Origin of the sequence: Streptomyces sp. SID8374, assembly GCF_009865135.1 — a bacterium.
Classification (GTDB): Bacteria; Actinomycetota; Actinomycetes; order Streptomycetales; family Streptomycetaceae; genus Streptomyces.
In genome coordinates this window covers 2,453,701-3,370,641 of sequence record NZ_WWGH01000001.1, presented here as the reverse complement: position 1 = coordinate 3,370,641, position 916,941 = coordinate 2,453,701, and the positions used below count along the sequence as shown (strand labels likewise).

Annotated in this window: 785 protein-coding genes, 7 tRNA genes, 6 rRNA genes, 1 other RNA gene, 13 pseudogenes and 3 riboswitches (2 of these 815 cut by a window edge); of the genes and pseudogenes, 525 read left to right on the top strand and 287 right to left on the bottom strand. The window is 71.4% G+C overall.

Going from position 1 to position 916,941, the window contains the following annotated elements:
• The 4 genes from GTY67_RS14835 to GTY67_RS14820 all read left to right on the top strand — a co-directional run.
• Positions 1 to 6,319, top strand: the end of a protein-coding gene (locus tag GTY67_RS14835; RefSeq protein ID WP_161279007.1) for a type I polyketide synthase. It extends 15,296 nt beyond the left edge of the window; the window shows 6,319 of its 21,615 coding nt (coding positions 15,297-21,615); its start codon lies beyond the left edge, outside the window; the stop codon is at positions 6,317 to 6,319.
• A 7-nt stretch (positions 6,320 to 6,326) separates the two neighbouring features.
• Entirely contained in the window at positions 6,327 to 11,630 is a 5,304-nt protein-coding gene (locus GTY67_RS14830) for a type I polyketide synthase (protein ID WP_343238678.1), read from the top strand.
• A 29-nt stretch (positions 11,631 to 11,659) separates the two neighbouring features.
• Positions 11,660 to 12,865, top strand: a complete 1,206-nt coding sequence (locus tag GTY67_RS14825; protein ID WP_161279006.1) for an FAD-dependent oxidoreductase — start codon at positions 11,660 to 11,662, stop codon at positions 12,863 to 12,865.
• Positions 12,866 to 13,010: 145 nt separating this feature from the next.
• The gene (locus GTY67_RS14820; RefSeq protein ID WP_202461443.1) at positions 13,011 to 13,766 is read left to right on the top strand and encodes a TetR/AcrR family transcriptional regulator; all 756 of its coding nucleotides are present in this window, start codon (positions 13,011 to 13,013) and stop codon (positions 13,764 to 13,766) included.
• Between the two features lie 195 nt (positions 13,767 to 13,961).
• On the opposite strand, the gene GTY67_RS14815 is transcribed toward GTY67_RS14820, so the two are convergent.
• From GTY67_RS14815 to GTY67_RS14800, 4 genes are all read right to left on the bottom strand, one after another.
• On the bottom strand, positions 13,962 to 15,602 hold the full coding sequence (locus tag GTY67_RS14815; RefSeq protein WP_161279005.1) for an MFS transporter: 1,641 nt from the start codon (positions 15,600 to 15,602) through the stop codon (positions 13,962 to 13,964).
• Positions 15,603 to 15,710: 108 nt separating this feature from the next.
• Positions 15,711 to 17,324 (bottom strand): AMP-binding protein, encoded by a 1,614-nt coding sequence (locus GTY67_RS14810; protein WP_161279004.1) that lies wholly within the window; start codon positions 17,322 to 17,324, stop codon positions 15,711 to 15,713.
• A 102-nt stretch (positions 17,325 to 17,426) separates the two neighbouring features.
• Positions 17,427 to 18,494: a helix-turn-helix domain-containing protein gene (locus GTY67_RS34960; RefSeq protein WP_272925772.1), complete on the bottom strand. Its 1,068-nt coding sequence runs from the start codon at positions 18,492 to 18,494 to the stop codon at positions 17,427 to 17,429.
• Positions 18,495 to 18,541: 47 nt separating this feature from the next.
• On the bottom strand, positions 18,542 to 18,778 hold the full coding sequence (locus GTY67_RS14800; protein WP_093690301.1) for a phosphopantetheine-binding protein: 237 nt from the start codon (positions 18,776 to 18,778) through the stop codon (positions 18,542 to 18,544).
• A gap of 416 nt (positions 18,779 to 19,194) precedes the next feature.
• On the opposite strand from GTY67_RS14800, the gene GTY67_RS34955 reads away from it, so the two are divergent.
• Genes GTY67_RS34955 through GTY67_RS14760 form a run of 5 tightly spaced genes read left to right on the top strand, consistent with a single transcriptional unit; the run spans position 19,195 to position 58,800 of the window.
• On the top strand, positions 19,195 to 30,339 hold the full coding sequence (locus GTY67_RS34955; protein WP_343238677.1) for a type I polyketide synthase: 11,145 nt from the start codon (positions 19,195 to 19,197) through the stop codon (positions 30,337 to 30,339).
• 42 nt (positions 30,340 to 30,381) lie between these two features.
• Positions 30,382 to 35,445 (top strand): type I polyketide synthase, encoded by a 5,064-nt coding sequence (locus tag GTY67_RS34950; protein ID WP_237502617.1) that lies wholly within the window; start codon positions 30,382 to 30,384, stop codon positions 35,443 to 35,445.
• Positions 35,446 to 35,496: 51 nt separating this feature from the next.
• Entirely contained in the window at positions 35,497 to 46,503 is an 11,007-nt protein-coding gene (locus GTY67_RS14770; protein WP_161279003.1) for a type I polyketide synthase, read from the top strand.
• Positions 46,504 to 46,511: 8 nt separating this feature from the next.
• Positions 46,512 to 57,887, top strand: coding sequence for a type I polyketide synthase (locus GTY67_RS14765; RefSeq protein ID WP_161279002.1), 11,376 nt, complete (start codon positions 46,512 to 46,514; stop codon positions 57,885 to 57,887).
• Position 57,888: 1 nt separating this feature from the next.
• Positions 57,889 to 58,800, top strand: coding sequence for a proline iminopeptidase-family hydrolase (locus GTY67_RS14760; protein ID WP_161279001.1), 912 nt, complete (start codon positions 57,889 to 57,891; stop codon positions 58,798 to 58,800).
• Between the two features lie 98 nt (positions 58,801 to 58,898).
• On the opposite strand, the gene GTY67_RS14755 is transcribed toward GTY67_RS14760, so the two are convergent.
• The 4 genes from GTY67_RS14755 to GTY67_RS14740 form a co-directional block, all read right to left on the bottom strand.
• Positions 58,899 to 59,333 (bottom strand): GntR family transcriptional regulator, encoded by a 435-nt coding sequence (locus GTY67_RS14755; RefSeq protein WP_093690313.1) that lies wholly within the window; start codon positions 59,331 to 59,333, stop codon positions 58,899 to 58,901.
• A 25-nt stretch (positions 59,334 to 59,358) separates the two neighbouring features.
• Positions 59,359 to 60,333: an ABC transporter permease subunit gene (locus GTY67_RS14750; RefSeq protein WP_161279000.1), complete on the bottom strand. Its 975-nt coding sequence runs from the start codon at positions 60,331 to 60,333 to the stop codon at positions 59,359 to 59,361.
• On the bottom strand, positions 60,330 to 61,274 hold the full coding sequence (locus GTY67_RS14745) for an ABC transporter ATP-binding protein (RefSeq protein ID WP_161278999.1): 945 nt from the start codon (positions 61,272 to 61,274) through the stop codon (positions 60,330 to 60,332). The genes GTY67_RS14750 and GTY67_RS14745 overlap by 4 nt, the downstream gene beginning before the upstream one ends.
• Positions 61,275 to 61,382: 108 nt before the next feature.
• The gene (locus GTY67_RS14740) at positions 61,383 to 62,066 is read right to left on the bottom strand and encodes a phosphotransferase (RefSeq protein WP_161278998.1); all 684 of its coding nucleotides are present in this window, start codon (positions 62,064 to 62,066) and stop codon (positions 61,383 to 61,385) included.
• A 238-nt stretch (positions 62,067 to 62,304) separates the two neighbouring features.
• Between GTY67_RS14740 and GTY67_RS14735 the strand changes: the two genes are divergently transcribed.
• The 4 genes from GTY67_RS14735 to GTY67_RS34945 all read left to right on the top strand — a co-directional run bounded on the left by GTY67_RS14735 (position 62,305) and on the right by GTY67_RS34945 (position 66,997).
• Positions 62,305 to 63,684 carry a carbohydrate-binding protein gene (locus GTY67_RS14735; RefSeq protein WP_093690321.1) on the top strand — a complete coding sequence of 460 codons (1,380 nt, stop codon included), beginning with the start codon at positions 62,305 to 62,307 and terminating at the stop codon, positions 63,682 to 63,684.
• A gap of 128 nt (positions 63,685 to 63,812) precedes the next feature.
• Positions 63,813 to 64,733, top strand: a complete 921-nt coding sequence (locus tag GTY67_RS14730; protein ID WP_161278997.1) for a carbohydrate-binding protein — start codon at positions 63,813 to 63,815, stop codon at positions 64,731 to 64,733.
• 204 nt (positions 64,734 to 64,937) lie between these two features.
• Positions 64,938 to 65,447, top strand: a complete 510-nt coding sequence (locus tag GTY67_RS14725) for a SigE family RNA polymerase sigma factor (RefSeq protein ID WP_093690325.1) — start codon at positions 64,938 to 64,940, stop codon at positions 65,445 to 65,447.
• Between the two features lie 134 nt (positions 65,448 to 65,581).
• A complete protein-coding gene (locus GTY67_RS34945) occupies positions 65,582 to 66,997 on the top strand; it encodes a hypothetical protein (protein ID WP_237502616.1) in 1,416 nt (471 codons plus the stop codon).
• A 177-nt stretch (positions 66,998 to 67,174) separates the two neighbouring features.
• Here the strand turns inward: GTY67_RS34945 and GTY67_RS14715 are convergent, their stop codons facing one another.
• Positions 67,175 to 68,848: a bifunctional 3'-5' exonuclease/DNA polymerase gene (locus GTY67_RS14715; protein ID WP_161278996.1), complete on the bottom strand. Its 1,674-nt coding sequence runs from the start codon at positions 68,846 to 68,848 to the stop codon at positions 67,175 to 67,177.
• 392 nt (positions 68,849 to 69,240) lie between these two features.
• Here GTY67_RS14715 and GTY67_RS14710 point away from each other — a divergent pair, with 392 nt between their 5' ends.
• Together GTY67_RS14710 and GTY67_RS14705 are read left to right on the top strand one after the other, a co-directional pair.
• The gene (locus GTY67_RS14710; RefSeq protein WP_161278995.1) at positions 69,241 to 70,473 is read left to right on the top strand and encodes a DUF2786 domain-containing protein; all 1,233 of its coding nucleotides are present in this window, start codon (positions 69,241 to 69,243) and stop codon (positions 70,471 to 70,473) included.
• A gap of 36 nt (positions 70,474 to 70,509) precedes the next feature.
• On the top strand, positions 70,510 to 72,636 hold the full coding sequence (locus GTY67_RS14705; protein WP_161278994.1) for an FUSC family protein: 2,127 nt from the start codon (positions 70,510 to 70,512) through the stop codon (positions 72,634 to 72,636).
• 38 nt (positions 72,637 to 72,674) lie between these two features.
• On the opposite strand, the gene GTY67_RS14700 is transcribed toward GTY67_RS14705, so the two are convergent.
• Positions 72,675 to 73,193, bottom strand: a complete 519-nt coding sequence (locus GTY67_RS14700) for a hypothetical protein (protein ID WP_161278993.1) — start codon at positions 73,191 to 73,193, stop codon at positions 72,675 to 72,677.
• A gap of 275 nt (positions 73,194 to 73,468) precedes the next feature.
• Here GTY67_RS14700 and GTY67_RS14695 point away from each other — a divergent pair, with 275 nt between their 5' ends.
• Positions 73,469 to 73,708 (top strand): DUF397 domain-containing protein, encoded by a 240-nt coding sequence (locus GTY67_RS14695; RefSeq protein ID WP_093690335.1) that lies wholly within the window; start codon positions 73,469 to 73,471, stop codon positions 73,706 to 73,708.
• A gap of 72 nt (positions 73,709 to 73,780) precedes the next feature.
• Here GTY67_RS14695 and GTY67_RS14690 read toward each other — a convergent pair whose 3' ends face one another.
• Positions 73,781 to 74,287 (bottom strand): ATP-binding protein, encoded by a 507-nt coding sequence (locus GTY67_RS14690; RefSeq protein ID WP_093690337.1) that lies wholly within the window; start codon positions 74,285 to 74,287, stop codon positions 73,781 to 73,783.
• Positions 74,288 to 74,637: 350 nt separating this feature from the next.
• Between GTY67_RS14690 and GTY67_RS14685 the strand changes: the two genes are divergently transcribed.
• From GTY67_RS14685 to GTY67_RS14665, 5 genes are all read left to right on the top strand, one after another.
• A complete protein-coding gene (locus GTY67_RS14685; protein WP_176727467.1) occupies positions 74,638 to 75,519 on the top strand; it encodes a helix-turn-helix transcriptional regulator in 882 nt (293 codons plus the stop codon).
• A 58-nt stretch (positions 75,520 to 75,577) separates the two neighbouring features.
• Positions 75,578 to 77,035, top strand: coding sequence for an aldehyde dehydrogenase family protein (locus tag GTY67_RS14680; protein WP_161278992.1), 1,458 nt, complete (start codon positions 75,578 to 75,580; stop codon positions 77,033 to 77,035).
• A 129-nt stretch (positions 77,036 to 77,164) separates the two neighbouring features.
• Positions 77,165 to 77,806 carry a PadR family transcriptional regulator gene (locus GTY67_RS14675; protein WP_161278991.1) on the top strand — a complete coding sequence of 214 codons (642 nt, stop codon included), beginning with the start codon at positions 77,165 to 77,167 and terminating at the stop codon, positions 77,804 to 77,806.
• 86 nt (positions 77,807 to 77,892) lie between these two features.
• On the top strand, positions 77,893 to 78,873 hold the full coding sequence (locus GTY67_RS14670) for an ATP-binding cassette domain-containing protein (RefSeq protein WP_161278990.1): 981 nt from the start codon (positions 77,893 to 77,895) through the stop codon (positions 78,871 to 78,873).
• Positions 78,870 to 79,682, top strand: coding sequence for an ABC transporter permease (locus tag GTY67_RS14665; RefSeq protein WP_161278989.1), 813 nt, complete (start codon positions 78,870 to 78,872; stop codon positions 79,680 to 79,682). Before GTY67_RS14670 ends, GTY67_RS14665 begins: the two co-directional genes overlap by 4 nt.
• Before the next feature lie 52 nt (positions 79,683 to 79,734).
• Here GTY67_RS14665 and GTY67_RS14660 read toward each other — a convergent pair whose 3' ends face one another.
• The 3 genes from GTY67_RS14660 to GTY67_RS14650 all read right to left on the bottom strand — a co-directional run bounded on the left by GTY67_RS14660 (position 79,735) and on the right by GTY67_RS14650 (position 83,260).
• Positions 79,735 to 81,162, bottom strand: a complete 1,428-nt coding sequence (locus GTY67_RS14660) for a glutamate decarboxylase (RefSeq protein ID WP_161278988.1) — start codon at positions 81,160 to 81,162, stop codon at positions 79,735 to 79,737.
• A gap of 49 nt (positions 81,163 to 81,211) precedes the next feature.
• Complete coding sequence (gene wrbA / locus GTY67_RS14655; RefSeq protein WP_093690351.1) at positions 81,212 to 81,835, bottom strand: NAD(P)H:quinone oxidoreductase; 624 nt, start codon at positions 81,833 to 81,835, stop codon at positions 81,212 to 81,214.
• A gap of 129 nt (positions 81,836 to 81,964) precedes the next feature.
• Positions 81,965 to 83,260: an ion channel protein gene (locus GTY67_RS14650; RefSeq protein ID WP_161278987.1), complete on the bottom strand. Its 1,296-nt coding sequence runs from the start codon at positions 83,258 to 83,260 to the stop codon at positions 81,965 to 81,967.
• A 210-nt stretch (positions 83,261 to 83,470) separates the two neighbouring features.
• On the opposite strand from GTY67_RS14650, the gene GTY67_RS14645 reads away from it, so the two are divergent.
• Complete coding sequence (locus tag GTY67_RS14645; RefSeq protein ID WP_093690355.1) at positions 83,471 to 84,178, top strand: VTT domain-containing protein; 708 nt, start codon at positions 83,471 to 83,473, stop codon at positions 84,176 to 84,178.
• Positions 84,179 to 84,283: 105 nt separating this feature from the next.
• Here the strand turns inward: GTY67_RS14645 and GTY67_RS14640 are convergent, their stop codons facing one another.
• Together GTY67_RS14640 and GTY67_RS14635 are read right to left on the bottom strand one after the other, a co-directional pair.
• Entirely contained in the window at positions 84,284 to 85,987 is a 1,704-nt protein-coding gene (locus GTY67_RS14640; protein ID WP_093690357.1) for a threonine/serine exporter family protein, read from the bottom strand.
• A 176-nt stretch (positions 85,988 to 86,163) separates the two neighbouring features.
• Positions 86,164 to 86,658, bottom strand: a complete 495-nt coding sequence (locus GTY67_RS14635; protein ID WP_018514302.1) for an inorganic diphosphatase — start codon at positions 86,656 to 86,658, stop codon at positions 86,164 to 86,166.
• An 86-nt stretch (positions 86,659 to 86,744) separates the two neighbouring features.
• On the opposite strand from GTY67_RS14635, the gene dacB reads away from it, so the two are divergent.
• From dacB to folE, 6 genes are all read left to right on the top strand, one after another.
• On the top strand, positions 86,745 to 88,223 hold the full coding sequence (dacB, locus tag GTY67_RS14630) for a D-alanyl-D-alanine carboxypeptidase/D-alanyl-D-alanine-endopeptidase (protein ID WP_093690359.1): 1,479 nt from the start codon (positions 86,745 to 86,747) through the stop codon (positions 88,221 to 88,223).
• An 82-nt stretch (positions 88,224 to 88,305) separates the two neighbouring features.
• The gene (locus GTY67_RS14625; protein ID WP_093690361.1) at positions 88,306 to 89,442 is read left to right on the top strand and encodes a zinc-dependent metalloprotease; all 1,137 of its coding nucleotides are present in this window, start codon (positions 88,306 to 88,308) and stop codon (positions 89,440 to 89,442) included.
• Positions 89,443 to 89,629: 187 nt separating this feature from the next.
• Positions 89,630 to 90,742, top strand: a complete 1,113-nt coding sequence (gene tilS / locus GTY67_RS14620; RefSeq protein ID WP_093690363.1) for a tRNA lysidine(34) synthetase TilS — start codon at positions 89,630 to 89,632, stop codon at positions 90,740 to 90,742.
• Positions 90,743 to 90,841: 99 nt separating this feature from the next.
• Positions 90,842 to 91,381 carry a hypoxanthine phosphoribosyltransferase gene (gene hpt, locus GTY67_RS14615; protein ID WP_003968263.1) on the top strand — a complete coding sequence of 180 codons (540 nt, stop codon included), beginning with the start codon at positions 90,842 to 90,844 and terminating at the stop codon, positions 91,379 to 91,381.
• Between the two features lie 186 nt (positions 91,382 to 91,567).
• Entirely contained in the window at positions 91,568 to 93,628 is a 2,061-nt protein-coding gene (ftsH, locus tag GTY67_RS14610) for an ATP-dependent zinc metalloprotease FtsH (protein ID WP_093690365.1), read from the top strand.
• A gap of 163 nt (positions 93,629 to 93,791) precedes the next feature.
• Complete coding sequence (gene folE, locus GTY67_RS14605; protein WP_093690367.1) at positions 93,792 to 94,397, top strand: GTP cyclohydrolase I FolE; 606 nt, start codon at positions 93,792 to 93,794, stop codon at positions 94,395 to 94,397.
• A gap of 51 nt (positions 94,398 to 94,448) precedes the next feature.
• Here the strand turns inward: folE and GTY67_RS14600 are convergent, their stop codons facing one another.
• The 6 genes from GTY67_RS14600 to GTY67_RS14575 form a co-directional block, all read right to left on the bottom strand.
• Positions 94,449 to 94,940 (bottom strand): DUF3180 domain-containing protein, encoded by a 492-nt coding sequence (locus tag GTY67_RS14600; protein ID WP_093690369.1) that lies wholly within the window; start codon positions 94,938 to 94,940, stop codon positions 94,449 to 94,451.
• Between the two features lie 154 nt (positions 94,941 to 95,094).
• Complete coding sequence (folK, locus tag GTY67_RS14595) at positions 95,095 to 95,706, bottom strand: 2-amino-4-hydroxy-6-hydroxymethyldihydropteridine diphosphokinase (RefSeq protein WP_161278986.1); 612 nt, start codon at positions 95,704 to 95,706, stop codon at positions 95,095 to 95,097.
• Positions 95,703 to 96,062: a dihydroneopterin aldolase gene (folB, locus tag GTY67_RS14590; RefSeq protein WP_093690373.1), complete on the bottom strand. Its 360-nt coding sequence runs from the start codon at positions 96,060 to 96,062 to the stop codon at positions 95,703 to 95,705. Before folB ends, folK begins: the two co-directional genes overlap by 4 nt.
• A 280-nt stretch (positions 96,063 to 96,342) precedes the next feature.
• Positions 96,343 to 96,816, bottom strand: a complete 474-nt coding sequence (locus tag GTY67_RS14585) for a nuclear transport factor 2 family protein (RefSeq protein WP_093690375.1) — start codon at positions 96,814 to 96,816, stop codon at positions 96,343 to 96,345.
• Entirely contained in the window at positions 96,813 to 97,610 is a 798-nt protein-coding gene (gene folP / locus GTY67_RS14580) for a dihydropteroate synthase (RefSeq protein ID WP_176727474.1), read from the bottom strand. The genes GTY67_RS14585 and folP overlap by 4 nt, the downstream gene beginning before the upstream one ends.
• Positions 97,611 to 97,704: 94 nt before the next feature.
• A complete protein-coding gene (locus tag GTY67_RS14575) occupies positions 97,705 to 99,528 on the bottom strand; it encodes a phosphatidylglycerol lysyltransferase domain-containing protein (RefSeq protein WP_161278985.1) in 1,824 nt (607 codons plus the stop codon).
• Between the two features lie 174 nt (positions 99,529 to 99,702).
• On the opposite strand from GTY67_RS14575, the gene GTY67_RS14570 reads away from it, so the two are divergent.
• Positions 99,703 to 100,824 (top strand): alpha/beta hydrolase-fold protein, encoded by a 1,122-nt coding sequence (locus GTY67_RS14570; RefSeq protein WP_161278984.1) that lies wholly within the window; start codon positions 99,703 to 99,705, stop codon positions 100,822 to 100,824.
• Between the two features lie 9 nt (positions 100,825 to 100,833).
• Here the strand turns inward: GTY67_RS14570 and GTY67_RS14565 are convergent, their stop codons facing one another.
• Positions 100,834 to 102,000, bottom strand: coding sequence for a betaine/proline/choline family ABC transporter ATP-binding protein (locus GTY67_RS14565; protein ID WP_161278983.1), 1,167 nt, complete (start codon positions 101,998 to 102,000; stop codon positions 100,834 to 100,836).
• A gap of 141 nt (positions 102,001 to 102,141) precedes the next feature.
• On the opposite strand from GTY67_RS14565, the gene GTY67_RS14560 reads away from it, so the two are divergent.
• The 4 genes from GTY67_RS14560 to GTY67_RS14545 all read left to right on the top strand — a co-directional run bounded on the left by GTY67_RS14560 (position 102,142) and on the right by GTY67_RS14545 (position 105,987).
• Positions 102,142 to 102,942, top strand: coding sequence for an ABC transporter permease (locus GTY67_RS14560; RefSeq protein WP_161278982.1), 801 nt, complete (start codon positions 102,142 to 102,144; stop codon positions 102,940 to 102,942).
• A gap of 3 nt (positions 102,943 to 102,945) precedes the next feature.
• Entirely contained in the window at positions 102,946 to 103,620 is a 675-nt protein-coding gene (locus GTY67_RS14555; protein WP_161278981.1) for an ABC transporter permease, read from the top strand.
• A gap of 75 nt (positions 103,621 to 103,695) precedes the next feature.
• A complete protein-coding gene (locus tag GTY67_RS14550; RefSeq protein WP_093690389.1) occupies positions 103,696 to 104,667 on the top strand; it encodes an ABC transporter substrate-binding protein in 972 nt (323 codons plus the stop codon).
• Positions 104,668 to 104,808: 141 nt separating this feature from the next.
• Positions 104,809 to 105,987, top strand: coding sequence for a hypothetical protein (locus GTY67_RS14545; protein WP_202461439.1), 1,179 nt, complete (start codon positions 104,809 to 104,811; stop codon positions 105,985 to 105,987).
• Between the two features lie 44 nt (positions 105,988 to 106,031).
• Here the strand turns inward: GTY67_RS14545 and GTY67_RS14540 are convergent, their stop codons facing one another.
• A complete protein-coding gene (locus GTY67_RS14540) occupies positions 106,032 to 107,174 on the bottom strand; it encodes an NADH-quinone oxidoreductase subunit D (RefSeq protein ID WP_161278979.1) in 1,143 nt (380 codons plus the stop codon).
• Positions 107,175 to 107,213: 39 nt separating this feature from the next.
• Complete coding sequence (locus tag GTY67_RS14535; protein WP_161278978.1) at positions 107,214 to 108,248, bottom strand: SAM-dependent methyltransferase; 1,035 nt, start codon at positions 108,246 to 108,248, stop codon at positions 107,214 to 107,216.
• Between the two features lie 95 nt (positions 108,249 to 108,343).
• On the opposite strand from GTY67_RS14535, the gene GTY67_RS14530 reads away from it, so the two are divergent.
• The 3 genes from GTY67_RS14530 to GTY67_RS14520 are packed head-to-tail and all read left to right on the top strand — an operon-like array spanning position 108,344 to position 110,893.
• Positions 108,344 to 109,546 (top strand): sensor histidine kinase, encoded by a 1,203-nt coding sequence (locus GTY67_RS14530; RefSeq protein WP_093690397.1) that lies wholly within the window; start codon positions 108,344 to 108,346, stop codon positions 109,544 to 109,546.
• Positions 109,547 to 109,599: 53 nt separating this feature from the next.
• Entirely contained in the window at positions 109,600 to 110,274 is a 675-nt protein-coding gene (locus GTY67_RS14525; protein WP_161278977.1) for a response regulator transcription factor, read from the top strand.
• Between the two features lie 10 nt (positions 110,275 to 110,284).
• Positions 110,285 to 110,893, top strand: a complete 609-nt coding sequence (locus tag GTY67_RS14520; RefSeq protein ID WP_343238676.1) for an AAA family ATPase — start codon at positions 110,285 to 110,287, stop codon at positions 110,891 to 110,893.
• A gap of 15 nt (positions 110,894 to 110,908) precedes the next feature.
• Here the strand turns inward: GTY67_RS14520 and GTY67_RS14515 are convergent, their stop codons facing one another.
• The gene (locus GTY67_RS14515) at positions 110,909 to 112,021 is read right to left on the bottom strand and encodes a DUF5937 family protein (protein ID WP_093690401.1); all 1,113 of its coding nucleotides are present in this window, start codon (positions 112,019 to 112,021) and stop codon (positions 110,909 to 110,911) included.
• Positions 112,022 to 112,125: 104 nt separating this feature from the next.
• Here GTY67_RS14515 and GTY67_RS14510 point away from each other — a divergent pair, with 104 nt between their 5' ends.
• Complete coding sequence (locus GTY67_RS14510; protein ID WP_161278976.1) at positions 112,126 to 112,326, top strand: hypothetical protein; 201 nt, start codon at positions 112,126 to 112,128, stop codon at positions 112,324 to 112,326.
• Between the two features lie 72 nt (positions 112,327 to 112,398).
• Here GTY67_RS14510 and GTY67_RS14505 read toward each other — a convergent pair whose 3' ends face one another.
• Positions 112,399 to 113,619, bottom strand: a complete 1,221-nt coding sequence (locus GTY67_RS14505) for a beta-eliminating lyase-related protein (protein WP_161278975.1) — start codon at positions 113,617 to 113,619, stop codon at positions 112,399 to 112,401.
• A 169-nt stretch (positions 113,620 to 113,788) separates the two neighbouring features.
• Here GTY67_RS14505 and GTY67_RS14500 point away from each other — a divergent pair, with 169 nt between their 5' ends.
• From GTY67_RS14500 to GTY67_RS14455, 10 genes are all read left to right on the top strand, one after another.
• Complete coding sequence (locus GTY67_RS14500) at positions 113,789 to 114,739, top strand: DUF2520 domain-containing protein (RefSeq protein WP_093690407.1); 951 nt, start codon at positions 113,789 to 113,791, stop codon at positions 114,737 to 114,739.
• Positions 114,736 to 115,839: a pantoate--beta-alanine ligase gene (panC, locus tag GTY67_RS14495; protein WP_237502614.1), complete on the top strand. Its 1,104-nt coding sequence runs from the start codon at positions 114,736 to 114,738 to the stop codon at positions 115,837 to 115,839. The genes GTY67_RS14500 and panC overlap by 4 nt, the downstream gene beginning before the upstream one ends.
• Complete coding sequence (locus GTY67_RS14490; RefSeq protein ID WP_093690411.1) at positions 115,836 to 117,530, top strand: L-aspartate oxidase; 1,695 nt, start codon at positions 115,836 to 115,838, stop codon at positions 117,528 to 117,530. Before panC ends, GTY67_RS14490 begins: the two co-directional genes overlap by 4 nt.
• 68 nt (positions 117,531 to 117,598) lie before the next feature.
• Entirely contained in the window at positions 117,599 to 118,657 is a 1,059-nt protein-coding gene (gene nadC, locus GTY67_RS14485) for a carboxylating nicotinate-nucleotide diphosphorylase (protein WP_093690413.1), read from the top strand.
• Positions 118,657 to 119,454, top strand: a complete 798-nt coding sequence (locus tag GTY67_RS14480; protein ID WP_030564824.1) for a type III pantothenate kinase — start codon at positions 118,657 to 118,659, stop codon at positions 119,452 to 119,454. The genes nadC and GTY67_RS14480 overlap by 1 nt, the downstream gene beginning before the upstream one ends.
• 162 nt (positions 119,455 to 119,616) lie before the next feature.
• Complete coding sequence (locus GTY67_RS14475) at positions 119,617 to 120,210, top strand: hypothetical protein (protein ID WP_161280085.1); 594 nt, start codon at positions 119,617 to 119,619, stop codon at positions 120,208 to 120,210.
• 95 nt (positions 120,211 to 120,305) lie between these two features.
• Positions 120,306 to 120,485 carry a hypothetical protein gene (locus GTY67_RS14470; protein ID WP_093693369.1) on the top strand — a complete coding sequence of 60 codons (180 nt, stop codon included), beginning with the start codon at positions 120,306 to 120,308 and terminating at the stop codon, positions 120,483 to 120,485.
• 110 nt (positions 120,486 to 120,595) lie between these two features.
• Positions 120,596 to 121,090 carry a BlaI/MecI/CopY family transcriptional regulator gene (locus GTY67_RS14465; RefSeq protein ID WP_093693370.1) on the top strand — a complete coding sequence of 165 codons (495 nt, stop codon included), beginning with the start codon at positions 120,596 to 120,598 and terminating at the stop codon, positions 121,088 to 121,090.
• 9 nt (positions 121,091 to 121,099) lie between these two features.
• Positions 121,100 to 121,669: an amino-acid N-acetyltransferase gene (locus GTY67_RS14460; protein ID WP_202461436.1), complete on the top strand. Its 570-nt coding sequence runs from the start codon at positions 121,100 to 121,102 to the stop codon at positions 121,667 to 121,669.
• Between the two features lie 154 nt (positions 121,670 to 121,823).
• On the top strand, positions 121,824 to 122,159 hold the full coding sequence (locus GTY67_RS14455) for an Lsr2 family protein (protein ID WP_003968298.1): 336 nt from the start codon (positions 121,824 to 121,826) through the stop codon (positions 122,157 to 122,159).
• Here the strand turns inward: GTY67_RS14455 and GTY67_RS14450 are convergent.
• Positions 122,138 to 122,788 carry an SCO3374 family protein gene (locus GTY67_RS14450; protein ID WP_161278974.1) on the bottom strand — a complete coding sequence of 217 codons (651 nt, stop codon included), beginning with the start codon at positions 122,786 to 122,788 and terminating at the stop codon, positions 122,138 to 122,140. The genes GTY67_RS14455 and GTY67_RS14450 overlap by 22 nt on opposite strands.
• Before the next feature lie 450 nt (positions 122,789 to 123,238).
• Between GTY67_RS14450 and GTY67_RS14445 the strand changes: the two genes are divergently transcribed.
• A complete protein-coding gene (locus tag GTY67_RS14445; protein WP_093693372.1) occupies positions 123,239 to 125,767 on the top strand; it encodes an ATP-dependent Clp protease ATP-binding subunit in 2,529 nt (842 codons plus the stop codon).
• Between the two features lie 90 nt (positions 125,768 to 125,857).
• On the opposite strand, the gene GTY67_RS14440 is transcribed toward GTY67_RS14445, so the two are convergent.
• A complete protein-coding gene (locus GTY67_RS14440) occupies positions 125,858 to 129,115 on the bottom strand; it encodes a serine protease (protein ID WP_161278973.1) in 3,258 nt (1,085 codons plus the stop codon).
• Positions 129,112 to 129,468 carry a trypco2 family protein gene (locus GTY67_RS14435; RefSeq protein ID WP_161278972.1) on the bottom strand — a complete coding sequence of 119 codons (357 nt, stop codon included), beginning with the start codon at positions 129,466 to 129,468 and terminating at the stop codon, positions 129,112 to 129,114. The genes GTY67_RS14440 and GTY67_RS14435 overlap by 4 nt, the downstream gene beginning before the upstream one ends.
• A gap of 458 nt (positions 129,469 to 129,926) precedes the next feature.
• Here GTY67_RS14435 and GTY67_RS14430 point away from each other — a divergent pair, with 458 nt between their 5' ends.
• Positions 129,927 to 130,643 (top strand): M23 family metallopeptidase, encoded by a 717-nt coding sequence (locus GTY67_RS14430; RefSeq protein WP_093693375.1) that lies wholly within the window; start codon positions 129,927 to 129,929, stop codon positions 130,641 to 130,643.
• Between the two features lie 264 nt (positions 130,644 to 130,907).
• On the opposite strand, the gene cseC is transcribed toward GTY67_RS14430, so the two are convergent.
• The 5 genes and pseudogenes from cseC to GTY67_RS14405 all read right to left on the bottom strand — a co-directional run bounded on the left by cseC (position 130,908) and on the right by GTY67_RS14405 (position 135,671).
• The gene (gene cseC, locus GTY67_RS14425; protein WP_161278971.1) at positions 130,908 to 132,245 is read right to left on the bottom strand and encodes a two-component system sensor histidine kinase CseC; all 1,338 of its coding nucleotides are present in this window, start codon (positions 132,243 to 132,245) and stop codon (positions 130,908 to 130,910) included.
• A 49-nt stretch (positions 132,246 to 132,294) separates the two neighbouring features.
• Entirely contained in the window at positions 132,295 to 133,011 is a 717-nt protein-coding gene (gene cseB / locus GTY67_RS14420; RefSeq protein ID WP_093693377.1) for a two-component system response regulator CseB, read from the bottom strand.
• 18 nt (positions 133,012 to 133,029) lie between these two features.
• A complete protein-coding gene (locus tag GTY67_RS14415; RefSeq protein WP_093693395.1) occupies positions 133,030 to 133,683 on the bottom strand; it encodes a hypothetical protein in 654 nt (217 codons plus the stop codon).
• Between the two features lie 404 nt (positions 133,684 to 134,087).
• Positions 134,088 to 134,609: pseudogene (locus tag GTY67_RS34935) on the bottom strand (SigE family RNA polymerase sigma factor); the annotation flags it as partial.
• Between the two features lie 147 nt (positions 134,610 to 134,756).
• Positions 134,757 to 135,671 (bottom strand): A/G-specific adenine glycosylase, encoded by a 915-nt coding sequence (locus GTY67_RS14405; protein WP_161278969.1) that lies wholly within the window; start codon positions 135,669 to 135,671, stop codon positions 134,757 to 134,759.
• Between the two features lie 325 nt (positions 135,672 to 135,996).
• Here GTY67_RS14405 and GTY67_RS14400 point away from each other — a divergent pair, with 325 nt between their 5' ends.
• Entirely contained in the window at positions 135,997 to 136,764 is a 768-nt protein-coding gene (locus GTY67_RS14400) for a hypothetical protein (RefSeq protein WP_161278968.1), read from the top strand.
• 193 nt (positions 136,765 to 136,957) lie between these two features.
• On the opposite strand, the gene disA is transcribed toward GTY67_RS14400, so the two are convergent.
• Positions 136,958 to 138,082 (bottom strand): DNA integrity scanning diadenylate cyclase DisA, encoded by a 1,125-nt coding sequence (disA, locus tag GTY67_RS14395; RefSeq protein ID WP_073874337.1) that lies wholly within the window; start codon positions 138,080 to 138,082, stop codon positions 136,958 to 136,960.
• Positions 138,083 to 138,163: 81 nt separating this feature from the next.
• Entirely contained in the window at positions 138,164 to 139,585 is a 1,422-nt protein-coding gene (gene radA, locus GTY67_RS14390) for a DNA repair protein RadA (RefSeq protein WP_093693381.1), read from the bottom strand.
• 146 nt (positions 139,586 to 139,731) lie between these two features.
• Between radA and GTY67_RS14385 the strand changes: the two genes are divergently transcribed.
• On the top strand, positions 139,732 to 141,699 hold the full coding sequence (locus GTY67_RS14385) for a BACON domain-containing protein (protein ID WP_202461435.1): 1,968 nt from the start codon (positions 139,732 to 139,734) through the stop codon (positions 141,697 to 141,699).
• Between the two features lie 272 nt (positions 141,700 to 141,971).
• Here GTY67_RS14385 and GTY67_RS14380 read toward each other — a convergent pair whose 3' ends face one another.
• Positions 141,972 to 142,814 (bottom strand): hypothetical protein, encoded by an 843-nt coding sequence (locus tag GTY67_RS14380; protein WP_161278966.1) that lies wholly within the window; start codon positions 142,812 to 142,814, stop codon positions 141,972 to 141,974.
• A gap of 240 nt (positions 142,815 to 143,054) precedes the next feature.
• On the opposite strand from GTY67_RS14380, the gene GTY67_RS14375 reads away from it, so the two are divergent.
• The 4 genes from GTY67_RS14375 to ilvD all read left to right on the top strand — a co-directional run bounded on the left by GTY67_RS14375 (position 143,055) and on the right by ilvD (position 147,622).
• The gene (locus GTY67_RS14375; protein WP_093693384.1) at positions 143,055 to 144,005 is read left to right on the top strand and encodes a Ppx/GppA phosphatase family protein; all 951 of its coding nucleotides are present in this window, start codon (positions 143,055 to 143,057) and stop codon (positions 144,003 to 144,005) included.
• A 96-nt stretch (positions 144,006 to 144,101) separates the two neighbouring features.
• Positions 144,102 to 144,935 (top strand): sugar phosphate isomerase/epimerase, encoded by an 834-nt coding sequence (locus GTY67_RS14370; protein ID WP_343238749.1) that lies wholly within the window; start codon positions 144,102 to 144,104, stop codon positions 144,933 to 144,935.
• A gap of 49 nt (positions 144,936 to 144,984) precedes the next feature.
• The gene (locus GTY67_RS14365; RefSeq protein ID WP_093693386.1) at positions 144,985 to 145,602 is read left to right on the top strand and encodes a TetR family transcriptional regulator; all 618 of its coding nucleotides are present in this window, start codon (positions 144,985 to 144,987) and stop codon (positions 145,600 to 145,602) included.
• A gap of 169 nt (positions 145,603 to 145,771) precedes the next feature.
• Positions 145,772 to 147,622 (top strand): dihydroxy-acid dehydratase, encoded by a 1,851-nt coding sequence (gene ilvD / locus GTY67_RS14360; protein ID WP_161278964.1) that lies wholly within the window; start codon positions 145,772 to 145,774, stop codon positions 147,620 to 147,622.
• Positions 147,623 to 147,914: 292 nt separating this feature from the next.
• Here ilvD and GTY67_RS14355 read toward each other — a convergent pair whose 3' ends face one another.
• A complete protein-coding gene (locus tag GTY67_RS14355; RefSeq protein WP_161280084.1) occupies positions 147,915 to 150,086 on the bottom strand; it encodes a protein kinase in 2,172 nt (723 codons plus the stop codon).
• 134 nt (positions 150,087 to 150,220) lie between these two features.
• Between GTY67_RS14355 and GTY67_RS14350 the strand changes: the two genes are divergently transcribed.
• From GTY67_RS14350 to GTY67_RS14275, 16 genes are all read left to right on the top strand, one after another.
• The gene (locus GTY67_RS14350; protein ID WP_093693389.1) at positions 150,221 to 150,559 is read left to right on the top strand and encodes an SH3 domain-containing protein; all 339 of its coding nucleotides are present in this window, start codon (positions 150,221 to 150,223) and stop codon (positions 150,557 to 150,559) included.
• Between the two features lie 57 nt (positions 150,560 to 150,616).
• Entirely contained in the window at positions 150,617 to 151,147 is a 531-nt protein-coding gene (locus GTY67_RS14345; RefSeq protein ID WP_161278963.1) for a hypothetical protein, read from the top strand.
• A 256-nt stretch (positions 151,148 to 151,403) separates the two neighbouring features.
• Positions 151,404 to 152,189: an ABC transporter ATP-binding protein gene (locus GTY67_RS14340; protein WP_161278962.1), complete on the top strand. Its 786-nt coding sequence runs from the start codon at positions 151,404 to 151,406 to the stop codon at positions 152,187 to 152,189.
• Positions 152,186 to 152,962: an ABC transporter permease gene (locus tag GTY67_RS14335; RefSeq protein WP_161278961.1), complete on the top strand. Its 777-nt coding sequence runs from the start codon at positions 152,186 to 152,188 to the stop codon at positions 152,960 to 152,962. The genes GTY67_RS14340 and GTY67_RS14335 overlap by 4 nt, the downstream gene beginning before the upstream one ends.
• A gap of 100 nt (positions 152,963 to 153,062) precedes the next feature.
• Positions 153,063 to 153,872, top strand: coding sequence for a pyrroline-5-carboxylate reductase (gene proC / locus GTY67_RS14330; protein WP_161278960.1), 810 nt, complete (start codon positions 153,063 to 153,065; stop codon positions 153,870 to 153,872).
• 734 nt (positions 153,873 to 154,606) lie between these two features.
• Positions 154,607 to 156,132, top strand: a 16S ribosomal RNA gene (locus GTY67_RS14325).
• Positions 156,133 to 156,427: 295 nt separating this feature from the next.
• Positions 156,428 to 159,552 (top strand): 23S ribosomal RNA (locus GTY67_RS14320).
• A gap of 77 nt (positions 159,553 to 159,629) precedes the next feature.
• Positions 159,630 to 159,746 (top strand): 5S ribosomal RNA (rrf, locus tag GTY67_RS14315).
• Together the 16S, 23S and 5S rRNA genes form the textbook arrangement of a ribosomal RNA operon.
• A 71-nt stretch (positions 159,747 to 159,817) precedes the next feature.
• Positions 159,818 to 160,462 carry an HAD family hydrolase gene (locus GTY67_RS14310; protein WP_093692182.1) on the top strand — a complete coding sequence of 215 codons (645 nt, stop codon included), beginning with the start codon at positions 159,818 to 159,820 and terminating at the stop codon, positions 160,460 to 160,462.
• A 42-nt stretch (positions 160,463 to 160,504) separates the two neighbouring features.
• A complete protein-coding gene (locus GTY67_RS14305; protein ID WP_161278959.1) occupies positions 160,505 to 161,725 on the top strand; it encodes an MFS transporter in 1,221 nt (406 codons plus the stop codon).
• Positions 161,694 to 162,866 carry an acetoin utilization protein AcuC gene (locus tag GTY67_RS14300; protein ID WP_161278958.1) on the top strand — a complete coding sequence of 391 codons (1,173 nt, stop codon included), beginning with the start codon at positions 161,694 to 161,696 and terminating at the stop codon, positions 162,864 to 162,866. Before GTY67_RS14305 ends, GTY67_RS14300 begins: the two co-directional genes overlap by 32 nt.
• A 108-nt stretch (positions 162,867 to 162,974) precedes the next feature.
• Entirely contained in the window at positions 162,975 to 163,790 is an 816-nt protein-coding gene (locus GTY67_RS14295; RefSeq protein ID WP_093692176.1) for a phosphatase, read from the top strand.
• A 129-nt stretch (positions 163,791 to 163,919) separates the two neighbouring features.
• Positions 163,920 to 164,132: a helix-turn-helix domain-containing protein gene (locus GTY67_RS14290; RefSeq protein WP_015609302.1), complete on the top strand. Its 213-nt coding sequence runs from the start codon at positions 163,920 to 163,922 to the stop codon at positions 164,130 to 164,132.
• A gap of 131 nt (positions 164,133 to 164,263) precedes the next feature.
• Positions 164,264 to 164,362, top strand: coding sequence for an AURKAIP1/COX24 domain-containing protein (locus GTY67_RS14285; protein WP_003948845.1), 99 nt, complete (start codon positions 164,264 to 164,266; stop codon positions 164,360 to 164,362).
• Between the two features lie 171 nt (positions 164,363 to 164,533).
• Positions 164,534 to 165,622, top strand: a complete 1,089-nt coding sequence (locus GTY67_RS14280; RefSeq protein ID WP_093692174.1) for an NAD-dependent epimerase/dehydratase family protein — start codon at positions 164,534 to 164,536, stop codon at positions 165,620 to 165,622.
• A 15-nt stretch (positions 165,623 to 165,637) separates the two neighbouring features.
• Positions 165,638 to 166,735, top strand: coding sequence for a lysophospholipid acyltransferase family protein (locus tag GTY67_RS14275; protein WP_093692172.1), 1,098 nt, complete (start codon positions 165,638 to 165,640; stop codon positions 166,733 to 166,735).
• 64 nt (positions 166,736 to 166,799) lie between these two features.
• On the opposite strand, the gene GTY67_RS14270 is transcribed toward GTY67_RS14275, so the two are convergent.
• From GTY67_RS14270 to GTY67_RS14260, 3 genes are all read right to left on the bottom strand, one after another.
• Positions 166,800 to 168,029, bottom strand: a complete 1,230-nt coding sequence (locus GTY67_RS14270; RefSeq protein ID WP_161278957.1) for a DUF5667 domain-containing protein — start codon at positions 168,027 to 168,029, stop codon at positions 166,800 to 166,802.
• 247 nt (positions 168,030 to 168,276) lie between these two features.
• The gene (locus GTY67_RS14265) at positions 168,277 to 169,053 is read right to left on the bottom strand and encodes an ECF subfamily RNA polymerase sigma factor, BldN family (protein WP_026241604.1); all 777 of its coding nucleotides are present in this window, start codon (positions 169,051 to 169,053) and stop codon (positions 168,277 to 168,279) included.
• 276 nt (positions 169,054 to 169,329) lie between these two features.
• Positions 169,330 to 170,274, bottom strand: coding sequence for an HAD-IB family hydrolase (locus GTY67_RS14260; RefSeq protein WP_093692168.1), 945 nt, complete (start codon positions 170,272 to 170,274; stop codon positions 169,330 to 169,332).
• A gap of 136 nt (positions 170,275 to 170,410) precedes the next feature.
• On the opposite strand from GTY67_RS14260, the gene GTY67_RS14255 reads away from it, so the two are divergent.
• The 6 genes from GTY67_RS14255 (at position 170,411) to hemB (ending at position 176,997) form a co-directional block, all read left to right on the top strand.
• Positions 170,411 to 170,686: a glutaredoxin family protein gene (locus GTY67_RS14255; RefSeq protein WP_161278956.1), complete on the top strand. Its 276-nt coding sequence runs from the start codon at positions 170,411 to 170,413 to the stop codon at positions 170,684 to 170,686.
• A 272-nt stretch (positions 170,687 to 170,958) separates the two neighbouring features.
• Positions 170,959 to 171,726, top strand: coding sequence for a redox-sensing transcriptional repressor Rex (locus GTY67_RS14250; protein WP_084747084.1), 768 nt, complete (start codon positions 170,959 to 170,961; stop codon positions 171,724 to 171,726).
• Positions 171,723 to 173,219 (top strand): glutamyl-tRNA reductase, encoded by a 1,497-nt coding sequence (locus GTY67_RS14245; RefSeq protein ID WP_093692164.1) that lies wholly within the window; start codon positions 171,723 to 171,725, stop codon positions 173,217 to 173,219. Before GTY67_RS14250 ends, GTY67_RS14245 begins: the two co-directional genes overlap by 4 nt.
• Positions 173,216 to 174,202, top strand: a complete 987-nt coding sequence (gene hemC / locus GTY67_RS14240; RefSeq protein WP_093692162.1) for a hydroxymethylbilane synthase — start codon at positions 173,216 to 173,218, stop codon at positions 174,200 to 174,202. The genes GTY67_RS14245 and hemC overlap by 4 nt, the downstream gene beginning before the upstream one ends.
• Positions 174,199 to 175,869, top strand: a complete 1,671-nt coding sequence (locus GTY67_RS14235) for a bifunctional uroporphyrinogen-III C-methyltransferase/uroporphyrinogen-III synthase (RefSeq protein ID WP_093692160.1) — start codon at positions 174,199 to 174,201, stop codon at positions 175,867 to 175,869. Before hemC ends, GTY67_RS14235 begins: the two co-directional genes overlap by 4 nt.
• Before the next feature lie 120 nt (positions 175,870 to 175,989).
• The gene (hemB, locus tag GTY67_RS14230) at positions 175,990 to 176,997 is read left to right on the top strand and encodes a porphobilinogen synthase (protein ID WP_161278955.1); all 1,008 of its coding nucleotides are present in this window, start codon (positions 175,990 to 175,992) and stop codon (positions 176,995 to 176,997) included.
• 7 nt (positions 176,998 to 177,004) lie between these two features.
• Here hemB and GTY67_RS14225 read toward each other — a convergent pair whose 3' ends face one another.
• Complete coding sequence (locus GTY67_RS14225) at positions 177,005 to 177,481, bottom strand: hypothetical protein (RefSeq protein WP_093692156.1); 477 nt, start codon at positions 177,479 to 177,481, stop codon at positions 177,005 to 177,007.
• 117 nt (positions 177,482 to 177,598) lie between these two features.
• Positions 177,599 to 178,411, bottom strand: a complete 813-nt coding sequence (locus GTY67_RS14220) for a DUF4253 domain-containing protein (RefSeq protein WP_161278954.1) — start codon at positions 178,409 to 178,411, stop codon at positions 177,599 to 177,601.
• A gap of 103 nt (positions 178,412 to 178,514) precedes the next feature.
• On the opposite strand from GTY67_RS14220, the gene GTY67_RS14215 reads away from it, so the two are divergent.
• Positions 178,515 to 179,198, top strand: a complete 684-nt coding sequence (locus GTY67_RS14215) for a DNA alkylation repair protein (RefSeq protein WP_161278953.1) — start codon at positions 178,515 to 178,517, stop codon at positions 179,196 to 179,198.
• Between the two features lie 116 nt (positions 179,199 to 179,314).
• On the top strand, positions 179,315 to 179,893 hold the full coding sequence (locus GTY67_RS14210; RefSeq protein WP_161278952.1) for a dihydrofolate reductase family protein: 579 nt from the start codon (positions 179,315 to 179,317) through the stop codon (positions 179,891 to 179,893).
• A gap of 67 nt (positions 179,894 to 179,960) precedes the next feature.
• Here the strand turns inward: GTY67_RS14210 and GTY67_RS14205 are convergent, their stop codons facing one another.
• On the bottom strand, positions 179,961 to 180,680 hold the full coding sequence (locus GTY67_RS14205) for a DUF4232 domain-containing protein (protein WP_161278951.1): 720 nt from the start codon (positions 180,678 to 180,680) through the stop codon (positions 179,961 to 179,963).
• Positions 180,681 to 180,873: 193 nt separating this feature from the next.
• On the opposite strand from GTY67_RS14205, the gene GTY67_RS14200 reads away from it, so the two are divergent.
• Entirely contained in the window at positions 180,874 to 182,247 is a 1,374-nt protein-coding gene (locus GTY67_RS14200) for a helix-turn-helix transcriptional regulator (RefSeq protein WP_161278950.1), read from the top strand.
• Between the two features lie 51 nt (positions 182,248 to 182,298).
• Here the strand turns inward: GTY67_RS14200 and GTY67_RS14195 are convergent, their stop codons facing one another.
• Both GTY67_RS14195 and GTY67_RS14190 read right to left on the bottom strand, forming a co-directional pair.
• Positions 182,299 to 183,408, bottom strand: coding sequence for an acyl-CoA dehydrogenase family protein (locus tag GTY67_RS14195; RefSeq protein WP_161280083.1), 1,110 nt, complete (start codon positions 183,406 to 183,408; stop codon positions 182,299 to 182,301).
• Between the two features lie 113 nt (positions 183,409 to 183,521).
• Positions 183,522 to 185,417 (bottom strand): CoA transferase, encoded by a 1,896-nt coding sequence (locus GTY67_RS14190; RefSeq protein ID WP_161278949.1) that lies wholly within the window; start codon positions 185,415 to 185,417, stop codon positions 183,522 to 183,524.
• Positions 185,418 to 185,728: 311 nt separating this feature from the next.
• Here GTY67_RS14190 and GTY67_RS14185 point away from each other — a divergent pair, with 311 nt between their 5' ends.
• Positions 185,729 to 186,976: a phospholipase D-like domain-containing protein gene (locus tag GTY67_RS14185; RefSeq protein ID WP_202461434.1), complete on the top strand. Its 1,248-nt coding sequence runs from the start codon at positions 185,729 to 185,731 to the stop codon at positions 186,974 to 186,976.
• A 78-nt stretch (positions 186,977 to 187,054) separates the two neighbouring features.
• Positions 187,055 to 187,495, top strand: a complete 441-nt coding sequence (locus tag GTY67_RS14180) for a hypothetical protein (RefSeq protein WP_161278948.1) — start codon at positions 187,055 to 187,057, stop codon at positions 187,493 to 187,495.
• An 85-nt stretch (positions 187,496 to 187,580) separates the two neighbouring features.
• Here GTY67_RS14180 and argS read toward each other — a convergent pair whose 3' ends face one another.
• Complete coding sequence (gene argS, locus GTY67_RS14175; RefSeq protein ID WP_093692140.1) at positions 187,581 to 189,353, bottom strand: arginine--tRNA ligase; 1,773 nt, start codon at positions 189,351 to 189,353, stop codon at positions 187,581 to 187,583.
• Between the two features lie 175 nt (positions 189,354 to 189,528).
• Here argS and lysS point away from each other — a divergent pair, with 175 nt between their 5' ends.
• On the top strand, positions 189,529 to 191,295 hold the full coding sequence (gene lysS / locus GTY67_RS14170) for a lysine--tRNA ligase (protein WP_161278947.1): 1,767 nt from the start codon (positions 189,529 to 189,531) through the stop codon (positions 191,293 to 191,295).
• A 93-nt stretch (positions 191,296 to 191,388) separates the two neighbouring features.
• Here the strand turns inward: lysS and GTY67_RS14165 are convergent, their stop codons facing one another.
• The 3 genes from GTY67_RS14165 to GTY67_RS14155 form a co-directional block, all read right to left on the bottom strand.
• The gene (locus GTY67_RS14165) at positions 191,389 to 192,873 is read right to left on the bottom strand and encodes a DUF2637 domain-containing protein (protein ID WP_161278946.1); all 1,485 of its coding nucleotides are present in this window, start codon (positions 192,871 to 192,873) and stop codon (positions 191,389 to 191,391) included.
• A gap of 181 nt (positions 192,874 to 193,054) precedes the next feature.
• Positions 193,055 to 193,885, bottom strand: a complete 831-nt coding sequence (locus tag GTY67_RS14160; protein ID WP_161278945.1) for a DUF3558 domain-containing protein — start codon at positions 193,883 to 193,885, stop codon at positions 193,055 to 193,057.
• 131 nt (positions 193,886 to 194,016) lie between these two features.
• Positions 194,017 to 194,844, bottom strand: coding sequence for a DUF3558 domain-containing protein (locus tag GTY67_RS14155; RefSeq protein WP_161278944.1), 828 nt, complete (start codon positions 194,842 to 194,844; stop codon positions 194,017 to 194,019).
• Between the two features lie 183 nt (positions 194,845 to 195,027).
• Between GTY67_RS14155 and GTY67_RS14150 the strand changes: the two are divergent.
• Positions 195,028 to 196,220: pseudogene (locus GTY67_RS14150) on the top strand (RtcB family protein).
• 61 nt (positions 196,221 to 196,281) lie between these two features.
• Here the strand turns inward: GTY67_RS14150 and GTY67_RS14145 are convergent.
• Positions 196,282 to 197,040 (bottom strand): SDR family oxidoreductase, encoded by a 759-nt coding sequence (locus GTY67_RS14145; protein WP_161278943.1) that lies wholly within the window; start codon positions 197,038 to 197,040, stop codon positions 196,282 to 196,284.
• A gap of 184 nt (positions 197,041 to 197,224) precedes the next feature.
• Here GTY67_RS14145 and GTY67_RS14140 point away from each other — a divergent pair, with 184 nt between their 5' ends.
• A complete protein-coding gene (locus GTY67_RS14140) occupies positions 197,225 to 197,815 on the top strand; it encodes a hypothetical protein (RefSeq protein WP_343238675.1) in 591 nt (196 codons plus the stop codon).
• An 18-nt stretch (positions 197,816 to 197,833) separates the two neighbouring features.
• Entirely contained in the window at positions 197,834 to 198,541 is a 708-nt protein-coding gene (locus GTY67_RS14135; protein WP_161278942.1) for an AAA family ATPase, read from the top strand.
• 32 nt (positions 198,542 to 198,573) lie between these two features.
• Here the strand turns inward: GTY67_RS14135 and GTY67_RS14130 are convergent, their stop codons facing one another.
• On the bottom strand, positions 198,574 to 199,308 hold the full coding sequence (locus GTY67_RS14130; RefSeq protein WP_161278941.1) for a Mut7-C RNAse domain-containing protein: 735 nt from the start codon (positions 199,306 to 199,308) through the stop codon (positions 198,574 to 198,576).
• 134 nt (positions 199,309 to 199,442) lie between these two features.
• Positions 199,443 to 200,270 carry a helix-turn-helix domain-containing protein gene (locus tag GTY67_RS14125; protein ID WP_161278940.1) on the bottom strand — a complete coding sequence of 276 codons (828 nt, stop codon included), beginning with the start codon at positions 200,268 to 200,270 and terminating at the stop codon, positions 199,443 to 199,445.
• 102 nt (positions 200,271 to 200,372) lie between these two features.
• On the opposite strand from GTY67_RS14125, the gene GTY67_RS14120 reads away from it, so the two are divergent.
• The gene (locus tag GTY67_RS14120; protein WP_093692116.1) at positions 200,373 to 200,948 is read left to right on the top strand and encodes a TIGR03086 family metal-binding protein; all 576 of its coding nucleotides are present in this window, start codon (positions 200,373 to 200,375) and stop codon (positions 200,946 to 200,948) included.
• Here the strand turns inward: GTY67_RS14120 and GTY67_RS14115 are convergent.
• Complete coding sequence (locus tag GTY67_RS14115; protein ID WP_161278939.1) at positions 200,881 to 201,219, bottom strand: hypothetical protein; 339 nt, start codon at positions 201,217 to 201,219, stop codon at positions 200,881 to 200,883. The genes GTY67_RS14120 and GTY67_RS14115 overlap by 68 nt on opposite strands.
• Positions 201,220 to 201,420: 201 nt before the next feature.
• Complete coding sequence (locus tag GTY67_RS14110) at positions 201,421 to 201,858, bottom strand: hypothetical protein (protein WP_003968390.1); 438 nt, start codon at positions 201,856 to 201,858, stop codon at positions 201,421 to 201,423.
• Positions 201,859 to 202,300: 442 nt separating this feature from the next.
• On the opposite strand from GTY67_RS14110, the gene hemL reads away from it, so the two are divergent.
• The 8 genes from hemL (at position 202,301) to ccsB (ending at position 211,779) form a co-directional block, all read left to right on the top strand.
• Positions 202,301 to 203,608, top strand: a complete 1,308-nt coding sequence (gene hemL, locus GTY67_RS14105; RefSeq protein ID WP_343238674.1) for a glutamate-1-semialdehyde 2,1-aminomutase — start codon at positions 202,301 to 202,303, stop codon at positions 203,606 to 203,608.
• Positions 203,605 to 204,300: a histidine phosphatase family protein gene (locus tag GTY67_RS14100; protein WP_093692112.1), complete on the top strand. Its 696-nt coding sequence runs from the start codon at positions 203,605 to 203,607 to the stop codon at positions 204,298 to 204,300. The genes hemL and GTY67_RS14100 overlap by 4 nt, the downstream gene beginning before the upstream one ends.
• A 247-nt stretch (positions 204,301 to 204,547) precedes the next feature.
• A complete protein-coding gene (gene fes / locus GTY67_RS14095; protein ID WP_161278938.1) occupies positions 204,548 to 205,987 on the top strand; it encodes an enterochelin esterase in 1,440 nt (479 codons plus the stop codon).
• Positions 205,988 to 206,125: 138 nt separating this feature from the next.
• Positions 206,126 to 207,400 (top strand): hypothetical protein, encoded by a 1,275-nt coding sequence (locus tag GTY67_RS14090; protein ID WP_093692108.1) that lies wholly within the window; start codon positions 206,126 to 206,128, stop codon positions 207,398 to 207,400.
• A 67-nt stretch (positions 207,401 to 207,467) separates the two neighbouring features.
• Entirely contained in the window at positions 207,468 to 208,070 is a 603-nt protein-coding gene (locus tag GTY67_RS14085; protein WP_093692106.1) for a TlpA disulfide reductase family protein, read from the top strand.
• Positions 208,071 to 208,074: 4 nt separating this feature from the next.
• A complete protein-coding gene (locus tag GTY67_RS14080; protein ID WP_161278937.1) occupies positions 208,075 to 208,884 on the top strand; it encodes a cytochrome c biogenesis protein CcdA in 810 nt (269 codons plus the stop codon).
• Positions 208,885 to 208,888: 4 nt separating this feature from the next.
• The gene (locus tag GTY67_RS14075) at positions 208,889 to 210,706 is read left to right on the top strand and encodes a cytochrome c biogenesis protein ResB (RefSeq protein WP_161278936.1); all 1,818 of its coding nucleotides are present in this window, start codon (positions 208,889 to 208,891) and stop codon (positions 210,704 to 210,706) included.
• Positions 210,703 to 211,779, top strand: a complete 1,077-nt coding sequence (gene ccsB, locus GTY67_RS14070; RefSeq protein WP_093692100.1) for a c-type cytochrome biogenesis protein CcsB — start codon at positions 210,703 to 210,705, stop codon at positions 211,777 to 211,779. Before GTY67_RS14075 ends, ccsB begins: the two co-directional genes overlap by 4 nt.
• Before the next feature lie 117 nt (positions 211,780 to 211,896).
• Here ccsB and GTY67_RS14065 read toward each other — a convergent pair whose 3' ends face one another.
• Both GTY67_RS14065 and GTY67_RS14060 read right to left on the bottom strand, forming a co-directional pair.
• The gene (locus GTY67_RS14065) at positions 211,897 to 213,234 is read right to left on the bottom strand and encodes an aldehyde dehydrogenase family protein (RefSeq protein WP_161278935.1); all 1,338 of its coding nucleotides are present in this window, start codon (positions 213,232 to 213,234) and stop codon (positions 211,897 to 211,899) included.
• A 143-nt stretch (positions 213,235 to 213,377) separates the two neighbouring features.
• Positions 213,378 to 213,740, bottom strand: a complete 363-nt coding sequence (locus GTY67_RS14060; protein ID WP_176727518.1) for a PLD nuclease N-terminal domain-containing protein — start codon at positions 213,738 to 213,740, stop codon at positions 213,378 to 213,380.
• A 156-nt stretch (positions 213,741 to 213,896) separates the two neighbouring features.
• On the opposite strand from GTY67_RS14060, the gene GTY67_RS14055 reads away from it, so the two are divergent.
• Complete coding sequence (locus GTY67_RS14055; RefSeq protein ID WP_161278934.1) at positions 213,897 to 215,354, top strand: menaquinone biosynthesis decarboxylase; 1,458 nt, start codon at positions 213,897 to 213,899, stop codon at positions 215,352 to 215,354.
• On the top strand, positions 215,351 to 216,274 hold the full coding sequence (gene mqnP / locus GTY67_RS14050) for a menaquinone biosynthesis prenyltransferase MqnP (RefSeq protein WP_093692092.1): 924 nt from the start codon (positions 215,351 to 215,353) through the stop codon (positions 216,272 to 216,274). Before GTY67_RS14055 ends, mqnP begins: the two co-directional genes overlap by 4 nt.
• 30 nt (positions 216,275 to 216,304) lie before the next feature.
• On the opposite strand, the gene GTY67_RS14045 is transcribed toward mqnP, so the two are convergent.
• Positions 216,305 to 216,937, bottom strand: a complete 633-nt coding sequence (locus GTY67_RS14045) for a rhomboid family intramembrane serine protease (protein ID WP_093692202.1) — start codon at positions 216,935 to 216,937, stop codon at positions 216,305 to 216,307.
• Positions 216,938 to 217,057: 120 nt separating this feature from the next.
• Between GTY67_RS14045 and GTY67_RS14040 the strand changes: the two genes are divergently transcribed.
• A complete protein-coding gene (locus tag GTY67_RS14040; protein WP_161278933.1) occupies positions 217,058 to 217,741 on the top strand; it encodes a UbiX family flavin prenyltransferase in 684 nt (227 codons plus the stop codon).
• Between the two features lie 10 nt (positions 217,742 to 217,751).
• Here the strand turns inward: GTY67_RS14040 and GTY67_RS34545 are convergent, their stop codons facing one another.
• Complete coding sequence (locus GTY67_RS34545) at positions 217,752 to 217,898, bottom strand: hypothetical protein (RefSeq protein WP_176727512.1); 147 nt, start codon at positions 217,896 to 217,898, stop codon at positions 217,752 to 217,754.
• Between the two features lie 121 nt (positions 217,899 to 218,019).
• Between GTY67_RS34545 and GTY67_RS14035 the strand changes: the two genes are divergently transcribed.
• The 6 genes from GTY67_RS14035 to GTY67_RS14010 all read left to right on the top strand — a co-directional run bounded on the left by GTY67_RS14035 (position 218,020) and on the right by GTY67_RS14010 (position 223,410).
• Positions 218,020 to 218,475 carry an Lrp/AsnC family transcriptional regulator gene (locus GTY67_RS14035; RefSeq protein ID WP_010063935.1) on the top strand — a complete coding sequence of 152 codons (456 nt, stop codon included), beginning with the start codon at positions 218,020 to 218,022 and terminating at the stop codon, positions 218,473 to 218,475.
• A gap of 48 nt (positions 218,476 to 218,523) precedes the next feature.
• Positions 218,524 to 219,687, top strand: a complete 1,164-nt coding sequence (gene mqnE / locus GTY67_RS14030) for an aminofutalosine synthase MqnE (protein ID WP_109167452.1) — start codon at positions 218,524 to 218,526, stop codon at positions 219,685 to 219,687.
• Positions 219,688 to 219,804: 117 nt separating this feature from the next.
• Complete coding sequence (locus tag GTY67_RS14025; RefSeq protein WP_161278932.1) at positions 219,805 to 220,341, top strand: GNAT family N-acetyltransferase; 537 nt, start codon at positions 219,805 to 219,807, stop codon at positions 220,339 to 220,341.
• 142 nt (positions 220,342 to 220,483) lie between these two features.
• Positions 220,484 to 220,777 (top strand): DUF4229 domain-containing protein, encoded by a 294-nt coding sequence (locus GTY67_RS14020; RefSeq protein WP_093692084.1) that lies wholly within the window; start codon positions 220,484 to 220,486, stop codon positions 220,775 to 220,777.
• A 426-nt stretch (positions 220,778 to 221,203) separates the two neighbouring features.
• Complete coding sequence (locus tag GTY67_RS14015) at positions 221,204 to 222,601, top strand: dicarboxylate/amino acid:cation symporter (RefSeq protein WP_093692082.1); 1,398 nt, start codon at positions 221,204 to 221,206, stop codon at positions 222,599 to 222,601.
• Positions 222,602 to 222,780: 179 nt separating this feature from the next.
• Positions 222,781 to 223,410, top strand: a complete 630-nt coding sequence (locus GTY67_RS14010) for a TetR/AcrR family transcriptional regulator (protein ID WP_202461431.1) — start codon at positions 222,781 to 222,783, stop codon at positions 223,408 to 223,410.
• Between the two features lie 14 nt (positions 223,411 to 223,424).
• On the opposite strand, the gene GTY67_RS14005 is transcribed toward GTY67_RS14010, so the two are convergent.
• Genes GTY67_RS14005 through GTY67_RS13995 form a run of 3 tightly spaced genes read right to left on the bottom strand, consistent with a single transcriptional unit; the run spans position 223,425 to position 226,068 of the window.
• Positions 223,425 to 223,808 carry a VOC family protein gene (locus tag GTY67_RS14005; RefSeq protein WP_161278931.1) on the bottom strand — a complete coding sequence of 128 codons (384 nt, stop codon included), beginning with the start codon at positions 223,806 to 223,808 and terminating at the stop codon, positions 223,425 to 223,427.
• Positions 223,809 to 223,834: 26 nt separating this feature from the next.
• On the bottom strand, positions 223,835 to 224,743 hold the full coding sequence (locus GTY67_RS14000; protein ID WP_161280078.1) for a MaoC/PaaZ C-terminal domain-containing protein: 909 nt from the start codon (positions 224,741 to 224,743) through the stop codon (positions 223,835 to 223,837).
• A 5-nt stretch (positions 224,744 to 224,748) separates the two neighbouring features.
• A complete protein-coding gene (locus GTY67_RS13995) occupies positions 224,749 to 226,068 on the bottom strand; it encodes a 3-oxoacyl-ACP reductase (protein WP_161278930.1) in 1,320 nt (439 codons plus the stop codon).
• A gap of 109 nt (positions 226,069 to 226,177) precedes the next feature.
• Between GTY67_RS13995 and GTY67_RS13990 the strand changes: the two genes are divergently transcribed.
• From GTY67_RS13990 to GTY67_RS13955, 8 genes and pseudogenes are all read left to right on the top strand, one after another.
• A complete protein-coding gene (locus tag GTY67_RS13990) occupies positions 226,178 to 227,437 on the top strand; it encodes an acetyl-CoA C-acetyltransferase (RefSeq protein WP_161278929.1) in 1,260 nt (419 codons plus the stop codon).
• A gap of 73 nt (positions 227,438 to 227,510) precedes the next feature.
• Complete coding sequence (locus tag GTY67_RS13985) at positions 227,511 to 229,418, top strand: AMP-dependent synthetase/ligase (RefSeq protein WP_161278928.1); 1,908 nt, start codon at positions 227,511 to 227,513, stop codon at positions 229,416 to 229,418.
• 537 nt (positions 229,419 to 229,955) lie between these two features.
• Entirely contained in the window at positions 229,956 to 230,987 is a 1,032-nt protein-coding gene (locus tag GTY67_RS13980; RefSeq protein WP_161280077.1) for a MarR family transcriptional regulator, read from the top strand.
• A gap of 559 nt (positions 230,988 to 231,546) precedes the next feature.
• Positions 231,547 to 231,792, top strand: a complete 246-nt coding sequence (locus tag GTY67_RS13975; RefSeq protein WP_093692072.1) for a hypothetical protein — start codon at positions 231,547 to 231,549, stop codon at positions 231,790 to 231,792.
• 126 nt (positions 231,793 to 231,918) lie between these two features.
• Positions 231,919 to 232,989: a M20 family metallopeptidase gene (locus tag GTY67_RS13970; protein WP_161280076.1), complete on the top strand. Its 1,071-nt coding sequence runs from the start codon at positions 231,919 to 231,921 to the stop codon at positions 232,987 to 232,989.
• An 81-nt stretch (positions 232,990 to 233,070) separates the two neighbouring features.
• The gene (locus GTY67_RS13965; protein WP_093692070.1) at positions 233,071 to 233,700 is read left to right on the top strand and encodes a TOPRIM nucleotidyl transferase/hydrolase domain-containing protein; all 630 of its coding nucleotides are present in this window, start codon (positions 233,071 to 233,073) and stop codon (positions 233,698 to 233,700) included.
• A 144-nt stretch (positions 233,701 to 233,844) separates the two neighbouring features.
• Positions 233,845 to 234,699, top strand: a complete 855-nt coding sequence (locus GTY67_RS13960; protein ID WP_161278927.1) for a M23 family metallopeptidase — start codon at positions 233,845 to 233,847, stop codon at positions 234,697 to 234,699.
• Positions 234,700 to 234,763: 64 nt separating this feature from the next.
• A pseudogene (locus GTY67_RS13955) lies at positions 234,764 to 235,159 on the top strand (GNAT family N-acetyltransferase); the annotation flags it as partial.
• A gap of 112 nt (positions 235,160 to 235,271) precedes the next feature.
• On the opposite strand, the gene GTY67_RS13950 reads toward GTY67_RS13955, so the two are convergent.
• From GTY67_RS13950 to GTY67_RS13930, 6 genes are all read right to left on the bottom strand, one after another.
• Entirely contained in the window at positions 235,272 to 235,679 is a 408-nt protein-coding gene (locus tag GTY67_RS13950) for a PIN domain nuclease (protein WP_161278925.1), read from the bottom strand.
• The gene (locus tag GTY67_RS13945; protein WP_128847867.1) at positions 235,676 to 235,903 is read right to left on the bottom strand and encodes a type II toxin-antitoxin system VapB family antitoxin; all 228 of its coding nucleotides are present in this window, start codon (positions 235,901 to 235,903) and stop codon (positions 235,676 to 235,678) included. Before GTY67_RS13945 ends, GTY67_RS13950 begins: the two co-directional genes overlap by 4 nt.
• 87 nt (positions 235,904 to 235,990) lie before the next feature.
• Positions 235,991 to 236,335, bottom strand: a complete 345-nt coding sequence (locus GTY67_RS34930) for a DUF6087 family protein (protein ID WP_237502613.1) — start codon at positions 236,333 to 236,335, stop codon at positions 235,991 to 235,993.
• Between the two features lie 112 nt (positions 236,336 to 236,447).
• Positions 236,448 to 237,674 carry a hypothetical protein gene (locus tag GTY67_RS13940; RefSeq protein ID WP_161278924.1) on the bottom strand — a complete coding sequence of 409 codons (1,227 nt, stop codon included), beginning with the start codon at positions 237,672 to 237,674 and terminating at the stop codon, positions 236,448 to 236,450.
• 475 nt (positions 237,675 to 238,149) lie between these two features.
• Entirely contained in the window at positions 238,150 to 239,247 is a 1,098-nt protein-coding gene (locus GTY67_RS13935) for a glycoside hydrolase family 43 protein (RefSeq protein WP_161278923.1), read from the bottom strand.
• A 208-nt stretch (positions 239,248 to 239,455) separates the two neighbouring features.
• Positions 239,456 to 240,265 (bottom strand): NAD(P)-dependent oxidoreductase, encoded by an 810-nt coding sequence (locus GTY67_RS13930; RefSeq protein WP_161278922.1) that lies wholly within the window; start codon positions 240,263 to 240,265, stop codon positions 239,456 to 239,458.
• Positions 240,266 to 240,525: 260 nt separating this feature from the next.
• Here GTY67_RS13930 and GTY67_RS13925 point away from each other — a divergent pair, with 260 nt between their 5' ends.
• Positions 240,526 to 240,726 carry a hypothetical protein gene (locus GTY67_RS13925; protein ID WP_161278921.1) on the top strand — a complete coding sequence of 67 codons (201 nt, stop codon included), beginning with the start codon at positions 240,526 to 240,528 and terminating at the stop codon, positions 240,724 to 240,726.
• Between the two features lie 95 nt (positions 240,727 to 240,821).
• Here the strand turns inward: GTY67_RS13925 and GTY67_RS13920 are convergent, their stop codons facing one another.
• Positions 240,822 to 242,114, bottom strand: coding sequence for a peptidase (locus GTY67_RS13920; RefSeq protein ID WP_161278920.1), 1,293 nt, complete (start codon positions 242,112 to 242,114; stop codon positions 240,822 to 240,824).
• A 481-nt stretch (positions 242,115 to 242,595) separates the two neighbouring features.
• On the opposite strand from GTY67_RS13920, the gene GTY67_RS13915 reads away from it, so the two are divergent.
• The 6 genes from GTY67_RS13915 to GTY67_RS13890 all read left to right on the top strand — a co-directional run bounded on the left by GTY67_RS13915 (position 242,596) and on the right by GTY67_RS13890 (position 251,145).
• Positions 242,596 to 243,504 (top strand): TIGR03619 family F420-dependent LLM class oxidoreductase, encoded by a 909-nt coding sequence (locus tag GTY67_RS13915; protein ID WP_202462000.1) that lies wholly within the window; start codon positions 242,596 to 242,598, stop codon positions 243,502 to 243,504.
• Between the two features lie 10 nt (positions 243,505 to 243,514).
• Positions 243,515 to 244,300, top strand: coding sequence for an SDR family NAD(P)-dependent oxidoreductase (locus GTY67_RS13910; RefSeq protein ID WP_161278919.1), 786 nt, complete (start codon positions 243,515 to 243,517; stop codon positions 244,298 to 244,300).
• Between the two features lie 144 nt (positions 244,301 to 244,444).
• Entirely contained in the window at positions 244,445 to 245,566 is a 1,122-nt protein-coding gene (locus GTY67_RS13905) for an LLM class flavin-dependent oxidoreductase (RefSeq protein ID WP_093692052.1), read from the top strand.
• A 556-nt stretch (positions 245,567 to 246,122) separates the two neighbouring features.
• On the top strand, positions 246,123 to 247,862 hold the full coding sequence (locus GTY67_RS13900) for a D-aminoacylase (protein WP_161278918.1): 1,740 nt from the start codon (positions 246,123 to 246,125) through the stop codon (positions 247,860 to 247,862).
• Positions 247,859 to 249,325, top strand: coding sequence for an aldehyde dehydrogenase family protein (locus tag GTY67_RS13895; RefSeq protein WP_161278917.1), 1,467 nt, complete (start codon positions 247,859 to 247,861; stop codon positions 249,323 to 249,325). The genes GTY67_RS13900 and GTY67_RS13895 overlap by 4 nt, the downstream gene beginning before the upstream one ends.
• Positions 249,326 to 249,564: 239 nt before the next feature.
• A complete protein-coding gene (locus GTY67_RS13890) occupies positions 249,565 to 251,145 on the top strand; it encodes an APC family permease (RefSeq protein WP_161278916.1) in 1,581 nt (526 codons plus the stop codon).
• 105 nt (positions 251,146 to 251,250) lie between these two features.
• On the opposite strand, the gene GTY67_RS13885 is transcribed toward GTY67_RS13890, so the two are convergent.
• Together GTY67_RS13885 and GTY67_RS13880 are read right to left on the bottom strand one after the other, a co-directional pair.
• A complete protein-coding gene (locus GTY67_RS13885) occupies positions 251,251 to 251,472 on the bottom strand; it encodes a hypothetical protein (RefSeq protein ID WP_141712280.1) in 222 nt (73 codons plus the stop codon).
• Between the two features lie 518 nt (positions 251,473 to 251,990).
• Entirely contained in the window at positions 251,991 to 252,719 is a 729-nt protein-coding gene (locus GTY67_RS13880; RefSeq protein WP_161278915.1) for a siderophore-interacting protein, read from the bottom strand.
• Between the two features lie 125 nt (positions 252,720 to 252,844).
• Between GTY67_RS13880 and GTY67_RS13875 the strand changes: the two genes are divergently transcribed.
• The 3 genes from GTY67_RS13875 to GTY67_RS13865 all read left to right on the top strand — a co-directional run bounded on the left by GTY67_RS13875 (position 252,845) and on the right by GTY67_RS13865 (position 257,551).
• Entirely contained in the window at positions 252,845 to 255,745 is a 2,901-nt protein-coding gene (locus GTY67_RS13875; protein WP_237502612.1) for a GNAT family N-acetyltransferase, read from the top strand.
• Between the two features lie 146 nt (positions 255,746 to 255,891).
• Positions 255,892 to 256,152, top strand: coding sequence for a hypothetical protein (locus GTY67_RS13870; protein WP_093692034.1), 261 nt, complete (start codon positions 255,892 to 255,894; stop codon positions 256,150 to 256,152).
• 199 nt (positions 256,153 to 256,351) lie between these two features.
• Positions 256,352 to 257,551 (top strand): hypothetical protein, encoded by a 1,200-nt coding sequence (locus tag GTY67_RS13865; RefSeq protein WP_161278913.1) that lies wholly within the window; start codon positions 256,352 to 256,354, stop codon positions 257,549 to 257,551.
• An 88-nt stretch (positions 257,552 to 257,639) separates the two neighbouring features.
• Here GTY67_RS13865 and GTY67_RS13860 read toward each other — a convergent pair whose 3' ends face one another.
• Positions 257,640 to 258,095 (bottom strand): tetratricopeptide repeat protein, encoded by a 456-nt coding sequence (locus GTY67_RS13860; protein ID WP_161280074.1) that lies wholly within the window; start codon positions 258,093 to 258,095, stop codon positions 257,640 to 257,642.
• A gap of 140 nt (positions 258,096 to 258,235) precedes the next feature.
• On the opposite strand from GTY67_RS13860, the gene GTY67_RS13855 reads away from it, so the two are divergent.
• The 4 genes from GTY67_RS13855 (at position 258,236) to GTY67_RS13840 (ending at position 265,678) form a co-directional block, all read left to right on the top strand.
• Positions 258,236 to 259,081, top strand: a complete 846-nt coding sequence (locus GTY67_RS13855; RefSeq protein ID WP_161278912.1) for an LLM class F420-dependent oxidoreductase — start codon at positions 258,236 to 258,238, stop codon at positions 259,079 to 259,081.
• Between the two features lie 138 nt (positions 259,082 to 259,219).
• On the top strand, positions 259,220 to 260,704 hold the full coding sequence (locus tag GTY67_RS13850) for a penicillin-binding protein 2 (protein ID WP_161278911.1): 1,485 nt from the start codon (positions 259,220 to 259,222) through the stop codon (positions 260,702 to 260,704).
• Between the two features lie 186 nt (positions 260,705 to 260,890).
• Positions 260,891 to 262,024 carry a PQQ-dependent sugar dehydrogenase gene (locus GTY67_RS13845; RefSeq protein WP_093692028.1) on the top strand — a complete coding sequence of 378 codons (1,134 nt, stop codon included), beginning with the start codon at positions 260,891 to 260,893 and terminating at the stop codon, positions 262,022 to 262,024.
• A 426-nt stretch (positions 262,025 to 262,450) separates the two neighbouring features.
• Positions 262,451 to 265,678, top strand: a complete 3,228-nt coding sequence (locus GTY67_RS13840) for a hypothetical protein (protein ID WP_161278910.1) — start codon at positions 262,451 to 262,453, stop codon at positions 265,676 to 265,678.
• 77 nt (positions 265,679 to 265,755) lie between these two features.
• Here the strand turns inward: GTY67_RS13840 and GTY67_RS13835 are convergent.
• A pseudogene (locus GTY67_RS13835) lies at positions 265,756 to 266,544 on the bottom strand (HAD family hydrolase); the annotation flags it as partial.
• Positions 266,545 to 266,687: 143 nt separating this feature from the next.
• Here GTY67_RS13835 and GTY67_RS13830 point away from each other — a divergent pair.
• Entirely contained in the window at positions 266,688 to 269,270 is a 2,583-nt protein-coding gene (locus tag GTY67_RS13830; RefSeq protein WP_093692024.1) for a bifunctional FO biosynthesis protein CofGH, read from the top strand.
• Positions 269,271 to 269,323: 53 nt separating this feature from the next.
• Here the strand turns inward: GTY67_RS13830 and GTY67_RS13825 are convergent, their stop codons facing one another.
• The 3 genes and pseudogenes from GTY67_RS13825 to GTY67_RS35490 all read right to left on the bottom strand — a co-directional run.
• Complete coding sequence (locus GTY67_RS13825; RefSeq protein WP_093692022.1) at positions 269,324 to 269,869, bottom strand: hypothetical protein; 546 nt, start codon at positions 269,867 to 269,869, stop codon at positions 269,324 to 269,326.
• Positions 269,869 to 271,257, bottom strand: coding sequence for a hypothetical protein (locus tag GTY67_RS13820; protein ID WP_237502894.1), 1,389 nt, complete (start codon positions 271,255 to 271,257; stop codon positions 269,869 to 269,871). Before GTY67_RS13820 ends, GTY67_RS13825 begins: the two co-directional genes overlap by 1 nt.
• 109 nt (positions 271,258 to 271,366) lie before the next feature.
• Positions 271,367 to 271,555 (bottom strand): annotated as a pseudogene (locus tag GTY67_RS35490) (hypothetical protein); the annotation flags it as partial.
• Positions 271,556 to 271,775: 220 nt separating this feature from the next.
• On the opposite strand from GTY67_RS35490, the gene GTY67_RS13815 reads away from it, so the two are divergent.
• The 3 genes from GTY67_RS13815 (at position 271,776) to GTY67_RS13805 (ending at position 273,786) form a co-directional block, all read left to right on the top strand.
• Positions 271,776 to 272,651, top strand: a complete 876-nt coding sequence (locus tag GTY67_RS13815) for an NPP1 family protein (protein WP_161278909.1) — start codon at positions 271,776 to 271,778, stop codon at positions 272,649 to 272,651.
• Positions 272,652 to 272,751: 100 nt separating this feature from the next.
• Positions 272,752 to 273,210, top strand: a complete 459-nt coding sequence (locus tag GTY67_RS13810) for a TIGR03618 family F420-dependent PPOX class oxidoreductase (protein ID WP_161278908.1) — start codon at positions 272,752 to 272,754, stop codon at positions 273,208 to 273,210.
• Positions 273,211 to 273,552: 342 nt separating this feature from the next.
• Positions 273,553 to 273,786: a sulfatase gene (locus GTY67_RS13805; protein ID WP_161280072.1), complete on the top strand. Its 234-nt coding sequence runs from the start codon at positions 273,553 to 273,555 to the stop codon at positions 273,784 to 273,786.
• Between the two features lie 52 nt (positions 273,787 to 273,838).
• Here the strand turns inward: GTY67_RS13805 and GTY67_RS13800 are convergent, their stop codons facing one another.
• A complete protein-coding gene (locus GTY67_RS13800) occupies positions 273,839 to 274,570 on the bottom strand; it encodes a squalene/phytoene synthase family protein (protein WP_161278907.1) in 732 nt (243 codons plus the stop codon).
• A 359-nt stretch (positions 274,571 to 274,929) separates the two neighbouring features.
• Between GTY67_RS13800 and GTY67_RS13795 the strand changes: the two genes are divergently transcribed.
• On the top strand, positions 274,930 to 276,048 hold the full coding sequence (locus GTY67_RS13795; protein WP_093692012.1) for an ADP-ribosylglycohydrolase family protein: 1,119 nt from the start codon (positions 274,930 to 274,932) through the stop codon (positions 276,046 to 276,048).
• A 27-nt stretch (positions 276,049 to 276,075) separates the two neighbouring features.
• Here GTY67_RS13795 and GTY67_RS13790 read toward each other — a convergent pair whose 3' ends face one another.
• Positions 276,076 to 276,858, bottom strand: a complete 783-nt coding sequence (locus tag GTY67_RS13790; protein ID WP_161278906.1) for an SDR family oxidoreductase — start codon at positions 276,856 to 276,858, stop codon at positions 276,076 to 276,078.
• Positions 276,859 to 276,946: 88 nt separating this feature from the next.
• On the opposite strand from GTY67_RS13790, the gene GTY67_RS13785 reads away from it, so the two are divergent.
• On the top strand, positions 276,947 to 277,795 hold the full coding sequence (locus GTY67_RS13785; protein ID WP_161278905.1) for a hypothetical protein: 849 nt from the start codon (positions 276,947 to 276,949) through the stop codon (positions 277,793 to 277,795).
• A 131-nt stretch (positions 277,796 to 277,926) separates the two neighbouring features.
• Here the strand turns inward: GTY67_RS13785 and GTY67_RS13780 are convergent, their stop codons facing one another.
• From GTY67_RS13780 to GTY67_RS13770, 3 genes are all read right to left on the bottom strand, one after another.
• Positions 277,927 to 278,133: a DUF397 domain-containing protein gene (locus tag GTY67_RS13780; RefSeq protein WP_093692008.1), complete on the bottom strand. Its 207-nt coding sequence runs from the start codon at positions 278,131 to 278,133 to the stop codon at positions 277,927 to 277,929.
• A 237-nt stretch (positions 278,134 to 278,370) separates the two neighbouring features.
• Positions 278,371 to 279,228, bottom strand: a complete 858-nt coding sequence (locus GTY67_RS13775) for a helix-turn-helix transcriptional regulator (RefSeq protein WP_093692006.1) — start codon at positions 279,226 to 279,228, stop codon at positions 278,371 to 278,373.
• 306 nt (positions 279,229 to 279,534) lie between these two features.
• The gene (locus GTY67_RS13770; RefSeq protein ID WP_093692004.1) at positions 279,535 to 280,254 is read right to left on the bottom strand and encodes a GPP34 family phosphoprotein; all 720 of its coding nucleotides are present in this window, start codon (positions 280,252 to 280,254) and stop codon (positions 279,535 to 279,537) included.
• Between the two features lie 193 nt (positions 280,255 to 280,447).
• Between GTY67_RS13770 and GTY67_RS13765 the strand changes: the two genes are divergently transcribed.
• The 3 genes from GTY67_RS13765 (at position 280,448) to GTY67_RS13755 (ending at position 286,314) form a co-directional block, all read left to right on the top strand.
• Positions 280,448 to 283,015: a serine hydrolase gene (locus GTY67_RS13765; RefSeq protein WP_161278904.1), complete on the top strand. Its 2,568-nt coding sequence runs from the start codon at positions 280,448 to 280,450 to the stop codon at positions 283,013 to 283,015.
• Between the two features lie 168 nt (positions 283,016 to 283,183).
• Positions 283,184 to 285,172, top strand: a complete 1,989-nt coding sequence (locus GTY67_RS13760) for an MFS transporter (protein ID WP_161278903.1) — start codon at positions 283,184 to 283,186, stop codon at positions 285,170 to 285,172.
• A 263-nt stretch (positions 285,173 to 285,435) separates the two neighbouring features.
• Positions 285,436 to 286,314: an adhesin gene (locus tag GTY67_RS13755; RefSeq protein ID WP_093692186.1), complete on the top strand. Its 879-nt coding sequence runs from the start codon at positions 285,436 to 285,438 to the stop codon at positions 286,312 to 286,314.
• A 145-nt stretch (positions 286,315 to 286,459) separates the two neighbouring features.
• On the opposite strand, the gene GTY67_RS13750 is transcribed toward GTY67_RS13755, so the two are convergent.
• The gene (locus GTY67_RS13750; RefSeq protein ID WP_237502611.1) at positions 286,460 to 287,110 is read right to left on the bottom strand and encodes a hypothetical protein; all 651 of its coding nucleotides are present in this window, start codon (positions 287,108 to 287,110) and stop codon (positions 286,460 to 286,462) included.
• Between the two features lie 143 nt (positions 287,111 to 287,253).
• On the opposite strand from GTY67_RS13750, the gene GTY67_RS13745 reads away from it, so the two are divergent.
• Both GTY67_RS13745 and GTY67_RS13740 read left to right on the top strand, forming a co-directional pair.
• Positions 287,254 to 288,144: an aminoglycoside phosphotransferase family protein gene (locus GTY67_RS13745; RefSeq protein WP_161278902.1), complete on the top strand. Its 891-nt coding sequence runs from the start codon at positions 287,254 to 287,256 to the stop codon at positions 288,142 to 288,144.
• A gap of 97 nt (positions 288,145 to 288,241) precedes the next feature.
• Positions 288,242 to 289,831 (top strand): alpha/beta hydrolase, encoded by a 1,590-nt coding sequence (locus GTY67_RS13740; RefSeq protein ID WP_161278901.1) that lies wholly within the window; start codon positions 288,242 to 288,244, stop codon positions 289,829 to 289,831.
• Positions 289,832 to 290,295: 464 nt separating this feature from the next.
• Here the strand turns inward: GTY67_RS13740 and GTY67_RS13735 are convergent.
• The 4 genes from GTY67_RS13735 to GTY67_RS13720 form a co-directional block, all read right to left on the bottom strand.
• Positions 290,296 to 290,357: transfer RNA gene (locus GTY67_RS13735), tRNA-OTHER, on the bottom strand.
• A gap of 65 nt (positions 290,358 to 290,422) precedes the next feature.
• Entirely contained in the window at positions 290,423 to 291,670 is a 1,248-nt protein-coding gene (locus GTY67_RS13730; protein ID WP_161278900.1) for a hypothetical protein, read from the bottom strand.
• A 9-nt stretch (positions 291,671 to 291,679) separates the two neighbouring features.
• Positions 291,680 to 291,823, bottom strand: a complete 144-nt coding sequence (locus GTY67_RS13725; protein ID WP_161278899.1) for a hypothetical protein — start codon at positions 291,821 to 291,823, stop codon at positions 291,680 to 291,682.
• 136 nt (positions 291,824 to 291,959) lie between these two features.
• Positions 291,960 to 292,463, bottom strand: coding sequence for a helix-turn-helix transcriptional regulator (locus GTY67_RS13720; protein ID WP_161278898.1), 504 nt, complete (start codon positions 292,461 to 292,463; stop codon positions 291,960 to 291,962).
• A 153-nt stretch (positions 292,464 to 292,616) separates the two neighbouring features.
• On the opposite strand from GTY67_RS13720, the gene GTY67_RS35310 reads away from it, so the two are divergent.
• The 20 genes and pseudogenes from GTY67_RS35310 to GTY67_RS13625 form a co-directional block, all read left to right on the top strand.
• Entirely contained in the window at positions 292,617 to 292,889 is a 273-nt protein-coding gene (locus GTY67_RS35310; RefSeq protein WP_343238673.1) for a helix-turn-helix transcriptional regulator, read from the top strand.
• Positions 292,886 to 293,164, top strand: a complete 279-nt coding sequence (locus GTY67_RS13710; RefSeq protein ID WP_161278896.1) for a hypothetical protein — start codon at positions 292,886 to 292,888, stop codon at positions 293,162 to 293,164. Before GTY67_RS35310 ends, GTY67_RS13710 begins: the two co-directional genes overlap by 4 nt.
• 87 nt (positions 293,165 to 293,251) lie before the next feature.
• Positions 293,252 to 293,914: a hypothetical protein gene (locus GTY67_RS13705; RefSeq protein ID WP_161278895.1), complete on the top strand. Its 663-nt coding sequence runs from the start codon at positions 293,252 to 293,254 to the stop codon at positions 293,912 to 293,914.
• A complete protein-coding gene (locus GTY67_RS13700; protein ID WP_161278894.1) occupies positions 293,911 to 294,450 on the top strand; it encodes a hypothetical protein in 540 nt (179 codons plus the stop codon). The genes GTY67_RS13705 and GTY67_RS13700 overlap by 4 nt, the downstream gene beginning before the upstream one ends.
• Positions 294,447 to 294,713 carry a hypothetical protein gene (locus GTY67_RS13695; RefSeq protein ID WP_161278893.1) on the top strand — a complete coding sequence of 89 codons (267 nt, stop codon included), beginning with the start codon at positions 294,447 to 294,449 and terminating at the stop codon, positions 294,711 to 294,713. The genes GTY67_RS13700 and GTY67_RS13695 overlap by 4 nt, the downstream gene beginning before the upstream one ends.
• A 17-nt stretch (positions 294,714 to 294,730) precedes the next feature.
• The gene (locus GTY67_RS13690; RefSeq protein ID WP_161278892.1) at positions 294,731 to 295,012 is read left to right on the top strand and encodes a hypothetical protein; all 282 of its coding nucleotides are present in this window, start codon (positions 294,731 to 294,733) and stop codon (positions 295,010 to 295,012) included.
• The gene (locus GTY67_RS13685) at positions 295,009 to 295,407 is read left to right on the top strand and encodes a phiSA1p31-related protein (RefSeq protein ID WP_161278891.1); all 399 of its coding nucleotides are present in this window, start codon (positions 295,009 to 295,011) and stop codon (positions 295,405 to 295,407) included. The genes GTY67_RS13690 and GTY67_RS13685 overlap by 4 nt, the downstream gene beginning before the upstream one ends.
• Positions 295,400 to 295,690 carry a hypothetical protein gene (locus GTY67_RS13680; RefSeq protein WP_161278890.1) on the top strand — a complete coding sequence of 97 codons (291 nt, stop codon included), beginning with the start codon at positions 295,400 to 295,402 and terminating at the stop codon, positions 295,688 to 295,690. The genes GTY67_RS13685 and GTY67_RS13680 overlap by 8 nt, the downstream gene beginning before the upstream one ends.
• 85 nt (positions 295,691 to 295,775) lie before the next feature.
• Positions 295,776 to 296,009, top strand: coding sequence for a hypothetical protein (locus tag GTY67_RS34540; protein ID WP_202461427.1), 234 nt, complete (start codon positions 295,776 to 295,778; stop codon positions 296,007 to 296,009).
• Positions 296,006 to 296,482: a hypothetical protein gene (locus GTY67_RS13675; protein ID WP_161278889.1), complete on the top strand. Its 477-nt coding sequence runs from the start codon at positions 296,006 to 296,008 to the stop codon at positions 296,480 to 296,482. The genes GTY67_RS34540 and GTY67_RS13675 overlap by 4 nt, the downstream gene beginning before the upstream one ends.
• A 108-nt stretch (positions 296,483 to 296,590) precedes the next feature.
• A complete protein-coding gene (locus GTY67_RS13670; RefSeq protein WP_161278888.1) occupies positions 296,591 to 297,565 on the top strand; it encodes a hypothetical protein in 975 nt (324 codons plus the stop codon).
• A 193-nt stretch (positions 297,566 to 297,758) separates the two neighbouring features.
• Complete coding sequence (locus GTY67_RS13665) at positions 297,759 to 298,634, top strand: PD-(D/E)XK nuclease-like domain-containing protein (protein WP_161278887.1); 876 nt, start codon at positions 297,759 to 297,761, stop codon at positions 298,632 to 298,634.
• Positions 298,631 to 299,515, top strand: coding sequence for a hypothetical protein (locus tag GTY67_RS13660; RefSeq protein ID WP_161278886.1), 885 nt, complete (start codon positions 298,631 to 298,633; stop codon positions 299,513 to 299,515). The genes GTY67_RS13665 and GTY67_RS13660 overlap by 4 nt, the downstream gene beginning before the upstream one ends.
• 63 nt (positions 299,516 to 299,578) lie before the next feature.
• Entirely contained in the window at positions 299,579 to 300,028 is a 450-nt protein-coding gene (locus GTY67_RS13655) for a hypothetical protein (protein ID WP_161278885.1), read from the top strand.
• An 82-nt stretch (positions 300,029 to 300,110) separates the two neighbouring features.
• On the top strand, positions 300,111 to 300,815 hold the full coding sequence (locus GTY67_RS13650) for an exonuclease domain-containing protein (protein ID WP_161278884.1): 705 nt from the start codon (positions 300,111 to 300,113) through the stop codon (positions 300,813 to 300,815).
• Entirely contained in the window at positions 300,812 to 301,117 is a 306-nt protein-coding gene (locus GTY67_RS13645) for a hypothetical protein (RefSeq protein ID WP_161278883.1), read from the top strand. The genes GTY67_RS13650 and GTY67_RS13645 overlap by 4 nt, the downstream gene beginning before the upstream one ends.
• Positions 301,114 to 301,440, top strand: a complete 327-nt coding sequence (locus tag GTY67_RS13640) for a hypothetical protein (RefSeq protein ID WP_161278882.1) — start codon at positions 301,114 to 301,116, stop codon at positions 301,438 to 301,440. The genes GTY67_RS13645 and GTY67_RS13640 overlap by 4 nt, the downstream gene beginning before the upstream one ends.
• Positions 301,437 to 301,721 (top strand): hypothetical protein, encoded by a 285-nt coding sequence (locus tag GTY67_RS13635; RefSeq protein ID WP_161278881.1) that lies wholly within the window; start codon positions 301,437 to 301,439, stop codon positions 301,719 to 301,721. Before GTY67_RS13640 ends, GTY67_RS13635 begins: the two co-directional genes overlap by 4 nt.
• Entirely contained in the window at positions 301,718 to 302,551 is an 834-nt protein-coding gene (locus GTY67_RS13630) for a hypothetical protein (RefSeq protein WP_161278880.1), read from the top strand. Before GTY67_RS13635 ends, GTY67_RS13630 begins: the two co-directional genes overlap by 4 nt.
• Positions 302,548 to 302,715, top strand: a pseudogene (locus GTY67_RS13625) (WhiB family transcriptional regulator); the annotation flags it as partial. The gene GTY67_RS13630 and the pseudogene GTY67_RS13625, both read left to right, overlap by 4 nt.
• A 308-nt stretch (positions 302,716 to 303,023) precedes the next feature.
• On the opposite strand, the gene GTY67_RS13620 reads toward GTY67_RS13625, so the two are convergent.
• Positions 303,024 to 303,326, bottom strand: coding sequence for a type II toxin-antitoxin system prevent-host-death family antitoxin (locus GTY67_RS13620; RefSeq protein WP_161278878.1), 303 nt, complete (start codon positions 303,324 to 303,326; stop codon positions 303,024 to 303,026).
• A 99-nt stretch (positions 303,327 to 303,425) separates the two neighbouring features.
• Between GTY67_RS13620 and GTY67_RS34925 the strand changes: the two are divergent.
• From GTY67_RS34925 to GTY67_RS13555, 14 genes and pseudogenes are all read left to right on the top strand, one after another.
• A pseudogene (locus GTY67_RS34925) lies at positions 303,426 to 304,007 on the top strand (DNA cytosine methyltransferase); the annotation flags it as partial.
• Between the two features lie 468 nt (positions 304,008 to 304,475).
• Positions 304,476 to 304,625 (top strand): hypothetical protein, encoded by a 150-nt coding sequence (locus tag GTY67_RS34920; RefSeq protein WP_237502893.1) that lies wholly within the window; start codon positions 304,476 to 304,478, stop codon positions 304,623 to 304,625.
• Positions 304,626 to 304,718: 93 nt separating this feature from the next.
• A complete protein-coding gene (locus tag GTY67_RS13610) occupies positions 304,719 to 305,711 on the top strand; it encodes a hypothetical protein (RefSeq protein WP_161278876.1) in 993 nt (330 codons plus the stop codon).
• Positions 305,708 to 306,451 (top strand): hypothetical protein, encoded by a 744-nt coding sequence (locus GTY67_RS13605; protein ID WP_161278875.1) that lies wholly within the window; start codon positions 305,708 to 305,710, stop codon positions 306,449 to 306,451. The genes GTY67_RS13610 and GTY67_RS13605 overlap by 4 nt, the downstream gene beginning before the upstream one ends.
• Positions 306,448 to 306,780 (top strand): hypothetical protein, encoded by a 333-nt coding sequence (locus tag GTY67_RS13600; RefSeq protein ID WP_161278874.1) that lies wholly within the window; start codon positions 306,448 to 306,450, stop codon positions 306,778 to 306,780. The genes GTY67_RS13605 and GTY67_RS13600 overlap by 4 nt, the downstream gene beginning before the upstream one ends.
• Positions 306,777 to 307,091, top strand: coding sequence for a hypothetical protein (locus tag GTY67_RS13595; protein ID WP_343238672.1), 315 nt, complete (start codon positions 306,777 to 306,779; stop codon positions 307,089 to 307,091). The genes GTY67_RS13600 and GTY67_RS13595 overlap by 4 nt, the downstream gene beginning before the upstream one ends.
• Positions 307,088 to 307,357, top strand: a complete 270-nt coding sequence (locus tag GTY67_RS13590; protein WP_161278873.1) for a helix-turn-helix domain-containing protein — start codon at positions 307,088 to 307,090, stop codon at positions 307,355 to 307,357. The genes GTY67_RS13595 and GTY67_RS13590 overlap by 4 nt, the downstream gene beginning before the upstream one ends.
• Positions 307,358 to 307,604: 247 nt before the next feature.
• On the top strand, positions 307,605 to 307,907 hold the full coding sequence (locus tag GTY67_RS13585) for a hypothetical protein (protein ID WP_161278872.1): 303 nt from the start codon (positions 307,605 to 307,607) through the stop codon (positions 307,905 to 307,907).
• 74 nt (positions 307,908 to 307,981) lie between these two features.
• On the top strand, positions 307,982 to 308,812 hold the full coding sequence (locus GTY67_RS13580; protein ID WP_161278871.1) for a hypothetical protein: 831 nt from the start codon (positions 307,982 to 307,984) through the stop codon (positions 308,810 to 308,812).
• Complete coding sequence (locus tag GTY67_RS13575) at positions 308,809 to 309,294, top strand: hypothetical protein (protein ID WP_161278870.1); 486 nt, start codon at positions 308,809 to 308,811, stop codon at positions 309,292 to 309,294. Before GTY67_RS13580 ends, GTY67_RS13575 begins: the two co-directional genes overlap by 4 nt.
• A 25-nt stretch (positions 309,295 to 309,319) precedes the next feature.
• Positions 309,320 to 309,712, top strand: a complete 393-nt coding sequence (locus tag GTY67_RS13570) for a hypothetical protein (RefSeq protein WP_161278869.1) — start codon at positions 309,320 to 309,322, stop codon at positions 309,710 to 309,712.
• 66 nt (positions 309,713 to 309,778) lie between these two features.
• Positions 309,779 to 310,000: a hypothetical protein gene (locus GTY67_RS13565; protein WP_161278868.1), complete on the top strand. Its 222-nt coding sequence runs from the start codon at positions 309,779 to 309,781 to the stop codon at positions 309,998 to 310,000.
• Positions 309,997 to 310,290, top strand: a complete 294-nt coding sequence (locus GTY67_RS13560; RefSeq protein WP_161278867.1) for a hypothetical protein — start codon at positions 309,997 to 309,999, stop codon at positions 310,288 to 310,290. Before GTY67_RS13565 ends, GTY67_RS13560 begins: the two co-directional genes overlap by 4 nt.
• Entirely contained in the window at positions 310,287 to 310,628 is a 342-nt protein-coding gene (locus GTY67_RS13555; protein WP_161278866.1) for a hypothetical protein, read from the top strand. Before GTY67_RS13560 ends, GTY67_RS13555 begins: the two co-directional genes overlap by 4 nt.
• A 163-nt stretch (positions 310,629 to 310,791) precedes the next feature.
• Here GTY67_RS13555 and GTY67_RS13550 read toward each other — a convergent pair whose 3' ends face one another.
• The 4 genes from GTY67_RS13550 to GTY67_RS13540 all read right to left on the bottom strand — a co-directional run bounded on the left by GTY67_RS13550 (position 310,792) and on the right by GTY67_RS13540 (position 313,046).
• Entirely contained in the window at positions 310,792 to 311,016 is a 225-nt protein-coding gene (locus tag GTY67_RS13550; protein WP_161278865.1) for a hypothetical protein, read from the bottom strand.
• Between the two features lie 74 nt (positions 311,017 to 311,090).
• Complete coding sequence (locus GTY67_RS13545; RefSeq protein WP_161278864.1) at positions 311,091 to 311,675, bottom strand: hypothetical protein; 585 nt, start codon at positions 311,673 to 311,675, stop codon at positions 311,091 to 311,093.
• Between the two features lie 451 nt (positions 311,676 to 312,126).
• Positions 312,127 to 312,399 (bottom strand): hypothetical protein, encoded by a 273-nt coding sequence (locus GTY67_RS34535; RefSeq protein WP_127468685.1) that lies wholly within the window; start codon positions 312,397 to 312,399, stop codon positions 312,127 to 312,129.
• Between the two features lie 188 nt (positions 312,400 to 312,587).
• Entirely contained in the window at positions 312,588 to 313,046 is a 459-nt protein-coding gene (locus GTY67_RS13540; RefSeq protein ID WP_161278863.1) for a type II toxin-antitoxin system antitoxin SocA domain-containing protein, read from the bottom strand.
• A 331-nt stretch (positions 313,047 to 313,377) separates the two neighbouring features.
• Here GTY67_RS13540 and GTY67_RS13535 point away from each other — a divergent pair, with 331 nt between their 5' ends.
• On the top strand, positions 313,378 to 313,920 hold the full coding sequence (locus GTY67_RS13535; RefSeq protein WP_161278862.1) for a hypothetical protein: 543 nt from the start codon (positions 313,378 to 313,380) through the stop codon (positions 313,918 to 313,920).
• A 132-nt stretch (positions 313,921 to 314,052) separates the two neighbouring features.
• On the opposite strand, the gene GTY67_RS13530 is transcribed toward GTY67_RS13535, so the two are convergent.
• A complete protein-coding gene (locus GTY67_RS13530) occupies positions 314,053 to 314,883 on the bottom strand; it encodes a DUF3883 domain-containing protein (protein ID WP_343238671.1) in 831 nt (276 codons plus the stop codon).
• A gap of 422 nt (positions 314,884 to 315,305) precedes the next feature.
• Here GTY67_RS13530 and GTY67_RS13525 point away from each other — a divergent pair, with 422 nt between their 5' ends.
• Together GTY67_RS13525 and GTY67_RS13520 are read left to right on the top strand one after the other, a co-directional pair.
• Positions 315,306 to 317,261 carry a DEAD/DEAH box helicase family protein gene (locus GTY67_RS13525; RefSeq protein ID WP_237502609.1) on the top strand — a complete coding sequence of 652 codons (1,956 nt, stop codon included), beginning with the start codon at positions 315,306 to 315,308 and terminating at the stop codon, positions 317,259 to 317,261.
• Positions 317,258 to 317,866 (top strand): hypothetical protein, encoded by a 609-nt coding sequence (locus GTY67_RS13520; RefSeq protein ID WP_161278859.1) that lies wholly within the window; start codon positions 317,258 to 317,260, stop codon positions 317,864 to 317,866. The genes GTY67_RS13525 and GTY67_RS13520 overlap by 4 nt, the downstream gene beginning before the upstream one ends.
• 65 nt (positions 317,867 to 317,931) lie before the next feature.
• Here GTY67_RS13520 and GTY67_RS13515 read toward each other — a convergent pair whose 3' ends face one another.
• From GTY67_RS13515 to GTY67_RS13505, 3 genes are all read right to left on the bottom strand, one after another.
• Positions 317,932 to 318,339: an NUDIX hydrolase gene (locus GTY67_RS13515; RefSeq protein WP_161278858.1), complete on the bottom strand. Its 408-nt coding sequence runs from the start codon at positions 318,337 to 318,339 to the stop codon at positions 317,932 to 317,934.
• Entirely contained in the window at positions 318,336 to 318,917 is a 582-nt protein-coding gene (locus GTY67_RS13510; protein ID WP_161280069.1) for an NUDIX hydrolase, read from the bottom strand. Before GTY67_RS13510 ends, GTY67_RS13515 begins: the two co-directional genes overlap by 4 nt.
• Before the next feature lie 221 nt (positions 318,918 to 319,138).
• Entirely contained in the window at positions 319,139 to 319,366 is a 228-nt protein-coding gene (locus tag GTY67_RS13505) for a DUF3783 domain-containing protein (RefSeq protein WP_030732601.1), read from the bottom strand.
• A 150-nt stretch (positions 319,367 to 319,516) separates the two neighbouring features.
• Between GTY67_RS13505 and GTY67_RS13500 the strand changes: the two genes are divergently transcribed.
• From GTY67_RS13500 to GTY67_RS13440, 13 genes are all read left to right on the top strand, one after another.
• Positions 319,517 to 319,696: a hypothetical protein gene (locus GTY67_RS13500; RefSeq protein ID WP_161278857.1), complete on the top strand. Its 180-nt coding sequence runs from the start codon at positions 319,517 to 319,519 to the stop codon at positions 319,694 to 319,696.
• Positions 319,697 to 319,937: 241 nt separating this feature from the next.
• Positions 319,938 to 320,240: a hypothetical protein gene (locus GTY67_RS13495; protein ID WP_237502608.1), complete on the top strand. Its 303-nt coding sequence runs from the start codon at positions 319,938 to 319,940 to the stop codon at positions 320,238 to 320,240.
• A gap of 90 nt (positions 320,241 to 320,330) precedes the next feature.
• Positions 320,331 to 320,477: a hypothetical protein gene (locus GTY67_RS13490; RefSeq protein ID WP_161278855.1), complete on the top strand. Its 147-nt coding sequence runs from the start codon at positions 320,331 to 320,333 to the stop codon at positions 320,475 to 320,477.
• A gap of 170 nt (positions 320,478 to 320,647) precedes the next feature.
• Entirely contained in the window at positions 320,648 to 322,009 is a 1,362-nt protein-coding gene (locus tag GTY67_RS13485) for a hypothetical protein (RefSeq protein WP_161278854.1), read from the top strand.
• 1 nt (position 322,010) lies between these two features.
• Complete coding sequence (traA, locus tag GTY67_RS13480; protein WP_161278853.1) at positions 322,011 to 322,592, top strand: plasmid transfer protein TraA; 582 nt, start codon at positions 322,011 to 322,013, stop codon at positions 322,590 to 322,592.
• Positions 322,593 to 322,628: 36 nt separating this feature from the next.
• The gene (locus tag GTY67_RS13475; protein ID WP_161278852.1) at positions 322,629 to 322,853 is read left to right on the top strand and encodes a hypothetical protein; all 225 of its coding nucleotides are present in this window, start codon (positions 322,629 to 322,631) and stop codon (positions 322,851 to 322,853) included.
• A 27-nt stretch (positions 322,854 to 322,880) separates the two neighbouring features.
• The gene (traB, locus tag GTY67_RS13470; RefSeq protein WP_161278851.1) at positions 322,881 to 324,881 is read left to right on the top strand and encodes a plasmid transfer protein TraB; all 2,001 of its coding nucleotides are present in this window, start codon (positions 322,881 to 322,883) and stop codon (positions 324,879 to 324,881) included.
• Between the two features lie 190 nt (positions 324,882 to 325,071).
• A complete protein-coding gene (locus GTY67_RS13465) occupies positions 325,072 to 325,503 on the top strand; it encodes a hypothetical protein (protein ID WP_161278850.1) in 432 nt (143 codons plus the stop codon).
• Between the two features lie 8 nt (positions 325,504 to 325,511).
• Positions 325,512 to 325,706 (top strand): hypothetical protein, encoded by a 195-nt coding sequence (locus GTY67_RS13460; RefSeq protein ID WP_161278849.1) that lies wholly within the window; start codon positions 325,512 to 325,514, stop codon positions 325,704 to 325,706.
• Between the two features lie 10 nt (positions 325,707 to 325,716).
• Positions 325,717 to 326,205, top strand: coding sequence for a hypothetical protein (locus tag GTY67_RS13455; protein WP_161278848.1), 489 nt, complete (start codon positions 325,717 to 325,719; stop codon positions 326,203 to 326,205).
• Between the two features lie 33 nt (positions 326,206 to 326,238).
• The gene (locus GTY67_RS13450; protein WP_161278847.1) at positions 326,239 to 326,424 is read left to right on the top strand and encodes a hypothetical protein; all 186 of its coding nucleotides are present in this window, start codon (positions 326,239 to 326,241) and stop codon (positions 326,422 to 326,424) included.
• Between the two features lie 118 nt (positions 326,425 to 326,542).
• The gene (locus tag GTY67_RS13445) at positions 326,543 to 327,004 is read left to right on the top strand and encodes a hypothetical protein (protein ID WP_161278846.1); all 462 of its coding nucleotides are present in this window, start codon (positions 326,543 to 326,545) and stop codon (positions 327,002 to 327,004) included.
• Positions 327,005 to 327,131: 127 nt separating this feature from the next.
• Positions 327,132 to 327,428: a DUF6221 family protein gene (locus GTY67_RS13440; protein WP_161278845.1), complete on the top strand. Its 297-nt coding sequence runs from the start codon at positions 327,132 to 327,134 to the stop codon at positions 327,426 to 327,428.
• 291 nt (positions 327,429 to 327,719) lie between these two features.
• Here the strand turns inward: GTY67_RS13440 and GTY67_RS13435 are convergent, their stop codons facing one another.
• The 5 genes from GTY67_RS13435 to GTY67_RS13415 all read right to left on the bottom strand — a co-directional run bounded on the left by GTY67_RS13435 (position 327,720) and on the right by GTY67_RS13415 (position 329,795).
• Complete coding sequence (locus GTY67_RS13435; protein WP_161278844.1) at positions 327,720 to 327,986, bottom strand: hypothetical protein; 267 nt, start codon at positions 327,984 to 327,986, stop codon at positions 327,720 to 327,722.
• A 432-nt stretch (positions 327,987 to 328,418) separates the two neighbouring features.
• Positions 328,419 to 328,607: a hypothetical protein gene (locus GTY67_RS13430; protein WP_161278843.1), complete on the bottom strand. Its 189-nt coding sequence runs from the start codon at positions 328,605 to 328,607 to the stop codon at positions 328,419 to 328,421.
• Positions 328,604 to 328,990 (bottom strand): DUF6221 family protein, encoded by a 387-nt coding sequence (locus tag GTY67_RS13425; protein WP_161278842.1) that lies wholly within the window; start codon positions 328,988 to 328,990, stop codon positions 328,604 to 328,606. The genes GTY67_RS13430 and GTY67_RS13425 overlap by 4 nt, the downstream gene beginning before the upstream one ends.
• Complete coding sequence (locus tag GTY67_RS13420; RefSeq protein ID WP_161278841.1) at positions 328,987 to 329,508, bottom strand: HD domain-containing protein; 522 nt, start codon at positions 329,506 to 329,508, stop codon at positions 328,987 to 328,989. The genes GTY67_RS13425 and GTY67_RS13420 overlap by 4 nt, the downstream gene beginning before the upstream one ends.
• Positions 329,505 to 329,795, bottom strand: coding sequence for a hypothetical protein (locus GTY67_RS13415; protein WP_161278840.1), 291 nt, complete (start codon positions 329,793 to 329,795; stop codon positions 329,505 to 329,507). Before GTY67_RS13415 ends, GTY67_RS13420 begins: the two co-directional genes overlap by 4 nt.
• A gap of 129 nt (positions 329,796 to 329,924) precedes the next feature.
• Between GTY67_RS13415 and GTY67_RS13410 the strand changes: the two genes are divergently transcribed.
• The 8 genes from GTY67_RS13410 (at position 329,925) to GTY67_RS34530 (ending at position 332,286) form a co-directional block, all read left to right on the top strand.
• Complete coding sequence (locus GTY67_RS13410) at positions 329,925 to 330,263, top strand: hypothetical protein (protein WP_161278839.1); 339 nt, start codon at positions 329,925 to 329,927, stop codon at positions 330,261 to 330,263.
• A 34-nt stretch (positions 330,264 to 330,297) separates the two neighbouring features.
• Positions 330,298 to 330,789 (top strand): hypothetical protein, encoded by a 492-nt coding sequence (locus tag GTY67_RS13405; protein WP_161278838.1) that lies wholly within the window; start codon positions 330,298 to 330,300, stop codon positions 330,787 to 330,789.
• A gap of 114 nt (positions 330,790 to 330,903) precedes the next feature.
• Positions 330,904 to 331,059 carry a hypothetical protein gene (locus tag GTY67_RS13400; protein WP_161278837.1) on the top strand — a complete coding sequence of 52 codons (156 nt, stop codon included), beginning with the start codon at positions 330,904 to 330,906 and terminating at the stop codon, positions 331,057 to 331,059.
• Positions 331,060 to 331,063: 4 nt separating this feature from the next.
• Positions 331,064 to 331,228 carry a hypothetical protein gene (locus tag GTY67_RS13395; protein WP_161278836.1) on the top strand — a complete coding sequence of 55 codons (165 nt, stop codon included), beginning with the start codon at positions 331,064 to 331,066 and terminating at the stop codon, positions 331,226 to 331,228.
• 52 nt (positions 331,229 to 331,280) lie between these two features.
• Positions 331,281 to 331,532, top strand: a complete 252-nt coding sequence (locus tag GTY67_RS13390) for a hypothetical protein (protein WP_161278835.1) — start codon at positions 331,281 to 331,283, stop codon at positions 331,530 to 331,532.
• Positions 331,529 to 331,786 (top strand): hypothetical protein, encoded by a 258-nt coding sequence (locus tag GTY67_RS13385; RefSeq protein WP_161278834.1) that lies wholly within the window; start codon positions 331,529 to 331,531, stop codon positions 331,784 to 331,786. Before GTY67_RS13390 ends, GTY67_RS13385 begins: the two co-directional genes overlap by 4 nt.
• On the top strand, positions 331,783 to 332,022 hold the full coding sequence (locus tag GTY67_RS13380) for a hypothetical protein (protein WP_161278833.1): 240 nt from the start codon (positions 331,783 to 331,785) through the stop codon (positions 332,020 to 332,022). The genes GTY67_RS13385 and GTY67_RS13380 overlap by 4 nt, the downstream gene beginning before the upstream one ends.
• Before the next feature lie 99 nt (positions 332,023 to 332,121).
• Positions 332,122 to 332,286, top strand: a complete 165-nt coding sequence (locus tag GTY67_RS34530; RefSeq protein ID WP_202461426.1) for a hypothetical protein — start codon at positions 332,122 to 332,124, stop codon at positions 332,284 to 332,286.
• A gap of 269 nt (positions 332,287 to 332,555) precedes the next feature.
• On the opposite strand, the gene GTY67_RS13375 is transcribed toward GTY67_RS34530, so the two are convergent.
• From GTY67_RS13375 to GTY67_RS13360, 4 genes are all read right to left on the bottom strand, one after another.
• Complete coding sequence (locus tag GTY67_RS13375; protein ID WP_237502607.1) at positions 332,556 to 333,953, bottom strand: hypothetical protein; 1,398 nt, start codon at positions 333,951 to 333,953, stop codon at positions 332,556 to 332,558.
• Between the two features lie 306 nt (positions 333,954 to 334,259).
• Positions 334,260 to 335,510 carry a PBSX family phage terminase large subunit gene (locus GTY67_RS13370; protein WP_161278831.1) on the bottom strand — a complete coding sequence of 417 codons (1,251 nt, stop codon included), beginning with the start codon at positions 335,508 to 335,510 and terminating at the stop codon, positions 334,260 to 334,262.
• 2 nt (positions 335,511 to 335,512) lie between these two features.
• Complete coding sequence (locus tag GTY67_RS13365) at positions 335,513 to 336,049, bottom strand: hypothetical protein (RefSeq protein WP_202461425.1); 537 nt, start codon at positions 336,047 to 336,049, stop codon at positions 335,513 to 335,515.
• The gene (locus GTY67_RS13360) at positions 336,049 to 336,921 is read right to left on the bottom strand and encodes a hypothetical protein (RefSeq protein ID WP_161278830.1); all 873 of its coding nucleotides are present in this window, start codon (positions 336,919 to 336,921) and stop codon (positions 336,049 to 336,051) included. The genes GTY67_RS13365 and GTY67_RS13360 overlap by 1 nt, the downstream gene beginning before the upstream one ends.
• A 154-nt stretch (positions 336,922 to 337,075) precedes the next feature.
• On the opposite strand from GTY67_RS13360, the gene GTY67_RS13355 reads away from it, so the two are divergent.
• The 18 genes from GTY67_RS13355 (at position 337,076) to GTY67_RS13270 (ending at position 354,919) form a co-directional block, all read left to right on the top strand.
• Positions 337,076 to 337,867 carry a hypothetical protein gene (locus tag GTY67_RS13355; protein ID WP_161278829.1) on the top strand — a complete coding sequence of 264 codons (792 nt, stop codon included), beginning with the start codon at positions 337,076 to 337,078 and terminating at the stop codon, positions 337,865 to 337,867.
• 20 nt (positions 337,868 to 337,887) lie between these two features.
• On the top strand, positions 337,888 to 338,745 hold the full coding sequence (locus GTY67_RS13350; RefSeq protein WP_161278828.1) for a P22 coat protein - protein 5 domain protein: 858 nt from the start codon (positions 337,888 to 337,890) through the stop codon (positions 338,743 to 338,745).
• 27 nt (positions 338,746 to 338,772) lie between these two features.
• A complete protein-coding gene (locus GTY67_RS13345; RefSeq protein WP_161278827.1) occupies positions 338,773 to 339,150 on the top strand; it encodes a hypothetical protein in 378 nt (125 codons plus the stop codon).
• A gap of 1 nt (position 339,151) precedes the next feature.
• Positions 339,152 to 339,739 (top strand): hypothetical protein, encoded by a 588-nt coding sequence (locus GTY67_RS13340; protein ID WP_161278826.1) that lies wholly within the window; start codon positions 339,152 to 339,154, stop codon positions 339,737 to 339,739.
• Between the two features lie 3 nt (positions 339,740 to 339,742).
• Positions 339,743 to 340,117 (top strand): hypothetical protein, encoded by a 375-nt coding sequence (locus GTY67_RS13335; protein ID WP_161278825.1) that lies wholly within the window; start codon positions 339,743 to 339,745, stop codon positions 340,115 to 340,117.
• The gene (locus tag GTY67_RS13330) at positions 340,117 to 340,455 is read left to right on the top strand and encodes a hypothetical protein (RefSeq protein WP_161278824.1); all 339 of its coding nucleotides are present in this window, start codon (positions 340,117 to 340,119) and stop codon (positions 340,453 to 340,455) included. Before GTY67_RS13335 ends, GTY67_RS13330 begins: the two co-directional genes overlap by 1 nt.
• Positions 340,452 to 340,778, top strand: a complete 327-nt coding sequence (locus tag GTY67_RS13325; protein ID WP_161278823.1) for an HK97 gp10 family phage protein — start codon at positions 340,452 to 340,454, stop codon at positions 340,776 to 340,778. The genes GTY67_RS13330 and GTY67_RS13325 overlap by 4 nt, the downstream gene beginning before the upstream one ends.
• Entirely contained in the window at positions 340,778 to 340,984 is a 207-nt protein-coding gene (locus GTY67_RS13320) for a hypothetical protein (RefSeq protein ID WP_161278822.1), read from the top strand. Before GTY67_RS13325 ends, GTY67_RS13320 begins: the two co-directional genes overlap by 1 nt.
• A gap of 2 nt (positions 340,985 to 340,986) precedes the next feature.
• The gene (locus tag GTY67_RS13315) at positions 340,987 to 341,418 is read left to right on the top strand and encodes a hypothetical protein (protein WP_161278821.1); all 432 of its coding nucleotides are present in this window, start codon (positions 340,987 to 340,989) and stop codon (positions 341,416 to 341,418) included.
• A 10-nt stretch (positions 341,419 to 341,428) separates the two neighbouring features.
• Positions 341,429 to 342,019, top strand: a complete 591-nt coding sequence (locus GTY67_RS13310; protein ID WP_161278820.1) for a phage tail protein — start codon at positions 341,429 to 341,431, stop codon at positions 342,017 to 342,019.
• Between the two features lie 101 nt (positions 342,020 to 342,120).
• Positions 342,121 to 342,549 carry a hypothetical protein gene (locus GTY67_RS13305; protein WP_161278819.1) on the top strand — a complete coding sequence of 143 codons (429 nt, stop codon included), beginning with the start codon at positions 342,121 to 342,123 and terminating at the stop codon, positions 342,547 to 342,549.
• Positions 342,550 to 342,563: 14 nt separating this feature from the next.
• Positions 342,564 to 342,953: a hypothetical protein gene (locus tag GTY67_RS13300; protein ID WP_161278818.1), complete on the top strand. Its 390-nt coding sequence runs from the start codon at positions 342,564 to 342,566 to the stop codon at positions 342,951 to 342,953.
• A 13-nt stretch (positions 342,954 to 342,966) separates the two neighbouring features.
• Positions 342,967 to 348,831 carry a peptidoglycan DD-metalloendopeptidase family protein gene (locus tag GTY67_RS13295; RefSeq protein WP_161278817.1) on the top strand — a complete coding sequence of 1,955 codons (5,865 nt, stop codon included), beginning with the start codon at positions 342,967 to 342,969 and terminating at the stop codon, positions 348,829 to 348,831.
• On the top strand, positions 348,831 to 349,772 hold the full coding sequence (locus GTY67_RS13290; protein ID WP_237502605.1) for a phage tail domain-containing protein: 942 nt from the start codon (positions 348,831 to 348,833) through the stop codon (positions 349,770 to 349,772). The genes GTY67_RS13295 and GTY67_RS13290 overlap by 1 nt, the downstream gene beginning before the upstream one ends.
• 13 nt (positions 349,773 to 349,785) lie before the next feature.
• On the top strand, positions 349,786 to 350,958 hold the full coding sequence (locus GTY67_RS13285) for a siphovirus ReqiPepy6 Gp37-like family protein (RefSeq protein ID WP_161278816.1): 1,173 nt from the start codon (positions 349,786 to 349,788) through the stop codon (positions 350,956 to 350,958).
• Positions 350,958 to 351,971, top strand: a complete 1,014-nt coding sequence (locus GTY67_RS13280; protein WP_161278815.1) for a hypothetical protein — start codon at positions 350,958 to 350,960, stop codon at positions 351,969 to 351,971. Before GTY67_RS13285 ends, GTY67_RS13280 begins: the two co-directional genes overlap by 1 nt.
• 18 nt (positions 351,972 to 351,989) lie before the next feature.
• The gene (locus tag GTY67_RS13275; protein ID WP_161278814.1) at positions 351,990 to 354,623 is read left to right on the top strand and encodes a glycosyl hydrolase family 28-related protein; all 2,634 of its coding nucleotides are present in this window, start codon (positions 351,990 to 351,992) and stop codon (positions 354,621 to 354,623) included.
• Positions 354,624 to 354,631: 8 nt separating this feature from the next.
• Entirely contained in the window at positions 354,632 to 354,919 is a 288-nt protein-coding gene (locus GTY67_RS13270; RefSeq protein ID WP_161278813.1) for a hypothetical protein, read from the top strand.
• Between the two features lie 69 nt (positions 354,920 to 354,988).
• Here the strand turns inward: GTY67_RS13270 and GTY67_RS13265 are convergent, their stop codons facing one another.
• Genes GTY67_RS13265 through GTY67_RS13240 form a run of 6 tightly spaced genes read right to left on the bottom strand, consistent with a single transcriptional unit; the run spans position 354,989 to position 357,596 of the window.
• Entirely contained in the window at positions 354,989 to 355,375 is a 387-nt protein-coding gene (locus tag GTY67_RS13265) for a hypothetical protein (protein ID WP_161278812.1), read from the bottom strand.
• Positions 355,372 to 355,776: a hypothetical protein gene (locus tag GTY67_RS13260; protein ID WP_161278811.1), complete on the bottom strand. Its 405-nt coding sequence runs from the start codon at positions 355,774 to 355,776 to the stop codon at positions 355,372 to 355,374. The genes GTY67_RS13265 and GTY67_RS13260 overlap by 4 nt, the downstream gene beginning before the upstream one ends.
• Positions 355,769 to 356,236: a hypothetical protein gene (locus GTY67_RS13255; protein ID WP_161278810.1), complete on the bottom strand. Its 468-nt coding sequence runs from the start codon at positions 356,234 to 356,236 to the stop codon at positions 355,769 to 355,771. The genes GTY67_RS13260 and GTY67_RS13255 overlap by 8 nt, the downstream gene beginning before the upstream one ends.
• The gene (locus GTY67_RS13250) at positions 356,233 to 356,388 is read right to left on the bottom strand and encodes a hypothetical protein (protein WP_161278809.1); all 156 of its coding nucleotides are present in this window, start codon (positions 356,386 to 356,388) and stop codon (positions 356,233 to 356,235) included. Before GTY67_RS13250 ends, GTY67_RS13255 begins: the two co-directional genes overlap by 4 nt.
• Complete coding sequence (locus tag GTY67_RS13245; protein ID WP_161278808.1) at positions 356,381 to 357,136, bottom strand: DUF6085 family protein; 756 nt, start codon at positions 357,134 to 357,136, stop codon at positions 356,381 to 356,383. Before GTY67_RS13245 ends, GTY67_RS13250 begins: the two co-directional genes overlap by 8 nt.
• Entirely contained in the window at positions 357,129 to 357,596 is a 468-nt protein-coding gene (locus tag GTY67_RS13240) for a hypothetical protein (RefSeq protein ID WP_161278807.1), read from the bottom strand. The genes GTY67_RS13245 and GTY67_RS13240 overlap by 8 nt, the downstream gene beginning before the upstream one ends.
• 211 nt (positions 357,597 to 357,807) lie before the next feature.
• Between GTY67_RS13240 and GTY67_RS13235 the strand changes: the two genes are divergently transcribed.
• From GTY67_RS13235 to GTY67_RS13215, 5 genes are all read left to right on the top strand, one after another.
• Positions 357,808 to 358,752 (top strand): N-acetylmuramoyl-L-alanine amidase, encoded by a 945-nt coding sequence (locus GTY67_RS13235; RefSeq protein ID WP_161278806.1) that lies wholly within the window; start codon positions 357,808 to 357,810, stop codon positions 358,750 to 358,752.
• A gap of 20 nt (positions 358,753 to 358,772) precedes the next feature.
• Positions 358,773 to 359,144, top strand: coding sequence for a hypothetical protein (locus GTY67_RS13230; RefSeq protein ID WP_161278805.1), 372 nt, complete (start codon positions 358,773 to 358,775; stop codon positions 359,142 to 359,144).
• A 34-nt stretch (positions 359,145 to 359,178) separates the two neighbouring features.
• Complete coding sequence (locus GTY67_RS13225; RefSeq protein WP_161278804.1) at positions 359,179 to 359,469, top strand: hypothetical protein; 291 nt, start codon at positions 359,179 to 359,181, stop codon at positions 359,467 to 359,469.
• Between the two features lie 177 nt (positions 359,470 to 359,646).
• Entirely contained in the window at positions 359,647 to 359,946 is a 300-nt protein-coding gene (locus GTY67_RS13220) for a hypothetical protein (protein WP_161278803.1), read from the top strand.
• Positions 359,946 to 362,132, top strand: coding sequence for a glycerophosphodiester phosphodiesterase (locus GTY67_RS13215; protein WP_161278802.1), 2,187 nt, complete (start codon positions 359,946 to 359,948; stop codon positions 362,130 to 362,132). The genes GTY67_RS13220 and GTY67_RS13215 overlap by 1 nt, the downstream gene beginning before the upstream one ends.
• On the opposite strand, the gene GTY67_RS13210 is transcribed toward GTY67_RS13215, so the two are convergent.
• The 5 genes from GTY67_RS13210 to GTY67_RS13190 form a co-directional block, all read right to left on the bottom strand.
• On the bottom strand, positions 362,119 to 362,835 hold the full coding sequence (locus GTY67_RS13210; RefSeq protein ID WP_161278801.1) for a hypothetical protein: 717 nt from the start codon (positions 362,833 to 362,835) through the stop codon (positions 362,119 to 362,121). The two genes, GTY67_RS13215 and GTY67_RS13210, sit on opposite strands and share 14 nt — an antisense overlap.
• 104 nt (positions 362,836 to 362,939) lie before the next feature.
• A complete protein-coding gene (locus GTY67_RS13205; RefSeq protein ID WP_161278800.1) occupies positions 362,940 to 363,356 on the bottom strand; it encodes a hypothetical protein in 417 nt (138 codons plus the stop codon).
• A 99-nt stretch (positions 363,357 to 363,455) separates the two neighbouring features.
• The gene (locus tag GTY67_RS13200) at positions 363,456 to 364,022 is read right to left on the bottom strand and encodes a glyoxalase/bleomycin resistance/dioxygenase family protein (RefSeq protein WP_161278799.1); all 567 of its coding nucleotides are present in this window, start codon (positions 364,020 to 364,022) and stop codon (positions 363,456 to 363,458) included.
• Between the two features lie 72 nt (positions 364,023 to 364,094).
• Positions 364,095 to 364,436, bottom strand: a complete 342-nt coding sequence (locus tag GTY67_RS13195; RefSeq protein WP_161278798.1) for a hypothetical protein — start codon at positions 364,434 to 364,436, stop codon at positions 364,095 to 364,097.
• 243 nt (positions 364,437 to 364,679) lie between these two features.
• Positions 364,680 to 365,015 (bottom strand): hypothetical protein, encoded by a 336-nt coding sequence (locus GTY67_RS13190; RefSeq protein WP_161278797.1) that lies wholly within the window; start codon positions 365,013 to 365,015, stop codon positions 364,680 to 364,682.
• 113 nt (positions 365,016 to 365,128) lie between these two features.
• Here GTY67_RS13190 and GTY67_RS13185 point away from each other — a divergent pair, with 113 nt between their 5' ends.
• The 3 genes from GTY67_RS13185 (at position 365,129) to GTY67_RS13175 (ending at position 367,445) form a co-directional block, all read left to right on the top strand.
• On the top strand, positions 365,129 to 365,767 hold the full coding sequence (locus GTY67_RS13185; RefSeq protein ID WP_161278796.1) for a hypothetical protein: 639 nt from the start codon (positions 365,129 to 365,131) through the stop codon (positions 365,765 to 365,767).
• Entirely contained in the window at positions 365,764 to 366,867 is a 1,104-nt protein-coding gene (locus GTY67_RS35485) for a tyrosine-type recombinase/integrase (RefSeq protein WP_161278795.1), read from the top strand. The genes GTY67_RS13185 and GTY67_RS35485 overlap by 4 nt, the downstream gene beginning before the upstream one ends.
• Before the next feature lie 266 nt (positions 366,868 to 367,133).
• A complete protein-coding gene (locus GTY67_RS13175; RefSeq protein ID WP_161278794.1) occupies positions 367,134 to 367,445 on the top strand; it encodes a hypothetical protein in 312 nt (103 codons plus the stop codon).
• On the opposite strand, the gene GTY67_RS13170 is transcribed toward GTY67_RS13175, so the two are convergent.
• Genes GTY67_RS13170 through GTY67_RS13160 form a run of 3 tightly spaced genes read right to left on the bottom strand, consistent with a single transcriptional unit; the run spans position 367,446 to position 368,931 of the window.
• Complete coding sequence (locus GTY67_RS13170) at positions 367,446 to 367,655, bottom strand: hypothetical protein (RefSeq protein ID WP_161278793.1); 210 nt, start codon at positions 367,653 to 367,655, stop codon at positions 367,446 to 367,448.
• Between the two features lie 26 nt (positions 367,656 to 367,681).
• Positions 367,682 to 368,551: a DNA ligase gene (locus tag GTY67_RS13165; protein WP_161278792.1), complete on the bottom strand. Its 870-nt coding sequence runs from the start codon at positions 368,549 to 368,551 to the stop codon at positions 367,682 to 367,684.
• Between the two features lie 41 nt (positions 368,552 to 368,592).
• Positions 368,593 to 368,931 (bottom strand): DUF6233 domain-containing protein, encoded by a 339-nt coding sequence (locus GTY67_RS13160; RefSeq protein ID WP_161278791.1) that lies wholly within the window; start codon positions 368,929 to 368,931, stop codon positions 368,593 to 368,595.
• Positions 368,932 to 369,010: 79 nt separating this feature from the next.
• Between GTY67_RS13160 and GTY67_RS13155 the strand changes: the two genes are divergently transcribed.
• The 4 genes from GTY67_RS13155 to GTY67_RS13140 all read left to right on the top strand — a co-directional run bounded on the left by GTY67_RS13155 (position 369,011) and on the right by GTY67_RS13140 (position 370,167).
• A complete protein-coding gene (locus GTY67_RS13155; RefSeq protein ID WP_161278790.1) occupies positions 369,011 to 369,367 on the top strand; it encodes a type II toxin-antitoxin system Phd/YefM family antitoxin in 357 nt (118 codons plus the stop codon).
• Positions 369,368 to 369,369: 2 nt separating this feature from the next.
• Positions 369,370 to 369,624: a hypothetical protein gene (locus GTY67_RS13150; protein ID WP_161278789.1), complete on the top strand. Its 255-nt coding sequence runs from the start codon at positions 369,370 to 369,372 to the stop codon at positions 369,622 to 369,624.
• 11 nt (positions 369,625 to 369,635) lie between these two features.
• Entirely contained in the window at positions 369,636 to 369,800 is a 165-nt protein-coding gene (locus GTY67_RS13145; RefSeq protein ID WP_161278787.1) for a hypothetical protein, read from the top strand.
• 145 nt (positions 369,801 to 369,945) lie between these two features.
• On the top strand, positions 369,946 to 370,167 hold the full coding sequence (locus tag GTY67_RS13140) for a hypothetical protein (protein WP_161278784.1): 222 nt from the start codon (positions 369,946 to 369,948) through the stop codon (positions 370,165 to 370,167).
• Positions 370,168 to 370,323: 156 nt separating this feature from the next.
• Here the strand turns inward: GTY67_RS13140 and GTY67_RS13135 are convergent, their stop codons facing one another.
• Both GTY67_RS13135 and GTY67_RS34525 read right to left on the bottom strand, forming a co-directional pair.
• The gene (locus tag GTY67_RS13135; protein WP_343238670.1) at positions 370,324 to 370,548 is read right to left on the bottom strand and encodes a hypothetical protein; all 225 of its coding nucleotides are present in this window, start codon (positions 370,546 to 370,548) and stop codon (positions 370,324 to 370,326) included.
• 675 nt (positions 370,549 to 371,223) lie between these two features.
• Positions 371,224 to 371,400, bottom strand: coding sequence for a hypothetical protein (locus tag GTY67_RS34525; protein WP_202461423.1), 177 nt, complete (start codon positions 371,398 to 371,400; stop codon positions 371,224 to 371,226).
• Positions 371,401 to 371,453: 53 nt separating this feature from the next.
• Here GTY67_RS34525 and GTY67_RS13130 point away from each other — a divergent pair, with 53 nt between their 5' ends.
• The 3 genes from GTY67_RS13130 (at position 371,454) to GTY67_RS13120 (ending at position 373,664) form a co-directional block, all read left to right on the top strand.
• Positions 371,454 to 372,095, top strand: coding sequence for an HAD family hydrolase (locus tag GTY67_RS13130; protein ID WP_343238669.1), 642 nt, complete (start codon positions 371,454 to 371,456; stop codon positions 372,093 to 372,095).
• A 105-nt stretch (positions 372,096 to 372,200) separates the two neighbouring features.
• Complete coding sequence (locus GTY67_RS13125) at positions 372,201 to 373,382, top strand: helix-turn-helix transcriptional regulator (RefSeq protein WP_161278782.1); 1,182 nt, start codon at positions 372,201 to 372,203, stop codon at positions 373,380 to 373,382.
• Positions 373,383 to 373,463: 81 nt separating this feature from the next.
• Complete coding sequence (locus GTY67_RS13120) at positions 373,464 to 373,664, top strand: hypothetical protein (protein WP_161278780.1); 201 nt, start codon at positions 373,464 to 373,466, stop codon at positions 373,662 to 373,664.
• Positions 373,665 to 374,276: 612 nt separating this feature from the next.
• On the opposite strand, the gene GTY67_RS34910 is transcribed toward GTY67_RS13120, so the two are convergent.
• Together GTY67_RS34910 and GTY67_RS13110 are read right to left on the bottom strand one after the other, a co-directional pair.
• Positions 374,277 to 374,540 carry a helix-turn-helix transcriptional regulator gene (locus GTY67_RS34910; protein ID WP_161278779.1) on the bottom strand — a complete coding sequence of 88 codons (264 nt, stop codon included), beginning with the start codon at positions 374,538 to 374,540 and terminating at the stop codon, positions 374,277 to 374,279.
• A gap of 413 nt (positions 374,541 to 374,953) precedes the next feature.
• Positions 374,954 to 375,026, bottom strand: a tRNA-Arg gene (locus GTY67_RS13110).
• A 585-nt stretch (positions 375,027 to 375,611) separates the two neighbouring features.
• On the opposite strand from GTY67_RS13110, the gene GTY67_RS13105 reads away from it, so the two are divergent.
• The 9 genes from GTY67_RS13105 (at position 375,612) to GTY67_RS13065 (ending at position 387,758) form a co-directional block, all read left to right on the top strand.
• Positions 375,612 to 375,797 carry a hypothetical protein gene (locus GTY67_RS13105; RefSeq protein WP_093691988.1) on the top strand — a complete coding sequence of 62 codons (186 nt, stop codon included), beginning with the start codon at positions 375,612 to 375,614 and terminating at the stop codon, positions 375,795 to 375,797.
• Positions 375,798 to 376,201: 404 nt separating this feature from the next.
• Entirely contained in the window at positions 376,202 to 377,236 is a 1,035-nt protein-coding gene (locus tag GTY67_RS13100; RefSeq protein ID WP_161278777.1) for a winged helix-turn-helix transcriptional regulator, read from the top strand.
• Positions 377,237 to 377,452: 216 nt separating this feature from the next.
• Positions 377,453 to 378,565 (top strand): DUF6421 family protein, encoded by a 1,113-nt coding sequence (locus tag GTY67_RS13095; RefSeq protein ID WP_093691984.1) that lies wholly within the window; start codon positions 377,453 to 377,455, stop codon positions 378,563 to 378,565.
• A gap of 118 nt (positions 378,566 to 378,683) precedes the next feature.
• The gene (locus GTY67_RS13090) at positions 378,684 to 380,786 is read left to right on the top strand and encodes a SidA/IucD/PvdA family monooxygenase (RefSeq protein ID WP_161278775.1); all 2,103 of its coding nucleotides are present in this window, start codon (positions 378,684 to 378,686) and stop codon (positions 380,784 to 380,786) included.
• Positions 380,779 to 381,000 carry an MbtH family NRPS accessory protein gene (locus GTY67_RS13085; protein ID WP_093691980.1) on the top strand — a complete coding sequence of 74 codons (222 nt, stop codon included), beginning with the start codon at positions 380,779 to 380,781 and terminating at the stop codon, positions 380,998 to 381,000. Before GTY67_RS13090 ends, GTY67_RS13085 begins: the two co-directional genes overlap by 8 nt.
• Entirely contained in the window at positions 380,993 to 381,820 is an 828-nt protein-coding gene (locus tag GTY67_RS13080; protein ID WP_093691978.1) for a putative 2OG-Fe(II) oxygenase, read from the top strand. Before GTY67_RS13085 ends, GTY67_RS13080 begins: the two co-directional genes overlap by 8 nt.
• Positions 381,821 to 381,848: 28 nt before the next feature.
• Positions 381,849 to 382,661, top strand: coding sequence for a phytanoyl-CoA dioxygenase family protein (locus GTY67_RS13075; RefSeq protein WP_093691976.1), 813 nt, complete (start codon positions 381,849 to 381,851; stop codon positions 382,659 to 382,661).
• Complete coding sequence (locus tag GTY67_RS13070; RefSeq protein WP_202461422.1) at positions 382,658 to 383,761, top strand: zinc-binding dehydrogenase; 1,104 nt, start codon at positions 382,658 to 382,660, stop codon at positions 383,759 to 383,761. The genes GTY67_RS13075 and GTY67_RS13070 overlap by 4 nt, the downstream gene beginning before the upstream one ends.
• Positions 383,762 to 383,846: 85 nt before the next feature.
• On the top strand, positions 383,847 to 387,758 hold the full coding sequence (locus GTY67_RS13065; protein ID WP_161278773.1) for a non-ribosomal peptide synthetase: 3,912 nt from the start codon (positions 383,847 to 383,849) through the stop codon (positions 387,756 to 387,758).
• Positions 387,759 to 387,857: 99 nt separating this feature from the next.
• Here the strand turns inward: GTY67_RS13065 and GTY67_RS13060 are convergent, their stop codons facing one another.
• Complete coding sequence (locus GTY67_RS13060; protein ID WP_161278771.1) at positions 387,858 to 388,799, bottom strand: thioesterase; 942 nt, start codon at positions 388,797 to 388,799, stop codon at positions 387,858 to 387,860.
• Positions 388,800 to 388,883: 84 nt separating this feature from the next.
• Complete coding sequence (locus GTY67_RS13055; protein WP_093691970.1) at positions 388,884 to 390,146, bottom strand: MFS transporter; 1,263 nt, start codon at positions 390,144 to 390,146, stop codon at positions 388,884 to 388,886.
• Positions 390,147 to 390,342: 196 nt separating this feature from the next.
• Here GTY67_RS13055 and GTY67_RS13050 point away from each other — a divergent pair, with 196 nt between their 5' ends.
• The 17 genes and pseudogenes from GTY67_RS13050 to GTY67_RS12970 form a co-directional block, all read left to right on the top strand.
• The gene (locus tag GTY67_RS13050; protein WP_161278769.1) at positions 390,343 to 391,536 is read left to right on the top strand and encodes a cytochrome P450; all 1,194 of its coding nucleotides are present in this window, start codon (positions 390,343 to 390,345) and stop codon (positions 391,534 to 391,536) included.
• 29 nt (positions 391,537 to 391,565) lie between these two features.
• Positions 391,566 to 398,072 (top strand): non-ribosomal peptide synthetase, encoded by a 6,507-nt coding sequence (locus tag GTY67_RS13045; RefSeq protein WP_161278768.1) that lies wholly within the window; start codon positions 391,566 to 391,568, stop codon positions 398,070 to 398,072.
• Positions 398,073 to 398,098: 26 nt separating this feature from the next.
• Entirely contained in the window at positions 398,099 to 400,516 is a 2,418-nt protein-coding gene (locus tag GTY67_RS13040) for a non-ribosomal peptide synthetase (RefSeq protein WP_161278766.1), read from the top strand.
• A 95-nt stretch (positions 400,517 to 400,611) separates the two neighbouring features.
• Entirely contained in the window at positions 400,612 to 405,351 is a 4,740-nt protein-coding gene (locus GTY67_RS13035; protein WP_161278765.1) for an ATP-binding cassette domain-containing protein, read from the top strand.
• Positions 405,348 to 406,319, top strand: a complete 972-nt coding sequence (locus GTY67_RS13030; RefSeq protein ID WP_161278764.1) for a hypothetical protein — start codon at positions 405,348 to 405,350, stop codon at positions 406,317 to 406,319. Before GTY67_RS13035 ends, GTY67_RS13030 begins: the two co-directional genes overlap by 4 nt.
• 123 nt (positions 406,320 to 406,442) lie before the next feature.
• Positions 406,443 to 410,414 (top strand): non-ribosomal peptide synthetase, encoded by a 3,972-nt coding sequence (locus GTY67_RS13025; protein ID WP_161278762.1) that lies wholly within the window; start codon positions 406,443 to 406,445, stop codon positions 410,412 to 410,414.
• Positions 410,415 to 410,429: 15 nt separating this feature from the next.
• Positions 410,430 to 411,269 (top strand): DUF6202 family protein, encoded by an 840-nt coding sequence (locus GTY67_RS13020; RefSeq protein ID WP_093691271.1) that lies wholly within the window; start codon positions 410,430 to 410,432, stop codon positions 411,267 to 411,269.
• A gap of 2 nt (positions 411,270 to 411,271) precedes the next feature.
• Positions 411,272 to 412,096, top strand: coding sequence for an aspartyl/asparaginyl beta-hydroxylase domain-containing protein (locus GTY67_RS13015; RefSeq protein ID WP_161278760.1), 825 nt, complete (start codon positions 411,272 to 411,274; stop codon positions 412,094 to 412,096).
• A gap of 43 nt (positions 412,097 to 412,139) precedes the next feature.
• Positions 412,140 to 413,186 carry a ketoacyl-ACP synthase III family protein gene (locus GTY67_RS13010; protein ID WP_093691275.1) on the top strand — a complete coding sequence of 349 codons (1,047 nt, stop codon included), beginning with the start codon at positions 412,140 to 412,142 and terminating at the stop codon, positions 413,184 to 413,186.
• Complete coding sequence (locus GTY67_RS13005) at positions 413,183 to 415,123, top strand: HAD-IIIC family phosphatase (protein ID WP_161278758.1); 1,941 nt, start codon at positions 413,183 to 413,185, stop codon at positions 415,121 to 415,123. The genes GTY67_RS13010 and GTY67_RS13005 overlap by 4 nt, the downstream gene beginning before the upstream one ends.
• A complete protein-coding gene (locus GTY67_RS13000; protein ID WP_093691279.1) occupies positions 415,116 to 415,373 on the top strand; it encodes an acyl carrier protein in 258 nt (85 codons plus the stop codon). The genes GTY67_RS13005 and GTY67_RS13000 overlap by 8 nt, the downstream gene beginning before the upstream one ends.
• A 27-nt stretch (positions 415,374 to 415,400) precedes the next feature.
• A complete protein-coding gene (locus GTY67_RS12995) occupies positions 415,401 to 415,829 on the top strand; it encodes a VOC family protein (RefSeq protein WP_093691281.1) in 429 nt (142 codons plus the stop codon).
• A gap of 43 nt (positions 415,830 to 415,872) precedes the next feature.
• Positions 415,873 to 416,712 carry a dimethylargininase gene (gene ddaH / locus GTY67_RS12990; protein ID WP_202461421.1) on the top strand — a complete coding sequence of 280 codons (840 nt, stop codon included), beginning with the start codon at positions 415,873 to 415,875 and terminating at the stop codon, positions 416,710 to 416,712.
• Between the two features lie 33 nt (positions 416,713 to 416,745).
• Positions 416,746 to 417,333 carry a nitroreductase gene (locus GTY67_RS12985; RefSeq protein WP_237502604.1) on the top strand — a complete coding sequence of 196 codons (588 nt, stop codon included), beginning with the start codon at positions 416,746 to 416,748 and terminating at the stop codon, positions 417,331 to 417,333.
• A gap of 11 nt (positions 417,334 to 417,344) precedes the next feature.
• Entirely contained in the window at positions 417,345 to 418,169 is an 825-nt protein-coding gene (locus tag GTY67_RS12980) for a 4'-phosphopantetheinyl transferase superfamily protein (protein WP_161278756.1), read from the top strand.
• 106 nt (positions 418,170 to 418,275) lie between these two features.
• The gene (locus GTY67_RS12975) at positions 418,276 to 419,253 is read left to right on the top strand and encodes a LuxR family transcriptional regulator (protein WP_093691287.1); all 978 of its coding nucleotides are present in this window, start codon (positions 418,276 to 418,278) and stop codon (positions 419,251 to 419,253) included.
• Positions 419,241 to 420,299 (top strand): annotated as a pseudogene (locus GTY67_RS12970) (AMP-binding protein); the annotation flags it as partial. The gene GTY67_RS12975 and the pseudogene GTY67_RS12970, both read left to right, overlap by 13 nt.
• Positions 420,300 to 420,336: 37 nt before the next feature.
• On the opposite strand, the gene GTY67_RS12965 reads toward GTY67_RS12970, so the two are convergent.
• A complete protein-coding gene (locus GTY67_RS12965) occupies positions 420,337 to 421,614 on the bottom strand; it encodes a M6 family metalloprotease domain-containing protein (protein ID WP_161278754.1) in 1,278 nt (425 codons plus the stop codon).
• A 274-nt stretch (positions 421,615 to 421,888) separates the two neighbouring features.
• Between GTY67_RS12965 and GTY67_RS12960 the strand changes: the two genes are divergently transcribed.
• Together GTY67_RS12960 and GTY67_RS12955 are read left to right on the top strand one after the other, a co-directional pair.
• Positions 421,889 to 422,551 (top strand): TetR/AcrR family transcriptional regulator, encoded by a 663-nt coding sequence (locus GTY67_RS12960; protein ID WP_093691293.1) that lies wholly within the window; start codon positions 421,889 to 421,891, stop codon positions 422,549 to 422,551.
• Between the two features lie 164 nt (positions 422,552 to 422,715).
• Positions 422,716 to 424,275: an MFS transporter gene (locus GTY67_RS12955; protein WP_176727493.1), complete on the top strand. Its 1,560-nt coding sequence runs from the start codon at positions 422,716 to 422,718 to the stop codon at positions 424,273 to 424,275.
• Between the two features lie 123 nt (positions 424,276 to 424,398).
• On the opposite strand, the gene GTY67_RS12950 is transcribed toward GTY67_RS12955, so the two are convergent.
• A complete protein-coding gene (locus GTY67_RS12950; RefSeq protein ID WP_161278752.1) occupies positions 424,399 to 424,920 on the bottom strand; it encodes a MarR family transcriptional regulator in 522 nt (173 codons plus the stop codon).
• A gap of 179 nt (positions 424,921 to 425,099) precedes the next feature.
• On the opposite strand from GTY67_RS12950, the gene GTY67_RS12945 reads away from it, so the two are divergent.
• Positions 425,100 to 425,882 (top strand): class III extradiol ring-cleavage dioxygenase, encoded by a 783-nt coding sequence (locus GTY67_RS12945; RefSeq protein WP_093691295.1) that lies wholly within the window; start codon positions 425,100 to 425,102, stop codon positions 425,880 to 425,882.
• A gap of 29 nt (positions 425,883 to 425,911) precedes the next feature.
• Here the strand turns inward: GTY67_RS12945 and GTY67_RS12940 are convergent, their stop codons facing one another.
• Positions 425,912 to 426,955 (bottom strand): questin oxidase family protein, encoded by a 1,044-nt coding sequence (locus tag GTY67_RS12940; RefSeq protein ID WP_161278750.1) that lies wholly within the window; start codon positions 426,953 to 426,955, stop codon positions 425,912 to 425,914.
• A 506-nt stretch (positions 426,956 to 427,461) separates the two neighbouring features.
• On the opposite strand from GTY67_RS12940, the gene GTY67_RS12935 reads away from it, so the two are divergent.
• Entirely contained in the window at positions 427,462 to 428,463 is a 1,002-nt protein-coding gene (locus GTY67_RS12935) for a sigma-70 family RNA polymerase sigma factor (RefSeq protein ID WP_093691299.1), read from the top strand.
• Between the two features lie 186 nt (positions 428,464 to 428,649).
• Here GTY67_RS12935 and GTY67_RS12930 read toward each other — a convergent pair whose 3' ends face one another.
• Entirely contained in the window at positions 428,650 to 429,648 is a 999-nt protein-coding gene (locus tag GTY67_RS12930; protein WP_161278749.1) for a YafY family protein, read from the bottom strand.
• A gap of 61 nt (positions 429,649 to 429,709) precedes the next feature.
• Here GTY67_RS12930 and GTY67_RS12925 point away from each other — a divergent pair, with 61 nt between their 5' ends.
• Positions 429,710 to 431,260 (top strand): MFS transporter, encoded by a 1,551-nt coding sequence (locus GTY67_RS12925; protein WP_161278747.1) that lies wholly within the window; start codon positions 429,710 to 429,712, stop codon positions 431,258 to 431,260.
• 66 nt (positions 431,261 to 431,326) lie between these two features.
• Here the strand turns inward: GTY67_RS12925 and GTY67_RS12920 are convergent, their stop codons facing one another.
• Together GTY67_RS12920 and GTY67_RS12915 are read right to left on the bottom strand one after the other, a co-directional pair.
• Positions 431,327 to 432,073, bottom strand: a complete 747-nt coding sequence (locus tag GTY67_RS12920; RefSeq protein ID WP_161278746.1) for a DUF6227 family protein — start codon at positions 432,071 to 432,073, stop codon at positions 431,327 to 431,329.
• A gap of 258 nt (positions 432,074 to 432,331) precedes the next feature.
• Entirely contained in the window at positions 432,332 to 433,483 is a 1,152-nt protein-coding gene (locus GTY67_RS12915; RefSeq protein ID WP_237502603.1) for a P1 family peptidase, read from the bottom strand.
• A 374-nt stretch (positions 433,484 to 433,857) separates the two neighbouring features.
• Here GTY67_RS12915 and GTY67_RS12910 point away from each other — a divergent pair, with 374 nt between their 5' ends.
• The 6 genes from GTY67_RS12910 to GTY67_RS12885 are packed head-to-tail and all read left to right on the top strand — an operon-like array spanning position 433,858 to position 439,291.
• Positions 433,858 to 434,967: an MFS transporter gene (locus GTY67_RS12910; protein WP_161278744.1), complete on the top strand. Its 1,110-nt coding sequence runs from the start codon at positions 433,858 to 433,860 to the stop codon at positions 434,965 to 434,967.
• Positions 434,964 to 437,291 carry a molybdopterin oxidoreductase family protein gene (locus tag GTY67_RS12905; RefSeq protein ID WP_161278742.1) on the top strand — a complete coding sequence of 776 codons (2,328 nt, stop codon included), beginning with the start codon at positions 434,964 to 434,966 and terminating at the stop codon, positions 437,289 to 437,291. Before GTY67_RS12910 ends, GTY67_RS12905 begins: the two co-directional genes overlap by 4 nt.
• Before the next feature lie 6 nt (positions 437,292 to 437,297).
• Entirely contained in the window at positions 437,298 to 437,900 is a 603-nt protein-coding gene (locus GTY67_RS12900) for a 4Fe-4S dicluster domain-containing protein (protein WP_093693647.1), read from the top strand.
• On the top strand, positions 437,897 to 438,610 hold the full coding sequence (locus GTY67_RS12895) for a Rieske (2Fe-2S) protein (RefSeq protein WP_161278741.1): 714 nt from the start codon (positions 437,897 to 437,899) through the stop codon (positions 438,608 to 438,610). The genes GTY67_RS12900 and GTY67_RS12895 overlap by 4 nt, the downstream gene beginning before the upstream one ends.
• Positions 438,607 to 439,002 (top strand): hypothetical protein, encoded by a 396-nt coding sequence (locus GTY67_RS12890; protein WP_093693645.1) that lies wholly within the window; start codon positions 438,607 to 438,609, stop codon positions 439,000 to 439,002. The genes GTY67_RS12895 and GTY67_RS12890 overlap by 4 nt, the downstream gene beginning before the upstream one ends.
• A 58-nt stretch (positions 439,003 to 439,060) precedes the next feature.
• Positions 439,061 to 439,291 carry a hypothetical protein gene (locus tag GTY67_RS12885; protein ID WP_093693644.1) on the top strand — a complete coding sequence of 77 codons (231 nt, stop codon included), beginning with the start codon at positions 439,061 to 439,063 and terminating at the stop codon, positions 439,289 to 439,291.
• 9 nt (positions 439,292 to 439,300) lie between these two features.
• On the opposite strand, the gene GTY67_RS12880 is transcribed toward GTY67_RS12885, so the two are convergent.
• From GTY67_RS12880 to GTY67_RS12855, 6 genes are all read right to left on the bottom strand, one after another.
• Entirely contained in the window at positions 439,301 to 439,840 is a 540-nt protein-coding gene (locus GTY67_RS12880) for an MscL family protein (RefSeq protein WP_093693643.1), read from the bottom strand.
• Between the two features lie 113 nt (positions 439,841 to 439,953).
• Positions 439,954 to 440,586, bottom strand: coding sequence for a hypothetical protein (locus tag GTY67_RS12875; RefSeq protein WP_161278739.1), 633 nt, complete (start codon positions 440,584 to 440,586; stop codon positions 439,954 to 439,956).
• 190 nt (positions 440,587 to 440,776) lie between these two features.
• Positions 440,777 to 441,661, bottom strand: a complete 885-nt coding sequence (locus GTY67_RS12870; RefSeq protein WP_093693641.1) for an S-methyl-5'-thioadenosine phosphorylase — start codon at positions 441,659 to 441,661, stop codon at positions 440,777 to 440,779.
• Between the two features lie 106 nt (positions 441,662 to 441,767).
• Entirely contained in the window at positions 441,768 to 442,106 is a 339-nt protein-coding gene (locus GTY67_RS35480) for an FmdB family zinc ribbon protein (RefSeq protein WP_161278737.1), read from the bottom strand.
• A gap of 66 nt (positions 442,107 to 442,172) precedes the next feature.
• Positions 442,173 to 443,453, bottom strand: coding sequence for an MFS transporter (locus tag GTY67_RS12860; protein ID WP_093693639.1), 1,281 nt, complete (start codon positions 443,451 to 443,453; stop codon positions 442,173 to 442,175).
• A gap of 293 nt (positions 443,454 to 443,746) precedes the next feature.
• On the bottom strand, positions 443,747 to 445,342 hold the full coding sequence (locus tag GTY67_RS12855) for a potassium/proton antiporter (RefSeq protein WP_343238668.1): 1,596 nt from the start codon (positions 445,340 to 445,342) through the stop codon (positions 443,747 to 443,749).
• A 299-nt stretch (positions 445,343 to 445,641) separates the two neighbouring features.
• Here GTY67_RS12855 and GTY67_RS12850 point away from each other — a divergent pair, with 299 nt between their 5' ends.
• Positions 445,642 to 448,389, top strand: coding sequence for a penicillin acylase family protein (locus GTY67_RS12850; RefSeq protein ID WP_093693637.1), 2,748 nt, complete (start codon positions 445,642 to 445,644; stop codon positions 448,387 to 448,389).
• Positions 448,390 to 448,473: 84 nt separating this feature from the next.
• On the opposite strand, the gene GTY67_RS12845 is transcribed toward GTY67_RS12850, so the two are convergent.
• Positions 448,474 to 449,091, bottom strand: a complete 618-nt coding sequence (locus GTY67_RS12845; RefSeq protein ID WP_161278736.1) for a 5-formyltetrahydrofolate cyclo-ligase — start codon at positions 449,089 to 449,091, stop codon at positions 448,474 to 448,476.
• Between the two features lie 94 nt (positions 449,092 to 449,185).
• On the opposite strand from GTY67_RS12845, the gene galU reads away from it, so the two are divergent.
• The 8 genes from galU (at position 449,186) to GTY67_RS12805 (ending at position 456,595) form a co-directional block, all read left to right on the top strand.
• Positions 449,186 to 450,088, top strand: coding sequence for a UTP--glucose-1-phosphate uridylyltransferase GalU (gene galU, locus GTY67_RS12840; protein WP_093693635.1), 903 nt, complete (start codon positions 449,186 to 449,188; stop codon positions 450,086 to 450,088).
• 4 nt (positions 450,089 to 450,092) lie between these two features.
• Positions 450,093 to 451,403: a gephyrin-like molybdotransferase Glp gene (gene glp / locus GTY67_RS12835; protein WP_093693634.1), complete on the top strand. Its 1,311-nt coding sequence runs from the start codon at positions 450,093 to 450,095 to the stop codon at positions 451,401 to 451,403.
• Between the two features lie 96 nt (positions 451,404 to 451,499).
• The gene (gene moaC, locus GTY67_RS12830; RefSeq protein ID WP_161278735.1) at positions 451,500 to 452,000 is read left to right on the top strand and encodes a cyclic pyranopterin monophosphate synthase MoaC; all 501 of its coding nucleotides are present in this window, start codon (positions 451,500 to 451,502) and stop codon (positions 451,998 to 452,000) included.
• Entirely contained in the window at positions 451,997 to 452,590 is a 594-nt protein-coding gene (locus tag GTY67_RS12825; RefSeq protein WP_093693632.1) for a MogA/MoaB family molybdenum cofactor biosynthesis protein, read from the top strand. Before moaC ends, GTY67_RS12825 begins: the two co-directional genes overlap by 4 nt.
• A gap of 17 nt (positions 452,591 to 452,607) precedes the next feature.
• On the top strand, positions 452,608 to 453,237 hold the full coding sequence (locus GTY67_RS12820; RefSeq protein WP_161278733.1) for a GNAT family protein: 630 nt from the start codon (positions 452,608 to 452,610) through the stop codon (positions 453,235 to 453,237).
• Positions 453,238 to 453,361: 124 nt separating this feature from the next.
• Entirely contained in the window at positions 453,362 to 454,627 is a 1,266-nt protein-coding gene (gene glpR / locus GTY67_RS12815) for a gephyrin-like molybdotransferase receptor GlpR (RefSeq protein ID WP_161278732.1), read from the top strand.
• A gap of 87 nt (positions 454,628 to 454,714) precedes the next feature.
• Positions 454,715 to 454,788 (top strand) — tRNA-Ala (locus GTY67_RS12810).
• 601 nt (positions 454,789 to 455,389) lie between these two features.
• Positions 455,390 to 456,595, top strand: a complete 1,206-nt coding sequence (locus tag GTY67_RS12805) for an alpha-lytic protease prodomain-containing protein (protein ID WP_161278730.1) — start codon at positions 455,390 to 455,392, stop codon at positions 456,593 to 456,595.
• A 146-nt stretch (positions 456,596 to 456,741) separates the two neighbouring features.
• Here the strand turns inward: GTY67_RS12805 and GTY67_RS12800 are convergent, their stop codons facing one another.
• Entirely contained in the window at positions 456,742 to 457,899 is a 1,158-nt protein-coding gene (locus GTY67_RS12800; protein WP_237502602.1) for a helix-turn-helix domain-containing protein, read from the bottom strand.
• A 166-nt stretch (positions 457,900 to 458,065) separates the two neighbouring features.
• Here GTY67_RS12800 and GTY67_RS12795 point away from each other — a divergent pair, with 166 nt between their 5' ends.
• Positions 458,066 to 459,544, top strand: coding sequence for a sigma-70 family RNA polymerase sigma factor (locus GTY67_RS12795; protein ID WP_161278729.1), 1,479 nt, complete (start codon positions 458,066 to 458,068; stop codon positions 459,542 to 459,544).
• Positions 459,545 to 459,548: 4 nt separating this feature from the next.
• Here the strand turns inward: GTY67_RS12795 and GTY67_RS12790 are convergent, their stop codons facing one another.
• Entirely contained in the window at positions 459,549 to 460,037 is a 489-nt protein-coding gene (locus GTY67_RS12790; protein WP_161278727.1) for a GNAT family N-acetyltransferase, read from the bottom strand.
• Positions 460,038 to 460,087: 50 nt separating this feature from the next.
• On the opposite strand from GTY67_RS12790, the gene GTY67_RS12785 reads away from it, so the two are divergent.
• On the top strand, positions 460,088 to 460,903 hold the full coding sequence (locus GTY67_RS12785; RefSeq protein ID WP_161278725.1) for an exodeoxyribonuclease III: 816 nt from the start codon (positions 460,088 to 460,090) through the stop codon (positions 460,901 to 460,903).
• A gap of 57 nt (positions 460,904 to 460,960) precedes the next feature.
• On the opposite strand, the gene GTY67_RS12780 is transcribed toward GTY67_RS12785, so the two are convergent.
• Complete coding sequence (locus tag GTY67_RS12780; RefSeq protein WP_093693625.1) at positions 460,961 to 461,605, bottom strand: MerR family transcriptional regulator; 645 nt, start codon at positions 461,603 to 461,605, stop codon at positions 460,961 to 460,963.
• Between the two features lie 168 nt (positions 461,606 to 461,773).
• Here GTY67_RS12780 and GTY67_RS12775 point away from each other — a divergent pair, with 168 nt between their 5' ends.
• The 4 genes from GTY67_RS12775 to GTY67_RS12760 all read left to right on the top strand — a co-directional run bounded on the left by GTY67_RS12775 (position 461,774) and on the right by GTY67_RS12760 (position 465,641).
• Complete coding sequence (locus tag GTY67_RS12775; protein ID WP_161278724.1) at positions 461,774 to 463,465, top strand: NAD(P)/FAD-dependent oxidoreductase; 1,692 nt, start codon at positions 461,774 to 461,776, stop codon at positions 463,463 to 463,465.
• Positions 463,462 to 464,409 (top strand): alpha/beta fold hydrolase, encoded by a 948-nt coding sequence (locus GTY67_RS12770; RefSeq protein WP_093693623.1) that lies wholly within the window; start codon positions 463,462 to 463,464, stop codon positions 464,407 to 464,409. Before GTY67_RS12775 ends, GTY67_RS12770 begins: the two co-directional genes overlap by 4 nt.
• On the top strand, positions 464,406 to 465,293 hold the full coding sequence (locus tag GTY67_RS12765) for an SDR family oxidoreductase (RefSeq protein ID WP_161278722.1): 888 nt from the start codon (positions 464,406 to 464,408) through the stop codon (positions 465,291 to 465,293). Before GTY67_RS12770 ends, GTY67_RS12765 begins: the two co-directional genes overlap by 4 nt.
• A gap of 132 nt (positions 465,294 to 465,425) precedes the next feature.
• Positions 465,426 to 465,641, top strand: coding sequence for a hypothetical protein (locus tag GTY67_RS12760; protein WP_093693621.1), 216 nt, complete (start codon positions 465,426 to 465,428; stop codon positions 465,639 to 465,641).
• A 171-nt stretch (positions 465,642 to 465,812) separates the two neighbouring features.
• Here GTY67_RS12760 and GTY67_RS12755 read toward each other — a convergent pair whose 3' ends face one another.
• Positions 465,813 to 469,190 carry a S41 family peptidase gene (locus GTY67_RS12755; RefSeq protein WP_161278721.1) on the bottom strand — a complete coding sequence of 1,126 codons (3,378 nt, stop codon included), beginning with the start codon at positions 469,188 to 469,190 and terminating at the stop codon, positions 465,813 to 465,815.
• 179 nt (positions 469,191 to 469,369) lie between these two features.
• On the opposite strand from GTY67_RS12755, the gene GTY67_RS12750 reads away from it, so the two are divergent.
• Together GTY67_RS12750 and GTY67_RS12745 are read left to right on the top strand one after the other, a co-directional pair.
• Positions 469,370 to 469,942 (top strand): TetR/AcrR family transcriptional regulator, encoded by a 573-nt coding sequence (locus tag GTY67_RS12750; RefSeq protein WP_093693619.1) that lies wholly within the window; start codon positions 469,370 to 469,372, stop codon positions 469,940 to 469,942.
• Between the two features lie 126 nt (positions 469,943 to 470,068).
• Positions 470,069 to 472,294, top strand: a complete 2,226-nt coding sequence (locus GTY67_RS12745; RefSeq protein WP_161278720.1) for an MMPL family transporter — start codon at positions 470,069 to 470,071, stop codon at positions 472,292 to 472,294.
• Positions 472,295 to 472,493: 199 nt separating this feature from the next.
• Here GTY67_RS12745 and GTY67_RS12740 read toward each other — a convergent pair whose 3' ends face one another.
• On the bottom strand, positions 472,494 to 472,922 hold the full coding sequence (locus tag GTY67_RS12740) for an SsgA family sporulation/cell division regulator (RefSeq protein WP_161278718.1): 429 nt from the start codon (positions 472,920 to 472,922) through the stop codon (positions 472,494 to 472,496).
• 262 nt (positions 472,923 to 473,184) lie between these two features.
• On the opposite strand from GTY67_RS12740, the gene GTY67_RS12735 reads away from it, so the two are divergent.
• The 6 genes from GTY67_RS12735 to GTY67_RS12710 all read left to right on the top strand — a co-directional run bounded on the left by GTY67_RS12735 (position 473,185) and on the right by GTY67_RS12710 (position 478,500).
• Complete coding sequence (locus GTY67_RS12735; RefSeq protein WP_093693616.1) at positions 473,185 to 474,243, top strand: energy-coupling factor ABC transporter permease; 1,059 nt, start codon at positions 473,185 to 473,187, stop codon at positions 474,241 to 474,243.
• A 90-nt stretch (positions 474,244 to 474,333) separates the two neighbouring features.
• Positions 474,334 to 475,095: a cobalt ECF transporter T component CbiQ gene (cbiQ, locus tag GTY67_RS12730; protein ID WP_161278717.1), complete on the top strand. Its 762-nt coding sequence runs from the start codon at positions 474,334 to 474,336 to the stop codon at positions 475,093 to 475,095.
• Positions 475,083 to 475,871, top strand: a complete 789-nt coding sequence (locus tag GTY67_RS12725; protein ID WP_161278715.1) for an ABC transporter ATP-binding protein — start codon at positions 475,083 to 475,085, stop codon at positions 475,869 to 475,871. Before cbiQ ends, GTY67_RS12725 begins: the two co-directional genes overlap by 13 nt.
• A 97-nt stretch (positions 475,872 to 475,968) precedes the next feature.
• The gene (locus GTY67_RS12720; protein ID WP_161278713.1) at positions 475,969 to 477,183 is read left to right on the top strand and encodes a serine hydrolase domain-containing protein; all 1,215 of its coding nucleotides are present in this window, start codon (positions 475,969 to 475,971) and stop codon (positions 477,181 to 477,183) included.
• Positions 477,180 to 477,965, top strand: a complete 786-nt coding sequence (locus GTY67_RS12715; RefSeq protein ID WP_161278711.1) for an SDR family NAD(P)-dependent oxidoreductase — start codon at positions 477,180 to 477,182, stop codon at positions 477,963 to 477,965. The genes GTY67_RS12720 and GTY67_RS12715 overlap by 4 nt, the downstream gene beginning before the upstream one ends.
• Before the next feature lie 61 nt (positions 477,966 to 478,026).
• Positions 478,027 to 478,500, top strand: coding sequence for a GNAT family N-acetyltransferase (locus GTY67_RS12710; RefSeq protein ID WP_161278710.1), 474 nt, complete (start codon positions 478,027 to 478,029; stop codon positions 478,498 to 478,500).
• On the opposite strand, the gene GTY67_RS12705 is transcribed toward GTY67_RS12710, so the two are convergent.
• Positions 478,501 to 478,638, bottom strand: a complete 138-nt coding sequence (locus GTY67_RS12705; protein ID WP_237502601.1) for a hypothetical protein — start codon at positions 478,636 to 478,638, stop codon at positions 478,501 to 478,503. It abuts the gene before it with no gap.
• 147 nt (positions 478,639 to 478,785) lie between these two features.
• Between GTY67_RS12705 and GTY67_RS34520 the strand changes: the two genes are divergently transcribed.
• Entirely contained in the window at positions 478,786 to 478,965 is a 180-nt protein-coding gene (locus GTY67_RS34520; protein ID WP_202462320.1) for a hypothetical protein, read from the top strand.
• Positions 478,966 to 478,998: 33 nt separating this feature from the next.
• Here GTY67_RS34520 and GTY67_RS12700 read toward each other — a convergent pair whose 3' ends face one another.
• A complete protein-coding gene (locus GTY67_RS12700) occupies positions 478,999 to 480,057 on the bottom strand; it encodes a hypothetical protein (protein WP_161278709.1) in 1,059 nt (352 codons plus the stop codon).
• A 324-nt stretch (positions 480,058 to 480,381) separates the two neighbouring features.
• Positions 480,382 to 480,738 (bottom strand): ATP-binding protein, encoded by a 357-nt coding sequence (locus GTY67_RS34895; RefSeq protein ID WP_237502600.1) that lies wholly within the window; start codon positions 480,736 to 480,738, stop codon positions 480,382 to 480,384.
• A 653-nt stretch (positions 480,739 to 481,391) separates the two neighbouring features.
• Here GTY67_RS34895 and GTY67_RS12685 point away from each other — a divergent pair.
• Complete coding sequence (locus GTY67_RS12685; RefSeq protein ID WP_161278708.1) at positions 481,392 to 482,933, top strand: alanine/glycine:cation symporter family protein; 1,542 nt, start codon at positions 481,392 to 481,394, stop codon at positions 482,931 to 482,933.
• Between the two features lie 438 nt (positions 482,934 to 483,371).
• The gene (locus GTY67_RS35300; RefSeq protein ID WP_272925762.1) at positions 483,372 to 483,506 is read left to right on the top strand and encodes a hypothetical protein; all 135 of its coding nucleotides are present in this window, start codon (positions 483,372 to 483,374) and stop codon (positions 483,504 to 483,506) included.
• 33 nt (positions 483,507 to 483,539) lie between these two features.
• Here GTY67_RS35300 and GTY67_RS12680 read toward each other — a convergent pair whose 3' ends face one another.
• From GTY67_RS12680 to GTY67_RS12670, 3 genes are all read right to left on the bottom strand, one after another.
• Positions 483,540 to 484,391, bottom strand: a complete 852-nt coding sequence (locus GTY67_RS12680; protein ID WP_093693599.1) for a DMT family transporter — start codon at positions 484,389 to 484,391, stop codon at positions 483,540 to 483,542.
• On the bottom strand, positions 484,388 to 484,909 hold the full coding sequence (locus tag GTY67_RS12675) for a YbaK/EbsC family protein (RefSeq protein WP_161278707.1): 522 nt from the start codon (positions 484,907 to 484,909) through the stop codon (positions 484,388 to 484,390). Before GTY67_RS12675 ends, GTY67_RS12680 begins: the two co-directional genes overlap by 4 nt.
• A 184-nt stretch (positions 484,910 to 485,093) precedes the next feature.
• Positions 485,094 to 485,903, bottom strand: a complete 810-nt coding sequence (locus GTY67_RS12670; protein ID WP_161278706.1) for an alpha/beta hydrolase — start codon at positions 485,901 to 485,903, stop codon at positions 485,094 to 485,096.
• 239 nt (positions 485,904 to 486,142) lie between these two features.
• On the opposite strand from GTY67_RS12670, the gene GTY67_RS12665 reads away from it, so the two are divergent.
• From GTY67_RS12665 to GTY67_RS12655, 3 genes are all read left to right on the top strand, one after another.
• Positions 486,143 to 488,521: an ATP-binding protein gene (locus tag GTY67_RS12665; RefSeq protein WP_202461419.1), complete on the top strand. Its 2,379-nt coding sequence runs from the start codon at positions 486,143 to 486,145 to the stop codon at positions 488,519 to 488,521.
• Positions 488,518 to 489,174, top strand: a complete 657-nt coding sequence (locus GTY67_RS12660; protein WP_176727592.1) for a response regulator transcription factor — start codon at positions 488,518 to 488,520, stop codon at positions 489,172 to 489,174. The genes GTY67_RS12665 and GTY67_RS12660 overlap by 4 nt, the downstream gene beginning before the upstream one ends.
• 82 nt (positions 489,175 to 489,256) lie before the next feature.
• Complete coding sequence (locus GTY67_RS12655; protein WP_161278705.1) at positions 489,257 to 489,829, top strand: 3'-5' exonuclease; 573 nt, start codon at positions 489,257 to 489,259, stop codon at positions 489,827 to 489,829.
• A 105-nt stretch (positions 489,830 to 489,934) separates the two neighbouring features.
• Here GTY67_RS12655 and GTY67_RS12650 read toward each other — a convergent pair whose 3' ends face one another.
• Both GTY67_RS12650 and GTY67_RS12645 read right to left on the bottom strand, forming a co-directional pair.
• Complete coding sequence (locus GTY67_RS12650) at positions 489,935 to 490,276, bottom strand: VOC family protein (RefSeq protein ID WP_237502599.1); 342 nt, start codon at positions 490,274 to 490,276, stop codon at positions 489,935 to 489,937.
• A 123-nt stretch (positions 490,277 to 490,399) separates the two neighbouring features.
• Complete coding sequence (locus GTY67_RS12645; protein WP_161278704.1) at positions 490,400 to 492,037, bottom strand: penicillin-binding transpeptidase domain-containing protein; 1,638 nt, start codon at positions 492,035 to 492,037, stop codon at positions 490,400 to 490,402.
• Between the two features lie 475 nt (positions 492,038 to 492,512).
• Between GTY67_RS12645 and GTY67_RS34515 the strand changes: the two genes are divergently transcribed.
• Complete coding sequence (locus tag GTY67_RS34515) at positions 492,513 to 492,668, top strand: hypothetical protein (RefSeq protein WP_093693592.1); 156 nt, start codon at positions 492,513 to 492,515, stop codon at positions 492,666 to 492,668.
• Between the two features lie 237 nt (positions 492,669 to 492,905).
• Here GTY67_RS34515 and GTY67_RS12640 read toward each other — a convergent pair whose 3' ends face one another.
• Together GTY67_RS12640 and GTY67_RS12635 are read right to left on the bottom strand one after the other, a co-directional pair.
• The gene (locus GTY67_RS12640; RefSeq protein WP_343238667.1) at positions 492,906 to 494,336 is read right to left on the bottom strand and encodes an LAETG motif-containing sortase-dependent surface protein; all 1,431 of its coding nucleotides are present in this window, start codon (positions 494,334 to 494,336) and stop codon (positions 492,906 to 492,908) included.
• Between the two features lie 296 nt (positions 494,337 to 494,632).
• On the bottom strand, positions 494,633 to 496,399 hold the full coding sequence (locus GTY67_RS12635; RefSeq protein WP_093693591.1) for a phospholipid carrier-dependent glycosyltransferase: 1,767 nt from the start codon (positions 496,397 to 496,399) through the stop codon (positions 494,633 to 494,635).
• A gap of 53 nt (positions 496,400 to 496,452) precedes the next feature.
• Here GTY67_RS12635 and rsmI point away from each other — a divergent pair, with 53 nt between their 5' ends.
• On the top strand, positions 496,453 to 497,334 hold the full coding sequence (rsmI, locus tag GTY67_RS12630; RefSeq protein ID WP_202461418.1) for a 16S rRNA (cytidine(1402)-2'-O)-methyltransferase: 882 nt from the start codon (positions 496,453 to 496,455) through the stop codon (positions 497,332 to 497,334).
• A gap of 15 nt (positions 497,335 to 497,349) precedes the next feature.
• Here rsmI and GTY67_RS12625 read toward each other — a convergent pair whose 3' ends face one another.
• Genes GTY67_RS12625 through GTY67_RS34510 form a run of 5 tightly spaced genes read right to left on the bottom strand, consistent with a single transcriptional unit; the run spans position 497,350 to position 501,286 of the window.
• Positions 497,350 to 498,414, bottom strand: a complete 1,065-nt coding sequence (locus tag GTY67_RS12625; protein ID WP_161278703.1) for a serine hydrolase domain-containing protein — start codon at positions 498,412 to 498,414, stop codon at positions 497,350 to 497,352.
• Positions 498,411 to 499,343 carry a hypothetical protein gene (locus GTY67_RS12620; protein ID WP_161278702.1) on the bottom strand — a complete coding sequence of 311 codons (933 nt, stop codon included), beginning with the start codon at positions 499,341 to 499,343 and terminating at the stop codon, positions 498,411 to 498,413. Before GTY67_RS12620 ends, GTY67_RS12625 begins: the two co-directional genes overlap by 4 nt.
• A complete protein-coding gene (locus GTY67_RS12615; RefSeq protein WP_161278701.1) occupies positions 499,340 to 500,398 on the bottom strand; it encodes a hypothetical protein in 1,059 nt (352 codons plus the stop codon). Before GTY67_RS12615 ends, GTY67_RS12620 begins: the two co-directional genes overlap by 4 nt.
• Positions 500,395 to 501,099: a hypothetical protein gene (locus GTY67_RS12610; protein WP_161278700.1), complete on the bottom strand. Its 705-nt coding sequence runs from the start codon at positions 501,097 to 501,099 to the stop codon at positions 500,395 to 500,397. Before GTY67_RS12610 ends, GTY67_RS12615 begins: the two co-directional genes overlap by 4 nt.
• A 10-nt stretch (positions 501,100 to 501,109) precedes the next feature.
• The gene (locus tag GTY67_RS34510) at positions 501,110 to 501,286 is read right to left on the bottom strand and encodes a hypothetical protein (RefSeq protein ID WP_093685815.1); all 177 of its coding nucleotides are present in this window, start codon (positions 501,284 to 501,286) and stop codon (positions 501,110 to 501,112) included.
• 489 nt (positions 501,287 to 501,775) lie between these two features.
• Here GTY67_RS34510 and GTY67_RS12605 point away from each other — a divergent pair, with 489 nt between their 5' ends.
• The 5 genes from GTY67_RS12605 (at position 501,776) to GTY67_RS12585 (ending at position 506,394) form a co-directional block, all read left to right on the top strand.
• Entirely contained in the window at positions 501,776 to 502,132 is a 357-nt protein-coding gene (locus GTY67_RS12605) for a hypothetical protein (RefSeq protein ID WP_161278699.1), read from the top strand.
• 103 nt (positions 502,133 to 502,235) lie between these two features.
• Positions 502,236 to 503,102, top strand: coding sequence for a TatD family hydrolase (locus GTY67_RS12600; protein ID WP_161278698.1), 867 nt, complete (start codon positions 502,236 to 502,238; stop codon positions 503,100 to 503,102).
• A 354-nt stretch (positions 503,103 to 503,456) separates the two neighbouring features.
• A complete protein-coding gene (locus tag GTY67_RS12595; RefSeq protein WP_343238748.1) occupies positions 503,457 to 504,623 on the top strand; it encodes a ubiquitin-like domain-containing protein in 1,167 nt (388 codons plus the stop codon).
• Positions 504,620 to 505,492: a 16S rRNA (adenine(1518)-N(6)/adenine(1519)-N(6))-dimethyltransferase RsmA gene (gene rsmA / locus GTY67_RS12590; protein WP_093685812.1), complete on the top strand. Its 873-nt coding sequence runs from the start codon at positions 504,620 to 504,622 to the stop codon at positions 505,490 to 505,492. The genes GTY67_RS12595 and rsmA overlap by 4 nt, the downstream gene beginning before the upstream one ends.
• Positions 505,489 to 506,394, top strand: coding sequence for a 4-(cytidine 5'-diphospho)-2-C-methyl-D-erythritol kinase (locus tag GTY67_RS12585; RefSeq protein WP_161278697.1), 906 nt, complete (start codon positions 505,489 to 505,491; stop codon positions 506,392 to 506,394). Before rsmA ends, GTY67_RS12585 begins: the two co-directional genes overlap by 4 nt.
• 21 nt (positions 506,395 to 506,415) lie before the next feature.
• On the opposite strand, the gene GTY67_RS12580 is transcribed toward GTY67_RS12585, so the two are convergent.
• The 3 genes from GTY67_RS12580 to GTY67_RS12570 all read right to left on the bottom strand — a co-directional run bounded on the left by GTY67_RS12580 (position 506,416) and on the right by GTY67_RS12570 (position 508,334).
• Positions 506,416 to 506,919: a DinB family protein gene (locus GTY67_RS12580; RefSeq protein WP_093685810.1), complete on the bottom strand. Its 504-nt coding sequence runs from the start codon at positions 506,917 to 506,919 to the stop codon at positions 506,416 to 506,418.
• 46 nt (positions 506,920 to 506,965) lie between these two features.
• Complete coding sequence (locus tag GTY67_RS12575; protein ID WP_161278696.1) at positions 506,966 to 507,661, bottom strand: class I SAM-dependent methyltransferase; 696 nt, start codon at positions 507,659 to 507,661, stop codon at positions 506,966 to 506,968.
• 145 nt (positions 507,662 to 507,806) lie between these two features.
• Positions 507,807 to 508,334 carry a PASTA domain-containing protein gene (locus GTY67_RS12570; protein ID WP_202461417.1) on the bottom strand — a complete coding sequence of 176 codons (528 nt, stop codon included), beginning with the start codon at positions 508,332 to 508,334 and terminating at the stop codon, positions 507,807 to 507,809.
• Between the two features lie 263 nt (positions 508,335 to 508,597).
• On the opposite strand from GTY67_RS12570, the gene GTY67_RS12565 reads away from it, so the two are divergent.
• A complete protein-coding gene (locus GTY67_RS12565; RefSeq protein WP_161278695.1) occupies positions 508,598 to 509,959 on the top strand; it encodes an acyltransferase in 1,362 nt (453 codons plus the stop codon).
• Here GTY67_RS12565 and GTY67_RS12560 read toward each other — a convergent pair.
• Both GTY67_RS12560 and GTY67_RS12555 read right to left on the bottom strand, forming a co-directional pair.
• Complete coding sequence (locus tag GTY67_RS12560; protein ID WP_093685806.1) at positions 509,947 to 510,207, bottom strand: Txe/YoeB family addiction module toxin; 261 nt, start codon at positions 510,205 to 510,207, stop codon at positions 509,947 to 509,949. The two genes, GTY67_RS12565 and GTY67_RS12560, sit on opposite strands and share 13 nt — an antisense overlap.
• Positions 510,204 to 510,455 carry a type II toxin-antitoxin system prevent-host-death family antitoxin gene (locus GTY67_RS12555; RefSeq protein WP_050358889.1) on the bottom strand — a complete coding sequence of 84 codons (252 nt, stop codon included), beginning with the start codon at positions 510,453 to 510,455 and terminating at the stop codon, positions 510,204 to 510,206. The genes GTY67_RS12560 and GTY67_RS12555 overlap by 4 nt, the downstream gene beginning before the upstream one ends.
• A gap of 136 nt (positions 510,456 to 510,591) precedes the next feature.
• Here GTY67_RS12555 and GTY67_RS12550 point away from each other — a divergent pair, with 136 nt between their 5' ends.
• From GTY67_RS12550 to GTY67_RS12530, 5 genes are all read left to right on the top strand, one after another.
• Complete coding sequence (locus GTY67_RS12550) at positions 510,592 to 512,415, top strand: ABC-F family ATP-binding cassette domain-containing protein (RefSeq protein WP_093685805.1); 1,824 nt, start codon at positions 510,592 to 510,594, stop codon at positions 512,413 to 512,415.
• Between the two features lie 89 nt (positions 512,416 to 512,504).
• Positions 512,505 to 514,133 (top strand): PQQ-binding-like beta-propeller repeat protein, encoded by a 1,629-nt coding sequence (locus GTY67_RS12545; protein WP_161278694.1) that lies wholly within the window; start codon positions 512,505 to 512,507, stop codon positions 514,131 to 514,133.
• A 235-nt stretch (positions 514,134 to 514,368) separates the two neighbouring features.
• Positions 514,369 to 516,375 (top strand): PQQ-binding-like beta-propeller repeat protein, encoded by a 2,007-nt coding sequence (locus GTY67_RS12540; protein WP_202461416.1) that lies wholly within the window; start codon positions 514,369 to 514,371, stop codon positions 516,373 to 516,375.
• Positions 516,376 to 516,436: 61 nt separating this feature from the next.
• Entirely contained in the window at positions 516,437 to 518,452 is a 2,016-nt protein-coding gene (locus tag GTY67_RS12535) for a PQQ-binding-like beta-propeller repeat protein (RefSeq protein WP_161278692.1), read from the top strand.
• Between the two features lie 246 nt (positions 518,453 to 518,698).
• Positions 518,699 to 519,433: a LuxR C-terminal-related transcriptional regulator gene (locus tag GTY67_RS12530; protein ID WP_161278691.1), complete on the top strand. Its 735-nt coding sequence runs from the start codon at positions 518,699 to 518,701 to the stop codon at positions 519,431 to 519,433.
• A gap of 33 nt (positions 519,434 to 519,466) precedes the next feature.
• Here GTY67_RS12530 and GTY67_RS12525 read toward each other — a convergent pair whose 3' ends face one another.
• Together GTY67_RS12525 and GTY67_RS12520 are read right to left on the bottom strand one after the other, a co-directional pair.
• The gene (locus GTY67_RS12525; protein WP_093685800.1) at positions 519,467 to 519,763 is read right to left on the bottom strand and encodes a hypothetical protein; all 297 of its coding nucleotides are present in this window, start codon (positions 519,761 to 519,763) and stop codon (positions 519,467 to 519,469) included.
• A 26-nt stretch (positions 519,764 to 519,789) separates the two neighbouring features.
• Positions 519,790 to 521,460 carry a sodium:solute symporter family protein gene (locus GTY67_RS12520; protein WP_093685799.1) on the bottom strand — a complete coding sequence of 557 codons (1,671 nt, stop codon included), beginning with the start codon at positions 521,458 to 521,460 and terminating at the stop codon, positions 519,790 to 519,792.
• 241 nt (positions 521,461 to 521,701) lie between these two features.
• Between GTY67_RS12520 and galT the strand changes: the two genes are divergently transcribed.
• From galT to galK, 3 genes are read left to right on the top strand one after another with little or no spacing between them, the layout of a single operon-like run.
• Positions 521,702 to 522,745 (top strand): galactose-1-phosphate uridylyltransferase, encoded by a 1,044-nt coding sequence (gene galT / locus GTY67_RS12515; RefSeq protein ID WP_161278690.1) that lies wholly within the window; start codon positions 521,702 to 521,704, stop codon positions 522,743 to 522,745.
• On the top strand, positions 522,742 to 523,722 hold the full coding sequence (gene galE, locus GTY67_RS12510) for a UDP-glucose 4-epimerase GalE (protein ID WP_093685797.1): 981 nt from the start codon (positions 522,742 to 522,744) through the stop codon (positions 523,720 to 523,722). The genes galT and galE overlap by 4 nt, the downstream gene beginning before the upstream one ends.
• Positions 523,719 to 524,900, top strand: coding sequence for a galactokinase (gene galK / locus GTY67_RS12505; RefSeq protein ID WP_161278689.1), 1,182 nt, complete (start codon positions 523,719 to 523,721; stop codon positions 524,898 to 524,900). The genes galE and galK overlap by 4 nt, the downstream gene beginning before the upstream one ends.
• 24 nt (positions 524,901 to 524,924) lie before the next feature.
• Here the strand turns inward: galK and GTY67_RS12500 are convergent, their stop codons facing one another.
• On the bottom strand, positions 524,925 to 525,365 hold the full coding sequence (locus GTY67_RS12500; protein ID WP_093685816.1) for a GNAT family N-acetyltransferase: 441 nt from the start codon (positions 525,363 to 525,365) through the stop codon (positions 524,925 to 524,927).
• Between the two features lie 281 nt (positions 525,366 to 525,646).
• On the opposite strand from GTY67_RS12500, the gene GTY67_RS12495 reads away from it, so the two are divergent.
• Positions 525,647 to 526,429 (top strand): response regulator transcription factor, encoded by a 783-nt coding sequence (locus tag GTY67_RS12495; RefSeq protein ID WP_161278688.1) that lies wholly within the window; start codon positions 525,647 to 525,649, stop codon positions 526,427 to 526,429.
• On the opposite strand, the gene GTY67_RS12490 is transcribed toward GTY67_RS12495, so the two are convergent.
• On the bottom strand, positions 526,388 to 526,885 hold the full coding sequence (locus GTY67_RS12490; RefSeq protein ID WP_093685794.1) for a MarR family transcriptional regulator: 498 nt from the start codon (positions 526,883 to 526,885) through the stop codon (positions 526,388 to 526,390). The two genes, GTY67_RS12495 and GTY67_RS12490, sit on opposite strands and share 42 nt — an antisense overlap.
• A gap of 89 nt (positions 526,886 to 526,974) precedes the next feature.
• Between GTY67_RS12490 and GTY67_RS12485 the strand changes: the two genes are divergently transcribed.
• The gene (locus GTY67_RS12485; protein WP_161278687.1) at positions 526,975 to 527,802 is read left to right on the top strand and encodes a trans-aconitate 2-methyltransferase; all 828 of its coding nucleotides are present in this window, start codon (positions 526,975 to 526,977) and stop codon (positions 527,800 to 527,802) included.
• 29 nt (positions 527,803 to 527,831) lie between these two features.
• Positions 527,832 to 528,215, top strand: coding sequence for a VOC family protein (locus GTY67_RS12480; RefSeq protein ID WP_093685792.1), 384 nt, complete (start codon positions 527,832 to 527,834; stop codon positions 528,213 to 528,215).
• Between the two features lie 6 nt (positions 528,216 to 528,221).
• Here GTY67_RS12480 and GTY67_RS12475 read toward each other — a convergent pair whose 3' ends face one another.
• From GTY67_RS12475 to GTY67_RS12465, 3 genes are all read right to left on the bottom strand, one after another.
• Positions 528,222 to 528,827, bottom strand: coding sequence for a Uma2 family endonuclease (locus GTY67_RS12475; protein WP_093685791.1), 606 nt, complete (start codon positions 528,825 to 528,827; stop codon positions 528,222 to 528,224).
• A 102-nt stretch (positions 528,828 to 528,929) separates the two neighbouring features.
• Positions 528,930 to 529,610, bottom strand: a complete 681-nt coding sequence (locus tag GTY67_RS12470) for a TetR/AcrR family transcriptional regulator (protein WP_176727325.1) — start codon at positions 529,608 to 529,610, stop codon at positions 528,930 to 528,932.
• Positions 529,607 to 530,596 carry a fatty acid desaturase gene (locus tag GTY67_RS12465; RefSeq protein WP_161278686.1) on the bottom strand — a complete coding sequence of 330 codons (990 nt, stop codon included), beginning with the start codon at positions 530,594 to 530,596 and terminating at the stop codon, positions 529,607 to 529,609. Before GTY67_RS12465 ends, GTY67_RS12470 begins: the two co-directional genes overlap by 4 nt.
• Positions 530,597 to 530,994: 398 nt before the next feature.
• Here GTY67_RS12465 and ppc point away from each other — a divergent pair, with 398 nt between their 5' ends.
• Positions 530,995 to 533,724: a phosphoenolpyruvate carboxylase gene (ppc, locus tag GTY67_RS12460; RefSeq protein WP_093685789.1), complete on the top strand. Its 2,730-nt coding sequence runs from the start codon at positions 530,995 to 530,997 to the stop codon at positions 533,722 to 533,724.
• Positions 533,725 to 533,754: 30 nt separating this feature from the next.
• Here the strand turns inward: ppc and GTY67_RS12455 are convergent, their stop codons facing one another.
• The 7 genes from GTY67_RS12455 to GTY67_RS12425 all read right to left on the bottom strand — a co-directional run bounded on the left by GTY67_RS12455 (position 533,755) and on the right by GTY67_RS12425 (position 539,518).
• Entirely contained in the window at positions 533,755 to 534,225 is a 471-nt protein-coding gene (locus GTY67_RS12455) for a hypothetical protein (RefSeq protein ID WP_161278685.1), read from the bottom strand.
• Positions 534,226 to 534,376: 151 nt separating this feature from the next.
• Positions 534,377 to 534,970 (bottom strand): aminoacyl-tRNA hydrolase, encoded by a 594-nt coding sequence (gene pth, locus GTY67_RS12450; protein ID WP_161278684.1) that lies wholly within the window; start codon positions 534,968 to 534,970, stop codon positions 534,377 to 534,379.
• A 132-nt stretch (positions 534,971 to 535,102) separates the two neighbouring features.
• Positions 535,103 to 535,693, bottom strand: coding sequence for a 50S ribosomal protein L25/general stress protein Ctc (locus tag GTY67_RS12445; RefSeq protein WP_093685786.1), 591 nt, complete (start codon positions 535,691 to 535,693; stop codon positions 535,103 to 535,105).
• A gap of 205 nt (positions 535,694 to 535,898) precedes the next feature.
• Positions 535,899 to 536,876 carry a ribose-phosphate diphosphokinase gene (locus GTY67_RS12440; protein ID WP_030568593.1) on the bottom strand — a complete coding sequence of 326 codons (978 nt, stop codon included), beginning with the start codon at positions 536,874 to 536,876 and terminating at the stop codon, positions 535,899 to 535,901.
• A gap of 119 nt (positions 536,877 to 536,995) precedes the next feature.
• Positions 536,996 to 538,444, bottom strand: coding sequence for a bifunctional UDP-N-acetylglucosamine diphosphorylase/glucosamine-1-phosphate N-acetyltransferase GlmU (gene glmU, locus GTY67_RS12435; RefSeq protein WP_161278683.1), 1,449 nt, complete (start codon positions 538,442 to 538,444; stop codon positions 536,996 to 536,998).
• A gap of 108 nt (positions 538,445 to 538,552) precedes the next feature.
• Positions 538,553 to 538,624, bottom strand: a tRNA-Gln gene (locus GTY67_RS12430).
• Positions 538,625 to 539,518 (bottom strand): hypothetical protein, encoded by an 894-nt coding sequence (locus GTY67_RS12425; protein WP_093685784.1) that lies wholly within the window; start codon positions 539,516 to 539,518, stop codon positions 538,625 to 538,627.
• A gap of 156 nt (positions 539,519 to 539,674) precedes the next feature.
• Between GTY67_RS12425 and GTY67_RS12420 the strand changes: the two genes are divergently transcribed.
• Entirely contained in the window at positions 539,675 to 541,009 is a 1,335-nt protein-coding gene (locus GTY67_RS12420; RefSeq protein WP_161278682.1) for a histidine kinase, read from the top strand.
• 253 nt (positions 541,010 to 541,262) lie between these two features.
• Here the strand turns inward: GTY67_RS12420 and GTY67_RS12415 are convergent, their stop codons facing one another.
• Together GTY67_RS12415 and GTY67_RS12410 are read right to left on the bottom strand one after the other, a co-directional pair.
• The gene (locus GTY67_RS12415) at positions 541,263 to 541,784 is read right to left on the bottom strand and encodes an SUKH-3 domain-containing protein (RefSeq protein WP_093685782.1); all 522 of its coding nucleotides are present in this window, start codon (positions 541,782 to 541,784) and stop codon (positions 541,263 to 541,265) included.
• 10 nt (positions 541,785 to 541,794) lie between these two features.
• Positions 541,795 to 542,328, bottom strand: coding sequence for a YwqJ-related putative deaminase (locus tag GTY67_RS12410; protein ID WP_026242143.1), 534 nt, complete (start codon positions 542,326 to 542,328; stop codon positions 541,795 to 541,797).
• Positions 542,329 to 542,564: 236 nt separating this feature from the next.
• On the opposite strand from GTY67_RS12410, the gene GTY67_RS12405 reads away from it, so the two are divergent.
• The 4 genes from GTY67_RS12405 (at position 542,565) to GTY67_RS12390 (ending at position 548,407) form a co-directional block, all read left to right on the top strand.
• A complete protein-coding gene (locus GTY67_RS12405; RefSeq protein WP_093685780.1) occupies positions 542,565 to 543,542 on the top strand; it encodes an SMI1/KNR4 family protein in 978 nt (325 codons plus the stop codon).
• On the top strand, positions 543,539 to 546,169 hold the full coding sequence (locus GTY67_RS12400) for an SUKH-4 family immunity protein (RefSeq protein ID WP_161278681.1): 2,631 nt from the start codon (positions 543,539 to 543,541) through the stop codon (positions 546,167 to 546,169). Before GTY67_RS12405 ends, GTY67_RS12400 begins: the two co-directional genes overlap by 4 nt.
• Before the next feature lie 229 nt (positions 546,170 to 546,398).
• Positions 546,399 to 547,307 carry a cellulose-binding protein gene (locus GTY67_RS12395; RefSeq protein ID WP_161278680.1) on the top strand — a complete coding sequence of 303 codons (909 nt, stop codon included), beginning with the start codon at positions 546,399 to 546,401 and terminating at the stop codon, positions 547,305 to 547,307.
• 176 nt (positions 547,308 to 547,483) lie between these two features.
• Positions 547,484 to 548,407: an aldo/keto reductase gene (locus GTY67_RS12390; RefSeq protein WP_161278679.1), complete on the top strand. Its 924-nt coding sequence runs from the start codon at positions 547,484 to 547,486 to the stop codon at positions 548,405 to 548,407.
• 471 nt (positions 548,408 to 548,878) lie between these two features.
• On the opposite strand, the gene GTY67_RS12385 is transcribed toward GTY67_RS12390, so the two are convergent.
• The gene (locus tag GTY67_RS12385) at positions 548,879 to 549,250 is read right to left on the bottom strand and encodes a hypothetical protein (RefSeq protein ID WP_237502598.1); all 372 of its coding nucleotides are present in this window, start codon (positions 549,248 to 549,250) and stop codon (positions 548,879 to 548,881) included.
• A gap of 224 nt (positions 549,251 to 549,474) precedes the next feature.
• On the opposite strand from GTY67_RS12385, the gene GTY67_RS34505 reads away from it, so the two are divergent.
• Positions 549,475 to 549,876, top strand: a complete 402-nt coding sequence (locus GTY67_RS34505; protein WP_202461414.1) for a hypothetical protein — start codon at positions 549,475 to 549,477, stop codon at positions 549,874 to 549,876.
• 965 nt (positions 549,877 to 550,841) lie between these two features.
• On the opposite strand, the gene GTY67_RS12380 is transcribed toward GTY67_RS34505, so the two are convergent.
• The 4 genes from GTY67_RS12380 to GTY67_RS12370 form a co-directional block, all read right to left on the bottom strand.
• Positions 550,842 to 551,588 (bottom strand): aminotransferase class I/II-fold pyridoxal phosphate-dependent enzyme, encoded by a 747-nt coding sequence (locus GTY67_RS12380; protein WP_237502760.1) that lies wholly within the window; start codon positions 551,586 to 551,588, stop codon positions 550,842 to 550,844.
• Positions 551,589 to 551,712: 124 nt separating this feature from the next.
• A complete protein-coding gene (locus GTY67_RS12375) occupies positions 551,713 to 552,549 on the bottom strand; it encodes a hypothetical protein (RefSeq protein ID WP_343238666.1) in 837 nt (278 codons plus the stop codon).
• A gap of 128 nt (positions 552,550 to 552,677) precedes the next feature.
• Positions 552,678 to 552,800, bottom strand: coding sequence for a DUF397 domain-containing protein (locus GTY67_RS34885; RefSeq protein ID WP_343238665.1), 123 nt, complete (start codon positions 552,798 to 552,800; stop codon positions 552,678 to 552,680).
• Complete coding sequence (locus tag GTY67_RS12370) at positions 552,763 to 553,677, bottom strand: helix-turn-helix transcriptional regulator (RefSeq protein WP_161280054.1); 915 nt, start codon at positions 553,675 to 553,677, stop codon at positions 552,763 to 552,765. The genes GTY67_RS34885 and GTY67_RS12370 overlap by 38 nt, the downstream gene beginning before the upstream one ends.
• Positions 553,678 to 553,844: 167 nt before the next feature.
• On the opposite strand from GTY67_RS12370, the gene GTY67_RS12365 reads away from it, so the two are divergent.
• Entirely contained in the window at positions 553,845 to 554,393 is a 549-nt protein-coding gene (locus GTY67_RS12365; protein ID WP_161278677.1) for an ATP-binding protein, read from the top strand.
• Between the two features lie 132 nt (positions 554,394 to 554,525).
• On the top strand, positions 554,526 to 555,218 hold the full coding sequence (locus GTY67_RS12360; RefSeq protein ID WP_161278676.1) for a DUF4232 domain-containing protein: 693 nt from the start codon (positions 554,526 to 554,528) through the stop codon (positions 555,216 to 555,218).
• Positions 555,219 to 555,281: 63 nt separating this feature from the next.
• Here the strand turns inward: GTY67_RS12360 and GTY67_RS12355 are convergent, their stop codons facing one another.
• Positions 555,282 to 555,902: a TetR/AcrR family transcriptional regulator gene (locus GTY67_RS12355; protein WP_093685929.1), complete on the bottom strand. Its 621-nt coding sequence runs from the start codon at positions 555,900 to 555,902 to the stop codon at positions 555,282 to 555,284.
• A 111-nt stretch (positions 555,903 to 556,013) separates the two neighbouring features.
• Here GTY67_RS12355 and GTY67_RS12350 point away from each other — a divergent pair, with 111 nt between their 5' ends.
• Positions 556,014 to 556,814 (top strand): siderophore-interacting protein, encoded by an 801-nt coding sequence (locus GTY67_RS12350; protein ID WP_161278675.1) that lies wholly within the window; start codon positions 556,014 to 556,016, stop codon positions 556,812 to 556,814.
• A 45-nt stretch (positions 556,815 to 556,859) separates the two neighbouring features.
• Positions 556,860 to 559,139: a 2Fe-2S iron-sulfur cluster-binding protein gene (locus GTY67_RS12345; RefSeq protein ID WP_343238664.1), complete on the top strand. Its 2,280-nt coding sequence runs from the start codon at positions 556,860 to 556,862 to the stop codon at positions 559,137 to 559,139.
• A gap of 73 nt (positions 559,140 to 559,212) precedes the next feature.
• On the opposite strand, the gene GTY67_RS12340 is transcribed toward GTY67_RS12345, so the two are convergent.
• Together GTY67_RS12340 and GTY67_RS12335 are read right to left on the bottom strand one after the other, a co-directional pair.
• On the bottom strand, positions 559,213 to 560,703 hold the full coding sequence (locus tag GTY67_RS12340; RefSeq protein WP_202461971.1) for an MFS transporter: 1,491 nt from the start codon (positions 560,701 to 560,703) through the stop codon (positions 559,213 to 559,215).
• Between the two features lie 384 nt (positions 560,704 to 561,087).
• The gene (locus tag GTY67_RS12335) at positions 561,088 to 561,717 is read right to left on the bottom strand and encodes a histidine phosphatase family protein (RefSeq protein ID WP_161278673.1); all 630 of its coding nucleotides are present in this window, start codon (positions 561,715 to 561,717) and stop codon (positions 561,088 to 561,090) included.
• A 351-nt stretch (positions 561,718 to 562,068) separates the two neighbouring features.
• Between GTY67_RS12335 and GTY67_RS12330 the strand changes: the two genes are divergently transcribed.
• From GTY67_RS12330 to GTY67_RS12270, 13 genes are all read left to right on the top strand, one after another.
• On the top strand, positions 562,069 to 562,857 hold the full coding sequence (locus tag GTY67_RS12330; RefSeq protein ID WP_093685933.1) for an ABC transporter ATP-binding protein: 789 nt from the start codon (positions 562,069 to 562,071) through the stop codon (positions 562,855 to 562,857).
• Entirely contained in the window at positions 562,854 to 565,439 is a 2,586-nt protein-coding gene (locus GTY67_RS12325) for an ABC transporter permease (RefSeq protein WP_161278672.1), read from the top strand. The genes GTY67_RS12330 and GTY67_RS12325 overlap by 4 nt, the downstream gene beginning before the upstream one ends.
• 282 nt (positions 565,440 to 565,721) lie before the next feature.
• Entirely contained in the window at positions 565,722 to 566,006 is a 285-nt protein-coding gene (locus GTY67_RS12320; protein WP_161278671.1) for a hypothetical protein, read from the top strand.
• Positions 566,007 to 566,028: 22 nt separating this feature from the next.
• The gene (locus GTY67_RS12315; RefSeq protein WP_161278670.1) at positions 566,029 to 567,981 is read left to right on the top strand and encodes an AfsR/SARP family transcriptional regulator; all 1,953 of its coding nucleotides are present in this window, start codon (positions 566,029 to 566,031) and stop codon (positions 567,979 to 567,981) included.
• A gap of 5 nt (positions 567,982 to 567,986) precedes the next feature.
• On the top strand, positions 567,987 to 570,248 hold the full coding sequence (locus GTY67_RS12310; protein WP_161278669.1) for a TOMM precursor leader peptide-binding protein: 2,262 nt from the start codon (positions 567,987 to 567,989) through the stop codon (positions 570,246 to 570,248).
• A complete protein-coding gene (locus GTY67_RS12305) occupies positions 570,238 to 572,241 on the top strand; it encodes a TOMM precursor leader peptide-binding protein (protein WP_161278668.1) in 2,004 nt (667 codons plus the stop codon). Before GTY67_RS12310 ends, GTY67_RS12305 begins: the two co-directional genes overlap by 11 nt.
• A 56-nt stretch (positions 572,242 to 572,297) precedes the next feature.
• On the top strand, positions 572,298 to 573,932 hold the full coding sequence (locus GTY67_RS12300; RefSeq protein ID WP_161278667.1) for a nitroreductase family protein: 1,635 nt from the start codon (positions 572,298 to 572,300) through the stop codon (positions 573,930 to 573,932).
• A 17-nt stretch (positions 573,933 to 573,949) separates the two neighbouring features.
• Positions 573,950 to 576,670 carry a lantibiotic dehydratase gene (locus GTY67_RS12295; RefSeq protein ID WP_161278666.1) on the top strand — a complete coding sequence of 907 codons (2,721 nt, stop codon included), beginning with the start codon at positions 573,950 to 573,952 and terminating at the stop codon, positions 576,668 to 576,670.
• Complete coding sequence (locus GTY67_RS12290; RefSeq protein WP_161278665.1) at positions 576,667 to 577,731, top strand: lantibiotic dehydratase C-terminal domain-containing protein; 1,065 nt, start codon at positions 576,667 to 576,669, stop codon at positions 577,729 to 577,731. Before GTY67_RS12295 ends, GTY67_RS12290 begins: the two co-directional genes overlap by 4 nt.
• Positions 577,728 to 578,837, top strand: a complete 1,110-nt coding sequence (locus GTY67_RS12285; protein ID WP_161278664.1) for a peptidase M50 — start codon at positions 577,728 to 577,730, stop codon at positions 578,835 to 578,837. The genes GTY67_RS12290 and GTY67_RS12285 overlap by 4 nt, the downstream gene beginning before the upstream one ends.
• Positions 578,838 to 578,919: 82 nt before the next feature.
• Positions 578,920 to 579,885 (top strand): ABC transporter ATP-binding protein, encoded by a 966-nt coding sequence (locus GTY67_RS12280; RefSeq protein WP_202461413.1) that lies wholly within the window; start codon positions 578,920 to 578,922, stop codon positions 579,883 to 579,885.
• A gap of 53 nt (positions 579,886 to 579,938) precedes the next feature.
• Positions 579,939 to 580,694 (top strand): ABC transporter permease, encoded by a 756-nt coding sequence (locus GTY67_RS12275; RefSeq protein ID WP_093685943.1) that lies wholly within the window; start codon positions 579,939 to 579,941, stop codon positions 580,692 to 580,694.
• Positions 580,691 to 582,700 carry a TOMM precursor leader peptide-binding protein gene (locus GTY67_RS12270; protein WP_161278663.1) on the top strand — a complete coding sequence of 670 codons (2,010 nt, stop codon included), beginning with the start codon at positions 580,691 to 580,693 and terminating at the stop codon, positions 582,698 to 582,700. The genes GTY67_RS12275 and GTY67_RS12270 overlap by 4 nt, the downstream gene beginning before the upstream one ends.
• Positions 582,701 to 582,781: 81 nt before the next feature.
• Here the strand turns inward: GTY67_RS12270 and GTY67_RS12265 are convergent, their stop codons facing one another.
• On the bottom strand, positions 582,782 to 582,958 hold the full coding sequence (locus GTY67_RS12265; protein WP_018515646.1) for a thiazolylpeptide-type bacteriocin: 177 nt from the start codon (positions 582,956 to 582,958) through the stop codon (positions 582,782 to 582,784).
• A 193-nt stretch (positions 582,959 to 583,151) separates the two neighbouring features.
• Here GTY67_RS12265 and GTY67_RS12260 point away from each other — a divergent pair, with 193 nt between their 5' ends.
• Together GTY67_RS12260 and GTY67_RS12255 are read left to right on the top strand one after the other, a co-directional pair.
• Positions 583,152 to 584,693 carry an amidohydrolase gene (locus tag GTY67_RS12260; protein ID WP_237502597.1) on the top strand — a complete coding sequence of 514 codons (1,542 nt, stop codon included), beginning with the start codon at positions 583,152 to 583,154 and terminating at the stop codon, positions 584,691 to 584,693.
• Complete coding sequence (locus tag GTY67_RS12255) at positions 584,690 to 584,956, top strand: hypothetical protein (RefSeq protein ID WP_093691957.1); 267 nt, start codon at positions 584,690 to 584,692, stop codon at positions 584,954 to 584,956. The genes GTY67_RS12260 and GTY67_RS12255 overlap by 4 nt, the downstream gene beginning before the upstream one ends.
• 22 nt (positions 584,957 to 584,978) lie before the next feature.
• Here the strand turns inward: GTY67_RS12255 and GTY67_RS12250 are convergent, their stop codons facing one another.
• Positions 584,979 to 585,974: a helix-turn-helix transcriptional regulator gene (locus tag GTY67_RS12250; RefSeq protein ID WP_093691955.1), complete on the bottom strand. Its 996-nt coding sequence runs from the start codon at positions 585,972 to 585,974 to the stop codon at positions 584,979 to 584,981.
• A gap of 510 nt (positions 585,975 to 586,484) precedes the next feature.
• On the opposite strand from GTY67_RS12250, the gene mfd reads away from it, so the two are divergent.
• Positions 586,485 to 590,018: a transcription-repair coupling factor gene (gene mfd / locus GTY67_RS12245; RefSeq protein WP_161278662.1), complete on the top strand. Its 3,534-nt coding sequence runs from the start codon at positions 586,485 to 586,487 to the stop codon at positions 590,016 to 590,018.
• A gap of 147 nt (positions 590,019 to 590,165) precedes the next feature.
• Here mfd and GTY67_RS12240 read toward each other — a convergent pair whose 3' ends face one another.
• Positions 590,166 to 590,930, bottom strand: a complete 765-nt coding sequence (locus GTY67_RS12240; RefSeq protein ID WP_161278661.1) for a hypothetical protein — start codon at positions 590,928 to 590,930, stop codon at positions 590,166 to 590,168.
• 224 nt (positions 590,931 to 591,154) lie between these two features.
• The gene (locus GTY67_RS12235) at positions 591,155 to 591,751 is read right to left on the bottom strand and encodes a TetR/AcrR family transcriptional regulator (protein WP_093691949.1); all 597 of its coding nucleotides are present in this window, start codon (positions 591,749 to 591,751) and stop codon (positions 591,155 to 591,157) included.
• A 113-nt stretch (positions 591,752 to 591,864) separates the two neighbouring features.
• On the opposite strand from GTY67_RS12235, the gene GTY67_RS12230 reads away from it, so the two are divergent.
• The 4 genes and pseudogenes from GTY67_RS12230 to GTY67_RS34880 form a co-directional block, all read left to right on the top strand.
• Positions 591,865 to 592,737 (top strand): hypothetical protein, encoded by an 873-nt coding sequence (locus GTY67_RS12230; protein ID WP_161278660.1) that lies wholly within the window; start codon positions 591,865 to 591,867, stop codon positions 592,735 to 592,737.
• Positions 592,738 to 592,859: 122 nt separating this feature from the next.
• Positions 592,860 to 593,648: an HNH endonuclease family protein gene (locus GTY67_RS12225; protein WP_161278659.1), complete on the top strand. Its 789-nt coding sequence runs from the start codon at positions 592,860 to 592,862 to the stop codon at positions 593,646 to 593,648.
• Positions 593,649 to 593,827: 179 nt separating this feature from the next.
• Positions 593,828 to 594,574, top strand: a complete 747-nt coding sequence (locus GTY67_RS12220) for an N-acetyltransferase (RefSeq protein WP_161278658.1) — start codon at positions 593,828 to 593,830, stop codon at positions 594,572 to 594,574.
• Positions 594,575 to 594,732: 158 nt separating this feature from the next.
• Positions 594,733 to 594,927: pseudogene (locus GTY67_RS34880) on the top strand (hypothetical protein); the annotation flags it as partial.
• Here GTY67_RS34880 and GTY67_RS12215 read toward each other — a convergent pair.
• Positions 594,866 to 595,588, bottom strand: a complete 723-nt coding sequence (locus GTY67_RS12215) for a hypothetical protein (protein WP_161278657.1) — start codon at positions 595,586 to 595,588, stop codon at positions 594,866 to 594,868. The pseudogene GTY67_RS34880 and the gene GTY67_RS12215 overlap by 62 nt on opposite strands.
• A gap of 199 nt (positions 595,589 to 595,787) precedes the next feature.
• Between GTY67_RS12215 and GTY67_RS12210 the strand changes: the two genes are divergently transcribed.
• The 13 genes from GTY67_RS12210 to GTY67_RS12150 all read left to right on the top strand — a co-directional run bounded on the left by GTY67_RS12210 (position 595,788) and on the right by GTY67_RS12150 (position 611,576).
• Positions 595,788 to 598,175 carry an N-6 DNA methylase gene (locus GTY67_RS12210; RefSeq protein ID WP_161278656.1) on the top strand — a complete coding sequence of 796 codons (2,388 nt, stop codon included), beginning with the start codon at positions 595,788 to 595,790 and terminating at the stop codon, positions 598,173 to 598,175.
• 102 nt (positions 598,176 to 598,277) lie between these two features.
• Entirely contained in the window at positions 598,278 to 598,889 is a 612-nt protein-coding gene (locus GTY67_RS12205; protein WP_161278655.1) for a hypothetical protein, read from the top strand.
• On the top strand, positions 598,886 to 600,523 hold the full coding sequence (locus GTY67_RS12200) for a serine/threonine-protein kinase (RefSeq protein WP_093691935.1): 1,638 nt from the start codon (positions 598,886 to 598,888) through the stop codon (positions 600,521 to 600,523). The genes GTY67_RS12205 and GTY67_RS12200 overlap by 4 nt, the downstream gene beginning before the upstream one ends.
• Positions 600,524 to 600,666: 143 nt before the next feature.
• Positions 600,667 to 601,323 carry a SurA N-terminal domain-containing protein gene (locus tag GTY67_RS12195; RefSeq protein ID WP_093691933.1) on the top strand — a complete coding sequence of 219 codons (657 nt, stop codon included), beginning with the start codon at positions 600,667 to 600,669 and terminating at the stop codon, positions 601,321 to 601,323.
• A gap of 155 nt (positions 601,324 to 601,478) precedes the next feature.
• Positions 601,479 to 602,486, top strand: a complete 1,008-nt coding sequence (locus GTY67_RS12190) for a nucleoside triphosphate pyrophosphohydrolase (RefSeq protein ID WP_161278654.1) — start codon at positions 601,479 to 601,481, stop codon at positions 602,484 to 602,486.
• A gap of 41 nt (positions 602,487 to 602,527) precedes the next feature.
• Positions 602,528 to 604,087 carry a sel1 repeat family protein gene (locus tag GTY67_RS34500; RefSeq protein ID WP_202461412.1) on the top strand — a complete coding sequence of 520 codons (1,560 nt, stop codon included), beginning with the start codon at positions 602,528 to 602,530 and terminating at the stop codon, positions 604,085 to 604,087.
• A complete protein-coding gene (locus GTY67_RS12180) occupies positions 604,084 to 605,376 on the top strand; it encodes a cytochrome P450 (RefSeq protein ID WP_093691927.1) in 1,293 nt (430 codons plus the stop codon). Before GTY67_RS34500 ends, GTY67_RS12180 begins: the two co-directional genes overlap by 4 nt.
• A 198-nt stretch (positions 605,377 to 605,574) precedes the next feature.
• Positions 605,575 to 606,576, top strand: a complete 1,002-nt coding sequence (locus GTY67_RS12175) for a transglycosylase family protein (protein ID WP_161278653.1) — start codon at positions 605,575 to 605,577, stop codon at positions 606,574 to 606,576.
• Between the two features lie 290 nt (positions 606,577 to 606,866).
• Positions 606,867 to 607,064, top strand: a riboswitch (cyclic di-AMP (ydaO/yuaA leader).
• Positions 607,065 to 607,069: 5 nt separating this feature from the next.
• The gene (locus GTY67_RS12170; RefSeq protein WP_093691923.1) at positions 607,070 to 607,786 is read left to right on the top strand and encodes a transglycosylase family protein; all 717 of its coding nucleotides are present in this window, start codon (positions 607,070 to 607,072) and stop codon (positions 607,784 to 607,786) included.
• Positions 607,787 to 608,121: 335 nt separating this feature from the next.
• The gene (gene eno / locus GTY67_RS12165) at positions 608,122 to 609,402 is read left to right on the top strand and encodes a phosphopyruvate hydratase (RefSeq protein ID WP_093691921.1); all 1,281 of its coding nucleotides are present in this window, start codon (positions 608,122 to 608,124) and stop codon (positions 609,400 to 609,402) included.
• A gap of 93 nt (positions 609,403 to 609,495) precedes the next feature.
• Entirely contained in the window at positions 609,496 to 609,966 is a 471-nt protein-coding gene (locus GTY67_RS12160; protein ID WP_161278652.1) for a septum formation initiator family protein, read from the top strand.
• Positions 609,967 to 610,038: 72 nt separating this feature from the next.
• Positions 610,039 to 610,638, top strand: coding sequence for a DUF501 domain-containing protein (locus GTY67_RS12155; RefSeq protein WP_161278651.1), 600 nt, complete (start codon positions 610,039 to 610,041; stop codon positions 610,636 to 610,638).
• Positions 610,635 to 611,576, top strand: a complete 942-nt coding sequence (locus GTY67_RS12150; protein ID WP_161278650.1) for a Ppx/GppA phosphatase family protein — start codon at positions 610,635 to 610,637, stop codon at positions 611,574 to 611,576. The genes GTY67_RS12155 and GTY67_RS12150 overlap by 4 nt, the downstream gene beginning before the upstream one ends.
• Positions 611,577 to 612,063: 487 nt before the next feature.
• On the opposite strand, the gene GTY67_RS12140 is transcribed toward GTY67_RS12150, so the two are convergent.
• Both GTY67_RS12140 and GTY67_RS12135 read right to left on the bottom strand, forming a co-directional pair.
• A complete protein-coding gene (locus GTY67_RS12140) occupies positions 612,064 to 612,333 on the bottom strand; it encodes a type II toxin-antitoxin system RelE/ParE family toxin (RefSeq protein ID WP_093691913.1) in 270 nt (89 codons plus the stop codon).
• Positions 612,330 to 612,602 (bottom strand): type II toxin-antitoxin system Phd/YefM family antitoxin, encoded by a 273-nt coding sequence (locus GTY67_RS12135; protein ID WP_093691911.1) that lies wholly within the window; start codon positions 612,600 to 612,602, stop codon positions 612,330 to 612,332. Before GTY67_RS12135 ends, GTY67_RS12140 begins: the two co-directional genes overlap by 4 nt.
• Before the next feature lie 123 nt (positions 612,603 to 612,725).
• Between GTY67_RS12135 and GTY67_RS12130 the strand changes: the two are divergent.
• The 3 genes and pseudogenes from GTY67_RS12130 to GTY67_RS12120 all read left to right on the top strand — a co-directional run bounded on the left by GTY67_RS12130 (position 612,726) and on the right by GTY67_RS12120 (position 617,093).
• Positions 612,726 to 613,720: pseudogene (locus GTY67_RS12130) on the top strand (bile acid:sodium symporter).
• Positions 613,721 to 614,107: 387 nt separating this feature from the next.
• On the top strand, positions 614,108 to 615,496 hold the full coding sequence (locus GTY67_RS12125; protein ID WP_093691907.1) for an NAD(P)/FAD-dependent oxidoreductase: 1,389 nt from the start codon (positions 614,108 to 614,110) through the stop codon (positions 615,494 to 615,496).
• Positions 615,497 to 615,788: 292 nt separating this feature from the next.
• On the top strand, positions 615,789 to 617,093 hold the full coding sequence (locus GTY67_RS12120) for a cyclopropane-fatty-acyl-phospholipid synthase family protein (RefSeq protein ID WP_161278649.1): 1,305 nt from the start codon (positions 615,789 to 615,791) through the stop codon (positions 617,091 to 617,093).
• Between the two features lie 106 nt (positions 617,094 to 617,199).
• Here the strand turns inward: GTY67_RS12120 and GTY67_RS12115 are convergent, their stop codons facing one another.
• Positions 617,200 to 619,734, bottom strand: a complete 2,535-nt coding sequence (locus GTY67_RS12115; protein WP_093691903.1) for an ABC transporter permease — start codon at positions 619,732 to 619,734, stop codon at positions 617,200 to 617,202.
• A gap of 118 nt (positions 619,735 to 619,852) precedes the next feature.
• The gene (locus GTY67_RS12110) at positions 619,853 to 620,623 is read right to left on the bottom strand and encodes an ABC transporter ATP-binding protein (protein WP_093691901.1); all 771 of its coding nucleotides are present in this window, start codon (positions 620,621 to 620,623) and stop codon (positions 619,853 to 619,855) included.
• Between the two features lie 554 nt (positions 620,624 to 621,177).
• On the opposite strand from GTY67_RS12110, the gene GTY67_RS12105 reads away from it, so the two are divergent.
• Both GTY67_RS12105 and GTY67_RS12100 read left to right on the top strand, forming a co-directional pair.
• A tRNA-Leu gene (locus GTY67_RS12105) sits at positions 621,178 to 621,263 on the top strand.
• Positions 621,264 to 621,454: 191 nt separating this feature from the next.
• Positions 621,455 to 622,333 (top strand): Bax inhibitor-1/YccA family protein, encoded by an 879-nt coding sequence (locus GTY67_RS12100; RefSeq protein WP_093691899.1) that lies wholly within the window; start codon positions 621,455 to 621,457, stop codon positions 622,331 to 622,333.
• Between the two features lie 115 nt (positions 622,334 to 622,448).
• Here GTY67_RS12100 and GTY67_RS12095 read toward each other — a convergent pair whose 3' ends face one another.
• Positions 622,449 to 622,679 carry a DUF4287 domain-containing protein gene (locus GTY67_RS12095; RefSeq protein ID WP_093691897.1) on the bottom strand — a complete coding sequence of 77 codons (231 nt, stop codon included), beginning with the start codon at positions 622,677 to 622,679 and terminating at the stop codon, positions 622,449 to 622,451.
• Between the two features lie 159 nt (positions 622,680 to 622,838).
• Between GTY67_RS12095 and GTY67_RS12090 the strand changes: the two genes are divergently transcribed.
• The gene (locus GTY67_RS12090; RefSeq protein WP_093691895.1) at positions 622,839 to 623,156 is read left to right on the top strand and encodes a hypothetical protein; all 318 of its coding nucleotides are present in this window, start codon (positions 622,839 to 622,841) and stop codon (positions 623,154 to 623,156) included.
• A 52-nt stretch (positions 623,157 to 623,208) separates the two neighbouring features.
• Here the strand turns inward: GTY67_RS12090 and GTY67_RS12085 are convergent, their stop codons facing one another.
• From GTY67_RS12085 to GTY67_RS12075, 3 genes are all read right to left on the bottom strand, one after another.
• Positions 623,209 to 624,099, bottom strand: a complete 891-nt coding sequence (locus GTY67_RS12085; RefSeq protein WP_237502596.1) for a hypothetical protein — start codon at positions 624,097 to 624,099, stop codon at positions 623,209 to 623,211.
• A 314-nt stretch (positions 624,100 to 624,413) separates the two neighbouring features.
• On the bottom strand, positions 624,414 to 625,634 hold the full coding sequence (locus GTY67_RS12080) for an acetyl-CoA C-acetyltransferase (protein WP_093691259.1): 1,221 nt from the start codon (positions 625,632 to 625,634) through the stop codon (positions 624,414 to 624,416).
• Between the two features lie 245 nt (positions 625,635 to 625,879).
• Positions 625,880 to 626,890 carry an SGNH/GDSL hydrolase family protein gene (locus tag GTY67_RS12075; protein WP_093691257.1) on the bottom strand — a complete coding sequence of 337 codons (1,011 nt, stop codon included), beginning with the start codon at positions 626,888 to 626,890 and terminating at the stop codon, positions 625,880 to 625,882.
• A gap of 217 nt (positions 626,891 to 627,107) precedes the next feature.
• On the opposite strand from GTY67_RS12075, the gene GTY67_RS12070 reads away from it, so the two are divergent.
• The gene (locus GTY67_RS12070; RefSeq protein WP_161278647.1) at positions 627,108 to 628,514 is read left to right on the top strand and encodes a cystathionine beta-synthase; all 1,407 of its coding nucleotides are present in this window, start codon (positions 627,108 to 627,110) and stop codon (positions 628,512 to 628,514) included.
• A gap of 532 nt (positions 628,515 to 629,046) precedes the next feature.
• Here the strand turns inward: GTY67_RS12070 and GTY67_RS12065 are convergent.
• Positions 629,047 to 629,499 carry a hypothetical protein gene (locus GTY67_RS12065; RefSeq protein ID WP_161278646.1) on the bottom strand — a complete coding sequence of 151 codons (453 nt, stop codon included), beginning with the start codon at positions 629,497 to 629,499 and terminating at the stop codon, positions 629,047 to 629,049.
• Between the two features lie 184 nt (positions 629,500 to 629,683).
• Here GTY67_RS12065 and GTY67_RS12060 point away from each other — a divergent pair, with 184 nt between their 5' ends.
• Together GTY67_RS12060 and GTY67_RS12055 are read left to right on the top strand one after the other, a co-directional pair.
• Positions 629,684 to 630,529, top strand: a complete 846-nt coding sequence (locus GTY67_RS12060; RefSeq protein ID WP_161278645.1) for a MurR/RpiR family transcriptional regulator — start codon at positions 629,684 to 629,686, stop codon at positions 630,527 to 630,529.
• A gap of 233 nt (positions 630,530 to 630,762) precedes the next feature.
• Positions 630,763 to 631,302: a hypothetical protein gene (locus tag GTY67_RS12055; RefSeq protein ID WP_161280050.1), complete on the top strand. Its 540-nt coding sequence runs from the start codon at positions 630,763 to 630,765 to the stop codon at positions 631,300 to 631,302.
• 15 nt (positions 631,303 to 631,317) lie between these two features.
• Here GTY67_RS12055 and GTY67_RS12050 read toward each other — a convergent pair whose 3' ends face one another.
• The 5 genes from GTY67_RS12050 to GTY67_RS12030 form a co-directional block, all read right to left on the bottom strand.
• On the bottom strand, positions 631,318 to 631,692 hold the full coding sequence (locus GTY67_RS12050) for a hypothetical protein (RefSeq protein WP_093691141.1): 375 nt from the start codon (positions 631,690 to 631,692) through the stop codon (positions 631,318 to 631,320).
• Positions 631,693 to 631,815: 123 nt separating this feature from the next.
• On the bottom strand, positions 631,816 to 632,283 hold the full coding sequence (locus GTY67_RS12045) for a roadblock/LC7 domain-containing protein (RefSeq protein ID WP_109165332.1): 468 nt from the start codon (positions 632,281 to 632,283) through the stop codon (positions 631,816 to 631,818).
• A 38-nt stretch (positions 632,284 to 632,321) separates the two neighbouring features.
• Positions 632,322 to 633,131 (bottom strand): helix-turn-helix domain-containing protein, encoded by an 810-nt coding sequence (locus tag GTY67_RS12040; protein WP_161278644.1) that lies wholly within the window; start codon positions 633,129 to 633,131, stop codon positions 632,322 to 632,324.
• The gene (locus GTY67_RS12035; RefSeq protein WP_161278643.1) at positions 633,128 to 633,541 is read right to left on the bottom strand and encodes a hypothetical protein; all 414 of its coding nucleotides are present in this window, start codon (positions 633,539 to 633,541) and stop codon (positions 633,128 to 633,130) included. Before GTY67_RS12035 ends, GTY67_RS12040 begins: the two co-directional genes overlap by 4 nt.
• A gap of 157 nt (positions 633,542 to 633,698) precedes the next feature.
• Positions 633,699 to 635,072: an APC family permease gene (locus GTY67_RS12030; protein WP_093691133.1), complete on the bottom strand. Its 1,374-nt coding sequence runs from the start codon at positions 635,070 to 635,072 to the stop codon at positions 633,699 to 633,701.
• A gap of 133 nt (positions 635,073 to 635,205) precedes the next feature.
• On the opposite strand from GTY67_RS12030, the gene hutU reads away from it, so the two are divergent.
• The 4 genes from hutU to hutI all read left to right on the top strand — a co-directional run bounded on the left by hutU (position 635,206) and on the right by hutI (position 641,037).
• Positions 635,206 to 636,864, top strand: a complete 1,659-nt coding sequence (hutU, locus tag GTY67_RS12025; protein WP_161278642.1) for a urocanate hydratase — start codon at positions 635,206 to 635,208, stop codon at positions 636,862 to 636,864.
• 359 nt (positions 636,865 to 637,223) lie between these two features.
• Complete coding sequence (locus GTY67_RS12020) at positions 637,224 to 638,432, top strand: allantoate amidohydrolase (RefSeq protein ID WP_161280049.1); 1,209 nt, start codon at positions 637,224 to 637,226, stop codon at positions 638,430 to 638,432.
• Positions 638,423 to 639,808, top strand: a complete 1,386-nt coding sequence (locus GTY67_RS12015; RefSeq protein ID WP_343238663.1) for a formimidoylglutamate deiminase — start codon at positions 638,423 to 638,425, stop codon at positions 639,806 to 639,808. The genes GTY67_RS12020 and GTY67_RS12015 overlap by 10 nt, the downstream gene beginning before the upstream one ends.
• A gap of 56 nt (positions 639,809 to 639,864) precedes the next feature.
• Entirely contained in the window at positions 639,865 to 641,037 is a 1,173-nt protein-coding gene (gene hutI / locus GTY67_RS12010; protein WP_093692681.1) for an imidazolonepropionase, read from the top strand.
• Between the two features lie 102 nt (positions 641,038 to 641,139).
• Here the strand turns inward: hutI and GTY67_RS12005 are convergent, their stop codons facing one another.
• Positions 641,140 to 642,123 (bottom strand): RNA polymerase sigma factor SigF, encoded by a 984-nt coding sequence (locus tag GTY67_RS12005; protein WP_161278641.1) that lies wholly within the window; start codon positions 642,121 to 642,123, stop codon positions 641,140 to 641,142.
• Between the two features lie 287 nt (positions 642,124 to 642,410).
• On the opposite strand from GTY67_RS12005, the gene GTY67_RS12000 reads away from it, so the two are divergent.
• The 7 genes from GTY67_RS12000 (at position 642,411) to GTY67_RS11970 (ending at position 648,626) form a co-directional block, all read left to right on the top strand.
• On the top strand, positions 642,411 to 642,779 hold the full coding sequence (locus tag GTY67_RS12000; protein ID WP_093692686.1) for an STAS domain-containing protein: 369 nt from the start codon (positions 642,411 to 642,413) through the stop codon (positions 642,777 to 642,779).
• Positions 642,780 to 642,984: 205 nt separating this feature from the next.
• Positions 642,985 to 643,476, top strand: a complete 492-nt coding sequence (locus GTY67_RS11995) for an ATP-binding protein (protein WP_093692679.1) — start codon at positions 642,985 to 642,987, stop codon at positions 643,474 to 643,476.
• A gap of 178 nt (positions 643,477 to 643,654) precedes the next feature.
• Complete coding sequence (locus GTY67_RS11990) at positions 643,655 to 644,389, top strand: peptidase (RefSeq protein ID WP_161278640.1); 735 nt, start codon at positions 643,655 to 643,657, stop codon at positions 644,387 to 644,389.
• 32 nt (positions 644,390 to 644,421) lie between these two features.
• On the top strand, positions 644,422 to 645,519 hold the full coding sequence (locus tag GTY67_RS11985; protein ID WP_237502594.1) for an LEA type 2 family protein: 1,098 nt from the start codon (positions 644,422 to 644,424) through the stop codon (positions 645,517 to 645,519).
• Positions 645,516 to 646,595, top strand: a complete 1,080-nt coding sequence (locus GTY67_RS11980; RefSeq protein ID WP_161278639.1) for a hypothetical protein — start codon at positions 645,516 to 645,518, stop codon at positions 646,593 to 646,595. Before GTY67_RS11985 ends, GTY67_RS11980 begins: the two co-directional genes overlap by 4 nt.
• Complete coding sequence (locus GTY67_RS11975; RefSeq protein WP_161278638.1) at positions 646,592 to 648,034, top strand: hypothetical protein; 1,443 nt, start codon at positions 646,592 to 646,594, stop codon at positions 648,032 to 648,034. Before GTY67_RS11980 ends, GTY67_RS11975 begins: the two co-directional genes overlap by 4 nt.
• A gap of 229 nt (positions 648,035 to 648,263) precedes the next feature.
• Complete coding sequence (locus GTY67_RS11970) at positions 648,264 to 648,626, top strand: hypothetical protein (RefSeq protein ID WP_093692675.1); 363 nt, start codon at positions 648,264 to 648,266, stop codon at positions 648,624 to 648,626.
• Between the two features lie 110 nt (positions 648,627 to 648,736).
• On the opposite strand, the gene GTY67_RS11965 is transcribed toward GTY67_RS11970, so the two are convergent.
• On the bottom strand, positions 648,737 to 650,236 hold the full coding sequence (locus tag GTY67_RS11965; protein WP_161278637.1) for a peptide MFS transporter: 1,500 nt from the start codon (positions 650,234 to 650,236) through the stop codon (positions 648,737 to 648,739).
• 494 nt (positions 650,237 to 650,730) lie between these two features.
• Between GTY67_RS11965 and GTY67_RS11960 the strand changes: the two genes are divergently transcribed.
• Together GTY67_RS11960 and GTY67_RS11955 are read left to right on the top strand one after the other, a co-directional pair.
• Complete coding sequence (locus GTY67_RS11960; RefSeq protein ID WP_093692673.1) at positions 650,731 to 651,408, top strand: response regulator transcription factor; 678 nt, start codon at positions 650,731 to 650,733, stop codon at positions 651,406 to 651,408.
• 100 nt (positions 651,409 to 651,508) lie between these two features.
• A complete protein-coding gene (locus GTY67_RS11955; protein WP_093692672.1) occupies positions 651,509 to 652,774 on the top strand; it encodes an ATP-binding protein in 1,266 nt (421 codons plus the stop codon).
• A 20-nt stretch (positions 652,775 to 652,794) separates the two neighbouring features.
• Here the strand turns inward: GTY67_RS11955 and GTY67_RS11950 are convergent, their stop codons facing one another.
• The gene (locus GTY67_RS11950) at positions 652,795 to 653,328 is read right to left on the bottom strand and encodes a GtrA family protein (protein WP_093692671.1); all 534 of its coding nucleotides are present in this window, start codon (positions 653,326 to 653,328) and stop codon (positions 652,795 to 652,797) included.
• A 162-nt stretch (positions 653,329 to 653,490) separates the two neighbouring features.
• Between GTY67_RS11950 and GTY67_RS11945 the strand changes: the two genes are divergently transcribed.
• Genes GTY67_RS11945 through GTY67_RS11935 form a run of 3 tightly spaced genes read left to right on the top strand, consistent with a single transcriptional unit; the run spans position 653,491 to position 656,372 of the window.
• On the top strand, positions 653,491 to 654,630 hold the full coding sequence (locus tag GTY67_RS11945) for a 5-(carboxyamino)imidazole ribonucleotide synthase (RefSeq protein ID WP_161278636.1): 1,140 nt from the start codon (positions 653,491 to 653,493) through the stop codon (positions 654,628 to 654,630).
• Positions 654,627 to 655,169 (top strand): 5-(carboxyamino)imidazole ribonucleotide mutase, encoded by a 543-nt coding sequence (gene purE, locus GTY67_RS11940; protein WP_161278635.1) that lies wholly within the window; start codon positions 654,627 to 654,629, stop codon positions 655,167 to 655,169. The genes GTY67_RS11945 and purE overlap by 4 nt, the downstream gene beginning before the upstream one ends.
• Before the next feature lie 6 nt (positions 655,170 to 655,175).
• Positions 655,176 to 656,372, top strand: coding sequence for a dipeptidase (locus GTY67_RS11935; protein WP_093692668.1), 1,197 nt, complete (start codon positions 655,176 to 655,178; stop codon positions 656,370 to 656,372).
• Here GTY67_RS11935 and GTY67_RS11930 read toward each other — a convergent pair.
• From GTY67_RS11930 to GTY67_RS11920, 3 genes are all read right to left on the bottom strand, one after another.
• Entirely contained in the window at positions 656,369 to 657,547 is a 1,179-nt protein-coding gene (locus tag GTY67_RS11930) for a GDSL-type esterase/lipase family protein (protein ID WP_161278634.1), read from the bottom strand. The two genes, GTY67_RS11935 and GTY67_RS11930, sit on opposite strands and share 4 nt — an antisense overlap.
• A 61-nt stretch (positions 657,548 to 657,608) precedes the next feature.
• Positions 657,609 to 657,971, bottom strand: coding sequence for a VOC family protein (locus GTY67_RS11925; protein ID WP_093692666.1), 363 nt, complete (start codon positions 657,969 to 657,971; stop codon positions 657,609 to 657,611).
• 236 nt (positions 657,972 to 658,207) lie between these two features.
• Complete coding sequence (locus GTY67_RS11920; RefSeq protein ID WP_161278633.1) at positions 658,208 to 659,551, bottom strand: UDP-glucose/GDP-mannose dehydrogenase family protein; 1,344 nt, start codon at positions 659,549 to 659,551, stop codon at positions 658,208 to 658,210.
• 207 nt (positions 659,552 to 659,758) lie between these two features.
• Here GTY67_RS11920 and GTY67_RS11915 point away from each other — a divergent pair, with 207 nt between their 5' ends.
• Together GTY67_RS11915 and GTY67_RS11910 are read left to right on the top strand one after the other, a co-directional pair.
• Positions 659,759 to 660,916, top strand: coding sequence for an acyl-CoA dehydrogenase (locus tag GTY67_RS11915; protein WP_093692664.1), 1,158 nt, complete (start codon positions 659,759 to 659,761; stop codon positions 660,914 to 660,916).
• A gap of 88 nt (positions 660,917 to 661,004) precedes the next feature.
• Complete coding sequence (locus GTY67_RS11910) at positions 661,005 to 661,565, top strand: SMI1/KNR4 family protein (protein WP_161278632.1); 561 nt, start codon at positions 661,005 to 661,007, stop codon at positions 661,563 to 661,565.
• A gap of 74 nt (positions 661,566 to 661,639) precedes the next feature.
• Here GTY67_RS11910 and GTY67_RS11905 read toward each other — a convergent pair whose 3' ends face one another.
• Positions 661,640 to 662,212: a dihydrofolate reductase family protein gene (locus tag GTY67_RS11905; RefSeq protein WP_093692662.1), complete on the bottom strand. Its 573-nt coding sequence runs from the start codon at positions 662,210 to 662,212 to the stop codon at positions 661,640 to 661,642.
• Positions 662,213 to 662,384: 172 nt separating this feature from the next.
• Here GTY67_RS11905 and GTY67_RS11900 point away from each other — a divergent pair, with 172 nt between their 5' ends.
• Together GTY67_RS11900 and GTY67_RS11890 are read left to right on the top strand one after the other, a co-directional pair.
• Positions 662,385 to 662,855 carry a hypothetical protein gene (locus GTY67_RS11900; RefSeq protein ID WP_161280046.1) on the top strand — a complete coding sequence of 157 codons (471 nt, stop codon included), beginning with the start codon at positions 662,385 to 662,387 and terminating at the stop codon, positions 662,853 to 662,855.
• A 530-nt stretch (positions 662,856 to 663,385) separates the two neighbouring features.
• Entirely contained in the window at positions 663,386 to 663,817 is a 432-nt protein-coding gene (locus GTY67_RS11890) for a hypothetical protein (RefSeq protein ID WP_161278631.1), read from the top strand.
• Positions 663,818 to 664,406: 589 nt separating this feature from the next.
• On the opposite strand, the gene GTY67_RS11885 is transcribed toward GTY67_RS11890, so the two are convergent.
• Both GTY67_RS11885 and GTY67_RS11880 read right to left on the bottom strand, forming a co-directional pair.
• Positions 664,407 to 665,270 carry a hypothetical protein gene (locus GTY67_RS11885; protein WP_161278630.1) on the bottom strand — a complete coding sequence of 288 codons (864 nt, stop codon included), beginning with the start codon at positions 665,268 to 665,270 and terminating at the stop codon, positions 664,407 to 664,409.
• Between the two features lie 157 nt (positions 665,271 to 665,427).
• Positions 665,428 to 666,426, bottom strand: a complete 999-nt coding sequence (locus tag GTY67_RS11880; RefSeq protein WP_161278629.1) for a hypothetical protein — start codon at positions 666,424 to 666,426, stop codon at positions 665,428 to 665,430.
• 424 nt (positions 666,427 to 666,850) lie between these two features.
• Between GTY67_RS11880 and GTY67_RS11875 the strand changes: the two genes are divergently transcribed.
• The gene (locus GTY67_RS11875; RefSeq protein WP_161278628.1) at positions 666,851 to 667,897 is read left to right on the top strand and encodes a DUF5954 family protein; all 1,047 of its coding nucleotides are present in this window, start codon (positions 666,851 to 666,853) and stop codon (positions 667,895 to 667,897) included.
• A 53-nt stretch (positions 667,898 to 667,950) separates the two neighbouring features.
• Here GTY67_RS11875 and GTY67_RS11870 read toward each other — a convergent pair whose 3' ends face one another.
• A complete protein-coding gene (locus GTY67_RS11870; RefSeq protein ID WP_161278627.1) occupies positions 667,951 to 669,252 on the bottom strand; it encodes an LCP family protein in 1,302 nt (433 codons plus the stop codon).
• A gap of 137 nt (positions 669,253 to 669,389) precedes the next feature.
• On the opposite strand from GTY67_RS11870, the gene GTY67_RS11865 reads away from it, so the two are divergent.
• Positions 669,390 to 669,947, top strand: a complete 558-nt coding sequence (locus GTY67_RS11865) for an acyl-CoA thioesterase (RefSeq protein WP_093692655.1) — start codon at positions 669,390 to 669,392, stop codon at positions 669,945 to 669,947.
• Between the two features lie 140 nt (positions 669,948 to 670,087).
• Here the strand turns inward: GTY67_RS11865 and GTY67_RS11860 are convergent, their stop codons facing one another.
• Positions 670,088 to 671,473: an LCP family protein gene (locus GTY67_RS11860; RefSeq protein ID WP_161280045.1), complete on the bottom strand. Its 1,386-nt coding sequence runs from the start codon at positions 671,471 to 671,473 to the stop codon at positions 670,088 to 670,090.
• Positions 671,474 to 671,780: 307 nt separating this feature from the next.
• Between GTY67_RS11860 and GTY67_RS11855 the strand changes: the two genes are divergently transcribed.
• Positions 671,781 to 672,821 carry a glycosyltransferase family 2 protein gene (locus tag GTY67_RS11855; RefSeq protein ID WP_161278626.1) on the top strand — a complete coding sequence of 347 codons (1,041 nt, stop codon included), beginning with the start codon at positions 671,781 to 671,783 and terminating at the stop codon, positions 672,819 to 672,821.
• An 82-nt stretch (positions 672,822 to 672,903) separates the two neighbouring features.
• On the opposite strand, the gene GTY67_RS11850 is transcribed toward GTY67_RS11855, so the two are convergent.
• The 4 genes from GTY67_RS11850 to GTY67_RS11835 form a co-directional block, all read right to left on the bottom strand.
• Positions 672,904 to 674,619, bottom strand: a complete 1,716-nt coding sequence (locus GTY67_RS11850) for an LCP family protein (RefSeq protein ID WP_202461411.1) — start codon at positions 674,617 to 674,619, stop codon at positions 672,904 to 672,906.
• Between the two features lie 37 nt (positions 674,620 to 674,656).
• Positions 674,657 to 676,183: an LCP family protein gene (locus tag GTY67_RS11845; protein ID WP_161278624.1), complete on the bottom strand. Its 1,527-nt coding sequence runs from the start codon at positions 676,181 to 676,183 to the stop codon at positions 674,657 to 674,659.
• 482 nt (positions 676,184 to 676,665) lie between these two features.
• Positions 676,666 to 678,222, bottom strand: coding sequence for an LCP family protein (locus GTY67_RS11840; RefSeq protein ID WP_161278623.1), 1,557 nt, complete (start codon positions 678,220 to 678,222; stop codon positions 676,666 to 676,668).
• A gap of 175 nt (positions 678,223 to 678,397) precedes the next feature.
• Complete coding sequence (locus tag GTY67_RS11835) at positions 678,398 to 679,150, bottom strand: TIGR03089 family protein (RefSeq protein ID WP_161278622.1); 753 nt, start codon at positions 679,148 to 679,150, stop codon at positions 678,398 to 678,400.
• 137 nt (positions 679,151 to 679,287) lie between these two features.
• On the opposite strand from GTY67_RS11835, the gene GTY67_RS11830 reads away from it, so the two are divergent.
• From GTY67_RS11830 to GTY67_RS11820, 3 genes are all read left to right on the top strand, one after another.
• Positions 679,288 to 680,901 (top strand): N-acetylmuramoyl-L-alanine amidase, encoded by a 1,614-nt coding sequence (locus tag GTY67_RS11830; RefSeq protein WP_202461410.1) that lies wholly within the window; start codon positions 679,288 to 679,290, stop codon positions 680,899 to 680,901.
• Positions 680,902 to 680,981: 80 nt separating this feature from the next.
• Positions 680,982 to 682,073, top strand: coding sequence for an NDP-sugar synthase (locus GTY67_RS11825; protein ID WP_161278620.1), 1,092 nt, complete (start codon positions 680,982 to 680,984; stop codon positions 682,071 to 682,073).
• Between the two features lie 65 nt (positions 682,074 to 682,138).
• Positions 682,139 to 683,164, top strand: coding sequence for a DNA-3-methyladenine glycosylase 2 family protein (locus GTY67_RS11820; protein WP_161278619.1), 1,026 nt, complete (start codon positions 682,139 to 682,141; stop codon positions 683,162 to 683,164).
• A 258-nt stretch (positions 683,165 to 683,422) separates the two neighbouring features.
• On the opposite strand, the gene GTY67_RS11815 is transcribed toward GTY67_RS11820, so the two are convergent.
• The 3 genes from GTY67_RS11815 to GTY67_RS11805 form a co-directional block, all read right to left on the bottom strand.
• Positions 683,423 to 684,736, bottom strand: a complete 1,314-nt coding sequence (locus GTY67_RS11815) for a coenzyme F420-0:L-glutamate ligase (RefSeq protein ID WP_343238747.1) — start codon at positions 684,734 to 684,736, stop codon at positions 683,423 to 683,425.
• A 119-nt stretch (positions 684,737 to 684,855) separates the two neighbouring features.
• Positions 684,856 to 685,812 (bottom strand): 2-phospho-L-lactate transferase, encoded by a 957-nt coding sequence (gene cofD, locus GTY67_RS11810; RefSeq protein ID WP_161278618.1) that lies wholly within the window; start codon positions 685,810 to 685,812, stop codon positions 684,856 to 684,858.
• A gap of 13 nt (positions 685,813 to 685,825) precedes the next feature.
• On the bottom strand, positions 685,826 to 686,326 hold the full coding sequence (locus GTY67_RS11805) for a cysteine dioxygenase family protein (protein ID WP_093692644.1): 501 nt from the start codon (positions 686,324 to 686,326) through the stop codon (positions 685,826 to 685,828).
• 686 nt (positions 686,327 to 687,012) lie between these two features.
• Between GTY67_RS11805 and GTY67_RS11795 the strand changes: the two genes are divergently transcribed.
• From GTY67_RS11795 to GTY67_RS11785, 3 genes are all read left to right on the top strand, one after another.
• Positions 687,013 to 687,276 carry a WhiB family transcriptional regulator gene (locus GTY67_RS11795; RefSeq protein WP_014046372.1) on the top strand — a complete coding sequence of 88 codons (264 nt, stop codon included), beginning with the start codon at positions 687,013 to 687,015 and terminating at the stop codon, positions 687,274 to 687,276.
• Between the two features lie 362 nt (positions 687,277 to 687,638).
• A complete protein-coding gene (locus GTY67_RS11790) occupies positions 687,639 to 691,499 on the top strand; it encodes a glycosyltransferase family 2 protein (protein ID WP_161278617.1) in 3,861 nt (1,286 codons plus the stop codon).
• On the top strand, positions 691,496 to 693,049 hold the full coding sequence (locus GTY67_RS11785; RefSeq protein WP_161278616.1) for a DUF5719 family protein: 1,554 nt from the start codon (positions 691,496 to 691,498) through the stop codon (positions 693,047 to 693,049). The genes GTY67_RS11790 and GTY67_RS11785 overlap by 4 nt, the downstream gene beginning before the upstream one ends.
• Positions 693,050 to 693,173: 124 nt before the next feature.
• Here GTY67_RS11785 and GTY67_RS11780 read toward each other — a convergent pair whose 3' ends face one another.
• Positions 693,174 to 693,533 carry a metallopeptidase family protein gene (locus GTY67_RS11780; RefSeq protein WP_093692641.1) on the bottom strand — a complete coding sequence of 120 codons (360 nt, stop codon included), beginning with the start codon at positions 693,531 to 693,533 and terminating at the stop codon, positions 693,174 to 693,176.
• 430 nt (positions 693,534 to 693,963) lie between these two features.
• Between GTY67_RS11780 and GTY67_RS11775 the strand changes: the two genes are divergently transcribed.
• The 8 genes from GTY67_RS11775 to GTY67_RS11740 all read left to right on the top strand — a co-directional run bounded on the left by GTY67_RS11775 (position 693,964) and on the right by GTY67_RS11740 (position 702,674).
• Positions 693,964 to 694,341: a DUF3499 domain-containing protein gene (locus GTY67_RS11775; RefSeq protein WP_204117128.1), complete on the top strand. Its 378-nt coding sequence runs from the start codon at positions 693,964 to 693,966 to the stop codon at positions 694,339 to 694,341.
• Positions 694,342 to 694,408: 67 nt separating this feature from the next.
• Positions 694,409 to 695,776, top strand: coding sequence for a phosphomannomutase/phosphoglucomutase (locus GTY67_RS11770; RefSeq protein ID WP_161278615.1), 1,368 nt, complete (start codon positions 694,409 to 694,411; stop codon positions 695,774 to 695,776).
• 460 nt (positions 695,777 to 696,236) lie between these two features.
• Positions 696,237 to 696,425 (top strand): Trm112 family protein, encoded by a 189-nt coding sequence (locus tag GTY67_RS11765; RefSeq protein ID WP_093692638.1) that lies wholly within the window; start codon positions 696,237 to 696,239, stop codon positions 696,423 to 696,425.
• A 156-nt stretch (positions 696,426 to 696,581) separates the two neighbouring features.
• Positions 696,582 to 697,715: an SIS domain-containing protein gene (locus tag GTY67_RS11760; protein ID WP_161278614.1), complete on the top strand. Its 1,134-nt coding sequence runs from the start codon at positions 696,582 to 696,584 to the stop codon at positions 697,713 to 697,715.
• A 47-nt stretch (positions 697,716 to 697,762) separates the two neighbouring features.
• Positions 697,763 to 698,986: a mannose-6-phosphate isomerase, class I gene (manA, locus tag GTY67_RS11755; RefSeq protein ID WP_161278613.1), complete on the top strand. Its 1,224-nt coding sequence runs from the start codon at positions 697,763 to 697,765 to the stop codon at positions 698,984 to 698,986.
• 88 nt (positions 698,987 to 699,074) lie between these two features.
• Positions 699,075 to 700,097 carry a cation diffusion facilitator family transporter gene (locus tag GTY67_RS11750; RefSeq protein ID WP_093687522.1) on the top strand — a complete coding sequence of 341 codons (1,023 nt, stop codon included), beginning with the start codon at positions 699,075 to 699,077 and terminating at the stop codon, positions 700,095 to 700,097.
• A 277-nt stretch (positions 700,098 to 700,374) separates the two neighbouring features.
• Positions 700,375 to 701,832 carry an adenosylhomocysteinase gene (gene ahcY, locus GTY67_RS11745; RefSeq protein ID WP_161278612.1) on the top strand — a complete coding sequence of 486 codons (1,458 nt, stop codon included), beginning with the start codon at positions 700,375 to 700,377 and terminating at the stop codon, positions 701,830 to 701,832.
• Positions 701,833 to 702,044: 212 nt separating this feature from the next.
• Positions 702,045 to 702,674: a hypothetical protein gene (locus GTY67_RS11740; RefSeq protein ID WP_093687518.1), complete on the top strand. Its 630-nt coding sequence runs from the start codon at positions 702,045 to 702,047 to the stop codon at positions 702,672 to 702,674.
• On the opposite strand, the gene GTY67_RS11735 is transcribed toward GTY67_RS11740, so the two are convergent.
• Complete coding sequence (locus tag GTY67_RS11735) at positions 702,671 to 703,729, bottom strand: RDD family protein (protein ID WP_161278611.1); 1,059 nt, start codon at positions 703,727 to 703,729, stop codon at positions 702,671 to 702,673. The genes GTY67_RS11740 and GTY67_RS11735 overlap by 4 nt on opposite strands.
• Positions 703,730 to 703,850: 121 nt before the next feature.
• On the opposite strand from GTY67_RS11735, the gene GTY67_RS11730 reads away from it, so the two are divergent.
• From GTY67_RS11730 to rrf (GTY67_RS11715), 4 genes are all read left to right on the top strand, one after another.
• Entirely contained in the window at positions 703,851 to 704,858 is a 1,008-nt protein-coding gene (locus GTY67_RS11730; protein WP_161278610.1) for a stage II sporulation protein M, read from the top strand.
• Between the two features lie 719 nt (positions 704,859 to 705,577).
• A 16S ribosomal RNA gene (locus GTY67_RS11725) occupies positions 705,578 to 707,103 on the top strand.
• 296 nt (positions 707,104 to 707,399) lie between these two features.
• Positions 707,400 to 710,524 (top strand): 23S ribosomal RNA (locus tag GTY67_RS11720).
• 79 nt (positions 710,525 to 710,603) lie between these two features.
• Positions 710,604 to 710,720, top strand: a 5S ribosomal RNA gene (rrf, locus tag GTY67_RS11715).
• 158 nt (positions 710,721 to 710,878) lie between these two features.
• Here the strand turns inward: rrf (GTY67_RS11715) and GTY67_RS11710 are convergent.
• The 5 genes from GTY67_RS11710 to GTY67_RS11690 are packed head-to-tail and all read right to left on the bottom strand — an operon-like array spanning position 710,879 to position 716,371.
• A complete protein-coding gene (locus GTY67_RS11710) occupies positions 710,879 to 712,192 on the bottom strand; it encodes a DUF58 domain-containing protein (protein WP_161278609.1) in 1,314 nt (437 codons plus the stop codon).
• Positions 712,193 to 712,202: 10 nt separating this feature from the next.
• Entirely contained in the window at positions 712,203 to 713,222 is a 1,020-nt protein-coding gene (locus GTY67_RS11705) for a MoxR family ATPase (protein WP_202461409.1), read from the bottom strand.
• Positions 713,219 to 714,469 carry a DUF4350 domain-containing protein gene (locus GTY67_RS11700; protein ID WP_161278608.1) on the bottom strand — a complete coding sequence of 417 codons (1,251 nt, stop codon included), beginning with the start codon at positions 714,467 to 714,469 and terminating at the stop codon, positions 713,219 to 713,221. The genes GTY67_RS11705 and GTY67_RS11700 overlap by 4 nt, the downstream gene beginning before the upstream one ends.
• A complete protein-coding gene (locus GTY67_RS11695; protein WP_161278607.1) occupies positions 714,466 to 715,155 on the bottom strand; it encodes a DUF4129 domain-containing protein in 690 nt (229 codons plus the stop codon). The genes GTY67_RS11700 and GTY67_RS11695 overlap by 4 nt, the downstream gene beginning before the upstream one ends.
• A gap of 4 nt (positions 715,156 to 715,159) precedes the next feature.
• Positions 715,160 to 716,371 (bottom strand): hypothetical protein, encoded by a 1,212-nt coding sequence (locus tag GTY67_RS11690; RefSeq protein ID WP_093688877.1) that lies wholly within the window; start codon positions 716,369 to 716,371, stop codon positions 715,160 to 715,162.
• Between the two features lie 140 nt (positions 716,372 to 716,511).
• Here GTY67_RS11690 and mtnA point away from each other — a divergent pair, with 140 nt between their 5' ends.
• From mtnA to GTY67_RS11655, 7 genes are all read left to right on the top strand, one after another.
• Positions 716,512 to 717,654, top strand: coding sequence for an S-methyl-5-thioribose-1-phosphate isomerase (gene mtnA, locus GTY67_RS11685; RefSeq protein WP_161278606.1), 1,143 nt, complete (start codon positions 716,512 to 716,514; stop codon positions 717,652 to 717,654).
• A gap of 4 nt (positions 717,655 to 717,658) precedes the next feature.
• On the top strand, positions 717,659 to 718,348 hold the full coding sequence (mtrA, locus tag GTY67_RS11680; RefSeq protein WP_007448372.1) for a two-component system response regulator MtrA: 690 nt from the start codon (positions 717,659 to 717,661) through the stop codon (positions 718,346 to 718,348).
• Between the two features lies 1 nt (position 718,349).
• The gene (gene mtrB / locus GTY67_RS11675; RefSeq protein WP_161278605.1) at positions 718,350 to 720,374 is read left to right on the top strand and encodes an MtrAB system histidine kinase MtrB; all 2,025 of its coding nucleotides are present in this window, start codon (positions 718,350 to 718,352) and stop codon (positions 720,372 to 720,374) included.
• A gap of 28 nt (positions 720,375 to 720,402) precedes the next feature.
• Entirely contained in the window at positions 720,403 to 722,235 is a 1,833-nt protein-coding gene (locus GTY67_RS11670; RefSeq protein ID WP_093688871.1) for an LpqB family beta-propeller domain-containing protein, read from the top strand.
• Positions 722,236 to 722,409: 174 nt separating this feature from the next.
• Positions 722,410 to 723,138 carry a ComF family protein gene (locus GTY67_RS11665; RefSeq protein ID WP_161278604.1) on the top strand — a complete coding sequence of 243 codons (729 nt, stop codon included), beginning with the start codon at positions 722,410 to 722,412 and terminating at the stop codon, positions 723,136 to 723,138.
• A gap of 329 nt (positions 723,139 to 723,467) precedes the next feature.
• Complete coding sequence (gene raiA / locus GTY67_RS11660; protein ID WP_018512285.1) at positions 723,468 to 724,157, top strand: ribosome-associated translation inhibitor RaiA; 690 nt, start codon at positions 723,468 to 723,470, stop codon at positions 724,155 to 724,157.
• Positions 724,158 to 724,342: 185 nt separating this feature from the next.
• Entirely contained in the window at positions 724,343 to 725,095 is a 753-nt protein-coding gene (locus GTY67_RS11655; RefSeq protein ID WP_093688867.1) for a response regulator transcription factor, read from the top strand.
• A 12-nt stretch (positions 725,096 to 725,107) separates the two neighbouring features.
• Here GTY67_RS11655 and GTY67_RS11650 read toward each other — a convergent pair whose 3' ends face one another.
• Entirely contained in the window at positions 725,108 to 726,295 is a 1,188-nt protein-coding gene (locus GTY67_RS11650; protein ID WP_093688865.1) for a crosslink repair DNA glycosylase YcaQ family protein, read from the bottom strand.
• A 55-nt stretch (positions 726,296 to 726,350) separates the two neighbouring features.
• Complete coding sequence (locus GTY67_RS11645; RefSeq protein WP_093688863.1) at positions 726,351 to 726,962, bottom strand: GNAT family N-acetyltransferase; 612 nt, start codon at positions 726,960 to 726,962, stop codon at positions 726,351 to 726,353.
• Between the two features lie 239 nt (positions 726,963 to 727,201).
• On the opposite strand from GTY67_RS11645, the gene secA reads away from it, so the two are divergent.
• Positions 727,202 to 730,018 (top strand): preprotein translocase subunit SecA, encoded by a 2,817-nt coding sequence (gene secA / locus GTY67_RS11640; protein WP_093688861.1) that lies wholly within the window; start codon positions 727,202 to 727,204, stop codon positions 730,016 to 730,018.
• A gap of 68 nt (positions 730,019 to 730,086) precedes the next feature.
• On the opposite strand, the gene GTY67_RS11635 is transcribed toward secA, so the two are convergent.
• Positions 730,087 to 730,524, bottom strand: coding sequence for an Rv3235 family protein (locus GTY67_RS11635; protein ID WP_093688955.1), 438 nt, complete (start codon positions 730,522 to 730,524; stop codon positions 730,087 to 730,089).
• A gap of 276 nt (positions 730,525 to 730,800) precedes the next feature.
• Between GTY67_RS11635 and GTY67_RS11630 the strand changes: the two genes are divergently transcribed.
• Positions 730,801 to 731,307 (top strand): hypothetical protein, encoded by a 507-nt coding sequence (locus GTY67_RS11630; RefSeq protein ID WP_161278603.1) that lies wholly within the window; start codon positions 730,801 to 730,803, stop codon positions 731,305 to 731,307.
• 39 nt (positions 731,308 to 731,346) lie between these two features.
• The gene (locus GTY67_RS11625) at positions 731,347 to 732,024 is read left to right on the top strand and encodes an HAD family hydrolase (protein WP_161278602.1); all 678 of its coding nucleotides are present in this window, start codon (positions 731,347 to 731,349) and stop codon (positions 732,022 to 732,024) included.
• Between the two features lie 293 nt (positions 732,025 to 732,317).
• Here the strand turns inward: GTY67_RS11625 and GTY67_RS11620 are convergent, their stop codons facing one another.
• The gene (locus GTY67_RS11620) at positions 732,318 to 732,878 is read right to left on the bottom strand and encodes a DJ-1/PfpI family protein (protein ID WP_093688855.1); all 561 of its coding nucleotides are present in this window, start codon (positions 732,876 to 732,878) and stop codon (positions 732,318 to 732,320) included.
• Positions 732,879 to 733,324: 446 nt separating this feature from the next.
• Between GTY67_RS11620 and GTY67_RS11615 the strand changes: the two genes are divergently transcribed.
• Positions 733,325 to 738,322 (top strand): NAD-glutamate dehydrogenase, encoded by a 4,998-nt coding sequence (locus GTY67_RS11615; RefSeq protein ID WP_093688853.1) that lies wholly within the window; start codon positions 733,325 to 733,327, stop codon positions 738,320 to 738,322.
• A 117-nt stretch (positions 738,323 to 738,439) separates the two neighbouring features.
• Here the strand turns inward: GTY67_RS11615 and GTY67_RS11610 are convergent, their stop codons facing one another.
• Together GTY67_RS11610 and GTY67_RS11605 are read right to left on the bottom strand one after the other, a co-directional pair.
• A complete protein-coding gene (locus GTY67_RS11610; RefSeq protein WP_161280043.1) occupies positions 738,440 to 739,183 on the bottom strand; it encodes an ABC transporter ATP-binding protein in 744 nt (247 codons plus the stop codon).
• A 76-nt stretch (positions 739,184 to 739,259) separates the two neighbouring features.
• Positions 739,260 to 740,195, bottom strand: coding sequence for an ABC transporter permease (locus GTY67_RS11605; protein WP_343238746.1), 936 nt, complete (start codon positions 740,193 to 740,195; stop codon positions 739,260 to 739,262).
• A gap of 198 nt (positions 740,196 to 740,393) precedes the next feature.
• Here GTY67_RS11605 and GTY67_RS11600 point away from each other — a divergent pair, with 198 nt between their 5' ends.
• Positions 740,394 to 741,005 (top strand): TetR/AcrR family transcriptional regulator, encoded by a 612-nt coding sequence (locus tag GTY67_RS11600; protein ID WP_202418309.1) that lies wholly within the window; start codon positions 740,394 to 740,396, stop codon positions 741,003 to 741,005.
• A gap of 14 nt (positions 741,006 to 741,019) precedes the next feature.
• On the opposite strand, the gene GTY67_RS11595 is transcribed toward GTY67_RS11600, so the two are convergent.
• Both GTY67_RS11595 and GTY67_RS11590 read right to left on the bottom strand, forming a co-directional pair.
• Positions 741,020 to 742,243 carry a hypothetical protein gene (locus GTY67_RS11595; protein WP_161278600.1) on the bottom strand — a complete coding sequence of 408 codons (1,224 nt, stop codon included), beginning with the start codon at positions 742,241 to 742,243 and terminating at the stop codon, positions 741,020 to 741,022.
• A gap of 80 nt (positions 742,244 to 742,323) precedes the next feature.
• The gene (locus tag GTY67_RS11590) at positions 742,324 to 746,001 is read right to left on the bottom strand and encodes a CDP-glycerol glycerophosphotransferase family protein (protein WP_161278599.1); all 3,678 of its coding nucleotides are present in this window, start codon (positions 745,999 to 746,001) and stop codon (positions 742,324 to 742,326) included.
• Between the two features lie 101 nt (positions 746,002 to 746,102).
• Between GTY67_RS11590 and GTY67_RS11585 the strand changes: the two genes are divergently transcribed.
• The 6 genes from GTY67_RS11585 (at position 746,103) to GTY67_RS11560 (ending at position 756,830) form a co-directional block, all read left to right on the top strand.
• The gene (locus GTY67_RS11585) at positions 746,103 to 747,314 is read left to right on the top strand and encodes a CDP-glycerol glycerophosphotransferase family protein (RefSeq protein ID WP_237502592.1); all 1,212 of its coding nucleotides are present in this window, start codon (positions 746,103 to 746,105) and stop codon (positions 747,312 to 747,314) included.
• Between the two features lie 40 nt (positions 747,315 to 747,354).
• A complete protein-coding gene (locus tag GTY67_RS11580) occupies positions 747,355 to 748,131 on the top strand; it encodes a methyltransferase domain-containing protein (RefSeq protein ID WP_161278598.1) in 777 nt (258 codons plus the stop codon).
• An 11-nt stretch (positions 748,132 to 748,142) separates the two neighbouring features.
• Positions 748,143 to 749,042: a TylF/MycF/NovP-related O-methyltransferase gene (locus tag GTY67_RS11575; protein WP_202461407.1), complete on the top strand. Its 900-nt coding sequence runs from the start codon at positions 748,143 to 748,145 to the stop codon at positions 749,040 to 749,042.
• Positions 749,043 to 749,281: 239 nt separating this feature from the next.
• Entirely contained in the window at positions 749,282 to 752,821 is a 3,540-nt protein-coding gene (locus GTY67_RS11570) for a bifunctional glycosyltransferase/CDP-glycerol:glycerophosphate glycerophosphotransferase (RefSeq protein WP_237502591.1), read from the top strand.
• On the top strand, positions 752,818 to 755,691 hold the full coding sequence (locus GTY67_RS11565) for a CDP-glycerol glycerophosphotransferase family protein (protein WP_161278596.1): 2,874 nt from the start codon (positions 752,818 to 752,820) through the stop codon (positions 755,689 to 755,691). Before GTY67_RS11570 ends, GTY67_RS11565 begins: the two co-directional genes overlap by 4 nt.
• Entirely contained in the window at positions 755,688 to 756,830 is a 1,143-nt protein-coding gene (locus tag GTY67_RS11560) for a glycosyltransferase (protein ID WP_093688839.1), read from the top strand. Before GTY67_RS11565 ends, GTY67_RS11560 begins: the two co-directional genes overlap by 4 nt.
• A gap of 47 nt (positions 756,831 to 756,877) precedes the next feature.
• Here the strand turns inward: GTY67_RS11560 and GTY67_RS11555 are convergent, their stop codons facing one another.
• From GTY67_RS11555 to GTY67_RS11535, 5 genes are all read right to left on the bottom strand, one after another.
• Positions 756,878 to 759,121, bottom strand: a complete 2,244-nt coding sequence (locus GTY67_RS11555) for a bifunctional glycosyltransferase family 2 protein/CDP-glycerol:glycerophosphate glycerophosphotransferase (protein WP_161278595.1) — start codon at positions 759,119 to 759,121, stop codon at positions 756,878 to 756,880.
• 193 nt (positions 759,122 to 759,314) lie between these two features.
• The gene (locus GTY67_RS11550; RefSeq protein WP_161278594.1) at positions 759,315 to 760,265 is read right to left on the bottom strand and encodes a carbohydrate ABC transporter permease; all 951 of its coding nucleotides are present in this window, start codon (positions 760,263 to 760,265) and stop codon (positions 759,315 to 759,317) included.
• Positions 760,262 to 761,548: a sugar ABC transporter permease gene (locus GTY67_RS11545; RefSeq protein ID WP_161280041.1), complete on the bottom strand. Its 1,287-nt coding sequence runs from the start codon at positions 761,546 to 761,548 to the stop codon at positions 760,262 to 760,264. Before GTY67_RS11545 ends, GTY67_RS11550 begins: the two co-directional genes overlap by 4 nt.
• Before the next feature lie 100 nt (positions 761,549 to 761,648).
• Positions 761,649 to 763,010, bottom strand: coding sequence for an ABC transporter substrate-binding protein (locus GTY67_RS11540; protein WP_161278593.1), 1,362 nt, complete (start codon positions 763,008 to 763,010; stop codon positions 761,649 to 761,651).
• Between the two features lie 362 nt (positions 763,011 to 763,372).
• Positions 763,373 to 767,185: an FHA domain-containing protein gene (locus GTY67_RS11535; RefSeq protein ID WP_161278592.1), complete on the bottom strand. Its 3,813-nt coding sequence runs from the start codon at positions 767,183 to 767,185 to the stop codon at positions 763,373 to 763,375.
• A gap of 515 nt (positions 767,186 to 767,700) precedes the next feature.
• On the opposite strand from GTY67_RS11535, the gene GTY67_RS11530 reads away from it, so the two are divergent.
• From GTY67_RS11530 to GTY67_RS11515, 4 genes are all read left to right on the top strand, one after another.
• Positions 767,701 to 769,377, top strand: coding sequence for a serine/threonine-protein kinase (locus tag GTY67_RS11530; RefSeq protein ID WP_161278591.1), 1,677 nt, complete (start codon positions 767,701 to 767,703; stop codon positions 769,375 to 769,377).
• Between the two features lie 148 nt (positions 769,378 to 769,525).
• Complete coding sequence (locus tag GTY67_RS11525) at positions 769,526 to 770,776, top strand: serine/threonine-protein kinase (protein ID WP_161278590.1); 1,251 nt, start codon at positions 769,526 to 769,528, stop codon at positions 770,774 to 770,776.
• Between the two features lie 103 nt (positions 770,777 to 770,879).
• On the top strand, positions 770,880 to 771,986 hold the full coding sequence (gene prfB, locus GTY67_RS11520; RefSeq protein ID WP_076966341.1) for a peptide chain release factor 2: 1,107 nt from the start codon (positions 770,880 to 770,882) through the stop codon (positions 771,984 to 771,986).
• A 354-nt stretch (positions 771,987 to 772,340) separates the two neighbouring features.
• Positions 772,341 to 773,333 carry an LPXTG cell wall anchor domain-containing protein gene (locus tag GTY67_RS11515; RefSeq protein ID WP_161278589.1) on the top strand — a complete coding sequence of 331 codons (993 nt, stop codon included), beginning with the start codon at positions 772,341 to 772,343 and terminating at the stop codon, positions 773,331 to 773,333.
• Between the two features lie 150 nt (positions 773,334 to 773,483).
• Here the strand turns inward: GTY67_RS11515 and GTY67_RS11510 are convergent, their stop codons facing one another.
• The gene (locus GTY67_RS11510) at positions 773,484 to 773,684 is read right to left on the bottom strand and encodes a hypothetical protein (protein ID WP_093688945.1); all 201 of its coding nucleotides are present in this window, start codon (positions 773,682 to 773,684) and stop codon (positions 773,484 to 773,486) included.
• 260 nt (positions 773,685 to 773,944) lie between these two features.
• On the opposite strand from GTY67_RS11510, the gene ftsE reads away from it, so the two are divergent.
• The 5 genes from ftsE (at position 773,945) to ssrA (ending at position 777,861) form a co-directional block, all read left to right on the top strand.
• Positions 773,945 to 774,634 (top strand): cell division ATP-binding protein FtsE, encoded by a 690-nt coding sequence (ftsE, locus tag GTY67_RS11505; protein ID WP_018512316.1) that lies wholly within the window; start codon positions 773,945 to 773,947, stop codon positions 774,632 to 774,634.
• A 56-nt stretch (positions 774,635 to 774,690) separates the two neighbouring features.
• On the top strand, positions 774,691 to 775,611 hold the full coding sequence (gene ftsX / locus GTY67_RS11500; protein WP_093688823.1) for a permease-like cell division protein FtsX: 921 nt from the start codon (positions 774,691 to 774,693) through the stop codon (positions 775,609 to 775,611).
• A 68-nt stretch (positions 775,612 to 775,679) separates the two neighbouring features.
• Positions 775,680 to 776,867 (top strand): S41 family peptidase, encoded by a 1,188-nt coding sequence (locus tag GTY67_RS11495; protein ID WP_161278588.1) that lies wholly within the window; start codon positions 775,680 to 775,682, stop codon positions 776,865 to 776,867.
• An 18-nt stretch (positions 776,868 to 776,885) separates the two neighbouring features.
• The gene (smpB, locus tag GTY67_RS11490) at positions 776,886 to 777,374 is read left to right on the top strand and encodes an SsrA-binding protein SmpB (protein ID WP_093688819.1); all 489 of its coding nucleotides are present in this window, start codon (positions 776,886 to 776,888) and stop codon (positions 777,372 to 777,374) included.
• Positions 777,375 to 777,473: 99 nt separating this feature from the next.
• Positions 777,474 to 777,861: a transfer-messenger RNA gene (gene ssrA / locus GTY67_RS11485) on the top strand.
• Positions 777,862 to 777,941: 80 nt separating this feature from the next.
• Here the strand turns inward: ssrA and GTY67_RS11480 are convergent.
• A complete protein-coding gene (locus tag GTY67_RS11480) occupies positions 777,942 to 779,279 on the bottom strand; it encodes an MFS transporter (protein ID WP_202461405.1) in 1,338 nt (445 codons plus the stop codon).
• Positions 779,280 to 779,582: 303 nt separating this feature from the next.
• Between GTY67_RS11480 and GTY67_RS11475 the strand changes: the two genes are divergently transcribed.
• The 6 genes and pseudogenes from GTY67_RS11475 (at position 779,583) to GTY67_RS11450 (ending at position 786,414) form a co-directional block, all read left to right on the top strand.
• A complete protein-coding gene (locus GTY67_RS11475; RefSeq protein ID WP_161278587.1) occupies positions 779,583 to 780,554 on the top strand; it encodes a LysR family transcriptional regulator in 972 nt (323 codons plus the stop codon).
• A 159-nt stretch (positions 780,555 to 780,713) separates the two neighbouring features.
• Entirely contained in the window at positions 780,714 to 781,388 is a 675-nt protein-coding gene (locus GTY67_RS11470) for a hypothetical protein (RefSeq protein WP_161278586.1), read from the top strand.
• Positions 781,389 to 783,656, top strand: coding sequence for a glycosyltransferase (locus GTY67_RS11465; protein WP_161278585.1), 2,268 nt, complete (start codon positions 781,389 to 781,391; stop codon positions 783,654 to 783,656).
• Positions 783,653 to 784,816, top strand: coding sequence for an acyltransferase (locus GTY67_RS11460; RefSeq protein ID WP_161278584.1), 1,164 nt, complete (start codon positions 783,653 to 783,655; stop codon positions 784,814 to 784,816). The genes GTY67_RS11465 and GTY67_RS11460 overlap by 4 nt, the downstream gene beginning before the upstream one ends.
• A 24-nt stretch (positions 784,817 to 784,840) precedes the next feature.
• A pseudogene (locus GTY67_RS35475) lies at positions 784,841 to 785,137 on the top strand (hypothetical protein); the annotation flags it as partial.
• Positions 785,138 to 785,271: 134 nt separating this feature from the next.
• Positions 785,272 to 786,414 (top strand): uroporphyrinogen-III synthase, encoded by a 1,143-nt coding sequence (locus GTY67_RS11450; protein ID WP_161278583.1) that lies wholly within the window; start codon positions 785,272 to 785,274, stop codon positions 786,412 to 786,414.
• Here GTY67_RS11450 and GTY67_RS11445 read toward each other — a convergent pair.
• Positions 786,356 to 786,985 (bottom strand): GNAT family N-acetyltransferase, encoded by a 630-nt coding sequence (locus GTY67_RS11445; RefSeq protein WP_237502590.1) that lies wholly within the window; start codon positions 786,983 to 786,985, stop codon positions 786,356 to 786,358. The two genes, GTY67_RS11450 and GTY67_RS11445, sit on opposite strands and share 59 nt — an antisense overlap.
• A 93-nt stretch (positions 786,986 to 787,078) precedes the next feature.
• Between GTY67_RS11445 and GTY67_RS11440 the strand changes: the two genes are divergently transcribed.
• The 6 genes from GTY67_RS11440 (at position 787,079) to GTY67_RS11415 (ending at position 794,520) form a co-directional block, all read left to right on the top strand.
• A complete protein-coding gene (locus GTY67_RS11440) occupies positions 787,079 to 787,792 on the top strand; it encodes a CGNR zinc finger domain-containing protein (RefSeq protein WP_161278582.1) in 714 nt (237 codons plus the stop codon).
• A gap of 80 nt (positions 787,793 to 787,872) precedes the next feature.
• The gene (locus GTY67_RS11435; protein WP_073872827.1) at positions 787,873 to 788,460 is read left to right on the top strand and encodes a sigma-70 family RNA polymerase sigma factor; all 588 of its coding nucleotides are present in this window, start codon (positions 787,873 to 787,875) and stop codon (positions 788,458 to 788,460) included.
• Complete coding sequence (locus GTY67_RS11430; protein WP_161278581.1) at positions 788,457 to 789,428, top strand: zf-HC2 domain-containing protein; 972 nt, start codon at positions 788,457 to 788,459, stop codon at positions 789,426 to 789,428. Before GTY67_RS11435 ends, GTY67_RS11430 begins: the two co-directional genes overlap by 4 nt.
• Before the next feature lie 162 nt (positions 789,429 to 789,590).
• On the top strand, positions 789,591 to 791,963 hold the full coding sequence (locus GTY67_RS11425; protein WP_161278580.1) for a UvrD-helicase domain-containing protein: 2,373 nt from the start codon (positions 789,591 to 789,593) through the stop codon (positions 791,961 to 791,963).
• Positions 791,964 to 792,414: 451 nt separating this feature from the next.
• Positions 792,415 to 793,851, top strand: coding sequence for an NAD-dependent malic enzyme (locus GTY67_RS11420; RefSeq protein ID WP_161278579.1), 1,437 nt, complete (start codon positions 792,415 to 792,417; stop codon positions 793,849 to 793,851).
• A gap of 387 nt (positions 793,852 to 794,238) precedes the next feature.
• Positions 794,239 to 794,520: an HU family DNA-binding protein gene (locus GTY67_RS11415; RefSeq protein ID WP_003968811.1), complete on the top strand. Its 282-nt coding sequence runs from the start codon at positions 794,239 to 794,241 to the stop codon at positions 794,518 to 794,520.
• Positions 794,521 to 794,634: 114 nt separating this feature from the next.
• Here GTY67_RS11415 and GTY67_RS11410 read toward each other — a convergent pair whose 3' ends face one another.
• Positions 794,635 to 795,099: a DUF2000 domain-containing protein gene (locus tag GTY67_RS11410; RefSeq protein ID WP_161278578.1), complete on the bottom strand. Its 465-nt coding sequence runs from the start codon at positions 795,097 to 795,099 to the stop codon at positions 794,635 to 794,637.
• Here GTY67_RS11410 and GTY67_RS11405 point away from each other — a divergent pair.
• Complete coding sequence (locus tag GTY67_RS11405) at positions 795,098 to 795,967, top strand: AraC family transcriptional regulator (protein ID WP_161278577.1); 870 nt, start codon at positions 795,098 to 795,100, stop codon at positions 795,965 to 795,967. The two genes, GTY67_RS11410 and GTY67_RS11405, sit on opposite strands and share 2 nt — an antisense overlap.
• Positions 795,968 to 796,018: 51 nt before the next feature.
• Here the strand turns inward: GTY67_RS11405 and murA are convergent, their stop codons facing one another.
• Positions 796,019 to 797,359: a UDP-N-acetylglucosamine 1-carboxyvinyltransferase gene (murA, locus tag GTY67_RS11400; protein WP_015608864.1), complete on the bottom strand. Its 1,341-nt coding sequence runs from the start codon at positions 797,357 to 797,359 to the stop codon at positions 796,019 to 796,021.
• 286 nt (positions 797,360 to 797,645) lie between these two features.
• Here murA and GTY67_RS11395 point away from each other — a divergent pair, with 286 nt between their 5' ends.
• The 13 genes from GTY67_RS11395 to GTY67_RS11335 all read left to right on the top strand — a co-directional run bounded on the left by GTY67_RS11395 (position 797,646) and on the right by GTY67_RS11335 (position 813,461).
• Positions 797,646 to 798,206 (top strand): YqgE/AlgH family protein, encoded by a 561-nt coding sequence (locus GTY67_RS11395; RefSeq protein WP_093688791.1) that lies wholly within the window; start codon positions 797,646 to 797,648, stop codon positions 798,204 to 798,206.
• 30 nt (positions 798,207 to 798,236) lie between these two features.
• A complete protein-coding gene (locus GTY67_RS11390; RefSeq protein WP_029395429.1) occupies positions 798,237 to 798,536 on the top strand; it encodes a DUF3039 domain-containing protein in 300 nt (99 codons plus the stop codon).
• A 245-nt stretch (positions 798,537 to 798,781) separates the two neighbouring features.
• The gene (locus GTY67_RS11385; RefSeq protein ID WP_161278576.1) at positions 798,782 to 800,086 is read left to right on the top strand and encodes an extracellular solute-binding protein; all 1,305 of its coding nucleotides are present in this window, start codon (positions 798,782 to 798,784) and stop codon (positions 800,084 to 800,086) included.
• A gap of 2 nt (positions 800,087 to 800,088) precedes the next feature.
• Positions 800,089 to 801,075 carry a sugar ABC transporter permease gene (locus tag GTY67_RS11380; protein ID WP_093688787.1) on the top strand — a complete coding sequence of 329 codons (987 nt, stop codon included), beginning with the start codon at positions 800,089 to 800,091 and terminating at the stop codon, positions 801,073 to 801,075.
• Between the two features lie 2 nt (positions 801,076 to 801,077).
• On the top strand, positions 801,078 to 801,968 hold the full coding sequence (locus GTY67_RS11375; protein ID WP_093688785.1) for a carbohydrate ABC transporter permease: 891 nt from the start codon (positions 801,078 to 801,080) through the stop codon (positions 801,966 to 801,968).
• Positions 801,969 to 801,972: 4 nt separating this feature from the next.
• Positions 801,973 to 803,622, top strand: coding sequence for a beta-N-acetylhexosaminidase (locus GTY67_RS11370; protein ID WP_161278575.1), 1,650 nt, complete (start codon positions 801,973 to 801,975; stop codon positions 803,620 to 803,622).
• Positions 803,623 to 803,916: 294 nt separating this feature from the next.
• Positions 803,917 to 804,813, top strand: coding sequence for an FAD binding domain-containing protein (locus GTY67_RS11365; protein WP_161213682.1), 897 nt, complete (start codon positions 803,917 to 803,919; stop codon positions 804,811 to 804,813).
• Positions 804,810 to 806,645 carry a 2Fe-2S iron-sulfur cluster-binding protein gene (locus GTY67_RS11360; RefSeq protein WP_161278574.1) on the top strand — a complete coding sequence of 612 codons (1,836 nt, stop codon included), beginning with the start codon at positions 804,810 to 804,812 and terminating at the stop codon, positions 806,643 to 806,645. Before GTY67_RS11365 ends, GTY67_RS11360 begins: the two co-directional genes overlap by 4 nt.
• A 109-nt stretch (positions 806,646 to 806,754) precedes the next feature.
• On the top strand, positions 806,755 to 809,106 hold the full coding sequence (locus GTY67_RS11355; protein ID WP_093688779.1) for a molybdopterin cofactor-binding domain-containing protein: 2,352 nt from the start codon (positions 806,755 to 806,757) through the stop codon (positions 809,104 to 809,106).
• Between the two features lie 46 nt (positions 809,107 to 809,152).
• Positions 809,153 to 809,902 (top strand): hypothetical protein, encoded by a 750-nt coding sequence (locus tag GTY67_RS11350; protein WP_161278573.1) that lies wholly within the window; start codon positions 809,153 to 809,155, stop codon positions 809,900 to 809,902.
• A gap of 37 nt (positions 809,903 to 809,939) precedes the next feature.
• Complete coding sequence (locus GTY67_RS11345; protein ID WP_161278572.1) at positions 809,940 to 810,365, top strand: hypothetical protein; 426 nt, start codon at positions 809,940 to 809,942, stop codon at positions 810,363 to 810,365.
• 17 nt (positions 810,366 to 810,382) lie between these two features.
• Positions 810,383 to 812,749 (top strand): hypothetical protein, encoded by a 2,367-nt coding sequence (locus GTY67_RS11340; protein WP_161278571.1) that lies wholly within the window; start codon positions 810,383 to 810,385, stop codon positions 812,747 to 812,749.
• Between the two features lie 28 nt (positions 812,750 to 812,777).
• Entirely contained in the window at positions 812,778 to 813,461 is a 684-nt protein-coding gene (locus GTY67_RS11335; protein ID WP_202461936.1) for a hypothetical protein, read from the top strand.
• A 63-nt stretch (positions 813,462 to 813,524) separates the two neighbouring features.
• On the opposite strand, the gene GTY67_RS11330 is transcribed toward GTY67_RS11335, so the two are convergent.
• Positions 813,525 to 813,599 (bottom strand) — tRNA-Cys (locus GTY67_RS11330).
• Between the two features lie 401 nt (positions 813,600 to 814,000).
• Between GTY67_RS11330 and GTY67_RS11325 the strand changes: the two genes are divergently transcribed.
• The 6 genes from GTY67_RS11325 to GTY67_RS11300 all read left to right on the top strand — a co-directional run bounded on the left by GTY67_RS11325 (position 814,001) and on the right by GTY67_RS11300 (position 820,011).
• Positions 814,001 to 815,452, top strand: a complete 1,452-nt coding sequence (locus GTY67_RS11325; RefSeq protein WP_237502751.1) for an MFS transporter — start codon at positions 814,001 to 814,003, stop codon at positions 815,450 to 815,452.
• Between the two features lie 40 nt (positions 815,453 to 815,492).
• Positions 815,493 to 815,693 carry a ribbon-helix-helix protein, CopG family gene (locus tag GTY67_RS11320; protein ID WP_161278569.1) on the top strand — a complete coding sequence of 67 codons (201 nt, stop codon included), beginning with the start codon at positions 815,493 to 815,495 and terminating at the stop codon, positions 815,691 to 815,693.
• On the top strand, positions 815,690 to 816,079 hold the full coding sequence (locus GTY67_RS11315; protein ID WP_161278568.1) for a type II toxin-antitoxin system death-on-curing family toxin: 390 nt from the start codon (positions 815,690 to 815,692) through the stop codon (positions 816,077 to 816,079). Before GTY67_RS11320 ends, GTY67_RS11315 begins: the two co-directional genes overlap by 4 nt.
• A gap of 155 nt (positions 816,080 to 816,234) precedes the next feature.
• Positions 816,235 to 818,019 carry a DEAD/DEAH box helicase gene (locus GTY67_RS11310; RefSeq protein ID WP_093688765.1) on the top strand — a complete coding sequence of 595 codons (1,785 nt, stop codon included), beginning with the start codon at positions 816,235 to 816,237 and terminating at the stop codon, positions 818,017 to 818,019.
• Positions 818,020 to 818,486: 467 nt separating this feature from the next.
• Positions 818,487 to 819,131 carry a helix-turn-helix domain-containing protein gene (locus GTY67_RS11305; protein ID WP_018488589.1) on the top strand — a complete coding sequence of 215 codons (645 nt, stop codon included), beginning with the start codon at positions 818,487 to 818,489 and terminating at the stop codon, positions 819,129 to 819,131.
• A 91-nt stretch (positions 819,132 to 819,222) separates the two neighbouring features.
• Positions 819,223 to 820,011: a S16 family serine protease gene (locus GTY67_RS11300; protein WP_161278567.1), complete on the top strand. Its 789-nt coding sequence runs from the start codon at positions 819,223 to 819,225 to the stop codon at positions 820,009 to 820,011.
• On the opposite strand, the gene GTY67_RS11295 is transcribed toward GTY67_RS11300, so the two are convergent.
• From GTY67_RS11295 to GTY67_RS11260, 8 genes are all read right to left on the bottom strand, one after another.
• Positions 819,971 to 821,338: an MFS transporter gene (locus GTY67_RS11295; protein WP_161278566.1), complete on the bottom strand. Its 1,368-nt coding sequence runs from the start codon at positions 821,336 to 821,338 to the stop codon at positions 819,971 to 819,973. The genes GTY67_RS11300 and GTY67_RS11295 overlap by 41 nt on opposite strands.
• 45 nt (positions 821,339 to 821,383) lie before the next feature.
• On the bottom strand, positions 821,384 to 821,584 hold the full coding sequence (locus GTY67_RS11290) for a hypothetical protein (protein WP_161278565.1): 201 nt from the start codon (positions 821,582 to 821,584) through the stop codon (positions 821,384 to 821,386).
• Between the two features lie 41 nt (positions 821,585 to 821,625).
• Positions 821,626 to 822,234: a metalloregulator ArsR/SmtB family transcription factor gene (locus tag GTY67_RS11285; protein ID WP_093688759.1), complete on the bottom strand. Its 609-nt coding sequence runs from the start codon at positions 822,232 to 822,234 to the stop codon at positions 821,626 to 821,628.
• A gap of 145 nt (positions 822,235 to 822,379) precedes the next feature.
• On the bottom strand, positions 822,380 to 823,270 hold the full coding sequence (locus GTY67_RS11280) for a glycine betaine ABC transporter substrate-binding protein (protein ID WP_237502750.1): 891 nt from the start codon (positions 823,268 to 823,270) through the stop codon (positions 822,380 to 822,382).
• A gap of 86 nt (positions 823,271 to 823,356) precedes the next feature.
• Positions 823,357 to 824,226 (bottom strand): ABC transporter permease, encoded by an 870-nt coding sequence (locus GTY67_RS11275; protein WP_161278564.1) that lies wholly within the window; start codon positions 824,224 to 824,226, stop codon positions 823,357 to 823,359.
• Positions 824,223 to 825,482 carry a betaine/proline/choline family ABC transporter ATP-binding protein gene (locus GTY67_RS11270; protein ID WP_093688755.1) on the bottom strand — a complete coding sequence of 420 codons (1,260 nt, stop codon included), beginning with the start codon at positions 825,480 to 825,482 and terminating at the stop codon, positions 824,223 to 824,225. The genes GTY67_RS11275 and GTY67_RS11270 overlap by 4 nt, the downstream gene beginning before the upstream one ends.
• Entirely contained in the window at positions 825,475 to 826,122 is a 648-nt protein-coding gene (locus GTY67_RS11265; RefSeq protein WP_030567765.1) for an ABC transporter permease, read from the bottom strand. The genes GTY67_RS11270 and GTY67_RS11265 overlap by 8 nt, the downstream gene beginning before the upstream one ends.
• Before the next feature lie 66 nt (positions 826,123 to 826,188).
• Complete coding sequence (locus GTY67_RS11260; protein ID WP_073872916.1) at positions 826,189 to 826,662, bottom strand: Lrp/AsnC family transcriptional regulator; 474 nt, start codon at positions 826,660 to 826,662, stop codon at positions 826,189 to 826,191.
• A 122-nt stretch (positions 826,663 to 826,784) separates the two neighbouring features.
• Between GTY67_RS11260 and hppD the strand changes: the two genes are divergently transcribed.
• Entirely contained in the window at positions 826,785 to 827,930 is a 1,146-nt protein-coding gene (gene hppD / locus GTY67_RS11255) for a 4-hydroxyphenylpyruvate dioxygenase (protein ID WP_093688751.1), read from the top strand.
• Between the two features lie 94 nt (positions 827,931 to 828,024).
• On the opposite strand, the gene GTY67_RS11250 is transcribed toward hppD, so the two are convergent.
• Positions 828,025 to 829,683, bottom strand: a complete 1,659-nt coding sequence (locus GTY67_RS11250; RefSeq protein ID WP_161278563.1) for a tetratricopeptide repeat protein — start codon at positions 829,681 to 829,683, stop codon at positions 828,025 to 828,027.
• Positions 829,684 to 829,782: 99 nt separating this feature from the next.
• Here GTY67_RS11250 and GTY67_RS11245 point away from each other — a divergent pair, with 99 nt between their 5' ends.
• A complete protein-coding gene (locus GTY67_RS11245; RefSeq protein ID WP_093688749.1) occupies positions 829,783 to 831,150 on the top strand; it encodes an FAD-linked oxidase C-terminal domain-containing protein in 1,368 nt (455 codons plus the stop codon).
• Between the two features lie 22 nt (positions 831,151 to 831,172).
• On the opposite strand, the gene GTY67_RS11240 is transcribed toward GTY67_RS11245, so the two are convergent.
• Positions 831,173 to 831,655, bottom strand: coding sequence for an SsgA family sporulation/cell division regulator (locus tag GTY67_RS11240; protein ID WP_093688747.1), 483 nt, complete (start codon positions 831,653 to 831,655; stop codon positions 831,173 to 831,175).
• A gap of 248 nt (positions 831,656 to 831,903) precedes the next feature.
• Here GTY67_RS11240 and GTY67_RS11235 point away from each other — a divergent pair, with 248 nt between their 5' ends.
• Together GTY67_RS11235 and GTY67_RS11230 are read left to right on the top strand one after the other, a co-directional pair.
• Complete coding sequence (locus GTY67_RS11235) at positions 831,904 to 833,571, top strand: RDD family protein (protein WP_161278562.1); 1,668 nt, start codon at positions 831,904 to 831,906, stop codon at positions 833,569 to 833,571.
• A 112-nt stretch (positions 833,572 to 833,683) separates the two neighbouring features.
• Entirely contained in the window at positions 833,684 to 834,352 is a 669-nt protein-coding gene (locus GTY67_RS11230) for an RDD family protein (RefSeq protein WP_161278561.1), read from the top strand.
• Between the two features lie 58 nt (positions 834,353 to 834,410).
• On the opposite strand, the gene GTY67_RS11225 is transcribed toward GTY67_RS11230, so the two are convergent.
• Complete coding sequence (locus GTY67_RS11225) at positions 834,411 to 834,737, bottom strand: hypothetical protein (protein WP_161278560.1); 327 nt, start codon at positions 834,735 to 834,737, stop codon at positions 834,411 to 834,413.
• 369 nt (positions 834,738 to 835,106) lie between these two features.
• Here GTY67_RS11225 and GTY67_RS11220 point away from each other — a divergent pair, with 369 nt between their 5' ends.
• Together GTY67_RS11220 and GTY67_RS11215 are read left to right on the top strand one after the other, a co-directional pair.
• Positions 835,107 to 837,509 carry an immune inhibitor A domain-containing protein gene (locus tag GTY67_RS11220; RefSeq protein WP_093688739.1) on the top strand — a complete coding sequence of 801 codons (2,403 nt, stop codon included), beginning with the start codon at positions 835,107 to 835,109 and terminating at the stop codon, positions 837,507 to 837,509.
• 124 nt (positions 837,510 to 837,633) lie between these two features.
• Positions 837,634 to 838,038, top strand: coding sequence for a hypothetical protein (locus GTY67_RS11215; protein WP_093688738.1), 405 nt, complete (start codon positions 837,634 to 837,636; stop codon positions 838,036 to 838,038).
• Between the two features lie 14 nt (positions 838,039 to 838,052).
• On the opposite strand, the gene GTY67_RS11210 is transcribed toward GTY67_RS11215, so the two are convergent.
• Positions 838,053 to 838,649 (bottom strand): isochorismatase family protein, encoded by a 597-nt coding sequence (locus tag GTY67_RS11210; RefSeq protein ID WP_093688735.1) that lies wholly within the window; start codon positions 838,647 to 838,649, stop codon positions 838,053 to 838,055.
• 293 nt (positions 838,650 to 838,942) lie between these two features.
• Entirely contained in the window at positions 838,943 to 840,271 is a 1,329-nt protein-coding gene (locus GTY67_RS11205) for a nicotinate phosphoribosyltransferase (RefSeq protein ID WP_161278559.1), read from the bottom strand.
• 79 nt (positions 840,272 to 840,350) lie between these two features.
• On the opposite strand from GTY67_RS11205, the gene clpS reads away from it, so the two are divergent.
• The 10 genes from clpS (at position 840,351) to GTY67_RS11160 (ending at position 848,614) form a co-directional block, all read left to right on the top strand.
• Positions 840,351 to 840,668: an ATP-dependent Clp protease adapter ClpS gene (clpS, locus tag GTY67_RS11200; RefSeq protein ID WP_030567742.1), complete on the top strand. Its 318-nt coding sequence runs from the start codon at positions 840,351 to 840,353 to the stop codon at positions 840,666 to 840,668.
• Positions 840,669 to 840,722: 54 nt separating this feature from the next.
• Positions 840,723 to 841,337, top strand: coding sequence for a DUF2017 domain-containing protein (locus GTY67_RS11195; protein ID WP_093688731.1), 615 nt, complete (start codon positions 840,723 to 840,725; stop codon positions 841,335 to 841,337).
• Positions 841,338 to 841,666: 329 nt separating this feature from the next.
• Complete coding sequence (locus tag GTY67_RS11190) at positions 841,667 to 843,112, top strand: amino acid permease (RefSeq protein ID WP_093688729.1); 1,446 nt, start codon at positions 841,667 to 841,669, stop codon at positions 843,110 to 843,112.
• Between the two features lie 397 nt (positions 843,113 to 843,509).
• Positions 843,510 to 843,932, top strand: a complete 423-nt coding sequence (locus tag GTY67_RS11185) for a M67 family metallopeptidase (protein WP_093688727.1) — start codon at positions 843,510 to 843,512, stop codon at positions 843,930 to 843,932.
• A 74-nt stretch (positions 843,933 to 844,006) separates the two neighbouring features.
• Positions 844,007 to 844,126, top strand: a riboswitch (cobalamin riboswitch).
• Positions 844,127 to 844,185: 59 nt separating this feature from the next.
• Positions 844,186 to 845,187, top strand: a complete 1,002-nt coding sequence (locus GTY67_RS11180; protein WP_161278558.1) for an ABC transporter substrate-binding protein — start codon at positions 844,186 to 844,188, stop codon at positions 845,185 to 845,187.
• Positions 845,184 to 846,224, top strand: coding sequence for an iron ABC transporter permease (locus GTY67_RS11175; protein WP_161278557.1), 1,041 nt, complete (start codon positions 845,184 to 845,186; stop codon positions 846,222 to 846,224). Before GTY67_RS11180 ends, GTY67_RS11175 begins: the two co-directional genes overlap by 4 nt.
• A gap of 66 nt (positions 846,225 to 846,290) precedes the next feature.
• Positions 846,291 to 847,088: an ABC transporter ATP-binding protein gene (locus GTY67_RS11170; RefSeq protein WP_161278556.1), complete on the top strand. Its 798-nt coding sequence runs from the start codon at positions 846,291 to 846,293 to the stop codon at positions 847,086 to 847,088.
• Positions 847,089 to 847,157: 69 nt separating this feature from the next.
• Positions 847,158 to 847,274 carry a putative leader peptide gene (locus GTY67_RS35470; RefSeq protein WP_309544402.1) on the top strand — a complete coding sequence of 39 codons (117 nt, stop codon included), beginning with the start codon at positions 847,158 to 847,160 and terminating at the stop codon, positions 847,272 to 847,274.
• A 111-nt stretch (positions 847,275 to 847,385) separates the two neighbouring features.
• A complete protein-coding gene (locus GTY67_RS11165) occupies positions 847,386 to 847,664 on the top strand; it encodes a MoaD/ThiS family protein (protein WP_006124874.1) in 279 nt (92 codons plus the stop codon).
• Positions 847,664 to 848,614 (top strand): cysteine synthase, encoded by a 951-nt coding sequence (locus GTY67_RS11160; RefSeq protein ID WP_093688719.1) that lies wholly within the window; start codon positions 847,664 to 847,666, stop codon positions 848,612 to 848,614. Before GTY67_RS11165 ends, GTY67_RS11160 begins: the two co-directional genes overlap by 1 nt.
• Before the next feature lie 116 nt (positions 848,615 to 848,730).
• Here GTY67_RS11160 and GTY67_RS11155 read toward each other — a convergent pair whose 3' ends face one another.
• The gene (locus GTY67_RS11155; protein WP_093688717.1) at positions 848,731 to 849,243 is read right to left on the bottom strand and encodes a type II toxin-antitoxin system PemK/MazF family toxin; all 513 of its coding nucleotides are present in this window, start codon (positions 849,241 to 849,243) and stop codon (positions 848,731 to 848,733) included.
• Between the two features lie 249 nt (positions 849,244 to 849,492).
• Between GTY67_RS11155 and GTY67_RS11150 the strand changes: the two genes are divergently transcribed.
• Positions 849,493 to 850,245, top strand: coding sequence for an MBL fold metallo-hydrolase (locus GTY67_RS11150; RefSeq protein ID WP_093688715.1), 753 nt, complete (start codon positions 849,493 to 849,495; stop codon positions 850,243 to 850,245).
• Between the two features lie 86 nt (positions 850,246 to 850,331).
• Here GTY67_RS11150 and GTY67_RS11145 read toward each other — a convergent pair whose 3' ends face one another.
• Both GTY67_RS11145 and GTY67_RS11140 read right to left on the bottom strand, forming a co-directional pair.
• Positions 850,332 to 851,597, bottom strand: coding sequence for a PTS transporter subunit EIIC (locus tag GTY67_RS11145; protein ID WP_093688713.1), 1,266 nt, complete (start codon positions 851,595 to 851,597; stop codon positions 850,332 to 850,334).
• A gap of 257 nt (positions 851,598 to 851,854) precedes the next feature.
• Positions 851,855 to 853,114 (bottom strand): PTS transporter subunit EIIC, encoded by a 1,260-nt coding sequence (locus GTY67_RS11140; protein WP_161278555.1) that lies wholly within the window; start codon positions 853,112 to 853,114, stop codon positions 851,855 to 851,857.
• 221 nt (positions 853,115 to 853,335) lie between these two features.
• Here GTY67_RS11140 and GTY67_RS11135 point away from each other — a divergent pair, with 221 nt between their 5' ends.
• From GTY67_RS11135 to rdgB, 4 genes are all read left to right on the top strand, one after another.
• Positions 853,336 to 853,569, top strand: a complete 234-nt coding sequence (locus GTY67_RS11135; protein ID WP_030567719.1) for a PTS glucose/sucrose transporter subunit IIB — start codon at positions 853,336 to 853,338, stop codon at positions 853,567 to 853,569.
• Between the two features lie 235 nt (positions 853,570 to 853,804).
• Positions 853,805 to 854,542: a ribonuclease PH gene (rph, locus tag GTY67_RS11130; RefSeq protein ID WP_015608813.1), complete on the top strand. Its 738-nt coding sequence runs from the start codon at positions 853,805 to 853,807 to the stop codon at positions 854,540 to 854,542.
• A 123-nt stretch (positions 854,543 to 854,665) separates the two neighbouring features.
• Positions 854,666 to 855,055: a hypothetical protein gene (locus tag GTY67_RS11125; protein WP_093688709.1), complete on the top strand. Its 390-nt coding sequence runs from the start codon at positions 854,666 to 854,668 to the stop codon at positions 855,053 to 855,055.
• Between the two features lie 32 nt (positions 855,056 to 855,087).
• Positions 855,088 to 855,690, top strand: coding sequence for an RdgB/HAM1 family non-canonical purine NTP pyrophosphatase (rdgB, locus tag GTY67_RS11120; RefSeq protein WP_161278554.1), 603 nt, complete (start codon positions 855,088 to 855,090; stop codon positions 855,688 to 855,690).
• A gap of 57 nt (positions 855,691 to 855,747) precedes the next feature.
• Here the strand turns inward: rdgB and GTY67_RS11115 are convergent.
• The 3 genes and pseudogenes from GTY67_RS11115 to bcp all read right to left on the bottom strand — a co-directional run bounded on the left by GTY67_RS11115 (position 855,748) and on the right by bcp (position 858,076).
• A tRNA-Leu gene (locus GTY67_RS11115) sits at positions 855,748 to 855,832 on the bottom strand.
• Positions 855,833 to 855,888: 56 nt separating this feature from the next.
• Positions 855,889 to 857,385, bottom strand: a pseudogene (proP, locus tag GTY67_RS11110) (glycine betaine/L-proline transporter ProP).
• A 223-nt stretch (positions 857,386 to 857,608) separates the two neighbouring features.
• A complete protein-coding gene (bcp, locus tag GTY67_RS11105) occupies positions 857,609 to 858,076 on the bottom strand; it encodes a thioredoxin-dependent thiol peroxidase (RefSeq protein WP_015608808.1) in 468 nt (155 codons plus the stop codon).
• A 141-nt stretch (positions 858,077 to 858,217) separates the two neighbouring features.
• Here bcp and GTY67_RS11100 point away from each other — a divergent pair, with 141 nt between their 5' ends.
• The 3 genes from GTY67_RS11100 to GTY67_RS11090 all read left to right on the top strand — a co-directional run bounded on the left by GTY67_RS11100 (position 858,218) and on the right by GTY67_RS11090 (position 859,451).
• Positions 858,218 to 858,535 carry a DUF3618 domain-containing protein gene (locus GTY67_RS11100; RefSeq protein WP_093688701.1) on the top strand — a complete coding sequence of 106 codons (318 nt, stop codon included), beginning with the start codon at positions 858,218 to 858,220 and terminating at the stop codon, positions 858,533 to 858,535.
• Between the two features lie 77 nt (positions 858,536 to 858,612).
• A complete protein-coding gene (locus GTY67_RS11095) occupies positions 858,613 to 858,969 on the top strand; it encodes a co-chaperone GroES (RefSeq protein WP_093688699.1) in 357 nt (118 codons plus the stop codon).
• Positions 858,970 to 859,017: 48 nt separating this feature from the next.
• Positions 859,018 to 859,088: riboswitch (guanidine-III (ykkC-III) riboswitch) on the top strand.
• A 42-nt stretch (positions 859,089 to 859,130) separates the two neighbouring features.
• Entirely contained in the window at positions 859,131 to 859,451 is a 321-nt protein-coding gene (locus GTY67_RS11090; RefSeq protein WP_093688697.1) for a multidrug efflux SMR transporter, read from the top strand.
• 21 nt (positions 859,452 to 859,472) lie between these two features.
• Here the strand turns inward: GTY67_RS11090 and GTY67_RS11085 are convergent, their stop codons facing one another.
• On the bottom strand, positions 859,473 to 861,878 hold the full coding sequence (locus GTY67_RS11085; protein WP_161278553.1) for a transglycosylase domain-containing protein: 2,406 nt from the start codon (positions 861,876 to 861,878) through the stop codon (positions 859,473 to 859,475).
• A 230-nt stretch (positions 861,879 to 862,108) separates the two neighbouring features.
• On the opposite strand from GTY67_RS11085, the gene GTY67_RS11080 reads away from it, so the two are divergent.
• The 4 genes from GTY67_RS11080 to GTY67_RS11065 all read left to right on the top strand — a co-directional run bounded on the left by GTY67_RS11080 (position 862,109) and on the right by GTY67_RS11065 (position 865,642).
• Entirely contained in the window at positions 862,109 to 862,909 is an 801-nt protein-coding gene (locus GTY67_RS11080; RefSeq protein ID WP_093688693.1) for an ABC-2 family transporter protein, read from the top strand.
• Complete coding sequence (locus GTY67_RS11075) at positions 862,902 to 863,780, top strand: ABC transporter permease (RefSeq protein ID WP_161278552.1); 879 nt, start codon at positions 862,902 to 862,904, stop codon at positions 863,778 to 863,780. The genes GTY67_RS11080 and GTY67_RS11075 overlap by 8 nt, the downstream gene beginning before the upstream one ends.
• A gap of 17 nt (positions 863,781 to 863,797) precedes the next feature.
• Positions 863,798 to 864,820, top strand: a complete 1,023-nt coding sequence (locus tag GTY67_RS11070) for an ATP-binding cassette domain-containing protein (protein WP_093688689.1) — start codon at positions 863,798 to 863,800, stop codon at positions 864,818 to 864,820.
• Positions 864,821 to 864,925: 105 nt separating this feature from the next.
• Positions 864,926 to 865,642, top strand: coding sequence for a DUF1707 domain-containing protein (locus GTY67_RS11065; protein WP_161278551.1), 717 nt, complete (start codon positions 864,926 to 864,928; stop codon positions 865,640 to 865,642).
• Between the two features lie 89 nt (positions 865,643 to 865,731).
• Here GTY67_RS11065 and GTY67_RS11060 read toward each other — a convergent pair whose 3' ends face one another.
• A complete protein-coding gene (locus GTY67_RS11060; protein ID WP_161278550.1) occupies positions 865,732 to 866,973 on the bottom strand; it encodes an SGNH/GDSL hydrolase family protein in 1,242 nt (413 codons plus the stop codon).
• A gap of 160 nt (positions 866,974 to 867,133) precedes the next feature.
• Between GTY67_RS11060 and GTY67_RS11055 the strand changes: the two genes are divergently transcribed.
• Entirely contained in the window at positions 867,134 to 868,603 is a 1,470-nt protein-coding gene (locus tag GTY67_RS11055) for a DUF445 domain-containing protein (RefSeq protein ID WP_237502589.1), read from the top strand.
• Positions 868,604 to 868,744: 141 nt separating this feature from the next.
• Here GTY67_RS11055 and GTY67_RS11050 read toward each other — a convergent pair whose 3' ends face one another.
• Complete coding sequence (locus GTY67_RS11050) at positions 868,745 to 869,062, bottom strand: hypothetical protein (protein WP_161280039.1); 318 nt, start codon at positions 869,060 to 869,062, stop codon at positions 868,745 to 868,747.
• A 150-nt stretch (positions 869,063 to 869,212) separates the two neighbouring features.
• Between GTY67_RS11050 and GTY67_RS11045 the strand changes: the two are divergent.
• The 3 genes and pseudogenes from GTY67_RS11045 to GTY67_RS11035 all read left to right on the top strand — a co-directional run.
• Positions 869,213 to 869,620 (top strand): annotated as a pseudogene (locus GTY67_RS11045) (alpha/beta fold hydrolase); the annotation flags it as partial.
• A gap of 159 nt (positions 869,621 to 869,779) precedes the next feature.
• On the top strand, positions 869,780 to 870,244 hold the full coding sequence (locus tag GTY67_RS11040) for an alpha/beta hydrolase (protein WP_237502588.1): 465 nt from the start codon (positions 869,780 to 869,782) through the stop codon (positions 870,242 to 870,244).
• A 30-nt stretch (positions 870,245 to 870,274) separates the two neighbouring features.
• Positions 870,275 to 870,841, top strand: a complete 567-nt coding sequence (locus GTY67_RS11035; RefSeq protein ID WP_161278548.1) for a hypothetical protein — start codon at positions 870,275 to 870,277, stop codon at positions 870,839 to 870,841.
• Positions 870,842 to 870,868: 27 nt separating this feature from the next.
• Here the strand turns inward: GTY67_RS11035 and GTY67_RS11030 are convergent, their stop codons facing one another.
• From GTY67_RS11030 to GTY67_RS11010, 5 genes are all read right to left on the bottom strand, one after another.
• Entirely contained in the window at positions 870,869 to 872,044 is a 1,176-nt protein-coding gene (locus GTY67_RS11030; protein WP_161278547.1) for an alanine--tRNA ligase-related protein, read from the bottom strand.
• Positions 872,045 to 872,281: 237 nt separating this feature from the next.
• Entirely contained in the window at positions 872,282 to 873,487 is a 1,206-nt protein-coding gene (locus tag GTY67_RS11025; protein ID WP_161278546.1) for an MFS transporter, read from the bottom strand.
• Positions 873,488 to 873,582: 95 nt separating this feature from the next.
• On the bottom strand, positions 873,583 to 874,035 hold the full coding sequence (locus GTY67_RS11020) for a carboxymuconolactone decarboxylase family protein (RefSeq protein ID WP_237502587.1): 453 nt from the start codon (positions 874,033 to 874,035) through the stop codon (positions 873,583 to 873,585).
• A 109-nt stretch (positions 874,036 to 874,144) separates the two neighbouring features.
• Positions 874,145 to 875,458, bottom strand: coding sequence for an MFS transporter (locus GTY67_RS11015; RefSeq protein WP_161278545.1), 1,314 nt, complete (start codon positions 875,456 to 875,458; stop codon positions 874,145 to 874,147).
• Between the two features lie 58 nt (positions 875,459 to 875,516).
• Positions 875,517 to 876,008 (bottom strand): winged helix-turn-helix domain-containing protein, encoded by a 492-nt coding sequence (locus GTY67_RS11010; protein ID WP_237502586.1) that lies wholly within the window; start codon positions 876,006 to 876,008, stop codon positions 875,517 to 875,519.
• Between the two features lie 253 nt (positions 876,009 to 876,261).
• Between GTY67_RS11010 and GTY67_RS11005 the strand changes: the two genes are divergently transcribed.
• Together GTY67_RS11005 and GTY67_RS11000 are read left to right on the top strand one after the other, a co-directional pair.
• Complete coding sequence (locus GTY67_RS11005) at positions 876,262 to 878,382, top strand: discoidin domain-containing protein (protein ID WP_202461924.1); 2,121 nt, start codon at positions 876,262 to 876,264, stop codon at positions 878,380 to 878,382.
• 322 nt (positions 878,383 to 878,704) lie between these two features.
• Complete coding sequence (locus tag GTY67_RS11000) at positions 878,705 to 880,918, top strand: discoidin domain-containing protein (RefSeq protein ID WP_237502585.1); 2,214 nt, start codon at positions 878,705 to 878,707, stop codon at positions 880,916 to 880,918.
• Between the two features lie 106 nt (positions 880,919 to 881,024).
• On the opposite strand, the gene GTY67_RS10995 is transcribed toward GTY67_RS11000, so the two are convergent.
• Positions 881,025 to 881,267: a hypothetical protein gene (locus tag GTY67_RS10995; protein ID WP_161278544.1), complete on the bottom strand. Its 243-nt coding sequence runs from the start codon at positions 881,265 to 881,267 to the stop codon at positions 881,025 to 881,027.
• A 301-nt stretch (positions 881,268 to 881,568) separates the two neighbouring features.
• Between GTY67_RS10995 and GTY67_RS10990 the strand changes: the two genes are divergently transcribed.
• Positions 881,569 to 882,546, top strand: coding sequence for a hypothetical protein (locus GTY67_RS10990; protein ID WP_237502584.1), 978 nt, complete (start codon positions 881,569 to 881,571; stop codon positions 882,544 to 882,546).
• Here the strand turns inward: GTY67_RS10990 and GTY67_RS10985 are convergent.
• The 3 genes from GTY67_RS10985 to GTY67_RS10975 all read right to left on the bottom strand — a co-directional run bounded on the left by GTY67_RS10985 (position 882,526) and on the right by GTY67_RS10975 (position 884,951).
• A complete protein-coding gene (locus tag GTY67_RS10985; RefSeq protein ID WP_343238662.1) occupies positions 882,526 to 883,467 on the bottom strand; it encodes an endonuclease/exonuclease/phosphatase family protein in 942 nt (313 codons plus the stop codon). The two genes, GTY67_RS10990 and GTY67_RS10985, sit on opposite strands and share 21 nt — an antisense overlap.
• A 282-nt stretch (positions 883,468 to 883,749) precedes the next feature.
• On the bottom strand, positions 883,750 to 884,010 hold the full coding sequence (locus tag GTY67_RS10980) for a hypothetical protein (protein ID WP_161278541.1): 261 nt from the start codon (positions 884,008 to 884,010) through the stop codon (positions 883,750 to 883,752).
• A 254-nt stretch (positions 884,011 to 884,264) separates the two neighbouring features.
• Positions 884,265 to 884,951 carry a helix-turn-helix transcriptional regulator gene (locus GTY67_RS10975; protein WP_161278540.1) on the bottom strand — a complete coding sequence of 229 codons (687 nt, stop codon included), beginning with the start codon at positions 884,949 to 884,951 and terminating at the stop codon, positions 884,265 to 884,267.
• A 339-nt stretch (positions 884,952 to 885,290) separates the two neighbouring features.
• Between GTY67_RS10975 and GTY67_RS10970 the strand changes: the two genes are divergently transcribed.
• From GTY67_RS10970 to GTY67_RS10950, 5 genes are all read left to right on the top strand, one after another.
• Complete coding sequence (locus tag GTY67_RS10970) at positions 885,291 to 885,971, top strand: hypothetical protein (protein ID WP_161278539.1); 681 nt, start codon at positions 885,291 to 885,293, stop codon at positions 885,969 to 885,971.
• A 64-nt stretch (positions 885,972 to 886,035) separates the two neighbouring features.
• Positions 886,036 to 887,460, top strand: coding sequence for a transcriptional regulator (locus tag GTY67_RS10965; protein WP_161278538.1), 1,425 nt, complete (start codon positions 886,036 to 886,038; stop codon positions 887,458 to 887,460).
• Complete coding sequence (locus GTY67_RS10960) at positions 887,461 to 889,284, top strand: DEAD/DEAH box helicase (protein WP_161278537.1); 1,824 nt, start codon at positions 887,461 to 887,463, stop codon at positions 889,282 to 889,284.
• Positions 889,285 to 889,398: 114 nt separating this feature from the next.
• On the top strand, positions 889,399 to 890,352 hold the full coding sequence (locus GTY67_RS10955) for a NaeI family type II restriction endonuclease (protein WP_161278536.1): 954 nt from the start codon (positions 889,399 to 889,401) through the stop codon (positions 890,350 to 890,352).
• Positions 890,349 to 890,852, top strand: coding sequence for a very short patch repair endonuclease (locus tag GTY67_RS10950; protein WP_161278535.1), 504 nt, complete (start codon positions 890,349 to 890,351; stop codon positions 890,850 to 890,852). Before GTY67_RS10955 ends, GTY67_RS10950 begins: the two co-directional genes overlap by 4 nt.
• A 36-nt stretch (positions 890,853 to 890,888) precedes the next feature.
• Here the strand turns inward: GTY67_RS10950 and GTY67_RS10945 are convergent, their stop codons facing one another.
• Both GTY67_RS10945 and GTY67_RS10940 read right to left on the bottom strand, forming a co-directional pair.
• Positions 890,889 to 892,169, bottom strand: a complete 1,281-nt coding sequence (locus GTY67_RS10945) for a DNA cytosine methyltransferase (protein ID WP_161278534.1) — start codon at positions 892,167 to 892,169, stop codon at positions 890,889 to 890,891.
• Between the two features lie 292 nt (positions 892,170 to 892,461).
• Complete coding sequence (locus tag GTY67_RS10940; protein WP_161278533.1) at positions 892,462 to 893,469, bottom strand: SEC-C metal-binding domain-containing protein; 1,008 nt, start codon at positions 893,467 to 893,469, stop codon at positions 892,462 to 892,464.
• 260 nt (positions 893,470 to 893,729) lie between these two features.
• Between GTY67_RS10940 and GTY67_RS10935 the strand changes: the two genes are divergently transcribed.
• From GTY67_RS10935 to GTY67_RS10920, 4 genes are all read left to right on the top strand, one after another.
• Positions 893,730 to 894,545, top strand: a complete 816-nt coding sequence (locus tag GTY67_RS10935) for a class E sortase (protein WP_161278532.1) — start codon at positions 893,730 to 893,732, stop codon at positions 894,543 to 894,545.
• 96 nt (positions 894,546 to 894,641) lie between these two features.
• A complete protein-coding gene (locus GTY67_RS10930; protein WP_093688641.1) occupies positions 894,642 to 894,977 on the top strand; it encodes a DUF6412 domain-containing protein in 336 nt (111 codons plus the stop codon).
• A gap of 110 nt (positions 894,978 to 895,087) precedes the next feature.
• Positions 895,088 to 895,858 (top strand): YidC/Oxa1 family membrane protein insertase, encoded by a 771-nt coding sequence (locus GTY67_RS10925; RefSeq protein WP_161278531.1) that lies wholly within the window; start codon positions 895,088 to 895,090, stop codon positions 895,856 to 895,858.
• 137 nt (positions 895,859 to 895,995) lie between these two features.
• Entirely contained in the window at positions 895,996 to 896,856 is an 861-nt protein-coding gene (locus tag GTY67_RS10920; protein WP_161278530.1) for a fumarylacetoacetate hydrolase family protein, read from the top strand.
• A 70-nt stretch (positions 896,857 to 896,926) separates the two neighbouring features.
• On the opposite strand, the gene GTY67_RS10915 is transcribed toward GTY67_RS10920, so the two are convergent.
• Together GTY67_RS10915 and GTY67_RS10910 are read right to left on the bottom strand one after the other, a co-directional pair.
• Complete coding sequence (locus GTY67_RS10915; RefSeq protein WP_093688635.1) at positions 896,927 to 897,409, bottom strand: heme-degrading domain-containing protein; 483 nt, start codon at positions 897,407 to 897,409, stop codon at positions 896,927 to 896,929.
• Complete coding sequence (locus GTY67_RS10910) at positions 897,406 to 898,545, bottom strand: Gfo/Idh/MocA family oxidoreductase (RefSeq protein WP_161278529.1); 1,140 nt, start codon at positions 898,543 to 898,545, stop codon at positions 897,406 to 897,408. Before GTY67_RS10910 ends, GTY67_RS10915 begins: the two co-directional genes overlap by 4 nt.
• 76 nt (positions 898,546 to 898,621) lie before the next feature.
• Here GTY67_RS10910 and GTY67_RS10905 point away from each other — a divergent pair, with 76 nt between their 5' ends.
• The 15 genes from GTY67_RS10905 (at position 898,622) to GTY67_RS10835 (ending at position 913,426) form a co-directional block, all read left to right on the top strand.
• Positions 898,622 to 899,737 carry an ROK family transcriptional regulator gene (locus GTY67_RS10905; protein WP_161280035.1) on the top strand — a complete coding sequence of 372 codons (1,116 nt, stop codon included), beginning with the start codon at positions 898,622 to 898,624 and terminating at the stop codon, positions 899,735 to 899,737.
• Positions 899,738 to 899,770: 33 nt separating this feature from the next.
• On the top strand, positions 899,771 to 900,058 hold the full coding sequence (locus GTY67_RS10900; protein ID WP_161278528.1) for a hypothetical protein: 288 nt from the start codon (positions 899,771 to 899,773) through the stop codon (positions 900,056 to 900,058).
• A gap of 107 nt (positions 900,059 to 900,165) precedes the next feature.
• Complete coding sequence (locus GTY67_RS10895; RefSeq protein ID WP_161278527.1) at positions 900,166 to 901,299, top strand: peptidase; 1,134 nt, start codon at positions 900,166 to 900,168, stop codon at positions 901,297 to 901,299.
• Positions 901,300 to 901,353: 54 nt separating this feature from the next.
• Positions 901,354 to 902,130 carry a GntR family transcriptional regulator gene (locus tag GTY67_RS10890; RefSeq protein WP_093688627.1) on the top strand — a complete coding sequence of 259 codons (777 nt, stop codon included), beginning with the start codon at positions 901,354 to 901,356 and terminating at the stop codon, positions 902,128 to 902,130.
• 148 nt (positions 902,131 to 902,278) lie between these two features.
• Positions 902,279 to 903,403: a TIGR03364 family FAD-dependent oxidoreductase gene (locus GTY67_RS10885; RefSeq protein WP_161278526.1), complete on the top strand. Its 1,125-nt coding sequence runs from the start codon at positions 902,279 to 902,281 to the stop codon at positions 903,401 to 903,403.
• A 5-nt stretch (positions 903,404 to 903,408) separates the two neighbouring features.
• Positions 903,409 to 904,122: a phosphonatase-like hydrolase gene (locus tag GTY67_RS10880; protein WP_161278525.1), complete on the top strand. Its 714-nt coding sequence runs from the start codon at positions 903,409 to 903,411 to the stop codon at positions 904,120 to 904,122.
• The gene (locus GTY67_RS10875) at positions 904,119 to 905,291 is read left to right on the top strand and encodes an ABC transporter ATP-binding protein (RefSeq protein ID WP_237502581.1); all 1,173 of its coding nucleotides are present in this window, start codon (positions 904,119 to 904,121) and stop codon (positions 905,289 to 905,291) included. Before GTY67_RS10880 ends, GTY67_RS10875 begins: the two co-directional genes overlap by 4 nt.
• Positions 905,284 to 906,204, top strand: coding sequence for a 2-aminoethylphosphonate ABC transporter permease subunit (locus GTY67_RS10870; RefSeq protein WP_161278524.1), 921 nt, complete (start codon positions 905,284 to 905,286; stop codon positions 906,202 to 906,204). The genes GTY67_RS10875 and GTY67_RS10870 overlap by 8 nt, the downstream gene beginning before the upstream one ends.
• Positions 906,191 to 906,988 carry an ABC transporter permease gene (locus GTY67_RS10865; RefSeq protein WP_093688623.1) on the top strand — a complete coding sequence of 266 codons (798 nt, stop codon included), beginning with the start codon at positions 906,191 to 906,193 and terminating at the stop codon, positions 906,986 to 906,988. The genes GTY67_RS10870 and GTY67_RS10865 overlap by 14 nt, the downstream gene beginning before the upstream one ends.
• A gap of 46 nt (positions 906,989 to 907,034) precedes the next feature.
• Positions 907,035 to 908,099 carry a 2-aminoethylphosphonate ABC transporter substrate-binding protein gene (locus GTY67_RS10860; protein WP_161278523.1) on the top strand — a complete coding sequence of 355 codons (1,065 nt, stop codon included), beginning with the start codon at positions 907,035 to 907,037 and terminating at the stop codon, positions 908,097 to 908,099.
• A gap of 168 nt (positions 908,100 to 908,267) precedes the next feature.
• Positions 908,268 to 909,812: an alkaline phosphatase family protein gene (locus GTY67_RS10855; RefSeq protein WP_161278522.1), complete on the top strand. Its 1,545-nt coding sequence runs from the start codon at positions 908,268 to 908,270 to the stop codon at positions 909,810 to 909,812.
• A 74-nt stretch (positions 909,813 to 909,886) separates the two neighbouring features.
• Positions 909,887 to 910,693 carry an HAD-IIA family hydrolase gene (locus GTY67_RS10850; protein ID WP_093688923.1) on the top strand — a complete coding sequence of 269 codons (807 nt, stop codon included), beginning with the start codon at positions 909,887 to 909,889 and terminating at the stop codon, positions 910,691 to 910,693.
• Between the two features lie 108 nt (positions 910,694 to 910,801).
• Positions 910,802 to 911,368, top strand: coding sequence for a hypothetical protein (locus GTY67_RS10845; protein ID WP_093688617.1), 567 nt, complete (start codon positions 910,802 to 910,804; stop codon positions 911,366 to 911,368).
• Between the two features lies 1 nt (position 911,369).
• Complete coding sequence (locus tag GTY67_RS10840; RefSeq protein WP_161278521.1) at positions 911,370 to 912,029, top strand: class F sortase; 660 nt, start codon at positions 911,370 to 911,372, stop codon at positions 912,027 to 912,029.
• Positions 912,030 to 912,358: 329 nt separating this feature from the next.
• The gene (locus GTY67_RS10835) at positions 912,359 to 913,426 is read left to right on the top strand and encodes a glycoside hydrolase family 6 protein (protein WP_161278520.1); all 1,068 of its coding nucleotides are present in this window, start codon (positions 912,359 to 912,361) and stop codon (positions 913,424 to 913,426) included.
• 50 nt (positions 913,427 to 913,476) lie between these two features.
• Here the strand turns inward: GTY67_RS10835 and GTY67_RS10830 are convergent, their stop codons facing one another.
• Entirely contained in the window at positions 913,477 to 915,477 is a 2,001-nt protein-coding gene (locus tag GTY67_RS10830) for a galactose oxidase early set domain-containing protein (RefSeq protein ID WP_093688611.1), read from the bottom strand.
• Positions 915,474 to 916,941 carry the 3' portion of a cellulose synthase catalytic subunit gene (locus tag GTY67_RS10825; protein WP_093688609.1) on the bottom strand. The gene runs 452 nt beyond the window's last position, so the window shows 1,468 of its 1,920 coding nt (coding positions 453-1,920); its start codon lies off the right edge, out of view — the gene reads right to left on this strand; its stop codon occupies positions 915,474 to 915,476. Before GTY67_RS10825 ends, GTY67_RS10830 begins: the two co-directional genes overlap by 4 nt.

Here is a 916,941-nt window from a genome sequence, read left to right as displayed (position 1 = left end):
GCCCGCCACCTCCCTGGCGTACGGCATGTGGGAGGTCAGCACCGGACTCGGCGGCGACCTCACCGAGGCCGACCTCGACCGGATGCGGCGCCTCGGCCTGCCCGCGCTGCCCGCCGACCGTGCGCTGGCCCTGTTCGACGCGGCGCTCGGCACCGGGGAGCCGGTGGTCGTCCCGCTCGCCGTGGACACCGCCGCCCTCGCCGCCCGCGACCGCGCCCACGACGCACTGCCCGCACTGCTGCGCGGCCGCACCCGGGGCCCCGCCCGCCGTACCGTACGGGAGCGGACCGGCGACCCCGACCTGCGGCAGCGCCTCGCGGGCGCCACGGCCGAGGAGCGGGCCCGTATCCTGCTCGGCCTGGTCCGGGCGCAGGTCGCGAGCGTCCTCGGCCACACCTCGCAGGACGCGGTCGGTCCCGACACCGCCTTCCGCGACCAGGGCTTCGACTCCCTCGCCGCCGTCGAACTGCGCAACCTGCTCATGGGCGCCACCGGACTGCGGCTGCCGGCCACCCTCGTCTTCGACTACCCCAACGCCACCGCGGTGACCGGCTACCTGGACACCGCGCTCGCCGGAACGACGACGGCGGCGGCGCCCGCCGTCGCCCCCGCCGCACGGGTGGCCTCCGACGATGACGACGACCCGATCGCGATCGTCGCGATCGGCTGCCGCTTCCCCGGCGGGGTCCGCTCCGCCGAGGAGCTGTGGGACCTGGTCGCCGACGGCCGGGACGCCATCGCCGGGTTCCCCACCGACCGGGGCTGGGACGGCGACGCCCTGTTCGACCCGGAGCCGGGACTGCCGGGCCGGACGTACGTCCGCGAGGGCGGATTCCTTTACGACGCCGCCGAGTTCGACCCCGAGTTCTTCGGCATCATGCCGCGCGAGGCCCTCGCCATGGACCCGCAGCAGCGGCTCCTGCTCCAGTCCGCGTGGGAGGCGTTCGAGCGCGCGGGCATCGACCCGGCGACGCTGCGCGGCAGCCGGACCGGCGTCTACGCGGGCGTGATGTACCACGAGTACGGCAGCCGGGTCACCGACGTTCCGGACGACCTGGCGGGCTACCTGGGCAACGGCAGCGCGGGCAGCATCGCGTCCGGCCGCGTCGCCTACGCCCTCGGCCTCGAAGGTCCCGCCGTCACCGTCGACACGGCCTGCTCGTCCTCCCTGGTCAGCCTGCACATGGCCTGCCAGGCGCTGCGCTCGGGCGAGATCGACCTCGCCCTCGCGGGCGGTGTGACGGTCATGCCGACCCCCGAGATCTTCGTCGACTTCAGCAGGCAGCGCGGCCTCGCCGCCGACGGCCGCTCCAAGGCGTTCGCCGGCGCGGCCGACGGCACCAGCTGGGCCGAGGGCGTGGGCCTGCTGCTGATCGAGCGCCTCTCGGACGCCGAACGCCACGGCCACCCCGTACTCGCGGTGGTCAAGGGCAGCGCCATCAACCAGGACGGTGCGTCGAACGGTCTGACCGCGCCGAACGGTCCTTCGCAGCAGCGGGTGATCCGTCGTGCGCTGGAGAGTGCGGGGCTGGCGCCGGGTGATGTGGACGCCGTGGAAGGGCACGGTACGGGGACCCGGCTGGGCGACCCGATCGAGGCGCAGGCGCTGCTGGCCACGTACGGCCAGGACCGCCCGGCTGACCAGCCGCTGTGGCTGGGCTCCATCAAGTCCAACATCGGCCACGCGCAGGCGGCGGCCGGGGTCAGCGGTGTCATCAAGATGGTCATGGCCCTGCGCAACGGCCTGCTGCCCCGGACGCTGCACGTGGACGAGCCGTCACCGCAGGTGGACTGGACGGCAGGAGAGGTGCGGCTGCTGACCGAGCCCGTCCCCTGGGCCCCGGGGGAGCGTCCGCGCCGGGCCGGTGTCTCGTCGTTCGGCCTCAGCGGCACCAACGCGCACGTGATCATCGAGGAGGCGCCGCACGTCGTCACCGAGAAGGCGCCGGGCGGCAACATCAAGGAGGCACCGGGCGGCGCGCCCGCCGAGCCCGCCGCCCCCGAGGCCGGGCCGCTCCCTCTCGTACCCCTGGTGCTGTCCGCGCGGAACGCCCAGACGCTGCCCGCACAGGCGGACCGGCTGCGCGCCCACCTCGTGGCGCACCCCGAGCACTCCCTGACGGACACCGGCTTCTCCCTGGCCATCACGCGTGCGGTACTCGACCACCGTGCCGTCGTCCTCGCCGACGACCGCGCAGACGCCCTGGAGGCCTTGGCGGAACTCGCCGAGGGCCGCCCGACCGCACACACCGTCACCGGCTCCGCCGAGGAGCCGCCCGGTGCGACGGCGTTCCTGTTCTCGGGTCAGGGTGCGCAGCGGCTGGGGATGGGGCGTGAGTTGTATGCCGCGTTCCCGGTGTTCGCGGAGGCTTTTGACGCGGTGGTGGCCGAGGTGGATGGGCACTTGGGTCGTTCGTTGCGGGATGTGGTGTGGGGTGCGGATGGCGATGTGTTGAACCGTACGGGGGTGGCGCAGCCGGCGTTGTTCGCGGTGGAGGTGGCGCTGTTCCGGTTGGTGGAGTCGTGGGGCGTACGGCCTGACTTCCTGGCGGGGCACTCGGTGGGGGAGATAGCCGCCGCGCACGTGGCGGGGGTGTTCTCCCTCTCTGACGCGGCTCAACTGGTCGTGGCGCGTGGCCGGTTGATGGAGGCGTTGCCGGAGGGTGGCGCGATGGTGGCGGTGCAGGCCTCGGAGGAGGAGGTCGTGCCGTGGCTGGTGCCGGGTGTGTCGGTGGCGGCGGTGAACGGGCCTTCGGCGGTGGTGGTTTCGGGTGCCGGGGACGCGGTGGGTGAGGTGGTGGGTCGCTTCAGGGAGCTGGGTCGTAAGACGACGGCGCTGCGGGTCTCCCACGCCTTCCACTCGCCCCTCATGGACCCCATGCTGGAGGAGTTCCGGCAGGTCGCCCAGGGACTCACCTACCGCGCCCCGTCCCTGCGGGTCGTGTCCAACGTCACCGGCGACCTCGCCGAGGAGACCCTCCTCGCCTCGCCGGACTACTGGGTCCAGCATGTGCGGGAGGCCGTCCGGTTCGCCGACGGTGTCGGCAGCCTTCGGGCGAACGGGGTCACCCGCTTCGTCGAACTGGGCCCGGACGCGGTCCTGACCGCGCTCACCAAGACCTGCCTCGACGAGCCCGGCGCCCTGGTCGTACCGGCCCTGCGCAAGGGCCGTCCCGAGGTCCGCACCCTGCTCACCGCGCTCGCCCGGCTGCACACCGCCGGGGCCCGGCCGAGCTGGGCGGAGGTCCTCGAAGGCCGAGGCGGACGCCGCGTCGATCTGCCCACGTACGCCTTCGCCCGTGACACGTACTGGCTGGACGCCCCCGCCGCCCCCGCCGCCGCCGCCGACGGCGATGTGGTTGCCCTCGGCCAGACCGCGGCGGGACACCCGCTGCTCAGCGCCGTCGTCGTGTCGCCCGAGGCCGGTGGGGTGGTGCTGACCGGACGGCTGTCCGTACGCACCCACCCCTGGCTCGCCGACCACGACGTGCTCGGCACGGTGCTGCTGCCCGGCACCGGATACATCGAACTCGCCATCCGCGCCGGTGAGGAGGTCGGCTGCGACGTCGTCGAGGAGCTGACCATCGAGGTCCTGATGCCGCTGCCGCCCCACGGCGGCCTGGCGCTCCAGGTCGTCGTCGACCCCGAGGACAGCACGGGACGGCGCTCGCTCGCCGTCTACTCCCGCGCCGACGACGCGCCCTCGGACGCCCCCTGGACCCGGCACGCCAGCGGGGTGCTCGCCACCGGCGGGCAGGCGGCACCGGCGCCGGAGACCTTCGGCGTCGGAACCGGCGTCTGGCCCCCGGAGGGCGCGCGGACCGTGGACACCGAGGGCGTCTACGACTACCTCACCAGCCAGGGTTACGGCTACGGGCCGATGTTCCGAGGCCTGCGCGGCGTCTGGTCGCGCGGCAAGGAGACCTTCGCCGAGGTGTCGCTCCCCGAGGACTCCCTCGCCGTGGGCGCCGACTTCCGGCTGCACCCCTCCATCCTCGACGCGGCGCTCAGCGCGACCGACTTCATGGACGGGCGCAAGCCGCAGGACGTCGGCGGCACCCAGCTCCCCTTCGCCTGGTCCGGCGTCACCCTGCACGCCGCCGGGTCCTCACGGCTGAGGGTGCGCATCACCCCCGTCGAGTCCCACCGTTCGGAGGGCTCGGACGCCGTACGGCTGGAGCTGTCCGACCCGTCCGGCGCCCCCGTCGCCACCATCGAGTCCCTGGTGGTGCGGCCCGTCACGGCGGCCCGCGTCAACGCCGCGGCGGCCGCGGGCGACGGTGAACGGGAGGCGATGTTCCGCCTGGTGTGGAACCAGCTCCCGCTGGGCGGAGCCGTCTCCGCCGTCGCGGACGACTGGGCCGTCGTCGGGCCCGAGCCGGCCGCCGGGCCCGTCCACCCGGACGGTGTCGGGCGCCCCTACCCGGACCTGGCCGCACTCGGCGCAGCCGTCACCGGCGGCGCACCCGTCCCGGCCGTCGTGGTGCTGCCCGTACCCGCCGCCGGGGGCACCGACGACGTGCCGGACGCGGTCCGCTCGGTCACCTGGCAGGTCCTGGACACGGTCCAGGGCTGGCTGGCCGACGCCCGGTACGCGGACTCCCGCCTGATGGTGGTGACCCGTAACGCCGTCACCGTCACCGGGGACGAGGCCGTCGACCTCGCCCAGGCACCCGTGTGGGGCCTGCTGCGGTCCGCGCAGGAGGAGAACCCGGGACGCTTCGTCCTCGTGGACTCCGATGGCTCCGGCCCGGCACGCGACGCGCTGCCCGCCGTCGCCGCCTCCGGGGAACCCGAGGTGGCCCTGCGGGGCGCCGAGGTCCGGGTAACCCGACTGGCGCGGGTCGGCGCGGGCACTGTCACCGCCCCCGTGTCCTGGGACCCCGACGGCACCGTCCTCATCACCGGCGGCACCAGCGGCCTCGGTGCCGTCGTCGCCCGCCACCTCGTGACGGAACACGGCGTCCGGCACCTCCTGCTCACCAGCAGGCGCGGCGCCGGGGCACCCGGCGCCACCGGACTGCGCGACGAACTCGCGGCGCTCGGCGCGGAGATCACCCTGGCCGCCTGCGACGCCGCCGACCGCGCCGCCGTCGACGCCCTGCTCGCCTCACTGCCCGCAGACCGCCCCCTGACCGCCGTCGTGCACGCCGCGGGCGTCATGGACAACGCGATGGTGGGCGCCCTGACCCGGGAGCAGTTCGAGACCGTGCTGCGGCCCAAGGTCGACGCCGCCTGGCACCTGCACGACGCCACCCGTGAGCTGGACCTCGCCGCGTTCGTCCTCTTCTCCTCCTGCGCCGGACTCGTCGTCGGGGCGGGACAGGGGAACTACGCGGCCGCCAACCGCTTCCTCGACGCGCTCTCCGCCCACCGGCGCGCCCTCGGCCTGCGGGCCGTGTCCCTGGCGTTCGGCCTGTGGGAGACGAAGACCGGCCTGGGCGGCGGCGTCACCGACGCCGACCTGCGCCGGATGCGGACCCTCGGCATCCCGGCCCTGCCGACCGCAGACGGGCTGGAACTCCTGGACGAGGCGCTCACCCTGGACGAGGCGTTCCTCGCACCGATCCGGGTGGAGACTCCGGGGGACCCCGCCGCCGAGCCCCCCGTACTGCTGCGGGAGGTGATGCGCGCGGCGGCTGCCGCACCCCCGCGCCGGGAGGTCAGGGCGCCCGCGGTCACCACTGCGTCCACCGCCGCCGCCGCGGCACCGGCCGCCGAGGAACTGCCGCTGGCACGCCGCCTTTCCGGCCTGACGGCGGTCGCGAGGGAGCAGGCCGTCCTCGACGTCATCAAGGCGCAGGTCGCCGCCGTCACGCACGGCGACCCCGACACCGTCGATGCCAACAAGGGCTTCACGGCACAGGGCCTCGACTCCCTCGCGGCGATCGACCTGCGCAACCGGCTCCAGAAGGCGGTCGGGACCCGGCTCCCGGCGACCCTGATGTTCGACTACCCGAGCCCGGTGGTCCTCGCCGAATTCCTGCTGGAGGAGCTGGCCCCGGACATCGACGACAGCGCCCCCGACACGCTGCCGCAGGAGGCGGCCGCGCAGGACGAGGCGTCGATCCGCCAGGCCCTCGCGTCCGTCCCCCTGGACGCGCTGCGCGGCACGGGACTCCTGGAAGCGCTGCTGGCACTCGCCGGCCCCGCCTCGTCCACCCCGACGGCGCCCCCGTCGGCCGCTCCTTCCGGACCTGCCCCTGAACCGGCCGCGTCCGCACCGGCCGCGTCCGACGAGGCGATCAGAACCATGGACATCGACGACCTGGTGCGCGCGGCCCTCGCGTCCGCCGACCCGAACCCGAGCGAGGGCTGAGGACATCGTGGAAGCATCTGTCGAACAACTCGTCGCCGCCCTCCGCGCGGCCATGTCGGAGAACGAGCGCCTCCGCACCCGCAACGACCAGCTGACCCAGGACGCCGGGGAACCGCTGGCGATCGTGGGGATGGCGTGCCGTTATCCGGGTGGGGTGCGGTCGGCGGAGGGTCTGTGGGAGTTGGTGGCTGGGGGCCGGGATGGTGTGTCGGGGTTTCCGGTGGATCGTGGGTGGGATGTCGAGGGGTTGTATGACCCGGTGGGTGGGCGTCCTGATCGTTCGGTGACGCGTGAGGGCGGTTTTCTGTACGACGCGGGCGATTTCGATCCTGAGCTGTTCGGTATTTCGCCGCGTGAGGCGTTGGGGATGGATCCTCAGCAGCGGTTGTTCCTCGAGGTGTCGTGGGAGGCGGTGGAGCGGGCGGGGATCGACCCGTTGTCGCTGCGAGGCAGCCGTACGGGCGTGTTCGGCGGCCTGATGTACCACGACTACGGCCCCGGATCGAGTGACGGCAGCCTCGTCACCGGCCGCGTCGCCTTCGCCCTCGGACTGGAGGGCCCCGCCGTCACCGTGGACACGGCGTGCTCGTCGTCGCTGGTCGCCCTGCACTGGGCGGGACAGTCCCTGCGCCGGGGCGACTGCTCACTGGCGCTGGTCGGCGGTGTGACGGTGATGACGGAACCGGACATGTTCCTCTACTTCAGCCACCAGCGGGGGATGGCGGCGGACGGCCGGTGCAAGTCGTTCGCGGCGGAGGCGGACGGTACGGGCTGCTCGGAGGGTGTCGGTGTCCTGCTGGTGGAGCGCTTGTCGGACGCCCGGAAGAACGGCCACCCCATCCTTGCGGTGGTCCGGGGCAGCGCGGTCAACCAGGACGGCGCCTCCAGCGGCATGACCACCCCCAACGGCCCGTCGCAGCAGCGGGTCATCCGCGCGGCGTTGGAGAACGCTGGACTGACCACCGCCGACGTCGACATGGTCGAGGCACATGGTACGGGGACGCGTCTGGGGGACCCGATCGAGGCGCAGGCGGTGTTGGCGACGTATGGCCAGGGGCGTCCGGAGGGCGATCCGGTGTGGCTGGGGTCGCTGAAGTCGAACCTGGCGCATACGCAGGCTGCTGCGGGTGTCGGTGGTGTGATCAAGGCGGTGGAGTCGATCCGGCACGGTGTGATGCCGAAGACCCTGCACGCGGAGACGCGTTCACCCCATGTCGACTGGGAGGCGGGTGCGGTTGAGCTGCTGACGGAGGCGCGTGCGTGGCCGGAGCGTGGGCGTCCTCGTCGGGTGGCGGTGTCGTCGTTCGGTCTGAGTGGGACGAACGCGCACGTGATTGTGGAGCAGGCGCCGGAACCGGCTGAGCTGGCTGAGCCGGTGGCGGATCTGCCGGTGGTGCCGGTGGTGCTGTCGGCGCGGGGTGAGGTGGCGCTGTCGGCGCAGGCGGAGCGGTTGTTGGCGCTGGTGGAGGCGGACGCGGATCTGTCGATGCTGGATGTGGGGTTCTCGTCGGTGGTGTCGCGTGCGGTGCTGGAGCATCGTGCGGTGGTGACGGCGGGGGACCGTTCGGAGCTGGTGGTGGGTTTGCGGGCGTTGGTGGAGGGCGGGGTGTCGGCGGGCGCGGTGCGGGGTGTGGCGCGTACGTCGGGCCGTACGGCGTTCTTGTTCACGGGTCAGGGTGCGCAGCGGCTGGGGATGGGCCGTGAGTTGTACGGGGCGTTCCCGGTATTCGCGGAGGCTTTTGACGCGGTGCTCGCCGAGGTGGATGTGCACTTGGGTCGTTCGTTGCGGGATGTGGTGTGGGGTGCGGATGAGGGGGCGTTGAGTCGTACGGGGGTGGCGCAGCCGGCGTTGTTCGCGGTGGAGGTGGCGCTGTTCCGGTTGGTGGAATCGTGGGGCGTACGTCCGGACTTCCTGGCCGGGCACTCGGTGGGCGAGATAGCCGCCGCGCACGTGGCAGGGGTGTTCTCCCTCTCTGACGCGGTTCAACTGGTCGTGGCGCGTGGCCGGTTGATGGAGGAGTTGCCGGAGGGTGGCGCGATGGTGGCGGTGGAGGCGTCGGAGGCGGAGGTCGTACCGCTGCTGTCGTCAGAGTCGGTGAGCATTGCCGCCGTGAACGGGCCGCGCTCCGTGGTGATTTCGGGTGCCGAGGATGCGGTGACGAAGGTCGCGGACGCGTTCAGTGGGCAGGGGCGGAAGTCGTCGCGGTTGCGGGTGTCGCATGCGTTCCATTCGCCTTTGATGGAGCCGATGTTGGCGGAGTTCGAGGGGGTTGTTTCGGGTCTGTCGTTCAGCGCCCCGACGATTCCCTTGGTGTCGGGTGTGTCGGGTGAAGTGTCGTCGGACGTGGCGACAGCTGCGTACTGGGTGCGGCATGTACGCGAGGCGGTGCGGTTCGCGGACTGCGTGAGCCATCTCGAAGCGCGGGGCGTTCTCTCGTATCTGGAGATCGGTCCGGATGGTGTGCTGAGTGGGATGGCGCAGCAGTCGGTGGGTTCGGAGTCGGCGGTGTTGGTGCCGTTGGTGCGTAAGGGGCGTGCGGAGGTTGCGACGGCGGTCTCGGCTCTCGCCCGGTTGCATGTCAGTGGCGTACGGGTCGACTGGGCGGCGTACTACGCGGGCACGGGTGCCCGGCGGGTTGATCTGCCTACCTACGCCTTTCAGCGTCGGCGGTTTTGGTTGGAGTCGGGTGGTGGTGGCTCTGGTGTGGTGGGTGTGGGGCAGGGGGTGGTGGATCATCCGCTGGTGGGTGCGGTGGTGTCGTTGCCGGATGCGGGTGGGGTGGTGCTGACGGGTCGGTTGTCGGTGGATGGTGTGCCGTGGTTGGCGGATCACGCGGTGTTGGGGCGGGTGTTGTTGCCGGGGACGGCGTTTGTGGAGTTGGCGGTGCGGGCGGGTGATGAGGTCGGCTGTGGTGTGGTGGAGGAGCTGACGTTGCGGGCTCCGTTGGTGGTGCCGGAGCGGGGAGGGGTGGCGCTTCAGGTCGCGGTGGGCGCCGCCGACGACACCGGACACCGCACCCTCCGGGTTCATTCCCGTCCGGAGAACACCCCCGTGGACGCCCCGTGGACCCTGCACGCCGAAGGCGTCCTCAGCGTCGACGCGCCTGACCCGGAGCCCACCGGTCTCGATGTGTGGCCCCCCGCCGGGGCGGCAGAGATACGCGTGGACAACGCCTACGACCTGCTCGCCCAGCAGGGGTACGACTACGGCCCCGCCTTCCAGGGCCTGCGGTCCGTCTGGCGGCGCGGCGACGACGTCTTCGCCGAGGTCGCGCTGCCGGAGTCCGCGCACGCGGACGCGGAACGGTTCGGGCTGCACCCCGCCCTGCTGGACGCCACCATGCACGCGCTGGGCGTCGGCGACCACATCACCGGCGACGAGCCGACCGAACTGCCCTTCTCCTGGTCCGACGTCTCCCTCCACACCGTCGGCGCCCACACCCTGAAAGTGCGGCTGTCCCGGCAGGAGGGCAGCAGCCTGTCCCTGACGATCGCGGATGGTGCCGGTGCGCCGGTGGCGTCGGTGGGTGGGCTGACGCTGCGGCCGGTGTCGGTGGAGCAGTTGGGTGCCGGGGCGGGGGAGTCGTTGTGGGATGTGTTGTGGCGTCCACTGGCCGGTATGAGTGCGGTTGATGGTGCGTCTTCGTGGGTGCGGTGGGAAGACATGCCTGCTGTCGGGGATGTGCCTGGGGTGGTGGTGTTCGAGGTTCCGGCGGTGTCGGGTGATGTGTTGGCGGGGGTGCGGGCGACCGCTGGTGCTGTGCTGGACGTGGTATGCGACTGGGTTGCCGATGAGCGGTGCGCGGGGTCCCGGCTGGTGATCGTCACCCGGGGAGCTGTTGACACGGGTACTGGCACGGGCGTGGCGCTGGGCCAGGCTCCCGTGTGGGGTGTGGTGCGTGCGGCCCAGGCGGAGCATCCGGGGCGTGTGGTGCTGGTCGATGCGGACCCGGACGCGAACGGTCTCTCCGGACTGGAGCTGGTGGTGGCCTCCGGTGAGCCGGAAGCAGCATTGCGTGGGGGCGGGGTGGTGGTGCCCAGGCTGGTCCGGGTGAGCCCGCCCGAGACGCCCGCCGCCGAGGCCCCCACGGCTGACGGTGTGGTGCTGGTGACAGGCGGCACGGGTGGTCTGGGTGCGTTGGTGGCGCGGCATTTGGTCACCGAGCGGGGCGTGAAGCGTCTGGTGCTGACCAGTCGCCGTGGCCTGGAGGCCCCGGGAGCAGAAGAGTTGGTGGCCAGGCTGTCCGAGCTGGGTGCCGAGGTTTCCGTAGCGGCCTGTGATGTGGCTGACCGCAGCGCCGTGGTGGACCTGGTGTCCGGGCTGTCGGGCCCGTTGGTGGGTGTGGTGCATGCGGCCGGCGTAGGGGACAACGGTCTGATCGCATCCATGGACGCGGCCCGGCTGGATCGGGTGCTGGGCCCGAAAGCGGACGGTGCCTGGTATCTGCACGAGGCGACACGCGAGCTGGAGCTGGATCTGGCGTTCTTCGTGATGTTCTCCTCGGCAGGCGGCATGGTCCTGGCCGCCGGGCAGGCGAACTACGCGGCGGCGAACGTCTTCCTGGACGCGCTCGCGGTGCACCGCCGGGCGCAAGGGCTGCCCGCCACTTCCCTCGCGTACGGCCTGTGGGACGTGGAGACCGGGTTGACCGGGTCCCTGGACGAGGACGTACGGCTGATGGCGGCCCGGGGACTGCCCGCACTCGACTCGAAGGAGGCGCTCGCCCTCTTCGACGCCGGGCTCCACTCCGGGCGTCCCGCGCTGGTCCCCCTCGCCGTGGATGTCCCCGCCCTGCGGGCCAGGGCCGAGGAACTGCCCGCGCTGCTAAGTGACTTGGTGCGCGCCGGGGACCGTACGGCCACACGCGCCCGCAGCAACGGGACCGACCCGGCCGCGCTGACCGCCCGGCTCGCCGCGCTCGGCGACGCCGAACGGGACCGGGCCATGCTGGACCTGGTGCGGACCCACGCGGCGGCCGTTCTCGGCCATGCCGGAGCCGAGGCCGTGGACGCCGAACGCGGCTTCCTCGACATCGGGTTCGACTCGCTGACGGCCCTCGAACTGCGCAACCGGCTCACCGCCGTCACCGGCAGCCGGCTGGCTCCGACGCTGATCTTCGACTACCCCTCGGCCACCGATCTCGCCGCGCACCTGAGCCGCGTCCTGTTCGGCGACCGGACCCCCGACGACGACCTCAGCACGGCAACCGCGGACGAGCTGTTCGATCTTCTCGACGGCGACCTTCTCGACGGTGGCCCGGGACTCGACGGTGGCACCGGACTCGACGGTGGCACCGGAGCCCTGGCATGAGCGGGCCGTCGAACGAACGAGGAGCGACTGTGCTGAAGAGGGTTGTCGTCGTGGGCGCGGCGGCCGCGGGCCTGACCGCGGTGGAGACGTTGCGGAGCAAGGGGTACGAGGGGACGGTGACGCTCGTCGGCGACGAGGTCCACCTGCCGTACGACCGTCCCCCGCTGTCCAAGGACTTCCTGGCCGAGGGCTGGGAGCCCGAGCAGACCTGGCTGCGCCGGCCCGACGCGCTCGCCGCGGTCGACGCCGATCTCCGGCTCGGCTGCCGGGCGACCGCGCTGGACCGGGCGGCCCGTACCGTCACCCTCGACACGGGGGAGCAGCTCCCCTACGACGCCGCGGTGATCGCGACCGGACTCCGTCCGCGCCGCCTGCCGTGGGCCGAGGGACTCGACGGGGTGCACGTGCTGCGCTCCCTCGACGACGCGGTACGGCTCCGCGCCGAGCTGGCCGACCGGCCCAGGGTCGCCGTGATCGGCGCCGGCTTCCTCGGCTCCGAGATCGCGGCCAACGCGCGGGCGTTCGGGGTCGACGTCACGCTGATCGCGCCCGAGCCCGTACCGCTGCTGGCCCAGGTCGGACCCGAGGTCGGTGCGTACGTGGCGGGCCTGCACCGGGACCACGGCGTACGGCTGCGGCTCGGCGCGAAGGTGGTGGGGCTCGCCGACGACGGGGGCCGGGTGCGCGCCGTGCTCCTCGACGACGGCACCGAGATACCCGCCGACCTGGTCGTGACGGCCATCGGCTCCGTGCCCGCCGTCGACTGGCTCGCCGGCTCCGGCCTCGACCTCGGCGACGGGATCCTCTGCGACGCCCACTGCCGGGCCGCCCCCGGTGTGTGGGCGGCCGGGGACGTCGCCAACTGGCCGCACCCCGCCCTCGACGGCGAACGCGTACGGCTGGAGCAGCGCACCAACGCCGGACAGCAGGCCATGGCGGTCGTCGGCAACCTGCTGGCCGCCGATGACGCGCTGCGGCCGTACGCCCCCGTCCCGTTCGGCTGGACGCACCAGTTCGACATGAAGATCTCCACCATCGGCTGGTGCCCGCCCGACGCGCGTACCGAGATCGTCAGCGGCTCCCCGCAGGACCGGGAGTTCGTCGCCGCGTACCACCGGGGCGGGAGGCTCGTCGGCGCGATCGGCTGGAACAGCGCCCGTGGCATGCGGCGCTGCCGGCAGTTCCTCGGTGCGTCGTCGGAGGAGTTCGCGGCGGCCGCGACCGCCGGTGCCTGAGGCTGTGCGGACCGGGCCGGTACGGCGTAGCATCCCCGCGCGCCGGGCTTTTCCGGGCTGTCGGGGGCGGGCTACGGCAGCGTGTATAGCATATTCTCTGCGTGCGTGATACGCACGGCCCTGCATCCATGAAGGTGAGCACCTTATGACGACTGACGACGGCACCGGTACGGGAGATGTCGCTCTGCCGCACAGCATCGAGGTGCTGTGGAGCCTGCGCAGCCGCCAGCAGCGCACCGTCAGGACCGGGCTGACCGTGGAGCGGATCGTGACGGCCGCGATCGAGTGCGTGGACGCCGACGGGCTGGCCGCCCTGTCGATGGCGCGGGTCGCCAAGCGTCTCGACTTCGCGACCATGTCGCTCTACCGGCATGTGACCAGCAAGGACGAACTCCAGCAGCTGATGCTGGACATGGCGTACGGCACCCCGCCGCGCATCGACACCACCGACTGGCGCACCGGGCTCGAACGCTGGGCCCGCGCGTTCCAGGAGGTGTTCCGGCGGCATCCGTGGATGCTCCAGATCTCGGTGAGCGGCCCCCCGCTGGAGCCGGGGCAGCTCAGCTGGCTGGAGTGCGGGCTCGGCACTCTCTCCGCCACCAGCCTGCGGCCGGACGAGAAGCTGGCCGTGATGATGCTGATGATCGGCTACGTACGCAACAACGTGCAGCTGTCCGTGGGCGTGTCCGACCAGGGCATCAGCGACGCCGACCTCATGGCCCACTACGGCCGTGCGCTGGCCAAGTACGCCGACCCCGAGACGTTCCCCGCGATCGCCGAGCTGGTCGAGGCGGGCGCCTTCGAGGAGCCCGACGACGACTTCACGTTCGGCCTCCAGCGCGTCCTGGACGGGGTCGAGGTGCTGGTCCGGATCCGCGACGGCGAGAAGCCCCTCACCTGAGCGGACCCGGGGCCGGCCACGGATTCCCTGGGCCGGCCACGGATTCCTTGGGTCGGTCCCGGATTCCCGTGGTCGGCCCCGGATTTCGCCCGTCCTCGGCGGGCCCGTGGACAGGACGAAGGGGGCTGGTCCCCCGCCCCGGGCTCCGGGGCGGGGGACCAGCCCCCTTCGGGTGTGCCGGCCGGCACGGCCGGGTCAGCCTGCGGCTCCCGTTCCCCGGCCCGCGACCGACATGGCCTCGGCCTCCTGGGAGCTGTGCGGGCCGGTGCCGTCGGGGGTGGCCTCGTAGTCGCCGAGCTCCATCGGGTCGATCGGCTTCTCGGTCTCGACCGGCACGTTGCGGAGCAGGAAGACCACGAGGACGCCGACCACGACCATGGCGGCCGCGCCGGAGAGCGCGGCGACCTGGAGCCCGTGGGTGAACGCCTCACGGCTGGTGTCCATCAGCTGGGCGCCGAGCGGTCCCGGCTGCCGCGCGGCCACGGTCGCCGCGCCGCCGATCGTGTTGCGTACCGCTTCCAGCGCGTCGCCGCTGAGCCCGGGCAGCGAGGCGGCGGCCATGTCGTGCCGGTAGATCGCCGAGCCGATGCTGCCGATGACGGCGAACCCGAAGGCGCTGCCGAACTCGGTGAACGTCTCCGACGTCGCCGTCGACGCGCCGGCCTGCTCCTTGGGCGCCGAGGTCACCACGATCTCGGCGGTCAGGGTCTTCGAGGCGGTCATACCGCCCGCCATCAGGCCCACGCCCACCAGCAGCACGGCGACGTTGGACTCCACCGTGAGGGTGCTGATCACTCCGAAACCGGCCGCCATCACCAGCATGCCCGCGCCGACCAGGTACACCGGCTTCACCGTGCGGGAGAACGCGCCGACCAGGGCGACCGCGATGCCGATGCCCGGCATGACGCAGATCGACCAGAGTGCCGCCCGGAACGGGGTCATCCCCAGGACCACCTGGAGGTACTGGTTGGTCAGGATGCTGATGCCCATGAAGGAGAACATCACCATCAGGTTCGTGACGATCGCGCCCACGAAGCCGCTGTAGCGGAACAGCGCCACGTCGATCAGCGGGTGCGACGTCATCCGCTGCCGCTGCACGAACGCGATCAGCAGGACCGCGCCCACCGCCGCGTACACGGCCGCGCTCTGGCTGTAGCCGTCCACGACCAGTTCCTTGAGGCCGTAGATGAACGCCATGATGCCGACGATGGACAGGACCGCGCCCAGCACGTCCAGCTTCCCGCGGTTCAGGTCGCGCCGCTCCGGCAGCAGGATCGGCGCCAGGATCAGCACCAGCACCATCACCGGGGTGTTGATGACGAAGACCGAGCCCCACCAGAAGTTGTTGAGCAGCAGCCCGCCGACCACGGGGCCGATCGCCGCGCCCGTGGCGAGGGTGCCGCCCCAGGCGGCGATGGCGGTCTTGCGCTGGGCGGAGTCCTGGAACATGTTGCGGATCAGGGCCAGCGACGTGGGCGTCAGCGTCGCCGCACCGAGGCCGAGCAGCGCCCGCGCGCCGATGAGCACCACCGCGCTGTCGGCGGTGGCCGCGAGCGCCGAGGCGGCGCCGAACACCAGCGCACCGATGATCAGCAGTTTGCGCCGGCCGAAACGGTCGCCGATCCACCCCATGGTGATCAGGGCACCGGCCAGGACGAAGCTGTAGATGTCCATGATCCACAGCAGTTGGGTGGCACTCGGCTTGAGCGCCTCACTGACCGGCGTGATGGCGAAGCCCAGTACCGAGATGTCGATGGCGATCAGCAGGGTGACCAGCACGATCACCACAAGGCCGAGCCACTCCTTGGTACCTGCCTTGGGCCTGATGTCTGTCATGGCAAGAGTCCATGTCCTTTCCTGGCGTACCTGATGAGTACGCGGCACGCTGAGCGTATCAAGTACGCACAAGCGTGTCACGTACTCGTCGAAGAGGGCGGTGCCCTCTCAGCGGTCTCTTCCGAGCCTTTCCTCCGCCCACCGGACGAGCGTTCCGCGGTCGATCTTCCGGTTGGAGTTGAGGGGGAACTCCCCTATGTGGAAGAGGTGTTGGGGAATCACGGCGCGCGGAAGCGTCCGGCTCAGCTCGCGGGCGAGGGCGACGGGCGCCACCGGCCGGCCGGTGTGGAAGGCGGCCAGTTCGACGGTCTGGCCCGACGGCAGGGCCACGGCCACGGCATCCAGCACGCCGGGGCACCCGCGCAGCGCCTCGTCCACCTCGGCCAGTTCGACCCGTACGCCGCGGACCTGCACCTGCTGGTCCATCCGGCCCAGATAGAGGAGGCCGCCGCCCTCGGCCCGGCGCACCCGGTCACCCGTCCGGTAGAAGCGCTCGCCGTCCCGGTCCAGGAACCTGCCGGTGTCGTCCGCCGGATCCAGGTAGCCGGCCGTCAGCTGCGGTCCCGCCACGCACAGTTCGCCCTCCTTCCCGTCCGGCGTACCGTCGGCGCCGAGCAGCAGCCAGGCGTGGCCCGCGTGCACCTCGCCGATCGGCATCACCCCGGCCACGGCGATGCGCGGCGAGTGCTCGGGCGACCAGCGGTGGCGGGTGATGGTGATGGTCAGCTCGGTCGGCCCGTACAGGTTCTCCACCGCCGACCCGGGCGCCGCCGCCTGCCACTCCTCGGCGTCCTGGCAGGTGACCGCCTCGCCCGCGAAGAAGCTCCAGCGCAGCGAGGGCATCGAACCGGCCGCCAGCCCGCCCGTACGCCGCACCAGCGCGATCGCGCTGGGCGTGGAGAACCACACGGTGACGCCGTGCTCCGCGACGAAGGCGGGCAGGCCGAGATAGGCGTCCGGTGTCACCGCGAGCAGCGTCCCGCCCGCACCCCAGGCGCAGAACAGGTCGAACATGGCGCAGTCGAAGTTGAGGTCGAAGTTCTGCGAGAAGACGTCATCCGGCCCGAAGTCGTAGCGGGCGTCCAGCAGTCCGAAGTAGTGCGCGGTGTTCGCGTGGGTGACGGGCACCCCCTTCGGGCGGCCCGTCGACCCGGACGTGAACAGGACGTACGCGACGTCGTCGGCGGCGACGGGCCGGGGCTCCGCCAGCCGCGAGGCCGCGTCCGGCGTGATGCCCGGTGCGGTGCCCGGCGTGATGTCCGGCGCCGCGTCCGGCGTGATGCCCGGTGCGATCGGCCCGCCGCCGGTCCCGGGGGCCCCGGGCATCAGCACGGGCAGGTCGACCCCCTCCGCCCGCAGCCGCTCCAGCGCCGGGGCCGACGCGGTGTCCACGATCAGGGCCTCCACCCCGGCCGCCTCGATCATCTGCCGGGTCCTGAGGGCCGGGAAGCCGGGCTGCAACGGCACCATCGTCACCCCGGTGTAGAGGCAGGCGAGGATGCCGGTGTACGCCTCGACGCCCTTGCCCACCAGCACACCGACGGCCCTGGGCGGTGCCGGAAGCCGGGCGAGCAGCGAACCCGCCCAGGTCAGCGCGCGGTCGTGGAGTTCCCGGTAGGTGAGCGTGGTCCCGGCCGCGCTGACGGCGGTGCCGTACGGCGAGCGGGCGAGGCCGCGCAGGAACCGGTGGTGGAGGGCGTGCGATGACGACGTCTGATCCATGGTGGAGCCCCGGGGAGGTAGTGGAGGAGGGACGGGTGAGGGCGCGGGGTCCGCGCCCCGTGGGCGGTGTCCGTCCCCGGGACGGGTCCGTGCGGGAACGGCTCAGAAGACGGCGGCGGCCGGACGCGGCCCGCGGGCGCGATGTGCGGGTGCCGCGAAGTCGTAGGGGTCCTGGGAGTCGTAGGGGGTGTGCGGGAGCCTCTGCCGGCCGCTGATGCCCAGGAGGACGTCGGCCAGCGTCGACCACCGGCAGAACGCGGGGTTGAGGTGGAGGCTGACCCGGGGGTTGGCCGCCAGCCAGGCACGGACCTCGGGGGAGCGCGCCGCCGCCCTGCTGTCGACGACGACGGACAGCCGAGGGTGGGGATGCAGCCTGACCGTGCGGTCCAGGAAGGCCAGGAACGGCGTGGGGGCCGGGGACGAAGCCCCGGCCGCGTGGGCTGAGGGCGCCGCCCGGGCCACATGGGCAGAGGAGGCGCCTCCGGGCATGCGGGCCAAGGCGGCAGCCCCGGGCGTGCGGAGCGAGGGCATCGCCCCGGCCGGTGTGCGGCCCGTCATGGACCCGCCGGCGTACCCGCTGCGCACCCCGTCGTCACCGTGCGGGAACGTGAGGTCGTCCGGGCCGTGGAGCGTCTGCCCACCCGTCCTGACGACCACCGTGTTCCACGGCGGAGCGAGGAGTACGCCGACCACGCCGTGGACGCCCGGCGGCAGCCGGGGCACGGTGGGGAAGCGGTACGCGTCCGGCAGGTGCGGCCGCACACCCCACTTGCGCCACACCTTGGCGACGGTGGAGTGCGCGAGCCCCAGCTCGGCGCCGAGCAGCCGGGAGGACCAGCGGGGGGCCGCCAGCCGTGCGGGCGGCCGTCCGCCGTCGGCGAGGGTGGCGACCAGGACGGCGACCTCGTCGACCACACCGGGCCTGCCGGGCCGCGGCAGATCGCCCAGCGCCTCCAGGCCGTCGTCGGCGTACCGGGTGCGCCACTTGATCACGGTCTGCCGGGACACGCCGAGCCGGGCGGCGGCCTCGGTGTTCGAGACGCCCCCGGCGGCGAGCAGGATGATCCGTGCGCGCCGCACCAGCGCGGCGGGCGCGGTGGACATCCGGGTCAGCGCCTCCAGCCGGGCGTGGTCGCCCGCGCGGAGCCGCAACACCGACGTGGAGTTCATCGCCCGTCCCGCCCCCGTCCCGTCCCCGTGTCCGGTGCCCGTCGACCTCAGCGGAGGCTCTGCACGGTCTTCCAGAGGACGTCCGGCGTCCGGAAGGTCTCCAGCGTCAGGGCCTCGTCCCGGAAACGGACGTCATAGGCGGTTTCGAGACCGGAGAGCAACTCGATCGTGCCGAGTGAATCCAGGCCGTAATCACGCAGTTCCATGTCGCCCTGGATCTTCTCGTCCGGGGGCAGAAAGGAAAGCTGCTTCCGCAGAAGAACCTCGAACTGCTCATCCCACATGATGACTCCGGTTTCGATGCGTACGCCGCTGTCCTTTTCCGGCCGCCGACGCTAGTGGACAACGCCCTTGGCCAGTACCCCTATCGCCTGGGGTGGCGGCCCCCTAAGGGACGCCGAAGCGGCCCACCCCCGCCGGGCCCGTGAACGTACGCCCAGGTCAAAGCCGTTGACCGGCGAGGCACCCGGGTCCGGCCCGTCCCCGGCCCCGGTCCGTGGCGGCCACCGGGGCTGGGGTGGGCTGGGGTGGGGACGAGCCGGTTTTGCGGGGTCCCCCGGCCGACTCAGGGGTGGGCAGACAAGCCGCGACGGCCGTAGTTTTCCCAGCTGTCCGGGTCTTTCTTCCGGGATTTCGGAACGCGGCCCTTTCCGGCTCTTCCGCGACCCGCGGCCCGCTGTGACATCGCGACTTCAGGAGGGTGTGCTCGGTGAGCAACGAGGAAAAGCTTCTCGAATATCTACGCCGAGCCACCACCGATCTGCGTGAGCTGCGCAAGAGGCTTGCCGCGGCAGAACGCAAGGCGGACAACGAGCCGTTGGCGATCGTGGGGATGGCGTGCCGTTATCCGGGTGGGGTGCGGTCGGCGGAGGGTCTGTGGGAGTTGGTGGCTGGGGGCCGGGATGGTGTGTCGGGGTTTCCGGTGGATCGTGGGTGGGATGTCGAGGGGTTGTATGACCCGGTGGGTGGGCGTCCTGATCGTTCGGTGACGCGTGAGGGCGGTTTTCTGTACGACGCGGGCGATTTCGATCCTGAGCTGTTCGGTATTTCGCCGCGTGAGGCGTTGGGGATGGATCCTCAGCAGCGGTTGTTCCTTGAGGTGTCGTGGGAGGCGGTGGAGCGGGCGGGGATCGATCCGTTGTCGCTGCGTGGCAGCCGTACGGGCGTCTTCGCCGGCCTCATGTACCACGACTACGGCCTGGGCACGGAGGCCGCGGCCACTACGGGCGGCAGCCTCGTCTCGGGCCGGGTGTCCTACACCCTGGGCCTCGAAGGCCCGTCCCTGACGGTCGACACCGCGTGCTCGTCGTCGCTGGTCGCCCTGCACCTCGCCGGCCAGGCACTCCGGTCGGACGAGTGCTCGCTGGCGCTGGTCGGCGGTGTGACGGTGATGACGGAACCGGACATGTTCCTCTACTTCAGCCACCAGCGGGGGATGGCGGCGGACGGCCGGTGCAAGTCGTTCGCGGCGGAGGCGGACGGTACGGGCTGCTCGGAGGGTGTCGGGGTCCTGCTGGTGGAGCGCCTGTCGGACGCCCGGAAGAACGGCCACCCGGTCCTCGCGGTGGTGCGAGGCAGTGCGGTCAACCAGGACGGCGCCTCCAGCAGCCTGACGGCACCGAACGGCCCGTCGCAACAGCGCGTCATTCGTGCGGCGTTGGAGAGCGCCGGGCTGACCGCCACGGATGTCGACATGGTGGAGGCGCACGGTACGGGGACGCGTCTGGGTGATCCGATCGAGGCGCAGGCGGTGTTGGCGACGTATGGGCAGGGGCGTCCGGAGGGTGATCCGGTGTGGCTGGGGTCGCTGAAGTCGAACTTGGCGCATACGCAGGCTGCTGCGGGTGTTGGCGGTGTGATCAAGGCGGTGGAGGCGATCCGGCACGGTGTGATGCCGAGGACGCTGCATGTGGATGAGCCGACGCCGCAGGTGGACTGGGCTGCGGGTGCGGTCGCGTTGCTGACGGAGGCCCGCGTGTGGCCGGAGCGTGGTCGTCCTCGTCGGGTGGGGGTGTCGTCGTTCGGTCTGAGCGGGACGAACGCGCACGTGATTGTGGAGCAGGCGCCGGAACCGGCTGAGCTGGCTGAGCCGGTGGCGGATCTGCCGGTGGTGCCGGTGGTGCTGTCGGCGCGCAGTGACGTCGCGCTGTCGGCGCAGGCGGAGCGGCTGTTGGCGTCGGTGGAGGAGGACGCGGACGTCTCGCTGCTGGATGTGGGGTTCTCGTCCGTGGTGTCGCGTGCCCTGTTGGAGCACCGTGCGGTGGTGACGGCGGGGGACCGTACGGCGCTGGTGGCGGGGCTGCGTGCGCTGGCAGACGGCGGAGTAGCGGCGAACGCGGTGCGAGGTGTGGGCCGTTCGGCCGGTGAGACGGCGTTTCTGTTTACGGGTCAGGGTGCGCAGCGGGTCGGGATGGGCCGTGAGTTGTACGGGGCGTTCCCGGTGTTCGCGGAGGCGTTCGATGCGGTGCTCGCCGAGGTGGACGTCCACTTGGGCCGCTCTCTGCGGGATGTCATCTGGGGTGTGGATGAGGGGGCGTTGAACCGTACGGGGGTGGCGCAGCCGGCGTTGTTCGCGGTGGAGGTGGCGCTGTTCCGGCTGGTGGAGTCGTGGGGCGTACGGCCGGACTTCCTGGCCGGGCACTCGGTGGGGGAGATCGCCGCCGCCCACGTGGCAGGTGTTCTGTCCCTCTCTGATGCCGCTCAACTGATCGTCGCTCGGGGTCGGTTGATGGAGGCGTTGCCGGAGGGTGGCGCGATGGTGGCTCTGGAGGCGTCGGAGGCGGAGGTCGTACCGCTGCTGTCGTCGGAGTCGGTGAGCATCGCCGCCGTGAACGGGCCGCGCTCCGTGGTGATTTCGGGTGCTGAGGATGTAGTGGCGAAGGTCGCGGATGCGTTCACTGCGCAGGGGCGGAAGTCGTCGCGTCTGCGGGTCTCCCATGCGTTCCATTCGCCGTTGATGGAGCCGATGCTTGCGGAGTTCGAGGAGGTCGTCTCGGGTCTGTCGTTCAGCGCCCCGAGGATTCCGTTGGTGTCGGGTGTGTCGGGTGAGGTGTCGCCGGACGTGGCGACAGCGGCGTACTGGGTGCGGCACGTACGGGAGGCGGTGCGGTTCGCGGACTGCGTCAGCTACCTCGAAGCTCGCGGCGTTCTCTCGTACGTCGAGATCGGCCCGGACGGCGTACTGAGCGGGATGGCACAGCAGTCCGTGGCGTCCGAGTCGGCGGTGCTGGTGCCGCTGGTCCGCAAGGGACGGGCCGAGGTCGCAACAGCGGTGGCGGCGCTCGCCCGGCTGCACGTCAGCGGTGTACGGGTCGACTGGGCCGCGTACTACACGGGCACCGGCGCCCGGCGGGTCGATCTGCCGACGTACGCCTTCCAGCACCAGCGCTACTGGCTGCTCCCCGAGCGCGCCGGAGCGGGCCCCGAGGCGCTCGGTCTCGACACGGCTGATCACCCCCTGCTCGGCGCGTCCGTGACGCTTCCGGACACCGGTGGGCTGGTGCTGACCGGGCGGCTGTCCGTCGAGGCCCAACCCTGGCTCGGCGACCACCGGATGGGGGAGACCGTCCTCTTCCCCGGCGCCGGTCTTGTGGAGCTGGCCCTGCGCGCGGGCGGTGAGTTCGGCTGTGACGTACTCGATGAACTCACCCTGCGCGCACCGCTGGTGCTCCCTCCGCACGGCGGGGTGCGCCTGCGCGTCCGGATCGGCACCGAGGACGGCGCCGGGGCGCGGAGCGTAGCCGTGTATGCCCGGTCCGAGGCCACCGGCGACGGGGCGCCCTGGACCCTGCACGCCGAGGGCGTGGTCGTCCCGGGGGCGCCGACGTCGGCCGAGGCCTCGGCCGACACGGCGGTCTGGCCGCCGGAGGGCGCCGTACCCGTCGCACTCGACGGTGCGTACGACCGGCTGCTCGCTCTCGGTTACGACTACGGGCCGGCCTTCCAGGGCCTCACGGCCGCCTGGCGCCGGGGCGACGAGACGTACGCCGAGGTGGCGCTCCCGGAGTCCGCGCACGCCGACGCGGAGCGTTTCGACCTCCACCCGGCTCTTCTCGACGCGGCCTTGCACGGCACCCTCCTGGCCGAGACGCCGGGCGACGCCGGGCACGGTGGAGGGGCGGCGCCCTCCGGAGGGGCGCGGGGGACCCTGCTCCCCTTCGCCTGGCAGCAGGTCCGCGTCCACGCCGTCGGCGCCACCCGGCTGCGGGTACGGATCGTGCCGTCCGGGACCGACAGCATCGCCGTCACCGGCGCGGACGTGACGGGACGACCGGTGTTCTCGGTCGCCTCCCTCGTCTCCCGGCCGGTCGCGGTGAAGCGGTGGACCGAGGAGGCCCCCCGGGGCGCGCTGTACTCCGTCACGTGGGCGCCCGCGCCGGCCGGCCAGGTGTCCTGGACCGGCCCCGTGGTGGCCTGGCACGACCGCGAAGGGGCCGAAGCGGCCCGGGAGTCCGCCGTTCTGGTGTGGCACAGCCCCGCCTCGCCCGCCGATGCGGCCGCCGGTGCGCGGACCGCGACGGCCGAGGCCCTCGGGGTGCTCCAGGAGTGGCTGGCCGACGACCGGTTCGCCGCGTCCCGGCTGCTCGTCGTCACCCACGGCGCGGTCGCCCTGCCCGGGGAGGACGTCACCGATCTGGCGGGGGCCGCGGTACGAGGTCTGGTCCGGGCCGCCCAGGCGGAGAGCCCGGGGCGGATCCTCCTGACCGACACCGACACCGACACCGACACCGACACCGACACCGGTACGGGGGCGGGCGCGGGCGAAGGTGTCGACGTGGTCGCGCTCGTCGCCTCGGGCGAGGCGGAGACGGCCGTACGGAACGGTGCTCTGTGGGTCCCCCGGCTGACCCGTGTCCCGGCCGGGCCCCCGGTCGACGAGGAGGGCCATGGCGATCCGGCCGCCGCAACCCCATCCCCGTACGGCCCCGTCGACGGCACCGTGCTTCTCACCGGCGGGACCGGCACGCTCGGTGCTTTGGTGGCCCGCCACCTCGTCACCCGGCACGGCGTCCGGCACCTCGTCCTGGCCGGCCGGCGCGGCGCCGACGCACCCGGTGCCGGTGCGCTGCGCGAGGAACTGGCCGCCCTGGGCGCCGAGGTCACCCTCGCCGCCTGCGACCTCGCCGACCGCGAGGCGGCTGCCGCACTCGTGGAACGGCACCGGCCCAGCGCCGTCGTGCATTGCGCGGGGGTGCTGGACGACGCCACGATCGGCTCGCTCACCCCCGAACGACTGGCCGCCGTCCTGCGGGCGAAGGCCGACGCCGCGTGGAACCTGCACGAGCTGACCCGCCACCTGGACCTCTCCGCCTTCGTCCTCTTCTCCTCCGTCGCGGGCGCCCTCGGCAACCCCGGCCAGGCCAACTACGCGGCGGGCAACGCCTTCCTGGACGCGCTGGCGGCCCACCGCGCGGCGCTCGGCCTGCCCGCCCGGTCCCTCGCCTGGGGGCTGTGGGCCGACGGCGACGGCATGGCGAGCGCCCTCGCCGACACCGACCTGCGGCGCATGAGCCGTTCCGGGGTCGAACCGCTCACCCCGGAACAGGGCCTCGCCCTCCTCGACGCCGCCCTCGCCACCGACGCCCCCTGCCTGCTGCCCATCCGCCTGGACCTGGCCGCTCTGCGGGCGGCGGACACGCTGCCGTCCCTCTTCTCCGGCCTGGTACGTGCCCGGCCGCGCGCCGCTGCCGCTGCTGCCTCCGCCGCCCCCGCGGTGGTCGACGAGCTGGCCGCGCTGGCCCCGAAGGAACGGGCGCGCGCCCTCCTCGACCTGGTCCGCGCCCAGGTCGCCGTGGTCCTCGCGCACGGCACCGCCGCCGGCATCGAACCCGACCGGGCCTTCACCGAGCTCGGCTTCGACTCCCTCACCGCGACCGAACTCCGCAACCAGCTCACCACCGTGACCGGACTGCGGCTGCCGTCCACCCTCGTCTTCGACCACCCGAACACCCGCGCCGTCGCCGACCACCTCGACGACCTGCTCGCCGGTGTGCGCGACACCGCCCCCGGCGAGGGCGCGGCAGCGACGACGGACCCGGCGGGCGACACCGACGACCCGGTCGTCATCGTCTCGATGGCCTGCCGCTACCCCGGCGGCGTCCGCTCGCCCGAGGACCTGTGGCGGCTCGTGGACGAGGGGGTCGACGCCATCACGGAGTTCCCGCGCGACCGTGGCTGGGACCTCGCGGGCAGTTACGACCCCGAGCCCGGGAAGCCCGGCAAGTGCTACGTACGGCACGGCGGGTTCCTGCACGACGCGGCCGAGTTCGACCCCGGCTTCTTCGGCATCAGCCCCAACGAGGCCCGGACGACCGACCCGCAGCACCGGCTGCTCCTGGAGGTCGCGTGGGAGGCGCTGGAGCGGGCCGGTATCGACCCGGCGTCCCTGAAGGGCTCCAGGACCGGCGTCTTCGCCGGGATCATGTACCACGACTACGCGGGCAACAGCGCGGCCGGTTCCCTCGGTTCGGGGCGTGTGTCGTACACCCTCGGGCTCGAAGGCCCGTCGCTGACGGTGGACACCGCCTGCTCGTCGTCGCTGGTCGCCCTGCACCTGGCCGCCCAGGCCGTACGGTCCGGCGAGTGCCCCACCGCGCTGGTCGGCGGGGTGACGGTCATGTCGACGCTGGAGACGTTCATCGAGTTCTCCCGGCAGCGGGGGCTCTCCCGCGACGGCCGGTGCCGCTCGTTCTCCGCCGCGGCCGAGGGCGCCGCCTGGTCCGAGGGCGTCGGCGTCCTGGTGGTCGAACGGCTCTCCGACGCCCGGCGCCTGGGCCACCCCGTCCTGGCCGTGCTGCGCGGCAGCGCCGTCAACCAGGACGGCGCGAGCAACGGGCTCATGGCCCCCAACGGCCCGTCCCAGCAGCGCGTCATCCGGCAGGCCCTCGCCCACGCCGGGCTCGCCCCCGCCGACGTCGACGCCGTGGAGGCCCATGGCACCGGCACCACCCTCGGCGACCCGATCGAGGCGCAGGCGGTCCTCGCCACGTACGGCCAGGACCGTCCGGCGGGCCGCCCGCTCTACCTCGGCTCGGTCAAGTCCAACATCGGGCACAGCCAGGCCGCCGCGGGCGTCGCCGGAGTGATCAAGATGGTGGAGGCGATGCGGCACGGCGTCCTGCCGCGGTCGCTGCACCTGGACGAGCCGTCGCCCCAGGTGGACTGGACGGCGGGTGACGTCGCTCTGCTGGCCGCCGCGCAGGAGTGGCCGGAGACCGAACGCCCGCGCCGGGCCGGGATCTCGTCGTTCGGCATCAGCGGCACCAACGCGCACGTGATCATCGAGGCTCCGGCCGCCTCCGATGCGCCTGCTGTTCCCGGGGCCTCCGCCGCCTCCGATGCGCCTGCTGTTCTTGAGGCGAGCGCTGCCTCTGATGCCCCCGCTGTTCTCGATGCGAGCGCCGCCGCCGATGCGCCTGCTGTCCTAGAGGCACCCGCCGCCTCCGATGCGGCTGCCTCGGGAACGGCGGCCGCCGACCAGGACGGCCCGGAGGCGTCCCCCGCGCCCGTACCCATCCCCGTACCGTGGCTGCTGTCGGCGCGTGACCCCGAGGGTGTCGCACGCCAGGCCGGGCGGCTCCTCGCGCATCTCGCGGAGCGGCCGGAGGCCGACATCCTCGATGTCGGCTTCTCGCTGGCGACCACCCGGACGGCCATGGCCCACCGGGCCGCGCTCGTCGTCACCGACCGCGCCCGGGCCCTGCGGGACCTGGCCGACCTCGCCCACAGCACGGACGTCACGGCCGCCGCCCCCACCGGGCTCACCGCGTTCCTCTTCTCCGGGCAGGGAGCGCAGCGCGTCGGGATGGGCGACGGCCTGCGCCGCGCCTTCCCGGCCTTCGCGGCCGCCCACGACGCGGCGCTCGCCGCCCTCGACCCCCATCTCGACCGGCCGCTCGGCGCGATCGTCAGCGGCGACGAGCGCGCGCTCCACCGCACCGAGTACACGCAGGCCGGGCTCTTCGCCTTCGAGGTGGCGATGTTCCGGCTCCTGGAGTCCTGGGGCGTCCACCCCGACCTGCTGGCCGGGCACTCCGTCGGGGAGATCGCCGCCGCCCACGCCTCGGGGGCCCTCACCCTCGCGGACGCCGCGAAGCTGGTCGCCGCGCGCGGCCGGCTCATGCAGGCACTGCCCGAGGGCGGCGCCATGGTCGCCGTACGGGCCGCGGAGGACGAGGTGCTCCCGCTGCTCGCGGACTGCGGGGACCGGGCGGCCGTCGCCGCCGTCAACGGGCCCGAGGCGGTCGTCGTGTCCGGTGCCGCCGACGCCGTCCAGACCATCGCCGACCACTTCGCCGCCCTGGGCCGCACCACGAAGAGGCTGCGGGTCTCGCACGCCTTCCACTCGCCGCTCATGGAACCGATGCTGGCGGACTTCGCCCGTGTCGCCGCCGAGATCACCGTCAGCGCACCGGCCGTACCCGTCGTGTCGAACCTGACCGGCCGGATCGTCACCCCCGAGGAGTTCGCCGACCCCGGCCACTGGGTGCGGCACGTCCGCGAGGCCGTCCGGTTCGCCGACGGCATGCGGACCCTGCACGGCGCGGGCGTCACCACCTACCTCGAAGTCGGCCCGGACGCCGTCCTGTCCGCCCTCGGCCCGGCCTGCCTGCCCGACGCCGCGGACGCCGCGTTCCTGCCGCTGGCCCGCCGCGAACGAGACGAGCCCACCGAGGCCGTCACCGCGCTGGCCCTCGCGCACACCCGCCATGTCCCGGTCGACTGGCAGGAGTTCTACGCCGGCAGCGGCGCGCGGAGGGTCGACCTGCCGACGTACGCGTTCCGGCGTGAACCCTTCTGGGCGCGCGGCGCCCGGACCGGTACCGATCCCGCCGCCATGGGGCTCGCCGCCGCCCACCACCCGCTGCTGGGTGCCGTCGTGACCTCACCCGACACCGGTGGCGTCGTCCTCACCGGCAGGCTTTCCCTCGCCGACCAGCCCTGGTGGTCCCACCACGACCTGCTGGGCGCGGTCGCCCTGCCGACGAGCGCGTTCGTCGAACTCGCCCTGCGCGCCGGGGCCGAGACCGGATGCCCCCGGCTGGAGACCCTGACCGTGGAGGCACAGCTGCCGCTGCCCGCCGACGCGGACCGGGAGCTGCGGGTGACCGTCGGTGCGCCCGACGACGAGGACCGCCGGGCGGTCGGTGTCTATGCCCGGCCCGCCGACGGTCCCGAACTGCCCTGGACCCTCCACGCCCGTGGCGTCCTCTCCCCGGCCGGACCGCCGCCGGTGGCCGCCGGGGGGAGCTGGCCGCCGCCCGGGGCCACCCCCGCCGACCCCGACGAGGTGTATGAGGCGCTGCTCGCCGCAGGCAACGCCTACGGCCCCGCGTTCCGCACGGTCCGCTCGGCATGGCGGCTCGGCGACACCTTCCTCGCCGAGGCCGCCGTGGCAGCCGAGACCACCGATGCCGCCGAGAGCGCCGTGGGCGACGCTGCGGTGGGCGGCGGGACGGCGGGCGCGGACTTCCTCGTCCACCCCGCGCTCCTCGACACCGCCACCCGACTCGACCTGCTCGCCGGAGCCCGGGACGGCGCGCGGGTCTCCGCCCGCTGGACCGGGGTCACCGTCCACGGCCCCGGCGCCCCCGAGGTCCGGATACGGGCGAAGGCCACCGGCGAGTCCACCCTGTCCCTCGACATCACCGACACCCTCGGCAACCCCGTCCTGACGGTGGAGGAGGTCGCCTGCCGCCCGGTCACCGCGGCCGAGCTGACGGCCGGGGAACCCGCAGGAGCGCTGTACCGGGTGGAGTGGACGGCGTACGACGCGGCCGCCGTCCCGGACGCGGCGGTGCGCCCGGTCGTCCGCACGGACGGCGACGCCGTAACCGCCCCCCTGCCCTTCCCTCCGTACGACTCCGATGACTCCGATGACTCCGATGACTCCGAGGGCCCGGTGGACTTCCTGCTGTGGCAGGTGCCGGACGGCCCGGCCGATGTCCTCACGGCGGTACGCGAACACCTCGCCGATGCCCTCGGCCGGGTGCGGCGGCAGCTGCTCGCGGGCGACACGGCGGCGAAGCTGGTCGTCGTCACCAGGCAGGCCACGGGCCCGGTTGGTTCCCCCGATCCCACGGGTGCCACAGGTGCCATGGGTCCCACCGGTCCCACCGGTCCCACCGGTCCCACTGGTATCACTGGTCCCACCGGTCCCACTGGTTCCCCCGGAACGCCCGGTTTCGCCGGAGCGCCCGGCCCCTCCGGAGCGCCCGGCGCCGACGCCGACGTACACCGGGCCGCTCTGCGGGGTCTGGTGCGGGCCGCGCAGAGCGAGCACCCGGACCGGTTCGTCCTGTTGGACCTCGACGACACGGAGGCGTCCGCCAGGGCCGTACCCGAGGCGCTCGCCACCGGAGCCGACGACCTGGTCGTCCGGGCCGGCACCGTGTACCTGCCCCGGCTCGTGAAGGCGGCCCCCGGCGACGGCACACCGCCCGACCTGGCACGCGGGACGGTCCTGGTGACCGGCGGCGCGACCGGGGCGGGCGCGGCCCTCGCCCGGCACCTGGTCACGGCCCACGGCATACGCCACCTGCTGGTCACCGGCGCCGCCCCGGCACCGACGGCGATCCCCACGGGCGGTGACGGGCACGACGACGCCACCGCAGGCACCACCGGCGCCGAAGCCACGACGGGACCCACCGACACGCACGTCCCGCACACTTCGGGCGTCCTCGACGGACTCGACGCGGAGGTCACCCTCAGCGCCGTCGACCCCGCCGACCGGGACGCGCTCGCCGCCCTGCTCGCCGAAATCCCCGCCGACCGGCCGCTGACCGGGGTCGTCCACACGGCACCCACCGGGCACCACGCGCCGGTCGCCGAGCAGACCCCCGAGCGGCTGGCGGAGGTCCTGCGCCCGGCCGCCGACGCCGCCTGGCACCTGCACGAACTCACCCGCGACCTGGGGCCGTTGGCGTTCGTCCTGCTCTCCGGGTCGGACGGTCTCGTGCACGGCGCCGGGGCGTCCGCCTCCGCCGCCGCCCACACCTTCCTCGACGCCGTCGCCCGGCACCGCCACGGCCTCGGACTGCCCGCGACCTCCCTCGCCCTCGGCCCCTGGGAGGCGGACGGCACATCCGAGGCGACCCGGCGGCAGCTGGCCGCCCTGGGCCTGCCCCCGCTGCCCGTCGACCGCGCCACCGCCCTGCTGGACGAGGCGCTGCGCGGTACGGACCCGGTGGTGTACCCGCTCCACCTCGACCAGGGCGCCCTGCGGTCCCAGGCGGACCGGCTGCCGCCCGTCCTCGCGTCCCTCGTGCCCTCGGCGGTACGGACCGGGGCCCGCGGCCCCGGCTCGGGCGCGGAGCTGCGGCGGAGGCTGGCCGGACGCGGGGCTCCGGAGCGGGCCCGCATCCTCCTCGATGTCGTCACCTCCCAGGTGGCGGGTCTCCTCGGCCACGCCTCGGCGGAGGCCGTGGGCACCGACCGACCCTTCCGGGAGCTGGGCTTCGACTCGCTCGCGGCCGTCGAACTGCGCAGGCGGCTGGGGGCGGTGACCGGCCTCGCCCTCCCCGCCAGCCTCGTCTTCGACCACCCCGACTCCCGCGCGGTCGCGGACTACCTGGACGGGGAGATCGGCCAGGACGGCCAGGACGGCACGGCCGACGCGAACCGGGCCCTGCTCGGCCTGCTCGACCAACTCGACACGGGCCTCACCGCCGCGACACCCGACGCGGCGGACCGGCTCAGGATCACCTCGCGGCTGGAGGCGCTGCTGCGCCGCTGGCGTGACACCCATGGCTACGGCACGACCGGGGCCGTACCGGACGAGGACCTCGGCTCCGTCAGCGACGACGAACTGTTCGAGGCACTGGACCAGGAGATCGGGCTCGCCTAGCTCCCGACCGGACGACTGACGGCTGCTCTGAGATTGGTTGGGATGAAGATGGCGGCGACCCAGGACAAGCTCCGCGACTACCTCCAGCGCGCCACCGCGGACCTGCGCCAGGTCAAGCGGCGCCTGCGGGAGGCCGAGGCCCGCGAGCACGAACCGATCGCGATCACCGGCATGAGCTGCCGCTACCCCGGCGGGATCACCTCCCCCGCCGGGCTGTGGGACCTCGTGGCGCGCGGCGGCGACGGCATCAGCGGCTTCCCCGAGAACCGGGGCTGGGACACCGTGGGGCTCTACGACCCGGAGCCCGCGACCCCCGGCAGGACGTACGCCCGCGAAGGCGGCTTCCTGCACGAGGCGGACCAGTTCGACGCCGGCTTCTTCCGGATCAGCCCGAAGGAGGCGCGCGAGACCGACCCGCAGCAGCGGCTCCTGCTGGAGACGTCCTGGGAGGCGCTGGAGTACGCGGGCATCGACCCGCTCTCCCTCAAGGGCAGCCTCACCGGGGTCTTCGCCGGGGTCGTCTACCACGACTACGCGGCCGACGGCGGCACCGGCGGACTCGGCAGCGTCGCCTCCGGCCGGGTCGCCTACACGCTGGGGCTCCAGGGGCCGGCCATCACCGTCGACACCGCCTGCTCGTCGTCGCTCGTCGCCCTCGACTGGGCGGTCAAGGCCCTGCGCGCGGGCGAGTGCACGCTCGCCCTGGCCGGCGGTGTGACGGTCATGGCGACCCCCACGTCCTTCGTCGGCTTCAGCCAGGAGCGCGGCCTCGCCCCCGACGGCCGCTGCAAGTCCTTCGCCGCCGCCGCCGACGGCACCGGCTGGGGCGAGGGCGCCGGGATGCTCGTCGTCGAACGGCTCGCGGACGCCCGGCGCAACGGCCACCCGGTGCTCGCCGTGATCCGGGGCAGCGCCGTCAACTCGGACGGCGCGAGCAACGGGCTCACCGCGCCCAACGGCCCCGCCCAGCAGCGGCTCATCCGGCAGGCGCTGGCCGCCGCACAGCTCACCGCCGACCAGGTCGACGCCGTGGAGGCGCACGGCACCGGCACCACTCTCGGCGACCCGATCGAGGCGCAGGCCCTGCTCGCCACGTACGGCCAGGACCGGCCCGCCGACCGGCCGCTGTACCTGGGTTCCCTCAAGTCCAACATCGGGCACGCGCAGGCGGCGGCGGGTGTCGGCGGTGTCATCAAGATGGTGCAGGCACTGCGCCACGACACGCTCCCGCAGACCCTGCACGTGGACGAGCCGACCCCTGCCGTGGACTGGTCGACGGGCCATATAGCCCTGCTGACCGAGCCGGTCGCCTGGCCCCCCGGGGACCGGCCGCGCCGCGCCGCCGTATCCGCCTTCGGCCTCAGCGGCACCAACGCGCACGTGATCATCGAGGAGGCGCCCCCGGCCCCGGAAGCCGGTACGGAGGCCGGGACCGCGCCCGAGGCGTCGCGGGTGGCCTCGCGCCTCACCCCGCTGCCGCTGTCGGCGAAGACACCGGACGCCCTGCGCGCCCAGGCCGCCCGGCTGCTGGCCCATGTCACCGAGGCCGAGACCACCGGGAACGCCACCACCCCCGACGACATCCGCGACCTCGGCCACTCCCTCGCCACCACACGCGCCGCCCTCGACCACCGCGCCGTCCTGCTCGCCGCCGACCGCGACGAACTCCTGCGCGGGCTCACCGCCCTCGCCGACGGCGACGACACCGCGACCCCCTCACGGTCGTGCGCCGAGCCGCCCGGTGCGACGGCGTTCTTGTTCTCGGGTCAGGGTGCGCAGCGGTTGGGGATGGGGCGTGAGTTGTACGGGGCGTTCCCGGTGTTCGCGGAGGCTTTTGACGCGGTGGTGGCCGAGGTGGATGGGCACTTGGGTCGTTCGTTGCGGGATGTGGTGTGGGGTGCGGACGGGGATGCGTTGAACCGTACGGGGGTGGCGCAGCCGGCGTTGTTCGCGGTGGAGGTGGCGCTGTTCCGTTTGGTGGAGTCGTGGGGTGTACGGCCGGACTTCCTGGCGGGTCATTCGGTGGGGGAGATAGCCGCCGCGCACGTGGCGGGGGTGTTCTCCCTGTCGGATGCGGCTCAACTGGTCGTGGCGCGTGGTCGGTTGATGGAGGCGCTGCCGGAGGGTGGCGCGATGGTGGCGGTGCAGGCCTCGGAGGAGGAGGTCGTGCCGTGGCTGGTGCCGGGTGTGTCGGTGGCTGCGGTGAACGGGCCTTCGGCGGTGGTGGTTTCGGGTGCCGGGGACGCGGTGGGTGAGGTGGTGGGTCGCTTCAGGGAGCTGGGTCGTAAGACGACGGCGCTGCGGGTCTCCCACGCCTTCCACTCGCCCCTCATGGACCCCGTGCTGGACGACTTCGACGCCGTCGCTCGCGGCATCACGTACCAGGAACCCCGGCTGCCCCTCGTGTCGACCGTGACCGGCCGCCTCGTCGAAGCGGCCGAACTCACCTCCCCTGCCTACTGGGTGCGCCAGGTCAGGGAGCCGGTCCGGTTCCGTGACAGCGTACGGACGTTGTACGCGCAGGGCGCCCGCGCCTTTGTCGAGATCGGCCCCGATGCCGCGCTGGCCCCGATGGCCGCCGCCTGCCTGGAGGAGGCGGCCGACACGGTGGTCGCCCCCACGCAGCGCCGCGGACGCGACGAGGAACGCACCCTCGTAGCCGCCGTAGGCCTGGCCTTCGCCCGGGGAACCGCCGTCGACTGGACCGCGTTCTTCGCCGGGCGGGGTGCCCGCCGGGTGGCGCTGCCCACCTACGCGTTCCAGCGCCGGGGCTACTGGACGGAGAGCGTCAGGCCCGCGGCGGCCGGTGACGCCCTCGCCGACCCGGCGGGCACCGCCTTCTGGGACGCCGTCGACCAGCAGCAGGTCTCCCGGCTCGCGGACACGCTCGCCGTGGAGGAGACCGCCCTCGGCGCGGTCCTCCCGGCCATGGCCCGCTGGCGCAGGCAGCACCAGGAGCGGACCACTCTGGACTCCTGGCGCTACCGCATCACCTGGCAGCCCGTAGCGGTCGCCGAGCCCGCCACGTCCGTCGCGCCCGCTACGCCCGCCCAGCCCGCCACGCCTGCCGCGTCCGCCACGCTCGCAGCGCCCACCAAGCCCGCAGCGCCCGTCACGCCTGCCGCGTCCGCCGAGCCCCCCACGCTCACGCCCGCCGCGCCCGCCCGCACCGGCCCCTGGCTCGTCGTGGTCCCCGCAGGCCTGGCCGGTACGGGCCCCGTCCCCGCGATCCTCCCCGCGATCCTCGCCGGGCTCCCCGCGCGCGGAGCGGCCGTCGAGGTCCTGGAGGTGGCCCCCGGAGACGACCGGGCCCGGCTCACCGCCCTGCTGGCCGCCCGCCGCGACCGCCTCGGTGCCGCACCCGGCGCGGCCGGGGTCCTCTCCCTGCTCGCCCTCGACGAGGAATCCGACCCCGCCCTGCCCCCGCTGTCCCGGGGCATGACGGCCACCGTCGCCCTCGTCCAGGCCCTCGGGGACGCGGACATCGCCGCCCGCCTGTGGTGCGTGACCAGCGGCGCCGTCTCCACCGGCGAGACGTCGGAGCCGACCGCCCTGGCGCAGGCCCCCCTCTGGGGGCTCGCCGGGAGTCTCGCCCTCGACCACCCCGACACCTGGGGCGGCGTCGCCGACCTGCCCGCCGAGCCCGACGCGACCGCCGTCGACCGGCTGTGCACCGTGCTGACGGCGGCGCCCGGCGAGGATGCCGTCGCCGTCCGGCCCTCCGGTGTCCTCGCCCGCCGCCTGGTCCGGGCGCCCCTCGGCGACCGCGCAGCGCGCCGCGCCTGGGCGCCCCGGGGCACCGCCCTGGTCACCGGCGGCACCGGCGGCCTCGGCGCCCATGTGGCGCGGATGCTCGCCGCCGACGGCATCGACCACCTCCTCCTGCTCAGCCGCAGCGGTGCGGCCGCACCCGGCGCCGCCGCCTTGGCCGCCGAACTGGAGGCCGCCGGAACCCGTGTCACCCTTGCCGCCTGCGACATCACCGACCGGTCCGCGCTGAGCGCCGTCCTCGACGCCGTACCGGCCGAACTGCCGCTGACCACCGTCGTCCACGCGGCGGGAGCCATGCAGCGCATCGCGCCCCTCGCCGACCTCGGTGCGGAGGAGTTCGCCGGTGTCGCCCACGCCAAGGTCACCGGCGCCGAGCTCCTCGACGAACTGACCGCCGATCTGCCGCTGGAGGCCTTCGTCCTGTTCTCGTCGGGAGCCGCCGTCTGGGGCAGCGCGGGCCAGGGCGCCTACGCGGCGGCCAACGCCCACCTGGACGCCCTCGCCCACCGGCGGCGCGCCCAGGGCCGTACCGCCACCTCCATCGCCTGGAGCTCCTGGCAGGGCGGCATGGTCGACGCCGGACTCAGCGCCATGATGGACCGTATCGGCGCGCCCGCCATGGCCCCCGCGCTCGCCATCGGCGCCCTGCGCCAGGCCCTGGAGCACGAGGACGGCCACCTCGTCGTCGCCGACTTCGACTGGGCGCGGTTCGCCCCCACGTACACCCTCGCCCGCCCCCGGCCGTTGCTGGACGCCCTGCCGGAGGTACGTGACCTCCTCGCCGAGGGCCCGGACGACGAGGCGTCCGCCGGGGCGGAACTGCTGGCGCGGCTGGCGGACCTGGGCACCGCCGAACGCGGCCGGGCGCTCCTCGACCTCGTACGCGGCCGGGTCGCCGGCCTCCTCGGCTACGACAGCCCGTCCGAACTCGATCCCCAACGCGCCTTTGAGGAGCTGGGGTTCGACTCGGTCTCCGCCGTCGAACTCCGCAGGGTGCTCGCGGCGGCGACCGGCGCCCAGCTGCCGGCGACGCTCGTCTTCGACCACGCGACCCCCGCCGCGGTCGCCGCCCATCTGCACACCCTGCTCCTCCCGGACGGCGACGGTGCGAAGGCCCCCCTGCTCGTGGAACTCGACCGGTTCGAGGAACTGGTCGCCTCCCTCGGCGTCGAGGAGGTGCGCGGCAGTCACCTCACCTCCCGCCTCCAGACCCTGCTGGACAAGCTGACGGCGCTCCAGAGCGGTGGAGCACTGGACGACGGGCGCGATGCCCTCGACGTCGCATCCGCCGACGACGTCCTCGCCTTCATAGACAACGAACTCGGCCTTGCCTGACCCGGGCGACACCCCCCGGCAGCTGACCCAAAGGACTCGGTGAGACCCGACATGGCGAACGACGAGAAGATCCTCGACTACCTGAAGAAGGTCGTTGCCGAGCTGCGCCAGACCCGGCGCCGCCTGACCGACGTCGAGGCGCAGGCGCAGGAGCCCATCGCCATCGTGGCCATGGGCTGCCGCTACCCCGGTGATGTGACCACGCCCGAGGAGCTGTGGCAGCTCGTCGCCGAGGGCCGCGACGCAGTCTCCGGCATGCCGGAGGACCGCGGCTGGGACCTCGACCAGCTCATGGCGGGGGACGAGGGCCCGGGCAGCAGCTATGTCCACCAGGGCGGATTCCTGCACGGCGCGGGCGACTTCGACCCCGGCTTCTTCGGGCTGAGCCCCCTGGAGGCGGAGGCGACCGACCCGCAGCAGCGCCTCACCCTGGAGGTCGCCTGGGAGGCGTTCGAACGGGCCGGGATCTCCCCCGAGTCCCTGCGCGGCGGCCAGGTCGGCGTCTACATGGGGTCCGGCATCCAGGATTACGGCGACTTCCCCGAAGGCGTCCCGGAGGCCGTCGAGGCCTTCATGGCGACCTCCCGCGCCTCCTCCGTGATCTCCGGCCGCGTCTCGTACACCTTCGGCTTCGAGGGCCCCTCGTTCACCGTCGACACCGCCTGCTCCTCGTCGCTCGTCGCCCTGCACCTCGCCGTCCAGGCCCTGCGTCAGGACGAGTGCTCCCTCGCCCTGGCGGGCGGCGTCATGGTGATGTCGACCCCCGCGCCGTTCGTCGCGTTCAGCAAGCAGCGCGGGCTGGCCCCGGACGGCCGCTGCAAGGCCTTCTCCGACGACGCCGACGGCACCGGCTGGTCCGAGGGCGCCGGTGTCCTCCTGCTGGAGCGCCTGTCCGACGCCCGGCGCAACGGGCACCCGGTGCTGGCCGTCATCCGTGGTTCGGCCATCAACTCGGACGGCGCGAGCAACGGCCTCACCGCGCCCAGCGGCCCCTCCCAGCAGCGCGTCATCCGGCAGGCCCTCGCCAACGCGCGCGTCCCCGGCAGCCACGTCGACGTCGTCGAGGCGCACGGCACCGGCACCACCCTCGGCGACCCGATCGAGGCGCAGGCGCTCCTGGCCACGTACGGCCAGGACCACCCCGCCGACGGCCCGCTGCGCCTCGGCTCGTTCAAGTCGAACATCGGCCACGCGCAGGCCGCCGCCGGTGTCGGCGGCGTCATCAAGATGGTGATGGCGCTGCGCCACGGCCGACTGCCGAAGACCCTGCACGCGGGGCGGCCCTCCAGCCACGTCGACTGGTCGGCGGGCAACGTCGCCCTCCTCACGGAGGCGGAGCCGTGGCCGCTGAGCGACCACCCCCGTACGGCGGCGGTCTCCGCGTTCGGCCTCAGCGGCACCAACGTCCACGTCATCCTCCAAGAGCCGCCCGCCGAGGAGCCTGCTGTCGAGGAGCCTGCTGTCGAGGAGCCGGCAGCCGACGTGACGCCCTCCGATGCCGTGCCCGCCGACGCCGAGCCCTCGGAGGCCGTCCCGGTCCTGCGGAGGCCCGGTGCGCCCTCCCCGATCACCCCGTTCGTGGTGTCCGGGCGCGGCGCCGGGGGTCTGCGCGGCCAGGCGGCCCGCCTCGCCACCTTCCTGCGCGATACCGGGGCCGGGCGGACAGTCCCGGGCGAGGACGCCGCCCCGAGCCGGGAGGGCGCCCCGGCCCTGGACGCCGTGGCGCACGCGCTGATCACCACCCGTACCGCCCTCGAACACCGGGCCGTCGTCCTGACGGGCGGCGACGTCACCGCAGGCGCCGGGGTGAGCGCACGCACCGAGCTGACGGCAGGCGCGGAGCTGACGGCAGGCGCCGAGCTGACCGCAGGCACCGACGGAAGCGGTCCCGACGGGAGTGGCACCGACAGGAGTGGCACCGACGGCGGGAGCGGTCCCGACGGCGGTGGTACGGGGGGTGGTGGCCTCGGCACGCTGCTCGCGGGACTGGACGCGGTCGCCGACGGCACGAAGGCACCGCACGTGGTACGCGGCACGGCGGGGGGCCCGGCCCAGATCGCGTTCGTCTTCCCCGGCCAGGGCTCCCAGTGGGTCGGCATGGCCGTCGAACTCCTCGACGCCTCACCGGTGTTCGCCGCCCGGATGCGGGAGTGTGCCGACGCGCTGGCCCCGTACGTCGAGTGGGACCTCCTGGACGTCCTGCACCAGGCACCCGGGGCGGCCTCGCTGTACGAGGTGGACGTCGTCCAGCCCGTGCTGTGGGCGGTCATGGTGTCGCTCGCCGCACTGTGGAGGGCCTTCGGCGTGGAGCCCGCGGCCGTCGTCGGCCACTCCCAGGGCGAGATCGCGGCCGCCTGCGTCGCCGGGGCGCTCTCCCTGGAGGACGGCGCCCGCGTCGTCGCACTCCGCAGCCGTGTCATCCGCCATGACCTGGCGGGACGCGGCGGCATGATGTCCGTCGCGCTGCCGTCGGCCGAGGCCTCGGAGCTGCTGCTGCGCTGGGAGGGCAGGCTCCAGCTCGCGGTCGTCAACAGCCCCACGTCGACGGTGGTCTGCGGTGAGGTCTCCGCACTCGACGAGCTCTACGCGCACCTGGAGGCGGAGGGCGTCCAGGTCCGCCGGATACCGGTGGACTACGCCTCGCACTCGCTGTTCGTGGAGGAGATCCGCGACCGCCTCCTGGCCGAACTCGGCCCCATCACGCCCCGTAGATCCGGCATCACCTTCTACTCCACCGTCACCGGCGGCCCCCTGGACTCCTCGCGACTCGACGCCGACTACTGGTACCGCAACCTCCGCCAGACGGTGCGCTTCGAGGAGACCACCCGCGCTCTCCTCGACGACGGCTTCACCCTCTTCGTCGAGGCCAGCCCGCACCCCGGCCTGGTCGTCGGCCTCGGCGAGACGGTGGCCGACGCGGGAGTGACCGCCGCCGCCGTGGGCTCGCTGCGCCGCCGCCAGGGCGGCATGGGCCGCTTCGCGACCTCGCTCGCCGAGGCGTACGTGCACGGCGCGCCCGTCGACTGGCAGCCCTTCCTCGCCGCCGACCCCCAACCCCGGGTGGAGCTGCCGACGTACGCCTTCCAGCGCGAGCGCTACTGGGTGAGCGCCCCCACCGGCACCGGCGACGTCCTGGCGGCGGGCCTGGAGCCCGCCGACCACCCGCTGCTCGGCGCGGTCGTCTCGGCGCCCGACGCCGACACCCTCACCCTGACCGGCCGCCTCTCCCTGGCCACCCACCCCTGGCTGGGGGACCACCGGGTCGGCGGCACGGTCTACTTCCCCGGCACCGGGCACGTCGAACTCGCCGTCCGCGCGGGTGACCAGGTGGGCTGCCACCGCATCGACGAACTGGCCCTGGAAGCACCGCTGATCGTCCCCGAGCGGGGCGGCGTCGCGGTCCGCGTCACCGTCGGCGCCGCAAAGGGCGGCGGCACCCGCACCTTCACCGTCCACGCACGCGGTGAGGACGCCGACCAGCCGTGGACCCGGCACGCCACCGGCGTCCTGCGCCCGGGCACCCCGGCGCCCGGCACGCTGCCGGGCGGCCCCTTCGACGCCACGCAGTGGCCGCCGCCCAGCGCGCTCCCCGTGGACCTGGACGGCTTCTACGACGCCACCGCCACGGCCGGCCTCGCCTACGGCCCCGCCTTCCGCGGCCTCACCGCCGCCTGGCGCCAGGGCAACGACGTGTACGCCGACGTCACCCTGCCCCCCGGCACGGACGCCACCGGCTTCCAGCTCCACCCCGCGCTGTTCGATGCGGCGTTGCATGGGGTGGGGTTGAGCGGTGTGGTGGGTGAGGGGGCGGCGTTGCCGTTCGCTTGGTCGGGTGTGTCGGTGGTGGCGTCGGGTGCGTCGAGTGTCCGGGTGCGGGTGTCGGCGCGTGGTGACGGTGTGGTGTCGGTGGTGCTGGCGGATGCGGTGGGCGCGCCGGTCGCGTGGGCCGAGTCGCTGGTGCTGCGACCGTTGGCGGAGTCCGGGCGCGCTGCGCTGGAGTCGGAGGCGTCGCGCGCGTTGTTCGCGGTGGAGTGGTCACCGGTGGAGCCCGTTCCGGTGGATGGGGCCGGGGTTGGGGTTTCCGGTGGTGTGGTGGCGTGGCGGGATGGGTTGGTGGCTGGTGAGGTGCCGGCCGGTGGGGTGGTGGTTGTTGATTGTGTGACGGACCCGGGTGCGGATTTGGATGCGGGTGTGGTGCGGGGTGCGGTGTCGCGGGTGCTGGGTGTGGTGCAGGCCTGGCTCGGCGGGGAGGAGTTCGCGGAGACGCGTTTGGTGGTACGGACGCGGGGTTCGGTGGTGGTGCCGGGGGACGGGGGTGGTGTGGATGTGGTCGGTGCCGCGGTGTGGGGTCTGGTGCGGTCGGTTCAGTCGGAGCATCCGGGTCGTGTGGTGCTGGTCGATGGTGAGCTGGGCGACGTAGCTGGTGCGGTTGCGGTGGGCGAGTCCCAGGTGGCGGTGCGCGCGGGGCGGGTGTGGGTGCCGCGTCTGGTACGGGCTGCGGCCGGTGAACGCGTTGGTAGCGACGGGTTCGATCCGGCGGGCACGGTCGAGTCGGCCCAGGGTGATGGGTCCGACTCGGCGGGCACGGTTGCGCAGGCCGGGGATGGCCGGTTCGATCCGGCGGGCACGGTGCTGCTGGTCGGTGGTACGGGCACGTTGGGTGCTGTGTTCGCCCGGCACCTGGTGGCTGAACGGGGTGTACGTCGCCTGGTGTTGACGAGCCGCCGGGGCGCAGAGGCTGCCGGTGCGCGGGAGTTGGCGGCGGATCTGTCGGCGTTGGGTGCCGAGGTGGTGGTCGCGGCGTGTGATGCGGCGGATCGGGCTGCGTTGGCGGGGGTGTTGGGGGCGATCCCGGCGGATCGTCCGTTGGTGGGTGTGGTGCATCTGGCGGGTGTGCTGGATGACGGTGTGGTGGAGTCGTTGACGCCGGAGCGGGTGGCGGCGGTGCTGCGGCCGAAGGTCGACGCGGCCGTCAACCTGCACGAGCTGACCCGCGATCTGAACCTCACCGACTTCATCCTCTTCTCCTCCGTCGCCGGCGTATTCGGCAACCCGGGCCAGGCCAACTACGCGGCGGCCAACGCCTTCCTGGACGCCCTCGCCGTGCGACGCCGCGCCGAGGGCCTCCCCGCCCAGTCGCTCGCCTGGGGTTTCTGGGACGAGGCCAGCGGCATGACCGGCAAGCTCACCGGCGCCGAACGCACCCGCATCGTGTCGCAGGGCGGCGTCTTCCCCATCACCTCCGAGGTGGGTACGGCACTCTTCGACGCCGCCCGCCGCACCCCGTACCCGCAGGTGCTTCCCGTACAACTCGACCTGGCCGCCCTGCGTGCCCAGGGGGACCGCGCACGCGAGCTGTTCCGGACGCTCGTCCCCGTCGTCACCCGCCGTAAGGCCAACGCCGCCGCCGAGGCGGGCGCGCTCCAGGACCGGCTGGCGCGCCTCACGAAGCCCGAGCGGGAGGCGTTCCTGCTCCACCTCGTCCTGGAGCAGGCCGCGGGCACCCTCGGGTTCAGCTCCGTGGCGGCCATCGAGCCGGAACGCGCCTTCAAGGACCTCGGCTTCGACTCGCTGCGGGCCGTGGAGTTCCGCAACGGTGTCGCCGAGGCCACCGGGCTCCGGCTGCCCGCCACGGTCGTCTTCGACTACCCCAGCCCCGTGAGCCTCGCCCGCCACCTCCTGGGTGAGATGGCGGGACCGGGCGAACCGGCCTCCGCACCGGTGGTCGCCGGACCCCCGTCCGGCGGCGGCGCGGACGAGCCGATCGCCATCGTGGCCATGGCCTGCCGCTTCCCCGGCGGCATCGACTCCCCGGAGGCGCTGTGGCGTGCCGTCGCCGACGGCGCCGACGTCATCGGGGACTTCCCCGCCGACCGTGGCTGGGACCTGCGCAAGATCTACGACCCGGAGGGCACGCGCCCCGACACCAGCTACGTCGCCCGGGGCGGCTTCCTGGACGACGCCGCCGGATTCGACCCGAACTTCTTCGGCATCAGCCCCAACGAGGCGCTCATCATGGACCCGCAGCAGCGCCTGCTGCTGGAGACGTCCTGGGAGGCGTTCGAGCGGGCGGGCATCGACCCGCTCTCCCTCAAGGAGAGCAGGACCGGTGTCTTCGCCGGGATGATGTACCACGACTACGCGCACAACGCGAGCACCGGCGGCATCGCCTCGGGCCGCATCTCGTACGTGCTCGGCCTCGAGGGCCCGTCGATGACGGTGGACACGGCCTGCTCGTCGTCCCTGGTCTCGCTGCACCTCGCGGCGCAGGCCCTGCGGTCGGGCGAGTGCTCGCTGGCGCTGGCCGGTGGCGTCGCCGTGATGTCGGAGCCCGAGGTCTTCGTGGAGTTCAGCCGGCAGCGCGGGCTGGCACGCGACGGCCGGTGCAAGTCGTTCGCGGGTGCTGCGGATGGCGCGGCCTGGTCCGAGGGTGTCGGTGTCCTGCTGGTGGAGCGCCTGTCGGACGCCCGGAGGAACGGCCACCCGGTCCTCGCGATCGTCCGGGGCAGCGCGGTCAACCAGGACGGTGCGAGCAACGGCCTCACGGCGCCGAACGGCCCGTCGCAACAGCGCGTCATCCGGGCCGCGTTGGCGAACGCGGAACTCGACAGCACGGACGTCGACATGGTGGAGGCGCACGGCACGGGGACCCGTCTGGGCGACCCGATCGAGGCGCAGGCACTGCTCGCGACGTACGGCCAACAACGCCTCGACGCCGACCCGTTGTGGCTGGGATCGCTGAAGTCGAACCTCGGCCACGCCCAGGCCGCCGCCGGTGTCGGCGGTGTGATCAAGGCGGTGGAGGCGATGCGGCACGGTGTGATGCCGAGGACGCTGCATGTGGATGAGCCGACGCCGCAGGTGGACTGGGCTGCGGGGGCGGTTGAGCTGCTGACGGAGGCTCGGGTGTGGCCGGAGCGTGGTCGTCCTCGTCGGGTGGGGGTGTCGTCGTTCGGTCTGAGCGGGACGAACGCGCACGTGATTGTGGAGCAGGCGCCGGAACCGGCTGAGCTGGCTGAGCCGGTGGCGGATCTGCCGGTGGTGCCGGTGGTGTTGTCGGCGCGGGGTGACGTTGCGCTGTCGGCGCAGGTGGAGCGGTTGTTGGCGCTGGTGGAGGGGCGTGCGGATCTGTCGGTGCTGGATGTGGGGTTCTCGTCGGTGGTGTCGCGTGCGGTGTTGGAGCACCGTGCGGTGGTGACGGCGGGGGACCGTACGGAGCTGGTGGCGGGTCTGCGGGCGTTGGTGGAGGGCGGGGTGTCGGCGGGCGCGGTGCGTGGTGTGTCGCGTGCGTCGGGCCGTACGGCGTTCTTGTTTACGGGTCAGGGTGCGCAGCGGCTCGGTATGGGCCGTGAGTTGTATGCGGCGTTCCCGGTGTTCGCGGAGGCGTTCGATGCGGTGCTCGCCGAGGTGGACGTCTACTTGGGCCGTTCGCTGCGGGACATCATCTGGGGCACGGACGAGGATGCGTTGAACCGTACGGGGGTGGCGCAGCCGGCGTTGTTCGCGGTGGAGGTGGCCCTGTTCCGGCTGGTGGAGTCGTGGGGCGTACGGCCGGATTTCCTGGCCGGGCACTCGGTGGGCGAGGTCGCCGCAGCCCACGTGGCGGGGGTGCTCTCTCTGCCGGACGCGGCTCAACTAGTCGTGGCGCGTGGTCGGTTGATGGAGGCGTTGCCGGAGGGTGGCGCGATGGTGGCGGTGGAGGCGACGGAGGCGGAGGTCGTCCCGCTGCTGTCGGATTCGGTGAGCATCGCTGCGGTGAACGGCCCGCGTTCCGTGGTGGTTTCGGGTGCTGAGGACGCGGTGGCGAGGGTCGCGGACGCGTTCATCGCGCAGGGGCGGAAGTCGTCGCGGCTGCGGGTGTCGCATGCGTTCCACTCGCCTTTGATGGAGCCGATGTTGGCGGAGTTCTCGGCGGTGGCCGAGTCGTTGACGTACGGGGAACCGTCGTTGCCGTTGGTGTCGGGTGTCTCGGGCGAGGTGTCGCCGGAGGTGGCGACGCCCGGGTACTGGGTACGGCACGTCCGGGAGGCGGTCCGGTTCGCGGACTGCGTGACGTACCTGGAGGGCCAGGGCGTCCTCTCGTACGTGGAGATCGGCCCGGACGGTGTGCTGAGCGGGATGGCGCAGCAGTCCGTGGCGTCCGAGTCGGCGGTGCTGGTGCCGCTGGTCCGCAAGGGACGGGCTGAGGTCACGACGGCGGTGGGGGCGCTCGCCCGGCTCCACGTCAGTGGCGTACGAGTGGACTGGGCCGCGTACTACACGGGCACGGGTGCTCGGAGGGTCGACCTGCCGACGTACGCCTTCCAGCACCAGCGCTACTGGATCGTCGGTGACCAGGACGGCGGCGACCCGGAGTCGATCGGTCTGGAGTCCGCCGGCCACCCGCTGCTGAGCGCGGTCGTGACCTCGCCCGACTCGGACGGCGTGGTGCTGACGGGCCGCCTCGCGCCCACGGCGCAGCCGTGGCTCACGGACCACAAGGTCGGTGGCGCGGTCCTCTTCCCCGGCACAGGCTTTGTGGAACTCGCCCTCCGCGCCGCCGAGGAGGTCGGCGCCACGGCGATCGAGGAACTCACCCTGGAAGCACCCCTGGTGCTCCCCGACAGCGGGGGCGTCGCCCTCCAGGTCGTGGTCGGCGCATCCGATGGATCCGGCCGCCGCCCGGCGACGGTCTACTCGCGCGATGAGGACGCCGACCAGCCGTGGACCCGGCACGCCACCGGTGTGCTCGTGGACGCCGCGCCGGACACCGGCCCGGCGCCCCTGGGTGAGGGCGCCTGGCCGCCCGCCGGAGCGGAGGAACTGGACCTCGCGGGGTTCTACGACGGCATGGCGGATGCCGGACTGGAGTACGGCCCGGCGTTCCGCGGGCTGCGCGCGGCCTGGCGGTCCGACGGCGACGTCTACGCGGAGGTCGGCCTCCCCGAGGGAACGGAGCCCGGCGCGTTCGCCCTGCATCCCGCGCTGTTCGATGCGGCGTTGCATGGGGTGGGGTTGAGCGGTGTGGTGGGTGAGGGGGCGGCGTTGCCGTTCGCTTGGTCGGGTGTGTCGGTGGTGGCGTCGGGTGCGTCGAGTGTCCGGGTGCGGGTGTCGGCGCGTGGTGACGGTGTGGTGTCGGTGGTGCTGGCGGATGCGGTGGGCGCGCCGGTCGCGTCGGTCGAGTCGCTGGTGCTGCGGCCGCTCGGGGAAGTCGGGCGTGCTGCTGGTACGTCGAAGGCGTTGTTCGCGGTGGAGTGGTCACCGGTCGAACCGGCCCTGGCTGGGGTTGGGGTTTCCGGTGGTGTGGTGGCGTGGCGGGATGGGTTGGTGGCTGGTGAGGTGCCGGCCGGTGGGGTGGTGGTTGTTGATTGTGTGACGGATCCGGGTGCGGGTCTGGATGCGGGTGTGGTGCGTGCTGCGGTGTCGCGGGTGCTGGGTGTGGTGCAGGCCTGGCTCGGCGGGGAGGAGTTCGCGGAGACGCGTTTGGTGGTACGGACGCGGGGTGCCGTGGTGGTGCCGGGTGGGTCCGGTGGTGTGGATGTGGTCGGTGCCGCGGTGTGGGGTCTGGTGCGGTCGGTTCAGTCGGAGCACCCGGGCCGTGTGGTGCTGGTCGATGGTGAGCTGGGCGACGTAGCTGGTGCGGTTGCGGTGGGCGAGTCCCAGGTGGCGGTGCGTGGGGGGCGGGTGTGGGTGCCGCGTCTGGTCCGGGCTGCGGCCGGTGAACACGTCGGTAGCGACGGGTTCGATCCGGCAGGCACGGTGCTGCTGGCCGGTGGTACGGGCACTTTGGGCGCCGTGTTCGCTCGCCACCTGGTGACTGAACGAGGCGTACGTCGGCTTCTGTTGACGAGCCGCCGGGGCGCAGAGGCTGCCGGTGCGCGGGAGTTGGCGGCGGAGCTGAGGGCGTTGGGTGCCGAGGTGGTCGTTACGGCGTGTGATGCGGCGGACCGGGCTGCGTTGGCGGGGGTGTTGGGGGCGATCCCGGCGGATCGTCCGTTGGTGGGTGTGGTGCATCTGGCGGGCGTGCTGGATGACGGTGTGGTGGAGTCGTTGACGCCGGAGCGGGTGGCGGCGGTGCTGCGGCCGAAGGTCGACGCGGCTCTCAACCTGCACGAGCTGACCCGCGATCTGAACCTCACCGACTTCATCCTCTTCTCGTCGGCAGCCGGTGTGCTCGGCAACCCGGGCCAGGCGAACTACGCGGCGGCCAACGCCTTCCTGGACGCCCTCGCCGTGCGACGCCGCGCCGAAGGTCTGCCCTCGCGGTCACTCGCCTGGGGCCCCTGGGCCGACGGGGGGATGGCGGACGGGCTGGACCCGACCCACGTACGCCGCATGAACCGCACCGGCATCGACGCCCTGTCTGTGGCGGAAGGCACGCGCCTCTTCGACGCCGCGGAGACCGTCGACGCGGCCGCGCTCGTCGCGATGCGACTCGACCTCACCGGGGCCGGTGCCCCGAGCGCGGCGGAGCTGCCCCCGCTGCTCCAGGGGCTGGCGCGGGGCAGGTCCCGTACCCGCCGGCCGGCCGACGCCGCCTCCGGGGCCGCGTCGTTCCGCGACCGGCTGGCCGCTCTGCCGGACGAGGCACGCGGGAAGCAGGTACTCGACCTCGTACGGGCGCACGCCGCCGCCATCCTCGGCTACGCGGGCCCGGCGGCCGTCGAGCCGGACCGCGCGTTCAAGGACCTCGGCTTCGACTCGCTGGCCGCCGTCGAGTTCCGCAACGGCCTCGCCGAGGCCACCGGTCTGCGCCCCCCGGCCACGCTGATCTTCGACTACCCGAACTCCAGCACGCTCGCGGAGTTCCTCGCCGGAGAGCTCCGCCCCGCCGCGGAGGCCGCCGGGGGAGCCGAGGGCGAGGAGAGGATCCGCCGGATCCTCCAGGGCATCCCCCTGAGCCGCCTCAAGGACGCGGGGCTCATGGACGTGCTCTTCGAGCTTGCGGACGCCCGTGAGGAACAGCCGGAACCGCAGAAACCCGATGACGACCACTCGATCGACGAGATGGACCCGGAGAGCCTGATCAGCCTGGCGCTCGAAGGTTCCGGCCTGGACGACGCAACGCAGGGAATGTGAGAGGCCCGATGAGCAACTCCGACGAAAAACTGATCACCGCCCTGCGCGCGTCGCTCAAGGACAACGACCGGCTGCGGGCGCAGAACCGCAAACTGGCGTCCGCCTCGCGCGAGCCGATCGCCATCGTCTCCATGAGCTGCCGGTTCCCGGGGGACGTCACGTCGCCGGAGGACCTGTGGCGGCTCGTGGAGAGCGGCGGCGACGCCACCACCGAGTTCCCGGAGAACCGCGGCTGGGACGTCGAGAGCGTCTACGACCCCGACGGCTCCCGGCCCGGCACCAGCTACGTCAACCGCGGTGGGTTCCTGCACACGGCCGACACCTTCGACGCGGAGCTGTTCGGCATCAGCCCGAACGAGGCGCTCACCATGGACCCGCAGCAGCGCCTGCTGCTGGAGACGTCCTGGGAGGCGTTCGAACGCGCCGGCATCGACCCGCACACGCTCAAGGGCAGCAGGACCGGTGTCTTCGCCGGGATGATGTACCACGACTACGTCCACAACAGCGCCACCGGCTCCATCGCCTCGGGCCGTATCTCGTACGTGTTCGGCTTCGAGGGTCCGTCGATGACGGTGGACACGGCGTGCTCGTCGTCCCTGGTCTCGCTGCACCTCGCGGTGAAGGCTCTGCGGTCGGGCGAGTGCACCCTCGCGCTGGCGGGCGGCGTCGCCGTGATGGCCACCCCCGAGGTCTTCGTCGAGTTCAGCCGTCAGGGCGGCCTGGCGAAGGACGGCCGCTGCAAGTCCTTCGCGGGCTCCACCGACGGCACCAGCTGGGCGGAGGGCGCAGGCATCCTCCTGCTGGAACGGCTCTCGGACGCCCGGAGGAACGGCCACCCGGTCCTCGCGATCGTCCGGGGCAGCGCGGTCAACCAGGACGGCGCGAGCAACGGCCTCACGGCGCCGAACGGCCCGTCCCAGCAGCGCGTCATCCGCGCCGCACTGGCCGACGCCCAGATATCGGCCGACCAGGTCGACGTGGTGGAGGCACACGGCACGGGGACCCGTCTGGGCGACCCGATCGAGGCGCAGGCGCTGCTCGCGACGTACGGGCAGGGGCGCCCGGAAGGTGACCCGTTGTGGCTGGGGTCGCTGAAGTCGAACCTCGGCCACGCCCAGGCCGCCGCCGGCGTCGGCGCGGTGATCAAGGCGGCGGAGTCGATCCGGCACGGTGTGATGCCGAAGACGCTGCATGTGGATGAGCCGACGCCGCAGGTGGACTGGGCTGCGGGAGCAGTCGAGTTGCTGACGGAGGCGCGTGCGTGGCCGGAACGTGAGCGTCCTCGTCGGGTGGGGGTGTCGTCGTTCGGTCTGAGCGGGACGAACGCGCACGTGATCGTGGAGCAGGCGCCGGAACCGGCTGAGCTGGCTGATGACGCGCCCGTGGCGGATCTGCCCGTCGTCCCGGTGGTGCTGTCGGCGCGGGGTGAGGTGGCGCTGTCGGCGCAGGCGAAGCGGTTGTTGGCGCTGGTGGAGAACGACGCGGACGTCTCGGTGCTGGATGTGGGGTTCTCGTCGGTGGTGTCGCGTGCGGTGCTGGAGCATCGTGCGGTGGTGACGGCGGGGGACCGTACGGAGCTCGTGGCGGGCCTGCGGGCGCTGGCCGGGGGTGATGTGGCGGCGAACGCGGCTCGGGGCGTGGGCCGTTCGGCTGGTGAAACGGCGTTCTTGTTTACGGGTCAGGGCGCGCAGCGGCTGGGGACGGGCCGTGAGTTGTACGGGGCGTTCCCGGTGTTCGCGGAGGCTTTTGACGCGGTGGTGGCCGAGGTGGATGTGCACTTGGGTCGTTCGTTGCGGGACGTCATCTGGGGTGCGGACGGGGATGCGTTGAACCGTACGGGGGTGGCGCAGCCGGCGTTGTTCGCGGTGGAGGTGGCGCTGTTCCGGCTGGTGGAGTCGTGGGGCGTACGGCCGGACTTCCTGGCGGGTCACTCGGTGGGTGAGATCGCGGCCGCGCACGTGGCAGGGGTGCTCTCTCTTCCCGACGCGGCTCAACTGGTCGTGGTGCGTGGTCGGTTGATGGAGGCGTTGCCGGAGGGCGGCGCGATGGTGGCGGTGGAGGCGTCGGAGGCCGAGGTCGTCCCGCTGCTGTCGTCTGAGTCGGTGAGCATCGCCGCCGTGAACGGCCCGCGCTCCGTGGTGATTTCGGGTGCTGAGGACTCAGTGGCAAAGGTCGCGGACGCGTTCACCACTCAGGGGCGGAAGTCGTCGCGTCTGCGGGTCTCCCATGCGTTTCACTCGCCGCTGATGGAGCCGATGCTTGCGGAGTTCGAGGACGTTGTTTCGGGGTTGTCGTTCAGCGCCCCGAGGATTCCGTTGGTGTCGGGTGTGTCGGGTGAGGTGTCGCCGGAGGTGGCGACGCCCGGGTACTGGGTGCGGCATGTACGCGAGGCGGTGCGGTTCGCGGACTGCGTGAGCCACCTCGAAGCGCGGGGCGTTCTCTCGTACGTGGAGATCGGGCCGGACGGCGTACTGAGCGGGATGGCGCAGCAGTCCGTGGCGTCGGAGTCGGCGGTGCTGGTGCCGCTGGTCCGCAAGGGGCGTGCGGAGGTTACGACGGCGGTTCAGGCTCTCGCCCGGTTGCACGTCAGTGGCGTACGGGTCGACTGGGCGGCGTACTACGCGGGCACCGGCGCCCGGCGGGTCGACCTGCCCACCTACGCCTTCCAGCGGGAGCGGTACTGGATGGTGGCCGAGCAGACCGGTACGGACCCGGAATCGCTCGGCGTGAAGGCCGCCGACCACCCGCTGCTCGGCGCCGCGGTGACGCTGGCCGACACCGACGAGACCGTACTCACCGGCAGGCTCACGCTCGCCAACCAGCCCTGGGTGGCCGACCACGCCGTCCTGGGCAGCGTCCTGTTGCCGGGCACCGCCTTTGTGGAACTGGCGATCCGCGCCGCCGACCAGGTCGGATGCGACCTTCTCGAAGAGCTGACGTTGCAGGCGCCGCTCGTCCTCACGGAGCAGGGAGGGGTGTCGCTCCAGGTCGTGGTCGGCGCGGCGGACGACTCCGGGCGCCGCTCGGTGGCCGTGTACTCGTCCCGGGACGAGGCGGACGACGACGCCTGGACCCGGCACGCGGAAGGGACGCTCGTACGGGGCTCGGCCGCTCCGGCGGACGGGCTCACCCGATGGCCGCCGCCCGGCGCCACGGCCATCGGCGTCGACGGCGCCTACGAGCTGCTGTCCAGCCGAGGCTACGGCTACGGCCCTGTGTTCCAGGGGCTCACGGCGGCATGGACATCCGGCGAGGAACTGTACGCGGAGGTCGCGCTGCCGGAGTCCGCGCACGCGGACGCGGAGCGGTTCGGGCTGCACCCCGCCCTGCTGGACGCCGCGATGCACGTGGCACTCATCGACGACGGCGCCCACACGGACGAGGCGACGGTCCTGCCCTTCGTCTGGACGGATGTCGCCCTGCACGCCTCGGGGGCCACGGCCCTGCGGGTCAGCATCGCGCCCTCGGGCCAGGACAGCGTGACGATCCGGGTGGCGGACGGCACGGGCCAACCCGTACTCACCGTCGGCGCCTTGGTGTCCCGTCCGGTATCGGCGGAGCAGTTGGGTGGGGGTGTGGGGGAGTCGTTGTGGGAGGTGTTGTGGCGCCCGCTTGCCGGTACGAGTGCGGTTGACAGTTCGTCTTCGTGGGTCCGGTGGGGGGATGTGCCTGCTGACGGGGATGTCCCTGGGGTAGTGGTGTTCGAGGTCCCGGCGGTGCCGGGCGATGTGCCAGCTGCTGTGCGGGCCTCTGCTGGTGCGGTGTTGGACGTGGTACGGGGTTGGCTTGCCGATGAGCGGTGTGCGGGGTCGCGGCTGGTGATCGTGACCCGGGGCGCTGTTGATGTCGGCGCCGCCGGGGATGTGGTGCTGGGCCAGGCTCCGGTGTGGGGTGTGGTGCGGGCGGCCCAAGCGGAGCATCCGGGGCGTGTGGTGCTGGTCGATGCGGATCCGGGCGCGGATGGTCTCTCCGGACTGGAGCTGGTGGTGGCGTCGGGTGAGCCGGAGGCGGCGTTGCGTGGGGGCGGGGTGGTGGTGCCCCGGCTGGTCCGGGTGAGCCCCTCCGAGGCACCCGTTAGCGAAGTGGGTTCTGACGGTGTGGTGTTGGTGACCGGCGGTACGGGTGGTCTGGGTGCGTTGGTGGCGCGGCACTTGGTCACCGAGCGGGGCGTGAAGCGTCTGGTGCTGACCAGTCGCCGTGGCCTGGAGGCCCCAGGAGCGGAGGAGCTGGTGGCCGAGCTGTCCGAGCTGGGTGCCGAGGTTTCCGTAGCGGCCTGCGATGTCGCTGACCGCAGCGCCGTGATGGACCTGGTGTCCGGGCTGCCAGGCCCGTTGGTGGGTGTGGTGCATGCGGCCGGCGTAGGGGACAACGGTCTGATCGCATCCATGGATGCGGCCCGGCTGGATCGGGTGCTGGGCCCGAAGGCGGACGGTGCCTGGTATCTGCACGAGGCGACACGCGAGCTGGAGCTGGATCTCGGGTTCTTCGTGATGTTCTCGTCGGCGGGCGGCATGGTTCTGGCGGCCGGGCAGGCGAACTATGCGGCGGCGAATGTCTTCCTGGACGCGCTTGCGGTGCACCGCCAAGCGCAGGGGCTGCCCGCCACCTCTCTCGCGTACGGCCTGTGGTCGGGCGAGAAGGGCATGGGCCAGTGGCTGCGTGAGGCGGACCTGCGGCGTATGCGGCGTCAGGGCCTTCCCGCCCTGGACCCCGCCGAGGGCCTGGCCCTCTTCGACGCCGGGCTGGCCTCCGGCCGGGCGGTGGTCGTACCGCTGACCATCGACAAGGCAGCCCTCCGTACCCGTACCGGCACCCTCCCCGCCCTCCTCCGCGACCTGGCTCCTCAGGGCGGGCGGCCCGCCGCGCGTGCCGTCGCCGGACGCGCCGACGCCTCCGAGCTGCTCCACCGGCTGACCGGACTCACCGACGACGAACGCCGGTCGGCGCTGCTGGACACGGTGTGCGCGCACGTCGCACGTGTGCTGGGACACACGTCGGCCCACGCAGTCGAACCCGACCGCGCCTTCCAGGAACTCGGCTTCGACTCACTCAGCGCGGTCGAACTGCGCAACCAGCTGAACGGGACCACCGGCCTCCGGCTGCCCGCGACCCTCGTCTTCGACTATCCGAACGCGCGGGCCGTCGCCGACTACATCGACGGTGCGCTGGACGACGAACTCGGCAGCACGATCAGCCCATCCGCCCCGGCGACCGTTCCCGCCGCCCGCGCCACCGACGACGATCCGATCGCCGTCGTCGCCATGTCCTGCCGCTACCCGGGCGGGGTCAACTCGCCCGAGGACCTGTGGAACCTCGTCGCCGAAGGACGCGACGCCGTGGCCGGGTTCCCCGTCGACCGCGGCTGGGACGTGGCCGGGGTGTACGACCCGGAGCCCGGTACACCGAGCAAGACGTACACCAAGGAAGGCGGATTCCTGCACGACGCGGGCGACTTCGACGCGGACCTCTTCGGCATCAGCCCGAACGAGGCGCTGATCATGGACCCCCAGCAGCGGCTGCTGCTGGAGGCCTCGTGGGAGGTCCTGGAACGCGCCGGCATCAACCCCCGTTCCCTGAAAGGCAGCAGAACCGGTGTCTTCGCCGGACTGATGTACCACGACTACGGCCAGGGTACGGAGGCCGCGGCCACCACGGGCGGCAGCCTCGTCTCGGGCCGGGTGTCCTACACCCTCGGCCTCGAAGGCCCGTCCCTGACGGTGGACACCGCGTGCTCGTCGTCGCTGGTGTCCCTGCACCTCGCGGCCCAGGCGTTGCGCTCCGGCGAATGCTCCCTCGCCCTCGCCGGCGGCGTCGCCGTCATGGCGACCCCCGACATGTTCGTGGAGTTCAGCCGGCAGCGCGGACTCGCCCCCGACGGACGGTGCAAGTCGTTCGCGGGTGCTGCGGACGGCGCGGCCTGGTCCGAGGGTGTCGGTGTCCTGCTGGTGGAGCGTCTGTCGGACGCCCGGAAGAACGGCCACCCGGTCCTGGCGGTGCTCCGAAGCAGCGCGGTCAACCAGGACGGTGCGAGCAACGGCCTGACCGCGCCGAACGGCCCGTCGCAACAGCGCGTCATTCGTGCGGCGTTGGAGAGCGCCGGGCTGACCACCGCCGACGTCGACATGGTGGAGGCGCACGGTACGGGGACCCGCCTGGGCGACCCCATCGAGGCGCAGGCGGTGCTGGCGACGTATGGCCAGGGGCGTCCGGAGGGTGACCCGTTGTGGCTGGGCTCGCTGAAGTCGAACTTGGCGCACACGCAGGCTGCTGCGGGTGTCGGCGGTGTCATCAAGGCGGTCCAGGCGATCCGGCACGGCGTGATGCCGAAGACGCTGCATGTGGATGAGCCGACGCCGCAGGTGGACTGGGCTGCGGGCGCGGTTGAGCTGCTGACGGAGGCCCGCGTGTGGCCGGAGCGTGGGCGCCCTCGTCGGGTGGGGGTGTCGTCGTTCGGCCTGAGTGGGACGAACGCGCACGTGATCGTGGAGCAGGCGCCGGATACTCCTGTGGGCCCTGAGCCTGTGGAGCCCAAGGCGCCGGTGGTGGTGCCAGTGGTGTTGTCGGCCCGGAGTGGCGTCGCGCTGTCGGCGCAGGCGGGGCGGCTCCTCGCCCTCGTGGAGGAGGACGCGGACGTCTCGCTGCTGGATGTGGGGTTCTCGTCGGTGGTGTCGCGTGCAGTGCTGGAGCACCGCGCGGTGGTGACGGCGGGAGACCGTGCGGAGCTGGCGGCGGGGCTGCGGGCTCTCGCCGACGGAGGGGTCTCCGCCGAAGCCTGCCGAGGCCTGGCCCGTACGTCGGGCCGTACGGCGTTCCTGTTCACGGGTCAGGGTGCGCAGCGGCTCGGGATGGGCCGTGAGTTGTACGAGGCGTTCCCGGTGTTCGCGGAGGCGTTCGACGCCGTACTCGCCGAGGTGGACGTCCACTTGGGCCGTTCGCTGCGGGACGTCATCTGGGCTTCGGAACAAGCGGCGTTGAACCGTACGGGGGTGGCACAGCCGGCGTTGTTCGCGGTGGAGGTGGCCCTGTTCCGCCTGGTGGAGTCCTGGGGCGTACGGCCTGACTTCCTGGCCGGGCACTCGGTGGGCGAGATCGCCGCCGCGCACGTGGCAGGGGTGTTCTCCCTCTCTGACGCGGCTCAACTGGTCGTGGCGCGTGGCCGGTTGATGGAGGAGTTGCCGGAGGGCGGCGCGATGGTGGCGGTGGAGGCGTCGGAGGCCGAGGTCGTCCCGCTGCTGTCGTCTGAATCGGTGAGCATTGCCGCCGTGAACGGCCCGCGCTCTGTCGTGATCTCGGGTGCCGAGGATGCGGTGACGAAGGTCGCGGACGCGTTCACTGCGCAGGGGCGGAAGTCGTCGCGTCTTCGGGTGTCGCATGCGTTCCATTCGCCGCTGATGGAGCCGATGCTCGCGGAGTTCGAAGAGGTTGTTTCGGGGTTGTCGTTCAGCGCCCCGAGGATTCCGTTGGTGTCGGGTGTGTCGGGTGAGGTGTCGCCGGACGTGGCGACAGCGGCGTACTGGGTGCGGCACGTGCGCGAGGCGGTGCGGTTCGCGGACTGCGTGACGTACCTGGAGGGCCAGGGTGTCGTCTCGTATCTGGAGATCGGACCCGACGGCGTACTGAGCGGGATGGCGCAGCAGTCGGTGGGTTCGGAGTCGGCGGTGCTGGTGCCGTTGGTGCGTAAGGGGCGTGCAGAGGTTACGACGGCGGTCTCGGCGCTCGCCCGGTTGCATGTCAGTGGCGTACGGGTCGACTGGGCGGCGTACTACGCGGGCACGGGTGCCCGGCGGGTTGATCTGCCTACCTACGCCTTTCAGCGTCGGCGGTTTTGGTTGGAGTCGGGTGGTGGTGGCTCTGGTGTGGTGGGTGTGGGGCAGGGGGTGGTGGATCATCCGCTGGTGGGTGCGGTGGTGTCGTTGCCGGATGCGGGTGGGGTGGTGCTGACGGGTCGGTTGTCGGTGGATGGTGTGCCGTGGTTGGCGGATCACGCGGTGTTGGGGCGGGTGTTGTTGCCGGGGACGGCGTTTGTGGAGTTGGCGGTGCGGGCGGGTGATGAGGTCGGCTGTGGTGTGGTGGAGGAGCTGACGTTGCGGGCTCCGTTGGTGGTGCCGGAGAGAGGAGGGGTGGCGCTTCAGGTCGCGGTGGGCACCGCCGACGACACCGGACGCCGCCCTCTGAGCATCCACTCGCGCCGTGACGACGGGAGCGACGACGTCTGGACCCGGCACGCGGAAGGAGTCGTGGCACAGGACATCGCGGGGCCGGCCGTCGGCCTCACCGAGTGGCCCCCGCCCGGAGCCACCCCGCTGGCCGTCGATGAGGTGTACGAGTCGCTGCTCGCCCGGGGGTACGGCTACGGGCCGGTGTTCCAGGGCCTCAGGGCGGCGTGGTCCCAGGGCGGGGACCTCTACGCGGAGGTCGCGCTGCCGGAGTCCGCGCACGCGGACGCGGAGCGGTTCGGGCTGCACCCCGCCCTGCTGGACGCCACCATGCACGCCCTCAGTCTCAGCACTCCCCAGGACGGTGACAGCGGCGACGGCGCCGATGGCGGCGCGGCGCTCCCCTTCTTCTGGGAGGACGTGCGGCTGCACGCCACCGGATCGACGCTCCTGCGGGTGCGCCTCTCCGGTTCCAGCGAGGACACCATCAGCCTGACGATCGCGGATGGTGCCGGTGCGCCGGTGGCGTCGGTGGGTGGGCTGACGCTGCGGCCGGTGTCGGTGGAGCAGTTGGGTACGGGTGCGGGGGAGTCGTTGTGGGAGGTGTTGTGGCGCCCGCTTGCCGGTACGAGTGCGGTTGACAGTTCGTCTTCGTGGGTCCGGTGGGAAGACCTGCCTGCTGTCGGGGATGTGCCTGGGGTGGTGGTGTTCGAGGTCCCGGCGGTGTCGGGTGATGTGTTGGCGGGGGTGCGGGCGACCGCTGGTGCTGTGCTGGACGTGGTACGCGACTGGGTTGCCGATGAACGGTGTGCGGGGTCCCGGCTGGTGATCGTCACCCGGGGCGCTGTTGACACGGGTACTGGCACGGGCGTGGCGCTGGGTCAGGCTCCCGTGTGGGGTGTGGTGCGTGCAGCCCAGGCGGAGCATCCGGGGCGTGTGGTGCTGGTGGACGCGGACCCGGACGAGGCTGTGGACGATCTGTCCGGGCTAGGGCTGGTGGTGGCGTCGGGTGAGCCGGAAGCAGCATTGCGTGGCGGCGGGGTGATGGTGCCCCGGCTGGTCCGGGTGAGCCCGCCCGAGACGCCCGCCGCCGAGACACCCAACGCCGACGGTGTGGTGTTGGTGACCGGCGGTACGGGTGGTCTGGGTGCGTTGGTGGCGCGGCACTTGGTCACCGAGCGGGGCGTGAAGCGCCTGGTGCTGACCAGTCGCCGTGGCCTGGAGGCCCCAGGAGCGGAGGAGCTGGTGGCCGAGCTGTCCGAGCTGGGTGCCGAGGTCTCCGTAGCGGCCTGCGATGTCGCTGACCGCAGCGCCGTGGTGGACCTGGTGGCCGGATTGGCAGGCCCGTTGGTGGGTGTGGTGCATGCGGCCGGCGTAGGAGACAACGGCCTGATCGCGTCGATGGACGCGGCCCGGCTGGATCGGGTGCTGGGCCCGAAGGCGGACGGTGCCTGGTATCTGCACGAGGCGACACGCGAGCTGGAGCTGGATCTTGCGTTCTTCGTGATGTTCTCCTCGGCGGGCGGCATGGTCCTGGCGGCCGGGCAGGCGAACTACGCGGCGGCGAACGTCTTCCTGGACGCGCTCGCGGTGCACCGCCGGGCGCAAGGGCTGCCCGCCACCTCCCTCGCTTATGGCCTGTGGTCGGGTGAGAAGGGCATGGGCCAGTGGCTGCGGGAGGCGGACCTGCGGCGTATGCGACGGCAGGGCCTTCCCGCCCTGGACCCCGCCGAGGGCCTGGCCCTCTTTGACGCAGGGTTGGCCTCCGGCCGGGCGGTGGTCGTGCCGCTGACCATCGACAAGGCGGCCCTCCGTACCCGTACCGGCACCCTCCCCGCCCTCCTCCGCGACCTCGCCCCCGCCGTCCGCCGCCCCGGAGCCTCGGGCGCGGCCGCCAGGACGGAGAGCGAACCGCTCTGGCAGCGCATCGCACACGCCCCGGCGGCCGAGCAGGAAGCCGCCCTGCGGGCCCTCGTACTGGAACGGGCCGCCACCCTGCTCGGGCACAGCGGCTCCGAAGCCCTCGACCCCGAACGGGACTTCCTGGAGAGCGGCTTCGACTCACTCAGCGCGGTGGAACTCCGCAACGCCCTGATGAAGGACACCGGGCTGCGCCTGCCGCCCATGGTGGTCTTCGACTCGAAGAGCCCGGCGGCACTCGCCCGCCTCCTCCATGCCGAACTCCTCGCGGCGCCACTCGTACCCACCGATCCCACTGACCCCACCGCCCCAACCGACATCACCGCACCCACCGTCCCGACCACCGGCAGCAAGGGACACAACAGCGCCCCCACCGGCGACACCCTGCGCGACCTCTTCCACGGCGCCGTCGTCTCCGGCCGGTCCGACAAGGGGTTCGAACTGCTCCGTATCGCCGCCGACATCCGCCCCGGCTTCACCTCCGCCGACGAACTGGACCACCTCCCCAGCGCGGTGCGCCTCGCCGAGGGCCCGGGCGCCCCCCACCTGATCTGCCTCAACTCCCCCATGGCCACCGGCGGGGCCCACCAGCACGCCCGGCTCGTCTCCCACCTCCAGGGCCGGCGCAAGGTCTCGGCGCTCCCCGTTCCCGGCTTCGTCGCGGGCGAGAGGCTTCCCGAGAGTGCCGACGCCGCCGTCGAGGTGATCGCCCGCAGCGTGCTGGAGACCGCGGCCGGCGAGCCGTTCGCGCTCCTCGGCTACTCGGCAGGCGGCACCCTCGCGTACGCCACCGCCGGTTACCTGGAACGCGAACTCGGCGTCCGCCCGGCCGCCGTCATCATGCTGGACACCTTCAAGGTGTACGAGGACGGCTCCGCCGACGGCGGCGTCCCCCTCGACGACCTCGCCCTCGGCCTGTTCGACAAGGAGGCGGCGTTCGGGCGCTTCGACAGCAGCAGGCTCTCCGCGATGGGCCGCTGGGTCCAGCTCGTCCCCGACCTGGCACCTGAACACGTGGGCGCGCCCGTCCTCTTCGTCCAGTGCACCCGGTCCTTCGTCCCCGACGGCGATGACCCGTCCCCCGAACTGGCCACCGGCCGTGCCGAGCCGTGGGAGCCCACGCACACCCTGCGGACCGTGGACGCGAACCACTTCACGATCGTGGAGGACCAGGCGGCCGGGACCGCCGACGTGATCGAGCAATGGCTGGCCTCCGACGAAGTCGCCGTACCCCTCGCCGGGACCGTGCCCGCCGCCGGTGCCACCGACGTAACCGCAAACGCAGCAGACCGAAGTGAGGCGAAGTGACATGGCGGCCATCGCACCCAGCAGCAAGGGCACCGTACGGTTCGGCGAACACGAGACGTGGTACCGGGTGACCGGAGACCTCTCCTCCGCCCGCCCCGCCCTCGTGGTCGTCCACGGCGGCCCCGGAAGCACCCACGACTACCTCCAGAACCTGTCCGGCCTCGCCGCCGACGGGCGGGCCGTCGTGCACTACGACCAGCTCGGCAACGGCGGTTCCACCCATCTGCCCGACCACGGACCCGACTTCTGGACGGTCGACCTGTTCGCCGCCGAACTCGACAACCTCCTGGACGGGCTCGGCATCGCCGGCAACTACGTCCTGTTCGGCCAGTCCTGGGGCGGCATGCTCGCCACCCGGCACGCCGCCTCCCGCCCCGCCGGTCTCCGCGGCCTCGTCATCGCCAACTCGCCCGCCTCCTACCCCCTGTGGCTCCAGGAGGCGAAGATCCTCCGGGACCAGCTGCCGCCCGGGGTCAACGACACGCTGCTCCGCCACGAGGCGGCGGGTACGACGGATTCCGACGAGTACCACTCCGCGATGCGTGTCTTCTACGAGCGCCACGTCTGCCGTCTCACCCCCTGGCCGCGCGACTACCTCGCGTCCTTCTTCGAGGTGTACAACGACCCCACCGTCTACTACGCGATGAACGGGCCCAGCGAGTTCCACGTCAACGGCACCCTGCGGGACTGGTCGGTCACCGAGTTCTGCCCCGACGTCGCCGTGCCCACCCTGCTGATCTCCGGACGTCACGACGAGGCCACCCCCGCCACCGTGCAGCCCTACCAGGACCTCATCCCGGGGGCCCGGTGGGAGATGTTCGAGGAGTCCAGCCACCTCCCGCACCTGGAGGAGCCCGAACGCTTCACCGAGGTGATGCGGACCTTCCTCGACGGCCTGGACACCCCCCACTGACCCACCCTCGCGCGGCCGACCCCGTCAGCCGGACGCCCCACCCGGGAACGCCGGACGCCTCCCCCGGGAACGCCGGCCCCCTCAGCCGGACGGACGCCTCACCCGGATACGCCGGACGCCTCCCCCGGATACGCCGCCTCGAACGCCGCCTGGAACAGGGCCGTCACGTCCTGGCCCGTCAGCCCCTCCGCCCGGGCCTGGTCCATCCACTCGGCCAGGGACGCGCGCAGCGGCGAGTCGGGGCCGGACTGGGGCTGGGCGAGGGAGCGGGTGATGAACGTGCCCGCTCCCTGGCGCACCTCGGCCAGGCCGGCCCGTTCCAGCTCGCGGTAGGCCTTGAGCGTGGTGTTCGGGTTGACCTTGGTCGTGGCGGCGACCTGGGCGGCGGTGGGCAGCCGGTCGCCCTCCTCCAGGGCTCCCATGCGCAGCGCCTGCTCGACCTGGCGGACGATCTGGAGGTACGTCGCCACCCCGCTGCGCCGGTCGATGCGGAACACGACCACGGACTTCACCTTCCGCTCGATGGGCGACATTTTACGTAGGGAATGCGCGCCGCCCCTACAGCGGGCGGCGCGAAACCCGCCACAGCACGAATCCCGTGAGGAGCGCCGTACCGGCGAGCAGAAGGCCTGCCGCGGTCCACTGCATCCCCGCCATCTGGTCGTGGTCGAGGTATTCGAGGACGTTGTTGACGATGCCGTGCTTCGCGAGGCACGCCTCCTGCGCCCGGTCGGTGGCCTCGGCGCAGGTGCCCCAGCCGAAGAGGTCCCCGTTCGCGTTGCCGACCCAGCGGTCGACCTCGTACGCGTCGCCGAAGCGGTCCGGGAGTTCGGCGTCCAGGGGGTAGGTGAACATCCGGGGGGCGGCGAGCCTGATCCGGATCTCGTCCCAGACGTACTGGGCGACGACCGTGAAGACGAACGTGACCACCATGGCGGGCAGCACCCGGCGCACCAGCACGCCGATGGTGACGCCCGCGGCGGCCGTGAAGAGCAGGATGGCGGGCAGGACCGGGCCCGTGTTGTCGAAGATCGGGCCCTCGGCCCACCGGGTGAAGAAGAGGGTGCGGTGCGGCTCCCACCACCAGGTGAACGCGGCGGAGAGCGCCACGCCGCCGACCAGGGCGAGGGCGTAGACCAGGCCCAGCTTGGCGACGAGCCAGCGGAGGCGGGTGACGGACTGGGTGGTGACCAGCTGCACGGTCCCGCTCTCCCGGTCGCCCGCGATCAGCGGGGCGCCGATGAAGACGGCGAGGACCAGCGGCACGCCGCTGAGGAGGGCGGCGACGCGGCTGAAGCCCCGGGTCTCGTCGACCCAGTGGCTGACGTCCTTCCCCGGCCCGCCGGCCGCGTCGAGGAGCTGCACCAGCTCATGGCGCTGGTACAGGATCCAGAGCGCGGTGAGCACGGTGAGGCCGAGGAAGCAGGAGAGCGCGACCCGGTGCTGGCGTACGACCAGCCAGGGCAGCCCGCGCAACAGGCGGCGCCTGGGCCGGAGTTCGGCGGGGGTCTCGGTCAGGGTGGGGGTGCTCATGCGGCCTGGGTCCCTTCGGCGTCGACGCGGGCGCCCTGGGTGTAGACCGAGGGTGCGTCGGGGGAGCGGAGATGGGCGAGCAGGACTTCCTCCAGGGAGGGTTCGACGCTCTCCCAGTCGGCGGGCAGCGGCCCCTTCGGCCGGATCATCGCCTGGAACTGCCGTCCCTGGACGCGGGTTTCGACCACGGTGTGCCGGTCGAGTTCGGGCGGCAGGGCGCCGTCCCGCATCACGCCCGTCACCAGGGTGTGGGCCGGTACGAGCGCGTCGGCGTCCCCGGCCATCCGGATCCGGCCCTCCGCGACGACCAGCAGGTAGTCGCACATGTCCTCCAGCTCGGTCAGCATGTGGGAGGACATCACCACCGTGGTGCCGCGTTCGACGGCCTCGGCCATCAGCAGCGTGCTCATCTCGTCGCGGGCCAGCGGGTCGAGGTCCGACATCGGCTCGTCCAGGAGCAGCAGGTCGGGGCGCTTGCCGAAGGCGAGCGCGAACGCGACGCGGGTGCGCTGGCCGCCGGAGAGCGTGCCGATCCTCGCGTGCGCCGGCACGTTTCCGGACCGTACGATCCGCTCGGCCGCCGCCGCGTCCCAGCCCGGGTTGAGCTCGGCGCCCATCCGCAGGGTCTCCGCGACGGTGAACCACTTGAACAGCGGCTTCTCCTGGCCGAGGAAGGCGAACCTCGGCATCACGGCGGGGTCGTCGACGGGGATGCCGAAGATGCTCAACGAGCCGGTCGTCGGCTCCAGTTGCCGGGTCGCCAGCCCGAGCAGGGTGCTCTTCCCGGCCCCGTTGGGGCCGACCAGCCCGCAGATCCGCCCGGCCGGGACGCGGAAGGAGCAGTCGCGCAGCGCCCAGCCGCGGAAGTAGCGCTTGCCCAGGCCGCGGGCTTCCAGCGCCCAGCTGCCGGGAGTGCCGTTCGGGGTGCTCGTGTCTGCCACGCGCCTCGCCTCGATTCCATTAGTCAATTAATGGAATCATGGTGTTCTGAGGGAATGCCTGTCAAGCGCACGCCGAAGCGCGCGCGGTTCAGGCGGGTGGGGCGTCCGTCAGGGCGCGCAGTCCAGCACCATCGCCACGGCGGCGTCCAGGCAGCCGCGTTCGGGTGGGGTCAGGAACGGGTTCTCGTGCTGGCGGGCCCGGGCGCGGGCCAGGTCGGTGGCGTCGGTGCCGCCGTCGCCGGCCAGCTCCGCGAGGAGCGCCGCCAGGAGCGTACGGGCCTGGGCCTCGGGCGCCGGGAACTCCGGGTCGAGGGCCACCCGGGCCAGGGTCAGCGCCGACATCGCCCGGTCCAGGCCGGGCGGGCCCTCGCCTGCGGTGGACCAGTCGATCACCACCGGACCCCGGTCCGTCAGCATCACGTTCTGCGGGTGCAGGTCGAGGTGGAGGATGCAGTCCTGCGGATCGGCCGAGACGCGGGGCGGGATCGCGTGCAGTTCGCGCAGCAGCCGGGCCAGCAGCGCGCCCCCCTCGGCGGCGCCCATGGTCCCCGCCAGCAGGGCTTCGGACATGGTCGGGCCGGTCAGCCGCTGGAGCACCAGGTCGGTGGGGCGGGCCCCGTCGGCGGGCGGGCCGATGCGCGGCACCGGATACCCGAAGGCGCGGACGTACGACATCACGGCCAGCTCCTCCGTGGTGTCGGAGCGGTCGCGGTAGCGGCGAAGGACCCAGGAGCCGTCGAGTTCGTATACGTCGGCGGTGCGTCCCGAGCCCAGAAGTTGCCCTGTGTGCATGGGGCCGAACCTACCCGGGCGTACCGGCGAAAGGGAGGGATCGGGCGGCTTCGTACGCCTTCACGCGGCGGGGCGGGCCCCCGGGCCCCGATGGTCGCGGGAGCCCCCATAACGCGGGAGGAGGGGGTGAACGGGATCTCCTGCGCCCGGTCCGCGCGCGGCTACGGTGTCGGCAATTCCCTGGTCCGGACCAACCCCCCACCGGACCCGGACACCCCCCTGAAACAAGGAGAGTTACGTGGAGAACACCAAGCTCCGCAGACGCGTGCTCACCACCGCGACCGCCACGGTGGCCGTGGGCGCGCTCGCCCTCGCGGGACTGACCGGAGTGGCGTCCGCCGGTCCTCCGGCGGCCACCGCCCCGGCCGTCTCCGCCGACAGCCTCTCGCCCGGCCTGCTGGCCGCCATGGAGCGCGACCTCGGACTCGACGCGGAGGCCGCCAGGACCCGGATAGCGGGCGAGTACCGCGCCGCCGCCGTCGCCGCCGGCCTGGAGAAGTCCCTCGGCACCAGCTTCGCCGGGGCCCGCGTCAGCGGGGAGAAGGCGGACCTCACCGTCGCCACGACCGACGCCTCCGAGGCCGCCCTCATCACGCGGGCGGGCGCGAAGGCGGAGGTCGTCGGCCACAGCCTGGACCGGCTCGAAGCGGCCAAGGACGCCCTCGACAAGGCTGCGCTGGCCAAGGCTCCGAAGAACGTGCCCGTCTGGTACGTCGACGTCGCGGCCAACCGGGTCGTCGTGAACGGGGCGAGCACCTCGGCCGCCGAGGCGTTCGTCAAGGCCGCCGGGGTCAGCGACAAGCTGGTCACCGTCGCCCGCACCACCGAGCAGCCCCGCGCCCTCGCGGACATCCGCGGCGGCGACGCGTACTACATGGGCGGCGGCGGCCGCTGTTCCGTCGGCTTCTCCGTGACGCGCGGCTCCACCCAGAACGGCTTCGTCACCGCCGGCCACTGCGGCCGGGCCGGCACCACCACCAACGGCGTCAACCAGCAGGCCCAGGGCACCTTCCAGGGCTCCACCTTCCCCGGCCGTGACTACGCCTGGGTCGCCACCAACGCCAACTGGGTGCCGCGGCCCCTGGTCAACGGCTACGGACGCGGCGACGTGACCGTCACCGGCTCCACCCCGTCCGTCGTCGGCGCCTCGGTCTGCCGCTCCGGTTCCACCACCGGCTGGCACTGCGGCACGATCCAGCAGCTCAACACCAGCGTCACCTACCCGGAGGGCACCATCTCCGGCGTGACCCGCACCAGCGTCTGCGCCGAACCGGGCGACTCCGGCGGCGCGTACATCTCCGGCAGCCAGGCGCAGGGCGTCACCTCCGGCGGCTCCGGCAACTGCCGCTCCGGCGGTACGACGTACTTCCAGCCGCTGCTCCCGGCCCTCCAGGCGTACGGGCTGACGCTCGTCACCAGCGGCGGCGGCAACCCGACGACCCCGCCCACCACCCCGCCGCCCACCGACCAGCCGGGCGGCACCTGGGCAGCCGGTACGTCGTACGCCGTCGGCGCCACCGTGACGTACGGCGGAGCGACCTACCGCTGCCTCCAGGCGCACACGGCCCAGGCCGGCTGGACCCCGGCGGCCGTCCCGGCCCTCTGGCAGCGCATCTGACCGCCGCCCCACCGGCCTCCACCCCACCACCACCGGCCTGCACCCCACCGGCCCGGCGTCACCGAACCTCCTGAACCTCTCCGCCTCCCCGCATCGAGGACTCCGAGGAATCTGTCATGACCCCACAAATGGACAACGCAACCCCCCATGAACGAAACGCGTCCGACGGGCCGCGTGCCTTCCACGAGCCGCACGCTTCCGACGAGGCGATCACCTCTGGCACGGCGTCGGCCGACCCGCGGCGGATCAGCCGCAAAGGTCTCCTGAAGGCCGCGATCGTCGCGGGCGCGGCTCCTCTGCTCGCCGGAGGAGGCGTCGCGCTCGCCCGGGACGCCGCACCGTCGGACGGGGGCGCTCTCCTGGCCCCCACCCCGCAGTGCGACGACGGCGACGACACGACACCGCCGCAGATGGAGGGCCCGTACTTCAAGCCCGACTCCCCTCGGCGCACCAGCCTGGTGACGCCGGGCACCCCGGGCGTACCGCTCACCGTGAGCGGTTACGTCTTCGGCCGGGCCTGCCGCCCCGTCTCCGGGGCGCTCCTGGACTTCTGGCAGGCCGACACCAACGGGTCCTACGACATGGCCCAGTACGCCTTCCGGGGGCACCAGTTCACCGGTGCCGACGGGGCGTTCAGCCTCACCACGATCGTTCCGGGCCTCTACCCGGGGCGCACCCGCCACATCCATGTGAAGGCCCAGGCCCCCGGGGGCCGCATCCTCACCACGCAGCTCTACTTCCCGGGTGAGCCGCGCAACAACACCGACGCCCTGTTCGACCCGAGGCTGCTGATGAACGTCCGCAGCGTGGGCAACGGGCGCCAGGGCACCTTCGACTTCGTGCTGGACGTCGCCCAGACGCCGGGCCCGAGCGATCCGCCCACCGATCCGCCCACGGACCCGCCGGGTGGCACCTGGGCGCCCGGAACCTCCTACCGCGCGGGAGACCGCGTCACCTACGGCGGGGTCGCCTACCGCTGCCGGCAGGCACACCAGTCCCTGACGGGCTGGGAGCCGCCGAACGTCCCCGCGCTGTGGGAACGCGGGTAGACACAGCAGCAGCGCAGGCGCACCACCGCCCCGCGCCCCGTTCACGCCGTCCGGCGCGTGAACGGGGCGCTTTCGCGTGCGTCCCGCTGCTCCTGCGGCCCGGCGGGGGATTCTCGCGGGGGTCTGAAACATTTGCCGGGACCCGGCGCGTCGATGAGGTGAAGGGGCGGAACGGAGGACGTACGAAGATGGACGGGGGAAGGCATGAGGACATCGCGTGCCGAGGAGTTCAAGGAGTTCGCCGCCGTGCGGGCGAGCCATCTGTACCGCTCGGCCTGCCTGCTGACCAGCGGTGACGTGCACCTTGCCGAGGACCTGGTGCAGGAGACGCTGGGCCGGATGTACGTCCACTGGGGCCGGGCCCGGCGGATCGACAACCCGGCGGCGTACGCGCAGACCGTGCTCGTCCGGATATTCCTGACCCACCGGCGCCGCCGCTCCGCCTCGGAACGCCCGCTGGCCGAGCTGCCCGAGGAGTCCCGGTCCGACCCCGACGATCCGGCGCTGCGGATGACGCTGCTCCGGGCGCTCGCCCAACTGGCCCCCAAGGACCGCGCGGTGGTCGTCCTGAGGTACTGGGAGGACCGGAGCATCGAGGAGACCGCCGCCGCGCTCCAGGTCAGCCCCGCCGCCGTACGGACCCGCTGCGTGCGGGCCCTCGGGCGGCTCCGTACCCAGCTGGGCGGCAGCATCGCGGAGTTCGCCGCCCGCTGAGCCGATGCCCGTGCTTCCCGCCCCGGCCCCGGCATCCGGACGGTCTCACCCAGCCATGCATTCACCCAGCCGCGCATCCAGCCAGCCGTGTACTCAGCCAGCCGTGCAGTCAGAACGAGAAGTGGTGGTTCCCCATGCCCTTTGAAGACGAACTCAGCAAGGAGCTCCGCCGGACCGGGGAGACCTTCGACCTGACCGCCCGCACCGCGGTGGTGGACGGCGCTCTGGAGCAGGGCCGCCGCTCGCTCCGCCGCCGCCGGAGCGCCGCCGTGGCGGGCAGCGTGCTGGCCCTGGCCCTCGTCGGGGGAGGCGGAGCGTTCGGGGCCGGGCTGCTGGGCGGCGGCTCCCGAGGAGGTACGGGGGTGGCGAGCGGCGGACCGGCGGTCCCGGCGAGCCTGCCGAGCGGCCTCTCCGACGAGAAGCTGGCCGCCGTCCTGGAGGAGCTCCTCCCACAGGGCGAGGTCAGCGAGGCACGGGGGAGGGTGACCGGGGACGAGAAGGGCCCGCATCGCGCGTCGGTCTCCGCCGTCTACGACGACGGCAAGGGGAAGGGGTCGGTCCAGGTCTTCCTGTACCCGGCGCCGGGCAGCAAGGCGGCCGAGGGGACCGAAGGGGCCGATTGCGAGGAGCGACCGGGCGCGGCGCCCGGCATCGTCAGCGGGGAGCAGGGGTACGACTCCGGGCTCACCGTCTGCTTCGACACCGGCACCGGAACGGCCCCGGCGTCGGACGGCGCGGCGCGGGCCGTCTTCTTCACGGCGGGCGGGGTCGCGGTGGACGCCCGCGCCTACGACCGGGTGACGGGCAACGCGGCCGGGGTCCTCCTCTCCGACCCCGCCCTCTCCGACCCCACCCGACCGGGCCCCGCCCTGGACGACGAGGGGCTCATGGAGCTGGCGCGGGCCGACGAGTGGCGTCCGCTGGCCGCCGCGCTGCTGGGCGACGCCGACGCGGTGGACACCGACGGGCCCTCCGCCGCGCCCGGGGAGCCTTCCGCCACCCTCGGGGCGCCGACGCCGGGCGCCGAGGAGACGCCCCGAACCGGGCAGGACACCCCACGGACCGGTGAGCGTTCGCCGGATCCGTCGCGCCGGGGGGAGAAGGGTTCCCAGGAGCCCCCGCCCAACTACGCGCTGCTGATGCCCACCCTTCTGAAGCTGCTGCCCGAGGGCCTCACGGTGGGGGAGAAGGTCGACAGCGGGGGCGAGTTCGCCTCCGTCGTCGTCGACGACGGGCAGGGGAAGACCCTCGTGCAGATCAATGTGCAGCCCGGCATGCAGAGCGTCGCCGACGATCTGTACAGGGACGCGACGACGCTGCCCGACGGCACGCTGCTCGCCACCTCCCAGCAGCCCGGGGAGAAGGGCGGCGCGGGGGTCGTCTGGTGGACGGCCGACACGATGCGGCCCGACGGCCTGCGGGTGGTCGTCTCCGCCTTCAACTCCGGTACGCAGTCGACGCCCGCGACCCGGCCGGAGCCCGCGCTCACCATGGAGCAGCTCACCGCGGTGGCGACCAGCCCGGAGTGGCTGAAGCTCCAGCAGAAGTGAAGCTCGGGGCCCGATGTGCCCGCACCGCACCCCGACGCCGGCCCGCTCCCTTCGACGGCGGGCCCGCTTCCTTCGCGTCCGAGTACGGCTTACTTCGCCTCGGAGTACCGCCTCCTTCGCGTCCGAGTACGGCTTACTTCGCCTCGGAGTACCGCCTCCTTCGCGTCGGAGTACGGCTCACTTCGCGTCGGAGTACCGCTCCACGACCGCCGTGGTGAAAGGGAACCGCACGGGGGTCTCCCCGAAGGCGATCCGTCCGGCCAGCTCGCCGGCCGCCCGGATCGCCTCGGTCACGGCGGCGGTCTCCTCGGCCGGGCAGTGCACGATCACCTCGTCGTGCTGGAAGAAGACCAGCTCGGCGCGGAGCCCCTGTTCGTGGAGGGTGCGGCGCAGCCCGGCCAGGAGGAGCAGGGCCCAGTCGGCGGCGCTGCCCTGGACCACGAAGTTCCGGGTGAAGCGGCCCCGGGCCCGGGCCGGACCTCCGTCGGAGACGGTCTCGCCGCCCTCCTGGGGGATGCCCGCCTCCTCGTCCTGGCCCGCCAGCGCGACCGGCGGGCTGGTGCGGCCCAGCCATGTCCGCACCGTGCGCCCCTCCTCGCCCGCCCGGGCCGCGTCATCGACGTAGGCGACGGCGAGCGGGAAGCGGCGGCGCAGGGCGGCCAGGTTCTTCAGCCCGTCCCCGGACGTCTGGCCGTAGATCGCGCCGAGCAGCGCCAGCTTGGCGTGCTCGCGGTCGCCGTGGAACGCCCGGTCGGAGAGGGACTTGTAGAGGTCGCCGTCATGACCGGCCACCTCCATCAGGCCCCGGTCGCGGGAGATCGCGGCCAGCACGCGTGGCTCCATCTGGTCGGCGTCCGCGACGACCAGCCGCCACCCGTCGTCGGCGACGACGGCCTGGCGGATGACCTTGGGGATCTGGAGGGCCCCGCCGCCGTTGGTCGTCCAGCGGCCGCTGACCGTGCCGCCCGGCTGGTACTCCGGGCGGAAGCGGCCCTCGCGCACCCAGTCCTGGAGCCAGCTCCAGCCGTGGGCGGTCCAGATCCGGTACAGCTTCTTGTACGCGATCAGCGGTTCGACCGCCGGGTGGTCCAGCTCCGCCAGCTCCCACCGCCGGGTCGACTTCACGGAGATCCCGGCCTGCGCGAAGGCCTTCACCACATCGGCGGGCAGGTCGGGGCGGACCCTTCTGCCGAAGGCGGCCGAGACCTCGTCCGCCAGCTCGGCGAGCTTGCGGGGCTCGCCGCCGCCCGCGTACCGCTCGCCCAGCAGCCCGTGCAGCACCTCCCGGTGCACATCGGCGCGCCAGGGCAGCCCCGCCCGGTGCATCTCGGCCGCGACGAGCATCCCCGCCGACTCCGAGGCGGTCAGCAGCCGCATCCGGTCCGGGTGCTCGGCCGTGTCGTGGCGGCGCACCTGGTCCGCGTAGACCCGCAGGAGCCCCTCGAAGGGGACCGCGGGACCGGAGGACGGCTCGAAGAGGGAGGACTGGGCGCCGGGTTCGGCGGAGCGGGCGGGCGGGTCCGGCGGCACGGGCGCGTTCTCCAGCCGGGCCAGCGCGGCGGCCGCGGACCGGGGCTCACCGAGCCGCCCCGCGTGCCCGAGCAGCAGGAGCTCGGCGCACTCGATGTCGTAACACCGCTCCACGCGGACCCCGGCGGCGAGCAGCCGTGGGTAGAGCTCGGCGGTGGACCGCCACACCCAGCGGGCCACCCCGGGCCGGGAGCGGACCGCCTCGACGAGATCGGGCTCGGCCAGGACCGGCCCGGCGGCCGTGCCGTCCCCCGCGAGCGGCACGAGCAGCGCCCCGCCCCCGTCCGCAGCCGCCACCGCCCACCGTTCCCGTTCGGTCATGGCTGCGAGTCTGACACCCCCCACTGACACCACCCCGAAACCGAAGCCCGCGCGGCCCTGTCCTGTACGGGGCCGCCCGCCGCGCCCTGTACGGCCGCCCGCCGCGACCGGCCGACCTGGAGCCGGGCGGCCCACCGCGCCACCGGAGCCGGAGCCCGCGCGATCCCGTCCAGTACGTCCGCCCGCCGCGACCGGCCCGCCCCGGGGCCGGGCACCCACCGCCCCCCCCCGGGAGCCGCACCGCCCGCCGCGACCGGCCCGCCCCGGAGCCGGGCACCCACCGCGCCCCCCCGGGGGAGCCGCCCCGCCCGCCGCGACCGGCCGGCACGTGAACGTCCGGCCCTGGGAAGCGGGCCGACCAGCCACCCCCGCACCCCGCCTACCCTGGTCGGATGGAATCGGTGGTCGACCAGGCATGCGCGGCGGCGCTCTACGCGGAGGGCGACGCGGCCCTGGACACCGGGGCCTCCCTGCTCGCCGCCGCCCCCGAAGCGGACGACGCGTTGCACCGGCGGGGCGAGGAGTTCGTGACCCGGGCCTGGGGCAGGGGCTGGCACCCCGCCGACCTGGTCCGGTTCGTCCGGCTGGAGCTGGACGAGCGGCGGGCGGCGCTGGCGGCCACGCTGATCGCCGCCGAGACCGCCCGGTACGCCGCGCTGCCGCCCCGCTGGCGGGCCCAGCTCGACGAGCTGCCCGGACGGCCGCCCGCACCGCGCAACAAGCCGGACCGGTTCAGCTACGCTTCCGACCTGCTGGAGCTGTTCCGGCTGCTGCTCCGGCTCCCCGCCATCGAGTCCGTCGGCCCGGCCCCCGGCACCGCCGCCGACCACCTCCACCGGCCGCCCGCCCCCGACGAGCCCCGCATGCTCACCCGGATCCGGGCGCTGCTGGCGAAGGCGGAGGCGACCGGGTTCCCGGAGGAGGCCGAGGCGCTGACGGGCAAGGCGCAGGAGCTGATGGCCCGGCACAGCATCGACGAGGCTCTCATCGCCGCCCGTACGAAGAGCACCGAGAGCCCCGGGGCGTGCCGGATCGGGGTGGAGCCCCCGTACGAGAGCGCGAAGGCGATCCTGCTGGACGCCGTCGCCTCGGCCAACCGCTGCCAGGCCGTGTGGAACGGCGACCTCGGCTTCAGCACGGTCGTCGGCTTCGAGCCGGACCTGGAGGCCGTCGAGTTGCTGTTCACCTCCCTGCTCGTCCAGGGCACGGCGGCGATGACCCGGGCGGAGGCCGGACAGCGGGCCTCCGGCCGTAAGCGGACCAAGACCTTCCGGCAGTCGTTCCTGATGGCGTACGCGCAGCGGCTGGGCACCCGGCTCGCCGACACCGCCGAACGGACCACGGCGACGGCGGCCGACAGCGGCACCGAGACCGGAACCGGCACCGGCCCCCGCACCGGCCCTGGCACAGACCCCCGCGGCCTGCTCCCCGTCCTCGCCGCCCGGGACGTCGCCGTCACCGAGACCACCGAGCGGATGTTCCCCCGGACCACCACCACGCGCGTCCGCGGGGCCACCGACCTGGAGGGCTGGAACCACGGCACCGAGGCCGCCGACCGGGCCCGTATGGGCAGCTCCGGAAAAGGCTCCCGCAGCGGTCCGCACGACGGCGAAATCATGGCGTAAGTCCGACTTGCCCATGATTCGGGCTAGGCTCGGCCCATGAGCTGGCTCCGGGCGCTGAAGGAGACCGCCCGCTCGGGGCTGGAGATCGAGCGGCAGAGACTCGAACCGCTCATCGCCTTCCGCGGGGCGGCCGGTCTCGCCCTCGTCGTCGGCACGAGCCTGGTCCTCTTCGGACCGGAGATCGCGGCCAGCTCGGCGTTCGGCGCCTTCCAGGCGGCCATCGCCACCTTCCAGCGCAGCTGGCGCCCACGCCCCGTGCTCGCCCTCGTCTCCGGTGCCAGCCTCGCCGTCTCCACGTTCCTCGGCTACGTCACCGCCTCGCACCCCGTGCTCTTCCTCTGCGTGCTCGGCGCCTGGACCTTCCTCGCCGGTCTGGCCTGGGCGGCGGGCCCGACGGGCGGGATCATCGCCTCGTCCAACGTCGCGATCATGCTGGTGACGATCACCCTGCCCACCTCCGTGGCGGACGCCGCCGCCCACGCCGGGATGATCCTGGTCGGCGGGGTGGTCCAGGCGGCGCTGATCGTCCTGTTCCCGGTCCGCAGATGGGGCGCCCAGCGCGACGCGCTCGCCGACGCGCTGGCGGCCGAGGCCGACTACGCCCGGCGCCTGCGCCACGACCCGGTCGCCCCCTTCGACCCGCTGCCCCTGATGACCGCCCGCAGCGCCGCCGCCGTCACCCCGCGCCAGGCCCGCCGCCGCCCCGCCGAACTCCACGGCGCCCGGGGCATCGCGGAACGGCTGCGTCCGGTCCTCGCCTCGCTGGCCGACCCGGCGATGGGCGTCCCCGACGACGGCCTGGAGCGGGCCTGGGTGAACGAGCTGCTCGGCGCCGCCGGGTCCGTGCTGGACGCCGCCGCGCGGGCCGTCCGCTACGGCGAACCCGTCCACCTCTCCGCCACCGACCTCGGCGTCCTCAAGACCCCCGACAACGACGTGATCCTCGTCGGCCCCGCCCGCCGCGCCGCCGACCGCCTCGCCGCCCTGCTGGACGACGTCCTGGAGATCGCGGAGGGCACCGGCACCGAGAGCGGCCTGCCCGAGAACCTCACCCCCGACACCCGGCACCGCCCGACCCTGCTGCGGCTCGTGCCGGTCGTGCTGAAGGCGATGCGCCGCGAGCTGCACCACCACTCCCCGATCCTGCGCCACGCGATCCGGGTCGCGGTGGTCGCCGTGGCCGGGTACTTCGTGGGCGCCGCCCTGCCGCTCGGCCACGGCTACTGGGCGCCGATGACCGCCGTCATGGTGATGCGCCCGGAGTTCTCGCAGACGTACGGCCGCTCCGTGGCCCGCTTCTGCGGCACCCTGATCGGGATCGGCCTCGCCACCGCCATCGTGCAGACCACCCACCCCGACGCCCGGCTCTCCGCGCTCCTGGCGGTGGTCTGCGCCGGGCTGATGTACCTGCTGATGCGGACCGGGTACGCCGTCGGCCAGGTCTGCGTCTCCGGCTACGTCGTCTTCCTGCTCGGCATGGCGGGCGACGACTGGTCCCAGACCGTCACCGAACGCATCGTGCTCACCCTGGTCGGCGGGCTCCTCGCGATGATCTCGTACGCCATCTACCCGGCCTGGGAGACCCCGCGGCTGCGCAACCGGCTGGCCGATTGGCTGGTGGCGGACGGGCGGTACGCGGCGACGGTGGTCGACCGGTACGCGGATCCGGCCCACCGCGACCTGGACGAGGTACGGGACGCCCTGATCGCGACCCGGGAGGCCAGGGTCGCCTGGCAGGAGGCGCTGGCGACCGCCCAGCACGAACCCGTACGCCACCGGGGCATCTCGCGCGCCGCCGCCACCGACGCCCAGCACGCCCTGGCCCAGCTCGGCCGGTCCGCGATGGTGCTGGAGGCCCACCTTCCGGCCCGGTCGGCCGACCCGGTGCCCGGCGCCGCCCAGCTGGCCGAGGCGCTGCGCCGGGCCACCGAGAAGGGCGCCAAGGCGGTACGGGAGCGGCGGCTGCCCGACTGGCAGCCGGTGGTGGACGCGGTGGCCCACTGGGACGTGCCGACGCCGACGGAGGACGGTACGGCACCGGCCGGCGACCCGGTGGTGCGCCGGGGCGCGGCGCTGCTCCTGGAGGCGCTGGAGGAGTTCACCCGCGCCCTGGACGAGCGGGGCGGCTCCACCCGCGTGAGCAGCACCCTGGCGGAGAACTGAGAGGAAGCCTGAAGGAGGCCTGCCCGAGGGGCCGGGCCTCAGGAGGCCGGCGGCACCTCGGGCAGCTCCGGCAGCTCGGGCAGCGACGGCAGGTCCGAAGGCAGCGACGGCAAATCCGTCGGCAGCTTGCCGGGGTCGGCTTTGGACAGGGTGTCCTTGGTCCCGCCGTCCCACGAGACGACCAGCTTCTTCCCGTCGTTGGACTCGATGGAGCCCATGGTGCGGTCGTCGGACCCGCCGGTGCACTTCAGCGCGAGCATCACCTCGCCCATGTCCTTCACATCGCCCTGGCAGACGGCCTGGTCGGCGACGAGGGCGACCTTGCCCGCGGTGATGGAGACGGTGACGTTCCTGCCGTCCGTCAGCCCCACCCAGGTGCCCTCCAGCGCCGCCGCGTCCACGCCGGTGCTCCCCGACCCCTGGTCGCCGCCGGGCGTCGCGGTCGACCCGCCGCCGGAACCCTTGCCCGCGTCGTCGTCACTGCCGCATGCGGTCAGTGCCAGTGCGGCGGCCAGAGCGGCGACCATGACACCACCGGTGCGTACAAAGCTGGTCACGTGGAGTTCCCCCTTGCTGTTTCCCGGTCGAAAGACCGCGTCACGTTACCAAGTTTCGTACCGTCAACTCCGTTAAGAGGGAGCGAAATAGACGTGCCGTTCGTCTCTCCTGCAAGGCATCCTTCAGGGCACCCTTCAAGGTGTCGTCCGGGAAGGAATGCCTGTAATCAAAGCAACACCCCGCGTGCACGTGCATCTGCTCATGCATCCGCATATGAACAGAGCTATGATCCGATCTAGTTGACACTTGCACCTTGCAACTCGGGGAGCGTCCTGTGCACCACGTGTACAACGGCATGGCGGCCACAGAGCTTCGCGGAGTCGTCTGGCAGAAGAGCAGGCACAGCAACTCCCAGGGATCCTGCGTGGAGTTCGCGAAACTGCCCGGAGGGGATGTCGCGATGCGGAACTCCCGCCATCCCGACGGGCCCGCACTCGTCTATACGCCGGCCGAGATCGAGGCGCTGCTGCTCGGCGTCAAGGACGGCGAGTTCGACCACCTGACGACGGCCTGAGGCCACCTGACAGCCGGGGAACGACTCCGGCGGCCAGGTGGCCCGGGGAGAGACGCGTGCGGGTGCGGCCCCTTACTGTCCGTTCTTCGCGCAGTCCGAGAGCCGGAACAGCGCCCAGACCACCTTGCCGTGCAGGGGCGCGGCCGGGAATTCACCGGCCGGCGCGGGTGAGGGGTGCCAGCCCCAGCTGTCGCTGACGCACTCCACCAGGAACAGACCGCGGCCCGACTCGGCGGAGTCCGCCGCCTCGCCCGCCACCGGGCTCTCCCGGCTGGGATCGCGCACCGCGCAGACCAGCCGCGAGCTCCAGCGCATCAGATGCAGCCGCACCGGCGGGTCCTGGAACTCCCGGGGCGGGTCGCTCGGCAGCGCGTGGCGCAGGGCGTTGGTGACGAGCTCGGACACCACCAGGGCGACATCGTCGAAACGGTCGCTCAGCTGCCATCGGTCCAGGGTGGACCTGGTGAACTGCCGTGCTCCGCCGACCGCTTCGAAACGGGCGGGCAGAGCGCAGGAGGCCGAGCCGGCGACCCCTGAGGGGTCGGTCGGGGGAAGCCCCTGCCGTAACGGCTCGAGCATCGTCGATCCATTCGTCCCCATACGAGGCACTCCCGGGATTCGCGGCTGTAGCGGCACTGCCTGTAAGCGGTACTGCGGGGGGTACAGCGGCACAACACGAGCACGCAGGTGCGCAGGGGTCATGCTTCCCAATGCGCAGAGCAGATGCAAGGGCAGATGCACGTGCACGCGCCGGACCTGCCCGATACCGTGGTGGTTCCGGGGCATTTCTTCCGTCGGGCAGTTTCGGAGCTTTCCGGACGTCTTCCCATTTCCGTAATCGAATGAGTACGGGCTGAAGCGTTTTGGTGGCAGAATCCGTGGCTTCGGGGTCGAGGGGTTCTGGGGGCGCCCCGAGTGCCCGGTAGGCGATGGGGAGGGTAGGACCAGTGTCGGCAGGCGAGTCGAGTGGATCGGTGGTGCGGCGCATCCTGCTGGGCTCTCAGCTCAGAAGGCTGCGGGAGTCGCGCGGTATCACCCGTGAGGCGGCCGGCTACTCCATCCGGGCCTCCGAATCGAAGATCAGCCGCATGGAGTTGGGACGGGTGAGCTTCAAGGCCAGGGATGTCGAGGATCTGCTCACGCTCTACGGTGTCGCGGACGACGCGGAGCGCGACGCGCTTCTCGGCCTGGCCCGCGAGGCCAATGTGGCGGGCTGGTGGCACAGTTACGGAGATGTACTGCCCGGCTGGTTCCAGACCTATGTGGGTCTGGAGGGGGCGGCCTCTCTCATCCGTATCTATGAAGTCCAGTTCGTGCACGGCCTGTTGCAGACCGAGGCCTATGCCCACGCCGTCGTCTCCCGCGGAATGCGCGGCGCGTCCGACGCCGAGATCGACCGCCGGGTAGCGCTGCGCCTGGAGCGCCAGAAAGCGCTCGTGTCCGAGCGGGCCCCGGTCTTCCACGCCGTTCTCGACGAAGCCGCGCTGCGCCGCCCGTACGGCGAACGCGACGTGATGCGCGCCCAATTGCGGCATCTGATCGACATGTCGGAGCAGCCGAACATCACGCTTCAGGTCATGCCTTTCAGTTACGGAGGGCATGCGGGCGAGAGCGGTTCGTTCACCATGCTCCGATTCCCGGAATCCGATCTGTCGGACATTGTCTATTTGGAGCAGCTGACAAGTGCGCTCTATCTGGACAAGGCAGAGGAAGTCGCGCAGTACGAAAAGGCCATGGGCTGCCTGCGCAAGGACAGTCCCGGGCCTGAGGAGAGCCGGGATCTCCTGCGAGGACTCCTCCAACTGACATGATTTGTCGTTACGATGACGTCACATCAGGAGTCTGCGAACGCCTGCAGTAAGGGATTGCATGTCCTTCTTCCATGAACTGGCCCACCAGTACATCGATGGCGAGTGGCGCACGGGCAGCGGCTCATGGGACATCATCGATTTCAATCCCTACAACGGTGAGAAACTCGCCGCGATCACTGTCGCGACCGCGCTGGAGGTCGACCAGGCCTACCGGGCGGCCGAGCGCGCGCAGCAGGAGTGGGCGGCCACCAATCCGTACGAGCGGCGGGCCGTCCTGGAGCGGGCTCTGCGCATCACCGGTGAGCGCACCGAGGAGATCGTCGAGGCGGTCATCGACGAGCTGGGCGGCACCCGGCCGCGCGCCGAGTTCGAGGTGCGCGGCGCGAGCGAGGTCCTGCGCGAGGCGATCCGGCAGTCGCTGCGGCCCACGGGACGCCTGCTGCCCGCCGTCTCCGACGGCCGGGAGAACCGGCTGTACCGGCTCCCCGTCGGTGTCATAGGCGTGATCAGCGCCTTCAACTTCCCTTTCCTGGTGACGATGAAGTCGGTCGCGCCCGCGCTGGCGCTCGGCAACGCGGTCGTCGTCAAGCCCCACCAGAGCGCACCCGTCGTGGGCGGCGGGCTGATCGCGAAGATATTCGAGGACGCCGGGCTGCCGGCCGGACTGCTCAACGTCCTGGTCACCGACAGCGCCGAGATCGGCGACGCGTTCATCGAACACCCCGTGCCCAAGGTGATCTCGTTCAGCGGCTCCGACCGCGTCGGCCGCCACATAGCCGCCACCGCCGCCGGGTTCTTCAAGCGGACCATCCTCGAACTCAGCGGCAACAGCGCCCTGGTGGTGCTGGAGGACGCCGACGTCGAGTACGCGGTGCAGGCGGCCGTCTTCAGCCGCTTCCTCTACCAGGGCCAGGTCAGCATGGCGGCCAACCGCATCCTGGTGGACCGTTCGGTGGCCGCCGAGTTCACCGAACGCTTCACCGCCGAGGTGGCCGCCCTCACGTCCGGCGACCCGCGCGACCCGGAGACCCGGATCGGTCCGGTCGTCAACGCCCTCCAGGCCGACGCCCTGACCGCCCTGGTCGACCGCGCGGTCGCGGACGGCGCGACAGCGCTCGTACGGGGCCGCACCCGCGGCAACGTCGTGGAGCCGACCGTCCTCACCGGCCTCCCCGACGACTCCCCGCTGCTGGAGCAGGAGATCCTCGGCCCCGTGGCCCTGCTGATGACGTTCGACGGCGAGGACGACGCCGTACGGATCGTCAACGACAGCCCCTACGGGCTGAGCGGCGCCGTGCACACGGGCGACGCGGAGCGCGGGGTGCGGTTCGCGCAGCGGATCGTCAGCGGGATGTTCCACGTCAACGACTCCACCGTCCAGGACGATCCGCTGGTCGCGTTCGGCGGCGAGAAGACGTCAGGCGTGGGGCGGCTGAACGGCGAGGCGGTCGTGGAGGCGTTCACGACGCAGAAGTGGCTGTCGATCCAGCACGGCCGCTCGGTCTTCCCCTTCTGAGCTTCTGAGCCCGCCCCCTCCCGAGAGCTCTGAACCTGCCCCCTCCCGAGGTCCGGGGCCCCGGCGGACCCTCCCCTTCCGGTCGGCCGGGCTACCCTAGTCAAAGTTGAATAGGAAGGGGTGGGTGCCATGTCCGCGATCCGGCTGCTGGTCCTCGGCGCCGTACGCATGCACGGTCGCGCGCACGGCTACCAGGTCCGCAACGACCTGGAGTTCTGGGGCGCGCACGAGTGGTCCAACGCCAAGCCCGGGTCGATCTACCACGCCCTGAAGCAGATGGCGAAGCAGGGGCTGCTCCTCGCGCACGAGACGGCCCCCTCCACCGCGGGCGGCCCGCCGCGCACCGAGTACGAGGTGACGGAGGAGGGCCTCGCGGAGTACCGCACCCTCCTGCGCGACGCCATCCGCTCCTACGACCAGAACCTCGACGTCCTCTCGGCGGCGATCGGGTTCATCGTCGACCTGCCCCGCGAGGAGGCGGTGGCGCTGCTCAAGGAGCGGGTGGAGGGCATGAAGGAGTGGCGGAAGTCGGTCACCGACTACTACACGCCCGAGGACGGCCCCGAATCCCTCGGCCACATCGGCGAGATCATGAACCTGTGGGTGCACTCGGCCGACGCGGGCGCGGAGTGGACCCGGGGGCTGATCGCACGGATCGAGGGCGGGGCGTACACCTTCGCGGGCGAGGGCGCCCCGTTCGTCGGCGTGCTCGCCGAGGGCGAGGAGAACCCCTACGCGACGGGTGTCCCCGACCCGGGGGACAACGACTGATCAAGTTTGACGAATGAGCCGCACGGGTTTACTTTCGAGCCGGTAGTCAAGTTTGACTACAGAGCTGCGGAAGGATGGCGGGGAACGTGACCGACGCGATCGTCCTGGACGGCGTACACAAGAGGTACGGGGAGAAACGCGCCCTCGACGGGCTGGACCTCACGGTCGCAGCCGGCACCGTCCACGCGGTGCTCGGCCCCAACGGGGCGGGCAAGGCCACCGCCGTACGGATCATGTCGACGCTGCTGCGCTCCGACGCGGGCCGGGTCACCGTGGCCGGTCTCGACGTCCGCGAGCGGGCCTCCGACGTACGGCGGCGGATCGGGCTGCTCGGGCAGCACGCGGCGGTGGACGAGCAGCTCGGGGGCCGGCAGAACCTGGAGATGTTCGGGCGCCTGTACCACCTGGGCGCACGCCGGGCGGGCAGCCGGGCCGACGAACTCCTGGAGCGGTTCGGGCTCGCGGACACCGGGCGCAAGGCCGTGAAGCAGTACAGCGGCGGGATGCGCAGGCGACTCGACCTGGCCGCCTCACTGATCACCGAACCGGCCGTCCTCTTCCTGGACGAGCCCACGACGGGCCTGGACCCGCGCGGCCGGGCCGAGGTCTGGGACGCGGTCCGGTCCCTGGTCGGCGGCGGCACCACCGTCCTGCTGACCACGCAGTACCTGGAGGAGGCGGACCAGCTGGCCGACCGGATCTCGCTCATCGACGAGGGCAGGGCCGCCGCCGAGGGCACGTCCGACCAGCTCAAGGCGCTCGTCGGCGGCGACCGCATCGACATCGTCCTGCGCGACGCGAGCCGCCTGGCGGAGGCGGCCGCGCTGCTCGGGTCCCCGGGCCCCCTCCTCGACCCGGACCGCCGGCTCATCAGCGCCCCGGCCCCGGACCGGATGGCGGCCCTGACACGGGCGGTCCGGACCTTTGAGGAGGCGGGCATCGAGGCGGAGGACATCGCGGTGCGCCGCCCGACGCTGGACGAGGTGTTCCTGTCCCTGACGGGAACACCCGGGACCGTGAAGCCCGCCGGCGAACAGGCAGTGGACGAGACGGAGGTGGCGGCATGAGTGCGACGACCGTTCCCGCCGGCGGCAGCCGGCTCGGCTGGGCCCTGACCGACTCCTGGACGATGACCCGCCGCGAACTGGCCCACTGGGCCCGGCAGCCCGTCGCGGTGCTCGTGGGCCTGGTCTTCCCGGTGATGCTGCTCCTGATGTTCACGTACCTGGTCGGCGGCGGCCGGGGCGTGGCGGGCGACCCCACCGAGTACCTGGTCCCCGGGATGCTCGCGCTGACCATGGCCTTCGGCCTGGAGAGCACGATGCTCGCGGTCACCCAGGACCTGGGCAAGGGCGTCATCGACCGGTTCCGCTCCCTGCCGATGGCCCCGAGCGCGGTCCTGGTCGGCCGCAGCGCCGCGGACATGCTCCAGTCGACGGCGGCGCTCGCGGTGATGGGCGGGGTCGGCTACGCGGTCGGCTGGCGCTGGCACAACGGCCCGGCCGCCGCCCTCGGCGCGGTGGGGCTGCTGCTCCTGCTCCGGTTCGCGATGCTCTGGGTCGGCATCCACCTGGCCATGGTGGCGGGGCGGCCCGAACTGGTGCAGGCGGTGCAGATCCTGGTCTGGCCGGTCGGCTTCCTCTCCAACGTGTTCGCCTCCCCGGCGTCGATGCCGGGCTGGCTGGGCGCGGTGGTCGAGTGGAACCCGATGTCCGCCACGGCCACCTCCGTACGAGAGTTGTTCGGCAACCCGGGCGGCGCCACCGGCTCCTGGGCCGCCGAACACGCCCAACTGCTCGCAGTCCTCTGGCCGGTGGCGATCATCGCGGTGTTCTTCCCGCTGGCGGTGGGGAAGTTCGCCCGCCTGAGCCGGTAGCGGAAGCCCTGGCGGAATCGCTGGTGGGCGGCCCGGCGGTGGACGACAGGCCCTAGTGGTGGAAGGCGGTCGGGACCGCCCGGTCGTGGCTCAACGGGTGCTTCTGCGCCCGCAGTTCGGGGAGCAGCAGCTTCAGGTCCTCGATCAGCAGGGCGGCCAGGTCCGAGGAGAACCCGTTGCGGCACACCACCCGCAGCACCGACAGGTCCTGCCGGTTGGCGGGGAACGTGTAGGCCGGGACCAGCCACCCGTGCTCCCGCAGCCGGCGGGAGACGTCGAACACGTCGTACGCGTGGACGTCGGGGTTCGTCGTGAAGGCGAACACCGGCAGCTCGTCGCCCCGTGTCAGCAGCCGGAAGTCCCCGAGCTCTTCCACCTCCCGGGCCAGCCCGCAGGCCACGTCCCGGGAGGCCTGCTGGACCGCCCGGTAGCCGTCGTGCCCGAGGCGCAGGAACGTGTAGTACTGCGCCACCACCTGCGCCCCGGGCCGCGAGAAGTTCAGCGCGAACGTCGGCATGTCGCCGCCCAGGTAGTTGACCCGGAACACCAGCTCCTCCGGCAGCTCGTCCGACGTACGCCACAGGGCCCAGCCGACGCCCGGGTAGACCAGCCCGTACTTGTGGCCCGAGGTGTTGATCGAGGAGACCCTCGGCAGCCGGAAGTCCCACACCAGGTTCGGGTCGAGGAAGGGCGCCACCATCGCGCCGGAGGCGCCGTCGACATGGACGGGGACATCGAGGCCGGTGCGCTCCTGGAGGGCGTCCAGGGCCGCGCAGAGGTCGGCGATGGGCTCGTAGGACCCGTCAAAGGTGGAGCCGAGGATGCCGACGACCCCGATCGTGTTCTCGTCGCAGAGCTCGGCGGCGGCCTGCGGGTCGAGATGGAAGCGCTCGCCGTCCATCGGGACCTGCCGGGCCTCCACCTCCCAGAAGTTGCAGAACTTCTCCCAGCAGACCTGCACATTGACGCCCATCACCAGATTGGGCCGGGCGGTCGCCGGATAGCGGTCCGCGTTCCGCCTCGCCCAGCGGCGCTTCAGGGCGAGCCCGGCCAGCATGCACGCCTCACTCGACCCGGTGGTCGAACACCCCACGGCGGTCGAGGGATCGGGCGCGTTCCACAGGTCGGCGAGCATCGCCACACAGCGCCGCTCCAGCTCGGCGGTGCGCGGGTACTCGTCCTTGTCGATCATGTTCTTGTCCTGGCACTCACCCATCAGCACCCCGGCCTGCGGCTCCATCCAGGTGGTGACGAAGGTGGCCAGGTTGAGCCGGGAGTTGCCGTCCAGCATCAGCTCGTCATGGACCAGCCGGTACGCGGTCAGCGGCGGCATCGGCCCGTCGGGGAGCCGGTGCCGGGGCGGCGCGGTGTTCATCGCGGCCGTCGGATCGGCCTCGCCGTAGAAGGGGTTGAGGGCGAGCCTGCGCCGCTCCTCGGAGTGTTCGTCCCGCTGCGGATGGGCGCCTCGGTGGAGCGGCATGGGGGGAGTCCTCTTCCTCAGCTCTCGGCTTCTGCGGCTCTCGGTTCTCTCAGCTCTCGGCGGCGAGCCCGGCCTTCAGCGCCCGGGTGAACTTCACGACGCGCTCGGCCTGCACGCGGGCGGCGGTCAGGGTCACGTCACCGACGGGGAGGTCGCCCTGCCCGGACACGTGCGAGGTGCCGTACGGGTTGCCGTCGACGAACTTCGACGGGTCGGTGTACCCGGGGGTGACGAGGATGCCGCCGAAGTGGTGGATCGTGTTGTAGAGCGCGAGCAGCGTGGACTCCTGGCCGCCGTGGGCGGTGGCGCTGGCGGTGAAGCCGCTGTAGACCTTGTCCGCCAGCTGCCCGGACTGCCAGAGCCCGCCGAGGGTGTCGATGAACTGCTTGAGCTGCGCGGTGATGTTCCCGTACCGGGTCGGCGAACCGAAGATCACCGCGTCCGCCCAGACCATGTCGTCCGGCGAGACCTCCGGGATGGAGGCGGTCGCCTCCAGGTTGGCGGCCCAGGCCGGGTTGGAGTCGATGGCCGCCTGCGGGGCCAGCTCGGCGGCCTTGCGCAGCCGCACCTGGGCCCCGGCCCGCTCCGCGTCCTCGGCGATGGCCTTGGCGATGGTGGCGATCGTGCCGGTGGACGAGTAGTAGATGACGGCGACGTTGACGGGCGTGGACATGCGGGGACCTCCGTCGGGACAGGGACAGCATCAGGGCGAAACACTGCGCAAAGGTACGAAGCCGACGATACGGATATCCGCCGCACCCGGCGCGCCGGGCGGGCCCACCCAGTACGTCCACGGCCCCCCTCACCGCAGCGCCTTGCCCTCCCCGTCCAGCTGCATCTGGGGGCGCCCGGTCACCAGCAGCCAGGCGGGCAGGGTGGCGGCGCAGAGCAGCGGCAGTACGGACGCGTCGCTGACCAGCACCGCCGCCGTGAACAGGCTCACCCACCCCTGCCGGGTCACGGCGAGCAGCACGCCCAGCACCCCGCAGGCGACCGCGAGCGCCGGCGGTACGGCGTCGACCAGGGCGTGGGCGCAGAGGCCGAGCGCCACCCCCGCGAAGACCGCCGGGAAGATCCGCCCGCCCCGGAAGCCGCACGTCGCCGCGACCACCAGGGCGGCCATCTTCACCACCGCCATCCCCGCGAACTCCCCGGCCGACCACCCGTTCGGGTCCCCGGCGATCTCCTTCACCTCGTCCAGCCCCTTGAAGAGGGTCAGATGGCCGCCCAGCGCCCCGAGCAGCCCCAGCACCAGCCCGCCGAGGGCCAGCGCGAGCACCGGGTACCGCAGTGTGCGGAAGGCCCGGTGCGCCACCGGGAACGCGTACACCGCCACCAGCCCGAGGAGCGCGCCCGCCGAGGCGATCAGCAGGGCGGAGAGCAGGTCGCCCCAGTGCGGTCCGGCGTACGGGGGGAGGGAGAGGTCGAAGCTGGGCTCCGCGATCAGCGACATGGTCAGCGCCCCCGCCGTACCGGCCGCCAGCGGGGCGAACAGCCGGTCCCAGAACGCCCCGGGCCCGGGCTGCGAGGCCAGCGACTCGGAGAGGATCAGGGCGGCGGCGATCGGGGTGCCGAAGAGGGCGCCGATGGTCCCGGCCGCGGCCAGCGCCACCCAGAGCTCGGCGGGTGCGCCCGGCGCGGCCCGCCGCCCGAGCCAGTAGGCGAGGGCGACGTTGGCCGCGGTGATCGGGTTCTCCGGCCCGAGGCTCACCCCGCCCGCCAGCGCCAGCACGGTCACCAGGAGCAGTCCGGGGACGATGCCCGGCCGCATCGGCGCGTCGACCAGCCCGGTGGTGGCCGGGTCGGGCCCGCCGTGTCCGGGCACCGCCCGCAGGACCAGGCTCACCGCGAGGCCGGTCGCGGTGAGCATGACGATCATCCAGAGCGAGGAGAACCGCCCCACGCCGAGCGCGTCCGGCAGGGTCTCCCAGAGCACGTCCTGGAGCCGTTCCGCCAGGAGGCTGACCGCGAGCAGGATCAGCGCGCAGGCGATGCCGACGGCGATCGCGGGCAGCACGAGCGGCAGGAGCCGCCGGGCGGGGGCGGGGGCGGGATGCGCGGGAGTGGGCGGCGAGGGTGCGGAGGATTCGGGGGCCACCGGGTCACCATAAGATGACGAACCGGGCAAAACGGCCCGGTTCTGCCGCTGGGCGGCCCCGCGTCACACCGGGCCGGTCGTCCGCCGGCCGGCTTCACGCGATGCGTGATTTCCGTTGTGCCCCACTGGAACCAAGGGCGTTCACCGGGCGTTGATAGCTTGGGGCGGCCTGACAGAGCCCCCATCGCACACATCCTGGAGCCCGGACCCTTGAATACGCTTGCGCTCGGCCCGAGCTGGCTGGACCCGGACTATCTGCTCAATACGTTCGGCCTCCCCGGCCTTCTTCTCATCGTCTTCGCCGAGTCCGGACTCCTGATCGGCTTCTTCCTGCCCGGCGACTCCCTGCTGTTCACCACGGGGCTGCTGGTGACCACGGGACAGCTGAAGTACCCGCTCTGGCTCGTCTGCACGCTGATCGCCGTCGCCGCGATCGTCGGCGACCAGGTGGGCTATCTCTTCGGCCGCAAGGTCGGCCCGGCCCTCTTCAAGCGCCCGGACTCCCGCCTCTTCAAGCAGGAGAACGTGGAGAAGGCCCACGAGTTCTTCGAGAAGCACGGCCCGAAGTCGCTGGTCCTGGCGCGGTTCGTGCCCATCGTGCGCACGTTCACGCCGATCATCGCGGGCGTCAGCCGGATGAACTACCGCTCCTTCATCACCTACAACATCGTCGGCGCGATCCTCTGGGGCGTCGGCGTCACCGTGCTCGGCGCGCTGCTCGGCAAGATCGACTTCGTGCACGAGAACATCGAGATGATCCTCATCCTGATCGTGCTGATCTCGGTGGTGCCGATCGTGGTCGAGGTCCTGCGGGCCCGCAGCCAGGGCAAGAAGGCCGCCGCCGCCGAGGCGCTCGGCACCCCCGACGGCCCGCCGGCGCCCCCGGCCACCGGCCGCGGCCGCCACGCCAAGCGCTGACCCGCCTCCCGTACGTACGCGTACGGAGGATCTCCGTACGGCCACATACGGAAAGCGCCCCTCCCCGAGCTGCGGGGAGGGGCGCTCCGTACGTCGGGGCAGGCCCTAGAACCCCCTGGTCCGCTTCGCCGCCCGGCGGCTCGCCCCGCCGACCGCGCCCGGCACCCCCATGAACAGCCGCGAGATCTCGCTCCCCAGGTTCACCCCGATCGCGATGGCCAGCGCCGTCGCGACCGCCGTCGACAGCGAGGTCAGCCCCCGGGTCACATCGTTCTGCGCCACGCCCAGCAGACCGAAGTACGTCGCCGAACCGGGCAGCAGCGGACCGATTGCCGCCGTGATGTACGGCAGCGAGGAGGTGAACCGGTAGCGCGAGAACAACTGGCCGAACAGGCCCACCAGACCGGCCGCCACCGCCGTCGCCGCGACCGGCGAGATCCCCCCGGTCCGGGCCATCGCCCCGAAGATGATCCAGGCCACCCCGCCGTTCAGGGTGACGGCCAGCACGGTGGAGCGCTCCTGCTGGAGCAGCACCGCGAAGGCCAGACTGAGTGCCATCGACGCCAGGATCTGGAGCACCGGCCGGTCGTTGGGCACGAACTGCGCCTCGGGGTTGAGCGCCGCCCCCAGCTGCACCCCCAGGTACAGGACGATCAGCACGCCCGCGACGATCCCGATGAAGAAGTACATGACCTCCAGCAGCCGGGCGGAGGCGGTGATGTAGTAGCCGGTCAGCCCGTCCTGCACCCCCGCCACCAGCGCCCGCCCCGGCAGCAGCGCGAACAGCCCACCGGTGATCACCGCGGACGGGCGGATGTCCGTCGAATGGGTCAGCGTCAGCGCCACCCCCATCGCGGCGGGCGGCATCGCGGCCACCGTGAACTGGTAGAACTCCGGCAGCCCGCGCCCCGCGCACAGCCACGCCAGCCGGTCGCCGAGCATCGCGCCCGCCGCCGCCACGAAGAAGACCAGCGCCCCGCCGCCGACCAGCACGGAGGCCGAACCGGCCAGCAGCCCGGCGGCCGCCGTCAGCACCCAGCCCGGGTACGGGTGCCGGTTACGGCGGATCTCGGCCAGACGCCGGTAGGCCTCCTCCAGGGAGACCTCCGTGTCCTCGCTGGTGATGTCGTCGACCAGCCGGAAGACCGCCGCCAGCCGGGTGTAGTCGGTGCCCCGGCGGCGTACGGTACGGCTCGCCGTCACCGGGTCGTCGACCAGCGAGGGCTGGTGCGAGATGGACAGCAGCGTGAACGTGACGGTCGGCTCGCTGCGGTCCAGCCCGTACGAACGCGTCACCGCGAACATCGCCGCCTCGACGTCCTCGGCGCCCTCGCCGCCCGCCAGCAGCAGCTCCCCGATACGCAGCGTCAGGTCGAGGACGCGCGGCACGGCGGGACCCGTGTCGTCGTCGGTGCGCTGGATCGTCTCCGGGGCCGGGCGCTCGGTCACCGGCATCCGGAGCATCGTGCGCATCCGGTCCTGCCAGGGCGCCTCCTTGGTCAGCTTGACCATCGGAATGCCCTGCGCCGGGGTGAACGCGGGCGGCGCCGCCTGGGCGTTGTACGTGCGCGGCGGGGTGAAAGCGGAACTCAGCGTGTCCGAGTTCGGGCCGCCCGTGGAACCGCCGCCGGACCCCGCCGGACCGCTCGGCTCGGGGTGCACCCCGGTCGGGATCGCGAACTCCGACGTCGGATGGTCCTCCTCGGGCGGCGACACCGGCTGCATCGTCCCGGCAGGCGGGGCGAAAGCGCTCCTTGCCTCGTCGGACTGGGGCTTCTGGTCCTCAGGACCGCCCGATTCCGCCACCACTCGACCTCGCTCCTCCTCGGCTGATCTTCCGGGCGCACGTGTGCCCAGTATGGCCACCGACATGACCCCCGCATGACGAGGCGGTGCGCACAACGGAACGGGCGGCACACCGGTGAAGGTGTGCCGCCCGTTCGCGTACGGCCGTCCGGCTCACAAACGGAACCGGAATGGGTACGTCAGTGCTTGCCGCCCTGCGCCTCAAGACGCTTGTACGAGGCCTCGATCTCGGCCTCCGCCTCGGTACGGCCGACCCAGTCGGCGCCCTCGACGGACTTGCCCGGCTCCAGGTCCTTGTAGACCTCGAAGAAGTGCTGGATCTCCAGGCGGTCGAACTCCGACACGTGGTGGATGTCGCGCAGGTGCTCCACGCGCGGGTCCGACGCCGGGACACACAGCAGCTTGTCGTCGCCGCCGGCCTCGTCCGTCATCCGGAACATGCCGATGGCACGGCACTTGATGAGGCAGCCGGGGAAGGTCGGCTCGTCCAGGATGACCAGCGCGTCCAGCGGGTCGCCGTCCTCGCCGAGGGTGTTCTCGACGAAGCCGTAGTCGGCCGGGTAGCTGGTCGAGGTGAAGAGTCGACGGTCCAGGCGGATCCGACCGGTCTCGTGGTCCACCTCGTACTTGTTCCGCGAACCCTTCGGGATCTCGATGGTGACGTCGAACTCCACGGGTGGCTCCTCCATGATCAACACATACGACTGGTGGTTAAGTGTCCCCCACGCAGAAGAGTGCTCGCGAAAGGGGCTGGTCAACGGTGGCCGAGCCGGTGGAAGAACCGTCGAACCGCCCGTCGGACCCCTGGGGCCGGATCAAGAACCTGAAGAGCAAGCGCAACGGGTCCAACACCTGGCAGGTCGTCGCAGGCTCCGCCGTGCTCGGCCTGGTCGTGGCCACCGGCGCCGTCCTCGCCGCCGGTCCCTGGGACAACGGTCAGCGTAAGGCCGAGCGGCAGCTCGCAGCCGCCGCGGACCGCACAGGTGGCGTACATCACGGCCGTACGCTGCCCGGCGCCCCGGAACCGGCCCCCAGCGCCGCCGCCGTCCTCGGCGCCCTCGACACGGCCCACGCCCGTTCGGCCCCCCAGGACCCCGCGGGTCTGCGCACCGCCCTCGCCCCGCTCATCGGCGCACCCGAGCTGGGTACGGAGACGGCCGCCTCGGTCATCGACACCGCCACCGGCAAGCAGCTGTACGGGCGTGGCGCCACCACCCCGATGACCCCGGCCTCCACCGTCAAGATCGCCACCACCGTCGCGGCGCTCTCCGCCCTGGGCCCCGACCACCGCATCGCCACCACGGTCCGGCTCTCCGAGGACGCCCGCACCCTCACCCTCGTCGGCGGCGGCGACCCCACCCTGAGCCAGGCCGCCCTGACGTCCCTGGCGGCCTCCTCGGCCAAGGCCCTGGCCGAGGACGGCAAGGAGCCCGTACGGCTCACGTACGACACCTCCCGCTACACCGGCCCCGCACGCCACCCCATCGGCAAGAACCCCAACATCGCCCCCGTCACCGCCCTGATGGTCGACGAGGGCCGCCTCGACGACACGGACCGCGGCCCCGCCACCCGTACCGACGACCCGGCCGGGGACGCCGCCCGCGCCTTCGCCGCCCAGCTGGAGAAGGCGGGCGTCGAGGTCACCGGCGCGCCCCGTGAGGCCCGGGCGCCCGGCAAGGCCCGTACCGTCGCCACCCACCACTCCGCCCCGCTCTCCGCCCTCGTGGAGCGCACCCTCACCAACAGCGACAACGACATCGCCGAGGCCCTCGCCCGGCAGACCGCCATCGCCAAGGGCGAGAGCGCCGACTTCGCGGGCGCCCGCCGCGCCGTCACCGCCGAACTCAACAAGCTCCGGGTGCCCACCGCCGGAGCCCGCCTCGCCGACGGCAGCGGCCTCGACCGCAAGGGCCGCGTCACCCCCGCCCTTCTCACCACCCTCCTCGCCCGTGCCGCCGACCCCGAACGGCCCGGACTGCGCCCCGTCCTCACCGGCCTCCCCGTCGCCGGCTTCAACGGCACCCTCAGCAGCCGCTACCGGGACGACACCGGCGCGACCGGTCTGATCCGTGCCAAGACCGGCACCCTCAGCGGCGTCAACGCCCTCGCCGGAACCGTCGTCGACCCCCAGGGCCGGCTGCTCGCCTTCGCCTTCCTCGCCGCCGGCTCCACAGCGCCGTCCGCGGCCGAGTCCGCCCTCGACGCCCTGGCCGCCGCCCTCGCCGGACCGGGCGGCTGATCCCCGCCCCTTGCGGGCCCGCCGACCCGAAGGGCGGTGCAACACCCCACCATCGGGCGAGTCGCTCACGTACGGTTGACGCATGACGAGCATCGGTGGTGCAGAGATGGTCGACTGGAACCTCGCGGTCGCGACCGCGACCCGACTGGTGCGGCCCGGGCCCGAGATCAGCCGCGAGGAGGCCCGCGCCGTCGTCGCGGAGCTCCGGCGGCACGCCAAGGCCTCCGAGGAACACGTCCGCCTCTTCACCCGGATGATCCCCGAAGGGACCGAACCGGAGGACACCCCCGTCCTGGTCGTCGACCGGGCCGGCTGGATCAAGGCCAACGTCGCGGGCTTCCGCGAACTGCTGCGCCCCCTGCTCGCCAAGATGGAGAGCCGCCGCCCCGGCGGACCCGGCGGAGCCGTGCTCGGCGCGGTCGGCGGCAAGGTCACCGGCGTGGAGCTGGGCATGCTGCTCTCGTTCCTCGCCTCCCGCATCCTCGGCCAGTACGAGACGTTCGCCCCCGCCACCCGCGAGCTCCCCGGCTCCGCCGAGGGCGGCGGACGGCTGCTCCTGGTCGCGCCCAACATCGTCCACGTGGAGCGGGAACTCGACGTCGACCCGCACGACTTCCGGCTCTGGGTCGCCCTCCACGAGGAGACCCACCGCACCCAGTTCACCGGCGTCCCCTGGCTCCGCGACCACCTCCAGGGCGAGATCCAGACGTTCCTGGACGAGACCGACGTCGACCCGATGACCTTCCTGGAGCGGCTCCGCGAGGCCGCCCAGTCGCTGTCCGGCGCCGGTCGTCCCGAAGGCGAACGCGGCGACGACAGCGGCCGCAGCCTTGTCGACGTCGTCCAGACCCCCGCCCAGCGCGAGGTCCTCGGCCGCCTCACCGCCGTGATGTCCCTCCTGGAGGGCCACGCGGACTTCGTGATGGACGGCGTGGGCCCCGAGGTCGTCGGCTCCGTCGCCGAGATCCGGGAGAAGTTCCAGAAGCGCCGGGCCCAGGGCGCCGGCCGCCTCGACCAGGCGCTGCGCAAGCTGCTGGGCCTGGACGCCAAGCTCCGCCAGTACAAGGACGGCGAGAAGTTCGTACGATCGGTCGTCGAAGAGGTCGGCATGGACGGCTTCAACCGCGTCTGGACCTCGCCCAACACCCTCCCGACCAAGGCGGAGATCGCCAAACCCGCGGAGTGGGTCGCGCGGGTGCACCGCACGGCGGAATCGTGACCCTTCCCCGGCCCACGGCCGGGAAACTGCCCTCCAATCACCCATCCGAGGGACCATGAGGGCATGGGAAGGCGTGCAATGCTCGAAGGACAGCTTGCCTCTGTCACCATCGACGCACTCTGAGTGACGGGACTCCCGCGTTCCGGCGCTCGGCGCTCCTCCCGAACCTCCACGAAGGGCACCGGACATGGGTCCCCATCCTGCGGTCGCGGCGATACGCCTGGCGGTCCGCCGCGTACTCCACGACGTCCTCACCGAATTCCACCGGCACGACGGCCCCGGCCGCCCCGCCGAAGAGGCCCGGCGCACCGCGCCCGCCTCCCGCTACGCCGAAGCCGGTACGGCGGGCAGCAGCCCCCGCACCGCCGCCCTCCCCGAACGGCCCGCGGCCCCCCTGGTCCTCGTCGCCTGCTCCGGCGGCGCCGACTCCATGGCGCTCGCCTCGGCCCTCGCCTTCGAGGCCCGCAAACTCGACGTCCGGGCCGGCGGCATCACCGTCGACCACAACCTCCAGCCGGGATCCGCCCTCCGCGCCGCCGAGGTCGTCACCCGGCTCGCCGCCATGGACCTCGACCCCGTCGAGGCCGTCGCCGTGCACGTCGGACGCGAGGGCGGCCCCGAGGCCGCCGCCCGCGACGCCCGCTACGCCGCGCTGGACGCCGCCGCCGAACGCCACGGCGCCGCCGCCGTGCTCCTCGGCCACACCCGCGACGACCAGGCCGAGACCGTCCTCCTCGGCCTCGCCCGCGGCTCCGGCATCCGCTCGCTCTCCGGCATGGCCGCCGCCTCCGGACCCTCCGGCCGCTACCGCCGCCCCTTCCTCCAACTCGACCGGCAGACCGCCCGCAAGGCCTGCCTGGTCCAGTCGATCCCCGTCTGGGACGACCCGCACAACATCGACCCCGCCTACACCCGCTCCCGCCTCCGCCACGAGGGCCTGCCCGCCCTGGAGAAGGCCCTCGGCAAAGGCGTCGTCGAAGCCCTCGCCCGGACGGCCCAGCTCTCCCGCGACGACGCCGACGCCCTGGACACCTGGGCCGCCGAGGCGGAGCTCGCCGTACGCGACGAGACCGGCCAGCTGGAGTGCGCCAAGCTCTACGTCCTGCCGCCCGCGGTACGCCGCCGGGTGCTGCGCCGGGCCGTCATCGAGGCCGGTGCGCCCGCCGGCTCCCTCTTCGCCCGCCACCTCGAAGAAGTCGACCGCCTGATCACCGGCTGGCGCGGCCAGCGGGCCATCAACCTGCCCGGCCGCGTCGAGGCCCGACGGCAGGGTGGCAGACTGGTCATTCGGCAGAGCTGACGCGCGAGCGGCTGAAACGCAGGCGAACAGCCGGGCCGGGCCCGGGACGCACCCCGGGCCCGGCAGGCAGAGAAAGAGACGTGGGTGAACGAGAAGGACATGGGCACCGACCTTCAGTCGGTGCTCCTCACCAAGGAAGAGATCGACGCGAAGCTCGTCGAGCTGGCCGCGAAGATCGACGCGGAGTACGCGGGCAAGGACCTGCTGATCGTCGGCGTCCTCAAGGGCGCGGTGATGGTCATGGCGGACCTGGCGCGCGCGCTGTCCACCCCCGTCACGATGGACTGGATGGCCGTCTCCTCGTACGGGGCGGGCACCCAGTCCTCCGGTGTCGTCCGGATCCTCAAGGACCTGGACACCGACATCAAGGGCAAGCACGTCCTGATCGTCGAGGACATCATCGACTCGGGCCTGACGCTGTCCTGGCTGCTGTCCAACCTGGGCTCCCGGGAGCCGGCCTCCCTGGAGGTCTGCACCCTGCTGCGCAAGCCGGACGCCGCGAAGGTCGCGATCGACGTGAAGTGGATCGGCTTCGACATCCCCAACGAGTTCGTCGTCGGCTACGGGCTGGACTACGCGGAGAAGTACCGCAACCTCCCCTTCGTCGGCACGCTCGCCCCGCACGTCTACGGCGGCTGACCGGCGGGGAACCCTGGCCGCCCGCGGGCCGTTGAAGCTTCGAAAGCGGGTTTCTCCGCCGCACGCAGCGGTCGCGGGCCTCCTTGCTGGGGTACCGTCCGAAGAGCACTCTTTTCAAACAGAGCTTTCAAACACAGCAGCATTTACCTACGGGCAGGAGGGACGGGGCGTCTTCGCTCCGTATGGATGGACGTGAAGCGATACTTCCGTGGGCCGGTCATGTGGATCGTGCTGGCCGTCCTCGCCGTGGTCGTGTTGATGCAGGTCGTCGGCTCGTCGGGCGGCTACAAGACGGTGGACACCGCCAAGGTGATCCAGGCGATCAGCAAGGACCAGGTGGAGCAGGCCAAGCTGACCACCGGTGACGAACAGATTCTCAAGATCGAACTGAAGAAGGGCCAGAAGCTTGCCGGCGAGTCCGGCACCAAGTTCCAGGCGAGCTACATCGGCAACCAGGGCGTCCAGCTCGCCGACACGCTCCAGCAGAAGTTCGAGGCGGGTGACATCGAGAAGGGTTACACCGTCTCGCCGTCGAAGCAGTCCCCGTTCGTCTCGATCCTGCTCTCGCTGCTGCCCTTCGTCCTGATCGTCGTCGTCTTCCTGTTTCTGATGAACCAGATGCAGGGCGGCGGCTCCAAGGTCATGCAGTTCGGCAAGTCCAAGGCCAAGCTGATCACCAAGGACACCCCGAAGACGACCTTCGCCGATGTGGCGGGGTCCGACGAGGCGGTCGAGGAGCTCCACGAGATCAAGGAGTTCCTCCAGGAGCCGGCGAAGTTCCAGGCCGTCGGCGCCAAGATCCCCAAGGGCGTCCTGCTCTACGGGCCGCCCGGTACGGGCAAGACGCTGCTCGCACGCGCCGTCGCCGGCGAAGCGGGCGTGCCGTTCTACTCGATCTCCGGCTCCGACTTCGTCGAGATGTTCGTCGGTGTCGGTGCCTCCCGGGTGCGCGACCTCTTCGAGCAGGCCAAGGCGAACGCCCCGGCGATCGTCTTCGTCGACGAGATCGACGCCGTCGGCCGGCACCGCGGTGCGGGCATGGGCGGCGGGCACGACGAGCGCGAGCAGACGCTCAACCAGCTGCTCGTCGAGATGGACGGGTTCGACGTGAAGGGCGGGGTCATCCTGATCGCCGCCACGAACCGCCCCGACATCCTCGACCCGGCCCTCCTGCGCCCGGGACGCTTCGACCGGCAGATCGCGGTCGACCGCCCCGACATGCAGGGCCGGCTGGAGATCCTCAAGGTCCACCAGAAGGGCAAGCCCGTCGCGAAGGACGTCGATCTCGGCGCCGTCGCCCGCCGCACGCCCGGCTTCACCGGTGCCGACCTGTCGAACGTGCTGAACGAAGCCGCGCTCCTGACGGCGCGCAGCGACAAGAAGCTCATCGACAACGAGTCTCTCGACGAGGCCATCGACCGCGTCGTGGCGGGCCCGCAGAAGCGGACCCGGATCATGTCCGAGAAGGAGAAGAAGATCACCGCGTACCACGAGGGCGGACACGCCCTGGTCGCGGCGGCTTCCCCCCAGTCGGACCCGGTCCACAAGATCACGATCCTCTCCCGCGGCCGCGCCCTCGGTTACACGATGGTGCTCCCGGAGGAGGACAAGTACTCCACGACGCGCAACGAGATGCTCGACCAGCTGGCATACATGCTGGGCGGGCGCGCGGCCGAGGAGCTGGTCTTCCACGACCCGACCACCGGCGCCGCCAACGACATCGAGAAGGCCACGGCGACGGCCCGCGCGATGGTCACGCAGTACGGCATGACCGAGCGGCTCGGTGCGATCAAGTTCGGCGGCGACAACTCCGAGCCCTTCCTGGGCCGTGAGATGGGCCACCAGCGCGACTACTCGGAAGAGGTCGCCGCGCTCGTGGACGAAGAGGTCAAGAAGCTCATCGAGAGCGCCCACAACGACGCGTGGGAGATCCTCGTCGAGAACCGCGACATCCTCGACGCCCTCGTGCTCGAACTCCTGGAGAAGGAGACGCTCAACAAGGACGAGATCGCGGAGATCTTCGCCCCGATCGTCAAGCGTCCCGCCCGCCCGGCGTGGACCGGCTCCGCCCGGCGCACCCCGTCGACGCGGCCTCCGGTGCTCTCCCCGAAGGAGCTGGCCCTCACCAACGGCGCTTCCACCGCCAACGGCTCGGCCACCCCTCCGGAGATCGCCCCGACGACGGACCTCACCAAGGACATCGCCCCCTCCACGGAGGCGATCCCCGAGGACCGTCCCGAGAGCTAGACCCGCACCGCACCCGGTGAGACCTCCGTCACGGGGCCCTCACCAGGTCCGGAATGGATGCCGCGCCCCCCAGGTTTTAGCCTGTGGGGGCGCGGCTTTTCCGTATGCCTGCGGATGTTCCGTGCGAACCGCGCACGGGGCAGCACAGAGGAACGAGGCACAGATGACCGACCCGGTGACACTGGACGGCCAGGGATCGATCGGCGAATTCGACGAGAAGCGGGCCGAGGCGGCCGTACGCGAACTGCTCATCGCCGTCGGAGAGGACCCGGACCGCGAGGGCCTGAGGGAGACACCGGGGCGGGTGGCGCGGGCGTACAAGGAGATATTCGCGGGCCTGTACCAGCAGCCCGAGGATGTCCTGACGACCACGTTCGACCTGGGTCACGACGAGATGGTGCTGGTCAAGGACATCGAGGTGTTCAGCACCTGTGAGCATCACCTGGTGCCGTTCAGGGGCGTCGCGCACGTCGGCTACATCCCGGCCTCCACCGGCAAGATCACCGGCCTGTCCAAGCTGGCCCGGCTGGTGGACGTCTACGCCCGCCGCCCGCAGGTCCAGGAGCGGCTGACGACCCAGATCGCCGAGTCCCTCATGTCGATCCTGGAGCCGCGCGGGGTCATCGTCGTCGTCGAGTGCGAGCACATGTGCATGTCCATGCGCGGCATCCGCAAGCCTGGCGCGAAGACCCTCACCTCGGCGGTGCGCGGCCAGCTCCGCGACCCCGCGACGCGCGCCGAGGCGATGAGCCTCATCATGGCGCGCTGACACGGTCCGACGGCCGGCTCCGCGAACCCGGCGGCACGGGGCGGCACCGCCCTAGGCGGTGGCCGTTCCCGTGCCGTCGTGGTTTTCGTCGCCGTCCTCCGGGAGGCGGCAGACGCGTTCCAGGAAGAAGGCGGCCGCGATGACTCCGATGCCCGCCACCACCGCCGCGCCCGCGTAGATGGCCTGGTCGCGGCGGGGCGGGATGTCGAGGAAGCTGAGCAGGAAGACGCCCGTGCCGCCGTACATCCCGGCGACCAGGGCGGTGACCAGGGCGCTCGCCTGGCCGAAGACGACCGCCCTGGCCGCCATCAGGGGTTCGACGCCCTTGGCGCCGGGGCGGCGTTCGCGCTGGGCGCGGAGGCGGGTGCGGATGGAGAGTGCGGTGGCCAGGAGGATCACCGCGATCACGGCGAGCACGATGGAGGCGGCCAGCGGGACGCTCGGGAGGGTGCCGAGGGAGTCCCAGAGGCGGGCGCCGCCCCAGGAGAGGACGCCGGCGGCGGTGAAGAGGCCCGCCAGTACCCCGAGCCGTAGTTGCTTCACCGCGTGAGCCGCCCTTCGTCGCCTGTTCCCGAGCTTGCCTGTTCGTGAGCCCGTGAGCCCGTGAGCCCGTGAGCCCGTGAGGGCTGAGGTCGTGTGTCCTCAGCCCGTGGCCCGAGCCCGCCTGTTCTGAGCTCGTGCCCGTCGAGCCTAACGATTACTCCGGCAGGCGCAGTTCCAGGTCGGCGCGGGGCTGGACGCCTTCGCGGCCGACCCCGGCGAGCAGCTCCGCGACCGGGCCGGCGCCCGGGAGCTGGGCCTCGGGGTCCACGTCGTGCCAGGGGGCCAGGACGAAGGCCCGCTCGTGGGCGCGGGGGTGGGGGAGGGTGAGCACCGGGTCGTCGGAGAGGACGTCGGCGTACGACACGATGTCGACGTCGATCGTGCGCGGGCCCCACCGCTCCTCGCGGACCCGGTCGAAGGCCTCCTCGACCGCCTGGCCGCGCTCCAGCAGGGAGGCGGGCGGCAGCGTCGTCTTCACGAGGATGACCGCGTTGAAGTACGACGGCTGGCTGTCGGCCGCGACGCCCCAGGGCTCCGTCTCGTAGACCGGGGAGACGGCCTTGACCCGCAGGCCCGGGGTGTCCTCCAGCGCGTCGACGGCGCCCTGGAGGGTCTCCAGCCGGTTGCCCAGGTTGGAGCCGAGGGCGATCACGGCCATCTTCGGGTTGGAGAGGGTGATGTCGGCGGCGTCCACCTGCTTCACGACGGCGGTGGGCACCGGCTGGACGGTCGGGTCGCTCTGCCCCTCGGTGGAAAAAGCGGTCATGCTCGGCTCCGGGTGATGGTGATGGTCACGTCGTCGAAGGGGACGGTGATCGGTGCGTCCGGCTTGTGCACCACCACCTCGACCTCCTGGACACCTTCGTGCTTCAGGCACTGCTGGGCGATGCGCTCGGCGAGCGTCTCGATCAGGTCGACCGGCTCGCCCGTCACCACCTCGACGACCTCCTCGGCCACCACGCCGTAGTGCACGGTGCGGGCCAGGTCGTCGGTGGCTGCCGCGGGGCGGGTGTCGAGGCCGAGCACCAGGTCGACGATGAAGGTCTGGCCCTCTTCCCGCTCCCGGGGGAAGACGCCATGGTGCCCACGGGCCTTGAGGCCGCGCAGCGCGACACGATCCACGCGAATCACTCCTGCTGTCGTTGGTCCAAGAGGCACCCGGCCGCGTGCGGGCGGCGAGATGCCTTCTTTCGAATCTACCTGCGAGCACCGACAGTGCTCGCCCGTGGGGGCTATGGACAGCGCCTCACGGGGCTGGTAGCCGCCCATACCCCGCGGTCGTGGATCCCAACCCCTGTCGGGCCTCCGCCCACTCGGGAGGGTGGTCCCCGTCCTCAGGCCCGCGTCCTCAGGTCCGCGTCCTTCAGGCCCCGCCCTCAGACCCCGTCCTCAGACCCCGCCCTCAGGAGGACGGTTCCTCGTCGTCGTCCTCGTCGCTCTCCGCCAGGACGGGCGAGCCGTGGTGGGACCAGAGCTTCCACCCCTCGGGGGTGCGCCGGAACACGTTCGTGGCGACGACCAGCTGGCCCACCAGCGGCCCCAGCGCGTTGCCCTCCTCGGCCGGGCCGCCGCTGAGGATGTTCTCGGTGCAGGTGACCAGGGCGGTGTCGCCGGTCATCGCGACGTTGACGTCGGTGAGGAAGAACTGGATGTACTCGGTGTTCGCCATGATCAGGGCGTAACTGCGCAGCACGTCGCCCCGGCCCGTGAGCACCGGCCACCCCGGGTGGACGCAGGAGACGGTGAGGTCCTCGCCCGGCAGCCACCGGTCGGAGAGGGCTTCGTGGTCGCCGCGTTCCAGCGCCTCGTAGAAGGCGGTGTTGGCCGCCTCGACCTCCGCGATGTCGGCGGCGGCCGCCGCGTGGTCCTCGTTCACGCGGCTCCCTCGACGGCGCGCGCGACCCGTACCGCGTCGGCGGTGGCCCGCACCTCGTGGACGCGGACCGCCCAGGCCCCGGCCCGGGCGGCGAGGGCGGAGACGGCCGCGGTCGCCGCGTCACGTTCGCGGGCGGGCGGCAGGGAGGCGCCGGGGCCGGCCAGCACATGGCCGAGGAAGCGTTTGCGGGAGGCGGCCACCAGCAGCGGGCGGCCCAGCGCGTGCAGCTCCTCCAGGTGCGCGACGAGGGCCAGGTCATGGGGGGCCAGCTTCGCGAAGCCGAGGCCGGGGTCGATCACCACACGGTCCGGGTCGAGTCCGCCCGCGACCACCGCGTCCATCCGCTGCCGCAGCTCCGCGAGGACTTCGGCGACCACGTCCTCGTACACCGCAAGGCTGTTCATGGACTCGCTGAAGCCGCGCCAGTGCATCACGACGAACGGCACCTCGGCGGCGGCGACGGCCGGGATCATGTCCGGGTCCGCGAGGCCCCCGCTCACGTCGTTGACCAGGACGGCCCCGGCGGCGACGGCCTTCTCGGCGACGCGGGCGCGCATGGTGTCCACGGAGACGGTGACGCCCTCGGAGGCCAGCCCCTTCACGACGGGGATCACCCGCCGCAGCTCCTCCGACTCGTCCACCCGGCTGGCGCCCGGGCGGGTCGACTCACCGCCGACGTCGACCAGGTCGGCGCCCTCGGAGACCAGGTCGAGGCCGTGCTTGACCGCGGCCGTGGTGTCGAACCAGCGGCCCCCGTCGGAGAAGGAGTCGGGCGTCACGTTGACGACCCCCATGACCGCACAGCGGTCCCACTCCGGCAGCCCTCGGACCGTGCCCCGCGCGCGTGACGTACTCATACCTCCAGCCTATGGGGTACGGGCGGGGCGCCTACGCCGCGCTCACCTCGTGCTCCTGGGCGCTGCGCAGGGTGTGGCCGCACGGGCGGGGGCCGCGGGAGCGGAAGGGGCGGGGCAGCGAGAAGTTCACGAACCCCTCGGCCTGCATCGCCGCGATCCCGATGCGGGGCAGGTCGCGGCTGGTGCGGAAGACCACGAAGCGGGGCTCCCAGCGCGGCTTGAACTTGGCGTTGAACTTGTACAGCGACTCGATCTGGAACCAGCGCGAGAGGAAGATCAGCAGCCCGCGCCAGCAGCGCAGCACCGGCCCGGCGCCCAGCCGCTCGCCCCGTGCCAGCGCCGAGCGGAACATCGCGAAGTTCAGCGAGACCCGCTTGACGCCGAGCTTCCCGGCGGCCTGGAGCGAGGCGACGATCAGCAGCTCGTTCATGCCGGGGTCGGCCGAGCGGTCGCGGCGCATCAGCTCCAGGGACATTCCGTCGCGCCCCCACGGGACGAAGTGGAGTACGGCCTTCAGGTCGCCGTGCGGTCCGTCCTCGGAGCCGGGCAGATGGGCGGTGGCGATCACGCAGTCGCCGTCGGCGGGGTCGCCGATCCGGCCGAGCGCCATGGAGAAGCCGCGCTCGGTGTCGGTGCCGCGCCAGTCGGCGGCGGCCCGGCGGATCCGCTCCAGCTCGGTGGCGCCGATGTCACGTGCTCGCCGGACCCGGGTTTCGTAGCCGTTGCGTTCGATGCGCCCCACCATCTGGCGTACGTTCCGCATGGCCCGCCCGGCGAGGGAGAAATCCGCGACGTCCACCACCGCCTCGTCGCCCAGCTCCAGGGCGGTGAGCCCGGTCTCGCGGGTCCAGACCTCGCCGCCGCGCTCGCTGCACCCCATCACGGCCGGGGTCCAGGAGTGGGCCTTCGCCTCGTCCATGAACCGTTCGATGGCGCCCGGCCAGGCCTCCACGTCGCCGATGGGGTCACCGCCGGCCAGCATCACCCCGGAGACGACCCGGTAGCAGACGGCGGCCTTGCCGCTGGGGGAGAAGACGACGGCCTTGTCGCGGCGGAGCGCGAAGTGGCCGAGCGAGTCGCGGCCGCCGTGGGTCGCCAGCAGCGCCCGCAGCCGGCTCTCGTCGTCCTCGGTGAGGCGGGCGGCCGGGTGTTCGGGGCGGAAGGCGAGGTAGACGGTGGTGACGGCGGTCAGCAGGCCGAGCGCGCCGAGCGAGTACGCCACGGTCCAGCTGGTCCGCCCCGCGTAGTCGACGGGGCCCTCCACGCCGAACAGGCCGTACAGCACGTGCTGGAGTCGGTCCGCGATGGACGGGTCGCCGACGACGCGGCCGGGGTGGACGGAGACGATGACCAGCCCGAGCGCCAGCGAACTCGCCCCGAGCAGGATGAAGTTGGCCAGCGCCCGCCAGCGGCTGCGCGGGTCGGGCAGGGCCCGGAACTGGTCCCGGTGGCGCACCAGCAGATAGCAGAGCGTCAGGGAGACCAGGACGCCGATGACGGAGTGGCGGTACGCGAACTGCGCCACGGCCCCGGCAGGCAGCAGCACCACAGCCGCCCGCCAGGCCCGCCGCTTGTGCCGCTTCAGCCCGTGCGCGAGCAGGAGCAGCAGCACACCCGCGCTCAGCGAGAGCGCGGCGGCGAACGGCCCGAGCGCCCCGGGGAGCACCTCGGCGAGGGTGTGCATCCGACTGTGCCGGAAGCGGGGGAAGACTCCTGCCGTGACGTCGATCAGCCCGACGACGGTGCAGGCGGTGCCGACGACGGCCGGTACGGATTCGGGGCGCGGGCCGCGCAGAGCCCGTCGCACACGTTGCGGAACCGACACCGATTTATCCCCATCTACCGTGACAGACATCGCTTCCGTGGCTCCAGATGAGTTTTCAGGTTGGTGAGTCCGTCGGCCGTGGCCGTTCCGGACGATGTGCTCCCTCTAGGACGGGGGTTGCGTGTCCAGGGTTCATTCACATTCCGGAAATTTCCGCCGGGAAGCGCGGAGAAAACACAGAGAATACGCGGAGAAAGCTCACTCATGGGTCTCACCAGCAAGGTAGTTCTCGCGGGCGTGGCGGGCGCCGCCGTGGCGCTGTTCGCGGCCACGGTCTGGCTCTGGCCACGCCTGGCCCGACGGAGCGCCGCCGCTGTGACGGGCCGGGTCGGACTGCTGCTGACGACCCAGCTGACGCTGTTCGCCGCGGTCGGCCTGGCCGCCAACAACGCGTTCCTCTTCTACGGTTCCTGGGCCGACCTCTTCGGCCAGAAGCAGGAGCTGGGCGTGGTCACCGACCACGCGAGCGGGGAGCCGGGCTCGCGGCACATGACGCGGATCGGCACCCAGCGGCCGGACGTGCCGGGCGGCGGGGTGCCGGCGGCGGGCGGGCGGATCGACAAGGTGGTGGTCTCCGGGCGGCTCTCGGGCATCGAGTCACCGGCGTACGTCTATCTGCCCCCGGAGTATTTCCAGAGCGCCTACGCGAAGCGGTCGTTCCCGGCGGTGGTGGTGCTGACCGGTTATCCGGGGACCGCGGAGAACCTTCTCAAGGGGCTGCGTTATCCCCGGACGGCGCACGAGCGGGTGAAGGCGGGCAAGGCGCAGCCGATGATCCTGGTGATGCTGCGGCCGACGGTGGCCCCGCCCCGGGACACCGAGTGCGTGGACATCCCCAAGGGGCCGCAGACGGAGACGTTCTTCGCGAAGGACCTCCCGGAGGCGATCACGCAGTCGTACCGGGTCGGGAAGGAGGCCCGCAACTGGGGGATCATCGGCAACTCCACGGGCGGCTACTGCGCGTTGAAGATCGGGCTGCACCACTCCGACCGGTACGCGGCGAGCGCCGGGCTCTCCGCGTACTACAAGGCCGCCGAGGACCCGACGACCGGCGACCTGTTCCAGGGAGACCAGGCACTGCGGGACCGGGCCGACCTGATGTGGACGCTGGAGAACCGGCCGCCGCCCGGCGGTTCGTTCCTGGTGACGACGTCACGGCAGGGCGAGGGGAACCTGAAGAGCACGATGAAGTTCATCGACAAGGTGAAGGCGCCCGCCGAGGCGTCGTCGATCGTGCTGGACAGCGGCGGGCACAACTTCACGACCTGGCGGCGGGAGATCCCGTCGGCCCTGGAGTGGCTGAGCATGCGGCTCAGCGCGCAGTGACACCCCCGGCTATGCGGTGGCGACGGTCTCCACCGCCACCTCCGCGCGCGGTACGGCCTGGGCGTCGGCGTCGATCGACCGGCGCAGCGCCTCGTGCAGCCGGGCAGGGGTCAGCACGCCGAGGAAGCGGCCCTCGCTCTCCTTGTCGATGACCGCGATCCAGCCGGCGTCGTGCTGGAGCATCGTGGAGAACGCCTGCTTGAGCGGGGCGCCGAGCGGGAGCCAGGCCTCCATCCGGCGGGCGTGCTCGCGGACGGTGCCCTTCGCGGCGGTGGCCGCCTCGGCGGGGATCCAGCCGTGCAGGTTGTCCCGGCCGTCCAGGACCACGGCCCACCGGGCGCCCTCGGACCGGAGGCGTGCGGTGGCCTCGGCGAGGGAGTCGTCGAGGTGGACGACCGGGGGCTGGTCGAGGTCGCTCTCCTCGATCGGGGTCACCGAGAGCCGCTTGAGCCCGCGGTCGGCGCCGACGAAGTCGGCCACGTACGGGGTGGCGGGGGCGCCGAGGACGGTGGCGGGGGAGTCGAACTGGTCGATGCGGCCCTGCCCGTACACCGCGATCCGGTCGCCGAGGCGGACGGCCTCCTCGATGTCGTGGGTGACGAAGAGGACGGTTTTACGGACCTGGGCCTGGAGTTTCAGGAATTCGTTCTGGAGCCGTTCGCGGACCACCGGGTCGACCGCGCCGAAAGGCTCGTCCATCAGCAGGACGGGCGGGTCGGCGGCCAGGGCGCGGGCCACCCCGACGCGCTGGCGCTGTCCGCCGGAGAGCTGTTCCGGATAGCGGTCGCCGTAGACGGAAGGGTCGAGTCCGACGAGGTCGAGGAGTTCGGCGGCGCGTTCGCGTCCCTTTCCGCGCTTCCAGCCCAGGAGATGGGGGACGGTCGCGGTGTTCTCCAGCACCGTCTTGTGCGGGAAGAGGCCCACCTGCTGGATCACATAGCCGATGCGGCGGCGGAGTTCGACGGGGTCGATGGCGGATATGTCGTCCCCGTCGAGGAATATCGTGCCCTCGGTCGGTTCGATCAGCCGGTTCACCATCTTCATGGTGGTCGTCTTGCCGCATCCGGAAGGTCCGACGAGCGTGACCAGTTCACCCTCGGCGACCTCGAACGAAAGGTCGTCGACGGCGGTGGTGCCGTCCGCGTACCGCTTGGTGACGTGCTCGAAACGGATCATGGTTCCCCATTGTGGAGGGCGTTCTGTGAAGGGCATGTTGCCGGAATGCGACAGCATCCGTGATTGTCAGTGGTCGAGGATAGGCTCGCCAGGCATCAGTTCGACACGGGCGCGACAGGGGAAACGGGAGGTGGGGGCGCGATGGCCGAGGCGAACTGCCTGGCGACGAACGACTGGATCTGCGGCGAGTATCTGCGCTCCCGGAGCCAGGAGCTGATCGACGCCACCGTGCAGCACATCGGGATCACGGTCGTCTCGGTGCTCATCGGGCTCGCGGTCGCCTTTCCGCTGGCGCTGCTCGCCCGCCGGGGCCGCGGCTTCGCCGGACCGGTGCTCGGGCTGACCACGGTCCTCTACACCGTGCCCTCGCTGGCGATGTTCTCGCTGCTGCTGCCCCTGTTCGGGCTCTCCGCCGCGCTCGTCGTCACGGGCCTGGTGCTCTATTCGCTCACCATCCTCGTACGGAACATCCTGGCCGGCCTCGAAGCCGTCCCCGAGGAGGCCAAGGAGGCCGCCCGGGGCATGGGATACGGGCCGTGGCGGCTGCTGTGGGAGGTGGAGCTCCCACTGGCGCTGCCCGCGCTGATGGCGGGGCTGCGCATAGCCACCGTGTCGACGGTCGCGCTGACCACGGTCGGCTCGCTCGTCGGCAAGGGCGGCCTCGGCAATCTCATCGAGGACGCGCTGCCGAGCTTCTTCAAGGCCCAGGTGCTCGCCGCCTCCGTCCTGTGCGTGCTGCTCGCGGTCACGGCCGACCTGCTGCTCCTCGGCCTCCAGCGGCTGCTGACGCCCTGGACGCGTATATCCGCCAAGGCGGGGGATACGCGTACGGGTGCGGGCGGCGGTGACGGTTCCGGCGGCCCGGGCGGTGCCACGGAAGGTTCCGGCGGCTCCGGCGGTCCGGCGGGCATACCCGCCCCGGCGAAGGTGGAGGCGGGCTGACCCGTGGGAGTCATCGGCGATGCCTGGACCTGGCTGACCACCGGGGCCAACTGGTCGGGCGACGGCGGAGCCGCGCACCGGCTCGGCGAGCATCTGTACGTCAGCGGGGTCGCCCTCGCGGTGGCCTGCGCCATCGCCCTGCCGCTCGCCCTCTACCTGGGGCACCTGGGCAAGGGCGGCGCGCTCGCGGTCAACGTCTCCAACGTGGGGCGGGCCGTCCCGGTCTTCGCGGTGCTGGCCCTCTTCATGGTCACGCCCCTGCGCAACTCGGGGTACTGGCCCACGATCATCGCGCTGGTGCTGTTCGCCGTACCCCCGCTGCTGACCAACGCCTATGTGGGCATGCGGGAGGTGGACCGGTCCGTGGTGGAGGCCGCCCGGGGCATGGGGATGTCCGGCGGGCAGCTCTTCGTCCGGGTGGAGCTGCCGCTCGCCTACCCGATGATCATGACCGGGCTGCGCTCCGCCGCCGTCCAGGTCGTGGCCACCGCCTCGATCGCCGCCATGGTCGGTCTCGGCGGCCTCGGCCGGATCATCACCGCCGGGTTCAACACCTACGACACCGCACAGGTCTTCGCGGGCGCGATCCTCGTCGCCGGCCTGGCCCTGCTGGTGGAGGGGGTGCTGGTGGCGCTGGACCGGATGCTGTCACCGCTGCGCCGCCGCCGGACCGCGTGACGGGGCCCGGCGGCTCATCAACTTCCTTTTTGGTCACCTTTGGTCACCCTTTTTCGGTTCGGACGGAGAACAGACATGAGCAGGACCTCGCGGATAGCCGGAGCGGTCATCGGCATCGTGGCGCTGACAGGGTCGCTGGCGGCCTGCGGCGGCGACAGCCTGGAGAAGGAGAAGGGCGGCGGCTCGGGCTCCTCGGGCGACAGCAAGAAGGGCTCGCTCGTCGTCGGCTCGGCCTCGTTCACCGAGTCGAAGGTGCTCGCCGAGCTGTACGCACAGATCCTGGGCGACGCCGGGTACGACACCTCGATCACCACGGTGAAGAACCGTGAGCTGTACGAGCCCTCGCTGGAGAAGGGCGAGATCGACGTCGTACCCGAATACGCGGCCACGATCACCGAATTCCTCAACGCCAAGGTGAACGGGGCGGAGAAGGCCCAGGCCAACCCCCTCGCCTCCGGGGACGCCGCCGCCACGGTCGCCGCCCTGGAGAAGCTCGCCACCCCGCTCGGGCTCAAGGTGCTCCCGGCCGGGAAGGCCGTCGACCAGAACGCCTTCGCGGTCTCCAAGGAATTCGCCGAGAAGAACAAGCTCACGACCCTTTCCGATCTCGGAAAGTCGAAGCTCAAGGTGAAGATCGCGGCGGGCGACGAGTGCGAGGTGCGGCCCTTCTGCGCACCCGGTCTGAAGAAGACGTACGGCATCGACGTCACGGGTATCGACCCCAAGGGCGTCGGCACCCCGCAGTCCAAGCAGGCCGTCCGCGACGGCAAGGTCGAGCTGGTCCTGACGACCACCACGGACGCGGTGCTGGACGGGCTGGTCTTCCTGGAGGACGACAAGAAGCTCCAGAACGCCGACAACGTCCTGCCGGTCCTCAATGCCAAGGACGCGGGCGCACCGGAGATCGCCGAGGCGCTCGGAAAGCTCACCGACACGCTGACCACGGAAGATCTCGCCGAGCTGAACCGCAAGGTCGACGCCGAGCGCGCGAAGCCGACCGATGTGGCGAAGGAGTATCTGGAGTCGAAGGGCCTGATCGAGAAGTAAGGCCCGATCAAGAAGCAAGGGCCGGTCAGGGAGAGTTCTCGATCAAGAAGTAGGGGGCCTCGGGGGGCCGTCAGGTAACCGGCCGGGAAAGATTGCCGGGCGGCCCCCCAAGTGGCGCGTACACACGGTAAATTTCAGGCCATGCCACGTGGACGCCACCGCCATTCGCCACCCCTTCACAGAATCCTGCCGCCCTCCGTGGTGGCGGGAGTGTCGGTCGTCGGTGCTTCCGGCGCCTGGTTCCTCGCCGAACCCCTCGCCCTGCGCGGCCTGGTGGCCGCCGTGGCCGCCGCCGCCCTGACCGGCGCGTATCTGATGCGCAGCTGGGACCGGGCGGCGGGGCTGCGGGTCGCCGAGCTGGAGCGGGCCCGCACCCGGGACGAGTGGCGGGCCGAGGAGCGGATAGCCGAGCTGGAGCAGGATCTGGAGGAGTCGCGCGAGCTGCGCACCCGTCTGGAGACCAAGCTCCGCCGCAAGCGGGTGGAGCTCGCCGGACTGCGCGGCGAGCACGCGGGCCTGCTGCGCCGGTACGCCAACGCCGAGACCGAGCGGGCCAGTGCGCTGGAGGGCCGCAGGCAGCTCGCCATCGAGGCCGCCGCCACGCCCGCCGAGCTGCCCACCGGACGGTCGACGCCCACCCCGGACGCCTACCGCCGCGCGGACGAGGCCCTGCTCAACCTCACCCGTAACGCCGCACTCCAGAAGGCCCGCCGCGCCGAGGCCGCCGAGCGGAGCGCGGAGCAAGGTGCGGAGGGGGAAGGCCCGCAGGGGAAGGACGCGGTGGCCACCGGGGCGGGTGAGCACCACCAGCACGCCCAGCACCGCCGCCCGTCGACCACCCCGCCAGCCCCGGCCGCGCTCCCCCCGGCCTCCGCCGCTCCGGCTCCGGAGCCCCAGGCCCCCGCCGCTCAGGCTCCGGCCACGTCGGCCCCGGCTCCCGCCGCTCCGGCCCCGGTCGCCCCGGCCGCGCAGGTCCAGCCCCTGGCCCTCGGCGCCCGGCCCCAGGCCTCCAACGTGCCTGTGCACGTGCCGCGTACGGTCCCCGCCGCCTCGGCCGTCGTGCCGTACGCCGCGGCCCGCCGCCATCTCGCCCCCCAGGGCAGCTTCGACTTCTTCGGCACCCAGAACGCCCAGAAGGCGAACGCCGCGATCGAGTCCGTGCAGAACGAGGACCTCGCGGACGTCGTCGGCGAGGAGGCGCTCGCCGCCCACCGCACGGGAGCCGTGCAGAACCGGGCCGTGGGCAAGGTCATCGACCTCACCGCGCACGACGAGACCGAGCAGATCGACGTGGCGGAGCTGCGCGGCGCGGTCTCCTGAGCCCGGAGGAGCGCGCCGCCTCCTGAGCTCGGAGAAGCGGGCCGCTACTTGTCGATGTCCCCGACCACGAAGAAGAGCGACCCCAGGATCGCCACCATGTCGGAGACCAGCGTCCCCGGCAGCAGCTCGGTGAGCGCCTGGATGTTGTTGAAGGAGGCGGAGCGCAGCTTCAGCCGGTACGGGGTCTTCTCGCCCTTGGAGACCAGGTAGTAGCCGTTGAGGCCGAGCGGGTTCTCCGTCCAGGCGTACGTGTGGCCCTCGGGCGCCTTCAGCACCTTGGGCAGCCGCTGGTTGACCGGCCCCGGCTCCAGCCCGGCCATCCGGTCCAGGCACGCGTCCGCCAGGTCAAGGGAGTTGAGGGTCTGCTCCAGCAGGCACTCGAAGCGGGCCAGGCAGTCGCCCTCGGTCCGGGTGACCACCTTCAAGGTGTCCTGGAGCTCCCCGTACGCGAGGTACGGCTCGTCGCGCCGCAGGTCGAAGTCGACGCCGGAGGCGCGCGCGATCGGCCCCGACACCCCGTACGCGTGCACGGCTTCGGCGGAGAGCACGCCGACACCGCGCGTACGGGCCCGGAAGATCTCGTTGCCGAGGACCAGGTTCTCGTACACGCCCATCCGGGAGCGGACCGAGGCGACGGCGTCCCGGACCCGGCCCGACCAGCCCGCCGGTACGTCCTCCTTGAGCCCGCCGACCCGGTTGAACATGTAGTGCATCCGGCCGCCGGAGACCTCCTCCATCACCGCCTGGAGCTCCTCGCGCTCCCGGAAGGCGTGGAACACCGGGGTGATGCCGCCCAGTTCGAGGGGGTAGGAGCCGAGGAACATCAGGTGGTTGAGGACCCGGTTCAGCTCGGCGAGCAGCGTACGCGTCCAGACCGCGCGCTCGGGCACCTCCATGCCGAGCATGCGCTCCACGGCCATCACGACGCCCAGCTCGTTCGAGAACGCGGAGAGCCAGTCGTGGCGGTTGGCCAGCATGATGATCTGCCGGTAGTCGCGCGCCTCGAAGAGCTTCTCCGCGCCCCGGTGCATATAGCCGATGACCGGCTCGGCGTGCTGGACGCGTTCGCCGTCCAGGACGATCCGGAGCCGGAGCACCCCGTGCGTGGAGGGGTGCTGCGGGCCGATGTTCAGCACCATGTCGGTGCTCTCCGCCGCGCCGCCGATGCCGATGGTCGTCTCCGTCATGGGGGCCAGTATTCCCTGACCGCCGCCGTGCCAGGGCGGTTACCCGCGCTCCGGCGGCCGCCCGTGCACTGCCCGAGGGTCACCCGTGCACCGCCCCGCCGCCCCCACCCGGTGCAGCAGCCACCCGAAGTCGCCGAGCCCGCCGCGCGCGGTCAGCTCCGCCGCCTCGCCCGCCGAGGACAGGGCCCGTACGTACGCGGCCGGATCGGAGGCGGCCAGACTCAGCGGCGGCCGCTCCCCGGAGACCCCCAGCCGCCCGAGCGCCGCCCGCTGGTCGGTGAGCTCCGCCGTCCCCTGGTCCACCGCCGCCGCGCACGCGTCCAGCGCCACATGCGCGGTCAGGTCGCACGACCCGTCCGGCACCGGCCGCACCTCCCGCCCGCCCCGGAACCCGGTCAGCGTCCCGAAGGGCGGCCGCCCGCCCCGTACATGCGCGTAGTCCACCGCCACCGCCACCCCGGCCGCCAGCGAACCCACCGCCCGCGCCCACGCCTCATCCCGGGGCCGTCCGATCTCCGCCCGCTCACCGGGCGAGGCCGGCGGCCACCACCGCTCCAGCCACGCGGCATCGGCCCCGGCCACCGGAGCGCCCAGCCGCTCGGCACCGTCCGAGGACCGCACCTCCACGTACCGGGCGACGCCGTCCCCGTCCACCTCCGCCACGTCCACCGGCACGTTGTCCAGCCACTCGTTGGCGAAGAGCAGGCCGGTGACGCCGGGGGGCGGCTCGGCGCACCAGACGACGCGGGGGTCAAGACCTGCCGGGCGGGCGGCGACCTCCACCCCGTACGGGATCACCTCCAGCCCCTCCGGGACGGCGGCGAGCACCCCGGCCAGCAGCTCGCCGCGCCCGGCCCCCACGTCCACCAGGGCGACCGTGCCGACGCCCAGCTCCTCGGCGGTCCGGGCCAGCAGCCCGGCGACCGCCCGCGCGAACAGGGGCGATGCGTGGACCGACGTACGGAAGTGGCCCGCCGGCCCCTCCGGGCTCCGGACCGGGCTCCGGTAGAAGCCCTCGTCCCCGTAGAGGGCGGCCTGTGCCGCCTCTCGCCACCCGCGCCACTCCTCCGTCATGTGGGCCAGTCTCCACCTTGGGGAGTACGGTCCCCGGATCTGGATCGACCCTCCGGTTGACCCGGGCACCTATCCACTGTCCTTACGCTGGCTACGTGCAGCGCCTCTACGATTTTCTCCGCAGACACCCGACGGGCGTCGACGTCTTCTGGGCGGTCGTCCTCCTCGGGCTCTCCGGCATGTCGATGGCGTCGGGCATGTACGACGCCGGGCGGGAGGAGATCCTCTCGATTCCGGTTGCGCTCGGCCTCTCCACCGTGGTGGCGCTGCGCCGACGCGTCCCCGAGAAGATGCTGCTGCTCGCCATCGCGGTGGGCGTCTGCCAGTTGCTCTTCGACGTCCGGCCGGGCATCGGGAACTTCGCGATGCTGGTGATCACCTTCACGGTGGCCACGATCGGGGAGCGCTGGGCCTCCCGGCTCGCCCTGGTGTGCAGCCTGACGGCGGCCACCCTGTCGCAGGTGCGCTGGGAGTCCGAGCCGGGCGGTTCCTGGCCCCAGCAGGTCTTCGTGACGGTGATCATGACGGTGCCGTTCGTGCTGGCCTGGGTGATGGGCGACTCGCTGCGGACCCGGCGGGCCTACTTCAGCCAGCTGGAGGAGCGCGCCGCCCGGCTGGAGCGGGAGCGCGAGGCCCAGTCCAAGGTGGCGGTGGCCGCCGAGCGGGCCCGGATCGCCCGGGAGCTGCACGATGTCGTCGCGCACAACGTGTCCGTGATGGTGGTTCAGGCCGACGGCGCGGCGTACGTGATGGACGCGGCGCCCGACCAGGCCCGCCAGGCGCTGGAGACGATCTCCTCCACCGGTCGGCAGGCGCTGGCCGAGATGCGGCGGCTGCTGGGGGTGCTGCGGACCGGTGACACGCGGGAGAGCGGGGAGTACGTCCCGCAGCCCGACGTGGAGCAGATCGAGGACCTGGTCGACCAGGTGCGCCGGACCGGTCTGGCGGTGGACTTCAAGGTGGAGGGCACCGCCCGCCCGCTGCCGAGCGGCGTGGAGCTGACCGCGTACCGCATCGTGCAGGAAGCCCTCACCAACACCCGCAAGCACGGCGGCCCCGACGCCGGGGCCAGCGTCCGGCTGGTCTACTTCGACGACGGCCTCGGCCTGCTGGTCGAGGACGACGGGCGGGGCGCGGCGCACGAGCTGTACGAGGACGGCGGCGCGGACGGCGCCGGGCACGGGATGATCGGGATGCGGGAGCGGGTCGGCATGGTCGGCGGCACCCTGGACGCCGGGCCCCGGCCCGGCGGCGGCTTCCGGATCAGCGCGCTGCTGCCGCTGAAACCGGCCGACTGACGCCCCCTGAAGCACTCCCTTACCACCCATACAGGACAGACAGGACAGACCCCATGGCCATCCGCGTGATGCTCGTCGACGACCAGGTGCTGCTGCGTACGGGCTTCCGGATGGTCCTGGCCGCCCAGCCCGACATGGAGGTGGTGGCCGAGGCCGGAGACGGCGCCGAGGCGATCGAGATCCTGCGGGCCACGGCGGTCGACGTGGTCCTGATGGACGTCCGCATGCCCCGCCTGGACGGCGTGGAGGCGACCCGCCGCATCTGCGCCCAGCCGGACCCGCCGAAGGTGCTGATCCTGACGACGTTCGACCTGGACGAGTACGCCTTCTCCGGGCTCAAGGCGGGCGCCAGCGGCTTCATGCTCAAGGACGTGCCCCCGGCCGAGCTGCTCTCCGCGATCCGCTCGGTGCACAGCGGCGACGCGGTCGTCGCCCCGTCCACCACCCGCCGCCTCCTCGACCGCTTCTCGCCGATGCTGCCCAGCAGCGAGAAGGAGCCGAAGAACAAGCACATCCAGAAGCTCACCGAACGCGAGCGCGAAGTGATGCTCCTGGTCGCCCAGGGCCTCTCGAACGGCGAGATCGCCACCCGCCTCGTCCTCTCCGAGGCCACGGTCAAGACCCACGTCGGCCGCATCCTGACCAAGCTGAGCCTGCGCGACCGCGTCCAGGTCGTCGTCCTCGCCTACGAGACGGGGCTGGTGCGGGCTGGCGGGGGAGCGGGCTGAGGGGGTCGGCGTGGGGACGCTGCTGTGGATCAACGGTCCGTTCGGGGGCGGCAAGACGCAGACCGCGTACGAGATCCGGCGACGGCTGCCGGGCAGCGTGATCTGCGACCCGGAGCACATCGGCTTCGGCCTGCACCGGACCCTGCCGCCCCACCTGCGCGGTGACTTCCAGGACCTGGCCTCCTGGCGTGCCGGGGTCCGCGAAGTGCTCGGGCTGGCCCTGGCGGGCCACCCCGGCCCGGTGATCGTGCCGATGACGCTGGTCGATCCCGGCTATTTCGCCGAGATCGTCGGAGGCCTGCGCGAGGACGGCCACACCGTCCACCACAGCGCCCTGCTCGCCGACCGGGCCACCGTCCTGCGGCGGCTGCGGGAGCGGGGCCTGGGGCGTGGACTGAAGCGGGAGAGCTTTGCCGTGCGGCGTCTGGACGACTGCCTGGAGCGGCTGGCCCGGCCGGAGTTCGCCCGCCATGTGCGTACGGACGAGGTGACCGTGGCTCAGGTGGCGGACCTGGTCGCGGAAGCGGCGGGCCTGACGCTCAGGCCGAACACCGACGGCCGGCTGCGCCACCGGCTGCGGCGGACCTGGACGGGCCTGCGCCACATCCGCTTCGACTGACGCCCGAGCCGTCGGCTACCGCAGCACACCCTCCAGGAAGTCGCTGCCGATGCGGGCGACGACCGTCAGGTCCAGCTGGTGCAGTACGTAGCGGCCGCGGCGGCGGGTCGTGATCAGGCCCGCCTTCTTGAGCACCGACAGATGCCGGGAGACCTCGGGTGCGGTGATCCGGTGGGAGTCGGCCAGTTCGCCGGTGGTGTACGCCGCGCGGGCCAGGTTGCGGCACAGGCGCATCCGCATCGGGTGGGCCAGGGCCTCCATCCGGAGCTGGACCAGCTCCACGGAGGCGGGGGCCGGCAGGTCGGGCAGACGGACCGGGTACTGGATCACCGGCCGCCACCCCGGGGCGTACAGCACCATCAGATGCGGCCAGCCGAAGCTGCTGGGCAGCAGGGTCAGGCCGGTGCCGACGTCCGGGTCGACGGCGGTGGTCCGGGCCTCGGCCAGCTTGTCGACGGAGAGCCTGCCCGCCTCCTCGTCCAGGGTCAGGGCGGCGGAGACCGCGCCCATCGCCTCCTGGACGCCCTTGCGCCGCAGCACCTCCGTCTTGTGCCGGGCGTCGGCGACCAGCTGGACGGAGACCCGGCGCCAGGTGTCCGCGAAGAACGCCTGGTCGCAGTCCTCGAAGAGCCGCCGGATCCAGCCGCGTACGCGGACGGGGTCGGCCAGCAGCCGCTCGGTGAACTTCACCTGCCGTGGCCCGCGCGCCGCCGCCATGTCCAGGGCTCGGGCCCGCATCGCGGCGTTCGTCAGGGGGGAGGGGTTGCCCGGCTCCACCAGCCCGGCGCAGGTGAACTCCAGCGCCGAGGTGACGAACCGTTCGTCGTCGATCCGGTCCAGGATGTCCAGGTCCTCGGCGAGGCTCGCCCCGGGCCTGCCGTCGCCGCCGCGCACCCCGGCGTACGGCAGGAAGATGTCGGAGAAGGTGTGGCGCCAGAGGAACTCCGCCTCCAGCAGCCGGTCGGCGAGATCGGGCTCCAGCGCGGCCGAGGTCGCGGTGGCCCAGCCGTGCACGCCGGGGTGGTGGCCGGGCTCGGAGAGCGCGTGCAGTGCGTCCCCCAGCTCGGTGAGCGGGGAGACCGCGAAAACGATGCGGTCGGAGGGCAGGCCGGCGATGTCTATGTTCACGCTCACGTGTCCCATGGTGCGGGTACGCGGGCGAGGCGTCGCCCCATTTGACGGCGGCCGTCAATCAACGCGCGGACCTGCGGTGACGGGCGGACGCTGGATGCATGGACGCCATCCAGCAGCACATGCTCGACACCTACCGCGCGGCCCGGCTGGGCGAACCCGCCCCGCCTCCGCCGGGCCGCCACGACCGCAGAACGTTGCGCGACCTGTACCACCACTGGCTGACGCACCCGCCGACGGCACATCAGCCCGTCCGCGGCCGCTCCAGCCCGTCCGACCAATCCAGCCCGTCCGGCGCTTGAGGGCGGAAAGCCTGAGGACGGAACCCTGAGGACGGAACCCTGAGGACGGGGTCCGGTGACTCGACAAGGCCCCTACTTCAGCAAGCCCACGAACACCCCCACCGCCTCCCGCACATCCTCCGCCGACCACTCCAGCCCGGCCCCGGCCACCGTCACCTCGGTCACCGACACCCCCGGCGGCAGCCCGGCCGCCCCGGAACCCCACCGCCGGAACAGCGTCACCCCCGTCTCCTCCGCCTGCCGCAACGACGCCTCGTCCAGCACCTCGGCCCCGTACGGCAGCCAGACCTGGAACTGGTGCGTGTGCGGCGGCTCCGGATGGACCCGGAACCACGGCACCCCCGCCGCCGCGAACCCCTCCGCCATCGCCGACGCCACCACCTTCGCGTGGGCCACGTACGACGGCAGCCGTGGCAGCTCCTTCTCCAGGCCGAGCAGGGCGGAGAGCGCCGCCGGGTACTGCTGGAAGACCTGGCCCCCGTACCGGTGGCGCCACACCCGCGCCTCCTCCACCAGCGCGTCCGGGCCCGCCAGCACCGCCCCCGACAGCCCGTCCAGCGACTTGTAGAAGGACACGTACACGCTGTCCGCGAGCGCCGCGATCTCCTGAAGGTCACGCGCGAAGTGTTCGGTGCACTCCCAGAGCCGCGCCCCGTCCAGGTGCACCACCGCGTCCCGCTCCCGGGCCGCGGCCACGACCGCCTCCAGCTCGTCCCACGTGGGCAGTACGAAACCGGCGTCCCGCAACGGCAGCTCCAGCATCAGCGTGCCGAACGGCTCCGGGTGGTCCCGCACCTCCTCCGCGCTCGGCATCCGGGCCGCCGACGTCAGGTGCACCGTCCGCAGCCCGCTCACCGCCCCGAGCGACCCCTCCTCGTGCAGCTCCGGGTGGGCCAGGGGGTGCAGTGCCACCGTCGCGTTGCCCGTACGCCCCGCCCAGCACCGCAGCGCGACCTGCTGGGCCATGGTGCCGGTCGGGAAGAACGCCGCCGCCTCCGTCCCCAGCAGCCCGGCCACCCGCCGCTCCAGGTCCGCGACGACCCCGCCGCCGTACACATCCACCGCGTCGTCCGGATCGTGTACGAAACCGGAACCGGCCCCCGAACCGAGACCGGCCCCGACCTCGGAAGCGGAACCGGCTCCAGTGCCGGAACCGGCCCCCACCCCGGCCATCAGCGCCGCGAGCCCCTCGCCCACCGTGCGGTCCGTGGACCGGCGCGCCAGCATCCGGTGCGACCCCCGCCAGGCGGCCAGTCGGCGCCGCCGCTGCTCCTGCTCATCCATGGCTGTCATGGGACGATCATCCCCCGGACCACTGACGGCACGCCCCTGCGATTCCCGCCCGCTCCGCAGAGTTATCCACAGGCTGTGGGCGGTGGGCGGGCTTCGTCGAAACGCTGGCGTAGCATGCAGAGAAATCGTCCGGTACCCCCCGCGGACTGGAACGGAAGGCCATCGCCGCGTGAATACGACAGTTCCGAAGGAACCCCTCGACGCGAGGGACCGCCCCGCCCGCCTCACCGTCGGCGTCGTGGGAGCGGGCCGCGTCGGTCCCGCACTCGCCGCCGCGCTCCAGCTCGCCGGTCACCGACCGGTGGCCGTCTCGGGCGTCTCCGACGCCTCCCGGCGCCGCGCGGCCGCCCTGCTCCCCGACGTCCCCGTGGTGACGCCCGCCGAGGTGCTCGCCCGCGCCGAGCTGGTGCTGCTCACCGTCCCCGACGACGCGCTCCCGGGCCTGGTCGAGGGGCTCGCCGAGACCGGTGCCGTACGGCCGGGACAGCTCCTCGTCCACACTTCCGGGCGGTACGGAGCCCGGGTCCTGGACCCCGCGCTGCGGGCCGGGGCCCTGCCGCTCGCGCTGCACCCGGCGATGACGTTCACCGGCTCGTCCGTCGACGTCCAGCGGCTCGCGGGCTGCTCGTTCGGGGTCACCGCCCCCGAGGAGCTGCGGCTGGCCGCCGAGGCGCTGGTCATCGAGATGGGCGGCGAGCCGGAGTGGATCGCCGAGGAGTCCCGCCCGCTCTACCACGCGGCCCTCGCCCTGGGCGCGAACCACCTGGTCACCCTGGTCGCCGAGTCGATGGAGCTGCTGGCCAAGGCCGGGGTCACCGCCCCGGACCGGATGCTCGGCCCGCTCCTGGGCGCCGCCCTGGACAACGCCCTGCGCTCCGGCGACGCCGCGCTGACCGGCCCGGTGGCCCGGGGCGACGCGGGCACGGTCGCCGCCCACGTCGGCGAGCTGCGCGCGCACGCCCCCCAGATGGTCGGGGGCTATCTCGCGATGGCCCGCGCCACGGCCGACCGGGCGCTGGCCCACGGCCTGCTCAAGCCGGAGCTGGCGGAGGACCTGCTCGTCGCCCTGGCCGACCAGGAGAGCCGCCCGGGCGGCCCGGGGCCGGGGGAGACCCGATGACCACCAGCAGCCGTACGGGAAACACCGGCCCCGCGGGCCCCCAGGGCACCGCCCCCCAGGGCCCCACGGCCCCCGAGGGCGCAACCTCTCAAGGAACCCCCGCCCTCCTCCGCACCGCCGCCGAGCTGGACGCCCTCCCCCGCCCCGCCGGGGCCGAGCGGGCCGTCGTCATGACCATGGGCGCCCTCCACGAGGGCCACGCCACCCTGATCCGCGCCGCCCGCGCGGCCGCGGGGCCGGACGGCCAGGTCGTGGTCACCGTCTTCGTGAACCCGCTCCAGTTCGGTGAGGCGGCCGACCTCGACCGCTACCCGCGCACCCTGGACGCCGACCTGGCCACCGCCGCGGCCGCCGGCGCCGACGCCGTCTTCGCCCCCGGTGTGGACGAGGTCTACCCCGGCGGCGAGCCCCAGGTGAGGATCACCGCGGGCCCCATGGGCGAGCGGCTCGAAGGCGCTTCCCGCCCCGGCCACTTCGACGGCATGCTCACCGTCGTCGCCAAGCTCCTCCACCTGACCCGCCCCGACGAGGCGTTCTACGGGCAGAAGGACGCCCAGCAGCTCGCCCTGATCCGCCGCATGGTCCGCGACCTGAACTTCGGCGTCCAGATCACCGGCGTCCCCACCGTCCGCGACCCCGACGGCCTCGCGCTCTCCAGCCGCAACCGGTTCCTGTCCCCGCAGGAGCGGCACACCGCCCTCGCCCTGCCCCGCGCCCTGTTCGCTGCCCAGGACCGGCTCGCCGCCCAGCAGGCCCTGCACGAGCGGGCCAAGGCCACCGCCCCCGGCGGCGACCGGGCCGCCGGGCTCAACAAGCTCGGCGAGGCCCGCGCCGCCGCCGACGCCCAGGCCGTCGCGCTGGCCCGGCCCAACGGGGCGCCCGCCGCCGTACGGGCCACCGCACGCGCGATCCTGGAAGAGGCCGCCACCCGGGGCAGGCACCCGCTCGTCCTGGACTATCTCGCCCTGGTCGACCCGGCGGACTTCACCGAGATCCCCGACGACCGCGAGAGCGGGGAGGCGATCCTCGCCGTCGCCGCCCGGGTCGGGGACACCCGCCTCATCGACAACATCCCCCTCACCTTCGGAGCCCTGACGTGACCGGAATACGGCTGACCGCCCCCGCCCCCGGCTGGGCCATCGACGCGGACGTCGTGGTGGTCGGCTCCGGGGTCGCCGGTCTCACCACGGCCCTGCGCTGCGCGGCCGCCGGCCTGGACACCGTGGTCGTCACCAAGGCGCGCCTCGACGACGGATCGACCCGCTGGGCCCAGGGCGGCATCGCCGCGGCGCTCGGCGAGGGCGACACCCCCGAGCAGCACCTCGACGACACCCTGGTCGCGGGCGCGGGCCTCTGCGACGAGGAGGCCGTACGGACCCTGGTCACCGAGGGCCCCGACGCCGTACGCCGTCTGATCACCACCGGCGCCCTCTTCGACACCACCGACAGCGGCGACATAGCGCTGACCCGCGAGGGCGGCCACCACCGCCGCCGCATCGCCCACGCGGGCGGCGACGCGACCGGCGCCGAGATCTCCCGGGCCCTGGTCGAAGCGGTCCGCGAGGCCGCCCTGCACACCATCGAGAACGCGCTCGTCCTGGACCTGCTCACCGACGCCGAAGGCCGTACGGCGGGGGTCTCGCTGCACGTCATGGGCGAGGGCCAGCACGACGGCGTCGGCGCGGTCCGGGCCCCCTCGGTCGTCCTCGCCACCGGCGGCATGGGCCAGGTCTTCTCCGCCACCACCAACCCGTCGGTCTCCACCGGCGACGGCGTGGCGCTGGCGCTGCGGGCCGGGGCGGAGGTGTCGGACCTGGAGTTCGTCCAGTTCCACCCGACCGTCCTCTTCCTGGGCGCCGACTCCGAGGGCCAGCAGCCGCTGGTCTCCGAGGCGGTACGGGGTGAGGGCGCCCATCTCGTCGACGCGACCGGCACCCGCTTCATGCTGGGGCAGCACGAGCTGGCCGAGCTGGCCCCGCGCGACATCGTCGCCAAGGCCATCACCCGCCAGATGCACGAGCACGGCACCGAGCACATGTATCTCGACGCCCGGCACTTCGGCGCCCAGATGTGGGAGCAGCGCTTCCCCACCATCCTGGCCGCCTGCCGCGCCCACGGCATCGACCCGGTCACCGAACCCATCCCGGTCGCCCCGGCCGCGCACTACGCCTCCGGCGGCATCCGCACCGACCTGCGCGGCCGTACGACCGTCCCCGGCCTGTACGCCTGCGGCGAGGTCGCCTGTACGGGGGTGCACGGCGCGAACCGGCTGGCGTCGAACTCCCTCCTGGAAGGCCTGGTCTTCGCCGAGCGCATCGCCGCCGACATCGCCGAGGCCCGCCCGCCCCGCACCGAACCGGCCGAGGCCGCGAGCGAGGGCGGCGACGCCCCCGTCCCGCTGCTCGCCCCCGAGACCCGTACGGCGATCCAGCGCATCATGACCCGGGGCGCCGGAGTCCTCCGCTCCGCCGCGTCCCTGGCCGCCGCCGCCGAGGAGCTGGAGGCCCTGCACCGCAGCGCCGCCGCCGACGCGGACGCCGCCGACCCGAAGGACGCGGTCCCCGGGGTCGACGCCTGGGAGGTCACCAACCTGCTGCTGGTCTCCCGGGTCCTGGTCGCCGCCGCCCGGGAGCGCGAGGAGACCCGCGGCTGCCACTGGCGCGAGGACCGGCCCGACCGCGACGACGCGCACTGGCGCCGCCACCTGGTCGTCCGTATCGCCCCCGACCGCACCCCGGTCGTCCACCGTACGGAGACCGCCGCATTCCCGCCCGTACGCCCGGCGGATTGAGCAGACTGCACAGAGCAGCGGCGCGAGCCGCACCCGCACCACCCGCCACGCCCCGAGGAGCCGCAACCGTGTCCACCCCCGAAGAGAATCCGCGCCCCACACCTGTGGACGTACCGCTGATCCGGGTCGGCGCGCCCGCACCTTCCGCGCCCGCCGAGGGCTGCGGCGACGACTGCGGCTGCGGTGACGGCTTCGACCCCGACGCCCTGGAGTGCGGCCTGGACCCCGCGCTCGCCCTGCTCCTGGCCGAGGCGGGTCTCGACCCCGTCCAGGTCGAGGACGTCGCCCATGTGGCGATCGAGGAGGACCTCGACGGCGGGGTGGACGTCACGACCGTGGCGACCGTCCCCGAGGACGCCGTGATCACCGGTGACTTCACCGCCCGGGAGGCCGGGGTCGTGGCCGGGCTCCGGGTCGCCGAGGCGGTCCTGTCGATCGTCTGCACCGAGGAGTTCGAGGTGGAGCGGCACGTCGAGGACGGCGAGCGCGTCGCCCCCGGCCAGAAGCTGCTCACCGTCACCACCCGCACCCGCGACCTGCTGACCGGCGAGCGCAGCGCGCTGAACCTGCTCTGCCGCCTCTCCGGCATCGCGACGGCCACCCGCGCCTGGGCGGACGTGCTGGAGGGCTCCAAGGCCCAGGTCCGCGACACCCGCAAGACGACGGCGGGCCTGCGCGCGCTGGAGAAGTACGCCGTACGGTGCGGGGGCGGCGTCAACCACCGGATGTCGCTCTCCGACGCGGCCCTGGTCAAGGACAACCACGTGATCGCGGCCGGCGGCGTGGCCGAGGCGTTCAAACGGGTCCGCGCCGAGTTCCCCGACCTGCCCATCGAGGTGGAGGTCGACACGCTGGAGCAGGTCCGCGAGGTGCTGGACGCGGGCGTCGACCTGATCCTGCTGGACAACTTCACCCCGGGCGAGACCGCCGAGGCGGTGGCGCTGGTCGACGGCCGCGCGATCCTCGAATCCTCCGGCCGCCTCACCCTCGACTCGGCCCGCGCCTACGCCGACGCGGGCGTGGACTACCTGGCCGTCGGGGCGCTCACCCACTCCTCGCCGATCCTCGACATCGGCCTGGACTTCCGCGACGCGGCCGCCTCCGACACCGACGGGGCCGACGCCTGATGCTGCTCACCATCGACGTCGGCAACACGCACACGGTCCTCGGCCTCTTCGACGGCGAGGAGATCGTGGAGCACTGGCGGATCTCCACGGACGCCCGCCGCACCGCCGACGAGCTGGCGGTCCTGCTCCAGGGCCTGATGGGCATGCACCCGCTGCTCGGCATGGAGCTGGGCGACGGCATCGAGGGCATCGCGATCTGCGCGACCGTCCCCTCGGTCCTGCACGAGCTGCGCGAGGTCACCCGCCGCTACTACGGCGACGTGCCCGCCGTCCTGGTGGAGCCCGGCGTCAAGACCGGCGTCCCGGTCCTGATGGACAACCCCAAGGAGGTCGGCGCGGACCGCATCATCAACGCGGTCGCCGCCGTCGAGTTGTACGGGGGCCCGGCGATCGTCGTCGACTTCGGCACCGCCACCACCTTCGACGCGGTCTCCGCACGCGGGGAGTACGCGGGCGGGGTCATCGCCCCCGGCATCGAGATCTCCGTCGAGGCGCTCGGCGTCAAGGGCGCCCAGCTCCGCAAGATCGAGTTGGCCCGGCCGCGCAGCGTGATCGGCAAGAACACCGTGGAGGCCATGCAGTCCGGCATCGTCTACGGCTTCGCGGGCCAGGTCGACGGGGTGGTGGCCCGGATGAAGAAGGAGCTGACCGCCGACCCGGACGACGTCACGGTCATCGCGACCGGTGGCCTTGCTCCGATGGTGTTGGGGGAGTCCTCCGTCATCGACGAGCACGAGCCGTGGCTGACGCTCATCGGGCTGCGCCTGGTCTACGAGCGGAACGTGTCCCGCTCGTAGCCGGTCCGGCCGCCCGGCGCGGCGTACCTGGGGGAAACGCCTCCCGGCGGGGCCCGGGCCACCGTTCGCGGACGCCGCGCCACCGACGACCAGTTAAACGGATTTTGTCCATTTAGCACGTATTGTCGCGTTATGCCCACGCCCTACGGTTCACGAGGCGGCATGGCGTTCAGCGCGGACGAGCTGCGGGTGCTCCGACGTGCCCTCGCCATCGCCCTCCACCCCATGCCCCTGTCCGACGAGGATGTCCAGGACTGCCTGCGGCTCGCGGGCTCCGTGGACGAGGCGGTCGGGGAGGCGGGCCGGCTGCGAGCATTCCTCCTGGCCGACCTCGCCCGCTACCGCGCCGCCCTCCCCGGCTCCGTCACCGGCTATCTGGAGCTGCTCCAGGACGCCCTGGCGGCCGGTTACGACCCCCGCCCCGACGATCTGGCGGCCCTGCGCGCGCTGCGCGGGAAGCCGCTGGCGGCGGCCCTCCTGGAGCGCTGCCAGATCCTCGCCGAACGTTCTGTACGGGCCCGGCTCGCCGGCCGCTCCGCCGCCGCATCGGCCCCCGGCCCCCGCAGCCGGCTGCTGGCCCTGCCCGGCGGCCGGGCGGCCGACCGGGAGCCGGACCGCCCCAAGGCCCCGGCCGCCCCCGCCCCGGGCCGCACCCCGGCCCCCGGCACCCGCCCGGCGCCCAAGCCGTCCGAGGTCTTCCCGCCCCGTCGCCGCCCCACCCCGCCCCCCTCGGAGGAGGAGCGCGCCGCGGGCTGATCCTGGTCCGCACCGCACGCCCCGGACGCGGCGCTCTCCCGAAGACACGGGAGGGCGCCGCGTCCCGTCGTACGGGGCTCGCTACTCTGGACGGCATGGACTACGTATCCGCGCTCGTGCCCCCCGTGGTGATGGCCATCTTCTTCATCGGCCTGGTCGTGACGATCGTCAAGAGCCAGGGCGGTCCGAACAAGGCCAAGGAGGACGAGGCCGTGGACGCGGCGATCGCCCGCGCGGAATCCGTAAAGCAGACCGCTCGTCCGGAGAACGCCTGACCGCACGGTCCGTCCCGCACCCCCTGGAGCGCACGGCTCATGAGAGCCGTGCGCTCTTTTGGCTCTGTAAATAACCAGCCATTCGGGACATGTGGCACTAAAGTGATCCCGTGCCCCGCCAATTGGGAGAGCTGGAAGACGCCGTGATGACACGCGTCTGGCAATGGAACCGTCCGGTCACCGTGCGGGAAGTCCTTGAGGACCTCCAGCAGGAACGGTCCATCGCCTACACGACGGTGATGACGGTAATGGACAATCTCCATCAGAAGGGCTGGGTCCGCAGGGAAGTGGACGGCCGGGCATATCGATATACGGCCGTCTCCACCAGGGCCGCCTACTCGGCCGCACTGATGAACGAAGCCTGGTCGCGCAGTGACAACCCGGCCGCCGCCCTTGTCGCGTTCTTCGGGATGATGTCGCCTGAGCAGCGCGAAGCACTTCAGGACGCTGTTCGCATGGTTTCCCCGAACCCGGTGGACAACTCCGCGGACAATCCGGCAGGCGGCCCGGCGGACAATCCGGAGGGCAACCCGCCGGAACGGACCGCGGGGGCCCCCGAAGTCGACGCCCCGGCCGATGGCACGGGGTCCGAGAGCGGGCGATAGCGTCGGGGCATGTCCTCAGAGCAGCCGCAAACCGAACCGGATACCGACTTTCATACCGACCCGTCGGTAAATAAGCCCGCCATCACCGTCCGCCGGGCGAGGACGAGTGATGTGTCATCCGTACGTCGGCTCCTCGACGGCTACGTGTCCGGCGGCATCCTCCTCGACAAAGCCACCGTCACCCTTTACGAGGACATCCAGGAGTTCTGGGTCGCGGAACGCGACGAGGATGCCCGGGTCGTCGGCTGCGGCGCTCTCCATGTGATGTGGGAAGACCTCGCGGAAGTCCGGACTCTCGCCGTCGACCCCCGGATCAGGGGGGCGGGCGTGGGCCATCACGTACTGGAGAAGCTTCTCCAGACCGCCCGCTGGCTCGGGGTGCGCAGGGTTTTCTGCCTCACCTTCGAAGTGGACTTCTTCGCGAAGCACGGGTTCGTCGAGATCGGAGAGACTCCGGTCGACACCGATGTCTACAGTGAGCTGCTGCGTTCCTACGACGAGGGTGTCGCCGAGTTCCTCGGTCTCGAACGGGTGAAGCCGAACACCTTGGGCAACAGCCGGATGCTTCTGCACCTGTGATGCGCGGATGGTGTGTGCAAGCCCTGCATCCCTATGTCCGAATCGCGCACGTTTCCCGTGTTCTCGCGCTCCTGAACCTCTCCCGGGGGTTTGTGTTTTCCCGAGAAAAGCGGTTTCCTTTCCGCGTACTCCATTTTCGATGAAAGGAAATCCCGTGGCACAGAAGGTTCAGGTCCTTCTTGTCGATGACCTCGACGGTGTCGAGGCGGACGAGACCGTGACGTTCGCGCTTGACGGCAAGACGTACGAGATCGACCTCACCACGGCCAATGCGGACAAGCTTCGCGGTCTTCTCGAGCCCTACACCAAGGGTGGCCGCCGCACCGGTGGCCGCGCCGCCACGGGCCGTGGCAAGGGCCGCGCTGTGGCCGGTGGCAACAAGGACACCGCGGAAATCCGCCGGTGGGCGCGGGAGAACGGCCACAACGTGAATGACCGCGGCCGCGTTCCCGCCGAGATCCGTGAGGCTTACGAGAAGGCCAACGGCTGATCTGCCGGACTGCTGTTACGCAGCCCGGCCCGGGCATGCGACAACCGGACCCGATGGCATTCCGTCGCCGCGGCGTCCACCAGGCGTACGAGATCGGGGGCATCCCCACCGCTGCTCCCGAAGCCCGTGAATGCGGGAAGCGCCGTTCCGGGTGTTCGCCTCGGCTCAGGGGGCCGCAGCCAGACAGCGGCCCCCGGCGAGCCCGCACCACCCACCCAGGGGGACGGAGCCGTGACGCGGCCCCCCGTCCCCAAGGCGGTCAGATCGAGAGCGATCGGACCCCACTCCAGCCAGTCCAGCAGCCCCGGCAGCTCATCGGCGCCGCCGGCGGCGACCAGCAGCCCTATCCGTCCGCCGCTCAGCAGCACAGGACCGGTCCGCACGGGGCGGCGCAGCAGGGCGTGACCGGCCTCGGCGGGAAGCTCCAGCACGTCGAAGCCGACCCCGGTGAGCAGTCGCACCGGAGCGCGCCCCTCGGTCGCCCAGCCGAGCTCCCGCTCGTACCACCGGGCGAGAGCGGTGGGACCCGGAGCGGCGGGAGCGGAGAGACCCGGAGCGACGGGACCCGGCCCCGCACGGCCGGGACCGGCGTCGGGTGACGATCGGGGCGGCGGAACGATGAAGGCCATGTCTGATGAACCGCTGAACCGACGGCGAAGTTACGCAGGGTTCCCGGGCGATCACGTTGTGTCCGGCTTTCAGGGGCGCGCGGGAGCGTGAGGCAGCGCAAGGTTGTTCGCCCGTAGCGGAGGGAACCGGGGCGCGCCGCATGGACTGTCAGTGATTGCGGGTAAGACTTTCCTAGTGGGAAGGGGCGACACGCAGGCCGAGGCGTCTCACGTTCGCCATCGGCGTACTGGCGAAAGGGGTATCTGCCTGGCCTGCGGGAACATCGTCTCGCACCATCGGGTTGGAGCAGTTGTCAGCTGTTCGGCAGTAAGAATCCCCGCCCGGTGCGGGGTGATCCGGACGGATGTCGGCAGTTGGAATGAGCTGTCCCGTCCTGCGGGACTAGCATGCGGAAGGACTGGGAGGGGACCGACCCCTCACTGACCGACCGCTCTGAGGAGCGATTAACGATGTTCGAGAGGTTCACCGACCGCGCGCGGCGGGTTGTCGTCCTGGCTCAGGAAGAAGCCCGGATGCTCAACCACAACTACATCGGCACCGAGCACATCCTCCTGGGCCTGATCCACGAGGGTGAGGGTGTCGCCGCTAAGGCCCTGGAGAGCCTCGGGATTTCGCTCGAGGCGGTCCGCCAGCAGGTGGAGGAGATCATCGGGCAGGGGCAGCAGGCTCCTTCCGGGCACATCCCCTTCACCCCGCGAGCCAAGAAGGTCCTGGAGCTGTCGCTCCGCGAGGCCCTTCAGCTGGGCCACAACTACATCGGCACCGAGCACATCCTGCTCGGCCTGATCCGCGAGGGCGAGGGCGTCGCCGCCCAGGTCCTCGTGAAGCTGGGCGCCGACCTGAACCGGGTCCGGCAGCAGGTCATCCAGCTGCTTTCGGGCTACTCGGGCGGCAAGGAGACGGCGGCCGCAGGCGGCCCCGCGGAGGGCACGCCCTCCACCTCCCTGGTACTCGACCAGTTCGGCCGGAACCTCACCCAGGCCGCTCGTGAATCCAAGCTCGACCCGGTCATCGGGCGCGAGAAGGAGATCGAGAGGGTCATGCAGGTGCTGTCCCGCCGGACCAAGAACAACCCGGTCCTCATCGGCGAGCCCGGCGTCGGCAAGACGGCGGTCGTCGAGGGCCTGGCCCAGGCGATCGTCAAGGGCGAGGTGCCCGAGACCCTCAAGGACAAGCACCTCTACACCCTGGACCTCGGCGCCCTGGTCGCCGGTTCGCGGTACCGGGGTGACTTCGAGGAGCGCCTGAAGAAGGTCCTCAAGGAGATCCGCACCCGCGGCGACATCATCCTGTTCATCGACGAGCTCCACACGCTCGTGGGTGCGGGTGCCGCCGAGGGCGCCATCGACGCGGCTTCGATCCTGAAGCCGATGCTGGCCCGCGGTGAGCTCCAGACCATCGGTGCCACCACCCTCGACGAGTACCGCAAGCACCTGGAGAAGGACGCGGCCCTTGAGCGCCGCTTCCAGCCGATCCAGGTCGCGGAGCCGTCGCTGCCGCACACCATCGAGATCCTGAAGGGCCTGCGCGACCGTTACGAGGCCCACCACCGGGTCTCCATCACGGACGAGGCCCTCGTCCAGGCCGCGACCCTGGCCGACCGGTACATCTCGGACCGCTTCCTGCCGGACAAGGCGATCGACCTGATCGACGAGGCCGGCTCCCGGATGCGCATCCGCCGGATGACCGCGCCGCCGGACCTCCGCGAGTTCGACGAGAAGATCGCGGGCGTGCGTCGCGACAAGGAGTCGGCCATCGACTCCCAGGACTTCGAGAAGGCAGCTTCTCTCCGCGACAAGGAGAAGCAGCTGCTGGCGGCGAAGGCCAAGCGCGAGAAGGAGTGGAAGGCCGGCGACATGGACGTCGTCGCCGAGGTCGACGGCGAGCTCATCGCCGAAGTCCTGGCCACGGCCACCGGCATCCCGGTCTTCAAGCTGACGGAGGAGGAGTCCTCCCGTCTGCTGCGCATGGAGGACGAGCTCCACAAGCGCGTCATCGGGCAGAAGGACGCCATCAAGGCCCTCTCGCAGGCGATCCGCCGTACGCGAGCCGGTCTGAAGGACCCCAAGCGCCCCGGTGGCTCGTTCATCTTCGCCGGCCCGTCCGGTGTCGGTAAGACGGAGCTCTCCAAGACGCTCGCCGAATTCCTCTTCGGCGACGAGGACGCGCTGATCTCCCTCGACATGTCGGAGTTCAGCGAGAAGCACACGGTTTCCCGCCTCTTCGGTTCGCCCCCCGGCTACGTGGGGTACGAAGAGGGCGGCCAGCTCACCGAGAAGGTGCGCCGCAAGCCGTTCTCCGTCGTCCTCTTCGACGAGGTCGAGAAGGCCCACCCCGATATCTTCAATTCCCTGCTCCAGATTCTGGAGGACGGTCGCCTGACCGACTCCCAGGGCCGGGTCGTGGACTTCAAGAACACGGTCATCATCATGACGACCAACCTCGGGACCCGGGACATCTCCAAGGGCTTCAACCTGGGCTTCGCCGCCCAGGGCGACGTCAAGACCAACTACGAGCGCATGAAGGTCAAGGTCAACGAAGAGCTCAAGCAGCACTTCCGGCCGGAATTCCTCAACCGTGTCGACGACACGGTGGTCTTCCACCAGCTGACCGAGGAAGACATCATCCAGATCGTCGACCTCATGCTCGCCAAGGTCGACGAGCGGCTCAAGGACCGCGACATGGGCATCGAGCTCAGTGCCGAGGCCAAGTCGCTCCTGGCGAAGAAGGGCTACGACCCCGTGATGGGCGCCCGGCCGCTGCGCCGGACGATCCAGCGCGAGATCGAGGACATCCTCTCCGAGAAGATCCTCTTCGGTGAGCTGCGCCCCGGTCACATCGTGGTCGTCGGCGTCGAGGGCGAGGGCGACGACAAGAAGTTCTCGTTCCGCGGCGAGGAGAAGTCGGCTCTGCCCGACGTCCCCCCGATCGAGCAGGCTGCGGGCGGGGCGGGTCCGAACCTGTCGAAGGAAGCGTGACGCGCGCGCCTATGGCGTGAGCTTGTGGTGAAGGGGCTGCCCCGGAACCGGTATCCGTACCGGTCCGGGGCAGCCCCTTTTTGGCGTGCGTCAGCCGGGAGGGGCGTTGAGCCGGTCGCCCAGCTCCTCCGCCCCGATCAGACGCTGCTGGGACAACCCGGTGACCTGCACCCGCAGACCCGGCCAGGTGTGCAGCGGTGTGAGGTCCAGTACGCGCAGGGCGGAGGCCTCCAGGCTGAGATGGGCGACCCCGGGGAAGAGCGGTCGCAGCATCCCGAGGTCACCGGAGTGGTCAGGGGCCGGTACGGACAGGTACTCAACGGTGGGTGCGGACACAGCGCGGGCCGGCCGGTGTGCCCAAGGGAAGGCGGTGAGGCGGAGAGCGGTGACCCGGGAATGCTCCCGCAGCGCGTCGAGGGCATCGTCGAACGCGGCGAATTCCGAGACCTCCAGGTCCCTGAGCGACTTCCAGGCACCGAGCCCGTCCAGGACGAGCGGACGCCGGCTGGTGACCGTCAGGTCGGTGACACCGGGGTTGGCCGCGACCTCGCTCAGCCGGTCCGCCTCCAGGTGCCTCAGGATGAGGCGCGACAGGGCGGGCAGACCCGCCAGCGGCGCCAGGTCGGCGGGGAGCGTCCCCTGGGTGTCCACGAACAGGGTCTTGAGCTGGTGGAGCCCGGCGAGCGGCGCGAAATCCCGCACCCCCGCGCACGGCCCGGTGTCCAGCACCGACAGGGAGTCCGCGGCGGCGCTCAGGAACGACAGCCCGGGGAGACGGCCGGTCTCCCCCACGAAGAGTGCTTCGATACGCGTGTTCTGCAGCAGCGCACCGGCCTCCGCCTCGGACAGGTCCAAGCGGAGTGACAGGGCGAACACGGACGGCAGGTGGCGCAGCGACCTCAGCTGATTCCGGTCGCTCACGCTGAGAACGGTGCCCGTGAGGTCGCAGTGAGCCAGCACCTCGGTGGCGTACTCCTCGGGCGGGAAGTGCTCCCATTTGCCCATGAAGGTCTGGCCCAGCCAGGGGTGGGCCAGCACCCAAGCACGGGCGTGCGGAACCGCGGCGGCTCCCCCGATGTTCAGGACCAGGGAGACCATGAAGGGGGCGTGCTTCTCCGAGTCGGACACCGTGTCCGGATCGGGTAGAAACGCCAGTGCCGCCTGTCCCAGCCGGGCCAGAGACCGCACCTGGCTGTCCCCGGTCGGCGGAAAGAGCGCAGCTGTGCTCTCCCGGACCGCACTCCGTACCGCTTCGTCCAGCCACGTCGCGTGCTGGGCGCACAGGGCGGCCAGGACATGGACGGCGGTGCGCTCCTCCGTACCGGCCTCGTGCCGCAGGCCCACGTCCAGCAACCCGCCCACCAGTACGCCCAGTTCACGCCGCCCACAGTGCCCCGCCGCCAGCAGGATCACGTCCTGCCAGGTCTCCTCGTCCGCGTGGCGCAGCAGTTCGTTGAGGTGGTCGTCCTCGACGAACTCCTTGGCGGCCAGGTAGTCCTGGAAGGTCCGGTGGATGAACTGGTAGGTGTCGTCCGTGTGTTCGCGGAGCAGGCCGCTGCGGTTGAGCAGGTGGGTGAGAATCCGCTCCGGCGGCCCCTGCGCGCTCACCCGCTCCATCCCCGCCAGCGCCCGGCCGAGCTGCCGCAGCGCCTGGTCCCGGGTGAACTCCGACTGGCCCTCGCGCACCAGCCAGACCGCGATGCGCTGGAGGAGCTGGGTGTGTTCCTCGACGCTCAGGTCGATGCCCTCGGGGTCACCGATCCGGCGTCGCTGGTCACGGTGGCCGAGGAGCATCTCCAGCGCCGAGCGGTACAGCTTCCACCGGGTCTCCGGGAGCAGGCCGTCGCGGCGGCGGTGCAGGGCGCAGATCACCGCGCAGAGCAGGGGCGTACGGGCCAGGTCACGGAGTGTGGAGTTCTGCTCGAACTGGCGGGAGAGGTCCTGTTCCAGCGCGTCCAGGCGGTCGGCGTCGTCCTCCTCGGAGAGCCGGGCCGCCCGGTGCCAGGAGGCCACGAACGCCTGGATGTCCTCGTCCCGCATCGGCAGCAGACGTAACTCCGCGAAGCCTTCCGAGCGCAGCCAGTCCGGTTCGACGGCGAGCGGCCGTACGGTCGCCACGCACCGGGTCTCCGGGTAGCGGGCCAGGAGCTGCGACAGCCAGGTGTGCGCCTGCTCGCGGTCCTCCGGCGGCACCTCGTCCAGCCCGTCCACCAGCAGCAGCGCCCGGCCGGACTCCAGGACCCGCCCCGCCCACCCCTCAGGCGCCGCGTCGACCACCAGGGGCGCCGCGTGCCACAGCTCCGCCGGGCCCGGGAACGTACCGCCACGGGCTCGCAGCGTGCGCAGCGGTACGACGAACGGGACCAGGCCGTTCAGCGGGGCCAGGTCCTCGTCCAGGGTGCGGGCCGAGGCGTGGGCGGCCAGCCACCACAGCAGGGTCGTCTTGCCCGCGCCCGCCTCGCCGCGCAGCAGGACCCGGGGGCGGTCGGTGAGGAGGGTGTCGATGCGCTGGGGGAGGGGCGGGCCCGGCGCGGTCCGGTCCTGCGCCTGGGCCTCCAGGCTGAGGTAGGCCGTGTCCAGGTCCCATTCGGAGTCGTGGCGGCTCAGCTCGTCCAGGCCGAAGATCTTCGTACGGCGGTACGCGACGCCCAGCGCCTGCCCGTACTCCGCCTCGTACCGCAGGTCTCTCGGGAAGTTGCCGTGGACGCGTTCCTCCCGCAGCGGGGCGCCGGTCCTGCGGTAGGCCTGCACGAAGGGCTCCGCCGCAAGGACCGGGCCGAGCGGGACGCACTCGACCCGGCGGCCCTCCCGCTGCTGCGGCACCTGGCGGGCGATGCCCAGGAGGACGTCCCCGGCGAAGACCGGGCCGCCGGAGAGGCCGGACAGGGCCGGCGGCTCGTCGTCCGGCCCGGCGGCGGGCGGGCCGTCCAGCTCGCAGACCAGCAGGTCACGGACCCGGCCCGCCATGGGCAGGACCGTCGCCGTGTAGTGGTCCGCCTCCAGGCGCTTGTCCGGGCCGTAGCGCTGGACCCGGGGGAAGCCGGTGATCTCGCACCCGGGGATCGCCTTTCGGGTGTCCAGCACGCCGATCCGCGCCGGGGGGACCGGCCGCACCGGCTCGGTGGCCTCCAGCAGGGCCGCGTCGAGGCGGTAGTCGATCCAGGCGACCGTGGCCCGTATCCGGTCCGGGAGCGCGGGGTGGGCGATCAGGACGGAGCCGGTCTTGACCACGTGGGCGCAGGTCAGGACCAGCCGGTCGGTGAGGAGGACGCCGCTGCCCTGGAGAGCGCCGGAGACCACCACCGTACGGTCGGCGAGGTGCGTGACGGGCGGGCGTGCGGGGCTCACGGGCGCGCCGCCCCCTCACCGAACCCCTCCGTCGAACCGTCGTTCTCCGCCCCCACCTCCCACGCCTCCCCGGTCACCGCGTTCCGCGGGCTCAGCGTGAACGCCACCTTGTGCGTGCGGCCCGTCGTCCGGGACGCGTCGGCGCCCGCCTCGACCACCCAGGCCTTCACCTTGCCGCCCGCCTTGGCCTCCTTGCGGAGTTCGAGGGTGAACTCCATCTGGATGTCCCCGACCGCGAAGGCGAGCGGGCGGCCCGTGGCCCGGGCCGCCGCCTCGACCAGCTGGTTCCGGATGGATTCGACGGCATCGGCGAGCTCGATGCCGTCCAGGTCGTGGGTGTTCTCGGCCGTCATGGTGGTCCCCCCGGGGCGCGGATCCGCTTTCCCGTCAGCGTAGTGATGTAGCAGGCCGAAGGTCCTGAATCGGAAGGACTTAGGTCCCACAGGCGGTGACAAGGCGCACAGGCCGAAACAGGCCTACTACCCGCGCTAGGAGATGGCGTCAGGAGTGGTGGGGGGACCTTTGGCCCGGCGGGGGGAGGAGGCTCCGGCTCGGCGGGCGATACAGCCCGTTCGCGGTGCCATGTCCGGAAAAGTGCCCCCAGAACAGCGTTTAAACCTCATTCGGGTGAGGGATTTCGTCGCCCGGTCCCGCCTCCCGAAACGGGACAACCGAGGCGAATTCCCGCACCCCTCACTACGGCTTTTCTTCGTAGATGGGGTGTTTGAGCACCGGCGGGGGTGCGGGTTACCAAGGTGGAGCAAGCCCGGACAGCACGCCGGGTCCACTCACCTTCGGAGGACTTCACCGTATGAAGCGCGCAACGAACCAGCACCCCATCCGCCCGTCCGCCTCCCGCATCCGTGGCGCAGTCCTGGCCGCCGGCCTGGGAGCGTCCGTGGTGCTGGGTGCAGGCTCGGCGTTCGCGGCCGGCAACGCCGACGCTGCCGCCGCTCCCCTCGCCGCGGGCACCACCGCCCAGTCGGTCGCCCAGCAGGCGACCGCGCAGAGCAAGGCCGCCGAGACGGCCAAGAAGACGGCGGCACAGAAGGCCTCCGACGCGAAGAAGAAGGCCGAGGACAAGAAGAAGGCGGCCAAGAAGAACGCCGCCTCCTGGAAGACCCCGGTCAAGAAGTACACGCTGTCCGCCAGCTACGGCACCGGTGGCGCCCGCTGGGCCGCCAAGCACTCCGGCCAGGACTTCGCCGTGCCGATCGGCACCCCGGTCACCGCCGCCCACACCGGCACCATCGTGAAGGCCGGCCCGAACGGCGGCGGCGACGGTCCCGCGTACGGCAACGCCATCGTGATCAAGCACTCCAACGGCAAGTTCTCGCAGTACGCGCACCTGTCGAAGATCAACGTGAAGATCGGCCAGAAGGTCACGACGGGTCAGAAGATCGCCCTGTCCGGCAACACCGGCAACTCCAGCGGCCCGCACCTGCACTTCGAGATCCGCACCACCCCGAACTACGGCTCGGCGCTGAACCCGGCCGCGTTCCTCCGCTCGGTGCACGTCTCCATCTGATCCGGCCGGCGTAACCGCGCGGACCCGCGCCGGGCACCCGTAGGCCCCAGGCCCACGGCATCCGTAGGGCCGAGCCCTCGGCACCCGGCGGCCGCGCAGCACAACCGAAGAGAGTTCAGTGGACCCGTTACACCCCGGTACCCGGGGCGTGCGCCCGGGTCACCCGACCGACGGCGACGTCGAGGACAGCCTCACGGCTCACTCCTCGGGGTCGCCGTCGGCGTTGTACCCGCAGGACCGACGAGCGGAAAAGCCCAGGCGGCCTCACCCTTGCGGCTGCCGCTCGTCCGCCCCCCGCAGCACCGGAAAGCTCCCCGTCGCCGTCGGTGCGTGTTCCGGCAGCCACAGCACCGCGATCGCCCCGCCCGTGCCCTCCACCGCACCCACCGGCCCCGCGTTCCGGAAGGTCAGCCGGGCCCCCAGCACCCTCGCCTGGCCCGCCGCGATCGTCAGGCCCAGCCCGTGTCCGTGCCCGGCCCGGTCCATGGAGCCCGTACGGAACCGGCTCGGCCCGTCCCGCAGCAGCTCCTCCGGGAACCCCGGACCGTGGTCCCGGACCCGTACCACCCGGCCCTCCACCGTGACCTCCACCGGGGTGGAGCCGTGCTTGGCGGCGTTGCCCAGCAGATTTCCGAGGATGCGCTCCAGGCGGCGCGGGTCCGTGGCGACCCAGGACTCGTGCACCACCCGCACGGTCACATCCGGGTCCAGCAGTCCGATCCGCCGGCTGACGAACTCCCCGAGCGGCAGCTCCTGGAGTTCGGCCCGCTCCGAGGCGCTGTCCAGGCGGGCCACCTCCAGCACGTCCTCGACCAGCGTCCGCATCGCCTGGGCCCGGTCCCGTACCAGCTCGGTCGGGCGGCCCGGCGGCAGCAGCTCGGCGGCTGTGAGCAGCCCGGTCACCGGTGTACGCAGCTCGTGGGCGATGTCCGCGGTGACCCGGCGCTCCGCCTCGATCCGCTCGTTCAGCGCGTCGGTCAGCGCGTCGACCGCCCGCGCCAGCTCGTCCGTCTCGTCGCGGACGACCCCGCCGACGGCCTCGCGGACCCGTACGTCGGTCTGGCCCTCGGCGACCCGGCCCGCCGCGGCCGCCGCCTTGCGCAGCCGGCGCGAGAGCTGGCCGCCGATGAGGACGCCGAGCGCACACCCGCCGAAGACGACGGAGACCGAGCCGATGATCAGCGCCCGGTCCAGGTCGTCCATGATCGTGGCGGACCGGTCCGCGAACCGGGTGTGCAGCGAGAGCACGTCCCCGTTGGCCAGCGGAACCGCCGCCCAGACGTCGGGCACCCCGTCGGAGGTCTGCGTCACATGTGTGGCCCGCCGGTTCTTGCGAACCTCGTCGCGCAGGCTCGGCGGGATCGCCGGGTCGTTGAGCTTCGCCCCGAACTTGGGCCCGCCCTTCTGCATGCTCGTCGCCTCGTAGAACCGCTGCGCGCCAAGCAGCCGCTCCAGCTGCACCTCGCGGGCGTTCTCGATCATCGAGACCCGGGCCGCGTTGTGGACGACGAGGCTCAGCGCCACCGCGATGAGCGCGCCGACCGCGGCGATGGCGACGCTGATCTTCCAGCGGACCCCGGTCCGCAGCGCCAGTCGCTTCATGGGCATCTCACCGGGCGCCCCGCCCGCAGCCGCCTCATCCGCAGCCGCCTCATCCGCGCAGCTTGTAGCCGAAGCCGCGGACCGTCTCGATCCGGTCCTGGCCGATCTTGGTGCGCAGCCGCTGGACGTGGACGTCCACGACCCGGGTGTCGCCGCCCCAGCCGTAGTCCCAGACCCGCTCCAGGAGCTTGTCGCGGGAGAGTACGGTGCCGGGGGCGGAGGAGAACTCCAGCAGCAGCCGCATCTCGGTGGGCGTCAGCGCCACCTGCTCGCCGCCGCGCCGCACCTCCATGCCGTCCGTGTCGACCTCCAGGTCGCCGAAGACCAGCACCCCGCCGAGCCCCTCGGCCTCCCCGTCCGTACCGCCCTGGCCCGTGCCGCCGTCCGGCCCGGCCGCGTGGCCGAAGCGGCGCAGTACGGCCCGGATGCGGGCGACCAGGACCGCGCCGTCGAAGGGCTTGGTGACGTAGTCGTCCGCGCCGGCCTCCAGGCCGAGCACCACGTCGATCGAGTCGGCCCGGGCGGAGAGCATGATCACGGGCACGGTCGACTCGTCCCGGATGCGGCGGCACAGGCTCACCCCGTCGAGTCCCGGCACCATCACGTCGAGGAGGGCGATGTCCGGCCGGTCGGCGCGGAAGGCCTCCAGGCCGGAGAGCCCGTCGGGCATCGCGGTGACCGTGAAGCCGACCCGCTCCAGGGCGAGCTGGGTGGCCTCACGGATGACATCGTCGTCCTCGACGAAGAGGACGTGGGTCTCGGCCATGGACGTTGCGTCTCGCTTTCAGTTCCCGCTCGGGTCGGCCGGTTCCACCGGCTCCGCCTGTGTGGGTGCCTCGATGTCGCCGCCGCCGTCGACGGCACGGCTGAAGTCGTTGTGCACCCGGTCGTGCTCGGTGAAGCGCTCGTCGGCCCAACGGTAGGTGACCACCTCGGAGCCGGACGGATAGGCCAGCGGATCCTTCGACCCGTAGACCTGCGTCGTCACCACGAGGTCGCCTCGGTCGATGGTCCCGTAGACGGCCGGCACCTCGGCCATGAAGACGTTCTCGTACGAGCCGTCCTCGCGGGCCCGGTAGACGTACGTCCCCACGCCCACGGAATCCGCGCAGCTCATCACGTTGACCACGACGTCGGCGGACGGGCCGCCGGTCATCGATCCGTAGGAGGTGTCGACCGGGTAGGCCTTGCCGGCGCAGGGCCGGAGCCCCTCGCGGACCCGTTCGCTCACGGTGGGGTCGCCCTTGAGGAGGGCCACCGCGTTGACGCGCCGGGTGGGCGGGGCCGTGCCGGAGACGGTGGGCCGGGGGGAGAACTGGGCGACCGGCTGGCTGCCGGCCGGGCCCTCGTCGCGGGTGCCGGTGCCGCCGGTGGCGCAGCCAACGCAGAACAGCCCGAAGGCGGCGAGTCCGGCCAGGGCCGTACCACTCGCCGCCATACCTGCCCGGAACCCGCGGTTCCGGCGGGGTCTCCCGGAGGTGCCCCCGTCGTCGGTACCCGCCCGGCCGCTCCCGCCGCCGTGCTCGCTGCCGTCGCTGCTGGCTGTCAGGCCGCGCACCGCTCCCGCCCCCGCTCGTCGTGACGCCCGTCGTGCCGCGCCGCTGTGTGTCCCCGCGCCGCCGTGACGGAGGTGACCTTCGCCGTGCCGGAGGCGGCCCTCGTCCGCTGGGCCGGAACCCGGCCGGTGGCGGCGGGCGCCGCGCTCCGGACGCTCCCGGCCTGCTGGCGACCTTCGGCCTCCCGGCGACCTCCGGCCTGCTGGTGGGCCCCGGTCTCCCGGCTGCCCTGGGCCTGCCGCCGACCGCCGGTCTCCCGAGGGCCGCCGGTCTCCCGCCGTCCCTCGGTCTCCCGGGCGACCGCCTCGCGGCTCGTCAGCTCACGGCTCTCCAGCTCCTGCCGCAGGCGCGCCAGCGCCCGGTGCAGCGTGCTCTTGACCGTACCGGCCGACATGCCGAGCGCCGCGGCCGTCTCCTCCGTACTCATCTGCTCCCAGTGTCGCAGCACGACGACGCTGCGCTGCTTCGGAGCCAGGATTCCGAGGATGTCCATCAGCAGGGCGCGGTCCGCGCGCTGCTCGCTGCCGTCGTCGACGCTCGCGTCGGGCAGCTGCTCGGTGGGCACCTCGTCCAGCTTGCGCGCCCGCCACCACTCCGTACGGGTGTTGATCATGACGCGGCGCAGATAGGCGTCGGCGAGGGACTTGTCGGCGATGCCGTCCCACCGGCCGTACGTCCGCACCAGGGCGGTCTGCAACAGGTCCTGCGCGTCCACGGGGTCCGGGACCAGACGCCGTGCGCTGCGCAGCAGCGCCTCCTGCCGTGTCCGTACGTAGTCCTCGAACGCGAGCACCTCGCCCTGCGCCATGACAACCGCCTCCGTCCCCGTGGATCCCCGTGTACTGCTGTCGGAGACGCTACGGAGGCGTTGTCACGAGGTTGTGCGGAGCAGCCGTACGCCGACGCACGGCTGTCCATCGGTTGTGTAACAGCACCGGGGAATGGCCCGTGGGGTTCAGGTCAGCGGCAGCCGGTACCGGCCGTCCGCCAGCGGTTCGACGAGGCCGTCGGCCACCAGCCCGTCCAGCGCCCGGGCCCGCTGCACCGGCTCCTCCCACACCGCGTCCAGAGCGGCCTGCGGTACGGGATTGAGCGCGTCGCGCAGCACCGCGAGAAGCCGGCCGCGCACCTGCCGGTCGGTCCCCGCGTACGTCTGGCCCTTGCGGGGCGGCCCCTCGTGCGCGGGCTTCCCGGCCAGCCGCCACGCGCACTGCGAGGCGATCGGGCAGCGGTCGCAGTCCTCGTTGCGCGCGGTGCACACGAGCGCGCCCAGCTCCATCGTGGCCGCAGCCCACCGTGCCGCCCGCTCGTCCTCGTCCGGCAGCAGGGCCCGGGCGAGCTTGCGCTCGGCGGCGGTGGTCGCGTTCGGCGGGTACTGGATGCCGTTCGCGGCGCGGGCGAACACCCGGCGGACGTTCGTATCGAGTACGGCGTGCCGCTGCCCGTACGCGAACGAGGCCACGGCCGCCGCCGTGTACTCGCCGATCCCGGGCAGCGCCAGCAGCTGGGCGTGCTCACTCGGTACGTCGCCGCCGTGCCGTTCCGCTATCGCCTGCGCGGCCCCGTGCAGCCGCAGCGCGCGGCGGGGGTAGCCGAGCCGGCCCCAGGCGCGGACCGCCTCCCCGGGCGCCTCGGCGGCCAGGTCGGCGGGGCGGGGCCAGCGGGCGAGCCACTGCTCGTACACCGGGAGGACCCGGCTCACCGGGGTCTGCTGGAGCATGAACTCGCTGACCATCACCCCCCAGGCGCCCGCTTCGGGGCGGCGCCAGGGGAGATCGCGGGCGTGCTGCTCGAACCACCCGATGACGGGGGTGTGGAGGGAGGCGGCGGCGGACGGCGTCTGGGGGGAAGTCGAAGTCATGGCAGTCATGGCACTGACGATCCTGGCACGGAAGCGGGTACGGGTGTCACGGACGCGGGGGTGTCGGCCCGCGCGGCGGTCCTGCGGGGCGGGAACGCCACCCGTTCTGTCCCCTGTGACCGGGTCCGGGGACCGGCTGCCGTGATGATCATCGGCAAAACTTGATGATGATCGGCAAAACTTGTGACCTGAGCGGCGGGTGGGGCCTGAGACGGCCCCGATCTCTCGTACAGTTTGGCCCGTGGGATCTATGCGCAATCCGGTCGGTCCGCTTCCCTCCAGCATCTACTGGCGTCGAAGGGCGGTAGCGGGGCTTCTGGTTGCGCTGCTCGCGGTGCTGATCGCCTGGGCGGTCACCAGCGTCGGCGGGGGCGGGAGCAAGGACGACGGCAAGCCCGGCGGCTCCGACCCGGTGAAGTCGATCACCCCGGGCCCGGGCAGCTCCGGCCCGGCGATCAGCCAACAGCCGGGCGGACGCGACGAGTCGGACGACTCCGAGGGCTCGGACGGTTCGGGCGGTTCGGACGGCGGGAGCGGCTCCGGCGGTGACACGGGCGCGGGTTCCGGCGGCGCGAGCGGCGGTACGGGATCCGACGGTACGTCAACGGGCGGTGCGGCCACGGCCGGTTCGGGCGCGGGCGGTACGGCCTCCGGCGGCTCCGCGGCGGGCCGGCAGGTCCCGGCGAACTCCCCGCTCCCCGAATGCAAGCCCGGCGGGCTGGAGTTGACCCTGCGTACGAAGGTCGGTTACGGCCCCGAGGACCGGCCCAGGTTCGACATCATCGCCCGCAACACCTCGTCGGTGACGTGCAAGGCCGACCTCGGGCCGAAGAACGTGGTGCTCAAGGTCACCGAAGCGAGCGCGGACAACGACGACGTGATCTGGTCCTCGAAGGACTGCCCGGCGGCCCCGGGCGCGCTCTTCCTCCAGGTCCCGGCCGGCGCGACGATCGTGCACACGGTGGACTGGAACCGCGTCCGCTCCGCCCCCAACTGCGCGACGCCCCCGGCCACGAAGGCGGGCCCGGGAACGTACCTCCTGGAAGCGGAAACCCCCGGCACCAAGATCCGCCCAGCCTCCTTCGTCCTGAAGAAGGACTAGCCGCAACATCAGCCCGTCCGGCGTCCACCCGGCCTGGTCCGGTGCCCACTCCAGCCCGTCCGGCGTTTGAGGACGGAACCGTTGCCCTGAGCGGGCGTGGCCTCACAGGCCCGGGTGAGCCCTCTGCGCACCGCCCGCCCCGGCCCAGGGTTCCGTCCTCAAACGCCGGACAGGCTGGGTAGGTGCGGCCAGCTCAGACGTACCGCTCCAGGATCGACGACTCAGCCAACCGCGAGAGCCCCTCCCGCACGCTCCGCGCCCGCGCCTCCCCGACCCCGTCCACGGTCTGGAGGTCGTCCACGCTCGCCGCCAGCAGCTTCTGCAAGCCCCCGAAGTGCTCCACCAGCCGTTCGATGATCGCCCCCGGCAGCCTCGGCACCTTCGCCAGCAGCCGGAAGCCCCGCGGGGAGACCGCCGAGTCCAGCGTCTCCGGCGAGCCGCTGTAACCGAGCGCCCGCGCCACCACCGGCAGCTCCAGCAGCTCCGTGTGGCTCAGCGCGTCCAGCTCCGTCAGCGCCTCCGCCACCGTGCGCGATCGTTTCGCCGTCGGCTCGGGCACATAGTCCCGGACCACCAGCTCCCGCTCCGGCTCCACGCCCGCGATCAGCTCGTCCAGCTGGAGCGACAGGAGCCGTCCGTCGGTGCCGAGCTCCACCACGTACTCCGCGATCTCCGTCGCGATCCGCCGCACCATCTCCAGCCGCTGCGCCACCGCCGTGACGTCCCGGACGGTGACCAGGTCCTCGATCTCCAGCGCGGAGAGCGTGCCGGCCACCTCGTCCAGGCGGAGCTTGTACCGCTCCAGCGTGGCGAGCGCCTGGTTGGCCCGGGAGAGGATCGCGGAGGACTCCTCCAGGACCCGCCGCTCCCCGTCCACGTACAGCGCGATCAGGCGCATCGACTGGGAGACCGAGACGACGGGGAAGCCGCACGCCTTGGAGACCCGGTCCGCCGTACGGTGCCGGGTCCCCGTCTCCTCCGTGTGGATCGAGGCGTCCGGGACCAGCTGCACCCCGGCCCGCAGGATCTTGGTCATGTCCTTGTCGAGGATCAGCGCCCCGTCGAGTTTGCACAGCTCGCGCAGACGGGTCGCGGTGAACTCCACGTCCAGCACGAACCCGCCGGTACACATCGATTCGACGGTCTTGTCCATGCCCAGGACGATCAGCCCGCCGGTGTTGCCCCGGAGAATGCGCTCCAGGCCGTCCCGCAGGGCCATTCCGGGCGCGACCGCGCTCAGCGAGGCGCGCATCAGCGCCTCGTTACCGGTGCCTTGGCCGGACTTTCCGGGCGCTGTCGCCCGGTCGTTGGCTGCCACTGCACTCCTCCGGTCGACAGGTTTGCGATGCCCTGGCGTCCCCCGTGCCGTGTCCACGGGCGGGCGAGACCAGGGCAAAGTCTACCGGCGCGCGTTGTCTTCCTGACGAGACTGCGGCTCCTCTTGACGAGACCGGCGCGGGAGGACCCGCAGAGCATCCCCCATGTCGGCGACTTCTGTGACCTTCATACCCGAAGGAACCCTTCCCGGGTCGGTCGGTACCAAGGCGTGGGTGAAGCCGAGACGGTGTGCCTCGGCCAGTCTCCGCTGGACCCCGGTGACCCTGCGGACCTCGCCCGCGAGCCCCACCTCACCGATCGCCACCAGGTTCTTCGGGAGCGGGGTGTCGCTGGCGGCACTGGCCAGCGCGAGCGCGATCGCGAGGTCCGCGGCGGGCTCGGTGAGCTTCACGCCGCCGACCGTCGCGCTGTAGATGTCCCGCTTGCCGAGCGCGCTGATCCGGCCGCGCTGCTCCAGCACGGCGAGCATCATCGAGACCCGGGAGGTCTCCAGACCGGAGGTGGTGCGCCGGGGCGAGGGGATCTGGGAGTCGACCGTGAGGGCCTGCACCTCGGCGACCAGGGGCCGCTTGCCCTCCAGCGTCACCGTCAGGCAGGTGCCCGGCACCGCCACGTCGCGCCGGGTCAGGAAGAGCCCCGAGGGGTCGGCGAGGCCGGTGATCCCCTCGTCGTGCAGCTCGAAGCAGCCGACCTCGTCGGTCGCCCCGTAACGGTTCTTGACGCCGCGCACCAGGCGCAGCCGGGCGTGCCGGTCGCCCTCGAAGGAGAGCACCACGTCGACCAGGTGCTCCAGCAGCCGGGGTCCGGCGATCGCGCCGTCCTTCGTGACATGGCCGACGAGCAGCGTGGCCATCCCGCGCTCCTTGGAAGCCCGGATCAGCGCCCCGGCCACCTCCCGGACCTGGGCCATCCCGCCGGGCGCGCCGTCGATCTCGGGCGAGGCGACCGTCTGCACCGAGTCCAGGATCAGCAGCGAGGGCTTCACCGCGTCCAGATGCCCGAGCACGGCCGACAGGTCGGTCTCGGCCGCGAGGTAGAGGTGGTCGTTGATCGCCTTGATCCGGTCGGCCCGCATCCGGACCTGGCTCGCGGACTCCTCGGCGGTCACATAGAGCGTGCGGTGGTCCTCGCTCGCCGCCTTGGCCGCCACATCCAGCAGCAGCGTCGACTTGCCGACACCCGGCTCGCCCGCCAGCAGCACGACGGCCCCCGGCACCAGCCCGCCGCCGAGCACCCGGTCCAGCTCACCGACGCCGGTCGACCGGGCGGTGGCCTGCCGGCTGTCGACCTGGCCGATCGGCACGGCGGCGGTGGAGACCCGCCCGGCCGCGGTGGTGCGCACGGCGGGGGCGCCGCCGAACTCCTCGACCGTCCCCCACGCCTGGCACTCGGGGCAACGGCCGAGCCATTTGGCGGTGGTCCAGCCGCATTCGGTGCAGCGGTAGGACGGCCGGTCCTTCGCGGATTTCGTACGGGCAGCCATGGCGTCACCGTATAGGTGGGGTCTGACACCGCCGTCCGCGCAGGGGGCGCGGGGCCCTTTTCGCACAGAGGGCGCACGGAAGCATTTCGGGCGGAATCCGTGACCCCCGTCCCCTTTCGAGCGATACGTTCACCCGTAAGGATTAAATGTGCTCAAGGGGCACCAAGGGCACGTACTCCTCTGTCTACGGTCGCCGGGTGACGAGCAGCAGGCTCCAGACCCCCACGCACACCACCGGCGCACACCGGGCGCACCGGCGAGCACCTCACGCCCCGGCCCAGCGGCCGGCCGCACGTTACGAGCCGTACCTCGACGGCCTCTTCACCTACTGCCTCTCCGTGCTCTGCGACCACGACGCGGCGACCGAGGCGCTCGGTGCGGTCCTGGCGATCGCGGACCGGCACGACGCCCGGTGCCCCGAGGCCGAGGAGGAACGTCAATCCTGGCTCTACGCCCTGGCCAGGTGGACCTGTCTGCGCACCCTCACCGAGCGCAGGCGCGGCCGCCAGGCCCACCGCAGGCCCCCGGCGCCGGCGAGGGGCTCGGGGCCCGCAGAGCGCGGCTCAGCCGCCGTGGAACGCTCCTCGGCCGCCGCGTCGGTCATCGCGTCCGCCGCCCCCTCGGCTGCCCCTTCAGCCGTTGTGACGGGCCCGGATTCAGCCGTCGTGACGGGCCCGGAGGGGTTCGCGCCCGCCACCCCCGAGGACGCCACCACCCCCGACCCCGCCGAGTCCCCGGCCGCCGAGGCCCGCAGGAGGGAGCTCGCCACCCTCGCCTGGCCCGAGGCCGCGGGCACCACCCCGGAGCAGCGCGAAGCGCTCGAACTGGCCGTACGCCACCGGCTCACCCCCCGCGCCGTCGCCTCCGTGCTCGGCCTGGAGCCGGTCACCGCCCGGGAGCTGCTGGCGGCGGCGGCCTGCGAGGTCGAACGGACCCGGGCCGCGCTCGCCGTCGTGGAGACCGCGAACTGCCCCACCGTCGCCCGCCTCACCGGCGACCACCAGGTCCTGCTCTCCGCCGCCCTCCGCCGCGAGCTGGTCCGGCACGTCGACGACTGCCCCCGCTGCCGCCGCGCCGCCGAACGGGTCGACGCGGCAGGCCCCTGGCCCGGGGCCGCCGTCGCCCCGGCCGCCCCCCTGCCGCTCGTCGAGGCCCCCCGCCCCTCCGTGCACGTCGCGCTGGCCCAGGCCCGCCGCTCCCGCTCGGGCGGCCCCCGCTTCGGCCGCACGGGCTTCCCGCTGGACCCCAAGGACCACGCCGCCCGCCGGGACCGCCTGCGCGCCCGGGTCGTGACGACGACGGTGGTCGCCACCGTGGTCGCCGCCCCGGTGATCGCGCTGTGGGCCGCGTACCGGGGCGCCCCGCTCACCGGCGAGGGCCACGACGGCTCCAAGATCACCGCCACGGAGATCGAGGGCGCGGGCGAGATCAGCGGCGACCCCGGGACCCCGTACGAGAAGACGGGCAGCGCACGCTCGGGCGACCGGCGCGGCATCCACTCCCCGGATGTCACGGCCGAGGTGATCAGCACCGGGGCCGACCGGGAGGGGGCGGGCCGCCTGACCGTCACCGCCCGGACCTCCGGCGCGCTCACGACGATCACGCTGACCGCATCCGCCCAGGGCCCGGTCGACTGGACGGCCACGACGGACGCACGGTGGCTGCGCCTGAGCCGTACGTCGGGCACCCTCGCGGCCGGGAAGTCCACCACCGTCACGGTCGCCGTGAACCACGCGGCGGCCCCGCGCGGCCCTTGGCGCGCCCGGATCGCGCTCAGCCCCTCGGGCTCCGCCGTGATCATCGACGGTCACGGTGCGACGGCCCCGCCGACCGGCACCACGCCGGACCCGACGCGCCCCGCACCCGGTTCACCGGGCCCCACGAACCCGCGCCCGACCGAACCCGGCCCCACCCGCCCGGGCCCGAGCCCCACCGACCCCGGTCCGACGGACCCCGGCCCGACCGATCCGGGCCCGGGCCCCACCGACCCGGGCCCCACGGACCCGACGCCCACCGACCCCACCCCGACCGACCCGACGGACCCGCCCGACCCGGACCCCACGGACCCGCCCCCGACGGACCCCGGCCCGAGCGATCCGGGCCCGACGGAGTGACGACGTAACGACGGGTCCAGGGAACCGGACGACGGCCTCGGGAGCGACGTCCCGGCAACCGGACGCCGGCTCTGGGAGCTACGTCCCGGAAACCGAACGACGGCCCCCGGGACCCGACGGAGTGACGACGTAACGACGGGTCCCGGGAACCGGACGACGCCCCCGGGAGCTACGTCCCGGAAACCGAACGACGGCCCCCAGGGCCCGACGGAGCGCCGACGTAACGACGGCTCCCGGGAACCGAACGACGGCCCCGGGAACTACCCACCGGCTCAGACCTGCGGGTCCGCCGGATGCGGGGCCATCGGCAGCAGCGACGCCAGCCGCTCCTCGCACAGCTCCACCAGCCGGTCGTACCCCTCCTTGCCCATCAACTCGATGAGCTCCGGCCGATAGGTCACGTACACCGGGTCCCCGGCCCCGTGCGCGGAGGTCGCCGAGGTGCACCACCAGTGCAGGTCGTGCCCGCCCGGCCCCCAGCCCCGCCGGTCGTACTCACCGATCGTCACCTGGAGCACCCGGGTGTCGTCGGGCCGGTCGATCCAGTCGTACGTACGCCGTACCGGCAGCTGCCAGCACACGTCCGGCTTGGTCTCCAGCGGCTCCTTGCCCTCGCGCAGCGCCAGGATGTGCAGCGAGCAGCCCGCCCCGGCGGCGAATCCCGGCCGGTTCTGGAAGATGCAGGACCCCTCCCAGCGGCGCGTCTGGCGTTCGCCGTCCTCGTCGACGCCGACCCAGCCCGTCTCCGTACCGACGTCGTGGAACTGCCACAGCTCGGGGGTGAGCCGCGCCACGTTCTCCGCGACCCGCTTCTCGTCGTCCTCGTCGGAGAAGTGCGCGCCCAGCGTGCAGCAGCCGTCGTCGGCGCGGCCCGCCTGGATGCCCTGGCAGCCGCTGCCGAAGATGCAGGTCCAGCGGGAGGTCAGCCAGGTCAGGTCGCAGCGGAAGACCTGCTCGTCGTCGCCCGGGTCGGGGAACTCCACCCAGGCCCGAGCGAAGTCGAGGCCCTTCTCGTCGGACGGGTCCGGTCCGTTCGCCTCCGACTGTGATGTCCGCTTGTTCGACTTCTGCTTCTTCGTGGCTTTGTCCGGCTTAGCCTTTTTCGTCTTTGGCACGCGCCCAGAGTAAGCCTGACCGGCGCACGGGGGGGGGCGGCGTCGCGGGGCTGGGCACGCGCTCCCCCAAGCTCTCGGCTTCGCTCGGGCAGGGAGGGGCCCCCTCCGGCGTTGTCGTCGATCACCATGGCTCCGCCATGCCTCAATTCTCCGCCTTGCAGCTGCACGCACCCAGCCCCGCTCCTTCTCCCACCCCCATGCGCCGGTCAGGCTCGTCCGATGGAGCAGTAGCGTTCCCGTATGAGACTCGGAGTCCTCGACGTGGGATCGAACACGGTCCACCTGCTGGTGGTCGACGCCCACCCTGGCGCCCGCCCGCTGCCCGCGCACTCGCACAAGGCGGAGCTTCGCCTCGCCGAACTCCTCGACGCGGGCGGTGCGATCGGCCCGCTCGGCGTGGACCGGCTGGTGGCGACGATCGCCGGCGCGGTCCAGGCCGCCGAGGACAAGGGGTGCGAGGACGTGCTCGCCTTCGCCACCTCCGCGGTGCGCGAGGCGACCAACGCGGACCTGGTGCTTGAGCGCGTACGGGTCGAGACCGGCGTGGACCTCGCCGTCCTCAGCGGCGCGGAGGAGGCCCGGCTCACCTTCCTGGCCGCCCGCCGCTGGTTCGGCTGGTCGGCGGGGAAGCTGCTGGTCCTGGACATCGGGGGCGGCTCGCTGGAGATCGCCTTCGGGATCGACGAGGAGCCGGACACCGCCGTCTCCCTGCCGCTGGGCGCGGGCCGCCTCACCGGCGCCTGGCTGCCGGACGACCCGGCCGACCCGGAGCAGGTGCGGGCGTTGCGCAGGCATGTGCGGGCCAGCATCGCGCGGACGGTGGGCGAGTTCAGCCGGGCCGGCCGCCCGGACCATGTCGTCGCCACCTCCAAGACGTTCAAGCAGCTCGCCCGGATCGCCGGTGCCGCCCGCTCCACCGAGGGCCTCTACGTGCAGCGCTGTCTCAGCCGCAGCGCGCTGGAGGAGTGGGTCCCGAAGCTCGCCTCGATGACCGTCGAGGAGCGCGGCCGCCTCCCCGGGGTCTCCGAGGGCCGGGCCGCCCAGCTGCTCGCCGGGGCGCTGGTGGCGGAGGGCGCGATGGACCTGTTCGGCGTGGAGGAGCTGGAGATCTGCCCCTGGGCGCTGCGCGAGGGCGTCATCCTGCGCCGCCTGGACCACCTCCCGGTGGAGCGGGCCGCGCTGGAGGGGTGAGGCAACCCCCGGCGTATCCATGGCCCTGATCACTTTCCGCCAGGGCCCCTCGGGGATGCGCACCACTGCCCGTACGCTGTCCAGGTGGCAGAACCAGTGGTGCGCATCCCCGATGCGAAGGTCGCCCTGTCAACGGCCTCGGTCTACCCCGAGTCCACCGCGACGGCCTTCGAGATCGCCGCACGCCTGGGGTATGACGGCGTCGAGGTCATGGTCTGGACCGACCCCGTCAGCCAGGACATCGAGGCCCTGCGCCGGCTCTCCGACTACCACCAGGTCCCGATCCTGGCGGTCCACGCCCCCTGCCTCCTGATCACCCAGCGGGTCTGGTCCACCGACCCCTGGGTCAAGCTCCAGCGGGCGAAGTCCGCCGCCGAGCGGCTCGGCGCCTCGACCGTCGTGGTGCACCCGCCGTTCCGGTGGCAGCGCAACTACGCCAAGGACTTCGTCAACGGGATCTGGCGGATGGCGGACGAGACGGACGTGCGGTTCGCCGTCGAGAACATGTACCCGTGGCGCTACCGGGACCGCGAGATGCTCGCGTACGCCCCCGACTGGGACGTCACCAACGACGACTACCGGCACTTCACGGTCGACCTCTCGCACACCGCGACCGCCCGCACCGACAGCCTCGCCATGGTCGACCGGATGGGCGACCGGCTCGCCCATGTCCACCTCGCCGACGGCAGGGGTTCGGCCAAGGACGAGCACCTGGTGCCCGGCCGGGGCGACCAGCCGTGCGCGGAGCTGCTGGAGCGCCTCGCCCGTACGTCGTTCGACGGCCATGTCGTCATCGAGGTCAACACCCGCCGCGCGATGTCCTCCGCCGAACGCGAGGCCGACCTCGCCGAGGCCCTGGCCTTCACCCGCCTCCACCTCGCCTCGGCCACCGCCACCCCGGACCCGGCCCCCGAGACCCACCGCCCGTGACCGAGCACCACCGGCACCCGCGCCCGGCATCCCGCACACCGGATCGCCCGTGACCGGGGACGCGCCCGCCCCCCGGCGCCGCGGCCGCCCCTCCCGCCGGGCGGCCGCCGAGGGGCCCGACTCCCGTACGCGCATCCTGGAGGCGGCCCGGACCGAGTTCGCCGAGCGCGGGTACGACAAGACGTCGATCCGGGGCGTCGCCAGGGCCGCCGGGGTCGACGCGGCCCTCGTCCACCACTACTTCGGTACGAAGGACGAGGTCTTCGCGGCCGCGGTGGAGCTCTCCTTCGAACCGGCCCTGGTCATCCCCACGGTCCTCGGCGGCCCCCCGGAGGCCCTGGGGGAGCGGCTGGCCCGCTACTTCCTCTCCGTATGGGAGAACCCGGCGAGCCGCGCCCCGCTCCTGGCGATCCTGCGCTCGGCGCTCACCCACGAGGCGGCGGCGAAGGTGCTGCGGGGCTTCGTGCTGCGGCGGCTGCTGGAGCGGATCGCGGCGGACCTCGACGTCCCCGACGCCACGTTCCGCGCCGAGCTGGCCGCCTCGCACATGATCGGCATCGCGATGCTGCGGTACGTGATCCGGGCCGAGCCGCTCGCGTCGGCGGACCCGGAGGACATCGTCGCGATGGTGGCGCCGACGCTCCAGCGATACTTGACGGAGGGCTGACGCCCACGGCGCATGGCCACGGCGCACGCCCACGGCCCATGCCCACGGAGCGACCATCGCATCCCGCATTCCGGACAGCCTGTCCAGATCTTGGATCCGGGGCGTACGCTCGAAGACAGTCTTTCTGTAACTGTCGGAGGCAGCACCCCTGCCGAAGGAGCGAGCGACGATGCCCCAGCTGAGGTCCCGCACGGTCACCCACGGACGCAACATGGCGGGCGCGCGCGCCCTTATGCGCGCGTCGGGCGTAGCGAGCGCGGACATCGGCAAGCCGATCATCGCGGTCGCCAACTCGTTCACCGAGTTCGTCCCCGGCCACACCCACCTCGCCCCGGTCGGCCGGATCGTCTCCGAGGCGATCCTGGCGGCGGGCGCGGTCCCGCGCGAGTTCAACACCATCGCCGTGGACGACGGCATCGCGATGGGCCACGGCGGCATGCTCTACAGCCTGCCCTCCCGCGACCTGATCGCCGACTCCGTGGAGTACATGGTCGAGGCGCACTGCGCGGACGCGCTGATCTGCATCTCCAACTGCGACAAGATCACCCCGGGCATGCTGATGGCCGCGATGCGCCTCAACATCCCCACCGTCTTCGTCTCCGGCGGCCCGATGGAGGCCGGCAAGGCCACCCTCGTCGACGGCACCGTGCGAAAACTCGACCTGGTCAACGCGATCAGCGACGCGGTCGACGAGTCCATCTCGGACGAGGACATCCTCCGTATCGAGGAGAACGCCTGCCCCACCTGCGGCAGCTGTTCCGGCATGTTCACCGCCAACTCGATGAACTGCCTGACCGAGGTCCTCGGCCTCTCCCTCCCCGGCAACGGCTCGGTCCTCGCCACCCACACCGCCCGCAAGGCGCTGTACGAGGACGCCGGCCGCACGGTCGTCGAGATCACCAAGCGGTACTACGAGCAGGACGACGAGACGGTCCTGCCGCGCTCCATCGGCACCCGCGCCGCGTTCGACAACGCCATGGCGCTGGACATCGCGATGGGCGGCTCCACCAACACGATCCTCCACCTGCTGGCCGCCGCCGAGGAGGCGCAGCTGGCGTACGACCTGGACGACATCAACGAGGTCTCGCGCCGCGTCCCGTGCCTGTCCAAGGTCGCCCCGAACGTCGCCCCCGGCGGTACGTACTACATGGAGGACGTCCACCGCGCCGGCGGCATCCCCGCCCTCCTCGGCGAGCTGCACCGCGGCGGCCTGCTCAACGAGGACGTCCACTCCGTGCACTCCGACACCCTCGCCGAGTGGCTGAAGAACTGGGACGTGCGCGGCGGCTCCCCGTCCCCCGAGGCCGTCGAACTGTGGCACGCCGCCCCCGGCTGCGTCCGCTCCGCGACCGCCTTCTCCCAGTCCGAGCGGTGGGACACCCTCGACCTGGACGCGGCGGGCGGCTGCATCCGCGACATCGAACACGCCTACTCCAAGGACGGCGGCCTCGCCGTCCTCAAGGGCAACCTCGCCGTGGACGGCTGTGTCGTGAAGACGGCGGGCGTCGACGAGTCGATCTGGACCTTCGAGGGCCCGGCCGTCGTCTGCGAGTCGCAGGAGGAGGCCGTCGACAAGATCCTCCGCAAGGAGATCCAGCCCGGTGACGTCGTCGTCATCCGTTACGAGGGCCCGCGCGGCGGCCCCGGCATGCAGGAGATGCTCTACCCGACGTCCTTCCTCAAGGGCCGGGGTCTGGGCAAGGTCTGCGCCCTGGTCACCGACGGCCGCTTCTCCGGCGGTACGTCGGGCCTCTCCATCGGCCACGCCTCGCCCGAGGCGGCCTCCGGCGGCACGATCGCGCTCGTCGAGGACGGCGACCGCATCCGGATCGACATCCCGAACCGTTCGATCGAGCTGCTGGTCGACGACGCCGAACTCGCGGCCCGCCGCGAGGCCCTGAACGGTGTGTACGCCCCGAAGTCCCGCGAACGCAAGGTCTCGGCCGCGCTGCGCGCCTACGCGGCGATGGCGACGAGCGCGGACCGGGGCGCGGTCAGGGACATCTCGAAGCTGGGCTGACACCTGGGGACCCGCTTTAGGCTCCCCTTCCCGACCCTTCGGGCGTCAGCCATTCCAGCCCCTCCGGCGTTTGAGGAGCGGGGTGCGGGGCGGAGCCCCGGGTGGCCCCGGGCAGGCCCTGCGGGGCACCCGCGCCCCGGTGCTCGCCCCCGGGTCGCCTTGCCCGGCGTCCAGGGCGCCCCATTCCAGCCCCTCCGGCGCTTGAGGAGCGGGGCACGGGGCAGAGCCCCGGGTGGACCCGCACCCGCACCCGCCCCAGCCAACGGCGCCAACGGCGCCAAGCGCACGCCCCTCACCAACCCCCCGGCCCCAGCCCATCCACCGCGAACACCGACCCGTCCGGCGCCGTCCCCACGACCACCCGCCCCGCCGCCACCGGGGCGGGCAGGTCGGAGGCGTACGTCAGCTTCCCCCCGCTCAACCGCGCCCGCGTCTGCCCCACCAGCGCCCCCCGCCCCGTGTCGACGGCCAGCAGCCGCCCGTCCGCAGCGGAGAAGTACAGGTGCCCGCCCTCCCCGAGCACCGGCGCCGACGCCCGCCCCACCCCGGTCTCCAGCCGCCACAACTCCGCGTCCCCGCCGGCCGGCTCCGCCGTGTCCACGGCCAGCAGCGAGCCACCCCGGGCCAGCAGATACGCCGCGTCCCCGCCCATCACCACCTGCGGCTCATCCAGCCGGAAAGGCAGCGCGACCCGGACGGCCGTCCGCTTCCCGGGCGCGTACCGCACCAGCCCGACCGTCTGCATGTCCGCGTTCATCTCCGTCAGGACCAGCTCCCCGGCCCCGGCCGTGGCGACCGGCGTCAGCATCCCGTCCAGCCGCCGCTGCCACGCCACCCGCCCGCTCCCCGCGTCCACGGCGGTCACCAGGGTCGAGGTGCCGGACGCCGAGTGCTCGGCGGCGTACACGAGGCCGGACGCCTCGTCGTACAGCCCGAAGTCCGGCCGCGTGTGCCCCTTCAGCGGGCGCTCCCACAGCTCCACCCCGCTCGCGCCGTCCAGCGCCGTCACCGTGCCGCCGTCCGCGACGACCAGCAGCGTGGACCCGGCGGGGAACGCGGAGCCGGGACTCGCGGAGAGGCCGGTCTCCCGGACCGGGACGCCCTTCACCGGGTCGTACGCGCGCAGCTTCCCGTCCGGCCCCGCCGACAGCACCACCCCGCCTGAGACGATCGGCGCCGAGGCGTCGCGGAGCGCGGTGTTCCGGTCCGACCAGACCACACGCCCGTCCGCCGGGTCGATCCGCGCGGTTCCGGTCCCGGCCACCGCGCAGTACAGCGCCGCGCCCGCCCCGGCGGAGGCGCAGACGGGGGTGGCGCTGCCGGAGGTCCGCAGCGCGGTGCTCCACGGCGAGAAGGCGGCACCCTCCGCGGCCTTCCCCTCCGTCGTACGCTCCGGAGCCGCCGCAGACCCGCCGCCCCCACCACCGCCCCACAACGCGAACCCCCCGGCACCCGCCCCCGCCACCACCAGAAGCAGCGCGGCCGCGAGAACCAACCGCCCACGCGTCGGCCGCCACCGCCGATGAGGAACCGCCCCACGCACATGCGTCGCGTCCTCGGCCCCTTCCCGCTCCTCCACCGCGGCGATGGACCCCACGGCCGGCCGCCGCTGAGCCGGTATGAACGCGGCGGCCTCGTACGAAGGCGGCCGCAGCGCCGCCATCACCTCGTCCGGCGTCGGCCGCGCGGCCGGATCCTTCGCCAGGCACCGCCCGACCAGCTCCGCGAGATCCTCCGGCACCCCGCTCAGATCCGGTTCGTCGTGCACCACCTGGTACGCCACGATGTACGGGCTGTCCGAGTCGAACGGCCCCCGCCCCGTCGCCGCGTGCACGAGCACCGCCCCCAGCGCGAACACATCGGCGGCGGGCCCCACTTCACGCGGCCGCTGGAACTGCTCGGGCGCCATGTAGGGCGGCGAACCGATCAGCTTGCCGGTCTCGGTGCGCAGATCACTGTCGTACGGGCGCGAGATCCCGAAGTCGATGACCTTCGGGCCCGCGTCGGAGAGCAGCACGTTGCTCGGCTTGAGGTCGCGGTGGATGACACCGGCCCGGTGGATGTCCCGCAGCGCCTCGGCCAGCCCGGCGGTCAGCCTGCGCAGCTCGGCGGGGGCCAGCGGCCCGTTCCGCTTCACCTGCTCGGCGAGGGTCGGCCCGGGCACGTACAGGGTGGCCATCCACGGCCGTACGGCCTCCGGATCGGCGTCCACGACCGGCGCGGTGAACGCCCCGCTCACCCGCCGCGCGGCCGCCACCTCCTGCCGGAACCGGGCCCTGAACTCGGGGTCCGCCGCGTACGGCCGGTGCACCACCTTCACCGCGAGCTGGAGCCCGGAGGCGGAGCGCGCCAGATGGACGACGCCCATGCCGCCCGAGCCGAGACATGCCTCAAGGCGGTAGGTACCCGCATATTCCGGAAACTCCGCTTCCGGATGCGCTCCGGCCCCTGGCAGCGGCGGCATCGCCCACCCCCGTGTGTTGATGCGCAAGCGCGACGCACGGAGCCTAGTCGATGGTGCGTGCGAGTGGCGTGGGGCTTGTTAGCCTGCGCGTCGTACGGCTTCGTACACATCGTTTCTCAACGGGGGAGGCCCGCATGGGCGTTGACGAGCAGACCACGGACGGGGCGGCGACGGCGGCCGCGGCGCCGGAGGAAATCACCACCGCCGCCGCGGCACCGGCCTCATCGCACAGATACCCGATCGCCCCGGGCTACCGGGTCAACGTCCGCACCGGCCCCGGCACCAGCTACCGGATCGTGCGGACGCTCCCGGTCGGGATGAAGGTCCCGATCTACTGCCAGAAGCCGGGGGAGCGGGTCACCGGCCCGTACGGCACGTCGAACCTCTGGTGCAACATCGCCAACGGCGAGTTCATCTCGGACACCTACGTCTACACGGGCAGCGACGGCTACGTAGCTCCGCGCTGCGACTGACCGGACCACCGAGCCGCTCGCTCACGGGGCGCCCCCCGTCCGGGGATAATCGACCCCGTGAGCGAGAAGAGCGAGAACAGCGAAACACCCGGTACCCCCACACCCCCGGGCACACCCCCCGGCCCGCAGCCCGAGCCGATCCGCTTCTTCGGGACGACCTGGGTCGACCACGACGGCGGCTACGGGCTGCGCCGCGTCGGCGTCGCGGTCGGCTCGCTGGCCACCGCCGTGGCCGCCTGCTTCGTCCTGCGCTTCGCCTTCCAGGGCCTGGAGATCGCGGAGGTCGGCAGCCTCGTCGGGATGCTGGTGATCGTGATGTTCGCGATCTGTAGCGCCATCGCGTTCCGCAAGACCTGGGAGGGCTTCGGCGCCCGCCCCAAGGACCCGGCCCGCGAGGACACCCTGCGCGGCCTGAAGTCGATCGGCTTCATCGGCTCGCTGCTCGCCTACTTCTTCCGCTCGTTCATCGAGGCCCCGGGCGAGAAGCTGCGCCGCGCGGAGTACGAGAGCGCCCGCGCCCAGTTCGAGAAGCGCCGCTCGTCCCGCACGGGCAACCCGGCGGCCCGCAAGCGCCCGAAGCGCCGCTGACGTACAGAAGACCCCTCACGTAGGAACACTCCTGACGTTACGGGGCCGAGCCCAACGCCCCCTCCCGCTGCCCGCCCTCCTCACCCGGGCTCGCCCCCACCCCCTCCGCCCGCCGGGCCTCACGCTGCGCGGCCCACCCCTCCAGCTCGACCGGCAGGGCATCCAGCGCGTCCAGCAACTGCCGCTGCCCGGCAGGAGGCCGACGAGCAGTCCGCCCCCTTGACGGCGGGACACCCCCGGGTCTGTAATTCATCACATGATGAATTACAGACCCGGGAAGGCCCAGCCACCCCCAGCGGTCCAGGCCCGCGACCTCACAGTCGTACGAGGGGCTCGCCCGGTCCTGCGCGCCCTCGACTTCACCCTCGAACCCGGCACCATCACCGGCCTCCTCGGCCCCTCGGGCTGCGGAAAGACCACCCTCATGCGCGCGGTCGCCGGCACCCAGGCCAAGGTGACCGGCACGCTCACCGTCCTCGGCCACCCCGCAGGATCCCCGGCCCTGCGCCCCCGCATCGGCTACGTCACCCAGGAGCCCTCCGTCTACACGGACCTCACCGTCCGCCAGAACCTCGACTACTTCGCCGCCGTCCTGCACCCCGGCCGCGCCCACCGGGAGACCCGCCGAGCCGCAGTGGCACGCGCCGTCGAGGAGGTGGACCTGACCACCCACGCCGACGCCCTCGCCGCCACACTCTCCGGCGGCCAGCGCAGCCGCGTCTCCCTGGCCGTCGCCCTGCTCTCCACCCCCGACCTGCTGGTCCTGGACGAACCGACGGTCGGCCTGGACCCCGTACTCCGCCGCGACCTGTGGGACCTCTTCCACCGCCTGGCCGCCGACCGGGGCACCACCCTCCTCATCTCGTCCCACGTCATGGACGAGGCCGAACGCTGCCACCGCCTCCTCCTCATGCGCGAGGGCCGCATCCTCGCCGAGGACACCCCCGACGCACTGCGCACCCGCACCGGCACGGAGACGGTCGAGGAGGCCTTCCTGCACCTGGTCGACGAGGCGAACCGACCCGAGGAGCCCACACCATGACCACCCCGACAGCGCCCTCCACAGGCCGACGGCCCCTGACCCCCTCCCGTACGACGGCCTCGGCCGCCCGGGTCCTGCGCCAGCTCCGCCACGACCCGCGCACCATCGCACTCCTCCTGATCGTCCCGGTCGCGATGATCACGCTGCTCCGTTACGTCTTCGACGGCGCCCCCGACACGTTCGACGCGATCGGCGCCTCGCTCCTCGGCATCTTCCCGCTGATCACGATGTTCCTGGTGACCTCGATCGCCACCCTGCGCGAACGCACCTCGGGCACCCTGGAGCGCCTCCTCGCCCTCCCGCTCGGCAAGGGCGACCTGATCGCGGGGTACGCCCTCGCGTTCGGCGCGATCGCGGTCGTCCAGTCCGCCCTGGCGACGGCCGTCTCCGTCTGGCTGCTCGGCCTGGACGTCATGGGCTCACCGTGGCTGCTGCTCCTGGTCGCCCTCCTCGACGCTCTGCTCGGCACGGCGCTGGGCCTGTTCGTCTCAGCGTTCGCGGCCTCCGAGTTCCAGGCCGTCCAGTTCATGCCGGCGGTGATCTTCCCCCAGCTCCTGCTCTGCGGCCTGTTCATCCCGCGCGACCAGATGCACCCGGCCCTGGAGGCGATCTCGAACGTCCTCCCCATGTCGTACGCCGTCGACGGCATGAACCAGGTCCTCCACCACCCCGACCTCACCGGCGACTTCCTCCGGGACATCGCGGTGGTGGCGGGAAGCGCACTCCTGGTCCTCTGCCTGGGCGCGATCACCCTGCGCCGCCGCACGGCCTGAGACGCCACCGCACGACCTGAGCCCCCGGTGCGAGGATGACGGGAAGGACGACAGTCACGACCCCGACCCTGAACCTGAGCACCGCCCGGAGGGTGAACGCATGACCCAGACAGTCGCAGTCCTCGGTACCGGCAAGATCGGCGAGGCCCTCCTGAGCGGCATGATCCGGGCGGGCTGGCGACCGGCCGACCTCCTGGTGACCACACGCCGCACCGAGCGGGCCGAGGAACTGCACACGCGTTACGGAGTCGAGTCGGTCAGCAACGCCGAGGCGGCAAAGGCGGCGGACATCCTCATCCTGGCCGTGAAGCCGCAGGACATGGGAAAGCTCCTCGACGAGCTGGCCCCGCACGTGGGCACCGACCGCCTGGTCATCAGCGCGGCCGCCGGCATCACCACCACCTTCATCGAGGACCGCCTCACCGCGGGCACCCCGGTCGTCAGGGTCATGCCCAACACCCCGGTCCTGGTCGACGAGGGCATGTCCGTCATCTCGGCGGGCAGCCACGCAACCGGCGCGCACCTCACCACCACCGAGGAGATCTTCGGCGGCGTCGGCAAGACCCTGCGCGTCCCGGAGTCCCAGCAGGACGCGGCCACCGCCCTCTCCGGCTCGGGCCCCGCCTACTTCTACTTCCTGGTCGAGGCCATGACCGACGCGGGCATCCTGCTCGGCCTGCCCCGCGCCCAGGCCCACGACCTCATCGTCCAGGCCGCCATCGGCGCGGCCGTGATGCTCCGCGACAGCGGCGAACACCCCGTCAAGCTCCGCGAGGCCGTCACCAGCCCCGCCGGCACCACGATCAGCGCCATCCGCGAACTGGAGAACCACGGCGTACGGGCCGCTCTCATCGCCGCCCTCGAAGCCGCCCGCGACCGCAGCCGCGAACTCGCCTCCGGCAACGGCTGACCGCCCCCGAGCCGCCACCCCGCCCCCCGGCCACCGCACCCGAGGCCGGGGGTTGACACACTCGAACCGGAACCGTAATGTGCTCCGAGTTGTCCGACGTGAGCGCCGACCCCGGTCGGTCCCCGGACAGCCATTCCGCAGTGACCACGACCAGCAGCGACCTCGTGTCGCCTGCTTTTTCGTGCGCATTAGCGAAATGAGGAATCCGCGTTCGAAGGGACGCACCCCGATTAGCGTCGGGGGCCAGGAATCCGCTAAAGTCTCACTCGTCGGAACGGCCCAACGGCCGGGAAGGCAAAGCCCGCTGACTGGGAGTCAGGCCCGAAAGGATCTGATAGAGTCGGACTCGCCGGAAAGGGAAAATGCGAAAGCGAAGAACCTGGAAAGCGAAACTGCTTGACCCGCTTCGACCGGGAATCGGACACGAAAGAGTCTGATAGAGTCGGAAACGCAAGACAGGAAAGAAAACGAAGGGAAGCGCCCGGAGGGCCCCGGTGAAACGGGACCGAAGGAAGCGTCCGTTCCTTGAGAACTCAACAGCGTGCCAAAAGTCAACGCCAGATATGTTGATACCCCGGCCTGCACCTGGTGCAGGTTGGTGGTTCCTTTGAAAAGTCCTACCGGTCCACTTCGGTGACGGTAGGCAATTACACAGCGAGGACGCTGTGAACAACGGGTCTTATTCCGACCGGTTGTTCCGCTCTCGTGTGTGTGCACCCGATTACGGGTAAACATTCACGGAGAGTTTGATCCTGGCTCAGGACGAACGCTGGCGGCGTGCTTAACACATGCAAGTCGAACGATGAAGCCTTTCGGGGTGGATTAGTGGCGAACGGGTGAGTAACACGTGGGCAATCTGCCCTTCACTCTGGGACAAGCCCTGGAAACGGGGTCTAATACCGGATAACACTCTGTCCCGCATGGGACGGGGTTAAAAGCTCCGGCGGTGAAGGATGAGCCCGCGGCCTATCAGCTTGTTGGTGGGGTAATGGCCTACCAAGGCGACGACGGGTAGCCGGCCTGAGAGGGCGACCGGCCACACTGGGACTGAGACACGGCCCAGACTCCTACGGGAGGCAGCAGTGGGGAATATTGCACAATGGGCGAAAGCCTGATGCAGCGACGCCGCGTGAGGGATGACGGCCTTCGGGTTGTAAACCTCTTTCAGCAGGGAAGAAGCGAAAGTGACGGTACCTGCAGAAGAAGCGCCGGCTAACTACGTGCCAGCAGCCGCGGTAATACGTAGGGCGCAAGCGTTGTCCGGAATTATTGGGCGTAAAGAGCTCGTAGGCGGCTTGTCACGTCGGATGTGAAAGCCCGGGGCTTAACCCCGGGTCTGCATTCGATACGGGCTAGCTAGAGTGTGGTAGGGGAGATCGGAATTCCTGGTGTAGCGGTGAAATGCGCAGATATCAGGAGGAACACCGGTGGCGAAGGCGGATCTCTGGGCCATTACTGACGCTGAGGAGCGAAAGCGTGGGGAGCGAACAGGATTAGATACCCTGGTAGTCCACGCCGTAAACGTTGGGAACTAGGTGTTGGCGACATTCCACGTCGTCGGTGCCGCAGCTAACGCATTAAGTTCCCCGCCTGGGGAGTACGGCCGCAAGGCTAAAACTCAAAGGAATTGACGGGGGCCCGCACAAGCAGCGGAGCATGTGGCTTAATTCGACGCAACGCGAAGAACCTTACCAAGGCTTGACATATACCGGAAAGCATCAGAGATGGTGCCCCCCTTGTGGTCGGTATACAGGTGGTGCATGGCTGTCGTCAGCTCGTGTCGTGAGATGTTGGGTTAAGTCCCGCAACGAGCGCAACCCTTGTTCTGTGTTGCCAGCATGCCCTTCGGGGTGATGGGGACTCACAGGAGACTGCCGGGGTCAACTCGGAGGAAGGTGGGGACGACGTCAAGTCATCATGCCCCTTATGTCTTGGGCTGCACACGTGCTACAATGGCCGGTACAATGAGCTGCGATGCCGCGAGGCGGAGCGAATCTCAAAAAGCCGGTCTCAGTTCGGATTGGGGTCTGCAACTCGACCCCATGAAGTCGGAGTTGCTAGTAATCGCAGATCAGCATTGCTGCGGTGAATACGTTCCCGGGCCTTGTACACACCGCCCGTCACGTCACGAAAGTCGGTAACACCCGAAGCCGGTGGCCCAACCCCTTGTGGGAGGGAGCTGTCGAAGGTGGGACTGGCGATTGGGACGAAGTCGTAACAAGGTAGCCGTACCGGAAGGTGCGGCTGGATCACCTCCTTTCTAAGGAGCATCTAGATCCCTTCGGGGATCCAGAGCCACTACGTCGGCAAATGTTCGACGGTGGTCAGCTCATGGGTGGAACGTTGACTATTCGGCACGACAGGTTGGTTGTCACTAGTACTGCTTCGGCGTGGAACGTGGGGATGGATCGGTCGGGTCGGGCACGCTGTTGGGTATCTGAAGGTACGGCCGTAAGGTCGCCTTCGATCCGGCCCCAGTGAACTCACCTGTACAGGGTGGGGTGGTGGGTGGCTGGTCGTTGTTTGAGAACTGCACAGTGGACGCGAGCATCTGTGGCCAAGTTTTTAAGGGCGCACGGTGGATGCCTTGGCACCAGGAACCGATGAAGGACGTGGGAGGCCACGATAGTCCCCGGGGAGCTGTCAACCAAGCTTTGATCCGGGGGTTTCCGAATGGGGAAACCCGGCAGTCGTCATGGGCTGTCACCCGCTGCTGAACACATAGGCAGTGTGGAGGGAACGAGGGGAAGTGAAACATCTCAGTACCCTCAGGAAGAGAAAACAACCGTGATTCCGGGAGTAGTGGCGAGCGAAACTGGATGAGGCCAAACCGTATGCGTGTGATACCCGGCAGGGGTTGCGCATACGGGGTTGTGGGAGTTCTCTTGATCAATCTGCCGATTGGTCGGCAAGTCAGAAACCGTTGATGTAGGCGAAGGACATGCGAAAGGTCCGGCGTAGAGGGTAAGACCCCCGTAGCTGAAACATCAACGGCTTGCTTGAGAACCACCCAAGTAGCACGGGGCCCGAGAAATCCCGTGTGAATCTGGCGGGACCACCCGCTAAGCCTAAATATTCCCTGGTGACCGATAGCGGATAGTACCGTGAGGGAATGGTGAAAAGTACCGCGGGAGCGGAGTGAAATAGTACCTGAAACCGTGTGCCTACAAGCCGTGGGAGCGTCGCTGTGTGTGCTTGCACATGCAGTCGTGACTGCGTGCCTTTTGAAGAATGAGCCTGCGAGTTAGCGGTGTGTAGCGAGGTTAACCCGTGTGGGGAAGCCGTAGCGAAAGCGAGTCCGAATAGGGCGAACTAGTTGCACGCTCTAGACCCGAAGCGGAGTGATCTAGCCATGGGCAGGTTGAAGCGGAGGTAAGACTTCGTGGAGGACCGAACCCACCAGGGTTGAAAACCTGGGGGATGACCTGTGGTTAGGGGTGAAAGGCCAATCAAACTCCGTGATAGCTGGTTCTCCCCGAAATGCATTTAGGTGCAGCGTCGTGTGTTTCTTGCCGGAGGTAGAGCACTGGATAGGCGATGGGCCCTACCGGGTTACTGACCTTAGCCAAACTCCGAATGCCGGTAAGTGAGAGCGCGGCAGTGAGACTGTGGGGGATAAGCTCCATGGTCGAGAGGGAAACAGCCCAGAGCATCGACTAAGGCCCCTAAGCGTACGCTAAGTGGGAAAGGATGTGGAGTCGCAGAGACAACCAGGAGGTTGGCTTAGAAGCAGCCACCCTTGAAAGAGTGCGTAATAGCTCACTGGTCAAGTGATTCCGCGCCGACAATGTAGCGGGGCTCAAGCGTACCGCCGAAGTCGTGTCATTCCAGCATGTACCCCCAACGGGGGCTGGGATGGGTAGGGGAGCGTCGTGTGCCGGGTGAAGCAGCCGCGGAAGCGAGTTGTGGACGGTTCACGAGTGAGAATGCAGGCATGAGTAGCGATACACACGTGAGAAACGTGTGCGCCGATTGACTAAGGGTTCCTGGGTCAAGCTGATCTGCCCAGGGTAAGTCGGGACCTAAGGCGAGGCCGACAGGCGTAGTCGATGGACAACCGGTTGATATTCCGGTACCCGCTTTGAAACGCCCAGTACTGAATCAGGCGATGCTAAGTCCGTGAAGCCGGCCCGATCTCTTCGGAGTTGAGGGTAGTGGTGGAGCCGATGAACCAGACTTGTAGTAGGTAAGCGATGGGGTGACGCAGGAAGGTAGTCCAGCCCGGGCGGTGGTTGTCCCGGGGTAAGGGTGTAGGACGCACGGTAGGTAAATCCGTCGTGCATGAAGTCTGAGACCTGATGCCGAGCCGATTGTGGTGAAGTGGATGATCCTATGCTGTCGAGAAAAGCCTCTAGCGAGTTTCATGGCGGCCCGTACCCTAAACCGACTCAGGTGGTCAGGTAGAGAATACCGAGGCGTTCGGGTGAACTATGGTTAAGGAACTCGGCAAAATGCCCCCGTAACTTCGGGAGAAGGGGGGCCATCACTGGTGATCCGATTTACTCGGTGAGCTGGGGGTGGCCGCAGAGACCAGCGAGAAGCGACTGTTTACTAAAAACACAGGTCCGTGCGAAGCCGTAAGGCGATGTATACGGACTGACGCCTGCCCGGTGCTGGAACGTTAAGGGGACCGGTTAGTGCACTTTCGGGTGTGCAAAGCTGAGAACTTAAGCGCCAGTAAACGGCGGTGGTAACTATAACCATCCTAAGGTAGCGAAATTCCTTGTCGGGTAAGTTCCGACCTGCACGAATGGCGTAACGACTTCTCGACTGTCTCAACCATAGGCCCGGTGAAATTGCACTACGAGTAAAGATGCTCGTTTCGCGCAGCAGGACGGAAAGACCCCGGGACCTTTACTATAGTTTGATATTGGTGTTCGGTTCGGCTTGTGTAGGATAGGTGGGAGACTGTGAAGCGGCCACGCCAGTGGTTGTGGAGTCGTCGTTGAAATACCACTCTGGTCGTGCTGGATGTCTAACCTGGGTCCGTGATCCGGATCAGGGACAGTGTCTGATGGGTAGTTTAACTGGGGCGGTTGCCTCCTAAAGAGTAACGGAGGCGCCCAAAGGTTCCCTCAGCCTGGTTGGCAATCAGGTGTTGAGTGTAAGTGCACAAGGGAGCTTGACTGTGAGACCGACGGGTCGAGCAGGGACGAAAGTCGGGACTAGTGATCCGGCAGTGGCTTGTGGAAGCGCTGTCGCTCAACGGATAAAAGGTACCCCGGGGATAACAGGCTGATCTTCCCCAAGAGTCCATATCGACGGGATGGTTTGGCACCTCGATGTCGGCTCGTCGCATCCTGGGGCTGGAGTCGGTCCCAAGGGTTGGGCTGTTCGCCCATTAAAGCGGTACGCGAGCTGGGTTTAGAACGTCGTGAGACAGTTCGGTCCCTATCCGCTGTGCGCGTAGGAATATTGAGAAGGGCTGTCCCTAGTACGAGAGGACCGGGACGGACGAACCTCTGGTGTGCCAGTTGTCCTGCCAAGGGCATGGCTGGTTGGCTACGTTCGGAAAGGATAACCGCTGAAAGCATCTAAGCGGGAAGCCTGCTTCGAGATGAGTATTCCCACCCTCTTGAGGGGTTAAGGCTCCCAGTAGACGACTGGGTTGATAGGCCAGATGTGGAAGCCCGGTAACGGGTGGAGCTGACTGGTACTAATAGGCCGAGGGCTTGTCCTCAGTTGCTCGCGTCCACTGTGTTGGTTCTGAAATAACGAACGGCCGTGTTTTTATCCGGTGTTCAAATTTCATAGTGTTTCGGTGGTCATTGCGTTAGGGAAACGCCCGGTTACATTCCGAACCCGGAAGCTAAGCCTTTCAGCGCCGATGGTACTGCAGGGGGGACCCTGTGGGAGAGTAGGACGCCGCCGAACAATTTTTCCGGGAAAGCCCCGCACCGTATGGTGCGGGGCTTTTCTGCGTTCCGAACGTCTAGGGTCGAACCATGCGCTACGAACTGGTCATCTTCGACAACGATGGTGTGCTCGTCGACAGTGAGCCGATCGCCAACACCATCCTCGCCGGCTACCTCACCGAGCTCGGTCACCCCACCTCGTACGAGGAGTCCCTCCGCGACTACATGGGGGCCGCCGTGCACCGGGTGCACGACCTCGTCGAGGAGCGGGGTGGCGAGAAGCTTCCTGCGGACTTCGAGGACACCCTCCACGCCCGTACCTTTGCCGCTTTCCAGCAGGAGCTGGTGGCGGTGGACGGGGCCGAGGAGCTGCTCGGCAAGCTCGTCGCCGACGGGGTCGACTACTGCGTCGCCTCCTCCGGGAGCCACGAGAAGATCCGCGTCGGGCACCGCAGGACCGGACTCGACCAGTGGTTCGAGGAGGAGTGGATCTTCAGCTCGGAGGACGTCGGGCGGGGCAAGCCGGCGCCGGACCTGTTCCTGCACGCCGCCGCGCGGATGGGCGTCGCGCCGGAGCGGTGCGTCGTCATCGAGGACAGCCCGCTCGGGGTCGAGGCGGCCCGGGCCGCGGGGATGGACGTGTACGGGTTCACGTCGATGATGCCCGCCGACCGGCTGACCGGGGTGACCGGGCACTTCTCGGACATGGCCCAACTCCCGGAACTGCTCGCCTGATCCATCTACCCATGGGTAGATCCTGGGCTTACGCTCGCGGCCATGACAGACGCGGGCAGGACCGATCGGGGCTTGCGGCTCGGCAGGGCTTCACTGGCGCTCAGCTTCGGCGTCCAGGGGGTGGCGTTCGCGCTCCTCGTGACGCGTATCCCCGCCCTTCAGGACCAGTACGGGATATCCGACGGGCTGCTGCCCGCCTTCCTGGCCGCTGTCCCGATCCTGGCGGGCGCCGGCAGCGTACTCACCGAGAAGGTGGTCGCGCGGGTGCGGCCCGGTGTCGTCCTGCGGTGGGCGCAGCCCCTCGTCCTGCTCTCCCTGCTCGGGGTGGGCGCCGGGCGCCAGCTCTGGCACATCGCCGTGGCGCTCGGGGTCTTCGGGCTGGCGGTCGGGGCGCTGGACGCCTCGATGAACATGATGGGCGTCAGCCTTCAGCGGGCGTACGGGCGCTCCATCATGCTCGGGTTCCACGCCGCGTACAGCCTCGGGGGGGTCGCCGGGGCGTCGCTGGCGTGGGTCGGGGCGCGGTGGGAGCTGTCGTTGTTCGTGTCCTACCTCCCGGTGGTGGCGGTTCTGCTGCCTGCCGCGCTCCTCGGCAGCCGGTGGTACACGGAGGGGCGGAGTCCGGACCCGGGCGGCGGCGAGGCATCGAAGGCTCCCGGCGGCTCCCTCTCGTTCAAGCTGCTGCTGCCGCTCTGTCTGGTGATGTGTTTCGCGTACATCGGTGACTCGACGGTCTCCAACTGGAGTGCCAAGTACCTCCAGGACGTGCTCGGCAGCTCGGAGCAGATGTCGACCCTTCCGTACAACGTCTACATGGTGACGACGCTGCTGGGGCGGGCCGTCGGGGACCTCGGGGTGCGGCGGTTCGGGGCGGTGGCCGTGGTGCGGGGCGGGAGTCTGCTGGCGGCCGGCGGGTTCGCGGTGGTGGCGGGGGCGCCGGGGGCCTGGGTGGGGATGGCCGGATTCACCATGCTGGGGCTCGGGCTCTGTGTGATCGTGCCGCAGACTTTCGCGGCGGCCGGGCGGCTGTTCCCGGGGAACAGTGATGCCGCCGTGGCCCGGCTCAATATCTTCAACTATGTCGGGTTCCTGGTGGGTTCGCCGCTGGTCGGGGTTCTGGGCGATGCGTGGAGTTACCGGGGCGCCATGCTCGTACCGATGGTTCTGGTGCTGGCGACGCTCGTGTATGCCCGCTCGTTCGCGTCGGAGCCCGCCCGATACGGTGGCGGGCATGAGCGGCCGCACACAGCTGATGTGGGATGACGCAGTTACGGGATACGACTTCGGGGAGAGCCACCCCATGGACCCGGTCCGGCTGGCCCTGACGATGGGGCTGGTGCGGGCGTTCGGGCTGGATCAGGCGGTGGATCTGCGGGCGGCGAAGGCCGTGGGGGACTCGACCCTGCGGCTCGTGCACCGGCAGGACTACGTGTCCGCCGTACGGGCCGCCTCCGCCGATCCCCGGGCCGCCGACCAGGATTACGGGCTCGGGACCGTCGACGATCCGGCGTTCGCCGGGATGCACGAGGTGTCCGCACTGATCGCCGGTCTTTCGGTCGGTGCCGCCGAGGCCGTGTGGCGGGGCGAGACCGCGCACGCGGTGAACTTCACCGGGGGGCTGCATCACGCCATGCCGGGCGCGGCCGCCGGGTTCTGCATCTACAACGATCCGGCCCTCGCCATCGCCCGGCTGCTGGAGCTGGGCGCCGAGCGGGTCGCGTACGTCGATGTGGACGTCCACCACGGGGACGGGGTCCAGGCCGCGTTCTGGGAGGACCCGAGGGTTCTGACCATCTCCCTGCACGAGCACCCCCGGACCCTCTTCCCGCAGACCGGGTGGCCGGAGGAGACCGGGGCCGGGGCCGGGGAGGGTTCCGCGGTGAACCTGGCGCTGCCCGCCGGGACCGGGGACGCCGGGTGGCTGCGGGCGTTCCACGCCGTCGTGCCCGAGCTGCTGGCCGATTTCCGGCCGCAGGTGCTCGTCACCCAGCACGGGGCCGATACGCACTTCGAGGACCCGCTCGCCCATCTCGCCGTCTCCCTGGACGCTCAGCGCGCGGTGATGGAGTCCTGTCACGAGCTGGCCCACCGGTACGCCGAGGGCGGGCGGTGGGTGGCGCTCGGCGGGGGCGGGTACGCGGTGGTGGACGTCGTACCCCGGTCGTGGACGCATCTGGTGGCGATCGCCGCGCACGCTCCCGTCGACCCGGAGTCCGTGGTGCCGCCGTCGTGGCGCGATCTCGTCTACGCCCGTACGCGGCAGTTGGGCCCCGGCCGGATGACCGACGGGCGTACGCCCTCCTGGAAGTCCTGGGAGGACGGGTACGACCCGGCGGACCGGCTGGACCAGGCGGTCATCGCGACCCGTAAGGCGGCGTTCCCGCTGCGGGGGCTGCTCGCCTGACCCGACGGCGTACGCGTACGCGGGCATTGTGCCGTGCGGTTACGCCAACGGTGGGGCGTACGGGGAATCCGGCCCGCCCGGACGGGCCCGTACGGCAGCATCCCGAGGGTGTTGAGCACCGGGGCGTTGCGCGCCCATCTGCTGGCGGCCCGGCTGGCCGGGCCCGTGGCCACGTCGCGCGAGAACAGTCTGCGCAGCTACCGGCTGTTCGCCGCGCGCGATCCTCGGGTGATGCTCGGGCTGGCGCCCGAGCGGGCCTGGGGCGAGCCGGAGGTGCTGCGGCTGATGGCCGAGCGGTGCGGGGTCTCGGCCGATCCCGCGCATGTGTCGGGTCCGGACGCGATCGATCCCGAGCGGACGGTGGCGGCGCTGGACGCGTTCGCGGAACGGCTGGGGCGGGTGGCGTCGCTGCGGGCCCCGGTGCTGCTGGGGACCGGGCATCCGCACCGGCTGCTGGGGTTCTACGCCGGGCTGGCAGACGCCTTGTCGTCGGCGGGATGTCCTGTCCTCACCCCGGCGCAGGGGCGATGTATCGACATAACGACCCGGTTCGGCGTACGCACGTACAACCTGGACTACGTACGGGGGGTCGCGCTGGTCCGCGAGCCCGGGGGGCGCCCCACAGGTGGTGAAACCGGCGCACACACGCATTCGCCGCTGCCGGTCCGGGTGGCGCTCCAGGACGCGGCGGAGCGGTACGGGGTGCTTCCGGAGCTGGTGATCGGGGACCACGGGTGGGTCTGCGGCGCAGGTCAGCTCGGTATCGAGGCGATCGGGCCGGCGGATACGGACGATCCCGCGCTCTTCGTCGGGGAGGCCGAGGGGCGGGTTTCGGTCGTCGTGCCTCTCGACGACGGGGTCCGCTCGCACTACTACCGGCCGCTGACGCGCTATGTGCTCCACCGGGCGGGCCTGTCCTCGTAAGTGGCCTGGTCGTCCCTCCTCTTCCCCACTCGCACCACCCGCCCCTAATCTGGGGAGTGAGCGCACAGCGACGAAGAGTCACCGGAGGGGAAGCCGGTGCGCGTCCGGTGCGGAAGGTACAGGTGGGTCATGGCTGCTGACAACGAGAGGCCTCTCAACGAGGTCAGGTTTCTGACCGTGGCGGAAGTCGCCTCGGTCATGCGAGTGTCGAAGATGACCGTGTACCGCTTGGTGCACAGCGGTCATCTGCCGGCGATCCGGGTGGGAAGGTCCTTCCGGGTGCCGGAGCAAGCGGTTCACGCGTATCTCCGCGAGTCCTTTGTGGGGGTGGAATCAGCCTGAGGCGGCCCCCGGAAGGCTGGGGTTTGCCCTCGGATTACGTCCCTCACCCGGTGGCGGGTAGGCTAGGCCGACGTAGGTCGTGTGGGCCCAGACGCCCCGCACCAGTGAAGATGAAGTGAGCGAGGGTAGTCGTGGGCTCTGTTATCAAGAAGCGGCGTAAGCGGATGGCCAAGAAGAAGCACCGCAAGCTGCTCAAGCGCACGCGCGTTCAGCGTCGCAACAAGAAGTAAGCGAACGCAGTTCGTGAGATCCGCAGCCCTTCCGCCGTCCTGGCGGGAGGGCTGCGGTGCGTTTCGGGGCATGGGGTCATCACAGGGAACCGTCCACCCGCTACGGTGACGGCCAGGGAAGTTACCGCGGGAAGCAGGTACCGCTTCCCGGTCCGACGGAAGGCGCTGGTCTTGGGGAAGGTCGTCCTCGTCACAGGAGTGGCCCGGCAGCTGGGGGGCCGCTTCGTCCGGCGCGTCCAGCGGGAGCCGGGTGTGGACCGGGTGATCGCCGTGGACGCGGTCGCGCCCGCGCATCCGCTGGGGGACGCGGAGTTCGTCCGCGCGGACATCCGGCAGTCGGCCCTGGCGCGGATCCTGGCCGAGTACGCCGTCGACACGGTCGTGCACCTGGACGTCTCCGGCAAGGCGCTCGGCGCCGGCGGCCGGACGGCGATCAAGGAGACCAACGTCATCGGCACCATGCAGCTGCTCGGTGCCTGCCAGAAGTCGCCGACCGTGCAGCGGCTCGTGGTGAAGTCCAGCACAAGCGTGTACGGGTCGGCGCCCCGCGATCCGGCGGTGTTCACCGAGACCACCCCGCCCAAGTCGCTGCCGAGCGGCGGGTTCGCGAAGGACGCGGTGGAGGTCGAGGGGTACGTACGGGGCTTCGCCCGCCGCCGGCCGGACGTCGCGGTCTGCGTGCTGCGGTTCGCCAACATCCTGGGGCCGCGGCCGGACTCGCCGCTGGCGGACTATCTGTCGCTGCCGGTCCTGCCGACGGTCTTCGGCTACGACCCCCGGCTCCAGTTCGTGCACGAGGACGATGTCGTCGACGTCCTGAGGATCGCCGCGGGTGAGCCCCGGCGCGGGACGCTGAACAGCGGGACCTTCAACATCGCCGGGGACGGTGTGCTGTTGCTCTCCCAGTGTTCGCGGCGGCTGGGGAAGCCGACGGTGCCCCTGCTGCTGCCGGCGGTCACCTGGGTCGGCTCGGCGCTCCGTACGATCGGGATGACCGACTTCTCGCCGGAGCAGATCCGGCTGCTGACCCACGGGCGGGTGGTCTCGACCGTGCAGATGCGCGAGACCCTCGGTTTCCGGCCGGAGTTCACCACGGCCGAGACCTTCGCGGAGTTCGCGCGGAGCCGGGGTCCGGGGCTGCTGCCGCCGGAGACGGTGGGCAGGGCGGTGGACCGGCTGGCGGAGCTGCCGCTGCCGGGGGGTGCCGGGCCGCGGGAGCGCGGGGCCGGTGCGGTACAGACGACTCACGGCGCCAGGTAGAGGAGCGCGGTCACGATGGCGGACGCCAAGGTCATTCCGTTCGACGACGACCGTTCGCGGTCCGGTGGCGGCTCGCGTCCGGCCCGGCGCCGGACCGGGAACGGCAGCGGTGGGCGGGGCGACGGCTCCACGGCCCCTGTGAGCGCCCTGCCGGGCGGGCGGCTGCCCGAGCCGCCGGAGAGCGCTCCGGAGGCCGCGGAGGGGGCTGCGGAGGGGGCACAGGAGCCCCGGCAGTCCCAGGAGGCCCAGGAGGTTTCCCCGGACGGGTCCGGTGGCGGCTGGGACCGGCGGATCGCGGGCGGGCTGGCGTTCCTGCGGAGGCGGGTCACCGGCGACTACGAGGTCGACGAGTTCGGTTACGACAAGGAGCTCACCGACCAGGTCCTGATGTCGGCGCTGCGGCCGCTGGCGGACAAGTATTTCCGGGTCGAGGTGAAGGGCATCGAGAACATCCCGTCGGACGGCGGGGCGCTGATCGTGGCCAACCACTCCGGGACGCTGCCGCTGGACGGGCTGATGCTCCAGGTCGCGGTGCACGACAACCACCCGGCCGAGCGCCATCTGCGGCTGCTCGCCGCCGATCTGGTCTTCCACCTCCCCGTCGTCAACGAGCTGGCGCGCAAGGCCGGGCACACGCTGGCCTGTGCGGAGGACGCGCAGCGGCTGCTGGAGCTGGGCGAGATCGTCGGGGTGATGCCGGAGGGGTTCAAGGGGATCGGGAAGCCGTTCGGCGACCGGTACAAGCTCCAGCGGTTCGGGCGGGGCGGGTTCGTCTCGACGGCGCTGCGGGCGGGGGCGCCGATCGTGCCGTGCTCCATCGTGGGCGCCGAGGAGATCTATCCGATGATCGGCAACGCGAAGACGCTGGCGCGGCTGCTGGGCTTCCCGTACTTCCCGATCACGCCGACGTTCCCGTGGCTCGGTCCGCTGGGCGCGGTGCCGCTGCCGACGAAGTGGACGATCCAGTTCGGTGAGCCGATCCCGACGGACGGCTATCCGCCGGAGGCGGCGGAGGACCCGATGCTGATGTTCAACCTGACGGACCAGGTGCGGGAGCAGATCCAGCACACGCTGTACAAGCTGCTGGTGCAGCGGCGGTCGGTCTTCTTCTGAGGGCTCGGGTACGTGCGAGGGGGCCGGTGCGCGGATCGCGTACCGGCCCCCTCCGACGTATGTCCTACGGCTTGGGCTTGAGGTTCTCCCCGTCGATCCCGAGGCCGGGGAGGAGCCCAGGGAGCAGCGGGGGGAGGGTGACGTCCGGGGCGGGGCGGGGCGGGGTGCTGGGGCGGCCCTCCGGCGACGGCTGGGTGAGCCCGTCCGTGGGGAGCTCGTCCAGCAACCCGTCGGTACCGCCGCCGAGGAGGCCGTCGTCCGGGGTCGCGCCGGAGGAGCCGGAGGAGCCCGAGGGGCCGGAAGGCTTCGGTGCGGTGCTGGAGTCGGGGCGGCCCTCGGAGTGGGAGGGGGGCGCGGGGGCGGGGTCGTCGGTCCGGGGGGATCCGGTGTCCGGGGTGGTGGTGTCGGTGCGTCCGGTGTCCTCGCTGCCGCCCGGGGGGCGGGGGAGGAGGGACTGGAGCGGGGCGACGTCGTCCTCTATGGCTTCGAAGACGGAGCTGACCTGGTCGCGGATGTCGGTGAGCTGGACGGGGAGCCGGTCGCGGAGGCTGCTCCAGGTGGCGCGGTGCGAGCGGGAGAAGGTGTCCAGGGTCTGGATGGGGCCGATGGAGCCGTCGCGCTGGTACGCGGAGTGGAGCAGGCGGTGGCCCTCGGAGGCGTCGTGGGACATGCCGTTGAGCGCGCGTCTGACGGCGCCGAGGGATTCGTGGTCCAGCTCGCCGGCGCGGCCGCGCTCCATGAGTCTGCGGGCCTCGCTGAGCCGGGTGGACGCCTGGTCGAGGTAGACCTCGCCGCGGTCGGCGTCGCCCTTGGCCATGCCGAGGCTGATGTCCTCCATCCCGCGCTTGAGCCCGTACAGCGAGTCACCGGGCAGGGCGTCGGAGCTGGCAGCGGCCACTCCGCCGAACGCCCCGGCTGCCACACCCACGGTGAGGCCACCGGCGGTGAGCCCCTTCGCCCAGCGGGAGCGGGGACGCAGTTTGCGCAGTGGCGAGGCCCGGTGGGCCCCCTTGCTCCGTTGTACGGGCACCGTAGGGCCCGTCGATGCGCCGCCCTCGGCGAACATGGCCTCCATGGCCGCGACGAGCTGGGCTCGCTGCACCACTTTGACCTCGGGGTCCAACTGCGGCTTCGGTAGCTCACCGAGGCCGTTCGCCAGGGCCAACAGCGGTCCGCGGTCGGCCTGGTCGGCCGGCTCCTCGGGCTGTACGGCCGCCGCACCCTGGGGGGTCTGCTCCTCCAGGGCCTGGGCGAAGGCGTTCGCCCGCCGGTGTGCCGAAACGTTTGCGATCACTGGCGGCACCTCCTCTCGTCATGACGGTCGACTCCCCTGACGGTCCGGAAGGTTGCACACCTTGAGCGCTTCCACTCGATGGAGTGAGTGGAAACGGACATGCAGTGACGACAGGGGGCCTGCAACCGGCACAACGAGCGCCGCGGCACTTGGGTTACGCACGAAAGATGATCGGACCAGTGCGTGAGGGGACGGTCACTTACGGACATCGAATACGGCGGATACGGGTCGGTTGCGGCGGCTCGGGTCAGCGGGCGTCGTCCGGCAGGAGCCGGGCGAGCGTCCGGACGGCGCGGTACTGCAAGGTCTTGATCGCGCCCTCGTTCTTTCCCATCACCCGGGCCGTCTCGGCGACCGAGAGGCCCTGGAGGAAGCGCAGGGTCACGCACTCCTGCTGCTGCGGATTGAGTCGGCGCACGGCCTGGAGCAGTGCGGCGTTGGAGAGGGACTCCAGGACGGAGTCCTCGGGGGAGCGCGCCACCTCGTTGGCGTCCAGCATTTCGCCGGTGGTCACTTCCAGCCGGAACCGACTGGATTTGAAGTGGTCGGCGACCAGGTTGCGGGCGATGGTGACCAGCCAGGCGCCGAAGTCGCGGCCCTGCCAGGTGAACGTGGAGATACGGCGCAGCGCGCGGAGGAAGGTCTCACTGGTGAGGTCCTCCGCGGTCGCCTTGCCGCCCACGCGGTAGTAGATGTACCGGTACACGGTGTCGCTGTACTGGTCGTACAGGCGGCCGAAGGCGTCGGCCTCACCGGCCTGTGCGCGCTCGACGAGATCCATCATGCGCGCGCTGTCGCTGTCGGCCGTGGGACGGCGGACGGTCGACGTGGTCGAGGCGGCGCGGGTGCTGCGTCTTCCGACCGCCGCACTGCGTTCGGCCATGGCGTAGCACGGGCCGGCGGGTGCAGGGGTGGCAAAGGCGGGGACGGCGTACGCGGTGGGGACGAAGCCGCGCAGGCGGTCAATGACCGATGCACGCAGCGTAGCCAGGCCCGAGGCGTCAACCCCGACGTGTGGGTACACGGGACTCCCAGAGGCAGAGCTTCCATCACGAGCAGTTCGAAAAACGTCACTCGTCGTAGCGAGCGGCGGTCTTCGTGATGCGTCTGAGGAGAATAACGCTTCGTGCAGGCGGCGCTACACCCAGTTGTCTAAATCACCGATTACGTCGTTTCTTGTATCGCTAAGTGACGCATCGGGCAGCACATCGTGACCACTTATTGATCGGATTGCTTCGTGATCTGTCGCTCTACCGCCTGGCGCCCGGTTGACGGGCACAGCCTGTTGCGTGGGTCGCGGTCAGCGGCGGCGGCGGTGCAGGGCGAGGGCCGCGGCGGTGCCGCCCGCCAGTGCGCCGACCCCGGCCGCGGCGGGGATGCCGACCTTGGCCGCCTTGCGGCCGGTGCGGTAGTCGCGCAGCCGCCAGTCCAGGGCGCGGGCGTGCTTGCGGAGCTTGGTGTCCGGGTTGATCGCGTAGGGGTGGCCGACCAGCGAGAGCATCGGGATGTCGTTGTGCGAGTCGCTGTAGGCGGCGCACCGCTCCAGGTCCAGGCCCTCGGCCGCCGCCAGGGCACGTACGGCTTCGGCCTTGGCGGGGCCGTGCAGGGGCTCGCCCACCAGGCGGCCGGTGTAGACGCCGTCGACCGATTCGGCGACGGTGCCGAGCGCGCCGGTCAGGCCCAGGCGGCGGGCGATGATGGTGGCCGTCTCGACGGGGGCGGCGGTGACCAGCCAGACGCGCTGGCCGGCGTCCAGGTGGGCCTGGGCCAGGGCGCGGGTGCCGGGCCAGATGCGGTCGGCCATGTACTCGTCGTAGATCTCCTCGCCGATGGACATCAGCTCGGAGACGCGGTGGCCCTTGACGATGGACAGGGCGCTGTCGCGGGCGTCCTGCATGTGCTCGGGGTCCTCGACGCCGGCCAGCCGGAACCAGGCCTGCTGCCAGGCGAACCGGGTGAGTTCGCGGCGCTCGAAGAACTTCCGCTTGTACAGGCCCCGGCCGAAGTGGAAGATCGCGGCGCCCTGCATGACGGTGTTGTCGAGGTCGAAGAAGGCGGCGGCGCGGTCGTCCCCGGCGACGGGGAACGCGGGCTCCTCGGGCGCCTCTTCAGGAGCTCTGGTCAGAAGGGCGGATTCGTCCTCGGCCGAGGTCTTCCGTGCGGCCTCGGCCGCGGCCTCGCCTGCCAGGACGCTCCGTGCAGTCGCGGAACGCCTACGGGGTGTGAGCCATCCAAGAGCGGCCATGCGGTGAGCATAGCCAGTCCGCCGGTACGTGCCCGACCTGCCGGGATGCGGTGGCGTGAACTCTGCGGGGACGATTCGTTAATCGGGCGATTCCGGGCGGTCCGCCGGTGCGGTGGACGGGCGCAGAATGAGAGGCATGAGTCCTCTGCTGCGCCGTACGAAGAAGAAGCCCGCCGAGCGGGTGGTCACCCTGGTCGGCAAGCCCGGCTGCCATCTGTGCGAGGACGCGCGGGCGGTGGTGAGCGAGGTCTGTCAGGAGACCGGTGCGTCGTGGGTGGAGAAGGACATCACCGAGGACGAGGAGCTGTACAAGCTGTACTGGGAGCAGATTCCGGTGGTGCTGATCGATGGCGAACAGCACACGTTCTGGCGGGTGGACCCGGCGAGGCTGCGCAAGGCACTGGGGGCCTGAGCGGAACGCGGTTAACATCATGGGCGTTTTGAGTGGTCTCGGGGGAGTGGACGTGAGGAGTGTGTACCGCTTTGCCCCCTTCGAGGCTGCAACGGGCCGATGCGGTCCCTGGTTCCGGGATCGCACGGGCAATGTGCGTGACCCCGGTCACTTTGACCGGACAAAACGGACACCATCTTTGTGCACGCGTTCACAAAGACATAGCCTGCATTCGACGGGGCGGTCTTGGGACATACGGCCGCCTGCAGCCCCGCTCATCCCGCAGGAGCACCGTGGCAACTGGCCGAACTCACCGACCGGCGACCCGTAGCCGAGGAATTCCCGAGGCCACCGTCGCCCGACTTCCGCTGTACCTGCGCGCACTCACCGCGCTCTCCGAGCGATCCGTTCCCACGGTCTCCTCCGAGGAGCTGGCCACCGCGGCCGGGGTCAACTCCGCGAAGCTGCGCAAGGACTTCAGCTACCTGGGGTCCTACGGCACCCGCGGTGTCGGGTACGACGTCGAGTATCTCGTCTACCAGATCTCCCGCGAGCTCGGCCTCACCCAGGACTGGCCGGTCGCCATCGTCGGCATCGGCAACCTCGGCGCGGCCCTCGCCAACTACGGCGGCTTCGCCTCCCGCGGCTTCCGGGTCGCCGCGCTGATCGACGCCGACCCCGCCATGGCCGGTACGCCGGTGGCCGGGATCGCCGTCCAGCACACGGACGACCTGGACCGGATCATCAGCGACAACGGTGTGTCCATCGGCGTAATCACCACCCCGCCCGGCGCCGCCCAGCAGGTCTGCGACCGGCTCGTGGCCGCCGGAGTGACCTCCATCCTGAACTTCGCGCCGACCGTCCTCTCGGTGCCCGAGGGCGTCGACGTACGCAAGGTCGACCTCTCCATCGAATTGCAGATCCTGGCGTTCCACGAGCAGCGCAAGGCCGGTGAGGACGCGCCCGTGGAGGGCGAGGACCCCGAGGCCCCGCCGATGCGTGCCACGCCCGCGAGCCGGAAGGGACCCGACGGGGACATGCCCGCCGTGATGCCGGCATGAGCCTCCTCGTCGTCGGACTGAGCCACCGCAGCGCCCCCGTCTCCGTACTGGAGCGGGCCTCCCTCGCTGCCGACACCCAGGCCAAGCTGCTCCAGGACACCCTCGCCGCGGAACCCGCGACCGAGGCCGCCGTGCTGGCCACCTGCAACCGCATCGAGTTGTACGCGGACGTGGACAAGTTCCACGCGGGCGTCGCCGAGCTCTCCACCCTGCTCGCCCAGCACAGCGGCGTCGGGCTGGACGAGCTCACTCCGTATCTCTATGTGCACTACGAGGACCGCGCCGTCCACCACCTCTTCTCGGTGGCCTGCGGACTGGACTCGATGGTCGTCGGCGAGGGCCAGATCCTCGGCCAGATCAAGGACGCGCTCGCGCGCGGCCAGGAGCTGCACACCGCCGGACGGCTGCTGAACGACCTCTTCCAGCAGGCCCTGCGGGTCGGCAAGCGCGCCCACAGCGAGACCGGGATCGACCGGGCCGGGCAGTCGCTCGTCTCCTTCGGACTCCAGCAGCTCGCCGCCGGCGCCGACCCGGGCCTGTGGGCCCAGGGCAAGCGCGCCCTGGTGATCGGCGCCGGCTCCATGTCCTCGCTGGCCGCCGCCACCCTGGCCCGTACCGGCGTCGCCGAGATCGTCGTCGCCAACCGGACCCGCTCCCGCGCCGACCGGCTGGTGGAGATCCTCCAGCAGGGCGACGACACCACCGTCCGCGCGCACGCAGTCGAGATGTCGGCGGTCGGTGACGAACTGACACGTGCCGACGTCGTCGTCTCCTGCACCGGCGCCACCGGCCTCGTCCTCACCGCCGACGCCCTGGCCGACGCCCTCGGCGTCACCCTGGACACCCCGGCCGAGCCGGAGACCGTGACGGCCGCCCCGGCCCCTGCCGATGTCGACCAGCACGCCGCCTGGGTGGAGAACGGTTCCGCCACCTCCGCCCCGGCCGCCGCGCCGCGCCGCGTCACGCTGCCCGCGCAGTCCACCGGACCGGTGAAGCTCGCCCTCCTCGACCTCGCCATGCCGCGCGACATCGACGGCGCCGCCCACCGCATCGATGGGGTCCGCCTCGTCGACATCGAGTCGCTCGCCGACGCCTCGGCCGACGCCCCGATGGCCGCCGACGTGGACCAGGTGCGCACGATCGTCGCCGACGAGGTGGCCGCCTTCGGCGCCGCCCAGCGCGCCGCCCATGTCGCCCCGACCGTGGTCGCCCTGCGCACCATGGCCGCCGACGTGGTCGCCGGCGAGATCGCCCGGCTGGACGGCCGCCTCCCCGACCTGGACGAGAAACAGCGCGCCGAGATCACCCAGACCGTGCGCCGCGTCGTCGACAAACTCCTGCACGCGCCCACCGTGCGGGTCAAGCAGCTGGCCAGCGAGCCCGGCGGTGCCGGGTACGCGGACGCGCTGCGCGAACTCTTCGACCTCGACCCGCAGACGGTGGCCGCCGTCTCCCGGGCAGACCTGAACGACCCGAATAGAGGGCGGTCATGACCGACAACTCATCGCCGGGCGCGCGGAGCTCCGCGCCGCTCCGGCTGGGCACCCGGCGCTCCAAGCTGGCCATGGCCCAGTCCGGCCTCGTGGCCGAGGCGGTCCGCGAGGTGACCGGGCGCGCCGTGGAGCTCGTCGAGATCACCACGTACGGGGACACCTCCCGCGAGCACCTGGCGCAGATCGGCGGCACCGGCGTGTTCGTCGCGGCCCTGCGCGAGGCGCTGCTGCGGGGCGAGGTGGACTTCGCCGTCCACTCGCTCAAGGACCTCCCCACCTCCCAGCCGGACGAGCTGGTGCTGGCCGCCGTGCCGCAGCGCGAGGACCCGCGCGACGCGCTGGTGGCCCGCGACGGGCTGACCTTCGAGCAGCTGCCCGACGGCGCCCGCATCGGCACCGGTTCGCCGCGCCGGATGGCGCAGCTCAACGCGTACGCCCGCTCGCACGGCCTGCGGATCGAGACCGTCCCCATCCGGGGCAACGTCGACACGCGCATCGGGTTCGTGCGGGACGGGGAGCTGGACGCGGTGGTTCTCGCCGCGGCCGGGCTCAGCCGTCTGGGCCGTACCGGTGAGGTGACCGACTTCCTGCCGGTCGACACCGTTTTGCCCGCTCCCGGCCAGGGAGCACTGGCGATCGAGTGCGCTGCGACCAGCGCCGACCTCGCCGCCGCGCTCGCCGAGCTCGACGACCCGTACACCCGGGCCGCCGTGACCGCCGAACGTGCCCTGCTCGCCGCCCTGGAGGCCGGCTGCTCCGCACCTGTGGGTGCGCTGGCCGACCTCCTGGTCGACGGACAGGTTGTCAACGAACTGCGCCTGCGCGGAGTCGTCGGTTCCACCGACGGTTCCTCGCTGGTGCAGCTGTCCACCACCGGTCCCGTCCCCACGTCGCACGACGACGCGGCGGCCCTCGGTCGCGAACTCGCGGCCGAGATGCTCGCCAAGGGTGCGGCCGGTCTTATGGGGGAGCGAGCACTTTGAGCCCCACCGGCCCCGCCGTATCCGACTTTCCTGCCCTGTCCCCACAAGGTCAGGTCACCTTCCTCGGCGCTGGTCCCGGCGACCCGGGACTGCTGACGCTGCGCGCCGTCGAGGCGCTTGCGAGCGCGGACGTCCTTGTCGCCGAACCGGACGTTCTCGACGTCGTTCGCGGCCATGCGCGGGCAGGCGTAAGCACGCCTGAGCTGACGGTTGTTGACGTGGCGTCAACAGCCGCCGGAGTACCCGTTCTCAGGGATGCGGCCAATCTTGTCATGGAGGCAGCGAAGGGCGGCAGGCGGGTGGTCCGTGCTGTCGCGGGCGACCCGGGCCTGGACGGCGACGCGGGCGCGGAGATGCTCGCCTGCGCCGCCGCCGGGGTGCCCTTCGAGGTCGTCCCGGGTGTCGCCAACGCCGTCGGCGTGCCCGCGTACGCCGGGGTGCCGCTGCGTGACGCGCAGGGCGCCGACGTGCGCTTCGTCGACGCCCGTACCGCCTCCGACCGGTGCTGGAGCGAGGTCGGCGCGAGCGATGCGACCGCCGTCGTCTCCACCACGCTGGACTCGGTCGCGGCCGCCGCCGGTGAGCTGGTCTCGGCGGGCCGCAAGCCCGACACCCCGCTCACCGTGACGATCGCGGGCACCACCACCCGCCAGCGCACCTGGACGGCGACCCTCGGGACGATCGCCCAGACGCTCAAGCAGGCCAAGGTGCTGCCCTCCCCGGAGGGGCACCGGCCGGTCATAGCCGTGGTCGGTGAGCGCAGTGCCGCCGCCCAGCGCGACCAGCTCGCGTGGTTCGAGTCCAAGCCGCTGTTCGGCTGGAAGGTGCTCGTGCCGCGGACGAAGGAGCAGGCCGCGTCGCTCTCCGACCAGCTGCGTTCCTACGGTGCGGTGCCGCACGAGGTCCCGACGATCGCCGTCGAACCGCCGCGTACGCCCCAGCAGATGGAGCGCGCGGTCAAGGGCCTGGTCACCGGGCGCTACGAGTGGATCGCCTTCACCAGCGTCAACGCGGTCAAGGCGGTCCGGGAGAAGTTCGAGGAGTACGGTCTCGACGCCCGCGCCTTCGCCGGGATCAAGGTCGCGGCCGTCGGCGAGCAGACCGCCGCCGCGCTGGTCGACTTCGGGGTGAAGCCGGACCTGGTGCCCTCCGGTGAGCAGTCCGCCGCCGGGCTGCTGGAGGACTGGCCGCCCTACGACCCGGTCTTCGACCCGATCGACCGGGTGTTCCTGCCGCGCGCCGACATCGCCACCGAGACCCTGGTGGCCGGGCTCATCGAGTTGGGCTGGGAGGTCGACGACGTCACCGCGTACCGCACGGTCCGCGCCTCGCCGCCGCCGGCCGACACCCGCGAGGCGATCAAGGGCGGCGGCTTCGACGCGGTCCTGTTCACCTCGTCCTCGACGGTGCGCAACCTGGTCGGCATCGCGGGCAAGCCGCACAACGTGACCGTCATCGCGTGTATCGGCCCGGCCACGGCGAAGACCGCCGAGGAGCACGGGCTGCGCGTGGACGTCCTGTCCCCGGAGCCGTCCGTGCACAAGCTCGCCGAGGCGCTCTCCGCCTTCGGCGCGCAGCGGCGGGACGCGGCGAAGGAGGCCGGCGACCCGGTGACCCGGCCGAGCGAGCGGCGCCCGGGTGCGCGCAGGCGCCGGACGACGACGTAGCAGAGTTACGCAGGTGGGTGGGCCCGGTCGCTTCGGCGGCCGGGCCCACCGCCTTTTCCGGGGCCTTTTCCGGCGCGGGTGTCGGTAAGAGGGCGATGGGGGCGGGTCTATCGTCGAAGGATGACTGCGTACGGAAACTTCCCCGGCTCCCGCCCCCGGCGGCTGCGGACGACCCCGGCGATGCGGCGGATGGTCGCCGAGACCCGTCTCGACCCGGCGAACCTGATCCTGCCCGCGTTCGTACGGGAGGGCATCGACGCCCCGGTCGCCATCTCGGCCATGCCCGGCGTGCACCAGCACACCCTGGACACCCTGCGGAAGGCGGCCGTCGAGGCGGTGACGGCCGGGGTCTCGGGGATCATGCTCTTCGGGGTGCCGGAGGACGCGAAGAAGGACGCCCGGGGCACGGCGGGCACCGACCCGGACGGCATCCTCCAGCTCGGGCTGCGGGCGGTGCGCGAGGAGGTCGGCGACGACCTGGTCGTCATGTCGGACCTGTGCCTGGACGAGTACACCGACCACGGCCACTGCGGGGTCCTGACGGCCGACGGCCGGGTGGACAACGACGCGACCCTGGAGCGGTACGCGGAGATGGCCCAGGTCCAGGCGGACGCCGGAGCCCATGTGGTCGGCCCCAGCGGCATGATGGACGGCCAGGTCGGCGTCGTCCGGGACGCCCTGGACCAGACCGGGTACGAGGACGTGTCGATCCTCGCCTACTCCGCCAAGTACAGCTCCGCCTTCTACGGCCCCTTCCGTGAGGCCGTCGGCTCCTCGCTCACCGGCGACCGCAAGACCTACCAGCAGGACCCGGCCAACGCCCGGGAGTCGCTGCGGGAGCTGGCGCTGGACCTGGAGGAGGGCGCCGACATGGTCATGGTGAAGCCCGCCGGACCGTATCTGGACATCCTCGCCAAGGTCGCTCAGTCGGTGGACGTGCCGGTCGCGGCGTACCAGATCAGCGGCGAGTACGCGATGATCGAGGCCGCCGCCGAGAAGGGCTGGATCGACCGGGACAAGGCGATCCTGGAGAGCCTGACCGGGATCCGGCGGGCCGGGGCGCAGATGATCCTCACCTACTGGGCGACCGAGGCCGCCCAGTGGCTCGGAGGACAGGGCAGGGTCTGAGCGGCTCTCAGGGGCCGCCGGCTCCGGTCTCCTGGAGCCGGTGGGCCTCCTTGATGGAGAACCGGGCGCTGTCCCGTACGAGCGGGTCCTGGTCCGCGCGGGCGGTGGAGTCCAGGGCCATCGCGACGAGCGGGTCCGAGGTGTAGGGCGCCAGGGACATCGCCGCGTACTGGCGGACCAGGTCCTCCTCCGGCTCCCGCAGGGCGGTGAGCAGGGCGCGGCCCGCGCGGCGGCGGAGGTCGGGGTCGTCCGGGGGCCAGACCCGCAGGACGGTGGCGCTCTCCACGCGGGCGAGGTCGTACTCCTCGGCGTCGGCGACCACCGAGACGAGGAACGGCAGCGCCTGCGCGTTGGCGTCCAGCTCGGTGATGATCTCGCGCTTGCGGTCACTGCCCGGGGGCAGTGCGCGGTACTCGGCTATCAGGCGTTCGGCGGCCTCGGCCGCTGCCGCGGCTGCCGTGGTCGGAGGGTTCGTGTCGTTCATGGGGGTGGACACTTTCTGTCAGGGCCAGTCGACCTGTGCCATGAATGCTACGAAAGTGACCACGGCGGTGGCGGGTACGGCGACCGCCACCGCGCCTTCACCCTGCTGAGGCCCGGGTCAGTCCCACCAGAACGACCACACCTCCTGGTCGAGGACGTGCTTCTCGGCGTACGCGTCCAGGTCGTAGGGCGGGGACTGGTCGATGTTGTCCGGGCAGAACGCGTAGTGCTCGGCGGCCAGCGCGCGGGCCTCGGCCAGGGTGGTCGGCGGGCGGCCCACGGAGACGATCATCGTGTCGAAGCCCAGCACCACGACCCGCACGTCGTAGCGGTCCTCCCAGGAGCGGAGCACCGCGCAGAGCCGGGCCACGTCGTTCTCGTGGTTCACCGGGCCCGACCAGCCGATCGCGGCCGGTATGTCGGCGCTGCGGCGGGCCGGGACGAGCGCCATCCGGGCTCCGCCGAGCCAGCTGTCCGGGTCGGCCGTGATCACGCCCGCGAGCCCGGCGGCCGCCTCGTCCGGGTCCTCACCGGACTCCTCCGCCGGGGCCGGGGCGAGGCCGGGCCAGGGGTCGGAGGAGCGCTCCGTGCCGTCGCCGGAGCCCACCTCGTCGTCCGCGTCATCCGCCCAGTACCCCGCCAGGACCTCGTCGGCGTCGTGGTCGCCCGGATACGTCGTCGCGTCCGGGCACAGGTCCCACTCCTCGGGCCACTGGCCGCGCGAGCCCCCGCTGACCAGCACCGGCAGCAGCCCCAGCCGCCGCCCGGCCGTCCGCAGGGCCGTCCAGTCACGGGGAGCGGCGGGCCCGTCCGCGTACCAGAGCAGCGGTTCGTGCCAGGGGCCGTCCAGCGTGGCGTCCACCAGGGAGCCGGGCGGGAGGTCCAGGCCGGAGGAGGCCAGGGAGGGCAGAAGGTTCGGGAGCGTCGCCATGGAGGAGACCTTAGGCGGCCCCACTGACAACGCCCGGGCGGCCAGGGGCGAGGGGGCGGGCCCGGGCCTAGGGTGGAACTTCCGCGACGGAGAGGAGGCCGGGATGACCGGGATGACAACGGCGCAGGTCATGGCCGAGCTGGCCGGTCTCGACGACCCGAAGATGCGCGCGGTCAACGAGAGGCACGGCGACGACCACGGCGTCCACCTCGGCAAGCTGCGCGCCCTCGCCAAGCGGCTGAAGACCCAGCAGGACCTCGCCCGCGAACTCTGGGCGACGGACGACACGGCGGCCCGGCTCCTGGCGGTCCTGATCTCGCGGCCGAAGGCCTACGGCCGCGACGAGCTGGACACCATGCTGCGCGAGGCGCGCGCCCCCAAGGTGCACGACTGGCTCGTCAACTACATCGTGAAGAAGAGCCCGCACGCCGAGGAGCTGCGCCTCGCCTGGACCGAGGACCCCGACCCCGTGGTGGCGAGCGCCGGGTGGGCGCTGACGACCGAGCGGGTGGCGAAGAAGCCCGAAGGCCTCGACCTGGCCGGGCTGCTGGACACCGTCGAGGCGGAGATGAAGGACGCTCCGGACCGCCTCCAGTGGGCGATGAACCACTGCCTGGCCCAGATCGGCATCAAGCACCCGCAGCACCGCGCCCGCGCGATCGCCATCGGTGAGCGCCTGGAGGTGCTCAAGGACTACCCGGCCCCGCCGAACTGCACCTCGCCGTACGCGCCCGCGTGGATCGCCGAGATGGTCCGCAGGCAGGAGGAGCAGCCGGCCGCGAAGTAGGCGGAGCGCGTGACGTACGGGTGACATCGCCTGACCCGGCTCCACAGGAGGGCCGTTCGGCCGGAGCGCGCGTATCGTCGCGGTGGCCTGTTCCGGCGACCTCTGTGGGTGGTTCCATGAACAAGATCGTCTCGTCCATCTCGGTCTCCCTCGACGGCTTCTTCGAGGACCCCGACGGGGGGATCGACTGGGGCCTCGTCGACGAGGAGCTGCATCAGCACTTCAACGACACCTTCCGCACGGCGGGCGCCTTCCTCGAAGGGCGCGTCACCTACCTCCAGATGGAGGAGTTCTGGCCGACGGCCGATCAGGACCCCGCCAACGAAGGGCCGATGGCCGAGTTCGCGGGCATCTGGCGGGACATGCCGAAGTACGTGTACTCCCGGACGCTGGAGAGCGTGGGGCCGGGGGCGACCCTGCTGCGCGAGGTGGACCGCGACCAGGTGTGCGCGGTGCGCGACGCGGCCCCCGGGGACCTGATCGTCGGCGGGGCGGACCTGGTGGAGACGTTCCGGCGGCTGGACCTCGTGGACGAGTACCGCATCTACGTCCACCCCGTCCTCATCGGCCGGGGCCGCCCCTTCTTCGGGGACGCGGAGGACCGGCAGGGGCTGCGGCTCCTGGCGTCCCGGACGTTCGGCAACGGTGTGGTGCTCCTGCGGTACGAGACGGATCCGGCACCGGCCGACGCGTGATGCGGCAGAGGCTGACGCGTGAACTGTACTTACAGGTCACGCGTCAGCCTCTGTAGGCGACGCGGCGTCAGTACATGAGGGCGTCCGCCCGGTCCGACAGCCAGTAGGTGACGAAGCCGTTGTCGTCCCAGTGGGTCTCGGACGGGAGCTTCAGGTTGACGGGGGTGTCGTACGTCGAGTTGTCGCGCTTGGCGAAGTGCACGGACAGGTTCTTGCTCTTGTAGACCTTGCCCTGGCCGGGCTCGCCGGTGAGGGCGATGCCCGCGTACGCCTCCTCGCCGGGCGCGAGCGTGGTCACGGCCTGCGGCTTGCTGTCCTCCAGGATCCGGAAGACGGACTGGGCGCCGTCGAAGCCGAGGCGCGGCGCGTAGTAGGCGTTGCAGAAGCCGCTGCCGGTGTTCTTCAGCGTGAGCAGCAGGTGGTTGATCGGGCGGCTCACCTTGGTGACCGTCACCTTGGTGTTCGCGGCCGTGCAGGCGGTGCGGACCGGGCCGGGGTCCTGGGCCGCCGTCCCCTTGGCGCTCTGGGCGGCGCTGTTGCCGTTGCCGCCCGCGTGCTTGCCCTGGGCGGGGGTGGAGGCGCTCCCGGCGGGGGCCTCGCTCTGCGGAGCGGGTGATTCCGCCGTCTCCGGGGTCGTGGACTCCGTCGTGCCGCTGTCGGTGCTCGCGGCGGCCGGGGCCGGGCCTGCGCTCTTCGTGCCCTCGTTCCCGCCGCAGGCGGTCAGTGAGAGGGCGGCCACGAGTGCGGTGGCGGCGAGCGCGGTGGTGCGGATGCGGTTGGTGCGCATGGCGGTGGTACTCCCCGTGTTCGGTAGGGCGGTTGCTGCTGCGGTCTGGTCCGAGCTTGTGGGGTGGCCGATTCCGGCCGCAACGCCTGGCGAACCATTGGGGACGCTGGAACGTCTACGCATACGGTGACCTGCGGGAATTCCGCGTCCCTGGAACGCCGTTCCGGGACGGACCAAGGAGGGGAACGCCGTCGTGGCGACGCCGGAGGCCGAGCATTTCGCGGCCCTGCTGAAGGAACTGAAGGGCCGTTCGGGGCGTAGCTACGGGGTGCTGGCGGGGAGACTGCACGTCAGCACGTCGACCCTCCACCGCTACTGCAACGGTGACGCGGTGCCGAACGAGTACGCCCCGGTCGAGAGGTTCGCCCGGCTGTGCGGGGCGGCGGGGGACGAGCTGGTGGAGGTGCACCGGCGGTGGATCGTGGCGGACGCGGCCCGGCGGCGGCCGCCGGCGGGTGCGGGAGCGGAGGCGGTGGGGCCGGTTCCGGTTCCGGCGGCACCCGCGCCGGTGTCCGCGCCCGAGCCGGTAACCGCACCTGTGCCCGAGCCTGAGCCCGTGCCCGTGCCTCCCGTTGTCGCCACGGTTGAGCCGTCCGCCGAGGGTGCGGGCGGCCGCTCCCCCTGGGCCCGGCTCTCCCGGCGTACGCGGGTGCTCATCGCCGCTGCCGGGGTCGCCGCCCTCCTGGTGCCCGCCGGCGTCGTCGCCGCCGACCTCGTCGGGTCTCGGGCGGAGGACGGCGCGGCCGCGCCTGGCCGGGGCGTCCGGGCGGACGACTACACCTTCGTGCCGCCCACCGCCACCGACCCCCGGCCCTCCGACTCCCCCTCGGTGAGCGCCTCCCCGTCCGCGCCGCCCGGCACCCCGTCCACCGCGCCCCCGGCGGAGCCCGGCGCACCTGGCGGCTCCGGTACGAAGCAGTCCCAGGGCGGCGGTACCGGCCTCGGCGCGCCCCCGGCCGTCACCATCTCCTCGTACAACTGGGAGGAGCCCTGCGGGCAGTTCTACCTGGTGGACCGGGGGCCGGAGGGCATCGATCCGCCTCCTCCTCCGCAGGACCGGCGCGGCTGGGCGCGGAAGTACGGCGGGGTCGAGGGCGGGAACGCGCTCCTCCAGCTGACCGTGCAGGGAACCGCGCGCGAGGCGGTCGTCCTCAAGGGCCTGTTCGTGCGGGTGGTGTCCCGCCAGGCTCCGCTGCCCTGGTCGGCGTATCTGATGGGGAACGGCTGCGGCAGCGGCATCTCCCCCCAGACGTTCGCCTCCGACCTGGATGCCGGGCACCCGGTCGTCACCCCCGTGCCGGGGACGCAGGACGACCGGACGCTCCCGGCCCGGCCCTTCCCGTTCAAGGTGACCTCCGAGGACGTGGAGGTGTTCAACCTCGACATGAAGACCACCGGGTACGACGTCACCTGGTACCTGGAGCTGAAGTGGAGCAGCGGCGGGCGTGAGGGGATGCTGCGGATCGACGACCACGGGAAGCCGTTCCGTACGAGCGGGATGCGGGGGCGGCCGATGTACACGTACGGCAACGACGAGGTGAAGTGGGAGCCGTATCTGGCGGGTTGAGGAGGCCGGGGGAGGGGCGGGCCGCTGTCCGTGGCAGCGGCCCGCCCCCGTTCATGAGGGCGTCGTGCCCCAGCGGCGGAGGTCGAACGTCGGGTGCTGGGCGGCGGCGTTGGCATCGCGCCAGATCCGCTGGACCGGCGCGTCGTCGTAGATCACGGCCGAACCGGACGCCTCGTACACCGCGTTGACGACCTCCCGGCACCGCGTCCCCGCGTACGCGATGTCCCGGCGCGTCCGGGCCCGCTCCTCCGGGGTGCCGCCCGGGGCGGAGGAGGCGGCGAGGACCTCCAGGTCCGTGAGGAGCAGCGCCCGTGCGGTGTCCACCGTGGCGGTGAGCGCGGACACGTCGAGGCGTCCGGCACCGCTGCCCCCCGGGGAGCCCGCGTAGGCGTCCAGGGCCGCCCGTGCCGCACCCAGGAGGACGCCCGCGAGCGCCACCGTGCCGACGGCCGCGAACGCCATCCGGTACGGGGTCGTCCTCGGGCGGCCGTGGGGCGAGGGGTTGACCGGGTCGAGGGCGCTGAGCGGGAGCACGCGGTGTTCGGGGACGAGGAGTTCGGGGACCGTGAACGAGCGGCTGCCCGTACCGCGCAGGCCGCTGGTGTGCCAGTCGTCGATGCCCACGGTCCGCTCCTGCGGGAGGAGGAGGACGTGGGGTTCCGGTTCGGCGCCGGGGGCGGGCGGGGCGCTCACCCCGGCGACGATCCACTCGGCGTGGTCGATGCCGGAGCAGAAGCGGCCCCACATCCCGCGCAGCAGATAGCCGCCCGGGACGCGGTGGGCGGGCGGCCCGGCGAGCTTCAGCTGTAGGGCGACGCGGCTGGAGGGGGCGGCGAACACCTCCTGGCGGGCCTCCATGGGGAACTGGGCCACGGTCCAGGTGTTGCCGCCCATGACCGCGCGCAGCCACCCCACCGAGGCGCAGCCCCGGGACAGCTCCTCCGTGGTCAGGAGGGCGGTGGCGAAGCCGAGCCCGCCGCCGCCCCAGACGCGCGGGGTCAGGACGTCGAAGAGGCGGGCGTCGTCCAGGAGCCGGACGGCCTCGGCGGGCAGGGTGCGCAGCCGGTCGGCCTCGGCCGCGTACGCCGCGAGCCGGGGCGCGATCGCCCGTGCGGCGGCGACCGCCTCGTCGTGCGAGAGGGCGGGGACAGGGGCGGGCAGGCGGAGGCGGTCCTCGGTGTGCTGCGGGTCGGCGGGTACGGCATCGGTGGGCTGCGGCCCAGGGCCGCCCTCGGTGGGCGGTGCGTCTGTCCGTACGGAAGCGGTGGCGGCGGTCACGAGAAGCTCCAGGGGGGTGTGGGCCGGGCGCAGCCGTCGTGGGTGAAGTACGGAGAGAGCGCGGAGTCCTGGGGGAGCGAGGCGATGTCGGTGACCACCTCACGGGCCGGGACCCCGGCCGCGTGGAACCGCTTGAGCCAGGTGGCGGAGGGCTCGGTGGCGAGCTCGGCCGGGGTTGTACCGGCGCCCGCTCCGACCGCGATCAGGCCGTCGGCGGTCGGGGCGACGAGGCCGGCCTTTGAAGGCGGCGTCCCCGGGCTCTCGTCCAGGCCGCGCAGCAGGGGCCGCAGCAGCACCCGGGAGGCGCCGAGCAGCGAGGAGTCGACGCGCAGCCGGCCGGTCGCCGCCCCGGACTCGCGGGCCAGCAGGGCCGCCAGGACCGATTCGGCCGCCAGGTGGCCGCCCAGGATGTCCAGCAGGGTCACCAGCGAGGGGGCCGGGGTCCCCTCGGGCGTCCGTACGGTGTCGGCGACCCCCGACCACGCCTGGACCATGGGGTCGGTCCACGGCGGGCGCGGCCCGTCGGGCGCGCGGTCCCAGGCGTAGATCAGCCCGGGGCGGGCGCGGGCCAGGTCGGCTTCGTCGAGGCGGAGCCGGGCCGCCTCGCCCGGCGCCCAGGTGTGCAGGAAGACGTCCGCCTCCGCCACGGTCTCGGCGACCGCGCGGCGCCCCGCCGCCGTACGGATGTCGGTCTCGCGGACCTCCTTGCCCGCGTTGAGCGCCGCGAACCGGGCCGAGACACCGCCCGCGAGCGGTGCAGCCCCGCGCGCCGGGTCGCCGCCCGGCTGTTCGATCCGGATGACGTGGGCGCCGAGCGCCTGGAGTACGGAGGTGGCCAGCGGGCCCTGGACGCCCCGGGTGGACTCGACGATGCGCAGCCCGCCGAGGGGGAGTTGCGGGAAGCCGGTGTGGGGGCGGGAGGAGGTGTACGGGGGTACCGGCAGGCCGCCGTCCTCGTCCCGGGGGAGTTCGCGCAGCTCCCAGGGGTCGTCGTCGTACCGTACGTCGCTGTCGGCGCGCCGGTCCGCGAGCGTGCGCAGGGCGCAGATGCCCATCCCGGTCCGCTCGGCGAGGAGGAGGAGATCGGCGTAGCGGTGGCGGGCCGCGCACTGGGCCAGCGTCGTGATCAGCGGGGACGCGGCCCGCGAGGAGCGTGCGGAGAAGGCCCGCCAGCTGTTGGCGATGTCCTTGGCGGGGGCGCCGACCGCCCTCCAGAAGTCGCGCCAGGGCTGCACTTCGAGCGCCTCCACCTCGAACCGCACCCCGTCGGCCGAGAGGAACGGCGGCCGGGCGGCACGGCGGTAGGGCGGGCTGGGGGTGTCCTCCGGCTCGTCCCCGGCCGTCGCGGCGGCCACGTACGGCCCCAGCGAGAAGAGGGCCGCCTCCGCCACGCTGACCCGGGCCGAGCGGACCGGGGTGCCGCGCAGGCCGGAGAGGGCGGCGGCCAGCAGGGCCTGGGTGGCGACGGTCCCGGCGAGGGTGGAGAGGTAGTCCACGCCGAGGGGGCGGGGGCCGCCGTTGGCCCGGCCGTGGAGGGCCATCAGTCCGGTCGCCGCCTGGGCGGTGGTCTCGTCGAAGGGCGTCGGGTCCCCGGCGGGCCAGCCCCGCAGCGTCAGGTCCGTCCCCCGGGAGTGGTGCGGGCCGCCGAGGCCGATGACGGTCTCCGGGCCGGCCGTGGCGTACCGGTCGTGCGCGGTGTGGGGGCTCCCGCTCCCGTGCCAGGGTCCGGCGTCGGGGCCGAAGCGGGCGCCGAGCCGGGTGAGGTGGTCGCGGACGACCTCGGTCGCCGTGGCGAGGCCTGCGGGCGGGGCGGGTGGCAGGTGGACGAGGTGGCCGTCGAGGGGGAGGGCTTCGCTGGTGGTGAGCGGGGAGAGCGGTGGCGCTGAGGTCAACGGGTCCTCCGGGGTGGGCCGGTGCGGTCCGGTGGTGGGCGTCCGGGGGCGGGGCGGCACGTTTCGGACGACCGGAGACGAGCCGTTTAGTTAGGTTAGGCTAACCATACTCATCTTGGCGGCCAGGTGGAGGGTTTCGGCCGGATCAGGCCGCGCGGCGGGGGAGTTGGGACGAGGCGGGCCCGAAGGGTGGAGTGGGGCCGAGCCATGCCCGTACCGAGGAGTACAGTCTCCGACGCCCTGGCAGCCCGTCCCGGTGCGGCGACGCTCCGGACAGCGGGCCGCCCCACCCCCGTACCCCCAGGTGACCGATGTCCGGCATAGCCGAAGCCTCCGAACGAGCCGAACGGCCGAGCGACCGCTCGGAGCCGCGTACGCGGGAAGAAATCGACCCGGACGTGTGCGAGAAGCGCTCCCTGCGGCTCAGACGCAGGCTGGAGCGGCTGATCGGGATCGCGGCCACCGAGGGGAACTCGCTGCTCCCGCTCCGCAACGGGGATCAGATCTTCGGCGCGATGCTCAAGGCGATCCGGTCCGCCGAGCACACCGTCGACATGATGACCTTCGTCTACTGGCGGGGCGACATCGCCCACGAGTTCGCCGAGGCGCTCGCCGACCGGGCCCGCGCCGGCGTCCGGGTCCGGCTGATGCTGGACGGCTTCGGCTCCCGGCTGATCGAGAAGGACCAGCTGGACATGATGGACGAGGCCGGGGTGACCGTCGCCTGGTTCAGGAAGCCGCTCTACCTCTCGCCGCTCAAGCAGAACCACCGCTGCCACCGCAAGGTCCTCATCACCGACGAGTCCACCGCGTTCACCGGCGGCGTCGGCATAGCCGAGGAGTGGTGCGGCGACGCGCGCGACGAGAACGAGTGGCGGGACACCCATGTGCAGGTGCGCGGCCCCGCCGTCGACGGGCTGGCCGCCGCCTTCGCGCAGAACTGGGCCGAGTGCCAGGAGGAACTCTTCGACGAGCGCGACCGGTTCGTGGAGGCCGACCACCACGGTGACGCGGTCGTCCAGGTCGTGCGCGGCTCGTCCTCCTTCGGCTGGCAGGACATGCAGACCCTGATCCGGGTCGTCCTCGAATCCGCCGAGGAGCGCATCCGCCTCACCACCGCCTACTTCGCGCCCGACGACTACTTCACCGGGCTGCTCTGCGCCGCCGCCCGGCGCGGGGTGGAGGTCGAGATCCTGCTGCCGGGCCCGCACACCGACAAGCGGGTCTGCCAGCTCGCCGGGCAGCGCCACTACGAGGAGCTGACCGAGTGCGGGGTGAAGATCTACCAGTACCAGCCGACGATGATGCACACCAAGACCGTCACCATCGACCGGGTCGCCTCGCTCATCGGCTCCACCAACTTCAACCGGCGCTCCCTCGACCACGACGAGGAGGTCATGCTCGCGGTGATGGACTGCGACTTCACCGACGCGCTGGACGCCCACTTCGACGAGGACCGTGAGAAGAGCGTGCTGATCGAACGCGGCCGGTGGAAGCGGCGCGATGTGCTCCAGCGGGTGCGGGAAGCGGCCGTCGTGCCGATCCGCCGCTATCTCTGAGGCCACATCCGCGTGTGTGCCCGGGGGCTGACCGGGCAGGCGGGGAGAGCAGCGTCCGTCTTGTGAAGGGAAGGGCCCATGAGCGTCTCAGCCGACACCTCGCCGGCACCGGCAGCCGCAGTGATCACCGAGCCCCTGCCCGACCTCCAGCTCCAGCTGCTCATCCAGCTCCTGGACGAGGATCCGCGCTCCAGCCTGCCCCTCACCCTCACCCACCCCGGCGGTCTGCTGCACGGCGATGTGATCGGCCACGAGCAGTGGAAGGCCGAGTGGTCCAGGAGCCTGCGCCAGGTCGAGGGCGAGGGCGCCAACCTGCTGGCCGAGTTCCCGGAGACCGTCGACCAGGGCGTACGGGAGATGCGGGGCCAGGAGCAGGGCGCGGAGACGGCCCGGCTGCCGCGCTGGATCCATCTGCGGGACGTGACGCTGCTCGGCGGCGCGATGAGCGCGGTCTCGCTGCCGCTGTGGCGCGGACGGCTCTCGGACGTGTCGGGGTGGGCGCTGGGCCGCCCGCAGTGACGGCCTCGTAGAGACGTGCGTATGTACGGGGCCGGCCCCGGCACCTGTGGGGGGTGCCGGGGCCGGTCACGTACCTCTTACGCGGTCAGAGCCGCTCGGGCGTCCGGATGCCGAGCAGCGCCATGCCCTGGTGCAGGGTTCGGGCGGTGAGGTCCACCAGGAAGAGCCGGTTCTCGACGACCTCGGGCGCGTTGTCCGGGCTGAGCACCTGGCACTGGTCGTAGAACGTGGTCAGGTGCGAGGCCAGCTGGTACAGATACGCGGCCAGCTTGTGCGGCTCGTAACCGGACGCGACCTCGCCCAGCACCTCGCCGAACTGGTCCAGGTGCAGGCCGAGCGCGCGCTCCGCCGGGGCCAGCGCCAGCTCCGGGTGGGCGGCCGGGACCGCGTCGCCCGCCTTGCGCAGGATCGACTGGATACGCGCGTACGCGTACTGGAGGTACACCGACGTGTCGCCGTTCAGCGACACCATCTGGTCCAGGTCGAACTTGTAGTCCCGCACGGCGGAGGTCGACAGGTCCGCGTACTTCACGGCGCCGATGCCGACGTACCGGCCGTTCTCCACGATCTCGTCCTCGGAGAGCCCCACCTTCCCGGCCTTCTCCCGCACGACCGCCGTGGCCCGGGAGACCGCCTCGTCGAGGAGGTCCTCCAGCCGCACGCTCTCGCCCTCACGGGTCTTGAACGGCTTGCCGTCCTTGCCGAGCACCGTGCCGAACGCGAGCTGCACGGCCTTGACGTCCTCGTTCAGCCAGCCCGCCCGGCGGGCCGTCTCGAAGACCATCTTGAAGTGCAGGGACTGCCGGGCGTCCACCACGTACAGCAGGGTGTCGGCCTTCAGCTCCTGGACCCGGTTCCGGATCGCGGAGAGGTCGGTCGCCGCGTAGCCGTAGCCGCCGTTCGTCTTCTTCACGATGAGCGGGACCTTGTTGCCGTCCGGGCCCTTCACATCGTCGAAGAACACGCACAGCGCACCCTCGGAGCGGACGGCGACACCCGTCTCCTCCAGGATCCGGCAGGTCTCCTCCAGCATGTCGTTGTAGCCGGACTCACCGACGATGTCGGGGTCGCGGATCTCCATGTCCAGCTTGTCGAAGACCGAGTGGAAGTAGATCTTCGACTCGTCGACGAAGCCCTGCCACAGCTCCAGCGTCTCCGGATCGCCCGCCTGGAGTGCCACCACCCGGTCCCGCGAGCGCGCCTTGAACTCCTCGTCGGAGTCGAACAGGACACGCGACGCCTTGTAGACCCGGTTCAGCGTCGACATCGCCGCCTCGCCGTCCGCCGCGTCACCCTCGTGCTTCAGGGCGCCCGGGTGCTCGATCAGATACTGGATGAGCATGCCGAACTGGGTGCCCCAGTCGCCGATGTGGTGGCGCCGGACCACGTCCTCGCCGGTGAACTCCAGGATCCGGACCATCGCGTCACCGATGACCGCCGACCGCAGATGGCCGACGTGCATCTCCTTGGCCACGTTCGGCTGGGCGTAGTCGATGACGGTCTTCCCGGCGTCCGCGGCCACCGGCACGCCGAGGCGGCCCTCGGCGTCGGCGGCCCGGGCGGCCAGCGTCTCGATGATCGCCCGGTCCGCGAGCGTGATGTTGAGGAAGCCGGGGCCGGAGACCTCGATGTCCTGGATCAGCTCGCCCGCCGGGAGGGCGGCCGTGACCTGGCCGGCCAGCTCCCTCGGGTTGCCCTTGAGCTTCTTGGCGAGCGCCAGGATGCCGTTGGCCTGGAAGTCGGCCCGGTCGCTTCGGCGCAGCAGCGGGTCCGCGGTGCCGGCATCCGGCAGAGCTGCCGTCAGGGCGTCCGCCAGCTGCTGCTGGAGCGTGGAAGCGAGGGAAGGGACCGAGGCCATGGCTGGCTGCCGTTTCCGTAGGGGTTCAAGGGATCTCCCCAGTATCCCACGGGGTGTAAAGCGGTTTACGCCCGGCGGAGAGCCGTTCACCCCGGCACAAAGCCGTTTTCGCGCTGCGGGGGGTAGCTGGGAGAATGGTCGGCAACCCATTGGGACCGACAGACGAGAGAAGGACGTGCCGACCGTGGCCGAGAGTCAGACCAGCACCGAGACCGACTGGGTCTCCCGCTTCGCGGACGATGTCATCGCCGAATCGGAGCGTCGTGCGCCTGGCAAACCGGTCGTCGTCGCCTCCGGCCTGTCCCCGTCGGGCCCGATCCACCTCGGCAACCTCCGCGAGGTCATGACCCCGCACCTGGTCGCCGACGAGATCCGCCGCCGCGGGTACACCGTGCGCCACCTGATCTCCTGGGACGACTACGACCGCTACCGCAAGGTGCCCAACGGCGTTCCCGGGGTCGACGAGACCTGGGCCGAGCACATCGGCAAGCCGCTGACCTCGGTGCCCGCCCCGGCCGGATCGGCGTATCCGAACTGGGCCGAGCACTTCAAGGCCGCCATGACGGCCGCCCTGGACGAGCTGGGCGTCGAGTACGACGGGATCAGCCAGACGGAGCAGTACACCGCGGGGACCTACCGCGAGCAGGTCCTGCACGCGATGAAGCACCGCGCCGACATCGACGCCGTACTGGACCGCTACCGGACCAAGAAGGACCCGGCGGCCGCGAACGCGTCCCAGAAGAAGAAGCCGCAGCAGCAGAAGAAGGTCGACGAGGCCGAGCTGGAGGCCGCCGAGGGCTCCGGCGCCGCCGACGAGGACGACGGCAGCGGCAACAGCGCCGGCTACTTCCCGTACAAGCCCTACTGCGGCAACTGCGAGAAGGACCTCACCGTCGTCACCTCCTACGACGACGACACCACCGAGCTGAACTACACCTGCTCGGCGTGCGGCTTCGCCGAGACGGTCCGGCTCAACGAGTTCAACCGCGGCAAGCTGGTGTGGAAGGTCGACTGGCCGATGCGCTGGGCGTACGAGGGTGTGATCTTCGAGCCCAGCGGCGTCGACCACTCCTCGCCCGGCTCCTCCTTCGTCGTCGGCGGCCAGATCGTCCGCGAGGTCTTCGGCGGTGTGCAGCCCATCGGGCCCATGTACGCCTTCGTCGGCATCTCCGGCATGGCCAAGATGTCCTCCAGCAAGGGCGGGGTCCCCACCCCGGCCGACGCGCTGAAGATCATGGAGGCGCCGCTGCTGCGCTGGCTCTACGCCCGCCGCAAGCCCAACCAGTCGTTCAAGATCGCCTTCGACCAGGAGATCCAGCGGCTGTACGACGAGTGGGACTCGCTGGGCCGCAAGGTCGCCGACGGCACGGTGCTGCCCGCCGACGCCGCCGCGTACTCGCGGGCCGTCCGCACGGCGGCCGGGGAGCTTCCCAGCACCCCGCGCCCGCTCCCGTACCGGACGCTCGCCTCGGTCGCCGACATCACCGCCGGGGCCGAGGACCAGACGCTGCGCATCCTCAGCGAGCTGGACCCGGAGAACCCGCTGACCTCGCTGGACGAGGCGCGCCCGCGCCTTGACCGCGCCGAGAACTGGATCACCACCCAGGTCCCGGCCGAGGCCCGCACCATCGTCCGGGACGAGCCCGACAAGGAGCTGCTGGGCTCCCTGGACGACCAGGGCCGCGAGTCGCTGCGCCTCCTCCTGGAAGGGCTGGACGAGCACTGGTCGCTGGACGGGCTCACCACGCTCGTCTACGGCGTGCCGAAGGTGCTGGCGGGCCTTGAGCCGGACGCCAAGCCGACGCCCGAGCTGAAGGCCGCCCAGCGCTCCTTCTTCGCCCTGCTCTACCGGCTGCTCGTCAGCCGCGACACGGGGCCCCGCCTGCCCACGCTGCTGCTCGCGGTGGGGGCGGACCGGGTGCGCAGGCTGCTGGGCGCGTAGCGCGGTAGACACGGAAAGGGCCGCCGCCCGGGAGTAGTAGTTCCCGGGCAGCGGCCCTTTCGTCTGTCTGTCCGTCCGTACGTACGTTCCGTGTCAGGCGCTCTGGTCGGCCGTCGCGCGCTGCGTGTAGAGGTCCTTGAACTGCGGCATCAGGTCCTGGAGCAGCTGGGTCGAGCGCGGGTGGTGCACATTGCGCCGGTCGGCCAGGTGGATGTCGAGGGTTTCGATGTTCGGGTACTCACCCACCTCGTCCGTGTACGCGCTGAACTCCTCGTACGCGCGGTCGGCGAAGTCGTTGTCCTCCTGGGACCACTCCTCCAGCTGCGGCGCGTCCTCGGGGCCGGGGGCGGGCACGGCGGGCGGCTCCTCATCGGCGGCCTGCGGCACGGGCTCCGGCTGCTGTACGGGCTCCGGGCCCTCCTGGGGTTCGTCCCGGCGGGGGTGCGGGACCGCGCCGATCGTGCCGACGTTGCCCAGGGGGCGGGTGCGGCCGGGGCCCAGGGGGACGGCGGCGGGGGTGGGCTCCAGGCCCTCGGCGTGGAGCGGGTCGTACGCGCTCGCGTGCGGGCCCTCCGGCAGCTTCTGGGCGGCGAACCAGGGGCTGTCGTGGGTGGGAGGCACCTGGGGGGTCTGCTCGGCGAGCTGGGCCTGCGCCTGGAGCTGCTGCTGAGGCTGCTGGGGCCCCTGCTTCTGGAGCGACATCGGCTGTGGCTGCTGCTGCTGCTGCTGCGGGTGCTGTGACTGCTGCGGGTGCTGCTGGGCCTGCTCCTGCTGCGGCACCTGCTCCCCGCGCCCCTGCTCGTACCCGTGCTCCTGGCTCTGCTCCCGGCCCTGCTCCCGCTGGGGCTCGTAGGGGAGTTGGGGCTTCGGGGCGGGCGGCAGCAGGGCCGGTTCGATGCCGGCGGCGGCGAGTCCGGCCGGGGCGGTCTCGGCGAGCGGGACGCCGTACTTCGCCAGCCGCAGCGGCATCATCGACTCGACCGGTGCCTTGCGGCGCCAGTTGCGGCCGAACCGGGCCTGGAGGCGGGCCTGGTAGATCAGCCGCTCCTGTTCGAGCTTGATGACCTGCTCGTAACTGCGCAGCTCCCACAGCTTCATGCGCCGCCACAGCTTGAACGTCGGTATGGGGGAGAGCAGCCAGCGGGTGAGGCGCACGCCCTCCATGTGCTTGTCCGCCGTGATGTCCGCGATCCGGCCCACCGCGTGCCGGGCGGCCTCCACGGAGACGACGAACAGGACCGGGATCACCGCGTGCATCGCGGTGCCCAGCGGGTCGGGCCAGGAGGCGGCGCCGTTGAACGCGATGGTCGCGGCGGTCAGCAGCCACGCCGTCTGGCGCAGCAGCGGGAACGGGATGCGCATCCATGTCAGCAGCAGGTCCAGCGCCAGCAGGACACAGATGCCCGCGTCGATGCCGATGGGGAAGACCAGGGAGAACTGGCCGAACCCCTTGGCCTCGGCCAGCTCGCGCACGGCCGCGTAGGAGCCGGCGAACCCGATCGCGGCGATGATCACCGCACCCGCGACGACGACTCCGATGAGTACCCGGTGCGTGCGTGTCAGCTGCATGGCGGCCACCGGCGCTCCCCTCCCCGACTCTTCTCTCCGTCCGGCATCCGACGTCCGGCGCTGGCACAGCCTGGCACATGTGTACGAGTGCCGTTGCGCGGGGATGGGTGAAGCCCGGCCCCCGGTGGAGGGCCGGACTCCGGAAGAACGCTGTGTGGCCTGGGAGTTCGAGGCTCCGGGCCGCCTCAGGTCACGACTTGGGCGTGGCCTCCGACTCGGGCTTCTCGTCGCCCTTCTTGTCGTCCTTCTTACTCTCGTCCTTCTTGGCATCCCCGGCCGACGGGGTGGCCTCCGCGCTGCCGGAACCGGCGGTGGCGTCGACCTTGCCGACCGCCTCCTTCGCCGCCTTCTGGGCGCCCTTGAGGATGTCCGCGGCGGAGGGGGTCTTCGCCCCCGCGAAGCCCGCGCCGTTGTACGTCAGGGTGACGACGACATTGCCGGTACGGGCCACGACCGTGGCGTACTCGAAGTCCTCGTCCGTCTTGTTGAGGCCGTACGTGACCGCCGTGGCCTCGTCGCCGATGCCGGGGGCAGCGGCGGCGGCGACCTTCTGCGCGCCCTCGCTCGCCTTCTCCTTGGCGACCTGCTTCGTGTAGTCCTCGTTGGCGCGCGCGGCGCCGCTGCCGAGCGACTGGTCCGAGTCGAAGCGGGTGAAGGAGACGGAGAGCCAGCGGTACTGCGAGCCCTTGACGCCCTTGTCCTCCAGACCGTTCCACGAGCAGCTGCCGCGCACCGAGAGGTCGCTGGAGCGGCCCGCGGTGCCGCCCTTCTTCTTGGCGTCGGGAACCAGGTCCTCGATGGTCTTCTTCCCGATCGAGGAGCACGCGTCGGGCAGGTCGGTGAACTTCGCCGGCTCCACCGCGGGCTTCGTCGGCTCGGCGGCGGCGGACGACGACGAGCCCGCGCTCTTCTCGGCCTCGGAGCCGGAGCCGGAGTCCGAGGAGCAGCCGGCGGCTACGAGCATCACCGGAACGGCGGCGCAGGCGAGTATGCGGGACAGTCGCGGAGCTGATCGGTGCATGGTTCCTTCACTCGGACGGCACGGAGGTCTCGTTCGTGGTGCCACGTTACGACGGGCGGCGCCCCCGCCGCGTCCCCGTCACGGACCCGGGCGGCCCGCGGACCGGCCGCCCGGGATCCCTGGGGCCGGCCCTACTCGCTGATCACCTCGGCCAGCTTCCGGGCCAGTGCCTGGGCCTTGTCCTGCAGTTCCTTGCTGTCGGGCACCTTGGTGACGAGGGCCGGCTGCTCGCCGTACCGGACGGTCACGAGCACGTTCGATGTGCGGAATACCACGCTCACCGTGCGGTGCTGTGCGGTGGAACCTGCCCGGGTGAGGAGATCGTCCAGAAATGCGGCATCCGCGAGCCCGTTGAGCACCCGCGGCCGGAGCTCCTCGCCGGGGGAGCCGGACGCGCCCGGGGAACCGGAGGCGGAGGGCGAGGAGCCGGCCGGGCCCTGGCCGTCGCCGGGCTTCCCGCTCCCCTTCGCGTCCTCCTCCCCGGGACTCTTCGTCGCGCCCTTCTCCGGCGCCACGCCCGGGGTGGCGGAGCCCGGCAGCTCGGCCGCGTTCTCCTTCTTCACGTACAGGGCGCGGGCGAGGTCGTCGTCGCTCACGGCGGGGTCGTACGACACCACGCGCTCGAAGTCGATCGAGAGGTTCCGGGAGGAGTCCGGGGCGTCGGACTTCCAGCTGCATCCGACCTTGCGGTCGGTGTCGTACGTGATGGTCGCCGACCCCCGCAACGCCCTCTCCTGCTGCTGCCGGGGCAGCTCCGCGAGGCCCGGCAGCAGGTCCTTGAGCGTGGAGCCCGGCACGGCGCGGCAGGGCGCGGGCAGGGTCCGGTACTTGCCCGGGGGCGCGGTGGTGACGGTGGGGCTGCCCGGCTTGCTGCCGGCGTCGCTGGTGCTGCCGTCGGAGCCCGCGCTACAGCCGACGGCGAGCGCTGCGAGGAGCGCGACGCCGGGTACGTACGCCATGTGTCGCACCGTCCCAGGCTCCCTTCGGTACGGAAAACGTGTTGCCGCTCGGAGGCGGCCGATGGACACAATGTGTATCGCACGCGCCGCTGTGAATGCCGGTCGGCCGACTTGTTTGCCGACCTTGGGCCCGGTTTTGCGCTTTCCGTCTTTTCGGGGGAATCTCGGGGGAATCGAGGAGTTATGTCGTACGTAGAGGTGCCGGGGACGAAGGTCCCCATCCGCATGTGGGCGGATCCCGCGTCGGTCGAGGACGTGGCGATGCAGCAGCTGCGGAACGTGTCCACGCTGCCGTGGATCAGGGGTCTGGCCGTCATGCCGGACGTCCACTTCGGCAAGGGGGCCACGGTCGGTTCGGTGATCGCGATGCAGGGTGCGGTCTGCCCGGCGGCGGTGGGGGTCGACATCGGCTGCGGGATGTCCGCGGTCAGGACGTCCCTGACGGCGAACGATCTTCCCGGCGACCTGTCACGGCTCCGCTCCAAGATCGAACAGGCCATTCCGGTGGGCCGCGGGATGCACGACGACACCGTGGACCCGGGGCGGCTGCACGGGTTCCCGACGGCCGGGTGGGACGAGTTCTGGGGGCGGTTCGACGGGATCGCGGAAGCGGTCAAGTTCCGTCAGGAACGTGCCACGAAGCAGATGGGAACGCTCGGATCGGGTAATCATTTTATCGAGTTCTGTCTCGATGAGACCGGTTCTGTCTGGTTGATGCTGCATTCCGGTTCGCGGAACATCGGCAAGGAGCTGGCCGACTTCCACATCGGCCAGGCGCAGAAGCTGCCGCACACCAGGGGCTGATCGACCGCGACCTGGCGGTGTTCATCGCGGACACCCCGCAGATGGCTGCGTACCGCAACGACCTCTTCTGGGCGCAGGAGTACGCGACGTTCAACCGCGCGATCATGATGGGGCTCTTCAAGGACGTGGTCCGCAAGGAGTTCAAGAAGGCGCGGGTCACCTTCGAGCCGGTCATCTCCTGCCACCACAACTATGTGGCGGAGGAGCGGTACGAGGGCATGGACCTGCTCGTCACCCGCAAGGGGGCGATCCGGGCGGGCTCCGGGGACTACGGGATCATCCCGGGCTCCATGGGCACCGGCTCGTACATCGTCAAGGGTCTCGGCAACGAGAAGTCGTTCAACTCGGCGTCGCACGGAGCGGGCCGGCGGATGAGCCGGAACGCCGCGAAGAAGCGCTTCTCGACCAAGGACCTGGAAGACCAGACGCAGGGCGTGGAGTGCCGCAAGGACTCCGGGGTGGTGGACGAGATCCCCGGCGCCTACAAGCCGATCGAGCAGGTCATCGACCAGCAGCGGGACCTGGTCGAGGTCGTCGCGAAGCTCAAGCAGGTGGTGTGTGTGAAGGGCTGAGGCCCCGTTGCGGTTGCCCCAGCCGTCTCCGGCACCGTCACCGGCCGGTCCACCGCATCCGCTACAGGGTGCGGTGGACCTTCGTGTTGGAGGCCTGGGCTCGGGGGCGGACCACCAGGAGGTCGATGTTGACGTGGCTGGGGCGGGTGACGGCCCAGCCGATCGTGTCGGCCACGTCCTCCGCGGTGAGGGGGGCGTCCACGCCCGCGTAGACCTTGGCGGCCTTCTCGGTGTCGCCGCGGAAGCGGGTGGTGGCGAACTCGTCGGTCTTGACCATGCCGGGGGCCACCTCGATGACGCGGACCGGGGTGCCGACGATCTCCAGGCGCAGGGTCTCGGCGAGGACGTGTTCGCCGTGCTTGGCGGCCACGTAGCCGCCGCCGCCCTCGTAGGAGGAGAGCGCGGCGGTGGAGGAGAGGATCACGATCGTGCCGTCGCCGCTTGCGGTGAGGGCGGGGAGCAGGGCCTGGGTGACGTTGAGGGTGCCGATGACGTTCGTCTCGTACATCTGGCGCCAGTCGGCGGGGTCGCCGGTCGCCACGGGGTCGGCGCCCAGTGCGCCGCCCGCGTTGTTGACCAGGAGGGCCAGGGAGCGGAACGCGGTGGCGAACTCGTCGACGGCCGCGCGGTCGGTCACGTCCAGGGCGTAGGCCGTCGCCTCGTGGCCGGCCTCGGTGATCTCGGCGGCGAGCGCCTCGATCCGGTCCTTGCGGCGCGCGGTGAGTACGACCCGGAATCCGGCGGCGGCCAGGGTGCGGGCGGTCGCGGCGCCGATGCCGCTGCTCGCGCCGGTGACGACGGCGATGGGGGTGGCGGTCATGGCGATCTCCTCGGGCAGCTGATCGGTAACGGGGAAAGGATAGGCAGCCGTTGCCCGGTCGGTCCGGGTGTCCAAGGTTCGCGATACGTGAACTACATGATCCGCGTGGGCTGTGCGGGTGGGGCAGAGCGCGTCGGAATCCTCCTTTAATGTGTTTATCGGGTGGTATCCGTATCTTTCGGGCATGGGACTGACGCGTAGAGGACTGCTGATGCCGCTGTCCGTCGCCGCGGCGACGGCGGCGGCGATGACCGTACTGGGGGCGGCCGCTTCGGCCGGCGCCTCCTCGGAGACGCCCACCGCCGGGGGGCCCGCCGCTGTGGTGCCCGCCGACGGGGCGGCCGCCGTGATGCCCGCCGATGGGGCGCCCGCTCCTGGTGCCGCCCCCGTGCCCCGGGCGGACCTCTCCCATCACGGGTACGTCTCCCTCTGGGGCGACCGCGTCGCGATCCGGATCCGCAGCGAGAACCTGGGGCCCTCCGATGTGACCGCCTCGACCGTACGGCTGCGCTTCTCCGCGCCGCTGGCCGTGAGCCAGGAGCTGCCGTACGGCTGCCTCCGGGGCGGAAAGGCCACCGTGCTCTGCGAGACGGGCGGGCTGCGGTCCGGCGGCGGGGCCCGGCAGACCGCACTCGACCTGACGCTCGCGGGCGGCCCCGACGAGGTCGTCGTACGGCTGGACACCGTCTGGAACGGCGGGGCGCGGGACGCCGACCGCAAGAACGACGCGCACGAGGTGCTCGCGCCCGCCACGGGGGATGCGTACGCCTTCTGAACCGGTGATCATGGTGAGGTGATCGTCGAACGCGCGTATGCCCATGTGGACGCCCCCGCTCCGGGGGAGTGGCCCTGGTCGGTGCCGTGCGTGCGGCAGTTCCTCGCCGAGGGGCTGCGGTTCCGGGCGCCGGTGACCTTTCTGGTGGGCGAGAACGGGTCGGGGAAGTCCACGCTGGTGGAAGCCCTGGCGGAGGGGTTCGGGCTGGACTCGTACGGCGGTTCCCTCGACTGGAAGTACGCGACCTCGCGCGGCAAGTCCCTCCTCGGTGAGCGCGTCCGCTTCGACGCGGCGCCCCGGGGGCGGCGGATGGTGGGCAGCCGGTCCGCGCGCAAGGGGTTCTTCCTCCGGGCGGAGACCGCCCTCGACGCCTTGGAGCGGGAGAACCTGGGGCCGGACGCCCTCAGCCACGGGGAGGGGTTCCTCGCGGCCTTCCGGGAGAAGTTCGTGGTGCCGGGGCTGTACGTCATGGACGAGCCGGAGGCCGCGCTCTCCTTCGGCTCCTGCCTCGAACTCCTCGGCCACATCGACCAGTTGGTGAAGGCTGGCGGCCAGGTGGTGTGCGCCACCCACTCACCGCTGCTCACCGCCCTGCCGGGCGCCGACATCGTGCAGGTGGGGGAGGGCGGCATGGAGCGGGTGCGGTGGGCGGAGCTGGCGCTCGTCGACCACTGGCGGCGCTACCTCGCCGACCCGCAGGCCTACCTCCGCCATATCGTCGGCTGAGGCGGGCCCCCGGCCCCGGCCCCGGGCCCCGGCTACGCCGCCGCGCCGCCGAACTCCCGTACCGCGTCGGCCACGATCGTCTCCAGGTGGCCGTGGTGTGCGCCCCGCCAGTACACCCGGGCGCACACCGTGCACTGCGCGAACACGTCGTACGCCTGCTGCGTGCCGTGCTCCAGCTGGTCGCTCACCGCGCCCTTGTCCGCCTCCGCCAGCGTCCCGTTGCAGGCGGTGCAGCGGGTCCACGGGGCGAGGGCCGGCGCGAAGCGGCCGAGGACGTCGCGGAGCTGCTCCTGGGGGCGGTCGCTGTAGACGTACGCCCCCGCCCAGATCTCCCGGCGGCGCAGCAGCCCGCGGTCCCGGGAGAGCAGGACGCGCCGCTCCCGCGCGGAGAGGGCGGCGAGCGCGGGGTCGCCGATGTCCTCGCTCTCGTACGCCGCGTCCACGCCGAGCAGCCGCAACCGGCGGGCCAGCGTGCCGAGATGGACGTCGAGGAGGAAGCGCAGGGGCGCGCCGGGGACCTGCTGGGGGCGGTCGACGGCCCGTACCTCGATGTGTTCGTCCGGTCCCGGGATGTGGGAGCGGGCCACTGGGGCGCCGTCGGCCAGGAGCGCCCCGGCCTCGGTGAGCGGGACGCCGAGGGACTCGATGACATGGCCGAGGGTGGAGGCGCCGTCGGTGGTCAGCGGCGTGGGGCCCTGGCGCCGGTCGTGCGGGACGAAGAGCCGCAGCTCAGGGGCTACTTCGAGGGTGATCTCGGGTCCGTTCACCCGGTCAGGATGCCACCGGGGCGGGGTGGGCTGCCAGGGAATTGGAGGGGGCTTGCGGAGGTGGCGGGGGTCCTACGGCTGCGACGGGGGCCCCGCCGACTGCGGTGGGGCTCCTACGGCTGTGGCGGCGGTTCTTACGGCTGTGGCGCGGCGAACGCCGTCGGCGGGACGCCCACCGTCGCGGTGAAGTCCCGTACCAGGTGGGCCTGGTCGCTGTAGCCGAGGTCGGCCGCCAGCCGCGCCCAGTCCACCGCCGGGTCGGACTCCGCGCGCTCCAGGGCCTCGTGGATGCGGTAGCGGAGGATGACCCACTTGGGGCCCACCCCGACGTACGCGGAGAAGAGCCGTTGCAGGGAGCGCGGGGTCAGGCCCGCGTCCCGGGCGAGCTGTCCGGTCCGGCGCACCGAGCGGTCCGTACGCACCCGGTCGACCAGCTCCATCGCCAGCGTGGCCTGCGGGTCGGGGCGCGGCTCCAGGGCGAGCAGGCAGGCGTCCAGGACGGCGACCCGGGCGTCCTCGTCGGCCGGGTCCAGGACCGCGCCGACGGGCGGTGGCGTACGCAGCACCTCGGCGGCGTCGATCCGGCGCCCGGTCAGGTCGCTCAGGGCGTGCTCCGGCGCGAACGGGCGGAACCCGCCGGGCCGGAACTGCACCCCGCAGACCCGGCCGCGCCCCGTCAGCTTCCGGGTGAAGAGCCCGAGGCCGATGCCTGCCACCTCGGCGTACCCGTCCCGCTCGCGGGCGCTCTCCCCGGCCTCGTACCGCTGGAGGACGAGGTTGACCGAGGGGTGCGGGACGACGTGGGCGGCGTACGGCTGGTCGAGGTCCCAGTCGATGAGCCAGTAGTGCTCCAGGTACGGGCGGAGCGCGGGGGCGGGCTCGCGGCGGCGGAAGTGGACGCGCGTGAACAGGTCGGGGGCGTCCACGATGCCCCGGGTGTCACGGCGAGGTCCGGCGGCCATGGCATCGATCCTAGGCCGGACCGGGTCAGGGGGCCTGCCGCGCCTGTGGGGCTGTCGCGTTTCTTCAAGACGCGGGTGGTCCGGAGGGGGAGCGTGGGAGCCATGACACAGAAGATCAGTGAACTGCTGGAAGCCGCCGCGGGCCGGGCCCTGCCCGTCGTGCGGGGGATCGACGACGGGCAGCTGGGCCTCCGTACGCCGTGCGCGGAGTACGACGTACGGGCGCTGCTGAACCATCTGTTCCAGGTGGTCGTGAACTTCCAGGCCCTCGCGGCCCGTAAGGAGGTGGATTTCAGCCAGGAGCCCGAGTTCGTGACGGGTGACTGGCGGGCCGGGTTCGGTGCGGAGACCGCCCGGCTGGTGGCGGCGTGGGACGTGCCGGGTGCCGAGGAGGGCACGACCGGGCAGATGGGGCTGCCCGCCCGGACGGTGGGGCTGATGGTGCTGGGCGATCTGACCGTCCACGCGTGGGACCTGGCGCGGGCGACGGGCGCGGAGTTCGTCCCGGACCCGGATGTGGTCGAGGAGGTGGGGCCGGGGCTGGCGGCCCTGGCGCCGCAGGGCCGGGAGATGAAGGTGTTCGGGGAGCCGTTCCCGGTGGGGGAGGGGGCTACGGCTTTCGAGCGGGTGCTGGCGGTGACGGGGCGCGATCCGGGGTGGCGTCCGGCCGGGGGCTGAGGGCGGCGGGCCGGGCGGTGGCGCGGGCCTCGGCGGCGGGAGCCCCGGCGGCGGCCGGGCGGTCGTAGAGCGGGCCGAGCGCGGCGTACGCGTCGTCGACGATCTCCTCGGCCCGCAGCAGCATGTCCTGCTCGGCGAGGCGGGCCGCGCGGTGGGTGTACGGGGACGGTGGCGCCGGGTGTCTGCGGCGCCACCAGCAGTCGCAGGCCGCGTAGATGCCGCTGGCGAAGACGAGGACGGGGATGGAGAGAGCCAGCAGCACGTCGCCCACGGCGGGCCTCCTAGAGGATCGTTGTCCTCTGCATCGGCGGATCGGGCCGGTGGGCTGGAGATCGGACTTCAGCCAATCATTGGCGCGATTCAACCGAATAGGTGCACGCGGGCCGGGGCGTTCCCCATCTCCGGGCCGGCAGGGGCGGACCAGGAGCCGCCAGGGCCGGACCAGACGCCGCCAGAGCCGGACCAGGCAGCGTCAGGGCCACACCAAGCAGTACGCCTGGTGCCCCGCGTCGTGCAGCCGGTGCGAGAAGTCCTGCCACTCGTGGAGCAGCTGGTAGACGTTGAAGGCGTCGCGCGGGCCGCCGCGGTCGGGGACCGTGGACCAGATGAAGGCCGCCGCGCCGACGGATTCCTCGCCGACGCCGCGCAGCGGGTCGACGACGGTCATGGGGAGCTTGACCACCGCGTAGTCGGGGTGGAGGACGACCAGCTCCAGCGGGGGGACCTTGTGCAGGGGTATGCCCTGGATACCGGTCAGCACCATGGCGGCCACCGTCTCCGGCTTGATCTTGGTGAACATGCCGCCCATGCCCAGCTCGTCCCCGCCCAGTTCCTCCGGGCGCATCGAAATGGGCACGCGTGCCGCGGTCGCCCCGTCCGGGGCGCCGAAATACTTGTAGGTCACCCCCATTCCGCCACTGCTCCTGCTCCCGGGGGGCGGTGTGCTCTCCGCGCCCCTGCCCTGTGCGCGCTCGGCCCTTCGCCGGTGCCGCCCTCGCCGGGCAGGCTCGGGCCCCAGGTCGTCGGTCCCTTCGCCCACTCCGCCACCGCGATGCATATCTCATCCACCCGACTACTTCTTAGGAGACACAGCCCCCGCCGCGCAACCCGATCATCGTGTCAGTGACCTCCCCCACGGGCGTGCGGTGAAACACCTGTCCGCAAGACCGTCCGTGCCTCTGACACCATGGCATGTGTGAGCTTTCCCTATGTCGCCCCAGTTTCGCAGACGTGAGGGTGCCGACGCTCTTCCGTGATACGAGAGGAGCGCGCTCCCTGCTCACCGGTGGCCGGGATTACCTTGGATTCTCCGGCCCGGCCTCCCGACACCCGAATCGCAGATCAGGACCAAAGTGGCGTATTCATACGAAGCCCCAGTTTCGCAGTCGCTGTTCGACCGGGCGTCCGTCGTGACGCCCGGCGGCGTGAACTCACCCGTGCGTGCCTTCCGGGCCGTGGGCGGTACGCCCCGGTTCATGGTGTCCGGCACCGGTCCGTACCTCACCGACGCCGACGGCCGTGAGTACGTCGACCTCGTCTGCTCATGGGGGCCGATGATTCTCGGCCACTCCCACCCCGAGGTCATCGCCGCGGTCCAGGAAGCGGTCTCCCGGGGCACCTCCTTCGGTACGCCGGGGGAGGGCGAGGTCGCGCTGGCCGAGGAGATCGTGGCGCGGATCGCACCGGTGGAGCAGGTCCGCCTGGTCTCCTCCGGGACCGAGGCGACGATGTCGGCGATCCGGCTGGCCCGCGGCTTCACCGGCCGGGCCAAGGTCGTGAAGTTCGCCGGCTGCTACCACGGCCACGTGGACGCCCTGCTCGCCGCCGCCGGGTCCGGGCTCGCCACCTTCGGCCTGCCCGACACCCCTGGTGTCACGGGCGCCACGGCCGGGGACACCGTCGTGCTGCCGTACAACGATCTGGACGCCGTGCGGGCCGCCTTCGCCGCGCACCCCGGCGAGATCGCCTGTGTGATCACCGAGGCCTCGCCCGGCAACATGGGCGTCGTCCCGCCCGCCGACGGCTTCAACGCCGGGCTCAAGGAGCTGTGCGCGGCGAACGGCGCCCTGTACATCTCCGACGAGGTCATGACGGGCTTCCGTACGTCGAAGGCCGGCTGGTACGGCGTCGACGGCGTCCGCCCGGACCTGATGACCTTCGGCAAGGTCATGGGCGGCGGCTTCCCGGCCGCGGCCTTCGGGGGCCGCGCCGACGTGATGGCGCACCTCGCCCCGGCCGGTCCGGTCTACCAGGCGGGCACCCTCTCCGGGAACCCGGTCGCCACCGCCGCGGGCCTCGCGCAGCTGCGGCTCCTCGACGACGCGGCGTACGCGAAGATCGACGCGGTCTCCGCCGAACTGCGCTCCCTGGTAGGTGACGCGTTGACCAAGGAAGGCGTCGCGCACACCGTCTCCTCGGCGAGCAACATGTTCTCGGTCTTCTTCACCGACGAGCCCGTGCGTGATTACGACGACGCCAAGAAGCAGGAGGCCTTCCGCTTCACCGCCTTCTTCCACTCGATGCTGGAGCAGGGCGTCTATCTGCCGCCCTCCGCCTTCGAGTCCTGGTTCGTCTCCACCGCCCACGACGAGCGGGCCGTCGCGCGGATCGCCGACGCCCTGCCCGCCGCCGCCCGCGCCGCATCGGAGGCCACCGCATGAGCAGCGAGAACACCGGCCGCAAGGACATCACCGTGGTGCACCTGATGCGCCACGGCGAGGTGCACAACCCGGACGGTGTGCTGTACGGGCGGCGCCCCGGCTACCACCTCTCCGAGCTGGGCCGCCAGATGGCCGACCGGGTCGCCGACCACCTGGAGAAGCGCGACATCACCCATGTCGTCGCCTCCCCGCTGGAGCGCGCCCAGGAGACGGCCACGCCCGTCGCCAAGTCGCACGGCCTGGACCTGGCCACCGACGCCCGGCTCATCGAGGCCGGCAACGTCTTCGAGGGCAAGACCTTCGGCGTCGGCGACGGGGCGCTGCGCAAGCCGGACAACTGGAAGCACCTCACCAACCCGTTCCGGCCGTCCTGGGGTGAGCCGTACATCGAACAGGTCGTCCGCATGATGGGCGCGCTGGACGCGGCCAAGGACGCGGCGCGCGGCCACGAGGCGGTCTGCGTCAGCCACCAGCTGCCGATCTGGATCGTCCGCTCGTTCGTGGAGCGCCGCCGCCTCTGGCACGACCCGCGCAAGCGCCAGTGCACGCTGGCCTCGCTGACCAGCTTCACCTACCAGGGCGACACGATCGTCTCGGTGGGCTACTCGGAGCCGGCCCGGGACCTGGTGCCCGCGCATCTGCTGGCCGGGGCGAAGCCGGTGAAGGGGAAGTCGAAGGCCTTCGGCGCGTAACTCGCCCCGCACGCCGTGAACATACGGGACCGACCGCGATCGCGGTCGGTCCCGTTCTTCGTCGCGGGGGCTGTACGGGGCGCTGTGCGGGTGCCGTACCGCATCGCATATGCCGGTGCGTTAGATTAGGTTAGGCTAAGCTAAGTTCGCTGTCACGAGAGCGGTGGAGCAATGACGCGTACGGCCCCGACCACCATCCCCGACCCGAGACCGGCACCGCGGCCCGGCCCGGTGAGGCGGCCCGCCGATGAGTGACTGTCCGCCCCTGGACGACCGCACGGCCGCGGGTGACCTCACCGACGCGGACGCCGCACCCCGCCCGGTCACCGGCCCCCGCATCGCCCGGCTCGCCGCGCAGCTCGAAGCCGCCCCGGACACCGCCGCCCGCGACGCCCTCACCGAGGCCTTCTGGGCCGAGGCGACCCGCACCGGCACCCCCCTCGTCGAGGCACTCGACGGCGACCCCGGCCACCGGGCCGTCACCTTCCTGTGGCGCGGCCACCGCGCCACCCGCCGGGTCCTGCTGATGGCCGCGGGCATCACCGACCCCGAGCGGCTCGCCGACTCGCTCCTGCACCGTCTGCCGGGCACCGACGTCTGGCACCTCGGCCACCGGCTGCGCGCCGACCACCGCGGCTCCTACCGGATGGTGGCCGACATCTCCGCCGGTTCCGCCCCCACCGATCCGGCCCTGCTCCAGCGGCGGCTGCTGGCGCTGCGGGCGCACGGCGGCGCCGACCCGCTCAACCCGGCCCGGATACCGGCCCGTTGGCGTGACGTACAGGATTCGGTCTTCGCCCTGCCCGAGGCCCCGCCGCAGCCCTGGGCCGAGCGGCGCGCCGCCGTGCCGCGCGGTGGCGTGGAGCGGCACACCGTCGCGGCCGGGGTCCTGGGCGCCGAGCGGGACGTATGGGTCTACCTGCCGCCGGACGCCGTCCCGTTCCGGCCTGCGTACGAGCCCGGGGAGCAGGGCCGGCTGCCGCTGCTGGTGCTCTGCGACGGGGACATGTGGTTCGACCGGCTCGGCCTCCAGGACACGCTGGACGCCCTGATCGCCGACGGGGCCCTGCCGCCGCTCGTCGTCCTCGCCCCGGACGCCGTCGGCACCGCCACGCGCCGGCTGGAGCTGGGCGGGCGGGAGAGCTATGTCTCCTTCCTGGCCGACGAGGTGGTGCCCTGGGCGGCCGCCCGGTGGCCGCTGACCGCGCGGGCCGACCGGACGGTGGTCGCCGGTCAGGGGCTCGGCGGGATGACCGCTCTGTACGCCGGACTCACCCGGCCCGAGCGGTTCGGCGGGGTCGTCGCGCAGTCCCCGTCGCTGTGGTGGCGGCCGGGTCTGGAGCCCGGGGCCGCGGCGCCGGACGCGGTCGGGACCCCTTGGCTGGCCACGCTCGCCGCCGGACTCCGCGACGGGCTGCCGGGCGGGGCGGACGGGGCCGCCGTCCACTTCGATGTCGGCCTGCACGAGGGGGCCCTGGCGGAACACACCGAGGCCCTTCAGGCGGTGCTCCGCGCCCGGGGCCACCGGGTCACCCGCAACCTCCACAACGGTGGCCACGACTACGCCTGCTGGCGCGGGTTCCTGCCGGACGCCCTGGTGGAGCTGCTGGGCGCCGGCCTTGACGTGGACGCGGCGCAGTCGCAAGGTGGGGCGGGTCCGGCCCGCCGTTCGGCCGTGCGCCGCTGAGCGCTGCCCGGACGCCCAGCCGCAAGGTAAAGCGTAAAGAAAGTCCCCAATTGCACGGAACCGTCGCGTCGCTCAGGGCCTCTCACTGTCCAGCAGTTTGTATGACCTTGAGATAAAACGACCGCAGATGGGGACGACATGCGCGACATCAATCGAAGGGGACTGCTCGGCGCGGGGCTCGGCACGGCGGCGGCGATCGGGCTCGCCGGCTGCGGTTTCTCCAGTTCCTCCGGATCATCGGAGGGTGGCAGTGACAAGGGTGACACCGGTGCCGGCGGCAAGGGCGACACCGGCAGCGGCGGCAACGGCGGAAACGGTTCGCCGAAGGACAAGGTCCGGCTGATCGGCGACGGCTCCACCGCCGACACCGGAAAGCAGCCCCACCAGCCCGCCGCCCCCGTTCCGCTCGAACCCGGCGAGACCCCGCCGCAGTTCGTGATCTTTTCCTGGGACGGTGCGGGCGAGGTCGGCAACGGCCTCTTCCCGCGCTTTCTGAAACTGGCCAAGGATCATGACGCGGCGATGACCTTCTTCCTCTCCGGGCTGTATCTGCTGCCCGAGTCGAAGAAATCCCTCTACCGCCCCCCGAACAACCCGCGCGGCGCCTCCGACATCGGCTATCTCACCGACGGCCATGTCAAGGACACGCTGAAGTACGTACGTCAGGCCTGGCTGGACGGCCATGAGATCGGCACCCACTTCAACGGGCACTTCTGCGGCGGTTCCGGTTCCGTCGAACGCTGGACCCCCGCGCAATGGCAGAGCGAGATCGATCAGGCTGTGTCGTTCGTCACGGAATGGAAGACCAACACCGGCTGGAAGGACGAGGACCCGCTGCCGTTCGACTACCGGAAGGAATTGATCGGCGGCCGCACCCCCTGTCTGCTCGGCCAGGACAATCTCCTGCCGACCGCGGGCAAACTGGGATGGCGTTACGACGCCAGCTCGCCCGGCGGCCGCCAGATGTGGCCCGTCAAGCGCGGCGGCGTCTGGGATCTCCCGCTCCAGGCCATGCCGTTCCCGGGCCACTCCTTCGAGGTCCTCTCGATGGACTACAACATCCTCGCCAATCAGTCGAAGAATTCGACCAAGGGGATGCCCTCGCGTTATCCGGGCTGGCGCAAGCAGGCCACCGGCGCGTATCTCAACGGTTTCGAGCGCGCCTACACGACCAATCGCGCGCCCTTCTTCATCGGCAACCACTTCGAGGAGTGGAACGGCGGCATCTATATGGATGCCGTGGAAGAAGTGATCAAGAAGACCGCCGGTAAGAAGGATGTGCGCCTCGTCTCCTTCCGGCAGTTCGTCGACTGGCTGGACGTGCAGGATCCCGAGGTCCTCGCCAAGCTCCGCACCCTGGAGGTCGGACAGTCGCCCGCAGGTGGCTGGAACTCCTTCTTTAAACAGGCCTGACAAGGGGCTTTACGGGCACCGAGGGGGGTGCGGGAGATCCCCGGAACTGCCATGCGAAACTTTTCACATGAGCTTTGGCCGCCCGTCCCGACGCCGCTTGACCCTGCTCGCCGCCACCGCCGTGGCCGGTGCCCTGACGCTGACCGCGTGCGGGGACGGCAACAAGGCGCAGGGCGGCGGCAACACCAACTTCGTCACCGGCAGCGGGGGCATCTCCACCGTCGCCAAGGGGGAGCGCCCCGACGCTCCGAGGCTCCAGGGCGAGAGCCTGGACGGCAAGCCCCTCGACCTCGCCGACTACAAGGGCAAGGTCGTCGTGCTCAACGTCTGGGGCTCCTGGTGCGGCCCCTGCCGCCTGGAGGCGAAGTACTTCGCGAAGGTCTCCGAGGAGACCGCCGACAAGGGCGTGCAGTTCCTCGGCATCAACACCCGGGACGCGCAGAAGGACCCCGCGGTGAACTTCGAGAAGGACTACGGGGTCACCTACCCGAGCTTCTTCGACCCGATCGGCAAGCTGATCCTCCGCTTCCCCAAGGGCACGGTGAACCCGAAGGCCATCCCGTCCACCGTGGTGGTCGACCGGGAGGGGAAGATCGCGGCCCGCACGCTCCAGCCCCTGGACGCCGAGCAGCTGCACGAGATGATCGACCCGATCATCGCGGAGAAGTGATCCGGTGATCCCGCTCGCCGCATACAACGACACCGTCGCCCTGGCCTCGTACAACGACCCCGTCATGCTGGCCTCGTACAACGACACCGTCGTCAGCGGGGCCCTGCTGCTGGCCATGCCCATCGCCCTGCTGGCCGGGCTCATCTCCTTCTTCTCGCCCTGCGTCCTGCCGCTCGTCCCCGGCTACCTGAGTTATGTCACCGGGGTCAGCGGCACCGACCTGGCCGACGCCCGCCGCGGCCGGGTGGTGGCGGGCGCCTCGCTCTTCGTCCTCGGCTTCACCGCCGTGTTCGCCTCCACCGGGGCGCTCTTCGGCTACTTCGGCGACGAGCTCCAGATGCACTCCGAGGTGCTCAACAAGGTCCTCGGCGGGCTGATGATCCTCATGGGGATCTTCTTCATGGGGCTCCTGCCGGGGGTGACACAGCGCGAGTTCCGCCTCCACAAGCGGCCGGTGACCGGTCTGGCCGGCGCGCCGCTGCTCGGCGCCCTGTTCGGGATCGGCTGGACCCCGTGCATCGGCCCGACGCTCTCCTCCGTGCTGGCGCTCTCGGCCCAGAGCGCCACCGCCGGACGCGGCGCGATACTGACCGTCGCGTACTGTCTCGGACTCGGCGTCCCGTTCATCCTGGCCGCGGTCGCCTTCCGCAAGGCGCTCGGCGCGTTCGGCTGGGTCAAGCGCCACTACGCCTGGGTCATGAGGATCGGCGGCGGCATGATGATCGTGACCGGACTCCTGCTGCTGACGGGCGTGTGGGCGACGCTCATGCAGCAGATGCAGACCTGGTCCAGCGGCTTCGTTGTGGGGATCTGAGTTCATGAGCAAGGCGAACAGCAGCACGGACACCGGCGCTCGTACGGAAGAGACGGACACCGGCGCTCGTACGGAGGAGTCGGCGGCCGAGCGCGAGCAGGAGCGCGTCGACCACGCGGCCGGCGAGCGGCTCTCCACCGCGCCCCGCGAGGAGCGCCCCGAGGCCGAGCCCGGCACCGGTGTCCCCGCCATGGGGCTGATCGGCTGGATGCGCTGGTTCTGGCGCCAGCTCACCTCGATGCGGGTCGCGCTGATCCTGCTCTTCCTGCTCTCCCTCGGCGCCATCCCGGGCTCGCTGATCCCGCAGACCAGCGTGGACGACCTGAAGGTCCAGAACTTCAAGGACCAGCACACCACGCTCTCCCCGATCTACGAGAAGTTCCAGCTCTTCGACGTCTACAGCTCGGTGTGGTTCTCCGCGATCTACATCCTGCTGTTCGTCTCGCTCATCGGCTGCATCGTGCCGCGCACCGGCCAGTTCGTCGGCCAGCTCCGCAGCCGCCCGCCGGGCGCCCCCAAGCGGCTGACCCGGCTCCCCGCGTACACCACCTGGCGCACGGAGGCCGAGCCCGAGCAGGTCCGCGAGGCGGCCCTCGGCGTGCTGGGCAAGCGGCGCTTCCGGGCCCACACGGTGGGCGACGCGGTCGCCGCCGAGAAGGGCTACCTCCGCGAGGCCGGGAACCTGGTCTTCCACATCGCGCTGATCGTGATGCTGTTGGCCTTCGCCGCCGGGCAGCTCTTCAAGTCCGAGGGCGGCAAGCTGGTCGTCGAGGGCGACGGCTTCGCCAACACGCTGACCCAGTACGACGACTTCAAGTCCGGCTCGCTCTACGACTCCGACTCGCTGGCCCCCTTCAGCTTCGTCCTGGACGACTTCGTCGGTACGTACGCGGAGAGCGGCCCGCAGCGCGGCACGCCCCGCACCTTCGAGGCCCGGGTCAGGTACACCGAGGGCGCCGACGGACCCGAGCGCAAAGGCGTCATCCGGGTCAACGAACCGCTCGTCGTGGACGGCACCAAGGTCTATCTGATCGCCCACGGCTACGCCCCGGTCGTCACCGTCCGGGACGGCAAGGGCAAGGTCGTCTCGCGGAACTCCGTCCCCCTGCTGCCGATCGACAACAACATCACCTCCACCGGCGCGATCAAGGTGATGGACGGCTACCGCGACAAGAACGGCGTCAAGACGCAGCTCGGCTTCAAGGCCTTCTTCGTCCCGACCTTCGCGGGCCACGGCAAGGGCCAGATGTTCTCGCAGTTCCCCGGTGCGGAGTTCCCGGTGCTGGCGCTGAGCGCCTACCGGGGCTCCCTCGGGGTCGACTCCGGCCTGCCGCAGAACGTGTACCAGCTCGACACGTCCAAGATGAAGGAGTTCAAGAACGAGGACGGCGAGCTGCTCAAGAAGATGCTCCGACCCGGCGAGAAGCTGGACCTGTCCGACGGCGAGGGCTCCATCACCTTCGACGGCATCGAGGAGTGGGCGAGCTTCCAGATCTCGCAGCAGCCGGGCAACGGCTGGGCGCTCGGCGGCGCCATCGCGGCCATCGCCGGGCTCGCCGGATCGCTGTTCATCCAGCGCCGCCGGGTCTGGGTCCGGGCGGTCCGGGGCGCGGACGGGGTGACCGTCGTGGAGATGGCGGGCCTGGGCCGCAGCGAGTCCGCGAAACTCCCCGAGGAGCTGGGCGACCTCGCGGCCGCCCTCATCACGACGGCGCCGGTCGCGCCGGAGAAACCTGACGCGCCGGAGAATCCTGACGCGAACGAGGCCGGGAGCCGGCCCGTACACCCTGCTGAAGCACCTGCCGAAGGGGCTGAGAAGTGAATCTCGCCGCCGCTACCAACGAGAGCCTGGCGCACACCAGCAATGTGCTGATCTATTCGTCGATGGCCGTCTACACCCTGGCCTTCTTCGCGCACATCGCGGAGTGGGTCCTCGGCAGCCGCAGCAAGGTCGGCCGCACGGCCGCCGCGCTGTCCGGCTCCGCGTCGGGCGCCGCCGCCCCGGTGGTCGTCGCCCAGGGCGGCTCCACCGCCGTGCTGGAGCGGCCGAAGGTCGTCACCCGCGCCGCCGCCGGGACCCGTGACGTACCGGACGGCCCCGGGGCCGCGGGCGGCACGTTCAAGGGCGACCTGTGGGGCCGGATCGCGGTCTCGCTGACCGTGGTGGCCTTCGCCGTGGAGGCGGGCGGTGTCATCACCCGCGCCCTGTCGGTGCAGCGGGCCCCCTGGGCCAACATGTACGAGTTCTCGATCACCTTCTCCACCGTGGCGGTCGGCGCGTACCTGGTGCTGCTCGCACTGAAGAAGAACGTCCGCTGGATCGGCCTCCCGCTGGTCACCACGGTCCTGCTGGACCTCGGCATCGCGACCACCACGCTCTACACCGACAGCGACCAGCTGGTGCCCGCGCTCCACTCGTACTGGCTGTGGATCCACGTCTCGACCGCGATCATCTGCGGCGCCGTCTTCTACCTCGGCGCGGTCGGCACGGTGCTCTACCTCTTCCGCGACAGCTACGAGAACAAGCTCGCGGGCGGCGGTACGCCCGGGAAGTTCGCCGCCTCCGTCATGGAGCGGCTGCCCTCCGCCTCGTCGCTGGACAAGTTCGCGTACCGGATCAACGCGGCGGTCTTCCCGCTCTGGACGTTCACGATCATCGCGGGCGCGATCTGGGCGGGCGACGCCTGGGGCCGGTACTGGGGCTGGGACCCCAAGGAGGTCTGGTCCTTCATCACCTGGGTCGCCTACGCCGCCTACCTCCACGCCCGCGCCACGGCCGGCTGGAAGGGCCGCAAGGCCGCCTACCTGGCGCTGGTCGCCTTCGCCTGCTGGCTGTTCAACTACTACGGCGTGAACATCTTCGTCACCGGCCTGCACTCCTACGCCGGGGTCTGAGACCGGGTACGTACGCCGGGGCCCGGGCCCCGGCCGCACGCCGGGGCCCGGGACCTCGTACGTACGAAGGCGCCCCGGACGGTATCCGTATCCGTCCGGGGCGCCTTCGTCCGTGGATCAGGCCAGCGGGGTGTCCAGGACCGCCTTGCGGTGGCTGAACGTCTCCAGGGAGTAGCGGCCGTGGTAGTTGCCCATGCCGCTCTCGCCGACCCCGCCGAACGGCAGGTCCGAGACGGTCAGATGGGCCAGCGGCAGCCCGATGCCGACCCCGCCCGACGAGGTCTCGGCCAGCAGCCGCTCCCGTACGGCGGGGGAGTCGGTGAACGCGTACAGCGCCAGCGGCTTGTCCCGGTCGTTGATGAAGGCGATCGCCTCGTCCAGGCCGTCCACCGTCACCAGGGGCAGGATGGGGCCGAAGATCTCCTCGCCCATCACGGGCGCGTCCGGCGCGACATCGGCCAGGACGGTCGGCGCGATGTACTTGCTGTCGCGGTCGTGGGCGCCGCCGGTCACCGTACGGCCGGAGTCCAGCAGACCCGTCAGCCGGTCGAAGTGACGCTCGTTCACGATCCGCCCGTACTCCGGGTGCTCGGCCGGGTCCGCACCGAAGAGCCCCTCCACCGCGCCCGCCAGCGCCTCCGCGAGGGCCGGGGCGGTCTCCGGGTCGGTCAGGACGTAGTCGGGGGCCACACAGGTCTGCCCGGCGTTGAGGAACTTGCCCGAGGCGAGCCGCCCGGCCACGGCCTTCAGGTCCGTACCCCGGTCGACGAAGACCGGGGACTTGCCGCCGAGCTCCAGCGTGACCGGGGTGAGGTGCTTGGCGGCGGCCGTCATGACGATCCGGCCGACCTTGCCGTTGCCGGTGTAGAAGATGTGGTCGAAGTGCTGCTCCAGCAGGGCGGTGGTCTCCTCGACCGCGCCCTCCACGACCCCGACCGCCTCCGTGTCCAGGTACTGCGGCAGCAGCCGGGCCACGGCGGCGGAGGTCGCGGGCGCCAGCTCGCTGGGCTTGGCCACCACACAGTTCCCGGAGGCCAGGGCGCCCACGACGGGGGCGAGCAGCAGCTGCACCGGGTAGTTCCAGGGCGCGATGACCAGGACGACGCCGAGCGGGTCCAGCACGGTCTGCGCGGTGGCCCCGGTGGGCGCGAGATGCGGCGGTACGGGGGCGGGCTCGGGCCGCAGCCAGTCGGCGAGGTGCTCCAGCGTGTGGTCGATCTCCCGGACCGTGAAGTCGATCTCGGTCCGGTACGCCTCCTTGCGGCTCTTGCCCAGGTCGGCGCGGAGCGCGTCCGCCAGGTCGTCGCCGTGCTCGGTGAGCAGGGCGCGCAGCCGCTCCAGCTGGCCGGTGCGCCAGGTGAGGTCCTTGGTGCGGCCGGTGCGGAAGGTGGCGCGGAGGCGGGCGACGAGTTCGGCGGGGGTCTCTGTGGGCGTCGCGGTGGGGGTGGCGGGCATGTGGGAGCTCCTCAAGAGGGTCACGCGTTCCCGTAAAAGAAGGACGCGTGCTGCGTTACCCCTTCGAGGATGGCCGACACCGCCCCCTCGACGCGCCCACCGCGCCGGTCGGAAACATCACCCCCGCCAGGAGGAATAGCCCGTCAGGAAGTGGGCGGGGTCTTGTCGTCGGGGCTGCTGCCGCCCTCGCGGCGCCCCCGCTCCTCTTCCTCGGCGGCCGCCCGCTCGGCGTCCTTGTCGTCCTTGAGGGACTTCAGGAAGTCGGGGTTGTCGTCCGGGGCGATCCACTGCTGCCGCCTGCCCGGCTGCCACGGGGAGAGCCCGGCGCCCCCGGCCGCGCCGTGCCGCACCTTCCCGGCGAAGAGCCAGCCGATGGAGCCGACGACCCAGAACAGCAGGATGATGAAGACCCAGGCGATCTTGGGCAGATGCTTGGTGTCCTCCTCCGAGGTGTTCAGGCAGTCGATGAAGGCGTAGATCATCAGAGCCAGCGGCAGGATGAACATCAGGGCTCTCATGGCGCGTCCCCCAGTGGAGCGGGCGGCGGGGCTCAAGTTCCCCGGTGTCGCGGCCAGGGTACCGGCTGACCGCCGCGAATCCCGGGTCAGGAGCCGGGGGAGCCCCGGCGGGGGCGCGCGGGCGGGGATGACAAACTGGACCGCATGGCTTACGACGATCTCCGCTCCCTGCTCCGGGCTCTTGAACGCGATGGTGATCTCAAGCGCGTCAAGGCCGAGGTCGACCCCTATCTGGAGGTCGGTGAGATCGTCGACCGGGTGAACAAGGCGGGCGGCCCCGCCCTGCTCTTCGAGAACGTCAAGGGGTCCTCGATGCCCCTGGCCATGAACGTCTTCGGCACCGACCGGCGCCTGCTCAAGGCGCTCGGGCTGAAGTCGTACAGCGACATCAGCGACAAGATCGGCGGGCTGCTCAAGCCGGAGCTGCCGCAGGGCTTCGTCGGCGTACGGGAGGCCTTCGGCAAGCTCGGGTCGATGGTCCACGTACCGCCGAAGAAGGTGAAGTCGGACGACGCGCCGGTCCAGGAAGTCGTGCTGAAGGGCGACGAGGTCGACCTGGAGCAGCTGCCCGCGCTCTTCACCTGGCCCGGCGACGGCGGCTCCTTCTTCAACCTGGGCCTCACCCACACCAAGCACCCCGAGACCGGCGTCCGGAACCTGGGGCTCTACCGCCTCCAGCGCCACGACAAGCGCACGATCGGGATGCACTGGCAGATCCACAAGGACTCCGCCAACCACTACCAGGTCGCCGCGCGGCGCGGTGAGCGGCTGCCCGTCGCCATCGCCTTCGGCGCCCCGCCCGCCGTGACGTACGCCTCCACCGCGCCGCTGCCCGGGGACATCGACGAGTACCTCTTCGCCGGGTTCGTCCAGGGCAAGCGGATCGAGATGGTCGACTGCAAGACCGTGCCGCTCCAGGTCCCGGCCCAGGCCGAGGTCGTCATCGAGGGGTGGCTGGAGCCGGGCGAGATGCTGCCGGAGGGCCCGTTCGGGGACCACACCGGCTTCTACACCCCGCAGGAACCGTTCCCCGCACTGACCATCGACTGCGTCACCATGCGGAAGCGGCCGCTGCTCCAGTCCATCGTGGTGGGCCGCCCGCCCACCGAGGACGGGCCGCTGGGCCGGGCCACGGAGCGGTTCTTCCTGCCGCTGCTGAAGATCATCGTGCCGGACATCGTGGACTACCACCTCCCCGAGGCGGGCGGCTTCCACAACTGCGCGATCGTCTCGATCGACAAGAAGTACCCGAAGCACGCGCAGAAGGTGATGAGCGCGATCTGGGGCGCGCACATGATGTCGCTGACCAAGCTGATCGTGGTCGTCGACTCCGACTGCGACGTCCACGATCTGCACGAGGTCGCCTGGCGGGCGCTCGGCAACACCGACTACGCCCGGGACCTCACCGTCACCGAGGGCCCGGTCGACCACCTGGACCACGCCTCGTACCAGCAGTTCTGGGGCGGCAAGGCGGGGATCGACGCCACCCGGAAGCTGCCCACCGAGGGCTACACCCGGGACGGGGGCTGGCCGGAGATGGTCGAGTCCGACCCGGAGACGGCGGCGAAGGTCGACCGCCGCTGGAAGGAGTACGGACTGTGAGCAGCGCGGCAGAGGCGGCGGCGTCCGTGCCAGGGGCGGCGCCCTCGGGCAGCAAGGTGAAGTCCTTCCTCCGGCTGGTGATGATCGAACACTCGGTCTTCGCGCTGCCCTTCGCGTACATCGCCGCGCTGACCGCGATGTTCCAGCTGGACGGCACGATCCACTGGGGTGTCCTGCTGCTCGTCACGCTGGCGATGGTGGGGCTGCGGACGTTCGCGATGGCCGCCAACCGGATCATCGACCGGGAGATCGACGCCCGTAACCCGCGCACCGCGGGCCGCGAGCTGGTCACCGGTGCGGTGTCGGTGAAGTCGGCCTGGACGGGGGCGCTCGTCGCGCTCGCCGTCTTCCTGGGCGCCGCCGCCCTGCTCAACCCGCTCTGCCTGATGCTCGCGCCGCTGGCCGTCGTGCCGATGGTGGTCTATCCGTACGGCAAGCGGTTCACGAACTTCCCGCACGCCATCCTGGGGCTCGCGCAGGCCATCGGGCCGATCGGCGCCTGGCTGGCGGTGACCGGCAGCTGGTCGTGGGACGCGGTGATCCTGGGGCTGGCCGTCGGCATCTGGATCGGCGGCTTCGACCTGATCTTCGCCTGCCAGGATGTCCAGGCCGACCGGGCCCACGGGGTGCTCTCCTTCCCGGCACGCTTCGGCATCCCGGCGGCGCTCTGGGGCGCGCGGGTCTGTCACGTGATCACGACGGGGCTGCTGGTCTGGTTCGGCCTGGCGACGGACGCCGAGGTCTTCTACTGGATCGGCATGGCGATCGTCGCGGTGGCGTTCGTCTACGAGCACCGCGTGGTGCGGCCGCACGACCTGTCCCGGCTGAACCGTGCCTTCTTCTCGGTCAACGGCTTCATCGGCATGGCGCTCTTCGCCTGCGCGCTGCTGGACCTGCTGGTGCGCGGCCTGACCCCGTAAGGCCGGGCCCCGACGCGTGCCTCGGACGCCTCAGACCGTGACCAGGTTGTCCGGGCCGCGGCGCGCGGGCGGCCGGCGGAAGAAGAAGGCCGCCGCCACGCCGCCTATGAGCCCGAAGAGGTGGCCCTGCCAGCTGACGCCCGAGTCGGTCGGCAGCACGCCCCAGAGCAGCGAGCCGTAGACCACGGCGACGCCGATGCCTATCAGGACGTCCCAGGGCCGACGGTCCACGAAGCCCCGGACCAGCAGATAGCCCAGCAGCCCGAAGACCACACCGGAGGCGCCGAGCGTCACCGTGAACGCGGGGGCGGTCAGCCAGACGCCTATGCCGCTGATCAGGATGATCGTCACGACGACGGCGGCGAATCTGCGCAGTCCGCCGAGCGCGGCGATGAAGCCGAGGACCAGCAGCGGGACGCTGTTGGAGGCGACGTGCTCCCAGCCGCTGTGAAGGAACGCGGCGGGCACCACATCGCGCAGCTCCGCCATCTCGCGCGGGCTGATGCCGTAGGTGTCGAGAGCGTGTCCGGTCGCCACGTCGATCCCTTCGAGGATCCACAGCAGCGCGACCCAGCCCACCATGATGAGGCCGGCCGTGAGCGCCCGTGCGCTGCCGGTCGTGGTGGAGCCGGTGTTGCGATCGGTTGTCCAGTAGTCGCCCATGGTCTGCCCCTGCCCCCGGGTTGCCGTCATCTGTGGAACGTCCCGGCTCTCCGCCTGGTTCCGGGTGCGGGGTGGCGGGGTGTGCCGGATAGGCTCGCTGATGTGGAATCCGGGACTTCAGTGACTCATCAGCAGCGGCGGCCTTGGATTGTCGGGGTATCCGGTGCTTCGGGTACCCCGTTCGCCGCCGCCGTCCTGCGCGGGCTGCTGGCGGGCGGCGAGAGCGTGGACCTGGTGGTGAGCCGGGCCTCGCGGCTCACCCTGCTGGACGAGACCGGCATCGCGTTCCGGGACGGGCACTGGCGCGAGGACCTGCGCTGTTGGCTGGAACGCGGCGCCGACGGGAAGCCGGACGCCTTCACGGTGGGCGATGCGGAGCTGGAGCGCGTACGCCACTGGCCGGCCGGTGATCTGGCCGCCGGGCCGTCCTCCGGGTCGTACCCGGCGAAGGGGATGCTCATCGTGCCGGCCTCGACGGCCTGTGTGGCCGGAGTGGCGCTCGGTCTGTCGAAGGATCTGCTCCAGCGGGCCGCGAGCGTGACGCTCAAGGAGCGCCGCCCGCTCGTCGTCGCGGTGCGCGAGACCCCGCTGAGCGGCCAGACGCTGAAGCAGATGGTGGCCCTGGACGAGGCGGGCGCGACCGTGCTGCCCGCCTCTCCGGCGTTCTACGCGGGCGCGACGCACATCCAGGACCTGGTGGACTTCGTCGCGGGGCGGGTGCTGGACGCGGCCGGGGTGGAACACCGGCTGTACCGCCGCTGGGAGGGAGAGCTCGGTGGCGGCTCCCGCAGCCCGGAGGGCTGAAAGGTTCCGGTCAGCGCTTCTTGACGGCGCGCGGGGCGTGGGTCTTGTCGACGCGGTGGGCGGCGGCGGGCTGGTGGGCACGCGAGCGGTTGGCCAGGTCCTGTAGCTCGCGCATCCGGGCGTAGGCCATCTCGATCGTGTACACGGTGAAGTTCACTCCTGAAGATTCGAAAGCGTTTCTTGGATGTTCTAGAAGATTTGCAGGGTCCGAGCCCCGCATGCCTTAGATTCTACACGTAAACTCGCGGTACTGCTGAACAATGGAAGGTTTCAGTCATATGGACGCGGTGGACAGGCAGCTCATCCAGGCCCTCAGGGAGAACGGCAGGGCCTCGTACGCCGAGCTGGGACGGCTCGTGGGGCTCTCCGGGCCCAGCGTCACCGACCGCATCAACCGGCTGGAAACCGCCGGTGTCATCACCGGCTACCGCGCCACCGTCGACTCGGCCTCGCTCGGCCTCGGCGTCACCGCGCTGATCGGGATCTCCCTCTCGGACGCGGCCGACCACGAGGACGTGGCGCGCAGACTCAAGGACCTGGCGGAGATCGAGGACTGCTGGTTCATCGCGGGCGACGACTCGTACATGCTCAAGGTCCGGGTCGGTGACGTGGACGGCCTGGAGAAGACGATCCGGCGCCTGAGCGGGACGAAGGGCGTCTCCCGGACCCGTACCACGATCGTGCTCTCCACCAAGTGGGAGAACCGGGTCGGGGAACTTCCCGAGGAGTCGTAGGCGTACGGTTGGCGGGGTCTGTTGTACGGAGGAAATGGAGGCGGCCAGGTGGACGCGGGACTCAAGCGCGAGCTGGAGCAGAAGGTCCGGGCCGGCGAGCGGCTGACCCGCGAGGACGGGATCGCGCTCTACGCGTCCGACGACCTGGCGTGGCTCGGCGGGCTGGCGCACGAGGTGCGCACCCGTAAGAACGGCGACGTCGTGCACTTCAACGTCAACCGCCACCTCAACATGACCAACGTGTGCACCGCCTCGTGCGCGTACTGCTCGTTCCAGCGCAAGCCGGGCGAGAAGGACGCGTACACGATGCGGATCGAGGAGGCCGTCAGCCTGGCCAAGGCGATGGAGGGCGAGAACCTCACCGAGTTGCACATCGTCAACGGGCTGCACCCCAACCTCCCGTGGCGCTACTACCCGCGCTCGCTCAGCGCGCTGAAGGAAGCCCTGCCGGACGTGGCGCTGAAGGCGTTCACGGCGACGGAGATCCACCACTTCGAGACGATCTCCGGCCTCAGCGCCTCCGAGATCCTCGACGAGCTGATCGAGGCCGGTCTCGAATCGCTGACCGGCGGCGGCGCGGAGATCTTCGACTGGGAGGTCCGCCAGCACATCGTCGACCACCGCACCCACTGGGAGGACTGGTCGCGCATCCACCGCCTCGCGCACGAGAAGGGGCTCAAGACCCCGGCGACGATGCTGTACGGGCACATCGAGGAGCCCCGCCACCGCGTCGACCACGTGCTGCGGCTGCGCGAGATGCAGGACGAGACCGGCGGTTTCCAGGTCTTCATCCCGCTGCGCTACCAGCACGACTTCGTGGACATGAAGGACGGCAAGGTCCGCAACAAGCTCCAGGCGCGTACGACGATGGCGACCGGCGCCGAGGCGCTGAAGACCTTCGCCGTCTCGCGGCTGCTGTTCGACAACGTGCCGCACGTGAAGGTGTTCTGGGTGATGCACGGCGTGCAGACCGCCCAGCTCGCGCTCCAGCACGGCGCGGACGACATGGACGGTTCGGTCGTCGAGTACAAGATCACGCACGACGCCGACGACTTCGGTACGCCGAACAAGCTCGGCCGTGAGGACCTGCTGGACCTGATCCGCGACGCCGGTTTCCGGCCGGTGGAGCGGAACACCCGGTACGAGATCCTGCGCGAGTACCCGGGCCCGGAGGCGGACCGGCGCGAGTCGCCGCAGCCGATGCGGGTCTGACCCCCTGTACTGACCCCCTGTACGTGTGAAGAAGCCCCGGCCGCCGTCCCCGGCCGGGGCTTTCTCGCGTTCCGGACAGGGTTGAGCGGGCGAGCAGGTAATGGTTACTCTCCTACTATGCCTCTTACCTTCGAGCTGGATCCCGCGTTCTCGCCCACCCTGCGCGACGGCATCACCGCCCTGTGGGCCGATGTCACCAACGCCGGCGGCGCCGTCGGTTTCGTCCCGCCCGTCACGGCCGAGGAGATCCGGCCCGACCTGCTCAAGCACCTCGTCGCCATCGAACAGGGCCGCACCCGGCTGCTGATCGGCCGCGACGAGGACGGCGCGGTCGCCGCCACCGCCTTCCTCACCCTCAACGACCACCGCCTGCTGTGCCACTGGCTCTGGCTCTACACCGTGATGGTCCACCCCCGCCACCAGGGCAAGGGGTACGGCCGCGACCTCATGGCCGCCACCGCCGACGCCGCCCGCTCCATCGAGGGCATCGAGGCGATCCGCCTCACCTGCCGGGGCGGCACCGGCGCCGACCGCTTCTACGCGGCCTGCGGCTACAAGGAGGTCGGCCGGGTCCCGGGCGGCATCCGGGTCGCCCCGGGCGACGACCGCGACGACATCGTCATGCTGCTCCCGCTGGGCCCGGCGACCGCCTGAACGGAGTCCGGCGACTCTCTGAACAGGGCCCGGCGACCCTCTGAACGGGCCCCGGGAACCCCCTGAACCCTGAGAATTCGGACCATGCTTCACTGGACGGGCAGGAGTTGTGTCGAGAGTTCATGGGAAGAGAGGGCCTGCCGTGTCCGCTGCCAAGCCGAGCGCGATGATCCGGTACACGGCGTTGCGCCTGTTGATCTTCGTCGGCTGCTTCTTCGTCGCCGGTGTCGCCGTCCACTTCGGGCTGGTGCCCTCCGGTCTCGGCGGCTCCAACGTCGTCTGGGTGATGCTGCTCGGCCTCGTCCTCTCCGCCCCGCTCAGCTTCGTACTGCTGCGCAAGCAGCGCGACGAGATGTCCGCGCAGATCGTCACCACGGTCGACCGCACCAAGGCGCGACTGGACGCCAACCGCACCCGTGAGGACGCCGTTCAGTAAGTTTCCTCACACGCGCGCCCGCCATGGGCCGCGCCCCGCGAACCTTCCGCAGACCCCGGACCGGAGCATCTCGCTCCGGTGGCCGGGGTTTTCGGCGTTTCCGACGGATTCCAGGGTCTCGGGGGCGGATTGTCCCCCGTTCCATGGTCAAAGAAAGGCTTTGAGGATCCCAAAGTTCAAGTGTTAACGTGTTCGACATGAAGACAGCAGTGCGCCTCCGTCATGCCGCGAGCATTCCGCTCGTGGCGCGCCTGCATGTCGATCTCTGCCGCTGTATGTCCGCGGTCTGTTGCCGCGAGGTCTGATTACGGCATCATGCAGCGGCGCCGCCCTCAGACGCGGGCGCCGCGACCCCGTCCCCGTTCCACCGCACGTCCGTACGCCTGTCCTCGTACGTCCCGATGCGTCCCCCACTGGAGTGTGTCCGTGTCCGCGAATTCCGCGTCCGCCGCCCCCGAGGCCGAGCAGCCGTCCACCGGCTCCGGCCCCGGTCCGCGCATACCCAAGGTCCCGTTCTGGGCCCAGATCGTCGCCGGTCTGGTGCTCGGCGCCCTGCTCGGCTGGATCGCCCGCAGCCAGGACGTCTCCTGGCTCGTCACCACACTGGACAAGGTCGGTTCGATCTTCGTCCAGCTGCTCAAGCTGGCCGTCGCCCCGCTGGTCTTCTTCGCGATCCTGGTGTCGATCACCAATCTGCGCAAGGTCAACAACGCCGCCCGGCTGGCGACCCGCACCCTGCTCTGGTTCATGATCACGTCGCTGATCGCGGTCGCCATCGGTCTCACCATCGGCCTGCTGACCAACCCCGGCTCCGGCACCGGCCTCACGCCGAAGGACGGCAAGCTGCCCGAGCGCACCGGCAGCTGGATCGACTTCCTGACCGGCATCATCCCGACCGACGTGATCACGCCGTTCACCGAGCTGAACGTGCTCCAGATCGTCTTCATGGCGGCCGTCGCCGGTATCGCCGCCCTCAAGCTCGGCGAGAAGGCCCAGCCGATCCTGACGCTCAGCCAGTCCATCCTGGAGCTGTTGCAGAAGGCCCTGTGGTGGGTCATCCGCCTGGCCCCGCTCGGCACCGTCGGTCTCATCGGCTACGCCATCGCCACCTACGGCTGGGACCTGATCGGCAAGTACGCGACGTTCACCGCCGACGTCTACGTCGGCTGCCTCCTGGTGATGTTCGGCGTCTACCCGCTGCTCCTGGCCACCGTCGCCAAGGTCAGCCCGCTCCAGTTCTTCAAGGGCGCCTGGCCCGCGATCCAGCTCGCCTTCGTCTCCCGCTCCTCGGTCGGCACCATGCCGGTCACCCAGCGGGTCACCGAGCGCCTCGGCGTTCCGAAGGAGTACGCCTCCTTCGCCGTCCCGTTCGGGGCGACCACGAAGATGGACGGCTGCGCCGCGATCTACCCGGCGCTGGCGGCGATCTTCGTCGCGCAGATCTTCGACGTCCAGCTGGGCATCAGCGACTACGTGCTCATCGCCTTCGTCTCGGTGATCGGCTCCGCCGCCACCGCCGGTCTCACCGGCGCCACGGTCATGCTGACCCTGACCCTCTCCACCCTGGGCCTCCCGCTGGAGGGTGTCGGCCTGCTGCTGGCCATCGACCCGATCCTGGACATGATCCGCACCGCCGCCAACGTGGCCGGCCAGGCACTGGTCCCGGTCGTCGTGTCGGCTCGCGAGAAGATCCTCGACCACGACAAGTACAACTCGGCCTCGTCCTCCTCGATCGACGCGTTCGGCCCGTCCGACGACGACGGCTGGGACGTGGACCGCGACCGTACGCCGGAACCCAAGGACGCGGTTCCGGCCACCGCCTAGCCGCGCCCGCACGTCCCTGAGCGCCCCCGGTCCACCCCGCGAGGTGGGCCGGGGGCGCTCGCGTACCGGCGGGGGACGCTCCGTACGACGGAGGCCTGCCCGGCGCCGTACCCTTGGCCGGGGAGCAGGACCGTGGGGCGGGGAGGAAGTCGGACGTGGGTGCTGTGAAGAGCAAACGGATGCCACGCGCCGTGCGTGAGCGGCAGATGATGGACGCCGCGGTGCAGACCTTCGGCCAGCGCGGGTACCGGGCCGCCTCGATGGACGAGATCGCCGAGCTGGCGGGTGTCTCCAAGCCCCTGGTCTACCTCTACCTGCACTCCAAGGAGGACCTGTTCTCCGCCTGCATCCGGCGCGAGGCGGAAGCCCTGGTGGAGGCGGTACGGGCCGGGGTCGACCCGGAGCTGCCCGCCGACGGCCAACTCTGGTCGGGGCTGCGGGCGTTCTTCACCCACACCGCGGAGAACCCGGACGGCTGGGCGGTGCTGCACCGCCAGGCGCGCTCGCACGGGGAGCCGTTCATCAGCGAGGTCGTGGGGATGCGCGACGAGATCGTCGCGTTCGTGACGGGCCTGATCGGCGCCGCCGCCCGCGAGGCGCACCGCGACCCCGCCCTCGCGGACCGGGACGTGGCGGGCCTCGCACAGGCCTTGGTGGGGGCCGCCGAGTCGCTGGCGGGCTGGGCCAACGACACCCCGGGCGTCTCGGCGAAGGAGGCTGCGGCGACCCTGATGAACTTCGCCTGGGCGGGCCTGGAGAACCTGATGCACGCCCGCCCGTGGCAGCCTCCGGTGGACGACGCCTCGTAGCGGGCCGTACGAGGTCAGACCGGCTGGACGCGGGCGCGCAGGAGGCAGAACTCGTTGCCCTCCGGATCGGCCAGGACGTGCCAGCTCTCGTCGCCGGTCTGCCCGACGTCGGCGGTCCTGGCGCCGAGGGCGAGGAGCCGTTCCAGCTCGGCGTCCTGGTCGCGGTCGGTGGCGCTGACGTCGATGTGCAGCCGGAGCTGCCCGGTCCGGGGCGCGCTGTTGGGGCTCAGGACGAGGGTGGGCTGCGGTCCGCCGAAGCCGGTGCCGGGCGGCCCGATCTCGATGGACCCGTCGCTCTCCCGGCCGATCTCGACATAGCCGAGGACCTCGCTCCAGAACGCGGCGAGCCGCTCGGCGTCGGCGGCTTCGATGACCAGTTCACTGATGCGGCATGCCATGGCGGTCAGTGTAGGAACCGGGGGCCTCAGAGCGCCCGCGTCACCGCGCCGGTGAGGTGGACGCGCCCGCTCGCGCTGCGCAGGGCGAAGGCGTTCCCGGCCGGGTCGGCGGCGTACGTCACGGTGGCGGGCAGCAGGACGGGGGCCTTGAACTCGGCTCGTACGGTGCGGAGTTCACCGCTCTGCCCGCCGGGCCGGCCCTCACCCTCGGCCAGGCAGCGGGCCACCGTCCACATGCCGTGCGCGATGGTCCGGGGGAAGCCGAAGAGACGGGCGGTGAGCGGGTGGAGGTGGATGGGGTTGCGGTCGCCGGAGACGGCTCCGTACCGCCGCCCGAGATCGCCGGGCAGCCGCCATTCGGCGAGGGCGGGGAGCGCCGGATCCTTCTGTCCGCTCGTCCCGGCGGCTTCGGTGGCGTGCCGCGACAGGTACCCGCTGCGGGCTTCCGTGGCGTGCCGCGACAGGTACCCGCTGCGGGCTTCTGTGGCGTGCCGCGACAGGTACCCGCTGCGCGACTCCCACACCAGCTCGCCGCCCACCCGCGCCTCGGTCACCATGGTGACCTCGGTGCCACGCCGGTGAGGCGTCAACTCCTGGGCGTACACCGTCAGTTCAAGCTCTTCGGCGTCCTGCACGGCCCGGTGGGCGGCGATCTCGATCCAGGTGTGGACGAGCCCGACCACGGGCAGCGGGAAGCCACGCCCGGTCATCAGCCGCATGGCGAGCGGAAAGGCCAGGACATGGGGGTACGTGAGCGGGAGCGGCCCGGTCGCCGGGAAGCCGCAGATCCGGCGGTACGCGGCCAGGTGGCCGGGGGCGGCGGGGCCCGCCGGGAGGGTGAGGCGGTCGGTGGGCAGGGTGGCGCCGGGCCGCCCGGCGCGCCGGAAAGGAGAGGTGACGGCTCCGCGTACGAGGGAGGAGGCGAGGGAGGTCATCGCGCTCACGCCCCCAGCAGGCTCTGGCCGCAGACCCGCAGCACCTGGCCGTTGACGGCGGTGGAGCCGGGCTGGGCGAACCAGGCGACGGCCTCGGCGACATCGACCGGAAGGCCGCCCTGGGAAAGGGAGTTCATACGGCGGCCCGCCTCGCGGATGAAGAGGGGGACGGCCGCCGTCATCTTCGTCTCGATGAAGCCGGGCGCGACCGCGTTGACCGTCACGCCGTGGTCGGCGGCGGCGCGCGGGCCGAGCGAGCGGACGAGGCCGATGATCCCGGCCTTGCTGGCGGCGTAGTTGGTCTGCCCGGTGTTGCCGGCGATGCCCGCGATGGAGGCGGTGGCGACGATCCGGCCGCCACGTGTGATGACCCCGGCCTTCAGCAGCTCGTCGGTGGTGCGGAGCACGCTGTCCAGGTTGACCTCGATGACCGGTGCCCAGCGGTCGGCGGGCATGTTGGCGAGACGGCGGTCGCGGGTGATGCCCGCGTTGTGGACGAGGACGCCGAGCCCGTCGGGTGCGGCGGCGGCGATGCGGTCGGCGGCGTCGGGTGCGGTGATGTCCAAGGGGAGGGCGGTGGCGCCGAGCCGGTCGGCGGTACGTTCCAGCTCCTCGCGGGCTCCTGGTACGTCCAGGGCGATGACCTGGGCCCCGTCACGGGCGAGCACCGAGGCGACGGCGGCGCCGATGCCCCGGGCGGCCCCGGTGACCAGGGCGGTGCGGCCGGTGAGGGGGGCGGCCGGGTCGGCGACGGGGCCGGGGGCGGCGGAGGTCAGTTCGATGACCTGGCCGCTGACGTAGGCGGAGCGCGGGGAGAGTAGGAAGCGGAGGGTGGACTCGGCGGCCTCGGCGCTGGCCCCGCCCGGAATCCGTACGAGCTGAACGGTGGAACCCCGCCCGATCTCCTTGCCCAGCGACCGCACGAACCCCTCCAACGCCTGCTGGGCGGCGGCCTGATGGTGGTCGTCGGGGGACGGCACCGTACCGAGGACGACGATCCGCCCGCCCGGTGCGAGGGAGCGGACGACGGGGTGCAGGGCGGCGTGGACGTCCCCGAGCCCGGTGGCCGTGACGACCCCGGTGGCGTCGAGGACGATCGCGGCGGGCCGGTCGGTGCGGTCGGTGAGGGGGAGCCCTGCCCGGGCAAGCGTCTCCGCCACCCCTGCGACCGCCGACGTCCCCGCCGTGAGGTGCAGCAGCGGCCCGTCCAGGTGCGGGGTCTCCAGGGTCCGGCGGCGCAGCGGGGCGGGCTGCGGGAGGCCGAGGCGGCGGGTGAGGAAGCGGCCGGGTGCTGTGCCGGTGAGGTGCAGATAGCGATCGGCCATTGTCCTGACTCCCTGCTCGGTCGTAGATTTACTCCGGAGTAAGGTTACTCAAGAGTCAGGAGCTGGTCGAGATGAACAATCCCGGACGGACCGCCCCCGGACGGACCCCGTGAACATCCCCGCCCCGCGCCGCGTCGCGGTCATCGGCGGCAGCCGTACTCCCTTTGCCCGCTCGGACGGCCCGTACGCGACCGCTTCCAACCAGGACCTGCTGACGGCCGCGCTCGGCGGGCTGGTGGAGCGGTACGGCCTGGCGGGGGAGCGGGTCGGCGAGTTCGTGGCGGGCGCGGTCCTCAAGCACAGCCGCGACTTGAATCTGGCCCGCGAGACCGTCCTCGGCTCGGCGCTGGACCCGCGCACACCGGCGTACGACATCCAACAGGCCTGTGGTACGGGCCTCCAGGCCGTGATCGCCGCCGCCAACAAGATCGCCCTGGGGGCGGTCGACTCGGCCATAGCGGGCGGCTCCGACACGACCAGTGACGCCCCGCTCGGGGTGAACGACGAGCTGCGCCGCATCCTGCTCGCCGCCCGCCGCGCGAGGTCGACGGGCGCCCGCCTCAAGGCCCTCTCCGCCGTACGCCCCCGCCACCTGGTCCCGGACATCCCGCGCAACGCCGAGCCCCGCACGGGCCTGTCCATGGGCGAACACGCGGCCCGCACCGCCCGCCACTGGTCGGTGAGGCGCGAGGACCAGGACCGACTCGCCGCCACGAGCCACCAGCGCCTGGCGGCGGCGTACGAACGCGGCTTCCTGGACGACCTCGTCGTCCCGTACCGGGGCCTGACCCGCGACCAGAACCTCCGCCCGGGATCGACGGTCGATAAACTGGCCACTCTTGAACCGGTGTTCGGCACGTCCGGCCCCAACCCCACCATGACAGCGGGGAATTCGACGCCCCTCACGGACGGCGCGGCAACGGTCCTCCTGGCGAGCGAGGAGCTGGCGCGGGAGCGAGGCTGGGAGCCCCTGGCCTACCTCACCCTCTACGAGACGGCGGCCGTGGACTACGTCGACGGCGACGACGGCCTCCTCATGGCCCCGGCGTACGCGGTGCCGCGCCTGCTGGAGCGGGCGGGCCTGGGCATCGAGGACTTCGACCTGTACGAGATCCATGAGGCGTTCGCCTCCCAGGTGCTGGCGACCCTCGCGGCCTGGGAGAAGCAGGGCCTGCCCCCGGTGGACCGGACCCGCCTGAACGTGGCCGGCTCCTCGCTGGCGACGGGCCACCCCTTCGCCGCCACAGGTGCACGGATCGTCGCAACGCTGGCCAAGCTGCTCGCCGAACGGGAGGCCCCGGGACGGGGGTTGATCTCGATCTGCGCGGCGGGCGGCCAGGGCGTGACGGCCATCTTGGAACGCCCCTAAGGACTTTGGTGATCTGCCGGACGGACGACCCGGCGACAGGACCCGCCCGACCCCCGCTACCGAGGAGCCGCACGTGTCAACGCCTTCATCCGCCCCCACGCCCACCCTTGTGGAACCCACGAAGAAGAGGGGCCCGGACGGCCGGGTCCAGGAGGTCTCCGTACCGGCGTTCGCGCCCCCGGTCCTGCGGGGCTCGCTGGCCGAGATCCCCTTCGACAACGCCCATGAGGCGCCCGCCGAGGCCGTGTTGAGCCGCAAGGACGCCGAGGGCACCTGGCACGACGTGACCGCCGCCGACTTCGCCGCCGAGGTGCTGGCGGTGGCGAAGGGCCTGATGGCGGAGGGGCTGCGGCCGGGGGACCGGGTCGCGATCATGGCCCGTACGACGTACGAGTGGACGCTGCTGGACTTCGCGGCCTGGGCGGCCGGGCTGGTGACGGTCCCCATCTACCCCACCTCCTCCGCCTTCCAGGCCCGCTGGATCCTCCAGGACTCAGGGGCGGTGGCGTGCGCGGTGGAGACGAAGGAGCAGGGCCGCCTGATCAGCCAGGAGCGCAAGCAGCTGGGCGACCTGGCGCACCTGTGGCAGTTCGACACGGGGGCGATCGGCCACCTGAAGTCGCTGGGCAAGCACATCCCCGACGAGGCGGTGGCGGAGCGCCGGGCCGGGCTGGAACCGGACACCCCGGCCACCCTGATCTACACCTCGGGCACGACGGGCCGCCCCAAGGGCTGTGTCCTGACCCACGGCAACTTCTTCGCCGAGGTGGACAACGCGATCGAACTCCTCCACCCGGTCTTCAAGTCGGTCTCGAAGGACCCGGCGTCGACGCTTCTCTTCCTCCCGCTCTCGCACGTGTTCGGGAGGATGGTGGCGATCGGCTGCATGCGGGCGAGGGTCCGCCTGGGCCACGCCCCCTCCATCCAGACGGAAGACCTCCTGGCCGACCTGGCGGGCTTCCGCCCGACCTTCCTCCTCGCCATCCCGTACGTACTGGAGAAGGTCTACAACACGGGCCGGGCGACGGCGGAGAAGATGGGCCGGGCGTCCTCGTTCGACCGGGCGGCCCGCATAGCGCAGCGCTACGGCAAGGCAGTTGAGGCCGCCGAACACGGTACGGGCCCGGGGCCGGGCCTCGGCCTGCGGGCGGCCCGCGCCCTCTACGACCCCCTGGTCTACCGCCGTATCCGGGCAGCGCTGGGCGGCAAGGTCCGGTACGTGATCTGCGGCGGCTCCCCGCTGGGCCGCCGGCTCGCGGCGTTCTACGAGGGCGCGGGCATCGGCATCTTCGAGGGGTACGGCCTGACGGAGACGACAGCGGCTCACACGGTGACCCCACCCCTCAAACCCCGCCTGGGCACGGTGGGTTGGCCGCTCCCCGGCACCTCGGTACGCATCGCGGACGACGGCGAGGTGCTGCTGCGGGGCGGCCAGGTCTTCCGGGGCTACTGGGACACGGAACGTGCAGAGCCGGTCCCGTACCTCCTGGACGGCGACTGGTTCCCGACGGGCGACCTGGGCGCGCTGGACGAGGACGGCTACCTGACGATCACGGGCCGCAAGAAGGACATCATCATCACGACGGGCGGCAAGAACGTCACCCCCGCCCCCCTGGAGGACTGGCTCCGCGCCCACCCCCTGGTCAGCCAGTGCATGGTGGTCGGCGACAACCGCTCGTACATCACGGCCCTGATCACCCTGGAGCCGGACGGCCTCCAGCACTGGCGCCAGATGGTGAAGAAACAGGACGTGCCGCTCAGGGAACTGGTCCACGACGAGGAGCTGCGCACATCCCTCCAGAAGGCGGTGGACGAGGCGAACCGCCTGGTGTCGAGGGCGGAGTCGATCCGGAAGTTCGTGGTGCTGCCGGTGGACTTCACGGAGGAGAAGGGCCACTTGACGCCGTCGCTGAAGCTGAAGCGGGACACGATCGCGCGGGACTTCGCGGGGGAGATCGAGGGGTTGTACCGGAAGCGGTGAGGGGGGCGGGGGAATGCGTCCGGCCGTGTCCTACGCGTAGGAGGGGCGGGCGGGCGGTCGTGGTCCCCGTGTGTGCGGGGGTGTTTCGCTAGTCGTGCCGGGTGCTCGCCGACTGGGATGCGCCTCGCTCGCCCGACGCTTGGGGCTCGGTCTCCGGGGCCCGAGCTTCGGGCTGGTCAGTTCACTCTTGCGGGGGTACGCGGGTTGGGGCCCGGCCCGAAGCTCGGGTCCCGGGATACGGGTGTCGGGATGCGAGGTTCGGGGTTCGAGCGCCTTCTGTAACCGGTAGGTAGGGAAAGGGTTTTGGGAAAACCTCCCCTGCCTCCCTGACCTGTCAGGTTGAGCAAGTATGACTAATGGTGACAGCTTGCGGCGCAGCGTCACGACTGCTTACGGTTCGAGAACCAAACGACCCCGACACGGTGGTTGCACACCAGGCCGGGGTCTCACCGCACGATCGAGACAAAGGTCGATCCCGTGGCTACCCAGCACCTTAGTCCTGCCCTGCGCACCGCCGCACGGCCCACCGCGTACCCGATGGCCAAGCCTGGCTACGGCAAACGCACCGCCCCGGACCAACGCCCCCGTACGCGTGAGGATTTCGCGCTTCTGCCTGCGCGTGAGCGGTACGTCGCCGCTTTCGTCGACCACCTCCCCGACGGTGCGGCGATGAGCGTGAAGCAGCTGGCCAAGCAGCTCCCGCTCTACGGGCAGCAGGCCATCTCCACCGCCCTGACCGCCCTGTCCGTCGCCGGGCACCTGCGACGCGTACGGTGCGCCGTCGGCGCGGGCGAGGAGACCCGGTGGGTCTTCCGTACGTTCTGGTCCCGCACCGCCCACGACAACGAGTGGTGGAACACCTACCTCACCACCGAGAACACCCCGCAGGTCGTCAGCCCCACACCGCCCGCCCCGAGCTTGGCCAAGACCCCGCCGCCGTGGGCCCCGGCCGAGGAACCACCGCCCACACCGGAAGACCCCGGCAGGGAACGGAGCCCCGAGCCCACCTCCGTACCGCAGCAACGCACCCCGGTTCAGGGGTCGGGCGCGGAACCGGAGCCTTCCGCCCCGGATGAGGCTCCGCTCACACGCCACCCATCCGGGATCTCCGCGTCCTCTGCCTACTTGGCCCTGGCCCGCCTCGGGCGCGAGGACCACCGCCTCCCGCTCTCCGCCGACGACTGCGCTGCCCTGGAACCCCTGGCGGAGGAATGGCTCGCCCGGGGCGTCAGCGTCGACTACCTGACCAGCGCCCTTACCGCAGGACTGCCCACCCGCGTCGACAGCCCTCTCGGCCTCCTCCGCCGACGCCTCACCGATAAGATCCCACCCCACCTGCCCACCACCAGGAGCGCTTCACCCGGCACCCCGGCCCCAGCTCGCCGCATCCTGATGGAATGCACCGACTGCGGCCGACCCGGCCAACCAGAAGCCCTCCCCGACGGCCTCTGCCGCCCCTGCCGCACCACCCACCGGCCCGACACCGACGAGCGCTTGACCTCGCCCACTGAGGCCGCCGCCGTCAAGGCACACATGACCAACCTCCGCGACCTGCTCAAAACCGTCTGAGACCGATGCCCCCGGCCCAGCCGTGGACGCCCTTGCCAACTAGGTCAAGCGGAAGGCCTTTTGCCGTCGGCGAGGGCAGAATCACTTCAGGCATGCACAGCACCGAGTGCAGCCCGTTCGCACCTCGGGGGAGATAGGTCCGTTTCTCAAGAAGTAAGTAAAAACCAGCCTCCGGCCGCATAAACCCGCAGGTCACGAACTGTGGTCCCCGCGCACGCGGGGGTGGTCCCGTCACCGTGTACGCCCAGTAGGTCTTGCTCATGTGGTCCCCGCGCACGCGGGGGTGGTCCCGGATGCGGGTACCGCAGCCACAGCATCTCTTCGTGGTCCCCGCGCCCGCGGGGGTGGTCCCCACGCAGGCCTTGGCGACCCGGACGCCCTCGCGTGGTCTCCGCGCAGCGGGGATGGTTTCCCGGCCGCGTCGACTACCTTCGGCCGGCGACTGGCCCGGCAAGGGAGCGCGAGCCTAAGTGGCTCGTACCCCTTGAGCCGGAGCTCCGGCTCAGGAGCATTCAGCCGCCGGCATCGGTACCGCCGATCCGCTCCGTACGATGCGGACGTGATCTCTCAGATACCCGACGACACCCGTCGGCTCCTCCTCACCGTCTGCACCGTCACGGCCCTGGCCGCCGGGGCCCTCGGTGCGTTCGCCGCTCAGTCCGTCCGGCCGGACTGTTCCTACGTGGTGCTCACCGGGGGGTCGGAGGCGGAACAGGAAATGGTGCTCGAACGCGGCTACTGGAGGGCCGTTGCCGACGGCGACTGCGCGCCGCCCCACGCTCGCTGGCAGTTCTGGCGCGGCTGACGGTTGAGGGCGGCAGGCCCTCTCGTCGGCTCCCACGGCCACTACGCTGGCTCCGTGACCAGCCACGACAACGCCGGCGCCAGTAACGACGCCACCGCCGCAGCCGTCGATGTCAGCACCGACGCCATGCTCGAAGACCTCCGCGCCCTCGTCGAGACCGAGTCCCCGTCGCGCGATCTCGACGCCCTGACCGCGTCCGCCGAAGCCGTCGCCACCGTCATCGAGAACCGCCTCGGGGGCCAGGCCGTGCTCATCGTGAACGAGGGCGGCACCCACGTGCACTGGGTGGCCGGTGGTGAGCCTCGTGTCCTGATCCTCGGCCACCACGACACCGTGTTCCCGCTCGGCACCCTCGCCCGCCGGCCGTTCGCCGTCGCGGACGGGCGCGCGACCGGGCCCGGTGTCTTCGACATGCTCGGCGGGCTCGTGCAGGCCGTCCACGGGCTGGCGGCGCTCGAGGACCGGTCCGGGGTCGAGATCCTGGTGACCGCCGACGAAGAGGTGGGCTCCTTCTCGTCCCGGGCCCTCATCGAGGAGCGGGCCCGCGCCTGCGGTGCCGTGCTCGTCTTCGAGGGCGCCGCCGACGGGGGAGCCCTGAAGACCGCGCGCAAGGGCTGCGGCGCGTTCCAGGTCTCCATTGCGGGCCGGGCCTCGCACGCCGGGCTGGAGCCGGAAGCCGGGGTCAACGCCCTCGTCGAGGCCGCGTACCAGGTGCTGGACATCGCCGCGTTCAGCCGGCCCGAGCTGGGGACGACGGTCACCCCGACCGTCGCGTCCGCCGGGACCCTGGAGAACGTCGTACCCGCCGAGGCCACCGTCGTCGTCGACGTCCGGGTCGAGTCGGCCGAGGAGAAGGAACGCGTCGAAGCCGCCTTCGCCGCCCTGACGCCCCACGTCGACGGGGCACAAATCACGGTCGAGGGCTCCATCGGGCGACCGCCCATGCCCGAGTCGGCCGCCGCTGAACTCTTGTCCCTCGCACAGAAGTTGATGCCGGACATCGAGGCCAGGGCGGTCGGCGGCGGCAGCGACGGCAACTTCACCGCCGCCCTGGGGGTGCCGACGCTGGACGGCCTGGGAGCGGTCGGCGGCGGCGCCCACGCCGACCACGAGTACGTCGTCATCGACGCCATGGCCGAGCGCGCCCGCCTGGCGGCCGGGCTGGTGAAGGCCCTCCAGGACGCGCCGCGGGCGTAGGGGTCGCACCTGCGCGCCTCCGCCCAGCGTGTCGGCGGAAATTCGTTACCGTACCGGCCGGATAAGGCCGAGACTCGTCCCATGGCTGACACCGGTGACATGGGCGCGTTCCGCGAGGCGGTCACCGCATGGGCGGCCGGTGGCCCCGGCGACCCCGCCCGTGAGCTGGCCGGACAGCTCACCGTACGGACCGCCGTCCTGCTCGAAGGTCCGAGCGACGCCGCCGCGGTCAACGCGCTGGCCGAGAGCCGTGGCCGGGACCTCGCCGCCGAGGGCGTCTGCGTCCTCCCCATGGGCGGTGCGATGAGCGTCGCCCGCTTCGCCGGTCTCCTCGGGCCCTCCGGACTGGGCGTCCGCCTCACGGGCCTCTGCGACGAACGGGAGCGCGGCTTCTACGAACGGGGGTGGGAGCGGGCCGGCGCGGGGGCGGAGCAGGAGTTCTTCGTCTGCGCGGCCGACCTGGAGGAGGAACTGATCCGTGCCCTCGGCGTGCCCCGTGTCGAGGAACTCATCGAAACCGAGGGCGACTTGCGCGCCCTGCAAATCTTCCTGCGCCAGCCCGCACAGCAAGGCCGTTCCCCACAACAGCAGTTGAGGCGGTTTCTCGGTACGAAGAAGGGGCGCAAGATTCACTACGGCCGCGTCCTGGTCGAAGCACTGGACGCCGACAACGTGCCCGCCCCTCTCGACGACCTGCTCGCCCACCTCTGAGTCCGAGGTTCCCAGGTCACGCGGTCTGTCCACCCGGCCCGGATTACGGCACCCTGGAGTCCGTTCAACTCGCGTAGATTCCACGGCACTTCGCCCACCCCGCACCCCACTGCACGGTTGTCGACCCGGAGGATCCCCCCACCCATGCGCCGCTCTCCCCGAATACCTGCCCGTATGCGTACGAGCCTCCTCGCCCTGCTGGCACTCCTCGGCGGACTGCTCACCGTCACCGCCACCGCGTCCCCCGCAGCCGCCGCGCCCAACTTCAAGGCGCCCTACGCCTGCGGCCAGCAGTGGACCTACAGCCACCACTCCGCCGAAGTCAGACGGGCCCTCGACTTCGTCCGCACCGACGGCGGCGCCACCGCCGGCTCCCCGGTCCTCGCCTCCGCCCCCGGCACGGCCTACCGCCACTCCCAGCCCAGCGGCGCGGGCAACTACATCTCCATCGACCACGGCGGCGGCTGGCAGACCTACTACTTCCACCTCAACGCCTTCTCCGTCGCCAACGGGGCCCAGGTCGGCCAGGGCCAGCAGATCGGCACCACCGGATCCACCGGCAACAGCTCCGGCGCCCACATCCACTACGAGCAGCTGCTCAACGGTGTCGGCCAGAACATCGTCATCAACGGCCAGTCACTGAGCCCCTATCCGGGCTCGTACTACGCCAAGTACCTCACCAGCGACAACGGTTGCGGCGGTGGCGGAGGCGGCAAGTTCTGGGTCGACACCTTCGCCACCGCCACCGGCTACGCCGCCCCCAACACCGCCGACGCGCAAGGCATCCTCAACGCCGGTACGAACTACGTCTACTGCAAGGTGTGGGGCGCCCGCGTCGGTACGGCGACCCAGTTCAACCACTGGTGGCTCCGCACCGACCTGGACTCCGTGTACGCGGGCAAGAACGGCCGCAACGCCTACGTCTCCGCGTACTACCTCTCCCGCTGGGGCAACGACGAGGCTCGCGACAACAACGGCACCGTGATCCCGAACTGCTGACCGCACCCCCCATGACCCCGTGCACGGGAGGGCCGCGGCGGCTTCCTTCCCGTGCACGGCCTGCGGCGGACCACGCCTGCGCGCCGAGCTTGAGCGCGAGTCGCCCGAAGCGCCGGAGCAGTGGCCCGGGAACTTCGTTGTTGATCTGGACGGGGCGATGATCGGCCGCATTCTCCTCAGGAGAGCGACGGAGCACCATCGTCCGGCCGCTGTGGGAAAGGCCGATCTCGGCCACCTGCCCCCGCCACGGGCGTGGGGGTTCGGGTATGCCGCCGGGGCGTGCGTGGCGGCACTTGGCTGGCTCGAAGGCGTCCAGCCGGTGTTGCTCGCCACGCAAACCGCCAACGCCGGTTCGATGCGCCTCGCCGCGAAGCTGGGGTTCACGGAAGTGGAGCGGTTTCGGGCCTGGGACGCCGATCAGTGGCTCGGCCTGCGGTCCCCGGGATTCCTCTCCGATTGAGGCCAGGCCGTCCACCCGGAAGCGCCGGCCGTTGCGGAACAAGGCGGCCGAGGCCACGCGCCTGGTCGTCGAGGACCGATGCCGCACGTACCATCCCGGCAAGGCGGCCCGATCACCTCAGGTCGAGCATCCTGGTCGGCTGGCCGGTGGTGCGGGCGATCGTCTCGAAGTCGTGGTCGTTGTGCAGGAGCGTCAGACCCGATTGCTCGGCGGTCGCTGCCAACAACAGGTCCACGGGTCCGGCGCTGCGGTGCTCGCCCTTGGCGGTGAGCTGCTCCTGCACGGTGCGGGCGCGCCGATAGACGCCGTCCGGCATCGGGCACCACGTGAACAGCGCCAGGTATTCCCGGATGCTCTCGCGATCCTTGGCCGAGCGCGCAGAATAGAGCAGCTCCAGCTCGGTCAGATCGCAGAGGGCGACGAGACCCGCACCGATGCGGCGCTCCCAGTCCTCCGTGCTCTGGCGCCCGAGAATGCGTACGAGTGCCGAAGTGTCGATGAGGTAGTCGGCAACACTCACCGTGCGGATCCACCCCGATAATTCCGCTTGTCGAGGAGGAGGTCCATGTCGAGAGCGCCGTCGCGGGCCAGGTCTTGCAGCTCGTGAAGGGCTCGGAGTCGTCGATTGCGGTCGACGATCTCGCGCAATGCGGTGTTGATCGTGTCGCGTTTCGTCGTGGTGCCGAGCTCCTTGGCCGCGGCCTCCAAGGCTTCGTCGTCGAGGTCGATGACCGTACGGCTCATGCTCGCCTCCGTAATGTATAAGCTCCTATGTGCAAATATACATGATCGAATATATCCGTACCGCTCCGCTGTGTCTTGGTCAGCCAGTCAGGGCCCAGAGCCGGGGGTGGGCTGATCTCCGCCTCCGATCAGCCATTCCCCCGGCCGGGGCTTACGGTGCCTGCCCCGCCCCGCCCGCATTGGCTGAGCCCGCGGGGCCGTCACCGGCGGCGGTTCCTCGACGTGCGGGTGCGGGAGGCGCTGGGTCTCGGCCAGGCGCCGCGGTCCCGTACGGCTCCCAGGCGTATCCGTTCCAGCGCTGGACGGCCGGGGTGCGTCCGGGTTGAGGTGTGAGGCCTTCGGGCCTTCGCCGGAGACGAGTGGCACGGCTCGGAGCCGTCCGATCTTCGCGCTGCGGCGCTCCGCCCAGTCCGACAGAGGTTCGTCGTCCATCGTGCTTCCCTGTGCTCCGGGGGCTTCTGTGGCGGCAGCGTAATGCGCCCCATCGGTGATCGGGACGCTCTCGATCGGAGGATGCGGAACACCGCGAACGGGGGCAGGCAGTTCAGGGCAGGCGCGGGCCGGTCGCGGTGACCAGCCGTGCCCCGGCCGCAGCGCGGACCTCGGGTGTCTCCATCGGGTCATCGCGCAGTACGGCGATCCGTCCCAGGACCTCCGGGCTCGCGGGCGCCGAGGCGACCCCCAGCAGCCGCGTCCTCTCCTCGCAGTCCCAGAGGGCCTCGGTGTACACCGAGGCCAGGCCGCCCCGGTCGATCGTGGCCCGCGCCTCCAGGTACGCGGTCCGCTCGTACGAGTGCGGGGTGTGCAGCCAGAAGCGCCGCAGGTAGGGCACAGCCTCGGCGGCGTCGGGGCCGAACCGGGCCAGGCGCCGCGCCGTCCGGTCGGGGCCGCACCAGGACTGTTCCGTCCACTGTTCGACGAGTTCGTCGATGAGCCCCGGAAGCCCGTCAGGGCCGGGTTGCTCGGCCAGGATGTACGCACCCAGCCGGGCCAGCCAGGGGCAGTCGTCCCGTGCCCAGTCGCGCGCCGCCGGGACGGCGAGGACGCCCAGGCGCTCGACAGCGCGCCTCAGCAAGGGCAGGGGGCGGTGGCCGCACGGCGTGCCCAGCAGGGGGACCAGCGGGATCAGCCCCTCAGCAGGCTCCCGGCCGTTCAGTGCACGCAGCGCGTCGGTCTTCGTGGCGTTTTCCGTACGGCCGTCGGCGAGCAGGGCGAGAAGCTCTGCCGTGCTCAGCCCGGCCAGTGACGGCCGCGCAAGGAGGGAAGTGCGGCTCTGGGCCCTGACCCCGAACCGTGTCCACGGCTCGGCGGAGTCCGGAAGCTCCGCCTCCGCGCCGATCCGGGTGTGTGCGGTGTCACGGAGGTCCTCCCACCACTCCGGCGGCCAGGCGGCTGCCACCGACTCCAGTACGCGGATCCAGTGCTCGCCTTCCCGGATGTACGCCCGAAGCCCCTCCCTGGCTTCGCCCGAGCCGGCGAGAGCCAGCAGCTCCAGCACCTCGCAAGCCCGCGAGCAAGCTTCCTCGTCACCCTCCAGCATGGCCACGACCGGTGCGACGGACAGCTCCATGTCCCGGACCAGCCGCGCCAGGTACAGCGACCGATCGTCCGTCCCGTCCCACCGCCAGTCACGGCGGATCCCGTCGTACACGAACACGGCGGATCCACCAGGGTCCTGGAGCGCCCGCACCGCGCCCAGGCCACGGCCACGTTGCAGCAGGCCCTCGGTGGAGTCGGGGTGGGCGTACGGCATCGGATTCTCGTCGTTCATCACACGGAACTCTGCCCGGTCCGGAGGCCGGCCCGCCATGGGATATCCGCCCGCCATGAGATGTCGGCCGGGTCCTGATCGGACCGAGTGCTGTCAGTTCTCGGTCGGTTCAGCGTTCGCGCATTCCGGTCCACCACCAATCGTCGGTCGCCCACTCGACGTTTTCGGGATCCGGCAAGGTGCGGCGCTCGAATTCCTCGTCGAGGCGGGCGATCAGCCGGCCCAAGTCCTTCCTGGCTCCGGGCGGAGACACCCCGGGCCCTCAGGACCGGGTACTGCCGTCGTGGCCGCCGCCGCTCTGCACGGACGGCCTTGCGGCGCCTACGCGGCATCGCCCTTTCGGATCAACAAACGGTCACCCCTGGCATGGCTTGACGCCTTCATGCATCTCTCCGTGAGGGGAAACCTGAGGCCTCGGTGACGAGAGCCCGGAGCGGGTGGAGTGCCTTGGCGCGCCCGGGCGGTCTCCGCCCCCTCACTCGAAGAACTTCAAGCTCCACCCCGTATCCGCGTTAGGCCCCGGAACGTTGGCACGCGAGTACGTCGTGTTCCCCCACCACGCGAACGTGCCCGTGTACCAGTGGCGGTTCGCCCACTCGTACGGGGTGCCCTTCGGGACCGCGTGGAACATCGACGGGAACCTCGGGCCTGCCGGTGGGCTGGTGTTGATGTCGCCGTGCAGCAGCACGAACGTGTGGTGGCCGGGACCGTTCACGTACAGCGTCGGGTCCCAACCCGCCATCATCGTCGACCGGTTGGAGCCGAAGAGGCAGCCGTTCGACTTGTACCAGTCCCATACGTTCGTGGGGTCGCCGCCCGCCCGCAGCCGCAGGTCCGCCAGGCAGTACTGCTCGCTCCAGCTGCCGTTGGCCGAGTACACGATGTGCAGCTGGCCGTTGGGGTCCTTGATGGCCTCCGGGCTCTCGTTGATGTACGGGTTGCCCACCACCCGCTCCCAGCTCTCGCGTGGCTGGGAGATGATGTGGCGCGCGCCCGTGGGCTGCGTCGGGCTGCTCATGCGGGCGATGTAGAGGTTCTGCTCCACGTTCGTGTCGCCCGCCCAGCCCGACCAGACGAACCAGCGCTGGCCGTTGAACGTGAACAGGGTGCCGTCGATCGCCCACTTGTCGTCCGGCAGGGCGAGTTGTGTCTCGGCGCCGTAGCCGCTGTCGGGGCTTCCGGAACTGATCACGAACATTCGGTGCGCCGAGCCTCGGCCCGCCGTGAAGTAGATGTAGTACCTGCCGCCGTCCATCACGATCTCCGGGGCCCAGACCTCGCCCCGGCCGCGGGTGTCCGACCAGACCTGGCGGGCGGGGGCCGTGGCCAGGCCGTCCGTCGATGACGCCTGGCGTACGGCGATGCCTCCGCCGGTCGACTGGACGCCTACGTATGTGCTGCCCACCCGCAGGACGCTCGGGTCGGCCGCACGCAGGCTCGTCCGGCCCTGCGGGGTCAACTCTGCTGTGGTTGGGGTGCCTTGGGCCGTGGTGGGGGTGGACAGGAGCAAGGTCGCGGTGAGGGCGCCGGCCAGTGCCAGGGCGCCCGCGGAAGAGCGGCGGAACAGTCTCATCGGTTGACTCGCTCCCTCGTGCGCCTCCGGGGGGTGTGTGGTGCTCGGGCCGGGCGCGTGAGGGGGCGGAGGCTGTGGGGGTGAGGGCGGCCCTGTCCGGTGCGCTCGGCCAGGTGGGGTTTACATCGATGGAAGAGCGCTCTCGCAGCATCCCGCCGGGGGGCCGAGGTGTCAACGGGCCGTGCAGGGAATGGTGTTGTGCTCCGGCTCAGTGCGGCCAGGTCGGCGGGTCGGTGATGAAGTGGCCGCCCACCCCCGCGTGTGCCGGGTTCGCCGGGTCCAGTTCGCCCTGTTCGGCCACCAGCTTCGCCGCGTACGGCTCCGAGTCGTCCTGCGGGTCGTAGCCCAGTGCCCGGGCCGTCGAAAGGTCCCACCACAGGCGGGTGTTGGCCGATGAGCCGTAGACCACCGTGTGGCCTACCGCATCGGCGGTCAGCGCCGCGTGGAACAGGCGCGCCCCGTCGGCCGGGCTCATCCAGACCGACAGCATCCGTACGGAGGTGGGCTCCGGGAAGCAGGAGCCGATCCGGACCGACACCGTCTCCAGGCCGTGCTTGTCCCAGTAGAGCTGCGCCAGGTCCTCGCCGAACGACTTCGACAGGCCGTAGAAGGTGTCCGGGCGGCGCGGGGTGTCGATCGGGATCAGCGGGTCGCCGGGGTGCGGGCGCGGGGTGTAGCCGATCGCGTGGTTCGAGGATGCGAACACGATGCGGGTGACGCCCTCCTCGCGCGCCGCCTCGTAGAGGTTGTACGTGCCCTCGATGTTCGCGCGCAGGATCTTGTCGAAGGTCGATTCCAGGGAGATGCCCGCCAGGTGGATCACCGCATCCACCCCGCGTACGGCCTCGCGCAGCGCCTTTCGGTCTGTCAAGTCGGCTGTGATGGCGGTCGGTTCGCCCTCGACCGGGGCCAGGTCGAGGAGCCGTAGCTCGTATCCGTACGCGGGCAGCAGGCCCCGCATCAGGGTGCCCAGGCCACCGGCGGCGCCGGTCAGCAGGATGGTGCGGGGGGCGGGCATGCGGGGTCTCCTCGGTGCGGAGTGCCGGGGTCCGACCGGCTCTCGCCCTCGGCAGCATCGTCATCAGTATCGTGGACGTCGTTCACATGGGTGAGCAAGCTAGGGGGAGTCGGCAGGCGCGTCAACCCCCATGGGTGGCAGCCCTGTTGGTGGGCCACGCAAGGCCGTGGCCGCCGATCTGTCCTGAGGGGCGCCCCACCCAGCATGCCCCTGCACAGCGGTTCTGTCGTCCTGGTGCACCGGCCCCTGGCATGCGCGGCATGTTGCTCAACGGGGGAATCTCCGGCGACGTCATCATGCCGTTGCTGCTCATCGGCGGACTCATAGCCCTGCTGGTGCGGTACGAGGGGCGCAAGGACCGCCTCGACGCCCTGACCAGCTCGGGCTGCGGAGGCTGTCCGATCGTGGTGTTGCTGCTGTTCCTGGTGCTGGTGGTGCTCGGAGGCGTCGCCGAGCGCTAGCCGTCGGGCAGTCCCTAGCCGCAGGGCAGGGGCGTACGCCGAAGGGGCCCCGCCGCAGCACGCGGTGGAGCCCCTTGCCGTCACACTCGTACGCCTCAGGCGTCGGAGCCCACCTTGCGGCGGCGCACCACGAACATCGCGCCGGCGCCGAGCGCCAGGGCCGCGCCGCTCGCCAGGGCGAGCTGCGTGGTGGCGTCGGAGGAGCCGGTCGCGGCGAGGGTGCCGCCCGCGGTGTTCACCGGGACGCTCGAACCCGAGCCCTGCGGGGTGACCCCGGAGCCCGCGGCCGGGGTGCTGGTGCTGGGCGTGGGGGTCGGCTCGGCGCCGGGCTTGCCGGCCGCCGCCTTGATGTCGAACTCGTTGACGGCCGCGTCCGGCGTCAGGCCGCAGGAGCCGTCCTTGTTGAAGTAGTCACCCGCGATGAAGGTGAGGCCCTGCCCGGCCGGCGTCTTGGCGTCGACGTCCAGGCGCAGCTTGATGTCCGCCTGCTCGCCGGGCTTCAGCGCGCCGATGGCGTCGATGTAGAGGTCGCCGTCGACGGTCTTCCACTTCGGGGACTTCTCGGTCGACCACTTCAGCTTCAGGTACTTGGCGATGTCCTTGGAGCCGCTCTTGTCGGTCGCGTGGACGCTCGCGTACGTGAGGACCTTGTCCATGTCCTTGTCGCTGCCGTTGGCCACCCGGACCGAGAAGGCGGTCTTGGTCCCGGCGGTGACCTTGGAGGGGAAGCCCTTCACGACCGTGGTGAGGCCGGGCTCGTCGGCGCACTCCCCGCCGCCCGGGTTCTCCTCCTCTTCCTTCTTGGCGCGCTCCAGGGCCGCGTCGGCGGCCGTGGAGGCGGCGAGCGCCTTCTTCGTGGCGTCCTGTGCCTTGCTGAGGGCCCTGAACGCCTCGACCTTCGCGTCGTCCGAGAGCTTGAGGGCGGCCTTGGCGTCGGCCTCGGCGGTGGTCGCGGTCGTCGCCGCGGCCTCGGCGGCCGTCTTGGCATCGGCGAGGGTCTTCTCCGCGGCGGTCCTCTCCGCCTCGGTGGCCTCCTCGGTCAGGGCGTCCAGCGCCGCCTGCGCGTCCGTGACCGCCTGGTCGGCGGTGTACTTCGCGGTGGCGGCGTCGTCCGCGGCCTTCCGGGCGGCCTTGGCCGCCACGGTGAGGGGCGCGGTGTCGGAGACCGCGTCCTCCACGGCCTGGTAGGCGGTCTTCTCGGCCGCGAAGGCTTCGTCGTACGCCTTCCGCGCCTCGGCCGCCGCCTTTTCGAGCTCCTTGACGGTCGGCTTGGCCGGCGTCTGCGCGCCGGGCTTCGTGTCGGCGAACGCGGGCGTGACCGAGAGCATGACGGCAGGCGTCGTCACGGCGACGGCGACGGCCGTGGCGAGAATGCGGCGAATCTTCACATGAGCCCTTTGTGATCCGGGACGAAGAACGGGAGCGGCCGCCCCGGCGGTAGGGATCACGCGGGTGGCCTGTGGTGATGGTATGGCGGACCTATGGGCGTACGGGGGGAATTTCCCCGTCGCGACGGGCGGCCCGGTACCGCTTCTGCCAGACAGAGAGAGCCAAAAGGGACAGTTGCTCTCCGACGCTGTGCTTTTCCTGTGATCAACGCCATGGAAAAGGGATTCGGGAATCGGCGGTGCTGGTGCGCCCGCATTTCCCGCCCATTCAACCGGAGCCTCGCATTCACATTCTCCAGGGGCCCGCGCAGGGGGCGCCGACACTCTCACCCCTTGTCTGATGGACCGTCAGGTACGACGATGGCGGCCGTCACCCGGGGCGGGGAACGCCCCGGGGCGCAAGGGGAAGGAGGCCGCCGTGCCGATACCGCCACCGCCGCTGCCGCCGCTGCCGTCAGCCGACGGGCCGCTGACGTACGGGATGCAGCTCCCGGTCCAGTCGCAGAGCGCCATCTACGCCGAACCCTGGGAGGCGGCGGCGGTCCCCGCCGACCTCGTCCGCATCGCCAGGGCCGCCGACCGTGGTGGCTTCGCCTACATCGCGAGCTGCGACCACATCGCCATCCCGCGCCGCCTCGCGGAGGGGATGAGCACGGTCTGGTACGACCCCGTCGCCACGCTCGCGTTCCTCGCCGGGGTCACCGAGCGCGTGCTCCTGATGAGCCATGTCGCCGTCGTCGGGCTGCGCCACCCGCTGATCACCGCCAAGCAGTACGCCACCCTCGACCACCTCAGCGGCGGCCGGCTGATCCTCGGCGTCGGGGCCGGGCACGTACGGGAGGAATTCGAGGCGGTCGGGGCGGACTTCGACGGGCGCGGGGGCGTGCTGGACGAGAGCATCGACGCGCTGCGGGCGGCGCTCGGGCCGGAGGAGTACCCGGAGTTCGCCGGAGAGCGCTTCTCCTTCTCCGGCCTCGGTCAACTGCCGCGCCCCGCACGGGAGAAGGTGCCGGTCTGGGTGGGCGGCTCGTCGCCCGCCGCCGTGCGCAGGGCCGCCGTACGCGGGGACGGCTGGCTCCCGCAGGGCGACGCCCGCGACCAACTGCCCGCGCAGATCGCCCGGGTGCACGCCCTGCGGGAGGAGGCGGGCGTCCAGGAGCCCATCGTCATCGGTGCGATCACGGAACCGCTGTACGTCGGTGAGCCCGGCTGGTCCGTCGGGCGCCGCACCCTCGCGGGGAAGCCGGAGGAGCTGGCGGAGTCGCTGCGGGAGTACGCGGCGATGGGCGTGCACCAGATCCAGGTGCGGTTCCGGAGCCGTGGCGTGGATGAACTGACCGACCAGATGGCGGCGTTCGGTGCGGACGTGGCCCCACTACTCGCGGCATAGGGAGAGCGTCATGGGCAAGCTGGACGGGCGGGTCGTCCTGGTCACCGGGGCGGCGCGCGGGCAGGGCGAGCAGGAGGCGCGGCTCTTCGCGGCGGAGGGCGCGCGGGTGGTCATCGCCGATGTGCTGGTGGAGCAAGGGGAGGCGCTGGCGAAGGAGTTGGGGGAGGGGGTCGCCCGGTTCGTGCGGCTGGACGTGGGACGGGAGGAGGAGTGGGCCGAGGCGGTCAGCGTGGCCCGGGAGGCCTTCGGGAAGATCGACGGGCTCATCAACAACGCCGGCATCCTCCGCTTCAACGAGCTGGTCAACACCCCGCTGGCCGAGTTCCAGCAGGTGGTGCAGGTCAATCTGACGGGCACGTTCCTCGGGATCAGGGCCGTGGCGCCGGAGATCGAGGCGGCGGGCGGCGGGACGATCGTCAACACCTCCTCGTACACCGGTCTGACGGGCATGGCGCTGGTGGGCGCGTACGCCGCGACCAAGCACGCCGTCCTCGGGCTGACCAAGGTCGCCGCCGTGGAGCTGGCGGGCAAGGGCATCCGGGTCAACGCCATCTGCCCGGGGGCCGTCGACACGGCGATGAGCAACCCGGCGCTGCTGGACCCGGACGCCGATCTGAGCCGGTCGGACGCGGCGCTGGACGCGTACTACCGCAAGCTCGTGCCGATGGGGCGGATCGGCCGACCCGAGGAGGTGGCCGCGCTGGCCCTCTTCCTGACCGCCGAGGACTCCTCGTACATCACCGGGCAGCCGTTCGTCATCGACGGGGGGTGGCTGGCGGGGGTCAGCCTGTTCTGAGCCCGTTCTCGTGCGTGTGTCTGACGGAGCGTCAGCTATTGACGGGTCGCGGTGGCGGTGGAACAGTCGGTCGCATCACAATCTGACGGTGCGTCAGAAACTGTCGGAGACCTGGGCAGAAAAACTTGAGGACGGTGAACCTCCGTGGAATTCGGGCTCTTTGTTCAGGGGTACGTGCCCGCCGCGCGCGCCAAGGTGGACCCCGAGGCAGAGCACAAGGCACTGATCGAGGAGACCGAGTACGTCATCCAGGCGGACAAGTCCGGCTTCAAGTACGCCTGGGCCTCCGAGCACCACTTCCTGGAGGAGTACTCGCACCTCTCCGCCAACGACGTGTACCTCGGCTATCTCGCGCACGCCACCGACCGCATCCACCTCGGCTCGGGCATCTTCAACCCGCTCGCGCCCGTCAACCACCCGGTGAAGGTCGCGGAGAAGGTCGCGATGCTGGACCACCTCTCCGAGGGGCGCTTCGAGTTCGGCACCGGGCGGGGGGCGGGCAGCCACGAGATCCTCGGGTTCATGCCGGGCATCACCGACATGAACCACACCAAGGAGCTGTGGGAGGAGACGATCGCCGAGTTCCCCAAGATGTGGCTCCAGGACGAGTACGTCGGCTTCCAGGGCAAGCACTGGTCGCTCCCGCCGCGCAAGATCCTGCCGAAGCCGTACGGGGGTGCGCACCCGGCCATGTGGTACGCGGCCGGGTCGCCGTCCTCGTACGCCATGGCGGGGAAGAAGGGGCTCGGGGTGCTGGGCTTCAGCGTGCAGAAGGTCTCCGACATGGAGTGGGTCGTCGAGTCCTACAAGAACGCGGTGAAGGACGCCGAGCCGGTGGGGGCGTTCGTCAACGACAACGTGATGGTCACCTCGACCGCCATCTGTGCCGAGACGCATGCGAAGGCGGTGGAGATCGCGGTGGGGGGCGGGCTCAACTACCTCCAGTCGCTGCTGTTCCGCTACCACGACACGTTTCCGCGGCCGGAGGGGATTCCGGAGTGGCCGCAGCTGCTGCCGGAGTACACCGAGGAGATCGTCGAACTCCTCATCGCGGAGGAGCTGATGATCTGCGGGGATCCCGATGAGGTGCTGAAGCAGTGCCGGCGGTGGGATCAGGCGGGGGCGGACCAGTTGAGCTTCGGGCTGCCGATCGGGATCGGTCCGGAGGACACGATGACGACGATCCGGCTGATCGGGGAGCATGTGATTCCGAAGATCGATACGGATCCTGTGCATCGGACCTCGCGGTTCCGGGCGGCGGGCTGAGGCTCTCCGCCTGCCTCGGGCCCACGTCGGGGCTCGGGCCCACGTCGGGGCTCTGCCCCGAGCCCCGCTCCTCAAGCGCCGGAGGGGCTTGGTTTCGGGGCTCCGCCCCGGACCCCGCGCCTCAAACGCCGGCGGGGCTGGATGTGGCCGCCCGACGCCGGACGTGAGGCCGCACATCAAGCCCTCCCGCCCGGAGGTGGCCGGGGGCCGGGCAAATCAAGCCCCTCCGGCGCTTGAGGAGCGGGGGCGTAGGGGCGGAGCCCCCACCGGAGCAGGGCGGCGTCTTCCCGGACCGTCGCCCGGTGAGCCGGGGTACGTACCGCGGCCGAAAGCGTACGTACCCCGGCTGTCCCCACCAAGCCGGAGCCACCGAGCCGGGGCAGCCGGGCCCGAGCCACCGAACCGGGGCACCCGAGCCGCAGCACCCGGGCCCGAGCCCCCGAGCCGCAGCACCCGGGCGCAGCACCCGAGCCCGAGCCACCGACCCGCAGCAACCGACCCGCAGCAACCGGGCCGCAGCCCCGAGCCGCAGAAGGACCAGAGAAGGGACACCGTCATGCTCGACCACCTCATACGCCGCGCGACCGTCGTGGACGGCACCGGCGGTCCCGCCTACACCGCCGACGTCGGGCTCCGCGGCGGCCGCATCGCCGTCATCGCCGAGCCGGGGGCCATCACCGAGGAGGCCGTGACCAGCGAGGACGCCGACGGGCTCGTCCTCGCCCCCGGTTTCGTCGACCCGCACACGCACTACGACGCCCAGCTCTTCTGGGACCCCTATGCCACCCCCTCCATGAACCACGGCGTCACCACCGTCGCGGGCGGCAACTGCGGGTTCACCCTCGCGCCCCTCCACCCCGACCGGCCCGAGGACGCCGACTACACCCGCCGGATGATGTCGCGGGTGGAGGGCATGGCGCTGAAAGCCCTGGAGGAGGGCGTCGACTGGTCCTGGTCCACCTTCCGCGAGTACCTCGACGCCCTCGAAGGACGGATCGCCGTCAACGCCGGGTTCATGGTCGGCCACTGCGCCCTGCGGCGGCACGTGATGGGCCCCGATGCCGTCGGCGGGCAGCCGACCCCCGCCCAGATGGACGCCATGCTCGCCCTCTTCCACGACGCCATGGACGCGGGCGCCTGGGGCCTCTCCACCACCCAGTCCTCCACCCACGCCGACGGCGACGGCGAACCCGTCGCCTCCCGGCACGCCCTCCCAGAGGAGCTGCTCGCCCTCTCCCGCGCGGTGGGCGAGCACGAAGGGACCCAGCTGGAGGCGATCGTCGCCGGGTGCCTGGACCAGTTCTCCGACGAGGAGATCGACCTCTTCGTCGACATGACGGCCGCCGCCGGGCGCCCGCTCAACTGGAACGTCCTCACCATCGACGCCGCCGTCCCCGAACGCGTACCGCGCCAGCTCGTCCCCAGCGAACGCGCGCGCCGAGCAGGCGGCCGGATCGTCGCCCTCACCATGCCGATCCTCACGCCCATGAACATGTCCCTCGGCACCTTCTGCGCCCTCAACCTCATCCCGGGCTGGGGCGAGATCCTCGCGCTCCCCGTCCCCGAGCGCATCGAACGCCTCCGGGACCCCGCCACCCGCGCCGAGATGCTGCGCCGCGCCGACAGCAAGGAGGCCGGGGTCTTCCGGCGCCTCGCCGACTTCGGCCGGTACGTCATCGGGGACACGTACAGCGCCGCCAACGAGGGTCTCAGCGGCCGGGTCGTCAACGACATCGCGGCCGAACGCGGCCAGGACCCCTTCACGTGCCTGGTCGAGATCTGTGCCGCCGACGACCTGCGTACGGTCCTGTGGCCCATGCCCACCGACAACGACCCGGACTCCTGGGCGCTGCGCCGCCGCACCTGGGAGCACGAGGACGTGATGCTCGGCGGCTCCGACGCGGGCGCGCACCTGGACCGGATGTGCGGAGCCCCGTACACCACCCGCTTCCTCGGCGACTGTCTGCGCGGGCGCAAGCTCGTTCCGCTGACCAGCGCCGTCAAGATGCTCACCGACGACCCCGCCCGCCTCTTCGGGCTGCGCGAACGCGGCCGGATCGAGGAGGGCTTCCACGCCGACCTCGTCCTCTTCGACCCCGAGCGGATCGACGCCGGGCCCGCCACCCTCGTCCACGACCTGCCCGGGGACAGCCCGCGCCTGGACTCCAAGGCCATCGGGATCGTCTCCGTACGCGTCAACGGGGTCGAGACCCTGCGCGACGACAAGGTGACGGGGGCGGTGCCCGGGACGGTGCTGCGCTCGGGCCGCGACACCCGGACGGTGAGTACGGCGTGAGCGCCCACGGCCCCGGGAAGCTCTTCATCGGCGGTGCATGGGTCGAACCCGCCGACGGCCACTACGAGGTCGTCGACCCCGCCACCGAGGAGGTCGTCGGCCTCGCCCCCGAGGCGAGCCGCGCCCAGGTGTACGAGGCGGCCGCCGCCGCGCGTAAGGCCTTCGGGCCCTGGTCGCGCACCCGGCCCGAAGAACGCGCCGCGATCCTCGACCGGGCCGCCGACCTCGTCCAGCGCGACTTCCTCGCCCACGCCGACGTCGCCCGGGCCGAGAGCGGAGCCACCGCCTCCACCGCCCGGGGCATGCAGGTGGGGGTGGGTGTCGCCCGCTTCCGCCGGTACGCGCGCGGCGCCCTGGAGCCCGTCGAGGAGGCCATCGCGCCGCAGGTCAACGAGGCCGGTCCGATGGGGAAGGCCGGGGTCTTCGGGGCGCTGGCCGTCCGCCAGCCGGTCGGCGTGGTCACCTGCATCACCTCGTACAACAACCCCTGGGCCAACCCGGCCGGCAAGGTCGCGCCCGCCCTCGCGATGGGCAACACGGTCCTCGTGAAGCCCGCCCCGCAGGACCCGCTCTCCGTCTACCGGATGGCCGCCGCCCTCGCGGAGGCGGGCGTTCCGCCGGGCGTCGTCAACGTCGTGACCGGGTCGGGCGCGGAGGCCGGTGAGGCCGCCGTCGACTCCCCGGACGTCGACATGGTCAGCTTCACCGGCTCCACCGCCGTCGGGCAGCGCATCGCGGAGGTGTGCGGGCGCGGGATGAAGCGGCAGCTGATGGAGCTGGGCGGCAAGGGCGCCGCGCTGGTCCTCGAAGACGCGGACCTCAACTCCGCCGTCGCGGGCATCGGGACCACCTTCTCCTTCTACAGCGGACAGATCTGTACGGCTCCGACCCGCGTCCTGGTCCACCGGTCGCGGCAGGACGAGCTGATCGCCATGCTGGCCGCGTACGCCGACGCGCTCACCGTGGGCGACCCGGCCGACCGGTCCACCGTCGTCGGCCCCGTCATCTCCGCCGCCCACCGCGACCGCGTCGAGGCGTATGTGGAGCTGGGCCGGAAGGAGGGCGCGCGGGTCGTCACCGGTGGCGCCCGCCCCGCCCACCTGGACCGGGGCTTCTACGTCGCCCCCACCCTCCTCGCCGACTGCACCCCCGACATGCGGGTCGTCCGCGAGGAGATCTTCGGGCCGGTCGTCGTGGTCGTCCCCTTCGACGACGAGGAGGAGGGCGTCGCGCTCGCCAACGACAGCGACTACGGCCTCATCGACTACGTCTGGTCCGGCGATGTGGCCCGCGCCTTCCGCATCGCCCGCCGACTGCGGGCGGGCGGGGTCGGCGTCAACACGGTCGGGCGGAACATGGAGGCACCGTTCGGCGGGTTCAAGAAGAGCGGCGTGGGACGGGACGTGGGCTCGTACGCGCTGCACGCCTACAGCGAGACGCAGGCGATCGTCTGGCCCGGCTGAGGCACCCCCGGCACCCCTCCGCAGCGGGCGCGGGAAAATTTGGAACCTACACAAAACGGACAGTGCTGCGATTACCGTACGTGGCCACCGTCAAGTGAGCGTCATGCATTGCAAGGCTTCACGCGTATGTGACCTTGAATTGATGGAGTGTTCATCGAGAAAGGGCCCGTGTAACCAAGGGTGAGACATCGGAGTCTCACCCTCCGGATGTGGATATCGCAGCGCATAACGTCCCTCTCATGACTCAGCTGGACGCGCGGCCACGGGCCGGAGACACGGTACGGGTGAGCGCCCCGGCCGACGGTGGTGACGGCGGCGTACGCGGCAAGGGCCTCGGCGGGAACTCCGTCGGCCTGATGGGCAGCGCCGTCATCGGTGTCTCCACCGTCGCCCCCGTCTACTGCCTGACCTCGACCCTCGGCTCCACCGCCGGTGAGGTCGGCGTGCAGATGCCCGCCGTGTTCCTCGCCGGGTTCCTGCCGATGCTGCTCGTCGCCTTCGCCTACCGCGAGCTCAACAAGGTGATGCCGGACTGCGGCACATCCTTCACCTGGACGGTGAAGGCGTTCGGCCCGCGCGTCGGCTGGATGTGCGGCTGGGGCCTGGTCATCGCGACGATCATCGTCCTGTCCAACCTGGCGGGCGTCGCCACCTCGTTCTTCTGGCTGCTGGCGGGCGAGGTCACCTCCAGCCCGGCGGTCGCCGCCCTGGACGACAACAAGGTCGTCCACATCGCCACCTGCCTCGCCCTGATCGCCGCCGCCACCGCGATCAGCTACCGGGGGATGACCGCCACCAAGGGCATCCAGTACGCCCTGGTCGGCCTGCAACTCGCCGTGCTGGCACTGTTCGTGGCGATGGCCCTGAACAAGGCGGGCAGCGGCGGCGCGGACTTCGCCACCTCACTCGACTTCTCCTGGTCCTGGCTGAACCCGTTCGCCGTCCAGTCCTTCGCGGCCTTCACCGCCGGGCTCTCCCTCTCCATCTTCATGTTCTGGGGCTGGGACACCTGTCTGACCGCCAACGAGGAGACCACCGGCAGCGACAAGACCCCCGGCCGCGCCGCCCTCATCGCCATGGTCGTCCTGGTCGGCGCCTACCTGGCCACCGCCGTCGCGGCCCAGATGGCCGTCGGCTCCGGCACCACCGGGCTCGGCCTCGCCAACCCGGACACCGGCGAGAACGTCTTCGCCGCCCTGGCAGGGCCGGTCATGGGCTCCGGGCTCGGTGTGCTGCTCTTCGTCGCCGTCCTCGCCTCGGCCGCCGCCAGCCTCCAGACCACGTTCATCCCGGTGGCCCGTACGGTCCTCGCGATGTCGACGTACGAGGCGATGCCGGCCTCGTACGCGAAGGTCCACCCCCGCTTCAAGACGCCCGGCCGCGCGACGGTCGTGGCGGGCATCGGGACCGGCGTCTTCTACACCGTGATGACCCTGGTCAGCGAGCACGTGCTGATCGACACCATCTACGCGCTCGGCCTCATGATCTGCTTCTACTACGCGCTGACCGCCTTCGCCTGCGCCTGGTACTTCCGCGCCGAACTGACCCGCTCCACCCGGGACCTGGTCTTCAAGGGGATCTTCCCGGTCCTCGGCGGCATCCTGCTCGCCGCCGTCTTCGCCAAGACCCTCTACGACATGTGGGACCCGGCGTACGGCTCCGGCTCCTCGGTCCTCGGCGTCGGCTCGGTCTTCGTCATCGGGGTCGGGCTGCTGCTCCTGGGCGTGGTCCTGATGGTCGCGATGGAGCGCCGCAGCCCGGCGTTCTTCCGGGGCCAGGTACTGACGAAGGAGACCCCGGCCCTCGTGGTCGAGGACTGAGGTCCGGAGAGGTCGAGGACGGGGCGCGTGGCGGGCGTCCACGGCCGGTCGGCCGCGAACGGCCCGCCGGGGATTGGCGGGCCGTCATGAGGGGGGCGGGCTGGGCTAGCCCTCCCCTTCGCGCGTCTCTCGGGTGTCCGCCCGCCCCGGCACCTCGACCTGCCGCCAGGGGTTCTGGGTCTTGGTCACGAACGGCGCGGTCCGGTACACGTCCCGCCGCCAGATCGTGGCCCCTTCACCATAGCCGGGGAGTGCGTCGACGGCTTCCTCCAGGCTGTCGAAGATGTACTCCTTCCCTTTGGCCGTTCGGATCTTCCACTCAGGCATGGGCATACCTGCGAGGCCGATTCCGGACATAGTCTTTCTCCCATCATGCGAGAAACTCTTCCGAGTCTTTCCGTGAACACGTCTCAGAGGGCGGTGAACGCAGTGCGGGCCCTGTCCATCGAGTCTCGCACCGAATCTCCGCATCCGAAGGACCGGGCTTGCTTGCCGCCAAGTTCGTTTCCGATCGGTGGGCTTTGGTGTTCGGTGGCCCTGGATTTCGTGAAGTCTCTTCTGTGAGGTGAGGGTGATGCTGTGTCACCGCAGCAAGGGGGACGCCCGGCCGGTTCGGAAAAGGATCCTGATCGGTGCGGAATCGGGCAGAGGGTGACGCTGGCGGGGAATGTCACGGAACCTGCGGCGGGTATGGCGCATCCGGGGTCTGCAATTCGGGTTGATTCGGGCAGGTCGAAAAGGGGTCCGGGACTGAGGGTGAATTCCGGATACGCGTGAGGGCCCCGGCGTGCGCCGGGGCCCTCGGTGGTGCGGTGTCGGTCCGGCCGTGGCGGCCTTCCTGGGTTTTACGGCCGCCAGTAACCCAGCGCGTTCACCCGGTCCTTGGGCAGGCCCAGCTCCTTGCGGAGGTACGCCGACAGGGTCCGGGTGGTCGACGTGTCGCAGGCGACCCAGACGTACGCGTCCGTGTGGTCCTCGCCCAGCAGCCCCGGCAGGGCCGCCTTCACCTCGGCGACCAGGTGCGCACCGCCCTCGCGGCGCTCCACGTGGTGCAGGGTGTGGTGGGTCTCGTCGAGGCGGAACGGCAGTTTCCGGTCCTCCTCGTCCGAGGACTCGAACCAGATGGTCGCCGGGGTCTCCGGGATGGCGTCCAGCAGTGAGTTGATCGCGGGGAGCGCGGCCGGGTCACCGATCACGAAGAGCCGCTTCGGCGCCGGGCCGGGCAGGGTGAAGCCGGTGCCCTGGAGCGTCGCGTCGATCGTGTCGCCTGCCTCGGCCGCTTTCGCCCAGTCGCAGGCGGGGCCCTCGTGGAGGGCGAATTCCAGACTGAAGGTGCCGGCCTCGGGGTCCGGGTCGACCAGGGTGTAGGCGCGCTGATGCGGCTTGCCGTCCTTCTCGAACCAGAGCCGCACCCACATCGTGGGGTGCGCCCCGCCGGTCGCGGCCAGCAGCCCTCCATCGGTCACGTGCACCCGCCGGAACCGGTCGGTGACTTGCTCGGCGCCGGTCACGGTGAACGTGAAATCCCGCCCCCGGAACAGTTTGAGAACGACGCCTTCCCAGCCATGACCCACGGTGTCTCCCACCTTCCCCTGGTGCCCCGGCCCACTGCCCAAAGGGTCACTTTGGTTAGGCTAACCTAAATTCCGAGGGCTGGGGAGTGGCTGAAAACCACCGGGAGCAGGGGATGGGCAGAGCGATGACCGCTGATGTCGACAGTGAGAGACCGGGTACGGGCGCGGAGGGTGGCTCCGGGGGCTGCGAGCGCATGGGGGACTTCAAGGGCTCGCAGGGCTCCGAGAGCTCCCAGGGCTCCGGGGGCTCCGAGGGCTCCGGGGGCTCCCCGGGCTTCGAGTCCTTCGAGGTCTTCCGGGATGACCGGGGGATACCCCACCTGAAGGCCGGCAGCGCGCTCGCGCTCGCCCGCGCGCAGGGCCACAACGCCGCCCTGGACCGCGCCTGGCAGCTGGAGACCGAGCGCCACCGGGTGCTCGGCACGACCGCCGCGTACCTCGGTGCCGAAGCCGTCGACTGGGACCGGTTCGCCCGGCGGGCCCGGCTCGCCGACACCGCCCGCCGCTGCTACGAGCGGCTCGCGCCCGAGACCGCCGCCTGGGTGGGTGCGTACGTCGACGGGGTCAACGCGGGACTGGTCGAAGGGGCCTCCCGTACACCGGAGTTCGCCGCCGCCGGGCTCGCCCCGGGCCGCTGGGAGCCCTGGACCCCGCTCGGCGTCTGGCTCTCCACGCACATCCTCTTCGCCGGGTTCCCCACCAAACTCTGGCGCGAGGAGGTCGCCCGCAGGCTCGGCGACGACCGCGCGACCCTCTTCGCCACCGACGGCCCCGGCACCTCCGGCTCCAACGGCTGGCTGCTCACCGGCGCCCGCACCACCACCGGGGCCCCGGTCATCGCGGGCGACCCGCACCGCTTCATCGAGGACCCGGGCGTCTACCAGCAACTCCGGCTCGCCTGCCCCGAGTTCGACGTGGTGGGCCTCGCCGTCCCCGGCGTCCCGGGCATCGCCCACTTCGGGCACGCGGGGGGCGTCGCCTGGGCGATCACCAACGCGATGGCCGACTACCAGGACCTCTACCGGGAGCAGCTGCGCCGCACGGCGGACGGCGGCGTGGAGGCGCTCGGGCCGGACGGCTGGTACGGGGTCCACGCCCACACGGAGACCGTCGAGGTGGCCGGGGGAGAGCCGCAGACGGTCGAGGTCGTGGAGACGGACCGGGGGCCGGTGATCATCGGGGACGTACACGACGATCCGCCCGGCGACGAGGCCTGCTACGGGGCTTCCGACGCGCCCGTCATCAGCCTCCGCTACCCGCCCCGCGTCACCGGCGACCTCGGCTTCGACGTGCTGCCCGCGCTGCTCCGGGCCCGTACGGTCGCCGACCTCGACACCGCCCTCGACGGCTGGGTCGAACCCGTCAACGTGGTCCTGGCCGCCGACACCACCGGGGCCACCCTGCACCGGGTCGCCGGACACGTCCCCGTACGCCCCTACGAGAACCGGCTCCGGGTCGTCCCCGCGCACGACCCCGCGTACGCCTGGCGCGAGGGCGCCGAGCCCACCCCCCGTACCGGGGTCGACGCCGCCACCGGCACCGCCGTGATGGCCAACGAGCGCGGCCTCGCCGCCCCGCTCGGCATCGAGTTCGCACCCCCGCACCGGGCCCACCGCATCAGGGAGTTGCTGGGCACGCCCCCGGGCGAGGGCGCGCGAGGGCTCACCGGCCCGCCCTGGTCGGCCGCCGACATGGCCGCCGTCCACACCGACACCCGCCTCGCCTCCTCCCGGCAACTCCTCTCGCTGCTCGCCTGGGCCCCCGGCCTCGGCCCCGACGCCGAACGCCTCCGGGACCGGCTGCTGCGCTGGGACCGCCACATGGACGCGGACAGCACCGACGCCACCCTCTACTCCCGGCTGCGCGCGGACGTCGTCCACCGGCTGGCCGCCCACCCCGCCCTGCGGCCCGTCACGGGCGACGCCGACCCCTGGCGCTCCGCCGCGTACCCGCCCCTCTTCCGCCCCTGGCTCGCCGCCGTACCCCGGATCGGCTACGCCCTGGAGACCCTGCTCACCGTCGGACTCCTCCCGTACGAGGACCGGCTCGCGATCGTCGCGGCCTCGGCCGAAGCGGTCGCCGCCACGCAGGCGGACAGCCCCTGGGGCGAGGTCCACCGGGTCTCGCCGTGGCAGGCGCTGCCGGACGCGACGCCCGAGGAGGTCTGGCCGGGGCTCGCGGGCGACCACGACTGCGTGCTCTCCACCTCCAGCGTCCCCGGCATCACCGACCTCTTCGCCCGGGGCCCCGCCGCCCGGTACGTCTGGGACCTGGCCCGCCGCGAGGACAGCCTCTGGGTGGTGCCGTTCGGCGCGTCCGGCGTACCGGGCTCCGCCCACCACCGCGACCAGAGCGAGCTGTGGGCGAGCGGCCGCCTGGCCCCCGTGACCACGGACTGGAACCTGCTGCACCGCACCGAGGAGAGCACCACCACCATGACCACCACCTCCACCGTCCCCGCCCTGCGCGCGGCCGTCCACGAGCAGAAGGTCGAGGGCTTCGGCGTGGTCCGCCTGGTCCCGGTCGACCCGGCGGCCGATGCCGGGCTGCTGCACCGCTGGGTCACCCAGGAGCGCGCCCGGTTCTGGGGCATGGCCGACCACACCCGCGAACAGGTCCAGGAGATCTACGAGTTCGTCGGCTCGCTCCCCACCCACCACGCCTACCTGGCGCTGCGCGACGGCGTCCCGGCCGCGCTCTTCCAGACGTACGAACCGGACGCCGACCCGGTGGGCGAGTGCTACGACGTCCAGCCCGGCGACTTCGGCATCCACCTGCTGATCGCGCCCGCCGAGGGCGACGGGGCGGTGAAGGGGTACACCGAAGCCCTTCTCACCGCGTTCATCGGCTATGTCTTCAGCGACCCGGCGCACCTGCGGGTCGTCGTGGAGCCCGATGCCCGTAACGAGAAGGCGATCGCCCGTATGGTGCGGATCGGGTTCGAGCTGGGCCCGGAGATCGAGAAGCCGGAGAAGAAGGCCCGGCTGGCGTTCCTGTCGAGGGCGGTGGCGCTGGGCCTGGCCTGAGCGGTGTTCCCTGTGCCCCGTGTGCCTGTGGGCTCAGGGGGCGTACCGGGCGCGCCGGCGGCGAATGCCATGATGGGGAGGGGCGGGAAGGTGTTCCCCTCCCCGCACCTCGGACGATGCCGACACCTCACGACAAGGGACGCGACATGGCAACCGGAACCACCGAAAGCCCTGCCACCCTCTATGCGCCCGTCTCGCTCGGGCTGGGTGTCATCGCGCTGATCGCCACGTTCTTCTTCGGCATTTTCGCCATTCTGGCGGGCGCCCTGGCGATCACCTTCGGGGTGCTCGGCCTGGTCAGCAAGGTCGAGGTCAACCGGGTCCAGTGCTCCATCGGCCTCGCCGCCGGTGCCGTGGGTGTGCTTCTCCCGCTCTCCTTCCTTTTCGTCTTCACCGGCGGTTTCTGATTTCCGACCGGCGCGTTCTCAGGCCTTTCCTGCATCGTTCTCAGGCCTTCCTCCATTGAGGCATTGCCCTTAAGGGCAATGCCTCAATGGACAATTGCGGCCTTTCGCCCCCCTCCCTAGGGTCTCTGTCAGGTGCCTGACATCAGGGCACCCGATGCCATGGCTCGTCCACGGCGTCGACGGGGATGAAGGGGAATACATGCAGTTCTCGCGTTTCGCCAAGGTGACCGCCCTTTCCGTGACGCCGCTCGCGCTCGTCGCGGGCGGATTTCAGGCGACCGCTCTCGCCTCGGGCTCCACGGTCTCCTCCGAGGTCTCCTCCGACCGGACCGCACCGGCGTTCGCCGTGTCGCAGCTCTCCGCCGAGTCCTACGGCGGGCTGGAGGACGTGACCGGCTTCAGCGCGGACAGCGCCCAGGGCAAGACCCTTGAGGCGCAGGGCCTCGGCGTCGTGCGGGCCGCCTCCGGCGAGACCGCGGTCGTCGACACCTCCTCCGCAGGAGAGGGCATCACCGCCGCGGCCGGCAAGGGCTTCGTGGAGCTGTCCTGGAAGGGCTACGCCGAGAACGCCCGTTACGTCATCACCCGCGACGGAAAGGAGATCGCCCGGCCGGCCGCGGGCGTGCAGTCCTTCCGGGACACCGCGGTCGAGGCGGGCGCCCGGTACGACTACCAGGTGGTCCCCCTCCTCCCCGAGGGCGGCCACCCCGGGGCCAGGAGCTGGGGCATGAACGTCTCCGTCCCCGCCTCCGGCTCCCTCGCCGGGCTGCGCGGCGAAGCGGTCCAGCAGGCCAAGGCGGCGGCCGCCGCCAAGACCACGACCATCAGCTGGGTCGCGTTCCTGCCGTTCAAGAAGGTGGACGCCCCGCCGGCGGGCTGCGACTACACCAAGGGCTACCAGTACGGCGGCGACGGCCGCTCCAAGTTCGACTGGAAGTCGGACAAGTACCGTGCGGCCCTGCACGCCACGGTGACGTGGAGCAACAAGAAGGTGGTGGGCAACAAGTCCGTCAAGCCCACCCACGTCTACAAGAAGTCGACCGGCAAGAAGGTCGCGACGAAGACGGCCACGGACAAGCACATGACCGCCAAGAAGCTGGGGTCGGGCAAGAACTCCGTGGACATCCGGTTCGTCATGCACGCCGCCAACCCGTTCTGCAAGGGCCTGGGCGGGGTCAAGGGGGCCATCAGCGGTGCCGCCACCATCAACATGACCAAGAGCGGCAACTGGACCATCCGCTCGGGCAAGCACCGCCTGATGCCGAACCACCACATCTACATCTACAACGGCGGCAAGGTTACCAACGTCTACACCCGCAAGTACGTGGGCCTGCCCTGCCTGATCGGCTCGGCCCTGTGCACGGAGGCGGACCTGACGGGCCGCTACGGCAAGTTCTGACCCAGGCGATCTGACCCGGGCGATCTGACCCAGGCGATCTGCCCCGGGCGTTCGGAGCCGGAGCCCTCTGTGGCGCGCGAGTGCGCGGCTACAGGGGGCTCGTCCCGTCCGGGTTCAGCTCGCCGCCCTCCCGGAGGAGCCGCCGGGCCACGACATGACCGCGCCCGGCGGCCATCCGGTACCACGGCTCCGCCGCCGCCAGCCCCTCGCGCTCCTGGACCAGCCGGCCCAGCTCCCACATCGACTCCACATCCCCGGCCTTCACCGCCTGCCGCAGCATCCGCTCGGCCGCGTCCGGCCGCCCCTGGCTCCGCGCGTCCAGGGCGAGCATCCGCAGCCCCCGTACGGCGCGGGCGTCCCCGGCGGCAGCGGCGGCGGCCAGCACCTGCGGGTCCGGCGGGCGGCGGTAGCGCTGGGCGATCAGCAGCAGGACACCGGCCACCCACATGATCCAGCTCAGGCTGATCAGCGTGTCGCTGCCCAGGAACACGCCGGTCAGGCTCAGCACCCCGCCTGCGGGCAGCAGGAAGAACCCCAGTCCCATCCCCATCCCACGTCCTTTCCCCGCGGCCCCGCCGACGGGCGGCCGGCCACCGTGGCCTCAGGCTATGGGCGACATGGTCTCGGATTTCGCCGACGCACGGCTTACCTTGGCCCTTCGCACGGACGACGGAGGTGCTCTCGATGCGGATCGCCACGACGATCTTCCTCACCGACGAGACGGTGACACCTGTGAGGCTGGCGCGCGAGCTGGAGCAGCGCGGGTTCGCGGGTCTCTATCTGCCCGAACACACCCACATCCCGGTGAGCCGCCGCACCCCGTACCCGGCGGGCGGTGATCTGCCCCGCGAGTACGGCCGCACCCTGGACCCCTTCGTGGCGCTCGGCCAGGCGGCGGCCGTCACCGAACGGATCGGGCTCGGCACCGGGATCACGCTGGTCGCCCAGCACGACCCGGTCGACCTGGCCAAGCAGGTGGCGACCCTGGACCACCTCTCCGGCGGCCGGTTCACGCTCGGTGTCGGCTACGGCTGGAACGTGGAGGAGGCCGCCGACCACGGGGTCGAGTGGTCCACGCGCCGGGAGCTGGCGCGGGACCGGATGGCGCTGATGCGGGCGCTGTGGTCGGCCGAACCGACGGCGTACGAGGGGGAGTTCGGGTCGGTCCAGGCGAGCTTCGCGTTCCCGAAGCCGGTGCGGGAGCCGCGCGGCCCGGTCGTCGGCCCGCGCACGCTGATCGGCGGCGGGGCGGGCCCGAAGCTGTTCGCGGCGATCGCGGAGCACGCGGACGGCTGGCTGCCCATCGGCGGCCGGGGCCTGACGGAGTCCGTCCCGAAGCTGCGGGCGGCCTGGGAGGAGGCGGGGCGCGACCCGAAGGACCTCCAGGTGGTGCCGTACGCCGTGCTCCCCGACCCCGGGAAGCTCGCCCACTACGCGGAGCTGGGCATCGAGGAGGTCGTGCTCCAGCTGCCCCCGGGCGGCGAGCGGGAGGTGCTGCGGGTCCTGGACGGGTACGCGGCGTTCCTCTGAGCCCCGCTTTCCCGGTCCCGCCCCGTGCAACCGGGGGCGGCGGCAGGGCATCCTTACTCCCGGGGATCGCATACGCGGGCACGGTCCGCACGCGCTTTCGTGCGTGCGGGCGGTGGACCCGACTGGGTGGGGAGTGGAATGAACAGGCCGTTGCGGCACATAGCCATCTTCTGCGGGCTCCTGATGCTGGGGCTGCTGCTGCGGGCGAACTGGCTGCAACAGGTCGACCGCGTGGAGCTGTCCCAGCACGAGAAGAACCACCGGGTGCGGTTCGAGCGGTTCGCCACCCCGCGCGGCGACATCATCGTCGGCGGCAAGGCGATCACCGGCTCGAAGGAGACGGCCAGCAGGGACTACACCTTCCGGCGCACCTGGAAGGAAGGCCCGATGTACGCGCCCGTCACGGGTTACGCCTCCCAGGCCCAGGGCACCTCGCTGCTGGAGCGGACGTACGACGGCGTCCTCAGCGGACAGGACGACCGCTTCGCCTTCCGGCACGCCAAGGACGTCCTCACCGGCCAGCCGAGGCGCGGCGGCAACGTGATCACCACGATCGACGCGAAGGCGCAGAAGGCCGGCTACAAGGGGCTGACCGACCTGGGCGCGCGGGGTGCGGTCGTGGCCCTGGACCCGCGTACGGGGAAGGTGCTGGCGCTGGTCTCCACGCCCTCGTACAACCCGGAGGTCTTCGCCGGGATCTCGTTCAAGGAGAGCGACCGCTTCAAGGCCCTCCTGGAGGACAAGGGCAAGCCGCTGGCCAACCGCCCGCTGCGCGAGACGTATCCGCCCGGCTCCACCTTCAAGATCCTCACCGCGGCGGCGGCGCTGGAGCACGGCGTGATCACGGACGTGGACGCCCCGACCAAGGCGGTCTCGCCGTATCCGCTGCCGCTCTCCCGGAACAAGATCGGCAGCGAGGCGGGGGACGCGGTCTGCAACAAGGCGTCGATGAAGACCGCCATGCAGTATTCGTGCAACAACGTCTTCCTCGACGCGGCGGCCGAGCTGGGCGAGGACCGGATGCGGGAGACGGCCGAGAAGTTCGGCTTCAACGAGGACGTGTACGCCGAGGAGTTCGGCGACATGCTCGCCACGAAGAGCCTCTACCCGCCGAAGCTGGACAAGCCCGGCACGGCCCTCACCGGCATGGGCCAGGGCAGCCTGACGAGCACCCCGATGCAGATGGCGATGGTGACGGCGGCCCTCGCCAACGACGGCAAGCTGATGCAGCCGTACATCGTGGAGGAGCTGCGCGGCCCGGACCTCTCCATGCTGGAGAAGAACGAACCGGCGGAGATGAGCCAGGCCGTCTCGCCCGAGACGGCGAAGAAGGTCCAGGAGATGATGGAGCACACCGCGAAGGAGGGCAGCGCGCAGCGCGCCCTGATCGACGGTGTGACGGTCGGCGGCAAGACGGGCACCGCCCAGCGCGGGGTGAACGTGCGCGACGCGGTCCCGTACGGCTGGTTCGTCAGCTACGGCAAGGCGGACGACGGGCGTTCGGTGGCCGTCGCCGTCTTCATCGACCCGACGGACATGGACATCTCCCGCTCCGACATCTCCGGTGGCCGCCTCGGCGCCCCGATCGCGAAGAAGGTGATGGAGGCGGTGCTGGGGAAGTAGGGGGCGAGGGGCTTGAATTGGTCCGTGCATTGGCCTAGGCCAATGCACTCCAGCCCCCGTACCCTCATCCGTAGCCAGTGGCACACGCCCCCCACCCCGGTTGCATGCTGGCGCGGGCACCCCCACCGAACTCTGCCCCGAGCAGCCAGGGTGAACTCCCCCACTCGCCGCCTCCAGGAGGCCACGGTGAAAGTTCGCACCAGAAGCTCGGCAATCATCGGCGCACTGTTCCTCGCAGCATCCCTGACGCTCACCACGGCATCGGCCGACGAGCCTCCGGCCGCCCCCTCGGCACAGGTCGTCCTCACGGAAGTGGCCAGGGCGCAGGGCCCCTCCGCAGGCGCGGCCGGCCCGGACGGCAAGGTCTGGATAGCCGAACGCGCGGGCACGGTAAGGGTATTGGGCGACTACGGTCTGAGCGACCCGGTCCTCGACATCTCCGACGAGACCACCACCGACGGTGAACGCGGCCTGCTGGGTGTGGCGTTCGACCCGGAGTTCGCGCACTTCTACATCTCGTACACGGACCTCGAAGGCACCAGCACCATCGACGAGTTCGCGGTGCGGGACGGCCAACTCCAGCCCGACACACGGCGGACGGTCCTCACCCAGGAGCAGCCGTACCCGAACCACAACGGCGGGGACATCAAGTTCGGCCCCGACGGCTACCTCTACATCGCGTTCGGCGACGGCGGCTCGGGCGGCGACCCGCACGGCAACGGCCAGAACCTCGACACGCTGCTCGGCAAGCTGCTCCGCATCGACCCGACCGGCGGGGAGCCGTACGCCATCCCATCCGACAACCCGTTCGTGGCGGAAGAGGGCGCGAAGGACGAGATCTGGGCGTACGGGCTCCGCAACCCGTGGCGCTTCTCGTTCGACGCGGGCACGGGCGACCTGCTCATCGGTGACGTGGGCCAGAGCGAGTGGGAGGAGATCGACTGGGCCCCCGCGAGCAGCAAGGGCGGTGAGAACTACGGCTGGTCCTCGATGGAGGGCAACCACCCGTTCCGCGGCGGCACGGAACCGGCGAACCACGTGCCCCCGGTCCACGAGTACGACCGCAGCGGCCTGGGCTGCTCGGTGACGGGCGGCTTCGTCTACCGGGGCGAGGCGATCGCGGACCTGGCGGGCAGCTACGTCTACAGCGACTACTGCGACGGCACGCTCCGCACCCTGGACATCGAGAACGGCGAGGTGACGGGCGAGGGCGACCTGGGCGTCCAGGGCGGCGAGGTGATCTCGTTCGTGGAGGCGGGCGACGGGGAGCTGTACGTGCTGGCGATAGGCGGCACGATCTCGCGGATCGACCCGGCGTAGGGGGCTGAGCCCTTGGGCCCACCTTCAGCTCGTCGGGCCCACCCCCTCGGCTTGCCGGGTCCGCCCTTTCGGCTCGTCGGGCCCACCCCTCCAGCCCGTCCGGCGTTCGAGGACGGAAGCCTTGCCGGGGTGGGCCCGGCGTTCAGAGGCCCCTCAGGTACGAGACCCTCGCAGGGCGCCCGGCCCCCGCCGCCCCGCGTCCGTCCTCGAACGCCGGACGGGCTGGATAGGGCCCGGCCACCGGACGGGCTGGGCGTGGGCCAGGCCAGCCTTGAAATTGACATGCCCCCGGCCACCCCCCATGTGCGATCATCATGTGCGCCCTTCACACGGCGCACACAACTCACCGTGCCCACAGCCCCGCTGCCCCGACAGCCCGCGGAGCCCCGGCGCACACCTTTCACCGCTCCGGGGGGGAACGGACCCATGCCACGCCACCTGTGTACGGCTGCGAGATCAGCGGCCTGCACCGCGCTCCTGCTCGCGTTCACCGTCCTGCTCTCCTTCCTGGTCCCCGTGGAAACGGCACAGGCGAACACCCCCGCGCCCACCGGCGCCCAGGCCGCGACGGCCGCGAAGTCCGGAGCCGAGGACTGCCCGTCCTTCCCGCTCTCCGCGTTCGGCGAGGCCGCGCCGGAAGGGAACACGCTCACGCTCCCCGCCGAGGGCAAGGCCTGCTACACCTTCACGGTCGACAAGCCGGGCGTACACCGGCTCGCGCAGTCCGGCCCCGGAGCCCACGACGTGCAGATCACCGTCCACGACGGTGAGGAGCAGGTCGATTGCTACGACCCGGACTGGGGCTCGGGCTGGTGCCGCCTGGAGCGCACCGGCGAGTTCACGCTGCGGCTGGCGAACGGCTGGGACAAGAGCACGGTCACCTTCGCCCTCGTCCCGCTCGCCACGGACGAGGGATGCGCGACGACCGTCTCCACCGACTGGAACAGCCCGCCCCTCGTCGCCCGGGCCACCGGTCCCACGGCCGTGCAGTGCGCGCGGATCGAGGCGAAGCCGGGCGAGCGGATCACCGACACCGTCCAGACCACCGTCTACGGCCAGAGCATCTCCTGGATCACCGACAGGACCGGCGCCCGGATCTGCCCCCGCTACCGCGAGGACGACAACGACGGCTGTGTGCTCCCCGGCAACGGCCCCTACCGCGTCCTGACCCAGGTCACCTACGCGGAGCGCGGCTTCCCCGCCGAGTACACGCTGAAGGTCCGCCGGATCTCCGACCCGGCCGGCTGCGCCCGCGTTCCTCTCAACACCTACAACTCCGCACCCACCAAGGTGACCCCGGCGACCGGGTGCAAGACTTTCACCGCCCCGCATGCCGGGCGGTACGAGGTGTACGGCGTCGACTCCTCCCGTACGAAGCTCAGCGTGTACGACCGCGAGGGCAAGACCGTCTGCACCGCCTGGAACGGCTGCGAACTTCCGGCCGCCGGTGACTACACGGTCTACACCGACAACGCCACGCTGATCCTCGACCGCTCCTCGGCCGCCGGCTGCGAGAGCGGCGGACCGGGCCTGTACCGGTCCGCCTTCGCCTCGGCCGGTGAGATCGACTGCGTCTTGCTGACGCTCCCCGTTGGAGCCCGGCTGGCCGCGCTGAAGCCCCTCAACGGGCCCGAGCCGCGCCCCGACCTGACGCTCGTCGACGCCGCCGGCGAGTACCGGTGCGACTACTACACCCTGTCGGCCGGTACGTGCGAGCTGGCAGGCGCCTCGCCGTTCCGACTGGAAATCTCCACCGACGACACCAACCCGGCGACCGGCCCCTACGCCATCGCACTGCACCGCACCGACGGCGCGAGCGGCTGCCCGGCCATCCCGGCCGGCGACTTCACCGCGCAGAGCGCATCGGCCCGGATCACCACCGGCGGGGGCGTCTTCTCGCAGTGCCTGAGCATCCCGGCCGATGCGCACAGCGCGGCGGAGATCCTCCAGCTCAAGGCGGCTCCTGGCACGACATCCACGGCCCAGTTCTCCGTGCTGGACAAGAACGGCAAGCAGGTCTGTTCCGTCTACGCCTCGCTTCACACCTGGGCGGCCTGCGACCTGACCCCCGGCGCCCCGCACACGGTGCTCGTCACCGGCCGCGACACGAACGCCGCATACTCCCTGGCCCGCCAGGACGTCACCGCGACGGCGAAGGGCTGCACACCGAACCCCGCCACCAAGGTCGGCGGCCCGTCCTCGGGCGGCCCGACCGGGGCTCCGGGCGACGTGCGCTGCCGCCAGGTGACCACGGCCGACGCCAAGGACACCCTGCACATCAACGTCCGCGACGCCCTGGGCACGGCGAACATCGTGGTCTTCGACGCGGACGGCACCGTCCTGTGCCAGTCCAACCAGTCCTGCGCGGTCACCGGTTCCACCCGCTATCAGGTCCTCGTCACGGTACCGAGCAGGCTGAAGGCCGCCCCCGACCACCGCTTCGACGCCGTACGCATCGGCACCGCGGCCGGCCCGGCCGAGGGCTGCGTGCGGGTTTCGAACGTCAGTTACGGATACGGCCCCGTCACCGGCACCCTCGACGAGGCGCACAACACCTTCTGCGCGGTGCTGCCCACTGCCTACCGCGACCGCTTCGACATGGAGATCAGCGACACGACGGGCGCCGAGGAGACGGCCGTGCCCTCCCTGTACGACGCGAGCCTCGGCAACGGCTGCACGAGGTTCATCCCCAGCGGCTACCAGTGCGCCGTGAGCGAGCCGTCCACGAACGCCGTCACGCCGAGCACCCTGGTCCTCTCGCTGCCGGAGACGGCACCGAAGACCTCGTACAAGGCCGAGGCTGTCTGCTCCGGCATCCGCTGCGGCACCGAACAGGTCACCATCGGCACGGTGAGCCCGGGCACCGGGGCGGCCGGCAGCAAGGTCACGGTCAAGCTGACCGGCACGGCCCTGCACGAGAAGGACGTCGTCAGCCTCTACGCCAACGGCAAGCAGATCGAGGCGAAGACCACCGCAGTCTCCGCCGACCGTAGAACGCTCACGGCGGTTCTCGACCTGGCCGGGGTCCCGACGGGCACCTGGTCCCTCAGCGTCATCACCCACAACGGGTCGGAGTACCAGCGAGGTTCGTTCACGGTCACCGCTGCCCAACTGCTGAACACCGCGCCCCCGGCGATCAGCGGCCCGGCGAAGGTCGGCGCGAAGCTGACCGCGGGGACCGGTTCCTGGTCGGTGGCGCCGTCCTCGTACGCATACCAATGGAAGGCGGGCGGTACGGCGATCGCGGGCGCGACGGCCTCCACGTACACCGTCCCGGCGAAGCTGCTGGGCAAGAAGGTCACGGTCACCGTCACCGCCCGCCGCACCGCGACCCCCGACGGGCAGAGCACCTCGGCACCTGTCACGGTCGCCAAGGGCGACGCACCGAAGGCGTCGGCGAAGCCGGTGATCTCCGGGAAGGCGAAGGTGGGCGCCAAGCTCACGGCAGGCAAGGGGAAGTGGGCGCCGGCGCCCACGTCGTACAGCTATCAGTGGTACGCCAACGGCAAGGCGATCTCCAAGGCGACGGGGTCGAAGTTGACGCTCAAGGCGGCGCAGCGGGGCAAGAAGATCACGGTGAAGGTCACGGCACACCGCACGGGCCACGCGAGCGGCACGTCGACCAGCACCCCCACGAAGGCAGTAACCCGCTGACCTGCCCTGAGCCGGGCCCACCCCTCCAGCCCGTCCGGCGTTCGAGGACGGAAGCCTTGCCGGGGTGGGCCCGGCGTTCAGAGGCCCCTCAGGTACGAGACCCTCGCAGGGCGCCCGGCCCCCGCCGCCCCGCGTTCGTTCTCGAACGCCGGACGGGCTGGGTGGGCCCCCGCCGCCCCGTTCACGTCCTCCGGGCGGGACGTGTGGCCGCCCGCCACCCCCACCAGCTCCGTCAACGCGTTGATCCGGAAGTCCGCCGTCCCCACCACATCCGGATGCTCCGCCCACCAGTGCCCGTACGCCCCACGCCGCAGATGCGCCGTCCGCAGCCCCGCCGCCGCGGCGGGGAACAGGTCGTCCGCCGGGTGGTCGCCCACGTACAGCGTCGCGGACGGCTCCGCCTCCGCCACCTCCGCCACCCGCGCGAAGAACGCAGGGTCCGGCTTCCGTACGCCCCACTCGTCCGAGGTCACCACCAGATCCGCGGGCAGGTCCAGCGCCCGCAGCAGCTCCCCGGCCCGCACCGTGCCGTTGCCCGCCACCACCACCCGTACCCCCGCCGCCCGCAGCTCCGCGAGCGCCGGCCGCACGTCCGGGTAGAGGTCCGACTCGTCGAGGTGCTCCCCGCGCCCGGCGGCCGCGCGGGCGAGGTACGCCTCGTCGACGTCCATGTCCGGCCGCAGCACCCGCAGCGCGTCCGTCGCGTCGCGGCCCTGGGCGACCGCCGCGCCCACCAGCGCGCTGAGCGTGTGCGCGGGTACGCCGAGCCAGTTGGCCCAGGACGCCCAGTGGCGGTCGTCGCGTACGAGGGTTTCGCCGATGCCGAGGACGATCGTTTCCATCACCGTGCCGACACTAGGCGTGAGGACGCCGTCGCAGGGCGCTCATTCGGTGAGTCGGCCCGCACGAGTGAAGGCGGTGGCGGAACGTATCCCCTGAGCGCCCGGGTCCGGCCGTCCGACCCCGAGGCCCTGGTCCGGTGCGCGCGCCCCGCTCGTATGCTCGGTGGATGACCGATCCTCAGAGCGGACGTCCCACCTCCAACGCCATGCGGCGCGCGCTGAAACGTGCCCGTGACGGTGTCGCCCTCGACGTCACCGAGGCCGCCGTCCTGCTCCAGGCGCGCGGCGACGATCTGACGGACCTCGCTGCGTCCGCCGCCCGCGTCCGGGACGCGGGCCTGGAAGCGGCGGGCAGGCCGGGCGTGATCACGTACTCGCGCAAGGTCTTCATCCCGCTCACCCGCCTCTGCCGTGACAGGTGTCACTACTGCACCTTCGTCACCGTGCCCGGCAAGCTCCGCCGCGCGGGCCACGGGATGTTCCTCTCGCCCGACGAGGTGCTGAAGATCGCCCGCGACGGCGCGGCGATGGGCTGCAAGGAAGCGCTGTTCACCCTCGGCGACCGTCCCGAGGACCGCTGGCCCGAGGCGCGGGAGTGGCTGGAGGCGGAGGGGTACGACGACACCCTCGCGTACGTACGTGCCATGGCGATCCGGGTACTTGAAGAGACGGGCCTGCTGCCCCACCTCAACCCGGGCGTGATGACCTGGACCGACCTCCAGCGGCTCAAGCCCGTCGCCCCCTCCATGGGGATGATGCTGGAGACGACGGCGACCCGCCTCTGGTCCGAGCCGGGCGGCCCGCACCACGGCTCCCCGGACAAGGAGCCCGCCGTACGGCTGCGCGTGCTCGAAGACGCGGGCCGTTCCAACGTTCCCTTCACCACCGGCATCCTCATCGGGATCGGCGAGTCGTACGAGGAGCGCGCCGACTCCCTCTTCGAGCTGCGCAAGACGGCCCGCGCCTACCACGGCATCCAGGAAGTCATCGTGCAGAACTTCCGCGCCAAGCCGGACACGGCGATGCGCGGGATGCCCGACGCGGAGCTGGAGGAGCTGGCCGCCGCCATCGCGGTGGCCCGGCACATCCTCGGCCCCTCGGCCCGCATCCAGGCCCCGCCGAACCTGGTGGACGCCGAGTACGCGCTGCTCATCGGCGCGGGCATCGACGACTGGGGCGGGGTCTCCCCGCTCACCCCCGACCACGTGAACCCGGAACGTCCCTGGCCGCACATCGACGAACTGGCTTCGCGCACCGCCGAGTCGGGCTTCACGCTCCGCGAACGCCTCACCATCTACCCGGAGTTCATCCAGCGCGGCGAACCGTGGCTGGACCCCCGCCTCCTCCCGCACGTCCGCGCCCTGGCCGACCCGGAGACGGGCCTCGCCCGCGAGGGCGCGCTCCCGGTCGGCCTGCCCTGGCAGGAGCCGGACGAGGGCTTCACCTCCTCGGGCCGCACCGACCTCCACGCCACCATCGACACCGAGGGCCGCACCGGCGACCGCCGCAACGACTTCGACGAGGTGTACGGGGACTGGGAGGCGCTCCGCGAGGCGGCGGCGCCCGGCATGGTCCCGTCCCGGATCGACGCCGACGTACGCCAGGCGCTCAGCCAGGCCGCCGACGACCCGACGAAGCTCACCGACGACCAGGCCCTGGCCCTGCTTCACGCGGACGGTCCGGCGCTGGACGAGCTGTGCCGGATCGCGGACGCGCTGCGCCGGGACGTGGTCGGCGACGACGTCACGTACATCGTCACGCGGAACATCAACTTCACCAACGTCTGCTACACCGGCTGCCGCTTCTGCGCCTTCGCCCAGCGCCGCACGGACGCCGACGCGTACACGCTCTCCCTCGACCAGGTCGCGGACCGGGCGGCCCAGGCGTGGGACGTGGGCGCGGTCGAGGTCTGCATGCAGGGCGGCATCCACCCGGACCTGCCCGGGACGGCGTACTTCGACATCGCACGGGCGGTGAAGGAGCGCGTCCCCGGCATGCACGTGCACGCGTTCTCGCCGATGGAGGTCGTCAACGGCGCGACCCGCACCGGCATGTCGATCCGCGACTGGCTGACGGCCGCCAAGGAAGCGGGACTCGACTCCATCCCCGGTACGGCGGCGGAGATCCTGGACGACGAGGTCCGCTGGGTCCTCACCAAGGGCAAACTGCCCACGGCCACCTGGCTGGAGGTCATCAAGACCGCCCACGAGGTGGGCCTGCGCTCCTCCTCGACGATGATGTACGGGCACGTCGACCAGCCCCGCCACTGGCTCGGCCACTTCCGTACGCTCTCCCGACTCCAGCAGGAGACAGGCGGCTTGACGGAGTTCGTCACGCTCCCCTTCATCCACACCAACGCCCCGGTCTACCTGGCCGGCATCGCCCGCCCGGGCCCGACCGACCGCGACAACCGCGCGGTCACGGCCATGGCGCGCCTGCTCCTCCACCCGCACATCACCAACATCCAGACGAGCTGGGTGAAGCTCGGCACCGAGGGCGCGGCGGAGATGCTCCGCTCGGGCGCGAACGACCTGGGCGGCACGCTGATGGAGGAGACCATCTCCCGTATGGCGGGGTCGAGTTACGGCTCGTACCGCTCCATCCAGGACCTCAAGGCCATCGCCGACCTGGCCGGCCGCCCGTCCCGCCCGCGCACGACCCTGTACGGCGAGGTCCCGGCGGAACGCGTCGCGGCGGCCACGGCGTCGGACGGGCACCTGCCGGAACTGCTGCCGGTGGTGCCGAGCTGAGGGGTGGGGGGAGGGGAGGGCGGGCGCGGGCCGGAGCCGTCCCCCTGCCCCCACTACGGGTGGCAGCCCTCTGCCGCCATGATGACGGGCAGGTGGGCTCGCAGGAGCTTTGCGAGGGCCTCACGGCGGTCGGCGATGTCCTTCGGGTTGTCCACCCCGTCGATTTCCAGAATGTACTGGCTCTTCTCTCCCTTGTACGTGCACGCCTGCACGGCCATCGCTCCGTGGTCCGCGACGGTGGCGCCGTCACCGATGCCGTCGGCTGGTGCAGGGTTGCCCAGCCGCCGCATACTCCGCTCCGTGGCCTTCAGCAGGTCGAAGTCGGGTTCCTCCACGTTGCCCCGCACGTAGAGGGAGAGCTTGCCGTCCACGTACACCTGGCAGCGCGGTTGCTCCGGAGCGGAGATACCGTCGTCGACCTTCAGTGTCTCGCCTTCCGGAAGGAACGGGGCGACGAGGGCGGAGTCCACTTTCCTCCCGCACAGCTCTGAGACCTCGAACGTCTTCTGGGAGCTGCACCCTGCCGCCCCGACCGCGACCGCCGCGAGCAGCGCGGCACCGCGCGCGGGCATGGTGAGGTCCTTCCGCGTGGTTCGCATCACCCTCCTCCCTTGAGGCCCTTGACCCGACTGTTCGCATCGTAGGCTGCACCGTTGATCTCGCCGGTGATGACGAACCGGCTGCTGCCGTGGTCGGGATTGGCCTTGATCCAGGTGTCAGCGATCGCTTGCAGCTGCCGCTCCCTGCCGACGAAGGTCTTTTCGTTCTCCTGCTGTTGGATCGTGTCGATCCGTTTCTGTTCCTGCTGCTGCCACTCGTAGGTCACCGCGTCGACGCCACGCTGCGCGATGTCACCGACCCCCGGCACGAAGTTCACGATGCTGCCGAATCCGTGGTACATCCACTTCGCATCCCACGTGGGGTCGTCCTTGTCGGTCACCAGGGCTTGGTACCGTGCCTGTTCGAGGAACCCGACGGTGCCGCCCGCACGCAGCAGGGTCTCCTTCGGGTCGTCCGCGTTGTTTTCGCGGATGTCCCTCACGATTTCCTGGTTCAGACCCTCGTTGAGCATGCCGTAGGCGTTCTGGTCGCGGGAGATCTGCTTCGAGACCTCCAGCAGCTGGTCCCGGTCCAGCAGTCTCGCGTCCTTGGGGTCATCGGCCAGCGCACTGGCGGAGTGGTGCACCACGTCCCCGTGGTTCGTCAGGACGATCGCCATGTCGTCCCGCATCTCCGCAGGGAAGCCGTCGCCCCGCTGCGCGAGGTACTTGAGCGAGCTGTCGAGCACCTGCCGGTGCTGTCCGGTGTGCTCGACGGGCCGCGCGGACCTGTCGTCCGGGTCGACCCCGGTCGCCGCCGCGACCAGCGCGTCGCCGGTCGCCTCGTAACTCGCGTTCGGACCCTTGTAGTCGCTCGCCGACTTCCCGTATCCCATGGAGTCGGGCACCACGTCGTTGAAGGGCTTGCGGTCCTTCAGAACATGCTGGGCGTTGTCCTGCGGGTCGGTCGAGCTGAAGAACTCCGTCGCCGCGTCGGGGTTGTGGGCCAGCGCCTTCATGAACCCGGTCATCGGGTCCGTACCGGCGTCGTTGTTCCTGACGTCCCCGGTGTTCTCCTTCTCGAACTTGACGAGTGCGTTGCCGTAGTCGTTGAGGAAGTCACTTTCGTACGTGCCGTGGCGCATGAGGTTGCTCATCGCCTGGAACCCGTAGACGCGGGTCTGGCTGGTGCCCTTGCCGTTGCCGACGTCCTCGCCGCCGAGTGCGACGGCCCGCTCCTTCCACGCCTCCATGCCCTCGCTGTCGGAGCGCGGGGCGGTGGCCAGCGTGGTGCCCAGCTGCTTCTCCAGCGTGCCGAGCAGCTCCATGCGCTTCCCGCGGTCCTCCCGCGTGCCCGCGGCCACGCCGTCGCGGTTCTCCCAGCTGTCCAGGTCCGCGGCTCCGGCGAAGAACTTCAGGGTTCCTTCGGGGCCGAGGCCAAGGGCCACGCGTTCGGCGAAGACGGGGTCGTTCGGGTGGGCCTTCAGCAGGGCGTCGAAGCGCTCCAGCTGCTGGTTGGTGATCTTGCTGGGGTCCAGCTTGCCCAGGGCGATGAGCGGAAGCGGTCGAGAAGTGCTGCCGCAGGCTGTACGCCAGGTTGCCCAGCGCTCCCAGGACGTCGTTGTGGACGACCAGGTCTCCGCTACCGCCGCTCCCGCCGCTGCGTTCGGGTGCGAGCTGGTTCAGCTGCATGGACGCATCCTGCTGCGCCCTGGTCTTCGCCTGCTCCCACTCGTCCCGAGCCACAGGTCCTCCGTGAAGCCGTACGCCGATTGTTCTTCCGCTGTGAGGCTGCCTCTTACGCCACGTCATCTTCGCTCTTTGACCGTTTGCTGAACGGGTGGCGGGCATGTGCCGGGCGGGGAGCTGAGAGGGCACCTTCCGTTTCTCTCTGTCATGTACCGGGCAACTCTTGCTGGAGTCACCCCTGCCCCGTCACGTGCCGCTGAGTCAGGAGCGAGAAGACATGCGAACCGCCCCGCTACCGGTATTCGCCCGCAAAGTGCGCAAGCCCCTCAAAACCCTCAGTGGGACGCCCGCCGCCCCGGGCGCCCCTCTTCCCGTACGCAACCGCCACGCCACCCGCACCGCCGCCGTCCTCGCCGCCGCCGGACTCCTCGTGCTCGGCACCGCGTCCGCCGCCCACGCCGACCCGCCGCAGCACCTGCCGCAGAACGCCGGAGGGTACGAGCAGAGCTTCTCGCCCGCCTTCGACTACGACGGTGACGGTTGCTACGCCACGCCCGCCATCGGTCCTGACGGCACCCTCGCTCCCGGGCTCAAGGCCACCGGTGCCATCAACGGGAGCTGCCGGGACAAGTGGGACCTGGACAACTCCCAGACGTACGCCCGCTCCAAGTGCAACAACGGCTGGTGCGCCATCGTCTACGCGAGCTACTTCGAGAAGGACCAGGCCGTCCACGGCAGCGGCCTCGGCGGGCACCGCCACGACTTCGAGCATGTCGTCTCCTGGGTCAACCAGGCCGCGAACCAGGTGGATTACGTCTCCACCACCCAGCACAGCACGGTCAAGACCTACCCCCGCTCCCAGGTGCGGTTCGACGGCTCGCACCCCAAGGTCGTCTACCACAAGGACGGCCCCAGCACGCACTTCTTCCGCCTCGCCAACAACAACGACGAGCCGCCCGAGAACCACTACGGCAACTGGCGCTACCCCCCGATCGTCGACTGGAACGGCTTCCCCACCACCGCCCTGCGCGACAAGCTCATGAACGCCGACTTCGGCTCCGCCACCATCAAGGTCACCGACAAGGACGACCGCTTCCGCAACCTCCTCAACAACTCCAAGCCGGGCGGCATCCCCTTCGACCCCTGGGCCTGAGGCCCCCGGCCGGCAGCTGCGCCCCTCCGGTCTCCCGCCTCCGGGGGGGCGTAGCGCCGAGCGGCGGAATGCGGTGCGGGGCAGGTGAGTTGAGTACGTCATGACCCCAGGCCCGGGCCCCGGCCCCCGTTCCCTGTCCGACGGCGCTCTCTCCGCACTGCTGGGCGCGCAGCAGTTCGGCACCCTCGCCACCAACAAGAGCAGCGGTCACCCCCACCTCACCACCATGGTCTACAGCTGGGACGCCGACGCGCGCGTCGTGCGGTTCTCCAGCACCGCCGACCGCGTCAAGGTGCGGCAGCTCCGGCGCGATCCCCGCGCGGCCCTCCATGTTCCGGGCGGTGACGTCTGGTCCTTCGCCGTGGCCGAGGGCGAGGCGGAGGTCTCCGAGGCCACGACGGTGCCGGGGGACGCTGTCGGGCGGGAGCTGCTCGCGATGGCGCGGGAGCTGGAGGGCCCGCGGGACGAAGGCGCGTTCCTGGAGCAGCTGGTGGCCGAACGCCGCGTCGTCATCCGGCTGAAGGTGACCCGCCTGTACGGGACGGCCCTCGACGTCTGAACTCGCCCGCCAGGGGGCCGTAGCGAGGTGGTTGCTCGCCGAACGGCACGTGCTCGTCGGCGAGTTCGCGGCCGGCGCGTGATCACGAGCGTCCGTACTCAGCCGTCCCGGGGGCGGTTGAGTAGGCGCGAGCGAGCTGTACGCGCACGAGAGCCCGCGCCCCGTCCGGTGCGGACGAAGACGCGGGCCCTCGCGGGCTTACGTCGGCGGGTTCACCATGGGGCCGGGTTGCGGTAGAGCAGCTGCTGTCGGCCGAGTCGCGCTACGACCTGCTCCTCGACCGACTCGGCCTCGCAGCTCCGCCTCCTCCCCTGGAGGTCCCCCGAAGGCAAGCCCTGCCATCTGAGCACCAGCAACCCCAACAGCCGGATCTCCCGCCTCGCCGACAGGACGGAGGAGGAGCAGATCGAGTGCGGGAACGTCGTGCTGGAGGGAGCGCAGGAGGTGCTGGCGGACGAGGCGGCCGGGAAGGCCGCCGTACGGTTCGCGCTCACGCAGGCCGTGCTGTCCTTGCGGGACGTGCTGCTCATCGCGCACAGCCGGGGGCAGCGGCTGCCGGATACCGAGGTCCGCTGACGGGCGGGGCCTGTGCCTCTGTCCGGCTCTCGCCGCCTCCGGCCCTCGCTTCTCAGACCTGTAGTTCGGCCTTCTCGAACACGATGTCGTAGAACGGTCGCGGAGCCGTCCCCTGCGGGTAGTGATCACGACAGCGTTGTGCCGGCGAGTGGAAGGAGTGGGCGTAGTCCATCATCTCGCTCCTGCTCCACCCGGCCGGCCACAGATCGCGCCCCGCGGCAAGGTCTTCGTCCCGGTCGACGATGATGTCCTTGATGCTGATGTACCGGCCGAGAGCGACCTCGTAGGGGTAAGGGATTCTGGGGAATCCGTGCCATGACCAGATATCTCCGTACAGCATCATCAGTGACCCTGCCACCTCGTACGAATATCTCCCGAGGTCCTCCTTTGTCTCCACAGCCCACTCGCGCCGCGCCCAGCGTGACATCGAGTGGGCGAGATGGGACGAGGCGTCGATGACGCGCGGACCGATGCCGGCCGGTAATGCGGTGGCCCACTCGCCGATGCGCAGGCTCACCTCTGGCAGGCAGTTCTCCTTGCCGATCAGCGGAGCCTCGATCGCCCGGCGTTCCTGTTCCAGCAGGGAGTCTCCGACGGCCGCCAGAAGGGTCACCTTTTCGGTGGGCGAGAGCCTGGGCTCGTCCTCGATCTCGTCGATTCCCCGCAGGAGCAGGTAGGTCGGGTGGAGGGTTTCTCCGAGACTCCCGGAAACGTGCCGGGCGATGTGCACCCACCGCTCGCTGAGGGGGGTCGCGATCTTCAGCCACTCTTCAACCGACGTCATAGGTCACTCCCCTTGGTCATGTGGGTGAAATCGCCAGGGCGGTTGATCGGATCTTCCGTCGCATCGGAGAGGCTTGCCGCGAGCGCGGCGGTTCATCCGCGTTCCTGGCAGGCCGTCTTCGCATAGGGAGGCGTGCGCTTCGCATGGGGAGGCGTGCGCCGCGTACGCCGAGGCGTGGGCTTGGGCTCGGCCGTCGATGCCGACGCCCTCGATGTCTTCCATGTCCTCGATGTCCTCGACACGGTCGGCTGCCGCCGGATCTCCGCCCCCTCTACTGCCCGTCCCCGTTCGATTACAGTGCTTGCGCGGTCGCCCGCAGAGGGCCGCGCAGACGCATGCGGTGACGGGGAGGGGGCGAGGTGAGCACAGGTATGGCGGCGGTCTGGGGACGGGCCGAGCAGCAGGACTTCCGCAGCCGGGTCCGCGGGGCGCTGCTCGGCGGGGCCGTCGGGGACGCGCTCGGCGCCGGGGTCAGCGGGCTCGCGCTGGAGGAGATCCGGGAGGCGCATGGCGCCGAAGGGGTCACCGACTACGTTCCCGCGCACGGCAGACGCGGAGCCGTCACCGCCCTCACCCAGCTCACCCTCTTCACCGTCGACGGGCTGATCCGCGCCCAGGTCCGCCGCGACACCGGCGCCTGGCACCCGCCGACCGACGTGCACCGGGCCCACCTGCGCTGGGCCGCCACCCAGCACGACTGGGGGCCCGACGAGCGGCGCAAGGACAACGGGTGGCTGGCCGCCGAGGAGTGGCTCTACGCCCGCCGCGGGCCCACCCGCGAGTGCCTGGGCGGCTTCGGCGACACCGTCATGGGCACCCTGGAACGCCCCAAGAACCCCACCGCCCGGGACGCCGGCGCGCTGACCCGGTCCGCGCCGTTCGGGCTGCTCGTGGGGTGGGAGCCGCAGCTCGTGCTCCAGCTGGCCGTCGAGTGCGCGGCCCAGACCCACGGGCACCCCGCCGCCCAACTCGGCGCCGGAGCCTTCGCCGTACTCGTGCACGGGCTGGCGCGCGGGGAGACCCTGGACGGTTCCGTACAGCATGCGATGGCGCTGCTCGGGGAGCGCCCCGGCCACGAACCGGTGACCGAGGCCCTGCAACAGGCCCTCGGGTCCGTGCGGCAGGGCATCCCGGGCCCGGCGCTCATCGAGGCGCTGGGCGCGGGCGACGCCGCCGAGGAGGTGCTCGCCGTCGGCGTGTACTGCGCGCTGGTCAGCGAGGACGTACGGCACGGGCTGCGGCTCGCCGTGAACCACGGCGGGCCCTCCCGCGCCACCGGGTCCGTCTGCGGGGCGCTGCTCGGGGCGCTGCACGGCGAGACCGCGCTGCCCCCGGCCTGGCTCGCGGAGCTGGAGGGGCGCCCCACCCTCCTCGAACTGGCCGACGACTTCGCGATGGAGATGACCCAGGGCCCGGCCCTGCACAGCCCGACCGCCGCCGCCCCGGGGTGGCTGGCCCGCTACCCGCGCGGGGCGTAAGCCGATCCCTCTCAGGCGCAGGGGCTCTCAGCGCATCAGCTCGCCCGCGTTGACCAGCAGGGACTGGCCGGTGATCGCCCGGGCCCGGTCGGAGGCCAGGAAGGCGACGGCCTCCGCCACATCCCCGTCCGTGGCCAGCTCCGGCAGGGCCATCCGCTCGGTGAGCCGGGCCAGCACCTCGGACTCCGGTACGCCTTCGGTGTGTGCGGTGAACCGGACGTACGCCTGCACCGGCGGCCCCCACATCCACCCCGGCAGCACGGTGTTGACCCGGATGCGGTGCGGGCCCAGCTCCCTTGCCAGGGAGTACATCGCCGAGGTCAGCGCCCCCTTCGACGCCGCGTACGCCGCCTGCCACACCTGGGAGGGCGCGGCCACCGCCGACTGGGTGCCGATGACCACCACCGAGCCGCCGCGCTCCTTGAGGGCGGGCAGGCAGGCCCGGGTCATCCGCAGCGTGCCCAGCAGGTTCACATCGAGGACCGACTGCCAGGTGGTGAAGTCCGCGTCCTGGAGTCCGCCGAAGTAGCTGTCCCAGGCGGCGACATGGACCACCGCGTCGATCCCGCCGAACCGTTCGACCGCCAGCGCGGCCAGCGCCTCGCACTGAGCCTCGTCGGTGATGTCGGTCGGCAGGTGGGCGGTGTGCCGGCCCTCCGGGTCGATCTCCGCCGCGCTCTTCGCCAGGTTGGCCGCGGTACGTGCCCCGAGCACCGCGCGCCCTCCGTCCCGTACGACGGTCTCCGCGACCCGGTGGCCGAGCCCCGCGCCGACGCCCGACACGATGACGGTCTTTCCCGCGAGCAGCATCCCGGCGCCTCCCGGCCCTGGAAGTTTTTCTGACGGAGCGTCAGAGTAGGTGCCCGCAGGGGCCGATGGAAGGGGAAGGGTGCGGGAGATGGCGGACGAGGGCGAGGGAACGCGGGGCGCGGGCTATGCCGAGCTGGCGGCGGTGGGACCGTACGGGGTGCACCCCGGGCATGCGCTGATCACCATGGTGGAGCCGCATCCGGGCCATGAGTACGCGTACAACCGCTGGTACGAGGACGACCACTACTACGCGGGCGCCATGGCCATGCCGTGGATGTTCGCCGGGCGGCGCTGGGTGGCCACCAAGGACCTCCAGGAGCTGCGCTATCCGCGGGAGTCGGCCGTCGCGCAACCCGTCGGCGCCGGATGCTACCTGTCGACGTACTGGGTGACCGAGGGCCGCTACGACGAGCACATGAAGTGGACCGTCGCCATCAACAAGCGGCTCAACCGGGACGGCCGCGTCCACCAGGCCCGTACCCACGTCTTCACGGCCTTCCAGGACCACGAGGCCACCGTCTACCGAGACGGGGCCGCCGGGCCCCGGGACTTCCACGCCCTCGACCACCCCTACGCGGGCCTCGTCCTCCAGGTCGTCGACGCCGAAGGGTCCGAGCGGCGGGCCGAGTTGCTGGAGTGGCTGAGGTCCCGGCATCTGCCGAAGCGGCTGAGCGGGTCGCCGGCGGCCATGGTGACCGTCTTCCGGCCGACGCCTCTGCCCGGTGACCGGATGGACTACGTGAAGCAGGTCGAGGGGGTGGAGACCCGGCTGACGCTGCTGTGGTTCCTCCAGGAGGACCCCCGTACCTGCTGGGAGGAACGGTTCACGGGGCTGGACGCGGCGGTCGCGGAGGCGGGACTGGGGCGGGTGGAGCTGGTCGCGCCGTTCATCCCGACCGTGCCGGGGACCGATCGGTACGTCGACCGGTTGAGGTGACGCCCGCCGGTGCGGGGCCGATATGCCGAGCCCCCTCGGCCAGGACGGCGAACCGGTCGAGAGGGCTCCATCAGGTGGTGCGGCCTGCGATGCGGACAGGCGGTTTTCGGACGTCGGGCGAGTGCCTTTTGTCAGGCGTCGACCGGGCTCGTGGCGACATCGCGCACGAACGCGTTCCACGCACCGGGGACGAAGGTGAGCGAGGGGCCCTCAGGGGCCTTCGAGTCACGCACGGCGATGGACAGAGCGACCGGGGACTTGACCTCGACGCAAGCGCCGTTGCCCCCGGAGTACGACGACTTCGTCCACATGTCCGTAGCACCCTGAAGAATTGCCATGTTCACTCCGGTTCAGAGAGTTGGGTGAGTCGCACCAACCTGATTCCGGTTGGCGTGATCGACGCTACTCGCCAAGCCGCTTCCATGAGATGGCCGTTCACTCGACCGGGTGCCATTTTGCCGGTAACTCTTACGTTGTGAGTCGGCGGCGGTGTATCGTGCCGCCGCCGATTCACCCGACGACCTTCGGTGTCCTGATCCAGCTGGTGTTGTACGACTTGCTGGTGTCAGCTGGCGTCAGCTGGTGTACGACTTGGCGATCTTGGTGATGAACTCCCGCGTCTGCTCCACGTTCAGGGCCTGCGCCCGCAGGTGCTCGTACATCACGCTGTAGCGCTGCACGTCGTTCGCCTTCTCCAGATAGAGATCGCTCGTGACGCCCTCGATGTAGACGACGCTGGAGTCCGCGGCGTCCGGGAACTCCAGGATCGCGTACTGGCCGTTGATCCCGGGGTGGGCGCCCATCTCGAACGGCAGCACCTGCACGGTCACATGCGGCAGGTGCGACTGCTCCACCAGGTGCTCCAGCTGGTCGATCATCACCTGGTTGTCACCGACCCGCCGGCGCAGCGCCGACTCGTCGATCACGGCCCAGAGCCGGAGCGGGTTCTCCGGCGCGTTGACCCGGTCCTGGCGCCGGGACCGTACGTTGACGCGCTTCTCGATGTCCGACGGCGGGGCCTCGGGCAGCGCGCCGCTGATCAGCGCCTCGGCGTACGCCCGGGTCTGGAGCAGGCCCGGAACCATCTGGGGCTCGTACACGCGCAGGGACTCCGCGTCCGTCTCCAGACCGATGTAGACGCTGTACGGGATGTCGCCGAAGGCGTGCCACCAGCCCTGCTGGCGCGAGTCCTTGGCCATCTGCATGAGCGAGTCGACGATGCGGACGTCCTCGACCTCGTACACCCCGCAGAGGTCGCGCACGTCGCGCTGGCTGATGGAACGGCGGCCGTTCTCCAGGCGGCTGATCTTCGACTGCGAGACCAGCAGACGCTCCGCCACCTCCTCGGCCGTCATGCCTTTGAGTTCGCGCAGGCGGCGCAGTTCCTGGCCCAACCTGCGTCGCCTGACTGTGGGATTGACGTTGGACGGCACGGAAAGTGCACCTCCGGCTATGTAGCTGTGCGTATCTACTGCTCAGCAGATTGCCACCCCTTGCCCCGGCCGCGCTGGGAAACGGCCACAAGCAGGTGCGTGCGGTATAAGCCCCCGACCGCGCACCGGAGCACGCACCGGCGCGTGAGAGGGCGTGCGCTACGGCGCGCAAGCGCACGGGGCAGCCGGTCGAAACCGGCTGCCCCGTGCGTGGTGCGGCTCCCGGACCGGGTCCTGTGACGACGGTACGGCGGTGTGCGATTGTCCGCGCGGTCCTCTGCGCGGGTCCTGCTCGGGCCCTCCGGGTCAGCTCGCGGCGGTGTGCGCCATGCTGCCCCGGCGGGCCTGTGCTTGCGGCTGCAACGGAACGCCCGCTGCCTGCTGCGTACGGCGTGGCTGGACCGCCACTCCGTTCTGGACGTCCATCACGGCGTGCGCCACGAGGCCGCCCATGGGGTCGTGCCTGATCAGGTCCCGGAGCCGGGAGCGCGATGAACGCCCCTCGTTCCCGGGGTACAGGTGCTTGCCGAGTCCGACCGCGTGGGCCAGTGCGGCGAGCGCCGCGGTCCGCGGGTCCGGCGGTACGCCGGTGCGGATCGCACTGTCCAGCCGGGCTCTGATGTCCCGGCTGATGGCTGTCTCCGTCGCCTGGTAGCGAGTCGTCGGCAGCACTCCGCACATCTGGCCCGCCACGGCATGAACCATGCCGCACCGCTCCAGATGGGCGAGATAGATCTGGCGCAGCCCCAGCCGGGGTCCGCCGATCCAGTGGACCGCCCGGACCGGGCTGCCACGACGGCGCAGCAGCTCCAGTGCGGAGTCCAGTGTCGGATCTCCTGTCGGCCGTGGCATCACCACGGCGATACGATCCCCGTCAGGGGCTATCCGTCCTGCCAGAGCCAGCTCCACTAGCTGTGCCCCGGCCAGGCCGAGGTCGAGCGACTGCGGCTGCGCTGTGGTACCCGTGGTCGGGTCCAGAGCGAGCAACAGAAGCTCCTCCGGGATTGTTCTGCGGCTCCTGCCCATCCATGCCTCCCCGCGTGGATGTCTGACAGGGTGACCCCTCTCACATTCATCTGTCGAGAGCGCCTGACTGCTTTGTACGGGAACCAGTAGGTATGTCGTTCTCGTCTAGCAGCTCGGCCAGGGGTTCACACAGGACACTGGTAGATGGTTCGGACAGCGCGGGGGTTGCCCCGCGGCGCATGAGGAGGCATCGGTGGCGGGCGAGTCCCCCGACAAAACGGAGCAGCGGAAGTCGTCGGGGACGGCTGCGGAGGAACGCGACCCGCGCTTTGCGGTGTTCCGCGAGCCCGGTGCGGATGCGGCCGATTCGGATGCGGGCGGTGCGGACGAGGCTCGTGCGGACGTTGCCGAGGGTGTGGGTGTCGACGAGGTGACGCCGGGCGCGGTGACGTCGGACACGGCTACGGCTGTCTTCCGGCCGCGGCTTCCGGAGGACGAGGCCGGGCGGCGTGCGCCGGCGGCGTCCGCCGAGGAGCCCGTTTCCCCTGAGAAGGAGCAGGCTTCCGCCGAGGAGGAGCCTGCGAAGGCTTCTGAGGGCGCTGTAACGCCCCAGAAGCCCGCAGAGGACCCCGAGGGCCCCGAGAGCCCTGAGGCGACCGCGGAGGCCCCTGAGGGCGACGTAGTCGACGCGGCTGGCTCGGCTGGCACGACTGGCACGGCCGACGCCGCTGCGGGCGAGCCGGAGTCCGACGAGCCGGAGCCCGGTGACGTACGGCTGCGTGCTGCGGTGGCCGCTTGGGTCGATGCGGCGGCCGAGGGCGAGGATAAGGGTGAGGGCGAGGGCGAGGCCAAGGCCGAGTCCGGCGGAGAGCCCGAGCCCGCCGAGGACCCGGAGGTGGCCGGGGAGCCGGAGTCCGCCGAAAAGACGGAGTCCGCCGGGAAGACGGAGTCCGCAGCCGACGCCGACGCCGAGCCCGACGCGGACGCTGCCCCCGACGCCGAGCCCGATTCCGACGCCGACGCCGAGCCTGACGCGGACGCTGCCCCCGACGCCGACGAGGCCCCCGCTCCCGCCCCCGCCCCCGCCGCCGAATCCGGCGACGACCTGCGAGGAATCGATCAGCCCACGGCCGTCTTCAAGGCGCCCGCGCCCGCCAAGCGGGTCGACCAGCCGACCACCGCGCTGAAGCTGTCGCCCCAGGAGCTCCAGGAGCTCAAGGCCGCGGGCGACAAGGCCCGAGGTGCGTCCGGGAGCGCCGCCGAGCCCAAGCCGGAAAAGGCCGAGGCGAAGCCGGAGAAGGGCAAGCCCGAGAGCGCGGTCGAGCGCACCAGCACCTTCGTGCCGCTGCGCTCCGACGACGTACGCCCCGCCCCCGCGCCCCGCGCGCCGGAGACCGAGGCGCCGACGGGCAAGCCGGACACCGACGCGGCGGCCCCGGCATCGGCAGCCCCGGCCCCCACCTCGCCCAACCCCACCCCCGCCGCCCCCTCCTGGGCGGCCGCCGAGCGGACCCGGCAGCAGCCGCTGCCGCCCAAGCCGCCCCTCGACCTGCTCGCCGAGCTGACGAACACCCCGCCGCCGGCCGAGACCCCGGTCCGTACGGCGGTCCGGCGGGTCAAGATCTGGACCCCGCTGGTCCTCCTCCTGCTGATCGTCTTTGCGATCGTGCAGGTGATGCGCCCGCTGCCCGAGCCGTCCCTCGAGCTCACGGCGAAGCCGACGTACACCTTCGAGGGCGGCGAGACGAAGCTGTCCTGGCCGGGCCAGGGGCAGTCCGCCGTGATGGTGGACGGCGTCGGGTCGCTCGGCTCCGAGGGGGCGCAGAAGCCGGCGCCCATCGCCAGCGTCGCGAAGGTCATGACCGCCTACGTGATCCTTGAGGGCCACCCCCTCAAGGGTGACGAGCAGGGCGAGACGATCACCGTCGACCAGAAGGCCGAGGACGAGTCCAAGCGCCCCGACGAGTCGACGGCGCCCCTGACCAAGGGCCAGCAGCTCACCCAGCGGCAGATGCTCCAGCTGCTGATGATCCCCTCGGGGAACAACGCGGCGCGGCTGCTCGCCCGCTGGGACGCGGGCAGCGAGGACAAGTTCATCGACAAGATGAACGACGCGGCCAAGGACCTCGGGATGACCAACTCGACGTACACGGACCCGAGCGGCCTGGAGAAGACCACCGTCTCCACCGCGGCCGACCAGCTGAAGCTGGCCCAGGCGGTCATGAAGAACGACGTGTTCCGGGAGATCGTGGACATGCCCGAGGTCGAGATCAAGGGCATAGACGGCAAGATCTACAACAACAACACGCTGCTCCTTCAGGACGGTGTGAGCGGCATCAAGACCGGCTCCTCCACCCCGGCGGGCGGCAACCTGCTCTGGTCCGCGAACACCAAGGTCGACGGCAAGGTGCTCTGGATCTACGGAGCGGTCATGGGCCAGCAGGCAGGTACGGGCAGGGTCTACGACAGCCTGGAGCTGTCCCTCCAGAACAGCCTGAAGCTGATCAAGGACGCGCAGAAGGCCCCGACCTCCGCCACGGTGGTGAAGAAGGGCGACGTGGTCGGGTATGTGGACAACGGATTCGGCGCACAGACCCCGGTGATAGCGACCAAGAACCTCAAGGCGGTCGGCTGGCCCGGCCTGGAGGTGGAGCTCAAGGTCACCGACAGCGGCAAGGGCATCGCGCACTCCGCGAAGGCCGGCAGCGAGGTCGGCATGGTGACCGTGGGCACGGGTACGGGGAAGGTCACGGCACCGGTGGTGCTCCAGGACGACCTCGCCCAGCCGGCTTTCGGCGACAAGCTGACCAGGATCGGCTGAGCGCGCGGCGGTACGGACGGTCGTGGGACGGGGTGAGCGGCATCGCTCACCCCGCTCCATGTCACGGGTATGTGTCGGAGGTACGTGTTAGCGTCCCCGGACAACTGAAGGGCGCCGGGACGCGTCCTGAAAGGCGTACGGGGCCGGCGGAGGACGGGGAGAGCCGTAGTGACCACCGCGGAGCCGAGACCCGGCCGCGAGGCGGACAACAGCACCGGGGAGATCGCCGACGGCGCCGCCCCGCGCACGCTGCTGCCGTCCCCGCGTACGCCGGAATCCGGAACGTCGGAGCCCGCCACATCTGGAACGCCGGAATCCGGAGCGCCGGAACCCTCCGCATCCGGAACGTCGGAACCCGGAACGCCCGCCCCCTCCGACTCCGAGCGGACCGCCTCGTCCGAGCAGTCCGGCACCACCCCCGACCCGCCCACCGACACCACCCCCCTGCCCCGCCGCCTCCTGCGCCACCCCGTCACCATCGCCACGGCGGCCGCGGCCGTCACCCACGTCCTGTGGTTCCTCTTCTTCGCCAACAGCGGCGGCGACATCGCGGCGCAGGACGCCTGGGCCGAGTTCGTGGGCCGGCACCCGGGCACCGCGTACAACCTCGCCTGGTACGGGGGCATGCACCCCGTCTCGTACAGCGTGGTCTCGCCGTATCTGATGTCGGTGCTCGGCGTCCGCTCCACGATGATGATCGTGGGGACGGTCTCGGCGGCGCTGACCGCGCTGATCCTGGTCCGGGTGCGGGCCGTGCGCAATCCGCTGGCCTGTTCGCTGGCCGGGGTGTTCGCCTATCTGTGCAACGCGCTGTCGGGGCGGGTGACGTTCGGGCTCGGCATGATGTTCGCCGTCGGGGCCGTCGCCGCGGTCTTCTGCTGGCCGTACCGCTGGCGGTACAAGCGGTGGGCCAAGGCGGCCGTCGCCGCTCCGCTCGCCGGTCTCGCCACCGCCTCCAGCCCGGTCGCCGGGCTCTTCCTCGGGGTGGTCGCGGCCGCGCTCTTCCTCCACAAGCGGCGCCCCGGCGCGTACGCGATCGGGCTCGCCCCCGTGGCCGTGGTGGCGCTGTCCTCCCTCCTCTTCCCGTTCTCGGGTACGCAGCCGATGTCGCTGGGCACGGTGTCGCTGCCGTTCCTCTTCTCGGTCCTGATCTTCGTCCTCGTACCGCGCGACTGGTCCACGGTCCGCACGGCGGCCGCGGTCTACGGCTTCGGCACGGTGCTCACGTACTTCGTCGACTCGCAGATCGGGTCGAACGTGACCCGCATGGCGATGCTGTTCGCCGGGATCGTGCTGCTCGCCGCCCTGCCGTACACGAGACCGCGCAGCCGCCGCTGGTACGCGCTGGTCCTGGCGTTCGCCGGGCTCAACTTCTGGATCGGCTTCAAGGGCGTCGACGACATCGTCCGCACCACCCCGGATGCCTCCTGGGCGCGTTCGCTGGCCCCCCTGGTCAACCAGCTCCAGCAGGTCGGGGCCGAGCGGGGCCGGGTCGAGGTGGTCCCCGCGAGCAGCCACCGGGAGGCCTCGGCGCTGGCCACGTACAACCTGGCCCGCGGCTGGAACCGGCAGGCCGACATGAAGCGCAACCCGCTCTTCTACGACGACACGCTGAACGCGGTCAACTACCGCCAGTGGCTGGACCGCTGGGCGGTCCACTACGTGGTGCTGCCCACCGGACGGCCGGACGGCGGGGCCGAGAGGGAGACGGAACTCGTCGGCAAGGGACTCTCCTACCTCCGCGAGATATGGAGCGACGAGAACTGGAAGCTCTACCGCGTCCTGGAGCCGACCCCGCTCGCCGATCCGCCCGCGACGGTGGAGAAGGCGGGAGCGAACGAGCTGACGATCCGGGTCGAGTCGGCGGGCCGGGTGCTGATCCGGATCCCGCACTCGCGCTGGCTCGCCCTCGTCGACGAGCAGGGCAGGAGCCTGGAGCGGCCGGAGGAGACCGAGGAGTCCAAGCTGCGGACGCAGGAGGACGAGACGGCCCCCAGGACCTTCGACAACATCCACGGCTGCCTGAACAAGGTCGAGGACGAGGGGCCGTACGGCGACGAGTGGACCGAACTCCTCGCGCCGAAGCCGGGGGTGTACCGGCTGGCGGCCCCGTACCAGCTGCCGCCGGGAACGCCGTGCCCGGAGGAGCTCAGTTGAGGGAAGGGAGCTCAGCTGAGAGAAGAGAAGGGGCCCGGCCGAGCGGAGGGGCCCGGCCGGGCGGACGGGCTCGGCTGAGCCGAACCGGCCGTTTCTGCAAGGACGTTGCCCTTCCGGCCCCCGCAACGCCCGCGATTCCTGTACGTCCCTGATCCCTGTACGGGCCATCGGTCGTGGGCCCTCCCTCTGCGGGCGCCACCCTGGCAAGGTGTCCTGTCATGAAGTGCCAACACTGCGGCGGTCAACGCGGCGCCCTGCCGGGGATGGTCTGCCCCGGCTGCGGAGCGGCCCGTTCCCGGACAGCGGCCGGCGAAGGCTCCTGGGTCGCGAACGAGACCTTGACCGGCCGCGTCTCGACCTTGCCCCGACGACGTAAAGCCTTGCTGACGGCGGGAGTTGTGGTGGCCGCCGGCGGCCTGGCGACGGTGGCCGCGCTGCTCCTGTCGGGCGGCGGAAGCATGGCCGGCGGTACGAGCCGTACGGACGCGGCGGGCCGGACGGGCGCCCTGCCGGACCGGATCGGAGGCGGGGCGCCGACCCGTATCGGCCCGGGGGAGGACGCCGCGGGCGAGCCCTCACCCGGGGAGCCGCCCTCGGAGGCGCCGGAGGCCCCGGTTCCTCCCCCTGCGGAGGGCCACCGCTTCACGGGGTGGGCCGGCCCGGGCTGCACGGTGGGGGAGTACCGGGAGTACGGCCGCTTCGAGAAGGGCGAGGCGGGCTGGTACGGGGTCGCCTCCGGCGGCTTCACCGGCGGCGGCTGCGACGGCCGGTTCAGCGCCGTCCCCATGTCGGGCAGCCCCACCGAGGACCGGGGCTCCACCGCCACCTGGTCCTGGCACCTCGGCGAGGGGTTCAGCGAGTGCGCGCTCACGGTGTTCGTGCCGGAGGGGCGCGCCCGCGACGTGGCGGGCGACCCGACGGTGTACCGGGTGCTCTCCGATCCGGCCGACGCGGACAGCGCGTACACCGGGTTCGCGGTGCGCCAGACGCAGCACCGGGGGAGCCCGGTCGAGGTGGGCAACTACCCCGTCAAGGGCGACACGTTCGCGGTCCTGCTCATCGACCGGGGCCGTGACTGGGGCGCGGCGGACCGGGTGGGCGCGCACCATGCGGCGGCGCAGATGGGGGTGGTGTGCGCTTGAGGGGGCGCGACTGCCCGCACGGGGCGTAGGGCTGTCCGCGTACGGGGTGTGGGCGTAGGGCTCTCCGCGTAACGGGACGTGGGCGTGAGGCTGTCCGCGTACGGGACGTAGGCGTGGGTGTGGGGCTGTCCGTACGGTACGTAGGTCAGGGGGCGTCTTCGTACGGTCCGCCCCGGAAGTACAGCGCGCCGGAAGCCCTCGAACGGTCACCGCGCTCGTGCGCCGCATCGGACCGGTCGGCGGGCGCGGACCGCCCGGCCAGGCCGCGCAGGGTCTCCAGGCCGGCCAGGACCTCCGACCGGTTGCGGGACAGCTTCATCCACCGGGGCAACCGGGCGAACATCATCATCGTGGAGCCGGCACCCCCGCGTTCGCGCAGAGTGGCGCGGACGTAGGCCGACAGATGGTCGACGTGCTCGTCGTTGTAGGCCCGGAGAACACGACCGGCGCATCGGGTCTGCAACCACAGCGGCCGATGGAAGAACGGATCCTCCGTGCCGCCCAGCCGGGCCCCGACGAGCCCGCCCCCGCGCATCCCCGGCTGCCATGCGGCGACGGCGCCGCACCCTCCGCAGGCCAGACGGCGGGGCTGGAACAACAGCTCGCTGAAGTAACGGACTTCGGGGAGCCCGGGGCGTGGAACGACGTGCGCGCGCCCGCCGCACCGAGGGCAGACCACCAGTACGAGGCCGGCGTACTGGGCCAGCCACCGCCCCGAGTCGAAGTGCCGGACCGGGCCGGTGTCCGGACCCTTGCCCGGTACGGGGGCCGGTACGGGCATCGGCTGGGCATTCATGCAGCACACTCTCGCAGGCCAGGGGCGTGCCCACGACCGGATTTCGCGGCGGGGGAGCCCGTACTCCGGCGGAGGAACCCCGTACTCCGGTGGCCGGGCGAACGACGTTGTGCCGCCGTGGACCCACCTGGTTCACTCACCGGATGACCCTCCACTCCGCGCCCTCCGACTCCGCGCCTCTCGACTCCGCCACCCTCGTACGTACGCTGATCGCCGCCCAGTTCCCGCACTGGGCGGACCTCCCGGTGGAGGCGGTCGACGCGAGCGGGACGGCGAACGCGGTCTACCGCCTGGGCGAGGACAAGGTGGTACGGCTGCCGCGTACGGAGGGCAGCGCGGCGGACGTGGCGACGGAGGCCTACTGGCTGCCCCGGCTGGCCCCGCAGCTGCCCGTACCCGTCCCGGCGCCGCTCGCCCAGGGGGCACCGGCCGAGGGCTTCCCCTGGGCCTGGTCGGTCTGCACCTGGCTGGAGGGCACGAACCCCGCCCCGGGCGAGGGCACTTGGGCTCCGGACCTCTTCGCCGCGGACCTGGCGGAGCTCGTCCTCGCGCTGCGCGGCATCGACGCCACGGACGCCCCACCGGCGTACCGCAGCGAGCCGCTGGCCTCCCGGGACGCCGTGACGCGGAAGGTGATCGCCGAGCTGGACGGCGTTCTCGACGCCGGGGCGGTGGCCGCGGCCTGGGACAAGGCGCTGACCGCCTCGCCCTTCACCGGCGCGCCCGTGTGGGTGCACGGGGACCTCCAGCCGGGCAACGTCCTGGTCGCGGACGGCCGCCTCACGGGAGTGATCGACTTCGCCTGCATGGGCCTGGCCGACCCCGCCGTCGACCTGATCGCCGCCTGGTACCTGCTCCCGGCCGGGGCCAGGGAGACCTTCCGTACGGCGGTCGGGGCCGACGACGCGACCTGGGAGCGGGGCCGCGGCTGGGCGCTGTCCATAGCGGTGATGGAGCTCGCCGCCTACCGGGAGTCGAACCCGGTGACGGCGCGGAACGCGTGGTGGGTGATCGGGGAGATCCTCGCGGGGTGACCGGCCGAGGGCTGGGGGCGAGGAGGAGCTGACCCCCCTGGGAACAGGGGTGCCAGCCGTAGTGAGTGCGAACGCCCGGGCTTCTAGCGTCTGTTGCATGAGATACGCAGAGAAGATCAGGATCCCCCGCGGCCCGGCGGCGGCCCGCACCGCAGCGGCCGCAGGCCTGGCACTCGCCGTAGGCCTGACGGCGTCACCGGCCCTGGCGACGCCCACCACGAGAACGGCCGGTGCGGCGGCACACAGCGGCCTCGACCGGTACTACGACCAACGCCTGGCCTGGGGCACCTGCGCGCAGTCCCCCGACGACACGATGGGCCGCGACCTGGACCGGGCGGGCGTGCAGTGCGCGAACGCCACGGTCCCGCTGGACTACGCGGCACCCCGGGGCCGCACGATCACGGTCGCGGTGTCCCGCCTGAAGGCCACCGAAACCCGCCACCGCATCGGTGCGATCCTCCTCAACAACGGCGGACCCGGCGGCACGGCACTGGAGTCCCCGCCGGTCATCCGCCAGGCGATGAAGGAGGTCGGCGCCCGGTACGACATCATCGGCTTCGACCCGCGCTTCACCGGCCGCAGTACGCCGCTGGACTGCGGCTGGCCCGTCAGCTTCCCCTGGTTCTCGGCCGGGGCGGGCCGGGCGGGCTTCGACCGTCACGTGGCCCTGAGCAAGAGCCTGGCCGCCAAGTGCCGCGCCACCAACGCCTCGGTCCTCCCGCACGTCACCACACGCAACACCGCCCGGGACATGGACGTGATCCGGGGCGCGCTGGGCGAGCGGAAGATCTCCTACCTGGGCTACTCGTACGGTACGTACCTGGGCACGGTCTACACGCAGATGTTCCCCGGCCGCTACGACCGGGTGGTCCTGGACGGAGCGATCGACCCGCGCGCCTACGGCCCCCGGCTGCTGAAGGACGCGGTACGGGAGAACGAGCAGGCGCTCTCCGCCTGGGCCACGTGGACGGCCGCCCACCACACGACGTACGGCCTGGGCCGCACCCGTAAGGCCGTGCTGGCCACGATCGACCACACCATGGCGAAGGCGGCCCGTGGCCCCCTGACGGTCGGCACCGCGCCGGACGTCTTCCGCCTGGACGACACCCACATACCGACGCTTCTCTTCATGGGCGTGGCCGACGACACGGACGCGTCAAGGGCGTCCCTGGCCGAGCAGGTCTCCGTACTGTCCAAGGCCGCAAAGGGCCAACAGCTAAGGCTCTCCCCGGAGTTCACCGAGCAACTACGCTTCGCCCTGACCGACGAGGGCTCGGCCTCCGGCAGCGTCCAGACGGCGATCCTCTGCGGCGACGCGGCGGCCCCACGCAACCCCGAGCTCTACTGGCGCGACATCGAACGCACCCGCGCCGCCCACCCCCTCTTCGGCCCCTTGACCGAGAACATAGGCCCGTGCGCGTTCTGGAACGCCCCTCGCGAGAACCCCACCCGCATACGCCACGACGCGCCGTCCCTGATAGTCGCCGCCACCGGCGACCCCCGCACCACCTACCGGGGTAGCGTGGCCTTGCACGACCAGCTCCCCAGCTCCAAACTCCTCACCCTCAAGGGCGCCAACCGCCACGCGCTATACGGGGAGTACGGCAACGCCTGCGTGGACACCAAGGTCAACAACTACCTTGCGACGGGCAAGCTGCCCGGAAGGGACGAGACCTGCGTCAAGTAGGGGCCCACCGATATCCCCGGCCACCGGTGACACGCTCCGAGGGGGATTCGCGGACCCAACCTGCGGATCTCTACTCCTCAGGCGGCTGAAGGGTCCCCGCACGCCGGTGAGGCAGCCCGCGGTAGATCACCCAGAGGCTGATCAGCATCAGGAGGACCCCGACTAGGGCCCAGGCTATGGATGCGCCTTCGCGGTAGTCCCTGATGCCTATCCAGAAGAGCAGGGTGGACGGGAACAGCCCCGCCCAGTCGAGTGCTCTGTCCAACTTTTCGGGAAACAAAGGCTTGTTCACAGCCGGATCATGACAGGTGCCTGAGCCGCCTGCCAGACACGGGCGCACTGCCTGCGTTCTGGGCTGCGGTGGACCGGCCTGGGCCTGGACCGAAGGTGCCGTCGCCGTTGATGTCAGGAGCAGATGGGAAAGGCCACCCAGGAATGTTCCTGGGTGGCCTTTTCGCTTGTGCCCCCGGCAGGATTCGAACCTGCGACACCCGCTTTAGGAGAGCGGTTGTTGACCCATTCATCTGCCCTGATGAGGTGTGGTGCCTGTCTCCCGTTGAAGATCCAATGGGGAGAATATGGGGAGCGAGGTCAGCGACTCGGCTTCCGGAGGTCGACCCGACCCCACAGGGTCTTCAGCCCGATGTTCGCCATCGCCTTCCAGAATACTTCTTCGAGCCCGTCCAGCCGCTCCTGCCGCATGTCCGGCGTGGGCTTCTGGTAGTGCCGCTTGATCCCCGGCCGCCGATGCCCCGCCGCCTCGAAGGCCAGCGGTTCCTTCACTCCGATCTGCGCCTGAAGGGTGTCATGCAGTGCACGCAGGGCGCGCATGTCCAGGCCGGGCAGGATCGGCTCCCACCCCGCCCGGAAGGAGACGCCCTGTCGCTTCGCCCGCTCGTCACGTCCGTCGCACGCCGGCCGGAAGTCCCTGCTCCAGTTGCCCCGGCGCCACGGCTTACCGGTGGACGTGCTGAACGGGCGCTCGTACGGCCAGTCGTCCAGGTGGTGGCCGAGCAGCCGGGCGAGGAACGGCGGGACGTCGATGTCGCGCGTCGACCCGTCGTTCTTCGTCGGCTCTAGCTGGAGCCGGTAGCCGTGCTTCGTGCCGTCGGTGCCGCGCTCCTGGTACTCCGCGTACTCCTCGACCACCCGCAGGATCGGGCACACGAACTCGGAGTCGCCCCAGGGCTGTCCGCGCTCCAGCAGCGTCCGGTCCCGGTGCAGTCCGAGGCCTTCGCCCCAGCGCAGCCCGGTGAACGCGGTCGTCAGCACGTGGATACCGCGCGCCGGCCCGAGCCGCTCCGCCACTAGCAGCGCATCCTCGGGCCGAGGGTCACGGCTGACCTTCGGCGCCTTCGGCATGGCAGCGTCACCGGCGGTGTCGCGCGTACGGCGCCGGCCGAACAACGGGTTCACCGTGATGTGCTGGGCGTCGACCGCAGCGGTCAGGATGGTGGACATCAGGCTGACGCAGTGCCCGCGCGAGACGTCGGCGATCGTGAGGCTCTGCTGCCAGGCGTCGACTTCGTACCAGGTGACGCTGCCCAGGGCGGTGTCCTCCCAGCGCGGCAGGATGTGGCTGTCGAGCTTCTCCCACCGGGTGCCGACGGTGCGGCCGCGCTTCCGTCTGGTCGACATGAACGACTTGGTGAACTCGCCGAACGTGACGGCCCGGAGGTCCGGGTCGACCCATCGGCCGGCCCGGATCGCCGCGTCCTGCTCTTTGCCAAAGGCCAGCGCGGTGCGCTTCGTGGGGAACCCCGACTCGGATCCGTATGTCCCGTCCGGCTTGACGTACCGGCACCGCCACGTGGACCCGCGCTTCTCCGCTGATGCCATGACGCCCCCTTAGCTGAGCCTCCAGCGGGGCGTGATGACGAGCGGCTCAGGGCCCGGGATGATCCCGCCGAGCTGGCTCAGTACCTCTTCGGCGATGTAGAGGATCCACTCGCCGCCCCGCTTCAACAGCCACGCGCAGACGCCGTACGGCATCGACGCAACACACCTGATCTGAACCCGCATCGGACCCCCTGAATAGTCCCGAGCGGCGGCACCCTCAAGGTTGACCATGCAACCACAACTCACGGCATATGCAGAGCCCCTTACGTAACTTTGCGCGCAGAACCGGTCACTCGCTGCCGGAGCGCCTGATCTGTGCCTCGGTCTTCTCCCACTGGAGCAGCGCCTTCTGGATCTGCTCGGGCGTGGCGTCGCCGCCGCGGCCCTTCACGATGATGACCATCTGCGCCTCGGAGTCCTCGCCGTCCTCGCCGGGCAGGTTGATGACTGCCGTGTCGAGGACGGGGCGGCCGTCGGCGAGCGCGGCCTTGATGCGCAGCGGTAGGTCCTCCGGCGTGTCGGCGAGCGCGGTGACCGGTTCGTCGGGCGGGATGGCCACCTCGCGGGTGGGTTCGCCGCCGTTGAGTACGGCGTCGATGCTGGCCTCGGTCCACCCGACGATGCGGGCGTACTCGCGGACGGTGGGGGTGACTCGGCTGATCTTGCCAAGCTCGGTGTTCCGGAGCGCGTTCGGAGTGATGCCGATGCGCTCGGCCACGTCCTTCTGCCCCAGCCCGAGATCTTCGCGTGCTGCCCGGAGGGCTGATCCCAGCCGTGCCCAGTCTCGATCCATGAGGCACATCATGCCGCATCGGCGTGCAACCCAATAGTGCAGGTCTCGGCCTCTGAGCAGCAGTTACTCAGCGTGGGAGGGGCATGCGGGTTGCAGATAGTGCGTTCGTTGTGCGCCGGGGAGGCAGTTACGGCGGGCTGTTAAGCAAAGTAAGTGTGCTTATGGCGGGCGAGAACGCTTGCGTTGCGGGTCCTGGCGTGTAAGTCTCTTCGTGTGACACCGAACGGCGCAGCAATCAAGGCCATCCGTGAAGCGAAGCAACTTAGCCTCCGGGCTATGTCTCTTCGTACTGGGCTGAACCGCGGCTACCTCTCCCGCCTCGAACGTGGACTCATCGCCCACCCGAGCGAGGACAAGGTCGCGCTGATCGCGGCGGCGATGCAGGTGTCTACCTCTGCCATCACTCACAAGGAGACACCGACGTGACGACCACGACGGCCAAGAAGAAGGTGCGCCCCGCCGCCCAGGTCGGCGGCGCCACGGGCCTGGACGATTTTGTGCATTACACACCCGAACAGATCGAGGCCGAGGGGTGGCTGCCGTTCTCGGCACGCACGCTCCGCGACAAGGCGAGCGCCCGGGTCTTCCCCCACAGCCGGGCGGGTGGCCGGATCACGTTCCTGCGGCGCCACATCCAGGAGATCGCGGCCATGTACGAGGTTCGCCCGGTAAACGAGCGCACGCACCGCCCCGCTGCCTGAGCAGCTGTGAGGCCGCCCCCGTAACGACCAAGTCCGGGAACGGCCTCTGATCCACCCGTCATCCTCCGCGAACAGAGAGGTGGACCGATGTCCATCCAACCATCACAAGCCCCCGATGACAGCAACGATGACTTCTGGGCCAAGGAGCGCGCGGTCGACGCCGCGAACCGTGGCCGTCAGGCGGACCCGTCTGCGTGCGGTACCTGCCAGGCCAACGTGAAGGCCGGGGAGCAGGTCGAGCACGACGAATGCGCCCAGCGGGCCACGCTCCTGAAGGCCCCTGATCACCCGTCTTTCGAGTTGCTCGCGGGTGTCTCCTTGGAGGAGAACGCGAAGCTCCCGGCCCGCTTCCACATCCCGGTCTTCGATGACTGCGGCGTGCCGAACGCCTGGCTGTGCGCGGTCTGCCAGGAGGACGGCATGGTCAGCCAGTGGCCGTGTGCTGTGGCCGTGAAGCAGGGCACGAAGGTCTTCACCCCGGCCCACGGGGCAGAGACCGCGAGCCAGCGGCAGACCTCTCGCATCTCCGAGCTGGAGAAGCAGCTTGCCGAGTACGAGGTCATGAACCCTCAGCAGTGCCCGGCGGGTCAGCACCTCGTGTGGCTGGTCGACTCGGAGCACACGCACACCTGCCCGTGGTGCCGGATTGCCGAGCTGGAGCAGCAGATGTCGGCCCTTCAGGAGACCTCGAAGCAGCTCCTCCGCAAGGCGGCCTCCGCCCCGTCGCAGCGTGAGGCAGGTGCCCTGTGAGCGCCGCCGACGAGACCGCGATCCAAGCCCTGTCCACCGCCGGCGCCTTCTGCGGCGAGTGCGGGTTCGAGCCCGGCGACCGTGGCTGCCCGGACTGCGAGCGCGTCTGGGCCGGGTACGTGAAGGCCCTCCGCGCCGCTGGCTGGGCACCCCGCACCGAGGTGACGGACGAGTTCGTGGCGTGGCTGGTGAAGCGGGCGCGTGAGCACCGGGCGCAGGGCCCGCAGTACGCCAAGCAGGCCGACGTGATCGGCCGCCTCGCGGACAAGGTCCAGCGTGGCGCGGTCCGTCCGAACAACCTCCTCTCGCTGCCGCCGCAGGGCGGACCGGAGGACGTGACGGAGCTTCGGGCCAGGATTGCCGAGCTGGAGTCCCGGCCGTCGCCCGCCGCCGTGCTGCGGCAAGTGGCTGACCAGTGGACCGCGCACTGCCCCGAGCACTCCGACGCCGAAGACGTGTGGATGGACTGCCCGGAGGACTGGGTGTTCGAGCTTCGCCGGGCGGCCGACGAGCACGACAAGGGCGGTACGTCGTGACTGCCGCCGACATGGAGCGACTGGACACCCCGCTCGCCGTGCTGGCCGCCCGGGTGGATGCCCTGAACGCGCTGAAGCGCACCCGCATGGCCGCCGGGCTGCTGGCCGAGGAACGCCACCAGTGCGACCCCGACGACGCCGCGTTCGCCCTGCTGCCCTGCCCGCACCCCGAGGCGTGCTCCACGGACGCCGACTACCCCGAATGGGCTGTCGATTTGGCCGAGCAGATCCGCGCCAGCAACACCACCCGGAGGACCCGATGAGCCGCGTAACTGGAGTCGTGGGAGTCAGCATCGACGCCACGGACAAGATCGAGACCGCGTACCGCACCGGCTACCAGGGCCGCCAGTTCGCCACCCTCCGGGTCGGTAACGCCCTCGGTATCGACGTGGTCGACGCTTCCCCGGAGGTGCTGCGCCAGCTCGCGGCCGGGTTCGAGGAGCTGGCCGAGTGGGCAGAGGCCCGCGACGTCGCCGCCGAGGTGGCCGACCAGGTCGCCGCCGAGGACGGGGTCCGCAGCATCGGCGTCCCGTACCAGCGCGGGACGGAGGCGGCGGCATGAGCGAGATCTTCGTCCACGAAGGCATCGAGTTCGACCTGACCCTCACCTACGCCGACTGCACCGGCGTCGAGTGGGCCTGGACCGGCGAACAGGCTGACGGGGTACCACTGATGGCCCAGAACAAGGCCCCCGGTGGTTGCGAGACCCCGTGGAAGCTCACCGACCTGTACTGGGAGCTGGGCCCGCTCATCGCGATCCACGACCGGCCGTCGAACGCCGACTACCGGGCCGCGATCGACCCGAACTATGCGGCGACCGTTGCGGCCGGATACGTCGAGGACCACATCGTCGCCTTTGTCGCACCGGCGCTGACCCCGCACCACCTGCCGCCAGCCCCGGTGCATTACGGGTGGCGGGCGTTCCTCGGCACGATCAAGGGGGAGCGCCGTGGCTGACCTGATGGTGCAGATTGACGGCGAGATGGTGCCGCTCACCGACTGCTTCTGGGTGCGGGCCAACTCGGCTGGCTGTGCGGTCGGTTCGGTTCGACCGGACCTCGGCGGCGACCTGATCGCCACCCCGCAGCAGGCCCAGCGCGAGTGGTCGACGACGAAGCGGCAGCGGGCGTCGGACGAGAAGCACGGCATGCAGCACCTCCTCCTCTCCCCGCAGCAGTGGGACGAGCAGGCCAAGCCCTGCTTCCTCGGCCGCTGCAATCACCGGCCGACCGTCGGATGAGCTACCTGATCACCGCCACCGTCATCGGCGTCATCTTCTGCCTGATGGCGGTGGCCCCCAGCCTCTGGACTTGGAAGGACAAACCGTGAACGGACCCCAGCACTACCGCGAGGCCGAGCGCCTCGCCAGCCGCGCCCACCACTTCACCTACGGCGACGGCGGCGACCCGGCCGTCGGGGCCGCGCTGGCCGCCGAGGCGCAGGTGCACGCCACGCTCGCGCTCGCCGCCGCGACCGCGATCACCGCCATGTCGCCGCACGCCTACGCCGGAACCGTCGCCGACTGGGACGCCATCGCCGGGCAGGGAGAAGGCAAGTGAGCCTTCCTCTCATACGCCGCAGCAAGCCGAAGCACCGGGCCGCCGACAAGGTGGCCGAGCTGGAGCGGCAGTTGAAGGACCAGCAGGCCGAGACAGTCAGCGCGTTCGGCCAGCTGATCGGGGCGGCCGACACCATCGCGATCCTCGAAGCCGACCTGGCCGACGTCCGAGCCAAGCGGGCGGAGGCCGAGGAGGTCGTGGTGTGCCTCGACGCCGACCTGCGGGACCGGACCGCCGAGCTGGAGCAGGCCCGCGCCGATCTCGCCGCAGCCCAGGCCCAGCTCGCCCCGTACCTCGCGGCGGAGGCCAACGCGAACGCGGTCACCGTCCCGCCCTCCGAGCGCGACATCAGCAGCTTCGAGGACCAGGCGACCGCCCCGATCAAGGTCACCACCCTGTGGGACGCCCTCGGTATCGGCCCCGTGGTCCGCACCGAAGGCAGCACCGATCCGGCGCACCTGCCGGCCGCCTGAGACCCGCCGGGCCGCGCGGATGACACAGGTCGCCGGCCCGGCGAACCAGAACACCCCGGCAGTAGAAGTGCCGGGGCGTCCACCACCAGCATCCCAGAGAAGGACGCCATGACGACCATCAACGCCCACAAGCTCCAGCGGCTCATCAAGCAGACCCGCGCCCACATCAGCCCCGACGACACCCTGCCGCCCATCAACGGCATCCGCTTCGAGTGCGACGGCGTCCACATCCACGCCCTCGCCACCGACCGCTACACCTTCGCCGTGGCCCGCACCAAGGTCCGCGAGGAGACCGACACCTGGTCCGTCACCATCAGCGAGAAGACCCTCGGCTGGCTCACCCCGTGGCTGAAGACGCACAAGGGCGACACCATCCTCAACCTCGCGGTCACTGCCGACGACGGCAAGCTCACCGTCCCCACCACCGAGACGACCTTCCCGAAGTGGCAGCACCTCTTCCGCGACGCCCTCCAGGACGCCTCCGCGTCGGGTGATCTCGTCTCGGTCGACACCGACATGCTCAGCCGCTGGAAGCACGCTGACACGCACCTCCGGGTCTGGAAGACGGACGCCGAGAAGCCGCTTCTCCTCATCGGCGAGAACTTCCTCGGCCTGCAAATGCCGTGCCGGTACAGCGGCGACAACAAGGACCGGGTCGAGGTCATCGGCGAGTGGATCGGGAGCCTCGCCAAGAAGAACGGGGAGAACGCCGAGCCTGTCGCGCCGCTCCCGCAGCCGGGCGCCGTCGCGAAGATGGCGGAGGAGATGCTCCGGCAGACCCTGCGCTCCACCGGGGAGATGTACGGCGCCGACATGGACACCGTGAAGGGGCGCGGCGCCTTCAACGCCTGGGTCCACTCCGGCATCTACGCCTGGTCCGCGTACCGGCTGCTGCAAGCCCTGAAGCAGGCCGACCCGGACCTGGCCGAGAAGACCGTGGCTGACCTCTCCGAGCAGTTGGAGTCCGGCGAGATCGGCGAGTGGGCCTGGGACGAGGCGGAGGCCGCCGGTCACGACCCGAAGAAGTGGGCCGACGACTACGAGGCGCACCTCAAGAAGCTCGCGGAGAAGCCCGCCACCTGACCCACCTCCCGGCAGGCGTGTTAGCCCGGCTCCGTCTGCCCGCTGCGGGCCGCCCCACGTGCGGCCCGCAGCACCCCACCCAGGAGAACCACATGATCGCCTGCGTCCGCTGCGACGACACCACCGGCCCCTTCAGCCGTCGCCCCGAAGGCCCGGTCTGCGAAGACTGCCTCACCGAACAGGACGGCCAGCGATGACCACCACCCTCGAACCCCCGGTCACCGAGGCCCCCGCACTGGGCATCCACACCGATCTGTCGAACACCGACTACCACGCCGACAAGACGTCCCTCTCCTCGTCGGGCGCCCGGAAGCTCCTCGCCCCGTCGACCCCCGCCCACTTCCGGTACGAGCAGGACAACCCGCAGCCGGCGACGAAGACGTTCGACTACGGCAACGCCGCCCACAAGCTCGTCCTCGGCAACGGCCCCGAACTCGCCGTCATCGACCACGCCCGCTGGGACACCAAGGCCGCCAAGGCCGAGGTCGCCGAAGCCCGCGAGCGCGGTGCGATCCCGCTCAAGCAGTCCGAGATGGACATGGTCACCGGGATGGCGGCGGCCATCCGCCAGCACCCGCTCGCCGCGGCGCTCCTCGACCCCGCTTACGGGGCGCCGGAGCAGTCCGGCTTCTGGATCGACGGGCCGACCGGCATCCGCCGCCGGGTGCGCTTCGACTGGCTGCCGTCCATCCAGGAAAGCCGCCTGATCATCCCCGACTACAAGACCGCCGCCGACGCCAGCGACGACGCCATGCAACGGGACATCGCGAAGTACGGCTACAACATGCAGGCCGACTGGTACGAGGACGCCGCCCGGGCCCTTGGTCTCGGCGGGCAGGACGCCGAACTTCTCCTGATCGTGCAGGAGAAGAAAGCCCCGTACCTGATCAACGTCATCGGCATCGAGTTCGGGTCCCGCGTCATCGCTGGCGCCAAGAACCGGGCCGCGATCGAGAAGTTCGCCGAGTGCATGTCCACCGGCCACTGGCCCGGCTACGCCGACGCCGAACCCAACTACCTCCCGCTCCCCGCCTATGCGGAGAACCGCGACAAGGAGATGTACCTGTGAACTTCCCCGCCCAGATACCCACCGCACCCGGCGCCGACCGCATCGGCCAGGGCACCGCGGTCGAGCAGTCCCGTGCCGTCGCCGAGGTCCAGGCCGCGATCTACGTGGCCCGACAGTTCCCCCGTGACATCGGCCGGTCCCGCGCATCCATGCAGGCTGCCTGCGGATCCATGGCCCTCGCCGAGAAGGCGTTCTACGACTTCCCCCGGGCCGGCGGCAAGGTCACCGGCCCCACCATCAACCTCGCGAAGACCCTCGCCCAGTCCTACGGCAACATCCAGTACGGCGTCACCGAACTCCGTCGCGACGACGACTATCGCCAGTCCGAGATGCAGGCGTGGGCGTGGGACGTCGAAAACAACACCCGGCATGTCCTCACCTTCATCGTCCCGCATGCCAAGTTCGCCCGGGGCAAGGTCGAGGCCCTCATCGACCTGCGGGACATCTACGAGAACAACGCCAACAACGGTGCCCGCCGACTGCGTGAGGCGATCTTCGCGGTGATCCCGGACTTCTTCATCGCCGAGGCCGAGGAGCTGTGCAAGGAGACCCTCGCGAAGGGCGACGGCAAGCCGCTCCCTGACCGCATCGACGGTGCGGTGAAGGTGTTCGAGCAGCTCGGTATCAACGGCGACCGACTGGAGCAGAAGCTCGGCCGGCCGCGCGCCCAGTGGAACGGCGCGGACATCGCCCAGCTTCTCATCACCCACAAGTCGATCCAGCGTCGGGAGATCGCTGTCGACGAGGCGTTCCCGCAGGCCCGCATCACCGCCGCGGAGATCAAGGGCAAGGCCCCGGCGAAGTCCGGTGGCAGCACCCCGCCGCCCAACGACGACCCGTGGGCGGGACAGGAAGTCCGCAAGCCCGGCTCCGGCAACTAGCCCGCACACAACGGGACGCCCCGCGGGCATTGCGGGGCGTCCCACCCCAAGGAGACCACGATCATGACCACTGACCCCAGTACCCAGCTCGAAGTGATCCGGGGCGCCGTTGCCCGGCACATTGCCCACGCTCTCGTCAGCAACGTCCACAGCCGCGCCAGAGCCGCCCGCGATCTCGCCCACGAACTCGACAACAACTGGGCGAACATCGACGACCTCGTCGAACAGCACCTCATCAGCGACGGCTACAGCACCGCCGAGGTCCGGCGAGAAAGCGCCAACGAGACCCCGGACCCGTGGGGCCCTGGCGTCACCCGTGACCAGGCCATGGCCAACGTCGTCACCCTCCACCTCGCCGAAGCGCTCCTCGACGGCAAGAGCGAAGAGGTCCGAACCTGGGCCCGAGGTCTCGCCCACGAGCTGAAGCGCGAACGCATCGACCTGATCGACGACATCGGCCGCCACATGCAGCGCATGGCCCTCGGCGGGCCCACCAACGAGATCCCGTTCTAGCCCACCCGCAGTTGGGGGCAGCCCCGTACCCGACATACGGGGCTGCCCCACCACCAGCACACCACACGGAAGGAGGAACGCCATGGCATGGCACCTGGGTCGCCTCGCCGGCTTCGACCTTGAGACCACCGGCCCCGACCCGCTGACCGCCCGCATCATCACCGCCTGCATCGTCCAACTCGGCGGCCAGCAGCCCACCGTGGCCGCGAACTGGCTGACCGACGTCGACGGCGAAGAGATCCCCGCCGGGGCCGCGGCCGTCCACGGCATCAGCACCGAGAAGGCCCACGCTGATGGCATCCCGCTGAAGGAGGCCGCCGGGGAGATCCTCGCTGGGCTGACTCAGGTGATCCTCGCTGGGGTCCCGATCGTCGCGATGAACGCGCGTTTCGACCTCAGCCTCCTCGACAGGGAAGCCGAACGCTTCGGCCTCGACCCACTGCCCGCCGGCCCGGTCGTCGACCCGTTCGTCATCGACAAGCAGGTCGACCGCTACCGGTCGGGGAAGCGCACCCTCACCGCGTTGTGCGAGCACTACGACGTCCGCCTCGACGCCGCCCACAGCGCGGACGCCGATGCGGTTGCCGCGTGCCGGGTCGCTTGGCGGCAGGCCACCCGGTACCCGCAGCTCGCCGCCATGACCCTCGACGAGTTGCACACCGCACAGGTCGGGTGGGCCGCCGAACAGGCCGCGAGCTTGCAGGAGCACTTCCGGAAGACCCGGCCCGACGCAGTCGTCGAAGGCGCCTGGCCACTCATCCCCAGGCAGAGGGAGGCAAGCCAATGAGGGCCTTCTACCGCGGCTACAACGCCGCTACCGGCCGCCGGGCCCAGCAGGTCCGCAACCTCCACGTCATGCGTGAGGACGGCAACTTCGCCGGGAAGCAGGGGCTGTGCGGGGCGCCCGGCTGGGGTGTTACCCACTCCCCGCCGATGGTCATCGACCCGCTGCCGACGGCCCCGCCCGAGGGCTTGGTCTGGTGCCGGTCCTGCGTCGGTCACGCCGCCGCACTCGTCGGCCAGTTGGACGCGTTCGCCCGCATCATCGCCGCTCTGAACGACCTCGCAGACGAGGAGTCCGCCTCATGACCGCGACCGTGCAGCCCACCCTCGACGGCACCACCCCACCCGCACCCGCCGACTACGACACCTGGCTCGCCGCCGTGTGGCCGCACTTCATAGCCGCCGCAGCTTCGGGCAAGACCTTCACCTGCTACCAGGTGGCCGACACGAACAGGCTCCCCGACCCGCCGAAACCCCGGGCGCACTGGGGCCGGCTCATGCACCAGCTCCGCGACGACGGCTACATCCGCACCAACGGCTGGACCTGCTCCGACCGGCCCACCACACGCCACAGCGGGGTCAGGACGTGGCGGGGCACCGCTGCCGCGCGACGGGAGGCAGCAGCGTGAGCGCCCTCCTCCCCGCCGCCCTGTTTTACGGGCCGGGCGTCGCCCTCACCGCTGCGGTGGTTGTCGCCTGGTGTGCCGGCCGGTGGACGGTCACCCAGGTCGACCAACGGCTCCAGGACCGGGCCGACCGCCGCGCCTACACCGCCCGCGCCTACCGGCTCTGCCGCGTCGCCGACAACGCCGACGCCTACCTCGCCATGCCGTCTGCGCTCGTCAACGCCCGGCTCGAAGCCCAGTACAACGCCACCCCAGACCTCGCCAACGAGGGGGAAGAACGATGACCACCCGCCGCACCCCCGTCCGTCACGGAGAGCGCCGCTGCTACCAGGCAGGCTGTCGGCGCCCCGAGTGCCTCAACGCCCACTACAGGTGGTGCAGCCGCTACCGCCTCGATGTCCACGAAGGCCGGCCCCGCCGTGTCGACGCCGCCGAATCGCTCAACCACATCCAGGCACTCCTCGACGCCGGATGGATGCAGTCCCAAATCGCACGCGCCGCCAACCTCGCCCACCGGGTCCTCACCTCGGTTCGCGCAGGCCAGGAAACCGTGTCCGTCAGCACAGCCCAGGCCATCCTGTCCGTGCCCATTGGCCCGCCGCCCGGAGACCAGCGCGACGTAGACGCCACCGGCACCATCCGCCGCGTCCGCGCCCTCGTCGCCATCGGATGGCCCGTTGCGCAACTCGCGCCCCGCTTCGGCCTGTACGTCACCGCGCTCGGAGCCATCGCACGCGGCGAACTCCAGAACGTCAGGGCCACCACAGCCAAGCGGGTCGCCCACGAGTACCGCGACCTCTCCCGCACTCCCGGCAACAGCAACCGGGCCCGCAACGACGCCCGCCGCAATAACTGGCACGGCCCCCTGGCCTGGGACGACACCACCATCGACGACCCCAGTTCCCACCCCGAGGTAGAGGCCGCCGAGCCGCATGCTCTCAACCGCGACGAGCTCGCCGCGATCCGCCGCGCCGACGTAGAGCATCTCGACGGGTTCGGGGCTTCCCCGGAGGAGATCGCCCGGCGTCTCGGCATGGCCCTGTCCACGGTCAAGGGCATCGTTGCGGAACTCCGGGCCGGGGAACGCCGCGACCGGTCGAAGGTGGCGGCATGAGCGCCAGCATCGCCCACGACACATGGCGCGAGGACGCCCTCTGCCGGCAGACCGACCCGGAGCTATTCATGCCGGACGTCGGCGGCACCGCGGCACCCGCGAAACGCATCTGCCTGGCTTGCCCGGTGCGCCGTCCCTGCCTCGACTACGCGGTCGACAGCCAGTAGCGGTGGGGCATCTGGGGCGGCGTCGGCCAGAAAGAACTCCGGCGGCTCATCAACGCGCGGCAGGCGAAAGCGGCATGACCACCGGCGGATCACCCGCCCGGGTGATCCGCCACGCCCAGATCACCACCGCCAGACCACCTAGCGCCAGCCCCGACGGGCCGCTCACCAGCTACACGAGACACACGGTTTGCGCACGTCAGAGGCCCACGCAAACCCAACGACCGGTGACACGACCGGGCCCGCGGACAACGATCCACGCACGACAAAACCCCGCCGGGGCGGGGGAGGGAGGAGGAGACGTGACGTCAGTCCGATTCGGCGCGACGCTCAGCTGCGGCGAGCTCTTCTCCGAGGACGCGCGCCTTCGACTTCTCGTCGGGCTTACTGCCGGCTTCCAGTTCGGCCACGTGGGCGCGGAGTTCGCGGAGGACGGCGGCGTCTGCCTTGGCGTTCTCGTAGAAGTCGTAGCCGACGATCACGGCGGCTTCCTTGCCGCGGTTCACGAGGATCGTCGGCTCCCCGGCGAAGCGGGCACGCGCGATGACCTCGCCGAGGACGTTGCGTGCTTCGGCGATCTTCGCGCGGTGCTCGGTGGGGGTCGTGGTCATGACTCAACAGTAGCGGATTCGCTACGAATCACAACACCGCGAATCCGCTTTCTTAGCTATGATGGCTACATCGCTAAGCGGGAGAACGGGCCGGCCTGCATGGGCCTGGTTCCGTGCGCCCACTCGGCCCCCATGACCACCTCCAACCAGGGGGACACCTTGACCACAGCACTCCAGCGAGCACGCGAAGCCCTGGACCAGCCGACACCACAGATCCCCGGCCAGCTCGCCACCCCCGCACCCGCCCCCGGCCTCCGTATCGGCTCCGTCTGCTCCGGCTACCGCGGACTCGACATGGCCGTCGAGGAGGTGTTCGGCGGCACCACCGCCTGGGTCTCCGACATCGACCCCGGGGCGAACCAGATCCTCGCCCACCACTGGCCGGACGTCCCGAACCTCGGCGACCTGAAGACCGTCGACTGGGCGGCCGTCGAGCCGGTCGACATCTTCTGCGGGGGTTACCCCTGCCAGCCCTTCAGCAACGCCGGCCTCCGGAAAGGAACTGACGATGAACGCCACATCTGGCCGTGGATTGCCGATTCCCTTCGGGTTCTACGACCCCGAATCGCGATCTTTGAGAACGTCGGCAACCACCTTCGACTCGGATTCGACACCGTCCTCGCCGACCTTGCCGCCCTCGGGTTCGATGCGGAGTGGTGCGTTGTACGCGCGTCGGAGGTCGGCGCTCCCCACCCCCGCCGCCGCCTCTTCATCCTCGCCGTTGCTCAAGACGCCCACCGCGAACTTGGCGATCAACGGCGGCTCGCAGCACCCGGACAAGCGCAAGGCCGGGAACCACGGGGCGACGCTGGCCGACGAAGTGGAACACCTGCTGCCGACACCGGCCGCGGCGGACGGCAGGGACACGGCGAACTTCCGGCCGGACGGGACGCCCTACGGCGAGGGGTACGGGCCGACGCTGACGGACGCCAGCCGGCTCCTGCTGCCGACGCCCCGCGCCTCGGACGGGGCGAAGGGCGGCCCGAACCAACGCGGCTCGAAGGGCGACCTGGCCTTGCCGGCAGTAGCGCACCGGATTGGGGCAAGTACGCCCCCGCCATCCACCGCTGGGAGCACGCCACCGGACGACGGGCCCCATGGGCAACTGACGATCGCAATCGACTGAGCCCCGCCTTCGTCGAGTGGCTCATGGGCCTGCCCGCCGGCCACGTCACCCAGGTCCCCGGACTCACCCGCAACCAGATGCTGCACGCCCTCGGCAACGGGGTCGTGCCCCAGCAGGCGACCGCCGCCCTCCGGCTCCTCGCCGCGCGGGCCGACCTGGCAGCCGCCGCGTGACCGCCCGCCCGGACCCCGCCCCCACCTGACCCGACCGCGGGCCCCACACCGCTGACAGCCCGTACCTATCCGTACCGCCAGAAGGAAGTCCCGATGCCCTGGTTCAAGATCGACGACTCAGCGCACTCCCACCCGAAGTTCATTCGGGCAGGGAACGCTGCGCTCGGTCTGTGGCTGCGGTGCGGCTCCTACTCCGCCCAGCACCTCCTCGAGGGGTTCGTCCCCATGGACATCGTGAAGCCCTTCAAGGGCACACCGGCGCAGGTGCGGAAGCTCATCGACGCCGGCCTGTGGCACGAGGCCGGGCACGACTGCAAGAGCTGCCCCCAGCCCGCCGACGGCTACATGATCCACGACTTCTTCGAGGGCGGCCGGAACACCACCCGGGCGCAGCACGAAGCGAACAAGCAGGGGGCAGTTGAGCGCGCCGCCAAGAGCCGTGCGAACCGAAAAGCTGCCGAAACTGAACGCGATTCGGATCCAAAAGCGAACCGAAATGGATCCGATTCGCGTTCAAATCGCGTTCAAAATGAACCCCACTTTTCGAGCTCCACCGCAGGTCAGGGCACTCTGTCACACCGCACGCCCGCTGAACGTGCTGCGCTTACCCATGCCGCTGCCACGCCTTTGCCGGGTACTTCCTCCGGAAGTACCCCTGTAGCTGCAGCACGCGGGGGCGAGCCCGAGATCCGCTCCTACGACACCCTCGGCGACCTCAAGCGGGCCATCGCCGCAGCCGGCATCACCGGCATCAGCTGGAATCTCCAGGCCTCCCAGATCGAACGAGCCCGACAAGTCTGCGAACGAGTCGGCGTCGGCCCGATGGTCGCCCTGGCCGTCAACAACGCCAACTACCGCGGCGCCCCAGGTAGCGCCAGCGCCTGGCTTGCCGACTGGGAATCCCTCGAGCCCGAGGCCACCTCCGCACAGCCCGACAGCCAGCCCTCCACGGAGATCGGCGGCAAGGTCCTGCGCTTCACCCCCGGCCAGCGCCCCTCCACTACCGACGCCCGGGTGAACCAAGCACTCGAGACCGGCCGCCGCCTCCAAGCACTCCACGACGCACAGACCCAGGAGAACCAGTGATCACCTTCGAAGAGGCGGGCAGGCTCCTCGGACTCGCCGCCGCCCGCGATCAGCGCACCGTCGGAGACGCCGACGTCCTCGCCTGGCACGCCGACCTCAACGCCGCCAACATCACCTTCCAGGTAGCCGAGCAGGCCCTGACCCGGTTCTACGCCCGGGACATGGCCAGCCTCGAGCCCGACCAGCGGCGCCGCGTCACCACCCCCGACATCATCGGCATCGCCCGCAAAATCCGAGCCGAGCGAGTCGCCGATTTCGTCTACGAGCCGCCGCCCGGCGACGCCGACCCGCACTACCTCCAGCGCCTCCGCAACCAGCTCGAGGCCACCGCGAACGGCGAACGGCCCGCAGCACCCGAACGGCTGGCCATCCCCTCCGGCACACCCCGCGACATGAAGGCGCTCACCAACCTCATCGGACGCGAAGTTCCGGGCGAGGAGCCCGAGGAGCAGTCGGAGGAAGTCTCCGCAATCCGCCGACCGGGCCCTCTCGGCGTCGACTGCCCGATCTGCAAGGCGGCCATCGGTCGCCCCTGCAAGGCAGAAGGGTTCGGGGGGCGCCAGCCTCGAGAGCTGAAGAACCCGCATGCCGCCCGCGGCCGGGTAGCTCGAGGGGAGCCCGCCCAGCTCAAGACGCCGGAAGAGATCCAGCAGCGGCGTGCCGCGTCCCTCGCAGCCCTCGAACGCATGGCCGCCGCCGAGGAACCCCCGGACGCCGAGATCGTCGAGGAGGCGTCGTGACGGACTTCGACGCCTCCGACATCGCCGCGATGCGCCGGGAGGGCGACCTCCGCAGCTTCATGCGCGACCAGATGCGCACCGGGCGCACCGTCAACACCACCCCGCCGACACCACCGCCGAAGCCGCCCGGCTACCGGCCCGGGGCCTGGCCGGTCGGAACCCGCCCGCCCGACCCGCCACCACAACGCCACCCTCCCGCCGCCTGGGAGGCAGCCCTCGCCGAGTACCGCGACTGGCTCACCACCGCCGACCACACCGAACTCGCCAACCCGAACGATCCCCGCCAGCAGTGCAACTGCCCCGCCTGCACCCCAAGGAGGACCCCGTGACCCGCTACGGCCAGCCCGCCCCGATGCCCGACTCCATCCGCCACTTCATGCGCGCCGGCAAGCACCCGGCCCGGGCCATCCCCTGCCCCCGGTGCGGTGCTGCCGCGCACCGGCCGTGCCGGATCCCGTCCCGGGGTGTACCGCTCGCCCAGGTTCACCAGCAGCGCATCGACGCCCGCGCCCAGTTGGTCGCCTGCTGCCCCACCTGCCAGGTCGCCCCCACCACCCCGTGCCACGCCGACGGGCGCGCCCTCGGCAACGGGGCCGTGCACCCCGCCCGGCACACCGAAGCCGACCGGAGCGCCGCATGAAGATCCGCGCCGACATCGCCGAACTCATCCGCCAAGGCCACACGAACGCCTCCATCGCCCTCCGCCTCGGCTGCGCACCCACCACCGTCGGCCGGGCCAGGCACGCACTGGGCCTTCCGCCCGCTGACCAGTTGGGCCGGCTGTACGCCGAAGCGCTGCCCACCGGGCGGGTGTTGGGCGATCGGCCGACCCGGGTCCAGACCTCACCGGCACAGGCCGCGGCGAACCGGAAGGCGCTGCTCGCGGCGCTCGCGGAGGCGGCGTGATGCGCGTGTTGAACCCTGACGTGCGGGGGACCGGTCGTCGGGTGGGGCGCGGGCGCGAGGCCGCAGAGCCCCCGTCGCGGGGCAGAATCCGCCCTCTCGCGGGCGAACGGGTGGCCGGAGCCCCCCAGGGTCACCCGCCCCGGGATCGGCCGCGAGAAGCCCGCACAGCCGATCCGATCTCAGAATCGATCCCCGGGCAGACCGAACTACCCCTCACCTACCGACAAGTGACCCTCTGGAGCCTCTGATGAACCCCGACGACACCGCCAACGCCAACACCTACTACGAGCGCCTCGACATCTCCGAGGCCCTGGAGTCCGCCGGCTGGGCCGCGGACGACGACAACCCGCTGGACATCCTGCGGAAGAACGGCTGCACCTTCGCGATCCTCAACAGCTGCGGCGACACGGGAGTGAGTCACACGGACGGCTGGACTGTCGAGTTTCCGTCGGACACCCCGGCCGTGGTCGTTGTCGCTGCCTGCTTGGCCGCGGCTTCGAAGCCCACGCCTCGCCTGGCTGACGTCGTTCAGCTCTACCCCACCCCGTGAATGCAGTACCGGCTGCCCCCGACGCAACCGGGGGCAGCCGGCCCGCCCAACCTACCGACTCCCTGGAGGAACCTGTGACCAGCTCACCCACCACCCCTGACCGCCCCGCCGACCTGCTGCGTGCCGCTGTGGCGCGGGCGCTGGTCCGCTACGACTGGAACGCCGGGCTCTCCGGCCGTGACACTCCGAGCGAGCACCACTACGGGGAGGCCGACGCCGTGCTGGCGGTGCTGCCCGCGCCTGCCCTGGCGGTGGCCCGGCAGCTCCTCGGCACCACGAGCGAGGGTGCGGCCGGTTGCGCGATGCCCGGCTTCGTGGACTGCGAGTGCGACCACGTCACCGGTTGCCAGCACCCGATCAAGCCGATGCCGAACGCCGGGCTGCGCGACCGGATCCAGTCCGCCATCGAGAAGTACCCGGTGGCCGCGTGGACGCCAGAGAACCTGGCCGGTCGGATCATGCGCGTCGTGGAGACGGAGGTCGCCCCGCCCGCGCCTGCCGACCGGGCCGCCGTGCTCCGGGAAGCCGCCGACATCGCCGAGTCCCTCCGCGAGTTCACGCCCGCCTACGGGGCCCGCAAGTCCGCGCAAATCTCCGAGAATGTCGGCGTCCTCCGCGTCGCCGACCACCTCCGCCGCCTGGCCGGTGAGGCTGCCGCCGGGGCACACCACCCCACCACGACCCGCTCGTACCGGCTGGAGCACCGCCACCTCGAAGAGTCCACCTGGCGGCCGAACACCCCCGGCATCGGGGCGAACTGGTCCTGGCAGTCCCGGCAGAAGGCCGACCAGCGACTGGCTGAGGCGCGCGGCCGGTGGCCCGACTTCGAGCACCGGCTGATCGAGACGACGACCACCGTCACCGAGACCCCCGCTGTCCCTGCCGCGCCCGAGGAGGCCCGGTGACCACACCCCTGCCCGACGGGCTCGTGGACTACCTCATCGCGCGGGACGCCCAGCGCGCCGATGCCGTCGCCCAGTTCCTCGGCCGCCTCACCGACCGCGAGCACACCCTCATGCGCGACGCCGCCGTCATGGGCTACGTCCAAGGCCGCCGCCACCCCCACGACGAAGAGCACCCGAAGGACAGCGCCGTGCTCCGCCTCGTTGTCGACGCCGCCCTCGCCATCCCCGACCTCTACCCGGCCGTCGCCGCCGTCGAGGAGCAGACCACCACCACGAAGCTGGAGCACTTCGTCGTTGTCCGGCAGCCCGACGGGACGTGGGAGCAGGCGAGCAGCTCCTCGACCGACATCCAGCGGCAGCTCACCCGGATGCAGGCGAACAACCCCGACTGGGAGTGCCGCATCAACTGGCGCACCACCACCATCACCACCGGGCCGATCCCGAGGATCGTCCCGCCCACCCCCGCCCCTGCTGCCGGGTGATCCCGGCCCAACCACGGAGACCCACATGACCGACAACGAACGCGAACTCGTCGATGCCCTGCACGCCATCGCGAAGGCCGCCATCACTGTGAAGCCCACGCTCGCGACCCCGTACCCCGACGCGCCGCAGTGGTCCCCGTGGACCCGGTGGATGGAGAAGCCCGCCCGCACGGGCTACAACCTCGCCGTCCTCACCCGCCGCCGCCTCGGCCTCGGAGCACGCCCGCCCGCGTGGCAGAGCAACGCTGCCACCCGCCTCTACGACGCCGCCCGCGCCCAGGCCGACCAGACCGTCGGCCACGCCGAGCACTGTGAGTGGCACACCAACGACGGCAGCTACTGCTCCTGCACGCTGTGGCCCGCCGCGTGCTCCGGAGTCGACGCCGCCCTTGAAGCCATGGACAACACCCCCGCCTGACTGCCTGTCTGCTGTGTGGCCGCCCCACCACAGGCGGCCACCCCGGAAACCCGGAAGGACCACCCCGTGATCGCCTCCCTCACCTGGCAGCCCACCGACACCGACCAGCCCGAGACCGTCACCATCGACATGCCCGCCGACTGGATCGCCGAACTCCAACGCCTCATCGACGCCCGGCACAACTTCGGGGACGCCGTGGCGTGGATCCCCACCCGCGACACCACCGGCAGCTATCGGCCGCGCCTCTTCCGCCTGGCCCGCATCACCGCCACCGAGGGGGCCCGGTGACCACCGACTTCGACGGGTGCCGCCGAGCCTGCCGCGCCCAAGGCCGCCACACCCTCGCCTGGGGCGAATGCGAGCACGCCACCCAGCCCGAGCCCACCGTCAGCATGTCGAAGATCTACACCGCTTCCGACGGGCACCCCTCGATCGGCTTCGACACGTACACCGCCCAGCAGCTCGCCGACCTCATCGAACCCGCACTGCGCAAGGCCAACCTCGCCGGAGGCTACGACCGCCTGGCACTCGCCGCCGCCCACCAGATCATCAACCGCAACGGAGAGGGGGCCCGGTGACCACCCAGCCCCGTATCCCCCTCGATGACCTCACCAGCGACGCCCTCGACGCCCTCTACGGCGAACGCGACCAGTACCGGGCCGACTGCCAGAGATGGGCCGACGTCGTCGTGGCCGTCGAGAAGGTCCGCCGCACCGAATCCTGGGACGCCGACCGCTACGAAGGTGAACTCCTTCAGCGCATCGCCAACCTGGAGGCCGAGGTGGCCCGCCTGGCTGCCGGGCAGTGCACCCACTCCCTCGCCGTCTGCGAGACCCACCACGCCCGCCCCGTGGCCGGCTGCCCGTACCCGCGATGCGCCGCCGCACGGGCCACCGGGCGCGCAGCCACCGCCTAACCCCGCCAACCGAAGGAGCCCCGCATGACCCGTCGTGAACCCACCATCCACAACCCGGCCCTCACCGTCACATGCCCCCACTGCCAGTGCCCGTGCCACCACAGCTGACCCCGGACACACTGCGGCCCCCACCAACTGGTGGGGGCCGCTCTCGTGCGCGCTGTCAGGCTGTGAGGTCGGTCCGAGCGCCGGGGCGTCGGCTGTCGCCGACGGCTCGTACCTCGTCGGCGTGCCACAGGGCCACGGCGCGTCCGCTGACGGGGTGCCGGGTCTCCCCGGCTCGTTTGATGCCGTGCCGGGAGAGGAGGCCGCTGGCCGACTTGGGCTTGATGCCGAGGTGGTCGGCGGCTTTTTCGGTGGTCCACAGCTCGGGGGTAGGGTCGGGCATGGTGCGGGCTCCTTCCGTGCCAGCGCGGCCCGCGACCGGGGCTCATCCGGTAGCGGGCCGCTGCTGTGTGGGGGTCAGGCGACCGGCTCGAACACGGCGGCGAGCGCTTCCCGGATGTGGTCGGCGGTCTCGTTGGACACGGTGAGCCAGTGGTCGATGTCGACGCTGGTGGGGTTGGCCTCCAGGAGTTCGGGACGAACCGGGGTGCGCTCCAGGATGAGGGCGGGGTCGTCGTCGACCAGGCTGGCGAGGAACGCGGCGATGGCCTCGTGGGCGGTTTCCTTGTCGAGGCCGTAGGTGGTCATGGTCTCGTCGAGGAGGTCGTAGGTGCTGATGTTGCGGCCGGTCATGCCCTCGAAGATCTGGGTAGTTCCGCTGCCGTCACGCTCGACGGTGGCGGCGTACCCGGATTCGACGGCGTCCCAGTCGCTCACCGTGGCCCATCCGGCGGCGGCCAGGAGATCGATCGCCTCGCCCTGGGCCTCACCGTGGTCGCCGTCCTCGGCGGGGACGCTGAGGACCGCGGAGACGATCTCGGGGTCCCCCTTGCAGCCCCACAGCCCCGCGCGTTCCTCGTCCTCCAGCACGGCAATGTGCATGCCGTCCTGGTCGAGGAGGTTGGGGTCGGTGGTGAGCCAGGCGGTGAAGTGGGTGCTCATGTGGAGGCTCCTTCTCCGTGCCGTGGGCGGGTGCCCTTGGCGATGACTCAACCTTGCAGTACGTACTGCAAGGTTGTCAAGGGGTGACCCAAGTGATTCGCCAGACGCTGGCCAGCTGCTGCGCTACTATCGTCCCGTTGCTCCCCGCCACTGCGGGAATGGCCCATAGGGCGAACACTGCTTTGCTTTGATCCCCGTTGCTACGGGGATGGCCCATAGGGCGACCCACGTCAGGTTTGGCGTATACAAATGCTCCCCACGGCTGTGGGGATGGCCCTCGCCTATGCGGGGCAACGGGAGGCCCCACCGCCACGACGGTGGGGCCTCCCGCGCGTCTCTACGACGTAGCCCGCCCTACAGGTCCAGCACCACCCACACCCGGCGCCCGTCCCGCACGACACCGCCAGAAACAGCGAAGCGGCCACCGATCGCTGGGGCCGCGGTCTAGCGTTCAGCGCTTTGTAGGCCAGATCTCGTGCCGCGGATCCCACCACACGACATGGAAGACGTTCCCCACCAGGAAGCCCCAGAGTCGGCCGGCGCCCCCGATGCGAAGCTTCCAGATCTGCGTCATATCGGACAAGCCCAAGGCGTCGAGTCGGGCCAGCGCGTCCCTGTTCGGCAGCGTGTGGACGTCGTGGCGCTTCCCCGGCCACTCGCCCTGGTGGAACAGCTCATGCATCGTCTGGCTCTCGAACTTCGCCATATCCGTGAGCAGCACCATCAACCGCTCATGATCCAACGACACAAGCCCCCACGGCCCGTCCAAGTCGAGGTGGCTGAACCGCCAGCACACCCGCTCCTCCGACGTGCGACTGCTCGGCAGCAGCGAATTCGGGTCCCCGGTGCGCTTCTCGTCCGCGATAGAGCCAGGCGGGACGCTGACCTTCTTCCCCTTCCCCCCTTTGCCCATCAGTCTTCGCGGCCCGCCAACGCGCCGAAGAAGTCGGCGATCTCCTCATCCCGCAGCTCCTCGTTGCTGCGCTGCAAGTCGTCCTCCAGGCCAGCCCGCCGACGGGCATCCAGCCACGGCCCCGGCCGGTGAGTCATCGCGGACAGCTCGTGAGCCGAGAACGCCTTGAAGCTCTCCAGCACGGCGTCGATCGACTCACGCTCTCCGACGTCGAGCTTGGACGGGTCACCCTGGATGTCGCCGATGTCCAGCCGGTACTGGCCACGGTGCTCGGCGTACAGCTCGTACACCACCGGCCCGTTCGCCCACGCCTCGAACCGCTCCGGAAACAGCTGCCGGTCCTCCCACGCCAGGTGGTACCCATAGGCGAAATAGCAGAGCTTCTGCAGCTTCATCGCGGACATCGGACTGTTCTTGCGCAGTATGTACGCGGCCACGTCCTGAACGTTCGCTGTCATGGTGTCTCCTCTGGTGCCTGTTCCTCACCGTAGATGAGTCCTCTCCAGGTGCGACTCGGCGGGTCTACGGGCAGGACGGCACATCCCCCAGTCAGCCCACCGTAGCGACTGGGGCTGACAGCGGTAAGAGGCAGGGTGAAGGTCTGGACAACCCGTGACGGACCGATCGCATGTTCGAATATATGGTTCGCGCGCGGCTCCCCGTGAACCAACCGTCCATCCCCCTCAGAACCGCATCGCCGGGTGACACCGCAGGGCGCGAGGAAGCCCCCCACCGGCAAACGCCACGGTCTCTTCCGAGAGCAGACCGAACTGAGTAACCTTCCCGCCCATGGCCCGCGCGACAGACCTCCTGAACATCGAAGACTGGTACGACCACGACGGCCCGCACCAGGCCATCTCGGTAGCCCGAGGCGCAGCCATCGGCTACTGGTACGGCCAGCCCGACTGGCACCAGAGACCGCGAGACCATAACAACGGCATACCCGCTCGCGACGCCTACCGGATCGACCAGATCGAAGACTGCTGCTCCACCTACGGCTTCCGCAAAGGCCACCGGTACCGCCTGAACGACTACTCCGACAAGCAGAGTGACGAAGAAACCCGAAGGAACGAAGCCCCCAGCCGCATGCACCGGCACACCCCCCTCACCGTGGCCCGAGGCACAGCCATCGGATTCGCAGCAGGCCGCACGGGCACTCCCACGACCGAAGACGCACCCACCGACCTGATCCGTAGCTGCTGCGCAGGATTCGGCTACGGGCACGGAATCCAGATCGGAGGCCTGATCTTCTTCGAGCAGGCAACCGAAGCAGAGAAAGCCGAGTACCACCGCCGAAACCGGACCCGACGCAACGACCACGGCTGGGGGTAGGAAGGCCGCCCACCCGGCCTCACCTGGGTGGGCGATGCTGCGTCAGACGCGGCCGTGGTTGCATGAAGGCTCGCCGCTGGTTGTGAGCCGGGCGTTCCCGTCAGAACGACATTGCCGGGTGGCGTTGCCCCATCAGCTCTGCGGTAGCCGGTACTCGAACTTGCGGGGCCGCAGATCCTCCTCCGCCGGCTCCCAATCCTTCAGGTGCAGCGGGACACCACCGCTCGCCACATACTGCGGGGTGACCTTGATGTCGGACACCACGAACAGGTCCACCGTGTTCTCCGCGGCACGGGCATGCTCAATCTCATTGATCGTCAGCTCGACACTGGTCGGCGCACCAGTTGTGCCCTTCACCTCGACCCGGCGCTCCTCGCCCGCCTTGTTCGTGCACCGCAGGTCGTAAGGCTTCCCCACGCGTTCGACCGTCCAGCCCGCCTCCTCGTAGAGGCGGACAGCCCAGTCCTCGGCGTGCATCTCGACCGCCTTGCGCTTCTTCGGATCCGACATCCAGCCGGCACCCCGCTGCTGCCGCTTCGGAACCTTCACCCCCTTCACCGCTTCTGCGGTGAAACCCGGGGCCCGGTTCAGCGGGACGCTTCCGGTCTTCGCCCAGTCGACCGGAATCTTTGCCAGGTCCAGGAGCGGCTGCGGGTCCATGTCGGCCAGCCAACCAACCCCGCGCTCCAGCCCCGAGTGCCGGGCCGCGTCCGAGGCCGACAGGGTCAGGGGGCCGTCCTCGCCGAGCGACACGTTCTCGATGACGCCGAGCGGCTCCAGGCCCATCCGGAACGGGTAGATGATGCTGCCCGACGCCAACTCGTCCGGCCAGTGCGGCGCCTGCCCCTCGTACACCGGGACCTGCACCGCGAACAGGTACATGTCTACCGACTTCTGCAGCCAGTCACCCAGTTGCTGCCGGGGGTTCGTCCCCGTGACCAGCAGGGCGAAGTCGGGCTTCACCTGGTCGAACCACGGCTTGCGGATCGGGAACCCCCAGGACCGGGTCTCGATGCCGTGCTGCAAGTTCCGCTGGTGCACGGTGCTTTGGCCGACATGGACCATCACAAACTTAGCTGCCTCCATGACAGGCGATCATAAAGCATTGCCTATAGAGGGCTCCATAGGGTGTCGCCGAGTAAGACTCGGAACCTCATGGCCGGATGGCACCGCTGGCACACCGCTGCCGTCGGCAGGCCGTCATAGTCAGTCGCATCCCGCCGGCACGCATGCGTCATCCGGTCGGGGCTTCTGCATCAGGATGTCCACCTACCGGCGGGTAAAGGATCTTCAGTCGGATCTTTCCGTCTATCGCACCACGACGGGGCCGCTTGGTGAATATCATGTGAGCATCTGGTCAACATGGCCCAAGAGGCGGTTACTACATGCCCGCTGAACCCTCAAACGCCCCACGCCGCCGCTTCAACTCCTCCGAGCGCGGCGCACTCTTCCTCGCGGCGGACGGACGCTGCGGAGAATGCCGAGCCCCCCTCGAATCCGGATGGCACGGGGACCACGTGTCCCCGTACTCCGCCGGCGGCGACACCGACGTCCTCAACGGGCAAGCCCTCTGCCCGGCATGCAACCTAAGGAAAGGCTCCAAACAGCAGATGCAGCTCCGCCAATGGCAGCGACGTGCCGTGGACGCCTTCTACGCCTCCAACTCCCAAAACTTTCTGGTCTCCGCAACGCCAGGTGCAGGGAAGACCAAGTTCTCCCTGCACCTCGCCAAGGAGCTCATGCAGCAAGGTGTGGTCGAACGCGTCGCAGTAGTAGCCCCGTCAGACAACCTGCGGAGCCAATGGGCAGATGAAGCCGCCGCGGCCGGCCTCAAGCTCTACCCCGTCCCGCCCGGAGACAGCGACGGGTACAGCAAGGCTGGATACGTCGGCACCGTCGTCACCTACCAGCAGATGCTCGGCACGGGTGGAAGCCTTACGCGCCACGCCATGCGGAAGCCGACCTTCGTCATCCTCGACGAGATCCACCACGCTGGGGACAACAAGTCCTGGGGGGAGGCCCTCCAGCTCGCGGTCGAGCCCGCTGTCCACCGACTGTGCCTCACTGGCACACCGTGGAGGCGCGACGCAACTTCCCCCATCCCCTTCGTCCGCTATGACGGCGACGGAACGGTGGCGGTCGACTACGCCTACGAGTACGGCGCAGCCGTGGCCGACGGGGTCTGTCGGCGCATCGAGTTCCACGCCTACGACGGCGAAGCCAGGTGGACGGACCCAGCGCGCCTGAAGCGCACCACGTTCGAGGAGAACGGTAAGTCCGATGTCAGCGTCGAGTTCACTGCGAAACTCGGCGCCAACATGCCGGATGAGGACGTTTCGGCGGCCCTCGACACCGTTTACGAGCCGAAGTACGCCTGGATGCCGTCGATCCTGGCGCAGGCTAACGAGATGCTGGGCGAGCTCCGAGAGGATGTTCCGGACGCGGCCGGGCTGGTCATCGCCGAGCGGCAATGGCACGCGAAGGGCTACGCAGACCTCCTGGAGCAAATCACCGGGATGCGACCGCCAGTTGTCGTCTCCGATCCAAAGAGTGACCCGGGTAGTCGCATCGCGAAGGCGCAAATCGATCACTTCCGGAAGGGCACCGGGCGCTGGATCGTCGCCGTCAAGATGATCTCCGAAGGTGTCGACATCCCGCGCCTCGCCGTCGGCGTCTACGCCTCCAAGACGCAGACCCCACTCTTCTACCGGCAGGTCGTCGGACGCTTCGTCCGCACCCGCCCCGACGAGGAGATCAACGCCCGACTGCTGATCCCCGCAGTGCCCGAGTTGATGCGGCACGCTCGCGAGATCGAGGAAGAGCTGCGGCATCAGCTGGAGATCGCTGCCCAAGAGGACGAGAAGGCCCAGAAGGAGGGGGACGGCACGAAAGGGCAAGGCATGCTCGACTTCCGAACCCCGCTGTCGGCATCGGAGTCAGTGTTCGACCGCGCCATTCTCCGTGGCGATGAGGTCTCGGCGGAGGAGCTGGCAGCAGCCCAGCAGAAGGCCCAAGAGCTGGGCATTCCGCGTGCGTTCGCAGCCAACCTGGTCCCCCTACTGCGCGCCCAGAGTGCCCAGGCCGAGACGGTCGCAGATGCCCAGGAGGCGCCTGCGCCTGCGCCTGTCAGTGCGATGGAGATCCCGCACTACCGGCGAGAGAAGCTTCTGCGGCAGGAAGTCGAGACTCTCGCCCGGAAGCTCGCCTACCGCCGGAAGCGGCCCCCCAAGGACATCAACATCGACCTACTGAAGGCGGGCCACCCGAAGCGCTCCAAGGCCACTGTCGAAGAGCTGGAGAAGATGCGCCAAACCCTCGCCGAGTGGCTGGGGGGAGCGTGACGTCCAACCTGCGGGCGAACGCTGCTCTCGTGGAGGCGCTTGGATCGGCCCTTCGTGAGGGGGAGCACGGCCTCAAGACGGGGCCTGCCCTGCTGGTTCGAGTCCTTCGCGAGGAATCGTGGCGCTCCTTTGTGACGCAGCGGGGCGAGCGGGTCGAACATGAGCGGTTCGAGCAGTTCGTGGTGGCGGCTCCACTCAAAGGCTTGGGTGCTTCGATGCGGCTGATCGGGAAGCTGATCGACGGAATCGAGGAGTCCGGCGGGAGAGCTGAAGCCCGGGATCTGCTGGATCGAGCTAGCGGTAGTTACCAGGGGAGGCGAGTCGACCTCTTGGATAAGATACAAGAAGTGCCTCCAGGGGTGGCGCCGACAGGGACATCGCGGGAGGCCGGCTTGCGCCGCCTTCGCAAAGACCGCCCGGACCTTCACGCTGAGGTACTTGCCGGCCACCTTTCCACTCATGCCGCGATGGTGAGGGCAGGTTTCCGCCGGAAGCTCGTCTCCGTGCCCGTGGACAAGCCCGAGAGCGCCGCCCAGGCGCTCCGCCGGAACATGGACCCCGAGGCTGTGGCCCAGCTCGCCAAGCTTCTGGCTGAAGAGGCCTGACGGCAGTTTCGTACCGAGGCCCCTCACCCCAATTGGGGTGAGGGGCCTCGGTACGTCTGGGGGCGTCAGCGAGGGAGGGCCTCGTCGAGGTAGTCCTGCACGGGCCCGAACAGCCCCCACGGCACGTACTCCGCGATCTCGCCGTGCCTGATCCACGCCACCGCGGCGATCTCTTCGGCATCTCCGACGATCGCGTCGCCGGAGATCAGCTCGCACGCCACATACGACATCGGCACCCCCGTCTGCGGGTGCACCCGGTCGCCGAGGACCCGCACGGCCTTGACCTCCAGGCCGACCTCCTCCGCCGTCTCCCGCACCGCAGCCTGCTCCGGGGACTCGCCCGCCTCGATGCCGCCGCCGGGGAACGCCCACAGCAGCTTCCCCTCCCGCTGCCGTCGCCGGATCATCAGCACCTTTCCACCGTCCACGATGATCGCCGTGGAGACGGGGGGCTGCACACTCTGCTCGGTCACGCTGCCTCCAAGGCACTCAAGATCGGCGGGAAGATGTTCTCGGCAGGGATGAAACGGGTCAGCGCGGCGAGCGGCACCCAGGTGACGTCCATGTTCTCGACCGCGTCCAGGTTGCTGGCCTCGCCGGCGAGATAGTCGCAGAGGACGTAGCTGGCCAGCACTCTGGTTTTCGGGTGGACCCTCGTGCCGAGCTCCTCGCGGACCGCGACATGCACCCCGGTCTCCGCGTGGGTTTCCTGCACCGCCACGGTGGTGGCTGCGGCGCCGGGCTTGCACATCCCGGCGGGGAACTGCCAGCTGAGCGCGTCGTCGCCGCGCCGGCACACCAGGAGCACCTCGGTGCCGCGCAGCACCACGGCGATAGCAACCCGGAGCGCCTGCGTCTCCGCCTCGGCGGGTTCCTCGGGCGGGCGGGACAGAAGGGTGAAGCGGCGTCTCACGTGTTCGTTGGCCCTCTCGTAGGTGGTGTCGAGGGCCTGCTGCATCTCGGTGCGCGGCACGATCTCCGGGTTCCTGTGCCAGCCGGCGACTGTGCGAACCGCGACACCGAGCTTGGCGGCGAAGCTCTCGTTCGTCATGCGGAGCGCGGCCTGCAAGGCGCAGGCGGTGCGGCCGGTCCACGTGGTGACGTTCACTATCCGGCTCCCCGGGTCGTGGCGCTGCGGTTCTGCATCACTGCTGCACTGCTACTGCACTAGGGGCCGATCCGGTGCACTGCCACCGCACTGGCGGTTCATGTTCCGGTAAGTCGGCCGCCGGTTGACTTGAGGGCATGACAGGGACTCCTCCCGATCGGAGCTCAGGCCTTTCGCTGCCGGTCGATCTCGTCGGCAATCTTCCGCGCCCACTCACGGCTGTAGGGGGTGTGCTCCGCGATCGACGTCAACGGCACGCCAGCGGCACGTGCGTCGGCGACGAGCTCGTCGAGCTGGCGACGCGTCTTCTCGTGCGCCGAGCTGGCTCGGTCAAGCCGTCGCAGCCATGGCTGCCGTTCCTTCTCGTCGAGCCTCGCGGGCGTACCTGTCATGTCCGGAATGGTCTCACGTTCTACCGCCAACTGAATAGGCGCTCGCCGTCGAACTCGAAGCGCCAACTTAGTTGCACTCCTCGCCCTCGCTGTGCCACTATCGAAGTGCCAAGAAAGTTGGCAGTCACTCTCCGGAGGGAAGACCCCGCCATGCCCAAGCTCGCCACCGCGAACCGCAGCACCACCGACCACCCGATGTCGCAGGCGGACGTCGACGCCCACCGAGAATCGACCCACTACCGCCGCCCGACTGTCGTCTCCCAGGAGTCCCCGACTCCGCCCACGGACCCGGCTGCTCGCCGCCGGTTCGTGCAGCAGCGGCAGTGGTGACCGGTCGTGTTCGGGTCTGCTGACTTGTGTCCCGCTGACCGTGACACCCGGCTCCGCTTGGACCGCATCAAGCGGGATGCGGAGGACGCCGAGGCCGCCCGGCTGAAGCGTGAGGCCGCTGTGAAGGCGCGCACTACCCACTGACCGCCGTGCTGGCGGGGATGACCGAACCCCCGCGGCCTCCGCCAGCACGGCTTCCCACCCCCCTCATCTCCCCATTACCTACTCGAAGGGCACATCCATGTCTCCGTTCGTTTCCTCCGTGACCGATCTGTTCTCCGGCGACCTCGCCACCGTGTCCGCCGAGATCCACAACCTGCGGGCCGCGCTCCTCACCTCGGACGTCCAGGTGACGTGGGAGGAGGCGGAGGGTCTGTCGCCGGGGGAGATCGTCACCCGGTACGTGACGGCCTGCGGTGACCACGGCGCCCGGTACTGGCTGCGGACTCTGGCGGCCGAGCACGACGCGGGGCAGCGGTTCGGGCCGCGGCTGATCGACGAGCTGGACCAGATCGACGGGCTGAACACCCCGGCCGCCGCCTGACCCCCGGCCTGCCCTGTCGCCCCCAACCCCCCGCCGGTTGGTGGCGGCGGAGTGGCCCGGAACAGCCGGACCCGACCCGAGGAGAACCCCATGCCCGAGCAGACCACCACCACCGGCGGTTTTGTGACCACTGAGCGGACCGCCCCCGACACCGTCACCACCGTGATCGTCACCACCGAGGGTGCCACCGCCCACGACTGCCCCGGCGGCCTCACCGCAGACGACCTCGTCGACTAACCCGGCCCGCCGTCAACCGGCAGGTCACCGCCGCCCAGCAGCCCAACAAGGCGACGGGCGGGGACACCAGCCGGATCGCGGCCGCCCTCACCGAGGCCCGGGAAGCCGCGATCACCGCCACCGCCCAGTAGCCGCCGCGCACTTACCCGAGAGAAAGGACACCGACCGCCGTGACGACCAGCTCGCCCCAGGTGAACGGCCACCGCCGCCGCATCCCCGTGATCACGGAATGGCAGACGCTCCTGACGCCTGCCGAGGAGCCGGTCGCCACACCCGCCCTCCAGGCCCAGCCCGAGCTGGCTCTGCCCGCCGTCGACCTCGTCGCGCAGGCCGAAGCGGACGCGATCCGCACCAAGGCATACGCCGACGCCGAGGAGCAGCGCATCGCCGCTGAAGCTGAGGCGAAGGCCATCGAGATCAAGGCCGAGGCCGAGGCCGAGAAGCTGCGTTTGGCGAACGAACGGCAGGCCATGCGGCTGGAGCGCGACCGCGCCGAGCACGAAGCCCACCTCGAAGACGTACAGCGCAAGCGCGACAAGGCCGCGCGGGAGGAGGCAGCTGAGAAGGCCGCCGCAGCTGAGGCCAAGCAGTCCGAGGCCAACGACGCGCAGAAGATCGGCAAATCCGCGAGCCTATGGCGGAACACCGCCCTCGGCTTCGCGATCATGTGCGCGATCGTCGCCCTGCCCGTCCAGATGTCCGCGTTCTACAACCCCGACGCCAAGTGGCTCCTTGCCGTCCCGATCATGCTCGAAGCAGGAGCATGGGTCATCCTCGCCGGCGCGGCAGCAGCTGTTGCTGCGCACCGCCCGCACTGGCACTACCGGCTCATCGCCTGGGCACTCGCCTTCGTTGCCGCAGGGATCAACCTCGTCCACGGCCTTGAGCACTTCGACCCTGCCACCGCGATCGGCACCGCGTTCGCGTCGCTCGCCGGCCCCGGGGTGTGGGACCTCCACGAGCACGGGCGGATCCGGCGCCGGGACGGTGTGCCCACCCGGCGAGAGCGGCGGGCGGCGAAGAAGGCGGAGAAGAAGCAGGCTGCCGAGCAGGCCGCAGCGAAGCTGTTCGAAGCCGAGCGGCAGGCCCACTTGGAGAACGCCGCACGCGACACCGCCACCAAGCTGGACGCCGACCGCAAGCGCCTGTTCCCGAAGGTCCACCAAGAGGCACTGAAGCTCGCCGCAGACCTCGGCGAAACGGTAATCACCCCGACCATCTGGAAGCAGGCCAAGCGCAACGTCGAGGGCACCGATCCGGGCGAGTCCGCCGACACGATCCGCATGCGGAACGCCGCCGAAATGAGGGTCGAGGCGGCCCGTATCAAGAAGCCCGTCAGCACCCTCAGCAAGACCATGAACGCCCAGCGTGGCGCCCATCTCCCCCCTGCGTCCACGAAGCCCCGGCCGAAGCCCATTCCGCCCCGGCGGAGGCGCGGTGACAGCACCCCGTTTCACCCCGCCGCGAAGCGCCTCGCAGCCGACACCGCACGCCGTTCCGTGACCACCCGAATCAACCCCGAGGAGAACTGAGATGAGCACTCCCGCCGAGCAGGTCCGCAACTTCACCCAGCACCAGGCCGGTCAACCTTTCACCGCCCCGCCCCGGCCCCGCACTGCCCCCTCGAACGGCTCTCACCCGGGCGGTGTGAACAACTCGAAGAACCGCACCGGTGGCGGCTTCAACCCGTCCATCGGACTCGCCGTGAACAAGACCATCGTGAACGGTAAGACGGGCGTCGGAGCGGCGCCTGGTGGAGGCACCGGCGGGAAAGTGCCCGGCTCCGACTTCATGTCGAACGAGGACATCCGCGCGTTCTGCGAGTACCTCCGCAAGGAGTCCCGGAACCGGGCCACCGAGCGGGCGATGGACGCCGACCACCTCGAAGCCGTCCTCCGCACCATCCCCGACGCCGCAGGCAGCCTCCACGGATCGCGTGCCCGCGCCCGACGGGTGTCCCGGTGGCTGAAGAAGGTCGCCGCCGCCGAGAAGGCCATCCAGAGGTACTCCGCCATGGTGTACGGCACGTTCGAGCGGGAGTACGAGTCTGACCTGCGGAAGGTCGGCAAGGGCCGCAACCAGCCGCCGCGAGCCACCAAGTTCGGCTGGCGCTAACCGCCAGCCACCCCGTCTTCCCGAAGGAGCCCAACCGTGAAGCAGACCTGGACCGCCACCACCATCGCTGAAGCCATCAACCTCCTCGACGCCGCGACGAAGCAACTCGAAGCGCAGGCACTCGCCCTGGAGCCCGGCGGGTTCCACGAGCGCAAGGAAGCCGAACGTGCGACCCCCGTCCACCTCGCCATCGAGTTCGACCTCACTGAACTCACCCGGCGTATCGCAGACAAGCACCAGGCCCGAGCCCTCAACGGCTAACCGCCCCACCCAACCAGGAGAACACCCGTGGCTGACAGCCAGAAGGCCGACCTGTGGAAGGCCATCAAGCACCCCCGCATGAGGCCCTGGCTGACCGTCGCCGCAGAGGTCCCCGCCACCTTCGCCGCCCACCACTACTGGGGTGACTCCGTCCCCGCAGCGATCGGCCTCACCGTCGCCGCCGGAGTGCTGACCGCCGCCACGTGGTGGGCGGCGGAGGGGACCCGGCCCGGTCGGCGTATCCACGCCACCCTGTCGACCGGCCTCGGCACCTCCTATCTCGTCGTCGGCACCGCGGTCGGCCCGTTCGACCCGGCGCTCGCCTCGACCCTCGTCATCGGCGGGGCCGTGGCCGCCGGGTCGTGGAACATCCGCCAGGCGTTGCGCGTCAACGTCGACCCCCAGAAGGCAGGCGGCAGCGCCGAGACCGGTGTTCTCGTCAAGGCCATCGGCGACGCCAAGGTCGCCCTCCGCGGCAAGCCGAAGATCGAACCCAACAAGGTCACCGCACCCCTCCAGCTCGCAGCCGGGCAGGTCACCTCCGACGACCTCGGCAACCGCATCAAGCACATCGCCGGCGAACTCGGTGTTTCCCCGACCAGCATCCGCGTCATCCCCGACCCCGACGACGCGGCCCGCGCCACCCTCGTCGTCGTCCCCAAGGACGAACTGAAGCAGCCGACCCCGTGGCCTGGCCCGTCCAGCCCGGGCGGCAGCATCACCGAGCCCATCGTCATCGGGATCTACGAAGACGGGCAGCCGGCCCACCTATGGCTACCCGCGGGCCCGGGACGCAACGCCACGCACTACCTGGCCGCCGGGATGAACGGCTCCGCCAAATCCACAGGCCTGTCCGTCGTCGCCGTAGAAGTGCTCTCCAGGTGCGACGTCGTCATGTGGGCGGTTGACCCCTCCAAGGGCATGCAGACCTTCGCCGCGTTCCTGCCCTACCTCGACTGGGTCGAAATGACCGAGACAGGAGGCAACACGATGATCGACGCCCTCACCCAGGTCATCACCGCCCGAGCCAACGAGCTGGGACGCCACGGCTTCAAGAACTGGACGCCGGAAGCGTTCGAAAAGCTCGGCATGCCGTACATGGTCGTGTGGATCGAGGAAGCGGCCAAGTTCTTCCGCAACGGCACCGAAATGGAGGGCTTGGTCATGGAGGCCCGGTCCGCCGGGATCAGCGTCGAGATCAGCCTCCAGCGGCCCTCCGCCACCAGCATGCCGACCGATGTCCGCGAGCAGCTCGGCGGTGTCCTCTGCTTCGGCGTGAAGGGCTCCACCACCGCCGACATGGCCCTCCCGGACGATGTGCGTGACGCTGGCGCCCGCCCCGAGGCATGGGAGAACCGGAAACCCGGCTACTGCTACCTGGTCGCCCCCGGTGTCGACGAAGACCGCTACGCCACCCCGCTCCGCACCTACCTCATCGACGACGACCAGATCACCGGAGTCCTTTCCGTCCTGCCACACACACCCGCCCTCGACGCCGTCACCGCGGCCGCAGCCGGCGACGCCTACGCCAACCGCACCCGATACGACGCTGACACCCCCCTGACCAGCAATGACACCGACAGGCAGGAGACCGTCCTCATGACCAAGGCGGACAATGAGCACGCCGAGAAGGCGCTGATCGAGAAGCAAGTCGACCGCGAGATCGACGCCATGGTCGGCGACGACCCCGACGACGACGGGTACGTGCCCGACATCGACGCCGACCAGGAGATCGCACCGCCCGCCGAGACCTGGTCGTTCGGGCACGCCCAGGCGCCCGTTGAGGAGAAGAGCCCCGAGGCCGGCATGGACGCCCTGATGGTCATGCTCAACGAATTCCGGTCCGAGGAAAGGGAGTTCATCGGCCCGAAGGACTTCGGCCCGTTCGGGAAGGGGGAGCGCATCGGAAGGGCTCGTTCCTGGGTGTCAGGAGCCCTGGGGGACCTGTCAGATGCCGGGGTTCACCTGTCAGAAACGGATCAGCCCGGGGTCTACCGGCTGCTGAACCCGGTGCTGAGCGAGGTCTGACACCTCGGGGTGTCAGCTCTGACACCCCTTCTGACCTGCGGTGACACCGTCTGACACCGGTTCTGACACCTCAGGGGTGTCAGAACCGGTGTCAGAGCCCCTCAGGAGGGCCGATCTCTATAGGTCATGCGCGTGCGCGCGCGTGACCCTCCCCTCCGTGACACCTCAACCTGACACAGGAGACAAACCCGTGAAAAGCCCCGAAGCGGACGGAGGTCGGGCCAAAGTCCTAGCCGCCGCACTCCGCACCTGGACCACCGTAGACAACGACCCCCAACCCCCCGTCGCACGCCTCGAAATCCGGTATCCGCCCAACTGGGCATTCGCCTCCACCAACCCCATCACCGCCCGCCAGCAGGGACGGCTCCTCGCGTTCCTCCGCGACGACCTTGCCGAGAACCGGCCCACCCACTCCACACCAGAACGAGCCGCCGCCGTCATCCACGGACTCATCGCCGAGCACGCCGCAGTCGGCCACACCCGCATCACCACCGCCGACCTCACCGAAGCCGCCCCACGCATCGGCCGGTCCCGCACCTGGATCGCCGGACACATCACGAACCTCGTTGACTCCGGGGTGCTCCACGAAACCCGCCGACCCGACACCTTCCGCATCAACTAGGAGGCCCAGTGTTTACCGGAACGCCTGCCGAACTTCGCCGCCGTGAACGGCTGGCCATCGACTACGCCGCCCAGGTCGCCGACCTCCTCAACCGGATCGATGCTCTCGGCGTAGGCGTGATCTTCCCGCACACCAACCGTATCGCCGGACCCGGCTTCACCATCCGCCCCCAGGACGGCCGTTGGGCTGTCACCGACCGGTAGGAGACCCCTCATGCAGCTGCCCGAGCAGCCCGCCGCCGGGCAGCCCGACCCCGCCGTCCGCCGCAACGCCGACCGGCTCGTGGCCGCCGTCGACGAGGTCCTCCTCGCCCGCCGGGCCACCTCGCACACGGATGACCGGCCCCTTCCCGCAGTCGGGTCGACCCCGCCCGTTGCCCAGCCGGGTATCCCGCCGATGTCGCAGTGGGCGGTAGATGCGAGCGGGGTCCTCAAGGCCGTATCCGTCGCCGCGATCCCTGTCGGCGGTGCCCTGTGGGTGGTCGGCCAAGTCGACCCACTGACCCTCGCCATCATCCTCGGTTCGCCGGCCGCCGTCGCCCTGGCCGTGGCCCGCCTGGTCGCGAAGGTCAAAGACGCCAACCAGAACACCCCGCAGCCAGTCACCAACCACTACCACGGGGCTGTCACCCAACAAGCCCACATCACGACCAGCACCACGAAGGGCATCATCGCCAACACCCGCCAGACGACACCCAGTTAGCACCCAACGCACCCAACACCCAAGGAGCACAACATGGACGAGCCCATGACTGTCGCGGAGATCGCCGAGATGGCCCGCGAGATCGCCGCCCGCAAGAAGCCCTCCCAGAACATCAACACCGGGGTCGTGTACGGCGGCCAGCACGTCGAGAACCACACCCACCACGGCGACTACTGCCCCGGAAACAAGAACACCGGCAAGAAGGCCAAGAAGAAGTGAACCCGATTCCGGTGGCCCGCCACACCGAAGTGCGGCGGGCCACCGGTGTGACGGCCACCACCCGCCATCTGGTCCTGCGACCCACACCACAACCCCCATCGGCGGCAGCATGAACCACATGGAACCCGTCCGGCGCCAGATCAGCCGCTGCCCCCAACCAGCAACCCGCCTCATCACCCGCAGCACCAGCAACCGACTCCAATGGGCCCTGTACGTGTGCGAGGCCCACCGCAACCTGGCCCCCCAATTGGCAGGCAGTGCGTACCTCAACCACAAGGCCACCCGCTACGTCGAACGCCCCGCCCCACAGTGCGGCACTCTCTACGATCAGCAGCCAGTGCAGCAGGCCATCGACTCCTATGGGCGGCTCAATTCCTGGCTCGGCGCCGGTGCCGGAAAATGGGTTGAGACCCTGCGAAACTCCGCCGACCTGGCCGCCTACCTCCAAGATGCCAACGCGGTAGACCTGGAGAAAGTCGCCCGGCTTGCGGAGACCGGGCCCAGCGACCCCACCGTGCAAGCACGGGTGCTAGAGGAGCTGGCCCGGATCGAGGCCGAGCGAACCGGATGCCGTCAGTGACCTTGCCCGAACAGCCCGCGCATCCGGTCGTCCAGCACTACCACGGCGCCCACCGTCACCAGCACCACCCGCGGTGTCATCGCCAACACCCGGAACGCGACACGCGGATGACGAGAGGATGCCCCCCATGAGCGACACGACAGAAGATGGACCTGTAAGCAGCATGGTCGACAAGCTCGCCCCGAGCACTGCACTACCCCCGAATGCCCCTGATCTCGACCTTGTGCAGTTCCTCCGCGACCGGTACACCGAGCACACGACCGACGAGAACGCCAACTACCGCCGGGTCCTCATCGAGTGCGAGCACGCCATCAGCCGAGTAGCTGACGAGCCCGCAGCCGGGTTTCTCGCCCTACGGATCCTGCGGCACATGGCCAACGTGTACCGGGATCACCCCGAGTGGGGGCCGGGATGGCGCCCCTAGCTTGCTGACCGCTCACCGCACAGCAAGGCTCCGAACCGACTGGTCCGGGGCCTGTTGTGTCGTAGGAGGTCTGCACTGCGTTGCGCCAACAGTCGTTCCGCATATGACCAAGGCATACTCAAAGCGCGGAGGGCCGTAACTAGACCCACAGGGCCACATCCTCCAAACGGGTGACGCCGTCACAGATTCAAGAACTGTAATTCGCTATAGACGTTGACTTAGCGTGTACAAGCGAAACGCCCCAGCACACCAGCGAGCAACTGGGTACCGGGGCGCAGCACAGGGAGGAGGTCACGAACGGATGAACCGAAGAACCTTGTCCCGCAACAACCCGACGCCAGCCGGGGCATACACCGCGAGCTTCAGGCACGCAACCAGCGTCACAGCCGGCCCGATCGCCAGCCAGGGGTCCAGCCCCTCCACGGCGACGAGTTCAGTGAACGACACGCCGCCCACCAAGACCAACACCGAGTCGGTGACCGGATGAGAACTGCGACCAGGCGCTGCCAGGTCGCGGCCAGAGGCGTACAGCCCCTGGTCTGCAGGGGATTGATCCATAGCTGATCCCTCTGTGAGGCGTCACCCCCGCCCCGTTTTGCCGGGAAGCTGATGCGGGCGGGGGTGACGCGACCGATAAGCGCGGTAGCGCTTCAGTTGAATCAACGACACCCGTAAGCGTTTGAGGACCCATATCGTGGGCGACCACCCCATGGTGTGAATGCCCGAAACCTCGCGCGACCTGCGGCCGTTTACCCCAGGCTCATCACACGGCAAAGCCCCGGACCCTAGGGGCCGGGGCTGTCCTGTGTTCCGCGCGGGCAATCCACGATCCGCCGAGCCGATCCGTCGGCGGCAGTGTCACGGCCACATCAAGGAGTCGGCGCAGGTCGTCCAGGGCGTCCTGGCACTCGCGCTGTGTCGCACCGTGGACCGTGAACCTCGCCATGACCGCATTCTGCCGGGGGAGCACGGGCGGTGGGGGTGGAACGGTTAGGACCGGGTCCGGGTGGCGTCCGCTTCATCGGCGGCTCGCAGCAGTTCGGCAGCCAAAGTGCGGGCCGTGTCGGGGAGAACGTCCCTCACGAAGCAGCTGTGCCGAACCTCTTCGGGCTGCAAGGTGGACAGGAGTCGGACCGCGCCGGTCGGCTCGGCGGTGATCGTCAGGTGCTCGGTGCTCATGGGGTCCACTCCTGCCGGTAGTCGAGGTGGTCGCTGTACGGGAGGGCGAGGAGCCTGACGGTAGGGCACGGCCAGGGCTTCGCGCTTCGGGAGAACGCGCGGTTGCCGTCTGCGTCCTCGTCGAAGTCCTCGGGGTCCGTACACGTGCTGCACCCTCCCGCCCCGTCCGGCCGGTGCTCGTCGATCAACTGCCGTTTCGCTTGGACTTCCCGCAGGGTGCGGGCCGGGCGCTGCACCATGATGTGGCGTTCATCTGCCGCCATCTCGGGATCGAAGGTGGCGATACGGGTGAAGACGTGACTCAGCTCCGGGTCTGCCGCCCCCGCCACCTGCTCATCGTCGTCGAGTCGGGCCCGGAGGAAGGCCACCAAGGTGTCGGTCATGAGGGGCTCTCCTGGTTCCGTCGCTCGCGGAGTTCGCCGAGCAGCGACGGGTTGACGATCCTGACGATGGTCTCGATGTCACGGTCTTCGGCGGCGGGCCACAGGATGTCCCGGGCTGCCCGGTACTTCGCCGCCAGCCGGGTCCGCTGCTCCTCGGACAGCTTGATCGCCCGGTCGGGGTGGCTGTTGTGCGCGTTGTCCGCCACCTTGAGGAGGGTGGCGTCGCGGCTACTGGTGATCCTCCACATCTTCTCCTCGTAGGGCACACCACGCTGGTTAGTGACGTCCTCCACAAGGCCGACAACATGGTTGGGAACACCAGCAGCCAGGAGCCGTTCGGTGGTCCAGTCGGTGTCCTCGATGACGTCGTGCAGCAGCCCGGCCATCACCAGGTCGTCACCGAACGGGACCAGCCCGGCGGCCACAGCACGGACGTGCCGGATGTACGGGACGTCGACCTTGTCGAACTGGCCGGCGTGGGCAGCGGCGGCTAGCGCGTCGACCTCGGCGACGTTCATGAGGAGTCCTCGGCCTGCGCTTTGCGGAGCCGCTCTGCTCGCTCCTTGTACCGGTCGTCGGCTTCGATGCCCGCCTCCCTCGCCATCTTCCTGACGTGGGCCCCGGTCCACCCGGACTTCTTGGCGACCTCAGTGGGCTTGTGGATTCCAGCCCTGAGGGCGGCAAGGACGAGCTCCTTCAGTTCGTCGCTGGACTTCTTGAGCCGGTCTGCGTCGCGGAGCCGGCGGGTGCCGGCTGCGGCGATGTCCTCCAGGGTTGGGGACTCGGGGGGCGGGGTCGGATTCATGGCACCAATCTATCGCAACCCACTTGCGGTGGCCATGCCTCAGGCGTACTGTCTGAGTCATCGCCAGCGCAACACGTGATCGCTAGTGAGGCGCGATGGTGAACGACAAGCACCACCCGAGGGGGACCCGTGATCGCCAGCAACCGCACCCGCCGCGCCACACTCCGCACCCGCCAGACCGCCAACCGGGCCGCCGCACGCATCCGCCGCCACGGTGTCGGCACCCTCGCCACCCACGCCATGGCCCAGGGCCTGAACCACCGCGACGCCACCTCCGTCGCCGGAACCCTCCGCAAGGTCGCCGCGAAGCTCGGCATCCTCGGCACCGCAGGCCGCGTCCATGCCGGCCGTCACATGCGGAACTGCCTCCGCTACACCCGCACCCAGGTCGCGGTCATCGCCCTCAACTACAAGGCGCGCAAGCCCGCTTACAAGATCGTGGCCGCGCGGCTCGCGCTCGCCGCCTGACCGACACGCCCGCCCTGGCTCCGGAAGGACCCCGATGACCGACACGCCGATGACCCCGGACCGCGAGCAGGAGATCCGCACCCTGGATCTGCTGGAGTTGATGTCCGACCGCGTCGCCCCCGTGATCAGCGGACACCTTGCCGCACTGCTCGGAGAGATCGACCGGCTGCGGAAAGCTCTGTCCGAGGCGGCCGACCAGGTTGCCGAGCTGGACGACGTGAACGCCCAGCTGCACCATCAGATCGCCGCCCAACGATCCACCGCAAAGCAGCTCCTCGCCCGGGTTGCCGAACTGGAGACGTTGAAGCCCGCCCGGTTCCAGGACTGCCAGGTCTGCGGGGCCGGCTACGAGTACGGGAAACCGTGTGCGGCCTGCGAGTTCAACAAGCAGATGGCCACCGCGACGGCATCGAACCCGGCCGCGAAGACGTGCGCGTTCAAAAACCCTCACGAGCCACAGACCAACGAGCCCGGCCGAGAGGACGAATGGCAGTGCCCCGGCGTCCCGAAGCCAGCCATCCCGTGACCCCGCCGCCTGCCCCGGCCTCGTTGCCGCCGTGGGAGGACACCCTGGCCGAGACCATCGCCTGGGACCGATCGTGGGACCGGTACGAAAACAACGACGACGAGGAGTAGACCGATGACCATCAACGACCGCGCCATTGCCACCATCAAGTGCCCCATCTGCGAACAGCCCGCCGGACAACGGTGCGTCGCACCGACCGGCCGGCCGGTCACCTACGCCCACTCCACCCGCCAGTTCGCCGCCATCGACCAGAAGACCGAGGAGGAGTAGACCGATGCCCATCACGCCCATCTATCAGGTCCAGTGCGATGTCTGCTTCGGGTTCATGGACGGCGACTACGAGAGCCGCGAGGACGCCCAGGAGGCCCGCAAGCGACTCGGCTGGGAGGACACCGACGGACGCACCGCCTGCCCTGACCACAACACGACGACCGTCTGACCGCCCCTGGGCCGCTGTGTACAGCACAGCGGCCCACAACCCGAGGAGCATCATGCCGACCGCCGAAGATGTTCGCGAGTGGGCCGGAACCACCGAGGACATGTACGACCTGCACCGGTTCAGGTCCGACCAGCAGGCTGCCTGCAACCCGGCGATCCGCACCTACAGCCGGATCACCGACCACGACGAGTTCCGCGAGCCGTACATGACGCTCCGCTCCCGTGCACAGATCGAAGGCCACTGGGCCGCCTACAAGTACCGGTTCTGCGCCGACTGCAACACCACCCAGGAGCCCCCGCGATGATCCAGCCCGGACAGACATACCGCAGCCTCAGCAACCGCCACCACCCCGCCGACGGGCCCATCCGCATCCGGATCACCAACGCCCCGATCGGCGCCACCGACATCGACGGCATGCGGAAGGTCCAGGTCGCCACCATCACCAGCGACGGCCGCGAGATCCGCCCCCGCTGGATGCGAGCCGACAAGCTCCACACCACCGCCACCACCCGCGACGGGGCACCCCGCCGCACCGGATACGTACAGGAGGACACGTGAGAACAGCCCACTACGCCTGGTGCTTCAGCCACGGCGTACTCCACACCTTCCCCGTCGGCGACACCCCCTGGTGCACCGCCACCTGGGTCGCCTTCACTGCTGCCACTGAAACCGACGCCCTCGCCTCCAAGCGTGCTGCTTACGGAGACGCCCAGTTCCTCGACGAACTCCCCATCGAGAAGCAGATCGAGGTCATCGAGATCACCGACGCCCGAACCGGCGAACCACTCCGATAGCCACCCCCCACCCTGGGCCCGTCCTGAACCGTCAGGCGGGCCCGAGGCGTTGGTGCAGGCCGTCGGCGGGAACACTCCAGACAGACCTCGGAGGTGACCATGCCTGGCCGACGACGCACCGGCTTCAAGTCCAAGGCACAGTGGAAGCTCTTCTTCGCCAACCCACGACTCCGCCGCTACGCCCGCCAGAAGGCCCGCGCCACCAAGGGCGGAAAGATCACCCGCTACCGGCGACTCCCCGCCCGGCGTAGCGCCCGCCGCTAGGCAGTGGTCAGGCCGTGCGAGTCCCTGCCCATTAGGCGCTCAAGTTGTTCCCAGTCGTTGAGCGTCGCAGCCCGTCTCCGGGTGAACTCCTTGGACCGGCCTAAGTGCAGGGCTGCGCCGAGGTGAGCGTCGCGTACCGCATAGACCCGGCGGAGCCCCTGACGCAGCCGGACGGGCTCGTACCGGACCGGGTGGCACCCAGTGTTGCACTGGCCTGTGGTGTAGCCGCTGAGGGTGGTCATGCACACAGTGTGCACCTCACGCCGTCGCTAAGCCGCCAACTCCGGGCGGGAAGCCGCGCCCGCCGACTTCTCGTCCGGGTCCTCTTCCTGGCCCTCGTCGTACCCGGGCTCCACGCCGTCGTCCGGCTGCTCCTTGTTCGGAGCCTCGCCGCCCGTGCTGAACGGGTCCCCGGCCGGTACTGCCGTCTTGTCATCCCGGATGCGCCGCACCTCCGCCAACACCTCCGTGTCATCCCACGACGGCTCCCGCATCTTCACCTTCATGAACGTGGAGATCGCCCCCGCCGCTTCCAGCAGCGACAACGAGCGCGCGGTGGCCTCCGGGTCCGGCTGCACCGCCTGCGGCCACGAGGCGGTCAGCTCGGCGGCCGGATCCACACCCTTCGCCCCGCAGTGCGTCACGTCCACCCACATCAGGGTCGTCAGGTGCTCCAGCAGCGCCGGCCGCTGATACAAGACCTTCAGGCCCCGGGTCGTCAGCGACTCCTCCTTCCGGGCCGCAACCTCCGTCGCCGTCACCGCCACCGAACCCTCCTCCCCATACGACTGGGCGGAGTAGCCGGCCGACGCCAGGATCTGCCGGCGCAGCGCCTTCGTCGTCGCCTCGTGCTCATCCACGCGGATCTTGAACTGGATCTCGGTGAGCGAGTCCTTCATCGTCTCCGCACCGATCAGACCACCCAGCGCGACGACGACCTCCTTGTCCAGGTCGAACGTCGCCCCCGAACCAGCGCCGTCCGTTTCCAGCATCGACTGAGGGACAACGACCTTGGCCTTACCGAGACGCAGGTCCCTCATCCAGGACGTCCAGCTCTCGTCGAGGGCGTCCATCATCGGTTCGATCCCGGTGAAGTCACTGCGGCCGAGCGGGGCCGTGTCCGGCACCCCGTCCCACACCCGGTTCGGCAGGACGTTCGGCAGGTGCGTGATGAGCAGCCGGTCGATGCCCGTCGCCTGGCGCCCCTTGTCGTCGGTGCGGCTCGCCAGGAACTCGGTCTCGTGATGGTCCGTGAACTCCATCAGCATGCCGAGCGTCGCGTGGTCGCCCTTGTACACCCCGTACTCGATCATCCCTGGGGTGTGGTACTCCAGCAGCCGCCACACCCCACCGCCATCATCCAGCGGCTCCAGCTCCCGCCACACCGTCGCCGCAGCGAGCATCCCCCAACGCCACTCCGGGACCACCGCGTTGGCCTGGATCACATCCGACCACGGGCGCGGGCGCAGTGACGTGTCCCACACGGCCCTGAGGTACACGTTCGACAGTCCGGCGGCCAACTCGGCGGCCTCGCGCATCTTCGCGTGGCCGCGGTCGTCCAGGTATCGCCCGATCTGCGCCTGCGTGGTCTTCGCCGTGGCCTTGTCCGTCGAGTCCCCGTCGACCGTCACCGTGGGGACGTCCGACCACAGGAGATTCGCGGACATCTCCGCAATGTCCCCGCCGATCGGAACATGCAGCTTCGCCGCCTGCTGACCGGGAGACGGGTCCTGCCCCCAGAACATCCGCAGCTCGTCACCACCCACCGCACGGCGCCTGTCCATGTCAAAGAACGCGCGCGCGATGCCGTTCCGCGTGTACGACGCCGGCCCCCCGTACACCTGCGCCAGATGCCCGGTGTCGCCGGCATACCAGGCGCGCCACATGTCCATGTCGGCATGCGGGATCTCCAAGCGAGGAGGTGGCCACGGGGTGTTCCCAGACGGAGGCAGCGGCATGACAGATCCTTTCGGTCAGGCGGCCAGGGCGAGCTGGCGCTGCCACAAGGCACGGGTCGTGAAGATCGCGTAGCGGAGGGCGTCGACACCGTGGTCGGCGACCTTGATGGGGCGTTCCTCGCCGCGTAGGGCGGCCTTGTCGTCCCAGGAGTAGCCGCCGATCTCGGTAATGAGGTCCTTGCAGGAGGTGTGGACGAGGAGCTTGTTCGCGGCGAGGAGCGACGACACGGTGCGGATGCCGTCCATGACGTCGTTCTTCGCCGCGGTCGGCGTCATCCGGTCCCGGCGCAACTGGGCACTGAACGACGCCGCGGACGGGTCGACGGTCACGAACTGCGGGCGCACCGCACCGATCCCCGGCACATCCGTGAGCCACGTGCGCATCCGCTGCGAGTATTCGGCGTCGGTGAGCTGCTTCTTCGTCTGCCGCGCCTCGTACCGCCATTCGGCGGCAGCGTAGAGCCGGCGGTCCCGGCCCAGGCCAAGGAGCACGGCGTGGAACGGGTTGCTGGTGCCGTAGTCGACACCCAGGCTGATCCACCTGTGGATGCCCTCGCGGGGCAGGTCGGTGACGATGTGCCGTTCGCGGTCCCACGAGTCGTAGATGGCGCCCTCGGCGGCCACCCACTCGCCGAGGATGAACCGGCGGTAGAACAGGCCCTCGTGGGACGCCTTCATGTCGGCGACGTACTCGGGGTCCAAGAACGGGTTGTCGTCGATCGTGAAGCTGAACCGGCGCACCGGCTTCTTCCCGACGTGGGCCAGCCAGTCCCGCATGAACCAGTGCGCCGGGTTATCGGGGTTCGTCGTGCAGAAGAGCTGGCTGCCGCGCACTGACATGCGGCCATAGAGCTGCTCGAAGAAGATCTGCGGGACGAGGGTGACCTCGTCGACGTAGGCCCCGCACACCGTCATGCCGCGGATTTTCGGCTCGCTCTTGGCGTCGTTGGCGCCGATGACGTGAACAACCCGGCCGAGGATCGTCGCCGTAGGCGCGCCGGGAGTGTAGTGGATGTGGTGGGCGATCTCCCCGAAGAGGGCTGGGTCCTGCATAGGCAGGAACAGGTTCCGGTGGATGGTCTGCGACGTCTTGCCGATCATGACGAGCTCGCCCGTCGACGGCGCATTGGCAATGAAGATCAGCCACTTCAGCAGTGACGCGATCGTCTTCCCCGACCGGATGGCACCCTCCCAGCAGGAGATCTTCGTTGTCGACTCAGCGACCGATCGGATCTGCTTGCGAGACAATGGGAGGGTGTCCAACACGGCTACGCCTCGTCCGCGGGCTCAGCGTCGCCGACCGCGTCCTGCTCGTCCATGTCGCGGGAGTACGAGGTGAGGATCGTGCCCAGGTTCGCGAGCATCGACTTGGCGCCATCCAGGTTCGATGACACCTCTGCCGGCGCCAACTTCAGCGACCGGTCCGTTGCGGTACCGGCAGCGGAAACCAGGGCGCGACGCTCGGCGGCTGGAGCCTCGCCGAAGGTGTGCTCCTCATAGGTGTTCGTCGACCCGCCGAACGCGTACACCGTTGTGGGCTGGTAGATCCGGTCGAGGGAGTCCTCTGCGACGTCGGTGAACTTGACGGCGAGGAGGCTTCGCCGCTCGGCGAGGTCCGCGACCCTGGCTGCGGTTGCTGCCCGGATCCTTGACCGGTCGAACGTCAGGCCCAGATATTCAGCGGTGCGGGATATGCAGGCAGCGGCGATGCCCATTTCACGGGCGATGACGTTGCGGCCCTTCCCTTCGGCGTGAAGGGCCCTGAGCTGATCCCACTTGTCTTCGGCTATCACCCCTGTGGGCATCAGGCCCTCCGTTCGGCTAGTGCGTACTGGCGCAGCAGTCTTGGCAGCGGTGTGCCGTCGACGCGCCAGGTAGGGGAGTAGGGGATGGTCCAGCACCGGCAGTGCGGGTGCAGCGGGGGCCCGGTGGGGGCGGTGGCGAACACGGTGCGCCGCGGGTCGAGGGAGAGCGCGGCGGGGAACCTGCGGCCGACGGGGACGCTGCGCCCGGCGTATGCGGCGCAGGCGGGGCAGGCGCCGGGTTCGGCTACCCAGAGGAGTCGGGTGGTGGGCCCGATGATGCGGGTGACTGCGGCGGCAGCGTGTGCGGCGGCGCTGGTGACGGCGACGGCGGCGTGCCGGGCGATGCGGGTGACGGCGCGCCGGGCCCGGTTGAACACCCCGGTGACACCGGCGAATCCAAGGGCGGTGAGGCTGGCTGCGGTGAGGAGCGCCAGCGCGTTGCTGTGTTCTTCCTCGATGGCGGCGGGTACGGCGTCGGCTGCCGTGGTGGCATCGGGGCCGATGACGGCCTGGATCGGCGTGGCGGGCTGGCCACTCATTGCGGCGGCGAGCGCGGAGGCTTGCCGGGCACTGAGCTGCGCCGAGCTGTACGCGGCGATCCGGATGGTGTCAGCCGCCAGCTTGCCCTTGCCGCGGAACGCGTCGGCGAGCAGCTGCTTGATGGCCTTGATGAGCCGGTCCAGGGCGCCGGGTGACGGCAGGCCTTGCCGGTCGGTGACGTGGACCCACTGCCGGGTCGCGGTGTTCTGGGCGGCTGCGAGGGCTTGTGCGAGGGGTTGTGCGGCGTCGCGGGCGGCTTGCTGTTCGATGCGGCGGATGACGGCCGACTGGTGTCTTGCTGCTGCTGCGATCTGGTTGCTGCTGGCTGCCACCACCCACCCCCTTGATCCTTGGATTCTAAGGACATCTTGCGCTATGACCTTTGATTGTGCAGCATTGTGGTGGGTTCAGGGTTAACATCTGGGCTAACACGCCAGCGGACAAGGCGCCGCCGATCGCGTGTAGGCCGCCCAAGGAGGCACCGAGATGACGACCCCCGCCCCCGCAGCACCCGAGGGAACGACGACGGACCCCGGCACCCAGTCGGCCACCCCGCCCAACTCCCCGGCCGCACCACCTGCACCGGCCCAGCCAGAGCCGGCCGCACCCACCACCGCCGAACCGAGCGAACCGAACCAGCCCGAACTGAAGGCCAAGGCGCCCAAGTTCGAAGGCGACTTCGACCCCGTCCGATTCGAGAAGCTCGTCGAAAACCTCCGCGGCGACGTCGCAGCCGAAAAGGCCAAGCGCGAAGCCCTGGAACAGAAGGCCAAGGACGACCAGGACACCCTCATGAAGCGGGTGGCCAAGGCGTTCGGCCTGGAGACCGACGAGGCCAAGCCGCCCACCCCCGAAGAACTCGCCAAGCAACTGGACGAGGCCCGCGGAGAGACCAAGGAGTCCCGCGCGCAGGCCCGCCAGACGCAGGTGGAGCTCGCCGTCTACAAGACGGCCGGGAAGTACGGCGGCGACCCCGACGCACTGCTCGACTCACGCTCCTTCGCCAACGCCATCTCGAAGTTCGACCCCACCGCGGCCGACTTCGACGAGCAGGTCGGCAAGGCAGTGAAGACGGCAGTCGACTCCAACAAGAAGCTCGCGGCCAAGGCGCCGGAGCCGAGGGAGCCGGAGCGCACCCCCGCGGGTGGCGCACCGATGGACGGGGCCGGGAACGGCAAGCGGCAGCTGGGCGAGGCGGACCGCAAGCGCATGACCCCCGAAGAGATCGACAAGGCCACCAGGGAAGGGCGATTCAACGCCTACCTCGGCGGTGGCTGATGCCTCCCTAGGAGCCTCCGTTGTCCATCAACAACTTCAAGCCGGAGATCTGGAGCGCCCTGACGCTCACCGCCCTCCGCAACAGCCTCGTCTATGCGCAGCCGCAGCTCGTGAACACCAACTACCAGGGAGAAATCACCTCCCAGGGTCAATCGGTGCACATCACGACGATCGGCGACCCGACGATCTTCGACTACTCGTCCGGCGACACCATCAACTACGAGGACGTCGAGACCGCAGGCACCGACCTCGTCATCGACCAGGGCAAGGCGTTCGCGTTCAAGCTCGACGACGTCGACAAGGCGCAGGCCCTCGTGTCGCCGATGCAGCAGATGGCACAGAACGCCGCCTACGGCCTCCGCGACAAGGCCGACGCCTACGTCGCCTCCCTGTACACCGGAGTCGCCGCCGCGAACACGCTGGGCTCCACCGGGTCGCCGATCAACACGTACACCGACTCCAAGGACGCCTACAACAAGGTCCTCGTGCCGCTTCGCACCAAGCTGAACCGGGCCAACGTCCCCTCCGAGGGCCGGTACCTCGTCGCCTCCCCGGAGTTCATCGGGTCCCTCCTCTCCGACGACCGGTTCATTCGCGCCGACGCCTCCGGCACCACCGAGGGCCTCCGCAACGGGTTCGTCGGCCGAGCCGCCGGATTCGACATCCTCGAATCCAACAACACCCCCAACCCCACCGGCGACATCCAGGTCGTCCAGGCCGGCTACCCGGGTGCGATCACCTACGCCGAGCAGATCCTGGAGACCGAGGCGCTGCGCCTCCAGTCGACGATCGCCGACGGTGTGCGTGGCCTGCATGTGTACGGCGCGAAGCTCCTGCGGCCCACCGGGATCGCGGTCGCGTTCATCGACCCCGCGTAACCCCTCGATTCGACCCGGGAGACTCCCATGCCTCGCACCGCAGTTCCGTACACGCCGTTCGTCCCGAACGGTGCGCTCGCCGACCCGGCGGGTACCACGATCGACTCCACGCTCGTCACGAACGGGGTCGTGGTCAACAACGTCGACCCCGAGCGCACCCTCATCCGCGTCACGAACACCGCTGGCACGGACAAGGTCGTCACCGTCAAGGCCGGTACGGGGACCCAGGCGTGGATGGGCGGCCAGGGTGACAGTGCCACCACCGTGGCGGCGACGTCCGGGAAGCAGTTCATCGGCCCGTTCACCTCGGCCCGGTTCCAGCAGAAGGGCTCGAAGCTGTACGTCGACTTCGCGTCCGGCACCACCGGCACGATCACGGTGTTCAAGCTCCCCAAGGCGTACTGACATGGGACGCCGCGAGTACATCGGCACAGGTGGGCTTCGGCTCCACCTGGACGACCCGCCGACCGGGGAGATGGCCAAACAGGTCGCCCGCGGCCACCTGGTCCCCGTCTCCGGGAGTGCCCCAGACGTCCCGGACGGCGACAAGTCGCTCGTCGTCGTCGACGGCGCCGAGGCGACCACGGCGGACCGTATCGGCACGAAGCCCCCGGTGGGCGAGAAGCCGGGCGATGACGGCGCGGCGGGGGAGTGGGCGACCTACGCCGTCACCCTCGGCCTCCTCGCTGACCACGCCTACTCCCTCACCATCACCCAGCTCCAGGAGTGGGTGGCCGCCCACGAGAAGGGGCTCGGCGAGGGCACCCCGGCACCGGTTCCGAACCTGGACCCGGAGTCGCCGGCCACACCCGCCACCGAGGTGCCGGACCGGCCTGCGGCGAACGCGAAGGTCGTGGACTGGCGGGAGTACGCCATCGCCCTGGGCATGGACCCGGACGAGGCGAAGGACGCCACCAAGGCGGAGTGCCAGGACTACGCGCAGGTCGTCGAGGACGCCCGCGAGACCGCCGTCGACCCCGAGGGCCAGGAGTAGCCGGTGCTCTACGCGACCGTCCCCGACCTTGCTGCGTGGCTGGCCCCCGAGCCGCCGCCGGAGAACGCTGTGCGCTTGCTGACGTTGGCGTCGCAGCGCGTCGACCGCGCCCTTTTGGGGGCGTGGTACGACCGCGATGACGCCGAGGTACTGGAGGTGTTGCGGCAGGCGACGGTCCAGCAGGTCCACTGGATGCTGGAGCGGGGTGATGAGACCGAGGCGCAGGCGGATTTGCAGTCGATGTCGACGGGGCAGCGGTCGTTCACCCGGCGCACGGTCGGTCAGGGGGCGGGGCAGGCCGCCCAGTTGGCCCCGTCTGTGGTGGATCTGCTTCGTACCTGCGGCCTGTTCCGGTTCGAGCCGCTGGTGGTGGGCTGATGCCGGGCCACATCGGACGCCAGACGGTCGTCCTTGTCGACGCACCGTTGGTCAACGGGGATTACAACACGCAGGTCCGGGACTGGGCTCACGCCACCCGCACCCCCGTGTACGGGTGCACCGTCGACTACTCGTCATCGTCCGAGTCGAAGGAAGCCAAGGACCAGACGGTCACGGCCGCGTACCTGTACATGCCGCGCCGCGCTCCTCGGGTGTCGGAGTGGTCCCGGGTGGAGTGGGACGGGCGTACCTGGGAGGTCGACGGGGTTCCGAAGGACGTTCAGGAGGCTGGACCACTGTCGGGGCAGACGGTACGGCTGCTGGAGGTGGCGGGATGAGCCGCATCGTCGTCGAAGTCGACGAGGAAGCCATCGCCGGGCTGGTCCTGCACCCCGATGTGCAGGCCGATCTCGGGGAGCGGATGGGCCGGGTCGTAGGCGTGGCGCAGCTGACGGCTCCGGTCGACACCGGCGAGTTCCGCTCGAAGATCCACGTCGTGGAGCGCCCCGACGCGGATGGCGCCCGGCACGTGGACGCCGTCGCCAAACACTCCATCTACGTAGAGCTCGGCACCCGGCAGACCGACCGCCACGGCCGCCTCATCCACCTTCCCCATCACACGCTCGGCAACGCTCTCGACGCCGCAGGAGGCGACCACTGATGTCTGACACCGTGAAGATGCGCCTGACGTTCCCCCGGGGCAAGGCGATGCCCGGCGAGACGGTCGAGGTCCCGGCAGATGAGGTCCACCGCTGGAGGGGCTTCGCCGAGGTCGTCGACGACAAGAAGGCCGACGAAGCCGCGAAGACTGCCGGGGAGAAGAACCCAACGACCGGCAGCCAGCCGCAGAAGGCCGCAGGCAAGTAGCCATGGCCGCCCTGCTGGTCCTCCCTGACGGCAAGAAGGTCGCCATCGACCTTCTCGACCTCGACATGCCCGACGCCTACGTGACGTCGAAGCTCCCCGAGGGCAAGGCGCTCAACGCCAAGCTTCCGGCGGTCAGGGTCCTGCGGATCGGCGGCACCAGCACCATGCGCGGCTGGTCCGACCCGGCCACTACCGACCGGCCCCGGTTTTCGATCGACTGCTACGCCGCCGACGAGGGCGCTGCCATGCGCCTCGCACTGCGGGTGTGTGCCGCGTGGGAGCTGTTCCCCGGCCGGTCCACCGAGGACGGCATCGTCAGCGCCATCTCGCAGGAGACCGGCCCGCAAGACCGACCAGAAGAGCCCAACACAGGCATTGCCCGTGTCGGCATGATCCTGGGGATGAGCGTCCGCCCACCCCTCCCGAACAGCTAGGAGGCCCGTCGTGGGCGACTCGGCAGAAATCATCGTCGGCACAGCGGGCAAGGCATACGCCGCCGAGGTCGGCTCCACCTTCCCCCTCGGCCCCGAACTCGCGTGGGGTGCCGACTTCACCGACCTCGGGTTCGTGACCCCCGACGGACTGGAAGAGGCGCTCGCCGAAGAGCGCACGCAGCTCGACGCGTGGGGCGAGGACGCCCCCGTGGTCGACCTCGCAAAGAAGCGGAATCAGACATTCAAGCTGACGTTCCGGCAGACCAACGCCCGCCTGCTATCCCTGTACTACCAGGTGAAGATGGCGAACATGACGTCCACGGCGGCGGCTGCGGGCAAGAAGCAGTTCGTCTCCTTCGGCTCGGGCAGCACCCAGGACACGGTGGAGATCGCCCTCGGCCTGGACGTCATCTACGGAGGCAAGCGCCACCGCATCATGATCGCCCGCTGCGGCGTGTCCGACCGAGGCGCCCGCAAGCACAGCGCGGACGACTCCTCCAACTTCGAGCTCACCTTCACCGCCCTCGCCGCCCCGGGTGGCGCCCAATCGGTCCAGCACATGATCACCGACGTCGCCGTCCCCGAGATCGAAGAGGGCTAACCCCCGACTGGTGGCCCGTCGCGCTCCAACCCGGGGCGGGGAGAGCGCGACGGACCACCTGAAGCCCCGCCCCATCCCCGCCCGAGTAGAGGACCAACCCCATGTCCAAGCCGAATCGCAAGGTCATCCGCCTCCAGGAGATGCGCGCCCAGATCGCCCAGAAGGCCGGGGTCAAGCACGTCGACCTAGTCTTCGAGGTCCCCGGTGACACCGAGGCCGAGGTCAGAGAGCGAACCTGCTCGTTCCTCACCCAGGACCACTGGCCCCTCGTCGTCGTCAAGGCCGTCGAAGCAGACAGCGACAGCACCAACCTCAGCATCCTCCGCAAGATCGCCACCCCGCCCGAAGCATTCGACCAGCTCGTCGAAGTCGCCCAGCTCACCGTCGGCGAACTCACCGAACTCCTCAAGGAGATCAACGGGGAGGCGGGCACCGACACGGGGGAAGGCTCCGGCTCCTCCAGCTCCTCGAAGAGCACCCCGGAGCCGTCCGAGCCGACATCCAGCGGTACTACCCAGGCCGCCGCCTAGAAGAGTTCTGGGCCATGTCCTGGGGCGAGGGGTCCATGTCCTGGGCTGAACTCCGGGACCTGGTTGAGCACCTGCCAGAGGACTCCGCGACCAAGGCGGCAGCAGCGGGGGACATGGACGGACGGCGGTGGACGCAGGGCACCTACATCCAGGCCGCCCAATACAACGCCCTCCTCCTCATGATCCGAGTCCTATGGGCCGCCCACCTCAAGGGCGAACCACCGGACATGCCCCCCGTCGAATCACCGGCCACGGAAGCCGACGAGCAGCAAGCCGCACTCGAAGCCGCAGGGGTCCGCTACTCCGAGGCAATCCTCAACCAGCTCTCACCCGGCACCCAGTCCGACCAGGCGGACGTCGACTACTGGGCGCAAAAGCTCCGCGAACTCGAAGCAGCACCGTAGAGGGGAGGGCAGCATGGCCGAGCCGACACTCGTCGGGTCCACCCGGGTCTCACTCATCCCGGACACGACCACATTCGGCGACAAGCTCCGTGTCGAGCTGCCCTCCGCCATCCGCCAGCCCGCCAAACTCGCCGGGCGAGTGGCGGGCGACGAGATCCTCGACGGCATCCAGCGGAAGCTTGCCGCCGCCACACCCACCGTCCGCGTAGGCGTCGACCTCCTCACCACGGTGGCCGAGGCCAAGCTGACCAGGCTGACCAAGCCGCGCACGATCAAGCTGACGGCCGAGCTCGACGACAAGGCCGCCACCACCGCGCTGACCCGCCTTACCCGCGAACGCACCGTCAAGGTGCGTGCCGAACTCGACGACACCGCAGCCCGAACAGGGCTCGGCAAGCTCACGGACCAGCGCACCGTCAAGATCACAGCCCAGCTTGACGACAAGGCAGCGAAGACGGCCCTCGCCCGCCTCACCGACGAACGCACCGTCCGGATCGTCGCCCAGGTCGACGACACCACAGCCAAAACGCGCCTCGCCGGGTTCGGGCAGACCACCGTCGACATCGTCGCCAAGATCCAAGACGCCGCGTACAAGCGGGTCGAGAAGGCCCTCGACAAGCTGACGGCAGACCGCTTCGTCCAAATCCGGGCCACCCTCGACACCCGTGTCGCCGCCAACGAACTCCGCGGGCTCACCCAACGACAGCGCGTCCGGCTCGGCGTCGACGTCGACACCCGCGTCGCAGTGAACGACCTCGCGAACCTCACCCGCCGGCGCACCACCCGCATCGACGCTCGTGCTGTCACCGCCGCAGCGAACACCGCCCTCAACCATGCCGCCCGCGACCGCATCGTCAACATCCGCACCCGCATCCTCGGGCTCGCCGGAATCACCTCGGCGCTCGGGAGTTTCGGCGGCAGCGGGGGTAACGCATCCGCCCAAGCCGGGATTCTCTCCGGCCGAATAGCGAAGATCGCTGCCGCCGCACTCCTCGCCACCCCTCAACTCTCGGCGTTGGGGGCGTCGATCGGGCAGCTCGGCCCGCTCGCCGCGGTGGCCGCACCAGGCATCCTCACGCTGGTCTCGGTGTTCGCCGCGATCAAGCTTGGCACCTCAGGTGTCGGCGACGCCATCAAGGCCGCGTTCAACCCGGCGCCAGCCGAAGCGAAAGCAGCGGTGACCGCCGCCCGGCAAGTGGAGACCGCGCAGCGCTCCCTTGCCAACGCCCACCGGGGCGTTGCCGACGCCGAACGAAATCTGTCTCAAGCACAGCGGGCCGCCCGCCAGGCGCAGCAGGAACTGTCCGCCGCCCGGCGCCAAGCAACGCGTGACCTGGAGGACATGAACCAGCGCCTCCGCCAGGGTGCGTTGGATCAGAAGCAAGCCGCACTCGACATTGAGCAGGCCGAACTCGACCTGGCCAAAACGCGGTCCGACCCCACCGCCACTCAGCTCCAGATCCAGCAAGCCGACCTTGCCGTAAAGCGGGCTCGTGCCGCCGCCGACGAGCAGGACCGGCAGCAGAAGCGCCGCCAGGTCGACACCGCCGCGGCGAACAAGGCCGGAGTGGCGGGGTCCGACGCCGTAATGCAGGCGCAGGAAAGGATCCGGGCCGCGGGCGAACGCGTAGCCGACCAGGAACGCAGCCTGGCCGACGCCCACCGTGCAGTCGCGGACGCCGCCCGCACCGTGGCCGACGCCCAGCAGAACGCCGCCACCCAGACCACGAAGCTCAACGACGCCATCAGCAAGCTCAGCCCGAACGCCCGCAGCTTCATCGGCATCCTTCAGGAGATGGCGCCCGCCTGGCGGGCCATGAAACTCGATGTCCAGGACCGCCTGTTCGACGGGCTCGGCACCCGCCTCCAGGCTGTCGGCGGACGCATCCTGCCCACCGTCCGGGCCGGGCTCGTCGGAGCCGCAGGCGAGCTCGGCGCCATGGCGAAGAACGCCCTGAACGCGGTCGACAACCTGGAGAAGTCGGGGCAGCTCAAGGGCACCTTCGACGTCATCCGGAACGGCCTCGGCAACCTCAACAAGATCCCCGGCCAGATCCTCACCGGCCTGTCCCAGCTCACCATCGCCGCCGGCCCAGCCTGGAACCGGATCACCGCCGGCGCTGGCGAGGCCATGGACCGGGTCATGGGCAAGCTCGCCAAGGGGCTGGAGAACGGGCGCCTCGAAGAGGCCATCAACACGGCGCTGGATGTCGCCGTCAGCTTCGGCGGGGTCTTGGCCGACCTCGGCGGGATTATCAAGAACGTTTTCGGGGCTGCCGCCGAGGGGGGCGGCGACTTCTTCGCCGTCGTAGGCGAGGCGCTGAAGGAGATCCGCAGGGTCACCGCCCTACCGGAAGTGCAGGAATCCCTCAAGGCGATCTTCGCAGCGGTGCAGGCTGTCGCCAGCCTCATCGCCGGGGCGCTCGGTTCCGCACTCCAGGCCGTCCTGCCGATCCTCGCCGCCCTCGCACCGTCAGTGATCCAAATTTCGAAGCTCCTCGGGCCTGCGATCCGCGAGCTGATGGAATCACTGGGCGGCGCGCTCCTGCCGATCGCCCAAGCGCTCGGCCCGGTGCTGGTGGTGGCGACGCAGGCCATCATCGCCTTGGTTGAGGCCGTGTCGCCGATGCTGCCGGTACTCGGGAAGCTGATCGCCGACCTGCTGCCGCTCGTCGTCCCGATTTTCAACCTGATGATCAGCGTCTTCAATGATCTCGTCCCTGTCATCACGAAGATCGCGGGCATGCTCGGGCCGATCCTCTCTCCGATCATTGAGGGATTGTCCGCGGTCATCGCCGAGCTGGCCGGCCAGTACGCGGCGGCGTTCATGCGAGTGCTCCAGCAGCTGCTGCCGATCATCCCGATGCTGGTGCCGCCGCTGATGCAGCTCGGCAAGAGCATCGGCGACATCCTTCTCGCCCTGGCGCCGCTGCTCCCGCAGCTGGCGCTACTGGGGACCGAGTTCCTGATCCAGCTGCTGCCCGCGATCATGCCGCTGCTGCCGCCGCTGATCCAGTTCTCGATGCTGATGACCCAGCTGGCGACAGCCATCATCCTGCGGATCGTGATCCCCGCCATGCGGGAGTTCATCAAGTCGATGGCGAAGCTCCGCAAGGACATCCAGCCCGGCGTCGACGCAGTGAAGTGGCTCACCAACGCCATCGCTAAGGCGTTCCGGTGGCTGTACGACGTCCTCCTCGGGCACAGCATCATCCCCGACATCGTTAACGGTGCCATCGGCTGGTTCACGGACCTGCGGAACAAGGCGCTTCTGATCTTCAACGCGATCAAGACGAAGGTGTCCGACGCGTGGTCCGGCCTCTGGACCAACATCAAGACCACCGCCACCGACGCCTGGGGCTCCGTCCGCAGCGGCTTCAACACCTTCGCCGAGAAGCTGTCCGGCGCCTTCGAGACGCTGAAGAAGGGCCTCGGAAAAATCTGGGCCGGGCTGAAAGACTTGGTGAAGGCGCCGATCAAGTTCTGGATCGACGTCGTCTACAACAAGGGCATCGTCGCCGTTTGGAACAAAACCGCGGCAAAGATCCCTGGTGTCGACGACCTCACGACCATGCCCATGCCGAAGGGCTTCGCCCGGGGCGGCATCCTCCCCGGCTCCAGCAGTTGGAGACAGGGTGACGACCAGCTCGTCCCCATGCGGCGCGGCGAGGGTGTGTACGTCTCCGAGGCGATGCAGGACCCCTACGAGCGGGCCCGGCTCCACGCCGTCAACCAGGCTGCCATGCAGGGACGCAGCCTCCGACAGTTCCGCGGGTTCGCCGAGGGCGGCATCTTCGACGGCATCACCAACGCTGTCGGCAGCGTCCTCTCCAAGGGTGCCGACGTCGCCCGCGGCGGTCTCGCAGACCTCGCCGAGTCCGCGTTCTCTCCAGTCAAGAAGGGCATCAGCAAGGCCCTGGGGAAGAACAAGAGCACCTGGCCCGGCATGATCGGGCAGGCCCCGATCGGGCTGATCAACCGGGCCATCGACTACATCCGCGGCAAGGACTTGGTCGAAGGCACCGGCGACTGGCTGAAGCCCGTCAGCGCCCCCTACGGCACCCCGTTCGGGAAGGCCGGGCTCATGTGGAGCTCGGGCCGGCACACCGGTCTGGACTTCCCGGCGAAGACCGGCACACCGATCCGGGCAGTCGACTCCGGCATCGTCCGCCAGGCCATCGACTCCGGGCCTTACGGCAAGCACATCGAGATCAATCACGGGTCCGGCCTGTCCAGCTTGTATGCCCACATGTCCGCGATGCTCGCGCGCGCCTCCGACACGGTGAAGCGCGGCCAGCAGATCGGCCGGGTTGGCGCCACCGGCAACACCACCGGCCCCCACCTCCACCTCGAAGCCCGCATCAACGGCAAGACCGTCGACCCGATGCGCTACCTCGAAGGGGGCACCGGCGGCGACGCCGGGGCTGGGGTGGAGCGCTTCCGGGGTGTCGTCACGCAGGCGCTGGGACAGGTCGGCCAGTCCCTGTCCCTGGTGAACACGACGCTCCGCCGGATGAACCAGGAGTCCGGCGGCAACCCCAAGGCCGTCAACCGCAACGACATCAACTGGATCAACGGCACACCCAGTGTGGGGTTGATGCAGGTGATCCGGCCGACGTTCGAGGCGTTCGCCGGGAAGTACCGGAGCGTCGGCCCGAAGATGTACGGGGTCAGCATCGACCCGATGGCGAACGTGTACGCCTCCATGCGGTACGCGCTGAAGACCTACGGGAGTCTCTCCGCCGCGTACACCCGGATCGGCGGGTACGCGCGGGGTGGCATTGTCGGCGGCGGAGTGCAGATCAACACAGGGTTCCGCCGGGGCTCCGGCTACGCCACCGGCGGGATCATCCGGGTGGGCGGCAAGAGCATCGATACCGGGCCCATCGCGGCGTCGGTCGGCGCGAACTTCCTCAAGGCCCTGGCCGGGACGGCGTCCGCGATCGACAAGGCCATGACCCAGGTCGCCACCGCAGTGAAGAACGCGTTCAAGGGCGTGAAGACGACCCTCGACGATCGGCTCATCAAGAACCTCACCGCCCAGAACAAGACTCTCCAGAAGCTCGCCGGGCAGCGCGACGCACTCACCGCGAAGATCGCCCAGGCGAACGCGTTCGCGAAGGAAGCAACCGCCAACGCGGGAAACTTCGCCTCCCTTACCAGCCTCCCCAACTCGGGCCTGCCGTTCGGCGCGGACGGCATTCTCAACGGGCTGAAGGTCCGCCTCGGTCAGCTCCAGACGTTCTCCTCGAACCTGGCGACCCTGGGGAAGCGTGGCCTGTCGAAGGAGTTCCTCGGGCAGCTCATCGCGGCCGGCCCGGACCAGGGCGCACCGTATGCCGCGGCGCTGGTGAAGGCGACGGACGCGCAGTTGAAGTCCATCAACGCGACACAGGTGCAGATCGGGAAGGCGGCCACCGCCTACGGGCAGGACGCCGCCGACGTCATGTACGACGCCGGAGCCATGGCGGGCAAGGGATTCCTCACCGGTTTGGTCGCCCAGGAGTCGGCGATCATCAAGGCGATGGCCGACCTGGCGAAGAAGATCCAGAAGACCATCAGGGTCGAACTGAAGATCAAGTCTCCGTCCCAGGTACTCGCCGCACTCGGCCGGTTCACCGGGCTGGGCTTCGCCCGCGGGGTCCGCGACACCATCCCGCAGGCCGCCGCCGCAGCAGCGTCTATGGCCCGCACCGTCCGGTCGACAGCCGCAGCCACCATGGCCCGCACCGAAACCCGCACGGTGAACAACACGAGCGGCGACCGGCACCTGCACTACAACGCCACCACCCGCGAAGTCGCCTCCAAGCGGAGCATCCTTGACGCCCTGGCGGCTGAGGACATGCTGCACCGCCCGGTCATGAGCGGAGCCTACTGATGCCGATCCTCGTAGCCTCAACGCTCCCGCCCGAGGAGCAGCAGCCGCCTTGGGAGTGGCCGCAACGCCTGATCGAGATGCCCCTGGTGTCCTTCACGGACCCCGGTGGTGTGACGACGATGCTCACCGACTGGGAACGCGGATGGGTCGTCCAGCCCGGCGCCAAGGGGCTGGACATGCCCGGGTACGCCATGGCGACCGACGAGTCCCCGGGGATCGACGGGTACGAGGTGCGGCAGGTCCGCGCCGAGGGGAAAACGATCACCCTGCCGGTGGCTTTCTGGGCCAACGACAGCAGGGCTGCCTACAAGGCCCGGCGTCGGGCGCTGGTCCGTTCCCTCAACCCCAAGCGCGGCCAAGGCACCCTCACCCTCACCGAGCCCGACGGGGCCACCCGCAGCATTGGCGTCCGCTACCAGGACGGCATGGAAGGCGACGAATCCCTGGATGCCGCAGGTGCCCGCTGGTGCATCACCGCGCTGGTGTTCGCCGTCCCGTCCCCGTACTGGACCGGGGGAGAGGTCACCACCGAGTGGCGGAACGGTACGGGCGGCGACTTCTTCCCGTTCCTGCCGCTGACCGTCGGCGACTCCCAGGTACTCGGCTCCGTCACGGTGGACAACGACGGCGACGACGACGCGCACCCCGTGTGGACGATCAAGGGCCCGGCGACCTCGGTCACCCTCACCAACGTGACGACCGGGCAGACCCTCGCCATGACCCGCACCATCACCGGTGCCGACACGATCGTCATCGACACCCGCGACCGCCGCCAGACCGCCCTCCTCAACGGGGTCACGAACCTCTGGCCCAACCTCTCCAACGCCTCAGCCCTGTGGCCTCTGGAGACCGGCGTCAACCAGCTCACCCTCACCGTCGCCGGCTCTACGTCGGCGACCTCGGTCCGTATGACGTACCAACCCCGCTACTTGGCTTCCTGAGAGGAGGGCACAGATGACCAGTACCGCACTCCGCGTCTACGTCCGCAACTCCACTCTGGAGCGCATCGGGCAGGTAGACGACTACACCAGCCTCACCGTCATCCCTCGCTACAACGCCATCGGGTCCTACGTGCTGGAGATCTCCGCCGACTCCGGGAAAGCGAACCTGCTGGCCGAGGGCAACGGGCTGATCATCCGCACCGCCGACGGGACCCTCGTCGACTCCGGGCCGATCCGTACCGTGGACTGGTCTCGCTCCAAGGACGACTCGGGGGCCGGGAAACTCACTGTCGGGGGAGTGTCCGACACCGAGGTACTGGCCCGCTACACCTGCTGGCCCGCGCCGGGCAGCGCAATCGGCGCCCAGGCGGACGCGGTGTACAAGATCAGCGGCGCGGTGGCGGAGACGGCGATGCGGACCCTCGTCAACGTCAACGCCGGACCTGGGGCATTGGCGTCGCGCAGGAACGCGCTCCTCACGCTCGCCACCAACGGCAACCGCGGGCCGACGATCACCCGGCAGCTCAACCAGTTCGACAGCCTCCTCGCCGTCCTTACCGACATCGCGAACGCGGCCGGGCTCGGGTTCCGCGTCGTCCAGGTCGGGAGCAACCTCCAGTTCCAGGTGTACGCACCCGTCGACCGGTCCGGGACCGCCCGGTTCGCGTTCAACTTCGGGAACCTCACCGACGCCGACTACTCGACCACACCGCCTACCTGCACGCGGGCCCTAGTCGTCGCCGGTGGCCAGTCCTCACCACGCCAGTGCAAGGCCTACGACAGGGCCGACCCTCTCTATCCCGGGTTGATGATGGAGCAGTTCGTCGACCTCACCTCGGTCGACACCGCCTCCGTCGACCTGGCGGCCCAGATGGACCAGGCCGCCGAAGAGGCCCTCAGTGCTGGCGCAGGCCAAGGCTCTTTGGCGATCAGCCCGATCGACATTCCGCAGCTGCGCTACGGGCGGGACTACCAGGTCGGCGACACCGCGTCCGCGAAGGTCCGTGACTCGTGGATGACCGACGTGGTCCGCGAGGTCACCCTCACCTGCACAGCCAGTGACGGCACCACCGTGAAGGCCACTGTCGGATCGAGTGACGGCGACGGCACGGTGGCCCGCATCTACAAGTTCCTTGCCCAGCTCAAACGAGACATGGGCAGAGTCAAGACCAGGAAGGCCGCCTGATGGCCGAGTTCAGTGCGCCGTTCGACGGTGCCCCGATCGCCACCCAGTCCCAGTGGTCCCGCATGGCACGACGGTGGGGCTTGGACGGGGTTCATGCCTCGGACCCTGCCGACACGGCCCTCAAGGTCACCGGAAACGGCAGCGGCAACGTCGTCCTCCAGCCGGGCGAGGCGTTCGTCAACGGGTTCTACTACCTCAACGACACCGCCAAGAACATCCCCGTAACCCCGAACGCCGGGTCTGCGGCCCGCATCGACACCGTTGTTCTCCGGTCCAGCATGAGCGCCAAAACGGTCCGTGCCTTCTACAAAACCGGTGGCACCAGCGCCCCCACGCTGGCCGCCGACGAGGACGGCACCTACGAAGTCCCCCTTGCCCAGTGCACCGTCGCCGCCGGGTCGTCCGTAGTCACCGCCGTCAACGTCCTCGACCGCCGGTGGTTCACCGACCGGGGGGCCATGCCCAGCCTCCCCGGAGCGCGCAGGCCCAGTGTGCGCGGACAGCTCCTCACGGAAGGAAGCCGCCTCTACATCGGCGACGGCGCCACATGGCACTGGCTGGCATCACCAGGGGTCGAGGAGAACACGTACACACCTCAGTGGTCGGCGGGGAACACGAACTTCCACTGGGGCACGTCGGCCACCAACCGGGGGCTCTTCCAAGTGCGGGGCCGCCGGGTCGACCTGACGATCCACGTGGTGGTGGCTTCGAACCCGCCCGGATACCCAGATCCGATCGGGGTCACCCTCCCCCCGGGCTACCCGTGCAGCACGCTGCACCGGTCGCTCTTCACGTGGAACTACTCCTCGGACAACGGTGAAGGCTCCGCTGTCGGGGCCGCAGTGACGTTCCCGTCGTCCTCCACGACGAAGATCGCCCGGCTGCGGTACTCCATGACCAACGGCTCCTCTCAAAGCTCGGTCCCGAACGCCTTCAGCATGTTCACGAACACCCCCTTCAACATCCGCCCCGGCGACATCATCACCATCGACGGCTCGTACTGGCTCGCCTGACCCCGAAAGGACATCATCATGCGCCACCTCTTCGGGGGCTCTACGTCCGATTACGCCATGGAGCGAGTCGGGAACCAGCTCCTGGTCCGCCCCGGAGCTACGGGCACCATCTGGGATGCGGCTTCCGACGGCACCCAGATCACTGACCTCACCGACCTGGCAGGCACACCCATCAGCACCGTCACTGCCGACGGCGACGGGGCTGTTGCGTTCTTCGGACCCGACGGCATCACCCACCTGTACATGGATTTCGGATACGGGCGCCGCTACGCCGCCGCCGCAGTGGACCTGGGGACCATCCTCCAGGACCACCTGGCCCTCAAGGACCTGCCCGGCGGCTGGCCATCCCTGGACCCTGGGGGCAGGGTGCCGGCGGGCCGCCTGCCGTCGGTGCTGGACTGGCAATTCGTGACCGACCACGGGGCGCTGGGTGACGGAGCCGCGGACGACACGACCGCCATCAAGGCGGCGATCACCGCATGCCCGGTCGGTGGAGTTGTGTACTTCCCTGCCGGCCGTTACAAGGTGTCGGCGACTCTTGACCTGCCGCCGGGGATCACCCTGTTGGGAACCCACTCGAACCTGATGATCGGCCCGGGGATGACGGAGGCCGACTACCCGTGCTGGATCGAGGCCGCCGTGCCGTTCACCGGGTCGAGTGTGCTCCAGATCATCGGAGAGGACGATGGTACCCACCCGGCGATCAACGGCGAGCAGCGCCTGTTCAACCTGATGATCGACGGGTCTCAGATCACCGGGTCGGTGGATGGGTTGTATGCGAAGGGCAACGTGCAGAACGTTGTGATGCGCGATGTGTGCATCCGGCGTATGCCGAACAACGGGATCATCACCGGGCAGGCGGGCGGGATCCGCCCGTACTCGTGGCGCCTCCATAACGTCATGATCAACCGGTGTACGAGCAACGGCATCCTGCTCAACGGCAACACCGACCTCACCCTCGACGACGTACAGGTACTCGGCTGCCAGGCGCAGGGCATCGTCCTCACCAACTGCACAAACGCCCAGCTCGCTGGCTGCCGGGTGGAGTGGTGCGGCTCCCACGGGTACCGCATCACCGGGGCGTGGGGGGACTGGCAGGGCTCCGGTGGCATGCAGATGACCGGCTGCTCCACGGACCGCAATGGGCAGCACGGCGTGTTCGTGGACGCCACGGGTAACACCCCCATCCTCATCACTGGGCTCATGACTCGCCGCGACGGCCGCAACGGCGGCACCGGTGGCGGCGGGTTCGCCGGTTTGGCTGTGGTGGGGGCGACGGTGCCGGTCACGGTGAACGGGGTGACGTGCTACCCAGGGGTGGATGACGGCGGGGGGTCGACGAACAGCCCCCAGTACGGGGTACGCCTGTCCGGGGCTTCCACGGTGCTCCTGGATGACGCCTACCTGCATGCCGCGTCGGGCGGGCTGTTCGACGACGGGACGAACACAACGGTTCGCCTGGGGTCGTCGATCACCACCGTGCGGGGGGCGACCACGGTTGCGGCTCGCACTGCCCGGCCCCGTTCGGCGGGGGAGCTGGGTGTGTATGTCCCGGACGGGTGGGGGAAGTTCTGGCGGGCGAAGCGTGACGCTGCTGGTACGGGCAAGGCCCGGATCATCGCGGTGGGCGACTCGGTGACGAAGGGGTACTACTGCTCCGACCTAGTCTCCAAGAGCTACGTCGGAATCCTGCGTACCGCCCTTCAGTCGGCTTATGGGGATGGCGGCAGCGGCCTGTACTCGGTGAACCGCACCCCCGCGATCATCGGGGCCAAGCCTGAAGCGATCGCCGCCTGGCAGGCCAACCAGTCCATCGCCACCACGACCGGCACATGGACCGACACCGTTCTGTGGTACGGGCCGGGCATCAGCAGCATCTACGCCACCGCCGCAGCCACCGCTACCTTCACCGTGCGCGGCTCCACAATCAAGATCTACACGCTGGCGGGGGTCAACACCCCGAACGCCGGCTACACCTACGCGATCGATGGGGCTGCCGCTGTGGCCGTGGCGGATCCGGGGCTGAGCTCGGCGTCGGTCCGAACCCAGACCATCACCGGCTTGTCTGCTGGTACGCACACGGTGGTGATCTCGTACAACGGGTCTGCTGGTGCTCGCCTTCAGTTGATCGGGGTGGCGGGGGAGCGGGACACGGGTGTGATCGTCGATAATGCCGGGCGGAGCGGTGCGCAGACGTCGCACTACTTCGTGTCAGGCACGGGGAACACGTTGTGGCACGGTGGGACGTCGCAGCCTGCCGACCTGGTGATTTACGCGCTGGGGCTGAACGACGCGAACCAGAACGTCACCCTCGACGCGTGGGCGGCGAACGTGTACTCGACGCTGAACACCATCAAGGGCACGGGTACCGGGGCCACGGATCTGCTGCTGGTGATGCAGCATCGCGGGAATTTCGCGGGGACGATTTACTCGCAGTACGGGGCCCGGATGCGGGGGATCGCCGAGGAGTACGGGGCGGCCCTTGTCAATCTGTGGCCGATGGGTCAGAACAACTACGCGTACTGGCAGGGGTTGGGCTACTGGGGTGATCAGGCCACCCCTGGGGCGGCGGGTTCCTCGGATTCGGTGCACCCGTCGGATGCGGGGCATGCCTACATTGCCAGCAAGCTCCTGCCGCTGCTGATGACCTGAGGAGCGGAATGCCGATCATGGTTGAGGGTGGTCAGGGTGTGCCCGGTGGTGTTGTGGGCATGGTCCCGGCGTTCGATGGGCTTCGCGTCGAGGTGGCGGCGCCTTCGGGAACTGATGTGTCCGGGGTGCCGTCTGGTGGCTCGGTGGTGGGCTGGGTGCTGATTGTCGCCGAGGGGGCGGTGGGTGGTGCCCGGGTGGATCCGGTGTTTCTGGCTGCTGGCCGGGCGTGGACACCGGACCAGTTCCGGGCCACCTACGGGCAGCAGCTGGGCATGGTGGTCGTGCGCGGTTCCTAGTGGTGGTGGAGTCGCGCGATGAAGGTGGCGGCGCACGCCCGTCGTTGATCTCGCAGAACGGGCAGGCGGTCACGGGCGTTCTCTCGCTTCATCCTCGATGCCGAGTGACCCTCGTAGCCGGTGGAGCCGCTCTTGGGGCCAGCAGGTGAAGCGCCCCCGCCGCACAGCTTCGGCGACCTTCGGGTCCGTCGACGTGTACGCCCGGGACAGAACGCGAAGCCACTCGACCTCAACCCACCGCACGTCACGGTGGTAGCAGCGCGGCCCCGCATCCCTGGAGTCGGCTGGCGGGCAGCCGATCTCGACCGGTCCGCCGGAGACTTCCTCGATGACGAGATCGCACCCGGGGTGGAGGTCGCTTCCTGTCTTGATGGTTTCGGCTGCGTCTCCGCTTGTCCTGTGCTCGGTGCTCAGGCGGTCGTGGGACACGCAGAGGACGTAGAAGTTGCTGCTCATGGGTACATCCCGTGGTGGTGGAGGCGGTCGACTATGCGGCTGGTGAGGTTGCCGACGAGGTAGGCGAGGACCTCTTCGTTGTCCAGGTCGTCGTTCGGGCCGCCGTGGTCGGGTTGCCAGTCGGTGCGGTATATGCCCATGGCAGCGTGGGTGACTTCGTGGACGACGACGCTGGTGCCGAGGCGTTGCCTCCAGAGTCGGATGAGGGCGGCGGTGGTTCCGCCGCCGGTGTAGGCGTGGCAGACGCCGAGCGCCTCGGCGAAGTGGAGTGGCTCGGCACCGACGTACCGGGTTGCGGCTACACGAAGCTCCGCCAAGTCCTCGTAAACCTGGACAGCGACGCGACGCAGCGGCCCTGCGGCACGGGTGGAGACACGAAACTGGCAGGCGAGGTCAGCCACGGATGACCTCCACGTCGGCGTTGTCTTCGTCGTCGAGTCCGTAGCCTTCGGCGAGGGCGAGGATGGTGGGGCAGTCCCCGCGCCCTTCGGGGACTCCGTCCCAGTCGTGGCAGGTCTCGCACCCGAACCCGGCGCTGTGCGGCCCGTAGCTGGGGTTGACGACTTGGGTGCTGTACGGGTGCGCGGCGAGGATCTTCCGGTCGGCGGCACACCGGCGGAGGGCCGTCGTCGAGTCGTTGGTCGGCAGCCCCTCAGGGTGGTAGCACTCTGGCTTGCAGTGCCTCCACTCGGGACAGACTCCGAGAGCGACCAGGGGTTTGGCCGCCGCCTCCAGCTTTCCAATCTCCTCGGTGATCCACGCATGGAGGCCAGGTGTGACGTCCCACTCGGTGACTGTGACAACTTCCTCCGGTGCGCCGTGTCGCCGGACTTGGTTCAGCCGAAGCTTTCGGTTGCTCACGCCCCACCGCCGATGTGCACGAGGAGGACGGCCTTGGTGAGTTCGAATGCCTGCGGTTCGGTGAACCCGGCCTGGACGTAGGTGGCGTACAGCTCGTGGAGTTGGGCGGCTGCGGCGGCCAGCTCGGTCATGGGGTCGGTCGGCTCAGGCATCGCCGGTCTCCTTGCGGAGTACGGCCAGCACTGCTGTGGCTACGTGTCCGCCCATGTCGCCGGGGAGATCCTGGTTCAGCACGGTACGCACGGCCAGGGCGACGCGGGCGTGTACGGGGTCCCCGTCCTCGTCGAGGGCGGCGTCGATGATGTCGGCTACGGGGTCCCATGTGCGGGTGGTGGCCCGGATGAAGGCGGAGGCGTCGCGTACCCGCCGGATGACGGCCTCGGCCTCCTCAGCGCGCGCCACAGCCTGGGCGCGCTCGAACTCCGTCAGGTACGCCGTCGTGGGGGTGGCTACGTCCACGTGAACACGTGCCGTGGCTACAACGGGCGGCTGCTGACGAGCGGTGCTTCCGATGGCGCACTCCGGGTGCGGGTGAACCTCCTCGCCCTGCTCCTCGTAGCAGAACCCGCAGTCGAGAAGGCGGGGCTGCTGCGCTGGGAACGCCCGCCGGATGCGCCTGAGGGACGTGTGGCCGATGCCGGGCACGGCCCGGAACTCCTCGTCGGTCATGCGGCGTGCGTCGGCGAGGGAGTGCCCGTGGCAGTGCAGGTTGTAGGCGATGACGCGCGCGGTCCGGTCGCCACCCAGCGCATGCACGAGCGCCTCCTCGCCACCGTGCAGCAGGTCGTCAGCGGCGCACGGGTTAGGGCATTCGATGCGGGCGCAGGTGACGTGTCCGCCCTCGCCGAGGAACAGACTGGTGGCACCACACGCCGGGCAATGACCCTGAACATCAGGCATCGGGGGCCTCCTGCTGCTGGAGCCCCGGGTCCACGCCCGTCTCCCGCCACTGCCGGTAGAGGGTGGCAGTCTCGGACTCGGCCACGTCGACTAGCTCGGGCCCGAACGCGAACCCTGCTTCCCACAGAACTCGAAGGGCGTTGCGGAGCTGACGGCGCCCATCACGCTCGGCGTCAGCCCTCGGGCCTTCAGCGGTTGGCGCAGGGAGGCTGCACTTGGGCTCACCCTCGTAGGGACCGGCGAATCCGAGCGGTACGTCGATCCAGTCAGTCGGTGCGCCCTGGTCGTTGAGCACGGTGTACCGGACGAAACGCCGCCCCTTGAAGATGCCCTCGACGCGCTTGCGGGCGGCCTCCGTGAAAGGCCCCTCGACGGCGACGTTGTGGACACTGCCGTCACGGCCGATGGCCAGCAAGGTGGGCGTTTTCCGGAGCGACGGCGAAGTGGCGTGATCGGACACGAGGACTCCTCGGCAAGGGGGTTGGCAAGGGTGGCGGCGGGCTCGCCCCTTGCCAGAAGGAGCCCGCCGCTGGGTGGACCGGTGAAGCGGCGACCCGAGGGAAGCATAACCCCTGAACCTTGGAATCGTAGGCATATGCGAATCGGAAGCCTATGATTCAAAGGTCAACGGTCGATGCGGGTCAGTACCCCGCCACCCCGCAGGAGACACCATGGCCACACCACTCACAGCCGACAAGCTCCTCAAAGCCCTCCGCAACGAAGGCCTCACCGTCGTCGAACACCGCAACTGGCGCACCAACAACCGCAACCACAAGGGACCGTGGGGTCCGGTACACGGGGTGGTGATCCACCACACCGTCACCACGGGATCCGCCAACAGCGTCGAGCTCTGCTACAACGGGCACAGCTCCCTCCCCGGACCCCTCTGCCACGGCGTCATCGACAAAGCCGGAGTCGTCCACCTCGTCGGCAACGGACGCACCAACCACGCCGGACTCGGCGACGGCGACGTCCTCCGCGCCGTCACCGCCGAAGCGAAGAGCCTGCCGACCGACAACGAGGCCAACACCGACGGCAACCGGTACTTCTACGGCTTCGAATGCGTCAACCTCGGCAACGGACAGGACCCCTGGCCCGCCGCCCAGCTCGAAGCGATCGAACGGGCCGCCGCCGCAATCTGTCGGGCACACGGCTGGTCCGAGCGCTCCGTCATCGGGCACCTCGAATGGCAGCCCGGCAAGATCGACCCGCGCGGCTTCACCATGAACTCCATGCGTGACCGGATCGGGAAGCGCCTCACGCCGGATCCGGCGCCCACCAAGCCGCCCACCACTCCGACGATGCCCACTCCGCCGAAGGCGCCGGTCGTCGACCTGTCCAAGCTCATCGCCGCCGCCCGCTCGAACCCGAAGGCGAAGGGCACCCCGGTCACCTACCCCGGGGTCCGCATCGTCGAAGCCGCCCTCGTCGACGCCGGCTACCTGGCCAAGCCCCTCCTCGACGGGCACTTCGGCACCGCCACCGTCACCGCCTACTCCCGCTGGCAGAAGTCCAAGGCCGGCGGCGGCTACACCGGGAGCGCCGCCGACGGCATCCCCGGCAAGGACTCCCTCACCCGACTCGGCAAACGCGCCGGCTTCACCGTCACCCCCTGACCACCAGAAACGAGACCACCATGCGCATCTTCGGCCGTGAGCCCGTCGTCATCCTCGGCGCGATCGCCGTACTCCTAAAGCTCCTCGCCGGTTACGGCATCCAGGTGTCCGAAACGCAGCAGACCCTCATCAACACGTTCCTCGCCTGCGCCGTCGCCGCCGCCTCCGCCGTCGTCCTCAAGAACGGCGCCCTCTACGCCGCGCTCCTCCAGCTCGCCTCCGCCGGCCTCGCCCTGTTCGTCGGCTTCGGCCTCGACATGACCGTCGAACAGCAAGCCGGGTGGATGGCGTTCGTGTCCGCCGTCCTCGTCGTCATCGAACGACCCGCCGTCGAAGCACCCGTACCAACCACCCGCGTCGAGCAGTCCAGCGCCGTCAAGACCGCCGCCTGATCAACCGCACACAGAACACCCCAGGAGGCAGCGGATGGCTGAACTGTTCGGATTCAAGCTCGCCGACATAGGAGCCGTCGCCCTCCTCGTGATCGTCGTCCTCATGGTCCTCACCGGCCGCCTCGTACCGAGACGCACCTACGACGACCTCAAAGAGGACCGCAACGACTGGCGCACCGCCCACAACAAGGTCGCCGACGCTCTCACTGAAGCGGTCCGGCAGAACGGCGAGCTGACCGAACTGTCCCGCACCGGCGTGCACCTCCTCGACTCCCTGCCACGTGGGGAGGTGACAGCCGATGGTGATCAAACTGTGGCGCCGTAAGAAGCGGGGAAAGCCCACCGCTGCCAAGGAAGCGATTCAGCGCGCGGATCAGGTCAGTAGCGAACTGGCACGACAGCGCCCGGAGGGGAGCCACCTCAGCGCCCGCCTCCGGGCCCTCCGGCATGAGAACCACTTCGAAGCAAAGATCAGAGCAGTCATGGAAGGCGGCGACCAGTGATGGGCACCTGGGACCGGCTCCTGAACGTCATCACCTCCGCCATCACCGCTGGCGCCGGGCTCACGTTCATGGCCACCTACCACCTCCTCGCCCCCTGGTGGAAGTCCGAGACGGGCAGGCACCTCATGGCCTTCGGGGCAGCGGTCACCGCCCTCAGCGCCTACACCGTCGCCATCACCGCCTGGCCCGATCTCTGGCCGCTCCGCCTGGTGAGGACCGTCGTCGTCCTCGCTATCGCCGCACTGTTCGTCCAGCGCACGGTCATGGTGATCCGCGCCCAGCGCCACCAGGAGCACTGATGCCGTTCCCCGAGGGTGTCCCGTCCGTCGCCGTCCGCTACACCATCACGTCCCCGGCCGGTGGCGGCCCGGGGGAGGGCACCCTTCAGCTGATGCCGACAGTCCCCGCCGTCCGCATCCCAGGTGTGGATGGGGTGTTCACCGGCGGCGGCACCTACAGGTTCGTGAACGGCGAGCTCGTCGACGGCGAGGGCGAGCAGGTGCGGCTCCTCCCCACCAGCATCGATGGCGCCAACCCGGCTGTGTGGGCGTGGCTCGGCATCGAATCGGTGAACGGCTCCCAGCCGAGACACTTCTACTTCGTCCTGGACGCCGATGCGGAAGAGGTCGACCTCGGGGCCATCCAGCAACTCGCCCCCGACCTCACCCAGTACCTCGCCGTACCAGGGGAGTCCGCCTACGACGCATGGAAGCGTGCAGGCAACGACGGTGACGAAGCCGACTTCCTCGCGAGCCTGATCGGGCCACCGGGGGACATCGCTGCGGCCAACGAGTACACCGACGAGACCGTCACCCAGGCCCTGGCCGATGAAGTGACGCGCGCCGACACCGCATACGAGCCGGCCGGTGCTGCGGCTACCGCCCAGGCCGAGGCCGTCACCGCGGCGGTGAGTACCGCAGCTGCGGACGCCGCCAGCAAGGCCGCAGCCGCTCAGTCAGCAGCCATCACAGCGGCGAGCAGCGACGCCACCTCGAAGGCAACCGCCGCACGGGACACTGCGATCGCCACGGCGGCCACAGACGCGACGACGAAGGCCGGGAGCGCGCAGACCGCCGCCGTTTCTGCTGCGGCATCGGCGGCTGCCGCCCTGTACCTCCCCAAGGCGATCCTGACCGTCGACCAGTTCATGGCCCAGCCCGGCACGAAAATCTTCGGGCACCGCGGGGCGGGCATGGTGGCGCCGGAGCACTCGGAGGCCGCTTACGACTACGCGGTCGCGCATGGCATCCAGGCCATGGAGCTGTCCGTGAACGTGGACAGCGAGGGGCAGCTGTGGTGCCTGCATGACCTGACGCTGGACCGGACAACGTCTTCCACGGGGGCTCTGAACACGTATCCGTCGACCGGGATCGCGAACAAGATCCTGACGAACTCGAAGCCGCTGCTGGGCCCGGGCTGGACGGAGCAGCCCTTGGTGCCGTTGCGGAAGATGCTGGACAAGTACCTCGGCAAGGGCGTGATCCTCTTCCTCGAACCGAAGGGGAACGACGCCGTGGTACCGCTCCAGACCTTGCTGGCCAGTTCATATCCGCAGGCGAACCAGTCGGTGATCTGGAAAGCGCACGTCGGCACGAGCTTCACGTGGCCGAAGAACAACGGGTTCCGCACCTGGTGCTACGTCGATGACGGCTCGGCGAACTCGGTCCTCGACGCCAAGGACTCCCAGGTGGACTACTGGGGGGTGTCCACCACGATGCCGTCGGCTCGGCGCAAGGAGATCGTCCAGCGGCCCGGGGGGAAGCCCGTCTTCAGCTGGCCGGTGTACAGGAGGTCGCAGCGGACCGCTCTGGAGGCTGACGGGGTGGTGGGGATGATGTCGTCGGACCCGGTGTACGTGCGCGGCACGACGGCCTCGGCGACGGCGTCGCGGTGGGATCAGCAGGTGAAGGAGTCCGGGGGGACACCGTGGACGGACTACAGCGAGGGCGATGCGCTGAAGTTCCACGACGGCGGCTGGGTGTCGATCAACAAGCCGAAGGGCACCTACGGGCTCGGCCGGTACACCATCAACCCTGCGGTGACCTCGTACCGCATCCAGATCGAGATGAAGTACGACCAACTCAACACGGCCGACATGGCCGTCCACGGCGGCCTGTACCTCGGCAAGGCCAGCGACGATCGGTACGAGTTCAACACGATCAACCCGAGCCCGGGATACCACCTGATCCTCCGCCACAACGGGGTCCTGCGCCTCTACAGGCACGTCATCACACAAACCGGCGGCATCCTCCTCGGGGCGGCCGATATCGGCACCGACGCCCCAGTGGCCGGGCAGTCCATGACAATCCAGGTCGACGTGACACCGACGACAATCGAAGCGCGCCGGCTCGGGAATCCGCTGTGGACGACGGGGCCGATCGCGGATACCGCGTACAGAGGCGGGCACTTCGGGTTGTCGAACGGGAGCATCACCGACTTGGCGTCGCGCCCGTTCTGGCGGAACCTCGCCATCACCCCACTGTAGAGAGATCCCGCTTCACCTCGGCGACCTGCGGACCACTGTCCTCGGCGGGCATCTTCCACTGGTGCGCCGTGCCCTCGCCGTCGACGTAGACGAGGGTCCCGCCCTTCGCCTGCGCCGCGGTGAGGTCGAAAGCTTCGGCGTCCCAGACGAAGCTTCCGGGCTGGATCGTGCCGGACGCGTTGAAGTCGCCCAAGACCACGTTGTACGACTCGCCGTCGCCCTCATCGAGGGCCTGCCCGTCCGGGGCCCGCCACTGCCAACCGCCGGGCCCCATCGGGGACGACTCCTCGGCCGGGGCTGCGGTCGTGGGTCGCTTCTTCACGGTGACGACCACGAAGATGTCCTTTGCTGGGGCGTTCCCGTCGCTCTCCTTCGCGAATACGAGGGTGGTGGGCGTCATCTCCAGAACGCCAGCGCCCTCGTCGCCGACGGTCAGCACCGGGTCGCCCAGCACATGCACTGTTTCGTCGGTCGGCGGGGCCGCATCGTCGGTGCCGTCACCATCGGTTCCGGCCCCCTCGCTGTCACCGGCGCAGTTCTCCACCCACTCTGCTTGGCCGAGGCTCTCATCCGAACAATCCACCTTCTTGGACGCGGAAGCCTGCGCCTCGGCCTTGGGCGCGGCAGGATCGCCGCCTTCGCCACAAGCGGTGAGAGAGCAGGCGAGAAAGACAGCTGCCGCAGCAGCGATACGGGTACGCAACGGATCCCCCTGGTAGTTCTTTGAGGACCCGACCGTAGCCACCCGGCTTCACCGGGTGGCCCCTCTTCTTCCGTAAGTGATGCTTTCGTGACCCGCAGGTGCGGTCAGCGCCCGTAGCTGCGCCGCCTCGCCAGCACGTCTGTCACGGTCGAGCCGTACCAGAGGCGTGCGCCGTTGAGTTCCTGGTCGGGGGCGGGCCACCGGTTGCGGCTGATGTCGGCGTAGATGGTGGCGGGGCTGAGCCCAGTGTGGGTGGCGATCTCGGTGGCCGTGTAGAGGCGGGCCGGGTCCAGGCCGGGGGCTTGGCGGGTGTGGTGCTGCTGGACGAAGGCGTGGACTGAGGCGGCGTCGAATTCGGCTGATCGGCCGCGCTTGGCGACAGCAGCCGGCCAGCCGGGGTGGCGGCCCCAGCGGGTGTTCTCTGCGACGTAGCGGGGGGCCAGGTCGTAGTGGGCGGCGATCTCCGCGTAGGTGACGCCCGGCCGCCCCTCAGGGGGTGTGGGCGCGCTGGTGGCTACCATGGTGGTGGTTCTCCTCCGGGGGAATCTGCTGGCCGACGGGGCGTGCTCCCCGCTTTTGGGCGGTGGGCCTTAGGGCCCCGCCCCGTCGGCCCCAGGCGGTCAGACCAGGGCGGCGCGGATGCTGGTGAGCGCCTCGTCCAGGGTCGGGGCGATGGTCTCGTGGCCGGTGAATCCGTCGTCCTCGGCGGGGTCGATGGTCCAGCCCCAGCCGCTGGAGTTGTGGCCGTCGATCGTTGCCGTGTGGTCGCCCTTGGTGATGGTGATGGCCAGGTTCCCGGCGGGCAGCGTCTTGATATCGGTGTGGGCGGTGTCGCCGAGCGCGTGGTGGATCGCTGTTCGGGCTTCGTCGGCTGTCGTCATGGGGTGTGCCTCCTGGGTGATGGTGAGTATGACGGTGCGCCCGTCCGGGTCGGTGTGCGTGTGTCGGCCCACGGGCGGCGTGAGGGGGCCGGCGGTCAGGTTGAGGCCGAGGCGCAGTGATCCGGTGGCGGGGCGGCGGGTGCTGGCCGGGTACAGCTCGAACACGGTCCGGGCGTCGAGTTCGGTGGCGTAGTGCTCCGGACCCGTGCCGTGCTGTTCCTTGGCGAAGGTGAGGCCGAGGCTGGTGTAGAAGGCGTGGCAGGCGTCGAGGTGGTCGGTGTAGATGACGATGAGGTTGAGGTGCATCGGTTGTCTCCTGGGGCGGTAGCTGTGACGGAGGGGTGCCCGCCCCGGCTGGGTGCCGGGGCGGGCGGTGGTCTATGCGCCGGGACGCTGGTAGACCGTTTCGCCGTTCCGCCTGCTGGTGATGATCAGTTCGCCGTCGGGCTTCGCGTAGATCACGTTGCCTTTGGTGACTGCGACCAGCGTGCCGTCGTCCTGCCGGGTGGTGTAGTCCGCGCGGGGCGGGTACATCCTGCCGTCGAAGGCGAGTCCGGGGTTCGGGTCCTCGGGGATTCCGCTGTATTCGTCTTCGACGCTGGTGAGCGTTTCGGCGAGTTGGCGGAGGGCTTCCTCGGGGCCTGTTGCCGGTGGTAGCGCTGTCAGGCGCTGGTAGACGATGTTCAGTCTCTCGGGGAGAGACAGGGTTCCGTCTGTCACGGCTACCTCTTTTGAGTTGGGAATCTGCTTGTCGTTCGGGGTGCTCCCCCCTTCCGACAACACATACTTTAGCAGTTTCAACCCATACTTTGCAAGGTGTCGCGGTGTTCAAGAATCCTGGCATGCGGACCAACGCCAGAGGGGCGACGGTGATGACGGAGTTGTGACCAAACAGCGGGGGAGAGGCAGACGCGCCTGCGCCCCGCTCTCATCCGAGGGCGAGGCGCAGTGTTGCGTGCGGGGTCAGGCGTTGACGAAGGGCGCTGGCCCGATGCCCGAGCAGCCACTCTCACGCCGGCCGCCGGTGGCCATGAACTCGCTCTGCCGCCCGTTGGGCAGCCGGAGCACTCCGGGGAACGCGTCCGAGAGGTCGACGTCTGAGGACTCATCAACAAGGGTGACGCTGCCGGTCCAGGTGCTGTCCCGGTCTGACTCGCGGTTGTCGTCGCGGCTTGGGTCGTGGCGCAAGACGAGGGAGGCGGTGACGGGGACTTCACTTCCGTCCTGAAAGACGACGGTGGCGGGTCCCACGTAACGGAGGCGTCCGTCTCCAGGGTGGAAGGGGCGGCGAGTTGTCATGGGCGGAGGGTAGCGCGGTATCGATCTCAGGCATCACGTTCCATAACTCCACTTATGGAACGTGAGATTGGTACCCTTTGCGTAGTCAGACTCGAACCACATCGGAGGTGTTCATGGCGCGAGCCATCCACGCTCAAGCCGCAGAGAACTACGCCAGAAAGCTTCGTGGGACCGAAGACGGCCGAAGGCTCATCGCCAGTTACCGCGACATGATCGAAGACCGGGCAGGGATCGACTACACCCACGCCATCGGGCAGCCCTACGGAGGTTGGACCGACGGGCAAGTCGCGGCCTACTCGCGCGTGCACTACCTGATCGCCACAGGCAAGGTCATCAAGCTGATCGTGCCCGTGGGCAGTTCGCCTGGTCGCGACGCTGACCGGGCCGGCAATCAAAGACGACTCACAGAAGGCTTGCCGGCCGAGTTCGCCGCCACGGTGTATGAGGGCAACAGTCATGACGGCGATGCCCGGCTGTCCTGGCCGCAGGACGCAGCCATGCCTTGGATCGACGGCTACGGCAAGGAGGTGGAACGACCACTGTGTCCGTGGGCCGACAGCGCCCCCCTGGAGATCGGATACACCGACGCCTCTCGAACCTTCCTGCACCTCACTGAAGGAGGGATCGTCGCCCGCTGGCCCTATGGTTCTGACGACATCTGGCTGTTCTTCTACGCGACCATGCAAGACCGAGAGGATGCAGCCGACCCCGGAGGGATCATCCGGCAGGCCGCAGAAAGGTTCCTCGCGTGACCGCCGAACTCGAAGCCGTCCATGATGCCGAGCTGGTGGCGGCTGAGACGTCAGCCTTGCCGGCTGTCGTAGACATCAACGCGACTCTCACGCCTGAGGCCGCAGAAGACCTCGCCAACTCAGGGCGGGAGAACACGCGACAGACCTATGAAGACCGCTGGAAGGCCTTCGCGCGCTGGTGCGCACCCTTGGGGCGCATGCCAGGGCCTCCCACGAGCGAGGAGAACCTCACCTCGTACATCTCCCATCTGCGTAGGCGGGACCTCCAGCCGGGCGTTTTGCGCCTCAGCGTCGCGGCCATCCGCCACATGAACGCCCGCGCTGGCTACGAACAACATCCTGATCAGGCTGCGGCGCTCAAGATCTACCAGGACCATCGACACGCCTGGCAGAAAGCTGGTCGTGGGCAGAACTCGTCGGCTCCGGTCGACCTCCAGAGGCTTCGCCTCATGCTTGCCGCCTGCCCCGCAGAAACCCCTGCCGGCAAGCGCGATCGTGTACTTCTACTGCTGGGGTACTACATGAGGGCGCGCGCCTCCGAACTGTCTCAGCTACGGGTGGGCGACCTTGAGTTCGTCAGCTCCGAGCTCTTGGTCGCCACGAAGCGCGTGAGCAAGAACGACAAGACCGATGTCGGCCGGGAGTACGAGATCGACGACCCGGCCTGCCTCGCAGCGGTGAAAGACTGGCTCGTCCATCTCGCAGAGAACGGTCAGACCGGCCGCGGTCTACCGTTGCTGCGCGCGGTGGACCGCTGGGGCAACCTCGGCAGCGTCAGCCCGCAAGGATGGGGTGTGACCCGACAAGCGGTGAACAACCTCGTCAAAAGCATCGCGGAGCGCGCCGAGGTGGACGTCGCAGCCGACATCACCGCACACGGCTTGCGAGCTGGCGTGCCGACGGATCTCGGGGCGGCGGGCTACTCGGCTGCCGAGATCAAAGAGATCACGGGTGACTGGTCGTCGACGGAGCAGGTGGAAAAGTATCGCAAGGTCGGCTTGAGGCGAGCAGGAAAGCGTACTGACGACGGTCGGCGATCCGCCGCGCTAAGCATGCTGCGGGTACAGGGCCGGGACGCTGACAATCCCGCCGCACCCTGATCAACCGTTTCCGGTCACACCTCTACCCCTGTGGCGGGTTCGGGTGCATCGTTGCCCTTGTGAGACCCCTCCTTCCAGGGCGAGGTTTCCACTCTCAGGCCCTGCCCGCGCCCCCCGTCGCGGGCGGGGCCTGCCGCTCCTCCCGGCTCCCCACGGGAGGCCAAGCGGCTGCCCGGGGTGCGGCTCTCGGCGGAACCCTGAGATTCCATTGTGTGAGGTTGACCCGTCGGAGTAGCGTCTCCGCTCCGCGCGAAGGAAGGGCCGCTATGGGCATTGAGCTTCGGCAGGGCGACAACCCGAAGGCGTTCAAGCTGTACGAGGGCGACGACTGGATCGGGGACATCAAGTACCACGCCCCTGAAGAGCCCGGCGATCAGGAGTTCTGGACTGTCTCCATGTGGAGCATGCAGGGGACTGGCAAAGAGTGGGCAGCTGACCCCGAGGGCTTCGAGGAGGCCGTGGAATCTGCGCACCTGCTCTATGAGGAGGAGTTCATCCCCGAGCGGCGAAAAGTCCTGAGGCCCGCTGGTGAGCCTCTCCCGATCAGTACGCCTATGGGCGGCCAGCCGCGCCGCTAGTCATGCCGCTTCGTAGTGGTGTGCCCTGCCGCCGCGCCATTCGACCCAGCTGGCCTGGTCGAGGAGGTCGTCGGCGTCTGGGAGCCCGGCCCGGCGGAGGAACTCGACGACGTCGGCGTCGTTGTACGCGAGTCCGGCGATCTGTCCTTGGATGGTGACTCGCCGGCCGCCGGTGGGGGAGGGACGGTGGATGACGATGGGCGCGGCCATACCTCCAGGGTGCTCCCGGCGGGCTGCTACCGCATGCGGGTGACGGTGAGTGTCCCGTGCCTGCCGGAGCCGGCGAGGACTTCAACGGTCACGTCGCTGTCGACCCAGGTGTAGGTCTCCCCGTCGGCCCGCCGTTCCCCGATGACCTCGGCTGCGGTGAGCGCCTCACCGATCCTGCCGGCGAGTACGGGGTCGAGTCGTGCGGACAGCCGGATGGGCCCGCCCTCATCGCCGATGGCGAGTGCGAGCCGGTGGGGCCGGCGTCGGGGTCCGAGGTAGCCGACGACGAGCGCGTCTTCGGTATCGGCGTGCCTGATCTTGAGCCACCCGCGCTGGCCGAGCGGATACGACGCCGTCCCCTTCTTGGCGACGATCCCTTCGATGCCTTGCTCCTGGAGCCCGTCGTACCAGGCCACGGCGACGTCTCGGTCGTCGGTGGCGGGCACAGCTTGGATGGGGGGCTGGATGTCGTGGAGGAGGTCGACGAGCAGTTGGCGCCGCTCGGTGTAGGGGAGCGAGGTGACCTGCCCTTGGTCGGGGTGTTCGAGGACGTCCCAGGCCAGGTAGGAGGCGGGGTGTTGTGCGGCCAGTTTGTAGGCCCGGGTGACGCTGGATGCGGCCCGGGACTGGGCTGCCCCGAAGTCAATCTTCCCGTCCTGCCAGATCACCGCCTCGCCATCCAGTGTGGTCCCAGGTGGCAGCTGCATGCCTGCGACGGCGAGGTCCATCCAGTGGGTGGTGATGTCGCGCCCTGACCTGGCGTAGAGGATGACCGCCTCTTCGGTGCGTCGGAGGATGGTGCGGTGCCCGTCGAATTTGGGCTCGTACCACCACCCGGGCCCGTCGGGGATGACGGGGACGGCTTGGGCGAGGGCGGGCTTGACCGGGTACTCCACAGCCTGATCGTGCGCCGGGGGCGCGTGGGCCGCTCGCGGGGTTACTCCAGCAGCCCGAGTTCGGTGTCGGGTCGGCAGTGGGTGCAGGCGTTGACGCCTTGACTGATGAGCTGGACAGCTTCGTCGCGGCTGATGGCCTTCCGCCTTTTGCCTGCCATGTGGCATCCGCCGATGTGGACGTCGACTGCTGGTGCGCCTTGTCCGATGCCGAGCTCGACGACCCAGTCGGGGGTGGCGGCGGCTTCCCGTTGGGCTTTGAGCTCCTCGGCCCGCTGCTTCTCCTCGGCCTGCTGGATCGCCTGGTCGATGCGCACGAGCCACATGGCGTACCAGGTGCGGAGGGTTCGGAGGCGTGGCAGGTCGGGCGGCAGGTCGTACATGCGTTCGAGTCTAGTGTGCGCCGAGCGTCCTGGGGTGCTGGGGCTTGCCTAGGAACCTTACAGGCCTTAAGGTTCTTCCATGGAGAAGTCCTACGGCATCGAAGCCGCACGAGGCCAACTCGGCGACATCGCCGATCACACACGCTCCACCGGCGAAGTCATCAGCCTCACTCGACACGGGCGACCTGTCGCCGCCATCGGCCCCGTCGCAGCCATCAAGCCGCTCGTCGGCGTCCAGGTCTGGCTGTACCTCGGCGACCGGGAGGCCGTCAGCTACACCTTCCCCGGCGTGCCGCGTATCGGGGAGTCCATCCTCGTGGAGACCCCCGACGGCAATGAGAACTTCTGGGACGTCGTGAACGTCCAGTGGGACATCCGCCCCGATGAAGCCCCTGCCGTCAACGTCCTCGCCAACGAACCGACCAAGGAGAGCTGACCGTGACCAGGTACCAAGTCGATGTCCAGACGGTCGCTTACGCCACCGTCGTGGTTGAGGTCCCCGACGGCGTGACCGACCCGTACAGCATCGCGACTGCCGCACTGGAGGGAGGGGCGGAGCTTCCGACCCTCGATGCAAAGGGCAGCGGCGTTGGAGAGTCGTGGACCCTGGCTCTGGAGGCCGACGGGTGGACTGAGGTCGTCCGCGACGGGACCCCTGTAGTGCAGCGGGTTACCGCCACCACCGAGCAGTGAGGACCACGACCATGAGCGGCACACAGGAAGTCCGCGAGGAGACCCTCCGGCTGGCTGCCGACTACCTCCGAGAGAAGTACGGCGTAACGAACCGCGCGGCCAGCGACCTCACCCGCCTTGCCGAGCTGGAGTCCCAGGGGTGGAGCGCGCTCGCACCATCGACCACCGGGCAGTAGCTCGCACAGCGCGACGCCCCGACCAGGACAAGTGGCCGGGGCGTCGCCGTGTCAGCGTATCGCCCACCCTGCCCGTACCTGCCCTGCCACACTGGCATTGCCCCCGTCGCCTCCCCCGCCGGCGGGGGCACCCGAGGAGGACACCGTGCACGTACTCGCCCGCGCTGGCCGCACCTACTGGCGGGAAAACGCCCGCGCTTTCCAGGCGATCAAGGTGACGGTTGAGCGGGACTTGCCGTCGGCGCTTTCGATTGCGGCGGTGGCGTTGGTCGCCTCTTTCCTGGGGGCAGGGTTCCAGGTGGCGGCGCTCATCATCGCTGGGGGAAGCGTGACCGTACAGGTCCTGCGGTGGGCGGTCGGCCGCTAGTCCGCCACGCCGTCTGATCCCACCCGGATTGTCATACCGGCCCCGTAACCTGGAACCACCAACCCCCAGGACCCACAGGGCCCGCGAAACAGGGTGTTGCTTCTGAACCCGCCCCCGCCCGAGTGGAACCGGACGGGGGCGGGGCTGCGTCCGGGGCTACTCGCCGTCCGGCTCGGGGTGGAGCACAGCCTCCTTCGCCGCCTGCTCCAGCTCGAACCGGTTGCCGCCCCCAGCCTCCTCGGTCACGGCCCGCTGGAACGCTTCTGCCGCCTCACGCCACGGCTTCCAGCCCTCTTCGGTGTACGGCTGGGACAGCGCCACACGCTCCGCCTCAACAGCAGCACGGCACAGCTTGATCAGGTTCTCGCTCGGATTCGCCACGGCCGGAAGCCTAAACGGCAGCACTGACAATGAGCCGTCTGCCATGCTGGTGGCAGCGGCATCCGGGTGCGAGACCCGGCCTTCACGCCCCGCGCTGCTTGAAAGGCGGCCCGACTACCCACGCGGAGTCGGACGACCCCTGTGCCGCAGTGGACTGAACCCGCCCTCCTTGGCAGGGTAGGCCCACGATCAAGGCCCCCGCTCGTGGCGGGGGCCTCTTCGTTGCAGCAGAACCACAAGCTCATCCGCAAGACAGCGGTGTTGACGTTCTGGCAAACTGGGTTCAACGCTTCGCGAGCCGGGCCCGGTTGGCGGGGTGGTAACGACGGAAGTCCTAGGAACCTCCGCCCGGAACGGCGCGCGGGATTCTACCCCCCAAGGGGCGGTGGAGCCTACTCCGGGCAGGCGACGCACATCCGCGATGGGGCGTCTCTCCGCCGCCGCGTCTGCCGGAACCAGGTCAGGTCTGCTGCCAGACCCACCCGCAAGGTGCCCCAACGGGGAGGTCAAGCCGAACGGGACGGAGGCCCCGGAGACGTCCAGCCTTACGCCCGCCCTCCACGCGAGGGCGGGCGTTCGTGCGTTGTAGATGAACCTAGACCTACAACAACTGCTAGTTGTAGATGACGGCCCTCTTGTTGAACTTGGCGGTCCATTGCTGACCTTCGGAGCACGTCACGCCGCTTCGGTGACGTCGCCGCGCACCGCCGCAGCCCACTCCACCAACAGCTCCTCATACCGGCAGCGACCCTCCGGCGACACCAGACCACCCGCCTCCAGCAACGCCCGGATCTCCTCGTTCACAGCAGCCAGCGAACGGGCGCGCGGCAACTGGGGTGAGGGTGTGGGCATGCGCAGAGTCTACGGGCGGGCACCGACAATCATCCCTGCCGTAGGGTCGGATTGTGATTGAGACCATCGTCCTCGACGTCGGCGAAACCCTCACCCGCGACGACCGCTACTGGGCCACCTGGGCCGACTGGCTCGGCATCCCCCACCACACCATCAGCGCCCTCGTCGGAGCCGCCGTCGTGCAGGGCCGGGACAACGCCGACGCCCTCCAACTCGTCCGCCCCGGCATCGACATCGACGCCGAATACGCGGCACGTGAAGCAGCCGGTCGCGGCGAGCAACTGGGGGAGCGAGACCTGTACCCCGACGTCCGGCCGGCCCTGGGTGGGCTTCAGGAGCTCGGGATCCGGGTTGTCGTCGCCGGGAACCAGACCGCCAAAGCCGGGGACATGCTGCGGAACCTGGACCTGCCCGCCGACCTGGTCGCCACCTCCGCCGAGTGGGGTGTCGCCAAACCGGACCCGGCGTTCTTCGCCCGGGTTCTGGAAGCCTCCCGGGCGATGCCGTCAGAGACGCTGTACGTCGGCGACCACCCCGCCAACGACATCTTCCCGGCCGCCGCCGCAGGCCTCCGCACAGCGCACCTCCGGCGTGGCCCCTGGGGGTACTGGTGGGCTGACGACGACGCCGTTCAGGCAGCTGCGGACTGGTCGATCAACAGCCTCACCGACCTGCTCGACCTGGTGTCCTACTGACCGAACAGCCCCGCCCCAGAGCGCGCGTCAGGGCGGGGCTGTTCGCGCACCAACAGCACATATCTGCCGGTACGGTTCGGAGTGGACGCCCCGAACGGAGCCAGCATGCCACCCACCAAACCCGGACCGGTAGGCCACCGCATCGCCTACTACCGGCGCATCGCCCGCCTCACCCAACAGCAACTGGCTGACGCGGCGTTCGTATCGCTGGGCACCATCCGGAAGATCGAACGGGGGGAGCGTGGCGTCAGCGACGACACCCTCGACAACATCGCCGCCGCCCTCGGAGTCGACCCGTCGAGACTGGCCGCTGATCGGGAGCACGTTTCCACCCGCATCCGGGACGCCCTGCCCACCCTGTCCGCAGCCATCGCCACCTACGACATGCCGGACGACGGCCCAGTCCGCCCGCTGCCAGAACTCCGCACCGCAGTGGCGCAGACAACAGCGTGGCGCCTGTCCGCCCAGTATCTGCAGATCGCCCGCACCATCCCCGACCTCCTCGGCGAGCTTGCCCGTGCAGCCGCAGCGGCCCCGCCCGGCGATGCCCAGGAAGTTGCGAGGCTCCTCGTCACCGCCTACCGGTCCGCCGACGCTGTCGCCTACAAGTACGGGGCCCGCGACCTGTCCGCCCGCCTCATCGACCTGATGCGATGGGCGGCACCGGGCGCCCAAGACCCGCTGCTCACGGCTAGCGTCGGATACGTTCGCACGGAAACGTTCTTCGCCGCCCACGCCCACACGGCCGGGCTCCGTGCCCTGGAGCAGACCCTCGACGCCTGCCCTGCCCCTGCCGACGCCCAGACCGTGGCCGCCCGCGGTGCCCTCCATATGCGGGCCGCAGTCATCGCCGGGCGCGCCGGCCAGGGGGGTGCTGCCGACGAGCACCTCGATGAAGCCCGCGTCCTCGGCGACCGGGTCCGTGAGGGGATCTACCAGGGCACCGCGTTCGGACCGGACTCGGTGCGTATCCACGAGGTGTCCGTCGCGGTCAGTCTTGGTGACGACCACGTCGGCAGGGCTTTCGACGTGGCCCGCGAGTGGGCGCCGCCCGCCGACATGCCCGCCGAACGCCGCTCCGGGTTCTACGTGGAATTGGCTCGGGCACAGCTGTGGGGCGGCATGGCGGACGACGCCTTCGAGTCGCTGAAGGTGGCCCGGCGGATCGCCCCGCAGCACACCCGCGAACATCCGTGGGTGCGGGAGGACGCGGCGACGCTACGTCGGCTGAAGCGGGCCGACGCCGAGTCCCTGACGAACTTTGCCGAGTGGTGCCACGCCGACTAGGTACCCCCGAGGTACCCCTCACGGGGGTACTTGTGGCCCTTGCGGCCCCTCATGATCTGTCTGTCAGCAGCAAACGGGCAGATGGGAACCATCATGAGACCGCAAGCCCCCGCCAACGTGGTCGACCAGCCGCCGTTCGCACGATTACACGGCCTGGCGTGCTGGCACTGCGGTGCCGTCACCAAGACCCTCACACCGGCCGGCGAAGTCACCCTCGACGACGACGGCAAGGCGTGGAACGTCGTCGCCTGCGAGGCGCACGAGGGAAGGCCACTGCCGTGAAGACGAGACGACCACTCCCGTCGGTCACCACCCTGACCGAGGCGCAGCAGCGCGGCTGGGTGTGCGTCTGGTGCCTGGCAGCACTCGGCATTGAGCTGGGCGTCGGCCTGGGGGAGCAGAAGGTGACGCCGGCGGAAGGTGCGGCGTACTCGTGGTTCCCCCGGGAGTGCCCAGATCGGGCGGCGTGCGCCCGTCAGGCTGAGGTCGTTCGCCGCGGGGGTGAGGGTGCCGCATGATCTGCGCCCGCTGCGACAAGCCGATCCTCGGGGAGTCCGTGCTGCTGGATCGCTCGGACTCCATGTCGGGTGCCCGCCCGGACGGCCATGCGCACCCGGTGGGGGATCCGGAGTGCCGCCCATATCCGGCCACCGTCTCGCCACTCCAGGCCGCTCTACGACGCACCGCCCGGTAAGGCCCGCCTTGCCCCTGGCCTGGGGTTATACGCGCGGTGATCCTGACAGGTGGTCAGGGCATCAGTTTCCGCCAGGCACTAGTTTTTCAGTCAAACATGAGCAAGGCTCTGAATGTGCTGACTCGCCGGTCAGTAAGCTCGGTCGCTCCCGATGTGGGGGCCTTCAAGGGTGCACATTCGCTGCCCTTCACTTGGTGTGGCTACGGCGGGGCTGGGGTGGGTGGCGCCTCCTCGCGGACAAGATCGGATAGTGGCACGTTGAGTACATCGGCAATGACGAGCAGGTGATCGAGCAGGGGGCTGGTGGCGCCCTGCTCCAGCCGGTTGACCGTCTTGCGGTCAAGCCCGGCGCGGCCGGCCAGCCCTTCCTGGGTGAGCCCGGCTGCCGTGCGGGCGGCGCGAACGTTGTCCCCGATGGCCCGGCGGCGGACTGGGACCCAGTCGGGTAGGGGATCGGTCGGCACGCGTCAACGCTCTGGCCTGCACCCTAAGGGTGTCAGTACCATCGGTGGTACAAAGTTGATCAGTTGTTGTTATCACTCCTTCGAGGGATTGCGCTAAAAATCGAACGCGTGTTCCGATGGTTGTGCGCACCACGGGACTGCGCACCAAGACGTGCCGGGCAGCGCGAGGGCGGCACCCTCCTGCCCGGCACACGGTGGCCCCTCGCTTCGGCGGGGGGCCACTTCTGTCGAGCGCCTGGCGTCACCTGCGGCTATGGCGAACGGGCTTGGGGAGAATTTGGGGAGCAAGGTCCCGCGCTTAGTACGTGACGGAGCGTCTGGGAGCGTGAGTGGAGCGGGAGTCAACGGAGAAGGGCCAGGTCGGGCATGTGCCCTGACCTGGCCCTTCTCGCGATCCGTGCTGGTAGAACCTGTGCCCCCGGCAGGATTCGAACCTGCGACACCCGCTTTAGGAGAGCGGTGCTCTATCCCCTGAGCTACGAAGGCCGGGGCTGGGTGAGGCCTCGGAGAAGACCTGGAGTGGATCTTCGGCGAGGTCGGCCAGCCCGCTGGTCGGGCGGCTCGTGCTGTTCCGCGTGGTGCTGCCGGTGCGCGGAGCAGGACGGGCTGGTGTCCGACCATGGACAGCGTAGCGGATGTGGGCCGGTGCCGAGCTGCTGTGGGGTGGGGCGGCGGGATCCCGGGCGGTGGAGCGGGGTGGGGGAGCGGCTCCAGGGCGTAGGCCGGGTGGGAAGTGGAGGAGTGGAGGAGTGGGGGAGCGGCTCCAAGGCGGGGGCGGGGTGGGCTCTGGGGTGGAGGCATTGGTTCCGGTGGGTGGGGGTGCCGTTCGTGGGGGGTGGGTGGTGGCACGATGCTGCATGGCACCTTGGGGACAGCGGGGCAACGCGCGAGATGAGAGGCCTGATCGCGTGTGGCCACGAGCGGCCACACGCGGCCTGACCTCTTTGTGCAAGGCGGCAGGTACAGACAGCCGAACCGGCGCGGGACAGAATTTCTTCCGGACAGGCAGAGCGAAGAGAATTCCCGGGAAAGGGAAGTCCTTCGGCCCACTTCTTCGGAAAGGTTTCCCCCGTGAAGTATTCCGTTTCCATCGCTGCTCGTACCCTCATCGGCGTCGCCGCACTCGCTGCCGTCACCGTGCCTCTGGGGGGCTCCGCCGCGGCCGCCACCGTGCCGGGCTCGCAGGTCAGCGTCTCGGTGACGGGAACCTCCGACGAAGGGGGCGACGGCTTCGGGTGGGGCGTCGTCGGAAAGTAACGGCCCGCCGACCGTGTACGCAGTCGTCGCCGTCGTGAAATCCCGCGACGGCCGGCGGGAGCCGGGCATCGACTGCGCTTCGTTGACCGATGCGTTCTGGGCGCACACGCAACACCATGACCGCCTGGAACACGTACGGATATCCCGTTCCGCCCAAGGGCTCTCCGTCACCCTCTTCCTTCAGGGAAGGACCGAGCGGGACGCGACGACTTCGGGACTCGCGCTCTGCCGGCGGATGGTGCGGCTCATCCCCGCACTCGACGCCTGGCAAGTGGAGTCCTGTGTCCCCTGGCCCGGGCGGAGTTGAGCGGCGGCCGTACGCGATACGGCCGGTCCCGCGCCCCCACGCACCCACCTGTTCCAGGTCGCCCCTGTCACCGCGGCTCCAGTGCCCGGAGGATCATGTGAGTCTCTCCCTCAATCTGCCGGAATCCCTACCCGTCGACGTGCTCGCCCCGGACGCCCTGGAGTTCGGCAGGGGGCCGACGGTCTCGGTCCCCGTCCGGGCCCTGCGTCTCGGCCGGTCGCCGCGTACCGGCGGGCTCAACGACGAACACTGCCGGATGCTCGCCGCGTCCGGCGAGGCCCTGCCGCCGGTCATCGTGCACAGCGGGACCATGCAGGTCATCGACGGAAGCCACCGGGTGCGCGCCGCCGTCCTCCAGGGCCGGCAGGAGGTGGCCGCCGTGATGTTCGACGGCACCGCCGACGAGGCGTTCGTCCTGGCGGTCCGGCTGAACCTGGTGCACGGCCGCGGGCTGCTGCTCTCCCGTGCCGACCGCACCGTGGCGGCCGCCCGGCTGGTCACCTCCCACCCGTACTGGTCCAATCGCATGATCGCCTCGCTCACCGGCCTGTCGGCCGGGACCATCGGGCGGGTGCGCGGTCAGCTGACCGCGCAGACCGGTCCGGTCGGGACCCGGGTGGGAAAGGACGGGCGTTCCCGGCCGGTCGACGGCTCCAGCGGGCGGATGAAGGCGTACGAGCTGCTGCTGGGCAACCCGTCCGCCTCGATCCGTGAGATCGCCAAGCGGGCGGGGGTCTCCCCCTCGACCGCCCACGACGTCCGCAAGCGCCTCCAGGCCGGCGAGGAGCCGGTGCCCCGCCACCGTCAGGTGCCGCCGGCCCAGGAGCCGGCCGCGCAGGACCGGGCGGTGGCCCTGCCGGTCAGGCCCGAGCCGGAGCGGGAGGAGCCGGCCGACCCGGAGGCGATCATCGCGGCGCTGACCAAGGACCCCTCGATCCGCTACAACAACATCGGCCGACGGCTGATCCGCTGGCTCGACGGATGCCGCCGCGGGGTCGCCGAGTGTCCCGGGATCGTGGAGCGCGTGCCCTCGCACAACATCGACTCGGTCGCGGCGCTGGCCCGTGAGTACGCCCACGCCTGGGGCGAGTTCGCCGCCGCGCTGGAGGAGCGCAACCGCGAGGCCTGCTGACGGCGCCCGCCCGCCCGTGTGCCGCGATGCCCGTGCCCGTGCCGAGTTCGCGATACCCGCACCCGTACCGCGATACCCGTGCCCGTGTCGCGGGTGCGGGACTTGCGCCCGGGAGTGCCGATCCCCGCGTGCACACCTACGCGCCGGGTAAATCCATCAACCATTCCACGGATCACTTCAGAAGACCTCTGGGGTGCACTCTCGGAAGGACATTCCATGGATGACATGACCGAGGTCTTCGCCGAAGTGGAGGCCATACGTTCGGGACTTCCCGAGCGTAAATCCCGGCGGGACGGGGTGGAACTCAAGGAGCTTTCCCGGAAGCTCTCCTCCAGCCGTGTCCTGCGGAGCCGCCCGGCGGTCCGCGCGTTCCTGGAGGATCTCGATGTGTACGAACCGGGAAAGCGGCTGGAAGCGACCAAGGCGCACATCAACACCCGGCGGGACAACCACATCTTCTCGCTGTTCGACGCCTCCTACTTCCCGCGGCTCAACCTCGACTACCTGACGTACGCGACGCTGCCGACCGACCCCTACCTGGCGGAGCGGTACGCGAGCAACACCATGCCCGTCAACATCACCGGGCTGACCACCGGGTTCGGCTCCCGGGTGGTGGTGGCGCTCTTCCCGGAGAACCACATCGACGGCATCCAGCGGCCGGACGACCTGATCTTCTACTTCATCAACAAGTTCGTGGAGCGCCACAACCAGATCACGCGGCTGCTCATCGACGAGGTGATGGAGCCGGGCAGCTTCCCGATGATCCAGGGCGCCCCGGACGCCAAGATCGAGCAGGCCTCCTCCTGGTGGGTGCGGCTGCACGAGTACCACCACCGCCACGGCGACATGCCGATCCCGGAGTTCCTCTCCGCCAAGAAGCTCAAGCCGCTGGCGGGCCTGGAGGAGCTGCGCGTCGACGTGTCGGGGATGCTCGCCTGCCTGCACGACACGCAGCTGCCGCGTGCGGAGGCGATGGCCGCCTACGAGTTCATCCTCTCCGAGCGGCTGCTGCGGTACGCCGTCGAGGGCATCCCGCGCCCCAACTACGACGCCGTCGCCTCCCAGCTGCTCTTCAATTTCCTGGAAGGGCACGGGGGAATTCAGCTGGGCGACGGGCGTATCCGTCTCACGCCGAAACTTCCCGGCGTTCTGCGGGACTTCCTCTCGGAGATCGAGAGCATCGAGGCCCATATCCACCAGGAGCCGGTGGAAGCCGTGAAGAAGCGACTCCTCGACTTCACCAACCGGTACACGGACTACGACGCCGAGGCCCGGGATTACCGGCACATTCCGTATTTCGCCGAGGTCAAGGCCCGGCTCGGCGTCTAGGAGTGTGCGCGGCCGCGTTGTTCGACCGCGCAGGACAGTCGATCACGGTGGACGACCGGTACGGGCATTATCGGGATATGGCCCTGCGTAAGAGCGAAGTGTTCTACGAGGAGTACTTGTGAGAAACGCGCACGCGACCCACCCCGACGACGATCCGGTGGGCACGACCACAGAACGCCCCTACGATCTCCTGGGCATCGGATTCGGGCCCTCCAACCTTGCTCTCGCCGTGTGCGCGCGGGAACAGAAGCTGCCGCTGTCCTGCCTGTTCGTCGAGCGCCAGGACACCGTGGCGTGGCACCCGGGGATGCTCATCGACGGCGCCCGGATGCAGATCTCGTTCCTCAAGGACCTGGTGTCGCTGCGCGATCCGTCCAGCCCCTACTCGTTCCTCCGGTACACCAAGGCCAAGGGCCGGCTGGAGCGGTTCGTGAACCTCAACGAGTCCCGGCCGACCCGGATCGAGTACGACGACTACCTGAAGTGGGTGGCCCAGGACTTCGCCGACCAGGTCCGCTTCGGCAGCCAGGTCGACCGGGTGACCCCGGTGCAGGGCCCGGACGGGGGCGACCTGTCGCTCTTCCGGGTCGAGACCGAGGACGTCGCCACGGGGCGGCGCAGCGTCCACTACGCCCGCAACGTGGTGCACGCGGGCGGCGGGCGCCCGCCCACCCGTACGGCCGGGGTGGCCGAGGTGCCCTCGGTCGTGCACTCCAGCGAGTTCCTCACCCGCTTCCCCGGCCAGTTCAAGGACCACGACGGGGCGTACCGCTTCGTCGTGGTGGGCGGCGGGCAGAGCGCGGGCGAGATCAGCGAGTACCTCCTCGACCACTACGACCGGGCCGAGGTGCACGTCGTCGTCCCCGGCTACACCCTCCTGCCGACCGACAACAGCCCTTTCGTCAACGAGCAGTTCTACTCCGGCAACGCCGACGCCTTCTACCGGATGAGGCCGGAGCAGCGTGCCGCCGTCTCGGGCCGGCTGCGGGCGGCCAACTACGGTGTGGTCCGCGAGGATCTGTTGGAGCGGCTCTTCAACACCGACTACCTGGACCAGGTCAAGGGCCGCAAGCGGCTGCACATCCACTCCTTCTCCCGCCTCTCCGAGGTGCGCGAGGACGGGGAGGCGCTGGCCGTCACCCTCCAACCGCGCCTGGACGAAGGGCCCGAGGAGTCTCTGCGCTGCGACGGTGTGGTGCTGGCCACCGGCTACGACCGGTCGCTGGACCCGGCCGTCTTCGGCGATGTGCTGCCCCACCTCACCCCCGGCGACAGCGAAGGCGCCGCTGGCGTCGCCCTCTCGCGTCACTACCGGGCCCGTACGTCCCCCGAGTTGCGGGCCGGGCTGTATCTCCAGGGCTTCGGCGAGGCGCAGTTCGGCCTCGGCGACACCCTGCTGTCGCTGCTGCCCTTCCGCTCCCAGGAGATCGTGGAGGACATCGCCGACCGGGTGCCGGCCGCGGGCGTCGGCGGGTGCCCGGTGATGTCCCCGTACGGCAGTGGTGTGGTCTCCACCTCGCCGCACGGCCCGGTCCCCTCGGCGGTCTACCCGCCCAAGTGGTACCTGGAGCACGACCGGGAGAAGCTCTACGGGCTCATGGAGCGCTTCCGGTTCGCCACCCTCATCTCCGCGCGCTCCGGCGACGAGCCGTTCGCCACCCATCTGCCGCTGATCCTGGACCGCTCGCGCGGCGCCAACGGGGTGCTCTTCGGCCATCTGGACCGGGGCAACGAGCACGCGGAGCTGATCGACGGGCGGCACATGCTCGCCGTCTTCCACGGCCCCAACGCCTATATGCCGCCGGGTGTCTTCGAGAGCGACCCGCTGCCCACCTGGAACTCCATGTCCGTCCACGTCCGCGGCCGGGTCCGCGCGGTCCGGGACCAGGACGCCCTGGTGCGCGGGCTCATCGGGATCGCCGAGCGCTCCCAGCCCGACAACCGCCTCGCCGCCGACGACCCGCGCATCGACCGCATCATCGGCTCCATCGTCGGGTTCGAGTTCGAGGTCGAGGAGCTGGTCGGGCGGTTCAAGCTCTCCCAGGACCGCGACGAGACCGACCGCCGCCACGCAGCCGTCGCGCTGGCCCGCGCCACCGAGCGCGGCGAGCGGGACTTCATCGAGTACGTCGTGGGGCTCAGCCTGATCACCGAGGACGACCCGCGGGACCTCGCCGGCCGTCCGCTCTCCCCCCTCGCCATAGGAGGCGTTCATGAGTGACACCACCCGGACCGCACAGGAGCGCTACCTCGTGGTCCGCAACCACGAGGAGCAGTATTCGCTCTGGCGTGCCGACCGTGAACTGCCCCTGGGCTGGGACCCGGTGGGAGAGCCCGGCTCCCGGGAGGCGTGCCTGGAGCGGATCGAGGAGCTGTGGACCGATATGCGGCCGCTCAGCCTGCGGACGTTCATGGAGGAGCAGCAGCATGCCTGAGACGGTGGTTGACCAGGACATCAGCTCCAACGACTCGCCGATCTTCACCCTGTTCGACTCCGAGACGGCCGACGAGCTGACCCGCGACCACATCCTGCGGCTGGCGGTCGGCGTCCTGGGGGCCGTACGCATCCGGGGCTTCTCCACGCCCGAGGAGTGCGCGGCCATCATGGAGGGCCTGGACCGGCGGGAGTTCGGGGAGTACGACCAGAACCTGATCTTCCCGCCGATCGCCAAGATCGGCCCGGCCGCGTACGACTACTACGGCGCCCACACGCTGACCGACGCCTACTGGGAGGACGCCGACGAGGCCCGGCGGCTGCGGAGCAAGCTGTACGGCGGCAACGACCCGATGGACGTGGCCGTGGCCCGGGTCGCCCGGGGCTGGGGCGGTGAGGTGGAGCCCGCCAGGTCGCGGGGGCGCGAGATGTTCGCGGGCATGATCCGCGAGATCGCCAACGGGGCCAAGCTCCACTTCGACGAGATCGTCCGGGAGTTCCCCGGCATCGTGGACGAGACCCCGGCCAGCTTCCTCACCCTGAACTGGTACCTCTCCATGCCCGAGGAGGGCGGCGAGACCCGGGTGTACCGGCGCCGCTGGCGGCCCGCCGACGAGATCCACCGCGACGGTTACGGGTACGACGAGAAGGTCGTCGAGGACGAGCCGGTCGCGGTCGCGAGTCCGCAGACCGGTGACGTCGTGATCTTCGACTCCCGCAACCTCCACGCCGTCAACGCGATCGGCGGCGAGGGGCGGCGGGTCAGCCTCTCCTTCTTCCTGGGAGTGACCGGCCGCGGCCCGCTCCAGATCTGGTCCTGACCCTTCTACCGATGAGCAGAGTGATGACATGCAGCTCAGCCAAGAGCAGGTGCGGCACTTCCGGACCCACGGCTATCTGATACTCGACCAGCTGTTCAGCCCCGAGGAGGCGGTGGCCTTCCAGGAGGCGTTCCGGCGCGACTCCCGGATACCGGGCGAGCACCGGGTCCTGGAGCAGGACGGCGAGGACGTCCGGGCCGTCTACGCCTCCCATGTACGCCAGAGCGAGTTCGCCGGCCTGATCCGCTCCCCGCGGGTGCTCGGACCGGTGCGCCAGCTCCTCGACAGCGAGGCGTACATCTACCAGTTCAAGATCAACTCCAAGGCGCCCTTCGCCGGGGCCGGCTGGTCCTGGCACCAGGACTTCGCGGCCTGGCAGATGGCCGACAACCTGGCGGCGCCCCGGCTGGTGAACGTCGGCGTCTTCCTCGACGACGTCACCGAGTTCAACGGGCCGGTCATCTTCTGCCCCGGCTCCCACCGCGACGGGCTGGTCAAGAAGGGCCGCACCGCCGCTTCCGCCGCCTCCGACCAGCACGTCGACCCCGAGGACATCTCCCTCACCGCCACCGACATGACCGCCCTGGTCGACCGGCACGGCCTGGTCAGCGCCAAGGGCCCGGCCGGCTCCGTGGTCCTCTTCGACCCCGAGATCGTGCACGGCTCCGCCTCCAACATGGCCCCCTTCCCGCGCCGGCTGCTCATCGTGACGTACAACGACGTCACCAATGTGCCCGTGCCGCTGGGCGAGCCCCGGCCCGCGTACGTGGTCGGGCGGGACACCGCCCCCCTGGAGATGTCCGGCCAGGAGACCGCCACGACGATGGAGGTGCTGGTGTGAGCGGCGAGGCGCGCGCGGTCGTCCTGACGGAGTTCGGCCGGCCCCTGGAGCTGTGGAAGCTGCCCGTCCCCGCCGCGCCCGAGGGCGGGATGGTCGTGGCATCCCGGTACGGCGGGGTCTGCGGCACCGATCTCCACCTGGCCCAGGGCCACCTGGAGGTGCCCACCCCGCTGGTCCTCGGTCATGAGGGGCTCGGCACGGTCCACGAACTGGACCCCCGGGCGGCCACCGACGTCAACGGCACCCCGCTCGAAGTCGGCGACCAGGTCATGTGGGCCTCGTCCATCGCCTGCGGCGCCTGCGTACCCTGCCGCATCCACCGCGAGCCCACGCTCTGCGAGAACCGCCGCACCTACGGGGTCAACCGCCCCACGGACCAGGAGCCGGGCCTCTCGGGCTCCTGGGGGGAGTACATCTGCCTGCGCGCCGGTACGACGGTGGTCAAGGTCCCCGACGGGGTCGACCCCGTCGCCGCGATGGCCTTCGCCTGCGCCGGACCCACCATGGTCCACGCCCTGTACGAGCGCCGTCCCGTCCGGGTCGGCGAGAGCGTCGTGGTCCAGGGCAGCGGCCCGGTCGGACTGGCCGCCGCCGCCCTCGCCCAGCTCTCCGGCGCCGCACGGGTGATCCTCGTCGGCGGACCGGAGCAGCGGCTGCGCGCCGCGGCGGAGAGCGGCATCGCCGACCACCACCTCGACATCGTCGGCGCGGACGACCCCGACGCCGTACTCGCCGAGGTCCTCGCCCTGACCGGAGGCCGCGGCGCGGACCTGGTCATCGAGGCGACCGGGGTGCCCGCCGCCATCGACCAGGGGCTGCGCCTCGCCCGGCGCGGCGGCTCGTACCTGGTGGTCGGCCAGTACACCGACAGCGGTGACACGACGATCAACCCGCACCGGATCGTCCACCGGCAGCTGGACGTCGTCGGCTCCTGGGCCTTCACCGGGGCGCACCTGGTGCAGTACGTCGGCCTGCTGCCCGCCCTGGTGGCCCGGTTCGACCTGGCGCGGCTGGTGACCACCTACCCGCTGGAGGAGAACGCCCGGGCGCTGGCGGACGTCGCCGCCGGGGCCGTCATGAAGGCCGTACTCGTCAGCTGAACCGGCGCCCCGCCGGACCCCACCCCAACGCAGCCCACCCATGGCCGCGGCGCGGTGCCGCGGCCCGGAACGAGGGAACGATTCCATGGCGATCCAGCCCACCCTGCCCCCCTCCCCGGCCCCGCTGCCGGCCCGGGACGCTCCACCGCCCGACTGGCGGGAGGCCCTGGCCGGCCTGCCGGAGCGGACCGACCTGCCGGGCCTGCGCCGGGCCGAGGGCCCCGGGGCGGCGCGGACGGTCACGGTCCGGACCCCGCTGGACGCCCGCGTCGCCGAGGGCCTGAGCGCCCTGGCCGAGGCGGCGGGCACCACCCCCGGCACGGCGCTGCTGGCCGGTGCCGCCGGGCTGCTCACCCTCCTGCGGTGCGGCACCGACCTCCCGCTGGGGAGCGCCGGGACCGGCACCCGGGCCGGCGTCCGGGTGCTGCGCGTCGCCACCTCCACGGCGGACACCTTCCACTCCCTGCTGGCGGCCACCGCCGCCCAGGAGCGGGCCGCCGCAGGCCAGGACGGGGTGCCCCACGAGGAGCTGGCCGCCGCCGTCAACGCCGACCGCGCCACCCCGGGCCTGCCCCTCTTCCAGGTCGGGGTCGCCCCGGACGGGACCCCGCCGCCCGGCCACGGCGGGGCGCTCTGGTTCTCGCTGGGTACGGCCCCGGGGGGCGCCGGACCGGCGCGGCTGCGGCTCACCCACTCCCCGGCCGTGCTCGGCCACCACGACGCCCAGCGGCTCTGCGACCGCCTCGCCCGGGTCCTGGCCCGGCTGGTGCGGGAGCCCGGAGCCCGCCTCGACACCGTCGACTGCCTGCTGCCGGGCGAGGCGTCCGGGCTGATCGGCGAGGGGTTCGCCGGGGCCGTGCCGGAGGGCGGGGTGGAGCGCTGGTTCGAGGAGCGGGTACGGCTGAGCGGCGGTGAGGTGGCCGTCGTGGACGGCCCGCGCCGGCTGACGTACGCCGAGGTCGACGCCCGCGCCAACCGGCTCGCGCGGGCGCTGCTCGCGGCGGGCGCGGGCGCCGAGCGGGCCGTCGCCGTCGTGCTGCCGCGCTCGGCGGAGTCGGTGATCGCCTTCCTCGCGGTGCTGAAGAGCGGCGCCACCTATATGCCCGTCGACACCGAACTCCCGCCCGCCCGCGTCACGATGATGCTCGAGGACGCCCGGCCCGCCGTCGTGGTCACCGACGCCGCAGGCGCCCGGCTCGCCGAGAACGCCAAGGCGCCGCCGCTGATCGTCGACCAGGAGCTCTCGGCCTGCGCCGGGCACGCGGCGCACGGCCTGTCCGCCGCCGATCTCTCCGCCCCCGTCACCGGTGCGACCCCCGCCTACCTGCTGTACACCTCCGGCTCCACCGGCCGCCCCAAGGGCGTGGTGATGACCCGGGAGGCGCTGGCCAACCTGATGGCCTGGCACCTGGACGAACTGCCCGGCGGACCGGGCCGGGTGACCGTCCAGTTCACCTCCGTCAGCTTCGACATCTCCGTGCAGGAGATGCTGGCGGCCCTGCTCTCCGGTGCGGCGCTCGCCATCGTCCCCGAGGACGTGCGCCGCAGCCCGCAGGACCTGGCGCCCTGGCTCCAGGAGCACGGGGTCACCGACCTGTTCGCCCCCAACGTGGTGATCGAGCTGGTCTGCCGCGCCGCCCTGGAACAGGGCCTCACCCTGCCCGCCCTCGCCCAGGTCGCCCAGGCCGGTGAGGCGCTCGTACTGAGCGACGCCGTACGGGAGTTCTTCCGGCTGCGCCCCGGCCGCCGGCTGCACAACCACTACGGGCCGACCGAGACGCACGCCGTCACCTCCTGGGCCGCCCCCGCCGATGTGGCCTCCTGGCCCGCCGCCGCCCCGCCGGTCGGGCTGCCGGTCTGGAACACCTCGCTGTACGTGCTGGACGAGGCGCTGCGGCTGGTCCCCACGGGGGTGGCGGGGGAGCTGTACGTCTCCGGGGTCTGCCTCGCCCGGGGCTATGCGGGCCGCCCGGACCTGACCGCCGACCGGTTCCTGCCCTGCCCGTGGGGCCCGCCCGGCTCCCGGATGTACCGCACCGGCGACCTGGTGCGCCGCCGCCCCGACGGGGCCGTCGTCTATCTGGGCCGCACCGACCACCAGGTCAAGATCCGGGGTGTACGCGTCGAACTCGGCGAGATCGAGGCGGCGGTGCGGCAGGCCCCCGGCGTCCGCGACACGGTCCTGGTCACCGCGGGGGACGCGGCCGCCCGGCGTATCGACGCCTATCTGGTGCCCGCCCCGGACGCGGACCCCGCCGCACTGGGGACCGCCGTCCGCGCGGAGCTGCGCCGCACCCTGCCGCCCGCGATGGTTCCGGCCTCCTTCACCGTGGTCCCCGTCCTCCCGCTCAACTCCAACGGCAAGGTGGACCGGGCCGCGCTGCCCGAGCCGGTGTTCGCCGGGCCCGGTGAGCAGGACCGGCCGCGCACCGGCGAGGAGGAGCGGCTCGCCCGGATCTTCGCCGAGGTGCTGGGCCTGCCCGCGGTCGGCGTCCACGACAACCTCTACGACATCGGCGGCCACTCCCTCCTCGCCGCCGACCTCACGGTGCGCGTACGCAAGGAGTTCCAGGCCGAGCTGAGCCTGGGGGAGGTGCTGAGCAACCCGTCCGTCGCCGAACTGGCCGCCCTGCTCACCCGGGTGGAGCCGGCCCGCCCGCCCGTCACCCCGCGCACCGCCCCCGGGGACGCGCCCGCCTCCTTCGCCCAGCAGAGCCTGTGGGTCCTGGACCAGCTGGAGGGTGCGGGGCCGCAGTACAACGAGCCGTACGCCCTGCGGCTGACCGGCCGCCCGGACCCCGCCGCACTGCGCGAGGCCCTGGCGGACGTGGCCGGACGCCACCAGGTGCTGCGCACGGTGCTGGACGCGGTGGACGGGCAGGTGCGCCAGCGGGTCCTGGACGGGGAGGCCGCCCGGCCCCGCCTCGACGAGGTCGCCGTGGAGCCGCGGGCCCTGGACGCGGCGGTGCGGGAGGCCGCCCGGGTCCCCTTCGACCTCGCCGCCGACCTGCCGGTGCGGGCCACCCTGTTCCGGCTGGCTCCGGAGGACCATCTGCTGCTGGTCGTCCTGCACCACATCGCCTGCGACGGCGCCTCGCTCCGCCCGTTCCTGCGCGACCTGGCCACCGCCTACGGCGCCCGCACCGGGGGGCGGGCACCCGAGTGGGCCGAACTGCCGGTGCAGTACGCCGACTTCGCCGCCTGGCAGCGCGACCTGTTCGAGGGGGGCGGGCCCGCATCCGCGGCGGGGCTGCTCGCCGGGCAGCGGCGCTACTGGGAGAAGCACCTCGCCGGTCTGCCCGCCGCCATCCCGCTGCCCCTGGACCGCGAACGGCCCCCGGTCCGCACGGGCGCGGGCGGCGCCGTCCCGATCACCGTGGACATCCCGCTCCACCGGGCCGTACGCGCCTACGCGCAGCGGAGCCGGACCACGACCTTCACGGTGGTGCACGCCGCCCTGGCCGCGCTGCTGGCCGAGCGGGGCGCGGGGGAGGACATCGTGGTCGCGGCGGCCGTCTCCGACCGGGGCGATCCGGCCCTGGACGAGCTGGTCGGCTTCTTCGTACGGACGCTGGTGCTGCGCGTGGACGCCTCGGGCGGACCGGACTTCGCGGAGCTGCTGGACCGGGTGCGGGAGGCGGACCTCGGGGCCTTCGCCCACCAGGACCTGCCCTTCGAGCACCTGGTCGAACTGGTCAACCCGGTCCGCTCGTTCAGCCACCACCCGCTCGCCCAGACCATGCTGGCCTTCCAGGTCGAGGAGAGCGAACCGCCGCGGCTGGCCGGGCTGTCGGGGCGGTTCGAGGAGGTGGAGCTGGGCGTGGCCAAGTTCGACCTCTGCTTCAAGGTGGTGGAGCGGTTCGGCCCCGGCGGTGAACCGGCCGGGATGGCGGGCACGCTGGAGTACGCCACGGACATCTTCGACCCCGGTACGGCCCGGAGCCTGGCCGAGGGGCTGGTGGGCTTCCTGCGGGCGGGGGCGGACGGGACCGCGTAACCGGTGCGCAAAGGCCGGGGGCCACGGCGAACCGCCGTGGCCCCCGGCCTCTTCGTGGGAGGGCCCCGGAGTGGGCGGGCCCTGTCGTGGACGCCGAGCTCAGCGGCGTACCACCGGCTCCGTGCCCTCCGGCGCACCGGCCGCCGCCAGTTCACCGGCGATCAGCCCCGTCACCTCGGCCGCGGCGGCGACCGGGAAGAAGTGGCCGCCCGGCACCATGTGCACGGCGAACCGGCCGCCGGCCCAGCGCCGCCAGGCCTCGCAGTGGCCGACGGGGGCCGTGTCGTCCTGGAGCCCGCCGAGCGCGACCAGGTCCACCGCCACCTGCTCCCCGGCGGCCTCGGTCCTGCGGGACGAGTGGAACACCTTCAGGTCGGCCCGGAGCGTCGGCAGGAAGGCCCGCAGGAACTCCGGATCGGCCATCAGCTCGGCCGGGGTGCCCTGCCAGGCGGCCAGGTACGACAGCAGCTCCTCGTCCCCGGCCGCCGCCTCCTCGCCCACCAGGTGCGGCGGGAGCGCCCCCGCCACGAACAGGGCCCGCTGCCGGGAGGTGGAGGCGGCCAGCCGCCGGGTGACCTCGCGGGCCACCAGGGCCCCGGTGCTGTGCCCGAACACGGCGAACGGCCGGTCGGTGTGGGCGAGGATCTGCTCGGCGATCCGGTCGGCGAGCGCCGCCACATCGGTGAACGGCGCCTCGTTGAACCGCTCTTCGCGGCCCGGGGTGAGCACGGCCTCCACCCGCAGCCCCGCCGGGGCGGCCTCGGACCAGGAGCGGTAGGCGCCGGGCCCGGCGCCCGCGGCGGGGATCAGATACAGCAGGGTGCCGGTGTCGTCCCCGGCGAGGCGCTTGAACCACCGGCCGGCGGGCTCCTGGCCCAGGCGGGCGGCGATCGGCTTCGCCTGGGTGCGCAGCAGCATCAGGAAGCGGGCGTCCAGCACCTCGGCGGGCCCCGCGTGCTGGAGGCTGCCCGCCGGATCGACCCAGAGCCGCACCTGGCGGCGCCGGGCTTCACCGATCACTTGGTCGGCAAGGAAGGACATGGCAGGGTCTCCGTTCTTCTTCTGGCTCCAGGGGTTTCTCCCTCCGGCTCCACGAGGGCGGGGGTCTCAGGGCCACGGGCGGCTTCAGACGTCGACCTTCGCCTCCTCCGGCAGCGTCCGCATCCGGGCGACCGGGGCGAACAGCAGCGGCAGGACGCTCAGCGCGCCCCCGATGACGGCGAGCCAGAGCGCGGGCCGCAGCCCCAGCCAGGTGCCGAGGCCGCCGGCGATGAGCGCGCCGGCCGTCCGCACACCGTTGATCAGGCCCAGGTTGGCGCCCTGCACCCGGGAGCGGTACGCGTCCGGGGTCAGCGCCTGCTGGAGGGAGGCACCGGTGATGTCGCAGAGCATCAGGCCCAGGCCGGAGAAGAACTCGGCCGCCACCACCAGGCCGAAGGCCACCCACTTGTCCTCCGAGGCGAACGGCACCAGGGCCAGCGCCCCGGGGAAGAGCAGCGTGCCGAGGATGAACGTCAGGCCCAGGCCGATGCGCCGGCTGAACCAGCCGGTGACGAACGACCCGAGCAGAGCGCCCACCGCGCCGAGCCCGAGGGCCACCCCGATCATCGCGGGGGAGAGCTTCAGGTCCTTGGCGATGAACAGCAGGAAGAGGGTGAAGTAGATCGAGTAGAAGAGGTTGAGGGCGCCGCCGGAGAGGAACTTGGCGCGCAGCACGGCGTTGGTGGAGACGAACCGCAGCCCGTCCCGGATATGGGACTTCGACCGCTTCTTCGCCGGTTCCGGCTCGTCCGCGTCGACCCCGCGCAGCAGTACCGCCGACCCCAGGAAGGTGACCACGTCGACCAGGAGCGCCACCGGTGCCGACAGCGCCTGGACGAGGGCCCCGCCGAAGCCGGGCCCCGCCACCCAGGAGAAGGAGAAGCTGCCGCGGGTCAGCGAGGTGCCCTGGACGTAGTCCTTCCGGTCCACGATGGCGGCGAAGAGGCTGTAGCTGGAGATGTTGAACAGCATCGCCAGGGAGCCCGTGGCGAAGGCGACGATCCACAGGTGGGTGAGGGTCAGCGTGCCCAGCAGGTAGGCGACGGGCACGGTGAGCAGGATGAGGGCGCGCCCCACGTCGCAGAGGATCATCATCCGCTTGAGCTGCCCGTACCGGTCGACCAGCCCGCCCGCGTGCAGCGAGAAGATCAGGTTGGGCAGCGAGGCCAGCGCGCCGAGGAAACCCATCTGGGCCGCGGACGCGTCGAGTGCGAGCACCGCGGTCAGCGGGATGGCGATCGTGCTGACCTGGTCCCCGAGGAACGAGACCGTCTGGGCAGCCCAGAACCGGCGGAACGTGGCCTGCCGCAGCAGACCGGGCAGACGGTCCAGTAATTGAGTGGCCATCGTTCACCATTTCGGTACGGAGAGCCGGCCGCGGGAGGTATTCGGCGGACCGGGTACGGCAGGGTCCCGGAAAACTTACCGGACACCCCGCGGGCGCCGCAGGGGCGTTCGACTGCACAGATGGCTTCATCGAACGCTGGATATTCTCTCGTCGGAGGCAGACGGAACACCGACCTTGCGAATTCGAGGGCCCACTGTGCTGCAGACTCTTCCCGCGCTCACCGACCCCCTTCTCTACTCCCGGGGAGACCCGCACGCCGTATGGCGGACGCTCCGGCGGGAATCCCCCGTCTCCTGGCACGAATACGGTGAGCACGGCGGGTACTGGGCCGTCACCACGCATGCGGCCGGGCTCGAAGTCCTCACCGACTGGGAGCGTTTCACCTCGACCAAGGGCATTTTCCTCCGCCCCAACTTCAAGGACCCCTATCCCGGCGCCGGGAAGATGATGGCGCTGAGCGACCCGCCCCGCCATGACCGGCTGCGCAAGGCGATCATGGGCCTCTTCACCGTACGGGCGGTATCCCGGATGGAGGAGCGCACCCGCAAAGTCGTGCGCGAAGCCCTGCACGGGGTGGTCGAAGCCGGGCGGTGCGACTTCGTCAAGGACATAGCCGCCCGTATTCCGCTGGCCGTCTCCGCCGAGCTGTTGAGCATTTCGATGGACGATGTGGAAATGCTGGCGAAGGTCACCACGGACGCCGCCGAGAATTCCACCGACATCGACGGGATCGACGCGCAGGAAGCGCACTTCGAGATTCTGCGGCACTATTCCTCGATCATCGAGGAGAAGCGCCGCAACCCGGGCCGTGACCTGGTCTCCGCCCTCACCTCCGCGCAGGCCGAAGGCCTGGACATCACCGATGACGAGGTGATCCTGACCTGCGACAACGTCATCGTCGCGGCCAACGAGACCACACGGCAGGCCGTCGGCGCCGGGATGCTGGCGCTGCTGGAGAGCCCGGGACAGTGGCGCGGTCTGCGCGACGGCGACCTCCGGCTGAAGCCCGCCGCCGAGGAGTTCCTGCGCTGGACCGCCCCGGTCACCCACATCCTGCGGACCGCCCAGCACGACACCGTGCTCGAAGGGGTGCGGATCAGGGCGGGGGACGCGGTGACCGTCTGGCTGCCCTCGCTCAACCGGGACGAGAAGGTCTTCGACCGGGCCGACAGCTTCCTCCTCGACCGCACCTCCAACCACCACGTCTCCTTCGGCGGCGGAGGCCACTTCTGCATCGGCGCCAATCTGGCGCGGCTCACCATCCGGGTGCTCCTCGACGAACTGGCCCACCTGCCCGCCGAGATCGAGGTCAGCGGGGAGCCGCAGCGGATCGGCTCGTACATCCTCGGCGGCCTCACCTCGCTGCCGCTCACGTTCCGTCCGAGCTGACCACCGACACCAGGGGAGACCGGTCCACCATGACCACAGCGCGTGACCTGCTGAGCGGGCTGACCGCCGACGGCGTGCAACTCTGGGTCCAGGACGGGCGCCTGCGCTTCCGGCCCTCCGACGCCCTCACACCCGACCGGATGGGCGCCCTGCGGGCCCACAAGGCGGAGATCGTCGGGCTTCTGGAGCGGCCGGAGGCCGACCCGGAACCGGACCGGCTGGCCGTCCGCCCCCGGCCGGGGACGCTGCCGCTCTCGCACGGCCAGGAGAGCCTGTGGTTCCTCGACCGGATGGGGCTCCAGGCCAGCTACAACGTGGGCACGGTGGTGCGGATCGAGGGCCCCCTCGACACCGCGGCCCTGCGCGGAGCCCTCGACCTGATCGTGCGGCGCCACGAGGTGCTGCGGACCCGCTTCCGGGAGAGCGAGGGCGCCGTCGCCCAGGTCGTCGTCCCCGACGAAGGGGTGCGGCTGGAGCACACCGACCTGAGCGGTGAGCCCGCCGGGAGGCGAGAGGCAGAGCTGACCACCCGTCTGGAGCAGTTCTTCGCACACCACTTCGACCTCGGCCGGGACCAGCTGTTCGCCGTGCGGCTCCTGAAACTCGGAGCGGACCGCCATGTGCTTGCCCTCAACGCCCAGCACATCGTCGTCGACGGCGCCTCCATCGGCCTGCTCTTCGCCGAGCTGAAGGAGGCCTACGCCGCCCTGCGCACCGGCCGCGCCCCCGAACTGCCCGAACTCCCCGCCCAGTACGCCGATCACGCGCTGCGCCAGCGCGAGCGGCCCGGCGACGCGTGGGCCGGGCACCTGGCGTACTGGAAGCGGCAGCTGGACGGTGCCAGGGGCGGACTCGATCTGCCGCTGGACCGGCCGCGCCCCGCCACCCCCGACCACGCGGGCGCCTCCACCGGCTTCACCGTGCCGCCCGCTCTCGCCGCCGCCCTCCAGGACCTCGCCGCCCGCTCCTCCGCCACCCCCTTCATGGTGCTGCTCGCCGCCTTCGAGGTGCTGATGGCCCGGTGGTGCAGGCAGGACGACGTGAGCGTGGGCACCCCCGTCGACACCCGCGTCCACCCCGACACCGCGGCGATGATCGGCTACTTCGCCAACACCGTGGTGATCCGGGCCGACCTCTCGGACAACCCCGCCTTCGCCGTCCTCCTGGACCGCGTCCGCACCACCGTGATCGGCGCCTACGAACACCGCGAGCTGCCCTTCGACCAGGTGGTGGCCGGACTCGGCCGGGACCGGCCGCTCTTCGACGTGATGTTCTCCCACCTCGGCGCCCAGGAGTTCGCACTCGACGGCCTCACCGTCACCCCGGTCGAACAGCCCAGCACCACCGCGAAGTTCGGGCTCTCCCTCTTCGTGGGGGAGACGGAGGACGGACTCCAGGGCAGCTTCGAGTACGCCACCGCCCTGTTCGACGAGGAGACCGTCCAGGAGCTGTCCCGGCTCTATGTGACGCTGCTCGAAGGGCTGGTGGCCGACCCCGGCGCCCGCGTCCTGGACCTCCCGCTGATCGACCCGGCCGACCGGCCCGAGCTGCTGGCCGCCGGAGTGGGCGGGGCACCGCGCGGGGAGTCCCTGGCCGGCTGGTTCGCCGAACGCGCCGCCGCCGTGCCCCGGGCGCTCGCCCTGGTGGACGGCGGGAGCACCTGGACCTACCTCGAGCTGCGTGAGCGTGCGGACCGGCTCGCCCGCGCCCTGGTGGCCGAAGGGGTGGGACCCGAGCGCACCGCCGCGGTGCTGCTGCCCCGCTGCGGCCTCTCCGTCACCGCGTTCCTCGCCGTGCTGGCGGCGGGCGGGACCCATCTGCCGGTGGAGCCCGCCCTGCCGGACGGCCGCCTCCTCGCGCTGCTCGGCGAGGCCCGGCCGCACCTCGTGGTCACCGATGAGGCGGGGGCGCGCCGGCTCACCGGCACGGGCCACCGGCTCCTCGTCCTCGACCCACCGCTCACCGCCTGCCCGGACCGGGACGGCGAGGACCTGCCCGTCCCCGTCACCGGTGCCACGGCCGCCTGCCTGTTCCCCGCCCCGGACGCCTCCGGCCGCCCGGCGGCCCTGACGGTGCCCCACTCCGCGCTGGTCAACATGGCCGAGTGGCACCTCGCCGCCCTGCCGTCCGGCCCCGGCCGGGTGATCGCCCAGTTCACCTCGGCCGGTTCCGAGGGGTTCGTCCGGGAGACGCTCACCGCGCTGCTCTCCGGCGCGACGCTGACCCTGGTGCCCGACGGCGTACGCTCCGCCCCCGCGCACCTCGCGGCCTGGCTGGCGGAGCACCGGGTGAGCGACCTGTACGCGCCCGCCACCGTCCTCGAACTCCTCGCCCGCGCCGCCTTGGCCGACGACCGTCCGCTGCCCGCCCTCGCTCACCTCGTACAGACCGGTGAGACCCTCGAACTCGGCCCGGCCCTGCGGGAGTTCGTCGCCGCACGCCCCGGCCGCCGCCTTCTGCACCACCACGGCGGCCCCGACGTCCAGATCGCCACCGCCCACGAGCTGCCCCCCGGCATCGACGGCTGGCCCGAGGCCGCCCCGCTGGGCCACCCGGTGCGCAACACCGCCGCGTACGTGCTGGACGCGGCCCTCAACCTCGTGCCGTCCGGCGTCGCGGGAGAGCTGCACATCTCCGGCGCCTCGCTCGCCCGGGGCTACCACCACCGCCCGGCCCTGACCGCCGAGCACTTCGTGCCCGACCCCTACGGGCCGCCCGGCTCCCGGATGTACCGCACCGGCGACCTCGTACGGCGGCGGGCCGACGCCACCCTGACCCACCTCGGCCGCACCGACCGCCGGGCCACGGTCCGCGGGGTCCGCGTCGAACCCGCCGGGACCGAGGCGGCCCTGCTCCGCCACCCCGGCGTCGCCGCGGCCGCCGTCACCGCGGGACCCGACGGGCAGGGCTCCCAGCAGCTCACCGCCCACCTCGTCCCCGCCCCCGGCGCCGCCCCCACCGCCGCCGGTCTGCGCGGCTGGCTGCTGGAGCGCCTCCCCGCCCACGCCGTGCCCGCCCGCTACACCGTCCTGGACGCCCTGCCCCTGGACCGGCACGGCCGCACCGACCTGACCGCCCTCCCGGCCTCCGGCGGCTCCCCGCTGCCCGGTGGCGAGGGGCCGGTGGCCCCGCGCTCCGGGGTCGAACAGCTCGTCGCGGAGGTCTGGCAGGACGTGCTGGGCGGCAACGAAGTCGGCGTCCTGGACGACTTCTTCGCGGTCGGCGGACACTCCCTGCTGGTCTCCCAGGTGCTCGCCCGGGTCGGTGCGCGGCTGGGTGTGGAGGTGCCGGCGGGCGACTTCCTCGCCGAGCCCACCGTCGCCCGCCTCGCCGCCCTCGCCCTGGCGGCCGGCGGCGTACCGGACAAGGTCGTGCCACGGGCGGCGGGGGAGGTCGCGCAGGCGTCCTTCGCCCAGGAGCGCATGGTCTTCCTCCATCTGCTCCAGCCCGAAGGCGGCCTCTACAACGTGCAGTTGCCGCTCGCCCTGCACGGGCCGCTGGACCGGGCCGCGCTGGGTGCGGCGCTGGACGAGATCGTGCGCCGCCACGAGGTGCTGCGGACCGTGTACGACGCCGACGGCGCGGCCATCGTGCCCGTCGTCCTCGAACCGGGCGGCTGCCCGCTGGAGTTCGCGGACGTCACCGCGGCCGAGGACCCCGAGGCCGCCCTCGACGCGCTGCTGCGCGAGGACGCGGGGATCTCCTTCGACATCCAGACGGGGCCGGTCATCCGCGTCACCGCCGTACGGACCGGGCCCGAGGAGCACCTGCTGCTCCTCAACGCCCACCACATCGCCTTCGACGGCTACTCCACGGCCGTGCTGGTCGGCGAACTCGTCCCGCTCTACGAGGCGTTCCTGCGCGGCGAGCCCTCGCCCCTGCCCGAACCCCGCCTCCAGTACGCCGACTTCGCCTCCTGGCAGCGCCGCAAGCTCCAGGGCGCCGAGCTGCACAACCACCTCTACTACTGGAAGCAGTACCTCGCCGGGGCCCCGCACGCCCTCCAGCTGCCCACCGACCGGACCCGCCCCGCCATCACCGACTTCGCCGGGGACTCCGTTGCCTTCCGGGTGGACGCCGCGCTCACCGCACGGCTGCGGGCCCTCAGCGGCCGCAGCCGGGTCACCCTGTTCATGACCACCATGGCCGCCTTCAGCGTCCTGCTGCACCGGCTCAGCGGCCAGGACGACCTGTGCCTGGGCTACTTCTCCGGCGGCCGGGGCGACATCGGCACCGACGAGCTGATCGGCCTCTTCCTCAACACCCTGCCGGTCCGCTCGCAGATTGCTCCGGGGCAGCGCTTCGACGCCCATCTGGACCAGGTCCGCGCCTCGGTGCTCGGCGGCGACGCCCACCGGGAACTCCCCTTCGAGCTGCTGGTCGACGAGGTCCAGCCCGCCCGGGACGTCTCCGGCCACCCGGTCTTCCAGGTCGCCTTCAGCTACTACGCGGCCTCCCCCGAGGAGTCCGGCGCCGGCTCCACCGGAGTGCGGATCACCCCGTCACCCGTGGGGACCCAGGCGCGGTCGGCCAAGTTCGACCTGACCCTGTACGTGCGGGAGACGGAGGACGGCGAGCTGGCGGGCGACCTGGAGTTCGCCACCTCGCTGTTCGACCGGTCCACCGCCGAACGGTTCGCCGCCTACTACCTGCGGCTGCTGGAAGCCGTCGCCGACGCCCCGGACACCGCCCTCGAAGCCCTCCCGATCCTCGGCGAGGGCGAGCGGCGGCTGCTCCTGGAGGAGTGGAACGACACCGAGGCCGAGATCCCCGACGCCACCCTGCCTGACCTGTTCGAACAGGTCGCCGCCCGCACCCCCCGGGCGCCCGCCGTCGTGCACGGCGCGCTCACCCTGCCGTACGGGGAACTCGACGCGGACGCCGACCGGCTGGCCCGCCACCTGGCCGCCCGGGGGATCGGCCCCGGGGACTTCGTGGCCGTCGCCCTGCCGCGTACGGAACGGATCGTCGTCGCCGTCCTCGCGGTGCTCAAGGCCGGGGCCGCCTACGTCCCCGTCGACCCCGCCTACCCGGCCGACCGGATCTCGCTGATGCTGGACGACGCCGATCCGGCGCTCGTCCTCACCTCGGCGCAGGCCCGCGACCGCATCCCGGACGGCGAACGCCCGCTGCTGGTCCTGGACGACCCCGCGACCGCCGCCGCCGTGGCGGCCCACGACGCCCGCGCACTGACCGACGCCGAGCGCACGGCGCCCCTGCACCCGAGCCACCCGGCGTACGCCATCTACACCTCCGGCTCCACCGGGCGCCCCAAGGGCGTGGTCGTCGCCCACCGCAGCGTCGCCAACCTGGCGGCCTGGGCGGGCGAGGCCTTCGGCGGTGAACCGCTCTCCCACGTCCTGGCCGCCACCTCGCTCAACTTCGACGTCTCCGTCTTCGAGATGTTCGGCCCGCTGCTGACCGGCGGATCGGTCGAGATCGTCGCCTCCCTGCTGGACCTGGCCGACCCGGCCGCCGGACCGTACACCGCCTCCCTGCTCAGCGGCGTCCCCTCGGCGCTGGCCCAGATCGAGGCGGCCGGGGGGCTGCGCGCCGAGGCCGGCACGGTGGTCCTGGCGGGCGAGCCGCTCTCCGCCAAGGCCGCCAACGAGATCGGCCGGGCCGTCGGCGCAGGCCTCGTCGCCAACCTGTACGGCCCCACCGAGTCCACCGTCTACGCCACCGCCTGGTCCTCCCCGGACCCCATCGAGGGGACCCCGCCCATCGGCCGCCCCCTCCGCAACACCCGGGCCTACGTCCTGGACGCGGCCCAGCAGCCGGTCCCCGTCGGCGTCGTCGGCGAACTCCACCTGGCGGGCGAGGGGCTGGCCCACGGCTACCTCAACCGGCCGGGGCTGACCGCCGACCGCTTCCTGCCGGACCCCTTCGGGGCGCCCGGCACCCGGATGTACCGCACCGGCGACCTGGTCCGGTGGACCGCCGACGGCCAGCTCATCTGCCTGGGCCGCGCCGACGACCAGGTCAAGGTACGCGGCCACCGCATCGAACTCGGCGAGATCGAGGCCCATCTTGCCGCCCACCCCGATGTGGAGCAGGCGGTGGCCGGGGTGCGCACCGGGCCCGGGGGCGAGCAGCGGATCGTCGCCCATGTGGTCGGCGCGCGGCCCGTCACCGCCGAGGCGCTCCGCGAACACCTCGCGGGCCGGCTGCCCGGCTACATGGTCCCGGGCGCCTTCGTCACCCTCGACGCGCTCCCGCTCTCCGTGAACGGGAAGGTCGACCGGGCGGCGCTGCCCGATCCCGACGACGGCCCGGACGAGGGCGACTTCGTCAGCCCGGCCACCACCGTCGAGAAGGAGCTCGCGGAGATCTGGGCCGACGTGCTGCGCCGCGACCGGGTGGGGCTGCTGGACAACTTCTTCGCGCTGGGCGGCCACTCCCTCCTCGTCACCCAGGTGAGCGCCCGGATCAAGCAGCGCCTGGGCGTCCGGATCAGCCTTCTCGACATCTACACCACGCAGAACCTGGGCGAACTCGCCCACACCATCGCCCAGACGAACGGCATCAGCCAGTGACCCACCTGTCCCGAAAGGGGAGTTCCGTGGCCAACGACGAGGTCAACGACCCGGCGCAGCAGAAGACGTATGGCACGGAGGGAGCCGCCGCCGAGGCCGCCCCCGCCGTCCGCCTCACCGGCGAGGACCGCGAGCAGGTGGCCGAGGCCGCCCGCCGCCACGGCGTCGGCGTCCCCGCCGTCCTGCTCGCCGCCCTCCTCGCCACCCGCTTCCGCCACAGCCGCCGCGAGAACGCCGAGGTCCTGCCCGCCGCGGACAGCGGGCACGTGGTGCCCGTCACGGTGACCGGCGACCTCACCTTCGCGGAGCTGCTGCGCACCGCCGACCGGGCGCTGGCCCAGGACGCCCCGGCCACCGCACCGGCCGGGGACGACGCGGCCGGGACCGTGGAGCGGCTGTTCTTCCACCCCGCCCGCACCGACACCCCCGCCGCCCACCTCGTCGAGGCGGGCGAACGGTACGCGGCGGGCGCCGTGGCCGAGGACGGGCGGGCCGCCGCCTGGGCGGACCACTACGCCACCCTGCTCCTGGACGGGGCACGCCACCCCGGCACCACCGTGGACCACCTGGCCCTGCTCACCCCCGCCCAGCAGGCCGAGGCCGCGGCCGCCGCCGACACCGGCCACGAGGAGTACCCCGGGCTGCGCCCCATCCACCTGGCCTTCGAGGAGGCGGCGCGCCGCGACCCCGGGGCCGACGCCGTGGAGGCGGGCGGCCGGTCCGCGACCTACGGCGAGCTGGACGGCCGGGCCAACCTGCTCGCCCGCTCCCTCGCGGAGGCCGGGATCGGAGCCGAGAGCCTGGTCGCCGTCAGCGTCGAACGCTCCCCGGAGCTGGTGGTGGCGCTGCTCGCCGTCCTCAAGCTGGGCGCCGCCTTCGTACCGCTGGAGCCGTCCCTGCCGGCCGAGCGGATCGCCGTCATCACCGCCGACGCCCGGGCCGCCGCGGTCGTCGTCCGGGGCGAGGAGGCCGTCCGGCTGAGCGGCCTCGGTATCCCGCTGGTGGAGGTGCCCGCGACGGGCGGCGCCGAGGCCCCGGAGGTGGAGGTGCGGCCGGAGCACGCCGCGTACGTCTACTACACCTCCGGCTCCACGGGTACGCCCAAGGGGACCGTCCTGGACCACCGTTGCGCGGCGGGCCGGCTGGAGTGGCTGGGCCGGCGGTACGGGCTGCGCCCCGGAGACCGGGTCGTCCACAAGACGCCGCTCATCTTCGACGTGGCGATCTGGGAGATATTCGGGCCGCTGAGCGCGGGCGCGACCATCCTCATGGCCGACCCGGGCGCCGAGTCCGACGTCGTGCACCTGAGCCGGCTGCTCTCCACCGAGCGGACCGTCTTCGCCCACTTCGTGCCCTCGATGCTGGACGCCTACCTCAGCCTCGCCCCCGAGGTGGCCTGCCCCGACCTGCGGTGGGTGCAGCTCTCCGGCGAGGCGGCCTCCGTCCATCTGCTGGAGCGGTTCGCCGAGCGCTTCGACGCCGAACTGCACAACCTCTACGGCCAGACCGAGACCTCCGAGGTCGCCGGGTGGGAGGGGCGTTCGTACGAGGGCACCGGCGGGCTGCCCATCGGGCGGGCGCTCGGCATCTACCGGCTCCTCGTGCTGGACGAGGCGCTGCGCCCGGTACCCCCCGGTATCCCCGGCGAACTGTGCGTGGCGGGCACCGGCGGCCTGGCCCGCGGCTATCTGAACCGGCCCGGCCAGACCGCCGACCGCTTCGTGCCGCACCCCTACCCGCTCACCCCCGGCGAACGGCTCTACCGCACCGGGGACCTGGTGGCACTCGACGGGGACGGCGAGATCCGCTACCTCGGCCGGGCCGACAACCAGGTGAAGATCCGCGGCTGCCGGGTGGAGACCGGTGAGGTGGAGGCGGTGCTCCGCGCCCACCCGGCCCTGCGCGCCTGCGCGGTGACCGTCTTCCAGGACGAGGACGGGGCCGCCCAGCTCGCCGCCTATGTGGTGGGCGAGGGCCAGGAGCCCCTGCTGGTGGGGGAGTTGGCGGCCTTCGCCGAGGAGCGGCTGCCCGTCTTCATGCTGCCCGCCGTCTACGTCCCGCTCCCGGAGCTGCCCCACACCCCCTCCGGGAAACTCGACCGGCTGCGGCTGCCCGCGCCGACCCTGGAGGACCGCCAGGCGCGGGCCGGGGCGGAGGAGCCGCAGAGCCCGCTGGAGGAGCAGGTCGTCGCCCTGTGGAAGGAGGTGCTGGGCATCGAGAACGTCGGCCGCACGGACAGCTTCTTCGCCGTCGGCGGCAACTCGCTGAAGTCCCTCCAGCTCCTCAACCGGGTCAACACGACCTTCGAAGTCCAGGTCTCCGTACGGAGCTTCTTCGCCAACCCGACGGTCGAGGGGGTGGCCGACGCGGTCGAGGCGGCCCTGTTCGAACTGGTCGCCGGACTGTCCGACGAGGAGGCGGCCAAGTTGCTGAGCAACTTCTAGAGCAGGCCCTAGGGTTGGGCGGGTGTGGCGGTGGTCCCGGAGGGGCCGGGCGGTGAACGGTGAACGGCGAAGGGCGGGCAGTGGGAGCGGGTGCGGTGGGTCCGGCGCTCCGGATCGAGGGCGCGACGGAGAACAACCTCCGCGACATCGACGTGGACCTCGGTGAGGGCATCACAGCTGTCGTGGGGGCCTCCGGCTCCGGCAAGTCCTCCCTGGTCTTCGACACCCTCCACCGCGAGGCCCGGCACCGGTTCCTGGCCGCCCTCGCCGGCGCCCCGGCCACCGCCCGGGCGGCCCGGGTGCGGGCGGTGCACGGGCTGCGCCCCGCCGTCGCGGTCGGCCAGAACGTCCTGAACCGCAACCCGCGCTCCACCGTGGCCACGGCCGCCGGGATCCACCCCTTCCTGCGGGTCCTCTACGCCCGCTTCGCCACGCTGCGCTGCCCCACGTGCGGTGCGGTCACGGAGATCGTCCCGGCCGAGGAGCAGCTGACCCGGCTGCGGGCCGCCGCCGGGGCCGGACCCGTCGAGGTCGTCGCCCCCCTGGTCGCCGGTGCCACCGGCAGCCACGCCCGGCTGCTGGCCCGTCTCGCCGAACGGTTCGGGCCCCAGGGCGTCACCGTGGACGGGGCGCCCTGGTCCGGCGCCGGGCTGGACCCCGACGTGCCGCACACCGTGGAGGTCCCCGTCGGCACGCTCACCGCGACCGGGGACGCGAAGGAGGCCCGGTCCCTGCTGGACGCGGTCGCCGCGCTCGGCCCGGTCCACGTCATCTTCCGTACGGAGGAGGGGACACGGGTCCTCTCCCGGGCCCGGATCTGCACCGGCTGCGCCACCCCGCTGCCCTCGGCGCGGCCGCAGGACTTCCGTACCGGGGAGCCGGAGACCGCCGCCTACGAACTCGGCGGGCTGGCCTTCGACGCGTTCCTCGGCCTCGACGTGGACCGGGCCGCCGAGGTGCTGGGCGGTGCCGTGCTGCCCGCGCACGCCGCCGCCCCCGTCCGCCATGTGGTGCGGCGGCTGGAGGCGCTGGCCTCCCTGGGGCTGGGCTACCTCACCCTCGACCGGATCTCGCCGACCCTCTCGCGCGGCGAGGCACAGCGGCTGCGCATCGCGGTGCTCCTGGCCAACGACGTCGAGGACCTGCTGCACATCCTGGACGAGCCGACCATCGGCCTCGGCCCCGGCCAGGCGGCCCGGCTGATGGACCGGCTCAGCGCGCTGGCCGGGCCGGTGGTGCTCGTGGAGCACGACCGCACCGCCGTGGGCCGCGCCGACCAGGTCGTCGAGATCGGCCCCGGGGCCGGACCGGACGGCGGGCGCGTCGTCTTCACCGGCACCCCCGTCGAGCTGTGGGCCGCCGACACCCGCTCCGGCCGCTGGTTCTCCGGCCGCGAACGGCTCGCCCCGCCACCCGGCTCCGGCACCGGCGAGCGCTGGATCACCGTCCGGGGCGCCGCCCGGAACAACCTCACCGGCTTCGACTGCGCCTTCCCCGTGGGCGCGCTCACCGTGGTCACCGGCCCCTCCGGCGCCGGGAAGAGCACCCTGGTCCGGGAGGTCCTGGTCGCCTCCCTGGAGGCGGGCGGGGCGGTCGGCTGCACGGCGATCGAGGGCGGCCCGCTCACCCCGCAGAGCGTCGACCAGTCGCCGATCGGCGTCAACCCCCGCTCCAACCCGGCCACTTACACGGGGCTCGCGGACCGCATCCGGGCCGTGCTCGCCGCCGCCACCGGCGTCGCCCCCGGCACCTTCTCCTTCAACCGCTCCGAGGGCGCCTGCCCCGAGTGCGCGGGCATGGGCTCGGTGGAGGTCAAACTCCGCTTCCTGCCCTCGGAGTGGGTGCAGTGCGAGGCGTGCGGCGGACGCCGCTTCGCCGCCGAGGCCCTGGCCGTCCGCGCCCCCCTCGCCGACGGGGAGAGCTACGCCATCGACGAGGTCTTCGACCTCAGCGTCGCCGAGGCCCTCCCCCTCTTCACCCACGACGCCCGCGCCCGCCGCATCCTGCACGCCCTGCGGGACGTCGGGCTGGAGTACCTGAAGCTCGGCCAGCCCTCCCCGACCCTCTCCGGGGGCGAGGCCCAGCGCGTCAAGCTCGCCAAGCAGATCGCGGCGGGCAAGCCCGCCCAGCTGGTCCACCTGGACGAGCCCACCACCGGACTGCACCCGGCCGACGTGCCCCGGCTCGCGGCGCTGCTGCGGACCCTCACCGAACGCGGCTGCACGGTGGTGGTCGTCGAACACAACCAGGACATCGCGGCGATGGCCGACTGGACGGTCCGCATCGGCCCCGGCAGCGGGCCCGAGGGCGGCCGCCTGGAGTACGCCGGACCCCCCGCCCCGCCCGCCGGACCGCCGCCCGCCCCGGCCGGGCCCTCCCGCCCGCCGCGCGCCCCCCGTACATCGGTGGAGATCCGCGGGGCCCGGGCCAACAACCTGCGGGATGTGTCGGTCAGCATCCCCAAGGGCGCCATGACCTCCGTGGTCGGCGTCTCCGGCTCCGGCAAGTCCTCCCTGGTCCGGGACGTCCTGGAGGCCGAGGCGACCCGGCGGCTGCTGGAGTCCCTCTCGCTGTACGAGCGCCAGTCGGTGCGCGAGGGCCCCGAGGCGGCCGTGGGCGCGGTCACCGGCCTCGGCCCCACCCTGGCCATCGGCGGCGACGGGCGTCCCCCCGGCCCGCGCGCCACCGTCGGCTCCACCACCGACCTCAGCCCCCACCTCGGCGTCCTCCTGGCCTACGCGGGGGCCCGCACCTGCCCCGACTGCGGTGGCGGGCAACGCCGTTCGGGCCCGCTGCCGGGCAGCGCCTGGGCCTGCGCCGGATGCGGGCGGCCCGGACCCCCCGCCGACCCGGCCGACTTCTCGCCCGTACGGTACGAGGCGGCCTGCCTGCGCTGCCACGGCATGGGATCGGTGGCCGTACCCGTGGTGGAGCGGCTGATCCACCGGCCCGACCGCCCGATCTGCGACGGCGCCCTGTACTCACCGGGGTTCTATCCCCGCTCCTACCTCTCCAAGCCCGCCAACGGCGGCTACTGGGCGCTGCTGGCCCTCGGCGAGCGGTACGGCTTCGACCCGGCCCGCACCCCCTGGCAGGAGATGAGCGCCCCCGCCCAGGAGGCCTTCCTCTTCGGGCAGGAGGAGGTCACCCTCTCGCCCGAGTCCCGGGTCACGCCCTCGGCGACCGTCCTGTGGCGCGGGGTCTTCCGCATCATGGAGGGCTGGGACGTCGGCGGCCTCTACACCGACCGGGTGCCCTGCCCCGGATGCGGCGGCGGGCGGCTGCGCCCGGAGTTCCTGGACCAGACGGTGGCCGGGCTCAACCGCCACGAACTGCACCGCGCCCCGGTCGACCGGGTGCGCGACGCCCTCGCCGCGCTCCGGCTGCCCCCGGACGCGCCCGGCTGGACGGCCCGGTCGCACGCCGTGGTCCTGCGCCGGCTCGGCTTCCTCGGCCGCGTCGGACTCGGCCACCTCCACCTCGACCGGACGGCCAACACCCTCTCCGCCGGAGAGCTCCAGCGGGTCCGGCTGACCGCCCTGCTCGGCGCCGAACTCACCGGCATGACCGTCCTGCTGGACGAGCCCTCGCGCGGTCTGCACCCCCGGGAGGTGGACGTGCTCGGCCAGGTCCTGGAGGAGCTGCGCGACCACGGGAACACCGTGATCCTCGTCGACCACGACCTGCGGCTCGCCGACCGCGCCGACCACCGCATCGTGATGGGGCCCGCCGCCGGACGCCACGGCGGCACGGTCCTCGCCTCCGGCACCGCCGCCCAGGTCCGCGCGGTGCCGCAGGCGCGCGCCCTGCTCGCCCCGCCGCTGCCCGGGCGCGCCACCGCCGCCCGCGCCCGGCCCACCGGCTGGATGACGGTCCGCAAGCCCACCGAGAACAACCTCGAAGGCGAGGACGTACGTATCCCGCTCGGCGTCCTGACCGGCATCTGCGGGGTCTCCGGATCGGGCAAGTCCAGCCTGGCCATCGATGTGCTGGCCCGCGCCCTCGCCCCGAAGAAGCTCACCACGTCGGCCGCCGCCACCCCCGTCGCCCCCGGCGGCCACGAGCGGATCGACGGCGCCCCCCAGCAGGTCCGCAACGCCGACCAGAGCAGCGTCGGCATCACCTCCCCGGGCGCCTTCCTCAAAGTGCTGGGCCCGCTGCGGGACGCCTACCTCGACTCCGCCCCGGCCCGGGAGCGGGCGGTGGCGGCGGCCGATCTCCAGCCGCGCTGCGACGGCTGCAAGGGCAAGGGCACGGTGACCGAGGACATGGGGTTCATGCCCTCGGTGCAGCGGCCCTGCGACGCCTGCGAGGCGACCGGCTACCGGGCGGAGGCCCGCGAACTCGCCGTACGCGGCCACACCCTGCCCGAGCTGGAGCGGCTGAGCATCGAAGAGGTCCTGGAACTCTGGGAGGACCACGAGGCGGTGGCCGCCCCGCTGCGCGCCGCCGTCCGGCTGGGCCTGGGCTACCTGAACCTCGGCCAGGGGCCCGGCTCGCTCTCCGGCGGCGAGCGCCAACGGCTCAAGCTGGTACGGGAGATCGCCAAGCCGCCGGCCCGGCCGGCGCTCTACATCCTGGACGAGCCCACCACCGGCCTGCACGCCCGGGACGTGGCAGCGCTCGTGCGGGCGCTCGAAGGGCTGGTGGCCCTGGGCCACAGTGTGCTCGTCGTCGACCACGACATCCCGCTGCTGGCCTGCTGCGACCACCTGATCGAACTGGGCCCCGGCGGCGGCCCCGACGGCGGGCGGATCGTCGCCGAGGGCACCCCCGAGCAACTGGCCGCCGCCGACACGGCCACCGCCCCGTACCTGCGTGAGGTGCTGTCATGACCGGTTCCGCCTGGCTGCTGCTCTGCGACCGGTCGCCCGCACTGCGCCACCGCGTCCTGGCCGAGCTGCTGGACGTCCCGGCCGACGACCCCGAACGGGCCGACCTGGACGCCCGCCGCGCCGACGACCCGCAGGTGCGCGCGCTGCTCGCGGCCGAACCGGAACCGCTCCAGGAGCTGAGCCTGCTGCTCTGCCGCCTCGGCCACCTGGGCCTGGACCGGCGGCACCCCCGGGTGGCGGCCCTCGTGGAGCGGGTCTTCGACCGGCAGGCCCCGGACGGCTCCTTCCCCCTCGACGCGTTCCGCACCGACGAGCGCTACACGATGATCCCGCTCCAGGTCTCCCTGCCCCTGCGCGGCCTCGCCGCCGTCGGCGCGGCCACCGACCCCCGGGCCGAACGCGGCTACGCATGGCTGCTGGAGCGCCGGAACGACGACGGCTCCTGGCCCACCGGCCTGGTGGCCGGGCAGCCCGGCAGCGTCCCCGGCTACCGCAGACTGCCCGGCTCGCCGGGCTGCCGGGCCAACACCGAGGCCGCCCTCGCCGCCCTCGCCGGACACCCCGGCCGCGCCGGGTCCGAACCCGCCCGGCGCGCCGCCGATCTGCTGCTGCGGCGCGAGACGCGCGACGAGTGGGCGGTGGGCACCGAGATCGCCCGGCTGCACGGCCGCGAGCGGGCCACCGGCTTCATCTCCCTGCACTCCCGCTTCGACCTCGCCTTCGTCCTCGACCTGGTCTCCCGCACCGGCATCTCCGCCCGTGACGCGCGAGTGGCGGACCTGGTGGAGTTCCTGGAGGGGCTGCGCGGGCCGGCCGGGCTGTGGAGCCATCCGGCACATCCGGAGCTCGGGCGGTGGCTGACCCTGGATCTGATGGTGAGTCTGCGGCGCCTGGAGGGCGGCAGCTGGGCCGGGGAGGGCCCACGGCTGGCCTTCCGCCCCGGCGACGTACCCGTCAAACGCCACTGACCGGACCGCGCACCCCCCTTTTGTTCGACTGAGAACTTGGCCCAGTCGAATTCACCGGGGATCGGATAACTTCTTGCTTGCCTGAAAGAAGCGAAATTCCGTTCCTGTGTGGGGTGTGAACACGTGGGTCAGCTCAATGACAACCAAGCGCAGCTTCTCGAAAGACTCCGCAGTCGCAAGACGAAAAAGGTTACCGTTGAGATTCCGCGGACGGCACCCGGTGCGCGTGTTCCCCTGCTTCCCGCGCAGGCCCGCATCTGGTATTTCACCGAACGCTTCCCCGACAGCGCCGAATACAATCTCTTCGACGTCGTCACCTTCACCCGGCCACTCGACCGGGAGCGGCTGACCGCCGCCGTCGTCACGCTCACCGAGCGCCACGACGCCCTGCGGCTGCGCATCGTCGAGGAGGACGGCCGCCCGGTCCAGGAGGACGGCGGCCCGGTGGCGCCGCCCATCACCTGGTACGACCTGAGCGACCTGGACGCCGAGGAGGCCGAGGCCCGGGCCGAGGCCGTCGTGGCGGACGCCGCCGCCCAGCCCCTGCCCACCGACCGGGCGCCGCTCTTCCGCGTCCTGGCCCTGCTGCTGCCGGGCGGCCGGTCCGCCCTGGCCCTGGGCTTCCACCATGTGATCATCGACCACTGGTCGATCGGCCAGGTCATGGGCGAGCTGGCCCAGCTGCTCTCCGGCGCCCCGCTGCCGCCCGCCCCCCAGGTGCGCTACCTCGACTACGCCGCCGCCCGGGCGGGGGAGCGCGACGACGGCCGCCACGAGCGGGAACTCGCCTACTGGAAACAGCGGCTCGGCGGCGGACTCCCCGTGCTGGACCTGCCCAAGGACTTCCCCCGGCCCGCCACCGAGACCCGCGACGGGGCCATGGCGAGCTTCACCGCCGGACCCGGACTGGCCGGCCGGGTGCACCGGTTCGCCGCCGAGGAGAACACCTCCCAGTTCGTCGTCCTGCTCGCCGCCTACCAGGCGTTCCTCTCCCGGCTCAGCGGCCAGCGCGACGTCGTCGTGGGCTCGCCCCTCGCCGGCCGGGACGACGAGACCGCCGAGAAGATCGTCGGCTGCTTCGTCAAGCCCGTCGCCCTCCGCGGCGACCTCTCGGGCCCCATCGGCTTCCGCGACCTGGTCCGCCAGGCCCAGCGGACCGTGCTGGAGGCCCAGGACCACCAGAGCGTCCCCTTCGAGCAGATCGTCGCCGCACTCGACATCGCCCGCGTCCCCGGTGTGAACCCCGTCTTCCAGACCATCTTCGGGGTGCAGGAAGGGGTGGAGGTCCTCGCCGAGGGCGACGGCGGAAGCCTCACCTCGCTGGACACCAGGTCGGCCCGGACCGACCTGACGGTCTCCATATCCGACTTCGGCGACTCGCTGCGCGGCTCCCTGGAATACTCCGCCGACCTCTTCCGCCCCTCGACGGCCGAGCGGTTCGCCGAGACGTACCTGGAACTCCTGGACACCCTCATCGGCGACCCCGAAGCCCCCGTCGCCGAGGCGCCCCTGTTCACCGAGGCCCGGCGCCAGGAGATCCTGCACGGCCTCAACACCTACGAGGACCCGGGCATCCGGTACGGCACCCTCGCGGAGCCCTTCGAGGAGCAGGCGGCCCGCACCCCCGAGGCCGTGGCCCTGACCGGGGAGGAGGGCAGCCTCACCTACGCGCAGACCAACGCACGGGCCAACCAGCTCGCCCACCACCTGCGGGAGCTGGGCGTACGCCCCGGGGACAAGGTCGCCGTCTGCATGGACCGGAGCTTCGCCCTGGTGATCGCGTTGTACGCGGTCGCCAAGGCGGGAGCCGCGTACATCCCGATGGACCCCGACCTGCCCGCCGAGCGCATGGAGTTCATGCTGGCGGACACCGCGCCCCGGCTCGTCCTCACCGACGGACGGGGGCAGGAGCGGCTGCCCCGAGGCGACCACCGCGTCCTGCACCTCACCGGCGCCGAACGGCCCTGGGAGCAGGCCCCCGACACGGACATCCCGGTCACCACCCCGCCCAACGCCCTGGCGTTCCTGCTCTACACCTCCGGCTCCACCGGCCGCCCCAAGGCCGTGGCCTACCCGGTCGACGGGGCCCTCGCCAACATCTTCTGGCTCCAGCGGGCCTACCCCTTCGGCCCCGGTGACGCGAACATCCTCAAGACGTCCTTCGGCTTCGACGTCTCCACCTGGGAGCTGTTCTGGCCCCTCTACTACGGGGCACGCCTCGTCGTCGCCCGCCCGGGCGGGCAGCGCGACCCGGAGTACCTGGTGGAGCTGACCGAGCGGCACCAGGTCACCACCCTCTTCTTCGTGCCGACGATGATGGACGTGTTCCTGGAGGCCGCCCCGGCGGGCAGCTGCCGCTCGCTGCGCCGCGTGATCATCGGCGGCGAGGAGGTCAAGCCCCGGCTGCGCGACACCTTCCACGCCCGCTTCGACGCCGACTTCGTCAACTGCTGCGGCCCCACCGAGGCGGGCACCGTCGTCGAGGGCGTCATCCCGCGCGAACCCGGCGTACCCGTCCTGCCGCTGGGCCGGCCCTGCGGCAACTTCCGCGTCTACGTCCTCGGGCCTGAGCTGGAGGTGCTGCCCGTCGGCACCCCCGGGGAGATGTACATCGGCGGCGACGTGGGCCTGGCCCACGGCTACCACAACCGGCCCGGGCTGACCGCGGAACGCTTCCTGCCCGATCCGTTCGGCCCGGTCGGCGCCCGGATGTACCGCTCCGGGGACCTGTGCCGGATGCGCGAGGACGGCGTCCTGGAACACCTCGGCCGCATCGACCGGCAGGTGAAGATCCGCGGCCTGCGCATCGAACTCTCCGAGATCGAGGCGGTGCTCCGCGACCACCCCGGGGTACGGGCCTGCGTCGCCCTCGCGCCCAGCACCTTCGACGGCCGGATAGCCGCCTTCGTGGCCGGTGACACCGGTGAGGACCCCGACCCGCGCGAGCTGAAGGCGCACGCGGCGCGGCTGCTGCCGACGCACATGGTGCCCGCGGCGTACGTGGCCGTCGACAGCATCCCGTACAACGTCAACGGCAAGGTCGACGAGAAGGCGCTGCTGGCCCGGCTGGACAGCGGGAGCGGACCCGACGGTTCCGAGGCGGGCGTCCTGGCGCCGGAGGGGGAGACCGAGGAGCGGCTCGCGGCCGTCTTCCGGGAGGTGCTGGGCGTCGGGACGTTCGGTGTGGACGAGGGCTTCTTCGCCCTGGGCGGCCACTCCCTCCTCGTCTTCAAGCTGATCGCCGCCTGCGGCCGCCACCTGGGCGTGCGCCCCACGGTGGGCGACGTCTTCGCCGCCCCCTCCGTGCGCGAACTGGCCGCCCGCCTCGACTCGGCGCGCGGCGGGACGGAGGGCGTCCTCGTCCCGCTGGCCCGCCCCCGCAACCGGCCCCTCGTCCTCTTCGTGCACGGCGCGGGCGGCTCGGTCCTGCCCTTCCGGGCGGTCGGGTCGCACCTGGCCGGGGAGTACGACGTGTACGGGCTCCAGGCCGCCGACGGCGACGAGGGCCCCGACCCGACGGTGGAGGCCATGGCGGCCCGCTACACCGAGGCCGCCGACGCCGTGCGCGCCGCCCGGCCGCTGCTCCTGGTCGGCTGGTCCGTGGGCGGCTGCGTCGCCCTGGAGATGGCCCGCCAGTGGCAGGCCCGGGGCGTGGAGGTCGTCGGCACCGTCCTGCTGGACAGCTGGCTGCCGCCCGGGGCCATCGAGGAGGCGTCCGTCGCCGAGGCCGCCCGGGCCGCGTTCGGCGCGATGGACCTGCTCGGCGGCGAGGGGCCGCAGCCGCTCCCCGAGGAGGCCGCCGGCCTGGCCGAGCTGATGGAGCACCACCGCGCGGCCTTCCTGCGGTACGCCCCCAAGCCGTACACCGGTCCGGTCCGGCTGCTGCGCGCGGCCGAACCGTACCCCGACGACCGCATCACTTTCCCCGCACTTCTGCGGGGAGAGGACCACGGATGGCGGGAAAGGGTTTCCGACCTTTCCTTCCGTGAGATTCCCGGTAACCATTTCACGCTCGTCTCGGAAGAGAATTCCACGGAACTTGCGGGCGCCGTCCGCGACATCCTCGACGAGTTGCTCTCGTTCGACGAAATCTAGGAACCTGGAGTATTCGTGACTGCAACAGTTCTGACCGACGACGCCCGCAGCGCACTCGACGAGCTGGTCGACCGCGAAATCGAGGCGGCCGGTCTCGGCCGCGCCGACAACCGGTTCTTCGCCTTCGCCCGGGGCTTCGAGACCGAGGACTTCCGGGGCCCGCTCGCCGTGGCCCACCAGTGGCGGGCGATGACCAAGGCGTTCATGTTCACCACCCTCTCGGGGCTCGGCGCCTCCGCCCGGGTCATCCACGCCCAGGAGAACCCGTCCCTCGACGTCCTGGCCGCCTTCCAGACGGTCTTCCGGGTCATCGGCGACGACCTGGACAACCTCGCCCCGGTCTTCGGGGCCGTCGCCCCCAAGGGCCCCTCGGGCGCCCACTACGTGTGGTGGGAGGACTCCGTCATCGCCCCCGTGGAGCGGCACGTGGACGCCGCCGGCCGCGAGGAGGCCGCCCGGCTCCCCGAGGGCGTACGGCTCCTGATCGAGAACATGGAGCGCTTCGCCCTGGAGCCGCTCGGCGCCGCCGTCCAGCTGCGGGTCGTCGAGACCATCGCCCTCGACATCGCCGTCGCCTTCCGCCGCGTCTACGGCAAGCTCCAGGCCGACGGGTCCCCGCTCTTCCCCGACGCCGCCGACCTGGCCTGGATCGACTCGCACATCAAGGCCGAGACGATGCACGCCGCCCAGGTCAGCGACGAGGAGACGGGCATGACCACCATCGTCACCACCGAGGAGGAGGCGCGGACCTTCGCGGAGATGACGACCGAATACTCCGCGAGCTGGGCCAGGGCCCTGAACGACTTCGCGGACTCCCTCGGCCTCCCCGCCGCCACGGCCGTCCGGGCGGCGTGACCATGCGCTCCCACCGCATAGCCGCGATCGAACTGGACGAGGCGCGTCTGGCGGCCGACCTCGCCGCCTCCGGCGACTTCGTCTACAACGACTCCTACGCGGACTTCGTCTCCACCGGGATGCTCCGCAGCACCATGCTGTGGAACCAGACCGGCAGCCTCCGGGAGACCTCGCTCGGCGACTACGACGGGTCGGCCGTCCCCACGCCCCACGGCGACGCCATGCCCTACGTCCGCGAGCTGGTCGGCGGCCTCTTCCGCACCGAGTACCTGAAGTACGCCCGGTTCATGCGGCTCGCCCCCGGCAGCGTCTACGTACCGCACCGGGACTTCCTGGAGCTCAAGGCGGACATGCTCCGCATCCACCTGCCGTTGCAGACCGACGACAGCGTCTTCGCCTCCGAGGAGTCCACCGTCTTCCGGATGCGCCGGGGCGAGCTGTGGTTCCTCGACGCCAGCAGGACCCACTCGGTCGGCTCCTTCTCCGACCACGACCGGGTCCACGTCATCTGCGACTTCAGCGCGGAGAGCCTGAGCGACGTCCTCGCCTTCGGCACCCCCGAGGAGCCGGCGATCCCGGTCGGCAACGTCGCCGACCGGCCGCCGCTGGACGAGCGGGGCCGCAGCGCCCTGCTCGGCCTGGCCGGGGTACTCGACGCCCGCAACTACCAGGAGATCCAGACCCTGTTGATCAAACAGCACTTCCTCAGCGACATCTCCGGGGACGACGTCTTCACCCTGCTGAAGGAGATCGCCGCCGCCAGCGGAAGCAGCGAACTGCTGACCCGGGCCACCGCCCACGAGGAGTACTGCATGGTGCGCCGGTGATCCGCCCGGCGCCGCACCACGACACGGAAGGAGCCCGCACCCCATGAAGTGGAGCGGAATCTACGTCAACGCTTGCGGGGCCGTCCTGGGCCGCGGCGAGGATGTCTCGGCCGCAGTGGCCGAAGGGCGGTACGACGAGGGTGAGGCGGCCGCCGACGGCTTCCTCTCCATCAGCGTCATCGACGACGGCCCGGCCGTCGACCTGGCGGTCAAGGCCGCCGACCTGACCATGGGCCGCTCCACGGTGGCGCCCGGGGACATCGAACTCGTCGTGCACTCCAGCTGCAACAGCCAGGGCCTCGACCACTTCGCCCCGGCCTCCTACGTCCAGGGCCGCACCGTGGGCGGGCGGGCCGCCGCGGTGGAGGTGAAGCAGTATTCCAACGGCGGCCTGGCCGCCCTGGAGATCGCCGCCGCCTATCTGCACGCCCGCTCGGACCGGTCGGCGGCGCTGCTCACCACCAGCGACGTCTTCGCCCTGCCCTCCTTCGACCGCTACCGCTCCGACAAGGGCGTGGTCTTCGGCGACGGAGGCACCGGGCTGGTCCTCTCGCGGACCGGCGGTGTCGCCCGGCTGCTCTCCACCGCCGTGATCAGCGACGGCACCTACGGGGCTGTCTACCTCGGCAACAAGCCCTTCGAGGAGGAGCCCCGGCCCGCGGACGAACCCGTCGACCTGCGCTCCCGCCGGGACGAGTACCTGCTGGAGAACGGCGAACTCCTCCTGAAGATCGTGCAGTCGCTCACCGAGCGGCAGCAGGAGAGCGTCAGCGTGGCCCTCGCGGACGCCGGGCTCACCGCCCCCGACATCGACCGCTGGGTCCTCACCAACGTCGGCCGGACCCTCGACGACGTCGACTTCCGGGCGATGTTCGGCATCACCGACGCCAACACGACCTGGGAGTGGGGCCGCAGGGTCGGACACGTCGGCGCGGCCGACCAGATCGCCGGCCTCGCCCATCTGCTGGAGACCGGCGAGGTGGGCCCCGGGGACCGGGTCGCCCTGTGCGGCATCGGCATGGGCTTCACCTACGCCTGCGCCGTCGTCGAGATCCTCGAACGCCCCCAGTGGTCGGCCGACGGGTCATGAGCGGCCCGCTCCACCCGCCCGGCGACGACCTGCTCGCCCGGGTCCGGGCCCTGCGCGAGTCGCCCGACGCCACCGACCCCGCCCTGGCACGGGCGCTCGGCGCGACCGACGACGCCCTCCTCCTGGTGGAGGCGGGGCGGCTGCTCCAGGGCGTCCCGGCCGGCCGGCTCACCGCCGCCCCGGCCGGCCGCCCCGCCACCCTGCGGGTGGCGATCGCCGCCACGTTCACCGCCGACGACGTCCTGCCGCTCCTGCGCGCGACGCTGCTGGCCGCGGGCGTCGACGCCGAGCTGCACCTGTGCCCCTACGACCAGCTGGGCGTGGAACTGAGCGATCCGGGCTCCGCCCTGGCCGCGTTCGCCCCGCAGGCCACCCTCTGCCTGCTGGACGCCGGGGCGCTCCTCCCGCAGGACTGGGACGCGGCCGCCCCGGAGAAGGCGGGCGGGGCGGCACGGGACCGGGCCGGTGAACTCGCCGCCATGGCAGCGGAGTTCGCCGGGCGTACCGGGTCCGCTGTCCTGCTGCACACCGTGCCGCTGCCCCGCCCGGACCGCAGGAGCGTGATCAGCTTCCGGGGGGCGGCGAGCCTCGGCCGCGCCTGGCGCGAGGCCAACACGGTGCTCCTCGCGGCGGGGGAGAGCCAGGAGGGCCTCTACACCCTGGACCTGGAGGCGCTGCTCGCCGATGTCCCGGGGCCGGTGCGCGACGAACGCCGGTACCGGTTCGGCCGGATGGCCTGGACCCCGCAGGTGGAGCTGGCCTACGCCCGGGAGGCGGCGCACTTCTGCCGCGCGGTGACCGGGCGCGGCCGCAAGGTCCTCGTCCTGGACCTGGACGACACCCTGTGGGGCGGGGTCCTGGGCGACGACGGCCCCGCGGGCATCGAACTCGGCACCCTCTACCCGGGGGACTGCTACACCGACCTCCAGCGCCGGGCCCTGGCCCTGCGCCGCCAGGGCGTGCTCCTCGCGGTGTGCAGCAAGAACGAACAGTCCCTGGTGGACGACGTGCTGGCCACCCACCCGGACATGATCCTGCGGCCGGACGACTTCGTCGCGGTGGCCGCCGACTGGCAGCGCAAGGACCTGCGCATCGCCGCCCTGGCGGACGAACTCAACCTGGGACTCGACGCGTTCGTCTTCGCCGACGACAGCCCCTTCGAGTGCGGCATGGTACGTGAGTCGCTGCCCCAGGTCGACACCGTCCACCTCGCCGGCGACCCGGCGGACCACGCGTCCCGGCTCCTCGACGGCGCCCGCTTCGTCCAACTGGGCTCCACCGCGACCGACTCCGAGCGCACCGAGCTCTACCGGGGCAGGCGCAGGCGCCACCGCCTCTCCACCGCCCACGCCAGTGCCGAGGACTACCTCAGGGCCCTGGACCTCAGCGTCACGGTCGGGCCCGCCACCCCCTACACCCTGCCGCGCCTGGCCCAACTGGAGCTGCGCACCAACCAGTTCAACATGGCCGGGCGCAGCCACGGTGAGGCCGTCACCCGGCGGCTGGCCGAGTCGGACGAGCACCTGGTCCTCTCGGTGGAGGTCGCCGACAGGTTCGGCGCCGAAGGCGTGGTGGGCGGCGTCTGGCTGGACCGGGGGCCCGACCGCTGGGTGGTGCGCAACCTGGTGCTCAGCTGCCGGGTGCTCTCCCGGGGCGTGGAACAGGCGGTGCTCCAGTACGTCGCCGACCGGGCCCGCTCCGGCGGCGCCACGTTCCTGGACGCGCTCTTCACCCCGACCGCGCGCAACGCGCCCGCGGCGGCCCTCTACCCCTCCGCCGGGTTCACCCCGGCCGAGGACCCCGCCGGTTCCACGCCGGCACAGGACCCCCCCGGGGAGGAGACACCGGCCCGCCACCGTGCGCGACTCGACAGCCTCCCGCCCCTCACCCCCGACTGGATCACCCTTGTCCCCAAGGAGGCACTGGACCATGTCTGACGTCATCACCACCCTGCGGCCCCTGGTCGCCCGCGTGGCGCAGCGCACCCCCGACGACCTCACCGCCGACACCCGCTTCGCCGGCCTCGGCAGCTGGGGCAGCCTCGCCGCCATGCGGCTGCTGGCCGCCGTGGAGCAGAGCTACGGCGTACAACTCGACCTGCGTTCGTACATGAAGCTGGAGACCGTGGGGGAGCTGGCCGACGAGATCGGCCGCCGCCTGGCCGCCCTCCCGGCCCATGCGCGCTGACCGGCCGCGCCCGGAAGGCCCCCGCCCGTGATCCTCGGCATCGACCACATCGGACTCGCCACAGCGGAACCGGACCGTACGGGCGCCCAGCTCTCCGCCCTCGGCCTGCACCGGACCGACGAAGGCACCGCCGACGCCTACCGGGTGGCCTGCTCCTTCTGGAGCCTGCCCGGCGACCCGGCGGGCGCCGCCGTCGAACTGGTCTCCCCGACGGGTCCCGGCTCGGCGGTCGAGGGCCGGCTGCGGGGCCCCGGCCCCGGCTTCTACCACCTGGCCCTCACCGTGGACGACCTGGCGGAGGAGACGGCCCGGCTGCGCGCCTCCGGCTTCCTCGTCCTGGACGCGGAGCCGTGCCGGGGCGCCCGGCCCGGCATGCGGGTGGTGTTCGTGTACGCCCCCGAACCCGCCGACCTGCTGGTCGAACTGGTCCACTACGCGCCCGCCCCGGCCCGCTGACCCAGGGCCTCCCGCCCCACCGGCCCCCGACCCAAGGAAGCCCATGACCGCGCACCTCGGAACCACCCCTCCTGAGCGACGCACCTGGCGCCGACGCCACTACCTCATGTGCCGGCCCGACCACTTCGACGTCGTCTACTCCATCAACCCGTGGATGGACCCGAAGAAGCCCGTCGACACCTCCCTGGCCGTCCTCCAGTGGGAGCAGCTGCGCGACCTCTACCTGTCGCTGGGCCACACCGTCGACCTGATCCCCCCGCTGCCGGGCCTGCCCGACATGGTGTACGCGGCCAACGGCGCCACCGTGGTCGACGGCCGGGTGCTCGGCGCCGACTTCCGCAACCACCAGCGGCGGCCCGAGGGCCCGGCGTACCTCGCCTGGTTCCGGGAGAACGGCTTCACCGAGCTGCGCGAACCGCTCCATGTCAACGAGGGCGAGGGGGACTTCCTCGTCACCGACAGCTTCGTCCTGGCGGGGTACGGCTTCCGCAGCGACGCCCGCAGCCACCTGGAGGCGCAGTCCTTCTTCGGCCGCCCGGTGATCAGCCTGGAGCTGGTCGACCCCCGCTACTACCACCTGGACACGGCGCTTGCGGTCCTGGACGGCGACGAGATCATGTACCACCCGCAGGCGTTCGCCCCGGCCTCCCGCGAGGTGCTCGGCCGGCTCTTCCCCGACGCCCTGGAGGTGTCGGCCGCCGACGCCGCGGTCTTCTCCCTGAACGCGGTCTCCGACGGACTCAACGTGGTGATACCCGAGGCCGCCGGAGACCTCCCGGTCCACCTGCGCGAACGCGGCTTCCGGCCGATCGGCATGGATATGACCGAACTGCTCAAGGGCGGCGGCAGCGTGAAGTGCTGCACCCTCGAAATCAGGCACTGACCGTACGGAGACGAAGGGTTTCCCATGGACGTCATGACGGCAGTTCTCACCCGGCGCAGCGAGCAGGTCCTCACCGGGCCCGCCCCCTGCGACGAGGAGTTCACCTATCTGCTCCAGGGCGCCAGCTCCGCGCCCGACCACGGCCGGCTCCGCCCGTGGCGCTGGGTCCTGCTGCGCGGTGCGGACTCCGACCTGCTCGGGGACTGCCTGGCCGAGGAGTCCGGCGCCGACGCGGCCCAGGCCGAGCAGCTGCGGGCCAAGCTCCGCCGGGCCCCTCTGGTCGCCGCGCTCGTCTTCTCCCCGCGCGGCGAGCGCATCCCCGAGTGGGAGCAGATCGCGGCGGCCTCCTGCATGTCGTACTCCCTGATGCTGCTGCTCCACGCCCGTGGCTACGGGAGCATCTGGCGCACCGGCCGGCTGGTCCGCAGCGAGGCCGCCGCCGAACTGCTGGGGCTGGGCGCCGGGGAGAAGCTGCTCGGCTCGCTGGACATCGGTACGGCGCTCCCCTCGACCGTCCGCAACCGGCGTCCGCCGGAGGAGGTCTCCACCCGCGTCACCCGCTTCTCCGACCTCCACACCCCCCGGGTCGCGGCGACGGCCGGCAGCCGCAGCGCGGCCTAGGGCCTTTCGTCATGGCGGCTCCCGCCCCACCCACCCCGGCCGCCCCGCGCCCGCTCCGGGCTCCCGCCGCGCGCCCGGTCCCGTACGGACCGCTGCCCGCCGGGCTCGGACCGCCGCGGGCCGGTGAGCCGCAGCTCTGGGTGGCCGACGCGGACGGCCGGTGGGCGGGCGCGGGCGGTGTGTGGACGGAGGCGGAGGGGGCCGCCCTGCTCGGCCGCGAGGAGAGCCTGCGCGCCGGGCGGTTCGGCTCGGCCCGCGACCGGCACCGGTACGTCGTCGCCCACGTCCTGCTGCGCAGACTGGCCGGTGCCCACCTCGGGGTGGCCCCCGCCGATGTGGTCATCTCCCGTGAGCCCTGCGGGATGTGCGGCGAGCCGGGCGGGCGGCCCGTCCTGCCCGGCTCGGGCCTGCACTTCTCCCTGTCGCACAGCGCGAGCACGGTGCTGCTCGCCTTCGCCCGGGCCCCGGTGGGCGTGGACGTCGAGGGCACCCCGGCCCCGGGCACCGCCGACGAGCTGGCGGCCTCGCTCCACCCCCGGGAACGCGCGGAGCTGGCCGCCCTGCCGGCGGCCGGGCGCGACGAGGCCTTCCTGCGCTGCTGGACGCGTAAGGAGGCCCACCTCAAGGGCGAGGGCGCGGGCCTGGCGCACGGCCTGGCCGGGCACTACGTGGGCACCGGACCCGCACCGGCCTCTCCGCCGGGCTGGCGGCTTTGGGACATCGTTGTCGGTACGGGACAGCGCGCGGCTCTCGCGCTCGCCGTGGCCGGGGACGGACCGGACGGCGGGCCGGGGGTCGGGTCTCGGCCGGATGCGGCGCTCGGTTCATGCAACTGACACGTGCAGTAAGTGAGTTGCCTGTAGTATCCCCGAAATTGATGGGCCGTGCGGGGCCCTTATGGGCTGTGAGGGGCCCTTGCGGGCCGTGAGGGAGGAAGAACTCTTGCTCGAAGCGCTGGGTCTGGAACCGGATGTCGAAGCCGTCTACCGCCTGCTCCTTGCACAGCCCGAGTGGAGTGTCCAGCAGATCGCCCAGCAGCTCGACGTGGAGTCGGGCCGGGTCCGCGCAGCCCTCGACGTCCTGGCCGAACTCCACCTCCTGCAACGGGACACCGAGGGCAAGCAGCTCCTTCCCGTCAGCCCGGACGTGGGTCTCGGCATCCTGGTGAACCGGCACGACCTCGAACTCCGCTCCCGCCTGCGCGGGCTGGAGTCCGCCCGCGCCTCGGTGGCCGCGATCGTCGACGAGTACGGCGGCAAGAGACACGCGCCGGAGATCGTCCAGCAGCTGCACGGCGTGGAGACGGTCCGCCGCCGCCTCGAACAGCTCGCGGAGACGGCCCGTAAGGAATGCCTCTCGTTCTTTCCCGGTGGCGCCCAGCGCCCCGACACCATGGAGTCGAGTAAGCCCCTCGACCAGATGGCCCTGGAGCGCGGCGTCCGGCTCCGCACGCTCTACCAGGACAGCATCCGCAACGACCCGGACACCTACGAGTACGTGCGCTGGCTCTCCACCCTGGGCGCCGAGACCCGCACGGTTCCGACGCTCCCCATGCTGATGGTCCTCGTCGACCATGAGGTCGCCCTGGTCCCCATCGACCCGGAGGACGGCCGGCAGGGCGCCCTGGAGATCCGCAGCCGGGGCGTGGTGGAGGTGCTGTACGTCCTGTTCACCCGGTTCTGGGACTCGGGCATGCCCTGGCACGAACAGGACGGTCCGGACAACGTCGGCCTCTCCCGCCGGGAGCGCGAGCTGATGTACCTCCTGGCCAGCGGTCACACGGACGAGGCCATCGCCAAGAAGCTCGGGGTCTCCCTGCGCACGGTGCGCCGGACCGTCTCCGGCCTGATGGCCCGCCTGGAGGCCCGCAGCCGGTTCGAGGCGGGGGTCCTGGCCGCCCGCGCGGGCTGGCTCTCCTGAGGCCCGGCACGCCGGATCCCGAGCGCGCCGAGGAGATCCGCACCCGCCTCACCGCCCCCGGCGCCCCCTTCGCCGTGGTCCGGGGCGAGCGGGGAACCCTGGAGTACGCCGACGGGCCGCGCACGCTGCGGGAGTTCGTGGAGACGACATGGGCCTACGGTGACTCCGCCTTCCTCCTCGACGCTGAACGCCGTTGCACATACGGGGAGTTCTTCGCCGCCGCCTCCGCCCTGGCCGTCCGGCTGGTCGAACGGTACGGGCTGCGACCCGGCGACCGGGCCGTCGTGGCGATGCGGAACCTCCCGGAGTGGCAGATCGCCTTCTGGGCCGCCCAGTTGGCCGGGCTCATCGCCGTGCCCCTCGACGCCCGGTGGTCCGGGGCCGCTCTGCGCCCCGTACTGGAGGACTGCGAGCCCGGTGTGCTGCTCGTCGACGGGGAGCGGCTGGCACGGGTGGGGCAGTGGGCCCGGCGGACCGGGGCGCGTGTCGTCCTGTTCGGGGACGAGGGGCGGCTCCCGGACGGGGTGGGCGCCGAGCGGTACGAGGACTTCCCCGCGCCCGACCCGCTGGCCGCACCGCCCGACGTGGAGCCCCGGCCCGAGGACGATTCCGTGATCCTCTACGCCGCCGGCGCCAAGGGCGCGGTGACCACCCATCTCGCCCAGGCCGGGGCCGCACTCGACGCCCGTTACCGGGCTGCCGCCTCCGCGCTGGCACGGGGGGCGCTGCCGGGGATGGGGCCCGTCCCGGACACCCCGGTCACGCTCCCGTTCTCCCATCCCGCCGCGTTCGCCGACGTCTACGGGGCGATGGCCGCCGGTGGCACGCTCGTGCTCGGGGAAGGGGAGGGCGCGGAGGGCGCGGAGGGCGTCCCGTACGGCCTGGACCCCACCCCCGTAACCGAGTTCAAGTTCGTCCCGGCCCCCGGCGAACCGCTCCCCGGCGGTGAGAAGGGTGAGCTGTGGCTGCGCGGGCAGTCGCTCCCACGGGGCTACTGGCGGGCCCCGGCCGCCACCGCCGAGGCGTTCCACGACGGCTGGTTCCGTGCGGCCGGGCGGGGCGAGGGGCCCCCGGCCCCACCCCTCACGGCCGGGTGATCCGTACCCGGTAGTTGCCGTCCCCGTCCTCGTCCAGCACCGCTATCCGTACGCCGTTGGCCCGGTCCGTGAACGTCTGGCCCGGGCGGAACGGTGCGTCCGACAGCTCCGCGTGGACGTTGGGGCGCCGGGTGCAGCCGCCGCTGTCCTGGGTGGCGTCGGCGACCGAGACCGGGCCCTGGCCGGTGTCCACGTCGGAGCTGACCTTGTAGATCAGCACCCCGGGGCGGCAGACCGCCTCGTCGTTCCCGGCCGCCGTACGGACCTCCACCGCGTAGCCGGACTGGGCGCTCAGCGGGACGAAGGCGAGCTTGGTGCCGCCCTCGGTGGCCAGCGGGCCGAGCGTGTGTTCGCTGACGCCGGGCTGCGAGGCGCAGCTGATCTGCTCGTTGTCCAGCCAGCCGAGCTTCCACTTGTGCCAGCCCAGGAAGTCGTTGTTGGCGCCCCAGTCCTCGGACATGATGTCCCAGTGCCCCACCGAGCCGCCGCCCTCCATCGTGTAGAGGTCGGGCAGGCCGAAGACATGGCCGTTCTCGTGCGGCAGGACGCGGTAGCCCGTCTGTGCGTACGACCCCGAGCCGTCGTCCTGGCGGCTGTAGACGAACGACGTGTTCGAGAGCGGTACGCCGTCCGCGGTCGGGGCGTCGTCGTTGCCGGAGAAGGTCACCGAGAGCACGGTGTCCAGCGCGGAGGGGCCCGCGTTCGGGGTGACGAGGACATTGACCAGGTCGTACGCCGAGAAGTCCACCAGCGGGTCGGCGGCCGCGACGAGGTCCTTGACCAGCTGGCGGTAGCCCGGTTCGAACGGTGAGCCGCGCTCTATCCCGTACTCCGCGAACGGCATCGGCATCCGCAGCCACTCCTTGACGGGGGCCTCGGGGCGGTAGTCGAGGCGGCCGTAGGAGCTGGTCGTGAACCAGTCGGAGGTCTGCGGGAAGAACTCCGCGAACCGGTCCGCCGCCGGTTCCGTGGCCTCCGCGTCCGGGAAGTCGATCATCAGGTTGAGCGCCCTGACCTCGCCGGTGGAGCGGGCGTAGCCGGGCGGGGTGGGCATGCCCAGCGACATCTGGACGCCCATGGCCGCGGCGATCCGGCAGGGGGCGACCGCGGAGTCCTCGGCGGTGGCCGCCGGGCCCGCCGTGGCCCGTCCGGCCCCCGGGAGCGTGGTGCTCGCCGTCGCCATCGCGGCTATGACCAGGGCGGTCGCCCCGGCCAGGGCGAGGGGGCGGCGGTGACTGCGTATCCGGTGGCGGGGCTGCTGCATAGAGGCGCCTTCGGGGTCCGCGGCAGCCGGCCGACCCTGACTGCGCTCTGGCGATCAGCCTGTGCCGGGCGCTCCGGGGGCGCTCGCTGGGTGCGCCGATCGGAGGGTTTTCGCCGCCAGGTGGTGTGACTCAGGTCACATCGGAAGGCGGAAATAAGCGGGGAGGGTCTCCCCGTTTGCATCGGTGTCCCCCTGAAACGGGGATCTGGTCCCCGGTTACGGGTGGGGATCGCCCAGCTACCCATCGTGTGACCGGAGAGGGAAGGCCGCAGCCGTGGAGACCGCCGCAGACACCGCCGCACCGGCAGCCCGGCGCCGTACGCCCCGACCCAGGGCCGACGCGCTGCGCAACCGTGAGCGGATCGTCGCGGCCGCACGTGAGCTGTTCGTCGAGTTCGGGCCGGACGTGCCTCTCGACGACGTCGCACGGCGGGCCGGCGTCGGCAATGCCACGCTCTACCGGAACTTCCCCGACCGCGCCGCCCTGACCCATGAGGTCGTGCTCGCGGTCACCTCCCGCACCACCCGCCGGGCCGAGGAGGCCACCGCGGCGGAGGCCGACCCGTTCGCCGCGCTCAGCCGCTTCGTGCACGCGGCCGCCGACGAACGGATCGGCGCCCTGTGCCCGATGCTCTCCGGCGTCTTCGACAAGGACCACCCCGACCTGCTCGCCGAGCGCGACCGCCTCGAAGCGGCGGTCGAGGGGCTCGTGTCGCGCGCCATGTCCGCGGGGCGGCTGCGTACCGACATCGCCGTCGGTGACGTACTCGTCGCCCTCTCCCAGCTCACCCGACCGCTGCCCGGCATCGCCTGCCTGGACATCGACCGGTTCACCCACCGCCATCTGCAACTGTTCCTGGACGGACTGGAAGCCCCGGCCCGCTCCGTACTGCCCGGATCGGCGGCAACCCTCGAAAACCTGAGGCGCCGCGACTGACGCCTGCCCGGGCCCCGGCGCCCGCCCCGTAAATCAGCCTCGTAGATCAACGTCCTTTTACGTTCACGCGCTTCCCTACTCCCATCACGCGTACGCCAGCACGTACCGGCGACTCTCCTCGCGACGTCCTCGGCGCCCTCGCATGTCCCTAGGTGGCTACTCCCATGGCAAAAACCGCTGACACCCCGCTGTCGAGAACCGCAGACACCGGGCTTCCCGATCCGAGCCGATGGAAGGCCCTGGCCTTCATCGCGCTCGCCCAGCTGATGGTCGTCCTCGACGCGACCATCGTGAACATCGCCCTGCCCTCCGCCCAGACCGACCTCGGCATCTCCGAGGGCAACAAGCAGTGGGTCATCACCGCCTACGCGCTCGCCTTCGGCGGTCTGCTCCTCTTCGGCGGCCGGATCGCCGACCTGTGGGGGCGCAAGCGCACCTTCGTCGTCGGGCTGATCGGCTTTGCGCTGGCCTCCGCGCTCGGCGGGGCCGCCCAGAACGAGGCGATGATGTTCGGCTCCCGGGCCCTGCAAGGTGTCTTCGGCGCTCTGCTCGCCCCGGCCGCCCTCTCGCTGCTCGCCGTGATGTTCACCGACGCCAAGGAGCGCGCCAAGGCCTTCGGCATCTACGGGGCCATCGCCGGTGGCGGTGGCGCGGTCGGGCTGATCCTCGGCGGCTTCCTCACCGAGTACCTGAACTGGCGCTGGACGTTCTTCGTCAACATCCCCTTCGCCGTGATCGCCGCCGCGGGCGCGTACTTCGTCATCCGTGAGCCCTCCGGTTCGCGCAACCGCTCGCCGCTGGACATCCCCGGTGTCGTGCTCTCCACGCTCGGCCTGGTCGCCCTGGTCTACGGCTTCACCCGCGCCGAGTCGGCCGGCTGGTCGAACGGCCTGACGATCACCATGTTCGCCGCCGCCGCCGCGCTGCTGCTGGCCTTCGTCGTGACCGAGTCGCGCGTGAAGTCGCCGCTGCTGCCGCTGCGCGTCCTGACCGAGCGCAACCGGGGCGGGGTCTACCTCTCGCTGGGGCTCGCCATCATCGCGATGTTCGGGCTGTTCCTCTTCCTGACCTACTACCTCCAGGTCGTGAAGGGCTACTCCCCGGTCCGGACCGGCTTCGCCTTCCTCCCGATGATCGCGGGCATGATCACCGGCTCCACCCAGATCGGCACCCGGCTGATGACCCGGGTCCCGCCGCGGCTGCTGATGGGCCCCGGCTTCCTGGTCGCCGCCGTCGGCATGCTGCTCCTCACGCAGCTGGACCTGAACACCAGCTACGCGGCCGTCATCCTGCCCGGCATGCTGCTGCTCGGCCTCGGCATGGGTACGGCGTTCATGCCGGCCATGTCCCTGGCCACGCACGGCATCGAGCCGCGTGACGCGGGCGTCGCCTCCGCGATGGTCAACACCTCGCAGCAGGTCGGCGGTGCCATCGGCACCGCTCTGCTGAACACCATCGCGGCCGGTGCCACCACCGCGTACATCGCCGACAACGCGGCGCGCGCGACCGACCCGAAGCTCCTGGAGCTCCAGGCCATGGTCAGCGGCTTCGCCAGCGCGATCTGGTGGGCGGTGGGCATCCTCGTCCTCGCCTCCGCGATCGCGGTCGTGCTGATCAACACCGGCCGCCCGGGGACGGGCACCGGCGGGGGCGCCTCCGGCGGGAACGCCGAAGGTGCCGAGGGCGCCGAGGACGAGTTCCGGATCCCGGTCGTCGCCCACTGACGCCACCGCTTGTCAGGTCTGCCCCGGTTCCCGCCGCTCGGCGTCGGAGCCGGGGCAGTCCCGCGTCCGCAGGCTCAGCTCCGCAGGCTCAGCAGGCTTCGGCGCTCATCCGGCTTCGTGCGCTCAGCGGAGCCAGGGCAGATCCGCGTCCGTGCCCTCCGGCTCCAGCCCCGAGGCGAGCACCCCCATGATGTCGCCGAGGCTGTGCACCTGCTCGGGCGTCAGCCGGTCGAACAGCGCCTGTCGTACGGCGTCGACATGGCCGGGTGCCGAACGGCTGAGCATCGCGTGGCCGTCGTCGGTGAGCACCGCGTTCTGGCCGCGCTTGTCCGAGGGGCACTCCTCGCGGCGCACCCAGCCGTTCTTCTCCAGCCGGGCGATGGCGTGCGAGAGCCGGGAGCGGGTGATCTTCACGTTCCTGGCGAGCTCGGTCATCCGCATCCGGCGCCGGGGGGCCTGGGAGAGCTGGACGAGCAGTCCGTAATAGATGTGGGGCATGCCCGCATCCCGCTGCAACTGGCGGTCGAGGTGATCCTCCAGCAGCGTGGTGGCATGCAGATAGGCGCGCCAGACGCGCTGCTCCTCGTCGGTGAGCCAGCGTGTCGCGCCGGTGGATGCCGTGGGTGCGGTGGTCATGTACTCCACTGTACGACCTTTTCTTGAAAGTTTAACTAGATAGGGCTAAGGTCTCCGGAGGTAGGAACTTGAAGCTTCAAGAACCTTGCCGGTGAGATTCCGCAGGACCCCTGGAGAACCCTCCCCCGGGATCCGGAATCCATGATCGATGCCGGTTTCTGTGTCAGGTCCAGTGGATGGGGAGTGCCATGACTGTCACCGCGGAGCGCATGCCCGCCCTCTATCTCTCGCACGGCGCCCCGCCGCTCGCCGACGACCCGGTCTGGCCCGGCCAGCTCGCCGCCTGGTCCGCCACGCTGCCGCGCCCCCGCGCGATCCTGATGGTCTCCGCCCACTGGGAGGAGGCCCCGCTCGCGCTCGGCGCCGTCCAGCCGGTCCCGCTGGTCCACGACTTCTGGGGGTTCCCCGAGCACTACTACCGCGTGCGGTACGACGCCCCCGGCGCCCCGCAGCTCGCCGACAGCGTCCGCAAGCTGCTGCGCGGACCCGGTACGCCGGTCCAGGACATCCCGGACCGGGGGCTGGACCACGGGGCCTATGTACCGCTGGTGGAGATGTTCCCGGACGCCGACATCCCCGTACTCCAGATCTCCATGCCGACCCTCGACCCGCAGAAGCTGATGGCCGTCGGGCGACGGCTCGCCCCGCTGCGCGACGAGGGCGTGCTGATCGTCGGCAGCGGCTTCTTCACCCACAACCTGGCCGCCCTGCGCCACCCGGGCGGCGGGGTCCCCGCCTGGTCCACGGAGTTCGACGACTGGGGCGACCGCGCGCTGCGGGCCCAGGACGTCGACGCCCTGCTGGACTTCGAGCACACGTCCCCCGCCGGGAAGCTGGCCCACCCGCGCACCGAGCACTTCGCCCCGCTCTTCGTGACGCTGGGCGCCGCCGAGGAGGAGCTGGGCCAGGGGCGGAGCGTCATCGACGGCTTCTGGATGGGGCTGGCCAAGCGCTCGGTGCAGTTCGGCTGAGGGGGCGGTGCCGGGCCCCCGGGGGCGTTTCACCAGGCCGGGGTGTTCAGTTCCATCGCGCGCCCGGCGGCCACGAGGGCTGCCGCGTCACCTACGTCCAGTGCCGTGTCGGTGAACTTGATCGTGTGGTCGTCCCCGTGGGCCGCCGCCCGCTCGAACACCTCCCGCGGGTCCCGCGCGCCCGTGAGGTGCGCCGCGACCGGCACCGCCTCGCGGGGCCCGTAGGCGGCGGTCACCGTGGCGCTCGCCGCCCAGGCCGCGTGCAGGCTCGGCACCCACAGGGCGCCGGGGAGCGCGGGCAGGGTGCGCAGGACCGCGTTGGGGGCGGTCGCCGCGTGGACCAGCATGATCGGTGCGGCGTGGCCGTGGGTCGCGTAACGGTGGGTGGCGGCCCGGACGAGCTCCTCGATCGCGGTACGGGCCGCCTCCGGCCCCTCGGGGACCTGCCCCGGCCAGTCGGGGAAGCCGGTGATCCGGCCGAGCCGGGCCAGCATCTCGCCGTCCTGGTCGGCGATGAGCGGCACCTGCTCCAGGGCGGCCGCCGCGTCGGGGGCCGGGGCCAGGCGCTCCAGGGCGGGCAGCGGCTGGTGGCGGGCGGCCCAGTAGCCGAGGGCGTGGGCCAGCTCCCGTACACGCGGCCCGGTCTCCTCGCCGTCCAGCAGCGTGCGCACGGAGTGGCCGACCCGGATCACCCCGTGCGTGGCGCCGCCCGCGATGCCGGGCAGCAGCCGGGGCCACCACTCGGCCAGGACGGTGCGCCAGGGGCGGTCGGCGGTCTCCCGCTCGAAGAACACCGTCCAGTCGGCGACGCGGTCGATGTCGCCGAGGGCCTCCTGCCAGTTCCGGCCGGTGACCGGCGCGACGGAGCCGGGCATGTCCTCGAGCCGGGGGCGGTAGTTGTCGAGCCAGCGGTGCGCGGCCGGCGCCTGCCCGTGCCGCACCAGCGCCTCGACCGCCATCGGCGCGTGGTTGCTGAGCCAGCCGTCCCGCTCCGGGCCCGAGAGATGGATGCGTTCCAGGGCCTCGTCGAGGGTGCCCGAAGTGTCCACGTGGTTGCTCTGGGTGTCCGTCATGGACCTCACGGTAGGGGCGAGGGGCGGCCCGGCGGATCGGGCTGAGGTCCCGGTCGACCGGGGCGGGGACCTCCTCCTGTGGACCTAGGGCCTGGCGTCGCCCGGAGGTCCTGGGGGCGGCGCGAGCAACCCCGAGGCGATACGGATCGTCTTCCGGGGTAGACGCGAGGTCGGAACGTTCCGTGACGTGAGGGGCGTTGTACATGAAGGACGTACGCGGTCGTGGGCGGCGTGGCCCATGGGTGTGGCCTCCTGTGAGCGCGGCCTCACCGGAACGGTGCCACCGGCTCCCCGCCAGGGGGTGCCGATGCCCTGAGAAACCGGCCCTGACCTGCGGTTACGTCACCATCCGCGCCAGGTTTCGCCCGGTCGGCGCCGGACAGGGTACTGCATGATCGCGAAAATGAATGGGCGGCATGGGAATTCTGTCCGGATTCCAGTCGTTGTTTCCATCGGATGCAGGGCACCCGGAAGGGTGTCGCGACCTACTCAGCAAGGGAGCACGCATGGCAACCCGTGCCGTCGCCCGCCGTTCGTCCACCACCTCCGGTGGGACCGACCGGGCAAGCAGTGTTCGCGCCGTGGGCGGGGAAATCGCCGATCGCGACCTGGTCGGCATGTACCTGGACGAGATCGCTCGTACACCGCTGCTCGACGCCGCCAAGGAAGTCGACCTCTCGCAGTCCATCGAGGCGGGCGTCTACGCCCAGCAGATCCTCGACGGCGAGGTGGAGAGCGACGCCCGCGGCGCGACGCGTGAAGAGCTGGAGGCGCTGGTCGCCGAGGGCGAGCGCGCCAAGGACATATTCATCCGTTCCAACCTCCGCCTCGTCGTTGCCGTGGCCCGCCGCTACCCGCGCGCGGGGCTGCCCCTGCTGGACCTGATCCAGGAGGGCAACGCGGGCCTGGTGCGCGCGGTCGAGAAGTTCGACTACGCCAAGGGCTTCAAGTTCTCCACGTACGCGACGTGGTGGATCCGGCAGGCCATCACCCGCTCCATAGCCGACCAGTCGCGCACGATCCGGCTCCCCGTCCACCTGGTGGAGGAGCTCGGCCGGATCCGCCGTGTCCAGCGCGAGTTCAACCGGGAGAACGGGCGCGATCCCGAGCACGCGGAGATCGCCGCCGAGCTGGACTCCAACGCCGAGCGCGTGAGCAACGTGCTGGACTGGGCCCGCGACCCGGTCAGCCTCAACATGTCGGTCGACGACAACGGCGACACCCAGTTCGGCGACCTGCTGGAGGACACCTCCGCCGTCTCGCCCGAGCAGTCGGTGATGACCCTCCTGCGCAGCGAGGAGCTGGAGGACCTGATCGGCAAACTCGACAACAGGACGGCCTCCATCATCAAGATGAGGTACGGCATCGAGGACGGGCGCGAGCGGACGCTGACCGAAGTGGGCAAGCAGCACGGCCTGACACGGGAGCGGATCCGCCAGATAGAGAAGCACGCACTACTCGAATTGAAGCGAATGGCTCACGACACGGGCTTTGACGCTGCGGCGTGAGCCGATAACCCGTAACCTCCCCATCAAGCCGGTTCGCACCGGCCGACCGACCGGATCATGCCGGTCACCCGACCGGTTTTTCCACCGGTCCCAGGAACTGAGTCCCGGCGCCCACCCCCCCCGGCGCCGGGGCTCATCCATGTCCGGACCCGTTTCCGGGTCGTCCAGGTCCATGTGCCGGACGGCTTACGAGGCCCCCGCCCCGGGCGAGGCGGCGCGGGTCAGCCGGGCGCCCAGGCTCTCCAGGTGCGCCACGAGCTGCGGCGGCCCCAGCACGGTGAACTCGCACTCCACCAGTGCCAGCCGCAGCGCCACCCACTCCAGCGAGTCCGTGACCGAGGACCGCAGCCGGCAGCCGCCCTCCCCGTCCGGTTCCGGCACCCCGAGCGTCGGCGGCAGCCGCGCCCCCACGGACTCTGCCGGCGCCGCGAACCGCACGTCGAGACGGAGCTCCGGCTGCCCGCCCGCCATCGACCGGGCGAAGTAGCGCGCCGCGTCCTCCGCCCCGCCCCCGCCGCCCTCCACGGGGAGTGGCCGGGGCGTGAACCGGACGCCCGTCGCGAACGGCTCGGAGACCCGGTCCACCCGGAACGTCCGCCAGTCCTCCCGCAGCAGGTCGTACGCCACCAGGTACCACCGCCGCCCCGTGCTCACCAGCCGGTACGGCTCCACCTGCCGCCTGGTCTCCGTACCGTCACCGCTGCGGTACGCGAACCTCAGCCGCTCCTGCCCGGTGGCCGCCGACGCCAGCGTCGTCAGGGTCCGCGGGTCGATGGTGGCCCCGTCGCCCCGGGCCAGTGGGACCGTGGCGTTCTGCAACGCCGAGACCCGGTGCCGCAACCGTGACGGCAGCACCTGTTCCAGCTTCGCCAGCGCCCGTACGGAGGCCTCGTCGACGCCCTCGATGGCGTGCCCCGCACCGGCCCGCAGCCCCACCGCGATGGCGACGGCCTCCTCGTCGTCCAGCACGAGCGGCGGCATGGCGGCCCCCGCGACCAGGCGGTAGCCGCCCAGCGAACCGCGCGAGGCCTCGACCGGGTAGCCCAGTTCGCGCAGCCGGTCGACATCGCGGCGGATCGTGCGCGGGCTGACATCCAGCCGTTCGGCCAGCTCCCCGCCGGGCCATTCGCGTGGCGTCTGGAGGAGCGACAGCAGCTTCAGCAGTCGTGCCGGGGTGTCGGTCATGGATTCAGGATGCGCGCCCATCAGGTCACGATCAGTCCTAATGGACGCATAGCTTCTTCCCATGTCTTCTTCCGCAGCGCTGCCGGACCCGGCGCCGAACTCCGCCCTGCCCACCGCACCACCCTCGCCGGAGGCCCCGGCCGACCGGCGTCGCTGGTTCGCCCTGGCCATCGTGATGACCGCGGCCTTCATGGACCTGGTCGACGTCACGATCGTCAACATCGCGATCCCGAGCATCAGCCGGGACATCGACGCCTCCGTCTCCGCGATCCAGTGGATCACCGCCGGGTACGCGCTCGCGTTCGCGGCCGGACTGATCACGGGCGGCCGGCTCGGCGACATCTACGGGCGCAAGCGGCTCTTCCTCGTCGGCATCGCCGGGTTCACGGTCGCCTCGGCCCTCTGCGGCCTGGCGCCCAACCCGGAGATACTGGTCGCCGCCCGCATCCTCCAGGGTGCGACGGCGGCCCTGATGGTGCCCCAGGTCCTCTCGATCGTGCACGCCACCTTCCCGGCGCACGAGCGCGGCAAGGTCTTCGGCCTCTTCGGCGCGATCGTCGGCCTCGGCGCGGTCTCCGGCCCGCTGCTGGGTGCGCTGCTCACCGAGTGGAACCTCTTCGGCCTCCAATGGCGGCCGATCTTCCTGATCAACCTGCCCGTCGGGATCGCCGGCCTGGTCCTCGGCGCCAAGTTCATCACCGAGTCCAAGGCCCCCAAGGCCATGCGGCTGGACCTGGTGGGCGTAGGCCTGGTCACGCTCGCCATGCTGATGCTCATCTACCCGCTCACCCGCGGGCACGAGCTGGACTGGCCGCTCTGGGGCCACTTCTCGATGGTGGGCAGCCTCTTCGTCTTCGCGCTCCTCGTCCTGCACCAGCGGCAGAAGGCGGCCGTCGACGGCTCACCGCTGATCGAACTGTCCCTGTTCCGGGTCAAGAGCTTCGCCGCGGGCATCGCCGTGCAGCTCACCTTCGGCGTCGCCCTCGGCATCTTCTTCCTGGTCTGGACGCTGTACATGCAGATGGGCCTGGGCTGGAGCGCCCTGCGGGCCGGTACGACGGGCATCCCGTTCTCCGTCGCCGTCTCGGTGGCCGCCGGAATCTCCGTACAGAAGCTGGTGCCCCGCTTCGGCCGCAAGGTCCTCCAGGCGGGCGCGCTCCTGATGGCCGCCGGGCTGCTGACCTACCTCTGGGAGGCCGAGCACTACGGCATGGCCATCACCTCCTGGCAGATGGCGCTGCCGCTGGTCGTCATGGGCGTCGGGATGGGGCTGATCGTGGCGCCGCTGACCGACGCGGTGCTCTCCGAGGTCCCCAAGCAGCACGCGGGTTCGGCGTCCGGGCTGATCAACACCGTGCAGCAGATGGGCACCGCGCTCGGCCTCGGCCTGGTCTCGGTGGTCTTCTTCGGTGCGATCGGCGACCAGCCGGCACCGCAGGAGATCGGCCCGGCGTTCGTGGACGCGTTCCAGCAGTCGCTGTGGTGGGTGGCCGGGGTGCTCGCGGTGATCTTCCTGCTGATGTTCGCGCTGCCGGCCCGGCCGAAGGCGCACGCGGAGGGCGAGGCGGTCGGCGACGGCCCGCTCACCAAGGAACCGGCGCTGCACGGCTGACGGGCGCGCTCGCCGAGGCCGGCACCGAAGGGCCCAGCGGCGACGGGGCGAGCCGCACCAGGGGGGTCAGCAGATCCTGGTGCGGCTCTCCATCGCCGCCCGGGCCGTGTGCTCGTCCTCGTACACCTCGCACATGTGGCGGCCGTCGGGGGTCGCCGTGTGCTCCACCTCCCACAGGCTCGTCTCACTGCCGTCCAGCAGCAGGAAGGCGTGCTCGTAGAGCGTGAACCCGGCTTCCTGGCCGCCCACTTGGCACTGGCGGCCGAAGATCTGGGTGATGTGGTGGGCGAAGGCGGACCGGAGCAGCCGCGCCTTCGCCTCGTCCGGCCGGTCACCGTTCTCCGCGCGGCGCAGGACGCGGCGGGCGTGGTCGGCCGAATTGTCGGGGGCGTACGTCCGGGGCGCCGGGGCCGGGGGAGCGGACATCAGGACCGTGAGGATCTCCAGCTCCGCCCGGCTCTCCTCGTCGCCGAAGGCCGGGGTGTCGGAGAAGCTCCCGGCGAGCCGGGCCGCGGCGATGTGGGCGTCGCCCTCGTCGGCGTAGAGCTCGTGGCGGCGGGGGATCTGCTCGTCGCGCCCGCCGCTGTGCACCAGCTCCCACAGGGTCACGTCGGAACCGTCGCTGAGGAGATAGGTGTGGCGGTAGGTCTCCCGGTGCAGGACGGGGCTGTGGTGCGACGAGTGCAGTGAACTGCTGTGCGCCAGCGCCGAACCGAGCAGGTCGACCGTGCTGTCGGGGAGGTCGAAAGAGTTGAGGGCGCGTCGCAGGAGTCGGTCGAGGTGCTGCTCGGTTGTCTCGTACGGATCGCTCAAGGTGCTGTCTCCAGGCCGTCGCCGCGTGTTACTTGGTGCGTGCTTAACGTAGTCCCTGGCTCCGCCATCGTGACCGGGGTTCGTAAAAACGTAAGGCGCCTGAGATAAGTTCCCCGTCTGTTCCCGGCGCATTTCGGGCGGTTGGGGGTGAACTCCCTTGCCATGGTTGCGAGTCGGGCGCCCGCGCGCCCCTGCGACCGTGCCGCGCGCCCCCGGCGCTCCTACGCTTCGGGCCGTGCCGTCCGGCCCTGCGCCTCCCTATCCCTTGCCGTTCGGCCCTCCGCCGTCCGGCCCCTCCCCGTACAGGTCTGAGTACGCGAGGAACGTGCCGCCCGGCCCCCGGACGCTCCGGGCCGCGCGCACCGCCTTCACGATGGCGCGGGCCAGCACATCGGCGCCCGCCGCGAGGATCTCGTTGACCGCGACCGGGTTCCCCGGCTCCACCGGCACCCGCCCCGTGGCCAGCGCGAAGACGGTGTCCCCGTCGGTAAGCAGATGGACCGGGCGCACCGCGCGGGCCATGCCGTCGTGCGTGGTGCCCGCCAGCTTCTGCGCCTGGGCCCGCACGAGGTCCGCGTCCGTCGCGACGACCGCGATCGTGGTGTTGAACGGCGGGACCCCGCCGTCGGCCGCCTCCCTCGCCTCCTGGGCCTGCTCCAGCCTCCGCACCGCCGCCGCATGCGTCGCGGCCGCCGGGTACGCGGGCGGCTCCCCGGCCCCGTACTCCCCGAACAGCACTCCGGTACGGGGGTCGAGGACCGAGCCCGCCGCGTTCACCGCGACCAGGGCGGCGACGGTGGCCCCGGAGGCGAGCCGCACGCTGGCCGTGCCGATGCCGCCCTTGAGCTGCCCGGCCACCGCGCCCGTACCCGCGCCCACGCTCCCCTCGGCGACCGGGGACCCCGGTGCGGAGGCGGCCGCCGCCTCCACCGCGGCCCGGCCGGTCGACGCGTCGGGGCGGGCCCGCCAGTCGCCGCCCCGGCCGAGGTCGAAGAGGGCCGCCGCCGGAACGACCGGGACCACCTGGGCGGGGTCCGCGCCGACCCGGACGCCCCGCCCCTGCTCCTCCAGCCAGGCCACCACCCCGGAGGCGGCGTCGAGTCCGTACGCGCTGCCGCCCGTGAGGACGACCGCGTCGACCCGCTGCACCAGGTTGCGCGGGTCCAGCGCGTCCGTCTCCCGGGTCCCCGGCCCGCCACCCCGTACGTCCACGGCCGCCACCGCCCCGCCCTCCGGCGCCAGCACCACGGTCGTCCCGCTCAACGCCCCGGCCCCGCCCACCTCCGCATGCCCCACCCGCACCCCGGCCACATCGGTCAGCGCGTCCAGCAAGGGGGCGGCCGCCGGTGACGGTCCGCCCTCCGGCGACGGGTCGTCCGGCAGCGGCGGGTGCGGGTCCTCGGCGGTCATCGTGCGCTCCTCGGGTCGACGCCCGCGAGCAACCGCGGGCTCGTACGTACGCTCCGACCGTACCGGCGGCCCCTACGTACGCTCAGAACGTACCGGCGGCCCTCGTGCGCTCCGACCGTACCGGCGCCCCTCGTACGCTCCGAACCGCACGTACCGGCGGCCCCGGCGCCTGTCCGCCCGACCCCGCACCCCAGCCCCGGCCCTGGCCCCCCGCCCCGGCCCGCCCCCCAGCCGCGGCCCGGGCGTCCGCCCCACCGCCGCTCCCCACCCCGCCGCCCCCGGCCCCAACCACCCTGCGCCTGTCCGGGCGACCCCCTCACCCCCTTACCGCCCAAAACGGGTCCAATTGCCGTAAACGGTCCTACGGTGGCCGAGTGACCGAGCCGTCAGAAGCTTCCGCAGCCGAACCGGATTCCCCCAGCGACTCCGGGCCGGGCACGTCCCCCGCCCCCACCGGCCCCCGTTCGGTCACCGCCCGGGCAACCCTGGCCGGAGTGGTGGTCTCCGCCCTGCTGATCCTCGCGATCGTGCTCGGCAGCCGGATGCTCCGCAACTTCGACTCGGCGCTGCTCCCGTACGCCGTGGCCACGGTCTTCCTCGCCTTCGGCGTCGCCTACCGCTACACGGTCTGGATCTCCGCCCCCGGCGCCCGACGCCTCTTCAAACAGGGCTGGCGCAACCTCTTCTCGTACGAGAACTTCCGCCGGGCCCCCACCGCCCTGCCGAAGATGATCGCCACCTATCTCGGCTTCCAGAAGTTCCTCGGCGCCCGCTCCCACGCCCGCTGGGCCGCCCACCAGCTGATCTTCTGGGGCTGCATCCTCGCCGCGCTGATCACCTTCCCGCTCACCTGGGGCTGGTTCACCTTCACCTCCGGCAGTGGTTCGGGGCCCGGCTACGAGATGCGGATCTGGGGCGTCAAGATCCTCGGCTTCGACTCGCTCTCCGTCCTCGGCTGGCTGATGTTCCACGGCCTCGACATCGCCGCCGTCCTCGTCATCCCCGGCGCCTCGTACTTCCTCTGGCGCCGGATGAAGGACCGAGGCGCCACGACCGGCCAGCGCTTCGCCTACGACCTGGTGCCGCTGATCGCGCTGATCGTCATCTCCGTGACCGGGCTGCTGCTCACCTTCTCCTCGATCTTCCTGCACGGCGGCGGCTACCAGTTCCTGGCGATCCTCCACATGGTCTCAGTGGTCTTCACCCTCATCTACATCCCGTTCGGCAAGTTCTTCCACATCGTCCAGCGCCCGGCCGCGGTCGGCATGCAGCTGTTCAAGTACACCGGCCGCCAGGACGACCAGGTCTTCGCCTGCCGCCGCTGCGAGGAACCCGTCGACACCGGCCCGTACGTCGAGAACCTGCGCGGCACCATGCGTGACCTGCGACTCGACTTCGACGCCTGGGCCGAATACTGCCCGCGCTGCAAGCGGGTGCTGCGCGGCAGTGCCTACCTCTCCCATGTGAAGAAGGGCTTCAAGTGACCGCGGAACCGCGAGCCGCCGCCGACCGCCGCACCTTCATCCCCCTCGACCCCTCCCTCGCCCCGCCCGGCACCCGCGCCTTCCGGGACGCGGGCGGCATCCCGGCCGACCAGTGGCACGCCGACCAGAACGGCGAGACGCTGGTGCCCACCCACTGCTGCTTCTGCGGCGTCCAGTGCGGGATGTATCTGCGGGTGGACCGCGGCGGCAAGGTCTTCGGCGTCGAACCCCGCAACCACGACATCAACCGGATGCGGCTCTGCCCCAAGGGCATCAACGCCTACCAGCAGGTCAACCACCCCGACCGGCTCACCGCCCCGCTGATGCGCTGCTCCCGCGACGAGGAGTTCCGGGAGGTCTCCTGGGAGGAGGCGCTGGACTTCACCGTCGCCGAGGTCAAGCGCATCCAGCAGACGTACGGCAACGACGCCTTCGGGCTGCTCGGCGGCGCCAGCCTCTTCTCCGAGAAGACGTATCTGGTGGGCAAGTTCGCCCGGGTCGCCCTCAAGTCCCGGCACGTCGACTACAACGGCCGCCTCTGCATGGTCAGCGCGGCGGGCGCCAACAAGCTCGCCTTCGGCATCGACCGGGCCGGCAACCCCTTCTCCGACATCCTCCTCACCGACTGCCTGCTCATCGCCGGATCCAACGTCGGCGAGTGCTTCCCCGTGATGACCCAGTACGTCTGGGGAGCCCGGGACCGCGGGGCCAGCCTCATCGTCGTCGACCCGCGCGAGACCGCCATCGCCCGGACCGCCGACATCCATGTCGCCCTCAAGCCCGGCACCGACTCGGCCTTCTTCACCTCCGTACTGAACGTCGTCATCGCCGAAGGGCTCACCGACGAGAACTTCCTCGCCGCCCACACCACCGGCTGGGAGGAGGTCAAGGCCAAGGCGGCCGAATATCCGCCCTCCCGCTCCGCCAAGATCTGCGGCATCCCCGCCGAGCAGATCGTCCAGGTCGCCCGCACCTTCGCCCGCGCGCCCAAGGCCATGGCCTGGCACGCCCGGGGCATCGAGCACCACTCGCAGGGCGTCGAGAACTGCCTCTCCGTGATCAGCCTCTGCGCCGCCACCGGCCACATCGGCAAGCCCGGCGCCGGATACGGCACACTCACCGGCCAGGGCAACGGGCAGGGCGGCCGCGAGCACGGCCAGAAGTCCGACCTCCTGCCCGGCGGCCGCTCCATCATGAACGAGGAGCACCGCCGTCAGATCTGCGAGATCTGGGGCATCGAGGAGTCCGAACTCCCGCCCGCCGGGACCTCCATGATGGAAATGGTCTGGCAGATGCAGCGCCGCGAGATCCGCGGCCTGATCGGCATCTGCAACAACCCCTTCGTCTCCCTGCCCAACTACCGGGTGGTCAAGGAGGGGTACGACGCCACCGAGTTCCACGCCCAATTCGACTTCTTCCTCTCCGAGACCGCCGCCAACGCGCATGTCGTCTTCCCCGTCACCACCTGGGCCGAGGACGAAGGGGTGATGGCCAACGCCGAGGCCCGGGTGGTCAAGCACAACAAGGCCCAGGACCCGCCGCCCGGCGTCCGCACCGACACCTGGGTGATGTGCGAGCTGGCCCGCCGCCTCGGCGCCGGGGACAAGTTCGACTTCCCCGACTCCCGGGCGGTCTTCGACGAGCTGCGCATCGCCTCCGCCGGCACGGTCAACGACTACTACGGCATCACCTACGAACGGCTGGAGGAGACCGGCGGTATCGCCTGGCCCTGCCCCTCCACCGACCACCCCGGCACCCCGCGCCTCTTCGAGGACGGGAGGACCTATCACCCCGACGGCAGGATCCACCTCCAGGTCGTCGAATGGCACCCGCCGATGGACCCGTACGACGACGAGCACCCCATGTCGCTCACCACCGGCCGGACCGTCGCCCACTTCCTCTCCGGCAACCAGACCCGCAGGCTCGGCGCCCTCGTGGAGCAGACCCCGCGCCCCTGGGCGGAGATCCACCCCTCCCACGGCTTCCGCAACGGCGAGCCCGTACGGATCGTCACCCGGCGCGGCAGCGAGGTCTTCCCCGCCCTGGTCACCGAGGCGATCCGCCCCGACACCGTCTTCGTGCCGTACCACTGGCCCGTCCCCACCGCGGCCAACGCCCTCACCATCGACGCCCTCGACCCCCGCTCCAAGATCCCCGAGTACAAGGTGTGCGCCTGCCGCATCGAGCACGCCGACCGGATCGACGAGGTCCCCGCGCCCCCGGTCGCCCCGGGCCATGTCGCCTACCCGGAGACCCAGGTCTCCCGTACCGACCCGCTGCCTCCCACGTCTCCCCAGGGCCGTGGCACCTCGGAGAGGAGCTGAGTCCCCATGATGGGCCGCACGATCTTCATCGACCCGGGGCGCTGCATCGGCTGCCAGGCCTGTGTCTCGGCCTGCCGCGAATGCGACTCGCACCGGGGCAAGTCGATGATCCACCTCGACTACACCGACGAGGGCCACTCCGTCGCCTCCCTTCCGACCGTCTGCATGCACTGCGAGGACCCGGTCGCCCCCTGCGCCGAGGTCTGTCCCGCCGACGCGATCCTGGTGACCGCCGACGGTGTGGTGCAGCAGGCCGACACCACCCGCTGCATCGGCTGCGCCAACTGCGTCAACGCCTGCCCCTTCGGCGTACCGAAGATCGACCTGGGCGCGAAGCTCCAGCTGAAGTGCAACCTCTGCTACGACCGCACCGCCTATGGCCTCGCCCCCATGTGCGCCACCGTCTGCCCGACCGGGGCGCTCTTCTACGGGACCGTCGAGGAGCTCCAGGCCGAGCGCCCCGGCGTCCAGGTCGCCGACACCTTCGTCTTCGGCGAGACCGAGGTCCGCACCGGCGTGGCCATGGTCGTCCCCGCCGAGAAGGTGCGGTGGCCGGTCCCCGGCGGGCTGCCCGTCGTCGAGATCAACGGGAAGGACGTCCGCCGATGAGCGTCACCGAACAGCAGCAGGGCGGGGACCACCCGGCCGGCGGAGACCCGCGCGAGGCGCTCCAGGACCGGATCGCCGCCGACTCCCTCACCACCCGGCGCGACTACCTCCGGATCGTCACCACCGTCTCCGGCGGCCTCGCCCTCGGTGGCATCGGTGTGGCGGCGGGCATCCTGCACCGCCACGGCGACGGCGAGGACGGCAAGGCCCCCGAGGCCAAACGCATCGCCCAAAGCCTCCCGCCCGGCGAGTCCATCGCCTTCCGCTACCCGGGCGAGGAGGACCGGGCCGTCGCCGTCCGCCTCGACGACGGCACCCTCGTCGGCTACTCCGCCGTCTGCACCCACCTCGCCTGCGCCGTGCTCTGGCGCAAGGACCGGGGCCGGGAGGGCGAGCTGTACTGCCCCTGCCACGAGGGCGTCTTCGACGCCCGCTCCGGTGAGGTGACCGCAGGTCCGCCGCCGCGCGGGCTGCCGAAGGTCGTCGTCATCGAGGAGAGCGACGGCAGCATCTGGGCCGTCGGGACCACCCGCTCCGGCGAGAGCGTCGAAGCCGGCCTCTGCCGCCAGCTCGGCGGCGAACGCCCCGACATCGCCGCCCGTATCGGCTGCCCCGACATCGGCGGCGGCGCCGAATCCCCGCCCCGCGCCCCGGGACCCGGTGCTTCCCGCACCGCCGACGCCACCGAGGCCCCGGGCGGGCGGGCATGACCGACTCCCCGCACCCCGAGCAGCCGCTGCCGCCCCCGGGCAGCCACTACCCGACGTACCACCCGGGCAGCGCCGACCCCGCGCTGAACCGGCCCGTCCATGAGCGGTATCCGCAGATCCGCCCCACCAGCGGCTACGGAGACCCGCGCGTCCGCCACACCGGCCCCGGCCCCGGCGCGGGCACCGACCAGGAACCCGAGCGCTCCGCGAAGCTGACCGCCCGCCTCGCCCTGGCGATGACCGTGGTCGTCGGCCAGCTCTGGGGCCTGACGGTGCTGATCGACGAGTGGATGGAGGGCAACACCGGGACGGCCTGGTGGGGTGCCGGCTTCCTCTGCCTGTCGTTCCTCGTGGTGCTCGGCCTGTGGCTGCTGGACCCGAAGGACCGCTGACGGCTGACGGACCCGCCGACGGCCCGCACCCCGCCCCCGGCCGCCGTACCCTGGAAGCATGAGTGCCGCCCCCGCCCCCGGTCCGCGAGACGCGAAGCAGCAGCAGCCGCAGGCACAGCCGCCGCAGGAACCGAAGCCGAAGCCCAAGCCGGTTCTGGTCTTCGACGATCCGCTGGACCAGCAGTCCGCGGACGATACGGACCGGGGATGGGGCGAGCGGCCCTCCGGCGGCTCCGGCGCCGCCGATCTCGCGCGCTTCCTCGACGAGAAGCCGCCCCACCACATCTGAGCCCTAGGGCTACCGCTCCCCGTCCCGGCCCGGCAGCGCCCCTCCGTCCTCGCCCGGCCCACCGGCACCGAACCCACCGGCACCCGCCGCGCCACCACCGCGCTGCGCGACCAAGGCGTCGCGGATCTCCTTGAGCACCTCCAGCTCGCTGATCTCCAGCGTCTCCTGCACGCCCTCCTTGGCGGCCTGCATCGCCGCCCGCCGGGCCAGGTACTTGGCCATCGGGAGCACCAGCAGGAAGTACACGACGGCGGCGGTGATCAGGAAGCTGAGGGCGGCGCTGAGCACCGAGCCCCACAGGATCTCGATCCCGTCCATCTCGCCGGTGGCCGGGTCCGTGGTGCAGGGGCCCCGCAGGCAGGAGCTGTAGTTGTCCAGGTCCTGCGTGCCGAACGCGCCGACCAGTGGATTGATGATGCCCTTGACGAACGCGTTCACGATGTTCGTGAACGCGGCCCCGATGACGACAGCCACCGCAAGGTCGATCACATTGCCGCGGGTCAGGAAGGCCTTGAAGCCCTCCAGCAGACTGACCTTCTTCTCGCTCACAGGTGAGCCTTCTTTCGCATGTGCGGTGACGGGAGCAAACTGCTCCGCCACCTAAGGCGGGAGAAGGCAACAGTGTCCAATCCGGTAATGCCCACGAGTGACTTGAGAGAGCGTCAGTTCGCATCGGACACCGCCACCGCCAGCCGTCCCGAAGCGCCCGCGCCCAGCAGCGCCGTGGCGGTGGACCGCTCCACGGACAGCATCACCAGAGCCCCCTCCGGTGCCGCCCTCATGCCGGTCACCCCGTCACCGCCGCCCCGGAGGCCACCGTCATCGGCGGCCCGGCCCACCGGCACCTGGGACACCCGCACCCCGCGTGCCACCAGACGGGCGTCGTCGCCCGCCTCGCCCACCGCGATCACATCGACGCGGTCCCCCGGGCGCAGCAGCCGTACCGTCTCGGCGTCAGCGATCCGCACCGGCGCGGAGACGAGGCGTGCCGAAGGACGCCCGGACCCCACCGTCGTACCGGACATGGCCGGATCGGATACGGCGGCGCTGTCCGAAGCCGTAGGGCCGGGTGCGGCGCTGCCCAGGCCCGTCGTGGCCAGTGCCGCGCCCACCAGGGCGATCCCCGCGGCGATCGCGCGTCGCTGTCTGCGCAGCATCCGCCGCAGCCGGTACGCCCCGCCGCCCCGCACCCGCAGCGGCGCGAACGGCCCCACCCCGGACGGGGCGGGCGGCGGCGCCGGGGGCCGGGCGGGGAAAGAGGACGGAGCGGGGGAGGGGGACAGGGGCGGGGACATGGCTTCACCTGCAATCGGAGGCGATCGAACGAGGGGAGCCCGGCCGGAGGTCCCGGCCGAACTCCCCTCACGATCCACGCTCCGCACGAATCCCGCTGAGGCCTGTGGACAACCACGGGATTGTGGACAACTCCGTCACCCGATCCGGTGCCCCGGCCGCCAACAGGTGCTCCTGAGCGAGAGCATGCCCCTACGGCAGCGCGACCCCGGTGTCGATCCCGTCCAGCGCATGGGCGCAGGTGCAGTTGCGGGCCCCGGTCTCCGGCAGCCCGCCCACGGCGTCGAACAGCACCGACCGCAGCCGGTCCACGTTGGCCGCGAACACCTGGAGCACCTCCTCGTGGGAGACGCCCTCACCGGCCTCCGCGCCCGCGTCCAGGTCGGTCACGAGGGTCAGGGTGGTGTAGCAGAGCCCCAGTTCCCGGGCGAGCACGGCTTCCGGATGCCCGGTCATCCCGACCACCGACCAGCCCATCGCCGCATGCCAGCGGGATTCCGCGCGGGTGGAGAAGCGCGGCCCCTCGACCACCACCAGGGTGCCGCCGTCCACCGGCTCCCAGCCGCGTCCGCGCGCCGCGGTGAGCGCGGCCTTCCGCCCCTCGGGGCAGTACGGGTCGGCGAAGCCCAGGTGCACGACGTTGGGTACGGTCCCGTCGGCTCGGGTCTCACCGTCGTAATACGTCTGCACACGGGCCTTGGTGCGGTCCACCAGCTGGTCAGGGACGAGCAGCGTGCCAGGGCCGAACTCCGGGCGCAGCCCGCCCACGGCGCACGGGCCGAGCACCTGGCGGACGCCGACGGAGCGCAGCGCCCAGAGGTTGGCCCGGTAGTTGATGCGGTGGGGCGGCAGATGGTGGCCGCGGCCGTGGCGGGGCAGGAACGCCACCCGGCGGCCGCCGATCTCGCCGAGGAAGACCGAGTCGCTGGGCTTCCCGTAAGGGGTGTCCACGGAGACCTCGGTGACGTCCTCCAGGAAGGAGTAGAAGCCCGAGCCTCCGATGACCCCGATCTCCGCCCCCGGCGCCGTACCCGCGATGTCTGTGCCGGAGCTCGTGTCCGTGTGTGCGTTCACCATGCGGTCACCGTATCCGGGTGGGCATGTGGAGCCGCGCCCGGGAAACGCACGGACCCCGCCGAGTGGATCGGCGGGGTCCGGTGAAGCGTGTGGGGCGTACGCGGGCTCAGGCGGCCGACGTACCGCTCGACGACGAGGCCGGCGCGGGCGCCGACGACGAGGACGACGACGAAGCACTCGACTTCGCGTCCGAACCCGTCGACGAGGACGACGAACCGGAGTCGGACGACTTCGAGGTCGACGTCGCCGGCGTGCTGCTCGACGAGGAGCCGCGGCTGTCGTTCCGGTAGAAACCGGAACCCTTGAAGACGATGCCGACCGCAGAGAACACCTTCTTCAGGCGTCCGTCGCAGCTCGGGCACACGGTCAGGGCATCATCGGTGAACTTCTGCACCGCCTCGAGGCCCTCGCCGCACTCGGTGCACTGGTACTGATAGGTCGGCACTTGCTCCTCCTGGCACTCTCACTCAATGAGTGCTAACGACGCTCCATACTGACGTATTCCGCGGGATCAGTCCACCATGACCGGCTCGCGGTGACCGATCCCACGTGCGACGGTCCGTCCCACGGACTTCGGGGCGAGCCGTGAACGCAGGGCCAGCAGGGTCGCCAGCGCCAGTACGGTACCGGCCAGCGGGACCAGGAATCCGGTGCTCGCACCGTGGGCGTCGGCGAGCTGTCCCGCCACGGTCACGGCGGCGGCCTGGCCCAGTGCCACGGCGCCCGTCAGCCAGGTGAAGGCCTCGGTGCGGGCGGTGGCGGGCACCAGCGACTCGACCAGCGTGTAGCCGCTGATCAGGGCCGGAGCGATGCAGAGGCCGACCAGCAGGCCGAGTCCGGCCAGCAGCGGTACGGAGTGCACGGCCCAGAGGCCGGACGCCATGAGGGTCAGGGCGACATAGCCGACGACGAGACGGCGCTGCGGGCTGCTCTTCCAGGCGATGGCGCCGCAGACGATGCCGGCCAGCATGTTGCCCGCCGCGAAGATCCCGTACAGCAGGCCGTTGACGCCGGGGTGGCCGATCTCCTCGGAGAACGCCGTCAGCGAGACCTGCATGCCGCCGAAGACCGCGCCGATGCCCAGGAAGGCGACGACGAGGACCCGGACGCCGGGGACGGAGAGGGCCGAGGTGTGCGGCCGGTCCGCCGTGGCGGCGGGGCGGGGAGCGGGCTGGGTGGCGCGCTGCGCGGCGAAGAGCAGACCGCCGATCAGGGTGAGCGCGGCCTCGGTGATCAGCCCGGCCGCCGGGTGCACGCCGGTGCACAGCGCGGTCGCGATGACCGGTCCGAGGACGAAGGTGAACTCGTCCGTCACCGACTCGAAGGCGGCGGCGGTGGACATCAGCGGGGAGGCGGGCCGGTCCGGGGTGGCCCCCAGCATCGCGGCCCAGCGGGCGCGCACCATCGGGCCGATCTGCGGGACCGAGGCGCCGGTGGGCACCGCGGCGGCGAACAGGGCCCACAGGGGCGCGTCCGCGAGCGCCAGCGCGGTCAGGGCGCCGACGGAGGCGGTGTGCAGCAGGACGCCGGGCAGCAGGACGGCCCGCTGGCCGAACCGGTCGGCGAGTTTGCCGCCCTGCGGGGCGACCAGCGCCATGGAGACGCCGGCGACGGCCGCGACAGCGCCCGCGGAGCCGTAGGAGCCGGTGGTGTGCTGCACGAGCAGCACGATGCCGATGGTCAGCATCGCGAAGGGCTGCCGTGCGGCGAAGCCCGGAAGGAGGAAGGTCCACGCACCGGGGGTGCGGAGCAGTTGCCCGTATCCGGGGCGGTCGGTGACCGTGTCTGCCACGGTCCTTGCCTTTCTGCCGTCTGGTGGCAGTGCTTCCCGGCGCCTTTGTGGGGCGGGCCGGACGGAAGCGGCCGAGAGCTGTCCTCTTCGCGCGGAACTGCGGTAGATGCCGGGCGACTCGCTGCCATCGGCGAAGAAACGCCGGGCGAAGAGGCACCACGACCGCCATACGGTCGCGCCAGCTCTGCATCAGACAGAGTTGGTCGATCAGTGTGCCTTTCATCGTACAGGCAGGAAGCCCTGTACGCCTGTGAATGCGTACAGGGCTTCCTGATGAGCCTGTGATCCGCGTCCTATGGGCGACGCGTGTTCGTACCACCTGTGGTGGGGGCGTCGTCGGCCCGTCCGAGCTTCTTGACGGGCCGGACCGGTTTCACGGCCTGCCGGACGGCGGATCCGCCCGCCGTCGAGGGCTTCGCGAGCCTGGGAGGCGCGGGATGGGTCGGCGTACCGGACAGCGCGCCCGTCCCCAGCCAGCCGGCCAGCTTGCCGCCCTCGCCGACCGCCCGGAGCCGGGCCTCGGCCTGGTCGCGCACCGGGTCGGTCGCCACCACCAGCAGCTCGTCGCCGCGCCGCAGGACCGTGGTGGGGGAGGGCACGAAGCTCTCGTTCTCGCGGACCACCAGCGTGACCGCCGCCCCGGCCGGGAGCCGCAGCTCGCCGACCTCGACGCCGTGCATCTTGGACTTCTCGGGGATGTCGACCGAGAGCAGATGGCCGCGCAGCCGCTCCAGCGGGGCGGACTCGACGCCCAGGTCGTCGGCCTCGGCATCGTCGTCGGCGATCTTCAGCTTGGCCGCGACCCACGGCAGGGTCGGGCCCTGGATCAGTGTGTAGACGATGACCAGGACGAAGACGATGTTGAAGATCCTGGTGCTGCCCTCGACCCCCGAGACCATCGGGATGGTGGCCAGGATGATGGGAACGGCCCCGCGCAGCCCGGCCCACGACATGAGGACCTTCTCGCGCGCCGGCAGCCGGAACGGCGCCAGGCTGAGGAAGACCGACAGCGGCCGGGCCACCATGGTCAGCACCAGGCCCACCACGACGGCGGGCCAGAAGTCGTCGACCAGGTCGTGCGGGGTGACCAGCAGGCCGAGCAGCACGAACATGCCGATCTGGGCCAGCCAGCCCAGCCCGTCGGCGAAGCCACGGGTGGCGGGCCAGTGCGGCAGCTTGGAGTTGCCGAGGATCATGGCCGCCAGGTAGACCGCGAGGAACCCGCTGCCGTGGGCCATGGCGCCCGCCGCGTACGCCATCACGGCGATGGCCATCACGGCGATCGGGTAGAGGCCGGAGGCGGGCAGGGCGACGTGCCGCAGCCCCAGGGAGCCCAGCCAGCCCACGGTGATGCCGATGGCGGCGCCGATCGCCAGCTCCAGGGCGATCTCGCCGATCAGCAGATACCAGTGCTCCACCGGGCCGACCGCGGAGAACGCGACGACCAGGATGACCACGGGGGCGTCGTTGAAGCCGGACTCGGCCTCCAGCACACCGGTGATCCGGGACGGCAACGGCACTCTGCGCAGCACGGAGAAGACGGCCGCGGCGTCGGTGGAGGAGACGACCGCGCCGATGATGAGGGCCTGGCGCCAGTCCAGGCCGACGAGGTAGTGCGCGGCCGAGGCCGTGACGCCCACGCTGATGCCGACGCCGACGGTGGAGACCACCGCGGCCGCCGGCAGGACGGGGCGGACCTCTTTCCACTTCGCCCCGAGTCCGCCCTCGGCGAGGATGACGACCAGGGCGGCGTAGCCGATCACCTGGGTCAGCTCGGCGTTGTCGAACTTGACGTCGAAGATGCCGTCCTGTCCGAGGGCGATCCCGATGCCGAGGTACAGGAGCAGGCTGGGGAGCCCGCTGCGCGAGGAGATCCGTACCGCCGCCACGGCGACGAGCAGGACGAGCGAGCAGACGAGCAGGAGTTCGTTGAGCGCGTGGACAGTCAGGGTCCGTTCCTTCCCTGCGTGCGCCTGCCGGATCGTCCTCCGGCAGCCAGTTACTTCGTTACCTTACCTAATCTTTAACGCTTCCTTGACGGCTTCGGCGATCGCATTGAGGCCGCGCGTCTCCATACAAGGGATGGGCGCAAATGGATGCATCCCTATACCGCGTCCGAGTGGCTTCTCGGCTGCGCCTATGGTTGCTCCTGCACTCCCAGGACCACCCTGCCCCTCGAAGGACAGCGATGCCCGCCAATACAACCGACTCTTCCGGTCCTTCCGACAACGCGAAGAAGCCCGGCAGGAAGAAGGGGCGCCGCGTCCGCCTTCTTCTGCTCGTCCTGGTGCTGGCGCTCGTCGCGGGTGTCGGGTTCGGCGCCTACTGGTCCGTCTCCACGGTGCGGTCCTCGTACCCGCAGACCACCGGAACGATCACCCTCGAAGGCCTTTCCGGCGACGTCGAGGTCAAACGGGACTCCTACGGCATTCCGCAGATCTACGCGGACTCCGACGCCGACCTCTTCCGGGCCCAGGGCTTCGTCCAGGCCCAGGACCGCTTCTGGGAGATGGACGTCCGGCGCCACATGACGGCGGGCCGGCTCTCCGAGATGTTCGGCTCCGGCCAGGTGGCGACGGACTCCTTCCTGCGCACGCTCGGCTGGCGCAAGGTCGCGCAGGAGGAGTACGACGAGGTCCTGGACGAGGACACCAAGAAGAACCTCCAGTCGTACGCGGACGGCGTCAACGCGTACCTGAAGGGCAAGGAAGGCCGGGACATCTCGGTCGAGTACGCGGCGCTGGGGCTGACCAACGACTACAAGCCCGGCAAGTGGACCCCGGTCGACTCGGTCGCCTGGCTCAAGGCCATGGCCTGGGACCTGCGCGGCAACATGCAGGACGAGATCGACCGCTCGCTGCTGACCAGCCGGCTGGACAAGGACCAGATCCAGGACCTGTACCCGGACTACCCGTACGAGGCGCACAAGCCGATCGTCGACCGGGGCGCGGTCTCGCCGGTCACCGGCAAGTTCGACCTCGACGCCACCCCGTCCGACGACATCGGCTCGGGGACCCCGCAGGGCGCCACCGAGGGCCTGAACACCCAGCTCTCCGCGCTCTCCGACACCCTGGACGAGATCCCCGCCCTGCTCGGCCCCAACGGCAACGGCATCGGGTCGAACTCCTGGGTCGTCGACGGCAAGCACACGACCACCGGCAAGGCGCTCCTCGCCAACGACCCGCACCTGGCGCCGATGCTGCCCTCGCTCTGGTACCAGATGGGCCTGCACTGCCGGGAGCTCTCCAAGTCCTGCCAGTACGACACCGCGGGCTACACCTTCTCCGGGATGCCCGGTGTGATCATCGGCCACAACCAGGACATCGCCTGGGGCCTCACCAACCTCGGCGCCGACGTCACCGACCTCTTCCTGGAGAAGGTCTCCGGCGACGGCTATCTGTACGGCGACAAGGTGAAGCCGTTCATCACCCGCGAGGAGACCATCAAGGTCGCGGGCGGCAAGGACCGGAAGATCACCGTCCGTGAGACGAACAACGGGCCCCTGGTCTCCGACCGCAGCAAGGAACTGGACAAGGTCGGCCAGAAGGCCCCCGTCTCCAACGCCGCCCCCGACCGCGCCGACGGCTACGCGGTCGCGCTGAAGTGGACCGCCCTCCAGCCGGGCAAGTCCATGGACGCGGTCTTCGCGATCAACCGGGCCAAGGACTTCACCACCTTCCGGGCGGCCGCCAAGAACTTCGAGGTCCCCTCGCAGAACCTCATCTACGCCGACACCGAGGGCAACATCGGCTACCAGGCGCCGGGCACCATCCCGGTCCGCCTCAAGGGCGACGGCACGCTGCCCAGCCCCGGCTGGGACCCGGCGTACGGCTGGGCGAAGGACCCGGTCCCCTTCGACGAGCTGCCCTACGAGTACAACCCGAAGCGCGGCTACATCGTCACCGCCAACCAGGCCGTGATCGACGAGAGCAAGTACCCCCACCTGCTCACCAAGGACTGGGGTTACGGCACCCGCAGCCAGCGGATCAACGACCTCATCGCCCAGAAGATCAAGGGCGGCGAGAAGGTCTCGACCGACGACATGCAGAAGATGCAGATGGACAACACCAGCGAGATCGCCGCGCTGCTGGTGCCCGAGCTGCTGAAGATCAACATCTCCGACCCGAGCGTGCGTGAGGCGCAGAAGCTGCTGGAGGGCTGGGACTACACCCAGGAGCCCGACTCGGCGGCAGCCGCGTACTTCAACGGCGTCTGGCGCAACATCCTCAAGCTCGCGTTCGGCAACAAACTGCCCAAGGAGCTGCGGGTCAAGGGCGACTGCATCAACGTGCCGCCGGCCAGGAACAGCGGCCCGGCCGACCAGCAGAAGAAGCTCGTACGCGAGTGCGGCCAGCGCGACGGCGACTCCGCGCAGCCGGACGGCGGCGACCGCTGGTTCCAGGTGGTCCGCGACATCGTCGAGGACCAGGACAACGAGTGGTGGAAGGCGCCCGCCAGGGGCCGCGAGGCCGCGCTGGAGAACCGGGACGACCTCTTCGGCCGGGCGATGGAGGACGCGCGCTGGGAGCTGACCGCCAAGCTCGGCAAGGACATCTCCACCTGGAGCTGGGGGCGGCTGCACCGGCTGATGCTGAAGAACCAGACCCTCGGTACCGAAGGGCCCGATCTGCTCCAGCGGGCGCTCAACCGCGGTCCCTGGAACCTCGGCGGCGGCGAGGCGGCGGTCAACGCCACCGGCTGGAACGCGGCGAGCGGCTACGAGGTGATCTGGGTGCCGTCGATGCGGATGGTCGTCAACGTGGGGGACTGGGACAAGTCCCGCTGGATCAACCTCACGGGCGCCTCCGGGCACGCGTTCAACGCGCACTACACCGACCAGACCGACAAGTGGGCGGGCGGTGAACTGCTGGACTGGTCCTTCGGTACGGACGCGGTCGGCGAGTCCACGGTCGACACGCTGACACTGAAGCCCTAGGGGAGTGTCCGGCGGATCAGGCGCGGGCCCGGCCAAAGATCCGCCGGACACGCCCTAGAGGCCCTCGCGGCGTTTGATCCGCCGTCAGGCGGTGAAGCGCCGCGCCCCGGCCGGGGTGACCACGGCGTCCACGGGGTGGTCGTGCGGTTCCACAGGGACCCGCGCGACCACCTCGTTGGCGTACAGGAGCACGATGAGCGCCGGGTCCGCCCCGGCCGCCGCGAGCCGGGCCAGCACCCGGTCGTAGCTGCCGCCGCCCCGCCCCAGCCGCATGCCCTCCCCGTCCACGGCCAGCCCGGGCAGCAGGACCGTGTCCGCCTCCAGGACGGCGGCCGGGCCGAGCCGGGGGCCGTCCGGCTCCAGGAGGCCGCGCCCGGCCGGCAGGAGGTGCTCCGCGCCCCCGTACACCGCCCAGTCCAGGTCGTTGTCGGCCAGGAGCACCGGAAGCAGCACCCGTACGCCGCGCTCGCGCAGCGCGTCCAGCAGGTCCCGGGTCCCCGGCTCGCGCCCCACGGAGACATAGGCGGCGACCGTTCGGGCGTCAGCCAGTTCGGGGAGTGCCAGTGCGCCGGCCGCGAGAACCGCGGCGGCCTCCGTGACGTCCTCCTTGGTCAGGAGGGCGCGCGCGGCGAGGAGTTCGCTCCGCAGAGAGGCCTTTGCGGGCACCTTCACAGGTGCCTTTCCGGACTTGTCAGGGTTCATTAGAGACTCGCACGGTTCTCGTATGGGCATATTTAAGGGCAAAGTTAACCGGAAGCTCATCTTCCGGGTGTGTGCACCCGTTAAGGTTCTGCGCATGACTCAGTCGCCCTCCAGGATCAGCAAGGCCGTCATCCCGGCAGCAGGTCTCGGAACTCGCTTCCTGCCCGCCACGAAGGCCACTCCCAAAGAGATGCTGCCTGTCGTCGACAAGCCGGCCATCCAGTATGTCGTCGAAGAAGCCGTCGCAGCGGGCCTCTCCGACGTACTGATGATCACCGGTCGGAACAAGCGTCCCCTTGAGGACCATTTCGACCGCAACTACGAACTGGAGTCCGCGCTCACCCGTAAGGGAGACGCCGAACGTCTCGGCAAGGTCCAGGAGTCCAGCGACCTGGCCACCATGCACTACGTGCGCCAGGGCGACCCGCGCGGCCTCGGCCACGCCGTGCTGTGCGCGGCCCCGCACGTGGGCGACCAGCCCTTCGCGGTGCTGCTCGGCGACGACCTGATCGACCCGCGCGACCCCCTGCTGGCCCGCATGGTGGAGATCCAGGAGCGCGAGGGCGGCAGCGTCGTCGCGCTGATGGAGGTCGACCCCTCCCAGGTCCACCTGTACGGCTGCGCGGCCGCCGACGCCACCGTCGACAGCGACGTCGTCCGGGTCACCGGCCTGGTCGAGAAGCCGGAGCCGGCCGACGCGCCCAGCAATCTCGCCGTCATCGGCCGGTACGTCCTGGACCCCGCCGTCTTCGACATACTGCGACACACCGAGCCGGGCCGGGGCGGCGAGATCCAGCTCACCGACGCCCTCCAGCTGCTCGCCCAGGACGAGAAGATCGGCGGCCCCGTGCACGGCGTCGTCTTCAAGGGCCGCCGCTATGACACCGGTGACCGCAGCGACTATCTCCGTGCCATTGTCAGACTGGCGTGCGAACGTGAAGACCTGGGACCGGACTTCCGGACCTGGCTCCGCAAGTACGTCGCCGAGGAGATGTAACCCCGTGAGCAGCACGATCTGGTCGGTGGACGAGCACCTGGACGACATCCTCGCCACGGTGAGGCCGCTCGAACCCATCGAGTTGCAGCTGCCCGACGCCCAGGGCTGCGTCCTGGTGAAGGACGTCGTCGTGGAGGTGGCCCTGCCGCCCTTCGACAACAGCTCCATGGACGGCTACGCGGTGCGGATCGCCGATGTCGAGGGGGCGAGCGAGGAGTTCCCCGCCGTCCTCACGGTCATCGGCGACGTCGCCGCGGGCAGCGCCGGGCTCGCCGACGGCCAGGTCGTGGGACCGGGGCAGGCCGCCCGCATCATGACGGGCGCCCCGCTGCCCGCCGGTGCGGAGGCCGTGGTGCCGGTGGAGTGGACGGACGGCGGTACGGGCGAGGGCCCGGCCGCCGCCATGCGCGCCCACTCCGACGCCCCGGAGGGCGCCGCGGGCGAGGTCCGCGTCCACCGGTCCGTCGAGGCCGGCGCCCATGTCCGCGAGCGCGGCAGCGACGTCAAGCCGGGCGACCTGGCCCTGCGCGCCGGGTCGATCGTCGGCCCGCCGCAGATCGGGCTGCTCGCCGCGATCGGCTGCTCCACCGTCGTCGTACGCCCCCGCCCGCGCGTCGTCGTCCTCTCCACCGGCAGCGAACTGGTCCAGCCCGGCGAGGAGCTGACCGGCGGCCAGATCTACGACTCCAACAGCTTCGCGCTCACGGCCGCCGCCCGGGACGCCGGAGCCATCGCCTACCGGGTCGGCGCGGTCACCGACGACGCCGAGACCCTGCGCGCCACGATCGAGGACCAGCTGATCCGCGCGGACATCGTCGTCACCACGGGCGGCGTCAGCGTCGGCGCGTACGACGTGGTCAAGGAGGCGCTCTCCTCCGTCGGCGACGAGGACGAGCCGGGCAGCGGGATCGACTTCCGCAAGCTCGCCATGCAGCCGGGCAAGCCGCAGGGCTTCGGCTCCATCGGCCCCGACCACACCCCGCTGCTGGCCCTGCCGGGCAACCCGGTCTCCAGCTACGTCTCCTTCGAGCTGTTCGTCCGCCCCGCCATCCGCGCCCTGATGGGCCGCACGGACCTCCACCGCCCCACCGTCCGTGCCGTCCTGGCCGTCGACAAGGCGCTCACCTCGCCCGCCGGCCGCCGCCAGTTCCTGCGCGGTACGTACGACGAGGAGGCGGGCACCGTCACCCCCGTCGGCGGCTCCGGATCGCATCTGGTGGCCGCTCTCGCCCAGGCGGACGCGCTGATCGTGCTGCCCGAGGACACCACCTCCGCCGAGCCCGGCACGGAGACGGACGTGATCCTGCTCCGCTGACGGCCACCCGGTGGCGGTACGGTATCTGCCGCCGTGCCTTCCGGAGACCGCTCCGGGCCCGGGCCGATCGGCGCCCTTACCGCTGGGTGGAGTGAGTTGAGTACGCAGAACAGGCTGACGCACATCGACGAGGCGGGTGCGGCCCGCATGGTCGACGTGTCCGAGAAGGACGTCACCACGCGCGTCGCCCGCGCCTCCGGCCGGGTCCTCGTCTCGCCGCGCGTCATCGAACTGCTCCGGGGCGAGGGGGTCCCCAAGGGCGACGCCCTCGCCACCGCGCGGATCGCCGGGATCATGGGGGCCAAGCGCACCCCGGACCTGATCCCGCTCTGCCACCCGCTGGCCGTCTCCGGGGTGAACGTCGACCTGAGCGTGGCCGACGACGCGGTGGAGATCACGGCCACCGTGAAGACGACGGACCGCACGGGCGTCGAGATGGAGGCCCTGACGGCGGTGTCGGTGGCGGCCCTGACGGTGATCGACATGGTCAAGGCCGTCGACAAGAGCGCGGTCATCACCGACGTACGGGTCGAGGCGAAGTCGGGCGGCAAGTCCGGCGACTACCGGCGCCCCGCGCCGGAGGGACCGGACGCGTGACCCCGCCCGAGCCCGGAGCCCCGGGCCACGAACAGCCCGCGCAGGCGCCGGCGCACCACCGGAGCGCACACCCGCCCGAGCCCACCGGCGCCGCGCCCGCCTACCGCGCCCTCGTCGTCACCGCCTCCAACCGGGCCTCCGCCGGGGTGTACGCGGACAAGGGCGGCCCCCTGATCGCCGAAGGGCTCACCGCCCTCGGCTTCACGGTCGACGGCCCGCAGGTCGTCCCCGACGGCGACCCGGTCGAGGCGGCCCTGCGCGCCGGAGTGGCCGCCGGGTACGACGTGATCGTCACCACCGGCGGTACGGGCATCTCGCCCACCGACGCCACCCCCGAGGCCACCCGCCGCGTCCTGGACCACGAGATCCCCGGCATCCCCGAGGCGATCCGGGCCGAGGGGCTCGCCAAGGTCCCCACCGCCGCGCTCTCCCGGGGCCTGGCAGGCGTCGCCTCCCGCACCCTGATCGTCAATCTGCCCGGCTCCACCGGCGGGGTGAAGGACGGCCTCGCGGTCCTCGCCCGGCTCCTGGTGCACGCCGTCGACCAGCTCCGCGGCGGCGACCACCCCCGACCGGGGAGCCCGAGCTGAACATCGCGACCTGGCCGGTGACGCTGACCGACGGCGAGATCGTCCTGCGCCCGATAAAGATGCGCGACCAGCGGGTCTGGCGTGAGGTCAACCGGCGCAACCGCGACTGGCTGCGCCCCTGGGAGGCCACCGTCCCGCCGCCCGCGCCCGGCGGTCCGGTCGCGCAGCGGCCCACGTACCGGCAGATGGTCCGCCACCTGCGCGCCGAGGCGCACGCCGGGCGGATGCTGCCGTTCGCCATCGAGTACGAGGGCCGGCTCGTCGGCCAGCTCACGGTCGCGGGGATCACCTGGGGTTCGATGTGCTCCGGTCACATCGGCTACTGGGTCGACCAGGGCGTCGCCGGGCGCGGAGTGATGCCGACGGCCGTGGCGCTCGCCGTCGACCACTGCTTCCGCTCGGTGGGGCTGCACCGCGTCGAGGTCTGCATCCGCCCGGAGAACGCGCCGAGCCGCCGGGTGGTGGAGAAGCTCGGGTTCCGCTCCGAGGGCGTGCGCCCGCGCTATCTGCACATCGACGGGGCCTGGCGGGACCACCTGATCTTCGCGCTCACGGCCGAGGAGGTGCCCGAGGGCATGCTCCGGCGCTGGCGCCGTACGCGGCCGACGGCCCCGCGAACCCCCGGACAGCCCGACGAAATAAAATAGATGTTCGAATTTGATCGACAGATGACAGCAATGGGTCGCACTATCGGTGACTGTTGATCCGATCAATCACAAAAAAAGTCCGTGATATCAGCCGGATCGTGCGACACACCGGGCCAATTGGCGGATGCCTCCGCGTAAACCCCTCTACGGTGTGAGCGTGAGCAGCAGCGGCCTCATCTACGCAGTCATCGTCGGGGCCTGGGCCGCCTACTTGGTGCCGATGTGGCTCCGCAGGCAGGACGAGCTCAACGAAGCCCGTCCGACGGAACGCTTCAGCACCGCCATCCGGCTGCTGTCCGGACGGGCGGCGATGGAGCGCCGGTACGCCAGGGAGCTGCGGGAGCGCACCGCCGAGGAGGCGGGGCCCGACGTCGACCCGGACGCCGAGACGGACCGTATGGATTCCGTCGACGTCCGGGCCTTTGCCGCGCCTCCGGCGCATACGGAAGCCAGGTTGCAGGACCCGGCGCACGCTCCCGAGCGAGCCCCGGCCCCCCACGCTTCCGACCGCCAGGCGCACGACCGGCGCCCGGGGCATCAGCCCCCGGACCGCCAGGCACCCGACCGGCAGCCACCGGACCGTCAGGCGCACGACCGCCGGTCCGGCGAGCGCCCCGCGCCCCCGGCCCAGCGCCGCCCGCGCGCCGGAGCCGCCGACGCCGAGCGGGCCAGGCGCGCCCAGCGCTCCCAGGTCCTGGCGCGGCGCAGACGGACGACGGTGGTCCTCTTCCTGGCCTTCACCCTCGGCGCGGTCGTGGCCGCGGTCGGCGGACTCGGCTTCCTCTGGGCGCCGGCCGTTCCCGCCGTGCTGCTGAGCACGTACATCGTGCATCTGCGCGCCCAGGAGCGGCGCCGGTTCGCGTTCACCATGGACCGCCGCCGGGCCGAGGACGCGGCGCAGCGCCTGCGCGAGAACCGCCCCCGCAGGCACCAGCCCGCCACCTCCGCCCCCGCCGACCAGGACGACGACTCCGAAGCCCACCACCCGGAGCCGGAACCCACCCCCACGGTCTCCCCGCAGGAGGCCGGCCGCCGCGCCCTCGTGGAGCAGACGGACCACGCGGAGTGGGTGGACCAGCAGCGCGAACGCGGCCGGGTCCAGGGCGACAGCTGGGAGCCCGTCCCCGTACCGCTCCCCACCTATGTCACCGCCCCCGTCGCCCCCCGGGCCACCGGCGGCGTTGAGGTGGGCGACCCGGAGACCTGGAGCGCGGCCCGCTCCAGCACGGCCGAGCCCACCCAGACCGGCACGTCGCACCCGGCTACCCCCGCGGTGGACCCGGCGCCGCGCCAGCGCACCAACCAGTCCCGCCGCACCCGCGACCGGGGCCGCACCCCCCTCTTCGACCAGTACGACGACGAGGACCGGCCCCGCGCGGCCAACGAGTGAGACCGGCGGAATCCCGGCACCGCTGACCAGCGGAGGAACGGATTTCCAAGCACCCGGGTAGGGGTGCTAGAGTTTCACTCGTTGCAAGGGCCTGTGGCGCAGTCTGGTAGCGCACCTCGTTCGCATCGAGGGGGTCTGGGGTTCAAATCCCCACAGGTCCACAACAACGACTGTTCTTGAGTCAGCTCAGGAAGAGTCCACGAGATCCCGTCCGATCTGATTGATCGGGCGGGATCTTTGCGTTTGTGGAGAGGTGCCGGTCGTCTGTGTTGGCGTGGTCTGCTGCCGGCTGAAGAGGATCGCAGAAGGTGCCCCCGGATACCCCGGGGACAGCCCGCGCCTCGTCGAGGAACCCTTCGCCTTCCGGCCCGAGGACGACGTCGACCGCTGGCTCCAGGGGCGACGCGGCATCGCCAGTTCTCTCACCTGGGCAGCTGGGATCGTTCTGGACATCGTCGCCGACCAGGCCCGGCCCCAGTGCGGTTCGACGTGCCCGGAGATGTGGCCGAGTGGCTGCCGCCGGTCCTGCCCGTTGTGTTTCCGCCGTGTTTCTCTACAGTTCTCGGCCAGTTCTGTAGATAAGAGCCCCATCTCCGGTCCTTGTCGCGGCAGTTCCGTTTACGCGAGAGTTCGATGCGCGGCGACAGGAACATGTCATCGCCGCCGGGCAGTGTCCATGGAACACATCGCGCGTCCCCAAGCGTGGTGTGGCCACCCCCCCCCATTGTCTGGACGCTTCGCCCGTGTAGCGGAAGGAATCGCGTGAAGCACGGAAAGAAGAACGCGCGCAGATACATCGTGGCGGCCTCCATCGGCGCCCTCCTGTCGGCCGGAGTCGCCACAGGGGCTTACGCCGGTGGGGCGGAATCCGCGCCGCTGAAGTACCAGCCGGAGATGGTCCAGGCTCTCGCCACCACCCTGGGTGTGAGCCGGCAGGAGGCCGTCGAGCGGCTGGACGACGAAGCACGGCAGCAGGACCGGTTCGCGAAGCTGCGGGCCGAGAAGGTCTCCACCCTCGGGGCCTTCTTCACCAAGGACGGGAAGCTCGTCGTCAACGCCGCCGACGCGCGGGCGGCGAAGGAGGTCAAGGCGGCGGGACTCGCAGCACGGGTCCCGGAGCGTGGTGAGGGCGAGCTGAACCGGATCAAGGCCCAACTCGACGCCAAGGCGCTCAGGAGCGCCCCGGCCGGGGTGTCGGCGTGGTCCGTGGATCTCGCCTCCGACACCGTGACCGTCGAGGTCAACGGGGCCTCCGACGCCGCCACCCGTACCTTCCTCAAGGCCGCCAGGAGCAACGGCGACGCCGTACGGGTCGTCCAGGGCCAGGAGAAGCTGGAGACGCAGGCCGTCGTGCCGCCGGGCAGCCGTATGACGTTCAACGGCTACCTCTGCTCCGTCGGTTACGGGGCGAAGGACCGCAACGGCAAGCAGGTGCTCGTGACCGCCGGGCACTGCATCGAGGACCTGCCCGAACTGGCCTACAACGGGACCCGGTTCGCCAAGGGCACCCACACCCGGTTCGCGCTCGGCACCCGCAGCGTGGACATGGGCATCGCCTCCGTGGACTCCGGCCACTCCATCGGCCTGGACATCACCACGTACGGCAAGGCGGGCACCGTCGCCGTACGGGGCAGCCAGCGGGCCCCGCAGGGTTCGGCGCTCTGCAAGGCCGGCCAGACCACCGGCTGGACCTGCGGCAAGGTCGGCTCGTACAACGTCAGCGTCACCTACACCGACCAGAACGGCGGTCCGGACACCGTCGTGACCGGTCTCGCCAGCTCCTCCGTCTGCACCCAGGGCGGGGACAGCGGGGGCGCGTACGTCTCCGGCGACCAGGCCCAGGGGATGACCTCCGGCGGGCCGATCAGCCAGCGGTGCAACGGCCAGGTGAACTCGCCCGGTTCGTCGTACTTCCAGCCGCTGGACGACGCCCTGAAGTACTACGGGCTGACGCTCAACACCAAGTAGCCCCGACCGGGTGAAGGTGCCGCATACGCGGGAGACCGTCCACTGACCCTGGGCGGTCTCCCGTTTCCAACGTGTCCGTCATGCCGTCGTGTCCGTCATGCCGTCGTGTCCGTCATGCCGACGTGTCTGCCCTTTCGGCGTGTCCCTCATTCCGGTGTGTCGAAATCCCAGGCCACTCCGTGCACTCCGGGTTTGCAGCGGGAAGCGAGCACATGGGTGCTGTGGGAATCGTTCATCGAAATGCGTCGCTGCGCGCGGGGCGGGGCGCCCACCTGGTCCCGGAAGTACCGCCGGCAGCCCGAGGGAAGCGCGTCCGGATGGAAGAAGACCTGCTGAAGATATTCGTGCAGATTCGCCCGCGACCAGCGTTCGTAGTGCGTGGCCGGTTCCCGGGAAGGGCTCACATCGACCGAGTAACTCACCACCGTTGTATCCAGTTTGGCGAGTTCGCGGCCGAAGTGGATTTCCAGCACCAGGGATTTGAGCCCCTTGAGGTACGTGGCCTCCCCGAGCCGCCCGCTGGTGACGCGGATGTCGAGTGGCTCCGCCTGTTCGTCGTCGAAGCTGAGCACGAAGAGCGCCCGGTCGGCTCCGGGGCGGCTGGCCCGCAGCACATTGGTCGTGCTGATGCTGCTCAGCGTTCCGGTCGCACCCAGCCGCACGATGTCGTGGATCAGCAGCGAGCTGGTCTCCTGGTTGAAGTGGCGGAACCGTTCGCCGAGCGCCTTCTCCACCACCGAGTCCTCGCCCAGCACCTGGAGGGCCGCCCCCTCGCCCCGGGCCGGTGCGATCCGGCCGCGCGGGCGGCGTGGGCCGAGCAGCGAGCGCAGCGCCCCGCCCGGCAGGTCCAGGATCTCCTCCAGCACCTCCACGGCCCGCAGCGACCGGGCCCGCTCCGGCTGGCTGCGGCCGCGCTGCCAACTGCTCAGCGTGGCCTGGCTGACCCCGATGCCGCGCGCCCTGAGCCGTTCGCTCACCCGCTCCAGGGAGAGGCCGCGCCGCCCCAGCGCCTCCCGCAGGGCCGCCGGGAAGGCGTCGGCGCCCGGGGGAGGGGCGTCACCCGAAGACGACCCGCCGTGGGAGGGGGCCCCGGCCGACGACGACCCGCCGTGGGGAGAGGGCTTGGCCGACGAGGACCGGCTGTTGGGGGAAGCCCCGGCCGCCGGCCGCCCGCCGTGGTGAGGGCCGTCCGCCGCCCCGGCCTTCAGCGCCGCCCGCAGGGCGCGGGCGTTCGTGGGGCCCGTGGCGCTCCGCGCTCCCTCGGCGTCCGGCAGTCCGACGCCCGCTTCCATCCTGCTCGACATGTCCCTCCCCCATCCCGGCACTCCCGCCGCAGGGCATCCGCAAGGCCCCCGCATACTGGTTGACCACCGGAGAGGGACCGGATAACAAAACCCCCAGGAGTGACCTGCCCCACACTCCGGGGATGCGCTGCCCGGCGTCCTCCGCACGGCCCGAGGAAGTGAGCACGTGGTGAACAGCGTGAACGGTGTGGACGTGACCGCTCTGGTCGTCGCGGCCAGGGACGGGGACCAGGAGGCCGGGGAACGGCTCGCCGCCCTCTACCTGCCGCTCGTCTACAACGTCGTGGGCCGCGCCCTCAACGGCCACCCGGACGTGGACGACGTGGTGCAGGAGACCATGCTCCGGGCGCTCTCCGGCCTCTCCTCGCTGCGCGATCCCACCCGGTTCCGGTCCTGGCTGGTGGCCATCGCCATGAACCAGGTCCGCACCCGCTGGTCCGTCCTCGGCCACCGCCCCGCCGCGCTGGAGGAGACCGACGAGCCCGCCGACCCGGCCGCCGACTTCGTCGACCTGACCATCCTGCGCCTGGAACTCTCCGGCCAGCGGCGCGAGACCGCCGAGGCGACCCGCTGGCTGGACGGTGCCGAGCGCGATGTGCTCTCCCTGTGGTGGCTGGAAACCACCGGCGAACTGACCCGGGCCGAACTGGCCGACGCCCTCGGCCTTTCGCCGCAGCACGCCGCCGTACGCGTACAGCGGGTGAAGAACCAACTCGACGTCGGGCGCGCGGTCGTCCGGGCGCTGGCCGCCGAACCCCGCTGCCCGGCCCTGGACGACCTGGTGGCCGACTGGGACGGGGCGCCGACGCCCCTGTGGCGCAAGCGCATAGCCCGGCACATACGCGGCTGCGCCTCCTGCTCGGCCGGCAGTTCGGGGCTCGTACCGCCGGAGGGGCTGCTCTCGGGGCTCGCTCTGGTGGTGCCGTTGTACGAGGGGGGCCGGCACGCCGCCGCCGCTGTCGCCCCGGCCGTGGCTCCGGCCGCGTTCTCGGCGGGGAAGGCGGCGGGGCTCGCCGCCGCGGTGGCCGCCGTGACCTCGATCGCCGTACTCCTCTGGCCCTCCGCGCCCACCTCGCCCGCACCCCGCGCCGAAGGGGGTACGACGCGGCTCCCGGCGCCCGCTCCGGCACCGGTCACCACGGCGGCCACCCCGTCCGCGTCCCCGACGCCCACGCCGTCACCGACGCCGAGCCCGTCCGCCCCGAGCGCCTCGCCGTCCTCCGCGGCCCCGCCGTCCCCGAGTCCGGCGCCCCGGGCGAAGCCCCGCCCGCAGATGCTCCTGGTCGCCGAGGTCAACACCCTGCGCGCCCACAACGACTGCCCGCAGCTGACCACCGATCCCCGGCTCACCGAGGTCGCCCAGCGCCACTCCGAGGACATGGCGGCCCGCGGCTATTTCAGTCATACGGACTCCACGGGCCGGAACATGGGCGACCGGGTGACCGACTCCGGCTACCGGTGGACCGCCGTCGGCGAGACCATCGCCACCGGCAACGCCGACCCCGCCGCCGTCGCCGACCAGTGGCGCCGCAGCCCCGGCCGTGACGACGACATCCTCAACTGCAACTTCACGCATGTGGGCGTGGGCATCGCCGACTCTCCGCGCGGGCCCTACTGGACGCAGGTGCTGGCCACGCCCCAGTGAGGCCTCAAAGCTGCCGGAGCGGCTTGGCCATGCAGATGCTGCTGTCGTACGTCCGGTAGTGGCCGAACTTCTCCTCGCAGACCGTGTAGCCGCACGAGGTGTAGAGCGCGATCGCCTCGGGCTGCTGGTCCCCGGTCTCCAGGACCATCCGGACCCGGCCCGCGGCCCGGGCGTCCTCCTCCAGGGCGGCGAGCATCCGGCGGGCCAGGCCCCGGCCCCGGCCCTCGGGGATCACGAACATCCGCTTGATCTCGGCGTCGCCGTCCCGGTAGCCCTCGGAGTTACGGTCCTGGGTCCGCCAGCCGCCGGTCGCCACCGGGCGCTCCTGCTCGTCGTAGGCGAGCAGATACAGACCGTGCGGCGGATCGAACATGGCCGGGTCGAGAAATGTGACATCGCCCTCGTCGCCGTAGCGCTCGGCGTATTCGAGCTGGACCTGGTCGTTGAGTTTGACGGCGTCGGGGTGGTCGAAGCGGCGCGGGCGGATATTCATGCTGAGTATCGTATATCTATGGGTAGGGGTGGGGTAGGTACTGTTTCCGGATGCTGACTGTTACATCTGTGAATGTTAATGGGCTCCGCGCCGCCGCGAAGAAGGGCTTCGTGGAATGGCTGGCGGGCACCGAAGCCGATGTCGTCTGCCTCCAGGAGGTCCGCGCCGAGCCCGGCCAGCTGGCCGAGGAGGTCCGCACCCCCGAGGGCTGGCACACCGTGCACGCCCCCGCCGCCGCCAAGGGGCGCGCCGGGGTCTCCCTCTACTCCCGGCAGGCGCCGGAGCGGGTCCAGATCGGGTTCGGCGGGTTCGACGTGCCCGGGGCCGAGGAGTTCGACGCGAGCGGCCGGTACGTCGAGATCGACCTCCCCGGGGTGACCGTCGCGAGCCTGTACCTGCCCTCCGGCGAGGTCGGCACGGAGCGGCAGGACGAGAAGGAGCGCTTCATGGCGGCCTTCCTGCCCTACCTCCAGGGGCTGAAGGCGCGGGCGGCGGCGGACGGGCGCGAGGTCGTGGTCTGCGGCGACTGGAACATCGCCCACCAGGAGGCCGACCTGAAGAACTGGAAGGCCAACCAGAAGAACTCCGGCTTCCTCCCCGAGGAGCGGGCCTGGCTGACGCGGGTCTTCGAGGAGGCCGCGTACGTCGATGTCGTACGGCAGCTGCACCCGGATGTGGCGGGGCCGTACAGCTGGTGGTCCTACCGGGGGCGTGCCTTCGACAACGACGCGGGCTGGCGCATCGACTACCAGATCGCCACGCCGGGTCTCGCCGCGCGGGCGGTCAAGGCGTGGGTGGAGCGGGCCGCCACGCACGGCGAGCGGTGGAGCGACCACGCGCCGGTGACGGTGGTGTACGAGCGGTAGGCCGGGCCGTCGCCCACGGGCGGTGGTTCGGTCGGTCGTCCACGGCGGTGGTTCCGGTCAGTCGGCCTTCGGGGGCTGTGTGCCGTCCTCGCGCCGCAGCCTCCGGTCCAGCGCCATCGACAGCTCCGCGTCCACCACCGCGCGGGCCAGTGGCCGGAGTTGGGCCGGTTCGGTCTCGGTGGCGTGGGCATGCAGTACGCGTACGAAGATTTCGGCGAGAGCGTCCGCGTGCTCGCGGACGCGGCGGCCCGAGGAGAGCACCGTGGCGAGCGGCACCCCTTCCCGTACGAGCTCCGCCGACACCTCCAGCAGGCGGCGGCTGATGTGGACGATCTCGTCCCCGTCGGTGGCGAGATAGCCCAGGTCCAGCGCGGTGGCCAGGTTCTCCGGGGTGACCTCGCCCTCGAAGTAGTCGGCGAGCTGTTCCGGGGTGAGCCGGACCGGGGTCTCCTCGGTCGGCTCGCCGAGCCCCAGCACCTCGGCGACATCGCGCCCGCTCTCGAAGGTGGCGGCCAGGTCCGCGATCCCGTTGAGGGTGTGGCCGCGCTCCAGCAGGCCCGTGATCGTGCGCAGCCGGGCCAGGTGGTGGTCGTCGTACCAGGCGATCCGGCCCTCGCGGCGCGGTGGCGGGATCAGTCCGCGCTCCCGGTAGAAGCGCAGGGTCCGCACGGTGATGCCGGCCTCCTTGGCCAGCTCCTCCATGCGGTATTCGCGGTGCTCGCGTCCTTCAGCCACAGGGGCACCCTATGTTGTACCGCCAGTAACTTTCCTCGGTCCGACCCCTACCCATCAGTACGAGCCTGCTCTACCCTCCGAACCATGCCAGTGATTGCTGGCGTAATCGCGTGACGTACCGCGGGAGGCGGCAGCATGGCCCAGCAGGAGCACGTACGTGTGGCGGTGATCGGAACCGGATTCGGGGGCCTGGGGGCCGCCGTCCGGCTGCGCCGCGAAGGCATCACCGATTTCGTCGTCCTGGAGCGCGCCGACTCGGTGGGCGGCACCTGGCGCGACAACAGCTATCCCGGCTGCGCCTGCGACGTACCGTCCCACCTCTACTCCTTCTCCTTCGCGCCCAACCCCGACTGGCCGCGCACCTTCTCCGGCCAGGAGCACATCCGGGCCTACCTGGAGCGCGTCGCCGACACCTTCGGGCTGCGCCCGCACATCCGGCTGAACCACGAGGTGAAGCTGATGAGCTGGGACAAGGAGAACCTCTACTGGGTGATCGAGTCCGCCAACGGCACGACCCTGCGCGCGGATGTCGTCATCTCCGCCACCGGGCCGCTCTCCGACCCCAAGATGCCCGACATACCCGGGCTGGACTCCTTCCCCGGCAAGGTCTTCCACTCCGCGCGCTGGGACCACGACTACGACCTGGCGGGCAAGCGGGTCGCGATGGTCGGAACGGGCGCCTCCGCCATCCAGATCGTCCCGGCGATCCAGCCGAAGACCGCCAAGCTCACGCTCTTCCAGCGCACGCCCCCGTGGGTCATGCCGCGCGTGGACCGCACGATCAGCAAGGCGGAGCAGGCACTCCACCGCGCGATACCCGCCACCGGCACCGCACGCCGTGGACTGCTGTGGGGCATACGGGAGTTGCAGGTCAGCGCCTTCACCAAGCACCCCGACCAGCTGGGGCTGGTGGAGAAGATAGCCAAGTCCAACATGGCACGGGCCATCAAGGACCCGGCCCTGCGGGCCAAGCTGACCCCCGACTACCGCATCGGCTGCAAGCGGATCCTGCTCTCCAGCACCTACTACCCGGCCCTCGCCCAGCCCAATGTGGACGTCGTGGCCTCCGGGCTCAGCGAGATACGCGGCTCCACCGTCGTCGCCGCCGACGGCAGCGAGGCCGAGGTCGACGCGATCATCTTCGGCACCGGCTTCCATGTGACGGACATGCCGATCGCGGAGCGGGTCGTCGGTGAGGAGGGCATCACGCTCGCCGAGTCCTGGAAGGACGGGATGAACTCGCTGCGCGGCGCGACCGCCGCCGGGTTCCCCAACTGGATGACGATCATCGGCCCCAACACGGGCCTCGGGAACTCCTCGATGATCCTGATGATCGAGTCCCAGCTGAACTACATGGCCGACTATCTGCGCCAGTTGAACGTGCTCGGCGGCCGCGCGGCGCTCGGCGCCCGCTCCACCGCCGTCACCGCCTGGAACCACCGGGTGCAGGAGCGGATGAAGCGTACGGTGTGGAACACCGGCGGCTGCACCAGCTGGTACCTCGACGAGTCGGGCCGCAACACGACGGTCTGGCCGGGCACGACGGGCGAGTTCCGGCGGCAGACGCGGTCGGTGGACCTCGCGGAGTACGACGTCATCCGGGCGGCCGCGAAGCCGGGCGGGGCTCCGGTCGCCGGGGGCGTACGCGGGAGCGAGACCGGGCGGCTCGGCGGGAGCGGGCTCGTACCGGAGCAGCCGGGGCGCGACGAGCGGGAGACGGTCACCGCAGGAGACCCGGTGGCATCCTCGACGTCCAGGGAGTCCGGGAAGGCCAAGGGGCCCGTCGCGTCCGGCGGCGGCAACGTCGTCGAGGAGGCCTCCCGATGAGCCGGCTCCTGCACCGCGACGACGCCCCGCCCGTCCCCGCGAACGAACTTTTCGTCACGTCCGCCGACGGCTCCCGCATCCACGTGGAGCTGCACGGCCCCGAGGACGCCCCCGCCGTGGTCCTCGCCCACGGCTGGACCTGCAACACCCACTTCTGGGCCGCGCAGATCCGGGACCTCGCCGCCGACCACCGCGTCATCGCCTACGACCAGCGCGGCCACGGCCTCACCCCCGAACCGGGCCCCGGCGGCTACAGCGTCGACGCGCTCGCCGACGACCTGGAGGCCGTGCTCGCCGCCACCCTCGCCCCCGGGCGGAAGGCGGTGCTGGCCGGGCACTCCATGGGCGGGATGACGCTGATGGCCGCGGCCCGCCGCCCCGGCCTGCGCGAACACGCCGCAGCGGTCCTGCTCTGCTCCACCGGCAGCGGCCGGCTGACCGCCGAGGCCCTTGTGCTGCCGCTGCGGGCGAGCGCGTTCCGGACCCGGCTCACGGCCACGGTCCTGGGGGCGAAGGCGCCGCTGGGCCCGGTCACCCCGGTCTCGAAGAAGCTCCTCAAGTACGCGACCATGGGCGTCGGTTCGGCCCCGGAGCGGGTCGACGTCTGCGCCCGGATCGTGCACGCCTGTCCGCGTCGCGCCCGGGTGGGCTGGGGCCAGGTGCTCGCCGAGCTGGACGTGACGGCGGACGTGCGGGAGCTGCGGGTGCCGACGGCGGTCATCGCCGGTACGGGCGACCGGCTCACCCCGCCGGTCCACGCGCGGGCCATCGCGGCGGCGCTGCCGGTCGGCCTCGGGCTGACCGAGCTGGCCGGCATGGGGCACATGACGCCGGTGGAGGCCCCCGAGGCCGTCACGGCGAAGCTCAGGGAACTGACCACCCGGTACGTCGCAGCCCCGACGGCAGCCACGGCCGCCACGTCCGAGAAGGAGGATGTCGCATGAGCAGCAGCAGGCGGAGTCTGGAGGGCCAGGTCGTCGTCGTGACCGGCGCGGCCCGGGGCGTGGGCGAACTGCTGGCCCGCAAGCTGTCGGCGCGCGGGGCGACGCTGGCGCTCGTCGGCCTGGAGCGGGACGAGCTGAAGAAGGTCTCCGAGCGGCTGCACGGCGAGAGCGACCACTGGTTCGCCGATGTCACCGACCACGCGGCGATGGCCCAGGTGGCCCGCGAGGTCAAGGAGCGGTTCGGCAAGGTCGACGTGGTCGTCGCCAACGCGGGCGTCGCCTCGGGCGGCCCGTTCGTCGACTCGGACCCGGACGCCTGGCGGCGGGTCATCGAGGTGAACCTGATCGGCGGGGCGGTCACCGGGCGGGCGTTCCTGCCGGTGCTGATGGAGAGCCGTGGCTACTTCCTCCAGATAGCGTCGCTGGCCGCGATCACCCCGGCGCCGATGATGACGGCGTACTGCGCCTCCAAGTCGGGCGTGGAGGCGTTCGCGCACAGCCTGCGCGCCGAGGTCGGCTACAAGGGCGTCAAGGTCGGCGTCGGCTACCTCTCCTGGACCGACACGGACATGGTGCGCGGCGCCGACCAGGACGACGTGATGCGGGAGTTGCGCCAGCGGCTGCCGTGGCCGATGAACCGTACGTACCCGCTCGGCCCGGCCGTGGACCGGATCGCGGACGGCATCGCGCGGCGCTCCCCGCATGTGTACGCCCAGTGGTGGCTGCGCGGGATGCAGTCGGTCCGGGGCTACCTGCCCTCGGTCATCGCGATCGGCGGGCAGCGCGAGATGCGGCGCTTCGAGCCCCGCCTCCACACGGTGTCGAAGGGGCTGGTGGGGGCCGGGGGAGCGGCGGACCAGGACGCGCGTGCGGAGCGTACATAGGGAAGTAGGGGCCGTACGTCACGGTCGGTAGCGGTCCGAAATGCGCGGGATGTCGGGGCGTGCAACGCTGAGCACGGCCCCGCTGGGGGCCATCCCCACACGTACCCCAGGCATCCCACAGGAGTGAACAGCATGGGTATCGCAGACCAGTTCAAGGACAAGGCGCAGGACCTCGCCGAGCAGGCCAAGCAGAAGGCCGGCCAGGGCAAGGACGAGGCCCAGGAGCGTGGCTCGAAGGGTCGCGACCGCAACCGCGACCAGCAGCAGCACGGCTCCGACGCGTCGACCGGCCTGCGGGACCGGGCCCAGGACGCGGCGGACCAGGCGCGCGAGCGCTTCGACCGTTGACGGTCGCTGAGGTGTGACGCGTGCGCGCTGCGGTTCGCGCGTGCGTGCGCGTCGCTTCAGGAGGCGCACCCGGGGTTCCGGGTGCGCCTCCTTCTTGCTGTCCGGGGTGCGCCCCGGACCTGGGCCGGAAGAGATGTCCTCAATCGCCGGACAGGCTTGGTCTACGACCCGTCACCGTGGCGGCAGCGGCGGCCGCCGCAGGTTCGGGGCCGTGTCGTACGACGGGGGTGTCGACGCCGGGTGGGCCGCCAGGAGGTCCAGGGCCACTTGGACCGCGTCGTCCAGGACCGCGTGGCGGCCCTCCGCCCAGTCCAGGGGGGTGCGCAGGGCCTCCAGGTCCGGTTCGACGCCGTGGTTCTCCACCGACCAGCCGTACGTGTCGAACCAGGCGGCGTTCATCGGGACCGTGATCACCGTGCCGTCGCCCAGGCGGTGGCGGCCGGTCATGCCGACCACCCCGCCCCAGGTGCGCTGGCCTACCACCGGGCCCAGCTTCAGCAGCCGGAACGCGGCGGTGATCATGTCGCCGTCGGAGGAGGTCGCCTCGTCGGCCAGGGCGACGACCGGGCCGCGCGGGGCGTTGGAGGCGTAGCTCACCGCCTGGGCGTTACGGGTGAGGTCCCAGCCGAGGATCTTGCGGGTGAGCTTCTCCACGACCAGCTCGCTGATGTGGCCGCCCGCGTTGCCCCGTACGTCCACGATCAGGGCGGGGCGGGAGACCTCCAGGCGCAGGTCCCGGTTGAACTGGGCCCAGCCCGAGCCGCCCATGTCCGGGATGTGCAGGTAGCCGCACTTGCCGCCGCTCAACTCCCGTACGACGTCACGCCGTTTGGCCACCCAGTCCTGGTAGCGCAGCGGGCGCTCGTCCACCAGGGGCAGGATCGCCACCCGGCGTGAGGGGCCGCCGCCCGCCGGGGTGAACGTCAGCTCCACCGTCGTACCGCCCGCCGCCGTCAGCAGCGGGAACGGGCCCGTCACCGGGTCCACCGGGCGGCCGTCCACATGGGTGAGGACCGCGCCCTCCCTGATCCCCGTACCGGCCAGGGGTGAACGGGCCTTGGAGTCCGAGGAGTCGCCGGGCAGGATGCGCTGGAGGGTCCAAGCGCCGTCCCGGCAGACCAGGTTGGCGCCGAGCAGGCCCATCGCCCGCTGGTAGTGCGGCGGGCCCTCGTTGCGGCGGGCGGGGGAGACGTACGCGTGCGAGGTGCCCAGCTCGCCCAGCACCTCGCGCAGCAGATCCGCGAACTCGTCGGGGGAGGCGACCCGTTCGACCAGCGGGCGGTACTGGTCCAGCACCCCGTCCCAGTCGATCCCGCACATGTCCGGCTCCCAGAAGAAGGAGCGGATGATCCGGCCCGCCTCCCCGTACGCCTGACGCCACTCCGCCCCCGGGTCGACCTCGTGCAGGATGCGGCGCAGGTCCAGATAGACCGTGGAGTCCGTGTCGCCGGGTTCCGTAGCCGGTACGGCGCGGAGCTCGCCGTCGTCCATCACGACGAGCCGGGACGCGTCGCCGCTGACCGCGAACCAGTCGAGGTGGTCGACCAGTTCGGTCTTACGCGCCTTCGCGATGTTGAAGTGCTCCAGCGTCGGCCGCCCCGACATGTCGGCCGGGTTGGCGAACGTCTCGCCCAGCGCCCCCGAGATGGGCCAGCGCAGCCAGACAAGACCGCCCCCGCTCACCGGGTGCAGCGCCGAATACTTCGAGGCGGAGACCGGGAAGGGCGTCACCCGGCTCTCCAGGCCCTCGAACTCCACCATGACCGTCGACCCCTCCGACGTACCACCTCCCTCCGGAACGTCTATCGGGTCCAGGCCGCCCGCCGCCGGGCGCCCGTCCGGGGAGAGCGCGAAGGGCGAGGGGGTGGCCGAGGAGAGCGGGACCAGGTAGGGGCGGCAGCCCAGCGGGAAGGAGAGGTCGCCGGTGTGGACGTCGTACACCGGGTCGAAGCCCCGCCAGGACAGGAACGCGAGGTAGCGGCCGTCCTCCGTGAAGACCGGGTTCTCGTCCTCGAAGCGGCCGTTGGTCACGTCCACGATCACCGGGGCGCCGGGGCCGGAGATCCGGGCCAGCTTGATCTGCCGCAGCGAGCGGCCGATGCCCGGGTGCGACCAGGTCAGCCAGTCGCCGTCGGGGGAGAACGCCAGGTCGCGGACGGGGCCGTTGACCGAGCGGATCAGCTCGGTGAGGCCGGGGTGTTCGTCGACCGGGGCCGCGCTGTCCAGGACCGCCGCGCCCGTCGCCGCGTAGAGGTCGGCGCGGGTGGAGCCGCCGGGTCCCCGGTCCGCCACCGCCTCCGGCTCCCCCGTGTCCAGGAGCAGCAGCCGCCCGTCGTTCGAGGCGATGGCCAGGCGCTCCCCGTCCGGGTCGGAGACCATCTCCTGTACGCGGCCGAGCTGCCCCGAGGCGAGCCGGCGCGGGGCCCGGTCGCCGCTGGCGCGCGGCAGGTAGCCGATCTCCACCGCGTCCTCGCCGTCCGCGTCGGTGACGTACGCGACCTGCCCCCCGCTCCCCAGCATCTCCGGCAGCCGCACCCGCACCCCCGGGGTGTCGCTGATGGTGCGGGCGGGGCCGTCGCGGTGGGTGAGCCAGTAGAGGCTGCCGCGTACGGTGACGGCGCTGGCCCGGCCCGTCTCGTCGACCGAGAGCGAGTCGACGTTGGCGGCGGCGGGCACCTGGTAGTGGCGCCGGCCGGTGCGCGGCCCGCCGAGCCGTACCTCCAGCTTGCGCGGGGTGGCGTCCGGCGACTCCAGGTCCTCGACCAGCCAGAGGTCACCCGCGCACTGGTAGACGACGCGGTGGCCGTCGCTGGAGGCGTTGCGGGCGTAGAAGGCGTCGTGGTCGGTGTGGCGGCGCAGATCGGTGCCGTCGGTCCGGTAGGAGTAGAGGTTGCCGACGCCCTCGTGGTCGGAGAGGAACGCGATGCGGCGGCCCACGAACATCGGCGAGGCGAGGTGGCCGCCGATGTCCGGCAGCAGCCGCTCGCCGTGCAGCCAGAGGCGGCCCATGGCCCCGCCCCGGTAGCGCTTCCAGGCGGCCGGTTCGTGCGGGGGCGTGCCGGTCAGCAGCAGGGTGCGGCGCTCGCCGTCGAGGTCGGCGACCGCGATGTCGGAGACCGGGCCCCAGGGGAGCCGCCCGCCGGGGCTGCCGTCGGTGGGGACGCTGTAGGCCCAGGAGAAGTACGAGAACGGCTGGTTGTGGGAGGAGACGGCGAGGATCTGGGAGGCGTCGGCGGGATCGGGGCTCCAGCCGCAGACCCGGGCGTCGGTCGACCCCCAGTAGGTGAGCCGGCGGGCCGGGCCGCCGTCCACCGGGGCGAGGTGGATCTCGGGGTCGAGGGTGCGCCAGGTCGTGTAGGCGATGGAGGTGCCGTCGGGCGAGAAGCGGGGATGGCTGACCCGGGTCCGGTCGACGGTCACCCGCCAGGCCCGTCCCGGCCGGTGGCCCGCCGGTGCGAGGGGGGCGACCCAGAGGTCGTCCTCGGCGGCGAAGCAGAGCATGTCCTGGTGGAGGTGCGGGAACCGGAGATACGCGACGTCGTCACTCACCCTCCAATGCTTTCCGCGCGAAGGGCCCGGGGCAACTTGTGGTGCAGCCCACAAGCGAAACGATTTCGTTTCGCTGGATGGTAGGGGTACGGTTCAGGTGTACGAAACAGTTTCGTTCGATGGTGAGCGGAACACCGGGCCGGGACGAAGAACCGGCAGCATGCGAAGGAGGTCGGCACATGGCGCGCACCAGGCTGACCCCCGAGCGCGAGGGCGAGCTGTACGAATCCGTCCTCGACCTGCTCCGCGAGGTCGGCTACGACGCCCTGACCATGGACGCCATCGCCGCCCGTACCCGGTCCAGCAAGGCCACCCTCTACCGCCAGTGGGGCTCCAAGCCCGAGCTGGTCGCCAAGGCGCTGCGGCACAGCAAGCCGGGGAGCCTCGCCGACATCGACACCGGTTCGCTGCGGGGGGACTTCCACGCCGCGCTGAGCCGGACCGACGACTGCCAGATGGAGAAGGACGCCGCGCTGATGCGGGGTCTGAGCCAAGCCGTCCATGAGTACCCCGAGCTGCTCCAGGCCCTGCGCGAGCTGCTGATCGAGCCGGAGATGACCGGCCTCGACCAGCTGCTGCAACGGGCCGTGGAGAGGGGTGAGCTGAGCCCGGACAACCCGGCGCTGAGGTACATCCCGCACATGCTGATCGGCGCGCTCGCCGCCCGGCAGCTGATCGAGGACCGCCCGGTCGACCAGGCGTTCCTCCTCGATTACGTGGACTCCGTGATTCTCCCCGCTCTCGGAGTCTGACGTCCCCGTCCCACCCGCACGGCCCTCTCCCCGACGTTGTGCCTGACCCTGACACGCCGCTCTCGTCGTCGGGCTGGTTCCACACGCCCAAATCCACTCATACGACCTGACCGGGAGTACGCCCCCGTGGCCACTTTCCTCTACAAGCTCGGACGGTTCGCCTTCCGGCGCCGCCGCTATGTCGCCCTGGTCTGGGTGGCACTGCTGGCGCTCGCCGGATTCGGCGCGGCCTCCGCGTCCACCGCCACCTCCAGTTCCTTCTCCATCCCCGGTACGGAGGCGCAGCGCACCTTCGACCTGCTGGAACAGCGCTTCCCCGGCTCCAGTGCCGACGGGGCCACCGCCCGGGTCGTCTTCAAGGCGCCCGAGGGCGAGAAGGTGACCGACTCGGCCAACAAGAGCGAGATCCAGGGCATCGTCAAGGAACTGGACTCCGGCTCCGACCAGATCGCCTCGGTCGCCGACCCGTTCGAGGCGCAGGCCGTGAGCGAGGACGGTTCGACGGCGTACGTCGCGGTCTCCTACAAGGTCAACTCCATGGAGCTGACCGACAAGACCACCGACGCCCTGAAGGAGGCGGGCAAGGACGCGCAGCAGAGCGGCATGAAGGTGGAGATCGGCGGTGACGCGCTCCAGGTCATGCCGCACACCGGGGCCGCCGAGATCATCGGTGTCGCCATCGCCGCCGTCGTCCTGGTCATCACCTTCGGCTCGCTGATCGCGGCCGGGCTGCCGCTGCTGACCGCCCTGATCGGGGTCGGCATCGGGGTCTCGCTGATCACCGCGCTGGCCAACGTCCTGGACCTCGGCTCCACCACCTCGACGCTCGCCATGATGATCGGCCTCGCGGTCGGCATCGACTACGCCCTCTTCATCGTCTCCCGCTACCGCGCCGAACTGGCCGAGGGCCGGGAGCGCGAGGAGGCCGCCGGGCGGGCCGTGGGCACCGCCGGGTCGGCCGTCGTCTTCGCCGGTCTCACCGTGGTCATCGCCCTGGTGGGCCTGGCCGTCGTCAACATCCCGATGCTGACGAAGATGGGCTTCGCCGCCGCCGGTACGGTCGCGATCGCCGTGGTCATCGCCCTCACCCTCGTCCCGGCCCTGCTGGGCTTCGCGGGCAAGCGGGTCATGGGCCGCAAGGCGCGCAAGGCCGCCGAGGCGGAGAACCGTCCCGAGGCCAAGCCGAACATGGGCACCCGCTGGGCGCGGTTCGTGCTGCGCAGGCCCGTCTGGGTCCTGCTGGTCGGCGTCCTCGGCCTCGGCGTCATCGCCGTACCGGCCGCCTCGCTGGAGATGGGCCTGCCCGACGACGGCGCCCAGCCGAAGTCGACCACGCAGCGCCAGGCGTACGACATGCTCTCCGACGGCTTCGGCCCCGGCTTCAACGGCCCGCTGATGGTCGTCATGGACGGCAAGGGCAGCTCCGACGCGAAGGGCGCGGCCGAGCGGGTCCGCGAGGAGATCGAAGGGCTCGGCGTCGTCGCCGTCGCCCCGGCCCAGTTCAACAAGGCCGGCGACACCGCGATGATCACGGTCATCCCGAAGGACCGGCCGTCCTCCCACGCCACGGAGGAGGTCGTCCACGACATCCGTGACGCGGGCGGGGCCATCAAGGCGGACACCGGGGCCGAGATCCTGGTCACCGGCGCCACCGCGATGAACATCGACTTCTCGCAGAAGATGAACGACGCGCTGCTGCCCTACCTGGCGCTCGTCGTCGGCCTCGCGTTCCTGCTGCTGATGCTGGTCTTCCGGTCGGTCCTCGTCCCGCTGAAGGCGGCCCTCGGCTTCCTGCTCTCGGTGGTCGCGGCCCTCGGCGCGGTCGTCGCGGTCTTCCAGTGGGGCTGGCTCGGCTCGCTCTTCGGGGTGGAGCAGACCGGTCCGATCATGAGCATGATGCCGATCTTCATGGTCGGTGTGGTCTTCGGTCTCGCGATGGACTACGAGGTCTTCCTCGTCACCCGGATGCGCGAGGCGTTCGTCCACGGCGAGAGCCCCGGCCAGGCCATCGTGACCGGCTTCCAGCACGGCGCACGGGTCGTCACGGCGGCAGCGGTCATCATGATCGCCGTCTTCTCGGGCTTCATCGGCTCCAGCGAGCAGATGATCAAGATGATCGGCTTCTCGCTCGCCATCGCCGTCCTGTTCGACGCGTTCGTGGTGCGCATGGCGATCGTGCCGGCCGTCCTGGCCCTGCTGGGCAAGCGGGCCTGGTGGCTGCCGCGCTGGCTGGACCGGGCGCTGCCCAACGTGGACGTGGAGGGCGAGAAGCTCCAGAAGCAGCTGACGGAGGAGCCCGCCGGCTCCGAGGGCGGCGGTGACGGCGGCGAGCGCGAGCTCGTACGCGTCTGAGCCCGCCCGGGCCGGCCTGTAAGGGGACTCCGCGGAGCCGTTCGAGTCCTCCATGAGCCCCGGGACCGCGTCTGAGCGGAGCGCGGCCCCGGAAGCGCCGGTCACCTGTGGGGACGGGGGGCCGGGGCGCGGAGAAGGCCCCCGTGCGATGAGCACGGGGGCCTTCTCCGTCTACCTTCTTCGCTCGTACGTCCCGGTCTCAGCCGCGGGTCGCCGGGGCGCCCCGCTCCGGGCGGGTGGCGGTGGTGGTGCGGGACGGCTGCTTCTCCGGGGTCCCGTCCGACGGTGCGGCCGTCGCCGCGGCCTGTGCGCGGGTGCGGGCCAGGAAGCGGATCAGGGTCCTGATCTCGAACTGGAACACCTCGACCCCATCCGTCGAGTGCAGCTCCACGATCAGCTGCGTACGTCCGCAGGGCCAGACGCGGACGGCGCCGCGCTCGATCGGGGAGCGCAGGCCGCGTTCCAGGAGGTCGCGGCCGAACGCCCAGTCGGTGCCGCCGGGCAGGGTGATGTGGACGGTGCGCGGGTCCTCGGCGGCGTCGTAGCGCAGATCGACGGGGACCGGACGGGTCAGAGGGCCATCGGTGATGAGCCGGGCGCGTGCATGTTCTTCGATCACAGGGGACATGGGCCGGCTCCTCCTATATGTATCGCTCTGCCCTCTAATGTCCCATATTTCACGGAAGTGGCGCGGTGGGCGTCCGCTCACCGTGACAGCAGGTGAGGCCCAGGCTCTCGCCTGCGGTGGATGTGACGCAGGTGCCGGGGGCCAGCTCTTGCGTATGGTTCGCAAGAGAGCACTATTATTGATGGGTTCATGACCCCGCCCGCAGAACCGCGTCCACGCGGACGCGGACACCGTGCGGAACCGCAGGAAGCGGAGCCTTCTCATGCATGTACCCGATGGTTTCATCGATGCACCTGTCTCCGTCGCCGCCGGGGTTCTCGCCGCCGGCGCGGTCGCCGTCAGCCTTCGTGGCGCCCGCCGCGAACTGGACGAGCGCACCGCCCCGCTCGCCGGTCTGGTGGCCGCGTTCATCTTCGCCGTGCAGATGCTGAACTTCCCGGTGGCCGCCGGTACCAGCGGCCATCTGATGGGAGGGGCGCTGGCCGCGATCCTTGTCGGGCCGTACACGGCGGTGCTCTGCCTGGCGGTGGTGCTGCTGATGCAGGGCATCTTCTTCGCGGACGGCGGCCTCACCGCGCTCGGCGTGAACATCACCGTCATGGGCGTGGTCACCGTCGTCGTCGCGTACGCGCTGTTCCGCCTGCTCACCGGCCTCCTGCCGCGCACCCGCCGGTCCGCGACCGCCTCGGCGTTCGTCGCCGCGCTGGTCTCCGTACCCGTGTCGGCCGCCGCGTTCACGCTGCTCTACTGGATCGGCGGCACCACCGACATCCCGATCGGCAAGGTGTTCACGGCCATGGTCGGCGTACACATCCTGATCGGTATCGGCGAGGCGGTCATCACCGCGCTGACCGTCGGCGCCGTCCTCGCCGTACGCCCGGACCTCGTCCACGGCGTCCAGGGCCTGGCCGCGCCCCTCAAGCTCCGGGTCGACGGCGAACTGGTCGACGCCCCGGCCGCCACGCGCGAACCGGAGCCCGCCGCCGCGCCCCGGTCGACCCGTGGCTTCTGGATCACCGGCCTGGTCTCGGCGTTCGTCCTCGCCGGGTTCGTCTCCTTCTACGCCTCCGGCAACCCCGACGGCCTGGAGCGGGTCGCCGCCGACCAGGGCATCGACGAGAAGGTCCGGGAGCACGGCGCGGCCGACTCCCCGCTCGCCGACTACGGGGTCGGCGACATCTCCGACGCGAGGCTCTCCGGCGGTCTCGCCGGGGTGATCGGCGTCAGCGCCACGGTCGTCGTGGGCACGGGCGTCTTCTGGGTGGTGCGCCGCCGCAAGGAGGAGTCCGCCGAGGCGTCCCGCGACCACGAGAACGTCTGATGGAGAAGTGGCCTGACCTGTCTGAGGTCCGACCTTTATCACTCTCTGGTCCTACAGAACGAAGTGCTCCGACAGAGAAGAGGTCTGACCATGGGAGCGGGCCACGCGCACAAGCTCTACCGGCACGGACACAGCCCGGTCCACCGGCTGCCCCCGCACTGCAAACTGGCCGCCGTCTTCGGCTTCGTGCTCGTGGTCGTCTCCACCCCGCGTGAGGCGATGTGGGCCTTCGCCCTGTACGCGGCGCTCCTGGCGGCCGTCGCGGCGGCGGCCCGCATCCCGGTCGGCTTCCTGCTGAAGCGGCTGGTCATCGAGGTGCCGTTCGTGGCGTTCGCGCTGCTCATGCCGTTCGTGGTGCCGGGCGAGCAGACCGAGGTCCTCGGCGTCTCGGTCAGCGTCCCCGGCCTCTGGGGCGCCTGGAACGTGCTGGCCAAGGCCACCCTCGGCGTTGCCGCCTCGGTGCTCCTGGCCTCCACCACCGAGCTGCGGGCCGTCCTGCTCGGCCTCCAGCGGCTGAAGCTGCCCCCACTGCTCGTCCAGATCGCCTCGTTCATGATCCGGTACGGGGACGTCATCACCGACGAGATGCGGCGTATGTCGATCGCCCGCCGCTCCCGGGGGTTCGAGGCGCGCGGCGTACGGCAGTGGGGCGTCCTGGCCACCTCGATGGGCGCCCTGTTCATCCGCTCGTACGAACGGGGCGAGCGCGTCCACCTCGCCATGGTCAGCCGGGGGTACGCGGGCACGATGCCCGTGATCGACGAGGTGACGGCCACCCGGACCCAATGGGCGTACGCGGCGGCCCTCCCCGTGCTCGCGCTCACGGTCTGTCTGCTGGGATGGACCCTGTGACTTCCTCCTCCGCGTCCCAGGACCCCGCCCCGTCACTCGCCGTCAGCGGCCTCGCCTACGCCTACCCCGACGGCCACCAGGCCCTCTTCGGGGTGAACCTGACCGTGGGGCGCGGCGAGCGCGTCGCGGTCCTCGGCCCCAACGGCGCGGGCAAGACCACGCTCGTCCTGCACCTCAACGGCATCCTGGAGGCGGGCTCCGGCACGGTCCACGTCGCCGGTCTCCCGGTGGCCAAGCGGCACCTCGCGGAGATCCGCCGCCGGGTCGGCATCGTCTTCCAGGACCCGGACGACCAGCTGTTCATGCCCACGGTCCGCGAGGACATCGCGTTCGGCCCGGCGTCGGCGGGGCTGCGCGGCCCCGAGCTGGAGGAGCGGGTCCTGCGGGCGCTGAAGCAGGTGGGGATGGAGGAGTACGTGGGCCGCCCGCCGCACCATCTCTCCTTCGGCCAGCGCCGCCGCGTCGCCGTGGCCACCGTCCTCGCGATGGAGCCGGAGATCCTGGTCCTGGACGAGCCCTCGTCCAACCTGGACCCGGCCTCCCGCCGCGAACTGGCCGACATCCTGCGCTCGTTGGATGTCACGGTGCTGATGGTCACCCACGACCTGCCGTACGCACTGGAGCTCTGCCCGCGCGCGGTGATCCTCAGCGAGGGCGTGATCGCCGCCGACGGACGTACGCAGGACCTCCTCTGCGACGAGGAGTTGATGCGGGCGCACCGCTTGGAGCTGCCGTTCGGCTTCGACCCGAGGTCGGTCACCGTTCCGTCGCCGTGACCGGTCACGGTTCCGTCGCCGTAAACAGCTCGTGACAGTGCGGTGGTGACGGTGACCCGCTCCCCGGGGACCTCGCCGGGCCGTGCACCATGGGGGGATGAGCGAGGGCGTGGGAACGGCGGCGGGTACAGAGGCAGGCAGGGACGTAGACGTACGGGGCACGGTGGCCCCGGGGTTCGAACCGGTCCGGGACGCCTTCGTCCGCAACTTCGAGCAGCGGGGCGAGCGCGGCGCGGCGGTCGCCGTCTACCGGGACGGGCGCAAGGTCGTGGACCTGTGGGCCGGTACGAGGGACGTGGACGGCACCGAACCGTGGGCCGTCGACACGGTCCAGATCGTGCGCTCGGCGGGCAAGGGCATCGCCGCCGCTGTCCCGCTCCTGCTCCACCAGCGCGGGCAGGTCGACCTGGACGCCCCGGTCTCCACGTACTGGCCGGAGTTCAAGGCGAACGGCAAGGAACGCGTCCTGGTCCGCGACCTCCTGGCCCACCGCGCCGGGGTCCCCGCCCTGGACCGCACCCTCACCCCCGCCGAGGCGGCCGACGGGGTCTCCGGCCCGGCCGCCGTCGCCGCGCAGCGCCCGTACTGGGAGCCGGGCACGGACCACGGCTACCACGCCCAGACCTACAGCTGGCTCATCGGCGAACTGGTCCGCCGCGCCACCGGCCGCACCATCGGCCGCTGGATCGCGGAGGAGATCGCGCGCCCGCTCGGCCTGGACTTCTGGTTCGGGCTTCCGGCGGAGGAGGCGCACCGCATCGGCCGCATCGGCCCGGTGGAGCCGCCGGTTTCCGCCACGGCCTCCGGCGCCTTGCGCGTACGCCCCAAGCGCTCGGTGGTGGAGGCCTACCGCGACCCGGAGTCGCTGACCCGGCGGGCGTTCGGCGCGATCGACCCGTTCCCGGACGAGAACGACGCGGCCTACCGTACGGCGGAACTCCCGGCCTCCAACGGCATCGCGACCGCTCGGGGCCTGGCCCACTGCTATGCCGCGATGATCGGCCCGGTCGACGGCCACCGCCGCCTGTTCGCCCCCGCGACCCTCACCCTGGCCCGCACGGAGGAGTCGGCGGGCCCCGACCGGGTCCTGGTCGTCAACACCCGGTTCGGCCTGGGCTACATGCTGCACGGCCCGGCGGCACCGCTGCTGGGCCCGGGCTCGTTCGGCCACCCGGGCCGGGGCGGCTCGCTGGGCTTCGCGGACCCGGAGTCGGGCATCGCGCTGGGTTACGTCACCAACGGCCTCCAGAAGGGAGTCACCGCCGACCCCCGTGCCCAGGCGCTGGTCAGGGCAGTACGGTCGGCGCTATGACACGACCCCGTTTCCATGGTTACAGCGTCCTGATCACCGCCGCCGGCCAGGGCATCGGCGCGGCAACGGCCCACCGCCTGGCGGCGGAAGGCGCCTCGGTCCTCGTCACCGACCTGGACGCGAAGCGCGCCTCCGACACGGCGGCGGCGATACGCGAGGCGGGCGGCACGGCCGACTCCCTGGCCTGCGACGTGGCGGACCGGACGGCGGTGGAGGCGGCGGTGGCGTACGCGGTCGAGACCTTCGGCGGCCTGGATGTCCTGGTCAACAACGCGTACGCGGCGAGCGACGACGCCAAGCTCTTCGAGGACGAGCCGGACGAGAACTGGGAACGGGACCTGGACATCACCCTCTCCGGCCCGTTCCGCTGCGCCCGCGCCGCGCTGCCGCACCTGGTCGCCTCGGGCCGGGGCGCGGTCGTCACCATCGGCTCGGTCAACGGCGAGCAGGACTTCGGCGGCCACGCGTACAGCGCGGCCAAGGCGGGCCTGGCGAGCCTGACCCGTACGCTGGCCGGCCACGCGGGCCCGCGCGGCGTACGGGTCAACCTGGTGGCCCCGGGCACGATCCGCACGGCGGCCTGGTCGGGCCGCGACGCGGAGCTGGAACGGGCGGCGGCGCTCTACCCGCTGGGCCGGGTCGGCACCCCGGAGGACATCGCGTCCGCCGTCGCCTTCCTGGCCTCGTCCGACGCGTCGTGGATCACGGGGACGACGCTGCGGGTGGACGGGGGCATCCTGGCGGTGAACACGGGCTTCCGCCAGGCGATGACCCAGCCGTAGCTCCCGTGACCGGCACAGAAATCCCGTGGCCCGGCGCCGCGCACCGCCCTAGCCTCCCCGCATGATCATCACGTACGACCACACCGACAAGGCGGGCCGCCCCGTCACCCTCCACGAGGTGGACGCGGACAACTGGCGGGCGGTCGCCGACTGCGCCCCGCGTGACGACCAGCGCGCCTGGGTCCCGGCCCTGGCGGCCCGCTACCTGGTCCTGACGTCCCGCGAGTCCACCTGGCACTCCCTGGCGGTCCTGGCCGGCGACGAGGTGACCGGCCACATCATGTGGGCGCGGGACGAGGACGGTTCGCACTGGATAGGCGGCATGCTGATCGACGCCGCCCACCAGGACCGGGGCATCGGCGCAGCCGCCGTACGCACCCTGGCGACCTGGCTGTCGGCCCGGGAGGACCACCCACCGGTCCGCCTCTCCTACGCCCCGTCCAACGAGCCCGCCGCCCACCTGTACACGGCGCTCGGCTTCCGCCCGACGGGGGCGGAGGAGGACGGGGAGGTGGTGGCGGAGTGGGTGGGGTGATCAGTCCGTGGCTTTGGGGTGGCCGGTGCCCGCGTAGGTGATCCCTACAGTGCGGTCGACGGGGTCGATCACGTACCAGATGCGCCCACCGCCGGTGACCTCGTACTGCCAGCGTTCGAGGCCCTGGCCCTTGAGCACGGTGCTTCCGAGCTTGCCCTTGAGGAGGTGCCGGCGCTGGGGGTGGTCGTTGGCGGCGGAGGATCGCGAGGAGGGCGGGATCGGCGTAGACCTCGGTGCTGTGCCGCCACTGCGTGAGCAGCAGGGCGATGGGGGCCAGGTTGTCGAGTGCCACAGCGCCGCGTGCCGTGGCCACCAGCTCGGAGATCAGGGCGTCGACGTCCGCTCTGCCTGCCCGAATTCGCCGGCCTCCGCGACGACCTCTCCTCGGGCCGGTGGGCCGAACGCAACCGCGACCTCGTCGCCCTCGACCGGGCGGAGCTGGGGCTGCGCCTGCTCGTCGCCTGAACGTGGAGGGCTGACGAACGCGGCACGAGCAGCTCAGGCGGCGGCCTGTGCGCTGTCGGTTCGGCAGTCGCGGCAGTGGCCGGGGGCGGGCGAGCGGAAGGCGCGTTCGCAGCCGTCGCAGGTCTGGAAGGGGGTGACGGTGATGCGGCGGATGGGTGGCGGAGTGAGGTCCCCGGTGCCGGGGAGGGGCGGGGGGATGAGGGCGCTGAGGCGGTGTTTGAGCAGTTTGGCGGGGTTGCGGAGGGGCTGGGGGAGGTCGTGGGTGAGGGTGTGGCGGATGGTGTCGGGGCGGGCCTCGCGTTCGAGCCAGGCGGCGACTGCGGGGGCGAGTTGGCGGATGTCGTTCTCGGAGAGGACGAGTTGGGGTGCGTGGCGGCGGAGGTCGCTGAGGAGCGCGGTGGCGGCGCGGTCCAGCTCCGGGGTGAGTTCGCGGGGCCTGGGGAGGGGCGGGCGCGGCGGCTTGGGTGCGGTGGGAGGCGGCACGAGGGAGATGAAGGGGGCGTGATCCTGCGCCTCGTGTGCGTGTGCGTGTGCGTGTGGCTGTTCGGGGCCGTGTCCGTGGTCGTGTTGTACGTCGGGGGGTACGGGGGTCTGCGGTGCGGGTGCTTCCGGTGATGGTTGCTCGGCTGCGGGCGGTTCGGGCGCTGGGTCCGGCACCGGCGGCGGGGTCTGCGGTGCGGTGGGAGGCAGCTGTGGTCGGACCGCTGCAACTCGGGGACGTAACAGCGCCGCAGGCTGGTTGCAGAACACCGTGCGGGTGACGATCCGGCCGTTCGGCAGACGGGTGCGGGCCCGTTGCAGGTAGCCGTGGGCCTCCAGCTCGCGCAGGGCGGCGGCGATGCGCTTCTCGCCCTCAGGGAAGCGGGCGGCCAGCGCCTTGACGCCGATCTCGGCGCCCTGGGGCAGGGACTGGATGCGTACGGCGAAGCCCACGGCGACGGTGCTCAGGCCGGGGTGCTGGGCGAGGTGGTTGCCGACGACGGTGAAGCGGTCGGTGTGCGGGATCACGATCTGGATCACGCCACGGGCCGGGAGAGGCCCGGGAAGCTCTGCCAGGGCGCGCATGAGCGCAGTATTCTGCAAGGTATCCATCGGGAAGGGTTCTGCTTCCTTGGTGGTCAGGCCCTCGATCGGGATTGCAGTCCCGGCCGGGGGCCGACGTATGTGCTGGTCTGGTGGCGTGAGCATATGCCGGACAACCGGTGCGAAATCCAGCTGAGTTGGTAAACCTCACCCATGTGGGTGACGCGCCCCTGGGATGCGTCAGGTGGAGGACGGGTTGGGTCGGGTGGGGTTATTTCCCTTGGTTCTTTAAGTAGTTGATGTCGTGCGCCACCGCGTCGCGGTGGCGGACGATCCGGTGGGGGGTTCGCGCCGGACACCGGGTCGCGGCCGCGCGCGACCTGGTCGGGATCGTCACCGTACGAGGTCGGTCTCGGCCCATACGGTCTTGCGCGGTACGGGCCCGGGGACGACGCCCCAGCGGTCCGCCAGGGCCTCCACGATGAGCAGGCCGCGCCCGTGTACCGCGTCCTCGTCCTCGGGCTCTTTGACGGCCCCCCGGCCCGGCGGAACGCTGTCGCCTCGCGTGTCGGTGACCTCGATCCGCAGCGTCTGCCCGCCCGGCCGGAGTTCATGGATGGCGCCGACGTGGTGCTGGGAGCGGGCGGGAAGCTCGCGGCGATGAGGGCGGACATCGCGGAGGTGCGGTATCCGGAGAAGATCCGGGAGCTGCCGAAACTGGAGGCCGCGGCGGTGGAGTCGCTGACCCAAGGACGTCCACGGCCCCCGGCTCGCCCTGGCCCGCGCCGCGCGGGTCGACTTCGTTCCGTACGCCGCAGGGCGCTGATCCGCCGCCCGCCACTATGATGCGGGCAACGCGTCGCGATACGCGCTGGTGTGCCGGGAAGTCTGGTCGGCGTCGGGGGGACAGCTGTCTCCTCGGCTGCTGCGACCCCGGAGGTTGTCCGCCGTGGACACATGCCTGCACAGGCACGCGAAAAGCCTGAACCCGCCGCATCCCTCTCCTTCGAAGAGGCCTTGAGCCTTCCGCTGCCGGTGAAACCACCCCGGGGCTCGGCGTCGGCCCCCATATAGGTGTCCGATAAACGGATCTCGCGATCCGTATAACGATGCCGTCACTCCTCCACCGCCTTCGTCCCGATCCTTCTCGAATGTGAACCACGTCACTAAAGGATCGGTAAAGACCGTGGTACAAATGCCCAACTTCCCTGACGGAACCACCGTCGCGGCGGAGTGCCGGGCCTTGCCCGGCAGCAAACCAGAGCGATTGCCGTCGTAGCCCGCCCCAGCGGCTTGCCGGTCGCCGACCGGACAACGACGTTCGTTCATCCCCCCACCGCACACCGACCGGCGAAGGACCCCCCCACCCCGCCCGCCGCTCCCGCGTCATCGAGGTAGCCAACGTGTCACTCGACTCCATCACCCAGAACATCGACGAATCCGTCGGTGGATTCTTCGAGCCCATAGCCGACTGGCTGGGCGGCATCGTCTTCTACTCCGTCACCATCGCCGGGGCGGACGTGCCGCTCATCGTCGCCTGGCTGGGGGTCGCGGGCCTGGTCTTCACCGGCTGGTTCGGCTTCGTCCAGGTGCGGAAGTTCCGTCTCGCCCTCGATGTGGTGCGCGGCAAGTACGACGACAAGGACTCCGACGGCGAGGTCAACCACTTCCAGGCCCTGACCGCCGCCGTCTCCGGCACGGTCGGCCTCGGCAACATCGCCGGTGTGGCCGTCGCCGTCTCCATCGGCGGCGCCGGAGCCACCTTCTGGATGATCCTCTGCGGCCTTCTCGCCATGGCCACCAAGTTCGTCGAGGTCACCCTCGGTGTGAAGTACCGCGAGGTCCACGCCGACGGCACCGTCTCCGGTGGGCCGATGCACTACCTGCCCAAGGGGCTGGCCGAGCGCTTCGGGGCGAGGGGCAAGAGCCTCGGCAAGGTGCTCGCCGTCCTCGCCTCGATCATGATCCTGTTCTTCGGGCTCTTCGGCGGCAACCTCTTCCAGGTCAACCAGTCCTACGCCCAGCTCGTCTCCGTCACCGGTGGCGAGAACGGCGCGATGGGCTCCTCCGGCGGGGCGCTCTTCTTCGGCATCCTCGTCGCCGCGCTCGTCGGCATCGTCCTGCTCGGCGGCATCCGCTCCATCGCCTCGGTGACCAGCCGCCTGGTCCCCGCGATGGCCGGGATCTACATCGTCGGCTGTCTCGTCGTCATCCTCGTCAACGTCACCGCTGTGCCCGCCGCGATCGCCACGATCATCGAGGGCGCGTTCAACCCCGAAGGTGTCGCGGGCGGTGTGCTCGGCGCGCTGATCATCGGTTTCAAGCGGGCCGCGTTCTCCAACGAGGCCGGTATCGGCTCCGCACCGATCGCCCACTCCGCGGTCAAGACCAAGCACCCCGCCAGCGAGGGCCTGGTCGCGCTGCTGGAGCCGTTCATCGACACGGTCATCATCTGCACCATGACCGCGCTGACCATCGTCATCGCCAACCCGGCCAGCTGGGGCGAGGCGCGTGACGGCGAGTCCATCGGCGGCGTGACGATCACCTCGGACGCCTTCGCCACCGTGCTGCCCTGGTTCCCGTACATCCTGACCGTCGCGGTCATGCTCTTCGCGATCTCCACGGTGCTGACCTGGGGCTACTACGGCCTCAAGGCCTGGACGTACCTCTTCGGCCGCAGCCGCACCAGCGAGACCATCTACAAGAGCGTCTACACGCTGTTCGCCGTCGCCGGGTCCCTGCTCACGTTGCAGACCCTCATCGACCTGGCCGACGCGGTGCTCTTCACGCTCGCCGTCATCAACATCATCGGCCTCTACCTCCTGGCCCCGGTCGTCAAGCGCGAGCTCAACAACTTCCTGGAGTACGTCCGCGTCCGGAAGGCCGGCGGAACGGACGGGGACGACGGAGACAAGAACGACGAGTCGGCCAAGGTGACGGTCTGACCCGGTCGGACACCTGATCCGGTCGGCTGCCCGGCCTGATCCCGCCTGGATCCCCGAGCTGCCCCGGTTCCCTCTCGGAGGGGGCCGGGGCAGCTGCCGTATGCGGCCCGTGCCGGTCCGGGCCGACCTGCTACGCCGCCTTCATCTCCGCCACGGCGTGAATGCGGTCGCGGAGATCGCGGACCACTGGAGAGGTGCGAGAGGTGCGAGGCGTGCCGAGGGACCGCAACTTGTCGAAGTGCTCGTCCCCTCGAGCCGTCGACAGGACCTCGTAGTCGTCGAGGAAGCGCCCCCACGAAACGCACGCCTCTTCCAGATGCCCGTACTCGTGCTGCCGCTGGGCAAGTACCGCGTGTGCGTGGAGCCTCCCCTGACGTTCAGAGGGGGACATGGTGCCTCCCTGGACTGGTGTGGCGGAACGACGCCCGCGTACGGAGCGTGCGGGCTGTTCCCGGTCACCCCTCGGCGCACGGGTGGGACGTCACCGACCCCACCGGACAGGCGATCGCGGAGGTGTTGGCGAAGAAATACCCCCACCTGTATCCGGAGTTCACCGAGGGGGACGACAACTAGCCGCTCCTGGCCTGCCCGGCGAGGGCCGGGAGCTCAACTCGTGTGCAGCATCAGCCCGATGCCCACCACCATCAGACCCGCCGCCGCGATCCTCGGCGCCCCGAAGCGCTCCTTGAAGAACAGTGTGCCGATTGCCGCGCCCACGATGATCGACGACTCCCGCAGCGCCGCGATTGGGGCGAGCGGGGCCCTGGTCTGGGCCCAGAGGACCAGCCCGTACGCGACGACCGACAGGGCCGCGCCGAGCAGGCCCCGTACCGCGAACGGCTTGAGCTGGGCGATCAGTTCGGTGCGGCGGCGGTAGTACGCGTACGCCGGGATCGCCAGGCCCTCCAGGATCATCAGCCACGCGACGTAGCCGAGTGGTGTGCCGGAGGCCCGTACACCCACGCCGTCTACCGTCGTGTACCCGGCGATGGCCAGGCCTGTGCCGAGCGCCGCCACGATCGCCGGCCAGTGCGGGCGTTTGCCGGAGCCCCGGATGCCCCAGAGCGCCAGGCCGACCAGCCCGGCCGAGGCGACCGCCACGCCCGTCGTCGCCCAGGCGTCCGGGCGCTCGCCGACGAAGACCGCCGCCAGGACCGTCACCACGAGCGGGGCCGTACCCCGGGCGATCGGGTACATCTGGCCGAAGTCGCCGAGGGTGAACGAGCGCATCAGCAGCATCATGTACGCCACGTGCAGCGCGGCCGAGACGAGGAGGTACGGCCACGCCCCGGCCGCCGGCAGCGGAACGAAGAGGGCCATCGCCGCGCCGATCAGCACGCCGCCGCCGGAGATCAGCGTGAAGGAGAGCAGCTGGTCCTTGATGGCGTGCGCGATGGCGTTCCAGCTGGCGTGCGTTATCGCGGCGACGAGGACCGCGAGGGCGACCAGCGGGGTCACTTGGCGGGCTCGCGCACATCCGCAACCGTCGCGCCCGCGAGCGCGATCAGCGTCTTGGGGTCGAGGGGGAAGACCGTGTGCGGGGTGCCCGCCGCCGCCCACACCACGGGGTGGTCCAGCAGCCGCCGGTCCGCCAGGACCCGGGTCCGGGTCGCGTGGCCGAAGGGCGGTACGCCTCCGATCGCGTACCCGGTCGTCTCCCGGACCAGGTCCGCGTTCGCCCGCGCCACCTTCTGCGCGCCGAGTTCGCGGCGTACGAGCTCCACGTCCACCCGCGAGGAGCCGTCCATCAGGACCAGGACCGGGACGCCGTCGGCCGTGAAGACCAGGGACTTGACGATCTCGCTCAGCGCGCAGCCGATCGCCGCCGCGGCCTCCGCCGCCGTACGGGTCGCGTCCGGGAAGCGGCGCACCTCGACCTGGAGGCCCAGCTCGGCCAGCGCCTCGGCGAACCGGGGGTGGGCGTGGGAGACGGGTGCGGCGGGAGTGGTTCCGGGGGTTCCGGATGTGCTGCTCATGGCTGCACGCTAGCGGTCGGTGCAGTATGCACGCGAGCGGGTTCCGGGGGGCGGGACAGCGAAACCTGGGTGATTGTTCGCGTCAATGATGACCATGTACGTAAAACGTGGCCATGCGCGTTGAAGGTGCGGTCGCCCTTGCCCGGGCGACCGCACCTTCCGTTGCTCCGCGTCTCAGCGGATATCAGGTCGTGGAGTGGTGGTACACGGCCAGGCGCGCCTGTTCCACGGGCGAGACACGCTTGCTGAACTTACTCCACTTCCCGGAGTGTTTGATCCTGCTGGTGTGCGTTCCGGAGGTGGTGGTGATCAGCTCGCCGTGGTTGATCCCGGCTTTGTACTGGACTTCGTGGTTCGCCGTGCCGGCGACGCCGGAGGACTCGGAGACGGTTCCGTCGTTGTACGAGGAGATCGTGGTCCAGTCGGTGCTCATGTTGCCGTTCTTGGTGGTGCTCGGCATCTTGCTCGGGAGAGCCTTGAGGAAGGCGCTGCCCGCCTTCAAGTCCTTGCACTGCCGGGCGTTTCCGCAGAGCGTCGCCCGGCTCGGGGTGATTCCGGCGTGCGGGGTGCCCAGCGTGACGACGTCCTCGATGTAGAGCTTCTTCGGGAAGCCCGCCGCACGCTTGTGGGTGTAATGCAGTGCGGAGCGGACGACGAGACCGCCCATGGAGTGGGCTACGACGTCGACCTTGATGCCCTTCTCCGTGTAGTTCTTGGAGACGTGGTTCGCGAACTTCTTGGCCACGTCCTTGATGGGCGTCTCACGGCTGCCGCCGACGTTGTACGAGCAGTTCTTGTTGTTCGTGTAGTAGCCGAAGGTGAGCAGGTTCCCCTTCCACTTCTTGTTCGTGAAGTGCTTGCGGGCGGCGCTGAAGGTCTTGGTGCAGTCGTGCTTGCCCAAGGGGGCGTACCCGTGGACGAAGATGACCCGGTTGGCGGCCCCGTTCGACCGGGACGGCTTGCCCGCCGCACCGGCCGGTGCGACGGCGAGCATGGTGAGGACGGCCGACAGCGCTGCGGCGAGAAGCAGCGTGAGCCGCCTCTGAGCTGTCCGAGTCCTCCGGGCTCTCTGGGCTCTCTGAGTTCTCTGTGTTCTCTGCATGGAAAGTTCCCCGTCCCCGCCTTCGAATGTGCTTCTCGCCGGGGACGTTAGCCCGGCCCGGTCGCGGGGTGTGCCGGTCGTTCGCCCCACATCCGGCCCCGCCCGTTCGCCGGTCAACTAACCTCGCCCTCATGCGGCGTGGGGGGCACGAGGGAAACAGCGAGCGCCTGGTGAACCGGACCGTCGAGCGGTACGGGGTGTGGCTCAGGTCCACCGTGGTCCTACTGTGCGGAGCGCTGGGCCTCGTCTGGGCGGACGAGCCGGATGTGCCCCTGGCGTCGGCGCTGCTGGCACCGGCCGTCCTCGCCTGCGGTGTGCGTCTCCGGGCGCTGCGCCGTCCGCTCCCGCTCGCCCTCCTCTGGGCGCTGGACGCGGCGGTGGTGCTGCTGATGGGGCTCTCTCAGCCGGTCCTCGGCGGTGAGGGCGCGAACGCGATGGTGGAGGTGGCCGTCGGCATCAGCGTCATCGCGTTCCAGTTCGAGTGGGCGACGCGGCCGGTGGCCGGGGCCGCCCTCGCCGGGGCGGGAGTTGCCGCCTGCGTGCTGGGTGACGTCCTCTCCTCGCCCGCGCACGATCTCGACGTCGTGCCTCTGGTGCGCATGCTGATCCAGGTGGGGCTGGCGAGGGCGGGCTACCTCATCGTCCGGGCGCGGGCCAGGTCGGCCGACCGGTCGGCCGCCGTGAGAGCGGCCCTGCGCCGGGAGGCCGATGTCGCCGCGGCACGGCGGGCGACCGAGCGCGAGTATCTGGCGACCCTGCACGACACGGCCAGCGCGACACTGCTGATGGTCTCGCAGGGCGACGGCCGGGACTGGTCGTGGCTTCCGCCACGTGCCAGGCAGGACCTGGAGGCGCTGTCCGCCATGCCCGGATTCGAGACGGGGAGCGTCGACCTCGCGGCCCTTCTGAGCTGTGTGCCCGAGGGGGAGGGGCAGGCCAGGGTGCGGCTCACGACGCACATCGAGGGCCCGCTCGCGATTCCGTCCGGCCCGGGGCTCGCGATATTCAACGGCGTCCGGGAGGCCGTCACCAATGTGTCACGCCATGCCGGGGTGCGGGAAGCGGAACTCAGGGCGTGGAGCGAAGCGGGGAACGGTGTCGTCGTCGAACTCTCGGACGCGGGAAGGGGTTTCGACCCGGACTCCGTCCCGGTGCGGCGCCGGGGCATCTCCGGATCCATCATCGGCAGGATGCGCGCGGTCGAAGGCACCGCTTCCATCACCTCGCGTCCGGGCGCCGGAACCCGCGTGCGGTGGCGCTGGCAGGACCGGGGCCGGGTGCCCCAGGCAGGGGACGGAGCAGGGCAGGCCACGGAAGTGCCGGGCCCGGCCGACCGCACCCGGGCACAGCACACGGCGGCGGTCCGCTTCATCCGCGGACAGCTCCTCTACGGCTCCCAGCTGGTCGCGCTGCTGATCTGCCTGGTGTGGCAGTTCACCATCTCGCTGCGCCGGCTCGTGACCCACCAGGACGTCTACCACCCCGCGTGGGCACAGACGGCCGCCTTCGTCTGCCTCGTCGCCGTCGCGGCGACCGGGGGCGCCCATCTGCTGCGCGGCAGGCGGATCCCGCCGGGGGTGCGCGGCTGGTGCCTGGGTGCGGTGCTGGCCGTCTCGGCGGTGAGCGCGTACACGCTTCCGCCGAATCATTCGACGGGCCCGGCGGACTGGGCGTTCGGGGTGGTCGGCTGGCATGCGTTGTTCCTGCTGGCAGACCTGCGGGTCAGGGTGTACGCGGCGTTCCTCGGGGCGCACATAGGGATCAACGCCGCCGCCGTGGTCTGGCACGGGGCGCCGACCGCGCCCGAGGCGGCCGTCCTGGGCATCGCCACGGTGGGCAGCTGCGGCCTCCAGCTCGCCATCGGTGCCCTGATGACACATCTGCTCCGCGACACGGCTCCGGCGGCGGGGTCGGCTGCCGCGCGGGAGGAGGAACTGCGTACCCGGGAACGTATCCACGAGCACCTGCAAAGTGATCACAAGGAGCGCTACCGCGCGCTGACGGCGACGACGGTGCCGCTGCTGGTGGGCCTCGGCCACGGTGTGCTGAGCCCGCACGACGAGGAGGTCAGACTGCGGTGCGGCGTGGAAGGCGCCCGGATGCGCCGCCTGTTCGCGGAGGGCGATGCGGTTGCCGACCCGCTGCTGAACGAGTTGCGGGCCTGCGTCGAGGTGGCCGAGCACCAGGGGGTGACGGTGAGCCTGGCCGTGCGCGGCCTGCCGGGTGAGGTGCCCGTGGAGATACGCAGGGAGCTGATCGACCCGGTGGCGGTGACTCTGGGCCGCACCCGCTCGGCCGCGCGTGTGACGGTCGTATGGACCCCCGGCGCCGTCCGGGTGAGCGTCGTGGGCGTCGACTGCGCGGACGACCGCACCGAGGCAGCGGCTGAACCGTCGCACAGCCCCGCCGCGGACCCGCTCGTGTCCGTGGTAAGAACTAGACGTGGTGAAAGTGTGTGGGCGGAAGCGAGTTGGAGCAGACCGGCGGCATCAGGAGTTGCCCTGTCATGAGTAACGACGCACCGGTCAGCGTGGTCGTCGTCGACGATCATCCGGCCATCCTCTCGGGTGTGGAGATGTGGTACAGCGCTTCACCACGGCCGATCACCGTGGTCGCGGCAGGCGCCTCCGTCCGGGAAGCCTGGACCGCTCCGGGCAGTACGGCCGATGTGGTCGTCCTGGATCTCCAACTGGGCGAGACCGTCCCGGCGTTCAGTGGCCTCCGGCGACTTGTCGACGCCGGGCGGCAGGTGGTCGTCTACTCGATGCGGGACGACGAGAAGACCGCGCTCACCTGCCTGGACCTCGGAGCCGCGACCTTCCTGACGAAGAGCGAGGGCCAGGAGCACCTGGTCGAGGCGACGCTGGCGGCCGCCGACGAACGGCCCTACATGCCGCCCGCGCTGGCCGGTGCGCTGGGCACCAACGCCCGCGCGGACCGGCCGCAGCTCTCCTCGCGCGAGGAGAACGTGCTCATCGAGTGGTTCCAGTCGGAGTCGAAGGAGCTGGTCGCGCAGCGCCTCGGCATCTCCGTACGGACGGTCAACTCGTACCTGGACCGCGTGCGGATCAAGTACGCGAACGTCGGCCGCCCCGCACGGACCAAGGCGAGCCTGGTGGCCCGGGCCGTCCAGGACGGACTCGTCGATGTCGACGACCTCTGAGCCTGACCTGACCTGACTCGGGGATGCGGCGGGCCGGGAAACCCGGGTGACCGGGGGCGGAGGTGCTTCTACGCTCGCCCTCATGGACAGGGGCGAGCAGGACGAACATCTGCTGAACGTCGTCGATGTCGAGGCGACCTGCTGGGAGGGCCAGCCGCCGCCCGGCCAGGTGAGCGAGATCATCGAGATCGGTCTCACCGTCGTCGACCTGCGCGCGGGCGAACGGCTCGCCAGGCACCGGCTGTTGGTCCGGCCCGCGCGCTCGAAGGTCAGCCCGTTCTGCACGGAGCTGACCGGGCTGACGCAGACGGAGGTGGACGGCGGCCTCCGGTTCGCCGAAGCCTGCCGGGTGTTGGCCTCCGAGCACCGTACGGGGCTGCTGCCCTGGGCCAGTTGGGGCGACTACGACCGTAACCAGTTCACCCGCCAGTGCCGGGCGGCTGGCACGGAATACCCCTTCGGGCAGCGGCATACGAACGCCAAAGCCGCCTTCACCGCCGCTTACGGGCTGCGCCGCCGCCCCGGTATGGCCCAGGCGCTGACGGTGGCCGGTCTCCCGCTGGAGGGCCGCCACCACCGGGGCGACGACGACGCGTGGAACATCGCCGCCCTGGTGCTGGATGTGGCGGGGCGGGGCGGCTGGCCGGCCGGGTGAGCAGGAAAGCCGGTGATCACTCGGCGGGGGGTGGCGGCAGCGGTGCGGTGGTGCGGGGGCGGTGGGCCCGGACGTCCACGGGGCGCCCATCGGGATCGCGGGCCGTCATCGTCCACTGAGCGGGCAGCGGCTCGATCTCCCCGACCGGCCACCCGGCACCGAGGATTTCTCGCGGGCCTCACACAACTGCGCGTACGTGCCCACGCGGAGCCCCCACCCCGCCTGGCCCAGGGGGTCGGGTCCGGTGGTGGGAGGGGCAGCGGTCTCGACGACCATCAGGTGGTCGTTCCCGCCGACGTCGATGACGGCGAACCGGGGATCGGAAGAGGTCGCGGCCCGCTCGAAGGCGAGCGTCGCCCCGAGCAGCTCCGTGTAGTACGTCAGGAGCCGGTCGAGGTCGATGGTGGACGGCGTCAGGTGGTTGATTCCGAGGAGGTGGTGGGCCATGGTCGGCCCACCGCAGTGCGGCTGCGCGACGGGGAGGAGTCCACAACCTCCTCGGCGGGAACGGACCTTGGGACGCGCCGACTCCTCGGTCGCGCCCCGCCCCGTACGCCGTCGGCCCGGGCCTCAGCCGCCCGCGCGCAGCACCTCCGCGACCACCGGGCCCGCCGCGTCGCCGCCGTGGCCGCCGGTCTGGACGACCGCCGCCGCTGCGAGGTCGTTGCTGAAGCCGGTGAACCAGCTGTTCGAGGTCTCCTGCCCGTCCACCTCGGCCGACCCGGTCTTCGCGCCCTTGTCGCCGCCCACGGTGGCCATGGGCTTGGCGCCCGTCCCCCAGGCGGCCGTGGCCCGCATCATCGTCTTCAGCTGCTGGACGACGGAGGGGGACAGCGAGCGCGAGGCATGGGCCAGCTCCCGGTTGTCCAGGGACTTCGGGACGATGACCGGCTGCTGGAAAGTGCCGGTGATGGCGGTGGCGGTGATGGAGGCCATGTTGAGGGCGTTCATCTGGACGGTGCCCTGCCCGATGTACTGGGCCGCGGCCTCGCCGCCCACCTCCTCCGGAACGCTGCCGTCGGTGGAGACGACGCCCGTCTTCCAGTCCAGGCCGATCCCGAAGACGTCCCGCGCCTCCTTGGCGAGCGCCGAGTCGTCGTTCACGTCGTCGATCAGCTTGATGAAGGCCGTGTTGCAGGACTGGGCGAAGCTCTGGGTGAACGAGGAGCCGTCAGGCAGCGAGAAGTTGTTCAGGTTGTGGAACGAACGCCCCTGCCACATGGCGTCCTTGGGGCATTCCGCCGCCCCGTTCGCGGTGACGAGCCCCTTCTCCAGCAGCAGGGCGGCCGTCATGATCTTCAGCGTCGACCCGGGCGCCTGCTTGCCCTGCATCGCCACGTTGAACTCGGTCGCCGGGTTGTTGGCCACCGCGCGGATCGCCCCGGTGGACGGCTTCACCGCGACCACCGACGCCTGCGCGAACTTCTTCACCGCCTGCTCGGCCGCCGCCTGGGCGCCCGCGTCGAGTGTCGTCTGCACCTTGCCGGGCTTGCCCTTGGCGAGGGTCAGCAGGCTGATGTCGGCCTGCCCGTCCCTGGCGGCTTCGATCCAGGTCTCGATGCCCGGCGAACCGCCCGAGGTCGCACCGTACTTCTGGCGCAGGGTGTCCAGGATCGGCCCGAGGGAGGGGTACTTCTCCTTGGTGAGCACGGTGCCGTTGCGGTCCACGGCCTCGATGGCCGCCGTCGACGACTCGCCGGTCTTCAGCGTCGCGCCCTCGGTCAACTGGGGGTGTACGACGGTGGGTTCCCAGTCGACCAGGGCCTTCCCGGTCGTCAGCCCGCGGACGACGGTGAGCTCGGAGGCGTACGACAGGGGCTTGGACTTCCCGCCGTAGGAGACGGTGGCCTTGACGGTGAAGGGCACCTTCGTGCCGACGGCCGGCCCCGGGGTGATCTTCACCTTGCCGATGTGGGCGGCCTCGCCGTACGAGGCGAGTACGGGCTCCGCGCCGGCCTCGTTGTTGGTGAGGAGGGCCGCGCTCGCGGCGTCCCCGGCCGCCCAGGCGTCGAAGAAGGACTTCGACGCCTCGGTTATCTCCTCCGCGCTGGGCGGCCCCGTCCTCACCTCGGGTGTGGCGTTCCGGGAGGCCACCTTGCCGCCCCCGTCGCCGTCACCTCCGAGCACGCTGTACGCCCCGTAGCCGACCCCGCCGGCCACCAGGACGAACACTCCGCCGACCACGGCGACCTTCGCTCCACTGCGCATCTGTGCAGTCCCCCTCCCCAGGAGTGCCCTTGAACGCGTTCAAGGGACAACTGTGAGGAACCCTAAAGGGTTGTCGCCCCCGGTGAGGGCGTCGTTACCGGACCGGAACGCTCGGCTGGAAACCGCTCTCCGGATATGTCCGCGCGACCTGGACCTCCGCTGCCGGAAGCAGGCGGCGGGGAGGCGGGCGGCCGGGCGGTGATCGCGGGCCTGCCGGTGGGCGGCGGCGGGCGGCGGGGGCCCGCGACCCCGGCGTGAGCCGAGGGGCGCGGCATGATCGATAAGGGCTCACGGGCGGCCTGGGAACAAATTTTCGTCGGGGTGAGTGAACGGGGAATTGCCGGGCACTAGGACCAACGCAACGAGGTCCTGGCGACCATTCGGAGCCGGGACATACCGGTGGGGTGAACTGAGGCCGTTGTGAAGTGCAGGCGTGCAAGCGCCTGAAAACCGGACTTGACGATGGGAACTGAAAATGATCCTCCTTGGACTTCTTCTGCTTATTATCGGCCTGCTTGTTGGCATGGGCCTGCTGACGACGATCGGCAGTATTCTCATCGTCGTGGGCGTCATCCTGTGGATCCTGGGTGCGACCGGCCGCGCGGTCGGTGGGCGCAAGCACTTCTTCTAACCCCGGAGTTGACCTCCGGAGCCACTTCGGAGTCACCTTTGGCGTCAGAGGAAGCCAGGAATTCCGTCGAACCGACGGACACCTGTGCATGCGGGCGGGCCGCGACGAATTGTCGTCGCGGCCCGCCCGCACTTTTCGGAGCTCCCGCGTATTACGTGCAGGAGGCTCCCGTATCGCGAGACGGGCCCGGCGCGCTTTCCGCGTGCCGGGCCCGTCCGTCTGTCACCTACTTGCGAGTCACTGACCCGCGGCCTTCTTCCTGCGCAGGAAGAACATCGCCGCGCCGCCCGCGGCGACGAGGACCACCGCGATACCCGCGATCATCGGCGTGGCGCTGGAGCTGCCGGTCACCGCGAGGTCACCGCCGCCCGTGGTGGTGCCGGTCGTGCCGCCGGTGGTGTCGCCGGTCGTCTCACCGGTGGTGCCACCGGTCGTGTCGCCCGTGGTGCCGCCGGCCGTGTCCTCGGACGGGCTGGGGCTCGGGGTGGCCGGCGGGGTCTCGCCACCACCGCTCGTGCCGGGGGGAGGGGTGCCCTGGGTCTCGCAGTCCAGGACGCCCTGGAAGCGCTCCGAGAAGCCGTTCGGACCGGTGACGGTGATGTCGTACGCCTCGTCCTCACCCACCGGGACGGTCACGGTCTTGCTGTCGCCACCGGCGACCGTGTGCTCGGCACCGGCCAGCTCGAAGGTGAAGTCGGAGTCACCGGCGTTGCTGACCTTGACGTCGATGCCGCCCGCGGTGCAGTTCTTCTCCGCGGTGACCGACGGGATGGCGCCCTTCTTGGCCCAGTTCGCGGTCGCGGTCGCGGTGACCGTGGACTCGGTGGAGCCGGCGAGGATCTGCGTCTGGCTCTTGCTGGCGCTCGCGAAGGCCCGGCCGACCGGAACCTGCGTGGTCGTCTTGGCCGTGAGCGAGGCGGTGCCGTCGGAGGTGCCCGCGGGCACGTCGAAGTACAGCTCGGTGCCGTTGACGGCCGACGTGACGGGCTGGCCGTCCTTGTCGGTCACCTTGACGCCTGCGGCGACGCCGGCGTCGGCGGTGACGGAGACCTTGTCGGCGTCGGTGTGCACCGTCACCGGGCCGAGCTTCTCGCCCGACTTGCCGGACACCGCGTTCGGGCCCAGCGTCAGGGAGGTCTTCGGCTCCTGGAGGTTCTGGGCCTGCGCCTCGAGCCAGTCCGCGAGCTTCTCGGCCTGCGCGTTCTTCGCCTCGACCTTCGCCCCGTCGGAGAACCGCCAGATGGCGACCTGGGTACCGGCAGCGGCCGTCTGGGGGGTCAGCTTTCCGGCCCCCGCCTTCTGGGCGAGCGCGTTCAGGTCGCCGGCCTGCGGGTAGGAGTTCCGGAGGATCCAGAGGATCTTCCCGGCGTCCTTGTTGGAGCCGAGCGAGGTCTGACCCCAGGGGGTTTCGAGGTACTTCGCCTTCTTCTGGGTCGGGTTGTGGATGTCGATGCAGTACGTCTGCAGTCGGCCACCGCCCTGGACGTTCATCTCGAACAGACCCGCGGAGACGCTCTGGGTCTTGCCGTTCCCGGTGTGGATACGGGCCGAGTCGAACGTCTTCAACCCGTCCAGAGTGGCAACCGCGCCACCCTGGTGATGGACGTCGTCACCATCGGCCGAGGCGCTGCCGGCCCCGGCCAGCGAGCCCAGGACCAACAGGCCCACCGTGGCCGCCGTTGTGGCTATCCGGCGGCCGGCGGTGCCCCGCCGGGTCGCGGAAGCTGAAAAGGTTGTCAACACAGAAGTCCCCTCCGGTGCGGCTCATCCTTAAGGCGCGTCAGATGCGCCACACGAGATACGTGGTGGGAGAGTCGCGAACACAGTCTCAAGTGCCCTGTGAGCACGTGGAGATAGTATGAAGAGAGGGCCGCTTGGTGCCCATCGCGGCCACCTTTTGAACCTTCCGAATCGGAATCGTTACCTCCGGCGCCTGACCTGGGCTCGTTCCCCGCATCGCCCGCCTACACCCACGTGTCCAGCCACATCCGGTCCCGCCACAGGTCCTCCGGGATCGAAGTCCCCGTGTACAGCGGCCAGAAGTAGATGAAGTTCCAGATGATCAGGAGCACCAGCACGCCCGCCGCGATCGCGCCCAGGGTGCGGCGGCGTTCGCCTGTCGGGTCGTTGGCCGTCAGGCCCAGCTCCGCGCGGGTGCCCTTGCCCGCTGCCGGGCCCACGATCGCGCCCAGCATCATCGTGACCGCCAGGCAGAGGAACGGGACGAACACCACCGCGTAGAACAGGAAGATCGTGCGCTCCTGGTAGAAGAACCAGGGCAGCCAGCCCGCCGCCACGCCGCACGCGATCGCGCCGGCCCGCCAGTCGCGGCGGAAGAGCCAGCGCCACACCACGTACGCGAGGGCGAAGCACGCCAGCCACCAGAGCAGCGGGGTGCCGATGGCCAGGACCTCGGCGGCGCACTTGCCCGTCGAGGACTCCTTGCAGCCCGTCTGCTCCTCGTAGAAGTACGAGACGGGGCGGCCCAGGACCAGCCAGCTCCAGGGGTTCGACTCGTACGTGTGGCCCGAGGTCAGGCCGACGTGGAAGTCGTACACCTGGTTCTCGTAGTGCCACAGGCTCCGCAGCCAGTCCGGGAGCCAGCTCCAGGAGGAGCCCTTGCCTTCCGTGGCCGCCCAGTTGCGGTAGTAGCCCTTGTCCGTGACGATCCAGCCCGTCCAGGACACGAGGTACGTGACGATCGCGACCGGGACCGTGGAGACGAAGGCGGGGACCAGGTCCCGGCGCAGCACCGCCAGGTGCGGCTTCGCCGCGCCTGCCGTGCGGCGCGCGCCCACGTCCCACAACACCGTCATCAGCCCGAACGCGGCCAGCACGTAAAGGCCGTTCCACTTCGTCGCGAACGCCAGGCCCAGCATCACGCCCGCCGCCAGCCGCCACGGCCGCCAGCCCAGCCGCAAGGTCTCCGCGATCCGGGCGTCCGGGCGCAGCACCCCGTCCTCGTCCACCGGCAGTGCGGCGGCCAGGCGTTGGCGGGCGCGGTCCCGGTCCACCACCAGGCAGCCGAACGCCGCCAGCACGAAGAACATCACGATCAGGTCCAGCAGCGCGGTCCGGCTCATCACGAAGTGCAGCCCGTCCACCGCGAGCAGCAGCCCCGCCAGGCACCCCAGGAACGTCGACCGGAACAGCCGCCGGCCGATCCGGCAGAGCAGGAGCACCGAAACCGTGCCGAGCACCGCCACCATGAACCGCCAGCCGAACGGCGTGAAGCCGAACAGCTGCTCACCGAACCCGATGATCCACTTGCCCACCGGCGGGTGCACCACATAGCCCGGGTCGGTCGGGATCGGGACGGAGGACGGGTCGTTCAGGATCTGCTTGTCGACGTCCTTGGGCCACGAACCCTCGTACCCCTGGTTGACCAGCGCCCACGCGTCCTTCGCGTAATACGTCTCGTCGAATATCACCGCGTGCGGCTGGTCCAGCTTCCAGAAGCGGAGCAGGCCCGCGACGAGCGTCACGAGGAGCGGGCCGCCCCAGGCCGACCAGCGCACCAGGCGGTCCGCGACATGCGGCGGGATCGCGAGCACCGACCACACCTGCCGTCCCGGTTGGGTGTACGGCGGGTCCAGCCGGTCGCGCAGAGAGGTCTCCGGGCGCGGGACATGGCCGAAGCGGCGCAGGCGCCGTTGCCAGGAGGTCGGCTGTTCGCCGAGCGGGTCCCCGGCGTCTTGGCCCCGCTGGGTCTCGGGTGCGGTACTCGTCACCGCGCCATCGTAGGGAACGCATCTGTGCGAAGGGTGCTGCCCGTGCTGCGAGGATGGCTGATGTGACTGGAACGACTGGAACGCTCGTGCTCGCAGGGACCCCCATCGGTGACGTGGCGGACGCCCCGCCACGCCTGGCCGCCGAACTGGAGCGGGCCGACGTCGTCGCCGCCGAGGACACCCGGCGGCTGCGCAGGCTCACCCAGGCGCTCGGCATCCACACCTCGGGGCGTGTCGTCTCCTACTTCGAGGGGAACGAGTCCGCCCGTACCCCTGAGCTGGTGGAAGCTCTCGTCGGTGGAGCCCGGGTGCTTCTTGTCACGGACGCCGGTATGCCGTCCGTCTCCGACCCCGGCTACCGGCTCGTCGCCGCCGCCGTGGAGCGTGACATCCGTGTCACCGCCGTGCCGGGGCCGTCCGCCGTGCTGACCGCCCTCGCCCTCTCCGGGCTGCCCGTCGACCGCTTCTGCTTCGAGGGCTTCCTGCCGCGCAAGGCCGGTGAGCGGCTCTCCAAGCTCCGCGAGAACGCCGACGAGCGGCGCACCATGGTCTTCTTCGAAGCCCCGCACCGGCTTGACGACACCCTCGCCGCCATGGCCGAGGTCTTCGGTGCCGAGCGGCGCGCCGCCGTCTGCCGTGAGCTGACCAAGACGTACGAGGAGGTCAAGCGCGGTCCGCTCGGCGAGCTGGCCGTGTGGGCGGAGGACGGGGTGCGGGGCGAGATCACCGTCGTGGTCGAAGGCGCCTCCGACTCCGGCGACGAGGGCCTGGACGCAGAGGAGCTCGTACGGCGCGTGCGCGTGCGGGAGGAGGCGGGGGAGCGGCGCAAGGAGGCCATCGCCGCCGTCGCCGCCGCGGCCGGGGTGCCCAAGCGGGAGGTGTTCGACGCGGTGGTGGCCGCCAAGAACGCCGAGAAGGCCGTGCAGAAGCCTTAGTACGTACGGCAGCGCCTACGGCGTTTCCGTCAGCAATCCGTACGCCGTCGCCACGAACGTGTCCGCCCGGTGCACCCGCCGCGTCGCCGTCGCCGCCACCGCCAGACCCGTCCCGGGGCGGAACCCGAGGAACGCCTGCTGGCCGAGGGTCGCTCCCGCGTGGAAGAGGACCGGGCCGTACGGGGTCGGGTGCTGGAACCACGTCAGCGTGTGGGTGTGTGCGTGGCGCCGGCCCCGCCGCAGCACCGGGCGGGTCACCTCGGTGAGCGCGGCGGCCAGTGAGGGGTCGGTCGGGGAGCCCGAGGCGCCCCCCACATGCGCCTCCAGGAACGCCAGCAGGTCCAGCGGTGACGACCGCAGCGCCCCCGCCGCCGTGAAGCCCCCCGTGTCCAGGGCGGGCAGCGGGGTTCCGTCGCGGCGGTGGCCCGTCGCGACGGTGCCCTCCGGGCCCGGGCGCAGCAGCGTGGCCTCCAGGCCCAGCGGGGCCAGTACCTGCTGGTGCAGCAGCACCTCCCACGGGGTTCCGGTGGCGGCCGCCAGGGTGTGGCCGAGGACGGAGACCGCGAAGTTCGAGTAGTGCCAGCGGGTGCCGGGGCGGTGGCGCGGGCGGGCGCGGAGGAAGGCGCGGACCACCCGGTCCGCCGGGTAGTTGCCGTACGGGTCCGTCGACCAGCGCGGCACCGCCTGCGGGTAGAAGTCGGCGGGCAGGCCCGGCAGCCCCGAGGTGTGGGTGAGCAGATGGCGCAGGGTGATCCGGCGCACCGCCGGGTGCACCGGGAGGCCCGGGGCCAGCAGGTCCGCCGCCCGGTCCTCGTACCGCACCCTGCCCTGCGCCACCAGCCGGGCCAGCAGCAGCCCCGCGAACGGCTTCGACGCCGAGCCCAGTTCGTAGTGCAGGCGCTCCCGGGGGACCGGGCCCGGCTCCGCGCTGCCGCCCGTGTGGACCGTGCGCACCCCGCCCCGGCTCATCGCGAGCACCACGTCCGGGGCGTCGATCCGTCCGGCCGCCTCGGCGAGGAGGCGGGCCGTGGTGGCCGAGGAGTCAGGGGCCGTCACCGGGGGTGCCGTCACGTCCGTCATGCCGGAGCCGGTGCGGCGCTCAGGTCCGACAGGGCCCGGCTCATCGCCAGCGCCGAGGCGAACGCGGCGACCAGCGTCGGGTGGTAGACCAGGTCGAACACCGACTCCTCGTCCCCTTCCGGCATCTCGCCCACCACCGGCATCGCCCCGTCCGGCTGCTGCGCCTGCGCGAAGCCCGCCCAGGCCGCCGCGTCCAGCGTCGGGGAGGGCAGGCACGCGTCCACGACCAGCAGTTCGCCCAGCAGGTCCCAGCGCTTCAGGTCCAGCCAGTCGTCCAGCCAGACCGGCAGCCACAGCTCCAGATACTCCGCGATGTCGGCGGGCAGCCCGGCCGGTTTCTCGCCCCAGTCGGTGAGGTGGAAGACCGTGTGCGTGATGTCGTAGCCGATGTGGCCCTCGACCGTCCACGGTTCGGGCCGCCGAGCCAGCCAGGTGTGCGCCAGCGCCGCCGTCTCCGGAACGCTCGGCTCCGCCCCGAACCGCCTCTCGATCGCGCTCAGCCCCAGCCGCCGCACCGGCAGCACCTCCAGCGCCGCCCAGCTGGCCAGGCGGTGGTTGAGGCGGATCGCGGACTCCAGGTCCGGCTGCCGGTAGCCCAGCTCCCGGAACGGTACGTAGACCTCCAGCGGCACCGGCGAGAGCGGTTCGCGCCGCTGGCCCTCCAGCAGCCGCGCCCCGGAGCCCAGCAGCTCGTGCCAGGCGTGGTCCAGGAGCTTGTGCGCGAGCGAGGACTGCTGCGAACCCGCCACGCCCTCGCGGAAGATGACCTTCCCGATCAGCGCCAGCTCGCCCAGCGGCTTGAACCGGTCCAGCATCCCCGCCTCCGGGGACGGGTCGGCCTCCAGCCGGAACCCTTCGCGGTGCTCGTACAGCCAGCCCAGGGCCTTCGCCCCCACGTCGTGGATCTGCTGGATGCCGCTGCTGCTCATGGGGTGTGCCTTTCCCGGCCGGGCATGACCTCGTGCGTCAGCGACCTCAAGGACAGAGCCGCCGCGAAGGCCGTGACGAGCGTGGAGTGGTAGCAGTCGATGAAGGGGTACGGGTCCGGCGGTGCGTCCTCCTGGACCGGCAGGCCCGTTTCCGGGACGCAGCCCGTCGCGTGCTGGACGTCGGCGAGCACCGGCCACACCGCGTCCAGCAGCTCCAGCGGCGCCGGGCCCGGCAGCGAGGCGGCCACCGCGAGCAGCTCGCCCGTGAGGTCCCACTGGCCGCTCTCCAGGCAGCCGTCGGCCCACGCGGGCAGCCAGGTCCGCAGGTACGCGTCGATCTTCTCCGGCACCCGGTCGGGCATCCGGCCCCAGTCGGTGAGGTGGAAGACGGTGTGGGTCAGCGCGTAGCCGGACGGGCCCTCGAACGTCCACGGCTCCGAGAGCCCGCCCAGCCAGGTCCGGGACAGGACCCCGCCCGCGTCCGTGTGGGTCACCACCCCCACCCGCCGCTCGGAGTTGATCAGCCCGAGCTGGCGGTTGGCGTGCTGCTCGGTGTGGGCCCAGGCGCGGGTCGCGGTGAGCGGGCGGGCCAGCGCCTCGAACCCCTCGTGGCGCAGCCCGTACCCGGCGAAGGCCGCGTAGATCTCGTACGGGTACGCCGCGAAGGGCTCCGCGCGGAGCAGCTCCAGGAGGAGGTCGCCCGCGCCGACCTGCTGCCAGGCGTACGTGACGAGGTCCCCGGCCACCTCGTGTTCCGGGGTGCCGGGGGTGGTGGCGGTGCGGACCGTGGAGCAGAGCTGGGCCAGTTCGCCGAGGGGTTTGAGCGTGGCGTTGACCTGGGTGTGGGGTTCCAGGACGTCGTCGGGGAGCGCGAACTCACCCCGGTGCGCGTCGGTCCAGGCCAGCGCGGTGCGCAGGACGTGCGGGAGGACGGCGAGCGCGGCGCCGGGGGAGGCGTGCTCCCGGGGGGTCCGGTCCGGGTACGCCTGGCCGCCCGGATGTCCCTGGGGGGCCGGGCGGCGGCCCTGCGGCCCCTGCGTCGCGGTCGTCGTCATCGTGCCCTCGCCTCGGCCATCAGCCGGGCCGCCCGGACGTGCAGGGTGACGCGGGGGTCGTGGCCGCCCATCAGCTCCACGAAGTCGAGGCCGCGCTCCAGGCCCAGGGTGGCCGGTTCGCCGCCGATCGCCGCGAGCCAGCGGCCCGCGCCCGCCGCCTGGAGCCAGTCGCGCCGCCGCACCGCCCGGACGAAGCCGCGCGAGAGGTCGACCGCCCGCGCCGCCGCGGCCCGCTGCACGGCCGAGGGGGCGGCCGGCACGGCGAGGGGCGCGAGCACCGAGAGCTGGTGGGTGAAGGACTGCCAGGGAGCCTGCTCCAGCCAGGCGGCGTCGGGCTCCTCGAAGGTGCCTGCGGCGGTCGCGCCCGGGGGCGGCGCCATACGCTGGAGCGTGGAGATCATGTGCCAGTGGCTCCAGGCCGTCGCGGCCGGAGCATCGGGCTTGGGCGGGAATTCCCGTACCGCCCGGTCGAGTACGGCGACATCCCCGGGGTGCGGATTGCGGCCGTACAGAACGCTCGGCAGCAGCAGGTCGGCACCGATGACCCGCGCGGCCGCAATTCCGGTCCGGTTCTCCTCGTCGATTCCCGCCGCGCCGCACACCGTGGCGAGGTGGTCCCCGCTCCGAAGAGCGAGGACCACCTCTGTTGCCAGGTCATGCACGGCACCCGCCAGCGGGGACGCAGCATGTGTCTGGTCCATGTTCCGACGTTCAGCCCTTCTTCGGGCGCGGGGTCGGAGGCGAAAGCAGCAGGGCGCCGCCGCCTGCGAGAAGCGCGAGGTAGGCGCACTCGCGGGAGTCGCGGTAGACGCCGTCGATCTCGCCCGGGTTGAGCGCCGCGTCGAGGTCGGTCTCGATTTCGGTGGCAGTGGTGTCCGTGGTGTACATGGGTGCTCCCCATCCTGTGGGAATCGGGTTGGTTGTACGTACCGAGTCACGCTTGACGTACGTTCCGAGTGAAAGGGAGAAATGGGGGCGCCGCAAATCGGGGCCGGACATCCGCGGTAATAGGGGATTCAATTGAATGATGAATTCATGCGGCGAATGGGTGACGAAAGGCCGGGAATTCGGGGAATCTCCAGGGGGCGTGCGGGGGTGGTGCGCGGGCGCATTCACCTCGGGTGGCGGGCGTGTTCGGGGGCGCTCGGCGGTGGGTCGGTCACCGCTTGTCTGCTCCCGCGGTCACGGCCTGTCCTGTCGTCGGCCATGCGGCGGCAAAGGGCGGCCAAAGGAAGCCAAGAACGCATCAATATCGGCTCTGAGCTGGTGCGTCCGTCCGGGCGCGGGTGTCCACTGGAAGGGACGGGCCACCTGTCCGAACCCTCGGGCGGGACGGCCTTCCCCGGAGTGCCTGACCGGCGGACAAGAGGAGCGGGTATGAGCGAGACCGCAGCGACCACCGTCCACGAGGCCTACGCCTTCGCCTGCATGCGGTGCGGGCACGGCTGGGAGCAGTCCTACGAGATAGAGCACCACGTGGACGTCCACGGCCATGAGTTCGTCGTCTACACGGCCGACGGTGAGCGTGTGCCGTCCCCGCTCTCCACGCCCACCTGCGCCAACTGCGGCGGACACGTGGTGCGCATCATGCGGGCCGGCCGGGTGGCCGGTGCGCAGCAGCTCCTGCACACCCCGAGGACCACGAAGCGGGACGCCGAGAAGGTCCCGGCCGCCCGCTCCGCCGACCGCCACTGGCGGCTGTCGGACCTGCTGCACCCGTTCCACCGCAGGTGACACGGGTGGTGTGAGCCGGGCCCGGCCCACCGGTGCCGCGCCTCCCCGCGTGAGGACCCGGTCCTCGTACGCCGGTGCACCGGGCCCTCGTAGAGTCGTCCGCATGAGCCGTACCGAAGCCCCGCCGCTGCCCGAACCCCTCCGGGTCCCGGTCGCCGACTCCCACACCCACCTGGACATGCAGGACGCCACCGTCGGGGAGGCCCTCGCCCGGGCCGCCGCGGTGAACGTCACGACGGTGGTCCAGGTGGGCTGCGACGTGGCCGGCTCCCGCTGGGCCGCCGAGACCGCCGCCGCACACGCGGCCGTCCACGCCTCGGTCGCCCTCCACCCGAACGAGGCACCGCGCATCGTCCACGGCGACCCGGAGGGCACCGCACGGCAGGGGGCCCGCGAGCCGGGCGGCAAGGCGGCGCTGGACGACGCGCTGGCCGAGATCGACGCGCTGGCCGCCCTCGACCACGTGCGCGGCGTCGGCGAGACGGGCCTCGACTTCTTCCGTACGGGCCCCGAGGGCGTCGCCGCCCAGGAGGAGTCGTTCCGGGCCCACATCGAGATCGCCAAACGGCACGGCAAGGCCCTGGTCATCCACGACCGGGACGCGCACGCGGACGTCCTGCGGGTCCTGGCGGACGCGGGCCCGCCCGAGCGGACCGTGTTCCACTGCTACTCAGGCGACGCCGACATGGCCGAGGTCTGCGCGCGGGCGGGGTACTTCATGTCCTTCGCGGGCAACGTGACCTTCAAGAACGCCCAGCCCCTGCGCGACGCGCTCGCCGTGGCCCCCACCGAGCTGGTCCTCGTCGAGACGGACGCGCCGTTCCTCACCCCCGCCCCGTACCGCGGACGGCCCAACGCCCCGTACCTCATCCCGGTCACGCTCCGTGCGATGGCCGAGGTGAAGGGGCTGGACGAGGACACGCTGGCCGCCGCGATCTACGACAACACGGCACGCGCGTTCGACTTCTGAGCCGGGTCGCGCACGCTGCGTAGCCGTGTCGCTTTGGAGAGTCACCGCAGCTCCGCTATCGTCCCCGCGCACGACGGGGGCGGCAGCAGGCGGATCTTCGGGAGCGGCGTGAGCACTTCGCAGGGCAGTCACCGGGCGGCGCGCGGCGGACGGCGTACGGCACTGGCGCCGCCGCCCCCCGCTCCGGTGCCGGTGCCCTTCCCCGGCCCCTTCCGCGAGGCCTTTCCCGGGGCCTTCCACGACGCGTTCCACGAGCGGCTGACCGTGGCCGACGGCGTCCTCGCAGAAGGTCTCGCAGCGCCGGGCGCCCACGCTCCGACCGTGGTCGACACCCCGCTCGCCGGGCCGCCGCCCGTGGTGCCCGGCCCGCGCCCCACCCGCGCCGACGCCCGTCGGGCCGCGAAACGCCGCCGTACGTTCGCGGGGAACCCCGACACCCTCCGCCGCCTCGTCCCGCAGGCCCTCGTCGTCGCCTTCCTGGCCGGGGGCACCACCGCGTTCGTCGCCCACGACAAGGCGATCCGGCTGGACGTCGACGGCACACCCCGCACCCTGCACACCTTCGCCGACGACGTCACCGAGCTGCTGGCGGACGAGGGCGTCACCGTCGGCGCCCACGACCGCATCTCCCCGGCCCCCGGCACCGAACTGGACCACGGCGACGAGGTCACTGTCCGCTACGGCCGCCCCGTCGACCTCACCCTCGACGGCCACCACCGCCGGGTCTGGACGACCGCCGACACCGTGGACGGGGCCCTGCGCGAGTTCGGGGTCCGCGCCGAGGGGGCGTACCTCTCCGCCTCCCGCTCCACCCGGATCGCCCGCACCGGCCTGACCCTCACCGTCCGCACCGAACGCACCGTGACCTTCATGGCCGACGGCCAGGAGCGCACCCTGCGCACCAACGCCGCCACCGTCCACGAGGCCCTCGCCCAGGCGGGCATCACCCTGCACGGCCAGGACACCACCTCCGTCGACCCCGGAAGCTTCCCGCGCGACGGGCAGACGGTCTCCGTGCTGCGGATCACCGACACCCGCGAGGTGCACGAGGAGAGCGTCCCGTACGCCGTCGAACGGAGCGAGGACCCCGAGCTGTTCCGGGGTACCGAGGTCGTGGAGCGGGCCGGGCGCAACGGCGTACGCCGGGTCACGTACGCCGTCCGGACCGTCAACGGCGTACGGCAGAAGCCCCGCAGGACGGGCGAGGAGCTGGTCCACCTGCCGGTCAGCCGCGTCGTGCGCACCGGCACCCGGCAGCGGCCCGCCTCCGTCGCCGGGGCGGAGGGGCTGAACTGGTCCGCGCTCGCCGCCTGCGAGTCCGGCGGGCGGCCGGGGGCGGTGGACCCGAGCGGGACGTACGGCGGGCTGTACCAGTTCGACACCCAGACCTGGCAGTCCCTCGGCGGCAGCGGGCGGCCGCAGGACGCGCCCGCCGCCGAGCAGACGCACCGGGCGAAGAAGCTCTACGTACAGCGGGGGGCGAGTCCGTGGCCGCACTGCGGCCGTAGGCTTACCGGGTGAGCAGCACAGAGCCCGACGCCCTCCTGGGCCCCGCAGACATCCGCGACCTGGCAGCGAAGCTGGGCGTACGCCCGACCAAGCAGCGCGGTCAGAACTTCGTCATCGACGCCAACACGGTCCGCCGCATCGTGCGCACCGCCGAGGTCCGCCCGGACGACACCGTCGTCGAGGTCGGCCCCGGGCTCGGCTCGCTGACCCTGGCGCTGCTGGAGGCGGCGGACCGGGTGATCGCGGTGGAGATCGACGACGTGCTCGCGGCCGCGCTGCCCGCCACGGTCCAGGCCCGGCTGCCGGAGCGCGCCGACCGGTTCGCCCTGGTCCACTCCGACGCGATGCTGGTCACCGAGCTGCCGGGCCCCGCGCCCACCGCGCTCGTCGCCAACCTCCCGTACAACGTCGCCGTGCCCGTCCTGCTCACCATGCTGGAGCGCTTCCCCAGCATCGAGAGGACCCTCGTCATGGTCCAGGCCGAGGTCGCCGACCGGCTGGCCGCCCGCCCGGGCAACAAGGTCTACGGCGTGCCGTCGGTGAAGGCCAACTGGTACGCGGAGGTCAAGCGCGCCGGGTCCATCGGCCGCAACGTCTTCTGGCCCGCCCCGAACGTCGACTCCGGCCTCGTCTCGCTCGTCCGCCGCACGGAGCCCATCGCCACCACCGCGACCCGCGCCGAGGTCTTCGCGGTCGTGGACGCGGCCTTCGCCCAGCGCCGCAAGACGCTGCGCGCCGCTCTGTCCGGCTGGGCCGGCTCCGCGCCCGCCGCCGAAGCCGCGCTGGTCGCCGCCGGGGTCTCACCGCAGGCGCGCGGGGAGGCGCTGACGGTGGAGGAGTTCGCGGCGATCGCGGAGAACAAGCCGGAGGCGGCCCTGTGAGTACAACCGTCACCGCCCGCGTCCCCGCCAAGGTCAACGTCCAGCTCGCCGTGGGCGCCGCCCGCCCCGACGGCTTCCACGACCTGGCCAACGTCTTCCTCGCCGTCGGCCTGTACGACGAGGTCACCGCCACCCCCGCCGACGAGCTGCGCATCACCTGCTCCGGCCCGGACGCCGCCCAGGTGCCCCTGGACCGGACGAACCTCGCCGCCCGGGCCGCCCTCGCGCTGGCCGAGCGGTACGGCATCGAACCCGCCGTCCACCTCCACATCGCCAAGGACATCCCGGTCGCGGGCGGCATGGCGGGCGGCAGCGCCGACGGGGCGGCCGCCCTGGTCGCGTGCGACGCCCTGTGGGGGACGGGCGCGAGCCGTGACGAGCTGCTGGCCATCTGCGCGGAGCTGGGCAGCGATGTGCCGTTCAGCCTGGTCGGCGGGGCCGCGCTCGGCACCGGACGCGGCGAGAAGCTGACCCCGATCGAGGTGGGCGGGGCCTTCCACTGGGTCTTCGCGGTGGCGGACGGCGGGCTGTCGACGCCTGCGGTGTACGGGGAGTTCGACCGGCTCACGGCCGAGGCGGACGTCCCCGTGCCGACCGCATCGCCCGCGCTGCTGGCCGCCCTGCGCTCCGGCGACTCCGGCGCACTCGCGGACGCCCTGAGCAACGACCTCCAGCCCGCCGCGCTCTCCCTGCGTCCCTCCCTCGCCGACACCCTGTCCGCCGGCACGGAGGCGGGGGCGCTGGCCGCCCTGGTCTCCGGGTCGGGGCCGACGACGGCGTTCCTGGTGGAGGGCGAGGCGGCGGCCTTCAAGGTGGCCGACGCGCTGCTGGCGTCGGGGACCTGCCGGAACGCGCGGGTGGCGCCGGCTCCCGCGCGGGGCGCGCACGTGGTGGGGGCGTAAGCCCCTGCGGGAGCGGGCGGGTCAGCGGCCCGTCGAACCGTCGATGAGTTCGCGCAGGATGTCCGCGTGACCGGCGTGGCGGCCGGTCTCCTCGATCATGTGGGCGAGCGCCCACCGCACGCTGGGCGCGGGCTTCCCCAGCCCTGACCCTGCCTCCGGCCGGGGGAGTGGCGCGGCCAGGTCGGTGCACCTGTCGAGGACGGTGTTCGCGCTCTCGACCGCCGTACGGTAGCGGGCGACGACCTCGGCCACGCTGTCCGTCGGCGCGGCCGAGAACGTGGCCTGCCAGTCGGTGACCTGGTCCCCGAGGAAGATCGCGCGTTCGACGTACGTGAGGTGGTGGAGCAGGCCGAGCAGGTTCGTCCCCGAGCGCACGGCGGCGGTGCGGACCTCCGGCTCCGGGGCGCCCTCGACCTTCGCGGCGACCGAGGTCCGCAGGTAGTCGAGGAACCCGCGCAGGGTCTCGGCCTCGCTGCCGCCGGTCCGGGGCGGCGGGGTGTCACGGCGGCGGTCACGGGTGGCCATGGCGGGTCTCCTTCGCGTTCGCGGGACGTACGTGGCCCGGCACCGGTCAGGCGGCGGCGGTGCGGCGGATGACGAGGACGTGGTCGGTGACCTCGGCGGTGGTGCCGTCCGGGCCGGTCGCCGTCCGGCGGGGCGCGTCGGCCCGCTCCACCGTCCAGGCCGCCGGGTCGAGGGCAAGGCCGTCTGCGACCTCCTGCGGGCTCGGGTAGTACGCGTCGGGGTCCTGGTTCCACGACCAGGGTGCGGTCGAACCGTGGTCGACGACCAGCAGCCGCCCGTCCGGCCGCAGCGCGTGGGCGGCCCGGCGCAGGACGGCCGCCCGGTCCAGGGCGTACGGGGTGTGCAGATAGTGGGCGGTGACCAGGTCGAACCCGCCCTCGGGGCGCTCCGGGCCCTCCGGGAAGGACGCGCCCAGATCGTGCCGCTCGGCGGTGACGCGGTCGCCGAGGCCGAGCGAGCGGGCCAGGGTGGTGAGCCTCTCGACCGCCACGGCCGAGACGTCGACGGCGGTGACGCGCCACCCCCGGCGCGCGAGCCACAGCGTGTCGCCGCCCTCGCCGCAGCCCAGCTCCAGCGCATCGCCGGGCGGCAGGTCGGCGACCGTCTCGGTGAGCCGGACGTTCGGCTGCGGGTCGGTGGCCACGGGCCGGGCGGCGTAGATGCCGTCCCAGGAGGTGCGGGCGTCGGTCGCGGCGGACGTGTCGGTCGTGCCGGCGGTGTCAGTCGTGTCGGGGGTGTTCATCGGGCGGGCTCCTTCTGCCGGGATGCGCTGCCGCGTACACGGATGCACGCGTACACGCGCCGTCGGGTGCCCGCCCAGTGTTGTCAGGCCCGCCGGGATCCGCACGAGAACTTGCCGTTCCGGCAAACCGCCGGGGAGTGGCCGCTCAGGACGTGGAGGCCGGGTCGTTCTTCTCGTACAGGTAGCCGTGGAAGCTGGTCGTGCAGTCGCTGAAGTCCTTCGCGAGCCTGACGGTGACCGTGGTGGCGGCCGGGAGCGGGTCGCCGGGGCGGGGGCTGGTGTCGCAGATGTACCAACTGCCGTGGTCCCGGGAGAGGGTGACGTCCTTGTGCTGGGCGGCGGCCGTCAGGCGCGCGGGGGAGAGGCCCCGGCGGGTGAACTCCGCCCGCGCCTGTTCGTACGTCTTGCTGTGCAGGGCGGGCATGACCGGGTCGGACACGACCGGGTCGGGCGTGGGCGTGGGAGCCGGGGGAGGGGTGGGGGTCAGGGCATCCGTGGGGGCGGCCGAAGCGGTGGCCGTGGGGGCGGCCGTGGCCGGGGCTGTTGTGGTCGCGACGGTGGCGGGCGCGGTGGCCGGGGTGTCGTCGTCGGCCGGTGTGCCGTCCGAGCATCCGGCCAGGGCGAGCACGCCGACGAGGGTCAAGGGGGCGAGGCGGCGAGGGATCCGCACCATGCTGGTACTCCGGTCTCTCGGTGACGGCGGCGGGCGAACGGCCCGGCAGGGCTGCGGGTGGCTTTTGTCGTTGTTCACACGGCAAGCGCGGACCTGTTCGGATCTGCTACGCGGTACGAAGAACGTCTGCCCGGATCTCCCCCGCGGTACGCGGAAGGGCCGCCCGGACCTCCGCACCTCCGGCCGCCATCCCGCGTACTCAGAGGGCGAATTGAGTACCCGTACCCTGCCGCCGCACCCCCGTCCACCGCGAACGTATGCGCATGGGATCACCAGTTCGCGTACTCGCCGAGGCCACCCCCGACACCCGGGACCGCTACGTCGACCTGCTGCGCGTCGCCTCGCTCGGCGCGGTCGTGCTCGGGCACTGGATGATGGCGGCGGTCACCCCGGACGGGGTCGGCAACCTGCTCGCCGTCGTCCCCGCGCTCCAGCCGCTGACCTGGCTGCTCCAGGTCATGCCGGTGTTCTTCTTCGTGGGCGGGTTCGCGCACGCGCTGTCGTACCGCTCCCTGCTCCGTAAACGCCCCGAGGGCTCCACCGACTCCGTCTACGCGGCGTTCCTGCGGGCCCGGCTCCAGCGGCTGCTGCGCCCCACCATGGTCTTCGTCCTCGTCTGGGGCGTCGCCGCGCTCCTCATCCAACTGCTGGGCGGGGGCGGCGGGCTGACCGGGGTCATGCTGCGGCTGGTGACCCAGCCGCTCTGGTTCATCGGGATCTACCTGGCGATGGTGGCGTTCACGCCGCCGCTGCTGAGGCTGCACGAGCGGTACGGCTGGGGCGCGTTCGCCGGGCTCGCGGGTGCGGCGGCGGCCGTGGACGTGCTGCGGTTCGCGGGCGGAGTCCCGTACGTCGAGTTCCTGAACTTCGCCTTCGTCTGGCTCGCGGTCCACCAGCTCGGCTTCCTGCGCGCCGACGGCCGCCTCGGCGTCGGCCCGGGCCTCGCCGCACTCCGCCGCCCCGCGCTGCTCGCCGGGGCCGGACTGATCGGCGCCGTTGCCCTGGTGGCGGCCGGGCCCTACCCGCTCTCCATGGTCGGGATGCCCGGCGAGAAGGTCAGCAACATGGCCCCGCCCACCCTCGCCCTGCTCTGCCACGGCCTCTGGCTGGTCGGCGCGGTCGAATTGCTCCGCGCCCCCGCCGCCCGCCTCCTGGCCCGCCCCCGCGCCTGGCGCACGGTGGTGGCGGCCAACGGGGTGGCGATGACCGCGTTCCTCTGGCACCTCACGGCGATGCTCGGGGTGTACGGGGCGATGCTCGCCCTGGACGTGCCGCTCCCCGAACCCGCAACGGCCGCCTGGTGGGCCCAGACCCCGCTCCGGCTGGCCGCGGCCGCCGCGCTCACCGCCGCCCTGGTCGCCGCCTTCCGCACCTTCGAACGCCCGGCGCCCACGGCCCCCGGCACCGGCTCCGGCCCCCTCGCCGCCCTGGGCGTGACGCTCTGCCTGCTCGGCGTGCTCGGCCTCTCCATGGTCGGCCTGGCCGGTCTGCTGGAGGGCCGCACCGCCCTGCTGATCGCCGTCCCGGTCTCGGCCCCGGCCGCCGTCGCGATGACGCTGTGCGGCTGGCTCCTGGTGGAGCGGGCGGGGCGGGGGCCTCGGTGCGGCAGGGGTCAGCGGACGTAGTGGTAGCGGCAGGCCGCGACACGTACCTCGTCGTCGACCACCTTGTAGATGAGCCGGTGCTCATCGGTGATGCGCCGGGACCAGTACCCGTGAAAGCCGTGCTTCAGAGGTTCCGGCTTGCCCATTCCTTCGTTGCCGTTCCGGGCGATGTCCTGGAGCAGTGTGTTGATCCTCTTGAGGATCTTGCGATCCTGGTTCTGCCACCAGACGTAGTCGTCCCACGGCGACTGGTCCCACACGAACTTCACTCCGCGAGCTCCCGCACCGTGCCGCCGCCGTTCTCCAAGCGGTCGATCGAAGCCAGCAGCCGACGGGCGTTCTCCGGGCTCCGGAGCTGGTACGCGGTCTCCTTGAGGGACTCGTACTCGTCCAGCGCCACTATCACCACGGGCTCGTGGCCGGCGCGTGTGACCACGACCTCCTCGCGGTCGTCCACGACCGCGCTCAGGGTCTCCGCGTACTTCGCCCGCGATTCGGTGTAGGTCATCGTCCGCATGTGATGCTCCCTGTACGTCATTCTGTACGTACAGGAAACTGTACGCTGGTCGATGCGTGGTGCCAAGGCCGTGCCATCGAGCCCCCTCCGCCGCCGTACCCTGGGAAGGTCGATCAACCCCCCGGACAGGAGTGAAATGGCCGTCAATCTGGTCAATGTCGAGCAGGTCAGCAAGGTGTACGGCACCCGTGCCCTGCTCGACGGCGTATCCCTCGGGGTCTCCGAGGGCGACCGGATCGGTGTCGTGGGCCGCAACGGCGACGGCAAGACGACCCTCATCCGGATGCTCGCCAAGCTGGAGGACGCGGACACCGGCCGTGTCACCCACAACGGCGGGCTGCGGCTCGGGGTGCTCACCCAGCACGACTCCCTGGACCCGGAGAAGACCATCCGCCAGGAGGTCATCGGCGATCTCGCCGACCACGAGTGGGCGGGCAGCGCCAAGATCCGGGACGTGCTCACCGGGCTCTTCGGGGGCCTCGCCCTCCCCGGCTTCGAGCACGGACTCGACACCGTCATCGCGCCGCTCTCCGGCGGTGAGCGCCGCCGTATCGCGCTGGCGAAGCTCCTCATCGACGAGCAGGACCTGATCGTCCTCGACGAGCCCACCAACCACCTCGACGTCGAGGGCATCTCCTGGCTCGCCGGACACCTCCGCGCCCGGCGCTCGGCCCTCGTCTGCGTCACCCACGACCGGTGGTTCCTCGACCAGGTCTGCACCCGCATGTGGGACGTGCAGCGCGGCACCGTCCACGAGTACGAGGGCGGCTACAGCGACTACGTCTTCGCCCGCGCCGAGCGTGAGCGGATCGCCGCCACCGAGGAGTCCAAGCGGCAGAACCTCATGCGCAAGGAGCTGGCCTGGCTGCGCCGCGGCGCCCCCGCCCGCACCTCCAAGCCGCGCTACCGCATCGAGGCGGCCAACGAGCTCATCGCCGACGTGCCGCCCCCGCGCGACACCAGCGAGCTGATGAAGTTCGCCAACGCCCGTCTCGGCAAGACCGTCTTCGAGCTGGAGGACGTCACCGTCCAGGCCGGGCCCAAGACCCTGCTCACCCACCTCACCTGGCAGCTCGGCCCCGGCGACCGCGTCGGCCTGGTCGGCGTCAACGGCGCGGGCAAGACCTCGCTGCTGCGCGCCCTGGCCGAGGCCGCCCGTACGCAGGGCGACGAGCAGCCCGCCGCCGGGAAGATCGTCGTCGGCAGGACCGTCAAGCTCGCCTACCTCTCCCAGGAGGTCTCCGAGCTCAACCCGAACCTCCGCGTCCTGGAGGCCGTCCAGCAGGTCCGCGACCGGGTCGACCTCGGCAAGGGCCGCGAGATGACGGCGGGGCAGCTCTGCGAGCAGTTCGGCTTCACCAAGGAGAAGCAGTGGACGCCGGTCGGCGACCTCTCCGGCGGTGAGCGCCGTCGGCTCCAGATCCTGCGGCTGCTGATGGACGAGCCCAACGTCCTCTTCCTCGACGAGCCCACCAACGACCTGGACATCGAGACCCTCACCCAGCTGGAGGACCTCCTCGACAGCTGGCCCGGATCGATGATCGTGATCTCCCACGACCGGTTCTTCATCGAGAGGACCACGGACAAGGTCATGGCGCTCCTCGGCGACCGCGCCCTGCGGATGCTGCCGCGCGGCATCGACGAGTACCTGGAGCGCAGGCAGCGCATGGAGGAGGAGGCCACCCCCTCCGCCGCCCCCGCCCCCTCGCGCGGCTCCTCCGCCGCCCCGGCCGCCCCCGCCGTCTCCGCGCAGGAGGCCCGCGCCGCGAAGAAGGAGCTCCAGAAGGTCGAGAGGCAACTCGACAAGCTCTCCACCCGGGAGACCGCGCTGCACAAGCAGATCGCGGAGAACGCCACCGACTTCGAGAAGGTCGCCAAACTCGACGCCGAGCTCCGCGAACTCGTCACCGAGCGCGACGAGCTGGAAATGCGCTGGCTGGAGCTGGCCGAGGACGCCTGAGGCCGGCCGGGCCGAGGAGCAGCCGGGCCGAGCACGCCAGGGAGCGGCCCGGCCGATCACGTAGGTCCGTACGAGGGGGAGACGTACCGATGTCACAGCCGCCCGGCCCGCCGGGGCAGCCACCGCACCACCACGGCCAGGGGGAGGGGGACCCGGGCGTCTTCGGCGCACCCTTCGAGCCGCAGCCCGGGGTGTACGGGGAGCCCGCGCCGGATCCCGCGTACGGGTACGGCTACCCGCCGCCTTCCGGCGGCGGCCGCAAGGCCCGGAGGCGTACGGCCGGAATCGTCGCAGCCGTGCTCGCCGGGGTCCTCGTGATCGGTGCCGGGGTCTGGTACGCCACCGGGGACGGCGGCAGCGGCGACGGCAAGGCGCCCGTCGCCGAGGGGAGCGGGAGCGCCGCCCCCGAGCAGACCGGCGACACCCCGCCCGGGCGGACCCACACCCCCGCCCCGGCCCCCGCCGAACTCAACGCCGCACGCAAGGACGGCGAGGACAAGGTCCTCTGGGTCCAGGGGAACACCGTCGACCTGCCGGGCCGAGGGGCCCCGCAGTTCGGGCCCTGGTTCGCCGGGGACATCGTCGCCAAGGCCATGCAGCGCACGGTGTCGGGCTACTCGGCCGCCGACGGGACGCAGGAGTGGAGCCTCGACCTCCGGTACCGGGTCTGTGCGGCGCCCACCCTGCCCGGCCCGGACGGGAAGATCGTCGTCGCGCTGGAGACCGGGCCGCCGGACGCGGCGGTGTGCGACCGGCTCCAGATGATCGACCTGCGGACCGGAGAGGCGGGCTGGGAAACCAGGTTCAAGCGGGCGGGCGTCTGGGACGGGCTCTCGGACGTCGCCATGGCCGTCAACGGTGACGTGGTGACCGTCGGCCGGACCAGCCGCACCGAGGCCTACCGGATCGGCGACGGCAAGCTCCTCTGGGACAGACTGCCCGGCAACTGCCAGCCGTACGGCTTCGCCTCCGGCGCCGTCCCCCTCGCCGCCACCAGCTGCCAGACCTCGGCGGACGACCACGCCATCCAGCACGTACGGCGCATCGACCCGGCCACCGGCAAGGAGCTGTGGGCCTTCCCGGTCAAGAAGGGCTACAAGGTCGACCAGTTCTACTCGACCGACCCGCCGGTCATCTCCTTCCGCCAGGGCCAGGAGAAGTGGGCGATCGTCATCCTCAACACCGACGGCACCTACCGCTCCCAGCTGATCGCCGATGAGGGGGTCGACTACGAGACCCGCTGCGGCGGGGAGCTGCGCGTCCTCAACCCGAACCTCGACAACTGCCTGGGCGTCGCGGCCGACGCGAGCACGCTCTACCTGGCGACCAAGCCCGTCGTGAAGCGGAAGACCGACCCCACCAACGCCGTCGTCGCCTTCGACCTCACCACCGGCAGGTCCAGGTGGAAGGCCCAGGCGCCGGCCGAGCAGGTCCTGCTGCCGCTGCGGGTCGAGGGCGGCAAGGTGCTGATGTACCTCCAGGCGATGAAGGGCTACGGCCGGAGCAAGGGCGGCGGCATCTACGCCCTCCCGCCCACCGGCGGCGCCCTGCGGCCCGTCCTGCGCCACCCGGAATCGGCGAGCGGGATCGAGAGCACCTTCGCCGGCGCGGAGGTCTCCTACTCCGGCGGGCGCACGGTGCTCATGCAGCCGTTCATCAGCGGGGGCGACGACGAGCAGGAGAAGGACATCGTGTCGATGCTCGTCTTCGGTGACTGACCGTCACCTTCCGCCGGTCGTAACGAGGGCATCACAACGCGGTTCTCCCTTGGGAACAGGGGGTGGTCCGATCCGGTGTTCGACGGCAGGTGGGTGGTACAAAGAAGCCCCGCCCGACTGTCGTGACACCGCGGAAGCCATGCCCGATTCGCTCCTTTCCGAGGGGAATTGAACCCTCCCGGAATCGCGGGGGAGACCGGATCGGGCACCGGACCGCACGAAGGGGGACGTGCTGATGAGCCAGCCGCCCAGCCAGCAACCGCCGCAGGGGGGCTTCGGGGCTCCGCAGGAGCCGCCGCAGGGGACTCCTCAGCCGCCGCAGGACCAGCAGCCGCCGTCCCTGGCCAAGCAGCCGGAGCAGACACCGCCCGCCCAGCCGCCGCAGCCCCCGGCCGGTCCGCCCGCCCAGCCCCCGGCCCCCGCCGGCCCGCCGCAGACACCGCCCCCGGGCGACCCGGCGTACGGCTACCCGCAGGCGCCCCCGGCCCAGCCGGGCTACGGCTACCCCCAGGCAGCGGGCCAGGCGCCCGGCCAGGCACCCGGACAAGCGCCGGGCCAGGCCCCCGGCCCGTACGGCCAGCAGGCCCCCGGCCAGGCGCCCGGCCCCTACGCCCAGCAGCCCTCCGGTCCGTACGGCCAGCAGCCCGGCCCCTACGGGCAGCCCGCCCCCGGCGGCTACGGCCAGCCCGCTCCCGGTCCCTACGGCCAGCCCACGCAGCCCGGTTACGGCTACCCGCAGCAGCAGTACCCCGGCGCCCCCGCGCCCGGCGGAACCGGCGGCGGTCCCTTCAAGGGGAAGACCGGCATCCTCGCCGCGGCGGCCGTCGCCGTCGTCCTGCTCGTCGGCGCGGGCGCCTGGTACGTGGTGAGCGACAGCGGCGACGACCCCAAGAAGCCGGTCGCGGGCCCCAGCAGCGACCCCAAGGCGCCCGAGACGCCCAGCGCCTCCCCCTCGGTCGACGAGGGCGACGGCACCGGCGGCGGCCGGGAGACGGACGACGACCTCAACGCCGGGCGCAAGCCGGGCGAGGCCAAGGTCGCCTGGCTCCAGAAGAACGACGTCGACCTCCCGCGCAACGGCGGCGAGATCCACGGCCCCTGGTTCGTCGGCGACACGATGGTCACGGCCCTGTACCGCGGGATCTCCGGCTACTCCGTCGCCGACGGCAAGAAGAAGTGGACCGTCCCGCTCCCCGCCGACATCTGCGCCACCCCCAACACGGTCGCCCCCGACGGCAAGATCGTCATCGGTATCAAGGACGGCACCACGGACCGCTCCAAGTGCACCGTGATGCAGATGATCGACCTCACCACCGGCAAGGCCGGCTGGAAGGCCGAGGTCAAGAAGGCCGGCGCCTTCGACCTGATCTCCGACATCGGCCTCGCGATCAGCGGGAACACGGTCACCGCCGGGCGGACCAGCTACTCCAACGCCTACCGGGTCAGCGACGGCAAGGAGCTGTTCGGCACCCCCACAGGCAACTGCAAGACCTTCGCCTTCGCCGGCGGTCCGAAGCTGATCGCCGCCGCCAACTGCCGCAACGACGACGCCGACAACCCGCAGCACCAGCTCCAGGAGCTGGACCCGGTCACCGGCAAGGCCAAGTGGACCTACCAGCCGCCGCGCGGCTGGGAGATCAAGAAGACCTACTCGGTGAGCCCGCTCGTGGTCTCGCTGGAGAACCGGAAGAAGAAGCAGTGGTCGGTCGCCGCGTTCACCGACAACGGCAAGCTCCGCTCCCAGCTGAGCCCCGCCAAGGGTGACCTGGTCGTCGCCAACTGCGGCGGTACGTTCGCCATCTTCGGCCAGCAGCTCGAAGGGTGCACCGGGGTCGCCGCCGACGCGAACACCTTCTACATGGCCACCAAGGCCGACGGTACGGGCTCCGGGCGGACGAACAAGGTCGTCGCCTTCGACCTGAACACCGGCAAGCCCAAGTGGACGGCGCCCGCGCCGGCCGAGCGCACCATGAGCCCGATCGGGATGGAGGGCGGCAAGGTGCTGCTCTACCTGGAGCCGCGCTACGACAAGGCCGGGGCCATCCTCACGATCCCGCCGACGGGCGGCGCCACCAGTGTCCTGCTCCAGCACCCGGAGGGGACCAACCGGATCGAGAACAGCCTCTTCGGAGGGCTGACCGCCCGGTACGTGGACGGTCGCTCCTACCTCATGCCCAAGCGGCTCAGCGGCCGCGACGACGGCGAGATGGAGCAGGCGACGGCGCTGGTGTTCTCCAAGTGACCGCCGCCCCGACGGCATCCGAAACCCCCACACAACCCCCGTCTCCCGAGGTACGTACGCGATGACCCAGCCGCCGCAGCAGCCACCCAACGAGCCCCCGAACGAGCCGGCCGACCAGCCGTCGGACCAGGCGGCCGCCAAGGAGCCGAGCCAGCCGGTCCGGCCGAGCGAGCCGGTCCAGCCGGGCGAGCCCCCGGCGGGCCCGCCCGCAGGACCCCCGGCCGGTTCGCCCGCCGGTGGGTTCGGTGCCCCGCAGGACCCGCCGCCCGGTGGGTTCGGTGAGCCGACCCCGCCGCCCGCGGACCCCTTCGCCAAGCAGCCCCCGCCCGCGGCCCCGCCGACCCCGCCGGCCGGTGGCTACGGCTCCCCGCCGCCCCCGCCCGCCGGGGCCTACGGCGCACCGCAGCCCGGCTACCCGACCCCGCCGGCCCCGCAGCCCAACGGCTACGGCTACCCGCAGGCCCCCCAGCCCGGCTACGGCTACCCGCAGGGCGCCCCCGGCCAGCCGGGACAGCCCGGCTACCCGGGCCAGCCCGGTATGCCGCAGCAGGGCTACGGCTACCCCACCCAGCCGATGTACGGCGCTCCGCAGCCCGGCCCGGCCGTCCCCGGCGGCGGTAAGAAGTTCAGCACCCAGATGCAGATCATCGTCGCCGCAGCCGTCGCCGTGGTGCTGATCATCGGCGCGGCCGTCGTCTACAGCGCCACCAAGGACGACGGCGGCAAGGACGACCAGGCCTCCACCTCCGGCGCCACCGGCGGCGGCGAGGGCAAGGGCGCCGAGGGCGGCGGCCTGGCCGGAGGCAGCGAGAAGGCCCCGGGCAACACCAGCTCCAAGGTCGCCTTCCAGCTCCCGCAGCCGGAGGTCGCCACGGTCACCTCGGTCAAGGGCTCCTGGCTCACCGACAAGGCGTATGTGAAGTCCGGCGTCAACGAGGTCGTCGCCCACGACCGCGACACCGGCACCAAGCTCTGGTCCGTGCCGGTCCCCGGCGAGGTCTGCGGCGCCTCCCGCCATATGACCAAGGACTACAGGACGGCGATCCTCTTCAAGGAGGGCAAGCCGACCAAGGAGAAGAAGTACCCCGCGTGCAACCAGGTCGGCGCCGTCGACCTGGCCGCGGGCAAGCTCCTGTGGAGCAAGTCGGTCACCTCCGCCACCGGCGGCGACCGGGCCGTCCAGTTCGACGAGATCACGCTCAGCGGGACCACCGTCGCCGCGGGCGGCACCTCGGGCGGCGCGGCCTTCAAGCTGGAGGACGGCGCCGAGCTCTGGAAGCCGAAGGTCGGCGCCGACCGCTGCTACGACATGGGGTACGCCGGTGGCGAGGCCCTCGCCGTGGTGCGCAAGTGCGGCTCGTACGACAGCCCGCAGCTCCAGATCCAGGCGCTGAACCCGGCGACCGGCGCACCGCTCTCCTCGTTCCAGATGCCCGCGGGCGTCGACTACGCGTCCATCGTCTCCACCAAGCCGCTGGTGGTCGCGGCCAACGTCGGCGACACCGCGGGCGACGGCAGCGGCATCTCCGACTTCTTCTCGATCGACGCGGCGACCGGCAAGCTGATCGTGCGGATCTCGGCCGACGCGGAGAAGTACGCGGCGCGCTGCGGCTCCACCGATGTCGAGAGCTGCCGGGCGGCGGTCGTCGGCAACAACCGGCTCTACCTGCCGACCGAGGACCACGACGGTACGAGCGAGTACGGGGACACCAACGAGGTCGTCGCCTTCGACCTGACCACCGGCAAGCTGCTGGGCGGCCGGGCCGACGCGGGTGAGCGCTACAGCCTGATCCCGCTCCGGATGGACGGCACCAACGTCATCGCGTACAAGCGTCCCCCGTACGACAAGGGCGGCCAGGTCGTCTCCATCGACGGCGAGACCTTCAAGCAGACGCTGCTGATGGAGAACCCGAGCGACGAGTCGGTACGGGACGCGGAGACCCGGTTCACCGCGGACCACTCCGAAATCCTCTACGGCGAGGGCCGCTTCTTCCTCTCGAAGCAGCTGATCAGCGAGCGCCGTGACAGCCAGGCGGACGAGAAGCTCTACCTCGCGGTGGGCTTCCGCACCGACTGACCGCCCGCTCACCCGTAGTTCCGCGACAGCCCTGCCAGTCGGTCACCGATGATCACCGACTGGCAGGGCTGATCGTTTTCCGCCGTTCCCGCGACCCTCAAGTGGCCCTCAATGGCGCAGAATTCGGCATTCACGGGGGCTTCTCCCCCGTAAGGGGCACACGCCGTCGAACAAGCGTGTACCTTGCCGGGTCAGGAGCCCGGGGGGCCGGTAACCAGGGCGTACGGGGCACTTGGAGCTTGATCGATGAGCGTGCGGCTCATGGTGGTCGACGATCACCGCCTGCTCGCCGAGGCACTCGCCTCGGCGCTGAAACTGCGCGGCCACCGGGTGCTCGCGGCGGCCGCCCCGACGGCCGGGTCGGCGGAGCTGGTGGTCAACAGGGCCCCGGAGGTCTGCCTCTTCGGTACGGCCTCGCCCGCCGCGCCGGGGGTGTTCGACCCGATCGTGCGCATCGGCCGGGAGCGCCCGCAGGTCGCGGTGGTGGTCCTCGGGCCGGTGCCGAGCCCGCGCGGGATCGCCGCGGCCTTCGCGGCCGGGGCGGCGGGGTACGTCCGCCACGACGAGCGCATCGAGGGCGTGGAGCGGGCGATGCTGAAGGCGCGGGCGGGGGAGAGCGCGGTCGCCCCGCAGCTGTTGCGCGGCGCCTTCGCCGAGCTGCTCAACCCGGCGGCCCAGCCCGACGACGAGGGCCGCCGCCTGCTCCAGATGCTGACCCCGCGCGAGGCGGAGGTCCTGGTCCGGGTCGCCGAGGGCGAGGACACCCGGCTGATCGCGGCCGGGATGCGGATCGCGCCGAGCACCGCCCGTACGCACGTCCAGCGGGTCCTGATGAAGCTGGGCGTCGGCTCCCGGCTGGAGGCGGCCGCCCTCGCGGCCCGCACCGGGCTGCTGGACCGGGCGGCGGGCAGCAGGAGCGGCGGCGGAGGCAGCGACGGCGGTACGGAGCAGGGGCCGTACGTCCCCGGGCAGCGCGGGTGACGTAGGGCCCCTGCGGGCACGGCGGCCGGGTCCTCAGCCCGCGTCGGGCCCCGGCTCCGGGTCGGGTGCGGCCGGTGCCTCCGCCGGGCGGAGCTTCATCCAGGCCAGGAAGAACAGCCCGAGCGCCAGCATCGCCAGGCCGGTCCACAGGTTGATGTGGACGCCCTCGGCCTTCTTCAGGTCGGCGTCGGACGGGCTGATCCCGGCGATGGTGACGATCACGCCGTAGACCACGAACAGGCCGCCGATGATCCGCCGGATGTCGAAGAGCCGGGCCGCGGTCGCGGACTTGCGCTCCAGTTCGGAGACTTCCTTGTGCAGGTCGGACATGGTGGTTCCTCCGATCGGAACGGGTGTCAGAACGAGTACGGGACGTAGCACAGGGCCGCGAGCACGATCGCGCCCCAGCCGAGCAGGGCGGGCTTGCGGTACCAGGCCTTGTCGGCCTCCTCCAGCGCCTCGTCGGGGTCGGGGGAGACGGTCCCGTACACCAGACCGGCCAGCTCCGCGTCGGGCTTCGGCGCGGTGAAGAGCGTGACGACGACCATGACGACGGCCCCGGCGACGAACCCGACGATCGCGGAGACGAAGTTGGCGCCCTGGTCGGACGGGATGTCGATGACCCCGCCCTTGTAGATCCAGAAGTAGTTGACCATCGCGGCGCCGGTGCCCGCGATCAGCCCCCAGACACCGGACTTCATGGAAGCCCGCTTCCAGAACATGCCGATGATGAAGACGACGAACATCGGGACGTTGAAGAACGAGAAGAGCGTCTGCAAGTAGCTCATGATGTTCGAGAAGCTCGCCGCGATGAACGCCGTGCCGATCGAGGCCAGTACGCCGATCGCCGTGATCAGCCGGCCGAACCTCAGGTAGTACGTGTCCGGCTTGTCCTTCACCACGTACCGCTGCCAGATGTCGGTCGTGAACACCGTGTTGAACGAGGACACGTTGGCCGCCATGCCCGCCATGAACGCGGCGAGCAGACCGGTCACCGCGATGCCGAGCACCCCGTTGGGCAGCAGCTCCTGCATCAGCAGCGGGATCGCGTCGTTGTACGTGAGGTCCGAGTCCGGGGTGCCGATCTGCGGCACGATCACGGCGGCGACCAGGCCCGGGATCATCACCGCGAAGACGATGAAGATCTTCGGGAAGGCGGCGATCAGCGGGGTGCGCTTGGCGGCGGAGAGGTTCTTCGCGGAGAGCGCGCGCTGCACCTCGGCGAAGTTCGTCGTCCAGTAGCCGAAGGAGAGCACGAAGCCGAGGCCGAGGATGATCGTCAGCCAGTTGGCGCCCAGCGGGTTGGCGTCACCGATGCCGGTGCCGCCCCACGCGGTCATGAAGTCGCCGCCGTGCTGCTTGGTCAGCGAGTCGCTCATGGCGTCCCAGCCGCCGACCCTCTTGAGGCCCAGCACGGTGATCGGGATGAGCGCGGCGAGGATGACGAAGAACTGGAGCACCTCGTTGTAGATCGCCGAGGAGAGGCCGCCGATGGTGATGTAGATCAGCACGAACAGGCCCGCGACGACGATCGCGACCCACTGCGGCCAGCCCAGGAGCGCCTCCACGACGATCGACAGGGCGTAGAGGTTGACGCCCGCGATCAGGATCGCCGCGAAGGCGAAGAGTACGGAGCTCAGCAGGTGGGCTGACTTGTCGAACCGCTGGAGCAGGAACTCCGGTACGGAGCGCACCTTGGAGCGGTAGTAGAACGGCATCATCACCAGGCCGAGGAAGACCATGGCGGGGATGGCGCCGATCCAGTACCAGTGGACCACCGCGACGCCGTACTGCGCGCCGGTCGCCGCCATGCCGAGGATCTCGGTGGCCCCGAGATTCGCCGCGACGAAGGCGAGACCGGTCACCCAGGCGGGCAGCGACCGTCCGGAGAGGAAGAAGTCGAGGCTCGTCCTCACACTCGCACGGGCCGCGAAGCCGATGCCGAGGACGACGACGAAGTAGATCGCCAGGATGGCGTAGTCGAGCCCGTTCGTGGGGAGACGGAGCCCTTCGGCCAGTGTCTGCATGGGGGGTACTCGCTTCGTTGCGCGAACTGAACCCGAGGGAACTTACGCCTCTGTGTTCGTTAAATGAACAGTTGCGTTGATGTTCTTTGTTCGATCGTGATCGAGTGCGGGGGAATGTCCGGGTATGCCGTACCGAAGTGGCGCGGGCGACCTGTCGCCGTGGCGGCCATTGACGGGGGTGTTCGCTTGTGATTTGTTATGTGCGTTTATGTTGGTTGGAGGGAACGGGTGGAGGACCCTGGTGAAGAAGACGGTTACGCGTCTGGCCGACGGCCGTGAGCTGATCTACTACGACTCCGAGGACGGCACCGTCCGCGACGCCGTCGACCGGCGCCCTCTCGACGCGGTGTCGACCTCCTCGGAGATCCGCCGCGACCCGCTGCTCGGCGACGCGGTCGCCGTCGCCTCGCACCGCCAGGCCCGCACCTACCACCCGCCGGCCGACGCCTGCCCGCTCTGCCCCACCCGGGAGGGGCGCCTCAGCGAGATCCCCGACAGCCACTACGACGTCGCCGTCTTCGAGAACCGCTTCCCCTCCCTCGCCGGCGACTCCGGCCGCTGCGAGGTCGTCTGCTTCACCTCCGACCACGACGCGTCCTTCGCCGACCTCACCGAGGAGCAGGCCGCGCTCGTCCTCGCCGCCTGGACCGACCGCACCGCCGCGCTCTCCGCCCTCGACCAGGTCACCCAGGTCTTCTGCTTCGAGAACCGGGGCGCCGAGATCGGCGTCACCCTCGGCCACCCGCACGGCCAGATCTACGGCTACCCCTTCGTCACCCCGCGCACCGAGCTGATGCTCGCCTCGGCCGCCCGCCACCGCGCCGGGACCGGCGGGAACCTCTTCGACGACGTGGTCGCCCGCGAGGAGAAGGAGGGCACCCGGGTCGTCCTCGCCACCGACCACTGGATCGCCTACGTCCCGTACGCGGCGCACTGGCCCTACGAGGTCCACCTCCACCCCCGCCGCCGCGTCCCCGACCTGCCCGCACTCGACGAGGCCGCCCGGACAGAGTTCCCACAGGTCTATCTGGAACTCTTGAGGCGCTTCGACCGGATCTTCGGACCCGGCGAACCGCCGACCCCGTACATCTCCGCCTGGCACCAGGCGCCGTTCGGGGTGGACGGCCGGGAGGAGTTCGCCCTGCACCTGGAGCTTTTCACCATTCGCCGCACCTCCGGCAAGCTGAAGTTCCTCGCGGGTTCCGAATCCGGCATGAGTGTGTTCATCAACGACGTGCCGCCGGAAGCCGCGGCCCAGCGACTGCGAGAGGTAGCGAGCGAATGAGCAACCCGAAGAAGAAGTACCTGGTCACCGGCGGTGCCGGTTACGTCGGCAGCGTCGTCGCCCAGCATCTGCTGGAGGCCGGGCACACGGTCACCGTCCTGGACGACCTCTCCACCGGCTTCCGCGTCGGCGTCCCGGCCGGCGCCACGTTCATCGAGGGCCGCATCCAGGACGCCGCCCGCCACCTCGACCCCTCCTACGACGGGGTCCTGCACTTCGCCGCCTACTCCCAGGTCGGCGAGTCCGTCGTGGACCCCGAGAAGTACTGGGTCAACAACGTCGGCGGCACCACCGCCCTCCTCGCCGCCATGCGCCAACACGGCGTGCGCACCCTCGTCTTCTCCTCCACCGCCGCCACCTACGGCGAACCGGTCTCCACCCCCATCACCGAGACCGACCCCACCGCCCCCACCAGCCCGTACGGCGCCTCCAAGCTCGCCGTCGACCACATGATCAGCGGCGAGGCCACCGCCCACGGCCTCGCCGCCGTCTCGCTGCGCTACTTCAACGTGGCCGGTGCGTACGGCAGTTGCGGCGAGCGCCACACCCCCGAGTCCCACCTCATCCCGCTCGTCCTCCAAGTGGCCCTGGGCAAGCGGGAGTCGATCTCCGTCTACGGCGACGACTACCCCACCCCCGACGGCACCTGCGTCCGCGACTACATCCACGTCGCCGACCTCGCCGAGGCCCACCTCCTCGCCCTGGACGCCGCCGCCCCCGGCGAGCACCTCATCTGCAACCTCGGCAACGGCAACGGCTTCTCGGTCCGCGAGGTCATCGAGACCGTCCGCAAGGTCACCGGCCACCCGGTCCCCGAGACCCCCGCCCCGCGCCGAGGCGGCGACCCGGCCGTCCTCGTCGCCTCCGCCGCCACCGCCGTCGAACGCCTCGGCTGGCAGCCGTCCCGCGCCGACCTGGCCGGAATCGTCGCCGACGCCTGGGAGTTCGCCCGCCGAGAGGAGACCACCACCCCATGACCGAGACCGCCGCGCAGACCGGGCCCGACCCCGCCGCCACCTTCACCGAGCTGTACGGGGGTGAACCCCACGGCGTATGGGCGGCACCCGGACGGGTGAACCTCATCGGCGAGTACACCGACTTCAACGACGGCTTCGTCATGCCGCTCGCCCTCCCGCACACCGCCCGCGCCGCCGTCTCCCCGCGCACCGACGGCGTCCTGCGGCTGTACTCCACCGACGTGCCCGGCGGCGTCGTCTCCCTGCGCGTGGAGGAGCTGGCTCCGCACTCCGGCCACGGCTGGGCCGCCTACCCGGCGGGCGTGGTCTGGGCGCTGCGCGAGGCCGGCCACCCGGTCACCGGCGCCGACATCGCACTGACCTCCACCGTCCCCACCGGCGCGGGGCTCTCCTCCTCCGCCGCCCTGGAGACCGTCACCGCGCTCGCCCTGAACGACCTGTTCCAACTCGGCCTGAGCGGACCGGAACTGGCCGTGATCGGGCGCCGCGCCGAGAACGACTTCGTCGGCGTGCCCTGCGGGATCATGGACCAGATGGCGTCGGCCTGCTGCACCGAGGGCCACGCCCTGCACCTGGACACCCGCGACCTCACCCTGCGCCAGGTCCCCTTCGACCTGGCCGCCCAGGGCCTCACGCTCCTGGTCGTCGACACCCGGGTCAAGCACGCGCTCGGCGACGGGGCGTACGCGGAGCGCCGGGCCGGCTGCGAGGAGGGCGCCCGGCTGCTGGGGATACCCACCCTGCGCGACCTCCCGTACGACGGTCTCGACGCGGCCCTGGCCACCCTGGCGGAGGCCGGGGCGGACGAGTCCGTCATCCGTTACGTACGCCATGTCGTCGGCGACAACCGCCGGGTGGAGCAGGTCATCGCCCTGCTGGACGCGGGCGAGGTGCGGGCGGCGGGCCCGGTCCTGGACGAGGGCCACCGCTCGCTCCGCGACGATCTGCGGGTCTCCTGCGCCGAGTTGGACCTCGCGGTCGCGGCGGCACGGGAGGCCGGTGCGCTCGGGGCACGCATGACCGGCGGCGGCTTCGGCGGCTCGGCCATCGTGCTGGCGGAGGCGGCGGAGGCCGACGCGGTGGCCGAGGCCGTCACGAAGGCGTTCGCCGGGGCGGGCCACGCGGCCCCGGGGATCTTCGCGGCAGTCCCGTCGGCGGGAGCGCGCCGCCTGAGCTGAACCGGCCTTACGCGTACGGGCTGTTCAGAGCCGCTTGGTGAGGATGAACTCGGTGACGCCCGGCGGGTAGTCCTCGACCCGGCCGATCTCCTCGTACCCCTGCTTCCGGTAGAAGTCCGGGGCCTGGAAGTCCCAGGTCTCCAGCCGGGAGCGGGTGCAGGCCCGTTCCGTACGGGCCACCCGCTCGGCCTCGGCGAGCAGCCGGGACCCGAGGCCGGCGGAGCGGTGGCGGGCGTCGACCCAGAGCAGTTCGACATGGAGCCAGTACGCCCAGGTCCGCCCGGTCAGCCCGCCGGCGACCGCGCCGTGCCCGTCCAACGCCCAGACCTCCAGCGGGGTTTCGTGCTCGGCGGAGGTGGAGAGCAGGGCGCGCAGGGCGGGGGAGGCCGCCCTGTTGTCGTCGCGCAGACGCCCGCTCAGCAGAACACGACGTTCTCTGTCTACTTCTGTCACAAGACGGAACATGAACCCCACCATAAACACCCGGGTATCCACGCCGGGCCACCAGTTCCGCGAATCGCCTTCCCCCTCCGGCCCCCGCCCGTACGCTGATCCCAGCACCGGTGGGGGCCGGTGCCGAATCAGGGGGCGAGAGAGTCGGGTACGGCGCCCGGAACGGGGTGGCGGGCGGTGCATACGACGGCGGTCGGAGCACCACGGGCCACCCGGAAGGCAGGCCACGGGCCTGCCGGAAGTTCCGGACGCCGTACCCGCAGCTGTCCGCCCCCGCCGATGGGGGTCTCTCTGTGGCTCGAATCCGGGTTCTGGTGGTCGACGACCACCGCATCTTCGCCGAATCGCTCGCGGCGGCCCTCGCGGCCGAACCGGACGTGGACGTGGCGGCGGCGGGCAGCGGCCCGGCCGCGCTGCGCGCACTGGAGCGCGCGACCGCCGAGGCACGCCCGTACGACGTGATCCTGGTCGACGCCGAGCTGGGCGCCCTGGCCACCGGCGGCGCCCCGGCGCTCCCCGCGCCCCGGCCGGAGGAGCCGGCCCTCGTCGACGGGATCTCGCTGGTCGCCCAGGTCCGCGCCGCCCGGCCCGGCGTCCGCTCGGTGGTGCTCGCGGAGAAGGACGACCCGCGGTCCGCCGCCCGGGCGCTCCAGGCGGGCGCCTCGGGGTGGGTGGCCAAGGACTGCTCGCTGCAACGGCTGCTCACGGTGGTCCGGGGCGTGCTGCGCGACGAGACGCATCTGCCGCCCGCGCTGCTGACCGGGGTCCTGCGGGAGCTGACGGCGACCCGCAAGCACCGCACCGAGAGCGAGCAGCTGGTGGAGTCGCTGACACCGCGCGAGCGCGAGGTGCTGCGCTGCATGGTGGCGGGGCTGGGGCGGAAGGCGGTCGCGGAGCGGCTGTTCCTCTCCCCGCACACGGTCCGCACCCATATGCAGAACGTGCTGGGCAAGCTCGGGGTGCACTCGACGCTGGCCGCCGTGGCGCTCGCCCGGCGGGCCGGGGTGGGCCCGGCGGAGCCCGTAACGGTCCGGCTAGCCGGGGATGTTGTCGAACGGGGCAGTCAACTGGCGTAGCAGCCCGGCCAGTTCACCGCGCTGGCGGCGGGAGAGCTCGCCGAGGATGGCCCGCTCCTGGTCGAGGAGCCCGGCCAGCGACTGGTCCGCCTTGTCGCGTCCCTCGGCGGTCAGCCGGACCAGGACACCGCGCCGGTCGCTGGGGTCGGGGAGCCGCTCCACCAGGTTCTTCTTGGTCAGCCGGTCGATGCGGTTGGTCATCGTGCCCGAGGTGACCAGGGTCTGGGTCAGCAGCTGCCCGGGGGAGAGCTGGTACGGGGCACCGGCCCGGCGCAGGGAGGTCAGTACGTCGAACTCCCACGGCTCCAGGTTGTGCTCGGCGAACGCTATGCGGCGGGCCCGGTCGAGGTGGCGTGCCAGACGGGAGACGCGACTGAGCACCTCGAGTGGTTCCACGTCGAGGTCGGGGCGCTCCCGGCGCCATGCTGCGACCAGTCGGTCGACCTCGTCCTCCATGTGGATCAGTGTAGAGGGTCTGTCGACATGAAGTCTCTTGAATTCAAGTGTCTTGACATCAAGATATCGCGAGCGTGATCCTGTTTCCCATGACCCAGCCCACGCCGCCCACGCCGCCCACGAGCGACCCCACCTGGGATCCGCAGCAGTACCTGCGCCACGCGGACCACCGCACCCGCCCCTTCCAGGACCTCCTGGCCCGGATCGGCGACCTCCCCGGCCACCCCGCACCCCGCATCGCCGACCTCGGCTGCGGCGCCGGAAACGTCACCGCCCTCCTCGCCGACCGCTGGCCCGAGGCCCGTATCACCGGCTACGACACCTCCCCGCAGATGCTCGCCGAGGCCGCCGCCCACGCCCGCCCGCCCCACCTCGACTTCGCCGAGGCCGACGCCGCCACCTGGACGCCCACCGAGACGTACGGCCTGATCGTCTCCACCTCCGCGCTCCAGTGGATCCCCGGCCACGCCGCGTACTTCCCCCGCTGGCTGGACGCCCTCGCCCCCGGCGGCACCCTCGCCTTCCAGGTCCCCGGCAACTTCACCGCCCCCAGCCACACCCTCCTGGCCCGCCTCCGCGACTCCGACCGCTGGCGCCCCCGCCTCCATGGCACCGGCGACCGCACCGCCGCCGTCCTGGACCCCGCCGACTACCTCACCCGCCTCCGGGACCTGGGCTGCACGGCCGACGTCTGGGAGACCACCTACCTCCAGACCCTGCACGGCGAGGACGCCGTCCTCGACTGGGTCAAGGGCACCGCCCTGCGCCCCGTCCTCACCGCGCTCGCCGACGACCCCGAGGCCCGCGACGCGTTCCTCACCGAATACCGCGACCTGCTGCGCGAGGCGTACCCACCCGGCCCGTACGGCACGGTCTTCCCGTTCCGCCGCATCTTCGCCGTAGCCCGCAAGCCGTAGACCGAGCCCCGGCCCCGCAAGGAGAAGTCATGACCGCCCCCGCCCATGGTCTGGCCGCCGTCGACCACGTACAGCTCGCCGCCCCACCCGGCACCGAGGACGCCCTGCGCGCCTTCTACGCCGGTGCCCTGGGCATGACGGAGATCCCGAAACCCCCGGTGCTGGCCGCCCGCGGCGGCTGCTGGTTCGCCGCCGGCCCCGTCCAGCTCCACCTGGGCATCGAGGAGGACTTCCGCCCGGCGAAGAAGGCCCACCCGGGCCTGCGCGTCACCGGGATCGTGGAGTACGCGGCCCGCCTGGAGTCCCACGGCGTGCGCACGGAATGGGACGACAACCTCCCCGGCCACCGCCGCTTCTACGCCCACGACCCGGCGGGCAACCGCCTGGAGTTCCTGGAGCCGGACGCGGTGTGAGGCGCCCTACAGCTCCTTGAGCGCGTCCGCAGAGATGTCGATGTCCACGGGGAACGGCACACCCGTCTTCAGCCGGTCGTGATGGATCCCGGTCAGCGCGTACGCCTTCGTCACCGGGTCCAGCTCGTAGACCCGTACGACGGGGTGCTGGTCGGTGCCCGTCATCTCCACCAGCCAGAAGTGCGGGATGCCGGCGGTGGCGTACTTGTGCGGCTTGGCCTCACGGTCGCGGGCCTCGGAGTCGGGGGAGACGACTTCCACGGCGAGGTGGACGTCGGCGGCAGCGTACGACGTCTGCTCCATCCCCTTGGAGTCAGCCTCGCTGCGAATGACGGAGACGTCGGGCTCCGGTCCGTTGCGCCGGTCCAGCACCACGGTCATCTCCCGACGGATCTTCATCTCCGGCGGTGCTGTGCTGCGCAGCCCCGCCACCAGCAGATCGATCACTGTGCTGTGGAACTTGCGCTGCGGACTCACGAAAACCAGGCTCCCGTCGATCAGCTCTGTGTGCGGCGGGAGATCGGGCAGCGTGAACAGATCGTCCACGGTGTATCCGTCCTGCGGGGGCACCGGCCAGGGGGAGCTGTGCGCGGTGGTCGGCTCGGCGGTCATGGTTCCTCCCATGGACGAATCCTCTGCCCTCCCGACCACACTACGGCGGGAAATCCGCACGCGTCATCACCACGGGTGACGACGTGCGGAAGGGTGACGCGATCAGCTCTTCCGGTGCCCTATCAGCCGCGGCTTCGACTCCAGGTTCTCCAGCCCGTGCCAGCACAGGTTCACCAGGTGCGCCGCGACCTCCGCCTTCTTCGGCTTGCGGACGTCCAGCCACCACTGGCCGGTCAGCGCCACCATCCCCACCAGCGCCTGCGCGTAGAGCGGGGCCAGCTTCGGGTCGAAGCCGCGGGCCTTGAACTCCAGGCCCAGGATGTCCTCCACCTGCGTGGCGATATCGCTGATCAGCGAGGCGAACGTGCCCGTCGACTGCGCCACCGGGGAGTCCCGGACCAGGATCCGGAAACCGTCCGTGTACGACTCGATGTAGTCCAGCAGCGCGAACGCCGCCTGCTCCAGCAGCTCGCGCGGATGACCCGCCGTGAGCGCCCCCGTCACCATGTCCAGCAGCTGGCGCATCTCGCGGTCCACGACCACCGCGTACAGGCCCTCCTTGCCGCCGAAGTGCTCGTACACCACCGGCTTGGAGACCCCGGCGCGGGCCGCGATCTCCTCCACCGACGTGCCCTCGAACCCCTTGTCGGCGAAGAGGGCACGGCCGATGTCCAGCAGCTGCTCGCGGCGCTCCTTGCCGGTCATCCGGACCCGGCGGGCCCGCCGGGACGGGGAAGGTCTGCTCTTCTCGCTGCTGGAGTCGGTCGCCACGTCGTCAATCATGCCGGGTCGGCCGGTACGGACGTGCGCCGGGAGTCGATACGTGCGGCGTCCGGCCACCGCACGTCGTACGCCCAGCCCAGCTTCTCGAACCAGCGGATCAGCCGGGCGCTGGAGTCGATCTGCCCCCGCATCACCCCGTGCCGCGCGCTGGTCGGGTCCGCGTGGTGCAGGTTGTGCCACGACTCGCCGCACGACAGCACCGCCAGCCACCACACGTTCCCCGAACGGTCACGGGACTTGAAGGGGCGCTTGCCGACCGCGTGGCAGATCGAGTTGATCGACCACGTCACGTGGTGCAGCAGCGCAACCCGTACCAGCGAACCCCAGAAGAACGCCGTCGCCGCGCCCCACCACGACATCGTCACCAGACCGCCCACCAGCGGCGGGATCGCCAGCGAGAGGATCGTGAAGGAGAGGAAGTGGCGCGAGATGCCCCGGATCGCCGGGTCCTTGATCAGATCGGGGGCGTACTTCTGCTGCGGGGTCTGCTCCTCGTCGAACATCCACGCGATGTGCGCCCACCACAGGCCCTTCATCAGGGCCGGCAGGCTCTCCCCGAACCGCCACGGCGAATGCGGGTCGCCCTCCGCGTCGGAGAACTTGTGGTGCTTGCGGTGATCGGCCACCCACCGCACCAGCGGCCCCTCCACCGCCAGCGAACCCATCACGGCCAGCGCGATCCGCAGCGGACGCTTCGCCTTGAACGAACCGTGCGTGAAGTACCGGTGGAAACCGATCGTGATGCCGTGGCAGCCGATGAAGTACATCGCCACCATCAGCCCGATGTCCAGCCAGCTCACCCCCCACCCCCATGCCAGTGGCACCGCCGCCAGCAGGGCCACGAACGGCACCACGATGAACGCCAGCAGCGCGAACTGTTCGACCGACCGCTTCTTGTCCCCGCCCAGCGTGGCGGGCGGAAGGGTGGAGGCGGTGGCGGTGGTGGATGGGTCGGTCTCGTCGATCACATCAGGCGTGGACGGCATAGGGGAGTCCCCCGGAGGGTGAGGAAGCGGTGCTCGGACGGCCGTGGCTACGGTTCCGTAACCTACGGCTTGGTAAGTATGACAGTGACGGGACCCACAACACGAGAACCCGGTCCAGCCCGTCGTACGCGGTAGTCCGCCTGCCCGACGGGTAGGGCACTGGGTGCCGACGCTGTTCTCCTGCCCCCGCCAGGGCTGCGGACACGCCGAAGGCGACGACACCTATCCTGGAAGGGTCGGACAGCGCGGTCCGCACCCGCTCGTCGGGGCGTGGCGACAGCACCGCTGCCAGCCGCAGGGCCCCGTACCCCGCCCAGCGCTCTCCCACCGCCATCAGCACCGTCACGGGAGACGCCGAAGCGACGCACCTCCTCATTCACTGCAAGGAGCCGCACACTGTGAGCAGTGCCGACCAGACCCCCGCCGCCAGCCCCGAGCTGCGCGCCGACATCCGCCGCCTCGGCGACCTCCTCGGCGAGACCCTCGTACGCCAGGAAGGCCAGGAACTCCTCGACCTCGTCGAGCGGGTACGCGCCCTGACCCGCACCGACGGCGAAGCGGCGGCCGCACTCCTCGGCGACACCGACCTGGAGACCGCCGCACAGCTCGTGCGCGCCTTCTCCACCTACTTCCACCTCGCCAACGTCACCGAGCAGGTCCACCGCGCCCACGAGATGCGCGACCGCCGCGCCGCCGAGGGCGGGCTCCTGGCCCGCACCGCCGACCGGCTCAAGGACGCCGACCCCGAGCACCTGCGCGAGACGGTCAAGAACCTGAACGTCCGGCCGGTCTTCACCGCCCACCCCACCGAGGCCGCCCGCCGCTCCGTCCTCAACAAGCTCCGCCGCATCGCCGAGCTGCTTGAGACCCCGGTCATCGAGGCCGACCGCCGCCGCCACGACCTCCGGCTCGCCGAGAACATCGACCTCATCTGGCAGACCGACGAACTCCGTGTCGTCCGCCCGGAGCCCGCCGACGAGGCCCGCAACGCCATCTACTACCTCGACGAGCTGCACGCCAACGCCGTCGGCGACGTCCTCGAAGACCTCGCCGCCGAGCTGGAGCGCGTCGGCGTCGAACTCCCCGCCGGCACCCGCCCCCTCACCTTCGGCACCTGGATCGGCGGCGACCGCGACGGCAACCCCAACGTGACCCCCGCCGTCACCTGGGACGTCCTCATCCTCCAGCACGAGCACGGCATCACCGACGCACTCGAACTCATCGACTACCTGCGCGGCCTGCTCTCCAACTCCATCCGCTACACCGGAGCCACCGACGAGCTCCTCACCTCCCTCCAGGCCGACCTGGAACGCCTCCCCGAGATCAGCCCCCGCTACAAGCGGCTGAACGCCGAGGAGCCCTACCGCCTCAAGGCCACCTGCATCCGGCAGAAGCTCGTCAACACCCGCGAGCGCCTCGCCAAGGGCACCCCCCACCGCCCCGGCTGCGACTACCTCGGCACCTCCGAACTCCTCGCCGACCTGGCCCTCATCCAGACCTCCCTGCGCGAGCACCGCGGCGGCCTCTTCGCCGACGGCCGCATGGACCGCACCATCCGCACGCTCGCCGCCTTCGGCCTCCAGCTCGCCACCATGGACGTACGCGAACACGCCGACGCCCACCACCACGCACTCGGCCAGCTCTTCGACCGCCTCGGCGAGGAGTCCTGGCGCTACGCCGACATGCCCCGCGACTACCGGCAGAAGCTCCTCGCCAAGGAGCTCCGCTCCCGCCGGCCCCTCGCCCCCACCCCGGCCCCCCTCGACGCGGCCGGCGAGAAGACCCTCGGCGTCTTCCACACCATCAAGGAAGCCTTCGAACGCTTCGGCCCCGAAGTCATCGAGTCCTACATCATCTCCATGTGCCAGGGCGCCGACGACGTCTTCGCCGCCGCCGTCCTCGCCCGCGAGGCCGGACTCCTCGACCTCCACGCCGGCTGGGCCAAGATCGGCATCGTCCCGCTCCTGGAGACCACCGACGAGCTCAAGGCCGCCGACGTCATCCTCGACGCGATGCTCGCCGACCCCTCCTACCGACGCCTCGTCTCCCTGCGCGGCGACGTCCAGGAGGTCATGCTCGGCTACAGCGACTCCTCCAAGTTCGGCGGCATCACCACCTCCCAGTGGGAGATCCACCGCGCCCAGCGCCGCCTCCGCGACGTCGCCCACCGCTACGGCGTACGCCTGCGCCTCTTCCACGGCCGCGGCGGCACCGTCGGCCGCGGCGGCGGCCCCTCCCACGACGCGATCCTCGCCCAGCCCTGGGGAACCCTGGAGGGCGAGATCAAGGTGACCGAGCAGGGCGAGGTCATCTCCGACAAGTACCTCATCCCCGCCCTCGCCCGCGAGAACCTCGAACTGACCGTCGCGGCCACCCTCCAGGCCTCCGCCCTGCACACGGCCCCCCGCCAGTCCGACGAGGCCCTCGCCCGCTGGGACGCGGCCATGGACACCGTCTCCGACGCCGCCCACAGCGCCTACCGCAAGCTCGTCGAGGACCCCGACCTCCCCGCCTACTTCCTCGCTTCCACCCCGGTGGACCAGCTCGCCGACCTGCACCTGGGCTCACGGCCCTCCCGCCGCCCCGGCTCCGGCGTCTCCCTCGACGGCCTCCGCGCCATCCCGTGGGTCTTCGGCTGGACCCAGTCCCGCCAGATCGTCCCCGGCTGGTACGGCGTCGGCTCCGGCCTCAAGGCCCTGCGCGAAGCCGGACTCGACACCGTCCTCGACGAGATGCACGAGCACTGGCACTTCTTCCGCAACTTCCTCTCCAACGTGGAGATGACGCTCGCCAAGACCGACCTGCGCATCGCCCGGCACTACGTCGACACGCTCGTCCCCGACGAGCTGAAGCACGTCTTCGACGCCATCGAGGCCGAGCACGCCCTGACCGTCAGCGAAGTCCTCAAGGTCACCGGCTCCACCGAACTGCTCGGTACCAGCCCGGCGCTCCAGCAGACCTTCGCCATCCGCGACGCCTATTTGGACCCGATCTCCTACCTCCAGGTCTCGCTGCTGGCCCGCCAGCGCCAGGCGGTCGAACGCGGCGAAGAGCCCGACCCGCTGCTCGCCCGCGCGCTGCTGCTCACCGTCAACGGTGTCGCGGCGGGCCTGCGCAACACCGGCTGAGTACGCCGTACGGCGAACGGGGCGGCCCTGCTACAGCGCGACGAACGTCGCCACCAGCAGGGCCGCCCCCGCCGCTCCGACCCCCCACGCCGTACGCGTCATCCGCAGCCCGCCGCCGATCACGAACCCGGCCAGCACCATCGCCCCGCTCAACGGCATCCAGGCATGCAGAAATCCCGGCACCCCCGTGCGGACCACCGCATCGGTACCGGGCTTCACGACCACCGGAAACCGGTCGCCCTTCTCCGCCGCGACCGACCGCTCCACCGTCACCCGCGCCCGCGCCGCCGACGTGGCGTCCGGCTCGTACCGGCCGGTGCAGGTCTCCCGCCCGCACTCCGTCACCGTCAACGTGCCGTGCTCACGCCCCTTGGCCAGGACGACATGGTGCGCGGTGGCCCACGACGACCACACCCCCGCGACCAGCAGCACCAGGGCCACCAGCCCCATCACCGTCCGACGGCCCACGAGCGCCGCACGCTGGGAAGAGCTCCGCTTCATGGGGGCAGATCCTTGGCCAGAGCACAGCCCCCGGTCAACCTGTGGCCGAAAAACGCCCCACGAGGGAAGGCAATGTCAGGAGTTGTACGCGGCAGGGGAGTGCGGGGCGAGAGTCAGGGGCCGTACGCGGCAGGGAAGCGCGGGCCGGACGTCAGGAGTTGTACGCGCTCTGCGCCCGCTCAAGCCCCTCCGCCAGCAGACACTCCACCGAGTCCGCCGCCCGGTCCACCAGGAACGCCAGCTCCTTGCGCTCCACCGACCCGAAATCCTTCAGCACGAAATCCGCGACCTGCATCCGCCCCGGCGGCCGCCCGATCCCGAACCGCACCCGGTGATAGTCCGGACCCATCGACTTCGTCATCGACTTCAGCCCGTTGTGCCCGTTGTCCCCGCCGCCCAGCTTCAGCCGCAGCGCCCCGTAATCGATGTCCAGCTCGTCATGGATCGCCACGATGTGATCGGTCGGCACCTTGTAGAAGTCCCGCAGCGCCGTCACCGGCCCACCGGACAGATTCATGTACGGCATCGGCTTCGCCAGCACCACCCGCCGGCTCCCCGGACCCGGCGGACCGATCCGCCCCTCCACCACCTGCGCCTGCGCCTTCTGCGCCCGCTTGAACTTCCCGCCGATCCGTGTCGCCAGCAGATCGGCCACCATGAACCCGACGTTGTGCCGGTTCGCCGCGTACTCGGGGCCGGGGTTGCCGAGGCCCACGATGAGCCAGGGGTCGGTGGCGTCGGACATCAGCGCTCGGTCTCCTCGTACAGGTACAGGGGATGGCAGGCGAACGGGGCGGCGGCTCCCCCGGAAGGGAACCACCACCCCGTCAGTCAAGCAGGTGGAACGTCAAGCAGATGGAACGGGAGCGACGAGGGCTCAGGCCTCGGCACCCTCGGCCTCGGCGGCCTCGTCCGCGGACGGCTCCTCGGCCTGCGCGGCGACGACCTGGATCACGATGGCGTCCTCGTCACCGGCGAGCACGGAGCCCTTCGGCAGCGGGATGTCCTTGGCGGCGATCGAGGCACCGGCGTCCAGGCCCTCGACGGAGACCGTCACGGACTCGGGGATGTGGGTGGCCTCGGCCTCGACGAGCAGCGTGTTCTGCACGAACTCCAGCAGGTTGGCGCCCGGCGCCAGGTCGCCCTCGGCGTGCACCGCGATCTCGACGTTGACCTTCTCGCCGCGCTTCACGGTCAGCAGGTCGACGTGCTCGATGGTGCCCTTGAGGGGGTGACGCTGCACGGCCTTCGGGATGACCAGCGTGTCCTTGCCGTCGATCTCCAGGCCGATGAGCACGTTGGCCGTACGCAGGGCGAGCAGCAGGTCGTGACCCGGCAGCGTGATGTGGACCGACTCGGCGCCGTGGCCGTAGACGACCCCGGGGACCTGGTTGGCACGGCGGATACGGCGGGCGGCGCCCTTGCCGAACTCGGTACGGACCTCGGTGGCGAGCTTGATCTCAGCCATGGTTGCACTCCTCGTCAGGTGGCGGAACCGTCGGAAACGGATCTCGAACGGTCACCCGGCCCACGACAGGCCTGCTACGAAGAGCGCGTCGATAACGGAGTGTCCGTACACACGGGTACGGCCTCCCTCGCCGAGCAACTCGGTGAGTCTACCCGGCGGGGAGGCCGTACCCCAAAGTGGATCAGCGGGGACCGCTATCGGACGGTCAGCCCTGCTCCTCGAAGAGGCTCGTCACCGAACCGTCCTCGAACACCTCACGCACCGCACGCGCGATCGTCGGCGCGATCGACAGCACCGTGATCTTGTCCAGCTCCAGCTCACCCGGGGTCGGCAGCGTGTCCGTGAACACGAACTCGCTCACCTTCGAGTTCTTCAGCCGGTCCGCCGCCGGACCCGACAGCACACCGTGCGTCGCCGTCACGATGACGTCCTCCGCACCGTGCGCGAACAGCGCGTCCGCAGCGGCGCAGATCGTGCCACCGGTGTCGATCATGTCGTCGACCAGCACACAGACCCGGCCCTCGACGTTACCGACGACCTCGTGGACGGAGACCTGGTTCGGCACGTCCTTGTCGCGGCGCTTGTGCACGATCGCCAGCGGCGCGTCCAGCCGGTCGCACCAGCGGTCGGCGACCCGCACACGGCCCGCGTCCGGCGACACGATCGTCAGCTTGGAACGGTCGACCTTCGCGCCCACGTAGTCCGCCAGGATCGGCAGCGCGAACAGGTGGTCCACCGGGCCGTCGAAGAAGCCCTGGATCTGGTCCGTGTGCAGATCGACCGTGAGGATCCGGTCCGCACCCGCCGTCTTCATCAGGTCCGCGATCAGACGCGCCGAGATCGGCTCACGGCCGCGGTGCTTCTTGTCCTGGCGGGCGTACCCGTAGAACGGCACGATCACCGTGATCGAACGGGCCGACGCGCGCTTCAGCGCGTCCAGCATGATCAGCTGCTCCATGATCCACTTGTTGATCGGAGCCGTGTGGCTCTGGATCAGGAAGCAGTCCGCGCCACGTGCCGACTCCTGGAACCGCACGTAGATCTCACCGTTGGCGAAATCGAAAGCCTTCGTCGGCACGAGACCGACACCCAGTTGATGTGCGACCTCCTCGGCCAGCTCGGGGTGGGCGCGGCCGGAGAAGAGCATCAGTTTCTTCTCGCCGGTCGTCTTGATCCCGGTCACAGCACAGTCTCCTCAGACGTGTATCTGGCGCTGCACGCATAGGTCCCGATGTGCAACGAGCCAGCCGAAATGGGTGAGCATCTATCACGGTACGCCGTCACCGGCGCACCTGTTTCCGGTCAGCTTTCGCCGTCGGCTCCCTGCGACGACGCCTGAGCAGCCTGAGCGGCGGCGCTGCCCGGACGCTTCCGGGCCACCCAACCCTCGATATTCCGCTGCTGGCCCCGGGCCACGGCGAGCGAACCGGAGGGGACGTCCTTCGTGATGACCGACCCGGCGGCGGTGTAGACGCCGTCCCCGACCGTGACGGGTGCCACAAACATATTGTCCGAACCGGTACGGCAGTGAGAACCGATCGTCGTGTGGTGCTTGGCCACCCCGTCGTAGTTCACGAAGACGCTGGCGGCACCGATGTTGGTGTGATCGCCGATGGTCGCGTCACCGACATAGCTGAGGTGCGGGACCTTGGTCCCCTCGCCGATCGTGGCGTTCTTCATCTCCACGTACGTACCGGCCTTGGCCTTGACCCCCAGCCGCGTCCCCGGCCGCAGATACGCGTACGGCCCGACGGTGGCCCCCGGACCGATCTCGGCCGAGTCCGTCACGGAGTTGTCGACGCGGGCCCCGGCGTGCACGACGGTGTCCTTGAGACGCGAGTTCGGCCCGACTTCACTGTCCTCGGCGAGATGCGTGGAGCCGAGCAGCTGGGTCCCCGGGTGCACGACCGCGTCACGCTCGTACGTCACCGTCGCGTCGATCAGCGTGGACGCCGGGTCCACGACGGTCACGCCGGCGAGCATCGCCCGCTCCAGCAGCCGCTCGTTCAACAGGCGGCGTGCCTCGGCGAGCTGGAGCCGGTTGTTGATGCCGAGGATCTCGCGGTGGTCGCCCGCCACGGACGCCCCGACGCGGTGCCCGGCCTCGCGCAGGATGGAGAGCACATCGGTGAGGTACTCCTCGCCCTGGCTGTTGTCGGTGCGCACCTTGCCCAGCGCGTCGGCCAGGAGCGACCCGTCGAACGCGAACACCCCGGAGTTGATCTCCGAGATGGCCCGCTGCTCGTCGGTGGCGTCCTTGTGCTCCACGATCTCGGTGACCGCACCGGAGGCCGCGTCGCGCACGATGCGCCCGTAACCGGTGGAGTCGGGGACCTCGGCGGTCAGGACGGTCACCGCGTTGGCGTCGGCGGTGTGGGTGGCGGCGAGCGCGCCGAGCGTCTCGCCGGAGAGCAGCGGGGTGTCGCCGCAGACGACGATCACGGTCCCGTCGACGACCCCGCCGAGCTCCTCCAGCCCCATACGGACGGCGTGCCCGGTCCCGTTCTGCTCGGCCTGGAAGGCGGTGCGCACGGGGGCGTCACCGGCGTTCAGGTGCGCGGTGACCTGCTCACTGGCGTGGCCGACGACCACGACGAGGTGCTGGGGGTCCAGCTCACGGGCGGCGGCGACGACATGTCCGACGAGCGAGCGCCCGGAGATCTCGTGCAGGACCTTGGGGGTCTTCGACTTCATGCGGGTGCCCTCACCCGCTGCGAGGACGACGACGGCTGCCGGGCTGGTTGCGCTCACGGATGTGCCCTTCGGCTTCGGGTGGTGGTCATCCGCAGGATACCGGGGGTGTTTCCGGTGGAAACGGGGGCGGGCCCCGACCGGTGTGGTCGGGGCCCGATGCGTGAGCTCCGCCGGCTGGATTCGAACCAGCGTCTCAAGGCTCCAAAGGCCTGCGGGATGCCGCTACCCCACGGCGGATCACGCCTCAACCCTACCGGGTCGATCACCCTCCTCGAGCCGGGAGGTGGCCCCTTCGGCGATCCCCGACCACCACCCTTCGATCCGGCGGTAGAGGGTGGCGCCCTTGGCCACGCGGATCACCAGGCACCCCCGGTAGGCCTCGCCCACATTCTTCCGAACGGTCCTCGGATTGTGCTTCTTGAGGGTGGTCTTCCGGAGGTCGGACACCTCGATGCCGACCAGGTCGGCCCAGTAGAGCTCGGCCGCGGGGACATCGGCCGTCTCATGGATCATGACCCGGTAGGAGAGGCGGTCCCGCCCCACCTCCAGCAGATCCAGCCACGCCAGGTAGACGGCTATGACGCCCGGGTCGCTGTTGATGAACGTGACGTTCTCCCGCCGGTCGTAGACCTTGTCCTTGCCCCCCTCCGCCCAGTACAGGGCGACGCCGGTGTAGAAGAGCTCCTGGTCCGACATGGCCACGGTCTCGTTCCGGGCGGCCGCTTTCGTCCGCTGCCGCTCGGCGTCGCGCACCGCCAGTTCGTGGTCCCAGCGCATACGCCCCGCAAGGCGCGCCTGTTCGATGGCGCTACGGCTCCGCTCAGGCTTCGGCAGATCCCGCACCCAGAGCGAGATCGACCCCTTGGAGCACCCCAGCTCCACCTGGATCTGGTCGTACGTCATGCCCTGGAGGCGCAGCTCCCTGGCCTTCGCCCGTACGTCGTCCTTGGCGCGGGGCCGCTTCGTCCACTCCGGGGCGGGCTCGCCCTGGAGGAGGCGGTTGAGGATGTCGTTGTTGTCGACGTGGAGGCGGTCGCGGATCTGGCGGCGGCTGAGCCCCTCCCGCCGCAGCGCCACCGCCTGGGCGCGGAGGCCCTCGAAATCGGCGTACTTGCTTGTGGTCTCTGTCATACGGAGAGCGTCGTCCGGTATGCGGACGCTCGCGTCGAAAACACGGTCGATTCGCCATTTCAGGCGATCGGCGTGTGTTTCGTGCTCGTTCGAACGCGGAACGTGCTGTTGCCGGTCACCGGAAAATGAGATGCGACCGCCCGTAGGCTGGATGCCATGACCGCAACGGGGGCAGACCGGGAGGCGGCGGGATCGACCACCCGCGGCTACTGGTGGTGGGAACGGCGACGCAGTGTCGCCCTGGACGTGGGACTGGCGCTGGTATCGGCGCTGGAGTGTGGCCTGGAGGGGGTTGATTTCGCCGGGAACGCCGGGCTGCCGGCGTCGCTGGGCGTGGTGTTCGGGCTGCTCGCGGGCTCCGTGCTGCTGGTGCGCCGGCGGTGGCCGATCGCCGTGGTGCTGGTGTCGATCGCGACGACGCCCGCCGAGATGGGCTTCCTGATGGCCCTGGTGGGCCTGTACACCCTGGCCGCGTCCGAGGTGCCGCGCCGGATCACCGTCGTCCTGGCGGGGATGTCGCTGGTGGGGACGTTCATCGTCACCTACGTACGACTGCGCCAGAGCGTCGCCGAGCAGGCCGATTTCGGGCCGGGCGACTGGTACGTGCCCGTCGTGTCGATCTTCATGTCGGTCGGGCTGACGGCCCCCTCCGTGCTGTTCGGCCTCTACATAGGGGCGCGGCGCCGTCTGATGGAGAGCCTGCGGGAGCGGGCGGACTCGCTGGAGCGGGAGCTGTCGCTGCTGGCGGACCGGGCGGAGGAGCGGGCCGAGTGGGCGCGTACGGAGGAGCGGACCCGGATCGCGCGGGAGATGCATGACGTGGTGGCCCACCGGGTGAGCCTGATGGTGGTCCACGCCGCGGCGCTCCAGGCCGTCGCCCCGAAGGACCCGGCGAAGGCGGTGCGGAACGCGGCGCTGGTGGGGGACATGGGTCGGCAGGCGCTGACGGAGCTGCGGGAGATGCTCGGCGTGCTGCGGAGCGGGGACGCGTTGATCGCGCCCGCCGCTGCGGGCGGCGGTGCGGTTCCGTTGGCGTCGGTGGCGCAGGCGGCTGCGGCGGTCGCTGCGGCGGCGTCGGAGGACGGGCCCCGGCTGAGCGAGCTGGAGGCGCTGGTGGCGCAGTCGCGGCAGGCGGGGATGGTGGTGGAGCTGTCGGTGGACGGCGAGCTGCGTCCGTACGCACCGGAGGTGGAGCAGACGGCGTTCCGGGTGGTGCAGGAGGCACTGACGAACGTGCACAAGCATGCGGCGGGTGCGAAGACGTGGGTGCGGCTGGCGCATCGGGGGGCCGAGGTCGCGATGCAGGTGGAGAACGGTCCTTCGGACGCGGCGGTGGCGGATGCGGGGCTGCCGAGTGGGGGGAACGGGTTGGTGGGGATGCGGGAGCGGGTGCTGGGGCTGGGGGGTGTGTTCGTGTCCGGCCCCACGGACGCGGGCGGCTTCCGCGTCTCAGCGGTGCTACCGGACACCTCCGGCCCATCGGGGGCCTGAACCACGTCCAGCCTGTCCGGCGCGTGAGGCGGGGCCCGACGGGGCCCGGCAATTTCAGCCCGTCCGGCGTTTGAGGACGGAACCGTCGCTCGGGACGAACCGGCACCCTCACATGCCTGGACACGCAAGAGTTGCCGCTCCCCACAGCAAGGCTTCCGTCCTCAAACGCCGGACGGGCTGAAGGGGAAACGCCGGACGGGCTGAAGTGGCCGCCCCCCGGGCTGAAGTGGCCGCCCCCCGGGCCTTAAATGGCTCACGCCCCCGACGCGCTGGTCAGGCGGGCCGGCTGTGTGCCCGTGATCAGCGTGGCCAGCGCCTCGTCGATGTCCTGGCCCAGGAACCAGTCCCCCGTGTGATCGATGCTGTACACCCGCCCCACGGTGTCGATCGCGAGGACCGCCTGCTCCTCGCCCTCCGCCCCCAGCGGGGCCACCTCCGTCTCCAGGGCGCGCCCCAGGTCGCCCAGCGTCCGGGCGAGGTGCAGCCCGTGCAGCGGGTCTATGCGGACGGCGGCGGGCGCGATCTGCCGGCCGGGCGCGGTCGCCGTGATGTGCAGGGCCCCGAACTCCGCCCAGGCCTCCACCGCCGCCGGGAACACCGCGTGCCGGTGCCCGGCGGGCGAGGTGTGGGCGCGCAGGGCGTCGGCCCACTCCTCGGCCTGCCGGATGTCCCAGCGCCCGGGCTGCCACCCCGCCTCGCGGAGGGCGGCGTCGACGGCGACGGGGAAACGGGTGGAGGTGTGCTGCTGCGGAAGGTGCGGCTGCTGGTCGTGCATCGGTGGGCGGTCAGCCCTTCTCGGCGGTGGTCGCGGCGCCGGTGGTGGTGAGGTCGACGGGGCGTACGCCGAAGTGGGAGAGGAGCGCCGAACAGGATCGGCACGGTGGTGCGTAGCTGCCGTGCAGCGGGTCGCCGTCCTCGCGGATGCGGCGGGCGGTGAGCCGGGAGTGTTTGAGCGCGCGGCGGGCTTCCCCGTTGGTCAGGGGTTTTCGCTGGGCGCGTTTGGAGCGGCCGCTCTCGGTGGCGGTGAGCTGCCGGGAGAGCAGTATGGCCTCGGGGCAGCGGCCGGTGAAGCGTTCGCGCTGGCCGCTGGTGAGGGTGTCGAGGAAGTCCTGGACGAGCGGGTGCAGGGCCGGCGGCTGGTCCCCCTTGCCGGCGGTGCAGGTGAGCGTCTCTCCGCGTACGGACAGCGCGGCGGCCACGGCGGGGAGGATCCCGTCGCGGCGGTGGAGCAGGTGAGGCGTGCGGCTGGTCTCGGTGCTGCTCCAGTTGAGTCGCGGGTCCCCTGATGTTCCATTTGTGACTGTTTGTACTGAATGCATGGTGCGGTCGTCCCTCCCTGCAATCCCCCGAGTTGCGGGGACAGCCTGCCAAATGTGCCGCGTCGTGGGGAAGCTGGGTCGGCGAAACGCGCGCGCGTGTCGCCGGAAGGTGCGAGACTGCCGCCTCACCGTCACGCGAATGTGACCGTTCGTGACGGAACCGACGGGGCGGGACCCCCTGTTGCCCCACCGCTTAGGCTGTGCGGAACCACCAGACGCAGCAGGGGGCAACCGCCATGACGACAGGTCGGCTCGGGCAGCAAGCCGCGCCACCGAACGCGGCCTATGCCGGTCAGGTCGTGCACTTCCCGGACCCGGTCCGGGCGTCCCGCCACCCCAGAGGTGTGCGCGTGGGCGAGAGCGGCCATCCGGATTTCTCGCCGTACGCGCGGGCCGCCGCCGAGATCGCCGACCCCCCGCAGGGGTTCGGTGTCGACGAGCTGCGGCTGACCGACTACGTGTCGGCGAACGCCGCGATGGCGGCGGCCGGCCATGAGCTGTGGGACACGATTCCCGCGGTGGCGACGCCGCACGGCTGGACCTGGCACCACGTGGCGGGCGGCCGGCGGATGGAGCTGGTGCCGGTCGAGGTGAAGGCGCTGCTGCGTCACCACGGGGGTCTGGCGACGACCGAGGTGGACCAGAACCGGCGCGGTACGCGCCCGTTGCAGGAGACCCGCCCCGCGCATTTCCGGCTGCCCAAGGGCGCGGTCGCGGTGAGCGAGCAGCAGATCCAGGGCGTCGAGGAGGACCTCGGCTACCGGCTGCCCGGCGCCTACCGTTCCTTCCTCAAGGCGGCGGGCGGTTCGGCCCCCGTGGGGGCCGCGCTGGACGCCGAGTTGGGGCTGCTGGTGGACCAGCCGTTCTTCACGGTGCGTGACGAGGCGGCCGTCAACGACCTGGTGTACGTGAACAAGTGTCTGCGGGACCACTTCACCAAGGACTACCTGGGCGTCGCCTTCGTCCAGGGCGGGATCCTGGCCGTGAAGGTGCGCGGGCAGGACGTCGGTTCGGTGTGGTTCTGCCCGTACGACGATGCCCGTGACCAGGACGGCTGGAGCGTGCAGGAGCGCGTGGAGCGGCTGCTGCTGCCCTGCGGTGCGGACTTCGACGCCTTCCTCCAGCGGCTGGCGGGCAACCCGCCGGAGCTGGAGACGGTGGCGAACCTGATGGTGGACGGCGGCTTCGCGCGCGCCGTCCCGGTGGAGGGGTGAGCGCGGTGGTGACTTTCGCGCAGGCGCAGGAGCGGGCGGACGAGTGGGTCAACGGTGACGTGCCCGCGTACCAGCACCGTGAGGTCCGGGTCCGTGAGTTCGAGCTGGGTTTCGTGGTGTGGGCCGAGGACCGCGCGGAGGGCCCCGTCTCGGACGGCGGCCGTCAGCGGCTGGTCATCGCCCGGGACAGCGGTGAGGCGACGTTGTGGCCGGGGCTGCCGGTGGGTGAGGTGATCCGGCGGTACGAGGAGGAGTACGGGACCCCGGCCGGTGCGCCGGCCCCCGCGCCGGAGCCCCCGCAACGGGTGGACCTGAACCAGACGTCGTTCCTGCTGACGCCGCCGGAGTGGCTCCAGGAGGCGGCGGACAAGCTGGGGATCCCGGACCACCGGGCCGAGCGGCGGGCAGCGGAGGAAGCGGCGGACGCGGCCGCGGCTGAGGCTGCTTCCGGCTCTGCTCCCACTCCCACTTCCGATTCCGATTCCACCTCCACCCCCACCGGATCCGCGTCACCGTCCACGCCGACGCCGACGCCGACGCCGGCCGGATCCATGTCGACCGGATCCGCGCCCACCCCCGCCGACGAGCCCGCGGGCGCAACGCCGCCCCCGGCCGACCCCACCCCTTCCCCCTCCTGGCCCGCCGCAGGCGGCAGCGCGGGCGGGGCGGCCTACGAGCCGACCGCCAACGACGGCGTGCCCGCCGACGCGACCCCGTGGGCGGGTACGGACACCAACTCCTCCGACTCCGACGACGGGGCCGTTCCGCTCCCCGCGACGGTGTTCGCGCCGCCGCTGTCGGGGACGGACGACGAGGAGGCCCCGCCGCCGGTGGTGTCGGCGGAGGCGCCCACCGCGCTGATGTCGGGCGGCAGCCAGCTGCCGCGTACGCAGGTGGCCCCCACGCTCAAGCCCGACCAAGGCCCCTCGGGTGCGCAGGCATCCCAGGGCGCCGGTGACATCGCGGACGCGGCCACCAGCAAGGCCGTGGTGCCGCCGCGCGGTTCGCGTGGGGCGGGTTCGACGCCCCCGCCGCCGCCCGGTGCGCCCGGCATCCCCGGCGTACGCCCCGGCGCGACGCCGCCGCCCTCGGGCCCGGGTGCGCCCGGCGCTCCGGCGGGCGGGTACATCCCGACGCAGCTCGTCTCCCAGCTCGGCCCGCCCGGTGCCACCCCGCCGCCCGGCCCGCCCGGCGCCCCGCAGCCGCCCGCTCCTCCCGGCCCGCCGCCGGGCTCCACGCCCCCTCCGGGCGGCGGGGTCCACCACGCGGCGACGATGCTCGCCGACGGGAGCAGCATCGGCGCGGGCGTCCCGTCCCCGGGCGCGCCCCGCCCGCCGGGCCCTCCCGGCACCCCGGGCGCCCCGCTGCCCCCGGGCCCTCCCGGTGTGCCCGGCGCACCGCAGCCCCCCGGCCCTCCCGGGCCCCCCGGTCCTCCGCCCGGCTCCACGCCGCCCCCCGGCGGGGTGCACCACGCGGAGACGATGTTCGCGAACTCCGGCCCGATCCCGGTCCCGGGTCCGCCCGGCCCTCCCGGACCTCCGCCCGGTGCTCCGCAGGGCGGCGCCCCCGGCCCCGTACCGCAGGGGCATCAGCCCGGTCCGCACACCCCGCCGCCGCCCCCGGCGTACGGCTATCCGCAGCAGCCCAGCGGTCTGCCGACCGTGGGCCCGGGGTACCAGGCGGTGCTGCGGTTCCGGGCGCCGGACGGCAGTGAGCAGCAGCTGATCCGGCGTTCGGCGCCGGGCACCCCGCACCCCGAGTGGCAGATGCTGCACGAGCTGCGGGCGATGAACGTGCCGCCGCAGCAGGTGATCGAGCTGCACACGGAGCTGGAATCCTGCGAGCTGCCGGGCGGGTACTGCGCCCGGATGATCCGGGAGACCTGGCCGCAGGTGCGGATCACCAGCGTGGCGCCGTACGGCACCGATCACGCGAGCCGCCAGCAGGGCATGCAGCATCTGCTCACCCACCAGGGCGAGCTGCACCAGGTGGCGGACGGTCCGGCGCGGCCGGCCCCGGTGCGGGCGCCGCTGCCGCAGCTGCCGCCCGCGCCCGCGCTGCCGCCGGAGGCGGTGGCCGAGGAGCTGCTCCAGGCGTTCGGCCCGCAGGGAATCCTGCGGTTCGACCAGCGCGCGGTGTCGCGCCAGGGTGTCCCGGAGATCGTGGCGCGGACCCTTGTCTGGGCGGGGCTGCCCGCCGATTTCGGGCCGTTCTTCTGGGCGCAGCCGGGGCAGCCGGTGGTGCCGACGCTGGGCGAGCTGGCGGCACAGCGGCAGGTGCAGGCGGCGCCGGACGCGGGGTCGTACCTGGTGATGGGTACGGACTTCGGGCGCGCGATCTGTGTCCAGTACGGGACGGCGAACATCGTGGCCGTGCCGGTGGAGGCGGGTCCGGGCGGGCAGTCGGTTCCGCCGCAGTTCGTCAACACGGGGCTGCCGGAGTTCGTGCGGTCGATGGCGCTGCTGGGCCGGATGTGGCGGCTCCGCTTCGGGCTGACCCCGGAGCAGGCGGGTCGGTGGACCGTCGATTTCCAGGCACAGCTGGTGGCGCTGGATCCGGCGGCGCTGGCGTCGCCGGAGAGCTGGTGGTCGGTGCTGCTGGAGCAGATGTGGGACGGTCTGCTCTGATCCGTACCCCTGGCCGATAGGCGTTGTACGAGGCACCCGCTCCGGGACGGATCGGGTGCCTCACCGCGTACCGGGCGTGTGACGCCGGTCGCTTTCCGTCCTGAAAGCGCCTGATCGATTCCGACTTCCGACCCCAATTGCCGCATCCTTGACGTATCGCGGGGAGACCCGTGTGCGTCCGCGCGTCTGTGTGTCCGTGTGTCCGAATGTCGTAGAGGGGCTTCAGGCTATGAGTGCTGGACCGGTGTCCGCGTTCGACGTGGTCGGCGTGCGGGGGCGTGGTTACCGTCCGGAGCAGGTGGACCGCGCGGTGGCGGCCAGGACGGCCGAGCGGGACACGGCGCTCGCGGAGGCCGTGCGGCTGGAGCGGCTGGCGCAGGAGCTGGCGGCGGAGGCGGCCCGGCTGGCGGAGACCGTGGCGGGGCTGCCCGAGCAGGACTACGCGGAGCTGGGGGAGCGGGCCCAGCACATTCTGGCGCTGGCCCAGGAGCAGGCCGCTTCCCTGCGGGCGGACGCGGAGGCGGCGGGCCAGGAGCTGGCGGACGCGGCCGACGCCGAGGCCCGGGCCCTGGCGGACGCGGCGCGGGAGGCGGCGGACGCGGTACGGGCCGCTGCCGTGGCGGCGGCGGAGGAACGGGTCGCCGAGGCGGTCCGGGAGGCGGAGGGCGTGCTCGCGGCGGCCCGCAAGGAGGCCGAGGAGGTGCGCGGAGCGGCCGAGGAGGCCATGGCGCAGACCCGGAGCCGTACGGCGAGTGTGCTGGCCCACCAGGAGCAGGAGCACAAGGAGCGCCACCAGGCGGTCGAGACTGAAATCGCCGCCGCCGAGGCCGAGTCGGAGGCGCGCCACAAGGAGCTGACCGACCGCGCGGAGGCCCTCCTCGCGGAGGCGGCGCGCGGCCTGGCGGAGACCCAGGAGGCGGCCCGCCACGGCCAGGAGGACGCGGAGGCCCGGGCGGCGGAGATCCTCTCGGAGGCCCGCGTGCGCGAGGAGCGGATCGCGAGGGAGACCGAGCGGGTGCTGCGGGAGCACGAGGAGGGCCGCGAGGAGGTCCAGGCGCACATGGCGCACGTCCGCAGCTCACTGGCGGCGCTGACGGGCCGGGTGACGGCGGGGCCGACGGGGTCGGCGGAGGACTGAGGGCCGCCCCCTCCACCAGCGTCGGCGGCCCATCAGCGTCGGCGGCCCACTGGCAAGCGGTCTGGTTTATCGCCGCCGGATTGGCCCGGGATACCGATCCGTTCGGTGCCTACGGTGGTGCCGGTTCCGCCGGGCGCACGCCCGGCGCGAGAACCGGACACCCCGAGGAGTTCCGCATGCTGCGACGCCGTATCGGAGGACCCACCGGTCCCCTGGCCAGCGCCCTGTCCCTGGGCACGCTGCCCTTCGGCACGACGGTCGACGAGGAGACGTCCTTCGCCATCCTCGACCGGTTCGTGGAGGCGGGCGGCACCCTCCTCGGCACCGCCAACAACTACGCGTTCTGGGCGCCCGGCGGGACCGGCGACGAGAGCGAGGCCACCCTCGGCCGGTGGCTGGCCGCCCGGGGCCCGGCCCTGCGTGACCAGGTGCTGATCTCCACCAAGATGGGCGCCCGCCCCGCGGTGCCCGGCACCGGCCTGGAGACGGCCGACGGGCTGTCGGGGCCCGTCGTCCGCAAGGCGGCGGAGGACAGCCTGCGGCGCCTCGGCACGGACCGGATCGACGTGTACCGGGCCCATGTCGAGGACCGGACCGTCCCGCTGGAGGAGACCGTAGAGCCGTTCGACGCGCTGGTCAGGGCGGGGAAGGCGGACGTGCTCGGCTGCTCGAACCACGCCACCTGGCTTACCGAGCGGGCCCGGGCCACGGCCCGGGCGGCCGGGATGACCCCGTACACGTGCGTGCAGCAGCGCTACTCCTACCTCCAGCCGCGCTTCGACCTGGGGCTGCCGGAGACCGCCCATGTGCACGTCACGCAGGAGTTGCTGGACTATGTGCGCGGCGAGGCCGACATGACGGTCATGGCGTACTCGTCGCTGATCTCGGGCGCCTACACGCGGCCGGACAAGCCGCTGCCGGAGGCGTACGACCACCCGGGCAGTGTGCGGCGTCTCACGGTGCTCGGTGAGGTGGCCGACGAGCTGGGGGCGAGTTCGGTGGAGCAGCTGGAGGAGATCCTGGGGGCGGTGGAGCTGGAGCTGCCGGGGGAGCTGAAGGAGCGCCTGGACACGGCGGCGCTCGGCCCGGCCGCTGTCTGACCCACGTGCCTAGAGGCCGACGCGGTGAAGTCCGCCGAGACCGCCCGAGCGGCTGCCGAGAAGCGCGCCACCGAAGCGGAGCAGGAAGCGGCACGGCTCCGCCGCTCGAACGCTGCACAGAAGCCGGGCGACCTTGACGCGCTGCGCGCCGAAGTACGGAAGGAGTTCACGGAAGCGTTCGTCCGTGCCGAACTGCGCGCCGTTGCTGCCGGTCGGCTCCGTGGTCCGGCGGACGCTCTCGCGCTGCTGGACGCGTCCACGCTCGCCGGCTCTGGGGGTGACATCGACGCCGCCGCGGTGACTGCTGCCGTGGACCAGCTCGTCAAAGACAAGCCCTGTCTAGCGGTCGCCGACCAGGGCGGCCCGCCCCGGTGTGAGGTGACGTGGGCGCGGGTACGCGGGACACCGCCGAGCCCGAGCCGGCGACCCCGCTTGACCGTCTGCGACGGGCGTACACGAGCCACGAGCGCCCTAGTCAGACATCAAGCCCTTGAGACATACATATGCAAGCGCGGCAGAGGCAAGACCTAGCCAATTGTGAAAGAAGTAGGTCAGCACAAAAGCGGTCACGGTGAAAGTCAGAAACAAGAAAAGGAAGATGCAGCCCACCTGCTCTTCAACGCGCTTCTTCTCGGCTTCCGCGCGCCTCTCCGCCGCCTTCTTTTGTTGCGCCGCTTTCTCTTCTTTCCAGGATTCGCGCTGGCGGCTCATAAATTCCTTGAGGAACTCCAACTCGTCCGTCTCTGTGTTTTCATGCGGTGTGGCCAAATTTATGTCACCGCGAAATGAACCCGCCTGGAAAACGGGCCCATGGAATGTCCCGCCGGAGATTTCGTTTTCCACGCTGTGATGATCTTCGCGCGGCTCGCGAGGTGTAGTCACGGGACAGAAGCTACGGCACCGGCTGCTGTGATGTCACGCCCTTAGAAGCGCGGGCAGGCCGAGAAAGATTGGTCATTTATACTGCATCTACCCTGAATAGTCACAAGTGTGGCCAAATGGGAGTAATTCAGGCGCGCTTATCGTCGAACCTTTTTCCATGCCCAAAATCAGGGTGAATTCGGCACGTGGTAATTACTCTTCCCGAGGCTGCCAAGCTCGGCACGACCGATCTTCAGTGCGGCGTGATCGAGGATTTCGTTCAGGAATCCAGCATTCTCGACCGGCTGCCGCTGCTGGCCATCGAGGGAAACAGCTACGCGTACAACGAGGAGGGGGCCCTTTCGGGCGTCGAGTTCCGACCCCGAGGCCCCTCGATGTTCGTGCGCGTGTGCCAGCTCGGGGGCGCGCAGCAGACACCGGTGTCCGGCCGTCCTCGGCTCGACGTGCATTGCTGGGCCGAGAGCGAATCGGCCGCACATGACCTCGCCGCCCTTTCCCGCGCACTGCTCGGTGACATTCCCGGGGTGCGCGGCGGGGCTACGGTCTACCGCGTTGCCGAGGTAGGGGCCCATGTGGCTGCACGATAGCGAGACCAGCACCCCGCGTTACGCCCTCGCGCTGGAGATTCATATGCGGGGGCGGGTCCTGGATTTCCCACGACGGGCGTAGCTAGAGAGTGCTCCCGTCATCATCCAGGGTGGTCCGAGCCGCGACGGTGAATTTCCTAATCTGTGCGGATAGAGCTGTCCGCGCTCTGGGGATTCTGCTCTCAATATCGAAGATCCATGCCTCCGGCTCCCCGTTATCCTGCATTACGTGTTGGCCTGCCCAGAGGAAGCGCGCTTCCTGTTTCAGTTGAGCTGCGTGATCTCGGATCAGTTCGGCAATATTGCTTACCTCTTCGGGGCCGGAAAGAGCGACGGCTGAATAGGAGCTGTCGATGGAATCTACGGCTTCGTAAACGAGTGTTCGCCGCTCCGGGGTGACGTCACTGATTCTTTGAATGGGAGTCCAAGCGTCTAGGAGCTGGTTAGAGGAGTTCAAGAAATTGGCGTAAACCTCGCTTCTAGGTTCCCTCCTTTGCCGCTTGTGTTCCGCGCGTGCTGCTAACCGCGCGCTTTTCCATTGCCCCCGCGAGGTCATCCACGCGCCGCCTACTGCGCCGACCGCGCCTGCCAGAGCGCCGAGCACTGCCGCCAATCCTGCGTCCATAAGACGCGATCTTACCGCCGCATGTCCAACCGTGTGGCTCTCTTGCCAGAACTACGGGGGATCTATGTCTCTAAACGCTAACGTCGTGCGCGTTGCCGTTACCGGCGCTGCTTATGTGGCCGCGCCGAAGTCCACACTACCGATTCAATTTTCGGTTGGGCGCTGCCTTTACGGATATCGGCTGAATCTCGAACGACGGGACCACCGAGTCCAACTCGACGGGTGCCGCCGAAACCAGGGGGTGGCAGGGCGCGCAGACCGTCTGCAAGGTCATCAGTTCGTCTGAAATGACGTTCCATTCACGGCCATCGAGACCAACCAAGACGGTTCTGGAGCTCTATCACAAGGACTCGAAGGTGGCGACCGTCAGAGGCAATTCGGTCCTTGCTGTCAAGGCCCCGGGTCCGGACCGGCGCACGTTCGGTTTCGGCGTGATCGACGGAGACGCCCATATCCGCATCGTCATTCCGGACGGAGAGGTCACCGAGACCGGAGCCTCGTCCACGGGTATCGCGACGGGGGCCAGCCCGGCGGCGGCCACGGTGAGGCGGAGCTGAGTCCAGCCGGGGTCCTCGATCGCCACGTGGGTGTGCCCGGCGGCCCGCAGGCCCCGGCACAGCCGCATGACCGCGTCCAACGTGCCCGTGCAGACGACGAGTTGTTCTGACTCCACCCGGGCCCCGCGCCCGCGCGCGAGGTAGGCGGCGAGCTGCCGGCGCAGCCGTGGCAGCCCCGCCGCGTCGGGGTAGCCCAGCTCGTCCCAGGTCAGCTCGGTGGTCGCCGCGCGCACCATGTCGGCCCAGCGCTTCCGCGGGAAGGCCCGGAGGTCGGGGACGCCCGGCAGCAGGTCGTACCGGGGTGTCCAGCGGTCCCCTTCCTCCCGCGCGCCACCGCGTACGGAGCCGCCGGTGCGGGCCCGTACGCGGGTGTCCGAGCCGCTGCGGGCCTCGAAGTAGCCCTCGGCGACGAGTTGGGCGTACGCCTCGGTCACCACCCACCGCGAGTACCGCAGATCCGCCGCGAGCACCCGGCTGGCGGGGAGGCTGCTGCCCGCGGCGAGGCGCCCGCTGGTGACCGCGGTGCGCAGCGCCCGGGTCAGCCGCGTGTGCAGCGGCCCCTCGGCCGGGGGGGCTCCAGCTCCAGGAAGGTGCCCCAGGCGGGCCCGGTCTGCTCGCGTCCGGCGGATGGCATGGCGTTACGGGACCGGGTCGTCAGCGCACGTCGACGAAGTCGGCGGTGGACGTGGCGGGTCCGGTGATCGAGGAGCCGTTGTGCGTCCAGCGCCAGTAGCCGTCCACCGACGCGGTGACCGTGGTCTTCAGAGCGCCCGCGGAGTTCGACTTCACCGTCTTCACGGTGGTGTAGGCCGAGCTGCCCTTCTTGCGGAACTGGAGCCTGGCGCTGCCCGCGACGGCGGTGTACTTGTGCTTCGTCCAGTCGGCCCGGGTCAGCTTCCCGGTGACGGTGAGCTTCTTGCCCTTCTTCACCGGCTCGGGAGAGGCGTTGACGGTGGCCTTGGCCCAGCGCTTGAGCTGGACGGAGCCGGGGGCCTTCTTGAACTCCTCGGCCTTGAGCCGCCCGTCGGGCTTCCAGAGGCGCAGGGTGAGGCCCACCTTCCAGGTGGTGGCGTAACTGTTCGACGCGAGGTCGTAGGGCGGATCGATGAAGAGGGTGCCCTCGCAGCGCTCGTTCCAGTCGTTGACCGGATAGCAGGTGTATATGCCCATGCGCAGGCTGTCGTTGTCCGGGTTCTTCGGCAGCTTGGCGCCCCGGTAGAGGAACGGTTTGGCGTCGTATACGGACGGCTTCGAGGTGGAGAGCCCCGGCGGCAGGGAGACCTGGAAGGTGACCGGCGGTTCCTTCGCCTCCTTGGTGCCCACCACGATGGGTTTGCCGTTGTTGACGACGACCTTGGAGACGACGATCCCGGTGGGCGCGGCCTGCGCCGACGGGGCGGTCACCGTGGTGAGGACCACGGCCCCCGCGACGGCGGCGGCGACGACGCCGGTTCTTCGGCTTCTGGGATTCCTGCTGCGACCTGCGTTCACTGCGCACCTCTTGGCTGTACGGGGGTGGCGGGCCCGGCACCCGAACTCCACGGGCAGCAGGCGGTGCGTCAGCGTACCAACGCGACGATCATGGCCGGTCGTCGCGTCGGGGAGGGGGCGCGCGAGGTCTATTCGGCGGCCGTCACGGCGTCGATGAACGCGGTCCAGGCGGTGGCGGGGAGGACAAGCGCGGGGCCGCCCGGCCTCTTGCTGTCACGGACGGGGACGACGCCGGGGAATCCGTCCGCCACCTGCACGCAGTTGCCGCCCTCCTGGTTGCTGTAGCTGCTGCTGCGCCAAGCGGCGGCGGTCAGGTCGGGTCGGGACGCGGCTTCCACGGTAATCGGCCTCCAGCACGGATCGGATCAGGTCGAGCGACATCAGTGGCGGGAGCGCCATCGCCCTGAGGTGATCGTAGGTCAGAACGAACTGTTCGACCTCGTCCGGTTCCTCGGTCAGCTGGCCGTTGTGCGCACCTTCGGTGTAGGCCACTTCGGAGCCGTCCGGCATGACGAGGACGGTGAGGGAGCCGCCCAGCGAGCCGTGCTCGCCCTGGTCGAACGGCAGCACCTGGAGGGTGATGCCGGGCTCCTCGGCCAGCCGGAGCAGCCTCTCCAACTGGCCGCGCATAACCGCCTTTCCACCGACCGGTCGACGGAGCACGGCCTCGTCGAGGATGATCCACAGATGTGGCCGGTCCGGACCGGTGAGCCGCCTCTGGCGGTCGAGCCGGGCCGTGACACGTTCCTCCAGATGCTCGGCGTCCCGCAGCGAGTAGCCGACGCTCAGCAACGCCCGCGCGTACTCCGGGGTTTGCAGTAGGCCCGGCACGGCGTGCGAGGCATACTCGCGAATCACCTTGGCCCGCGCCGAGTAGGCGATGAACGCCTGCGACCAGTCCGGGAACGCCTCACGGTGCACGAACGGCAACAGGTCGATCAGCAAGTCGTCCGCCAGCAGCACCTTGTCCAGGGACCGGGTCAGCTCCAGCGTCGGTTTCGCTCCGGTCGCGCGCTCGATCTGGGTGATGCGGCTGCCGACCACGTGGGTGCGGGCGCCCACCTCGGTCTGGGTGAGTCCGGCCGCCTCGCGGAGCTTGCGCACGCGGGTGCCGAAGAGGGCGGCCATGGAGGCCTGCGGGTCAATTGCTTTGGCCACGGCGTTACTTCCGTTCCTTACGGCCTGCGAGGTAAGGCGCTGTCACCTTTCGAGGCTAGGGCGGACGACCGACTCTTGAGTACGGAACGTCACGGAACCCGCACGTGTGGGTGACGTGAGAGGAGTCGAGCGAGTGGATGGTCCCCATGACCGGCAAGAGGATGAGCGCGGCGGAGAAGGCCGATGGGCGGGAGGCGGCTCCTTCCGTCCGGCGCGGCTTCGGGCTGAGCGGCAACGGGTACGGCTCGCTGTCCCGGCAGTTCCCTTCCACGCCGCAGGGCGCGCAGGAGGCGCGGCACGCCGTGGTGCGGCAGTTGGGGCAGTGGGGATTCGGGCCGATGACGGACGTGTCGTGCACCGTGGCACTGGTGGTGGCGGAGCTGGCTGCCAACGCGGTGCGGCACGGGAGCCTGCCGGGACGGGAGTTCGCGGTGCGGGTGGACCACGAGGGGGCCGCGAGCCGGTTCCGTATCGAGGTCTCGGACGCGCGGCTCGGCCGGACGCCCGAGGAGGCGGTCCTGCCGCCGGATGACCGGGAGTCGGGGCGCGGCTTGTTCCTGGTGGAGTGCCTGGCGACGCGGTGGGGGTGGGAGCCGCGTCATCCGATCGGGAAGACGGTGTGGGCGGAGGTGGCGGAGGTGGCGGCGGTGGCGCCCATGGCGGAGGAGCGGCCTGCGGGCCCGTGAGGGCGGTAAGCGGTTTCGAGGGTGTGGTGGAGGGCAGGCGGGGGTGAACCGCGTGAGGGCCTGACCACCCGATACCGCCGCACAAGGGGTGAACGGATGGCGGGGCCTCCATGACATTCGAGGAGCGCATTCATGCGGAAGAGCAGGATTGCCGTCACTGCCGCAGCCGTCGTCGCGGGACTCTCCCTGTCCGCGTGCGGGGGCGACGACAACGCGACGAACGCCGGCAGCGCCTCGTCCTCCTCCAGCGCCACCACCCCGGCCGACGAGCAGACGGAATCCGCTCCCGCCGAGCAGCCGGAGGGCGCGTCCACCGGGGCCGGATCATCGGAGGAGACGCCGGGCCAGGGGTCGCCGGACCAGGGCTCGGCGGGCCAGGGGTCCGCCGGTACGGGGAGCAAGCCGGAGCGGTGCCACACGGACGACCTCACGATCACCGCGAGCGACGCGACCATCGGCGGCGACGAGACCAATACGGTCGCCGTCAAGCTGCTGAACACGTCCGATCGCGCATGCTCCATCAAGGGATTCGCGGGGGTGAACCTGTTGTCGAGCGAGGGCGCGATCCCTGCGGCGCGCAGGGACCAGACGGACGACGGGACGGTGCTGAAGAGCGGTGAGCCCACCTACTTCGGCATCTTCTACAAGGCGAACGAATCCGGTGGTTCCGGCGTCAAGATCAAGGAGCTCGTGGTCACGCCCCCGGACGAGAAGAAGTCGGTGACCCTCAAGTGGCCGGGGGAGTCCTCGCTGCCCGTCACCGACAGTCCTGACCCGTCGGTGGAGATCGGGCCGATGGGCAGCGTCGGGCAGGGCCAGGGGTGACCTGAGCCCGTCAGCGCGGCACCTTCGCGCGCGTCCCACGGGGAAGGGCGGCGTCCGTGGCGGCTACCGGTCGCCGCGCAGGTAGCGCGTGACCATGTCCGTCAGCTCGTTCTCCAGCGCCTCCTCCGGGATGGACCGCGGATCGGCCATGTGCTTGTGCGTGTTCATCTCGACGGTGAACAGGATCAGTTCGGCCGCGGTGTCCAGGTCTCGTACGCGGACGTCCGGATGCCGGGCGAGGAGGTCACGTACCTGGCTCACCCGCTTCTTCCCGTGCCGGTCGATCGTGTCCAGCAGCTCCTGCGAGAACGACGCCTCCTCGATCATGATCCGCAGCAGCTGCGGATCGTCGCGGTGGTTGCCGATCGCGTCGCGGACCAGCGCCCGTGCCATCGTCCGCAGGCTCCCCGGCGACAGGTCCAGCTGAGCGGCCTGTGTCCACGCGCCACGGTCGATGTGCCGCACCAGCAGCTCGGCGAGGACGGAGTCCTTGTTCGGGAAGTACTGGTACAGGGACCCGATGGAGATACGGGCGTGCTCGGCGATGCGGTTGGTGGTGCCGGCGGCGTACCCGTACTCCGCGAAAACGTGAGCAGCGGCGTCGAGGATGCGCTCGCGGGTGAGCTCGGCGCGCACCTGGCGAGGCTTGCGACGTGGTTGGAGACGACGGTCGGCCGATGGCATGAGGGGCCTCCTGCGGCGCGTGAAATGCGAGTAGCCAAAGAGCTGAGCTATTACTCACAATAGTGCCATGACCTGCGAAGAAAGCACTTTTTCCGGCGCGGGTGACCTGCCGTGATCCCCAGGGTCCACCTTCCCGAGTCGCGCACGATGATCACGCTGGAGGTGCTCCGCCGTGAGTACCTCAGCCCGGGTTTCACGAGCGTCACCCTGGGCGGTCCCGCCGTACGGGACCTGGTGGTCGCCGGTGGCGACCAGGCGGTTCGGCTGTTCTTCCCCCGGGAAGGGCAGACCGGACTGCGGATGCCGACCGTCTCGAACGAGGCGTGGATCGCCCAGCTGATGCTGGTGCCGAAGTCCGTCCGCCCCTGGGTCCGCAACCTGACGGTCCGGCGGGCGCGGCCGGAGGCGGGCGAGATCGACATCGAGTTCGCCCTGCACGGCGACACGGCTCTGTCGTCCTGGGTACGCCGGGTGGAGCCGGGCGACCCGGCGGGGATCTTCGACACCGGCACCACGTACCGCCTGCCGGAGCACGCGGAGGGACAGCTGCTGGTCGGCGACGAGACCGCGCTGCCCGCCATCCTGTCGATCCTCGACGGAGCAACTGCCCCGCCGCCGACGGAGGTTCACCTGGAGGTGGCGTCCTCGGCCGACACCCGGTCCGTCGAGGCGCCCGCAGGCGTCCGTATCCACTGGTACGCCCGCGACGACGCGGCGCTGCGGCCCGGAACCCTGGCCCTGGCCGGGGTGCGCGGCGGGGCGCTGCCGTCCGGCCGGTTCTTCACGTGGGTCGCGGGGGAGTCCCGGCTGGCCACATCGGTGCGGCGGTATCTGGTCAACGAGCGCGGTGTGCCCAAGCGGGATGTGACGTTCGTCGGCTACTGGCGCCTGGGGCGGTCCAGCCCGGGCTGAGACCGGGGCGCGTCGGACGGTCGGACGGACGGAGAGGGAGTTCCTGTGGAGAAGACGGACCGGACGGACCGGCCGGGCGGTGCGCACCGGCTGACGACGGTGGACGAGGTCGAGAGGACCGTCGGCCGGCCGCCGTCGATGGTCATGCTCAAACAGATCAAAACCCTCGACGAGGGCTGCCGGACCGTCCTGGCCTGCTCCCCGGTCGCGGCCTTCGGCTACCGGGCCGCCGACGGCACCAGCAGGACCACCTTCATCGGTGGGGCACCGGGGTTCGTCCGTGTCCATTCGCCCACGCGGATCTCGTTCCTCCTGCCCGAACCCGCCGACCCGCACGGCCCGGTCTCGTTCTTCTTCCTCCTGCCGGGCGTCGGGGAGATCCTGCGGGTCAACGGTTCGGTGGCCGCCCGGAGGAAGGGGGCGGAGGTCGGGGTCGATGTCGCGGAGGCGTTCGTGCACTGTGCGCAGGCCGTGCTGCGGTCCCGGCTGTGGGAGCGACCTGGGGCGGGCGGGGAGTCGGCCTCGGGTGGCGGCCTGGCTCCGGCCGCCCCGACCGAACTGGCCACCCCCGCCCGTCGCCCCGCCGAGCCCCCCGCCCCGGGACCCGGCCCGCTCGGTGAACCCGGGGTCGCCGAGTTCCTGGCGGCGGCGCCGTTCCTCGCGCTGTCCACCTGGGACGCGTCCGGTGGCGCCGATACGAGCCCGCGCGGCGACCGGCAGGCGGCGGTGCGGGTGCTTGACGGCCGGACCCTCGTCCTGCCGGACCGGAGGGGCAACAAGCGTGCCGATACGCTGCGCAACCTGTTGCAGGACGACCGGCTCTCCCTCGCCGCGCTCGTACCGGGACGCACCGGTGTGCTGCACATCCGGGGCCGGGGTGCGATCACCGACGATCCCGCGCTGCTGGAAACGATGGCGCTGCGCGGGACACCCCCGCACGCGGCGCTGCTCATCGACGTCGAGTACGCGGAGCTCACCGGCAACGACGCCGTGGCGCGCTCGCGGCTGTGGTCCCCCGGAGCCCGCCTCGGCCAGGAGGCGGTGCCGGACCTGATGGCACTGGCGGGGCAGCATCTCGCCGCCAACTCGGCCGAGGCGGAAGGCGGTTCACGCGCCTTCCTGCTGAAGGCGCTCATGGCGGTCCCGGGCCTGCCCCGGTTGCTGCGGCTGGTGGCCGACCGCGTCTACAGCTCCGGGCTGCGCAAGGAGGGGTACGACGCCCTCGCGCCCGGCAGGAGCGGGCGGCGTCGCCGTCTCCCGTACCGCAGCCGGGCCGTCGGCGGCGGCCGGGAGGACCGCGGGGAGCGGCAGTCCCCGCGGGAGGTGCGGATCGCCGAGGTGCGCAGGGAGACGCCGAGCGCGGTCACCCTCGTCCTGGAGGACTTCGGGCGGGAACCGGGCCCGTTCGACTTCCGGCCGGGCCAGTTCTTCACCCTCGTCGCCGACATCGACGGGCGCCCGGTGCGGCGGGCCTACTCGGCCTCCTCGGTGCCCGGATCGGCCCGGCTGGAAATCACCGTCAAGCACATCGAGGGCGGCCGGTTCTCCGCCCATGCCCATCGGAGTCTCCGGGCAGGCGACCGTATCGCGGTGCGCGGCCCGTCAGGCCACTTCCACGCGGAGCCGCAGCCGCCGGAGGAGATCGTGCTCGTCGCGGCGGGCAGCGGGGTGACGCCCATCATGAGCATGATCCGCACACGGCTCTCCGACCGCTCGGCGCACGACCGCATGGCGTTGCTCTACAGCAGTTCCAGCGCGGAAGAGGTCATCTACGGCGAGGAGTTGGCGCGGCTCGCGAAGGACCACCCCGACCGGCTCTCGGTCACCCATGTACTGTCCCGCCGCGACGGGCGACTCGACGCGGACCGGGTACGCCGTTGGGTCACCGGTGCGCCGCCGGCCCGGGACGCCCACTACTACGTCTGCGGACCGGCCCCGCTGACGGCCCTCGTCCGGGAGGTCCTTGCCGGGCTCGGGGTGCCGGACGGACAGGTGCACCACGAGCGCTACACCGGCGGTACGGAGACCGGGGCCGCGACCACCGTGCCACGGCGGATGACGGTCGAGAGGGACGGCGAGCCCGTCGGCTCGGTGGTGGTGGAGCCGGGCCAGACGCTCCTGGACGCGGGGCTGGCGGCCGGGCTGCCGATGCCGTACTCCTGCACCGTGGGGAACTGCGGCGACTGCATGGTGCGGCTGAGGGGCGGGGAGGTCACCCAGGGCGAGCCGAACTGCCTCACGGAGCGGCAGAAGGCCGACGGCTATGTGCTGGCGTGCGTGGGCTGCCCGCTGTCCGAGGTCACCCTCGACATCACGGACCCCTGATCAACCCGCCCGCTCCCGGGTGGGGGCGCTCTCCTGCCCGGCCCGGCTCCCAGGCTTCGGGGACGGCCGGGGCTCAGGCGGAGGTGTCCTGCTTGCCGTCCGGCTCGGCGATGACCGGCTCGGTGATGACCGGGAAGCGGCGCGGGGCGAGGACGACGAGGGCCAGCAGAGCCAGGGCCGCCGCCCCCGCCGCGCCGATGTAGACGTAGTCCACCGCCGCGTCCACCGCCCGCCGCAGGTAGTCCGTCGCCGCCGCCGAGAGCGCCCCCGGGTCCTCCAGCGTGCGGGCGACCGCGTCCAGGTCGTCGGGGAGCCCGGGTACGGGGGCGTCGAGGAGGCGGGCGGCCAGCACACTGTTCGCCACCGCGCCGAAGACGGCCGCGCCGATGCTCTGGCCGACCTGGCGGCAGAAGAGGACGGAAGCCGTCGTCGTACCCCGCTCCGCCCATCCCACCGTCGACTGCACCCCGACGATCAGGGGGAGTTGGAAGAGGCCGAGGGCCGCGCCGAGGAGCAGCATGATCAGGGCGGGCTGCCAGGGTTCGCCGGGGTAGGGGAGCAGCGGGAAGGCCAGCAGGATCAGCAGCGCGGCGCTCATGCCGATGATGGCGGTGAGCCGGAAGCCGATGCGGTTGTAGACCCGGTCGGAGAGCGCTGCCGAGACCGGCCAGCTCAGGGTCATCACGGAGAGCACGAACCCGGCGGCGATCGGGCCGAGGCCGAGGACCGACTGCGCGTACGTCGGGAGGAAGACGGTCGGCGCGACCATGAGCAGCCCCATCGCGCCCAGCGCCAGGTTGACCGAGGCGATGGTGCGGCGGCGCCAGACCCAGCCGGGGATGATCGGTTCGGCCGCCCGTCGTTCGATGACCACGGTCAGCGCCGCCAGTGCCGCGCTCGCCGCGAACAGGCCGAGCGAGGGCGCCGAGAGCCAGGGCCAGGCGACCCCGCCCTGGACGAGCGCGGTGAGCAGCAGGGTGCCGGTCGCGAAGACGGCGAGCGCGCCCGCCCAGTCGATACGGGGACGGGTCTTCGGCCGGGGGCGTGCGGGTTCGTGGAGGTGGCGGACGACCAGCCAGAGGGCGATCGCGCCGACCGGCAGGTTGATCAGGAAGATCCACCGCCAGTCGGCGTACCCGGCGAGCAGCCCGCCGACCACGGGCCCGGCCACCGCCGAGGTGGCCCAGACGGTGGACAACTTGGCCTGGATGCGCGGGCGTTCCTTCAGGGGGTAGAGGTCGGCGGCGATGGTCTGGACGGTGCCTTGGAGGGCGCCGCCGCCGAGGCCCTGGACGACGCGGAAGGCGATGAGCGCGCCCATGTTCCAGGCGGCCGCGCAGAGCAGGGAGCCGACGAGGAAGAGGATGATCCCGGCGATCAGGACCGGCTTGCGGCCGAAGGTGTCGGAGAGCTTCCCGTACACCGGGAGCGTGACGGTGACGGCGAGCAGGTAGCCGGAGAAGAGCCAGGAGAAGACGGTGAACCCGCCGAGGTCGCCGACGATCTGGGGTACGGCGGTGGAGACGATGGTGCCGTCGATGGCGGCCAGCGCCATGCCGAGCATGAGGGCCGCGACGACGGGGCGGCGGCCGCGCGGGGTGGTGAGCGCGGCGGGGGGCGGGCCGGCCGCCGCCACGGGGGCGTCGCCTGCGGTGGGCGGGCCGCCGGGACCTTCCGTACCGTGCGTACCGCCCGTGCCGCCCTTGGCTTCCGTGCCGCCCACCGGTTTCCCTTCCCCATGCACGTATCTCCCCGGGCACTGTCTCATCCCGGGCGGCGGCGTGGGGACGTTCGGGCGAGGTCGTGCCTAGCGCGGGGACGTTCGGGCGGGATCGTACGCGCGGAAGAGGCCGGTGGCGGGGCTCGGAGGCGCGGAGCGGAGTTGTGGCCGCGGACGCGGCGGGGCTCAGGGGTGCGGAGCGGAGGCGTGTCCGCGGACGCGGCGGGCTCAGAGGTGCATCTCGGGTGGGAAGCCGGTCCAGCGCAGGTCGGCGGGGAGGTGGCGCATGTCGTTGGCCAGGAGGAGGGAGGCGGGCCGGTCGGGCGGGTAACGGATGACCGTGAGGGCCGCGTTGGCGTGATTGAGGCCGAGCCAGCGCCACTCGGGGGCGTACAGGGCGTCCCGGACGAGCCAGGCGACCAGGAAGTTGTGGGTGACGACCAGTTCGTGCCGGTCCTCCTCGCCGTCGACCGGGCCGGTGAACCGCTCCAGCGCCCGGCGGGCCAGGGCGGGCCCGTGCTCCCTGTCCTCCGGGCTCGCCCCTTCGAGGAAGCGGAGGAAGAGGTCGGCCGACTCCGGGGGGAGTTCGTCCCGGTGCGGGACGTGGGGGACGTAGTCCCCGGCGAGTTCCGTGCGGTGCAGGGGTACGCCGTCCAGCTCGGCGCCGATCAGGTGCGCGGTCTCCTCCGCCCGGGGGAGCGGGCCGTGGTGGACGGCCGCGAAGGGGACGTCCGCGAGGCGCCGCCCGAGCAGGGTGGCCTGGCGGCGGCCGTTCTCCGTCAGGCCGCTCTCGTCCGCTGCCGCCTCGCCGTGCCGGACGAGGTGGAGATAGCGGGTGGCGGTAGCGGTGGCGGTCATGCCCCAGCCCCTTCGGATGTGCCGGTGATCTTGCCCTTCGGTGGACGCCGCGCTTCCGTTCGTGGTTCCCCGAGGGGGACCCTGACCCCGCCTCCCTCCGGAGCACGAGTCCCCCTAGGGGGCACCCCCTCCTAGTGGCCGGGGCCCCTTCCTCCCGGCGGAGGACGTGGAGCGCGAGGGCATTTCCTTAACCTCTTCTTACGCCGCGCTTGCGGCCCGCAGCAGGGGGGAGGGTGGGGAAAACCCCACCTCAAGACTGCGCTGGGCACCATCGCGCCGGACAGCTTGCTGAACCCAGACTTGGACCGTACTCAACGAGAACTGATCATTCACCGACATAGGAGACATACCGTGACAACGGCTGTAACCATTCCCAGGCACGGGGGCACTGGAGGGCGTACGGCCGTCGCGGCGCGAGCGCGGCAGGTCGTCAAGGCGTACGGCAGCGGGGAGACCCGCGTCGTGGCACTCGACCATGTCGACGTGGACATCGCCCGCGGGCAGTTCACGGCGATCATGGGCCCGTCCGGCTCCGGCAAGTCGACGCTGATGCACTGCCTGGCCGGTCTCGACACGGTGACGTCGGGCGAGATCTTCCTCGACGAGACCGAGATCACCAAGCTCAAGGACAAGAAGCTCACCCAGCTCCGGCGCGACCGGATCGGCTTCATCTTCCAGGCGTTCAACCTGCTCCCGACGCTCAACGCGATCGAGAACATCACGCTGCCGATGGACATCGCGGGCCGCAAGCCCGACGCCGACTGGCTGCGCCAGGTCGTGGAGACCGTGGGGCTCGCCGAGCGCCTCAAGCACCGCCCCACCCAGCTCTCCGGCGGTCAGCAGCAGCGCGTCGCGGTGGCCAGGGCGCTCGCCGCCCGGCCGGAGATCATCTTCGGTGACGAGCCGACGGGGAACCTGGACTCCCGGGCCGGGGCCGAGGTCCTCTCCTTCCTCCGCAAGTCGGTCGACGAGCTGGGCCAGACCATCGTCATGGTCACCCACGACCCGGTCGCCGCCTCCTACGCGGACCGGGTGCTGTATCTCGCCGACGGCTCCATCGTCGACGAGATGTACAACCCGACGGCGGACCAGGTCCTCGACCGTATGAAGCACTTCGACGCACGTGGGCGGACGTCATGACTGTCTGGAAGACCTCGATGCGCAACTTCTTCGCGCACAAGGGCCGGATGGCACTCTCGGCGGTGGCGGTGCTGCTCTCCGTGGCCTTCGTCTGCGGCACGCTTGTTTTCACCGACACGATGAACACCACCTTCGACAAGCTCTTCGCGGTCTCCTCCCCGGACGTCACGGTCAGCCCGAAGGACGCCCAGGAGAACGACGAGCAGCCCGACAACGGCAAGCCCGCCACCCTGCCCGCCTCGCTCGTCCAGCAGATCGAGAAGGCCGAGGGCGTGGAGAAGGCGGAGGGATCCGCCTTCTCCATGGCGGTGACCGTCGTCGACAGCGAGAACAAGAACATGGGCTCCGACACCGGCGCCCCCACCATCGCGAGCAACTGGACCGACAACGACCTGCGTTCGATGGAGATCACCTCCGGACACGCGCCCCGCGGCCCCACCGAGGTGATGGTCGACGCCGACACCGCGAAGAAGCACCAGCTGAGGATCGGCGACGAGCTGCGCACCATCGCCGTCACCGGTGACATCAGGGCGAAGATCAGCGGCATCGCGTCCTTCACCGTCACCAACCCGGGCGCGGCCGTCATCTACCTCGACACCGCCACCGCCCAGAAGCACCTGCTGGGCTCCCCCGACGTCTTCACCCAGGTCCTGGTGACCGCCGAGAGCGGCGTCAGCGACACCCAGCTCAAGAAGAACGTGGCCGCTGCCCTCGACAGCTCCGGCGCGTACAAGCTGCAAACCCAGCAGGAGGCCGCCGACGCCAACAAGGACTCCATGGGCGCCTTCCTGGACGTCATGAAGTACGCGATGCTCGGCTTCGCCGGGATCGCCTTCCTCGTCGGCATCTTCCTCATCGTCAACACCTTCTCCATGCTGGTCGCCCAGCGGACCCGCGAGATCGGGCTGATGCGGGCCATCGGCTCCAGCCGCAAGCAGGTCAACCGGTCCGTGCTGCTGGAGGCGGTCCTCCTCGGCATCGTCGGCTCCGTGCTCGGTGTCGCCGCCGGTATCGGGCTCGCCGTCGGACTGATGAAGCTGATGGGCGCCGTGGGCATGGAGCTGTCCACCAGAGACCTCACCATCGCCTGGACGACCCCCGTGATCGGCCTGGTGCTCGGTGTCGTCGTCACCGTCCTCGCCGCGTACATACCGGCCCGCCGGGCCGGCAAGGTCTCCCCGATGGCCGCCCTCCGCGACGCCGGGACCCCCGCCGACGCCAAGTCCGGCTGGGTCAGGGCCGGGATCGGCCTGGTCCTCACCGGGGCCGGCGGTGCCGCCCTGTGGGCGACGACTCAGGCCGACAAGGCCACCGAGGGATCGGGGTTCCTCGCCATCGGCGTGCTGCTGACCCTGATCGGCTTCATCGTGATCGGCCCGCTGCTGGCCGGTGTCGTCGTCCGGGCCCTCAGCGTGGTCGTCCTGCGGCTCTTCGGCCCGGTCGGCCGGCTGGCCGAGCGCAACGCACTGCGCAACCCCCGGCGTACGGGAGCGACCGGCGCCGCCCTGATGATCGGGCTCGCCCTGGTGGCCTGCCTCTCCGTCGTCGGGTCCTCCATGGTGGCCTCGGCCACCGAGGAACTCGACAAGTCGGTCGGCGCGGACTTCATCGTCCAGGACAGCGGCGCGGGCCGCCCGATCGTGCCCCAGGCCGCCGAGGCCCTGCACGCCGTGCCCGGCCTGGAGCACCTGACGGACTACACGTACATCAAGGCGAAGATCACCGCCCCCGATGGCAGGACGGTCGACGAGGGCATCACCGCCGCCGACCCGACGTACCAGCAGGACGTCCGCCGCACCGCCCTCTCCGGCGACCTGGCGAAGGCGTACGGGAAGAACGCCATGTCGGTCGGCGAGGACTACGCGGAGAAGCACGGGGTCAAGGTCGGGGACACCCTCACCGTCGCGTTCACGTCGGGGCAGAGCGCGAAGCTGAAGGTCGCGGCCATCACCTCGGACGACACCAACATCGACCGCGGCGCGATGTACACCAACATCACCACGGCGGCCTCCTACATCGCCGCCGACGAGATGCCGCAGAACGTGGCGATGTTCGGCAAGGCCGAGGAGGGCAAGGAGAAGGAGGCGTACGCGGCCCTCAAGAGCGCGCTCGCCGAGTACCCGGTCTACAAGGTGCAGAACCAGGCCGACTTCAAGGAGGACCTGAAGAACCAGATCGGCCAGCTGCTGAACATCGTCTACGGCCTGCTCGCCCTCGCGATCATCGTCGCGGTGCTCGGTGTGGTGAACACCCTGGCCCTCTCCGTGGTCGAACGGACCCGCGAGATCGGCCTGATGCGGGCCATCGGCCTCTCCCGCCGCCAGCTCCGCCGCATGATCCGGCTGGAGTCCGTGGTCATCGCCCTCTTCGGAGCGCTGCTCGGACTGGGCCTGGGGATGGGCTGGGGAACGGCGGCGCAGAAGCTGCTGGCCCTGGAGGGGCTGGAGGTCCTGGAGATCCCGTGGCCGACGATCCTCACGGTCTTCGCCTGCTCGGCGCTGGTCGGACTGTTCGCCGCACTCGTCCCGGCCTTCCGGGCGGGCCGGATGAACGTCCTCAACGCCATCGCGACGGACGGGTGAGGCACCTCCCGGCATGCCCCTGAACAGCTGGGGTTCACCGTAGGATGACCGGCAGGTCCCGGGGCGTTCCTCCAAACGCCCCGGGGCCGAACACGTTCCCCACCCGGTTCCCCGACAGCGCCCGCCGGTCACGGCGGGCGCTGTCAGCTTGTTGCAGGGACGGCCGGAGCCGCGTGCAGCAAGCTGTCACGACTGCACCTCTGCGTCCCCGCCCCGCGCTGGCATCGTCGTCCCTACCGGGACCCACCCCGGCAAGGACCCCCACCGCCGAAAGGGGACACCGTGTACAGGACTTCGCCCCACCCGAAGCCGCGCCGCTCGCCCCGCACCGCCGCCGCTCTCACCACCGGAATCGCCCTCGCCGCCGTCACCCTCCTCGCCGGCCCCGCAGCCGCCGCCACTCCGCAGGGGACCGCGCCGGCCGCCTCCGCGACGAATGCCGCGTCGGCCGGGGGCCACGAGCAATTCACCCGGCTGATCTGTACGGAGCTGGCGGGGGTCCTCGGCCACCTGCCGCCGGAATCCGTGCCCGTCCGGGTCTGCAAGCTGGTCAACGGCTGGGACTAGGGGGCGCCTCGGGTCGATCGTGATGCGCTTCCAGCTCCTGGGTCCGCTCGCCCTCGCGGACGGCCCCGACGCCGTCGTCCTCCAGCCCTCCAAGCCGGTCATCCTGCTCGCCGCGCTCCTCCTGCACGCCAACTCCACGGTCTCCGCCGAGTACCTGCAACGGGCGGTGTGGGGCGAGGACCAGCCCGCCACCGCCAAGGCCGCCCTCCAGACCTGCGTGCTGCGGCTGCGCAGGCTCTTCACCAAGCACGGGGTCACCGGTACGTCCATCGAGGCGGTCCCCGGCGGCTACCGGATCACCGCCGGACCCCCCACCCTGGACCTCCTCGGCTTCCGCGACCAGGTGCGCCGGGCCACAGCCCTGGCCGGTGACCCGGAGGCGGAGCTCTACACCCTCAAGGACGCGCTCTCGCTCTGGCAGGGCTCCCTGCTCGCCAACGTACGGTCCGACGTCCTGCACCGGGACGAGGTGCCCCGGCTCTCGGAGGAGCGGCTCCGCGCGGTCGAAAGGGTCTGCGACCTGCTGCTGGGGCTCGGGCGCTGCGGCGAGGCGCTGGTCGACCTGTGGACCGCTACGCGCGTATATCCAGGGCATGAACGGTTCCACGAGCAGCTCATCGAGGCGCTCTACCGCACCGGACGCCAGTCCCAGGCCCTCGCCGAGTACCGCAGGGTCAAGGGCTTCCTGCTGGACGAACTAGGCGTGGACCCCTCGCCGTCCTTGCGGCAGCTGGAGCTGTCCATCCTGCGCGGGGAGGACCTGGGGGCCGGTGGGGGGAGTGGGACGAGTAGGGCCGCTGGGATCAGAGGAACCGGTGGGATCGCAGGTGCCCTTGAGCCTGCGTCCGCCCCCGCCCTCTCCTCCGCGTCCGCCCCAGCCCTCTCCTCCGCGTCCGCCCCCTCCTCCGCGTCCGCCCCGGTCCCGGCCCCCGCCGCGCGGGTCATCCAGGGCGCGGCCGTCCCCCTCCCGGCCACCGCGCCCGGGGTCACGCCCGTCCCCGCCGTGCCCCACTTCACCGGGCGTGAGGCGGAGGCCGCCGCCATGGCCGCCCGGCTCACCGCACTGCCGCCCCCAGGTGCCGACGGCCAACGCCCCCTCACCCTCCTGGTCTCCGGCGCCCCCGGCATCGGCAAGTCCGCCCTCGCCCAGCACGTCGCCCACCTCGTGCGGGACAGCTTCCCGGCGGGCCGGCTGCTCGTCCGGATGACCCGGACGGACGGCCACCCCCGTACGGCGGACGAGGTCGCCGCCGAGGTGGCCGCCGCGCTGGGACCCGGACGGGCGGGCGAGCGGGCCCTGCTGGTCCTGGACGACGTGGTCGACGCCGACCAGGTCCGCCCGTTGCTCGACCCGGGGGTACGGGCCGAGGGCCCGGATCTCGCCGTCACCGTCACCAGCCGGATGGGGCTCGGCGGCCTCATCGCCACCCACGGCGGCTGGGTGCACCGGCTCACCGCCTTCACCGAGGCGGAGTCGTACGCGCTGCTCCTCGCCGCCCTCGGCCCGGAACGGGTGGAGGCCGAACCCGGCGCCGCCCGTCAACTCGCCGCGCTCTGCGGCCACTTCCCGGCCGCCCTGCGCATCCTCACGACCCGCCTGCTGACCCGCCCCGGGCTGCGCCTCGGCGACGCCGTCGACTGGCTGGGCGACGACCCGCTGGCCCGGCTCACCCTCACCGACTCCCCGGACCACTCGGTCAGCGGCCTCTTCGACCGCGCGCTCGGCCGCCTCGACCCCCGGCTCTCGGAGGCACTCCTCCGCATCGGCACCGGGCCGCCGGAACTCCTGCACGCGGCCGAAGGCGGGGACGGCACGAAGAGCGCCCCGCCCGTCCCCGAAGACGTACTGGAACAACTCGCCGACGCCGGGCTCCTGGAGGACGGGCCGCCGGGCCCGTACCGCATCCACGACCTGCTCCGCACCCACCTCCGAAGAACCGTCCGGATCCGCAACCGCCGTACAGAGAAGGTGTGATCCCCATGGCCGAGAGCGCCGCCCCCGCACCCGCCCCCGCCGCCTCCACCGGGTCCGCACCCACACCCACCGGGGCCTTCGACGCACTCGCGGCGACCCGCCCGCGCATCCGCCGGGACGTCCTGTTCACCGAGACCCCCGGCGGGGTGCTCTTCCACAACGCCGACGGCGGCTTCCACCTCACCGGCCGCACCGCCTACCGCTTCGCCTCCCTCGTCGTCCCCCACCTCACCGGACAGCATCGCCTGGACGAGCTGTGCGCCGGATTCGGCCCGGGGCAGCGCGCGATGGCCGCCGAACTCGTCAAGACGCTGTACGCACGTGGCTTCGCCCGCGACATACCGGAGGCGGGCGAGGACACCGCCGGGGACGACGGGCTGAGCCCGGAGATCGCCGAGCGCTTCGCCGCCCAGATCGCCTACGTCGACCACTACACCGACGACGCCCCCGCCCGCTTCACCCGCTACCGCACCACCCGCGTCGCCGTCCTCGGCGACGACGAGACCGCCCGCTGGTGCGCGCTGAGCCTGCTGCGCAACGGCTGCGCCCGCATCGGCACGACCACTGCCCACACCACGGCGCACGCCTCCGCCTCCGACCACGGCGACATCCCCGCCGAGGCCGCCGGGGTCGGCGCCCAGGTCGAGACGATCGCAGCCGGTACGGACGCGGGCTGGGCGGATCTGGACGGGTACGACGTCGTCGTGGTCACCGGTTCCGGAGCCGGGGCCCGGACCCACCGGCTGCTGGCCGCCGGGGTCCCCGAGGGCGTGACGGTCATCCCCGCCTGGCTCTTCGGCCGCCGCCTGATCGTCGGCCCGCTCTCCACCGCCGCCTCCACCGGCTGCTGGTCCTGCGCCCTGCTGCGCCTCGGCGGCAACGTCGACCCCGGCACGGCGGCCGCTCTGTGGAGCGAGGCGGCGGGAGCCGTACCGGCCTCCGGCGACGCCCTCTCCGGGCCCGTCGCGGCGATGGTCGGCAACCTCGTCGGCTACGAGATCTTCCGCCTCACCACCGGAGCCCTGCCCGCCGAGACGGACGGCCAAGTCCTCGTCCAGGACCTGGAGTCGCTGGACGTGATGGCCGAGCCCGTCCAGCCCCACCCCCGGTGCGCCCGCTGTGCCGCGCTGGACGCCCGCGAGCCCGCCCCCGCGCTGCCGGACACCCTCGCGCTGCCCGTCACGCCGACCGTGGAGACGGCGCGGGACGCGGAGGCGCTGGTCGACGAGTTGAACCGGGTCAGTACGGCGCTGGTGCGCCCGTACACCGGGATCTTCCGCCGGTACGACGACGAGGAGCTGACCCAGACCCCGCTGAAGCTCAGCCGGGTCGAGGTGGCGCTCGGGGGCGGGGTGCGGCGCCGGATCGCCGCGTTCGACGTGCACCATCTGGCGGGGGCGCGGATGCGGGCGCTGTACGCGGCGGCGGAGGCGTACGTGGAGCAGGTCGTGCCGCTCGTCCCGCGCGAGGACCCCCAGACCGTACGGGCCCTGGGCCCCGCCGCCCTCACCACCGGCGGCGGCACCGGCGTGGAGCCCACCGCCTGGACCACGGCCGCCTCGCTGATCACCAAGGAGCCCGTACGCGTCCCGGCGGCGGCCCTGCGCCCCTTCGGCCCGTACAACCGCGACCGGGCGCATCTCGCGAGCCGGGCCGGTTCCGGGGCGGGCGGCAGTGCGGCTCAGGCGGCGGGGCTCGGGCTGCTGTCGGCGCTGGCGCACGACGCGCTGGTGCGGGCGGTGCGGGGTACCACCCGGGTCAGCCCGGTCGCGGCCGACGCGGGCGACCCGGAGCTGGTGTTCCTGCTGAAGTCCGCCGCCAACCTGGACATCGCGGTGGAGCTGCTGGACCTGGGCGAGGAGGAGCGCACCTCCGCCCACGTGGTCCTGGCCCGCGAGGCCGAGAGCCCTTCCGGGCAGGGCCGTTGGGCGGTCGGCGCCGGACTCACCCGGCGTACGGCGACCGCCTCCGCCCTGCGCGACCTGCTCGGCCAGGTCCAGCTCGCCGCCGAGGACCCGGGCGCGGCGGTCGACCTCGGCGACCCGCTGCTGGGGGACCTGGCACCGGCGGCGATCACGGTGGGCGGGGAGTCGGTGGCGGTGGCGGGCCCGGAGACCACGTTCGACGCGGTGCTGGAGCGGCTGCGGTCCGCCGGGCGCGACGCCCTGTACGTGGACACGACCCCGGCGGACCTGCCGTCGGGCTCCATCGCCACGGCCCGGGTGCTGCTGACGGTCGAGGGCGAGGGCGGGCCCGATGCCGGTTGAGACCCCGCAGCGCGCCCTCCCCGTTCTGGACGGGTCCACCCGGCTGCTCACCGAGCTGCTGACGGCGGGGCTCGCCCGGCACGGCAAGGCGGAGCCCCGGGCGGCCGCCGCACCCCTGGACGTCCAACCCCTCGGCGTACGCGATGCGTTCAGGGATGAGCGGCGGCCGATCACCCCCGCTGTCCCCGTGCGCTACTACGGCCGCCACGCCGTCGTCGGCCCCTTCCCGGCGGCGGGTCATGGCGGGCCGCTCCCCGCCTCCCGTGACCACCGCCAACTCCCCTGCGCCCGCTGCCTGGAGCGCCGCTGGCAGGCCGTGCGCTCGGTCGCCCTGCGCGAGGCGCTGGAGCTGGGTGGCGGCACCCGGGCGGCGGGCCCGTCCGCGTACATCACGCCCTTCGCGGCGGAGACGATCGCCGGGGTCATCGCCGCCCGGCTGGCCGGCGGCGGACCGGAGACCGGGGCCTTCCCGGCCGTCCACCTGGTCGACCTCCAGACCCTGGCCGTACGCCACTACCCGCTCGTCCCGGACCCCGAGTGCCCGGTCTGCGGGACCCCCGAGCCCGACACCGACGAGGCGGCCACGATCACGCTGAAACCCGCGCCCAAGCTGCGGCCCGGCAGCTTCCGGGTCCGGGACATCGGGACGTACGAGCTGCCCGTGGAGCCGTACGCCAACCCGGTCTGCGGCTCGCTCGGCCCCTCCGTCGTCCAGGACGTCTCCTCCACCTCCACCTCCGCCACCATCGGCTGCTTCTCGATGCGCTCGGGCCCCTACCTCCGCGAGACGTTCTGGGGCGGGCACGCCGACACCTTCGCCGAGAGCGTGCGGATCGGGGTGCTGGAAGGGCTTGAGCGGTACGCGGGCATGCGCTCCCGGGCCAAGCGCGCCCAGGTCCACGCGAGCCTGGACGGGCTCCGGGCGGAGGGCCGGGCAGCCGTCGACCCCCGGACCGTCGGGCTCTACTCGGACGCCTTCCACGCCGCCAACCCCCGTGTGCTGCCGTTCACTTCGGACCGGGAAATACCGTGGGTGCGGGGCTGGTCGCTGCGGGACCGGCGGACGGTTCTGGTGCCCGAGGTGCTCACGTACTACCACGCGCCCGGCCTGGAGAACCGGTTCGTGCAGGAGAGCTCCAACGGCTGTGCTTCGGGCGGGGCGTTGGAGGAGGCCGTCTACTTCGGGCTGATGGAGGTGGTGGAGCGGGACGCGTTCCTGCTCTCCTGGTACGGGCGGGCCGCGCTGCCCGAGATCGACCCGCGCACCAGCCGCCGCCCGGCGACCCGGCAGATGGTGGACCGGCTGGAGATGTACGGGTACGAGGCCCGGTTCTTCGACACCCGGATCTCCTTCCCGATCCCCGTCGTCACCGGGGTCGCCGTCCGCCCCGACGGCGGGCTCGGCCGGATGTGCTTCGGCGCGGGCGCCGGACTCGACCCGGAGGCGGCGCTCACCGGGGCGCTCTGCGAGATCGCCACCGACGCCGTCAACCTCCAGGGCCGCACCGAGCGCGACGAGGAGCGGCTGCGGGCGATGGCGTACGACTTCGACAAGGTGGCCGCCCTCCACGACCACCCGCTGGCGTACGGCATCCCGGAGATGGGCGACCACGCGGACTTCCTGCTCGGCACGCCGGGAGCGGACCGCCAACCGGCCCGATCCATCGACGAGTTGTACGGGGACGGGCCCGGCGGCCGGCCGGTCCTCCCCGTCTCCGACGATCTGCGCGAGGACCTCCAGCGGTGCGTGGACGCCGTCACGGGCGCCGGGTTCGACGTGGTCGTGGTCGACCAGACCATGCCCGAGCAGCGCGCCCTGGGACTGACCACGGTCAGCGTCCTCGTGCCCGGTCTGCTGCCGATCGACTTCGGCTGGAGCCGACAGCGCGCCCTGCGCATGCCCCGGCTGCGCACCGCGCTGCGCGAGGCGGGGCTGCGTACGGCGGACCTCACCGACGCCGACCTCAACCCGGCCCCGCACCCGTTCCCATGACCGCCGCGCCCAGCGCCGCCTCCGCTGCCTTCCCTGCCGTGACCAAGGAGCTCGCCATGGGATACGCCCATGAATACGCCGCCGCGATCATGCACCGCGGCCGGGTCCCGATGGACCCCGCGGATTATGTACCGAACTGGCAGGACGGGCCCCGCAAGGCCAAGTTCTACCCGGGCGCCGACAGCTTCCCGCTGCCCGACGCCCCGTACCCCGCCGACGCCACCCTCGACCGGGGCCTGTGCCCCGAAGAGGCTCCGGACGACGGCGAGTTCGACCTCGCCACCCTCTCCGGCATGCTCCGGGACTCCTACGGGCTGACCGGCCGCCGCCTGGGCGTCCAGGCCAACACCGACCTGAGCGCCCTGCCCTTCTACCCGCTGGCCAACTGGTCGCGCGGCTCGGCCTCCGGGGGCGGGCTCTACCCGGTCGGCGTGCACTGGATCTCCGGGCCGAGCGGCCCCGTACCGCCGGGCGTGCACTACTACTCCACCCGCCACCACGCCATGCAGCGGCTGCTCACCGGCGATGTGTCCGGCCAGGTGCGGGCCGCGCTCGGGGAGGGCGCGCCGGGGCCCGCGACCGATCAGTACCTGGTGCTCTCCATCAAGTTCTGGCAGAACTCCTTCAAGTACAACAGCTTCTCCTTCCACGCCGTCTCCATGGACCTCGGCGCCTGCGTCCAGACCTGGCGGATGTGGGCGGCGGCCCGGGGGCTGGCGGTCGAACCGGCGCTCTGGTTCGACGAGGAGCGGCTCGCGGCCCTGCTCGGGGCCGACCCGAAGGAGGAGGGGATCTTCGCGGTCGTACCGCTGAAGTGGGCGGGTTACGAGGCGGGTTCGGACGCGACGACCACCCCTGCCGCCGTACGCAGCAAGGACGTTGAACTCTCCGTACGCCGGAAGGATGCTGAGCTCTCCGTGCGCCGCAAGGACGTTGAGCGATCCCGTACCGTCCTCACCTTCGACGCGCTGCTCCGCATGCAGGCGGCCACCTCCGCCGACGCCACCGCCCGGCCCGCCCCCGGGGCCCTCGCCCCGGCCGCAGCGCACCCCGTCGACCCGGCGGCGGTGGAGGTCGAACTGCCGCCCGCCCGCCCGCTGGAGACCGACGTACGCACGGCCCTCCGCGACCGCCGCTCCAGCTTCGGCCGCTTCGAGGCCCAGCAGCCGGTGACCCGGCCCCAGTTGGCGGCCTGCCTCGCAGCAGCCGTCGCCGGATCGCGGCTCGGCGGGGACACCGGGGATGAGCGGCTGGCGAAGCTGTACGTGTTCGCCAGCCATGTGGAGGGGGTGGAGCCGGGGGCGTACGCGTACGACCCCGAGCGGCGGAGCCTGCGGCGGGTGAAGGAGGGGCGGCCGGGGGAGTTCCTTCAGCGGAACTACTTCCTGGCCAACTACAACCTGGAGCAGGCCGGGGCCGTCCTCGTCCCGACCGTCCGGACCACCGCCGTCCTGGACGCCGTCGGCGACCGGGGATACCGCCTGGTCAACGCCACGATCGGGGCCGTCGCCCAGTCCGTCTACACCGCCGCCTCCGCCGTGGACCTGGGCTGCGGAGTGGCCCTCGGCTTCGACAACATCTCCTACATCGAGGAGCTGGGCCTCGAAGGGACGGGCGAGGCGCCGCTGCTGATCATGATGATCGGCAACGAACGGCCCGCCCCGGCCGACTTCCGCTACGAGATCGCCTGAGCGGGGGAGTGCCGACGATGAGCCAGCACATCAACCGTTCGGAGATACGGCCCGCGTTCATGGCCCGGGTCGCCGGGCTGCCGGTCGAGAGCGTGCAGGGGCTGCGCTGCCCGGAGAGCCGCCGTTGGGCGGACGAAGTCCTCGACGAGTCAGCGCAGTTGATGCTCCTCGCGGAGAAGGCCGGGGACCAGCTCCACGACCTGATCGGCGGCAGCGAGGACGAACCGCTGCGCCGGGCCCTGCTGAAACTGCGCCGGGACATCTTCAACAACCGTCTGCCCGGGGTGGATTCGGCCGACCTCGCCCTCTCCCGGGTACGGGAACTGGACCCGGCCGCCGCCGCCACCCTCGCCGACTGGCTGGCCGGCCGCCGCACGCTGGACGCGCGACGCGCGGCGGGGGCCGCTCTCCTTGCCGCCGAGACCGGGCGCAGCCGCGAGGCCCTGCGCGGACTCGCCGGTCATGAACGCCTGCGCCGGGCGCTGCTGCTCGCCTCACCGGCCCTGGACGCCCAACTCGACGCGTACCGGCACCAGGCCGGGACGCCAGGTGCTCGCCCCGACAAGAAGCAGCGCAAGATCGAACGCTCGCTGCTGTCGTACGTCTACCGGACGGCCTGCAAGACGAGCCCCTTCTCCACCTTCACGGGCGTCGCCCTCGGCTCGCTCACCGGCTCCGACGGGCTGCGGCTGCGCGTCGACGAGGAGTGGCGGACGCAGGCCCGGCTCAACGTCGTCGCGCTCGGTCGCCTCGCCGACGCCGTGATCGCCGATCCGGCCCGCCGCGCCGACCTCCCGGTCGCCCCCGCCTCCGGGTGGGGCCGCGACGACGACCGGGTGCGATACGTACGGCGCTGGGTCACGGCGGGCGACGACGACACGGCCGTCACGTTCGACGCGGTGAAGGACCGGCTGTTCTTCCTGCGGCGCAGCGGCACCCTGGACCGGCTGCTCGGCCTCTTCGAGGAGCGGGGCGGGGACGGGCTGCGGTACGGGGAGCTGGTGGAGTGGCTGGCCCGGGACCAGGGGGCCGCGCGCGAGGAGTGCGAGCAGTACCTCGGGGCGCTGCTGGACGTCGGCATGGTCCAGGTGCCGTGCCTGCGGACGGAGGTGCACGACACGGACCCGCTGCGGGCGTTCCAGGGTGCGCTGCGCGGCCTGGCGAGCCCCTGGGCCGACCGGCTGGCGGACCGGCTGGAGGAGCCCGCCCGCTGCGTCGACCGGTTCGCGGACGCCTCGCCGGACGAGCGGCGCGTGCTGCTGGACGCGTTGCGGGCGGGGCTGCGGGCGGTCCAGGAGGAGGAGCTGGGGGCGGAGCGGGCGAAGGTGCCGCAGACGCTGCTGTACGAGGACGCGGCGGCGGGCGGGGGTGTGGAGTCCGGCAGCGTGGAGCTGGACCCCGACGCCTGGCAGGCGCTGGCCGCCGGGCCGCTGGCGGCCGTGGAGCGGGTGCTGCCCGCCTTCGACCTCACGCTCCCGCAGCGGATCACCTTCGCGGGCTTCTTCCTCGCGCGGTACGGGCGCGGGGGCCGGTGCGACGACCTCCTGAAGCTGGTCCACGACTTCCACGAGGACTTCTTCGACCAGTACATGACGTTCACCGCCACCCGCACCGCGTACGACGCCGACGGCACCTACGTACCCGAGGTCAACTGGCTCGGCCTGGACCGCCTCCGCGCCCTCGACACCGCCCGCCGCACCTTCACCGCCCGCATGGCCGCACTGTGGGAGGCGGCGGGGCCCGAGGCGGCCGAGGTGCGGGTGGACGATGCGTTCCTGGCGGAGGTGGCCGGTGAACTGGCCGGTCTGGCACCGGACTTCGCGCCCATGAGCCACCACCTCCAGATCGCCGACCGCCCCGGCGACCCGCTCGTCGTCCTCAACCGGTCCTACGGCGGCATCTCGTTCCCCTTCAGCCGGTTCACCCAGCTCTTCGACGGGCTGGACGAACACCTCTTCGCGGACGCGGAGACGGTCGTGCCCGAGGGGGCGGTGCTGGCCGAGGTCACCGGCGGCCCGGTCACCAGCAACCTCAACCTGCACGGCCGGCTGACCCCGTACGAGATTGTCTGCCCGGGTGAACGCGGCACGCTTGACGAGCAGTTCAGGATCTCGCTGGACGACCTCTACCTCGTCCACGACCCGGAGGCCGACCGGCTGGTCCTGCGCTCGGCCCGCCTGGACCGCGAGGTGATCCCCGTCTACCTCGGCTACCTCGTCCCCCTCGCCCTCCCCGAGCTGCCCCGCACCCTGCTCCTCCTCTCCCCGACCTCCATGGCCCCGCTCAACGTGTGGGCCGGGGTCCCGGAGGGCGCGCCGGACGAGGGCGGGGTCACCACCCGGCCCCGGGTGCGGCACGGTTCGCTCGTCCTCAGCCGGCGCAGCTGGAGCGCCCCGGCCGCCGCCCTGCCCCTGCACAAGGCCGGGGCCCCGGAGGACGGCTGGTTCCTGGACTGGCATGCGTTCCGGCGTACGCACGGGCTGCCGGACCGGGTCTTCGCGACCGTGTCCGACTCCGGGGCCCGGGGTGCGACCGGGGCCAAGCCGCAGTACCTGGACTTCGACAGCGCGCTCTCCCTGTCGGCCTTCGAGGCCCTGATCAAGACGCCGGAGGCGCGGGTGGTGTTCCGGGAGGCGCTGCCGGACGAGGACGCGCTGCACACCGTCTCCGGCCAGGGCCGCCATGTCGCCGAACTGGCCGTGGAGACGGCCGTACCCGTCCGCAGGAGGACCCCATGACCCCGCTCGTGACAGGAACGACCACCGGCGCCTGGCAGGCCACCCATGTCTTCTACGCCGCCAACCCCCGCCCCCTCCTCCTGCACTGCGTCCGCCCGCTGGTCGCCGAGCTGGAGGCGGACGGGCTGCTCGCCGGGTACTTCTTCATCAACTACTGGCTGGAGGGCCCCCACGTGCGCCTCCGCCTCAAGCCGTCCACGCCCGCCGCCGAACCCGAGGTGGCCCGCCGCACCGAACAGGCCGTGGACGCGTTCCTCGCGGAGCGGCCCGCGCTGTACGAGGTCGACTCCGGGTTCCTCAACGACTTCTACAACACCCTCTTCGAGATCGAGTTCCCCGGCAGCGAGCGCGGCCACTACATGGACGAGCAGGGGCGGATGAACCTGCGCCCCAACAACTCGCGCCATCGGGAGGCGTACGAGCCGGAGTTCGGGAAGTACGGCGGCCCGGCGGGCATAGAGCTGGCCGAGTGGCACTTCCGGCACTCCAGCGATCTGGTCATCGACGCGCTCGCCACCAAGAACCTCCACCTGCGCACGGTCCTGCTCGGCACCTCGGCCCAGCTGATGATGGTGATGTCGTCCACCTTCCTGCCGGAGCGGGCGGAGCTGACCGAATACCTGGACAGCTACTACGAGTTCTGGCACCGCGCCTTCCCCGGCACCGGCTTCATCGGTACGGACGAGTACGACCGGAACTACGCCCGTACGGCGGACGGGCTGCGGGACCGGTTCGCCCGCATCCGGGCCGCCACGGTCCCGCCCGGGAGCCCGCGTTCGCTGCCCGGGTCGCTGGCCGGGTGGGCCGAGCACTGTGCCGAACTCCGGGACCGGGCACGGCAGCTGGCCGTCGACGGGGACCTGGTCTTCCGGTCCTGGGACGGTGAGCGGGACGAGCAGGTCACCGACCCGGCGGTGGCGCTGCCGCTGCTGCTCTCCCCGTACATGCATATGACCAACAACCGGCTGCATGTCACCATCCGGGACGAGGCGTATCTCAGCCATGTTCTGGGCCGGGTCCTCAAGGAGTCCGCCGAAGGGCCCGCAGGGGAGTCCGTATGAGTGCGCCCGGGGCTTCCAGGGCGCTCGCCGCCTATCGGCCCGAGCTGCGGCCCCGCGTCCTGCTCAGCGACCCGCTGCTGGACGGGGCCGCGACCGTCCACCTCATCAAGGACACCGGGAGCGGCAACTCCTTCAAGGTCGGCGCCAAGGAGCACTTCCTCATCGCCCGGATGGACGGCGAGCGGAGCCTCGCGGAGATCGGTGAGGAGTACGCGGGGGAGTACGGGCGGCGGCTGGGCGACGCCCACTGGCAGCAGATCCTCACCATGCTCGGGACCAAGGGGCTGCTGGCCGGAACACCCGCGCCGGAGGCCCCTGTTGTCGCGGCCGAGCCCCGCACCCTCCTGCGCGGCACCCTCCCCCTGGTGGCCGACGCCGACGCCACCACGGCCCGCCTCCACCGGGTCTCCGGCTTCCTGCTCACGCCGTGGGCGATGGTGCCGCTGCTGGTGCTGATCGTGGCGATGGAGGCGGTCGTCGTCACCCGGTCCGGTGAACTTCTCCTTGCCGTAAGGGAATTGTTCACGAACCCCGTCCTGCTGACCGGCACGGCGATCCTGCTCTGGCTGAGCACCGCCCTCCACGAGCTGGCCCACGGCGTGGTGGCCCGGCACTACGGCGGGCAGGTCGCGGAGATCGGGCTGCGGTGGCGGCTGCCCGTCGTCATCATGTACTGCACCGTCGACAACTACCTCTACCTGGGCCGCCGTCGGCACCGCATCGCCACCGCCGTCGCGGGCGCGGTGATGAACCTCCTCTTCCTGCTGCCCTTCTGCGCGCTGTGGCTCTTCGCCCCGCTGGACGACGCCACGCACGAGGCGCTCTCCGCGCTGCTGCTCCTCGGCAGCGTCCAGGCGTTCGCGATGCTCGTGCCGCTGCCGCCGCTGGACGGGTACAGGATCGCGAGCCAGCTCGCCGGGGCCACCGGCCTCGCCGCCTCCGCGGGCGGCTACCTGCGGCTCGCGCTGCGCCGCTCCCCGGAGGCGGCCGCGTACCCGCGCCGCGCCCGAATCGCCTACCCGGCCTATGCGTTGGGCACGGTGCTTGTTCTCGCCGCTCTGGTCGCGGCGGTCGCCGCGGGCGCCCATCATCTGCTGACGGCCTGATGCACCCGCTGACGGCCTGATTACCCGCTGATGGCCCGAGGCATCTGCTGACGGCCTGATGTTCCATCTCAAGGAGAGTTCCATGACGTCCACCGCCCCCCGCACCCCGCACGACCCCCCGGCGGAACCGGCAGCCCAGCCCGCCGCCGTGACCCTGGCCGACGTCCACAAGGCTTACGGCGCCACCCGGGCCGTCGACGGGGTCTCGCTGACCGTCGGGCGCGGGGAGTTCTTCGGGCTGCTCGGGCCCAACGGGGCGGGCAAGACCACGCTCGTCGAGATCATGGAGGGGCAGCGGCGCGCCGACTCCGGGACGGTGACGGTCCTGGGGGAGAGCCCCTGGCCGCGCAACACCGCCCTGCTGCCCCGGCTCGGCGTGCAGACCCAGAGCTCCGCGTTCTTCGTCCGGCTGACCGCCCGCGAACACCTGGTCACCATGGCCGCCCTCTACCGGTGCGACGCGGCCGCCGCCGAACGGGCCCTGGCCTCCGTCGGCCTCACCGAGCAGGGCGACACCCGGGTGGACGACCTCTCCGGCGGCCAGCGGCAGCGGCTCGCCATCGCCTCCGCCCTGGTCCACGACCCCGAGCTGATCTTCCTGGACGAGCCGACCGCCGCCCTCGACCCGCAGGCCCGCCGCTCCCTGTGGCAGGTGCTCCGGGACCTCAAGGGCGCGGGCCGCACCATCGTCTACACCACGCACCACCTGGACGAGGCCGAGGCGCTCTGCGACCGGGTCGCGATCATGGTCGAGGGCAAGGTCGCCGCCCTGGACAGCCCCGGCCGGCTCATCGCCGCCTCCAGCCCCACCACCCGGCTCCTGGTCCCGGCCGACCGCCTCACCGCTGACCGGGCCCGCGCCATCCCGGGCGTGGACCGGGTCACCGAGGAGGGCGGCTCCATCGTGCTGGAGACCCTCACCTCGGGCCAGGTCCTGGCCGCCGTCGACGAGATCGCGGGGCTCCAGGGCGTACAGACGAGGACGGCGAGCCTGGAGGACGTGTACCTGGCGCTGACCGGGACCGGGACCGGAGCCCCACAGCCGTAACTCCGTTGAGAACAAGCCCCCTTGCACTGAACCACCGATACGGAGACACCCCCATGAGCGCCTACACCGCGCTGAGCCAGGCCGGATACCGGGCCTACACCCGCGACCGCACCACCCTCTTCTTCACCTTCGCCTTCCCCTTGATCTTCCTCGTCGTCTTCGGCCTGATCTTCCACGGCCAGACCGTCGAGGAGAGCGGCAAGCCCTACATCAACTACATCGCGCCCGGCGTCCTGTCCTGGGGCGTCGGCAACGCCGCCGTCTTCGGCGTCGGGTTCGTCCTCATGCAGTGGCGGCGCGACGACATCCTCCGGCTGATCCGGATGACGCCCACGCCCGTCTCCGCCGTGCTCGCCTCGCGTTACGTGCTGGCGCTCGCCATCGGAGCCGTACAAGCGGTTCTGTTCGTCGCCGTTGCCCTACTGCCTTCCTTCGGGCTCCAGTTGGACGGCCGCTGGCCGCTCGCGCTGCCGGTGCTGGTGCTCGGGATCACCGCGTTCCTCGCGCTCGGTGTCATCGTCGGCAGCTACGCGAGGACCCCGGAGGCGGTCGCCGCCGTCGCCAACTGCCTGATGATTCCGATGGCGTTCCTCTCCGGTTCGTTCTTCCCGCTGGACGCCATGCCCGGCTGGATGCAGAGCCTCTCCCGCGTCCTGCCGCTGCGCTACCTCAACGACGGGGTCTCCGGCGCGCTGACCGGCGGCGGCTCCCTCCAGGACATCGGCGTCGCCTGCGCGGTGCTCGCCGGATTCGCCCTCGTCCTCGGCGCGGTGGCGCTGAAGACCTTCCGCTGGAGCGACAGGACATGACGACGGCCACCGCATCGACCCCGCTGGACATGGCGCGTTCCCGGCTCCAGGCCGCGCTGTCGGCCCGCCACTCCGGGACGCCGCTTCCCGCCCCGTACGTCGTCCCGCTCGGGGCCGCCGACACGCTCGGCTTCGGCCACCGTGACCCGTACGCCGACACCCGCCCGGCCGCCAATGTCCAGCTCACCTCCCGGGCCGTGCTGATCGGCCCCTGGGGCGGCGGGCCGACCGACGGAGCCTGCGGGCAGTGCCTCGCGATGCGGTGGCAGCGGCTGCGCAGCCGGTCCGAGCGGGAGGCGCTGGAGCTGGGTTACGAGCCGCAGGGGGCGGTGCGGTGGCCGGTGCTCACCGAGTACGTGGTGGACGCGGTCTGGGCGACGTACCAGGCCGTTATCCGGGGAAGGCCCACCGACCCGGGCGCCACGCCCGCGAGGCCCGACGCCACTCCTGCGGGCTCCGGTCCTACCGCCGAGGGCTCCGCCCCCACCCCCGCCGACCGCGCGCTCCCCCAGGTCACCCGCATCGACCTGGCCACCCTCGCCACGGCCACCTTCCCCCTGCTCCCCGAACCCCTCTGCCCCGCCTGTGTCACCGAGGTCCCCGACACGGCGGAGGCCGCCCGGATGGAGCTGGGGCCCACCCCCAAACCGGACCCCGAGGGCTACCGCCTCCGCACCCTCGACTCCTACCCCCTGCCGACCGCCGCCCTCGCCAACCCCGTGTGCGGGGCGCTCGGTTCGGACACCTGGATCAACCCCGCCTCCACCACCACCGCGCCCGTCGCCGGGACCCACTTCGTACGCGGCTACGCCGGTCTCAACGACGTCACCTGGAGCGGCCAGGCCAACCGGTACGCCACCAGCCGCACCCTCGCCTATCTGGAGGGCCTGGAGCGGTACGCGGGCACCCACCGCCGGCGCGGCACCTCCCCGGTCGTCGAGAGCTACCGCAACCTGGCCGGGCAGGGCCAGGCCGCTCTGAACCCCGCCGACTGCGGCTTCTACGCCCCCGAGACGTACGCCTCCGACCCCCTGGTCAGCCCCTTCGACCCGGACCGCGCGATCCCCTGGGTCTGGGGCCACTCGCTCCGCGACGACCGGCCGGTCCTCGTCCCGGCCCGGCTCGCCCACTACAGCGCCGGGGTCGACGCCGACAACTTCGTCTTCGAGTGCTCCAACGGCTGTGCGACGGGCGGCAGTCCGGAGGAGGCGATCCTCTTCGGCCTCCTCGAACTCGTCGAGAGGGACGCCTTCCTCCTGGCCTGGTACGGCCGCGCCCGCCTCGCCGCCATCGACCTCACCACCGCCACCACCCCCGCCGTCCGCTCCATGCTGGACCGGGCGGCCCTTCACGGCTACGACGTGGACGCCTTCGACACGCGGATGGACTTGGCCGTCCCCGTCGTCACCGCCCTCGCAGTCCGGCGCGACGGCGGCCACGGCATGCTCTCGTTCAGCGCGGCGGCCGGGTTCGACCCGGCTCAGACGGTGGAGGCGGCCCTCTCCGAAGTCCTCACCTACATCCCGCACCTGCCCTACCAGGTGGCCGAGCGCCGCACCGAACTGGAGGCGATGGAGCGGGACTTCACCCAGGTCCTGCACCTCAAGGACCACGCCCAGCTGTACGGGCTGCCGTCGATGGCCCGGTACGCGGCGGAGTACCTGGAGCCGGTCGCCGTCCTCCCGCTGGAGGAGGCGTTCGCGGACTGGGAGCCGCTGCGGCCGCGTACGGGGGACCTGCTGGACGATCTGCGGTGCCTGCGCGACCAGTTGACGGACGCCGGGTACGACGTCATCGCCGTCGACCAGACCACCCCCGAGCAGCACCGGATGGGCCTGCACACCGTCTCCACCACCGTCCCCGGCCTGCTGCCGCTGGACTTCGGCTGGAGCAGGCAGCGGGCCCTGCACATGCCCCGGCTGCGGACCGCGCTCCGGGCGGCCGGGCGGCGGGCGGACGACCTGCCCCAGGCGGAGATCAAGGCCGTCCCGCACCCGTTCCCGTGACCGGCCCCGCGCACCACATACATCAGCCCCCTCCGACCGACGGAGGGGGCTGGCGTACGAGCGGCGGCCTGGGAACGGGTGTCAGGCGCTGCAGGAGGTGGTGCTGGTGGTGCTGGAGCAGGTCGAGGTCGAGGAGGAGGACGTGGAACCGGCGAGGACGACCTCCACCGCGTCGGAGTAGTCCGAGATCTCGAAGGTCTCCGACTCCAGCTCCAGGATCTCGTCGGCGAGGGTGGCGAGCTCGGTCTTGGGGGCCATGGTGTTCTCCCTGGTCTCGTGGGGACCGGCGGCCGGTGGCTCCGGCCCGGTGTCCCCGGTCCTGGATCCATTGGAGGGGCGGCCGCTGTCAGATCGGCCGCGCTTTCGCTGTCACTTCGCTGGCACCCGATGACAGCGGGACGGCAGGGCCTCTGACGGTCGTACGGATCAGGCTCGTCGAGAGGGAAATGGGATGAGGTGCGAAGTGGTCACAGCGGCGGGAACGGCGAAGGACGCGGACGATGCGGGCGGCGTGAACGGCGACGGGAGCGCGGGGGCGGGCGGCGCGCACGAGGCGCACGATGCGGATGGCGGCGCGGGCGGCGAGGGACGTGCGCGGGCGGGCGGCGCGGCCAGCGCGACCCATGCGGGCGGCGCGAACCAGGCGCACGGCGCGGGCGGCGACCGGCGTGCGGACGGCCCGGGCGGCACCTGGCGCGCGCGGGCGGGCGCCGATGCGGCACCGGCAACCGCCCTGCCGCGCCCACTCCTCAGATCCGCCCTCGCGCTCTACCTCGACCTGCACGCCCACCCCGAGCTCTCCGGCCGCGAGCACCGCACCGCGGGCCTCCTCGCCGCCCGGCTGGCCGAACACGGCCTCACGGTCACCCGCGCGGTCGGCGGCGGTCACGGGCTCGTCGGCGTCCTGCGCAACGGTTCCGGCCCCACCGTCCTCCTGCGCACCGAACTCGACGCGCTCCCCGTCACCGAGGCGACCGGTCTGCCGTACGCGAGCGAGGTGCCCGGGACCATGCACGCCTGCGGCCACGACCTGCACATCGCGGCCGTCACCGGGGCGGTGGCCCTCCTCGCCGCCGACCGGGACAGCTGGCGCGGCACCGTACTGGTCGTGGGCCAGCCCGCCGAGGAGACGCTGAGCGGGGCCCGGCCGATGCTGGAGGACGGCCGGCTGTACGAGCGGTTCGGCACCCCGGACGCGGTGCTCGCCCAGCACGCCGCCCCGCTCCCGGCGGGCACCGTCGCCCATGCGCCGGGCGGGGCGCCCCTCATGGCGGGCAGCATCGCGGCCGACGTCACCCTGTACGGCCGGGGCGGTCACGCGGCCACCCCGCACCTCACCGTCGACCCGGTCCTGATGGCCGCCGCCACCGTGCTCGGCCTCCAGTCGGTGGTCGCCAGGGAGACCGCGCCCGCCGAACAGGCCGTGCTCACCGTGGGCTCGCTGCGGGCCGGTGAGCGCGGCAACATCACCCCGGACACCGCCGAACTCTCCTTCACCGCAAGGGCGTTCACCGACTCCGCCCTCGACCGCCTGCTGACCGCAGCCGAACGTGTCGTACGGGCCCAGGCCGCCGCGTCCGGCGCCCCGCGCGAACCGGACCTCACCGTGACGGCCCGCTCGCCCGCCCTGCTCCCCGACCCGGCGCTGACGGCGGCGGTCCGGGGCGCGCACGAGGCGGCACTCGGCCCGGGCCGGGTGCTGGACGCGGCCCCCACGACGGCCACCGAGGACTTCCCGCACTTCGCGGCGGGCGGGGTGCCGACGGCGTACTGGCTGCTCGGTACCACCGGCGTACGTCAGTGGCGTGCGGCCCGGGCCGGGGGCGCCCCCGTGCCCCCGAACCACGCCCCCGGCTTCGCCCCCGACGTGCGGACCGCCCTGCCCGTCGGCGTCACGGCCCTGGCGGCGGCGGCCCGCCGGGTGCTGCACGCGGGACCGGGCGGGGACACCGACCCGGGCGGCGGCGAGGGCGGCGGGGAGGTGGGGTCATGACGCCCGGCCCGTCCGGTGGCGCGGCCGGGGTCGCCGATGTCGTCCTCGTACGCCGCGACCGCGCCGCCCCGACCGGCTGGACCACCGTCGTACGGCTTCTGGGGCTGCTCCCCGGCCACTGGGCCTGCCACCCGGAGGTCGGCCAGGACCGGGTGGTGCTGCGGGTGGAGCTGGCCGGGTCGACCGACGCCCCGGCGGTGCGGCGGGCGGTCTCCTGCGTCCTGGCGGACACGGCGCTGCGGGGGTGGACGGAGGAGGCCTGACCCGGCCCCGTACGCCCGGGTGTCAGATCCAGCCCCGCTCACGGGCGAGCAGCGCGGCCTGGGCGCGGCTGGCGGCGCCGAGGGTCTGCATCAGCTCGGCGACATGGCGGCGGTAGGTCCGTACCGACACGCCCAGCTCCCGGGCCCCCGCCTCGTCCTTGCCGACCGTGCACATCGCCACCAGCACGCGCCGCTCCATGGCGGAGAGGCCGCCGCGGTCCGGGCCGCCCTCGCCGTCGGCGGTGGGCAGCTCCTCGGCCTGGGCCCAGATCTTCTCGAACAGCGCGATGATGTTGGAGACGAGACCGCTGCGGTGGGCGAGCAGGGCGCCCCGGGAGGTGTCGCGGGGGTCCAGCGGTACGAGGGCGGCGCGGCGGTCGTAGACCAGGAGCCGTTCCGTGGTGTCCGCGGTGACCCGGATCGCCGCCCCGTGCTCGGACAGCTCGCGCAGATAGGCGGCGGTCGGCGGGTCCTGCAAGGCGGTGCTGGAGACGACGTTGCGGATCCGGACGCCGCGTCTGAGGCAGCGCAGGTCCAGCGGTCTGGAGCGGGCGATGTTCTCCGGGGAGAGCCGGGTGTACGGCTCCACGGAGAGGATCTCGTCGCGGGCGAAGAAGGCGAGGTCGTCGATCCGGTTGCGGATCTGGGTGAGCCCCTCCAGCTGTTCGATGCCCTGGGGAGGGGGCGTACGGGCCCCCTGCTCCGCGCGTAGACCATCAATGACGTGCCGCGACCGGGTGACGCGCTGCAACTCCTGGTGGAGTGCGTGGAGCCGCAGGTCGACCAGGCGGGAGAGGGCGGTCTCGGGGTCCACGGGCGCTATCCGGCGGCCGTCGTCCTCCACCCGCAGCAGGCCCAGCTCGCGGAGCCGGTCGATCCGGGCGCGGGCCTGCCCGGGCTCGGTGTGGAGCAGGAGGTGGAGGTCGTCGGCGGCGGTGGAGGGGTTGCGCAGGAAGTGGCGGTAGATCTCCTCCTCGGCGTCGGAGACCCCGAAAACCGCCATCTCGTTCTCGCCCACGTACGCCCCCGATACCCGATACCTGGTGTCCGCTTGAGTCCGTGCACCGCGGGGGATCGCCCTGCGGAGCTGGTCGCCGACCGCTGTCGCGGCCGGTGGAACTGGTGGAACCGTGTCTGCGCCGGTGATCCGTCGGAAACCGTTCGTGCCATGGTCGGCCACAGACTAGACGCTGGGATCACTCCTGTGAGGACCCCGGACAGAACTGTGTGCCGTACGGAGATGAACGGTGGGCGACCGGCGACGAGCGGTGGCCGCGGAGCGACGGGCGGCCCCGGACCGGTACCGCCGGTACCCGCCGGGATGCCCGAACGGGCACCCCGTGAAGACCTCCCCACCCGGCCCGCCCGCTACACCGGTGCCTTCGTCGCGGGTGAGCGGCTGTCACCGCGGGGTCGTAGTCTGGAACCCCCGGCTCGTCCCACGTGTCGGGCTCTTCGCGTTGCCCCCGGCCGCGGCAGCCGGCTGCCGGCCACACCTGAACACCTCATGACCCGGACGGATGCCCCTATGAGCCTGCACGGTCTGCTGGATGTCGTCGTAACGGACCCGGCGATCGCCGAGGCGGTGAAGGCCGCCGCCGACGGCCACCGCATGCATGTCGACCTGGTGGGTCCGCCCGGCGCCCGGCCGTTCGCCGTGGCCGCGCTGGCCCGGCAGACCGGCCGCACCGTGCTGGCCGTCACCGCGACGGGCCGGGAGGCCGAGGACCTGGCCGCCGCGCTGCGGACGCTGCTGCCGCCGGACACGGTGGCGGAGTTCCCGTCCTGGGAGACCCTGCCGCACGAGCGCCTCTCGCCCCGCTCGGACACCGTGGGCCGCCGCCTCGCCGTGCTGCGGCGGCTGGCGCACCCGCGCGAGGACGACCCGGAGACGGGGCCGGTCTCGGTGGTCGTCGCGCCGGTCCGTTCCGTGCTGCAACCGCAGGTCAAGGGGCTCGGCGAGCTGGAGCCGGTGGCCCTGGCGAGCGGGCAGAGCGCGGACCTGGGGGAGGTGGTGGACGCGCTGGCGGCCGCCGCGTACGCGCGGGTGGAGCTGGTGGAGAAGCGCGGCGAGTTCGCCGTACGCGGCGGGATCCTGGACGTCTTCCCGCCGACCGAGGAGCACCCCCTTCGGGTGGAGTTCTGGGGCGACGACGTCGAGGAGATCCGGTACTTCAAGATCGCCGACCAGCGGTCCCTGGAGGTCGCCGAGCACGGTCTGTGGGCGCCGCCCTGCCGTGAGCTGCTGCTGACCGACGAGGTACGGGAGCGGGCCGCCGCCCTCGCCGAGGCGCACCCGGAGCTGGGCGAGCTGCTCGGCAAGATCGCGGAGGGCATCGCGGTCGAGGGCATGGAGTCGCTGGCCCCGGTCCTCGTCGACGACATGGAACTGCTGCTGGACGTCCTGCCCGAGGGGTCGATGGCGCTGGTCTGCGACCCGGAGCGGGTCCGGACCCGGGCGTCCGACCTGGTCGCCACCAGTCAGGAGTTCCTCCAGGCGTCGTGGGCGGCGACGGCGGGCGGCGGCGAGGCCCCGATCGACGTGGGCGCTGCCTCCCTGTGGAGCATCGCGGACGTCCGGGACCGGGCCCGTGAGCTGGGGATGATGTGGTGGTCGACCTCCCCGTTCGCCGCCGACGACGCCGACCACGACGAGGACACCCTCAAGCTGTCGATGCACGCCCCGGAGGCGTACCGGGGCGACACCGCACGCGCCCTCGCCGACACCAAGGGGTGGCTGGCCGACGGATGGCGCACGGTGTACGTCACCGAGGGCCAGGGTCTCGCCACCCGTACGGTCGAGGTGCTGGGCGGCGAGGGCATCGCGGCCCGCTTCGTGCCGGACCTCACCGAGATCGCCCCGTCCGTGGTCCACGTCTCCTGCGGGGCGATCGACCAGGGGTTCGTCGACCCGGCGCTGAAGCTGGCGGTGCTCACCGAGACCGATCTGACCGGCCAGCGCTCCGCCACCAAGGACCTGGGCCGGATGCCGGCCCGCCGCAGGAAGACGATCGACCCGCTGACGCTGGAGGCGGGCGACTACATCGTCCACGAGCAGCACGGCGTCGGCCGGTACGTGGAGATGGTGCAGCGCACGGTCCAGGGCGCGACCCGCGAGTACCTGCTCGTCGAGTACGCCCCCGCCAAGCGCGGCCAGCCCGGCGACCGGCTCTACATCCCGACCGACCAGCTGGAGCAGGTCACCAAGTACGTCGGCGGCGAGGCCCCGACGCTGCACCGGCTCGGCGGCGCCGACTGGACGAAGACGAAGCAGCGGGCGAAGAAGGCGGTCAAGGAGATCGCCGCCGACCTGATCAAGCTGTACTCGGCCCGGATGGCGGCCCCCGGCCACTCCTTCGCCCCCGACACCCCGTGGCAGCGGGAGCTGGAGGACGCGTTCCCGTACGCGGAGACGCCCGACCAGCTCTCCACGATCGCCGAGGTCAAGGAGGACATGGAGAAGACGGTCCCGATGGACCGGCTGGTCTGCGGTGACGTGGGCTACGGCAAGACGGAGATCGCGGTCCGCGCGGCGTTCAAGGCGGTGCAGGACGGCAAGCAGGTGGCGGTCCTGGTCCCGACGACGCTCCTGGTCCAGCAGCACTACGGCACGTTCACCGAGCGGTACTCCCAATTCCCGGTCAACGTCAGGGCGTTGAGCCGCTTCCAGTCGGAGGCCGAGTCCAAGGCGACCCTCGCGGGCCTGAAGGACGGCTCGGTCGACCTGGTCATCGGCACCCACCGCCTCTTCTCCGCCGACACCAAGTTCAAGGACCTGGGCCTGGTCATCGTCGACGAGGAGCAGCGGTTCGGCGTGGAGCACAAGGAGCAGCTGAAGAAGCTCCGCGCCAACGTGGACGTGCTCACGATGTCCGCGACGCCCATCCCCCGTACGCTCGAAATGGCGGTCACCGGCATCCGCGAGATGTCCACGATCACCACCCCGCCGGAGGAGCGCCACCCGGTGCTGACCTTCGTGGGCCCGTACGAGGAGAAGCAGATCGGCGCGGCCGTGCGGCGTGAACTCCTGCGTGAGGGCCAGGTGTTCTACATCCACAACCGGGTCGAGTCCATCGACCGGGCCGCCGCCCGCCTCCGCGAGATCATCCCGGAGGCCCGGATCGCCACCGCCCACGGCCAGATGTCCGAACAGGCCCTGGAGCAGGTGGTGGTGGACTTCTGGGAGAAGAAGTTCGACGTCCTGGTCTCCACGACGATCGTCGAGTCCGGCATCGACATCTCCAACGCCAACACCCTGATCGTGGAGCGCGGCGACAACTTCGGCCTCTCCCAACTCCACCAGCTGCGCGGCCGGGTGGGCCGAGGCCGCGACCGGGGTTACGCCTACTTCCTGTACCCGCCCGAGAAGCCCCTGACGGAGACGGCCCACGAGCGCCTGGCGACCATCGCCCAGCACACGGAGATGGGCGCGGGCATGTACGTGGCGATGAAGGACCTGGAGATCCGCGGCGCGGGCAACCTGCTCGGTGGCGAGCAGTCGGGCCATATCGCGGGCGTCGGCTTCGACCTCTACATCCGCATGGTCGGCGAGGCGGTCGCCGACTACCGGGCCCAGATGGACGGCAGCGTGGAGGAGGAAGCCCCGCTGGAGGTCAAGATCGAACTCCCGGTCGACGCGCACGTCCCGCACGACTACGCCCCCGGCGAGCGCCTGCGCCTCCAGGCGTACCGCGCGATCGCCCAGGCCACCTCGGAGGACGACATCCGCGCGGTCCGCGAGGAGCTGACCGACCGCTACGGCCCCTTGCCCGAACCGGTCGAGAACCTCCTCCTGGTGGCCGGCCTGCGCATGCTGGCCCGCGCCTGCGGAGTCGGCGAGATCGTCCTCCAGGGCTCCAACATCCGCTTCGCCCCGGTGGAGTTGCGCGAGTCCCAGGAGCTGCGCCTCAAGCGCCTGCACCCCAAGACGGTCATCAAGCCCGCCGCCCACCAGATCCTGGTCCCGCGCCCGACGACGGGCAGGATCGGAGGCAAGCCGGTGGTGGGACGCGAACTGCTGTCGTGGACCGGGGAGTTCCTGACGACGATCCTGGGGTCGTAGGGCGGAGATCGCGTGAGTGACGGGCCCCGCCGGGCTTGCTGGTCCGGCGGGGCCCGATGCGTTGCGGCCGAGGTGCTGTCCTAGGCCCGGGCCGTCGCAGCCGTCACCGCCGGCTCGGCCTCCACCGGCAGGCCGACACGGCGGGCGTCACTTCACGACGACGTGGTCCCCCGCCGACTGCGACGCCCCGGTGGTCGTATTGCCGTAGTACGCCCAGCGCCACGTGCCCGTCCTGGACGCCTTGACGGTCGTCTTGAGGGCGCCCGAGCCGTTCGCGTACACCTTCTTCACCGTGGTGTAGGAGGTGGCTCCGGCGGGCTTGAACTGAAGGCTCACGTGGCGGCCTCCGTAGGAGGCGTACTTCCTGGTCTCCCAGTTGGCCCGCGTGACCTTTCCGGTCACGGTGAGGGTCTTGCCCTTGGCCACCGGCTCGGGCGAGGCGTTGACGGTCAGGCGGGAGTTGCGCTTGACGTGGACCGTCAGCCCTGTGGCGTCGACGTCACCGCCCCCGCCCTGGAAGTAGACCTCGCCCGCAACCTTCCAGGCCCCGGCCTCACTGTTGCGCATGGGCCACGTGCTCGGATCGAAGTACATCGTCTCTCTGATGTCGCAGGTGCCGACCGGCTTGGGGCAGTCGCTCGTCTCGATGGCGTGCCACAGCTTGTCGTCCGTGTTCTTGCGGTAGAGGAACACCAGGGGCGTCCACTTCCACTTGCCCGTGGTCACCACGCGCAAGGAGGCCGGCACCGCGACCTCCTTCGACGTCCCGATCACGATCGGCTTGCCGCCGTTCACCTGGACACGGCTGAACGAGGCCCCGCCCTCGGCCGCCCCGGCCGGCACCGCGGCCACGGCCGTGAACACCGCCGCCGCCCCACCGGCCACGACGGCTCTCCAGAACTGCTTCCCCACCTGTTCCCCGATCTCCGTACGGAAAGGAGCCGAAGGCTCATCCCTCCAGTCGCCTTACAGACGATCGGCCTCCGCGCAGGGTTGTACACCCGCGCATCACCATGGGGTATCGGGTAATTCGCGCTGCCCGCGAGGCGGACGGCGCCGGGCTGTTGCCGGCCCGGTGCGGGGCCCCGTTCGTCGCTCAGGGAACGCCCTTGAGGGGCGGCCCGGGGACGCCCCCGTCAGCCGTCGCCCCCGTTCTCCGGCGTGAAGATCAGGCCCGTGAGCGACCGGAACACCTCCTCCGGGTCCCGGCCCTCCAGCGCGTCCGACAGGTTGCCGCTGAGCAGCAGGGTCGCGAAGCCGTGGGCCAGGGACCAGGCGGCCGTGCCCGCGAGGCGGTCGTCCTCGCCCCGGCCGCCCGGGGGGAGGTCCGCCACGCCCGCGCGCAGCGCCTCGGTCGCCCGGGCCTTGGCGGCGAGCAGGCCGAGGTCGTCGGTGCGGTACAGGTCCGGCTGGAACATCACCTGGAAGTGCGCGGGGTGCGTCGCCGCGAACCGTACGTACGCCACGCCCCGCTCCCGTAGGTCCGGCGCCCCGGCCAGGGCGTCGGCGAACAGGGCGTACCCCTCGGCGGCGACGGCGGTCAGCAGGCCCGTGCGGTCCTTGAAGTGGTGCGCGGGCGCGGCGTGCGAGACGCCGGCCCGACGGGCCAGGTCGCGCAGGCTCAGGGCGGCCGGACCGTTCGCGGCGATGACGTCGAGGGCGGCGGCCAGGATGGCGCGCCGCAGGTCGCCGTGGTGGTAGGTGCGCTCGGGCTCGCTGCTCCTGCTGCTCATGGGATCAGCCTAGCCGTCATCTAGTCATTGACAAGTTCCGGTGGCGTGCGCATGCTGGAGGTCCGATCTAGACAGTGCCAAGATGCGAGATCCCTCTCGGGAAGGCGGAGACCATGACCGGAGAACCGGCCCGCGTACGGCAGATGTGGCATCTCCTGGAGCCCCTGCACGCCGTGCTCTACTACGCCCCCGCCGCCTTCGAGGAGGCCGCCGCGCTGGGCTACACCACCGAGGAGCGCTGGCCCAGCTACTTCGCCTGGCGCGCGGCCCCGCTGGGTCCGGCCGGGGCGGACGAGGCGGTGCGGGCGTTCCACAGCTTCGCCCCGGCGGTGGTGGGGGATTACATGCCGGTGAGCTGGGCGGTCGCCTCGCCCGAGGCCGTCCTCGCCGCTCGGCTGCGGGCGGTCGACCGGGCCTACCGGGCGCTGTTCGGGGACCGGCGGGTGGAGGGGGCGGAGTTCGCCGAGGCCGCCGCGCTGGTGCGGCGCGCGGCGGAGGCGGCGTCCCCAGGTGTTCGCGGCGGCCTCGGTCCCGCCAACTCCGCCCTGCCCTGGCCGGACGCGCCGCACCTCGTGCTCTGGCACGCGGCGACCGTCCTGCGCGAGCACCGGGGCGACGGGCACATCGCCGCCCTCGAAGCGGCCGGTCTCGACCCGGTCGAGTCGCTGGTCTCCTTCGCGGGCGTCGGCGCGGCCCGCCCCGAGGTGTTCGCGAGCCGCGGGTGGGGCGCGGTGGAGTGGGGTGCGGCCCGGCGTCGGCTTCAGGAGCGGGGGCTGCTGGCGGCGGACGGTACGGCCACGGAGGCGGGGCGCGAGCTGCGCGCGAAGGTGGAGCTGCGCACCGACGAGGAGGCCGCCGCGCCGTGGCGGGCCCTGGGGGAGGAGGGGCGCCTGCGGCTCGTGGAGCTGCTGGGGGAGCCCTGGCTGGAGGTCATCGGCTCGGGGATGCTGCCCGGCGAGAACACCCTCGGCATCGGCAAGGTCTGAGCCGGGCGTGGTGGAGGCGAGGGCCGGGGGAGGCTGAAGGCGAGTCATGAAAGCCTCGCCGACGGGGAAGGCGCCCATAAGATTCTGTGCGTTCGGCTTTCTCCCCGTCAGGATGACTTCACGTGATATCTCCCCGTACGTACCGAGCGACAGCCCTCCCCGCCCTCAGTGCCGTCCTCGTACTCGCTCTGGCCGGCTGCGACCCCGACGACCTCGCGGCGGAGAGCGGCGGCAGCGCGAGCGGGGGTGCGAACGGTGGAGCGCAGTCGGCCGAGGGGTTCGGTGCCGGCCCGCTGGACAACCCCGACGGTACGAAGCCGGGCCTGGCGCCCCTCACCGGCGACGCCGACCGGGCCGCAGCCCGCAAGATCATCGAGAAGGTCGCCACCAAGGGGCGCGGCCCGAAGACCGGCTACGAGCGGAGCAAGTTCGGCTCCGCGTGGAAGGACGGGATCGACGGCATCCCGCTCGCCCGGAACGGCTGCGACACCCGCAACGACCTCCTCGCCCGCGACGGCAAGGACATCGAACACCGCTCGGGCTCCCACTGCGTCGTCGTCGCGCTGAAGCTCAAGGACCCCTACACCGGCAAGTCCATCGACTGGCGCAAGGCACAGGCGGCCAAGGTGCAGATCGACCACGTGATGCCGCTCTCCTACAACTGGCAGATGGGCGCCGCCCGCTGGAACGACACCAAGCGGCAGCAGATCGCCAACGACCCGCTCAACCTCCTGCCGGTGGACGGCCCGGCCAACAACGCCAAGCGCGACTCCGGCCCGGCCGCCTGGCTGCCGCCGTACAAGCCGGTCCGCTGCTCCTACGCGGTGCGGTTCGCCCAGGTCTCGCTGAAGTACGAACTCCCCGTCACCGCACCGGACAAGCGGGCCATGCTCGCCCAGTGCGGGGGATGAGGGCCACGAGTCCGTGCCCTGGGGAGGCCGTAGGGCGTGTCAGATCTTGCCGCCGCCAATGACGTTGTACGGCCTGCCCATCGCCATCATCAGCCGCATCGGCTCCGTGGTCGCCGCCAAGGTCCGACGCGCCGAAAATGCCTGGTCGCAGGGGGTGCGGTCCGACTAGGGTCGGCCGTATGGAACTGCACATCACCACGCTCGCCGAGCGCCCCGAACTCGCCGACGCCCTGGACCGGATGCCGGACAACTGGCCGGAGTTCGTCCTGGAGGACATCGTCGGCTGGGCCAACTTCGGGCGGGTGGCCGTCGAGTTCCCGCAGTACGTCCTCGTCGCCACCGACCCGGACGGCACCGTGGTCGCCCGCGCCTACAGCGTGCCCTTCGAGCTGAACGCCCCCGGGCGCGGGCGGCTCCCCGCCGGCGGCTGGGACCGGATGCTGCTGTGGGCCTTCTCGGACCTGCGGCGCGGGCGGACCCCCGACACCGTCGGCGCCCTGGAGATCACGGTGGCCACCGGTCACCAGGGCAAGGGGGTCTCGGGCCGCATGCTGGCCGCGATGCGGGAGAACGCGGGGCGGCGCGGCTTCGGCGAGGTCGTCGCCCCGGTACGGCCGAGCGGCAAGCACCTGCGGCCCGCGCTGCCGATGGAGGAGTACGCCCGGCTCACCCGCCCCGAGGACGGGCTGCCCGAGGACCCGTGGCTGCGGGTCCACGTCCGGGCGGGCGGGGCCGTGGACTCGGTGGCCCCGGTGTCGATGACGGTGAGCGGGACGCTGGAGCAGTGGCGGGAGTGGACCGGGCTGCCGTTCGACACGGAGGGTCCGGTGGAGGTGCCGGGCGCGCTGGTGCCGGTGCACTGTTCGCCCACGCACGGGTACGCCGTCTACGCCGAGCCGAACGTGTGGGTGCGGCACCGGGTGTGAGGGGCGGCTTCTGAGGTGCGGTGCGGGGCGGGGCCTTCGGGGGGCCGGGGCGACCTGGCGGTGAGGTGGCGCCCTGGCGGTGAGGTAGCACCTTCGGCCGTGAGACGGCGCCCTCAGTCGTGAGACGGCGGCCCAAGGGATCCGGCGGTACGTAACTCCCGTGCGCCGCGCCGGAGGCGTCGATCGCTCACCACGACGAGATCTACCGGAACCTGCGCTTCCCCGGGCGCGGCCTCCGCGTCCTGCCCGCCGCCGGACACCCCCTGGGCGCGCGCTCCACCGGGGCGGGTCTCACTGCCCCAGTTCGACGATGTCCTTCGCCGCGGGCTTCTCCGCCACCACCGGCTGGTTGAACTCCGACAGGTTCAGCGTCATCGGCTCCTCGCCGCCCTTGGACGTGATCCGCAGGATGTACGGGTCGCCCTCGGCGGCCACCAGGAACGTGTGGGTCTCCTTGCCCTCCTTCTCCGTCAGCCGCAGGGCGGGCTTGCCGTCGACCTTCGCCTCGCCCGCCTTCCGCGCCTCCGTGTCGTTCGCCTCGACGCTCTTCAGCAGCCCCTTCAGGTCGCAGAACTCGATCATGTCCTTGGTGTCCGGGTCGGACGCCTTCGACTCCATCCAGCGGCCCGCCAGCATCTTCACCGTCGCGTCGACCTCCTCCGCGGGCTCTCCCTCGCTCTCCTGGCGCAGCAGTGCCTCGTCGTACTTGGTGTAGACGGTGTCGCCGGTCTTGATGATCTCCACGGTCCCCTTCGGGCCTATGGCCATGGTCCCCGTGCACTCCCCGGACGTGCTGGTGGAGAAGTCGGCCTTCATCCGGCCGTCCTTGGTGTCCATGTGGAGGGAGAGCCGCATCGACTCCGCCTTCTTCGTCGTCGTGAGCGCCTTGTTGGTGACCTCGGGCCCCGAAAGGTCCCCGAACGGACCGCTGTCGGCGTCTGCGCCACAGGAGACGAGGGCCAGGAGAGCCGTCGCGCAGACGGTGTTGACGGCGATACGGGTGACGAGACGCATGACGGAAGCTCCGGTGAATCGATGAGGGAGATGATCAGGTGTGCGAACGGGGTAATAACAGCAGAGCTTGTGAACCGAGTCAACACGGTTCACGCGCAACGGGTCGGGCAACGATGCTCCTGGGTGTCGTCCGAGTGAGTCGCTATGCTCGCGACACGGCGTGAACAGCGCTGGGTGACGTCGGACGGGGAGACAGCCGGTGCCGGAACAGGCGACAGAGGTGACCGCGGCCGGGATCGCGCGTCTCGCGGGAGTGGGACGGGCCGCCGTGAGCAACTGGCGGCGGCGCCACGCCGATTTCCCCAAGCCGGTCGGAGGCACCGAGACCAGCCCCTCCTTCGCGCTGCCCGAGGTGGAGCAGTGGCTGCGCGACCAGGGAAAGCTCGCTGAGGTGCCGCTCCGTGAACGCGTCTGGCAGCAGGTGGCCGGGCACCCGGAGGGCGCCGTCACCGCCCTGATCCACACCGGCTGCGCCCTGCTGCTCGTCCGCGACCGACCCACCGCGTGGCTGGAGCTGACCGCCGTCTCCGACGAGCGGATGGTTGCCGTGCTGCCGCACGCGATGGAGGAGGTGCTCGGCGCCCGCCTCGGCCCACCCACCCCCGGCCCCGTTCACAGCGAAGCCTCAGACGTCCACACCTCGCCGGGCGGCCCCGACTCGCCGGGTGTTCACACCACCCGTGCCGTGCCCACCCCCGCCTCCGACGCCCTCCTCCCCTCCGCCCCCCTCCTGCGCGCCGCCGCCGAGCTGGCCGCCGGGATCGGGGCCGGGCAGACCTTCGAGTTCCTGCTCGGCCGGCAACTCGACGCCAACCCGCGCCAGTACACGCTGACGCCCCCCGGCCTCGCCGAGCTGATGGCCGCCCTCGCGGAGACCGGCAAGGACACGGACCCGCCGGGCGGCGGCAGGCGGCCCGTCCGCAGCGTCCTGGACCCGGCCGCCGGTACGGGGACCCTGCTGCGCGCGGTCGCCGGGCCCGCCGAACTCCTCGCCCAGGAGGCCGACCCCTCCCTCGCCGCGCTCACCGCCCTGCGCCTCGCCCTCCACGGCGACGGTTCGCCGCGCAGCACCCCGGCCCGGACCGTGCGGGGCGGCGACGCCCTGCGCGCCGACGCCTTCCCGCAGCTCGCGGCCGACACCGTGCTCTGCCACCCGCCGTTCAACGACCGCAACTGGGGCCACGACGAACTGGCCTACGACCCGCGCTGGGAGTACGGCTTCCCCGCCCGCACCGAGTCCGAACTCGCCTGGGTCCAGCACGCCCTGGCCCGCCTGCGCACCGGCGGCACCGCCGTCCTGCTGATGCCGCCCGCCGCCGCCTCCCGCCGCTCCGGCCGCCGCATCCGGGCCGACCTCCTGCGCCGGGGCGCCCTGCGCGCGGTGATCGCCCTGCCGGCCGGCGCCGCACCCCCGTACGGCATCCCGCTCCACCTCTGGGTCCTGCGCAAGCCGGGCGGCGAGCTCCGCCCCGTCCCCGAGCTCCTCCTCGTCGACACCACCGACCCCGCCGAACCGGGTACGACGACGGGAACGCAGACGGGCGGCGGGCGCGACCGGCCGGACTGGCCCGCCGTGCACACCGCCGTACTCGACGCCTGGCGCGACCGGGCCGACCTCCCCGGCGTCAGCCGCGTCGTCCCCGTCATCGAACTCCTCGACGACGACGTGGACCTGGCCCCCGCCCGCCACCTGCCCCGCCCCGCAGCCGGAGGCGGAGCGGCCGGTCTCGAAGACGTACGGGAGCGGCTGGCCGACACCCTGCGCCGCACCGCCGACCTCACCCCGCCGCCCGCCGAACTCTCCGCCCCGGCCCACTGGCCGCTCACCACGGTCGGCGAACTCGCCCGCGCGGGAGCACTGTTGCTGCGTACGGGAACGGGAACGGGCCCGGCCCCCCGCACAGGCCCCGGCACCGGACCAGGCACCCGTACAGGCACAGGCACCGGCCCAGCCCCCCGTACAGGCACCGAAACCGGCCCAGCCCCCCGTACAGGCACCGAAACCGGACCGGCCCCCCGCACAGGCCCCGGCACCGGACCAGACACCCGCACCACCCCAGACACCACCCCAGGCGCCGAAACCGCCCCCGTCCTCACCGAGCACGACGTCCTCGCCGGCACCGCCCCGTCCGGAACCCCCGCCCCGCCCCCCACCGGCACCGGCACCGGATCCCCCACCCCCGACGACCCGATCCTCCTCGAACCCGGTGACGTCGTCGTCCCCGTCCTCGGCGGCGGCTCCGTCGCCCGGGTCGTCGACGAGGCGACCGCGGGCGCCGTGCTCGGCCGCAACCTCCAGCTCCTGCGCCCCGATCCGGCTGCCATCGACCCCTGGTTCCTCGCCGGGTTCCTCCGTGGCACTGCCAACCACCGGCAGGCCAGCAGCTACGCCTCCACCGCCGCCCGGCTGGACGCCCGCCGCCTCCAGCTGCCCCGGCTGCCGCTGGCCGAACAGCAGCGGTACGGGGAACAGTTCCGCGCGCTCGCCGCGTTCGAGGACGCCCTGCGGACGGCGGGGCGGCTCGGCGGCCAGCTGGTGAGGGGGATGTACGACGGGCTGACGGACGGTACGGTCACGCCCCGGTGACCTCATAGGCAACGGTTGGGCACAACCGGGGACGGTCTGTCGGCGGCGGTGTATACGCTCACCTCACACGCCCGACTCTCGTACGCCTCCCAGGAGCAGCACATGCACGGCTACGGCTATCCGCCGCAGCAGCCGCCGACGCCCCGGCCGTCCTCGGGGACGCTCACCACGCTGCGCGCGATCTTTGTTGTGCTGACCGTGCTGAGCTGCGGGTTCCTCGGGTGGGCGGCGATGCTGAGGCTCGCGGTCGTCACCCGCAGGCCGCGTGACTGGTGGCTGTTCGCGGTCACGCTCCTCCTCACCATCGGCCTGTTCGCGTTCTTCGCGGGCCTGCCCGAGGAGGAGGAGATGACGGACGCCCAGGCGCTGATCGGGATGGGGTGGCTCATGGTGAACCTGGCCGGCGTCATCACGTACTACCTGATCATGGAGACGCGGCACTTCGCCGGGCCCGGGCCGTACGACACCCGGACGCCGGTGCCCGGCCCCGCGACCGCCCCGTACCGCCCGGTCGTCCACCAGCACCCGCCCGCCCAGGCCCGGAACCAGGCACTCGTCCAACCCCAGGCGCAGCACCCGACGCCGCCGCCCACCCCGAACCCGTACGCCGTCGAGACCACACCCCCCAAGCCCGCGCCCCAGCGCCTCGACCAGGTCCGGGCCGAGCTGGACGAGCTCAGCGACTACCTCCGCAAGGAGGGCGAAGGCCGGTGAGCAACCGGGTCATCGCCGGGCGGTACGAGCTGGCCACCATCCTCGGCCAGGGCGGCATGGGCCAGGTGTGGACGGCGTACGACCAGCGTCTGGACCGCCGGGTCGCGGTGAAGCTGCTGCGTCCGGACCGGGTCGCCGGGCCGACCGGCAGCGACGCCGCCGACGAGCTGCGCCGCCGGTTCGTCCGCGAGTGCCGGGTCACCGCGCAGGTCGACCATCCCGGCCTGGTCACCGTCCACGACGCGGGGAGCGACGGCGACGACCTGTTCCTGGTCATGCAGTACGTGGAGGGCGCCGACCTCGCCGACCACCTCGCCGAGCAGGACCCGTACCCCTGGCCGTGGGCCGTGGCGGTCGCCGCCCAGCTCTGCGCGGTCCTGTGTGCGGTGCACGCGGTGCCGATCGTCCACCGCGACCTGAAGCCCCGGAACGTGATGGTCCGGCCCGACGGCTCCGTCACCGTCCTCGACCTGGGTGTCGCCTCCGTCCTCGACACGGACACCACCCGCCTCACGCACACCGGTTCACCGATAGGCTCCCCGGCCTACATGGCCCCCGAGCAGGCGATGGGCGGCGCGGTCGGCCCGTACACCGATCTGTACGCCCTCGGGGTCGTCCTGCACGAAATGCTCAGCGGTGACGTGCCGTTCGCCGGGTCCACCGCGCTCGGCGTCCTGCACCGCCACCTCTACGAGCCGCCGGTCCCCGTCCGGCAGGGCAGGTCCGAGGTCCCCGTCGCACTGGAAGCGCTCGTGCTGCGGCTGCTCGCCAAGGACCCGCAGGACAGGCCCGCCTCCGCGCAGGAGGTGTACGAGGAGCTGGCCCCGCTGCTGCCCAAGCACGGCACCCCCGCCGGGCCCCTGGACCCGACCCGCCCCTTCCTGCGCCCGCACGCCCCCTGGCCGGACCGCGCCGCGACCCCGGCCACCTCGCCCGTACCCCCGTCCGTCTCCGTACCGTCGCAGGCCCAGGCCGGCACCACCCCCTGGCCCGCCGTCGCCTCCCTCCTCTCCCCGCCCCCGCCGCTCACGGCGCCGACCTCCTTCACCCCGCCGCCCGCCCGGCCGGACGTCGCCCAGGCCGTCGACGAGGTCAAGAAGCTGCTCGGCGAGGGCCGGATCACCCAGGCCGTGGACATCCTCGGCGCGATCCTCCCGGCGGCCGCCGCCGAGCACGGTGAGCACTCCCCGGTCGTCCGCATCCTGCGCAAGCAGTACGCGGCGACGCTGATGGACGACGGGCAGTTCCGCCGCGCGCTGCCGGAGCTGCGTCGCCTCGCGGAGGACCGCACCGCCGAGGCCGGACCGGCCGACGCCCAGGTCCTGCAATTCCGTTACGACGCCGCCCAGTGCCTGGAGCAGCTCGGCGAGGCGACGGCCGCGCTCGGCGAGTACCGCGCGGTCCTCCCGTACTACGAGAACGCCTACGGGGCCGTCACCACCGACCCCGGCCGGGCCCTGGACATCCGCCACCGCATCGGACAGCTCCTGCTCGCGGTCGGGGACCACACGGCGGGCCGCGCTCAGCTCCAGGCGCTGCTGTACGACGCGGAGCGCACGTACGGGCCGCACCACCCGCTCCCCGTGGACCTGCGCCGCCGCCTCAGCCACCAGAGCGACGTCCGGGGCGGCTGACCCCCGGGGCGGGGCCGTCGCCCCACATCCCCAACTCCTCCCGAATCGTTGGTCGAATCAGTGGCACTGATCACCCCCACTGCCTAACATCGGTCACCGCAAGGCTTGTGCACCGATGCACAAACTCTCCACGGGAGGCTCCTTTGCACCGCCGTCGTCGCACCGCGCTCGCCGTCTCCGCCGCAACGCTGCTCGCGGCCCCACTCCTGGCCGCCTGCGGCAACGAGGCCCACCCCGGTGCCGCGGCCGTCGTGGGCGGCGAACGGATCGAGGTCTCGGCGGTCCAGGCCCAGGCCGCCGACGTCCGCGCCGCCCAGGAGAGCTCGCCCGAGGCGGCCCAGCTGGTCAACAAGTCGGGCCAGCTCAACCGCGCCAAGCTGCACGGGCTGATCTTCGGCCGGATCCTGGACAAGGCCGCCGAGGACGCCGGGGTCACCGTCACCCGCAAGGAGATCCAGGAGGCCCGGACCGCCGGCCGCGCGCAGTACGGCGGCGAGGAGCAACTGCGGGCGATGATGCTCCAGCAGCGCTGGGTCGCCCCGGACCAGATCGACGGCGACATGCGCCAGGAGGTCCAGCTGCCCAAGCTCGCCAAGGCGCTCGGCGCGGACCTCGGTACGCCTGCCGGGCAGCAGGTCGTCGGCGAGGCGCTGACCAAGGCGTCGAAGCAGCTGAAGATCGACGTGAACCCGCGCTTCGGCGCCTGGGACGACCAGAAGATGCAGCTGGGCACCTACAAGGCGCCGTGGATCACCCAGGTCACGGAGTTCGCCCCACAGGAGCCGGAGGCGGGCGCCTGAGCCGGGTGCTCGGGTGGGACGCCTGCACCTGACGTCCGGGCCGCCCGCCTGAGCCCGGTGCTCGGGCGGGGCGCCTGGGCCTGACATCCGGGCCGGGTGCCGCTCGGGTACCCGCCGGGCGCCTGACCCGGAGGCACGGCGGGTAGGTTCGCCGGGTGAACGCTGAAGCCCCCGGCACGCCCGCCGCCACCCCCGGCGACCCCGGCCGCATCGTCCTGCTCACCGCCAGCCACCGGGTCGCGCCCGGCCTGCTGTCCTGGCCGGCCTGGCAGACGCTGCACGCCGCCGACCAGGTCCTGTGCGCAGACCCGCACCACCCGCAGCTGCCCTACCTCCGTGAGGCGGGCGTCCGCGTGGATCACGCGGCGCCCTCCGCCGACGAGCTGGTCGCCGCCTGCGCGGGCGGCCGCACGGTCGTGGTCCTGGCCGGCGGCGAGGGCGACAGCCGCCTGACCGACGGCCTGGCCCGGCTCGGCGGCTCCGGCCGGATCTCCATGCCGGACCTGGAACTGCTCCCCGGCTCGTACGACCTGCCCGGCGCCCGCCTCCTGGACCTGGTCCAGGTCATGGACCGGATCCGCCGCGAGTGCCCGTGGACCTCGCAGCGGACGCACAAGAGCCTCGCGAAGTACGCCATCGAGGAGGCGTACGAACTGGTCGAGGCGATCGAGGACGGCGACCGGACCGAACTGCGGGAGGAGCTGGGCGACGTGCTGCTCCAGGTCGTCTTCCATGCGCGCATCGCGGAGGAGGATCCCGAGGAGCCGTTCGCCATCGACGACGTCGCGGGCGGCCTCGTCGAGAAGCTGATCCACCGCCACCCGCACGTCTTCGGCGACGAGCACGCCGAAACCCCGGAGGACGTCCACGCGCACTGGCTGCGCACGAAGGCGATCGAGAAGCAGCGCACTTCGGTCACCGAGGGCGTCCCCCTCGGCCAACCGGGCCTGGCCCTCGCGGCAAAGCTCGGCAGCCGGGTCCGCACGGCGGGCCTCGACGTCCCCCTCCCGACGGGAGACCCCACCGGCGACTCCATCGGCTACGACCTCCTCGCCCTGGCCGTCGCCGCCGAGGCGAACGGCACCGACCCGGAGGCCGCCCTGCGCGCGGCGGCTCGTGCGTACAGGGACGCGATCGTGGCGGCGGAGGGCGGGGCGGGTTAGTACGGTGAGCTGAGAAGTCGTACGAGGGGCGGGGGACGGGCGTGTCCGACGAACGGGAAGCGCCGAACGACACGGCGGTCGGCGTGGGCAACTCCGTCTCCGGGGGCGCTTTCCACGCACCGGTGGTCCAGGCGGGGGCCGTGAACGGGGGCGTGCACACGTACTACGCGCAGCCGCCGAACTCCTCCGCCCTGCCGCCGGTCTCCGAGTGGCCGCAGCTGGACACGGCCGACCCGATCGCGCTGGGGGTGCGACGGACCCGGCGGCTGCCCGGTGAGTCACCGTTGCCGCCGTATGTGCCGAGGGACTGTGACCGGGAGTTGGCCGACCAGGTCCGTGAGGCGGCCTGGGAGGGCGGTCTGGTCGTGGTGACCGGGGCGCCGCTCTCGGGGAGGACCCGGACGGCGTGGGCCGCTCTGGTCACCAGCATGGCGGGTACGACACGGGTCTTCGCCCCGCCGCCGGGGACGGACCTGCGAGGGCTGCCGGCGGTGTTGCGGGGGCGGGGTGAGGAGCACTGTGTGCTGTGGCTGGACGACCTTGAAGGCCACCTGGGAAAGCGCGGGCTCACCCCGTCCGTCCTCGCGGACCTCGTCCGGCTGCGCGTGCCCGTGCTCGCCACGATGGGCGACGAGGCGTACGACGCCCGCCGCTTCGGTGTGCGGGGCCGCGCCGGGGTGCTCGGCGCGGCCGAACCGGTCGAGTTGGCGCGGGAGTGGAGCGAGAGGGAGCTGAGGCGCCTGGAAGCCCTGGACGAGGATGCCCGCCTGCTGGGCGCGGTGCTGGGACGCGGCGTGCACACCGTGCCCGAATACCTTGCCGTCGGTCCCGAACTCCTGGAGGAGTGGCGGCGGGCCCGTCGGCCGAACGCCCACCCGCGTGGCCATCTGCTGGTGCGCGTGGCGATCGACTTCGCCCGGTGCGGGCTGGTCGAGGTCTCGCGTGAGGCGCTCCGCACGGCGCAGTCGCTGTATCCGCAGGAGTTGGCGACGGCCCGCGCCGAGCCCTTCGACGACGGGCTCGGCTGGGCATCCCACATCCGGCACGGGGTGACCGGGCTGCTGGCCCCTGGGGGACGGCAGGACACCTGGGCCGTGTTCGGGTCGCTCGTCGCCGATGTGGGGGGCCGGCCGGAGGGCCCGCCCGTCCCGCTCGGCATGTGGTCGCTGGCACTCGACGCGGCACCGGAGGAGGCTGAGCGGTGGACGGTGCGGTGGAACGCGCACCTGACCCTGGTGCCCCTGGCCGACAGCGATCCGGAGGTATCGGTGGTGCTCGGCCGCATCAACGCCGCGCTCGGCGACATCGAGACCGCCGCGTTCTGGTTCCGCAAGGCGGCGGACGCGGGGCACATCGGGGCGACGGCGTTGCTGGGAGAGCTGCTGGTCCTGCTCGACGCGGAAGCGGAAGCGATCCCGTACCTGGAGACGGCCGCCGAGGCCGGCATCGTACAAGCGCAGTACAACCTGGGAAAGGTGCTGGCCGCCCGCGCGCAGAGGTGGATGGCCCGGGCCGCCGGGCACGGCCACCCCGCCGCAACGGAAGCCCTCCCCCCACTCCGTAAAGTCACCGACACCCCGCCCGATACCGTCAAGGAGTGACCGACACCCCCGCCTGCCCCCACACCCCTGACGCCCCCGCACTCTTCACCTGGGAGTTCGCCACCGACCCCTACCCCGCCTACGCCTGGCTCCGCGAGCACAGCCCCGTGCACCGGACCGCGCTGCCCAGCGGGGTCGAGGCCTGGCTCGTGACGCGGTACGGGGATGCCAAGCAGGCGCTCGCCGACGCGCGGCTCTCCAAGGATCCCGCGAACCACGCCGGGTCCGCGGCCGCCAAGGGGAAGACGGGGATCCCGGGGGAGCGCAAGGCGGAGCTGATGACGCATCTGCTCAACATCGACCCGCCGGACCACACCCGGCTGCGCCGGCTCGTCTCCAAGGCGTTCACCCCGCGCCGGGTCGCGGAGTTCGCGCCCCGCGTGCAGGAGCTGACGGACCGGCTCATCGACCGGTTCATCGAGGACGGGGAGGCGGATCTGATCCATGACTTCGCCTTCCCGCTCCCCATCTACGCCATCTGCGACCTGCTCGGCGTCCCGCGCGAGGACCAGGACGACTTCCGGGACTGGGCGGGCATGATGATCCGCCACGGCGGCGGGCCGCGCGGCGGGGTGGCCCGGTCGGTGAAGAAGATGCGCGGCTATCTCGCCGAACTCATCCACCGGAAGAGGGAGAACCCCGGTGACGACCTGATCTCCGGGCTGATCCGGGCCAGCGACCACGGCGAGCACCTCACCGAGAACGAGGCCGCGGCGATGGCGTTCATCCTGCTGTTCGCCGGGTTCGAGACGACGGTGAACCTGATCGGGAACGGTACGTACGCCCTCCTCCGCCACCCCGAGCAGCGCGCCCGGCTCGAAGAGTCCCTGGCGGCGGGGGAGAGCGCCCTGCTGGCCACCGGCATCGAGGAACTGCTCCGGTTCGACGGGCCGGTGGAGCTCGCGACCTGGCGGTACGCCACCGAGGCGCTGACCCTCGGCGGGCAGGAGATCGCGGCCGGAGATCCGGTGCTGGTGGTGCTGGCGGCGGCGGACCGGGACCCGGACCGGTTCACGGATCCGGACGCACTCGATCTGTCACGGAGTGACAATCAGCACCTGGGTTACGGGCACGGCATCCACTACTGCCTGGGGGCGCCGCTGGCCCGGCTGGAGGGCCAGGCGGCGGTGGCGACGCTGCTGAAACGCCTTCCTGGCCTGCGACTTGCCGCGGAACCGGCCGATCTGCGGTGGCGCGGCGGGCTCATCATGCGCGGACTGCGCACGCTGCCGGTGGAATTCGAACCGGGACGCCGCCTCGAAGAAAGTGACACGCTGTCACCTCTGTGACTTTCACGTGATCTGCGCTGCATCGACTTGTGACATGCGTTCGAGTCCCGCTAGGTTCACGGTTCGACGCGTCGGCCGCTGTTCACCGCCGGCCCGCCCGTCACTTGTTCAACAGCGCTGTGCGCTCAACGGCGCCGCGTGCTCAACAGCTTCATGCTCCTCAGTTCCTGCTTGTCAGTCGCACGGAAGGCAAACCCCATGGGCTCCGCGAACGGCAGACACCGCCGCCCTCGTCAGGCACCCGCCATCGTCGTCGCCGCAGGCGTGACCGGATCGGCCATCGCCATCCCGCTCCTCGGCGCGGCAGGCGCACACGCAGCCGACGCCACCACCTGGGACCGGGTCGCGGAGTGCGAGAGCGGCGGCATGTGGAGTGCCGACCTCGGCAACGGCTACTACGGCGGGCTCCAGTTCTCGCAGGAGACATGGTCGGCGTACGGCGGCACCGCCTTCGCCGAGCGGGCCGACCTCGCCAGCCGTGCCCAGCAGATATCCGTCGCCGAGAAGGTCCTGGACGACAAGGGCCCACAGGCCTGGCCGAGCTGCGCGGTGATCTCCGGCCTCGCGGTGGACGGCGCCCTGCCCGGTGTCGACCCCGGCACCGCGCCCTCCGCCGACCCCACCCAGGACCCGACGACCGTCCCGGCGGACGAAGCGGATGAAAAGGGTGAGACCGGCACTTCCGATAAGGCGGGCAAGACCGGCAAGGGTGAGAAAGAGAGCGGCGGCGACGCCCTCGACCCCTCGGCGAAGCCTTCCGCGAAGCCCTCCGCCGGGAAGGCGGGGGAGAGCGGCGGGACCGGCAGGACCGGAACCACCGAGTCCCCCGACGCCTCGCAGCCCTCCCAGAACACCGGCGGCAAGCACCGGGGCGCTCCGGCCCCCGAGGAGACCGGCGCGGTGGACCAGGGGGACGGCCCCCGGGAGTCCGGCCGGCACGCCTCACGCGGCGAGGGTGACGCGCGGGACGGCGGCGCGGTCGCCGACGGCGGCTACACCGTGCAGCCCGGGGACAACCTCTGGGCCATTGCTGACGCACAGAAACTTCCCCAGGGCTGGACCGGCCTGTACGAGGCCAACAAGGACCTCCTGGGCTCCGACCCGGACCTGATCCTGCCCGGCCAGAGCCTCGATCTGGGGCTGGACCCGGCCGCTGAGGCGGGTGCCCAGGAGGGCGCCGAGGTGCCTGCCGCCAACTGATCGAATTCGGGAAAACGCCCCAAAATCGCGGGTAGTTCAGAGGCCTATGTCCACTTATGCGTAAGTGAGACATGGGTCTCTTTGCTTCAACTGGCGTGTTGCGCCCGCCCGCTCGGCGTAGATCCCCTCCGACCTGCGGAAACGGTCCATCAGGGTGAGCAAGTAAGCGCTGATTGGCCCAGTATGTCCGTCTTTGAATGTCGGGGTTGCCTGTGTTTACGGTCGGAACCGCTCGCACCGCGGGCCCCGTCGACCGTCACGCCGAATCCTGCCGTCGGTCGAAGGGAACAGACGCGTAAGCGCCGTAGGCAGGAGCGGGGGACCCAGGTAGGCCGCCGGGTCCGTACGGCCCCTTCGAAGGGCAGTCCCTTCGAAGTCGGGGACGTACGGGAACGGCTTGGGGTGAAGTCGTGCGCAAGGTCGCACGACCGGGCAACTCATCAGCCCGAACCCGACAGCTCACCTCGTAGGCGTCGGTGAGGAGATCCGTTCCATGCTGCTGAACAGCAAGGGCAAGCACCGCCGCCCCTCGAAGACCGTCCGTTTCGCCACCCTCGCGGGCATCACCGGTGCCGCCGTGGCCGTCCCGCTGATGGGTGCGACCAACGCTTCCGCCGCCTCCGTCGAGACCTGGGACGCCGTCGCCCAGTGCGAGTCCGGCGGCAACTGGTCCATCAACACCGGCAACGGCTACTACGGCGGACTGCAGTTCTCGCAGTCCAGCTGGGCCGCCGCCGGCGGTACGCAGTACGCCTCCCGCGCCGACCTGGCCTCCAAGGACCAGCAGATCGCCACCGCCGAGAAGCTGCTCGCCATGCAGGGCCCGGGTGCCTGGGCGTGCGCCGGCGCCGGCGGCCTCACCAACGACGGTGTGGACCCGGGCGTGAACACCGGCTCCGGCCAGTCGCAGAGCAAGCCCCAGCAGGCGCAGCCCGAGCGCAAGGCCGAGCAGCCCACCACGCGCAGCGAGCAGCGCACCGCCCCGGCCGCCCCCAAGGCCGAGAGCTCCAAGAAGACCGTCACCACCCCGACCGGTGAGAAGGTCCAGAAGGGCGACGGCGAGTACAAGGTGAAGTCCGGCGACACCCTGAGCAAGATCGCTCAGAAGGAAGGCGTCAAGGGCGGCTGGAGCAAGCTCTTCAAGCTCAACGACGACATCGTCAAGGACGCGGACCTGATCTTCCCGGGTCAGCAGCTCCACCTGAAGTAACAGCCGTCTCTCCTCCCCGGAGGGAGGGGGTCCGGCGGCACCCTCCCTCGCACGGCTCCCCGGCCCGGCGCGCTACTCCCCCCGTGCGCGCCGGGCCGGGGTTTTCGGTGCGAGGGGCGTCGGCGGGCGAGGGGATGCGTTCACCTTTTGTCGTCAACGCTTGTTACCGCCCAGTAGATTTCTAGAGATTTGTCCCGTGATGCTGGTCCTTGGGTCCTTTTTCGTCCCAGGAGGCGGGCGGTCGGCCGACTGACGCGGCCGGGCCGGTTAGGCTCGTGTCGCAAGGCCACAGTGACCCTGCACAACCAGCGTCATATCCCAGAAGGAGATGCCTCGTGCCGTCCATCGACGTCGTCGTAGCCAGGGAAATCCTCGACTCCCGGGGCAACCCCACGGTCGAGGTCGAGGTCGGCCTCGACGACGGCAGCACCGGCCGTGCTGCCGTTCCGTCCGGCGCCTCCACCGGTGCGTTCGAGGCCATCGAGCTTCGCGACGGTGACCCCAACCGCTACCTGGGCAAGGGCGTCGAGAAGGCCGTCCTCGCCGTCATCGAGCAGATCGGCCCGGAGCTCGTCGGGTACGACGCCACCGAGCAGCGCCTCATCGACCAGGCGATGTTCGACCTGGACGCCACCGAGAACAAGGCCTCGCTCGGCGCGAACGCCATCCTCGGTGTCTCGCTCGCCGTCGCGCACGCCGCCTCCGAGGCGTCCGACCTGCCGCTCTTCCGCTACCTCGGCGGCCCGAACGCGCACCTGCTGCCCGTTCCGATGATGAACATCCTGAACGGCGGCTCGCACGCCGACTCCAACGTGGACATCCAGGAGTTCATGATCGCCCCGATCGGCGCGGAGTCCTTCTCCGAGGCCCTGCGCTGGGGCGCGGAGGTCTACCACACGCTGAAGAAGGTCCTCAAGACCAAGGGCCTGTCCACCGGCCTCGGCGACGAGGGCGGCTTCGCCCCGAACCTGGAGTCCAACCGCGCCGCCCTGGACCTCATCGTCGAGGCCGTCAAGGAGGCCGGTTACGTCCCGGGCCGCGACATCGCGCTCGCCCTCGACGTCGCCGCGTCCGAGTTCTACAAGGACGGCGTCTACGAGTTCGAGGGCAAGTCCCGCTCGGCCGCCGAGATGACCGAGTACTACGAGGAGCTCGTCTCCGCGTACCCGCTGGTCTCCATCGAGGACCCGCTGTACGAGGACGACTGGGCCGGCTGGAAGGTCATCACCGACCGCCTGGGCGCCAAGGTCCAGATCGTCGGCGACGACCTCTTCGTCACCAACCCGGAGCGCCTGGCCCGTGGCATCGAGGAAGGCTCCGCCAACGCCCTGCTCGTCAAGGTCAACCAGATCGGTTCGCTGACCGAGACCCTGGACGCCGTGGAGCTGGCCCAGCGCAACGGCTTCAAGTGCATGATGTCGCACCGCTCCGGCGAGACCGAGGACGTCACCATCGCCGACCTCGCCGTCGCCGTGAACTGCGGCCAGATCAAGACCGGCGCCCCGGCCCGCTCGGACCGCGTCGCCAAGTACAACCAGCTGCTGCGCATCGAGGAGATCCTCGACGACGCCGCGGTGTACGCGGGCCGCTCCGCCTTCCCGCGCTTCAAGGGCTGACCCGCAGCCGTAGGACGGTAGCCTCCGCCCGTCCCCGCACCCGGTCCCGTACCGTGTGCGGGGACGGACGTGCGTAACGGGGAGGCGGGAGACATGGCCGGGAAGGACCGGGACAGGTTCTCCACCGCGACCAGGCTGCGACTGCTCGGCGAGCAGACCGCGGCCCGCGTGTACCGCTCCCAGAACCGCCGCCAGGCCCGCCGCTCCCGGCTCACCGGCCGGGCCGCGTTCCTGGCGCTGGTGGTCTGCTCCCTGGTGGTCGCGCTCGCCTACCCGATGCGTCAGTACGTCTCCCAGCGCGACGAGATCGCCGAGCAGGAGCGGCTCTCGCGCCAGGCCGAGCAGCGCACCGAGGAGCTGCGGGACGAGAAGGCGCGGCTCCAGGACGACGCGTACATCATGCGGCTGGCCCGCCAGCACCTCCATTACGTGCTCCCCGGCGAGACCGGCTACACCGTGGCCGACCCCGACGCGGCACAGGACCGCCGGGGGGATCAGGGCGCGAGCCACCGCCCCTGGCACTCGAACGTCTGGGACGGCGTGGACGGCGCCGACCGCGACTGACGCCCCTTCTCCTCCCGCACCCCTTCCACGACCCTTCCCTCCGACGAGCTTCCGAGCAGAACCAAGGCAGGCATGGAAACGCCCCCTCCGCAGACCGAGTCCACCAAGCCCACCGACGCGGACATCGCCGCGTTCGAGCAGCAGCTCGGCCGCCCGCCGCGCGGCCTGCGCGCCATCGCGCACCGCTGCCCGTGCGGCAACCCGGACGTGGTGGAGACCCAGCCCCGTCTGGAGGACGGCACGCCGTTCCCGACGACGTACTACCTGACCTGCCCCCGGGCGGCCTCGGCGATCGGCACGCTGGAGGCGAACGGGGTCATGAAGGAGATGACGGCCCGTCTGGAGACCGACCCGGAGCTGGCCGCCGCCTACCGGGCCGCGCACGAGGACTACATCACCCGCCGCGACGCCATCGAGGTCCTGGAGGGCTTCCCGAGCGCCGGTGGCATGCCGGACCGGGTGAAGTGCCTGCACGTCCTGGTCGGCCACTCGCTGGCCGCCGGGCCCGGGGTGAACCCGCTGGGCGACGAGGCCATCGCGATGCTGCCCGAGTGGTGGGCCAAGGGCCCGTGCGTCACGCCGTGCACGACACCGGACGACAGGACCGGGGACGGGAGCGGCCACTTCACCGCGCGCCCCCTCGGCGGCTCCACGGAAGGGCAGGACGCATGACCAGGGTTGCCGCCGTCGACTGCGGTACGAACTCCATCCGGCTCCTCGTCGCCGACGCGGACCCCGCCACCGGCACCTTCACCCAGCTGGACCGGCGGATGACGATCGTCCGCCTCGGCCAGGGCGTCGACAGGACCGGCCGGCTCGCCCCCGAGGCGCTGGAGCGCACCTTCGCGGCCTGCCGCGAGTACGCCGCGGTGATCGAGGAGCTGGGCGCCGAACGCGTCCGCTTCGTGGCCACCTCCGCCTCCCGCGACGCCGAGAACAGCGAGGAGTTCGTCTCCGGCGTCCGGGAGATCCTGGGCGTGGAGCCCGAGGTGATCACCGGCGACCAGGAGGCGCAGCTCTCCTTCGACGGTGCCACCAAGGAGCTGACCGGCAGCGACCACCTGGCCAAGCCGTACCTGGTCGTCGACATCGGCGGCGGCTCCACCGAGTTCGTGCTCGGCTCGGACGGGGTCGAGGCGGCCCGCTCCGTGGACATCGGCTGCGTACGCATGACCGAGCGTCACCTGGTCGCGGACGGCGCCGTGGTGGACCCGCCCACCCACGAGCGGGTCGCCGCGATCCGCGCGGACATCGAAGCCGCCCTGGACGTGGCCGCCGAGGCCGTTCAGCTCACCGAAGCGGCCACGCTGGTCGGCCTGGCGGGCACGGTCACCACGATCGCGGGGATCGCGCTGGAGCTGACGGAGTACGACTCCGAGGCCATCCACCACTCCCGGGTCTCCCGCGGCCAGGTCCGCGCCATCACCGAGCACCTCCTCCAGTCCACCCACGAGGAGCGCGCCGCGATCCCCGTGATGCACCCGGGCCGCGTCGACGTGATCGCCGCGGGCGCCCTCGTGCTGCTCGCCGTGATGGAGCGGACGGGCGCCCACGAGGTCGTCGTCAGCGAGCACGACATCCTGGACGGGATCGCCTGGAGCGCCGCGTAACAGCCGTGCAGGGCCGGGGGGACATACGGGCATGACCGACGCACCGCGCGGGGCTGCATTGTCCGTGGCCTACGGCGTCGCTCGCGGGTGCCAAGGCCCGCTCGTACCGGCCGCAGCGCGACAGTCTGTGGCACAGGCCTGATTCCTCGAGCGGTGCCCCTTCGGGGCCGCGGCGTATCTTGTGGGACATGGGCGAACAGCGTTCTGTGCGCTGGAACAGGCGTTGCGTATATGTCCTCCAAGGGGTTCTCGGAAATCCCCTCGTACGAGGTCGAGGTCCTCTGGATCGCGCTCATGGCCGTCTTCGTCATTCTCACTGCTCGCACTTCGTACGAGGCTCAGACCGGGCACCGCCTCCCCTGGTCGGCTCTCTTCCGGTGAGGTGAAGGTGCGGGCCGCAGTCACATGGCCACGGTGAACAGAGCGGGCGACATCGTGTGGAACGCCCCATGGGGGAGTGGCGAGAGATTTCCGGGGCCGCCCACTCTCAGAGGGACCGGTAGACATCCCGCCGGTTGCCGACCTTGACGACGAGGATGATCAGTTCGCCGTCCTCCACCTGGTAGGCGACCCGGAAGCTGCCCACCCGGAGCCGGTAGAGCCCCGACGGGCCGGTGAGCTTCTTGATGTCGGCATCCTCGCGGTACGGATCGTCGCCGAGTGCTGTCAGCGCGGCGAGGATGCGCATGGCGGCGGGCCGGTCGATGGCCCGGAGCTGTCGCTGTGCCGCGGCGGTGAAGCGGAACGCGTACTTCACGCCGCGCCGTCGGCCCGCTCGGCGAACAGGTCCGCCAGCAGCTCCGCCATGGTCACGGTCGGGCCCCCCTCCGCCAAGACCGCTTCCGCTTCTCGGGCGAGCAGGACGTCGGCGGCTTCCTCCAGCGCGTCGAAGTCCGCGATCGGCACCAGTGCGGCGACGGGCTCGCCGTTGCGGGTGATCACCGTGGGCGTGCCCGTCTCGGCGGAGTTGATGTGGTCCGCCAGGTGTGCGCGGGCTTCCCGTACAGTCACAGTGCTCTCGGCCATGGAAGTAGTGTACGCGCATTCGTGTACACGCGCACGAGTCCGTCGTCAGCGAGCACGACATCCTGGACGGGATCGCCTGGAGCACCGCGTAACAGCCGTGCAGGGCCGGGGGGATATACGGGCATGACCGACGCACCGCGCGGGGCCGTCGAGAAGATGGAACACCATCAGGTGGCCGTCTATCTCGTCGCGATGGCCCTCGGCGCCGTCCTCGGTCTCGCGGTGCCCTCCGCCGGGCCGGGGCTGGAGCACCTCATCAACCCCGTCCTGGGCGCGCTGCTGTTCGTGACCTTCCTTCAGGTCCCGGCGGCCGAGCTGCTGCGCTCGCTGCGTGACGGGCGGTTCGTCTCCGCCACGCTGGTGGTGAACTTCGTCGTGGTGCCGCTCGTGGTCGCCGCGCTGTTCACGTTCCTGCCGGCGGACCGGGCGGTGCGTCTGGGGGTGCTGCTCGTGCTGCTCTGCCCCTGCGTCGACTACGTGATCGTCTTCAGCGGTCTCGCCGGGGGCTCGGCCCGTCGGCTGCTCGCCGTGACCCCGGTCCTGCTGGTCGCGCAGATGGTGCTGCTGCCGGTGTTCCTGTACGCGTTCCTCGGTTCGGGGCTCGCCGACATCGTGAGGCGGGGCCGTTCCTGGAGGCGTTCGCCTTCCTCATCGTCATCCCGCTCGCGCTGGCCTGGGGGCTCCAGGCCTGGGCGGGGCGCAGGGAGAGCGGGCGGCGGGTGTCGCACGCGGCCACCACGACGATGGTCCCGCTGATGGCCGCGACCCTGCTGGTCGTCGTCGCATCCCAGGTGCCGAAGCTGGGCGGGAACCTCACCGATGTCGCGGCGGTCGTCCCCTTCTATGCAGGGTTCCTGGTGGTGATGGCCTTCGCGGGGAAGGCGGTGGCCCGGCTCTTCCGGCTGGACGTGCCCGGCGGGCGGGCGGTGGTCTTCAGCGGGGCGACGCGTAACTCCCTGGTGGTGCTTCCGCTCGCGCTGTCCCTGCCCGACGCGTACGCGATCGCCGCCGTCGTGGTCGTCACGCAGACCCTCGTCGAGGTCGTCGGCATGGTCCTCTGCGTCCGCGCCGTGCCCCGCCTGCTGCCTGCTCAGCCGCAGCGTCACCTGCACCTTTGAGCCCGTGGGCGGCCCTGGTCGGCCGCTCGGGGGACCCTTCCCGGGACACGCCGCCACGAAGTTCGTGAACTTCTTCACAAGGAATTCGGCCCTGTTGGGCGCAGTTCGGCCCCGCAAGGGCCGTCCGGGCCATACGTGGGGCCCTGCGGAAGGCGTACGGGCGCATTCCGGGGGCGTTGCGTACGTGTGAAGAAGGGGGCCGTCGCGGCGCTCCCGGAGGGCCAAGGGCCAGCTCACAGGCGGTCAGGAACGTTTCCCGGGGCGTTGCGGTTCCCTTGCGGGGTCATGACCTGGGTCACGTGGGCGGCGAAGTGTAGCAGAGGGTGGGTGAATCCTTGTGAAGGGGCTCACGAGCACCCCCCTGGGGCGAGGTGGATACTCGATGGCATGAGCACCACGGAGCGTCCCAGGATCCTCGTTGTAGGCGGTGGGTACGTAGGCCTGTACGCAGCTCGTCGCATTCTGAAGAAGATGCGATACGGAGAGGCGACCGTCACGGTCGTCGACCCGCGGTCGTACATGACGTACCAGCCCTTCCTCCCCGAAGCTGCCGCAGGCAGCATCTCGCCTCGGCATGTCGTCGTCCCGCTGCGACGCGTGCTGCCCAAGGCTGAGGTTCTCACCGGTCGTGTCACGACCATCGACCAGGACCGCAAGGTCGCCACGGTCGCGCCGCTCGTCGGCGAGGCCTACGAGCTGCCCTTCGACTACCTGGTCATCGCGATGGGCGCGGTCTCCCGTACCTTCCCGATCCCCGGCCTCGCCGAGCAGGGCATCGGCATGAAGGGCATCGAGGAGGCCATCGGCCTGCGCAACCACGTCCTGGAGCAGCTGGACAAGGCTGACTCCACGACCGATGAGGACGTCCGCCGCAAGGCGCTGACGTTCGTCTTCGTGGGCGGCGGCTTCGCCGGTGCGGAGACCATCGGCGAGGTCGAGGACATGGCCCGCGACGCGGCGAAGTACTACACCAACGTGAAGCGCGAGGACATGCGCTTCATCCTGGTCGACGCCGCCGACAAGATCCTTCCCGAGGTCGGCCCGAAGCTGGGCGCCTACGGCAAGGAGCACCTGGAGAGCCGCGGCGTGGAGATCTACCTCTCCACCTCCATGGACTCCTGCGTCGACGGCCACGTGGTGCTCAAGAACGGCCTGGAGGTCGACTCCAGCACCATCGTGTGGACCGCCGGTGTGAAGCCGAACCCGGCGCTCGCCCGCTTCGGCCTGCCGCTCGGCCCCCGCGGCCACGTGGACACCTCCGAGAAGCTCCAGGTGCAGGGCACCGACTACATCTGGGCCGCGGGCGACAACGCCCAGGTGCCGGACATGATCGGCCGCCGCGCCGGCAACCCGAACGCCTGGTGCCCGCCCAACGCCCAGCACGCGCTGCGTCAGGCGAAGGTCCTCGGCGACAACGTGATCTCCGGCATGCGGGGCTTCCCGCAGAAGGAGTACAGCCACGCCAACAAGGGTGCGGTCGCCGGTCTCGGCCTGCACAAGGGCGTCGCGATGATCGTCATGGGCAAGGTGAAGATCAAGCTCAAGGGCCGTCTCGCCTGGTACATGCACCGCGGCTACCACGGCATGGCGATGCCGACCTGGAACCGTAAGATCCGGATCTTCGCCGACTGGACTCTCGCAGTCTTCCTCAAGCGCGAGGTCGTCTCGCTCGGCGCCATGGAGACGCCGCGCGAGGAGTTCTACGAGGCCGCCAAGCCGGCCCCGGCTCCGGCCGTGGCCGCCAAGTCCGAGGGCGAGAAGGCCAAGGCCTCCTGACCCCCGGGTGACCGCTCCGCGAGGAGCACCCCTGTACGACGCCCGAAGGGGCCGTCCGCCATCCGTGGTGCGGACGGCCCCTTCGGCGTATCCGCCGCCGGGGCGGTTCGCGGGCCCCGGGTGCGCCTTTTGCCGTTTCGTTGCCCGGTGGCGGGATGACGGAGCGTGCCGGAAGAGTTGACACAGAAGTACCCCGTGGTGGCACCGACCCCTGCCACGGCGGGACTATGAGCACGTACGTACGCATTGGGCTTTTGTGTTTGTCGGGAACACCACCACGGAGGTGTGCGCCATGGCACGCGCCGCATCGCGGCTGACCGCTCTTGCCGAAGAGCTGCTCTCGGAACCCCTACCGGTCCGCATCCGGGCCTGGGACGGCAGCGAATCGGGTCCGCCCGGCGCCCCCGTCCTGGTGATCCGCCACCGCCGCGCCCTGCGCAGACTCCTGTGGAAGCCGGGCGAACTGGGCCTGGCCCGAGCCTGGGTGGCCGGTGAGATCGATGTCGAGGGCGATCTGTACGAGGTCCTCGACCGGGTCGCCGGGCTGCTCTGGGACCGGGGCGTCGACGCCAAGGACACCGTCCACCCGGTCCGCGACCCCGCCGTACGCGCCTTCGCCCGCGGCCTCCTCCAGCTGGCCGGCCCTTGGCCGCCGCCCGCCCCGCCCGCCGAGGAGGTCCGCCGCCGCACCGGCCCGCTGCACACCAAGCGCCGGGACAAGGAGGCGATCAGCCACCACTACGACGTGGGCAACGACTTCTACGCCCTGGTCCTCGGCCCGTCCATGGTCTACTCCTGCGCCTACTGGCAGGACGGCGGCACCCTGGAGGACGCCCAGCGCGACAAGCTGGACATGGTCTGCCGCAAGCTCGCCCTGAAGGAGGGCGACCGCCTCCTGGACGTCGGCTGCGGCTGGGGATCGATGGCCATCCACGCGGCCCGCGAGTACGGGGCCCACGTCACCGGCATCACCCTCTCCCAGGAACAGGCCATCCACGCCCGCAAGCGCATCGCCGAGGAGGGCCTGACCGACCGGATCGAGATCCGCGTCCAGGACTACCGGGACGTCCGCGACGGACCGTACGACGCCATCTCCTCGATCGGCATGGCCGAACACGTCGGCTCCGTCCGCTACCGCGAGTACGCCGACGACCTCTTCGCCCTCCTGAAGCCCGGCGGACGCCTGCTGAACCACCAGATCGCCCGCCGCCCCGAGAAGGACGAGGACGCCTACCGCATCGACGAGTTCATCGACTCCTACGTCTTCCCCGACGGCGAACTCGCCCCCCTCGGCCGCACCCTGGCCACCCTGGAGGAGGCCGGGTTCGAGGCCCGGGACGTCCAGGCGCTGCGCGAGCACTACGCGCTGACCCTGCGCCACTGGGTGGCCAACCTGGAGCGCCACTGGGAGCAGGCGGTACGCGCCACCTCGCCGGGCCGGGCCAGGGTCTGGCGGCTCTACATGGCCGCCTCCGCGCTCTCCTTCGAGCACAACAAGATCGGCGTCAACCAGATCCTCGCGGTGCGCCCGCTGGAGGGCGGCTCCTCCCGGCTGCCGCTGCGCACCCGCGCCTGGACGGAGGAGACGGGCGGCTGACCCGTACGCGTACGCCTTCGGTACGGGCGAGGGGCCGGTGCTCCGCTCTCCAGCGGTGCACCGGCCCCTCGTCGTCCCTGTCCCGTCCCGGTCCCCGGGACCCGCGCTACTCGGTCTTGATGGCCGTCAGCATGTTGAGCTTCGCGGCGCTGCGGGCGGGCCACAGCGAGGCGAGGACGCCCACCAGGCCGGCCAGGGCCAGGAAGAGCGCGAGGCGGTCCCACGGGATGACCAGGGCGTAGCCGGGGATGTCGGCGGCCAGGGTCTGGCCGATCGCCCAGCCGAGGAAGACCCCGAGGCCGACCCCGATCACCGCGCCGAAGACCGAGATGACCACGGCCTCCAGGCGGATCATGCGCTTGACGCGGCTCCGGTCGAGGCCGATCGCCCGCAGCATGCCGATCTCCTGCTGGCGCTCGAACACCGACATCGCGAGGGTGTTGACGACCCCGAGGACGGCGATCAGCAGGGCCATGGCGAGCAGCCCGTACATGATGTTCAGCGCGGTGTTGATGAAGCCGCCGAACATGTCACGGATGTCCTGCCGGTCCATGACGCTCATCGCCGGGTTGTCGCCGAGCGCGTCCACGACGGACTGCTCGTTGGCCTTGCTCGCGCCGCCGTCCGTCTTGATCCAGATCTCGCGGATCTCGGGGCGGGGGGAGGAGCTGTGGCGGTCCGCCAGCTCCTTGGGGATCACGAAGGGCGACAGGAAGTCGTTCTCCTTGTAGACCGCCCCGATGGTGATCTCGCCCTTCTTGTCGTCGTCGAACTTCACCGGGAGGGTGTCGCCGGTCTTCCAGCCGTTCGACTTCGCGGTCTTGGCACCGACGGCGACCTGACCGTCCTTCAGGGAGGCGAGCGAGCCGGAGACCGTGTCCAGCGAGAAGACCTTCTCCACGTCGCCCGGGGCCACACCCGAGGCCGACTGGTACTCCCCGTCGATCTCGAAGTACGCCGACTGCTGCGGGGAGAGCGCCGAGACGCCGTCCGCCTTCGACAGGGCGGTGAGCGCCGACTCGTCCAGGGAGTCGCCACTGGCCATCGAGACCATGTAGTCGGCCTTGATGTTGTCCGTGGTCATCTTGTCGATGGCCTGGCCGAGGGTGACGCCGAGCACCGAGATGCCGGTGACCAGGGTCAGCCCGATCGCCAGGGCGGAGGCGGTGGCTCCGGTACGCCGCGGGTTGCGGACCGCGTTCTGCGAGGCCAGCTTCCCGGAGACGCCGAACAGCTTCGTGATCGACGGCCGCACCAGGGCGATGACCGGCCGGGAGAGCAGCGGGATCAGGATGATGATGCCGATCAGGGCGAAGAAGGCGCCGGCCGCGACCAGGTAGCGCCCGTTCTCCCCGCCGGTGGCCGCGCCGCCGACGATGCCCGTGGCACCGAGCAGGGCGATGACGCCGCCGATCGAGTTCCGTACGACGAGGGACTTGACGGAGGCGGTGGCGTGCACGCTGCTCATCGCCGCGACCGGGGCGATCTTCGCGGCCCGGCGGGAGGGCAGCCAGGCGGCCAGGACGGTGATCAGGATGCCGACGGCGAAGGCGGAGAGCACCGCGGTGGGCGAGACGACCAGCGGTCCGGCCGGGATCTTGCCGCCCAGGAGGCCCATCCCGGAGCGCAGGCCGACGGCGAGGCCGAGGCCGACGGCGAAGCCGATGACGGAGGCGAGGGTTCCGACGACGCCGGCCTCGATCAGCACCGAGCGCTTGACCTGGCGGCGGGAGGCGCCGATGGCCCGCATCAGGGCCAGCTCACGGGTGCGCTGGGCGACCAGCATCGTGAAGGTGTTGGCGATGAGGAAGATGCCGACGAACAGGGCGATGCCGGCGAAGACCAGCAGGATGGTGTTGAGGCCGGTGAGACCGGACTCGATCTGCTTCGCCTGCTCGTCCGCGAGGGCCTTGCCGGTCTGCGCGGTGGCCTCCTCCGGCAGCAGCGGGGCGATGGCGTCCAGCAGCTTCCGGTCGGAGGCGCCCGGGGCGGCGGCCACGGTGGCGTTCTGGAAGACGCCGGGCTTCAGGTAGAGCTGCTGGGCGGTCGCGGTGTCGAACAGCACCAGGCTGCCGCCCGCGTTGACCGCGCCGTCCTCGGTGGTGAAGACACCGGAGAGGGTGTACTCCTTCACCGGGCCGTTGGTGGCGACCCGCACCGGGTCGCCGACCCGGTACTTCCCCTTGGAGGCGGTGTCCTGGTCGAGGGCGACCTGACCGTTCTTCACCGGGCCGCTGCCCTGGGTGAAGTCGTACGCGCCGTCCTTGCCGTCCTTGCCGGGGGCGAAGTTGGAGCCGGTGTTGGACCAGCCGTTGCCGATCAGCTTGCCGTCGGGGTCGGCGACCCCGGCGAAGCCGTCGACCCGGCCGGTGACGGAGGCCACGCCGTCCACCGCGCGGATCTTGTCGAGGGTGGCCGCGTCGAGGCCGGGGGTCTTGTCGTCGCGCCCGCCGGCGTGCGTCTCCACGGCGACGGCGACGTCGTCGTAGCTCTTGGCGGACTGGTTGCGGAAGGCGTTGCCGAGGGTGTCGGTGAAGACGAGGGTGCCGGAGACGAACGCTACGCCGAGCATGACGGCGAGCACGGTCATCAGCAGCCTGGCCTTGTGCGCGAGCACATTGCGCAGGGCGGTACGGAACATGTCTGTGTGTCCTGGGATGGGTTCCGGAAGGGGGACGGGGACGCGCGAGGGCGGAGGCCGTACGCGTCAGCTGGTGCGGCGGCCGGGGTGCGGCAGTCCTACGGGGCCGCCGCGGGCGTCAGCTGGTGCGGCCCTTCGCGTCGAACGCCTTCATCCGGTCGAGGACCCCGTCGGCGGTCGGGTGCATCATCTGGTCGACGACCGCACCGTCCGCGAGGAAGATCACCCGGTCCGCGTAGGAGGCGGCCACCGGGTCGTGGGTCACCATCACCACGGTCTGGCCCAGCTCGCGCACCGAGTTGCGCAGGAAGCCCAGGACCTCGGCGCCGGAGCGGGAGTCCAGGTTCCCGGTCGGCTCGTCACCGAAGATGATCTCGGGCTGCGAGGCCAGGGCGCGGGCCACGGCGACACGCTGCTGCTGGCCGCCGGAGAGCTCGGTGGGCCGGTGCTTCAGCCGCTCCGAGAGCCCCACCATGTCGATGACCTTCTGGAGCCACGCGGCGTCGGGCTTCCGGCCCGCGATGTCCATCGGCAGGGTGATGTTCTCCAGCGCGGTGAGCGTCGGCAGCAGGTTGAAGGCCTGGAAGATGAAGCCGATCTTGTCCCGGCGCAACTGCGTGAGCTGCTTGTCCTTCAGCGTGGACAGCTCGGTCTCGCCGATGCGCACCGAACCGCTGCTGAAGCTGTCGAGACCGGCGACGCAGTGCATCAGCGTCGACTTGCCGGACCCCGAGGGGCCCATGATCGCGGTGAACTCGCCCTGCGGGAAGTCCACGGTCACCCGGTCCAGGGCGACGACCTGCGTCTCACCCTCGCCGTAGACCTTCGACAGCTCCGTGGCGCGGGCGGCCACCGCGGTGGTGCGGTGAACGGTGGGAGTGGTGGTCACAGGGACGCTCCTGGTTCGGGTGATGCGGATGCATACGGGGATGACGCGGCCCGCCCTGACGGCGGGGCCTTGGGGACTACTCCATCGTCACGTCCCGATCGCCCCGGGTCGTCACTCCCGATGCCCGTTCCCGTGGCCCCCTTGAGTCGCACCACAGGGGTGGGGCCGTCCTCCTCGGGTATGACTCCGACCCTGACGCTTCATCCGAGGGACGCCCTTGTGACACAGGGTGACCGCCGCTTCCCGGCGCGCCAGGAGACCCGCGGAGCCGGAACGGGAGCCTCCCCTCACACCCCGGATCCCGAGGGTGGCGCACCCCCTGGCGAAGCATGGCGCGCACCTGGCGCATTGGGCCGTACGGGTGCGGCGACTTTCCGTCAATCCGTCACGGCGTCCTACCTGGCGGTATCCGGTGCGGGCGCGTGGTGAGGGCGTGCGAATGTGCTGACGGTCCCTCAAGCGGTCAATAAAATAGGACAACATCGCGCCACTGTTCCGCTGATCGGGGGACGCCCCCGGATAGGGTCAGTTGCCAACGCGGAGCCGCGCGGCACGCCCGGATGGTGGAACGTAGACACGGCGAGCTTAAACCTCGCTGCCCCTCGGGGGCGTGCCGGTTCGAGTCCGGCTCCGGGCACCACGCAGCGTACGGAGCGTGACCCGGGCAGCCCTCTCCGTGGGGCTCGTGCCGAACAGGGGCGCCCGGTACGCCGGCGGCCCACCGCCCGCGTCGGCCGGGGTGACAAAGATCCTCCTCCGGCACTGGGTGGTTCTTTTGCCTACCCATTACTCTTGTCGCAAGGCCGCGCAGTGTGGCCATGGAGGAGTGAGATGAGGAGCAGCAACCCGGTCTTCTCGCGACGGGGGTTCAGCCGCGACAACGGCCACGCGGGCTTCAACGCGGCGCCGCAGGCCGGGGCCGCCGCGACGGGCGGAAACCCGTTCGCGCAGGGCACCGCCGCCAACCCGTACGCCACCAACCCTTACGCACAGCAGGGCACCCAGCCCGGCGCCCCGGCGCGCACCGACGCGATGACCATCGACGACGTGGTGACGCGTACGGCGATGACGCTCGGACTGGTCGTCGTGGCCGCCGCCATCGCCTGGTGGGTCATGCCGGTCGACCAGGCGAACCTGGGCAGCGCCTACGGTGTCGCCATCGGTGCCGCGATCATCGGCTTCGTGCTGTCGCTGGTGAACTCGTTCAAGCGCCGGCCCTCGCCGCCGCTGATCCTGCTGTACGCCGCCTTCGAGGGTGTTTTCCTCGGCATCGTCAGCAACATCGTCAGCGTCTACGTCGCCCCCGGCGCCGCGATGCAGGCGGTGCTCGGCACGATGGCGGTCTTCGCCGGTGTGCTGATCGCCTACCGCACCGGTCTGATCCGGGTCACGCGCCGTTTCTACGGCTTCGTGATGGCCGCCGCCATCGGCTTCATGCTGCTGATGATGGTCAACCTGCTGTTCGCCGTCTTCGGCGGCGGTGACGGCCTCGGCTTCCGCAGCGGCACGCTCGGCATCATCTTCGGCATCGTGGCCATCGTGATCGGCGCGTGCATCCTCGCCCTCAACTTCAAGCAGGTCGAGGACGGCATCGCGTACGGCGCCCCGCGCGAGGAGGCATGGCTGGCCGCCTTCGGCCTCACCGTGACCCTGGTGTGGATCTACATCGAGATGCTGCGCCTGGTCGCCATCCTCAGCGGTGACGACTGACCGGGAGCGCACCGGTCACCGGCAGGCACATCGGAAGGGCCCGCAGGCATCGCGCCTGTGGGCCCTTCCGTGTTCCCGGTGCGCAGAGGGTTGCCGGTGCACCGGCGGGTGCGGGTCAGAGCAGCTTGCGGGCGGCCCGCCTGAGGTCGTACTCGTGGATGATCGCTTTGGCGTGCCCGTAGGCGAGTTCGTGCTCCCCGCGCAGCCAGCTCACCTTCTCCTCGAAGCGGACGAGGGAGGGTCCTTCATCGACGGTCCGGATCCAGTCGGAGATCTCACGACCGGTGCATTGGGGGATCCGGGAGAGCAGGTTGCGATGGGTTTCTTCGGAGAAGACATGCGACATCGGCGCCTCCGACGCAGTGCGCGTTGCTGTTCCTTCCCGACACCGTGCCTGAGCGTTCGCCCGTTGGCAACCATGCGGGGAGGGCGCGTAGGGGCGCGCGGAGAGGCCGGAGGAAGGGCGCGTGGCGGCCGGGCGGGAAGCGCGCGTAGGGTCGGCCGGGTGCTTGATACGACGCCTCTGATCCTGGCCGTGGACCGATTCGCCGACCGGCTGCGCTCGGCCCCGCAGAGCCGCCTCCAGCGCGGTGCGGCCGCCGAGGCCCTGGCCGCCGCCCGCGAACTCGCCGTACGGGCCCAGCGCTTCGAGAGCCCCGGGGTGGAGCCGCGGGTGCTGCCGGACGCCGGGGTGTTCGCCGTGGGCGACCAACTCGCCGTCGCCGGGCGGGATCTGGCCGTGGCACTGGTAACGGCCCCGCCCGGAGAGCTGGACGAGGCCGTGCGATACGTCGAGGAAGCGGCGGCGCGGGCTTTCGCTTAGCCGGGCCCGCGCCCGGGGGTGCCTGTGGCGGACCTGTCCGCCGGAGGAAGGCTCAGAACGAGGCGATGACGCGGTCCGCCAGGATGTAGACGTTGTCCTCGCCGCAGGAGAAGGTCAGCGCGTAGGCGCCGGAGACGCCCGAGCCGCCCAGCAGCACCGGCTGCCGGCCCGCCCGCAGCGCGTCCGCGAGCCGTTCGGCCGTCTCGCGGTGGCCGGGGGTCATGCAGAGCGTGGTGCCGTCGGCGAAGACGTACACATCGAGGGTCCCCAGCGGGCCCGGCCGCACATCGGTGAGCTCTGTGGCCAGGTCGGCCAGCTCCTCCAGACGGCTCACGGTGCGCTCGTGGTCGGTGACCACGGGGGTCTGTACGGGGACGAAGTCCGGGTGCGAGGGGTGGCGGCGGCGGGCCGCGGCCAGCTCGGGGGAGTCCTCGGGGTGGTCCGCGATCTCCGGGAGGTCCGTGAACTCACCGGCGAAGTCGGCGGCGAAATCGGCCGCCTCGTGCTCCGCGAGCGTCCGCTCGCTCAGCTCGGCCAGCTCCTCCATCGCCTCGGCCGCCTCGATGTCCAGCGACTCCAGACCGGCGAAGTCGGCCTGGCGCGGAAGGTAGAACGGGGTCTCCTCGCCGAGCACCGGCATCCCGCCCAGCAGGGACGGGGCGTCCGCCGCGTCGCGGGCCTCCTGGGCGGCCCAGAAGGCGCGCGCCTCGGCCAGCTCGCGCTCGCGCTCCTCGGCGAGCGCCTCCGACACGGCCGCGCGTATCTCCTCGGCGGGGGTGGCGGTACTACGGCTCTGCGATGGCACCGACGCACCGAGAGCGCGGCCCTCGGCCAGCTCCGTGCGCAGGGCCGCGACCTGCTTGCGCAGCCCGTGAGCGGCATGCAGCGCGGCGGCGCCGACGGCCGTGGCAGCGGCGGTGGTCAGCAACAGGGCAAATGACATGGCGCTCACTGACAACTCCCGGTTTCAATCGATACCCCCGACTTCCTACATCAGCTTGGCCTGTACCCGTACCGGCTGTCAGTGCATTACGTCACGAAATGGACAGGTCTTTCGGTCCTGGGTTTAGCCCCAAAAGGCCGTGACCTGCGAAAATGACTCTCCCCCGGGACGCAGATCACATCCTGGGGGAGATTCGGTCACGGTCGGGGCTCGGCCGGATTCGGACACCCCATGGTGAGGGAAGCCCTGCGGCGCGTGAGGGAGGCCCTGGTGCGGCTCAGCTCAGCCGCTCGTGCTGGTGGTCGCGCTGCGGCTCAGCTCAGCCGCTCGATCACCATCGCCATGCCCTGGCCGCCGCCCACGCACATCGTCTCCAGGCCCCACTGCTTGTCGTGGAACTGGAGGCTGTTGATCAGCGTGCCGGTGATGCGGGCGCCGGTCATGCCGAAGGGGTGGCCGACCGCGATCGCGCCGCCGTTGACGTTGACCTTCTCCAGCGGCAGGCCGAGGTCCCGGTAGGAGGGGATGACCTGGGCGGCGAACGCCTCGTTCAGCTCGGCGAGGTCGATGTCGTCGATGGTGAGGCCCGCCCGCTTCAGCGCCTGCTTGCTCGCCTCGACGGGGCCGTACCCCATGATCTCGGGGGAGAGGCCGGAGACGCCGGTGGAGACGATCCGGGCCAGCGGGGTCAGGCCCAGCTCGCGCGCCTTGGTGTCGGACATGATCACCAGGGCGGCGGCACCGTCGTTGAGCGGGCAGCAGTTGCCCGCGGTGACCAGGCCGTCGGGGCGGAAGACCGGCTTCAGGCCCTGCACGCCCTCCAGCGTGACGCCCGCGCGCGGGCCGTCGTCCTTGGAGACGACCGTGCCGTCGGGGGTGGTGACCGGGGTGATCTCCCGCTCCCAGAAGCCGTTCTTCAGGGCTTCCTCGGCGAGGTTCTGCGACCGTACGCCGAACTCGTCCATCTCCTGGCGGGTGACGCCCTTGGAGCGGGCCAGGTTCTCCGCCGTCTGCCCCATCGAGATGTACGCGTCCGGGACCAGGCCGTCCTCGCGCGGGTCGTGCCAGCCCGCGCCGGACTCCTCGGCGCGGGCGGCGGTGCGGGCCTCGGCCTCGGCGAAGAGCGGGTTGTGCGTGTCCGGGAGGCTGTCGGAGTTGCCCTTGGTGAAGCGGGACACCATCTCGACGCCCGCCGAGATGAAGACGTCGCCCTCGCCCGCCTTGATCGCGTGCAGCGCCATCCGGCTGGTCTGCAACGAGGAGGAGCAGTAGCGGGTGACCGTACAGCCGGGAAGGTGGTCCATCCCCATCTGTACGGCGATGATGCGGCCCAGGTTGTTGCCCTGCTCGCCCCCGGGCAGACCGCAGCCCAGCATCAGGTCGTCGATGTCCTTCGGGTCCAGCTCGGGGACCTTGGCCAGCGCGGTCTGGATGATCGTGGCGGTCAGGTCGTCCGCGCGCAGGTCCTTGAGGGACCCCTTGAAGGCGCGGCCGATCGGCGAACGGGCGGCAGAGACGATCACGGCTTCGGGCATCACGCGGCTCCATGAGGGCTGGAAAGCTGGGTGGACAGGGGGAACTCCCTTTGGAAGCTACCCGGGCGTATCGCCGGGGTCACCCGGCAGGCCGTGTGATGCGGGACTCTTTTCTAAGCGCTTGCTCAGCCCCGTGGCCTGCCGGGTCCGCCCGGTCGGCAAGGCCTATCCGTATAGGCCCGGCCTGTCCGGCAAGGCCTGTCCGTCAACGACTGTCCGGCCAGGTCTATCCGGACCGGCAGGGCCTATGTGTGCCCGTGCGCCGTGTCCGGGTGCGGATGGGGCGCCGCCGGTTCCGTATCCGTGGAGGCGGGCAGGCGCCGCCGCCTGCGGTGCTTGAGGAGGGCCCAGGGGGCGCGGGCCCCCGTGACCTCCGTACCGGCCTCGCGGGCCGCCTGGGAGGCCGCCTTGGCCACCGGGAGGATGTCCTCGCGGCGCGAGCCGTCCAGCCGGTCCGACTCCGGCCACAGGCCCAGCACCGCGCACAGGGTCGGCAGCACCGCCATCGCCGCCGTCGCGTACCCCTCGGCGGAGGGGTGGTAGTTGTCCGGCCCGAACAGCTCGCGCGGGTTCGCCGCGAACTCCGGGCCCAGCAGGTCGCCCAGCGACACCGTCCGCCCGCCCTGCTCCACCGAGCCGATCGTCTGCGCCGCCGCCAGCTGCCTGCTCACCCGCCGGGCCAGCCACCGCAGCGGCTGGTAGACCGGTTCGATCGTGCCCAGGTCGGGGCAGGTCCCCACGACCACCTCCGCCCCCGCCGTCCGCAGCCTGCGCACCGCCGTCGTCAGACAGCGCACCGACTGGGTGGCGGGCATCCGGTGGGTGACGTCGTTCGCCCCGATCATGATCACGCAGACGTCCGGGGTGCGGGCCGGGTCCGCCAGCAGCAGCGAGACCTGCCGCTCCAGATCGTCCGACCTGGCCCCCGGCAGGGCCACGTTCCGCAGGTCCACCGGCCGCTCGGCCACCGCCGCCAGCCCCGAGGCGAGCAGCGCCCCCGGGGTCTGCCCGGCCCGCCGCACCCCCTGGCCCGCCGCCGTCGAATCCCCGAGCATCCCGAGCCGCAACGGGTCGTTCGGGCCGGCGAACGCCACCCCGTACCGCCCGTCCGCGCTCGGCGGAACCGGCGCCGTACCGCCGCCCACCTGCCTCTTCGCGAGCTGGACCTCTGCCAGGAACACGCCGACGGCCGCCGCACCGATCAGTCCGATGCTGCCACCGCCGTAAGCCGCGCCCGCCGCGATCCGCCGTGCCACCCTTGCTCTCGACACAGTCCGGTCCACCTCCTTCTCGCCGTACCGCCCTACATGTACCTACCTGCCCCGTGAAGGGCGCCGCCCAATCGCACCGCGCGTTTCCGGGCCCGTACGCTCCGTATCCGGCCCTCCTTTCCCGGGGGCGCTCATACGTACGCATCGTCCGGCTCGTACGCATACCCTTGGCCGGACCATCTCGGAGATCCCGGAGTACACGGTGCAATTCCACGATTCGCTGATCACTCTTGTCGGCAACACCCCGCTGGTGAGGCTGCGCAACGTCACGGCAGGTATCCAGGCGACCGTCCTGGCCAAGGTCGAGTACTTCAACCCCGGCGGGTCGGTGAAGGACCGCATCGCCCTGCGCATGATCGAGGCGGCCGAGCAGAGCGGCGAGCTCAAGCCCGGCGGCACGATCATCGAGCCGACCAGCGGCAACACGGGCGTCGGCCTCGCGATCGTCGCCCAGCAGAAGGGCTACAAGTGCATCTTCGTCTGCCCGGACAAGGTGTCCACGGACAAGATCAACGTGCTGCGCGCGTACGGAGCCGAGGTCGTCGTCTGCCCCAGCGCGGTTGACCCGGAGCACCCGGACTCGTACTACAACGTCTCCGACCGCCTGGTCGCCGAGACGCCGGGCTCCTGGAAGCCGGACCAGTACTCCAACCCGAACAACCCGCGCTCGCACTACGAGACCACCGGTCCCGAGCTGTGGGAGCAGACGGAGGGGAAGATCACCCACTTCGTCGCGGGCGTCGGCACCGGCGGCACGATCACCGGCACCGGGCGCTACCTCAAGGAGATCAGCAACGGCGCCGTCAAGGTCATCGGCACCGACCCGGAGGGCTCGGTCTACTCCGGCGGCTCCGGCCGGCCGTACCTGGTCGAGGGCGTCGGCGAGGACTTCTGGCCCTCCGCCTACGACGCGAGCGTCACCGACGAGATCGTCGCGGTCTCCGACAAGGACACCTTCCAGATGACCCGCCGCCTCGCCAAGGAGGAGGGCCTCCTCGTCGGCGGCTCCTGCGGCATGGCGGTCGTCGGGGCCCTGGAGGTCGCCAGGCGGCTCGGCCCGGACGACGTCGTCGTGGTGCTGCTGCCCGACAGCGGCCGCGGCTACCTCAGCAAGATCTTCAACGACGAGTGGATGGCCGACTACGGCTTCCTGGAGGACACCAGCTCCTCCCCGCAGGTCAGCGCGGTGCTGAACTTCAAGGAGGGCCCGCTGCCCTCCCTCGTCCACATGCACCCGGACGAGACGGTCGGCGAGGCGATCGACGTCCTGCGCGAGTACGGCGTCTCCCAGATGCCGATCGTGAAGCCGGGCGCCGGACACCCCGACGTGATGGCCGCCGAGGTCATCGGCTCCGTCGTGGAGCGGCAGCTGCTGGACGCCCTGTTCACCCAGCGCGCCTCGCTCAGCGACCCGCTGGAGAAGCACATGTCGGCCCCGCTGCCTCAGGTCGGCTCGGGTGAGCCGGTCGAGGACCTGATGGCCGCGCTCAGCGGTGCCGATGGTGCCGACGCGGCGATCGTGCTGGTCGAGGGCAAGCCGAAGGGCGTCGTGAGCAGGCAGGACGTGCTGGCGTTCCTCGCGAAGGACGCCGGGGCCACGAAAGCCTGACCGGTCAGGGCCGGTCGGAGCCGACCGGGTCCGGGGCCGCGGTCAGGGCTTCGCGAAAACGGTACGAGCGCGTCACGTCCGCGCAGCACCCGCTTAACACGGCTCCGGCACATTGGTGGGTGTCGGCAGGGAAACCCGCCGGCACCCAGAACGGCGACACCGGACTACGGAGCGGCTCCCGGACCTCCACCGTCGCCCGGACGCGGCCATCCGGCCCTGACCCGGACCGCGTCCTTCGCGGGGACCGCCGTCGTCCCGCCCCCCGGGCCACCGGGGGTGCGGCGGCCCCCGCGACATACTTCGGCGCGCGGCCGGACCCTTCGTGGGTCCGGCCGCGCGGCCGTTCCCGACTGCCGGAGACGGCGGTCGGCCGTCCGAAACGAGGGGCAGCCGCTCGGAGACGACGGTCAGCCGTCCGAAACGAGGGGCAGCCGCTCGGAGACGACGGTCAGCCCTCCGGAGACTAGGGGCAGCGGTCCGGGAACGACGGTCAGCGGTCCGGAAACGACGGTCAGCGGTTCGGAGACGGCGGTCAGTCCTCCCGCCACTCCGAGGCCGGCGCCGGGGCACCGCGCTGCTCACGCTGCCGGAACAGGCCCCCGCCGCGCGCCGCGTGGACCGCGTTCACCCCGACGATCCCCAGCCAGGCCACCACCAGCCCTTCGATGCCCGCGTTGACCACCCCGATCGCGGAGAGCGGGACGGCCAGCACGAGCGAGACCACCCCGAACCCGAACCGCTCCCCGAACCCGGGCGGCGCCCCCGGGGCGGACGGCGGCCGTATGGACCGGGGGTCCCGGGCGGCCGTCATCTGCTGCTCGGCCAGATGGCGCCGGACCCGGCGGTCCAGGGTGGTGTCGAGGCGCTTCTCGACCTTCTCCAGGAACGAGTCGACGAGCGCGGACTCGTACTCCGGCCCCAGCTCGCCGCGCGCCCGGAGAGTGGCGGCCAGCTCCTTCTCGATCTCGTGGTCACGGGCTTCCATACCGGTTACGTTACGAGCGGCGGCGGACCGGAACACGGGGGCTAACCCCCGTATTTCCCCGCCGGGAGGCTCCCCGTCCACCCGCTGCATATGGACATGCAGGGGCCTTCCTGGCTGAATGGATCTGTCGGCGCCGACCGTGGCGCGACGGATCCGGCACGGCACAGCCCAGCAAGGGGACAGCATGAGTGGGAGCAGCCCCGCCGCGCGGTTGCAGCAGCTCTTCGAGGGGCACCGGCTCACGCCCACCCAGCGGCGCATCGCGCACTGCATGGTCCGCCGGGCGGCCGACGCGCCGTTCCTCTCCAGCGTCGAGCTGGCCGAGCTCGCCGGGGTCAGCCAGCCCTCCGTCACCCGCTTCGCCGTCGCCCTCGGCTTCGACGGCTACCCGGCGCTCCGCCGCCACCTGCGCGAGGTCGCACCCCCCGACGCGGAGCAGGAGGAGGCGGGGGAGACGTACAACGAGTACCAGCAGGCCGTCCGCGCCGAGATCGAGAACCTCCAGCACCTCTCGGAGCTCCTCGCCGACCCCGCACCCGTGGAGCGGGCGGGCCGCCTGCTGGCCACCTCCCGGCCGCTGCCCGTGCTGGGACTGCGGGCGGCCTCCTCGCAGGCGCGCGGGTTCGGCTACTTCGCCGCCAAGGTCCACCCCGACGTCCGGGTGCTGGACGAGGGCGGCTCCATGCTCCTGGACCGGATCGACTCCGCCCGCCGCGCCGGCGCCACCGCCCTGATGTGCTTCGCGCTGCCCCGCCACCCCAAGGAGTGCGTGGAGGCGCTGGCGTACGCCGGGGAGCAGGGGCTCACCGTCGTGACCGTCGCCGACTCCGCCTTCGCCCCGGTCGCCAAACACAGCGACCTGCTCCTCCCGGCCGCCATCGGCTCCGGGCTCTCCTTCGACACCGTCTGCGCGCCGATGCTGCTGGGCCGGGTGCTGCTGGAGGCGATGTGCGACGAACTGCCCGACGCCCAGGCACGGCTGGAGGAGTTCGACGTACGGGCGGCGGCGCGGGGCCTGTTCGTGGAGTGAGGGCCCGCGCCCGGCCTCCTGGGCGAGTGCCCGCGTCAGGCTTCTCCGGCGAGTCCCGGGCCTCGCTTCTTCTACGAGTGCCCCGGCCCGGCGATTTCCCGGATTCTCACGCACTCCTCATCTGTGACCGCTAATCTCCGCGACCGAACGACCGGAACGACCGGCACAGGGACCGGCGGGCGTGGAGCGAGAGGGGTACGGACGTGGGGCGCGGAGGACAGTCGCTGGCGAGAGTGGCCGTGATCGTACGGGCCGGGGCGGCCCCGCTGTGGTGGGCCGGGCTGGTGGCCGCCGTCGCGGGAGCGTTCGTACCGGGGCTGACCGGGCGTCGGATCGGGCTGCTGGCGGGGGCGGCGCTCTTCATCGTCGTCGCCGCCGTCGTGGCCCTGGCGCGCGGCGGGCGGTACGCGGAGCTGGCCCGGGGCGCCACCCGGGCGGGGCGCGGCGACTTCCTCCAGGACCGGGCCGTGACCGTACGGGTGTGGCGGCGCGGGCACCGGTGGTGGCTGCTGGGGGCGTTCGTGGTGGCGGTGGTGTCCTCGTTCGCGCTGCCGGGCGCCGGCGGGCTGGCCCTCGCGGGCGCGGGCGCCGGTCTCTGGGCCAAGGCGCTGCGGATCGGGCAGCGGGAGCGCCGGGACGACGTCCTGTACTGGGTGCGCACCGACTGGGCGGGGCGCGGCTCCCCGGTCGCCGAGCGGGTGCAGGGGCACCGGACGACGGGGCCGGTGGCGGGGGACGCCGCGCCGGGCGGGGCGCGGCGTCGCCGCCGGTGAGGGGTTCCGGAGAGGTCAGACCTCCAGCTCGGCCTCGATCTTCTTCAGCTGGTGGCGGGCCATCGCCAGGTTCGCGCGGCTCGCGTCCAGCACCAGGTAGAGGAAGAGGCCGTTGCTGCCCCGGGTCTTGAGCAGCCGGATCAGGTGGTACTGGCTGCCCAGGGTGATGAGGATGTCCTCGATCTCCTCCTTGAGGCCCAGGTGCTCCATGGTGCGGAGCTTGGCGCGGATCACATCGGTGTTGCCGGCGGCCGCGACCTCCAGGTTGAAGTCCTTGCCGCCGCCGAGCGTGCCCAGGGCCATCCCGCTCGTGTAGTCGACGAGGGCGACACCCGTGGTGCCCTCGATCGAGGTCATCGCTTCCTTCAGTGACGCTTCGGTGTTCGCCATGGAGGCTCGTTTCCTTTCCGTGGCCGGTCGTGGTGACCGGGTCCGTTTCTGTGTGCGTGGCATGGGGTTCCGCGTGATGGCGTGAGTCCCGGTGGTCTGGGGCGTACGGGTGGGGGGATGCGGTTACGTCGGGCGCTGCGGGAGCGTGCGGTTGGGGGCGCCGCGCGACGGTGCGGTGCGGGGCATGGGGGGCGTGCGCTCGGCTCGTTCCAGGGCGGTGTCGACGAGTTCGCCGATCCGGGCGCCCGCGCGGCGGCCCTCCAGATGGAGCCGGCCGACGTTGATGCGGTCCTCGGCCAGCAGGGTCAGGACGGCGGATGAGCCGGCGGCGTAGGTGGCGATGTAGCCGCTCTCACCGCGGACCAGGAGCTCCCGGAAGCCGCCGCGGCCGGTGGCCTCCGTCATCCGGATCGAGACGCCGAGCGCGGCGGCGGTGAGGGCGGCGACGCCCTCGGCCTCGATGCCGGGGGTGTCGTGGGCCAGGACCAGGCCGTCGGTGGAGGCGGCCAGCGCCCCGCCGAGGAGGGGGACCCGGGCCCGTAACCGCTGGAGCTCGTCGAGGACACCGCGCGTCTCGGCCTCGGGAACCATCAGCTGTCTCCTCCCGGCACGCTGTCTGAGCGCGCGTATCACAGGGCCTCCAATGCGTCTCGGAGCCGGCGCAGCAGGGCGATATCGGGGTCGGCCGTCACCTCGGGGAGCGTGATCCGGCCGGGTGCCGAGGCGGCGGGCAGCGGCTGCGCGCGGACCGCCTCCACCAGGCCGGCCGCGGCGAGCCGCCGCAGGTCGACCAGGATGTGGAACGCCGAACGGCCCAGTGCCTGGGCGATGTCGGAGGCCGTACGCACCCCGTCGGCCAGCTCCAGCACCGCGCGCTGACGGGCGGGTACGGGGCTGTCGCCGGTGTGCGCGGCCGTCCGCATCACGGGGGCGGCGTCGCAGGCGGCGTCGGGCCAGATCCGGTCCAGCAGCTCCCGTCTCCGCAGGGTCTCGCGCTGGACGGCGGCCACCGGGACCGGCCGCACCGGGCCGATCCAGTGGGACACCCCGTAACGGAAGCGGGCGGGCGTCCCGGTCGGGGCGAGGGCGAAGAACGCGGCGTCGTACAGCGCGCCCAGGTGGCACAACTCCAGTGCGCCGCCCGGCACATGGCCGCTGTCCACGAGGTAGCGGCCGACCCGCTGTCCGGCCCCGGCCTGCGCCACCGCGTCCCACCACCCCTCGTGCCGCAGGGTGCCGCCGGTGGTGAGGAGCACGTCGATCCCGGGGGTGGCGGGGCTCTCGGCGTGCACCACCTGGCCGTCGGCGAGGTAGAGCGTGCCGCGGTCGCGCATCAGGGCGCCGGTGGCCCGTTCGGCGGCGAGGCGCTGGAGCATCGGGGAGAGGACCGGGAGCCGGTCCGTCCCGGGGGCGCCGGGGTCGGCGGCTATCGCACTCATGCCAGCACCAGCCGCTCGGCCAGCTCGCCCAGACGTAACCGGGCCATCGCGAGGTTGCCCTCGGAGCGGCTCAGCCAGAGGTGGAGGAAGACGCTGCTGTCGAAAGCCGTCTCCACGAAGCGGAGCATGTGGTAACCGTCTTGTGTGGTGACGATGACGTCCTCCACGGAGGTGCTCGGCGCTTCCCCGGAGCGTTCGCTTCCGCCCCCTGAGGCCAGGTGGGCGAAGGCGGGCTGTTCGGCGGTCATCCGGGCGACCTCCGCCGTCTCGGCCGCCGTCGCCTCGTGGTCGCCGTTGGGGGACTCGCCGATGGTGCCGAGCGCGAGGCCGCTCGTCCAGTCGACCACCGAGGCGCCCCGGGCGCCGGGCAGCCTCATGACTTCGAGCAGGCACTCGTCGATTCCGGGCACGCGGATTCCCCTCCCGACGCGGCGTACGGCTGTGACCCTGAGGCTACGCAACGTGCTCACGGCAGGTGGAGGTTCTGGCATTTTCCTTTGGTACATGCGCCCCAGGGTGTAAAGGAGCGGCTGGAATGCGTTGGCCCGGACGCGAGGTGACGTTCCGTCAGGCCGCGTCGCCGCCGGACTTCTCCGCGGCCGTCATCACCGCCTTGTTCACCGCCCACAGCCCGATGCCGATCAGCAGCAGGACCCCGGCGCGTACGTAGACGTCGGCGCCCCGGTCGGCGAGCGGGCTCGCCAGGATCAGCGAGGTGATCGCACCGAGGACCGGCAGGGCGGTCGGCGTACGGAAGTGGTGGTGGTCCACCCGGTCCTTGCGCAGTACCAGTACGGCGATGTTGACCACGCCGAAGACGCAGAGCAGCAGGAAGGAGGTGGTGTCGCCGAGCCCCTCGATCTCGCCGGTGGAGACCAGGCCGATCGCCAGGACGGAGACGAAGACGATGCCGACCCAGGGGGTCCGCCGGCCCGCCAGCACCTTGCCCATCCCGGGCGGGAGGATGCGTTCGTTGGCCATGCCGTAGCAGAGCCGGGAGGCCATCATCAGGTTGATCAAGGCCGAGTTGGTGACCGCGAAGAGAGCGATCAGCGCGAAGAGTTTCGGCGGAAAATCGACGCCGCCCGCCTTCACCACTTCCAGCAGCGGACCGCTGGACTCCGCCAGGGTGCGGGAGTCGACCAGGAGCGAGGAGACCAGCGCGACCAGGATGTAGATGGTGCCGGTGACGGCCACGCCGATGAAGATGGCCCGGGGGAAGTTGCGGGCGGGGTCCTTGGTCTCCTCGGCCATGTTGACCGAGTCCTCGAAGCCGACGAAGGCGAAGAAGCCGAGCGCGGTGGCGCCGAGCACGCCGGTGAGCAGGGCGTATCCGGTCCCGCCGGTCTCGATCTGGGTCAGCCGGGAGGGCTCGCCCTCACCGCCCAGTACGGCGTACGCGCCGATCGCCAGGATCACCGCGAGGCCGCTGACCTCCACCAGGGTCAGCACGACGTTCGCCTTCACCGACTCGGAGACCCCGCGCAGGTTGATCGCGGCCAGCGCGAGGATGAAGAGGATCGCGATGAGCGTCGGCGGTACGGCGTCGGTGAATTCACCCAGGTAGTCGCCGCTGAACGCCCGGGCCGCCGCACTCGCCGAGGAGAGCCCCGAGCACATCACCATGAAGGCGATGACGAAGGTGAGGAAGGGGACCTTGAACGCCTTCTGGGTGTAGAGCGCGGCCCCGGCCGCCTTCGGGTACTTGCCGACGAGCTCCACGTACGAGGCCGCCGTCAGCATGGCCACGACGAACCCGATCGCGAACGGCAGCCAGAGCGCCCCGCCCACCTTGCCCGCCACATCGCCGGTGGTGGCGTAGATGCCGGTGCCGAGGATGTCGCCGACCACGAAGAGGATCAGCAGCTTGGGGCCGAGGGCCCGCTTGAGCGGCGGCGACGCCTCGGGGGCTGCGGGTGCGGGTGTGCCGGGCGTGCTCATCGGTGCCTCCGGTGCCCTTGGGTCGGGGATGGAACACCTCTTCCCGGGCGCGGCGCGAACCGCACCTGTTGACTACGACTATTCAGCGCCTCAGGATGTGAATAGTTATTCACCGTCGCGAGGAGGCACCGCCATGTCAGGACCCCGCCCCGTACGAGCGCCGCGCGGCAGCGCCCTCAGCACCCTGGGATGGCAGCAGGAAGCCGCCCTGCGCATGCTCCAGAACAACCTGGACCCCGAGGTCGCCGAACACCCCGACAAGCTCGTCGTCTACGGCGGCACGGGCAAGGCGGCCCGCGACTGGCGCTCGTTCGACGCGATGGTCCGGACCCTCCGGACGCTCAAGCAGGACGAGACGATGCTCGTCCAGTCGGGGCGGCCGGTCGGTGTCATGCAGACCCACGAGTGGGCGCCGCGCGTGCTCATCGCCAACTCCAACCTGGTCGGCGACTGGGCGAACTGGGAGGAGTTCCGCCGCCTGGAGGCGCTCGGCCTCACCATGTACGGCCAGATGACCGCCGGGTCCTGGATCTACATCGGCACCCAGGGCATCCTCCAGGGCACCTACGAGACCTTCGCCGCCGTCGCCGCCAAGCAGTTCGGCGGGTCCCTGGCGGGGACGATCACTCTGACCGCCGGGCTCGGCGGCATGGGCGGCGCCCAGCCGCTCGCCGTCACCATGAACGACGGCGTCGCCATCTGTATCGACTGCGACCCGCGCGCCATCGAACGCCGCATCGAACACCGCTTCCTGGACGTCAGGGCGGACAACCTGGAGCACGCCCTCCAGCTCGCCGTCGAGGCCCGCGACACCCGCCGCCCCCTCTCCATCGGCCTCCTCGGCAACGCGGCCGAGCTGCTGCCCCGGATGCTCGCCGAGGGCGCGCCGGTCGACATCGTCACGGACCAGACCAGCGCCCACGACCCGCTGGCCTACCTCCCGGTCGGCGTCGACTTCGACGACATGGCCACCCTCGCCGCCGAGAAGCCCGCCGACTTCACCCAGCGCGCCCGCGAGTCCATGGCCCGCCATGTCGAGGCCATGGTCGGCTTCATGGACGCCGGGGCCGAGGTCTTCGACTACGGCAACTCCATCCGCGGCGAGGCCCAGCTCGCCGGGTACGACCGCGCCTTCGACTTCCCCGGCTTCGTCCCCGCCTACATCCGCCCCCTCTTCTGCGAGGGCAAGGGCCCCTTCCGCTGGGCCGCCCTCTCCGGCGAGGCGTCCGACATCCACAAGACCGACAAGGCGATGCTGGAGCTCTTCCCGGAGAACGAGTCGCTGCACCGCTGGATCAAGATGGCCGGCGAACGCGTCCACTTCCAGGGCCTGCCCGCCCGCATCTGCTGGCTCGGCTACGGCGAGCGCGACAAGGCCGGCGAGCGCTTCAACGACATGGTCGCCAGCGGTGAACTGGCCGCCCCGCTGGCCATCGGCCGCGACCACCTGGACTGCGGCTCGGTCGCCTCCCCGTACCGCGAGACCGAGGCCATGCTGGACGGCTCCGACGCCATCGCCGACTGGCCGCTCCTGAACGCCATGGTCAACGTCGCCTCCGGCGCCTCCTGGGTCTCCCTCCACCACGGCGGCGGCGTCGGCATGGGCCGCTCCATCCACGCGGGCCAGGTCACCGTCGCGGACGGCACCGAGCTCGCGGGCGAGAAGATCCGCCGCGTCCTGACGAACGACCCCGGCATGGGCGTCATCCGCCACGTCGACGCGGGCTACGACATCGCGGAGTCGGTCGCCGAGGACAAGGGCGTACGCGTCCCGATGACGGAGGCCAACTGATGCCCACGGGCACCACACCGAACGGCGGGACGGGCACGCCGGGGGGCCTGCCCGGGGCCCCGGCAGGCGGCACGTCCGGTGCCGGGGGTGCGTCAGGCGGTTCGCCGGAGGACACGTCCGGCGCCGGGGTCGCGTCCAGGGCACCGGCAGGCGGCACGTCCGGCGCCGGGGGTGCGCCAGGGGGTACGCCGGAGGACACGTCCGGCGCCGGGACCCCGGCAGGCGGCACGTCCCGGGCCCGGGGTACGGCAGAGGGCGCGGCGGCGGGCCCGCCCCGAGGCGCCGCCGCGCTCTCCGGGGGCCCCGCGCCCTCCGGCGGCCCCGCGCCCCAGTGGCGTACAGGCGACTCCTTCCTCTCCATGTGGCGCGAGCTGGCACCCGTCGGGCGCCACCCCGACAGCGGCGGCTACCGGCGTTACGCCTGGTCGGCGGCGGACCTGGAGTGCCGGGCCTGGTTCCGGGCGCAGGCCGAGGCGCGCGGGCTCGCCTATGAGGCCGACCGCAACGGCAACCAGTGGGCCTGGCTCGGCGACCCCCTGGCCGGCGACGCCGTCGTCACCGGCTCGCACCTGGACTCCGTACCGGACGGCGGCGCCTTCGACGGGCCGCTGGGTGTGGTCTCCTCCTTCGCCGCACTCGACGAACTCCACAGCAGAGGAGCGGAGTTCACCCGCCCCCTCGCCATCACCAACTTCGGTGACGAGGAGGGCGCCCGCTTCGGTCTCGCCTGCGTCGGGTCCCGGCTCGCCGCCGGACAGCTCACCGTCGCCGACGCCCACCGCCTGAGGGACGCGGACGGGATCGCCCTGCCCGCCGCCATGGAGAGCGCCGGATACGACCCCGAGGCCATCGGCCCGGACCCCGAACGGCTCGCCCGGATCGGTGCGTTCGTCGAACTCCATGTGGAGCAGGGCCGCGCCCTCGACCTGACCGGCGACCCCGTCGGCATCGCCTCCGCCATCTGGCCGCACGGCCGCTGGCGGTTCGACTTCCGGGGCGAGGCCAACCACGCGGGCACCACCCGCCTGGCCGACCGCCGCGACCCGATGCTCACGTACGCCGAGACCGTGCTCGCCGCCCGCCGCGAGGCCGAACTCACCGGCGCCCTCGCCACCTTCGGCAAGATCGCCGTCGAACCCAACGGCGTCAACGCCATCCCCTCCCTCGTCCGTGGCTGGCTGGACTCCCGCGCCGCCGACCAGGCCACCCTGGACGCCGTCGTCACCGGGATCGAGGCCGCTGCCCGCGAGTACGCCGAGCGGGCCGGGATCGACCTCGGCGTCGTACGCGAATCGTTCACGCCCGTGGTCGAGTTCGAGCACGCCCTGCGCGACGAGCTCGCCAAGATCCTGGAGGGGACCGGCGACACGGGGCGCGCGGTCCCCGTCCTGGGCACCGGCGCGGGCCACGATGCGGGTATTTTGTCCGCTTCGGTGCCCACCGCCATGCTCTTCGTACGGAACCCCACCGGAATCTCGCACTCTCCGGCCGAGCACGCCGCCGAGGACGACTGCACGGCCGGGGTGCGGGCACTCGCCGACGTACTGGAAGGTCTCGCGTGCAGCTGACGAACCGGACCGCTGAGACGGCACGGACGGCGGGCGGGCCCGTCACCGCGACGTACTGGATGGACCACGCCTGGCTCGGGACCCATGTGGAGCCCGACGTCACGGTGGAGGTCGCCGACGGCCGGATCGCCGGGGTCAGGACCGGCGTCCGGACGCCCCCGCCCGGCGCCACCGTGCTGCGCGGCCTGACCCTCCCGGGCCTGGCCAACGCCCACTCCCACGCCTTCCACCGGGCCCTGCGCGCCACCGTCCAGGTGGGCTCCGGCACCTTCTGGACCTGGCGCGAGCTGATGTACCAGGTGGCGTCCCGGCTCACCCCGGACACCTACTTCGACCTGGCCCGCGCCACGTACGCGGAGATGGCCCTGGCCGGCATCACCTCCGTCGGCGAATTCCACTATCTGCACCACGCGCCCGGCGGCACGCCCTACGCCAACCCCAACGCCATGGGCGAGGCGCTGATCGCGGCGGCGGCCGAGGCGGGCATCCGGATCACCCTGCTGGACACCGCCTACCTGGCCGCCGGCTTCGGCGAGAAGCCCAACCGGCACCAGCTGCGCTTCTCCGACACCACCGCCGACGCCTGGGCCGAGCGCGCCTCCCTCCTCAAGGGCGACGACCACACCCTGATCGGCGCGGCCATCCACTCCGTCCGCGCGGTCCCGGCCGACCAGCTGGCCACCGTCGCCGCGTGGGCCGAGGAGCGGGGCGCCCCGCTCCATGTCCACCTCTCCGAGCAGACGGCGGAGAACGACGCCTGCCGGGCCGCCCACGGCCGCACCCCCACCCGGCTCCTGGCCGACCACGGGGTCCTCGGCCCGCGCACCACCGGCATCCACAACACGCATCTGACGGAGGAGGACATCGCGCTGCTCGGCTCCTCCACCACCGGCACCTGCATGTGCCCCACGACGGAGCGCGACCTCGCCGACGGCATCGGCCCGGCCGCGGCCCTCCAAAAGGCCGGCTCGCCGCTCTCGCTGGGCAGCGACAGCCACGCCGTCATCGACCTCTTCGAGGAGGCGCGGGCGATGGAGCTCAACGAGCGGCTGCGCACCCACATCCGGGGCCACTGGACGGCCGCCGCCCTGCTGAGGGCCGCCTCCGCCGACGGGCACGCCGCACTCGGCCGCCCCGACGCGGGCGTCCTGGAACCGGGCGCCCCCGCCGACCTGACGACCGTCGCCCTGGACTCCGTCAGAACAGCGGGACCGGTGCCCCGGCTGGCAGCGGAGACCGCCGTATTCGCCGCCTCCGCCGCTGATGTGCGGCACACGGTCGTGGCAGGGCGTCACATCGTCCGCGACGGCCGTCACGCACTGATCGAGGACGTGCCCGGAGCGCTCGCGGCAGCCGTGGCCTCCCTGCACCACTGACCCTGTCCCCAACAGCGGGCCCGGACCTCCCGGCACGCAAGGAGAACACTCTCCAGATGACGACCACCGCCGTCACCCACATCGCCAGCCTGGTCACCAATGACCCCTCCCTCGGCAACGGGACCCCCCTGGGCCTGATCCAGGACGCGGCCGTCGTCATCGAGGGCGACCGCATCGTCTGGACCGGTGAATCAAGCAAAGCACCCGCCACTGACAACGTCCTCGACGCGGCGGGCCGGGCCATGATCCCCGGCTTCGTCGACTCCCACTCCCACCTCGTCTTCGCGGGCGACCGCACCCAGGAGTTCAACGCCCGGATGTCCGGGCAGCCCTACACCGCCGGTGGCATCCGCACCACGGTCGCCGCCACCCGCCAGGCCTCCGACGAGCAGCTCTCCGACAACGTCGCCCGCTACCTCGCCGAGGCCCTGCGCCAGGGCACCACCACCCTGGAGACCAAGTCCGGCTACGGCCTCACCGTCGAGGACGAGGCCCGCGCCCTGCGCATCGCCTCCCGCCACACCGACGAGGTCACCTACCTCGGCGCCCATGTCGTCTCCCCGGACTACGCCGACGACCCGGCCGGTTACGTCGACCTGGTCACCGGCCCGATGCTGGACGCCTGCGCCCCGCACGCCCGCTGGATCGACGTCTTCTGCGAGCGCGGCGCCTTCGACGGCGACCAGGCCCGCGCCATCCTCACGGCGGGCCGCGCCAAGGGGCTGCACCCCCGCATCCACGCCAACCAGCTGACGTACGGCCCCGGCGTCCAGCTCGCCGTCGAACTCGACGCCGCCTCCGCCGACCACTGCACCCACCTCACCGACGCGGACGTGGACGCGCTGGGCCAGGGCGACACGGTGGCGACGCTGCTCCCGGGCGCCGAGTTCTCCACCCGCGCCACCTGGCCCGACGCCCGCCGCCTGCTGGACGCGGGGGCCACGGTCGCGCTCTCCACGGACTGCAACCCCGGCTCGTCGTTCACCTCGTCCATGCCGTTCTGCGTCGCCCTGGCCGTACGCGACATGGGCATGACCCCCGACGAGGCCCTCTGGTCCGCCACAGCGGGCGGCGCCGCGGCCCTGCGCCGCACGGACGTCGGCCGCATCGCGCCCGGCGCACGCGCCGACCTGGTCCTCCTGGACGCCCCGAGCCACGTCCACCTCGCCTACCGCCCGGGCGTCCCGCTGGTCAGCGCGGTGTGGCGGGGCGGGGAGCGGGTGGAGTAGCCGCCGGGCGCCCGCCCGGCACGCGGAAGGACCCGCCCCGCATACGTGGACACGTACGACGGGAACGGGTCCTTCCGCGTGCTCGCAAGCGGCCGGGCGGGCCTACTCGTCCAGCGTCAGCCCCTTGCGGAGCTTGACCAGCGTCCGGGAGAGCAGCCGGGACACGTGCATCTGCGAGATGCCCAGCTCCTCCCCGATCTCCGACTGCGTCATGTTGCTGACGAAGCGGAGCGAGAGGATCATGCGGTCGCGCGAGGGCAGTGCGGCGATCAGCGGCTTCAGGGACTCGACGTACTCGATGCCTTCGAGCCCGTGGTCCTCGTAGCCGATGCGGTCCGCGAGGGCGCCCTCGCTGTCGTCCTCCTCGGGCTTGGCGTCCAGCGAGCTCGCGGTGTAGGCGTTGCTCGCGGACATGCCCTCGACGACCTCGTCCGGCGTGATGCCCAGGCGCTCGGACAGCTCCGCCACGGTGGGCGCGCGGTCCAGCTGCTGGGAGAGCTCGTCCCCCGCCTTGGCCAGGTCGAGGCGGAGCTCCTGGAGCCGGCGCGGGACGCGCACGGACCAGCTGGTGTCGCGGAAGAACCTCTTGACCTCGCCGACGATGGTCGGCATCGCGAACGTCGGGAACTCCACACCGCGGCTCAGCTCGAACCGGTCGATCGCCTTGATCAGGCCGATGGTGCCGACCTGGACGATGTCCTCCATGGGCTCACTGCGCGAGCGGAACCGGGAGGCGGCGAACTTGACGAGCGCGAGGTTGAGCTCGACGAGGGTGTTGCGGACGTACGCGTACTCGTGCGTGCCCTCTTCGAGGGATTCGAGGCGCTCGAAGAGCGTCTTCGACAGGGCCCTGGCGTCCAGAGCCCCTACTTCGGCGAAGGGCGGGATCTCGGGAAGTCCTTCGAGCCCCGTCAAGAGCCCCGTGAAGCCCTCAAGCCCCTCGCCGGAAGAGTCAGGGGTGGTGCTGGTGGTGCTGGTGCGCGGGCCGGGAACGGCGCTCGCGGCGGGGGAGTCGGAATTGGTCGGTCCCTGAGGACATGCCGACGACGCGTTGGGGGTACGCGCTTCGTCGAGCCGGGGTGACATGGTTCTCCTCCATCGTTCTCGGCATATGGCTGCCGATGCCCATACGTGTTCCTGCGGTGAAGCGGCGCCTCCAAAGCCGGTCGTGTTTTAGGTGTCCCTCTACCCTTACCCGGTTCCGGCCAGCAGTTACAAGCGCCAATTCACCGCATATGTCCGGTTTGTTGAGGTCTTCGACTACCGCGTGGCCTACGAAACGCGTACTGTTTTACGCACGTCGGCGGCAGCTCTGCATACAGCCGCACAGGCAGTGACGCGCACAGTGACGGACGGCGAAGAGGTACATGGGCATGGACCGCGGGACGGTCGGCAGTGCGAACCGGGGTCGGCTTCAGGTCGAGGCCCGGACCGAGGGGCGCAGCGAGGTCGTGACTCCGGTGGGTGAACTCGATCACCACACCGCCGATCTGCTGCGGGAGCCCCTGGAGAGCGCGGTCGAGCAAGGGCGGTCACGCCTGGTGGTCGACTGCTCACGTCTTGACTTCTGCGACTCCACCGGGCTGAACGTGCTGCTCGGTGCCCGCCTCAAGGCGGAGGCGGTCGGAGGAGGGGTCCATCTGGCCGGAATGCAACCGGTCGTGGCGAGAGTGTTCGAGATCACCGGCGCCGAGGCGGTCTTCACCGTCCACGCCACGCTCGAGGACGCTCTACGGACCTAGATCCGGTACGGTGCGCTCGCGCGTCGCCCGGGATGACGGCCGTGTTACGCGATCGGCAGCCCGAAGTGGGTGTCGTAAGGGTGCGGCCGGGCAGGAGACCCCCGTCGGCATCACAAAGATCCGGCACACTCGGTAACTGATCATTTCTGTTCAATCGCGACATGGCGAACATGACGACATGGCGAATCGGTGAGGTGAAGCGCTGATGAGCACCACCCGGCAGCATCCGCCGGGCGACCTCGGCCGCGAGCCGGAAGGAGCGGGCGCAGACTCGTCCGTTCCGGCCGAGCGGCAGTGGCGCACGCTCTCACTCGGGCAGGCCAGCGGCATCGTCCCGATGGCCCGTGATTTCGCCCGGCAGGCCCTGCACGACTGGGGCTGGCTCCCGGCGTCCAGTGCGGACCGCCGGGCCGCGGCCGAGGACGTCCTGCTGGTCGTCTCCGAGCTCGTGACCAATGCCTGCCTCCACGCGGAGGGCCCCGAGGAGCTCCGGATCGGCCGCACGCCCAAGGCGCTGCGCGTCGAGGTCGTCGACCGGGGGACCGGCCAGCCCGCCCCCCGTACGCCGCACCGCGCCGGCCGCCCCGGCGGACACGGCATGTTCATCGTGCAGCGCCTCTGCCTGGACTGGGGCGTGCAGCGTACGCCGGAGGCGCCGGGCAAGACCGTCTGGGCGGAGCTCGCCGCCCCCGCGTGACCGGCCGGGCCAGGAACGTATCCCTCACGTCGAAGAGCGCGCCGGATCCGGCGCGCTCTTTGTCTTCCCTCCATCAGGCCCCGGGCGTACCTTGAGCGCCCAATCTGATGTGTCGTCAGTAACTCGCGCCCGTACGGATCGTGGCGCGCGGCGACGTCCGGCATGAGGGGAACACGAGGTGTCGAACCAGAAGCGGACAGCTCTCGCGCTGACGGCCGCGCTGACGACCGGCCTTGCGGGCTCGGTGGTGCTGATGGCCGCACCCGCCGCCCACGCCGAGGTCGTGGACGTCAACTACCAGTGTGAGACGCCGATCGGGCCCAAGGCCGCCGTCTCGCCCATCGATATCAAGAGCGTCAGGAGCGGCAACGGCCACAAGCTCACCATGTCCTTCCAGAAGGGCGTCTCCTCCAGCCCGGTGGAGCTGGGCAAGGGAGCCATGAACCCGAGCGCCGTGATCGAGGTGGGCGGTGCGGAGACGGGGAAGGTCCAGGTCTCGGGCCCGGCGAACGCCGAGGCGATTCCGGCCAACACTCCTATCAAGATCAGTGACTTGTCGGGGACGTACACCCCGAAGAAGAGCGGCAAGGTCACCTTCACCGCCGGGGTGCTCACCATCAAGGCGCTCGGTACGACCACGACCTGTACGCCGAAGAACAGCCCCGGCCCCTCCCTGGAACTCGACGTCGAAGGCACCGCAGGCAATGGGGGGTCCGGGGGGTCCGGAGGCTCCACGGGCGGTTCGACGGGCGGCGGCTCCACCGGAGGCAGCGCCTCGGGCGGCGGTGAGCTGCCGAAGACCGGCCCCCTCGACTCGGCGGCCGCGCTCGGCACCCTCGGCGGGACCGTGCTGCTGACCGGGGCGGCCGGAGTGCTCTGGCTGACCCGGCGAGGACAGCGCCCCACAGGCTGAACGCCGGAACCGTCAGCGTGAGGGAGCCGCCCATGGAGCCGTCGACCCCGTACGAACGCTCGCCGTCGATCCGGTACGGACGCTCGGCATCGACCCCATACGGACGCCCGCCGTCGACCCCGTACGAGCGCGCGGCATCGATCCCGTACGGACGTGTGCCGTCGACCCTGTACGTACGCCTGCTCGCCGCCCTGCTGCTGGTGCTGCTCGTCGCCCCTGAGGCGGCGGCCGACGACGGCCCCGGGGCGTCGGCGGGCTGGACGGTCCGGCCCGCGGGCGGCGGGAGCGGTGGGCGGGAGGCCAGGCCGTACGTCTACGGGGAGGCCACCCCCGCGACGGTGCTCCAGGACCGGCTCTCGGTGACCAACCCCGCCCGCACCCCGCTGACCGTACGGCTGCGGGGTGACGGCCCGGCCGGGGCGGGGCTGCGGTTCGCGGCGGAGACCGTCACCGTGCCGGCCAGGACCCGCGCCGACGTGCCGTTCGCGCTCTCCGTGCCGGGGGACGCGGCGCCGGGTGACCTCGCGGGGGAGATCGTGGCCGTCGGCGGGGGCGAGGAGAAGCGCGTACCGGTACGGGTGCGGGTCGGCGGCCCCACCCTGGCGGCGCTCACCGTGGAGGACGTCGAGGTGTCGGGCCGGACCATCCGGTACGCCCTGGTCAACCGGGGCAACGCGCCGCTGCGGCCGCGGCTGGCCGTGCGCGCGGACGGGGTGTTCGGCACGCTGCTGGACCGCCCGGCCCGGCCGCTGGACCTGGAGCTGGCCCCCGGCCGCCGGGTGGAGCTGACCGAACCCTGGCCCGACGCACCGGCGTTGGACTCCGTCACCGTACGGCTGCGGGCCGCCGCGGAGGGCGGGGCGCGGGACGAGGCGGCGGCCTCGGCGGCGTACGTCCCGGTGGGTCCGGCCGTCGGAGGCGGGCTCCTGCTGCTCGGCGTACTGGCGTTGCTCGGCACCGGCACGTACCGGCGGCGGCGAGCCGGACACGGGGTGACGACGACCGGCCCGGACGCAGATGCGGCCGCCACCACGGCCACCGGGCAGGACGGCACCACGGCCACCGGGCCGCAAGGCGCGCAACCGGCCCAGGAATCCAGCCCCTTGGCGAAGGCGGGAGCGGAATCGTGACGCAGCACCCCGGAAGCGGAGCCGGCAGCCGCGTACCCGCAACTCTCCTGCTCCTCCTCTCCGTTCTCCTGCTCCTGACCGCACCGGCCACCGCCCCGACGGCGCGGGCGGCCGAAAGCGACGGTCCCTCCGTCACCCTCTCCAAGAAGGAGGCGGGCAAGGGCGGTGAGATCACCGTCAAGGGCGGCGGCTGGCGCTCCGAGGCGCTGCTGATGCTGCTGATCTGCGGCCGGTCCACCCCGGAGCGGGGTGTGGTCGGCGGCACCAACTCCTGTGCCAACGCAGACGGCCGGGCCGTCACCACCGACAAGAAGGGCGCCTTCAGCAAGAAGCTGCCGGTGGCCGAACCGCCCGAGCCCTGCCCCTGCGTGGTGCACGTCGCCACGGTGACCGGTGAACAGGCCCTGTTCGACGCGGTGTTCACGGTGGCGGGTCACCCCACCGCCCCGCTGCCGCCCCCGGCCGACGAGGGGAGGCTCGCGGTGCTGGCCACCACCCGGCTCGAGGGCGAGAGTTCGCTGCTCACCTGGTTCGGGGCCCCGCCCGCACGGCAGTTGGTCTTCACCGTCGGCAACCTGGGGGCCGCGCCCGTGGAGGACCCGGTCTTCGAGATCGGCACGGCGCACGGCGTCTTCGCCCCGCAGTGGGAGGAACGCCAGTGGCGCGGCACGGTCGCCCCCGGGGGCAAGGCGCGGATCAAGCTGCCGGTCGAACTCTCCGCCGGCGCGCACGGCGACTACCAGGTCTCCCTTCGGTACGGGACGAAGGTGCTGGCCGAACAGCCGTGGGGGGTGGGCCGCCCGTGGGGCGTCACGCTCTTCTGGGTGCTGCTCTGCCTGGTCGTCCCGGCCGCCGTCTTCCGTATCGGCATGGCCGTCGTGGACAAGGTCCGCCCCCGCCCCGCCGGCACGGTGGCCCGCCACGCCCGCCGCACCCGGCCCGCGAGCACCGATACGGCCGCGCTGCCGTGGTTCACCCAGGACTCCGCACCGTCAGAGAACCGGCGTTCCGCACCGCCGGAGAACCGACCCCCACCCACGACGAAGGGACACGTGTGGACACGCAACGGAGGATGAGCGCGGCCGGTCTCGCGCTGATGCTCGGCGGCGCGGGCCTCGTGCTGGCCGCGAGCCCGGCGCAGGCCGCCGAGGTCAGTTACGCGACGGAGTGCGTTCCGCCGCCCATTTCGGGACTGCCGCCGGTCCAGGGCACCACGAAGGTGGAGCTGAGCGCTCCGGCCGAGGCGAAGGTCGGCGACGAGATCGAGGTCGTCTGGAAGACGGTCGAGGCCGCGTCCAGGAACCCGGACGTGCTGGACCTGGGCAAGGACACGGTGAAGCCGACCGGCACGGTCACGCTGGGCGGGGCGGCGAGCGGCGAGCTGAAGCTGGAGGGCCCCCGGCAGAACCCGCCCATCCCCAAGAACAGCCCCATGCCGCTGCCGGACATGACGGCCAAGCTGAAGCTGGAGGCGGCCGGGGAGATCACGCTGACCCCGGGGGCGTACACCATCAACGTCTCCAAGCCGATCTCCACGGACACCAAGTGCGCCCCGAAGGAGACGGTGCGGCCGGGCGCCACGATCAAGGTGACGGAAGCGGGCTCCACCAGCGGCGGCACCACATCCGGAGGCACGGACTCCGGCGGTACGGACTCCGGCGGTACGACGACGGGCGGCACCACGACCACCGGAGGCACCGACTCGGGCGGCACCACCGACGGCGGCACCACATCCGGAGGCGGTGACACCGGCGGCACCACAACCGGCGGCGGTGACACAGCAGGCACCACAGCAGGCGGCACCACCGGCGGAAGCGACTCAGGCGGCAGCAGCACCGGCGGCACCGGCGGCGACACCGACTTCCCCGGCAAGGAAGTCTCCGTCGCCTACGCCTGCAAGACCCCCATCGGCGACAAGAACGCCACCTCCCCGGTCCGGATCAGCGCCAGGAAGAACGGCGGCGCCTACGACCTCACGGTGAAGTTCAGCAAGTCCGTGATGGACAGCCCGATCGACATCCCGGCCGAACAGGTCAAGCCGTCCATGGAGGTCAAGCTCGGCGGGGCCGACAAGGGCACGGTCACGGTCGAGGGACCGCTCAACAAGGAGGTCATCAAGACCGGCGCCCCGATCGAGATCCCGGACCTCACCGGCACGTACAAGCCCGGCGCGAGCGGGAAGTCCACGCTCAGCCCGGGCGTCCTGACGGTGATGGCCGCCGGTACGACGACGACCTGCACCCCACCCGCCGATGTCGCGGTCTCCCTGGAGCTGGACACCTCCGCCCAGCCGGGCGGCGCGTCCGGAGGCACGGGCTCCGGCGGCTCCACGGCGGGCTCGGGCGGATCGGCGGCGTCCGGCGGCGGTACGGACTCGGGCGGCGGCCTGGCGGCCACCGGAGCCGAGGACGACGGCGCCCTGCGCGCGCTCGGCCTGGTCGCGGGCACGGCGATCCTGCTGGGCGGCGCGGTCTTCACGTTCACCCCGTGGCGCAGGCTGCGCTCCCCGCGCTGAGCCGGGACCGCGAGCGGGGGCGTCGCCGGAAAAGGAGGGGCCCTTCCGGCGACGCCCCCGCAGGCTCTGAGCTTGCTCAATTCACCTGCCCCGCCTTGCCTGTACAAGATCGGCAAGGCTAGGTTTCTCGGGTGTCTCTTCGCAGGAGCGAAGGGAATGATCCGAGTGCGGCGTTCTCCGGCGGGCTTGACCACCTGTTCGTGCCGCGCGCGTTGGGAAAAGGAACAGCATGAAGATGACCTGGGGGAAGAAGGCTGCGACGGGTGCGCTCGCGGGCCTGCTGATGACGTCCGGACTGGCGCTGGCCACCGCGGCACCGGCTCAGGCGGCCGCGGCGAAGTACACCTGCAAGGCAACGCCCAGCCTTTCGCTGGGGCGCCCGGTGTCGACGTCCGCCTGCACGAAGTCGTCCAAGGGGAAGACCGTCAAGCAGCACCGCGCCGTTCTCGTCTGCGACGTCGTGCGCGGGCGCGGTTCCGAGCACACCATTCCGTGGACGGTGAAGGGCGACTGGAAGAAGCCCACCGAGAAGTCCTCGGTGAAGTGCGGGTTCAGCAGCTTCCTGCGCAGCGTCAAGGTCGAGACCAAGTAGCGGTGCGGGCCGCCCGTCGGGCGGCCCGCCATCCACGCATACGGAACGGGTCCGCACGAACCTCTCGTGCGGACCCGTTCTGCGCGGCTGGGTGACCAACCGCCGTGCGGTTACCTGACGCCGCCCATGAGTGCGCGGATCTTCCGGCCCGCCACCATGAACGCGAGGCCCGCGGCGACCGCCACGGCGGCCTGCAACGTGTAGTACGCGGCGTCGCCCAGCGGCGCGTTGAGCTTCGTGGTCCAGCCGTTCAGGGCGTTGCCCGTCGACGTGGCCAGGAACCACAGACCCATGATCTGGCCCACGAACATCTTCGGAGCCAGCTTCGTGGACAGCGACAGGCCGACCGGGGAGAGGCACATCTCACCCATGGTCTGCGCCAGGTAGACGGCGAGCAGCCAGAAGACGGTGACCTTGCCGGTCTCGCTGTTGGCCGCGGCGGCGCCCGCCAGACCCATGATGCCGAAGGAGCCGCCGATGAGGAGCATCGCCAGGGCGAACTTCATCGGGGTGCTGGGCTCACGGTTGCGCTTGGCCAGCTTGACCCAGAGCGCGGCGAAGATCGGGGCCAGGATGATGACCATCGCGGGGTTGACCGACTGAAGCCAGGAGGCCGGGAACTCCCAGCCGCCGACGAAGCGGTCCGTCTTGTTGTCGGCGAAGATCGTCAGCAGCGAGCCGGACTGGTCGTAGATCATCCAGAAGAGGACGGCCGTGATGAAGAACCACACGTACGCCTTGATCTTCGGCCGGTCCTCGGCGGTCAGCGCCGGGTCGCGGAAGATCGTGATGAAGTAGATGATCGGCACGACGACGCCCAGCACCGCCAGGACGTTGACGATGTGCTCGATGCTGTACGTACCCAGCGCGAGGTCGATGACCAGCGCGGCGACCGCGAGGCCGGACCAGAGGCCCACCTTGCGCAGGACCTGCCGCCGCTCCTCCGGAGAGGCCGGCTTCGCGGGCAGCTTGCCGACGTCACCGAGGTGCTTGGCGCCAAGGACGTACTGGACGACCGCGAGGCTCATGCCGACACCGGCGACACCGAAGCCGAGGTGCCAGTTGACGTGCTCACCGAGGTAGCCGACGATCAGCGGCGCCGCGAGGCCACCGATGTTGATCGCCATGTAGAAGAGGGTGAATCCGGCGTCACGGCGGGCGCTGGCCTGGCCCTCGTAGAGTTCGCCCACCATCGCCGAGATGTTCGGCTTCAGCAGACCCGTACCGACCGCGATCAGCGCGAGGCCGAAGAAGAACGCGATGTCACTCGGGAGAGCAAGGGTGAAGTGGCCGAGCGCGATGACGATGCCACCGACCAGAACGGCCTTGCGGGCGCCCCAGAGACGGTCGGCGACCCAGCCGCCGGGCATCGCGGCCATGTAGACGACGGCGTTGTACACACCGTAGATGGAGGCGGCGAGCGCCTCCTTGCCCTCCAGGGGGCCGTCGAGTACGGCGGCCACGAGGTACAGGGTGAGGATGGCCCGCATCCCGTACCAGGAGAAGCGTTCCCACATCTCCGTCATGAAGAGGGTGGCCATACCGCGGGGGTGGCCGAAGAAGGTCTTCTCGCCGGAATTCGGCGAGTCCTTCGTCAGGCTGGACGCCATGGTCGATCCTTGCTGGTCGGGACGCGCTCGCCTCGTGAGCGGTGCGCGCCCGGTGGGGGGTAGCCGGCACCGGCGCGGCCGCACCCCATCCCCAACGCCTGAGGGGGACTCGCCCCGGGGCCGGGCTCCGGGGGCGGAGCGTTCGGCGGCGGGGCGGGGAAGTACCGCGTCGGGATCCACACCCGGTGCGCGTTCGCACGCTCCGGGCCCGGCTCACAGGTCATTCACTCAAGACGGGCCGGCGCGAACCGGCCCAACACACAGAAGAGACCCTTGGCGCTCATGGCGGCCCAAAGGTCCTTCAGTAGTGCAACAGGCGTCGGGACACCATACGACACGACACAGCGGGATATGGAAGGACTTGAGACATGGATCACAGGTAACCGTGGAACCAGGCTCCCATATTCAAAGGTCTGTGTCCTGATCACGTCGCTGACCCGCAGGCGTGGGCGAGGGCCTCACTCCCGACGTCCCGGCCGGACTACCATCAGTCCATGACCCGTGTACTGCTCGCCGAGGACGACGCATCCATCTCGGAGCCACTGGCCCGCGCACTGCGTCGGGAGGGTTACGAGGTCGAAGTCCGCCAGGACGGCCCGACGGCTCTGGACGCCGGACTCCAGGGCGGGATCGACCTCGTGGTCCTCGATCTGGGGCTGCCGGGGATGGACGGCCTCGAAGTCGCCCGCCGCCTCCGCGCCGACGGCCACGCCGTGCCGATCCTGGTGCTGACGGCCCGTGCCGACGAGGTCGACACGGTGGTCGGCCTGGACGCCGGCGCCGACGACTACGTCACCAAGCCCTTCCGCCTGGCCGAGCTCCTCGCCCGGGTCCGCGCCCTGCTCCGCCGCGGCGCCTCCGAGCCCGTCGCGCAGCCCGCCACCCACGGCGTCCGGATCGACGTCGAGTCGCACCGGGCCTGGATGGGCGAGGAGGAACTCCAGCTCACCGCCAAGGAGTTCGACCTGCTGCGGGTGCTGGTCCGGGACGCCGGCCGGGTCGTCACCCGCGACCAGCTGATGCGCGAGGTCTGGGACACCACCTGGTGGTCCTCCACCAAGACGCTGGACATGCACATCTCCTGGCTCCGCAAGAAGCTCGGCGACGACGCGGCCAATCCCCGTTACATCGCCACGGTCCGGGGCGTCGGCTTCCGGTTCGAGAAGAGCTGACGTACGAAGCACCCATGCCTCCGTTGCCTCCGTACGAAGCACCCGTGCCCCCTGACGGCGAACAGCTCGCCGAAGCAGCCCGACGACACGACCGGCAGCCGTGCGCCGCCGCCTGATCAACTCCACGCTCGCCGTGGTCCTCGTCGTCATCGCCGTCTTCGGCGTCTCCCTGGTCATCGTGGAGACGCGGACCATCAGCGCCAGCGCCCAGGAGAGCGTCGAGTCCGAGGCGCTGCGGCTGATCAGCGTGGTCGACAGCCGGCTGCTGGGCGACGAGGTGATCAGCTCCGGGGTGCTGTCGGAGCAGATCGGTGCCGACCGGTTCGCCCTGATCGAGATCCCGGGCCGGGCACCCATCGCCGTCGGGGAACGCCCCGGCGGCAGCGTCCTGCGCGCCACCGAGACCGGTGAGCGGGGCGAGAAGGTCACCGTCGAGGAGTCCCGCTCGGCCGTCACCCGTGAGGTCGGGCGCACACTGCTGATCATCGGCGCGGTGGCGCTGCTCGCGATCATCTCGGCCGTGCTCCTCGCCGTACGCCAGGCCAACCGGCTCGCCTCCCCGCTCACCGACCTCGCCGAGACCGCCGAACGCCTCGGCTCCGGCGACCCCCGCCCCCGCCACAAGCGGTACGGGGTGCCCGAGCTGGACCGGGTCGCCGACGTCCTGGACGCCTCCGCCGAGCGGATCGCCCGCATGCTGACCGCCGAGCGGCGCCTCGCCGCGGACGCCTCGCACCAGCTGCGTACGCCGCTCACCGCGCTCTCCATGCGGATCGAGGAGATCTCGGTGACCGACGACCCGGAGACGGTGAAGGAGGAGGCGAACATCGCCCTCACCCAGGTGGAGCGCCTCACCGACGTCGTGGAGCGGCTGCTGACCAACTCCCGGGACCCGAGGACCGGCTCCGCCGTCGTCTTCGACCTGGACGAGGTCATCAAGCAGCAGATCGAGGAGTGGCGCCCCGCCTACCGCTCCACCGGCCGCGCGCTGGTCTGCTCGGGCAAGCACGGCCTGCGGGCGGTCGGCACCCCGGGCGCGGTCGCCCAGGTCCTGGCGGCGCTGATCGAGAACTCCCTGATGCACGGCGGCGGCACCGTCGCCCTGCGCACCCGTGTCACCGGCAACCAGGTGGTCATCGAGGTCACCGACGAGGGCCCCGGCGTCCCGGCCGAGCTGGGGGCGCGGATCTTCGAGCGGACGATCAGCGGCCGCAACTCCACCGGGATCGGCCTGGCCGTCGCCCGGGACCTCGCGGAGGCGGACGGCGGCCGGCTCGAACTGCTCCAGCAGCACCCGGCGGTCTTCGCGCTCTTCCTCAGCCGCATCCCGCTGGACCGCAAGGACCCCGAACGCCCGGTGCGCTGAGCGGAGACTTACCGGAGGCGTCAGTTCCGTACGGGATCGGGCTCTACGGTCTCCGTCGACCGCCGCTGCTCCAGAAACCGTTCCGCACTGGGCACGGCCTCCTGCTCGGCCGGAGGCTGGACGGGGAGCGTCTTGAAGACCCAGGTCCGGTAGGACCAGAAGCGGAAGAGGGTCGCGAGCCCGATGCCGAGGATCTTGAAGACGTTGCTCTGGACCGGGGTGTTCCAGTCGAAGCCGTACGTCGCCAGATAGAGCACGCCGTTCTCGATCACCGCGCCCACCGCGCTGAACAGCAGGAAGAGCGTCAGCTCACGGGTCCGCCCGGTCTTGTCGCGGTCCCGGTAGGTCCAGTAGCGGTAGCCCACGTAGTTGAAGAGGACGGCGACGAAGGTCGCCAGCAGGCTCGCCCGGACGACCGGGAGGTCCGTGGTGTGCCGGATCAGGTTGAAGGCCGCCATATTGACCAGCAGGCCCAACGCGCCGACCACGCCGAACTTGGCGACCTCCCGGGCCAGCAGATCAAGCCGGGTCCGCAGTGCGCCCCGTTCGCTCATGGTGATCGCTACGTCCGTCCGTTCGATGGCGTCGACGGTTCCGTCAACTCCGCCATGCTAACCAGCCCTCCCGTGTGACGCCCCGGTGATGGCCGGGAGCCCGCCGAGGGCGGCACCCGGACGGCGTCCCGGCCGCCCCGGCGCGCCCGATACCCTGGGGGTGTGACGTTCCCGGTAGTCGGCATGGTCGGCGGCGGTCAGCTCGCCCGTATGACCCATGAGGCGGGTATCCCCCTCGGCCTGAAATTCAAGCTCCTCAGTGACACGCCCCAGGACTCGGCGGCCCAGGTGGTCAGCGAGGTCGTCATCGGCGACTATCGCGACCTGGAGGCGCTGCGCGCCTTCGCGCAGGGCTGCGACGTGATCACCTTCGACCACGAGCACGTGCCCACCGAGCACCTGCGGGCCCTGGAGGCGGACGGCATCCCCGTGCGCCCCGGCCCCGATGCCCTGGTGCACGCGCAGGACAAGGGGGTGATGCGCGCCAGGCTCGCGGAGATCGGCGCGCCCTGCCCCCGTAACCGCATCGTGAGCGACCCGGCCGACGCCGCCGCGTTCGCCGAGGAGGCCGGGGGCTTCCCCGTCATCCTCAAGACCGTGCGCGGCGGGTACGACGGCAAGGGCGTGTGGGTGGTCCGCTCCGAGGCGGACGCGGCCGACCCGTTCCGCGCCGGGGTCCCGGTCCTCGCGGAGGAGAAGGTCGACTTCGTACGGGAGCTGGCGGCCAACATCGTCCGCTCGCCGCACGGCCAGGCCGTCGCCTACCCGGTGGTCGAGTCCATCCAGGTCGACGGGGTCTGCGACACGGTGATCGCCCCGGCGCCCGGCCTGGCCGAGGAGCTGGCCGGCGAGGCCCAGCAGCTCGCGCTCCGCATCGCCGCCGAGCTGGGCGTCGTCGGCCACCTCGCGGTGGAGCTGTTCGAGACCCGCGACGGCCGCATCCTGGTCAACGAGCTGGCGATGCGCCCGCACAACTCGGGCCACTGGACCCAGGACGGCGCGATCACCTCCCAGTTCGCCAACCACGTACGGGCGGTCCTCGACCTCCCCCTCGGCGACCCGCGCCCGCGCGCCCCCTGGACGGTCATGTGCAACGTCCTGGGCGGCGACTACCCGGACATGTACCAGGCGTACCTGCACTGCATGGCCCGCGACCCGCAGCTCAAGATCCACATGTACGGAAAGGACGTGAAGCCCGGCCGCAAGGTCGGCCACGTCAACACCTACGGCGACGACCTGGCGGACGTGCGGGAGCGCGCCCGGCACGCGGCCGACTACCTGCGAGGAACGATCACCGAATGACTTCCCCCTCCGCATCGGCCGCACCCGTGATCGGCATCGTCATGGGCTCGGACTCCGACTGGCCCGTCATGGAGGCGGCGGCCAAGGCACTCGACGAGTTCGAGATCCCGTACGAGGTCGACGTCGTCTCCGCCCACCGCATGCCGCGCGAGATGATCGCGTACGGCGAGGAGGCGGCGGGCCGCGGTCTGCGGGCGATCATCGCGGGCGCGGGCGGAGCCGCCCACCTGCCCGGGATGCTGGCCTCGGTCACCCCGCTGCCGGTCATCGGGGTGCCGGTGCCGCTGAAGTACCTGGACGGCATGGACAGCCTGCTCTCCATCGTCCAGATGCCCGCCGGAATCCCCGTCGCCACCGTCTCGGTCGGCGGCGCGCGCAACGCGGGGCTGCTGGCCGCCCGCATCCTGGCCGCGCACGACCCGGCGCTCCAGGAGCGGATGGGCGAGTTCCTTTCGGAGCTGAACGCCCAGGCCACGGAGAAGGGCAAGCGGCTGCGGGCCAAGGTCCAGGGCTCCGACTCCTTCGGCTTCGGAAAGTAGGGCCCCGTGGACCACCTCGCCCGCGCCCACGAGCTGCTCGCCGCCCACCCGGTCGTCGACGGCCACAACGACCTCCCCTGGGCCCTGCGCGAGCAGGTCGGCTACGACCTGGACGCCCGGGACATCGCCGCCGACCAGCGCGGCCTGCTCCACACCGACCTGGCCCGGCTGCGGGCCGGCGGGGTCGGCGGCCAGTTCTGGTCCGTCTACGTGCGCACCGACCTGACCGGCGACGCGGCTGTCAGCGCCACGCTGGAGCAGATCGACATCGTCGCCGAGCTGATCGCCCGCTACCCGACCCACCTGCGGCGCGCGCTCACCGCCGACGACTTGGAGAAGGCCCGCGCCGAGGGCCGTATCGCCTCCCTGATGGGCGCCGAGGGCGGCCACTCCATCAACAACTCGCTGGGCACCCTGCGCGCCCTGCACGAGCTGGGCGTCCGTTACATGACGCTCACCCACAACGACAACATCGACTGGGCCGACAGCGCGACCGACCTGCCCCGCCTCGGCGGCCTCTCGGCCTTCGGCCACGAGGTCGTCCGCGAGATGAACCGCATCGGCATGCTGGTCGACCTCAGCCACGTGGCGGACGGCGTCATGCGCGACGCGATCGCCACCAGCACCGCGCCGGTGATCTTCTCGCACTCCTCGTCCCGGGCCGTCTGCGACCACCCGCGCAACATCCCCGACGACGTGCTGGCGGCGCTCCCGGCCAACGGCGGGGTCGCGATGGCGACGTTCGTCCCGAAGTTCGTGCTGCCCGCGGCCGTCGCCTGGACCCAGGCCGCCGACCGCAACATGCGCGAGCACGGCCTGCACCACCTGGACACCACCCCGCAGGCGATGCGCATCCACGAGGACTTCGAGGCGGCCCACCCCCGCCCCCAGGCCACCGTGGCGACCATCGCCGACCACCTCGACCACATGCGCGAGGTCGCGGGCGTCGACCACATCGGCATCGGCGGCGACTACGACGGCACGGCGTTCACCCCGAACGGCCTGGAGGACGTCTCCGGCTACCCGAACCTGATCGCCGAGCTCCTGCGGCGTAACTGGTCCGAGGGCGACCTCGCCAAGCTGACCTGGCGCAACGCGGTACGGGTGCTGCGCGACGCGGAAGCGGTGGCCCGCGACGAGCAGGCCACGCGCGGCCCGTCCCACGCGACGATCACGGAGCTGGACGGGCGGCGGATCCGCTAAGGGGCGGCGCTGAACGGTCCCCCCGGACCGAAGGCGTAGGCCCCGAAACGCTCGCCCATGCGGCGGTGGGCGGCCGCGTCCGGGTGGAGCCGGTCGGGCAGCGGCAGCTCGGCGAAGTCGGCCTCGCCGTACAGTTCGAGCCCGTCCAGGTAGTACAGCCCCGGGTCGTCGGCCGCCCGCTCCGCCACGATCCGGGCGAGTTCCTCCCGTACGACCCGAAGCGTCAGCTTCCCGAGGGCCACCTCCGAGGGGTCGCCCAACGCCGTGAACTGCACCTCCTCCTCGCTGAACTCCGGGGCGGCCGGGCCGGGGGTCTCCTCCTGCACGGGGCAGAGGATGGGCGAGATCACCAGCAGGGGCGTGGTCGGATGCCCCTCGCGGATGGTGTCGAGGAACCCGTGCACGGCCGGCCCGAAGGCGCGCAGCCGCATCAGGTCCCGGTTGACGAGGTTGATACCGATCTTGACGCTGATCAGGTCGGCCGGGGTGTCCCGCAGGGCGCGCGCGGTGTACGGATCGAGGAGCGCGCTGCCGCCCAGGCTCAGGTTGATCAGCTCCACACCCCCCACGGCGGCGGCCAGGGCGGGCCAGGCGGTGGCGGAGCTGTCGGCGGCGGACCCCTGGCTGATCGAACTGCCGTGGTGCAGCCACACCCGCCGCCCGCCGGGCTCCACGGCGGCGACGGGAGCGTCGGTGCGGAGCGCGATCAGCTCGGTGATCTCGGTGTACGGCAGCCAGATCTCGACGGTCTTCTCCCGCCCGGCCAGCCCCTCGAACCGGACGGTGCCGACCGGACCCGGGACCGTCTCCTGAGACCCGTCGCTCAGATCCACCGTCACCAGATCGCCCCCGCTCGCCGTGGCCCGCCCGGCCGGCTCCCCGTCGATGTGGAGGTCGTACGCGCCGTCCGGGCGGGGCGGGACACCCCGGTAGCCGATGACCGCGCGCTGCACGTCCACCTCGACGGCGGTGGCCCGGGTGCGGAAGACCAGCCGTACGCCGGAGGGCTGGGTCTCCGCCTGCGCCACCTGCTCGTCACCGCCGAACTGGGCCCGGGCGCGGGCGGGCAGCCGGTGGGGGAGGAGCGCACCGCGCGCGGTGCGCTCCACGTCGAGGGCGCCGCGCACGAGGTCGTCGGTGAGGGGGGTGGTGATCAAGCCGGGGGAGTCGTCCATGGTTGCAGCCTGTCCACGGGACGCGCGATCACCACGCGCTGCGGGCCACTTTCGCCTCGGCCTAGCAGGCGCAGAGACAGAAGGGGTGCCCGGCGGGGTCGGCGTAGACCCGGAAGGTCCGCTCCCGGTCCTCCGTGTCCAGCGGCCGGGCCCCCAGCGCCAGCACCTCCCGCTCCGCCGCGTCCAGGTCCTCCACGGTCAGGTCCAGATGGAACTGCTGGGAGCCGTCGGGCCGGGGCCACTGCGGCGCTACGAAACCGGGGGCGGCCTGGAACGCCAGCGGGGTCCCCGGGGCGTCGACGAGGTCGACCCAGCGGCCCCCGTCGTCCTTGACGGTGCCGCCGATGACGGCGGCGTAGAAGCGGGCGAGGGCGAGGGGGTCGGGGCAGTCCAGCACGACGGCGCCGAGTGTGGCGATGGGCATGACGCATACCTCCCGGTGATCGCCGCCCTGTTGCGGCATGGGACAACGCCTACCCCATCGCGGGCCGGGAGTGCGGGCACACCCGCTGCGGGAGTGGCGGCACATCCGGCGCGAGGAGCGCGGGCACAAACCCGCGCTCCTCGAACGGCGCCGCTCAGGCCTTCGGCGGTCCCTCCCGCGCTGGAGCGGCGGCGCTCAGGCCTGGGGCGGTCCCTCCCGCGCCGGAACTCCGCAGCTCAGGCCTTCGGCCGCCCCATCGCCCGGTACGTCCACCCGGCCTCGCGCCACACCGCACTGTCCAGGGCGTTCCGCCCGTCCAGGATGATCCGGCGGGACACCGCCTCGCCCAGCTCCGCCGGGTCCAGCTCGCGGAACTCGCGCCACTCCGTCAGGTGCAGCACCACGTCCGCGCCGCGCACGGCCTCCAGCGCGGAGTCGGCGTAACCGAGGGTCGGGAACAGGCGGCGGGCGTTCTCCATCCCCTTCGGGTCGAAGACGGTCACCTGGCCGCCCTGGAGGTGGATCTGCCCGGCGACGTTGAGCGCGGGGGAGTCGCGTACGTCGTCGGAGTCCGGCTTGAACGCGGCGCCCAGGACGCCCACCCGCGTACCGAGGAACGATCCGCCGCCCACAGCCTCCCGGGCCAGCTCCACCATGTGGCCGCGGCGGCGCATGTTGATGGAGTCGACCTCGCGGAGGAAGGTGAGGGCCTGGTCCGCGCCCAGCTCTCCGGCGCGCGCCATGAAGGCCCGGATGTCCTTGGGCAGGCAGCCGCCGCCGAAGCCGATCCCGGCCCGCAGGAACTTCTTCCCGATGCGCTCGTCGTGCCCGATGGCCTCGGCGAGCTTCACGACGTCCCCGTCGGCGGCCTCGCAGACCTCGGCCATGGCGTTGATGAAGGAGATCTTGGTGGCGAGGAAGGAGTTGGCGGAGGTCTTCACGAGTTCGGCGGTCGGGAAGTCCGTCACCACGAAGGGCGACCCGTCCGCGACCGGCGTGGCGTACACCTCGCGCAGCAGCTTCTCCGCCCGCTCGCTCTCCACACCGACGACGATCCGGTCGGGGTGCAGGGTGTCGTCGACGGCGAAGCCCTCGCGGAGGAACTCCGGGTTCCAGGCCAGCTCGGCATCCGCGCCCACCGGGGCCAGCTCGGCGAGGCGGGCGGCGAGGCGGGCGGCGGAGCCGACGGGGACGGTCGACTTGCCGACGACCAGGGCGGGCCGGGTGAGGTGGGGTGCGAGCGACTCGAAGGCGCTGTCGACGAAGCTCATGTCACAGGCGTACTCGCCGTGCTTCTGCGGGGTGTTCACACAGACGAAGTGCACATCGCCGAACGCCCCGACCTCCTCCCAGGAGGTGGTGAAGCGCAGCCGCCCGGTGGACCCTTCGATGCCGTCGACGTGCTTCCGCAGCATGTCCTCAAGGCCGGGCTCGTACATCGGCACGCGCCCGGCGGACAGCAGTTCGATCTTCTCCGGTACGACGTCGAGTCCGAGGACCTCGAACCCCAGCTCGGCCATGGCCGCGGCATGGGTGGCGCCGAGATAGCCGGTGCCGATCACAGTGATCCTGAGGGCCATGGGTGCTCCTGGGAGGTACGGACGGACGTGCGAACCGAGCATAGTCGCGGCGGATGCCCCCGCCTCTCCCCACCCGATGCGCCGCTTACCTCCCCTTTTGCCCGACCCCTGTCACGAAGCTCACGTGGCACTCACGTATGCCGTCCCGATGGTTCCGCACTAAAATTGAGTTACTTAACGGTAGTTAGCATCTGGGGAGTGAGCGTCTTGGCGGGTTCGACCGATTTCGACCTGTACCGTCCGGCCGAGGAGCACGACATGCTCCGCGAGACCATCCGTGCGCTCGCCGAGACGAAGATCGCCCCCTTCGCCGCCGCGGTGGACGAGGAGAGCCGCTTCCCGCAGGAGGCGCTGGACGCCCTGGTCGCCTCGGACCTGCACGCCGTCCACGTCCCGGAGGAGTACGGCGGCGCCGGGGCCGACGCGCTCGCCACGGTCATCGTGATCGAGGAGGTGGCCCGCGCCTGCGCCTCCTCCTCCCTGATCCCGGCGGTCAACAAGCTCGGCTCGCTCCCGGTGATCCTCTCCGGCTCCGAGGAGCTGAAGCGCAAGTATCTGGGCCCGCTGGCCAAGGGCGACGCGATGTTCTCGTACGCGCTCTCCGAGCCGGACGCGGGATCGGACGCGGCGGGCATGAAGACCAAGGCCGTACGCGACGGTGACTTCTGGGTCCTCAACGGCGTGAAGCGCTGGATCACCAACGCGGGCGTCTCCGAGTTCTACACGGTCATGGCGGTCACCGACCCGGCCAAGCGCTCCAAGGGCATCTCCGCCTTCGTGGTCGAGAAGTCCGACGAGGGTGTCTCCTTCGGCGCCCCGGAGAAGAAGCTCGGCATCAAGGGCTCCCCGACCCGCGAGGTCTACCTCGACAACGTCCGCATCCCCGCCGACCGCATGATCGGCGAGGAGGGCACGGGCTTCGCCACCGCGATGAAGACCCTGGACCACACCCGCATCACGATCGCGGCCCAGGCCCTCGGCATCGCCCAGGGCGCGCTGGACTACGCCAAGGGGTACGTCCAGGAGCGCAAGCAGTTCGGCAAGCCGATCGCGGACTTCCAGGGCATCCAGTTCATGCTCGCCGACATGGCGATGAAGCTGGAGGCGGCCCGCCAGCTCACCTACTCGGCCGCGGCCAAGTCCGAGCGCGTCGACGGCGACCTGACCTTCTTCGGCGCAGCGGCGAAGTGCTTCGCCTCGGACGTGGCCATGGAGGTCACCACCGACGCGGTCCAGCTCCTGGGCGGCTACGGCTACACGCGCGACTACCCGGTGGAGCGCATGATGCGCGACGCCAAGATCACCCAGATCTACGAGGGCACGAACCAGGTCCAGCGCATCGTGATGGCGCGCAACCTGCCGTAACGGCTTTCGCTGTCACCGCGGCCCCCGGCGCTTGGCGCCGGGGGCCGTTCGTATGAGTCATGTCAGTGGTCAGTGACAGCATCGAGGCATGACCGACATCGATGACCTCGTACAACGCGTCGCCGTCCGGGCCGCATCGGACAGCGGGGACCTTCCCGCGCCCGTCGACGATGCCCGGATCGCGAAGGCGGAGGCGCAACTGGGCTTTGCGCTGCATCCCCTGCTCGCGCGCCTGTACGGCGAGGTCGCCGACGGCGGTTTCGGCCCCGACTACCAACTGCTGCCCCTGTTCGGCCCGGGCTCCAGTGTCGTCGGCGAATACCTGGAGCGACGTCAGGCATCCGCCGGAGTTGAGCACCCCGAGTGGCCCGAAGGTGTCGTACCGATCCTGACCTGGGGCTGTGCCATGTACGCCGGCGTCGACTGTTTCAGCGAGGACGGTCAGGTCCTGCTCTTCGAGCCGAACCCGTACAGCGGCGGCTCGTGGGAGGAGTGCTGGTTCCTCGACGCCGCCGGTCTCGCGGCGTGGCTGGAGACATGGCTTGCGGGGACGGGCTGGTTCGAGGAGGACGCCTTCGAGAACGAGGACGTGGCCGAGCCTCAGCCGTGGGACCAGGCCGCAGACCGACTACTGTCCTCCGGCGCATAGCGAGCACCGACGCCTCGCCTCGACAGCGCGGGAGCCGCGATTCCGAGCCGTGACACGTCGCACCCGGCGGTGCGTCAGCGCACGACGTCGAACACGTTCTTCTGGATGCCGTTCGCGTACGCCTCGTACTCGACCAGCTTCAGCTTCTGGACGTCCTTGTCGCTCGTGCTGAACAGGCGTTTGCCCGCGCCGAGCAGGAGCGGGAAGACGAGCAGGTGGTAGCGGTCGATCAGGCCGGCGTCGGACAGGCTGCGGTTCAGGGCGGCGCTGCCGTGGATGATGATCGGGCCGCCCTCGGTCTCCTTGAGGGCGGCGACCTCGGCCGGTGAGCGCAGGATGGTGGTGTCGCCCCAGTCGGAGACCAGGTCGTCCTCCTTGAGCGTGGTGGAGACGACGTACTTCGGCATCACCTTGTATTGCGCGAACTCCTCCATTCCCGGCCACACCGCACTGAACGCCTCGTAGCTGTTCCGGCCCAGCATCAGCGCGGCCGCCTCCTCCTGCTCGCGGCCCTTGATCTCGTACGCCTCCGGGAGGAACTCCACGTCCTTGAAGGTCCACCCCGTGTTCCGGTAGCCGGGCTCGCCGCCGGGGGCTTCCACGACGCCGTCGAGGGAGACGAAGGCGGTGCTGATGAGAGTGCGCATCGGGGGCTCCTGGGGTTTCTCGTACGGGCGTCGCGCGGTGGGTGGCCTGTGGGGGCACCAACTCTTACGGACGTACTGACCGCGCACCCCGCCGAAACTCATCGGTCCCGCCAGGCCCATCCGTCCGGCCCCGCTCGGACCGCGGCCGGTACCCTCCCTCCCCATGACCGGGATGACCGAACTCGACAGGCTCACCGCCCTCTTCCGCGCCCTGGGAGCGGACGGCGACGCGGAGGACTGGGCCGAATCCGAGGCCGAGGAGGGGCTCCCGCAGCTCGCCCGCTACCGCTTCCTGCGGACGCTGTGGCAGGACGTCGACGCCTGGACCACGGAGGCGCCCCGCTGGGTGGCCGCCTATCGCAGCGACGGCGTCGCCGCCGGAGCCGTGGACCGCGCCCTCGCGGCCGGCCTCACCCCCGAGGACCTCGGCGAGCTGGCCCGGGAAGTGGCCCGGGAGACCGCGTTCGGGGTGTTGTACGCCCTGGCCGACCCGGCGGACGGGTCGCTGCCCGCCGACGTGGAGGAGCAGTTGCCGGGTTGGAGGCTGGCGGAGCTGGATCCGGCGGGAGAGCCGACGGGCCGTCACCTGGAAGCCCTGCATGAGGACTTCGCCGACCTCGAACCGAAGGGAATCGTGCCGTAGCCCCTGCTCCCCGGTGCGGCCGCTTGCCGTTGCGTATCCGCCGACCCGGCGACCGATATCTCCGTGGAGCGGGTGGACATCGTCATGGCCATGTACAGGGCTACGAACCACAGCAGGCCGCTGGGACCCGCGATCACGTTCACCAGGACGACCAGCCACAGACGTTCGACTTTCCTGCGGTAGGCGATCACGGACGGCGTGACGAGGATGACGAGTACCGCTGCGACAACAAGCAGTTCGAGGGGGCCTATGTTCGAAAGCACCTGATCACCCTAGTTGCGGACTCTCATATCGGCGCCGAGAGCCCTCTCGTCCGCCCTCGCTTTCGGCGGCCATCACCTCTGCGCCGAAGGCGGCTCGGTGTGTCCGTCACCGGCGCATCAGGGACACCGGCGGCGGCTGTGGTCATCGCTCGTCGTGCGCCCGCGAGTTGCGCCCACGCGCCGCCTTGTACGACTGCCTCCCCGTCCTGGCGGACGGACAGCCTGAGGAGCCCGTCGTTCGTGCACGGCCGACCTCAGGGAGCCGCCATGTTCCGGTACGCGTCCGCACCCCGTCTTCGCCTGGTAGCCGTCGCCGCGTGTCTGACCGCGACCGTAGTGGTGACCGCGCCCACCGCGGGCGCCACGCCTGCCGCCGTACAGGGCACCAAGTCCGTGCAGTTGCAGTGGGCCTCGGCATGGCCGGCCGATCCGCCGTTCCACAGCGGCGTCCTGACCGTCGGGGGCGTGTACACGTGCACCGAACCGGCCGGGACCAGCGTGGCCGTCTCCTTCAACGCCCTCCAGGTCGTGCCCCTGGCCATGCCCTCGGGCTCCGGCACCCTGCCCTGCGGGCCGGGGGTGATCGACGCGCCCTGGGAGCTGGTCGGCTTCCCCAATGCCGACGTGCACAGCGGCTGGACCAACGTCCTGCTCACCTTCGACGGGCAGGGCCTGCCTCCCCAGGAGTTCACCGCCTGAGACGTGGGTCCCGGCCGTGGGGAACCGCCGTGGGGGACCGGGGACTCGGGGCCGAACGTCCCGTACATGCTGATCGTCCTGGGGATACTCTTCGCCGTCGCGCCAGCCGACGTCTGGATGACGCTCGCCCGCACCCGCCCCATCGGCTTGGCGATCGGCGGGACGCTGTTCGCCGGAGCCGGTCTGCTGATCCGTGTCCAGCGCGGCTGGATCGAAGCCCCCAGCCCCGACGCCCATCTCCTGTCCACAGTTCTCGCGCCCCTGCTCATCGCCTGCGGAGTGGGACTGGAAGGACGGCACGGGAGCCCTCCGCCCCCGCGATGGGACCTACCGCCGCAACGGAGCGATCGGCTTCCCGGGGACCCAGTTCGCCCTCACCCTCGCGGCCGGCCTGTCCGGAGATCATCCGCGAACTGGGCCTCCAGTAGGAGAGCTGCCGCGCCAGTGGCTGGCTGCTCGGCTGTCGAGACGTCTGTGTCGGAGCCAGGGACAGCGGCAAGAACGTCATCGTCTACGCCACCTGGGGATGCTGAGAGGCTGCGCGACAGAAGGACTGCCGCATGAGCTTCTGTGACACGTCGAATGCCCCCTACGTCACCTGGGCGCGCTTGATGACCCACGTCAAGGCCAGCCAGGGAGTGCAGGCAGAGGCGAGAGCCAGGAGCCAGCCCGCCGAGGTGGACGTCCGGAAGAACGCGCCGGGCAGCAGGAGGAGCACCCCCAGGCAGAGCACCAGCGTCGCCACTCCGTGGACGTCACCGCGGAATCCCCGGGCAGCGTGGACCTCGGCCCGGTCGTAGAGCCCGTAGCCGAACACGGCCACCATCAAGGCCACCGTCCAGATCCAGAGCAGCGCGGCGCCGCTGTCGAAGAAGCCGGAGTCGTGATACCGCCCGCCGAGCCCGGGCCGGCCGGGGGCGTACATGACGGTCACCGTGTTCCCCTCGCTCGGCACTCCGAGGGTCCTCGCGCCCCGGACGGTGGTTCGGCGGGAGCCGTCGTCGAACGGGAGGGTCACGATGACGTCAGCCGCGTACTCATCGACGTCGTTCACGCTCACGCCGGTCGGCCGTGGCTCGCTCACCATCCTCTCGATGGGAACCTCGTGTACGACCCCTCCGGCCGCGTACACCTCCGAAACCCAACGACCCTTCTCACCGTCCGGGCCGACCGCCTGGACCAGCGCCGCGCCGCTCGCCAACGGGAGCAGGACGGCGAGCAGGACGGGCAGGCTGCGGGAGGGAGGTCGTCGCGCCGGCCGTACGGGCTTGTCCAGGTCGACCCCGCCCACACGCCGTGAGCGCACGGAGACCGCCATCCACATCAGCGCGCACAACAGCGAGCAGCCGAACAGCGCGAGCCGCAGATCCCGTGATTCCGCTCGCGGCGGCAACGGCAGGATGCCCACGATCAGGGTGACGCTCACGGCCGCCACCATCAGAATTCCGGTCACCCGCGTACTCACCGACGACACTCGCGACGATCCTGTGCGCAAGATCCCACGCCCCTTCCCCCGAGCCTCCGCGTGGCCAGTACCCGTCGGCCTCGGACGCCCCCGCGCCCGGTGGGCCGAGCGTAACCCCGGCCTGACACCTCGACGACGGCAACTCCTAGGCCGCCGCCTCCATCGGCTCGCTCCGGCAGCCCCGGCACTGGCCCGGTTCCCTGGAGCGGAACGCGCGGTCGCAGCCGTCGCAGTTCTGGAGCGGGATCACGAGCGTGCGGCGGGCCGGGGCCAGCTCCTCCGTGCCGGGGAGAGGCGGCGGCAGGAGCACGGTGAGGCGGTGCCTGACGATCTTCGCCGGGTACTTGGGCGGCTGCGGGAGGTCGGTAGTCAGCGCGTGGCGGATCGCGTCGGGGTTCGCTTCGCGCTCCAGCCAGGCGGCCACGCCGGGGATCAGCTCCTCGACGTCCGCCTCGGAGAGCACCAGCTCCTTCGCATGTCGCCGCAGGTCGGCGAGGATCGCGGCAGCGGTCTGTCGCAGCTCCGGGGTCAGCTCGTGGGGCTGGGGGAGCGGTCGGCGTGGCGGCTTGGGTGCGGTGGGCGGTGGTACGCGGACCGGGGGACGGGATTCCGCCGGTACGGGTGCTTGCGATTCCTCCGGTACGGAGGTGGCTTCGCGCTCAGGCGGAGGCGCGGGCGCCTCTTCCGGTGCCGCGGGAGGCGCCTCCGGAACCGCGGCCTCCGACACCTCCGCACCCTTCGGGACCGGCGGCACCACCACCGTCCCGGCCCGTCCCACCGCTCCCGGCTGGTTGCAGAACACCGTGCGGGTGACCATCCGGCCGTTCGCCAGCCTCACCCGGGTCCGGCGCAGGTAGCCGTGAGCCTCCAGCTCGCGCAGAGCGGCGGCGATTCTCGTCTCGCCTTCGGTGAACCGGGAGGCAAGCGCCTTGATGCCGACCAGGGATCCGGCGGGCAGCGACTGGATGTGGACGCCGACGCCGATCGCGGTGAGCGACAACTCGGCGTGCTGCGCGAGGTGGTTGCCGACGATCGTGAACCGGCCGGTGTGCGGGATCGCGATGTGGAGCACGCCGGAGGACGGGAGGGGCCCGGGAAGTCCTGCCAGGGCGCGGGTGAGGGCGATATCGTGCTGGGTAGCCATGGGGAAGCGTTCTCTTCCTTGGTGGTCAGGTCCTCGCTCGGGATTGCCGTCCCGGCGGGGGCCGTCTCAATGTCTGGGGTTTGGATCAGCGTGAGCATATGCCTGCCAACCCATCCAAAATCCAGCCCAGTTGGCGAATCTCACCCGTGTGGGTGACCAGCCACTCCCGCAGGTGACCACCGGGATCGGGTGGGGTGGGGTTGGGTTATTTCTCTTGGTTCTTTACGTAGTTGATGTCGCGGCCCACCGGGTCGCGGTCGGCCACGATCCGGTGGTGCCGTACCGGATCGTGACGCGCAACGACCCGGCCTGAGCTGCGATTCCGGGTGGCCGCCCCGCGCCCAGCCCTGCGGCAACTGCACGCCCGTACGCCCTTTCTGGCGGAAACCCAGACACCGGCAACCCCCTTGGGCACACTGAGTGCATGGACGATCACCCGGGGAAGTCGCCGGACCACCTCACCATCAACGTCACGCACCGGGACGACCCGGTCTTCGAGGTCACCCAGGCGGATGCGTTCGCCTCGGTGCGGAAGTATCCGAACGTCGTGGTCCGGGGGCCGTTGTTCGGGCTCGCCGCGCAGGCGCCCGGGGAGCGGCCGCGCTGGCGGCTGCTGGGTGAACTCGACACCGGATTCCCGCAGATGGCCCGGGACGAGCTGAACTCGCACCTCTGGTTCAGGGCGAAGGACCACACCGAGGACCGGGCCGTGCGGCGGTCGTTGCTGAAGGCCGTGGCCCGGCTGGAGAAGGAGCCGGTCAACGAGGTGACGGCGGACGGGGTCCGCTACCGCGTCGTGCGGGCCGACGAGTTCGCCCGGATCGGTGACGGGCGTCTGGAGCCGCCCCGGGCCACGGACCCGGACGAGGACAGCTGGGACCTGGACGCGCCCGACCCCTCCCGCACCAAGGACTTCGTGGTCGACCACGCGGCCGCCGTCGGGCTGGCCGAGGGGATCGACCGGGCCGGGCTGCTCCAGCTCTCCTACACCGCCGACCGCTTCCCCGATGACGTACGGGCCGATTCTCAAAGGGCGTTGACCACCCACCCGGGCGTCGTGCTCCTCCCGACGACGTTCCGGGTGGTGGAGCGCAAGGAGCTGTCCTGGTCGATGGTGACCGGGCAGTACGCGACCCCGCAGGGCGCCCGGCGCGCTCTCGTCCACCACCTCACCCGGCCTGTGCCGAAGCTCCCGGACCTGCCGGACCTGCCGGAGCTGCCCGCGTGGATGAAGGTGGACGAGGAGGAGCAGGCGATCCACGACCGGGCCGCGAAGAAGTTCATGGCGCGCCGGAGGGCCAACGAACTCGTGGTGCGGGGGCGCCGTTACGAGGTCGTGCGGGTGGAGCGCGTGATGCGCATCGGTCCCGACGGGCCGGAGAAGCCGCGCCCGTCCGACACGGACGACTACGGCCCCTCCCAGATCCATCCCCTCATGGACGAGGAAGGGAACATCACCTACAGCTCGTAGCCCGTAGGTGATGTTCCCTTACGTCGCCCCCCGTAACGGCCTTGCGGGGGGCCTCAGCTGCCCTTGACCGTGACCTTCTCGTCGTTCTTCAGCTGTTCCACGAGCTGCTTCACCTTCGCCTTGTCCCAGACCAGGTTGCCGCCGTTGCTGCCGGAGATCGGCATGTTCATCGACGTACCGTCGCCGCCCGTGACGCCCTTCATCGCGAAGAACATCTGGCTCAGCGACCAGAGCGACATGTCCTTGTCCACGATCAGGGTGTCCAGCCCCGCGCCCATCGTCGGGTAGAGCTTGAACGGGTTGAGGACCGTGGACGGGGTCGCCGTCTGGCTCGCCAGCGCCGCGAGGAACTTCTGCTGGTTCTTCGTACGGTCCAGGTCGCTGCCCGCGAACGCGTACCGGGTACGGACGAAGGCCAGGGACTGCTCGCCGTTCAGCGTCTGCTTCCCGGCCTGGAAGTCGGCGCCGGACTTCTTGTCCTTGAACGCCTTCGGGATGTCCAGCTCGACCCCGCCGATCGCGTCCACGATCTGCGCGAAGCCGGCGAACCCGATCTCGACGTAGTGGTCGATGCGCAGGCCGGTGTTGAACTCGACCGTGCGCACCAGCAGTTCGGGGCCGTCCTCGGCGTACGCGGCGTTCAGCTTCACCTGGCGGCCGGTGCCCTGGAACGTCTTGCCGGACTCGGACCCCTTGAAGGAGGGGATCTCGACCTGGGAGTCGCGCGGCAGCGAGATCAGCGTCGGGCCGTTCGAGCCCCGGTGCAGGATCATCATCGAGTCGGTGCGCTTGCCCTCGGCGGAACCGGTGCGCAGCCGCTTCTTCTCCTCGGCCGACATGCCCTCACGGCTGTCGGAGCCGACGATCAGGTAGTTCGTGCCCTCGCCCTCGCCGGGCCTCTCGATGACCTTGGCGAGGTCGACCTCGCGCTTCAGCTTCGAGTCGGCCCAGAAGTACGTGGAGACGGAGACGACGAGGAACACGACGACCAGGGTCAGCGCGCCGAGCTTGATCCGGCGGCGCCAGTCCGGGGCCGGGCGGCCCTGGACGTAACCCGCGTCACCACCGCCACGGCCGCCTCCGCGACCGCCGCCGCCCGCGCCGCCGCCGTAGACCTGGCCGGTGTTGTAGCCGCTGTCGTAACCGGGCTCGGGGCTGTTGCCGTAACCGGGCTGTCCGCCCTGGTAGCGGTCGTCGTACCCCTGGCTCTGCGGGGGCACCGTCGGCCTCTGCGGCGGGGCCGGGCGGCGCTGGATGTGGGGCATCGCCCGGGCGCTCTCGGGCTGGGGGCTGGCACTGCCCCGCCCGTAGCGCTCGCTGCGGTCGCCGGTCCGTCGATCGGGCCAATCGTTCATCCGAACAGTGTGCCGTCCCGACCCACAGCTATTACAGGGTGTAAGGGAAATCGCACCAGGGCTGTTGCGAAGCTGATGCATTGCGCGCGATCCGGGCCCGCGCACAAGGGGGACTGCCCGCGCATAAGGTGGACTGTATGACAGATCAGGCCACCTGCTCGGAGCGCTCGGAAGAAGAGATTCCGGGCAAGCCCACCGCCGCGTCCCGCACCACCCTCAGCCACATCATGACCGGCAGCGACACCAACCTCCTGGGTACGGTGCACGGTGGCGTGATCATGAAACTGGTCGACGACGCGGCGGGCGCCGTGGCCGGACGGCACTCCGGCGGGCCCGCGGTGACCGCGTCGATGGACGAGATGGTGTTCCTGGAGCCGGTCAGGGTGGGTGACCTCGTTCACGTACGCGCCCAGGTGAACTGGACCGGCCGCTCCTCGATGGAGGTCGGGGTCCGTGTGATGGCCGAGCGCTGGAACGAGTCCACCCCCGCCCAGCAGGTCGGCAGCGCCTACCTCGTCTTCGCCGCCGTCGACGGGGACGGCAAGCCGCGCCGCGTACCGCCGGTGATCCCCGAGACCGAGCGCGACAAGCGGCGCTACCAGGAGGCGCAGATCCGGCGCACGCACCGGCTCGCGCGCCGCCGGGCGATCAAGGAGCTGCGGGAGAAGCGCGTCGCCGACGGCATCGACGACTGAGACCCCGAGCGGCCGCCACGGGCCCGGACCGAGGCTCCCGAGCGGCCGTTACGGCCCCGGGTGAGATCCCCGAGCAGCCGCTACGGGCCCGGACTGAGATCCCCGAGCAGCTGTTACGGGCCCGGCGAGCCTCGCAGGCCCTACGGGCACACCACCTCGTCGCCCGTCACCGTCGCGAACTCGCCCGTCTGCTTGGTCTCCGCCCGCACCGGCCGCACCTTCGTGAAGTCCGCGCCGGCCGTCACCTCCATCGTGGCGCCCTGCCCCTTCACCGCCTTCAGCTCGCTCCCGGGCAACGCGGTGGCCAGCGACTTCGCCGACCGGTCCCAGCGCGGGTCGTACGTCACGAGCGTCCGCGCCAGGTTCCGCAGGGCGCCGTTGAGCGGGGCGTTCGTCGTGTTGAAGCCGGTCGCGCGCAGGCCCGCGTCCACGTCCTTGCCGAGGCCGTCCTTCGGGGTGCCGTTGTAGACCTGCACCCGGATCTCCTCCGGCGCCACGTCCACCAGGGCCGCCTGGGCCTTCTTCGGCGCGCCCGCCGCGGGCTTCGCCTTCACCGGGGCGAGCGGCCGGTCCTCGCGCAGCGCCTGGAACAGCTTCTTCGACTTCGCCGCGTCCCACTGGACCGTGGAGCCGATGCCCTTGACCGGGAAGCTGGGATTCCCGATGGGCACGGAGGCGAACTCCGACGACGCCGGGCTGAAGTCCTTCATCGCCTTGCCGAGGGCCAGCATCTCCTCCGTACCGAACCCCTCGTCGGCCCGGACCGAGCCCAGCACCGAAGCGGACACCTGCTGGAACCGCACCGGGTTCAGCAGCACCCCGTTGCTCGTCGCCTCCTTGATCAGCGCCGCCATGAACTTCTGCTGGCGCTGCATCCGGCCCAGGTCGGAGCCCACGTCGACATGGCGGGAGCGTACGTACTGAAGCGCCTTGCCCCCGTCCAGCCGATGGGTGCCGGCGGGCAGGTCCAGTCCGGTGTACGAGTCCTTCATCGGCCGGGCCGTGCAGATCTGCACCCCGCCCACCGCGTCGACCGTCTTCATGAAGCTGGTGAAGTCGACCTCCAGATAGTGGTCGACCTTGACCCCGGTCATGTGCTCCACGGTCCGCACGGTCAGCGTCGGCCCGCCCTCCGCGTAGGCGGCGTTCAGCTTCACCGGGTGGCTGTTGTGCTTCTTGCCGGTCGTACGGTCGGTGTGCGCGGGGATCTCGGCGTAACTGTCCCGGGGCAGGCTCACGACGCTCGCCCGCTGCTTGTCGGCCGAGAGGTGGACCAGCATGATCGTGTCGGTGCAGTGGCAGGGGGCGCCGCCCAGCTTGTACTTCTGCTTCTCGGCCTTGGTGATGGTGTCCCGGCCGTCGGTGCCCACCAGCAGCAGATTGGTGCCGTGCCCGGACTGGGGGCGGTTCTTCATGTCCTTGAACGGGTCGACCCGGCCGATCCCGCCCTCCAGGTTGCTCACCACGGCGTGACCGATGCCACCCGCGCCCAGCACCAGCACCGAGAGCCCGGTGGCCACCCGCATGCCCCAGCGCGGCCGCTCGTCCTGCTTACGGGAGCGGACCGGCCGTCCACCCTGCGGAGGGCGGCGGCGCGGGGGAGTGGTGCGGGGGCCGGGCGGGCGCTGCGGTGGACGGGGGGCGGGCACGAGGGGGGACACCTCCGCGGTGCAAGGGGACCATCGCACGGTAGGCCCATACGATCTCCGCCCCGGCCCACCACCCGGCGGCGCGCGCACCGGTGTCCCCCATTCGCGGTAACGTGGCGGCCGAATAACGCCGCCTCCCGGGGTGCGGAACCCCTGGCGCCCCCGAGGACCCCCTGAGGACCACATGTCTGCCGCGCAGTACCCCGCCGTCTCCGTGATCATGCCGGTGCTCAACGAGGAACGCCATCTCAGGAACTCGGTCCGGCACATCCTGGAGCAGGAGTACGCCGGTGAGATGGAGGTCGTGATCGCGCTCGGCCCCTCCACCGACCGCACGGACGAGATCGCCGCCGAGCTGGTCGCCGAGGACCCCCGGGTCCACACGGTCCCCAACCCCACCGGCCGCACCCCCGCCGCCCTCAACGCGGCGATCAAGGCCTCCCGCCACCCCGTCGTCGTACGCGTCGACGGCCACGGCATGCTCTCGCCGAACTACATCGCGACCGCCGTCCGCCTCCTGGAGGAGACCGGCGCGCAGAACGTCGGCGGCATCATGCACGCCGAGGGCGAGAACGCCTGGGAGGACGCCGTCGCCGCCGCGATGACCTCGAAGATCGGCGTCGGCAACGCGGCCTTCCACACCGGCGGCCAGGCGGGCCCCGCCGAGACGGTCTACCTGGGCGTCTTCCGGCGCGAGGCGCTGGAGCAGGCCGAGGGCTACAACGTCGAGTTCATCCGCGCCCAGGACTGGGAGCTGAACTTCCGCATCCGCGAGGCCGGCGGGCTGATCTGGTTCTCGCCCGAGCTGAAGGTCCAGTACCGCCCGCGCCCCACGGTGAAGGCGCTCGCCAAGCAGTACAAGGACTACGGCCGCTGGCGCCACGTGGTGGCCCGCTACCACTCCGGCTCCATCAACCTGCGCTACCTCGCCCCGCCGACCGCCGTCGTCGCCATCGCTGCGGGTCTCGTGGTCGGCGCGGCCGTCACCCCGTGGGCGCTCGTCGTCCCCGGCGGGTACCTGGCCGCGATCGTCGCCGGGTCGCTGCCCGCCGGCAAGGGGCTCTCGCTGAAGGCCCGCGCGCAGATCCCGGTGGCGCTGGCGACCATGCACATGTGCTGGGGCTTCGGCTTCCTCACCAGCCCGCGCTCCCTGGCCAAGCGGGTCATCGCGAGCCGCCGCCCGTCCCTGGCGGGCAGCAGCAACAGCAGCAGCGAGACGGTCTGAGGCCGGGCCCAGCCGTCGAGAAGGGCCGCACCGGTGACCGGTGGGGCCCTTCTCGTACGTCCGTCCGCCCTACGGCGTCACGTCACCAGCTGTACTTCGGGTCGACCTCCATGCAGCCCTTCTCCTCGCCGTTCTGGGCCCCCGCCGTCTCCGGGATCTTCTCCGTGCCCTTGGAGACCGGGTAGGCCCCGTCCTCGCGCCAGTCGGCGCCCACGGCGAGCGAGATGCCCGAGACGTCGGTCGACCGCTTCACCTGCGAGAGCGGGATGCCGAGTGCCTTGGCGACCGCCTGGGCGTCGCCCTCCAGATCCGCGCTCGGATACAGGATCGAGGTCCGTGCCGACCCGGCCACGTTGTCGGGGTCGACGGCGGCCCGCGCGAAGCCCGACTCCTTCAGCAACTTCTCCACGTCACCCGCGCGCCCCGAGACCGGTCCGAGGGAGTCGGTGGCGGTCCCGTTCCGTACGGCCACGGCGATCTCGCCGACCGGCGCCGACGGGTCCTTCGGCTCCTCCTTCTTCCGCTTGGACGCTTTGCCGTCCAGCGGCATGTCCTCGCGGACCATCCGGAACAGCTGCTCCGCGTCGCCCGCCTTGGGGTAGACCCGGCCGACGTTCGCACCGGTGCCGTACACGTTCGGCATGGTCGACATCGTGATGCGCTTCGTCGGGACCTTCTTCAGCTCCTCGGCCAGGTCGTAGAGCTTCTTGACCGTGTCGAGTCCCTTGTCGACCGTCAGCGCGGTGGTCGCGGCCTCGGCCAGGTTCATCAGCTTCGCCGGGTCGGTGAGCTTGGTGCCCTTGCGCAGCTGACGCACCATCGAGTTCATGTACTGGTGCTGGGCCTTGGCCCGTGCCAGGTCGCTGCCGTCCTCGAAGCCGTACCGGGTGCGCAGCCACTGGAGGGCCTGCTCGCCCTTGACGGAGTGGGTGCCCTTCTCCAGCTTCAGCCCGGAGCCGCCGCGGCCGTTGGCGCCGCGTGAGTGGATGTTGGCGGTCACACAGACCGGGACGCCGCCGATCGCGTCGGCCATCGAGACCACACCGGCGAAGTCGATCATCATGAAGTGGTCGATCCGGATGCCGGTCAGCTCGTACCAGGCGGCCACCGTGCACCCCGGACCACCGCGGCTCAGGCTCTGGTTGGTCTGCACGTCCCCCGTGCTGGCCGGGAAGACCTTGCCGTCCGGGGCCGTGCACTTGGGCATCTTGAGCATGGTGTCGCGCGGCATGCTGACCACGGAGAGGTTGGAGCGGTCCGCCGAGAGGTGGAGCAGCATCTGCACATCGGCCAGCGGGGGAGCGCCGAAGGTCTCCTTGGCACCGCCCAGCTTCTGGTTCGCCTCGGAGTCCCGGGCGTCGGAGCCGATGAGCAGGATGTTGAGCGGGGTCTGCCCGGCGGCGTTGGCCTTGTGGTCGGCCATCCGCTTGTCGCCGAGGGTCAGATCCTCTTTCCTGATGTTGCCGTTGAGGTGCTCGTAGTAGAGGTAGCCGGCCCCACCGGCGCCGAGTATCAGCAGGGCGAGTACGGCGGAGACCCAGCGCAGGACGCGCCGTTTGCCGCTCTTCGGGGCGCGGCGGCTGTTCCGCCCGCCCCCGCTGTTCCCGCTCCGGGCGCCGGAGCGCCGCCCCGGCCCGGCGGCGGACGCCTTCGCGGCCGGTTCGCCGTCGCCGCTCTCGCGGTGCGCGTCGCCCCCGTCCTCGTACCCGCTCTCGTCCCCACCGGGCCGATCCGCGTGGCGGACACGTGACCGCGTCCCCTCCCCGGGCGTACTGCTCCATCCCACCGGACCCCCCATGCTGTTCAGATTTCCGCTGCGGCGCGGTGACCCGGTGTCACTTGGCGCAGACCGTCTTGTCGGCGCTTGCCTTCTCCACGTCGTCCGGCATCTTCGCCGGTCCCGTGATGGGTATGCCCGCGCCCTTGAAGTCCGCCCCCAGCGTCAGCACCATCGCCTCCAGCCCCTCGGCGTCGGCGGTGCCCGGCTTCATGGCCGTGGCGGGCAGGCCCATCATCTCGGCGAGCGCGCGGGCCTGGTCGGCCTGATTGGGCGCGTACTCCAGCGTCGTCTTCTTGGTCTTCTCGGGCGCGTTGGCCTTGTTCGTGGACTTCAGCACGCCCTGCTGGTTCTGCAACCAGGTCACGGTCGCGCCCGCCGCGCCGGAGATCTCACCGCCGTTGAGGACGTCGACGCGTACGTCGGCGGGGGCGGCCTTCGGACCCTTGAGCAGGGCCGCCTGCTTGCCCTTGGCCGCCTTCTGCTTCTGCTTCACCTCGGTCAGCGAGGTGTCCGAGCGCAGCATCGCGAAGAGCTGCTCACCCTTGACCGGGTCCACCACGACGGTGATGGGCGTCGGCTCGGCCGGGTTGTCGATGACCGGCATCGTGAGGAAGGTGACGTTCTTCGTGTCGACCTTGCCGATCTCCTGGGCCAGCGTCATCAGCTTCTTCGCGTCGCCGATGCCCGTGTCGACCGTCAGCGCGTTGGTGGCCGCGTCGGCCAGCGTGTACAGCTTCTTCGGGTTGGTCAGGGTGTCGCTGGACTTCATCTCGCGGATCATCGAGGCGAGGAACTGCTGCTGCACCTTGATCCGGTCGAGGTCGCTCTCGTTGCCGAAGCTGTGGCGGGTGCGCAGCAGGGCCAGGGCCATCTCGCCCTCCACCTTCGATTTGCCCTGCTTCAGCTTCAGATGGGACTTCGGGTCGTCGACCGGCTTGGCCATGCAGACCTCGACGCCGCCGACCGCGGTGGTCAGCTCCTTCACCGCGTTGAAGTCGACCATCATGAAGTGGTCGGGCTTGACGCCGGTGATGTTCTCGACCGTCTTCATGGTGCAGCCGGGGTTGCGGCCGTTCTGGCCGAGGCTGGTGTTGAAGCGCTCGTTCGGGGTGCCGGGGATGGTCGTGGTGGTGCCGTCCGGCTTCTTCGTCTCGCACTCGGGGATCTCGGTCATCAGGTCGCGCGGGATGCTCATCGCCGTCGCGTTGGTCCGGTCCTCGGAGACGTGGAACAGGATGGTGGTGTCGGCGTGGCCCTCGCTGCCCTTGTCGCCGTACCCCTCGTTGCCCTTGCCGGTGCGCTTGTCCGTACCGATGATCAGGATGTTCATCGGGCCTTCGCTGACGACGTTCTTGCTGCCCTGGTCGCCGATGTCGATGGAGTCGATGTTCCCGTTGAGCTTCTCGTACAGGATGTAGGCGCCCAGCGAGGCGGAGACGACGAGGAACGCCGTCACCCCGCCCGTCCACATGAGCGCCTTCTTCCGGCGCGCTTTCGGAGCCTTGCGCTTACGGCGTCCGGCCGCGGCCTCCGCGCCGCGCCCGCCGCTCTGGGAGGACCGGCGGCTGCGCTGGCCGGGCACCTCGGGGGAGTTGGCCCCCCGCCGGCCGGAACCCTCACGGCCGTCCCGGCCCCCGCGGCCCCCACGGCCGTCACGCGGAGCATCGGTCCTCGTGTCCTCGCGGCGGCCGGAACCCTCGGCAGTGGCTGTACGCGCGGCGACCGGCGACTCCCCTGCGGATTGATCCAGTCGCAGTTCGTAATTGCCGGTGTGCGGGTTGAGTACCCACTGGTCTGCGGGGTCGATATCGTCCGCCCGCCCACGGCTTTGCGCATCCACGGTTGTTTGAGTCCTCCGTCGGTGCCACGCGAGGCGCCCTCCCCCGGCAAGGCGCTCGTTCCTTCGCTCCAGCAGCACACGACCTGATGGCCGGAAGCACCGGATCGCGTCACACTATCCGCCCGGTTCGTAAAGGAGCGACGTGCGTGACCCACACCACGCTCCTTACAACCGGGCATTCTTCCCATTGAGCGTCGATTGTCTTCTATGTCTTGGCAATTGCTTTACTGCTCACACAGGTCGTCCGCAGCGCTCGAACCCGAATAGGTCGGTGTCGGCGTCGGACTTTCGGAGCCGGCGTCGTCCGGCTTCCCGTCCTCCTCCTGGTCCTTCTTCTCCTTCTCGGCGTCCTTGAGCTCGTCCGCCGGGACCACGGCCACGGGCTTGTCCTCGCGCAGCTGCTTGAAAAGCTTCCCCGCGTCCGGTTCGACGAGTTCGTCCCGGTTCGGGTTGTTCCGGTACGGCTGCCGGGGCACGGTCAGGAACTGCACCTGGTCGGTCGGCACGTCCCGCATGCTCCGCACCAGGTCGTACAGGTCCCGCAGCGAGTCGAGGCCCGGGTCGGTCGTCAGCGACTTCGTCGCCGCGTCCAGGACCGGGTAGAGCCGCGTCGGGTTGAGCAGGACGCCGTTGCTCTGCATCTTGTTCACCAGGGCGCCGAGGAACTTCTGCTGGCGCTCCATCCGTTCGGTGTCGCTGCCGTCGCCGAGGGTCTTGCGCGCCCGTACGTAGCCGAGCGCCTCCTCGCCGTTGAGCGTCTGCCGTCCGGCCGGCAGCTCCAGATGCGCGTCCTTGTCGTCGATCGGCTCCTTGAGGCAGATCTCGACCCCGTCCACGGCGTCGACCATGTCCTTGAACCCGTTGAAGTCGACGACCATGTGGTGGTCGACCCGGATGCCGGTCAGCCGCTCCACGGTACGGATCGTGCAGGCGGTGCCGCCGAGCTCGAAGGCCGAGTTGAACTGGGTGAACTGCTCCCGGCTCTCCTTGTCGTCCCCGGTGCGGCAGCTGGGGACCTCCACCATCAGGTCGCGCGGCAGGGAGACCGCGGTCGCGCTCTTCCGGTCGGCCGCGAGGTGCAGCAGGATCGTGGTGTCAGAGCGCTGGCTGCCGCCGTCGTCACGGCCGTACTTGCTGTTGTCGCCGGCCCGGCTGTCCGACCCGATGAGCAGGATGTTCTGGGCATCCATGACGACCGGGGTGGGCCGCTCCTTCTCGTACACCTTCAGCTCGGCGGCGGCGCCGGTGTCGGTGGTGATGTTGCCGTCGAGTTTCTTGTACAGCCACCAGCCCGCCCCGGCGGAGACCAGCACGAGGAACGAGGCGCCGAGGGCGGCCCAGCGCAACCAGGGCCGCTTAAGGCGGGAGGCGCTGCCGTCCTTGGGCTGATCGGCCCAGGTCTGGACGCCGGGGGCTTCGCTTGGGGCGGGGTCGGCGTCAGGGGTACGGGGGCCGGGGCCGGCGTCGGCGTCAGTACCGGCCTCGGCCTCAGCGCTGGCCTTGGCGTCGGCGTGGGCACCGGTCTCAGCTTTGGCCTCAGCGCCGGCACCGGCGTCGGCTTCGGCACCGGCCTTGGTCTCAGCGTCGGCTTCGTCGCCGGCCCCGGCGTCCGGAGTCTCGTCCTGAGGCGTCTCGTTCTGAGGTGTCTCGTTCGCGGGCCCGGGCCCGGCTTTCGAGTCTCCGGCCCCCGGCTCTTCCTGCGACCTGCCCTGCGGCGTCTCCCCGGCCGGGTCGTCCGGGTCGGCCGGCGTGCCAGCATTGTCGGTCACGTCTGCGTCCATCCTTCACGTTCGGCGGCGCGATGGGCCGCCGGTCGCAGGAGTAGACGGCTGAACCTCACGCTTGGTTGTGCACTACCGGAGAGTGGTCTGTACCGCCGATCATCTACCCCCGTCGTCGATCGTTACCGGGGGCTCGGCCCGCCGTGGGCCGGACGAGTGCACCTCAGGGCGCTTGTCATACCGCCGTGTTGGTGACCCGCTCGCTCTCGACCCGCTTCGCCAGCCCCTCCGCGCCGAGCTCCCCGAGGTGGCGGCAGAGGACCACGGACCCCCCGGAGGCCAGTGGCGCGAAAAGACCGGTGCTCAGCCCCTCCCAGGTGTCGTACGTGTGACCGGTCAGCAGCCGGGACCCCGGTACGAGCCCGAGCGCCTCGGCGTCCTCGCGGGCCTTGGCGACGAGCTGGGTCCCGCTCAGCTCCACCCCGCCCACGGTCAGCGCGGGGGCGTCCGGGTCCACCGGGGCGAAGGGCGCGAAGCGGTCGCCCTGGCTCGGCACCTCCACCGCGTAGTCGGCGAAGCCCTCGGGCGCCTGCGGGAAGCGGCCCCCCAGCGGACGCAGCGCCAGCGCGACCCGCTCACCCCGGCAGGCCCGGGCCCGCTCCAGGGTGTCCGGCCCGCTCACCACGAGGTCGGCGGCGGCCGGGTCGCCCTGGACATCGGCGACGACCCCGACCGAGGAGCAGGCGAGCAGCCAGACCGCGGACTGCCAGTGGGCGGGGAGGAGCAGGGCGAGCCGGTCACCGGGCTCGGCGGCGAGGTCGCTCTGGAGCAGGTTGGCGGTCTTGGCCACCCAATTGGCGAAGGTGGCCACCGACAGTTCGACGCGTTCTCCGGTGGCGTCGTCGTAGAAGGTGACCAGGGGGCGGGCCGGGTCCGCGGCGAGGGCGGATCGCAGCAGGTCGGCGGCGGTGCGGTCGCTGGAGTTCATCCGCGCAAGAGTACGCGGGGGCGCTGTGCGGGGCGGGCTGAACGGGTGTCACGTACACCGGTTCGGCAGACACGTCATCAGATGTGGCTCTCAGCCCGGGTGGCCGGACTTGTCTGGTTATGGCCAGGATCGTGCGTATGCGTGCACTACTTGTCACCTCAGTCGGCGTCACCTGTGCAGCGGCCCTCACTCTGCCGCTCGCCACCCCCGCGGCCTCCGCCCCCGCTCCCCACTCGGCCTCGGCCCTGCCTCCCTCCACGTCCCCGGCGTCACCGGGTGCGGGACCGCCTTCGGCCCGGACCGAAGCGACGACGAGGGAAGCCCCCACCCCCGACACCACCGCCCCGCGTACGAACACGTCCACCGAAGCCGAAGCCGAAACCGCATCCACCGCATCCGCAGCCGAACCCGCCGGTTCCACGCAGTCGCTCCCCCTGGCCCCCCTCGCCACCCCCTCGAACCGGGTCGCGGGAGCACCGGTGGTCCAGGGCCTGCCCCAGCGCGACGCCCGCCCGTTCTCCCTGGTGGGCGTGGTCTGGGACGACGCCGAGGCCGAGCTGCACGGCACGGTCCAGGTCCGGACCCGGGCCACCGGCACCACGCGCTGGTCCGACTGGCAGGACGTCGAGACGCACAACGCCGAGCACGGGGCCGACCTCGGAAGCGCCGAGCGCGAGGGGCGTACGGTGCGGGGCGCGACGGCTCCCCTCTGGGTCGGCGACTCGGACGGCGTAGAGGTACGCGTACGTCCGGAAGCCCAGACGTCCCACGAAGCCCCGAAGTCCCAGGAAGCCCCGGACTCGCAGGACCGGGCCGCCGCCACCTCCGTACCCCTGCCCAAAGGCATGCGCCTGGAGCTCGTCGACCCGGGAGAGGACCCCGCAGAGAGCCCCGCAGTGAGCCCCGGCGAGGACGACCCGGCGCCGGAGCCCGCGCGGGGCGCTCCCGCCAACCGGGCGGCCGTCCCCGCAGTCTTCGCGGACACCCCGCCGACCGCCGCCGTCCTGCCGGAGGTCCTCACGGCCGAGGTCGCTGCCGCCTCGGCGGTCAACGCGGAGGTCGCGGAGATCGGCGCCACCGTCATCCCCGCGCTCACCCAGGCGGAGACGCTGGAGTCGGTGAACCTGGCGCCCGGGGCGAAGCCGTACATCGGACCGCGCCCCAAGATCGTCACCCGCAAGGGCTGGGGCGCCGACGAGAAGCTCCGGGAGAGGAACTTCGCGTACACGAAGTCCGTCAAGGCGGCATTCGTGCACCACAGCGCGACCGGCAACAACTACACCTGCAAGCAGGCCCCTTCGGTGCTGCGCAGCATCTACCGCTACCACGTCAAGAGCAGCGGCTGGCGCGACTTCGGCTACAACTTCGCCGTCGACAAGTGCGGAAACATCTACGAGGGCCGGGCCGGCGGCGTCACCAAGGCGGTCCTCGGAGCGCACACCCTGGGCTTCAACACCAACACCATGGGCATCGCCGTACTCGGCTCCTACGCCTCCACCAACCCGCCGGCCGCCGCGGTGACCGCCGTCTCCAAGCTCACGGCCTGGAAGCTCGGCCTGTTCGGCGGAAACCCGAAGGGCAAGGTGACGCTCGTCTCCGGCGGCAGCAACAAGTACAAGGCGGGCGTGAAGGTCAGCATGAACGTGATCTCGGGCCATCGGGACGGGTTCGCAACCGAATGCCCCGGAGCGCGTCTATACAAGAAGCTCGGCACGGCCCGGACCAGCTCCGCCAAACTGCAGGGCCGCTGACCGGGGCATCTCCGACCGGTCTGCTTAGACTGGCCAGCCATATCCAGGCCAGGCCCCAGCAGGAAAGCAGAGACGGTGCTGTGACAGAGGCAAAAGAAGCGATTCTCCTGGTCGGTGGCAAAGGCACCCGACTGCGCCCGCTCACGGTGCACACCCCGAAGCCGATGGTCCCGGCGGCGGGGGTCCCCTTCCTGACCCACCAGCTGGCGCGGGCCAGGGCGGCCGGGGTGGAGCACATCGTGCTCGCCACGTCCTACCTGGCCGAGGTCTTCGAGCCGTACTTCGGCGACGGCTCCTCGCTCGGTCTGCACATCGAGTACGTCACCGAGCAGGAGCCGCTCGGCACCGGCGGCGCGATACGCAACGTCGCGGCCAAGCTGTCCTCGGGCCCGGACGAGCCCGTCCTGATCTTCAACGGCGACATCCTCACCGGACTCGACATCCGGGCCCTGGTCGCCACGCACAACGACTCCGGGGCGGACGTCTCGCTCCATCTGACCCGGGTGGAGGACCCGCGCGCCTTCGGTCTCGTACCGACGGACGCGACGGGCCGGGTCACGGCCTTCCTGGAGAAGCCGCAGACGCCCGAGGAGATCGTCACCGACCAGATCAACGCCGGGGCGTACATCTTCCGGCGCTCGGTCATCGACACCATCCCCGAGGGCCGCCCGGTCTCCGTGGAGCGCGAGACCTTCCCCGGCCTGCTCTCCTCCGGCGCCCACCTCCAGGGCATGGTCGACTCCACCTACTGGCTGGACCTCGGCACCCCGCAGGCCTTCGTACGCGGCTCCGCCGACCTGGTCCTGGGCCGCGCCCCGTCCCCGGCCGTCCCGGGCCGCTGCGGCGACCGCCTGGTCCTGGAGATGGCCACGGTGGCCGCCGACGCCAAGCTCACCGGCGGTACGGTGATCGGTGCCGACGCGGTGATCGGCGCGGGCGCGAGGATCGACGGCTCCACGGTGCTGGACGGCGGGGTGGTCGAAGCGGGCGCGGTCGTCACGGACTCGCTCATCGGGGCGGGCGCGAGGATCGGCAGCCGTACGGTGCTGAGCGGCGCGGTGATCGGGGACGGCGCCCACGTGGGCGCGGACAACGAACTGCGCGACGGGGTCAGGATCTGGTGCGGGGCGGTCCTTCCGGACGCCTCGATCCGCTTCTCCTCGGACCAGTAGGACGCGGCTCGCCCCGTACCCTCAAGAGGACCTTTCCAGCACCACAGACACCCGAGGCCCCAGCCGTGGCAGGACGATTCGCCCCGCGCGCCCCGCGCACCGCACGCCCGGCCCTGCCGCACCAGGCAGCTCCGGCGGCGCGGAGTACGGGCTCTGCCCCGGCGGACCCGCCCGCAGGCCCTCCCCTGACCCGGGAGTGGACCCCGCCGGGCCCGCTGGACCTGCGGCTGGTGCTGAGCCCGCTGCGCAGGGGGCCGGCCGACCCCACGTTCCGGATGACGGCGGACGGCAGGTTCTGGCGGGCCACCCGGACACCGGAGGGCCCCGGCACCCTGCGGGTGGTGGCGCGCGGCGACCGGATCGGGGCCGAGGCCTGGGGCCCGGGCGCGGAGTGGCTGCTCGCCGGCCTCCCCGCGCTCTTGGGCGCCGACGACGACCCGGACGCGTTCACCCCGCACCACCGCTTGCTGGCCGCGGCACGGCACCGGCGCCCCGGCCTGCGGCTGCTCCGCACGGGCCTGGTGATGGAGTCGCTGATCCCGTCGATCCTGGAACAGAAGGTCACCACGGACGAGGCGTACCGCGCCTGGCGCCTCCTGGTCCGCCGCTACGGCACTCCCGCCCCCGGCCCCACCGCCGAACTGGGCCTCCACGTCATGCCGGACGCGCGCACCTGGGCGATGATCCCGTCCTGGGAGTGGCACAAGGCGGGCGTCGACACCAAGCGCTCGTCGACGATCATGCGTGCGGTCCGGGTGGCCCGCAGGCTGGAGGAGGCGTCGACGATGCCCCTGGCCGAGGCCACGGCCCGCCTGGAACTGATCCCCGGCATCGGCCCCTGGACCTCCGCCGAAACCCTCCAGCGCTCCAACGGCGCCGCCGACGCGGTGACGGTGGGCGACTACCACCTCCCCGGCATCGTGGGCCACGCCCTGGCGGACAACCGCCACGCGGACGACGAGGAGATGCTGACCCTCCTCACCCCGTACAAGGGCCAACGCCACCGGGCAACGCGCCTGATTTTGCTGTCGGGCCGCATCCCGGAACGAAGGGGCCCGAGGATGACCCCGGGGAACATCGCGGCGCTGTAGCCAGCTTCAGCCCTTCCGGGGCTCGCCATCTCAGCCCCTCCGGCGTTTGAGGAGCGGGGTCCGGGGCGGAGCCCCGAAACCCCAGCCGGTCCGGGCGACCCTCCCAGCCCGTCCGGCGCTTGAGGACAAAGCGGGGTCCGGGGCGGAGCCCCGGTTTCGGGAAGGGGCGGGTAGGGGACAAGCCCCGCGCAGCGGCCCCACCGCACCCCGCACCCCGCACCCCACCGCACCCCGCACCCCTCCGCACCCGCCCCCACCTCACCGCACGGTGAGAAAGTCCTCCGGGTCCCGAACCCCCCGCTCCCGAGCCACCCCCACCGCATGCCCAACAGCCACCGCCCCCAACGGATCCCACGACGCCGGCAGCGACAGCACCTCCCGCACCACCGACCGGCAGAACATCGTCGAGGACACCCACGCCGACCCCAACCGCTCACCGGCCAACGCCACCAGGAAGTTCTGCACCCCCGCCCCCGCCGCGACCACGAACATCTCGCGCTCCGCCGTGTCCCGCCGCTCGTCCCCGTACGTATGGGACCCGTCCATCACCAGGCACGGCACCGCCAGATACGGCGCGTTGCGCAGCACATCCCCGCGCCGCACCCGCTTCGCGATCGACTCCTCGCTCTTCCCGTCGCGCCGCAGATCCGCGATCCAGGCGTCCCGCATCGCGTCCAGCAGCCGCGTCCGCGACTCGGCGGACTCCAGCAGCACGAACCGCCAGGGCGTCGTGTGATGAGGCGCGGGCGCGGTCACCGCCGCCGCCACCGCCCGCCGCACGGCCCCCGGGTCCACCGGCTCGTCGCTGAACTCGCGCACCGTACGCCGCAGGGTCACCGCTTCCCGTACGGCCTCCGACGTCCCGAGCCGGAACATGTCATCGGCGGCACCGCGCACCATCGCACGCGCCCCGGGCTCGTCCTCCCCGCCGGAGACCACATGCGGCAACCCCCGCACCACAGCCACCGGCAGCCCCGCCGCCTTGCCCTTGACCAGGTCCCCGGCAGCCGCCAGCTCGTCCGCCGTCGCCACCACCGTGGCGCTGAGCGGATTGCCGTACGCGTCCGTCCCGCCCCGCAGGTCGTCCAGCACCCGCACCCCCGCCGCCCCGATGGCGACATCGGTCAGCCCGTTCCGCCAGGGCCGCCCGAAGGTGTCCGTGACGACGACGCCGACCTCGACGCCCAGGGTGTCCCGCAGCCCGTCCCGGATGGCCCGGGCGGAGGCGTCGGGGTCCTCGGGCAGCAGGAGCACGGTCCCGGCCGGGGTGTTGGAGGCGTCGACCCCGGCGGCGGCCATGACCAGACCCTGCCGGTTCTCCACGATCCGCAGGGCACCGCGCCGCGCCACGACCCGTACGGTCTCGGCGTCGATGGCGGCTTCGCGGTCGGCGGCCTGGACGATCCGGCCCTCGGCCTTGGAGACGATCTTCGAGGTGACGAGCAGGACGTCACCGTCGACCAGCCCGGGCTCGGCCCCGGCGATCAGCTTGGCGAGATCGTCACCGGCGCGCACCTCGGGAATCCCGCCCAGGGCCCACACCCGAAAGGAAGGCGCGCCACCGGCAACCACGGCCTGACCACCGCCAGACACGGCCTCACCACCGGCAGCCACAGCCTCACCACCGCCAGCCAGAACCCCACCACCACCAGCCACAGCCCCACCACCGCCAGCCCCACCGGCAGAGGCACTCACACCCCCACCTCCCCCGCCAGCTCCAGCGCCCGCCGGGCCATCTCCGCCGTCGCGTCCACGTCCGTCATCATCAGCGGGACCGCCCGGCACCGGATCCCCGCCGCCTCGACCTCGTCGACCGCGCCCGCGTCCACCGTGTCGACCAGCCACCCGTCCAGCAGCCCCGACCCGTAGTGCTGGGCCACAGCGGCCGCCGTCGACTCGACGTCCACGGCCGCGAGCACCTTGTCCGCCATCCCCCGCACCGGGGCGTCCCCGACGATGGGGGAGAGGCCGACGACCGGCACCCCGGCCTCGGCGATCGCCTCCCGGATCCCGGGCACGGCGAGGATGGTGCCGATGGAGACCACCGGGTTCGACGGCGGGAAGAGGATGACGTCGGCGGCGGCGATGGCCTCCAGCACACCCGGTGCCGGCTTCGCCTGCTCCGCGCCGACCGGCACGATGGCCTGCGCCTCGACGGAGGCGCGCAGCTTCACCCAGTACTCCTGGAAGTGGATGGCCTTGCTCTCGCCGTCCATCTCGACGGCGACATGCGTCTCGACCCGGTCGTCCGACATGGGCAGCAGCCGCACCCCCGGCTGCCAGCGGGCGCACAGAGCCTCGGTGACGGCGCTGAGCGGATAGCCCGCGCCGAGCATCTGCGTACGGACGATGTGGGTCGCGAAGTCGCGGTCGCCGAGACCGAACCACCCGGGCCCCACCCCGTACGCCGCGAGCTCCTCCTTGACCTGGAAGGTCTCGTCGGTCCGCCCCCAGCCCTGCTCCTCGTTGATGCCACCGCCGAGGGTGTACATCACGGTGTCGAGGTCGGGGCAGACCTTCAGCCCGAACAGATGGATGTCATCACCCGTGTTGCCGATGACCGTGATGTCCGCGTCGGGCGCGGCCTGCTTGAGGCCACGCAGAAAACGAGCACCACCGATACCGCCGGCCAGAACAACAATGCGCATGCACAGCAGTTTGTCAGGCGGGTACGACATCCACGGCCGTCGGGGCGCATTGCGCGGCGTGCATCGGCATCTCGGTCAGACCCGGGTAGTAGATGTGCAGGCTCACGGCCGGTTCGAGCGAGTCGTTGACCACTTCGTGGACGTACCCGGGGGCGAAGGCGCGCTGCGCACCGGCGCCGATCGCCTGGCTCCCGCGCTCGGTGTGCTCGGTCAACTCGCCTTCGAGGACGGTCAGTACACCGGCGGAGCGGCCGTGGTCGTGGCGCCCGCTGCCCTGTCCGGGCACCCAGCTGAGCAGCCACACCTCGTAGCCGGGGCCGGTCTGGAGGCGGTGGTACCAGCGGGTGGTGGTGTCGTACCGGACGAGTCCGGCCCAGCGCGATCGGTCGGCCGCGATGGAGCGGGCGAGGCCGACGAACTCGGAGACGGTGGAGGGGTGCTCGCGGGCGGGTCGCAGGAGGTGCTGGACCTCAAGGATGTCGCCGGCGATCTGAAGGTCGCTGTCGCTGTTCATGGGGTGCGGTGGATCCTCGGCATGGGGGGTGCACGTGCGGGGGAGTCGCGTGGAGCGTCGGCGGCCGCGGGAAACAGAGCCACGGGGAAGCCGGAAAAGCGGGGGAGAGGCTGGATCAGAGCTGGAGCACTACGGCGTCAACAGCTGTGACAGCTGGAACAGCAACAGCGGGCCTGGACAGCGCTGCGGAACCCACGGACGCGGGTGGGGTGCATCGCTGCGATCGCTGACATGAGATCAAGGAGACCGGCTGAATCTCTCCCTGTCAACCCGATGCCCGATTTGGGGGCAATGTTTCACCCCTTCCGGTTGCCGTGTCAGGAGAAAGGTTTGTTCACGGCTGAGGGTGGAGACATGGCGCATCACCCGCACCGCTAAACGTGGCTGAGGGCCCGTGACCTGACTGTGATCTTGGTCGCTACAGTGATCGAATCGCAACGTAAGCGCACCCCTGATCGTCTTGACCGGGGGAAGGTGTGGTGGAGTGGCGCCGGTGGCATATGTCAGGTTTTTGGTGATTTGAACACTTTCCGCATACGCTTGGTTCCGCAGAGTGAATCCCTGGGCCAATAGCAGATCCTCGCTTGACTGGCTTGGAGATACACACTTGTAATTTCACTCGTGTCGTTCGGCCGCAATCAGTAACGGCCGCATCACGGGACGCAAGAGACAGACGAGGGGCGCACATGACCGAGCTGTTCCAGCAACTGCTGGTCGAGGACGCGGACGAGGAACTCGGCTGGCAGGAGCGCGCACTGTGCGCCCAGACCGATCCCGAGTCCTTCTTTCCCGAAAAGGGCGGATCCACCCGCGAGGCCAAGAAGGTCTGTCTCGCCTGTGAGGTGCGGTCGGAGTGCCTCGAGTACGCGCTGGCCAACGATGAACGCTTCGGCATCTGGGGCGGACTTTCCGAACGTGAACGACGGCGCCTGAAGAAGGCAGCCATCTAGGAGCCTCAAGAGGCGGTCATCCGGACACCTCAAGAAGGCAGCGCCCCAGGCACCCCACCGTTCCTGGCGCTCCGCCCGGCCCCGGCCCCCGGCAGCCCTTTCCCGAGCAGGGCTCCCCAGGACCACGCCCCGACGGCCCGTCGCCCACCACTCCCTCCCCGGGGAGCGGGCGACGGGCCGTCGGCATGTACGCGACCCCCGCGCACCAGGGCCTTCCACCCGCTCCGGGCCACCCCCCGGTATCCGTACCGTTAGTGTGGGGCCCCGTCCGAGATGCGCCAACGCCCCGCCGGGGCGCGCGTGTACACCGATGCAGCCCCCGGGGATACGCCCCCGGACCCGGCCGGAGGGCCCGTACCTCGATGTCCGTGCACAGCCACTCGGCGGCGCCGAACGCGGCCGCCGCCGCCCCAGAGTTCCCCCGGCACGTCGTCACCGCCGTGCTCGTCTCCCACGACGGCGCGCGCTGGCTGCCCGACGTGCTGGCCGGGCTGCTCGGGCAGGAACGCCCCGTACAGAACGTCGTCGCCGCCGACACCGGCAGCGCCGACGACTCCGCCCGGCTGGTCACCGAGGCGCTCGGCGGCGACCGTGTCCTGCACCTCGCCCGCCGTACGAGCTTCGGCACCGCCGTCGACGAGGCGGCCCGCACCGCCGGGCCGCTGACCCCCGACGACCTGCCCTACCTCAAGCGCCCCGGCGGCTGGGACCCGGTCACCCGGGCCTGGGTCGACGAGAACTACGACCTGCCGGAGCTGCCGCACGGCGAACCGGTCCAGTGGCTCTGGCTGCTCCACGACGACTGCGCACCCGAGCCCGACGCGCTCGCCGCGATGCTGCGCGTCGTCGACACCGACCGGCACGCCGCCATCGTCGGGCCCAAGCTGCGCGGCTGGTACGACCGCAAGCAGCTCCTCGAAGTCGGCGTCTCCATCGCCAACAGCGGCCGCCGCTGGACCGGCCTGGACCGCCGCGAGCAGGACCAGGGCCAGCACGACCAGGTCCGTACCGTCCTCTCCGTCTCCTCCGCCGGCATGCTCATCCGCCGCGACGTCTACGAGGAGCTCGGCGGCTTCGACCGCAGCCTCCCGCTGATGCGCGACGACGTCGACCTGTGCTGGCGCGCCCACCTCGCCGGCCACCGGGTCCTCGTCGCCCCGGACGCCGCCCTGCGCCACGCCGAGGCCTCCGCCCGCGAGCGCCGCCCCATCGACTGCGCCGGCCGCTCGGTCGCCGGCCCGCACCGCGTCGACAAGGCGGGCGCGGTCTACACGATGCTCGTCAACGCGCGCGCCAAGGCCCTGCCCTGGGTCCTGCTCCGGCTCGTCGTCGGCACCCTCCTGCGCACCCTCGCCTACCTCGTCGGCAAGGTCCCGGGACAGGCACTCGACGAGGTCACCGGCCTCCTGGGCACTCTGCTGCGGCCCGGCCGCATCCTCGCCGCCCGCCGCGACCGCGGAAAGGGCGTGGTCGACGCGGCCGAACTGCGCGCGCTCTTCCCGCCGCCCGGCGCCACCGTCCGCGCCACCGTCGAACAGGTCGCCGGCAACTTCGGCAGCAAGGGCGAGGCCGAGTCCAGCGGTTCGCGGCACGGGGCCGTCGAGTCCGGGCCCGGCGGCGACGACGCCGACTTCCTCGAAGTCGACCAGTTCGCGCGGCTCAAGCGGATCGGCCGCAAACCCGGCCCGGTCCTCTTCGCGCTGCTGCTCGTGGTCTCCCTCATCGCCTGCCGCAACCTGCTCACCGGCGGCTCCCTCGCGGGCGGCGCCCTGCTGCCCGCCCCGGCGGAGGCCGGCGAGCTCTGGGACCGGTACGCGGACGCCTGGCACACGATCTCCACCGGCTCCACCGAGACCGCCCCGCCCTACCTCGCGCTGCTGGCCGCCCTGTCGGCCCTCTTCCTCGGCTCCACCGGCTTCGCCGTCGCCGTGCTGCTGGTCTGCTCGGTCCCGCTGGCCGGGCTCACCGCGTACTTCGCCTCCCGCCCGCTGCTCCCCTCGCGGCTCCTGCGGGCCTGGGCGAGCGTCGCGTACGCCTTCCTGCCCGCCGCGACCGGCGCCCTGGCCACCGGCCGCCTCGGCACCGCCGTCCTGCTCGTCCTGCTCCCGCTGATCGCCCGCGCCGCCGTCGCCGCCCACGGGCTCCGCAACGGCACCGACCCGGACGCCCCGCGCGGCAGCTGGCGCGCGACCTGGGCGCTCGCCCTGCTCCTCACCGTCACCACCGCCTTCACCCCGATCGTGTGGCCGCTCGCCGTGGTGCTCGGCCTCGGCGTGCTGGCGCTGCGCCGCCACGACATCGCGGCGTACGGGCTCCGCTTCCTCGCCGCCGTCGGCTCCCCGATGCTGGCGCTGGCGCCCTGGTCGCTGACGCTCCTCACCGACCCGTCCGCGTTCCTGCGGGAAGCGGGCCTGGACATCGGTACGGGGACGGCTTCGGCGTACGACCTGCTCGGGATCAGCCCCGGCGGCCCCAAGGCGGCAGGCAGCTTCCTGCTCCTCGGCGTCGTGCTGGCGGCGCTCGCCGCCCTGCTGCGCGAGGACCGGCAGTTCGCCGTCCGGGCCGCCTGGGCCACCGCGCTGACCGGCCTGCTCTTCGCGGCCCTCGCCAACGGCTCCACCTGGGCCGGACCCGCCACCCTCGTCTACGGCGCCGCCCTGATCGCCGCCGCACTCGTCGGCGCCGACGGCGCGCGGGTCCGGGTCGCCGAGCAGAGCTTCGGCTGGCGCCAGCCCGTCGCCGCCCTGATCGCCCTGGCCGCCGGGCTCGCCCCGGCCCTGGCCGCCGTCGGCTGGATGATCGGCGGCGCCGACGGCCCCCTGGAGCGCCGCGACCCCGTCCAGGTGCCCGCGTTCGTGGCCGAGGAGAGTTCCACCCAGGACCAGGCGCGCACCCTCGTCCTCGGCGGCACCTCGCCCGAGGCCGTCTCGTACAGCCTCGTCCGGGGCTCCGGCGCCCGGCTCGGCGACGGCGAACTGACCGAGGCGGCGGGCTCCAACAGCCACCTCGACAAGGTCGTCGCCAACCTGGTCGCGGGCTCCGGCGCCGACCAGGGCGGCCAGCTCGGCAACTTCGCCATCCGTTACGTCCTCGTACGCGACGGAGCCCCGCGCCAGATGAGCCGCGTCCTCGACACGACCCCCGGCCTCAGCCGCCTCAGCCAGCTGGACGGCAGCGCCCTGTGGCGGGTGGACCGCCAGGTCGCCCGCGTGATGGTGGTCCCGGCCGGCGGTGACGGCGAACGCCTTCCGGTCGCCTCGGGGCCCGTCGAGGCCCACTCCCAGATCCCGGCGGGCGACGAGGGCCGCATCCTGCGGATCGCCGACGAGGCCGCATCCGGCTGGCAGGCCACGGTCGACGGCCAGGCGCTGACCCGGGTGACCGTCGACGGCTGGGCCCAGGGCTTCGAACTGCCCGCGGGCGGCGGCCGCCTCGACCTCACCTACGACGCCCCCTTCACCCACACCGTCTGGCTCTGGGCGCAGGGCGCGATCGCCGTGGTCCTGGTGGTCATGGCCCTGCCGGGCCGCCGCCGCGAGATCGACGACGACCTGCCCGACGAGGCGCTCGCGGTCGCCGCCACCGACGTGGACGGCGACGGCCGCAGGGCCCGCAGGCTCCGCGCGGCGGCCGAGGCGGAGGCGGCAGCGGCCGAGGCCGCCGAGGACGGCCACCCGGCCGACGGAACGGGCGAGATCCCGCCCCTGCCGCAGTCGGCACCTCCGTCCGCATCTCCGCACGTACCGGCACAGGCGGAAGCGGCCGGTCCGGCTCCGGGGGAGTACGTCCCCGACCAGCAGGACACCACCGGCGGTTACGCGGTGCTCCCGCAGCAGAGTTACGGGGAGTGGGACGGCCAGCAGTACCAGGGCGCCGACCAGCAGGCGCCGACCACCTACCAGCAGGGCGACTACGCCGCGTACCAGCAGGACCCGTACACGCAGCAGGACCCCGGCTACCCCTCCGGCTACCCGGACCAGGGCGGCTACGGCGCCCAGGACCCGTACGGACAGCAGCAGCAGTACGGCGGCGAGCAGGGCGACGGCGGCCAGTACGGCGGCCCCGGCCAGTACGCGCAGTACGACCAGTACGGGCAGTACACGGGCGAGCAGCCCCCGTACGCCGATCCCGCCCAGCACCCCGCCGAGAGCGGCGAGCACCCCGACACCCCGGGCCAGGCCCCCTGGCAGACCCGTAACGCATCGCGAGGCGAGTCCGAGTGAAGTCCACCCACCTGTCCCTCATCGCGGGCGCCGTCGCCCTGGCCGCCATCACCGGCTTCGCCTCGCTCAACGCACCCGAGGGCACGGCCGCCGAGGAGACCGCGACCGCCTCCCGGCTGCCGGTCGAACGCTCCAGCCTGGTCTGCCCGGCGCCCAGCACCTCCGACCTCGCGGAGACGACGTACACCTCGTTCACCCCGCCCGGAACCGGGGCCGGAAAGGGCGAGGACGCGAAAGGCACCGCCGAGCTGAAGCCGGCCCTGCCGGTCCTCGACGACGACGAGGTCGAGACCGACCCCAAGAAGGCGAAGAAGGCCGAGGAGGCAGCGAAGAAAGCACGGGAGAAGGCCGACAAGCCGGTCCTCGCCGTCAAGGAGCCCGGAAAGCCGGTCCTCGCCGAGGCGGACGGCTCCGACGCCCCGGCCCTCGTCGGCACGGCCACCGGCACCCTCGCCCCCGGCTGGGCCGCCCAGCAGACCACCACGGTCACCGTGGGTGGCTCCCGGGGCCTCCTCGGGGTCAGCTGCACCGCCCCGGACACCGACTTCTGGTTCCCCGGCGCCAGCACCGCGCGCTCCCGCCAGGACTACCTCCACCTCACCAACCCCGACGACAGCGCGGCCGTGGCCGACATCGAGTTGTTCGGTGCCAAGGGCGCGGTCACCTCCGAGGTCGGCGACGGCATCACCGTGCCCGCCCGCTCCAGCGTCGCGCTCCTGCTCTCCACCCTCACCGACGAGTCCGCCAACGACCTGACGGCCCACGTCACCACCCGCTCCGGCCGGGTCGGCGCGGTCCTCCTGACCGCCGACGACGGCTCGGGCACCGACTGGCTGACGGCGGCTGCGGACCCCTCCAGCAGCCTGGTGATGCCCGGCATCCCGGCCGACGCCACGTCCGTACAGCTGGTGGCGTACGCGCCCGGCGAGAACGACGCGGACGTGAAGGTCCAGCTGATGGGGAAGAACACGACGTTCGCCCCGGCCGGGAACGACACCCTCCACATCAAGTCCGGGATGACCGCCACGATCGACCTGAAGGACATCACCCGCGGCGAGCCGGGCTCCCTGCGCCTCACCCCCGTGGAGAAGAACCGGGCGACCCCGATCGTGGCCGCCCTGCGCGTGGTCCGGGGCACCGGCGCCAAGCAGGAGTACGCCTACATCCCGGCCACCGGCCCGGTGGGCGCCCGGGCGAGCGTCACCGACAACCGGGCCAAGGGCTCCACGCTCTCCCTGGCCGCGCCGGGCGCCACGGCGAAGGTGAAGGTGACCACGTCGGCGGGGAGCGGAGGCGGCGAGGCGGCCGTGGAGACGTACACGGTCAAGGCCGGTACGACGATGGCCGTCACCCCGAAGCCCCCGGCCGGCCTCAAGGGCGCGTACGCGCTGACCGTCGAGACGGTGTCCGGCGGCCCGGTGCACGCGTCACGGGCGCTGGTCCTCCCGCAGGACGGCGTCCAGATGTTCACGGTGCAGACGCTGCCGGACGACGGCGGCACGGTCGTGGTGCCGTCGTCACGGCAGGACCTGTCGGTACTGGACGACTGAGGGGTACGGGCAGGGGTACGGGCCCGACGGGCACCGGAACGAACAGGCGGTACGGGGTCCGAACGACAGGTGGCACGGGTCCGACGCGAACGGCACGGGCACAGCCGCGGGTACGGGGCCGGGCTCAGTCCTGCCCGTACCGCGGATCGACGGATTCCGGGGCCAGCCCCAGCAGCTCGGCGACCTGCTCCACGACGACCTCGTGGACCAGCAGGGCGCGCTCGTCGCGGGTCTTGGTGCGGATCTCGACGGGCCGCCGGTAGACGACGATCTGGGCGGGCCGGCCCTTGGCCGCCGGTACGGCGCCGCCGAGCGGAACGCTCTCCTCCAGCTCCGAGGGCACGTCCAGAACGACGAAGTCGACCTCGGCCAGCTGGGGCCAGCGCCGCTCCAGCCGCTCCACCGAGTCCTGGACCAGATCGCGGAAGACCTCACCCCGGCTGCGCGACAGCGGCACCTGGGGTGGTGCGACGGGCCCCCGCATACCGCGGCCATGACGGTCGCGGCGCCGGGGCCGCGGCTCGAAGGAGTGGGGGGGAGGTACAGAGCTGTCCATCACCGACGCAGCGTAACGCTCCCCGGGGCGGCGCGATCGTGCCGACGACACAGCCCCGCGACGGTTTCTCCGGACCGAACACCCCCGCTGCCGGCTCTCCCGTCCGCAGTTGAACATTCAGGCCAAGGTTGAGCCCTTTTCAGGCCCCTGATCCGATCATCGACGGTGTGCGGGACGCCGCCCGCCCGCCCCGGCGCGCGCCCCCGGGACCACCCGGTCCGCTCCGCGCCCCCACCGCGCCGCAGGTCAGGGGGGCCACCGGGGGCGGGGGTGTGTCGAGGACCACAGGGCGACACGGTGGGGTGAGCCGGGGGAGAGTCGTCGCAGCCCGCTCAAGAGTGCGGTACCGTCCAACATCGTGAGCCCTGTACGTCGCTGTTCGCGCACCGCGTGCGGCCGCCCTGCCGTCGCGACACTGACGTACGTCTATGCCGACTCGACTGCGGTCCTCGGCCCGCTCGCCACCTACGCCGAGCCCCACTGCTACGACCTCTGTGCCGAGCACAGTGAGCGGCTGACCGCGCCACGCGGCTGGGAGGTGGTGCGCCTCTCCGACGGCTCCGCCCCCGCACAGCCCAGCGGTGACGACCTCGAAGCCCTCGCCAACGCGGTACGGGAAGCGGCCCGGCCGCACGACCGCGGACCGGACGGCGGAGGCAGGGGCCCCCGCGCCGCCGACCCGGTGGAAGTCGCCCGCCGGGGCCACCTGAGAGTGCTGCGCTCCCCGGACTCCTGAGGCCACCACTTCGGGTGTCGCCCGGCCGGGTAGTTTGGACCCTCCGTAAACACCAGGAGGACCGGCCGTGGTTGCTGATCTGTCGCAGCTCGTGAAGGCGTACGACGTCCGTGGCGTGGTGCCCGACCAGTGGGACGAGGCGCTTGCCGAGCTGTTCGGGGCCGCGTTCGTCCAGGTCACGGAAGCTGACGCGATCGTGATCGGCCACGACATGCGCCCCACGTCGCCGGCCCTGTCCGGCGCCTTCGCCCGGGGCGCGGCGGCCCGGGGCGCGGACGTCACGCTCATCGGCCTCTGCTCCACGGACCAGCTGTACTACGCGTCGGGGGCGCTGGACCTCCCGGGCGCCATGTTCACGGCCTCGCACAACCCGGCGCAGTACAACGGCATCAAGATGTGCCGTGCGGGCGCGACGCCGGTGGGCCAGGACACCGGCCTCCGCGAGATCCGCACGCTGGTGGAACAGTGGTCGGAAGGCGCCCCGCAGCCCCCGGCGTCCGCCACCCCCGGCACGATCACCGAACGCGACACCCTCACCGACTACGCGGCCCACCTCCTGGGCCTGGTCGACCTCAAGGCGATCCGCCCCCTGAAGGTCGTGGTCGACGCGGGCAACGGCATGGGCGGCCACACGGTCCCCACGGTCTTCGAAGGTCTGCCCCTCGACCTCGTCCCCCTCTACTTCGAGCTGGACGGCACCTTCCCCAACCACGAGGCCAACCCCCTCGACCCGAAGAACATCGTCGACCTCCAGGCCCGCGTCCTCGCCGAGGGCGCCGACCTCGGCCTCGCCTTCGACGGCGACGCGGACCGCTGCTTCGTCGTCGACGAACGGGGCGTCGGCGTCTCCCCGTCCGCGATCACGGCCCTGGTCGCCGCCCGCGAACTGGCCCGCAACGGCGGCGAGGGCATCGTCATCCACAATCTGATCACCTCCTGGTCGGTCCCCGAGGTGGTCCGTGAGAACGGCGGCACCCCGGTCCGCACCCGGGTCGGCCACTCCTTCATCAAGACGGAGATGGCCGAGCACGGCGCGATCTTCGGCGGCGAACACTCGGCGCACTACTACTTCCGCGACTTCTGGAACGCCGATACGGGCATGCTCGCCGCCCTCCACGTCCTGGCCGCCCTGGGAGGCCAGGACGCTCCCCTCTCGGAACTGGTGGCGGCCTACGACCGCTACTCCGGCTCCGGCGAGATCAACTCCACGGTCGCCGACCAGACCGCCAGCCTGACCAAGGTCAAGACGGTCTACGGCACCCGCGACGACATCACCTTCGACACCTTGGACGGCCTGACGGTCACCTCCCCGGACTGGTGGTTCAACCTCCGAGCCTCGAACACGGAACCGCTGCTGCGCCTGAACGTGGAGGCGAGGGACGAGCGCACGATGGAGTCGGTACGGGACGAGGTACTGGCCCTGATCCGGTCCTGAGGCTTCGCCTACCAGCCCTTGGCCGACAGCCTGGCCCGCAGCCCTGGCCGCATCCCTTGGTTCTCAGCTTTGGCCCGTGTCCCTTGGCCGTGTGCCTTGGCCCGCGCCCCTTGGCCCGCAGCCCTTGTGGCGCCGCCGTCCCAGCTCCCCCGGCGCCATTCCAGCCCCTCCGGCGTTTGAGGAGCGGGGTCCGGGACGGAGCCCCGATCTCCAGCCCGTCCGGCGCTTGAGGACAAAGGGGGGCCCGGGGCACAGCCCCGGTTTCGGGAAGGGGCGGGGAGGGGACAGGCCCGCCGCAGGCGCCACCCCCCCACCCGCACCGCCCCCCACGACCCCACCCCACCGCCCCATCCCCGGCCCCCACCCCCCGGCCGGGCCGCGCCCCCGTCCCCCCAGCGGTAGGCTGACGACGCCTGATCCACGTGAATCAGAAACCGCACCGCTCGAAGGGACCCACCCCATGCCGCTCGAAGCCGGCCTCCTGGAGATCCTGGCCTGCCCGGCCTGCCACTCCCCGCTGGACGACCGCACCGAGGCCGACAGCCCGGAGCTGGTCTGCACCGGCACCGGCACCGACTGCGGCCTGGCCTACCCGGTCCGTGACGGCATCCCGGTCCTGCTCGTCGACGAGGCCCGCCGCCCCGCCTGACCGCGAGCGACGCGCGTACGGGCAGGCCCCGCGCGGCACCGGACCCGACCGGAGACAGAGCGCAGGCAACACACCCAGCGCCCCCGTGAAGGCCCCCCGCCACCGACCCCCGCACCCGCATCCCGCACCCCACCCGGCGATCGGAGGCCCACCGCCATGCTCGACGAGTCCATGCTCGACGCCCCGGAAGCCCTGGCCAGGGCCGACCGCCGCGACCTGCTCCGCGGCGCAGCCGAGGCAGGCGCCCGGGTCCGCACCGCCGCCCGGCACGCCGCCGAGGCAGGCATCGGCGGCCTGAACCCGGAGGGCCGTCCCCGCGCCGTCCTCGTCGCAGGTCCCGGCACCGCCGCATCCGGCGTCGCCGACCTGATCGGCGCACTGGCGGGCGCGGCCGCCCCCGTGGCCCGGATCCGCCCGACCGGCGTCGCCCCCGCCCCCGGCGCCCTGCGCTGGACCCTGCCCGGCTGGGCCGGCTCCGTGGACCTCCTCCTCATCGCGACCGCCGACGGCTCCGAGCCGGGCCTCGCCCTCCTCGCCGAGCAGGCGTACCGCCGCGGCTGCACCGTGGTCGCCGTCGCCCCCACCCGCTCCCCGCTGCGCGAGGCGGTCGACGGGGTGCACGGCCTGGTCGTACCGATGGCGGCCGCCCCGCACGGCGAGTACGACGCGGAGACCTCGGCCGCGGGACCGGGCACCCTGTGGGCGCTGCTCACCCCGCTGCTGGCCCTCCTGGACCGGGTCGGCCTGGTGACCGCCCCCGCCGAGGAGCTCCAGAAGGTGGCCGACCGCCTGGACCGCACTGCCGAACGCTGCGGCCCGGCCATCGCCACGTACAGCAACCCGGCCAAGACGCTCGCCGCCGAGCTCGCCGACAGCCTCCCGCTGCTGTGGACGGAGGGCGAGGCCGCAGGCCCGGTCGGCCGCCGCTTCGCCGCCGTACTGTCCGAGCTCGCGGGCCGCCCCGCCCTCGCCGCCGAACTCCCCGAGGCGCTCCCCTCGCACGGCACCCTCCTCGCCGGGGACTTCGCGGCCGGCGCGGACCCGGACGACTTCTTCCGCGACCGGGTCGACGAGGGCGAGACCCTCAGGGCCAGGGTCGTCCTGCTCCGGGACCGCCCGACGGGCGGCCTGAGCGCCTACCCGGCGGCCCGGGAACTGGCGCTCGGCCACGACACCCCGGTCAGCGAACTGGAACCGGACGAGGGCAGCGAGCTGGAGGCGCTGGCGGAACTGCTGGCCATCACGGATTTCGCTGCTGTTTACGTGGCTCTGGCATCAAGGCCCACGTAAGCAAGAAGCACCACACACCGCACAACCCCACCAGCGAGGACGACTCCATGGACCGGCTGTCCAACACCGTGCGCCCCTACGCCTGGGGCTCCACCACGGCCATCCCCGCCCTGCTGGGCACCGCCCCCACCGGCGAACCGCAGGCCGAGATGTGGATGGGCGCCCACCCAGGAGCCCCCTCCCGCATAACCCGCCCCAAGAGCACCTCCGAGACGACCGACACCAGCAACACCACGGGCACCGCCGACACCACGGCCCCCACGGAACGCCCCCTCACCGACGTCATCGCCGCGGACCCCGAAGGAGAGCTCGGCGCGGCCACCGTCGCCAGGTTCGGCCCCCGCCTCCCCTTCCTCCTCAAGCTCCTCGCCGCCGGCGCCCCCCTCTCCCTCCAGGTCCACCCCGACCTGGACCAGGCCCGCAAGGGGTACGAGGACGAGGAGGCGCGGGGCGTCCCGATCGACGCCCCCCATCGCACGTACAAGGACGCGAACCACAAGCCCGAACTCATCTGCGCCCTCACCCCCTTCGACGGCCTCTGCGGCTTCCGCAGGCCCACCGAGGCGGCGGACGCGATGGAGGCTCTCGGCGTCGACTCCCTGAAGCCGTACGTCGACCTCCTGCGCGCCCACCCCGAGGAGGCCGCCCTCCGCGAGGTGCTCACGGCGATCCTCGGCGCGGACCCGGCGGAGATGGCCGACACCGTGGCCGAGGCGGCGGCCGCCTGCGAACGCCTCGGCGGCCCCCACGCCCCGTACGCCCGCATCGCCCACAACTACCCCGGCGACCCCGGCGTCCTCGCCGCGATGCTGCTGAACTACGTACAACTCCAGCCCGGCGAAGCCCTGTTCCTCGGCGCCGGCGTTCCGCACGCCTATCTCGACGGCCTAGGTGTCGAGATCATGGCGAACTCGGACAACGTGCTGCGCTGCGGCCTCACCCCCAAGCACATCGACGTCCCCGAACTCCTGCGCGTCGTCCGCTTCGAGGCCACCGAGCCCGGAGTGCTGCGCCCGGAGGCGTCGCCCTCCGGTGAAGAGCGGTACGAGACCCCCGTCGACGAGTTCGCCCTCTCCCGCTACACCCTCGCGTCCGGGGCCGCGCCCGCCGAACTGACCGCCCCCACCCCGCAGATCCTGCTCTGCACCGCGGGCGCCGTCCGGGTCGGCGAACTCGACCTCACCCCCGGGCAGTCCGTCTACGTACCGGCCGCCGAAGCGGTGGAGGCCGCCGGAGCGGGCACACTCTTCCGTGCCACGGTGGCGGCCTGATACATCGTCCTTCCCCCGTGGCTGCAACAATGTGCCGCCGCAGCGCGGCACCACCTGCCGCACACCGAGGAAGGGACACCACGCACTCATGAGCGCGTCCGGCGGAACCAAGGCGATCGTGGCGGCGCTCGCCGCCAACCTCTCGATCGCCGTGGCCAAATTCGTAGCGTTCCTCTTCAGCGGTTCCTCGTCGATGCTCGCGGAGAGCGTCCACTCGCTCGCCGACTCGGGGAACCAGGGCCTTCTGCTGCTCGGCGGCAAGAAGGCCAAGCGCGAGGCCACCCCGCAGCACCCGTTCGGCTACGGGCGCGAGCGCTACATCTACGCCTTCCTCGTCTCCATCGTCCTTTTCTCGGTCGGTGGCATGTTCGCGGTCTACGAGGGCTACGAGAAGATCAAGCATCCGCACGAGATCACGGCCTGGTACTGGCCGGTCGGGGTCCTGGTCTTCGCGATCATCGCCGAGCTCTTCTCCTTCCGTACGGCGATCAAGGAGTCCAACCAGACCCGCGGCGACCGCTCCTGGACCGAGTTCGTCCGCCGAGCCAAGGCCCCCGAACTCCCCGTCGTCCTCCTGGAGGACCTCGGCGCGCTCGTCGGCCTGGTCCTGGCCCTCGGCGGCGTCGGTCTCGCCCTCGCCACCGGCAACGGCGTCTGGGACGGCATCGGCACCCTCTGCATCGGCATCCTGCTGATCGTCATCGCGATCATCCTGGCCGCCGAGACGAAGTCCCTCCTGCTCGGCGAGTCCGCCGGGATCGAAGAGGTCGAGAAGATCAAGGCCGCGGTGGTGGACGGCGACACCGTCACCGGCATCATCCACATGCGCACCCTCCACCTCGGCCCCGAGGAACTGCTGGTCGCCGCCAAGATCGCGGTCCAGCACGACGACACCGCCGCCGAGGTCGCCAACGCGATCAACGCCGCCGAGAACCGGATCCGCGACGCCGTCCCGATCGCCCGGGTCATCTACCTGGAGCCGGACATCTTCAACGCGGAAGCCGCGGCGGCCGGCACCAACCCCGCCAAGACACCCGGCGCCCCGGCCCCGGACGATTCCGGCACCCCGGCCCCGAAGGACCCGGGGGCCCCGAAGGATCTCGGCCACTGACCCACCGCACACCGGCCCCGATCGGCCCGGTGACCCCTCACACACGCCCGGCTCCATGAACGGGCTGGGGGTCACTGGGCCGTTCGGTGTAGATTCGGATACGGAACAGACGTCGCTGCTGATGGCGGTCGACCGGTCCGCGAACGCGAGCCGGGCGAGGGACAGAGGGCCTCCGACGGACTGCACTGCGAACGCGCTCGGGCATTCGTACGTCCGTCGTCGCCGCAGAGTCAGCCCAGACAGCCCACCTCGACCCATCACGAGGAGCAGCCCCGTTATGACGACGGTCACCAACCGCCAGGACTTCAAGGTCGCCGACCTTTCTCTCGCAGCCTTCGGCCGCAAGGAGATCACTCTCGCCGAGCACGAGATGCCCGGCCTGATGTCGATCCGCAAGGAGTACGCCGCCGCCCAGCCGCTGGCCGGTGCGCGCATCACCGGCTCGCTGCACATGACCGTGCAGACGGCCGTCCTCATCGAGACTCTCGTGGCCCTCGGTGCGGAGGTCCGCTGGGCCTCCTGCAACATCTTCTCCACCCAGGACCACGCCGCCGCGGCCATCGCCGTCGGCCCGAACGGCACCCCGGAGGCCCCCGCGGGCGTCCCCGTCTTCGCCTGGAAGGGCGAGACGTCGGAGGAGTACTGGTGGTGCACGGAGCAGGCGCTGACCTGGCCGAACACCCCCACCGGCGGCCCGAACATGATCCTCGACGACGGTGGCGACGCCACCCTCCTCGTCCACAAGGGCGTCGAGTTCGAGAAGGCCGGAGCGGCCCCGGACCCGTCGACGGCGGACAGCGAGGAGTACGCACACATCCTCACCCTGCTGAACCGCACCCTCGGCGAGGCCCCGCAGAAGTGGACCCAGCTGGCGTCCGAGATCCGCGGTGTCACCGAGGAGACCACCACGGGTGTCCACCGCCTCTACGAGATGCACCGTGACGGCACCCTCCTCTTCCCCGCGATCAATGTGAACGACGCGGTCACCAAGTCGAAGTTCGACAACAAGTACGGCTGCCGCCACTCCCTGATCGACGGCATCAACCGCGCCACCGACGTCCTGATCGGCGGCAAGACCGCCGTCGTCTGCGGCTACGGCGACGTGGGCAAGGGCTGTGCGGAGTCCCTCCGGGGCCAGGGCGCCCGCGTGATCATCACGGAGATCGACCCGATCTGCGCGCTCCAGGCGGCGATGGACGGCTACCAGGTCGCCACCCTCGACGACGTGGTGGAGCAGGCCGACATCTTCATCACCACGACGGGCAACAAGGACATCATCATGGCCTCGGACATGGCCAAGATGAAGCACCAGGCCATCGTCGGGAACATCGGCCACTTCGACAACGAGATCGACATGGCCGGCCTGGCCGCCATCGACGGGATCGTCAAGGACGAGGTCAAGCCCCAGGTCCACACCTGGAAGTTCCCCGACGGCAAGGTCCTCATCGTGCTCTCCGAGGGCCGTCTGCTGAACCTCGGCAACGCGACCGGCCACCCGTCCTTCGTGATGTCGAACTCCTTCGCCGACCAGACCCTGGCGCAGATCGAGCTCTACACGAAGCCCGAGGAGTACCCGACCGATGTCTACGTGCTGCCCAAGCACCTGGACGAGAAGGTCGCCCGCCTCCACCTCGACGCCCTCGGCGTCAAGCTGACGACGCTCCGCCCCGAGCAGGCGGCGTACATCGGCGTCGAGGTCGACGGCCCGTACAAGCCCGACCACTACCGCTACTGATCCGGCACCGTCGGCGGCCGGGAGGCATGCACTCCCTCCTCCCGGCCGCCGCACGGCACCGAGCCCCAGCGGCAGCACGCATCACCTAGCAAGCAGCAGCGGCCAGTGGCCGGCAGCTGACGAGACAGGCCCCCGCACCCCCGTGTCGGGGGCTTGTCCCGTCAACGCCCCGGTCACCGATCCCGCACAGCCCGAGGAACCCGAAGGACCCCATGCCCCGCGGCAGGTATTCGCTCCACGATCTCCACGATCACACCCCCCTCGGCGAAGAACACTTCCACTGCGCCCCCGGCCCCTCCGGCTGGCGCTACGTCTCCCAGACCACGTCCCCTTCGGGCGACCACCTCGGCTCCGTCGACCTGGCCCTGGACGAACTCGGCCGGCCGATCCGTCTCGAACTCCACGCCGCGAGCTGGCAGGTACGGGGAGCCGCCCTGGAAGGCGTCACCTGGGTCCGTACCGACCCCACCGGCACCCACGCCACCGAAGGCAACGTCCGCGCCCACGCCTTCTCCGGAACATCCCCCGCGTTCCTCGTCGCCCTGACCCGACTTCTGCGCCTCACCCCCGATTCCCCCGAGACCCGCGTCCGCGTGGTCACCTTCACGGACCCGGTCCTCGCGCCACGTACCAGTGACCAGTCCTGGGCTCTGGTGAACAGTGAAGCGCACACCACTGACAACGGCCCCCTGATCGTGGACGAATACCAGGTCAGCGCCCTGGACACGGGGGACCGGCACACGGTTCACCTGGCCGGCGACGTCGTCCTCGCGGCACCGGGCATCGAGTTGGAGCACCTGGAGACACCCCCGTCCCCGCGCCCCTCCCGGCCCGCCGACTAACCGGGCGGAGCGAACCCGCCGGAGGAGGCCCCCGTCCCCTTCCGCGCCTCCGAACCAGAACCCCCACCACCGCCAGGCGCACGGCCCCCGGCCCCACCAGGCCCAGCGGGCAGAGGCGCCCCAGCAGCAGGCGCAGCGGGTCCAGCAGTTTCAACAGGCAAAGGCGCCCCACCGGGCGCAGAAGACGCAACGGTCCCAGCGCTCCCAGCGGGCACAGCGGCCCCCGCAGGCACAGCCGACCCAACAGCCCCGCCAAACCCCGCAACTCCGCCCGCAGGCACCGGTGGAGCGGCAGCCGCACCCCGGGCCCCCGCGAACACCCGCCGGGCATCCCGCGCCTGCCGCTCATGCACCACCGCGGCCAGGAACGCGGCCGCCGGCACCCCCTGCGGCGGAGCGATCCCCGTACGCGCCACCAGCTCGTCGGCCAGCCGCCCGGCGATCGATCCGCCGACACCGGGGTCCAGCTGGTGCATCCGCGTCAGGTACTGCCGTATCGCGAGCCACAGTTCGTCCGGCACGGCGGACAGATCCAGCTGCGAGAACCGGCCGACCAGCCACGGCGGGGGCGGCGGCACGGCGACCGACCGCTTGGCCGCCACCCGCTCCCGGATGACCAGCGTCCCCGCGAAGACATCACCGAGCCGACGCCCCCGTGCCGACACCAGCGACGCGATGCAGGCCACGGCCCCGAACGTCATCAGGATCTCCACAGCCCCCATCGCCCCCCGCACGAGCGCGTGCCGGAACCGGATCGGGCCGCCGTCGTCCCGCACCACGCGCAGCCCGCAGGCCAGCTTCCCGAGGGAACGGCCGTGGCTCAGCGTCTCCACCGCGATCGGCCCCCCGATCAGCACCAGCAGGAACAAGGCGACCGCGATGGCCGCGGCGGCGGCTTCGTCCAGGGCGACGGAGGCGATCCCCACCACGACCGATACCAGGACGAAGACGCAGAAGACCACCGCCAGATCGATCGCCGCCGCCAGAGCCCGGCTCGGCAGCCTCGCCGGCCTCAGCTCCAGGGCAACCGCGTCCCCGGTCACCAACTCGCTCATCGCGCCCCCACTCTTCCCCGACCTTCACTGCCCCCGGCCGGACCCAGTCTGCCAAGCTGACCCGCAGCGCGCCGCAGTAGTACGGCCCCGTACGCACCCATGCCTGGAGCAACAGCCGCCCATGGACCTCGACGTCTTCGTCACCGCCCACCGCACGGAGTGGGACCGCCTCGACCACCTCCTGCGCCGAGGGCGCCGCCTGACGGGCGCGGAGGCGGACGAGCTCGTCGTCCTCTACCAGCGCACGGCCACCCACCTCTCCCTGATCCGGTCGACCACCCCCGACCCACTGCTCACCGCGCGCCTCACCCAGCTCGTGGCCCGCGCCCGGGCCACGGTCACGGGCACCCGCAAGTCCTCCTGGCGCGACGCGGCCCGCTTCCTCACCACAGGTTTCCCCGCCGCGGTCTACCGCTCACGTCACTGGTGGGTCCCCACGGCGATCCTGTCCACGGTGGTGGCCGCACTCCTGGGCTGGTGGATCGGCACCCACCCCGAGGTCCAGGCGGCGATAGCCGCCCCGGAAGACCTCCGCGCCATGACCCGGCCGGGCGGGGAGTACGAGACCTACTACTCCAGCCACCCGGCCGCGTCCTTCGCCGCGCAGGTATGGACGAACAACGCGCAGGCCGCCGCGATGTGCCTGGTCCTGGGCGCGTTCCTCTGCCTACCGGTGATCTGGATCCTCTTCCTCAACATGCTCAACCTCGGCGTCGGCATCGGCCTGATGTCCTCCGCGGGCCGCCTGGACGTCTTCCTAGGCCTCGTCCTTCCGCACGGCCTGCTCGAACTGACGGCGGTGTTCGTGGCCGCCGGTACGGGGCTGCGCCTCGGCTGGACGGTGATCGACCCCGGTCCCCTCTCCCGCCGAACCGCCCTCGCCCAGCAGGGCCGCGCCGCACTGGGCATGGCCATCGGCCTGGCCCTGGTCCTGTTCGTCTCAGGCCTGATCGAAGGCTTCGTGACTCCCTCAGGCCTTCCGACCTGGGCCAGGATCACCATCGGCATCGCCGCTGAGCTGGCCTTTCTCGCGTACGTCTACATCCTGGGCCGCCGCGCGGTCCGAGCCGGCGACACCGGCGACCTCGCAGCGGTCGAACGGAGCGCCGAGCTTCCCTCCGCCGCCTGACCACCGGTGTGCATTCGCCCCTGCTGAGCTGCTAGTCTCCTCTTCGCCCACAAAAACCGTTGACACGGCAGATGTGGGGAGGTAGATTTAAACGGTTGCCTCGGACTAGACAGGTCTGAGTGAAGCGCATAGTGTCTATCTCGCTCATGCCGGGACGTTCACATATCCCGCAGAGCCATCTGATTCCCTTTATCTCGAATCGCAGATCGTTCATTCGGTCGGCGCGCTTCTGATAAAGTCGGATCCGCCGAAAGGCAAGGCCACTCCACAGGCCACCGGAAATCAAATTCGGACCGGAAACGGAACGAAAAAGAGTCTGGTAAAGTTGGAACCGCCGGAAAGGGAAAACGCGAAAGCGAAGAACCTGGAAAGCGAAACTGCTTGACCCGCTTCGACCGGGAATCGGACACGAAAGAGTCTGATAGAGTCGGAAACGCAAGACAGGAAAGAAAACGAAGGGAAGCGCCCGGAGGGCCCCGGTGAAACGGGACCGAAGGAAGCGTCCGTTCCTTGAGAACTCAACAGCGTGCCAAAAGTCAACGCCAGATATGTTGATACCCCGGCCTGCACCTGGTGCAGGTTGGTGGTTCCTTTGAAAAGTCCTGCCGGTCCACTTCGGTGACGGTAGGCGATTACACAGCGAGGACGCTGTGAACAACGGGTCTTATTCCGACCGGTTGTTCCGCTCTCGTGTGTGTGCACCCGATTACGGGTAAACATTCACGGAGAGTTTGATCCTGGCTCAGGACGAACGCTGGCGGCGTGCTTAACACATGCAAGTCGAACGATGAAGCCTTTCGGGGTGGATTAGTGGCGAACGGGTGAGTAACACGTGGGCAATCTGCCCTTCACTCTGGGACAAGCCCTGGAAACGGGGTCTAATACCGGATAACACTCTGTCCCGCATGGGACGGGGTTAAAAGCTCCGGCGGTGAAGGATGAGCCCGCGGCCTATCAGCTTGTTGGTGGGGTAATGGCCTACCAAGGCGACGACGGGTAGCCGGCCTGAGAGGGCGACCGGCCACACTGGGACTGAGACACGGCCCAGACTCCTACGGGAGGCAGCAGTGGGGAATATTGCACAATGGGCGAAAGCCTGATGCAGCGACGCCGCGTGAGGGATGACGGCCTTCGGGTTGTAAACCTCTTTCAGCAGGGAAGAAGCGAAAGTGACGGTACCTGCAGAAGAAGCGCCGGCTAACTACGTGCCAGCAGCCGCGGTAATACGTAGGGCGCAAGCGTTGTCCGGAATTATTGGGCGTAAAGAGCTCGTAGGCGGCTTGTCACGTCGGATGTGAAAGCCCGGGGCTTAACCCCGGGTCTGCATTCGATACGGGCTAGCTAGAGTGTGGTAGGGGAGATCGGAATTCCTGGTGTAGCGGTGAAATGCGCAGATATCAGGAGGAACACCGGTGGCGAAGGCGGATCTCTGGGCCATTACTGACGCTGAGGAGCGAAAGCGTGGGGAGCGAACAGGATTAGATACCCTGGTAGTCCACGCCGTAAACGTTGGGAACTAGGTGTTGGCGACATTCCACGTCGTCGGTGCCGCAGCTAACGCATTAAGTTCCCCGCCTGGGGAGTACGGCCGCAAGGCTAAAACTCAAAGGAATTGACGGGGGCCCGCACAAGCAGCGGAGCATGTGGCTTAATTCGACGCAACGCGAAGAACCTTACCAAGGCTTGACATATACCGGAAAGCATCAGAGATGGTGCCCCCCTTGTGGTCGGTATACAGGTGGTGCATGGCTGTCGTCAGCTCGTGTCGTGAGATGTTGGGTTAAGTCCCGCAACGAGCGCAACCCTTGTTCTGTGTTGCCAGCATGCCCTTCGGGGTGATGGGGACTCACAGGAGACTGCCGGGGTCAACTCGGAGGAAGGTGGGGACGACGTCAAGTCATCATGCCCCTTATGTCTTGGGCTGCACACGTGCTACAATGGCCGGTACAATGAGCTGCGATGCCGCGAGGCGGAGCGAATCTCAAAAAGCCGGTCTCAGTTCGGATTGGGGTCTGCAACTCGACCCCATGAAGTCGGAGTTGCTAGTAATCGCAGATCAGCATTGCTGCGGTGAATACGTTCCCGGGCCTTGTACACACCGCCCGTCACGTCACGAAAGTCGGTAACACCCGAAGCCGGTGGCCCAACCCCTTGTGGGAGGGAGCTGTCGAAGGTGGGACTGGCGATTGGGACGAAGTCGTAACAAGGTAGCCGTACCGGAAGGTGCGGCTGGATCACCTCCTTTCTAAGGAGCATCTAGATCCCTTCGGGGATCCAGAGCCACTACGTCGGCAAATGTTCGACGGTGGTCAGCTCATGGGTGGAACGTTGACTATTCGGCACGACAGGTTGGTTGTCACTAGTACTGCTTCGGCGTGGAACGTGGGGATGGATCGGTCGGGTCGGGCACGCTGTTGGGTATCTGAAGGTACGGCCGTAGAGGTCGCCTTCGATCCGGCCCCAGTGAACTCACCTGTACAGGGTGGGGTGGTGGGTGGCTGGTCGTTGTTTGAGAACTGCACAGTGGACGCGAGCATCTGTGGCCAAGTTTTTAAGGGCGCACGGTGGATGCCTTGGCACCAGGAACCGATGAAGGACGTGGGAGGCCACGATAGTCCCCGGGGAGCTGTCAACCAAGCTTTGATCCGGGGGTTTCCGAATGGGGAAACCCGGCAGTCGTCATGGGCTGTCACCCGCTGCTGAACACATAGGCAGTGTGGAGGGAACGAGGGGAAGTGAAACATCTCAGTACCCTCAGGAAGAGAAAACAACCGTGATTCCGGGAGTAGTGGCGAGCGAAACTGGATGAGGCCAAACCGTATGCGTGTGATACCCGGCAGGGGTTGCGCATACGGGGTTGTGGGATCTCTTTTTCATAGTCTGCCGGCTGTGAGACGAGTCAGAAACCGTTGATGTAGGCGAAGGACATGCGAAAGGTCCGGCGTAGAGGGTAAGACCCCCGTAGCTGAAACATCAACGGCTCGTTTGAGAGACACCCAAGTAGCACGGGGCCCGAGAAATCCCGTGTGAATCTGGCGGGACCACCCGCTAAGCCTAAATATTCCCTGGTGACCGATAGCGGATAGTACCGTGAGGGAATGGTGAAAAGTACCGCGGGAGCGGAGTGAAATAGTACCTGAAACCGTGTGCCTACAAGCCGTGGGAGCGTCGCTGTGTGTGCTTGCACATGCAGTCGTGACTGCGTGCCTTTTGAAGAATGAGCCTGCGAGTTAGCGGTGTGTAGCGAGGTTAACCCGTGTGGGGAAGCCGTAGCGAAAGCGAGTCCGAATAGGGCGAACTAGTTGCACGCTCTAGACCCGAAGCGGAGTGATCTAGCCATGGGCAGGTTGAAGCGGAGGTAAGACTTCGTGGAGGACCGAACCCACCAGGGTTGAAAACCTGGGGGATGACCTGTGGTTAGGGGTGAAAGGCCAATCAAACTCCGTGATAGCTGGTTCTCCCCGAAATGCATTTAGGTGCAGCGTCGTGTGTTTCTTGCCGGAGGTAGAGCACTGGATAGGCGATGGGCCCTACCGGGTTACTGACCTTAGCCAAACTCCGAATGCCGGTAAGTGAGAGCGCGGCAGTGAGACTGTGGGGGATAAGCTCCATGGTCGAGAGGGAAACAGCCCAGAGCATCGACTAAGGCCCCTAAGCGTACGCTAAGTGGGAAAGGATGTGGAGTCGCAGAGACAACCAGGAGGTTGGCTTAGAAGCAGCCACCCTTGAAAGAGTGCGTAATAGCTCACTGGTCAAGTGATTCCGCGCCGACAATGTAGCGGGGCTCAAGCGTACCGCCGAAGTCGTGTCATTCCAGCATGTACCCCCAACGGGGGCTGGGATGGGTAGGGGAGCGTCGTGTGCCGGGTGAAGCAGCCGCGGAAGCGAGTTGTGGACGGTTCACGAGTGAGAATGCAGGCATGAGTAGCGATACACACGTGAGAAACGTGTGCGCCGATTGACTAAGGGTTCCTGGGTCAAGCTGATCTGCCCAGGGTAAGTCGGGACCTAAGGCGAGGCCGACAGGCGTAGTCGATGGACAACCGGTTGATATTCCGGTACCCGCTTTGAAACGCCCAGTACTGAATCAGGCGATGCTAAGTCCGTGAAGCCGGCCCGATCTCTTCGGAGTTGAGGGTAGTGGTGGAGCCGATGAACCAGACTTGTAGTAGGTAAGCGATGGGGTGACGCAGGAAGGTAGTCCAGCCCGGGCGGTGGTTGTCCCGGGGTAAGGGTGTAGGACGCACGGTAGGTAAATCCGTCGTGCATGAAGTCTGAGACCTGATGCCGAGCCGATTGTGGTGAAGTGGATGATCCTATGCTGTCGAGAAAAGCCTCTAGCGAGTTTCATGGCGGCCCGTACCCTAAACCGACTCAGGTGGTCAGGTAGAGAATACCGAGGCGTTCGGGTGAACTATGGTTAAGGAACTCGGCAAAATGCCCCCGTAACTTCGGGAGAAGGGGGGCCATCACTGGTGATCCGATTTACTCGGTGAGCTGGGGGTGGCCGCAGAGACCAGCGAGAAGCGACTGTTTACTAAAAACACAGGTCCGTGCGAAGCCGTAAGGCGATGTATACGGACTGACGCCTGCCCGGTGCTGGAACGTTAAGGGGACCGGTTAGTGCACTTTCGGGTGTGCAAAGCTGAGAACTTAAGCGCCAGTAAACGGCGGTGGTAACTATAACCATCCTAAGGTAGCGAAATTCCTTGTCGGGTAAGTTCCGACCTGCACGAATGGCGTAACGACTTCTCGACTGTCTCAACCATAGGCCCGGTGAAATTGCACTACGAGTAAAGATGCTCGTTTCGCGCAGCAGGACGGAAAGACCCCGGGACCTTTACTATAGTTTGATATTGGTGTTCGGTTCGGCTTGTGTAGGATAGGTGGGAGACTGTGAAGCGGCCACGCCAGTGGTTGTGGAGTCGTCGTTGAAATACCACTCTGGTCGTGCTGGATGTCTAACCTGGGTCCGTGATCCGGATCAGGGACAGTGTCTGATGGGTAGTTTAACTGGGGCGGTTGCCTCCTAAAGAGTAACGGAGGCGCCCAAAGGTTCCCTCAGCCTGGTTGGCAATCAGGTGTTGAGTGTAAGTGCACAAGGGAGCTTGACTGTGAGACCGACGGGTCGAGCAGGGACGAAAGTCGGGACTAGTGATCCGGCAGTGGCTTGTGGAAGCGCTGTCGCTCAACGGATAAAAGGTACCCCGGGGATAACAGGCTGATCTTCCCCAAGAGTCCATATCGACGGGATGGTTTGGCACCTCGATGTCGGCTCGTCGCATCCTGGGGCTGGAGTCGGTCCCAAGGGTTGGGCTGTTCGCCCATTAAAGCGGTACGCGAGCTGGGTTTAGAACGTCGTGAGACAGTTCGGTCCCTATCCGCTGTGCGCGTAGGAATATTGAGAAGGGCTGTCCCTAGTACGAGAGGACCGGGACGGACGAACCTCTGGTGTGCCAGTTGTCCTGCCAAGGGCATGGCTGGTTGGCTACGTTCGGAAAGGATAACCGCTGAAAGCATCTAAGCGGGAAGCCTGCTTCGAGATGAGTATTCCCACCCTCTTGAGGGGTTAAGGCTCCCAGTAGACGACTGGGTTGATAGGCCAGATGTGGAAGCCCGGTAACGGGTGGAGCTGACTGGTACTAATAGGCCGAGGGCTTGTCCTCAGTTGCTCGCGTCCACTGTGTTGGTTCTGAAATAACGAACGGCCGTGTTTTCATCCGGTGTTGGTTAATTTCATAGTGTTTCGGTGGTCATTGCGTTAGGGAAACGCCCGGTTACATTCCGAACCCGGAAGCTAAGCCTTTCAGCGCCGATGGTACTGCAGGGGGGACCCTGTGGGAGAGTAGGACGCCGCCGAACAATTTTTCCGGGAAAGCCCCGCACCGTATGGTGCGGGGCTTTTCTGCGTTCCGAATCTATCCGAACATATCCAGGGCCCCCGGGAGTCCTCTCCTGGTTAGCGATGCAACGGGCGCCGTCCATCACTCACCAAGAGAGGACTAGGGGGATGACGAGCCTCAAAGACGGCCAGCAGCCTTGAGCGCCAGATAAGCGTCGGCGAGCGCCGGGGCGAGGTTGTCCGGGGTGGCGTCCACGACCACAACGCCGTGGCGCTGGAGTTTCTCCGCCGTGTCGCGGCGTTCGGCCTGGGCCTGGGTGCCGGCGGCGGCCTCGTACACCGCGTCCACCGTTCCCCGGCCCTTCGCCATCTCCTCGATCCGCGGATCGGAGACAGCTGCCAGCAGAACCGTGTGGCGCTGGGTGAGCTGAGGGAGCAGCGGGAGGAGCCCCTCCTCGATGGGGGTGGCCTCAAGCGAGGTCAGCAGAACGATCAACGAGCCGCGGGGAGCGTCCGAGAGAGCCGTGGTGCTGAGCCCTCTGGCGTCCGTCTCGACGAGCTCGGGTTCCAGTGAGGCGAGGGTGTTGACCACCGTGGCCAGGATGTCGCCTGCGGTGGTGCGGCCCTGTACCCGGGCTCGCACGCGGCGGTCGTAGGCGAGGAGGTCCACGCGGTCGCCGGCGCGCGTCGCGAGCGCGGTGAGGAGAAGGGTGGCGTCCATGGCCGCATCGAGGCGTGGGACGTCGCCCACCCGGCCTGCGGAGGTGCGGCCGGTGTCCAGGACGATCAGGATGTGCCGGTCACGCTCGGGACGCCATGTCCGGACCGCGACGGCAGACTGGCGTGCCGTTGCCCGCCAGTCGATGGAGCGGGTGTCGTCTCCTGGTACGTACGCCCGCAGGCTGTCGAACTCCGTGCCCTCGCCCCGCGTCAGGACGCTGGTGCGGCCGTCGAGTTCGCGGAGTCGGGCGAGCCGGGACGGCAGATGCTTCCGGCTGGTGAACGGGGGCAGCACCCGCACGGTCCACGGGACGCGGTGGTAGCCCTGGCGGGCGGCCAGGCCGAGCGGGCCGTACGAGCGGACCGTGATGCGCTCGGCTTGGCGGTCGCCGCGGCGGGTCGGGCGCAGAGCGGTGGACAGGCGACGCTGTTCACCGGGGGGAATCGTCAACGTGTGGCGGGACGAGGCCTGTTCGGTGTCGGCGGGCCAGCTGCTCGGCGGCCAGGCGTCGCGGAGCTGGGCCCTCAGGCGCCGTCGCGAGCTGTTGGTCACGGTGAGTTGCACTTCCGCCGTGTCACCGAGTCGAACTGTTGTATCACCGGATCGGGTGAATCGAAGCGTTCGCACTGGCGCTGCCAGGGCGTAGTCGCACAGAATCGCTAGTGAGAGCGGTGCGTTGACCGCGAGCATCCCGGTCCAGCTCGGAGCGAGGATGCCTACGGGGAGTGATCCCAGCGCGGCCAGCAGTGCGGTACGTCCGGTGAGGGCCATGGTCACCGCCTCATCGGGGTACGGGGACGTGGGCGAGCACCGAGGTGATGACGGAGTCGGGGGTGACTCCCTCCATCTCCGCCTCGGGCCGCAGATGGATGCGATGACGGAGTGTGGGGAGCGCCAAGGCCTTCACGTCGTCCGGGGTGACGTAGTCCCGGCCGGTGAGCCAGGCCCAGGCGCGAGCGGTCGAGAGCAGTGCGGTGGCGCCTCGGGGGGAGACGCCGAGGGCGAGCGAGGGGGATTCGCGCGTGGCACGACAGATATCCACCACATAGCCGGCGATCTCGGGGGAGACCGTGGTCTTCGCGACGGCTGAGCGGGCCGCCTCCAGATCGGCGGGTCCGGCGACGGGCCGTATGCCTGCTGCCTTGAGGTCGCGGGGGTTGAAGCCGTCGGCGTGGCGGGTGAGGACGTTGATCTCGTCCTGCCGGGAGGGCAGAGGCACCGTCAGCTTGAGCAGGAAGCGGTCCAGTTGGGCTTCCGGGAGCGGGTAGGTGCCCTCGTATTCGACGGGGTTCTGGGTGGCGGCGACGAGGAAGGGGTCCGGCAGCGGGCGGGGGGTGCCGTCGACGGTGACCTGACGTTCCTCCATCGCTTCCAGAAGGGAAGCCTGTGTCTTGGGAGGGGTGCGGTTGATCTCGTCGGCGAGCAGCAGGTTGGTGAAGACGGGGCCGGGCTGGAAGGAGAACTCGGCGGTGCGGGCGTCGTAGACGAGTGATCCCGTCACATCGCTCGGCATGAGGTCGGGGGTGAACTGGACGCGCTTGGTGTCGAGTTCGAGAGAGGCGGCGAGGGCCCGGACGAGCAGGGTCTTGGCGACGCCGGGGACGCCCTCCAGGAGTACGTGTCCGCGGCAGAGCAGGGCGACGACGAGTCCGGTGACAGCCGGGTCCTGGCCGACCACGGCCTTGGCGATCTCGGAGCGGAGGGCTTCCAAGGACGCGCGGGCGCCGTCGGCGGGCTCCGGAGCCGCAGGGGTCGCGGGGACCGCTGGGGGTTCGACCGGCTCGGGGGTCGGGGCGCTCATGAAGTGCGTACCTCTCTTTCGAGGGCGTCGAGGTGGTTGGCCAGCAGGACAAGGGCCGCGTCGTCGGCGGGGGCCGGGCCGAAGAGCAGGGTGCTCAGGTCGTCGCCTGTGGTGGCGCTGCGGGCGGACACGGCAGGGAGGAGAACGGCAGAGGTGTGTGCCTCACGGGCGGTTACGCCGGCAAGGCGGGCGATACGGGTTCGGGCGGCCGCCCGTAGTGATTCGGCTGCCCGGTCACGGGCGTTGGCCTTGCGGTAGAGGCCGGCGCGGCCCTCGGCGGATTCGGATGCGCGGATGGAGACCGGCAGCCGCTCCATGACCAGGGGGCCGAGGCGGCGGCCTCGCCAGATCGCGGCGAGGACCGCGGCGACGGTGAGCTGGAGCGTTCCCCAGAGCCAGCCGGAGGGGACCAGGTCGAGGAAGCTGCTTTCCTCGCCCGAGGCCTGGTCGCCGCTGCCTCCGCTGTTGTTGTCGTTGTCGTCGTCGGGAGAGCCGTCCTCGCTGGTGGCGGAGGGATCGGCCAGAGAGGGGAGGTACCAGACGAGATGGGGACGCGAACCGAGGAGTTGCAGGGCGAGGGAGGCGTTGCCCTGGTGGTCGAGACGCTCGTTGTGGAGGAAGTCGGGGGAGCCGAGAAGGACGGTGTCGCCGTCGCCGCGGTCCTTCAGGATCAGCAGGCTGGGGGCTCCGGCGCTGGGGTAGCAGGCGGTGGCGGTGGTGTTCGGTGCCGTGTAGCGCATGCCGCCCATGTCCGCTGTGCCGGCGCTGCGGGCGGCGGGGAAGGCGCAGGACGGGGGGAGGGTGGTCACCGGGCGGTGGGGCTCGGTGCGTACGCCGGGGGCCAGGCGAGATGCGGCTGCCTGGCCTGGGGCGATCAGGACGGTGCGGCCGGTGGAGGCGGTGGCCGCCTCGTGGAGTCGGCGCTGTTGCGTGGGGGTGAGGAGATTGGGGCCGGCGACCAGGAGTGTGGTGTCGGGTCCTGCCGCGGTGGTGGCTGCGTCGAGGGTCGTGGCGACGGTGACGGATATCCCGCGCGCCTTGAGAAGTTCGGCCGCGGCGCGGCTGCCCTTCGGGTCGGCGGACCGGGGGTCGAGGTGTCCGTAGTTGGTACCGGAGCGGACGGCGGCGAACGTGATGCCGGCGATCACGAGGATGAGCAGGGCGATCAGCAGCCCTCGTGTGCGCTTCCAGACCTGGTGCGGGGTGGGCGCGGTCGAGGTGGGGGAGGGGGCGGTGGCCGTGGTCATCCGGTGGCTCCTCGGGAGGTTCCGGGCAGCACGGGCTTCGCCTCGTCGAGTTCGGTGTCCAGGGCGCGCAGGGCCAGATATGTGGGTTGGTCCGCGGTGCGGCCGCCGTATGTGACGTCGTCGAAGTCGCGGGCGGCGGAGCGCAGCCGGGTGGCGTGGTCGGGCAGGGCGCGGCCTGCTTCCGCCGCTGCTTCGTCCGCCGTGCGGCCGGGGCGGGGGTCGAGGAGGGCGCGTTCTTCCAGCGACCGGACGATGGCGCGCATGCGTTCCTGGACGGCTTCGGTCCAGCGGAGAGCGGCGGCGTGTGCGTCGGCCGCGGCGCGGTGCTGGGTGGCGCTGCGGGGTCCGTCGCTCTCGAAGAGGGCGTCCACGGGTCGGGAAGTGCGTTGCGGGGTGCCGAGCCGCCACCAGAGGGCGGCGGCGAGCCCGATGACGATGAGGATCAGGACGACGAGTCCGGCCGGGCCGCCGGGGGCGGCGCTCGCGGCGGCGTCGAACACGCCGGCGACCCAGTCCCAGAGGCGGTTCAGGGCGCGCTGGAGGAGGTTCGGATCGTTCTCGTGGTACATCGGCTTGGACAGCTCGCTCTCGGCCGCCTCCCGGGCGGGGACACGTGGAGTGTCCACGGGTATGTCGCCCGCGCCGGTGACCTGCCGTGCTGCTGTGGTGCCCCCCGCCCCCGACACCGCATCAGCTCCTGGGGGTGTCGGTGTCGTGGCCGGGGAGGCCCGCGGCCCGTGCGAGGTCGAGGTCGAGTGCCTCGCGGCGGATGCGCTGGTCCACGTAGAGCAGTGCCATCACGCCTGCGACGAAGGGGTAGAGCAGCGTGGAGACGATCACTTCGCCGATGCCCGTGATGATCAGGAAGGGCCAGCCGAAGGAGGGGCCGCCGCTCTCGAAGAACTCGCTGATGTCGGTTCCGTCGGCGAGCATCCCGATGAGGCCGAAGGGGATGGAGACGAGGAAGCTCAGCAGGAAGACGAGCACGTAGGTCAGCGCGAGGATGCCGAAGGTGCGCCACCAGGCACCGCGGACCAGCTTCGCCGACCTGCGCAGGGCGGAGATGATGCTCTGCCGTTCCAGCATCAGGGCGGGGGCGGCGAGGGCGAAGCTGACCTGCAGCCAGAGGATGACGACGCAGGCGGCGGCGAAGCCGAGGAACGCCAGCGCCGCACCGGCCTCGGAGCCGACCAGCAGGCCGGGGCCGATGCCGACGGTCATGATCGTGGCGGTGATCACGGTGACCAGCAGGGTCAGACCGACCAGGGGGAGGATTCGCGGGCGGGCTTCGGCCCAGGCGTCGGAGAGCGTGACGGGGCGGCCCAGCACCGAGCGGCTGATCACCACGGTGACGATCGACGCGGTGAAGAGCGTGGCGAACATCGTGAGGAGAGAGACCGGGGCGAGGGAGAACAGGGTCGTCCGGGCGGATTCGGAGGCTTGGCGAAGGGCCTCGGCGTCGGTGGCGTTGGGGTCGATGCTGGTCGGCTCGGGCAGGAGGTAGCGCTGCATGAGGGTGGTGGCGACCTGGATGACCACGGAGACGGCGAGGCTGAAGCCGAGTGCGGTGCGCCAGTGGGCGCGCAGGGCCGAGACGGACCCGTCGAGGATCTCGCCGACGCCCAGGGGGCGCAGCGGGATGACGCCGGGCTTCGCCGCCGGCGGCTTGGTGCCCCAGGCCGGTCGCTGCGGACCGCCGCCCCAGCCGGGCGCGGGCGGGCGTGCGCCGGGGCCGCCGGCGGGGTTGCTCGGCGGGGACCACTGCCCGGGGGGCGGCTGCTCGGGGGACCACTGTCCCGTCGGCGCGCCTGCGTCCTGGGGCTCGGAGGGGCGGGGGATGGCCGCCTCCTGGCCGTCGGAGGGGGCAGATCCGGGCGTCGCCCAGCCCGGAGAGTCGTTCATTCTCGCTCCTTCACCGTCCTGTCCGCTCATCGGGGCGGCAGGTTGGCAGCCATCGTGCCACGGGCCGGTGCGGCGCGGACCGGGAGCCTTCTCTCCTTCGTGCCTTCATTTGTGGGCGGCTCACCGGGCAGACTGGGCGGATGGCTGATCAGGACGTGCAAACGCCGGTGGGCGGCGAGCCTCCCGCGCTTTCCGTGCTCCGTTGGGACGACCTTCCGGAAGGCCCCGTGCTGGTGCTCCTCGACCAGACGCGGCTGCCCGCGGAGGAGGTTGAGCTGGTGTGCACGGATGTGCCCGCGCTGGTGCGGGCGATCCGGACGCTGGCGGTACGAGGGGCCCCGCTGCTCGGGATCGCCGGGGGGTACGGGGTGGCGCTCGCGGCGGCCCGTGGCTATGACGTGGCGGAGGCCGCGGGGCTGCTGGAGGGGGCGCGGCCCACCGCGGTGAATCTCGGTTACGGGGTGCGGCGGGTGGCCGACGCCTACTGGGCGGCTGCCGCGAAGGGGGTCGGCACGGCGGAGGCCGCCGCTGTGGCGCTGGCCGAGGCGCAGGCCCTGCACCGGGAGGACGCCCAGGCCAGCAGGCGCATGGCGGAGTACGGGACGGCGCTCCTGGAGGAGCTGCTGCCGGGGCAGGGGTATCAGCTGCTGACCCACTGCAACACCGGGGCGCTGGTCTCCGGGGGCGAGGGGACGGCGTTCGCGGTGGCGCTGCGGGTGCACCGGGAGGGGCGGCTGCGCCGGCTGTGGGTGGACGAGACCCGGCCGCTGCTCCAGGGGGCGAGGCTGACGGCGTACGAGGCGGCGCGCAGCGGGATGGCGTACAGCCTGCTCACGGACAGTGCGGCGGGCTCCCTGTTCGCCGCGGGTGAGGTGGATGCCGTACTCATTGGGGCGGACCGCATTGCCGCAGACGGCTCGGTGGCCAACAAAGTGGGGAGCTATCCGTTGGCTGTGCTCGCGAAGTACCACCATGTGCCGTTCATCGTGGTGGCGCCGACGACGACCGTGGACATGGACACGGCCGAAGGCACATCGATCATCGTTGAGCAGCGTTCCGGGCAAGAAGTGACGGAGCTCACATTGCCGAAGTCCGTATCGGCGGACGGTGGAGGTGGGATGGTCGTCGCACCCCTCGGGGCCCCGGCGTACAACCCGGCTTTCGACATCACGCCGCCCGAATTGATCACGGCGATCGTCACCGAGGAGGGCGTCATTTCCCCGGTCACGGGGGTCGGACTGGCAGAGCTGTGTGCCAGGTCATCGCAGGTAACGATTAGCTAATGGGATGATGTCGATTATGAAGGGACGCGTCCTTGTCGTCGACGACGACACCGCACTGGCCGAGATGCTCGGGATTGTGCTGCGTGGAGAAGGTTTCGAGCCGTCGTTCGTAGCGGACGGCGACAAGGCACTGGCCGCATTTCGTGAGGCCAAGCCGGACCTGGTGCTGCTCGACCTCATGCTGCCCGGAAGGGACGGCATCGAGGTGTGCAGGCTGATCAGGGCCGAGTCCGGTGTGCCGATCGTCATGCTCACTGCTAAGAGCGACACCGTCGATGTCGTGGTCGGTCTGGAATCCGGGGCCGACGACTACATCGTCAAGCCGTTCAAACCTAAGGAGTTGGTCGCCCGGATCAGGGCACGCCTGCGGCGGTCCGAAGAGCCCGCGCCGGAGCAGTTGACCATCGGTGACCTGGTCATCGACGTGGCCGGTCACTCCGTGAAGCGGGAGGGGCAGTCCATCGCCCTCACGCCGCTGGAGTTCGACCTGCTGGTCGCCCTCGCCCGCAAGCCGTGGCAGGTCTTCACCCGTGAGGTCCTGCTGGAGCAGGTCTGGGGTTACCGGCACGCGGCCGACACCCGGCTGGTGAACGTGCATGTCCAGCGGCTGCGCTCCAAGGTCGAGAAGGACCCGGAGCGGCCGGAGATCGTCGTGACCGTCCGCGGGGTCGGTTACAAGGCCGGACCGAGCTGACATGGCCGAGGGCAGCGCTGCTCCGAACCCCGGGGAGCCGGGAGTCCGTGCGGAGCGGGCTGCCGGTCCGGGACGGAAGGCTTCTCGTATGAGCCGTTTCCTGCAGGGCGGCCGGTTGTTCCAGGACCGGACGCCCGGCGGGCCCGTACCGCGTCTGCTGATGCGGTGGGTGCGCCGTCCGCTGCTGCCCGCCGTGCGGTTGTGGCGGCGCAATCTGCAGCTACGCGTCGTCGCGGGCACGCTGCTCATGTCGATGGCCGTGGTGCTGCTGCTCGGCTTCGTCGTGATCGGGCAGGTCCGCAACGGCCTCCTCGATGCGAAGGGCAAGGCCGCCCAGACCCAGGCCGCCGGTGGTTTCGCCGCGGCCCAGGAGAAGGCGAACGCCTCCCTGGCCCCGGGCGGGCAGGGCGCCGACGGGCCCGACGGCATGACCGCCAACACCTCCTGGCGCACCGAGCTCGTCGACCAGCTCGCCAGCGGCGGCAAGAACGCCTTCAACGTGGTCGCGCTCAGCGCGGACTCGGCCAACGAAGGCGCCGGCAGCCGTGCCCCGCGTGGTTCGGGCAGCGTCGAGGCCTCCAGCGTGCCCGAGCGCCTGCGCCAGGACGTGGGCAAGGGACAGGGGGCGTTCCAGACGTACTCCCTGATCCGGTACTCGTACGGCAAGGAGTCGCAGCCCGGCCTCGTCGTCGGCAAGCGCCTCTACGACATCGACCAGCACCCCTACGAGCTCTACTACCTCTTCCCGCTCACGCAGGAGGAGAAGTCCCTGACGCTGGTCAAGACGACCCTGGCGACCGCTGGACTGTTCGTCGTCGTGCTGCTCGGCGCCATCGCCTGGTTCGTGGTGCGCCAGGTCGTCACCCCGGTGCGGATGGCGGCCGGTATCGCCGAACGGCTCTCCGCCGGGAAGCTCCAGGAACGGATGAAGGTCACCGGCGAGGACGACATCGCCCGCCTCGGTGAGGCCTTCAACAAGATGGCGCAGAACCTCCAGCTGAAGATCCAGCAGCTGGAGGAGCTCTCCCGGATGCAGCGGCGCTTCGTCTCCGACGTCTCGCACGAGCTGCGGACCCCGCTCACGACCGTACGGATGGCCGCCGACGTCATCCATGAGGCGCGCGCCGACTTCGACCCCGTCACCGCGCGCTCCGCCGAGCTCCTCGGCGACCAACTCGACCGCTTCGAGTCGCTGCTCTCGGATCTGCTGGAGATCAGCCGGTTCGACGCGGGCGCGGCCGCGCTGGAGGCCGAGCCGATAGACCTGCGGGCCGTGGTGCACCGGGTGATCGGCGGTGCCGAACCGCTCGCCGAGCGCAAGGGCAGCCGGATCCTGGTCATCGGCGACGACCAGCCGGTGATCGCCGAGGCCGACGCGCGGCGCGTGGAACGGGTGCTGCGCAACCTCGTGGTCAACGCCGTGGAGCACGGCGAGGGCCGGGACGTCGTCGTGCGGATGGGCGTGGCCCAGGGCGCGGTCGCCGTGGCCGTACGGGACTACGGGGTCGGGCTCAAGCCCGGCGAGGCGACCCGGGTCTTCAACCGGTTCTGGCGTGCCGACCCGGCGCGGGCCCGGACGACCGGCGGGACCGGTCTCGGGCTCTCCATCGCCGTCGAGGACGCCCGGCTGCACGGTGGCTGGCTCCAGGCGTGGGGCGAGCCGGGCGGCGGGTCCCAGTTCCGGCTGACCCTGCCGCGTACGGCGGACGAGCCGCTGCGCGGTTCGCCGATACCGCTGGAGCCCGAGGACTCACGGCGCAACCGGGAGAACCGGGAGCGCGACGAGGCGACGGCGGGCGACACCCGGCTGGTGTCCGTACCGAACCAGCCCGGGGCGGCGAAGCGCTCGCCGCTGCCCGTGCCGGGCCGTTCCACGGTGCCGCACCCGGCCCCCGCCTCGGTGCACCCGGCGGCGCTGCCCGGCAACGGGGCCCGTGTCGTGGCACGCCCGGCACCGGAGCGTTCGGGCGGACCGGGTTCACCGGCGAGCCATTCCGACCAGGAGGACACCACTCGTGGGTACTGACCGCCGTCGCGGTGGCACCGGACGCGGCGTGCGGCTCACCGCGCTGCTCGGCTGCTCCGTCATCGCGCTCGCCGGCTGCGGGTCGATGCCGGTGACCGGTGACGTCAAGGCCGTCGACGCCTCGCAGCCCGGCGACTCCCAGGTGCAGGTGTACGCGGTGGAGCCCCGCGAGGGCGCGGCGCCCAGCGAGATCGTCGACGGGTTCCTGGAGTCGATGACCAGCGACGACCCGGGTTTCCGGACCACGCGCAAGTACCTCAGCGCGGACGCCGCCAAGACCTGGCAGCCGAGCGAGGGCACTACGGTGCTCGCCCAGGCGCCCAACCGCAGCGGCCCCCTCCTCCACGACGAGGTGCGCCGGGACTCCGAGACCTCGTACACGCTGACCGGCGAGAAGGTGGCGTCGGTCGACGCCCAGAGCTCCTACCAGCCGCTCGCCCCCACCGACTACTCCCAGATGCTGCATCTGGTGCGGGAGAAGCTGCCGGACGGGAAGGTCGAGTGGCGCATCGACATCGTGCCGGACGGTCTGGTCCTCGGGCAGTCCGACTTCAAGCGGCTCTACCGCTCCGTGAACAAGTACTACTTCGCCAGCGGGCGGACCAACGGGCAGCCGACGCTCGTCGCCGACCCCGTCTACGTACGCACCGGCACCGATCCGGTCACGCAGATGAGCACGGCGACGCAGACGGTCAGGACGCTGCTGGAGGGGCCGACGAACTGGCTGCGGCCCGTGGTCGACTCCCGCTTCCCCACCGGGACCGCGCTGCGCAAGGACGTCGTAGCACTGGCCCCCGACGACCAGAACGTGCTGAAGGTGCCGCTCAACGGCAAGGCCGACAAGGTGGGCCGGTCGGCCTGCCTGATGATGGCCGCCCAGGTGCTCTTCACCCTGCGGGACCTGACCTCGGGGGTCGAGCAGGTGGAGCTGGAGGGCGCGGGCGGCAGGCTCTGCGCGCTGGACGCGGACGAGGCGGCGAAGTTCTCCTTCGACAGTGGCTCCGGCGGGCCCGACAGCCAGTACTTCCTCGATGCCAAGGGAAGGGTCCAGCGGATCGCCGGTGCCTCCGAGGGCAAGGGGACCCCTGAGCCGGTGAGCGGCCCCCTCGGTGTCGGCGCGGTCGCGATGGGCGCCGTCGGCGTGGCCCGGGACGAACAGCGGGCCGCCGGCGTCTCGGCGACCGGGCAGCACCTCTACGTGGCCGCCATGGACGTGCCGGGCGAGCTGGCCCCGCCTGTGGTGACCAGTGCGGGGAAGAAGGCCGCCGACCGGCTGTCGTCGCCGAGCTGGGACGGCCGGGGCGACCTGTGGGTCGCCGACCGTGACAAGGCGCGCCCGAGGCTGCTGCGGCTGGTCAAGGGGGAGGGCGAACCGCAGGAGGTCCGCGTCCCGGGCCTGGACGGCGGGCGGATCGAGGAGCTGCGGCTGTCGGCGGACGGGGTGCGGATCGCCCTGCTGGTGACGGAGAACGGGCATACGACGCTGAAGATCGGCCGGGTGGAGCGGCGCGGGACCGACGAGGCGCCGGAGATCTCGGTCGAGGACCTGCGCCAGGCCGCGCCCCAGCTCACGGACGTCACGGCCATCTCCTGGTCGGGCCGCAGCCGTCTCGTGGTGGTCGGCAAGGAGCAGGGCGGTGTCCAGCAGGTGCGGTACGTGCAGGCCGACGGTTCCACGCCGTCCTCCGGCGCCTCCGGGGTGCTGCCCGGGGTGAACCAGGTCCGCGCGGTTGCCGCCGCTGACGACGAGCTGCTTCCGCTGATGGCGGAGACCGAGGGCGACGGCATAGTGAAGCTCTCGCCGGGCGACAACTGGCAGACGGTCCTGGAGGAAGGCACCTCGCTGGTCTACCCGGGCTGAGGCCGGCCCGGCGCCCCGGCCGGGGCTGACTCGCCGCCCGGGGCTGAGGCCCACCCTGGGCCGGGCTGATCCGTGGGCTTTCGCTGCCCGGAGGGCTTCCTGGTCGGAGGGCTTCCGGGCGGAGGGTTTTCCACAGGGGTGGTCCGGTCCTCCGGGGCCGGTCACAGTGGAGCCATGCGGGATTGGTGGCGGGAGTTCTCCGGTCTGGTCCTGCCGGTGGCCTGCGCGGGCTGCGGCAGGCCGCGTACGGAGCTGTGCCCGTTGTGCCGGGCCGCTCTGCACGGGGCGCCGGCCCGTGGGGTGCGGCCCTCGCCCCGGCCTGCCGGGCTTCCGGCGGTGTACGCGGCGGCGCCGTACGAGAACGCCGTACGCGCGGTGCTGCTGGCCCACAAGGAGCGCGGGGCACTCGGGCTCACCGGACCTCTCGGACGGGCCCTGGCGGCCTCCGTACGGGCCGGGACGGGGCAGGTGGGAGTCGTGGGGCCCCTGCTGCTGGTGCCCGTGCCCTCGGCGCGCTCCGCGACCGCGGCGCGCGGCCACGATCCGGTGCGCCGGATCGCCAGAGCGGCGGCGGGCGAGCTGCGGCGCACCGGCCGCCCTGCCCGGGTGGTCCCGGTGCTGCGGCAGCGCCGCGCGGTCGCCGACCAGTCGGGGCTCGCGGCGCACCGGCGCCGGGCGAATCTGGCCGGGGCGCTGGAAGTGGCCACCGGGGGAGAGCGGCTGCTCGCCCACGGGAGGGTGGTCCTGGTGGACGACCTGTTGACGACCGGATCGACGCTGGCCGAGGCGGCGCGGGCCGTCGGCGAGGCGCTCGGGAGCGGTCGGAGACCCTCCGGCCGTGAGGTGTGCGCGGCGGCGGTCGTCTCCGCTTCTCCGTCCGCCTTCGAAATAAACCGGAACTGACCGAGAACTTGCATCGTTGCAGGTAATGAGAGGGCAAAACCCCCTGAACGGAGGTAAGTACCGGCAGCGGGTGCCGATACCCGGGTGCGCAGGCTATGTTCAGTTGTGAGGAACGGTGAAGACCGAACCTCGATGAATGCACCTTGAGGTTTCGGGCAGGTAACTCACCGAAAGACCGGAGCGATCGAGCCGGTGGGGTAGTGACCTCTCCGACGGGGGAGGAGGAGGCGAAAGTCACCGAGTCCGAGGCCCCTGGGGATCTCCGGGGGCTGGTGCAAAAGGGAGATGCCCCGCCGTTGAAGCGGGGCGATCCGGGAACGGAGTTCTGCGTGGACATCGTCGTCAAGGGCCGCAAGACCGAGGTGCCCGAGCGGTTCCGCAAGCACGTGGCCGAGAAGCTGAAGCTGGACAAGATCCAGAAGTTCGACGGCAAGGTGATCAGCCTCGACGTCGAGGTGTCCAAGGAGCCGAATCCCCGTCAGGCCGACCGTTCCGACCGGGTGGAGATCACGCTCCGCTCGCGTGGGCCGGTCATCCGGGCGGAAGCGGCGGCGGGCGACCCTTACGCAGCACTCGACCTGGCCACCGGAAAGCTGGAGGCCCGGCTGCGCAAGCAGCACGACAAGCGCTACAGCCGCCGGGGCAACGGCCGTCTGTCGGCCGCGGAGGTCGGGGACGTGGTGCCGGGTGTCGCCTCGTTCGACGAGGACGGCGAGCTGGTCGGCGAGCAGCCGTCGGAACCCGTACCGACCACGAAGGTCGGATCGATCGAGGTGCAGGGCGAAGGGCCTCTCGTGATGCGGGAGAAGACCCACACCGCCGCACCCATGGCACTCGACCAGGCGCTCTACGAGATGGAACTGGTCGGGCACGACTTCTACTTGTTCGTCGACTCCGAGACGAAGGAGCCCAGTGTCGTCTACCGGCGGCACGCCTACGACTACGGCGTGATCCACCTGAGGACCGACCCGCTCGCCGCTGACGAAGCAGGCGGCGCGGGTGGTGCGCTCGGCGGCTGACGCCACCCCGTCACGGTGCCCCTGGAGCGTTTTCACGCCACCAGGGGCACCTGTGCGCGATCACAGGATCACCGCTCGGGCGTCCCGGCATGGAATCATGGCGTTCCGAGCCAATCAGGGCTCGGTGAAACGCCGTTGGCGGACGACTGATGACTATCAGGCCGTGGCCTTCAGGGGGAGGAACGATGGTGGACACCTTCGGGCCCGTGCGCGGTGCGAGTGGTTCCGACGACGCCGGTGCCCGCACCGACGACGCTCCGGACGGCATCTCGCGCAAGGAGCCCATCCGGGTCCTCGTGGTCGATGACCACGCGCTCTTCCGCAGGGGCCTGGAGATCGTCCTCGCGCAGGAGGAGGACATCCAGGTCGTCGGTGAGGCCGGCGACGGTTCCGAGGCGGTCGACAAGGCCGCCGACCTGCTGCCCGACATCATCCTGATGGATGTGCGGATGCCCAAACGCGGTGGCATCGAAGCCTGCACCTCCATCAAGGAGGTGGCACCCAGTGCGAAGATCATCATGCTGACGATCAGCGACGAGGAGGCCGACCTCTACGACGCGATCAAGGCGGGCGCCACCGGATACCTCCTCAAGGAGATCTCCACCGACGAGGTGGCCACGGCCATTCGCGCCGTCGCGGACGGGCAGTCCCAGATCAGCCCCTCCATGGCCTCCAAGCTGCTCACCGAGTTCAAATCGATGATCCAGCGCACCGACGAGCGCCGGCTCGTCCCCGCCCCCCGTCTCACCGAACGGGAACTGGAAGTCCTCAAACTCGTGGCGACCGGCATGAACAACCGGGATATCGCCAAGGAGTTGTTCATTTCCGAGAACACGGTGAAGAACCACGTCCGCAATATCCTGGAGAAGCTCCAGCTGCACTCGCGGATGGAAGCCGTGGTCTATGCCATGCGCGAGAAGATTTTGGAGATCAGGTAGCCACCGCGGCTCTCAGCGGTAGGCCCGCCGGAGCGCCCGGCCGATCTCGTCCCTGAGCGGATCGCGCAGCTCCGGGGCGTCGATCCGCTCCAGCCGGATGTCCGTGCAGCCCACCCAGGCCGCCGCCTCCACCAGCGCCTCGGCCATCGGGACCACCGCCTTCGGACCCGCCAGAGAAGCCTGCCGGGCGATCAGCGTGGTGCCCTCGCGCGCCGGGTCGACGCGGCCCTGGAGCTTCCCGCCCGCCAGCAACGGCATCGCGAAATAGCCGTGGATCCGCTTCGGCTTGGGGACGTACGCCTCCAGCCGGTGCGTGAAGCCGAAGATCCGCTCGGTGCGCGCCCGCTCCCAGACCAGGGAGTCGAACGGGGAGAGCAGCGTCGTACGGTGGCGTCCGCGCGGCTCCTTGGCCAGCGCCTCGGGGTCCGCCCAGGCGGGCTTGGCCCAGCCCTCCACCGCCACCGGGACCAGACCCGAGTCGGCGACCACCGCGTCGAACTCCTCGCCCTTGAGCCGGTGGTAGTCCGCGATGTCGCTGCGGGTGCCCACCCCCAGCGACTTGCCCGCCAGGGCGACCAGACGCCGCCGGCACTCGGTGTCGCTCAGGTCGTCGTGGAGCAGCGCGTCCGGGATGGCCCGCTCGGCCAGGTCGTAGACCCGCTTCCAGCCGCGCCGCTCGGTGCAGACCACCTCGCCGTACATCAGGGCCCGCTCCACGGCGACCTTGGACGCCGACCAGTCCCACCACTCCCCGCCGTTCTTCGCGCCGCCGAGCTCGGTCGCCGTCAACGGGCCCTCGGCGCGCAGCTGCTTGATCACCGTGTCGTAGGCGCCGTCGGGCAGATCGTGGTGCCAGTGCGGGCGGGCGCGGTAGGCGCGGCGGCGGAACGCGAAGTGCGGCCACTCCTCGACGGGCAGGATGCACGCGGCGTGCGACCAGTATTCGAAGGAGCGGCCGCCCGACCAGTACGCCTCCTCCACCGTGCGCCGCCCCACCGCGCCGAGCCGGGCGTAGGGGATCAGCTCGTGCGAGCGGGCCAGCACCGAGATGGTGTCCAGCTGGACCGCCCCGAGGTGCCGCAGCACCCCCGGCACCCCCGCCCTGCGGTCAGGAGCCCCCAGGAAGCCCTGGGCGCGCAGCGCGATGCGGCGGGCCTGGTCGGCGGAGAGTTCGACTGCGGGAGGAGGCACAGGCGTCATACGTCGAACCCTAGACCGCGCCACTGACAGTGCGGGGAGGGGCGGCGTCCCCGCCTCAGCGCACGGAGTCCGGTGCGGTGCCGGGCCGTTCGGCGTGCCGCTCGGGGAGGTAGGGGTGGGCGCCGGGAAGCCCCAGGTCGGACGGGAGCAGCGCCGCCGTCCAGGCGTCGCGCCGCACTCCCTTGTTGAGCAGCCCGGACCGCTGGTCGCCCTCCAGCCGGAACCCCGCCCGCAGGGCGACCGCACGCGAGGCCAGGTTGCCGATCTCGGCCCGCCACTCCAGCCGGTCCGCCCCGAGCGCGGTGAAGGCCCAGCGGGCGGAGCCGAGCACCGCCTCGGTGGCGTACCCGCGACCGCGGTGCTCCTTGGTGGACCAGTAGCCCACCTCGTACGTCCCCGGCCGGCTGCGGCGGTCGATGCCGAGCGCCCCGACGAGCGTCCCGCTCTCCGGCAGCACCAGCGCGAAGCTGTACGAGGAGTCGTCCCGCCAGCCCGCCGGGGAGAGCTTGGCGGTGAACAGCTCCGCGTCGGTGAGCCGGTACGGGGAGGGGATCACCGTCCAGCGCTGGATGTCCGGATCCTGGCAGGCCGCGTGCACGCGGTAGGTGTCCTGCGGGCCGAACGGCCGCATAAGAAGGCGTCGCGTGGTGAGAGTGGTCGGCTCCATACAGTGATTCTCGTGAGCGGACAGCCGCGATGCGACCACTTTTGGGGCTTCCCGGCACCTTCCGCGCCTCTGGGCCGTTGTCCGGAGAGGGTGCGGCGAGGTCCACGCGACGGCAGCCCTCCCGACGCGGTGGTGTCCTCGCTTACGATGGCCGTTGCGGTGGGGCCCACCTGCCGTGCCCGCGCCAGAGTCCATCACACGACCAGTGCCAGGCCCGACCGGCAAGGAGACCAGCCTCAGTGTCCGTCTTCAACAAGCTCATGCGTGCAGGCGAAGGCAAGATCCTGCGCAAACTGCACCGCATCGCGGACCAGGTCAGCTCCATCGAAGAGGACTTCGTCAACCTCTCCGACGCCGAGCTGCGGGCGCTCACCGACGAGTACAAGGAACGGTACGCGGACGGCGAGAGCCTGGACGACCTGCTTCCCGAAGCGTTCGCCACGGTCCGTGAGGCCGCGAAGCGCGTCCTCGGACAGCGCCACTACGACGTGCAGATGATGGGCGGAGCCGCCCTGCACCTCGGCTATGTGGCCGAGATGAAGACCGGTGAGGGCAAGACCCTCGTCGGCACCCTGCCCTCGTATCTCAACGCCCTCTCCGGCAAGGGCGTGCACCTGATCACGGTCAACGACTACCTCGCCGAGCGTGACTCCGAGCTGACGGGCCGCGTCCACAAGTTCCTGGGCCTGACCGTCGGCTGCATCGTCTCCAACATGACCCCGGCGCAGCGCCGCGAGCAGTACGCCTGCGACATCACGTACGGCACGAACAACGAGTTCGGTTTCGACTACCTCCGCGACAACATGGCGTGGTCCAAGGACGAGCTCGTCCAGCGCGGCCACAACTTCGCCGTGGTCGACGAGGTCGACTCGATCCTGGTCGACGAGGCCCGTACGCCGCTGATCATCTCCGGCCCGGCCGACCAGGCCACCAAGTGGTACGGCGACTTCGCCAAGCTGGTCACGCGTCTCACCAAGGGTGAGGCGGGCAACCAGCTCAAGGGCATCGAGGAGACCGGCGACTACGAGGTCGACGAGAAGAAGCGGACCGTGGCCATCCACGAGTCCGGTGTCGCCAAGGTCGAGGACTGGCTCGGCATCGACAACCTCTACGAGTCGGTCAACACCCCGCTCGTCGGCTATCTGAACAACGCCATCAAGGCGAAGGAACTGTTCAAGAAGGACAAGGACTACGTCGTCATCGACGGCGAAGTCATGATCGTCGACGAGCACACCGGCCGTATCCTCGCCGGCCGCCGCTACAACGAGGGCATGCACCAGGCGATCGAGGCGAAGGAAGGGGTGGACATCAAGGACGAGAACCAGACCCTCGCCACGATCACCCTCCAGAACTTCTTCCGCCTCTACGACAAGCTCTCCGGCATGACCGGTACGGCGATGACCGAGGCCGCCGAGTTCCAGCAGATCTACAAGCTGGGCGTCGTGCCGATCCCGACGAACCGGCCGATGGTCCGGGCCGACCAGTCGGACCTGATCTACCGCACCGAGGTCGCCAAGTTCGCCGCGGTCGTCGACGACATCGCCGAGAAGCACGAGAAGGGCCAGCCGATCCTGGTCGGCACCACCTCGGTCGAGAAGTCCGAGTACCTCTCGCAGCAGCTCTCCAAGCGCGGTGTCCAGCACGAGGTCCTCAACGCCAAGCAGCACGACCGGGAGGCGACGATCGTCGCCCAGGCCGGCCGCAAGGGCGCGGTCACGGTCGCCACGAACATGGCCGGCCGAGGCACCGACATCAAGCTCGGCGGCAACCCGGACGACCTCGCCGAGGCGGAGCTGCGCCAGCGCGGCCTCGACCCGGTGGAGAACGTCGAGGAGTGGGCGGCCGCGCTGCCCGCCGCGCTGGAGGCGGCCGAGCTGGCCGTGAAGGCGGAGTTCGAAGAGGTCAAGGAGCTCGGCGGGCTCTACGTGCTCGGCACGGAGCGGCACGAGTCGCGCCGTATCGACAACCAGCTGCGCGGTCGTTCCGGCCGTCAGGGCGACCCGGGCGAGTCCCGCTTCTACCTGTCGCTGGGCGACGACCTGATGCGCCTGTTCAAGGCCCAGATGGTCGAGCGCGTCATGTCGATGGCCAACGTCCCCGACGACGTGCCGATCGAGAACAAGATGGTCACCCGCGCCATCGCCTCCGCCCAGTCGCAGGTGGAGCAGCAGAACTTCGAGACGCGTAAGAACGTCCTGAAGTACGACGAGGTGCTCAACCGGCAGCGCGAGGTCATCTACGGCGAGCGCCGCCGCGTCCTGGAGGGCGAGGACCTCCAGGACCAGATCCGGCACTTCATGGACGACACGATCGACGACTACATCGCGCAGGAGACCTCCGAGGGCTTCGCCGAGGAGTGGGACCTGGACCGGCTGTGGGGCGCCTTCAAGCAGCTCTACCCGGTGAAGGTCACCGTCGAGGAGCTTGAGGAGGCGGCCGGGGACCTGGCGGGCGTCACCGCCGAGTTCATCGCCGAGTCGGTCAAGAACGACATCCACGAGCAGTACGAGGAGCGCGAGAAGACCCTCGGCTCGGAGATCATGCGTGAGCTGGAGCGGCGCGTGGTCCTCTCCGTGCTGGACCGCAAGTGGCGCGAGCACCTCTACGAGATGGACTATCTCCAGGAGGGCATCGGCCTGCGGGCCATGGCCCAGAAGGACCCGCTGGTCGAGTACCAGCGCGAGGGCTTCGACATGTTCAACGCCATGATGGAGGGCATCAAGGAGGAGTCCGTCGGCTACCTGTTCAACCTGGAGGTCCAGGTGGAGCAGCAGGTCGAGGAGGTTCCGGTGCAGGACGCGGCCGAGCGCACCTCGCTCGCCAAGGAGGGCGCTCCCGCCGCCCGTCCGGAGATCCGGGCCAAGGGCCTGGAGGCTCCGCAGCGTCCGGACCGGCTGCACTTCTCCGCTCCCACGGTGGACGGCGAGGGCGGTGTCGTCGAGGGCGACTTCGCCACCGACGGTGCGCAGTCCGGTTCCTCGGACGGCATGACGCGTGCCGAGCGCCGCAAGGCGCAGAAGAGCGGTGGCGGCGGCGGTCGCCGTCGTAAGAAGTAGCACCAGCAGTGCCGCAGGGGCCGGGGCCGGACACCGCAGGGTGTCCGGCCCCGGCCGCGTCGTGAGGGTCACCGGCCGGCGGGGACGAGGCGTTCGCCGCCCAGCTCCACGGCCGCGCAGCGCCAGCGCTGGTCGGGGCCCTGCTCCAGGCGGAAGGCCATGGCCTGTACCCGGTCGCCCGCCGTGATGCTGGCGAACGCCTCCACCACTCCGGTGGCGGGCTGGGCGCCGTGGCAGTGGCGCAGGACGGGGCGGCTGCCCCGGGTGGCCCCGAGCGGGGTGCTGGGGGCCAGTTCGGCGAGCTGGTCGTAGGCGTCGCCGATGGTGTGGCCGAGCATCCAGTGCACCGGGCGCTGACCGCTGAGGACCGCGAGCAGCCGTTCGGCGAACCACTGGTGGGGCCGCGGCGGGCGGTGCGGCTGGAGGCGCCGGGCCCGCTGCGGAGGTACGGCCTGGGGCCGGCGCTGGTCGCGGCGGCCGGTGGGCCTGGTGCTGTTCATGCTCATGTTCATCGCCCCCGTGAACCGGGCCCGGGAAATACCGGGCGGTAACTTGTGCTGGGGATCTTCTACGGGGACGGCCGACAACACCGCAAGGGGCTCCCGCGCCCGGTCAGGGGCTCGGGACGATTCACCTATCCGGGGCGCGGGCCATGGGGCACAAGGGCCATCGCGGGGGTGACGGAGCGTCGCGGGTGGACGTGGGCCCCCGGTTGCCGAAACCCGAAAGGGGACGGTCCCCACGTATCCTGAAGGCGTCTCCGACTACGAAAGCGGCCTGCCATGCGCGTGTACGTCCCCCTGACCCTCTCCGGTCTCGCAGCGGCACACGCGGCCGGCGAGGTCGGCCCGGGGCCGCTGACGGCCTACGCGGTCACCCCCGGGCTGCGCGAGTGGTACGTCTCCGACGACATCGAGGAGCTGGAGTACGCGGCGCTCAACCGGGCGGCCGCCGCCTCGCTCCGCCTGATCGCCGGGGACCCGGACGAGGCCCGGCGCCGGATCGTCGTCGCCGTGGACGTCCCCGACGGGGCAGCCACCGCCGACCCCGACCACGGGCTGAGCGCGGCCTCGCTCGGCGAGGTGCGCCTGGCCGCCGCGCTGCCGCTGGCCAAGGCGGCGGCGGTGCACGTGGACGCCGACGAGGCCGAGAAGGACGTGGCCGCGGCCGCGGCGGCCCTGGGGGCGGCGGACCTCGGCGACGGCGACGCGCAGTTCACGGTGGACGGGGCGGAGGATCACGAGCTGCTCTGGTTCGGCGTCCAGGAGATTCCGCAGCTCATCGGCTGACGCCTCGGCGTTGTCGGACCCGGCGGGTACTTTTTCTGTATGACACCCGGGAAGACACGCACCCATCTGGTCTGGGACTGGAACGGCACGCTGCTCGACGACATCCACGCCGTCATCCACGCGACGAACGCCGCGTTCGCCGAGGTGGAGCTGGCGCCGCTGACGCTGGAGCAGTACCGGGAGATGTACTGCGTGCCCATACCCCGCTTCTACGAGCGGCTCCTGGGCCGGCTGCCCACGGAGGCCGAGTGGGAGCGGATGGACGACATCTTCCACCGGTACTACGCGGAGCGCCGGGTCGCCTGCGGGCTCACCGCCGGGGCGGAGGACCTGCTGGCGCAGTGGCGGCGGGCCGGGCACAGCCAGTCGCTGCTGAGCATGTACGGGCACGAGCACCTGGTGCCGGTCGTGCGCGGGTACGGGATCGAGTCCCACTTCGTCCGCGTGGACGGGCGGACGGGGCCTTCGGGCGGGAGCAAGGCGCTCCACATGGAGCGGCACTTCGAGGCGCTGGCCGGGGCGGGCGGGATATCCCCGGAGAACTCGGTGGTCATCGGGGACGCGGTGGACGACGCGGTGGCGGCGGCGCATGTGGGGGCGCGGGCGGTGCTGTACACCGGGGGGTCGCACAGCCGGAGCAGTCTGCTGGCGGCGGGGGTGCCGGTGGTGGACAGCCTGGGGGAGGCGGTGGCTCTGGCGGAGACGTTCTCCGCCTGACGCGGGTGGGGGCGGGGGCCTGTGCCGCGGGATTCGGGGCTCCGCCCCGGACCCCGGTCCTCAAACGCCGGACGGGCTGGGAATGGTCGTCCCGGAGCCTATGCGCAGGTTCAGGCTTGGTGACGGGCTGAAAGATGTCCTCAAGCGCCGGACGGGCTGGATTTGGCCGGACGGGCTGGGTCTGCCGGACGGGCCAAATGTGGTTGAGCAGGCTGGATGTGGCTGGACGGGCTGGACGGGCTGGACGTGCCGGACGGGCTGGATTTTGGCAGGCCGGATCAGTCCGATGGGCTTTATTCGCTGCGCAGCACCTTCAGGAACTCCCTCATCCACGCCGGGTGGTCCGGCCACGCCCTCGACGAGATCAAGGTGCCGTCCACCACCGCCTCCGTGTCCTGGAACGTGGCGCCCGCGCTCTGCATGTCCGGCTCCAGGGCGGGGTACGCGGTGACGCGGCGGCCGGTCAGGCTGCCGGTGGCGGCGGTGATCAGGGGACCATGGCAGATCTGGGCGACCGGGCGGTCGGCGGAGAAGAAAGCGCCGATGATCTTGCGCAGTTCGGCGTTGTTGCGGAGGTACTCGGGGGCGCGGCCGCCCGGGATCACCAGGGCGATGTAGTCCCCGGGGTCCACCTCGGAGAAGGCCAGGTCGGCGGGGAAGGTGTAGCCGGGCTTCTCCGTGTACGTGTCGTAGCCGGGCTCGAAGTCATGGACCACGAAGCGCAGCGTCTTGCGTTCGGGGGCCGCGATGTGGACCTCGTACCCCTCCTCCAGCAGCCGCTGGTAGGGGTAGAGCACTTCGAGGGACTCGGCGGCGTCGCCGGTGACGATGAGGATCTTCTCGGGCTCGGGCATGGCGCGCTCCTCGGGGCTCGGGCGGGGGCCGGGGGCCGATTCCTGTGCTCTAAGGACAGGTTCCCCCCGTTCCCGTACGTTCGCCAAGGCGGAACGCCGGTTCGTCCGGGGGAGGCACCGCACTGTCCGAAGTGTCAAAGTTCGATGTCTTCTTTTGTACACATGCGGCTCATGACGGGGTGGGGTGCGGGGGCGATAGCCTGGTGCCGTGATCAGCGCGATACGCCTCGGGGGCAGCGAAGCCCCCGGCCGCCGCCCGGAGTGCCACCGCACCCGGGCGATCCGCGATCTTCCGACCCCGGACCGGCCGTCAAAAACGGCCCATGTGGTCCCGGGCAACTCTCGAAGCGGCATAGCGTCGATCCAGACCGGAAACCCCGTGTCGTGGCGGTACGTCGTTTTTCTCACCTACGTCACGCAACGGCGCGCGACAGGAGCCAGAGGACATGCAGACCAAGCTGGACGAAGCCAAGGCCGAGCTGCTCGCACGGGCTGCCCAGGTAGCTGACAACAGCCCGGGCGGTGGTGTGGGTGGCCCGGGCGGTACCCCCCGGGTGCGGGTCGCCGCCGCCGGGGCCGACGAGGACGCCCGTCCGGGGCAGGACGCGGCGCTCGCCTACCTTCAGCGCTACTACCTGCATACGGCTCCCGAGGACCTCAGCGGCCGGGACCCGGTCGACGTCTACGGCGCCGCCGCCTCGCACTACCGGCTGGCCGAGAACCGTCCGCAGGGCACCGCCAACGTCCGCGTGCACACCCCGACCGTCGAGGAGAACGGCTGGACGTGCAGCCACTCCGTGGTCGAGGTCGTCACCGACGACATGCCGTTCCTGGTGGACTCCGTCACCAACGAGCTGTCCCGGCAGGGCCGCGGCATCCATGTCGTGATCCACCCGCAGGTCACCGTCCGCCGCGATCTCACCGGCAAGCTCATCGAGGTCCTCTCCGGCGGCCCCGGCATCCCGAAGACCTCCAAGGGCCGCAAGGACGCCGGGACCGAGCTGCCGCACGACGCGCTCGTCGAGTCCTGGATCCACGTCGAGATCGACCGCGAGACCGACCGCGCCGACCTCCAGCAGATCACCACGGACCTGCGACGCGTCCTGTCCGACGTACGGGAGACCGTCGAGGACTGGGGGAAGATGCGCGACGCCGCCCTCCGGATCGCCGACGACCTGCCCGGCGAGCCGCTGGACGACCTGGCCGACGAGGAGGTCGAGGAGGCCCGCGAGCTGCTGCGCTGGCTGGCCGCCGACCACTTCACCTTCCTCGGCTACCGCGAGTACGAGCTCAAGGACAGCGACGCGCTCGCCGCCGTACCCGGCACCGGGCTCGGCATCCTGCGCTCCGACCCGCAGCACAGCGTGGACGAGGACCACCCGGTCAGCCCGTCCTTCGACCGGCTGCCCGCCGACGCCCGCGCCAAGGCCCGTGAGCACAAGCTCCTCGTCCTGACCAAGGCCAACAGCCGGGCCACCGTGCACCGCCCCAGCTACCTCGACTACGTCGGCGTGAAGAAGTTCGACGCCAAGGGCAACGTCGTCGGCGAGCGCCGCTTCCTCGGGCTCTTCTCCTCCGCCGCCTACACCGAGTCCGTGCGCCGGGTGCCCGTCATCCGCCGCAAGGTCGCCGAAGTGGTGGAGGGCGCCGGGTTCTCGTACAACAGCCACGACGGCCGCGACCTGCTCCAGATCCTGGAGACCTACCCGCGCGACGAGCTGTTCCAGACCCCCGTCGACCAGCTCCGCTCCATCGTCACCTCCGTCCTCTACCTCCAGGAGCGCCGCAGGCTGCGGCTCTACCTGCGCCAGGACGAGTACGGGCGCTACTACTCGGCGATCGTCTACCTCCCGCGCGACCGGTACACCACCGGCGTACGCCTGCGGCTGATCGACATCCTCAAGGAGGAGCTGGGCGGCACCAGCGTCGACTTCACCGCCTGGAACACCGAGTCGATCCTCTCCCGGCTGCACTTCGTCATCCGGGTCCCGCCGGGCACCGAGCTGGCGCACCTCACCGACGCCGACGCCGACCGCATCGAGGCCCGTCTCGTCGCGGCCGCCCGCTCCTGGGCCGACGGCTTCGGCGAGGCCCTCAACGCCGAGCTGGGCGAGGAGCGCGCCGCCGAACTCCAGCGCCTGTACGGCCACTCCTTCCCCGAGGGGTACAAGGCCGACCACTCGCCGCGCGCCGCCGTGGCCGACCTGGTCCACCTCGAAACCCTCAGGGAGGGCGAGAAGGACTTCGCCCTCAGCCTGTACGAGCCGGTCGGCGCGGGCCCCGGCGAGCGCCGCTTCAAGATCTACCGGACCGGCGAGCAGGTCTCCCTCTCCGCCGTCCTCCCGGCGCTCCAGCAGCTCGGTGTCGAGGTCGTCGACGAGCGTCCGTACGAGCTGCGCTGCGCCGACCGTACGCACGCCTGGATCTACGACTTCGGGCTGCGGATGCCGCAGACCAACGGCCACACCGGCCACCTCGCCGACGACGCCCGCGCCCGCTTCCAGGAGGCGTTCGCCGCCGTCTGGAAGGGCGAGGCGGAGAACGACGGCTTCAACGCGCTGGTGCTGGGCGCCGGGCTGAACTGGCGCCAGGCCGTGGTGCTGCGCGCCTACGCGAAGTACCTGCGGCAGGCCGGTTCCACCTTCAGCCAGGACTACATGGAGTCCACGCTCCGCAACAACGTCCACACCACCCGGCTGCTCGTCTCGCTCTTCGAGGCCCGGATGTCGCCCGAGCGCCAGCGTGCGGGCACGGAGCTCACCGACGGTCTCCTGGAGGAGCTGGACGGGGCCCTGGACCAGGTGGCGTCCCTGGACGAGGACCGGATCCTGCGGTCCTTCCTCACCGTCATCAAGGCGACCCTGCGCACCAACTTCTTCCAGAACGCGGACGACGGCACCCCGCACAGCTACGTCTCGATGAAGTTCGACCCGCAGGCCATCCCGGACCTGCCCGCGCCCCGCCCGGCGTTCGAGATCTGGGTCTACTCGCCGCGCGTCGAAGGCGTCCACCTGCGCTTCGGCAAGGTCGCCCGAGGCGGTCTGCGCTGGTCGGACCGGCGGGAGGACTTCCGTACGGAGGTGCTCGGCCTGGTCAAGGCGCAGATGGTGAAGAACACCGTCATCGTGCCGGTCGGCGCCAAGGGCGGCTTCGTCGCCAAGCAGCTCCCGGACCCGTCCGTGGACCGGGACGCCTGGTTCGCCGAGGGCATCGCCGCCTACCGGACCTTCATCTCGGCGCTGCTGGACATCACCGACAACATGGTGGCCGGCGAGGTCGTGCCGCCCGCCGACGTCGTCCGCCACGACGAGGACGACACCTACCTCGTCGTCGCCGCCGACAAGGGCACCGCCAGCTTCTCCGACATCGCCAACGAGGTCGCCGTCGCGTACGGCTTCTGGCTCGGCGACGCCTTCGCCTCCGGCGGCTCGGCCGGCTACGACCACAAGGGCATGGGCATCACCGCGCGCGGCGCCTGGGAGTCCGTCAAGCGGCACTTCCGGGAGCTGGGCCACGACACCCAGACCGAGGACTTCACCGTCGTCGGCGTCGGGGACATGTCCGGTGACGTGTTCGGCAACGGGATGCTGCTCTCCGAGCACATCCGCCTGGTCGCCGCCTTCGACCACCGGCACATCTTCATCGACCCGACCCCGGACGCGGCGACCTCGTACGCCGAGCGCCGCCGCCTCTTCGAGCTGCCCCGCAGCTCCTGGGCCGACTACAACACCGAGCTGCTCTCGGCGGGCGGCGGCATCCACCCGCGCAGCGCCAAGTCGATCCCGCTGAACAACCACATCCGCGAGGCGCTCGGCATCGACGCGTCGGTGAGCAAGATGACGCCCGCCGACCTGATGCAGACCATCCTCAAGGCCCCCGTCGACCTGCTGTGGAACGGCGGCATCGGCACGTACATCAAGGCCGTCTCCGAGTCGAACGCCGATGTCGGCGACAAGGCCAACGACGCCATCCGCGTCAACGGCGAGGACCTGCGGGCCAAGGTCGTCGGCGAGGGCGGCAACCTCGGCGCCACCCAGCTCGGCCGCATCGAGTTCGCCCGCAACGGCGGCCGGATCAACACCGACGCGATCGACAACAGCGCCGGGGTGGACACCTCCGACCACGAGGTGAACATCAAGATCCTGCTCAACGGTCTCGTCCGGGACGGCGACATGACCGTCAAGCAGCGCAACAAGCTGCTCGCCGACATGACCGACGAGGTCGGCGCGCTCGTCCTCCGTAACAACTACGCGCAGAACGTCGCCCTCTCCAACGCCTCCGCCCAGGCGCCCTCCCTGCTCCACGCCCAGCAGCGCTTCATGCGGCGGCTGGAGAAGGACGGGGCGCTGGACCGGGCGCTGGAGTTCCTGCCCGCCGACCGGCAGATCCGCGAGCTGCTCAGCAACGAGACGGGGCTCAGCCAGCCCGAGCTGGCCGTGCTGATCGCCTACACCAAGATCACGACGGCGGACGAGCTGATCGCCACCGTCCTGCCGGACGACCCGCACCTCCAGAAGCTGGTGCACGCCTACTTCCCGAGCCAGCTGCGCGAGCGGTTCCCCGAGGCGGTCGACGGGCACGCGCTGCGCCGCGAGATCATCACGACGGTGCTGGTCAACGACACGGTGAACACCGCCGGTTCGACCTTCCTGCACCGGCTGCGGGAGGAGACCGGGGCGTCGATCGAGGAGATCGTGCGGGCCCAGTTCACGGCCCGCGAGATCTTCGGGCTGTCGGCGGTGTGGGACGCGGTGGAGGCCCTCGACAACAAGGTCGCCGCCGATGTCCAGACCCGGATCCGGCTGCACTCGCGCCGCCTGGTGGAGCGCGGTTCGCGCTGGCTGCTGGGCAACCGGCCGCAGCCCGTCGCCATCGCGGAGACCATCGAGGGGTTCCGGGACGGGGTGGAGCGGGTCTGGAACGAGCTGCCCAAGCTGCTCCGGGGTGCCGACCTCGACTGGTACCACTCGATCCTGGACGAGCTGACCTCGGTGGGTGTCCCCAGCGAGCTGGCGGTCCGGGTCGCGGGATTCTCCTCCGCCTTCCCGGCGCTGGACATCGTCGCGATCGCGGACCGGACGGGCAAGGACCCGCTGGAGGTCGCCGAGGTGTACTACGACCTCGCGGACCGGCTGCGGATCACCCAGCTGATGGACCGGATCATCGACCTGCCGCGGGCCGACCGCTGGCAGTCCATGGCCCGCGCCTCCATCCGCGAGGACCTGTACGCGGCGCATGCGGCGCTCACGTCGGACGTGCTGAGCGTGGGCGAGGACACGGCCACGCCGGAGGAGCGGTTCCGGGCGTGGGAGGAGAAGAACGCGGCGATCCTGGCCCGGTCGCGGTCGACGCTGGAGGAGATCCAGGGGTCGGACGCGTTCGATCTGGCGAATCTGTCGGTGGCGATGCGGACCATGCGGACGTTGTTGCGTACGCACGCGTAGGGGGTACGTCTGTGGGGGCCGGTGCCGTTGTGGCGCCGGCCCCCTCGGCGTGCGGGTCCGTCCTCAAACGCCGGACGGGCTGAAAGATGTCCTCAAGCGCCGGACGGGCTGCATTCGCTACTTGCGGTTGGTGAACTTCTCGTACTCCGCCACCACTTCCTTCGCCGGGCCGTCCATCCTCAGCGTGCCCGCCTCCAGCCACAGCGCGCGGTCGCAGGTCTCGGTGATGGACTTGTTGCTGTGGCTGACCAGGAAGACCGTGCCCGCCTCGGCGCGGAGTTCCTGGATGCGGTCCGTGCTGCGGCGGCGGAACTTCGCGTCGCCCGTGGAGAGCGCCTCGTCGATCAGGAGGACATCGTGGCTCTTGGCGGCCGCGATGGAGAAGCGGAGCCGGGCGCCCATGCCGGAGGAGTACGTGCGCATCGGCAGCGTGATGAAGTCGCCCTTCTCGTTGATGCCGGAGAACTCGACGATGTCGTCGTAGCGTTCGCGGATCTGGTCGCGCGTCATGCCCATCGCCAGTCCGCCCAGCACCACGTTGCGCTCGCCGGTCAGGTCGCCCATCAGGGCCGCGTTCACCCCGAGCAGGGAGGGCTGGCCCTGGGTGTGGACCTTGCCGCTGGACGGCGGGAGCAGGCCCGCGATGGCCTTGAGCAGGGTCGACTTGCCGGAGCCGTTGGAGCCGATCAGGCCGATCGCCTCGCCCTTGTACGCGGCGAAGCTGACCCCCTTGACGGCGTGCACCTGGCGTGCGCCGGGGGTGCGGCGGCGCGAGGTGAGGCGGCTGAGCGCGGAGGTCGCGCTGCCCTTGCCCGTACGGGCGCCGTTGACGGTGTACGTGATGTGGACGTCGTCCACCACGACGGTCGGGACGCGGTCGTCCGCAGAGGCGTCCTTGGAGGTGTCCTTGGAGGTGTCCTTGGGGGTGTCCTTGAGGTCAGCCACGGCCGTACGTCTCCTCCGCCTTCCAGAAGTACACGAATCCCGCCACCCCGCACAGCAGCGCCCACCCGGCCGCCGCAGCCCACACGTGCGCCGGCAACTGCGCCGCGCCGTAACTGTCGATGAGCGCGAACCGCATGAGGTTGATGAAGAGCGCCGCCGGGTTGTACTCCAGCACCACCATCACCGCGTGCGGCACCCGGTCGCCCGCCAGCAGGTGGTCCAGGCTCCACATCACGCCGGAGGAGTACATCCAGGTCCGCAGCACGAACGGCGTCAGCTGCGCGATGTCCGGGGTCTTCGCCGTCAGCCGGGCCACGGCCATCGACACGCCCGTGTTGAACACCGCCTGGAGGGCCAGCGCCGGGATCGCCAGCAGCCAGGACGGGCGCGGGTACTGGCCGAACGCCAGCAGGATCAGGGTCAGCGCCCCCAGCGAGAACAGCAGTTGCTGGAGCTGCTGGAGTGCCAGTGCCACCGGCAGCGAGGCGCGCGGGAAGTGCAGGGCCCGCACCAGGCCGATGTTGCCGCTGATCGCCCGGGTGCCCGCGGTGATGGAGCTGCTGGTGAAGGTCCAGATGAAGACCCCGGTGACCAGGAACGGAACGAAGTCCTCCACCCCGCGCTTGGTGTCCATCAGGACGCCGAAGATGAAGTAGTAGACCGTCGCGTTGAGCAGCGGCGTCATGATCTGCCAGATCTGGCCGAGCTTCGCCTGGCTGTACTGGGCCGTCAGCTTGGCCGTCGCGAACGCGGCGATGAAGTGCCGCCGCCCCCAGAGCTGCCGGACGTACGCGGGCAGCGTCGGCCGGGCACCGCTGACCGTCAGCCCGTGCCGGGCGGCCAGGGCGGCCAGCTCACCGGGCGCGTAGACCGGCGCGGTGGGCTGGGTGGCCGGGGTGTCCTTGGTGTCCTTGGTGGGAGAGGTCACCGGGGTCGGCGGGGCTGCTGTCTGGCTCACCACGAACGATCGCTTTCGACGGAAGCGGGAGGGGGGAAGTGGAGCAGAACGGTACGGTCCCGTGGGGACGCCCTCGTAGGGACGGGACCGTATCGTCGTAACGCCGAGAGTAGGACGGTTGTACGTCGCAACGCAACCGTTCCGTCGTCGCCGACTATCATTCGGGCCATGACCACCGAACGGGGAACCCGCCGCCGCGCCCCCGCAGGCGCCGCCGTCCTGCGCGAGGACGTCACCGACGCCATCCGCGCGGCCGTCTTCGAGGAGCTGGCCGCGGTGGGGTTCGCCCGGATGTCCATCGAGGGCATCGCGCGGCGCGCCGGGGTCGGCAAGACCGCCGTCTACCGCCGCTGGAAGTCCAAGCTCGCCCTCGTCCTCGACCTGGTCGCGGCCGTCGCCGCGCAGGGCATGCCCGCACCGGCCACCGGTTCGCTCTACGGGGATGTGCGCGCCGTCCTCGAACTCGCCGCCTACGCCCTGCGCCACCCGGTCGCCTCGCAGGTCATCCCGGACCTGCTGGTGGAGGCGGCCCGCAACCCGGAGATCTCCGAGGCGATCAAGGCCGCCCTCCTCGACCAGCAGCAGGGCGTCGCCGCCGTGGTGGTGCGGGAGGCGGTGGCCCGGGGGGAGCTGCCGGAGGGGAGCGATCCGGACCGGGCCCTCGACCTGATCGTGGGGCCGCTGTACTGGCGGCTCGTCGTGGTCCGTGGCGAGCTGCCCAAGGGCTACCTCGACGACCTGGCCGCCTCAGCGGTCGCCGCGCTGCGCAACGGCGCCTGAAGCGGCCCGAGGGATCACCGCTCCGGTACGCGCGCCAGCACCTCGCCCGTACGCGGGCTGTACGCCAGCACCGACGCGTCCCCCGGCAGCTTCTGGAACCGGGTCAGCAGCACCCACCGCACCCCGTACCGCCCGGTGATCCGGTCCCGTTCCTCCTGCGCCGTGGCCGCGTCCAGGTACGTGGCCACCGCCCGGCTCCGCGCCCGCCGCTCGGCCGCCGGAAGCCCCGCGTCCGGCACCCCGTCGGCGAGCACGAACACCCCGTGCCCGGCCAGGGCGTACATCGCCGGGACGCTGTCCGTCAGCACCACCTCACCGGGCGGGACGTGCGCGGTCGCCCAGGTGTAGGGCTCCCCGGTCACCGGCGCCCCGCCGTTCTCCGGGCGGGCCGAGGCCCCGGCGGGCGTCGGGGCCTTCTCGACGGTGAGCCCGTTGTAGTACGGCCACACCGCCGCCACGGCCGCCGTGCACAGCCCGGCCACCGCCCACCTGCGCATGGTCGGCCTGATCCGGGTCCGCTGCTTCACCGCCACCAGCGCGACCACGCCCAGCGCCGCACCCAGCGCCGTCGGCGGGTGGACCAGCAGGACGAGCCCGAGCAGGACGCCGATCCCGACCGCCTCCGCCCACCGGGGCGCCCGTCCCGGCGGCCGCCCGGAGCCGGCGCGGGGGAGCCGGGTCACCGCGTGACCGGTCCACGCCCACAGGTGCAGGGTGACCGCGACGGCGAACGTGCCCGGCGCGCTCCACCGCCCCGGGTCCGCCCAGTGGATCAGCGCCAGCGGGATCAGCGCGAGGACCGGCACCCACCGGTTCGGGGTCAGCAGCCGGGCCAGCCGGCCGATCCCGGTCAGCAGCAGCGCCAGGTTCACGGCGGCGGACAGCGCGAGCACGGTCTGCCCGGAGAGCCCGCTCGCCCGGGCGGTCAGGCCCTGCACGACCGCGTACGGGGAGTAGTGCGCGCTGGCAGCGGCGGGCAGGTCCGTCATCGGGAACGCCGGGTGCAGCAGACTGCTCCGCAGCCGTTCGACGACGGCCGCGTTGAGCCCGGCCTCGCAGCACATCGGCACCTGCCAGGCCGCCGCCGACAGGACCGCCCACAGCAGACCGCCCAGCAGGACGTACGGCGAGGGCAGCCACCGGGGCGCCACGACGGGCGCGTCGTCCTCGGCCGGGGCGGGAGGAGGCGCAGAGGTAGGGGTGTCGGACGGGGCGGGTGTGGGAGAGGAGAGGGACACACGTCATGGGTTCCGTGCGCGGGGCCGTCCCTCCCGCCCGCCACTCTTCCGGGGGACGTACGCGGAGCGCTGTGCAAGCCCTACCCGAGGTCCGCCAGCAGCCGGTCCGCCACCCGCCCCGCCGCCCCGCCGTCGTCGAGGTCGCAGTGGTCGCGGCGGAAGCTCTCGTACGCGTCGGCGTGCCGGGCGGCCAGCGCCCCGAGGCCGCGCAGCGCCTGCGCCACCTCGTCCGTGGTGACCAGCAGCGGACCGGGCGCCCGGGTCTCGAAGTCCAGGCAGAAGCCGCGCACGGTGTCGCGGTAGTGCTCCAGGTCGTACGTGTGGAAGAGCATCGGGCGGCCCGTCAGCGCGAAGTCGAACATCAGCCCCGCGTAGTCGGTGACCAGCACGTCCGCGATCAGCAGCAGCTCGGCCGCCCCCGGGTGGCGGGAGACGTCGAGGACGCCGGGACCTTCCGCGATGCTGCCCGTGACCCGGGGGTGCCGCCGCACCAGCACCGTATGGCCGGGGCCCAGCGAGCGGGCGAGGGCGGGCAGGTCCAGCGCCGGATCCCAGCGGTACGGGCCGGGGGCCGTGCGGTCGGGGGAGTGGGGGACGGCGGACGGGGGATGGGCCAGGTGGTCGCGGTAGGTCGGCGCGTACAGGACGACACGGTGGTCCTCCGGTACGCCGAGCGTGCGCCGGATCTCTTCGGCCGCCTTGTCCCGGTCGGGCGCGCACAGCACGTCGTTGGCGGGCGATCCGGCCTCCAGCACATCACCCTCGTACGCCAGTGACCTGCGCAGCAACGGGGTGGCGAAGCGGCTCGGGGAGACCAGTACCGACCACTGGGCCGATCGGTGGGCCAGGGTGGCGAGATGCTGGTGGTCGGCGTAGAGGGTCTCCGTCAGGCCGGTGCCGAAGCGGCCGAGCGGAGTGCCGTGCCAGGTCTGGACGACGGTCTGCCCGGGACGCCGCTCGAACCAGGCGGGCAGGTGGTCGTCCGTGACGATCCACCGGGAGCGGGCCAGCGCCTCGTACCAGGCGGCGCTGTGCACGGGAACGGCCCGTGCCCCGGGCGGTACAGGGGTCGTACGGCCGGGAGCGGTCCCGGTGACCCACAGGTGCTCGGCCTCCGCACCCCGGCGCACGAGCTCGGCGTGCACGGCGCGCGGGGAGTCACCGCCCGCGCCGCCCGCGTAGAGGACGGTGTCCAGGAGCGGGAGGGTGGTGCGCCCGGCGCGGTGGTGCGCGGAGCGCAGAAGCCGTCTGTTGTACCCGCTCCGCTCGGCGACCGGGAGCGCCGGAGCCGCCAGGACGGTCAGCCGGTCGCCGTTGCGCCGCTCCAGGGCGAGGGCGGAGTCGCCGCAGGGGAGGTGCGCGGCGAGCGAGGCGAGGACGCGGACGGGGCGACCGTCGAGGTGGAGACCCCAGCGGCCCTCGGGGAGGGGCGGGGCGATCCGCGCGTAGAAGCGGGGGGTGGGGTGGGTCTCGACGGTGACCTCGGTGACGGGGAGCGTCTCGTGCAGGGTCTCGTGGCGGAGGAAGAGGCGGGGGGCGGGGCCGGAGGCCGTTGCCGTGGGGGCCGGTGCGCCCGGCCCCGAAAGCGCCGGCGCGTACGTCCCCGGAGCCGTGGAGGCCACTCCGTACGTTCCCGAGGCGGCGGAAGCCACCCCGTACGCCCCCGAAGCCGTAGGGGCCACTCCGTACGTCCCCGGAGCCGTAGGGGCCACTCCGTACGTCCCCGGAGCCGTGGAGGCCGCTCCGTACGCCCCCGAAGCCGCGCAAGCCACTCCGTACGTCCCCGAGACCCGCAGCGCCCCGTCCTCCAGCCGCTCCACCGCATCCGCCACCGGCAGCCCGCCCAGGTCCACCACCAGCTCCCCCGCCGCGTCAGCGCACGCGGGCGGCGGCAGGTCCGGGGCGGCGGGCAGCGGGGTGCGGGTCCCGTCGGCGAGCAGCAACCGGGTCCGCCACCGCGCCCCGCCCTCCGCCCTGACCTCGGGCGGGGCCCGGTGCGGGGCGGGCGGTACGGCGGCGAGGCCGTCGAGAGGGACACGTACGGTGAAAGCCGACCCACGGCCCCCGTCCGCCCCGCCCTCCCCGCACTCCACCGGGAACGAACGCTCCTCCTCCCCGTCCCGCATCAGCAGAAGGGCCGCAGGCGCAGCGCCCCCGAAGCACCGGCCCGACAGCTCCAGCGCGCCGCCCCCCTCCGTACCGCCGCTCGCCTCCACCAGCGCCCCCGGCGGCGCCACCCGCACCCGCAGCCGCCCGCCCAGGTGGTCCAGCACCGTCCGCCGCCCGTCCCCCAGGTCGTGCACCAGCGGCTGGTCCGCCCCCGCGTCCAGGGCGCGCACCGCCACCCGCCGTACCGTCCCGCGCGCCGCGACGACCAGCCCGACCAACCAGCCGCCGCTGTCCCCCGTGGCGGGCAGCCGGTCCGGGTCGAGGACCATCTCGAAGCCCGCGTGGTCGTAACCGTGCAGCTCCTGCCCGGAGTTCACCGTCGCCTCGGGAGCCGGCACTGACCGCACCGGCACCGTCCGCACCCGGCGGGCCCCCTCCGCCCGGACCATCCCCACCATGAGCTGCTGCCGGGCGGAGGAAGCGGGCAGGTTGCGCAGATACGCGTACCCGCGCAGCCGGAGCTTCCCGTCCGCTTCCCACCGCGCCTCCACGAGCCGTGCGACCGCCGGTACGTCGGTGCGCGCGAGCCGGGCGCTCGCGCCGCGCACGCCGGGGTACACCGCACGCCGTCGCCCCGGCAGCCCCTCCACCGCGAACGTCCCCACCCCGTTGACCCGTTCGAAGGCGAGGACGGCCAGCAGTTCCTCAAGCCGCCGCTCCCGCACCAGCCGCCACTTGATGCGCAGCTCCACGGGCAGCCCCTCCAGCACCCCGTCCCCCGCCCGGTCGACGAACGCCCCGGCGCCCTCCAGGAACGCCGCCCGGTACGCCTCGCCGCCCAGCGGCAGCCCGTCCAGGAAGTACCCGAAGTCGTCGCGCAGACAGGACGCGTCGTACGCCCGCCGCTGCTCCCCGTCCTCGCGCCCGCCCAGGAACGCGCTGACCTGCTCGCACGCGGCGATCCGGTCCCGTACACCCGTGACATCCGTACGCCGCCGGGTGATCGAACCCTCCCGCACCCGCCAGTAGTAGACGTGCTCGTGCAGGACGTCCACGGACCCGGCCAGATAGTGCGCGGGGATCATCACCGGGGTGTCCTCGTACAGCCTCCCCTCGGGGAAGGCGAAGGCGTGCCCGTCCCAGAAGGAGCGCCGGAACACCTTGTTCCACGCCACCCGGTCGGCCAGCAGGCGCGGGTCCCGGGTGATGTGGGTGCGGGGGCGGGTGGCGGTCAGCCAGCGGTACTGCCAGGCCTGCTGCCGCCCCCGTTCGGTCAGCCGCCACACATTGCCGGTCGCCAGATCGGAGCCGGTCGACTCCAGGGAGGCCACCATCCGCTCGTACGCGTCGTGGACGACGAAGTCGTCGCTGTCCGCGAACGCCAGGTAGGGGACGGCCGGGGTGGTGTGCCGGACGCCGGTGTTGCGGGCCGCGCTCAGCCCGGCGTTCTTCTGCCGCACCAGCCGGAAGCGGCCGTCCCGCGCGGCGAACGCCTCCGCGATCGCCGGGCTGCCGTCCGTCGAACCGTCGTCGACCATCACCACCTCGATCGCGTCGAGGCTCTGCTGCGCCACCGACCGCAGGCAGTCCTCAAGGTAGTCCTCGACGTTGTGGACGGGGATGACGACGCTGAGGAGCGGTGGCTTCATGTCCTGGTCAACAGAGGGCGGGTCCCGGGGTCACCGGCGCTGCCCCGAACGGGTGAACGCGGGCGGCCCGGCGGACACCGCCGCGACTACCCTCGGCTGCCATGCCCCCCAGGCCCACCAGAGCATCCGTGAAGCGGTTCGTCCGCAGGCAGGTCATGCGGGCCGCCTACCGCACCGACCTCCACCGCCCCCTCGACCCGAACCTCGCGGTCTACGGGGCCTACTGGAACCGGGGCGTGGCCTGCAATCCCGCCGCCATCCACGCCAAGGCCCGCCAACTCGCCCCGCACATCAGGGGCGTGTGGGCCGTCTCCTCCCGGCACCGCGACCGGATGCCCCCGGGTGTGCCGTACGTCATCGAGGGCTCGCGCCCCTACTGGCGGGCGATGGCCACCGCCACGTACCTGGTCAACAACTCCAGCTTCCCCGGCGGCTTCACCAAGCGCCCCGGCCAGCGCTACCTCCAGACCCACCACGGCACCCCGCTCAAGACGATGGGCCTCGACCAGCGCGCCTACCCCGCCCTCGCCCGGAAGGCGGACTTCGCCAAGATCCTTGCGCACGTGGGGCAGTGGGACTTCAGCCTCTCCGCCAACCCGCACAGCACCGAGATCTGGGACCGCGTCTACCCGGCCCCCTCGGACGGACCGGCCTATGAACACCTCGACCTCGGCTACCCCCGTAACGACGTCTACTTCACCGCCACCGCCGAGGACATCGCCAGGATCCGCGCCGAACTCGGCATCCGCGAAGGCCGGACCGCCCTGCTCTACGCCCCGACCCACCGCGACTACCGCGAGGGCTTCGTGCCCGACCTCGACCCGGAACACCTAGCCCGCGAACTCGGCCCGGATTACGTGGTGTTGGTGCGGGCCCACTACTTCTACGGCAGGTCCGCCGGGCTGGCGAGTGCACCGACCGGCCGGGTCCTGGACGTCACCGCCCACCCCCGGATCGAAGAACTCTGCCTGGCCGCCGACGCGTTGATCACCGACTACTCGTCCCTGACCTTCGACTACGCCTGCCTGGACCGCCCGATCGTCGTCCACGCCCCCGACTGGGACGCCTACCGGACCACCCGCGGGACCTACTTCGACCTGCTCTCCGGCCGGCCCGGCGACACCCCGGGCACGGTCACCACCACCTCCGACGAGCTGGTCGAGGCGTTCCGTACGGGGGAGTGGCGCTCGCCCGCGTCGGCCGCGCTGCGCACCGCGTTCCGGGAGCGGTTCTGCCCGTACGACGACGGGCACGCGGCGGAACGGATCGTACGGCGGTTCTTCGGCGTCCCCTTTGCCCCACGCGGTCGTTGATTCCGACAGCTCACGTACACAGCGAGGTTGGGAGACGCCCATGCACCGGTCCGCCTACGAACAGATGGAACTCTGCATCAAGGAGTACCTGCCGGTCGAAGGGCCGGGCGAAGGGGCCGCGCCCGGCAGATACCGGGTCGTCGACCTCGGCTCCCGTATCTCCGGCAAGCAGACCCGCACCCACCGGGCGCTCCTCGCCGGGCACTCCATCGACTACTTCGGCGTCGATGTGCAGGACGGGCCCAACGTGGACGCGGTCATGAAGAAGCCGTACCGCATCCCCGCCCGCTCCAACAGCGCCGATGTCGTGCTCTCCGGGCAGGCGTTCGAGCACATCCCGTTCTTCTGGGCCTCCATGCTGGAGATCGCCCGGGTGCTGAAGCCGGGCGGCCACGCCTTCATCACCGCACCCTCGCGCGGCCATGTCCACGATGCGCAGGACTGCTGGCGCTACTACCCGGACGGGTTCCGCGCCCTGGCTGCTCACTCCCGGCTCGAACTCCGCGAGGCCTACACGGACTTCCCGCCGCAGAAGGGCATCTGGCACGACTACCGGGCCATCGACAGGAAGGCCGCCTACTGGGGCGACTCCGTCGGCGTCTTCCGCAAGCCGCAGCGCTACCCCCGGCTGACCATGTTCGCCGTAAGGGAGTTGGCGGTCTGGTGGGCGAACCGGGTCGGCGGCGTCGACTCCGTCCCGCTGCCCGAGCCCGTCGCGGGGCGCGAGCAGTGCGGGCGCGCGAAGTCCGTGCCCGCGCAGACGACGGAGCCGGCGCCCGCACTCGAACAGAATCCGCCCCGATCAATGGCAGGTTGACGAAAAGTGACATGCGCCACAAACCGCGCGTACTGTCCCGGTCCATGGCTTGGCGCAACGCCGTCAACGGCGTCCTTCAGCAGCTCACCGGATACCAGCTCAGGCGCGTGACGGTGCCCGCCGCCCGTACGGCCCCGGCCGAATCCCTCGCGGCCTCGACCCCCGCCCCGGCGCCCCCGAAGCCGGAGGCGAAGGAGGCCGCGGCCAAGAAGTCCCGGGCGAAGAAGCCCTCCTCGGCCTTCCCGGAGGACTACGACGACGAGGCCAGGGACATCATCCGGGCGGTCAAGCCGTACTCGATGACCTCACCGGAGCGGCTCAACGCCTTCATCCTCGCCACCCGGTACATCGCCCGGCACGACATCCCGGGTGACATCGTCGAGTGCGGGGTCTGGCGCGGCGGCTCCATGCAGGCCTGCGCCCGGACCCTGCTCTCCGTCGGGGAGACCGAGCGCGAGCTGTACCTCTTCGACACGTACGAGGGCATGACCCCGCCCACCGCCGAGGACCTGCGGCGCGACGGCCGCCCGGCGCAGGAACTGCTGGACGCCCAGGGCAAGGACCGGCCGATCTGGGCGGTCGCCTCGCTGGAGGACGTCCAGGCCGGGTTCGAGAACGTCCCGTACCCGAAGGAGCGCGTCCACTACGTGCGGGGGCGGGTCGAGGACACGGTCCCCGAGCAGGCGCCCGAGCAGATCGCGATCCTGCGCCTGGACACCGACTGGTACGCCTCCACCAAGCACGAGCTGGAGCACCTCTACTCCCGGCTGGTCAGCGGCGGTGTGCTGCTGATCGACGACTACGGCTACTGGCAGGGGTCGCGGCAGGCCGTCGACGAGTTCCTCGACAAGACCGGCGAGCGGCTGTTGCTGCTGCGCATGGACGAGGGCCGGATCGCCGTCAAGCCCTGATCCGCCGGACCTGACCCAAGCCCCGTGCCCCTCCCCGGTACGGGGCTCGGCCGCGTCACCGGCGCGCCCCCGTCTGCGTAACTCCGCCCCCTCCGCCCTCCCCTCCGCCTCCCTCCGTCACCCGAATGGCTCCCCTCGGGTGACCGGGCCCGGGGGCGCGGGTTGTACACCGTGGCCCCCTCATACCTCTTGATGGTCATCTCCCCGATGTCGTCCGCCCGGAAGGATCGTGCGCTGCGATGGCACCCCGTCTCACCGTCGTCGTCCCCCTCTACAACGTCGAGGAGTACCTCGGTGCCTGCTTGACCTCGCTCGCCGAACAGACCATGGCCGACCTGGAGGTCGTCCTCGTCGACGACGGCTCCACGGACAACGGGCCAGCCCTGGCACAGGAGTTCGCCGACCGCGACCCCCGCTTCCGGCTGATCCGGCAGGAGAACGCCGGGCTCGGCGCGGCCCGTAACGCCGGGGTCCGTGCGGCCGACCCGAAGGGCGAGTTCCTCACGTTCGTCGACAGCGACGACGTCGTGCCCCCCGGCGCGTACGCACGGATGCTCGCCGAACTCGACGGCTCCGGCTCCGACTTCGCGACCGGCAACGTGCTGCGACTGCGAGGGAACGGGGCGCTCGAACAGTCCCCGATGTTCCGCAAGCCGATGGAGAAGGCCCGCCCCGCCACCCATGTCACCCGGGACTGGATCCTGCTGGGCGACCGCATCGCCTGCAACAAGGTGTTCCGCCGCACCTTCTGGGACGAGCACGCCTTCGCCTTCCCGACGGGCGTGCTGTACGAGGACATCGCCGTCGTCCTGCCCGCCCACTTCCTGGCCCGCTCGGTCGACGTCGTCGAGGAGCCCGTCTACCACTGGCGCGACCGCGACGGGTCGATCACCACCCGCCGTGCCGTCCCCCAGGGCATCCGCGACCGGGTCACCGCCGTCACCGCCGTCAGCACCTTCCTCGCCGGCCGCCCCGACCTGGCCGAGGCCAAGCGGCGCTACGACGCGCACGCGCTCTCCGGCGACCTGTGGCTCTTCATCGAGGCCCTGCCGGACGGCGACGAGGAGTTCCACACGGCCTTCCTCGACCACGCGGGGGCCTTCGCCGCCACCGTCGCCCCCGAGGTCTTCGCCGGTCTGCCGCTGGATCTGCGGGTCAAGTGGCAGCTCATCCGGGAGCGCCGGATCGCCGAACTCCTCGCGCTGCTCGGCGAGGAGAAGAACGACCGGGACGCCTTCCACGTACGCGGCCTCCTCCGCCCCCGCGCCCACCACCCCGCCCTCCGCGACCCGCTGCCGGCCGCCGCCACCGCGCTCACCCCCGCCGACCTCCCCGTCCACGCCCACCTCACCGAGGCCGTGTGGCGGGACGGGCTGCTGAGGCTGACCGGGTACGCATACGTACGCAACGCCCCCGGCGGGCCGCCCCGGCTCGGCTGGCTGCGGGCCGGGAAGCGGCTCATCCCGCTGCGTCTGCGGCCGCGTCCCGGCGGCGGCGACGAGGCGACCGCCCGCTCCGGGCGCTCCCTGCACCGGTACGCACGCGCCGGGTTCGAGGCGGTCGTCGACCCGCGCGCGCTCGCCGCCAAGAGCAAGGGCAAGGGCAAGGCCGGGCGTACGACGTGGAAGCTGGAGTCCGCCCTGTTCGGCGCGGGCCGCCTCCGCCGGGGCCCGATGCGGCTCACCGGCACCCCGGCCCCGCCCGCCGCCCTGTACACCGACGAGCGGACCCGGGTCGTCCCCGTCCTCTCCGGCAACAAGCTGGAGCTGCGCACCGAACGGATCGCGGCCCTCCTGACCGGCCACTCCGCCGCCGACGACTCCCTCCACCTGGACGTGAAGGTCCTCGACGACGACGGGCCGGCCGCTCTGCGGCTGACCGAGTGGCGCACCAAGGACATCCAGGAGTTCGCCCTGCGCGGCTCCCTCGGGTCCCGTGCCGCCGAGATTCCGCTGACTGCGTTCCGTGGCAAGGACGAGGTCTGGGGCGTACAACTGGTCGGCGGCAAAGGCAAGTTGACCGTCGCCGCCCGGACCGACGGCGACGACGGCCGCTACCCGATCCCGGGCGGGCGCGAGCTGTACGTGGCTCCCAACCCGTCCGGTGACCTCGTCCTCACCGACCGGGCCGTGCAGCCCGTCGTGACTTCGGTGTCCTGGACCGAGGGCGGGGGGCTGGTCCTCGAAGGCGTCTTCCCGGAGCCGTCCGGCACCATCGGCGAGCTGGTGCTGCGGCACAGCGGCCACCACGAAGAGACCGTCATCGCTTGTGAGTTGGAGGAGAGCGGTAGCTTCCGGGCTGTCGTCCACCCAGCCGCCGTCGACGGCTCCGGCGGCCCGCTGCCGCTTGCCGAGGGGCGCTGGTACCTCTTCCTCCGCGAGCCGGGCGAGCGCGACCCCGATGCCTACCGGCCGCTCCGCCTGGCCACCCCGCTCCACGCCGACCTCCCCCTCCAGCAGGAGGCGGGCGGACGCCCCTTCACCCTCCAGCGCCGCCACCACGACCGGCTCGTCCTGGAGTCCGGCAGCGCCCTCCCGGTCACCGAGCAGGGACCGTACGGGCAGCGCATCCAGCGCGAGCGGTACGCCACCCTCCGCGCCGCCGACCGTGGCCAACTCCGCCCGGCCGCCCTCTACTCCAGCTTCGACGGCCGCCAGCACTCCGACTCGCCCCGCGCGATCCACCGCGAACTGGCCTCCCGCGCACCGGACATCGAACACCTCTGGACCGTCCGCGACCAGCAGGCCGCCGTGCCCGAGGGCGTCCGCGCCATCGCCCTGCACAGCGCCGAGTGGTACGAGGCGCTCGCCCGGAGCCGCTGGGTCGTCACCAACACCCACCTCCCGCAGTGGTTCGAGCGGGCCGAGGGCCAGTGCGTCGTCCAGACCTGGCACGGCACCCCCCTCAAGCGCATCGGCCGCGACCTCGCGGGCTCCCCGCACGCGGACGCCGCCTACATGGCCTCCATGGAGCACCGGTCCGCCCAGTGGAGCCTGCTCGTCTCCCCGAACAGCTTCTCCACCCCCGTCCTGCGCCGCGCCTTCGGCTACTCGGGCGAGGTGCTGGAGTGCGGCTACCCGCGCAACGACCTGCTGTACGCGCCCGACCGGGCCAAGGTCGCCACCGCCGTACGGGAGCGGCTCGCGATCCCCGGGGGGCGGCGGGTGATCCTGTACGCCCCCACCTGGCGCGAGGACCAGCCACGGCGGGCCAGGCGGTACGACCCCGATCTCCAACTCGACCTGGACCAGGCCCGCGAGGTCCTCGGCGATGACCACGTCCTCCTGGTCCGCCGCCACTACCTGGTCGGCGGCAGCGTCCCCGACACCGACTTCGTCCGGGACGTCTCGCGCCACCCGGACGTCGCCGAACTGCTGCTGATCAGCGATGTCCTGGTCACCGACTACTCCTCGATCATGTTCGACTTCGCGCAGACCGGCCGCCCGATGCTCTTCCACACCTACGACCTGGCGCACTACCGGGACACCCTGCGCGGCTTCTGCTTCGACTTCGAGCACCGGGCCCCCGGGCCCCTGATCCCCGACTCCGCCGGCGTCGTGGCCGCCCTGCGCGACCCGGAGGCCGCCGTCGCCGGGCACGGGGAGGCGTACGAGCGGTTCCGGGAGGCGTTCTGCGACCTCGACGACGGGAGCGCGGCAGCCCGGGTCGTCGACCGGATGCTCAAGGAGGGCCCGGGGGCCGAAGACGGGCCCGGGGGCGGGACCGAGAGCGAAACCCGGACCGAAGGCGGCTCGGGGGCCGAGGGGGCTCAGGCATGACCGACTTCAGCTGTGTGATCACCGGCGGCGGGGAGAACGGCGGCGGCGAAGGCCCGGGGGACGCCGACGCCCTGCGCGCCTCCGTCGCCTCCGTCCTCGGCCAGTCGCTGCGCGGGTCCGAGGCCGTCGTCGTCCTCGCCTCCGGCACCGACGCACTCATCCGTACCGCCGCCCGTACCCTCGCCGACTCCGCCCCCGACCGGGTCCGCCTGATCCACGCCGACCCGGCCGCCCGCACCACCGGCGCCCTGCGCAACGCGGGCCTCGACGCGGCGACCGGCCGGTACGTCCTCGTCCTCACCCCCGGCGAGCGCCTCCACCGCCACGCCTGCCGCAATCTCTGGCAGGCGGGCGAGCGCAGCCGCGCCGACCTGGTGGCCGGGCGGTGGAGCCGGACCGTGGGCGAGGGCGGCAAGGAGCAGGAGCCGCCGTGGCGGGACGAGCTGTACGCCCGCTCCCGTACCGTCGCCCGCTTCACCGACGCACCCCAACTCGTCGTCCGGGACGCCCTGGTGACCGGTTTCTGTCTGCGCCGCGAGGCCGCCCGGCGCCACGGGCTGCGGTACGAGGAGGATTTGGCGCACGGCGAGATCCTGTTCGGCCCGCTCGCCGCCGCGGCCGTCGGCCGGATCGCCCTGGTGCGGCGGCTCATCGTGACCGGCCGGGCCGTCCCGGACCGGGCCCGCGACCTCACCGCCCTGGTGGAGGCCCACCGCCGGGTCGCCAACACCCTGGACGCGCACGGGCTGCCGGAGCTGAGCGAGGAGCGGGAGCGGGCCTTCGTACGCGACCATCTGGTGCCGCTGGCCCGCTCCTTCCCCCGGCTCCCCGCCGCCCGCCGCACCCGGACCGCCGCCACGGCCGCCCGCGTCCTGACCGCCCCCGTACCGGACGGACTGCCGCCGCTGGAGCGGGTGGCGGCCACCCTGCTGGCCCGGGGCGACGCGGAGGGCGTCCTGACGGCGGCGTACGCGCTGAGCCGGCCCGCGACCGTCTGCGCCCCGGTCGTCACGGGCGAGGACGGGCGGGTGGAGTGGGACGACCGCTGTTCCGTGGACGTGACCGAACTCGGCCACCAGTACCGGGTGTTCGGTGAGGCCCGGCTGATGAACCGGCTCATCCGCTGCACCGCCGAGGAGGGCCGGCTGCTGCTGGAAGGCCGCCTCGTGCTGCCGCCGCACAGTGCCCCCGATGCCGCCTTCAGCGCCACCCTGGAGTTCCGGGCCCGGGGCGGGGCGCGCGCCGTCGCGTTCCCGGTGGACGACGTACGCCGCGACGGGAACGGGATCACTTGGGGGGCGCGCGCCGATGTCACCCGCCTCCTGCGCCCCGTCGGCGTCCGCGACACCGCCTGGGACGCGCGGCTGATCGTGGAGGCGGACGGAGATGACGGCCGCGTCCGGTCCGTCAGCGACCTGTTCGGCCCGCAGGACCTGGTGGGCGGCGGGGTCCGGTTCGCCGCCCGGCCCCGGCTCGGGCGCCTGGCCGGGGACACCTGGGAGCCCTACATCACCCTCAAGGACCACCTGGCCCTCCGCCTCACCGCCCGCCGCCGCCCGGCCCGGACCGCCCACCGCCTGGTGCGGTACGCCACCCACTTCCGCCCCGCCCGCCGGGCCAAGCTCCTCGTCCGCGCCCTGCGCAGGCGGCTGGACCGCTACCGCTCCCGGGGCTTCAAGGCGGCCGCCTACAACACCTGGCTCACCCGGCTCCCCGTCCGCCGGGGCTCCGTCGTCTTCGAGAGCCACATGGGCCGCTGCTACGGCGACAGCCCGCGCGCCCTCCACGAGGAGATCCGCCGCCAGGGGCTGAAGCTCCGCTCCACCTGGTCCTACGACACCTCCCCGGACGGCTTCCCGGCCGACGCCCGCCTCGTACGCCGCTGGTCCTGGCGGTACCTCTGGGCGCTGGCCCGCGCCGAGTTCTGGGTCGACAACCAGGGCTTCCCGCAACACCTGCGCAAGCCCGCCCGCACCACCTACCTCCAGACCTGGCACGGCTCCGCGTACAAGAGGATGGGCTTCGACGAGACCCGCGTACGCCTTCAGAACGCCCCCCAGCGCGAACGCCTCCAGCAGGCCGTCCACCGCTTCGACCACTTCCTCGTCCGCTCCGAGCACGACGTGGCCACCCTCGCCCGCGCCTACCGCCTCCCCGAGGAGCGGCTGCTGCGCACCGGCTACCCGCGCAACGACGCCCTGGTCGCGGAGCGCACCCGGGCCGAGACGGAAGGGCGGCTGCCACGGCCGCCGCTGGCCGGAGCGCTGGGGCTGGACGACCACAGGAAGGTGGTGCTGTACGCGCCGACGTTCCGGGGCGGCCCGGCGGCGGGCGGGAAGCAGACCAGGCGCCGACTCCTGCTGGACGTAAGGGAGTTCGCCGAACGGTTCGGGGACACGCACACCCTCCTCGTCCGGGCGCACTACCTGGAGGCGGCCCGGCTCCCCGTCTGCCCGCCCGGCACGGTGATCGACGTCTCGCGCCACCACGACGTCAGCGAACTCCTCACCCTGGCCGACGTCCTGGTCACCGACTACTCCTCGATCATGTTCGACTTCGCGCTGCTGGACCGGCCCGTCGTCCTGTACGCCCCCGACCTCGACACGTACGCCGCCGAGCGCGGCAGCTACTTCGACCTGCGGGAGAAGGCGCCGGGCCCGATGACCGAGACGCAGGAGGAACTCTTCGCCGAAATCGCGGAGTTGAAGAAGTCCGACATCCGGCACGCGTCCCACCGGGCCGCGTTCGCCGCGGAGTTCGGCACCTACGACCGGGGGGACGCGGCCCGCCAGGTCGTCGCCGCGGTGTTCTCCCGGCCGGGCGCCTCCCGTACCACCGACCACCACGACCGCCCGGGGGCCGGCCGATGAGCCGTGACATCTTCATCGTCTCCAACAGCACCGACGAACTCGGCGGTGTCACCGCCTGGATGCACCAGACCGCCCGCCTCTTCACCGGGCAGGGCCACCGCGTCCACACCGTCGGCATCCACGCATCCGACCGGAAGATGGCCCTGCCCGCCCAGCCCGGCCACCCCGTCACCGCCCTCTACCCGGCCCACCCGCCGACCCCCTGGACGCCCCAGGGCATCCGGGACCGCTTCCGCGTCCCCACCCGGCGCCGGGAGGCGGCCCGGGCCGAGGAGAAGCGGCGGGCGGTCGCGCACCTCTCCGAACTCTTCGCCACGGCCCGGCCCGGCGCGGTCGTCGTCGTCACCCAGGTCTGGGCGATGGAGTGGGTCGGGGAGGCCGACACCACCGGGCTGCGCACCATCGGGATGAGCCACGAGTCCTACGACTACTCCCGCGCGAGCCACCGCTACCGCTGGATCAAGAACCACTACAAGGACATCGACCACTGGCTCGTCCTCACCGAGGAGGACGCCGACCGGTGGGCGGGCGACGGCTTCGACAACGTCGGCTTCCTCCCCAACGCGCTGGCCCACCTGCCCCACGTGCCCTCCCCGCGCACCGCGAAGACCGTGGCCAGCATCGGCCGCCTCACCGACCAGAAGGGCATCGACCTGCTCCTGGACACCTGGTCCCTGGTCGCCCCGCAGCGGCCCGACTGGCGGCTGCGCGTGTACGGGACGGGCGAAAACGAGGCCGCGCTGAGGGCACAGTGCACCGGGCTCGGACTCGACGGGTCCGTGGAGTGGATGGGCCGCACGGACGACGTGGAGGCGGCCCTCGCGGAGGCCTCCGTCTTCGTCCAGTCCTCCCGGGGCGAGGGCTTCCCGCTGGCCCTCCTGGAGGCGATGGCGAACGGGGTGCCGTGTGCCGCGTTCGACTGCGCGCCCGGGGTCCGCGAGATCGTCCGGGACGGCGAGGACGGGCTCCTCGCCCCCGCCGGGGACACCGCCGCCCTCGCCGACCGGCTGCTCCGGCTGACCGGCAACCCCCGGCTGCGCGACGCGCTGGGCGACCGCGCCCGGTCCGGGGTCCAGCGGTTCTCCGAGCGGGAGGTGGCGCGGCGCTGGGAGGAGCTGTTCGCGTTCCTGGAGCGGTGAGAGTGTCGTTGACGGGGCCCCGGACCTGAGCGCGGGGCCCCGGTCGTTCAGCCCTGCGCCACCCGCGCCCCCGCCGGATGCTGCTGCGCCGGGACGACCGCCCGCCGGGCCGAGGGCGGCACGGGCAGCGGCAGCCCGTCCGTCTCGCCGAGGAAGACCCGCCGCACCGCCCGCTCGGCCGCGTTCCCGTCGTCGTACGGACAGAACCGGGCCCGGAACGCGGCCCGCAGCTGCGCCGAGCGCGAGCCCCGCCAGTGGTCCGTGGCGAAGATGCCGAACAGGTCGTCCTGGCTGCGCGCGACGACGCCGGGCGGGAACGCCGTGATGTCGAAGTAGGTCCCCCGGGCCGCCTCGTACGCCTCGATGTCATCCAGATGCAGGACCACCGGACGGTCCAGGTTGACGTAGTCGAACATCAGCGACGAGTAGTCCGTGATCAGCGCGTCCGAGGCGAGGGCCAGCGTCTCCAGGGACGGGTGACCGGTGACGTCGATGATCCGGGGATGCGTCGTACGCGTACGGCTGCCCCTGCCCGCGCCGCCGCCCCGCGTGCGCTGCGCGCGCTCCAGGATCACGAACTGCGGGCCCAGCACCCGGATCAGCTGCTCCAGATCCAGGGTGGGCCGCTGGACGCGCCGGTAGTCGCGGTGCGTGGGGGCGTGCAGGAGGGCCGTGGCGCCCGCCGGGATGCCGAGCGTCTCGCGGAGCCGGGCCACGTCGGCGGGGCCGGAGCGGTGGTAGACGTCGTTGCGCGGGGAGCCGTATTCGAGCGTCGTGTATCCGGACGGGTAGGCCCGCTCCCGTACGAGGGTGGAGTGCGGGTTGGCGGAGAGGGCGAAGTCCCACTTGTCGACGTCGCGCAGCAGCTGCTCGAAGTCGGTGGACCGGGCGGCGGCGGGCCGGTCCAGGAGGTCGGTGCCGATGGTCTTGAGGGGGGTGCCGCGGTGGGTCTGGAGGAGGACCTGGCCGCGCCGCTTGACCAGCCGCCGGTCGAAGGCGGTGTCGTTCACGAGGTACGTGGAGCGGGCGAGGGCGCTCCAGTACGCGTAGGAGCCCGGCGTGAGGGGGCGGGTGGCGGGCGGCACGGTGTGGGCGTCGAGGGGACGGCAGATCCAGGCGGTCCGCAGCCCCGGGACCAGCTCGCGCGCCTTCGCCTCGATCGCGGCCGGGCCGCCCGCGTACGCCCCGCCCCCGCCGGCGGCGAACACCGCTTCCCGGGGGCGCAGCGGCAGCCGCAGCTGGATGCGGTAGTGCGCCTGGAGCGCCGCGCCCCGCACCGCCCGGCGCAGGGCGGCCACGCCTCGCCGCAGCCCCTCGCCGATTTGCCGGGCCGCCGCCAGGGCCCGGTAGGTGCGGCGGGCGCCCAGGTGCAGCAGGCCGTGGCGGAGCAGGGCGCGGCGGGGGACCGGGGCGCCGGGGGTGGCGTAGCGGCGGCAGGAGGCGGTGGCCAGGCGGAAGAAGGCGGCGCGGCGGGGGTGCGGGAGCCGGTCCCGGGAGGCGTACACGGCACAGAAGTGGTCCAGCATCCGGCGGAACAGCACCGGCCGCCACACGGAGAGTTCGGGGCGCGCGTCGAGGAACGCGAAGACCCGGTCGTACTGCTCGAAGATGTCGAAGTGCTTCTCGCTGGTGGTGGAGAGGATGTTGCCGCGCCGCCGCTGCCGGTAGGAGACGCAGACCGCGTCCAGGACCGCGATCGACCCGGCGGACATCAGCACCGGGTAGGTCCAGGGGGTGTCCTCGTAGTAGCCGGGCGGGAAGGTGAACCCCTCGGCCTCGACGAACGCGCGGCGGTACGCCTTGTTCCAGACGACCATGAGGAGGTGCAGCAGCTCGGGGCGGTCGGCCAGCCGGAAGGAGGCGGGGCCGCGCTCGTCGAGGCGGTCCGCGAGGACGTTGCGGACGCTCCGGCCCGACCAGTACGTCCGCGCGTAGTCGTACATCAGGACATCGGGGTCGCCGGTCGCCCCGAGCCGGTCGGCGATCGCCTGGAGCGCCTCGGGGAGGAGGGTGTCGTCGCCGTCGAGGAAGATCAGGTAGTCGCCCGAGGCCCGCTCCATCCCGGCGTTGCGGGCCGGGCCGAGGCCGGAGTTGACGGGGAGGTGGAGCGCGGTGACGCGGGGGTCCCGGCGGGCGTACTCGTCGGCGATCGGGCCGCAGGCGTCCGGGGAGCAGTCGTCGACCACGACGACCTCGAAGTCCTTGAAGGACTGGCTCAGCACGGAATCCAGACACGCGTGCAGATACGCCTGGACCCGGAATGCGGGCACGATGACAGTGAACCGGGGCACTACACATCCATGGGTCGTTCGCGGGAACCAGGTGGCCCGCAAACGTCGGATGGAATGACAGGGTTACGCCGGACATGGCATTCGGGCGAAGTACGCGCCGAAGCGGCCCGGTTCCGGGGAACGGGGCCGCCTCGGGTTGACGTACGGCTGTGCGGTGGTGTCGTACGTATGGGCAGGTGTACGCGTTACGGGGTCACTTGACGGCCCCCGCCATGACGCCGGACACGAACTGCCGCTGGAAGGCGAAGAACACCGCCAGCGGGATCACCATCGACACGAAGGCGCCCGGCGCCAGCACGTCGATGTTGTTGCCGAACTGGCGTACCTGCTGCTGGAGCGCCACCGTGATCGGCGGTGAGTCGGAGCCCGCGAAGATCAGCGCCACCAGCATGTCGTTCCACACCCACAGGAACTGGAAGATCCCGAGCGAGGCGATCGCCGGACCGCCCAGCGGCATCACGACCCGGGTGAAGAGCCGGATCTCGCCCGCCCCGTCCAGCCGTGCGGCCTCCAGCAGCTCGCGCGGGATCTCCGCGAAGAAGTTCCGCAGCAGGAAGATCGCGAACGGCAGCCCGAAGGCCGTGTGGAAGAGGACCACCCCGAGCGTCGTCTCGAAGATCCCGATGGTGCCGAAGAGTTCGGAGACCGGGATCAGCGCGACCTGCACGGGGACCACCAGCAACCCGACGACCAGCAGGAACCACCAGTCGCGGCCGGGGAAGTCCATCCAGGCGAAGGCGTACCCGGCGAGCGAACCGATCACCACGACCAGGACGGTGGACGGCACGGTGATCATGATGGTGCTGACGAGCGAGCCGGTGATCGTCGAATTGTCCAGCAGGCGCTGGTAGTTGTCGAAGGTCAGCTCGGAGGGAGCGGTGAAGACCTTCCACCAGCCGGTGGCCGCGATGTTCTCGGGGCCGCGGAGCGAGGAGAGGAACAGGCCGATCGTCGGCATGATCCAGAACAGGGCGACCAGGATCAGGAAGACCCGCATCACCCCGCCGCCGAGGCGCGCCGCGATCCGGGCGCCGAGGGACTGCTCGGCCTTGAGCTTCGTGGGCGTACCCGTGGACGTGCTCGTGGGGGTGTTCGTAGGTGTACTCGGGGGTGTGCTCGTAGGCCTGCTCGGGGGTGTACTCATCGCCGCGCCTCCTTCCTCATCCGCCGGATGTTGAACAGCATCACCGGCAACACCAGCAGCAGCAGAAGCACCGCGATCGCGCTGCCGATGCCCAGGTCGGCGTCCGTGCCGAACGAGGACCGGTACAGCTGGAGGGCCAGGACGTTGGCGTCGTCCTGGGAGGAGCCCGGGGCGATGATGAAGACCAGGTCGAAGACCTTCAGCACGTTGATCATCAGCGTCACCAGCACCACCGCCAGGACCGGGGCCAGCATCGGTACGGTGATCCTTCGGAACACCTGCCACTCGTTGGCGCCGTCCACCCGGGCCGCCTCCAGGAGTTCGCGCGGCAGACCGGCCAGGCCGGCCGCGATCAGCACCATCGCGAACCCGGCCCACATCCACACGTAACTCCCGATGATCGCGGGGGTCACCAGGGACGGGCCGAGCCAGTCGACGCCGTTGTAGGGCTCGCGGAAGTTGTCGGCGGGCAGGCGCAGTTGGGCGCCGTCCGCCGACGCGGGCAGGGTGAACACCCCGTCGGCCCCGGCGGTCGCGGTGGCGACGACCTTGCCGTCCTTGACCGCCTCGACCTTCAGGCCCTTCAGACCCAGCTCCTCCGGGTCGACGACATTGGGCTTCCCGCCGCCGCCCCGGGTGAAGTCCAGCCAGGCCGTGCCGGTGATCTCGTCGCCGTCCGCCGCCGGGGCCGCCTTCGCCGGGCGGGCGTCGCCCGGCATCTTGCCCGGGGCCACGCCGACCAGCGGCACCTGGACGCTCTCCCCGGCCCGTACCGGCTCCTTGGAGACGAACGACCCGCCCTCACCCTTCTCCAGCGGGTGCACGGGCAGCGGGCGCGCCTTGGGGAAGCCGGCCGACTCGCTGAACGTGTCGTGCACGCCCACCGCCACGGCGTTGGCCACCCCGCGCTCGGGCGCCTGGTCGTAGACGAGGCGGAAGATGATGCCCGCCGCCAGCATCGAGATCGCCATCGGCATGAAGACGATCAGCTTGAACGCCGTGCCCCAGCGGATGCGTTCGGTGAGCACCGCGAAGATCAGGCCCAGCGCGGTGGCGACGGTCGGGGCGAACACCACCCAGATCGCGTTGTTCTTCACCGCGGTGAGGATCGTGTCGTCGGTGAACAGCGCCTTGTAGTTGTCGATCCCGGCGAAGCCCGTGCCCGCCTGGTCGAAGAACGACCGGTAGACCGAGTAGCCGATCGGGTAGAGCACCAGGGCGCCGAGCAGCACCAGCGCGGGCAGCAGGAACACCGCCGCGATGACGCGCCGGGTGCCGGTCACGCTCTTGCCTCCGGGCTTGGGCGATGAGGGGCGCGGGTCCGTGTCTGCGGAGGCGGAGGGCGCCGGTCCGGCGCCCTCCGCGTTCGTGGTGGCCACCGCGTCAGCTCTTGTACGCCTTGGCCGCTTCGGACTCCAGCTTCTGCTGGGCCCCCGCGATGTCCTTCGGGTTCTTCAGGAAGTCCTGGAGGATCTTCCACTCGCCCTTGCCGGGCGTCCCGCCGAACGACTGCGGGGCCTGGTCGGACATGTCGAAGCGGACGTCGTCACCGGCCGCGACGAGCGCCTCGGCCATCGTGCGCTGCACGTCGTTGGGGTACGCGGCCACGTCCAGGGACTTGTTCGGCGAGATGAACCCGCCCGCCTCGGCCCAGATCTTCGCCGCGTCCGCCGACGCCAGCCAGGTCAGCAGCGCCTGCGCGCCCTTGGAGTCCTTCAGCGCCACGGCCGCGTCGCCACCGGTCACCACGGGGGAGTCCGCGCCGACCGCCGGGAACGGGAAGACCTTGGCGTCCGTACCGATCTTCGCCTCGGTCTGCGCGATGTTGATCGAGACGAAGTCGCCCTCGAAGACCATGGCGCCCTTGGGCTGGTCGCCGCCGGTGAACGTCTGGGTCACCGAGGTCGGGAACTCCGTCTGGAGCGCCCCGTCCGCGCCGCCCGCGATCAGCTCCGGCTTGCCGAACAGCTCGGCCAGCGTGGTCAGCGCGTCCTTGACGGAGGGGTCGGTCCACGGGATCTCGTGCTTGGCCAGCTGGTCGTACTTCTCCGGGCCCGCCTGGGAGAGGTAGACGTTCTCGAACCAGTCGGTGAGCGTCCAGCCGTCGGCGCCCGCGACGGAGACCGGGGTGACACCGGAGGCGGAGATGGTCTCCGCGGTGGTGATGAAGTCCTTCCAGGTCTTCGGCTCACTCGCGCCCGCGTTGTCGAAGGCCGCCGCGTTGTACCAGATCAGGGACTTGTTGGCGGCCTTGAAGTACACGCCGTACTGGGTGCCGTCCACGGCCCCGAGGTCCTGCCAGACCTTGGCGTAGTTCTTCGTCAGCTGGGCCTTCGCCTCGTCGCCGACCGGTTTGGCCCACTTCTTGGCCACCGCCTGCTGAATGGCGCCGACCTGCGGGATCATCGCGACGTCCGGGGGCTGGCCGCCCGCGATCTTCGTACCGAGGAAGTTGACGATCGGGTCCTGGGCCGGGACGAAGGTGACCTTCGCGCCCGTGCGCTTCTCGAACTCGCCCAGCACCTTGGTGAAGTTGGCCTGCTCGGGTCCTGTCCAGACCGCGGCCACGGAGATGTTCTCCCCGTCCAGCTTCGGCAGGGTGACGGTGGAGGCGCTGTCCGCGCTCTTGTCCGTCCCGTCGCCCGACTTCTTCGACCCGCCGCCGTCCCCGCAGCCGGTCAGCGCCAGAGCGCCGACCGCCGTGAAGACGAGTGCGGCCCTGCGTATGGAAAGGGTTGTACGCATTCCTGCCCCGTCTCTTCCGTACGCGCCCGACCTCGTTGTCGTCGCCCGGGCTGCGTCGTCCGTGCGCACAGTCCTACGCCCGGTGCACGGGGCCCGCAATACCGCCGTCGGGGCCAACACGGTGATCGTGATGGCCTCGTGACGTGGCATCAGGCAATGCCGGGTAATGCGGCGGAATGAGGTGAGGAACGGGCGGGCAGGGACAGGAGTGCCAGGTCGGGCGTGCGGCTTCGGGCGGTGGGCGGCCGACGGGGTCAGGGCCTTGGCAGGCTCATCGCCTCACGTCGGGAACGGGGTCAGGTTCTTGTCGGGCCTGCGGCTTCACGTCGGGAACGGGTCGGAGCCTTGTCGGGCCTGCGGCTTCACGTCGGGAACGGGATCAGCGGGGGCAGTCGCTCGGCGTTCACCGAACGGGCCGCGCGCTCCAGGGCGCTGGCCAGCAGCGCCAGGTCCGTCGGCCCGTTGCCCAGCTCGCGGACCGGGCGGCGGGTCGGCGGATCGCCCATCCGCTCCCACTCCAGCGGCACGACGGTGGGCCGCAGCGTCGCCGTACGCGGGATGCGGCCCGTGACGCGGCCCCCCTGGAACGGGGTCACCCGGCCGTCCGGGTGCCCCAACCGCCCCCGGCCCGGGGCCGGTTCGTCCGGGGAGGGCGGCAGGACCGGCGCGTCCAGCACGATGCGCAGCCTCGCCCCCCGGGCCAGCTCGGTGTCCTCCGTGCGGTCCGGGCGCGCCGAGGTGGCCACCAGGTGCACCCCGAGCCGGCCGCCGTCCCGGGCCACGGCCTCCAGCGCCCGCACCACGGAACCGGCGGCGGGGCGGCCGGGGCTGCCGAGCCCCGGAGCGACCAGTGCGTCGAAGTCGTCGGCGAGCACGACCAGGCGCGGCAGGGGCGAGGGGCCCGGGTCCGACGTCCGGGCGGCGACCGGGCGCAGCCGCAGCGTGCCACTGGGCGGGGAGTCCAGGTCGCCCCGGCGCTCGGCGCCGCTCGGCGGGCGCTGGCCCACGACGCGCCGGGACTCCTCCTGCTGGGCCGCCTCCGCGTGCCGGGCGTGCCAGGCGGTGAAGTCCAGCGGGCCGAGCAGCTCGGCCCGGCGCTTCAGCTCGCCGCCCAGGGCCTGCGCGAACTCCCGCATCCGGACCGGGTCGGAGGCGACGAGGTGCGTGAAGACGTGCGGCAGCTCCGTACAGGGGAGCAGCCCCGGTGCCGAGCTGTCGCGCTCCTCGGGCTTCCCGCCGGCGCCGTCGACCAGCAGGATGCCGAGCCGGTCGGGCCGGGCGGCGGAGGCGAGGGAGGCGGCGATGGCGCGCAGCAGCTCGGTACGGCCGCTGCCGGCGGGGCCCTCGATGAGCAGGTGCGGCCCCTCGTCGGCGAGGTCGACGCTGAGGGCACCCCGCGGCCCGGCCCCGAGCACGAGCACGGGCCGCCCGGCGTGGGGGGCGTGCGGTGGGGGCACGGCCTGCGGTGTGTGGCCGAGCTGGGGTGCGTGGCCCACCTGGGCCTCACCGCCCTGTAGGCCGATGCGGGGGTACGGGGTCCGCTCGGAGCCTCGCCCCTCGGCGGAGGGGTAGGGAGTGCGGCCTGAATCCCGGCTGTCCGCGCCCGGGTACGGCGTCCGCCCGGAGCCTTGCCCCTCGGCCGACGGGTACGGCGTACGGCCCGAGTCCCGGCTGTCTCCGCCGGGGTACGGCGCACGTCCTGAGTCCCGGTTCTCCGCGCCCGGGTACGCCGTACGACCCGAGCCCCGGCCTTCCGCCGACGGGTACGCCGTACGCCCCGAGTCCCGGTCGCCCGCCGCCGGGTACGGCGTACGGCCCGAAGCAGGGGTGTCCTGGGAGCGGTGGCCGTCGGGGGTGGCCGTGCGCTGGGGGCCGACGCGGGGGCCCGTGCTCAGGGTGCGGCCCGAGCCGGGGGTCTCCAGGTCCGCCCGGGACGGTGGGACGGTGGCGGGCCGGGGGGCCGAGGCGCCCGGCTGGTGGTCCGCCGTGGAGGCCCAGCGGGCCATCAGCGACGCCGGGGTCGCCCGGGCCAGGCCCAGCTCGTCCAGCAGCCGGGCCGAGGGCGGCAGCGCCGCCGTCGTCGGGCGGCCCGCCAGCGCGGCCGAGCCCTCGTCGCGCAGGGGCGCCAGCGCCCGCCCGAACCGCTCGGCCCAGGCCGCCGAGACCGCGTCCACCGCCGCCACCGTGCCGTGGCCCGCCGCCTGACCGCCCGCCGTACGCAGCAGCCGCAACGCCGTCGCCACATCACCGCTCAGCATCGCGACCGCCCCGCACTCGCGGAAGGCGATGGAGGCCCGGCAGGCGGCGTCGTACGTCGCGGCCACCGGCGAGGTCGGCGAGGCCGCCGGGGTCTCGGCCAGGCAGATCAGGTGGATGCCCGCCGCCGCTCCCGCCCCGGCCAGCCGGGCCGTCGCCTCGCGCAGCGCCGCCGTACCGGGGTCGCCGTCCAGGACGACCACCGTGTGCGGCCCCTTGTGCGCGCGGGCCGCGTCGGCCACCTCGGTGCGGTCCAGGTTCGGCCAGCCGGGACCGAACGGACCCTCGTCGAGGCGGCGGACCAGCTCGGCCGTCCGGGCGGCCGCCTGCTCACGGTCGTACGCGAGGAGGAGCCGGCAGTCCTGCCCGTGCATCGGGCGCAGATGCGGCAGCCACCCCAGCCAGGACCACTCGCGCCGCCGCTCCTCCAGCGAGCGGGAGCGGTCCGTGGAGATGAGCACGATCTCCAGGTCGAAGGGGGAGTGCAGCGCGGCGAGCTGCGCCACCGTGGCGCGGGCCAGCCCCGCCAGCCGGGCGCGCGGCCCGGCGAGACCCAGCGAACCGGCCTCCCGAAGCCCCACCGTCACCGGCACCGACGGCACATCGGCCCGCTCGGTCGTCCCGAGCCGCACCACCAGCGCCTCCGGGTGCCCGTCGTGGCGCTCCCAGAGCCGGGGCCCGGGGCCCAGCGCGGTCAGCAGCACCGCCGCCGGGTCCGGCCAGGTGCCCTCGGGCGCGGACGGCACGGCGGAGAAGGGGGACTGGGGCGAGGTGGGGGAGGCGAGGTGGCCCCCGGCGTCGCCGAAGGAACCGGAGGAGGCGGAGGAGGCGGAGGAGGCGGAGGGCATGGCGTACGGGTCGGGGGCCGGGGACTCCGGGGCGTGGGCGTGACCGGACGGGGAGGCCCCCGACTCCGGCCAGGGGCCCCGGGCCGCCTGCTCGGGCCCCTGGGCCTGCCCGGTCTTCCCGCCGCCCTTGAGCCGCCGGGCCCAGGCACCTATGCCCCCACGCCGAGGCGTCTCGCCCGCACCGAAGGGCTCGCGGCCGCTCGGGCTCGCGCCCGCCGGGCCGAACGGCTCGTGCCCGCCCGGGAACTGCTCCCGGCCGCCATGGGTGCGCTGCTGCGCGGCCGTCCCGGGACCACCGGGACCGGGGCCCTCGGGCTCCTGGCCCTCGTGCCCCGTCGGCCCCTCGGACACCCCCGGCTCCGCGCGCGATCCGTAGGACGACGGGCCCCCGTACGCAGCGACCTGCCCGTGCGGGTCCGGCTCGGCGCGGCTCACCCGCAGGTGGCCCTCGCCGTCCGGGGCCGTCGGCAGTGTCACCGGGCGCGGGCCCGCCGTGAGCCGGAGGGCCGACTCGCCCAGCCGCAGCAGGGCACCGGGCGGGAAGCGGACGGGCCGGTCGCGGACCTCCGTACCGTCCAGAGAGGTGCCGTTCGTGGAGCCCAGGTCGGCGACCGAGACCCGGCCGTCCTCGGCGACCGTCACCGCGCAGTGCAGCCGGGACACGTCCGGGTCGTCCAGCGGGACGTCGGCCTCGGCGGAGCGGCCGATCCGGATCCGGCCGCCGTGCAGCAGATGGACCCCGCCCGCGTCCGGCCCGGCGACCACATGGAGCTGAGCCGGAACCGGGTCGTCCGTCGCCTCGTCCTCACCCGGGACCTGGAGCGAGAGCACCGCCCCGTCCACCAGCGGCGGCTCACCGAGGGCGATGCGCTGGGCGTCCAGCCGCTCCCGCCCGGCGAAGAGGACCACCGCCCCGCCGCCCTGGGAGCCCTCGGCGCCGGAAACGGCCTGGGCCAGGCCGGAGGCGACGGCGGCCAGCGCCGTCCCGGCGGGGGCGGTGACGAGCACGTCGCAGGCGCGCGCCGGGGTCTGGCCGCTGCGCGGCGCGAGGACGGTCAGCCGGATCTGCATCGCCGTCGGCGGTCCCTTCTGCGCGGGGTGCCCGGCAGGGGAAACGCCCTGTGATTCCCCCCGCCCGGCACGGACAGGTCGTCCGTACAGGTCTTCACGGACCCCGGGCTCCCGACCCGTCAGATCCGTGCTTGGAGGCATCCTCGCACCTGCCACTGACAACACGCCCGGCGGTCACCTTTAAATGATCTTGAATGGTCGGCTGTGGGCGCAAAAGTGCCTGCTTGCGTCCGGTTCCCGCCGCCCGGACCTCTGTGATCGGGGCCGCCCGCACCTGTCCGGGCAGGTGTGCGGCACTACTGTTCGACCCTCCGATTCCCGAGCGTCAACCGCACGTGGCAACCATCTGTCCGGTCTATGCGTCTTTCCCCGAAACGCGACCCTCGGAGCCCCTCCTCCACAGGCACCCCGCCCCCTTGTCCGGCGGCATTAGAGTGGGCCGGAACATCGGGCCGGAACACCCGGGGCGGGCCCGGGGGAACCGCAAGCACCACGATCAGCAGGGAGCGCATGACGTGCGGCCGGTAGGCAGCAAGTACCTCCTCGAGGAGCCGCTCGGACGCGGCGCCACGGGCACCGTCTGGCGAGCCCGCCAGCGGGAGACCGCGGGCGCCGAGGCAGCCGTCGCCGGTCAGCCCGGCGAGACCGTGGCGATCAAGGTCCTCAAGGAGGAGCTCGCCAACGACGCCGATGTCGTGATGCGGTTCCTGCGGGAGCGCTCGGTCCTGTTGCGGCTCACGCACCCCAACATCGTGCGCACCCGCGACCTGGTCGTCGAGGGTGATCTCCTCGCCCTGGTGATGGACCTGATCGACGGTCCCGACCTCCACCGCTACCTGCGCGCCAACGGCCCGCTCACCCCGGTCGCCGCCGCCCTGCTCACCGCGCAGATCGCCGACGCGCTCGCCGCCAGCCACGCCGACGGCGTCGTCCACCGCGACCTCAAGCCGGCCAACGTGCTGCTGGACGAGCGCGACGGCGGCATGACCCCGATGCTCACCGACTTCGGCATCGCGCGCCTCGCCGACTCCCCGGGGCTGACCCGGACGCACGAGTTCGTCGGCACCCCCGCCTATGTGGCCCCCGAGTCCGCCGAGGGCCGCCCGCAGACCTCCGCCGTGGACATCTACGGCGCGGGCATCCTGCTGTACGAGCTGGTCACCGGCCGCCCGCCGTTCGCCGGGGGCACCGCCCTCGAAGTCCTGCACCGGCACCTCAGCGAGGAGCCCCGCCGCCCCTCCACCGTCCCCGAGCCGCTCTGGACGGTCATAGAGCGCTGCCTGCGCAAGGACCCCGACCAGCGGCCCAGCGCCGAGAACCTGGCCCGTGGCCTGCGTACGGTCGCCTCGGGCATCGGCGTCCACGCGAACTCGGCGCAGATCGCCGCCGCCGACGGGGTGGGTGCCCTGCTCGCACCGGACCCGGCGCCCACCGCCGTCCCGGAGACGCCCGGCGCCGCCGACCCCACGCAGGTGCTGCCGAGCAACGCGGGCTCGTACGACCCGGCGGCCGCCACCAGCGTGCTCCCGCAGACCGGCGGGCCGGGCGGCCCCGGCTCCCACCAGGGCCACGCCGACCCGACCGCCGTCATGCCGCCCGTGCCGCAGCGCCCCGACGGGCCTCCGCAGCCGGACGGCCCGCACCCCTGGCAGTCGCAGCTCCAGGCGGCCCGCGACCGCAACGAGCAGACCCAGGTGCAGTATCTGGACCCGAGCCAGGACCCGCTGCGCCGCCGCCCCCAGCGCCAGGCGCCCCAGCAGCCTCCCCAGCGCCAGCAGCCGCCGCCGCAGCACCGGCAGCAGCCGCTCCAGCAGCAGTACCCGCAGCAGCAGCCCCAGCAGCACCAGCCGCAGCGCTACCAGGCCCCGCAGCAGCCCCAGCGCCAGCAGTACGCGCCCCCGCAGCCGCAGCAGCCCCAGCAGCCCGCCCCGCGTGAGCCGCGTCCGCCGAGGCAGCGCAGCGCCAACCCGATGCGCATCCCCGGTCTCGGCTGCCTCAAGGGCTGCCTGTTCACCGTGGTGCTGCTGGTCATCGCCGGCTGGCTCATCTGGGAGCTGACCCCGGTCCAGGACTGGGTCGCCCAGGGCAAGGGCTACTGGGAGGCGATCGGCGACGCGATCGGCAAGGTCACCGACTGGGTCTCCAAGCTCGGCGAGGCCACCGGCGACTCCGGGGGCACGGGCGGGGCCTGACGGCCCCCGGCTCTGTCCCTTTGTCGACTTCTCCGGGCCCAATCGGCCCGGAGAAGTGCAGGTTGGCGCCATCCTGGGCACGCACCACCCCGAACGCCGCGTAACTTTGTCGACCGGGGGTCCACCGCCAGCCGCTGAGGGAGCAGTCTTGGCACGGAATATCGGCAGCCGGTACACGGCCCACCAGATCCTGGGGCGCGGCAGCGCCGGCACGGTGTGGCTCGGCGAAGGGCCCGAGGGCCCGGTCGCCATCAAGCTGCTCCGTGAGGACCTCGCGTCCGACCAGGAGCTCGTGGGCCGCTTCGTACAGGAGCGCACCGCCCTGCTCGGACTCGACCACCCCCAGGTGGTCGCCGTCCGGGACCTCGTGGTGGACGGCAACGACCTCGCCCTGGTCATGACCCTCGTACGCGGCACCGACCTGCGCACCCGCCTGGACCGCGAACGCCGCCTCGCCCCCGAGGCCGCCGTCGCGATCATCGCGGACGTCGCCGACGGCCTGGCCGCCGCCCACAAGGCCGGAGTGGTCCACCGGGACGTCAAGCCGGAGAACATCCTCCTCGACATGGAGGGGCCCCTCGGCCCCGGCGGCTCCCACCCCGCCCTGCTCACCGACTTCGGCGTCGCCAAGCTCATCGACACCCCGCGCCGCACCAAGGCCACCAAGATCATCGGCACGCCGGACTACCTGGCCCCCGAGATCGTCGAGGGCCTCCCGCCGCGCGCCGCCGTCGACATCTACGCGCTGGCGACCGTGCTGTACGAGCTGCTCGCCGGGTTCACCCCCTTCGGCGGCGGCCACCCCGGCGCGGTCCTGCGCCGCCACGTCACCGAGACCGTCGTCCCGCTCCCCGGCATCCCCGAGGAGCTGTGGCAGCTCCTGGTCCAGTGCCTGGCCAAGGCCCCGGCCTCCCGGCTCCGCGCCTCCGAGCTGGCCGTACGCCTGAGGGACCTGCTCCCGCTCCTCGCCGGCATCCCGCCCCTGGACGTGGACGAGCCCGGCGGCGACGAGACGGAGCAGCAGCCACCGGCGTACGACGAGCAGCAGTACACGCCCTCCGCCGAGGAGCCGCGCCGCCGCGGGGCGGTCCCGCTGGTGCCCGGCTCGTCCCCGGACTCCAACCGGGACACCCACACGAGCATGCGCGTCCCCGCCCCCGACGAGCTGGCCGGCGGCCCGCTCGGCACCGCCCGCGCCCCGCGCGCCCCCGGAAAGCCGCGCCCCGGCTCCGCCCGTAACAAGGCGGCGGCCGTCCGCAAGCGCCGTATCACCCTGGGGGCGGCGGCCCTGCTGCTCTGCGCGGCCGTCGCGGTGGGCGGCTGGTTCGCCGCGGGCGGCGGCGACGGGGACCCGGCGGGGCCCCAGGACAGCGAGAACTCGGCGCCGGCGATCCCGTAGAAGGCCCGGGGGCGACCCCGTGAGCGGCCTTCAGGAAGCTCTTTCCCCGGACCGGTCCCCGGGGGAGGGCAAGCTTCATCCGCCATGCCGTTACGCTGGACCCGTGGCAGTCGTCGATATTTCCGAAGAGCTGAAGTCCCTCTCCTCGACCATGGGGTCGATCGAGGCCGTCCTGGACCTGGATGCGCTGAGGGCGGACATCGCCGCGCTCGAGGAGCAGGCAGCGGCACCGTCCCTCTGGGACGACCCGGACGCGGCCCAGAAGATCACCAGCAAGCTTTCGCACCTCCAGGCCGAGGTCCGCAAGACCGAGACCCTGCGCGGTCGCATCGACGACCTCGCGGTCCTCTTCGAGCTCGCCGAGGACGAGGGCGACGCCGAGGCGCTCGCCGAGGCCGAGGCCGAGCTGGAGTCGGTGCGCAAGGCGCTGGACGAGATGGAGGTCCGCACCCTCCTGTCCGGCGAGTACGACGCCCGCGAGGCGCTGGTGACCGTCCGCGCCGAGGCCGGTGGCGTGGACGCCGCCGACTTCGCGGAGAAGCTCCAGCGCATGTACCTCCGCTGGGCCGAGCGGCACAACTACAAGACCGAGGTCTACGAGACGGCGTACGCCGAAGAGGCCGGCATCAAGTCGACCACCTTCTCCGTCCAGGTCCCGTACGCCTACGGCACGCTCTCCGTGGAGCAGGGCACCCACCGCCTGGTCCGGATCTCGCCCTTCGACAACCAGGGCCGCCGCCAGACGTCCTTCGCGGGCGTCGAGGTGCTCCCGGTCGTGGAGCAGACCGACCACATCGAGATCGACGAGTCCGAGCTGCGCATCGACGTGTACCGCTCCTCGGGCCCCGGCGGACAGGGCGTCAACACGACGGACTCCGCGGTCCGGCTGACCCACCTGCCGACCGGCATCGTCGTCTCCTGCCAGAACGAGCGCTCGCAGATCCAGAACAAGGCGTCCGCGATGAACGTCCTCCAGGCCAAGCTCCTCGAGCGCCGCCGCCAGGAGGAGCAGGCCAAGATGAACGCGCTCAAGGGCGACGGCGGCAACTCCTGGGGCAACCAGATGCGTTCGTACGTCCTCCACCCGTACCAGATGGTCAAGGACCTGCGTACGGAGTTCGAGATGGGCAACCCCGAAGCGGTCTTCAACGGCGAGATCGACGGCTTCGTCGAGGCGGGCATCCGCTGGCGCAAGCAGCGCGAGAAGTAACCTCCGCCGTACGAGGGTTGGGCCCGGACAGGGAACTGTCCGGGCCCGTTCGCGTCGAGGTACCGCCGTGGCGAGTTGGGGGGAAACTGTGCCCGATGCGTCACAGTCGTGCTGTCGAATGGCCGTCAAGAACCCCTATAAGGTGCGTAGTGCACACAACGACCTTGACGGAATCCTTAACTCTGGCAAGGGTGCTGGAGCAGCATGCGTATGTCTGGGACGGGTGCGAACCGGGGGGCCGGCGGGGTGACCACGATACGAACGTGGCCTCGCCGTAGAGCGATCCCCGCAGGGCTGCCGTGGCCCGCATATGGCTGCTCCACTGACGAGATCAGCTACTGGGGGTAGCAACAGATGACGAAGAAGACGCGCGTTCGCGTCGCGCGGATAACCGCCGGCGCGATCATCGCCGCGGGTGCCTCGCTGACCGCCGCGGGTGCGGCGCAGGCACTGAACGGTCCCGAGGACCAGGTGACCACCCAGGACGAGAACACCGACGGTGGTCTCATCGGGGGCCTCATCGAGGGCAACACCAGCGGCGAGAACCCCATCGGCGGTGCTGACCAGGGTGGTACCTCCGAGGGTGGCGACCAGGGCGGTACGTCCGAGGGTGGCGACCAGGGTGGCACGTCGGAGGGCGGTGACCAGGGCGGTACCTCTGAGGGTGGCGACCAGGGTGGCACGTCGGAGGGCGGTGACCAGGGCGGTACCTCTGAGGGCGGTGACCAGGGTGGCACCTCCGAGGGTGGCGACCAGGGCGGCACGTCCGAGGGTGGCGACCAGGGTGGCACCTCCGAGGGTGGCGACCAGGGCGGCACCTCCGAGGGCGGCAACAACGGCGGCTCCGGTAACAACGGTGGCTCGGGCAACAACGGTGGCTCGGGCAACAACGGTGGCTCGGGCAACAACGGTGGCTCGGGCAACAACGGTGGCTCGGGCAACACGGGCGGCAGCAACGGCGGCTCCGGCAGCGACGGTGGTTCGGGCAACACCGGCGGCTCCGGCGGCGACGACGGCGGCACCGGCACGACCGGTACCACCGGCTCCACCACGGCCGGCTCCACCACGGCCGGCTCCACCACGGTCGGCTCCGGCACCTCCGGTTCCGCGACCGGTGGCGACGAGGCCTGCACCGTCGAGTCCGGCGTCGTCGAGTGCGCCGACAACACGGGCCCCAACAGCGTCGGCAACCAGCCGGTCGAGCAGAGCAAGGGCAAGGAAGAGCTCGCCGAGACCGGTGCGGCCGAGACCACCTTCCTGGTCATCGGTGCCGCGACGATGATCGCCGGCGGCATCGGCTTCCGCATCCTGCCGCGTCTGGTCGGCGGCGGCCGCACGGTCGCCTAGGACCCGCCGAGGATCGCGTACGGGGGCACCTGAGCCCCGTACACGGTCCGGCGACGCACGGAAGGGCCCGGGAGGCAGCACAACGCCTCCCGGGCCCTTCCTGCTGGCTTCGGGTGCTTCACGGGGCCCCAGGGGGCCGTACAGGGCGGGTCAGGCCGTTTGGTGGGCCAGCAGCGCGAGCGCCGCCAGCAGCACGACCATCAGCGCGATCAGCATGGCCGGATTCATCCCGGCCAGCGGACCCTGCTCCTGCTCCTCCAGCATCTGCTGCCGGACAGCACGGCAGACGCGGCAACGCCCCTCGCTCACGGGGGCCGCGCAGTTCGCGCACACCAGTCGGTCATAGGTCATGCGCATTCCTCCTCCCGCGCGGCGGAGCCGCTGACTGCTTCTCTCTCCGCACAACGCTCCGGGAAACGCAACCGTTCCCCCCACCACTGTGCCAGCTCCCGCCGTTTTCGGCGCGGCCCGCCGGACAAGGGAGGGTCCGACCCGATGCGTTCCGGGCGGCGATCCGCCATAAATCGCCCATTGCCGGACGCCGCCTGCACGCGTGAGCCCGGTTCGCGTATGGTCACGCTCACCTACTCCCGGCCGACCGTGGTGCATCCGTGATCCGATTCGACAACGTCTCCAAGACCTACCCGAAGCAGACCCGACCGGCTCTGCGCGATGTCTCGCTGGACATCGAGAAGGGTGAGTTCGTCTTCCTGGTGGGCTCCTCCGGCTCCGGCAAGTCGACCTTCATGCGGCTGATCCTGCGCGAGGAGCGCGCCAGCACGGGCATGGTCCATGTGCTCGGCAAGGACCTCGCGCGGCTCTCCAACTGGAAGGTGCCGCAGATGCGCCGCCAGCTGGGGACGGTCTTCCAGGACTTCCGCCTGCTGCCCAACAAGACCGTCGCGCAGAACGTGGCCTTCGCTCAGGAGGTCATCGGCAAGCCGCGCGGCGAGATCCGCAAGGCCGTGCCCCAGGTCCTCGACCTCGTCGGCCTCGGCGGCAAGGAGGAGCGGATGCCCGGTGAGCTCTCCGGTGGTGAGCAGCAGCGGGTGGCGATCGCCCGGGCCTTCGTCAACCGCCCGATGCTGCTGATCGCGGACGAGCCGACCGGCAACCTCGACCCGCAGACCTCCGTAGGCATCATGAAGCTGCTGGACCGGATCAACCGGACCGGCACCACCGTGATCATGGCGACCCACGACCAGAACATCGTCGACCAGATGCGCAAGCGCGTCATCGAGCTCGAACAGGGCCGTCTCGTCCGTGACCAGGCGCGCGGCGTCTACGGCTACCAGCACTGACCGAGGGGCCCTCGGGCCCCTCGCGCATTTCGAGTATCGAGCACTGAAAGGACGCCATGCGCGCCCAGTTCGTCCTGTCGGAGATCGGCGTCGGTCTCCGTCGCAACCTCACGATGACCTTCGCCGTCGTGGTCTCCGTCGCCCTCTCGCTCGCCCTGTTCGGGGGCGCGCTGCTGATGCGCGAACAGGTCAGCACGATGAAGGACTACTGGTACGACAAGGTCAACGTCTCGATCTTCCTCTGCAACAAGAACGACGCCAAGGACATGCCCAAGTGTGCGAAGGGCGCTGTCACGACGGAGCAGAAGAACCAGATCAAGGCCGACCTGGAGAAGATGGAGGCCGTTCAGAAGCCGGTCCACTTCGAGACGGTCGACGAGGCGTACAAGCACTACCAGGAGCAGTTCGGCGACTCCCCGATGGCGGGCAACATCACGCCCGACCAGATGCAGGAGTCGTTCCGCGTCAAGCTCAAGGACCCGCAGAAGTACAAGGTCGTCGCGACGGCCTTCGCTGGGCGGGACGGGGTGCAGTCCGTCCAGGACCAGCGGTCCATCCTGGACAACCTCTTCGAGCTGATGAACGGCATGAACGTCGTCGCGATCTACGTGATGATCCTCATGCTCGTCATCGCGCTGATCCTGATCGTCAACACCGTGCGCGTCTCCGCGTTCAGCCGGAGACGTGAAACGGGCATCATGCGGCTGGTGGGAGCCTCCGGCTTCTACATCCAGGCCCCCTTCATCATGGAGGCGGCCGTCGCCGGTCTCATCGGCGGTCTGCTGGCCTGCGCGATGCTGCTGGGCGGCCGGTACTTCCTGATCGACGGCGGTCTCGCCCTCCAGGAGAAGCTGAATCTGATCAACTTCATCGGCTGGGACGCGGTCCTCACGAAGCTCCCGCTGGTGCTCGCGATCGGCCTGTTGATGCCGGCCGTCGCCGCTCTCTTCGCGCTGCGCAAGTATCTGAAGGTATGACTTATGCCTCCTGGGGCGCGCGGGCAACTGCCCGTGCGCCCCAGGAGGCTTGTCCTAGACTCGGCGCCATGTCGGGTTGTTCGCACCGCTTCCGGCCCCGCGGCCTCTGCCGCGGGGTGACCCTGACATTGGTCTTCGGGTGCGTCCTCGCCACCGGCGCGGCGACCGGCTCGCTGCCGCAGGACCCCGACCCCCTCCCCGAACTCCCGGCGCGTGCCGTCGCCTCCACCCTGGCCCCGGTCGACCGCGAGGAGATCGAGGACGCGGCGGCGAAGGCCGAGGCCGACGGGAAGTCGGTCAAGGAGGCCGCCGGGGCGGTCGTCAGCCGCAGCGGGGACCGCTGGGGCGCGGTCTACGACGAGCGGGAGTACGAGGAGTTCGAGCAGTCCCTGGACGGCTCGTACCTGGGCGTCGGCCTCTCCGCCCGCCGCACCGAGGGCGGCGGCGTCGCCGTCTCCCGGGTCCAGCCGGGCGGCCCCGCCGCCCGGGCCGGCATCCGCGAGGGCGACCTGCTCCGCACCATCGACGGCCGCCGCGTCGACAAGCACCCCGTCCCCGAGGTGGTCGCCTTACTGCGCGGTGACGGTACGGGGGCCGGGGAAGGCACCCGCGTCGTCCTCGGTCTCGTACGGGAGGGAAAGCCCTCCACGCGGACGCTGGAGCGCGCCCGGCTGACCCCCGACGCGGTCACCGTGAGCCGCCTGGGCACCGGCCCCTCCGCCGCCCTCCTCCTCAAGGTCACCGCGTTCACCAAGGGAGCGGGCGAGGAGGTACGGGACGCGGTCCGCGAGGCGCCCCGGGACGCCGGGATACTCCTGGACCTCCGGGCCAACTCCGGCGGCCTGGTCACCGAGGCCGTCACCGCCGCCTCCGCCTTCCTGGACGGCGGCCTGGTCGCCACGTACGACGTGCGCGGCGAGGAGCAGGCCCTGTACGCCGACCCGGGCGGCGACACCGAGCGGCCCGTGGTGGTCCTGGTGGACGGCGGCACGATGAGCGCGGCCGAGCTGCTGACCGGCGCCCTCCAGGACCGGGGCCGCGCGGTCACCGTCGGCTCGCGCACCTTCGGCAAGGGCTCGGTGCAGATGCCCAGCGAGCTGCCGGGCGGTTCGGTGGCCGAGCTGACCGTGGGCCACTACCGCACACCGGCCGGCCGCAGCGTCGAGGGCAGGGGCATCTCACCCGACCTGGTGGTGCGCGAGAGGGCCCAGCAGCGGGCCGAGACGGTATTGAGTGGCCTCGGGGGTGGGTCGTAGTGCGAAAATGACCGCACTATGGCTAAGGAAAAAGACACCGGGCGCAAGATGATCGCGCAGAACAAGAAGGCGCGGCACGACTACACCATCCTCGACACCTACGAGTGCGGCCTCGTCCTCATGGGCACCGAGGTGAAGTCCCTGCGCATGGGCCGGGCCTCCCTGGTCGACGGCTTCGTCCAGATCGACGACCACGAGGCGTGGCTGCACAACATCCACGTACCGGAGTACGTCCAGGGCACCTGGACCAACCACGCGGCCAAGCGCAAGCGCAAGCTGCTCCTCCACCGGGCCGAGATCGACAAGCTGGCGTCGAAGTCCCAGGAGAGCGGCCACACGATCGTGCCGCTCGCCCTGTACTTCAAGGACGGCCGGGTCAAGGTCGAGATCGCGCTGGCCAAGGGCAAGAAGGAGTACGACAAGCGCCAGACGCTCCGCGAGAAGCAGGACACGAGGGAGACGAACCGCGCGATCTCGGCGGCCCGCCGACGGCAGCGCAGCGCCTGAGGAGCTCCCTGCGGGGGAATACGCTGGCATCGTCCGGCGTTGGTCACGTACGATGGGCCGTGCACCTCAGCGAAGGTGTGCGTTTTGAAAAATCAACATGGGGATGATCGGTTTCGACAGCGGATGTCGAAGCAGGGGAAGCGAGTCGAGGAAGCGGCAATGATCTCGTAAACCATATGTCGCAAACAATAATCGCCAATTCCAAGCGCGATTCCTCCGCCTTCGCCCTCGCTGCCTAATTAGCAGCTGAGCGAAGACTCTGCGGAGTGTCAGCCCGGGGGTGATCCCGACCCGGATCCTGGCATCAACTAGGGATCTAAACTTCTAAGCCCGGCCACGGGGCCTAGAAGGAAATCAAACAGTGGCTGAGCCTGTCGGAGGCTTGTTCGCGTGACCTCCGGGGCCGAGAAAAGCGAAGCGAACTGCACTCGGAGAAGCCCTGGTTCCGCACCGTTGGACGCGGGTTCGATTCCCGCCATCTCCACCACCCCATGTAAACCTCTGCCCCGCGAGTCCGCTCGCGGGGCAGAGGTTTTTTCGCGTCCGGCACCGGACGGCGGTCGGCGCTCACACCGCCGGTGACGGCGGTCCGGCGGGCGCGGCTCCGCACGGCCGCCGCAGATACGTCCCCGTGGCCGCGACCACCAGGGCGAGGGCCGCCGCGCTCATCGGGGCCGCGTAGCCGGAGACCGTCCCCGCGTGCTCCACCAGCCAGCCGCCCGTCGCCGCCCCGGCCGCGACCCCGCCCAGCAGAGCGGTGACCGAGAGCGTCATGCCCTCGTTCAACTGGCCCGGCGGTGTGGCACGTTGAACCAGTGTCATGCCCGTCACCATGGTGGGCGCGGTCGCCGCACCCGCCAGCAGCAGGCAGAGCGCGAGGACGGGCAGGGAGGCCGTGGAGGTGGCGGCCAGCAGTGGCAGCGACATCAGCGCGGTCATGGCGGCCAGGCAGAGCAGCAGCCTGCGGTGGACGTTCCGGGCGGGCCGCAGCGAGCCGTAGACCAGCCCCGCCGCCCCGGACCCCGCCGCCTGGAGCGCCAGGATCGCGCCCCCGGCATGGGCGATGGAGACGACCTCCAGCGAGCCGAACACCGCCCCCGTGGCGAGGAAGACCGCCAGCAGCGCGGGCATGCCCGGTGCGCGGAGCGGGGAGACGGATGTTCGTGTACGAGGGGTGGGCGGCGGTTCCGTCGCGCGCTGGGCGGTGAAGATCAGGACGCCCGTCAGCAGCAGGAACGCCCCCACCAGCGTGCCCGCCTCCAGGAACAGCGCCCCGCAGAGCGTCGCCGCGAGGACCGGGCCCAGCATGAAGCAGAGCTCGTCCGCCGCCTGCTCGAAGGAGTTCGCGGTGTGCAGGGCCGCCGGGTCGCCCCGGTGCAGATGCGCCCAGCGGGCCCGGGACATCCCGCCGGTGTTGGGGGTGGTCGCGGTGGCGGCGTACGCGACGAAGAGCGTCCAGGCCGGGGCGCCGTGGTGCACGCAGAGCACCAGCGTGAGGGAGCCGAGCACGGCGAGGGCGGTCGCGGGCACGGCGATCCGGGCCTGCCCGTGGCGGTCCACCAGCCGGGCGGTGAAGGGCGCGACGAGGGCCGTCGCGGCGAGCCCGGTCGCGGTGACGGCCCCGGCGAGGGCGTACGAGCCCCGGGACCCGGCGATCATGATGACCGCGCTGACGCTGAGCATCCCCATGGGGAGCCGGGCGATCAGGTTGCCCGCGGTGAAGGCCCGGGCGCCGGGGGTGGCGAGGAGGCGGAGGTAGGGGTTGGTGGGCGCGGGCCGCCGTATGTGCTGCCGTCCCGCGCGCGGGGCCGCCACCAACTGGCCTGCGGCGACCGTGAGGAGCGCGGTGGAAGGGGGAGGCGTACGGGCAGCGGGTACGGGCCGGGCGGCGGCGGGTTTCGGCATGGGGCCACCCTCCCCGCGCCCCGCCGCCCCGGTCCAACACTTTCTCCCCGCCCGTTCACGCACCGCCGTTGTGAATCGCAGACCGCCGCGCCGCAGCCCGGCCGCCTCGTGGACCCGCTGCCTCGCAGACCCCCCGCCGCAGCCCTGCCGCGCCGCAGCCCTGGGGCCTACGGCCCGGCCGCGCCGCAGCCCTGGGGCCTACGGCCCGGCCGCGCCGCAGCCCTGGGGCCTACGGCCCGGCCGCCCCGCAGACCTCCCCCGCCCCCGCCCCGTCGCGCCCCCGCGGCCTTGTAGATTCGCCGCGTGCCCACCCCCGACACCGACCCCCGGCTCCTGCGCGCCTTCCTCGCCGTCGCCGAGGAGCTGCACTTCACCCGGGCCGCCGCCCGCCTCTTCGTCGCCCAGCAGGCGCTGAGCCGGGACATCCGGCGGCTGGAGCGCGAGCTCGGCGCGGAGCTGTTCGTCCGCACCACCCGGCAGGTCTCCCTCACCCCGGACGGCGAGCGTCTGCTCCCGTACGCGCGCCGCGTACTCGACGCGCACGCCGAACTGGCCGGGGCCTTCAGCGGCGGGCCCGCCCGGCCGCTGCTGGTCGACCTGAACAGTGACGGCACGACCGCGGCCCGGGTGCTGGAGCGGGCCCGGGAGCTGGCCCCCGAGTGCGAGCTGATGGCGCGGTTCGAGTCCGGGCTGACCTGGGCCGCCTCCGAGATCCTGGCCGGGCGGCTGGACGTCTCCTTCGGCCGGGCCGGAGGGCTCGCCCCCGGGGTGCGCGCCGGGCTCTGCGTACAGCCGGTGCGGTACGAGCCGATGGCGCTGATGCTGCCGGCCGCTCACCCCCTCGCAGGGCGTGCGGCCATCCCGCTGTCCGAGCTGTCCGGTACCACCGTCTACGCGGGGGCGGGCAACGAGCGGACGCGGGAGTGGACGGAGCTCGCGGCGCTGCTGTTCGCCGCGTGGGACGTCGAAATGGCCCCGCCCGTTCCGCTCGCCGTGGGAGTGGCCGAATTTCAGCGGGTCATCGCCAAGGCGGGACACCCGGTACTGGCGGTGACGGGCTTTCCGCCGCTGCCGGGATCCGTGCTGCGGCCGCTGGTCGAACCGGTTCCGCTTTCGCCGTTGATGATGGTCTGGCGCAGGGGCCTGCGGCACCCCGGAGTAGACGCTCTGCGTAGTGCTACTGCCCAGTTGGGTAGGGAGAACGGCTGGCTGGTACCCCCGCCCGGGGCCTGGTTGCCGGAGGGCGATCTGTCACTGATGCGCAACCGTTCCTGATCAACTCCGTTCAAGGGGACTTGGGCGTCAATGTCGTGCGCTACATTCGTCCTCCGGGTGCATGAATGCCAGTTCTGGTTGACGGGGTGGGGCCCGCCCAACAGTAAAGAACCGGTCAATTTTGGCGCCTGTCCGTTGAGTGGGGGATGGGCTACACCTGTGGAAAATTGGCGCGAAGGTGCTCGAAGCGGGCACACGCATGAACCCAACGACGTCACGGTCCAGCTGGACGGCCTCGGACGGCAGCTCGCCGAGCTGCCCGGCGAGCCCGTACCGCCGGGCGGATCCGACGGACCGGTCTTCGTCGACGAGAGCGGCCGCCGCAGCAAGACCTACCGCCGGCTCGGCTGGGTGGTCGCCTCGCTCTGTGCCGCGTACGCCGTGACGCTGGTCTTCGCCGTCCTCGGCGGCAACTCCACCGCCCCCTGGCTGCCGCTCTCCGGTCCCAAGGAGGAGGCGAAGGCCGAGGAGGCCGAGGTGCGCCCCGGGCCGAGCGAGTCCGCCGACCCCGCCGCCGACGAGCCGGCCCCCGCCCCCGGGGCGACCGGCCCGGCCGGGACCCCGGAACCGGACGCCTCCGGCTCCGCCGCCCCCTCGGCCACCTCCGTCACCGTCCCCGCCGGAACCGGCGCCGGCACCCCGTCCGCCTCCGCCTCCGTACAGCCCCCGGGCTCCACCGGCGGCGGCGGTGCCATGAAACCGGCGCCCACCACCCCGTCCGCCAAGCCGACCGTCCCCACCCCGCCGCCGTCACCCGAGCCGGAGCCCACCGCCACCACGAGCGCTCCCGCCGAGTCCCCGGAACCCCCGGTGCAAGAAGAGAGCGCCTTCTAGATGACACACCCCGCCCCGCGGGGCAGGCACGACCGGTCGCAGCGGACCGCGGACAGGCACACCGGAGCCGGAGCGCCCATGAGGCCGCGCACCGCCCGGAGGCGGAACGCGCGCAAGCGGCCCCGGCGCAAGCTCCCCATGCGCTACCTCCTGCCCTTCATGCTGCTGGTCGCCCTGCTCGCCATGCTGATGCTGCGCGGCTATGTGCACAGCGAGATCCTCGCCGACCACCGGGTCCGCCCGCCCGCGCCCACCAGCCAGGTGCCGGACGAGGTCCTCGACGGCGGGCCCGTCATCGACGCCCGCTCCGCCCAGGTGAAGACCCTGTCCATCCCGGACCACCGGGTCGTCCTCACCTTCGACGACGGACCCGACCCGGTCTGGACGCCGAGGGTGCTGGACAAGCTGAAGGAGTACGACGCCCACGGCGTCTTCTTCGTCACCGGCACCATGGCCGCCCGCCACCCCGACCTGGTCCGGCGGATGGTGGAGGACGGCCACGAGATCGGCCTGCACACCTTCAACCACCCGGACCTCTCCTACCAGTCCACCAGCCGCATCGACCGCGAGCTCTCCCAGAACCAGCTGGCCCTGGCGGGCGCGGCCGGGGTGCGCACCTCGCTGTTCCGGCCGCCGTACTCCTCGTTCTCCGACGCCATGGACAACAAGTCGTGGCCGGTCACCAGGTACATCGGCAGCCGCGGCTACCTCACCGTCGTCAACAACACCGACAGCGAGGACTGGAAGCGCCCCGGCGTCGCCGCCATCGTGGAGCGCGCCACCCCGAAGGACGGCAAGGGCGCCATCGTCCTGATGCACGACTCCGGCGGCGACCGCTCGCAGACCGTGGCCGCACTCGACACCCTGCTGCCGGACCTCCAGGAGAAGGGCTACACCTTCACCCGGCTCACCACCGCCCTCGACGCCCCCAGCGCGCACACCCCGGTCACCGGCTTCGCGCTCTGGAAGGGCAAGGCGTTCGTCTCCGCCGTCAGCGTCTCGGAGCGGATCACCAGCGTGCTGGTCGTCGGCCTCGCCGCCATCGGCGTGCTGGTCCTGGCCCGCTTCGGGCTGATGCTGCTGCTCTCCTTCCTGCACGCCCGCAAGGTCCGCCGCAAGGACTTCAGCTGGGGGGAGCCCTTCACCCGCCCGGTCTCCGTCCTGGTGCCCGCGTACAACGAACGCGAGTGCATCGAGGCGACCGTGCGTTCGCTGGCCGTCAGCGAGCACCCCATCGAGATCATCGTCATCGACGACGGGTCCACCGACGGCACCGCCGACCTCGTCGAGGCGATGCGGCTGCCCGGCGTACGGGTGGTGCGCCAGCGGAACGCGGGCAAGCCGGCCGCCCTCAACAACGGCATCCGGCACGCCCGTTACGACATCGTCGTGATGATGGACGGCGACACCGTCTTCGAACCGGCCACCGTCCGCGAGCTGGTCCAGCCCTTCGGCGACCCCCGGGTCGGGGCCGTCGCGGGCAACGCCAAGGTCGGCAACCGCGACTCGCTGATCGGCGCCTGGCAGCACATCGAGTACGTGATGGGCTTCAACCTGGACCGCCGGATGTACGACCTTCTCGGCTGCATGCCCACCATCCCCGGCGCCGTCGGGGCCTTCCGCCGCGACGCCCTGGAGCGGGTCGGCGGGATGAGCGAGGACACCCTCGCCGAGGACACCGACGTCACCATGGCCCTGCACCGGGACGGCTGGCGCGTGGTCTACGCGGAGAACGCCCGCGCCTGGACCGAGGCGCCGGAGTCCGTGCAGCAGCTCTGGTCGCAGCGCTACCGGTGGAGTTACGGCACCATGCAGGCCATCTGGAAGCACCGCCGCGCGGTCGTCGAACGCGGGCCCTCGGGCCGCTTCGGCCGGGTCGGGCTGCCGTTCGTCTCCCTCTTCATGGTCGTCGCCCCGCTGCTGGCGCCCCTGATCGACGTCTTCCTGCTGTACGGGCTGGTCTTCGGCCCGACCGGCAAGACGGTCGCCGCGTGGTTCGGCGTCCTGGTCGTGCAGGCCATCTGTGCGGCGTACGCGTTCCGGCTGGACAAGGAGCGGATGGTCCACCTGATCTCGCTCCCGCTCCAGCAGATCCTCTACCGCCAGCTCATGTACGTCGTGCTGCTCCAGTCCTGGATCACCGCCCTCACCGGCGGCCGGCTGCGCTGGCAGAAGCTGCGGCGTACGGGCGTCGTCGAGGCCCCCGGCGGGGTCTCCGCGCAGCGCCGCGGGGCCGAGGCCGCACCCGAGAGGAGGCCCGTCGGATGAGCGCCGCCACCGTGCCCGCCGGTATCCCCGTGGAGGCCCCCGCCGCCGCGAGGAAGCCCGGCCGGGACCGCTATCTCGACCTGCTCCGGGCCGTCGCCCTGGTCCGCGTGGTGATCTACCACATCTTCGGCTGGGCCTGGCTGACCATCCTCTTCCCCTCCATGGGCGTGATGTTCGCCCTGGCCGGTTCGCTGATGGCCCGTTCGCTGGCCCGCCCCGCCCTCGGCGTCATCCGGGGCCGTATCCGCCGCCTGCTGCCGCCCATGTGGGCGTTCTCGCTCGTCGCCGTACCGATGATGTTCGCGCTGAGCTGGCAGCCGGTGAAGGAGGAGGGGCTGTGGTGGTTCGTCAAGCTGGCCTGGTACGTCTTCCCGGTCGGCGCGCCCCCCTACCCCTGGTCCAGCGGTGACCCGGCCGGTCTGCTGGAGGACACCTGGGCGATCCAGGCGGCGGGCCCCCTCTGGTACATCCGGGCCTACCTCTGGTTCGTCCTCGCCTCGCCCCTGCTGCTGCGGGCGTTCCGCAAGCTGCCCTGGGCGACCCTGCTCGCCCCGCTCGGCCTGACCGCCGTGATCGGCACCGGCCTGGTGACGATCCCCGGCGAGACCGGCAACGCGCTGGGCGACTTCGCGGTGTTCGGCTCCTGCTGGATCCTCGGCTTCGCCCACCACGACGGCCTGTTCAAGGACGTGCCGCGCTACCTCACCATCTCGCTCGCCTCGATCGTCATGGGGTTCGGGCTCTGGTGGGCCTCGGGACACCTCACCGCGGACGGCTGGGACCTCAATGACATCCCGCTCGCCCAGGCGGCCTGGTCGCTCGGCTTCTGCGTGATCCTGCTCCAGTACGCCCCCTCCTGGCAGGAGCTGCCCGGCAGGCTGGCCCGCTTCGACCGCCTGGTCACGCTCGCCAACAACCGGGCCGTGACGATCTACCTCTGGCACAACCTGGTGATACTGGCAACGGTCCCGCTGATAGACCTCCTGTGGAAGATCCCGTACGTGGACGCGCACCTGGGATCGACGGTGGAGGCGACGTACACCCTGCTGATGACCCTGCTCGTCTGGCCGCTGATCGGACTGGTGATCCTCTGCGTGGGCTGGGTGGAGGACGTCGCCGCCAAGCGGCGGCCCCGGCTGTGGCCGGACGGGCGGTCGTAGGGGCTCACCTCACCGGGCCGCCGCCGGATCGTGCTCGGCCTCCACATCACGCTGATCGTGGTGGCCGCGCTCTGTGCCGCGCTGTACATGGACAACCTCCGGCCCGTACGCGACGACACCGGGGCCGCCCGCGAGGCCGCCCGGGACCCGCACACCTGGGCCTGGTCCTCCAGGTCCTTCCAGACCTCCGGCACCGGAACCGCCGCCTTCTGGTCCTTCCTCGCCTTCTACGCCGTGTGCTCCGCGCTGACCTGGGTGGTATACCTTCGCCGCCCCGCACCCGTGCCCACGAAGGCCCAGGTCGGTTACGCAGAGGTGTAGGGAAGCGACCCCCCGGGCCACGGCTGACGTAACGGCCGGGAAATACGGGGGAACCGGGCCTGTCACCGACCGTTGGCAGTCTCGGGCCTCCGTACATCGCGTACCAGCAGGACCACGAGAGCCGGGAACACGCCATGCAGGACGACGACACCACGCACGGCCCCCTCGCGGGCTTCACGGTCGGAGTGACCGCGGCCCGCCGCGCCGAGGAGCTCACCGCCCTGCTCAAGCGGCGCGGCGCCGCCGTCCAGCACGCCCCGGCCCTGCGGATCGTCCCGGTCGCCGACGACGGCGAACTCCTCGAAGCGACCAAGGAGTTGATCGACCACGCCCCGGACGTGGTGGTCGCCACCACGGCGATCGGCTTCCGGGGCTGGGTGGAGGCGGCCGACGGCTGGGGCATCGGAGGCGTGCTCCTGGAGCGGCTTCGCGGGGCCGAACTCCTGGCCCGGGGGCCCAAGGCCAAGGGCGCGGTGAGGGCCGCCGGGCTGACCGAGGCCTGGTCACCCGGGTCCGAATCCATGGCCGAAGTCCTCGAACGGCTCCTCGGCGAAGGCGTCGAGGGCCGCCGTATCGCCCTCCAGCTGCACGGCGAACCGCTCCCCGGTTTCATCGAGTCCCTCCAGGCGGCGGGCGCCGAGGTCGTCGGCGTCCCCGTCTACCGCTGGATGCCCCCGCAGGACATCGCCCCCCTCGACCGGATGCTCGACGCCACCACCGCCCGGGCCCTGGACGCCGTCACCTTCACCAGCGCCCCCGCCGCCGCCTCGTTCCTGGGCCGCGCGGAGGCCCGCGGGCTCCTCCCGGAGATCCTGGGGGCGCTGCGCGACGACGTCCTGGCCGCCTGCGTCGGACCGGTCACCGCCCTCCCGCTCCAGGTCCGGGGCATCCCCACCGTCCAGCCCGAACGCTTCCGCCTGGGCCCCCTCGTCCAGCTGGTCTGCGCCCAACTCCCTGCCACCGCCCGGGTCCTGCCCATCGCCGGCCACCGCGTCGAGATCCGCGGCCACGCCGTGCTCGTCGACGACGAACTGCGCGCGGTCCCGCCCGCGGGCATGGCCCTCCTGCACACCCTGGCCCGCCGCCCCGGCTGGGTGGTGGCCCGCGCCGACCTGCTGCGGGCCCTGCCGGGCAGCGGCACCGACGAGCACGCGGTGGAGACGGCGATGGCCCGGCTGCGCTCCGCGCTGGGCGCACCCCGCCTGATCCAGACCGTCGTCAAACGCGGCTACCGGCTGTCGCTGGACCCGGCGGGGGACACACCGGGTCCCCGCTGAGCGGGGCCCGCCTCGACGGCGCCCGGCGCACATGCAGATGGCCGCCCAGCGGGAACTCCGGCGGCAGCGCGCCCAGCACCTCCGCGAACGCGTAACCGGCCTTCTCCGCCACCCGGCAGGAGGCCACGTTGTCCACCTGGTGCAACAGCTCCGGACGGACCAGCCCTTCGGCCGCGAAGGTGGTGAACGCCCAGTCGGTGAGCGCCTCCAGGGCCCTCGGCGCCACACCCCGGCCGCGTGCCCGCGCCACCGTCCGGTAGCCGACCTCGGCCCGCTCGGAGCCCGGTCCCGGCCGCTTCAACGCGAGGTTGCCGACCAGCTCCCCGCCCCGGCCCGCGTCCGTCACGGCGAAGCTGAACCTGGTCCCCGACTCCCACCCCTCATGCTGCAACTCCAGCCAGCGGGACGCCTCTTCGGGCGTGGACACGGGCAGCCGCACCCACTGCCGCATCACCGGATCGTCGTACGCCGCCAGCAGCGCGGGGGCGTCCTCCGCGCGCCAGGGGCGCAGCAGCAGGGTGTCAGCGCTGAGCGTCAAGGTCCCTTCGTCCGTTCCCCCGTGATCGTTCATGGCCGTCACCGTAGCGGGGGTTACGGGCGGGCCCCGGCGGGGGCACTCTGGGGGGTGGCATCCGACCGGTGACCCCGAGGCGGTGACAGGCGCATGGCAGCGGGCAGGGGCGCGTACGTGTGGCGGTTCGACTCCGGCCGGATCTGTCTCGACCTGGTGGCCACCGGGCCCGGCGGCGGGACGCCCCGCGCCCGGGAACAGCTGGACGGGCCGGGACGGCTCGCCGACTGGCTGACCGCCGCCCGCCTCGTCCCGCCGGGCACCGCCCTGACCGCCCTGGACGCCACCTGGCTGACCCGGTTCCGGGAGCTGCGCACGGACCTGGACCTGCTGGTGTCGGCCCAACTGGACAACGTATGCCAGCAGGTTGGCCACCAGGACCCTCAACTCGCCTCACCCGCCTACGAGAAGGCCCTCGATCGGGTCAACTCCCTGGCCGCCGCGGCCCCGCCGGGCCCGCGCGCGGTGCCGGGCGAGGGCGGTGCGCTGGTACGGACCCTGAGCGCCGAACCCGACTGCGCGGGCCTCCTCGCGGTCGTGGCGCGGGACGCGGTGGACCTGCTCACCGACCCGGTGGCGCGGGGAGCGCTGCGCCGCTGTGCGGGCGCCTCTTGCCACCGGCTCTACCTGGACACCTCGCGCGGAGCCCGGAGGCGATGGTGCTCCGGCGAGGTCTGCGGCAACCGCGAACGGGTCGCCCGGCACCGCCGCCGTACGGCCTCCGCGCCCGCCGCCACGACAGCCGGGGCGCCCGCCACCACGGCGGCGGGCGAGCAGCCCAGGAGGATCTCGGCGAAAGAAATATGAAGCGACGTTGAATGATCCTGCGCCCGCCCCCGTATCCATGCCCGAAGAGCTCCATTCAGGGTCTCGACCAGGAGGTTCGGGTGCGCAAGGATGCGGCCGTGGCCGATGACCGTCCGCACAGGGCTCGACATCGCAGTGAGCCGCCCACGCCTTCCGACGGGATACCCGACGAGGAGCTGATGCGGGCGCTCTACCGCGAACATGCCGGGCCGCTGCTCGCGTATGTCCTCAGACTCGTGGCGGGCGACCGCCAACGGGCCGAGGACGTGGTGCAGGAGACGCTCATCCGTGCCTGGAAGAACGCCGGCCGGCTCAACCGGGCCACCGGCTCCGTCCGCCCCTGGCTGGTGACGGTCGCCCGGCGCATCGTCATCGACGGCCACCGCAGCCGGCAGGCCCGGCCGCGCGAGGTCGATCCGTCGCCGCTGGAGGTCATTCCCGCGGAGGACGAGATCGACAAGGCGCTGTGGCTGATGACGCTCTCGGACGCGCTCGACGATTTGACGCCCGCGCACCGGGAAGCATTGGTCGAGACCTACTTCCGGGGACGTACGGTGAACGAGGCGGCCGAGGTGCTCGGCATACCCAGCGGCACCGTGCGGTCCCGGGTCTTCTACGCACTCCGTTCGATGAAGCTCGCACTCGAAGAGAGGGGGATCACGGCATGAGCGACCAGCAGTGGCAGCCGTTCGGGCCCCGGCCTCCGGGACCCCGTATGCCCACCGGTCCCTCGCACCCCCCGCACACCCCCTATCCCGCGGGTCCTGCACACCCCTCAGGGCCCGCGTACCTCTCCGCCCCCGGGCACCCCGGCAGCCAGGGGTATCCCGGCGGCCCCACCGGCCCCGAGCCGCCCTCCGGCGGGGAGCCCGAGGGCTCCGAGCACGACGCGGCCGCCGCCTACGTCCTGGGCATCCTGGACGACGCGCAGGCGAGCGCCTTCGAGGCCCATCTCGCGGGCTGTGCACGGTGTTCCGCGCATCTCGACGAGTTCGCCGGGATGGAGCCCATGCTCGCGATGCTGGCCGAGGCTCCGGCGGCCGCGCCCGGGGCCCGTCCCGTACCGCACGTTCCCGAGCGGCCGGCGCCCAAGGTGCTGGGCGGGCTGATGGACGAGGTCGCGCACCGGCGGCACCGGCGTACGAAGCGGAGCCGGTATCTCATCGCCGCGGCCGCCGCGCTGATCATCGGCGGGCCGGTCGCCGCCGTCGCCGTCACGGCGGGCGACGACGGCGGCCGCAGCGTCGCCGTGGGCGACCCGCACCCCACCAGCCCGGCCGAGGACGCCTTCTTCCAGCACATGACGGAGAAGGTGTCCGCGACCGACCCCACCACCCGGGTCGGCGCGACGGTCGGGATGGAGGAGAAGGCGTGGGGCACCCACACGGTCCTGGAGCTGAAGAACGTCAAAGGGCCGCAGAAGTGCACGCTCGTCGCCGTCTCCAAGACGGGGGAGGAGGAGGTCGTCACCTCCTGGTCCGTCCCGCAGTGGGGGTACGGCATCGAGGGCTCGGCGCACGAGTCGGCGAAGAACCCGCTGTACGTGCACGGCGGCGCGGCGATGGCCCGTGAGGACATCGACCGGTTCGAGGTACGGACGTTCGACGGGGAGCGGCTGGTGGAGATCGGCGCCTGAGCGGACCCGGCCGCCCGGGCGGACCCCTCCCGCCCGGCCGGCCCGGCCGCCCGGTCTTCCGACGCGCAATCGCAACACGCGTAACGGTGGACGGCAGGTGCGCCCGGGCCCCCCTTCGCATAGGGTTGACGGCTGCCCGATGCACGTCAGAAGGGGGCCTCGGTGGCCGCGCAGGATGCCGCTGTCGATTCGCTGCGGGACCGGGAAATCGGTGTCGAACAGGATCATCTGGACCGCGTTTACCACCGTCTCGAAGAGAAGATCGACGAGGCGGAATTTCTCATGCACGACGCCGTCAAACGCGGGCAGGTCGGCACGCCCGGCGCCCTCGCCGAACGGGACGCCCAGGTCTTCCGGGCGGGCGTCCACCTCAACCGGCTGAACAACGAGTTCGAGGACTTCCTCTTCGGCCGGATCGACCTGCTCCTCGGCAAGGACGGTGAGCGCGGCCCCGACGGCGCCTTCACCTCCGTGGAGCCGGCCGACGACGCCGTACGCCAGGACGCCACCGCCGACATCGCCGAGACGCTCCACATCGGCCGGATCGGCGTCCTGGACTCCGACTACGCGCCGCTGGTGATCGACTGGCGGGCCCCGGCCGCCGCCCCGTTCTACCGCTCCACCCCGAAGGAGCCGGGCCGCGTCGTACGCCGCCGGGTCATCCGCTCCAAGGGCCGCAAGGTCCTCGGGGTCGAGGACGACCTGATGCGCCCGGAGCTGACGGCGTACCTGGACGGCGAGAAGCTGCCGGTGATCGGCGACGGCGCCCTGATGGCCGCCCTCGGCCAGGCCCGCAGCCACACCATGCGGGACATCGTCGCCTCCATCCAGGCCGAACAGGACCTGGTCATCCGGGCCCCCGCCGCCTCCGTCACGGAGGTCACCGGCGGCCCCGGCACCGGCAAGACGGCCGTCGCCCTGCACCGGGCCGCCTACCTCCTCTACCAGGACCGGCGGCGGTACGCGGGCGGCATCCTGATCGTCTCGCCGACGCCGCTCCTGGTCGCGTACACCGAGGGTGTGCTGCCCTCGCTCGGGGAGGAGGGCCAGGTCGCGATCCGTGCGATCGGCTCGCTCTCCGACGAGGCGGCCGGCGTGGAAGGCGCCACCGCCTACGACGAACCGGCCATCGCCCGGATCAAGGGCTCCTCGCGGATGCTCCACGTGCTGCGCAAGGCGGCCCGGGGAGCGCTGGAGGCGCCGAAGCCGCCCAGCAGCGCCGGCCAGCTCTCCTTCGGCGACGAGCCCGCGCAGAGGGACGCGGGAGGCACCCCCACCCGGCTGCGCGTCGTCGCCTTCGGGGCCCGGGTGGAGCTGGAGGCCGACGAGCTCCAGCGCATCCGCAACAACGTGCTCAGCGGCACCGCCCCCGTCAACCTGCTGCGCCCGCGCGCCCGCAAGCTGCTGCTGGACGCCCTGTGGAGCAAGTCCTCCGGGCGCGGCCGCTACACCGACCCGCAGCTGGTGGCCGAGTTGCGGTCCTCCTTCGACGAGGACGTCTCCACCGAGACGCCGTTCCTGGAGTTCCTGGATGCCTGGTGGCCCGAGCTGACCCCGCGTCGGGTGCTGGCCGCCATGGCCGACGAGAAGCGGCTGGCCCGCTGGTCCCGCCGCATCCTCAACCAGGGCGAGGTGCGCCGCCTGGCCCGCTCCCTGAAGCGGCTGGACGCGGACGGCACCGGCCCCCTCTCCGTCCACGACGTGGCGCTCCTGGACGAGCTCCAGGCGCTGCTGGGCACGGTGGTGCGGCCCAAGCGGAAGCGTGAGATGGACCCGCTGGACCAGCTCTCCGGCCTGGAGGAGCTGATGCCGCAGCGCGAGGAGACCCAGTGGGAGCGGGCCGAGCGGCTCGCGGCGGAGCGCACGGAGTACGCGCACGTCATCGTCGACGAGGCGCAGGACCTCACGCCCATGCAGTGGCGGATGGTGGGCCGCCGGGGCCGCCACGCCACCTGGACGATCGTCGGTGACCCGGCGCAGTCCTCCTGGTCCGACCCGGACGAGGCGGCCGCCGCCCGGGACGAGGCGCTCGGCTCCCGCCCGCGCCGCCGCTTCACCCTCACCGTCAACTACCGCAACCCGGCCGAGATCGCGGAGCTGGCCGCCAAGGTGCTGGCGCTCGCCATGCCCGGCATGGAGTCCCCGTCGGCCGTCCGCTCCACCGGGGTGGTGCCGCGCTTCGTGCCGGTCGAGGGCGGCGACCTGGCCGCCACGGTCCGCGAGGAGGCGCGGCGGCTGCTGGCGGAGGTGGACGGCACGGTGGGCGTGGTCGTGGCGATGGACCGCCGCGCCCAGGCCCGCGAGTGGCTCGCCGAGCTGGGGGAGCGGGTGGTGGCGCTGGGCAGCCTGGAGGCCAAGGGGCTGGAGTACGACGCCACGGTGGTCGTCTCACCGGCGGAGATCGCGGACGAGTCCCCGGCCGGGCTGCGGGTGCTGTACGTGGCGCTGACGAGGGCCACGCAGCAGCTCACGGTGGTGTCGGGGGAGCGGGACATGCCGGACGAGGACGGGGTGCCGGACCTGCTGAGGGAGTGACCCGGGCCAGCTGCGGGGGTGATCCGGACGGGCTGGGGGAGCGACCCGGACCTGCCGGGAACCGACGGCGCGAAGTCAACCTGTCGCACGGGAATCACTTCTCCGGGGTCTTTGTTACCGTGGTACTGGCACCGGCTCGATCCAAGCCCCCGGGCCCAACCTTCGTCGCTTCGAGCGACCACTTGCCGCGAGGCGAGCATGGCGGGTCGGTGCCACCCAAGTGAAGAAGACAGACCCGTGTCACCTGATGGTGGCGCGGGTCTGTTTTCGTTTGCGGAGGCGGTTGGGGGTTCCGCCGAACGGGTGACTTCTCGTATGGTGGAAAACACTTTCCGAAAGACGGCACTCATTACCGGCTACCAGTCAGTAGGTGCGACGATCGGGAAGCGTGACCGGAACGAGGGTTCCGGATACGCGGCAATGAAGCTTAAGGAAAGCGAAGGACTCGGCCATGGCAACGGCGCCCAGCGTCTCGTACTCGATGACGGTCAGGCTGGAGGTGCCCGCCAGCGGCACCGCGGTCTCCCAGCTCACCACGGCCGTGGAGTCGTCGGGGGGTTCGGTCACCGGCCTCGACGTGACAGCCTCCGGCCACGAGAAGCTGCGGATCGACGTCACGATCGCGGCCTCCTCCACCTCGCACGCGGACGAGATCGTCGAAGGTCTGCGCGACATCGAGGGCGTCGTGCTGGGCAAGGTCTCCGACCGTACGTTCCTCATGCACCTCGGCGGCAAGATCGAGATGGCGTCCAAGCACCCCATCCGCAACCGTGACGACCTCTCGATGATCTACACGCCCGGCGTCGCCCGGGTCTGCATGGCGATCGCCGAGAACCCCGAGGACGCCCGCCGCCTCACCATCAAGCGCAACTCCGTCGCAGTCGTGACGGACGGCTCCGCGGTGCTCGGCCTCGGCAACATCGGCCCGATGGCCGCACTGCCCGTCATGGAGGGCAAGGCGGCCCTCTTCAAGCGCTTCGCGGGCATCGACGCCTGGCCGATCTGCCTGGACACCCAGGACACCGACGCCATCGTCGAGATCGTCAAGGCGATCGCCCCCGGCTTCGCGGGCATCAACCTGGAGGACATCTCCGCCCCCCGCTGCTTCGAGATCGAGGCCCGGCTGCGCGAGGCCCTGGACATCCCCGTCTTCCACGACGACCAGCACGGCACCGCCATCGTCGTCCTGGCCTCGCTGACCAACGCCCTGCGTGTGGTGGGCAAGAACATCGGGGACGTACGGGTCGTCATGTCCGGTGCCGGAGCGGCCGGTACGGCCATCCTGAAGCTCCTGATCGCCGCCGGTGTCAAGCACGCCGTCGTCGCCGACATCCACGGCGTGGTGCACAGCGGCCGCGAGGACCTGGTCGCCGCCGACCCCGACTCGCCGCTGTGCTGGATCGCCGACAACACCAACCCCGAGGGCGTCACCGGCACCCTCAAGGAGGCCGTCGTCGGCGCGGACGTCTTCATCGGCGTCTCCGCCCCGAACGTCCTGAACGGCGACGACGTCGCGGCGATGGCGGACGGCGCGATCGTGTTCGCGCTCGCGAACCCGGACCCCGAGGTCGACCCGACGGTCGCCCGCGAGACGGCCGCCGTCGTCGCCACCGGACGCTCCGACTTCCCCAACCAGATCAACAACGTGCTGGTCTTCCCGGGTGTCTTCCGCGGTCTGCTGGACGCTCAGTCCCGCACCGTCAACACGGAGATGATGCTCGCCGCCGCCGGAGCCCTCGCCGATGTGGTGGCCGAGGACGAGGTCAACGCGAACTACATCATCCCCTCGGTCTTCAACGACAAGGTCGCCGGCGCGGTCGCCGGAGCCGTCCGCGCGGCCGCCAAGGCCGCCGCGGGCACCGGGGCGGAATCCTCCACCTCCGTCTGACCCCACCCGTTCCCCCCGTTTCGCGGGCCCCTCAAGGGGTACGCGCGGAACACCCCGGGCCGCACCCGCCCGTGCCGTACGGCGCGTCGCGGGTCGCGGCGCCCCAAACGCCCCTTTAGGGTGGGCGGGCAGATGGGCCCCGTAGGGCCCGGCATCCGCTGCGGACCGCTAAGGGAAGCCGACGGAACGTCACCACGAGCAGGCAGTGGCGCTTTTCGTTGACCCTGAAGGGTTCCGGATTGGCTTTCCCGCCGCAGGTGGGGGCAGGATGCGTAATCGGGCGCGAGGGTCTGACATCAGACCCGGGTCCGGGGACTGTCAGAGGGCCCTGGCAGCATCGGCTTCGATCTCACGCCTCACAGGCAAGAAGAACACGGGAGTAACAACATGAACCGCAGTGAGCTGGTGGCCGCCCTGGCCGACCGCGCCGAGGTGACTCGCAAGGACGCCGACGCCGTGCTGGCCGCGCTCGCCGAGACCGTCGGTGAGATCGTCGCCAAGGGCGACGAGAAGGTCACCATCCCCGGCTTCCTGACCTTCGAGCGCACCCACCGTGCCGCTCGCACCGCTCGCAACCCGCAGACCGGCGACCCGATCAACATCCCCGCCGGCTACAGCGTGAAGGTCTCCGCGGGCTCGAAGCTCAAGGAAGCCGCCAAGGGTAAGTAACCCTCCAAGGCGCAATGAGGGCGGCCACCCCCGACCAGGGGTGGCCGCCTTCGCGCATGCCAGGGGCACATGCGCCCCGCTCAGCTCCTCGTACGCCGCCGGGGCCGCCCGGGGTCAGGGATGCATCCGCGCGCCCTTGAGGACCTTGTCCACGGCGTTACGGGGCCCGTACACGGACAGCCCCACCAGATCCAGCGCGTCCCGCCCCACCGCCCGTACCGCCGCCCGGTTGTCCCGGTCGTTCCCCGTACCGAACAGGTCCGAGGTGAACACCGCCACCGTCAGGGACCGGGAGAGCGCCTTGGTGTGCGCGGCGGTCAGCGTCTCCTTCGCCCCCTCGAAGACCAGCACCGGCTGCCGGAGCATCGGCAGGTACGCCGTGGAGTCGGCGTCCTCGTAGGGCTCGCCGATCACCTCGGGCGCCGCCGTCCCCAGGCCGCTGACCAGGAAGGCGGTCACGTTCAGGCGCTGCCAGGTCTCCAGGTCGTCGCGGAGCAGCACCGCGATCTTGGTGTCGAAGCGGACGGGCGCCTCGTCGGTGGCCATGGTTCCGTTCGCCGTCTCGTGCGTGTTTCTCATGGTCCGAGACTGGCCGGTGGCCCCGGGCCGGGTCTTGTACGTTCTGAGCGTGGTGGCACGGCAGGAGGTCTCGGCCTGGCGTCCGGCGGTCCCGGGCGTCGTGGAGGTCTTCCACGCCCGCTTCACCGAGCACGCCTACCCGATGCACGTGCACGAGGCCTGGACGCTCCTGATCGTCGACGACGGGGCCGTCCGCTACGACCTGGACCGCCACGAGCGCGGCACCCCGGGCGGCACGGTGAGCCTGCTGCCGCCGCAGGTCCCGCACAACGGTTCGCCCGCGACCTCCGACGGCTTCCGCAAACGGGTGCTCTACCTGGACATGACGCAGCTGGACGCGCGCTACATCGGCCCCGCCGTGGACACCCCCGACCTCGCCGACCCGCTCCTGCGCACCCGCGTCGCCCGGCTCCACACGGCCCTGGCGGACCCGGGCGACGCCTTCGAGGCGGAGAGCCGCCTGGCGTTCATCGGGGAGCGGCTGAGGGGCCACCTGGGGCCTGTGGAGGCCCCGCAGGGCCCGCCGCCCGGCCCCGGCGTCGCCCGGGACCTGCGTGAGCTCCTGGACGAGCGGCTGGGCGAGGGCATCACCCTGGCGGAGGCGGCCCGGCTGGTCCACGCGCACCCGACCCATCTCGTACGGGCGTTCAGCGCGGCGTACGCGATCGCGCCGCACCAGTACCTGACGGCCCGCCGGGTCGACCGGGCCCGCCGGCTGCTGCTGGACGGGGTGCCGCCCGGCGAGGCGGCCACCGCCGTTGGCTTCCACGACCAGTCCCACCTGACCCGGCACTTCAAGCGGATCGCGGGGACCACGCCGGGGCGGTTCGCGCGGTCCCGGGAAAGCACGGTGCCCCGGACCCTGTGAGGGGCCGAGGCACCGGGTGCGCAGCGCTGTGTGCGGCAGCACTGTGCGGGGTCAGACCAGGGAACCGCCCGGCAGCTCCACCTTCGCGCCGAGCTTCTCCAGCTTGTCCATGAAGTTCTCGTAACCGCGGTTGATCAGGTCGATGCCGTGGACCCGGGAGGTGCCCTGGGCCGCCAGCGCCGCGATCAGGTACGAGAAGCCGCCGCGCAGGTCGGGGATGACCAGATCGGCGCCCTGGAGCTTCGTCGGCCCGGAGACGACCGCCGAGTGCAGGAAGTTGCGCTGGCCGAAGCGGCAGTCGGAGCCGCCCAGGCACTCGCGGTAGAGCTGGATGTGCGCACCCATCTGGTTGAGCGCGGAGGTGAAGCCGAGCCGCGACTCGTACACCGTCTCGTGGACGATGGAGAGCCCCGCGGCCTGCGTCAGCGCCACCACCAGGGGCTGCTGCCAGTCGGTCTGGAAGCCGGGGTGGACGTCCGTCTCCAGCGCGATGGCGTTGAGCGCGCCGCCCGGGTGCCAGAAGCGGATGCCCTCGTCGTCGATCTCGAAGGCGCCGCCGACCCGGCGGAAGGTGTTGAGGAAGGTCATCATCGAACGCTGCTGGGCGCCGCGCACGTAGATGTTGCCCTCGGTCGCCAGCGCCGCAGACGCCCAGGAGGCCGCCTCCAGACGGTCCGGGATCGCCCGGTGGGTGTACCCGTCCAGCTTGTCGACACCGGTGATCCGGATGGTCCGGTCGGTGTCCATGGAGATGATCGCGCCCATCTTCTGCAATACGCAGATGAGGTCCTCGATCTCCGGCTCCACGGCCGCGTTGGACAGCTCGGTGACGCCCTCGGCGAGGACGGCGGTGAGCAGCACCTGCTCGGTGGAGCCCACCGAGGGGTACGGCAGCCGGATCTTGGTGCCGCGCAGCCGCTGCGGGGCCTCCAGGTACTGGCCGTCGGCCCGCTTCTCGATGGTCGCGCCGAACTGGCGGAGCACCTCGAAGTGGAAGTCGATCGGCCGGCCGCCGATGTCGCAGCCGCCCAGGCCCGGGATGAAGGCGTGGCCGAGGCGGTGCAGCAGCGGGCCGCAGAAGAGGATCGGGATGCGCGACGAACCCGCGTGGGCATCGATGTCGGCGACGTTCGCCGACTCGACGTGCGAGGGGTCGAGGATCAGTTCGCCCGGCTCGTCGCCGGGGCGGACGGTGACGCCGTGCAGCTGGAGGAGCCCCCGGACGACCCGTACGTCACGGATGTCGGGAACGTTGCGGAGGCGGCTGGGCCCGCTGCCGAGCAGCGCGGCGACCATTGCCTTCGGCACCAGGTTCTTGGCGCCTCGGACGCGGATCTCGCCCTCCAGCGGGGTGCCGCCGTGGACAAGCAGGACATCGTCTGTGCCGGTCATGTATCTCGCGTTCCGGAGTGGTCGGGCAGGGGGCCAACGAAAAGGGTAATGGCCTCCTACCCCCCTTCCGTAAGGCGAAGGGGGGTGTACGAACGTCATGAATCCGCCACAACACCCTCCGCGCACCCGATCTTGCGGAGGGTCACCGTCCGGATGGCCCCCGGATCCTGCCCGCGCGGTGCGCTCCCCGTGCCTCCGTGCGCCCTGAGCTGCGCTCGCTCTCCTGAGGTGGTCATCACGCACGCCCGGCCCCCGCGGAGGGCGAAGATGCGGGATCATTTCTGCCATGACGGAGGTGTCCTCGCTCACAGGGCGACTGCTCGTGGCCACACCCGCCCTCGCGGACCCGAATTTCGACCGCGCGGTGGTGCTCCTCCTCGACCACGACGAGGAGGGCTCCCTCGGCGTGGTCCTCAACCGCCCGACCCCGGTGGGGGTCGGTGACATCCTCGACTCGTGGGCCGGGCTGACCGGTGAGCCGGACGTCGTCTTCCAGGGCGGCCCGGTCTCCCTCGACTCCGCGCTCGGCGTCGCGGTGATCCCCGGTGACGAGGGGCCGCTCGGCTGGCGCCGGGTCCACGGGGCGATCGGCCTGGTCGATCTGGACACCCCGCCGGAGCTGCTCGGACCGGCCCTGGGGTCGCTGCGGATCTTCGCCGGGTACGCGGGGTGGGGGCCAGGTCAGCTGGAGGGCGAGCTGACCGAGGGCGCCTGGTACGTGGTCGAGTCGGAGCCCGGTGACGTCTCCTCCCCGCGCCCGGAGAACCTCTGGCGCGCGGTGCTCCGCCGCCAGCGCAGCGAGCTGGCGATGATCGCCACGTATCCGGACGACCCTTCACTCAACTGAACCCCCTCTTCTTCAGTACCCTTGGCGGTTATGAGCACTCTTGAGCCCGATCGCGGGGCAGGTACGGGGACCCTCGTAGAGCCGACGCCGCAGGTGTCGAGGGGCGACGGCGACCACGAGCGCTACGCCCATTACGTCCAGAAGGACAAGATCATGGCGAGCGCCCTGGAGGGCACTCCCGTGGTCGCGCTGTGCGGCAAGGTCTGGGTGCCGGGGCGCGACCCCAAGAAGTACCCGGTCTGTCCCATGTGCAAGGAGATCTACGAGTCCATGGGCGCCGGCGGCGACAAGGACAAGGGCAAGGGCGGCAAGGACAAGGGCAAGAAGTAAGGCCCGGGTTCTCCTCAGGTCCACGGCCCCCGGCACGCGCGGTCGACGCGCGTGCCGGGGGCCTTTTGCGTTCCCGGTGACGGATCGTGACCGGTTGTGCTCGCGTTGCACGGGCTGCGTCGGCTGGTCACAGAGTGGTGGAGACCACTTGTCGGGCGCTCGAACCGGACTTACTCTCCTGCCAGTTGTGCAGAACGAAACGCACGTTGCACATGATGCAACGGATGACCGGTAGGGGTTCCCGGATGAAGCTTTCTGCCCGAATTGCCGCCCCGGTTGCGGCGCTTGTGCTGGCGGGCCTCACCGCCACCGCCTGCGCGCCGCAGACCTCCGACACCAGTGCGAAGGGTGACGACAAGAGCGGGACCCTCCGTGTCTGGCTCTTCCAGGAGGTCGGCAACAAGCCCAAGGAGAAGGTCGTCGACGACGCCGTCGCCGCCTTCGAGAAGAGCCACCAGGGCGCGAAGGTCAAGGTCGAGTACATACCCGTCGACACCCGCGCCCAGCGCATCAAGGCCGCCTTCAACGACCCCAGGAGCGCCCCCGACCTCATCGAGTACGGCAACAGCGACACCGCCGGATACGTCAAGGACGGCGGACTCGCGGACGTCACCGAGGAGTTCGGCGCCTGGGAGGAGGCCAAGGACACCGACCCGATCGCCAAGCAGTCCGTCACCGTCGGCGACAAGGTCTACGGCGCCCCCTTCTTCGTCGGCGTCCGCGCCCTCTACTACCGCACCGACGTCTTCAAGGACCTGGGCATCGAACCCCCCAAGTCCCAGGCCGAGCTGATCTCCACCGCCAAGAAGATCCGCAAGGCCAAGCCCGACCTCTACGGCCTCGCGGTCGGCGGCGCCTACACCTACGGCGCGATGCCCTTCATCTGGTCCCACGGCGGCGAGATCGCGGGCGAGAGCGGCGGTACGTACAAGTCGGCCATCAACAGCGAGAAGGCCCGCAAGGGCATCGAGGCCTACACCTCCCTCTTCGGCGACGACAACTGTCCGGCCGCCAAGTGCGCCTCCATGGGCGGCAACGCCACCGTCACCGCCTTCGCCTCCGGCAAGGCCGCCATGGCCATCGGCGGCGACTTCAGCCACGCGGCCGTCGAGACGGGCTCGGTCAAGGGCAAGTACGCGGTCGTCCCGCTGCCCGGCATCGCCCCGAACTCCATCGCCCCCGCCTTCGCGGGCGGCAACAACATCGGCGTACTCAAGAGCAGTTCGCACCGCACCCTCGCCGTCGACCTGATGAAGTCGCTCACCGGCAAGAAGACCCAGGCCGAGATGTTCGACGCGATGGGCTTCCTGCCCACCTACACCGACGTCCTGGACAACGCCGCCAAGAAGCAGCCCTTCGTCGCCCCGTTCGTCCAGACCCTCGGCGCCGGCGCCAAGTTCGTCCCCGCCTCGCCCGCCTGGGGCCAGATCGACGCCTCGCTGGTCCTGCCGACGATGTTCCAGGAGATCGTCTCCGGCCGTAAGGACGTGGCCCAGGCCTCGGACGACGCGGCGAAGAAGATGGACGCGGCCTTCACCGACGCGGGCTGACGATGACCACGCCCACCACCGCACTCAAGACCCCGGCCGCCGCCGCGGCCGGGGCGGGCCCCGGCACCCCCGCCGGCCGCCCGCCCCGGCGCGGCCGCTCCGTGTCCCCCAAGGGGCACTCCGGCTGGACCCCCTGGCTCTATCTGCTGCCCGCCCTCGTCCTGCTCGCCGGGCTGCTGGTCTACCCGATCTACCAGCTCGGCCTGATCTCGTTCCTGGAGTACACCCAGGCCCAGGTCAGCGGCGGCGAACCGACCACCTTCCAGGGGTTCGGCAACTACGCCACCCTCTTCAACGACAGCCAGTTCTGGCAGGTCCTCCTCGCCACCGTCCTCTTCGCCGCCGCCTGCGTCGTCTCCACCCTCTTCGTCGGCTGCGCGCTCGCCGTCCTGCTCACCCGCATCCGCGCCCTGCCCCGGCTCGCGCTGATGATGGCCGCGCTCGGCGCCTGGGCCACCCCCGCGATCACCGGCTCCACGGTCTGGGTCTTCCTCTTCGACCCCGACTTCGGACCGGTCAACAAGGTGCTGGGGCTCGGTGACTTCTCCTGGACGTACGGGCGCTACAGCGCCTTCGCGCTCGTCCTCCTCGAAGTCCTGTGGTGCTCGTTCCCGTTCGTCATGGTCACCGTGTACGCGGGCATCCGGGCCATCCCCACCGAGGTGCTGGAGGCCGCCTCGCTGGACGGCGCCTCCCAGTGGCGGATCTGGCGGACCATCATGGCGCCGATGCTCAAGCCCATCCTGATCGTCGTCACCATCCAGTCGATCATCTGGGACTTCAAGGTCTTCACCCAGATCTACGTCATGACCAACGGCGGCGGCATCGCCGGGCAGAACCTGGTGCTCAACGTGTACGCGTACCAGAAGGCGTTCGCGTCCTCGCAGTACAGCCTCGGCTCTGCGATCGGCGTCGTGATGCTGGTGATCCTGCTGGCCGTCACGCTGGTCTATCTGCGCCTGGTGCGTCGCCAGGGGGAGGAACTGTGAGCATGACGACCGACAGTGCGGTACGCGAGAGCCCTGGACGCGGTGGCGGCGTACGTACGCTGCTGCGCGTCAAGCGGCCCGGCAGGCTGGCCGCCGAGGCCACCGCCCTGGTGATCGCCGTCGCGGTCGCCTTCCCCCTCTACTGGATGGTGCTCTCCGCCTTCAAACCGGCCGGGGAGATCCAGTCGACCACCCCCCGCCCCTGGACCCTCGCCCCCTCCCTCGACTCCTTCCGCCGGGTCTTCGAACAGCAGGACTTCGGCCGCTACTTCCTCAACAGCCTGCTGGTGGCGGGCACCGTCGTCATCGCCTCCGCGCTGATCGCCTTCCTGGCCGCCACCGCCGTGACCCGCTTCCGCTTCAAGTTCCGCACCACGCTGCTCATCATGTTCCTGGTGGCGCAGATGGTGCCGGTGGAGGCGCTGACCATCCCGCTGTTCTTCCTGATGCGGGACTTCGGCCAGCTCAACACGCTCGGCTCGCTGATCCTGCCGCACCTCGCCTTCTCGCTGCCGTTCGCCATCTGGATGCTGCGCGGCTTCGTCAGGGCGGTCCCCGAAGCCCTGGAGGAGGCCGCCTACATCGACGGGGCGAGCCGCACCCGCTTCCTGTGGCAGATCCTCTTCCCGCTGGTCTTCCCGGGCCTCGTGGCGACCAGCGTCTTCTCCTTCATCACCACCTGGAACGACTTCCTGTTCGCGAAGTCGTTCATCATCAGCGACACCTCCCAGTCGACGCTGCCGATGGCGCTGCTGGTCTTCTTCAAGCCGGACGAGAACGACTGGGGCGGGATCATGGCAGCCTCGACGGTGATGACCATTCCCGTCCTCGTCTTCTTCGTACTCGTACAGCGACGCCTCGTCTCCGGACTGGGCGGAGCGGTAAAGGACTGACGTCATGACATCCGATGACACGACGGCTCTCGGCCTGATCCCCGCCCCGCGCAAGGTCAGCTGGGCGGGGTCCGGGCGGGCGTACCGGCCGCTGCACGAGGGGACCGTGCTCAGCGCGGCGCCGGGCACCGAGGGCGTCGCCCGCCTGCTGCGGGCCACGGTCGGCGCGGCCACCGGACTGGAGCTGCCGCCGGGCACCGAGGGCCCCCGCGTGGAGCTCTCGCTGGACCCGGCGCTGGCCCCCGAGGCGTACCGCCTGAGCGTCGACACCGAGGCCGTACGCATCACCGGCGGCAGCCCGGCCGGGCTCCACCACGGGGCGCAGACCTTCCGCCAGCTCCTGGGCCCGGACGCCTTCCGGCGCGCGCCCATCGCCCCGGGGCGCACCTGGGAGGTCCCGGTGGTGGCCGTCGAGGACGAACCGCGCTTCGGCTGGCGCGGCCTGATGCTGGACGTCGCCCGGCACTTCCTGCCCAAGGACGACGTCCTGCGCTACCTCGACCTCCTCGCCGCCCACAAGCTGAACGTCTTCCACTTCCACCTCACCGACGACCAGGGCTGGCGCGTCGAGATCAAGCGCCACCCGCGCCTGACCGAGGTCGGCGCCTGGCGCTCGCGCACCAAGTACGGCCACCGGGCCTCCGAGCTGTGGGACGAGACCCCCTACGGCGGCCACTACACCCAGGACGACATCCGCGAGATCGTCGCCTACGCCGCCGAGCGGCATATCCGCGTCGTCCCCGAGATCGACATCCCGGGCCACGCGCAGGCCGCCATCAGTGCGTACCCCGAGCTGGGCAACACCGACGTCATCGACACCACCACCCTCTCCGTCTGGGACACCTGGGGCATCAGTCCGAACGTACTCGCCCCCACTGACAACACCCTGCGCTTCTACGAGGGCGTCTTCGAGGAGCTCCTGGAGCTCTTCCCCGCCGAGACCTCGCCGTTCATCCACGTCGGCGGCGACGAGTGCCTCAAGGACCAGTGGAAGCAGTCCCCGGCCGCCCAGGCCCGGATCGCCGAACTCGGCCTCAAGGACGAGGACGAGCTCCAGTCCTGGTTCATCCGCCACTTCGACACCTGGCTCACCGGACGCGGCCGCCGCCTCATCGGCTGGGACGAGATCCTCGAAGGCGGCCTCCCCGAGGGCGCCGCGGTCTCCTCCTGGCGTGGTTACGCCGGAGGCATCGCGGCCGCCGAGGCCGGACACGACGTGGTGATGTGCCCGGAGCAGCAGGTGTATCTGGACCACCGTCAGGACGGCGGCCCCGACGAGCCGATGCCCATCGGGTACGTCCGCACCCTGGAGGACGTCTACCGCTTCGAACCCGTTCCGCCGGGGCTGAGCGAGGAGGCGGTCCGTCACATCCTGGGCGCCCAGGCCAACGTGTGGACCGAGGTGATGCAGAACAGGTCACGCGTCGACTACCAGGTCTTCCCGCGCCTCGCCGCCTTCGCCGAGGTCGCCTGGACGCCCCTGCCGGCCCCGGCCGACCGGGACTTCGCCGGTTTCGAGGAGCGCATGGCCGGCCAGTACGCCCGTCTCGACGCCCTCGGCGTCGACTACCGCCGACCGGGCGGCCCGCTGCCGTGGCAGCGGCGGCCCGGCGTCCTCGGCCGCCCGATCGAAGGGGCGCCGCCGGTGGTGTGAGCCCCGGAACCGGCTTACGCCGGGGCGGGGCGGGGCGGGTTCGAGTCGCCCCGAACCCGCCCCGGAACGAACGGAATAAGTCGTACAAGCATCGCTGAAGAGTGGCAATTCACCCTCCACTCCGAAGAGGTGCGAAACCGGATCATCCCCCAGGTCAGGGACGGATCCACCCTTCGCGGACCCTCGCGCCGGTCCCATCGGAAGATGTGCCAGAGTTGCCACGTCCGGCCTGTGAACACGTACCGTACGGCGGAACAGGCGGACCAGCCGGGAGACCGGGAAGGGGCAGCTGGGTTGACCACGCACGCACCGCAGGCGATGCAGTCGGTGACGCTGCCGGCCTCGTTGGACGAGGCCGTGGCGGCGCTGGAAGCCATGCCTGCCGCCGTCCCCGTGGCGGGGGGAACGGACCTGATGGCGGCCGTGAACAAGGGGCTCCTGCGCCCCTCGGGACTGGTCGGCCTCGGCCGGATCAGCGAGCTGCGCGGCTGGCACTACCAGGACGGCCACGCCCTGCTCGGCGCCGGCCTCACCCACGCCCGCATGGGACGGCCCGACTTCGCCGCCCTGATCCCCGCCCTCGCCGCCTCCGCGCGCGCCGCGGGCCCGCCCCAGATCCGCAACGCCGGAACCCTCGGCGGCAACATCGCCACCTCCGCGCCCACCGGCGACGCCCTGCCGGTGCTGGCCGCCCTGGAGGCCGAGCTGGTCGTCGCCGGACCCGGCGGCACGCGCCGCGAGGTCCCGGTCTCGCACCTGCTGGCCGGCCGCGAGATGCTCGCCCCCGCCGAGCTGATCGGCTTCGTCCGCGTACCGCTGCTGCACGCCCCGCAGGTGTTCCTGAAGGCCACCGGCCGCACCGGCCCCGGCCGCGCCACCGCCTCGGTCGCCATCGTGCTGGACCCGGCCCGGCGCGGCGTGCGCTGCGCGGTCGGCGCCATCGCCCCGATGCCGCTGCGCCCGCTGGAGGCGGAGCGCTGGATCGCCTCGCTGATCGACTGGGACGGCGAACGGGGCCTGGCGCCCGACGCGCTGGCGGCCTTCGGCGAGTACGTCGCCGCCGCCTGCATCCCGGACCACGAGCCGCCGGCCGACGGCTCGGAGGCCCCGCCGCTGTCCCCGGCCGTACTCCACCTGCGGCGCACCGTCGCCGCGCTCGCCCGACGCGCACTGGGGAGGGCACTGTCGTGAGCAATGAGGAAACCTCCGACCAGCACGGGCACGGCGACGGCCCCGACCCCCGGTACGGGGGCTGGGAGCCGACGCCGCAGAGCGGTGAGTACGACGCCGACGCCACCGCGTTCGTCCAGCTCCCGCCGGAGGACCTGGCGGCCGCGCCCCTGGCCGCCCCCGGCCACGGTTACGTACCGCCGATGATCGTGCCGCTGACCCCGGCCGCCGGTCTGGACCCGGCCGCGACGGGCAGCTGGGTCGTCCAGACGCAGAGCCAGCAGCAGGCGCAGGCGGAGCGGCGCGCCCAGGAGGAGTCGGTCCCGGGAGCGGTGCACTGGCCGGACCCGAACGAGCAGGGCGGCTACGCGCAGCCGTACCAGAACACCTCGCACTCCACGGCCCAGTGGAACTTCACCGAGGCGATGGGGGAGCAGCCGGGGCAGCCGGGCGCGGGGGAGTACCCGGACCACAACGGGCCCGGGGAGTACCAGGAGCACTCGGGCTCCGGAACGGGTGGTGCGGAGTACCCGGACCACACCGGCCCGGACCACTACGCGGACCACGGGGGCCACGCGGCCCCTGGTGACCACACGGGCCCCGGCGACTACGCGGGTCACACCGGCCCCGGCGACCCCGCGAGCCACCAGGACCACACCGGCCACACCAGCCACACCGGCCACACCGACACCCCCACGCACACCGACACCTCAGGCCACACCGCGCACACGGGTCAGCCCACGCACGTCGGCCACACCGGCCAGTGGACGATCCCGGTCGCGGACGGGGATCTTCCGGACGAGTCGGGCGAATTCCTGGCCTCGGCGGCGGCCTCGCAGCAGTGGTACGCGGACGACACGCGCCCGGCCACGCTCCCCGGCGGCGCCCCCGCCCCCTGGGCCACCCAGCCGCAGCCCGAGGAGTCCCCGGCGCCCGTGCGCCCCGGCCCGGACGAGGAGCACGCGGCGGCCCACCCCGCCGCCGACCCCGGGACGGGTGCGCACCCGCTCGCCGCCGAGGAGGCGGAGGAGCCGGCCGAACCCCTCACCGCAGCGGAACCGGAACCGGAAGCGGAACCCCCGGCCGACACCGCCCCGGAAGCGCCCACCGAGGCCGAGACCGGCCCCCCCTCCGAGGAAACGGCACCAGCCCTCGCCGAGGCGGACGCGGAACAGGCCCCCGAAGCGGAACCCGAGCCGGACCCGGCCCACGACCCCGCGCACGACCCGGCCACCGCCCCCGTCGACGTACCCAGCGAACACCCCGCCGCCTCCTACCTCCTGCACGTCAACGGCGTGGACCGCCCGGTCTCCGACGCCTGGATCGGCGAGTCCCTGCTCTACGTGCTCCGCGAGCGCCTGGGCCTCGCCGGGGCCAAGGACGGCTGCTCGCAGGGCGAGTGCGGGGCGTGCAACGTCCAGGTCGACGGCCGCCTGGTCGCCTCCTGCCTGGTGCCCGCCGCGACGGCCGCGGGCAGCGAGGTCCGTACGGTCGAGGGGCTGGCCGTCGACGGCGAACCCTCCGACGTCCAGCGCGCGCTCTCCGCCTGCGGGGCCGTCCAGTGCGGCTTCTGCATCCCCGGCATGGCGATGACCGTCCACGACCTGCTGGAGGGCAACCACGCCCCCAGCGAGCTGGAGACCCGCCAGGCCCTCTGCGGCAACCTCTGCCGCTGCTCCGGCTACCGGGGCGTACTCGACGCGGTCGCGGACGTCGTCGCGGCCCGCGAGGCGAGCGCGGAGGCGTCCGTCGCCGCCCAGGACGAGGCCCGCATCCCGCACCAGGCCGAGCCCGGCGCCGGCGGCGTACAGCCACAGCACCAGCACCACCCGCACGAGGGAGGCGCGCAGTGATCGGCGCGCGCAGACCCGCGGCCCACGGCAACCGGGCCGACCAGCACCACGCGACACCACAGGTCACCCACCGCCGTCGGCGCGGCGGGGCGAACGACAAGGAGGCGGCGTGAGCGGCGACGCAGCCACCGCGGCCAACGCGACCAGCACCAGCCTGCCCAGGATCGACGCGGCCGGGGGACCGGGCGACGGACCCGGCCAGGAGCCGCCCCTGATGGGCCTGGGCGCCTCGCTGCCGCCCGCCGACGCCCGCGCGAAGACCGAGGGCACCTTCCCCTACGCCGCCGACCTCTGGGCCGAGGGGCTGCTCTGGGCCTCCGTGCTCCGCTCGCCGCACCCGCACGCCCGCATCCTGTCGATCGACACCTCGGCCGCCGCCGCGATGCCCGGGGTGCGCGCGGTCGTCACGCACGAGGACGTCCCCGGGGACAGCAACTACGGCCGCAGCGTCGTCGACCGCCCGGTCTTCGCCTCCGAGCTGGTCCGCCACCACGGTGAGCCGATCGCCGCCGTCGCCGCCGACCACCCGGACACCGCACGGCTGGCGGCCGCCGCCGTCGCCGTCGAGTACGAGGTGCTGGAGCCGGTCACGGACCCGGAGAAGGCGTTCGCGGCGGAGCCCCTGCACCCCGACGGCAACCTGATCCGGCACATCCCCCTGCGGTACGGCGACGCCGAGGCGACCGGCGAGGTCATCGTCGAGGGCCTCTACCGCATCGGCCGCCAGGACCCGGCCCCCATCGGCGCGGAGGCCGGGCTCGCCGTGCCCCGCCCCGACGGCGGCGTCGAGATCTACACCGCCTCCACCGACCCGCACACCGACCGCGATCTGGCCGCCGCCTGCTTCGGCCTGGAGCCGGACCGCGTCAAGGTCGTCGTCACCGGCGTCCCCGGCGCGACCGGCGACCGCGAGGACCCCGGCTTCCAGATCCCGCTGGGCCTGCTCGCCCTGCGCACCGGCTGCCCGGTGAAGCTGGCCGCCACCCGCGAGGAGTCCTTCCTCGGCCACGCCCACCGCCACCCCACCCTCCTGCGCTACCGCCACCACGCGGACGCCGACGGCCGGCTGGTCAAGGTGGAGGCCCAGATCCTGCTGGACGCGGGCGCGTACGCCGACTCCTCCTCGGAGTCGCTGGCCGCCGCCGTGGCCTTCGCCTGCGGCCCGTACGTCGTCCCGCACGCCTTCATCGAGGGCTGGGCGGTCCGCACCAACAACCCGCCCTCCGGCCATGTGCGCGGCGAGGGCGCGATGCAGGTCTGCGCGGCGTACGAGGGCCAGATGGACAAGCTGGCCGCGAAGCTCTCCATCGACCCGGCCGAACTGCGCCTGCGCAACACGCTCTCGACGGGCGACATCCTGCCCACCGGCCAGACGGTGACCTGCCCGGCCCCGGTGGCCGAACTGCTCCGCGCGGTCCGAGACGCCCCCCTGCCCGCCCTCCCCAAGGACACCCCGGAGGACGACTGGCTGCTGCCCGGCGGCCCCGAGGGCGCGGGCGAACCCGGGGCGATCCGCCGGGGCGTGGGCTACGGGGTCGGCATGGTCCACATGCTCGGCGCCGAGGGCGCGGACGAGGTCTCCACGGCCACGGTCCGGGTCCACGACGGCGTGGCCACGGTGATCTGCGCGGCAGTGGAAACAGGCCAGGGCTTCACGACTCTCGCCCGCCAGATCGTCCAGGAGGTCCTGGGCGTGGACGAGGTCCACGTGGCCGCCGTCGACACCGACCAGCCCCCGGCGGGCCCGGCGACGCACGGCCGCCACACCTGGGTCTCGGGCGGGGCGGTGGAGCGGGCGGCGAAGATGGTCCGCACCCAGCTCCTCCAGCCGCTGGCCCACAAGTTCGGCATGTCCACGGAGCTGCTCCAGATCGCCGACGGCAAGATCACCTCGTACGACGGGGTCCTCTCCACCACGGTCATGGAGGCGATGGACGGCAAGGAGCTCTGGGCCACCGCCCAGTGCCGCCCCCACCCCACCGAACCGCTGGACGGCTCCGGCCAGGGCGACGCGTTCGTGGGCCTCGCGTTCTGCGCGGTACGGGCGGTGGTCGACGTAGACATCGAACTCGGGTCGATCCGCGTGGTCGAGATGGCGGTGGCCCAGGACGTGGGCCGCGTCCTGAACCCCGCCCAGCTCAGGACCCGCATCGAGGCAGGCATCACCCAGGGCATCGGCGCGGCCCTCACCGAGAACCTCCGCACCGCGAGAGGTCTGATCCGCCACCCCGACCTGACCGGCTACGCGCTCCCGACCTCGCTGGACGCCCCGGACATCCGTATCGTGAAGCTGGTCGAGGAGCGGGACGTGGTGGCCCCGTTCGGCGCCAAACCGGCCTCGGCCGTCCCCGTGGTGACGGCCCCGGCCGCAGTGGCCTCGGCGGTCCGCTCGGCCACCGGCCGCCCGGTGAACCGCCTGCCGGTACGCCCGCAAGCGGCGGTGGCGGCCACGAAGGGCTGACAGGCGGCGCACGCGCGCCGTTTTCTTGACCAGGGGGGTACCGGACATGATTTCCGAGCCGGAGCTGATAGGGGAGTTCGGACCGGAACACACTCCGGAGGCGGTGGGCGACTTCGACCGGAAGCCCACGTCCGGACGCAGACGCGGACACGGCCTGCTGTGGGCCGCGGCCGGAGCGCTGACAGCCTCCGCGATATGGGCGACGGCTGTCTTCGCGTACGGGGACGGCATCGACCGGAAGGCGGACCCGCACGGCTACCAGCTGGGCGGACGCTCGTGCTCCGCGTTGCAGATGAAAGCATTGACCGCGTCGGTGGGAAAACGGGAAGGCGGCCCCTCGCTCTCCCCGGGACGCATCGAACACCCGGCACTCGACGAGATCCACTGCTTCATGGGAGCCAGCTCCCCGGAGGGCACCGCCGAGGACGACAAGGGATGGTCCACCTTCGCCCAGGTCGAGTTGACGGTCCAGGTGTACAAGAAGACCGACCCCCGGCCCGTGTTCGAAGCCGGCCGGGGACCGTCGGGCGTGGCGGAAGCCGACGCGGAGCGACCGGTGCTGGTGCCCGGCCTCGGGGACCGCGCCTATCTGCTGACCCGGGGACGGGAATCGCGGCTGAGCGTGGTGGAGGGCGCCGCCGTCATCACACTCGACCTCTTCGTCTCGACGAACCACGCGGCACAAGGCGGGGAAGAGTCGGACGGGTCGTCGTCCGACTATGAGTCGGACTCGTACGACGCCGACCTGATCAGTGACATGCGCGATGTGATGAAGGCGCTGAAGACGGCGGCCTGAGCGCCGCCGGGCGCTCAGCAGGTGAAGGGGGAATCTCATGACATTCGACGAGGAATGGTCCGAACTACGCGCGGCAGCAGCCGAACGGACCGCCATGCGCATCAACGGAGTTCCGTCGGAGGGCGGCGGGGGCGGCACACCCGACCTGGTGGTGAACCGGGACGATCTCGGAGCCATCGGGAACGACGCCTATGACCTGAGGACGAGGCTGTCGAAGGAGGGCGACCACGCCCGCCCCGCCACCTTCGACGCGGCGATCGCGCTCACCAACGGCAACTTCGCGAGCGGTGCGGCGGTACTCAAGGTGCACGACCGCTGGCGAGCCCAGATCAAGACGCTGCTGGATTCCTGCGCGCACATCTCGAACCACCTGGACTACACAAAGGCGCAGCACGCCAAGGACGAGGTGAAGGTCGTGGGGGACCTGACGCCGATCTCCAAGCTGACGGAATACCTGAAGTAGGGCGCGGGGGAACGCACATGCTGAAGTACGAGGACATCATCGATGCCCCCGTGGGAAAGCTGAAGGCCGCGGCCGACGACTGGTCGGAAATGGCGGGCAAGCTGGACAAGCTAGCCACCCAGGCCGCCGACGGGATGAAGGTCAGGGCGGAAAAGGCGGACTGGGAGGGGCTCAACGCGGGCGTCACCAAGGCGTTCATCGGCAGGACGGCCAAGGAATTCGCGGACGCGGCGGCCCAGGCCAAGGGCGTGAAGGCGATCCTGGAAGACGGTCACGCGGCCATCAAGAAGGCCAAGGACGACCTGGCCGGGATCCGGGATCACGAAGGACCGGCGGCCGGTATACGGGTCGACGCGAACGGCGAGGTGTTCGCGCGTCAGCCGCTGGAGGACGCGCCTCCCGCGCAGCGCCACGACCCCGACTACCCGCAGTTGGTGCGGCAGGAGAAGGAGAACATCGCCGCCTGGCAGAAGAAGATCGACCTGATCGTGGACAACTGCAACGACGCCGATGTGTCGTTGAAGAACGCCCTGGAAGCGAACGTCACCGACCGCAAGGACTTCAGCGCCCCCAAGTACACGAAGCTGGACCAGGAGGAGGCCGCCAGGGCCGCCGCGCTGGCCGCCAAGGGCCGCGACCTCACCCACACCGAACTCCAGGTGCTCAACGAACTGCTGAGGGACAACAGCAAGTCGGTGGAGTTCTCGAAGAACTTCTACGAGAAGCTCGGCCCGGAGAGGTCCCTGTCCTTCTTCGGGCAGCTCTCGACGGACACGTACAGGGGCATGAAGTTCGACAAGGAGCGGCTCAAGGACGTTCAGGCGCTCCAGAAGAACCTCGGGCTCAACCTGGCCACTGCCTCGTACGACAAGGCGTTCTCGGCGGAGTGGGGGCCGGAGCTGCGCAAGCTGGGGACGCAGCAGATCCCGCTCTCCAAGTACGACACCCCCGGCGACCCGTACGGGTACCAACTGCTCGGCGGGATCATGCGGTACGGGAAGTACGACGCCGAGTTCCTCAATCCGATCGCCGAGCATGTCGCGCAGCTGCACCAGAAGGACCCGTACAGGTTCGCCGACAACAAGCAGGTGCACAGCTTTCTGGGAAGCCCTTTCAACCCTTCGGGCAGGAACGGTTCCGGCTATGACCCGGTCACGGCGATGCTGGAGGCTCTGGGAAACAGCCCGGACGCGGCGAAGCGTTTTTTCACCGACGACCCGACGGCCTACAACGAGGACGGCACGGTCGACAAGGGAGCCACCGCCGATCTCGGCAAGCAGGACGGCGAGGCCATCGACAACTACCTCGACTTCTTCGGAAACGAGAAGTGGGAGTCGTTCCCGGACATGAACTCCACCGACCCGAACAAGCTGGAGGCCACCCGGCAGTACATGCCGGACGCGCTGGGTCATGCGCTGGAGGCGGCGACGCTGGGCTATCCGGCCGGTCATCCGGACGCCGGAGTGGTGCGGGATGCCGACAACGCGGCCGTCATGCGCCAGGTCATGGAGAAGTACAGCGGGGACGCCGGGCTGCTCAAAAAGCAGGAAGGCATGGCCGACAGCCTCGGGATCATGGGGGCTGGCTACATCGACGACATCAATTGGGCCTTGGTCGAGAACGAGCACGACAGTCTCTTCGCACCCGGCAAGAACCTGGAAGGGCACATCGACTTCTCCGACCCCGGCTCCGACCCCGACCCTGACCGCCGCGACGGCCGCAGCATCGCCCGAGGCTTCCTCAGCACTCTCGGTCAGCATCCGGACGCGTACGCGACTGTCTCGGCGGCGGAAGGTGCTTACACCCGCAGCGCGCTGGAAGGGCAGGTCGGCCCGGCCGGAAAGATCGACGAGGGTGCGGTGCGGGCGGCCGTGCAGGTGGGGGCCGAGGTGCAGGGCATGCTGGACCAGTCCAGGGCTGACCAGGTGGAGGCTACGAACCTCAAGACCCATGAGGACTTCGAGAAGGCGGTCGCGAAACGGGCGGGCTGGGTCGAGTTCGGGGCGGTCGCGGGCGTGGCGGCGGGCGTCGCCTTCTTGCCTGCGACAGCGGCCGTAGGCACGGCCGCTGTGCTGATTCCGCTGGCGACCGACACCGCCAGTGGTGCTCTGGAACAGGTGATCGGACAGACGGTTGGCGATATTTCGGACAACTCGGTGGATGAGCACAAGGAGAAGGTGGAGGATCTGAACCGGGCGGAGAAGACCAAGATCCACTCCGCGGGAGAACGCATGGCCGAGGCTCCCATGGAGGAGTTCATGCGGCAGCACGGAGTGGCCTCCGAAAGCAAGTTCGGGCAGGACTTGAAGGTGGCCATGCGCGTCGGCTACGGAGTCGGCAATGCTCGCGAGAATCAGCAGGGCAATGACCCGGAGACCGGCTGAGGCCGACCGAGAACACGGAAGGACGCGGATGGTGATCAACAGCAGGGCTGCACGGGGTGGGTGCCTCGCCGCAGCCGTGGCTGGCTCACTGGTCTTCGGAGCCACCGGCTGCGTGGGAGGGGACGAGGGGGGTGCGAAGCCGAGCGATGCGGCAGTGGCGGGGACGCGGCTCTGCGGTAGCAGCGCGGTGACGGCCGACGCGGCCGAGGCGCTGGAGGTGATCACGGGGTCGTCGCGGTTCGAGGCATCGGCCGAGAAGTCCACCATCGCCCATGCCGCACAGGAACTGAGCGGGGTTTCCGGGGCCCCTGGCACCGTGGACGGGGATGTCTGCCGTATCTACACGCCCGTCGGAACGCCGGAGGTCGAGCTCAGGATCACCTGGCTGCGCTCCGACGGCACCCCTGCGGGCGACCCGGCCCCGAAGTTCACCGTGCTCCCGATGGGGGAACGTGCGCTGACCGCGACGGACGGCGCGGTCATCCGGTTTGCCTGCCGGAGCGCGAAGCTGACCGGTTCCGCACCGGCCCACGTAGACATCGGCGTGGAGCGCGGGGGCATGCCCACGGAGCCCGAGGGTGATCCCGATGAGCTGAAGGACGCCTACGCGACCGTGGCCCACTCCTTCTCCTTGGCCATGGCGAAGGAGCTGGGCTGCGAGAACGACGGAGGGCTGGAGCCTCGACCGTCACTGGACCCGGCGTCCGGGTGAAACAGCACGAAGCGGCGGATGCCCCGCACGATGGGGTGTCCGCCGCTTCGGGCGTTGTCCTTCTGGAGGCCGTGACCGGAATCGAACCGGTGTAACTCGAGTTGCAGTCGAGCCCCTGAGCCTCTCGGGCACACGGCCATGTGTTTGCTGTTGTGTCCTCGACGTTAGGGGGCGCGGGGAGCGGACCACAAGGGTGGCGGCCGGTATGCAATGCGACTGCCATACGCCGTTCACGCCCGGCCCTGCGGCCTACGACCAAGGGACGACCCCGGGCGGGCCCAGGGACAGGGCTCAAACGGCCCCACGCCCCTTACCCTGGGGCCATGACCGCCCCCGAACACCGTGACGGCACCGACGCCGCGCGCCCCGCGCCGACCGATCCGCCGCATGACCATCGCGGGGCCGACCTGCCCCACGACCACCGCGGGGCCCACCTGCCGCACGACCTGCCGGGCGGCCCCACCGACCCGGCCACCGGGCTGCCGGCCGACCTGCCCACCGATCTGAAGACCGGCATACCCGGGGACCTTCGGCCGGGGATGCCGGACGCGCTGCCCGACGATCTGGCCGGGGCGGTCACCGAGGCGGCCGCCGAGGGGGTGCTCGGGCGGACCTACCGGGCGCTGAGCATCGGGATCGTCTCCGTGGTCTTCCTCATCGCGTTCGAGGCGACGGCGGTCGGTACGGCGATGCCGGTCGCCGCGCGGGAGCTGCACGGCATCCCGCTCTACGCGTTCGCCTTCTCCGCGTACTTCACCACCAGCCTCTTCGCCATGGTGCTCTCCGGGCAGTGGGCCGACCGGCGCGGGCCGCTCCAGCCGCTCGCCACCGGGATCACCGCCTTCGGCGCGGGGCTGCTGCTCTCCGGGGCGGCGGGCTCCATGTGGGTCTTCATCGCGGGCCGGGCGGTCCAGGGGCTCGGCGGCGGGCTGGTGATCGTCGCCCTGTACGTGGTCATCGGGCGCGCCTACCCCGAACGCATCCGGCCCGCCATCATGGCCGCCTTCGCCGCGAGCTGGGTGATCCCGTCCGTGGTCGGCCCGCTGGCCGCCGGGACGGTGACCGAGCACCTCGGCTGGCGCTGGGTCTTCGTCGGCATCCCCGTCCTCATCGTGATCCCGCTGGCCCTGGCCCTTCCGCAGATCCGCCGGATGGCCTCGGGCCCGGCGGACCCGGACGCGCCGGCGCAGCCGTACGACCGCCGGCGCATCCGCCTCGCGCTGGGGATCTCGGCGGGGGCCGGGCTGCTCCAGTACGCGGGCCAGGAGCTGAACTGGCTGGCCGTACTCCCGGCCGCCGCGGGCGTCGCGCTGCTGGTGCCCGCCGTACGGGGGCTGCTGCCCACCGGGACCGTACGGGCGGCGCGCGGGCTGCCGTCGGTGATCCTGCTGCGCGGGGTGGCGGCCGGTTCGTTCATCGCCGCGGAGTCCTTCGTACCGCTGATGCTGGTCACCCAGCGCGGCCTGACCCCGACCATGGCGGGCCTCTCCCTGGCGGTGGGCGGGGCGACCTGGGCGCTCGGCTCGTACGTCCAGTCCCGGCCGCGCCTGGAGCCGTACCGGGAGCGGCTGATGGTGAGCGGGATGGTCCTGGTGGCCGCGTCCATCGCCGTCGCCCCCACCGTGCTGATCCCGGCCGTCCCGGTCTGGATCGTCGCCGTGGCCTGGGCCTTCGGCTGCTTCGGCATGGGCATGGTGATCGCCTCCACCAGCGTGCTCCTGCTGAAGCTCTCGGCCCCGGAGGAGGCGGGATCCAACTCCGCCGCCCTCCAGATCTCCGACGGCCTCTCCAACGTCCTGCTCCTGGCCCTCGGCGGCGCCGCCTTCGCGGCACTCGGCGGCAAGGCCCTGGGCGCGGCGGCCCACGGCACGGTGAGCGGGGCGGCCACGGGCTCGCACCCGGCGGCCTTCGCGGCGGTGTTCGTGCCGATGGCGGTGGTCGCGGTGGTGGGGGCGTGGGTGGCTACGCGGGTGGTCGTACGGGAGAAGTGAGCGGTACCACTCTGGCCCCACCCGTTGGTACCGTTCCGGTATGGCTATGAACCTGCGTCTCCGCGACGACCAGACCGAGGCCCTCAAGCAGCGTGCCGAGCAGGAGGGCACCAGCATGCACGCCATACTGCTCCAGGCCGTGGACGACTACCTCGTCAGAACGGCGCAGCAGGCCATCGTCCGCAAGACGGCGAAGGAGCAGGCGGCCAAGTGGGGCGAGCTCATGGAGCGGCTCAAGTGAGCTGCGTCTACCTGAGCTCCGAGGACGTGCTCGTGATCGCCGAGTACGCCTGCGACGACATGCAGATCGTCGTCCGGGACGCCGGTCTGCTGGAGTCGGCGGTCCATCGCCCTTCGGCCGCCATGTTCGGCGAGGAGGCCTATCCCGACCTCATCGACAAGGCGGCGGCGCTCCTCCAGTCACTGGCGAGCAACCGTTCCTTCTTCGACGGAAACAAGAGGACGGCCTGGCTCTCCTGCGTCACCTTCCTCGCCATGAACGGTGTCGACCTGCGCCCGGGCATCGACGCGGCGGAGCGGCTGGTCATCGATGTCGCCACGGGTGAGACGGACGAGATCAAGGTGATCTCCCAGGGGCTGCGGGACCTGGTCGACGGCGAGGTGTGAGCACGGTCTCGTCAGCTCTCGGCGCGGCTCGTTCGTACCGGGTTTCCACCGGGCCCCCGGTAGGGTGGCCCGGTTGTCGTATCGCGGGCCACGTCCTTCGGGCCGGTCCGGCGGCGACAGCGCCCCACGTACCCGAGCGCCCCGAACCGGAGACCGTGACTACTACCACCGCCTCCCACCACCTCTCACCCGCCTTTCCCGGCCGCGCCCCCTGGGGCACCGCCGGCAAGCTGCGAGCCTGGCAGCAGGGGGCCATGGAGAGGTACATCCAGGAGCAGCCGCGCGACTTCCTCGCCGTCGCGACGCCCGGCGCGGGCAAGACCACGTTCGCGCTGACCCTCGCGTCGTGGCTGCTGCACCACCATGTCGTCCAGCAGGTCACCGTGGTCGCCCCGACCGAGCACCTCAAGAAGCAGTGGGCGGAGGCGGCCGCCCGGATAGGGATCAAACTCGACCCGGAGTACAGCGCCGGTCCGCTGAGCAAGGAGTACCACGGCGTCGCCGTGACGTACGCCGGTGTCGGCGTCCGCCCCATGCTGCACCGCAACCGGTGCGAGCAGCGCAAGACCCTGGTCATCCTCGACGAGATCCACCACGCCGGTGACTCCAAGTCCTGGGGCGAGGCCTGCCAGGAGGCGTTCGACCCGGCGACCCGGCGGCTCGCGCTGACCGGTACGCCGTTCCGGTCGGACACCAACCCGATCCCCTTCGTCCAGTACGAGGAGGGCAACGACGGCATCCGCCGCTCCTCCGCCGACTACACCTACGGCTACGGCAACGCGCTCGCCGACGGTGTCGTCCGCCCGGTCATCTTCCTCAGCTACAGCGGCAACATGCGCTGGCGCACCAAGGCCGGGGACGAGATCGCGGCCCGGCTCGGCGAGCCGATGACCAAGGACGCCATCGGCCAGGCCTGGCGCACCGCCCTCTCGCCCACCGGCGAGTGGATCCCCAACGTGCTGGCCGCCGCCGACAAGCGGCTCACCGAGGTCCGCAAGGGCATCCCCGACGCGGGCGGGCTCGTCATCGCGACGGACCAGGACTCGGCGCGCGCGTACGCCAAGATCCTGAAGAAGGTCACCGGCGAGACGCCGACCGTCGTCCTCTCCGACGAGAAGGCCGCCTCGAAGAAGATCGACAAGTTCAGCGCGGACGAGTCCCGCTGGATGGTCGCGGTCCGCATGGTGTCGGAAGGCGTCGACGTGCCGCGCCTCGCCGTCGGCGTGTACGCGACCACCATCTCCACCCCCCTCTTCTTCGCCCAGGCCGTCGGCCGCTTCGTGCGCTCCCGCAGGCGCGGTGAGACGGCCTCCGTCTTCGTACCGACGATCCCGATGCTCCTCGACTTCGCCAACGAGATGGAGGTCGAACGCGACCACGTCCTCGACAAGCCGAAGAAGGGCAGCGACGAGGAGAACCCGTTCGCGGAGGAGGACCAGCTCCTCGCCGACGCCGAGAAGCTGGAGGACGAGGAGACCGAGGACCAACTGCCCTGGGAAGCCCTGGAGTCGGACGCGGTCTTCGACCGGGTGCTGTACGACGGCGCCGAGTTCGGCATGCAGGCCCACCCGGGCAGTGAGGAGGAGCAGGACTACCTCGGTATCCCCGGCCTCCTCGAACCCGACCAGGTGCAGCTCCTCCTCCAGAAGCGCCAGAGCCGCCAGATCGCGCACAGCCGCCAGAAGCCGGCCGAGGAGGCCGACCTCCTGGAGAAGCCCGCCGAGGCGCGGCCCGTCGTCACCCACAAGCAGCTGCTCAGCCTGCGCAAGCAGCTCAACACGATGGTCTCCGCCTACACCCACCAGAGCGGCAAGCCCCACGGTGTGATCCACAACGAGCTGCGCCGCGTCTGCGGCGGCCCCCCGACCGCCGAGGCGACCGCCCACCAGATCCAGCAGCGGATCGCCAAGGTCCAGGAGTGGGCCACCCGTATGACGTGAGCGGGCACTGCGCCCCACCGCCCTCCGTGCGGCTCGTTCCGGTCCTTCCGGGACGGGCCGCACGGCCGTTTCCGGCCACGCTCCACCGCCCGGCCGGAAAAATGTCCACGCTTCAATTCACGGTGAGTTAACGCCAGTTCACATGAGGTACACGAAGGGTCACCAACGCGTCTGTCCTCCTGGACGCGCGTAGATGTTCGCGTTCCGGACGCCACCGCGCTGACCGGCGGTTATGCCGTACGGTCGGGGCCTCGCCCGGGGAAGCGCCCGGATTCTGGACGAGGTCTTCCGCTGAGCGGACTGGCTCGCTACTGTCCCCGCCATATGAACGCCCCGTGGCAGAGCCGCCGCGGAGCGCAGCCGGGGCCTTGGCCAGACCGGCGGCCTCTCCGTGCGTCGCCGCTGGGACCGGCGTCGCAACCCCCGGAGCCGGGCCGTCGTCGCTCACCCGAAGAGGAGAGGGCGTCGTGACAGCGGAGACTTCCCAGACGCTCGACCGAGGACTGCGGGTCCTCAAACTGCTCGCCGATACCGACCACGGTCTGACCGTCACCGAGTTGTCCAACAAACTCGGGGTCAACCGGACCGTCGTCTACCGGCTGCTCGCCACCCTGGAGCAGCACGCCCTGGTCCGGCGTGATCTGGGCGGCCGCGCCCGGGTCGGGCTCGGTGTGCTGCGCCTGGGCCGCCAGGTGCACCCCCTCGTCCGGGAGGCCGCGCTGCCCGCGCTGCGTTCCCTGGCCGAGGACATAGGGGCCACCGCCCACCTCACGCTCGTCGACGGCAGCGACGCCCTCGCGGTCGCCGTCGTGGAGCCCACCTGGACCGACTACCACGTGGCCTACCGGGCGGGCTTCCGGCACCCGCTGGACCGCGGTGCCGCCGGGCGGGCCATCCTCTCCGCCCGCCAGCACACCACGGCCGGGCACCCCGGCTACACCCTCACCCACGGCGAGCTCGAAGCCGGTGCCAGCGGGGCGGCCGCGCCGCTGGTCGGGGTGTCGGGGGTGGAGGGGAGCGTCGGCGTGGTCATGCTCGCCGACGCCGTACCGGAGCGGGTCGGGCCCCGGGTGCTGGACGCCGCCCGGGAAGTGGCGGACGCGCTGCGGTAGCGCCTCGCGCGTCGGCGCCCCCGCGGCCGTGGCACGGCGGGGGCGTACGCCTGGCGCGTGCCCGCTTCCGCGCGGCGGTTAGATTGGACGGGTGCTCACTCGTCTCTCGCGCCCCCGCGCGCTCGCCCTCTGCGCGCTGCCCGTCCTCGCCCTGTTCGGTACGGCGGCCCTCGCGCCGCTGCCGTTCACCCTGGCGCAGCCCGGGGTGACGGCGGACGTGCTCGGCAAGGACCGCGGCAAGCCGGTGATCACCATCACCGGCGCGGAGACCCGGCCCACCGACGGGCAGCTGCGGATGACCACGATCGTCGCCACCGGGCCCAAGGCGGACGTCCGGATCGGCGATGTGGTGGACGGCTGGTTCCGTACGGACCGGGCGGTCATGCCCCGGGACTCCGTCTACCCGACGGGCGGCTCCGAGCAGGAGATCGAGAAGCACAACCTGAACGACATGAAGGAGTCCCAGAACGTCGCCGTCGACGCGGCCCTCAACCAGCTGAAGCGCGAGCCCGGCTCCATCCGGGTCACCGTGGACCTCGGCGACATCGGCGGGCCCAGCGCCGGGCTGTTCCTCTCGCTCGGCATCATCGACAAACTCGACGGCGACGGCAAGGGCGGCGGCCTCACCGGCGGCCGCGTCATCGCCGGTACGGGAACGATCAGCGCGGACGGCAAGGTCGGCGCGGTCGGCGGGGTCTCCATGAAGACCCAGGCCGCCCACCGCGACGGGGCCACCGTCTTCCTCGTCCCCAAGGCCGAGTGCCGCGAGGCGGAGGCCGAGCGGCCCGACGGGCTGCGGCTGATCCCCGTCACCACACTCGGCGGCGCGGTGGACGCGCTCAAGGCGCTGGAGCAGGGCGGGAAGGTGCCGAGCTGCTGACCTCCGGCGGCGGGCCGGGCTCCTGGACCGCTGCCTCCGCCGGTACGGAGCCCTCCTCCCGCGTCGCTTCGTCCGCCGCCGGCCCCTCCACCGCAGGCCCCTCCATCGTCCGCCACGACGGGAACACCAGCGGGCTCAGCGTCGCCAGGAAGTACACCGCGCCCATCGCCAGCAGCGCCCCCGAGGAGCCCGCGCCCTCCACCAGCAGCCCGGCCGCCAGGCCGCCCAGCGGCATCGCGAACTCGCACCCGGCGGTCAGCGCCCCCGAGACCCGGCTGCGCAGCCGGTCCGGGACCCGCTCGTAGATCACCGTCGTCAGGATCGGGTTCAGCACCCCGCCCGCGATCCCGCCCAGCAGCATGGTCACCGCCAGCGGCAGCACCGTCCCGGTCACCCCGGCGACCAGGAACCGGGGGGCGCCGCACAGGATCACGCACACCGTGAACACCGCCCGCCGTGAGAAGCGGTGCCCCACCGCCCCGTACAGCAGCGCCCCCGCCAGCCCGCCCGCCCCGAACAGCGCGGTGAGCAGCCCGATGGCCTTCGCCCCGCCCAGCTCGGCCTCGGCGTGCACGGGGAGCAGGACGGCGTTCCAGCCCTGGTCGGTGCCGTTCATGAACATCACCATCACCACGACCGACAGCAGCAGCCGGTTGCCCAGCAAGTGGCCGTAGCCTTCGCGGAGTTCGGTGCCGTACGTACGCAGCGAGACGGGCGCCTGCGCCGTGCGCGGCTCGGCCGGGCCCACCCCCCGTACCCCGACGGCGATCAGCAGGGCGGAGAGCCCGAACGTCCCCGCGTCCAGCAGGAGTACGGTCTCCGAGCCGGCGAAGGCGATGAGCACCCCGGCCAGCGCCGCGCCGACCATCCTGGCCCCGCGCGAGACCGCGTCGAAGAGGCTGGCGGCGCGGGGGAGTGTGGTGCCCGCGTGCTCGGCGAGGTCGGGGATCAGGACGTACCGGGCGGTGTTGCCCGGGGTGTGGGCGAACCCGTTCAGCGCCATCAGCGCGCAGAGCATCCAGAATTCGAGGGCGCCCACGTGGTGCAGCAGCGGGATCGCTGCGATGGCGAGGCCGCACACCGCGTCCGAGGCGACGGCGACCCGGCGGCGGCCGATCCGGTCGATGAACGGCCCGCCGATCAGTGCGGCGAGGACGATCGGCAGGGTGGCACAGAAGGCGACGACGCCCGCCCGGCCCGCGCTCCCGGTGGTCTCCAGGACGAACCAGGGCACGCCGATCAGGGTGAGCGAAGTCCCGGCGGTGGAGATGGAGTTGGCCGCGAGCGTGGCGGCGAGCGGTGTGCGGTGACGGTGGCGGTGGTGCATGGCCGTGCTTCCCCCCGGAGGCCGTTTGCCAGGCGGTACGGACTGCTAGGCGGTACGGAACGCGTGGCCGCCGGTCGCGGTCGGCCCGCTCCGGGCCAGCCGGAGGCCCACCTCGACCATCGTCCAGCCGATCCGGGTGCGCAGGTGGGCCCGGGGGAGGCGGAACTCCGAGGCCTCGCGCAGGAGTTCGGCGGACCGGTCGGCGTGCAGGGCGAGGTGGATGTCGGCGTGCGTGTCGGCGTGCATGAGTAATTCCCTTCGGGCCGTCGGCTGTTGGGGCGCGCTGATCATTCGGAGGGGCGGGGGAAGGTGTGCAGGTGGGTCCGTACGACCGCCGAGCCCTCGGTGCCCTCCGGGACGCGGTCCCGGAAGCTCTCCACGACCTCGTGGAGCTTCTCGGACAGCTCCCGGGCCAGTTCAGGGGTGAGGCGCAGCTTGAAGTCGCTCATGTCCGAGCTCCGCCGCCACTCCTCCGGCCACTCGCCCATCGTGCCGAGCCAGGTGTTCAGCTCCTGGGCGTGGGTGGTGGCCACCTCGTGCATGACGACGTCGATCGCCCCGCGTACCTCCGGGTCGGCGTGCGAGAGGAAGTCCGCGCTCTCGAACGTCGACCCCTCGTGCACCGCCCGCCACCACCGCTCGCGGCCCTTGCCCAACTCCGGGGCGTCCTCGACCAGTTCGGCATCCGCGAGCTGGCGCAGGTGGTAGCTGGTCGCGCCACTGGACTCGCCCAGCCGCTCGCCGAGCCCGGAGGCGGTGGCGGGGCCGAACTCCCGCAGGGCGTTGAGCAGCCGGATCCGCAGGGGGTGCGCGAGGGTGCGCAGCGTACGGGCGTCGACGTTGTGCATGTTGTGCTTGCCGACGGGGGTGCGCCGGCCGGTCTCGTTCTCCGTCATGGGTCGACCGTAGACTTGCAAAGCAATCTTTGCAAGGGGTTCTTTGCAACGCACTCTTTGTAACTCGCCGCGAGTTCGCCCGGGAACTCGCCGGGGAACTCGCCAGGACCTCCCTGAAGCCTCCCCGAGACCTCCCCCGCTCCCGTCACCCCTCCTCGATGAACCCCTCCGCCACCAGCCACTCCTTCGCCACCTCGTGCGGGTCCTCCCCATCCACGTCCACCTTCGCGTTCAGCGTCTGCGCCACCTCGGTCGTCAGCTTCTTCGCGAGCGGGGCCAGCAGCTCCGCGATCACCGGGTACTTCTCGAAGGTCGCCAGGTGGACGACCGGGGACGCGTTGTAGTTGGGGAAGAAGTTCTTGTCGTCCTCCAGTACGTCCAGGTCCATCGCCTTGATCCGGCCGTCGGTGGTGAACACCTCGCCCAGCAGGCAGGAGTCGGACTCGGAGACCTGCGTGTAGATGATCCCGGCGTCCATCTTCTGGATGTTGCCGGCCGGGATCTTCATCCCGTACCGCTTCTCCATGCCGGGCAGCCCGTCGTCCCGGGAGGCGAACTCGTTCTCCACGCAGATCGTCACCGCGCCCGGGTTCTTCTTCGCGAGGGCCGCCACGTCCGAGAGGGTCTTCAGCTTGTACTTGGCGTTGTTCTTCTTGCTGATGGCCAGGGCGTACGTGTTGTCGAGGGGGGCCGGCGGCAGCCAGACCACCCCGTTGCCCTTGTCCTCGTCGCGGACCGCCTCGTACTGCTCCTGCGGGTCGACGATGGGGTCGGCGTGGCCGAGGAAGGTGATCCAGCCGGTGCCGGTGTAGTCCCACTGGGCGTCGGCGTCGCCGTTGATGATGGCCTCGCGGGCGCTGATGGAGCCCGGCAGGTTCGTACGGTCCAGCACCTCCGCCCCGGCCGCCTTGAAGACCAGGCCGGTCATCTGGCCCAGGATGATGTTCTCGCTGAAGTTCTTCGAGGTCACCGTCAGCGTGGCGCCCTTGAGCGGCTCGCCCTGCCCGACCGACCCGGGCGACACGTCGTCCACCATCGGCGAACCGCTCTTGAGCCCGCAGCCGCTCACCAGCAGCAGCAAGGACGCGGCCGCCAGGACCCGGACACCGTACGTCGTCTTCCTCACCGCTCCTCCAGCCCGCGCGGCGTCAGCGCCAGTTCGGCCAGCGAGGCCAGCCAGTCCACCAGCAGCGCCAGCACCACCGTCAGCACCGAGCCGATGATCAGCACCGGCATCCGCTGCGTCTGGATCCCCGAGGTGATCAGGTCGCCGAGCCCGCCGCCCCCGCCGAACGTGGCCAGCGTCGCCGTACCGACGTTCAGGACCAGGGCCGTACGCACGCCCGCCAGGATCAGCGGCACCGCCAGCGGCAGCTCCACCTTCAGCAGCACGCCCCGCCCGGACATCCCCATCCCGCGCGCCGCCTCGATCATGTTCGGCTCGATCGCCCGCAGGCCCGCCACCGTGTTGGAGAGCACCGGCAGCACCGCGTAGATCACGATGCCGATGATCGCCGTACGCGGCCCGATGCCCAGCCAGATCACCAGCAGGGCCAGCAGGCCGATCGCCGGGGTCGCCTGCCCGATGTTGGCCAGCGCCGTGAACGCCGGGGCCGCCTTCCGCAGCCGCCGCCGGGTCAGCGCGATGCCCAGCGGGATCGCGATGATCAGCACCCAGAAGGTGGAGATCGCCGTCAGCCGCACATGCTGCCACCAGCGCAGCTGCACATTGCCGCCGGAGAGCGAGTTCTCCGCGATCGAGTCCAGGTGGATATTGGTGATCCACACGTACGTGACCACCAGGATGACCGTCAGCACCACCGGCAGGACGACCAGTTTCCGCCAGGTGATCCGGCGCGCCGGGGCGGCCGGGGCGGGGGAGGGGTCGCTCTCCTCGTCGTGGAACGCGTGGCCCTTGACGTCGTGCTCGCCCGGCGGCCGGGTGGGGGTGGCCGGGCCCTTGCCGGAGCCGGACTGGTGGCTGGGGCTCATACTCCGCCGCCACCCCCCTCCAGCTCCTGCTCCGTCTGGTGGACGCGCTGCTCCTCCAGCTCGTGCTGGTGCTCCATGGCGGTCAGCCGGTCGGCCTCCAGCAGCTCCTGCACGTTGTCCATCAGCGTCTTCATGTCCACGACGCCGATGAACTCGCCGCGCCGCCCGGTCACCGCGACCCGGCCCCCGCTGTCGGTCAGCACCGCCTCCAGCGCGTCGTGCAGCGTGGCGTCCCGGGTCACCGTGTCGTGCACCAGCTGCCCGGCCCGCGCCAGCGAACCGCGCGCCCGCATCAGGTCGCCGCGCCGCAGCCACTTGTACGGGCGGTTGCGGCGGTCCAGCATCAGCAGCTCGTTGTGCGGGCCGTTGCGCAGCTTGTTGAAGATCGTCTGGAGCGGGTCCTCGACCGTCACCGTCGGGAAGTCCGCGATGCCCACATCCCGTACGCGGGTGAGGTTGAGCCGCTTGAGGGCCGCGCCCGCCCCGACGAAACCGGAGACGAAGTCGTCCGTCGGGTTGGTGAGGATCGCCTCCGGGGTGTCGAACTGCGCGATGTGCGACCGCTCCCGCAGCACCGCGATCCGGTCGCCGAGCTTGATCGCCTCGTCGAAGTCGTGGGTGACGAACACGATCGTCTTGTGCAGCTCGTGCTGGAGCCGGATCAGCTCGTCCTGGAGGTGGTCGCGGGTGATCGGGTCGACCGCCCCGAACGGCTCGTCCATCAGCAGGACGGGCGGGTCGGCGGCCAGCGCCCGTGCCACGCCCACGCGCTGCTGCTGCCCGCCGGAGAGCTGGCGCGGATAGCGGCCGTGGAACTCGCGCGGGTCCAGGCCCACCAGGTCCAGCATCTCCTCCACCCGGTCCTTCACCCGGGACTTGGACCAGCCGACCATCTTCGGGACCAGCGCGATGTTGTCGGCGACCGTCATGTGCGGGAAGAGGCCGGAGGACTGGATCGCGTACCCGATCTTGCGGCGCAGCTTCACCGGGTCGATGTCGGTGACGTCCTCGTCGCCGATCCTGATCCGGCCGGAGGTGGGTTCGATCAGACGGTTGATCATCTTCAGCGTGGTGGACTTCCCGCAGCCGGACGGGCCGACGAAGATCACCGTCTCGCCGGCCTTGATCTCCATCGAGACGTTGTCGACGGCCGGGTTCGGGTTGCCCGGGTACTTCTTGGTCAGGTTCTCCAGCTGGATGGTGGCCCCGGAGGTGGCGGTGCTCTCCCTCTCCGGAACGGTCTCGGTCTCAGGCACGGATCCCCCTCGGGATGGTCAGCCGCCCCAGCAGGACGTACGCGGCGTCGAAGAGCAGGGCGAGGACGACGATGCCGAGCGTGCCCGCCAGGACCTGGTTGATCGCGTTGGCGCTGCCCAGCGAGGCGATGCCCCGGAAGATCTCGTTGCCGAGGCCGGGCCCGGAGGCGTACGCGGCGATGGCGGCGATCCCCATCAGCATCTGGGTCGAGACCCGGATCCCGGTCAGGATCGGCGGCCAGGCCAGCGGCAGCTCCACCCGGCAGAGCCTGGCCACCCGCGACATCCCGATGCCCGTCGCCGCGTCGACCAGCGCCGGATCGACGCCCCGCAGCCCCACGATGGAGTTCCGGACGATGGGCAGCAGCCCGTACAGCGTCAGCGTGATCACCGTCGGCGCGACACCCAGCCCGACCAGCGGGATCAGCAGACCGATCGCGGCCAGCGAGGGGATGGTGAGGATCGTCGCCGTGGAGGTGATGGCCAGCGAGCCGCCCCAGCCGCTGCGGTAGCTCACCACCCCGATGACCACCCCCAGCACGGTGGCGATGACCATGCACTGGAAGACCGCGCTGACGTGCTGGAACGCGTCCGTGAGGAGCTGCTGGTGGCGGGTGTTCAGATACTCCCAGAAGCTCACACGGCGCTCCTTCGGATCGGTCGGCGTTCGGGCTTCCGGATCTCTGCCTGCCCGGATTCCCCTGGCTCAGTCGGTGTCCTGGGCCGCCTGTTCCACCAGCGGGATGATCCGCAGCGGAACCGGGTTCTCCATGACGATCGCCGTGGAGGCCCGGACGATGCCATCAAATCCGACAACCCGGTCGATCACCCGCTGGAGATCGGCGTTGGACCGGGCCACCAGCCGGCACAGCATGTCGCCGGTGCCGGTGGTGGTGTGCAGCTCCAGCACCTCCGGTACGCCGCCCAAATGGGCCCGTACGTCGGCGCCTTGGCCCTGCTTGATCTCCAGCGTCGCGAACGCGGTGACCGGATAGCCGAGCGCCGCCGGGTCCACGTCCGGGCCGAACCCCCGGATGACGCCATTCGACTGAAGGCGGTCCAGCCGCGCCTGTACGGTCCCGCGCGCCACGCCGAGCCGCCGGGATGCTTCGAGGACGCCGATGCGCGGCTCCCGTGCGAGCAGCACGATGAGCCGGCCGTCCAGATGATCGATCGCCATGAGCCCGCCTCCGGTGGTCACCCTGTACAGATAGTCCGGCCATCATGGCAATCGGCTGCACACATTGACCAGTGAATGCGCGAACTATTGCGCACCTTGCGATGCGGGGAGAGCCTTCGAACATGACTGAGACTCTGCACACCAGCCCTGACACCGCCGCGCAGGCCGACCGCTTCCCGGTCAAGGGAATGGACGCGGTCGTCTTCGCCGTGGGCAACGCCAAGCAGGCCGCGCACTACTACTCGACCGCCTTCGGCATGAAGCTCGTGGCCTACTCCGGACCGGAGAACGGCAGCCGCGAGACCGCGAGTTACGTCCTCACCAACGGCGCCGCCCGCTTCGTCTTCACCTCCGTGATCAAGGCGTCCACCGAGTGGGGCACCTTCCTCGCCGACCATGTCGCCGAGCACGGTGACGGGGTCGTCGACCTCGCCATCGAGGTCCCGGACGCCCGCGCCGCCTACGCGTACGCCGTGGAGCACGGCGCCCGCGGCATCACCGAGCCGCACGAGGTCAAGGACGAGCACGGCACCGTCGTCCTCGCCGCCATCGCCACCTACGGCAAGACCCGCCACACCCTGGTGGAGCGCTCCGGTTACGACGGCCCGTACCTCCCCGGCTTCGCCGCCGCCTCCCCGATCGTGGAGCCGCCGGCCAAGCGGACCTTCCAGGCCATCGACCACTGCGTCGGCAACGTGGAGCTCGGCCGGATGAACGAGTGGGTCGGCTTCTACAACGAGGTCATGGGCTTCACCAACATGAAGGAGTTCGTAGGCGACGACATCGCCACCGAATACTCCGCCCTGATGTCGAAGGTCGTCGCCGACGGCACGCTGAAGGTGAAGTTCCCGATCAACGAGCCGGCGATCGCGAAGAAGAAGTCGCAGATCGACGAGTACCTGGAGTTCTACGGCGGCGCAGGCGTCCAGCACATCGCGCTCGCCACCAACGACATCGTCTCCACGGTCCGTTCGATGCGCGCGGCCGGTGTGCAGTTCCTGGACACCCCCGACTCGTACTACGACACGCTCGGCGAGTGGGCGGGGGAGACCCGGGTGCCGGTCGAGATCCTGCGCGAGCTAAAGATCCTGGTCGACCGCGACGAGGACGGCTACCTGTTGCAGATCTTCACCAAGCCGGTCCAGGACCGCCCGACCGTCTTCTTCGAGATGATCGAACGCCACGGCTCCATGGGCTTCGGCAAGGGCAACTTCAAGGCCCTCTTCGAGGCGATCGAGCGCGAGCAGGAGAAGCGCGGCAACCTCTGAGACCTCCCACATACGCCACCGCGGACCGGGGCAGCACCCCGGACCGCGGTGGCGTATGCCGTTTTCGGCAGCCGTTCCTTTGTCGGAAGCCGTTCTACGGAGACTTCGAGGCGTCGGCCTCCACCGCCGCGGGGCTGCTCGGGGCCGGCTTCGACGGGGCCGGGGCCGTCTTCGAGGGGGCCGGGGACTCCGGCTTGGGGGACTCCCGCTTCGGCTCCGGCTTCGGTTCCCGCTTCGGCTCAGGGGCCGGTGGCGGGGGCGGCGGCTGCATGTCCCCCGGCCCGCCCGACGGCGGCTCACCCAGTGACTCCAGCGCCTCCCGGGCCTTCGGCGCGTCCAGCGGGGAGAACGCCGGGTTGGTGCGGAGCGCCTCCTCCAAGTGGCGGCGGGCCGGACCGTACTGCGCCAGCCGCGCTTCGATCACGCCCAGGTGGTACGCGTACGAGGCGTTCCGCACCCCCGTGTCCACCGCCTGCCGGGCGTACTTCAGCCCCTCCTCCGACGTGCCCGCCCGGTGCAGCGCCCACCCCAGCGCGTCCGCCACCGCCGCACTGCGGTGCTGCTTCCTCCACTGGCCGCGCAGCAGCTCCACCGCCACCGCCGGGTCCCCGTGGTCGCTCTCGTAGCGGGCCCGGACCAGCGACTCGTCGACCCCGGCCGCCTTCGCCTGCTCCAGCAGCTCGCCCAGCTGGTCGTACTGGCTCTGCGCGTCGCCGTCGAGTTCCAGGGACGTGTACAGCTCGCCGAGTTCGAGGGCGTACGCCGGGCGCGGGAGCTTGGCGAGCGCGCTCTGGTACGCGGCCACCGCCTCGTCCGTGCGGTCCAGCGCCGCCAGGGCCCGGGCCTTGCCCGCCAGCGACGCGTGGTGGCCGGAGTCCGTGCGCAGCGCCGCGTCGAACTGCGCCACCGCCTCCTCCGGCTCGCCCCGCTCCCAGGCCAGCTCGCCCAGCCGGTGCAGCGCCTCGGCCTTCTCGGCGGGTGTCGTCGCCCGGTCTGCGGCCTCCCGGGCGGTGGCGAGCGCGTCCTCGCGCCAGCCCTGGCCCCGGTAGAGGTCGGCGGTGCGGGCCAGGGCGGGGACGCCCTTGCGCAGCTCGCCGAACTTCTCGGTCGCCTCGGTCGCCGCCTTGACGTCCCCGAGACCGGTGTAGGCGTCGATGAGGACCGGGTACACGCTCCAGGCCTTCGGGTCCTGCTTCCGTACCGTCTCGCCCCACCGCTTCGCCGCCAGGAAGTCGTGCCGCGCGTTGGCGAGTGCCGCCATCCCCACCCACGCCTCCCCGTTGCCGCGCTCGCCCGGCCGCGCCTCCAGCGACCGCTTCAGCGCCTCCTCCGCGCGCCCGAAGTACGCCGCGTCCGCCGAGCGCCGCCCCCACTCCACGTACGCCGAACCGAGCGTCGCCCACGACGGCGCGTCGGCCGGGTGGGACTCCACCCACTTCTGCCGGTCCCCGACCAGCGCGGTCAGGTCCGAGAGGGAGGCGGGGGAGCCCGCGGTCGCCGCCGCCTCGGCCCGCTCCACCGGACCCGGCTCCTTCGGGACGTCCCGCTTCCCGTCCGGTACGGCCACCAGCGCCCCGGCCAGCAGCACACCCGCCGCCACCGCCCCGAACGCGGCCCGGCGCAGGGTCGTCCGCAGGGTGGGCGGGGGAGGGGGCACGGCGGTGGCGCCTTCGGCGGGCATCGCGTAGGGGTCGTGCGGGGACGGCTCGGGCGGCCGGCGGGACTCGGGATCCTGCTGGGGCATGACATCCATGGCCATCACTGTGCGTCAGTCATACGAGCACACCGCTCCTTGGGGATCGCCCCCGCCGACGGGTTCACACCATTGGCCCCCGGGTGCCACGCTGGAACCATGAGCGATCTTCTCGAACGCCTGCGCACCGGGCTCCCCGCCGAGGCCCTGATCACCGATCCGGACGTCACCGCGTCCTACGCCCACGACATGGCGAGCTTCTGCGCGGCAGGCACCCCGGCCGTCGTCGTGCTCCCGCGCACGGTCGAGCAGGTCCAGCACGTCATGCGCACCGCCACCGAACTGCGCGTCCCGGTCGTCCCGCAGGGCGCCCGCACCGGCCTGTCCGGCGCGGCCAACGCCTCGGACGGCTGCATCGTGCTCTCCCTGGTGCGGATGGACCGGATCCTGGAGATCAGCCCGGTCGACCGGATCGCCGTCGTGGAGCCGGGCGTCATCAACGCGGTGCTGTCACGCGCGGTGAACGAACACGGCCTCTACTACCCGCCGGACCCCTCCAGCTGGGAGACGTGCACCATCGGCGGCAACATCGGCACGGCCTCCGGCGGCCTGTGCTGTGTGAAGTACGGGGTCACCGCCGAGTACGTCCTCGGTCTGGACGTCGTCCTCGCCGACGGGCGGCTCCTGACCACCGGCCGACGTACGGCGAAAGGCGTCGCCGGGTACGACCTCACCCGGCTCTTCGTCGGCTCCGAGGGCAGCCTCGGGATCGTCGTCAAGGCCGTCCTCGCGCTCAGACCGCAGCCGCCGCAGCAGCTCGTCCTCGCCGCCGAGTTCCCCTCGGCAGCCGCCGCCTGTGACGCTGTGTGCCGGATCATGGAGCGCGGTCACACGCCGTCACTCCTCGAACTGATGGACCGGACGACCGTGCGTGCCGTCAACAAGCTGGCCTCCATGGGGCTGCCCGAGACCACCGAGGCGCTCCTCCTCTGCGCCTTCGACACCCCGGACCCGGCGGCCGACCTCGCCGCTGTCGGGGCGCTCTGCACGGCTGCGGGGGCCACCGAAGTGGTCCCGGCGGATAACCCGGCCGAGTCCGAACTCCTCCTCCAGGCCCGCCGGATGTCGCTCACCGCGCTGGAGGCAGTCAAGTCCGCCACGATGATCGACGACGTCTGCGTACCGCGCTCCCGGCTCGGCGAGATGCTCGCGGGCACGGCGGCCATCGCCGAGCGGTACGGCCTCACCATCGGCGTCTGCTCCCACGCGGGCGACGGCAACACCCACCCCGTCGTCTGCTTCGACCACACCGACCCCGACGAGTCCCGCCGGGCCCGCGAGTCCTTCGACGCGATCATGGCGCTCGGTCTGGAGCTGGGCGGGACCATCACCGGCGAACACGGCGTCGGCGTCCTCAAGAAGGAGTGGCTCGCCCGCGAACTGGGCGAGACCGGTATCGAGTTGCAGCGCGGTATCAAGGCCGCCTTCGACCCGCTCGGCCTCCTCAACCCCGGCAAGCTCTTCTGACACCCGCCCTTTACGGGGGCCCTCACGCCTCACCGTCCTGGGACGGCGACTCGTCCGCCGACCACGGGTCGCTCAGCCACAGGTCGTCCGCAGGCAGCGGGGCCAGCAGCTCCGCCAGCGCCTCGTCGATCCCGAGCCGGTCGCTCTCCGTGCCCGGCGGCACCGCGCGCAGCGTGCGCTCCACCCAGGCGGCGACGGCGGCCGAGGGCACCTCCAGGAGGGCGTTGCCGTCGGGGGAGGTGAGGGCCACGCAGATCACGCTGCGGTTGTCGATCTTCGTCGGCCAGATCCGCACGTCCCCGTGCCCGCACGGCCGGAACACCCCTTCCACCAGCAGCTCCCGGGCGAACGTCCAGTGCACGGGCGACTCGGAGCCGATGTGGAAGGCGATGTGCACGGCGTACGGGTCGTCGGTGCGGTACGTCAGCCGGGCGGGGACCGGGATGGACCGCTCGGGGGACAGGACGAGCTTCAGCTCCAGCTCACGTTCCACGATGCTCATCATGAGAATGCACGACCTTCCGGTGCTCATGGGCCGGTCCCGCTGACCGTCCCGCACAAGGAGAGAGCGCCCTCCCCGCCACCTATTACGCGACTTCTCAAAAAAACTTCGATCCGTCGCGAAAGTGGTCCCAAACAGGCGGACCGGCCCGGGGATACGTGGCGGTCTGATAGATGTGGACCCTTGTATTGAGGCCGTCCGCCCGCACTCCGGGGACGGCCTGAGGCCTCGAAGAGATACGGGACCCGCTGATGAGCGCGCCAACTCCGGCACCCGGTGACGACAGCCCACGTGAGGGCTACTACCCCGACCCCTCCATCCCCGGTTACGTCCGGTACTGGAACGGCGCGTCCTGGGTCCCGGGTACGAGCCGGCCCGCGCCCCAGCAGGCCGCGCCGGTGGAGGAGACCGGGCCGATCTTCTTCGACGAGGAGGAGGGGATCGCGGACGGCCCGGGTGGCTCGAACACGTCGGGCGGGTCCGCCGGCGCCGACCGCCGGGAGGCCGGGGCCTCGTCCGAGGCCGGGTCCGTCTGGCAGGCGGACTCCGCGCGCCAGACCGGCTTCGGCGGCGAGCGGGACCACCGGGTCTCCTGGGGCGGCGGCCCGGCACCGGAGCCCGCCGCGCCCCCGGCCGACCCGCGGGCACCCCTCGCGCAGGACCCGACCCGCGGTGCGCTGCCGGGGATGCGGGACAGCGGGAGCGACGGCGGGGCCGCTGCGGAGGCCGGGGCGCGCCCGCCGACGGAGGGCACGGTCACGATCCGCGCGACGGGCCCGCAGCCCGGCGCCGCACAGCCGAACGCCCCGCACCTCGACCCCGTACAGCCGAATGCGGTACGGGGAGGCGCCCCGCACCCCGACCTCGTACAGCCGAATGCGGTACGGGGGAGCGCCCCGCAGTCCGACCTCGTACAGCCGAATGCGGTACGGGGAGGCGCCCCGCACCCCGACCTCGTACAGCCGAGTGCGGTACGGGGGAGCGCCCCGCAGTCCGACCTCGTACAGCCGAATGCCGTACGGGGAAGCGCCCCGCGCCCCGACCCCGTACAGCCGAACGCCGGTACGCCGCAGGGGCCGCAGGCGCTTCCGGCCGCCACCGCTCAGCCCCTTCCGGTGCAGGCCCCCGCCCCCGCACCTCAGGAGGCGCGGCAGGGACCGGTCCAGGCCCCCGCGCCCGCCCCTGTCGCCCCCACGCCGCTCACCCCGGGCCCCGGTGGCGGTTCGGCGTCCTGGGCGCAGCAGGTCCACCAACTGGCCCAGCCCGAACCGCAGCAGCAGCTCCAGCAGGCGCCTCAGCCGACGCCCCACCCCCTGCCCCACCAGCAACAGCAGCCCCCCTTCGCGCAGTCCGGGGCGGCGGCGGACCAGCCCGTCGTGCCCTGGAAGCCCCCGGCGGCCGACGACCCCTTCCAGCAGCTCGTCCGCTCCCAGGCGGCGGCCCGGCCCGCCGGGCTCGGCAAGCGGTTCGCCGCCCGGCTGGTCGACAACCTGGTGCTCGGCGCGGTCGTCGGCGCGGTCGCCATCCCCCTGGGCACCCAGGCGATGGACCACATCGACCGGAAGATCACCGCGGCGAAGCAGACCGGCGAGACCGTCACCGTCTGGCTGCTGGACTCCACCACCGGGACGCTGCTCGGGGCCCTGCTCGCGGCCTTCCTCGTCCTCGGCTTCCTCCTGGAGGCGCTGCCCACCGCCAAGTGGGGCCGCACGCTGGGCAAGAAGCTGTTCGGCCTCGACGTACGGGACATCGAGTCCCATGACGCGCCCACGCTGGGTGCGGCCCTGCGCCGCTGGCTCGTCTACGGGGTGCTGGGGCTCCTGGTCATCGGCGTGGTCAATGTGCTCTGGTGCCTGGTCGACCGGCCCTGGCGCCAGTGCTGGCACGACAAGGCGGCCCGCACGTTCGTGGCGGGCTGAGCGGATGAGCGGGCGGCCTGCGGAGGCCCGCCGTAGACTCGTATGCCGCCCCGCGTCCCCCGAACGCACCTGAGCCGTTGCGGGCCCCGGTGGCACGGGATGCACTGCCCCCATGAGCAACGACCAGCCGACGCCCGGCCAGCCGCCCGAGGACGACGATCCGTTCGTCAAGAAGCCGCAGGAGCCCCCGCCGCCGTCGGACGGTCAGCCGCCGTACGGCCGGCCGCCCTACGGGAGCGCGCCGCCCCCTCCGCCGCCCCCGCCGAACGACCCGTACGGCGGCAGCGGGGGTTTCGGGGCGCCGGACCCCCTGGCCGGGATGCCGCCGCTGGCCGAGCCGGGCAAGCGGATCCTGGCCCGGCTGATCGACTTCCTCATCATCTCGATCCCGCTCTATCTGATCTCGTTGCCGTGGGGCGGGGCGATCGATGTCGACGGGGACGGTGACAACGGGTTCGACGGCGCCTACAGCGGCCACCAGTTCCTGTGGTCGCTGATCGGCCTGGTCGTCTACGTCGCGTACGACACGTACTTCACGCACAAGGACGGCCGGACCCTGGGCAAGCGGCTGCTGAAGCTGCGCGTGGCCATGCTCAACGACGGCCGGGTGCCCGACACCGGCGCGGCGCTGATGCGGGCCGTCGTCCTGTGGGCCCCGGCGCTGCTGTGCTGCCCGTGCCTGTGGTGGCTGATCAACATCGTGCTGATGTTCACGGACAAGCCCTACCGGCAGGCGCTCCAGGACAAGGCGGCCAAGACCGTGGTGGTCGTGGCCAGGTAGGCAGGCCGACAGCCGGGCGGGCACGTCGTCCCGTCCGGCTGCCGAAGGCGCGGATCGCTCAGCGGCGCAGCGAGTGCTGCCGGTTCGCCTGCTGGGACGAGCGGGCGGCCGGCACCCGCTCCCGGGCTCCCAGGGAGTCCAGGACGCGGTGCGTACGGGCGGCGGAGGCGTGGGCGGTGTGGTGCGGGTGCGCCGTCCGGGCCGGGGCGGTCTGCCGGGGCTGGGGCAGGCGTACGGCCACGAGCAGGCCGAGCGCGAGCGCGGTGACGGCGGCGAGGCCCACGCCGATCCCGGACTCCGTACCGGAGAGCAGCAGCAGGGCGAGGGTCGTACAGATGACGGTGGCCGAACCGTAGACGAGCTGTGCGGCAGTCGGACGCGGCATGACGGTTTCCGTCCTCGGGACGTCGGATGGGCGAGCGGTCGGCACATGCACGAGTGCCTTCCGACCCTACGACGGTGGATGCCCGACCGGGACCGGTAGTAAGCGTGACCTAACCCACGGTACCGGTGCACAGGGGGCGCACGGAGTCACGCCTCTCACCAACCGGACGGTGCGGCGCGCCCGTTGGCGGGGATCCTGTCCGTATATCGGGAAAGCGCTCCTGCATAGTGCACTTGGTCTGTTCAAGTCAAGGTCTGTCTTTTCTCTCGCAACTCCGATCGAATGTCGTCACTTGTGACGCGTTTACGCGCGCGGCCCTCTCCATACCCCCCTGGCCGCTGCGCGGACGCCCGGGGAGGACTGCATCAAGTGACCAATCAGAGACGGGCGCTTCGCGCCGCTGCTGTTGTCGTGGCCATGGCCGCGACCGCCGCGACGGCGTCGACTTTCGCCACCGCCCAGGCGCATGACACCACGTCAGGTTCCGCCGCTTCCGCCGCCCACCGCCAGGACCCGGCGCCGGCCAAGGGGCATGTGGAGCACAACCTCGAAGGTCCCTTCAGCGAGCAGCAGGCAGCGCAGCGGGAGGCCGCGCTGGAGCAGGTGCTCGCCGGGGACAAGAAGGTGACGGCCAGGAGCGGTTCCAAGGTCGTCAAGCTCGGCGACAAGAAGTACGTGGAGCTCGGCCGGGAGAAGACCGACAAGATCTTCACCATCCTGCTGGAGTTCGGCGACAAGGTCGACGACACCACGATGTTCGACCCGGACGGCGACGGCCCCAAGCCCCCGGTCAAGAAGTACGGCGGCACGCCCGGCCCGGCGCACAACCAGATCGCCAAGCCGGACCCGAAGAAGGACAACAGCACCGCCTGGAAGGCCGATTACAACCGGGCGCACTTCGAGAAGCTGTACTTCGGCGAGGGCAAGGACGTCCACTCGCTCAAGACCTACTACGAGAAGACCTCCTCGGGCCGCTACTCGGTCGACGGCGCGGTCTCCGACTGGGTGAAGGTCGACTACAACGAGGCCCGTTACGGCTCCAACTACTGCGGCCAGTCCAACTGCGCCAACGTGTGGGACGCGGTCCGCGACGGCGTCAACGCCTGGGTCGCCGACCAGAAGGCCAAGGGCCGCACGGACGCGCAGATCAAGGCGGACCTGGCCGAGTACGACCAGTGGGACCGCTACGACTACGACGGCGACGGCGACTTCAACGAGCCGGACGGCTACATCGACCACTTCCAGATCGTCCACGCGGGCGAGGACGAGTCGGCCGGCGGCGGCGCGCAGGGCGGCGACGCCATCTGGGCGCACCGCTGGTACGCGTACGGCACCAACGCGGGCCTGACCGGCCCGGCCGAGAACAAGGCCGGCGGCGCGCAGATCGGTGACACCGGCATCTGGGTCGGCGACTACACCGTCCAGCCCGAGAACGGCGGCCTGGGCGTCTTCGCCCACGAGTACGCCCACGACCTCGGTCTGCCGGACCTGTACGACACCTCCGGCGGCGGCGAGAACTCGGTCGGCTTCTGGTCCCTGATGTCGGCGGGCTCCTGGCTCGGCACCGGCAAGGGCGAGATCGGCAACCTGCCGGGCGACATGACCTCGTGGGACAAGCTCCAGCTCGGCTGGCTGGACTACGACACGGCCAAGGCGGGCAAGACCTCGCTGCACAAGCTGGGCGTCTCGGAGTACAACACCAAGGACCCGCAGGCGCTCGTCGTCGAACTGCCGGCCAAGTCGGTGACCACCACGGTCGTCAAGCCCGCGCAGGGCACCAAGCAGTGGTGGAGCGACCAGGGCGACAACCTGTCGAACACCCTGACCCGTTCGGTCGACCTGACCGGCAAGTCCTCGGCGAAGCTGGACCTTTCGGGCTGGTACGACATCGAGGCCGACTACGACTTCCTCTACACCGAGGTGTCGGACAACGGCGGCACGAGCTGGACCGCACTCGACGGCACCGCCGACGGCCAGGCCATCCCGCGCGACGCCAGCGACAAGCCGGCCCTGACCGACGTCTCGGGCGCGTACAAGAAGCTCTCCTTCCCGCTGGACGCCTACGCGGGCAAGAAGATCGACCTCCGCTTCCGCTACCAGACCGACGGCGGCGCGGGCGGCAAGGGCTTCGCGGCCGACGAGATCACCATCACGGCCGACGGTGCCGTCCTCTTCTCGGACAACGCCGAGGGCGACGACAACGGCTGGTCGGCCAAGGGCTTCTCGCGGATCGGCGAGTCGTTCGCGAAGGACTACCCGCAGTACTACATCGCGGAGAACCGCCAGTACGTGTCGTACGACGAGACCCTCAAGGTCGGCCCGTACAACTTCGGTTTCGCCACCACCCGTCCGAGCTGGGTGGAGCACTACGCGTACCAGACCGGTCTGCTCGTCTGGCTCTGGGACACCTCCCAGAAGGACAACAACACCTCGGTCCACCCGGGCCAGGGTCTGATCCTGCCGGTCGACTCGCACGCCAAGCCGCTCAAGTGGAAGGACGGCACGGTCGTACGCAACAAGATCCAGCCGTTCGACGCCCCGTTCAGCTGGTACCCGAACAAGGGCTTCACGCTCCACAACGCGGACGTGCCGCTGAAGATCCAGCCCTCGCCGGGCAACCCGGTCTTCGACGACCGCAAGGGCACCTACTGGTACAAGGAGAACCCCACGGGCAGTGTCAAGGTTTCTGACACCAACACCCGCATCTCCATCGTCCTGGAGCCGCTCAACGGCTCCTCGATGACCGTGCTGGTCAGCCCCTCGGGCCGATAATTTCGTAAAACCCCAGGTCAGAGCATGATCGGCCGTCGCCCTCTAGCGGGCGGCGGCCGATCGTGTTTAGGTGCGTCTTGTTCACATCCTTATTGACACGACGTCTCACGGGGGAGTGCGATCCATGGCAGGCGGAGGTTTCTGCAGGTTGCCGAACGGCACGGTGGTGGTGGCCCTCACCCTCACCAGACCGACGGAGGGCATGGCCCACCGCGCCGCTACGGGGGCGGGCCCAGGGGCCCCGGTACGGGTGCTGGTCCACGCGGCGAACCGGGCGCGCGCCCTGACCAGGCTGCGCAATCTGGGGCTGCGGGCGGTGTACCTGCGCGGCAACGACCGGCCGCCCACGCCGGACGAGGTCACGGCGGTGCTGCACCACCCGGACGGCCTGCTGTGGCGGGCGGCGCCCGAGGCGGGCCCGGCCACGCAGCCGGCGCTGGCGCTCCAGACCTGCCAGGAGCTGTGGCACCCGATCAGGGCCCTGCTGGGTCCGGCGGGCCACGCCGGACCGGCCCGCCCGGCGGCGTGAGGCTCCGCGGGCGGCTACAGGGCCTCGGCGACGACCGGCATGCCGGAGAGCTTGACGCCCGCCGTCCGGAGCTCGTCCAGGGCCTTCTCGGTGGTCGCGGGCGAGACCCCGGCGGTCAGGTCCAGCAGCACATGGGTGACGAAGCCCTCACGGGCCGCGTCCAGGGCGGTGGCCCGTACGCAGTGGTCGGTGGCGATACCGACCACGTCGACCTCGGTCACCGACCGGTCGCGCAGCCACTGTGCGAGGCCGGTCCCGTTCTCGTCGGTGCCCTCGAACCCGCTGTACGCGGCCGAGTAGGCGCCCTTGTCGAAGACGGTGTCGATGGCCCCGGAGGCGACGGCGGGCGCGAAGTTCGGGTGGAACCCGACGCCCTCGGTCCCGGCGACACAGTGCACCGGCCAGGAGTCCACGAAGTCCGGGGTCTCGGAGAAGTGGCCCCCGGGGTCGACATGGTGGTCCCGGGTGGCCACCACGTGCCGGTAGCCGGGCTGGGCCTCACCGATGAGATCGGTGATGGCGGCGGCGACATCGGCACCACCCGCCACCGCGAGGCTGCCGCCCTCGCAGAAGTCGTTCTGAACGTCCACGACGATCAATGCGCGGTGCATGGCGGGTGTCCTTAGGTGGGGAGAGAGCGGAGATGTTCAACGTTCACGGGGATGCCAACGAGCGTAGAGACTAGGGCCTGACAATCAACCCCTACCCAAACTCCAGCCCGTGGGGAGCTTGAGGACGGAACCGCCGGGGCGGGGCCCCCGCGCCTGCTGGGCCGCCCGGGCCGCTCGGGCCGTCCGGCGTTTGAGGACGGAACCCTCGGGGTGGAGGCCCCGCGCCTGCTGGGGCCCACCCCAGCCCGTCCGGCGCTTGAGGACGAAGCGGCCCGGCCGGACGCCCCCGGCCCTCACACGTACTCCGTCCCCAGCACCGGCTCGCCCCGCGACAACTGCATCGCCGACATCGGCAACCCGGTCCGAGCCGCGACATGCCGCTCCCGAGCCGCCTCCAGCGGCTCCCGCGCGACCACGGCCCCATCCCGCACCAGCTCCACCAGCAGCTCCCGCCCCGCCAGCTCCTCCGGCACCGCCCCGGTCCCGATCACCTCGGCCTCGGCCACGCCGCCCTCGTCGACCCGGCGCGCCGCCCACTTGCGACCACCCACCGACGACTTCGCGCCCAGCGACTTCTTGGCCACCGGCACCAGCGGAGCATCCGCGCCCGCAGCGCCCGCCCGGGCCACCAGCTTGTAGACCATCGAACACGTAGGGTGCCCGCTCCCGGTGACCAGCTGCGTGCCGACCCCGTACGCATCCACCGGCGCGGCCGCCAGCGAGGCGATCGCGTACTCGTCCAGGTCCGAGGTCACCACGATCTTCGTGCCCGTCGCCCCCAGCTCGTCCAGCTGCTGCCGCACCCGGTGCGCGACCAGCAGCAGGTCCCCGGAGTCGATCCGTACGGCACCCAGCTCGGGCCCGGCGATCTCCACCGCCGCCCGCACCGCCTCGGCCACGTCGTACGTGTCCACCAGCAGCGTCGTGCCCCGCCCCAGCGAGTCCACCTGCGCCCGGAACGCGTCCCGCTCAGTGTCGTGCAGCAGGGTGAAGGCGTGCGCGCTGGTGCCCACGGTCGGAATCCCGTACCGGAACCCGGCCGCCAGGTCGGAGGTCGCGTCGAACCCGCCGACGTACGCCGCACGCGCCGAGGCAACCGCCGACAGCTCGTGCGTCCGCCGCGCCCCCATCTCGATCAGCCGGCGCCCCCCGGCCGCTGCCGACATCCGCGAGGCGGCGGCCGCGATCGCGGAGTCGTGGTTGAGGATCGAGAGGATCACCGTCTCCAGCAGCACGCACTCGGCGAAGGAGCCCTCCACCCGCAGGATCGGCGAGCCCGGGAAGTACACCTCGCCCTCCGGGTAGCCCCAGATGTCGCCGCTGAAGCGGTAGCCCGCCAGCCATTCGAGGGTCGGCTCGTCCACGATGTCCTGCTGGCGCAGGAAGCCGATCATCTCGTCGTCGAAGTGGAAGTTCTCCACCGCGTCCAGCACCCGCCCGGTGCCCGCGACGACCCCGTACCGCCGCCCCTCGGGCAGTCGGCGGGTGAACGCCTCGAAGACGGAGTGCCGGCCGGCGGTGCCCGCCTTGAGGGCCGCCTGCACCATGGTCAGCTCGTACTGGTCGGTGAAGAGCGCGGTCGACGGAACGCCGACCCGTCGCCCGAGGTCCGCTGAGTTCATGGCTGGGATGCTACCCCCTATTCGTCAAAGTGACGAGATGTGGGGTCCGTTTGTGCGCGGGGACCGCCCGAGTGGCAGCATGGGACAGGTGAGCGTTGCTACCCCTGTAGAGATCGAACGTCCTGATTCGGCCGAGGAGACCTTCGCGGTCCCCGAGCCGGACGTCCCGTGGGTGACGCTCGTCCACAACGACCCGGTCAACCTCATGAGCTATGTGACCTATGTCTTCCAGGCCTACTTCGGCTACTCCAAGGACAAGGCGCACAAGCTCATGCTGGACGTGCACCAGAAGGGCCGCGCCGTCGTCTCCAGCGGGAGCCGCGAGGAGATGGAGCGCGACGTCCAGGCCATGCACGGTTACGGGCTGTGGGCCACCCTCACCCAGGACCGCAACTAGCGGCACCGCCGCCGTACGCACCCCTGCCCCGTTCGACCCACCATCGGAGAATCCATGGCCGGCCATTTCGAGGCCACCCCGGGCGGCGGCGCGGCCGTCGCACTCGACGAGGTCGAGATCTCGATCCTGCGCTCCCTCGCCGTGCAGCTGCTCGAACTGATCGGCCCGGGCGACACCCCCGCCGACGGCGAGGACCCGCTCGCCGCACTCTTCGCCGAGGGCCCCAGCAAGCCGCCGTCCGACCCGGCCCTGGCCCGGCTCTTCCCCGACGCGTACGGGGGACCCGACGAGCTCACCGAGAGCGACGGCAAGTCGGAGGAGGAGCTGCGGGAGCTGTCCGCCGAGTTCCGCCGCTTCACCGAGACCGACCTGCGCTCCCGCAAGCGCGAGGACGCCCTCGCCGTCGTCCGGACGCTGGACGCGCTCTCGCCCGCCGACGGCGGCGGAGCCGTACTCACCCTCACCGCCGACGAGTGCCGCTCCTGGCTCGGCTCGCTCAACGACCTGCGGCTCACCATCGGCACCCGGCTGGAGGTCTCCGACGAGGACGAGGGCGAGGACGGGTCGCTCTACCGGCTCCCCGACAGCGACCCGCGCAAGCCGATGGTGATGGCCTATCTCTGGCTCGGCGCACTTCAGGAAACGCTCGTCGAAACACTGATGCCGTAATCGGCGGAAAAGGTGCCGCCCTCCGGGCGCGCCCCCTTCGCTCAACGGACGCTCAGATCCGGGTAACGATCCCCCCAAGTCATAGGCGGCATTCGCTCCGGATGGAGTTTCTTGTCCCCTTTTGCCTGTGGGATGCGCCACAGAATGTCCCGTGGTGTCCTGTGACGGCCGTGATAAATCTTCACGATCGCCCGGGGACGCCACCCCTGTTCCCGGGGTCGCCACAAGTCGGCCGAACGCCGGTGGCACTCCAATCCATATCCGGGGGGATCAGGACCTGATCCGCAGCCTTGACGGCGCGGATCGGCGTGGAGAAAGGCGCACCACACATGACATCGGCACAGGTCGACGAGGGACAGGCCGACCACGGAAGGCCCGGAGCGGAATCCGGGGAGGCCGAGACCGGTGGCGAGGGGTACCAGCGAGGTCTGGGAGCCCGTCAGATCCAGATGATCGCCATCGGCGGAGCCATCGGGACCGGGCTCTTCCTGGGCGCGGGCAAAGCGATCGACCGGGCCGGACCCAGCCTCATCCTGGCCTACGTCCTCGCGGGCCTGGTCATCTTCTTCATCATGCGGGCCCTGGGCGAACTGCTCATGTACCGCCCGGTCTCCGGCTCCTTCTCGGAGTACGCCCGCGAATTCATCGGGCCCTTCTTCGGATTCGTGACCGGCTGGACGTACTGGCTGTTCTGGGTCGTCACCGGAATCACCGAAGTCACCGCCGCCGCCACCTATATGACGTACTGGTGGGACATTCCGCAGTGGCTGTCCGCACTCGTCTTCACCGTCATCCTGTACGGCGCCAATCTGATCTCCGTGAAGCTCTTCGGTGAGCTGGAGTTCTGGTTCTCGATGGTCAAGGTCACCGCGATCGTCGGCATGATCCTCATCTGCGCCGGCGTGCTGACGCTCGGCTTCTCCGACGCCGGTGACACCGCGACCGTCTCCAATCTCTGGAACGACGGCGGGTTCTTCCCGAACGGCATCGGCGGCATGCTGATGACGCTCCAGATCGTCATGTTCGCCTTCCTCGCCGTGGAACTCGTCGGCGTCACCGCCGGGGAGTCCAAGGACCCCAAGACCGTGCTGCCCAAGGCCATCAACACCGTGCCGTGGCGCATCGCCGTCTTCTACGTCGGTGCCCTGATCATGATCCTGTCGGTCGTGCCGTGGTCCACCTTCAAGCCGGGCGTCTCGCCGTTCGTGAAGGCCTTCGAGGAGATGGGGCTCGGCATCGGCGCCGCCATCGTCAACTTCGTCGTCCTGACCGCGGCGCTCTCCTCCTGCAACTCCGGCATGTACTCCACCGGCCGCATGCTCCGCGACCTGGCCATGAACGGACAGGGCCCGCGCGCCTTCACCAAGCTGACGAAGAACGGCCTGCCGCTCACCGGCACCACCTTCTCCGCCGCCCTGATGCTCGTCGGCGTCTGGATCAACTACCAGTGGCCGGGCGAGGCGTTCAACTACGTCGTCTCCTTCGCGACCATCTCCGGCATGTGGGCCTGGATCATGATCCTGTTCAGCCAGATCCGCTACCGCCGCCTCGCCGACCAGGGGGTGCTCCCGCAGTCCTCGTTCAAGGCCCCGGGCGCCCCGTACACCAGCTGGTTCGCGCTCGCCTTCATCGGCATGGTCATCGTGATGATGGCGATCGACAAGGAGGCCAGGATCTCGCTGTACTGCGCCCCGCTCTGGGCGCTCGTCCTCGGCGTCTCCTACCTGGTGCTCAAGTCGCGCGACCCGGAGAACACCGCCTTCGCCAAGCGCTGACCCAGGCTCCGCCGAGCACCCCACCTGCTTGCGCCGAGTACCGACCCCGAGGGCGGGCCCGATCACTCCGGGCCCTGGACCGGCCCTCCTCCCGGGCGCCCCGGCCACTCCCCTTCCCCCCACGGCCCCGGCGTCCACCATGCGGGCCCTCCCGTACCACCCACCGGTACGCGAGGGCCCGCATGCTCAGACCGACCGGCAATCGGGGGCGGCGTCGCGGGGCTGGGCACGCGCTCCCCCAAGCTCTCGGCTTCGCTCGGGCAGGGAGGGGCCCCTCCGGCGTTGTCGTCAATCACCAACGCTCCGCGTTGACTCGATCCTCCGCCTTGCAGCTGCACGCACCCAGCCCCGCTCCTTCTCCCACCCCCCGACTGCCGGTCGGTCTTATCCTGGCGCCATGCTGACCATCACCCAGGCGCTCCACGACCAGATCGTCGCCCACTCCCGCGCCGACCACCCCGACGAGGCGTGCGGCGTGGTGGCGGGCCCGGTCGGAACGGGGCGCCCCGAGCGCTTCATCCCGATGCTCAACGCCGCCCGCTCGCCCACGTTCTACGAGTTCGACTCCGGCGACCTCCTCAAGCTCTACCGCGAGATGGACGACCGCGACGAGGAGCCCGTGATCATCTACCACTCGCACACGGCGACCGAGGCCTACCCCTCCCGCACCGACGTGACGTACGCGAATGAGCCCGGCGCCCACTACGTCCTCGTCTCCACCGCCGACACCGACGGCGCGGGCCCCTTCCAGTTCCGCTCGTACCGCATCGTGGACGGCGAGATCACCGAGGAAGACGTGCAGGTCGTCGAGGCGTACTGAGCACCCGGGCGGATCGCGGAGCCGCCGCACGGGTCTGGCACACTGCACCCCAGACCCGAACACAAGGCAGCAGGAACCAGGAAGCCGGTGCGAATCCGGCACGGTCCCGCCACTGTGACCGGGCCGCCCTCCCGTACGGACGACTCCCCGTGGACGACCCCGTACCGGAGGGCGGGCCCGGAAGCCAGGAACTGGCCCGCCGCCTTTCACGCATCGACCAGGGGACGCGGAAATCCCCCGGAGAGGCCCCGCCATGTCCCGGCGCACCCCCGCGCTCATAGCCGCCGCCGTGCTGCTCCCGCTCGCCCTCACCGCCTGCTCCACCCCGGAGACCTCCACCGGCGCCCAGGGCAGGCCCGAGGCCTCGGCGAAGAGCGACGGCTTCCCGTACACCGTCACCAACTGCGGTGTCACCACCACGTACAAGGCCCCGCCCAAGCGCGTGGTCACCATGAACCAGCACGTCACCGAGATCATGCTCGAACTGGGCCTGGCCAAGTCCCTCGTCGGCACCGCCTATCTCGACGACAAGGTCCTGCCGAAGTACGCGAAGGACTACGCCTCCGTCCCCGTCATCGCCAAGGAGTACCCCTCCTACGAGCAGGTCCTCGCCACCGACCCGGACTTCGTCTACGGCGGTTACGCCAGCGCGTTCGCGGCAGGCGACGGGCGCGGGCGCGAGGCGCTGAAGAAGTCCGGCATCGAGACCCGGCTCAACACCGAGAGCTGCGCCAAGGCCGACACCCCGATGGAGACCCTTTACGAGGAGATCCGCGAGGTCGGCCGCACCTTCGGCGTCACCGACCGCGCCGAGGCCTGGATCAAGCAGGCGAAGGCCGACAACGCGGCGACCGCCGAGAAGCTCAAGGACCTCAAGCCCCTCCCCGTCTTCGTCTACGACAGCGGCGACAAGATCGCGTTCACCGCGGGCGGCAAGGGCATCGGCAACGAGCTGATCAAGCGCGCCGGCGGCACCAACATCTTCGCCGACCTCGACAAGTCCTTCGGCGACGCCTCCTGGGAGAACGTGGTCGCCCGCAAGCCCGAAGCCATCGTGATCTACGACTACGGCTCCACCACCGTCGAACAGAAGAAGAAGCGCCTCCTCACCGACCCGGCCCTCGCCGACGTCCCCGCCATCAAGAACAAGCGCTTCGCGGTCATGCCGCTCTCCGACGCGGTCCTCGGCGTCCGCGTCCCCGCCGCCGTCGAGAAGCTCGCGGCCCAGCTCCACCCGGCGGCCACCACCCCGTGACCTGCCGCACCCCCGCACCGCGGCGGCTGCTCCGCTACACCCTGGTCGTCGGCGTCCTCGCCGCACTCCTCGCAGCCGCCGTGGTCGCCGCCCTCGCCCTCGGCTCCGTCCGCATCCCGCCCGGCCAGGTCATCGACATCCTGACCGGGCGGGCGGAGGCGAGCCCGTTCCGCACGATCGTCCTGGACGTCCGGCTGCCCCGGGTCATCCTCGGCATCGTCGTCGGCGCCGGACTGGCCGTCATCGGCACGGTCCTCCAGGCCCTTGTACGCAACCAGCTCGCCGACCCGTTCCTCCTCGGCGTCTCCTCCGGGGCCTCCACCGGCGCGGTCCTGGTCATCGTCCTCGGCATCGGCGCGACCCTCGCCACCACCGTCACCATCCCCGCCGCCGCCTTCGCCGGAGCGCTGCTCTCGCTGCTCCTCGTCTACACCCTGGCGCGCGGCGGGGGAGGCCTCACCACCAACCGGCTCGTCCTCGCCGGGGTCGCCGTCTCCTACATCCTCTCCGCCCTCACCAGCCTGATCCTGGTCACCTCCGCCCGCGCCGACCACCTCCAGGAAGTCCTCTACTGGACCCTCGGCGGCCTCGGCGCGGCCCGCTGGGACATGCTCGCGCTCCCGACGGTCACCCTGATCGCCGGTACGGCCGTACTCCTCACGCTGGCCCGGCCCCTCGACCTGCTCCTGGTGGGGGAGGAGGGCGCGACCGTGCTCGGCCTGGACACCGCCCGCTTCCGGGCCGCCGTCTTCGTCCTCGCCTCCCTGATGACCGGGGCGCTCGTCGCGTACAGCGGGGCGATCGGCTTCGTCGGCCTGATGGTCCCGCACATGGCCCGGATGGCGGTCGGCGCCTCGCACCGCGCGCTGCTCCCGGTCGTCGCGCTCGGCGGGGCCGTGTTCCTGGTCCTCGCCGACCTGGCCGCCCGGACGCTCGCGGCCCCGCAGGACATCCCGGTGGGCGTGCTCACGGCGCTGACGGGCGGCCCGTTCTTCCTGTGGATGCTGCGCCGCAGGCCGGAGGGGGCGCCCGCGTGACGACCGTACGCACAGCCGAGGGAGCACCCGCATGACGACCGTACGCACTCCCGGGGGAGCCCGCCCGTGACCACCCTGCGCACCGAGGCACTCTCGTACGGGATCGGCGAAGGCCGCCACCTGGTCGACGCGGTCGACCTCACCGCCGCCGACGGCGAGACGGTCGGCCTGGTCGGCCCCAACGGCAGCGGCAAGACCACGCTCCTGCGCTGCGTCTACGGCACCCTGCGCCCCACCCACGGCCGGGTCCTCCTGGACGGCGACGACCTCGCCACCCTCCCCGTGAAGGCCCGCGCCCAGCGCATCGCCACGGTCCCGCAGGACGGCCACGCCGGGTTCGAGCTGACCGTCGGCCAGGTCGTCGCGATGGGCCGCGCCCCGCACAAGCGGTTCTGGGAGGCGGACAACGCGTCCGACACCGCCCTCGTCACCCAGGCCCTCGACCGGGTCGGGATCGCCGCACTCGCCCCCCGTACCTTCGCCTCCCTCTCCGGCGGCGAACGCCAACGCGCCCTGGTCGCCCGCGCCCTGGTCCAGCAGCCCGCGCTCGTCGTCCTGGACGAGCCGACCAACCACCTGGACATCCGCTACCAGCTGGAGATCCTCTCCCTGGTCCGCGAGCTGGGCACCACCAACCTGCTGGCCCTGCACGACCTCAACCTCGCCGCGTACTACTGCGACCGCCTGTACGTCCTCAAGGACGGCCGCGTCGTCGCCTCCGGCACCCCGGAAAAGGTCCTCACGGCGGAGCTGCTGGGCGAGGTGTACGGCGTCGCCGCCGAGGTCAGCACCCACCCGAAGACGGGCGCCCCCACGGTGGTCTACCTCCCGCAGGACCACACCGAGCGGCGCACGTCCGCATAGTGGTCGCTCACCATCCACGATGTGGGATCACACTCGGGTTTCCGGACGGGGAATCGATACGATGCCCGCATGGTTCCCCATGACGTGAGCAACAGGACGCCGGGCACGCTGCTCGTCGCGCGGCTGCACGTCGACCTGTGCAGGCTCAAGAGCGCGATCTGTCCCCCGCCCGCAGCCTGCCCGTGAGCCGCCCGGCCTGAGCCACGGCCCGCGCGCCACCCACCTGCACCACCCCCTGCGCGGGGGAAGAAACGCGCGCCCCACGCCACCTCCCCGCTTTCGACAGGAGCCCACGCCATGGCCATCGAGGTCCGCATCCCGACCATCCTCCGCACCTACACCGACGGCGCGAAGGCCGTCGAAGGCAACGGGGACACCCTCGCCGACCTCTTCGCCGACCTGGAGAGCCGCCACACCGGCATCCGTGAGCGCATCGTCGACGGCGAACAGCTCCGCCGCTTCGTGAACGTCTACCTCAACGACGAGGACGTCCGCTTCCTCGACGGCATCTCCACCAAGCTCAGCGACGGCGACAACGTCACCATCCTCCCGGCCGTCGCCGGCGGCATGCGCTGATGCGGTACGACTCCCCGCTGGCGGCCGTGGGGAACACCCCCCTCGTCCGCCTCCCGCGGCTGTCCCCGTCCGAGGACGTCCGCATCTGGGCCAAGCTGGAGGACCGCAACCCCACCGGCTCCATCAAGGACCGCCCCGCGCTCCACATGGTCGAACAGGCCGAGAAGGACGGCCGGCTCACCCCCGGCTGCACCATCCTGGAGCCCACCAGCGGCAACACCGGCATCTCGCTCGCCATGGCGGCCAAGCTCAAGGGCTACCGCATCGTCTGCGTCATGCCGGAGAACACCTCGCAGGAGCGGCGCGACCTGCTCGCCATGTGGGGCGCCGAGATCATCTCCTCCCCGGCCGCGGGCGGCTCCAACACCGCCGTACGCGTCGCGAAGGAGCTGGCCGCCGAGCACCCGGACTGGGTGATGCTCTACCAGTACGGCAACCCGGACAACGCGGGCGCCCACTACGCCACCACCGGACCGGAGATCCTCACCGACCTCCCGTCCATCACGCACTTCGTGGCGGGCCTCGGCACCACCGGCACCCTGATGGGCGTCGGCCGCTACCTCCGCGAGAACCGCCCCGGCATCCAGATCGTCGCCGCCGAACCGCGCTACGACGACCTGGTCTACGGCCTCCGCAACCTCGACGAGGGCTTCGTCCCCGAGCTCTACGACGCCTCGGTCCTCACCACCCGCTTCTCGGTCGGCTCAGCCGACGCGGTCACCCGCACCCGCGAACTCCTCCAGCAGGAGGGCATCTTCGCGGGCGTCTCCACCGGCGCCGCCCTCCACGCGGCGATCGGCGTGGGCAAGAAGGCGGTCAAGGCGGGGGAGAGCGCGGACATCGTCTTCGTGGTGGCGGACGGCGGCTGGAAGTACCTGTCGACGGGCGTCTACACGGCGGAGACGACGGAGGCGGCAATCGAAACGCTGCAAGGCCAGCTCTGGGCGTAGGGGCCGCAGGCCTTCAGCTGGCCTGGGGCCCCTCCCAGCCGGTCCGGGCGCCACTCAGCCCCTCCTGCGTTTGAGGAGCGGGGTCCGGGGCGGAGCCCCGAAACCCGGCCCCGCCCTCACCCCGCCCCCAACCCCCGCACCCGCTCCCACAGCTCGGGATCCACGGCCCCCACCCGCCGCCGGAACCCGGCCAACGGCACCTCCCGCAGCTCATCCGTCTCCAGGAAGCTCTGCCGCCCCCGCTGATCCCCCACCGTCCCCGCGGGCAGCGCGATCACCCCGGGCCGCTCCTCATGATGCTTGCTGGTGATCTTGGCGACGAGCGCCGTGCGCCCCCGGCCCCGCCCCCGTACCGAGAGCACCAGGCACGGCCGGTCCTTGGACCCGGGCCCGTCCTCGTACGGCACATCGGCCCACCACACCTCACCCGCCCGCGGCGTACGCCCGTCCCCGCGCCCCGCAGGGCCGGAAGGCCCCGACGGCCGTGACGGGGGACGCGTCGACCCCACCGGCTGCCGCGGCCGCCGCGACCGGGGCCCCCGGTCCGAGCGCCCCCGCCCGTCCACCACCGCGGCGACGAGGGCCAGCAGAACTACGGCGACCAGCGCCACCCACCAGAACATGTCCATCCCCCGACCGTACCGGCGGCCGACGGGCGCCCCTCCCGCGCCCGGACGCCGCGCCCGGGCCCCACCGTGGGCGCGCTTCCATCGAACCGGTGACAGAGCAGGTGAGTTCCCCCACAACGGCAGGCGGCAGAGGAGCGACGCGGAGTTTTGCGCCTTACGCTCGACAAACCGCAAAACGTTCCGGCAGGAATTGCACGACCCCTTCCGCACGAACCCTCCCCGTTCCCATGCCTCGGAGGTTCACGCTCCATGAAGCTCACCGTCGTCGGCTGCTCCGGCTCGTTCCCGTCCCCGGGTTCGGCATGCTCGAGCTACCTCGTAGAGGCCGACGGCTTCCGGCTGCTCCTCGACATGGGCAACGGTGCCCTCGGCGAGTTGCAGCGCCACGTCGGTCTCTACGACCTCGACGCGATCTTCCTCAGCCACCTCCACGCCGACCACTACATCGACATGTGCGCGTACTTCGTCGTGCGCTACTACCGCCACGACGGCGCCCGCCCCGTCCCCCTCCCGGTCCACGGCCCCGAGGGCACCGAGCAGCGCCTGACCGCCGCCCATGGCGACACCCCCTCCGACCGGGCGATGAGCGAGGTCTTCGACTTCCGCACGCTCAAGGCCGACACCTTCGAGATCGGCCCCTTCACGGTCCGTACGGAGAAGCTCCGCCACCCCGTCGACACCTTCGGCATCCGGATCGAGCACGGCGGCTCCACCCTCGCCTACTCCGGCGACACGGGGACCTGCGACGCCCTGGAGGAGCTGGCCCGGGACGCGGACCTGTTCCTCTGCGAGGCGTCGTTCGTCGACGGCAAGGAAGACATCCCCGACCTGCACCTCAACGGCCGCGAGGCCGGCGAGGCCGCCGCCCGCGCGGGCGCCCGCCGACTGGTCCTCACCCACATCCCCCCGTGGACGGACGAGAACCGCAACCTCGCCGACGCCCGGGCTGCCTACCCGGGCCCGGTGGAACTGGCCGCGCCGGGAGCGGTGTACGAGTTCTGAGTACGGGTCCGGGTCCGGGTACGACGGAACCCCCGCCTTCCGGGAGGGAAGGCGGGGGTTCCGTGTGTACGGGGCGGGGCTGAGGGCTACTTCGCCTCGGCCTTCTGCAGCTCGGCGAGCTCCTCGTCCGACTCCCGGCCCGGGGTCGGGAGGTTGAACTTGGTGATCGCGAAGCGGAAGACCACGTAGTAGACCACCGCGAAGCAGAGGCCGACCAGGACCAGCAGCCAGGGCTTCGACGCGATGCCGAGGTTCAGCAGGAAGTCGACCAGGCCCGCGGAGAAGCCGAAGCCGTCCTTCATGCCGAGCGCCCAGGTCAGGGCCATCGACACACCGGTCAGCACCGCGTGGATCGCGTACAGCACCGGGGCGATGAACATGAACGTGAACTCGATCGGCTCGGTCACACCGGTGACGAACGAGGTCAGCGCCAGGGAGAACATCATGCCGCCGACGACCTTGCGGCGCTCGGGGCGGGCGCAGTGGACGATCGCGAGGCAGGCCGCCGGGAGGGCGAACATCATGATCGGGAAGAAGCCGGTCATGAACTGTCCGGCGTCCGGGTCACCGGCGAGGAAGCGGGCGATGTCACCGTGGGCGCCGTTGTACTCGCCCGCCTGGAACCAGGGGAAGGAGTTCAGCAGGTGGTGCATGCCGACCGGGATCAGCGCACGGTTGGCGACACCGAAGATGCCCGCGCCGACCGCGCCGGAGCCGACGAGCCACTCACCGAAGTTGTGCAGACCGGCGCCGAGGACCGGCCAGATCAGACCGAAGACGATACCGATGAGCAGACCCGCGAAGGCGGAGAGGATCGGGACCAGGCGGCGGCCGCTGAAGAAGCCCGCCCAGTCGGGCAGCTTCGTCCGGTAGAACTTCTGGTACAGCAGGGCCACGACTATGCCCATCACGACACCGCCGAGGACACCGGCGTTGACGGGGGCGTCGCTCATCACGATCTTGCCGTCGGCCACGCTGGCGACCTGGGGCAGGTTGCTGTCCGTGAAGGTGGCGAGCACCTTCTGGAAGACGAGGTAGCCGGTGACGGCGGCCAGGGCCGTGGAGCCGTCCGACTTCTTCGCGAAGCCGATCGCGATGCCGACGGCGAACAGCAGCGGCATGTTGTCGAGGATCGCGCCGCCGCCCGCGGCCATGTAGCCGGCGAGCTTCGTGATGAAGGTCGGGAACGACTCGCGCCCCAGCATGTCGCCGTTGCCGAGGCGGACCAGGAGCGCGGCGGCCGGCAGCACGGCGACCGGCAACATGAGGCTGCGGCCGATGCGCTGCATGACGGCCATCGCGCCGGCGCCCTTCTTCTTCTCGGCCGCGGGTGCGGTCTCAGCCGTGGTCATCAACATCCTCCATGGTGCACGGTGCCGCCCGGGTCATTGATGCGGGGAGGCGGCGACTCGACAGACGCGGCAGACAGCCGTGGTCTGGACCACTCAGTGGTGTAGACCAGTTTTAGCACGGTGAGGGTTAGATAAGGAACCTGCAATTCCCTGTTGATTCGCGGTAGCAGACCCGGCACGTTCGGTGACATGGCGAAGGCCCTCGGACCAGGTGGTCCGAGGGCCTTGCGTGACCGGGCTGGAACCCGGCCGACCTGCTACTTCGTCAGATCCTTCTCGATCTCCTTCTCGATCTCCTCCGGTTCCCGGCCCGGCGTCTTGAGGTCGAACTTGGTGATCGCGAAGCGGAAGACGATGTAGTAGATCACGGCGAAGCAGACGCCGATCGGGATGATCAGCCACGGTTTCGTATCCAGATGCCAGTTGACGACGTAGTCGATCAACCCCGCCGAGAAGCTGAACCCGGCATGCACCCCCAGCAGCCAGGTGATGCCCATCGAGGCCCCGGTGAGCACCGCGTGCGCGCCGTACAGCAGCGGTGCGACGAACATGAACGAGAACTCGATCGGCTCGGTCACGCCCGTGACGAACGACGTCAGCGCCACCGACACCATGAGACCGCCCACCTCCTTGCGGCGCTCGGGCCGCGCGGTGTGGGTGATGGCCAGGGCCGCGGCGGGCAGGCCGAACATCATGATCGGGAAGAAGCCCGAGGTGAACTGGCCGGCCGAGGGGTCCTCGGCGAAGAACCGGGAGATGTCGCCCTGGACGGTCGCGCCGTCCGCCCCGGTGAACTCGCCCGCCTGGAACCAGAAGAACGTGTTCAGGAACTGGTGCATGCCGATCGGGATCAGCAGCCGGTTCGCGAAGCCGAAGATCGCCGCGCCCCATGAGCCGAGGTCGATCAGCTGCTTGGAGAACCAGGTCAGCCCGTCACCCACCGGCTGCCACAGCAGCCCGAACAGCACGCCCAGGATCACGCAGAGGAACGCCATCAGGATCGGCACCAGGCGCCGGCCGTTGAAGAAGCCGAGCCAGTCCACCAGCTTGGTGCGGTGGTAGCGCTGCCAGACCATCGCGGTCAGCAGGCCGATGAGGATGCCGCCGAGGACGCCGGGGTTCTGCGGCTCGCCGTCGGGCAGCTCGTCGGTGACCGTGCCGTCCATGGGGAAGGCCGTCAGGACACCCCGGTAGACCAGGAAGCCGACGACGGCCGCGAGTGCGGTGGAGCCGTCCGCCTTCTTGGCGAAGCCGATGGCCACACCGATGCAGAAGAGGAGCGGCAGGCCGACCTGGCCGTCGAGGATCGCGGTGCCGCCGTTGAGCAGGACCTTGGAGGTCTTGTCCCAGAAGGCGCCGTGCAGATAGGAGTCGAAGAGGTTCCCGAGGCTGACGAGCAGGCCCGCCGCCGGGAGGACGGCCACCGGGAGCTGGAGGGAGCGGCCGACCTTCTGCAAGCCCTGGACCGGCCCGTTCCACCATTTTGGCTGCGGTGCCGCAGCGGCGCTCGAACTCATCGGCATCCTTCCGGAACAGGCCTCGTTTGGCGGTCGTCGGAAACTGGTGTAGACCAGTTGCGTCACGGTCCGGGGCCCGCCCCGAAGTCAGGGCACCGGTGATCGTTATCTTTGGTGATAGTCCGGTTACCCGCCCGCGAAGTTGGGCCAACCGTGCGTTACCGTGACGAAACGGACCCGCAGCGGGCGGCCCGTCTGCACGCGCAAACCAGGGAGAAGGCATGGCCACCAAGGCTGAGAAGATCGTCGCCGGGCTCGGCGGCATCGAGAACATCGACGAGATCGAAGGCTGCATCACCCGCCTCCGCACCGAGGTCCACAACGCCGACCTGGTGGACGAGGCCGCCCTGAAGGCCGCCGGCGCCCACGGCGTCGTCAAGATGGGCACCGCGATCCAGGTCGTCATCGGCACCGACGCGGACCCCATCGCCGCCGACATCGAAGACATGATGTGACCGTCTGACTGCCGCGCCGGACGCGGTGGGCCCCCTGGGGGCGCACCCCGCAGGCCCCCTGGGGCCCGCACCCCGCAGCCCCCCGGCCCGCACTGGGCCCCTTCCGGTCCGCACCCGCAGGCCCCGCACCCTCACCCGGCGGCGGGGCCTGTGCCGTACGCGAACCCACGCTCCGCCGTCCGGGCCCACCCGCACCCGAACGGAGCCACCCCCGCCAACGGATAAAGTCGGCCCCATGTCTCGCATCGACGGCCGCACCCCCGAACAGCTCCGCCCCGTCACCATCGAACGCGGCTGGAGCAAGCACGCCGAGGGCTCAGTCCTCATCTCCTTCGGCGACACCAAAGTCTTCTGCACCGCCTCCGTCACCGAAGGCGTCCCGCGCTGGCGCAAGGGCAGCGGCGAGGGCTGGGTCACCGCCGAATACTCCATGCTGCCCCGCTCCACCAACACCCGCGGCGACCGCGAGGCCGTCCGCGGCAAGATCGGCGGACGCACCCACGAGATCAGCCGCCTGATCGGCCGCTCGCTGCGCGCGGTCATCGACTACAAGGCCCTCGGCGAGAACACCATCGTCCTGGACTGCGACGTCCTCCAGGCCGACGGCGGCACCCGTACGGCCGCCATCACCGGCGCGTACGTCGCCCTCGCCGACGCCGTCGCCTGGGCCCAGGGCAAGAAGATCGTCAAGGCCGGCCGCAAGCCGCTCACCGACACCGTTGCCGCGATCAGCGTCGGCATCGTCGACGGCACCCCCCTCCTCGACCTCTGCTACGAGGAGGACGTCCGCGCCGAGACCGACATGAACGTCGTCTGCACCGGCGACGGCCGCTTCGTCGAGGTCCAGGGCACCGCCGAGGGCGCCCCCTTCGACCGCAAGGAGCTCGGCTCGCTCCTCGACCTGGCCACGGCGGGCTGCGTGGACCTGGCGGCACTCCAGCGTGACGCACTCGCAACCACGCAGAACGCGTAGCGACTCACCCTCCCCGGGTAAAGAAGCAACCAAATAAGCACCGCACAGCGTCGTTACGAGCACGGGCGCACGGGTCGAACCGTGCGCCCGTCCGCGTACCGATCCCCGGGGAGGGACCGCACCATGGCTTCGCGCCGCCACCAACGCCTCGTACTCGCCACCGCCGCCACCATGCTCACGCTGACCACGGCCGTGGGCTGCGCCGGACTCGACAAGGCCCTCGACTGCGTCCGGACCGCCGACGCCGTGGCCACCAGCGTCGGCAACCTCCAGCGGGCCGTCTCCAGCGCCTCCGGGGACATCACCCAGGCGTCGGAAGCCCTGGACGACATCGACCGCGAGCTCAAGAACCTCGACGGGGCCACGGACAACGCGGACCTCTCCAAGGCGGTGGACGACCTCCAGGCTGGTGTGGCCAACGTCCGCGAGTCCATCGAGAGCGGCGACGCCACCCCCGACATCACCCCGGTGACGAACGCGGCGACGGAGATCGGCAAGGTCTGCACCCCGTAGGGCACACCGCCCGGCCCGGCGATAATCGGTGCATGAAGCGCCTGATCCTCGCCACCCGCAACGCCGGGAAAATCACCGAACTGCACGCCATCCTCGCCGACGCGGGCCTCGACCTGGACCTCGTCGGCGCGGACGCGTACCCCGACATCCCCGACGTCAAGGAGACCGGCGTCACCTTCGCCGAGAACGCGCTCCTCAAGGCCCACGCCCTCGCCCAGGCCACCGGCCTCCCGGCGATCGCCGACGACTCCGGCCTCTGCGTCGACGTCCTCGGCGGCGCCCCCGGCATCTTCTCGGCCCGCTGGTCCGGCACCCACGGCGACGACAGGGCCAACCTGCGCCTGCTCCTGGCCCAGCTCGGCGACATCGCGGACGCCCACCGCGGCGCCTACTTCGCCTGCGCCGCCGCCCTGGCCCTCCCCGACGGCACGGAACGCGTGGTCGAGGGCCGCCTGAACGGCACCCTGCGCCACACCCCGTCCGGCACGAACGGCTTCGGCTACGACCCGATCCTCCAGCCGGAGGGCGAGACCCGCACCTGCGCGGAGCTGACCCCGGCGGAGAAGAACGCGATCAGCCACCGCGGCAAGGCGTTCCGGGCGCTGGTGCCGGTGGTGCGGGAGTTGGCGGGGTAGGGCGGAGACGGAAAGACGGCCTGCGCATCAGTCCTTCGATGCGCAGGCCGTTCTCGGTGCGGCGGAAGGGATTCGAACCCTCAAGCCGTTTCACGGGCCACAGATCCTAAGTCTGCTGTGTCGCCAGTTGCACCACCGCCGCCAGACGCATGTCATCGTACCGGGCGGCTGGCGGCGGTGGCGCGTGAGTTGGCCGGGTCAGAACTTCGGCTCAGGCGCCTGCGCCTGGACCAGTTCCGCCGCCTCTTCGTCCGTCTCCACCGACGGCGGCGAGCCGATCAGGGGCTGTTGGGCGGTCTCCTTCATGCAGGCGACCGCGATCACGCCGATCAGGGCCGCCGCCATCGCGTAGTACGCGGGCATCAGGTTGGAGCCCGACCAGCTGATCAGGGCCGTGATCACCAGCGGGGTCGTGCCGCCGAAGATCGAGGCGGAGAGGTTGTAGCCCACCGACAGGGAGCCGTAGCGGACGTTCGTCGGGAACAGGGCGGGCAGGGCCGCCGACATCGTGCCGAGCATGCAGACCAGGGAGAGGCCCAGCATCAGCATGCCGACCGTGATCGGGAGGATGCCGTCGATCCGGATGAGGAGGAACGCGGGGAGGGAGAGGAAGAGGAAGCCCAGCATGCCGGTCATGAGGAGGGGCTTGCGGCCGAAGCGGTCGGAGAGTTTGCCGACCTGGCTGATGATCGTCATCAGGAACACCATCACCGCCAGCAGGATCAGCAGCCCGTGCGTCTCGCTGTAGCCGAGCTCGTCGGAGAGGTACGTCGGCATGTAGGACAGCAGCATGTAGTCGGTGATGTTCTACGCGCCCACCAGGCAGATGCAGAGGATCAGCGTCGGCCAGTACTGGCGGAAGATCTTCGCCAGGTCCCCCTTGGCCGTGGTCTCCACCCCGTCCGCCGCCTCCGTCGCGTGCGCCGTGCCGCCCTCCAGCTTCTGAAAGGCCGGGGTCTCGTCCAGCCGCAGTCGCAGATAGAGGCCGACCAGGCCCAGCGGGCCCGCGACGAGGAAGGGGATGCGCCAGCCCCAGGACTCCATCTGGGCCGTGTCCAGCATCGCGTACAGGGCCGTCACCAGACCGGCCGCGCACACGTAGCCCGCAAGCGTCCCGAACTCCAGGAAGCTGCCGAAGAAGCCGCGGCGCTTGTCGGGGGCGTACTCCGCGATGAACGTGGACGCGCCCCCGTACTCACCGCCTGTCGAGAAGCCCTGGAGCATCCGGAAGAAGATCAGCAGGACCGCGGCCCACACGCCGATCGTCTGGTGCGAGGGGATCAGCCCGATGGCGAACGTGCCGACCGCCATCAGGATCATCGTCAGCGCCAGGACCTTCTTGCGGCCGATCTTGTCGCCCATCGGGCCGAAGAACATCCCGCCGAGCGGCCGTACGAGGAAGGCCACGGCGAAGGTCGCGAAGGAGGAGAGGAGCTGCGTCGTTTCGTTCCCGGACGGGAAGAACACATGTCCGATGGTGACGGCCAGGTAGGAGTAGATGCCGAAGTCGAACCACTCCATGGCGTTGCCCAGCGAGGCGGCCTTCACCGCGCGCTTCACCGCAGCGTCGTCCGTGACGGTGATGTCCGTACGGCGCAGCCTGGGGTTCTTGCGCTTGCGGACCGCCCGGAAGAGCGTGGGGTGGCGTTTGACCGCTTCGGGGTCGGCCGCCTGGTGGGGGTCGGGGGCCGCCATGGCCGGGTCCTTTCCTCGGAGGGTGTTTCAGGAAAGGCTTCTGCGCAGTCATGGCGGTCGCAAACCGACTTCATGGCCTGATGCGATGTCCCTCACATGATCTCGACATCGTTCCGGGGCAGGAGAGGGGGCCGCACATGGTCCGCCGCCGTACGGGACGGCGTCCGTGCCGCCTCGCCCCGGATGGCCCATCCGGGGCGAGGCGGGGCAGGGAGCGGCCGGGTCAGATGCCCAGGTCCCTGATGATCTTGGCCACGTGGCCGGTCGCCTTGACGTTGTAGAAGGCGTGCTCCACCTTGCCGTCCTCGTCGACGACGACGGTGGAGCGGATGACGCCCGTCACCACTTTGCCGTACAGCTTCTTCTCGCCGAAGGCGCCGTACGCCTCCAGGGTCTCCTTGGACGGGTCGCCGACCAGCGTGACCTTGAGGTTCTCCTGCTCGCGGAACTTCGCGAGCTTCTCCGGCTTGTCGGGGGAGACGCCGATGACGTCGTATCCGGCGCCCGCGAGGAGGTCGAGGTTGTCCGTGAAGTCGCAGGCCTGCTTGGTGCAGCCGGGGGTAAGAGCAGCCGGGTAGAAGTAGACGATGACCTTGCGGCCCTTGTGGTCCGCGAGCGAGACCTCGTTGCCGTCGGCGTCGGGAAGGGTGAAGGCGGGAGCGGGGTCGCCGGGCTTGAGTCGCTCGCTCATGTGGTTCTCCTCGGGTGGTGCACGGGTCGGACGGGACCGAGCGTAATAGGGGTGCCGCCGGGTGCGCGGGGGTTCGAGCTGACAGACTGTCGACGAAGGTTCAGATGAAGGTTTACCGGACACGACCACGGAGGCGGCGCAGTGTCGGATGCCAGGACCCCTGCGCAGATCGAGGCGGACATCATCAGCAGGCGTGAGCAGCTCGCTGTGGTGCTGGACGAGATCGGGGTGCGGGTACACCCGAAGACGATCATCGGCGACGCGAAGGCGAAGGCCGCGCAGTCCGTGGACCGGACGGCCGGCCGCGCGTTCGTCGCGGTGAATCGCTCGGTGTCACAGGTGAAGGCGCAGTTCGTCGCGGAGGACGGTTCGCCGCGGCTGGAGCGGGTGATTCCCGCCGCGCTGCTGGTGGTGGGCGTGGTGGGGCTGGTCACCGTCTCCAAGCGCCGCCGGAAGTGATGGGTCCGTCCGTCCCCCGGTGGGACGTACGGGCCCCTCGGGCGTGCGCCCGGGTGCGGTGACGGTAGGTTGCGGGCGTGAGCGACAAGACCCGGGGCGACGCCCATGACGACGACAAGCTGCCCATCCGCATGCTGCACGACCGTGTCCTCGTGCGGAACGACACCGCCGAGGGCGAGCGGCGCTCCGGCGGCGGCATCCTGATCCCGGCGACGGCCGCGGTGGGCCGGCGGCTCGCCTGGGCCGTGGTCGTCGCGGTCGGCCAGAACGTGCGGACGGTGGAGCCCGGGGACCGGGTGCTGTACGACCCCGAGGACCGTGCCGAGGTCGAGGTGCGGGGGGTGGCGTATGTGCTGATGCGCGAGCGCGACCTGCACGCGGTGGCGGCGGACCGGTTCGAGGGTTCGGTGGATTCGACCGGGCTGTATCTGTAGGCCTCCCCGAGCGTACGAGGGCCTGGTGACCATGGTCACCAGGCCCTCCTGCCGTTCCTTGCTACGGTGGAACCACCCCGACGAGACGCGCCGTACCGGGCAGGCAAAGACGACGCATCCCTGTTCGTACGCGTGTTCGCGTGTTGTCGTCGGAGGTTTTCATGGCCTGGGTTCTGTTGATCGTCGCCGGTCTGCTCGAAGTGGGCTGGTCGATCGGGATGAAGTTCACCGAGGGGTTCACCCGGCTCTGGCCGAGCGTGTTCACCGGTCTCGGGATCGTGGCGAGCATGGTGCTGCTGTCGCACGCCGCGAAGACGCTGCCGATCGGTACGGCGTACGGGGTGTGGGTCGGCATCGGCGCGGCCGGTGCGGCGGTCCTGGGCATGGTCGTGCTGAACGAGCCGGTGACCGCCGCCCGGATCTTCTTCGTCTGTCTGCTGCTGGTCGCCGTGGTGGGGCTGAAGGCGACCTCCGGGCATTAGCCGGGCATCAGAGGGTGTCGGTCAGCCCGGATAGCGGGCGCCGCGGACCCCTTCGATGAAGGTGCCGCCGAGCGTCCCCGTACCGCTGTCGTCGGTGCCTCCGTCCGTACCGCCCTCCGTGCCGGTTCCCGTACCGCCGTCGCCGTCCCCGCCGGTCGCTCCGCCGCCGTCCGCACCTCCTGTCGCGCCCCCGGTGGTTCCGGTGCTGCTGTTGCCGTTGGCCGGCGGGGCGGAGGAGGCGGGGGCGGTGGGGGCCGAGGGGGTGGTGGTGTCGGCCGGGGCGCTGGGGGCGGTGCTGGAGGGGGTGCCGTCCGGCGTGGCCGGGCCGGTGGCGGTGTCGGTCCCGTCCTCGCCCGGCTCCTGCGGTTCGTCGGAGCCGGGGGCCGTTTCGAGGTCGAACTCCTTGGCCGGGGAGGAGCGCAGGGCCGCCTCCGTGTAGGCGGCCCAGGTCTCGGCGGGGGCGCCGCCGCCGTTGACGCGGTCCAGGCCGAGGGCTCCGTACAGCGGGGTCTGGATGCCGGACTCGGGGTTCTGGCCCATCACGGCGACGACGGTCGCGAGGTCGGGGGTGTACCCGGCGAACCAGGCGGCCTTGTCCTCCTCGGCGGTGCCCGTCTTGCCGACGGCGGGGCGGCCGACTGCCTGGGCGGCGGAGCCGGTGCCGCCCTCGACGACGGAGCGGAGGAGGGCGGTGGTGGTGTCGGCGGCCTCGCGGCTGACGGCCTGTTCGGTCTTCCGGTCGGGCAGTTCGACCTCGGTGCCGTCCTTGGTGACCTTGTCGACGAGGGTGTACGGGCCGTGCCGGCCGTGGTTGGCGAGGGTCGCGTACGCCTCGGTGAGGTCCAGGACGCTGGCGGTGGCGGGGCCGAGCGCGATGGAGGGGGAGGCGGTGAGGTCGGGGGTGGCCTTGGGGATGCCGAGGGCGACCGCGGTCTCGCGCACCTTTTCGGGGCCGACGTCCTGCGCCATCTGCGCGTAGACGGAGTTGACGGACTTGTCGGTGGCGGTGCGGACGGTGATCTGCCCGTAGTCGACATCGTCCTCGTTGGCCGGGTCGTAACCGGTGGAGCCCTGGGGGCCCTGGACGGTGCGCTTGTTGGTGCCGTCGTAGTACGTCTCCGGGGTGATGCGCCGGCCGTCCTGGGTGGTGGAGCCGCCCGCGACGGCGGCGGTGAAGACGAACGGCTTGAAGGTGGAGCCGACCTGGTAGTCGCGGCGGGTGGCGTTGTTGACGTACTGCTGGGTGTAGTCGATCCCGCCGTACATCGCGACGACCTCGCCGGTCTCCGGGACGATGGAGGCGCCGCCGACGCGCACGTTCTTGTCGGCCTCGCGGTCGCCGCTCCGCTTCTTCATCACGTTGTCCTTGACCGCCGCGACGAAGGCGTCCTGCTTCTTCTTGTCGAGGGTGGTGGTGATGCGGTGGCCGCCGGTGGCGAGGGTCTCCTCGTCGATGATGCCGTTGCCGGTGAGGTACGCCTCGACGGCCTGCACCAGGTAGCCGCGCTGGCCGGAGAGGCCGGTGGAGGGCTTGGCCTCGCCGGGGACGGGGAACTCGGTCGTGGACCGCTCGCCCGGGTCCAGCCAGCCTTCCTTGACCATGCCGTCCAGGACGTAGGTCCAGCGGTCCAGGGCGGCGGGCTTGTTGCCGGGGTGGGCGACGACGTCGTACTGGCTGGGGGCGTTCAGCAGGGAGGCGAGGTACGCGCCTTCGGCGGTGGTGAGGTCCTCGACGTTCTTGCCGTAGTACGCCTGGGCGGCGGCCTGGATGCCGTAGGCGTTGCGGCCGAAGTAGCTGGTGTTGAGGTAGCCCTCGAAGATCTGGTCCTTGCTCTGTTCGCGGTTGAGCTTGATCGCGATGAAGAACTCCTTGGCCTTGCGGACGACGGTCCGCTCCTGGCCCAGGTAGTAGTTCTTCACGTACTGCTGGGTGATGGTGGAGCCGCCCTGCTTGCCCTTGCCGGTCACGGTGTTCCACCCGGCCCGGAACATGGCCCGTACGTCGACGGCGGGCTGGTGGTAGAAGTCGCGGTCCTCGGCGGCGAGTACGGCGTGCTGGACGTTGGAGGGCACCTGGGAGAGCTTGACCTTCTCCCGGTTCACCTCGCCGTCGCGGGCCAGGACGGTGCCGTCCTTGTAGAAGTAGACGTTGGACTGCGCGTCGGCTCCGGCGTTGGCGGCCGGGATGTCGACGAGCTGGTATCCGGCGAAGAACCCGCCGACGAGGAGGAGGCCGGCCACCAGGACCGACCCGAGGACCATCCGCCAGGTCGGGAAGAGGCGGCGCCAGCCGGTCCGCTTGGGGCGTTTCGTGCGCCCCTTCTTCCCGTTCCCGGATGAGCTCCCCTGCGCGCCCTCGTCGTTCCCGGGGCTCGCGGAGGCGGCTGAAGGGTCCCGGGGGGCCCAGGTCTGGTGCTCGTCGCTCATATCGGTGGGGGCTCCTCGGGTGCGGTCGGTGCTCCCATAGTGCCCGTTTCGCCGGGAAACCCTCGTATCATCCTTCGATCTCCCCCGTTCTCCGCCGTTCTCCGGTCCCGAGACCCCCGGAAAAGCGGTCGCGGCCGTCCGCGTCGGTGGACTAAGGTCGTGCGCTTTGGTGTCCGGAGCCGGAAGCGGCTCGTCCGGACGACCGGTGGCGGCGGGGGAGAGGGGACGGCGTGCGGCTGTACGCAGTGGTGGCGGCGGGCGGGTTCCGGCGCTACGCCACCTACCGGACGGCGACGGCTGCGGGGGTGTTCACCAACACCGTCTTCGGCTTCATCCTGGCGTACACGTACATCGCCCTGTGGGACGCGAGACCGCAGCTCGGCGGGTACGACATGTCCCAGGCGCTGGCGTACGTCTGGATCGGGCAGGGCCTCCTGGCCGCCTGCGCCATGATGGGCGGCGGCTTCGAGGACGAGCTGATGGAGCGGATCCGCACCGGGGACATCGCCGTGGACCTGTACCGCCCGGCCGACCTCCAGCTGTGGTGGCTGGCGGGGGACCTGGGCCGGGCGGCGTTCCAGCTGATGGGGCGCGGGGTGGTGCCGATGCTCGCGGGGGCGCTCGCCTTCGACATCGCGCTCCCCGGCTCGGCGTGGATCTGGCCGGCGTTCCTGCTCTCGGTCCTGCTGGGGATCGTCGTGAGCTTCGCCGTGCGCTTCCTGGTCGCGCTGACGGCGTTCTGGCTGCTGGACGGGGCGGGCGCGACCCAGATGGCCTGGCTGCTGGGGCTGTTCTTCTCCGGGATGCTGCTGCCGCTCCCCCTTTTCCCCGGGCTCCTGGGCGAGGTGGCCCGGGTCCTGCCGTGGTCCTCGCTGCTCCAGATCCCGGCCGATGTGTACCTCGGCAAGTACACGGGGTGGGGGCTGGTGGAGGCGTACGCCTTCCAGGGCGCCTGGGCGGTGGCGCTGCTGCTGGCGGGGCGGCTGCTCCAGAGCGTGGCGACGAGGAGGGTGGTGGTCCAGGGTGGCTGAGACGGTGGCGGTGCGGCCCGAGGGGAGCCGGGAGCCGGGCGGCTTCGCGTACGAGGAGCGGCCCCGGCTGCTGGAGGGGCTGCGCGCGTACGGGCTGATCGTGGCGATGTGGGTGCGCTCCACGATGGCGTACCGGGCCTCGTTCGTCATGACGACGTTCGGGAACCTCGCGGTGACGGCCTTCGACTTCCTCACGATCGTGCTGATGTTCACGCACGTCGACGCGCTGGGCGGCTACACGCTCCCGGAGATCGCCCTGCTGTACGGGGTGTCGGCGACGGCCTTCGGGCTGTGCGACCTGCTGCTGGGGTCGATGGAGCGGCTGGGCCGCCGGGTACGGGACGGCACGCTGGACACCCTGCTCGTACGGCCGGTCCCGGTGCTGGCACAGGTGGCGGCGGACCGGTTCGCGCTGCGCCGGATCGGGCGGATCCTCCAGGGGCTCGCCGTGCTGGGCTACGCGCTGGTGACCCTGGACATCGCGTGGACGCCGCTGAAGGTGGCGATGCTGCCGGTGATGGTGATCAGCGGTGCGGCGGTCTTCGGGGCGGTCTTCGTGTTCGGGGCGGCCTTCCAGTTCGTCGCGCAGGACGCCTCGCAGGTGCAGAGCGCCTTCACGTACGGCGGGGCGACGCTGCTCCAGTACCCGCCGACGATCTTCGCGAAGGACCTGGTGCGCGGGGTGACGTTCGTGGTCCCGCTGGCCTTCGTCAGCTGGCTGCCCACGCTCTATGTGCTGGACCGGGAGTATCCGCTGGACCTCCCGCAGTGGGTGGCGTTCCTGCCGCCGGTGGTGGCGGTGGCGTTCGGGGCGCTGGCCGGGCTCGCGTGGCGGGCGGCGCTGCGGACGTACCGGAGTACGGGCAGTTGAGGGAAGGGGAGTCGGACATGGTGGATACGTCGGTCGGAGCTACGGGGGAGGGCACGGGCACGGGCGGCGACGGCTTCATCGCCCTCGACGGCGTCGAGAAGGTCTTCCAGGTCCGCCGGAAGGCCGGTCTGCTGCGCCGGGAGCGGCACGAGGTCCGGGCCGTGGACGGCATCAGCTTCCAGGTGGCGCGCGGCGAGATGGTCGGCTACATCGGCCCGAACGGGGCGGGGAAGTCGACCACGATCAAGATGCTGACGGGCATCCTCACCCCGAGCGGCGGCAGTCTGCGCGTGGCGGGCATCGACCCGTCCCGGGAACGTACGCGCCTCGCCCACCGCATCGGCGTGGTCTTCGGCCAGCGCACCACCCTCTGGTGGGACCTGCCGCTGCGCGATTCGTACCGGCTGATGCACCGCATGTACCGCATCCCCGACCGCCGTTACCGGGAGAACCTGGACCGCTGCGTCGAACTCCTCGACCTGGGAGAGCTGTTGGAGGTCCCCGTACGCCAACTCTCCCTGGGGCAGCGGATGCGCGGCGACATCGCGGCGGCCCTGCTGCACGATCCCGAGGTGCTCTACCTGGACGAGCCGACGATCGGTCTCGACGTGATCTCGAAGGCCAAAGTGCGCCAGTTCCTCAAGGAGTTGAACGCGGAGCGCGGGACCACGGTCCTGCTGACGACGCACGACCTGACCGACATCGAACAGCTCTGCCGCCGGGTGATGGTGATCGACCACGGCCGTCTGATGTACGACGGTTCGCTCGCCGGTCTCCATGAGGTTGGGGAGAGCGAGCGGATGCTGGTGGTGGACCTGGAGCGCGAACTACCGCCCATCGAGCTGACGTCCGACGCGTCGGGGCCGGGGCTGCGGGCGGTGAAGGTGGAGGGGGTACGCCAGTGGCTGGCCTTCCCCGCCTCGGCGTCGGCCGCCCCGCTGGTGGCGCGGATCGCGGCGGAGTACCCGCTGATGGACCTGTCGGTGCGGGAGCCGGACATCGAGGCCGTGATCGCGAGGATGTACGAGGCCAGGCCCTAGGCCGGACCCGGGTGGGCCGACGCGTACAACTCCTGGGCCTGCACGTCTGTGCCGGGAACGGGTGCGTTCAATAGGGTGCGCGGTATGACAAGTGAACGTCCTGAGATGCGTGCTTCCGATGCTGAACGTGAGCGGATCGCCGAGTTGCTGAGGGAGGCCGTGGCCGAGGGACGGCTGGAGATGGACGAGTTCGAGCAGCGCCTCGAAACGGCCTACAAGGCCCGTACGCACGGGGAGTTGGAGCCGCTCGTCCAGGACCTCCCGGCGCCCGGCACCGCCGTGGCCCCGGTGGGCTCCTCCGCCCCCGCCCCGCTGCGGGGCTCCGCCGCGAACTGGCCCGCGCGGATCGGCGGCACCGCGACCTCCAAGGGCGGGTTCGCGCTCTGGGGCGGCTTCAACCGGAAGGGCCGCTGGACGGTCGGCCGGAAGTTCACCGCGTTCGCGATGTGGGGCGGCGGCGAGATCGACCTGCGCGAGGCGGACTTCGAGGACCGCGAGGTCGTCATCCGCTGCTTCGCCATCATGGGCGGCCTCCATGTGACGGCCCCGCCGGAGCTGAACGTGGACGTCCGGGGCATCGGCATCATGGGCGGCTTCGGCGAGGGCCCGAGCGAGGAGGGCGAGACGGTGCCGGAGGCCCCGCGCGTCACGATCACGGGGCTGGCCCTGATGGGCGGCGTCGGCGTGGAGCGCAAGCGGACGAAGGCGGAGCGCCGCCGCCTGAAGGAGGCCGAGGAGGCGGAGCGGGCGGTCCGCGAGCGGCGACGCCTGGACGGCGGCGACGGGGGAGCGGGCGGCGGCGGCCGCAAGGAGCTGGGCTGAGGGGCGGGGCCCAGGCGGGCCGGGCCGGGCGGAGGAGCTGAGCCGAGGGCCCGGGCGGGACCCTCGCCGTCCCCTACGCGTACGTCACCTCACAGCTCGTCGGAGGCCGGCGTGCGGGCCCGCTCCAGGGACGTCAGGTCCACCCGCTCGCCGAGCGTCCGGTACCCGGCGTCGTTGAAGTGCAGGTGGTCGCCCGAGTCGTACGCGGCGAGCACCCGGTTCGGCGCGGCCGGGTCGCGTACGGCCTCGTCGAAGTCGACGTACGCGTCGAAGACGGAGCCCGACCGGATCTGCTCGTTGACCGCGAGCCGTACCGCGTTGCGCTCGGGCGTCCAGGTGGGGAAGCCCTCGAACGGGGTCAGGGTCGCGCCGACGACCGTCAGCCCCCGGGCCCGCGCCTGGTCGGCGAGGGTGCGCAGACCGGCCACGATGCGCCCGGCGTCGGGCTCCTGCGGGGCCTGCTGCACGTCGTTGATGCCGAGGGCCACGATCACGGTGTGCGCCCCGGCGACCGAGAGCACGTCCCGCTCGAACCGGACGATCCCGGCCTGGCCCGCGGAGCCCTCGGTGAGGAGCCGGTTGCCCGCGATGCCCGCGTTGGCGACCCCGTACCGGCCGCCGAGGCGGTCCGCGAGGACGTCCGTCCAGCGGGAGTTGGCGTCGGTGGTGGAGCCGCTGCCCGCCGTCAGGGAGTCCCCGATGACGACGACGGTGCCGGGGGCGGCCTCGTTGCGGACGTCCACGGCGGTGAGGTAGCGCCACTTGGTGGTGGACCAGGTGGTGCGGCCGTCGGCCAGGGCGGACGTCTGGTGGGTGTTCGGGTGGTAGGTGACCGGGCCGCTCGCGCGCGGGGTGCGGAAGTCGACCCGGAGGTCGGAGTCGGGCGCGACCGGCACCACGACCGGGTCGCTGACGACCCGCCCGCCCGCCGCGATGGTGACGCTGGTGGCGCCGTCGAAGGTCACCGGGCGGGTGTTGACGGTGGCCCGGTCGACGAGGAGCGGGACGGTCCCGAAGAGGTTGGAGAGCGTGATGCGGGCGGCGTCCCCGCCGACGCTGGTGTGCACGACGTTACGGATGGTGCTGCCGGGAAACCCGTTCGCGGCGCCCGGCTCCGCGCCGACGGGCGCGGTGGTCCAGGTGGCGACCCAGTTCCCGGCCGCGTTGGCGGGGGCGACGGGGTTGCGGGCCGCCGCATGCGTCTCGGCCGGCGGGATCGGGGCGGCCCGGGGGCCGGCGAACAGCGTCGTGCCGAGGACGGCGGCGACGGCGAGTACGGCGGTGCCCGCCAGTAGGGCTATGAGCAGGGCGTACCCCTGGCGCCTGGGCATGTGCGGTGTTTCTCCTTGTGATGATCGTGCTGGTTCCATGATGCGGCAGGCCGCGGGGAACTCGACATGCGCCCCGGGAGTAGGGGAAGTAGGGACAATGCGTACGTCGCGGGGGCGGGGCGTACGTGCACGGCTGGAACGGGTGGGACGGGTGGAGCGCATGGGACCGACCGGTTCCGGAGAGCAGGACGCGGTGCAGCAGTCAGGACAGGACCCGGACTCCGGAGGACCGGCGTCCGGAACGGGGACCGAAGCCCGCAAGGCGCTGGGCCCGGGGACGGCGGCGGGCGGTTCCGGCGAGGGGTCAGGGCCCGGGACCCCTTCGGGCCCCGGCGAGGACGCCCCGCCAGTCCCGGGCCCGCTGGCCTCGTTCGCGTACACCGCCGCCGACGAGGAGAAACAACGCGGCGTACGGCGCATGAAGCTCACGGCGACCGGCCTCCTTCTGCTCGTCGCACTGGTCTATGTCCTGGCCACCTGGGCTGAGCACTCAGGTGTGAAGGGCTGGCCGGGCTACGTTGCGGCGGCTGCCGAGGCGGGGATGGTGGGCGCTCTGGCGGACTGGTTCGCCGTGACGGCGCTCTTCCGGCGCCCGCTCGGCCTGCCCATCCCCCACACCGCCATCATTCCCACCAAGAAGGATCAGCTAGGACAGTCCCTCGGTTCCTTCGTCGGCGAAAACTTTCTCTCCGGAGACGTCATTCGTGACCGAATTCACGCTCTGGGGGTCGGCCGGAGGGTCGGCGCCTGGCTTTCGGAGCCGGCCCACGCCGACCGGGTCACCGCCGAGTTGGCGACGGCGCTGCGCGGCGCGCTCACGGTGCTGCGGGACTCCGACGTCCAGGCGGTCGTCGGCGAGGCCATCACCCGGCGGGCGAACGCGGCGGAGGTCGGCCCCGGCCTCGGCAAGATGCTGGAGCGGGTCGTGGAGGACGGCGGCCACCGCAAGGTCGTCGACCTCGTCTGCGTACGGGCGCACGACTGGCTGGTGGAGCACGGCGACTCGGTGATGGACGCGGTGCAGGGCGGGGCGCCGGGCTGGACGCCCCGGTTCGTGGACAAGCGGGTCGGCGAGCGGGTCTACAAGGAGCTGCTGCGGTTCGTCACGGAGATGCGGGACATGCCGGGCCACCCGGCGCGCGCCTCCATCGACACGTTCCTCACCGACTTCGCGGCCGACCTCCAGAGCGACGCCGACACCCGGGCCCGGGTGGAGCGGCTGAAGTCGGAGATCCTGGGCCGGGGCGAGGTGCAGGACGTCATCGCCTCGGCGTGGTCCTCCGTCCGTACGATGATCCTCGCGGCCGCCGAGGACGAGCGCAGCGAACTCCGCCTGCGGGCCCGGGCGTCCCTGATGTCGCTGGGCGCCAAGCTGGCGAGCGACGAGCGGCTCCAGGGCAAGCTGGACGGCTGGCTGGAGGACGCGGCGGTGTACGTGGTCACGACGTACCGGGCCGAGATCACCTCGCTGATCAGCGAGACGGTGGCGAGCTGGGACGCGACCCAGACGTCGAAGAAGATCGAGGCGCACATCGGCCGCGACCTTCAGTTCATCCGCATCAACGGCACGGTGGTCGGCGCACTGGCGGGCCTGGCGATCCACACGGTGTCGCGGGCGCTGGGCGGCTGAGCCGCTTCACGGAGCCGAGGGTTCCGGGTGCGTATCCGTCCTGTCGTACGGATACGCACCCGGCTTACGCGGGGGAGTTGCCCGGTAGTACGGGCGCGGCGCGTCGGGTGTTCAACGCGGTGCGGATTTCTTGGAGAACCCTCAGACGGCGGCGCGCCGGGTGACGGCCCAGGAGGCGGCGGCCACCCCGCCCGCGACGGCGAAGACGGCCGGCCAGGCGCCGGTCTTCTTGGCGAGCGGGTGCGACCCGGCGAAGGCGGCGACGTAGGCGAGGGTCAGCGCGGTGGCCGCACGCGGACCGGCCTGACGGTTCCACTCGTACGCGGCGAGGGACCCGGCGGCGGCGAGCGCGACCCCGCCGAGCGGACGCTTCCCGGTCCACCGGGCGACGCCGTACCCTCCGACGAGCCCGCCCGCCGCCACCGCCGCTGCCGGAACCTTCGCCATCGCCGCCACCATCGCTTCCGTGTCCATGTGCGTGTCCGTGTACGTCGTCCGTCCACGTCTCCGTGTCCCTGCCGAGGCTAACCTCTGCTCCGGCCGCACCGACGGGCGGCCGCTGACGGGGTACGAGGGGGGCATCGCATGGCAACGAGCACGACCACGACGATGATCGAGGTCCCAGAGTTCGCCGAGACCGCGGGTGGGCGCGATGCCCCGCCCGTACGCCTGTACTGCACCGACACCGGCGGCGACGGCCCGCCTCTGCTCCTGCTGCACGGCCTGGCGGGCCACAGCGGTGAATGGGACGCGCCGGCGGCCGGGTTCGCGCCCACGCACCGGGTGGTCGCGTTCGACGCCCGGGGCAGCGGCGCGAGCACACGACGCCCGGGGGACGTCTCGCGGGCGGCCCATGTGCGGGACGCGGTCCAGGTCGCCCGGGCCCTCCGCCTCCCCGCCGGGCGGCTGGTCCTGGTGGGCCAGTCCATGGGCGGGCTCACCGCGCTGCTCACCGCGGCGGCCCACCCGGAGCTGGTGCGCGCCCTGGTCCTGATCGAGGCGGGCCCGGACGGCCCTAGGGCCTGTCGTCAAACTGCCGTCTGCCGTGCGACGCCTGGCACGCACGCTCGCGGCGTTGCCGAAATGGCCAAGTAGCTCCGCTACGAGGCCATTCCGGCGCCTTGCGATCGCACGCACCAGACGCCGCGCGGCCGCCCTTCGGGCGACGACGGCAGTTTGACGACAGGCCCTAGCCCCTCGCTGCCGGAGACCATCGGCGCCTGGCTGGACTCGTGGCCGGTCCCGTTCCCCGACGCGGAGGCGGCGGCCGCGTTCTTCGGCGGGGGAGCGGCGGGCCGCGCCTGGGCGGCGGGCCTCGCCTGGGCGGCGGGCCTCGCCCCGGGTCCCGGGGGCCTGCACCCGCGCGTGGACCGGGACGTCATGGTCGCCACGGTCCAGGAGAACGCCCACCGCGACTTCTGGGACGCGTGGGACGCGGTGCGCTGCCCGGTGCTGGTGGTGCGGGCCGCAAAGGGGATGCTGAAGCAGCAGGAGGCGGACCGCATGGCCGAGCGGCGGCCGGGGACGCGGATCGCCGTGGTGCCCGACGCCGGGCATGACGTACACCTGGACGACCCGGCGGCGGTGTACAGGGAGTTGGCGGCGTTCCTGGCGGAGGTGGGGCCGGTGGGGGCGGGATAAGGTCTGGACCCATCACACAAGGGGGGCCTCATGCCTGTACGTACGACTGCCCGCAGCGGCCTACGCAGAACCACGGCCACCACCGCAACGGGGCTCCGGGCCGCGGCAGTTGTGGTACTGGCGGCGGCCGCCCTGGTCTCCTGCTCCCAGGCGCAGACCGACGACGGCCCCCGCGCGGACTACGCCACGGTGTCGCCGTCCGCCGACCCGGTGGTGAACGCCGACCAGGCCGAGCAGGCGGCGGCCGAGGCGACGGAGGAGCCCACCGGGCCCGCCGAACCGGCCCCCGAGCTCGTACGCGACGCCTTCGCGACGCTCCAGGCCACACTGGGCGAGACCTGTACGCCCGGCGCCGGGGAATGCGCCTACTTCCTCGGGCGGGTGATCCAGGAGCTCACGGAGCTGGACGAGGCGATGCGCGCGGACCCCAAGGGGCCTGGCCACTTCAAGCAGCCGCTCGCGGACATGAAGGTCCTGTTCTCCACGTGGGGCGAGGACCGGCCCACACCGCACCTGGAGAAGCACTTCTCCGAGATCGTCGGGACCCGCGACGGCATCAACACCTGGATGCAGGGCCACCCGGACGACTACCGCTGAGGGGCCGTCCGGGCGGCCTCGCCCCCCTCACCCCTCCCGCAGGCTCGTGATCAGCTCGCGCGGCAGCCCGTGGGTGTCGTGGAGGTAGTGGAAGTCCCCTTCGGTCAGCGGCCCTTGGAAGCGGGCGTGGGCGAGCACCCGCCGCCCGCGCTCCAGGAGCCGGCCGAACCGGTCCTCCTCCTCGCGCAGCACCCGGAGCACATCGCCCGGAGGCGTGTCCTGCCGGAAGTGGTCCAGCGTGTGCCGGACCAGCTCCTCCGGCAGGTCGCCGAAACCGCGTGAGGGGTCGTCCCGCCAGAGCACGGTGAGGACCCGCCGTACCAGCCGGCGCAGCACATAACCCCGCCCCGAGTTGGCCGGGCGCACGCCGTCGCCCAGGACCACGACGGCCGAGCGCAGGTGGTCGCAGACCAGGCGCAGCGAGGGCTCGTCCAGATCCCACAGGGCCGGAACGAGGCGGCGCCAGGGGTCGAAGACATCGCACGCGAAGACGGACGGCTTGCCCTGGAGCAGCGAGGCCAGCCGCTCCAGGCCGAGCCCGGTGTCGACGTTGCGCCGGGGCAGAGGGACGAGGGAGCCGTCGCCGAGGCGGCGGTGGGTCATCGTCACGTGGTTCCACACCTCGACCCAGCGGCCGTCGCGGGTGGGCGTCGACTGCGGCGGGCCGTCACCGCTCCACAGGAAGATCTCGGAGTCGGGTCCGCACGGCCCGACCGTGCCGTCGGTCCTGTTCGGCCACCAGTTGTCCTCCACGGTGGGTTCGACGGGCACACCGAGCCCCTGCCACAGCGCAAGGGAGGCGGTGTCCGGCCCGGTCCGGCCGTCCCCGGCGAAGACGGTGGCGTACAGCAGACGGGGGTCGACGCCCAGCCCCTCGGTGAGCAGCCCGTACGCCCACTCCAAGCTGGCCGGCCCCTCGTAGTCGCCCAGCGACCAGGTGCCGAACATCTCGAAGACGGTCAGGTGCGTGGTGTCCCCGACCTCGTCCAGGTCCGTGGTGCGCAGACAGCGCTGTACGTTGACGAGCCGCCGGCCCAGCGGATGGGGGCGGCCCTCCAGGTACGGCGTGAGCGGGTGCATGCCGGAGGTGGTGAAGAGCACGGGGTCGCCGGGCGGGGGCAGGAGCGTCGATCCGGTGACCCGGCGGTGGCCGCGTTCCTCGTAGAACTCGACGCATGTGCGGACCAGTTGTTCCGTACGCATGGGGTGGCTCCTTCGCATGGCAGCGGGGAGGCACCGGAGAACGGGACCGTCCGGTCACCCGGCCGGGCCCGAGGGCCACGACACCACCGGCGGACCGTTTCCGGTCGCCGGGGGAGGGGGGAAGGTCAGGCGGCGGCAACCGGCGAGCTGGTCGCTCGCGCGGTCGCGGTGGTGCTGAGGCCGGTGACGTTCATGCGGGTGACGATAGTGCCGCCGGGTGCGGCGCGGCACGCGAATTCACGGCCGGGCCCCCGGCCCGGTGCGGCGGGCACCGCCCACCACGAAGAGCGCCAGCAGGGCCAGGGCGGCGCCGGTCCACAGCACACTCGTGGTGCCGATGCCGTCGACGGCGAAGCCGCCGAGGAGCGCGCCGAGCGCGATGGACAGGTTGAACGCGGAGACGTACAGCGAGGTGGCCGCCTCGGTGGCATCCGGCGCGGCGTCGAGGATCCAGGTCTGGAAGGTGACCGGCACCGCGCCGTAACCCAGGCCCCACAGCACGAGGATGGCGCCCGCGGAGAGGGTGCCGGCGCCGACGACCGCGAGCAGGACCATGCCCGAGGTGAGGACCACCGAGATCCCCATGACGCACTGCCGGAGCCGCCGGGCGATGAGGGCCCCGGCGATGAAGTTGCCGCAGATACCGGCGACTCCGAACGTCAGCAGCAGCACACCGATCGACCGGTCGCCGACGCCGTCGCCCTGGAGGACCGGCCGGACGAACGTGTACGCCAGGAAGTGGCCGGTGATGACCAGGAAGGTGAGGGCGATCCCGGTCCGGACCCCGGCGTTGCGTACGAAGACCTTCGGCAGGGCCGAGAACGTGAGGGACTGCCCGGCCGGGATCTTCGGCATGAGGAAGAGCATGCAGGTCAGGGAGGTGATCCCGAGGACACCCACGGCCGCGAACGCCGTACGCCAACTGCTCAGATCCCCCAGGAACGTTCCGGTCGGCACGCCCAGGACGGACGCGGTCTCCACCCCGCCGAAGATGACGGCGGTGGCCCGGGCGACATGCCTGGCCGGGACCAGCCGCAGGGCGATGCCACCCGCGATGGACCAGAAGCCGCCGACGCTGACCCCGATGAGGAACCGGGCGATGAGGACGACGGTGAAGCTGGTGGCGAAGGCGGAGGCGAGGTTGGCCGCGCCCATCAGGCCGATCAGGACCACCAGGACGATACGGCGGTCGATGCGCCCGGTGGCCACGGTGACCACGGGCGCGGAGACGGCGGCGACCAGGCCGGGCACCGTCACCATCAGCCCCGCCGTGCCCTCGGAGACGTCGAGGGCGGTGCCGACGGGGGTGAGCAGGCCCACGGGGAGCAGCTCGGAGGTCATCAGGGAGAAGATGCCCAGGGTCACCGCCAGCACGGCGAGCCACCCCTTGACGGGGGAACGACCGGGGGCGGCACCGGGCAGCCCGGTCTCGACGGTGGTCACGGCGTGATCAGCCCTTCATCGGACGGAGGTCGGTCCACGGACATGGGGCGGGCGGCGGCCGACACGACGGCCACCGCCCGCGGAGGATCGGCCGGCTACTCGGTACCGGGCGTCTTGCGCGTGGTGACGTTCATCCGGTTCCACGCGTTGGTGGTGAAGATGAGCGCGATGAGCTGGGCGAGCTCCTTCTCCTCGAAGTGCCGCGCGGACTCCTCGTACACCTCGTCCGACACCCCCTCGGGCAGGAAGGTGACGGCCTCGGTCAGCGCGAGGGCGGCCCGCTCCTTCTCGGTGAAGAGACTCGACTCCTCCCAAGCGGCGAGCTGGTGGATCCGCTCCTCCGACTCCCCGGCCTTGCGGGCGTCGGAGGTGTGGTAATCGATGCAGTAAGCACAGCGGTTGACCTGCGAGGCGCGGATCTGCACCAGCTCCAGCAGTACGGGGTCGAGCCCTTCGCGGGCGACGGCGTCGAGGGCGAGGACGGCCTTGAAGACCTTGGGGGAGACGGCGGAGAAGTTCATGCGCTGAGGTACCTGGAACGTGGTCATGCAACGACCGTAGGTACGGAAGCGACCTGGGGCAGGGTGCATTTGTACGCCGGAATCATGGGTCAATTCCCTGGACCCGGCAGGCCGGGGCACCGCCCGGCGGGCCTCGTCAAGCCTTCGACGGGCGCGGGCGTGATCGCGGCAGCTCGGCCCTCCGCACCGCCCCGCAGCCCAGCGCGACGACCACCCCGAGGCTCCCGAACGCCCCGCACCCGATGAAGACCGGCGCGGACCCCCACGCCCCGACGGCCGCCCCGACCAACGGGTAGGTCAGCGGCGCCAGGCCCACCGAGGTGAGCATCACGACCGAGGTGACCCGCCCCAGGTAGGCGGGGTCGGCGGCGGTCTGTACGAGGGCGTTGCCCAGGGTGCCGCAGATGCCCATGGCCAGGCCCACGGCGAGGGCCACGGCCACGGCGAGCGGCAGCGTGGGGACCAGGGCGATGCCGGCCGCGCCCGCGCACCCCACGAGCAGCGTCCCCGCCAGGGTCAGCCCGGCCCGGGGGAGCCGTCCGGCGACGGTGAGCAGGACGGCCCCGACGGTGGCCCCGGCCCCGAACCCGCTGATGATCCACCCGTACCCCGAAGGCCCCCAGCCGCGCTCGCCGTTGAGCAGGACCATGCCGACGTTGAGGGGGCCGGTGAGCCCGAGCTCGCAGAGGGCGATGACCGCGATGAGCGGGCCGATGAGAGGGTGGCGGCGGATGTGGCACAGACCGCCGATGAGGTCCTGCCAGGCGGTGCCGGGGGCGGGCGCCGCCTCACCCCGTACGTCTGCCGCATCCTCGGGCTCGGGCTCGGGCACTCCTGGCGGTCGCAGCCGTACGGTCAGCAGGAGCGGCAGCGACACGGCGAACAGCACCCCCGCCACCGCGAACGCGGCCGACGCGCCGCCGAACCCCATGGCCAGGCCGCCGAGGGGCGGGCCGCTGATCTGGCTGACCCGCATCGACAACGTACGCATGCCGGTCACGCGGGCCAGTTGGTCCGGGCCGGTGATGCGGGGCGGGAGGGCCCCGACGGCCGGGACGAACAGCGCGTCGACCACGCCGAACGCGAGGGCCAGCGCCACCAGGATCCACACCGCGGGCGCGGTGACGGCGACCCCGGCCGCCACGGCGAGGATGAGGACGCACCGCACGGCGTCGCTGCCGAGCACGATCCGGCGCACCCCGAACCGGTCGGCCGCCACGCCGCCGCCCAGCATGAGCAGCGCCCGGGGAACCGCTCCGGCGGCCATGACCAGGCCGACCTCGGCGGGCCCGGCGACCTTCTGGGCCGACCAGGCGAGGGCGACGAAGTAGACGCTGTCGCCGATGAGCGAGGCGGTGTATGCGGCGAGCCAGCGCAGGACGTTGGCGTCGCGGTGAGCGGGCCGGGGCGCGGCGGGTCTCTGGGGCAAGGCGGTCTCTGGGGCGGACATGGAGTCTCCTCGGGTGCGGACCGCGCGGATGACCGCGCGGCGAGGCGAGGCTCAGGGCTCAGGGCCGGAACGGGAACCCGTACAGATGCACGGACACGTGCTCGCGCCCCTCGGTCTCGCCCGCCTTCCTGGCGGCCTTGCCGCGCTCCCGCCACCGCCGGGCGACGACCTCCAACTCGGCGCTCATCTCAGCGAGTTCGGTGGACGTCAGGGCCATGAGCCACTCGGAGCTGAAGGCGGCGTCGGTCCACTCCTCGCCCCAGGCGGCGCTCTGTTCGAGGTAGGCGCGGTACTGGGCGGAGCGGTTGTCGAGGAGGCCGCGCAGCACCGAACCGACGGCGGCGGCCCCTTCCGGCGTACCCGTGAAGTCCGCGTCGCGGAAGCCCCACCCCTTCTCGGACGCCACCCGCCACCACCGCTCGCGGCCGTCCGTGCCGTGCCCGCTCGCCTCGGCCACGAAGCCGTGCTCGGCGAGCTTGCGCAGGTGGTAACTGACCAGCGAGGGGGCCTGATCGACCTGTTCGGCGAGTTGGCCGGGGCCCGGCCGCATAGCGCCTGACTGAACGTCATCCCCCGCGCAGGGGCATCGACTTAATCCACGCCGAAAGAAAAGTCGTGTCAGGATTCTTGACCGTGACCGATGCGGCGGGCAAGGTTCCGGGAGAGCGCTCTCCCATCGCAGTTCCATTTCGAGGAGCACCCGCATGCCCGCAGTCGGCATATCCCCAGCGGCCCCGGTGTCCCACGGCACCGGCCGCCGTACCCGCAGACCGAGACCGGTGGCCCGCGGCATCGTCGCCGCGATGGCCACCGCTCTCGCCGCCACCCTTCTCGCCTTCGTCCCCGCCACGAAGGCCGAGGCCGCACCCGTACTGCTCTCCCAGGGCAAGCCGGTCACCGCCTCCAGCGAGGAGAACTACGGCACCCCGGCCGCCGCGGCCGTCGACGGCAACGCCGACACCCGTTGGTCCAGCGCCGCTTCCGACCCGCAGTGGATCCGCGTCGACCTCGGTGCGACGACCCAGATCAGCCAGGTGGTCCTGGACTGGGAGACGGCCTACGGCAAGGGCTACCGCATCGAACTCTCGGCCAACGGCTCCGAGTGGTCGACCGCCTACCAGACCGCCGACGGCGACGGCGGCACGGACACCCTGAACATCAGCGGTGAAGCCCGCTACGTCCGGATGTACGGCACCGCCCGTGGCACCGGATACGGCTTCTCGCTCTGGGAGTTCAAGGTCTACGGCGAGTCCGGCGGCACCGGCGGCCCGCAACTGCCCGGCGGCGGCGACCTCGGCCCGAACGTGCACGTCTTCGACCCTTCCACCCCCAACATCCAGGCCAAGCTGGACGAGGTGTTCGCCCAGCAGGAGGCGTCGCACTTCGGCAACGGCCGGCACCAGTTCCTCTTCAAGCCCGGCACCTACAACAACCTCAACGCCCAGATCGGTTTCTACACCTCGATCTCGGGCCTCGGCCTCAAGCCGGACGACACCACCATCAACGGTGACGTGACCGTCGACGCGGGCTGGTTCGGCGGCAACGCCACGCAGAACTTCTGGCGTTCGGCCGAGAACCTGGCGCTGAACCCGGTCAGCGGCACCAACCGCTGGGCCGTCTCACAGGCCGCCTCCTTCCGCCGCATGCACGTCAAGGGCGGCCTCAACCTCGCCCCCGACGGCTACGGTTGGGCCAGTGGCGGCTACATCGCCGACAGCAAGATCGACGGCCAGGTCGGCAACTACTCGCAGCAGCAGTGGTACACCCGCGAGAGCTCCATCGGCGGCTGGTCCAACTCCGTCTGGAACCAGACCTTCTCGGGCGTCGAGGGCGCACCCGCCACCTCGTTCCCCGAGCCCCGCTACACCACGCTCCAGACGACCCCGATCTCCCGTGAGAAGCCGTTCCTCCACCTGGACGGCAACACGTACAAGGTCTTCGTCCCCGCCAAGCGCACCGACGCCCGGGGCGTCTCCTGGAACGGCACCCCGCAGGGCACGTCGATCGGCCTGGACCAGTTCTACGTCGTCAAGCCCGGCGCCACCGCCGCCACGATCAACCAGGCGCTGGCCCAGGGCCTCAACCTCCTTTTCACGCCCGGCATTTACCACGTCGACCAGACCATCAACGTCAACCGCGCGAACACAGTCGTCCTCGGCCTCGGCCTCGCGACGATCATCCCGGACAACGGCGTCACCGCGATGAAGGTCGCCGACGTCGACGGCGTCAAGCTCGCCGGCTTCCTGATCGACGCCGGTACGGTCAACTCCCCGACCTTGCTGGAGGTCGGCCCGCAGAACTCCTCAGCGGACCACTCCGCCAACCCCACCACCGTCCAGGACGTCTACGTCCGCATCGGCGGCGCGGGCGCCGGCAAGGCCACCACTTCCATCGCCGTCCACAGCGACGACGTGATCATCGACCACACCTGGGTGTGGCGCGCGGACCACGGCGAGGGCGTCGGCTGGGAGACCAACCGGGCCGACTACGGGGTCCGGGTGTACGGCGACGACGTACTCGCCACCGGCCTCTTTGTGGAGCACTTCAACAAGTACGACGTCGAGTGGTACGGCGAGCGCGGCCGGACGATCTTCTACCAGAACGAGAAGGCGTACGACGCGCCCGACCAGGCCGCCATCCAGAACGGCGACACCAAGGGCTTCGCCGCCTACCGGGTCGACGACTCGGTCGACGTACACGAGGGCTGGGGTCTGGGCAGCTACTGCAACTACAACGTCGACCCGACGATCCGCCAGGACCACGGTTTCAAGGCCCCGGTGAAGCCGAACGTGAAGTTCCACAGCCTGCTGGTGGTGTCGCTCGGCGGAATGGGCCACTACAACCACGTCATCAACAACACGGGAGCCTCCACGGTCCCGGCGGGCACGTCGACGGTGCCGTCGACGGTGGTGTCCTTCCCCTGATCGGTTCCCCGAGGTGAATCTCTGCGGTGAACCTCTGACCTGCGGGGGAGGGCTTCCCGGGGCCGGGCCTGACCCCGGCCCCGGGGCAACTCCACCACGGTCAGCGGCTAACTCACCGACCCGCACGGTCACTGGCTAACTCACCGACCTTCAGCGTCACCGGCTCACCTCCTGGCTCTCTCCCCCCGGACGGCCGCCGTCCTCCCCGACGGCGGCCGTCCGCATCCCCTCACTTCTCAGCACTCGCGTCCCCTCACCCCTCAGCACCCGCATCGCCTCACTTCTCAGCACCCGCATCCCCCTCACCCCTTCAGGAGCCGCAATGCCTTCCTTGCCCTCCCTGCCCCACTTCCGCAGACCCGCCCTCCCCACCCTCCCCGCCCTGCCATCCCTCCGCAGGCCCGCGCTCACCCTGACCCTCGCCGCCCTGCTCGCCTCCTCCCTCACCGTCCTCACCGCACCCACCGAGGCGAGGGCCGCCGACCCCCTGATCTCCCAGGGCAAGCCCGCCACCGCCTCCTCGCAGGAGGGCGACGGCTTCTCCGCCGCACAGGCCGTCGACGGCGACCTCACCACCACCCGCTGGGCCAGCCAGTGGTCGGACCCGCAGTGGATCCGGATCGACCTCGGCAAGAGGTCCGACCTGAGCCGCGCCGTACTGACCTGGGAGGGCGCCTACGGGAAGGCGTACGAGATCCAGGTCAGCGACAACGGCACGGACTGGACCACCATCCGCAAGGTCACCGACTCCGACGGCGGCACCGACGACCTGGCCCTCACCGGCTCCGGCCGCTACGTCCGGATGCTCGGCACCACCCGCTCCAGCGGCTACGGCTACTCCCTCTGGGAGTTCCAGGTCTACGGCACCCAGGGCGGCGACACCCCGCCCCCGGCCGGCGGCGCCGTCAAGGTCACGGGCACGCAGGGCGCGTGGCAGCTCACCGTCGGCGGCCAGCCGTACACGGTCAAGGGCCTGACCTGGGGCCCGTCGATGGCGGACGCTCCGCGCTACATGCCCGACCTGAAGTCGATGGGCGTCAACACGGTCCGCACCTGGGGCACGGACGCGAGCACCAAACCGCTCCTCGACGCGGCGGCGGCGAACGGCCTGCGCGTGATGAACGGCTTCTGGCTCCAGCCCGGCGGCGGCCCCGGCAGCGGCGGCTGCGTCAACTACGTCACCGACACCGCGTACAAGTCGACGATGCTCACCGAGATCGCCCGGTGGGTCGAAACGTACAAGAACCACCCCGCGACCCTCATGTGGAACGTCGGCAACGAGTCCGTGCTCGGCCTCCAGAACTGTTACGGCGGCGCGGAGTTGGAGGCACAGCGCAACGCGTACACGACCTTCGTGAACGACGCCGCCAAGCGGATCCACGCCATCGACGCCGACCACCCGGTGACCTCCACCGACGCGTGGACGGGCGCTTGGCCGTACTACAAGCGCAACGCCCCGGACCTCGACCTGTACTCGATGAACGCGTACGGCGACATCTGCGGCGTCCGCAAGGACTGGGTGGACGGCGGCTACACCAAGCCCTACATCATCACCGAGACCGGTCCGGCGGGTGAGTGGGAGGTGCCGGACGACGCCAACGGCGTACCCGACGAGCCCACCGACGTACAGAAGCGCGACGGCTACACCAAGGCCTGGGACTGCACCATGGGCCACCAGGGCGTGGCGCTGGGCGCGACCCTCTTCCACTACGGCCTGGAGCACGACTTCGGCGGGGTGTGGTTCAACCTGATCCCCGACGGCCTGAAGCGGCTGTCGTACTACTCGGTGAAGAAGGCGTTCACGGGCTCCAACAACGGTGACAACCTGCCGCCGGTGATCAGCAACATGACGGTGACGCCGGCCGGATCGGCCCCGGCGGGCGGGGAGTTCACCGTACGGGCGGACATCCGCGACCCCGAGAACGACCCGGTGACGAACAAGATCTTCCTCAGCGGCAACTACGCCAGCGGCGACAAGGGGCTCGTCCCGGCGCGGTTCAGGTCGACGGGCAACGGTACGTTCGCGGTCACCGCGCCCGAGAAGCTCGGGGTGTGGAAGGTCTACATCCAGTCGGAGGACGGCAAGGGCAACGCGGGCATCGAGACGAAGTCGGTCAAGGTCGTCGCCCCGCCGATGACCGGCACCAACGTGGCCCTCGGCAAGCCCACCACGGCCTCCAGCTCGCAGGCGTCGTACGGCGACTGCCCCTGCCCGCCGGAGCGCGCCACCGACGGCCGCCTCGACACCCGTTGGGCCAGCGACTGGAGCGACCCGCAGTGGATAGCGGTCGACCTCGGCGCACGGACACCCCTCCGCACCCTGCAACTGGTGTGGGACCCGGCGTACGCCAAGTCGTACGAGGTCCAGGTCTCGGACGACGGCACGTCCTGGCGTACGGTCCACACCACGACGAACGGCAACGGTGACGTGGACACCATCGCCCTGACCGAAACGGCCCGCCACGTACGGCTCCACCTCACGGCCCGGGGCACGGGCTGGGGCTACTCGCTGCACGAGTTCGGCATCTACAGCTGATCCGGCTCCAGTGATCACCGGGGGCCGTTCCCACATGGAGCGGCCCCCATCCCGTACGCCCATACGTCGGTACGCCGGACAGGGCGCGCGGAGAGGCAGCCGCGGGCTACATCGGCAGAACCCGTACAAACCCGTCGTCGTCACCGGAGCGATCGGAACGGCCGAACGCGGAGAACGCCCGCTCCTCCCGCTGGGCAGCGGCGATCCGCACGCTGCTCCAGTCCAGCGCCTGCCGTGCCTCGTCCTGGGTCCGGTGGGCGGCGGTACGGGCCTCGGCCAGGGCGTCCCCGCGCTCCTGGACGAGGAGGTCGTAGATCGGCGTGGCCGTTGATATCGCTGAAGTGCTCACGAGAGACCCTCCTGCCCGCTCTTCGCCGTTTCACCCGGATCGTGCGCGCCGTCAGAGGGACTTGAGGTGACGAGGCGAACGCATGTGCGCGTGGTGGTGGAGGGTTAGGCCGAGATAGCGTGACGACGGCATCACCCTATGTGCGCGCCCGCGCGCATGGGGCGGCCCCCGGAGGTGCGACAACACCCACCGAGGGCCTTACACCCCCAGTGGACAGGACCCACCAGAAATGCTGCGTCATGCTATCGCGCCCTCTTCGGGCTGGACCAAGGCTCCGCACACCGTCGTACGCTCGCGCCGGATGAACAGCGACGCCAAGATCCTCCTCCTGTACGTCCAGGGCCTCCCCGAATCCGCCACGGAGCGCCCGCTCGGCGAACTGGCCCGGAAGCTGGACATGAAGGGCCGCTCGTACCAGCAGGCCAAGAAGCAACTGGTGGAGCACGGCTACGTCCACGAGTGGCGGTCCCAGGGCGACGGCGGCCGCTGGCTCACGGAGCAGCTCTTCTCGAATACGCCGCTGACGCGGGACGAGGCGAAGGCGGTACGCGCCAGGCTGACGCCGAACGCGGACCGCTTACGGCAGGCCGAACAGCCCTGCCCACCACCGAGTACGCAGTCTCCGACGGTCGGTGAGCCGACTCCTCGGCCGGCCGGTGGCTATGAACCGGAGGAAGAACACCATGTTGAGAACACTCCCCACCCACCCTCCGAACCGGAGCAGCAGACGAAAGCCGCACGCGAACAAACCCCCGCGCAGCAAGTGGAGGAGGAGCCGCCACCCCCACAACTGACGCGGGCGGAACGGGTATTGCTCTCCCTACGCCACTCACGCCGTGAACTGCTCCTGGGGGTGGGCGAGGCGCGCACCCTGGCGGTGGAGGCGGCCAAGTGGCTGGAGCGCGGCCTGTCGGAGTCGGAGCTACGCCACGCCCTCCTGGCCGAACCCCCCGAGGCGGGGGTGCGCTCGGCGTTCGGCTTCCTGCGCCACCGGCTGACCCACAAGTGCCCGGTACCACCGGCCCCCGCCGCGCCCCCGGAGCCACCGCCCCCACCGGTCAAGCCCCTGATCGTCTGCACAGGCACCGAGGACGAGGAAGAGGAGCACCTCTTCCGCCCGCTGGGCGACGAGACGGAGTGCGCGGACTGCCGCCGGGCAACGGCGTACGCGGGCTGGATGGTCGACACGGACACCTACGACTTCCCGCCCGACATGACCTGGCGCCAACGCTTCGTGGCGGTGGCGAAGGCGGACGCGCTACGGGGCAGGACGGCCTGAGGGCGGGAGCGGGTCGAGGGTGACGCGGGCGGCGACGGGCAGGTGGTCGCTGTCGGTGGCAGGCAACGTACGCATGTGACTGACGCGGCCGGACCGGGCCAGGACCTGATCGATCCGGGCCACGGGGAGGGCGGCGGGATAACTGAAGGCGAACCCGCGCTCGGCAACGTTCAACTGCGAGGTCAACGGCTCCAGTCCGCGATCGTCGACGGTGCTGTTGAGGTCCCCCATGAGGATCACGGCCTGCTCCTCCTCGCGCCGGATGAGATCCCCCAGCATCCGGGCGCTTTCATCCCGCGAAGAGGAGGCGAGCCCGCGGGCCCCGACCCGTACGGAGGGCAGATGAGCGACGTAAGCGGCGACATCCCCGTACGGCGTCGCCACGACGGCACGCAGCCCCCGACTCCACCCTGCTTCGAACCCCTGAGGCCGAATATCAACCAACTGATCTTCCCTGATCGGGTACTTGGACCAGAGCCCGACGGTGCCGTGGACGACGTGATGCGGATAGTCGCCCCGGAGAACGTCCTCGTACACGGCCAACGCAGGCGTCACCACCTCCTCCAGCGCAACGAGATCACCCCCGGCCACGAGAAGGGCCCGGGCGGTCCCGGCCGGATCGGGGTTCTCATCACTGACGTTGTGCTGCACAACGACCAACTCCCGCGCCCCGGACTCGGCGCCGGCCCCGGGCAGGAGCAACCCCCCAAAGCCCTGCACCCAGACACCCACGGGCAGCAGCAGAGCCACAAGGGCGACACCGGACCGCCGCACGAGGGCGACGACAAACAACAGGACGACAACGCCCCCGCCCCACGGCAGAAAGGACTCGACCAGACTCCCCACCCGCCCAGGGGAGTTGGGGATCACCCGATGAAGCCCCATGACCCCAGCCACACCAAGGGCGACCCCGGCAACCACCCACTCTCGTCGGCGTGAGTCCGGAAGCGCCCACGTTCTGCCCGTCCGCTTAACCAAGCCTTTTCGTCCTTTCGGCTTTGGTCTTCAGGACGAGCGTTCAGGGAGATTGGTTCGCGACGCAGCTTCGCGCGGTCGGCTGGGGTGCCCGAGGACACGTCCTCGGGCACCCCAGCCGACCCAGTCGCTTCCATGTACTCCCTGCTTCTGCGGCCTGGCTTGTGACGGCCGGCCTGCCCGCGCCCGTCCGTCGTTGCGAGGCGGGTCCGGAGCACGGAACCAGCGTCAGCCCCCGAAGTACCGCGAGAGCAGGATGCCGCCTCCGGCGTAGGCGGCGCCCTTGAGGAGCTGGACTGCCAGCGTCCAGCGGAGGAACCGCATGCGGCGCCGACTCTTCGTCCAGAAGGGCGTGCCGGGGGCAATGCGGTCGACGAGGCGGGCGAGGCGCGGCCCCTTTGCGCGCAAGGGTGCGAGGAGGCCGACGTTGCCGGCGTAACAGCGAAGGCGTGAGGTGGAGGCCTTCAGCTTCCTGGCGGTGGACGCCATGCGGGCCTTATAATTCATAACTGGGAACTCCTTGTTGGCTTCGAATGTGAACAGGGGTGTTTCCCGCAGGGGAGGTCGGACCATGGTTTGGCGACCTTCCGGCCGGCCTTCCCTGCACTCTCGATGAGGGGGCGAGGGGCCCCTGTCATCGAAGCGGGAGCAAAGCTCCGCCAAAGCGTCAGCGCGTGCCAATTATCCCCCTTTTCGATTTCCTTGCTGCTGCTGGATGGTACAGAAAACCGCCTCTTCGAATCTTAACCACATCCGCTGAGGGTGAGGGCAATTCTTACCGGATCCCGCCCGGCGGCCTCTGCGGAGCGGAGGATGATTTCCACCTCCGAATGCATTCGCTTGTCGGCCAGCACCTTGATCGCCCTTCCGGCTTCCCTCTCGCCCCAGGTGGCGCCGAGTTTCCACAGGAGGGAGGCCCGGTCGGCGGGCGGCAGTGCGGCGAGGCGGTCGAGGAAGCCCGACCCGCCGTCGGCGGAGGTGCTGGCGGCGATGGTTCTCGGTGAACTGTTGCGCCGGTCCCCTGTGGCGGCGTCGCTGCCCGTCGGACCGTTGCGCCGGTCCCCCTCGGTGGTCGCCCTCCGACAGCGGCAGCTGCCCTCGCAGCGGCGGCAAGATGACCTGCGTGCTTCCCGGAGGAGTTCTCCGAGCTGTGTGAACTCCCGCCTGAGCGCGACCTCTTCTTCGTGGGCCGACACCCCCTCGGCCGCAAGCGCGGCCATCTCGCTCAAAGCTGCGGGTCGAGGCAGCCTGCGCCCGTTGAGCCAGTGGGAGAGGAGGGAGGGGGAGACGTGCAGCGCCCGCGCCTTCTCGGCCACGGTGGAGCCCGGGCGGAGGCGCGGGATGAGGGTTTTGAGGCGGCAGGCGAACGCCTGCACCTCCACCGTGGCCCACGGCACGCAGGAGGTGCTGATCGATCCAAGTGACGGCATGCCCAAAAGGCCCTCTCGCTAGCCGGGCGTCCCGCAGAGGCCCTGCGGGAACGGGTGATCACCGGGAGCCTAGCGTCCGCAAGGGAGGGTGAGGAGTGGTTCTGTGATTTCCGCTGAATACTTTTGAGGTAATCAGGCCATATGCCTCAAAAGTGGACGCAAGGTGCCAAGGTGCACCTTTTCGCTTCCGAGGCCCTCCTCGGAAGGTTGAGATCACCAAACCGCTGGAATTCTAGTGGGCGGTCGTGCTAGTAATGAATGTCTGAAATCGTCACCAGCGGAATCTCCGCTGTCGGTGACGAAGCGAACGTGACCACTCATTAACACTTAGGAGACACCATGGTGCCGTCCTGGCGGGATGACAGCCTCGGAACGATGAAGCGCGTCGCCCTGTGGCTTGTCGCGGAGGTCGGCGAAGGGGGGACTTTCACGAAGGAGCGGCTGCGTGGGGAGTTCCCCGGGGTGTCACAGGTCGATCGGCGCATGCGGGACCTTCGCGACTTCGGATGGCGTATCGACACAAATCGGGAGGATGCCGGCCTCGACTCACACGAGCAGCGCTTTGTGGAGCGCGGCGATCCCGTCTGGGAGCCTGGCCGTGCTACCCGCAAGACGGGTACGACGGCTATCGGGGCGGGACGGCGGCGCGAGGTGCTGCAGAAGGACGGCCACATGTGCCGCTCCTGCGGCATCACGCCCGGTGAGTTCTACGCCGGCACCTACGAGGGGGCCCAGTTGGACATCGCCCGCCGGGACGTCGTCAAGCCCGATGGCACGAAGGCCAGCGAGCTGATCACCGAATGCAAGCGGTGCCGCATCGGCGGCAAGTCGGTTACGGCAGACTTGGACCGGGTCCTCAAGGAGACCGCCGCTCTGAGTTCCACCGAGCGCGATGTACTGTCCGACTGGGTTGCCAACGACCAGCGCCAGTTCAGCCGCCTGGAGCAGGTTTGGAGCGAGTACCGCTCCCTGCCGGAGGACTCCCGGAGGCGGCTCCGCGCGGAACTGGGCCTCGACTGAGCCCGTGCAAGGCGGCACAGAGCATTCCCGCAGGTATGAGAGCAGAGGCAGGAGCAAGGCGGATATGGCGAAGGACTACGGGCTGCCCCCCGGCGCGGAGGAGAACAGGGCCCTCGTCCGGGCCCGACTAGACGAGATCGCGGCCGGCGGAGGCACTCGTGAGACCTTCACCGTGGAGTGGCGGGGGCAGCCTGAGCACCTGGAAGTGATCCAGATGCCGGTCGGCGACCTCTACTACAACCCCGCGACTCACCGTATCCGTGCGCAGGCCGGCCACGACCCCGAGCGAGCCGCAGCACTCGAGGCGTCCCCCTGGGACACGGACAGCCAGGCCTACCTCGGCCGCCTCCTCCAAGTGGTCCCCGCTGACCCGGCACGGACGGATCCCGAGTTCGACGAGCTGATGGGGAGCCTCAAGGAGTTCGGGCAGAGTGAACCGGGGCTGATCACGCACGAGGGCGTCCTCGTCAACGGCAACACCAGGCGTGCTGCGCTACTGGAGCTGTTCGGCCCTGCGCACGCTATGCGTGTCGCCGTGCTTCCGCCCTCCTGTAGTTGGCAGGATGTCGCGGCCATCGAGCTTTCCCTGCAGCTGCGCAAAGAGCACCGGCGGGACTACTCCTACATCAACCATCTGCTCGCGGTCCAAGAACTGGTCGACTTGGGGACTCCGCTCTCCGTTATCGCCAGCACCTTCCGCACTACTACGGCGCGCTGTCGGCAGGACCAGTGGGTGCTCGCCCTCATCGAGTCTTTGGTGCAGCGCAGCGAGGCGGCGGGGGAGCGTCTCTCCCTTGTCGTTTTCGAGGAGCAGGCCGAGAAGTTCCGCGAACTGCAGCGGGCCTACGCCAAGCAGTACGCCGTCAACCCTGCGAAGGCGGACCTCCTTGTAGAGAACCGCTTGGCCGCGATGCTGCTCGGTTTCGCCAAAACGGATGTCCGTTTTGTCGACCACGATTTCCGGCAGAAGTACCTCTGCAAGACGCTGCCTGCCAGCGAGGCCCCGGCGGCCGCACCGGCCGGGTCGGCGGGTATCGCCATCCCCGGCCTGGGACGCGCAGTGGAGGGGCCTTCAGCTGACCTCAGCGCTGCCAAGGCCTTGACCGACGCCGTCCTGCACGCGAGGGCTGTGGGCGAGCCCGGCAGTTCTGCGTCACCGGAGGTTGCTGCTGAGGCACAGAGGGAGTTCGAGCGGTTGAGGATTGCGTTGGACGAGGCGATTACCGACGCCGGCCGCGACGCACGTATCAAGAAGCGCAAACAGGCTGCTCCCGCCCGCCTCGCTGATGCCGGCCGGAACATCGACCAGTGCATCACCGACCTCGTCATGTCGCGCGCGCGGCGGAGCTTGGACGAGGAGGCGTTCGATGACGCCGTCAGCGACCTGCGGCAGCAGCTGGAGAAGCTCGCCGTTGAGGTGAGGCGGACAGTCCAGGAGCCCGGTGACGGTGTGACGTGGCTTCTTGAAGCGATGGGGAAGGCCGATTGAGTGGGTGACCAGCCCAGCCTGACGATCGGCTTCGACACCACCCGCACCCAGGCGGCACTGCGGACAGTGCCGGAGTGCCGCAGCGCTCTCGGACAGATGATCGCCAGTTTCCCCAGCGGCCGGATGACCGACCGGCTCTCAGCGGCTGTCCCTCTCGACAGCTTCCTCGCCAGCCTCAGCGCCCTCGCGTCGTGGCCGCAGCCCGAGAGCGTCGTCTGGGAGGACGACTTCCGCGCCTTGGTCAGCGAGATGCTCGATACGGCGGAGACGGCGGATCGCCTCCTCAACGGCGCTTCTGAAAAAGACACCGTCACCCCGGAGGCGGTTCTCGAGCTGCTCGGCGACGACTGGACGGCCCCTCTCACGCCGTTCCAGCTCCGGGACATCGCCCGGCTGCTCTCCGTGGGCCACGGGGCCAACTTCAGCGTGCCTGGCGCCGGCAAGACCCGCGTCTCCCTCGCTGTCTTCTCCGCCCTGCGCAAACAGGGGGCAGTGGGCCGCATCCTGGTGGTAAGCCCCAAGTCCGCCTACGAGGCATGGGAGTACGAAGCCCGAGAGTGCTTTTCCACACCCCTCGACGTCCAGATACTCGGCCATTCGGCACCCGCTTCGGCGGATATCCTCCTAGTCAACTACGAGCGCCTGGACCGCGCGCTCACCGGGCTGTCCCAGTGGGTCAAGGCGGCCCCCACCATGCTGATCCTCGACGAGGCCCACCGCATGAAGCTCGGCGGAGCCGGGGTGTACGGGGCCGCCTGCATGGCGCTCGGCCCCCTCAGCCGGATCCGGATGATCCTCAGCGGCACTCCGGCGCCGAACAGCGCCAAAGACCTGGAGAACCTGCTCTCCTTCGTCTGGCCCGGCCATGGCCGGCGCGTGGTCACCCAGGCCGTGGACGGCGGCGACCTCGCCTACGCCAGCCAGGTCTTGCGCCCGCTGTATACGCGTACGACCAAAGAGGAGCTCGGCCTCCCCCCTGTCGAGACCCGGGTCCGCCGCCTCGCCATGCCTCCGCTGCACCGCGAGATCTACGACGCCCTGGTAGGCAGGTTCTCGATCCGGGCAGCGGCTGACAAGGGCTACTTCGAGGACCTCGGCAAGGCAGTGCTGCGCCTGCTGATGGCGGCCACAAGCCCAGCCTTGCTCGTAGGGGGCTCAACCCGCTACGAACCGCTGCACTTCCGAGTACCGCCCCTTGACGTGTCCGAGGGGGACTCGCTGTTTGCCCTCCTGCGCCGACTGCCCGACTACGAGCTCCCCCCCAAGTACCGGGAGACCCTGTCCATCGTCTCCGCCAACGCCGCCGCTGGGCGCAAGACCCTGGTGTGGACCAGTTTCGTCCGCAGCATCACCTCCCTCCAAGCGCTGCTCGCTCCTTTCCACCCGGCCGCTGTGCACGGTGGGACGGCTGACCGGGAGGAGGAGCTGCGGCGTTTCCGGGAGGACCCGGACTGTGCCGTGCTGATCTCCAACCCGGCGACCCTCGGCGAAGGGATCAGCCTCCACCAGGTCTGCCACGACGCCGTCTACGTGGACCGGGACTTCCAGGCTGGCCGGTTCCTCCAGAGCCTCGACCGCATCCACCGCCTCGGCCTCGCGCCGGGGACCGAGACGCGCATTACCGTGCTCGCGTCCGAGGGAAGCGTGGATGACGTGGTTTCCATGAGGTTGGCCGAGAAGCTGGACTTCATGGGCCGCATCCTCGACGACCCCGAGGTGCAGCAGCTGGCCGACCCCGAGGACGAGGCGCCGCTGGCCGCAGGCATGAACGCGGCCGATGTGCAGGCTCTGCTCGAGCACCTCGGTACGCGCTCCCCGCAATGACCCTGGTGGACAGGGCCGCTTCCGCGATCGGGGCACGAAAACCGCAGCTCCCCGGTGGGTGTACCGCGGTTGGCGGACTCCCCGTATTCTCCCCCAGCCGGATAGAGTCCCGCCGTGGACGGTGAAGCAGTAGGAGTGCAGACGACCTTGTGGCTTGTGGACGGGCCCGGTGATCCGGAATTGGACGCCGTCGCCCAGACGGTCCTCGGTGCGGACCGGGACGGCAGCCGCTTCGCCGGCGCCATCCGGCGCAGCATGGACATGCTGTTGGACGGGCAGCACACCGGCCGCTTCCGCTGGGACCAGCTCTACAAGACCGAGAAGGCGCATCTGGGCACCCTCATCGAGATCAATCTCCAGCGTGAGTTCGGCTTCGCTGACGGCGCCAGCATGGACTACTCGATCGCCGGGTCGGACGTCGACTGCAAGTACTCGCAGACCTTGGGCGGGTGGATGATCCCTCCGGAGGCCCTCAACCACCTGCTGCTCGTCGTGTGGGCCAGCGACGAGCAGTCCCGGTGGACGGCCGGACTCGTGCGCGCTCTGCCTGAACGGCTCAACAGCGGGGGCAACCGCGACGCGAAGAAGACCCTCAGCGCGATGGGCCGGGGCGCTGTGCGCTGGCTGTACCGGGACGCGCCCTTACAGGAGAACATGCTGCTGCGGCTCTCTGACGCCGACATCGAAGCGATCTTTTCCCACAAGAGCGGACAGCGCCGGGTGGACGAGCTCTTCCTGCGCGCGCATGGCCGCCGGGTCAGCCGCACGGTCGTTGCTACGGTGGCTATGCAGGAGGACTACATGAAGCGCGTCCGCTACAACGGCGGCTCGCGTTCAAGGCTCCAACCGCGGGGCATCGTGATTCTGGGCCACTACTCGAGCCACGGCCGCATCGCCCGCGCGCTGGGTCTGCCCGTCCCAGGGCCTGGAGAATCTGTGAGTGCCCGCCTCGCGGCCGCCCGCCCGCACCACGCGGGAGCGCCGAGAGTGGAGCTGGACGGCCGGGACTGGGTCTTGGCGAGTCCTGGGGACCCGGAGGAAGCAGTACCGAGACTGCCGGAGATATGAACGATCAAGCAAAGTCAGAGCAGTCGGCGAAGCCGTGGACACCGCCGGAAGGCTCGTGGGCGTCCTCGGCTGCGAACCGCCGGAGCATGCTCGGCAACCGCAGTCGCGACACTGCGCCCGAGCTGCTCCTCCGCTCCCTCGTCCACGCCGTCGGCCTGCGCTACCGGGTGGCGGCCAAGCCCCTCCCCAAGATGCGGCGTACCGCCGACATGGTCTTCCGCCCGGCCAAGGTCGCTGTCTTCATCGACGGCTGCTTCTGGCACGGCTGTCCCGACCACTTCGTCATGCCGAAGACGAACCGGCCGTACTGGGAGGACAAGATCGGCGGGAACGTCCAGCGCGACCGGGAGACGGACCAGCGCCTGGCCGATGCGGGGTGGCTCGTGCTCCGCTTCTGGGAGCACCTCGACCCCGTGGCATGCGCTAAGACCGTTGTCGAGGCGGTGACCGCCCGGCGGCGGGAAGCCGGGGCTCCCGACCGCCCACGGCAGGATCCGTGACCGCCGAACTGCCAGGCATACGGCCGGTCGGCGCTCTCAGCTGATCTTCGCCTGGTTCAGGGAGAACAGCTCATGCCGCTCGTGCTCCTCCTGTCCGGTGAACGCTTTGAATTCTCCGAGGGTGTAGCCCAGGGAGCCGCTGGAGCGCTTGATCCTCTCGATTACGAAGTCCCGCTCCAAGTGGGCGATGTGGCGTTCGACCTCAGGTTCCGACATGCGCTGTCCGGTCTTCTCCAGACGGCCGATGATCTGCTCCACGCCAATGGGGCGCTCCATGCCGCGGAGCAGCTTGTAGACGGGGTCGTGAATGACCTCGGTGGCCTCCACCAGCTTCGTGGGTGTGCCCTCCTGCCGGAGGGCACGGGCGATCGACTCTCCGACCGCCTCGGCGACGGGCGGCGGGAAGGCATTGCCCACCTGGCGGTACCTGCTGGTCTTCTTGCCTGTGAAGACCCACTTGTCTTCGGGCTTCCACCCTTGGATGCGGGCGACCATCTCGACTGTGAGCTTCGGTCCGGGCTTCGCATCGGCAGGCTCCCAGCCCGGCCCGGGCACATCGCCGTCGTTGGCGATTCCGAGCGCGTCCACGCCGAGCTTCGCCCAGGCCGCCTTCGCGCGCGTCGGCCCGAGGTCCGCGCCGCCGTGCTTCTTCGATCCGCCGACGACCGTGGGAGCGATCTGGTCCGCTTTGGCCGCCCAGGCCTCGGCGCCTTCCCAGCCCTTCGCGGCCATCATGCCGTACAGGGCTTCCCCGACGGTCGTGCGCTCTTCCCCATGGGGCTCTGGCCAACTGAAGAATTCGGCGTACTCCGGCAGCATCGCTACGAGCACGAAGCGGGGGCGGAGCTGCGGCACGCCGTAGTCGGCAGCGTGGAGAAGCTTCCACTGCGCGGAGTAGCCCGCGTTCTGCAGGGAATCGAGGACGTTCTGCCGGTAGGCGGCGAAGCGGTTCGCGCTCAGCCCGCGGACGTTCTCCAGGAGGAGTGCCTTCGGCCGAACTCGCTCTGCGAGTTTGACTGCCCACGCGAAGAGGTCTCGCTCATCCGTCGCCCCCAGCTGCTTTCCGGCGATGGTGAAGGGGGGGCAGGGAACGCCTCCAGCGATCAAGTCGACCTCCCGGAAATCGGCCGGTTCCCAGACGCCGGGGTTGGCGACATCGCCGACCTTCACGTCCCACTGCGGCCGGTTCTCCTTCAGAGTGGCGGCGGCCTGCGGGTCGAGTTCGACGGCCAGCGCGTGCTCGAATCCAGCGCGTTCCAGCCCTAGAGCCTGTCCGCCCGCACCCGCGCAGATTTCGACAGCCTGCAGGTCCGCCATGTGTCCTCCATACGTGCGCACTGCCCGCCGCGCGCTCGGTGCACTCGCGGCAGATTGGACTCGAACACGTTAGCGAGTCCATCTCTGGGTGCGAAGATCCCGGCAAGTCCACCGAGGCGGGCATGTACAACTGACCGCGAGTGCGGTCAGCGAGAAAGCACCAGTCTAGATTGCTGGGCGTCGCTGAAAGAGGCTCCTGCTACTGCGGTGCCCCCTGAAGTGGAGGATTACCTCACATTCGGCCTTTCGCCGCGTTGCCCAGGCGAGTCGGGAGGCCCTCTGGGGGAGGCGTTCACCCGCCCCCGTGGCACCCCCCATAAGCCTCCCCCGACCCGCACCAGCAGGCAGCCGTGCGGGACGGGGGCCAGGGGGTGGCTCGGCCTCGGGCGGCGAGGGTGGTGGCGTATTGGGGGAGCAGGCCCGGGCCGGACGGGGAGGCGGCTTCCGAGGCGGCGAAGGCCTCGTACGACGGGACCGTGCCCTTGACGATGCCCAGGTTCGGGGTGCCCGTCGCCTGTAGGTCGCGCAGGGACGCCTCCAGGCGGGACAGGTGGGTCTCCCGGTCCACGTACTCGTCCGTCAACTCCGGGTACGTTGTCAGGAGTTCGCGGAGTTCCTGCTCGGGCCAGTGCAGCACCGCCACCGGGAACGGGCGCGACAGCGCCGTGCGGTACGTGCCCAGCTCCGCGCGCAGGCGGGTGATCTCCGCCTTCAGCTCCACCGGGTCCGAGGAGCCCAGCGACCACACGCGCTTCGGGTCGTGGAGCTCGTCCAGCGGGACCGGGGCCGTGTGCAGCGCGCCGGCCAGCTCGTCCCAGGTGTCGTGGTCCAGGCCCATCAGCCTGCGCACCCGGTGGCGGCCGGTCAGCAGGGACTGCGTCGCGTACGGGACCTCCTCGCCGGGGGCCAGCAGCAGCGTCAGCGCGGTCGAGAAGAAGTCGTGCGCCGACTCCAGCTCGTCGTGCGCCTCCAGAGTCTCGGCGGCGACCTGCCAGGTCGCCGCGTCCAGCGGGCCCGCGGCGCGGATGCCCTCGATGATCGCGCGGGCCTCGGCCTCGTGCCCGTACTCCCAGAGGTTCGACGCCTTCAGGGCCTTGATCAGGTGCGGGTTCTCGACGGTGGACTCGGGGGCGGCCAGCAGGTCGTCGTAGAGCGTGCTCGCGCGGGAACGGTCACCGGCGAGTTCCAGATGGGCCGCGGCCTGGAGGACCAGCGGTTCCTGGTCCTCGGGGTACTGCGCCGCGGTGCGCAGCAGGCGCTCGGCTTCGGTGGTGTGGTCGGCAGGCGTGTCGGGGCGCATGGATCACACGGTACTGCCGGACAGCGGCCGTCGGGAGGAGAGGTCGGAAGCCGGTCCCGGAGTGGGGGCGTCAGCGGGATCCGACGGCGGGGGGTGTCTGCGGGAGGAGTGGAATCCGGTGGTGGGTATGGAGAGTTCCGTACGTTGGTTCTATCGTGCCCGCCGTGCGGAATCGGGGACGGGCACGGAAGCGCGATCGGGGGCCGGCACCCTTACGCGGTGCGGTGTCGGCATCCGTACGTGGTGCGCCATGCGGCGCGATGCCCGCCTCGGTACGTCGTGCCGTGTCCCGGAAGCCGGGCCCGCGGGCCGGTCGCCGACGGCGCGACCTTCTCGCGCGTGGGCTCTGGGGCTTCGCCGAGATGGCCGTCACCTTCGGTCTGCTTCTTCTTCTCCTTGTTGTCCATCAGCTCTGGTGGACCAACCGTGAGGCCCGTCAGGAGGCCGGGCGTACCGTCCAGGCCCTTCAGCGGGAGTGGGGTCCGCCGCCACCGGTGGTCCCGAGCGGCGAGCCGGCCGGCGACCCCGTGGTGCCTCAGCCCCAGCCCTCTTCCTCCTCCGCCGCCGTAGGTTCCGGCACCGCCCGCGGGGCCGAACCGTCGGACACCCCCGCCACCCCCCGCTGGGACCAGGCCTACGCCGTCCTCCGCATCCCCCGTATCGGGCTCACCGCCCCCGTCGCCGAGGGCACCAGCAAAGGCGGCGTCCTCGACCGGGGGTACGTCGGGCACTACACCCGCACCGCCCAGGCCGGGCAGGCCGGGAACTTCGCGCTCGCCGGGCACCGCAACACCCACGGCGAGCCCTTCCGGCGCCTCGACCGGCTGCGGCGTGGTGACCGGATCACCGTCGAGACCCGGGACGCCGTCCACACGTACACCGTCGACAAGAGCCTCGCCCGGACCGCGCCCTCCGACAGCGGGGTCATCGCGCCCGTGCCCCGCTCCGACATCACCACGTCCGTCGGGTACAGCGAGCCCGGCTACTACCTGACCCTCACCACCTGCACCCCCGAGTTCAGCTCCCGCTACCGGCTCGTCGTCTGGGGGAAGCTCACCGCCATGCGTCCCCGGTGAGCCGGAGCCCCGGAGGCGGATGAGCCCGGCCGATCATCGTGTATAACGAAAGGAGTGCCAGGACCCGCCTGCACGGAGCACGGAAGGAGACGCCCCATGCGTGACGCCAACCGGCTGCGCGGCGCCTTCGCCCGGCTCCTCCGGCCCGCCGGCCTGCTGGTCCTGTTCCTCACCGAGATCCTCCTCGCCGAGGGCGGCAGCCTCTCCGCCGCCGTCGCGCTCGCCGCCACCGCCGCGGCCGGCTCCGCGCTCCTCGCCTGCTCCGTCATCAGCGCCCGCTGCGCGCCCCCGGTGCCCCGCACCCGGGTCCGTACGGCGATCAGGGACCGGGAGAAGCGGACCGCCTTCCTGCCCCAGCGCGACCCCGATGCCCGAGGCCGCACCAGGCCCCGAGCCCCCGGGCACGCCCTCCTGACGGCCGCCGCCGCGTAGGGCACTTCCGCACGTCGAACCCGTAGCGCCCCGCACCGGCCGTCGTCCTGCCGCGTACCGCATGCGTACGTCCCACTCCCGGCACGACGAGACCCCCGGAGGGCTCACCCATGTCCGCCTTCATGTCCGCTTTCGCCAGCCTGGTCGGCTCCTTCGCCGATCTGCTCCAGCCGCTGTTCCACGGCGCGTCCACCGCCGCCGCGATCATCCTGTTCACCGCACTCGTCCGGTTCGCCGTCCACCCCCTCTCGCGGGCCGCCGCGCGGGGGCAGAAGGCCCGGACCCGGCTCCAGCCGCAGATCGCCGAGTTGCGGAAGAAGCACGGGAAGAACCCCGAGCGGATGCAGAAGGCGATCATGGAGCTGCACGCCGCCGAGAAGGTCTCGCCGCTCTCCGGCTGCCTGCCGAGTCTGCTCCAGATGCCCGCGTTCTTCCTGCTCTACCACCTGTTCTCCAGCGGCTCCATCGGCGGCGAGCCCAACGCGCTGCTCAGCCACGACCTCCTTGGCGCCCCGCTCGGCGGGCGCTGGCACGACGCCCTCGCGAGCGGTGGGATGTTGGGTGGACAGGGGTGGGTCTACCTGGGGCTCTTCGCGATCGTCGCCGCTGTGGCCACCTTCAACTACGGGCGCACCAAGCGGCAGCTGGCCGCCAATCCGGTGGTCCCCGCCACGGGGCCCGACGGGCAGGCCGTGCCCGGTATGGGGGCGATGGCGAAGATGATGCCGCTGCTCTCGTTCGCCACCCTGATCACCGTCGCCGTCGTGCCCCTGGCCGCCGCCCTCTACGTCATCACCACGACCACCTGGACCGCCCTGGAGCGGGCCTGGCTCTACCGGGACGTGCCCGTGACCGGCGGCGCCATGGCCAAAGCGGCGTAATCGGACCAGGCGAGTGCGCCGGTCCAGTGTGTGAACGAGGTCTTGCGGAGTGATCGCAACTCTTGGAGGATCAGCCAAGCCCTTCGTCGGCCGCAACCCGCCGAGGGGCCCCACCTCGAACAAGAGGAGTTGGACCGTTGAAGCTGCTTCGAGTCGGTACGGCGGGCGCCGAGCGTCCCGCGCTTCTCGACCGCGACGGGACTCTGCGTGATCTGTCGGGGCTCGTACCCGACATCGACGGCGAACTGCTCGCCGACGCCTCCGCCCTCGCCCGGGTACGGGTGGCCGCCGACGCCCCCGGTGTGCTGCCCGCCCTCGACCCGGCGGGGCTGCGCATCGGGCCGCCGCTGGGGCGCATCGGCAAGATCGTGTGCATCGGGCTGAACTACCACGACCACGCCGCCGAGACCGGGGCGGCCATCCCGGACGAGCCGATCCTGTTCTTCAAGGCCCCCGACACCGTCGTCGGGCCCGAGGACACCGTGCTCGTGCCGCGCGGCAGCCGGAAGACGGACTGGGAGGTGGAGCTCGCCGTCGTCATCGGGCGCACCGCCCGCTACCTGGGCTCCGCCGAGGAAGGGCTCGCCCATGTCGCCGGGTACGCCACCGCCCACGACGTCTCGGAGCGCGAGTTCCAGATAGAGCGCGGCGGCACCTGGGACAAGGGCAAGAACTGCGAGACGTTCAACCCGCTGGGCCCCTGGCTCGTCACCGCCGACGAGGTGCCCGACCCGCAGGGCCTGCGGCTACGGCTCTGGGTCAACGGCGAGCTGAAGCAGGACGGCACCACCGCCGAGCAGATCTTCCCGGTGGGGGAGGTCGTCCGCTATCTCAGCCACTTCATGACGCTGTACCCGGGCGATGTGATCAACACCGGTACGCCCGCCGGGGTCGCGATGGGGCAGCCCGAGCCGAAGCCGTACCTCAAGGCGGGGGACGTGGTGGAGCTGGAGGTGGAGGGGCTCGGCCGGCAGCGGCAGGAGCTGAAGGGGGCGTAAGCCTCCCGTGTACGTGAGGGGGCGCCGTCACTCGTGCCGTGACGGCGCCCCCTCCCCGTACATACGTCCCTCAGCCGGTCCCCAGCGTCGCCGCGAACTGCTCCAGCGCCTCGACCACCATCGCGTGGTCCTCCGCCTGCGGCAGCCCCGACACCGTCACCGTGCCGATCACGCCCGCGCCCTCCACCGCGATCGGGAACGAACCGCCGTGCGCCGCGTACGTGTCTGGGTCCAGGCGGGACGACTCCTCGAACGTGGTGCCCTTCGCGCGGAACCGGGTGCCGACCAGGTACGAGCTCTCGCCGTACCGCTCCACCACCTTGCGCTTGCGGTCGATCCACGCGTCGTTGTCCGCGCTGGAGCCGGGCAGCGCCGCGTGGAACAGCTGCTGCGGCCCGCGCCGGATGTCGATCGCCACCGGTGCGTGCCGCTCCCGGGCCAGTGCGACCAGCAGGCTGCCGAGCGCGAACGCGTCGTCGTAACTGAAGTGCGGGAGCGTGAGGCGGCGCTCCTGGGCGATCAGCTCGGAGATCGTGGGGGAGGTGGTGGTCATGCGCGGTGCTCCTTGCCCGAAGCGTGCGGGGCCTCGTCGTGGTGGGGGAGGAGGGTGACGGAGACGCCCTCGCGGGCCGAGCGGCGGGCGGCTTCCAGCACGTCCAGGGCCGCTGCCGCCTGGAGCGCGGTGACCGGGTTCTCGCCCGCGCCGCGCACGGCGGCGGTGACGGCGGCGTAGTACGCGGGGTAGTCGCCGGGCAGCGTACGGACCGGGGTGCCGCCGCCGGTGAGCGGGGACTCGCCGGAACCGATCCGGCCCCACAGCGTCTCGACCTCCTCGCCCCACGGCTCGCCGCCCGTCCCCGGGCGCTTGCCCTCGCGCAGGGCCGCCTCCTGGGGGTCCAGGCCGTACTTCACATAGCCCGCCGTGGAGCCGAGCACGCGGAAGCGGGGGCCGAGCTGGGCCGTGGTGGCGCTGACGTACAGGTGCGAGCGGACCCCGTTCGCGTGCGTGATCGCGATGAACGTGTCGTCGTCGGCGGCCGCGCCCGGACGCCGTACGTCGGACTCGGCGTACACCTGCACCGCCGGGCCGAAGAGCACCAGCGCCTGGTCGACGACATGGCTGCCCAGGTCGTACAGCAGGCCGCCGATCTCCTCCGGGTCGCCCGACTCGCGCCAGCCGCCCTTCGGCTGCGGGCGCCAGCGCTCGAACCGTGACTCGAAGCGCTGCACCTCGCCCAGCTCACCGTCGGCGATCAGCGCGGCGAGGGTGCGGAAGTCGTTGTCCCAGCGGCGGTTCTGGAAGACCGAGAGCAGCAGCCCGCGCTCCTCGGCCAGCGCCGCCAGCTCGCGCGCCTCGGCGGCGGTCCCGGCGATCGGCTTGTCCACGACCACCGGCAGACCGGCCTTGAGGGCGGCCGTCGCGAGGGAGACGTGCGTCTTGTTCGGGGAGGCGATCACGACCAGGTCCAGCTCGTCCGCGCGCTCCCACAGCTCGTCCGGCGAGGCGGCGAACCGGAGGCCCGGGTACGCGGCGCGGGCCTCCGCCCGGCGCTCCTCGTTCGACGTGACGACCGTGTCGAGGACCAGGCCCTCGGTCGCGGCGATCAGCGGGGCGTGGAAGACGGAACCGGCCAGGCCGTAGCCGACGAGGGCGACGCGGAGAGGGGCGTCGGAGGCGTTGGGGGTCATGCATTCCACTTAAGCAACGCTGTTGCCAAAGTGCAAGCGACCGGCACAATGGGGTGGTGAAGGGGAGTGAGTGAGCGTGAACGGGAGTCGGACGAAGACCCAGGCCGGGGTGAACCTGCCGGCGCTGCGCCACCACAACGCGGCCCTGGTCCTGGACCTGCTGCGGGCGGCCGGGGCGGAGGGCATCAGCCGGCTGGAGCTGGCCGAGCGCACCGGCCTCACCCCGCAGGCCGTCAGCAAGATCACCGCCCGGCTGCGGGAGGAGGGGCTGGCCGTCGGCGCGGGCCTGCGCCCCTCCACCGGCGGCAAGCCGCGTACGGTGCTCCGGCTGGTCCCCGACGCCCAGTTCGCCGTCGGCCTCCACCTGGACCGCGACGGCCTCACCGCCGTGCTGGTCGACCTCGCTGGGCGCCCGGTCGCCGTCACCGCCGCGCCCCTCGACTTCGGGGCCCCGGCGGAGAAGGTGCTGGCCGACGCGGCGGATGCCGTACGGGACCTGAGCGCGGCCGAGCCGCACAAGCCGGTGCTGGGCCTTGGCGTCGCCGTACCCGGCCCACTCGACCACCGGGACGGCGTACTGCACCGGGTCACCGGCTTCCCGCAGTGGGACGGCTTCCCCCTGCGCGACGCGCTCGCCGAGCGCACCGGCCTGCCGGTCACCGTCGACAAGGACACGAACGCCGCCGCCCTGGCCTTGGCGCTTTCGCTGAGTGAGCCACCCGGCGACTTCGCCTACCTCCACCTCGGTACGGGGCTCGGCGCCGGGCTCGTCCTGGGCGGCGAGGTGCACCGGGGGGCGCGGACGGGGGCGGGGGAGTTCGGCCACCAGACCCTCCAGCTGGACGGGCCCCTGTGCGGGTGCGGCGGGCGCGGCTGCATCGAGGCGCTGTGCCTGGCCGCCGATGCGCGGGGCGACCGGGCGGAGGCAGCCCGGGTCCTGGGCGCGGGCGCGGCCAACCTGGTCGGGCTCCTCGACATCGACCGGGTGGTCCTGGGCGGGCGGACGGTGGCGGCCGACGAGGACGCGTACGTACGAGGCGTCCGTGCCGTGATCGAGGAGCGGGCCGCGCGGGGCGGGGGCGGGGCGGCCGTCACCGTCTCCGTCGCGGGGGGCGGGGACCGGCCTGTCGCCGAGGGCGCGGCGCAGCTGGTGCTCGCGCCGGTGTTCGGGCGGGTGGGGGAGCGGGGGTAGGGGGCGGGGGGCTTGTGGTGCGGGTGCCGGTGCGTGTGGGTGCTTGTGGTGCGGGTGGGGGTGCTCGTGGTGCGGGCATCAGTGGGTGCGGGCACTCGTGGTGCGGGGTTCCGTCCTCAAACGCCGGACGGGCTGGATGGGGTGCCGGGCGGGCTGGATGGGGTGCCGGGCGGGCTGGATGGGGTGCTGGACGGGCTGGATGGGGTGCCGGGCGGGCTGGATGGGGTGCTGGACGGGCTGGATGGGGTGCCGGACGGGCTGGATCGGGTGCCGGGCGGCGTGAGGTTGGAGGCAGGCGCCATCGGTCGGGTGATCGTATGAGCTGTGTCGGCATGTCGACTCCCTGACTCCGCGCGCGCGTGCTTGCGTCGGAGGTCACAACCGGTGGCCCCCGCCCCGGTCGTTCGCGAGCAGCGAAGGGTGTCCCCATGTCCCCCACCTCCTGCGCGCGGCTGCGTGACGCCCGTGCGGCAGCCGCCCTCGGGCTGGCCGCCGGGATCGCGGTCCCCGCCGCGCTCCTGGCGGGCCCGCAGGCCGCCGCCCACCCGGCCCCGGCCGCCCCCGCCTCCTTAGCCGTCGACGCGGCCGACGCCGATGAGCAGCCCCCCTGCGGTGATCAGGGCGCCAAGGAATTCCCCATCGAGGCCCGGATCCAGGACGCCCCGAGGACGTACGCCTCCGGCGGCGGTTACGGCACCTGGTTCCTCGACCTCACCAACACCACCGACACCGCCTGCGGAGCCCTGCATCCGGTGCTCGTGCTCAACGACGAGGACCGGGAGCTGACCACCGAGCAGATCCAGCTCAAATTCTCCGAGCCCGGCCGCCCCGGCACCGAACACCGTGTGACCTGGGAGACCACCGACCGCCACGAGCAGATCGGGGTCTTCGACGGCGACCCCGGGTCGGACCCCGCCGACAGCTCCGACGGGGGCTTCCCCGGCTTCACGGTCCCCGCCGGCACCACCGTCAGCGTCCGGATCCGGATGGCCTTCGCCTCCGACACCGCGCCCGGCCGGGTCACCGCCCACGCCGCCGTCGTCCAGCGCCACCACCAGGCAAAGGCCAAGGGCGGCGGCCGTGAGGACGGCGACTGGGTGGGGGAGTCGGGGGCGTACCGGTTCGTGATCGTCGACGGGGCCACGGGCGAGTACCCCCGGCCCGAGCGCACCGAGGAGGACAGCGGGACCCGTACGGACGTTCCGGCCGAGCCCCGTCCCCGTACGGACACGTCCTCCTCCACGCCCGCCCCCGCCCCCTCGCCCACCCGCACCCAGGCACCCAGCCCCGCCCCCACCTACGCCGACCCCGGCAAGGAGACCGCCCCGGACCCCAGCGGTCTCCCCCGCCCGGACGGGTCGGCGACTCCCCGGGAGGAGGCGGGCGGCGGCAAGGAGCGGCCCGCGCGTCCGCCCCACTACGTGACCGGGCGCCCGCTCCCCGAACTCGCCCGCACCGGACCGGAGCTGCTGCCCTGGGCCGGAGCCGCCGCCGGGCTCCTCGTACTCTGCGGCGGAGCTCTGGTGCTACAGGGCCGCCGGATGCGCCGGGCGGCAGGCTGACCGCGACCACCACCTCGTAGCTCGCCGTCCACCCGCGCATGCCACCATCGGGCGGTGGACTACCCGAACGACCAGGCACCTGGCGCACCCATCCGCTCCGGCATCCCGGAGCACGGCCGTATCCCCAAGTACTACGCGGTCAAGGCTCAAATCTCGCTGCTGCTGGACGAGTTGGGCGAGGGCGGGCTCCTGCCCACCGAGCGGGACCTCGCCCTGCGCCACGAGGTGTCGCGCGAGACCGTACGGCAGGCGCTGCGCGAACTCCTGCTGGAGGGGCGGCTGCGGAGACAGGGGCGCGGGACCGTCGTCGCCGGGCCCAAGCTGGAGCAGCCGCTCTCGCTCGCCAGCTACACCGAAGGGGTCCGCCGCCAGGGCAGGCGGCCCGGCCGGCATCTGATCGGGCTGGAGCGCTTCCCCTGCCCCGATGCCCTCGCCGCCGAGATCGGAGTGGGCCGGGGCGAACCCGTCTGGCACCTGGAGCGCGTGCTGCTCGCCGACGACGAGCGGGTCGGGCTGGAGAGCACGTACGTCAGTGTGGCCCGACTCCCGCGTCTGGATGTGGAGTTCGACCCCGACTCCTCCTTCTACGCCTACCTCCGCGACCGGCTCGGCATCGCCTTCGGGGACGCCGACGAGCGCATCGAGACCGTGCTCGCCACCCCTCGCGAGGCCCTGCTCATCGGCACCCCGCCCGCCCTGCCGATGCTTCTGCTCCACCGCCTCTCCCGGGACACCGGGGGGCGGCCGCTGGAGCGGGTGCGGACCCTGTTCCGGGGGGACCGGTTCTCCTTCACCACGCGCCTCGGCAGCGGCGGCAATAGCGACAGCTAGCGCTGAGCGCGCGTCTGAAAATCGCCCCTCCGTGAGCCTTTTTCGATAACGGAAACGTAACGGGTCTAGTCCAAGCTTGGGTGGTCGTTCACCATCCCGTTGTCGACCGGATGTGTCCGGGACACCCGACCCGAGGAGCGTGGCCGCCGTGAGAGTCATCGTCGTAGGAGCCGGCGTGGTGGGAACCATGCACGCCTGGCACGCAGTCAGCCGCGGCCACGAGGTCGTACAGATCGAGCGCGAGAGCGAGGCGCGCGGGGCATCGCTCCGCAATTTCGGACAGATTTGGGTCAGCGGCAGAGCCGGTGGCGAGGAGCTGGAGACCGCCCTGCGGGCGCGGGAGCTGTGGGAGGGGATCGGGCGGCGGGTGCCGGGGCTCGGCTTCCGGGCCTGCGGTTCGCTCACCCCGCTGCGGACGGAGGCCGAGGCCGCCGTCGCCGAGGCCGCTGTCGCCCGGGCGGATGCGGCGGCGCGCGGCTACAAGCTGCTCACCGCCGGGGAGGCCCGCGCCCTCAACCCCGCGCTGCGCGGCTCGTTCACCGCCGCCCTGTGGTGCGAGCGCGATGCGGCGGTGGAACCGCGCACCGCCCAACTCGCCCTGAAGGAAGAGCTGCTGGCCTCCGGGCGGTACACCTTCCTCGGCGGCCGTGAGGTCCGCGAGGTCGTCGGGACCGCCTCCGTGCGCGACGACCACGGCGACGTCCACACCGGTGACGCCGTGATCATGGCGACCGGCGCCTGGCTCGGCGGGCTCGTCCGCGAACTGGCCGGCCCCGAGCTGCCCGTCCGCCGCGTCCGCCTCCAGATGATGCAGACCGACCCCCTCGGCGAGCCCCTCACCACCTCGGTGGCCGACGCCGACAGCTTCCGCTACTACCCCGCGTACCGCAGCGAGGCCCTCGACGCCCTCAACGCCCACCAGCCCCAGGACCCGGTCGCCGCCGAGCACCGCATGCAGCTGCTCATGGTGCAGCGGAGCGACGGCGGGCTGACGATCGGGGACACCCACGAGTACGAGCACCCCTTCGCCTTCGACACCGTCGAGGAGCCCTACGAGCACCTCACCCGGGTCGTCGAGGCCTTCCTCGGGCGGCCGCTGCCGCGCATCAGACACCGCTGGGCGGGCGTCTACGCCCAGTGCACCGACACCTCACGCGTCGTCCACCGCCAGCAGGTGCGCGACGGGGTCTGGCTCATCACCGGGCCCGGCGGGCGGGGCATGACCTGCTCGCCCGCCATCGCCGAAACGACCGCCGACCAACTGGGCTGGTGAACACCATGACTTCAGCGACACCCACGACCGACAACCGCCTCACCCTCGTCGTCCTCGACATGGCCGGGACCACCGTCGCCGACGGCGGCCTCGTCGAACAGGCCTTCTCCGCCGCCGCCGAACGCCTCGGTGTGAAGCCGGGGTCGGGGGAGTACGAGCGCCAACTCGCCTACGTACGCGCCACCATGGGCGAGTCCAAGATCTCCGTCTTCCGGCACCTCTTCGGGGACGAGGAGAAGGCGCAGTTCGCCAACACCGCCTTCGAGGAGGCGTACGGGGCGCTCGTCGACGGTGGCCGTATCGCCCCGATCCCCGGTGCGCGGGAGGCCGTTGAGCGTCTCATCGGCGAAGGGCGGACCGTCGTCCTGACCACCGGGTTCGCCCGCACCACCCAGGACGCCATCCTCGCCGCCCTCGGCTGGCAGGACCTCGTCCCCCTCACCCTCTGCCCCGCCGACGCGGGCGGGCGCGGCCGCCCCTACCCGGACATGGTGCTCGCCGCCTTCCTGCGCACCGGTGCGGTGGACGACGTGCGGCGGATCGTGGTGGCCGGGGACACCTCGTACGACATGCTCAGCGGCGTACGCTCCGGCGCCGGGCTCGTCGCGGGCGTCCTCACCGGTGCCCATGACGGCGGTCAGCTGGAGCGGCACGGCGCGACCCATGTCCTCGGGTCGGTCGCCGAGCTGCCGGACCTCATCGCGCGGGCCGAGGCATGAGCGGCGGGGCCCCCACCACGCGCAGCACCGCCCACGCCACCCCGCGCCCCACCGCCGGACCGCCCCCCGCCGCCCCCAGCGGCATCCGGTTCGACGGGGTCAGCGTCGCGTACGGGCGGAACACCGTCCTGGACCGCCTCGACCTCACCGTCGAACCCGGCGAGGTCATGGCCCTCCTCGGGCCCTCCGGCTCCGGGAAGACCACCGCCCTGCGCGCCGTCGCCGGGTTCGTCCGGCCCGCCTCCGGGCGGGTGTTCATCGGCGGGCGGGATGTGACCCAACTGCCCCCGCACCAGCGGGGGATCGGGATGGTGGTCCAGCAGTACGCGCTCTTCCCGCACCTCAAGGTCAAGGACAACGTCGCCTTCGGCCTGAAGGCCCACCGCACGCCCAAGGCCGAGATCGCCGGGCGGGTGGCCGAGGTCCTCGAACTCGTCGGGATGGCCGCGTACGCCACCCGCTACCCCCGGGAACTCTCCGGCGGCCAGCAGCAGCGCGTCGCCATCGCCCGCGCCCTGGCCATCCGCCCCGGCGTCCTCCTCCTCGACGAACCGCTCTCCGCACTCGACGCCCGGCTCCGCTCCGGCATGCTCGCCGAACTCGCCCGGCTGCACCGCGAGTTGCCCGACGTCTCCATCCTGTACGTCACCCACGACCAGGTCGAGGCGCTCACCCTGGCCGACCGGATCGCCGTCATGGACAGCGCCCGGCTCCAGGACTGCGGCACCCCCGAGGAGCTGTACCGGCGGCCCCGTACGGAGTTCACCGCGTCGTTCGTCGGCAACGCCAACCTCCTCCCGGTCACCGTCACCGGACCGGGGCGCGTGGACCTGGCGGGCACCGCCCTCGACGTCCCCACCGAGGCCGCCGCCCAAGGGGCCACCGCCACCCTCTGCGTCCGCCCGCACCTCGTCGGCCTCGGCGCCGGGCCCAACGCGCTCACCGGCACGGTCACCGAGGTCCAGTGGCGCGGCTCCACCCACCGCGTCCACGCCGACATCGGCGGCCACCGCCTCATGGCCGACCTCCGCGAACTCCGCGAGCCCCCGGCCCTCGGCGACCCGGTCACCCTGCACTTCGCGGCGGAGGACGCGGTGCTCCTCCCGGCCGGGACGGCACCGGAGCCCACGGAGGCCCCGAAGAAGGCCCAGGCGGTGGCCAGTGGCTAGCACCACCGCCCCCAGCACCACCGCCGCCGACCGCCGGAAACCCGCAGGCCAGCCCGCCCCCGGCGCGGTATCCACCCGCCTCAAGAAGACACCCGCCTGGGTCTGGGCCCTCCCGCCCGTCCTCGTCCTCGCGCTCGGCTTCCTCTACCCGCTGGCCCTCGTCGTCCGGCAGTCCTTCACCCCCGAGTCCCTGGAAGAAGGCGGCGCCTCCCTCGCCCCCTACACCGAGGTCTTCGCCTCCGCCGCCTTCCGCGAGGCGCTCACCACCACCGTCTGGCTCGCGGTCGGCGCCACCGTCGGCTGCCTGGTCCTCGGCTTCGTCCTCGCCCTGGTCATCGCCTTCGTCCCGTTCCCCGGGGGCAAGGCCGTCGCCCGGTTCATCGACGTCTTCCTCTCCTTCCCGTCCTTCCTCATCACGCTCGCCCTGCTCTTCATCTACGGGTCGGTCGGGATGGCCAACGGCGCCTGGACCGGCGTCACCGGAGCGGCCGAGGGGCCGTTCCACTTCCTGACCACCCCCTGGGGCGTCCTGCTCGCGGAGATCACGTACTTCACGCCCTTCGTGATGCGCCCGCTCCTCGCCGCGTTCTCCCAACTCGACACCGCCCAGCTGGAGGTGGCCTCCTCGCTCGGCGCCGGGCCGCTGCGGATCGTGCGCCAGGTGATCCTGCCCGAGGCGCTCCCCGCGCTCGCGGCGGGCGGCAGCCTCGTCCTCGTGCTCTGCCTCAACGAGTTCGGGATCGTCCTGTTCACCGGGGCGAAAGGGGTCACGACGCTGCCGACGCTCGTCTACAGCAAAGCGATCCTGGAGTCGGACTACCCGGCCGCCTGTGTCGTCGCCGTCGTCAACATCGTTCTCTCCGTGGGCCTTTACAGCCTGTACCGGGTGGTGAGCCGTCGTGCTGGTGCATAGCCGTACGGGCAAGTGGGCCACCTGGTCCGCCTTCGCCCTCCTCTTCGTCCCCCTCTTCGCCCTGCCCCTCCTCGTCATCCTCGCCGCCTCGTTCTCCACCAACTGGTCCGGCGCCCTCCCCTCCGGCCCCACCACCACCCGCTACGCCGCCGCGACCAGCGGCGACTCCCTCCAGGCGCTGACCACCAGCCTGGTGACCGCTCTCTGCGCCAGCGTGCTCGCCCTGGTCCTCGGCGGCTGGGCGGCGCTCGCCGCCAGCTCCCTGGGGCGGCGCGGGAAGCGGTTCCTGGACGCGCTGTTCATGCTGCCGGTCGCCGTGCCGTCCGTGGTCGTCGGCCTCGCCGTCCTCGTCGCCTTCAGCCGGCCGCCGGTGCTCCTCAACGGCACCCGCTGGATCGTGATCATCGCCCACACGGTGCTGGTCACCGCCTTCGCCTACCAGTCCGTCTCGGCCGCCGCCCGGCGCCTGGACCCGATGTACGAGCAGGCCGCGGCCAGCCTCGGCGCGAGCCCCGCCCGCGTCCTGTGGCGGGTCAGGCTGCCGCTCCTGCTGCCCTCGCTCACGGCGGCGGCCGGGCTCTGCTTCGCCCTGTCCATGGGGGAGTTGAGCGCCACGATGATGCTCTACCCGCCGGACTGGACGCCGCTCCCGGTGCAGATCTTCGCCGCCACCGACCGTGGCTCGCTCTTCACCGGCGCCGCCCTCGCCGTGGTCCTGATGGGGACGACGCTCCTCGTCCTGACGGCCGTCTCCCGCATCCGGACCCGCGCCTCCTACCGCTGAACCCCGCGCCCACCCCCGTAACCACCGCTCCAGGAGAAGACATCCCATGCGCACCCATGCCCTCGACCGGTCCCTCGCCGTCCTCGGCGCCCTCTCCCTCGCCGCTTTCACGCTCACCGCCTGCGGCGGCACCTCCGCCGCCTCCGACGAGAAGGTCGTCACCGTCTACAGCGCCGACGGCCTCAAGGGCGAGAACGGCGACGGCTGGTACGACAAGGTCTTCAAGGAGTTCGAGAAGGAGACCGGCATCAAGGTGAAGTACGTGGAGGGCGGCTCCGGCGAGATGGTGCAGCGCACCGTCCGCGAGAAGTCCAACACCCAGGCCGATGTGCTCGTCACCCTGCCGCCCTTCATCCAGCAGGCCGACGCCAAGGGGCTGCTGGCGGCGTACGAGCCGAAGGGCGCCGACCAGGTCGACGCGGCGGACAAGGCGTCCGACGGCAAGTGGACCTCCGTCGTCAACAACTACTTCGGCTTCATCTACAACAAGCAGCGGCTGAAGACCCCGCCCCGCACCTGGGAGGAGCTGCTGGACGCCTCGTACAAGGAGAAGGTGCAGTATTCGACGCCCGGCGTCGCGGGTGACGGTACCGCCGTCCTCATCAAGGCGATGCACGACTTCGGCGGCAAGGAGCCGGCGATGGAGTACCTCAAGCGGCTCCAGACCAACAACGTCGGCCCGTCCGCCTCCACCGGCAAGCTCGCCCCCAAGGTCGACAAGGGTGAACTCCTCGTCGCCAACGGGGACGTCCAGATGAACTACGCCCAGTCCAAGGACATGCCCAACCTCGGCATCTGGTTCCCGGCGAAGGGCGACGGGAAGCCCACCAGCTTCGCCCTCCCGTACGCGGCCGGGCTGCTGGCCAAGGCCCCGCACAGCGAGAACGGCAAGAAGCTGCTGGACTTCCTCCTCTCCGAGCGGGCCCAGCAGGACGTCAGCGCGGTCGGCGGCGGGTTCGCCGCCCGTCAGGACATCGAGGCCACCGACGCCAACGCCAAGGAACTCAAAGGGCTGTTGGAGGGCGTCGAGATCTTCGAGCCGGACTGGTCGGACATCGGCACCAACCTGGACACGTACATCGACGCCTGGAAGTCGGCCACCGGAAGCTGACCGGCCACCTTTCGGCCACGGTCGGCTGCGAAGGTCCATCCCGCACCGCGAAGCTCTGGACCCGGCCCGCTTGTCTCGCAAAAGTAACGGGTCTGGTCCAGAAGGCAGTTCACGACGCAGCTCGCCCCGCCATCCACCCCGTGCCACCGTCCCCCTCTGGAGGATCACGTGTCCCGACCCGTCTCCCGGCGCTCCGTGCTCGCCACCACCGCCGCTGCCGCGTCCGCCGCGGCCGTCGGCTCCCTCGCCACCGCCCACACCGCCCACGCCGCCCCGCCCACGCTCCCGAACGGCACCAGCCAGGACAAGGTCCTCGTCGTCGGCATCGACGGGCTGCGCCACGACGTCATCGCCGCCGCCGGTGCCCCGCACCTCAAAGGCATGATGGCGAACGGCACGTACGGCACCTCCCTGCTGTACGCCAACCCGATGGCCGCCACCTCCTCCGGCCCCGGCTGGTCGACCATCTCCACCGGCGTCTGGCCCGACAAGCACGGCGTGAAGGAGAACTCCTTCGCCGGGAAGAACTACGGGCAGTACCCCGGCTTCCTCGCCCGCCTCGCCCAGGTGCGGCCCCAGCTCTCCACGTACGCCGCCGTCGACTGGAAGCCGCTGGACACCCAGGGCACGGTCACCGCGGGCGCCGACGCCAAGCTCGTCCTGGACGGCGACCGCGACGGCTACACCGGCCACGACGCCACCATCGCCGCCGACTCCGAGTCGATCCTGCGCAACCAGAACCCGGACGTCCTCTTCGTCTACTTCGGGCAGGTCGACATCGTCGGCCACAACCTCGGCGCGGCCAGCGCCCAGTACCGCCAGGCGATCGACACCGTGGACGGCTACCTCGGCCGCCTCCTCGCCGCGATCAAGGCCCGCCCGTCGTACGTCTCCGAGCGGTGGACGGTCATCGTCGCCACCGACCACGGCCACACCAACGCCGGCGGCCACGGCGGCAGCACCATCGAGGAGCGCCGCACCTTCGTCCTCGCCCAGGGACCCGGCATCGCCGCCGGTGCCACGCCCGGCGACACCCGCCTCGTCGATGTCGCCGCCACCGTCTTCAAGCAGCTCGGCATCGTCCCGGACCCCGCCTGGGGCCTGGACGGCAAGCCGATCCAGGAGCGCTCCACCGACCCCTTCGAGGCGCTGTACCCGGCGCTCGCGGGCCGCGTCGACGAGACCGGCATCCCGGCCGGGGTCCTCGGCTGGACCCACACCGCGCCCAGCGGCTGGTCGGTGATCAACGCGGCGATGGGCACCGGGGGAGTGGCCGAGTGGCGCGGCTGGTCCTTCGCGACCGACGAGTTCTGGAGCCGCACCCAGCGCGACCAGTCCCGTGAGCTGAACGTCCGCTCGCGCGGGATCTTCGCGGTGGCCGACTCCGACGAGTGGGACGACAAGGCGTCCTCCGGCCCGTTCGACTCCACGCTCGTCACCCCGGCGTACGCGGTCGGCGGCAAGTCCACCGTGACGCTGGACTTCACCACCCTCTACCGGCAGGAGGGCAGCCAGAGCGCCCGCGTCCTCGCCTCCTGGAACGGCGGCACCCCGACCGCCGTCAAGAGCTACACCTCCGACGTGATCTCCCAGCCGCAGTCGCTGAAGCTGAGCGTCCCGGCCGGGGCGACCAGCGTGAGCTTCCGGTTCCACTACACCGGCGCCAACAACTGGTACTGGGTGATCGACGGGGTAAAGATCACCGCAGGCTAATTATGCTGGGGGTGCCGGGACGGCGTGGTCCGGGCACCCCCAGCGTGCAGTACGTACGGCAGGAGTCCCCGCACATGGCAGACCGCAAGCCGATCACTTCCTGGCTCACCGACATGGACGGCGTCCTCATCCACGAGGGCACCCCGATCCCCGGCGCCGACGCCTTCATCAAGCGGCTGCGGGATTCCGGGCTCCCCTTCCTCGTCCTCACCAACAACTCCATCTACACCGCGCGCGACCTGCACGCCCGGCTCAGCCGCATGGGCCTGGACGTGCCCGTGAAGAACATCTGGACCTCCGCCCTGGCCACCGCCCAGTTCCTGGACGACCAGCGCCCCGGCGGCACGGCGTACGTCATCGGCGAGGCGGGGCTCACCACCGCGCTGCACGACATCGGGTACGTGCTGACCGACCACGCCCCGGACTACGTCGTGCTCGGCGAGACCCGTACGTACAGCTTCGAGGCGCTCACCAAGGCGATCCGGCTGATCAACGCGGGCGCCCGCTTCATCTGCACCAACCCGGACGAGACCGGGCCGTCCGCCGAGGGCCCGCTGCCCGCCACCGGTGCGGTCGCCGCCCTGATCACCAAGGCCACCGGCAAGAAGCCGTACTTCGCGGGCAAGCCCAACCCGCTGATGATGCGGACCGGGCTGAACGCCATCGGCGCCCACTCCGAGACCAGCGCCATGATCGGCGACCGGATGGACACCGATGTGCTGGCGGGCCTGGAGGCGGGGATGCAGACGTTCCTGGTCCTCACCGGTCTGACGGGCGTCGCGGACATCGACCGCTACCCGTTCCGCCCGTCCCACGTCGTCGACTCCATCGCCGACCTGGTCGACCTCATCGACCTGCCGGACCAGGCCGACCGCCCCTGACCCGGCACCGCATCCGACCTGCACGGACCGTATCCGCAGTCGCCCGAATGGAGGACTGCGGATGCGGGCCGGGGGCCCAGGGCCGAACCTTCCCGTAGGAGGTTCACGATGCGTTCCATGCCCATCACGTTCTGTGCCGCAGCGGCGGCCGCGCTCATAGCCCTGCCCGGGTCCGCCGCCCAGGCATCCCCGGCCGCCCGGGCCGGTGACGACGACCGGAGGACCGGCACCGTCTCGGTCACCCCGTCCACGATCGCCCCGGGCGGGCAGGTGGAACTCTGGGTCGACGTCTGCGGCAAGGGCCGTCAGGCCAAGGGCAACTCCGACGCCTTCGTCTCGGAAGCCCACTTCACCCCCGCCGACGAGAAGGGCCTCTTCGCCGAGGCCACCATCCGCTCCGACGCCGAGCCCCGCTCCTACGACGTCTGGGTGACGTGCAAGGACGGCCAGGGCAAGGCGACCGGCACCCTCACCGTCATCCACCACACCCGCCCCTCGCCCGTGGCCCCCGTCAAGGCGGGCGGCGGAGGCACCGCCACCCTCGCCGAGCGGGCCGCCGACTCCCAGGGCCCCGGCACCCGGCACGCGGTGATCGGCCTCGTCCTCGCCGCCGTCGCCTCCGTGGCCGTGGCCCTGCGCACCTCGCGCCGCCGCCGCGACCCGGCCGCGGACTGACATGTCCGCCCCGGACCGCCCGGCAGGCACCGGGCGACTGCTCACCGGAGTGGCCTGGGCCGTGCTCCTGCTCGGCCTCTGGCTCTACGGACATGATGTGGCCGGGGGGATGTCGGCCCCGACCACCGGGGACGTCGCCGCCGTCGGCCGCCCGCTGGGGGCCCCGCTGCCCCCGGCGCACGAACCGGTCGAGGGCGCCGCACCCCGCAGCGTGGAGGTCCCGTCCGTCGGCATCGACGCCCCGGTCGTCCGGCGCGGCCTCGACAGGGACGGGGCCATCGACCCGCCGCCGTACGACCTGCCGCAGACGGCCGGCTGGTACGGCAAGGGCACCGAGCCCGGCGCCGAGGGGGCGGCCCTGCTCGTCGGCCATGTCGACACCGAGACCAGGCCCGCCGTCTTCTACGGGCTCAGCGCGGTGCGGCCGGGCGAGAAGGTGAAGGTCACCAGGGAGGACGGCAGCGTCGCCGAGTTCACCGTGGACGACGTCCAGGTCGTCACCCGGGAGCGCTTCGACGCGAAGAAGGCGTACGGGCCCCGCGTGGGCGGCCGGGCGGAGCTGCGGCTGATCACCTGCGGCGGGACGTACGACCGGAAGTCCCGCTCGTACACGGCGAACGTGGTCGTCTCGGCCTACCTCACGGGGGCGCGGGGCGCGTGAGGGACACCCGGCCCGGCCGGCGCACCCCGCGAGGGGCGCGCCGGCCGGGCCGGCCTCGACCGTGTGCACCGGGCCGCGGGAGTTGCCCGGCGCGGTACGGGAGGACCGTGCGGTACGGGGTCGATCTCTGCCGCCACTGTAGGGGGACGGGTGCCCCGGGGGAGCCGGTTTCGAACAAGATGTCCGGAACCCGGTGCCTCTGTGTGACCGTGGGGAGCGTCGGCACCGCCGCCGGACGGCCCGGACCGCTGTGCCAGGATGGCCGGGACCGGCAGCACAGTGGTGCGACCCGTGAGAACGGTGCAGGCAGTGCACCCAAGGGGGAGTGGATGTACGGCAGTTACACCGGCCGGTCCCGGCCGCGCGGACGTACGGCGGCGGGGCTGAGGACCACCGGCCTCAAGACGACCGGGACCGCCGCGGCCCTCTGCGCCGTGCTCCTCCTGTCCGGCTGCTCCGGCGACGGCGACGGTGACGGCGGCTCGGGCGGTGCTCCCGTCGTCGGCCAGCAGCCCAAGGAGAAGGACCCGTACTGGGTGAACCCGGACGGCACCGCGGCCCGGCAGGTCGCCGCGTACGAGAAGGACGGCGACCAGGAGAAGGCCGACCTGATCCGGAAGATCGCCGAGCAGCCGGTCGGCGAGTGGATCGGCCCCGACGACCCGGAGGGCGAGGCGCGGCGGGTCACCGAGGCGGCCGCGAAGGCCGACCGGTACGCGCTGCTGGTCCTCTACAACATCCCGCACCGCGACTGCGGCCAGTTCTCCAAGGGCGGCGCCGCCGACGCGGGCGCCTACCGGGCCTGGGTGGACGGCGTCGCCAAGGGCATCGGCGACCGGCAGGCGACCGTGATCCTGGAGCCGGACGCCCTGCTCCACCTGGTCGACGGCTGCACGCCCCAGGAGCACCACGACGAGCGGTACGACCTGCTCAAGGGCGCGATCGAACGGCTGAAGAAGCAGCCCGCCACCAAGGTCTACGTGGACGCGGGCAACGCGGGCTGGCAGTCGCCCGAGACCCTGCACGAGCCGCTGTGGCGGGCGGGCATCGAGAAGGCGGACGGCTTCTCGCTCAACGTCTCCAACTTCCGCACCACGGCCGTCAGTACGGAGTTCGGCAGGAAGCTCTCGGCGAAGGTGGGCGACAAGCCCTTCGTCATCGACACCAGCCGCAACGGCAACGGCCCCTACGAGGGCGGCGACCCGGCCGAGACCTGGTGCAACCCGCCCGGCCGCGCGCTGGGCGAGCCCCCCACCACGGAGACCGGCGACGAGAAGGTCGACGCCTACCTGTGGATCAAGCGCCCCGGCGAGTCCGACGGCGACTGCAAGGGCGGCCCGAAGGCGGGCGCCTGGTGGCCGGAGTACGCACTCGGCCTGGCCCGCGCCACGAAGTAGCGAGCGGGCCGCCTCGGGGGAGGCGGCCCGCCGCTCTCACGTACGTACGCCTACGGCACCTCCACCCACGTCCCCTCGGACGGGGTGCCCTTCGCGTCGGTGACGAACAGCATGTACCAGCCCGACGGCACCAGCGCCCGGTTCTTCGGCACGGTGACCGTGATCCCGTCCGCCGACTTCTCCAGCTCCAGCGCGATGGACCGCTGGTCGGTGTCGGTGACATGGGTGACCGCCGAGGGCCGCATCAGCTTCGCCGAGGTGATCTTCGAGGCGTGCTGGGTGGTGAACATGCCGGTCCCGCCGCGCTTGATGCTCTTGGGCCCGGCCGTCAGCTCCGGCCGGGAGCCCCGGTAGAGGTAGGGCGGGGTGTAGATCTCGATGCGCTGCTCGAAGGTGCCGGGCCGGGTGTTGATCTTGTCCATGTAGAGCGGGTCGGAGCCGAAGATCATGACCCGGCCGTCCGGCAGCAGCACGGAGCCCGAGTGGTAGTTGCGGCCCACCGCCGGGTCGGCGACCCGCTTGTACGTGTCGCTCTTCGCGTCGTACAGCCGGGCCTCCAGCACATCGGAGCCGCCCCGGCCCCGGTAGTCGCCCGCGCCACCGGCCACGAGCAGCGAGTCGTCGGGGAGCAGGGAGGCGCTGGGGTAGCGGGTGCCCTTGTCCAGCGAGGCGCCCTCGGTGAACTTCGGGTTCTTCTGCTGGAGGTCGACCAGCCGGGACTTCGGGGTGGACTTGTCCGACTCGCCGACCCCGCCGCCGCCGATCACCATGAACCGCTCGTCCTGGGCCGGGGGCAGCCGTACGGTCGCCGAGGTCTCCATCTGGTCCGCGTCGACGAGACCGGGGACCTCCTGGAAGTCGTTCGTCTTCAGGTCCCAGATGCCGGGGGTGCGGCCCTCGCTCTGGAGGCCGTAGCCGGAGTTGGAGCCGGAGTAGAACAGCTTGCCGTCGTTGAGGAGGAAGAGCGCCGGGTAGGTGGCGAACTTCCGGACGATGCCGCTGGGCGCCCACGACTTCTTCTTCGGGTCGTAGATCTCGGCCTTGCCCACGTCGATCTGGCCGATGTCGTCCAGGCCGGAGACGGCGATGACCTTGCCGTCCTTCAGCGTGGTGAGCGTGGGGTACCAGCGGGCCTTGTCCATCGGGTCGACGGGGATGTACTTCTCCGCCACCGGGTCGAACTCGTAGGCGTCGTTGATGCCCTGGAAGTCCTTCTTGTCCAGTGCCAGCTTCTGCGCGATCCCGTAGACGTTGCGGGTGTCCTCGGTGGACAGGCCCGAGATCCGGTAGTTGTCCTCGGTGCCGGTCTCGTACTTCCGCCCGGACTTCTCGGCCTCCACGTAGATGCGGCCGACGCCCGCCTCGTTGCGCTGGTACTCACCGGTCTTCTTGTCGAAGACCTTGGTGGCCTTCTCCACCAGCAGCGGGTCCTGGGAGATGAAGGTCTTGCCGCTCTCCTTGCCGGTGAACCGGGTGCCGGCGGGCAGCGTGATCGGCTTGCGGGGGTTCTCGTTGCGGACGATCATCAGGCCGCCGGCCTTGGTGACATCGCCGCCGAGCTTCTCGTACCGCTTGGTGCCGCCGGCTATGAGGAGGTTGCCGCCGGGCAGCTGGGTGTGGCCGGCGCAGAACAGGTCCTTGGGGGTGTGGATGTCCTTGAAGGCGTTGGTCTTCGGGTCCCACAGGATCGACCGGAAGCTCTTCGCGTCGAAGTTCTTCTCGTTGTTGCCGGAACCGGCGACGAGCAGCACCTTGCCGGTGCGCAGCAGGGCCGCGTGCACGGCGTTGACGCGGAACTCGGCGGGGATGTCCAGGAAGTCCCAGTGGCCGTTGGCCTCTTTGTAGGACTGCGTGTTGATCGTGTAGTGGTGGTAGCGCTCGGTGGTGAAGCGGTAGAGCCACGGCCCGTTCGCCCCCGCGAGGGCGACCACGGCGACCGTGCCGATCGCGAACCGGCGCGTCCGCAGACCGGAGCGGCGGGCCCGGGCGCCCGAGCGGCGGGAGACCGGTCCGGCGGAACGGCGGGCACCCCGGCCCGATTGGCGTGTCATGACTGGTGTCCCCTCAGGGCGATCTTCATGGTCTGTTCGGAGCTGGGTTCTCCCGGACCCTGCGGCGGTCCGGCCGGCGGCCGCGGCCCGGACGGGCCCGCCCGGCGCCGGCCCCGGCCCTTCTTCTTCTCCGAGCGGATCGTGTGGTGCCAGCCGACGATCGGCGCGAGCGTGATCAGCAGGGCGAGCGAGGCCCACGTCAGCATGGCCGGATGGCTGTTGCCGAAGAAGAACGACGAGACCATCGAGGCGCCGAAGACGAAGACGAAGAACAGGTGGATACGGAAGGTGCCGAAGAGGGTGTCCGGGCTGGAGGAGTCCCCCTTGGGCGTCACCACGAACGAGCTCTTGCGGCGCAGCGCCGCGTCCATCAGCGAGCGCGCGTAGATCGGCGCGGAGAGCGCCGACATCAGCATCCCGGCCAGTCCGCCGGAGCCCTCGGGCTCGTGCGGCGAGACGTTGTGGCGCCGGTTCCAGATGTAGAGGCCGATCTGGAGCGCGGAGGCGTTCCCGTACAGCATCATCCAGACCGCCGGGTCGATCTGGACGCCGGAGGCGCCCATGCCGAGGAACAGGGCGCAGCTGAGGGCCGCGAGGATCCAGTTCATGGCCGACATCGGATAGAAGATGATCATCATCGTGTAGTTGAAGAGCTTGCCCGCGGGCATGGTGCCGAAGCCGCGCCAATACTGCTTGAGGATCGTCTCGTACGTCCCCCGGGACCAGCGCAGCTGCTGCGTGAAGAAGTCCGTCCACGCGGTCGGCCCCTCGCCGACGGCCAGCACGTCCGGGGTGTAGACCGAGCGCCACTTGTTGCCGGTCACCGGGTTGCGGTGGCGGTGGATCTCGAAGCCGGTGGCCATGTCCTCGGTGATCGAGTCGTACAGGCCGCCGATCTGCTTGAGCGCCGAGATGCGTACGGCGTTGCTCGTGCCGACGAACATGGGGGCGCCGTAGCGGTTGCCCGCGCGCTGGATCAAGGCGTGGAAGAGGAACTGCTGGGACTCGGCGGCCTTGGTGACGAACGTGTCGTAGTTGCCGTAGACCTGCGGGCCGATCACGAAGCCGATGTCCGGGTCGCGGAAGTAGCCGAGCATCCGCTCCAGATAGTTCGGCAGCGGGACGTGGTCGGTGTCGACCGAGGCGAAGAAGTCGTAGTCGCCGCCGTGCGCGTCCAGCCAGGCGTTGTAGTTGCCGTGCTTGGTCTTCGCCCGGTGCGGGCCCTTGGCCTGGTTCCAGCGGGCCACGCCCTTGCGGGAGAAGTGGTGGACGCCGAGCCGGGCGCAGACCTCCTTGACCGCCGGGTCGTCGCCCTCGTCCAGCAGCCAGACGTGCATCAGGCCGCGGTGGCGGATGCGGACGGCCGCCTCCAGGGTCTTCGTCACCATGGCCAGCGGTTCCTTGCCGGGGACGAAGGAGGTGAGGAAGGCGACCTTGGTGCCGGACTCCGGCACCACCGGGACC

What these genes read in the sequence shown, in the direction of transcription:
- GTY67_RS14820 (WP_202461443.1), top strand. Translation starts at nt 13,011, where the DNA reads ATGACGACTGACGACGGCACCGGTACGGGAGATGTCGCTCTGCCGCAC.
- GTY67_RS14815 (WP_161279005.1), bottom strand. Translation starts at nt 15,602, where the DNA reads ATGACAGACATCAGGCCCAAGGCAGGTACCAAGGAGTGGCTCGGCCTT.
- GTY67_RS14810 (WP_161279004.1), bottom strand. Translation starts at nt 17,324, where the DNA reads ATGGATCAGACGTCGTCATCGCACGCCCTCCACCACCGGTTCCTGCGC.
- GTY67_RS34960 (WP_272925772.1), bottom strand. Translation starts at nt 18,494, where the DNA reads ATGAACTCCACGTCGGTGTTGCGGCTCCGCGCGGGCGACCACGCCCGG.
- GTY67_RS14800 (WP_093690301.1), bottom strand. Translation starts at nt 18,778, where the DNA reads ATGTGGGATGAGCAGTTCGAGGTTCTTCTGCGGAAGCAGCTTTCCTTT.
- GTY67_RS34950 (WP_237502617.1), top strand. Translation starts at nt 30,382, where the DNA reads ATGAAGATGGCGGCGACCCAGGACAAGCTCCGCGACTACCTCCAGCGC.
- GTY67_RS14770 (WP_161279003.1), top strand. Translation starts at nt 35,497, where the DNA reads ATGGCGAACGACGAGAAGATCCTCGACTACCTGAAGAAGGTCGTTGCC.
- GTY67_RS14765 (WP_161279002.1), top strand. Translation starts at nt 46,512, where the DNA reads ATGAGCAACTCCGACGAAAAACTGATCACCGCCCTGCGCGCGTCGCTC.
- GTY67_RS14760 (WP_161279001.1), top strand. Translation starts at nt 57,889, where the DNA reads ATGGCGGCCATCGCACCCAGCAGCAAGGGCACCGTACGGTTCGGCGAA.
- GTY67_RS14755 (WP_093690313.1), bottom strand. Translation starts at nt 59,333, where the DNA reads ATGTCGCCCATCGAGCGGAAGGTGAAGTCCGTGGTCGTGTTCCGCATC.
- GTY67_RS14750 (WP_161279000.1), bottom strand. Translation starts at nt 60,333, where the DNA reads ATGAGCACCCCCACCCTGACCGAGACCCCCGCCGAACTCCGGCCCAGG.
- GTY67_RS14740 (WP_161278998.1), bottom strand. Translation starts at nt 62,066, where the DNA reads ATGCACACAGGGCAACTTCTGGGCTCGGGACGCACCGCCGACGTATAC.
- GTY67_RS14730 (WP_161278997.1), top strand. Translation starts at nt 63,813, where the DNA reads ATGGACAACGCAACCCCCCATGAACGAAACGCGTCCGACGGGCCGCGT.
- GTY67_RS14725 (WP_093690325.1), top strand. Translation starts at nt 64,938, where the DNA reads ATGAGGACATCGCGTGCCGAGGAGTTCAAGGAGTTCGCCGCCGTGCGG.
- GTY67_RS34945 (WP_237502616.1), top strand. Translation starts at nt 65,582, where the DNA reads ATGCCCTTTGAAGACGAACTCAGCAAGGAGCTCCGCCGGACCGGGGAG.
- GTY67_RS14715 (WP_161278996.1), bottom strand. Translation starts at nt 68,848, where the DNA reads ATGACCGAACGGGAACGGTGGGCGGTGGCGGCTGCGGACGGGGGCGGG.
- GTY67_RS14710 (WP_161278995.1), top strand. Translation starts at nt 69,241, where the DNA reads ATGGAATCGGTGGTCGACCAGGCATGCGCGGCGGCGCTCTACGCGGAG.
- GTY67_RS14705 (WP_161278994.1), top strand. Translation starts at nt 70,510, where the DNA reads ATGAGCTGGCTCCGGGCGCTGAAGGAGACCGCCCGCTCGGGGCTGGAG.
- GTY67_RS14690 (WP_093690337.1), bottom strand. Translation starts at nt 74,287, where the DNA reads ATGCTCGAGCCGTTACGGCAGGGGCTTCCCCCGACCGACCCCTCAGGG.
- GTY67_RS14685 (WP_176727467.1), top strand. Translation starts at nt 74,638, where the DNA reads ATGGGGAGGGTAGGACCAGTGTCGGCAGGCGAGTCGAGTGGATCGGTG.
- GTY67_RS14680 (WP_161278992.1), top strand. Translation starts at nt 75,578, where the DNA reads ATGTCCTTCTTCCATGAACTGGCCCACCAGTACATCGATGGCGAGTGG.
- GTY67_RS14675 (WP_161278991.1), top strand. Translation starts at nt 77,165, where the DNA reads ATGTCCGCGATCCGGCTGCTGGTCCTCGGCGCCGTACGCATGCACGGT.
- GTY67_RS14665 (WP_161278989.1), top strand. Translation starts at nt 78,870, where the DNA reads ATGAGTGCGACGACCGTTCCCGCCGGCGGCAGCCGGCTCGGCTGGGCC.
- GTY67_RS14660 (WP_161278988.1), bottom strand. Translation starts at nt 81,162, where the DNA reads ATGCCGCTCCACCGAGGCGCCCATCCGCAGCGGGACGAACACTCCGAG.
- wrbA (WP_093690351.1), bottom strand. Translation starts at nt 81,835, where the DNA reads ATGTCCACGCCCGTCAACGTCGCCGTCATCTACTACTCGTCCACCGGC.
- GTY67_RS14625 (WP_093690361.1), top strand. Translation starts at nt 88,306, where the DNA reads ATGACGAGCATCGGTGGTGCAGAGATGGTCGACTGGAACCTCGCGGTC.
- tilS (WP_093690363.1), top strand. Translation starts at nt 89,630, where the DNA reads ATGGGTCCCCATCCTGCGGTCGCGGCGATACGCCTGGCGGTCCGCCGC.
- hpt (WP_003968263.1), top strand. Translation starts at nt 90,842, where the DNA reads ATGGGCACCGACCTTCAGTCGGTGCTCCTCACCAAGGAAGAGATCGAC.
- ftsH (WP_093690365.1), top strand. Translation starts at nt 91,568, where the DNA reads ATGGACGTGAAGCGATACTTCCGTGGGCCGGTCATGTGGATCGTGCTG.
- folE (WP_093690367.1), top strand. Translation starts at nt 93,792, where the DNA reads ATGACCGACCCGGTGACACTGGACGGCCAGGGATCGATCGGCGAATTC.
- folK (WP_161278986.1), bottom strand. Translation starts at nt 95,706, where the DNA reads ATGACCGCTTTTTCCACCGAGGGGCAGAGCGACCCGACCGTCCAGCCG.
- folP (WP_176727474.1), bottom strand. Translation starts at nt 97,610, where the DNA reads ATGGGGGTCGTCAACGTGACGCCCGACTCCTTCTCCGACGGGGGCCGC.
- GTY67_RS14575 (WP_161278985.1), bottom strand. Translation starts at nt 99,528, where the DNA reads ATGTCTGTCACGGTAGATGGGGATAAATCGGTGTCGGTTCCGCAACGT.
- GTY67_RS14570 (WP_161278984.1), top strand. Translation starts at nt 99,703, where the DNA reads ATGGGTCTCACCAGCAAGGTAGTTCTCGCGGGCGTGGCGGGCGCCGCC.
- GTY67_RS14565 (WP_161278983.1), bottom strand. Translation starts at nt 102,000, where the DNA reads ATGATCCGTTTCGAGCACGTCACCAAGCGGTACGCGGACGGCACCACC.
- GTY67_RS14560 (WP_161278982.1), top strand. Translation starts at nt 102,142, where the DNA reads ATGGCCGAGGCGAACTGCCTGGCGACGAACGACTGGATCTGCGGCGAG.
- GTY67_RS14550 (WP_093690389.1), top strand. Translation starts at nt 103,696, where the DNA reads ATGAGCAGGACCTCGCGGATAGCCGGAGCGGTCATCGGCATCGTGGCG.
- GTY67_RS14545 (WP_202461439.1), top strand. Translation starts at nt 104,809, where the DNA reads ATGCCACGTGGACGCCACCGCCATTCGCCACCCCTTCACAGAATCCTG.
- GTY67_RS14540 (WP_161278979.1), bottom strand. Translation starts at nt 107,174, where the DNA reads ATGACGGAGACGACCATCGGCATCGGCGGCGCGGCGGAGAGCACCGAC.
- GTY67_RS14535 (WP_161278978.1), bottom strand. Translation starts at nt 108,248, where the DNA reads ATGACGGAGGAGTGGCGCGGGTGGCGAGAGGCGGCACAGGCCGCCCTC.
- GTY67_RS14525 (WP_161278977.1), top strand. Translation starts at nt 109,600, where the DNA reads ATGGCCATCCGCGTGATGCTCGTCGACGACCAGGTGCTGCTGCGTACG.
- GTY67_RS14510 (WP_161278976.1), top strand. Translation starts at nt 112,126, where the DNA reads ATGGACGCCATCCAGCAGCACATGCTCGACACCTACCGCGCGGCCCGG.
- GTY67_RS14505 (WP_161278975.1), bottom strand. Translation starts at nt 113,619, where the DNA reads ATGACAGCCATGGATGAGCAGGAGCAGCGGCGGCGCCGACTGGCCGCC.
- panC (WP_237502614.1), top strand. Translation starts at nt 114,736, where the DNA reads ATGACCACCAGCAGCCGTACGGGAAACACCGGCCCCGCGGGCCCCCAG.
- GTY67_RS14480 (WP_030564824.1), top strand. Translation starts at nt 118,657, where the DNA reads ATGCTGCTCACCATCGACGTCGGCAACACGCACACGGTCCTCGGCCTC.
- GTY67_RS14475 (WP_161280085.1), top strand. Translation starts at nt 119,617, where the DNA reads ATGGCGTTCAGCGCGGACGAGCTGCGGGTGCTCCGACGTGCCCTCGCC.
- GTY67_RS14470 (WP_093693369.1), top strand. Translation starts at nt 120,306, where the DNA reads ATGGACTACGTATCCGCGCTCGTGCCCCCCGTGGTGATGGCCATCTTC.
- GTY67_RS14460 (WP_202461436.1), top strand. Translation starts at nt 121,100, where the DNA reads ATGTCCTCAGAGCAGCCGCAAACCGAACCGGATACCGACTTTCATACC.
- GTY67_RS14450 (WP_161278974.1), bottom strand. Translation starts at nt 122,788, where the DNA reads ATGGCCTTCATCGTTCCGCCGCCCCGATCGTCACCCGACGCCGGTCCC.
- GTY67_RS14445 (WP_093693372.1), top strand. Translation starts at nt 123,239, where the DNA reads ATGTTCGAGAGGTTCACCGACCGCGCGCGGCGGGTTGTCGTCCTGGCT.
- GTY67_RS14435 (WP_161278972.1), bottom strand. Translation starts at nt 129,468, where the DNA reads ATGACGGCCGAGAACACCCACGACCTGGACGGCATCGAGCTCGCCGAT.
- GTY67_RS14430 (WP_093693375.1), top strand. Translation starts at nt 129,927, where the DNA reads ATGAAGCGCGCAACGAACCAGCACCCCATCCGCCCGTCCGCCTCCCGC.
- cseC (WP_161278971.1), bottom strand. Translation starts at nt 132,245, where the DNA reads ATGAAGCGACTGGCGCTGCGGACCGGGGTCCGCTGGAAGATCAGCGTC.
- cseB (WP_093693377.1), bottom strand. Translation starts at nt 133,011, where the DNA reads ATGGCCGAGACCCACGTCCTCTTCGTCGAGGACGACGATGTCATCCGT.
- GTY67_RS14415 (WP_093693395.1), bottom strand. Translation starts at nt 133,683, where the DNA reads ATGGCGGCGAGTGGTACGGCCCTGGCCGGACTCGCCGCCTTCGGGCTG.
- GTY67_RS14405 (WP_161278969.1), bottom strand. Translation starts at nt 135,671, where the DNA reads ATGACTGCCATGACTTCGACTTCCCCCCAGACGCCGTCCGCCGCCGCC.
- radA (WP_093693381.1), bottom strand. Translation starts at nt 139,585, where the DNA reads ATGGCTGCCCGTACGAAATCCGCGAAGGACCGGCCGTCCTACCGCTGC.
- GTY67_RS14385 (WP_202461435.1), top strand. Translation starts at nt 139,732, where the DNA reads ATGTGCTCAAGGGGCACCAAGGGCACGTACTCCTCTGTCTACGGTCGC.
- GTY67_RS14375 (WP_093693384.1), top strand. Translation starts at nt 143,055, where the DNA reads ATGAGACTCGGAGTCCTCGACGTGGGATCGAACACGGTCCACCTGCTG.
- ilvD (WP_161278964.1), top strand. Translation starts at nt 145,772, where the DNA reads ATGCCCCAGCTGAGGTCCCGCACGGTCACCCACGGACGCAACATGGCG.
- GTY67_RS14355 (WP_161280084.1), bottom strand. Translation starts at nt 150,086, where the DNA reads ATGCCGCCGCTGCCAGGGGCCGGAGCGCATCCGGAAGCGGAGTTTCCG.
- GTY67_RS14350 (WP_093693389.1), top strand. Translation starts at nt 150,221, where the DNA reads ATGGGCGTTGACGAGCAGACCACGGACGGGGCGGCGACGGCGGCCGCG.
- GTY67_RS14340 (WP_161278962.1), top strand. Translation starts at nt 151,404, where the DNA reads ATGATGAATTACAGACCCGGGAAGGCCCAGCCACCCCCAGCGGTCCAG.
- GTY67_RS14335 (WP_161278961.1), top strand. Translation starts at nt 152,186, where the DNA reads ATGACCACCCCGACAGCGCCCTCCACAGGCCGACGGCCCCTGACCCCC.
- proC (WP_161278960.1), top strand. Translation starts at nt 153,063, where the DNA reads ATGACCCAGACAGTCGCAGTCCTCGGTACCGGCAAGATCGGCGAGGCC.
- GTY67_RS14310 (WP_093692182.1), top strand. Translation starts at nt 159,818, where the DNA reads ATGCGCTACGAACTGGTCATCTTCGACAACGATGGTGTGCTCGTCGAC.
- GTY67_RS14305 (WP_161278959.1), top strand. Translation starts at nt 160,505, where the DNA reads ATGACAGACGCGGGCAGGACCGATCGGGGCTTGCGGCTCGGCAGGGCT.
- GTY67_RS14300 (WP_161278958.1), top strand. Translation starts at nt 161,694, where the DNA reads ATGAGCGGCCGCACACAGCTGATGTGGGATGACGCAGTTACGGGATAC.
- GTY67_RS14290 (WP_015609302.1), top strand. Translation starts at nt 163,920, where the DNA reads ATGGCTGCTGACAACGAGAGGCCTCTCAACGAGGTCAGGTTTCTGACC.
- GTY67_RS14275 (WP_093692172.1), top strand. Translation starts at nt 165,638, where the DNA reads ATGGCGGACGCCAAGGTCATTCCGTTCGACGACGACCGTTCGCGGTCC.
- GTY67_RS14260 (WP_093692168.1), bottom strand. Translation starts at nt 170,274, where the DNA reads ATGGCCGCTCTTGGATGGCTCACACCCCGTAGGCGTTCCGCGACTGCA.
- GTY67_RS14255 (WP_161278956.1), top strand. Translation starts at nt 170,411, where the DNA reads ATGAGTCCTCTGCTGCGCCGTACGAAGAAGAAGCCCGCCGAGCGGGTG.
- GTY67_RS14245 (WP_093692164.1), top strand. Translation starts at nt 171,723, where the DNA reads ATGAGCCTCCTCGTCGTCGGACTGAGCCACCGCAGCGCCCCCGTCTCC.
- hemC (WP_093692162.1), top strand. Translation starts at nt 173,216, where the DNA reads ATGACCGACAACTCATCGCCGGGCGCGCGGAGCTCCGCGCCGCTCCGG.
- hemB (WP_161278955.1), top strand. Translation starts at nt 175,990, where the DNA reads ATGACTGCGTACGGAAACTTCCCCGGCTCCCGCCCCCGGCGGCTGCGG.
- GTY67_RS14225 (WP_093692156.1), bottom strand. Translation starts at nt 177,481, where the DNA reads ATGAACGACACGAACCCTCCGACCACGGCAGCCGCGGCAGCGGCCGAG.
- GTY67_RS14220 (WP_161278954.1), bottom strand. Translation starts at nt 178,411, where the DNA reads ATGGCGACGCTCCCGAACCTTCTGCCCTCCCTGGCCTCCTCCGGCCTG.
- GTY67_RS14215 (WP_161278953.1), top strand. Translation starts at nt 178,515, where the DNA reads ATGACCGGGATGACAACGGCGCAGGTCATGGCCGAGCTGGCCGGTCTC.
- GTY67_RS14210 (WP_161278952.1), top strand. Translation starts at nt 179,315, where the DNA reads ATGAACAAGATCGTCTCGTCCATCTCGGTCTCCCTCGACGGCTTCTTC.
- GTY67_RS14205 (WP_161278951.1), bottom strand. Translation starts at nt 180,680, where the DNA reads ATGCGCACCAACCGCATCCGCACCACCGCGCTCGCCGCCACCGCACTC.
- GTY67_RS14185 (WP_202461434.1), top strand. Translation starts at nt 185,729, where the DNA reads ATGTCCGGCATAGCCGAAGCCTCCGAACGAGCCGAACGGCCGAGCGAC.
- GTY67_RS14180 (WP_161278948.1), top strand. Translation starts at nt 187,055, where the DNA reads ATGAGCGTCTCAGCCGACACCTCGCCGGCACCGGCAGCCGCAGTGATC.
- argS (WP_093692140.1), bottom strand. Translation starts at nt 189,353, where the DNA reads ATGGCCTCGGTCCCTTCCCTCGCTTCCACGCTCCAGCAGCAGCTGGCG.
- GTY67_RS14160 (WP_161278945.1), bottom strand. Translation starts at nt 193,885, where the DNA reads ATGCACCGATCAGCTCCGCGACTGTCCCGCATACTCGCCTGCGCCGCC.
- GTY67_RS14155 (WP_161278944.1), bottom strand. Translation starts at nt 194,844, where the DNA reads ATGGCGTACGTACCCGGCGTCGCGCTCCTCGCAGCGCTCGCCGTCGGC.
- GTY67_RS14145 (WP_161278943.1), bottom strand. Translation starts at nt 197,040, where the DNA reads ATGACCGCCACCCCCATCGCCGTCGTCACCGGCGCGAGCAGCGGCATC.
- GTY67_RS14140 (WP_343238675.1), top strand. Translation starts at nt 197,225, where the DNA reads ATGGGACTGACGCGTAGAGGACTGCTGATGCCGCTGTCCGTCGCCGCG.
- GTY67_RS14125 (WP_161278940.1), bottom strand. Translation starts at nt 200,270, where the DNA reads ATGGCCGCCGGACCTCGCCGTGACACCCGGGGCATCGTGGACGCCCCC.
- GTY67_RS14120 (WP_093692116.1), top strand. Translation starts at nt 200,373, where the DNA reads ATGACACAGAAGATCAGTGAACTGCTGGAAGCCGCCGCGGGCCGGGCC.
- GTY67_RS14110 (WP_003968390.1), bottom strand. Translation starts at nt 201,858, where the DNA reads ATGGGGGTGACCTACAAGTATTTCGGCGCCCCGGACGGGGCGACCGCG.
- GTY67_RS14100 (WP_093692112.1), top strand. Translation starts at nt 203,605, where the DNA reads ATGAGCAGCGAGAACACCGGCCGCAAGGACATCACCGTGGTGCACCTG.
- fes (WP_161278938.1), top strand. Translation starts at nt 204,548, where the DNA reads ATGAGTGACTGTCCGCCCCTGGACGACCGCACGGCCGCGGGTGACCTC.
- GTY67_RS14090 (WP_093692108.1), top strand. Translation starts at nt 206,126, where the DNA reads ATGCGCGACATCAATCGAAGGGGACTGCTCGGCGCGGGGCTCGGCACG.
- GTY67_RS14085 (WP_093692106.1), top strand. Translation starts at nt 207,468, where the DNA reads ATGAGCTTTGGCCGCCCGTCCCGACGCCGCTTGACCCTGCTCGCCGCC.
- GTY67_RS14075 (WP_161278936.1), top strand. Translation starts at nt 208,889, where the DNA reads ATGAGCAAGGCGAACAGCAGCACGGACACCGGCGCTCGTACGGAAGAG.
- GTY67_RS14065 (WP_161278935.1), bottom strand. Translation starts at nt 213,234, where the DNA reads ATGCCCGCCACCCCCACCGCGACGCCCACAGAGACCCCCGCCGAACTC.
- GTY67_RS14060 (WP_176727518.1), bottom strand. Translation starts at nt 213,740, where the DNA reads ATGTTCATCCTGCCGCTGGCTCTGATGATCTACGCCTTCATCGACTGC.
- GTY67_RS14055 (WP_161278934.1), top strand. Translation starts at nt 213,897, where the DNA reads ATGGCTTACGACGATCTCCGCTCCCTGCTCCGGGCTCTTGAACGCGAT.
- GTY67_RS14045 (WP_093692202.1), bottom strand. Translation starts at nt 216,937, where the DNA reads ATGGGCGACTACTGGACAACCGATCGCAACACCGGCTCCACCACGACC.
- GTY67_RS14035 (WP_010063935.1), top strand. Translation starts at nt 218,020, where the DNA reads ATGGACGCGGTGGACAGGCAGCTCATCCAGGCCCTCAGGGAGAACGGC.
- GTY67_RS14025 (WP_161278932.1), top strand. Translation starts at nt 219,805, where the DNA reads ATGCCTCTTACCTTCGAGCTGGATCCCGCGTTCTCGCCCACCCTGCGC.
- GTY67_RS14010 (WP_202461431.1), top strand. Translation starts at nt 222,781, where the DNA reads ATGCCACGCGCCGTGCGTGAGCGGCAGATGATGGACGCCGCGGTGCAG.
- GTY67_RS14005 (WP_161278931.1), bottom strand. Translation starts at nt 223,808, where the DNA reads ATGGCATGCCGCATCAGTGAACTGGTCATCGAAGCCGCCGACGCCGAG.
- GTY67_RS14000 (WP_161280078.1), bottom strand. Translation starts at nt 224,743, where the DNA reads ATGACCTCCCTCGCCTCCTCCCTCGTACGCGGAGCCGTCACCTCTCCT.
- GTY67_RS13995 (WP_161278930.1), bottom strand. Translation starts at nt 226,068, where the DNA reads ATGGCCGATCGCTATCTGCACCTCACCGGCACAGCACCCGGCCGCTTC.
- GTY67_RS13980 (WP_161280077.1), top strand. Translation starts at nt 229,956, where the DNA reads ATGGCCAAGCCTGGCTACGGCAAACGCACCGCCCCGGACCAACGCCCC.
- GTY67_RS13970 (WP_161280076.1), top strand. Translation starts at nt 231,919, where the DNA reads ATGCTCGAAGACCTCCGCGCCCTCGTCGAGACCGAGTCCCCGTCGCGC.
- GTY67_RS13965 (WP_093692070.1), top strand. Translation starts at nt 233,071, where the DNA reads ATGGCTGACACCGGTGACATGGGCGCGTTCCGCGAGGCGGTCACCGCA.
- GTY67_RS13960 (WP_161278927.1), top strand. Translation starts at nt 233,845, where the DNA reads ATGCGCCGCTCTCCCCGAATACCTGCCCGTATGCGTACGAGCCTCCTC.
- GTY67_RS13945 (WP_128847867.1), bottom strand. Translation starts at nt 235,903, where the DNA reads ATGAGCCGTACGGTCATCGACCTCGACGACGAAGCCTTGGAGGCCGCG.
- GTY67_RS34930 (WP_237502613.1), bottom strand. Translation starts at nt 236,335, where the DNA reads ATGGACGACGAACCTCTGTCGGACTGGGCGGAGCGCCGCAGCGCGAAG.
- GTY67_RS13940 (WP_161278924.1), bottom strand. Translation starts at nt 237,674, where the DNA reads ATGAACGACGAGAATCCGATGCCGTACGCCCACCCCGACTCCACCGAG.
- GTY67_RS13935 (WP_161278923.1), bottom strand. Translation starts at nt 239,247, where the DNA reads ATGAGACTGTTCCGCCGCTCTTCCGCGGGCGCCCTGGCACTGGCCGGC.
- GTY67_RS13930 (WP_161278922.1), bottom strand. Translation starts at nt 240,265, where the DNA reads ATGCCCGCCCCCCGCACCATCCTGCTGACCGGCGCCGCCGGTGGCCTG.
- GTY67_RS13925 (WP_161278921.1), top strand. Translation starts at nt 240,526, where the DNA reads ATGTTGCTCAACGGGGGAATCTCCGGCGACGTCATCATGCCGTTGCTG.
- GTY67_RS13915 (WP_202462000.1), top strand. Translation starts at nt 242,596, where the DNA reads ATGCAGCTCCCGGTCCAGTCGCAGAGCGCCATCTACGCCGAACCCTGG.
- GTY67_RS13910 (WP_161278919.1), top strand. Translation starts at nt 243,515, where the DNA reads ATGGGCAAGCTGGACGGGCGGGTCGTCCTGGTCACCGGGGCGGCGCGC.
- GTY67_RS13900 (WP_161278918.1), top strand. Translation starts at nt 246,123, where the DNA reads ATGCTCGACCACCTCATACGCCGCGCGACCGTCGTGGACGGCACCGGC.
- GTY67_RS13890 (WP_161278916.1), top strand. Translation starts at nt 249,565, where the DNA reads ATGACTCAGCTGGACGCGCGGCCACGGGCCGGAGACACGGTACGGGTG.
- GTY67_RS13885 (WP_141712280.1), bottom strand. Translation starts at nt 251,472, where the DNA reads ATGCCTGAGTGGAAGATCCGAACGGCCAAAGGGAAGGAGTACATCTTC.
- GTY67_RS13875 (WP_237502612.1), top strand. Translation starts at nt 252,845, where the DNA reads ATGACCGCTGATGTCGACAGTGAGAGACCGGGTACGGGCGCGGAGGGT.
- GTY67_RS13870 (WP_093692034.1), top strand. Translation starts at nt 255,892, where the DNA reads ATGGCAACCGGAACCACCGAAAGCCCTGCCACCCTCTATGCGCCCGTC.
- GTY67_RS13865 (WP_161278913.1), top strand. Translation starts at nt 256,352, where the DNA reads ATGCAGTTCTCGCGTTTCGCCAAGGTGACCGCCCTTTCCGTGACGCCG.
- GTY67_RS13860 (WP_161280074.1), bottom strand. Translation starts at nt 258,095, where the DNA reads ATGGGACTGGGGTTCTTCCTGCTGCCCGCAGGCGGGGTGCTGAGCCTG.
- GTY67_RS13855 (WP_161278912.1), top strand. Translation starts at nt 258,236, where the DNA reads ATGCGGATCGCCACGACGATCTTCCTCACCGACGAGACGGTGACACCT.
- GTY67_RS13850 (WP_161278911.1), top strand. Translation starts at nt 259,220, where the DNA reads ATGAACAGGCCGTTGCGGCACATAGCCATCTTCTGCGGGCTCCTGATG.
- GTY67_RS13840 (WP_161278910.1), top strand. Translation starts at nt 262,451, where the DNA reads ATGCCACGCCACCTGTGTACGGCTGCGAGATCAGCGGCCTGCACCGCG.
- GTY67_RS13830 (WP_093692024.1), top strand. Translation starts at nt 266,688, where the DNA reads ATGACCGATCCTCAGAGCGGACGTCCCACCTCCAACGCCATGCGGCGC.
- GTY67_RS13825 (WP_093692022.1), bottom strand. Translation starts at nt 269,869, where the DNA reads ATGCGAACCACGCGGAAGGACCTCACCATGCCCGCGCGCGGTGCCGCG.
- GTY67_RS13815 (WP_161278909.1), top strand. Translation starts at nt 271,776, where the DNA reads ATGCGAACCGCCCCGCTACCGGTATTCGCCCGCAAAGTGCGCAAGCCC.
- GTY67_RS13810 (WP_161278908.1), top strand. Translation starts at nt 272,752, where the DNA reads ATGACCCCAGGCCCGGGCCCCGGCCCCCGTTCCCTGTCCGACGGCGCT.
- GTY67_RS13800 (WP_161278907.1), bottom strand. Translation starts at nt 274,570, where the DNA reads ATGACGTCGGTTGAAGAGTGGCTGAAGATCGCGACCCCCCTCAGCGAG.
- GTY67_RS13790 (WP_161278906.1), bottom strand. Translation starts at nt 276,858, where the DNA reads ATGCTGCTCGCGGGAAAGACCGTCATCGTGTCGGGCGTCGGCGCGGGG.
- GTY67_RS13785 (WP_161278905.1), top strand. Translation starts at nt 276,947, where the DNA reads ATGGCGGACGAGGGCGAGGGAACGCGGGGCGCGGGCTATGCCGAGCTG.
- GTY67_RS13780 (WP_093692008.1), bottom strand. Translation starts at nt 278,133, where the DNA reads ATGGCAATTCTTCAGGGTGCTACGGACATGTGGACGAAGTCGTCGTAC.
- GTY67_RS13770 (WP_093692004.1), bottom strand. Translation starts at nt 280,254, where the DNA reads ATGGGCAGGAGCCGCAGAACAATCCCGGAGGAGCTTCTGTTGCTCGCT.
- GTY67_RS13755 (WP_093692186.1), top strand. Translation starts at nt 285,436, where the DNA reads ATGGTCTGCCCCGGCTGCGGAGCGGCCCGTTCCCGGACAGCGGCCGGC.
- GTY67_RS13750 (WP_237502611.1), bottom strand. Translation starts at nt 287,110, where the DNA reads ATGAATGCCCAGCCGATGCCCGTACCGGCCCCCGTACCGGGCAAGGGT.
- GTY67_RS13745 (WP_161278902.1), top strand. Translation starts at nt 287,254, where the DNA reads ATGACCCTCCACTCCGCGCCCTCCGACTCCGCGCCTCTCGACTCCGCC.
- GTY67_RS13740 (WP_161278901.1), top strand. Translation starts at nt 288,242, where the DNA reads ATGAGATACGCAGAGAAGATCAGGATCCCCCGCGGCCCGGCGGCGGCC.
- GTY67_RS13730 (WP_161278900.1), bottom strand. Translation starts at nt 291,670, where the DNA reads ATGGCATCAGCGGAGAAGCGCGGGTCCACGTGGCGGTGCCGGTACGTC.
- GTY67_RS13725 (WP_161278899.1), bottom strand. Translation starts at nt 291,823, where the DNA reads ATGCCGTACGGCGTCTGCGCGTGGCTGTTGAAGCGGGGCGGCGAGTGG.
- GTY67_RS13720 (WP_161278898.1), bottom strand. Translation starts at nt 292,463, where the DNA reads ATGGATCGAGACTGGGCACGGCTGGGATCAGCCCTCCGGGCAGCACGC.
- GTY67_RS13705 (WP_161278895.1), top strand. Translation starts at nt 293,252, where the DNA reads ATGTCCATCCAACCATCACAAGCCCCCGATGACAGCAACGATGACTTC.
- GTY67_RS13685 (WP_161278891.1), top strand. Translation starts at nt 295,009, where the DNA reads ATGAGCGAGATCTTCGTCCACGAAGGCATCGAGTTCGACCTGACCCTC.
- GTY67_RS13670 (WP_161278888.1), top strand. Translation starts at nt 296,591, where the DNA reads ATGACGACCATCAACGCCCACAAGCTCCAGCGGCTCATCAAGCAGACC.
- GTY67_RS13665 (WP_161278887.1), top strand. Translation starts at nt 297,759, where the DNA reads ATGACCACCACCCTCGAACCCCCGGTCACCGAGGCCCCCGCACTGGGC.
- GTY67_RS13655 (WP_161278885.1), top strand. Translation starts at nt 299,579, where the DNA reads ATGACCACTGACCCCAGTACCCAGCTCGAAGTGATCCGGGGCGCCGTT.
- GTY67_RS13650 (WP_161278884.1), top strand. Translation starts at nt 300,111, where the DNA reads ATGGCATGGCACCTGGGTCGCCTCGCCGGCTTCGACCTTGAGACCACC.
- GTY67_RS13645 (WP_161278883.1), top strand. Translation starts at nt 300,812, where the DNA reads ATGAGGGCCTTCTACCGCGGCTACAACGCCGCTACCGGCCGCCGGGCC.
- GTY67_RS13640 (WP_161278882.1), top strand. Translation starts at nt 301,114, where the DNA reads ATGACCGCGACCGTGCAGCCCACCCTCGACGGCACCACCCCACCCGCA.
- GTY67_RS13630 (WP_161278880.1), top strand. Translation starts at nt 301,718, where the DNA reads ATGACCACCCGCCGCACCCCCGTCCGTCACGGAGAGCGCCGCTGCTAC.
- GTY67_RS13620 (WP_161278878.1), bottom strand. Translation starts at nt 303,326, where the DNA reads ATGACCACGACCCCCACCGAGCACCGCGCGAAGATCGCCGAAGCACGC.
- GTY67_RS34920 (WP_237502893.1), top strand. Translation starts at nt 304,476, where the DNA reads ATGGGCCTGCCCGCCGGCCACGTCACCCAGGTCCCCGGACTCACCCGC.
- GTY67_RS13610 (WP_161278876.1), top strand. Translation starts at nt 304,719, where the DNA reads ATGCCCTGGTTCAAGATCGACGACTCAGCGCACTCCCACCCGAAGTTC.
- GTY67_RS13590 (WP_161278873.1), top strand. Translation starts at nt 307,088, where the DNA reads ATGAAGATCCGCGCCGACATCGCCGAACTCATCCGCCAAGGCCACACG.
- GTY67_RS13585 (WP_161278872.1), top strand. Translation starts at nt 307,605, where the DNA reads ATGAACCCCGACGACACCGCCAACGCCAACACCTACTACGAGCGCCTC.
- GTY67_RS13570 (WP_161278869.1), top strand. Translation starts at nt 309,320, where the DNA reads ATGACCGACAACGAACGCGAACTCGTCGATGCCCTGCACGCCATCGCG.
- GTY67_RS13550 (WP_161278865.1), bottom strand. Translation starts at nt 311,016, where the DNA reads ATGCCCGACCCTACCCCCGAGCTGTGGACCACCGAAAAAGCCGCCGAC.
- GTY67_RS13545 (WP_161278864.1), bottom strand. Translation starts at nt 311,675, where the DNA reads ATGAGCACCCACTTCACCGCCTGGCTCACCACCGACCCCAACCTCCTC.
- GTY67_RS34535 (WP_127468685.1), bottom strand. Translation starts at nt 312,399, where the DNA reads ATGGTGCTGCTCACGGATATGGCGAAGTTCGAGAGCCAGACGATGCAT.
- GTY67_RS13540 (WP_161278863.1), bottom strand. Translation starts at nt 313,046, where the DNA reads ATGACAGCGAACGTTCAGGACGTGGCCGCGTACATACTGCGCAAGAAC.
- GTY67_RS13535 (WP_161278862.1), top strand. Translation starts at nt 313,378, where the DNA reads ATGGCCCGCGCGACAGACCTCCTGAACATCGAAGACTGGTACGACCAC.
- GTY67_RS13525 (WP_237502609.1), top strand. Translation starts at nt 315,306, where the DNA reads ATGCCCGCTGAACCCTCAAACGCCCCACGCCGCCGCTTCAACTCCTCC.
- GTY67_RS13510 (WP_161280069.1), bottom strand. Translation starts at nt 318,917, where the DNA reads ATGACGAACGAGAGCTTCGCCGCCAAGCTCGGTGTCGCGGTTCGCACA.
- GTY67_RS13505 (WP_030732601.1), bottom strand. Translation starts at nt 319,366, where the DNA reads ATGACAGGTACGCCCGCGAGGCTCGACGAGAAGGAACGGCAGCCATGG.
- GTY67_RS13500 (WP_161278857.1), top strand. Translation starts at nt 319,517, where the DNA reads ATGCCCAAGCTCGCCACCGCGAACCGCAGCACCACCGACCACCCGATG.
- GTY67_RS13495 (WP_237502608.1), top strand. Translation starts at nt 319,938, where the DNA reads ATGTCTCCGTTCGTTTCCTCCGTGACCGATCTGTTCTCCGGCGACCTC.
- GTY67_RS13490 (WP_161278855.1), top strand. Translation starts at nt 320,331, where the DNA reads ATGCCCGAGCAGACCACCACCACCGGCGGTTTTGTGACCACTGAGCGG.
- traA (WP_161278853.1), top strand. Translation starts at nt 322,011, where the DNA reads ATGAGCACTCCCGCCGAGCAGGTCCGCAACTTCACCCAGCACCAGGCC.
- GTY67_RS13455 (WP_161278848.1), top strand. Translation starts at nt 325,717, where the DNA reads ATGCAGCTGCCCGAGCAGCCCGCCGCCGGGCAGCCCGACCCCGCCGTC.
- GTY67_RS13450 (WP_161278847.1), top strand. Translation starts at nt 326,239, where the DNA reads ATGGACGAGCCCATGACTGTCGCGGAGATCGCCGAGATGGCCCGCGAG.
- GTY67_RS13445 (WP_161278846.1), top strand. Translation starts at nt 326,543, where the DNA reads ATGGAACCCGTCCGGCGCCAGATCAGCCGCTGCCCCCAACCAGCAACC.
- GTY67_RS13440 (WP_161278845.1), top strand. Translation starts at nt 327,132, where the DNA reads ATGAGCGACACGACAGAAGATGGACCTGTAAGCAGCATGGTCGACAAG.
- GTY67_RS13435 (WP_161278844.1), bottom strand. Translation starts at nt 327,986, where the DNA reads ATGGATCAATCCCCTGCAGACCAGGGGCTGTACGCCTCTGGCCGCGAC.
- GTY67_RS13430 (WP_161278843.1), bottom strand. Translation starts at nt 328,607, where the DNA reads ATGAGCACCGAGCACCTGACGATCACCGCCGAGCCGACCGGCGCGGTC.
- GTY67_RS13425 (WP_161278842.1), bottom strand. Translation starts at nt 328,990, where the DNA reads ATGACCGACACCTTGGTGGCCTTCCTCCGGGCCCGACTCGACGACGAT.
- GTY67_RS13420 (WP_161278841.1), bottom strand. Translation starts at nt 329,508, where the DNA reads ATGAACGTCGCCGAGGTCGACGCGCTAGCCGCCGCTGCCCACGCCGGC.
- GTY67_RS13415 (WP_161278840.1), bottom strand. Translation starts at nt 329,795, where the DNA reads ATGAATCCGACCCCGCCCCCCGAGTCCCCAACCCTGGAGGACATCGCC.
- GTY67_RS13405 (WP_161278838.1), top strand. Translation starts at nt 330,298, where the DNA reads ATGACCGACACGCCGATGACCCCGGACCGCGAGCAGGAGATCCGCACC.
- GTY67_RS13400 (WP_161278837.1), top strand. Translation starts at nt 330,904, where the DNA reads ATGACCATCAACGACCGCGCCATTGCCACCATCAAGTGCCCCATCTGC.
- GTY67_RS13395 (WP_161278836.1), top strand. Translation starts at nt 331,064, where the DNA reads ATGCCCATCACGCCCATCTATCAGGTCCAGTGCGATGTCTGCTTCGGG.
- GTY67_RS13390 (WP_161278835.1), top strand. Translation starts at nt 331,281, where the DNA reads ATGCCGACCGCCGAAGATGTTCGCGAGTGGGCCGGAACCACCGAGGAC.
- GTY67_RS13385 (WP_161278834.1), top strand. Translation starts at nt 331,529, where the DNA reads ATGATCCAGCCCGGACAGACATACCGCAGCCTCAGCAACCGCCACCAC.
- GTY67_RS34530 (WP_202461426.1), top strand. Translation starts at nt 332,122, where the DNA reads ATGCCTGGCCGACGACGCACCGGCTTCAAGTCCAAGGCACAGTGGAAG.
- GTY67_RS13375 (WP_237502607.1), bottom strand. Translation starts at nt 333,953, where the DNA reads ATGTCCGCGAATCTCCTGTGGTCGGACGTCCCCACGGTGACGGTCGAC.
- GTY67_RS13365 (WP_202461425.1), bottom strand. Translation starts at nt 336,049, where the DNA reads ATGCCCACAGGGGTGATAGCCGAAGACAAGTGGGATCAGCTCAGGGCC.
- GTY67_RS13355 (WP_161278829.1), top strand. Translation starts at nt 337,076, where the DNA reads ATGACGACCCCCGCCCCCGCAGCACCCGAGGGAACGACGACGGACCCC.
- GTY67_RS13345 (WP_161278827.1), top strand. Translation starts at nt 338,773, where the DNA reads ATGCCTCGCACCGCAGTTCCGTACACGCCGTTCGTCCCGAACGGTGCG.
- GTY67_RS13340 (WP_161278826.1), top strand. Translation starts at nt 339,152, where the DNA reads ATGGGACGCCGCGAGTACATCGGCACAGGTGGGCTTCGGCTCCACCTG.
- GTY67_RS13330 (WP_161278824.1), top strand. Translation starts at nt 340,117, where the DNA reads ATGCCGGGCCACATCGGACGCCAGACGGTCGTCCTTGTCGACGCACCG.
- GTY67_RS13325 (WP_161278823.1), top strand. Translation starts at nt 340,452, where the DNA reads ATGAGCCGCATCGTCGTCGAAGTCGACGAGGAAGCCATCGCCGGGCTG.
- GTY67_RS13320 (WP_161278822.1), top strand. Translation starts at nt 340,778, where the DNA reads ATGTCTGACACCGTGAAGATGCGCCTGACGTTCCCCCGGGGCAAGGCG.
- GTY67_RS13315 (WP_161278821.1), top strand. Translation starts at nt 340,987, where the DNA reads ATGGCCGCCCTGCTGGTCCTCCCTGACGGCAAGAAGGTCGCCATCGAC.
- GTY67_RS13305 (WP_161278819.1), top strand. Translation starts at nt 342,121, where the DNA reads ATGTCCAAGCCGAATCGCAAGGTCATCCGCCTCCAGGAGATGCGCGCC.
- GTY67_RS13300 (WP_161278818.1), top strand. Translation starts at nt 342,564, where the DNA reads ATGTCCTGGGGCGAGGGGTCCATGTCCTGGGCTGAACTCCGGGACCTG.
- GTY67_RS13295 (WP_161278817.1), top strand. Translation starts at nt 342,967, where the DNA reads ATGGCCGAGCCGACACTCGTCGGGTCCACCCGGGTCTCACTCATCCCG.
- GTY67_RS13290 (WP_237502605.1), top strand. Translation starts at nt 348,831, where the DNA reads ATGCCGATCCTCGTAGCCTCAACGCTCCCGCCCGAGGAGCAGCAGCCG.
- GTY67_RS13285 (WP_161278816.1), top strand. Translation starts at nt 349,786, where the DNA reads ATGACCAGTACCGCACTCCGCGTCTACGTCCGCAACTCCACTCTGGAG.
- GTY67_RS13280 (WP_161278815.1), top strand. Translation starts at nt 350,958, where the DNA reads ATGGCCGAGTTCAGTGCGCCGTTCGACGGTGCCCCGATCGCCACCCAG.
- GTY67_RS13275 (WP_161278814.1), top strand. Translation starts at nt 351,990, where the DNA reads ATGCGCCACCTCTTCGGGGGCTCTACGTCCGATTACGCCATGGAGCGA.
- GTY67_RS13270 (WP_161278813.1), top strand. Translation starts at nt 354,632, where the DNA reads ATGCCGATCATGGTTGAGGGTGGTCAGGGTGTGCCCGGTGGTGTTGTG.
- GTY67_RS13265 (WP_161278812.1), bottom strand. Translation starts at nt 355,375, where the DNA reads ATGAGCAGCAACTTCTACGTCCTCTGCGTGTCCCACGACCGCCTGAGC.
- GTY67_RS13250 (WP_161278809.1), bottom strand. Translation starts at nt 356,388, where the DNA reads ATGCCTGAGCCGACCGACCCCATGACCGAGCTGGCCGCCGCAGCCGCC.
- GTY67_RS13245 (WP_161278808.1), bottom strand. Translation starts at nt 357,136, where the DNA reads ATGCCTGATGTTCAGGGTCATTGCCCGGCGTGTGGTGCCACCAGTCTG.
- GTY67_RS13235 (WP_161278806.1), top strand. Translation starts at nt 357,808, where the DNA reads ATGGCCACACCACTCACAGCCGACAAGCTCCTCAAAGCCCTCCGCAAC.
- GTY67_RS13230 (WP_161278805.1), top strand. Translation starts at nt 358,773, where the DNA reads ATGCGCATCTTCGGCCGTGAGCCCGTCGTCATCCTCGGCGCGATCGCC.
- GTY67_RS13225 (WP_161278804.1), top strand. Translation starts at nt 359,179, where the DNA reads ATGGCTGAACTGTTCGGATTCAAGCTCGCCGACATAGGAGCCGTCGCC.
- GTY67_RS13220 (WP_161278803.1), top strand. Translation starts at nt 359,647, where the DNA reads ATGGGCACCTGGGACCGGCTCCTGAACGTCATCACCTCCGCCATCACC.
- GTY67_RS13215 (WP_161278802.1), top strand. Translation starts at nt 359,946, where the DNA reads ATGCCGTTCCCCGAGGGTGTCCCGTCCGTCGCCGTCCGCTACACCATC.
- GTY67_RS13205 (WP_161278800.1), bottom strand. Translation starts at nt 363,356, where the DNA reads ATGGTAGCCACCAGCGCGCCCACACCCCCTGAGGGGCGGCCGGGCGTC.
- GTY67_RS13200 (WP_161278799.1), bottom strand. Translation starts at nt 364,022, where the DNA reads ATGCACCTCAACCTCATCGTCATCTACACCGACCACCTCGACGCCTGC.
- GTY67_RS13190 (WP_161278797.1), bottom strand. Translation starts at nt 365,015, where the DNA reads ATGACAACTCGCCGCCCCTTCCACCCTGGAGACGGACGCCTCCGTTAC.
- GTY67_RS13185 (WP_161278796.1), top strand. Translation starts at nt 365,129, where the DNA reads ATGGCGCGAGCCATCCACGCTCAAGCCGCAGAGAACTACGCCAGAAAG.
- GTY67_RS13175 (WP_161278794.1), top strand. Translation starts at nt 367,134, where the DNA reads ATGGGCATTGAGCTTCGGCAGGGCGACAACCCGAAGGCGTTCAAGCTG.
- GTY67_RS13170 (WP_161278793.1), bottom strand. Translation starts at nt 367,655, where the DNA reads ATGGCCGCGCCCATCGTCATCCACCGTCCCTCCCCCACCGGCGGCCGG.
- GTY67_RS13160 (WP_161278791.1), bottom strand. Translation starts at nt 368,931, where the DNA reads ATGTACGACCTGCCGCCCGACCTGCCACGCCTCCGAACCCTCCGCACC.
- GTY67_RS13155 (WP_161278790.1), top strand. Translation starts at nt 369,011, where the DNA reads ATGGAGAAGTCCTACGGCATCGAAGCCGCACGAGGCCAACTCGGCGAC.
- GTY67_RS13145 (WP_161278787.1), top strand. Translation starts at nt 369,636, where the DNA reads ATGAGCGGCACACAGGAAGTCCGCGAGGAGACCCTCCGGCTGGCTGCC.
- GTY67_RS34525 (WP_202461423.1), bottom strand. Translation starts at nt 371,400, where the DNA reads ATGCCCACACCCTCACCCCAGTTGCCGCGCGCCCGTTCGCTGGCTGCT.
- GTY67_RS13125 (WP_161278782.1), top strand. Translation starts at nt 372,201, where the DNA reads ATGCCACCCACCAAACCCGGACCGGTAGGCCACCGCATCGCCTACTAC.
- GTY67_RS13120 (WP_161278780.1), top strand. Translation starts at nt 373,464, where the DNA reads ATGGGAACCATCATGAGACCGCAAGCCCCCGCCAACGTGGTCGACCAG.
- GTY67_RS13095 (WP_093691984.1), top strand. Translation starts at nt 377,453, where the DNA reads ATGGATGACATGACCGAGGTCTTCGCCGAAGTGGAGGCCATACGTTCG.
- GTY67_RS13085 (WP_093691980.1), top strand. Translation starts at nt 380,779, where the DNA reads ATGAGTGACACCACCCGGACCGCACAGGAGCGCTACCTCGTGGTCCGC.
- GTY67_RS13080 (WP_093691978.1), top strand. Translation starts at nt 380,993, where the DNA reads ATGCCTGAGACGGTGGTTGACCAGGACATCAGCTCCAACGACTCGCCG.
- GTY67_RS13075 (WP_093691976.1), top strand. Translation starts at nt 381,849, where the DNA reads ATGCAGCTCAGCCAAGAGCAGGTGCGGCACTTCCGGACCCACGGCTAT.
- GTY67_RS13065 (WP_161278773.1), top strand. Translation starts at nt 383,847, where the DNA reads ATGGCGATCCAGCCCACCCTGCCCCCCTCCCCGGCCCCGCTGCCGGCC.
- GTY67_RS13060 (WP_161278771.1), bottom strand. Translation starts at nt 388,799, where the DNA reads ATGTCCTTCCTTGCCGACCAAGTGATCGGTGAAGCCCGGCGCCGCCAG.
- GTY67_RS13055 (WP_093691970.1), bottom strand. Translation starts at nt 390,146, where the DNA reads ATGGCCACTCAATTACTGGACCGTCTGCCCGGTCTGCTGCGGCAGGCC.
- GTY67_RS13045 (WP_161278768.1), top strand. Translation starts at nt 391,566, where the DNA reads ATGACCACAGCGCGTGACCTGCTGAGCGGGCTGACCGCCGACGGCGTG.
- GTY67_RS13030 (WP_161278764.1), top strand. Translation starts at nt 405,348, where the DNA reads ATGACCGGTTCCGCCTGGCTGCTGCTCTGCGACCGGTCGCCCGCACTG.
- GTY67_RS13015 (WP_161278760.1), top strand. Translation starts at nt 411,272, where the DNA reads ATGCGCTCCCACCGCATAGCCGCGATCGAACTGGACGAGGCGCGTCTG.
- GTY67_RS13010 (WP_093691275.1), top strand. Translation starts at nt 412,140, where the DNA reads ATGAAGTGGAGCGGAATCTACGTCAACGCTTGCGGGGCCGTCCTGGGC.
- GTY67_RS13005 (WP_161278758.1), top strand. Translation starts at nt 413,183, where the DNA reads ATGAGCGGCCCGCTCCACCCGCCCGGCGACGACCTGCTCGCCCGGGTC.
- GTY67_RS13000 (WP_093691279.1), top strand. Translation starts at nt 415,116, where the DNA reads ATGTCTGACGTCATCACCACCCTGCGGCCCCTGGTCGCCCGCGTGGCG.
- ddaH (WP_202461421.1), top strand. Translation starts at nt 415,873, where the DNA reads ATGACCGCGCACCTCGGAACCACCCCTCCTGAGCGACGCACCTGGCGC.
- GTY67_RS12985 (WP_237502604.1), top strand. Translation starts at nt 416,746, where the DNA reads ATGACGGCAGTTCTCACCCGGCGCAGCGAGCAGGTCCTCACCGGGCCC.
- GTY67_RS12980 (WP_161278756.1), top strand. Translation starts at nt 417,345, where the DNA reads ATGGCGGCTCCCGCCCCACCCACCCCGGCCGCCCCGCGCCCGCTCCGG.
- GTY67_RS12965 (WP_161278754.1), bottom strand. Translation starts at nt 421,614, where the DNA reads ATGCAGCAGCCCCGCCACCGGATACGCAGTCACCGCCGCCCCCTCGCC.
- GTY67_RS12955 (WP_176727493.1), top strand. Translation starts at nt 422,716, where the DNA reads ATGGCAAAAACCGCTGACACCCCGCTGTCGAGAACCGCAGACACCGGG.
- GTY67_RS12945 (WP_093691295.1), top strand. Translation starts at nt 425,100, where the DNA reads ATGACTGTCACCGCGGAGCGCATGCCCGCCCTCTATCTCTCGCACGGC.
- GTY67_RS12940 (WP_161278750.1), bottom strand. Translation starts at nt 426,955, where the DNA reads ATGACGGACACCCAGAGCAACCACGTGGACACTTCGGGCACCCTCGAC.
- GTY67_RS12935 (WP_093691299.1), top strand. Translation starts at nt 427,462, where the DNA reads ATGGCAACCCGTGCCGTCGCCCGCCGTTCGTCCACCACCTCCGGTGGG.
- GTY67_RS12930 (WP_161278749.1), bottom strand. Translation starts at nt 429,648, where the DNA reads ATGACCGACACCCCGGCACGACTGCTGAAGCTGCTGTCGCTCCTCCAG.
- GTY67_RS12925 (WP_161278747.1), top strand. Translation starts at nt 429,710, where the DNA reads ATGTCTTCTTCCGCAGCGCTGCCGGACCCGGCGCCGAACTCCGCCCTG.
- GTY67_RS12915 (WP_237502603.1), bottom strand. Translation starts at nt 433,483, where the DNA reads ATGACCGCCGAGGACCCGCACCCGCCGCTGCCGGACGACCCGTCGCCG.
- GTY67_RS12900 (WP_093693647.1), top strand. Translation starts at nt 437,298, where the DNA reads ATGATGGGCCGCACGATCTTCATCGACCCGGGGCGCTGCATCGGCTGC.
- GTY67_RS12895 (WP_161278741.1), top strand. Translation starts at nt 437,897, where the DNA reads ATGAGCGTCACCGAACAGCAGCAGGGCGGGGACCACCCGGCCGGCGGA.
- GTY67_RS12890 (WP_093693645.1), top strand. Translation starts at nt 438,607, where the DNA reads ATGACCGACTCCCCGCACCCCGAGCAGCCGCTGCCGCCCCCGGGCAGC.
- GTY67_RS12885 (WP_093693644.1), top strand. Translation starts at nt 439,061, where the DNA reads ATGAGTGCCGCCCCCGCCCCCGGTCCGCGAGACGCGAAGCAGCAGCAG.
- GTY67_RS12875 (WP_161278739.1), bottom strand. Translation starts at nt 440,586, where the DNA reads ATGTCCCCGCCCCTGTCCCCCTCCCCCGCTCCGTCCTCTTTCCCCGCC.
- GTY67_RS12870 (WP_093693641.1), bottom strand. Translation starts at nt 441,661, where the DNA reads ATGGTGAACGCACACACGGACACGAGCTCCGGCACAGACATCGCGGGT.
- GTY67_RS12850 (WP_093693637.1), top strand. Translation starts at nt 445,642, where the DNA reads ATGCCCGCCAATACAACCGACTCTTCCGGTCCTTCCGACAACGCGAAG.
- GTY67_RS12845 (WP_161278736.1), bottom strand. Translation starts at nt 449,091, where the DNA reads ATGAACCCTGACAAGTCCGGAAAGGCACCTGTGAAGGTGCCCGCAAAG.
- galU (WP_093693635.1), top strand. Translation starts at nt 449,186, where the DNA reads ATGACTCAGTCGCCCTCCAGGATCAGCAAGGCCGTCATCCCGGCAGCA.
- glpR (WP_161278732.1), top strand. Translation starts at nt 453,362, where the DNA reads ATGCCTCCGCGTAAACCCCTCTACGGTGTGAGCGTGAGCAGCAGCGGC.
- GTY67_RS12800 (WP_237502602.1), bottom strand. Translation starts at nt 457,899, where the DNA reads ATGTCGAGCAGGATGGAAGCGGGCGTCGGACTGCCGGACGCCGAGGGA.
- GTY67_RS12790 (WP_161278727.1), bottom strand. Translation starts at nt 460,037, where the DNA reads ATGAATATCCGCCCGCGCCGCTTCGACCACCCCGACGCCGTCAAACTC.
- GTY67_RS12785 (WP_161278725.1), top strand. Translation starts at nt 460,088, where the DNA reads ATGCTGACTGTTACATCTGTGAATGTTAATGGGCTCCGCGCCGCCGCG.
- GTY67_RS12780 (WP_093693625.1), bottom strand. Translation starts at nt 461,605, where the DNA reads ATGGAGGAGCTGGCCAAGGAGGCCGGCATCACCGTGCGGACCCTGCGC.
- GTY67_RS12775 (WP_161278724.1), top strand. Translation starts at nt 461,774, where the DNA reads ATGGCCCAGCAGGAGCACGTACGTGTGGCGGTGATCGGAACCGGATTC.
- GTY67_RS12770 (WP_093693623.1), top strand. Translation starts at nt 463,462, where the DNA reads ATGAGCCGGCTCCTGCACCGCGACGACGCCCCGCCCGTCCCCGCGAAC.
- GTY67_RS12765 (WP_161278722.1), top strand. Translation starts at nt 464,406, where the DNA reads ATGAGCAGCAGCAGGCGGAGTCTGGAGGGCCAGGTCGTCGTCGTGACC.
- GTY67_RS12760 (WP_093693621.1), top strand. Translation starts at nt 465,426, where the DNA reads ATGGGTATCGCAGACCAGTTCAAGGACAAGGCGCAGGACCTCGCCGAG.
- GTY67_RS12750 (WP_093693619.1), top strand. Translation starts at nt 469,370, where the DNA reads ATGGCGCGCACCAGGCTGACCCCCGAGCGCGAGGGCGAGCTGTACGAA.
- GTY67_RS12740 (WP_161278718.1), bottom strand. Translation starts at nt 472,922, where the DNA reads ATGTCCCCTGTGATCGAAGAACATGCACGCGCCCGGCTCATCACCGAT.
- GTY67_RS12735 (WP_093693616.1), top strand. Translation starts at nt 473,185, where the DNA reads ATGCATGTACCCGATGGTTTCATCGATGCACCTGTCTCCGTCGCCGCC.
- cbiQ (WP_161278717.1), top strand. Translation starts at nt 474,334, where the DNA reads ATGGGAGCGGGCCACGCGCACAAGCTCTACCGGCACGGACACAGCCCG.
- GTY67_RS12725 (WP_161278715.1), top strand. Translation starts at nt 475,083, where the DNA reads ATGGACCCTGTGACTTCCTCCTCCGCGTCCCAGGACCCCGCCCCGTCA.
- GTY67_RS12720 (WP_161278713.1), top strand. Translation starts at nt 475,969, where the DNA reads ATGAGCGAGGGCGTGGGAACGGCGGCGGGTACAGAGGCAGGCAGGGAC.
- GTY67_RS12715 (WP_161278711.1), top strand. Translation starts at nt 477,180, where the DNA reads ATGACACGACCCCGTTTCCATGGTTACAGCGTCCTGATCACCGCCGCC.
- GTY67_RS12710 (WP_161278710.1), top strand. Translation starts at nt 478,027, where the DNA reads ATGATCATCACGTACGACCACACCGACAAGGCGGGCCGCCCCGTCACC.
- GTY67_RS12700 (WP_161278709.1), bottom strand. Translation starts at nt 480,057, where the DNA reads ATGGATACCTTGCAGAATACTGCGCTCATGCGCGCCCTGGCAGAGCTT.
- GTY67_RS12675 (WP_161278707.1), bottom strand. Translation starts at nt 484,909, where the DNA reads ATGAGCAGCACATCCGGAACCCCCGGAACCACTCCCGCCGCACCCGTC.
- GTY67_RS12670 (WP_161278706.1), bottom strand. Translation starts at nt 485,903, where the DNA reads ATGCTCGCCGTCGCACCGGCCGGTGCGGCGGGCAAGCCGTCCCGGTCG.
- GTY67_RS12665 (WP_202461419.1), top strand. Translation starts at nt 486,143, where the DNA reads ATGCGGCGTGGGGGGCACGAGGGAAACAGCGAGCGCCTGGTGAACCGG.
- GTY67_RS12660 (WP_176727592.1), top strand. Translation starts at nt 488,518, where the DNA reads ATGAGTAACGACGCACCGGTCAGCGTGGTCGTCGTCGACGATCATCCG.
- GTY67_RS12655 (WP_161278705.1), top strand. Translation starts at nt 489,257, where the DNA reads ATGGACAGGGGCGAGCAGGACGAACATCTGCTGAACGTCGTCGATGTC.
- GTY67_RS12650 (WP_237502599.1), bottom strand. Translation starts at nt 490,276, where the DNA reads ATGGCCCACCACCTCCTCGGAATCAACCACCTGACGCCGTCCACCATC.
- GTY67_RS12645 (WP_161278704.1), bottom strand. Translation starts at nt 492,037, where the DNA reads ATGCGCAGTGGAGCGAAGGTCGCCGTGGTCGGCGGAGTGTTCGTCCTG.
- GTY67_RS34515 (WP_093693592.1), top strand. Translation starts at nt 492,513, where the DNA reads ATGATCCTCCTTGGACTTCTTCTGCTTATTATCGGCCTGCTTGTTGGC.
- rsmI (WP_202461418.1), top strand. Translation starts at nt 496,453, where the DNA reads ATGGCTGATGTGACTGGAACGACTGGAACGCTCGTGCTCGCAGGGACC.
- GTY67_RS12625 (WP_161278703.1), bottom strand. Translation starts at nt 498,414, where the DNA reads ATGACGGACGTGACGGCACCCCCGGTGACGGCCCCTGACTCCTCGGCC.
- GTY67_RS12620 (WP_161278702.1), bottom strand. Translation starts at nt 499,343, where the DNA reads ATGAGCAGCAGCGGCATCCAGCAGATCCACGACGTGGGGGCGAAGGCC.
- GTY67_RS12615 (WP_161278701.1), bottom strand. Translation starts at nt 500,398, where the DNA reads ATGACGACGACCGCGACGCAGGGGCCGCAGGGCCGCCGCCCGGCCCCC.
- GTY67_RS12610 (WP_161278700.1), bottom strand. Translation starts at nt 501,099, where the DNA reads ATGGACCAGACACATGCTGCGTCCCCGCTGGCGGGTGCCGTGCATGAC.
- GTY67_RS34510 (WP_093685815.1), bottom strand. Translation starts at nt 501,286, where the DNA reads ATGTACACCACGGACACCACTGCCACCGAAATCGAGACCGACCTCGAC.
- GTY67_RS12605 (WP_161278699.1), top strand. Translation starts at nt 501,776, where the DNA reads ATGAGCGAGACCGCAGCGACCACCGTCCACGAGGCCTACGCCTTCGCC.
- GTY67_RS12600 (WP_161278698.1), top strand. Translation starts at nt 502,236, where the DNA reads ATGAGCCGTACCGAAGCCCCGCCGCTGCCCGAACCCCTCCGGGTCCCG.
- GTY67_RS12580 (WP_093685810.1), bottom strand. Translation starts at nt 506,919, where the DNA reads ATGGCCACCCGTGACCGCCGCCGTGACACCCCGCCGCCCCGGACCGGC.
- GTY67_RS12575 (WP_161278696.1), bottom strand. Translation starts at nt 507,661, where the DNA reads ATGAACACCCCCGACACGACTGACACCGCCGGCACGACCGACACGTCC.
- GTY67_RS12570 (WP_202461417.1), bottom strand. Translation starts at nt 508,334, where the DNA reads ATGGTGCGGATCCCTCGCCGCCTCGCCCCCTTGACCCTCGTCGGCGTG.
- GTY67_RS12565 (WP_161278695.1), top strand. Translation starts at nt 508,598, where the DNA reads ATGGGATCACCAGTTCGCGTACTCGCCGAGGCCACCCCCGACACCCGG.
- GTY67_RS12555 (WP_050358889.1), bottom strand. Translation starts at nt 510,455, where the DNA reads ATGCGGACGATGACCTACACCGAATCGCGGGCGAAGTACGCGGAGACC.
- GTY67_RS12550 (WP_093685805.1), top strand. Translation starts at nt 510,592, where the DNA reads ATGGCCGTCAATCTGGTCAATGTCGAGCAGGTCAGCAAGGTGTACGGC.
- GTY67_RS12545 (WP_161278694.1), top strand. Translation starts at nt 512,505, where the DNA reads ATGTCACAGCCGCCCGGCCCGCCGGGGCAGCCACCGCACCACCACGGC.
- GTY67_RS12540 (WP_202461416.1), top strand. Translation starts at nt 514,369, where the DNA reads ATGAGCCAGCCGCCCAGCCAGCAACCGCCGCAGGGGGGCTTCGGGGCT.
- GTY67_RS12535 (WP_161278692.1), top strand. Translation starts at nt 516,437, where the DNA reads ATGACCCAGCCGCCGCAGCAGCCACCCAACGAGCCCCCGAACGAGCCG.
- GTY67_RS12530 (WP_161278691.1), top strand. Translation starts at nt 518,699, where the DNA reads ATGAGCGTGCGGCTCATGGTGGTCGACGATCACCGCCTGCTCGCCGAG.
- GTY67_RS12525 (WP_093685800.1), bottom strand. Translation starts at nt 519,763, where the DNA reads ATGTCCGACCTGCACAAGGAAGTCTCCGAACTGGAGCGCAAGTCCGCG.
- GTY67_RS12520 (WP_093685799.1), bottom strand. Translation starts at nt 521,460, where the DNA reads ATGCAGACACTGGCCGAAGGGCTCCGTCTCCCCACGAACGGGCTCGAC.
- galE (WP_093685797.1), top strand. Translation starts at nt 522,742, where the DNA reads ATGAGCAACCCGAAGAAGAAGTACCTGGTCACCGGCGGTGCCGGTTAC.
- galK (WP_161278689.1), top strand. Translation starts at nt 523,719, where the DNA reads ATGACCGAGACCGCCGCGCAGACCGGGCCCGACCCCGCCGCCACCTTC.
- GTY67_RS12500 (WP_093685816.1), bottom strand. Translation starts at nt 525,365, where the DNA reads ATGTTCCGTCTTGTGACAGAAGTAGACAGAGAACGTCGTGTTCTGCTG.
- GTY67_RS12490 (WP_093685794.1), bottom strand. Translation starts at nt 526,885, where the DNA reads ATGGAGGACGAGGTCGACCGACTGGTCGCAGCATGGCGCCGGGAGCGC.
- GTY67_RS12485 (WP_161278687.1), top strand. Translation starts at nt 526,975, where the DNA reads ATGACCCAGCCCACGCCGCCCACGCCGCCCACGAGCGACCCCACCTGG.
- GTY67_RS12480 (WP_093685792.1), top strand. Translation starts at nt 527,832, where the DNA reads ATGACCGCCCCCGCCCATGGTCTGGCCGCCGTCGACCACGTACAGCTC.
- GTY67_RS12475 (WP_093685791.1), bottom strand. Translation starts at nt 528,827, where the DNA reads ATGACCGCCGAGCCGACCACCGCGCACAGCTCCCCCTGGCCGGTGCCC.
- GTY67_RS12470 (WP_176727325.1), bottom strand. Translation starts at nt 529,610, where the DNA reads ATGATTGACGACGTGGCGACCGACTCCAGCAGCGAGAAGAGCAGACCT.
- GTY67_RS12465 (WP_161278686.1), bottom strand. Translation starts at nt 530,596, where the DNA reads ATGCCGTCCACGCCTGATGTGATCGACGAGACCGACCCATCCACCACC.
- GTY67_RS12455 (WP_161278685.1), bottom strand. Translation starts at nt 534,225, where the DNA reads ATGAAGCGGAGCTCTTCCCAGCGTGCGGCGCTCGTGGGCCGTCGGACG.
- pth (WP_161278684.1), bottom strand. Translation starts at nt 534,970, where the DNA reads ATGTCCGACGCCACCGACCCCTGGCTCATCGTGGGCCTCGGCAACCCC.
- GTY67_RS12445 (WP_093685786.1), bottom strand. Translation starts at nt 535,693, where the DNA reads ATGGCTGAGATCAAGCTCGCCACCGAGGTCCGTACCGAGTTCGGCAAG.
- GTY67_RS12425 (WP_093685784.1), bottom strand. Translation starts at nt 539,518, where the DNA reads ATGACAGAGACCACAAGCAAGTACGCCGATTTCGAGGGCCTCCGCGCC.
- GTY67_RS12420 (WP_161278682.1), top strand. Translation starts at nt 539,675, where the DNA reads ATGACCGCAACGGGGGCAGACCGGGAGGCGGCGGGATCGACCACCCGC.
- GTY67_RS12415 (WP_093685782.1), bottom strand. Translation starts at nt 541,784, where the DNA reads ATGCACGACCAGCAGCCGCACCTTCCGCAGCAGCACACCTCCACCCGT.
- GTY67_RS12410 (WP_026242143.1), bottom strand. Translation starts at nt 542,328, where the DNA reads ATGCATTCAGTACAAACAGTCACAAATGGAACATCAGGGGACCCGCGA.
- GTY67_RS12405 (WP_093685780.1), top strand. Translation starts at nt 542,565, where the DNA reads ATGACGACAGGTCGGCTCGGGCAGCAAGCCGCGCCACCGAACGCGGCC.
- GTY67_RS12395 (WP_161278680.1), top strand. Translation starts at nt 546,399, where the DNA reads ATGAGTGCTGGACCGGTGTCCGCGTTCGACGTGGTCGGCGTGCGGGGG.
- GTY67_RS12390 (WP_161278679.1), top strand. Translation starts at nt 547,484, where the DNA reads ATGCTGCGACGCCGTATCGGAGGACCCACCGGTCCCCTGGCCAGCGCC.
- GTY67_RS12370 (WP_161280054.1), bottom strand. Translation starts at nt 553,677, where the DNA reads ATGGCCGCCCTCTTCGGCACCCGCGTGCGCAAGCTCCGCGAGGCGGCC.
- GTY67_RS12365 (WP_161278677.1), top strand. Translation starts at nt 553,845, where the DNA reads ATGGTCCCCATGACCGGCAAGAGGATGAGCGCGGCGGAGAAGGCCGAT.
- GTY67_RS12360 (WP_161278676.1), top strand. Translation starts at nt 554,526, where the DNA reads ATGCGGAAGAGCAGGATTGCCGTCACTGCCGCAGCCGTCGTCGCGGGA.
- GTY67_RS12355 (WP_093685929.1), bottom strand. Translation starts at nt 555,902, where the DNA reads ATGCCATCGGCCGACCGTCGTCTCCAACCACGTCGCAAGCCTCGCCAG.
- GTY67_RS12340 (WP_202461971.1), bottom strand. Translation starts at nt 560,703, where the DNA reads ATGCTCGGCATGGCGCTGGCCGCCATCGACGGCACCATCGTCTCCACC.
- GTY67_RS12335 (WP_161278673.1), bottom strand. Translation starts at nt 561,717, where the DNA reads ATGACCGCCACCGCTACCGCCACCCGCTATCTCCACCTCGTCCGGCAC.
- GTY67_RS12325 (WP_161278672.1), top strand. Translation starts at nt 562,854, where the DNA reads ATGACTGTCTGGAAGACCTCGATGCGCAACTTCTTCGCGCACAAGGGC.
- GTY67_RS12315 (WP_161278670.1), top strand. Translation starts at nt 566,029, where the DNA reads ATGCGCTTCCAGCTCCTGGGTCCGCTCGCCCTCGCGGACGGCCCCGAC.
- GTY67_RS12310 (WP_161278669.1), top strand. Translation starts at nt 567,987, where the DNA reads ATGGCCGAGAGCGCCGCCCCCGCACCCGCCCCCGCCGCCTCCACCGGG.
- GTY67_RS12305 (WP_161278668.1), top strand. Translation starts at nt 570,238, where the DNA reads ATGCCGGTTGAGACCCCGCAGCGCGCCCTCCCCGTTCTGGACGGGTCC.
- GTY67_RS12300 (WP_161278667.1), top strand. Translation starts at nt 572,298, where the DNA reads ATGGGATACGCCCATGAATACGCCGCCGCGATCATGCACCGCGGCCGG.
- GTY67_RS12295 (WP_161278666.1), top strand. Translation starts at nt 573,950, where the DNA reads ATGAGCCAGCACATCAACCGTTCGGAGATACGGCCCGCGTTCATGGCC.
- GTY67_RS12290 (WP_161278665.1), top strand. Translation starts at nt 576,667, where the DNA reads ATGACCCCGCTCGTGACAGGAACGACCACCGGCGCCTGGCAGGCCACC.
- GTY67_RS12285 (WP_161278664.1), top strand. Translation starts at nt 577,728, where the DNA reads ATGAGTGCGCCCGGGGCTTCCAGGGCGCTCGCCGCCTATCGGCCCGAG.
- GTY67_RS12280 (WP_202461413.1), top strand. Translation starts at nt 578,920, where the DNA reads ATGACGTCCACCGCCCCCCGCACCCCGCACGACCCCCCGGCGGAACCG.
- GTY67_RS12275 (WP_093685943.1), top strand. Translation starts at nt 579,939, where the DNA reads ATGAGCGCCTACACCGCGCTGAGCCAGGCCGGATACCGGGCCTACACC.
- GTY67_RS12270 (WP_161278663.1), top strand. Translation starts at nt 580,691, where the DNA reads ATGACGACGGCCACCGCATCGACCCCGCTGGACATGGCGCGTTCCCGG.
- GTY67_RS12265 (WP_018515646.1), bottom strand. Translation starts at nt 582,958, where the DNA reads ATGGCCCCCAAGACCGAGCTCGCCACCCTCGCCGACGAGATCCTGGAG.
- GTY67_RS12260 (WP_237502597.1), top strand. Translation starts at nt 583,152, where the DNA reads ATGAGGTGCGAAGTGGTCACAGCGGCGGGAACGGCGAAGGACGCGGAC.
- GTY67_RS12255 (WP_093691957.1), top strand. Translation starts at nt 584,690, where the DNA reads ATGACGCCCGGCCCGTCCGGTGGCGCGGCCGGGGTCGCCGATGTCGTC.
- mfd (WP_161278662.1), top strand. Translation starts at nt 586,485, where the DNA reads ATGAGCCTGCACGGTCTGCTGGATGTCGTCGTAACGGACCCGGCGATC.
- GTY67_RS12235 (WP_093691949.1), bottom strand. Translation starts at nt 591,751, where the DNA reads ATGAGCAGCAGGAGCAGCGAGCCCGAGCGCACCTACCACCACGGCGAC.
- GTY67_RS12230 (WP_161278660.1), top strand. Translation starts at nt 591,865, where the DNA reads ATGACCGGAGAACCGGCCCGCGTACGGCAGATGTGGCATCTCCTGGAG.
- GTY67_RS12220 (WP_161278658.1), top strand. Translation starts at nt 593,828, where the DNA reads ATGGAACTGCACATCACCACGCTCGCCGAGCGCCCCGAACTCGCCGAC.
- GTY67_RS12215 (WP_161278657.1), bottom strand. Translation starts at nt 595,588, where the DNA reads ATGCGTCTCGTCACCCGTATCGCCGTCAACACCGTCTGCGCGACGGCT.
- GTY67_RS12205 (WP_161278655.1), top strand. Translation starts at nt 598,278, where the DNA reads ATGCACGGCTACGGCTATCCGCCGCAGCAGCCGCCGACGCCCCGGCCG.
- GTY67_RS12175 (WP_161278653.1), top strand. Translation starts at nt 605,575, where the DNA reads ATGGGCTCCGCGAACGGCAGACACCGCCGCCCTCGTCAGGCACCCGCC.
- GTY67_RS12170 (WP_093691923.1), top strand. Translation starts at nt 607,070, where the DNA reads ATGCTGCTGAACAGCAAGGGCAAGCACCGCCGCCCCTCGAAGACCGTC.
- GTY67_RS12160 (WP_161278652.1), top strand. Translation starts at nt 609,496, where the DNA reads ATGGCCGGGAAGGACCGGGACAGGTTCTCCACCGCGACCAGGCTGCGA.
- GTY67_RS12155 (WP_161278651.1), top strand. Translation starts at nt 610,039, where the DNA reads ATGGAAACGCCCCCTCCGCAGACCGAGTCCACCAAGCCCACCGACGCG.
- GTY67_RS12150 (WP_161278650.1), top strand. Translation starts at nt 610,635, where the DNA reads ATGACCAGGGTTGCCGCCGTCGACTGCGGTACGAACTCCATCCGGCTC.
- GTY67_RS12135 (WP_093691911.1), bottom strand. Translation starts at nt 612,602, where the DNA reads ATGGCCGAGAGCACTGTGACTGTACGGGAAGCCCGCGCACACCTGGCG.
- GTY67_RS12125 (WP_093691907.1), top strand. Translation starts at nt 614,108, where the DNA reads ATGAGCACCACGGAGCGTCCCAGGATCCTCGTTGTAGGCGGTGGGTAC.
- GTY67_RS12120 (WP_161278649.1), top strand. Translation starts at nt 615,789, where the DNA reads ATGGCACGCGCCGCATCGCGGCTGACCGCTCTTGCCGAAGAGCTGCTC.
- GTY67_RS12115 (WP_093691903.1), bottom strand. Translation starts at nt 619,734, where the DNA reads ATGTTCCGTACCGCCCTGCGCAATGTGCTCGCGCACAAGGCCAGGCTG.
- GTY67_RS12100 (WP_093691899.1), top strand. Translation starts at nt 621,455, where the DNA reads ATGAGGAGCAGCAACCCGGTCTTCTCGCGACGGGGGTTCAGCCGCGAC.
- GTY67_RS12095 (WP_093691897.1), bottom strand. Translation starts at nt 622,679, where the DNA reads ATGTCGCATGTCTTCTCCGAAGAAACCCATCGCAACCTGCTCTCCCGG.
- GTY67_RS12085 (WP_237502596.1), bottom strand. Translation starts at nt 624,099, where the DNA reads ATGTCATTTGCCCTGTTGCTGACCACCGCCGCTGCCACGGCCGTCGGC.
- GTY67_RS12080 (WP_093691259.1), bottom strand. Translation starts at nt 625,634, where the DNA reads ATGCCCGAAGCCGTGATCGTCTCTGCCGCCCGTTCGCCGATCGGCCGC.
- GTY67_RS12065 (WP_161278646.1), bottom strand. Translation starts at nt 629,499, where the DNA reads ATGGAAGCCCGTGACCACGAGATCGAGAAGGAGCTGGCCGCCACTCTC.
- GTY67_RS12060 (WP_161278645.1), top strand. Translation starts at nt 629,684, where the DNA reads ATGAGTGGGAGCAGCCCCGCCGCGCGGTTGCAGCAGCTCTTCGAGGGG.
- GTY67_RS12050 (WP_093691141.1), bottom strand. Translation starts at nt 631,692, where the DNA reads ATGGCGAACACCGAAGCGTCACTGAAGGAAGCGATGACCTCGATCGAG.
- GTY67_RS12045 (WP_109165332.1), bottom strand. Translation starts at nt 632,283, where the DNA reads ATGGTTCCCGAGGCCGAGACGCGCGGTGTCCTCGACGAGCTCCAGCGG.
- GTY67_RS12040 (WP_161278644.1), bottom strand. Translation starts at nt 633,131, where the DNA reads ATGAGTGCGATAGCCGCCGACCCCGGCGCCCCCGGGACGGACCGGCTC.
- GTY67_RS12030 (WP_093691133.1), bottom strand. Translation starts at nt 635,072, where the DNA reads ATGAGCACGCCCGGCACACCCGCACCCGCAGCCCCCGAGGCGTCGCCG.
- hutU (WP_161278642.1), top strand. Translation starts at nt 635,206, where the DNA reads ATGTCAGGACCCCGCCCCGTACGAGCGCCGCGCGGCAGCGCCCTCAGC.
- GTY67_RS12020 (WP_161280049.1), top strand. Translation starts at nt 637,224, where the DNA reads ATGTGGCGCGAGCTGGCACCCGTCGGGCGCCACCCCGACAGCGGCGGC.
- hutI (WP_093692681.1), top strand. Translation starts at nt 639,865, where the DNA reads ATGACGACCACCGCCGTCACCCACATCGCCAGCCTGGTCACCAATGAC.
- GTY67_RS12005 (WP_161278641.1), bottom strand. Translation starts at nt 642,123, where the DNA reads ATGTCACCCCGGCTCGACGAAGCGCGTACCCCCAACGCGTCGTCGGCA.
- GTY67_RS12000 (WP_093692686.1), top strand. Translation starts at nt 642,411, where the DNA reads ATGGACCGCGGGACGGTCGGCAGTGCGAACCGGGGTCGGCTTCAGGTC.
- GTY67_RS11995 (WP_093692679.1), top strand. Translation starts at nt 642,985, where the DNA reads ATGAGCACCACCCGGCAGCATCCGCCGGGCGACCTCGGCCGCGAGCCG.
- GTY67_RS11985 (WP_237502594.1), top strand. Translation starts at nt 644,422, where the DNA reads ATGGAGCCGTCGACCCCGTACGAACGCTCGCCGTCGATCCGGTACGGA.
- GTY67_RS11975 (WP_161278638.1), top strand. Translation starts at nt 646,592, where the DNA reads ATGAGCGCGGCCGGTCTCGCGCTGATGCTCGGCGGCGCGGGCCTCGTG.
- GTY67_RS11970 (WP_093692675.1), top strand. Translation starts at nt 648,264, where the DNA reads ATGAAGATGACCTGGGGGAAGAAGGCTGCGACGGGTGCGCTCGCGGGC.
- GTY67_RS11965 (WP_161278637.1), bottom strand. Translation starts at nt 650,236, where the DNA reads ATGGCGTCCAGCCTGACGAAGGACTCGCCGAATTCCGGCGAGAAGACC.
- GTY67_RS11960 (WP_093692673.1), top strand. Translation starts at nt 650,731, where the DNA reads ATGACCCGTGTACTGCTCGCCGAGGACGACGCATCCATCTCGGAGCCA.
- GTY67_RS11950 (WP_093692671.1), bottom strand. Translation starts at nt 653,328, where the DNA reads ATGAGCGAACGGGGCGCACTGCGGACCCGGCTTGATCTGCTGGCCCGG.
- purE (WP_161278635.1), top strand. Translation starts at nt 654,627, where the DNA reads ATGACTTCCCCCTCCGCATCGGCCGCACCCGTGATCGGCATCGTCATG.
- GTY67_RS11930 (WP_161278634.1), bottom strand. Translation starts at nt 657,547, where the DNA reads ATGGACGACTCCCCCGGCTTGATCACCACCCCCCTCACCGACGACCTC.
- GTY67_RS11925 (WP_093692666.1), bottom strand. Translation starts at nt 657,971, where the DNA reads ATGCCCATCGCCACACTCGGCGCCGTCGTGCTGGACTGCCCCGACCCC.
- GTY67_RS11920 (WP_161278633.1), bottom strand. Translation starts at nt 659,551, where the DNA reads ATGGCCCTCAGGATCACTGTGATCGGCACCGGCTATCTCGGCGCCACC.
- GTY67_RS11910 (WP_161278632.1), top strand. Translation starts at nt 661,005, where the DNA reads ATGACCGACATCGATGACCTCGTACAACGCGTCGCCGTCCGGGCCGCA.
- GTY67_RS11905 (WP_093692662.1), bottom strand. Translation starts at nt 662,212, where the DNA reads ATGCGCACTCTCATCAGCACCGCCTTCGTCTCCCTCGACGGCGTCGTG.
- GTY67_RS11900 (WP_161280046.1), top strand. Translation starts at nt 662,385, where the DNA reads ATGACCGAACTCGACAGGCTCACCGCCCTCTTCCGCGCCCTGGGAGCG.
- GTY67_RS11890 (WP_161278631.1), top strand. Translation starts at nt 663,386, where the DNA reads ATGTTCCGGTACGCGTCCGCACCCCGTCTTCGCCTGGTAGCCGTCGCC.
- GTY67_RS11880 (WP_161278629.1), bottom strand. Translation starts at nt 666,426, where the DNA reads ATGGCTACCCAGCACGATATCGCCCTCACCCGCGCCCTGGCAGGACTT.
- GTY67_RS11875 (WP_161278628.1), top strand. Translation starts at nt 666,851, where the DNA reads ATGGACGATCACCCGGGGAAGTCGCCGGACCACCTCACCATCAACGTC.
- GTY67_RS11870 (WP_161278627.1), bottom strand. Translation starts at nt 669,252, where the DNA reads ATGAACGATTGGCCCGATCGACGGACCGGCGACCGCAGCGAGCGCTAC.
- GTY67_RS11865 (WP_093692655.1), top strand. Translation starts at nt 669,390, where the DNA reads ATGACAGATCAGGCCACCTGCTCGGAGCGCTCGGAAGAAGAGATTCCG.
- GTY67_RS11860 (WP_161280045.1), bottom strand. Translation starts at nt 671,473, where the DNA reads ATGCGGGTGGCCACCGGGCTCTCGGTGCTGGTGCTGGGCGCGGGTGGC.
- GTY67_RS11855 (WP_161278626.1), top strand. Translation starts at nt 671,781, where the DNA reads ATGTCTGCCGCGCAGTACCCCGCCGTCTCCGTGATCATGCCGGTGCTC.
- GTY67_RS11850 (WP_202461411.1), bottom strand. Translation starts at nt 674,619, where the DNA reads ATGGGGGGTCCGGTGGGATGGAGCAGTACGCCCGGGGAGGGGACGCGG.
- GTY67_RS11840 (WP_161278623.1), bottom strand. Translation starts at nt 678,222, where the DNA reads ATGGACGCAGACGTGACCGACAATGCTGGCACGCCGGCCGACCCGGAC.
- GTY67_RS11835 (WP_161278622.1), bottom strand. Translation starts at nt 679,150, where the DNA reads ATGAACTCCAGCGACCGCACCGCCGCCGACCTGCTGCGATCCGCCCTC.
- GTY67_RS11830 (WP_202461410.1), top strand. Translation starts at nt 679,288, where the DNA reads ATGCGTGCACTACTTGTCACCTCAGTCGGCGTCACCTGTGCAGCGGCC.
- cofD (WP_161278618.1), bottom strand. Translation starts at nt 685,812, where the DNA reads ATGCGCATTGTTGTTCTGGCCGGCGGTATCGGTGGTGCTCGTTTTCTG.
- GTY67_RS11805 (WP_093692644.1), bottom strand. Translation starts at nt 686,326, where the DNA reads ATGAACAGCGACAGCGACCTTCAGATCGCCGGCGACATCCTTGAGGTC.
- GTY67_RS11795 (WP_014046372.1), top strand. Translation starts at nt 687,013, where the DNA reads ATGACCGAGCTGTTCCAGCAACTGCTGGTCGAGGACGCGGACGAGGAA.
- GTY67_RS11790 (WP_161278617.1), top strand. Translation starts at nt 687,639, where the DNA reads ATGTCCGTGCACAGCCACTCGGCGGCGCCGAACGCGGCCGCCGCCGCC.
- GTY67_RS11780 (WP_093692641.1), bottom strand. Translation starts at nt 693,533, where the DNA reads ATGCGGGGGCCCGTCGCACCACCCCAGGTGCCGCTGTCGCGCAGCCGG.
- GTY67_RS11765 (WP_093692638.1), top strand. Translation starts at nt 696,237, where the DNA reads ATGCCGCTCGAAGCCGGCCTCCTGGAGATCCTGGCCTGCCCGGCCTGC.
- GTY67_RS11760 (WP_161278614.1), top strand. Translation starts at nt 696,582, where the DNA reads ATGCTCGACGAGTCCATGCTCGACGCCCCGGAAGCCCTGGCCAGGGCC.
- manA (WP_161278613.1), top strand. Translation starts at nt 697,763, where the DNA reads ATGGACCGGCTGTCCAACACCGTGCGCCCCTACGCCTGGGGCTCCACC.
- GTY67_RS11750 (WP_093687522.1), top strand. Translation starts at nt 699,075, where the DNA reads ATGAGCGCGTCCGGCGGAACCAAGGCGATCGTGGCGGCGCTCGCCGCC.
- ahcY (WP_161278612.1), top strand. Translation starts at nt 700,375, where the DNA reads ATGACGACGGTCACCAACCGCCAGGACTTCAAGGTCGCCGACCTTTCT.
- GTY67_RS11740 (WP_093687518.1), top strand. Translation starts at nt 702,045, where the DNA reads ATGCCCCGCGGCAGGTATTCGCTCCACGATCTCCACGATCACACCCCC.
- GTY67_RS11735 (WP_161278611.1), bottom strand. Translation starts at nt 703,729, where the DNA reads ATGAGCGAGTTGGTGACCGGGGACGCGGTTGCCCTGGAGCTGAGGCCG.
- GTY67_RS11730 (WP_161278610.1), top strand. Translation starts at nt 703,851, where the DNA reads ATGGACCTCGACGTCTTCGTCACCGCCCACCGCACGGAGTGGGACCGC.
- GTY67_RS11710 (WP_161278609.1), bottom strand. Translation starts at nt 712,192, where the DNA reads ATGGCCCTCACCGGACGTACCGCACTGCTGGCCGCGCTGGGATCACTC.
- GTY67_RS11705 (WP_202461409.1), bottom strand. Translation starts at nt 713,222, where the DNA reads ATGAGCGCCCCGACCCCCGAGCCGGTCGAACCCCCAGCGGTCCCCGCG.
- GTY67_RS11700 (WP_161278608.1), bottom strand. Translation starts at nt 714,469, where the DNA reads ATGACCACGGCCACCGCCCCCTCCCCCACCTCGACCGCGCCCACCCCG.
- GTY67_RS11690 (WP_093688877.1), bottom strand. Translation starts at nt 716,371, where the DNA reads ATGAACGACTCTCCGGGCTGGGCGACGCCCGGATCTGCCCCCTCCGAC.
- mtnA (WP_161278606.1), top strand. Translation starts at nt 716,512, where the DNA reads ATGGCTGATCAGGACGTGCAAACGCCGGTGGGCGGCGAGCCTCCCGCG.
- mtrA (WP_007448372.1), top strand. Translation starts at nt 717,659, where the DNA reads ATGATGTCGATTATGAAGGGACGCGTCCTTGTCGTCGACGACGACACC.
- mtrB (WP_161278605.1), top strand. Translation starts at nt 718,350, where the DNA reads ATGGCCGAGGGCAGCGCTGCTCCGAACCCCGGGGAGCCGGGAGTCCGT.
- GTY67_RS11665 (WP_161278604.1), top strand. Translation starts at nt 722,410, where the DNA reads ATGCGGGATTGGTGGCGGGAGTTCTCCGGTCTGGTCCTGCCGGTGGCC.
- GTY67_RS11655 (WP_093688867.1), top strand. Translation starts at nt 724,343, where the DNA reads ATGGTGGACACCTTCGGGCCCGTGCGCGGTGCGAGTGGTTCCGACGAC.
- GTY67_RS11650 (WP_093688865.1), bottom strand. Translation starts at nt 726,295, where the DNA reads ATGACGCCTGTGCCTCCTCCCGCAGTCGAACTCTCCGCCGACCAGGCC.
- GTY67_RS11645 (WP_093688863.1), bottom strand. Translation starts at nt 726,962, where the DNA reads ATGGAGCCGACCACTCTCACCACGCGACGCCTTCTTATGCGGCCGTTC.
- GTY67_RS11635 (WP_093688955.1), bottom strand. Translation starts at nt 730,524, where the DNA reads ATGAGCATGAACAGCACCAGGCCCACCGGCCGCCGCGACCAGCGCCGG.
- GTY67_RS11630 (WP_161278603.1), top strand. Translation starts at nt 730,801, where the DNA reads ATGCGCGTGTACGTCCCCCTGACCCTCTCCGGTCTCGCAGCGGCACAC.
- GTY67_RS11625 (WP_161278602.1), top strand. Translation starts at nt 731,347, where the DNA reads ATGACACCCGGGAAGACACGCACCCATCTGGTCTGGGACTGGAACGGC.
- GTY67_RS11620 (WP_093688855.1), bottom strand. Translation starts at nt 732,878, where the DNA reads ATGCCCGAGCCCGAGAAGATCCTCATCGTCACCGGCGACGCCGCCGAG.
- GTY67_RS11615 (WP_093688853.1), top strand. Translation starts at nt 733,325, where the DNA reads ATGCAGACCAAGCTGGACGAAGCCAAGGCCGAGCTGCTCGCACGGGCT.
- GTY67_RS11600 (WP_202418309.1), top strand. Translation starts at nt 740,394, where the DNA reads ATGACCACCGAACGGGGAACCCGCCGCCGCGCCCCCGCAGGCGCCGCC.
- GTY67_RS11590 (WP_161278599.1), bottom strand. Translation starts at nt 746,001, where the DNA reads ATGAAGCCACCGCTCCTCAGCGTCGTCATCCCCGTCCACAACGTCGAG.
- GTY67_RS11585 (WP_237502592.1), top strand. Translation starts at nt 746,103, where the DNA reads ATGCCCCCCAGGCCCACCAGAGCATCCGTGAAGCGGTTCGTCCGCAGG.
- GTY67_RS11580 (WP_161278598.1), top strand. Translation starts at nt 747,355, where the DNA reads ATGCACCGGTCCGCCTACGAACAGATGGAACTCTGCATCAAGGAGTAC.
- GTY67_RS11575 (WP_202461407.1), top strand. Translation starts at nt 748,143, where the DNA reads ATGCGCCACAAACCGCGCGTACTGTCCCGGTCCATGGCTTGGCGCAAC.
- GTY67_RS11570 (WP_237502591.1), top strand. Translation starts at nt 749,282, where the DNA reads ATGGCACCCCGTCTCACCGTCGTCGTCCCCCTCTACAACGTCGAGGAG.
- GTY67_RS11565 (WP_161278596.1), top strand. Translation starts at nt 752,818, where the DNA reads ATGACCGACTTCAGCTGTGTGATCACCGGCGGCGGGGAGAACGGCGGC.
- GTY67_RS11560 (WP_093688839.1), top strand. Translation starts at nt 755,688, where the DNA reads ATGAGCCGTGACATCTTCATCGTCTCCAACAGCACCGACGAACTCGGC.
- GTY67_RS11550 (WP_161278594.1), bottom strand. Translation starts at nt 760,265, where the DNA reads ATGAGTACACCCCCGAGCAGGCCTACGAGCACACCCCCGAGTACACCT.
- GTY67_RS11540 (WP_161278593.1), bottom strand. Translation starts at nt 763,010, where the DNA reads ATGCGTACAACCCTTTCCATACGCAGGGCCGCACTCGTCTTCACGGCG.
- GTY67_RS11535 (WP_161278592.1), bottom strand. Translation starts at nt 767,185, where the DNA reads ATGCAGATCCGGCTGACCGTCCTCGCGCCGCGCAGCGGCCAGACCCCG.
- GTY67_RS11515 (WP_161278589.1), top strand. Translation starts at nt 772,341, where the DNA reads ATGACGAAGAAGACGCGCGTTCGCGTCGCGCGGATAACCGCCGGCGCG.
- GTY67_RS11510 (WP_093688945.1), bottom strand. Translation starts at nt 773,684, where the DNA reads ATGACCTATGACCGACTGGTGTGCGCGAACTGCGCGGCCCCCGTGAGC.
- ftsX (WP_093688823.1), top strand. Translation starts at nt 774,691, where the DNA reads ATGCGCGCCCAGTTCGTCCTGTCGGAGATCGGCGTCGGTCTCCGTCGC.
- GTY67_RS11495 (WP_161278588.1), top strand. Translation starts at nt 775,680, where the DNA reads ATGTCGGGTTGTTCGCACCGCTTCCGGCCCCGCGGCCTCTGCCGCGGG.
- smpB (WP_093688819.1), top strand. Translation starts at nt 776,886, where the DNA reads ATGGCTAAGGAAAAAGACACCGGGCGCAAGATGATCGCGCAGAACAAG.
- GTY67_RS11480 (WP_202461405.1), bottom strand. Translation starts at nt 779,279, where the DNA reads ATGCCGAAACCCGCCGCCGCCCGGCCCGTACCCGCTGCCCGTACGCCT.
- GTY67_RS11465 (WP_161278585.1), top strand. Translation starts at nt 781,389, where the DNA reads ATGACACACCCCGCCCCGCGGGGCAGGCACGACCGGTCGCAGCGGACC.
- GTY67_RS11460 (WP_161278584.1), top strand. Translation starts at nt 783,653, where the DNA reads ATGAGCGCCGCCACCGTGCCCGCCGGTATCCCCGTGGAGGCCCCCGCC.
- GTY67_RS11450 (WP_161278583.1), top strand. Translation starts at nt 785,272, where the DNA reads ATGCAGGACGACGACACCACGCACGGCCCCCTCGCGGGCTTCACGGTC.
- GTY67_RS11445 (WP_237502590.1), bottom strand. Translation starts at nt 786,985, where the DNA reads ATGAACGATCACGGGGGAACGGACGAAGGGACCTTGACGCTCAGCGCT.
- GTY67_RS11440 (WP_161278582.1), top strand. Translation starts at nt 787,079, where the DNA reads ATGGCAGCGGGCAGGGGCGCGTACGTGTGGCGGTTCGACTCCGGCCGG.
- GTY67_RS11430 (WP_161278581.1), top strand. Translation starts at nt 788,457, where the DNA reads ATGAGCGACCAGCAGTGGCAGCCGTTCGGGCCCCGGCCTCCGGGACCC.
- GTY67_RS11420 (WP_161278579.1), top strand. Translation starts at nt 792,415, where the DNA reads ATGGCAACGGCGCCCAGCGTCTCGTACTCGATGACGGTCAGGCTGGAG.
- GTY67_RS11415 (WP_003968811.1), top strand. Translation starts at nt 794,239, where the DNA reads ATGAACCGCAGTGAGCTGGTGGCCGCCCTGGCCGACCGCGCCGAGGTG.
- GTY67_RS11405 (WP_161278577.1), top strand. Translation starts at nt 795,098, where the DNA reads ATGGTCCGAGACTGGCCGGTGGCCCCGGGCCGGGTCTTGTACGTTCTG.
- GTY67_RS11410 (WP_161278578.1), bottom strand. Translation starts at nt 795,099, where the DNA reads ATGAGAAACACGCACGAGACGGCGAACGGAACCATGGCCACCGACGAG.
- murA (WP_015608864.1), bottom strand. Translation starts at nt 797,359, where the DNA reads ATGACCGGCACAGACGATGTCCTGCTTGTCCACGGCGGCACCCCGCTG.
- GTY67_RS11395 (WP_093688791.1), top strand. Translation starts at nt 797,646, where the DNA reads ATGACGGAGGTGTCCTCGCTCACAGGGCGACTGCTCGTGGCCACACCC.
- GTY67_RS11390 (WP_029395429.1), top strand. Translation starts at nt 798,237, where the DNA reads ATGAGCACTCTTGAGCCCGATCGCGGGGCAGGTACGGGGACCCTCGTA.
- GTY67_RS11385 (WP_161278576.1), top strand. Translation starts at nt 798,782, where the DNA reads ATGAAGCTTTCTGCCCGAATTGCCGCCCCGGTTGCGGCGCTTGTGCTG.
- GTY67_RS11380 (WP_093688787.1), top strand. Translation starts at nt 800,089, where the DNA reads ATGACCACGCCCACCACCGCACTCAAGACCCCGGCCGCCGCCGCGGCC.
- GTY67_RS11375 (WP_093688785.1), top strand. Translation starts at nt 801,078, where the DNA reads ATGACGACCGACAGTGCGGTACGCGAGAGCCCTGGACGCGGTGGCGGC.
- GTY67_RS11370 (WP_161278575.1), top strand. Translation starts at nt 801,973, where the DNA reads ATGACATCCGATGACACGACGGCTCTCGGCCTGATCCCCGCCCCGCGC.
- GTY67_RS11350 (WP_161278573.1), top strand. Translation starts at nt 809,153, where the DNA reads ATGATTTCCGAGCCGGAGCTGATAGGGGAGTTCGGACCGGAACACACT.
- GTY67_RS11345 (WP_161278572.1), top strand. Translation starts at nt 809,940, where the DNA reads ATGACATTCGACGAGGAATGGTCCGAACTACGCGCGGCAGCAGCCGAA.
- GTY67_RS11340 (WP_161278571.1), top strand. Translation starts at nt 810,383, where the DNA reads ATGCTGAAGTACGAGGACATCATCGATGCCCCCGTGGGAAAGCTGAAG.
- GTY67_RS11335 (WP_202461936.1), top strand. Translation starts at nt 812,778, where the DNA reads ATGGTGATCAACAGCAGGGCTGCACGGGGTGGGTGCCTCGCCGCAGCC.
- GTY67_RS11325 (WP_237502751.1), top strand. Translation starts at nt 814,001, where the DNA reads ATGCCGGACGCGCTGCCCGACGATCTGGCCGGGGCGGTCACCGAGGCG.
- GTY67_RS11320 (WP_161278569.1), top strand. Translation starts at nt 815,493, where the DNA reads ATGGCTATGAACCTGCGTCTCCGCGACGACCAGACCGAGGCCCTCAAG.
- GTY67_RS11295 (WP_161278566.1), bottom strand. Translation starts at nt 821,338, where the DNA reads ATGCACCACCGCCACCGTCACCGCACACCGCTCGCCGCCACGCTCGCG.
- GTY67_RS11290 (WP_161278565.1), bottom strand. Translation starts at nt 821,584, where the DNA reads ATGCACGCCGACACGCACGCCGACATCCACCTCGCCCTGCACGCCGAC.
- GTY67_RS11285 (WP_093688759.1), bottom strand. Translation starts at nt 822,234, where the DNA reads ATGACGGAGAACGAGACCGGCCGGCGCACCCCCGTCGGCAAGCACAAC.
- GTY67_RS11280 (WP_237502750.1), bottom strand. Translation starts at nt 823,270, where the DNA reads ATGGTGGACGACGTGTCGCCCGGGTCGGTCGGGCAGGGCGAGCCGCTC.
- GTY67_RS11275 (WP_161278564.1), bottom strand. Translation starts at nt 824,226, where the DNA reads ATGAGCCCCAGCCACCAGTCCGGCTCCGGCAAGGGCCCGGCCACCCCC.
- GTY67_RS11260 (WP_073872916.1), bottom strand. Translation starts at nt 826,662, where the DNA reads ATGGCGATCGATCATCTGGACGGCCGGCTCATCGTGCTGCTCGCACGG.
- hppD (WP_093688751.1), top strand. Translation starts at nt 826,785, where the DNA reads ATGACTGAGACTCTGCACACCAGCCCTGACACCGCCGCGCAGGCCGAC.
- GTY67_RS11250 (WP_161278563.1), bottom strand. Translation starts at nt 829,683, where the DNA reads ATGGATGTCATGCCCCAGCAGGATCCCGAGTCCCGCCGGCCGCCCGAG.
- GTY67_RS11245 (WP_093688749.1), top strand. Translation starts at nt 829,783, where the DNA reads ATGAGCGATCTTCTCGAACGCCTGCGCACCGGGCTCCCCGCCGAGGCC.
- GTY67_RS11240 (WP_093688747.1), bottom strand. Translation starts at nt 831,655, where the DNA reads ATGATGAGCATCGTGGAACGTGAGCTGGAGCTGAAGCTCGTCCTGTCC.
- GTY67_RS11235 (WP_161278562.1), top strand. Translation starts at nt 831,904, where the DNA reads ATGAGCGCGCCAACTCCGGCACCCGGTGACGACAGCCCACGTGAGGGC.
- GTY67_RS11230 (WP_161278561.1), top strand. Translation starts at nt 833,684, where the DNA reads ATGAGCAACGACCAGCCGACGCCCGGCCAGCCGCCCGAGGACGACGAT.
- GTY67_RS11225 (WP_161278560.1), bottom strand. Translation starts at nt 834,737, where the DNA reads ATGCCGCGTCCGACTGCCGCACAGCTCGTCTACGGTTCGGCCACCGTC.
- GTY67_RS11215 (WP_093688738.1), top strand. Translation starts at nt 837,634, where the DNA reads ATGGCAGGCGGAGGTTTCTGCAGGTTGCCGAACGGCACGGTGGTGGTG.
- GTY67_RS11210 (WP_093688735.1), bottom strand. Translation starts at nt 838,649, where the DNA reads ATGCACCGCGCATTGATCGTCGTGGACGTTCAGAACGACTTCTGCGAG.
- GTY67_RS11205 (WP_161278559.1), bottom strand. Translation starts at nt 840,271, where the DNA reads ATGAACTCAGCGGACCTCGGGCGACGGGTCGGCGTTCCGTCGACCGCG.
- clpS (WP_030567742.1), top strand. Translation starts at nt 840,351, where the DNA reads ATGGGACAGGTGAGCGTTGCTACCCCTGTAGAGATCGAACGTCCTGAT.
- GTY67_RS11195 (WP_093688731.1), top strand. Translation starts at nt 840,723, where the DNA reads ATGGCCGGCCATTTCGAGGCCACCCCGGGCGGCGGCGCGGCCGTCGCA.
- GTY67_RS11190 (WP_093688729.1), top strand. Translation starts at nt 841,667, where the DNA reads ATGACATCGGCACAGGTCGACGAGGGACAGGCCGACCACGGAAGGCCC.
- GTY67_RS11185 (WP_093688727.1), top strand. Translation starts at nt 843,510, where the DNA reads ATGCTGACCATCACCCAGGCGCTCCACGACCAGATCGTCGCCCACTCC.
- GTY67_RS11180 (WP_161278558.1), top strand. Translation starts at nt 844,186, where the DNA reads ATGTCCCGGCGCACCCCCGCGCTCATAGCCGCCGCCGTGCTGCTCCCG.
- GTY67_RS35470 (WP_309544402.1), top strand. Translation starts at nt 847,158, where the DNA reads ATGGTTCCCCATGACGTGAGCAACAGGACGCCGGGCACGCTGCTCGTC.
- GTY67_RS11165 (WP_006124874.1), top strand. Translation starts at nt 847,386, where the DNA reads ATGGCCATCGAGGTCCGCATCCCGACCATCCTCCGCACCTACACCGAC.
- GTY67_RS11160 (WP_093688719.1), top strand. Translation starts at nt 847,664, where the DNA reads ATGCGGTACGACTCCCCGCTGGCGGCCGTGGGGAACACCCCCCTCGTC.
- GTY67_RS11155 (WP_093688717.1), bottom strand. Translation starts at nt 849,243, where the DNA reads ATGGACATGTTCTGGTGGGTGGCGCTGGTCGCCGTAGTTCTGCTGGCC.
- GTY67_RS11150 (WP_093688715.1), top strand. Translation starts at nt 849,493, where the DNA reads ATGAAGCTCACCGTCGTCGGCTGCTCCGGCTCGTTCCCGTCCCCGGGT.
- GTY67_RS11145 (WP_093688713.1), bottom strand. Translation starts at nt 851,597, where the DNA reads ATGACCACGGCTGAGACCGCACCCGCGGCCGAGAAGAAGAAGGGCGCC.
- GTY67_RS11140 (WP_161278555.1), bottom strand. Translation starts at nt 853,114, where the DNA reads ATGAGTTCGAGCGCCGCTGCGGCACCGCAGCCAAAATGGTGGAACGGG.
- GTY67_RS11135 (WP_030567719.1), top strand. Translation starts at nt 853,336, where the DNA reads ATGGCCACCAAGGCTGAGAAGATCGTCGCCGGGCTCGGCGGCATCGAG.
- rph (WP_015608813.1), top strand. Translation starts at nt 853,805, where the DNA reads ATGTCTCGCATCGACGGCCGCACCCCCGAACAGCTCCGCCCCGTCACC.
- GTY67_RS11125 (WP_093688709.1), top strand. Translation starts at nt 854,666, where the DNA reads ATGGCTTCGCGCCGCCACCAACGCCTCGTACTCGCCACCGCCGCCACC.
- rdgB (WP_161278554.1), top strand. Translation starts at nt 855,088, where the DNA reads ATGAAGCGCCTGATCCTCGCCACCCGCAACGCCGGGAAAATCACCGAA.
- bcp (WP_015608808.1), bottom strand. Translation starts at nt 858,076, where the DNA reads ATGAGCGAGCGACTCAAGCCCGGCGACCCCGCTCCCGCCTTCACCCTT.
- GTY67_RS11090 (WP_093688697.1), top strand. Translation starts at nt 859,131, where the DNA reads ATGGCCTGGGTTCTGTTGATCGTCGCCGGTCTGCTCGAAGTGGGCTGG.
- GTY67_RS11085 (WP_161278553.1), bottom strand. Translation starts at nt 861,878, where the DNA reads ATGAGCGACGAGCACCAGACCTGGGCCCCCCGGGACCCTTCAGCCGCC.
- GTY67_RS11070 (WP_093688689.1), top strand. Translation starts at nt 863,798, where the DNA reads ATGGTGGATACGTCGGTCGGAGCTACGGGGGAGGGCACGGGCACGGGC.
- GTY67_RS11065 (WP_161278551.1), top strand. Translation starts at nt 864,926, where the DNA reads ATGCGTGCTTCCGATGCTGAACGTGAGCGGATCGCCGAGTTGCTGAGG.
- GTY67_RS11060 (WP_161278550.1), bottom strand. Translation starts at nt 866,973, where the DNA reads ATGCCCAGGCGCCAGGGGTACGCCCTGCTCATAGCCCTACTGGCGGGC.
- GTY67_RS11055 (WP_237502589.1), top strand. Translation starts at nt 867,134, where the DNA reads ATGGGACCGACCGGTTCCGGAGAGCAGGACGCGGTGCAGCAGTCAGGA.
- GTY67_RS11050 (WP_161280039.1), bottom strand. Translation starts at nt 869,062, where the DNA reads ATGGTGGCGGCGATGGCGAAGGTTCCGGCAGCGGCGGTGGCGGCGGGC.
- GTY67_RS11035 (WP_161278548.1), top strand. Translation starts at nt 870,275, where the DNA reads ATGCCTGTACGTACGACTGCCCGCAGCGGCCTACGCAGAACCACGGCC.
- GTY67_RS11030 (WP_161278547.1), bottom strand. Translation starts at nt 872,044, where the DNA reads ATGCGTACGGAACAACTGGTCCGCACATGCGTCGAGTTCTACGAGGAA.
- GTY67_RS11020 (WP_237502587.1), bottom strand. Translation starts at nt 874,035, where the DNA reads ATGACCACGTTCCAGGTACCTCAGCGCATGAACTTCTCCGCCGTCTCC.
- GTY67_RS11015 (WP_161278545.1), bottom strand. Translation starts at nt 875,458, where the DNA reads ATGTCCGCCCCAGAGACCGCCTTGCCCCAGAGACCCGCCGCGCCCCGG.
- GTY67_RS11010 (WP_237502586.1), bottom strand. Translation starts at nt 876,008, where the DNA reads ATGCGGCCGGGCCCCGGCCAACTCGCCGAACAGGTCGATCAGGCCCCC.
- GTY67_RS11005 (WP_202461924.1), top strand. Translation starts at nt 876,262, where the DNA reads ATGGCCACCGCTCTCGCCGCCACCCTTCTCGCCTTCGTCCCCGCCACG.
- GTY67_RS11000 (WP_237502585.1), top strand. Translation starts at nt 878,705, where the DNA reads ATGCCTTCCTTGCCCTCCCTGCCCCACTTCCGCAGACCCGCCCTCCCC.
- GTY67_RS10990 (WP_237502584.1), top strand. Translation starts at nt 881,569, where the DNA reads ATGAACAGCGACGCCAAGATCCTCCTCCTGTACGTCCAGGGCCTCCCC.
- GTY67_RS10980 (WP_161278541.1), bottom strand. Translation starts at nt 884,010, where the DNA reads ATGGCGTCCACCGCCAGGAAGCTGAAGGCCTCCACCTCACGCCTTCGC.
- GTY67_RS10975 (WP_161278540.1), bottom strand. Translation starts at nt 884,951, where the DNA reads ATGCCGTCACTTGGATCGATCAGCACCTCCTGCGTGCCGTGGGCCACG.
- GTY67_RS10970 (WP_161278539.1), top strand. Translation starts at nt 885,291, where the DNA reads ATGGTGCCGTCCTGGCGGGATGACAGCCTCGGAACGATGAAGCGCGTC.
- GTY67_RS10965 (WP_161278538.1), top strand. Translation starts at nt 886,036, where the DNA reads ATGGCGAAGGACTACGGGCTGCCCCCCGGCGCGGAGGAGAACAGGGCC.
- GTY67_RS10950 (WP_161278535.1), top strand. Translation starts at nt 890,349, where the DNA reads ATGAACGATCAAGCAAAGTCAGAGCAGTCGGCGAAGCCGTGGACACCG.
- GTY67_RS10945 (WP_161278534.1), bottom strand. Translation starts at nt 892,169, where the DNA reads ATGGCGGACCTGCAGGCTGTCGAAATCTGCGCGGGTGCGGGCGGACAG.
- GTY67_RS10940 (WP_161278533.1), bottom strand. Translation starts at nt 893,469, where the DNA reads ATGCGCCCCGACACGCCTGCCGACCACACCACCGAAGCCGAGCGCCTG.
- GTY67_RS10935 (WP_161278532.1), top strand. Translation starts at nt 893,730, where the DNA reads ATGCCCGCCTCGGTACGTCGTGCCGTGTCCCGGAAGCCGGGCCCGCGG.
- GTY67_RS10930 (WP_093688641.1), top strand. Translation starts at nt 894,642, where the DNA reads ATGCGTGACGCCAACCGGCTGCGCGGCGCCTTCGCCCGGCTCCTCCGG.
- GTY67_RS10925 (WP_161278531.1), top strand. Translation starts at nt 895,088, where the DNA reads ATGTCCGCCTTCATGTCCGCTTTCGCCAGCCTGGTCGGCTCCTTCGCC.
- GTY67_RS10915 (WP_093688635.1), bottom strand. Translation starts at nt 897,409, where the DNA reads ATGACCACCACCTCCCCCACGATCTCCGAGCTGATCGCCCAGGAGCGC.
- GTY67_RS10910 (WP_161278529.1), bottom strand. Translation starts at nt 898,545, where the DNA reads ATGACCCCCAACGCCTCCGACGCCCCTCTCCGCGTCGCCCTCGTCGGC.
- GTY67_RS10895 (WP_161278527.1), top strand. Translation starts at nt 900,166, where the DNA reads ATGTCCCCCACCTCCTGCGCGCGGCTGCGTGACGCCCGTGCGGCAGCC.
- GTY67_RS10880 (WP_161278525.1), top strand. Translation starts at nt 903,409, where the DNA reads ATGACTTCAGCGACACCCACGACCGACAACCGCCTCACCCTCGTCGTC.
- GTY67_RS10875 (WP_237502581.1), top strand. Translation starts at nt 904,119, where the DNA reads ATGAGCGGCGGGGCCCCCACCACGCGCAGCACCGCCCACGCCACCCCG.
- GTY67_RS10860 (WP_161278523.1), top strand. Translation starts at nt 907,035, where the DNA reads ATGCGCACCCATGCCCTCGACCGGTCCCTCGCCGTCCTCGGCGCCCTC.
- GTY67_RS10850 (WP_093688923.1), top strand. Translation starts at nt 909,887, where the DNA reads ATGGCAGACCGCAAGCCGATCACTTCCTGGCTCACCGACATGGACGGC.
- GTY67_RS10845 (WP_093688617.1), top strand. Translation starts at nt 910,802, where the DNA reads ATGCGTTCCATGCCCATCACGTTCTGTGCCGCAGCGGCGGCCGCGCTC.
- GTY67_RS10840 (WP_161278521.1), top strand. Translation starts at nt 911,370, where the DNA reads ATGTCCGCCCCGGACCGCCCGGCAGGCACCGGGCGACTGCTCACCGGA.
- GTY67_RS10835 (WP_161278520.1), top strand. Translation starts at nt 912,359, where the DNA reads ATGTACGGCAGTTACACCGGCCGGTCCCGGCCGCGCGGACGTACGGCG.
- GTY67_RS10830 (WP_093688611.1), bottom strand. Translation starts at nt 915,477, where the DNA reads ATGACACGCCAATCGGGCCGGGGTGCCCGCCGTTCCGCCGGACCGGTC.